A 914,417-nucleotide genomic window follows, 5' to 3' on the forward strand; every position below is an offset into this window, starting at 1 on the left:
ATGGACGGTCAGGAGCTCGGATCGGTCTGGGCCCGCACCCTCACCAAACTGTCCGAGAGCGATCTGTCTCCGAGCTACCGCGCATGGCTGCCGATGGTCCGCCCGCTGGCGCTCGTCGAGGGGACGGCGCTGCTGGCCGCACCGAACGAGTTCGCCAAGGACGCCCTGGAGACCCGGCTCCGCAACCTCATCACGCAGGCCCTTTCCCATGAGCTGGGCAGGGAGATCCGTGTCGCGGTGACCGTCCAGCCAGAACCGCCTGGAGGGCCGGCCGCGGGACCTGGCGCAGGCCCCGGTTCGCGGTCGGGGGAGCCGCTTTCCGCGCCGGTTCCTGGGCCCGGTGCGGGGCTCGGCAGGCACGAGTCTCCTTCTTCTTATGGCGAGTCTTACGGTGAACGGCCGCATGACGACCGTGACCGGGATCGTCCCTACAACACGGACCAGTCCTACGGTGACTCGTCCTATGTGGAGAGGTCCGACCGTCCGTATCCGGAGCAGCCGTACAACGACCAGGGATACCGGCCGCAGTCGGGAGTTACCCACAGTCCCGGCCCGCCCGGAGGTTATCCACAGGCTCAGGATGATGAGCGCGGTACATATCCACCCGCGTCCCGTCCACCGTCCTATGGGTCGGGCCCCGGAGGCCGCCCGTTCGAGGGGCGCGCCTATCCCGGCTACGGGGGTCAGGAAGGTTTCGGTGGCGAGGGCCAGGGACGGCCGCCGCACTCTCATCTGAACGACCGCACGCTCGGCCCGCTGAGGGGCCGCTCAGAGCAGCAGGGTCACGAATCCCAGCACGGGGGGAACGAGCCACCGCTCGGGCACGCGGACGACTTCCAGAACGGGGAGCCCTCCTTCTCCGGTGGAGAACAGCAGTACCGCGGCGAGGGCGCCTACCGGGACGAAGAGGGCTCCGACCCCCGCGCCCCCACCCAGGGAGCGGGCGCGTCCGAGCACGCCCGTCTCAACCCCAAGTACACGTTCGAGACGTTCGTCATCGGCTCGTCGAACCGGTTCGCACACGCGGCGGCCGTCGCGGTCGCCGAGCAGCCGGCCAAGGCGTACAACCCGCTGTTCGTCTACGGCGACTCCGGTCTCGGCAAGACGCACCTTCTCCACGCGATCGGGCATTACGCGCAAAGCCTCTTCAATGGGGCGCGTGTGCGTTATGTGAGTTCCGAGGAGTTCACGAACGACTTCATCAACTCGATCCGGGACGGCAAGGCCGACGGGTTCCGCCGCCGCTACCGGGATGTGGACATCCTCCTCGTCGACGACATCCAGTTCCTTGAGGGCAAGGAGCAGACGCAGGAGGAGTTCTTCCACACCTTCAACACCCTGCACAACGCCAGCAAGCAGATCGTGATCTCCAGTGACCGTCCGCCCAAGGAGCTGGTCACGCTGGAGGACCGGCTGCGCAACCGGTTCGAGTGGGGGCTGACGACCGACGTCCAGCCGCCCGAGCTGGAGACGCGGATCGCGATCCTGCAGAAGAAGGCGCGCCAGGAGGGCCTCGCCGCGCCGCCGGACGTGCTGGAGTTCATCGCCTCGCAGATCGCGACGAACATCCGCGAGCTGGAGGGCGCGCTGATCCGGGTGACGGCGTTCGCGAGCCTGAACCGGCAGTCGGTCGACATGAAGCTCGCCGAGATCGTCCTCAAGGACCTGATCCCCAACGACTCCGGCCCCGAGATCACCGCCGCGATGATCATGGCGCAGACCGTCGAGTACTTCGGCACGACGATCGAGGACCTGTGCGGGCCGTCCCGGTCCCGGATGCTCGTCACCGCCCGGCAGATCGCGATGTACCTGTGCCGGGAGCTGACGGACCTGTCCCTCCCCAAGATCGGCCAGCAGTTCGGGGGGCGCGACCACACCACGGTCATGCACGCCGAACGCAAGATCCGGTCGCTGATGGCCGAGCGCCGTGCCATATACAACCAGGTCACCGAGCTGACCGGGCGCATCAAGCACCAGGTCCGCAAGCGCTGACCGGCGCTTTGTACACACTGTGGACAGACCTATGCCAGCCCTGTGGACAAGACGCCTCCCGGTCATCCACAGCCTGTGCAGGGCAAAGAACCGACAAAATGCGCGCTTCCCCAGAGAACCGAAGCCGCTACTCACAGGTTGTGGAAAACCCTGGGGATTTTCGTGGATAACCCGGTGGACGACCGTTGGAAAAGCTGAGGATGAAGGGTGGACGGATGTGGACCGGCTGTGCACCCGTGGCGTCCTCCTGGGGAAAACCGGTGGACGACCTGGGGACGGACCTGTGGGCGGAGGCCGGTGATCATGCCCGCTCTGTACACAGGCCGCCGAACCGCGGGACATACCCGTGGACAACTCGTGGAAAACCTGGGGATGGCATGGGGATGAGGTGTGGGGACAGTTTCGCCGTCCCCAGGCGTTCCCGCTCCGTCCACCGTCCATGCACAGCCCCGGTGGATAGAGAAACGGGGTCTGACCTGCGAAAACAGGGTCTGTCCACACTATCCACCGCCCCTATTACTAGTACTGCACTACTTCTCTATCCAAGAAAAGATCCATCTCAAGTCAGGGCCTGGGGACAACGCGCCCCGAGCTCCCGGCCCCGGCCGAGATCACCGCACCCTTGTCCGACACCTGCAGGAGGCTGGTCCCTGTGAAGTTCCGCATCGACAGAGATGCCCTGGCCGACGCCGTCGCGTGGACGGCGCGCACGCTGCCCGTCCGTCCCCCGGTGCCCGTCCTCGCGGGCATGCACCTCGTCGCCGGCGGCGAGGGCAACGACGACCGGCTGAAGCTGTCCGCGTTCGACTACGAGGTCTCCGCCCAGGTGTCCACGGAGATCGACGTCGAGGAGGCCGGGACGGCGCTGGTGTCCGGGCGGCTCCTGGCCGAGATCTCGCGCAGCCTTCCCCCCCACCCCGTGGAGGTGACGACGGACGGCGCGAAGGTGATGCTCCGCTGCGGCAGCGCGAAGTTCACACTCCTCACCATGCCTGTGGAGGACTACCCGACGCTGCCGGAGATGCCGCCGGCCGCGGGCTCGGTGGGCAGTGACGAGTTCGCCGCCGCCGTCTCCCAGGTCGCGATCGCCGCGGGCAAGGACGACACGATCCCCATGCTCACCGGCGTCCGGGTGGAGATCGAGGGCGAGACGGTCACGCTGGCGTCCACCGACCGCTACCGGCTGGCCGTCCGGGAACTGCACTGGAAGCCCGAGCGTCCCGACTTCTCCTCGGTCGCGCTCGTCCCGGCGCGGACGCTCGCCGACACCGCCAAGTCGCTGACCGCCGGCGCCGAGGTGTCGATCGCGCTCGGCGGGACGGGCGGCACCGGCGAGGGCATGATCGGTTTCGAGGGCGGCGGGCGCCGCACCACGTCCCGCCTGCTGGACGGTGACTTCGTCAAGTACCGGTCGCTGCTGCCGAGCGAGTACGCCGGCCTCGCCGAGATCCAGACCGCCCCGTTCATCGAGGCCGTCAAGCGCGTCTCCCTGGTCGCCGAGCGGAACACGCCCGTCCGGCTCTCGTTCAGCCAGGGCGAGGTCGTCCTGGAGGCGGGGACCGGGGACGAGGCTCAGGCCGTGGAGGCCTTGGAGGCGTCCCTGGAGGGCGAGGACATCGACATCGCGTTCAACCCCGCGTTCCTCCTGGACGGGCTCTCAGCGATCGGCTCGGACGTGGCGCGGCTGTCGTTCACGACGCCGACGAAGCCGGCCGTCCTCACCGGGAAGCCGCCGCAGGACGGGGAGAACCCGAACTACCGTTACCTGATCATGCCCGTCCGGCTGTCCGGGTGAGGTGCGCGCTCTGGGGCATGCCCCAGGGCGCGCCGGGGACGATCACCCGTGGGGTGCCGCTCTCGTGCGGCCGCACACGCGCGCGGTCGGCCGCGCAGTAAGGCACGGGCAGTCGCGTAGTAAGGCAGTTACGCACAGGGGAGAGTGAGCTTTCATGGAGCTTGGGATCATCGGCCTGGGCAAGATGGGCGGCAACATGGCCGAACGGCTGCGCCGCGGCGGCCACACGGTCGTCGGCTATGACCGCGACCCGCAGGTCACCGACGTGGGGTCGGTGGAGGAACTGGTGGAGCGGCTGTCCCCGCCGCGCGCGGTGTGGGTGATGGTGCCCGCCGGCAAGCCCACCAAGGACACCGTCCACAAGCTGGGGGAGGTCCTCCAGCCGGGGGACATCGTCGTTGACGGCGGTAATTCACACTATGTGGACGACCAGAGGCACGGCGAGGAACTCGCGGCCAAGGGCATCGGGTTCATCGACTGTGGAGTGAGCGGCGGGGTGTGGGGCCTGGAGAACGGCTACGCGCTCATGGTCGGCGGCGACGACGACAACGTGAAGCGGCTGATGCCGATCTTCGAGACGCTGAAGCCGGAGGGGGAGTACGGCTTCGTCCACGCCGGCAAGGTCGGCGCCGGGCACTACGTGAAGATGGTCCACAACGGCATCGAGTACGCGATGATGCAGGCGTTCGGCGAGGGCTACGAGCTGATCGAGGCCAGCGACCTGGTGACCCGCGTGCCGGAGACGTTCCTGAGCTGGCAGGAGGGCACGGTCATCCGGTCCTGGCTGCTGGACCTGCTGAACCGCGCCCTCGCCGAGGACCCGGAGCTGGACGACCTGCGCGGCTACGCCAACGACTCGGGCGAGGGCCGCTGGACGGTCCAGGCGGCCGTCGAGCACGCCGTCCCCCTGCCCGCGATCAGCGCCTCCCTGTTCGCCCGTTTCGCCTCCCGCCAGGACGACTCCCCCGCCATGCGCGTCGTCGCCGCCCTCCGCAAGCAGTTCGGCGGCCACGCCGTGGAAGCCGTCGGCGACGGCGACTCCCCCGGTGCCGACGTGATCCCTCCCAAGGTCTGATCGCGAAGTTATCCACAGAAGTGGGTGCCGGCCCCGGCTCTCGGCGGCCTGTTGGATGCTGGGAGTGGGGTCGGCCCCCCGGGCGGGTGGGGGCCGGGAGGCTCTACGCTCGGATCTCGTGCATGTCGCCCACCTTTCGTTGCAGGACTTCCGCTCCTACCCGGCCGCCGAGGTCGCGTTGGAGCCGGGGGTCACGGCGTTCGTGGGGCCCAACGGGCAGGGGAAGACGAACCTGGTCGAGGCCATCGGGTACGTCGCCTCGCATGGGAGCCACCGGGCGGCGACCGATGCGCCGCTCGTCCGGCATGGGGCGCCGCGTGCGATCGTCCGGGCGGGGGTCGTGAAGGACGACCGTAAGGCGCTCATCGAGCTTGAGATCAACCCGGGTAAGGCGAACCGGGCACGGCTCAACCGGGCACCCGTCCCCAGGCCACGCGAGATTCTGGGAATGTTGCGGACGGTCTTGTTCGCCCCAGAAGACCTGGCGCTCGTGAAGGGCGACCCGGGGGAGCGCCGTAGGTTCATGGACGAGCTGCTGACCACGCGGGCTCCCCGCTTCGCCGGTGTGCGTTCCGACTATGACCGCGTCCTCAAGCAACGCAACGCCCTGTTGAAATCGGCGGCCGCGCATAGGCGCTCCCCCGGGCCGGAGGTACTCGCGACCCTGGACGTCTGGGATTCGCATCTGGCGCGCACTGGAGCCGAGCTACTGGCGGGCCGGTTGAACCTGGTTGAAGCTCTACGGCCGCTTGTAGCGCGGGCCTATGCGGCGCTTGCGCCGCACAGCGGCGCGGCCGACCTCGTCTACAAGAGTTCGCTGGGGGACGTCGAGTTGTCCACAGACCGTGGACAACTCGCCGAGCAACTGATGGCCGCTGTCGGTGAGTCACGTAAGCAGGAGCTGGAGCGGGGTGTGAGCCTCGTCGGCCCGCATAGGGACGACCTCGTCCTGCGCCTGGGGGAGCTGCCGGCGCGCGGTTATGCCAGCCATGGCGAGTCGTGGTCGTTCGCGCTCTCGCTGAGGCTCGCCGCCTTCGAGTTGCTGCGCGCCGACGGGGACGATCCCGTCCTCATCCTGGACGACGTGTTCGCCGAGCTCGACACCGGGCGCCGCCGCCGGCTCGCCGAGATGGTCGCGCCCGCCGAGCAGGTCCTGATCACGGCGGCGGTCCCCGCCGATGTGCCGGCCGAACTGACGGGGGGCTCGTATACCGTCTCCGACGGCCGGGTCGTCCGGGACCAGCGGTGACGGGGAGGGGCGAGCGCGTGAGTGATGATCCACAGGATGTGCACGACTCCCCCGGGGCAGGGGAAGGCCCGGCCAAGTCGGGGATCGAGCTGGCGCGCGAAGCTCTCGCCCAGGCGAAGGCGGACGCTCTCAAACGCGGCACGCTGCCCGGCCGGAAGGACAGGCGCAAAGGCACCGGACGTGTCGTCCGGGTCAGCGAACCCGGGCGCGGCGGCGACCCCAAGCTGTTCGGCGCGGCGATCCGCGACCTGCTGGCGTCCCGCGGCTGGGAGCAGCGGGCGGCCGTCGGCGGCGTGTTCGGCAACTGGGCGGGCATCGTCGGCGACGAGCTGGCCGAGCACACCCGCCCCGAACGCTTCGAGGACGGCGAGCTCACCGTCGCCGCCGATTCGACGACGTGGGCGACGCAGCTGCGGCTGCTGTCGTCCACGCTCGTCCGCCGGCTGAACGAGGAACTCGGGCACGGCACCGTCCGCCGGGTGAAGGTGGTGGGCCCGTCGTCCGGGCCGCGCCGCACGGGCGCCTGGCGGGTGCGGTGAGCGGTGCGGCGAGGGGCCGCGGAGTGTCGGTGGCGGGTGGGAACATCTGTTCGGGACACGGGGACCCCGGTTCAGCGGCCAGCGCCACGTAGGCCAGAGAACCCCCCGGGACCTATGGGGGGATGTGGCTCCAGGCCCGAGCGGCCGCCACACGCGCACACAGCGCTCGTGAGTACCACTTTCCGTCGCGTCACCCGGTAGAATGAATCCGGGTTCAGGATGCTGCGCCGCCATGGGGTGCCCGGGGCTCTGAGCAACGTGAACAGAGCACGACCGGGTGCCCTGATGTGTGTTACGGGGCACACCGCGCCTCCTTCGGGCGCGGAGCGGCAGACATCCCCGGCAGGAGGATCTCCTTTGGCGTACGACGCTAGTTCGATCACTGTCCTTGAAGGGCTTGAGGCGGTTCGCAAGCGCCCCGGCATGTACATCGGATCGACCGGTGAGCGCGGCCTGCACCACCTCGTCTACGAGATCGTGGACAACGCGGTCGACGAGGCCCTCGCCGGCTACGCCGACGACATCGTGGTGACGCTGATGGCCGACGGCGGCGTGAGCGTCCTCGACAACGGCCGCGGTATCCCGGTCGGCGAGCATCCGGTGGAGAAACGCCCGGCCATCGAGCTGGTGCTCACCACGCTGCACGCGGGCGGCAAGTTCGACGGCAAGTCCTATGCCGTCTCCGGCGGCCTGCACGGTGTCGGCTCCGCCGTGGTGAACGCGCTGTCCACCCGGATGGAGGCCGAGGTCCGCACCGACGGCCACGTGTGGCGCCAGTCGTACACGTGGCGCGGCCCCGAGACCGAGCTCCGCCAGGGCGAGGAGACCGACGAGACCGGCACCCTCATCAGCTTCTGGCCGGACCCCGGGATCTTCGAGACCACCGAGTGGAACTTCGAGACCCTCTCCCGCCGCATGCAGGAGATGGCGTTCCTCAACCGCGGCCTGTCCATCACGCTGCGGGACGAGCGTCCCGACCACTCCAACGGCGAGCCGCACATCGTCCGGTACCACTACGAGGGCGGCATCGAGGACTTCGTCCGCTACATCAACGCGCGCAAGGACGCCGCGCACGAGTCGGTCATCTACTTCAGCGACGACACCACGGGCATGTCGATCGAGATCGCCATGCAGTGGAACTCGTCCTACGCCGAGTCCGTCCACACCTTCGCCAACACCATCAACACGGCGGAGGGCGGCACCCACGAGGAGGGCTTCCGGGCGGCGCTCACCACGATCGTCAACCGGTACGCCCGCGACAAGGGCCTGCTCCGCGACAAGGACGACAACCTCACCGGCGAGGACGTGCGCGAGGGCCTCACCGCCATCATCTCCATCAAGCTGGCCGACCCGCAGTTCGAGGGCCAGACCAAGACCAAGCTCGGCAACACCGAGGCCAAGTCGTTCGTGCAGCGGGCCTGCAACGTCTACCTGCGCGACTGGTTCGAGGAGAACCCGGGCGAGGCCAAGGAGATCATCAGCAAGACGTCGCAGGCGGCGCGCGCGCGGGTCGCGGCCAGGCAGGCCCGTGACCTGACCCGCCGCAAGAGCCTGCTGGAGTCGACGTCCCTGCCGGGCAAGCTGTCGGACTGCCAGTCCACCGACCCGGCCAAGTCGGAGCTGTACATCGTCGAGGGCGACTCGGCGGGCGGCTCGGCGAAGGGCGGCCGCAACCCGCACTTCCAGGCCATCCTCCCGATCCGCGGCAAGATCCTGAACGTGGAGAAGGCCAGGATCGACAAGATCCTGAAGAACAACGAGGTGCAGGCGATCATCACGGCGCTCGGCACCGGCGTGCACGACGAGTTCGACATCACCAAGCTCCGCTACCACAAGATCATCCTGATGTCGGACGCCGACGTCGACGGCCACCACATCAACACCCTGCTGATGACGCTGCTGTTCCGGTTCATGAAGCCGCTGATCGAGGCCGGGCACGTGTACCTGTCCCAGCCCCCGCTCTACAAGATCAAGTGGGATGCGCGCGGCAGCGACGCCGACTACGCCTACTCCGACGCCGAACGCGACGCGATCATCGAGGCCGGCATCGCGGCGGGCAGGCGCGACCCCCGTCCCCGCGACCAGGTGCAGCGCTTCAAGGGACTCGGCGAGATGAACGCCAACGAACTCTGGGACACCACCATGGACCCCGACAACCGGGTCCTGCTCCAGGTCCAGCTGGACGACGCCGCCCAGGCGGACGAGCTGTTCAGCGTGCTCATGGGCGAGGAGGTCGAGCCCCGCAGGGAGTTCATCCAGCGCAACGCCAAGGACGTGCGCTTCCTCGACATCTGAGGTACGCGCCTGGGCCGGGCTCCCATCGGCCTGACTCCCGCAGGCGGCAGTACTTCCTTCCCACCGAGCAGAAGAGGTCTTCAGAGTGACTGACCTGACCACAGAGGGCGGCCACCAGGGCGAACGGATCGAACCGGTCGACATCCAGGTCGAGATGCAGAAGAGCTATCTCGACTACGCGATGTCGGTCATCGTCGCCCGCGCGCTGCCCGAGGTACGCGACGGCCTCAAGCCCGTCCACCGCCGCGTCCTGTACGCCATGTACGACGGCGGCTACCGGCCCGACCGCGGCTACTTCAAGTGCGCCCGCGTCGTCGGCGACGTCATGGGGAACTACCACCCGCACGGCGACAGCGCCATCTACGACGCGCTCGTCCGGCTCGCGCAGCCCTGGTCGATGCGGTACCCGCTGGTCGACGGCAACGGCAACTTCGGCTCGCGCGGCAACGACCCCGCTGCGGCCATGCGGTACACCGAGTGCCGTATGGCGCCCCTCGCGATGGAGCTTCTGCGCGACATCGACAAGGAGACCGTCGACTTCTCCCCCAACTACGACGGCCGCTCGCAGGAGCCGGACGTCCTGCCGTCCCGGTACCCGAACCTGCTGGTCAACGGGTCCGCGGGCATCGCGGTCGGGATGGCGACGAACATCCCGCCGCACAACCTGCGCGAGGTCGCCGACGGCGTCAGGTGGTATCTGGAGAACTACGGCGCCTCCGACGAGGAACTGCTCGAAGCGCTGGTCGAGCGGGTCAAGGGCCCCGACTTCCCGACCGCCGGCCTCATCGTCGGACGCAAGGGCATCGAGGACGCGTACCGCACCGGCCGCGGCTCCATCACCATGCGGGCCGTCGTCGAGGTCGAGGAGATCCAGGGCCGCACCTGCCTCGTCGTCACCGAACTCCCGTACCAGGTCAACCCGGACAACCTCGCCCTCAAGATCGCGGACGGGGTCAAGGACGGGAAGCTCGACGGCATCGCCGACGTCCGCGACGAGACGTCCGGCCGGACCGGGCAGCGGCTCGTCATCGTCCTCAAGCGGGACGCCGTCGCCAAGGTCGTCCTGAACAACCTGTACAAGCACACCCAGCTGCAGGAGACGTTCGGCGCGAACATGCTCGCGCTGGTGGACGGTGTGCCGCGCACCCTGCGCATCGACCAGTTCGTCCGGCACTGGGTCGCGCACCAGATCGACGTCATCATCCGCCGCACCCGGTTCCTGCTCCGCAAGGCCGAGGAGCGCGCCCACATCCTGCGTGCGCTGCTCAAGGCGCTCGACCGGATCGACGAGGTCATCGCGCTGATCCGGCGTTCGCCGTCCGCGCAGGAGGCGCAGCGGGGCCTGATGGGGCTGCTGGAGATCGACGAGATCCAGGCGCAGGCCATCCTCGACATGCAGCTGCGCAAGCTCGCCGCCCTGGAACGCCAGCAGATCACCGACGAGTACGACAAGCTCATGGCGGAGATCGCCGACTACAACGACATCCTCGCCTCGCCCGAGCGGCAGCGGCGGATCGTCGGTGAGGAGCTCGACCCGATCGTCGAGAAGTACGGCGACGACCGGCGCACCCAGATCATCCCGTTCGACGGGGACGTGTCGTACGAGGACCTCATCGCCGAAGAGGACGTCGTCGTCACCATCACCCGCGGCGGCTACACCAAGCGCACCCGAACCGACCAGTACCGGGCGCAGCGGCGCGGCGGCAAGGGCGTCCGCGGCGCGCAGCTCAAGCAGGACGACATCGTCGACCAGTTCTTCGTCACCTCGACGCACAACTGGATCCTGTTCTTCACCAACAAGGGCCGTGTCTACCGCGCCAAGGCCTACGAGCTGCCCGACTCCGGCCGTGACGCGCGCGGCCAGCACGTCGCGAACCTGCTGGCCTTCCAGCCGGACGAGCACATCGCCCAGGTCCTGGCCCTGCGCGACTACGACGTCGCCCCCTACCTGGTGCTCGGCACGAAGAAGGGCCGGGTCAAGAAGACCGCGCTGCGCGACTTCGACTCGCCCCGCACCGGCGGCATCATCGCCATCAACCTCGTCGAGGGCGACGAGGTGATCGCGGCGCGGCTCGTGTCGGCCGACGACAACCTGCTGATGGTCTCGACGGGCGCGCAGGCGATCCGGTTCCACGCCGACGACGAGTCGCTGCGGCCGATGGGCCGCGCCACCTCCGGTGTCATCGGCATGCGGTTCGACGGCGACCAGGAGGTCCTCAACATGCTCGTCGTGCGGGACACCTCGCACGACGTCCTGGTGGCCACCGAAGGCGGCTACGCCAAGCGCACTCCCGTGGACCAATATCCGCTGCAGGGGCGTGGGGGTAAGGGGGTCCTCACCGCTAAGATCGTGCAATCTCGCGGGATGTTGGTAGGGGCTCTGATGGTCGGCCCGGACGACGAGGTGTTCGCGATGACGTCCAACGGGGGCGTCATCCGTACCACCGCCGCCGAGATCAAGCAGTCCGGTAGGCAGACCATGGGCGTCCGCCTGATGAACCTCGCCGACGGGGACAGCGTGGTGGCCATCGCGAGGAACGTAGAGTCCATGGAGGACTCAGACGATGCCGAAGGGGACGACGGTGAGTGACGTATCCTGCATCGTCACCGAGCCGCTAGGCCAGGAGGACACGTGAGCACCGAGCCCGGCAAGAGCAAGGGCGGGTCCGGCGAGGCTGCTTCGGGGGCGGGCGGCACCGGCAGGAAACCCGGCGCCAAGCAGGGCAAGACCGGGGGCAAACCGGCCAAGATCGTCTCCGCCGCGTCCGCCAGGTCCGGACGGGACGAGACGACCGTCGACATCGAGTCCGCCAAGCCCGATTCGGACGGTGCCGACAGCACCAGGATCGACCTGGCGAAGATCGAGGAGAAGCCGGCCGAGGACGCCGACCTGCCCGAGATCGCCCCGGCCGAGGACACCGCGGACGACAAGCCCGCGGGCGGCTCGCCGTCTTCGTCGTCGCCCTCCGGCTCGGCGGGCTGGGCCAAGCCCGCCGAGCCGTCCAGGTCGGTCTCGGCAGGACGTACGGAGAACGCCGGCGCATCGTTCAACGCGTCGAGCGCGGCATCCGGGAGCTCGCCGTCGGTGCCGCCCCCGTCCCCGTCTTCGTCCCCGTCTTCGTCCCCGTCCTCGTCTTCGGGCGGTTCGGGTCGGGGCTTCGCCGGTACCGTCCTGAAGGACCGCCCGTCCACGGCGGTGGCACCGGCGAACTCGGCCAAGCCCACCGGCAAACCGGCGCGCAAGGCCCAGCTCCAGCTCGCCCGGCTCGAACCGTGGTCGGTGATGAAGTTCAGCTTCGTGATGTCGCTGGTCTGCTTCGTCGTCCTGCTCGTCGCCGTGATCGTCCTGTACACGATCCTCGCCGGCCTCGGCGTGTTCGACGCCATCAGCGACACGATCAACAGCCTCACCAAGGAACAGGGCGAAACGACCGGCAGTGTCGATGCGGGCAGCTGGTTCTCCTTCATCCGCATCTTCGGCTACACCGTCCTCGTGGGCGCCCTGAACGTCATGCTCATCACCGCCCTCTCCACGGTCGGCTCCGTCATCTACAACCTGGCCGCGGACCTGGTCGGCGGCGTCGAGGTCACCCTCAAGGAGGCCGAGTAGCCCCCTCCCGCCGCCGCCCGGCAATCGATTTCCGGTTGCCCGCCCAGATGGGGTAACCTCTCGTTGCGCCGCCAGGGCGGCGGCACACTCCGGGCCTATAGCTCAGTCGGTTAGAGCGCATCCCTGATAAGGATGAGGCCGGTGGTTCAAGTCCACCTAGGCCCACCAGACCAAAGACCCCCGCCGGGTACCGGCGGGGGTCTTTTGGTGGCGGCAGTGACGGCAGCGGCCCTGGCCTTCCGAGTCGCCGAACAGTTCCCCGGCCCCCGGCGGCGCACTCGTGCCGGGTGCGGGAACCGGCGATCGGCATCCACCGTCTCAGCGGCATGAGCGTGTCGACGACCATCCTGCCGCTGGCAGGAGTGGCTCTCGGTTCCGCCGGAACCCTGATCGGTCAATACCTCTCCACACGTGTGGAGGCACGACGCGCGCGGTTCGAGCAGGCCAGCGCGGAACGCGCGGAGCGCAAGGAAGCGCTCATGGAGTTCCTGTCCGCGGCCCAACAGGTAGAACTGTGCTTGGATCGCCTCTCCATGGGAGAGCGGCTTGAGGAGTCCGAGAAGTGGCAGCACCTGCACACGCTTTGGCTCGCCAAGAAGGTCCCGGAACTCGTGTGCACCCCTCCAGTCGCCCAGGCAGCCCACGACTACACTCTCGCCCTCCACGCGCTGCTTCGGGGACAAGCCACCGAAGAGGGCGCACTGCCCAAGCGTGAACTCCGCTTCGCGTTCATAGAGGCCGCTCGCCAAGAACTCGGTATGGCAGGCGAGCCCATGAGGAGGGATCCCCCCATACGAGAACTCAGCTAGTAGCCACCCCCGGTTGAGTCGTCGGCGGCAGTGAGGGCAACGCTGACGGCAGCACCAGCGGACGCGTGGCCGGGGCCATGACCCGTGCCGCGCAGACCGTGGTCGGGGTGGTCCATTGCCAAGGCCGGCTGCGCATGGAGACTGGGCCATGTGATCGAGATAACCGCCGGCGTGGTCCACGCTTTGATCCGCGAGCAGTTTCCCGAGTGGAGCGACCTTCCGATCCAGCCCGTTGCCCGTCAGGGCTGGGACAACCGGACCTTCCGGCTCGGCGATGAACTCGCCGTCCGCTTGCCCAGCGCCGAAGGTTACGTGGCCGGCATCGAGAAGGAGGACGGCTGCCTGCCGATCCTGGCCGGGTATCTGCCGTTGCCGGTGCCGTCGCCGGTCGCGACCGGCCGACCGACCGCCGACTACCCTTTTCCGTGGTCGGTCCGACGCTGGATACCCGGGCGAACGGTCGAAAGCGCCGCCGACGTCGATCGGCGCCGGCTGGCACGCGACCTTGGCGCCTTCTTGGCCGCACTTCGCCAGGTCCCGGTCGGGTCGGGGCCGGTCGGCGGTCCTCACTCCTTCTTCCGGGGCTGCCACCCGAGCGTCTACGGCCACCAAGTCCAGGCCGCGCTCGACATGCTCGCCGGCGTGGTCGATGTCGCCGCCTGCCAGGCCGTCTGGGCGGACGCACTGACCTCGGCGTGGCCGGCGGCGCCGGTGTGGTTCCACGGCGACATCGCCACCGGCAACCTCCTCACCACCGATGGGGTGTTGTCCGCGGTCATCGACTTCGGCACCTGCGGTCTCGGAGACCCCGCCTGCGACCTGGTCATGGCGTGGACCTACTTCGCCGATGACGAGCGGAAGGTCTTCCACGAGGCGATCGGCCTGCCCGACGACACATGGCGGCGGGCGCGCGGATGGGCGCTGTGGAAAGCACTCGTCACCATGGCCGGCCTTTCCAGTCCAGCCTCCGCGGACTTCCAAAACCAGGTCCTGGCCCGCGTCCTCGCCGACCCGGTCGCACACTGACACCGCACGTGATCTGCGTATTCACGTGGTCATCACCAGCTGAACGTCCGGCCACACCTGGGCCGTCCGAGACGCGGCGCCGTCACGACCTCGGGGAGGGGCACCTCCTTCGCCCGAAACCCGAGACCGGCTGTTCCTCGCTGTCTGCGACGAGACGATCCGGTTCGACATCACGTTTCACCACCCACAAGCGGGGCGGCGGTGGGTTTGCCCCGCCCTGCGGGCAGCCTCGACAATGCGCGGTATGCCGCAGATCACCGTGGAGTATTCCGAGGTCCTTGCGGAGGCATTCGATCGGCGCGGATTCGCGCTGACACTGCACTCTGCCGCGGCCGAGCTGATCGGCAGCCCGCTGCCCGACTTCAAGACCCGGTTCCATGCGATCAGCGAAGCGGTCATCGGCGGCGGCGCGGCCGGGGAGGCGATGATCCATGTCGATCTGGCGATCCTGCCCGGCCGCGCCCCCGAGATCAGAGCCCGTCTCGGAGATCTGACCCTCGCGACGTTGTGCGACCACATCAAGCCCGGCACAGGGGTGAACACCCAGGTCACTGTTGAGGTTCGGGAGATTGCGGGCTACCACAAACGCGTCCTGGAGCCCTGACTGCTCCTCGTCTTGGTCACTCCACCCGTTAGGTGCATGCGCCGGACGGCAGGGACGGCAACAGCAGATGGGGATCGCCTCATCACTCCTCAGCCGGCCGGCCATCTGCTTGGGGCGCGCAGGCGGAGGCAGCCGTCCGACTGGGTGCCCCGGGTCGATTACGGCACTCATTGTGGACGGGGATCGTCTGCGCTGGTCAGCGGGTGGTTATCCCAAGACTGAAGGGGTTTCTCCACAGATTGTGGATAACTTGCTGCACAGTGGCGGGGACGTGTTACCTCCTCGAACCTCGTCACATAACCCGACCCGGGTGCGGGCACGTTCCAGTCGCGGGCGATCTCGGTTGCGTACTCCTCGTTGAGGACCGGGGAGAAGATCGGCTGGTGGGGCAGGCGCGGGCGGAGGGCCTGGACGCCATTGCGGGCGGCCTCCTCTTCGTCCGCATGCCGGACGGAATCGGCGCTGCCGTCCGCGAAGATGCGGGGTGTCAACGGTGCATGCTGGTCCGCCTTCACGATGAAATGGACGGGACGGTGGGGATGACGTCCGGTGGTCTCCGAGCCGTCCGACCGAACCCTTCACGGGGACCGGGCAACGGATGGCAGGACCGTGCGAGAACAGCCCCATTGTCCACAGTCTGTGGATAACTTCTGGATTGTGGGGAGCCTCACCCCGAGACAGACGCGCTCCATTCTCTTCTGCGCCCGGTGGGGTGGCGGCATTGGCATGTAATCAAGGTTGACTACTTGCCTTGATCGGCTTACGGTCGCGGGCATGGGTGAGAAGGTGATGCCGATCTTTCCGTGCCGATCGATCGAGGTGACCTGGGAGTTCTACCGGGTCCTCGGCTTCGAGCAGTCGGCCTGGCAGCGGCGTCCCAACCCCTACCTCGGCGTCCGGCGCGGGGACGTCGAGCTGCATTTCTTCGGGTGGAGGAAGCACGACCCGGCCGCGTCCATGAACATGTGCTACATCGCCACAACGGCCGTGGATGACCTGTATGAGTCGTTTCGAGGCGGGCTCAGGCAGGCCCTCGGCCGGGTGCCCGCGCGCGGGCTGCCGAGGCTGAGCGCGTTGCGGGACACGTCATATGGAGTCCGGCAATTCCTCCTCAACGACCCGGACGGTCTCCAACTCCGCATCGGCCAGCCCATCTCGGGGCCGACGCTTGCACCCGTCCCGACGGAGACCGTGGCCAAGGCGCTCCACATGGCCACGGTGCTGACGGAATCGAAGGGGGACCACCGCGCCGCCGCCAGAATCCTCGACCATCTTCTGGCATCCGGTGAGCCCCTGACCGCCGCTGAACGCCTCAAAGCCCTGGTCCTGCGCGCCGACGCCGCCGTCCACATGGAGGAATGGCCCCGCGCTCGCGCGCTGATCGCCGAAGCTCGCGGCGTACCCGCCGGAGGGCCGGCCGGCCATGCGGACGATCTCCGCCGGCTCGCCGACCTGGAGGAGGCCGTCCCCGCCCAGTAGGTCTGGGGATTCCAGCCGGGGGTTGGGGACGTGGCTGGGGATTATCGGTGGGTAACGCTGTCCACCGATGTGCCGGGGCTGTGGAGGACGGTCGCCCACAGGCTGTGAATGGGGTGTGTACAGTCCCGGCTCAGGACACCCTTAATCCCTGGTCAGCAGGTTTTCCACGTCGTGGACAACCGGTTGTGCCGCCTGGGGAAGAATGGTGGACATGGAGTCGGCCGGTTGTACCCAGGTTGTGCACGGAAGTTATCCACAGGCTGTGGATTCCGTGTACACGGCCGCGGTCGGGTGGATGATGAAGCAAGCGGTGTCCGATGCGCCGCACGGACCGTGGAAAGCCCGGCTGTTCTGGGGATCCGCCTGTGGACGCGGCCTCCAGATCGCCTGCTGGCGGGCTGGAGGGGGTGTGTGCGAACGTTACCCACAGCCTGTGGACGAAGGTCTTCCCGGGCCTCTTCACCGCGACTGTGCGCACGTACGGCGGCCTGGACTCAGGGAGGTAAAAGCCCTTCCAACCTGCGAACATCAGTTCGAACGCGTGCTACGCTCCCGCCATGGGGCAGTTGCTGAACGAGCCGGTCCGGACGGAGCACGATCCGGCGGGACGGCTCACCGCGTACGAGTGGCGGGGGTCGCGCTACGCGGTGGACGAGGTGCTGAAGACCTACGGGACGGGCCGCGAGGGCAGGGTCTACCGCGTGCGGGTCACCGGTGCCGAAGGCGTGGCGGTCGCGGAGCTCGGTCGTGACGAGGACCGCTGGCGGCTCCGGCACGTCTTCTCGGCCTGACCGCCGGGGCGGTCCGGCGGCCGACCGGACCAGCTGGACGCGGGTCGGCGGAATCCAGGGGGCACCGCTCGACCTGCTGGCGGCCAGGATCGGCCGCCGGCACTACGCGCCGCACACCCATGACGAGTACGCCATCGGGGTGACGGTCGACGGCCTGGAGACGATGTGCTACCGGGGCGAGAGGATCTACTCGGCGGCCGGGAGCGTCGTCGTGGTGGAGCCGGGCGAGGCGCACACCGGCGGCCCGGCACATCCCGAAGGGTTCGCCTACCTGTGCGTTTACCCGGGCGCGGAACTGCTGGGCGCGGCGACGTCCGCGGATCCCGGTCCGGTGGCCGCGGAACCGCACTTCCGCGAGCCGATCATCGACGATGCCGGTCTCGGTGACGCGCTGCGGCTGGCCCACCGCGCCCTCCGGCTCGGGCAGGACCCACTGGAGGGAGAATCCCGGCTGCTCGCGGTGCTCGGCACGCTCGTCCGGCGCCATGCGGTGCATGGGCGCGGAGCGGTCCCGCAGCGCGGCAATGCCGACGCCGGGCGGATCGCGCGTCAGGTCGCGACCCGCCTCTCCGACGAGCTGGTCGCCCCGCCGACGCTCACCGAGATGGCCGCCGACCTGGAGCTTTCCCGCTACCAGTTGCTGCGCGCCTTCCGCCACGCGATGGGCATGCCGCCGTACGCGTGGCTCGCCCAGCACCGGGTGACGCGGGCCCGTGCGCTGCTGGACGTGGGGTACCGGCCGGCGGAGGCCGCGACGCTCGTCGGGTTCGCCGACCAGGCGCACCTGACCCGCTGGTTCCGCCGCGTGCTCGGCGTCACGCCCGGCGCGTACCGCAACAGCGTTCAAGACAGCGCGATACGCCGCCCCGCATCCTGAGCAACGTCCGCCCCACGAAGCCGGCCGCGTCGGCCGAGCCGCCGTGTAGCGCCGCTCGTCCCATGTCCGGCGACGGCGGACAGGAATGGAGGTCGTGTTGAGTCGCCGTGGCTGGATTCTGTTCACGCTGATGAGCGTGCTGTGGGGCATCCCCTATCTGTTGATCAAGGTGGCGGTCGAGAACGTCTCGGTGCCCACGGTGGTGTTCGCGCGGACCGCGCTCGGCGCCCTCGTCCTGCTGCCGCTGGCGCTGCGGTCCGGGCGACTGGACGTCGTCCGCCGGCACTGGCGTCCGCTGCTGGTGTTCACCGCGGTGGAGATCATCGGCCCGTGGGCGCTGCTGTCGGACGCCGAGAACCAGCTGACCAGTTCCATGTCCGGGCTGCTGGTCGCCGCCGTCCCGATCATCGGGGTGGTGCTGGCGATGCTCACCGGCGACGCGGAGCGGCTCGGCCCGGTGCGATGGGCGGGACTGCTGGTCGGGCTGGCCGGGGTCGGCGTCCTCGCCGGACCGCACCTCGGCGGCGGCAGCGCGTGGGCGATCGGCGAGGTCATGCTGGTCGCGCTCGGCTACGCGATCGCCCCGTTGATCGCCCTCCGCCGCCTCCAGGACCTGCCGAGCCTGCACATGGCCGCGTTCGCGCTGGGCATCGCCGCGCTCGTCTACACCGGTCCCGCGATCGCCACCTGGCCGGAGGAGATGCCGGGCGGACGCGTGCTGGCCGCGCTCATCGCCCTCGGGCTGATCTGCACGGCACTGGCGTTCATCGTGTTCTTCGAACTCATCCGCGAGGTCGGCACGTCCCGCGGAATGGTGTTCACGTACGTGAACCCGGCCGTGGCGGTCGCCGCCGGTGTCGCGTTCCTCGGCGAGCCCCTCACCGGGACGATCCTCGCCTCCTTCGCGCTGATCCTCGGCGGCTCCGTCCTGGCAACGGCGCGCCGGGCCCCGTCCCCCGCAGCCGCGCCCCCGGTCGAGGACGAGCGGGCCGGCGACGCGAAGGCCGAGCCCGAACCCGCCTCGGGATGAGGGGCACCGCGAACTTCGCCGCCTTTCCGATGTCGGCGGACGGGGTGATCGCTCGGTATTCGAGGGTGCGGCGGCCTTTGCCGGGCTTGCCAAGGCGATGAAAGGGCCGTCCGTGGGGAACGGCCGGGGTGTTCCGCTGATGCTTGGGATCGCATTCGGCCAGGTACCGGCTCGACATCGTCCGCTGAATTCTCGAAGCGGGTAGATCGCCTCACCGAACTCGGGGGGAAGGGCTGCCGGGGTGCTCACGCTGACGGAGATCGCCGAGGATCCGCTCGTCCTGACGCGCCGCCTGCGCCTGCGCGACGGTTCGGAGGTCCTCTTCCGCCCCCTCGCACACGCCGACGCGGCGCACCTGGCCCGCTTCCTGGAGGCCCTGTCCCCCGAGTCGAGGCGCCTCAGCACCTTCGACGGGTACGACTTCGCGGCCGCCCGGGAGTTGTGCGCCGCGATCGCGCGCTACGACAAGCTTCGACTCGTGCTCGAAGAAGTGCGGTCCGGCAGGATCGTCGGCCTCCTCGAATTCAGCCTCGATCTGACTTCGGCGGACATCGCGCGGTACCGCGAAGCCGGGGTCCGCCTCGCAGAGACCACCGACTGCCGGTTCGGCCCCACTCTGGCCGATGACTACCAGGACAGGGGAGTCGGAACGCTCATCTTTCCGCTCGTCACGGAGGTCGCCCGGCGGCTCGGCAGGACGAGGATCATCCTGTGGGGCGGCGTCCTCGGCGATAACCCTCGCGCCATTCGCTACTACGAGAAGAACGGCTTCCAACCGGTCGGCTCCTTCATCGGAGAAGACGGCCTTCGGTCGCTCGACATGATCCTGGACCTTCACGCGGTACCGGATCAGGCGAGCCCGTTGCCGCGGCGCAGTAGTTCGTAGTGGACCGCTCAGGTGTCCGGTGAGATGCGCGCGGAACTTCGGTATGCAGCCGTCCCCGAAGCGCTTGGCGGCGTCATCGGTTCCAGGACGGTCTCGATCCCGACCGTTCACGTGCGCAGCTCCCCATTACGAAGGTGTACGCGGCAGAGGGGGCGACCGGAGGCTGCGCCCGGCCCACCCCGCTGATCAAGCGGGACACGCCCGGAGTATCGGGATTTGCCGCTACCTCTTGTCGCGCTGGCCGTTCGCGAGGCCCTGCACGATGCGCCGCCCGCCCGCGCGCCGTTGCACGGCCGCCGACAGGACCGGGGCGACCCCGCCGATCCGGGCGCCGAGCCGCAGCCCGAACGGTGCGACGTCGATCTCCGCGATGTTCCGTTCGATGGCCCGGACGGTCGCGCGCGCCACATCCCGCGGCGAGCGCGTCCCGATGCCTCTGGGCAGCGTCACGCCGGCGTCCGCGAACATCCCCGCATCCCGGATGAACCCCGGGAAAACGGTCGACACGCCGACACCGTGCGGACGCAGATCCTCCCGCAGCGCCAGAGCGAATCCCCGCATACCGAACTTTGTCGCGTTGTACAGCGATGCATGGCCGGACGCCGTCTTGCCGGCCAGCGACGACACGAACACCAGATGCCCGCGGCCACGGGCGGCCATCTGCGCGGCGGCGAGCCTTGCCATCACGATCGGCGCCCGCAGGTTGACGTCCAGCGTCCGGTCGATGTCGGTGGTCGAGTAGTCGCTCAATAGCCCGGACCCCGGCAGCGCCGCGTTCGCCACCAGCACGTCCACCCGCCCGGCCTCGTCCAGCAACTTCTCTGCCGCGTCGCGATCGGCCAGGTCGGCGACGATGGCGCGGCCGCCGAGCCGGTCGGCCAGCGGCTCCAGGACCTCCGCCCGCCGGCCCGTCAGCACGACCCGTCCACCATGCTCGGCCAGCGCCCTCGCCAGCGCCTGCCCGATCCCGCCGGTCGCCCCGGTCACCAGGACGTTCGCTCCGCGCAGATCCATGCCGAGATGATGGCGGATCACATGCCGATCCGCCACAGCAGCAGGACGACCGAGGACAGCACCAGCCCCGCCGCGCCGAGCGGCACATCACCCATCACGATCAACGCGGCGCATCCCATGGCGACCAGCCCCGCGACCAGCACCAGCCCCCCGCCCCCGGGCCTGCCCTCCTGCGACACGCCCGGGTCCAACTCCCGTTCCCAGCGCCGGAAGTCGTCCTCTGCCATCGGCACTCCCGAAGGTCGTCCCCCCGGAACATGCGACTGGCCCGCCGTCCCGGCCGGACGTTTCATCGGACACGAAGTCCGATAACGGCGAGCGGGTGCGGATCGCCCGGCAACGATTGCTAGGCTGCGAAGAGCCCGGGGGAAGCAGATGCTGATGTATACATCCCCGGGATCTGACTTCATAGTCGAGGTGAAGGGGTCCCACCGTGAAGAAGCTGCTCATTCTCGCTGTTGTCGCACTCGGTGGTTTCGCCGTCTGGCGCCGGATGCAGCAGGACCGCGCCGAGCTGGACTTGTGGACCGAGGCCACGTCGTCCGACAACTGACACGCCGACGACAGGCCCCGGCGTGACCGACGCGGCGCCGATCACCGTTGCCCGCATCGATCTCGCCGGGGACCCCCGTCGCTGACGGCGGCACCGCCGAAACCGCCTACGTCGAAGCGATTCCCACCCTGGGGATCATCTACGGCACGGCGGCGTGCGGTTGTGCCCGCTTCCGTAACGCGCACGCTTGATCAGCATTTCCCGCAGGGCTTCAACCCGAGCTCCGCTGTTCATGACGCGGATGATCGCGGTGTCCCGCCGGTTCTCGAAACCGTCGCCCCCGCAGACGCGCAGCTCGCCGTCAGTAAGCGGCAGGAACACGTTTCGGGGACGTTCGGCTCGTCTCACGGGTGACCGGGGACGGCGCGGTCCACTTGTCCTCGCGGACGAGCTAGTAGAACTGGGTTCGCAGCATACGGAAGTGCTTGTGCACGTCCCCGGATGATGCGCCAATAGCCGATGCAGCGGCGGGCCACGGCCCGGGTAATGTGCTCGATGCCCGGCCTCTGGCCGCAGCCGACAGGGCATGCGACCTTGCCCTCGGAGGTCGCTGCTGCGCGGCCCCATGTGTCCTCGCCGGCGAGCCACGCGACGAACGACCGGACGACGAGGAGGCACACCTCGACCGTGCGGGTCGAAACATTGCATGCCTCCCGCGCGATGGGCCAGGAGTCCCATGCGGCCATGAGCGACATGGTCAGGCGCTGTCTGGTCGATGGCCGCGACCTTGGAACGGTCCTGGCCACGCGGGCGGCGGGATGGATGACTCCCCTGACGGCCTCCGGAGGGGTAGGCGGATGCCCCAGCCCTGTCCGGAAAGCCTGTGCTTGTTCCTACGGTGTACGATCGACATCGGTTGCGCCCCTCCGGCGTCACCGCAGGTCACAAGCAAGATGACCAGGGGCCTTAGCTCAGTTGGTAGAGCACCGGCTTTGCAAGCCGGGTGTCAGGGGTTCGAATCCCCTAGGCTCCACCGGCGAAGACGTCCTCATCCTGATCATGGATGAGGGCGTTCGTGCAATTAGCGTGCAATTAGGCCGCCGGGACGAGCACGCCGGTAGGGCCGCCGCTCCGCTTCGATCTTGTTGTTGAGTGCGTCGGCGATCGCCTTACCCGCTTCGGACGTCCCGTGCTGATAGATCAGCGCCGTCCGCACGCTCTCATGCCCTATCCGGCCCATGAGGTCACGCAGACTCGCCCGCTCTGCGCCGCAGGGCGTGAAACCGCACGTCCTTGAGCCCCGCCTTGCTGCCTGGAGTGCTGTCGAGTCACGGCTACCGGACACCAGTAGGCGCGATCACGCCATTTGGGACAAGGGGATCCGCGCGCCTCGGCCGGTCGGCCGCGCACGTGCTGAGCGTCGTCAAGCAGCTGCGCGAGCGCGGCGTGCGGATCGTGTCGCTGACCGAGAACTTCGACCTGGAGACCAAGGAAGGCCGGTTCATGTTCGCCGTGCTCGCCGCGGCGGCCGATGGGGCCCTGGAGGCATCGCCTCCAGGGCCCTGGGGAGTCAGCGCCGTTCGGGGTCCGGACGCGTGATCCTGAACCGGGCTGTGTTCTCCTCGGCGGCCCACCGGTGGAAGCCGGCCTTTTCGAGCACTCGGATCGAGGACGGGTTCGACAGTTCCACGTTCGCGGACACGGTGTGGACGTCAGGGGCAGTGAGGGCGAACTCCGTCAGGGCCTGGGTGGCCTCGGGAGCATAGCTCCGGCCGCGGCGGGAGGCCACGATGCCGTACCCGATCTCGAGAACGCCCTCGCTGGGCGGCCAGAACAGGCCGATCGAGCCCACCACCAAGCTGCTCTCGCGCTCGATGATCAGTCGGTGGCCGTATGCGCCGAGCCAAGCCGGGTGCTGATCGAGAAGGCCCGCGATCACACGATCGCCTTCGGCGGGAAAGTCGTCCGCCCAGTGAGCGGAGTGGGTGTCATCGAGGACCGCAGTGGCCTCGCTCGTGGTCCAGGGCCGCAGGATCAGGCGCTTGGTGATCACGTCGGCGGGGGTGGGCAAAGAAGAGGAAGACACGTGTCTCTCCTGGTCGTTGGAACGACCCGGGCCGCGCTCTGCTATCGCGCGGGCCGGATGAGGGCATACCGATGAGGGCCGACGACGGCCATATTCATCAACCTCCCCATCCCGCGATCACGCGTCTGTCGCGCTGGCGTGACGGTAATCGCCGCTCCCCGTCCTAGGCAACACATATTCGGAGCACTGACCCGTGGCTCGCTGAAGGTCGTATCTCTTGGATGGGGCCCCAGATCGAGCTCCGATAGAGGTAGGCGACGCTCGGAGTGCTCGGGGCCAGGGAGATGTAGATTTCGGCCCTGACCCAACGGTCCAGGAGCGCCGCAGGTACGTGGTATGGTCCCTCCATATCGGCGACGTCGATATGTGGTGTGGATCGAGGATGAGAGGGAGGTGGGGTTGATGACCGCGAAGGTGGCCGCTGTCGAATGCGGCGTTCGGACCAACCTCGTTTCCCGGGTCTCGGCCGGACTCAGCTGAGTCGACCCGCCCAGCGGGATCGTCCATCCTTCGGTGGGTTTCTTCTCGTTTCAGCCGAGGCCCCTTATCGCAAGGGTCTCCTTCGTTGTCTTCACCATTCTCCAATTCAGCCTCGCCCGAAGACGTCCTGAGCGCCTACGGGTGGGATGAGGCGTATGAGAACGCCTTCACCGCTCACCGCTCCGCCGGTCTGTCGCCCGGGCGCGTCGCCCGTGTCGACCGTGGCCACGCCACCGTCGTCACGGCGAACGGTTGGGTGCGCGCCGTCTGGTCCGCGCCCGCCGGATCACCATGTACCGGGGACTGGGCCGCGGTGCGGCCCGGCACACGACCGGAGCTGGCAGCGTTGCTGCCCCGGCGGACCGCCATAGTGCGCTCCTCGGCGTCCCGTACCTCCCACTCCCAGGTCCTGGCCGCGAACGTCGATACCGTCGTGGTCGCCGTGTCGCTTGCCGCCGCCGCGCCTGCGGGCCGGATCGAGCGCATGCTCGCCCTGGCCTGGGAGAGCGGTGCTGTACCGGTCATCGTCCTGACCAACGCCGACCGGCCGGAGCGGCCCGTCACCGTGGTGCGGGACGAGGTGGCGGCACTCGCACCCGGGGTCGACACTCTGGTGGTCAGTTCCGTCACCGGCGAGGGCATGGATGTTCTTGCGGCGGTCCTCACGGGGACGATCGTGCTGCTGGGGCCGTCCGGTGTCGGCAAGTCCAGCCTGGGCAACGCCCTGCTCGGTGCCGATCTGCTGGCGACCGGTGAGGTCCGTGCGCGCGACGGCAAAGGCCGCCACACCACGGTCCACCGCGAACTGATCCGATTGCCGGGCGGTGGTGTCCTCATCGACACCCCGGGCCTGCGCGCCGTCGGCCTCCACGACAGCCGAAGCGGTATTCAGCAGGTCTTCGCCGAGATCGAGGACCTCGCCGTCGACTGCCGGTTCTCCGACTGCACCCACGTGAGTGAACCCGGCTGCGCGGTGCACGCTGCGATCGCCGCGGGCAGCTTGCCGCAGCGACGCCTGGACAGCTACCGCAGGCTGCTCCGTGAATCCGCCTGGGCCGCCTCTCGCGAGGACGCGCGCCTGCGCGCGGAGCGCGACAACCAGCGCAAGGCCATCAGCCGCCACCTGCGCGCGACCTACAAATTCCGGGACCGGCGGTCATGAACGCTCATCCCCCACGCTCCGAAGCAGTCCCCGGATCTCCCGACACGCATCCGCACACCGATAAGGAATCTCACGCCGGCATGACCACCTGGACCACCCGTCTCGAGACCGGCCACCACGACCGCCATGCGATTCGAGAGATCAACCTCGCGGCGTTCCCCACCGCGCTGGAGGCCGACCTCGTCGACGCGCTGCGTCAGGACCCGGACGCATGGTTGCCCTGGGGCTCCTGGATCGCGGAAAGCCCTGACGGCACCGCGACCGGCTTCGCACTCCTGACCCGCTGCCATGTCGACGGCGTCCCGGCCCTCGCGCTCGGGCCATGCGCCGTGCCTCCGGAACATCAGAGCATGGGTGCCGGCTCGGCGGCGATCCGCGCAGCGCTCGACGCGGCCCGTAGCGCAGGCGAGAATCTCGTCCTCGTCCTCGGCCACGCCTCGTACTACCCCAGGTTCGGGTTCATCCCGGCCTCCCGGTACGGCATCCGGCCGCCCTTCGAGGTACCGGAGGAGAACATGATGGCACTGACATTCGACCCCGCCCGCCCCATACCGACCGGCACCATCCGTTACGCCGCACCGTTCGGCGTCTGACACGGCCGATACCGCCTCACGCCTGTGGGCAAGCGGTGTACCGTTTGCCCACAGGCGACGGTGCCGGGTTGATTCGTCGATCACCTGCGCAGACGTCTTCGCCGCACCTATCTCGTGATCGACCTGACCGGCGACTTTCTCCGACTCCAGACCGGCGCCAGGGACTGGCGCCGTGGAGCAACGGCTTTCCGCAACTCTCGTACCTACGGCGGCGGGCTGTACCTCCTGTCCGCCCCCCTACAGAAGAAGGCCGCCTGTCACGAGTTCCGATGGCCGTCGGCAATGGGTAGTGCAGTATTGCCAACCTCGCTCCCAGGACGGATACGCCCTAACAGCTTGGCCGGCTTGCTTACTGCAAAGAGCCGCGTGCGGGCCAGGCGTCAGGGGGTCGAATCCCCTGGGCTCCACCTGCAAACACCCTCATCTCGATGATGGATGAGGGTGTTCGTGTAATTAGGCCACTGGGGCAAGGGGCGCGCCGCCGTTCGCCACCCAGTCGCCGGTGAATCCGAAAAACGCGATCTCGTCGGCTACGGCGTCGCGATACAGCACCACGTAGTAGCCGTAGCCTCTCTCGTGAACGATGTCTCACATCGTGTCGGCGCTCACCCGATCGTAGTCCGCGCGGGTCGGCTGCTCAGACCCAAAGTACCTGACGAGCGTCGCCGGACGCAGGGAAGCAGCGCACATGATGAACGGATGTTCGTCGTCTCCACGAACCTCATGCAGATCCAGCACCGAATGGGTCGCGTTGTGCTGAATGAGTTCGTCGGCCCAGAGTTCCTCTATCGAGCCCGGTCGAGGCCGTTCCGGGAGTCCCCCATCGGCCATCGTACGGCCAGCGGTACTCACCCTCCTGGAACCATGGCAAGCGCCGCTGAGATGTCCTTGTCGTAAGGCACCACACAGTCCCATTCTGAGCCGCCCATTTCACCCTCTCAGTACGCCTCCGGCGAAGGCGCTCCGTTTCCGGGAAGCCTGGCTTGTACTGCGCTGAGAGGTTGGTGATGCGGGCGGCCATGCCTCCGATGGTGTGGCCGCCGGCCTTTGAGGGTGTCGTTGACCGGCTCGATCAGCTGGTGGACTTTGGGCGGGTGCTCGCCGGGTCAGGGCTGCTCCCCGCGCATCGCGACACGGCCGCTGCCCTACCTCGACGCAGCAAGGCGGGGGAAGAACGGCGACTAAGCCGCACGCTCACGAGTCGTGGCCATGAAGTGCTTCAACGCCGTGCGTGGCGGATCTTCAATCGTCCGAACCCCATGGTTCCGGAGATCCGGATTTTCGGCCCGCCGGGGCGAGAGCGTCGCCGAGTCTTGTGCAGGGCGGCCTTCCACACGGTGCGCAGATCCTCGAAGTCGATAACCGCGTCGCGAGGCACCGTGATCTTGGCCTTGCCGGTGCCGACCTGCAACTCGATGTCGACGACCGGGTGTTCGATGACCGCCCGGGACAGGTCCAGATGCACCCTTCCGAAGGCGGACTCGACCTTGAGGGTCCGAGGTACTCGCCATGCGCCACGCCGCCGGATCCGTCCGCTGAGGGCGGCAATCGTGGACGTCGTCCCCGCACTTTCTCCCGGGAGCGATGCCAGCGCCGACATAAGCTCGTCGTGCGTCTTGGCGGTGAGCGCCTTGTGGAGGCGCTCGTCCAATTCATCGTGCGAGATATGCCCTTTGGCGTACGCCTCCTGCAAGCGCTTCACGGCCGTATCGCGGTCGTCTTCGCCGGCCGGTGGCGCTGGATCTTTCGGCAGGGAATTCACCTTTTTACTCTAGCGCCGTGCTTGGGCGAGGGGAACGTGCGGAAGTCCGCAGCGGGCAAGGCATCCGATGGCAGCCCGGCCGCTCCTCATCATGGCGTTGATCGCTCACCCAGCGAACGGATGTGGTCAGGCACCAGCAGAGGGCGCGGGCCAAGGCGATGCGCTTCGTTTCGGCAAGAACCTGGCCACATATGGGGACGTGTGTCGTCGCGTCCGCCGGGTTTCCGCAAGTGCCGCAGGTCGCTTGTCGCGTGTGAGAGCGCATGAGCGAGTGCGGTCAGGGGTTTGGTGGCAGGGCCGGGGGCGGGGGCCTTTCAGGCTTTCACGAGGCGGAGCCGGAACGTTGGGGGGTGGGGGCGCATTCGCGGTGCCAGAGGGTGCGGTAGAGGCCGGGGCGGGAGATCAGGTCGGTGTGGGTGCCGCGGTCGGTGATGCGGCCCTTGTCGAGGACGATGATCTCGTCGACGGCGTCCAGGCCGGCGAGGCGGTGGGTGACGAGCAGGGTCGTCCGACCCTCGGTGGCGGTCAGGAGGTCGGCGGTGAGTTCGTCGGCGGTCGCGATGTCGAGGTGCTCGGCGGGCTCGTCCAGGAGGAGGATCGGGAAGTCGGCGAGGAGGGCGCGGGCCAAGGCGATGCGCTGGCGCTGGCCACCGGAGACTTGGGCGCCGTGCTCACCGACGTGGGTGTCGAGGCCGCGGGGAAGAGAATCGACCCAGTCGAGGAGTCGGGCCCGGCGTAGGGCGTCCCGGATCTCGTCGTCGGTGGCGGTGGGACGGGCCAGGCGGATGTTCTGCCCGATGGTCGAGTCGAACAGGTGGGCGTCCTGGGCGCACAGACCGATGACCTTGCGGACGTCGTCGCCGGTCAACGCGCGGAGGCCAACGCCGTTCAGCGTCACCTCGCCGGAGGCGGGGTCCAGGAAGCGCAGGAGGACGGAGGTCAGGGTCGTCTTGCCCGAGCCGCTCGGTCCGACGATCGCGCAGCGGCGGCCCGGGGTGAGGTCCAGGCAGATGCCGTCGAGGGCGTAGGGGGCGGTGGGCGTCCACCTGGCTCGGAGGTTCTCGACCTTGAGCGTGTACGGGGACGCGGGGAGCGGCGCCGGGTCGGACGGGTCCTCGATGGGGACGGGTGCGTCCAGGACGGCGAAGATCCGCGTGGCCGAGCGGCGGACCCGCTCCAGGTACTGCGCGGCCAGGGGGAGGCCGGCGACGACCTCGAACGCGGCCAGCGGAAGCAGGACGATCACCGCGAGCAGCACCCCGTCGAGCGCTCCCGAGCGGACCGCCGGCACGCCGACGGCGAGGCTCCCCCAGACGGCCAGGCCGCCGGCGAGGGCGGAGATGGCCGCGCCCAGGCCGGCGGTGGTGGCGGAGCGGGCCGCGGCGCGGGTGAAGTCGCGGTCCAGGCGGGTGGCTTCGGCGAGGTGGGCCGGGGCGGCGCCGTAGGCGATGAGTTCGGGGGCGCCCTGGAGGGTGTCGACGACGTGGGAGGTCAGTTCGCCGCGCAGGTCGGTGGTCTGGCGTTCGGCTCGGCGTGCCATGGCGGACGACAGCCACGGGGCGGCGACACCGGCGGCCAGCAAGGCGAGCAGGAGGACGACGCCCGCTGAGGGGAGCAGCGCCCAAGCCAGTCCTACCGAAGCGCCACCGACGACGGCGGCAACCGTGTACGGCAGCAGAACGCGGAGGAAGAGGTCCTGCACGGCGTCGACATCTGCGACGAGGCGGTTCAGGAGGTCGCCGCCACGGAACGCGGGGAGCCCGCCGGGTGCGAGTCGTTCCAGCCGTTCGTACACGCGCGCGCGCAGATCGGCCAGGATGCGGAAGGTCGCGTCATGGCTGACGAGACGTTCGATGTAGCGGAACACGCCGCGGCCGAGCCCGAAGGCGCGGACGGCCACGATCGCGACCATCAGTATGAGCACGGGCGGGTGCTGCGCCGCACGCGAGATGAGCCACGCGGAGGTCGCCATGAGCCCGACCCCGCTGCCCAGCGCCAGAACGCCGAACACGACGGCGAGGGCGAGCCGTCCCCGGGCCGGCCGGGCGAACCCGATCAGCCGGAGGAGCGCGCCGCGCGAACGGAAGGTTTCACGTGAATCATCGGCGGTCATGCCGTCACCGTCTCGGGTTCCACCGTCACCACGCGGTCCGCCAGCGGGAGCAGGGTCGGACGGTGGGCGACCAGGACGACGGTCCGGCCGGTTTTCAGGCGTTGCACGGCGTCGATCACGAGGGCTTCGCTTTCCGCGTCCAGGTTCGAGGTGGGCTCGTCCAAGAGGAGGAGTGGTGCGTCGCGGAGGAAGGCGCGGGCGAGGGCGATGCGCTGCCGCTGGCCGGCCGACAGGCCGGAGCCGCGCTCGCCGAGGGGGGTGTCGAAGCCCGCGGGCAGGGCCTCGATGAACTCCAGCGCGTTCGCCGCCTCGGCGGCGGCCCGCACCGCTGCCGGCGACGCCTCCGGGCGGCCCAGCCGGATGTTGTCGGCGACCGTCCCGGCGAACAGGTGGGGACGTTGCGGCACCCAGGAGATCATGGCGCGCCAGGCGTCCGGGGAGAAGCCGGCGAGGTCGTCCCAGTCGACCAGGACGCGTCCCGAATCGGGCTGGACGAATCCGAGCAGCACCGACAGCACGGTCGACTTCCCGGCACCGCTCGGCCCGACCAGGGCGACCGTCTCCCCCGGATGGACGGTCAGCGAGAAGCCGTCGAGGGCCGGGACGTCGCGTCCGGGATAGGTGACCGTCGCCCCGTCCAGGCGGACGGTCGCGTGGGAAAGGTCGGGAATGTCCGTCCGGGAACCGGTGCTGGGCACGGGGGTTTCGAGGACCTCGAAGATCCTCGCCGCGGCGGTGAGGCCCTCGGCGCTCGCGTGGTACTGCGCGCCGACCTGCCGCAGCGGAAGGTACGCCTCCGGCGCCAGGATCAGGACGAGCAGCGCGGTCTCCAGCCCGAGCCCGCCCTCGACCAGCCGCAGCCCGATCGACACGGCGACGAGCGCGACGGAGAGCGTCGACAGCAGTTCCAGCACGAGCGCGGACAGGAACGCGATCCGCAGCGTCGACATGGTCGCGCGCCGGTGCCGGTCGGTGACCTCGCGGATCTTCGCCGCCTGCGCCCGCGCCCGGCCGAAGATCTTCAGCGTGGGGAGCCCGGCGACGACGTCCAGGAAGTGCGCGGCGAGGAGGGAGAGCGTCCGCCACTGCCGGTCCATCTTCCGCTGGGTGGTGAGCCCGACGAGGATCATGAAGACGGGGATGAGCGGCAGCGTCGCCGCGATCGTCACGGCGGACAGCCAGTCGCCGAGCAGGATCCGGAACCCGACGGCCGCCGGGACGATCACCGCGAGGACGAGCTGCGGCAGGTAGCGGGAGAAGTAGTCGTCCAGCGCGTCGATCCCGCGGGTGGCGAGGGTGGCGAGCTCGCCGCTGCGTTCGCCGGACAGCCAGCGCGGCCCCAGCGCCAGCGCGCGGGCGAGCAGCCGGCCGCGCAGCTGCGACTTCACCGCGGCGGACGAGCGGTGCGCGGCGACCTCCTGCAGCCAGGCGACCAGCGTCCGGGCGAGGACGACGGCGAGCAGCAGCAGGAGCGGGGTGCGCAGGCCGGCGAGCGACGCGCCGCGCAGGAACGCCCGCGTGAGCATGTCGGCGAGCAGCGTCGCCTGCGCGATGATCAGCCCGGCGGTGGCGGTGCCGAGCGCCACGGACGACACGAGGAAGACCCGTGTCGTCCGGGCGTACTTCAGCAGCCTCGGGTCGAGGGGTTTCACGGCACCGGCTCGGGCTTTTTCGCGGGCGGGATGCTGGAGGTGCCGATCCGCTTGCGGAACACCCAGTACGTCCACCCCTGGTAGATCAGCACGATCGGGGTGAACACGACCGCGACCCACGTCATGATCTTCAGCGTGTAGCCGGTCGAGGCGGCGTTCTGCGTGGTCAGGCCGCCGGAGCCGAGGGTGGACGGCATGACGTCCGGGAACAGCGCGGTGAACAGGGTCGCGACGGCGAGCACGATGGCGGCTCCGGTGCCGATGAAGGCCCAGCCCTCGCGTCCGCGCCGGTTGGCGACGGCGGCGACCAGCAGCCCGGCGGCGGCGGCCCCGGCGGTCAGCCAGGTCACCGGCTTGCCGTGCTGGAGCTGGGTGATCAGCAGGAAGCTCCCGCCGGCGGCGATGGCGGCGACGACCGCGACGGTCGCGACGCGGCGGGCCTGCGTCCGGATGTCGCCGGACGTCTTGAGCGCCAGGAACACCGCCCCGTGCAGGACGAACAGGATCGTCGTGGTGAGCCCGCCGAGCAGCGCGTACGGGTTGAGCAGGTCGAGAAGCGTCCCGGCGTACTCGTGGTCGGCGGCCAGCGGCACGCCCCGGACGATGTTCGCGAACGCGACACCCCACAGGAACGCGGGCAGCAGGCTCCCCCAGAAGATCGCCTTGTCCCAGCGGGACCGCCACCGTGCGTCGTCCTTCTTGCCGCGGTACTCGAACGCGACGCCACGCACGATCAGCGCGAGCAGGATCAGCAGGAGCGGCAGGTAGAAGCCGCTGAACAGGGTGGCGTACCACTCGGGGAACGCGGCGAACGTGGCGCCGCCGGCGACGAGGAGCCACACCTCGTTGCCGTCCCAGACGGGGCCGATGGTGTTGATGAGGACGCGCCGTTCGACGTCGTCACGGCCGAGGGCGGGCAGCAGGATGCCGACGCCGAAGTCGAAGCCCTCCAGGAAGAAGTAGCTCGTCCACAGGAAGGCGATGATGATGAACCAGACGGTGGTGAGTTCCATGACCAGGGTCCTCAGTAGGCGAACGCGAGCGACCGCTCGGAGTCGGAATCGGAGTCGTCATCGTCGGCGGGCGGCGGCAGCACCTCGTCCTCGGACGGCGGCCCGGCCTTCGCGTACCTGATCATCAGTCCGGCCTCGATGACCATGAGGATGCCGTACAGCGTGGTCAGCGAGATGACGGAGATGAGCATCGACGTGGGGGTCACGCCGGGGGAGACGCTCGCGGAGGTCTTCAGCACGCCGAAGACCGACCAGGGCTGCCGGCCCATCTCGGTGAAGATCCAGCCGGCGGAGTTGCCGATGAACGGGAGGCTCAGCGACAGCACGCCGATCCGGTAGACCCAGGGGCTGGACGGCATCCGGCCGCGCCGCAGCAGCCACAGCCCGGCGAGCGAGACGAGCGCGGTGAGCGCGCCGACCCCGACCATGATCCGGAAGTTCCAGTAGGCGACCGGGATGATCGGCCGGTAGTCGCCGGGCCCGTAGCGCGCCTGCTCGGCGGCCTGGACGTCGTTGATGCCCTTGACCTCGCCGTCGAAGCTGCCGGTGGCGAGGAACGACAGGACGCGCGGCACCTTGATCCCGAAGACCTCCTCGTCGCCGTTCAGCGTCCCGATGGTGAAGATGGAGAACGAGGCGGGCTGCTCGGTCTCGTAGAGGGCCTCGGCGGCGGCCATCTTCATCGGCTGCTGGTCGGTCATGACCTTGCCCTGGACGTCGCCGGTGATGGCGACGCCGATCGACGCGATCGCCGTGACGACGAGGGCGAGCTTCAGCGAGGGGCGGAAGACCTCGACGTTCTTGCGGCGGGCGAGGTGCCAGGCGCTGACGCCGGCCATGAACAGGCCGCCGGTGACGAACGCCGCGGTGATCGTGTGCGGGAACGAGACGAGCTGCGTCGAGTTGGTCAGCACGGCCCAGAAGTCGGTGAGGACGGCCCGTCCGGTCTCGTGGTCGATCCGGTAGCCGACGGGGTGCTGCATCCAGGAGTTGGCGGCGAGGATGAAGTACGCCGACAGCAGGGTCCCGATGTGGACGAGCCAGATGCTCGCGTTGTGCAGCTTCTTCGGCAGCCGGTCCCAGCCGAAGATCCACAGGCCGAGGAAGGTCGACTCGACGAAGAACGCGAGCAGTCCCTCGATGGCGAGCGGCGCCCCGAAGATGTCGCCGACGAACCGGGAGTAGTCACTCCAGTTCATCCCGAACTGGAACTCCTGCACGATGCCGGTGACGACTCCCATCGCGAAGTTGATCAGGAAGAGCTTGCCCCAGAACTTGGTGGCGCGCAGGTACTTGGTCTTCCCCGTGCGGATCCACGCCGTCTCCAGGCCCGCGACAAGCGCGGACAACCCGATGGTCAAAGGAACGAAGAAGAAGTGGTACACGGTGGTGATTCCGAACTGCCACCGTGCGATGTCGACCGAGTCCATGGCCCAGGTGCCTCTCCGGCTAACTACTACAAGCTGTAGTACTACATCCTGTCAGAGATACTACGGGCTGTAGTACTACGGTACGTCGTAAGATCGCTCACAGCGCTGACCTGGGATCCGGCGGACATGACGGGACCCGCGACCGATGCCGGCCGCGGGTCCGTGGGAATCAGTTCGTCAGCCGCGTGGAACGAGACATCCCGGACGGCTGAAGTCGATCACGCTGCCGGCCGCGATGCAGGCGGCCAGCGTGTAGGTCTCCTGCGCGTACCCGATGTGCGGGTGCACGGTGACGTTGCCCGCCTCGTCGACCTCGCAGGGATTGTTCAGCGTGCACTGGCCGCCGTTCTCGTTGATGGTGTTGTTCGCGCCGATGACCTTGCCGGACGCGGCGTCGATGACCGGCGACCCCGAGGTGCCGCCGATGACGTCGCACTCGGGCGTGTAGCGCAGCGAGTCGTTCCACGTCCACTGGTCTTCGCGGAGCCGGTGGGCGAACCCGTCGAGGCCGCAGGAGTAGATGCGCCGCCAGTAGCCGGAGACGACGCGCAGGTCGGTGCCGGCGGTCGGGTGCTGCAGCGACAGTTCCAGAGCGGGCGTGTTGTAGGTCCGGCGGATGCTGGCGTAGCTCCTGTTGAGCCGGTACAGGGCGACGTCCGTGTCGGTCATCGTCGCGTACAGCATCGCCGACGCGCGCAGGGTGCCGAGCGAGCGCTGGCCGCTGGGGTCGAGCAGGCTGAACGAACGCCTGGACGGCTGGTCTGTGATCACCTGCCCGGGGGCGGGCTCACCGCCCTCGTAGCAGTGGCCGTTGGTGAGCACGAGCGTGGGATCGCTGTCCGCGGCGGTCGGGGTGCGCACCAGCGAGCCGGAGCAGTTGCTGAGCGCGACGATCCCGGTGAAGTCGACGGCGACCTTGGGCGGCGCGGGGGCGGCGGGAGCAGCGGGGGCGGCGGGAACGACGGGGGCGGCGGACGCGGTGGACGCGGCGGCGGTCAGCGTCCCGGCCCCGAGGAAGGCGGCGACGAGCACGCCCAGGATGCGTCTTTGCATGGCGGGGGGTCCTCTCAAGGTGAGGCTGGCGGGGGGCAAGCGCCAACGGCGGCGAGTGCCCGGGAGCACATTGGCACCCGTCACCGGACGCGCAGCGCGATGCTAACCGGACCACCGGCCCAGCGGAAGCACCGTGCCCCCCGAGCCGCGAGAACCCGGTAGATCCGGCAGGCATTGCCGAACGGCGCCGTGCCGGCCTCATGTGCGGGGTGTGCGCCTTAGAATCGTGGGATGGAACTCAGGGACGCGGCGCGCATGATTCTTTCCGAGTCGGCGGGTCACCCGGAGTTGCTCCGGGTGACCCGGGCGGCGCACGACCGGCTGTCCCGTGGTGAGCGGGTCGCGCACACCGACCTGAGCTGGATGCTCAAGGAGGCTGCGCGCAAGAACGTCTATCCCGCGCTCCACGCCCGGTACGGTGCCGCGGCCTTCGACGAGATGGTCGTCGTCCTGGGCCGCGAGATCGACCGCCAGGCGCCGGTGCGTTCCCGGTAGGGAACGCGTCCACGGGCCGTCTCCCGGCCTGGCCGAGCCGGGGGTGACGCATGTTCCTGCGGGGACGGGGCATAAGAAGGCACCCCGGCAACGTTAGACTCTAGGAATCACTCTCGACGCCCCCTGGCGTCCGGCTCGTCCTTGCAGGCCACGCACATCGTGACGCCTCCCGAGACGTGCCCCCTCTCGGAAGGTAATGCGTGACCACAGCTGCCGCTGCACAGAACCCGTCCATGCCCGCTACCGCGGACGAAGAGCGGGTTCCCACCTTCGCCGAGCTCGGCATCCCGCCGGTGCTGGTGAACGCCCTGGAGCGCCAGGGCATCGAGGCCCCGTTCCCCATCCAGGCCGCCGCGATCCCCGACGTCATGGCGGGACGTGACGTCCTCGGACGCGGTAAGACCGGCTCCGGCAAGACCCTGGCGTTCGGCCTGCCGATGCTCAGCCGCCTGTCCGGCCGCAAGGCCGCCCCGAAGCGTCCGCTGGCGCTGATCCTCGTGCCGACCCGCGAGCTCGCCCAGCAGGTGCAGACCAACCTGGAGCCGCTCGGCCGCGGCCTCGGGCTGCGCTTCAAGACCGTCATCGGCCAGACGTCCATGTTCAAGCAGATCGACGCGCTGCGCCGCGGCGTCGAGGTCCTCGTCGCCACCCCCGGCCGGCTGAAGGACCTGATGCGGCAGAACGCCTGCGACCTGTCCGACATCGAAATCACCGTGCTGGACGAGGCCGACCACATGGCCGACATGGGCTTCCTGCCCGACGTGACCGACATCCTGGACGCGGTCAAGCCAGGCGGGCAGCGCCTGCTGTTCTCCGCGACCCTCGACAAGGACGTGGACGTCCTGGTCAAGCGGTACCTGAACGACCCGGTCACGCACGCGATCGGCCAGGTGGACGAGTCCGTCGCCACCATGGAGCACCACCTCCTCCTCGTGGCGCCGAAGGAGAAGAGCGCCATCACGGCGGAGATCGCCAACCGCGAGGGCCGGACGATCCTGTTCGCCCGCACCAAGCACGGCGTCGACCGGCTCGCCAAGCAGCTCGTCCAGGCCGGGGTCCGCGCGGCGGGCCTGCACGGCGGCAAGAGCCAGGGGCTGCGCACCCGCACGCTCGCCGAGTTCCGCGAGGGCTCCATCAGCGTGCTGGTCGCCACCGACGTCGCCGCCCGCGGCATCCACGTGGACGACGTGTCCCTGGTGATGCACGTCGACCCGCCCGCCGACCACAAGGACTACATGCACCGTGCGGGGCGCACCGCCCGCGCCGGTGAGCGCGGCACCGTCGTGACGCTCGTGCTGCCGCACCAGGTGCGCGCGACGTCGGCGATGACGCGCCGGGCCGGCATCAACGCGCCCCGCGTCCGGGTGAGCACGGGCGACGCCGAGCTGACGAAGCTGACCGGCGCCCGTCCGCCGTCCGGCATCCCGATCGAGGAGCCGATCATCCCGGAGCGTCCCCGCCGCGAGGGCGGCCGGGGCCGCCAGGGTGGCCGCCGTGGCCGCGGCCCGCGCTCCTTCGACCGCCAGGACGGCGGCCGCCGCCGCGACGGCGACGCCGGCCGGGGCGAGCACCGCACGTACTCCGGCGGCGAGCGCCGGGGCGGCGGTCCCCGCACCGGCGGCGGCTCGCACGGCGGCCGCCGCGGCGGCCCCTACAACGGCCCACGCCGCGAGAACGACCGCCGCCCGGCCCGCTCCAACTGACGAACCGGAGAAGCCCCGCCCGTCCCGGGCGGGGCTTCTTCATGCGGTGGTCAGCCGGCTTCTTCCTGGAGGGGCCGGACGCCGTCGCGGGCCGCGGACTCCGCGCGGAGCCTGTCCTGGAGGATCTGGAGACCCTCCAGGCCGTCCACGGAGAGGGCGGCGAGGTCGTCCAGGGAGATCGGAGAATCCTTGCGCAGGGGCGGCTGCCAGCCGTTCTCCTTGTCATGGCTGCGCAGGATCTTGGCCGGGACGCCGCCGATGACCGAATGGTCGGGGAACTCGCCGCGGACGACGGCGCCGCCGGCGACGGCGACGTTGCGGCCCAGCCGGGTGCCGGGAAGGATGATCGCGCCGGTGCCGATCCAGCAGCCGTCGCCGATCACGACCGGGTTGTTCTCCGGCCACTGCCGTCCGATCGGCATGTGCAGGTCGCCGTAGGTGTGGTTCTGGTCGGTGATGTAGACGTTCGGCCCGGTGAAGACGTCGTCGCCGATGTCGATGGACTGGTGGCCGACGATGTGGGTGCCGCGTCCGAGTGAGCAGCTCGCCCCGATCCGGACGATGATGTCCGGGCCCAGGTCGAGACCGGGGACGAACCCCGCGGAGATCGTGACGTGCGTGCCGACGAGGGTGTGGTCGCCGATGGAGATCCACGGTTCGCCGTAGATCGCGCCGATGGGGAAGCCGATGCAGGCGCCCTTGCCGAGATGGGCGAACTTGCGGCGGCCCGGGGTGTGCGGGGTGATCTCGCCGTGCCGCTGGATCCATTCCCAGGCGGTGTGCACGGCCGTGTGCACGCCCTGGCGCGCCCGCTGCCTCGCGCGGGCCGCCAGCGCCTGCCGGATGGAGCGTTTCGGCGACATGGCGGATACCGTACCGGGTGGTAGCCCTCCCCGTGCACGGTGGAGGGCCCGGCCGGAAACGGCCGGACCCTCCGGGGTGCCGCGTCAGCGCGGTGAGTGGACCTGCCCGTCGACATCGGCACCGGTGACCGTCATGGAGTCGGGCGAGGTGGCTTCCTCCGCATGCTCCCCCGAACCCTTGGTCAGATCGCGGATGACGCCGCGCCGTGTCGCCACCGCGCCGGCCACGCCGACCGCGGCGACCACGCCCATCATCGCCATGAGGGCGCTACGGCCGGGCCGGCCCCGCTTCGGGGGCTCCACCCGTCCGGCGACATCGCTCAGAAACGTGCTCACCCGCGGGGCGAGCCCGGTCTCCACATACCGGGCCGCCTGCCGGAGCCTCGGTGCGCTCCAGCCACGGACGATCATGACGCGCTCCTCCGCGAGGGGCGCGATCCGCTCCGCCGCGCTGGAGGCGCCCTGCCGCGCCATCCCGGCGCCCTGCCGGGCCACCTCCTGAACACGGCCGAACCGCGTGAGAATTTCATCCTGCGGCTTCCGGCGGATATTGATCATTAGGGACACGCTAACCTCCCTGTTTGCGAGGTCCTGTCATGCAGCCTTCCCAGCGGTCGGGAGGTAAACCCCGAACGCGTGACCGCGTGTTCACGCTGGGTGGTCGATTCGAGCATGGCCGAGACCGTAACGTTCAGACCTCACGCACAATCCACGTCACAAGGAGGCGGCCAGCGTGGCCAACGAGATCTTCGCGACGCTCAACACGTCCCTCGGCAAGATCGTGATCCAGCTCTACCCGGAGCAGGCGCCCGAGACGGTCGCGAACTTCGTCGGGCTGGCGGAGGGCACCCGGACCTGGACCGACCCGCGCACCGGGCAGAAGTCCGACGCGCCGCTCTACAACGGGACCGTCTTCCACCGGATCATCGACCAGTTCATGATCCAGGGCGGCGACCCGCTCGGCACCGGCACCGGCGGGCCCGGCTACCAGTTCAAGGACGAGTTCCACCCGGACCTGAAGTTCAACCGTCCCTACCTGCTGGCGATGGCGAACGCCGGGCCCGGCACCAACGGCTCCCAGTTCTTCATCACGCTGAGCGTCGGGCACACCCAGCACCTGACCGGCCGGCACACCATCTTCGGCAAGGTCATCGAGGGCACCGACGTCGTCGACCGGATCGGGAAGGTACCGACCGGGCGGATGGACCGCCCGAAGGAGGACGTCGTCCTGGAATCGGTGACAATCGAGCGTCGTTAGTCGTTTCCTACATGAGATCCCGCGACGGATGACGCCCGCACCGGTCCCACGGAGCCCCAGATGAGCACAGACCACAGTCCCGCCCCCGAGACCTCGGTGCCGACCTGCTACCGGCACCCGGGGCGCGAGACGTATGTGCGCTGCACCAGGTGCGACCGCTACATCTGCCCGGACTGCATGCGGGACGCGGCGGTGGGGCACCAGTGCGTCGAATGCGTCGCCGAGGGCAACCGGAGCGTCCGCAGGGCGGCGCCCCGGACGGTCCTCGGCGGGCGGGCGCCGGCGTCCGCGGTGCCGGTCGTCACGTACGCGCTCATCGGCGCGTGCGTGGCGGTGTACCTCGCCGAGCTGGCCTCGTGGCGCGTCGTGTGGGAGTTCATGATGCTCGGCCGGGGCGCGCTGCCCGGCGGGGAGGTCGGCGGAGTCGCCGAAGGCCAGTGGTACCGCCTGTTCACCACGATGTTCCTGCACCAGCGGGGCGGGACGTTCGGCATCACCCACATCCTGTTCAACATGTGGGCGCTGTGGGCGGTCGGCCCCGCGCTGGAGCAGGTGCTCGGGCGGTGGCGGTTCCTGGCGCTGTACCTGCTGTCGGGCCTCGGCGGCTCGGTGCTGCTGTACCTGGTCGGCTCCCCGCAGTCCGCGGCGGTCGGCGCGTCCGGCGCCATCTTCGGGCTGTTCGGGGCGTACTTCGTGATCGGCCGCAGGCTGGGCGGGTCGGTCGGGCCCATCGTGGTGCTGCTGGTGATCAACCTGGTGATCACCTTCTCGGTGCCGGGGATCTCCTGGCAGGGCCACGTCGGCGGGCTCGTGGTGGGCGCGGCGCTGGCCGCGGCGTACGCCTACGCCCCGGCCGCGCAGCGCCGGCTGTTCCACCTCGCCGCGCCGCTGCTCGTGCTGGCGCTGCTCGCCGCGCTGGTGGTGCTCAGGACGGCGGAGCTGAACCCGGCGCTTTAGCCGTGCAGGCGCGGACACCGTTCATCCGTGACGGTGTCCGCGCCCCCGAATCCCGGCCGCGCCCCTGGCCGCGATCTTGTGGAAAACCACTGTGGAAAACCTGGGAAGGCGCGGTGAAAGATCCTTAACCTGTGGATAACTTACCGTCAGCGCCAGCGCGTCGACAGGATCACGCCGAGGATGATCGCGGTGAAGCCGATCCCCAGGTTCCAGTTGTGCAGGTCGGTCATGTACGGCACGTCGGTGCCGGTACTGGCCGTCACGTAGAAGACGGCGATCCAGGCGAGGCCGACGAGCCACAGCGCGAGCATCGTGGGCACGAGCCAGCGGGGGCTGACGTCGGGCGCCTTCGACTTCTGCGGGGGCGTGTAAACGGCCTTCTTACGCACTTTCGACTTGGCCACGTGGGATCGATCTCCTCGGGCGTCCGGCGGCCGGAGCGCCGGACCGCGCATGGGTGTTTTGTCGGTTAGCGTAGTCGCTGGTGACCACTGTCTGATGAGCAATGTACGGCGTCCAGCGTGGGGAAGCATCATCCCAGCTCTCACGCTCCTCGCGGGGACCCTGTTCGCGGCGAGCGCGAGCACGGCCCGCGGCACGAGCCTGCGCGAGCAGGGCCGCACCCGGCTCACCGAGCTCATCACCGCCGAACAGCGCCACGGCCGCGAGGAGCGTGCCGAGTACCGGCGACTGCGCGACCGGGTCGACCGTATCTCTCGGGACGCCGGGCGTCACGACGCCCGCGTGAAAAGGGCGCGGGCGGAGGCCGACCGGCTCGCGGCCGGCGCCGGGTTCACCCCGTTCACCGGGCCCGCCGTCCGTGTCACGCTGGACGACGCGCCGCTGCCCAGATCGGGTGATCTGCCGCGCGGAGCCCGTCCCGACGACCTCGTCGTCCACCAGAGCGACGTCCAGGCCGTCGTCAACGCGCTCTGGGCGGGCGGCGCCCAGGCGATGCAGATCATGGACCAGCGGGTCATCTCGACCAGCGCGGTCCGCTGCGTGGGCAATACGCTGATCCTCCAGGGCGTCGTGTACTCCCCGCCGTTCCGGATCACCGCCGCCGGCGACCCGGACCGGCTGCACGCGGCGCTCCACGCGTCCCACGAGATCGCGATCTACCGCAAGTACGTCCGCGCGTACGGGCTCGGGTACGCGGTGCGGACCGTGGACCGCACCACCCTGCCGCCCTACACCGGCAACGTGACGATGAAGCACGCTACGGTGCCGGCGGAACCGCCGGAAGACGACTGACCCCCCGGGCGAAGAAGGAGGACGCGCGTGCGGACGGTGATCCGTGGCATGGGCGAGCTGTGCATCACCGCCGGACTGATCCTCATGCTGTTCGTCACGTACGAACTGTGGGGCACCGGCCGGTACACCCAGGGCCAGCAGGACCGCCTCCAGGACGAGATGCTCCACAACTGGCGCGCCGCCAAGGTCACCACCGAGAAGGTGAAGCTCGGCAAGGGGCTCGCGGTGATCCGCATCCCCCGGTTCGGCAAGGACTACCGCTTCGTCGTGATCGAGGGCGTCGACCGGGACGATCTGCGCAAGGGGCCCGGCCACTACCCGGGCACCGCGCTGCCCGGCCAGGTCGGCAACTTCGTGGTCTCCGGGCACCGGACGACCTACTCCGCCCCGTTCAACCGGCTCGGCGAACTCGACCGCGGCGACCGGATCCTCATCGACACCCGCGACGAGCAGTACGTCTACACGGTCACCGACCGCAGGATCGTCGAGCCGTCCGCGGTCGAGGTGACCGCGCCCGTCCCCTTCCACCCCAAGCGGCGGCCGACCGGGCGGCTCATCACGCTCACCACCTGCCACCCGGAGTACTCCGCCGCCGAACGGATGATCGTCTTCGGGGAACTGGCCGAGACGCTGCCCCGCGTGAACCCCGCCGCCGGAAAGTAGGAGGCCCCGTGTACATCTGGATCTGGCGCCGTCTTCCCGGCGCCTGGCCCACCAAGACCGCCACCGCGCTCGGCATCGTCATCGCGGTCGCCGCCGTCTTCTGGTATCTGGTGTTCCCCCGGATGGAGGCCAAGATCCAGTTCGACCACGGCGTCGTGCAGACCCCGGCGCCGTCCGGCTCCGCGACCCCCGGATGACCGCGATGCGCGTCCTCGTCGTCGACAACCACGACAGCTTCGTCTACAACATCGTCCAGTACCTGCTGGAACTCGGCGCCGACTGCACGGTCAAGGACCGCTCGGACGTCACCGTGCCGGACGCCGCGTCCGCCGACGGCGTCCTGCTCAGCCCGGGACCCGGCCACCCCGCCGACTCGGGGATCTGCCTGGACCTCATCGCGGACGCCGACCGCCGCGGAACGCCCCTGCTCGGCGTCTGCCTCGGCCACCAGGCGATCGCCCACCACTACGGCGCGACGGTCGCCCGCGCCCCGGAGATCGTCCACGGCTCGCCGAGTGAGATCGTCCACGACGGCGCCGGCGTCTTCCAGGGCCTCCCCAGCCCCTTCCCGGCGACCCGCTACCACTCGCTCGCCGTGGAGCCCGCGACCGTCCCACCGGACCTCGCCGTGACCGCCCGGACGCCCGACGGCGTCGTCATGGGCCTCCGGCACCGGACCCGCCCCATCGAGGGCGTCCAGTTCCACCCTGAGTCCGTCCTGTCGGCCGGAGGCCACCATCTGCTCCGAAACTGGCTTCTCACCTGCGAACTCGCCGTGTGGACAGGGCCGCCGCAAGCCATCCGCCGCAAAGTCGAAAAAAGTTCGATCGAACCCGTAACGTCCTGAGACACCGGGACGAAGACCATACTGAGGGCTTCCGCCATTGCCCCCGAGTGGCGGAAGCCCTCTTGTTTATTGCTTTGCTCTCGGCGTCAGGCGCTGGCGCGCCTTCCTTCAACGAGCAAAGCGGCGATCGCTGCATCGCTCCGACTCGCCCTGGGGGCTCGCTGCGCGATCAGGTTCTCGCTTCGCTTGAACCTGCCTTCGGACGCGATCGCAACGCGGCGGGTTGTTGCGGGGCTGGGGTTAGAGACAGCGTGCCTTTCGGTTGTCGCGTGGCTTGGAGCGGCGGCTGGGGTGGGTGCGCATGGTCGTCGGGGGGAGTGAGACGTGCTGCGGCCCCGGTCCTCTTGGAGGAGACCGGGGCCGTTTGGGTTCGGGGTCAGCCGTTGCCGTTGCCGGGGGGCCAGCCGGGGATGGTCGGGTCCTGGGGGTTGGTTGGATCGGTCGGGGTTTCCTTCGGCTTGTCGGCCACGAAGATCGTTACCGTGTCACCGGGGGCGACGGTGGCGTCCGGGCCCGGCTGCTGGTCGTAGACGAAGCCCGGCGCGACCTGCTTGTCCGGCGGCGGAGCGCCCTTTTCCACATGGCACTTCAGCCCGAGGGCCTCCAGCTTGCCGCACGCGGCCCGCTGGCTGTTGTTGAACAGGTTGGGCACCTTCAGGTTCGACGGGCCGTTGGAGATCACCACGGTCACGGTCGAGCCCTTCGGCACCTTCGAGCCGCCCGCCGGGTCCGTGCTGATCACGCTGAGCCGCGGGACGGTGTCGCTCGACTCCACCCTCCGCTCGACCTCGAACCCGCGCGCCTCCAGGATCTTCTTGGCCGTGGCGTACGGCTGGCCGGCCACGCTCGGGACCTCGACCTCCGTCGGCGGCTTCTTGCCCTTGGAGACCAGCAGCGTCACCGTCGCGCCCTTGGCCGCGTTCGTGCCCGGCTCCGGGTCGGAGCCGATCACGTAACCGCGGCGGATGTCGTCGCTGAAGTCCGTCTTCGGCTCGCCGACCTGGAAACCGAGCTTGGTCAGCTGCGCCGTCGCGTCGCTCTGCGGCACGTTGACGATGCTCTGCGGGATCGCGACCTGCTGGTCCTTCTTGTCCCCGCCGCCGCTCAGCAGCAAGCCGATCAGGGCCGCGCCGCCGATGAACAGCACGGCGAGCCCCACCCACAGCGCGGCCTTCTTGCCGCCGCTGCGTTCGGGCATGTCGTCGTCATAGCGGACGGGTGGCAGCCCGTAGCCGTCGTCCTGCGGCCGGTGCATCTGCGTGTGGGGGTAGGCGCCCATCACCTGGGTGCCCTGCGGCTGCGCGCCCATCAGCATCGTGGACGCCGCCGTCGACGCCACCGGCTGCCCTTGCAAGACGCGCTGGATCTCCTGCCGGAACTCCGTCGCGTTCTGGTAGCGGTGGTCGGCGTCCTTCGCCATCGCCTTCAGCACGATCGCGTCCGCCCACTGCGGGATCTGCGGGTCCACCTGCGACGGCGGAACCGGCTCCTCCCGGACGTGCTGGTAGGCGATCGCCACCGGGGAGTCGCCGGTGAACGGCGGCTTGCCGGTGAGCAGCTCGTACAGGACGCAGCCCGTCGAGTAGATGTCGCTGCGGGCGTCCACCCGCTCGCCGCGCGCCTGCTCCGGCGACAGGTACTGCGCGGTACCGATCACCTGGGCGGTCTGCGTCATCGTGGCCGCCGAGTCCGCCATGGCGCGGGCGATGCCGAAGTCCATGACCTTGACCTCGTGCTGCCTGGTCAGCATCACGTTGGCCGGCTTGATGTCGCGGTGCACGATCCCGCCGCGGTGGCTGTAGTCCAGCGCGCACAGGATCCCGTCGGTGATCTCCAGGGCCTTCTCGGGGAGCAGCGCGCGGTTCTCCCGCAGCAGATCGCGCAGCGTGCTCCCGTCCACGTACTCCATCACGATGTACGGGATGGAGGTGTCGCCGATCATGTCCTCGCCGGTGTCGTACACGGCGATGACCGAGGGATGGTTCAGTGACGCCGCCGACTGGGCCTCGCGCCGGAACCGGGCCTGGAACGTGGGGTCGCGGGCCAGGTCGGAGCGCAGCGTCTTGACCGCCACGACGCGATCGAGGCGCAGGTCTCGGGCACGGTAGACCTCGGCCATGCCGCCTCGCCCGATCACCGTATCGAGCTCGTAGCGGCCGCCGAGCAGCCGAGGTTGACTCATATGTGCACTTTCCCTCGTACGTCTACACCTTGTCCTCCGAACCTAGCCCCCCGCTGTCGGTCGGCGAGGGGTCCGGGTTCGGAGTTGACGGGGCAGTGGTGCTCCCCATCGGCGTGGGCTTTGGGGCGGTGGCAGTCGCCCTGGGCGATTTCGTGGATGGCTTATAAGAAGACGTCTTGGACGTTGCCCGCGTTGACGGACGGATCCTATGCGTCCGGTGCCGTGGCGTGACAGCCGGCCGCACCCGGTTCCTGGGCGGGGCGCTGGAACGGGTCGCGGGGTCGTCCGCGAAGCGGCCCCCGGCCGGGGTGGTGGCCGGGCTGGTGGGCGGATCCCGCTCGTCCTTGCCGAATCCCGCGAAGGCCAGCCCTTTCCACAGTGAGCCGATGACGATCACGCAGATCAGCACGAGGACGGCCGCCACCGACGCATACGTCAGTCTCGTGCGTCGTTGCACTGGCCCGTGGGCGAGGTTATCCGCCATCAGGCCAGCGTCAAATTCGGACAGAGCGCCCGATCGGGTAATGATGGTGTCGCTGTCGGGTGACTCGCCGGGACGGCCCACCCGGAGGGACGCGCGGATCGCCAGCGCCCGTGCCGCGACCGTCCCCGCGTTCACCGGGCGGTCCAGCGGCTCCTTGGCCAGCATTTCCATGATCAGTTCACGGGCGGCCGGAGACACCCGTGCCGGCAGCTCGGCGGGCGCGTTCCGGACGTGCTTGAGCGCCACCTCCACCGGTGTCGCCCCATCGAACGGCGGTGCGCCCGTCAGGCACTCGTAGGCCACCACGCCCAGCGAGTACAGGTCCGCCGCCGGCGACAGCTCCTTGCCCTGCGCCTGCTCCGGCGAGATGTAGTGCGCCGTCCCCATGACCATCCCGGTCTGGGTCTGCGATGCCGCCGCCAGCCGCCGGGCGATCCCGAAGTCCGTGATCTTCACCGCGCCGTCCGGGGACACCATCAGGTTCGCCGGCTTGACGTCCCGGTGCACGATCCCGGCCTCGTGCGCGACCGTCAGTGCCCGCCCCACCTGCACCATCAGGTCCAGGACGGCTTCCAGCGGCAGTCCGCCGTCGCGCGTCAGGATCTCCTCGAGCGGCTCGCCCGCCACCAGCTCCATCACCAGGAACGTCCGGCCGTCCTGCTCGCCGAAGTCGAACGCCCGCGCGATCCCCGGATGCCGCAGCTCCGCCGCGAACCGCGCCTCCGACTCGAACCGGTCCCGCGCCCGCAGGTCCGAACCGAACTCCAGCCGCAGCAGCTTCACCGCCACCTGCCGCCCGGACGCCGCGTCCGACGCGCGCCAGACCTCGCCCATCCCACCGATGGCCAGCCGCTCCAGCAGCCGGTACCGGTCGCCCAGGACGAGGCCCGTACTCACTTCTGCAGGACCTTCGCCATGATCGCCCCGGCCACGGGGCCCGCGTCGCCGGCGCCGGAGCCCGGTCCCTCGGTCATCACGGCGAACGCGTAGCGGGGGTTCTGCGCCGGGCCGAACCCGACGAACCAGCGGGCGTTGGGGTTGCCCGGGCCCTGCTCGGCGGTACCGGTCTTACCGGCGATCCGCATCCCCTGCAGGTTCTTCGCGGTGCCCTCGGTGACCACCGCGCGCATCATGTCCTCCAGCTGCGACGCCTGGTCACCGGTGATCGGCTCCCCGAACTCCTTCGGGGAGACGCTGTACAGCTCGCTCTGGTCCTTGGCCCGGACCTTCTGCACCAGATACGGGTTCATGATCTTGCCGCCGTTGGCGACCGCGGACGCGACCATCGCCATCTGCAGCGGCGTCGCCCGCACGTTCTCCTGACCGATGCCGGACCGGGCCGTGCCGTCCCTGCCGGTCGGGGTGCTCTTGCCGTTGGCGTCGGTGTAGGCCACCGGGACGTCGCTCTCGGCCGTGAACAAGTCCGGCTCCAGCTTCACGTGCTGCCCGAACCCGAACTTCCCGGCCCCGTCGTGCAGCTCCTGGATGCCCATGTCCAGCGCCATCTTCGCGAACGTGGTGTTGCAGGACTCGGCGAACGCGCCGCGCAGCGAAGCCGCCCCGCCGCAGCTGCCGCTGTCGTGCGAGTTCGGCAGCGGACGCCCCGACTCCGGCAGGATCAGCTGCCCGGTGTTCACGGTCGTCGAACTGCTGGCACCGAGCTTCTGCATCGCCAGCGCCGACGTCACCGTCTTGAACGACGAACCCGGCGGGAACGTCTGGCTCAGCGCGTTGTCGACCAGCGGCTTGATGACGCCCTCGCCGTCGTCCAGCTGCTCCAGCCGCTTCGCGCCCTTCTCCCCGGTCTGCGGCGCCACCTCGTTCGGGTCGAACGACGGCCACGACGCCGCCACCTTCACCGCGCCCGTCTTCACGTCGATGACCACGGCACCGCCGCGGCGGCCCGGCGACGTCCTCGCCTTCAACTGCGCGTACGCGGTGCGCTGTGCGTCCGGGTCGATCGTCAGCTCGACGTTCGCGCCGTCCGCCTTCTTGCCGATGAACGTGTCGAACCAGCGCTGCTGCGTGATGCGCTTGTCCTTGCCGCCCAGCAGCGAGTTGTAGGCGCGCTCGATCCCGGTGGCGTTCCCGTTGAAGTAGCCCGTGATCGGAGCGAAGATCGGCCCGTCCTTGTAGGTCCGGCCGTACCTGGAGTCGTCCGCCTTGCTCTTCTGGGACGTCACCAGGACCTCGCCGCCGGCGGAGATCTGCCCCCGCGGCTGGTTGAAGATGTCCGCGTACTGCCGGGAGTTGCGCTTGTCGGTCCGCAGGCTCTCCGCCTGGCTGCCCTGGACGTAGTTGACCTGTGCCATCAGCCCGAAGAACAGCAGCAGCGCGAAGATCGCCACCCGCCGAACCGGCTTGTCCATGTTCATAGGGGGGAACTCACCTCGTGCTCACGATCTGGGTCATGCCCTCGTCCTGGATCGCCTGCGGGGCCGGCTTGCGCGCGTCATGGCTCATCCGCACCAGAATCGCGATCAGGATCCAGTTGGCCATCAGCGACGAACCGCCCTGCGACAGGAACGGCGTGGTCAGACCGGTGAGCGGAATGAGCCGGGTGACGCCGCCGACGATCACGAAGACCTGGAGCGCCAGCACGAACGACACACCGCCCGCGAACAGCTTCAGGAACGGGTCGCGGGCCGCGACCGCGGTCTTCATCCCGCGTTGCACGATCAACGCGTAGATCAGCAGGATCACCATCAGCCCGGTCAGCCCGAGCTCCTCGCCCAGCGAGTCGAAGATGAAGTCGCTGAACGACAGCGGCGTCCGCCACGGCTCGCCCTGGCCGAGGCCGGTGCCGAGCACACCGCCCTGGCCGAGCGCGAACAGCCCCTTCATCAGCTGCGCGCTGTCGGAGTACTCGCCGCCCAGCGCCTGGCAGGCGGTGTACCCGGGCGAGATCACGTCCGGCTTCTTGTACTTCTTGTAGATGTCGGTGTCGGGGTTGACGGGGACGACCTCGCCGCTCTTCAGCAGGCAGCCGCCGTCGAAGTACGGCTTCGGGTTCTGCCAGATGTCGATGCGCTGGTTCACGTGGCCCATGAACGGCAGCAGCGTCGCGATGAACACGCCCACCGCCAGCAGCCCCACACCGATCAGCACCCACGAGACGCGCTGCGTCGCGATGTACAGCATCGACACGAACAGGCCGAAGAACAGCAGCGCGGTACCGAGGTCCTTCTGCAGGAACAGCACGCCCAGGCAGAAGAACCAGATCACCATGATCGGGCCGAGGTCGCGGCCACGCGGCAGGCTGATCGGGCCGACCTTCTTGCCGATCAGCGACATCGCCTGCCGCTTGTTCACCAGATAGCCGGCGAAGAACACGACCAGCAGCAGCTTCGCGAACTCGCCCGGCTGCACCGAGAACCCGCCGACGTTAATCCACACCCGGGCGCCGTTGATCTCCGCGCCGATGCCCGGAACGATCGGGAGCACCAGCAGGACGACCGCGCTGAGGCCGATCAGGTACGTGTACCGCTGCGCCGTCTTCGGGGTGAACGACAGCGGCGCGTCCGGCTTGTCGGTGTCCCGCATGATCAGCACGGCGCCGACGAACAGCGTGATGCCGACGAACGTCCATATCAGCTGGCCCGGCGCGTCCGCGGCGTCCTCGAGCAGCTTCTTGCCCGCCGCCGCGGTGGCCTTGCGGTCGGCGCTCGTGTCGAGGTCCAGCCGGTAGATTATCGCGAGGCCGAGGCCGTTCAGCGCCACCGCCAGCGGCAGCAGCAGCGGATCGGCGTACGGGGTGAACTTCGTCTGGACGAAGTAGGCGATGAACGCCAGCACCACCAGGCCGCCACCGTAGATGAACAACCCACCGGGGATGTTGCCGTCACGGGCCAGCCCGACCTCCGCGAACGCCGACAGGGTCAGCACCATCGCGAAGACCAGCAGTGCCAGTGAGGCCGCGTTGCGCCGCTGGTACGGCAGGTGCGCCCGGATCTGCTCCCCGAACGACTGCATCTACGAACTCCCCGCGTTGGAGGGACAGTCCGGGATGCCGGAGTTACGGCTCTTGCACTGCTCGCGCCGGGTCTTCAGCTCCTGGAGCCGGCCGGTCGCCGCGTCCCGTCCGATGGCCGTCAACTCACCTTTCTTGATCTTCGTCGCATCCGAGGTGGGCAGCTCGGCGACCGGGACATCGCTGGTCTGGATGCCGGTCTCCCGGCAGCTCTGCTGGCTGCGGCCCCGCACGATCCCGACCTTGCCCGACTGGTCGACGAGGGAGTACCGGCAGACGCGGTTCACCAGGTCGTCCCATGCGCCCGGACCGCTCACCGTGTAGGTGTCCTTGACCTGCTGCTGCAAGTCCTTCGGCAGGTCCTCGACCTTGAGCGGCTGGAGGTTCTTGGCATCGGCCTTACGGGACAGGTTCAGGAGCGGCACCTGCTGCGGCGTCCCCCGGTACAGGACGACGTCCCCCTTCTCCGCGCCGATGTAGTAGCCGTTCCGGACGTTCTGCACCAGCACGAAACCGCCCGCCACGACACCGACGACGACCACCCCGGCGACGACGATCAGCCACGTCCAGCGGCGGCCGCCGCGCCTCGGCCGCGCCATCGGCGCCTGCTGGACCGTGCCCGGCGCCGGCGGGCCGCCCCTCGGGTCCGCCATCGGCGCGGGCGCCGGCGGGGGCGGCATCTCGTCCACCGCGACCGGCGGCTGCGGACGCGTGTCCCGCAACTGCGCCGCCCGCCCGGCCGGGGTGTCGGCCACCGTCGTGTTCGCGCCCGGCCCGCCGCCCGGCGGTTCCGGCGGCGCCGCGTTCGCCGCCGCGCCCACCGCGTGGCCCGGACCGCCCGTCGGCGGCTGCCGCTCCAGATCCACCACGTCCGCGATCACGCAGGTGATGTTGTCCGGGCCGCCGCCCCGGTTCGCCAGGTCGATCAGCTGCCGGACGGCCTGCTCCGGATCGTCCACGTCCGTCAGCACCTGGAAGATCGTCTCCGCCGTGACGACCCCCGACAGGCCGTCCGAGCACAGCAGATACCGGTCGCCGACCTTCGCCTCCCGCAGCGACAGGTCCGGATCGACCTCGCCCCGGCCGTCCAGCGCCCGCAGCAGCAGCGAACGCTGCGGATGCGACGCCGCCTCGTCCGGGCTGATGCGGCCCTCGTCCACCAGCGACTGGACGAGCGTGTGGTCGTGCGTGATCTGGAACAGGCTGCCGTCACGCAGCAGATAGGCGCGGGAGTCCCCGATGTGGACCAGCGCGACCTGGTTGCCCGCCCACAGCATCGCCGTCAGCGTCGTCCCCATGCCCTGCAGGGCCGGATCCGACTCCACGATGCGGTGCAGGTTGTCGTTCGCCGCCTTGACCGTGTGCTCCAGGGCGGCCAGCAGTTCCGTCGCGGGCAGGTCCTTGTCGAGCGCCCGCAGCGCCTCGATCGCCGCGGCGCTCGCGATCTCACCGCCGACGTGCCCGCCCATGCCATCGGCCACCGCGAGCAGGTGCGCGCCCGCGTACGCCGAGTCCTCGTTGCCCTCGCGCAGCATGCCGACATCGGAGCGCGCGGCGTAGCGGATTCCCAGAGTCATTTGCGCAGCTCGATCACGGTCTTGCCGATACGGACCGGAACACCCGGCGGGACCGGCATCGGCCGGCTCACCTTCGTGCGTCCGAGATACGTCCCATTGGTCGAGCCGAGATCTTCCACGATCCACTGACCGTCCTGCGCGAAAATTCGGGCATGCCGGCTCGAAGCGTAGTCGTCGGTCACGACCAGTGTGGCGTCATTCGCCCGGCCGATGGTGATGGGCACCCCGGTGAGGTCTATGACGGTGCCGGCCCGTTCGCCCTGGACGACCACCAGCTTCGTCGGGGCGCCGTGCTGGGCGCTGCGCTGCGGTCGCGGCGGCTTCGGCTGCCGGGACGCCTTGGGGGGTCGGGGTTGGGACGGGCGCGCGGCCGCCTTCGTCGCGGCCTTCGAGCCGAACAGGTCGGCCCTGATCACACCGACGGCCGCGATGACGAACAGCCACAGCACCGCGAGGAACGCCAGCTTGATCAGCGTGAGGGTGAATGGGGACATCGGAGTCGGGGTTACTCCCTATCGCGGCGGAACACAAGGGTTGTCCGGCCCATCGTGACCCGGGAGCCGTCCACCAGCGTGACCCGCCGGATAGGCTGCCCGTTCACGAACGAGCCGTTGGTCGACCCTAGATCCACGAGAGCGATTTCGGGACCTTCTACGCGGATCTCGGCATGGTGCCGGGACACGCCCGGATCGACGAGGCGCAGGTCGCAGTCCGTGCCGCGACCCAGCAGAGTCACAGGGGTATTGATCTCGTAGGTGCGCTGAGTCGTGTCCGAGCCCTCCACGGCCGTCGTCACCAGCAGCCGCGGATGCCCCCCGAAGACACTGCCCCGGCCGCCCTGCGGAACGTCGCTCACCGGCCGGCGGATCTCCCCGCCCTCCACCGTCGAGCCCCGGATCACCCCCGACCGGATGCGGAACATGCCCGTGGCGAGATCCCCCGCGTTCTCGAACCGGACACGCACCGGCCCCACGAAGGAGTACCCCTGCTCCTTCGCGTACTCGCGCGCCAGATTCGCCAGCTCCTGGCTCAGGCTGTCGGCGTACACCTGAAGCCGCTGCCCGTCCTGCTGAGAGATCTCCACGACGAAGTCGTTCGGAACAAGCGTGCGGCCCTGCGCCACGATCGCCGCTCTATCGTCCATCTCGCGCTGCACAGCACTGGCCACCTCGACCGGCTGCAGCTCCGACTTGAAGGCACGGGCGAAGGCACCTTCGACCATGCCCTCAAGCCGTCGCTCGAAGCGCTGAATGACGCCCACGGGCACCTCCCTTCCCCACTGGTAGACGATCGTATCGGTGTGAAGGTTCGCTCGAAGTATCTGGATACCTAACCACCGCCACGACCGTGCTAGCCTTTTCAGGCACCCGGAAACGGGTCGGCACCCTTGGGCGGGTGGCGGAACGGCAGACGCGCACGGTTCAGGTCCGTGTGTCCGAAAGGATGTGAGGGTTCAAATCCCTCCTCGCCCACTCGGGGGTACAGACGAAAGTCGTAGCCCCACAGTGACGGAACGACCCCGGAGCAGGCAAGCTCCGGGGTCTTCGTCGTTACGGAGGCAAGTCTTCTGCGACCGTAGGGGCCGAAGAGGTAGACGCGCAGCAGAGCGTCCCGGCCCTCGGGGCCGGTTTGTGGTGGTGCGCCGGCGTCGTGAGCGCCGGCGGCTCAGGCTGCGGGCGGGGTGATGTGCCCGGTGGGTGTCCAGGTGGAGTCCACCGGGTTCGGTGAAGTCCTTGATGAGAACGCCGTCGCTGGCGCGGTTGCGGACTACGGCTTGTCCCATGACTGTGGAGACCGGGTCGAGCGAAACGTTGAACTGGCGCTGCCCGCCGGGCCGTTTCAGGTAGATCACCAGCTGCCGTGCCACGCGCAGCGCGACGTCCTGCCCGTGGTCGTCGGCGACCAGCGCGAGTGCCAGGTCCAGGCACGCGCTCGGCCCGGCGCCCGTCCACACGTCGCCGTCGCCGATGAAGACCGGGTCGGCGTCACCACGGTGTCGGGTACTCGGCGGCGAGCTGGTCGGCGGTGGACCAGTGCGTCGTAGCCGGCCTCCGAGTGGCCGATTCGTGGCAGAGTGGCGGGATGCCTGGAGCGCGGTACGGGATGGATGCGCCCTACGGGTTCGGCTTCGTGGGCCTGGTCGTGCTGGGGTTCTGGGTGACCGGGCTGGTGATGGCGGTCACCGCCGATCTGGCCGCCGCGCTGCCCGCGCTGGTCTCCGGCACCCTGCTGGCAGGATGCCTGGCCCTGAGCCTGCACGCCACGCTGCGCGGCAAGTTCCTGGTCTGGCGGGACGTGCTGGACGAGCTGGACCTGCGTGGCGACGAACGGCTGCTCGACCTCGGCTGCGGACGCGGCGCCGTCCTGTTGGCCGCCGCCCGGCACCTCCCGCAGGGCCGGGCGGTCGGCGTGGACCGGTGGCGCGGACGGGACCAGTCCGGCAACACCCCGGCGGCGACCCTGCGCAACGCCCGCGCCGAAGGCGTCGCCGACCGCGTCCACGTGCAAGGGGGTGACCTGCGCAGACTCCCGTACGCGGAGGCAAGCTTCGACCTGGTCGTGTCCAGCCTGACGGTGCACACCATCTTCGGCGCGGAAGCCCGCGCCCAAGCGATCGCCGAGGCGTACCGGGTGCTGCGGCCGGGCGGCCGCCTGCTGATCGCCGACCTGGCGCGGACTCCCCGCGAGTACGCTGCGGTGCTGGCCCGGCTGAACGCCCAGGACATCCGCGTGCGCGGCCTCGGCTGGCGCGCGTGGTGGGGCAGTCCGTGGGTCCCGACACGCCTGCTCACCGCCCGCAAGCCAGCCACCCCCTGAACACACCTACCGGCACGATCCAGGCGCCATGGTCACCTGGCGTCCGACGAGCACCCTCGATTACAGTGAGTAGCCAGACGTGTGTTTTATGGCTCCGGGAGGTCGTCCTCCGTCTCAAGGGAGGTCGACATGGACGTGCGCGAGGACATGAGGGAGGCGCGTCAGCAGGAGGTGCTGCTGACGCTGATCGTGCCGTTGCGGCGGCGGATGAGCGCGCAGGGGTGAGTCACACTCAGGTCGCGCTCCGGCTCCGGCGCGACCGGTCCAGGATCTCGCGGGCGCTGTTGGGGCGTCAGGTGCCGTCGCTGCATTTGATCGTGGCCATGGCCTAGGTGCTCGGCGTGGACGTCACCGAGACCGAGGGAGCTCTGGCAACAGGCGGACGTGGTGCGGCGGGCCGGCCGGACATGCCAGGCGAACGACGGACCGCCGTGGGATCTGGACAGCTACCTCTCGATGCTGCAGGCACTTCGCGATCTGTTGGCTAGCCGTGGCCTTTCGCAGCGTGCGGTGGTGCGCCAGGACGAGAGCCGGCGTCTGAGGCCGTCCAATGTCAGCGCGGTGCTGCGGGGGAGCGGACAGCTCGCCGGGCTGTCGTGTTGACGATCGTGCGTGCCTGCGGTGCCGATGGCCAGGAGGTGGAGGCATGCGAGGCCGCGTGGTGGCGGTTCGGATATCCCTATCAGGTCGCGCAGCGGCAGAACCGGCTGGACGGGCTGAGGTGCGGGACCTTCCGACGGGTGATGCAGGAACTGGCTCGGTCATCGCGGTAAGGGGCGGCGACAGGCGGGAGCGGTTCAGGGACGGAGCCGTGGATGACCCCGGGGACGGACGGCTGTACCGACTGGGTCAGCAGGGCTGCAGACCCGGCAAGGCCCACAAGATCCGAGTCAGCCCGCGTGTGCCTCTCACCAGACCCGAGAGAGGTGGAAGATGATCTTGCGTAGCGTGGAATCCCGCGGAGCGGGACCTCACGTTGCCGCTGGTCAGGGAGTTTCGTCGGTAGCCCACTCGGAGTTGGGAGTGGTGTGCCCGCGGAGAGCGCGGGCTGCCACTCCTTCGTCGTGTTTACCTGGGGGGCGCCCCCCAGACCCCCGATGTGGGGGCTTCGCCCCCACGCCCCCGGGCGCTCGCTGCGCTCACTTTGGTGGGACGGCATGTCTGGGCACCGCTGTGTTTCCAACTTCCTGCAGCTTAGGCGGCTTGTGTGGGGCTTGCCAGTGGGAGTGCGTCGGCTGTCTGGTGTCAGGGCAATGTCTGATGACGTCATTGTGATGCTTGACCTGACGTCACTGTGACGTCATAGTTGGAGCATGGACCTGATGCCGTACGTGGAGAACCTTCGCCGTGAGCTTGCGGTCGCGGCCGAGGCGGGGGGGCCGGACGCTCGTGCGCTGGCCGAGCGTCTCACCGGCGCTCTGGAATCGGCCGCCAGGCTCACTTTGCTGGAAGCGTTGTCGGCGGCGGCGGACGAGATCACCCGTGATCTCGCGCCGGGGTCGGTCGACGTGCGGCTGCGCGGCGGCGACCCGGCGTTCGTGGTGACGCCGCCGGAGCCGTCCTCGGAAGGCACCGGCGGCAGCAGGGCGGAGACCGCGCCCGGGACTCCGCCGCCGGCCGCCGAGGAGGGCGGCACCGCGCGGATGACCCTGCGGCTTCCCGAACACCTCAAGCTGCGCGTGGAGGAGGCGGCCGGCCGGCAGGGGATCTCGGTCAACGCCTGGCTGGTCCGCGCCATCTCCGCCGTGTTCGAGCCCGGTGCCGGGAGCCGCGCCGCCGACCGGCCGCAGCAGTCCCAGAGCGGGCGCGACTACACCGGCTGGGTGCGCTGACAGCACCGCCACTCTCCACCACTCCTTCGCCCGGCCCCGAGGCCGGGATGTGCCACCGGACCCATGAGGAGGGCTCCGCCATGCCTGCTTTCGACACCCCCGAACCGATCACCTTGGACATCGACGTCTATGTCGGCCAGGTGAGGGTCAACGCCGGCGACCGCGCCGACACCGTCGTGGAGGTGCGGCCGAGCGACCCGTCCGCCGACGCGAGCGTGCAGGCCGCCGAACAAACGATCGTGCAGTTCTCGGGCGGCCGGCTGCTGGTCAAGGGCCCCAAGCCCAAGGGGCTCGCGCACCTGCGCTCCTGGCGCGGCTCCATCGACGTGACCGTCGGCTTGCCGGCCGGGTCCCGCGTCGAGGCCAAGGTCGCCGCGGACTTCATCGCCACCGGCACGCTCGGCGAGACCGTCCTGCGCAGCCTGAACGGCGACGTCCGCCTGGAGAAGACCGGTGCGCTGGAGGCCAAGGCGTCCGTCGGCGACATCTCCGTGGACCTGGTGACCGGGGCAGCCGAGGTGACCGCCTCCACCGGGGCGATCCGGATCGGCGCCATCGACGGCCCCGGCACGGTGAAGAACTCCACCGGCGCCGTCACGATCGGCGAGGTGACCGGCGATCTCCAGGTGAAGACCGGCATCGGTGACATCACCATCGACCGCGTGCCGGCCGACATCACCGCCAGGACCGCGCACGGCAGGATCCGGATCGGTTCGGCGGTGAGCGGCACCGTCCGCATAGAGGGCGGCCACGGCAAGGTCGACATCGGCATCCCCGAGGGCACGGCCGCCTGGCTGGACGTCCACTCCAAACACGGCGTCGTACGCAACGCCCTCACCTCCGCAGAAGGCCCCGAGGACACAGACACGGTCGTGGAGGTGCACGCGCACACCAACTGGGGCGACATCGACATCCACCGGTCCTGATCCCCGAACACCAGCAAGGGAGCCCCTCATGAGTGACGCGATCACGGCTGAAGGACTGGTCAAGAGATACGGCGAGGTGACGGCCCTGGACGGGCTGAGCTTCTCCGTCCCGCAGGGGACGGTGCTCGCCCTGCTCGGCCCGAACGGGGCCGGAAAAACCACGGCGGTGCGGGTGCTGACCACGCTGCTCCCACCGGACGGCGGCCGCGCCACCGTCGCCGGATGCGACGTCACCCGTGACGCCCGGCGGCTGCGCTCGTACATCGGGCTGTCCGGCCAGTACGCCGCCGTCGACGAGCACCTCACCGGCGCCGAGAACCTGGAGATGGTCGGACGGCTGTACCACCTGGGCGTCAAGCGCAGCAAGGCCCGTGCTCGCGAGCTGCTCGAACGCTTCGACCTCACCGGCGCCGCGGACCGTCCGGTGAAGGGCTACTCCGGCGGTATGCGCCGCCGCATCGACCTCGCCGGTGCCCTGGTCGCCGACCCGCCGGTGCTGTTCCTGGACGAACCCACCACAGGTCTGGACCCCCGCGCCCGCGCCGCGCTGTGGGACACCATCTCCGAACTCGTCGCGGGCGGCAGCACACTGCTGCTGACCACCCAGTACATGGAGGAGGCCGACCGGCTCGCCGACCAGATCATGGTGGTCGACCACGGCCGCGCCATCGCCCGCGGCACCGCCGACGAACTCAAGGACCAGGTCGGCGGCAACCGCATCGAGCTGACCGTGACCGGCGCCGCCGAACTGGAGACCGCCCGGCGGACGCTCGCCTGGGTCGCCGTCGGCGCCATGCGGACCGTGCCGGAGTCGCTGCGGATCACCGTCCCGGTCACCGGTGGGCCGGAGGCGCTCCGCGAGGTCCTCGGCCGGCTGGCCGACGAGGGCGTCCGGGTGCGGGACGCCGGGCTGCGGCGGCCGACCCTCGACGACGTCTACCTCACCCTGACCGGACGCCAGGCGCCCGGCGCCGAAGAGCAGGTCCAGGAGGCCGCCCGATGAACGCGCTCACCATGCCCGTCGCCGACGGCTGGACCATCGCCAGGCGCAACACCCTGAAGATCAGGCGGTCACCGGACCTGCTCGGTGCCGCGATCATGTTCCCGATCGTGTTCGTGCTGATGTTCGCCTACGTCTTCGGCAGCGTCATCGACGTCCCGGGGATGTCGTACCGGGAGTTCCTGCTCCCCGGCATCTTCGTCCAGGCCGTGATCATGAGCGCGCAGATCACCGGCTACACGCTGACCCTGGACCTGCAGAAGGGCATCTTCGACCGGTTCCGCTCGCTGCCCATGGCCCCGTCCGCGGTACTGATCGGCCAGACCGTCAGCGACCTGCTGATGAACCTCGCCGGCCTGGTCGTCATGGCGGCGATGGGGCTGATCGTCGGCTGGCGCGTGCACACCTCGCCCTACGAGGCCGTCCTCGGCTTCGGTCTGCTGCTGCTGTTCGCCTACGCGTTCTCCTGGTTCACCGCGACCGTCGCGCTGGCCCTGCGCACCCCGGAGAGCTTCAACAACATCGCGACCATGGTCTCCTTCCCGCTGATGTTCATCTCCAACGCCTTCCTCGACAGCTCCGAACTGCCCACCCCGCTGCGCGTCGTCGCGGAATGGAACCCGGTCTCGACGTTCACCCAGGCCGCACGCGAGCTGTTCGGCAACACCAGCCCCGTGATGAGGACCTCGGACGCCTGGCCCATCCAGCACGCCATCCCGGCATCACTCCTCTGGATCGCCGTCATCCTGGTGGTGTTCGTCCCGCTGGCGACCCGTCTCTACAAGAAGGCGGTCAGTAGCTGACCATCGACGTCCTGGAGGGGGCCGGCCCCCTCCAGGAGTGGCCTAGGTGCGGTGGTGCTTCTCGTGGGGGACCATCAGGTCGGCGCCGCGTGGGGGTGGGTACGGGTGGCTGCCGCGGAGGTCGCTGGTCTGCATCGTCCGGCTGATGTCGCTCGGGCTGACCAGACCCACGACCTGTCCGCCGGCGCCCAGCACGACGGCGCGGCCGTCGGTGCAGTCGGCCATGCGGGGCAGCAGGTCGGTCAGCGGATCGTCCGGGTGAGCGGTCGGGATCTGCTCGGGCGGGCAGGCGATGTCGAACAGGTGCAGCGTCGAACGCTGGTCGGGCGGGGTGGCGCGGATACGGTTCAGCGTCACCAGGCCCGCCAGCCGGCCGTCCGTGATCAGCGGATACGTGGAGAAGCGGTGGGTGAGGACGACTTCGTCGATGAGGTTCTGCACCGTTTGATTCGCGTTCGCGACGACGGGGTCGGGTGTCATGATCTCGCCGACGCGTATGCCGTGCAGGGCGGCGTTGACGCGCGTCTGCTGCTCCTCCGAGCTGGCGGCGCCGACGACGAAGAGGCCGATCAGGATCAGCCACAGGCCGCCGAATCCGGCGCCGACGACGAACTGGATGAAACCGAGAGCGATGAGGATCAGGCCGAAGGCGCGGCCCGCGCGGGCGGCGGTGATGGCGGCGGCGGTCCGGTCGCCGCGGCGCCACCACAGGAACGCGCGCAGCACCCGGCCGCCGTCCAGCGGTGCCGCGGGGACCAGGTTGAACACCGCGAGGAGCCCGTTGATGCCGGCCAGGTAGGCGAGGGTCTCCACGCCGAGGCCGGGGCCGGTGATGGCGTGCGCCGCCACGGCCGCGGCGGCGAAGACCGCGCCCACGGCCAGGCTGGCGAGCGGTCCGACGGCGGCGATGCGCAGGTCGGCGCCCGCCGAGCGCGGCTCACCGCGAAGCTCGGCGACGCCGCCGAGCAGCCACAGCGTGATGCCCGAGACCTCGATGCCGTTGCGGCGCGCGACGACCGCGTGCGCCAGCTCGTGGACCAGCAGCGACACCAGCAGCAGGATCGCGCTCACCGTCCCCGCCACCAGATAGGCCCAGGTGGCGAGGCCCGGCAGTACCTCCGGGAACCTGCCGAACGACAGCCCGAAGATCAGGATCGCGACGATCACGATCACGCTGAAGTTGATGCCGACCCTGATACCGGCGATATGGCCGAGCCGGATCGACTCCTTCATCGGTCTCCCTCGTCCGCCATGACTCCCCGCCTTCGCAGGTCAAACCGCCTGTGAGCTACCCGCTGGCCGGGCGTCTATGCGGTCCCGCCGGATCGGGGCCTGCGGGAGCCGGCCCAGGCCGGAGCCGGGAACGCCGATCGTCCGTCCGACGTCCGACGAGGGCCCGGCCGTATCTCAGATTTCAACGGGCTTCCAGTGAGGAATCCCGGTCGTTCACGGCCGGGAGGAACCGCTTCCCTGCCCGGAGCCCGGACGTCAGTCCGGGCGTTCTCGCTGGTCGATGCAGTCCGCGCCCATCGTTCCTGTGGTTCGCCATCTCCGAGAGCTACAGGCGGCTGTGGCCCGACGTGAACACCCTCGTCGGCTCCGTCCAGGTCGGCTGACCGCGCAACCGTCCGGACGCGGGCGGGGTTCAGGGGGCGCACGTCCGACCGGACGTGCTCGCTCGCTGAGAGGGGAACCCATGGATCTGCGGCTTGCCGGACGTGTCGCGGTCGTCACCGGGGCGTCGAAGGGGATCGGGCTGGCGGTCACGCGGACGCTGCTGGACGAGGACGCCCGCGTGGTGGCGGTGTCGCGCGAACCCGGCGCGGAACTGGAGGTGCTCGCCGGTCCGAACCTGCTGCACGTGCCGGCCGATCTGATGGACCCGGACGCCCCGGCGATGGCCGTGCGGCGGGCGGTGGAGGTGTTCGGCCGGCTCGACGTGCTGGTCAACAACGCGGGCGGCCCGCCGCCCGGGGCGAGCCTGCCGCGGTTCGGGTTCCTGACCCCGACGGACGACGACTGGCGCGACATGTTCGAGTTCAACCTGTTCGCGGTGGTCCGGGCGGTGCGGGCGGCGATCCCGCATCTGCTGGAGAGCGACGCGGCGTCGATCGTGAACGTCTCGTCGGGCAACGGGCGGCGTCCCGGGCCGATGAACTTCGACTACAACGCGGCGAAGGCGGCGCTGAACAACCTGACCAAGGGGCTGTCGGAGGAGTACGCGCCGCAGGGCGTCCGGGTCAATTCGGTCTCGCCGGGGCCGGTCCGCACACCGTGGTGGACGGACGAGGGCGGCGCCGCCGACATCATCGCCGGGGCCACCGGGGCGGACCGCGACGCGGTGCTGGACGGCGGCGCCGCGCAGATGATGAGCCTGACCACCGGCCGTCTCGCCGTGCCGCAGGAGGTCGCGGACGTGGTCGTCCTGCTGGCCTCGCCGCGGTCGGCGAGCACGACCGGGGCCGACTTCGCGGTGGACTCCGGTTTCCTCAAGGAGATCTGAGGCAGGCGCACCGCTGCTCGGCGGCCGGTGACCGCGGCCCCGGCCGCAGGCGGCCGGGGCTCGCGCGTCATCCGGTGGGACGGCGCGGCAGGAACAGTGCCGGGACGAGCGCCAGGGCCAGCAGCCCGACCGCGAACATGTAGGTGTGCTGGAACGCGTCCGCCAGCGGCCCGGCGATCGCCCGGTGGGCCTGCGGGCCCAGCCGGTGGACGGCCTGGAGCGCGCCGCCCTCCCCGGCCGGCACCAGGCCGGCCATCAGCGTGGACAGGACCACCGACGCCATCGCCGTCCCGACCGCCCCCGCCGTCGTGTTGATCAGGTTGACGGTCGTGCTCGCCGCCGGGGCCCGGTCGTGCGGCAGTCCCCGCGTCGCCGCCGTCATCGCGGGCATCATCGTCGCGCCGCCGCCCGCGCCCATCAGCAGCATCGCCGCGCACAGCCCCCAGTACGGCGTGTCCGCGCCGAGCTGGACGGTGAACAGGGAGAACCCGGTCAGCGCGGTCGCGATCGACACCGGGACGAGCCGCCCGGGCGGAACCCGGTCGATGAGCCGGCCCGCGACCTGCATCGCCGTCCCGGAGCCGAGCGCGAACGGGATGCCGAGCACGCCCGCCATCGTCGCGCTCTCCCCCCGGACGACCTGCAGATACAGCGGGAGGAGCAGCATGGTTCCGAAGTAGCCGAACGCGAACAGGGTCAGGGTGCCGGTGGCGGCGGCGAACGTCCGGTCCCGGAACTGGCGCGGGTCGATCAGCGGATGCCGCGCCGTCACCGCCCGGACGGCGAACGCGGCGATCAGTGCCGCGCCCGCCGCCAGCGGCACGAGCACCCCGGCCGAGCCGAAGTCGCCGCGGTCGCCGCCCTTCGTGACGCCGTAGAGCAGCGCGGCGATGCCCGGTGACAGTGTCAGCAGGCCGGGCACGTCCAGCGGCGTGCGCGCCTCGGGGGCGTCGCGCGGGAACAGCCGGGCGGCGAGCACCACGACCGCCGCCGCCACGGGCAGGTTGACGAAGAACATCCACCGCCACGACACCTCGTCGATCAGCCGGCCGCCGAGGACCGGGCCGGCCAGCGGGCCGACGAGGATCGCGAGGCCGAGCGTGCTCATCAGCCGGCCGAGCCGCTCGGGACCGGCGGCGCGCAGCAGGATCGTCATGCCGACCGGCATCACCAGGCCGCCGCTGAACCCCTGCACGACCCGGAAGACGATCAGCGACTCGATGTTCCACGCCAGCCCGGCGAGCATCGACCCGGCCGCGAACGCGGCGATGGCGCCGAGGTACAGCCGGCGCGCGCCGAACCGTCCGACGGCCCACGCGCTGGACGGGATGACCGCGCCGAGAGCCAGCGAGTAGCCGGTCGCCACCCACTGGATCGCGCCGAGCGGGGCGTGGAAGTCCCGCGACAGCCGGGTGATCGCCACGTTCACGACCGTCGTGTCCAGCGTGATCATGATCGAGCCGAGGGCGAGGACGAGCGCGACCGCCATCGGCCTCGTCCTGACCCGGGGCGGAGCCTCCGCCATGGCGGTCATCTCATGCCCCGTACGGACGCGCGGCCCGCGCGCGGCGCAGCGCGTGCCCCCACCAGGCGAGCTGGTCGAGCATCCCCTTGACCGCCGCGGCGGCGCCTTCGGGATCGTTCGGCCGGCCGTCGTTTCCGAACCAGTTCCACGGGTGGTGAAAGCTCACGGTGTCGCGCACCGTGACCGCGTGCAGCTCGGCGAAGACGCCCCGCAGATGTTCGACGGACCGCAGCCCGCCCGCCACCCCGCCGTACGACACGAACGCGACCGGCTTCGCGCGCCACTCATAGAAGCAGGTGTCGATCAGGTTCTTCAGCGTGCCGGGGAAACTGTGGTTGTATTCGCAGGTCACGACGGTGTAGGCGTCCGCCTCGCCCAGCTTGTCGGTCACGCTCGCGAACTTCTCGGACGTCTTCGCGCCCAGCACCGCCGGGGGCGGCTCCTCCGCCACGTCCACGACATCGATGATCAGGTCGTCGCGCTGCCGGGCCTGCCCGATGAACCAGTCCGCCACGGTCGGCCCGAACCGTCCCTCACGGGTGCTCCCGATGATGACCGCCATGCGCAGCGGTGCCTCGGTCATTGGTCTCTCCTCGCGTATGTGCAGCTCGTTGGCGTGATCGAAGCTACGGAGACCACCGAGGACGCCTCATCTGTCAGATGACTGGGGTGCCCTACCTGTTGTCCACCGACCGTGGCGGGCCCCGGCGTCATGCCGGCGCGGCGGGCTCGGCTCGGCCGGAGGCGGCCATGGGGGTGGAGAGGATGATCACCGACTGCGACGTTGGTCGTGAGTGCCCCGGTCGGTGGGATCGGGGGCGCGCTCTGGGCTGGAGGTTCGGGGATGTGGCGGCTGGTCGTGACCGGGATGGTGGCGGGCGCCCTGCTGAGCGGGTGCGGCGGCGAAGGGGCCTCCATCCTTGGCAAGGAGACGCTGGTCGCGGGCGTCCGGCCGGACCTGCCGGGCATCGGGTTCAGGCGCCCGGACGGGACGTTCGAGGGCCTGGACGTGGACGTGTCCCGCTACCTGGCCGGCCGGATGGGGAAGAAGGTCCGGTTCGCCCCGGTGCTGGCGCGGGACCGTGAGCGGCTCCTCCGGCACGGGGACGTCGACATGGTCCTGACGTTCTGGGTGGAGCCCGAGTGGAAGCAGCGCCTCACGTTCGCGGGCCCGTACCTCCTGTCGTACCAGGACATCCTCGTCCGGAACCGGATGAGGGACGTGCACGGGGTGCACGACCTCAAGGGACGCAGGATCTGCGCCGTGACCGGGGCCGGCGCGGCCGAGGCGGTGACCGTGGAGCGGCAGGTGCCGGCGGTGCCGGTCGCGGCGAGGTCCTACGACGAGTGCATGACGATGCTCGGGGACGGCCGGATCGACGCGATCACGACGAACGACACGATTCTGGCCGGGTTGGAGACCGGAAGGGGCGACGGGTTCCGGCTGCTGCGCGCCCGGTTCGGCGAGCGGCGGACGGGCATCGCGGTCCGCAGGGGCGACCTCGACGGATGCGAAGCCCTCAACCGGGCCATCACCCAGATGTACCAGGACGGGACGATGGCGAAGCTCATGCGCAAGTGGTTCGGCACGTCCGGCCTCGACCTCTCGGATGTGGAGGTTCCCGAGTTCGAAGGCTGCCTCTGACCCCTATTGGGGCTTGCGGCGGATGTTGTTGGGCTGGGTCGGCTTCGCGGTCGGCCGGGTGGTCTCGTTCTTGCCCTTGCCGGGGCCGGTGGCCGGCGGGTTGCCGTTGTCGTTGTCGGACCCGCGCGGGGGCGTGCTGGTGCTGTGCGGGTTCGGGCTCTTCTTCGGCTGGCCCGACGCGTTCGCCTTGTCGTGCTGCCGGCTCGTCGTGGGCGACGCCGACGGCGAGGACGACGGCCTGTGCGTCGGTGACGGCGAGTACCGCGTCGCCGGCGTGTTGTCGTTGCCGCCGCCGTGGTGGTGCTCGTGATGCCTTGAGGACGGGGACGGCTCCGGGGCCTGACCGGGGAAGTGCCCGGTCCCGTAGGCGACACCGCCGGTCAGCAGGATCGAGCCGCCCACCAGCGCGATGACCTTGGCGGTCAGGAAGCGGCGCAGGCCGGTGAGCCGGGACTTGCGCGCGGCGGGCGCGGACGCGGCCAGGAAGGCGGCGACGGCCGCGTCCTCGCCGCCGAGTTCCTCCGGACGGCCGGGCGCGGTGGCGGCCGTGAGCAGCGCGTGAAGCGGGGCGTGCCCGCCGGCGCCGTCGAGCAGCCGCTCGGCGGTGTGCTGGTCGAGCCGTCCGGCCTCGGTGTCGTCGCTCATGTCACCCCTTCAGCGCCTGGACCGCTGCTTTTGTCACCCCGGACCAGCGGCCGGGCCGTCCCGGTCTCGGCCAGCCGGTCGGCGAGGCGGCGCAGCCCGCGGTAGGCGGCGGTGCGGACGGCCCCCGAGCGTTTGCCGAGGACCTTGCCCGCCGACTTGGCGTCCAGGCCGACGACGACGCGCAGCAGTACCGCCTCGGCCTGGTCGCGGGGGAGCTCGGAGATCAGCCGCAGTGCCTCCTCGGTGGCGATGCCGTCCAGGGCGGCGAGTTCGGTGTCGCCGTCGGCGGCCATCGTGACGAGTTCCTCGACGGGCAGGTCGGAGCCGGGGCGGCGGGACTTGCGGCGCAGATGGTCCAGGGCCCGGTGCCGGGTGATCGTCGCGGTCCAGCCGCGGAAGCCGTCGAGGTCGCCGCGGAACGAGCGCAGGTCGCGGGCGATCTGCAGCCACGCCTCCGACGTCACGTCCTCGGCGTCCGCGCCGACGAGCGCGCCCGCGAAACGGATCAGGCGGGGCTGGACGTCGCGGTAGAGCATGCGGAAGGACTCCTCGTCGCCGTCCTGCGCCGCCCGGAGCGCACGGCCGAGTTCGTCCTCGTCCACCGCGCCATTGTGCAGGCATTCCCGCAATGGTGTGACACCTACATGTGGGTTCGCGCTGAGGAGTTGACGCCCGCGCCGCCGGGACGTCCCCCCGCCCCGCCACCAGTACTGGACGAACATGATCGGCAATACCCCGTACGACCGGGACGAACTTCTCGTCACCGGCATTCCTCCGGTCGCTGATCCGTTGACGACGCCGTTGACGGAGCCCCCAACCGAGACGAAACCGTTAACTGAAACCGAAGCGGCGCCCGTCTTCGTCGACGTGTCCGGGTGGCGGGCTCGGCTCGGGCGGCGGCTGGGGCTGGCGGCCGGCGCGCTCCTCGTCGTGTTCCTGGGTGCGCTGGGCCTCGGCCTGACGACCGGGGCCGATGTGCCGTTGACGCCGTGGAGCGAGTCGTCCGCTCACCCACGCGTGAAGGGGAGCCACCCGCGGGTCGCGCCCCCCAAGACGACCGAGAAGACCGAGTCGCCCGCCGGAGGGTCCGCTCCCACCGGGCAGGCTGCGGTTCCCGCTCCCCCTGCGACGTCCAGGCCGTCGTCCTCCACGCCTGCGCCGCAGACCGCGCCGACGACCGTCGCGACCACGAGCAGGCCGGGCAGAACCCAGGTGTCCACCCCCGCTTCCCCGCCTGCCTGGGGACACAAGAAGAAGAGCCGCTGACAGTGCGAGTGAGAGAGCCGCGGGGCCACTGGATCCTGCTCCTGCTCGGGGGAACGGCGCTGACCGTTCTCCTGCTGCTCGACGGCTTCGCGCACGGTGCCGTCGGCGAGGCGCCACGGGACGTGCCGAAGCACCCCGCCCCGGCGCCGCAGCACGTCGTCTCCGGCGGGCCGGTACTCAACATGGCGGACGGTACGCCGCGCAGCCGCCGCATGCCCCCGAAGACGATCGCGCTCACCTTCGACGACGGTCCCGACCCCGAATGGACGCCGCGGCTCCTGGACGTCCTGCGCCGCCATGACGCCCACGCGACGTTCTTCACCGTCGGCGCGCGCGTGGCCGAGAACCCCGGGTTGACCCGCCGCATCCTCCACGAGGGCCACGAGATCGGCTCGCACACGTACACGCACGCGGACCTGGCCACCGCGCCCGCGTGGCGGGGGCGCCTGGAGATGGACCTCACGCAGCGGGCACTGGCGGGCGCGGCGGGCGTCCACACGCGGCTGATGCGGATGCCGTACTCGTCGCGTCCGGACGGCCTGACGGCACCCGAGTGGCGTGCGGCCCGGCGGGCGGGCGGCGACGGGTACATCGTGGTGCTCACCGACCGCGACACCGAGGACTGGGCGCGTCCCGGCACCGCGAACATCGTCGAGACGGCGCTGGCGGCGGAGCGGCGCGGCGAGGGCGCGGTCGTGATGCTGCACGACGCGGGCGGCGACCGGGCGCAGACCGTCGCGGCCGTCGAGCAGATCCTCGACCGGCTCCAGCCGCAGGGGTACCGTTTCACGACGCTCACGCAGGGGCTCGGCATGCCCGCGGCGGAGGTCCCGGTGTCCGCGCCTGAGAAGGCCGCCGGCTGGACGCTGGTCGCCGCCCAGCGCGCCGCGTCCACGCTCACCGGGACGATGGGCGCGCTGTTCGCCGCGGCCGGGCTCCTGTACGTGCTGAGGCTCTTGCTGCTGCTGCTGTTCGCGCACGTCCACATGCGCCGCGTCCGCCGGCCGGGGCCGCCCGTCATGCCGAAGATGAAGGGGTACGGGGAGCTGCCGCCCGATCCGTTCCCGCCCGTGTCGGTGATCGTCCCCGCGTACAACGAGGAGGCGAGCATCAGGGCGACGGTCGCGTCGCTGCTGGACACCGACTATCCGGGAGCCCTCGAAGTGATCGTGGTGGACGACGGCTCCACCGACTCCACCGCCGGCATCGTCGAGGGCCTCGGCCTGCCCGGCGTGCAACTGATCCGCAAGCCGAACGGCGGCAAGCCCAGCGCGCTGAACGCGGGCCTGTTCGTGGCCCGGTCCGAGATCCTCGTGCTGGTGGACGGCGACACCGTCTTCCAGCGCGACACCATCCGGCACCTCGTCGCCCCGTTCGTGGACTCCAGGGTCGGGGCGGTCAGCGGCAACACCAAGGTCGCCAACCGCGGCGGCATCCTCGGACGCTGGCAGCACATCGAGTACGTCATCGGGTTCAACCTCGACCGGCGGATGTTCGACGTCCTGCAATGCATGCCGACCGTGCCCGGCGCGATCGGCGCGTTCCGGAGGTCGGTCCTGGCCGAGGTGGGGTGCGTGCCCAGCGACACCCTGGCCGAGGACACCGACCTCACGATGGCGATATGCCGCACGGGTGCGCGGGTCGTCTACCAGGAGAAGGCCATCGCCTGGACGGAGGCGCCGTCGTCCCTCCGGCAGCTCTGGAGGCAGCGTTACCGCTGGTGCTACGGGACGATGCAGGCGATGTGGAAGCACCGCCGCTCCATCATCGAACGCGGAGACTCAGGGCGGTTCGGACGCCGCTGCCTCCCCTACCTGACCGTCTTCCAGGTGATCCTTCCGCTGTTCGCGCCGGCGGTGGACCTGTTCGCCCTGTTCGGCATGTTCTTCCTGGACCCGGCTGCGCCCATCCTCACCTGGACGGCCTTCGTCGTCGCGCAGGCGGCCGCCGGTGCCTATGCCCTGTGGCTGGACCACGAGCCCATCCGTCCGCTGTGGGTGTTGCCGCTCCAGCAGTTCGTGTACCGGCAGCTCATGTACCTGGTCGTCGTCCAGTCCGTGGTCACGGCGCTGCTGGGGTCGCGCTTGGGCTGGCACACCATCCGGCGTACGGGCACCTTCTCGCAGGGGCAGGAACAATCCCAGGGGGCCGTCCGTTACAGATAACGGCCGGTGTGCCTGGTGTCCCCGGGCCTCATCTACCGCCTTCACGGAATACCGTTCGGCTGGAGCCGTGTTGTGCTTTTCGCCGAGAGGCGACCCGCACACCGGTACCAGACCAGGACCCCGCCGGGTCGCCCGACCCGGCGGGGTCCGGTCGTTTCCGGGGTGGACGCGTTTTCCGGGGCGGGCTCGCCGCTGCGGCAGACTGGCGGGCATGAGTCTCGCCGCGCACCTGGAAGAACTCGGCCGTCCCCTGATCGAGGAGCAGCTCAGGCATCCCACCGTGGTGGGCATCGCCCAAGGGAACCTGGACGAGTCGGTCTTCCGCTCCTGGCTGGAACAGGACTACCTCTATCTGCACGACTACGTGCGCGTTTTCTCCCGCCTCGCATGGCAGGCACCCGCCGCCCACCTCGGCGACCTCGTCGACCTCGCCTACGCGACGTTCCACGACGAACTCGACCTGCACCGCTCCCTCTCCGCCGACTTCAACGCCGACCTGGACGGCGCGAAGATGGGGCCGGCCTGCGCCGCCTACACGTCCTTCCTTCTGGACAGTGCCGCCGTCTACTCCGAAGGTCTCGCCGCCCTCTACCCCTGCATGTGGGGCTACTCGACCCTGGGCCGGCGCCTGGCGGAGAATCCCCCGGACGAACCCCGCTTCCGCCGCTGGGTGGACACCTACGCCGACCCGGCCTTCGCCGAACTGACCGCCCGGATCGCCCAGATGATCGACGAGTCCGGTGCCGACCCCGAGACCGCCGAACGCCTCTTCCTGGAGGGCATGCGCCACGAACTGGCCTTCTGGGACGTCCCACGCTGATCCCGGCGGGCCGGGATCAGCGAGCGTCCGGCCCACCTCGGCGGTGACGGCCTCCACCACCTCCACCGCGAACCGCAGCCGCCCGGTGCGGGCGGGTCATCGTCGTCCCCTTCCTCAGCGGGCGACCGCGGTGGCTTCGACTTCGATCCGCCAGTCGGGCCGGGCCAGGGACGAGACCTCCAGAAGCGTGTCGGCGGGGTAGGGCTCGCTGAGGAACTCCTCGCGGAGCCGGATGACGTCGTCGAGGTCGGCCGCCATGTCCCGGACGAAGATCCCGATCTTCACGACGTCGCCGAGATCCGCGCCGGCCTCCGCCAGGACGCGCCGGAGGTTCCGGAAAGCCCGGCGTCCCTGTGCCAGGAAGCCGCCGGGCACCGTCCGGCCGTGCTCGTCGATACCGGCCTGGCCCGACACATGGATGAACCCGCCCGCCCGGATGGCCTGGGAGATCCGGTACGGCTCGTACCAGTCGGGGGTGGTGGCGATGCGCTCGATCAAGATCCGCTCCTAATTGCATGTACATACATGATTTGCATGTGCAGGCATATATTGCATGAGCGGTAGGCTGGCGTCAACCGGGAAGCGGGTGCGGGATGAGCGTGGACGAGAAGACGGCGGTCACGGCGGACGGGCTGCTCTGGGACGGCATCGTGACCCTGCACGGCCGTGTCGAGCACCGGCTCGCCAAGGCCCTGCAACGGCGGCACGGCATCGGCCTGTCGGAGTACCGGACGCTGTGCCGGCTGTCCCGCGCCGAGGACGGCGAACTGCGGATGCAGGAACTCGCCGACCTCATCGGCCTCAACCAGAGCTCCGTCAGCCGCCTCGTCGCGCGGCTGGAATCCGCGGGACTCACCCGCCGCGACATGTGCCCCAAGGACCGCCGCGGCGTCTACACCGTCATCACCGAGGAGGGGCGCGCCGTCCAGAAGAGCGCCGCCCCCACCTACGCCGAAACCCTCACCGAGGCCCTCGACGACGCCGCCCGGGACCCTGCGCTGGCCCCGCTGCTGGCCACCCTCCGCCCCTGACCCGTCCCGCCGGTGCCGCGCGAACGCGTGAGCGCGCGGCCCCGGGCGGGACCGCGCGCTCGTGACCGCAGGATCAGCGGGTCGTGGCGACCTCCCGCCGGCCGGGCTCCGCGGCGGGCGGGACGGTGCCGTCCTCGCCGGCGGTCAGCGGCTTGAAGCGGCGCAGGCGGAGGCTGTTGCTGACCACGAAGACCGACGAGAACGCCATCGCGCCGCCCGCGATCATCGGGGTGAGCAGGCCGGTCGCCGCGAGCGGCAGGGCCGCCACGTTGTAGGCGAATGCCCAGAACAGATTGCCCTTGATCGTGCCGAGCGTGCGGCGCGACAGCCGGATCGCGTCCGCCGCGGCCCGCAGGTCGCCGCGCACCAGGGTCAGGTCGGACGCCTCGATCGCCACGTCCGTCCCGGTGCCCATCGCGAGCCCCAGGTCGGCCTGGGCGAGCGCGGCGGCGTCGTTGACCCCGTCGCCGACCATCGCCACGGTCCGGCCTTCGGACTGGAGGCGCTTGACCACGTCCACCTTGTCCTGCGGCAGAACCTCGGCGATGACCTCCTCGATCCCGACCGCGTCCGCGACCGTCCGGGCCACCGTCTCGTTGTCGCCGGTCAGCAGGACCGGGCGCAGCCCGAGCGCGCGCAACTGCCCGATCGCCTCCCGCGAGGTCGGCTTGACCTGGTCCGCGACGGTGAGCACCGCGCGGGCCTCGCCGTCCCAGCCGACCGCGACGGCGGTGTGGCCGAGCGCCTGCGCCTTCTCCATCGCGCGCTCCAGGTCGGGCGTGAGGTGCTGCGACCACTCGGCGAGCAGCTGCGGACGTCCCGCGAGGACGCCGTGGCCGTCCACCATCCCCTGGACGCCGAGGCCCTCGACGTTGGCGAAGTCCTCGACCGTGCCCAGCTCGCCGACCCTTTCGGCGGCGCCCTTCGCGATCGCCTGGGCGATGGGGTGCTCGGACGCGTTCTCCAGCGCGCCCGCCAGGCGGAGCACCTCGTCCCGCGGCACGCCGTCGGCCGTGATGACGTCGACCAGGGCCATCTTCCCGGTGGTGACGGTGCCGGTCTTGTCCAGGACGACGGTGTCGATGGTGCGGGTGGACTCCAGCACCTCCGGGCCCTTGATCAGGATGCCGAGCTGCGCGCCGCGTCCCGTCCCGACCATGAGGGCGGTCGGGGTGGCGAGGCCGAGCGCGCACGGGCAGGCGATGATCAGCACGGCGACCGCGGCGGTGAACGCCCCGGCGAGCGGTTCGCCGGTGCCGATCCAGAAGCCGAGCGTGCCGGCCGCGAGCGCGATCACGATCGGGACGAAGATCCCCGAGATCCGGTCGGCGAGCCGCTGCACCTGCGCCTTGCCGGTCTGCGCCTCCTCCACCAGCCGCGCCATCTGGGCGAGCTGGGTGTCGGCGCCGACCCGGGTCGCGCGCACCAGCAGCCGGCCGCCCGCGTTCACGGTCGCGCCGACCACGGCGTCGCCCGGCCCGACCTCGACCGGGACCGACTCACCGGTCAGCATGGACGCGTCCACCGCGGACGAGCCCTCCTCGACCGTCCCGTCCGTGGCGATCTTCTCGCCGGGGCGGACGACGAACACGTCCCCGGCCGCGAGCCGGTCGACCGGGATGCGCTCCTCGCGTCCGTCCCGGATGACCGAGACCTCCTTCGCGCCCAGTTCGAGCAGGGCGCGCAGGGCGGCGCCGGCGCGGCGCTTGGACCGCGTCTCGAAGTAGCGTCCGGCCAGGATGAACATGGTCACGCCGGCCGCGGCCTCGAGATAGATGTTCATCGACCCGTCCGAGCGGGTCATCGAGAACTCGAAGCCGTGTTTGATGCCCAGCTCACCGGCGGTGCCGAAGAACAGCGCCCACAGCGACCAGCCGAACGCGGCGATCGTGCCGAGCGAGATCAGCGTGTCCATGGTCGCCGTGCCGTGCCGCAGGTTGATCGCCGCGGCCCGGTGGAACGGCCAGCCCGCGTAGACGACGACCGGCGCGGCGAGCGTCAGCGACAGCCACTGCCACGCCTCGAACTGCAGCGCCGGGATCATCGCCATCGCGATGACCGGCACCGACAGCACGACCGCGGTGATCAGCCGCTGCCGCAGCGGACGCAGGCCGTCGTCCGGCTCCGGCGCCGCACCCGGGTCGGATTGCGGCGGGGCCGGCAGTTCGGCGGTGTAGCCGGCCTTCTCGACGGTGGCGACCAGCTCCTCCGGGGACACCCCCGGAGGGAACTCGACGCTGGCCTTCTCGGTGGCGTAGTTGACCGTGGCGGTCACGCCGTCCATCTTGTTGAGCTTCCGCTCGATGCGGTTGGCGCACGACGCGCACGTCATCCCGCCGATCGCCAGCTCGATACGCCCGGACTCGATGTCCGTGCTCATCGCTCCTCCTCTGCCTCGATCGCGTGGACGTCAGTGCGTGTGCGGCTGGTCATCGTGACCTTGCACGGGTTCTTCGGCGGGTACCCCGGCAGCGCCGGCGTGCACGGTGAACTCGGCCGTGCGGACCTTGCCGCCGTGCTTGAAGTCCAGGTACAGCCGGTACGCGCCGGAACTGGGCGCCTCGGCGAAGAACGTGATGCCGGGGCCGGGCTTCGTCTCGCCGTCGCCGGGCTCCCCGTCCGGGTGGACGTGCAGGTAGGCGAGATCGCCCTGCCGCAGCGCGACCAGGTGCCCGTACGCCTCCAGGTACGGCTCCAGGTCGGTGACCGGCCTGCCGTCCTTGCTCACCGTGAGGGTGAGTTCGGTGGACCTGCCGGGAGTGAGACCGCCGGTGAGCTCGACCTCGTACCCGTCCACCTTCGCGACCCGCTCGGGCTCCGGCAGCGGCGTGCTCCGCAGGTCGCCCGGGGCGAAGATGTCGGTGCCCAGGGTCAGCTGCCGGGGCGCGCCGTCCGGCTGGACGTCGGTGAAGAACCGGTACACGCCGGGCTCCGGCAGTTCCACCGGGACGGTCCAGACACCGCCCCCGATCTCGGTCGGGTGCAGGTGCTGGAACCCCGACAGGTCGCGCTGCGCGATGATCAGGTGGACGCGCTTGCCGTGCAGGAGCTTGAACCCGGTGACGGGCTTGCCGTCCGGCCCGTTGATGGTGAACCGGAAGTCGGTCTTCTCGCCGGGGGCCACGGTCGTGCTGCGCGGGGTCAGCGTGTAGCCGTCCTCGGACACCTGGAGACCGCCCGGGGCGTGCGGCGCCGCGGCGGCGCCCCCGCCGCTCCCGTGCCCGCCGGACCCGTGCCCGCCGCCGTCGCCCTCGTGCGACGCCATCTCCGCGGTGCCGCCGACGGGTCCCGCGGCCTTGCCGATCCCGGCGGCGCCGCCGAAGACGACGGCGAGACCGAGGGCGTACGCCCCCACCTTGGTCGCGCTGTTCATGCCGATCCACTCCACTCGTCTCCACCGGACGCACCCCGCTCGCTCGCTGGAACGGCGGGGCGCGCGCCGGTCATGCCTTCAGTTCGTATCCGGCCTCCTCGACGGCGGCCTTGACCCGGGCGTCGTCGAGGGGCGTCTCGCTGGTGACGGTGACCGCGCCGGTCGCGAGGTCGACCTCGACGCCGGTCACGCCGGCGATCTGCTCGACCTCCTCGGTGACCGAGCTCACGCAGTGACCGCAGGTCATGCCGGTGACGGTGTAGGTGGCGGTGCTCATCGGCGTCTCCTTCGCGATATTACCCCTGGGGGGTATCTGACGTTCCTCATGCTGCCATAACCGTGCCGCTGTCACAACCCCAGGGGGGTATGGGTTATTTCGAGATTCGGGTCACACGTTATCCCCAGGGTTTTCCACAGGTGCCCGCACCCCTGTGGACGACTTTCCGAGGACGGTTCGCCGATACTGAGGTCATGCCTGAGCTACCAGAGGTGGAGGCGCTCGCGGAGTTCCTGCGGGAGCGGGCGGTCGGCCATGCCGTCGCCCGCGTCGATGTTCTCGCCGTCTCCGCGCTGAAGACCTACGACCCGCCGGTGACCGCGCTCGGCGGGCTGACCGTCACCGGCGCGGCCCGGCACGGCAAGTTCCTCGACCTGGACGTCGACGGGCTGCACCTTGTGATCCACCTCGCCCGCGCCGGCTGGCTGCGCTGGCGGGACGAGATCCCGGCCAAACCCGTCCGGCCCGGAGGCAGGAACCCGCTGGCCCTGCGCGTCCACCTGGACGACGGCTCGGGCTTCGATCTCACGGAGGCCGGCACGAAGAAGGGCCTCGCGGTCTATGTCGTCCGCGACCCGTCGGACGTGCCGGGCGTCGCGTCCCTCGGCCCCGACCCGCTGGACGACGCCTTCACCGCCGCCGCGCTGGGCGGGATCGTCGCGGGCAGGCGCACGCAGATCAAGGGCCTGTTGCGCGACCAGAAGGTGATCGCCGGCATCGGCAACGCCTACTCGGACGAGGTCCTGCACGCGGCCGGGATGTCCCCCTTCAAGATCGCCGCATCGCTGACCGAGGAGGACGTCGCCGTCCTGCACGAGGCGATCGTCACCACCCTCCGGGACGCCGTGGAACGCTCGCGCGGCCTCGAAGCGCAGGACCTCAAGGGCGAGAAGAAGACCGGCCTGCGGGTGCACGGCCGAGCAGGCCAGAAATGCCCGGTCTGCGGCGACACCGTGCGCGAGGTGTCGTTCGCCGATTCGGCGTTGCAGTACTGCCCCACCTGCCAGACGGGCGGCAAGCCGCTCGCCGACCGCCGGATGTCCCGCCTGCTCAGGTGAGATCGGCCGGTGCGGATCCGCCGGTGAGCCGGAGACACCGGGCGAATGCGGCGTATCGTGTCGCGAGACATCAGCGATGATCGCCGTGCTCAGGAGCCGTCCATGGGATACCCCCCGCCCCCACCCGCCGGACCCGGTGGCCCTGGTTACGGTCCCCCGCGGCATCCGGGCTACGGCCCGCCCCCGCCCGCCGCCGTGCCCGCTCCGCCGTACGCGCCCGGACCCCCGCAGCCCGGCTACGGATACCCGCCGCGGCAGGGCGGCTACCCGCCCCAGCAGGCCGGTTACCCGCCGCAGCAGGCCGGTTATGCGCCGCCTCAGCAGGGTGGATATCCGCCGCAGCGGCAGGTGCCCCCGCAGGGCGCCCCGGATCTCTACGGTTCGCCGATCCTCGTCTACGACCAGCCCGCGCAGTTCTTCTCGACCGAGGCCAACTACACGATCTGGAGCCCGCAGGGGCAGCCCGCGGCGTACGTCCGGGAAGAGGGCGTGAGCGGCGCGAAGAAGGCGCTGCGGGTCATCAACCAGGCGAGCCAGACCAAGGCCGAGCGCAGGCTGTCGATCTTCCGTCCCGACGGCATGCCGTACTTCCTCTTCTACAAGCCGTACGGGTTCATGGGCACGCCCCGGATGCAGGTGCTCACCCCGCAGGGCGGCCTCATCGGGCACCTGCGCAAGCGGGCGATGCGCGGCTGGGAGATCCTCACCGCGCAGGAGCAGCAGATCGGCTACTACGAACTGCTGAGCGGCCGGGTCACCGACTGGCGGCAGCAGGAGATCGCCCGCATCCAGCGCGGCTTCGACGGGGTGGGCGAACTGCTGTCGCAGGTGTTCACCGGGGCCGACCGGTACGTCCTGCAGATGTACGTCCAGCCGCCGGAACCGATGCGCACTCTCATCCTGGCCTGCCCCCTGGCCTTCGACACCGCCGTCTCCCAGAACCGCAGCATCGGCGGCTGGATCTGACCGCATCCGGTGGCGGCACCGCCGGGACGTCCCCGCAGGAAACGATCAGGCCCCGGCGGGACGCCGGGGCCTGAGGGGTCGTGGGAACCGAGCCGGAACGGGGATGGCTCGTTCAGCCGGAGGTCAGCGGACCTTCGGGACGTCCCCGAAGAGCGGGGCGACCTGGCTCCAGCGGTGGAGCTGGCAGCCGTTCTTGCGGGTGAACTCGGTGTCGATCTCCTTGCCTTGCCAGGTGCCCTTCACCGTGGCGATCTCGGGACCGCCGTAGATCTGGGTGCACATCTGGCCCTTTGGGACGGGCTTGAAGGGTTCCTTGGCTTTGCTCAGGGCCGCGCATGCGTCGGCGGCTTTCGGATGGGTACCGCCAGGAGGGTCGCAGGTCAGTTTCCAGGTCTTGGCGGGGGCCTCCGGGGAGGCCCTGAGGGTGATGGTCAGCGAATCCGCCGGGGTGCCGGAGGGCTGCACGGACGTGGTGCCCGAAGGCCGGTCGGCGGGGTTTCCGTTGGCCTGTTCGTCGCCGCAGGCAGCCAGTGAGAGGAGCATGGCCAGCCCGGGCGCTGCGAATAGGAGCGTCCGATACCGCATGCGTGATTCGACGCAGGGGGGCTTCGCGCGGTTCCATGGGGGGTGTGATGATTTTCGGGGAAGACGTACCGGCCGTGGGTGCGGCCGACGTCCCGCCGGACGGCTATCTGCTGGACGTCCGGGAACAGGACGAATGGGATGCGGGCCACGCGCCCGAGGCGGTCCACATCCCCATGGGGCAGCTGGGCGACCGCGCCGGGGAGATACCGCGTGACCAGGAGGTCTTCGTGATCTGCCGGTCCGGTCAGCGGTCCGCGCAGGTGACGGTGGCGCTCAACCAGGCGGGCTGGCTGGTCAGGAACGTCGACGGCGGGATGAAGAGCTGGGCGGAGGCCGGACGGCCGATGGAGTGCGCCGGCGGCGGCCCGCCGTACGTTGCCTGATCTACTCCGTATGCCCCCTTTTAGGGGTTGACGGGCGGTTGTACGATCGGGGCGACCGATAACCGCGGGAGCTCGGGCCAGAGCCGGGCTGAGAGGGCGGCCTGCAAGGCGTCGCCGACCGCATGAACCTGTCCGGGTAATGCCGGCGTAGGGAGTGTGTGTCCCGTGACGTCCGACGTTGAAAAGCGCCCTAGCGACGAGCGGCCGAACAACGAGGTCCCCTTCACCCTCGATGAGCCCGCCCCCAGGGTCCTCGGGTTCTGGGACCAGAGTGCGTTCTGGGCCAACCTCGGTGTCAGTCTTCTGGCCTTCTCCGGTGCCTACACCGTCCTCGCGCCGGACGCCGATGGCCGGCCGACCATCTCCATCATGGCGGGCATCGTCGCGATGACCGTTGGAACGATCCTCGGCGGGCTGATGCTCGGCCTCGCCGCCGTCCCCGGCGCCCGCACCGGCCAGCCCGCGATGGTGCTGCTGCGCGGGTTGTTCGGCGCCCGGCTGTCGTACGCGCCGACGATCCTGAACATCGCGCAGCTGGTCGGCTGGGGGACGTTCGAGCTGATCGTGATCGCGGACGCGGCGCGCGAGCTGTGGGACGGCGTGCCGCGCTGGGCCTACGTGATCGCCGCCGGCGCGATCACGACCGTGCTGACGATCTGGCCGCTCGGCTCGGTGCGGCTGCTGCGCCGCTACGTGACGGTCGCCGTGGCGATCGCGCTCGTCTACTTCTACGTGGAACTCGTCCGGCAGCCGCTGCCCGACCTCACGCGGGGGTCGTGGGGCGGTTTCTGGGTCGGTGCGGACGCGGCGCTCGCGGTGTCGATCTCCTGGGTGCCGGTCGCCGCCGACTACACCCGGCATTCACGGACGGAACGGGCGGCGTTCGGTGCCGCGTCCGTCGGCTACTCGATCACCCAGATCATCGCCTACGTCCTCGGCCTGCTGGCGCTGGCGCTGGTCGCGGGCGACACCACCAGGATCTTCGACCCGTTCCTCGGCGCGACGCTCGGCGTGGTGTTCTTCGCGGTGTTCGTGCTGCGGGAGGCGGACCAGTCGTTCGCCGACACCTACTCCACCGCCGTGTCGATCCAGAACCTCTTCCCGCGCGCCGACCGCCGGGTGCTGAGCGTGGCGCTCGGCGTGGGCATCACCGTCCTCGCGCTCGTGCTGGACATCGGTGACTACGCGGGCTTCCTGCTGCTGATCGGGTCGGTGTTCGTGCCGATGCTGGGCGTCCTCGCCGCCGACTTCTTCCTCGGCCGCCGCCGCGCGCGGGAGGGCTGGGACGTCTCCCGGCGGGCGCCGTCCCGCTGGGGCATGATCGCCGCCTGGACGGCCGGGTTCGTCGTCTACCAGCTGATCAACCCGGGCACGGTGCGCCACTGGGCGGACTTCTGGCGGGACGTCCGGGACGCGCTGCACTTCGGCCCGCAGGACTGGATGAGCGCCTCGCTGCTGTCGTTCCTGGTCGCGGGGATCGCCGCGCTGCTCATCGGACGGATTACCAGGCGGTAGCCTTACCGAAAGGTAAGGTTCACGTGGCAATTTTCGATGCAAGTTACCCGGCGCCGTGCCGGTATCCGGTGGCACGATGACAGACGTGTATCAGCACGTCCATGATCCGATCGCGCGCGCCGTCATCGAGAGCGCCGCCGACGCGATCGTGGCCGTGGACCGGCGGCACCGCGTCACCGTCTGGAATCCGGCCGCCGAGCGCATGTTCGGCTGGACCGCCGAGGAGGTGATCGGCCACGTCCCCCCGATCGTCCCGGACGAGCTGAGGGCCGAGCACAACGCCGTCCAGGAACGGCTCCTCACCCGGCGCGCCGGCGACGGCGGGCAGATCTCGATCGCGACCCGCCGCTCCCACCGGGACGGCCGGCTCATCGACGTCCGCATCGACACGAGCCTGCTGAAGGACCCGGATGGGACGCTGCTCGGCTGGGTGGGCGTGTACCACCCGGTCGAGGAGGGCGAGATCGCCCAGCACCACATGACCGAGCGGGCCCGGCTCGTCCGGCGGCTGAACGACATCATCACCGACCTGAACGCCGAACTGGACCTCGCGGCCGTCCTCGACCGGATCACCGCCGCGCTGATCGAGCTGACCGGCGCGGACGCGGCCGGGTTCGTCCGGATCGAGGGCGAGCGCCTGCGGCTGGTCAGCCTGTCCGGACTGCCGGAGCGGATGCGCGGGACGTCCGCCGACCTGCGGTCGAGCCTGGTCGGGGAGCTGCTGCGGTCGGGCAAGACGGTCAAGCTCGCCACGGGCCGGCAGCGCCTCGGCGACCTGATCTGGTCGGAGCTGCCCGGCCTGCACACGATCGCGCTCGGCCTGTCCTACCTGCAGGGCCGGCCGTACGGTGCGCTGTACGCGCTCTTCTCCGGGGGCAAGGCCGGGCACACCGAGCTCGAACTGCTCGAACTGCTCGCCGGGCACGCCGGTGTCGCGGTCGGCAACGCCGTCGCGTACGCGGAGGTCGTCCGGCAGCGGGCGCACGAGCGCGCGGTGATCGACTCCAGCGCCGACGGCATCGCCGTGCTCGACCACGACCTCGTCGTCCGGCAGTGGAACCCGGCCGCGCACGCCCTCACCGGCATCCCGCCGGAGAACGCGATCGGCCGCCCGCTGCCGTTCGACATCCCGGTGCTCGGTGAGATGCTCACGTTCCGGCTGGAGTCGGGGAGGTGGCTGAACGTGCTCGCCGCCGAGATCGAGGAGACCGGCGAGCTGGTGGTGGACTTCCGCGACGTCTCCGCGGCCAAGGCGCTCGAAGAGGCCAAGGACCTGTTCCTCGCCACGACCAGCCACGAGCTGCGCACCCCCATCACGGTCGTGCAGGGTTTCGCGTCCACGCTGGTCAACCGGTGGGACGAGATGGCCGACGACGACCGGCGCGCCGCCGTCGCCACCATCGCCGAACGGGCCCAGTCCCTCGCCCGGCTCGTCGAGCACCTTCTGCTGGGCTCGCGCGCGGGCGCCGACGAGCTGCCCGTGACGATCGAGTCGTTCGATCTGCGGCGGGTTCTGGAAGGTGTCGTCGCCGGTTTCCGCTCCCTCTCCCCGCTGCACCGCGTCGAGCTGGAGATCGCGCCCGGCCTGCCGTCCTGCCGGGGGGACGCGATGGCGACCGACATCATCCTCGGGCAACTGCTGGAGAACGCGTTCAAGTACTCCCCGGACGGCGGAACGGTCAGCGTCAGCGCCCATTGCGCAGGCTCCGACATCGTCGTGTCGGTGGTGGACGAGGGGATCGGCATCCCGCTCGGCGACCATGAACGGATCTTCGAGCGGTTCGTCCAGGGCGACTCCGGGGACCGCCGGCGCTTCGGCGGCATCGGGCTCGGCCTGTACATCGTCAAACGGCTGACGGAGGCCCAGGGCGGGACAATTTCGGCGCATCCGGCCGGACGTGAGACATATCACACCAAATCTCGCAAAGCTTCTATAGACGGTGAAGTGTCGGAAATGGAACGGGCCACTGGCCGTCCGAACACTCTCCTGGAGGCGCCGCCCGGCCGCGGACCCGCAGGTGGGGCGCGTGCGGGCGAGGGAACTCGGATGCGGCTCGTGCTGCGCCGTGCCGACTGATCGCGGCGGTCACCCACCGTACGGACACTCCCTCCGGCGTGACTCGGTGCCACCCATGTGACCTGGGCGTTCAGTGATCTCGATGGGCGGCGACCTCGGCTTATGCGAGAAAGTGCGGTGACCCCGGCGTGTGACGGACGAAACGCGTGCGTGAGGAGTAAGTCCGCCGTTGGCTGGATAGATCCTTTGATGGTGGCCATTGGTGCCGAGATTCCGTTCGGGGGTGATCACCGTGACCGGACGGCCGGTGACTCGTTGTGCAGGTGGTGAACTGAATCGTTCGGGTTTCCGGGCATGGCCATCAGGGCATTTCGGTCGTACCGGAAGGGTGACGACGGGACTCGTCCGAGTAAGCGGAACCATGGGGAGGTGAGGGCGTCGAGCGTCGTACTGCTGCCACACGCACCGTCCAGCGTCGCGGTCGCCCGTAAGCGCCTCAGCTCGGAGCTGGTCGACTCGGGGGTCTACGAATCCGTCGTGAACGACGCGAGCGTCATCATCAGCGAGCTCATCAGCAACGCCCTCCGCCATGCCCGGCCGCTGCCGTCCGGCCAGGTCAAGGTCTGCTGGCTGCGCCGCGGCGACCTCCTCGAACTGGAGGTCAGCGACGGCGGCGCCATGACCGAGCCGCGCCGCGGCCCGGGCACGCTGTCCTCACTGGGCGGCCGCGGGCTCGGCATCGTCGAGACCCTGTCCGAAGGCTGGGGAGTGCGCCACGAAGACGACTCCACCACGGTCTGGGCCGTCCTGCGCGCCCCCAGGTCAGCGGGCGAGCACGGCAGGGCCGCCCCCACCGGGATGCACGCCGTCGTCCCCGACTTGGCCGACTTCCCTGACCTCCTGGACGAGCCGGACGAAGATCTGTGCAACGGAACCAGGAATGGAACCGCCTCAAGTAGGGCATATCCGGCATAAGAGGACCCCGCCTGGAAGGATCCCCGCCCAACCTGTAAGGTCCTCACAAGCTCGGGCGATGTCGTGCCCCCGTCGACACCGCCCGAGCTCTTTTTTTATTGCTTTGCTCTCGGCGTCAGGCGCTGGCGCGCCTTCCTTCAACGAGCAAAGCGGCGATCGCTGGCATCGCTCCGGCTCGCCTAGCGGCTCGCTGCGCGATCAGGTTCTCGCTTCGCTTGAACCTGCCTTCGGACGCGATCGCAACGCGGCGGGTTGTTGCGGGGCTGGGGTTAGAGACAGCGTGCCTTTCGGTTGTCGCGTGGCTTGGGGGCGGCGGCTGGGGTGGGTGCGCGTGTTTCTCGTCGCGCCGCCGTCGCCTTGGAAACCGGCGCGTTGGCTCGATCGCCGGCGCCGTACTGCTGTTCCTCATTGTGATCGGTGCGTTCGCCGCGTCCGGTATCGCGTTCATCAAGATGACCGGCGTGGGGTGGGCTGGGTGGGTTAGATGGCGTCGCGGAGTAGGGGGCAGGACATACAGCGGGGGCCGCCTCGGCCGGAGCCCAGTTCGCTGCCGCTGATGCGGATCACCTCGATGCCGGACGCCTCCAGTTGCGCGTTCGTTTCGATGTTGCGTTCGTAGGCGACGCAGAGGCGGGGGGCCACGGCGAGGGTGTTGTTGCCGTCGTCCCATTGCTCGCGCTCGGCGGTCACCGGGTCCAGGCCCGTGTCGATCACCTTGAGGCGGTCGAGGCGCATCGCCGCGGCGGCGGCTTCAAGGAACGGGCGGGGCTCGGAGACGCGCAGGTCACCGTTGGTGAGCGTGACCGTGTGGGCCATCAGGGAGTGCGCCACCGGCGGGTACATGACGACGGTGTCCACATCGACCATGGTGCAGACGGTGTCCAGGTGCATGGTCGCCCGTTCCTGGGCGATCGGGACGGCGAGGACGGTGTGCGCCAGCCCGGCGTTGATGGCCTGGCGGGCCAGGCGCTCCACGCCCGCGGGAGTGGTGCGCTCGCCGGTGCCCACCGCGATCACGCCCGGGGCCAGAAGGAGGATGTCCCCGCCCTCGACGTGCTCCAGGGACGGCGAGTACACCGGCTCCACGCCCGCGAAGCGCGGGTGGTGCGCGTAGATGAGACCGGTCAGGGCGGATTCGCGGCGCCGGGCGTCCATGGCGAGGCTCGTCACCGCGACGCGGTCGCCGATCCACGTGCTGTTGTCGCGGGTGAACAGCAGGCTGGGCAGGGGGTCGATGATGAAGTCGAGCCGGTCCATGAGCCGGTAGACCAGGCCGTGCCCCGCCTTGAGCTCCTCGTGGGCGAGGCCGGCGATCAGGGTGTGGGAGAGGTCCTCGGGGTCGAGTGCGCGCAGGTACTCCTTGACGACGCGGCGTAGCTGGTCGCCGAGGCGCAGGTCGGTGGTGGCGTCGGTGATCGCCTGCTCGCGCGCCTCCTCGTACTCCAGCGCGTCCTGGAGCAGCTCCGTCAGGTAGAGGACCTCGACGTCGCGGGAACGGAGGGCCTCCGCGAACGCGTCGTGTTCCTCCTGGGCCCGGGCGGCCCACGGGATCGCGTCGAACAGCAGCTTGTCGGTGTTGCGCGGGGTGAGCCGTTTCAGTTCCGCGCCGGGACGGTGGAGTAGGACGGTCCGCAGCCGTCCGACTTCGCTGGTGACCCGGTGCTCGTGTGCTTTCATCCCTGCCGTCACCTTCCGCAGTCTAAGCGGGCGGACCTATGCCACCATGCCCGGGTGATCATCAGGGCGCTGCCGCTTCACCTGGCGTCGGCGACGATGCTGCGGGTGTCGGCGGAGGGCGTCGCGACGGCCCTGGTCCTGACCGTCCAGGCGCGGACCGGGAACGCCGCCACCGCCGGGTACCTGCAGACCGCCATGACGCTGCCGTACGTGCTGAGCGGTCCGGTGATCGGCAACGTGCTGGACCGGGTGCGGCGTCCGCGTCGCGTCGCCGTCGCTCTTGCCGCCTGCTACGCGGTCGCGACCGGGGTGTTGCTGGCGACGGCGGGGCGGTCGCCGCTCGTGCCGGCCCTCGGGGTCGCGACCGTGATCGGGTGCACCGAGCCGATCGTGGTCGCGTTGACCAGCCTGCTGCCCCGGTTCGTCCCGGCGGGACGGCTCTCGCGTGCGTACGGCCTGGAGGCGTCCAGCTACAACCTCGCGGGCATCGCGGGACCCGGCCTGGCCGCGGCCCTCGCCGCACTGGCCGGGGGCGGGTACGCGGGGACCGCCGTGGTCGCCGTCGGGGTCGTGGGGCTGCTGACGCTGCCGCTCCTCCCCTTCCCCGGCCCCGACGCGCAGGTGGAGGCGCGCGGGCGGGCGGGCGTCGGCTCGATGATCACGGGTGGGCTGGTCGTGCTCGCCGAAGGGCGGGTGCTCCGGGCGCTGACCGCGGCGACGACGCTCGCCTGGACGGGGTTCGGCGGGATCGCGGTGACGGCGGTGCTGCTGGCCGAGCACATCGGCGCCGTACCGAGCGCGGGCGGACGGCTGCTCGTGGCGCTCGCGGCCGGGTCGCTCATCGGGTCGCTCGCGTCCAGCCGGTGGCTGACGCCGAAGCACGCCGAGCCGGTCATGCTCGCCGGTCTCGTCGCGTTCGGGGCGGCGCTCGCGGCCCTCGCCGTCACACCGTCGGTGCCGTGGGCGACCGCGGCGTTCGTCGCGGCGGGGATCGCGGAAGGGCCGGTGTTCGCGGCCACGCTGATGCTCCGGCAGCGCGAGTCGCCGCCCGACCGGCTCGGCCAGGTCAACACGACGGCGGGCAGCCTCAAGATCGGCGCGTCGGCGCTGGGGGCCGCGCTGACCGCCGCGGCGGCCGGCGCGATCGGGCCCGTCGGGCTCGTGCTGGCGATCGCCGCGTTCCAGTTCGCGGGCGCGGCCGTCGGGTGGACGCTGCTGCGCCTCCCGGCGGACGGCCCGTAAATTCCAGGGACCCGTGGCCGGACGGTCGGGTAACGGCTAATGATCCGTCCGCGACCGAGAGGCCACACCATGCCGTCGATGAGCCGGTCCTCGCCACCCCGGTCCTCGCCCGATTCCGGGGAGGACGACGCGTCCCTGATCGCCGCGTCCCGCGCCGAGCCCGAAAGGTTCGCCGAGTTGTTCCACCGGCACGCGCCGGTGATCCTGCGGTACGTGACGCGGCGCCTCGGCCGGGACGCCGCCGAGGACGTCGTCGCCGAGACCTTCCTGGTCGCCTTCGACCGGCGGTCCCGCTACGACCTGTCGCGCCCGGACGCGCGGCCCTGGCTGTACGGGATCGCGTCCAACCTGACCAGGCGGCATCGCCGTGCCGAGGTGCGGGCGCTCCGGGCGCTGGCGCGCGGCGGCGTGGACCCGGTCACCGAGCCGTTCACCGACGCGGTGGAGAGCCGCGTCCACGCCGGTGCCCGGTCCCGGGCGCTGCCCGCCGCGCAACGCGAGGTCCTGCTGCTGGTGACGTGGGCCGGACTGACCTACGACGAGGTCGCCGAGGCGCTCGGCGTCCCCGCCGGGACGGTCCGGTCCCGCATGAACAGGGTTCGCGCCAAACTCCGCCGCGCGCTCGGCGACGCCGCCTCTCCCGTCCCGACCGAGGAGCCCCAGAATGGATGAACTGAAGCTGGTGGAGCGGCTGCGCTCCGAGGTGCCCGAGGACATCGACGTGACCGGCGCCGAGCGGCAGTGGCGGCGCCGCGCGCTCGGCGGCGCCGCCCGGCGGCAGGTGCCGTGGCGGCCGATTCTGGTCTCCGGGCTCGCCACCGCGACCTGCGGCGGCGTCCTGGCCGTGGCCGTGCTGAGCGGCCGGGACACCCCGGCCCGCCCGATGGGCAACGTGGCCGCGGTCCTCACCCAGGCCGCCGACCAGACGGCGCATGACCCCACGCCGGGCCCCGGCCAGATCGTCTACCAGGAGACCGTGGACCGGCGGCGCGTCGGCGGCACCGGTCGCTGGTACCGGATCCGCACCGAGACCTGGCTGCCGGTCGAGGGCGCGGCGACCGGGCTCGTCCGGCAGCGGAACTCGATCCGGCCCGGGCCGGGCGAGCAGCTCCCGCCGGACGGCGAGATCACCCTCGGGCCCTGCCCGGCCGCGCCGCCGATCGAACGCCCCTACCTCGGCGGCCTGCCCGCCGACCCCGACGCCCTGCTCCGCCTGCTCGCCGGCGAAGGCGAGGGCCCCCGGGGCGAGCGGATGTGGAGCGCGGCGTCCGACCTCATCGACCGTCCCGCGCCGCCGCGGGTGCGCGCGGCCCTGTACCGCGCGATCGCCGAAATCCCCGGTGTCCGGCTGCGCACCGACGCCGTGGACGCCGCCGGCCGGCCCGGCGTCGCGATCACCCGCACCCAGGACGGCGTCCGCGACGAACTGATCTTCGACCGTACGACCCACCGCTTCCTCGGCACCCGCACGGTCATCACCGAAAGCGGCAACCCCCTGGGCGCCCCGGGCACCGTCACGGCCTCCAGCGCCCTGCTGCGAACCGCGATCGTCGACCACGCGCCCACACCGGGGCCGAACGCGGAGCCCGGCAACTGCTGACCCCCCGGAAGCGGTGACCGGCCGCCCCGGTCACCGCTTCACCGGGCGGAAAAACCGGTCGACTCCGGCCCGTCCAGGCCGTAATGTCCGTGGCATGTTCTTCGCAGCCGGCGCCCGGACGCTCGCAGGCATCGACCTGCTGAGCGCGGTGCCGGCTGCCTTCTCGGCATCCGACGGCGACCGAGGCTGACCCCTCTCCGTCCCGCCTCCGGAGAACCAGCGGAGGGGGGTGGTTCCAGGTATGCGCGTACGCGCACGGGTTCTCACCGGATCCATCAGTGAGGACGAGACCAATGGCCAAGCGGTTTTACGAGCGCGACAAGCCCCACGTCAACATCGGGACGATGGGGCACGTCGACCACGGCAAGACGACGCTGACCGCGGCGATCACGAAGGTGCTCGCCGAGCGCGGGCTGGCGTCCGCGGTACCGTTCGAGCGCATCGACCGGGCCCCCGAGGAGCGCGACCGGGGCATCACGATCAACGTCGCGCACGTCCAGTACGCGACCGCGACCAGGCATTACGCCCACGTCGACATGCCAGGGCACGCCGACTACGTGAAGAACATGATCTCCGGGGCGGCGCAGGTGGACGGGGCCGTCCTCGTGGTCTCCGCGCAGGACGGGGCGATGCCGCAGACGCGCGAGCACATCGTGCTCGCGCGGCAGGTCGGGGTCGAGCACATCGTGGTGGCGCTGAACAAGGCCGACACGGTCGAGGACACCGAGCTTCTCGACCTGGTCGAGCTGGAGATCAGGGACCTGCTCTCGGAGTACGGGTTCCCCGGCGACGAGGTGCCGATCGTGCGGGTGTCCGGGCTGCGGGCGCTGGAGGGCGACCCGTACTGGACGGCCCGCATCGTCGACCTGCTCGACGCGATCGACGCGTACGTGCCGGTGCCGCGGCGGGTCCTCGACGAGCCGTTCCTCATGCCGGTCGAGAGCGTCCTCACGATCACCGGGCGCGGCACCGTCGTGACCGGGGTCGTGGCGCGGGGCTCGGTCCGGGTCGGGGACGCCGTCGAGGTCGTCGGGCTCGGCGAGACGTTCGGCACCGTCGCGACGGGGCTGGAGACGTTCGGGCAGACGATGGACCACGCGCAGGCCGGCGACAACACCGCCATGCTGCTGCGCGGCGTCAAGCGGGACCAGGTCCGGCGCGGGCAGGTGATCAGCGTGCCGGGTGCGATCCGGCCGCACCTGCGGTTCCGGGCGCGGGTCCGGGTGCTGACCGCTGCCGAGGGGGGACGGACCAGGCCGTTCTTCCACGGGTACCGGCCGCAGTTCCACTTCCGCACGACGGACGTGGTCGGCGGCGTCGACCTCGGCGAGGGCGGCATGGCGCTGCCCGGTGACACCGTCGAGATGGCCGTCGAACTGGGCCGGCCGGTCGCGATGACCGAGGGGCTCGGGTTCGCGATCCGCGAGGGCGGCCGGACGGTCGGCGCCGGCACGGTCACCGCGCTGCTCGACTAGCGGCGAGGGGCCCGGCGGGGGCATCCGCCGGGCCCCTCTAGTCTTGCGTGGGGTCGAATCCGTCCGTCGGGTGACCGAGTGGTCGCGAATCGCTGGCGGATGCGATCTTGATGTGGTGAGATTTCGACATCATCCCCGCAGACAGCCCCAATAATGGAGAACGTGTGCGATCCCCCCGCGCCCTGATCCCTCTGCTCTCGGTCGGCGCCGCCGCCGCGGTCGTCACCGCGGCCGCCACCGGCGCCAGCATCGAGGGCCTGCCGGGCGGCGGAGGCCCCGCCCACGCCGACGGAGCCGCGGAACGCCCCGCCGCCGTGACGGTCAACGCGCTGACGTGGAACGTCTGCGGCGGCCCCGAATGCCCGTCCGGCGCCGCGCCGGAGCGGCTCACCAAGCAGATCACCGCGCGGATGCAGGCCACCGAGGTCGGGGGACGCAAGGTCAGGCCGAACGCCGTCCTCCTCCAGGAGGTCTGCGAGGGGCACGTGCGCGCCTTCAAGAAGACCTTCGCCAAGTGGACGTGGGCGTTCGCCCCGGCGACCGGCGACTGCGCGCGGGGCCAGGGCAAGATCGGGGTCGCGATCGGCGCCGACGCTCCGCTCACCGAGCCCCGCCAGGCCAAGCTCCCCGCCCCCGCCGGCCGGACCCGCACCGCCCTGTGCGGTGAGGTCCCGTCCTGGACGACCCGGGTGTGCGTCACGCAGCTCAGCACGTCCGAGGACGGTACGTGGCGGACCAAGGAGGCCCGCGCCCTCGCCACTCTCGCCGGCCACGGCCGCGTCCTCCTCGGCGGCGACTTCGCCGACAACCCGGACAGCCCCGCGCTCGACCCGCTGTACCACGCGTACGCCGAATGCGACCAGACCGGTACGTCCCGGACCGGCGCGATGACCCAGCAGAACTGGCAGGGGACCGCCGTCCAGAAGACCGACTACCTCTTCATCACCAAGTCGGCCGCCGTCTCCTGCAGCGTCCCCCCCACCCGCACGAAGACGTCGGACCACCGCCCGATGTCAGCGGTGATCCACTTCCGCTGACAACCCCACCGGACCCGAGGCCACAAGCCCCGGCCCCGGCGGGTTCGAACCCCAGCCATCAACGACCTCAGCGTTGGATCGCGCAGCGAGCCGGAGCGATGCCACCGATCGCCGCAGTGCCCGTTACAGGAAGGCGTGCCAGCGCCTGACGCCGAGAGCAACGCAATACACAGCGGGCGTGACCACATCAGCCCCCGCCGCCAGCCATACGACAACCGAAAGGCACGCTGTCTTTAAGCTCAGCCCGCAACAACCCGCCGCGTTGCGATCGCGTCCGAAGGCGGTTTCGAGCCTGCGAGAAACCGATCGCGCAGCGAGCCGCCAGGCGAGCCGGAGCGATGCCAGCGATCGCCGCTTTGCTCGTTGAAGGAGGGCCGCCAGGCCCGACGCCGAGAGCAAAGCAATAAATTCAGCTCACTGCCCTGTCTTCGCCTTGCCAGTAGGGGGCGCGGAGTTCGCGTTTGAGGATTTTGCCGGTGGGGTTGCGCGGGATCTGGTCGCGGCGTTCGACGGAGCTGGGGCACTTGAAGTGGGCCAGGTGCTCCCGGCAGTAGTCGATGATTTCCTGCTCGGGGACGTCCGATGAGAGCACGACCAGGGCCTTGGGCGTTTCGCCCCACCGCTCGGACGGCACGCCGATGACCGCGCAGTCGGACACGGCCGGGTGGCTCATCAGGACGTTCTCCACCTCGGCCGGGTAGATGTTCTCCCCGCCCGAGATGATCATGTCTTTGACCCGGTCGTGGATGTAGAGGTAGCCGTCCTCGTCGAGGTAGCCGGCGTCGCCGGTGCGGAACCAGTTGTCCGCGGAGAGCGCGGTGGCGGTCGCGTCCGGCATCCCCCAGTACCCCTTCATGTTCTGCGGGGTCCGGCAGAGGATCTCGCCGACCTGGCCCGGCGGCGCCTCCTCCTGGGTGGCCGGGTCGACGATCTTGAGGGTGGTGTTGGTGTTGGGGAGGCCGGCGCTGCGCAGCCGGTGCGTGTTCGGGCCGTCCGGGTCGTGGTCGGCGGCGGGCAGCATCGTGATCGCGCCGGTGACCTCCGTCAGGCCGTAGACCTGCATGAAGTCGGCGTCCGGCAGCATCCGCATGGCGCCGCGCAGCACGTCCTCGCTGATCGGGGACGCGCCGTACAGGACGAGTTTCAGGCTGGACAGGTCGCAGGCGGCGACCTCCGGGATCAGCTGCATGAACTGGAGCAGGACCGGGACGAGGAAGATGTGCGTGACGCGGTGCCGCTCGATGCCCTGGGCGATCGCGGTCGGGTCGGGTTCACGCGCGATGACGCCCGGGATGCCGTTGTAGATGGCGGACACGGTGAGGACGTTGCCCGCGACGTGGTACATCGGCATCGCGACCATCAGCACCGACGACTCGTCGATGTCCCATTCGCCGGTGGTCACGGCCAGGGCGGCGAGGAAGTTGTCGTGCGTCAGCATGACGCCCTTGGGCAGGCCCGTCGTGCCGGACGAGTAGAGCTGCACGAACACGTCCGACGTGTCGGGCGTGTGGCCGGGCCGGGTGTCGGACGCCCCCTCGACCCAGGTGGCGTAGTCCTCGTAGTTGTGGCCGGAGCCGCCGATGACCACCGTGTGGGTGGTGTGTTCGAGCTTGTCGGCGATCGCGTCCAGGACGGGGAGGAACTCGGGGCCGACGATGAAGACCTTCGCCTGCGCGTTGTTGACGATGTAGGCGACCTCGTCGGGCGCCAGCCGGTAGTTCACCGGGACCTGGACGGCGCCGATCCGGGCCGCGCCGAACATCTGCTCGGCGTATTCGAGGGAGTTCTTGTCGAGGATCGCGACCCGGTCGCCCGGTCCGACGCCCGCGGCCGCCAGCGCGTTCGCGACCCGGTCGGCGCGCCGGTCGAAGTCACGGAAGGTGATCTCGGTGTCGCCCGCGAGGTACGCGGTCTGGTCGGGATGTGAGCGGGCGCGGTCGCGCAGCACCTCTGTCAGAACCGGCACGGTGTGTCCCCTTCGACGATGACCGCCTGGTTATCCCGGCATCATGCGGTCACCGGCGGTGCTCCGGCAAGGGAATCGCCCCAGTTATCGGTGGCTTTTGGACATCTTGGACACGGCGGTCACGACGAGTACCACGATGACGGCGACGAGTCCGATGAAGAAGAAGAACTTCAGCATCGAGACGAGGGCGCCGATGAGCGTCATCGCCAGCCATACCGCCAGTACCACGCCGATGATGGTCAGGATCGTCTTACCCATGTCTCCACCGTATGCGCGGGCCAGGTCAAAGGGCATCACCCTTGGGGACGAGCCTGGACCTGCTCAACCCCCGACGTTCGGCGGAGCCCCACCCTGAGGGCTCTCAGGGGGCATCCCCGGGTACGGCGGCGGGTACGGCGACGGCTGATACGGGGGCTCCCCGGGGAGCGGTCGGCCCGGGCTCGGCGGTGGCAGCGGCTGGCCTGGGGCGGGCCGGTAAGGCGCGCCGTGACCGCCCGGCGGCGGGAAGGGCGGGCCGGACGGCCGCGGGGGCGCGAGGCCGCCCGCGACCATCGCGACGCGCAGCCCGCCGATGACCCCGGCCGTCAGCGGCGCTATCAGGTCCCAGGTGTTGAAGTGCGGCTTCAGCACCTCGATGACGTACGCGCTCGGCGCCGATCCGTGCGTGAAGGTGTACAGCAGGTCGCCGGCCCGGTTCCCCACGTACAGCGCGACCAGAGCGGAGATCGCCGCGACGATGGGCGCGACCGGTCCGCGCGGGCGGGTGAGCATGATCCCGATCGCGGTGAGGAAGCCGACGACGACGCACATCAGCGCGTAGTACCCCATCGAACGCCGGAAGTCCGCCAGCACGTCCGTCTGGTACATGCCGATGAACATCATGATCGCGTCGGCGGCGGTGGCGATCGCGCCGCCGACGAGGATGAGGGCGATGATCCCGGCGACGGGGGTCGCGGTACGGGGCTGGGCCATCCGGCCATTAAAGCGGTGATCATCCGGTTACGCAGGTCGCCCAGGTCATGAGCCCGCCGTGATCGATTCCTTACGGGGTGGTGACGGGACGAGCGGCGGCGGCACGGGCGGCCTAACGTGAGGGGGGTGAACTCGGTGACCCCCGCCGGACGCGTCCTGGTGGTCGATGACGATCCGACCGTGGCCGAGGTCGTCGCCCGCTACCTGGCCCGCGACGGGCACGAGGTGGTCTGCGTGGCGGACGGCCGGGCCGCGCTGCGCAGGGCGCTCGACCATCCGCCGGACCTCGTCGTCCTCGACCTGATGCTGCCCGGCATGGACGGCCTGGAGGTGTGCCGGCGGCTCCGCGAGACCTCGGCCGTCCCGATCGTGATGCTGACGGCGCTCGGCGCGGAGACCGACCGGCTCGCCGGGCTGGAGACCGGCGCCGACGACTATGTGACCAAGCCGTTCAGCCCGCGCGAACTGGCGCTGCGCGTCCGGTCGGTGCTGCGCCGGGCCCGCGGCGCGGTGGTTCCGGCCGGGCCGTCCGGGCCGCTGCGCGACGGTGATCTCGTCGTGGACGTCAGCGCCCACGAGGCGGGCCTGCGCGGCGAACGGCTCGCGCTCACCTCCCGCGAGTTCGACCTGCTGGCCTTCCTGCTCCGCCACCCCCGGCAGGCGTTCACCCGTGACGAGCTGCTCGAACGCGTCTGGGAGTGGACGTTCGGCGACTCCTCCACGGTGACCGTCCACGTCCGGCGGCTGCGCGAGAAGATCGAGGACGACCCGACGACCCCGCGCCGCATCGTCACCGTCTGGGGCGTCGGCTACCGCTACGAGCCGGTGGGGAACGACCGGTGATCCCCTTCGAGGATCTCCTCTGGGTCGTCTTCTACGCCGCGCTCGCCGCGTTCGTCGTCGCGGTGGTCGCGCTCGGCGCCCTCTACGGGCTGCGCGGACGGTCGGTCGCCACCCAGCTGATCGTCGTGGGCGCGGCGACGGTGCTGGCGACGATCTCCGGCATCCTCGTGATCTCGTTCATGATGCTGCTGAACGACCATGACCGGTCGGTCGTCCTCGCGGTGGTGACGTCCGCCGGCCTGGTCGCGATGGCGGTGTCGGTGCTGCTCGGACGGCGGCTGGTCGCCGCCAACAGAACACTCGTGGAGGCCGTCCGTGCGGACCGTTTCCGTCCACCGCCGGTGCGCCTCCCCGCGGAGCTGGCCGAGCTGTCCCGCGAGCTGGAGGCCGCCTATGACCGGCTGGCCGCGTCCCACGCGCGGGAGCAGGCCCTCGAAACGAGCCGCCGGGAGCTGGTCGCCTGGGTGAGCCACGACCTGCGCACCCCGCTGGCGGGCCTGCGTGCTATGGCCGAGGCCCTGGAGGACGAGGTCGTCGCCGACCAGCGCACCGTCCAGCGTTACCACGGCCGTATCCGCGTCGAGGTCGAGCGGCTCACGGAGATGGTGGACGACCTGTTCGAGCTGTCCCGCATCCACGCGGGGGCGCTGCGCCTGTCCCGCGAACGCGTCGGTCTCGCCGACCTGGTCGCGGAGGCGGTCGCGGGCGCCGAAGTGCTGGCCCGCGCCAAGGGCGTGCGGCTGCGCGGCGACGTGCGCGAGGGCCTGGCCGTCCAGGTCGACGCGGGTGAACTCGGCCGCGCGCTCCGCAACCTCGTCGTCAACGCGATCAGGCACACCCCGAGCGACGGCACCGTCGAGATCATCGGCGGGATCCGGGGCGGGCGGGCGCGGGTGACCGTCGCCGACGCGTGCGGCGGCATCCCCGAGGACGACCTGCCGCGCGTGTTCGACGTCGCGTTCCGCGGCGAGACGGCCCGCACCCCGGGCGGCGGCGCGGGCCTCGGCCTCGCCATCGCACGCGGCATCGTGGAGGCGCACGCGGGCGAGATCGGTGTCGCGAACGACGGGCCCGGATGCCGTTTCGAGGTGTGTCTCCCGCTCACCGTCTAGGTTCGGCGGACGCGATGACCCCCTCCCGGAAAACGGACATCACCGTCCGTAGTTATCAAAGCGTGCAGGGCCGGAAGGGCGGTGACACGCCTGGAAACGCCCACGCCACGTGGGACTTGGTGAACGGTCTGGCCCCTGCGCCGTTCGCGAGATAGTGTGCCGGACGTGGAGCTAAATGTCTCGACCACGTCTCAGGGGGGTCACGCCGTCGTCACGGCGACCGGCGAACTGGACCTGTACACCGCACCCAGACTGCAGGCGGCCCTCGCGGGGCTGCTCCGCGAGCAGGTCACCCGCATCGTGGTCGACCTGAGCGGCGTCGAGTTCTGCGACTCGACGGGCATGAACGTGTTGCTGTCGGCGATGAAGCGGCTCAAGGAGCAGGGCGGCTCGCTGGAACTCGCCGCCCCGCGCCCGGCCGTGCAGCGGATTCTGCAGGTCACCGGGCTCGACACCGTGTTCACCGTGCGGGAGGCGGCACCGGTCCAGGACGCCGGCTGAACCGTCCGGCGACCGGATCCCGCGGCCCGGACGGCGGCCCCCGCGGGGAAACTCCCGGGGACCGCCGCGTCAACATGTGAGTAATGGTTCGCCGTGGCATACCGCGCCGGGCGGCCGTCCGCGGCTACCATCGCGGATATGCAGGACCTAGCGGTGATCATCCCGGCCAAGGACGAAGCCGACCGCATCGCGGCCACGGTCAAGGCCGCGCAGGAGCTTCCCGGCGCCGGCCTGGTCGTGGTGGTCGACGACGGCTCGTCCGACGGCACCGGACGGGCGGCCCGCGACGCCGGGGCGCGGGTCGTGCGGCACAGCCGCAACCGCGGCAAGGGCGCCGCGATGGAGACCGGCGCCGAGGCCGTCCGGCTGCTGGACGACGACCGCGACCAGCCCCGCCACCTGCTCTTCCTCGACGCCGATCTCGCCGAGACCGCGCGGGAGGCCGCGCCGCTCGTCGAGCCCGTCCGGGCCGGTGACGCCGACATGACGATCGCGGTGTTCACCACGACGGTGAAGCTCGGCGGGCACGGGTTCGTCGTCCGGCTGTCGCGCGAGGGCATCCGCCGCGCCACCGGCTGGGAGCCGGCCGCCCCGCTCAACGGGCAGCGCTGCCTGACCCGGGCCGCGTTCGACGCGGCGCTGCCGCTCGCCGCCGGGTTCGGCGTGGAGACGGCCCTCACCATCGACCTGCTGCGCCAGGGCTTCCGCGTGCGGGAGGTGGAGGTGCCGCTCGCGCACCGCGCCACCGGCACCGACTGGCGCGCCCAGCTGCACCGCGGCCGGCAGTTCCGGGACGTGGCGAGAGCGCTCGCCGTCCGCGAACCGGCGGTGGCCCGGCGGCTCGGCCGGGTGCGCGGCAGCCGCCCGTGACCCGTCTCGGGACGGGCGGGCTGTGGGGCGTCGGGGCCGGCATCGCCTGCTTCCTCGGCACCGCCCTGCTGGGCCCGTCGGTGTTCGAGCCGGATCTTGGGGGCGGGCGCGGCCGGCCGCCGTACTCGCTGACCGTCCATCCGTCGCCGTACCTGGTGATCGGGCTGGTCGTCGCGGGTGTCGTCGCGAGCACGGCGGGGCTCGCGCTGTGCTTTGCCGCCGTCCGGAAGGGGTGGCGTGTCCGGGCGCTGCCGCTGGTCGTCGCCGGGCTGCTCGCGGCCGTCGCGTTCATGTGCATGCCGCCGGTCGGGTCCACCGACCATCTGAACTACGCCTCGTACGGGCGGATGGCGGCGACGGGCCACGACCCGTACGCGACGCGGGCCGTCGACCTGCCGAAGGACCCGGTCGCCGGGGCGCCCGAGGAGTGGCGGACGACCCCGTCGGTGTACGGGCCGATCGCGACGGGCGAGCAGGCGTTCGCCGCGTGGCTCGGCGGCGGGTCCGTGCGGCTGACCGTGTTCGTGCTGTCGGTGGTGAACACGCTCGCGTTCGCGGCGACGGCGCTGATCCTCTACCGGATGTCCGGGACCGGGGAGCGGCGGCTCCGCACGGCGCTGCTGTGGACGTGCAACCCGCTGGTGCTGTTCCACCTGATCGGGGGCGCGCACAACGACGTCCTCGCGATCGCGCCGATGGTCGCCGCACTGGCCGTGTTCGGGCGCCGGGCCGGATGGGTGCGCACGCTGGCCGCCGGTGCCCTCGCCGGGATCGGCACGGCGATCAAGCTTCCGGCCGTGCTCGTCGCGGGCGGCCCCGCCTGGACGCTGCTGCGCCGGCACGACCGGCGGTCGCTCGGCCGCCTCGTCGCGCTGGCCGCCGGCGCCGCGGCCGTCACGGCGGTCTCGTACCTGCTCGCCGGGCCGCACGTGCTCGACCAGGTCCGCGAGGCGAGCAACATGGTGTCGTTCGCCACCCCCTGGCATCTGCTGGACGAGTCGCTCGGCCGCGGCTCCCGGCGCGGCGTCATCAAGATGGGCGCGCTGCTGCTCGGGCTGGTGCTGTTCCTGCTGCTCGTCCGGGCCCTGCCCAAAGAGGACGGGCCGGAGGCGGAGCACCGCCGCGTCGCCGCCGCGCTCGTCCTCGGCTGGCTCCTCGTCGCCCCCTACGCGCTGCCCTGGTACGACGGGTTCGGGTGGGCGCTGCTGGCGCTGCTCCCCTGGACGCGGATCGACTGGATCCTGCTCGCGCACACCGCCGCGCTCAGCCTCGCCTACCTGCCGGCCCGCGCGCCCACCCGGATCCGGCTGCCGGACGACCTGGAGTGGCTGTTCACCGTCGTTCGGCCGACGGTGATTCCGTGGACGCTCCTGGCGATTCTGACGGCCCTGGTGGCGGCGTGTCTGCGTTCCGCAGATCCATCTCCAGCGACCGGACCCCGGCGGCGAGCATCAGCGGGGTCGCCAGGCTGAACGCCACCGACAGGATCACCACGCCGGAGTCGTTCACGAGCGTGCCGATGACGCCGACGGCCAGCGCGCAGATCAGCGCCGGGCGCATCGTGAGGCTGCGCTGGTAGGCGCCCTGCAGCAGCGACACCCGCCACCGCGTCGGCCGCGCCAGCACGAAGAACAGGAACACGATGGCGGCGGCGAGCGCGAGCGTGTACGGCCAGTACCCGAGGCTGTTCAGCATCGCGTTGAACTTGCGGGTGACGACGCTCCAGGCGTCCCCGGCCACGAGGTCCTGCCAGAAGCGGCCCAGGTGCGTCGGGTTGGCGCTCTGCGCGTTCAGGTACGAGATGAACAACACGAGCGCCGCGCCGGCCACGAAGAAGATCCCGAGCTTGGGCGCCGAGACGCGCTTGCCGGCGACCATCAGGCCGAGCATCGCGAACGCCGGGACGATCGCGAGCACGCCGCCGAAGTCGCTGCCGAACGCGGGGAGCCCGTCCACCATGACGGTGCACACGCCGATGACCGCGACGACCGCGACGGCGACGAGCTTGCGGTCCCTGCGCAGCGGGTACTCCGTCAGCCACGCCGCGGTGAGGATCGCGGCGACGGCGAACAGCGAGAACGCCTGGTTGCCGAACCCGTAGAAGCGGCCGGCGATGAGCGCCGTGTACCCCATCAGGGTGTTGAGCTGGAGGTTCGACCCGGTCATCACGTCCAGCGCGAGGACCAGCGCCGTCACCCCGGTGATCACCAGTCCGGGGACGACCATGGAGTGCCGCCACGGACCGGCGAGCGCCGCCCCCGTGAGCAGCGCCGCGAAGCCCAGCACCGTGCAGATCAGCACGGCCGTCGGATGGTCGGCCCGCCACCATGGCAGCAGCCCGGCGAGGAACGACGCGCCCGGCACCGCGCCGCCCAGCAGCGCTATCACGCGGGTGCCGCCGAGTATGCGCGCCCGCGAGCGGCGGTCGCCGCGGAGGCGCCGCAGGGCGAGCACCGCGATCCCGTACAGGACGAGCTGCGTCGCGAACAGCACCCAGTAGAACGACGTCTGGACGGCCCGGATCGCCTGCGCGGCGACGTCCTCGTCCATGAGCGCGTCGACCCGCTCCTGCGTGGTGGCCTTCGACGGCTGCGGCTTCCACGCCGACCCCACGGCCGCCTTCGGCTGCGGCAGCCCGAGCAGCTTCAGCGTGGTCGCGGTGGTGTCGGTGAGCGTGACCAGGCCCTCCTGCCGGGTGGCGCTGGAGGTCATGAAGCCGGGCCGGTACCCGGCGCCCTTCGCGATCGCGACGCGCAGGTGCGGGTCGATGCCGACGTCGGACAGCCCCGCCACCAGGATCGTCGTGCCCGCCGGGACACCGGCCACGACCTGCGCGACCCGGCGGTCCGCGGCGGCCGCGGCGTCGGCGCGCCCGGCGTCCGACAGCGGGACCTGGTCGCCGTGCGGGTCGACGCCCGCGTTGATGTAGGCGCGGAACAGCTCGTCCACCTCGACCGCGGTGAGCGGGCAGCGCCCCCAGTCCGCGGCGGTGACCTTGTCGGGGGACGCGACGTAGCGGTCCACCCGCCCGCCGCCGTCGCCGACGCCGAACACCGCTCCGGGCCCGACCGCCATCGTGCAGCCGCCCGCCTTGTGGACGGCGTCGCCGAGCAGCCCGATCTCGGCGTGGTAGTTGGTGCCCGCGTTGTCGCTCTTGATGGCCGGCCAGCCGGCGGCGATCGCGCCGCCCTGCGGCGGCGGGCCGGTGGGGGAGCTCTGGCCGGGCAGGATCGGCGCGGACGGCAGCGCGCAGTCGCCGTGCGGCAGCCGCGACCGCTGCCCCGCCGACAGCGTCAGCCAGCCGTCCGTCGGGCAGGTGTTGACGCGTGTCGTCCGGACGCTGAGCCCGGAGGCCGAGCCCGCCGCCGTCAGCCCCCACAGTGCGGGCGTCGTCGCCGGGCTGATGTCGCTCCACCTCAGCCCCGGCACCCCGATCACCACCACCCGTCCGCCGCCGGGTGCGGCCTCGGCGCTTGCCGGGGACCACCCGAGAAGCCCGGTCAGCACCGTGGCGAGGGCGGCGACGAACATGGCGATCTTCGTCCCCCGGCGCGTCATGGCGTTCAGGTTACAAGAGCCGCATCACCGCACAGGGGCCATATCCTGCGGGCTGTGGACGGTCCCATGGCGCACCAGGCCGGCGATCCGCGTGGCGGACGCCCGCACTGGCTCATCCTCCTCGCCGGGGTCGTCGTCCCCGTCGCCGCGGTCATCCCGATCGTCGCGCACTGGCTGACCAACCCGCCCGACCAGCGGCTCGTCGACCTGGACGTCTACCGGACGGGCGGGCTGGCCGTCCTGCGGGGCGCGCCGCTGTACGACTTCCTCACCCAGCCGCCGCAACTGCTGCCGTTCACCTATCCGCCGTTCGCCGCCGTGCTCGCCGTCCCGTTCACCCTGCTGCCCTGGAGCGCCGCGCAGTGGCTGTGGACGGGGCTGATCTACGTCTCGCTGGTGATCGTGGTCTGGTACGCCTTCCGCGACCTCATCCGCCGGACCGGACGCTGGGCGCCCCTCACCATGGGCGTGCTCGTCGCGGCGATGGCGTGGCTCGACCCCGTCCGCGACCAGGTCCGCTTCGGGCAGGTCGGGCTGTTCCTGCTGGCGATGTGCCTCGCCGACTGCTGTGCCCGCACGGCCCGCTGGCCGCGCGGCGCCCTGGTCGGCCTCGCCGTCGCGATCAAGCTGGTGCCGGGCGTCTTCCTCATCTACTTCCTGCTCACCGGCCGGCGGGACGCGCTGGTCAACGCGGTGCTCACCGCCGCCGCCGCGACGCTCGCCGGGTTTGCGCTGCTGCCCGCCGACTCGTCCGGCTACTGGTTCGGCGCGCTGCTGCAGGGCGGTGACCGGACGGGCGCGGTGGACGGCACCACCAACCAGGCGGTCCAGGGGATCGTCGCGCGGATCTTCGACGAGGGCCCGGTCCGGACGCTGGTGTGGCTCGCCCTCGCGCTGCTCGTCGCCTGCTACGGCTTCCGGTGGGCCCGCCGCGTCACCCTCGCCGCGGACACCGCCGCGGACACCGCCGCCGACACCGCCGCCGACTCCTCCAGCCTGCTCCTCGGCGGGGTCGCGATCGTCGGGCTGCTGTCGGTCGTGCTGTCCCCGGTCGGATGGATCCACCACCTCGTGTGGATGATCGCGGTGATCGGGGCCTTGGCCGGTAACGGCCGGGACACGCGGCGATGGCTTCTCGCGCTCGGCCTGTGGCTCCTGTTCCTGTTCCCTCTTCCATGGTGGGGACGTGCGTGGATCGGTCCGGAACACTCCGCGGTGGCGGAATTCGGGGGTCAGGTCCTGCGCGACTCGTTCGGGATCGCCGCGCTGGCGTCCATCGCCATCCTCGGCCTCTGGCTGGCGAAACGCGTCGAACAGGACACGGCGCAGCGGGACTCTTCGCGCCCGGAGGCCGAGGTCGGTACGCTCGCTTTGTGATGCTTGTGGCGGTGGCCGTCGCGGGCCTGGTCGCCGGCGTTGCGGGGCTGTCCATCGCGATGGTCGCGCACAAACGGGTCAACCAGGTCGCCGACGAGTGCGGGGAATTGCTCAGGCGCCGGCTTCAGGTCGCCGGCGGACCGGTGGACGAGCGCGCGGTGCGCGACGTCGCCATCGTCCACTACGACGCCCTGAAAGAGATGTCCGGACTCCGGTCCTTCTCCCTGGCCCTGCTCGACTCGGTCGGGGACGGGGTCGTGGTCAGCTCCATCAACGGGCGGACCGAGACGCGGACCTACGCCAAGGTCGTCCAGGCCGGGCACCCCGTCGAAAGGCTCTCCCCCGAGGAGAGCCACGCCCTGCGCGCGGCCCGGCTCGGCAAGGGCCCGGTCGTGTCGATGGACGACCCGCTGCCCGACTTCGGCAGCGGAGACCGCACGTCCGCGTCCGCCTGAGCCACCGTCCCGCCGCGGACGGACGTCCTTTACCCGCCGGGAAGTAAACTGCTTTCCCACCTCGTGTTCGAGGCACCTTCCACGACACCGCACGCCCCCGGGGGGACCCGTGACCGCAGACAGCAGGCCAGCGCGCTACGCCTACCTGGGTCCGCGGGGCACGTTCACCGAGGCGGCGCTGCTCACCCTGCCGGGCGCCGCGGGCGCCGAGCACATCCCGTACTCGACCGTCCCGGCCGTTCTCGAAGCGCTGCGCACCGGGGAGGCGGACACCGCCGTCGTCGCGCTGGAGAACTCCGTGGAGGGTTCCGTCCCGACCACGCTGGACGAGCTGGCCACCGGCGAACCCCTGCAGGTCGTCGGCGAGATCCACCTGCCCGTCTCGTTCGCGCTGCTCGTCCGGCCCGGGACGGCGCTGGACGACATCAAGACGGTCGCGTCCCACCCGATCGCGCAGCCGCAGTGCCGCCGCTGGCTGCTCGACAACGTCCCGGCCGCCGAATGGCGCGCCGCCACGTCCAACGCCGAGGCCGCCCAGCACGTCGCCGACGGCCACTACGACGCCGCGCTCGCCGGTTCGTTCGCCGCCCCCCGCTACGGCCTGTCGGTGCTCGCGGAGGACATCCACGACGTCGCCGACGCCGTCACCCGCTTCGTCGTCCTGCACCGTCCCTGCACGCCGCCCGCCCCCACCGGCATGGACAAGACGACCGTCGTCGCGTTCATCGGCGAGGACCACCCGGGTGCCCTGCTGGAGATCCTCACCGAGTTCTCCGTGCGCGGCATCAACCTGACGCTGATCCAGTCCCGCCCCACGGGCGCCGGTCTCGGCTCCTACCTGTTCTGGATGGACTTCGAGGGCCACGTCTCCGACGCCCGCGTCGGCGAGGCCCTGATGGGGCTGCGCCGCGTCTGCGCCGACGTCCGCTTCGTCGGCTCCTACGCCCGCGCCGACCGGGTCCGTCCCGAGATCCGCCGCGGCACCCGCGACACCGACTTCACCGAAGCCGCCGCCTGGCTCGACACCATCCGCACCGGCCGCCCCTGACCCCTCTAGTCGGCCTCACAACAACCGCTGCTGCCGTGTCCAGCAGAGGAATCCGCCACGTTTAAAGGGGTAACGAGCTCCGCCGTCCAGAAGCGTGTCGGTGAAACCGGTGGCAGCGGCCTCTGTGATCCAGCCCTCCCGCACAGCGTTAGCGATCAACCACAGAGAACCGTGCGCCGCCAGGCCGTTCGTCCGAGCGGCACAGCGCGCGCCCCGATCATCGATGATTGCGATACCTCCATGCACCTCCGCCCATGCGCACACGGTGGCCTCTCCGCGGTTGTGGAGACTTGTGGCGCCGACGATGCCGACCCATTTCGCGACGGCCAGGATCTCATCTAAGCCATCGACGTGCTCGACCGTCAGCCAGTCTTGCCCGACGATGGTGAGCCCGTATTGCTGCAGTTCCTCGACGACTGCCGCAGTCGTGACATTGCGAGGTGAGCCGAGCGCGGCACAACATGCCATGTCGCCGAGAACGTCGAGACGATCGGCCGTAGCCGCCGCGTGGAGCGCTGACGCGTCCCAGACTTGAATCTTGTCACTCGCCACGAAAGGTTCGTCCTGTCACTCGGCGTCGCGTTGTGACGACCGTGGCGGGAGTTCGTCTTCGGTGATCTCTTGCCTGAGCAGTTCCACCGTCCTGGCGGCGGTGATGAGAGATCGTTCCCATGCGGCCAGCACCGCACGGCGCCACGCGGGCCCCGTGTGCCCGACCTCCAGGTCGGCCTTGGGCTCCTCGCCGAGCACCGCCAGGAACTCACCTTTGACGGGGGTCTCCGCGCGCAACCGTGGGAGTTGCTCGTCGGGGATCAGCTCGGCTCTTTCCGCACCGCTCACGATGACGGACCATGAGACTCGGTACGTTCCTGCCAGCCGGATCAGCTCCTCCCGCAGATCTCCTCGCCCGGACAGGCGCTCCAGCGCGCTCGACGGCAAGAGCAACTCCGCGGCGAACGCGTCGATGACCGCCTCGCGCTCCTGAGCGCTGGCAGCGACACCGATATCTGTGTGGTACTCGTCCTGGAGTAGGTGATGGCCGAGTTCGTGAGCGGCGGTGAAGCGGCGTCGGCCCGGTTCCCGCCGACCGCCGAGCACGGCCACGCCATAGCCGTCGAGCAGAAGCGAGGCTCCTTCGACGTCTTGGTCGAGGACAAGAATGTACAAGCCGAAGCGTTCGGCCAACTCGGCCATGCCGCTGATGGGGTCGCTACTCAGTCCCGCCCGATCCCGGATCTCTGAAGCCAGCCGCCGGGCTTCCTTCTTGTTTCTGACCTTGGGAGCGGAGGCCGGTGCGGCCTTGGCCAGCAGGCCGTGCTCGACCAACCAACCGGTGTCACGGGCATGAGCCTCCAAGGCGGCGTCGAGTCGGAACCGCGTCCTGGATGCGGCGTCGGCGCCCTCAGCCAGGGTTTGCCGCTGCGAGATCACGGCAGCGGGGGGCCGCGTGACGAAGTGGGTTGGGGGGACGCCCAACACATCCGACAGCTTGAAAAGCTCCATGGCCGATACTTGCCGCTGGCCGGACTCGATGCGCACGACCGCGGTGCGGTCCAAGCCCAGCTTGCGCGCAAGCTCGGTCTGCGACAGACCATGCGCGAGCCTGGCTTCTCGCACCCGGCCGCCGACTTCGCTCCAGCTGTCGACACTCCCCATGGTGCGATTTTCGCACACGTGCTTCGGGTGGCAAGTCCTGATGTGCGAGGACGTAGGCTGCTTGCGTGGCGATGGACTTCGATCTTTACGAGCGGGACCTGTGGGCCGGGCGCGCCCCCGCGTACGAGCGGGGGTTCGCCCGGCTCACCCGTTACCTGGTCGGCCCGCTGCTGGACGCGGCCGGCGTGACGGACGGAACGCGGTTCCTCGACGTCGGCACGGGCCCCGGCTTCGTGGCGCTGGAGGCGGCCCGCCGCGGCGCCGCGGTGTCGGCGATGGACGCCGAGGCGAGCATGGCCGAGACGGCGAGCCGGAACGTTCCAGGGCTGGACGTGCGGGTCGCCGTCCTGCCGGAGGTGCCGTTCGCGGACGGGACGTTCGACGCCGTCGCCGGCAACTTCGTCATCAACCACGTCGGCGATCCGGGCGTGGCGATCGGTGCGCTGCGGCGGGTGCTGCGGCCGGCCGGGCGGCTGGCGCTGACCTGCTGGGTGATGCCGGGCAGCGGGGCGCTCGGGGTCGTCCGGGAGGCGGTCGAGCGGGCCGGTGTGGCGTGGCCGGACGACATCCCCGAGTCGCCGTTCACCCGGTACGGCGAGGCCGCGGAGTTCCGGCGGCTGGTGGCGGAGGCCGGGCTCGGCGATGTGGCGGTCGAGGAGGTGACCTGGGAGCACGTCGTCGATCCCGAGGAGTGGTGGGAGGCGGTCGCGCTGTCCGGGGTGGGCACGAACGGCGTGATCGTGGGACGGCAGGACGAGAAGACCGTCGCCCGGATCAAGGCCGAGTACGACACGGTCGTCTCCGCGCACGCGGGCGCGGACGGCAGGGTCGTGCTGCCCGCGCACGCGCTGCTGGCGAGCGGCGCCCGGTAGAACCGGCGTTACTCGTGCGCGGACGCGGGGCCGGACCGGTAGCCTCGGTTCTGTGATCGACCTGCGAGCTCTTCGAGAGGATCCCGAGCGGCTGCGCGCCTCGCAGCGCGCCCGCGGTGAGGATGACGGCGTCGTCGACCGGCTGCTCGACCTGGACGAAAGGCGCCGCTCGGCGCTGACGTCGTTCGAGCGGTTGCGGGCGGAGCAGAAGAGTTTCGGCAAGTCGGTGTCCAAGGCGAAGGGCGAGGAGCGCGACGCGCTGCTGGCCCGCGCGAAGGAGCTGGCGCAGCAGGTCAAGGAGCGGGAGGCGGAGGCCGACCGGCTCGGCGAGGAACTCGACGCGGTCACGAAGGGCGTCCCGAACCTCATCGAGGACGGCGCCCCGCCCGGTGGCGAGCAGGACTTCGTCGTCCTGGAGCACGTCGGCGAGCCGGCCGTGTTCGACTTCGCGCCGAAGGACCATCTGGAGCTGGGCGAGAGCCTCGGCGCCATCGACATGGAACGCGGCGCGAAGGTGTCCGGCGCGCGGTTCTACTACCTGACGGGCGTGGGTGCGCGGCTCCAGTACGCGCTGCTGAACCTCGCCATGGAGCAGGCCGTCGCCGCCGGGTTCGTCCCGATGTACCCGCCGGTGCTGGTGAAGCCGGAGGCGATGGAGGGCACCGGGTTCCTCGGCGCGCACGCGGCGGAGGTGTACCGGCTCCCGGAGGACGACCTGTACCTGGTGGGGACGTCCGAGGTGCCGCTCGCCGCGTACCACATGAACGAGATCATCGACGAGCTGCCGCGGCGGTACGTGGCGTGGTCGTCGTGCTTCCGCCGCGAGGCCGGCTCCTACGGCAAGGACACGCGCGGCATCATCCGGGTCCACCAGTTCGACAAGGTGGAGATGTTCTCCTACTGCGACCCGGCCGACTCGCACGCCGAGCACCTGCGGCTGCTGGAGTGGGAGAAGGAGATGCTCGCCAAGGTCGAGATCCCGTACCGGGTGATCGACGTGGCGGCGGGCGACCTCGGCTCCAGCGCGGCCCGCAAGTACGACTGCGAGGCGTGGGTGCCGACGCAGAACACCTACCGCGAGGTCACCTCGACGTCCAACTGCACCGAGTTCCAGGCGCGCCGGCTCGCGGTCCGGTACCGGGACGCCGACGGCAGGAACCAGCCGGTCGCGACGCTGAACGGCACGCTCGCGACGACCCGCTGGATGGTGGCGATCCTGGAGAACCACCAGCGGGCGGACGGGTCGGTGCGCGTCCCGGAGGCGCTGGCGAAGTTCCTCGGCCAGGACGTCCTGGAGCCGGTCAAGCGCTGACCCTGGGGTGGCGGCCCGCCCGGCGTCGCTTAGGGTTTGTGACATCGGCCCAGGAAGGTGACATGAGCCAGTCTTCGCCGCGCGTGATCGCCACCGACCTCGACGGAACGATCGTGCGCTCCGATGGGACGATCTCCGCCCGCACCGTGGAGGCCCTGGCCCGGGTCGAGCGGGCCGGGGCGATGCTCGTCATGGTCACCGGCCGGCCGCCGCGCTGGATGGCGGAGGTCGCCACGGCCGTCGACCATCACGGCGTCGCGATCTGCGCCAACGGCGCCGTGGTGTACGACCTGCACACCGAGACCGTCCTGCACGCGCGGGAAATCCATGCCGAGGCGATCTCGGAGGCGGTGGAGCGGCTCCGTGACCTGTCGCCGGAGCTGCGGTTCGCGGTGGAGCACCCGAGCGGGTTCGTGTTCGAGGCGAGCTACGACCTCGGCCGCTGGGACGCGAAGGCGCTCGGCGGCCGTCCCGTGGACGCCGACGAACTGGTCAGCCGCCCCGGCACCAAGCTGCTCGCGTTCCACCCGGACGCCGACCCCGACACGCTGTCGGAGAAGGCCGCGCGGGCGGTGGGGCATCTCGTGACCGTGACGCACTCGTCCGGGCGGGGCCTGCTGGAGATGAGCGCGCTCGGCGTCACCAAGGCGAGTGCTCTCGCGGCCCTCTGCACCGAGCACGGGTTCGGGGCCGGCGACGTGACCGCGTTCGGCGACATGCCGAACGACCTGCCGATGCTCACCTGGGCGGGCACCTCGTACGGGGTCGCGAACGCGCACCCGATGGTGCTGGCCGCCGTGACGCACAAGACGTCCCGCAACGACGACGACGGTGTGGCGGAGGTCCTGGAGCGCCTCTACCCGTGACGGCGGCCGCACCCCGGAGCCCGGCGGTGCGGCCGGTGCATCCGTCCTACAGGTAGGGCCCGGACGAGCGCGGCCCGTGCTTCGGCGGCTGCTGCTCCTCCTCGGCGCCGGGCGGCATCATCCCGGCGGGCAGGGCGCGCCGCATCTGCTCAAGCTGCGCCCGCGCCGCCATCTGCTGCGCGAACAGCGTCGTCTGGATGCCGTGGAACAGGCCCTCCAGCCAGCCGACGAGCTGCGCCTGGGCGATCCGAAGCTCCGCTTCGCTCGGCACCGTGCCCTCGGCGAACGGCAGCGAAAGCCGCTCCAGCTCCGCCACCAGCTCGGGCGCCAGGCCGTCCTCCAGCTCCTTGATGGACGACTTGTGGATCTCCCGCAGCCGGGCCCGGCTCGCCTCGTCCAGCGGGGCGGCCTTGACCTCCTCCAGGAGCTGGCGGATCATGCCGCCGATCCGCATGACCTTCGCCGGCTGCTCGACCATCTCGGTCACCGACTTGCCCTCGGACTCGCCCTCGCCACCGCTTTCGATGGTGATGCCGTTCGGGCCGACCACGAGCACCTGCGGTTCCTGCTCCGGCTGCTTCTTCAAAGGCTCGCTCATAAACTCCACATCCTCACACGGTCAACAAGATCTTGCCGACGTGACCGCTTTCTTCGAGCAGCTCGTGCGCGCGTGACGCCTCCGACATGGGGAAACGCCGATCGATGACCGGCCGGACCTCCCCGGACTCCAGCAGCGGCCACACGTGCTCCCGGACCCCGGCCACGATCTCCGCCTTCTCCTCGGCCGGACGGGACCGCAGCGCCGTCGCGTGCACCAGTGCCCGCTTGCGCAGCAGCTTGCCGAGGTCCAGCTCCGCCTTCGCGCCGCCCTGGAGGCCGATCACCATCAGCCGTCCGCCGGTGGCGAGCGCCGCCACGTTGCGGGCCAGGTACTTCGCACCGATCAGGTCGAGTATCACGTCGTAGGGTCCGCTGTCGACGAAGTCCTCCTTGCGATAGTCAACGGCGACGTCGGCGCCGAGTTCCCGGCAGCGCGCCGCCTTCTCCGGGCCGCCCACGGTCGTCACCACCCGCGCGCCGCGCGCCTTGGCGAGCTGGATCGCGAACGTCCCGATGCCGCTGCCGCCGCCGTGCGCGAGGAGGGTCTCGCCCGCGCGCAGCCCGGCCAGCATGAACACGTTCGACCACACCGTGCACGCGACCTCCGGGAGTCCGGCCGCTTCCACGACGTCCACCCCGCGCGGCACCGGGAGCACCTGCGCGGCGGGCGCCGCGACCCGTTCGGCGTACCCTCCCCCGGCGAGCAGCGCGCACACCTCGTCGCCGGCGTTCAGGCCCGACACGTCCGTTCCCAGGCGCGTGATCCGTCCGGACACCTCAAGACCCGGGTACGGGGGAGCGTCCGCGGGCGGCGGGTAGAAGCCCATCCGCTGCATGACGTCCGCGCGGTTGACCGCGCTCGCCGCCACCTCGATCAGCACCTCGTCCGGCTTCGGTTCCGGGTCGGGGACCCGCGTCCACTCCAGGACGTCGGCGCCGCCCGGCTCACGGATCACGATCGCATGCATACCGATCACGCTACCGGGCGTTCGGTGTCCCGGCCCGGCCCCCGCGATCCCGCCCCAACGTCGATCTACGCGCGGGATGCGTGCTATTGACTGATGGGTATCCTGCGTGGGGATCGGTTTGCCCACCTGCACCGTGTTGATCATCAGAGGCGTGCCCTAGGGGGAAGAACGGTGGCGAGGAACGAGCACGACGGGCGCTCTCTGGAGGAGCGCCTGGCCTCTCTGGACGCGATGAGCGGCGACACGGCGGGCCCCCCGTCCCCCGAGGGCGAAACGGCGCCCCGGCCCGCGCCCGCCGAGCAGGAGAACGCGCCGCCGCAGCCCCCGCCCTACCAGGGCGCCCCGGAGCCGCAGGCCGACCCGAACGCCAATCCCTGGCTCGCCGCGCCACCCGCGTTCCAGGGGCCCCCGGAGAACTTCGGCCCGCCGCAGCCCCCGCCCTACGAGGGCCCCCCGGGGCCGCAGCCGTTCGACGCGGGCATGCTCCCGCCGCCGTACTACCCGCCCTACGACCCGTCCCAGGTTCCGCAGCCGCCGTACGCCCAGCCGCAGCCGCAGCCGCCGTACGAGTCCAACGGGAACGCCGCGCCGCCGCTCGATCAGCTTCCGCCGTACCCGTCGGGCCAGTACCCGCGGCAGGACGGCCCGCCCCCGCAGTACCAGCCGATCGACCCGGCGACCGGGCAGCCCTCCCCGCAGGACGCGGACGCGTCCGGGCAGCCCTACGCCCCGATCGACCCGAACACCGGCCGGCCGCCCGCGCCCGGCGCCCCGCAGTTCCCGCCGGCGGACCCCACCGTGGGCGCCCAGGAATTCCCGCCCGCCGACCCGAGCACCGGCGGGCCGTACGCACCGGACGCGAACGGCGCCGTCCAGCAGCCCCCGCCCGCCGACCCGAACGCGGGCGCGCAGCAGTTCCCGCCGGCCGACCCCGGCACGGGTCCCGGCACGGGTCCTGGCACGGGCCAACCGTACGCACCCGACCCCAACGCCCAGGCGTTCCCGCCGGCCGACCCCAACGCCCACCACGGGTTCCCGCAGAACCCCGACCCGGGCGGCCAGCCGTACCAGCAGGTCGATCCCAGCACCGGCCGGCCGTACGTGCCCATCGACCCGAACACGGGGCAGCCCTACCAGGGGTACGGATACCCCCCGGCCGGGCCGCAGGGGCAGATGATCCCGCCGGGCCACGTCGCTCCGCCGCAGCAGCCGCAGGACGCCGACAGCCTCAGCTCCGAGAACCTCCTGGGGGAGCGCCGCATCGCGCCGTCCTCGGGGTGGCGGCGCGCCGTCTACAAGGCGACCGCGGGCAACGTCCACCCAGGCGAGTCGCAGGGCGAACTGCGCCGCAAGGACCTGATCGCCCGGGCGCGGACGGCCGTGGCCGGCGGGCACCACCGGGTCGCGGTCATGTCGCTGAAGGGCGGCGTGGGAAAGACGACCACCACGACCGGGCTCGGCTCGATGCTGGGGTCGCTGCGCGGCGACCGCGTCATCGCGGTGGACGCCAACCCCGACCGCGGGACGCTGTCGGACAAGGTGAGGCTGGAGACGGCCGCGACCGTCCGGGACCTGCTGAACGGCCGCGACCGCATCCACCGCTACGCGGACGTGCGCGCGTTCACCTCGCAGAACGAGGCCCGGCTGGAGATCCTCGCGTCCGACCGCGACCCGGCGGTCAGCGAGGCGTTCAGCGCCGAGGACTACGCCGCCGTCGCCGTCGTCCTGGAGCAGTACTACTCGGTCTGCATCACCGACTGCGGCACCGGGCTGCTGCACTCGGCGATGGCGGGGGTGCTGAGCCTCGCCGACCAGCTCGTCCTGGTCAGCTCCCCGTCGGTGGACGGCGCCCGGTCCGCGAGCGCCACCCTGGACTGGCTGGAGGCCCACGACCACGGGCACCTCGTCCGCAACGGCGTCGTCGTCCTGTCGATGGTCCGCAACCGGACCCGCAGCCAGGTCGACCTCGACAAGCTCCAGGCGCACTTCGAGAGCCGCTGCCGGGCCGTCGTCCGCATCCCCTATGACGACCACCTGGAGGAGGGCGCCGAGGTCGAGCTGGAGCAGCTCGCCCCCGCCACGCGCGAGGCGTACCTCACCCTGGCCGCCGTCGTCGGCGACGGCTTCGCCTTCCAGCGCCCCGCCCAGCCGTCCTGACGCTCCGCCGGGCCGGGACGCTAGCGTTGCGTTCCGTGATGGACGGCGATGGCCTGTACGTGGGGAAGGCGGGCCCGGACGCGGCCGGTGACCGGGGGTGGCTGCTCGGGCATTTCAAGCCGCCCGGCGACCTGCGGCACAGCGGCGCGGTGGAGATCAAGTGGGGCGTCCACGCCAGGGGAGAGCGCCGTGCCCGGTGGACGGACGGTGAGCAGCGCACCGCCCTGCTCGTGCTGATCAGCGGCCGGTTCCGGCTGGAGTTCCCGGGGCGCGACGTCGTCCTCGCCGAACAGGGCGACTATGTGGTGTGGGGACGCGGCGTCGACCACTCGTGGGAGGCCGAGGAGGAGTCGGTCGTCATGACGGTCCGCTGGCCGTCCATCCCCGGCTACCGCGTCCCGGAGGAACCGCAGGGCGGCTGAACTCCGGATACGCGGTCGAAGGCAGCGGGCCATGACCGCTATCGTGGACGATGGCCGATGTGCGACCGGCCGCCGGGAGAGTTCGCATAGTGGACTAGTGCAGGCGCCTTGAAAGCGCCCAGGGCTGGGGACAGTCCTCGTGGGTTCGAATCCCACACTCTCCGCTGCGGGGTTGAGGAGGGTGCTCACCCCTCACGATGCCGGCCAGGGGAGCGATCCTTGGGCCCCCGGAACGTCGCGAAGGGGCCGACCTGGGCAGAAGGCATCCGTTACCCTCTTCCGCATGTCGCAGACACCGAATGATCCGGCGGGCACGACTCACCAGTTCCAGAACTTCGCGAGCCAGGCGCAGCCGCAGAAGTCCGGCCCGAACATGGGCCTGATCGTCGGCGTCCTCGCCGTCGTCGCGATCGTCGCGGTCCTCGCCGTCGGGATCATGATGCTCAGCTAGCACTCACCCGCTTGAGCTGGAGAAGTGCTGGTAGTCCTTGGCGCCGCTCCAGGTGCCGCCCCAGCCCCAGCCGATCGAGGCGAACGCCTTCACCACCTTGTCGCCGGCGTGGATCACGCCCGGGTCTTTGCGTCCGCGGTTCTTGTACTTCGTGCATTTCTTGTGGGCGATGTGCCCGTCGGCGTAGACGTAGGGGTTCTGGCAGGGGTTGATGTCGATGGCGAGGCCGTACGCGTGCTGGGAGAACGAGCTGGAGCCGGTTGCGTTGCGGCAGTTGAACGCGGAGGTGTTGTTCGCCTCGATCGAGTCGAAGTCGCTGCCGCCGTACTTGTCGACCGGCTCCATGCGCTCGATCGGGTAGCGCATGGCGTACAGCTTCTTGAAGACGGAGACGAGGTCCTCGGCCGCCTTGGCGTTGACGACGAGCCGCCCGCCCGTGTGCGGTTCGTCGTCCATGCCCCAGTAGGTCATCTCGATCATCCGCAGCCCGGACGGCGCCACGGGGCAGCCCTTCCGCCAGGACGACCTGAGGTCGCCGGCGGTCACCTTCTTGATCTTGGCCTGGAAGCCCCGCTCGGTCGGGGACGCCGACGGCGACACGGCCGTGCCGGACGCGGTGGGCGGCGTCGCGGGCGGCGACGACTCGCCCGAGTCGTTCGAGCCGCGGCCACATCCGGACGCGGCGATCGGCACCGTCAGCAGGACGGCGAGCAAAGTCGCGGTGGAAATCGGGCCTCTACCTGGCATCTTTGCAGCATACGCAGGCCAGGAGGGCTACGCGCCGCACCGGTGATTCGCTACCGTGCGTTTGAAGGCGCGCCCGCCGGAAAGGGGCCGGGACGGACGGGCCGTGGATCTCGTTCAATCGCCGGGCATGTCGCCCGGCGTCGTCCGGTCCCAGGGAGCGGGGATGTCGAAAGCTCAGGAGAGCGACCTCCCAAGCCTCGAAGACGAGATCTTCGCAGTGGCGCACAATGTGGAGGTCGAGCAGGGGGCGGCGCAGCCGCTGCTGCCGGCGGACAAGGCGCAGGTCCTTGTCGAGCGCGCACGGGCGTTCCTCGGCCGGGACGTGAAGGCGCTGGCGGCGGGCATCGGCCTGTTCGTGTTCGTGGACGCGGTGATGATGTGGGCGCCGCTGATGATGAGCCGCCGCCCGAGCCTGATGCCGCAGTTCGTCACGCTTCTGCTGCTGGCGTTCGGGCTCGGTGGCCTGCTCATCTGGAAGGTCGGCGGCCGGTGGCGGATGTTCGGCGTCGGCATGATGCTGGCGTGGGGGTTCCTGACGCTGGTGTCCGTCGGGTTCCTGACCGGGGTGACCGCTCCGCTGTAGTCAGTTCACCGAGCCGATCCGCTTCAGGATGAGGGTGAAGGCGCGGCCGATCGCTTCGAGGTCCTCGGGCGCGATGATGTCGATGAAGAACGTCCGCACGGTCTCGACGTGGTCGCGGGCCGCGCGGTCGAGTGCGTCGAACCCCTCGTCGGTGAGGTGGGCGTAGACGCCGCGCTTGTCGTTGGGGCAGTTGTCCCGCTTCACCAGGCCCTTGGACTCCAGGCGGGCGCAGGTGTGCGACAGGCGGCTACGCGACTGGCTGGCGTTCTCGGCGAGTTCCGCCATCCGCAGCCGCCGCTCGGGCGCCTCGGACAGCCGGACGAGGATCTCGTACTCCGCCGCCGACAGGCCGTGCTTGGCCTTGAGGTCGCGGTCCATGATCTCGGTGAGCCGGACGCTGCCGTCCACGTATGCCCGCCAATCGCGCTGCTGGGCGGCGTCGAGCCAGCGAGGTTCGCTCATATCGGAAGTATAGAACATATGTTGAAGATTCAACTAGTCTCGGCTACCTTCACGCTAGCAGGACCCGCCGACGGCTCCGTCCGCGGAAATAGTTGAAGCATCAACTATGTTCTTGTGTGCAGTGCACCGCCCGGCCGGGACGGGCACCCGAACGAGGAGGGAACCCATGCCTGCCGTGATGGCCGACCCGCTGACCCTGCCCCGCCTTCCGCTGCTGCCGGAGGCCGACACCGACTGGCGCCGCGTCGCCAGGGTCGTGACCGCCAAGCGTCACCTCGAAGGCGAGGGATTCCAGGTCAGGCGCCCGTTCCCGGGCATCGACCTGTCCCTCGCCGACCCGTTCCTGCTCCTCGACCACATGGGAGCGGTCGAGTACGCACCGGGCGAGGCCAAGGGAACCCCGTGGCACCCGCACCGGGGATTCGAGACCGTCACCTACATCATCGACGGAGCGTTCCAGCACCGGGACACGACCGGCGGCGGTGGCCTCATCTCCGACGGCGCCACCCAGTGGATGACGGCCGCGTCCGGCATCCAGCACATCGAGCAGCCGCCGCCCGAACTGGTCGCCAAGGGCGGCCTCTTCCACGGCGTCCAGCTCTGGGTCAACCTGCCGCGCGCCCAGAAGTGGGTTCCGCCGCGCTACCAGGACATCGGGGCCCGCGACGTCAAGCTGCTCGCCGCCGACGACGGCTCGTCCCTCGTCCGCGTCATCGCGGGGTCGGTCGCCGGATACGACGGTCCCGGCGTCACCTACACGCCGATCAACTACCTGCACGCGACGGTCGCGCCCGGCGCCCGGCTCACGCTGCCCTGGCCGCGCGACTTCAACGCGATGGTCTACGTCCTCTCCGGCCGCGGGACGGCCGGCGTGGAAGAGATCGGGCTGGACGAGGGGCAACTGGCGGTCTTCGCGGGCTCCCACCACAGGGGCACGGGAGACGGCCTGGTCGTCCGCGCCGCCGACACCCAGCCTCTCGCCAGCGCGAACGGCTGGGAGATCCTGATCCTCGGCGGCCTGCCGATCCGCGAGCCGATCGCCCGCTACGGCCCGTTCGTCATGAACACCCGCGACGAGATCCTCCAGGCATTCGAGGACTTCCAGGCCGGACGCATGGGCACCGTCCCGGCCGAACAGGTCCCCCACCACACCGAAGCCGACGAACAACTCTGACGACCGACGTGAAGGGGACCCCCGGACCGAGGCATGTCCGGGGGTCCGTCCCGCGCGCCGCGCCGGGGTTTCGTCGTCGGGGGCTGCGGCCCCTCCGCATCGTCGGGCGGGGATGTGCGGTTCCGGGTGACGGGAGGCCGGGGGTGCGCTAGTGTGTTCGAATAGTCGAACAGAGGTTCGACGGGTTGTTCGAACGCGCTCGCCCGGGGAGGCGACATGGTGGCGACGGTGGCCACGAGGGGGCCGGAGGCCCCGGCGCGCTGCGGGCGGCGGCGGGAGCACGCGACACGCCATGCCGATTTCTACGCAAATCTACGGCCGCAGCTATATCGCCTCATAGAGTCCGCAAGCGTGGACCCCGTGCGCAACCCCTATGCCCCCGGCGCCGGGCAGCGCCCCCCAGAGCTGGCCGGCCGCGACCGTGAGCTCAAGCAGTTCGAGGTGGTGCTCGAACGCGTGGCGCGCGGCCGTCCCGAGCGCAGCATGATCGTGACCGGGCTGCGCGGGGTGGGCAAGACCGTGCTGCTCAACGCGTTCCGGTCGATGGCGATCCAGCGGCTGTGGGGGACGGGGAAGATCGAGGCCCGGCCCGACCAGTCGATCCGGCGGCCGATCGCCTCGGCGCTGCACCGGGCCGTCCGGGAGCTGGCGCCCCGGCACCGCGCGCCCGACCGCATCGAGGAGTTCCTCGGCGTGCTGAAGGCGTTCGCGCAGTCGGGGCCGGAGCCGTCCGGGAAGGGCAGGGCGCGGGCGCACCGCTGGCAGCCCGGTATCGACGTGCCCGCCGCGCGGGGGCGTGCGGATTCCGGTGATCTGGAGATCGACCTCACCGAGTTGTTCGTGGACGCGGCTTCCGTGGCCACGGACGTCGGGGCCGGCATCGCCCTGTTCGTGGACGAGATGCAGGACATCCCGGCCGACGACGTGTCGGCGCTGTGCGCCGCGTGCCACGAGCTGTCGCAGGTGGGCGGGCCGCTGATCGTGGTGGGGGCGGGGCTGCCGCATCTGCCGGCCGTCCTGTCCGCCGGCAAGTCGTACTCCGAGCGGCTCTTCCGGTACGCCCGCATCGACCGGCTCGATCGGGAGGCGACCGACTTCGCGCTGCTGGCGCCGGCCGAGCGGGAGGACGTCACGTTCACCGAGGAGGCCCTCGACGCGCTGTACGGCGCGGCCGACGGCTACCCCTACTTCGTCCAGGCGTACGCCAAGGTCGTCTGGGACGTCGCCCCCGACACCCCGATCACCGTCGACGACATCAGGGTCGCCGCCCCGGAGGCGGAGAGCGAACTCGCGGTCGGCTTCTTCGGCAGCCGTTACGAGCGCGCCACCCCCGCCGAGCGCGACTACATGCGCGCCATGGCCGTGCTCGGCGACGATCCGGTGCCCACGGCGTCGGTCGCGGACGAGCTGGGCCGCAAGCCGTCCAGCCTGTCGCCCGCCCGCGACGGGCTCATCAAGAAGGGCCTCATCTACAGCGCCGAACGCGGCATGGTCGCGTTCACCGTCCCGCACTTCGGCAGGTTCCTCCGCTCGCAACCCTCCTGACCGATCCGGCTCTATCGGGTTCTCTAGCGTCGATGCTAGAGGGCGGTAGAAAGCTGCATCGAGCCGTGCCGTCCGGTGAATATTCGGCTATCTAGCGTTCGGTGTAGATGGTCGTAGAAAGGGCTAGACGGGCGCAGAGACGACGACCGCCGCCCGGACGGGCCGGTCGTGCGCGGCGGTCGACACCGCGAACACGATCTCCGCGTCCCGTCCGTCCACCCGGGCGGGGTAGACCACGAACCGCCAGCAGCCCTCCCGCCACACGTCCAGCGGGACGGCGCTCGCGATGAGGTTCTCGTGCTCGGCCCAGGCCGCGCTGCGGTGGAGTGTCGCGTACGTTTCCGCGATGGGGCTGCGCCGCCGCTCGCACGGGGGGTCGGCGGACGCTCTGCACCGCTCCAGCAGTTCCGACAGCTCCGGGGACAGCGCCGCGAACAGCGCCAGTTCCACCGTGAAGACGAGCCCGACCTGGACCTGCACGTCCCGCAGCACGTCCACGCCCGTGAGCGGCGCGCCGAGCGAGGCCACCCCCGCGCCCGTGAACAGCACGGCCCGCAGCACGCTGCGCCGGCCGACCCGCTTGGCGCTGAGGCCGCCGAAACAGCCGCAACCGGCGTCCGGCCGGCGGACCCGCAGCTCACCGACCACCCACGCCGCCGCCGCGAACGCCATCGTCGTCGCGAGCCGCACCGACAGATGCGAGGTCACCAGCAGCGCCAGCCCGAGGACGCCCTCGCCGAGCCCGAGCCCGACCGTCATCCCCCGGTTGCGGCGCAGCGCCGTCAGCCGCGCGAGCCCGGCGGGCACCGGCACGCCGTGCACGTGGTCGGGCGCGCCCGCCGCCTGCTCGCGGACCGTCAGTTTCGCCAGGCACGCGGCCAGCAGCACCGCCGCGAGCAGCAGCACCTGGGTGTTCTGGAACGCCGTCACCATGGCCCCTCCACCCGGACGGCCGCGTTGAAGCAGCCGGCCTCCAGATCGCCGCCGAGCCCCGCGAACACGGCGGGGGTCAGCTCGACGATCCGCCCGCGCGGGGACGCGGCGCAGTCCACGCACCGGTCGCAGAACCGGGCCGCCGTGCAGCCGCACTCGACCACCGGCACGGTCGCGGCGCGCCCGCCGCACTCGTTGTGCACGGTGACCTCGCTTCCCACCGACAGGTACGGGAACGGCACGCAGCCGGACGGGGCGTCCGCGCATCCCCCGGCGGCCCCCTCGGAGTCGACCGCGGGGTAGGCCGCCCCGGCCGGCGCCTCACCGCCGGCGTCCCCGAACCAGGTCGCCGTCCCGTGCAGCACCCCGGGCACGGGTGCGGTCACCTCCGGCGCGGCGAGGTCATCGGCCCGGTAGCCGGGCTGGGACGTGCCGGGGCGCACCGCCCGCGGCCCGTCCGGGGAGCCGACGCAGATCACGTCGATCAGGTATCCGGGCTCCATGCGCGGATGCCGGACCAGCACCCGCTGCAGGACGTCCGGGGGGATCACCACGTGGGCGCGCCCGCGGTGGGGGCCCATGTCCACCTCCACGGCGTTCTTCCCGCACGCCAGAATCGTGCCGGCGACACGTTCGATGCCGACCCAGACCCGCTCGACGGAGGGGCCGTCCTTCCCGGGCCGGGCGATCACCGGCCGGCCCGGCCGGAGCGCGGCGAGGTTCCCGCGCCCGCCGTGCCAGACCTTCGTGGCCCCGCTCATCGCGAGGCGGATCTCCGTACCGCCCGCGTTCAGCATCAGCAGGTGCGGACTGGCGTCCAGGACGACCCCGCTCACCACCCGCAGCGGGCGGCCCGCCCCCGCGAAACCGGCCCCGGACCCCGCCCCGAACACGGCCGCGCGACGGTGGCGGCGCAGGTCACAGTGTGTGGACGGCATCGCGGCACCTCGACATCGATCACTCTGGCGGTTGGCATGGAGACGCTGCGTTAAGAGTCACGTCCTTGACCTTGGCTGTCGACGGTTTTGTCGCGATAAGTCGACACGCGGTGGATGTCTCATCCACCTCGGCAGAGGATTATGAACTGGTTGACCCGGATATGTAGTTTTTGAAGGACCGTAATTACGATCCTTCTGCGATCGTCGACCATACCCGGGAGCGGCCGGACGGCGGCTCCCCGACCCCTGGTCCGGTGATGATGTGAACGCGACTCGGCATGAGGAGTTCCGCGCGTACGTGGCGGAACGCAGGCCCGTGCTGCTGCGTGCCGCCACCCGGCTGACCAGTGACCGTGCCGAGGCCGAGGACCTTCTCCAGGCCGCTCTTGCCAAGACCTACCTTGCCTGGGACCGCATCGAGGACCGCTCCTCCGTCGACGGCTACGTCCGCCGCGCCATGGTCAATACCCAGATCTCCTGGTGGCGCCGCCGTAAACTCGACGTCTACCCCACCGATCGGCTCCCCGACCGTCCCGTCGAGGACCACGCCGACCGCAGCGAGATGCACGACGCCCTCGGCCGCGCCCTCGACCGCCTCCCGGAACGCCAGCGCCTCGCCGTCATGCTCCGCTACTACGAGGACATGTCCGAACGTGAGGTGGCCGAAGTCCTGGGCGTCAGCGTGGGCACCGTGAAATCCACCGTCTCGCGGGCCATGGCCCGCCTCCGCGAGCTGTACTAGTTCGGGGGCTCGTCACCCTGGGACAACACTGCAAGAATCCGGTTCTGGAATCAGCTTCGAGCTGGAGGCGCTCATGCAGAGCACCATGCAGGATTTCCCGCTGACGATTACCACGATCATGCGCTACGGCGCGGAGGTCTTCGGCGACGCCGGGGTCTCCACCTGGACGGGGGACGGGGTTCGGCGCCGGAGCTACGCGGAGGTCGGTGAGCGCGCCGCCCGGCTGGCGGGGGCGCTGCGCGGCCTCGGAGTGGACGGAGACCAGCGCGTCGCCACGTTCATGTGGAACAACGGCGAGCACCTGGAGGCGTACCTCGCGGTCCCGTCGATGGGTGCGGTGCTGCACACGCTCAACCTGCGGCTCTTCCCCGACCAGCTCGTCTACATCGCGAACCACGCCGAGGACCGGGTCGTCATCGTCGACGGGTCGCTGATCCCGCTGCTGGCGCCGGTGCTGCCGCGGTTCGAGACCGTCCGGCACGTGATCGTCGTGGGCGCGGGGGACACCGCCCCGCTGGAGGGCGCGGGCAAGGAACTGCACGCGTACGAGGAACTGCTCGCCACGGCGCCCGCGAGCTTCGCGTGGCCGGAACTCGACGAGCGGTCGGCCGCCGCGATGTGCTACACGAGCGGGACGACCGGGAACCCCAAGGGCGTCGTGTACTCGCACCGGTCCGCGTACCTGCATTCGATGGCGGCGTGCACGGGCAACGCGATCGGGATCAGCGCGTCCGACATCGTCCTGCCGGTGGTGCCGATGTTCCACGCGAACGCGTGGGGGCTGCCCTACGCGGCGGGCATGGCGGGCGCCTCGCTGGTCATGCCGGACCGGTTCCTGCAGGCGGAGCCGCTCGTCCGGCTGATCGAGACGGAGCGCCCGACGGTCGCGGGGGCGGTGCCGACGATCTGGTCGGACGTCCTGCGCCACGCCAAGGAGCACGGGTCGGACCTCCGTTCGCTGCGGCTGGTGCCGTGCGGCGGGTCGGCGGTGCCGGAGTCGCTGATGCGCGGGTTCGACGAGCTCGGTGTCCGGATCGTCCAGGCATGGGGGATGACGGAGACGTCGCCGGTCGCGACCGTGGCGCATCCGCCGGTACGGGCGGAGGGCGCAGACGCGTGGCGGGCGCGGATCAGCCAGGGCCGCGTCCTCGCCGGCCTGGAGATGCGGATCGTCGGCGACGGCGACCGGGTGCTGGCAAGCGACGGGGAGGCCGTCGGCGAGGTCGAGATCCGCGGGCCGTGGATCACCGGCGCGTACCACCGCGACGAGGACCCCGGGAAGTTCCACGACGGCTGGCTGCGCACCGGCGACGTGGGAACGCTCTCGCCGGACGGCTACCTCGTGCTCACCGACCGGGCGAAGGACGTCATCAAGTCGGGTGGCGAGTGGATCTCCTCGGTGGAACTGGAGAACCACCTGATGGCGCATCCCGACATCGTGGAGGCGGCCGTCGTCGGCGTCCCCGACGAGCGGTGGCAGGAGCGTCCGCTCGCCTCGGTCGTGCTGCGGGAGGGGGCGGCCGTCACGGTGGCGGAGCTGAAGGAGTTCCTCGCCGGACGGATCCCGAAGTGGCAGCTCCCCGAGCGCTGGTCGTTCATCACCGAGGTCCCGAAGACCAGTGTCGGCAAGTTCGACAAGAAGGTGCTGCGGCGCCGCTATGCGGACGGTGATCTGGAGGTTCGGCGGGCCGACTGACGCGGCGCCGGGCCACTCCGCCGGCCCGTCCCGACACCGGGTGGGTCGATAACTTACCCCAGCGTTACCTTCATGGTGATTTCGGGCGATGGTGTGGTGCGGATGAGGTTCGCGGGTGTATGCAAGGTGGGCTGATCGTCCGGATGACCCCGTGGGGGCGGCCCCCTCACACCGCTGCCGGGAGCGTGCATGCCCAGGCTGTCCACCTCCGCACACTCAGCCGACCGCAAACTGGTCAAGGGGCTGAATGAAGGCGACGAGGCCGCCCTTGCCGCGCTCTACGACGAGTACGCCGAGCGCCTCTACGACTACGCAATGTCGATGACGGGGGACGAGAAGGTCGCCGCCGACATCGTCCATGACACGTTCATCGACGCCTGCCGCCGCGCCCCCCGGATGCGCGACCCCCTGCATCTGGGCTCCTGGGTGTACGGGGCGGCCCGGCGCCGCTGCGTCCGGCGGGGGCGCGCGAAGGTCCTGTTCTGGGACCGGGGCGCCGAGTTCTCCGATGCACCGTTCCCGGACCACGCCGAGACCGACGACGCCGGGCTCGACTGGCCGTCTTCGGACGAGCTGCACCGGCTCCTCCGCGGCGCCCTCTCCCGGCTGGAGCCCGTCGACCAGGAGGTGATGCTCCTGGCGTTCCGGCACGGGCTGCGTCCCGCCCGGCTCGGGGCGACGCTCGGCCTGTCGCCGCGGCGGGCCGTGACGCGCGTGCGCAGGGGACGCGCCCAGCTGGAGGCCGCGCTCCTGGAGGAGATCCACCGCGCCGAGAAGGCGTGCGCCGCCGGGCGCGAGGGAACCGCGGCGGTCGCCCGGCCGGCCGCGAGCGCCCCGGCCGGGGCGGAGGGCACCGGGCCTCGTCCGGGCAGGGGGGCGTTGCGGGTGCTGCATCGCCGGGCCGACGACTCCCCCACCGACCCGGCGGCCGAACGGCACGTCGCCGGCTGTGCCGGCTGCCTGCGCCGCCGCCGGGTGACGTCCGCCGCGCTGCTGCGCCGGGCGCCCGCGCCCGTGCTGCCGGCCGCGCTGCGGCACCGTGTCATGCACACCGCCACCGACCCCGAACTGGCCGGATACCGGGTCGACATCGCCGCGCGGGGCGGCCCGCTCACCCCGTCCGGGCTGCCCAGCCAGCCGGACGTCCCGTCGCCGTTCACCCGCCGGTGGCTGTTCACCGGGGGAGGCATGGTGGGTGCGCTGGTCTCCGCCCTCATCGCGACGTTGGTGATGGGGCCCGGCGGCGGCACGCTGTCGTGGCCGCCGTTCCGCACGCGTCCACAGCCGTCGATCACGCACGACGCGCCGGGGGGCGGCCCGGGGCATGGCAGGCCGTCGTCGCCGGGGCCCGACGGCGGCGGCGGACCTCAGGGCCGTCCCGCACCGCCGCTCGCCAGCCCGCAGACCGAGCAGAAGGACCCGCAGCAGCCCAAGGACCCGTCGCAGACGCCGTCGCCGCCGTCGCCGTCGCCCGATACGCCCGCCGAGCCGGGCGTCCTCGTGGTGCACCCAGTGAAGGTCGAGATGCACGGCACCAAGACCGCGCAGGTGAAGCTCGCCGCGCGGAGCGGGCCGGTGTCGTGGACGGCGGTGACGTCGACGAACCAGCTTGTCCTGTCGGACATGCAGGGCGGGATGTCGGAGGGCACCACGATGCGGGTGACACTGACCCTCCGCACGGCGCTCATCGGCCTGCCCGGCCAGGGCACGCTGACGTTCACCGACTCCGAGGGCGCGACCCGTCAGGTGACGGTCGTCTGGGGCGCCACGCTGCTGTGACGGCTCAGCCGGCGGCCCGCCCGCCGGGCGCGCCGGTTCGACCTCTCCAGGGCCTCGGCAGGGTCAAGCCCTGTCTTCTGCGCCGCCCCGCCGCTGACTCGCGACATTGGCCGAGGGTGCCATTTATGATGCCAGCGGCAAGGGCGATCAGCGCGATTTCGGCAAGGCCGCCGCCATCGGCGGGCGCAGCGAGGTACCGGGGCTGACCTGCGGGAATCCGGCGGCGAGGCTGGGGGCGGACGTCGCCGAAATGCGGCTGAAATCCAAGGGTTTCATCGGCGGATAGGGCGAGTGATGGACGAGATCGACACGAGCGTCCCGCATTCGGCGCGGGTCTGGAACTACTGGCTGGGCGGGAAGGACAACTATCCCGTCGACCGGGAGGCGGGGGAGCAGTACCGGCAGGTCTTCCCCTCGATCGTCGAGGTCGCCCGCGCGGCCCGGCACTTCCTCGCCCGTTCCGTCCGGTATCTGGCGGGCGAGGTCGGCATCCGCCAGTTCCTCGACGTCGGAACCGGGCTGCCGACGGTCGACAACACCCACGAGATCGCCCAGCGGGTGGCGCCCGAATGCCGGATCGTCTACGTCGACAACGATCCGCTGGTGCTGGCGCACGCCCGCGCGCTGCTCACCAGCGCCCCCGAAGGCGCGACGGACTACATCGACGCCGACATGCGCGACCCCGCGGCGATCATCCGGGCCGCGGCGCGGACGCTCGATCTGTCCCGGCCCGTCGCGCTGACCATGATCGGCGTGCTCGGGCACGTCCAGGAGTACGAGGAGGCGCGGTCGATCGTGCGCCGCCTGATGGACGCCCTGCCGCCCGGCAGCCATCTCGCGCTCGCCGACAGCGTCTCGGCCGGCGAGGACCACATCCGGGCGCACGACCGCTACAAGGAGACCGGCGCCGTCCCCTACCTGCTGCGTTCGGCGGAGGAGATCGCCGGGTTCTTCGACGGCCTCGATCTCGTCGAACCCGGCCTCGTGCCGATCATCCGGTGGCGTCCCGAACCGACCCCGTTCGACGCCCCGGCCACCGCCCGGGTCGGCACCCTCGGCGGTGTCGCCCGGAAAACACCCTGACCAGGGCGTGGATCGCCGGGACCGGAGCGCCGTGCGGCATTAGGCTGGCCGCACATACCGCCCTAGCGAAGGACATGGCGCATGAACCGCAGTGAACTGGTCAGGGTCGTGGCGGAACGCGCGGGAAGCGACGAGACCGCCGCTCGCCGGCATGTGGACGCCGTGTTCGACACCGTGATGGAGCGGGTGTCCGCCGGGGAGCGCGTCATCGTGACCGGATTCGGGACGTTCGACCGGCTCGCCCGTCCGGCCCGCAGCGCCCGCAACCCGCGCACCGGCCTGCCGGTCGAGGTTCCCGCCGCGCAGGTGCCGCGGTTCCGGTCCGGGCAGACGTTCCGGAACCGCGTCGCCGCGAGCGACTCCGCCCCGGCCTCCGCGCCGGCCGTGGAGCCCGCCGCCCCGGCCGTGGAGGCCGCCGCCGAACCGGCGCCGGCGGTGACCCTGCCGGTCGAGCCGCCCGCCCCGAAGAAGCCCAAGGGCGGCAAGGGCGGCAAGAAGGCCAAGAAGCCGTCCGGCAAGGCCAAGGCGGTCGCCTCCCCGCCCGCCAAGGACACCAAGAGCGCCAAGGACACCAAGCGCCCGAAGGGCGGGAAGAAGAAGGCGGAGAAGGCGAAGGCCCGCGTCAAGGCCGGCAAGTGACCCGGCTCACCGCAGCGGGAACCCGAGCTCCCGTCCCTGCTCGCGCAGCTCGTCGCGGGCGGACGGGTGCGCCACCCGGTCCACGATCTGCTGGGCCTGCGTCACCGCGTCGCGCCCCCAGATCGTGGCCGTGCCCTGCTCGCTCACGATGAAGCTGTGCTGGAACGAGGTGACCGGCCCGGCCAGCCGCGGGATGACCGTGGACACGTCCGCCCGCGGATGCCAGGACGGCAGCGCGATGATCGCCCGGCCGCCGGCCGAGTGCAGCGCGCCCACCACGAAGTCGGTCTGCCCGCCGAACCCCGAGTAGATCGCCCCGCGCACCCGGCTGGCGTTGGCCTGCGCGAACAGGTCGACCTGGAGCGCGGAGTTCACCGACACCAGCCGGGGTCGGCGCGCGATCAGGCTCGGGTCGTTGGTCTTCTCGGTGCGCAGCATCCGGACGCGCTGGTTGCCGTCCGCCCAGTCGTACAGCTCCGTGCTGCCGAACGCGAACGAGGCGGTGATCGGCGTGTCCGGGTCGAGCGCCCCGGCCTTCTCCAGCGCGAGGACGCCGTCGCTGAACATCTCCGACCAGATCCCGATGCCCCGCCGGTCGAGGAGCGAGGCGAGCACGGCGTCCGGGACGGCGCCGATGCCGAGTTGCAGCGTCGCCCGCTCGGGGACGAGCCGCGCCACCCGTCCCCCGATCTCGCGGGCGACGTCGCCGGGCGGCCGCGGCACCGGGCAGGCGAGCGGCTCGTCGGACTCGATCGCGTAGTCGATCTCGTCCATCGTCATCACGGCGTCGCCGTAGGTGTGCGGCATCCGCGGGTTGAGCTGGGCGATCACCAGCCCGCCCCGGGCGCGTACCGCCTCGACGGCGGCGGGCAGGATGTTGACCTCGACGCCGAGGGAGACCGTCCCGTTGCGCGGAGCCGACGTCTGCATGATCACGACGTCGGGCGGCAGCGACCCCTTCAGCAGGTTCGGGACGAGCGACAGCCGCGACGGGAAGTAGCGCAGGTTCGCCCGCCCCCGCATGCCCGCCCCGACGAACGGGGTCTCCAGCTCCACGCCGTCGCGCTCGGGCAGGTCGCCCTGGGCGTTGAGCATGAACAGCCGGTACTCGGCGGCGGCCGCGTCCAGCACGGCGAGGGCGCGCCACGGGGTGGCGAAGTTGCCGCCGGCCACGACCCGCGGCCGGCCGGGCAGGTCCGCCAGCACCGTGGCGAGGTGGGACTCGGATATGACGCGCATCAGGAACGCCCCCGGTTGGTCGGCATGGTGGTCCTCATCCTTGGATCGAGACGTGGGTGACGCCGGGGACGGTCCGGGCGAGGACGTCGGCGATCCGGCGCGCCTGATCGCCGGCGACGCCGCGCAGTTCGACGGCGCCGTCCCGCACCGAGACGTCCCAGGTGCGCCCGTCCGGCCCGTACTCCTCGATCGCGGCCAGCACGTCGTCGCGGATGCGGGCGTCGCCGCGGGTGAGGATCGCGATGAGGTCGCGGCGGCTGACGATGCCGACGATCTCCGAGCCCGCCAGCACCGGAACGCTCTTGATCCGCGTCCGCATCATCGTGTCGGCGAGCGTGGCGACGTCGCCGTTGGGACGCGCGGTCTCCACCTCGCGGGTCATGACCTCCTCGACCAGGCGCGGCGGCGGGCTGTCGGTCGTCGCGACCGGCCGGGCGAAGGCGCGCGGATCCCGCTCGAACACCCCGCGCAGCAGGTCCATCTCGCTGACGATGCCGGCCAGCCGCCCCGCCGCGTCCACGACGGGCAGTGCGGTGATGTCGTGCTCGTGCAGGACGCGGATCGCCTGGCGGACCGTGGCCGTCCGCGGGATCGTGACGACGGGCGAGGTCATCGCCTCCCGGACCAGCATGGCGTGTTCTCCTTCCGGCGAGGACGCCGTTCACCTACCCGAGCAGGACATTTCTGACCCCTGCCCGTCCATGATCGCCGAGGGGGCGGTGAAAGCCCAGGGCCGAACGTCCTGGTCCCGGCCGCCGGCGGCTAGAACAGCGTGGGCGGCTCCGCCGGCACCGGCTCCGGCAGCGGCTCGACCTGCGGCGCCAGCGCTCTCACCTCGTCGTGGAAGCGGCGGGCGAGCGGGAGGGCGTCCGCGTTGTCGGGGGTGTGGACGAACACGGTCGGTGAGCGGCCCTCGCGCACCCACCCGGCGACCCGCTCCACCCAGAACCGCCAGCCCTGGACGGTGCGCTCGGTGTCGTCCCGCCCCAGATAGCGGACGATCGGACGCTCGGTGAGGGCGGCCGACCGGCGTGGCACGCGCGGCTTCTTCGTCCACGCGTCCCGTTCGGCGTCACTGGTCGGCGGGCTCTGGAAGAACGCGGTGGTGTCGAACGGGACCCATTCGGCGCCGACCCGGCCGAGCACCCGCTCCAGGTCCCGCGCGCATCCGGCGTCCTCGAAGAACGCGGGATGGCGCACCTCGACGGCATACCTGTGCGCGGTGGGGAGCCGGCGCAGGAACGCGGCCAGCGTCCCGAGGTCCCCGGGGCCGAACGACCCCGGCAGCTGCACCCAGAGCGCGTGCGTCCGCGACTCCAGCGGCTCGATCGCCCAGAGGAACGACCGGAGTTCCTCGCCGGCCCCGGCGAGCCGCCGCTCATGCGTGACCGTCTTCGGCAGCTTGACGACGAACCGGAAGTCGGGCGAGGTCTGCTCCGCCCACGACTCGACCGCGCTCCGCGCGGGTGTCGCGTAGAACGTCGTGTTGCCCTCCACCGCGTCGCACCAGCTCGCGTAGGCGCGCAGCCGTTCCCCCGGTGGCAGCGACGGTGGCAGGAACCGTCCCTGCCACCGCGTGTGCGCCCACATCGCGCACCCCACATGAACCCGCATGCCGCCCGACGCTACCGGCACCGCGGCGCGGCCGCCGCGGCCGGACCGCCGGCGGGCGCCGCCCGCCCCGTTGGCCGGTGTCGGCCGCGCCGCCGGGATCCGCGGCCGGAAACGGCGCGGGCGCCGCCATCGCGGTGCCGCCGGTCGCGGTCGTGTACCGCGTCCGTGCGGGCCGCCGATGACGGCGCCCGGCCCTCGCCCGCTACGTAGCCCGGGCGATCACAGGGGGGAGCAGCCGCGTCAGGTGCGGAACTGGCGCGGAACGTTCCCGGTCACCGAGGTGGCCTTGATCGCGGGAGCGGGGGCGACCCAGACCGGGTCGGGGTCGGGGTTCTTCTCGCAGGTACGGTCGATGAGGCCGCGGTTGGCGGGCACCTTCCCGTCCCGGAGGTAGTCGACCAGGAGGTCGTCCAGGCACTGGTTGCCGGAGAAGGTGATGGCGTGGCTGCCGCCGCCCCTCTCCACGACGAGGCTGGCGCTCGGCATGGCGCGTGCCATGTCCAGGCCGCCCTCGTACGGGGTCGCCGGGTCGTCGGTCGCCTGGAAGAGCAGCACCGGAGGCAGCCCCTTCCCGGTGATCTTGGTGCGGTGCCCCGCCTTGACCGGCCAGTACAGGCAGGGGGCGTTGAACCACATGTTGTTGTAGGTGTAGAAGGGCGCCTTCTCGTTGACCTTGGCCTGGTCCTTCTGCCAGTACCGGAAGTTGCGCGGCCACTTGCTGTCGCTGCACATCACGGAGTTGTACAGGTCGAACGAGTCGTCGGACGGGTCCGGCGCCGCGTACCGGTTGTAGGCCGTGACGAGCGGGGCCGTGTCACCCGAGTTGGTGTAGGCCGACAGCACGGTGGCCAGCCTCGGCCAACGCAGGATGTTGTAGCCGCCGGCGACCTGGGTGTCGTCGAACTCGTCCGGGCCGATGGTGCCGACGGGGTTCGCGCGCAGCTTGGCGCGCATCGCGTACCACTTCGCCTCGATGTCGTCCGCGTCGGTGCCGAGGTGGTACACGTTGTCGGCCTTGGCGACCCACTCGGTGAACGCCTTGAACCGCTTCTCGTGCTGGAGGTCCTGCTGGACGTTGTGGTCGTACCAGGAGATCGACGGCCCGACGATGCTGTCCAGGACGAACCGGCGGACGCGGTTGGGGTACAGCTGGGTGTAGGTCGAGCCAAGCGTGGTCCCGTACGACCAGCCGAAGAAGTTGATCTTCTTCGCGCCGAGGGCCTGCCGGATGCTCTCCATGTCCTGGACGTGGTCGACGGTCGACAGGTGCGGCAGCAGCCAGGAGTACTTCTCGGTGCAGCTCTTAACGTACCCGGCCGTCTTCTTGAGCCAGGTGTTCGTGGTGCCCTGGCTGGGCTGGAAGTCGGGGCGGGGCCCCACGAAGTAGTTCGGGTCGCAGGCCATGTGCGGCTCGCTGCCCTGGGAGCCGCGCAGGTCGAAGCCGATCCAGTCGTAGGCGGCGGCGACGTCGGGCGGCAGTTGCGACGGGATCCAGGACGCCATCCACAGCCCGCTGATGCCCGGACCGCCGGGGTTGAGCAGGATCGGCCCCTGCTGCTTCTCCTTCGGCGCGGTGGCGGGCAGCCGGTTCACCGCGATCTTGACGGTGCGCCCGTCCGGGTGGGCGTGGTCGAGCGGCACCTCCAGCATCGCGCACTGCAGCGTCGGGTAGTCGGGATCGCCGCAGGACTTCCAGTCCAGCACCGGCTTCTTCACCGGTGCGGCGCCGGCCGGCGGCGGGCCGGCCAGTGCCGTGGCGGTCAGGACGGCTCCGCACGCCGCGATCGCGGCGCCGGCACGTCTCTTGCTCGGGAATCTCACAGATACCTCCATGAAGGGGAGGTGCAATTGCAGTGTGAAATTTCATCCATTGTCAAGGGTGAGAGGTCCATAACCCAGATCGATGGGATCGGATATGACCACGGCGCGAATCCACTCCGCACACTGCGGGCGCACGCTTTCCTTCGACCCTCCGGGAGTTGGACCCCCGGAGCCCCTGCGAACCCATCCGGTATCTGCCGGATGACCCCCGGAGGAACCCCCCCGTGAGTAACAGACGCAGATCAGCCCGATGCCTGGTGGCGTCGATGGCGGTCGCTCTCGGCGCGGCCGTCATGGTCGCGCCCGCCGCCGACGCCGCTCCGAAGCCCCCGCCCATCAGCGCGCGGGCCGGCGGTGACGATGCGAAGCACGTCCAGAAGACGCCGCTCCAGGCCAAGGACCGCCCCCCGCTGGCCGCGAACAAGGACGCGCTGAAGACCGACCTGGACCTGCCTCGCAAGCCGGCGAAGCACCAGCGCCCGTCCATGAAGAACGTCACGAAGAAGGGCGCGAAGGGCGCGACCGCCGCCAAGGCCGCCGCCGCGTGCAGCGCGAGCGACTTCACGAGCCGCTCCGGAAGCGCCCTTGTTCAGCAGATCAAGGCGTCGACGACCGACTGCATCAACTCGCTGTTCAGCCTGACCGGCACGGACGCCTACTACGCGTTCCGCGAGTCGCAGATGACGAGCGTCGCGTACGGGCTGCGCGACAACGGGCTCTACTACACCGGTGACAACACCGGCGGCACCGCCCAGCTCGTGCTGTACCTGCGCGCCGGCTACTACGTCCACTGGTACAACTCCTCCACCGTCGGGACCTACGGCCCGTCGCTGAAGGCCGCGATCCAGTCCGGCCTGGACGCCTTCTTCGGCAACTCCAAGTCGTCGACGGTCAGTGACGCCAACGGCGAGGTCCTCGCCGAGGCGGTCACGCTGATCGACAGCGCCGAGGAGAACGCCCGCTACATCTACGTGATCAAGCGGCTCCTGACCGGCTACAACAGCTCCTACGACGCGTCCTGGTGGATGCTCAACGCGGTCAACAACGTCTACACGGTGCTGTTCCGCGGCCACCAGGTGCCGGAGTTCGTCACCGCGGTCCAGTCGGACCCGAGCGTCCTCACCACGCTCAACAACTTCGCCACCAGCCACCTTTCGCTGCTCAGCACCGACCGCAGCTACCTGACGTCCAACGCCGGACGTGAGCTGGCCCGGTTCCTCCAGCACACCGCACTCCAGAGCACGGTCAGGCCCCAGGCCAAGGGCCTGCTCGGCCAGAGCGCCATCACCGGCCCGACCGCCCCGCTGTGGGTCGGTGTCGCCGAGATGACCGACTCCTACGACAAGGCGAACTGCACGTACTACGACACGTGCAACCTTTCGCAGCGGCTCGCGGCGAGCGTCCTGACGATCAACTACACCTGCAGCTCCAGCATCAAGATCCGGGCGCAGGACATGACCTCGTCGGAGCTGCAGCAGAGCTGCGCCAGCCTGACGAACCAGGACGCCTACTTCCACAGCCTCGTGAAGGACGGGAACAGGCCCGTCGCGAACGACAACAACAGCACGATCGAGGTCTGCGTCTTCAACTCCAGCACCGACTACCAGACGTACGCCGGTGCGATGTTCGGCATCGACACCAACAACGGTGGCATGTACCTGGAGGGCGACCCCGCCGCGGCCGGCAACCAGCCGAGGTTCATCGCCTACGAGGCCGAGTGGGTGCGTCCCACCTTCCAGATCTGGAACCTCAACCACGAGTACACGCACTACCTCGATGGCCGGTTCGACATGTACGGAGACTTCAACTCCAACGTCACCACGCCGACCATCTGGTGGATCGAAGGATTCGCCGAGTACGTCTCCTACTCCTACCGCCAGGTGGTCAACGACTCGGCGATCGCGCAGGCCGCCAACAGGACCTACGCGCTCAGCACCCTGTTCGACACCACCTACAGCCACGACACGACCCGCATCTACTACTGGGGCTACCTGGCGGTGCGGTACATGTTCGAGAAGCACCCGAACGACATCGCCACGGTGCTCGGCTACTACCGGAGCGGTAACTGGAACGCCGCCCGTACGTTCCTGACCAGCACGATCGGCAGCCGCTACGACAGCGACTGGTGGACCTGGCTCGCCGCGTGCGCGTCGGGTGCCTGCGCCGGCGGTGGCGGCGGTGGCGGCAACCAGGCGCCGTCCGCCCGGTTCACCTACTCCGCGAACGGTCTCGGGGTCTCCTTCACCGACCAGTCCACCGACAGCGACGGCACGATCGCTTCCCGCCGCTGGGACTTCGGTGACGGCGCCACCTCGACGGCGGCGAACCCGTCCCACACCTTCGGGGCCGACGGCACCTACACCGTCTCCCTCACGGTGACCGACAACGGCGGTGCCACCGGCACCACGTCCCAGCAGGTCGCCGTGGCCGCCGGTGGCGGCGGAGGCGGCGGCACCGAGTGCACCGGCACCGACGCCCGCCAGCTCGACCGGAACTGCAAGCGCAGCAACCTGTCGGGTGCCCAGGGCGACCTGTACTACATGTACCTGTACGTCCCGTCGGGTGTCAGCTCGCTGACCATCACCTCGTCCGGTGGGACGGGTGACGCCGACATGTACTACAACGGCAGCACGTGGGCCACTGAGACCAGCTACACCAAGCGGTCCATCAACGCCGGCAACAGCGAGTCCATCACGGTCGCCAGCCCGGCCGCCGGCTACCACTACATCACCCTCTACGGAAAGAACGCCTTCAGCGGGGTCACGGTGCAGACTCAGTTCTGAGCTCTGACTTTTAGCTGAAACCCAAATCGGGGCCGGACCACACAATGGTCCGGCCCCGAGCCTTTTCTGTACGGCGAGCCTTTCAGACCGTATTCCAGGTCCGGCGCGCGACGGTTTTCTTGATCATTAAATGGCGAGGCTCCAATAGGGGGTTCACCGGGTACGGGATGGACGACCGGTGGAGCGGACGGACCGCCGCCGCGCACCGGCGACCTGATATCCGCACGTACTTCTGGGAGGACGACCATGAGTCCCCGCTTGGCGCCGGGAGACGCGCTCACGGCGACCGGAGTCGTCGCGGTCGTGCGCGGCACCCGCCCCGGCCGCGTCGCCGCCGTCCTGGACACCCTCGTCGCGGCCGGCGTCCGCTGCCTGGAGATCACGCTGAACACCCCGGATGCGCCGGACGCGCTGCGCGCCGCCCGGGACCGGCTGCCCGCCGGCGTCGAACTCGGCGCCGGAACGGTCCGGACGGCCGCCGAGGCGTCCGCCGCCGTGGCCGCGGGCGCGTCGTTCCTCGGCGCCCCCGACACCCGCGAGGAGGTCGCGGCGGTGGCGCGCGAACACGGCATCGCCCACTACCCGGGCGCCCTCACCCCGACCGAGGTCGCCCGTGCCTGGGACCTCGGCGCCACCGCCGTCAAGGTGTTCCCGGCCCGCGTGTTCGGACCGCGGTACCTGCGCGACCTCCGCGAACCGTTCCGGAACATCCCTCTGCTGCCGGCGGGCGGTATCGGGCCCGGCAACGCCGCCGACTACATCGCGGCGGGCGCCATCGCGGTCGGCGCCGGCGGCTCGCTGCTCGGCGACGCCCCCGCCGGCGGCTCCCTGGTCGAACTGGCGGACCGGGCGGGGCACCTCCTCGCCGCCGTGGCGGCCGCCCGATGACCGCCCTCGTCACGGTTTGCGGAGGACGCCGCCGTATTCGCACATGTCCCGTCCCATCCTGGAGGCGCCGACGAACTGGGCCAGTTCGTCGGGGACGGGCGGCAGCGGCGGCTGGCCGGGGTCGGGCCGCCAGTGCAGGAGGTTCACAAGACCCGGCTCGACCGGCTCCAGGCCGTTCTCCAGGAGCGCGTGGACCTGTTCGCGGGTGCGGTTCTGCCAGGGGATGCCGGCGGCGCTCATCCGGGCTTCCAGGTCGGCGGCCCGGTCGGGGTCGGAGCAGACGATCTGGGAGAACGCCAGGTGGCTGCCGGGCGCGGCACGGTCCATGACGTTGTGCAGGATGCCGCGCGGATCGTCGGCGTCGGTCAGGTGGTGTCCGACCGACAGGAAGAGCACCGCGAGCGGTTCGTCGAAGTCGATCAGCCGCCGCACGTCGGGGTGGGCCAGCAGGGCCCCCTGGTCGCGGAAGTCAGCGTTGATCACGACGGTGGAGCCGTCCCCCGCCAGCAGCGCGCGGCCGTAGGCCAGCACGATGGGGTCGATGTCGACGTAGACGACGCGGGCATCGGGTGTGAACCGCTGGGCGACCTGGTGGACGTTGTTGTTGGTGGGCAGCCCGCAGCCCATGTCCAGGAACTGGCGGATCCCGGCCTCGGTCGCCAGGTAGCGCACGGCCCGGTACAGGAACAGCCGGTTCTGCCGGCTGATGTCGATCGACTCCGGGAAGGCGGGCGCCGTCTTCAACGCGAAGTCACGGTCGACCTGGTAGTTGTCCTTGCCGCCCAGCGCCCATCCGTACACCCGCGCCGAGGCGGGGATGTCGTCGCGGATCATCGGTTCACGGTCGTCGGTCACCCTGCGCTCCCCTTGTGAAATTGTCCGATGTGCCCACCGTAGCGACCGATCCCACGGCCGGCACCGCTTATCAGCGGACAGGGCCGGACCACCCGCGACGTCCTCAACCGGCCGACTACCACGGGTAACGGAAATGTCGGCCGGGCTCGCTAGCTTGCTGGGGCATGGTCAAGAGGGCGAACATTCCGGTCGAGTGGCGTGAGCACTTCCATCCGAGGCACGGCGGCATCCCGGGGCCGAGGGGCGTTCTGGACGAGGACGCCGCGCGGAGGGCGCGCGACTGGGCGCGCGCGGCACGCCCGATAGCCGAGGAGATGCTGGAGCACGAGCGCACCGTCCCGGAACTCGGCAAGGCCGTCCGGGCATGGCTGGACGGCGAGCCCGACCCGGCGGGCGCGGCGGCCGTCGCCGCGGTAGCGGTGAAGTACCTGGAGGACGTCGACGGCGCGGCCTTCCTGGACGCCTGGGTGCTGGACCACGGGCTCGCCTTCGCCGCCTGCGCGGTCACCGAGGTGTCCTCCATCGAACTCGGCCCGGTGCCGCGGCCGATGACCTCCGACTCCGGCGGTGTCGTCTGGCTCGTCTCCTACGCCCACGACGACCCGCCCAGGGGATGGCGCGGCGAGATCCGGCGTGCGATCTGCGACGACCACGTCGCCGCGGGCCGGTGGATCGCCGGGGACACGGTGGTCAAGCGGCTCCGCACGCTGCTGGCGGCGGCTCCCGACGCCGAATACCGCGACGCCGTCGCGCGTCTGGCGGCACACCGCGGCGACGCCTGGAGGCGCTGCACGGCCTCCTATCTCGTCCCGACCGAGAGGGCCTGGACGGACGAGTCCCTCGACGACCCCTCCGGCCTGAGCGTCCTCGACCACGAGCACGTGCTCTGCTCGCTGTCCAGGGCCGCGCACGTCAACCGGATCGGCTGGATACCGGTGACCCCCGCCGTGATCGGGACGCTGCTCGACGGGCTGGGCTCGGATGCTCTCCCGCTGCTCGGCAGGGCACTCGGGTACCCCTACGACGACGCCGCTGAGACGCGTCCGATCGTGGTGCGGGCCCTCCTGGAGATCGCCGACGAGGAAATCTTCCCCGTCCTGCTCGACCACATGGGTGAAAAGGGGGTGCCCGCCGCCTTGCAGGAGGCGGCCGAACGGTATCCGGAGCTTGCGCTCCGGGTGCTGGCGCCGCTGGCCGACAACGGCACGACCCGCGGCCTGCAAGCGGCCGGGCTGCTGCGCGGGCTGCTGTACACCGAGCCCGGCCTGGCCGAGGCGCCGCCATCGGGGGCCGTCGAGGCGCTGCTGCCGCGACCGGCGGTCCCCGACGGCGGCGACCTGCCCGGCGTGCTCGCGGGCAAGCCCGCCCGCAGCGCGAAGGTGGACTGGGCCGACCCGGCGCTGCTTCCGCGGATCCTCACCCGTGGCCGCGACCGCGCACTGCCCGCGAACGCGACCAGGTGCCTGCTGAACCTGCTCGCCAAGAAGGCCCCCGATGTCATGGTCGTCCGCGAGTTCTGCGACCGGCACTCGCTGGCCGAGTTCTCCTGGGCGCTGTTCCAGCGCTGGTATGCGGTCGGCGCGCCCACCCGGCACAACTGGGCGCTGGCGCAGCTCGGCCTGATCGGCGACGACACGACGGTGCGGCGGCTCAGCCCGCTGATCAAAATCTGGCCCGGCGAAGGCGCCGGCAGCCGGGCCGCCGCCGCACTGGACGTCCTCGCCCAGATCGGCTCCGACGTCGCCCTCACCCACCTGTTCGAGCTGACCCGGCGGGGCAGGTACAAGGGGCTCAAAGCCAAGGCGACCCGGAAGATCGACGAGATCGCCGCCGCGCGCGGCATCACCCCGGACGCCCTGGCCGACCGCGCCGTCCCGGACTTCGGCCTGGACGCCCAGGGCGCCCTCGTCCTGGACTACGGCCCGCGCCGGTTCACCGTGACCTTCGACCGGCAGCTCGTCCCGCTGGTCGTGGAGCCGAACGGCAAAGTCCGCAAGAGCGCGCCCAAGCCCGGCCCCAAGGACGATCCGGCCCTCGCCCCGGCCGCGCACGCCCTGTTCACCGGCCTCAAGAAGGACCTGCGGACGATCGCCGACCAGGAGATCAAGCGCCTCGAAAAGGCCATGACCACCCGGCGGAGCTGGGCGCCGGACGACTTCCGCACCCTGTTCGTCGCCCACCCGCTGATGGGGCACATCGTCCGCCGGCTGGTGTGGATCACCGATGGCGGTACCGCCTTCCGCGTCGCCGAGGACCGCACCTGCGCCGACGTCGACGGCGCCCCGTTCACCCCGGCGCCGGACGCCCGCATCGCCATCGCCCACCCGATCCTGCTGGACGACCTCGACGCCTGGGCGGAACTGTTCGCCGGCTACGAGATCCTCCAGCCGTTCGCGCAGCTCGGACGGCCCGTCTACCGGCTCACGGCCGACGAGCGCGCCGCGCACCGGCTCGCCCGGGTAGAGGGCCTGGTGCTGTCCTACGGCAAGGCCAAGGGCCATTCCCAGGGACGCTGGGAGTCCGTGGACGCGGCCGGCGAGTTCGCGGGCGGCTGGCTCGCCCGGCGCGACCCCGCGGGCCTGTACGTCGTGGCTGGCCTGAGCCCCGGCCTCTCCTACTACATGTACGGCGAGGGCGAGGACCAGAAGATCAATGTTCTGTGGGCGGGCCCCGCCCCGGCCCATGCCCCGAAGGACTCGGTGCCGCTCGGCGAGATCGATCCGGTCACCATGAGCGAGGCCGTCCACGACCTCGTCCACAGCGCGTCCACCTGAACCGCCTGCAAAGGCCGTGAACGACGCCCGGCCGGCCGCAGGGCGAAGAACCCGAGACCGTCATCCAGACCAGGGACGCGCTCAGGGCCCCGAGAGAAGGCGAAGAGCCCTGGTCGGGCAGGCGTCGACGGCCTCCGTGACCTCGTCCTCCCGGTCCGGAGCCACGACCTCCTCGATCAGGGTCACGGCGCCGTTCTCCACCTTGAAGTGGGTCGGCGCGATGTGTTCGCAGAGCCCGGACCCCATGCATACGCGGGGGTCAGCTCCGACACGCTGCATCTGACTCATCCGCCTCTCCGGTCGATGGACGGCGGGCCACGGACTCTTGACGACCCAATGTGACCCTCATTACGTTGATTACAGTAACACTATTTACGGAGGGCGCAGATGTCCGTCGCCGCACCAACCGTCCTGATCGAGGACCCGCACTTCTACCTCGACGACCCGTGGCCCACGTTCGAGTGGATGCGGAGAGAGCAGCCCTTCTACTACTACGAGCCCCTGGACACGTTCGTCCTCACCCGGCACGCCGACATCCACGCCGTGACCCGCCGCCCGTCGGAGTTCGTCAGCTCCAGGGGCCTGTTCCTGAACGACGTGAAGTACCAGGCCCAGGCCGGCGGCGAGCTGCTGACCGACAGCTTCTTCCCCAAGGGCGGCGAGCAGGTCGGCACCACCGACCCGCCCCGGCACCAGGAGCTTCGCCGCGTCATCGCCCCCGCGTTCTCGGCCCGCGCACTGGAACGGATGCGGGGCACGCTCACCGAGGTCGTCCGCGACCTGGTCCGCGGGATCGGATCCGGCGAGGTGGTCGACTGGATCCCCAGCGCGAGCGTGGTCCCGATCATCGCCGCGACGCACCTGATCGGACTCCCCGACACCGACGTGAAGCGGGTCCAGCACTGGAGCGACGAGCTGGAGAAGCTCGGCGCCGACCTCACGTTCGACGAGCTCCGCGCCGCGGCGACCGAGTTCCAGAGCCTCCAGCGGTACATCATCGAGAGCATCGAGGCCAAGAAGCAGAATCCCGGTGGCGAGGACCTGCTCACCGTCCTGCTAGAGGCGGAACTGGACCAGAAGAAGGTCTCCGAGGCCAACGTCGTCATGTTCGCCATGACCATGATGGCGGCCGGGAGCGACACGACCCGCGCTGCTCGCCGGGCTGGTCCATCAACTGGCCCAGCACCCCGACCAGTGGCAGAAGCTCCGCGATGACCGGTCGCTGGTCCCTCTCGCGATCGAGGAGACACTTCGCTGGGTCACTCCCGCGCGCGCGTTCCTGCGTACAGCTGTCGCGGACACCGAGCTCAACGGTCAGCTCATCCGGGAAGGTCAGCACGTCTACCTGATGTACATGGCCGCCAACCGTGACGAGGCGGTCTTCCCCGATCCGTACCGCTTCGACGTCAGCCGGGCCGAAAGCGTCAAGCACCTCAGTTTCTCGGCCGGAGCGCACGTGTGCGCGGGGTCGCGACTCGTCCGCCTTGAGGCACCGATCGTGCTCAATGCGCTGCTGGACGAGTTCACGCGCATCGAGCTCGCCGCGCCGGCCACTCCGGTGATCCACATCATCCGCAACAGCTGGACGGCGATGCCGGTGCGATTCCACCGCTGATCTCGCCCCGTCCCCGCTGTGGCCGGGCGCGGAGCGAATCACGCCGTGGCGGGCACCTGTCGCGGCCGCCGCCGCGACAGGTGCGCTGACACAGGTTCGGCGCACCCGTGCGGCGCCCGGCGAGGCTTCGGGTCTGGGTCGAGAATGCGTCTCAGGGCGTCTCGCGCTCGGGCGGGGGTGCCTCGCGCAGCGGGGGGCAGTCGGCCAGCCGGAACATGATCTCGGTGGCCTGCGCCAGCACCGCCCGCTCGGCGGCCGTGACGTGGGCGTCGAGAGCGCGGGCGAGCCATGCCCCGCGGTGCTCAACGATCGAGCGGACGAGATCCGCGCCGGATTCGGTGAGGCTGAGGAGCGCTTTGCGGCCGTCGGACGGATCGGGCCGGCTGTACACGAGCCCCTGCCGTTTGAGGCCGGCCACCGTCTCGGCGATGGACTGCTGGCGGACGTGTTCGGCCTTGGCGAGCTCGCTGGCGGTCGTCGTGCCCGCCTCGGAGATGCGGCCGAGCACCGAAAGCTGGGACATGTTCTGGCCGGTGGTGACCTCGGCCTGTTCGCTGCGCAGGCGGGCCCGCAGCCTGGCGGTCGCGAGTGACAGCGCCATGGCGAGTTCCGGCGTTGTCGAATCGGTCTCCACGCGCCCACCCTATCGCTTTCCTCAGGCGGCCTACGCAGTCTTCCTGTGCATCTTTCGCCGTCCACGCCCGCCCCTGGTCAGCGGGACCATCCGACCCGGGATGTCGAAGAGCGGGCGTGGATCGTACGGGCTACGAGGTGGCGCACTCAGGGTGCACGCCCGCCTCCCGGAACGGCGGGATCAGTTCCTGGGTGCAGGCCGCGCAGCACGGAACGGGAGGCACGTCGCCCAGTTCGTCGAGGTACCGGTCGCGTTTCTCGATCGTGCCGAGGAGGGTCTGCGCGGCGACGGCCGCCAGCGGAAGGATCAGGCCGGCCTGGCCCCCGGCGGTCGCGAAGGAGGCGACGTCCTTGCGCATGACGAGGTGCGACGGTTCGGTCCCCGGGGGCGCCGCACGCCGAAGACGATCATGGAAGCCCCACCGGCGCACGGCACGCGAGTCCGCGGAGCTGGTGGTGAGGACGGTGCTCAGCGCGTCCTCGGTGAGCCCGTAGGCCCGGACCATCTCCATCGCTTCGATCTCAAGGGCGTAGCCCGCGATGGTCATGAAGTTCACGGCCAGCTTGACCGCCGTTCCGGCGCCCGCCGGGCCCACGTGGAAGATGTCGCGGCCGATGGCCTCGAACACGGGACCGAGGCCGGCCACCACCGCGTCGTCTCCACCGATCATGACGGTGAGGTCACCGGTCCTGGCACGTGCGACGCCGCCGGCGACCGGGGCGTCGACGACGGCCACCCCGCATGAGGCGAGGCGCGTGTGGAGTTCCTGGACATAGGAGGGCGTGACGGTGCTGTGGACGACCATCGTACGGGGCCGCCCCGCCGCGGCAATGTCGTCCGCGACCCGGCTGACCTGCTGTTCGTTGAGGACCACCACTCCGATGACGTCCACCGCCTCGGCCAGCTCCTTGACCGAGGCGGCGCCGTGGCCACCCTGTGCCACGAGCTTCGCGATCGCTTCGGGACGAATGTCGTAGACGTGTGTCTCGATTCCCGCCCGGATGACGGCGGCGGCGATCTGTTCGCCCATGTTGCCGAGACCGATGATTCCGACCTTCACTGGTGGCTCCTGTCCGGTGGAGGCGTTGGGCCGAGGGGCCGGCTCGGTGCTCATGCCGTCCGGCTCCACGACAGCCGGTCGAGGACCAGGCGACGCAGGTGGCGCGGGTTGGAGTCGACCGAGCCCGAGCGGGCGTGCTGCGCGGCGTGGTTGTCCCATACGACGAGGTCGCCGTTGCGGTAGTGGTGCGAGTGGACGTTGGACTCCTGGTAGAGGATCTTGAAGACCTGCTGCAGGAGATCCTCGCCCTCCTCGGAGGTGGGCCCGAGCTCCTTGATGTGACTGGTGTAGAACTCGCTGACGAACACGGCCTTGCGGTCGCTGTGGGGCAGGGTGACCACCATCGGGTGGACGGCATGACGGACGTCCGCCAAGGTCCTTCCGGCTGGGAAGTCGGCCTCCCGGACACGGTTCGACTCCTGCTCGGGGTCGTCGTAGTCGAGGATGTGGACCGCGCTGAGCGGCTCGATTCTCCGCCGAAGCTCCTCGGGCAGGAGCTCGTAGGCGCGGACGCCGTTGGCGAAGCTCGTCGGAGGGGACGTCGGTGAGACGTCGATGGCGTAGAGCGACGTCCCGGCACGGGGGCGTTCACGGTAGGCGCCGTCGTTGTGGAAGAGCAGCCGTCCCGAACCGGCCTCCGCGGCGTTCTCCACGGCCTGGTTCGTCATGAACTGGTGATATGCGCCGTTGTCGAACCGCTGGAGCGGGCCCAGATAGCGGACGAACCGGTCCTGGTCCTCGCCGCTGAGGCGCTGATCGCGGACGACCAGCAGGAAGTGGTCGGCGAACGCGTTGCGCACGGTCTCGACGTCGCGGTCGTCCAGAGGTTCGGTGAGGTCCACGCCTCGCAGTTCTGCACCCAGCGCGGCTTTGAGCGGAACGACCTCCACACCCGTACTCCTATCTCTGATAAGACTTAACAGAAATAGAGCGTAGGTTGCCGGTGACCCCCAAGTCAACAGGCTGCCTGTGTTTTTCGGCGGTCCCTCCGAGTGGGCCCTTGGCCGCCGGCGCCGGCATGGCCGCACGCCCGGACGCTGCCGGTTCAGCGTTGGAAGAGCGCCGTGATGGCGTCGGCGGCCTCGGGAGTCGCGGCGGCCCGTGCGATGGAAGCGGTCTCCGCCCAGCCGCTGTCCACCCGTGTCTGCTCCCAGCCCTGCCTGATGAGCCGCTTGGTGTTGCCGAGCGCGAACGACGATCTGGCGAGCAGCCTGCGGGCGAGGGCGTCCGTCGTGGCGGCCAGCTCGGCGTTGTCGCAGACCATGGTGACGATGCCCCATTCGCCGGCCTCGTCCGCGGTCAGCACCCGGTCCAGGAGCGTCATCTCCAGCGCGCGGTGCTCGCCCACGCTCCTCGGCAGAAGGTAGGACAGGCCGCAGTCCGGAGTCAGGTTGACCGCACCGTACGCGGCCAGGAACCGCGCATCGCGGCTCGCCACGACGAGGTCGGCGGCCAGCACGAGCGCCAGGCCGGCGCCGGCGGCCACGCCCTGGACGCTCGCCAGTACGGGCTTCGGCATCTCCCACAGCATCTTCGTGAACGTGTCGACGGCCGTCGCGAGCTTGTACACGTACTTCCCGGTGTCGCCGTCGGCCGCCATGGCGGCGAGGTCGCCACCGGCGCAGAAACGTCCGCCTGCCGCCGTCAGTGTCACGAGATGGACCGACTCGTCGCCGCCGGCCGCCTGCGCGGCGGCGCACAGCGCGAGGGCAAGGTCGAGGTCGAGTGCGTTGGCCGTTTCGGGCCGGTTGAGCCGGATGTAGGCGATCTTGTCGACGACCCGGTACTCGACCGGCGATGTCACGTTCATGCGAACCCCCTCCAGTTCGGACGACCCGGCAGGGCCACGAGGTCGATCGACCATAACAAAACTCCCTACCATAATCATGTTATGGTCCAGCGCTGCGAGCCCGGAAGGGGGAACGGGCGTGGGCGCGGCCGCTCGGTGCGGATTCCAGGGACGCCGAGTTCGACGGCGGTGACCTCGGCCGGCCCGGCAAGAGCGGCCTCGTGCCGCAGGGGGCCGGCAAGCCCGGGTGAAGGAACGCCGGGGTTTGCGGCGCCCATGGAAGCGGGAAGCGCCCGCCTGCCAGATGGAGGGAGCCGCTCGGGATCAGAATTCGGTGCGCGTGGCCTGTGTGGCCGCTGATGCCCACTGGACGGGACGGCGTGACAGGTCCCGGTAGGCGGCGACCCACGAGGCCCGGCCCTCTTCGAGGTGGACGCGCATCGCTTCTTCGGCGGCGTCGGGATCGCGTGTGATGAACGCCTTGAGCAGATTGCGGTGGGCGTCCAGCGCGACGGCGCGGTGGGCGTGCGTGAACTGACCGGCCACCACACCGAAGGCGAGCCCGTCCGCGACCGACTCCAGCGCCGCGGAGAACAGTTCGAGCACCTTGTTCTGCGCCGCCGCGGCCACCAGTTCGTGGAACCGGAAGTTCTCTTTGCGGAACAGCTCGCGGTCGTCGAGGTTGGCGGCCATCCGCTCGTTGCAGGCGGCCATCTCGGTGAGCGTCTCGTCGTCCATGTTCTCGGCCGCCATCCGCGCGAGCCGGGGCTCCAGCGCCTGCCGGGCGGCGAAGACCTCGGAGAACGGCACGCGCTCGAACTGCAGCAGCAGCGTCAGCGCCTCGCCCAGGTCCGAGGCGCGGGGACCGCGCACGACCGGTCCGCCGTCGCGGCCGGACCTGATGGTGAGCACACCCCGGCTCTCCAGCAGCCGCAGAGCCTCGCGCAGGGTGCTGCGACCGACCTGGTAGGTCTCCAGCATCTCGCGCTCGTTCGGCAGCCGGGTGCCTTCGGCCAGGTTCTCGGACACGATGCGGTTGGTGAGGTCGCGCGCCACGATCTCGGACTGCTTCATCGGCCTCTGCACAGGACCTGCCACGGGGAGCCCTTCTTCTCGGCTGTTCGCCGCCCTCCAGCCTAGTACAACCTCCCTGACATCTGTGACGACCAAATGCAGGGAAAGATCCGCGGCGCTCCGACCCCGTCGGAACTCCCTGATCCAAGAGGATGCGGGTCCGTTGTGGCGTCGCCGGCATCCACCTATACTATGTGCATGGTAACTATACTTGGCCATTGGATGTCCTCGCCGGCCCGCGGGAGAGAGCCCTTCTCGGCTCGGCCACGCCGATCCCGACGCCGATGACGTACCCGCCGGCGGCGCACGGCTTCACGCGGGACCGGCGCGCCGCCGCCCGCCCGGCTCGGGGCCGAGGCGGACCGGACGGAGCCGTCGGACCGTGGCCCACGCCCAGCGAGCAGACAACGTCAACCTTCGGCCGGCCGGAACGCGAATTGAGGAACTCAGCATGAGCCAAGCACAGTCCTGGGATGCGCGGAGCTTCATCGACCTGACCGAATACCGGGAGGTCGAGGAGGTTCTGCGGCGAGGCCGCGACTTCGTCGTCGCGGGCACCAAGGCGGAGTCCGACGAGTTCGTCCATGGCAGCCTCATCGCGATCGACGGGCGCGAGCACCTGAACCGCCGCCGCGCCGTGATGAAGATGATCAGGGCGTCGCAGCCGTGGGGCGCCGAGGGCAAGCTCATCGACGCCGTGTACGCGCACAACCTCAAGCGCGTCCAGGAGACCGCCGAGCCCCGCGACGGGATGATCCATTTTGATCTCATCGACTTCTGCAAGCGGGTGATCTGGCGCGTCACGGCCGCCTTCGTCGGGCTGGACGACGTCGACGACGACGAAACGGTCGCGCGGTTCCAGCGGCTGGGGTCCGACGTCGTCAGCGGCCTGACCGTCGAGTACGCCACCCCCGAGGCGCGCCGGCGGATCCTGGACACCGCCCGGGAGGCGCGCCGCCAGATCCGCGAAGAGATGTTCGCACCCAGCCTCGCCCGCCGCAGGGCCTTGATCCTTGAGGCGGGCGATGATCCCGGGAAGCGCGACGCGCTTCCCGCCGACCTCCTCACGAGCCTGCTCCTGGTCCCCGAGGACGCCCGGCTCGACGAGGAACTCATCTTCCGCGAGATGGTCGCGCTGCTCTCGGCCTCGGTCAACAATCCCGTCTGGCAGGTCGCCTGGGCCATCGACGACCTGCTCACGTGGCTCGCCGACCATCCCGGGGACCGGGCGAGGGTCGGCGACCGGGAGTTCATCAATCTGGCCGTGAAGGAATCGCTGCGTCTGCACCGGGCCTCCCGTCCGTACCTGGTCCGGATGGCCGTCGAGGACACCGTGCTGGAGTCCAGCGGCCGCTTCATCCCCGCCGGCGCCTGGGTCTCCGGCTGGGTCGAGAAGGCGAATCACGACCCGTCGGTCTTCGGTGACGACGCCGGCGTCTACAACCTGAACCGGACGGTCGAGGACCCGAGGGTGCCGCATTTCGGGATGGCCTTCGGCGCCGGGCCGCACGTCTGCCTCGGGCGTCCCATGCTGCTGTGGGAGCAGGGTTCGGAGGAGGCTCAGGGGATCCAGACGAAGATGGTGCGCCTCCTTCTCGAACGCGGCGTCACCAAGGACCCCGAGGGCGTCCAGAAGCTCGCCGGCGTGGAGGGGAGCAGCCGGTACATCCGCTACGACGTCACGATGCCGGTGGCCGGGAGCGGGGAGAACTGACCATGGCCGACGGCACCGGCGACTCCAGGCTCAAGCTGATCCTCGACCGTACCGAGCAGGTCGCCGAGAACGTTCTCCTGCTCGAGTTCGAGGCCGTCGGCGGCGGCCCGCTCCCGCCGTGGGAGCCGGGGGCGCACCTGGAACTGCGGCTGCCCTCCGGGCTGTCCCGCCAGTACTCGCTGTGCGGGGACCCCGCCGACACGAGTTCCTACACGTTCTGCGTCCTCAGGGAGGAGCGGGGACGAGGGGGGTCGGTCGAGGTGCACCGTGACCTCAAGGCCGGCGATGAGATCGAGGCTCGCCTTCCCCGCAACCACTTCCCGCTCGTCGACGCGGACGAGTACCTGTTCGTGGCCGGCGGTATCGGCATCACGCCGATCAAGGCGATGGTGGAGGAGGTCGAGCGCCGCGGCGCCTCCTGGCGGCTGGTCTACGGTGGCCGCGTCCGGGCCTCCATGGCGTTCGTCTCGGAACTCGCGGCCCTCGGCGGGGAGCGGACGACCGTGGTCGCCCAGGACGAGGCCGGTCTTCTGGACGTGCCCGGCATCGTGCGAGCACTGCCCGAAGGGGCTCTTCTGTACTGCTGCGGTCCCGCCGGGCTGCTCGACGCCATGACGGACGCGTGCACGGCCGCCGGAGTCGCCGACCGGCTGCACCTGGAACGGTTCACGGCATCGGGGGCCGCTCCGGCATCGGGCGGCGAGGACACCGCGTTCGAGGTCGAGCTCGCGGCTTCGGGCGTGACGCTGACGATCGCGGCGGATGAGAGCATTCTGGAGGTGGCCCAATCGGTCAGGAGCGACCTGGGCTTCTCGTGCCAGGAGGGCTACTGCGGCAGCTGCGAGACCCGGGTGCTCGCCGGGCGGCCGGATCACCGCGGGACCCTCATGTCGCCCGAGGAGCACGACGAAGAGGGCACGATGCTGATCTGTGTGGGCCGCTCCCGCTCACCGAAGCTCGTCCTCGACCTGTAGGACTCCCGGCCCCGCCGGACCGCGGAGCCCGGCCGCCGTGACAACGGGCGTCCGGGCTTCCGGCGTTGCGGGCCCGCCCCCGGGACCGGCGGCAGCGGCCCTGGTCGTCAGCGATCGGCCAGAGCGAGCACTTCCCCGGTCACCAGTTCCGGGAGTTCCTCGGCGATGTAGTGACCGGCCTCGGTCTCGCGGACCGTCATGTCGGTGAAATACCGCGCATACTGCTCGGCGAACGGGTCGCCACTGGGCAGGACCCCGTCGGCGTGTGCGGGGAAGCGGGCCGCGTACTGCCTCCCGTAGATCAGCAGCGACGGCCCGTGGAACCGCTTGTGACGGTCCTCGGGACCGAAGTCATGGAACTCGTGCCGCCACGGGTGCGCGTCATAACCCTCGTGGTGCAGCCACATGGCCGCCACCTCCCGTTCCGAGAGCGCCTGGTAGCGCTCGCCGTTCGGTGCGTCCGGATCCGCGATGACCCGGTGGAGCGGCATGGCGTAGCGGTAGTACTGGACGGCGTTCGCCCGCGAGGCCGCGTCGAGGCTCGCGACGTAGTGGGCGATGTCCGCGTCCGAGAAGAAGGGCACATCGCGCTCGGGTTGGGTGTTGCCGTAGGCGTTGCCCGGACGATCGCCCAGGACGGTGCCGGCACGGCCGCCCAGCCGGACCTCGATCATGTCCGCGGCGTGGGACGCGAGGAACGCCTCGGGCAGCGGCTCCGCCTTGAACCAGTACGGGTGGGGGATGTCGGGGGAGATGACCGTGCAGGGGGAGTCGATGAGTCCCAGGCGCGTGAACATCGCCGGATGGTCGATGGCCGCCTTGAAGGCGATCAGACCTCCCCAGTCATGACCGACCACGGTGACGTCGGACAACCCCTCGGCAAGGCAGAACCGCCGGATGTCCTCGGCGAGAAGGGCGCGGCTCACCCGGGTGCCCGGCTTGTCGGTCCGGCCGTAACCGCGCGTGTCCACCGCGTACGTGGGATGGCCGTGCGCCGCCAGGGCGGTGACCTGATGGCGGAACGCGTGCGAGGTCTGCGGAAAGCCGTGGATCAGCACGATCGGCACCCGGGGCCGGCCGATGCCGGCGGCCAGGGCGTGCATGGTCAACCCGGGGGTCCGCACGAAGATCGATCGGAGACCTCCTCCGGCCGGACCGATCGGCGCCGATGCCGTCCGCACGCCGTTCACTCCTCTCGTCCGTCAGTTCTGGACGCGCACCTGCAGCGGGCGCGCCGGGTCGGCCGAGGCGAGCGACTCGATGGCCGCCGCCGCATGGTCGAGCGGATACGCCCGCGAGGGGACGGCGTCCAGGTTCCAGCCGCCGTCGTTCAGTGCTTGGACGGCCATCCGAAGAGATCGCAGCCCCTTGCTGTGGGGGCCGGTGACGGTGAGCCTTCGCCGGGCGATCAGGTCGATCTCGAGTTCGAGCCTGCGACCCGAGCCCTTCAACCCGGCCAGGACCAGCCGCCCGTCCCGCTTGAGCGCGTGGAGGCCCTGCTCGACCGCCGACGTCGAGTAGGGCGTGGTGTCGACGACGACGTCCACGGGCCGGCCGAGGGCGTCCCGCAACTCGCCGGGGTCGTCGGAACCCGTCTCGTAGGTGTCGTGGATCCCGAACCCGGCCGCGAGCGCGAGCCGTTCGCGATCGCGGGGAAGACCGACCCAGGTGACGTGCCCGGCACCCGAGTGGACCGCGACGAGCGCACAGGCGAGGCCGCGGGGGCCCGCGCCGAGGACGGCCACCGTCGTTCCGGGGCCGACGCGGCCGGACTCGACCGTCCACTGGAAGCCGTTGGCGAGCGGGTTGTGGAACGCCGCGGCGGCCGGCGTGACGTGCTCGGCGAGCGGGATGAGCGTGGCACCCGGCGCCAGGTACAGGTGCGTCGCCATTCCGCCCCACAGTCCGGGCGGCTCGTCGGGGGAGACGGTCCCGTAGGAACGAGAGCGGCAGTCCCCGCCCGCCGCGCAGTCCGCGCACCGTCCGCAGCGGATCGCCGAGTTGACGACGACCCTGGCGCCGACATCGACGCCGGAGGCACGGCGCAGTTCCTCCCCCAGCGCGACGACCCGGCCGACAGGCTCGTGCCCCAGCGTCATCGGCATCGGATAGCCGTCGAGGGCCGCATCGTAGAACTCCGCGTCGGAGCCGCAGACACCGTTGACCTCGACCGCGAGGACTCCGTCGCGGGGTCCGGCCGCGGGGATCGGGAACTCGCGGATCTCGATCCGCCGGCGGCCGGTGAGCACCGCCGCCCGCGCGATCGGGGCGGTCGTCGTTTCCGTGATCATGATGACTCCCGGGGAGGGGCGGCGCGACCGCTCATGCCGGCTCAAGCGGCAGGAAGAACTCGTTGAGCGGCAGGTCGTCCCAGAGAAGGCCCTGCTGGTCCATGTAGCGCATCAGGGCGTCGAGCGTGGGCGCGTTCGCCGCCAGCCCGTACGGCCAGGGGTCCCCGCCCATGAACCGGGTCTGCTCCTCTGCCGCCTGCAAGGCCCACGGCAGAGTGGAGTAGGCGACGCCGGTCGACCACAGCCGCTCCTGTGCCCGGCGTTTGCTCTCGTCGAAGATCGCGAAGAGCCGGGGCGCCAGGGAGCGGTCACCGTCCAGGACATCGCGCTTGACCACGAGCACGTGCATCACCGGAAAGACGCCGGACTTGGCGAAGTACTCGCGCTCCTCGGCGAACGGATCCTCGAAGAGGCGGCGCACTCCGGGCGCCGGCGGGGCGACCCCGGCCCCGATCCAGGCATCGATGTGGCCTGAGAGAAGGTGCCGCTGCGGGGAGCGTCCCGGCGGCGCGGCCACGATCTCGACCCCGGACGGGTACTTCACCGCGTCCTCGGTCAGTCCGGTCGCGGCCCGGTGGGTGATCCATCGCACGTCCCCGGGCGCCAGGCCGTACTCGTCCGCGAAGAGACCGCGCAGCCAGACCGCCATCGTCATCCCGTACTCGGGCAACCCGATGCGCTTGCCCCGCAGGTCGGCCGGCGTGCGGAGGCCGGAGTCCCGCCGCACGTAGATGTTGGAGTGCCGGAACGCGCGCGAGACCCACACGGGAAGCGCCACGAGATCGCAGGCGTCCCGGAGGCGGGATCGCTCGGTCATATAGAAGGACACCGACATCTCGCCGCCGGCGACGTCCGGGGAGTCGCGCAGGGCGGCGAAGGCGTCCTTGGGGCTGGCGAGCGTCTCCAGCTCCAACGCGATCCCGGTGCGAGCGGCGACCTCCGGCACGTCGGCGAGGCGGTCGTAACGGCCGCCGAAGACGAACTTCAGGGACCCGCTCATCGAGCGGGGGCCCGTACCGGCGCGGGGCGGCGCTTGATCGGGTGATTAATCATAGTTACCATGCTCATATTATAGAGACCTGACTCGGCTCGTCGTCAACGTGCCGGACGGGGCCGCTGGACGTTGGCACGGCGCTGGGCGGGTGCCGATGAGCGCCGGCTCGCGTCCCCGTCCCCTCCCGTTTCCGCCGAGCTCGGTCCCGCCGCTCCGCGAATGACCGGACCGCCCGTTCGAAAGGCAGGACACCGTGAGCACTTCCGCCGAAGAGTCCGCAGCGCTGGTGGACCTGGTGTCCTCGTTCGCACGAGACGTCGTGGCCCCGCGTGCCGCCGGCTACGACAAGGCCGAGGAACTGCCCCGCGACATCCTCGACCGCATGCGCGAACTCGGGCTGTTCGGCGGGACCGTTCCGGTGGAACTGGGCGGCGCCGGTTTGGACCACGTCACGTACGCGGCGGTCATCGAGGCGATGTCGACCGCCGACCATTGCCTCGGTGTCCTGATGAGCATGCCTTCCGCACTCGTCGGTTCGGGCCTGCTCGACCACGGCACGGCCGAGCAGCAGAAGAGATGGCTCGTTCCGCTGGCCGCGGGCGAGATCTTCGGATGCGCGGGCGTCACCGAACCCCAGTCCGGCAGCAATGTGGCCGCGATGGAGACGGCCTACCGCCGCGACGGCGACGGGTTCGTGATCAACGGCGCCAAGACGTGGATCACCAACATCGACATCGCCGGCTTCATCGTCACCTTCGCCACGCGCGACCGCGCCCTCGGACGCGCCGGAGTCAGCGCGTTCGTGATCCCGATCGACACTCCGGGCCTGTCCACCCATCCGTTCAAGGACAAGCTCGGCTTCCGTCCCCTGTGCAGCGGGGAGGTCGTGCTGGAGGACGTTCGCGTCGGTCCCGAGTGCCTTCTCGGCGAAGAGGGCGAGGGCTACCGCATCGCCATGGGAGCCGTCGAGCGGGGCAGGCTCTCCGTCGCCGCACGAGCGGTCGGCCTCGCACAGGGCTGCCTCGACGACTCGATCACATATGCGCGCGATCGGGTCATCGCCGGGACGCCCATCGGGAACCACCAGCTCATCCGGCAGAAGCTCGCCGACATGGCCACCGGGATCCAGGCCGCCAGGCTCCTCGTCCGCCGGTGCGCAGAGGAGATGGACCGCGGCTCGCGCGCGCGGACGGAGGCGAGCATGGCCAAGATGTTCGCCAGCGACGTCGCCCAGCGGGTGGCGACCGAGGCCGTCCAGATCCATGGCGCCTATGGCGTCTCCCCCGAGTTCCGCGTCGGCCGCGCCTACCGGGACGCGAAGGTCTTCCAGCTGGTCGAGGGCACCAACGAGATCCACCGGCTCCTCATCTCGCGCGCGCTACTGAATCCCCGCGGTTGAATCCCGCGGCTCGCGGCCCCCGCCCCTGCGGGCCGCGAGCCGCGTCATCCCTCCGGCACGCGGGGCCCGACTCTCCCGCAACGAAAGGCAGCGATATGGCACCCAGCGACACCATTTGGGTCGATCTCCTCGGCACCGCTTTCGAGCAGCGCTTCTATGACGTCGGCGGTGTGCGCACCCGGAGCATCGAGGCGGGCGAAGGCGCCCCGATCGTGTTCCTGCACGGCGGCGGCGGACACGCCGAAACGTGGGTCCGCAACCTCGGGGCGCACAGCCGGGACCGCCGCTGCTACGCCATCGACATGCTCGGCCACGGCTACACCGACGCTCCCGAGACCAGCGACTACACCACCGCGGAGGTGCTCGACCACGTGGTGCGGTTCCTTGACGTCGCCGGCATCGACAAGGCCGACTTCTGCGGCGAGTCGTTCGGCGGGCGCGTCTCCGCGTGGATGGCGATCAAGCATCCCGACCGCGTGAACAAGCTGGTCCTCAACACCTCCGGCGGCCTCCCCGCGACCGGGGGACGGCAGGCCGAGGACGTGGGCGACCTGCTCGCGCGCACGACCGCCTCGCTGCGGCACACCACGGACGAGGCCGTCCGCTCCCGGATCGCGTGGCTGTTCGCGGACCCCGCGCAGGTCCCCGAGGAGTTCGTGCGCATCCGGCAGGCGATCTACGCGCGACCGGGGATCAAGAAGTCCCTCACCAAGCTGTTCGAGAAGATCTTCGATCCCGAGGACGCGCGGAACTACTGGCTCACTCCCGAGCGGCTGAACCGGGTGCAGGCCCAGACGCTGGTGATCTGGAGCGACCGCAATCCGATCCACTCGTGGGAGGACGCCCGCGCGGGGTTCTCCCACATTCCCGACGTGCGGTTCCACCTGATCAAGAAGGCCGCCCACTGGCCGCAGTTCGAGCAGCCCGAGGAGTACAACCGCGTGCAGGTCGGCTTCCTCCGCGGCGAACCGGCGCAGAGCGCCCAGCCCGCGGCCGTGACGAGTGCGGGGTGAACGGATGTTCCGCCATGTGGTCCTGATGACCTGGAAGCAGGCACTCGACGAGAACCAGGCGGCGCGGGTGCGTGCCGCACTGGACGACCTCGGCGCCCGGTCGCCGGACGTGCGGTCGTTCAGCCACGGACCCGACGCGGGCGTGCGGCCGGGCGGCGGTGACTACGCGCTCGTCGCGGACTTCGACGACGCCGACGGCTGGCGCGCCTACAGCGCTCATCCCGCGCATGACGTGGTGCGCGAGGTGATGCGCGGGCTCGTCGCGTCCCAGGCCGTCGTCCAGTTCGAGTTCACCCCCGCCGGGGAGGGTGCGGCGTGAACCCGGTGGGCCGCGCCGGCGGCCAGTTCATCGGCGGACGCTGGGAGCGCTCGGCCTCGATCGGCCGGATCTATGTTGAGAATCCCGCCACGGGCGAGATCCTCGCCCGTGTCTGCACGGGGGACGCCGCCGACGCGGAACAGGCGGTCAGTGCCGTCCGGAGCGCGTTTCCCGGATGGTCGGCGACTCCCCTGGAGACTCGCGTCCGGATCGTCCGGGACGCCTGCGCGCGGCTCTCGAACGAGGTGGACGATCTCGCCGAGCTCATCTCCAAAGAGGTGGGGACGCCTTTGCCGGTCTCCAGGGCCGCCCAGGTCGTCCGGCCCATCGAGGTGCTCGGGTCGCTCTGCGACGCGGCCTCGGAGGTCGCCTGGTCCGAGCGGATCGACAGCACGGTGGTCGTGCGCGAGCCTCTGGGGGTGGTGGTGGCCATCACCCCGTGGAACTTCCCGCTCCACCAGGTGGTGGCCAAGGTCGGCGCGGCGTTGCTGGCCGGCTGCACGGTCGTCCTCAAGCCGTCCGAGCTGGCGCCGTTGAGCGCCTACGCGCTGGCCGACGCGCTGCACGACGCGGGCCTTCCGGCGGGAGCGCTCAACGTGGTGACCGGTCTCGGCTCCACCGTCGGAGAGGCGCTGACGGCGCATCCGGACGTCGACGGCATCTCGTTCACGGGGTCGAGCGCGGTCGGCCGGCAGATCGGAGCGGTCGCCGCGCGGTCGGTGAAACGAGTCGCCCTCGAACTGGGCGGCAAAGGCCCTTCGCTGGTGCTTCCCGGTGCCGACACCGAGACCGCGGCGGCGGCGACGGCCGCCCGCTGCTTCACCAACTCCGGCCAGGTGTGCGCGGCGCTGACCCGTCTCATCGTCCCTCGCGATCAGGTCGGCCCGGCCGAGGCGGCACTGGCCGCCTTCGTGGAGGCCCAGCGGATCGGCGACCCGTTCACCGAAGGCGTCACCGTCGGCCCCTTGATCTCAGCCGCGCAGAAGGAGCGGGTCCTGGCGTTGCTGACCCGGGGAATCGAGGACGGCGCGCGCGTCGTGGCCGGCGGTCCCGGCGGCCCGGTGCCCGGCGGCGGGCACTATGTGGCTCCGACCGTTCTCTCCGATGTCGATCCCGCCATGACGATCGCCAGGGTGGAGGTCTTCGGACCGGTGCTGTGCGTGCTGGCCTACGACGACGTCGAGGAGGGCATCGCGATCGCCAACGACGGCGAGTACGGCCTCGTCGGCGCGGTCTGGGGCCCGGACGCCGAGGCCGCCGAGGCGGCCGCCCGGATGCGCATGGGAATGGTCGGTGTCAACGGCGGCCGTCTCAACGTCAGGGCTCCGTTCGGCGGCTACAAGCAGTCGGGGCACGGCCGCGAGTTCGGAAGGTTCGGCATCGAGCAGTTCCTGGAACTCAAGTCCGTCAACTTCCCGTCCGCCGACCGGATCACGTGGTCCACGCCCTGAACTTCCCACCCGATCGCCCAGCGATGTCGGCGCCCCGTCTGGACGAGAGGGCTCCGCTTAGATAATCTGCATACCATGAACATAGTAGCGCCGACCGCACGGCAGATCTGGCATGCGGGATTCATCGTGGACGAACTCGAACCCGCCATGGACGAACTGTCGGCGGCCCTCGGCGTGAAGTGGGCGGACCTCCACACCGTCAAGCGGACCCTTGAGGGCCCCGGCGGAGCCGCGTGGGAGCTGGACACCCGCGTGGTCTTCTCCCTCGACCTGCCCCTGTCCATCGAGCTGATCGAGCCCTCCCCCGGCACGCCCAACGTCCGCCGGGGCGATTCCGCGTTCCACCACCTGGGCTACTGGGCGGACGACCTGATGGCCGAAGAGCGACGGCTGGCCGACCTGGGCCTGCCGTGCGTCGCCTTCCTCGCCGACCAGACCGAGACCGCGCTGCGGCGGATTCTGATCACCCAGGGTCCCTACGACGTGCTGCTGGAGGCCACCAGCACGCTGACTTCGCGTCCCGGCCTGGAGCACTTCTACCCCAACGGAGGATCGCGTTGATCTGGCACATCGCCTTCGCCCTCGACAACCTCGAAGAGGGAATGGAGCGGTTCGGCGCCGCCCTCAACCTCGACTGGCTCCCGGTGAAGCACTACGTCGGAGAGTCGGTCGACCAGAACGGCCGGCCCTACACCCTCAAGACCCGCCTGACCTTCGCCACCGCCGGGCCATGCGCGCTCGAACTGTTCGAACGAGTGCCGGGCACACCCAACGAGCCGGCCAAGGGCACGGCGTTCCACCACATGGGCTACTGGACCGAGGACCTGTCCAAGGAGCGCGAGCGGCTCGCCGCGTGCGACTGGCTGCACCGGGGCGGGCCCACCGAACCCGACTCCCGGGCGGCGTTCTTCGCGAGCACGCTCGGCATCCTCATCGAGGGCTGCAACTCCACCATCGAGCGTCCGGGGCTCGCAAAGTACTACCCCGGCGTGGCACCGGGCATGAGGCAGCCACATCAGGGCGGATGATAGTCACTTTTAATTCGTTGTTCGTCAAGCGGCGGCTGGCCGCACTCCGCCGGGCTTGGGGGTCGCCTCATGAAGCCGGGCGTGGCCGTCAGGGGGTAGGGGGCATCGTCCCCCTCGATCGTGAGAAGCCGGCAGGTTGTCACCCAATAGTTGACAATCATGATTAGAATAAGCAGAATGAAGTGTCGGTGACCTCCGTCTCACCCGCAGGAGCCCCCCATGACCTCACTGATCCGTCGTGCCGCTGCGACGGCGCTCACCCTGGCCGTCACCGGAGCGCTGCTGGTCGGCTGCGGAGGCGGCGCGGCCGAGGACGCCAAGCGTCCCCGGGACCCCGACCAAGCCGCGTTGTTCGACAAGGCCGTCGACGAGAAGGCGGTCTACGTCTACTCGAACCTCGAAGAGGTCCTCAACAAGCGCCTCAGCGACGGCTATGCCAAGGCCATCGGCCTGCCGGTGACCATCGAGAAGATCGCCAGCTCCTCCATCAACACCAGGTTCGCTTCGGAGGCCGAAGCCCGTGCCGTGCGGGCCGACATCCTGGTCAGCGCGGACTGCTCCTTCGTCAGAGCCCAGGTCGGCAAGGGCGTCGTCGTGGCCATGAACAAGGCGAACGTGCCCGGCTACGAGAAGTACCCAGAGAACTTCAAGCTCGACGGTGGAGCGGTTCCGTCGATCCAGACGGCTCCCTACGGCATCGGGTACAACACGGACGAGATCAACAAGGCCGAAGCACCGACCACGTGGGACGACCTGCTCGATCCCAGGTGGAAAGGCAGGATCCTCATGACCAGCCCGAAGGGGTCGGCGACGCGCGTCCAGGTGTACGACTTCCTCCTGGAGAGCCGCGGCGAGCGGTTCCTGCGCGACCTCGGCGCCCAGGCTGCACGCTTCTACCCCGACACCGGCCAGGCCGTGGCGGCTCTCGCGGCCGGTGAGGGTGCCATCCTCATTCCGACCGCCGGTCAGGTGACCGGCGCCGGCGCCAAGAAGGGGGCGCCCCTTGCCTTCAACCTTCCCGAGGACACCACAGGCGCCCCGCTGTGCGCCGGATTGAGCGCCCAAGCCCCGAACCCCAATGCCGCCCGCCTCTTCCTGAGCTACCTGCTGTCGAAGTCCGGTAGCGAAGCGGTCAACGGAGTCGAGGAACTCTACACGGCGGGGCCGTTCGACCAGGGCGTCAAGCTGGGAGAGAAGTACAAGCAGCCGGCCACGGTGACCGAGGAGACGGCCGCCAAGGTCGGCGCGGCACTCGGCACCGGCTGAGCGCCGTCCGCCCTCACACGGGTTCCAACGGCAGCGGGCGGGAACGCTCGGGCGTTCCGGCCCGGCGGGCGTTCTCGCCCGGCCGCCGCCCAGCCGCCCGCACCGGCCGACGAGCCTCCGAGAGAGCCCCACATGAACGCAGCCGCATCGAGAACGCGCGCGACGCGCCGGCCCACCCCGTTCAAGATCGCCTCGCTGGCCGTCATCACCGTGGTCGCGGTGGTGGTCGCCTATCCCTTCGTGCGGGTCGTGTGGCGCCTGTTCTGGGTGGACGGCGCGCCCAGCGTCGATCCGGTCGAACGGGCGTTCACCGCGCCGGGCGTCGGCGAGCTGGTCCGCGACTCCACGCTCATCGTCGCTGTCGCGGGGGCATGCGCGGTCGTCATCGGCTCGTTGCTGGCCTGGCTCAACGAGCGAACCGACGCCCGGATCCGGGGCCTCACCGACGTCGTTCCACTGATGCCGTTCCTGCTTCCCTCGATCGCCATGGCCATCGGCTGGACGCTGCTGCTCTCCCCGCGTGCGGGCCTGCTGAACGTGTGGCTTCGAGACCTTCTGGGCCTGGCCGGCATCGAGATCGAGACCGGCCCCCTGAACATCTTCTCGATCCACGGCATGATCTTCTGCTACTTCATCGTGCTCGTGCCGTACGTCTTCCTGTTCGTCTCCGCCGGACTGCGCAACATGCCCGGAGACCTCGAAGAGCAGGCCCGTGTCGCCGGCGCAGGCTCCGCCGGCACGTTCTGGCGCATCACGCTCCCCGGCCTCAAGCCGAGCATCGCCGCGGCATCGGTCATCGTCGTCTGGTTCGGGTTCGCGATGTTCTCCATCCCGCTCATCATCGGCACACCGGCCGGCATCGACGTCCTGACGGTCCGGATCGTTCGCCTCATCAACTTCACCTATCCGCCGCGGACCGACCTGGCCGTCTCGTTGAGCCTGTTCATCCTGGTGATCGTCGGAGGCGCCTGGGCTCTCCAGGTGCGCATCATGAAGAGCGGGATGTTCGTCCAGGTCGGTGGTCGCGGGGCGCACGCGAGCACGGTGCGCCTCGGACGGCTGCGATGGCCGGCCCGCGCCTTCATCGCCGGCTTCCTCGTCGTCTCCGGCATCCTGCCGGTGCTGGGCCTGCTCATCACCGCGCTCAACGGATTCTGGACCCCGAACATCCATTGGGGCGACCTCGGATTCGACTCCTTCCGGCGGGTCTCGGAGGACGAACTGACCGTCTCGGCCTTCGGCAACAGCCTGCTGCTGGGTGCCGTGGCCGGCACGGGCATCATCATGTTCGCCGCGCTGATGGCGGTGCACGTCCGCCGCGACGGCGGTGTGGTCACACGCCTGCTGGAGGCGGCCATCCGGCTGCCGATCGTGGTTTCGGGCTTCATCGTGATCGTCGGCATGATCCTGGCGTACTCGGGGCCACCCTTCGAGTTGCAGGGCACGTTCGTCCTGTTCGTCGTCGCCTACATGGCCACGTCCATCCCCCAGGCGTCGATCGTCTCCGACGCCGCGGCGGCCCAGGTGAGCGACGACATGGTCGAGGCGGCGTCGGTGTCGGGCGCCGGAGACGGCCGGATCTTCGGCCGCGTCCAGCTTCCGCTCATGGCTCCCGGACTCGTCGCCGGCTGGACGCTGGTCTTCGTCAACATCACCGGCGACATGGAGGTCGCCTCGATGCTCGCCTCCAGCCGGCAACCCGTCGTCGGATTCCAGCTCCTCGACACCTACAACAAGGGAGAGTTCGCCGATCTCGCCGCCATGGCCCTGATGCTCGTCCTGATCACGACCTTGTGCGTCCTGATCGGAACCGGCCTGGGCAGGCGGCTCTCCGGCCGCTCCGAACGCCGAGTCAGGACAGCGAGGAACAAGTGAGCAAGGTGACCCCCGCGCGGCCTTCCCCGGACCCCCTGGTGGAGATCGAGGACCTGCACAAGTCGTTCACACGTCGAGACGGTCAGACCGTGCCCGCGATGGACGGGGTGTCGCTGAAGATCGCCCAGGGGGAGTTCGTCGTCCTGCTCGGGCCCAGCGGTTGCGGCAAGACGACGCTGCTGCGCTGCCTCGCGGGTCTCGAAGAGCCCGATGGCGGGGAGATCCGGATGCGCGGCAGGACCTACTTCTCGGGCCGATCGCGGGTCTTCGTCCCACCGGAACGACGGAACCTCAGCATGGTCTTCCAGTCGTACGCGCTGTGGCCGCACATGACCGTCTACGACAACATCGCGTTCCCGCTGCGCCACCGCAAGGTCGCCAGGCATGACATACCCAGGCGGGTGGCGCGTGCTCTCGAGCGGATCGGCATCGGGGATCTCAGGAACTCCTACCCGTCCCAGATAAGCGGGGGGCAGCAGCAACGCGTCGCCTTGGCCAGGGCCCTGGTCACCAACGACGAACTCGTCCTCTTCGACGAGCCGTTGTCGAACGTCGACGCGAGGGTCCGGGACGAACTGCGGTTCGAGCTGCTGGAGATGCAGCGGGAGATCGGATTCGCGGCCGTGTACGTGACGCACGACCAGGGCGAGGCCATGGCGATGGCCGACCGGATCGCGGTCCTCGGCGGTGGCAGGATCCGGCAGCTCGGCTCGCCTCGGGACGTGTACACGCGGCCGGCCTCCCTGGAGGTCGCGACGTTCATCGGCACCGCGAACAAGATCCCCGGCACCGTCCTGTCGGTGGACGGCGACGGGCAGGTGATCGCGGACACGCCTCTCGGGAAGGTGTCGGCGACCGATCGGGATCGCGCTCTGGCGGTCGGTGACGAGCTGGTGCTGATCTGGCGTCCGGAAAGCGCCACGGTGGCGCCTGAGGCACCGGCGGATTCTCCCAACACCTGGCTCGCCTCAGTGGCCGCCTCGGTGTTCGTCGGTACGCACACCGAGGCCGATCTGTCCGTGGGGCCGTTGAAGCAGCGCGTGTGGAGTGTGGGGCGCGACCTCCCCGCGGCGGGCAGTGAGGCTTACGTTTCGGTGCCCGGCTCGAAACTCCTCGCGTTCCGCATCTGAAGCCGGTTCGACCCGCGCGGCACTCGAAGGGCCCACGCACGGGGTGCGGGGGTTCGATCCTCGCCGACTCGGCGGACGGCATGTGAAGGGCCCGGCCGAAGAGGCCGGGCCCCGCCGCTGCGGTTCGTGGTCAGAGGGAGGCGGCCCACTCCTTGGTCGATACGACATCGGCCTGGCCGGGGAAGACCTTTTCCATGAGGACCTGGTGGACCTCGTCGTCGGTGTCGGCGCACGCGTCGGACAGAACGGTGATCTCGAAGTCGGCGTCGCCGGCGTGGCGGACGGTCGACAGCACGACACCGCTGGTGACGACGCCGGCGAGAACGAGGCGGGAGACGCCGAGCCCGGTGAGGATCGAGCCGAGGTCGGTGCCGGCGAACGCGCTGATGCGACGCTTGGTCACGATGATGTCCCCGGCGTCGCCGCCGAGGGCCGAGTGCACCTGGGTGGTCGGTTCGGTCTCGACGAAGAGGTCGCCGTACCCGGAAAGGGGAGACAGGCCCTTGTTGGAGGGGTTCACCTCCGGGTAGCCCGAGCGGAAGGCGACCCGGACGAAGATGACGGGAACCTGCGCCCGGCGGGCGGCCTCGACGGCTGAGACGGCCGCCGCGAGGGCAGGGCTCTCATCACCTCCGACGGCCTGGAGGACGGCGGGTTGAAAGTCCATGACGAGCAGAGCCTGGTCACTCATGTGTGCTTCCTCATGTTGTCGGGGGGCGATGTCTGCGGCGGGTTCGTCACGACCGTGCGGCGGGAGCGGTGCTCACCCCAGGACGGGCCCGGCCTCCATGCCGCCGTCGACGAGCAGATCCGTGCCGGTCACCCAGGAGCTCTCGTCCGAGGAGAGATACAGGGCCGCGTTCGCGATGTCGCGCGGCTGCCCGATGCGGGGAATGGGCATCTGCTCGAAGAACTCGGCCGTCACGCCGGCCGCTCGCGACATGGGCGTGTCGATCTGGCCCGGCACGATGGAGTTCACCCGGATGCCGGTGCCGGCGAAGTCGAGGGCCGCCGTTCGCACCAGCGAGGACGCCGCGGCCTTGCTGGCGGCGTAGGGGCCCATGGCCTTGCAGGCGAAGGTCACACCCGCCATGGACGTGACCACCACGATGGCGCCCCGGCCTCCCCGCCGCATGCCGGGTGCGACCGCCTGGATGCCGTTCAGGGTTCCCATGACATTGACCTCGAAAGCGGTCCGGAACTGCTCGGGGTCGCCCGTGTCGATGGGACCGAAAACCATGATCCCCGCCGTCTGGACGAGGATGTCGGGTTCGGCGCCGAACTGAGCGGTGCACGCCTCGACGGCGTTCCGCCACTGCCGGGGGTCGCGTACATCGAGCGCCGTGTACCCGGCGGCGGGCCCCAGGGACTGGGCGAAGGCCTTGCCCTCGGACTCGGGCAGGTCGCACACCATGACGGAGGCGCCTTCCGCCACGAAGAGCCCGGCCACGCCTTGGCCGATCCCGCCCGCGCCTCCGGAGACGATCGCGACTCGACCGTCCAGGCGGCCGGCGCCGTTCCGCGAGCTCAATTGCTCCTCCGAGGGGTCGTGGGGTCGGGTTGACGTCATCGTGCTTCCCTTCTGCCGGGGCACCCCCGCTAAAAGCGGGTAAATATGCCTATGTTAGGACTGTTCATGCGATAGACAGTACAACCCCGTGGTGTGACGAGCAATACATCCGAGCCAGGATTCGCAGCCCTCGGTCGAAGCGTGATCTGTGCCCTGCCGCAACGGATGCGGAGGTTCCCCGTCCGGCGGCGGCGCCGGCCGAACGGGGAGGGCGGCACTCCGATCACCCTTCATCGGGCGGGGTGGAGCCGAGGGACGCTTCGGTCGGCGGCGACGTCCGCTGCGTCGCGGTCCGTCCCCGCCCGGCCCGCCTGAAGCCGGCGGAGTCCTGGCCGAGCGCTCGCGCCGGGGCCAGGTCCGCGGGTCGCCGGCCGTCGAACAGGAAGGGGGCGCGCACGGACCGGACCGTCCCTTCGGTCGGGTGCTCCACCTCGTGGAACAGCGCGGCGGCGGCGAGGTGGCGGTCGGTGAGCAGATCAGGCAGCGAGCGGACGCGCGCGTGAGGGACGTCTATCTCCTCAAGGATGTCGAGCCACTCCGCCGTGGTCCTCTGGAGCAGTTCGGCGGCCACGAGTGCGTAGACCTCGTCGATGTTCGCCGTACGCCCGGCGAGCGTGGCGAACGCGGGCTCGTCGACGAGGTCGTACCGGCCGATCCGGCTCAGGAAGGCCGCCCAGTGCCGGTCGGTGTAGAGCATCAGGCTGACGTGGCCGTCACGGGTGGGAAAGGGCTTGCGGTGCGGCGACGCGGTCCTCGGATAGAGAGCGGGGCCGTTGGCGGGCTCGTAGGTGAGACCGCCCATCTGCTCGACGGCCGTGAAGGCCACCATGGTCTCGAACATGGGGATCCTGACCGAGCGCCGCGGCCCGCCGGCCGCCCGGGACGCCAGCTCCGCGCAGATCGCGAGCGCCGCGTACATGCCCGCGGTCTTGTCGGCCACCGCTGTGCGGACGTAGGCGGGTTCCCCGCCGTTGCCCTGCACCCATGCCATGCCGGACTCGGCCTGGATCGTGTCATCGTAGGCGGGCCGGTCCTCGTAGGGGCCTGGCCCGAATCCCACCAGCTCGCACAGCAGGGCTTCGGACCCGGCCGCGGCGAGTTTCTCCGCCGTGAGCCCGAGCCGCGCCGCCGCCCGCGGGCGCATGTTGTGGACGACCACGTCGTATTCGGGCAGCGAACTCATGAGGAGCTCGCGGTCGGGCTCCCTCGCGAGGTCGAGGACGATGGACCGCTTCCCCGCGTTGAGCGCGAGGAAGATCGGCGACATGGCGGGGGTCCTGCCGGGGGTGAGGTGCCGCACGACGTCACCGGTGGGGGGTTCGATCTTGTCGATCCGGGCGCCGAGCTGGGCGAGCAGGAGCGTGCAGAAGGGCCCGGACATGGTGCCGGTCAGATCCAGCACGCGGACACCGTGCAGCGGCCCCCGCGCGTTCTCGCAGGCCGCCTCGGCCGGTGCGGCGGCGGGCGCGGCCTCGCGTTCGCCGTCCACTCAGAACCCTGCCGGCGGTTCGTAGACGTCCTTGGCCTGCAGGCTCCGGACGAACGTCCTCGGGCGGTGGGTGGCCGGGTCGACGGTCCCGTGCTCGAAGCAGAACTCGATGCCCAGCCCTTCCGGAAGTCCTTCGAAGTAGAAGCCGATGGACCCGGAGGTCTCGTGGCGGATGAGGTCGTCGCGCAGTTCCAGACCCGCGCGGCGGACCACCGCCCTGGCACGCATGACGTCGTCGAAGGTCTCGGTCTGGAAGCAGACGTGGTCGACCGAGCGGGGCGCGCCGGGACGGCGCTGGAGCACCAGGGAGTGATGGGCGCCGTCGGACGCGTGCAGGAAGGCGGTGGTGTCCTCGATGAAGTCGGAGACGCCCAGCCCGAGTACTTCGGTGTAGAAGGCCAGCGAGGCGTCGAAGTCGGACGCGGACACCGCGACGTGCACGAGGCGTTCGAGCCGCGCCCACTTCGGCTGGGCACCGCCCGCGATGCGCGCCATCCCCCTGAACACCTCGACCTCGGTGCCGTCCATGTCGGTGAACCGGAGGGCCTCCTGGACGAAGTCCTCCCGGAGGTTGCGGGAGCGCTCGTAGCCGACTCCCACCCCGGCGAGGGCCTTCTCGACGTCCTCGAACGCGGCGCCGGGATCGAGCTCGAACGCCATCTTCGCGAGGCCCGGTGGCCGGGAGGGATCCTGGCGAAGCTCGATCCAGTGGTGTTCGCCGGCGCCGCCGAGGAAGGCACGGTCGTGCGTTCTCCCGTTGAGCTGCAACTGGCCGCACGTCTCGAACAGGTCGACCGCGGGGGCGAGATCGGCGACGGTGAGGGTGATGTAGCCCAGACGCGACAGAAGCATGTTGACTCCATGTGTTCGAGGGGCGACGCGGCACGGGCAGGGGCACCGCCTGGGCGAGGATCTCCCGTTGCGCCACGGTGAACTCGCGTTCGAGGACCCCCTCGATCCAGGCTTGGCGGGCCCGCCGGACGGCTCACCAGTTCAAGGTCTTCAGGACGAGCCGGCGCAGGGTGCGCGGGTTGTGGTCGACCTGACCCGTTCGAGCGTGCTGGACCGCGCGGTTGTTGAACAGGACGAGATCGTCGTTCTCGTAGTGGTGGGTGTAGACGTTGGCGTCGTCGTAGAGGGCGGCGAAAAGGGTCTGGAGGAGCTCCTCCCCCTCCTCGGAATCCGGGCCGTACTCAACGATGTGGCTGGTGTTGAACTCGTTGACGAACAGCGCCTTCCTCCCGGAGTGCGGCACGGTGATCGCGACCGGGTGCTCGGCGGCCTGGACGCTGGAGAGGTCGGCGCCCTCGGGGTAGTCGGACAGCCGCATCCGCTTCTGCTCGGCGTCCGCGTCGTTGAGGTCGAACATGTTGTAGGCGTGCAGGCCCTCGATCTTGACCTTGATCTCTTCCGGCAGGTTCTCGTAGGCGCGCACGCTGTTCGCGAAGGCGGTGGGCGGGGACGTGGGCGAGACGTCCTGGGCGTAGAGGCAGGTACCGGCCGCGACGTCTTCGCGGTAGGCGCCGTCGTTGTGGAAGAGCAGGCGGCGGCTGCCGGCCAGGCTCGGGTTGTCCTCGATGACGTTGGAGAGGTACTCGACGGTCGTGCCCCACCGGAAGGTGTGCAGCTCGCCGAGCGTGGTGACGAACCGGTCCTGGTCCTCGTCGGCGAGCTTCTGGCCTCGGACCAGCACGACGCCCCCGGTGTCGAACGCCTCTCGCAGGACCCCGACCTCGTCGGGGCCGAAGGGCTTGGACATGTCGAGGTCCTGGAGCTCGACGCCGATGCTGTCGGTGAGTGGGACTGCCCTCATGCTGGTGCCTTTCTCGAGTAGCGGGCAACGTCGGCTTGCTTCCGCACCACGGCGAGAGTCGCCGGCGACCGGGATCAGGCCATCTGATGTTCAGGAGCCCTGAACACCCTTATGCTGATCACATTAAGCATGTTCAGGATCCTTGGCAAGAGGGGAGTGAATCGGAGGGGGCGCTTCGGGAGCCTTCCGTCTCCCTCGAAGTGCCGTATCGCAACTAAACAGGCAACCTGTTTAGCTTGCCTGTTTAGTTGGTAACCTGCTTACAATGAACATCTATACGCCGTCCCCTCTCGCCCCCGCCAGGCCGGTCATCGAGACGATCGCCGTACTGGAGCGCGACCCGCCGGTCCGGACCTCGGCGGACCCCGTCCGCGGACGCGAGCACGCCGCCGGGGATCGCCGCGACCCGGCGCCCGGGACCCGGCGGCCATGACCTCGCATCCGGTGGCCCGCGTCACCGAGAGCCCCGGGCCCCCGTTCGGCCGGCGGTTCTCGACCCCGCTGATCCTGGGCGCCACCCTCAACCCCGTCAACAGCTCGATCGTCGCCACCGCGCTCGTTCCGATCGCGGTGGCCATGGACTCCTCGGTCGGCCGGGTGGCGCTCCTGGTGACCGTCCTGTACGTCGCCAGCGCGGTGGCGCAACCCGCCATGGGACGGTTCGCCGAACTGCTCGGCCCGCGCCGCCTGTTCCTGGCGGGCACACTGCTCGTGGCGGCCGGCGGCGCGGTGGGCGCCCTCGCCGCGAACCTGACGACCCTCCTGGCCGCACGCGTCCTGCTCGGAGTCGGCACCTCGGCCGCCTTCCCGACGGCGATGCTCATGATCCGCCGCCGCGCCGACGCCAGTGGCGCACCGGCCGGGAGCACACTCGGCGCGCTCGTGATCGCCAGTCAGGTGACGGTCCTGCTCGGGCTCCCGCTCGGCGGGCTCCTGGTCAGCCTCGCCGGCTGGCGGTCCACGTTCTGGATCAACATCCCCCTGGCGCTGGCCGTGTTCGCCATGGCCTGGAGATGGTCGCCCGCGGACGGGCCCGTACCAGCCCGGGGCGTGCGCCGAATCGTCGCCGACCTCGACGTCCCCGGCATGGTGCTCTTCGGCGGCATGCTCTGCCTCCTGGTCGCCTTCCTCGCCGACCCGCACCTCGCACGCTGGCCATTCGCGGCCGCCTCAGCGGGGCTGGGCGCGGGGCTCCTCTGGTGGGAGCCGAAGGCCCGGCATCCCTTCATCGACGTGCGCTCACTCCTCGACAACGCAAGCCTCACCCTCACCTACGTGAGGACCGCCGGAACGATGCTCGTCGCGTACTGCGTGATGTACGGGCTCACCCAGTGGCTCCAGGAAGACCGCGGCCTGCCGGCGACGCTGGCGGGGATGCTCATCGTGCCGATGAGCGCGGCCGGCGCCCTCGTCACCCGTCCCGTCTCGAAACGCGGCCTGGTCAAGGCGCCGCTCACGGCGAGCGCCGCCCTGGCCCTCGCCGTCGGGGTGGCCATCAGGTTCACCGGCGGCGGCACGCCGCTGGCCCTGGTCGTCGCCCTGACGACCCTGGTGGGAGTGGCGATCGGCCTCGCGACCGTCGGCAACCAGGCCGCCGTCTTCGCCCAGGCCGGCCCGCAGGAGACCGGTATCGCCGCGGGGCTGCTGAGGACCTCCGGTTATGTGGGTGCGATCGCCTCCGGCAGCCTTGTCGGCCTGGTGTTCCGGGACGGCCCGGACGACGCGGGGCTGCACCGCATCGGTGACGTGCTCATCGCGGTGACCGCCCTCGTCCTCGTCCTGACCGTCCTCGACCGCAGGCTGCCGCGCACGCTGCGGTCCGGGCCGTGACCTGTCGGCTCAGAAGCCGGCCGGCCGCAACGGGCGGGTTCCGGTCAGTTCGGCGAAGACGATGAGCCGGTAGGCGGCGGAGGTCAGCCCCGGCGGAACAGGCGCGTCCAGACGCTTCCGGCGGCCTCTTCCTTCTGTCCGCAGGTGCAGCGCTGGGACCGGGGGACTCCGGCGAGCACCTGCTCGACGTGCTGGCCGCAGCCCCGGTAGGTGGCGCCTTGGCACTTTCGGCAAACGGCGCGCTGGCACATGGGCTTTCTCCTTCGGGTCGGGTCGCGGGCCGGTTGGCCCTGACCGCTGGGTGGGAGGTTCCACTTCCACCAATATACCCCCTAGGGTATCTGAACTGACACGTCCGTCCGATGCGGCCGCGGGCGTCACCTGGCGCGAGCCCCGGTCGCCCCGGCCCGCCCGAGGGGCCTGGAGATCAAGTTGTGATCGTTCCAAGGTGATCCGCGGGGGTGGGCCGGGACGTCCTCCAGGGTGAGCAGCCCTGGAGGACTCTGTGCAGCGACGTTTTCTCACCCTGGTTTCCGCCGCCGTCCTGGCGGTGCCCGCTGTCGTGATCGCCGCGCCCGCCGCGTCCGCGGCGCCCTATGTGTATGTGCACGCCGCGATGGATCGGGACGACCCCGCGCATCCGGTGACCGTCACGGTGAACGTCCGGGGCGAGGGCGTGGGACGAGTGCAGGCGTGGTTCACCGATTCGCGGTTCGGCGGGAGCTGGGCGGCGGTGGGAGACCTCCGGCTGATCAGCGGGACCGCGCAGGACGGCACCTGGCAGGGGAGCCTGCCGATCTCCGTTGAGGAGCACCCGGGAGAGCACTGGGCCGTCGTCAACGTGGATGACGCGAACGGCGGCCTGCTCGCGCAGAGCGGCAACGTCTTCCAGGCGTGTTACACGCCGGTCTACTCCGGTGTCACCGCGACGCCGGCGGTGATCGACGCCGACCACCGGACGGTGACGGCGTCCGGCGGCATCTCCTACCGGACGTCCAAGGCCGCCCCCTTGCAGCCGGCGGGCGGGCTGCCCGTGAAGCTCCTGGGGACCCCGGGGGCCACCGAGACCGGTGCCGACGGGCGGTTCACCGTGCGGGGCGATGCCGAGGTACGGCCCCAGCTCTCCAACGACGCGAAGGGCGTGGTGTGCCACGGCTGGGGGACGACCCCGGTCACGGTCCGGCAGACCGCCACGGCGATCTCGGCGCGGGTCGGCGTCGCCAACCCCGTTCCGGCTGGCAGCACGGTCACCGTCCGGGGGGAGTTGGTGCGCGCGGGGACCGGCGGGCCGGTGTTCCTGGGGACGGGTGAGTCCGTGGAGGCTTGGATCAGGCCGTTCGACGGCGGCAGCTCCAGGTATCTCGGGAAGGTCGAGAAGCTCGGCGACGGTGGTGCGTTCGCGTTCTCGTTCACGGCGTCCCCGGGTGAGCTGCTCGTCCAGTACGTGCCCAACTCGACCGGCCTGTTCGTGCGGAGCGAGATCCGGCAGCCGCTGGAGGTCGGGACCGCGCGGGCCGTCACCGCGTTCAGCGGGGCGAACGCCGGGCCGGAGCCCGTCGCGCTCGATGGGACGGTCACGACGTCAGGGCGGCTGCTGGCGAGAGATGCGGCCGTGAAGGGCGCCACCGTGGACGTCGAGTTCTCCGCGAACGGCACGTCCGGGTGGACGCGTGCGGGCCGGGGGACGACCAGTTCGACCGGGGCGTTCTCGGTGGGGGCGCCCGCCACGAGCGACGGGTACTGGCGGGTGCGCTACGCGGGGTCGTCCGCCTACCGCCCGGCGGTGAGCGGGGCCGACTTCGTCGACGCGCGGTACCGGACGGCCATCACCTCGTTCAACGCCGCCCCGGAGCCGGTTCGCAAGGGGCGGGCGCTGACGGTGCAGGGCAAGCTGAGCCGGTACGTGGGCGGCTGGAAGCCGGGGTCGGGCGCCACGGTGAAGATCTACTTCCGGCGGGCGGGGACGTCGTCGTGGGCGCTGGCCGGGTCCGCCCGCAGCGCCTCCGACGGGGTGTTCCGCACATCCTTCACCGCCAGGCTGGACGGCACCTGGCGCGCCGTCTACCCGGGCAGCGCCGCCTACCTCTCCGCCACCGGCACCGGCGACTACGTGGACGTCCGCTGATCCACCCCGGTACCCCGGACGGAGCCGCCGTCCGGGGTACCGGCATGACCGCCGTACGTCCGCGTGGTGACCGGCCGCCCTCGACGTCCCCCTCGCCGTCCACTGCCCGGGGCGGCGACCTGGGCGCTCAAGCGGGAGTGGTCCGGGCCTGCTTTGTCAGTGAGGCGGGTGGAGGATGTGGGTCTCCTCCAGGGACCAGGTGCCGTGGCCTCCGGTGACCTGGAGGAGTGCGCGGGAGCGGAGCCGGATTTCCGTGTCGCCGCCCGGGAGGGCGAGTGTCCGAACAGGGGTCAAAGTGGCGTCGAGGTGCAGGAGGCCGAAGGCGTCGCCGCTGCGGAACAGCACAGGTCCCGGTGGGCCCAGGTAGCGCACTACTGCGGTTCGGTCACCCGCCATGGAGTGCTCGAACGGCCGGACGTGGCCGGTGGGCGGCAGGGTGACGGCGTCCTGGTCTCCGGCTTGGGCCAGGGCGTCCACGTCGGCCTGTTCCAGGGGCGTCACGCCGATCCGCCAGTCCGCCCCGGCGGTTCTCACCTGGAGTACCGCCCGCGCCGGAACGGCGAACGTGCTCCGGCTCGGCGGGGGCTCGTCCCCCGCCGGCGGGCTGAGCACGGCGGTGGACGCGACCGGATCGCAGCCGTGGAGCGCGGCCAGGTTCGGCCCGTGCAGGTGGACCCGGTGGGGTTGCCCACCGGGGCATGTCACGACGGCGATTCCAGCCGGCCCCCGGTAGGCGAGCACTTCGGGTCCGCTGCCCGTGGCCGAGCCGGTGAACCCGCGTGCGCGTTCCGGCCCGCTGATCGTGACGGTCCACCGACCTTCGGACTCGACGTACAGGAACCTCTTCGTGAGCGCCTTGTCGGATACAAGCCGGTCGTCCAGGACGGTCGTGGCGGGCGGGGCTCCGGGACCGCACACCACGACGGGGGTCCCCCGGCCGAACTCGGCACGTCGAAACCAGGCCCGCAGCGTCCCGGGGCCCTCGTTCACGAACTCGGCCAGCACCGGCTGAGGAAGCCGCCCCCTGATCTTGACGCGCGCACCGCCGGCGCCACGATGTGTGCGGACCGTGCCGTAATGGGCGTGGTCGACCGGCTCCGGCGGCGGGAGCGTCTCGTCCTCCGCCAGCCAGCGGTCGAGGTCGGCGGCCACCCTGCGCGGCTCCTTCACCCGAAGGCACAACCGGCGGACCGGGCGCCCCCGCTGAGGCATGCCCGTCTGCGGATCCAGATCCTTCAGGGTCAACATGACCCAGAACCAGTTCCCCCACCGCAGCCGACGCGCGGGAAGAGAAAAGTCGTCCCGCATCCGCAGGGCGAGGTTGAGTTCCTCCCGGAACGGCGTCAATTGGGCCACGCCCCCCTTGACCTGGCACCGCCCCGGCTCGTCGCCGTAGTGGATCGCCGCGACTGCGGTGCGCGGGATCCGCAGCACCTTCCACAGCAGCAGCCCGTCCCAGATGACGATCTCATCGCCGGTCACCCACATCCGGGGCCGTACCAGCACCAGCCTGAGCGTCTGGACCGCGACGCCCACGAGGACGACCGCGAAGAGCGGCGCCCACAAGCCCGCGACCAGCTCGGCCCGGGTGACCTCCTTGTTGAACCCGACCCAGATCAGGCCGAACAGCAGCAGCGACGCCACCAGTGAGAGCAGGAAGACCGTCCCGGCCAGGGTCCGCCCCCTGGACCTGGCCATCTTCACCCTGATCGTGGAGGAGCCGGGCCGCGCCGACCAGCCCCACCTGTCTCGGCCGGCGAGGTCGCGCAGCGCGGGGCGCCCGCGTTCCCCCGCCTGCCGTCTGCGCGCCGCGCGAGAAGGCCGTGTCCGGTGAACGCCCCACAGCACCGCGGCGTTCAACCCCACCCCGAGGCTTCCGGTAAAAGCGGCGAGGACCACGGTGCCGAACGGCTGCCCCCAATCCGGCGACCCGCCCTTCATCTGGACGAACATCCCTGAACCGACGTCGAGGGCGGGGATCTCCTCCCCGGCGTAAACGGAATGGTCGCCCTTCCCCCTCAGCTGAACTGTCCTGCCGGTCAACTGAAAGGGGCCGTCGGTCGTGAATGCGCCGTACCAGGAACATCCGCCTCGGCTGCACTCCTTTGCTTGTGCGGTGAACGTGCCCGGAACCCCCTCGCCTCTCGCGGCGTGCCTGGTGGCCGCGACTTCCTCCACCATGAGGCCGAAGGCGTAGGGCCAGATCATCAGCAGCCCGACACCGATCAAGAGCCGGGAGACCGCAAAACGCCTGAGATTGTTGAGGCCGTACCTTTTCGAGATCCGGTCGGCCTCGCGTCTTCCGCCCATCCCCGCCCCGTCCAGACCGCCGCCGAGGCCCGAGCCGGACGGCACATTCGTGAACCCAAGGATCACACGGCAGAGCAGGAGGATCGAGCGCGCTGACGATGCCGCCGATCAGGTTCCACCATGATCCATTACAGTTCGTGCCCACCCCGCGCTCACCAACTGCCATTCGCGCAAATCGAGAGCCCTGGAACGGACCCGCCAACAGCAGCACATGGCCGCGATGCCGACGGCCTCGGCCACCAGGGCATCGGCGCCGCGCCCCGAGGATGCGGTCCCCCGCGCAGCCGGGTCGCCGTGATGACCGGCGCGGCCAGCCGTACCAGCACCTCCCGCCCGGCCTTCTCCAGCTGGCGGACGTTCCCCCACCGCAGACAGCGCAGGAACGAGCCCAGCGTGGACGGCGCATCACCGTGGCTGAGCGTGCGGGCGGCCGGTCAGCCGCGGACCGATCTCCAGAGGGCAGCCGTTGCGTCATCAAGGCTGTAGAGCATCGCGCCACCGCTCGACTCGGCGACGTGCATCGGCCATGTGTCGCTGTCGTAGTGCGTGTTCAGGTGGCGGGTGAATGCCGCCAGGTTCCCGCGCAGGCTGTGGTACTCCATCGACAGGGCCTTCACCAGATCTTGCATGTCGTACTGCCTGCCGGGCTCCTGGCAGAGGACGTCGAGAATGCGGGTGACCGTTTTGGTGGTGTTCAGTTCAGTGCTGGCCAGCCTGGCCAGCTTGTCGGCGTCCCATGCCGCAGGAGCATCGTTCGTTCCAGCGAGCTCGGCGTCGGGCTCCTGCTCAAGCTCAGCGAGCAGCCGATAGACGGCCATGACGTGCTGAGCGGGTACTGCCACCTGGATGAACTCCTGCTCGTCTTTCGGGCTCATCATCTACCTCGTCTGGTTGTCCATCTATTCGGAGTCACTAACATAGCACTTCATGTTTTCGTTAGGTAGACCCCACAAGGCTGACGTGGTACTCGGTGTCGGTGGAGTGAATACCGTGTTCCCGGCCGTCTTAGATGCGGCCCTACGTCGGAGGCGGCGGGCTGGCCGTGGGCACGCAGGGGCACCGCTCGGGGGCTCACTCGTACGTCGAGCTTTGCATCCTGCCGGGTTGGCGGAAGCCCGCGGTTCGACCGGGACGATGCCCGCCCCTGAAGAGGCCCCGGACCGTTTCGGCGATCCGGGGATTCGCCGTGTGGGGCGCTCGCTAACCTTCGGGACATGGGATTCCGCTGTGACTGGCTTGAGCCCGTGTTGCGCGTCCCGTATGTTCCGACGCTCGGCCCGATGCCCCCGGAGACCGTCGGCGCCGACCTGTTCGACGCCGTTCTCGACGTTGCGGACACCGGCCGGTTCCTGCCCTTCGACAAGGACCGCCGGTGGACGGCCACCAAGGACGAACGGGTCCTCGCCGGCGACATCGTCCACACGGCCGCGGAGACGATCGTCCCCGCGCTGAGCACGCGCGGCGGCGGCCTGGCGAAGGTCTACTACTACAGCGCCTCCGAGCCCGACCTTCCCGCGCTGGTGCGCTTGGGCGAGCGGTTGGCGAAGTCCCACGGCGCCGGGGCCGGCAGCAGGGTGATCTGGTTCTCCGACCGTCCGGACGGGGCACGCGGCAGGGTGATGGTCAAACGCTTCTCCGCCGACGACGAGCGACCGGCGCGCAGCGTCCAGCCCCTCACGGACTGCCCGGCCGCCGACACCTTCGGCGCGTTCGCCGACGAGATCGGGCCAGAAGGCTTCCAGTTCCTCTACCGGCGGATGAAGGCCGGGCACGAGGACGGCCCGACGCTCGTCACGGTCTCCGACGATCGGATCGTCGGAGCGGTCGGTCCACTCACGATCGTCGCGGGGCCGGACGGCCGCGCGATCCAGCAGCCCGCCTACTTCGCCGTCCACCCGGCGTACCGGGGCCGTGGTCACGGCCGGAGCCTCTGGCGGGCGTCGATGGCCTGGGGGCATGCCCGTGGCGCCGAGGTCAAGGTATTCCAGGCGTCTCGGGGCAGCGCCGCCGAAGGACTCTACGTCTCCGAGGGGCTGGAGACACACGGATACGTCTGCCAGGTGTAGTGCTCGAACAGCCGCGCCGCCGCCCCCCGCCCCCGGACGCGTTGACTTGCGGCGTGTTGTTGTTATCCGCCCTGCCATAACAACAACACGCCGCGAGTCAACGAAGGAGTGTGGGGAGGTGGGGTGCGGCGGGTCGCCGGGTCCGGGGGGACGGGACGACTCGCCGCTACTTGGTGGATCGGGGGCGCCGGGGTGGGTGGTGCTTGGGGGTCAGTGCGTGGCGGCGGCGGACTGGACGGCGGTGCGCGGGGCCGTGCGGGTCAGCAGGAGGACGGGGCCGTCCGGGTCCTTGCTGTCCCGCCCCGCCACCGCCTCGGGTGATGCGGTCGGGGATGGACCGCTGACGTTCGATGGAGAGATCGACGATGCGGAGCCGTCCGCCTTCGATGCGCTCTATCGGGAGAATCGCGAGGTTCTCGCGAAGGCCGACGTGGACCCGGCCGTCTGAGCCCTGACCAGCCCGCGCACTCGCTGAAAAGCAACCCTTGGGCGGCGCGGACGTGGGTGTTGGACAGTGCGTCCAGCTTTGGCGGACAGTTCCAGCGCACCGCTGGGTGAGCCGAGTGCGCGAAGTAGGGAATCACCGGCGCGCGGTCACCGGTGGGACCAGGCCGACCGGGGGTCAGCGGCGGCGAAGGGCGCGGGTGAGGACGGCGATCGCGGCGGCCGTGGCGGCGGCGCCGGTGAGGAGCAGGGGCATGCGGAGTCGGGGATGGCGGCGGTCCGGTGCGGAGGGTTCGGGCGCGCGGCGGTATTCCTCGTCGAGGATCTGGTGAAAGCGGCGCGTGCGTTTGTTCTCGTAGGTGGTGAGGCGGAGTTCGCGGGCCTGCCGCCAGTAGGCGCGGCCGGGGTGTCCGCTGAACATTTCCCGGGAGATGGCACGCAGGCGTTTATCGGTGAGGGCTCTGGTCTCGAAGGACATCTGCCATTCGGAGATGATCATGTTGATGTACATGAGCTGCCGCCGGGCTTTGCGGGGTTCGCCTTCGGGGACGGGACCCCATGCCTCGTCCAGGTCGGGGTCGTCCATGGCCATTTTGAGCAGGTCGGCTATGGCGGAGCGGCGGGCCTCCTCGCGGGCGATCTTGGTGTCATGGGCTTGGAGGCCGAGGGCGGCGGCTATGCCGAGCAGGGCGAGGACGGCCAGGAGCGCGGACGCGGCGCCGTAGGTCTGGCCGATGAAGCTGAGCCGTTCCCAGCGAGGGGTCGGCCCGTTGAAGGCGCGCAGTGCCCAGGGGGACGCGCCGATGAGGCCGATGACGGCCAGGATGCCGAAGGTGAGGCCGAGTGTCCTCACCGTGCCGCGGCCGGGGCGGGTCGGGGGCATCTACGGACGGTAACTCACACGGCCGGGGCCGGTAGCGGCGCGATTTCGCGGTGGAAGAAGTCCAAGAAGGGTTCTCCGCTTTCGTACAGGGCTTTGATTTCGGATGCGGCCGCGTGGATCACGTCGGGTGCGGTGATGCGGCGGGCTCCGCAGGGCGTCCAGTCGGGTTCGTACTGGACCTCGTAGAGGACGAGGTCGCCCACGACGAGCACCTCGGGCAGCCGGGCGCGGGTTTCCAGCGAGGCGACCTGTTCGGCGGTGAGGACGGTCAGTCCGAAGCCTTCGTCGGCGAGAAGTCTGAGGGCGTGCAGTTCCCATTGGACGTAGGGGGTGATGGGGAATTCGACCACGCGGACGCGCCGGATCTCCAGGCCTTGGGCGGCGTTGTTGACGGCTTCGCTGCGGGTGGCTTCCCGGTCCTTTTCCAGGAGGTCGAGGGCGCCCTGCCAGTCGCCGGCCATGAACGCCTGCCAGCTGGGGTCGCGTGGCTCACGGAACACCTGGGACCGTTCGAGTTTCCACACCACTCCGCGCAGGTCCGCCGTCTCACGGCCGAAGTGGGCGTGGTAGGCCGTGTGGTCGAGCCGGTCTCCCGGGATGTCCCGGATCTTCTCAAGCATCGCGGATATCCGGCTTGGCGGCAGAGAGCAGACGTCCGGAGATGATCACGAGACGTTCGTCCGGGCCGATGCTGACACCGGGGGGAAGACGGTCGGTGTAGGCGCTCGTAGCGTCTCGACCGATGACGGCAATGTCGCCATTGTCCATTTCCCAGATCTCTGGGCAGTCGGTGGAAGTGCGGCTGTCTCCCACCTCGGCGGCGGTCTTGCCGAGTCTTCTCTGGAACCCTGCGCCGTGATCGGCTTCCCATGGCCTTGTCATGGGACTCTCCACTCTTGATTGAGGGTGTTGTAGAGAACTTTCCCAACGCGAGCGTATGCAGGCAAGGCTATCCGGAGGGAGTGTCCGTAGTGCATGCGGTGACCTGACTCTGCCGGGCGCGGAAGACCGGAACGGCTCAGCGGACGCCGGGGAGGGGACCCCGGTCGTCGGCGAGATGGTGCAACCATCGTGTTCGTACGGCGACACGTTGCCTGCCGGGCGCCGGCGCTTTGACCTTGGTCGCGATGAAACAGTGAGCGAGGAGTCGGCTGCGGGTCAGACGGAGATGGACGCGGAAGGGTGTTGTTCTGCGGCGGGTCGTCCGGGCCGGGGGGACGGGACGACTCGCCGCTGCTCGGCGGGTCGGGGGTCGGTGGGGTGGTCGGTGCCGGGGGTCAGTGCGTGTCGGTGGCGGACTGGACGGCGGTGCGCAGGGCTGCGCGGGTCAGCAGGAGGACGGGACCGTCCGGGTCCTTGCTGTCCCGCACCGCCACCGCACCGGCCACGTCCGCCAGCTCAACGCACTCGCCGCCGTTGCTCAGGCTTCGTCCGGCCTTGCGCCACTTGGCGTTCTTCAGGTCCATCGTTCTTCGGCCACCTTCCTGATGAAGTCTCGCGACATGTCTCCCGGAAGTGCTCTGTTCCGGAGATCGACTAGGACGCGTGCGAGTTCTGCAAGGTCTGCGGGGTCATCTGTCGTGAGTCCTCGTATAGCCGTCTCTATGTAGGCTATCTGGCTCATATCGGCCATCGTAGCCAAGATGAAGCTGCTGCCGTTTCCTGGATGTTCGCCGCTTCCGATAACGACCTGGACCGTCACGTTGGGGCGCTCGCTGAGCGCGATCAGGTGCTCAAGCTGCTCCCTCATCGTCTCAGCGGTACCGACCGGCCTGTACAGCGCTTGCTCGTCGACCAAGAGGGTCACCATTGGACCGTTCTCCTGGTCGAGGATCTTCTGTCGTTCCAGCCGGGCCGCTACGGACTCCTCGTTGTCCTTGAGGAGCGCCTTGGCGTACGCCGGTGTTTGGGCGAGACCTGCTATCACGCAGAGCTGATAGCAGGTGAGTTCGACTGCATCGCCTTCGATCTGCGGCCAATCGAACCAAATCGGTACCGGATGACCGTCCTTGTTCAGGTCCTCCCACAGGCTGATGAGCGCGCCGCCCGCCTCCAGGTAGTCGTCCACGGTCTCCACGAATGATCGACTTGCGCGTCTCTTTCCTGCCTCGATCCGGCTGACCTGTGCACCGCTCAGGTTCGTCAGGTGCGCGATGGTCTCCTGCTTGGCGCCCTTCGCCTCCCGCATCCGGCGTAGTTGGCGACCGAATGCGACGAGAGCGGGGGACTCTCGGGGCCGCTGACGACGTGGAGGCATAGCTCTTACCTCTCATTGACATTTACCAGCCAGGCTGCTGCCTTGCCAAGATCCGCCAAGCTGATGGGGCAAGCCAATCCTAGCCGGGATAGTGGCTCAATGTGAGATGTACGCCACACACGGTGAGGAGAGGTCATGGGCCAGGCGGCGGCGGAGAACGAGATGGTGGTGAAGCAGGACCTCAGAGTTGTCGCGGAGGTGCGGGAGTTCGTGCGGCTGGTCACCGGCCGGTGGGGCATGGACGACTTCGTGCCGTGCCTGGTGGCGAGTGAACTGGTCACCAACGCGCTGCGGTATGCGTCTGCGTCGGATGACGATGTGACCTTGCGGCTGGACCGCACCGAGGACGGAGGGCTGTGGCTGGAGGTCCAGGACGCCGCCTGCGCTCTGCCGTACATGCAGGAGGCGGACGCGAGCAGTGAGGCCGGTCGGGGCCTGTTCATCGTGGACCGGCTCGCCCTGTGCTGGGGCGTCCGGCCGCTGGCCGGGAACGCCGGCAAGGTCGTCTTCGCGGTTCTGAACCCGTGAAGACCGCGCGGAGGGGCGGTGGGAGGGGGCCGTCCCTCCGCGCCTTACCAGCCGGACCTATGCCCCCTGCCGAGGTTCGTGCCGCATCGGAATTCATCACCCTGGGTTCTGGGCCTGCTGGGTCGCCCGTCTTCCGTGCAGGCCATTTCGGCAGGTTCTTGGGCTCCCCAACCATCGGATGTCGCGAGTAGACGCCCGTGACCGCTCCTCCGCGTGGAGGTTCACGGCTCGCCGGACGGGAGCACTTCCCGTGCGCCTGCGGCGGGTTATGGAGACGGGGGGAGACGGATGCGGGTGAGGAGGCCGGCGATTTCGCGGGTGCGTTCGTCGCTGGGGCCGTTGATGACAAGGTGGTCCTGGTAGAGGGACTCGAACACGTTCTCTGCGGCGGCCTTGTCACCGGCGGACAGCAGGAGCATGCCGATGCTGTACCTGATGTCGAGGGCGAGTTCGCTGGCGTGGCTGTCGGCGGTGGCGACGTCGTAGAGGAGGCGCCGGAACTGGTCGAGTGCGACGGTGTTCTGGCCGAGGTTGGCGCGGCAGTGGGCGGCGTAGCGGCGGGATTCCAGCACGCGGACGCTCGACGGCCCGGCGGTGCGGGCATAGGCGTTGGCCAGGGCGTCGAACTCCGGGAGGGCCGTGCGCGAGTCTCCACCGAGGAAGAGGATCAGCGCGCGATGGAAGCGGAGCTTGAGCAGGTCCGGGCTTTCGGAACCCAGCATCCTGGCGGCCGGGCCGATGACCGCTTTAACGACGTCGGCGGCCTGGGCGAATCGGTCGGCGCCGAGGAGTTCGGTGGAGAGCTTGAGGGCGTCGTCGATGGCGTCCCGGAGCCGGGTCGGCGGCGCGGTCGGTGCATGTGGCACGGTCGCCGGGGCCGGGACGGGAGGTTGCCGGCGCGTGCGGCGGCGGGGGGCGTTCGGCTGCCGGTACAGGAGCGTCGGGTCGGGCATCTCGCCGAGCCGCCGGCTCGTGGCGAGCACCGGCGAGCCGGGGGGCGGCAGGAACGGGAGCAGGCGCTCGTAGACGGCGTAGGCGTCGGCCGGTCGCTGTTCGGGCTTCTTGGCCAGCAGGTCCAGGACCAGTTCCTCAAGCTCCGGCGGTACGTCCGGACGCAGCCCGCGCAGCGGCTCGGGATCGGCGGTGATGTGCTGCTTCCAGAGTTCGTACTGGCTGCCGCCGTTGAAGACGGGCGTCCCCGACAGCAGTTCGTGCAGGACGCAGCCCAGCGCGTACAGGTCGCTCTGCGGGGTCACCTGGGCGGCGTTGACCTGCTCGGGCGACATGTAGCGGCTGGTGCCCATCGGGCTGCCCGTGACGGTGATCCTGGTGATGCCGCGGCGGAGGATCGCGGCGATGCCGAAATCGAGGACCTTGACGGTGCCGTCATCGGTCACCAGGACGTTGTCGGGTTTCAGGTCCCGGTGGACGACCGGGATCGCGTGCGCGTGGGACAGGACGGTGGCGATCTGCGCGCCGATCGCGGCGGCCCAGGCGATCGGCGGCGGGTCGGCCGGGTCGATGTAGGAGCGCAGGTTCCTGCCCTCGATGTACTGCATCACCAGGTAGAGGCGATCCGCGGAGTCGGCGGCCAGGACCGCGTCGTACACCTGGGGGACGCCATGGTGCTGGATGCGGGCGGTGACGCGCGCCTCGCGGCGGAACCGTTCGGCCAGGTCGGCGATGTGCTCCGGAGACAGCAGCATGTCGGGGCGGATGGCCTTGACGGCGACCTCACGGTCCAGCACCGAGTCGTAGCCGCGCCAGATCGTGCCCATCCCTCCAGAGCCGATCTCCTCGGTCAGTTCATAGCGGTCGGCAATGGTCCTGACCGGCATTCCTGCTCCGTATGCATTCGCCGTGATTCGCCGTGGACAAGTGTCGCGAGCGCGGAGATCACCTGTCCAGCCGTCCTCCGATTCGCTCGGAGAACGGCCGGACGGGCAAGCGATCAGGCGACGCCGGCCTGTTCGCGCAGCAGTTGCCATGCCGCACGGCGGGCGCGGCTGTTGAGGGACGACTTGAATTCGGGGTCCGAGCCGAAGTACTTCTCGCCGAGGGTGGCGATGGTGTCGACGTGGTCCATCATCTTCTCCTCGAAGACCTTGTCGAAGACGACCCCGAAGTTCTCCTGGTCGTTGTTGGCGACCGCGGCCCGCATCACCCTCGGCTCGGCCATCGCCTCCTCGAACGGCCGGATGATGTCCTCTTCGGTGAAGTCCGTGCCGAACTTGGCGTTGAACTTCTCGATCAGCTCTGTCAGCGGCGACTTCTCCGGCTCCTGGGCACCGCCGGCGCCGTCCCCGAAGCCCTGCACCACCGTGGCGCCTTCGGGGGCGAGTCTCAGGTCGTGCTCGCCGGTCTTTTCCACCCGCATGTGGCTGAGGTCGACCTCGCCGATGTCGACACCGCCGTCGGCGCGCCTGGGAAGCCGGTTGAGCAGGTGCCGCCCGTACAGGTGGAGGCGTTCGAGTTCGGCGTCGCGGTACGGGACGATCTGCGACAGGAACCCGTACTTGCGCACGTAGTCGTTGAGGTCCGCGCGGAAGTCCTCGGCGGTCTCGTGGTCGTCGTCATCCTCGCTGTCGATCAGCGCGGTGAAGCGCGCGACGGCCGGGCTGAGCAGCCGGTACAGCTCGGCGTGCAGCTTCTCCCAGCGTGCGGCCGAGCCGCCGGCCCTCTCCTCGGCTTCGAGGTAGGCGCGCGCGAACTCGCGCATTTCCGCGTTGGCGAGGATCTGCGCCGCCATGACCCGGCTCTGCGCGGTGTAGAGGAGGTTCGGGTCCGAGGGGAGGGTCACCGCCTCCTCGTAGTACGGACGGAACGCGTCCTGGATCTCCTCGGCGTCGTTGACGAAGTCCACGACCGCCAGGTCCGTCTGGCTCTTGCGGTCGGCGGTGCGGTTGAGCCGGGACAGCGTCTGGACGGCCGAGATCCCCGACAGCTTCTTGTTGACGTACATCGTCGTCAACAAGGGCTGATCAAAGCCGGTCTGGTACTTCTCGGCGACGACGAGGATCCGGTACTCGGGCTTTCCGCGTCCGCCCGTCTGCGTGGTCAGGTCGTCGGCCCGCGTGTACGCGAACGCCTTGGGAAGGGCGCTCTCGGGCAGGCCGCCGTTCTCCTTGGACTCGGTGACCTCGTCCTTCTCGTAGGTGAGGGAACCGGAGAACGCCACCAGGACACCGATGCCGTATCCCATGTCCTCGATGTGCTGCTTGATCGCCCGCGACATCTGCACGGCGCTCTTGCGGGACGCGGTCACCACCATGGCCTTGGCGCGTCCGCCGAGCCGCCCCGCCGTGTGCGCCCGGAAGTGCTCCACGACGATCTTCGCGTGCTGCGCGACGGTCGAGGGGTGCATGATCGCGTACCGCGCCAGCAGCGTGTTCGCCTTGGACGGGTCGACCTCGCGCTCGTCGGGGTTCTTGTTGACGAGCTTCCAGTACGTGTCGTAGGTGACGTAGTTGCGCAGCGGGTCGAGGATGAAGCCCTCCTCGATCGCCTGCCGCATCGAGTAGGTGTGGAACGGCCGGTATGTCGGCTTGCCGTCCACGGTGTCCAGCGTCCCGAACTGCTCCAGTGTCTTGCTCTTGGGCGTGGCCGTGAACGCGAAGTAGGAGAGGTTGGACGCCTTCGAGCGCTGCGCGGCCTTGTGCTCCAGCTTGGCCTCCACCGTCGTGGCGCCCTCGTCGTCGGAGTCGGCGTCCAGGCCCAGGTCGCGCAGTGCGGCCTTCACCGCCGTCGCCGCGTCCCCGGACTGGGACGAGTGCGCCTCGTCCACGACGATCGCGAAGCGGTGCCCGGCGATCTCGGTCGGGCTGCGCCGCAGGAAGTCGATCAGCGCCGGGAACGTCTGCAACGTCACCGTGATGATCTTCCCGGACTGCTGCGACAGCGCCTTCGCGAGCTGCTCGGACTTGGCGCCGGTCTTCTCGTCGATCTTCACTACGAGCCCGGCCGTGTGCTCGAACGCGCCGATCGTCTCCCGCAACTGGGCGTCCAGGTTCCGCCGGTCGGTGATGACGATGACCTTGTCGAAGACCGGAACCCCCGGCTTGACCCCGTTCGCCGCCGCCTCCGGGGCCAGGCCCGCCGCGTCCACCGGCGTGTGCAGCGACGACAACCGGTGCGCCAGCCACGCGATGGTGTTCGACTTGCCCGAGCCGGCGGACGCCATCACCAGGTAGTTGTGACCGGCCCCGTGACGGGCGGCGTGCGCGGTGAGCTTCTTCACCACGTCCCACTGGTGGTAGCGCGGGAAGATCAGCGTCTTGCTCGTCCGGCCGCCGGCGCTCTTGGTCTTCTGCTCGTGGACGAACCGCTGGAGCATGTCAAGCCAGGTGTCCGGCTCCCAGATCCGCGTCCACAGGTACGAAGTGGCGTACGTACCCGGCTCGACCGGCGCCGGGTTGCCCGCGCCGCCGGGCCGGCCCGGCCCTTCGGATCCGGTGTTGAACGGCAGGAACCGCGTCTTCTGCCCCCGCAACTGCGTCGCGACGAACACGAGATCGGGATCGACGCAGAAGTTCGCCACCACCCGCTGCCGGAAGATCAGCTCGCTCGGATCGCGGTCGCTGCGGTACTGCTCCTTGGCCTGCTCCACGCCCTGCCCGGTCAGCGGGTTCTTGAGCTCGGCCGTCGCGACCGGAATCCCGTTGACGAACAGTGCCAGGTCGAGCCGGTTGCCCCTGTCGGCCTGCTTGGTCGCGTACTCCAGCTCGCGCACGACCGTCAGCCGGTTGGCCCGGTACTCGTCCAGGACGGAGTCGTCCAGCACAAGGTTCGGCTTGAAGTACGCGACGCGGATCAGGACACCCCGGTCCTTCACACCCTTGCGCAGGACGGTGAGCACCCCGTCCTCGGCAATCGCCTTGTCGAGCCGCTTCGCGAAACCGAGTTGTGCGGCCTCGGTGCTATTCCCGTAGAGCGTGACGAGCCGCTCCCACTCGTCCCCCTGGGTGTCCCCGATGAACGTGAAGAGCTGCCGCGTGTCCAACCCGAGTTCGGGCCGGTAGTCACGCGGATTGCCCTCCTGCCAGCCGCCCTTGAGCATCCCCGCGACGATCGCGTCCCCGAACGCCCTCTCGTCATGCACAGGACTCATGCCCTACTCCGTAACCCCACGACCGGACGCCGTGGACACATCGAACTGCCCCGTAACCGCCGCCGTAATCAACGCCCGCCGCCGCTCCGCCAGCAGATCTCTCTGACGTTGAAGAAGAACACTAAGCCGTCGATCCACTTCAGTTGCCTGATCGAGTCTATCGACGATTCGATGCTGAGTTTCGATGTCAGGGAAAGGGAAACGTTGGGGACGGAGCTGCTCTCGTGTCAAGTGCGTGATCGTGGAATTGTTTCCTTGAATCGCAAAGACGTGCATCTTCTCTGCAACGTAAAGGCAGTAATAGAGCCAGCGAGGAGAGTCTTCACCGTAGGGGCGAATCCTATGCAGCGCCTTTTGGTAGTACATCTCCTGCGTACCGTTCCAGATAGCTGCACGCCCTGGCCAACTACCGCCTTCGCACACCAGAAGGTCCCCCTCTCGCAAGCGGTAGCGATTCTGATCCTCGGGCGGAAAGTTCATCTGCAGTAGGTCCCTGGTGTCGACCGAGTCCCACTGAACGTTAGCGCAGCGCAAATATGGGCGAAGATGGGTTCCTGCTGTACGCTCCTGATTCAGCATTTTTCCGAGTTCTACTTCGAACAGATGTGATACAGCAGCGACTCTCCAGGAGGCAGGCACGCTGCCAAGCCATTCGAGGCCGCTTTCTTTGCGCTCCTCCAAAAAAGCGGCCCCTCTAATGGCATCGTACGCTCGGGACACAGCGGCTTCGCCTATAAGTGAACCCTGTTCAGCCCACTTTCTGTCCAGCATGTCGATGCGGGCGGTCTCGGCGTCGAGGAAGTCGGCGATGCGCTTCTGCTCAGGCCGTTCGGGCAGTGTTATGGGTAGATCTCTAAGATTTTCCCACGGAATATCGAACTGTGAAGGTGGCATCCACTTCGATCGGCGCTTCAACTCTGTCAAGTATGGGGTAGATCGTAGGAGGTAGTGAAGGAATCGGGGGTCGGCGATAGACGTTGGGCGACACACATAATATGCCGGACTGACTATGCCTTTATATTTCGATACGCCAAGACCGCCTTGCCATGTGCGCAGCTTGTTGAAAATGAGATCACCCGGTTCGGCCTTGAGATATTTCGCCAGATCCTCTCCTAGGTGATTGTGATTATCCGAGCGTGAGTCTCGGGGAATGACTCCAGCATCCAAGAAAACGGAAAGGGGTGCAAGGGTAGGGTGATTGATTTCCTTGACTCTAGGAGCAACGCTCCAAAGTGGCAGCTTGCTCCAAAGGCTAGGGAAGTTGATGAATTCCAAAGAATGTGACGTCATTCGGTCACCTCACTGAGGAGAGCCTGGATTTCGGCTTCGAGGGCCTTGAGTTCTGCGTTGATCTCCGACAGGGGGCGCGGGGGTTTGTAGACGTAGAAGTGCTGTGTGAAGGGGATCTCGTAGCCGATCTTGGTTTTGGTGTGGTCGATCCAGGCGTCGGGGACGTGCGGGAGGACCTCGCGCTTGAGGTACTCCTCGACGTCCTCGTCCAGCGGCACGTTCTCGTAGTCGCGGAGGTCGGTGTCGGGTTCGATGACGCCCTTGCGCACGTACTGGATCTCGCCTTCGGGGTCGCGGATGCCGATGGCGTCGCGGACGGCCTTGGCGAACGGGGCGCCGGGCGGCCACTGGAGGCCGGCGTCCACGACGGCGCCCATGAGGGCGTTCAGTGCCTCGCCCTTGGTCGGCCAGGTGGTGCCAAGGAGCGGGCGTACCGCGTCGATGAGAGCTTCCGCGTAGCCGAGCTTCTGGACCTGCTTGGCCGCTTCGAGCGCGGCCAGGGTCTCGTCGGTCAGCTCGAAGCGCAGCTTGAGGGGGCGGTCGACGGTGATGCGGCGGTAGCCGAAGTCCTGGTTACGGAAGACCTTCACCTTGCCGTGCAGCGGGTGCTCGGGGTCGGCGGCGACCTCCAGGGCTTCGCTGTAGAGCTGGGTGATCTCGGCGATGTGGTCGGGGCGGCCCCCCTGACCGTCGCCGATCTCCTTGCGCTTGTCGCCGAGGGACTTGCGCATCTTCTGCCAGTAGTCCCGGGCGTCCAGCAGGATGACCTTGCCCTCGTGGTCCTCGTGCTTGCGGTTGGTGACGATCCAGAAGTATGTCGAGATGCCGGTGTTGTAGAACAGCTGGTCGGGCAGCGCGACGATCGCTTCGAGCCAGTCGTTCTCGATGATCCACTGGCGGATCCGGGACTCGCCGGACTCGGCGGCGCCGGTGAACAGCGGGGAGCCGTTGAAAACGATCGCGATGCGGCTGCCGCCGGCCTCCCGCGGCTTCATCTTCGAGATCATGTGCTGGAGGAACAGGAACGAGCCGTCGTTGATGCGCGGCAGCCCGGCCCCGAAGCGTCCGGACTCGCCGAGCGAGTCGTGCTCGTGCTCGATCTCCTCCTTGACCTTCTTCCACTCGACGCCGAACGGCGGATTGGCCAGCAGGTAGTCGAACTTGGCACCCCGGTGCCCGTCGTCGCTGAAGGAGTTGCCGAACGCGATGTTGTCCGGCTCCTGACCCTTGATCATCAGGTCGGACCGGCAGATGGCCCACGACTCGGGGTTGAGTTCCTGCCCGTAGACCTCGACGGTCGCGTCCGGGTTGAGGGCGGTGATGTACTCCTGGGTCGTGCTGAGCATCCCGCCGGTGCCGCAGGCCGGGTCCAGCACCTTGCGGACGACGCCGGGGACGCTGAGCGCGTCGGCGTCCGGCGCCACCAGCAGGTTCACCATCAGCTTGATGACCTCGCGCGGCGTGAAGTGCTCACCGGCCGTCTCGTTGGACAGTTCGGAGAAGCGCCGGATGAGGTCCTCGAAGAAGTAGCCCATGGCGTGGTTGGACACGGCCTCGGGCCGGACGTCCAGGTCGGCGAAGCGCCCGACGACCTTGTAGAGCAGGTTCGCGCCGTCCAGCCGCTTGATCTGCTGGGCGAACTCGTACTTCTCCAGCACCTCCCGCGCGTTCGGGGAGAAGCCCGCGACGTACTTGGCGAGGTTCGTCGCCGCGTGCTCCGGGTCGCCGGCGATCTTCGCGAGGGTGTAGCCGGTGGTGTTGTAGAACGACTGGCCCGACGCGCGGCGCAGGAACAGGTCGGTGTCCATGTCCTTGCCCTTGAACCGCTCGACCGTCTCCTGGACGGCCGCCCGGGTCGGCTCCAGGACGGTCTCCAACCGGCGAAGCACGGTGAACGGCAGGATGACCTTGCCGTACTCCGACTGCTTGAAGTCGCCGCGCAGAAGGTCTGCGACCGACCAGGCGTGGTTCACCAGTTCGGTGTGCTTACTCGGGTTCAAGGGGTTCCCTTCCTGGTGTTGCTGCCCGTGGGGCAAGGGCTGTCAAGTCTGGTCCACCGGAGCTGCGCGGCGCCGGTCCTCATGGCAACTCGGCTCCCTGGGGGAGCAGCGCCCCGCCGCCGAGGGTGGTGGCTATGAGGTCGGCCATCTCGTTGGCGCACGTCACCGCGCTCCGCGCGCTGGCCCTGAGGTCTTGGACTTTCCGGAACGCCTGGCCATAAGCGGTCTGCTCGTCCAGCGGGAGCAGGGGGACGCGCAGCCGGGACGCGACGAGCTGGTGCGTGGAGCTGCCGGTCGTCGCCTGGCTGACGTTGTCGGGCGCGCTGACGAAACCGGCGAGGAACCACGGGTCGAGCCGTCCGGGGTCGGGCCGGAGCAGGAACACGCCGTTGCCGAGCAGGCATCCGGCGTCGTCCTCAGCGGCCACGCGGGTCGCGACACCCTGCGGGCCGACGATCTGCGTGAGGAGGACGTCCCCCGTCTCGACGGTGACCGGGTCGGCCAGGTGCAGTTCGCGTGCGTCGCCGCTGGCGGGCACCCCGCCGATCAGGTCACGTGCTCGAAGGACGGGACGGTCCGCCAGGTCGGCGGGCAGGGCATCGGCGGTCGAAGCCCGAACGCCGCGATGGACGGCGAGCGCCCCGCCGCGGGCCAGGTCGGCGACGGTGGCGCTGCGCCAGGTGCGGTTGGTCTCACCGGCCGATGTCCACGGCCCGATCCTGCTCGCCTCGGCCAGGGCCGCCACATGCGCCCTGAGACGCCCGGTGAGTTCGGTGACGTGCCGGAGGGCCGCGTCAGGACTGATCACCGGCGCGGAGCGGACGTGCCGTGCCGGTGAGAGGTCGACGAGTTCGTCCAGGAGGTCGATCGCGGGCACGGCCCGGGCGGTTCCCGGGATGTCGGCGAAATCGGCCGAGGTGCTGAACGCCTCCCAGGTGCCGCGGATCGTCTCCTGGAGCGCGCCCTGGTCCGCGGCCTTGCCCTGGTCGGGCGCCGGGTCCGCGGCGGTGGCGGACTGGTCGGCCATGTCCATCAGCAGGACCAGGTCCCGGCCGGGGCGGTCGGCTTCGGGACGCCGGAGTATCCACAGGTGAAGCCCAATGTGGTGAGGTACGGCCAGGCCCGCCGGAAGCGCGATGACCGCGCACAGCGCCCCCTGCCGCAGCAGCTCAGCCCGGATCCGGCGGCCGGACGGCCGTGACGCGGTGGCCGGCGGGAGCAGCAGGACGGCCTGCCCGCCGTCGCTCAGATGCGCCAGCGAGTGCTGCACCCAGGCCAGTTCAGGCTCCGAACGCGGTGGCACGCCGTACGCCCAGCGCGTGTCGAACGCCAGCTCGTCGTGCCCCCACTCGCGGTCCCCGTAGGGCGGGTTGCACACCACGGCGTCCACATGGAGGCCGGGGAAGGCGTCGTCGCGCAGGCTGTCTCCGGTCCTGACGTCCACGGACGCCTTAGGCGACTCTCCGGTGACGCGCGTCCTGGCCTGGGCGGCGGTGACGGCGCGGTACTCCTGGCCGTGCACGCGTGCACCCGGCCCGAGCCTGGTCGCCACCGCGGCGAGGAGACGTCCGCCTCCGCATGCCGGGTCCAGAACGCTGCGGACCCGCCGGCCCTCCGCCGTCGCCAGCTCGGCGATCAGCTCGGCGATCGCCGGCGGCGTCGGGTGCGTCCCGCGGATGCCGATCGGTGCTTCGGAATGCTCGTCGAGCACGTCGAAGACGGTGAGGAACCCTTCTTCCAGCATCACGTTCGCCGCGGACCGCAGGAGCGCCGCCGGCACGTCGCCATGGCTCGGCTTCACCGGGTCGGAGGACGACGACACCGCGTCCGCGTGCAGCCCGATCAGCGCGTCGTCGTCGAGCGCCGTGATTCTGCCTTGTTCGTTCTCGTCCAGCCCGGCCACGTGTGCGGTGAACAGCGCTACGGCTTCGACGTCGCGCTGCGTGCGTCCGCGCAGGTGGGTTCTCAGGTCGTCTCTGGCCGAACGTGCGGGGAGGCGGCCGCGCGCGTTCAGCCACGCTTCGACCTGCCGCCGGTCGTAGCTGGGGCTGGCTTCCGTACCCCCGCTGGGCTGCGGAAAGTCGGGGTGACGCCGGCGCCAGTTGCTCACGGTGGCCCGCGTCACGCCGGCGAGCCGGGAGATCTCGGCGGCGGTCAGCTGCTCGCTCTGCGATGCCATCGGTACTTCCTTATCAGCTTTCGGGAGCATCGCCACTGTACACCATCCAATTGAGTGAAGCCATTTGACAGTGCTTTCACGTCATGTTCTCATGGTCGTGCTTTCAACGGCTCGGCGCTAGGAGCGACGGATGACGAGTTGGGTGGCGATCGACTTCGAGACGGCGAACGCCCTGCGGGGAAGCCCGTGCTCGGTGGGACTGGCCAAGGTGAAGGAAGGACGGATCGTCGAGGAGTGGTCATCGCTCATCAAGCCCCCGGACGGACACGACCACTTCGACGCCTACAACGTCGGCATCCACGGCATCACGGCGGACCGCGTCAGGGACGCCCCCGGCTGGCCGGAGACGCTGGAGCGCATCGTCCAGTTCGCCGGCGACACCCCCTTCGTGGCGCACAACGCGGCCTTCGACATCGGAGTTCTCGCCGACGCGTGCCGGGCGAGCGGCCTGCCCGTTCCGGACCTCCGGTTCGCCTGCACGCTCGTGGTCGCAAGACGGGCCTGGACCGGCCTGCTCGCGTACAAGCTCCCGGTGCTCGCCGACGCCCTGGGCATCGAACTGCCGCGCCACCACGACGCCGGTGACGACGCGCGGGCGGCGGCCCAGGTGATGCTCGCCGCGCTGAAACGGCAGGGAACGGCCGCCCTCGACGACCTCCTCGCCGTCCACAGGATCCGGATGGGCTCCTACCGCGGCGGTGCCCGCCAGGGGTGCAAGTACTGGGGCGCCACCCGCCGCGAGCCGTCTCCGGACGCCGATCCCGACGCCGACCCGGACAACCCGTTCTACGGGCTCACCATCTGCTTCACCGGATCACTGCCCGACATGACGAAGGCGGTGGCCGCCAAACGGATCGCGGCCCTCGGAGCCTGGACGTCCGACAACGTCACCAGGTCCGTCGACCTGCTGGTGGTCGGCGGCATCAAACCCCACCAGCTCGCACCCAGGGCGACGAAGACCGGGAAGCTCGCCAAGGCGGAACGCCTCCGCGACTCCGGTCACGACATCACGGTCATCGACGACGAAGAGTTCTACGAACTCCTCGCGGTGGCCGAGAACTGATCAGCCCATGCGGAGGTCCGCCGACCTCCGCTTCCCTCCGATACGCGCCGCCGCCCGCTCGACCGGCCCAGCACCGGCGGGCGGCGGCGCCCCTCCCTCACGAACCCCCATCCGGCGGCGCGCCCTGCGGAACGCGCCCGGGTACAAAGGAGCACCCCATGCGCAAGATCATCGTCGGCCTCTGCGCCGTCGCCGTCCTCACCGCCGGCTGCAACATCGAGCAGGACCCGGTCGCCGTCCAGTCGTCCGACCCCGGCAAGCCCGCGGGCAAGAGCGGCGGCGCGGCCAAGGGCAAGACCTTCCCGATCAAGCTCACCGCCAAGCGGGCGCACGCGAGCAAGAGCGTCCTGAGCGACGGCGACGCCCTGTCCTGCGTCAAGGTCACCGTCACCAACCAGACCAAGAAGCAGCTCGAGGTCAACCCCCTCTACTTCTCGATCACCGACACCAAGAACACCAAGCACGACAGCAGCACCGCCCTCGGCGAGTACGAGGGGCAGATCGACACCACGCAGCTCGCCCCGGGCGAGAAGGCCACCGGCCTCGTGTGCGCGAAGGGCGACTTCCGGCCCAAGGTCGTCTCGATGACCAACCCCCTGTTCGACGAGGCGGCCCGCGCCCAGGTCGCCCCCTGAACGGGCCGTCAACGGCGCCTCGCAGCGTCGATCGGGGACGGGACGCGGAGCCCGTCCCCGCCGATGATCAGATTTCGTGTGCGCGCAAACCGCCGATGAGGATCGACAGCGGCTCAGATCTCCTTCCCGGGCAGGTAGACGATCCTCTGCGGATGGAACGGCAGCGCCTCCGCCCGCGTGGGGGACGCGGGGCGCGTACCGAGTTCTGATGAGGTTCTTGATCCAGATCATCGAGGCCCGAAGGCAGAGGCAGGCGAGGCAGTCGGCAGGGGTCTCGTGGTAGCGAGTGGCGATGCCTCGCCGGGCTGTCCACCTTCGGCCCTTCTTCCGCATGGCGGCCATCTGGTGAGAGATCCCGCTCGGCTGCTTGAGTTGGCCACTCTGACCGTGCGAGCCGGTCGCCGCGCATTCGGCCCACCCCCGACGTCGTGGCCAGGGTCGACGCCCAGCACACCGCGAACGTCCGAGAACTCGCATAACTGACCCTCGATGCAGGGTGTTCACGACCTGCTGCGCTGCCAGGTACGGAAGTGGGCCGGGCGGACCGAGGACCCCGGTGCGGTGTCCATGGACACCCAGACCGTGCGCGCCACGGCCAGTGTCCCGGCCACACGCGGGTTCGCGCCGCTGCCCGAGCGGTGGATCGCCGAGCAGGTCTACGGCACGCTGATGCGGCACCGGCACCTGGTCCGCGACTACGAACCGAGGCGACCGCTAACAAAACTCCCTCTCACAGCGCTTCCACGTCCTGAGCCCGAAGTGGCCAAGGCCGCGGCCGAGGCGGTGGCCGCCGTGGTGCCGCTGCGACGTGATGGCCACACCAGACACCAAAAACGCCTCCGTCGGGGGTGCTCACCCTCGACGGAGGCGCTGGAAAGTGGCGGAGGATCGGGGATTTGAACCCCGGATGGGCGTGAACCCAAACCGCATTAGCAGTGCGGCGCCATAGACCGGACTAGGCGAATCCTCCAGTAGCCATCAGGCTCAGCACAGGCTACCGGTTCGGCGAGCCAACCGGCAAAGTCTGCGCCCAGTGGTTCCGACAGCATAGTCCGAAACGGTTCCGGACGTCCCGCTCCCGGGGCCGCGGGAGCGAGGCGACGACGGTCAGCCCAGGCGGAACCCGGTGAACCCGCAGGCCTTGGCCAGGTCGTTGCCGTGCTGCTGCATGGCCGCGGTGTTGGGCCGTCCGATGGAGGAGGTGTCGCCGGAGCTCAGTTTCCGCAGCATCTCGGCCGTCTCGTCGAGGTCGCCGGCGAACGCGGTCGCGGCGGTCTCGACGTCCCCGCCGGCGTTCTGGCCCTCCGACCGCACCTTCGCGGCCGTGTCCGAGAACTTCTGGGCGGTCGAGGAGGCGCCGCTCGGCGACGTCATCGACATGCCGCCGGTGGAGAAGCTCCGCAGCTCCGTCTCGATGTTCTTGCAGGCGGTCGTCTTCTTCCCGCCGGCGACGGCGTCGACCACGCCACAGCCCGTGGAGCCGAGCATCAGGGCGCCGATCGCGACGACGCCGGCCAGCTTGGCGGCGGACATACGCATGGGGGTTTCTCCTTCAGGGGGTTGGACTTCGGATGAGACCGGAATCTTAGACACTCTGGCCTCGATCACACGTTGGGCGTACTTCGACCACGGAGGGTTCCGTGGCTCAAGTCACGCTTCGATAACCCCACATCTGCGGGCTGATTTGCGGACAGGTCCATAGAGCCGGTGCACTTGGCCGCGGCGAGCGCCCGTAGCGCATCTGACCACGGATCATCGCAGTTCCCCCTATGCGCGGCCAGCGAATCCGCAAGGTCGGGACCCGTCAGACCTCCGTGAATCAGACGCCGTATTTCACGGCTGAAACGGGCTGACTCTCCGGGTTCCGCCGGGCAACCGCGTGGAGCCTGGATGCCACTTCACGCTGACGCCGATGCCCGCACCGCCTACCTGCGTGCCCGCCGGGACGCGTGGCGCCGCTCCCGACCGGTTCCGGACTACTACGACACCGAGCCCGCACCCGCGCCAGTGACGCGGGCGGAGGAGAACCTCGTCGGTCACTGGCATTTCGGTGCCTCTCGGGCACGCAACCGGTAGTGCTACCGCGAGCACCGGTGCGATGACCCGTGGACCTTGCGTAGGGGCGGCGTCCGATACGGCTTTGTATGCGCGGCTTCAGGGGCGCGTCCCGGCCAGCGTTGTGTCGCACCCTGCTCCCTCATGAACGCTCTGCGATGTTGTCGCAGCTGTCGAGGATCGCGCCGACGGGACCCTCGGGCCGATGCGGGGGGACCAAAGCACGGATCAAGCGGGGACGAAAGCCCCCTGGTTTTCACAAATGCCCATTGTATAAACAAGAAGTCATTGGTCAAACGGGAGACGGGAGGACCGAGTGATCAACGTCGCCCTGTCCGCGGGCGCCGACTCTGAGCTGGGGTTTCCGGCGTGGCTGCGCGCGGCCCACTTCATCAACCTGCTCTTCATGGGGCTGCTGATCCGCAGCGGCTTCGAGATCCTCTCCAGCCATCCGCGCCTGTACTGGCGCAACGACTGCGGGCCCGGTACGGAATGGATCCGCTTCACCAAAAAGAAGGTCCCGTCCGAGGAGGGCGCCTACTTCGCCCGAGACGACGAGTGCACACTCTCGCCACTGATCTCCCTGCCCGGCCGCAAGAACATCGGGATCGCGCGGTACTGGCACGGCGTCATCACCACGCTGTGGATCCTCAACGGACTGGTCTATGTCGTGCTTCTCTTCGGCACCGGCGAGTGGCGGCGCATCGTGCCCACGTCCTGGAGCGTCTTTCCCGACGCCTGGGAGTCCCTGAAGATCTACGCGGGCTTCGGGGTCCCGTCGCTTGAGCACTTCCAGCCGTACGACGCGCTCCAGCAGCTCATGTACTTCACGGTGGTGTTCGTCGCGGCGCCCCTGATGATCGTGACGGGTCCGGTCATGTCGCCGGCCGTGGTCGGCCGGTTCCCCTGGTACCCCAAGCTGTTCGGCGGACGCCAGGCGGCACGGTCACTGCACTTCCTCGGCATGGCGTTCTTCGCGGTGTTCACCGTCATGCACGTGACGCTGGTCTTCGTCGTGCACCCCGACCACAACCTCACCCAGATGGTTCTCGGCGAGGCCGACCCCGCCCGCTTCGCACAGGCGCTGACCATGACCATCATCGGCCTCGTGGGCGTCGTGGTGCTGTGGCTGGCGGCCAGCTACTGGAGCCTGTCGGACCTGCGGCGCAGCCAGGTGATCTTCGAGAGGCTGACCGAGCCGATCCGGCGGATGACGGTCAACCGCCTCGTGTCCCGCCAGCGCAGTAAGCAGGTGTGGACCGAGAAGGACATCTCCCCCTACCACTGGAGCAACGGACGTCACCCCGTGGGAGACGAGTCGCCAGAGTGGGGCCGTCTTCGTGGGAACGACTGGAAGGACTACCGCCTTGAGATCGGCGGGCTTGTCGACGAACCCGTCTCCTTGAGCCTTGACGACCTGCGGGCGATGCCGCGGCAAACGCAGATCACCATGCACACGTGCATGCAGGGGTGGACGGGCATCGCCAAGTGGAGCGGGGTGAGGCTCAAGGACGTGCTGGACCTGGTCGAGAAGAAGCCCGGCGCGCGCTACGTCAAGCTCACGTCCTTCGGGCTGGCCCAGAAGATGCACGGCGGAAAGCCGTTGGAGCCGTACTACACCTGCCTCCCTCCGGAAGTGGTCGAGGAGGATGAGACCATCCTCGCCTTCGACATGAACGACAAGCCCCTACCCCTGACGTTCGGCGCCCCGCTGCGTCTGCGGGTCGAGTCCATTCACGGCTACAAGATGATCAAATACATCCGCAGCATCGAATGGGTCGAGGATTACCGCACCGAGGGTGACGGGCGCGGCGGCACCCGGGAGGACTCCTCGTACCAGTCCTTCAACGCTCGGATCTGATCGCGGCGACCGCCCTCGGGCGACCCGCGAGGCGCTTGAGGAACATGCCGATCAGCCGGCTTCGCCTGCTCGCCGTCGCCCCCGTGGCCTCGGCCGGCAGGCGTTCGCCTTCTCGCCTCCCCCAGAAGGTGGGCGGACGGGAGCATCTCACGCACCGGGTATGGTGCCGACGCCATGCCATGAGTCCCTCGCCGGTGACGTCGTCCGCGCAAGCGGAGCGGCGACCGGCAGGGTGTCACCGGTACGGCCCGGATGCCCTAGACTTGGGCCGTCGCCGCGGCGGGGTTATTGGCTCTACGTCCGTATACGAGACTGGTAGACTCCTCCCGGCAACGACACCCCTGGTGGAAGCCAGGAAACCGGCAGCCGTAGCTCAACGGATAGAGCATCTGACTACGGATCAGAAGGTTGGGGGTTCGAATCCCTCCGGCTGCGCATCTCTGGCTGTGGCGCTCCTTGATCTTCAAGGGGCGCCATGATCGTTTTGGGGCGACGCGGGTCAGTTCGTCCAGGGGCGTAGCTTTTCGGGGTTGCGGATGGCCCACATGTGCCTGATCCGGTCGTCTGCGATGTCGAAGGCGATCACCGTCACGGTGACGCCGGCTTGTTGGAGCACCAGGCCGGGTTGGCCGTTGACCGTGCGTTCCAGGATCGTCATGTCGGGTGCCTTGCCGGCGATGTCGATGATGGTGCGGGCGATCTGTTCGCTGCCTTGGATCGGGTGGAGTTCGGCGCTGACGAGGCCGCCGCCGTCGGCGATCGTCGTGGCGTCGGGGTCGAGGAGCCCGACGAGGGCGGCGATGTCCTTGGCCTCCCACGCCCGCTTGAAGTCCCGGACGATGTCGGCCTGCCGGGCCGTGGGCGTCGCGGGAGCCCGCGACGTGCGGATGCGGCGGCGGGCCGAGGAGGCCAGCCGGCGGCAGGCCACCGGTGTGCGGCCGACGATCTCGGCCACTTCGGCGAAGGGGTAGCGGAAGACGTCGTGCAGGATGAACGCGACGCGCTCGGCCGGGGTCATCGATTCGAGCACGATGAGGAAGGCCATGTTGATCGACTCGTCGAGGGTGACCCGGTCGGCCGGGTCGACCATGGTCCACTCCGTGTGTTCGGGCAGCGGTTCGGGGATCCATTCGCCCACGTAGCGCTCGCGCCGGGCCCGTGCCGAGCCGAGCAGGTCGAGGCAGATGCGACTGGCGACCGTCGTCAGCCAGGCGCCGGGGGATTCGATGGCGTCCTGCTGGTGCCGGGGCATGGCGTACCAGCGCACGTAGGTCTCCTGCACGACGTCCTCGGCTTCTGCCAGGGAGCCGAGCAGGCGGTACGCGAGATTGAGCAGATGGCGCCGCTCGCTCATGATCGCGTTCAGGCCCGGATCGGGACGGCCGGTGGTCATGGTCTCGACGACTCCCTTGGTCGCGTCTGCCCTCATCAGTCCGACGAGACAGCGCACCGAGGTGTGAGGTCGGCGCGTCACCTCACATTCTGAGGGGGCGTGTCGTCGTACTGCCGAGACGAACACATCGTCCAGGCAACATCCCTCCGGAGGGAAGACGGCGTCCCCGCCGGGACGTGCGGCGGGGGCGTTGGGAGTCAGCGGGGTTCGGGCCTGCCGCCGGGGGTGATCTGCTGGAACAGGGGCTTGCCGACCCCGAGGAGCGTGCGGCCCATCATGCCGTTGATGATGCCGGCGGCGGAGGCGTACCACGCGCAGATGGCGGTGAGGATGCCGATGTAGCCGCCGACCTTGATCGTGCTCTCGCTGGTGGCGAAGTTCCCGATGAACAGGATGATCTCCGTTGCCTCCAGCGTCACGAACACCGCGAGGACGGCCTGGTTGACCTGGGTGGCCCACAGCATCATGTAGGTGTTGAAGATCGCGAAGGCCAGCAGGATCCAGCCGAGGTCGTTGGCCTCCTGGGTGGGGGTGGCCCCCTTCGCGACCAGGAGGACGTACAGGCCGAGGCCGATCCAGAAGCCGCCGTAGGACGAGAAGGCCGTGGACCAGAACACGTTCCGGTTGCGGAACTCCCACATGCCCGCCAGGAGCTGGACGAGGCCGCCGTAGGCGAGGGCGTAGCCGAGCCATGCGTCGGTGCCGTCGGTCCAGGCCGCGTTCTTGACGGACAGGAGGAACGTGGTCAGGGCCAGGGCCGCCAGGCCCAGGGGGGCCGGGTCGGCGACCGCGGGCGATGTCTGCGGAGTGGACTCCTGCTCGACGTGGGTCATGGTGCCTCCTTGGTGGAGTCCCATCGCCGTGTCTCGCTCGGTCTGGGGTCGGCCGGGCAGGGATGGACGAAGGAATGCGACAGCGGACGTCGGGAAAGGCCGCACCGGCGGTGACGAGACTCGCGTTGCCCCATACTGATCCGACCTCACCGTCATGCCAGGCATCCGGCGCGATTCAGATGGCGTCAGATGCGTCCCTGAAGTGCGGGGACCGCTGACCGGACGGTGTATCCGGACAGTCCCGATTCGGATCATAACTTCCGGCCGGCCGCCCGGTCAGGACCCTGTTCACGGGATATTCCCGGCCTATGCCCACAAAATCGGGTGGTCAACGTTGAACCGGGGTGCCGGAGACGTTCTCGGCGTCCTGTGAGGTGCTCGATATGGCGTGAGACGTCCTGGTCATGTCCAGGTTTTTCCTCACCTGGATCTCGCCTTTGTCATTCCGTACGGGAGTTGAACGAATCGGCGCTAATCATCGACAAGGCATGGCAAGGAAATGTCGGTCACCGGCGGTCCGTCATGGTGCCGAATGGGCCGGTGTGACGGCTGTTGGCAGGGGCCGTCAGTCGACCACGGCCTTGCTGAACGTCGGCGGGTCTCCCAGCATGGCCCGGTGCGACCGCGGCCGGCTGCCGTCGACGTCCACGACGCCCAGCTCCTCGCCCAGCTCGGCGCCGATGACGACCTGCCCGGACCACCTCATCGGATCCTCGTGCCGGGCAAGGGCGTCGATCACCCGTCCGCTGAACTGCGGGGACTCCGCCCCGGCCGCGAAGGACGCGTACCGCTCCGGGACCCCCTCGAAGAGGGCCCTGTTCCGTTCGGTCTTCAGCAGGCCCATCCACAGTGAGATGACGGCCACGTTGTAGGGCCGGAAATCCACCGCCATGTCGTGGGCCATCTTGTCCACGGCGGCTTTCCCCGCCCCGTAGGCCGGGCCGTGCATATAGCAGCGGCCACCGAAGGACGAGGTGTTGACGACGAGCCCCGCACTGTTCTCGATCAGCAGGGGCGCCGCGTAGTAACTCGCCACGTATGCCGAACGCATTCCCACGTCGAACATGCTCTGCAGCGCCAGCGGCTTCTCCCAGAAAGGCCCCTTGCGGGCCAGGCCGTCGGGAATCGTGAAGGCGTTGTTGACGAGAATGTCCAGCGTCCCCGACTCGCGTTCGACCCGCTCGAACAGGGCCGCCACCTGATCGTCATCGGAATGGTCGCATATCACCGGGACGCCGGTGCCGCCGCGCTCGTCGATCTCCCGGGCGGTGGCGAAGACCGTGCCGGGGAGTTCGGCGTCGCCCTCGGCGCGGGTGCGTCCGGTGACGTACACCGTCGCTCCGGCCTCCCCCAGGGCGAGCGCTATTCCCTTTCCGGCGCCGCGGCTGGCGCCGGTGACGACCACCACACGGTTCTCGGTCAGGCCCATTCGTCTCTCTCCGCAAGGAATTCCAGCATCACCGCGGGGGTCTCGCCGGACTTCTCGATCTGCGTCATGTGCCCGGCCCCTTGATCCCGGCCATGCGCGGTTCCTTACCTCGGGGACCCTCCGCGACCGACTGTGCAGGACGCCGTCCCCTCCGACCCCGGCCGTCCCGCTCAGTGGGAGCCGGGCCCTCCGGGCATGGGCAGCGTGATGCGGACGATCGTGCCCTTGGACGGTGCGGAGAGGAGTTCGGCGTGTCCGCCATGGGCGGCGGCTATGGCGGCCACGATGGGGAGGCCGAGGCCGGTGCCGCCGCGGTCGCCGCGGTGGAAGCGCTCGAAGGCGCGGGCGGCGGTCTCCGGTGCCATGCCCGGCCCCTTGTCCGCCACCTCGATCAGCCCCGGAGCCAGACGGATGGTCACGGGCGTTTCAGGGGGCGTGTGGGCGCGGACATTGGCCAGGAGGTTCGCGAAGACCTGGCGTATGCGCGCCTCATCGACGTTCGCGACGAGCGTGTCCGGGGCGTTCAGGCTGAGGGGACGGTCGGGTTCGGCGGCGGTCGCGTCCGCCACCGCGTCCCGTGCGAGGACGACCAGATCGGCCGGTACCGGGTGCAGGGACGCCTCGCGGTCCAGGCGGGCCAGCTCCAGCAGGTCGGTGACCAGGTCGTTCATCCGGCGCGCCTCGCCCTCGATGCGGCGCATCGCGTCCGGCAGTTCGGCGGGGCCGAGGGCGCCGTGCCGGTAGAGCTCGGCGTAGCCCTGGATCGTCGTCAGCGGCGTGCGCAGCTCGTGGGACGCGTCGGCGGCGAACTCGCGAACCCGGGCCTCGGAGCGGCTCCGCGCCCAGAACGCCTGCTCGATCCGCTCCAGCATCACGTTGATGGCGGCGGCGAGCCGGGCGGTCTCGGTGCGCCGGCCGGGGCCCGGCATGCGGGCGCGCAGGTCGCCGCCGGCGGTGATCGCGTGCGCGGTGGCGGCCATCCGGTCCAGCGGCAGCAGGCCGCGGCGGATGAGCCACCGCCCGAGCACGAGCAGGGCGGCCAGCAGCAGCGCGCCCGTCGCCACCTCGGAGAGCACGAGATTGCGGACGGCCGCGTGGATCTCGCTGAGCGGGGAGGCCACGACGACGATGCCGTTCCGCCATGGCCGGGCCACCGCCCGCAGCCCGGGAAGGGAGAACGGTTCGAGGTTGCGTGCGCGGGCGGCCAGCTCGTCCCGCCCGAGCCTCTCGATCGCGGTGACGGCGGGGCCTGAGACCGGGTCGTCGCCGCTGAGGACGCGCACCCGTCCCGCCTGCCCCACGGCCAGCACCACGAACTGCGTCGGCGCCACGCCCTGCTCGGGCAGCCCGGGACGCAGCAGCCGGGACACCGCCCGGTCCCGGGTGGCCTCAAGCTGCCGGTCGACCCGGTGCATCAGGTAGCCGTTCAGGACGAGCGCGCTGACCAACCCCATGATCACCAGGCCGGCGGTGGTGACCGTGAGCAGGCCGGCGAGCAGCCGCGCGTTGAGCGTCATGGCCGCAGCGCGTAGCCGACACCGCGCCGGGTGTGGATGAGCGGGGGGCCGAGCGGGTCGAGCTTGCGCCGCAGGTAGCTGATGTAGGTCTCGACGACCTGCGGGTTGCCGTGGTCCCAGCCCCACACGCCCTCCAGCAGCCGGGCGCGCGACAGGACCACGCCCGCGTTCCGCATCAGGTAGGCGAGCAGGCGGAACTCGGTCGGCGACAGGTCGACCTCGACGCCGCCGCGCCGGACCGTCCAGTGGGCCTCGTCCAGTTCGAGGTCGGCCACGCGCAGGACGGTGTCCTCGGACGGCGCCGGCGGCGGGGCCGTCCTGCGCAGGACGGCCCGCACCCGTGCGATCAGCGCCTCGATGGAGAACGGCTTGGTGACATAGTCGTCACCGCCGAGGGTGAGGCCGATGACGGTGTCGGACGGGGTGTCCTTCGCGGTCAGGAAGATCACCGGAACCTGGTCGCCGTCCGCGCGGAGCCGGCGGCACACCTCGAAGCCGTCCAGGCCGGGCAGCATGACGTCCAGCAGGACGAGGTCGGGACGCTCCTTGCGGACCGCCCGCAGCGCCTCCTCGCCGGTGGCCGCGGTGCCGGTCGTGAAGCCGTGGAAGCGCAGCGCGACATCGACGAGGTCACGGATGTTGGCCTCGTCGTCCACGATGAGCACCCGCCGGCTCTCGCTCATCGGCTCCCGCAGATCGTCCGTTCGGGCTGTCGCTTCGACGGTACCCCCCGCCGGTCAGCGGTGCCGGGGGACGCGGATCAGGCGGGCCGTGCGGGTGTTCCCGGTTCTCTCGCCGGCGACGAGAACCTGGTCGCCGGCGGCCAGGGCTTTGAGGGTGGACTTGTCGCCGTCCTTGCGGACGCGGGTCTTGTCGTCGGCGGTCCATGTCCACGACACGCCGTCGACGCTGCTGACGGTGACTCCGCCGGACGAAACGGACGTGATCTTCCCGCGCTGCCAGGTCGCGAGGTGGAAGCCGTCCCTGCGCTGGACGGTGGCCTCGCCGTGGACGCCGTGAAGGGCGCGCGCCCGCCGGAACGGGTGCCCCTTCCCCGGATGACCGGGATGACCGGGGTGCGCGGTGGGGGAGGCGGAGGGCGCGGGATCGGCGGCGGACGCGGGGACGGCGAGGTACAGGCCGAGCCCGAGGAGGCCGGCGGCGCCGGCTCCGGCCGCGATGGTCTTGGTTCGCATGTGGTTCAGCCAACCGGAGGCGCCTGGCAGCAGACCTCCGCGAATCCTGGGAGAACCCTGGGAGTTCGGCTGCCGCGGCGGTATGTATGACCCATACAAGCCATATGCCGGATGCTTATGCATAGGAGGGACACGCCGCGACTACACCGGGCGGATCCCCCGCCTCTCCCCGGGCACCCTGACCCGCTACGGGCCTTCCCTGCGCCGCCCGGTCGGCCCCCTGCACTGGGCGGGCACGGAAACCGCGACCAGGTGGGCCGGCTACATCGACGGCGCGGTCGAATCCGGCCACCGCACCGCCGCCGAAGCGGCCCGCAGGCCCGCCGGCTAGCCGGAGCCGGAGCCGGGGTCAGGGTCGGGGGCGGAGCCGGGGGCGGAGTCGGCGAGGGTTTGCAGGACCTGGTCGCCGTACTTGGCGAGTTTGTTCTCGCCCACGCCGTTCACCCGGGACAGCTCGTCCAGGGTCGCGGGAAGGGCGGTGGCGATCTCGCGGAGGGTCGCGTCGTGGAAGATGACGTAGGCGGGGACGCCCTGCTCCTTGGCGGTGGCGGCGCGCCAGGCGCGGAGGCGCTCGAAGATCGGCATGGCCTCGGCGGGGACTTCGGCGGGCGCCTTGGCGGACTTCGCGGCCTTGGCGGTCTTCACGGTCTTCGCGGCGGGACGTTCCGGCTCGCGGCGCATCATCACCGTGCGCCGCCCGCGCAGGACCTCGCCGCTCGTGTCGGTCAGGACGAGGGTTCCGTGGTTGCTCTCCACGGCGACCAGCCGCTGCGCGAGAAGCTGCCGGATGACGGCGCGCCACTCGACGTCCCGCAGTTCGGTGCCGATGCCGAACACCTTGAGCGAGTCGTGGTCGAACTGGATGACCTTCGCGTTCTTCTTGCCGAGCAGGATGTCGACGATGTGGCCGGCGCCGAACTTCTGCCGCCGTTCGCGGTCGAGCCGGACCACCGTGGACAGGACCTTCTGGGCGGGGACGGTCGCGTCCCATGTCTCGGGCGGGGTCAGGCACGTGTCGCAGTTGCCGCAGGGTTCGGCCGGCTGGCCGAAGTAGGCGAGGAGCTGGACGCGGCGGCATTCGACGGCTTCGCAGAGGGCGAGCATGGAGTCGAGGTGCGTGCTCTGGCGGCGCCGGTGGTCGGCGTCCCCCTCGCCGCCGTCGATCATCTTGCGGAGGTTGACGACGTCCTGCAGGCCGTAGGCGAGCCAGGCGGTGGACGGGAGGCCGTCACGCCCGGCGCGTCCCGTCTCCTGGTAGTAGCCCTCCACGGACTTGGGCAGGTCCAGGTGGGCGACGAAGCGGACGTCGGGTTTGTCGATGCCCATGCCGAAGGCGATGGTCGCGACGATGACGAGGCCGTCCTCACGGAGGAAACGCGCCTGGTTGGCGGCGCGCGTCTCCGCGTCCAGGCCCGCGTGGTAGGGGATGGCCTCGATGCCGTTCTCGGTGAGGAACGCCGCGTGCTTCTCCACCGAGTTGCGGGACAGGCAGTAGACGATCCCGGCGTCGCCCTTGTGCTCGCTCTGGAGGAGGCGCAGGAGCTGGCGCTTGGCGTCGGTCTTCGGCTCGATCCGGTACTGGATGTTGGGGCGGTCGAAGCTGGCGACGAAGTGCCGGGCCTGTTCGAGCTTGAGGCGGGCGGCGATCTCGCCGCGGGTCGCCTCGGTCGCGGTCGCGGTGAGGGCGATGCGCGGGACGTCGGGCCAGCGTTCGTGCAGGCCGGACAGCATCAGGTAGTCGGGCCGGAAGTCGTGCCCCCACTGCGACACGCAGTGCGCCTCGTCGATCGCGAACAGGGCGACGTCGGCCCGGTCGAGCAGTTCCACGGTCGAGGCGAGCTTCAGCCGTTCCGGTGCCAGATACAGCAGGTCGAGCTCACCCTGGACGAACTGGGCCTCGACCACGCGGCGCTCGTCGAGGTCCTGGGTGGAGTTGAGGAACCCCGCCTGGACGCCGAGTGCGCGCAGCGCGTCCACCTGGTCCTGCATGAGGGCGATGAGCGGGGAGATGACGATGCCGGTGCCCTTCCGGACCAGCGCCGGAATCTGGTAGCACAGCGACTTCCCGCCGCCGGTCGGCATCAGGACGAGCGCGTCCCCGCCGGCGACCACATGCTCGATGATCTCCCGCTGACCGTCCCGGAACGTGTCGTAGCCGAACACGCGCCGCAGGGTGTCGAGCGTCTCCGGCATCTCGGGGGAAGTCATCGGCCCATAGTATGAACCGCCGCCGACACCCGTCCCGGGAAACCTCACCTGTGGATGGCCTGTACCAGCTCCGGTGTCACTTCGTTCAGATGGCCGGCGACATGGGCGGCCAGTGCCAGGGCGTCCGCCGCCACGGGGTGGGCCGGGCGCGGGACCGCGATCACCGTCATCCCCGCCGCGTGCGCCGAGCGGAGCCCGTTGCCGGAGTCCTCGATGGCGACGCAGTCACGGCCCGCCGCCTCCATCCGGGCGGCGATGGTGAGATACCCGTCCGGTGCCGGCTTGCCGCGCTCCACCTCCTCGGTCGACACGGTCGCGTGGAACAGGCCGGCCACCCCGAGCTTCCCGAGCACCAGGTCGATGAGGATGCACGGGGACGAGCTGGCGAGCCCCAGCGGGCGGTACCCGGCCATCCGGCGGACGGCCTCCTCGGCGCCCGGCAGCACCGGCAGCCCCTTCCCGTAATGCTGCGACATCCGGTCGATCACCTCGTAGGCGACGTCCTCCCCGGTGAGGCCGTCGACGAGATCGGAGGCGATGTAGTCGGCCCACTCGTCGGTGCTCATGCCCATCAGCCGCTCCTGGGTGTCGGGCAACCAGCGTCCGCCGTGGTCGGCGACGAAACCGCGCCGGACCTCCTCCCACACCGGTTCCGAGTCGATCAGGACTCCGTCCAAGTCGAACACGATGGCCTGCACGGACATGGCCCCTCCCCCAGGAGCTCGCGCGGCGATATATCGTCCACTACCCGGTGTGGTCGGGACGGAACCCCACGCGTGCCCCCGGTGCCGCCTTACCGGATTTATCCGGCGAATGCGACATTATTTCGTTTCGGTCTGGCATCGTGGTGCCCCTCCGTTCCCCCTCCGGAGTCACTGCAGAGGAGATCTGCCCATGATGTTCCTCGGTTTCCTGCTGGTCGCGATCGTCATCGCCGTCGGAGCCGGTGTCGTTCTCGACAACACCGACGCCGCGCACCTCGTCGTTTTCGGCCAGGCCGTGCCCGGCCTGAACAACGAATGGCAGGTGTTCCTCGCAGGCGCTGGCATGGCGCTCGTCCTCGTCCTCGGCATGACGCTCACCGTCGTGGGCGCCGCCCGCCGCATCCGCACCCGCCGGGACCTGCGCGACCTGCGCGATGAGCACAAGGAGTCGCTGACCACGCTGGAGATGGAGAAGCGCCGCCTGGAGCGCGAGCTCGCCCGCGTCCGGCAGGGCACGGCCCGGCGGTCCGGGCAGCGGGAGCCGGCCGCGCCCCCGCAGCGGGAGCAGGGCCCGGCGGCGCAGCGGGGACCGGCCGCGGCGCCGCAGGGTGTGCGCGCCGGGTCCCGCTCGCAGGTCTCCGCGGCGTCCCCCTTCTTCGAGCGCAACGAGTAGCGCGACGAGTAGTACGCGGCGGTGACGGGACGAACCAGCCGAATCGTCACGTAGAAGGATGGCGGGCGCATCGCGGACCGGCGATGATCGCAGTGTGCGGATTCTTCTCAAGGTGGGCATCACCGCGGTCGCCCTGTGGGTCGCCACCGTCCTGTTCTCCGGCATCACGCTCGGCGACCAGACGACCGGCCGGCGTGTCCTCACGCTGGTCGGCGTCGCGGTCATCTTCGGCCTGGTCAACGCCATCCTCAAGCCGATCATCAAGACGCTCGGATGCGCGTTCTACGTCCTCACGCTGGGGCTGATCGGCCTCGTCGTGAACGCCCTGCTGCTCCTGCTGACGAGCGAGGTCGCGCAGCGGCTCGACCTGCCGTTCCACGTCGACGGCTTCTGGCCGGCGTTCTGGGGCGCGATCGTCGTCGGCGTCGTCGGCTGGCTGCTGCACCTCCTCATCCCGGAGGACGACGACTAATCCGCGCCGGCCGGCGCGCGCCCGAACGGGCCGGCCCCCGGCAGACCGGACGGCGCGCCGGTGTACTCGCGGTACTCCGGCGGACGCGATCCGGACGCGCCGATCAGCACCCAGCGGTGCGTCCGGACGGCGCCGATGAGGAACTCGGCGTCCGTCACCGCCCCCGCGTCCGCGACGATCAACGCGTCGAACTCCTGGTCGGGGGCGGTGAGGGCGGCGCCGAGCGGCGTCCCGATGACGACGTCGGCGGTGCGGAGCAGGACATCGCCCTCCACCGCCGCGCCGCCCTCCAGATAGGCGGTGAGCTGCTCGATCCTCGCCATGGCGCGGCGCTGATGGGCCGGGACGGCCGCCGGGTCCGCGGTGGGATCGGCGCCGCAGATCTCCACCACGTTCTCCCGCGAGCGGGCCTCGGTCAGCGCCGCCGTCTCCAGCTCGGCCGCGCGGGCGGACATCTCCTCCGCGGCCTCCTCGGTGCGCCGCGCGAGCACGGCCGCCGTCTCGGCCGCCTTCGCCGTGGCGGTCTCCGCGCCCGCGCGGGCCCGGGCCGCCGTCGCCAGCGCCTCCTCGCGGGACGTCCGGGCGGCGCTCACCCGGTCGGCGATCTCCTGCACCACCTGGTGCGCCGCCCGCGCCCGCAACCCCGCCTCCGTCGCCTGCTCCACGGCCTGCGACGCGAGTCGCGCCTGCTCCCGGTGCTCGGCTCCGGCCTTCTCCCGTTCCGCCGCCAGCCAGGTCAGCTCCGTGCCGAGCCGCTCCTGCGCCTCCTGCGCCTGCCGCAGCCGCGCCCCGCCCTCGGACACGAACGTCGCCAGCCCCCGCCGCACCCGCTCCGCGTGCTCCGCCGCGTCCTTGGCCTCCCGCGCCCGCCGCGCCGCCTCGTCGGCGTCCCGCGCCCGGGCCTTGGCCTCGTCCCGCAGGGCCCGCAGCTCGGACGGCGGCGACGCCACGTGCAGCCGCTGCCCCAGCGTCATCTTCCGGCGGACCGCCGACAGCGCCGACTCCGCCGACACCAGCCGGTAGTAGGCGGCATGGCCCTCGGCGGCGGCGTCCGCGTCCGCTGCCGTCAGCCGGTGCGCCTCCTCCGCCGCGCCGGGCAGCGCCTCCCGCGCCCGCGCCAGCTCGTCGGTGAGGGACGCCTCGGTCTCCCGCGCCGCCCGCAGCTCGGACCGCGCCGTCTTCTCCCGCTCGTCCAGCTGGACGCAGCGCGCGTAGGACGCGTCGGCCGTGCGGGTGAGGGCGCCGGCCTCGTCCGACGTCCGGCCGGCCTCCGCCTGGAGCCGCTCCGCCTCCGCACGCGGCTCCTCCAGCTCGGCCTCGGCCTCGGCCTGGACGGCGGCGAGCCGCTCCGCCTCCGTCTCGGCCGCCGCGGCCGCCCCCTCGGCCTCTTCCGCCGCGTTCCTCGCGTCCTCGATCTCGCCCCGCAGCGCCGCCTGCTCGGCCTCCAGCTCCTCGCCGCGCCGCAGGTTCTCCGCCTGGACGGCCTGGAGCGCCGCCGCGTCCCGCGGCCACTGCTCAAGCCACATCAGCCCGCGCCGCAGCAGCCGCGCCTCGGTCTGCCACGCCTGCCGCCAGGCCTCCCCGACCGGCCGCAGCGCCGCCGACCGCACCCGCGTCTCCGGCGCCGACGGACCCTCCGCCGGGACGATCGGCTCCACGTCCGCGGGCGGCAGCACGGGAAGCGGCTCCGCCCGCGTCACGGTGGACGAGGTGTCAGGGGCCGGGGCGTTGGGGACCGGGGTGTCGGGGGCGGCGCCCACGGGCCTGAACTCGACCGTCCCGTTGGACCCCGGGTCCCGCAGCGGCGGCGGCTCTTCGACGGGTGGCAGCGCCTGCGTCTGCACCGACTCCTCGACGGGCGGTTGCGTTTGCGGCGGCTCCTCGACGGGCGGTAGTGCCCGTGTCTGCACCGACCGCGCCTCCGCCGACTCCGGCCGCGTCTCGATCAGCAGCGAGAAGACCTCGGGATCGCCCTCCATGCTCCGCAGCAGGTCGGCGGCCTGCTCCGGGGTGGGCGCGATGAGGAGGGCCCGCGCGTCCGCCGCCGTGAGCTCCTTGACCGCCTCCCGGACGGCGCCGGCCTCCCCGCCCTCTTCCACGTGGACGAGCCGCAGGGCTTCGGAGTCCGGCGGCTCGGGCGCCACCAGGAAGCGGGCGAGCACCTCCCACTCACCCGCGACCCGGCCGTCCCGCAATGCCCGCAACGCCGCCACATGCGGCGCCCACCCGACCGGCGGAACGTCCTCGGGCACCTCCCGGAGCCGCGCGTCGATCCGCTCGTAGAACTCGATCAACGGCCCGTAGACGCTCGCGACCAGCTCGCTTCCGCCCCAGCCCCCGTCCGCCGGAGCCGGTGCGTCCGCCGCCTCGGTGTCCGCCGCCTCGGTGTCCGGGACGTCGGTGTCCGGTACGTCGTGCGCAGCCTCCTCAGCAGCCTCGTCCGCCGTGTCACCGGCGCTCGCCGTGCTCTGCCGGTCCTGTTCCCGTTCGTCCTCGGTGGGCTGGGCAGAGACGCTCGGAGGTGCGTTGTCGGGCCCGTTGGGTTCTTCTGGGTGTTCCACGACGCCATCCCGTCCCAGATCGTCCGTCCGGGGCCGTATCTTCCCCTTCTGCCGGGGACTAACGTCTCACAGGTCGGAGATCAGCGGTGACCGGCCAGGGCGGCGTGATGATCTTCACCGGGGCGGGGCTCGGGGTCGGCGTGGACGAGGGCGCCGGACAGGCGGGGCAGGGCGTGCAGGAGGCTGTGCTCGGCGTTCACGGCCACCTGATGGGCCCGGACGAGGGTGGCGGCCGGGTCGACTACGACGTCGCATTCGGCGCGCAGGCTGTGGCCTATCCAGCGGAGGCGCACGTCGCCCACGGCCAGGACGCCCGGGGTTGCGGCGAGGGCCGACTCGGCGCGGTCGACCAGTGCGGGGTCCACGGCGTCCATGAGGCGGCGCCAGACCTCGCGGGCCGTTTGCCAGAGGACGGTCGAGATGACGACGGTGATCAGCAGGCCGACCACCGGGTCGGCCCAAGGGGCGCCCAGGGCGACGCCTGCGGCGCCCAGAAGGACGGCCAGGGAGGCGAAACCGTCTGTGCGGGCGTGCATCCCGTCGGCGACCAGGGCCGCCGAGCCTATGCGGCGGCCTACGCGGATGCGGTAGCGCGCCACGACTTCGTTGCCCAGGAAGCCGACCAGGGCCGCGCCCGCCACGGCCGGCAGGTGGTCCACGGGCTGCGGGTGTGCCAGGCGTTCGACGGCGGCGTATCCGGCGGCCAGGCAGGAGGCGGCGATGGCCAGGACGATGACGATCCCCGCAAGGTCTTCCGCGCGGCCGTAGCCGTAGGTGTAGCGGCGGGTGGGCGGGCGCCTGCCGAGGAGGAAGGCCACCGCCAGCGGGACGGCCGTCAGCGCGTCGGCGGCGTTGTGGAGGGTGTCGCCCAGGAGGGCCACCGAGCCGGTGAACGCGACCACCGCCGCCTGGAGGACGGTGGTCGCGCCCAGCCCGGCGAGCGAGATCCACAGGGCGCGCATGCCCTGGGCGCTCGCCTCCATCGCCGAGTCCACCTTGTCGGCCGCCTCGTGGGAGTGCGGCCGGATGATGTGCCGCAGCCGCCCCCGTCCGCGACCGTGTCCATGCCCGTGACCATGCCCGTGACCGTGTCCATGCCCGTGACCGTGTCCGCTCATGGGTCCACGATGAACCACGAATCCCGTTGCAGCATCTCGACAACTGCAGTGTTGCCGCAGGTACGGGGGCTGTGTCAGTGCGGGTTCGTGGCCAGTAGCTCCGCCAGGAGGTCGTCCAGGGTGACGATGCCCGCGAACTCGCCCCGGGCGTCGTTCACCACGGCGAGCTGGGCGCGGGCGCGGCGCATGCGGCTCACCGCGTCCAGGACGGTCGTCTCCGCCGTGAGAACGGGCGCCGGGTGCGCGAGTTCGCCCGCGTGGCGCTCGCCGTCCGGTTCGGTGATGGCGGCGCGGACGTGCACGATACCGGTCATCGCGCCGTCCGCGGCGCGGACGAGCAGCCGGCTGTGGCCGCTCGCGGTCGCGGTCCGGCGGATCTGCGCGGCGGTCGCGTCCGCGCCGATCGTGGTGACGGACGTGGCGGGCACCACGAGGGGGCCGACGGTGGCCTCGCGCGCGGAGATGGCCCGGCGGAGCAGTTCGTGGTCGCGCCGGCCGATGAGGCCGAGGCGGCGGGACTCGCCGACCAGGTGGCTGAGCCGCGCCGGGTCGGTGTGGCTGTCCAGCTCGTTCTTCGGCGTGACGCGGATGAGCCGCAGCAGCGCGTTCGTCGTCGCGTTCAGCGCCGACAGGATCGGCCGCGACACCTTCGCGAACGCGCGGAACGGCAGGGCCAGGATGAGCGCCGACCGTTCCGGGTGCGCGATCGCCCACGACTTCGGCGCCATCTCGCCGACGACCATGTGCAGGAACGTGACGACGGTGAGCGCGGTGCCGAGCGCGATGGCCTTCACGCCGGCCTCGGGGACGCCGAGCCCGTGCAGCGGCGGTTCGAGGACGTGCTCGAACGCGGGCTCGGTGACGATCGCGAGGCCCAGCGAGCACATCGTGATGCCGAACTGCGCGCCGGCGAGCATCAGCGACAGCTCGCGGACCCCCGCGACGGCGGCGACGGCGGGGCGGCTGCCCTTCGCCGCGGCGCGTTCGAGCTGCGGGCGGTTGGCCGCGACCAGGGCGAACTCGGCCGCGACGAAGAAGCCGTTCCCGATCAGCAGCAGGACGGTGATGAGCAGTGACGGCAGCGGGTTCACGACACCTCCGCCGACGCGGTGGCGGTCGCCCTGATCAGGATCTTCTCGGCGACGCGCCGGGCCACGCTCACGACCTCCAGCTCGACCGTGCCGGTGTCGAGGTCGATGGTGAGGCGGTCGCCGGGGGACGGCAGCCGCCGCAGCTCGGCCATGACGAGCCCGCCGAGGGTGTCGTAGGCGTCGCCTTCGGGCAGGTCGAGCCCGGTGAGCCGGCCGACCTCGTCGATGCGCATGCCCGCGTCGACGAGCCACGACCCGTCCGGCCCGGACGTCGGCGCCTCCGCCAGGCCGTCGGTCTCGTCGGTGATCTCGCCGACGAGCTCTTCGGCGACGTCCTCGAAGGTGAGGATGCCGGCGAGCCCGCCGTACTCGTCCACGACGCAGGCGAACTCCTGGCGGGAGTCGCGCATCCGCTCGATGACCCCGTACAGCGGCTGGCTGCCGGGGACGAGCAGCGCCGGGCGGGCGATCCGGCCGACCGGGGTGGACGGGTCGAGGGTGTCGTCGGCGACCTCGCGGACGCCCGCGACGCCGACGATGTCGTCGACCTCCGTCCCGTAGACGGGGTAGGCGCTGTGCCCGGTCTCGCGGATCAGTGCGATGAGGTCGGCGACGGGCGCGGTCGCCGGCAGCGTCCGGACCTGCGGGCGGGGCACCATGACCTCGTCGGCCGTCAGGTCGCCGAACGACAGGGCGCGCTCCAGCAGGCCGGACAGGTCGGCGGGCAGGTGCCCGGCGCTGTGCGACTTGCCGATGATGTCGCCGAGCTCCTCCAGCGTCACCCCGCCGTGCAGCTCCTCGACGGGCTCGACGCCCACGGCGCGCAGCAGCCGCTCCGCCGCGCGGTCGAACAGCCGGATCAGCGGCCCGGCGACCGTCAGGTACACGAGGGTGGACGCGGCCAAAGCGCGCGCCAGCGACTCCGCGCGCGCCAGGGCGAGGTTCTTCGGGAACAGCTCGCCCAGGAGCATCTGGATGAGCGTCGCCAAGACGAAGCCGGTGGCGAGCGCGATCGCACCCGTCGCCCCCTTGGGGACGCCCACGACCTCCAGAAGCGGCTGTATCAGCTCGGCCAGGGCCGGCTTGGCGATGAAACCGACGATCAGCGTCGTCATCGTGATGCCGAGCTGCGCGCCCGACAGCATGAACGACAGCCGGCCGATGACCTTGAGGGCTCTTCTGGCGGCCACGTCGCCGCGTTCGGCGGCCTGTCCGAGCGTCGCGCGGTCGGCGGCGACGTAGGTGAACTCCTGTGCGACGAAGTACCCGGTGGCGGCAGTGAGAAGGATCACCGCGAGCACTCCCAGCGCCGCGCTCACCATGAGGCACCGGGTCTATGACTGGGGTCCGACACCGCGGACTCACCACTCCTCTCGTAATCGGCCTACCTGCGTAACGTCATCGTGAACAACGACGTTCCCGGTGCACAGGGTACGGGGCGGTGCCGATCTGTCCCTTGGCCAGAGGTCCTTTTACGTGATTCAGCGCTGGGCGAGAGGACCTTGCCTCCGTTAGTGTCACGGATCACACTTATATGAGAGTGTACGTCCGATACTGAACCGGTCCGTGCTCCCGGACCGGTGCAGCGAAGGGCGGGCTCAGGGGGGCCGGAGAAGCGATCGCGGGGCAGACGTTGGACCACAGCGGGGCCGGGGCCGCCGCGCCCATGAGCCGTGAAGGCGTCGACCATGCCCTGCGCAAGCTCCAGGACGAGCGGGAGCGCATCTCCGCGTCGCTGGATGAGCTCGACCGGCACCCGGGCGTCCGGCTGCTGAAGGGCGCCCGGCTCACCGGTGAGACGTGTCGCCGGTGGGAGGAGGTGCGGTCCCGGCTGACGACGCTGTGGCTGCTCTTCGACGCCTACCAGCGCGTCCTGGACGAGGCGTGCGAACTGCGCGCGCGGTCGGCCCGTCCGGACGCGGCGAGGCTGACCGAACTGTCGGAGATGCTGGCGGGCTTCTCGGTGGAGCTGCCGGGCGGTGAGATCCCGCTGGAGCACCGCACGCTGCTCGGCCCGCGGGAGCGCCGCATCACGCTGGACGAGGCCGTCGCCATGATGTCGGACGCCTACGAGTTCGTCGCCCGGGAGGTCGCCGCCGCCGACACCGCCTGGACGGCGCTCCTGCAGCCCCTGGAGCAGGCCGAGGAGGGCTGGCGGAGGGCGGCCCGGCTGGCGCACCTGCTGGACGGCACCCGGCATCCCGAACTCGACCGGGTCGGCCGCGAGCTGTCGGCGCTCGGCCGCATCGTCCGCACCGATCCGCTGTCGCTCGTCCACGACGGGCACCCGGACACCGGCCGCCTCGACCGTGTCCGCGCCGTGCTGACCGCGCTCGGCGACGAACTCGCCGGCGTCGCCCGGATGCGCGACGACTACGCCGAGCTCCTCGCCGGGGTCACGGCCACGGTCGAGGAGGTCGAGGACACCGAGCGGCGCGCCCATGAGGCGTACGCGGCCGCCCTCGTCAAGATCCACTCACCGAACCTGCCGGCGCCGGCGCGCGATCTCGGCAGTGCGCTCCGCGACCGGCTCGTCGCGCTCGAACGGCTCCGCGAGGCGGGCCGCTGGGTCGAGATGGCGGGCCGTTTCGCCGAGCTCGAACGCGCCGCCGAGGAGGCGCTGGAACGGGCCCGCGGTGATCTGCGTCTCAGCGCCGGCCTGATCGACCGGCGGGGTGAACTGCGCGGGCGGCTGGAGGCGTACCGGGCGAAGGCGGCGCGGCTCGGCCTGGCCGAGGACGAGGGGCTCACCAAGCTGCACGCGGAGGCCCGCGAGGTGCTGTGGACGGCCCCTTGCGATCTGCGCAGGGCGACGGCGATCCTCGCGGAGTACCAGCGGGAGATCAGGACGGGCGAGAGCGAGACGGGGACGCGGCGATGAACCGATGCACCCAGCCCGGCTGCGCGGGTGAGGTGGACGCGGACGGCTTCTGCGACGTCTGCGGCATGGCTCCCGCCGCCGGAGCCGAAACCCCCTCCGTCCCCGCCACCCCCTCTGTTCCGGCCGCCGGAGCCGTCCCCGCCCCGGCCGTCCCCGCCGACCCCGCGAGAGCCGGATACACGGCGGCGGCGCCGGTGCGGGTTCCGGCCGCGGTGACCACGCGGACCCCCGCCGCTCCCCCGACGACCCGGGAGCCGGGGCCGTCCGTCCCGAGCGGGCCCGCCGGGACATCCGGGAGTTCGGCGGGCAGCGGCCCGGGGACGGTCGGCTCCGGCCGGACGGCGTCGCGCGGCGGCACCCGGGGCACCGGCTCCAGCGGCTCGGCCCGGCGCGGGATGCTCGGCGCCGGGCTCGTCGAGGTCCCGCCCGTCCCGGCCCGCGACCCCGCCTCAGCGATCATGGAGAATCCGGAGGTGCCGGAGAACCGGCGCTACTGCAGCCGGTGCGACGAGAAGGTCGGGCGGAGCCGGGGCGGGCGCCCGGGCCGCACCGAGGGGTTCTGCCGCAGCTGCGGGCACCCGTTCTCGTTCACGCCGAAGCTGCACGCGGGCGAGATGGTCGGCGGGCAGTACGAGGTGCTCGGCTGCCTCGCGCACGGCGGGCTCGGCTGGGTGTACCTGGCCCGCGACCACAACGTGAGCGAGCGGTGGGTCGTCCTGAAAGGGCTGCTCGACAGCGGGGACGCCGACTCGCTGGCCGCCGCGACCGCCGAGCGCGCGTTCCTCGCCGAGGTCGAGCACCCCAACATCGTCAAGATCTACAACTTCGTCCAGCACGGCGACTCCGGCTACATCGTGATGGAGTACGTCGGCGGGCGCTCACTGAAGGACATCCTGCTCAGTGTCCGCGCCGAGCACGGCGACCAGGCGGCGCTGCCGCTCGGCCAGGTGATCGCGTACGGGCTGGAGGTGCTGAGCGCCCTCGGCTACCTGCACGGTGTCGGGCTGCTGTACTGCGACTTCAAGCCGGACAACGCGATCCAGTCCGAGGAGCAGCTCAAGCTGATCGACCTCGGCGGGGTCCGGCGGGCCTTCGACGTGGACGGCCCGATCTTCGGCACGCCCGGCTACCAGGCGCCCGAGATCGGCTCGCAGGGCCCGTCGATCACCTCCGACCTGTACACGGTGGGACGCGCGCTGGCCGTGCTCAGCTTCCCGTTCCGCGGCTACACCGGACGGCATCTGCGCAGCCTGCCGCCGCGCGACCAGGTGCCGCTCTTCCAGCGGCACGAGTCCTACCACCGGCTGCTGCGGCGCGCGACGCACCCCGATCCGGCGCGCCGGTTCCAGAGCGCCGCCGAGATGGCCGAGCAGCTCACCGGCGTCCTGCGCGAGGTCCTGGCGGCCGAGGACGGACGTTCCCGTCCCGCGCCGTCGCCGCTGTTCGGGCCCGAGCAGCACACGGCCGGAACCGAGATCGTCGGCGGCCTGGAGGGGGACGCGCGGGCGGGCGGCGCGGCGCCCGTCCTGGCGCCGCTGGAACCGCCGGCCGCCGCCGCGGCGCTGCCCGTCCCGCTCGTGTCGGCGGCCGATCCGGCCGCCGCGTTCCTGTCCGGGCTCACCGCGCGCGACCCCGGAGACCTGGCGGCGGCCCTCGGTTCCGCGCCGGTCGCGTCCCGGGAGGTGCGGCTCGCGCTGGTGCGCGTCCGCATCGAGCTGGGCGATCTGGACGGTGCCGGCCGGCTCATCGAGGAGCTCGCGGCCGAGGCCCCGGACGACTGGCGCGTCGACTGGTACCGCGGCGTCCGCGCCCTCGCCGGCGGGCGCGGCACGGAGGCGGTCGCCGTCTTCAACGACCTGTACGACCTCGCGCCGGGGGAGCAGGCGCCCAAGCTGGCGCTCGCGTTCTGCTACGAGAGCTTCGGCGACATGGGCAACGCCGGCCACTTCCACGAGACGGTCTGGCGCACCGATCCGACCCACGTCAGCGCCGCGTTCGGGCTGGCCCGCACCTGTCTCGCCGCCGGTGACCGGGCCGCGGCCGAACGCGTCCTGGACTCGGTCCCCAGCATCTCCAGCCACTACCTCGCCGCGCAGCTCGCCGCCGTCGCCACCGCCGTCCGGGGGAGGAGCCCCGGCGAGCTGGACGCCGCCACGCTCACCGAGGCCGGCCGGCGGCTCGCGTCCCTGCGCCTGGACACCGAACGCGCCGCCGCGTTCACCGCCGAGGTCCTGGAGGCCGCGCTCGCCTGGGTCCGCGCCGGCCGCGCCCCGCTCCCGGCCGGTATGCGCCAGCGGATCCTCGGCACGGAACTGGCCGAACCGGCGCTGCGCGCGAAGCTGGAGGAGACCTACCGGGTCCTCGCCAAGCTCGCGGACGGCGCCGGCCGGCGGCACGCGATGGTGAAACGGGCCAACGCCGTCCGCCCGAGGACGCTGCTATGACCATGGACGCCGACCGGCGCGCCTCCGGCATGCTCTGCCGCACCCGCGGCGAGCCCGCCGGCGGCACGGCGGCGGTCGTCCCCCGTCCGCCGCGGGGACACGACAGGGAGCGGGGCAGATGAGCGAGTTTCCGGAGTTCACCGTCCGCGTGGACCAGAATCCCCACCTTCCGGTCGGCGGACGGGAGATGCACGCGATCGTGTCCGTGGCGGCGCGCTCGTCCGGGACCGGGACCGGGAGCGGCGCGAAGGCGGCGGAGGTCATCATCATCGACACCTCCGGCTCGATGTCGTACCGGGGGAAGATGGCGGCGGCGAAGCGGGCCGCGCGGGCGGCGGTGAACGTGCTGCGCGACGGTGTCCAGTTCGCGGTGATCGCCGGCGCGAACCGGCCGCGGATGATCTACCCCCAGGGGGAGCGGCTCGTCGAGGCGAACGAGACCGCCCGGCGCAGCGCGGTGAACGCGATCGGACGGCTGGAGGCGGCCGGCGGGACCGCGATCGGGTCGTGGCTGCGGCTCGCCGACCGGCTGTTCACCGGGTACGACGACGCCGTCAGGCACGCCATCCTGCTGACCGACGGCAAGAACCAGCACGAGTCGGCCGCGGAACTGGACGCGGCGCTGCGCGCGTGCACCGGGCACTTCCTCTGCGACGCGCGCGGCGTCGGCACCGACTGGGACGTCGCCGAACTCCGCAAGATCACCTCGGCGCTGCTGGGCGGGTTCCTGGACGTCCCCGACCCCGCCGACCTGGAGGCCGACTTCCTGGCGATGACGCGGGCCGCGATGAGCAAGGAGGTCGCGGACGTGGTGCTGCGCGTGTGGACGCCGCAGCAGGCGCGGCTCCGGTTCGTCAAGCAGATGGTCCCGGCCGTGGAGGACCTGACCGGCCGGCGGGTCGAGTCGGGGACGCAGACGGGCGACTATCCGCTCGGCGCGTGGGGCGAAGAGTCCCGCGAGTATCACGTGTGCGTCGAGGTGCAGCCAGGCGACGTGGGACGGCAGATGCGGGCCGCGTGGGTGAAGCTCATCGCGGACGACCGGGTGCTCGCGTCCGGGAACGTCCTCGCCGAGTGGACGGACGACGAGGCCCTCTCGACCAGGATCAACGGCCGGGTCGCGCACCACACCGGGCAGTCGGAACTGGCCGAGGCGATCCAGGAGGGGCTCGAGGCGCGCCGCGAGGGCGACGAGGACACCGCGACCGCCCGGCTCGGCCGCGCCGTCGTCCTCGCCCGGGAGGTCGGCAACGAGCAGATCTCCGGCCTGCTCGCCAAGGTCGTGGACGTCGTGGACCCGGTGCGCGGCACCGTGCGGCTGAAACGGGACGTGTCGAAGGCGGATGAGATGTCGCTCGACACCCGTTCGGTCCGGACCGTCCGCACCCGGCAGGACGACGATGCCGGGAACAGGGCCGGAGGCTGAGGCGGATGCCGGTCTGTCCGTGCGGGCACACGTCCGAGGCCGCCGACTACTGCGACGTCTGCGGCGACCTCATCGGGGGCGCCGCACCCGCGAAGCCGCTGGAGACGGGGGTGTGCCCGCGTTGCGGGACGCCCCGCTCCGGCCGCTTCTGCGAGGTCGACGGGTACGACTTCGAGACCGGCGCCGGCCACACCGCCGAACTGCCGGCCGGCCGCGCGCCGTGGGCCGCGCCGCCGGTGCCGCAGCCGCGCACGGGGAGCGGGCCGCTCGTGTCGGACGGCCCGTCCGCGCTGGTCAGGGCCGACCGCGACTACTTCGACACGGTCGTCGCCGAGATGGGGCGAGACGCCGCGGACCTCACCTTTCCGCCGTACTGCCCGGAGCGCCGGATCCCGCTGATCGGCGACAGGGTCCGGATCGGGCGGCGCAGCACGTCCCGCGCGATCCTGCCGGAGATCGACCTGAGCACGCCGCCCCAGGACCCCGGCGTGTCGCATCTGCACGCCGTCCTGCTCGCGCAGCCGGACGGCACCTGGAACCTCGTCGATCCCGGCTCGACGAACGGCACGACGGTGAACGGCGGCACCGAGCCGATCCCGGTGAACGCGCCGATGCCGATGGGCGACGGCGACCGCATCCACGTGGGCGCCTGGACGACCATCACGCTGTCCCTGCAGGAGGGCCCGCCATGACGATGAGTCCCGCGCCGCCCGCGGCCCCCGCTCCCCGGACGGCCGGACCGGGCGCCGCACCGCCGGCGGACCCGCGGCGCGCCGGCCGGCTCGGAACGTTCCTCCGCGGCCGGTGGCTCAAGACGATCCCGGGCCGTATCCGCGCGCACGTGGTGCTCTGCCTGGCCGCCCTCGTCGCGCTGCTGGCCGTCCTGACCGTGGCGACCGGGAACGCGCGCGACTCCGTCCAGACGATCGGGCACGACGCGGGCCCGCAGGTCGTGGCGACCGGGACGCTCTACTTCGCGCTCAGCGACATGGACGCGCAGGTGTCCAACATCCTGCTCATCGGGCGCGAGCACGACCTCGGCATCGGCTACGACGAGTCGCTGCGGGTGTACGAGCAGCGGCGCGCGGAGGCGGACGCGGCGGCGGTGCAGGCCGCGCAGCTCGCCGGCCGCGACCCGGCGCTGAAACGGACCGTCCAGGAGGTGCTGGACGGCCTCGGCCGGTACGAGCGGCTCGTCGGCCAGGCCATGCAGCTCGATGCCCAGTCCAACCACGCGCCCGGGGAGCCGCCGGGCCAGGTCGTCGACGCCTACCGGCAGGCCACCGACCTGATGAGGCTGCAACTGCTGCCGAAGGCGTACAACATCACGCTCGACAGCGGCGCGCGCGTCCGGCAGTCGTATGAGACGAAGCGGTCGGCGGTGCTGGCGGGCCGCGCGTGGGTCGCCGTCACCGGCGTGGTCGCGCTGCTGCTGCTGATCGCCACGCAGCTGTACCTGACCCGGACGTTCCGCCGCCTGCTGAACCCGGCGCTGGCGCTGGCGACGCTCGCCACGATCGTGCTGACCGCGGCCGGGACCGGCCTGCTGACGGCGCACGCGGGCCATATCAGGAAGGCCAAGGAGGACGGGTTCGACTCGATCCTCCAACTGTCGCGGGCGCGGGCGATCAGCCACAGCGCGTTCGCCGACGAGAGCCGCTACCTCCTCGACCCGGGACGCGCCGACACCTACGAGCAGACCTACCTCGACAAGTCGCTGTCGGTGATCTACCCGGACCTCGGTGACAAGCCCGTCAACCTGGAGAACTACTACGCCGGGCTGGAGCAGAAGGCCGCCGCGTACAAGCCGGGTGAGGGCGCCGTCCCGTTCCTCGGCTTCTTCGGGGACGAGGCGCGCACCGCCGGCAGGGGGCGCGAAGCGGACGCGCTGGGCAGGACGCTGGAGGCGTACCGGGCCGTCCAGCGCAACGACGCGCGGATGCGTCGGCTCGCCGCGTCCGGTGACCGGGCCGGCGCCATCGACGTGCGGATGGGCCGCACGTCCGGCGCCATCCGCGACTTCGGCGCCTTCGACGCGGCGCTCAGCGCGCTGACGGCCGTCCACCAGGACGCCTTCGACACGGCGATCAAGGACGCGGACGGCGGGCTGCGCGGCTGGGACGCCGCGCCGCCCGCCGCGGCGGCCGTCATCGCCCTTCTGATCATCGCGGGGGTCCGTCCCCGGCTGGCCGAGTTCCGCTGACCGGAGGAGAGCACGCCATGCGCGGTACCCGAGCCACCGCCGCCGTCCTGACCGCCGCGACGGTGCCGGCGCTGCTTGCGGCCTGCGGTCTCGGCGGCGCCGAGGAGACGTCCGCGGCCGGCAGGGACTCCCTCGTCATCGGGGTGAAGGGGGACCAGCCGGCCCTCGGCGTCAAACGCCCGGACGGGACGTACGAGGGCTTCGACGTCGATGTCGCCACCTACATCGCGGGGAAGATGGGCGTCCCGAAGAGCCGCATCACGTTCCGGACGACGAACTCCTCCGTCCGCGAGGAGGCGCTCGCGAAGGGCACCGTCGACATGATCGTGGCGACGTACTCGATCACGGCGAAGCGCAGGATGAAGGTCACGTTCGGCGGCCCCTACTACGTCGCCCACCAGGACACCTTCGTCCGCGCCGACGCCACCTCGATCAAGAACGTGCGGGACCTGAAGGACAGGCGGATCTGCCAGGTGACCGGCTCCAACTCCTGGCGCCGCGTCATCGAGGAGCGCAAGGTCGCCGCGAAGCCGGTCACCGTGGGCACCTACGGCGCCTGCATGGACGCGCTGGCCGCCGGGCGGCTGGACGCCGTGTCGACCGACGACCTGATCCTCGCCGGGTTCGCCGCCGGCCGTCCCGGCCGGATGATCAACGCGCCGTTCACCGACGAGAAGTACGGCGTCGGCCTCAAGAAGGGCGACCTGAAGGGCTGCGAGGAGGTCAACCGGGCCATCACCGGCATGTACCAGGACGGCACGGCCGAGCGGCTGCTGAACAAGTGGTTCGGCAGGTCGGGGCTGAAGCTGACGACGAGCGTCCCCCAGTTCGAGGGCTGTACCTGAGCGTCAGGGCGTCGTGGTGGACGGGAACGCGACGATCGCCTCCCGCAGCGTGTCGTAGATCGGGATGAACTTGTCGAGCCCGGTGATGCGGAAGACCCGCTGGACGCGCGGCGGCAGCGCCACCAGCGCGATGTGGCCGCCGCGCTCGCCGGCGCGGCGGTTTGCGGCGACGAGCGCGTTCAGGCCCGTCGAGTCGCAGAACGTGACCTCGCGCATGTCGACGACCACGGGCTCGTCCATGTCGACGACCTCGAAGAGGGCCTCCTCGAAGCGCGACCGTGCCACCACGTCGATGTCGCCCTGTACACGGACGACGGTGCAGCGGTCGTCGCGCATCAGGTTGATGTCGAAGTCCATGGTCACCTCACGCCCCACTCCGGTGGTATCCGGCCATCTCAGGTGACTTCTCAGGATTGCGCACCCGTGCCCGCTTTCCAAGCACTACCCGGGATGGAGGACCTGGCCGTCCGCCCGGGCTCGGGACCGTAACGCCGTAGCGGACACTCGGCCGGTCCTTGGTCTCAGACTCTACCCGACGTGCCGTCCGGGGCGTCCGATGCGTCCGGGGGTGCCCGGGAAACGGAGGCAATAACTTACTCAAGAGAAACTTACTGATAGGTAAGAAATGCCGTTCAATCCTGGTTTGCCGTACTGTGACCTGCGGATGGACCATTTCTTACCCGCCTGTACACGCGAAAGGCGGACGGTGACCCGGGCCCGGATCGGCGCAGAGGTTACAGTGGCGGTGGCGAAATTCGGGAGGCTGGGTGTTCTACACGTTCATGACGCGGGTGGTGCGTCCGATCCTCTGGCTGCTGTTCCGGCCGCGCGTCATCGGGGGTGAGAACGTACCGGGCTACGGGCCGCTGATCGTGGCGAGCAACCACCTGTCGTTCATCGACAGCTTCATCATCCCGCTCGCGGTCCCGCGCCCCGTCACCTACATCGCCAAGGCCGACTACTTCGAGGGCGGCGGGCTCAAGAAGGGCTTCGTCCGCTGGTTCCTCACCAACCTCGGCCACGTCCCCGTCCGCCGCGGCGCCCGGCGCGCCGCGATGGGCGCGCTGGAGCAGGCCGCCGAGGTCCTCGACAACGCCGGCGCGTTCGCGATCTACCCGGAGGGCACCCGCTCCCCGGACGGGCGGCTCTACCGCGGCCGGACGGGCATCGGCTGGCTCGTCCTCCAATCGGGCGCCCGCGTCCTGCCGGTCTCCCTCGAAGGCACCGAGAAGATCCAGCCGATCGGTGCCGGCCTCCCGCGCGTCTTCGGCCCGCGCCCCACCGTCCGGATCGGCCCCCCGATGGACTTCTCCCACTACCGCGACCTGCCGCCCGCCAAGGCACGCCGGGCGATCACCGACGAGATCGTGGAGACCATCCAGAAGATGTCCGGCCAGGAGTACGCCGGCGAGTACAACGAACGCGCCGAACAGAGCTGACGGCGCCGCCCGCTCCGCTCCCCTCCGGCCGCCGGGTTCACGCGAGGGCGTGTCGTCCGGGGGGACCCGCCCTCTCCGGGCCGTAATGTCGCGGGCATGGCGCACAGGCTCCTCCCGATCGTCCTGCTGGCGACGTCCGCCGCCGCGGCCGCGTGCGGCGCCCACGGCGCACGTGCGCGCGAGGTGCGCGGCACCGCCCCCGCCGAGGTCGCGGCCCTCGGCTTCACCTCCGATCAGCTCGCCCAGGCCCTGCTCGCCGAGGCGTCCGGCTACCGGCGGGCCGGGGAGCCCGACTCGGGCGAGTACGGGTCCCTGAAGGCCATCCAGAACGCCGCCAGGCTGCAGCGGGAGGCCACCCTGGACAAGCCCGCCTGCGGGACGAGTCGTCCCGGCGGCACCGTGGACGGCGACGTCCCCGCGGCCCTCGTCTCCTTCGCCGGCGCCGGCCGGACCGCCACCGAGACCCTGATGAGCATGTCCGCGGCCGACGCCGAGAAGCAGATCAACGCCCGCGTTCCACCCGGCTGCCTGAGGTTCCGCACCAAGATCGGCGCCCAGTGGTCCGAGCACCGTGTCGTGGAGACGCCGAGGGGCGACATCGGCGAGGGCTCCCGCACCGTCGGCGTCGCCACCGCCAGCGGCAACGCCCGCGCCCGCACCTGGTACGTCGTCTTCCGCGGCCGCGGCTACCTCGGCACCGTCACCGTCTTCGGCTCCACCATCGGCCATGCCGACGCCGAACGCCTCGCCCGCGAGGCGTACGCCCGAGCCGAACGCGTCCTGCCCTGAGTGCGGGGGCGCGGGGACAGCGGATACGGTTCGGCTACACGGGGTCGCGCGGAGCGGCTCCCGGCGCGTCGTTCTCCGGGAGAGTCGGTTGATCGGTAAGGAAGGGCGGGTGACCGGCCGGATCGGCCCGGGGCTGGTCGGCGAGGTCATGATCCCGATCCGGGGCGGTGTCGAGGCGTTCTACGCCCACCCCGTCGACCCGCGGGACGAGATCGGCGTCGGGGCGATCGTCGTGGTGGTCGAGTACCACCCGCCCCGGACGGTGTACGTGGCGCCCGCGCTGCCCCAGTGACGCGCTGGCCCGAAGTGGTCACCGGCGGGGAGAACCGAACACGCGGCCCGCACGTCTGAGGGAAAACGCGGACGGGGCGCTGCACGCCGGCCGCACCCGACATCTGAAGAGGAGGCCGCATGCCCGTGCTCGCCGTGGCGATCGGTGTGGTCGTCGCCGTCATCGTATTGATCGTCTTGTTCAAGATGGTCTGGCGGGTCGCCGAGCCGAACGAGGCTCTGATCATTTCCGGGCTCGGTGCCAGGTCCAAGCCGATCGACGGCGTGGACAGCCTCGGATTCAAGATCGTGACGGGTAAGGGGACGTCCGTCCTGCCCGGTTTCCAGGTGGCGCGGCGGCTGCGGCTCGACAGCCGCGCCGCCAACCTCGAAGTGAACTGCGTGACGCAGCAGGGCATCCCGGTCAAGGTGCGCGGCGTGGTCATCTACAAGGTCGGGGACGACTTCGTCTCGATCGCCAACGCCGCCCGGCGGTTCCTTGAGCAGCAGTCGTCCATGGACGGCGCGATCCACGAGCTGTTCACCGGCCACCTCCGCTCCATCATCGGCAACCTCACCGTCGAGGACCTGATCCTCAACCGGGAGCGGCTCACCAGCGAGACCCGCAGTTCCGCCGCCGACGAGATGAGCAAGCTCGGCCTGGTCGTCGACTCCCTCCAGATCCAGGAGATCGACGACGAGACCGGCTACATCACCAACCTCGGACGTCCGCACGCCGCCAAGGTCGCCGCCGCCGCCCGCATCGCCGAGGCCGAGCGCAACCAGGAGGCCACCGAGCGCGAGCAGGAGACCGAGCGGCAGAACGCCGCGGTCATCCGCGACACCGAGATCAAGAAGGCCGAGTACGAGGGCCAGGTGCAGCAGGCCGCGCAGCAGGCCCGGCAGGAGGTCATCCTCAAGGAGACCCGCAACGCCGAGCTGGAGGCGGAGCGGACCGAGAAGCGGCTGGAGAGCGAGATCCGCAAGCCCGCCGACGCCCGCGCGTACGAGCAGGTGAAGCTGGCCGAGGCCGAGCGCGAGGAGCGCATCGCGCAGGCCCAGGCCACCGCGACCGAGATCCAGCTGCGGGCGGAGCGCGAGGCGGAGGCCACCCGCATCCTCGGCCAGGCCGAGGCCGACGCGATCCGGCAGAAGGGTCTCGCCGAGGCCGAGGCGATCAAGGCCCGTGCGGAGGCGCTGGCGGAGAACACCGACGCCGTCATCGCCCAGCAGCTCGCCGAGCAGTGGCCGCAGATCGTCGAGGCCGGCGCGGGCGTGTTCGGCAACGTCGACAACATGGTCGTGCTCAACGGCGCCGAGGGCATCGAGGACATGCTCGCCAAGGCCCTCACGCTCGGCGGAACCGGCCTCGGCGTCGCCCGCCAGCTCCTCGCCAACCTGAACACCCAGCCCGCCGCCAACGGCCACAACGGCGCCACCCCGGCCGTCCCCGCGGTGGAGATCCCCAAGGAGGACTGACCGCTCCGCCACGAAAGGCCCGGCCCCGGCCGGGCCTTTCTGGCGCGGTGCGCCCGGCTTTCCGGTGCCCGGCGGATCAGGCCGTCCCCACTCATCTCGAAGGTCGGCCGGCCGGGGCTTCTTGGTGTTACCGGCCGGTCACGCCCACTAAGTTCGATGCATGTCCGTTCCGCGGCTCGCCGTTTCCGTCGACCTTGTCGTGCTCACCGTGCGGGAGCAGCGTCTCTGCGCGCTGATGTGGCGGCGTGACCGGGCGCCCTATGCCGGGACGTGGTCGCTGCCCGGCGGGTTCATCCAGCTCGACGAGGACCTGCCGGTCGCGGCGTCCAGGCTGATGGCGGAGCGGGCGGGGCTCGCGGACGTGCGCATCCACCTGGAGCAGCTCGCGACCTACGGGTATCCCGACCGCGATCCCCGGCAGCGGGTGGTGAGCGTCGCGTATCTGGGGCTCGCGCCGGACCTGCCCGCCTCCAGCCGCGCGCAGGTGCTGTGGACGGCCGTGGACGATCTCATCCACCATGACCGGGCCGCGTTCGACCACCGGCGGATCCTGTGCGACGGGGTGGAGCGGGCGCGCGCGAAGCTGGAGTACACGTCGCTGGCCGCCGCGTTCTGCCCGCCCGAGTTCACCGTCGCGGAACTGCGCCGCGTCTACGAGATCGTGTGGGGCACCACCCTCGACCCGCGCAACTTCCACCGTAAGGTCACCGGCGCCGACCGGTTCCTCATCCCGACGGACCGGACGACGACGCGGGACGGCGGCCGTCCGGCCCGGCTGTACCGGCGCGGCGACGCCGAGCAACTGCGACCCCCCATGCTGCGCCCGCGGGCTTGACCTGGGGGGATCTCGCGCCCTTCGGGGAGGGTTGCTAGTTTCACCACCTATGAACGGTGACGAAGCGCTTGGTCTGCTCGTCCGCGACATCGGGGACGCCGGCGTCGCGGAGATGGCCGGCTCCCCGGGCCTCGCGGCAGCCGTCGACCAGCACGTGGCGAGCCTGCGGGACGAACTCGGCGCGCACGGTGAGCCGCCCAGCGCGGACGAGCTGATGGGATATCTGCACGGTTTCGCGGAGGAGGCCTTCAACCGGGGCTGGTGGCCGGACGACACCCGCGACTGGGAGTTCGTCCGCATCGTGGCCGTTTGCTGGATGATGAGGGACGCTGCGTAGGCTGAGGGGGCATCACCCCCATGCGATCTGGAGGACAACGGTGTCCGAGGCAACCACTCCGCGCTTCCGCTCCGTCCTCGACCGGTTCGTGGCCTACAAGCCAGGGAAGGTCGTGGTGTCACCCGAGGGCCGCTCGTTCAAGCTGTCGTCCAACGAGTCGCCGCACGGCCCGCTGCCGTCGGTGGTGGACGCCATCGCCGAGGCGGCGGAGAACATCAACCGCTACCCCGACAACAACGCGACCGCGCTGACCGAGGCGATCGCCGGGTTCTGCGGCGTCCCCGCCGACCACGTCGCGGTGGGCTGCGGCTCGGTCGGGATGACGCAGATGCTGCTGGAGGCCGTCGCGGAGCCGGGCGCCGAGGTCGTGTACGCGTGGCGGTCGTTCGAGGCGTACCCGCTGCTGGTGGCGCTGTCGGGCGCGACGAGCGCGCAGGTGGCGCTGCGCGAGGAGACCCACGACCTCGCCGCGATGGCGGACGCGATCACCGACCGGACGCGGCTGGTCTTCATCTGCAACCCGAACAACCCGACGGGCACCGCCGTCCGGCGCGCCGAGATCGAGGCGTTCCTGGACCGTGTCCCGTCCGACTGCCTGGTCGTGCTGGACGAGGCGTACCGCGAGTACGTCCGCGACGACGAGGTCCCGGACGGGCTCACCCTCTACGGCGACCGCCCGAACCTCGCGATCCTGCGGACGTTCTCCAAGGCGTACGGGCTCGCCGGCCTGCGCATCGGGTTCCTCGTCGCGCACCCGCTGGTGGCGGGCGCGATCCGCAAGACGTTCCTGCCGTTCAGCGTGAACTCCGTCGCCCAGGCCGCCGGGATCGCGTCCCTGGCGGCGACCGACGAACTGCTGGAGCGCGTCGAGGGCACGGTGAAGGAACGCGACCGGGTCCGCAGCGCCCTCCTCGCCGACGGCTGGACGGTCCCGCCGACCGAGGCCAACTTCGTCTGGCTCCGCCTCGGTGACCGGACGATGGAGTTCTCCGCCGCCTGCGACGCCCAGGGCGTGAGCGTCCGCCCCTTCGCCGGCGAGGGCGCGCGCATCTCCATCGGCGCCCCGGAGGAGAACGACGCCTTCCTGGCGGTCGCCAAGTCCTTCCCCCACCGCGACTGACGTTCAGGTGGTCTTGGCGGCGGGCCCCAGTTTTTCGACGATCAGGCGGTAGAGCTGGCGGGGGCGGCCGGGCTGCGGGGTGCGGTTCGGGGGGAGGGGCCAGGCCAGGCCCTCCTCGACCAGGGTGCGCAGGAGGCGGCGGGCCGTGCGCGGGGTGACGCCGAGCATCTTGCCGGCGTTCTCGGCGTCCACGATCAGCGGCTGCTCCTGGTCGCCGAGCTTGTCGGCGAGGCGGGCGAGGATCTCCAGGCCCTTCGGCTTCGCCTGCGGCTGGGAGCGCGGTGGCGTGCGGGGCGCGGGGACGAGGGCGCGGCCGTCCCGGTCCAGGACGAAGCCCTGGGTGCGCTGGGAGCTCTGCGAGCGGGCCAGCGCGGCGCGGGCGTGGTTCTCCGCCTCGTGCGCGGTGCGGCCCATGCCGATGCCGACCTCGATGGCGAGGCCCAGTTCCTCGCGGACGCGCTCCACGAACGGCGGCGTCCGGAAGCCCTCGGTGGACGCGGTGACGGAGCCGCGCGTGGCGATGACGAGGTAGCTGTGGTCGTCCAGTGACCACACGGAGGCGTTCATCCGGTGCGCCTCCTGGAGCAGGACGCGGTGCAGCGCGAGCTTCAGTTCGTCGCGCCAGTAGCGGGGGGTGACGCGGCGGGGCGTCTCACGGAGGGTCGGGACGTCCACCAGCACGACGACGAGCTGTGACTCCTCCAGCCGGTGGTGGGCGCCGAGGAGCGCGGCGGTCTGCAGGGAACTGCGGATCGCGGCGCCGGTCGGGCGGACCCGGATCGTGGGCACGCCGGCCATCTCCATGCGTTCGGCGGTGGCGTGCACGCAGGTCACCGCGACGGTCGTCGAGCCGCGCCGCCACAGCCGCTCGTGGAACGCGGCGAGCGTCCCGGGGCCGGCGGCCTCCTCGCGCAGGTGCACCTGCTCGGTGCCGAGGCTGATCTCGGCGTAGGCCTCCTCGACCTCGGCGCGGCCGAGCACGTCGATGCTCACCCTGGCCGGGTCGAAGCGCTCGTCGAGGGCCGCCCGCAGCAGCGCGCCCTGCAGGGCGGCGCCGTTCAGCGGGACGTACGTGGCGGGCATGGTGAGCACGCCGGCCTTGCGCGCGAAGTCGTAGGGGACGGGGCTGGCGAACAGGCACACGTCCACGCCCGACCCCAGCCGCACGACCTTGTCGGCCGCCTCCTGCTCGTCCCGGTACGCGGCGGCCACCAGCCGGCTCGGTACCGGCGTGGGGCCGTGGCCCATCAGCATGACCCGTTCCACCAGGTCGTGGGGGCCCACGACACCGATCGTGAGGTCGGGGGTAACCGACCCCGTTCGTGCGGCCGTCATCGATGATCGCTCGCTTCCGGTCCGTCCTCTCGGCGGGGGCGCCGCCCCGGCCACGCGTTCGCGCACGTTTCGCCCAACGGTTGACTCATGGCTTGTCGCCCCTGCCTTCTGCCCCAGCACCGCAGTCTTGTGCGATTCGCCTTCCCGCAGCCCCCACCCACCACCCTGAAGCGGAGGGAGCCGCCTTCCCGCAGCCCCACCCGCCACCCTAAAGCGGAAGGGGTCGCCTTCCCTCGGCCCCCGTCCTGAAGCGGAAGAGAGCCCGTTCCTCAGTGGGCAGATCGGGTCAGGGCGACGAGATGTGACGCCCAGACGCGAAATCGAATCAAGAGTGCGGCGAAAAAGTAACCTACGCGACCCCCTGGTCAGTCATTTGTCACCATTCGGCCAGCCTTGATCCTGCATCTTGGGACGTCCGAAGTTGAAAAACAAGACCCGAAAACACGGCGAGGGGACCCTTCTGACGCTCTCACGTACAGGAGGGACCCCTGCGGTACCCGTTTGGTTTACCTGCGGACCGGAAGCCGCACGTGTCGATGTTGTCGCAGCGAAAAGACGAACGATCCGTCCGTACGGGGGCGGATCGTTCGCTTCGGTGATTTTTTACCGGGTTACGGACTGGTTCATCCGGGGGTGTTCCCTGGGTTTCTTCCCTGGTCATCCGCCCGGATCGGCGTGGGTCGCGCCCGTCTGCGGCAGCAAGGTGTAGCCGTTCGGTAACTCTCGGCTCGGCGATTTTCGTGAGCCGGCGTTACACGTTCCGTCAGGCGCCGCACCGGAGTTGGTCAGGGCGGGGCCACATTCGGTCGCTTTCCCGCCGCCCGGCCGTCCCCTAGCCGACCTCGCGGACGATCTCCGCGCCGAGCTGCGACAGCCGCTCGGCCGTGTGCGCGTGCCCGCGGTCGAGATAGTAGGCGGAGGTGATCGTCGTCTCGCCCTCGGCGGCGAGGCCCGCGAGGACGAGGGCACTGCCGCAGCGCAGGTCGTGCGCCTCCACCTCGGCGCCGCGCAGCGCGCGCGGGCCGTTCACCTTCGCGCGGTTGCCGTCCACCTCGATGTCGGCGCCCATCTTGCGCAGCTCGTCGGCCAGCTTGAACCGGCCGTCGAAGATCCGCTCGTAGATGTAGGACGGTCCCTCGGCGAGGCACGACAGCGCCATGATCGGCGACTGCAGGTCGGTGGCGAAGCCCGGGTACTCGTCGGTGATGACGTTGATCGGACGGAGCGTCCGGTCCCGGCGGACCTGCAGTACCGCGCCCTGCTGGTGGAACTCGACGCCCATCTGCTCCAGCTTGTCGGCGGCGACGCCGAGGTGCTCCAGCGTGGCGCCGACGAGGCTCAGGTCGCCGCCGGTGATCGCGGCGGCCATCACGAACACGCCCGTGTCGATCCGGTCGGGCATCACGGTGTGCTCGACGGCGGTCAGCTCGTCCACGCCCTCGACCGTGATGAACCCGGTGCCGCCGCCGCTGATCCTGGCGCCCATCGCCTGGAGGATCGCGATGTTGTCCAGCACCTCCGGCTCCAGTGCCGCGTTCTTGATCAGCGTGGTGCCGTGCGCCAGCGCCGCCGCCATGATCAGGTTCTCGGTGCCGGTGTGCGAGGGGGTGTCGCAGTAGAGCGTCCCGCCGCGCAGGTCGCCGGCCTTGATGTGGATGATGCCGTCGCCGTTGTCGGCCACGTGCTCGGTGACCGTGGCGCCCATCCGCTTGAAGCCGTTGTAGTGGAAGTCGAGGTTGCGGCTGCCGAGGTTGCAGCCGCCGACGCCCTCGATGATCGCCTCACCGAGCCGGTGCAGCAGCGCCGGGACGAACAGGAACGACCCCCGGAACCGGGACGCGATGTCGGCGGGCAGTACCGGGCTGCTCAGCGAGGACGCGTCGATCACCAGGGTGCGCTCGGTCTCGTGCAGTTCGGCCTTGGCCCCGATGGCCCGCGCGAGCTCCACCGCCCGCCGCACGTCCTCGATGATCGGGACGTTGCGCAGCACGGTCCGCCCCTTGGCGGCCATCAGCGAGGCCCCGATCATCGGTAGAACGGCGTTCTTCGCCCCTTGAATGAAAACCGTGCCGTGCAGCTGCCGGCCGCCGTGCACGCGGTAGCGAACCTCGTGGCCCATGCTCATGCCGCCTTACTCCTTCTCGGGTGCGGTTAGGGTGCCTGCAATCAATCGGGAGCACGAGGGCCGAGCGCGCCGAACGGTATCCCCCTCTGCGCCAACGCGACCCCCAGTAAACCACCGGACCGGACGTGCGCCGCCCGGTCCGCCACGCTGGCGTCAGTCTGCATGGTGAGACCTCCGCAACACGCCAAAAGTTCGCACTCCCCAGGAAATTTCCCAAGGTGAGCCTAGGGGCGGCGACCTTCCGCAGGGGCGACTATCGTGATCATTTAGGTGAATCGCCTGGCCGCCGTCATCGGCCGGGAGGGCGGCGCCGGGGAGTCAGCGAGGTTCGAGGACCTCGATCGGGTCGCCGACCGTGAGGGCGCCCAGAACGCGCGGTACGGCGTTGTAGCCGAACTGGACGCCGCCGTCCCGGTTGCGGTAGCCGGCGAGCGTCCGCAGCGGCTCACGGCCGCGCTCAGCGGTCTCCTGGTCGGTGGTCGTGATGACGCACCGGGCGCACGACTTGACCATCTCGATGACGGCCCCGCCGACGCGCAGGAGGCGCACGTCGTCCTCGCCGTAAGGGCCGAGGCCCTCGATGACGATGCTCGGACGGAACCGGTTCATCGGGAGCGGCTCGTCCAGGCGCGTGTTGAGATCGGCCAGGGATTCGGCGGAGATGACCAGCAGCGGGTACCCGTCGGCGAACATCAGCTCCCCGCCGCCCCGTGACGTGGGCCGGTGACCGGTGAAGCGGACGAGGCGGCAGTCGGTGCCGAACAGGTCCGAGAACCAGGCCGCGGCCTCATCGCCCTGGTCGATGCCCTGGCACTCCTTCCGGTGGACGGTCACGTCCAGAACCTCACCGTCGTCCATGGCCTTGTGGACGAGCGGTGAGGTTTCGGGAGCGTCCACTGTGAGGACCTCGCCGTCATAGGACGGACGCAACAGCGCCATCTGCGCGAGTTCCCGCTGGGACAGGAGACGACCCTTGGGGGTGATCAGCATGAACTCCCGGTCGAACGGCAGACCCCTGGCGGTCAGTTCGGCGCTGCGCAGCGTGGTTCCGCCGCCGCTCTTGAGCGGATAGGCGTTCAGCTCGGTCACGGTCCCCTTCAAGGGCCCCTCCTGTCGGTTCCTGCTCTCAGCCGAGAGTGGCCAACCGGTCGAAGACCGGGTCCAGGCGTTCGACGAAGCGCTCGGGACGGCACACCTCGTCCAGGCGCTTCTCGTCCAGTTTCAGGCCCGCCTCGGCGGCGTGCCTGCGGAGCGTCTCGCGGAAGGGCGTCCCGCTCTCCCACGTCTCCATCGCGGCCTTCTGGACGAGCGGGTACGCCTCGTCGTCGCGGGACATGCCCGCCTCGACCAGTTCCAGGAGCACGGTGGAGGTGTAGATGAGCCCGCCGGTCGACTCCAGGTTCGCCTTCATCCGCGCCTCGTCCACGACAAGCCCGGACATGAGGCGGTTCGTCAGGTTCAGCATGTAGTCGAGCGCGATGGACGCGTCCGGCAGCGCGATCCGCTCGGTGGACGAGTGCGAGATGTCGCGCTCGTGCCACAGCGGAATGCCCTCCAGAACCGGGACGATCTGGGCGCGGACGATCCGGGCCATCCCGGCGAGCCGCTCAGAGATGATCGGGTTCTTCTTGTGCGGCATCGCCGACGAGCCCTTCTGCCCCTTCCCGAAGGGCTCCCACAGCTCGCGGACCTCGGTGCGCTGCCCGTGCCGGACCTCCAGCGCGATCGCCTCGCACACCGTCGCCATGATCGCCAGCGCGGACACCCACTCGCTGATGCCGTCGCGCATCACGACCTGCGTCGACACGTCGGCCGACCGCAGCCCCAGCTTCCGCGCCACGTGCAGCTCGACCGCCGGGTCGATGTTGGAGTACGTCCCGACCGCGCCGGAGATCGCCATCACCCCGACGGCCTCGCGGGCGCGCCGCAGCCGGTCCCGGGAGCGGGCCATCGCGAACGCGAAGTCGGCGACGCGGTGCCCCCACACGTCCGGTTCGCCGTGGATGCCGTGCGTCCGCCCGACCCGCAGCGTCGCCCGGTGCGCGAGCGCGTGGTCGCGCAGCGTCGCGACCAGCGTGTCGGCCTTCTCCAGCAGGATGTCGGTGGCCTCGACGAGCTGCAGCGCGAGCGCGGTGTCCAGCAGGTCGGACGACGTCATGCCGAAATGGACGTACCGGGCGGCCTCCCGCGGCTCGGTGTTGTCCGCCCACGCCGACAGGAAGGCGATCACGTCATGCTGGGTGACCGCCTCGATCTCGTGCACCGCCTCGGGCGTCGGCGGCGGCGCCTTGCGCACCGGCTCCACCACCTCCGGCGGGATCGTGCCGGCCTCGGCGTGGGCCTCGACGACGAGGACCTCCAACTGGCACCACAGCTCGTACTTGTGCGCGTCGCTCCAGACGCGCCCCATCTCCGGAAGTGTGTACCGCTCAATCACCCGACAATTGTCGCATTACCCAGGGTCGATGACGCTGGCGGCCTTGAGTGCGATGTCCCCCCGGTGGTGGGAGCCGCGGAGGGCGATCTTGGAGACGGCCGCGTAGGCGGTGGCGCGGGCGGCGGCGAGGTCGGGGCCGGTCCCGACGACGTTCAGGACACGCCCACCGTTCGCGACGAGACGTCCCTCCCCGCCGAGCTTCGTGCCCGCGTGCAGGACGTACGCGCCGGGCACCCTGGCGGCCTCGCCCAGCCCGGTGATCTCGTCGCCCTTCACGGGGGCGGCCGGATAGCCCTCGGCGGCCACGACGACGGTGACGGCCGCGCCCGGATGCCATTCGGGACGGAACGCGGGGTCGAGCCCGCCGATCGCGCACGCCTGCAGGAGCGTGGCGATCGGGGTCGCCAGCCGGTCCAGGACGACCTGGGTCTCGGGATCGCCGAAGCGCGCGTTGAACTCCACCACGCGCACCCCCCTGGACGTCAGCGCCAGCCCCGCGTACAGGACGCCCACGTACGGCGTCTCGCGGCGGCGCAGCTCGTCCACGGCGGGCTGGACGACCGTGGACATGACCTCGTCCACAAGGTCCGGTGGCGCCCAGGGAAGCGGCGTGTAGGCGCCCATCCCACCCGTGTTGGGGCCCTCGTCACCGTCGTAGGCGCGCTTGAAGTCCTGGGCGGGCAGCAGCGGGACGGCGTGCTGCCCGTCGCACAGCGCGAACAGGGAGACCTCGGGGCCGTCCAGGAACTCCTCGATCACGACGCGGGCGCAGGCGGCGGCGTGCCGGGAGGCGATCGCGCGGTCCTCGGTGACGACGACGCCCTTGCCGGCCGCGAGACCGTCGTCCTTCACCACGTAGGGCGGGCCGAACGCGTCCAGCGCCGCCTCGACCTGCGCGGACGTCTCACAGACCCGCGCCGCGGCGGTGGGCACCCCGGCCTCCGCCATGATCTCCTTCGCGAACGCCTTGGACGCCTCGATCCGGGCGGCGGCGCGGTCCGGGCCGAAACACGGGATGCCCGCCCTGCGCAGGGCGTCGCCGACCCCCGCCACCAGCACCGCCTCCGGGCCGACGACGACGAGCTCGATCCGCAGCCGTGCGGCCAGCTCGGTCACCGCCGTCGGATCGCACGGGTCGAGCTGGTGGTTGTCCGCGATCTCGGCCGTGCCCGGATTGCCCGGGGCGCAGTGGAGAGCGGTGACGGCAGGGTCGCGGTGCAGGGCGCGGGCGAGCGCATGCTCGCGGCCACCCGATCCAAGGACGAGTACTCGCACGTCATGCGAGCTTACAGATCCCGCCTCGGGGTAGGTCCGGCATAGTCCCCGCCCTAACGGGCGTTGAGGCCGGTGAGGTGACCATCACATTGGGGCCGGTGAACCTTGCCGTTATGGACGGCGTCCTAAATAGCGGCTGGTAAGCTGCCACGGGCTTGACCGCCCGGTGTCGAGGTGTGTGAAAGGAGGTGGTCGGGATGAGTCCTGGTGATACTTGCAGTTCGCCAGAAAACCCTCACAGTCCGCACAGGACTGTTCTTCCGTCCGCCTCCGTCTGGCGTCCGGCCGTCGCCCTCGCGCGCTCCCTTAGCTGACCAGCCTGGGTCGAGCGCGCGCTCGGTGCGTGGCCGGCGGGTTAGGAGCACCTCATGGCCATGACACGAGTCCGTCCGGGCCGCGCGCTGTTCAAGACACGCGGCCGCCCCACGAGCGTGCAGCCGCCGAACCGCCATTCCGCCGTCATCGACTGGGCCGCCTACATCGACGGGCACCGCGTCTCCACCGCCACCGTCGCCGACGCCGTCCGCCTCGTCCGCGACGGCCGCCTCATTCCCGACGGCGACAGCGCCGGCTTCGTCTGGGTCGGCCTCCACGAGCCGTCCGCCGCCGAACTCGCCGACATCGCCGAGGTCTTCGGCCTGCACCCGCTCGCCGTCGAGGACGCCATCCACGCCCACCAGCGGCCCAAGCTGGAGCGCTACGACGACGTCCACTTCGTCGTCATGAAGACCGTCGGGTACGTGCCGAGCGAGCCGGGCGGCCCCGAGGTCGTGGTCACCGGCGAGGTCATGCTCTTCTGCGGGCCCGACTTCGTCGTCACCGTCCGGCACGGCACCCACGGCGCGCTCGGCGCCGTCCGGTGCGACCTGGAGAAGGACCCGGCCCGCCTCGCGCTCGGCCCCGCCGCCGTCCTGCACGCCGTCGCCGACCGCGTCGTGGACGGCTACGTCTGCGTCGCCGCCGCCGTCATGGAGGACATCGACGAGGTCGAAGAGGCCGTCTTCTCCCCGGAGCGCACCGACGAGTCCCGCCGCATCTACCGGCTCAAGCGCGAGGTCATCCAGCTCAAGCGCGCCGTGGGCCCGCTCGCCGGCCCGCTGCGCAACCTCTCCGGCCGCCGCTTCGTCCCCGCCGAGATAAAGGAGTACCTCCGCGACGTCGAGGACCACCTCACCCGCGTCCGCGAGCAGGTCGAGTCCTACGACGAACTCCTCAACCCCATCCTCCAGGCGCACATGACCCAGGTCACCGTCGCCGACAACAAGGACATGCGCAAGATCTCCGCCTGGGGCGCCATCTTCATGGTCCCCACCGCCATAGCGGGGGTCTACGGCATGAACTTCAAGCACATGCCCGAAACCCAGTGGCACTACGGCTACCCCATGATCCTCGGCGTCATCACCCTGGCGTGCCTGGCTCTGTACAGAGGCTTCCGCCGCAACGGCTGGCTGTAGCCCCGCCACCGGCGGCGGCGGGGCTGTGCGGCCCTGCTCAAAGACGGCGACGCTCGTAGATCAGTCGAAGAGGTCACCGGCCGAGGCGGCGGTCACGGCACGGCGGAGCCAGGTGTCGAGCTGCTCGAGGTCGGTGCATCCGATGATGCGGGCGTGGATCTCGTCGGTCACCTCGATGCCGCGGCTGTCCAGCACGGTCAGGAGCGCCCTGGCCTCGCCTTCGGCCTCGCCTTTGGCCCTGCCCTCGGCCTCGCCCTTGGCCCTGCCCTCGGCCTCGCCCTTGGCCCTGCCCTCGGCCTCGGCCCTGCGGAAGTAGTCGCTCTTGTACTCGCGTTGCTTGGTCTGCATCATCGCCTCCAGAAGCTGCCCGGCCGCTCGGGGAAGCATTGCCAGCAGTTCGTCAATATATCCCTGGGCCTCGTCGGTATCGGTGTGGTGGAACGCGTCGAACATGGCGGCGAAGATCTTCTCCGCGGTCGGTTCGGTGCCGTGCACCAGCGCCGACAGCACCGTCAGCTCCACGTTCTCCGCCGCCTCGCCCGGGTCGATGATCACCGGGATCTCGTCCGGACCCAGGACCAGCGGCGTGACCACCAGGCCCGGATGTCCCATCCGGATCGGAACCCGGGCCTGCCGTGCGACACCCCGGTCGGGACAGATCACCAGCAGGGCCACCGGGCACCGCCGGCGGCCCCAGAGCGCCCCCAGATAGGCCGGCCAGCTCCAGCGCTTGTCCTTGACCGGGCCGCGCTGCACCTCCACGATCAGCGCCAGCGCCGTCTCGTCGCCGGCCAGCAGGCTGACCACCGAGTCGGCGCGGTACTCCGTCGGCTTGTGCTCGTTCAGCCCCCCGGACTCGATGCGGGCCCGCTCGAAATCCGGAATCTCCGGATGCACCAGGCGCAGCAGGTCCGCCGCTAACAGTGGTCGTTCCTGGATCAGGTCGAGCCAGATCTCGTGTTCTCGTGTCGGCACGTTCACACACTAAGGGTGGTCGATCATGCGCATACAGCAAACGACGATAAGGGAGGGATGTCCCGGTTGCCCTGGCCGCCGGGCCGGACCGGCGATCGCCGTCAGTTTCGGTCTTTCGCTGGGCGGGCGTCCGCATCGGCCAGCCGGGCGAGGCGGTCCCGGTCGATGATCGAGGTCCATCGGCGGCCGGTCTCGATGACGCCTTCCTTGCGCAGCCGGCTCATGGCCCTGCTGACCGACTCCGTCGTGCTGCCGGTCATCGCGGCCAGGTCGCTGCGGGTCAGTGGCAGTTGCAACAGGACGGCGCCGCGCCTGGGTTCGCCGAGCCGGTCGGCCAAGGTCAGGAGGGTCGCCGCGACCCGCTGCTCGACCGTGCCGCCCGACAGCCGCCGCAGGGCCTGCCGCGTCTCCTCCAGGCGGTGCCCGAGGTAGTCCACCACCGCGAGCGCGACGCTGGGGTGCCGGTGCAGGACGGCGCGGAAGTCGTCCGCGGAGATGGACAGCGCGCACGCGACCGTGAGCGCCTCGGCGGTGTCGGTGAACTCCGGCTCGCCGAGCGTGGTCAGCGTTCCGAACAGGCCCCCCGGCGTGACGATGTCGACCAGCACGTCCTGCCCGTCCGGTGTCGGGCGGACCAGCTTGACCCGGCCGCTGGCCAGTACGAACAGGTGGTCGGCATGAGCGCCGGCATGGTAGATCCGCTCGCCCTCGGCGTACCCGCGGACCCGCATGCGGGCTTCGATGGCGGCGATCTCGGCGACGCCCAGCCCGGTGAAGAACCGGGCGTGCGACAGCACCTTCAGCCGCATCGGCCGCGGGCAGTCGTGCGGGGCGGCGCAGGGGCGCCGCAGCGGCGTGGTCCGGCGATCCTTCCCCATGTCCCTCACCTGCTCCCCGCGGTGGCGGGCCGCACCTCACCGGCTGCGGTACACGCCCGGTGGGCTTCCACGGTACGCGGCCGTATCCGCAGCAGCCGCATGCCATTGACGATCACGACCAGCACCGAGGCCTGATGCACGAACATCCCGATCGCCATGGTCACCCCGCCCAGCAGTACGCCGCTCAGCAACACGGCCACCGTGACCAGCGCGATGGCCGCGTTCTGGCGGAGGTTGCGCACGGTCAGCCGAGACAGCCTGATCGCCTCCGGCAACCGCATCAGGTTGTCGCTCATCAGCGCCAGATCGGCGGTCTCAAGTGCGACGTCGCTTCCGGCGGCGCCCATCGCGATCCCGACGTCCGCGGTGGCCAGGGCGGGTGCGTCGTTGACCCCGTCACCCACCATCGCGACGACCTGCCCCTCGGCCTGCAACGCCCGGACCGCCGCAAGCTTGTCCTCCGGCAGCAGACCGGCCCGTACCTCCGCGACACCGGTGGTCGCGGCGACGGCTCGGGCGACGCGCGCATCGTCGCCGGTCAGCATGACCACCCGCCGCACACCCGCGTCGCGCAGTTCCCGGACCATCGCGGCGGCGTCGGCCCGTACCTCGTCGGCCATGGCGATGACGCCGAGCACCGCCCCGTCGAGGGCGACCGCCATGGGGGTGCGGCCGGCCTCGGCGAATCCGGCCACCGTGGCCCGCGTCCAGGGATCCGCCACGATCCCCGACTCGGCGAGCAGGCCGAGCGAGCCGACCACGATCCGGTGCGTACCGGAACGGGCCTGCACGCCCTTGCCCGGGTGCGGTACGACCTGGTCGGGCAGCGGTGGCGCCGGCAGACCCGCCTCCCGGGCGGCTTCCAGCACCGGCCGTGCCAGCGGGTGCTCCGAGCCCGCCTCGGCCAGCGCGGCCCAGCCGAGCAGGTCGTGTTGCGTGGTGCCCGGCACCGGCACCAGGTCGGTCAGCCGGGGCCGTCCTCGGGTCAGCGTGCCGGTCTTGTCCAGCGCCACGGCCGTCACCCTCGCCGCGGTCTCCAGGTGCTCACCGCCTTTGATCAGGATGCCGGACCGGGCGGCCCGGCCGATGCCGGCCACGATCGACACCGGCATCGAGATCACCAGCGCGCCGGGGCAGCTGATGACCAGCAGGGTCAGGGCCATCACGACATCTTCGGTCAGCAGCCCGGCGACGGCGGCGAGCACCATGATCCCCGGGGTGTACCAGCGGGAGAACCGTTCGATGAACCGCTGTGCCCGCGCCTTCTCCTCCTGCGCCTCCTCGACCCGGTGGACGACGCGCGCCAGCGTGGTGTCGGCGCCCACACCGGTCGCCCGGACCCGGATGAAGCCGCCCCGGCTGACCGTGCCGGCGAAGACCTTCGCGCCGGCGCCCTTGTCCGCCGGGATCGACTCCCCGGTGATGCCCGCCTCGTCCACGACGGCCCGCCCGTCGATGACCTCGCCGTCCACGGGCACCTTGGCGCCGTTCTTGACCAGCACGGTCTCGCCGACACCGACCTGGTCGGCGGCGACCTGTACCTGCTCGCCGTCCCTGACCACCACCGCCACGGCGGGGGCCAGATCGAGCAGTTCGGCCAGCGCCCGCCGGGTGCGGCCCAGCGTGCTCGCCTCCAGGGCCCCGCCGACCGCGAACAGGAAGGTCACCGCCGCGGCCTCCCAGAACTCGCCGATGACCAGCGCCCCGACCGAGGCCGTGGTGACCAGCAGTTCGATGCCGATCGTGCGGTGGCCGAGGGAGCGCGCCGCCCGTACGGCGATGGGGCCGCCCGCCACCAGCGAGGCCGCCACCATCAGGGCCCTGCCGGTGTCCGGGTCCACCGTCCGCTCGACTATCGGGGCCGCGACGATCAGCAGTCCGCTGACGGCGGAGGCGGCCCACCGGTGGCGGACCGCCCGGCGTGCTCCCCGCAACACCTGTGAGGCCGGCGGTCGCGACGTGAACGTGGAGATCGACTCTCCTGCGAGTTGTGACGGTCGCCCGGTCAACGGATCATCCGCTCAGAAGGCGGACGGGACGGCGCGATAGCCGGCCTCGCCGACGGCCGTGACCAGCGTGTCGACGGACGCGACCCGCGGGTCGTGGTCGATCTCGATCCTGCCGGTGGTGAAGTGCACCTTGGCGGCGGTGACGCCCGGCGTGCGGAGCAGCCGCTTCTCGATCTTCGCGACGCACGAGGGGCAGCTGAATTCGCCGCTGCGCAGCAGCGTCCGTCGTGTGCTGGTCTGAGCGCTCATGACGCGTCCCTTCCCGGTTCTTCGATCGGCCGCGGAACCTGTGATCCAGGTCGGCGCCGTCGACGGTAGGGAAGCGCGCCGGGAACGAACATGACGCGCGTCAAGCTGCCGCGTATTCACCCGGACACCCCCCCGGAATTCGGCTGATGAGCGGTTGATTGACGCACGTCATGGTGGGTGCGTCCGCGGCTTCCTAGCTTCCTCGTCGAGGATCGGCCACCGGCCGTGTGCACAGGGAGATGGGACATGAAAAAGGTACGTTCACGGTTCGTCATCGGGACCTCCGGGATCGCGGCGCTCGCGTTGGCGGGGGGTGCCTACCTGATCAGCGACGGGAACGCCGGGAAGACCGAGGGGAAGGCCGAGGGGCGGCAGGTGGCCGCCACCGAACACGCGGGCCGGACCGAGCCGGTCACCCAGCCGCTGCGGGACGAGCACAAGGAACTGCTGCCCCACATCGAGGAGCTGCGCGCCGCCGGCGACGCCGTCGGCAACGCGCAGTGGAAGGAACTGCGGACCAAGACCACCGCGGCCCACGAGTTCCTGGCCGGGCATCTGGTGCCGCACGCGCAGGCCGAGGACAAGGTGCTGTACGCGGAGATCGACCGGTTGCTCGGCAACGTGCCGGTGACCGCGACGATGCGCCGCGACCACGTGGAGGTCGTGAAGCTGACCGATGAACTGGAAGCCCTGAACAAGCAGCTCACGCAGCCGCCGAGCGCGCAGGCCCAGCGGGAGCTGCGCCGCGTGCTCTACGGCTCCTACACGCTGGTCAAACTGCACTTCGCCAAGGAGGAGGAGGTCTATCTGCCCCTCCTCGACCAGCGCCTCACCGCCGAACAGGCGCAGCAACTGTTCGACCGAATGGAACAGGAGGGCGACCACGGCGGCGGGCACGAGTAGGCGAGGACGCGGCTGAGAGAACGGCCGGGCACGCCGGGGCGCCCCGGCCGGACCTCGGCGCGGGCCGCCCCGGCTGAGCGCACTCTTCCCGCGCGGCTAGGGCAGGTGGGCGGCCGGGATGCGCGGGGACGGCCGGGGAAGGCCGTGGGACGCCAGAATCCGGTGCAGGCGGTCGGGGTAGTCGGTGACCACCGCGTCCACGCCGTAGCCGATGAAGCGGGTCATGTCCTCCGGGGTGTTGACCGTCCAGACGGCGACCGGGAGGGCGAAGGCGTGGGCCTCCTCGACGAGGGCGGGGGTGGTGATGGCGTGTTCGGGCGAGAGGATCGTCGCGCCGGCGGCCAGCGCGGCGGTCACCGGGTTCTCCGGTGAGCGACCCGCCGGCCAGGCCGTGCCGGGGACGAGGGTCGCGCGTTCGATCAGGGCGACCCGGTCGAACAGCGGATAGTGGCGCCGGGCCTCGGCCAGGACGCGCCAGTCGAAGGCCAGGAGGCGGGCTCTCCGGGTCAGCCCGTGGGACGCCAGGACGTCCACCACGGCGGCCGTGAAGAGTTCGACCTCCTCGTCCGTCCAGGAGGGGTCGGTCTTGAGTTCGACGGCGAGTTTCACGTCCGAGGGGGCGAGCAGGGCGCACGCCTCGGCCAGCGTGGGGATCCGGGCGCCGGGCACGGGCGCCCGGTGGCCGAGGCCCGCGTCCACCGTGCGGATCTGGGCGAGCGTCAGCTCACGGATCGCCTTGCCCACGTAGGGGAAATCGGGGTCGTCGGGTTGGGCCGGGCCGGTGTCGGTGAGGTTCACCGGCGACAGGACCTGATCGTGGTTCAGGACGACCGTGCCGTCGGAGGTGAGGCCCACATCCAGTTCGATCACGTCGACGCCGAGGCCGAGGGCGTGGGCGAAACCGGGAAGGGTGTTCTCCGGACGGAGGCCGCGCGCGCCCCGGTGTCCGTGCACCTCGACGGTAGGGATCACCGCACGCACGCTACCGCCCGTGACCGGCCGCGCGGTGAACGATGTCAGACAAGGGAGCGAAGTGAGAGCGTCTGGTCGCGGCCGGGGCCGACGCCGATGGCGGAGATCTGCGCGCCGGACATCTCCTCCAGCGCCCGGACGTACGCCTGCGCGTTGTGCGGCAGGTCCTCGAACGTCTTGGCGCCGGTGATGTCCTCCTGCCAGCCGTCCAGGTACTCAAGGACGGGCTTGGCGTGGTGGAATTCGGTCTGCGTCGTGGGCAGCTCGCCCATCCGCTCGCCGTCGACCTCGTAGGCGACGCACACCGGGACCCGCTCCAGCCCGGACAGGACGTCCAGCTTGGTGAGGAAGTAGTCCGTGATGCCGTTGACGCGGGTGGCGTAGCGGGCGATGACCGCGTCGAACCAGCCGCAGCGCCGGTCGCGTCCCGTGGTGACGCCGTACTCGCCGCCGGTCTTGCGCAGGTACTCGCCCTGCTCGTCCAGCAGTTCGGTGGGGAACGGCCCGGAGCCCACGCGGGTCGTGTACGCCTTCAGGATGCCGATCACGCGGTTGATCTTCGTGGGGCCGATGCCGGAGCCCGCGCACGCGCCGCCGGCGGTGGGGCTGGACGACGTCACGAACGGGTAGGTGCCGTGGTCGATGTCCAGCAGCGTGCCCTGGGCGCCCTCCAGCAGAACGACCTTGCCGTCGTCCAGCGCCTTGTTGAGCACCAGCGTGGTGTCGGCGATGAACGGCTTCAGGCGTTCGCCGTAGGTCACGTACTCCTGGACGATCGGGCCCGTCTCGATGCGGCGCCGGTTGTAGACCTTCGTCAGGACCTGGTTCTTCTCGCGCAGCGCCAGGTCGAGCTTCTGGGTGAGGATGTTCGGGTCGAACAGGTCCTGGACGCGGATGCCCATCCGGTTGATCTTGTCGGCGTAGGTGGGGCCGATGCCGCGCCCGGTGGTGCCGATCCGGGCCTTGCCGAGGTAGCGCTCGGTGACCTTGTCGAGGGCTCGGTGGTGCGGCATGATCAGATGCGCGTTCGCCGAGATCAGCAGCCGCTCGCACGAGATGCCGCGCTCCCGCAGGCCGTCGATCTCCTGCAGCAGGACGGCCGGGTCGATCACCACGCCGTTGCCGATGACCGGGATGACGTCGGGCGACAGCACCCCGGACGGCAGCAGGTGCAGCGCGTAGCTCTTGTCGCCGATGACCACGGTGTGGCCGGCGTTGTTGCCGCCCTGGTAGCGGACGACGTAGTCGACCTCTCCGCCGAGCAGGTCTGTTGCCTTGCCCTTGCCCTCATCCCCCCACTGGGCACCGACAAGAACGATGGCAGGCATGCCATTTCCCTTCCCACGACGAAGGCCCCGGTCGCCGCAAGGGCGAAGGGGCCTCTTGCGATCAAAGCGTACCCGCCTCCGCGAGCGGAGGAAAACCGCAGGTATGTTCTGAACTTTGCACGCAATCGCGACGCTTGAGGTTGCGTGGCGACTCATGCTCCCTGGTACGCGGTCAGTTCGCCAGTGCGTCGGCCGCGGCGGGGCTGCTGTCGCGGAGGAACGCCCTGCAGCGTTCGGCCTCCTCGTCCTCGCCGATCGCGGCGGCGGCGCGGCCGAGGGCGTGCAGGGCGCGCAGGAAGCCGCGGTTGGCCTCGTGCTCCCACGGGATGGGCCCATGCCCCTTCCAGCCGGCCCGGCGCAACTGGTCCAGGCCGCGGTGGTAGCCGGTGCGGGCGAACGCGTAGGAATCGATGACGCTGCCGCCCGCGAAGGCGCGGTCGGCCAGTTCCGCCCACGCGGCCGGGTAGTCCGGGTGGCGTGCGGCGACCTCGAACGGATCGACGCCGTTCTCCAGGGCCGTCCGGGCCTCGCTGTTGTCCGGCAGTTCGGTCGGAGGAGGGCCGCCGAGCAGGTTCTGGGTCATGCGGGTCATCGTAGGCGGGCTTGTCCGATCCCCGGCAACCCGGCCGAGGTCAGGCTCCGGACAGGACGGGGATGGGGAGGGGCAGGGTGAAGTGGGCCGCGCCGCCGTCGCGGGTGGAGCGGGCGGCGGGCCAGCCGTGCCGGACGAACAGCAGGGCCCCGTGGTTGGTGAGGACGATGTCGGCGTCGAACTCGGTGATGCCGCGCCGTCCGGCGAGTTGGGACAGGTAGGCGATCAGAACGCTGCCGAGGCCGCGACGCTGCCACGGGTCGGTGACGAGGACGGCGACCTCGGCGCGCCCGGGGCGTTTCGGGTCGCGGACGTATTCGGCGATGCCGACGAGCTCGTCGCCGTCCAGCCCGACCATGGCCTCGCGGTCCCAGTGGTCGAGGCGGTCGAGCAGGCCGACGTAGTACTCGGGGATGCGGGGCGTCCCGGAGAAGAAGCGCGTGTAGAGGCTGGCGGCCGACAGCCGGTCCGACATCCGGCGCAGGCGGTCCCGGTCGGCGGAGCCGTACGGGCGGATCCGGATGTCGTCGATATGGGCGGCGCTGCGCATATCGAGTTGTGTCATGCAACTCATTGGACCGCAGAAGGTTGTGTGAAGCAACTCATAAAGGAGTCAGGCGCCGGGGCCGGGGCGCGGTTCCACATCGGCCGGGCCGAGGGGCGCGCCGCAGGAATCGCAGGTGAGCCGGGGTGTCAGCGTCCCGTCGCAGCCCCGGTGACCGATGATCAGAGGCGGCCCTTCGGGCGCGTAATGGCGGTCGCCCCACATCAGCAGGGTCATGACCGCCGGCCACAGTTCGACGCCCTTGCGGGTGAGGCGGTACTCGAAGCGCTCCGGGCGCCGCTGGTACGGGACGCGCCGCATGATGCCCTCGGCGCACAGCCGGTTCAGGCGGTCGGTGAGGACGTTGCGGGCCACGCCGAGGGCGTCCTGGAAGTCGTCGAAGCGCCGCACGCCCTGGAAGGCGCTGCGGATCACCAGCATCGTCCACCGGTCGCCGACGACCTCCAGCGAGCGGGCGACCGAACAGTTCTGCGACTCGTAAGTGCGGGGCAGTGCCACGTCTCCGACCCTACCCGGGTTTCATGAAAAAACCCGGCCCCGGGGACGGCGTTCCCCGGGGCCGGTCGCGGCGGGCCGCCGCTAGAGCTTCTTGCCGGCGGACCGGAGGTTCTCGGCGGCCTCGACGATGCGGGCGGCCATCGCGGCCTCGGCGGCCTTGCCCCACGAGCGCGGGTCGTACTGCTTCTTGTTGCCGACCTCGCCGTCCACCTTCAGGACGCCGTCGTAGTTGCGGAACATGTGGTCCGCGACCGGACGGGTGAACGCGTACTGGGTGTCGGTGTCGATGTTCATCTTGATGACGCCGTAGGAGACGGCCTCGCGGATCTCCTCCAGCGTGGAGCCGGAGCCGCCGTGGAACACCAGGTCGAACGGCTTGTCCTTGCCGTGCTTGGCGCCGACCGCGTCCTGGATCTCCTTGAGCACCTCGGGACGCAGCTTGACCGAGCCCGGCTTGTAGACGCCGTGCACGTTGCCGAACGTCGCGGCCAGGATGTAGCGGCCCTTCTCGCCCACGCCGACGGCCTCGGCGGTCGCGAGCGCGTCACCCGGCGTCGTGTACAGCTTCTCGTTGATCTCGTTGGCGACGCCGTCCTCCTCGCCGCCGACGACGCCGATCTCCATCTCCATGATGATCCGGGCCTTGGCGCACTCGTCCAGCAGCTCGGCGGCGATCTCCAGGTTCTCGGTCAGCTCGACGGCGGACCCGTCCCACATGTGCGACTGGAACAGCGGCTCCTCGCCGCGCGCCACCCGCTCCTGGGAGATCTTGATCAGCGGACGCATGAAGCCGTCCAGCTTGTCCTTCGGGCAGTGGTCGGTGTGCAGGGCGATGTTCACCGGGTACTTGGCGGCCACGACCCGGGCGTACTCGGCGAGCGCGGTCGCACCCGTGACCATGTCCTTCACGGTGGAGCCGGACAGGTACTCGGCTCCACCGGTGGACACCTGCACGATCCCGTCGCTCTCGGCCTCCGCGAAGCCGCGCAGCGCGGCGTTCAGCGTCTGGCTGGACGTCACGTTGATCGCGGGGAAGGCGAAGCCGTCCTGCTTCGCACGGTCGAGCATCTCCGCGTAGACCTCGGGCGTTGCGATGGGCATTGTCAGCGTCCTTTCATACGCAGCGGTGCCGCCGGGCGACTGGGCCGGGCGGTGGCTCCCCGGTCCGGTACCCAGGGGAGTGCCCAGGTCACGCGGTTTCCGGGTCGGGCATGCCGTCCACCACCAGTATCCCGCGTATGCGGAGTGAGATGAAAGGTACGCTCGCCGTGTGGATCTCACGACCCTTCCTCTAAGCATCACCGAGTGGCTGCACCCGACCGCGTGGCTGCAGCTCTTCGGCACGTTCGCGACGATCGGCGTGCTCGCCATCATCTTCGCGGAGACCGGACTGCTGTTCGGCTGCATCCTCCCGGGCGACTCGCTGCTCTTCACGGCGGGGATCCTCACGGCGGTCTCGACCGTCAACGGGCAGGAGTTCCAGCCCCTGTCGCTGCCCTGGCTGCTCATCGGCGGCCCGATCGCGGCGATCGCCGGCGCCCAGCTCGGACACCTCCTCGGCGCCAGATACGGCCGCAAGCTGTTCGACCGGCCGGACTCCCGCATCTTCAAGCAGGAGTGGGTGGAGAAGGCCGAGTACTACTTCAACCGCTTCGGCCCCGCCAAGGCGGTGGTGCTGGCCCGGTTCATCCCGATCGTCCGGACGTTCCTGAACCCGCTCGCCGGGATGCTCGGCATGGACCCGCGCAAATTCTTCGTCTGGAACGCCATCGGCGGCATCGTCTGGACGGACGCGCTGTTCCTGCTGGGCCACTTCCTCGGTTCCGAGGTGCCCGACGTGGAGCGGTACATCCTTCCCGGCGTCGCGGTCATCCTGATTCTCTCCGTGATCCCGATCATCCGGGAGGTGATGAAGGGCCGTAAATCGGACCGTGGTCCGAATAAGAATGGTCCCGAAGAGTCACGTCCGTCGCTCAGCGGCGACAGTTATCGCTAACCTCCCCATGTGGGACGTCATCGGTCGGACCCTAGGGGTCTCGCGCGCATACTGATCGCGGCATTGGCCGTGGTGGCCGCCTTGGCCCTCCTCGTCGTGGGCGGCATGGCTCTGGTCAACGCGATCTCGGGCGAACCCGAAAAGAAGGGGCCTGCGACGCTCGCCTCCCCGTCGGGCGGCGGCAGGGCGTCCCCGAGCGAGAGCAGCGCCAAGACCTCGCCCTCGGTCGCCGTGCCGCTGGTGATCCGCGTGACCGGCCAGCCCACGACCGTGGTCGTGCGCGTCGCGGACGCCGGCGGCAAGGTGCTCACCAACGGAACGCTCAACACCGGGGAGACACTCCAGTACAAGGAGTCGCCCCTCCAGGTCGCCGCCGGCAACGGCGGCTCCCTGAAGGTCGTCATCTACGGCGAGGTGCAGCCGCAGAAGCCCGCCGGGCTGCGCGCCCAGTGGTTCGTGAAGGCCAAGAGCTGACCGAGTCCCGCTCAGTCCAGGCCCAGATCCGCCACGTCGTACGGGTGGCGGTAGACGAGCCCCTCCTCGGCGATCCGGGCGGCCGCGCCGCGCTCCAGGATCGTCGCGACCGCCACGACCTCCGCGCCCGCCTCCCGCAGCGCCTCCACCGCCGTGAGGACGGACCCGCCCGTCGTGGAGGTGTCCTCGACGGCGAGGACACGACGGCCCTCGACGTCCGGGCCCTCGATCCGCCGTTGCAGCCCGTGCGCCTTGCCCGCCTTGCGGACGACGAACGCGTCCAGTGTCCGCCCGCGCGCCGCCGCCGCGTGCAGCATCGCCGTCGCCACCGGGTCGGCGCCGAGCGTGAGCCCGCCGACGGCGTCGTAGTCGAGGTCGGCGGTCTCGTCCAGCATGACCCGCCCCACCAGCGGCGCCGCGGCCCCGTCCAGCGTCACCCGGCGCAGGTCCACATACCAGGACGCCCGCTTGCCCGACGACAGCACGAAGTCGCCGTGCACCACGGCCTTGTCCTTGATCTTCTGCAGCAGCTCGTCACGATCGCTCACGCTCAGAGCCTATTGACCCGGTGCGCGTGTCCCGTCGCCGCCGTGTAGGTTCGCGGCGTGACACCCGGAAGCGTCGTCCTGCTGCACGCCCCGAACACCACCGCGGACTCCTGGGGCGAGCTGCCCCGGATGCTCCGCTCGTACGGCCTGGACGTGCTGGCGCCGGACGTCCCGGACGAGACCGGTACCCGCTACATCGCCCGCGCCTCGCTGGCCATCACCGCGAACGACCCCGCCGCGCCGCTCGTCCTCGTCGCGCGCGGCGCCGCCGGCCCGCTCCTGCCGGGCATCGCCCTCGCCCAGCGCGCCGCCCACCGTCCCATCGGCGGCTTCGTGTTCGTCGACGCCGACCTGCCGCGCCGCGGCGGACATGACCACGCCGCCCCGCAGAACGACCTCCCCATGGCCCCAGATTGGCCGGAGGCGCCCTGCGGCTACCTCCGCACACATCCGGACGGTGCCGCCTCGTCCGAGCGCGATGAGGCCGTCAGAGAGGCTCGCCTACGCGGCTGGCCCGTCGCCGAACACGAACCCCCCGCGCCCGTAGCCCAATCCCTGCACGAACTGATCACCCACCTGTAGCCCCTCAGCCACCCCCCGCGCGCATGCCCGGCGCCCCAGCGGCGCCATGCGCACCCGTCACAGTCCCGACAGCGTGAGAACAGCCCCTCGGCCGTGACGGGGGTTCCAGGGGGCGCCCCCTGGGTTGGCTACGCGTTCTTGAGGAGGTCGTCCAGGAGGGCGTCGTAGTCGTCCTCGCTGCGGCCCAGGTCGACTCGGGCGCGGTAGCGCAGGCGGAGGAGGGCCTCCAGGCTGTCTTCGGCGATGGCGACGTCGTCCGGGCCCGGAGTGAGGGAGTCGGCGTCAGGGGACGGGGCCTCGTCGGGGCCGCCGCCCATGCCGGTGCCGACGGCACGGTCACGGAGGGCGAGGACGACGTCGGCGCCGCTGGTCGCCCATTCGTGCGCGCCGGTCGCGTCGCCCTGGGCGTACAGCACCTCGGCGACGGCGCGGTACACCTCGGGGTCACGGGGACGGTCGGCGCGGATCTGCTCGACGAGCGCGCGGGCCTCGTCGGCGCGGCCCAGCTCGAACAGCGCGTCGGCGAGATAGGCGCGCGGGTCGCCGTAGGTTTCGCCGCCGTCCTCCATGGCCTGGCGGTACAAATCAGCCGCCTTGGCGTGATCGCCTGCGTGCTGCCACTGCTCACCGGCGCGCAGCAGGACGTTGGCGCGTGACACCCCACCGGAGACCGAGTCGGCCAGCTCGGACAGCCGGCGGGCCGCCGAGATGTGATCGCCGGTGCGCAGGGTGTCGAACTCCAGGTCGTCGAGATCGTCTTCCGTCACGTGCGTCACGCTTCAACGCTACCCGGCGGCGTGCGGCCGAAGCGGGCGAATCCCCGATGATCGTGGGATACCGCCGGGTGCCTGCCGGTTCACCTGCGGGAACGTTCGAGTGCGTCCCAGAAACCGCGGCGCAGCGCGTGTCGCACCTCGTCGTGCAGGAGGAAGTCGATGGGCAGTGAGGAGCCCTGCAGCAGCCGCGCCTCCAGGTCGGACGGCATGCGCGGTTTGCGGGCGAGGACGGCCTCCAGCCACAGCGCGGGCGCGTCCCGGGCGACGGATTCGCCGAAGTCCTGGCCCTCCTGGTGGGCGGACTTGACGGCGTCCGACAGCGTCGGGGTCTGCTGCGCCGGGACGGGTGACACCTGCTGCGGGCCGGTGTAGGGGCCCTGCTGGCCGCCGTGCCGGCCGCCCTGCTGTGACGGCAGCGTCTGCGGGGGGGACGGCGGGGACGGCGCCGGGACGGGCGACGAGCCGTACTGCGGCCCGGGGAGCGGCGGCAGCGGCGGTGTGGAGGAGGGCGCCTGTGCGGAGGAGGGGATGGGCTGGAGCGGGGGCTGCCGGCCGCCGGTGCCGTAGGACGATCCGGCGAGCCCGCCGCCGGTGCCGCCGGGCAGCGGCATCGGCCCGGTGCTCATCCCGGGGCCGGCCGAACCGGTGCTCATCCCGCCGGTCATGGCCGGGCCGAGGTCGCGGACGGACGACGGCGGCGGCCCGCTGACCGGGGACGCGGGCGGCGGTCCGCCGTGCGAGGTCGTCTGGAGCGGGCCGAGCGCGCCGCCGTGGCCGTTGGCGCTTCCGTGCCCGTTGGACAGGGGGCTCAGCCCGGTCGAGGAACCGGACGTCCCGTCCATGCCGGTGAGGAGGTTGACGTAGGGACGCAGTTGGCTGGAGTTGACCTCGATGAGGTCGTCGCACTCCTGCCGCAGCGTCCGGGAGATCGCCCGGTCGCCGTCGGCGGCGATGTGCAGGACCGTGACGCGGACGCCGAGGTCCTGGGCGTCGGTGACGACCTGCGCGAGGTCCTCGTCGCCGCTGATCAGGACGGCGTCGGCGAGCACGCCGTTGCGGGCCAGGGCCATGAGGTCGCGGTGGATCTCGGTGTCGACGCCCTCGCGGCGGCCGGGACGGGCGCGGCCGAGCCGCAGCTTGAGGCCGGGCAGGTCGGCGAGCGCGTCGTGCTCGGGCGACCGGCGGCCCTCGATCGTCGCCTCGTACCAGTAGCAGCGCAGCAGCGGCAGGCCGGTGCGGTCCTTGGCGAGGTCGCCGAGCAGTTTCAGGAGGCCGCCGAAGTCCCACGAGACCGTCTCGCGATGGCGCGTGCCGTGCACAGCCATGGCACCGTCCGCCAGCAGGTAGCCGGCGTCTACGAACAGCGCGCAGCGGTCCATGCGGCACCGTCCTTCCTCAATACGGGAGCTCACAGCGTGCCCACTCGGCGTAGCGGCACCGGGCGCCTATAGCGTAGTGAAGCCCCGCAGCCCAGTAAGCCCATACGGCGATTCGTCACTCTTTCATGACGACCCGCTCGTTGGCGACTCTTCGGTAACAAAGAGATGGAAGCCCTGGCGGGAACGGACGTCCGTATCACGTGATACCGGCGCAGCCCATCTCGGTGAGCTTGCCGTCGCCGTGCGGAGTCTCCCACCGGACGTTGCAGTCGCGTCCTGACAGTTCGACGGTGGCGATGGCGTTGGAGAACCAGGGGCCGTCGGTCATGCGCCAGCGAAGGGGCGGGACCGGCACCTTCGCCAGTTTCGCCAGCATCCGGAACGGGCCGCCCGCAGTCCGCGAAGAGGCGATGCGGTTCGCCCACCGGAACTTGCCCTGCAGGGGATTCCGCAGGGGCGAGCACACGATCTGAGAGATCTTCGACTGGGTGACGGGCGTGGTGACACGTGCCAGATACGAGTAGTGGATGTCGCCGGAGAGAAACGAAATGCTGGCCGGGGCGGGACCACGTTCCCCACGTCCGACGGAGACGACATCAGCGGCCACGTCGCGGAACGAGCGTTCGAACGCGGCCCAGTGCTCAAGGTCGGCGGCCTGCCGGATCTTCTCCCCGATCCCGGCACCACGCCTGCCCCAGGCGCCCTCGGCGACGGCCTCGTTCCAGGACTCGGCATGGTGGATCGCCGCAGGGAGCAGGTAGGGGAGAGAACTCGCGATGAGCAGGTGGTCCATGCCGCCCTGGCACTGACCGTCCAGCCACTGGAATTCTTCGTCGTCGAGCATGCCGCGGCGGTCCGCCGTGAGGAGCCGGGAGCATCGGCTGTCGACGACGATCAGGCGGGTGCCGCCCCAGTCGTGGGCGTAGCTCCAGCGCGTGCTGGCGGGCTCCTTGTCGGCCTTCTCCGCGAACTCGTCCAGGACGGCCCCGGCGTCGCCCGTCGTGTCGGACGCCTTCCGCAGCGCCTCGAAGAGGGGATCGGACGCCCGGTCCTGCGGCGACATGTTCCCGAGATGCTGGTAGATCCAGTACGACCCGATTCCGCCGGTGATGCGGGCCCGCCACCAGGGTTGTGACCACATTTTCTGACGCCAGGCGTAGGAGGTGTTCCAGTCGTCCCGGATGTCGTGGTCGTCGAAGATCGTGAAGGTGGGGACGGTCGACAGCAGCCACCGGACCGCCGGATCGCCGTGCCAGGCCAGCTTGTACAGGTGCGTGTAGTCCTCGAAGTCGGCGGCCTCGTCGGCGGGCGGCTCGCCCGGCCCGCGCCGTCCGCCGATGAACGCGCGCATCTCGTCGCTCAGTTCGTCGGCGTACACCTGGTCGCCGATCATGAGCAGGATGTCCGGCCAGGCGACGGCGTCGCCGCCCGTCCGGAGCCGTTCCGCGAACGCGGCGAGCGCGTCGTACCCGAACTCCTCCACCGTGCCCGGCGACCGGCGGCAGGATCCGAACGAGATCCGCAGGTCCCCGCCGTCGCCGAACGTCCTGATCTGGGACGGCGGGAACCCGTCGTCCTCGGGCCAGACGCTCTCGCCGTCGACCAGCACCTCGTACGGGATGCGCGACCCCGCCGCGAGCCCCTCGATCTCGACGAGCGCATAGTGATGGCCGTGCGCCGTGAACGTCCGCGCGGACGCGTCCACGCCGTGCTCCTCGTTGACGACCCGGACTTCGCCCGGCCGCTCCGTCTCCACCCAGATGGTCGCGGTGTGGTGACTCACGTGCCGGAGATGGGGCCCGAGTAGCAAAGCGCTCATAACCCGTCTCTCTAGCGGACCGGACCCCCTCGCGTCCACAGCGGGCCGGGGGCTCCGCCGCGGCGGCGGAGCCCCCGGCCCGAGCCGGGCAGGCCGGATTCACCCCTCCTCCGGCCGGTTCGAGCAGGTCACCCGGTGAACCGGTAGTGCATGGCCCCGACCGGCGTCTCCCACGGGATCTCGTCTCCGGCGACTTCCTCCGGGACCCGCTGGGCCACGCCGGCCTCGATCAGGTGGCCGATCGCGTCGGAGTCGGGTGGCACCCAGCCGGCGTACACCGAGATGCGGTCCTGCAATGTGGGGTTGCTGGCGCCCTTCCAGAACGAGACGTTGATGGTCGTGCGCGCAAGGCCGGGGCTCGGTGTCGTGAGGAGGCCGTACGTGTCGTACTGGCCCTTGATTTCCGTCTTCGGCATGTCGATGACCGGGTCGAACCCCTGGCTCTCACCCGAGCTGAGGGCCACCGAGCCTCCGACCGTTTGCCGGGTCCCGTTGCAGTAGATGTGCAGCCTGCTTCCCTGTTCGACGGGGGCGGGGACCTCCAGCGTGATTCGTTTCGTCCACGCCGGGATGTCATTGGCGACCTCGGCGACGTTCTTCCAGCCGACATTGAGCGAGTTCGTCACCAGGTCGGCCATCGTGCTGAAGTCGCTGGGCACGTCGCTGTGCAGGAGCGGGTTGGGTGTGTTCTCGGTGTCGACGAGCGAGAACAGGCAGTAGTGGTCGCTGCCCGCGGGCGGGGGCGGCGCCTCCCAGTAGAAGGGCTGTTGTCCGACGATGATGTCGTTCTGATTTTGTGCGGAGAGCGTCAGGCCGGCGGATCCGCTATCCAGCGTCAGCGGATTCTGGAGCCAGATCGAAGGCCATTGGATGAGTGAGCTGCCGGCCGCGTACAGTCGCACCGTCCCCTCTTCTTGCCCGGGGTAGAAGTTCTTCGCGCGGACATAGAGATAGTTCGGCCGCCCCTCCAGAACCTGTCCCGGGTAGGTGGTGTTCCAACTATCCGGCGTGGAGAAGACGGCCTGCGGATCATTGACGGGGCTCGTCTGCGGGATGATGTCGGGGCAGCCCACGATCTCTCCGGTGGTGGGGACTTGCCCTTCGGGTGAAGTGGTGTTGGGCCGCATCGCGAAGTCTGTCCATGCCTTGGTGGCCAGCGTCTGCTTCATGGCCGTCTCCTTTCGCGTCGCCGACGATTTTTCGGCAAAAATATTTTGCCGCTGTGCGTGAGTGCGCGCTCATTTCCTTGGATGGGGTCGGGAGATATTTGAAATATGCCCTGATTCTGTGCTATCAACCATTGCGCCCATGCGTGGCAGATCCCGGGGAAAATCCTCGCCAAGGATGCCGAATGGCGCCGGTCCGGCCGGTGACGCAATTGACCTTCGGCCATTTTGGTTGATTGATAAAGTGATCGATCCGTTGGGGCATCGCCCGCCGGAGCACGCAGTGGTGCGGCTCAGCCGCGCAGGACCTCGGCCTCCTTGCCGGGGGCCAGCCCCACGGCGGGACGGTCAGGACGTTGCGGCGCCTCTCCGCCTATGGACTGGAGCCAGGCCCATGTGTCCGCGACCGTTTCCTGGACGGGCCGGCAACGCAGCCCCGTGGAGAGAGCCTTGCTGACGTTGGCTCCGTGCAGGGTGTCGTGGTCATCGCCGGGTGGGAGCCAGATGGGAAGGTCCGTCCACGGCTGGATGCCCGCTTCAAGGACGGTCTCCGGGGGCGTCCAGACGAGGGCGGCGTCCGACCCCGTCACTTGGACGCAGGCTTGGAGTAGCTCTTCCATCGTCGTGTGGGCCGGCGGGCTGACCAGGTTGTAGGGGCCGCTTAGACCTTGCTCGATGGCATCCAGGGTCCAGATGGCGAGATCCCTGACGTCGATGTACTGGAGGCCGGTGTCGCGTGGGCCAGGTGCCAGCACCTCGCCTCCTTGGGCGATGCGCTTCAGCCACCAGGGCAGCCGTCCGATGTTCTCGTACGGACCCAGGATGAGTCCTGCCCGCACCAGCAGTGCCCTGTCTCCGAATACATCGAGCGCCGCCAGTTCCCCGCCGCGCTTGGCCGCCGGGTAGTCGACGTCACCGGCGTCCGGGGAGCCGTCCACCACGTCGGCGCCCTCATCGACCCCGACCGATGTGGGGAAGCGGTAGACCGAGCGGCTCGATATGTAGACGTACCGGCCGGCCCTGCTCAGAAGCCGAGCGGTGTCCCGGACGGCGGACGGCGCGCCCGACCAGGTATCGACGACCGCGTCCCACTCCCCGTCCTCAAGGGCCTTGAGCCCGTCCTCGGCGGTGCGGTCGCCGTGCAACGACCTGACTCCTCCGGGCGGCTCATGGCGCCCCCTGTGGAACACGGTCACGTCCCACCCGCGTGTCAGAGCGTCCTCGGTGATGGCCCGTCCGACGAACTCCGTCCCGCCCAGCATCAGAAGCCTCATGAAGGAACCGTACGTTCCGTACGGAACACCCTGACGCTCACAGCAGAACGATGACCAAGCTCTGGAGTGCATCGCAGAGGGGGCACGTGCGGCGGCTCCGCTCGGGGGGCGAGGTTGCTTCGCCGTTGGTTCCCGGGCGGAGCCGCTGGAATCGAGTCGTGCCGCGTCCTAGTCCTGCTTGGTGAGGGTGAGGTCGCGGGCCGGTTCCACGGTGAGGCGGTCGGCGGCCTCGTCCAGGTCGACCACCACCTTGTCGCCGTCGCGGACCTCGCCGGACAGCAGCTCGCGGGCGAGCCGGTCGCCGATCGACGTCTGGACGAGGCGGCGCAGCGGGCGCGCCCCGTACAGCGGGTCATAGCCGGTCAGCGCCAGCCACTCGCGCGCCGCGGGCGTGACCTGCAGTGTCAGCTGCCGGTCGGCGAGGCGGTCGGCGAGCTTGTCGACCTGGAGGTCGACGATGCGGGTCAGCTCGTCGGTGGACAGCGCGTCGAACAGGATCACGTCGTCCAGGCGGTTGAGGAACTCCGGCTTGAAGGAGTTCCGGACGGCGTTCCACACCGCCTCCCGCTTCGCCTCGCTCTCCAGCGTCGGGTCCACGAGGAACTGCGACCCGATGTTGGAGGTGAGGATCAGGATCGTGTTGCGGAAGTCGACCGTGCGGCCCTGCCCGTCCGTCAGCCGGCCGTCGTCCAGGACCTGCAGGAGGATGTCGAACACCTCGGGGTGCGCCTTCTCCACCTCGTCCAGCAGGACGACCGAGTACGGGCGGCGCCGGACGGCCTCGGTGAGCTGCCCGCCCTCCTCGTAGCCGACATATCCGGGCGGGGCGCCGACCAGGCGGGCGACGCTGTGCTTCTCGGAGTACTCGCTCATGTCGATGCGGGTCATCGCCCGCTCGTCGTCGAACAGGAACTCCGCGAGCGCCTTCGCCAGCTCGGTCTTGCCGACGCCGGTCGGGCCGAGGAACAGGAACGAGCCGGTCGGACGGTCCGGGTCGGAGATGCCCGCGCGGGCGCGGCGCACCGCGTCCGACACGGTGCGGACGGCGGTCTCCTGCCCGATCAGGCGCTCGCCCAGCTCGTCCTCCATGCGCAGCAGCTTCGCCGTCTCGCCTTCGAGCAGCCGGCCGGCGGGGATGCCCGTCCAGGACGCGACCACGTCGGCGACGTCGTCCGGGCCGACCTCCTCCTTGACCATCGCGTCGCGGTTCTCGGCCGCCTCCGACGCCTCCTCGAGCTGCTTCTCCAGCGCCGGGATCTCGCCGTAGGTGAGCCGCGAGGACGTCTCCAGGTCGCCGTCGCGCTGGGCGCGCTCGGCCTCGCCGCGCAGCTGGTCGATCCTCTCCTTGATCTCGCCGACCCGGTTGAGGCTCGCCTTCTCCTTGTCCCAGCGGGCGACGAGCCCGGTGAGCTGCTCCTGCTTGTCGGCGAGGTCCCCGCGCAGCCGGTCGAGCCGCTGCCGGGACGCCTCGTCGGTCTCCTTGGCGAGGTTCAGCTCCTCCATCTTCAGCCGGTCCACCGCGCGCTGCAGCTCGTCGATCTCCACCGGACGGGAGTCGATCTCCATGCGCAGCCGGGACGCGGCCTCGTCCACCAGGTCGATCGCCTTGTCCGGCAGGTACCGGGAGGTGATGTAGCGGTCGGACAGGGTCGCCGCCGCGACCAGCGCCGAGTCGTTGATCTGCACCTTGTGGTGCGCCTCGTAGCGGCCCTTCAGCCCGCGCAGGATGGCGATCGAGTCCTCCACCGAGGGCTCGCCGACGAACACCTGCTGGAAGCGGCGCTCCAGGGCCGGGTCCTTCTCGATGCGCTCCCGGTACTCGTCCAGCGTCGTCGCGCCGATCATCCGCAGCTCGCCGCGGGCCAGCATCGGCTTCAGCATGTTGCCGGCGTCCATCGCGCCCTCGGCCGCGCCCGCCCCGACGACGGTGTGCAGCTCGTCGATGAACGTGACGATCTGCCCTTCGCTCTCCTTGATCTCGTTCAGGACGGCCTTCAGCCGCTCCTCGAACTCGCCGCGGTACTTCGCGCCCGCGACCATCGCGCCGAGGTCCAGCGAGACGAGCCGCTTGCCGCGCAGCGACTCGGGGACGTCCCCCGCGACGATCCGCTGCGCCAGGCCCTCGACGACCGCGGTCTTGCCGACGCCGGGCTCACCGATCAGCACCGGGTTGTTCTTCGTCCGGCGCGACAGCACCTGGACGACCCGGCGGATCTCCGCGTCCCGGCCGATGACCGGGTCGAGCCGGCCGTCGCGGGCCGCCGCCGTCAGGTCGACGCCGTACTTCTCCAGCGACTGGTAGGTGCCCTCCGGGTTCTCGCTGGTGACGCGGGCGTGCCCGCGCACCTTCTCGAACGCCTCCAGCAGCGCCTGCGGCGTCGCGCCGAACTCCTTCAGCAGGCCCGCCGCCGGGCCGCCGTCCGCGGCCAGCCCGACCAGCAGATGCTCGGTCGAGACGTACTCGTCCTCCAGCTGCTTGGCCCGGTTCGCCGCCGTGTTGATCGACCGCTGCAACTGCCCGGAGATCCGCGGCGTCGCCACCGTCGAGCCCTGCGCCTTCGGCATCGCGGCGAGCTGCTCCTCGGCCCGCCGCCGGATCTGGTTCCAGTCGGCGCCGACCGCCTCCAGCAGCGGCACCGCCGTTCCCTCCGGCAGCGCGATCAGCGCCACCAGCAGATGCTGCGGCTCCACCTCGGGGTGCCCCTCGGCCGCCGCCCTGCGGACCGCGACCGACACCGCCTCCTGGCTCTTCTGCGTCAGTTTGTAGTCCATTGTCCCGTCCCCGTGCTCTGTTCCTTCTGGGGGGACGACTCCCAGCCCCCCGGACAACTGCTTTTAGTGCTCAGTCCCGATTGCGCTCATGCCAGACCACGATGCTCGAATGCCTGATCGGCACCAGGTCGGAGCCGGGAGTGCCGGGCTCCCCGTGCCGCCGCTGCTGCGCCAGCCGCGCCGCGACCGCCCGGGTCGATTCGAGTTCGTTGGCGAGATCCTCCAGCGCCGCGTGCGCCTTCGCGAGCTCCTCGCGGAGCCGCACGTTGTCGCGCTGCAGCTCCAGGATGTACTTGATGCCGGAAAGGTTGATGCCCTCCTCCTGCGAGAGCCGCTGGATCTCGCGGAGCATCACGATGTCGCGCATCGAGTAGCGGCGTCCCCGCCCCGCCGTCCGGCCGGGGGAGACCAGGCCCATCCGGTCGTACGTCCGCAGCGTCTGCGGATGCAGCCCCGACAGCTGCGCCGCCACCGAGATCACGTAGACCGGAGTGTCGTCACCGAACGGATCCATGAAGCTCACTCCTGCCTGGCCTGCTGGAGGAGGTCGGCGCGCAGGTCCTCACCGCCGCCCGCCTCGCGGAGCGCGGCCAGGGCCTCCCGCGACCGCTCGTCCAGCTTCTGCGGGACGTGGACGTCGACGGTGACGAGCAGGTCGCCCTTCGTCCCGTCCCGCCGGGTCGCGCCGCGCCCCTTCACCCGGAACTTGCGGCCGTTGGGCGTGCCCTCCGGCAGCTTCAGGGTGACCGGCTGCCCCTGGAACGTCGGCACCCTGATCTCGGCGCCGAGCGCCGCCTCGGGGAACGTCACCGGGACGGTCAGCGTCAGGTTGTCGCCGCTGCGCCCGAACACCTTGTGCGGCAGCACCTTGATGTTCACGTACAGGTCACCGGCCGGGCCGCCGTTCTCGCCCGGCGCGCCCTTGCCCTTGAGCCTGATCTTCTGCCCGTCCGCGACGCCCGCCGGGATGCGGGCCTGGATCGTCCGGGTGCCGGTCGCGCGGCCGCTGCCGTGGCAGACCAGGCACGGGTCGTCCACGACGAGGCCCCGGCCGTGGCACTCCTTGCACGGCTCCTGGAAGCCGAAGTTGCCGAGGTTGCGGGTCTCGTGCCCGGTGCCCTCGCAGTTCGGGCACACCCGCGGCACGGTGCCGGCCTTCGCGCCCGTCCCGCGGCAGCTGTTGCAGGCCGCCTCGCTGGTCAGCTTGATCGGGACGGTCACGCCGTTCATCGCGCGGCCGAACGACAGCGTCACCTCGGTCTCGACGTCGGCGCCGCGCCGGGCGCGCCGCGTGCCCGCCGTGCGGGTGCCGCCGCCGCCCCGGCCGAACAGGCCGCCGAACAGGTCGCCGATCCGCTCCCCCGCGCCGGTCGTCGTCCCGCTCGGATGGCCGAACAGGTCACCGAGGTCGAACCCGAACCCGCCGCCCTGCTGGCCGCGGAACCCGCCCGGCATCGACCGGACGGTGTCGTACTCCTTGCGGCGCTTCTCGTCGGACAGCACGTCGTAGGCCTCGGAGACCTCCTTGAAGCGCTCCTCGGCCGCCGCGTCCCCCTTGTTGGCGTCCGGGTGGTACTTGCGCGCCAGCTTCCGGTAGGACTTCTTGATCTCCTCCTGCGAGGCCGTCTTCGCGACACCGAGGACCTTGTAGTAGTCCTTTTCCAGGTAGTCCTTGGTGCTCACGGCGCCCCGCCTTCTGCTATCGCCACTTGCCACATGCCTTCACGCCCCGTCCGGGGCCCGCCCCGAAGGACGGGCCCCGAAGGGGATCATTCCCCGTCGTCGCCGGCTTGTTCGCCCGCCTGGTCGCCGGGCTCTTCGGCACCGTCGTCCGGGGCGGGGTCGGCCACCGCGACGCGCGCGGGCCGCAGGATCCGCTCGCCGATGCGGTAGCCGGGCTGCAGGACGTCCACGACACTCGTCTCGGTCACATCCGCCGAGAGGGAGTGCATGAGCGCCTCGTGCACGGTCGGGTCGAAGGGCTCGCCCTTCTCGCCGTACCGTTCCAGGCCGAGCTTGCCGGTGACCGCCTCCAGGCTCTCCGCGACGGACTTGAACCCGCCGGTGAGCTCGTCGTGGTCCCGGGCACGGCCGATGTCGTCCAGCACCGGGAGCAGCTCGGACAGCACCTGTCCGAGGGCCTGCTCACGGACCGCGACCCGGTCGCGCTCGACCCGCTTGCGGTAGTTGTCGTATTCGGCCTTCACCCGCTGGAGATCGGCGATACGTTCCGCCAGCTGGGACTTCAGCGAGGAGACCTCCTCATCGGTGCCTTTGGCGCCCCCGTCGGCCGGGGCCTCCGGGGCGGGCGGCGACTCCGCCGCCTGCGCCCGGACTTCCCCCGTTTCGGGATCGATGCGCCGCTTGTCGCGGATCACCGGACCCTCCTTCTCCTCGCCCTTGTCGGGAGAGGGCGTCACGAAGCATCACCCTTCGGCTTGTCCTCGTCCACGATCTCGGCGTCGACGACCTCGTCGTCCTGCTGGCCGCCCTGGGCACCGGCGGTCGGCCCGTGGTCCGCGCCGCCCGGCTGGGCACCCTCGGGGTTCTGCGCGTACATGGCCGCGCCCATCTTCTGGCTGATCTGGGCCAGCTTCTCGGCGCTCGCCTTGATCGCGTCGACGTCGGTGCCCTCCAGGGCCTTCTTCACCTCGGCGACCGCGTCGCCCACCTCGGTCTTCAGCTCCGCGGGGACCTTCTCGTCGTTCTCCCGCAGGAACTTCTCGGTCGAGTACGCGAGGGTGTCGGCCTGGTTGCGGACCTCGGCCTCCTCCTTGCGCCTGCGGTCCTCCTCGGCGTACTGCTCGGCGTCGCGCATCATGCGGTCGATGTCGTCCTTCGGCAGCGCGCTGCCGCCGGTGATGACCATCGACTGCTCGCGGCCGGTGCCCTGGTCCTTCGCGCTGACGTTCACGATGCCGTTCGCGTCGATGTCGAAGGTGACCTCGATCTGCGGGACGCCGCGCGGCGCCGGCGGCAGACCGGTGAGCTGGAAGGTGCCGAGCTTCTTGTTGTACGCGGCGATCTCGCGCTCGCCCTGGTAGACCTGGATCTCCACGGACGGCTGGTTGTCGTCGGCGGTGGTGAACGTCTCCGACCGCTTGGTCGGGATCGTGGTGTTCCGCTCGATGATCTTGGTGAAGATGCCGCCCTTGGTCTCGATGCCGAGGCTCAGCGGGGTCACGTCCAGCAGCAGGACGTCCTTGACCTCGCCCTTGAGCACGCCGGCCTGCAGGCTGGCGCCGATCGCGACGACCTCGTCCGGGTTGACGCCCTTGTTCGGCTCCTTGCCGGTCATCTCCTTGACCAGGTCGGACACCGCGGGCATCCGGGTCGAACCGCCGACCAGGACGACCTGGTCGATCTTGTCGATGGTGACGCCGGCGTCCTTCAGCACCGAGTTGAACGGCGCCTTGGTCCGGTCGAGCAGGTCGGACGTCATCCGCTGGAACTCGGCCCGGGTGAGCTTCTCGTCCAGGTGCAGCGGACCCTCGCTGGACGCGGTGATGTAGGGCAGGTTGATCTGCGTCTCGGTCGCGCCGGACAGCTCGATCTTCGCCTTCTCCGCGGCCTCGCGCAGCCGCTGCAGCGCCATCTTGTCCTTGGACAGGTCGACGCCGTTGGCGTTCTTGAACCGCTCCACCAGCCAGTCGACGACCTTGCTGTCCCAGTCGTCGCCGCCCAGGTGGTTGTCACCGCTGGTGGCCTTGACCTCGACCACCCCGTCGCCGACCTCCAGCAGGGAGACGTCGAACGTACCGCCACCGAGGTCGAAGACCAGGATGGTGGCCTCGTGCTCCTTCTCCAGGTGGTAGGCCAGCGCCGCCGAGGTCGGCTCGTTGATGATCCGCAGGACGTTCAGGCCCGCGATCTGGCCGGCCTCCTTGGTGGCCTGCCGCTGGTGGTCGGAGAAGTAGGCGGGAACCGTGATGACCGCGTCGGTGATGGTCTCGCCCAGGTAGGACTCGGCGTCCCTCTTCAGCTTCTGCAGCACGAACGCGCTGATCTGCTGGGGGGTGAAGTCCTTGTCGTCGATCTTGGTCTTCCAGTCGGTGCCCATCTCGCGCTTGACCGACCGGATGGTGCGGTCCACGTTGGTGACCGCCTGGCGCTTGGCGACCTCGCCGACCAGAACCTCGCCGTTCTTGGCGAAGGCGACGACGGACGGCGTGGTCCGCGACCCCTCCGCGTTCGCGATGACGGTGGGCTCGCCGCCCTCCAGAATCGCGACGACCGAGTTAGTCGTCCCGAGGTCGATGCCGACCGCACGTGCCATGTTCTCGTCCTCCGTCGTTTCCGGTGTATGCGACCCCGGTCGCCCCCAGGGTGCGGCCGGTTGAGTTCTCTGCCCGCAAGGTTGCCCTCCGGTTCGACTCTTGTCAAATGACTTGAGTCGAGTGGACTCAACTTTGCTGACGTCCTCTTCAACAGGACGATTGAGCCGTCTATTCCGGTTCCCGGGCGTCCGCCCAGAAACCGGGTCCGGCAGGACGGCGTGAAAGCGGTGGGGGGCTCCGGGTGATACAGGGGTGACCGCCGTCCGCGCCACGGAAAGGCAGCACATGACAGGGGAACCCCTCACCGCAGATCCGCCCCGGAGCGGGAGCCCGGGGCGGACGGACCACTCGGCCGTCCTGCGGACGTCCCTGCAGGACCCCGAACGGTTCGGCGACATCTTCGACGCCTACTTCGCCGAGATCCACGGCTACGCCGCCAAGCGGCTCGGCCCGGACGCCGCGTCCGACATCGCCGCCCAGACGTTCCTGGAGGCGTTCCGCCGGCGGGACCGCTACGACGCGTCCCGCGCCGGGGTGCGGACCTGGCTGTACGGCATCGCGACCAACGTGATCGGCAGGCACCGGCGCAGCGAGGTGCGGGGGCTGCGGGCCCGCGCGCGGCTCGGCCCCGTCCAGGACGAGGGCGGGCACGCCGACCGGGTGGACGCCCGGGTCAGCGCGCAGGGCCTGCGGGGACGGCTGGCCGGTGCCCTCGCCGAGCTGTCGGACGGCGAACGGGACGTGCTGCTGCTCGTCGCGCTCGCCGACCTCGGCCACGAGGAGGTCGCCGCGGCGCTCGGCATCCCGTACGGGACGGTCGGCTCGCGGCTGAGCCGGGCCAGGAGGAAGGTGCGCGAGGCGCTCGGCGGGACGAACCCGATGCGGGAAGTGGAGGACGACCATGGATGAACTGCAGATGATCCGCGAGGCGTACGGAGAGCCGGCGCCGCCGACGATGCGGGAGATGACCGAGGCCCGCGCCCGGATGTCCGGGGAGACCCGGCGCGGGCGCGCCCGGTCCGGGTGGCGCCTCAAGGCCGGGCTCGGCGTGGTCGCCGTCGGCGCGGCCGCCGCCGCCGGGATCGCGACCGTCGGCTCGGGCTCACCCGCGCCTCCCTCGTCCCGGCTGGACCTGGGCAAGCAGGCGGTGCTGGCGGCGGCGGAGAAGGCGGAGAAGCAGCCGACCGGCAAGTACTGGTTCACCGACCACGTCACCGGCCAGTCGTACATGATGCGTCCCAAGACCGGCAGTTACGCGATCGTCGGCGCGCATGACGAGTACTTCAGCTGGACCGGGGTCAAGACCGGCCTGGGTGAGGGGTTCTTCGGCCGATCCCTCCCGGCCCGGCCGCTCACCCGGCAGGACGAGGCGGCGTGGCGGAGGGCCGGGTCGCCGTCGAAGTTCCGGGTGTGGTCGAACGACCACTACTACACCTATGACCGGGGCAAGACCGGCTGGGAGGTGGACGACCCCGACCCGAAGGGCGGCGGCGCGTTCTACCTCAACGGCAGGAAGATGACCGTGGCGGAGATCCAGAATCTCCCGTCCGACCCGGACGCGCTCGCCAAGCTCCTCTTCACCCGGACGGCGGAGCGGGGCGTCCCGGACCGGCGGGCCAAGCGGCTGGACATGTCCAAGCCGGACGTGAAGCTGCGTGTCGCGGCCGACGCGCTGGAGAACACGCCGCTGCCGCCGCGCGTGCGCGCGGGCCTGATGCGGGCGCTCACCGAGCAGCCCGGCATCCGGTCGCTCGGCGCGGCCACCGACCCGCTCGGCCGCCGGGGCGTCGCGCTCGCCGCCGACCAGGACCCGACGACGGTGGACCGTGAGTACGGAGCTCCGGCCGAGGAGCAGGGCACCTACCGGGTGCGTTCCGAACTCATCTTCAACCCCGCCACCGGCGAACTCCTCTCCGACCAGGAGGTGCTGACCGAGCCCGGCGGCCCCTACCGGGACCGCCGGCCCGGCTTCGTGGTCAACTACTGGATCGTCCGCGCCTCGGGCTGGACGAACACCCTGCCCCGGCCGGCCGCCGAACTCCCCTTCTGACGCCGGGGCTCCCCCGGCCGGCCCTCCGTCCACGACCGGGCGGAGGGCCGGCGGGTCTCAGGGGCGGCGGGCTTCGAGGCCGTCGAGGATGCAGGCGAGGCCGAACGCGAAGCGGTCCTCCAGGATGTCGCCGGTCTCCTTCATCCAGATGCCGCGGATGTGGGACGCGAGGCGGGGCCGTTCCTCGTCCAGCCGGGCCAGGTAGGGGCCGAGTTCGTCGATCCAGTCGGCGGACGTCGTGCCGGTCTGGTCGCGCTGCCAGCTCGCCTCGCTGCCGGCCGCGCCGATCACGTAGTCGACCACGGCGGACCAGGCGTATTCGAGGTCGTGACCGGTGAATCCGGCGGCGCCGAACGCGGCGAGGACCCCGCCCAGCTCGTCGCGATGCGGCCGGACCGACGCTCGGCGGGTTCCTGCTGGAGCACTTCTGGTGGGGCTCGGTGTTCCTGGTGAACATGCCCGTCACCGTCGCCGCCGGTGGCGTGATGCTGGCCGCCGCCCTCTTCGCGGCCTTCGTCCTGCGCGGCGGACGTCCCGTCACCGAGGACGCCCCCGAAGAGGTCTCCGAACCCGTGTGAGCCGACGGGCCGCTCGGTCAGGTGGTCAGGTCGCAGGGGGCGGTCCCGGTCTCGGTCAGGGGCAGGCCGAGCGCCGCCCGTTCGATCAGCCAGGTGCTCGGACGGTAGCGCGGGTCGCCGGTGCCCCGGTGCAGCCCGCGAAGGATCTCCAGGACGCGGTCGGCGCCGGCGTGGTCGCCCCACTCCAGCGGCCCGCGCGGATACCCGAGCGCCAGCCGGACGGCGGTGTCGATGTCGCCGGGCCGGGCGAGCCGCTGCTCGGCGATGCCGCAGCCCACGTTGACGATCGAGGCGAGAAGCCGCTGGGCCACGGAGGCGGGGGCGTCGCGGACGACGGTCACGTCCCGTCCCGTGGAGCAGAGGGCGGCGAGACCGGCGCGGCCGGTGTCCCTGTGGAGGCCCGGGTGCACCATCACGGTCAGGCGGGTGAAGAACTCACCGAACGGGTCGACGCCCAAGGTGCGCTCCACGGGAAGCCCCTCGGCCGCCTCGACCGTGCTCTGCCCGAACGGCGCTACCAGCACCACCGCTTGATCGGACGGCGTTTCCCCTGACTCGACCTCCACCCCCGCTGCGGAGAGCAACGCGCCCAGTTCCTCACGGACATCACCGTGAACCCATACAGGGCGCGGCTCCACCGCCGGGGCCGTGACCTCCGGCGGCTCCTGCTTGGCGCCGTCCACGTACTTGTAAAAGCCCTCGCCCGTCTTGCGTCCGTACAGACCGGCCTCTAGGCGTGCCCGCCCGATCCTGGACGGGCGGAACCGCGGCTCTGTGTAGAACCCCGTCCAGATGGACTCCATCACCGGTTGCGAGACGTCCATCCCGGTGAGGTCGAGGAGTTCGCAGGGCCCCATCTTGAGGCCGAGGACGTCCCGCGCGATGCGGTCGATGTCGGCGGGCTCCGCGACCCCTTCGGACAGGATCTGGAGTGCCTCCGTCACCAGGCCGCGCCCGGCATGGTTGACGAGGAACCCCGGCGCGTCGGGGGCGAGCACCGGTTCGTGCCCGAGCCGCCGGACGAGGTCGGCGAGCGCGTCCGGGATCCACCCGGCCGTGCGCGCCCCCGGAATCACCTCTACGAGACGCATCAACGGCACCGGGTTGAAGAAGTGCAGCCCCGCCACCCTGGACGGGTCCTCCAGCGCCGCCGCGATGGCCGTCACAGACAGCGAACTGGTGTTGGTCACCAGGATCGTGTGCTTCGGGCACACCTTCTCCAAGGACGTGAACAGCTCCCGCTTGGTGTCGATGTCCTCGCGGACGGCCTCGATCACGAGATCACAGTCCTGGAACGGGGTGAGCGGCTCACCGACCGGCCGGAGCCGTCCCTTGGCGGCCTCCGCCTCCTCCGCGGTCATCCGTCCCTTGCGCACCAGCTTGTCGAACATGCCGCCGATGTACTCGGTGGCGTTGACCACGGCATCCATCCGGATGTCGGCCAGCTCCACGGTCAGCCCGCCCGCCGCGGCGAGCTGCGCGATCCCGCGCCCCATCGCCCCGGTGCCGATCACCCGGATCGTCGTCGCCCGCCGCGCCCACTGCTCCACCGTCGCCTCCTCGCTCGTCCGCTTCACCCCGCATTCAACCCTCCGCCACCCGGAAGGCCGGACGCCGCCCTCGCGAACCGGGGCCGTACCCTGCGAGTGCCCGCACTTGCACGCCTGTAAGGAGACCGTCATGCGCGACGCGGTGATCTGCGAGCCGCTGCGTACCCCGATCGGCCGGTTCGGTGGCGCGCTGAAGACCGTCCCGTCCGTCGAGCTCGCCGCCACCGTGATCCGCGCGCTGGTCGAGCGCACCGGCCTGCCCGGTGAGGCGATCGACGAGGTGATCCTCGGCCACTGCTACCCCACGTCCGACGCCCCCGCGATCGGACGCGTCGCCGCGCTGGACGCCGGGCTCCCCATCTCCGTCGGCGGCAGCCAGCTCGACCGGCGGTGCGGGTCCGGGCTGCAGGCCGTCCTCAACGCGGCCATGCAGATCCAGACCGGCGTCAGTGACGTGATCATCGCAGGCGGCGCGGAGAGCATGAGCAGCGCGCCCTTCTACACCACGAAGGCGCGCTGGGGTCTGCGCGGGCCGTCCCTCGAACTGCACGACGCGCTCGCGCAGGGTCGTGTCACCGCGGGCGGCGTCAACCACCCGGTGCCCGGCGGGATGCTGGAGACCGCCGAGAACCTGCGCCGCGAGTACGGCATCGGACGCCAGGAGCAGGACGAGCTCGCCGTTCGCTCCCACCAGCGCGCCGTCGCCGCGCAGCGGTCGGGCGTGTTCGCCGAGGAGATCGTCCCGGTGACCGTCGCCTCCCGGAAGGGGGACACGGTCGTCGACACCGACGAGCACCCGCGCCCGGACACCACGGTCGAAAGCCTGGCGAAGCTGCGGCCCCTCCTCGGCGGGCAGGACGCCGAGGCGACCGTCACCGCCGGGAACGCCAGCGGCCAGAACGACGCCGCCGCCGGCTGCGTCGTCACGACCCCCGAACGCGCCGCCGAGCTGGGGCTGCGCCCGCTCGTCCGGCTCGTCTCGTGGGGCCGCGCCGGCGTGCCGCCCAAGACGATGGGGATCGGCCCCGTCCCCGCCACCGCGAAGGCCCTGGACGCCGCCGGCCTCACCCTCGCCGACATGGACCTCATCGAGCTGAACGAGGCGTTCGCCGCGCAGGTCCTCGCCGTCACCCGCGAATGGGAGCTCAAGGACGCCGACTGGGACCGCGTGAACGTGCACGGCTCCGGCATCTCCCTCGGCCACCCCGTCGGCGCGACCGGCGCCCGCATCCTCGCCACCCTCGCCCGCGAGATGCACCGCCGCGAAGCCCGCTACGGCCTGGAGACGATGTGCATCGGCGGCGGCCAGGGCCTCGCCGCCGTCTTTGAAAGGGTCTAGGGCCCGCGGATCTCGGGCGCGGTGCTCTAGGTCAGGGTGGGCGAGAGGCCAGGGGCGGTGAGCAGCACGAGGCCGAGGACGATCATCCCGGCGCCCAGCGGCCGGCTCACGAGGTCCCCATGCCGCCAGACCTTCTCCGTGAGGACCACCGCGGCGATGACCCCCATCCAGACCAGGCTCATCATTCCCGCGGCGAGCAGCACGGCCATCAGCGCCCAGCAGCATCCGAGGCAGAAGGCCCCGTGGTGGACGCCGACGAGCAACGCGCCCGAGGGGCCCGCCGTGATCCTGTCTCCATGGCGGACGACGACGGCGAGGGGCGAGCGGCATTGCCGCAGGCATGCCCGCTTCACGGGGGTGAGCTGGTACGCGCCCGCGAGCATCAGCACCCCGGCGCCCGCGCGCACGGCGCCGGCGGAGGCACCCGCCGCCGCGGTCGACTGGAACGCCAGGAACAGGCCGTACGCCGCCGCCCCGGCCGCCGCCCACACGAGCAGGTACCCGACCACCAGCATGTACGCCGTCGCGCCACCCTTGCCACGCCGGCGCATGAGCCGGTCGATCCGCACGATCACCGGTGTCACCGCTGGGAGCATCATCGCCGCCATCATCACGAGCCAGGTGCCGAGGAACAGCCCGGCGCTCATGGACCGGTCCATCGGCATCCCCGTCATCTCCTCACCGGAGCGGCCGGAGCGGGCGGCCCCCGTCAGGATCCCGGCGCGCATGTCCGGTGTGGCCAGGTGATGGACCGTCAGCCACGCGACCGCGGAGATGACGACGAGAACCCCGATGAACACGAGTTCGTGCCGTGCGGGCCGGACGCCGGGCCTGCGCGCCGATATCGGCGGCGTCCTCACCCCGGTCCGCTCCAATCGAACGGTATGTGCTTGCTGGAGCGCCCCTCCCAGTCCCAGGTGAAGCCGTAGGCGTCGACCTGGTCGGCGAGCGCCCGGCCCCAGGTGACGATCTGCCCCGGCCCGGTCTCCGCACCGGGGGGATTGATCGTCCGCACCCGTGCTCCCTCGGGTGTCGTGGGGCCCGTGAGCGCCTCGCCCCTCGCCACGATCCGGCCGGGGAGTTCCGCCCTCCAGCCGGCGAGGTCGTCGTCGACCGAAATCGTGATGGGGGAGAATTCGAGTCCCCTGATCTCGGGAGCGAGCATTTCCACGAGCCGGGCGGGCCATCCCCCGGCCTCGCCGCCGAAGATCTTCCCGAGCGCCCCGCGCTGGGAGTCGTCGGCGCGTTCGTCCAGGAATACGGCCGCGTACGAGTCGGAGTGCTCGCCCCATACGTTCCCCACGAAGGAGCCGAGCATCAGGACGTTGAGGCCGTCGAGCGAGACGTCTCCGTACCGTCCCTCGCGGATGCGCCACGCCAGCACACCGTCGCAGTCGCCGAACGTGGGAGGCTGTGCATAGGTGCAGGGGCACGGGATGCTGCATTTGCAGACGTCGAACCAGTCGCCGACGACGTGCCATTGCGGTATTGCGGCGGTCTCGGTCATGTCTTCCCCCTCCGGTCGCGTTCCGCCGCCGTCTCACAGTGCCGGCCGCCGGCCATCGCTCGTGCCGCGGCGGCGTTCCGCGTGGTCTGGGCGACCGTCCGTCGGCGAGGCAGGGGGAGCCTCGGATGCGATGACGGAGTGATCTTCGTTTCGGCATCGATCTCGTGATCGATGGGCCGGCATGGGCAACCTTTTCGACAATCCTCACAAAGCGCGTGATCAACAGCTAGCCTGCGCGGGTAAAACCTCCCGTGGCCCGATCCGAGGGCGGTGCGCCCACTCGGGTCATCCCCGGTCGGCCGTCCAGGACGGGTCGCGGCCGGTCAGGGCGATGAGGCGGTCGAGCGGGGGCGCGTCCTGCGGGACGTCGACGGCGGGGCCGAAGAGGCCCTCGATGCCGTTGCCGCCGCTCTGCTCGACGGCCGGGGCGACGAAGGCGAGGCAGCTCTCGATCTCGGCCCGGCCGATGTCGTAGGGCTGGCCGCTGGCGCGGGCGATGTCCCAGCCGTGCACGACCAGCTCGTTCATCGCGACATTCCCGGCCTGCTCGCCCGGCAGGTCGATGCCGCCGGCCTGGGTCATGCCCTGCCAGGCGTCCGGGGAGCGCCAGGCGGCGGCGAGCGCGTCGAGCTGCTCGGGGACGCGGGTGCGCCAGTCGGGCGGGAGCCGGGACGCGTCGGCGGACGGCGGCTGCGTCCCGCCTTCCGGGAGGTTCTTCGCGGCGGCCCAGGTGAAGGCGAGCGTCAGCCCGTTCACGTGGTCGATGAGTGCGCCGAGCGAGGTGCCGGCGCACGGCGTCGGGCCGGTGAGCTGGAAGTCGCGGACGCCCGCCAGCAGGTCGGTCATGCGCCGGGCCGCGGGAGCGAGATCGGGCATCGAGGTCATCGGGGTTCCTTCGTTCGGTATACCGGTGGACGGGACGGGCCTGGACGCGCCCCTGTCGGTGGTATGGACTCGGGAACCGGCCGATACTCATCGGGTGTGCGAAAACTCGCGGGCGTGACGCATAAGCTACTACCGAGTAGTATTCGGGCCCCGGATGACGCGCAGTCTGCCACGAGCCCTACGCTGACTGCCATCGCCCGTACCCCAGGAGGACGGAACAGTGTTCTGGATCACGTTGGTCATTGGGCTCGCCGGAACGGCGGTCGCTCTTGCGCTCGCCGCTCGGCGGGTGCTGTTCCTGTACCACATCGCCACGAGCGGGCAGCCGGACCCCGAACGGACGTTGCAGGTCAAGCGCAGGCCCAAAGAGGCCGTCGAGGGCCAGGCCGTTGAAGTCCTGGGGCAGCGCAAACTGTTGAAGTGGACGCTGGCCGGCGTTTCGCACGCGGCGGTCATGTGGGCGTTCATCCTGCTGATCACCGTCTACCTGGAGGCGGCCGTCGCGCTGCTGTTCGGGTTGGACGCGAAGATCCCGGGGCTGCAGACCTGGGGGCCGATCGGCTTCGTCCAGGACACGATCGCGCTCGCCTGTACCGCCGGCCTGATCGTGTTCACCGCGATCCGGCTCAAGAACTCGCCGAAGCGCATCGGGCGCAAGTCCCGGTTCAAGGGCTCGCACCTGTCCGGCGCCTGGATCACGCTGTTCATGATCTTCAACGTGATCTGGACGATGTTCTTCTTCCGCGGCGTGGAGTGGGCCAGCGGCAACCTCCCCTACGGCAAGGGCGCCTACTTCTCCTACCTCGTCGGCCGGCTGTTCAAGGGCACGGACCACGGCACCCTTGAGGTGCTGGAGTCGGTCGGGCTGCTCCTGCACATCGGCGTCGCGCTGGTCTTCCTGGTCTTCGTCGTCCACTCCAAGCACCTGCACATCTTCCTGGCGCCGCTGAACGTCATGTTCAAGCGCCACCCGGACGGCCTCGGCGCCGTGCAGCCGATGATGAGCGGCGGCAAGCCGCTCGACTTCGAGGAGGCCGACCCCGACGAGGACGTCTTCGGCCGCGGCAAGATCGAGGACTTCACCTGGAAGGGCTTCCTCGACATGGCGACCTGCACCGAGTGCGGTCGCTGCCAGTCGCAGTGCCCCGCCTGGAACACCGGCAAGCCGCTGTCGCCGAAGATGGTCATCCTGGAGCTGCGCGACCACGCGCTCGCCAAGGCGCCCTACTTCACCGCGTCCGAGGAGCAGCGCGAGAAGTTCACCGACGAGCAGAAGCTCGCCATGCAGGTGGACAAGGAGCTCGTCGCCGACGACGGCGTCATCCACCCGGACGTCCTGTGGTCCTGCACCAACTGCGGTGCCTGCGTCGAGCAGTGCCCGGTCGACATCGAGCACATCGACCACATCCTCGACATGCGCCGCTTCCAGGTGATGATCGAGTCCTCGTTCCCGTCCGAGGCCGGCGTCATGCTGAAGAACCTGGAGAACAAGGGCAACCCGTGGGGCATGTCCGAGATGAAGCGCCTCGAATGGATCGAGGAGCTGGACTTCGAGGTCGAGGTCGTCGACGACAAGCTGCCCGAGGACACCGAGTACCTGTTCTGGGTCGGCTGCGCCGGCGCCCTGGAGGACCGTGCCAAGAAGACCACCAAGGCCGTCGCCGAACTGCTGCACATCGCGGGCGTCAAGTTCGCCGTCCTCGGCCCCATGGAGGCGTGCACCGGTGACCCGGCCCGCCGCCTCGGCATGGAGTTCGTCTTCCAGATGCTCGGCCAGCAGAACGTCGAGACGCTGAACGACGCGGGCGTCAAGAAGATCGTCGCGACCTGCCCGCACTGCTTCAACACCCTCGCCAACGAGTACCCGCAGATCGGCGGGAACTACGAGGTCGTCCACCACACCCAGCTGCTCGCGCACCTGGTCGAGGAGGGCAGGCTCACCCCGGTCACGCCGATCGAGGAGAACATCACCTACCACGACCCCTGCTTCCTGGGCCGCCACAACAAGGTCTACAAGCAGCCGCGCGACATCATGGCGACCGTCCCCGGCGTCAGGACGCAGGAAATGCACCGGCACAAGGACCGCGGCTTCTGCTGCGGCGCCGGCGGCGCGCGGATGTGGATGGAGGAGCGCATCGGCAAGCGCATCAACACCGAGCGCGTGGACGAGGCGCTGGAGACCGACCCCGACACCGTCTCCACCGCCTGCCCGTTCTGCCTCGTGATGCTGGGCGACGCCATCAACGAGAAGAAGAACGAGGGCGCGGCCAAGGAGTCGCTGGAGGTCGTGGACGTCTCCCAGCTCCTGATCCGCTCCATCAAGGGCGAGGGCACCGCTCCTCCGGAGGCGGAGAAGGAACCCGTCGCCGCCGAGTAGGGCGTGCACCGAGCAAGGACCCCGGGCCCAGGGCCCGGGGTCCTTCCGGTTTCCAGGTCAGGCGCCGGGCGCGGATTCCGCGGACGGTTTCGCCGCGTCCGGCTCCGCGTCGGGGGCGGGCGGGACGGCGATCAGCATGTCGCGCAGGGCGTACACCGCCTGGTACGGCAGGATCTCCCTGGTCGCGAGGTCGTCGACGGCGACGAACGGGCCGTGCGCCGTCCGGGCCAGCACGATCAGCTTCGCGTGATACGGGTCCAGGCCCGGCAGCGAGGCGAGCACATGCTCGGGCGCCGAGTTGACGTCGGCCAGGCCGCCGTCGTCGAACGCGCGGGGCAGGTCGGGGCGGCCGACGCCGAGCCGGCGGGCGATCGACGGGTGGTGCGCCGCCAGCGAGCGGGCCTGCTCCCGGCGGACCCTCCGCTCGATCAGCTGGACGTTCAGGACGGGCACCCCGCCATGGCGCGGGGACCACTGCGGGTCGGCCGTGAGGACGGCGAGGTGGACGGCGCCGCCGAACATCGTGGTCAGCAGCGCGAGGAAGATCGGCCCGTCCCACCAGCCGGTCTGATCCGGGTCGCCGCTCGTGGCACCGACGAGGAAGACGCCCGTCAGCATCAGGTACCCGGCCGCCATCAGCGCGAGCGGGCGGCTCCGGCGCCGTTCCGCGTAGTAGGCGAGGAGGGCCCAGGTCACGATGCCGAAGCCGAGCACCGGGAGGGCCACGAGGACGGCCCGCACCGGCCACGGAACCCGTCGCCCGGCCGGTGGCGGCGGCGTCCAGGCCGTGTCGGCGGCGTGATGGCCCGGGACGGCGCCGACGGCCGGAGCATCATGGACGGGCCCCGACAGCGTGGGCGCGGGCACCGGAACGGCGGGGCTCGTTCCCGGGGTGGCGATCTCCTCGGGCGCCGGCGCGAGCCGCGGGCCGGGCGGAGCGAACCGCGGCGCGGCCGGTCCGGCGGGCGCGGCCGGTCCGGGCTCGGGCGGGTCGCCGGCGGGCTCGCGGGGATCGTCGGCCGGTTCGGGCGAGGGCGGTGCCGCCAGCGCCGGATCGGAGCGCAGGATGCCCACGTGCAGGTTCCGGAGCCGTTCACCGGGCTCGACGCCGAACTCCGCGGAGAGGAAGTCGCGTGCGTCCCGGTAGGCGGCCAGGGCCTCCGCCTGCCGGCCGCACCGGTAGAGCGCCAGCATCAGCAGGTGGCGGAACCCCTCCCGGAGCGGGAACTCCGCGACCAGCCGCAGCAGCTCGGGCACCAGCCGCGTGTGCTCCCCCAACTCCAGCCCGACCTCGGCGCACGCCTCCAGGGCCGCCGCCCGCGTCTCCTCAAGCCGGTCCCGGGCCGCGTCGAAGAACGAGCCGGTGAGCCCCGCCAGCGCCGGGCCCCGCCACATGGCCAGCGCCTCGCGCAGCAGCGCCTCGGCCCGCGCCGCGTCGCCCGCCGCGCGCACGGCCTGGGCCGTCCTCACCCGTTCCTGGAAGACCTCGGTGTCCAGGCCCTCGGGCGGGACGTTCAGCGCGTATCCCGCGCCGGTCAGCGTGATCAGCCGTCCCGGGGTGCGCGGCGAGCGGTCGGGTTCCAGCACGCGGCGCAGCCCGGCCACGTACTTCTGGACGACGTTCGCGCCGTTGTCGGGAGGCTCGTCCCCCCACACCGCCTCGACGATCGACGCCGTCGACACCGGCCGGTTGGGCGTCAGCAGCAGGACGGCGAGGACCGCACGCTGCTTGCCCGGCCCCAGGTCGAGTTCCCGTCCGCCCCGCCACGCGGCCGGCCGGCCGAGGATCTCGAAGCGCGGTGACGGCCCCTCGCCCGGCAGCGCGACCACCTCCACTCACCGTTCCTCCGGCGCCGCCGCAGTCGTTCCGCAGCCCGGGCGCAGTGACCGCAGCATAACGACAGTGATCCAGCACCGGCACGCAGCACCCTTTTCCCAGACAACGGGGGCGATGTCCCACGAAAGCAGAACAAGAGAGGGGACCTCGGGTGCCTTATCACCGACTCCGGGCGGGCCACGTGTCGGCCGCGCTCGTCCTTGTGCTCACGTCCGCCACCGCGTGCGGGCCGGCGGAGGAGGCGGCGACGACATCGAAGACGGCTTCCGCGCCGGCCACGCGCCCGTCCGGCGCCGCGTCCGCCCCTGCGTCCGCCGCCGCGACGCCCAACGGGGTGGAGAAGCTCCAGGCCGCCGCGATCCTGTCCCGCGCGCGCAAGGCGACCGCCTCGGCGCGGTTCCTGCGGATGCGCGGGGACATCGACGACGGGAAGGACAAGTTCGCCCTCGACTTCCGCTACGTGGGGAAGACGAAGGCGACCGGCTGGTTCCAGCAGGGCAAGGAACGCGTTGAGATGACCAGGATCGGCAAGGACGTCTACATCAAGGGCAACGACGCGTTCTGGAAGTCGATCGGCGGAAAGGGCGCGGTGCAGTTGTTCTCCGGCAAGCACCTCAAGACGACCACCGCGTCCGCCGACTTCAAGGACCTGGCGGTCTTCACCGACCGCACGGCCCTCCTCAGCGAGGCCGTGAAGTCCGTGGACTCCTGGCAGAAGGGCAAGGCGGGGACGGCTGGCGGAGTTCCCACCGTGAGCCTGACCGGGGCGCCCGGCGAGGAGATCCAGGTGGCGACGCAGGGCGAGCCGTACGTGCTGCTGCTGAACGGCGGTCAGGGGAACCGCATCGAGTACCTCGCGTACGAGGAGCCGGTGGACGTTCGGCGGCCGCCCGCGAGCAGCGTGGTCGACGGCGACGCGTTCGAGTGAGCGGCCGTCCGCTCGGCATTCCGGCGGCGGCGTGTGCACGCCGAGCGGACGGCCCCCCGCGCCGGTGAGGCGCGAACCGGCGGGGCCGCGTGCCGGGGGACACGAGCGGGCGGGGGCGCGAGTGGGCGGGGTTGCGGGCGCGGACAACTGGTAAGACACCGGAATGGCCGTGCTCGTGTCCGTCCTCGCGTTCCTGATGACGCTCGTCGGCGGGCTCGCCGCGATGCGGGTGCGCGACCAGCGGCACCTCGTCCTCGGCCTCGCGGGCGGGCTGATGCTCGGCGTCGTCGCGTTCGACCTGATCCCCGAGTCGCTGGACATGACGCGGCACAGCCCGTTCGGCGTCCCCGCGCCGATGATCGGTTTCGCGGCAGGGTTCCTGCTGCTGCACGTCGTCGAGCAGGCCGTGGCGATCCACCGCGCCCACGAGGAGGAGTACGCGCCGCACGCGCACGGCGTGGGCTCGGCAGGGCTGCTCGCCGCGTCCGCGCTCGTCCTGCACAGCCTGGTGGACGGCCTCAGCATCGGCCTCGGCTTCCAGTCCGGGACCGAGGTCGGGGCGTTCGTGGCGCTGGCGGTGGTCACGCACGACTTCGCGGACGGGTTCAACACCTTCACCGCCGCCTCGCTGCACCGCGCCGACCGCCGTCCCGCCCTCCTGCTGCTGTTCGCGGACGCCGTCGCGCCCATCGGCGGGGCCGTGCTGGGGACCCTCGTGACCGTCCCGGACGCGGTCCTCGGCCCCTACCTCGGGACGTTCGCCGGCGTCCTGCTGTACCTGGCGGCCGCCGAGATCCTGCCCGAGGCGCACAGCCTCCACCCGCGGGTCATGACGCTGTGCGCGACCGGGATCGGGCTGGTGGCCGTCCTGTTCAGCGTGGGCCTCGCCGGGTGAGGCGCCGAAGGGCCGCCCGGGAGCACCGGACGGCCCTTCTTCCGCTGGTGGAACGTTCCCGTGCGGGTGATCAGCCGGTCAGGGACGTGGCGTAGCTCTGGTTCGTCTTCAGCCACTCGTCCACGGCCTGCTCGGGCTTGCCCTTGTACTTGTTCTCCATGAGGTCTTCGAGCGTCCCCAACTGCTCGTCGGTCATCTTGAACTTCTTCAGCCAGTTCGCGACGTCCGGCTGGTCCTTGCCGAAGTCCTCACGGGCGACGGTGTAGATGCCGTCCGGCTCGCCCATCGCGCCCTTCGGGTCCTTCAGGTCGCGGATGGGGAACTTCGAGTACGCCCAGTGCGGGCGCCACAGCGTGACGACGATGTCCTTCTTGCCGTCGACGGCCTTCTTCAGCTCGGTCAGCATCGCCGCCGTCGACGACGTCGTCACCTTGTACTCGTCCTGCAGGCCGTACGCGGGGAGCATCTTCTCCTGCGACACCCGGTACAGGCCGGAGCTCTTCTCGATGCCGACGACCTTGCCGCCGTACTGGCCGCCCTTGCCCTTCAGGTCCTCCAGCGACTGCAGCGGCGAGTAGTTCGGCACCGCGATCGTCAGCGGCGCCGAGTCGTACCAGGCGCCGACCTTCTCCAGCTTGTCGCCGTACTGCTTCCAGTAGTCCTCGTGGGTGCCCGGCAGCCAGGCGTCCAGGAAGAGGTCCACGTCCCCCTTCGACATGCCGGCGTAGAGCGGGCCGGTATCGAGTGTCTTGACCTCGACCTTGTAGCCCTTGTCGGTCAGCAGCCGTTTCCAGAGCGCCGTCGCGGCCTCGCCCTCGGCCCAGCCCGAGACCATGCCGATCGTGATGTTCTTGTCGTTCTCACCCCCCGAACCGGAGTCGCCGCACGCGGCGGCGCTCAGGCCGAGCGTCAGCGTCAACGCCGCGACCGTCAGACCCTTGAACTTGAAACGCATGCCCATCCTTTCGTCGGCTTGCATGAAAAGAAGAGGGGTGGGGAACCGGCCGGACGGCCGTCACTACGGGGTGGTCACACTGCTGGTGACATCACCACGGGTGGCCGGGCCGCGCGTGAACAGCGCGCGGAGCATCCCGGGACCCTCGCCGAGGGCGCCGGTGAGCCGGTCCAGGTAGATGGCCAGGATGACGACGGCGATACCGCCCTCGAAGCCCTTGGCGACGTCCACCCGGTTGATGCCCTCCAGCACCACGCCGCCGAGGCCGCCCGCGCCGACCATGCCCGCGATGACGACCATCGACAGCGACAGCATGATCAGCTGGTTGACGCCCGCCATGATGGACGGCATCGCGAGCGGGATCTGGATCCGGGTCAGGATCCGGCTCGGCGGCGTGCCGAACGCCTCGCCCGCCTCCACCATCTCCGGGTCGACGCCGCGGATGCCGAGCTCGGTCAGCCGCACCCCCGGCGGCATCGAGAAGATCACCGTCGCGACCACGCCGGGCACGGAGCCGATGCTGAAGAAGAAGATCGCCGGGATCAGGTAGACGAACGCCGGCATCGTCTGCATGAAGTCGAGGACCGGCCGGACGATCCGGCTCACCAGATCGCTGCGCGCCGCCGCGATGCCGATCGGTATCGACAGGACGGCGGACACCACCGCCGACACCAGCACCAGGGCCAGCGAGTCCATCGAGTCGTCCCACAGCTCCATGCTGTCGATCAGCGTGAAGCCGAGGAGCGTGAACAGGCCCAGCCTCCAGCCGCTGACCAGCAACGCGATCAGGGCCAGGGCCAGCGTCAGCGCCAGCGGCGGCAGCAGCGTCAGGGCGTCCGTCAGCCCGTCCACCGACGTCTCGATCGCCGAGCCGATCCCGTCGAACAGCCACGCCAGGTTGTCGGTGCACCAGTTCACCAGGCCGTCGAACCATTCGCCGACCGGCGCCCGGGGCAGCTCGATCGCGTCACTCACCGTCACTGCCCTCCTGTGCCAGCGCCAGTTCCTCCTCGGTCACCTGCGAGTTGATCGCGCCCAGCGCGGCCAGCAGGGTCACCCTGGGGATGACGCCGAGCAGCGTCCCGTCCCCGTCCGCGACCGGCACCGGCAACTCGCTCTCGGCGCACCGGGCGAACAGATCCGCGACCGGGGTGTCCGGCGCCACCGGGTCCTCCGCGTCGACCAGGCCGTCCAGCGTCTGGACGTTGTCCTGCACCGCGTCGGCGACCGCCGTGGCGCGCACCCGGCCGATCAGCCTGCGGTCGCGTCCCACCACGAACGCCGCGGACGTCTGGTGCTCGCGCATCGTCCGCAGCGCCGTCCGGGGCCCGGTCGACGCCGGCACCGTGACCAGCGGCTTCTCCATGACGGACGACGCCGTCAGCACTTTGGTACGGTCCACATCCGCGACGAACTGGGCGACGTAGTCGTTCGCCGGGTCGGTCAGGATCTCCTCGGCCGTGCCGATCTGCACGATCCGGCCCTCCCGCATCACCGCGATGCGGTCGCCGATGCGCATGGCCTCGTTCAGGTCGTGCGTGATGAAGACGATGGTCTTCCCGAACCGTCCCTGCAAATCCAGCAGAAGATCCTGGACCTCCCGCCGGATCAGCGGGTCGAGCGCGCTGAACGCCTCGTCCATCAAGATGATGTCGGTGCCCGCCGCGAGCGCCCTCGCGAGTCCCACGCGCTGCTGCATACCGCCCGACAACTGCCGGGGAAGCCTGTCCTCCCAGCCTTCAAGCCCCACCAGGGCCAGAAACTCGCGGGCCGTCTTCTCGCGTTCCTCCTTCGCGACACCCCGGACCTCAAGCCCATACGCCGCGTTGGCCAGAACCGTCCTGTGCGGGAACAACGCGAAGTGCTGGAAGACCATGCTGACCTTGTTCTGCCGCAGCGCCCGCAGCGCCTTCGGCGACAACTTCGCAATGTCCTGACCATCGATCTCGACGGTCCCGGACGTGACCCCGAGCAGCCCGTTCAGCATCCGGATCAGGGTCGACTTCCCCGACCCCGACAGGCCCATGACCACGAAGATCTCGCCCTGCCGGACCTCGAACGTGGCGTCCACCACCGCCGGTGTGACCCCGAGGTCGCGGATCGCCTTCAGATCGGCGCCCGCCCTGAGTTTCCGCTGTGCCTCTGCCGTCTTACGACCGAAGAGCTTGGTGACGCTTTCCGCGCGGAGTGCTGACACGATCTCCTTCCGGGTTCCCGCGTCGATACGCGGAAACGGGTCGCCGTCCAGGCGCCAGACCCTCAAGTAAAGAGAGTGTCAACCAGACGCCAAGGGTGTGCGTCGCTTGAAACTACCCGGTAAGAGAAAAAGTTTCACCTTTTGGTGGATCGCGTCACACTCAGGTCACAATTCGGCTACACCTTCGTCCGGTGGAAGTTCAGGTACGACCGCGACGGCGTCGGCCCCCGCTGGTCCTGATACCGCGACCCGTACTTCGCCGACCCGTACGGGTACTCCGCCGGCGAGCTCGTCCGGAACAGGCACATCTGCCCGATCTTCATCCCCGGCCACAGCTTGATCGGCAACGTCGCCACGTTCGACAGCTCCAACGTCACGTGGCCGCTGAACCCCGGATCGATCCACCCGGCCGTCGAGTGCGTGAGCAACCCCAGCCTGCCGAGCGAACTCTTCCCCTCCAGCCGCGCCGCGAGATCATCCGGCAACGCGAAGACCTCATAGGTCGACGCGAGCACGAACTCCCCGGGATGCAGCACGAAGGCCTCCTCAGGCTCGACCTCCACCAGCCGCGTCAGATCCGGCTGCTCCACAGCGGGATCGATGTGCGGATACTTGTGGTTCTCGAACACCCGGAAGTACCTGTCCAGCCGCACGTCCACACTGGACGGCTGAACCATGCCCGGCTCAAACGGGTCGATCTTCACCCGCCCGTTGTCGAGCTCGGCCCTGATGTCGCGATCGGAGAGCAGCACGCCAGAAAAGCTATCCCACCCCGCACCCACCCCGACGATCCGGTACAGTATCCACAGCATGGCGCCCCAAGGGCACCACGCGGGTGTAGTTCAATGGTAGAACTTCAGCTTCCCAAGCTGACAGCGCGGGTTCGATTCCCGTCACCCGCTCCACCAACGAAGGCCCAGGCCAGGGACATGATTCCCGATCCTGGGCCTTGATCATTTTTGACCGCCATCAACGGCGAGCCATTAGGCCACCGGCACCAGTGTCCCAGCCGCCTCGCCGTCGTCCTGGTCGCACTCTTCCCGGACGAGGGCATCGAGGGCGCCGCTACGCGGCTGGTCCCGCCGCGTCGCCCGTCCGCCTCAGCCAGCGTGAACGTGGACAGAACGATATTCGACTTACGCTTGTTGTCCTCCGAGCGGCCTCCTAGGAGGACGCATGGGGCGCCCGCACAGAGGGAAGATCACAAACAGATAGCGCCTCGCTGCAATGATCCCGGCCGTGCCCTAATCGTGTTGACCGTCCCCGGAGGGCGGTGCTGGAGTCGGCGTGTGGACAGCATCCCCGCCAACCGGCGGTACTGGAACCAGATCAGCCGCGCCTACCAGCACGAGCACGACCCGCAGATCGGCGCCGCGCCCCGGCTGTGGGGCATGTACGCCATCCCCGACGCGCACCTGCATGCCTTGGGCGACGTTACCGGCAAGCGTGTCCTTGAACTCGGCTGCGGCGCCGGCCAGTGGTCCAGGTCACTCGCCGCCGAGGGCGCCACCGTGGTCGGGCTCGACCTGTCCGAAGCTCAGCTTGCCGCAGCAGCCCGCGCGATGGGGACGGTCCGCTACCCGCTGGTGCAGGGCGCAGCCGAACTGCTTCCGTTCGCCGCCGGCAGCTTCGACCTGGTGTTCTGCGACCATGGCGGGCTTAGCTGGGCACCCCCGCACCTGGCCGTCCCGCAGGCCGCACGCGTCCTGCGCCGCGGCGGGCGCCTGGTGTTCAACGCCGCCAGCCCATGGTTCGAAGCCTGCTACGACGACGCCCGCCGCGTAACCACCACGCTGCACCACGACTACTTCGGGCTGAACACCATCGCCGAAGACCACGGAGCGGCCAGCTATCAGCTCACCTACGGCGACTGGATCAAGACCCTGCGCGGCGCGGGCCTCATCATCGACGACCTCCTCGAGCCGCGGCCCGAACCCGGAACACTCAACGGCTACAACGAAACCGACCCGCCCGACTGGGCACATCACTGGCCGGCAGAAATGCTCTGGATAGCCCACAAGCCATAAACACGACCGCACCGAAGTTTGCCCCATCTCCCTGGGTGTCCAGTACCGTCCGGTCCGTGAACGATGCAGTGATCGAAGCTTTCCTAGGCAACCAACCGGACCCGTCCTGCCGGGTGACCCTGCGCCACCTCGCCAGCTGTGACGAGGAGGAGTTTCTTAACCTGGTGAGCGCCAGTACGGAACTGCACCGCCCGTGGATGGCTTTGCCGTCCACACCAGAGCAGTATCGGGCTTACCTCACGCGATATGAGCAGCCCGACGAGAAGTCGGTGCTGATCTGCGTGCGCAACAGTGGAGCCATTGCCGGTGTGGTCAACGTCAACAGCATCATCCGGGGACGGTTTCAATCCGGGTCCATTGCCTACGCTGCCTTCGGCCCTACCGCCGGCCAAGGCTACATGACCGAAGGGCTCGCGCTGGTCGTGCGCTACAGCTTCGAGCAGTTGCAGCTTCACCGGCTCGAGGCCCAGATACAACCCGAGAACCACGCCTCCCTCAGACTGGTCCGACGAGTCGGCTTCCGCCATGAGGGCTACTCGCCCGAACTGCTGTACATCGATGGAGCCTGGCGCGACCACGAGCGATGGGCGATCACCAACACCATGATCAAGATCGTGCCCACGCCTCCGCACGCAACGCTGCCAGAACGCTAGAACCCCTCCGTGTGTTGAGGGCGAACTTCGTGGGCGTGAGCGTGCTCGTGCCAGGCGGCTGCGCCGCTCCTGAATCGGTCGGCGTGGACGAGTGCCCCGTCCGGTTCATCAGCTCGGCCAGCGACGCCCCCGACTCGGCCGCATAGGTGTTGCCCGTGTGGCGGAGGTCATGGACGTGGATCGCGCCGACCTCCAATCCCGCGCTCTCCAGCGCCCGTGCCCAGGTCTTGGAGAAATTGCTCCGCCGGACCTGCCCGCCCTGAACGCCGACGAACACGAACCTCTTGGGGCCGGGTTGGGCGTACTCGTCCAGGTGTTTGCGCAGGTCGGGATGATCAGGTCGGGGAGGGCGACCGTGCGTCGGCTGGCTTCTGACTTGGGTGTTCCCTTGACCAGTGGCCCCAGCTCATAGACGGTTTCGTCCACGCGGACCGTCCCGGCGTCGAGGTCGAGGTTCCTACGTCGGAGGCCCGTCAACTCGCCCCCTCGCAGGTTGCCGAAAGTCGCGAGGAGGACGAGCGCCCGGTAGCGAGGTGTGATGCGTCGGCGATTCGGTAGACCTCGGCCACGCTCGGGACGGGCCGTTCTGGGCTCGACTCCCGGTCGGCGCCGGGTATCTGGCACGGGTTCTCTTTGATGCGCTTGTCCCGGACCGCCGTGTTGAGGATGGCGCGCAGCAGCCGGTACGCCTTGGCGACCGTGACCGGCCCGAAGGTCGGCTAGCTCTTGGGACCGGCCTTGAGACGGGACGTCCGCCACTTCCGAACGTCCTCTTCCCGGATGTCGCCGATGTTCGTCTCACCGAAGGTCGGGTTCAGATGGAGTCGCAACAACAGTTCGTAGAGCTGGACGGTCTTGGGGCTGAGTTCCCTGTCCTCCACACCCACTCGGCCGCGGAGGTGGCCTGCTGTACTCCGTACATGGAGCCGCGGACGTACACCGTTGACCCGGAACCCTACGGGCCGCCGCGGCGGTGGTAGGGGAGACCGGTCTGGCTGCAGGTCCGGAATGCGGCGAGTTTCCGATTATCGTCTATGGGGCACCAAAATGATCGTGGGTGCCAGCGTCGGCGGAATGCCGGCGGCGTGCTGCCCGCCCCGACCTCGCGCCGACCGGAGGGTGCCATGGAAGGCGATATGGCCGCGTCCGAAGAGATGGAGCTCTTTGAACAGGGCGGATCGCCGGAGGACCCCACCTCATCGCATCCTCCAGGCATAGGTTTCTATCTGCTCGGTGCAGGCGAGGGACGTACCGTCTTCTACAGGAGTGCCCCTTGGCGGTGGCTGTTGTTCTGGCGGCGGGGAATCAAGTCCATCGTCGTCATGGCCCCACCGAAGGGCCTGCTGGGAGTTCTGGGGTCGCGGCCAGAGGAGCGTTGGCTCCTGGTAGAAGGTGAGCAGGGTCGGCGTGACATAGACGTCTTCTCGCTGTCAGCGGGCGGCAGGCGGGTGAGCCGGTGGGCGGAGCGGCAACTGCTGTTCGGCCTGCTGCGCAGGTCATACCGGATGCTGCGCGAGGAGCAGGAAGGCATGTCGCTGGCCGAGCAGCTCGAGGCCGCGGGATTCAGCGCAAGAAGACCCGATCTGTACGCCTACTGCGCGGATGGGAGTGAAATCCCTGAGGTGGTGTGTGCGCTCCATGATTCAGGAACCGCTATCGAGGTCCTGTTTCCGCACTGGCTGATCGCAGTCCCCGAAGCGATCCTTGATCCGGGTCGCCATGCTGAAATGCGCGAGGGCTGGGAAGACATGATGTCCCGGCGGCCGTCATTGGTGTTGCCGTACGAGGCGAAAGAAATCGTTTCCTATCACTCGCGCTCTACAGCGGAGGAAAAAGGGCACCAAGACGGGGGGTATGAGATGAGGTACCCTGAACCGCATTTTCACACGCGCAACGGCGATGTGCTCTGTTCGGTGTCCGCGTTGGTGCTCGCCTATCGCCAGCGATTCGATGCGAAGGCTCTTTGCCTGGAGGACATCGAGAGAATGATGGAGAAAGCCAAAAGGGGGCCTTGGCCGGAGATGCCCACCACGCCGGGAGACTGTAATTGATGGCCGAGTGTAACGGGGTGGCGTGCCTTATAGGTCACTGGCGCCAAGCACCGCGGACCGGCCATCGCGACGCGGATCGGGCACGGGCCGCCGGTGATCGGGCGCAGGCGCAGCAGGTGCAGGGCTTGTCTGCGTTCGCCCAGTTCTTTGGGGCAGGCCAGGCTGAACGCGGTCGGCGGTGGTGATCAGCAAGGCTTGGCGCCCCGGTAGAAGGCGTGGTGGGACACATCGCGGCCGTAGCCGGCGATCTCGCCCAGCGCAGAGCGGTCCATGGTGATGCGGGAGGTGCCGCACGGCACCGGGGTGCCGTCCATCAGTCGCAGCCGGTCGTGCCAGGCCGAGTGGCGCGGGCCAGGTGCAGCGCCACCGCCACGCACACCAGCTCGGCATCGGGCAGCAGCTCGGGCCGTCCCCGCCGCCGGACGGGTTCGCGCGAGGGCAGGACATGATCGTCCAGATAGACGTACAGTGTGGTCAGAAGGGCGTCCAGGTTTGTCTTCACACACTGATCATGGGCGCCCTTTGCCATGCCCACGGCCGATTCCGCAACACCCCATCAACGATCTGTCCGGCGCCCGCCGATGAGTTTCCGCGCCGTTGCCGGTCACAACCGTCATGACGACCTTCGCTTTTGTCCACGGCGGCGGTGGAAGTGCGTTCGACTGGCATCTACTCGAGGCCGAGCTTCGTGGCCGCGGGCACGACACGGTTGCGGTGGACCTGCCGATGTCCGACCCCCAGGCGGGGCTCTGGGACTACGCCGACACCGTCGTCCAGGCGATCGACGAGCGCCGGCCTCTTGTGGTGGTGGCCCACTCCTGGGGTGGCTTCGTCGGCCCCCTCGTGTGCATGCGGGCCAGAGCCGCCGCGCTTGTCCTGGTGAACGCCATGATCCCGAAACCGGGTGAGACTCCGGACGACTGGTGGGAGCACAGCGGCCGGTCCTCGTCCGGCATCGACGACGACTACGAACTGTATCTGCACGACGTCCCACGGGAGCTGGCCCGGCAGGTGCTGGCCCATGACGGCGCGCTCGCCGAGAAGGTGAGCATGGACCGGGTGGGGCGCGAACCCTGGCCGTTGTCCGCCTGGCCGGACGTTCCGACGAGATACCTGCTCTGCCGCGAAGACCGCTTGTTCACTCCCGAGTTCGTGCGCCGCCACGTGAAGGAGCGGCTCGGTATCACCCCGGATGAGATGCCCGGTAGTCATATGGTGATGCTGTCGCGACCGGGCGAGTTGGCCGACTACCTGGTCCAGGTTTCTGCCGCCGAATGAACGAACGTCCTAGCTGGGAGAGGCTATGGCGGCCCAGGAGTGCCCGTGGTTCGCATCGAGGGGTCAGCCAGACACGATCGGCTCGACACAGCCCGGTTCTGTTCAGGCCAGCGGGGCAGGAGGCGTGCAATTAGCTAAGATGATCAAGGGGCGGTTGCGGTCACTCGCGGTATGAGCGGTGGCCAGGTCAGCCGCTATAGCGGCCGGAATCGGCTTGGTTCCCGAGCTGACAGCGCGGGTTCGATTCCCGTCACCCGCTCTCATAACCAAGGCCCAGGTCAGGGAGTAAACCCCCGCCTGGGCCTTGATCGTTTTGGAGTCCTCTACGGGCCTTGGTGCCAATAGGTGACCGGCCTCAGGGCGCCGGCCGAAACCGTCGTCATCCCCGTCACCGCCCTGCGTTCGTTCGGCCTGGACGAGCGCGTCAAACTCGTCCGCGATCGCCCGATCCGCCTTGACGCTGCCCAGACAGAGACCTTTGTCAGGTCGCCTGATCCGCTGACCCTACGTGCCGATCGGCTGAAGTGGGGTCGCCGAGACGAAGTGCAAAATACGGCGTCCTTGCAGACTCCAGGCGGAGTTCTTTTCTGAGGGAAGTGCGCAAGTCAGCCAAGAGCGGGAGTAGATCTGTGTTCCCGCTGGCAGCCCAGGTGTCAGCGATTTGCTTGGCTAGTTCCACTTGACTTGGAGAGCCCAGCAGCCCTATATCGCTGATTGCCGACTCGATATCTCGCCTGCTTCCCTGTTCAAGTGGCCGGTTGGCTGCATCGTCCAGGCGCCGGTAAGCCTTCAAAAGATAGTCAATATACATGTTACGCTTGATTGCTTGGCGTGCCTGCCATTGAGACACAAGCCAGCCTGCTACAGCAATCAATATTGAGGAGGCAATCGCCAGTGCAGCCATGTTCAATACCGTACGCCCTTGCACGGCAAAAATGCCTTTGTGTCCTCATCCGGACAAGTTGCTGAATGAAAATTCAAGTTGACGTACAAACAACCAGGAAGCCCCCGCGATCCGGAGGGCACGCCCGCGCGGGCTGTCTGTCACAGTGGGTGCTGATCTTGGTTTTAGACGGATAGGTTGAGCGAGCTCGAACCAGGGGCTGCGCCGCCCAATGCAGTTGCTATTAGTACTCCAGCCGCATTTAGAGATGGGTGAGTTCTCGTTGTCGCTGGTAGTGGCATCTTCGAGCACGGGCTTGGTGGCGGCGTCGCCAGTGTGACCAGTGCAGATGGTGTGCGGGTGGGTGCCGGGTCGGGTGCAGGAGGGCGTGGAGGCGGCGGATCTCGTTGACCGTGAGCGGGGCCAACGCGTCCGGATCGTCACCTTCATACCGCCGGCAGGGTGAACGTCCCTGCCGGGACGGCCCCCTGTGTGGCGAGGTCGTCGGCCTCGCCGTCGTCGGTGCCGCTTCGGCCTGGGGGTGGGGCGGCGGCCAGGAAGACCAGGTGCGCGTGGGCGACCATGGCCAGGGTGACGTGCCGGTACCAGGCGGTGTGCTTGCGGACCTGGTAGTGGTCCAGGCCGACCTCGTTCTTGGACGCTTGGAAGCATTCCTCGACGCTCCAGCGGGAGCCTGCCACCCGCACCAGCTCGGGCAATCCGACCGGCCGGTTCGCCCGGCACCGGTAGAACGCCAGGTCGGTGGGGTCGCTGATCGACCGGCGGGCCAGCATCCATTCGTGTTCGCCCAGGCTGATCCATGCCCAGTCGTACCAGCGGCGGCCTTTGGCGCCGTTTCCGCACGAGTGCCGCTGCCACGCCGTCTCCCCCAGGCCGGCGAACGCGGCATCGGCCCTGGTGCGGGTGCCGCCGAGCACGAGCGGGTGGTCGCAGGAGACCGCGAACACAAAGTTGATGCCGCGGCCGGTGCAGCGGCGGCGCAGCACGGTGTTGTCGCCGTAGGCCTCGTCGCCGGTCACCCACCCGAACACCAGCAGCGGATCATCAGCGGCGCGTTCGATCATCCGCCAGGCCAGCTCCGGCTTGGTCGCAAACCGCGTGCGCTCGTCGACCCCGGCGTCGACGAGCCGGCCCGGATCGGCGAACCAGGACTCGGGCAGATACAGCTCCCGGTCGATCAGAACCCGCTGCTTATCGGGGTTCACATACGAGCAGAACACCCCGATCTGACAGTTGGTGATCTTGCCTGCGGTGCCGGTGTACTGCCGCTGCACCCCCGCGCTGCGGCGGCCCTTCTTCTCAAACCCGGTGTCATCGACCGCCAGCACCGCGTCGGCCGAGCCGAGCCGCTCGGCCACCTGCCATCGCAGCGCGTCCCGCACCTGATCGGCGTCCCAGCGGGCGTGATTCAGTAGCCGCTGCATCCCATCGGGAGTGATGTCCCCGGCGAACTCCGCCAGCGACCAGCCGTTCTTGCGCTCCAGCCCGCTCAACAGCCCCAGCAGATACCACCGGGCCCGCACCCGGGGCTCCCGGCGCCCGAAGAACGGCGCCACCACCTGCGCGAACAACTCATCGAACCCATCAGCCCACCCCGCCGGATCGACATCTTCTACAGTAGGCGGCACGGCCACCGCCGATCGTCTGGTCTCAACACACCCACACGATCACAGCGGTGGCCGTCTCACGTCCCGACCTCGATCAGACCGAGATCTCCAAGTGCGGCTGGAGTATTAGGGAGGTGCCTGCGCCTGGGCGGGGCTGGAGCGAACGCGCGGCCTGCTTCGCGGCGGGGTTTGTTCTTGACGGTCTGGCAGCGGCCTAGGGCGACTTGACTGCGTCCGGCGCGGGTGCGCAGCACTGGTCATCTGCTGGGCTTCTTGATCGCTCGGTGGTGGAGCGGCCGGTTCGGGGTAGCAGGAGGCGCCTGCGTGCCTCGTGTAGGGACTCGCCAAGAGCATGGATGAGTTTGGTGTCGGTGGTCGCCACCTGGGAGAAGATGCTTCTGCGGATGATGTGGACGCAGGTCGGGTAGGAGATCCGCTCGGTGTGGGCGACCGGCCCGGCGCTGACGGCGGCGTCATGGGCGAGGCGACGGATCGCGTGATGAACGGCGAGGAAGGCCCAGATCTCTTGGCGGGCTCCTTTGGGTGTGCGTGACCGCAGCGGCCCGGAGCCGGTTGGGAGCTCCACATCAGCCGCAGATCGTCGCCATGCCAGCGCGGGACCACGTGGGTATGGAAGTGAAAAACCTCCTGCCGGGCGGCCTCGCCGGTGGAATGCACGATGTTCACCCCGTCGGGAGCCAACGCAGCCTTCACCAGCGCAGCGACTCGATGCGCCATCCGAGCGACATGCGCATGGGCGGTCTCGGAGATCGTCCACACATCAGCGGCATGTTCGCGCGGGGCGACCAGCGTGTGTCCTGGCGAGGCCGGGGCGATGTCGAGGAACGCCACCGTGTATTCGTCCTCAAGAACACGGTAGGACGGCAGTCGTCCGGCAATGATCTTGCAGAAGGTGCAGTCGCTCACCCACCTGATCATCGCCTCCGCCAACCCGCCATGCCGCCCCGTGCAACTTCGGTCGCCACCTTGCACACGTTCGCTTCCGCACGGCTTGTTGCTGGTCACGATCAGCAACAAGCCGTGCGTAGCGGGACGAGACGACTGGAAGAACGGGTTGACGGCTTCGAAGGGGATGGATCTGAATTCGTCGGCAGGACGGGAAGGCGGACGAGCCGGGTGAGATCGGCCTGCAGCCGTCCGGAGGCGGCGTGAGGCTCAGGACCCGGGTGATACGGGCCGGCTCGGCGGCGACACACCACCGCCAACTGGCGCGGCGGATTCGGTGGCGGTCATCATGCGGGTTTCTTGAGCCGCGGATCTGGTCGGTGATCCAGGCGTTCGGGTATCACGCTTCCCGGATGCTGACGGCGGCGCGGTGGTGGCGGGGTGTGTCGGTCTCGTCGAGAAGCGCGATCGCGAAGTCCGCGTATGTGATCCGGCTGGCCGGGTCGCCGTGCTCGGCGATGCGGTATCGGCCGGTGCGGGTGCCGTTATGGTCGAAGTCGCCCGCGGGGGCCACGTACGCCCAGTCGAGGTCGCAGGTCCGAAGCTCGTCAAGGCCCGCCGCGTGGCCGAGGTAGAAGGAGCGGTACTCGTTGGGGTAGCCGGGTTCGTCCATCAGGGGAGCGCCGGACGCGCCGGGCATGATCGATGCGAGGCCGACCACCACCAGGCGGTGGACGCCCGCATTCGCCAGGCCGGTGGCCAGGGCGCGGGACGACGCGGTGAAGAAGTCGTGCGGTGGCGCGGACAGGTCCGCGGCGGCGCTGATGGCGGCGTCATGCCCGGCGGCGGCGTGCTCGATGCTCACCGGGTCCGTGACGTCGCCCGCCACGACTCGCGCGTCGCTCAGGTCGCCGTGGCGTGCGGGGGCGCGCACCACGGCGGTGACCTGGTGGCCGCGGCGGTGCGCCTCGGCGACGGCCTGCCGTCCGGCCCGGCCGCCCGCGCCAAAGATCACGATGTTCATGGGAATCGCCTCTCACCTGGGCCGGAGCCCGTGCGCCGGCCGAGTTACGGACGCTAGCGAGGGCCGTGGTTACCACCGGGGTACCGGCTATCGTGAGGCCATGAGGGAGCCCCTGCCCGCGGACATGTTCGATGAGCTGTGCCCGTCCTCGCTCAATCCGATTCGATTCGGCGACAAGTGGTCGGCGCTCGTCATCCGCTGCCTTGAGCACGGGCCGCGCCGGTTCTCCGAGCTGCGCGTACCGCTGAGCCGCGTCACTCCCAAGGTGCTCACCCAGTCGCTGCGGTCCCTCGAACGGGACGGTCTGGTCAAGCGCACCGTCTACGCCGAGGCCAGTCCGCACGTCGAGTACGAGTTGACTCCGCTGGGCCGCAGCATGCTCGGGCCGATGGCGTCCGCGTGTGCGTGGGCGGAGGAGCACTGGGACGAACTGCTCGACGCCCGCGAGTCATACGACAACGCCGCCCGCATCGACCGCGCCGGATAACGCGAGCCCGGCTCCGCAAAGGGAAGTAACCGGGGGAGCCGGACTCGCGCGGGTCGTCTCGGCCGAGCGGGGTCTGGGCGGCCGGGTGCCCTTGGGGTGCCCGGCCGCCCCGGCGGTTCAGAACCAGTGGTGCGGACGGCGGGTCAGGTTGTAGCCCGCCACGGTCGCGACGGCGGCGAGGACGCCGCCGCCGAGTGTCCACCACCATCGGCTGGACGGCCAGGAGAACCAGCCCTTGACACGGTCGGCCGGTTTCGGTGCCGAGCTGACGGCGGACGGCGACGCCGGCGGTGCGGCGTCCGGGGCCAGCGTGGCCCCCGGGTTGACGGCCGGGGACAGCGGTGCCTCCAGCTTCGCGCCCGCCGGCTGTGCGGCACCGTCCTTCGTGGTGATCCGCACGTCCACCCGGATCGGCAGGCCGAGGTCCTGCTCGGGCAGGTCGCTCGCCGACAGCCGCAGGTAGTAGGTGCCCGGTAGCGGGTCGTCGGACCATGGTTCGGCCCAGGCGCGGACTTGCCGGAGCGTGCAGCGGAGTTTGACGCTGGTGGCGCCGGTGTTCGCTGTCGCGTTCTGCGGGCCGGCGGTGCACGCTTGGCGGCGGCGGAGCCCGTCGAAGATGTCGGCTGTGTAGGTTGCGGCGCCGTGGCGGTTCGTCGGTGGGGGCAGTGCGACGGTCACCGTGATCCGGCCGGTTTGTCCGGCGGCGGCGGCGAATGACCAGTACAGGTGGTCGCCGGTTGAGGCGGACACGCGGACCGGTCGGTCTGGTTCCACGGTGGTGGCCGTCAGGAAAGACGTCCCGGCGGTGCCGATCGTGGGGGAGGGGGCGTCTGCGGCGGCCGGTCCGGCGGACAGCAGGAAGGCGGCGGGCAGGGCGGCGAGGGGGGCGGCGCGCATGGTCAGTTCTCCCTCCCGGCGGCGCGCCAGCGGGCGAGCCAGCCGATGACGAGGCCGGCGCCCAGGCCGGTTCCGGTGAGCACGACCAGCAGCAGCCAGCCGCGGCCCAGGTCGGGCCCGCCCGGCGCGTCCGAGGACGGCACCAGGTCGACGGTCAGCTCCAGCGGCATGCCGGGCGCCGTCCGCACGTGGGCGGGGGCGGAGAAGGAGTTGCTGACCACCAGGCAGACCGGCTTTGCGGCGGGCTCGCCGTCCGGCGCGGGCGACGCGTCCGTCTCGGGCCGCTGGTCCGGCCAGCGCAGGCCGGTGGACAGCACGTCGGTGCGGCCGCTGCCCGCGTCGGTGCCGCGGACGAGTTCCTGCCCGCCGGGGGACACCGCGCGCAGCAGCACCCCGTGATCGGGGTTCAGCTGCCGGTCGAGCGCGATGCTGATGGAGGCGCGCAGTTCCTGCCCCGGCGCCACCTGCACCCGGTACCAGCGGTGCTCGCTGAACCGTTCCCGGTCGGTGTACACGCCGGGCGTGAGCACCGGGGCGTTGGCGCACTGCGCGGCCCCGGCCACCTGCCGCGGGGTCTGCTTGTAGGTCGCGCCGGCCCGCTGGACGAGCTGGTTGAGGCGGCCGGTCAGCTCCTGCTGGTGCTGGACGGCCGTGTAGGTCCCGCCTGTGGCGTCGGCGATGCAGGTGAGCTGCCGGCGGACCTTGTCGTCCAGGGTGAGCCCGAGGGTGTCCACCACCAGGTGCGTCCCCTGGGCGGCCAGTTCGCGGGCCACGTCGCAGGGGTCGGGGGGCGAGCAGGTGTCCTCGCCGTCGGTGATGAGGACGATCCGCCGGGTCGTCTCCCCGGTGCCGAGGTCCCGGGCCGCCGCGCGCAGCGCCAGCCCGATGGGCGTCCAGCCGGTGGGGCGCAGCGTCGCGATCGCCGTCTTCGCCTCCACCTTGTTCATCGGGCCGACCGGGGCGAGCTGCCGGGTGTCCCTGCACCCGACGGTCTTGGGACTGCCGGGGAACCGGTACTGCGATCCGAGCACCCTGATGCCCAGCTGTGTTTCCGCGGGCAGGGCGTCCACCACTTCGTTCAACGCCTGCTGGGCGGCCGCCATCCGGCTGTTCCCGTCGATGTCCCGGGCGCGCATCGAGCCGCTGACGTCGAGCACCAGCTCGACCTTGGGAGGCTCCGAGGAACCACCGTCATCCGCGGAGACGGGGGGTGCGCCGGGCGGCGCCAGGACGGCCAGTATGACGAGCAGGACGCCGCCGGCCAGACATCGTTTGGTGATCACCGCAGGATCCTAGTGACGCCCGGCGTCCCCCGAGACCAAGATCGGCGATCACTCCCCGCGGGTGGTCCGCAACCTGGTCAGCGGGATCGATCTGAGTCATCCGACACAACTTGCCCGCACCGGGGCGCCGAGGATGTACGGGGTGCGGTGGTCGAAGGGGCGCGCCGTTCCGGTTCGAACGTCCAGGGGGTGAGTCCCGGCTTGTAGCGATTGGCGGGTTCTTCTGTATCCGGGTTTTCCCCGATAAGCATGACTTGTCCGTATCCGGCCAATTGGGGGCGGGGGGCGGGTAATAAGGCATGACCACCCGGTCTGATTCGGTAAAGGGGGATGTCGGTTTCCGGGACGGCTTTGGAACGGTCCAGATGGTCTCCGGCCGGGGTCGGGAACCCCTGGCGGCGAGGGGCGATACAACGATTGCCGTGCTCAACTTGAGCTACTTGCTCCTAATGCCGTAAATATGAGCGCAGGGTCACAATCAAATCGGACGTTCGGGGGCGCCGGTGGAAGAAAAGTTCGTCCTGCAGAAGTCCTTGGGGCATTCCGGCCGGGTCGAGCTCACCTTCGTCGACGGTGACCTCCGGCACGAGGACGCTCTCTTCGCCCACCGCTACGGCCAGGCCGGCGGCCGCGACTGCCTGCTGAAGACCGCCGTGTCGCCCACCGGCACGAAGGTGCTGCGGCGGGAGGCCGACGCCTACGGCCGGATCAGCGGGCAGCACCCCGCGTTCGGCAGGCTGCTGGGCTTCCAGACCGCGCAGGATCCGGTCTGCCTCATGGTCACCCGGCGCGGCATACCGATCTCCAGGTGCGATCCCGCGCTCCGGTTCGACGCGGCCGAGCTCGGCAGGGCGGCGCGCGACCTGTTCGGCGCGCTGGCCGTGCTCGCGGACCTCGGCTTCGCGCACCGGGCCGTCTCGGCGGACAGCGTGTTCTGGGACGGCGTCCGCATCGAACTCCAGGAGTTCGGCCACGTGGAGCCGCTCGGCCCGGTCGAGGCGCTGCACGGGTCCGCGCTGGGCTCGCCCACCGGGCTGCCCCCCGGCGACGCCCCCGACGTGCTGGCCGCCGCGCGGCTGCTGCACCGCCTGGCCACCGGACGCGCCGGCGGCGGCACGCCCGCGGCCATGACCCAGGAACTCGCGCGGGTCGATGCCGGCCTGGCGGAGGCTCTCGAACCGGCGCTGCACGCCCGGCCCGGTCACGCTCCGGCCCCGAAGGAGATGGCGGACCGGCTCTGGCGGACCAGCCCGAAGCCTGCGCCGCCACCCGCTGAGGCGACCGCGCCGCCACCCGCGAAGGCGACCGCCGTGGCGCCTTCCGTCCCGGCCGAGCAGCCGGCCGGAGACCACCCCCACCGCATGGAGTTCCGCGAGCTGCGCCGGCAGCAGCGGGAGTTCCGGCGGCGCGGGCGGGTCGTGCCCGAGCCGGTGCGGCCCCAGCGGACCGGCGCGTCCCACCATGGGCCGCAGCCGGAGCCGGCCCCGCCGAGTGGCGGCGGTTCAACGTTGTGGCTTCTCTTCGGCGTGCTCGCCGTGGTCATCGTCGTTCTCGTCCTGGTGGTGAGGTAACCGTGAGCGATCTCGAAGCACCGCGTCCGAAGATGCCGCCCAAGCGCGACGAGGCGCCCTACGTGATGCCGCCGATCGGGTCGGGGGACGCACTGGCCGACACCCCCGTCACGGTGCCCCCGCCGCCCGAGCAGCCGGCCGAACCGCCTCCGCCGCCGTCCCCCGGAGCGGGCCCGGCGGTGCCCGAGGACGACGACCCCCCGGCGGCCGAAACGGCGTCCTCGCACCGGCCCCGCAAGCCGGGCCCGCCCGATGACCCACCCGGCCGCACGATGGTGTGCCCGTACTGCCTCAGCGAGTTCGACTGGGACACCGCCCCCCTGGTGAACCGGGATGAGGACGGAGACGAGATCGCGTTGCGGCGCGAGCCCGGCGAGAGCGAGGTCCGCTGGCGCAACCGGACCATGCACGCCTGGCGGGTCTGCGAGAACACCGCGGAGGACCACTTCATCCCGGCCTCCCTCGGTGGCCTGACGACGCTGATCGTCGGCATGGTGGGGAAGGCCGGCTCGGGCAAGTCCCATCTCCTGTGGGCGATGACGGAGGAACTCGGCCAGTCCGCGCTGAAGATCTCCCACCGGCTGGACGTGCTCCCGCTCGACCCGCGCCTGCAGCAGGAGTTGTTCGCCCGGCACCAGCTCGGCCTCCTGAACGACCGCAAGGTGCCGCCGCCCACCCGGTTCTTCAACGAGAAGGTGGAGTTCACCTGCGCGTACCGGATCACCAGCGGGCACAGCGGGGAGAGCTACGCACTCCTGATCTTCGATGTGCCCGGTGAGATCTTCACCCGCGGCGACACCGCCGTGTCCACCCCCTTCATGGCCATCGCGGACGCGCTGATCTTCGTGGCGGACGGGTGGGGCCTCGATGTCAGGCACGGCCGGCGGACCGACGACCCGGGGTTCACCGCGGTGCTGTCCCACCTCGCGCACGTCCACCCCGGGCGCGGCCGGGAGTTCCTGCCGATCCCCGCCGCCATGGTGGTCGCCAAGTCGGACACGCTGCGCGTGTTCAAGGAGGTCGACCAGTGGCTCGGCCGCAGGGACGACCTCGAACTGCACACGGTCGAGCGGGAGTCCGAGGACGCCTACGCCTTCCTCAAGTCGCGCGGGGCGGAGTCGTGGCTCGTCCCCGTCCAGAAGTGCGCGGACTCCACGCTCCACTTCGCCTCGGCCACCGGCGTCGAGGCGCAGGACGGCGAGTACCCGGAGAAGTCGTTCCGCCGCCAGCGGGTGCTCCGCCCGCTGCTGTCCCTGCTCGCGATGAAGGGCGTGCTCCCACGGGAGAGCCTCGGCCCCGGACCGGAGGACTCATGACGACCGGATCCCCGAACCGGGTCGGCCGCGTCGACCAGATCGTCTTCGCCTGGTCGGACCGGCTGCTCATCGGCGGCAGCGGCCTCGGCCCCGTCGCCACCTCGCTGGACCCGGACGGCCTGCGGCGGTGGAACGACCGCCTGGTCGGCGGCGACGTGGCCGTCGGGCAGTGGCACCACGGCGCGGCCGAGTGCGTCGCGCTGGGCGCGCTGCGGCTGGGCCGGCGCGGCGATCACGGCGCCGTGCTGCGGCTGCTGCCGGCCCGGGACGCCAACGGCCGGATCTCCCAGCTGGTCCACGCGCTCGTCGGCCCCGCCGCCGCGGTGGACGCGTGGCTGGCGCTCGGCCTGCACCGCTGGCCGGGCTGGGTCACGCCCGAGCGGATCCCCGGCCTGCCGGGGTCCCTGCCCGACCTGGACGCCGGTGAGCTCTGGAAGCCGGCCGCCGCGGACCTGGAGGCGCTGCCGGTGCGGCCCGAGCCGCTGGCGGGGCTGCTGGCCGGTGTGCTCTGCGCGCCCGCCGACCGCTACCTGGCCGACATCGCGCCGGAGGACCTCGACCTGGTCGCCGGGCTGGTGCGCCGGCTGGACGGGGCGGCCGGCGACGCACCGTGGACGATGATGCTGGGCGCGAAGGTCACCCGGCAGGAGCTGCAACCCCGCCTGCTGGTGCTGGACACCGACGACGCCCGGCGCGGGCGGGTCCCGCTGACCACCGCGGCGAGCGGCGACCCCCGGTTCAGTCGGGCCGCGGCGCTGCTCGCCGCCCTGCCGGCCGCCTCGCTGACCCCGCCGCAGCGCCCGCCGCGCACCCCCGCCGCGCTGCTGGACTGGGTGGAGGCCGAGCACCAGCGGGCGACCAAGGTGCTGGACCTCATCGACCGCGCGCTCGACGGGACGCTGGACGACGACGCGCGCCGGCATCTCGACGGGCCGTCCGGGCAGGAACGGATGCGGGCCGAGCTGCGGCACGCCGGCGTGGCCGAACTCGCCGGGCGGCTGGACCGCTGGGCCGCCGGCCCGCCGCCCGGCCTGGGCAACGCCGGCCGGACGCTGCGCGGCATCGCGGCGGAACGGTACCTGGCCGAGGCCGGCGAGTCGCGGGACGCGCCCGAGCACCTGGCGGACGCGGCGCGGCGGCTGGGCATCACGGCCACCGAGGCGTCCCGCGTCCTCGCGAACTGGTTCGGCGGGCTGGCGGAGGTCACCCCGACGCACCGGTACGCGGCGGTGTACTTCGCGCTCTGGTTCGAGGTCGAGCTGACGGCCGACCCCACCATCGGCGAGGTGCTGCGCGGTATGCCGCCGGACGATGTCCTCCGCTGGGCCGCGCAGCTGGCGGCGGACGGCCAGAGCCGCGCGGCCCGGCACTTCATGCACGCCGCCCATGACCGGTGGCGCGTCTCCCGGGACCGCGCGGGGGACGAGAAGGTCCGCGCGCTGCTGCTGGAGACCAGGACGTTCCACGAGACGATCCACCGGCTGGTCACCGCCGGCGACGCGACCACCGAGGAGGAGACCGAGCTTTACCGGATCGTCCTGCACCTGGCCTACGGCACCCCCATCGACGACCTGGGGCCGGTGCTGAGCGCGTTGCCGGTGGACGCGGCGGCGACCGAGTTCCGGCCCTGGCCGGCGGTCGCCGCCGTGGTGGGGCGGCGCGACCTCGTCTTCCAGGTGGCGGCGCACGCCTACAGCAGGAACGCGCCGCAGGTGATCCTGGAGGAGCTGCTCCAGAGGTTCGGCAGTGCCGATCTGATCACGGGACTGGCCGGGCCGCCCGGCAGGCCCGGGTATCCGGGTCTGCTCGTGGCCGTCTGCGCCCTCCTCAACGACCGCCGGCACAGTATCGACGAGCGGCCCCTCAACCGCAAGGCGCTGCTGGCGAACCGCTTCCTGGCCGAGCTGGTCGAGTCGGCCTGGCAGAGCACGCCCGAGCATCGCTTCGACGCCTACGAGCTCTTCATCCGCATCGCCTACCGGACGGGTGACCGGGGGGCGGGGGCCGGGGCGGGGCTGAGCGTCGCCGAGGTGCGGGAACTGCTCGCGCTGGACGGCCCGCCGCTGCTGGTGGCGGCCGTCCTGGACATGGCCGGCGAGGAGGCGGTGCTGCCCGTCCTGCTCGACGGGGCACGCCGCCGGGCGAGGGAACTCGGGCTCCCGGACGTCCTGGCCGACCGGATCACCCGCGGCCCGCACCACGGCGTCGAGGTCGAGTACGTCACGATCCCGAACCCGGCGCCCTCGACGTCCCACCGCGAACCGGAGCACGCGTCCTTCCGCGACGGCACCCGCCCGGAGGAGCACCGCGTCCCAGAACGCGACGACCCGTTCCTGGACGACGTGGAGGAATCCCCGCCGGCCGATCGGAACGCGCTGCTCACGCTCCTGGCGGGCCGCAACCTGTTCATCGGCGGGGGGATCACCGCCCTCGCGCTGGCCCTCCTCCTCTCCTTCCTGATCTTCGGCGGCGGGCCGGACGACGACCCGCCGCCCAAGGTGGCCCCGACCGTGACCGTGACCACGACCGTCACCCCCTCCAAGACACCGGCGACAGGACAGAACCCCTGATGGCATCTTCACCGGCCCCGGTCGTCACCGGTCCCCCGTCCGCCCCGGATCTGCTGACCTCCGACGACCGGCTGCTCCGTATCAGCGAACGGTTCGGCGGGTACGCCGCCGAGGCGCTGAAACGCGCATCCGGGACGGACGCGACCGGCCCGCTGCTGCTCCGGCGGCTGGCCGACGACCTCCACCCGGCGAGCGGCAAGCGCCTGGCGGGCGTCGACCTCGTGACCGCCTACCCGGCCGAGGCGCTGCTGCCCGAGCCCGCGCCGTCCCGCCTCCTCGAACTCCTGCTGTTCTGGGCCCGGCTGCTGCGCGACGTGCTCGTCTTCGTGCCGATCCTGGTCACCTGGCTGAAGCTGCACGAAGCGCTCGGCGCCTACGGCAAGGCGGGCAGCGAGTCCTCGTTCCTGCTCGGCTGGCAGGCCGGTTCGTTCCGGCCCGACCACATCGCCCGGGGCGTCCAGGACTTCGATCCGCTGTCGAAGACCGCCTGGTGGGTGGTGCTCCTCGTCGCGGCCGTGATCCTGTTCGCCATCGCGGTGAACGCGTGCGAGAACCGGCTGGACCGGCCCCGCTACGAGGCCGAGCACGCGCAGATCACCCAGGACCTGGCGCTGGCGTCGCACCTGCTCACCGAGGCGCCGGGCGACCAGGTGTCCTACCGGGACCTCCGTGCGCTGATCCAGCGGATGGAGGCCAGCATCGGCGGGCTCATCGGCCGGCTGGCGGGCACCGCCGAGGAGATCCGCGCCGCGCTGGACACCGGCACCGGCAGGCGCATCGAGGAGGCCATCCAGGTCTGGATCGACAAGTCGGAGGCGCTGGAGCGGGCGCTCGCCTCGATGCAGGCGCCCGCCGAGACGCTGGAGGCGTTCCGGGCGTTGCAGGACGACATCGCCGCCGGGCAGCGCGAGCTGCGCGGCGAACTGAACACCCTGGTCTCGCAGGTCAGGCAGGCGACGCTCGCCAGCACCGACCACGCCGACACCGTCCGGCGCTACCAGGAGGCCGACCAGGAGCTGATCAGCGGCGCGGTGGTCCGGCTCGTCGCGGGAACCGACCGGCTGAGCACGGCGCTCGAACATCTGGAGGCGCTCGTCGCCGAGTCCCGCGAGTTCGTCGCCTACGCGCGCGGCACCGGCGGAGGTGCGCCGCGGTGAGCCGGCGCGCGTCCCGGCGTTCGCGGCGGGCCTCCCGGTTCGGCGCGGCCCATCTGGCCGGCTGGCTGTTCGCCGACCTGATGCTCGTGCTGTTCCTGGTCGCCATGGCCGTGCAGCCCCGCGCCCAGCTCACCACCGGCACCCCCGACGACGACCAGCCGACGCCGACCGGGCCGCGCGTGCTCGGCCAGGACTTCTGCGAGTTCATGATCCCGGTCCGGGCCGACGGCCTGATCGGCGGCAGCGGCGACGCCCGCGCCGACCTGCTGGCCAAGGTGGACCAGGCGCTGCACCGCAGGCATCCGTCCTGGCTGCACGGGCCCGAGATGCGGGACGCCGAGGGGCGTGCCAAGTGCGAGGAGCAGCTCAGGCAGAACCTTCAGGTCGGTTTCTACCTCGTCTACGGCGCCAGGGACGACACCGGCAGCGGTGTCGTCCTCGGCCGGAAGGCGGCCGCGGCCATCAAGTCCGGCAATGCCCGCTTCCGGGAGGCCATCTACCGGGCGGCCTGGACCGGCGGCGACGGCAACGGCTCGGTCCAGCTCATCGTCTTCTTCTACCAGAACTGATCGACACGGGGATGTGACGGGGTGACCACCGAGATCACGCGGCTGCTGACGGGCACCGGCGCCGCCGGCGAGCGGATCGAGTTCACGCTGACCCTGGACGGCGGCGAAGCCAGGGGCAGCCGGTTCACCGGTCATTACGGCACCGTGCGCAGCGCCGCCTGCCCGGAGGTCGACTGCCTCTACAAGGTCGCCCGCGGCGCCTTGGGGAGACGCGCGCTCGAGAACGAGGTCGCCGTGTTCAGCGTCCTGGGCTGGACGGGCGGCAACGACGGCCGGTTCCCCGAACTGCTCGGCCACGACCTCGACCCGGACGAGGGCGACGCCGTGCTGGTGCACACCCGCCGGGGGCGGATGCTGGCCCGCAGGGCTTCGACGACGGTGCCCGCCATGGAGCAGCTCTGGCAGCCGGCGTACGACCTGCTTTCCGCGCTCAAGGTGCTGGCGGACCACAAGTACGTGCACGGCGCCATCTCGTCCACCACGGTGTTCTGGGACGGCGAAGGGCTCCAGATCGCCGACCTGAGCACGGCGACCACCCAGACGAGCGGCGACGACGGTTTCCTCCGGGACGTGCGGAACGCGGCCGGGCTGCTCTACTGGTTCGCCACCGGCGAGGACTCGTCGTTCGGATACCGGAGCGGAGGCGTCTCCCCCGAACAGGAGTTCCGCCATCTGACCGCGCATCGCCCCGACCTCGCCACGGTGCTGCGGCCCGTGTACGAGGGGGCGTCCCCCACTGCCGAGGAACTGCTGGCCCGCATGGCGGCCTGGCCGCGTCCCGTCCACCGTCCCGCGGCGACGGCCGAGGACGTCTGGGGGAAGAAGGACGGTGAGCACGCGGGGGAGGAGACCGAGAAGACGCACGAGATCGGCGCCGGCCCGCCCCCGCCCCCGCCGCCCCCGCGGCCGGACGACCGTGAGGACAGCCAGTTCAGGAAGTACCTCGGGGAGAGGATGAAGAGCATGCACGGCCAGCCCGACCGGCCGGCGGGCACGGAGCCGCTGTCCGGCCCGGCGGTGCCCCGCCGCCCGGAACCCGGCACCCTGCCGTCTCTGCCGTCCCTTCCGGCGGACTTCCCGTTCCGCGTCGGCGCCAACGGGACACGCCGTCCGCACCCGCTCGTCTGGGCCGCGATCATCCTGGTCGCCCTGATTCTCCTGGTGGTGTTCGCATGACCGCCCCGTTCACCGGCTACCCGGCGCGGGACCTCACGATCTGCCCGTACTGCCTGAACCAGCTCGACTGGTCCGACTACGGTGAGCTGCCGCTGGTGAAGGAGACGCCGGAGGGTCCCGACGTCCTCACCCGCGGGCCGGACGAGCCGGAAACGCGGTGGCGGCACCGGACGCTCGGCGCCATGCGGCAGTGCCGGGGCAACGGCGAGCCGCACCTGCTGCCGGCCGACTACGGCGACCTGGAGCCGCTCGTCATCGGCCTGGTCGGCGACACCGCGACCGGCAAGACGCACCTGCTCACCGCGATGATCGCCCAACTCGAACGGCGCCGGTCCCTGATCGCGCGGGAGCTGCGGATCGAGCCGCTCGACGGGCGTTTGCGGCAGCGTTTCTACGACGAGCGCGTCCGCCCGTTCCTGGAACGCCACGAGGTCCTCGGGGGCACCCGGCCGGGACAGCCCGAGTTCGCCTACGCGCTCCGGGTGGCCAGCAGGCAGACGGGCCGCACCCACGCGGTCGGCTTCTTCGACGTCCCCGGAGAGCACTACCGGAGGTACAGCTACGAGGACACGCCGTTCATGAGCGTGGCCGACGCGGTCATCTACGTCGCGGACGGCAGCGCGCTCAGGTCCGGCGGCGGCTGGAACTCCTGGGTCCCCGACCCCGGCTTCACGCACGCGATCACCCAGTTGCGGCAGACCCGGGCCGACGGCGCCGGCCGGCTTCCCCCCGCCGTCATCGTCGTCACGAAGTCCGACGTGCTGGACGGCCTCGACGATGACGACACCGTCACGCGCTGGCTCGGGCGCAAGGACGAGAGCGATCTCGACGACCTGCGCAGCATGCTGAGGGAGAGCGTGGACGCCGGCGCCTTCCTGCGCCGGCACGGCGCGGAACTGTGGCTGGATCCCCTGGAGTCCGGCTCCCAGGTCACCATCCACTTCGCCTCCGCCTCCGGCGTCTCGAAGCCGGTGCAGGACGCGACGGTGTTCCCGGACGAGGGGTTCGGGCCGAAGCGGGTGCTGCGCCCGCTGCTGTCGCTGTTCAGCATGACCGGGCTGCTGCCGAGGATCGACATGGACGAGCCGGACGAGCCGCCGCAGTTCTACTGAGGTCTCCCCCGTCCCGGCCGGGGCCTACCGGAGGGCGACGGCGCGCCGGGCGTGGCCGGCGAGCAGCAGTGTCAAGACGAGGTCGGCCCGTCCCTCCACACCGCCCGGATCGGCCGTATCGGCGGTCCGCCGGAGGCCGGGCCACCAGGACACGTCGGCGGGCACCCCCGCGGCCAGCGCGCGCGCCCGCACCGCTGCCTCGGGCCACAGCGTCATCTCGGTCGCCCACGCCCACAGCATCGTCCATTCGCGCTCGGACGGCAGTTCGGCCGGAGCCGCCCCCCGGTAGCTTCGGATGACCCGGTCGTGCAGCCAGCCGAGCTTCGCCTCCACGCGCTCCACGATCTCGGGCACCTCCGCGCGGACCCGGTCGAGCACGGCGCACCGCTCCCGGCAGCCCTGATGGGCACAGCGATGCGCGGCCGCGTAGTCCAGCGCCCCGTCCTCCAGCGCCCTGCGCAGCAGCCGCTTCTCCGTCTCCCCGCGCTGCGCGAGCCCGAGCAGCCCCTGCGCGTCGATCGGGTGCCCCCGGTACCGCGGCGTCACATCGGGCAGGACCCGCGCCGTCAGCCTGCCGAGCGCCCGTGCCGCCCGGCCCGGTGTCAGGCCGCGCAGGTACCGCACCTCGTCGGCGCCGGCGCCCAGCTCGACCAGCCAGTCGGCGACCCGGCCGCCGTTCGCGGCCAGCCAGCCGACCCCCGTCCCCCAGTTCAGTTCCAGGTCGTCGACGAGATGCTCGATCCTGCGGTAGGTCCGGCCGTTGAAGCGCACCGGGCGGTTCTCCTCGGCCGCCCACGCGGCCACCTGGTCATAGCCCCAGCGCCGCCGCGGCTCGACGACGAGCAGCCCCTCGATCAGCCGCCGCCAGTCCGGATCACCGATGCCGGTCAGCGCGGGCCGCCGCCCCGCGCGCAGCATCTCCTTCACCTCGCCGGCGGTCATCCCCGCGTAAGGCGTCCGGTGCAGGAGCAGCTCGTAGGCGATGATCCCGAGCGCCCACCAGGCGGCCGGTGCGCCCCGCCGGCCGTGCACGGTCTCGGGGGAGGCGTAGGAGAGGGTGGTCGACACGCGTTCCTCCGCCGCCCTGTTCCGGACGTCCCGCGCGGTGCCCCCGAAGTCGCCGATCAGCAGCTCGTAGGGGTCCCGGGAGCGCACCAGGACGTTCGCCGGCTTCACGTCGGTGTGCGTCAGCCCGAGGTCGCCGAGCCAGAAGTTCAGGCATTCCGCGAGTTCGGCGATGATCCGGCGGAGTTCGGCGTCCCCGGCGGGCGGCGCGCTCCCGTGGATCACGTCGTGCAGTGAGCCGTGCGGGCAGTACTCCTGCGCCATCCACCCGACGGTCACGCCCCGCATGACCGTGTCGCCGTAGTCGTGGATCCGCGGGACGTGCCTGGCGAAACCCCGCAGCGACAGCAGCCGCAGCTGGTCGAATTGCGCCCGGGACGCCTTGCTGACCTTGATCACCACTTCGGTGGCGCCGGGGCACCAGCCGCCGGCCGGCCGCGCCAGGAACACGACCACCTCGCCGCCGACCTCCAGCAGCCGGACCCGGTCGACCCGCCCCAGCAGGGAGGCCGGGAAGTCATCGACCCCCCACGGCTCCGACTCCACCGATCAGCCCCTCCCGCCCGTGCCCGCGATCCTATGGGCCGTCCGCTTCCGTTATCAGTATGTTGCGGTGCACCGGGCGATCATCTGTGCAAAAATTCACGCCCGGCGTCGCGACGTCACGGTGTGGTGAGGTCCGCCAAGGTCGCGTCCAGGGCGTCGGTGAGCAGTTCCAGTTCCGGCGGCGCGATGACGAGCGGGGGGCGGACCTTGATGACGTTGTCCGCGGGGCCGCATCGTCCGACCAGGACGCCGCGGGCGAGCAGTCCCTCCAGGGCCGCGGTCGTCAGGGCCGCGGAACTGGCGGCGCCGTCGCGCAGCTCGATCCCGTAGTAGAGCCCTGTGCCCCGGACGGCGGAGACCACCGCAGGATGGCGGCCCGCCAGGCGGGCGAGAGCCGACCCGAGATGCGCGCCCTCGGTGCGGGCATGCCCGACCAGGTTCCGATCCTCGATCTCGTCCAGCACGGCCAGCCCCACCGCCGCGGAGACGGTGTTCCCGCCGAACGTGTTGAAATAGCGGGTCCGCCGCCCGAAGCGGTCCGCGATGTCGGTCCGGGCGACCAGCCCGCCGATCGGGTGCCCGTTCCCCATCGGCTTGCCGAGGGTCACGATGTCCGGAACGGCTCCGTGGTGCTGGAAGCCCCACATCCGTCCCAGCCGCCCGAAGCCCGCCTGTACCTCGTCGGCGACGTAGAGACCGCCGGCGGCGCGGACGGCCTCGGCCGCGGCGGCGAGCGCGCCTTCGGCGTCGGTGATGACTCCGTCGGACGCCATCACCGAGTCCACCAGGAGCGTGGCCGGCCCGTGACCCGCCGCATGCAGGTCCGCCGCCGCGGCGGCGACGGCGGCGGCGAATGCTTCCGCCGGCTCGTCCCCGAGGGGCGGGGCGACCGTCCGGACGTGCGGCGCGACCGGCCCCAGCGAGGGCGACGCCTGCGCCGCCGCCGCCGTGACGCCGTGGTAGGCGTTGGAGGTCACGATCACCCCGGTGCCGCCGTGCCACGCGTTCGCCATCCGCAGGGCGAGATCGTTCGCCTCGCTGCCACTGCACGTGAAGACGGCGCTGCCGAGGCCGGGCGGCATGTCCGCGGTCACACGCTCGGCGTAGCGGACCACGCCTTCGTGCAGGTAGCGGGTATGGGTGTTCAGGACGGCGGCCTGACGGCACAGGGCTGCCAGCACCCGCGGGTTGGCGTGCCCCACCGATGGGACGTTGTTGTAGGCGTCGAGGAGAGCGCGGCCGTCGTCCGTCGTCAACCACACGCCCTCACCCCGCACTATGTGGAGCGGTTCCCGGTAGAACGTGCGGTAGGACGGGGCGAGGACCCGGCCGCGGCGGTCCAGTAGGTCTCGGTGGGTGTTCAGGACAGGCTCCTTGTGAAATAGGCCGCCGCCTCATCGCACCCGACGGTGGACAGCCGCAGTAGCGCGGAGCGGGCGGCGGGCACGTTCCGTAGCAGGTAGGCGGCGTTGCTCGGGTCCTGCTCGGCCCGCCACGCCGCGATCGCGAGCACGCTCAGCAGCCGCGCGGCCATGAGATCGCGCAGCAACGCGATTTCGCCCCCGTTCAAGGCCGAATGGCGGTGGTATCCGCGCACCAGGTCCGCGGGGCCGGCGAGCGGATGCCCGTCGGCCGCGATGCGGTAGCCGGCCGCGATCGCGACGTCCTGGACGCGCGGCGCCATGACGAGGTCACCGAAGTCGATGATCCCGCTGACGCGGTCGCCGTCGAGGAGCAGGTTGTTCGGGTTGAAGTCGTTGTGCAGTGCCTGACGCGGCAGTTCGTGCAGGATCGGCAGTGCGTGCGCCGTCAGGTGCTCCAGCTCCCCGGCGTGCTCGTCCGGGACGTGGGGCGGCATCGAAGCGCGGACCAGCCGTTGGACGGCGGCGAACTCCAGGAGATTCCACGGGCTCGGCGGCGCCGCGGTGGCATCGAAGCCCGACAGGCCCTCGTGCAGGAGGGCCAGCGTACGGCCGATCGCCGTTCGCTGGGCGGCGCCGACCCGCTCGGCCGACGCCGTGCGTCCCGGCAGGAAGCTGCACATCTGGACCCGCCGCTCGGCAACCCCGTCCGGCGTGACCTGGGACCAGGCCGCCGACAGCCGCGCGGGCCCGAGCGGCAGCCGCGGACGCGGCACCGGAAGCCGCGGGGCGTGCTCGGCGAGATGCTGGAGGGCTGCGACCTGCGTGTCCACGCCGGCGGTGTCGCGGGGGTGCGCGACCTTCAGGACCCACTCCCCGTCATCCGAGGTCACGATGTGGAAGTTCTGGGCGCGTTCACCGGCCAGGCGGCGCACCGTTCCCCTGACGCCGAACAGCGTGCCGGCGAGGTCGCGGGCGGTGCCGATCCCCACCTCGGGCGCTGGGGAGTCGAGCAACGAGTTGAGGATTTCCACAGGGCATCTCTCTGTAGCGGGGGGATTCAAGGCAGGGGCGACCGTCAGATGCCGGGCGGGCTTCGCCCGGGGGAGAAGAGGGCGGGGATCATTCGGGGGCTGATCAGATCCCCGCGTCGGCCTCACTCGATCGGATGGCCCGTCCCCATGGCGTCGTACTTCAGTTCGCCGTTCACGAAGGTGGCCGCGACCGTGATGGCGCCGACCCGGTCGGGATCGGCCGTGACGGGGTCGTCGTCGAGCACCGCGATGTCGGCGCGGTAGCCGGGCTGGAGCAGGCCCACCTCTCCTTCCATGCGGCATGCGAACGCGGGGTTCCAGGTGGCGACCTTGAGGGCCGAGAGCGGGTCGATCCGCTCCTCCTCGCCGAAGGGCGCTCCCGAGGCGGTGCGGCGTACCAGCATCCGGTGAAGGGCCCGCAACGGTGCGCCCTCGGCGATGGGACGGTCCGAGCTGTTCGCGACGGGGACGCCGCGGTCGAGGAGGGAACGCAGCCGGTAGCACCACCGCGCCCGGTCGGGTCCGAGGTTCGCCTCGGCGACGTCCCCGAGCGCCTCGACGAAGAAGTTCTGCATGACCGGGACCACGCCGAGCGCGGCCATCCGGGTCACCTGGTCGGGGCGGACCACGGAGCAGTGCTCGATCCGGAACCGCGGATCATCGTCGAGGCGGTGCCCCAGGCACTCCTGGTAGGCGGCGAGCACGACGTCGATGGCCCGGTCGCCGATGGCGTGGGTGGCGATCTGCCAGCCGCTGCGATGCGCCGCCACGATGCGGTCTCGCAGCGTCTCGGGCTCCGCCTGCAGCAGGCCGGTCTGCCCGGGGTGGTGGCAGAAGTCCTCGGTGACCGCCGCCGTCCGCGTGCTCAGCGCACCGTCCGCGAAGATCTTCACCGGCCCCCACCGCAGCAGGGGGTCGGTGAAATAGTGGGGCAGGTGGTCCGGCAGCCGCAGTTCACCGTGCGGTCCGCTCGGTTCGAGTACCTCGTAGCTCGGCATGAGGACGGTGCGCACCCGGAGCATCCCCCGGGCGAGCGCGTCCTCGTAGGCCAGCGCCTCGTCCGGGCTGAGCCCGATCCAGCCGCCGCCGACGCCCGCCTCCTGGCAGGAGGTCACGCCCTGGGACAGGTAGTGGGTGTGCGCCGCGTCGATCGCCTGGACGAGTTCCTCGTGCGAGACCGGGACGATGAGGTCGTTGACGAACGCCTGGGCGGTCTCCACGAGCAGTCCCGTGGGCACCCCGTCGGCGTCGAGGTCGACGGTGCCGCCGTCGACACGGGTGGAGCGGTCGACGCCGGCGCGGGCCAGCAGCCGCGAGTTCGCGACGCCCATGTGCTCGGTGCGGTGTTTCAGCCAGACGAGATGGCCCGGGGCGACACGGTCGAGCGGTCCGCGCGACGGGTGCCGGTCGCCGAGCGCCGTGTGGTCGTAGCTGTGCGCGATCAGCCAGGAGCCGGCCGGCAGTTCGGCGGCCCGGCGCGCGACGCGCTCGTAGACCTCGTCGAGGGAGGTGGCGTCGGAGAGGTCGACCTGGCGGAGCCCCATCCCGAACCGCCCGGTGTGGACGTGGCCGTCGTGGAAACCCGGGATGACGGTGCGCCCGCCGAGGGACATTCTGCGGCGGGCCGTCATGGCACGCGCGGCGTCGCCGGCGGCGACCACCCAGCCCGCCTTGACGGCTATGGCGTTCGCGGGAGCCGCGAGGCCCGTGCCGTGGACGACGGCGTCATCGAGGACGAGATCGGCGTCGGCGGTCACGGCTTCTCCCCGGCGACGATCGCCACGGGACGGACCGGCGATCCGGAGGCCCCCCGGATGCGCAGCGGAAGGCAGAGGAAGAGGAACGTCGTGACGCCGCGAAGGCCGCCGAGGTCCATGTTCTCCAGCAGGTGGACTCCGCGGCCCGCGAGGAGTTCCTGGTGGACGGGCAGGGCGGTGCCGCCCGCCGGATGGTGCTCCACGACGGCCGTCTCCCCGCCGACGACGCTCGCGCCGAGGTCGGCCAGCCATCGGGCGGCGGCGACGTCGATACCGGGCGTCCCGGTGGTGCCTCCCATGTAGGCGGCGGGGTCCGTCCAGTGCGCCGCCCAGCCGGTCCGGACGAGAACGCAGTCCCCGGTCGTGATCTCCACTCCCGCGGCCCCGGCGACGTCCTCCAGGTCCTGCCGGGTCACGGCCTCCGCGGGATCGACGATGTCGGCTCCGCGGTGGCCGGCGACGTCCAGGAGGACGCCGCGCCGCACGAAGGCGGGCGCCTGTTCGATGCCGTGCGCGCCGAGCCCGTCGATGCCCCGCTGCGCGTCCGCGGCGGGTACGCCGCCGAAGACGGCGCCGTGGGTGGCGACGTGCCCGATCGCGTCCAGGTGCGTGCCGGAGTGCCCCGACATCAGGAGCAGCTCGTTGCATCCCCAGTAACCGTCGTCGAGCTCGAAGTCGCCGAGCCGGTAGTAGGGCACCAGGTTGAACTCGGGGTGCGAAACGTGGTTCGGCATCCCCCGCGCCATTTCGTGGGACAGCTCGATGACCGTCCCGAGCGCGTTCGTATCGATCAGCATTCGTTCTCCCCCTCTTTCATCCGCTCGCTCACCGCGCCCTGCCGCCGTGCCCCTTGAGGGTGATGGCGACCGCGAAGAGCAGAACCGCCCCCTTCAGCAGGGGCTCGACGTAGAACGGCAGGCCGGACTGGTTGAGACCGGCGACGAGCACGGCCATCAGCAGCACCGCGATGATGGTGCCGACGACGTTCGGAACACCGATCCTGATGATCGTCGCGCCGAGGAACACGGCGGTGAACGCCGGGAGCAGGAACGCGGTCCCGATGGTGGGGTTGCCGGCGCCGAGCTTGGCGGTCTCGACGACCCCCGCGAACCCGGCCAGCGCGCCTCCGGCGGCCATGGTCCCGATCGTCAGCGCCCGGGTGGGCAGACCGGCGAGGTCGGCGGCGGACGGGTTGTCGCCGAGCGCGTACAGGTAGCGGCCCAGCGGCGTCTGCTCCAGCACCCACCAGACGGCGGCGGCGATGACGAGCGCCAGCACGAAGATCACCGGCACGCCGAACAGTTCGGAGTTCCCGAGGTCGGTGAAGGACGACGGGATGTGCTCGGTGAAGAGCCTTCCGTTGGTCCACCATTGGGCGATACCCAGGGCGATGCTGCCGGTGGCCAGCGTCGCGACGAGGGAGCTCACCCTGAACACCGCGACGGCGATCCCGTTGACGACGCCGACGAGCAGGCCCGTCGCCACCCCGGCCAGGCATGCCGTCCACAGGTTGAGCTGGAACTCCTGCAGCAGCCCGGTGACCGTGATCATCGAGAGCGTCAGGACGCTGGCTATCGACAGGTCGTAATGCCCGATGACCAGGGACACCAGCAGCGCCATCGCGAGGATGATGCCGACCGACTCGTTCGAGGCGATCGCCCGGTAGTTGTCGGCGCTGAAGAAGGTGATGTTGTAGATCGCGCTGAAGAAGACCGTCAGCACGACGAGCAGCTGGAGCCCGAGGAACCGGGGGTGCCCGATCGCCTTGAGCCTGCGCAGCAGCGATGCTCTTCCCCCGAGGGGGACGCTCTGGACGTCATGCACCGAAGGCACCTCTCACGGTCGCGGACGGGGGGTGCTCGTCATCGTGCGCGGGCTCCCAGCTGACCGCGTCGAGGAGTGCCTGCGCGCTCAGCCGGGGGCCGCTCAGCTGGAGGTCCAGTGACCGTCCTCGGATGACGTGTACCCGATGGCAGAGTGCGGCCAGCTCGTCGAAGTCGGAGCTGACCACGAGCGCCGCGCCGCCTCCGGCGGCATAGCGCCGGATCGCCTCATGGATCTGGGACTTGGCCTTCACGTCGACGGCCTGGGTGGGCTCGTCGACGAGGAGGACCGCCGGGTCGAGCCGCAGCCACCGCGCGATGACGGCCTTCTGCTGGTTCCCGCCGCTGAAGGTGGCGATCGACTGCATGGGGGCGCGGGGGTTGACGTCGTGGGCGTCCATGAGCCGCGCCGCCTCGGCGGCCTCGCGTCCGCGGTGGACGCGACCGCGTCTCGTGATCTTCTTCAGGTCGGGCAGCAGCAGGTTGGCGCTCGCCGGCAGGCCGGGGAACAGGGCCTGGCCCGCCCTGTCCTCCGGCACGTGCGCCAGCCCGGCGCGGCGCGCGTCGCGGATGTCGCCCGGCCGCACGGACCGGCCGCGCACCGACCACCGGCCGGCGCGGGGCGCCCTGGCCCCGGCCAGCACGTTCAGGAGTTCGGACCGTCCCGTGCCGAGCAGGCCGGCGATGCCGACGATCTCTCCCGCGTTCAGCCGGATGGTCACGTCCGAGAGCCGCGCGGTCTCGACCCCGCGCACGTCCAGCGCGGGCCGGTCGGGCTCGGCGGCGGGGGCCGGCGTCCCGTGCACCGGCGTCCCGCGCACCGGGGTGCCGGGCCGGGGCTGCTCCTCGCCGACGATGTGCCGGACGAGCCCGCCGTGGTCGAGATCGGCCGCCGCCGAATGATGGACCCTGGCCCCGTCGCGCAGGACCGTGACGTGGTCGGCCAGTTCGACCACCTCCGGAAGGCGGTGGCTCACGTAGAGCACGCTGATCCCGTTGAGGGTCACCGCGCGGACCAGGTCGAAGACCAGCTCCACCTCGTGCTCGGGCAGCGCGGCGGTGGGTTCGTCGAGGACGAGCACACGCGGCCGTGGCGCCCCTTCCGGATGCTGGAGGGCCGCGGCCACGGCGACCATGGTGCGTCCGACGGGGGACAGGGTGCCGACGGCACGGCGCGGGTCCAGCCGGAAACCGATGAAGTCGAGCGCGGCCTCCGCGTTCGCCTCCTCGGCCCGGCGGTTCGTGCGCATCCGTCCGCTGGTGACGAAGCGGCAGGCCAGTCCGATGTTCTCGGCGACGGTCAGCGCCGGGAACACGGTCGGCTTCTGGTGCAGGAACCGCAGTCCGAGCACGTAGGCCCGTGCCGGGCTCATCCGGGCCTCCCGCTGCCCGATGACCTCAAGCGTGCCGGCGTCGATCGAGTACGCGCCGGCGAGCATCTTGATGAACGTGCTCTTGCCCGATCCGTTGCTGCCCACGAGCGCGTGGACCCTGCCGGGCATGAGGTCCAGGTCCAGCCCGTGCAGGGCGACCTGGCCGGGGAACTCCTTGCGGAGTCCCCTGGCCCGGACGAGCGGCTCGTCGCCGGAGGTCAACCGATCCCCCACAGCTGGCGGTACTTGGGCCGGAAGTCGAGGTCGCCGTTCCACGTGCCGGGCTGGGCGGGCACGTTCTCGGCGGTGATGAGCTTGACCGGGACCTGCTCCGCCGCGGGCGCCGGGTCCTTGCCCTGCAGCAGCCGGTTCATCGCGTCGATGTCCGCCCAGCCGATCCAGTCCAGCGCGAACGCCACCGTCGCGGTCTGGCCGCACTTCTCCCGGATGCACTGGATGGCCTGGGACGTGCCGTCACCGGAGATCACCATGACGTCGGTCGCCCCGACGGCCTTGAGACCCTGCAGAACCGGCGGCACCGCCGCGTCGTAGGGGACGTACACGGCGTTCAGGCCGGGGTTGCGCCGGGCGATCTGCTGCGCGAGCTGCGGCACCCCGGTGCCGAGTTCGGAGAAGTTGAAGTTCGAGGTGCCGACCAGCTCGCACCCGCCGCACTTGCCGATCCGCGCGGCGAAGGCGTCGGTGCGCTGGTTGACGGCGGCGAACTCCTTGTCGGTCAGGAGCGCCACCTTCGCGCGCCCCTCGCTCTTGGAGATCACCAGATCGGCCGCGATCTCCCCGGTCTTCACCCAGGCGGCCTTGGTCGGGTTGTCCGCGAAGTCGACCAGGTCGGACGGCGGCGACGAGGACGCGACGATCTTGATGCCGGCCTTGCGGGCCCGCTCGACCGCCCCCTTCACGCTGGACGGGTCCACCGCGAAGGTGACGATGCCGTCGGGCTTGAGGCTGATGGCCTGCAGGATTGCCGCGCTCTGACCGTCGGCGGTACCCTTCCCGTCAATGACCGTGGCCTTCCAGCCGAGCGCCTCGGCAGCGGCTTTCGCGCCGGCCGCCGGCTGCGCACAACCCTCGCCCGCCTGCGCGCACGGGATCAGCACGACCGACTTGCGCTTCAGCGCCGGGGGCGAGGACTCCGGGACGCCCGAGGTCACCTCGGCGGACGCCTGCTTCACGGTGGCGGCGGCTTCGGAGAGGACGGACGAGTCGGTGCCGCCACCGCTTCCCTCGGACGTCTGGGACTGGCACCCGGCCAGGGCCCCGATCGCGAGCAGCGTCACCACCGTGGCGCCCCGGCGACGCCATCGCCTGGGACCGCGAGAGTCTGTAGTGGTTGTCATTGGATTCCTCCAGGTCGGGGTACCCGAGAGCACCGGCGGTCCCAGAAGTGTCAGCGAGCCCGGCATGGCCGCACATCGTGCCGACCACGAAGAGCGGCAGACCATTTCTCGTTATCTCCGAAGCCGGTGCGGCACGCGACCCCACCTGGGCGCGGAGAGGACACACCATGTCCGACCAGGTCCCCGTCCCGGCTGAGCCCCGTCCGCGGCGCGGGGGCGTGCTGCTGTCGGACCTGATGGCCGTGCCGCGGTTCGGCCTGGTCCTGCACACCGCCCACGCGCGCGCGTCCACGACGGTCGCGCTGGGCGCGCACTCGGTCGAGATCGCCGAACCGACGCGCTGGCTGTCCCCCGGCTGGATCGTGATCACCACCGGCATGCGGCTGCGGGCGAACGTCCAGGCGCAGCGCGCGCTCGTGCGGGAACTCGCCGGCCGGGGCATGGCGGCGCTCGGCTACGCCAGCGGGGTGCAGACCCGCGGCGTGCCGGCGGCGCTGATCGACGAGGGCGAACGGCTGGACTTCCCCGTCTTCGAGATCCCGCTGGAGACCGCGGTGGTCGACGTGATCGACCACGTGCGCCGCTGCGCGCTCCGGGACGACCCCGAGTTCCTCCAGCAGATGGTGGACACGCACGCCCACCTGGCCGGCATCACCGAGGCGTTCGACCACCCGCCGGACGAGAGCCCGGAACACGCGCTCATGCGGCGGCTGGGGATGCTGGTGTCGGCCCGGCTGAGCATCACCGACGAGGCCGGCACGCAGACATGGCCCGAACCGGCGCGGCTCCCGCGTTCGCTGTTCGGCCTGCTCGAACAGGCCGCGCACGACGACATAGTGACCCTGCCGTCACCGGGCGGCAGGACGTCGATGGCGTTCCCGATCGCCTACGGCCGCCGCCGCTACGGCTGGATCCTCGCCTCCTGGCAGCACGACCCCGACCCGCGTGACGTCCCCCTCATCAGGGCGGTCGCGAATCTGGCCTCGTTCCTCCACGGCACGCACGACCTCAGCCCGGCGCACCTGAGCACGCTCCAGCACGAGCTGCTCGTCCGGCTGCTGCAAGGACGGCCCTACTCGGAGGACCTGGTCGAGCGCGCCGGCCTTCTGGGCTTCATCGAAGGGGAGGACCGGCGCGTCCTGCTGGTGACCGCGGAGCGGAACCCGCACCTCGCGTGGCAGAACCTGTCGAAGAGCCTCGTGCACATGCGCATCCCGCATCTGTCCCTGCGGCAGGAGGACTGGACCATCGCGCTGGTGCAGGCTTCGGACGAGACGCTGCACGGGCTGCTGGACCACATCACGGGGATGACGGTCCTCGTGGGCCGCGGCGTGACCAGGCTGGGGGACTTCAACCTCTCCCATGAGAGCGCGATGTTCCTGCGGATGCGCGGCCCGCGCGAAGACGACGAACAGCCGGGTGTCCGGTGGTGGGAGGACCTGACCATCTCGGCGTGGATGTTCTCCTCCGCCGACGGCGACGAGCGGAGGCGGCGGGCCGAGCGTTTCCTGGCGCCGCTGTCCGGCCAGCCGCTGCTGCTCGACGCCGTCACCGCCTTCCTCGAACACGACCTGGACGTCTCCGCGGCGTCCAAGTCACTGTTCCTGCATCCGAACTCCCTGCGTTACCGGCTGGGGCGCGCCGAGTCGCTGCTGGGCGGGACCCTCCGCCAGCCCATGCTGATCGCCGACCTGTACGCCGCCCTCGTGGAGGTCGGCCGGCTGCCGCCCCGCTGAGGCGTGGCCCCGCCGGGGCGCCCACCGGACCCGGCCGGGCCGGCGGCGCCGGCCCGGCGGGATCGGTCACGCGAAGGCGCTGTGTCCGGTGAGCGCACGCCCGATCACGAGGGTGTGGATCTCGGAGGTCCCCTCGTAGGTGAGCACCGATTCGAGGTTGGCCGCGTGGCGGATCACCGGGTACTCCAGGGTGACGCCGTTCGCGCCGAGGACGGTGCGGCAGGTGCGGGCGATGTCGAGGGCCTCGCGCACGTTGTTGAGCTTGCCGACGCTGACCTGGTCGGACGTCAGGGAGCCCGCCTCCTTGAGCCGCCCGAGGTGCACGGCGAGCAGCAGCCCCTTGCCCAGTTCCAGCACCATGTCGGCGAGCTTCTGCTGGGTGAGCTGGAACGAGGCGAGCGGCCGGGCGAAGATCTCGCGGTCCGACGCGTAGGAGATCGTCGTCTCCAGGCAGTCGAGCGCGGCGCCCAGCACACCGAAGATGATCCCGAAGCGGGCCTCGTTCAGGCAGCCCAGCGGGCCGCCCAGGCCGCGGGCGCCGGGAAGCAGCGCGCTGCCGGGCAGCCGCACGCCGTCCAGCACCAGTTCGCTGGTCACGCTGGCGCGCAGCGACAGCTTGCCCTCGATGTCGTTCGCCGTGAACCCCGGCGTGCCGGCCGGGACGAGGAACCCGCGGATCCCCTCGTCGGTCTGCGCCCAGACCACGGCGATGTCGGCGATGGAGCCGTTGGTGATCCACATCTTGGTGCCGTCCAGCACCCAGTCGTCCCCGTCGCGCCGGGCGCGGGTGCGCATCCCGGCCGGGTCGGAGCCGAAGTCGGGCTCGGTGAGGCCGAAGCAGCCGATGCTCTCGCCCGCCGCCATCGCGGGCAGCCACTCCTTCTTCTGCTCCTCGCTGCCGTACCGCCAGATCGCGTACATCGCGAGGGAGCCCTGCACGGAGACGAGGCTGCGCACCCCCGAGTCGGCGGCCTCCAGTTCCAGGCAGGCGAGCCCGTAGGAGACCGCGCCGAGCCCCGCGCACCCGTATCCCTCCAGGTGCATGCCGAGCAGGCCGAGGGCTCCGAACTCGCGGGCCAGCTCGTGCGCGGGAAGCCGGCCCTCCTCGAACCAGCGGGCCAGGTTCGGGCGCACCTGGTCGGCGCACAGCCGCCGCACCGCCTGCCTGATGTCGCGTTCCTCCTCGGTCAGCAGCCCGTCGACGGCGAACAGCGCGGTCGGGTGGGTCTGGGGTCGCATGCTCATGACGCCTCACTTCCGGGTAGATTGGATCCAGTATTGATTATCCAATCACTCTCCCGCTAGTTTCACGAGGTGTGGATATCTCGAACCTGATGGACGGTCGGCGCGCCGGCGACGGAACAACGTGCTGTGTGGTGCCCGCATGAGCGACAGGGCACTCTCAGGCGTGCTCATCGCCGACTTCAGCCGGGTCCTGGCCGGGCCGTACGCGACGATGCTGCTGGCTGATCTCGGCGCGGAGGTCGTGAAGGTCGAGCGCCCCGGAGGCGGCGACGACACCCGTTCGTGGGGCCCGCCCTACGCCGACGGGGAGGCCACCTACTTCCTCTCCGTCAACCGGAACAAGAGGTCGATCGCGCTCGACCTCCAGGACCCGGACGACCTGGAGGTGGCCCGCGCGCTCGTCTCACGCGCGGACGTCCTCGTGGAGAACTTCCGGCCGGGCACGATGGACCGCCTCGGACTCGGCTGGGAACGGGCGCGCGAGCTCAATCCGGGCCTGGTCTACTGCTCCATCACCGGATTCGGCGCGGACAAGGGCGCCGGGCTGCCCGGTTACGACCTCATCGCGCAGGCCGTCGGCGGCCTGATGAGCGTCACCGGCGACGGCGCGACCAAGACCGGTGTCGCGCTCGTCGATGTGATCACGGGGCTGCACGCCTCCCTGGGCGTGCTGGCGGCGCTGCGGCACCGCGACCGCACCGGCGAAGGCCAGCGGGTCGAGGTCTCACTGCTGAGTTCGCTGCTGTCCGCGCTGGTCAACCAGGCGTCGGCGTACGTCGCGGCCGGTGCGGTGCCGCAGGCCATGGGCAACCGGCATCCCAGCATCGTCCCGTACGAGGTGTTCGAGACCGCCGACCGGCCGATGGTGATCGCCGCGGGCAACGACCGCCAGTTCCGCGTCCTGTGCCGGGTGCTGGAACGTCCGGACCTCGCCGACGACCCCCGCTTCGCCACCAACGCCGGCCGGGTCGCGGCCCGCGAACCGCTCGTCGAGGCGCTCACCCGGTCCCTCGCCCGGCGGACCGCCGACGAATGGTTCACCGCGCTCACCGAGGCCGGCGTGCCCTGCGGGCCGATCAACGACATCGCCGCCGCCTTCGACCTCGCCGCGGAGCTGGGCCTCGACCCCGCCGTCCGGGTGGACGGCGTCGGCCAGGTCGCCAACCCGATCAGGCTCGGCGCCACCCCGCCCGCCTACCGGCTGGCGCCGCCGCCGCTCGGGCGGGACGACGCCTGGGTCCGTGAGATATTGGAGCGGTGAACCCGGTGGAAGGTCGGCGCAGACCCCCCACGGCCCAGCAGTTCGTTCTCGGCGAGCTCCGCCGTGCCATCACGACCGGGCGGCTGCGTCCGGGCGCGCCGATCCGGCAGGACACGCTCGCCGACGAACTCGGCGTCAGCCGCGTCCCGCTCCGCGAGGCCCTCAAGACGCTGCAGGGCGAAGGGCTCGTCACCTACCACGCCCACCGCGGCTACTTCGTCGAGGAACTGTCGCTGGACGACCTGCGCGAGGTCTACCGGATCCGGGAGATCCTGGAGGCCGAGGCGGTGCGCCAGGCCGTGCGGCACCTCACCGACGAGGACCTCGACGTCCTGGAGAAGGCACAGCTGGAGGTCGAACGCGCCGAGGCCGCCGGCGACATCCTCCAGATGACCGAGGCGAACCGCACGTTCCACATGACGCTGTACGAGTACGCGGGAATGCCGCGCCTGACCCGGCTGATCGGCTCTCTCTGGGACGCCACCGACGCCTACCGCTCCATCTACTACGGCGACGGCGGCAACCGCTCGCGCGTCGTCGCCGAGCATCAGGCCACGTTGCAGGCCCTGCGCCGGCGCGACGCCGACGCCGCGGTCGAAATCCTCGACGAACATCGCGCCCGCGCCGTCGCCGCCCTCGAATCCCTCATGGCTCATTGAGCGGAACGCGAAGTCGTGTGAATGCCGTGGCGCAACGCCCGGTCGCCGCGTAGCGACTGTCGCGTTCCCGCGGCTATCTCAGAAGATCGGCGAAGGCGTCGGCGGCGGCGTCGGTGCGGGCGGGGTCGGTGCTGATGAGCCGGCTGAGCAGGAGCCCGTCGAGGGTGTCGAGGATGAGGTCGGCGAGGGCGGGGACCTGCGCCCGCGGCGTGCCGAGGTCGGTGAGGGTCTCCCGCAGCATGGCCAGCCACGGCTCGCGTATCCGCTGCTGGGCGGTGCTCCAGCGGTCTGGTTCGTGCAGCGCCAGGACGCACATCTCCAGGTAGAGCCGGATGGGGCCGGCGGCGTCGGAGCCGGTCAGCGCCCGCCAGGCGTGGCGGACGAATTCCCCGGGGCTTCGGGCGGGCGGGGCGGCCTCGGCCATGGCCTGGAAGGACGCGGCGAATCGTTGGTTCGCCAGTGCGACCACGGCGGTGATCAGTCCGTCCTTGCTGCCGAAATGGTAGATCAGCATGCGGTCGCTGGTGCCCAGTGCGGCGGCGAGGGGGCGCAGCGAAAGGCCGATCAGCCCGTGAGCGAGCACATGGTCGAGGGCCTTCTCGGTGAGTTCGGTGCGGCGGTCCACGCACGCCAGTGTAGCGACCGCTTCACACCGCATGTAGCAGTCGCTACACTGCGGACGGGAAGGGAGAAATCACAATGGAGGCGTCTACAACGACATTCACCACGACTTCTGGCGTGCGCCGGCTGCTGCGCCTGGACGCGGGGCTGGAGACGGTGTTGACCGTGGTGTGCGTGGTGCTGGCCTACGGACTGTGGGGCACCGACGGGTGGCGTGTGCCGTCCTGGCTGTCCACACCGGTGTTGCTGGTGGTCGCATTCGTCCTGCTCCTGGCGGCCGTGGTGTTGTGGTGGCTGAGCGGCCGCCCCGCCCCCGCCGCCGTCCGCGCCGTCGCCGTCGCCAACGGCGTCACGGCTCTGACCTTCCTCGCCTGGGCGATCATCGGCCTGGGCGCCGGCATCCAGTTGCGCATCCTGCTGGCGGCAACCACCGTCCTGCTCGGCGTACTCGCCACCACGCAATATGCCTGGACGATCCGCCCATCCGAAAAAGCCGCGCTCCCCACCCCCTAGAACGGACCAGGACACGTGCCACCTCCCTGGGCCGCCGCGTGGTCCGCATCGCTCCACCCCTCCCGCCCGGTCACTTGAATTCGATCTTGGGCTGGTTCCGGGTGGTTTGGGGATGGGCGCCTATCACGACCGTGTTCCTGGGCCGGGCGTCTTGCGCATTCCCCCTCGGGGAGGGGCGAGCGGCCACCCCGTATTTGAGATCAGCTCGTGGGCTCCCCCGATGACTCCTCGCCTTCGAGGATCTCTGGAGGGGTCTCGCCGCCGCGAACCTGGGGGGACGCTTCGCCGTCACGGATTTGCTCTATCCGCAGCAGCAGCTCCCGCACCACGTTCATGGGCATCGATTCCAGGTAGCCCGACAGGTCGCCGCCCATGTAGGACGGCACCGGCAGCTTGGACATCTCCTGGATCATCCTGGTGATCCGCACATGTTCCAGCCCCAGCAGTTCGGCCTCGGCCTGGATGTGCTGGATGGCGCGACGCTTCTCGGTCTCCATCTTCTTCAGGTCGATGGCGACCTGCTTGTCGGTGTTCACCTGCTCCTGGTCGAGCACTTCACTCTCGGTTTCGGCGACGAAGGTCCGCTGCCGTTCGGCGTAGTACACCTGGTCCAGAGAGGTGACCCGCTCGATGTTGGTGCGCACGGCTTCCACATCCCACGCCTTCAGGGCGTTGCGCACCTGGGAGCTGAGATTGGTGCGGATGTCGAGAACCCCCGACAGGAACTCCTTGACCGTGGAACCCGCCGCGATCTCGAGAAGATACGTCTCCACGGTGGCCCCGAGCACCCGTTCCACAAAACGCTGAACCGGCTGCGGGTCGTCCACCAGCGCGCCACCGGCCAGCCGGCCCGCGTTCGGCGAGCTGCCGAACTCGCTGATCAGCCGAGGCGCCACCGCAGACGGGATCCGCAGGGATTGCGAGACCTCGACCCGCAGCGTGATCCCCTGGCTGGTCATCAGATCCAGTTCGTGCAACCGCCCGTCGTACTGGCCCTGTTTGACGGCGTCCTTCTTGTTCCACTCCATGTTGAGCAGATAGGTGGGCACCAGCAGCACCCGGACGAACCACGGGTTGAGTGAGCAGGTCATCCCCTCCTTGAGGGTCTCCTGCTGCACGCCGCGACGCCCGCCGTTGGCCAGAAACACCCAGGGCAGCCGGAAATCGCGATGCCCCCCGATCGCGGGCCCCACCGTCTCGTTCTCACGCGGCTCCGCCCCGTCGGTGATGATCACCACTCCGGTATGGCCGACCGGGATGGTGGTATCCCTGAGCTGCTCGGCGGTCAGCCCCTCTCTGCCCTCCCCCACGTTCTCGACGGTGATCACCTCGAACACGTCCGGGTTGATGTCGTAGTAGGCGCCTCCGGAGAGCACCGCCAGCTGCCGCCCCATCTCCCCACCGCCGCGCAGGAAGGTCTCGGCGTCCTGGAAGTCGTCGCACGGCACATGCTCGGCGAACGGCTGGCCGGGCTGGCGAACTCGTCCCACCTTGGCCATCACCAGCCCGACCGTCGCGGCCGGCACATAGGTGCGCGGCACCGTCCGCACCTCGAACAGTTCGGTGTTGAGGTAGTAGGAGGCGCCGCCGGCCAGCGTCGTCGCCTGCGGCCCCTGCTCGCCGCCGTGCAGCAGGAAGGACTCCCCGTTCTGGAAGTGGTCACAGTCCACGCCCGCCGGCAGCAGCGCCACCGCGCGGTCGCGCGGGCGCTGGCGGCCCTCGCGCGCGGTGACCAGCCCGATCATGCCTTCGGGGATGTGGATCCGCGGCACGGGCTCCACGGTGTAGAACCCGGGCATCAGCCAGACCGGCCGCTGCGGGGAGAGGGTGCGCGCCAGCACTCCTCGCGCGTTCGAGGGCACCACCCGCCGGTACGCGGGATCGGGGTGGGGACGGCCCCGCACGCGCCGGACGACGCCGACATGGTCGATCGGCACGACGTGCCGGCCCAGCCGGTAGAGGTAGCCGGCGCCGGCGGCGAGCGCGGCCGGCACCAGGAAAATCAGGATGGTCACGATCGCACTCCGCACTCGCGTAGCCGGGCATGGACGGTCAGCACCGTCTGGGTCCACTGGTCGTACCAGTCCATGTGCTGCTCGCTGCGCGGGTTGCGCAGCGTGGGGAAGAAGCCGGGCCGGCCCATGGCCCGGGCGGCGAACTCCCGGTAGGCGGGGATCGCCTCGTCCGCCGACGAACGCCAGCCGAGCTTGGTCGACAGGGTCAGGAATTCGGTGTGCCGTCCGCCGTTGATCGGGGCGATGGCGGTCTGGGCGCGGAACCCCATCCGACCGTCCGAGGCCGCCGCCCACAGCGCGTCCGCCCCGGACAGCAGCGCGCACGGCAGACCGGCGCCGTCCCGCCGCCGCAGCCAGCCGGAGTCGAGCCGGTCCGCGGCCTCCAGCAGCAACGACGTCGTCAGCAGGTCGGCGTGCTCGATCTCCCGCTCGGCCAGCGCGGCCCGGAGCCGTTCCAGCGACACCGCCGCGGGGACGTGCACGGACGGGACGACGGTCGAGGGCTCGGGCAGCACGTCCGCCTGCGCGACCGGACGTCCGCTGAGCGCCGCCTCGTGGAGCCGGCCGAGCTGCGCCAGGGCGCCATCGTCCAGGGGGCCGCCGGTGCGCGCGTCCGCCCACCACAGGTCGGCCAGCAGGTAGTGCCGGTCGCCCTCCAGCAGGACCGGGAGGAACAGGCGGCCGTGCCACTGGCCTTCCAGGATCATCCTGGTGATGTCGTCGGAGTCCTGCGCGGCGGAGGACATCACCACCACGATCACCGTCGCGTACCGGAGTTGCCGCCGGATCGCCCAGACATGCCGGTCGCCGGGCCGCAGGCTCCGCACCGACCAGACCGGCAGGCCCGCCCGGCCGATCCGCTCCACCAGCCGCCTGCCGTATTCGGCGTCCGCGGGGGCGTAGCAGACCACGACGGAACGCTGCTCGGGCTCGGTCAGCGGACGGGGCGGGGCCGCAAGCACCGTCTCCTCGGGAACGCCCGCCGTCTGCTTCCCCAGCAGCGTGCGTGCCAGGTCGGCGGCCTTGTCGTCGAACGCCTGGCCGGTGGCCTTCCCGAAGTCCACCCAGACCCAGTCCCGGGCGAACGGGGGGATCGGCGCGCCGCCGAAGGTGACGGGGACGAACGGCAGGCCCCGCTCCGCGCATGACTGCAGCAGTGCGGAGTACTCCGTCAGCGCCCACCCGTCGTTTCCGTTGCCGGCCAGGCCGGGGCCGAACACCGCGATCCCGGCGGTGGTGTCCCGAATGGCCTGCTCCAGGGTGTGCACGACGCCGTCGCCCGGCAACATGAGCTCGTCGAAGAAGACCCGCAGACCGTGCCGGGTGAGCTGCTGCCAGAGCATCCGGGTCCATTCGGCGTCCCGCCGCCCGTATGCCAGGTACGCCTCGGCCACACCAACACCCCTTCCCCCTGGGGATGGCGACCGGGTCAGCGGTCGAAAGCCACACAATCCATCCGGGCGATGGTCTGGTGAACCGGGATCGCAACGGATGGGTGGGACCACCGGACCTTGCCGTCAGTTTACGGAGAATAACCCGACCGTGACAATTGATCGAAGATTCTTCCTTATCGGAGCAGCAGAAATATCACTCGACCGGGACCGTTTCCTATATATGTGCAAGTCGAACCGTATTCGGTGACGTGGGCGTCGGAGCCGCTGCCCGGGAAGCGCGCGGAGGAGTCGATGATCCGCTTAAGGGTATTTCCAGTGCCGCGCGTCCGTTCCGTGCCGAATCGGCTCTTCGGCACCATGCCCCCTCCAGCGACGGCTACGGCATCGGCGGACGCGGGGCCGGGGGTGGGAAGGGTTGGATGAAGGGGGCCGCTCGTTCGGCCAGGGCTCGGCGGCCCCGGGACTCCCAGTCGGGGCCGTAGGTCGCCTTGGCCAGTGCGTCGATCTTCGTTGGCGAGAGGTCGCGGGGTGGTTCTTTGGCCAGGGCCTCGGCCAGGAGGGGGCGCAGGGGGACGGGAAGGACCTCCAGCGGGCGAGCCGCCGTTGTGTGCGCGCTCATGAGGCTGAAGAGGGCCGAACGGCGGAACGGGGAGCGGCCTGTCAGGCATTCGAACAGGACGCACCCCAGGGAGTAGCAGTCGGCGGCCATCGAATCGGGTTCGTGCCGCCACAGCTCGGGGGCCCGGTAAAGGAAATCCGGCTCCTCGATCGTTCCCAGGGCCAGGCCGGTGAGGAGGATCCGGCCCTCGTCCGTGGCGATCATCCGATGCGGGGCGAGCACGTTGGGACGCACGCCGTGCCTGTGCGCGGCGGCCAGCCCGAGGCGGGCGTCCTTGGCCACGACCAGGGCGGCCTCGGGGGCCAGCGGCGTGTTGCGCTGGAGGAGCCGGCGGAGGTCGGCGCCCGCGACCGCCTCGTAGACCAGGGCCCCGCCGTACCCGGTGCCCACATGGAGGTCAGGACGGGCGAGGCGGGGATCGGTGACGAAATCCTGAAAGGGGAGTACCCGCGGGTCGGACACTTCCGCGAGTCTGGTCAGTTGCGTACGAAGCTCCGGATATCGCTTGCGATTGGCCAGGACGCGCATTGGAACGTACCGGAGGACGGCGCGGGCCCCGGTGACGCTTTCCTCGACCAGGACGACCGCGTCGCCGAGCCGCAGGACCTCGTCATACCCTGCGGCCTTCCAGAGCCATGCCGACCGACGTGGCACCACGGCATCCCCTCCCCGCCGAGTCTTCCGCCCGGACGCGCCTCGCCACGATATGGCCAGACCGGCACCGAAACGATCTGTTCTGTAGTGCCGGCGTGCGGACAGCGGGGAATCCGGCCGGGATAGCGTTCTGCAGAGCCCCTTCCCGGTGCCGCGTCACTAATCGTGTCCACAATTGGACAGGGGTGGGCGGATGCGGCGATCGCCCACTGCCACCAAGCATGGCGGCCTACGCTTTTGTCATGGGGATAGTGGGCTCCGTTGCACCGGTAATCGCGGCTCTCGCGGGAGTAGTGGGCGCCTTTTTCACCTGGGTGGGGGTGCGGCATCAGCTAAGGCGGCCAAAGCGGCGGGTGCCGCCGTTGCCGAGTCCCGGGGACGGGCGGGACGGCGGCTATGACGCGTTCATCGCCTACGCGGAGGAGGACACCGCCTGGGTCACCGGCTTCATCCAGCGGCTCCAGGCCAAAGGCGTGAAACTCGCCTACGACAAGGTCGTTCTGCAACCCAGCAAAAAGATCACCCATACCCTCGAACAGGCGGTGCTGGAATCCACGCACGGGATCATCGTCTTCGGTAAGGCGTCCAAGTCACCGCACTGGGTCGAGGCGATGTACGAGACGCTCATGCGGCGGTCCATCGAGCAGGACCGCAAGTTCGTCCCGGTCCTCATCGCGGATGTCCAGCTCAGGGAGTTCGCCAACAACCATGTGCCGGCGGATTTCCGCGGCCTGGCCGAGGACGAACCCCGGTACGACCACCTGGTCGACCTGGTGGCGCAGGCCGTTCGCCGACGCGGGACGCCGCAGGCATCGGCGAGTTGAGGCGAAGGCCGAAGACCTGGTCGCCGCCCGCATGGGGTGCCGATCGGTGGTGACTGCTCAGCCCGTTCATGACGCTTGTGGAACGCCGCCTCGCTGAGGGCGGGCTACCATCGCGGGGCGTCGCACGCTCCCACCGGAGGCCCCCATGCCGCAGGGAACACCGCTGGAGCCCGGAGATCCTGCCAGCGTCGCCGGATACCGGGTGACCGCCCGTCTGGGCAGCGGGGGCCAGGGCACGGTGTTCCTGGGCCAGGCGTCCGACGGGGCGCTGGTCGCGATCAAGTTGCTGCATACGCGTTTGGACGGTGCTTCCAGGGCGCGGGTCCGCTTCGCCCGCGAGATCGGTACGGCCCGGCGGGTGGCGTCGTTCTGCACCGCCCGGGTGCTGGCCGCCGATGTGGAGGGCGACGTCTCGTATCTGGTCAGTGAGTTCATCGACGGTCCGACGCTGTCGCAGGCGGTGCGCCGACGTGGCCCGCTGACCGGGGACGATCTGCATCGGCTGGCCGTGGGCACGGCCACGGCGCTGGTCGCCATCCATGCCGCCGACGTGGTGCACCGTGACTTCAAGCCGTCCAACATCCTTTTAGGCGATCAGGGGCCACGGGTGGTGGACTTCGGCATCGCCCGCGCCATGGACGCCATCAGCACCCTGACCAGCCAGGTGATCGGTACGCCCGCCTACATGGCGCCCGAACAGGTCGCCGCACGGCCGGTCGGTCCGGCCGCCGACATCTTCGCCTGGGGCGCCACCCTGATCTTCGCCGCCACAGGCCGGGCACCGTTCGGCCAGGACAGCGTCCCGGCCGTTTTCCAGCGCGTCCTCACCCAGGACCCCAACCTGGGTGACCTGCCCGAACCGCTGCGCGCCATCGTCGCCTCCTGCCTGGCCAAGGACCCGGCCGACCGTCCCACCGCCGAGCAACTCCTGCACCGCCTCCTGCACGGCACCGCTACCCCATCCGCCGCCACCCCCGCGGCCGATCCGCGGGAGATGGCCGTGGCCACCCGGCCCACCGATGAGACGACGCGGCCGAGCCCCCGGGTGGGGACGCGCCGCCTGCGCGTCCCCACATCCGCGGGGACCACGGTGAATTGGAAGCCCCGCCAATCGTGGGCGACGTTCGTCCTTTACGCGCTCGCGGGCGTGGTCCTGCTCACCTACGCGATCACCACGCTGCTCGAAGGCCAAGGTGCGCAGAAGGGATGGGCGGTTCCGGTGGGGTTGGGCAGCCTCCTGTCCTTCGTGAGCGCCTACGGGGCGTCCACCCGGCCACTCAACGTGAGGGCGGCCGAGATCGCCGTCCGTGACGCCGGGATCATCGCGACGCTCGACGGCCACCGGCTGGAATGGGCCTGGGGCGACATCGAGCAAGTGGCCATCCAGCCGCTCGGCAACTCCCGGATCTGGGGCCGCATGGGGAAGTTCTGCGGTATCCACGTCGTCCCGGCACCGGGGGCCCGCCTGAACCGGCTCACGGCCTGGCAGCGCTATCCCGTCTGGGGCCTGCGGACCAAACCCGGCTGGAAACTCCTGATCCCCCTCGGCCGCGTTGACGACCCGCACGTTGCAAAGATCGAGAAGGCGCTGAGCCGCTACGGCCGGGAAGGCTGGACTCCCCACAACTGAGCCGGCCTTCCGTTCTCGTAGGCGGTCAGGCGGAGTTCACTGCTGTGCCCCACCAGCAGGCGCGACCGGGATGCCCGCTGAACATCATCACTCAGGAACACGACGATCGTCGGACCACCCGCTTCATCCTCCTTGGTGAGGACGGTTCTCAACCCGTGAAGACCGCGCGGAGGGACGCTGGGAGGGGGCCGTCCCTCCGCGCCTTGCCGACCTCGGCCGCCCCGTGCCGATGCTTGCGCCTTCGAGGTCTCCGGCCATGAAAGCGGGACGCGGGCTGCGCATCCGTGGCCGGAACGGCACACTGGGCACCATCCCCGGAGGACGGAGTGAACGGTGCCCAGCAGCAGGCCGAAGTTCTTCGATTCCGCGCTGTTCGTCCCTGCGATGAAGGTCGTCACCCGCGGACATGTCGCACTCTTCCGGGCCACCGGCGGACGCGTCGGCGGCCGGTTCCGTTTCGGCAGCGCCTTCCCGTCCGGGGTCCCCGTCTGCCTGCTCACCACCCTCGGCCGCAAGTCCGGCAAGCCGAGGACGATGGCGCTGCTGTACCTCCCGGACGGCGACCGCGTCGTCCTCGTCGCCTCCCGAGGGGGAACGGGGCGGCACCCTCAGTGGTACCTGAACATCGACGCCAATCCGAAGGTCGCGGTCCAGCCGGGCCGCCGCCCGCGGCCGATGATCGCCCGCACCGCCGAAGGCGATGAACGCGCCGACCTCTGGCGGCGGCTGGTCGACCTCTACCCCGAGTACGCCGACTACCAGCGCTGGACCGACCGCACCATCCCGGTCGTCATCTGCGAACCGACCTGACCAACCCCACCGTCAACGTGTGCGGTGCTTCAACCGTCCACCTGGCATTGGGGCGGCGCCAGACCGGGAGCCCGTCATCCATGTCCGCGAGTCCTTGGCCGACGGCGTTCGAGGTGCCCGCCTGTCAGGGGATCTCCGTGTCCGCCCTGATCAACCATTCGAAGAGGCGCCGTTCGGCGCATCCACCAGGAGTGGAGGAGCGCATAGAAGCCGATCAGGCTTGCGATGAGGCTGATCGGCCATGTGACCATCAGGACATGGCTGACCGCGAGCCAGGGCGACTTGCTGAGGTCGGCGTCGCTGAGTTCTATGACGCCGAACAGCGACGCTTGCAGGGCGAGCGCTGCGAATGCGCCCCAGGGCCACCGTGGCGAACGATGCGGCCGCTGTGAGGAGGCCTCCGAAGGTCGCATCCCCTGACGGTACAACCTGCCAGACGTCCCCGCGCGGCTTGATCAGGCGTATGCGCCCCGGTCAGCGTGTTCGCCGACCCTTCAGCTCAATAGGTCGTCCTGCTCTCGTTCCGGCTACGGGGCCGTTCGAGCCGGGGCTCAGGAGTCGAGGTAGGGGTCGGTGATCTCCCGGAGCCGGGCGAGGGCGGAGCGCCTCCTCGGGGCGTCGACGGTGAGGAACAGCGGGCCTGCCATGCCGTGCGGGGGTGTCGCTTTGTTCCGGCGAGAATCGCGGACGGTCTGTCAACGGGCGCGGCGGTTCGGCCGTCCAGCTGGTAGCGGCGGCGCCGGCCACGAGGTCTGTCGACGACCACTTTCGGCCTTGTGTATTGAGTCAACACGCAAACTCCTGTATAAATCGAAACACTCCGGACTTGGTGGGTGCGGGAGTTCCGGTTGATCTTGGTGGTGCCCGCCGATCACGTCGTCTCGAGAGCTACCCTGCTCAAACGAAATGGCGATGTCCACGGCGAGCAGTGACGACGGGGCGGGTGAGCGTGGAGGCGTTGGACCGGTCTGATCCCCAGCGGATCGGTGGCCGCATCACCCTGCACGGGCGCCTCGGCTTCGGCGGCATGGGACGCGTCTACTACGGCGTCACCGATGACCGTGAGCAGGTCGCGGTGAAGGTGATCCGCGCGGATCTCATTGACCGGGACGAGGTCCGGGAACGCTTCGCGCGGGAGACAGAGGCGCTGCGCACCGTCCAGGGCGCGCACATCGCCTCGCTCGTCGATGCCTCGGACGCGGACGACGAGCAGCCGTGGCTGGCGATGGAGTTCGTGCGCGGCCTCACGCTCAAAGAGTTCGTGAGCGAACGGGGTCCGCTGAGCGTCGAGCATGCGGCGGCCCTCGGCGTCCTGCTGGCGGATGCGCTGGGCGACGTCCACGCGGCGGGGCTGCTGCACCGTGACCTGAAGCCCGCCAACGTCATCCTCGGACAGGACGGGCCCATGGTGATCGACCTGGGCCTGGTCGCGTTCGCCGAGGGGCCTACGGATCTGACGACGTCCACGGCGACGCTCGGCACGCCGGCGTGCATGGCGCCGGAGCAGGCCGTCACGCCCAAGCAGATCACCGCCGCGGCGGACGTGCATTCGCTCGGCGCGACCCTGCTTTATGCGCTGACCGGCCACTACCCCTACAAGGCCGACACCGTTGTGGCGCTGATGGCGAAGATCATCTCTGCGGACGCGCCGCCCGACGTCACCGGGCTCCCGGACACGTTCGCCGTGCCGGTCGCCGCGATGCTGGCGCACGATCCGGGCGGCAGGCCGACGGTGGCCGAGGTCCGAGCGCGGCTCGAAGTGCTCTGCGGCCCGCTACCGGCGGCGATCCGGGCACTGACCCTGGCAACCTATGTGGAGCGCGAATCCGATCCCGAGGACGTCCCGCCGCCCCCGCGCCGCCGCGTCGACCTGTCGCAGGTCGCGCCGCCGGGCTCGGTGGTGGCACGCCTCGCCGACCGCCTCCGCACCGCCTACGCGGTGACCGCTCCGTTCTGAGAAGGGCCTGTTCGTGACCGACACCTCCTACCCGCCCGGTGCCCGTATCGAGGTTCGGGACGCGGAGTGGATCGTCCGCACCTGCGCGCCCGTGCCGGACGGCCACAAGATCACGGCGGTGGGCGCCTCGGAGTTCGTGCGGGACGAGGAGGCGGTCTTCTTCACCGACCTGGAGAAGGTGAGCCTGCTCCGGCCGGAGGAAACCGTCCTGGAGTTGGACGGCACGCCGCGGTTCGCGAAGAGCCGCCTCTTCCTCGAAGCGGTCCTGCGCCGCACCCCGCTGCCCCAGACGGAGCGCGGCCTGGCGCTGTCCGACCGGTTCCTGCTGGACCCGCTCGTCTACCAGCAGCGTCCCGCCGAGCTGGCGTTGCGGGGCGTCCGGCCCCGGCTGCTGATCGCGGACGTGGTGGGCCTCGGCAAGACGCTGGAGATCGGGCTGATCCTGGCGGAGCTGATCCGGCGCGGGCGCGGCGAGCGGATCCTGGTCGTCACCCCGCAGCAGGTGCTGGAGCAGTTCCAGCGGGAGCTGTGGACGAGGTTCGCGATCCCGCTGATCCGGCTGGACTCGGTCGGCATCGAGCGCATCCAGCAGGAGCTTCCGGCCGGACGCAACCCGTTCACGCACTACAAGCGGATCATCGTGTCGGTCGACACGCTCAAGAACGAGGGCAAGTACGGCCAGCACCTGGAGCACATGCACTGGGACGCGGTCGTCATCGACGAATCGCACAACCTGATCGGTGAGCGCAGCCTGCGCAACCGGCTGGCGAAGCTGCTGGCCCGCCGGACCGACGCGCTTCTCCTCGCCAGCGCCACCCCGCACAACGGCAAGGCCGAGTCCTTCGCCGAGCTGATCAGGATGCTCGACCCGGCCGCGATCGTGGACGCGGAGAGGTACGAGGCGAAGCAGATCGATCACCTCTACATCCGGCGCACGAAGATCAGCCCGGAGGTCCGGGACCAGATGGGCGCCAAGTGGCCGGACCGGGGGCCGTCCGTCCCGATCACCTGCCCGGCCACGCCGAAGGAGGAGAAGGTCTTCGAGGAGCTGACGCAGGTGTGGCTCGCGGGGGACGAGCGCACCGGCGGCCCGGTCGTCAACTCCCGCAACCGGCTGTTCCCGTACACGCTGCTCAAGGCGTTCCTGTCGTCGCATCGCGCGCTGCAGAGCACGGTCGCGAACCGGCTGCGCAACGCCAAGGAAGACCGCGAGATAAGGGCCCTCACCGCCCTGAAAGAGCTGGCCGGCCAGATCACCGACAAGGACTCGTCCAAGCTGGACGCGCTCGTCACCGAGCTGGAGAAGATCATCGTCCGGGACGGCAACCGCGCCGTGGTGTTCTCCGAGAGCGTCGAGACGGTGAACTGGCTGGCGGACGTCCTGCCGAAGCGGCTGAAGCTGCCCGCCAAGGCCGTCGACAAGATGCTCGGCAGCGGCATGACCGACCAGCAGCAGATGGAGATCATCGAGCGGTTCGGGCTGAGCGGCAGCGCCGTCCGGCTGCTGATCACGACCGATGTCACGTCCGAGGGCGTCAACCTGCACCGGCAGTGCCACCACCTGATCCACTACGACGTGCCGTGGAGCCTGATCCGGATCGAGCAGCGCAACGGACGCATCGACCGCTACGGGCAGCGTCACCAGCCCCAGTTCTCCGCTCTCCTCCTCACCTCCCGCGTCGACGGCGTCAAGGACGACCGGACGGTCTCGGCGAAGCTGCTGGAGAAGGAGGAGACCGCACACCGCGCCTTCGGCACCGCCGAGGCCATCACCGGCGAGTACCGGCCGGAGGCGGAGGAGCGGCGGCTCATCCAGGATCTGCTCGCCGGCAAGACCGTGGAGGAGTCCGTCCCGGACGTCCCCATCGACGACCTGCTCGGCGACCTGCTCGGCCCCGTGGAGGGGCAGGTCACCGAGGGCGCCCCGCCCCGCGCGGACGTCCCCCGGCTGTTCGCGGACACGCGCGAATTCGTCGGCGAGGCCATCGACACCCTGAACCTGCTGCCCGGCCTGGAGGACGACGGCGCGCTCCTCGCCTTCGCGCCGCCCAAGGACCTCGTGCACCGGCTGTCCGCGCTGCCCGCCGACTACCTGCGGACGCACGACGTCAAGAAGCGGATGAAGGTCACGTTCGACCGCGCCCTCGCGGCCCGGAAGCTCGCCGAGGCCCGCGACCAGAAGACCCTGTGGCCCGACATCGCCTACCTGTCCGACCTGCATCCCCTCGTGGACTGGGTGACGGACAAGGTGCTGGTGCAGCTCGGCCGGCAGACCGCGCCCGTCATCGTGGCGCGGGTGGACGAGCCGACGTACCTGGTGCAGGGCGTGTACTCGAACCACTTCGGCCAGCCGACCGTCGTGGAGTGGATGGCGGTCGCGTCCGGCCGGGTGCTGCCCGGGAAGATGCCCGACATCCTGGCGGCCGCCGGGGTCGGACCGGACATGACGAACACGGGCCGCCCCATCGACCTCGGCCCGCTCACCGCCCGCGTCCGGGACGCCGTCGCCACCGCGCGCCGCCACCTCGAAGAACGTCGCGCCCACTACGACGCCGAGATCGTCGCGCCGCTCAACGACTACCGCGACCACCTGGAGTCGTGGCGGCAGCTCACCCTCGACGTCACCCACGCGTCCCACCAGGAGCGGGTGAAGGCGCGCGTGGACGACACCGTCGAACGGCAGCAGCGCCTGCTCAAATCCTTGCAGACCACCGGGGAGCCGCTGCTGCGGGTCCTCGCCGTCCTCGTCCCCCAGGAGGCCACGCAGTGAGGCTCGACTCGCTGGTCAACCGCGGCGATTACTTCTCGGCGCACTACCTGGCCGAGGTGCTGCCGAAGGACGTCAAGCGGGGCCTCCACGCCCGCTGGACGGACGAGGAGAAGGACGGCCGCGTCACCCCGCGCCGCGGGCTCCGCGCGCTCGGCAAGCCGTACTTCGCCGACCGCAAGTACTTCGCCGACTTCGACGAGCGGCTCCGCACCGAGGAGTTCGTCCCCGACGACCTCCCGGAATGGCGGAAGAAGCTCGGCGAGCTGCACGGCATGATCCTGCGCGCCCTCGGCTATGAGGCGGAGCCGCGTGCGCTGACCGTCCGGCGGACCGGCGAGGAGCACACGGTCCAGGTCGCCTACGCCGACCAGCACCTCATCGCCATCGAATGCGGCTGGGCGACCGACGTGGACGCCGCGATGGACTCCGGCGTGCTCCACCCGCTCCAGCTCGCCCCCAACGAGCGGATCGAGGACGGGACCAAGCTCGCGTCCTGGCTGTTCGCCACCGACGAGCCGCCCCGCTACGTGCTGATCCTCGCCGGCGGCGTGGCGGTCCTGGCCGACCGCGCGAGCTGGGGCGAGGGCCGGTACCTCGCCGTCAGCCTGGACGTCGCCCTCGGCCGCAACGACAACGCCGAGCTGGAGGTCATCGCCGCGCTCTTCGGCGCCGACTCGCTGCTGCCCCCGGCCGAGGGCGGGGACGAGCCGCTCGCCGAACTGCTCACCAGCTCCCGCAACCACGCGGTCGGCGTCTCGAAGGAGCTGCGGGACGGGCTCAAGGAATCCGTCGAGCTGATCGCCAACGAGGTCCTCGACCGGATCCGCGAGCAGGACGTCGACCCCGAGGACGTCATGGAGTCGCGCGAGCTGGCCGGCCGGCTCGGCCGCGAGTCGCTGCGGTACCTGTACCGGATCCTGTTCCTGCTGTACGCGGAGGCACGGCCGGAACTCGGCATCCTCCCCACCAACGACCAGGACTACCTCAAGGGCTACAGCCTTGCCCGCCTCGGTGACCTGGTGGTGAACGACCTCACCGGCGAGCAGGCCCGCAACTCGTTCCACCTGTACGAGTCGCTCGACCTCTTGTTCCGGATGGTCAACAAGGGCTACCGCCCCCGCACCGCCCGCAGCGAGGACGGCCCGGACGACGAGGGCCTGCGCTTCGAGCCCCTCCGCTCCGACCTGTTCGAGCCGGACTCGGTGAAGCTCATCGGCTCCATCTCGGTGGACGACGACGAGGACGAGCGCGTCATCGACACGCGCCTCCGCAACGAGACCCTTCATCGGGTGCTGCGCCGCCTCATGCTCACCAAGGGGCGCCGCAAGGAGCGCGGCGGGTTCATCTCGTACGCGCAGCTCGGCATCAACCAGCTGGGCGCGGTGTACGAGGGGCTGATGTCGTACACCGGGTTCATCGCGAGCGAGGACCTGTACGAGGTCGCGAAGAACGGCGACCCGAAGGACGGCTCATGGATGATCCCCGCCTCCAAGGCTGACGACTACCCACAGGATGTCTTCGTCCGCCGCAACGAGGACGACGACCTTCACGGTGAGGAAGAGTTCCTCCGCTACGAGAAGGGCTCGTTCGTCTACCGCCTCGCCGGCCGCGACCGCGAGACGTCCGCGTCGTACTACACGCCCGAGTCGCTGACGCAGGTCACGGTTCAGCTCGCGCTCAAGCATCGACTCGACCAGGACGGGACGACCACGACGGCCCGCGAGATCCTCGGCTGGAAGATCTGCGAGCCCGCTCTTGGGTCTGGCGCGTTCCTCAACGAGGCGATCAACCAGGTCGCGGCTGAGTACCTCAAGCGCCGTCAGAAGGAACTCGGCAAGGACATCGACCCGGATAAGTACGAGGAGGAGTTGCAGCGGGCCAAGGCGTACATCGCGCTGCACAACTCGTACGGCGTCGACCTCAACGACACCGCGATCGAGTTGGCTGAAGTGTCGCTCTGGCTGAACGTCATGCACCCCGGCCTCCAGGCCCCGTGGTTCGGGCTTCACCTGCGGCGAGGCAACTCCCTCATCGGCGCAGGCCGCAAGGTGTACGAGGCCGCGCAGCTTACGAAGGGCACGTGGCTGAAGGAAGCTCCGGAGGAGATCCCGTTCCGCGACGGCGAGATCCCGTCCGGCAAGGTGCATCACTTCCTTCTGCCAGCCGAAGGCTGGGGAGCCGTGGCCGGCGCCAAGGAGGCCAAGAACCTGGCTCCCGAGCAGGCCAAGCAGCTCGCCGCCTGGCGCAGGAAGATGCGGGCCAAGGTCTCCGACAAGGGCCGCAAGACCACGCAGCTCAAGCGCCTCCAGGCTCTCTCCCGGCGTGCCGAGTACCTGTGGGGACTGGTTGTGCAGCGCCTTACGATCTCCGAACGAGAGGTCAGCCGCGCCATCGAGGTTTGGGGCGCCGACTGGATCGAGCAGCCGGAACAGGCCGTCCCTAAGGAGAAGGTCTACGACGACCTGACCGCGCCCGGCACCCCGTACTGGCGGCTGAAGACTGTCATGGACGCCTGGTGCGCCCTCTGGTTTTGGCCTCTTGATAAGGTCGATCTGCTGGACGGTACCGCTGGCCCCTATGGCACTACATCGGACGATTTGGAGCCCGTTCACATCATCTCGCCCGACGGAGACTGTCTCTCCTTCCAGCCCGAAGAAACTGGCCTTTCGCAGGTCTACGTGACTGACTCACTCTTCGGGACGCAGCCCGAGCAACTCGACCTCGCGGGTGCTGTCACCCAAGCGAAGGTCGCCACCGGCGGCGGCGCAAAGTGGAGGCAGACCAAGGGCCGCAAACCGAAGCTGGACGAAGTCCGCCGCGTAATTCCGCTGGCCGACCTGGATGACTGGCTTGACTTCGCCGAAGCCGCCCTCGGCCGCGCGGACGTTCCGGAAGACTCCCTGGCCCACCGCTTCAGCGGCCTCGCGGAGTTGGAGGAGTATGAGAACCAACTCCCGATTTGGACGGGGATGGACAGCGACCTCCGCCTCAACCAGCGCTTCCCTTGGTTGCCGACTGTCGAGGACATCGCGAGGGATCAGGGCTTCTTCCACTGGGAACTTATGTTCGCTCAGGTATTCAAGGACGGTGGCTTCGACCTTCAGGTAGGTAATCCTCCATGGGTCCGGCCTCGCTGGCGCGAGGACGCAGTGCTGGCGGAGTGGGAGCCATGGTTCAAGCTTGCAGAAAAGCCCGACACGGATGAGTGGAGGAAGAAAAAGACTGCCATTCTGGGACATAATCCTACGTGGGATTATTTCGCGGGCGAGCTTGCTGTCAATGCTGCAACAGTAGAGTTCCTTGGGTCGGAAGCCAGTTATGCGTTGTTGGTGGGCACTCAGCCGGACCTGTATCGAGGATTCATGGTCCGAGCTTGGAGGAATCTGAGCAATCTTGGTATAGCAAGCCTTATTCATCCAGATACTCACTTCGGCGGAAGCAAGGAAGGTCGTCTGCGGGCGGCCGCTTATCATCATCTTCGCATCCATGGTCACTTTATGAATTCGCGCTTCCTGTTTGATGGCGAAGATCGACTAGAGTTTGGTGTTCACATCTATGGGGTAAGGCGGAATGAAATAGAGTTCATTCATATGTGTTGGCTATTTGAGCCGACTGTTATGAGTGAGTCGCTAGAGCATGAGGGTGAGGGGGACCTTCCGGGCGTAAGGCAGGAGGGAAAGTGGGACCTCCGTCCTCACCGGGACCGCATGATCCGAGTGGACAGGCCGCTGCTGGAGCAATGGCGCAAGTTTGCTGGCGCGACGGAAGCGCCACTTGATCATACTGTCTTGCTGTATCCGGTCACTACCGCAGAAGCGGGCGCGATCCGGGCATTGGCTGGGTATTCGCAACGCCTAGACGACGCCAGGTCCAGAATTAGTCGCGGATATGACGAAGCGAACGCTAAGAAGGACGGTTATATACGCTGGCAGACCGGGCAGCCGACCTCGCTTAATGCTGTCATTCTGCAAGGGCCACACTTTTCGCAGGCTACTCCGTTCGCCAAGCGGCCGAATATTCCTTGTCGGAACAAGAATGACTATCTGGCGTGGGACTTGAATGAGCTTCCCGTGCAGGCTGTCCCCGTCACCAATTATGTACGGGCTTCCGACAAGGAAAGCTATCTTGTTGAGCAAGTTCGATGGACGAGTTCGGATGGTTGCAGTCGCCGCTATACAGAGTTCTATAGGCTTGCGTGGAGGCGAAGAATACCGCTTGCCAATGAGCGATCTCTCTTTGCAGCGCTAATCCCACCTGGCCCTGCCCATGTGAATGCGGTCCATACGCTGGCTCTGCCTGACAATCGTGGGACGGCGCTAGCTGCGGGCTTTTGGGCTGCGCTGCCGCTGGACTACTTGTTGCGTATCACGGGTCGAGCTGACCTCCAGATCGGCGATGCGCCCAATATGCCTGCCGGACACCCAGGTCATCCGCTGGCGCCGCAACTTCTGCTCCGCACTCTCCGGCTCAACTCCCTGACCGACGCCTATGCCGATCTCTGGGCTGAGCTGTACGACCCGGCCTGGAGCGACGAGACCTGGGCGGTCGACTGGCCGGGGCTGGCTCCGCTCAACAGCCCGTCCGCCCTCACGTCCGAGTGGAACTACGGCACGCCGCTCCGCACCGAGCGCGAACGGCGGGCGGCGCTGGTCGAACTGGATGCGATGGTCGCGCTCTGGCTCGGGATGACGGCCGAGCAACTCGTCGCGATCTACCGGTCTCGGTACCCCGTCCTGTCCGATTACGAGGCGCAGATCTGGTTCGACGCGAACGGGCGGAAGATCGCGGGCAACCACAACACCTTTGGCTACGGACAGACGAAGGAGCACTTCAAGCAGCTCCAAGACCACTTGGACCCCGAGATCAATGGCCCTGTACCGGACGGGTACGAGGCGCCCTTCTACAAGGCCGACCGAGAGGCCGAGTACCGCCAGGCCCACGCCGTGTTCGCCGAACGCCTCCGCGCGTCCGGCTGGGATGGGCCTATTCCGTCCGACGATGCCGGAGGCAGTGAGCCGTGAAGCCGACGCTGACCGCGGAGGAGTCGCGGGAGAACCTGACGCAGTGCCTGTCCGCGACGTCCGCGCTCAGTGGCCCGCCGGCCCAGGTGCGGCCCGCCCCGTTGTTCACCGAAGCTGCTGCCAACCAGGCACACGCGCAGCTCTGCATCGACCATGCAGATTCGTTTAGGCAGATGATCCAACGACGCCAATAAGTCGGTACCTAAATCCAGGCCGCCTGACAGAAATGCGGACGGAGAACCCAATGGGGTGATGCCGACGTGACATTCCGGAGGCTTGGTGCTCAAGTAGCGGAAATATTGCGGGATGAGCTTCTCGTGCGTAACCCGCTTGGACGCGGGCTCCGGGGTAAAGTCGGTTAGAAGTTTCCCACCAGGCCACAATCAGGACAAGGTTGAAAAATGGCGGATGAACAGGACGGCCAATCGCGCATGGACAAGGTTCTTAAGCAGCTGTCGAGCTTGCTCGACGAGTTGCCCGGGCCGGTTCGGAAAAAGGTGAAGAAGGAGGTTGAAGACCTGCATGGCCTGTTGCATGATCGGCGTCCTCCGCGGGTCATGCTCCTGGGCCGCCGTGGTGCGGGGAAATCCCAGCTGATCAATGCGATCGCCTCCGCGAAGCTGCGTCCGGTCGGTCATGTCACGGCGCAGACGGGGGAAGCCAAGTGGGAGACGCTGCAATTCGGCGGGCGCTCGGTCGAGGTCCTCGACACTCGGGGCGTGCAGGAGGGATCACGGCCTACGGAGGACGACCCCCACGCTACGGTCGAGGAGTCGGTGCGCACAGCAATCGCCGAGCACTGCCCAGATGTAATTCTCTTCTGCGTCCAAGCCCGGCAGGTCGATTCCGCCATAAGCGCCGACCTGGACTTCGCGGAAATGGCTCTGCGTGCGGCCTTGGACGAACAGAGCAATGTGCCGGAGGAAGCCCGGGTCAAGATAATCCCGGTACTCACCCAATGCGATCAGATGGAGCCCTCCGACGTCCGGCTGAGTGAGGGCGATCCGGAGAAGATGCGGCATGTGGATGAGGCGGTGCAGGTGTTCAACCGGCATCTGCGTGGGCGGGAGTTCCTCTGGCAGCACCTCGCCGCAGAGGCGATGGCCGTCTGCGCCTCTTTCTACCTCCTTCCGGACGGCCGCCCGAATCCCAATCGGGACTACCGATGGGGCATCGAGCGGCTTGCCGCACAGATCGCTGAGGCCATCCCTGACGAGGCGCTGCTGGAGTTCACGCGCCTCGCGCAGTTTCGCCAAGTCCAAGAAAAGATGGCGAAGCGTGTAGTCATACTTTTCGCGAGCGTTTGCGGTGCTGTTGGTGTTACGCCGATTCCAGTAGCGGACATGCCGGTGATCACGTCACTGCAAGTGATGATGATCGTTGTGATCGCTTACATATCTGGGAGGGAGATGTCGCTGGACACGGCACGCGACTTCCTGGCAGGACTCGGCATCAACGTAGGTGCAGGTTTCGCCCTCCGCGAGGCCGCCCGTGCCTTGGCCAAGTTTATCCCCGGAGCGGGTAACGTGATCTCCGGAGCCATCGCGAGCGGAGCCACAAAAGTCATCGGAAACGCGGCCATCGCTTACTATATTGGCCTTAATTCCATGAACGACGTCCAGAAGAAGTTCAGGCGCGGCCTACGCGAGATTGAAGGCACCTGACGACCCCGGTGATTTCGATCCGCCCGGGAGCGGCCCGCCTTGCCGATCACCGTCGCTACGAACCACGCATATGTGCGCGACACTGGAAGCACAGCAGGTAGCGCATGCTCGGCGGTGCCCCGCCTCTCTGCCCCAGGGATGAAGCAGAGAGGCGGGGTGGGCGGTGACGAGCGACGGCCCGAGTTCCCCAGCCGGGGCCGTGCGTCACCGCCGAGAATGAGGAACGATCCCTGAGCCCACCCCATGGGGTCGTCCCTCCTGTGACTTACCAGGAGTCGGGAACATGCGGCGCTTGAGCAGGTCTTCGACCTGTTCGGCAGCGGCTTTGGTGTCACCGCAGGGAGCCAGGTAGCTGCGCCGGCCGGGCTCCGCGACGTGATATCCCCAGGCACCGCCCGGAACGGCCAGCACGACCACCCCGAGCCCGACGTGATCGTCTGGGCCGCTGGCGTAGACCCACAGCAGCGGAACCGGGAACCCCTGCGCGCGATAGAGCCGGACGAGGCGCCACCCCCGAGGCTCCAGAGCCACGGCCAACAGGCTCAGGAACCTTTCCGCCGTAGCGCGGCCCCGGTACGTCCGCCACCGCAGGACGCGCTGCTCAACCTGGACGCTCAGAGGGCGCACTTGGCCCATACGATCTTTCCGCCTTCCGTGATTGGTCGGGTTCCCCAGTCGTGCACGAGTTGCGACACCAGCAGCAGGCCCCGGCCCGAGGTCGCCTCGCAGTCCTCCGGGCCGATCACCGGCAGTCCGTCCCCCTGGTCCCACACCTCCATCACCGCCAAGTCCGCACGGACGTCGCGGAAGATACGAAGGATGATCTGCCCCTCGCCGTGCCGCCAGGCGTTGGTCACCAGCTCGCACACCACCAGACGCGCCATGAAGTCGTCTGTGGAGCCCCACTCCCTGAATTGCACGGCGACGAACTCTCTCGCCAACGCCGGTGCGTTTTTGTCGGGATCGAGAAGAAGGGTCGGTATTTCTGGGGCAGGTGCGGACATATCGTTACGACCTTCGGAACGTCTCCGGTTACTTCGGGTGTAAGCGTGCTCGCTTTGAGCTACGCTCGCTACGTTCCGGAACTATCCGCAACAAACGGGAGAGGCCATGCGTGCACGGGAGTTACTCGACCCGTCAAGATCGATTTGGCACTTCATAGCGATTCACCTGCGCCGCTACCGCAAAGCACACGGGATGTCGGGGCAGGCTCTCGGTGACCTGCTTGAGTGTGACCGTTCGACTGTTTCCCGGTACGAATCCAACACGCTCAAGCTCAAGCGGGAGCACGCGGAGATCATCGACCGCGTGTGGAACACGGACGGCATGTTCACGGCCCTGATCGGGTTCGCCGAGCGTGCCGACGAGGGCAACTGGCTGCTGGAACTCGCCGAGTTGGAGGCTCGCTCATCAAGGCTCAGGATGTGGGAGTCATCAGTCATCCCGGGGCTGTTCCAGACACCGGACTACGCGCGTGCCGCACTGAGCGCCGGGACGACGAATGACCTCGAAGTGGACCTTGAGCGGCGACTTTCACGGCAGGCCGCCGTGTTCGACAAGCCGAAGCCGCCGAGGGTGACGGCCTTCCTCGGCTGGGCGGCAGTCTCGCAAATCGTGGGAGGCCCGGATGTCATGCGCGGCCAACTCGCCCGGTTGATCGAGTTGAGCGAGCTTCCCCATGTCAACGTCCGTGTAGTAGAGAACGAGGTGGGGGCTCACCCGGGACTCGACGGCCCTTTCATGATCCTCACGGTCGGGGACCGGGATCTCGCCTACACCGAAGCGGCGATGCGGGGCTGCTTCCTAATGGACCCTTTCGATGTCCAAGAGGTGACAGTATGGTACGACTCGATTAGCGACATAGCCGCCCCGGTCGGCCCTTCTCGGGCCCTCCTGGAGGCCGAATTGGAGAAGTACACATGATCCAGTGGCGCAAGTCGAGCCGCAGCGGCACGAGCGGCCAGTCCAACTGCGTGGAGGTTGCGAACCTCTCTGGAGACGTCGGCGTGCGTGACAGCAAGGACCCGAGCGGCCCCCGTATCACGCTTCCGGCCGAACGCTTCCGCGGGCTGGCCGCCGACATCAAGCGTGGAGCACACGACCTGCCCTGACGGCAGGACCGCGGAGGGTCACGTGCATCACTACGAAACCCCCCGGGCCTGCGACCTGCGGTGATCTTGCCTCTTTGCTGGAGAACTACCGATGACGAACTGGCGCAAGTCGAGCCGCAGCGGCGGCAGTGCGACCTCCGATTGTGTCGAACTGGCGCGCTTCCCCCGGGCGGTCGGCGTGCGAGACGGTAAGGACCCTGACGGCGCCAACTTCGCGCTCTCGGCCGCGTGCTTCCGCGGGCTGGTCGTCGACATCAAGCGCGGAGCGCACGACTTGATCGGGGCGCAAGCCTCGTCCGAAGGCGAATCCCGTGCCCTGGTCGAAAAGATCATGAAGGAGTTCGCATGAGGATCAACTGGCGCAAAAGCTCGTACAGCGGTAACTCCACTGACGAGATGTGCGTCGAGGTCGGCGAGCTCGTCAGCGGCGTTGGCATCAGGGACTCCAAGGACCCAGACGGTGGGCGGCTGACCGTGACTGGTGACCAGTTCGTCCGTCTGCTTCAGCGCATCAAGGCGGGATCACTCGACCGCCCGTAGCGAGTCGCACCGACTCCGAGGCGGGACTCCAACGGCTCGTCTCGGAGCACTCACCCCCGGCTGCTTCGTTGACTTGCGGCGTGTTGTTGTTACGGCAGGGCGGATAACAACAACACGCCGCAAGTCAACGTGTCCGGGGACGGGGGCGGCGGCGCGGCTGTTCGAGCGCTACGTCTGGCAGACGTATCCGTGCGTCTCCAGCCCCTCGGAGACGTAGAGTCCTTCGGCGGCGCTGCCCCGAGACGCTTGGAGCACCTTGACCTCGGCGCCACGGGCATGCCCCCAGGCCATCGACGCCCGCCAGAGGCTCCGGCCGTGGCCACGACCTCGGTACTCGGGGTGGACGGCGAAGTAGGCGGGCTGCTGGATCGTGCGGCCGTCCGGCCCCGCGACGGTCGTGAGTGGACCGACCGCTCCGACGATCCGATCGTCGGTGACCGTGACGAGGGTCGGGCCGTCTTCGCGCCCGGCCTTCATCCGCTGGTAGAGGAACTGGAAGCCCTCCGGCCCGATCTCGTCGGCGAACGCGCCGAAGGTGTCGGCGGCCGGGCAGTGCGTGAGGGGCTGGACGCTGCGCGCCGGTCGCTCGTCGTCGGCGGAGAAGCGTTTGACCATCACCCTGCCGCGTGCCCCGTCCGGACGGTCGGAGAACCAGATCACCCTGCTGCCGGCCCCGGCGCCGTGGGACTCCGCCAACCGCTCGCCCAAGCGCACCAGCGCGGGGAGGTCGGGCTCCTCGGCGCTGTAGTAGTAGACCTTCGCCAGGCCGCCGCCGCGCGTGCTCAGCGCGGGGACGATCGTCTCCGCGGCCGTGTGGACGATGTCGCCGACGAGGACCCGTTCGTCCTTGGTGGCCGTCCACCGGCGGTCCTTGTCGAAGGGGAGGAACCGGCCGGTGTGCGCAACGTCGAGAACGGCGTCGAACAGGTCGGCGCCGACGGTCTCAGGGGGCATCGGGCCGAGCGTCGGAACATACGGGACGCGTATCACGGGCTCAAGCCAGTCACAGCGGAATCCCATGTCCTGAAGGTTAGCGAGCGCCCCACATGGCGAGTCCCCGGATCGCCGCGGTCCGGGGCCTGATCAGGGGCGGCCAGGAGCTAGAACGGGTTGTCGTCCCCGGCCGCGCAGGAGCACTTGTTCCCCTCTGGCAGGTCGGCGCAGGCCACGTACATCACCCCGAGCGCCTCCGAGCCGGACGAGACGGCCGGGGGCGCTCGGGTGATGTGCGTCGAGGTCGGCGAGCTTGTCAGCGGCGTTGGCATCAGGGACTCCAAGGACCCGGATGGTGGGCGGTTGACCGTGACTGGTGAACAGTTCGTCCGTCTGCTTCAGCGCATCAAGGCGGGATCACTCAACCGCCCGTAGCGAGTTGCACTGGCCCCGAGGCGGGACTCCGACGGCTCGTCTTGGGGCCGGCCTCTCGTTGGGCGGGGTTCCATGCGTGGAAAGACGCGGGTTGCAGGGCGGCGTGGTGGGTGTGCGGGTCGCATGGACAGGCGGCGGCGGATGCTGCGGAGGACCAGGCGAGCCGGGCGGGTGAGCATGAGGAAGCCCCTCAGGACGGCAATATCGCGAGCACGGTGCCGAAGAGCCACGGGTCCTTGGAGCCGAGCGCCTGGAGGAGCGCTAGGGCGATGCCGGCGGGACGGTGAGCAAGGTGAACAGGACGACGGCGTTGTTGATGTTGCGGCTCTCGTCATCCCTGGGGAGCTGGGCGCGTGGTCGTAGAACGAACCTTGGCGTCCCCTGTCCGGGCGGGTACCGATCAGCCCATGCCTTCGCGTAGGACCAAGCAGTGCATCCCCTGCACTAACAAGATCGTCAGCACTGCGGGAAGGTTGGGCATTATCTGGGCTCCATAGTGGGCCTTTTCTGGGCATGGATGCGATACTGATGCCGTGAACGAGCTGGGGACCGCGACGGACGAGGCGTTGCGGAGCGAGATGCGAAGGCTGCTGCGCGCCGGGCTTCCCGTCAGAGTGCAGCAGTGCGGTCCCGCCCTGCTCGGCCTACGAGGCGTGAAGGTGCGGGCACTGGACGCTGATGATCGCTCCAGCCTGGCACACGCGCTGGACGGCCTCCTTCGGGAGCAGCTGAGCCGGTTCGGCAACGCGGAGCTCGCCAAGCCCGCTCGGTTGCTGTTCGGTATGGACGACTCGACGTCGGGCACCACACTCACCTCCCGGCGGGAGGTGGCCGCTGCGGCGGCCGGCTACGAGGTGCACCACTTCCGCAAGCGGATCGAGCCGAAGCTGTTGGACCTCGTCATCTGGCAGTTGCGCCGCGACACCGAAGAACTCGCCACCCGGCATGCCGCGCCACCCAGGCTGCACCCCGCTGCCAGGCGGCCGAATCTGCCCGCCGACGTCTTCGCCTGGGAGGCCGCCGAACATCAGCATGCCCTGGCGGCCCTTTGGGGTGCCGTCTACTTGCTACGTGCCGAATTGCTCAGGGTCGCTCAGTTGGTCAGCATGGACGCCGCTGGATCCGAACTGGCTGACGCCGCTGATGCCGCGCTGTGGCGTCAGGCCCTGGTATTGCACGCGACGCGGCGTTACCAAGCCGCCTACGGCTCGGCGCTGTTGCACGCCGCCACCGCGCTCGGTCCTGGCGAGATCGCCGCATCGGCAGGGTGGACTCCCACCCTCACTCCCGCCCAAGAACTCCTGCTCTCTGGGGTCGCCGATCCCGCAGAGGGCCGTGCCGACTTCACGACCCGGCTACTGGCGGCCGCCGAGGGCGCCGACCTCGCCGTCGCCTGGCGACGATCGCTGACAGGCCGCGATGTCGGCCCGGACAAGGAACGAGGACGCACTCATGAGTCTTGATCGGCTGTTGAACCCGAATACGGCACCTCGGCGGTATGTCGTCACAGGAGGACCGTCCGCCGGCAAAGAGGCGGTCATCACCGAACTCCATGAGCGCGGTATTCCCTGCAGTGAGCGTGAGGCCGCCCGGGAGATCTATCGGGAGCACCGCAACAGGCTCGGCCGCCACCTGCAGGTGGGAGACAGGCGCGCCTACTCCCGCGACGTTCTGGCGGCGTTCATCGAGGAGTACTGCGGCCACAAGGCCGGGTTGAGGTTCTACAACCGCGGCATCCCCGATGGGTACGGATGGGATGCGTTCTTCGGACTCGGCCCTTATCCGGAACTAGAGGAAGCGTCCCGGATCTACCGGTACGACGCAGTGTTCGTACTGGACCCGCTGGATGACTTCGACTCCGAGGACGACTTGGTGTGGGCCAAGGAACGAGAGATCCGCCGCGTCCATGAGCTGATCACGCAGGGTTACTATGACGCCGGATACCGGCCGATCTTCGTCCCCGCCGATGAGCCCGCACGCCGTGTCGATTTCATCCTCGCCCAGCTTCCCGTCCCCACCACCTGACGGAAAGGCCGCAAGGTGATGAACGGCCACAACGACCCCGTGGAGATCATCAGCCCGAACAATGTCCTGGCCAACGCGATGCTGCGCAGCGTCGACATGGTCCGGCCCCGCCTGCAGGCCACGAATCCCGACAGGGTCACATTCTGTGTCGGTACCCAGATCAACGGGGCGCCACATCTTGGCACCTCGTTGGTGCACACGGCGGCGTTCCTGCTCGCGAAGGCCACCAAGCGCACCTTCAACGTGGACACGATCGTCCGCTTCGGTGCTCTGGACAATGCGCCCTATGACATCCGCCTGGATCCCGAGACTCATCACGCCTACCAGCAGACTTACGCCCACGCTCTCGGCGAGGCCGCCGTCGGTGACCTGATCGGCAAGTACTACCGGGGCATGTTCGACTCTTTGGCGGACGCGACCGGCGTCGATTACGAGATCGAGACGTACAGCAGCCGGCAGGCGGTACCCGCGTTCCGGCATGAGTTCCTTGCCTCCCTTGGCCGCCTGGAGCAGATTCGCTGGCCGCTCGCCCCATCCCACGGCCACGTTCACCTGCGTCTTCCATGCCCGCAGTGCGGGTGGGCCGAGAAAAGAGGCGAACGCACACGGCTGCTGCGCACCGGCTCGGGCGGTGCGGATTTCGCCGCGGTATGCACCGACCACGGCGACTACGAGGTCGCCGTCACAGCCGACACCGGCGCCTACCTCGACCTTCCGACGCTCTACCGGAACCTCGTCAAAGAGCGGATGGCGGCACGGGACCACGTCAATCTTTCCGTGATGGTCAAAGGGGGCGACTGGGCCTACGGCTGCCAGCTCGTCGACGAGGCTTTCGCCCAGCTCCCCGGCCTGGCACCGCCGCCTCGGATCTTCACCCCCATGGTTCTGACCGATGCGGGGGCCAAACTGTCCAAGTCGCTCATCAGAGAAGGAAAAGTGCCGCCGCCGCCTGGGACGCGGGACTGGATGCTGGACATCACCGAATGGCCGGGCACGACCGACTCCTACGTCGACGCACTCGTCTGGCTCGTCGGCAAGATGCTCGCCGACCCCAAACACTTCTACCGCAGCTACACGACCCACGAACTGGACCGCGTCATGACCGCTCGTCCTCCGGCAGAACTGGGCGTACGAGCCCGCGAGATGAATCTCTACCGCCGTTACTTCGACCTGGTCGCGGCCGGCCGCAAGACCATCGAGATCCGCGTGCAGTACCCCAACCTGCGGAAACTGAAGGCGGGTGATCACATCCGCTTCATATGCGGCCGAGACGACGTCCTGACTCAGGTCAAAAGGGTCGCCCGTTACTCCTCATTCGAGGAGATGTTCGACGCGGAAGGGCCGTCCCACGTCAACCCCGACAGCCCACGTGACCAGCAACTCGCCAACATCCGCCGCATCTACGGCCCCGAAAAGGAAGCCCTCGGCGTGCTGGCCATAGAAATCTCGCTCGTCACCCCTGCGGAGCCGGACGTCCCCTACGTCTGATCCGAAGACAGCACCATCCTGGTGGGCGTGGGGGATATCTCTCCATCCGCTGCCCCTGTGCGCGGCTCGTCGGTGCCAACACCATCCGCCGTGACAACCCGCCGACGTCATCCTCGCCCGCTATACCCTCACATGCTCCTGACCGACCACATGCTCCTGACCGACGTTGGACGGCCGGCCGTCTGCAGCGGCATAAAGTCGTAGGGAGCCAGTAGAGTCGCGCAATGCTGCAGGGTCTTCTCGGTGCACATGGCTGGGCACTGGGTGCCTGCTGGGCAGGCGCCACTGCTCTTCCTTTAAGTTCCGATGACTCCGGAGGCGCTGAGACGTGAAGCCGACGCTGGCCGCGGAGGAGCTCCGGGAGAACCTGACCCAGTACCTGTCCACGACGTTCGCGCTCAGCGACCCGTCGGCGCGGGAGGCGCTGCAGCGGTTCCTGAACGACCCGGTGCAGGGCATCTTCCGGGGCCCCTACCTGCGGATCCGGACGCCGTTCCGGAAGGCGGAGTCCGGCTGGCAGGACTGCCTTGAGTGGCACAGGCTGGATTTCCGTCCGCACCGGCATCAGGCGAAGGCTTTTGAGCGGCTCAGCACCCTGCACGGCCCGGCGAAGCCGACGCTGATCACGACGGGGACCGGGTCCGGTAAGACCGAGTCGTTCCTGATCCCCGTCCTGGATCACTGCCGGCGGGAGCGGTCGAAGGGGCGGGGCGGCATCAAGGCCGTCCTGCTGTATCCGATGAACGCGCTCGCCACCGACCAGGCGAACCGGCTCAACGACTACCTCCACAAGCACGGCCTGGAGCAGGTCACCGCGGGCCTCTACATCGGGGACACGCCGGAGATCGGGTATCCGCGGGTGATGACGGACCGGGCGGAGATCCGCCGGAACCCGCCCGACATCCTGATCACGAACTACAAGATGCTGGACCTGCTCCTCCAGCGCGGCGACGACGTCCCGCTGTGGAAGGACGCCGATCTGACTTACGTGGTCGTGGACGAGTTCCACACCTACGACGGTGCGCAGGGCACCGATGTGGCGATGCTGCTGCGCCGGCTGGCGGCCGTCACCGGCAAGGCCGAGCCGGGCAGGCCGCTGGGGGACATCTGCCCGGTCGCGACGTCCGCGACGCTGGGCGAGGGCGGCGACGGCGCGGAGATCCGGGCGGCGGCGCGGGAGGTGTTCGGGACACCGTTCTCGGAAGACGCGGTGATCGGGGAGGACCGGTGCACCGTCGACGAGTTCCTCGGCGAACTCGACTACGGGCTTCCGCTGCCGTCCCCGGACGACCTCATCGCGTGCGGCGACCCGATCCACGACCCGGAAGCGCTGACCCGCATCCAGCGCGCGGTCACCGGCCGCGACGGCCTGACGCCGACGCAGCTCGCCGAGGTGCTGAAGCGGCACATCCTCACCCGGGCCGTCCTGGAGCTGCTCAAGGACGGGGACCCGCTGACGCCCGAGCAGATGCTGAAGCTGCTGCCGAAGATGGGCGCGTACTCGTGGGGTGTGTCCATCCGCGACAACCCGTCCACGGCGGCGAAGGCGCTGGCGCGGTTCGTGGCGCTGATCTCCGCGGCCCGCGATCCCGAGGCCGACGCCCCCGAGACGCCTTTCCTGCTGGTGGAGACGCATCTGTGGGTGCGGGCGGTGTCGCGGCTGCTGCGGATGGTGGACGACAGGGCCGCGTTCGCGTGGATCGGGGAGCCGCCGGTCCTGGAGGCCGACTCGGGCTTCGACCACTTCGGCAAGACGATGCTCCCGGCGATCTACTGCCGGCATTGCGGACGGTCCGGGTGGACGGCGTTCTCGCCGCAGCGCGACCCGGGCGACCTCGTCACCGTCCCGGAGCGGATCTACCGGGCGTCCACCGGGCCGGAGAAGAAGCGGGTCCGTCCGCTGATCGCGGCGACGAAGGCGGAGGTCGAGGCGAGGGTGCGCGGCCTCGCGATCCTCACCGGGGACGGGGTGAAGACGTTCGATCCGGTGCTGCACCGGTACGGCGCCATCGGCGACGGCGTGTTCGTCCTCACCGACATCGTGCACGACGAGGCGGCCGAGAACGCCGCGAAACAGGACCGGTGCCCGGCGTGCGCGATGGACCAGGGCATCCGGTACCTCGGCGCGGGGCTGGCGTCGCTGGCGGCGGTGACGGTCACGCAGCTGATGGCGGGCCCGCAGCTGTCCGCCGACCCGCGCCGGCGGAAGACGCTGCTGTTCAACGACTCCGTGCAGGACGCGGCGCACCGGGCCGGGTTCGTGGCGAACCGGTCGTACGCGTTCTCGCTGCGGCGGCTGATCAGTTCGCGGCTGGAGCTCGGGAAGGGCGCGCCGCTGAACGAGGTGATCGGGGATCTGGCGGCGGCGGCCAGCCAGTCCGGGGTGCTGCCCGCGGTCGTCCCGCCGGACCTGCACGAACGCCCCGAGGTGGACGCGATCCTCGCCGAGACCACCAGCGGCACCCCCGCCGCGTGGAACCTGATCGGGGAGCGGCTCGCGTTCCAGACGATCCTGGAGTTCGGGCTGCGGTCCCGGCAGGGCCGCACCCTCGACCTCACCCGCACCGCGGTCGCCGAGGTCGCGCTGCCCGACCCCGGCCGCGCCGCGGCGCTGGCGAAGGACGTCCATACACAGGTCACCGGCATGATCGAGATTCAGGCGCCGGAGCGGTACGCGACGCTCGTCCGGGGGCTGCTGGAACGGCTCCGCTACCGGGGCGCGATCAAGCACCGGTGGCTGGACGCGTGGATCGCGTGCGGCGGCACCAAGCGGTTCGGCGCGATCTGGGGGCGGCGTCCCGAGGGGATGCCCGCGTTCCCGCGCGGGCTGAGCGCGCCCACGTTCCTGCTCGACCGGCAGAAGCGGTCGTCGGAGTTCGACCGGATCGACGCCGACCAGGGCTGGGCGCAGGACTGGGCGGCCCGCTGCCTCGCCCTCGACCGGCGGCAGGCCGGCGAGTACCTGCGGCGGCTGCTGCCCGTCCTCGCCGAGGAGGGCCTCGTCGCCAAGCGCGTCATCGACGGCGCGACCGGGGTGTACGGGCTGCAGCCGGGGCATGTCCTGGTGTACGCGCTGACGGACGCGGAGGCCGACGAGGCCGGGCTCGGCTGCGACCGGTGCGCGTGGCAGCAGACCCTCCGCCCCGAGCTGGTGGACGCCTGGTACGGGCAGCCGTGCCCCCGCTACCGGTGCGGCGGCGCCCTCACCGGCCGCGGCACTCGCAGCTACCGCAACGACTACTACCGGCGCCTGTACCTCGGGCACGAGCCGTTCCGGGTCGTGACGGCCGAGCACACCGGCGCCCTCACCCGCCGGCAGCGCGAGGACGTCGAGGCGCGGTTCCGCAAGAAGGAGCAGCGCTACAACGACCCGAACGTGATGGCGTGCACGCCGACGCTGGAACTCGGCATCGACATCGGCGACCTGTCCGCGGTGATCCTCGCGTCACTGCCGCCCGGCCCCGCCAACTACGTCCAGCGGGTCGGGCGCGCCGGGCGCAGGACCGGCAACGCGTTCCTGGTGACGCTCGTCGGCCGCCACCCCCGCGACCTGTACTTCATCGACGAGCCCGAGGCGATGATCGCGGGGCGGATCGTGCCGCCGGGCAGCTACCTGTCCGCCATCGAGATCCTGCGCCGCCAGTACGCCGCGCACCTGGTCGACCTGTGCGCGCGGGGACGGCTGCCCGGCGTGCTGCCGCTGCCGCGCCGCACGTCCGCGCTGTTCGGCGAGACGGGCTGGCTCGCCGCGTTCACCGGCGCCGCGCTGGACTGCGGCGCCGTCGAACCGTTCCTCGACCTGTTCGGCGGGTCGGTGTCCCCGGACGCCGCCGCCGACCTGCGCGCGTTCGCCACCGCCGGGCTGAAGGACGTCGTCCGGGACGTCGAGGAACGGTGGGAGGCCCGCCGCGCCGACCTGAAGGACCGGCTGGACCGCATCGACGAGGCCATCGGCTCGCTGCTCGAATCGGACCCGTCCCAGAACGCGGTCCGCCGGTCGCTGCGCTCCGAGCGGGGCGGGATCGCGCGGCTGATGGGCGACATGGGGCGGCGCAGCGCGCAGGGCACGCTCGTCGAACTCGGACTGCTGCCGAACTACTCGCTGCTCGACAACGTCACCACGCTCGAAGCGACGGTCACCTGGGAGGAGGAGACCGCCGAGGAGCGGACGTACCACAGCGAGGTCCGCGAGTACGGGCGGTCGGCGCGGCTCGCGCTGACCGAGCTGGCGCCCGGCAACTCCTTCTACATCCGCGGCTACCAGCACAAGGTCAGCGGGCTGGACATCGGTACCGAGTCGCGTCCCTCATGGGAGCAGTGGCGGGTCTGCCCGAGCTGCGGGCACGTCCGGACGGGGCTCGACGCGGCGGACGACATCTCGGCGTGCGCGCGGTGCGGCGACCCCGCCATCGGGGCCGTGCAGAACCTGCACAAGGTGCTGCGGCCGGTGCGGGTGTTCGCGCACGACCGGCGTGACGAGGCGCGGATCGGCGACGACTCCGACGAGCGGGAGCGCCGGTACTACGAGGACGCCGTCGCCGTCGACATCGACCGCGCCGACATCGCGCCGGGGTCGTGGCGGCATTCGGGCGCCGTGTTCGGGGTCGACTTCACCCGGCACGCGGTGGTGCGCCGGTTCAACCTCGGGGTGCGGCGCACCGACCGGCGTGACGTGGCCCGGTTCGCCGGGGAGGAACGGCAGGTCGCGCATTTCCACGTGTGCCCCTCGTGCGGCGGGGCGACCGTGGACGGCCCGCCCGGACAGGACGACGAGAACGGGCGGGACGCGCTGATCGGGACGTCCTCCACGGACCGGAGCCGGCGGCACCACCGCACCTGGTGCTCCTACCGGCGGGCGTCGCGGGACACCGACCACCACAAGATGATCCTCGCGCACGAGCTGTGGACGGAGGCGCTGCGGATCCTGCTGCCGGTCGCGACGCTGTACGTGGAGGAGCGCACGGCGTCGTTCCAGGCGGCGCTGATGGCGGGCGTCGCGGCCTGCTACGGCGGTGACCCCGACCACCTGGAGATCGTGACGGCGACGATGCCGGACCAGGCGACCGGGCGGCGGCGGCGCTTCCTCGTCCTGTACGACACGCTGCCCGGCGGGACCGGATACCTGCACCGGCTCGCCGACCCCGCGGAGTTCCGGCGAGTGCTGGAGGCGGCCCGCGCCCGTGCCGCCGAATGCCCGTGCCGGGAGGAGCCGGGGAAGCGCGCGTGCCACCGGTGCCTGCTCTCGCACGTCCCGGGGACGCTGTTCGACAAGGTCAGCCGGGCCGAGGCCGTCGACATGCTGGAAGAGCTGCTGGAGGAATGGCAGACGGCGTCCGTCGCCGACACGAGCGAGATCTCACTGTGGGACCAGGTCGAGAGCGAGCTCGAGTCGCGGTTCCTGGAGGGGCTGGAGAGCTGGGCGAAGCGGGACGGCGGCAACGCGTCGCTGACGCGCGGCCCGGTCGTCGCGGGGCGGAAGACCGCCGACCTGCGCATCGAGATCCCGAACGCCGTGTCGGGCGGCGCGACCGTCCGGCGGTGGCGGGTGACCCTGCAGAACACGATCCGGGGGACGCGGCCGGACGTGGTGTTCCGGCTGATCGACGACGAGCCGCAGCAGGTCGCCGTGTATCTCGACGGATACAACTACCACGCGGCACCGGAGATCAACCGGCTCGCCGACGACGCCGCCAAGCGTGCCCAGCTCCGGGCGCACGGGCGGCTGGTCTTCGCGCTCACCTGGAAGGACCTGGACGAGTGGGAGGCCCGCCGCCACGAGCCCTGTGACGGCGTCGAGGCCTACAGCCCGTACCAGAACAACGCGCGGCTGGCGGCCAGGAAGCTGTACGGACGCAGCGGAGACCCGGACGATTTGCCGAGGACGATGTGGACCAACCCCGTCGACACCCTCCTCGCCTACCTGACCGAGCCGGACCCGGACGTGTGGCTGCGGCGCGCCGAGGCCGTGACCGCCGGGGTGCTCAAGTCGAGTCTTCCGAAGGCGCGGTCGACGTGCGATCGGCCTGGTGTGGCCGAACGGGTCGGCGCGGCGCTGCGCGGCTCGGAGCTGCCCGAACCGGTGGCCGGGCCGGTCAACGTCTACGCGGCCGACCCGCTGACGCTGATCGTGGACACGACCCGGCAGGGCGCCCCCGCGTGGAGCGCGTTCGTCGTCATCGACGACCGGAACGAGACCATCGTCGCCGACACCGACGCGCACAAGCGGCGGTGGGCGAGCTGGCTGTACTGGGGGAACCTGGTGCAGTTCCTCGACCACGGCGACGGCGACGGCGGGCAGCTCGCCCTGTCGGAGATCGACCGGTTCGACCCGGCGCTGCTCGCGGCGGCCGGAGGCGAAGGGCGGCAGACCGCGCTCAGCCTGCTGCCGCTCGACGAGGACCTGCGGGACGAGCCGGGCACGTCCCCCGAACCCGGCGCCGAGACCGTCCCGGCCCCGGCCGCCTCGCCCGAGGAGCCCGCGCCGACGCGCGTCGAGACGGCCGGACCCGTGTCCGAGCCCACCGTGCTGACGGACGGCTGGATAGCGGTCCTCGACATGATCGACCCCGACGAGCCGGGCCTGGCCGCGTTCGTGCGCGGTCTCGCCGCCGCCGGGGTGCCGGCGCCACCGGACAGCGGCATCGGCTACGAGCTGGGCGAGCAGGCATGGCAGGCGGAACTGGCCTGGCCGGACCGCAAGGTCGCGATCGTCCTCGCCGGAGACGGTGAGGAGGCGCGGCGCCGGGACACCGCCTACGCGCAGGCGGGGTGGGAGGTGCGGGCCGTGAACCACTGGACGCGTGAAGAACTGGCGGAACGAATCGAGGGGGCGAAGTGAGCGCGGCCACGCTGCGGCTGCTCGACCGGGCCGAGAAGGAGATCCTGAAGCTCCCGCGCGCGGTGAAGGGCGCGATCTACGACTTCCAGCACAAGTTCCGGGGCGACCCCGGCAACAAGGGGCTGCGGTTCAAGCAGCTGAAGAACTCGCAGCTGTACTCGGCGCGCGTCAACGACGACTACCGGGCGCTGCTGCTGCACGCGGGCGGCACCGAGTACATCCTCGTCGCGGTCAAGCCGCGCGGCGAGGTGTACGACCACCTCGACCGGTACCGGTACCAGATCAACCCGGTCACGGGCGGCATCGAGTTCCTCGACCTGGTCGTGGCGGAGGAGGTCGTCGGCGGCAACGGGCGGCCGGAGCCCTCGCCGGAGCCGGTGGAGGCGGTGCCGCTGTTCGCCGCGTACTCGCCCGAGCAACTCCTCGAACTCGGCGTCGCCGAGCCGCTGCTGCCGCTCATCGCGAAGATCACCACCGAGGACGAGCTGCTCGGGCTCGTGTCGTACGCGCCCCAGCTGACCGGCGAGGTGCTGCTCGCGCTGCACGACGGCACGTCCCCCGAGGACGTCCTGGAGCAGGTGACCGCGCCCGTCGCCGTCGAGGAGGAAGTCGACACCGCGGACTACGCGGCGGCCCTCACCCGTCCCGCCACGGCCGTCACCACCGCCGACGCCGACCTGCGCGAAGTACTCGAACAGGGCGACTTCGGCCGCTGGAAGGTGTACCTGCACCCGACGCAGCGCAAGCTCGTCGAGAAGGACTACAGCGGCCCGGCGCGGGTCAGCGGCGGACCCGGCACCGGCAAGACGATCGTCGCGCTGCACCGCGTCAAGCACCTCGTGGACCGGCTTCCGGCCGGTGGCGGCAAGGCCGTCCTGCTCACCACGTTCAACAAGAACCTGGCCGCCGACCTCGAACAGCGGCTCATCGCCCTCGCCGGGGAGGAGGTGGCCGCGCGCGTCCACATCACCAACGTGGACAAGCTCGCCGGCGAGATCGTCGCGCAGTCCGAGCGCGGCCGGGCGCGGCGCCGCCTCGACGACGAGAAAGCCCGCAAGGAGTGGGACGACCTGCTCGCGGAGGAGAACGAGACCCGCTGGGACGCCGGGTTCCTGCACGAGGAATGGTCGCAGGTGATCCTCGGGCAGGGGCTGCGGACGCAGCACGAGTACTTCCGGGCCCGCCGCGCCGGGCGGGGCCGCCCCCTCAACCGCGCCGACCGCAAGCGGATCTGGAACCTCACCGAGCGGTACGTGATGCGGCTGGAGAACAACAACCTGTCGACGCTCCGCCAGGTCACCGAGCGGGCCGCGCAGATCGAGGCGGCCCGCGCCCGGGACCGCGAGGCGTACCGGGAGCGGCAGGCCGACGCGCCGCAACTGCAGGACGAGTCCGGGATGCGGCTGCGCCCCCGCTACCGGCACGTCGTCGTGGACGAGGCGCAGGACCTGTCCGCCGCGCACTGGCGGATGCTGCGCGCGATGGTCGACCCGGGCCCGAACGACATGTTCATCACCGGCGACACGCATCAGCGCATCTACGGCAACCACGTCTCGCTCGGGAACCTCGGCATCGCGATCCGCGGCCGGTCGTCCCGGCTGACGCTCAGCTACCGCACCACGCACGAGATCCTCGGCACCGCCGTCCGAGTGCTCGGCGGAGAGCGGTGGGACGACCTGGACGACGGCCGCGCCGACCTCGCCGGCTACCGGTCGGTGCTGCGCGGTGCGGAGCCGGAACTGCGCGGCTTCCCCACCTGGGACACCGAACTCGACGGCATCGTCGAACAGGTCAAGGCGTGGAACGGCGACTCGGTTGCGGTGTGCGTCCCCGAACGCCGCATGGTCGCCGACGTCGAGACCCGCCTCGCCAAGGAGGGCATCGTCGCCTGCGCCATCACCGCGGACGGCCCCCGGTACGTCGAGGCGCCCGTCCACGTCGGCACCATGCACCGTTTCAAGGGCCTCGAATACCAGAACATGATCATCGCGGGGGTCGCCGAGGGGCTCGTCCCCGCCGCGTGGATCACCCGGTTCCGCGATGAGGACCCGCTGCGCTACCGCCGCGACCTGCGGACCGCGCGTTCCCTGCTGTTCGTCGCCGTCACCCGGGCGCGCGACAACGCCGTCATCACCTGGCACGGGACGAAGAGCGGGTTCCTGCCGTGAGTTCCGCGCGGGACATCGCCGGCCGGTACCGGGTCACCTCGCCCATCGGGCGGGGCGGCATGGGCGAGGTCTGGAACGGCACCGACCTGCGGCTCAACCGACCCATCGCGATCAAGCTGGTCAGCGCGCCGGGCCCCGGCCGCGAACCGGACGCGCGCCGCCGGTTCCGCCGGGAGGCGCGGATCACCGCGCGGCTGCGGCACGCGGGCGTCCCGACCGTCTACGACTTCGGTGAGGACGACGCCCTGTTCCTGGTGATGGAGCCGCTGCCGGGCGACTCGGTCGGGAAGCTCCTCGACGAGCACGGCGCGCTGCCCGCCTCCTGGGCCGCGTTCATCGGCGCCCAGACATGCGCGGTGCTGGTCGCGGCGCACGCCGCCGGCCTGATCCACCGGGACGTGAAACCGGAGAACCTGATGCTCGGCCCGGACGGGGCGATCAGGGTGATCGACTTCGGTGTGGCCGCATCGACCGGCGACGAGTTCTCCCGGATCACGCAGACCGGGCAGATCCCCGGCACCGCCCGGTACATGGCACCCGAACTCCTGCGCGGCGCGGACGCGAGCCATGCCAGTGACCTGTACGCGGTCGGCTGCCTGCTGTACGAACTGCTCGCCGGGGAACGGCCGTTCCAGTCCCCGCACGTCCTGGACGAGATCACGCGCCGCCAGTCGGAACCGCCTCCGCCGCTGGACGGCGTCCCCGGCGAACTGGCCGACCTGGTCTACACGCTGCTGGCCAAGGAACCGGAGTCACGGCCCGCCGACGCGCTCTCGGTCTACCGTCGCCTGCGCCCCTGGGTGTGTGAACTGACCCCGATCCCCGGATGGATCGCCCGCGACCTGGCCACCGATCCGGGCCACCTCTACACCACCGCCCTCGCGCACCTGAGATGACGCCCGTCGTGTCGGCCGCAGTGCGCCGAGCCGCGCCGTCACGTCGCCGGCGCAGGTGAGGAACGGTTGCAGGGGCAGCGGCCGGTCGGGCGGGACGTCCTCGGCGAGGACGGCCTGAAACCAGGCGACCCGGGTCGGGCGGGGCCCGGACGCCGCGGTGTACCCGGCGTCGTTCATCCCCCACACCCCGCCGCCGGTGCCCTCGCGGGCCTCGGCCAGCCACCCCATCGCCGCCGAGCGCGCCACGAAGAGGCCGTAGGCGTCCGAGTCCGGTGCCGCGCCGCGCCACGGGTGCGGGGTCGGTTCGCCGTGCAGTGCCGCGTACAAGGTGCTGTGCGAGTCGATGGTCACGTTCCTCGCTGGTCGGCCGTCCCGGTCAGTTCCGCAGGCATGCGATGGTGCGGACCGGGGTCAGCAGCTTATCGGCGCTGTCGGCCCGGCCGACGGCACGGTTGGCCGAACCGCCGCCCGAGTACACCGTCTTCCTGCCCACCGTTCCCTTGCTCCGCCAGTTGCCGTCGTGCTCCTGCAACTGCACGGTGACGACGGCGGTCGAGGTGAGGGCAGTCGATGTTGGTCCACCAGCCGTGGCCGGACGCCTCGGACGCGCTGCCGGAGACATGCACGCAGTCGCCGTTGGTCTGGAAGTAGCAGGTCGAAGCGGTAGAGGCCAGCGGGCGGGGTTTTGGGGGGTGCGGGTGGGATAGGGAGCGGACTAGTGATGTCGTGCCTTGGGGGAGGCGTTATGAGCATGCCGCACAGGGCGGTGCGCCGGCTGGAGCGGGCGGAGGCGCTGGACAAGGTCGCCAAGCCGGTCAGTTCGGCGGTCAGGCGGGTGGTCCGGCCGCGGATCGTCCGGAATCTGCTCAGCGGGACCAATCTGGGGCATCCGCTGCATCCGATGCTCACCGATGTGCCGATCGGCGCGTGGACCATGGCCGCGCTGCTGGACGCCACGGGGAAGGCCAAGGTCGAGCAGGCGGCCGACCTGCTGGTGAGGGCCGGTGTGATCGCCGCCGTGCCCACCGCCCTCACCGGGGCGAACGACTGGGCCGACACGATCGGGCCGGAGCGGCGGGTGGGGCTGACCCACGCCGCGGCCAACTCGACGGCGCTGACCCTGTACGTGACGTCGCTCATCGCGCGAGCGCGGGGCGACCGCCGCAGGGGCAAGGCGCTGGGGTTCGCCGGGTTCGGGATCATGATGCTCAGCGCCTACCTGGGCGGGCACCTGACCTTCGTCAAGGGCGTCAACGTCAACCGGACCGCGTGGCAGCAGGGGCCGGAAGAGTGGACGCCGGTGCTGGCGGAGGCCGAACTGGCCGACGGCGAGCACCGCACGGCGGACGCCGACGGCGTGCGGATCCTGCTCCAGCGGATGGACGGGAAGGTCTACGCGCTGGCCGCCACCTGCAGTCACATGGGCGGCCCGCTGGGCGAGGGGACGTTCGAGAGCGGCTGTGTCACCTGTCCGTGGCACGGCAGCACGTTCCGGTTCGCCGACGGCGGCATCGTGCGCGGCCCGGCCAGCACGCCGCAGCCCTACTACGAGGCGCGCGTCCGGGACGGCCGCATCGAGGTTCGCGTTCCGCCGGAGGGCGTGCCCGTCGGCGAGGTCGCGGGACGTGCCGCCCGGAAGATCCGTCGCCCGCTGGCGCGCACCCCGGCGTCCTGACACCGGCCGCGCGTCCGGGTCTACGGGTGCCGGTGTGATCTCCTGTATTCGGCGATCCGGGCTATCCAGTCCTTGAGGTCCTCATCGGTGATCGGGGGTGCTGCCACGGTCCAGGCCAGCCGCTGGAGCCGCTCGATCAGCCGCTGCTTCCGTTCGCCGTCGATGAGGGTCAGGGCATCGGGGGTGTCCACCCCTTCCCGGGTGAGGAGATCGGTCCAGGAAATGGCGTTCTCCGGGTGGGGGCAGCAGCACGCCAGCCGGCAGATCCCGCGCATCCATGCCACGGTGGCCGCTGAGATTTTGAGGGAGTCCGCCAGACCTTTCCCATCGCGTTCGACCAGCTCTTCGGGGTAGTGGATGCCGGCCTCTCGCAGGTTGCGTTGGTAGGGCCTGAAGGCTTCGATGTCGGTCAGCATCGGCCTTTCCAGCAGCGCGTCGAATTTCGCGCCGTACCGGGCGTCCTTCCATAGCGGCCGCAAGGACGGGTCGGTCCGGGCTTGGATTCGATACTCCGGCAGGCCGAGCGCGAGATCCAGCTGCTCCAGCGCGGCATCGGGGTCGTTCTGCGCATCCACGCGCGCCTGCAGGTAGTAGTTGGAAGGCGTGTAAGCCTTCCCGGCGTCGAGATGATATGAGGGCTTCCCGTTGGCCGCCGAAGCCAGGATCTGCGTGTTCGTGTCCATTATCTTGGCGAAGATCCTCAATCCTTCGTCCGGATTCTCCTTGGCCTTGGCGATCCATCCGCACAGATTGCGGCACACCCTGGCGGCCGCGGCGAACTCGGGCTTGCCGTTCTGTCCCGATTCGGAAAGCAGGGTGCCGTAATCTATGTGCGCGGAGGCGAGGGTGTACGCGGAGCGCATGCACAGGGCTTGATATCCGTTCTCATGGAACTTTGTGCGGAGGCGTTCGTACAGCGCGCTGAGGCGGGTGACGTAGCGTTTCTCGGTCTCCGGCGTTCCGACGGCGGTACCGGCGCGGCTGTGGAGATAGCCCAGCCAGGCCGCGTGGTTTCCGGGGTCTTGCTCCACCGCCGTCGCGAAGAGCTGCTCCTCGGCCTCCGGCCGGCCCTGCCATGGTGCCGTGCCCGCGAGGACCTGGCCGGCGAGGCTGCGCCACCGCTCGGTTCCGCACAACCCCTCCTTCAAGGCCGGATGCCGCTTGCTCAGTTCGAGCAGGAGGAAGGCGGCCGCCGCGGTCAGGAGGTCGTGGCAGGTCACATCGCCACCGGGCGGGCCTGCCTCGGCGTCGAGCCCGGCCACTCCGAGTTCCGAGTGGAAGATGAGGGTGGACGTCACCTGTTGCGCGTTGCGCCGCAGGTCCACGGTCACCGTGGTGTCGTCGACGAACACGATGTTCGCGCGCCAGGGGGCGAGGGAGAACAGGCCGATCATGAGCTTGAGCACCCCCGCCGCCAGTTGCCCCTCTTTCGGAAGGGCGTTGACGGCTTCTTCGGGGAGGGCGAGGACGTCGGTTCCCTCCGGTGCTTTGAGCCCTCGCGGCCTGTCGGCCCCCATTGTCGATATTCGGGCTACGACGTAGGCGGCGCCTGCCGGGTCCTCGCCGCCGTCGGCCTTGCGGACCGTCAGCCGCATCCGGAGCTGGATGCCGAGCGCGAGACCGAGGGCGGCCACTCCCGCGGCGGTCAGGGCGGCGGTGGCCAGATAGCCGCCGAACGGGGTGAGGGCGAGCCCCGCCGTTGCCCCCGCCACGACCAGCGCCAGCGGAATGGACGGGATTCCGGCGCCGCCCGCCCAGTCGTCCTTCCGCCATATCAGAATGTTGACGAACACCACCAGGCCCGCCACGGCGACCATGACCAGTGCGGTCCAGCGAATGATCTCTTTCTCGCCGCCGAGCACGAGGCGGATCGTCCAGGCCGCCGTCACAAGGACGATGAGCAGGCGGCCGTTTCGCATGAGCCACGCCTGCCTGCGCTCCAGAGGTGCCCATTTCCGGGATCCGGTGACGGTGAGCGCCATGAGCCGGGCGAGGACGAGGAGGCCGACGAGGACGAGGAAACCCACGGCGACATTTCCCCAGAGGGTGGAGTCTGAAATCCTGGATTCGGCGGCCATTCCCATCACCTGCCGGAGTGTCCGGGGCCCGCTCGTGCGGCCCGATGGCACCGGGCCGCCCGGCCGCGCCGCCTGCGCTGCCCGAGCGTGTCCCACCATGATGACCTGCTGGTCCGGCGCGCAAATCACCCGTGGCGGAGGATGCCGGGCGGGTGCGGAAATCGGTGTCGTTCGGTCATGGACGAAGCCCTGCGACGGCCGTTCCGGGCGGGGCGGCGAGCCGGTCGTGGCCGCGCCGGCCGGAAGGGGGAGGGGACGTGCCGGAACCGGGGAACGACACACGGCAGGCACTCAGTGACTACGAGATCCGGATCAGTGGCCGCCTCGGTGATTCGTTCCGGCTCGCGTTCGAGGATCTCAGCATCACGGTCACGCCGGTCGAGACGGTGCTGCGGGGGCGGGACCTGGACCAGGCGGCCCTGTACGGGATCTTGGAACGCGTCCAGGCGCTGGGATTCGAGCTGCTTGAGGTCCGCCGGCTCTGAGGATCACAGCAGGTGGAGCCGGTGCGCGCGGCGGACCGCCTCGCCCCGGCGCGTCACCGCGAGCTTGCGGTAGATGCTCTTCAGATGCGTCTTCACGGTGTTGACCGAGATGTACATCTCGGCGGCGATCTCCTCCGTCGTCAGCATCTTGGCGAGCAGGGTCAGCACCTCGCGTTCCCGCGCGCTCAGCCGGTCGACGACGGCGGGGGCTTCGGGCGCGGCCGGGGTGCGGGTGCCCGCCGGGACGAGGGGGGCGATGAGCCGCCGGTGCGGACGCAGCAGTTCGGGATCGCGCTCCAGGACGGGGAGCAGCCAGCCGCGCGCCCTGGCGAACGGCAGCCTGATCCCCTCGCGTTCGCCCAGCCGGAGCGCGCGTTCCAGCGAACGGCGGCCCCGGGAGTGGTCCCCCGTCCGGTAGGCCAGGCACGCATCGAGCAGCCAGGCGTCCAGCCTGACCGGGGCGGGCGCGGAGGATTCGGTCAGCACGGGACGGATCGCCGTGGACGCCGCGGCCGGATCCTGCCGGTCGAGGTGCACGCGTGCGAGCGCGACCGCCCCCTCGGCGCCGCCCGCGTCCCGGGCCGGTCCGATCGCGGCGGCCGGTGCGCCGTCCGCCATGTGCGCCTCGGCCTCGGCCAGCCGCATCCGGCGCCGCAGCCACGGCAGTTCCGCGGCGTTCTCGTCGGTGCCGTCCAGCACGGTCAGCGCCCTTTCGGGACGGCCGGTGGCGATGTCCAGGCGAGCCGTCAGGAGATCGTGCAGGACGGCGAGGAAATCGTCCGGGACCTGCTCGTTGGCCACGCGGACCTTGGCAAGCTCCACCTGGGCCTCGTCCAAACGGGCGTCCTCCAACGCGACCCAGGCGCACGCCAGGTGGACGGTCGCGACTCTCCGCCCGGCCGGGAGGGTGGAGACCTCCGGCAGCCGCCCGGCTTTCGCCGCCAGGTCGGCCGCCCACCGGAATCTGCCCTGCAGTGCCTCCGCCAGCGCCAGCGAGCCCAGGCAGCGGCGGCGCTGGAGATCGCCGCCGGCCTCCGTGGCGGGCAGGGCGTCCCGGAACGCCCTCGCGGCATGGCCGGGCCGCCCGGCCCGCAACTCCAGGAGCCCGTGCGCGTAGCGGACCAGCGCCCGCAGTTCCGGCGACTCGGGGCCGGAAACGGCGGCCAGCAGCCGGTCCAGGTCCCGGACCAGGTCGCGCAGGTGCTCATGCCGCACCGGCCGGATCGCGGCCAGCCTGATCAGCCCGGCCGCCAGCCGTCCGGGAAGTGCGTGCGCGTCCGGAAGGCCCGCCAGGAGGTCTTCCGCCCGGTCGAGGTGCTCGGCGCAGGCACGGTCGTCTCCCCGCGCCAGCGACACCGCCGCGGCGACGAGCGACGGCTCGGGCTCGGCCGTGCCGGACACGGCATGGTCCGGGATGTCGCCGAGCAGCGCGGCGAGGGGACGCCCGTCCGCCAGGCCCAGCAGGCGCCCGATCGCCAGCCCGTCGATGACCAGCCAGGACGCGTAGGACCAGTCCCCGGCCAGCACCGCCTGCCGGACGGCCTCGTCCGGCAGCCCGGCGCGGCCGAACCACGCCGCGGCACGCCGGTGCAGCGGCGTCGAGGCCGCCGGATGCTCGTGGCGCAGGATCAGGTTCAGCGCCGCGCCGAACACCGCGTGGTAGCGGTACCAGCCGTGCCCCAGCGGCAGGACGAAGGCGTTCCGGCGGACGAGGTCGGCGAAGAGCTCACCGGCGTCCGGTCCGGCCAGTTCGGCCGCCAGTTCCGCGTCGAAGCGCTCCGCCACGCTCAGCACGAGCAGCAGGCGGCGGACCTCGGGGGGCTGCGCGTCCAGCACCTCCGCCACCAGGTATTCGACGATGGCGCGGTCGTCCCCGGCGAACCGCGCGGCGAAGCCGTCCGGGTCCGGGTGGCCCTCCATGGTCATCGCCGCGAGCCGGAGACCCGCCGCCCATCCCTCCGTCCGCCGGCGCAGCGCGCTGACGGACGCCGGTGTCACCGACACCCCGTGGTGGGCGAGCAGTTCGCGCACCTCCCGGTCGTCGAACGCCAGGTCACCGCTCCGGATCTCGACCAGCTCGCCCATCAGCCGGTACCGGTGCAGGGGCAGCGGCGGATCGCTGCGGGACGTCAGGACGAGCCGCAGCACCGGGCCGGCCCCCTTCAGGACGCGGGCCACCTCGTGGGCCAGCGCGGAGCCGACCGGCGGGTGGAAGTCGTCCAGCACCAGCACCACGGGTGTCGCGCGGGCCGACAGGGTGAAGGCGAGCCGCGCGCAGAACATGTCGTGCCCGTGCCCGGTGCGGCGGGGCAGATCGGCGACCCCGGCCTGCTCCAGGGCCGCGACGACGAGATCCCAGAACACGTCCGGGCGGTGGTCCGGCTCGTCGAGCGAGACCCAGGCGACCGGGCCCGGCCGGTGGCCGGTGGCCGCCCAGGACGCCGTCACGACCGACTTGCCCGCACCGGGGGGACCCGTCACGACCGTGAGCGGCCCCCGCGTCCCCTTTTCGAGCCGCGCCATCAGGTGGGGCCGGGTGATGACCCAGGGGTGTCCGCCGGGGACGCACACCTTCGCCTTGGCGATCGGGGCCGGTGAACGACCGCGAGCCCGCCCCTGCGCTGGAGCTTCGCTCATCTCGGCTCCTCCCCCCACGCGGAGCCGCCGTCCCGCGGCCCGCACCCGCTCACCGAGGAATCACTACGGAAGCTGATTTATGGGATTACTTGTGATACGACCCCCCTTGACGGTATCTACGACCATCTTTTCGACGGTCCACAGCAATCCCATAACTCCGAAAAACCGCGCGAGAGGCGCATACCGCGCGGCTCGGCCGGGTGCCCGGACGATCTACGGGGCGGACGGGGCCGGGAGCGTGTCCGCGAGGCGTTTCGGTGCTGAGAGCCGCCAGCCTTCGGTGACCAGCTCGCCCAGTTCTTCGGGATCGACCTTGCCGAGGTCGATCTCCAGCCAGGCGAAGCGTCCGCTGGACCAGGACGGGGAGAAGACCTCCGGGGCCTCGGCGACGAGGGCCTCCTGTTCCTCGCGGGTGGCCTTGAGCAGGATGATGCCGTCGGCCTCGTTGAGGTAGCAGAACCCCTTGCCGTGCACTCGGAAGCCGGTCATGCCGCCGAACGAGTCGGCCTCGGTCACCTCTGGCAGCCCGCGCACGGCCTTCAGGAAAACGTCAACGCTCATCCCGCAAGCTGTACCAGCCGGGTCGGACGGTTCCCGGCCCCCGAACCTGCGGCAGCCGGTGAAAAGCCCCGGGGATAGGGACGGAGGTCCCCTCCGCGTAGGGACTGGAAGGCGCACAGGGCGTCTGGCTTGGGGACCTTGTACCCGCTGATCGTGGTCCGAACGGACCTAGGGCGCGGGGCGTGGCGGGGGTTGAGTAGGGGGTGAGCGAAAGCAGCGAAGTGATGGAAGGTGAGAGGCGATGACAGTCTCCGAGCACAAGACGCACGTGGGACGCAGCACCCTGATCCGCGTGGTCACCCCCAAGCCGCTGACCGAGTCGCCCGCCGCCCGTTACGTGTGGGCCGCGGCGCGGCTGGCGCTGGGCTGGGTGTTCGCCTGGGCGTTCGTGGACAAGCTGTTCGGGCTGGGACACGAGACCCCGGCCGCCAAGGGCTGGATCGACGGCGGCAGCCCCACCGAGGGGTTCCTGGCGCACGCCCCCAAGGGCCCGTTCGCGGGGTTCTACAACGACCTGGCCGGCGCCGCGTGGGCGGACTGGCTGTTCATGATCGGGCTGGCCGGGATCGGCGCCGCGCTGATCCTGGGCATCGGGATGCGGATCGCCGCCGTCGGCGGCGCGGCGCTGCTGGTGCTGATGTGGTCGGCGGTTCTTCCTCCGGAGAACAACGTCTTCATGGACGACCACCTCATCTACGCGCTGCTGATCGTCGGACTGGCGCTGGTCAGCGCCGGCGACACCCTGGGCCTGGGCCGCTGGTGGGCCGGCCTCCCGCTGGTCAAGCGGCTCCCGTTCCTCAAGTGACCCGACAAGTGACCCGACCCGGAAGGGCGCCCGCCGAGGCGGGCGCCCTTTCGCTGTGCGGGGGCCGGATGCTGACCGCGCCGAAGCCGACCCGCGCCGAAGACGAGCACGGGCCGAAGGCGGGCGCGGTCAGCGGGCCGTTTCCGCGTCGCGCACGCTCACGCGCGGTCGGCGGCGAGGGCGTTCACCACGGTGCGGATCTCCGTCCGCGGCCCGCGGTTGTAGGGGAGCTTCGACAGAACCATGCCCATGGCGCAGGTGTTGCTGAGCGCGGCGAAGGTCAGCCCGCCGCCGATCGCCGCCGCGACCCATTCGGCGCCCGGCACGACCGTGCTGGCGAGCACCGAGGCGAGCACGATCGACCCGGCGATCAGGCGGACCTGGCGTTCCAGCTCCCAGCGGGGCTGGCCGTGGGCGATCGGCCCGCCCGCGGACTGCCAGGCGGTGATCCCGCCCTGCAGGACGCGCAGGTTGGGCAGCCCGGCCTCCGCCAGCGCCTGCGCGGCCAGGTCGGACCGCTGCCCGGAGCGGCAGATCAGTACGACCTGCTCGTCCAGGTGGCCCCGGAGCTCGGCGCGGTGCTCGCGGAGCAGGTCCAGCGGCACGTTGTAGGAGCCGGGGATGTGGGAGGTCTCGAACTCGCCGGGGGTGCGCACGTCGATCACGCGGGGTGCGTCAGAGGAGTCCATGAGCTGGCGCAGGGCGGCGCTATCGAGAATGGCGGGGTTCGACACGTAGTTTCCTTTCGGTGGGTCAGTTGTCGGTGATGGTCAGGCCGGCGGCTCCGGCTTCGGGGAAGTCGTCGTCGATGTGCACGACCCGGCGTCCGGCCCGCTGGAGCAGGGCGGTCGCCGCGGCGGCCCGGTAGCCGGAACCGCAGTGCACCCAGACGGCCCCCTCGGGCAGTTCGTCCATGCGGTGCCGGAGATCGGGCAGCGGGATGTGGACGGCGCCGTCGATGTGGCCCGCGCGCCACTCGTCGCCCATGCGGACGTCCAGCACGATGTCCGCCGCGGGCAGGTCCCGCGTGGGACGTCCGGCGCGGGCGGCGGCGAGGTCGGTGAACGCGGCGACGGCCATCCCGGCCAGTCTGGAGGCGTCGCCGCCGGCCCACTCCTCCGGGGTGCCGGACGCGCCCGCCGCCGGACGCTCGATGCCGATGCGCACCAGCTCGCGCTGCGCCTCGGCGACCTGCTCGGGGCTCTCGCCCAGCAGGGTGATGGGGGTGCCCCACTCGATCATCCAGCCGAGCCAGGTCGACATTGGACCGTCCAAGCCGAAGCTCAGCGTCCCGGCCAGGTGCCGCTGGGCGAAAGCCTTACGGGAACGGAGGTCCACCACCCATTCCCCGGCGGCGAGGCGTTCCTGCAGTTCCTCGGGGTCGGCGGTCCGTGCCGGGGTGAGGTCGGCCAGTTCGGGCCCGGAGGCGTTGCGGACGCCCATGTGCGCGTAGTACGCGGGCCAGGCGTCCAGCCCGGCGAGAGTCTGCGTGACGAAGTCATCGGCTTCCAGGCGGAGGGCCGGATTGGTCTGCTTCTCGTTGCCCATGGTCGAGGCGGCGGCGTCGGACTGGCTCGCCGAGCAGAAGCTGCCGAACCCGTGCGTGGGCCAGATCCGCGCGCCGTCGGGCAGCAGGTCGGCCAGGCGCCGCGCCGAGGCGTGCTGGTGGCGGGCCAGCGTGTGGGCGTGTTCGGCGCCGAGCAGGTCGGGCCGTCCGGTCGTGCCGAACAGCAGGGACCCGCCGGTGAACACCCCCTCGGGGCCGTCCGGCCCGGACAGGACGTACGACAGGTGGTGGAACGTGTGCCCCGGGGTGGCGACGACCCGGAGGCGCATCGCCTCGGACAGGGCGAGTTCGTCGCCGTCGGTCACACCGACCCGTTCGAAGCCGACCTCGTCCGCGGCGGACACCAGGTAGGACGCGCCGGTCGCCTTGGCCAGCGCCAGCCCGCCGGAGACGTAGTCGTTGTGCATGTGGGTCTCCGCGACGTGCGTGATGCGGACGCCCAGCCGTCCGGCCAGTGCCAGGAAGCGGTCGATGTCGCGCTGCGGGTCGACCACCAGCGCGACCCGTCCGTCATGGGCGAGGTAGCTGCGGTCGCCGAGAGAGGAGGTCTCCACGACCTCGACATGAACCCTTCCGTTCTGCATCCTGTTCGCTCCTTATACCCATTGGGGTACCTTACGGACTTCCGCCACTATACCCCAGGGGGTATGTGGTGATGCAAATGCCGCACGGGACCGCATTCTCGACGGTGTAGGGAGGTGTGAGATCCGACTGAGGGGTAGCACTCATCGCTGATCCGTCCGTTGACGGCCGCAGGTTTCATGGGAGGGCTGCCCCCGATGACCACCGATACGCGCGTAGGGACGATCACCACCCGGATCCCGGCGCGCATGGACCGGCTTCCATGGGCGCGATTCCACTGGATGATCATCGTCGGCCTCGGGACGGTCTGGATTCTCGACGGCCTTGAGGTCACCATCGTCGGGTCCGTCGCCGCGCGGCTGACCGAGCCCGGCAGCGGCGTGCACATGTCCCCGAGCGACATCGGGACGGCGGCGGCGATCTACGTCGCGGGCGCGTGCCTCGGCGCGCTGTTCTTCGGCCAGCTCACCGACCGGTTCGGCCGTAAGAGACTGTTCATCCTGACGCTGGTCGTCTACGTCGTCGCCACGGTCGCGACCGCGTTCGCGTTCGCCCCCTGGTACTTCTTCATCTGCCGGTTCGTCACCGGGATGGGCATCGGCGGTGAGTACGCGGCGATCAACTCGGCGATCGACGAGCTGATCCCGGCCCGCAACCGCGGCCGCGTCGACCTCGCGATCAACGGCAGCTACTGGGTGGGGTCCGCGGGAGGCGCGCTCGCCGCGCTGCTCCTGCTGAACACCTCGTTCTTCGCGCAGGACCTCGGCTGGCGGCTGGCGTTCGGGCTGGGCGGCGTGCTCGGCCTGGCGATCATGATCGTCCGGCGGCACGTCCCGGAGAGCCCGCGCTGGCTGTTCATCCACGGACGCGAGGAGGAGGCCGAGCGGATCGTCGACGGCATCGAGGCCGAGGTCCGCCGGGAGACCGACCAGGAACTGGAGGAACCGGGCCAGAGCATCACCGTCCGGCAGCGCAAGGCCATCCCGTTCCGGGAGATCGCCCAGGTCGCGGTCAGGCACTATCCGAGGCGGGCGCTGCTCGGGTTCGCGCTGTTCGTCGGGCAGGCGTTCCTGTACAACGCGGTGACGTTCGACCTCGGCACCATCCTGAGCAAGTACTTCGACGTGGCGTCCGGGGCGGTGCCGTACTACATCGTCCTGTTCGCGCTCGGCAACTTCCTCGGCCCGCTCCTGCTCGGGCGCATGTTCGACACCGTGGGCCGCAAGCCGATGATCTCGGGGACGTACTTCATCTCGGCCGCGCTGACCGTCCTGCTCGGCGTCTTCCTGGCGTCCGAGGGGCTGACGAGCTGGACGTTCATCACGCTGACCGCCGTGACGTTCTTCTTCGCCTCGGCCGGGGCCAGCGCCGCCTACCTGACGGTCAGCGAGATCTTCCCCATGGAGACGCGGGCGCTGGCGATCGCGTTCTTCTACGCGATCGGGACGGCCGTCGGCGGCATCTCCGGCCCGCTCATCTTCGGGAAGATGATCGAAAGCGGTGTCACCGGCAAGGTCGCGATCGGGTTCTTCGTCGGCGCCGGGATCATGGCGGTGGGCGGCATCGCCGAGCTGCTCTTTGGCGTCCGCGCCGAGCGGTCCTCGCTGGAGGCCATCGCCAAACCGCTCACCGCCCACGCCGTCGAGGAGGAGGCGGCGCCGGCGGCGGGGGCCGAGGCGGAAGGACGGCCGGGACGTCGCGCCGCGCTGGAGGCGCGCCGGCACGCCGAGGAGGAGCGGGCGCGGGCGGCCGAGCACCGCGCCGCCGTCCACGAGCTGAAACCGCGCGCCGACGAGGGGGATCTCGGCGCCCTCGACCGGCTGCGGGTCGAGGAGGCCCTCGCGCAGATCGCCGAATGGGACGCCGAGCGTCTCACGGAGGAGGCGACCGCGCACGACGAGCGCGCCCACGCCGAGGAGGCCGGGAACGAGCCCGAGCGCGCCGGTGCCCGCGAACGCGCCAGGGCGGCGGACGAGCGGGCCCGCGCGCTGCGCGAGCGGGCGGAGGCGCTGGCCGCCGAGCACCCCGAGGACGCCGAGGCCCACGCGGCCCTGGCGGAGGCCGCGGTGGAGCGGGCCCGCGCCCGCGAGCAGCGGGCGATGGCCGCGCAGACCCGAGGCCGCGCCGAACATCTGGAGGGGATCGAGGCGGAGATCGCCGAGGAGCAGGCCAACACCTACGACGCGTGGGAGCGGATGCACACCGAACTGGCGCTCGCCCACGCGGCCCGCGCCGAGCGCGACGAGGAGGCCGCCGCGCAGCACGAGCGCGAGGCCGACGTCCACCGGCTGTCCGCCGAGTCGGCCGCCGACCGGATGGAGGCCGCGCAGCACCGCTCCGCCGCCGAGACGCTCGCGGCGCGGGCGGGCACGGCCGAGCAGGCGGAACGCGAACGCGCGGCGGCGGCGGAACGCGAGCGGGCCGCCCGGGAACGCGACGAGCGCATCCGCACCCGCATCCTGCGCCGCCAGCGGGAGCGCCGCGCCGGGCTGCACAGGTTCCGCCCCGGCCCCGGGGAGAGGTTCTACGCGCCGGCCATGCTCGGCGCCCTGGGCGACTGGGCGCCCGACGCGGAAATCGCCCTGGACCGCGAGGTCAACACGATCGCGCAGGCGCTCATCGAGCACGGGCCGACGAGCCGCACCCGGCTCGCCGAGCTGGTGGGCGCCCGCTACTGGGGGCCGGGCCGGTTCCGTGCCGCGCTGCGCGAGGCCGTCCACGAGGGACGGGCGCAGCCGCTCGCGCGCAACCAGTACGGGCCGCCCAGGGCCACCGCCTCGACCATGGAACCCTGACCCATGCTGACCTGCCAGATCTTCGGCCACGACTTCCGCTTCGCCGCGGAGGGCACGACGATGCGCTGGTGGTGCGCCCGCGAATGCGGGGCCGCGGGCTCGAAGGAGTACTCCACCGCGTCCGAGGCGCGGCGCTACGCCCGCGTCTTCGACAAGAAGGACACCGACGACCTGGGGCGGCGGGCCCCGCTCGTCGGCCTCTTCCCGTTGCGCATGATCCGCGCCATGCAAAAACGGGCGGGGCGTACCCGGGCGGGCCGGTAGCGGTCAGGCTTGGGTGAACGTGTGGATCTGCCCTGGGGAGATGTAGGTCGCGTGCTCGCCCAGGCCCCGACGCTCCAGTTCGTGGCGGAAGTCTTCCACGGACGATGTGAAGACGCTGTAGTCGTTGTAGTGGATCGGCACAGCGCGCCCTGGGTGGATCGCCTCCACGAGGTCAGCGCCCTGGGTGGCGTCCATCGTGACGAGGAGCCCACCGGGCAGCTTGGTACCGCCCAAGTGCAGGACGGCCAGATCGATGTCCCGTGCACGGCGGGCGATCTGGTGGATTCCGTCGAACATCAGCGTGTCGCCGGTGATGTAGATCCGGAACTGGACGTCACCGGAGGCCGGGCTGAACTCCAGCAGGCTGCCCATCACCGGGGGCAGGAGCAGCCGGGCCGGGCCCGGGGCGTGCCGTCCCGGCATCGAGGTGATGCGCAGCAGCGTCCCGTCCTTGATCAGGGTGTGCGACTCCCAGGTGCGCAGCCCGATCGCGTGCCGGAAGCGGTGCCAGCCCTGCAGCCGGCGCGCCGCGTGCGGCGTGGTGACGATCGGCAGGCCGCGGTCGAGCTTCGCGCGGGCGACCCGGTCCCAGTGGTCGCCGTGCAGGTGGGACAGGACGACGGCGTCCAGGCGCGGCAGTTCGTCGATCCGCAGCGCGGGCTCGGTCAGCCGCTTGGTCGTCAGCCCGTGCCCGAGATAGGCGCGCTGCCCGCGGTGCAGGAAGTTCGGGTCGGTCAGCAGCGTGAACGGCCCGCAGCGCAGCAGCGCCGTGGCGTTGCCGATGAACTGCATGGTGAGCTGGCGTAGCGCGAGTTCCGGCGCGGTCTTCATGGTCATTCCCCCTTTTCGTCCCGGTAATGCCCGGGGGAATGACCTCGAATCCCGCCCTACCCGATGTTGATATCGCCCTGAACGTCCCTAAGCTGGACGACCTTCTCAGCTCTCCCATTGAAGACATTGACCACACCGTCCCCCGACGCGTTCACGTGGCCCTGCTGCCAGATCGTTTCGAGTTGGGCGCGGAATGCGGGGTCCTCGTCCAGCAGCCGCCGTACCGCCCCTTCGAGAACTTCGGGTTCCTCGCCGGCCCGCGCCAGGGCCGCCTCATCCGCCGGACGCCCGCGGAACCGCTCCCGGACCCGCCGGGAGATCTCCGCGACGGCCGCCCGGACCGGCTCCCCGGCGACCTCGACGGCTTTTCCCGCCATGGCGGTGGCGATGGCCACGGTCATGGGATCTGTCACCCGTCCAGTCCACCACGCGCGCCCGGCCATGACCAGTAACTGACCGGACATTGACATGGGCGACACGAACATGGGGGTTGCTTCATAATCCGTGCATCACAAGTTGCGGCAATGGAGGCGAAACTGTGCGCAAGATCGAGCAGGGTCCACCCGGGGTGGACATCACCGTCCCCAGTCCGGCTCGAATGTACGACTACTACCTCGGCGGCACCGACAATTACGAGGTCGACCGCCAGGCCGCGGACAAGATTCGTGCCCACGTCCCCGAGGTCGACGACGTGGCATGGGCGAACCGCGGGTTCCTGCAGCGCTCGGTGCGCTGGCTGGCCGAGCACGGTATCCGGCAGTTCATCGACCTCGGCGCGGGACTGCCCACGATGAACAACACGCACGACGCGGCGCAGGCGGTCGCGCCCGACGCGCGGGTCCTGTACGCCGACAACGACCCGATGGTCCGGGTCCACGCGAACAAACTGCTGGCGGGCTCGACCGGGACGGCGTTCATCACGGCCGACTTCCGCGACCCGGACGGCCTGTTCGACCACGAGGTCACCCGGGAGATGATCGACTTCACGAAGCCGGTCGGGCTGCTGCTGGTGGCGCTGGTCCACTTCGTACCGGACGAGGACGACCCGTACGGCCTCGTCCGGCGGTACATGAGCCGGCTGGCGCCCGGAAGCTACCTGGCGCTGTCCGCCGGAACCAGCGACCGGCAGCCCGAGCGGGCGATCGGCACGATCAAGGCCGTGTACGCCAAGTCCACCGCGAGCGCCAACCCGCGGACCCGCGCGCAGGTCGAGCGGTTCTTCGACGGCCTGGAGATCGTCCCGCCCCACGACGAGGCGGCCCCCAAGGTGACCTACGCCGGCGAATGGGGTGCCGAGGACCCTATCGCCGCTGATAGTGATGGATCGCGGTGGGTGTACTGCGCTGTGGCGAGGAAGACAGCATGAAGAAGCCGACGGTGAGCGAACTGGGCATCGACCCGGATGCCCTGGACTGGCAGCGCTCGGCGAGCGGCGAGGGCGCCGTCGAGGTCGCCTTCGTGGGCCAATGGACGCTGCTGCGCACGTCCGGCGACCTCATCTCGGTGTTCGACGAGCACGAGTGGGCCTGCTTCCTGGACGGCGTGAAGAAGGGCGAGTTCGATCGCGCCGCCTCGTGAGGTCGCACCATGGGACCCATTCCTGATCCGGTTAGATCTGTGATTCACAAATTCGGAAGGCGTATGCTGATGCCGGCCGCATGTCAAGGGAGGTGGCGCCGGTGAACGAGGCATACGGCGCCACGATCGCCAAGCGGGGGCTGGCGCGCCGCCTGAGAGATCTGCGCGTCGAGGCGGGATACACGGCCAACCAGGTCTGCGACCGGCTGAACTGGGGAAGGGGCAAGGTCGGCCGGTTCGAGGCCAACAACTGGGTTCGCCCCGAGCTCAGCGACATCCGCGACCTGGCGCGCATCTACGAGGGCAGCGATCTCGCCGAACTGGAGGAGCTGGCGACACGCGCCCGGCAGCGGGCCTGGTGGCGCGACTACCCGGAGGTGTACTCCAACGAGTTCCCCGGTTACGAGGGGGACGCGTCGAGCATCCGGGTGGTCATGCCGCTGGTGCTGCCCGGTCTTCTGCAGACCCTGCCGTACATGCAGGCACTGCTGACGTCCGGATCGAGGTCGCCCGAGTGGCGGGAGCAGGCGCTGCGGGCCAGGCTGCGCCGCCAGCAGATCCTCGACCGCGACGACGGGACGGCGCCGGAGCTGATCGCGGTGATCACCGAGGCGGCCCTGCGGTACGAGTGGGGCGACCCGGGAGACCGCCGCGCCCAGTTCCGCCACCTGCTGACGATGGCCGCGCGCCCGAAGGTCGAGCTGCGGCTGCTGCGCATGTCGGACGGCCTGCATCCGGGCATGTCGACGCTGGTCAACATCTTCCGGTTCCCCGGCGGGGAGCCGACCATGGTCTTCCTGGAGAACGATGCCGACATTCAGGAGATCGACACCCCCGGCAAAGTGGAGGCATATGAGGAGATCTTCGAACAGATCCGTCAGGCGGCGCTGAGCCCCGCCGACACCGCGGAACATCTGGAGAAAATCATCGCGACGCTGGAGTAAGCGGATATGGACCTCTCTCAGGCACAGTGGTTCAAGGCCACCGCGAGCGCGAGCAGCAACGGGGGGTGCGTCGAGGTCGCCGACCTCGAAACGGCCACCGGGCTGCGCGACAGCAGGACACCCGAGGCCGGGGCGCATGTCGTCGCCCGGTCCGCCTTCGCCGCGTTCCTCGCGGACGTGAAGGCGGGCCGGTACGACCGCTGACCGGGCCGCACACGATCCCCCAGGGCTGCACCCCTGGGGGATCTTCGTGTGTGCGGCCCTCTCTCAGGCGCCGTCCACGCTACAGCGACCGGCGCCGGCCGGTCCGGTGACCGTCGGTACATGCTTCTTCTACCCGAGTAGAACGTACTTTGGACGTTTTCGGGTGTATCGGTGAACATCTCAACTGTGCTCGCATGTTCTTTGCCGCCTGAGGCGTCCTACGGGCAGAAATGTGCGAAGCTATGACCTGTGATTCACACATAGCGAGTCGCGAAGCATGAGCGTCATGTCGCGATCGCCCGAATCGTGAATGTTCTCTAACCCCCGAGGGTGGGCGCCATGACGAAGGCCGCAACGATGCGCGGGATTCCCTGGAGGCTGGAGAACGGCGGCTGCGCGGCCCTGCCCCTGCCCGCGGACGAATCCATCGCGCGGGTAGCGCGTGCCCACGTCACGGAACTGCTCCCGGCACTGGGGCTCTCCATCCAGGACGTCGACGACATCACCCTCATGGTCAGCGAGCTGGCCACCAACGTCCTGCAACACGCCACGTCGCGGGAGGGCGCGTCCGGTGCCGAACTCTGGGTCTACCAGCGCACCGACGGGAGCGGCCGGGACGAACTGGTCGTCAAGGCGTTCGACACGCTCAGGGGATGGCGCCCCCAGGAGGACGCCGGCCGGCCCATGCTCGAACACGGCCGCGGCCTGGAGATCATCGACCTGCTGACCCGGGGGCGGTGGGGGCACCACCCGTCCCGGTCCCGGCTCCGGACACCGGCCGTCCGCGGCAAGGCGACCTGGATCGCCCTGCCGCTCCCGCGTTCCGCGCGCCGCCGGCGGCACGCCTGGAGGCGGGACGAGCCGCACGCGACGAAGGACCTGCACGCGCTGCTCGTCCAGCGCGGCGTCGAGCATCTCAGCCCGCGGGACGAACTCGGCGTCCGCGTCCTGTCCGGAAACGGCGACCTGACCGTCTGGTGCGAGGCGGCGACGTTCCGCTGGCACGCCCGCACCGGCGAGACCGGACGGCTCCCGATCGCCGACATCACCGAGGTCTGCGAGGAACTGGTCCGGCTGCACGAGTGCATGAACGACTAACCGGTGAACGGCCGCCGCATGGCCCGGGTGGGGGCGGGCCATGCGGCGGCGGGGGTCAGCCGGCCAGGTCCGCGCGGACGCGGCGGGCGGCCGCGACCATGTTCCGCAGCGACGCCTCGGTCTCGGGGTAGGCGCGGGTCTTCAGCCCGCAGTCGGGGTTGACCCACAGCCGGCCCGGTTCGACGGCCCGCAGCGCGCGGCGCAGATTCTCCTCGATCTCCTCGGCGGCGGGCACGCGCGGCGAGTGGATGTCGTACACGCCGGGGCCGATGCCGTTCCCGTAGCCGGCGGCGCGCAGGTCACCGACGAGCTCCATGTGCGAGCGGGCCGCCTCCACGCTGGTCACGTCCGCGTCCAGCGCCCCGATCGCGCCGATGATCTCGCCGAACTCCGAGTAGCACATGTGGGTGTGGATCTGCGTGGCGTCCCCGACCCCGGAGGTGGCCAGCCGGAACGCGCCGATCGCCCAGTCGAGGTAGGCGGGCCGGTCGGCCTCCCGGAGCGGCAGCAGCTCGCGCAGCGCCGGCTCGTCCACCTGGATGACGCGGATCCCGGCGGCCTCCAGGTCGGCGATCTCGTCGCGGAGGGCGAGGGCGACCTGCCGGGCGGTCTCGGCGAGCGGCTGGTCGTCCCGGACGAACGACCAGGCCAGCATCGTCACCGGCCCGGTCAGCATCCCCTTGACCGGCCTGCTCGTCAGCGACTGCGCGTACGTGGCCCACTCCACCGTCATCGGACGGGGCCGCGCGACGTCGCTGTGCAGGATCGGCGGGCGGACGTACCGCGACCCGTACGACTGCACCCACCCGTGCTCGGTCGCCGCGTACCCGTCGAGCTGCTCGGCGAAGTACTGCACCATGTCGTTGCGTTCCGGCTCGCCGTGGACGAGGACGTCCAGGCCGAGTTCCTCCTGGAGCGCGATCACGCGGGCGATCTCGTCCTTCATGGCCCTGACGTACGCGTCGCCGGTGATGCGCCCGGCCCGGCGGTCGGCGCGGACCCCGCGGATCTCGGGGGTCTGCGGGAACGAGCCGATCGTGGTCGTCGCCAGGTCCGGCAGGCCGAGCGCCTCCCGCTGCGCGGCGAACCGGACGGCGCGGTCGCCGCGGCGCGTGTCGCCGATGCTTCCGAGCCGTTCGCGGACCGCCCGGTCCGTGCCCGCCTCGGGGAGGGGCGCGCTTTGCGGGACGGGAACGTCCTCGCGCAGCGCCCGTCCGAGCGCGACGACCTCGGCGACCTTCTGCCGGGCGAACGCGAGCCGCCCCCGGACGCCCGGGTCGAGGGCCGTCTCGGCGTCCAGGTCGATCGGGACGTGCATCAGCGAGCAGGACGTGCCCACCACGAGCTGATCGACGAGACCCAGCACGGAGGCGCAGGTGGACAGCGCCCTGCCCGAGTCGGTGCGCCATACGTTGCGCCCATCGACCACGCCCGCCACGAGCGTCTTGCGCGGCAGCCCGCCCACGGACGCGAGTACGTCGACGTTGCCGGGCCCGGCGACGAAGTCCAGGCCGACGGCCTCGACCCGGCTGCGGGCCAGAACCCGCAACGCGTCCGCACCGACCGTGCCGAAGTAGGTGGCGACCATCAGGTGCGGCCTGCTGGTGAGCTGCCCGAGGCGCGCGTAGGCGCGGGCCAGCGCGTCGATCTCCTCCTCGCTCCGGTCGGCGGCGAGGACCGGCTCGTCCAACTGCACCCACTGCGCGCCCGACCCGGCCAGGCGCTCCAGCACCTCGGCGTAGACGTCGACCAGGCCGTCCAGCAGGTCGAGCGGACGGAACCCCTCCACCGCCGGCTTGGCCAGCAGCAGATACGTGAGCGGCCCCACGAGCACGGGACGCGTGTCGATGCCGAGCGCCTTCGCCTCCCGGTACTCGGCGAGCGGTTTGGCCGCCGCCCCGTACGCCAGCCGGAACCGGGTGTCCGGCCCCAGCTCGGGGACGATGTAGTGGTAGTTGGTGTCGAACCATTTGGTCATCTCAAGCGGCGGGACGTCCTGGACCCCGCGCGCCATCGCGAAGTACCGGTCGAACCCCATCAGGTGCCGGTACCGGTCGGGGACGGCGTCGAGCAGCACGCTCATGTCGAGCATCTGGTCGTAGAACGAGAACGTGTTCGACGGGATCGCGTCGAGCCCGGCGTCGCGCAGGCCCGTCCAGACCTCGGCGCGCAGGTCGGCGCCGGTCTCGGTGAGGGCGTCGGCGTCGACGCGTCCCGCCCAGTAGTCCTCGGTGGCGAACTTCAACTCCCGGTGCGCCCCGATACGGGGATATCCGAGGATCGTCGTGTGCATGGCGGCTTCCCTCGCTGTGCCACGGGCGGACCCGCGGGAGGGCGCACGGCATGACGAAGCCGTGTCGCAGGCCGTCCCACGAGACCGCGGACCACCGCGCGCCGGCCGGCGCGCGGGCGGAGGCAGGTCTTCGGACTCGCGGGCGCCGCCTCGAAAGGCGTCCTACTGGCCGTCGCTTCCCAGGCCGTACGGCCCAGTGCGTGATGACGGCGGTCGTTCCCGCTCACCGCTGCGGGGCAGTCCCGGACTCGCACCGGGTTCCCTCTTACGACGTCCGCACCCGTCCGGGCACGGACGAACCATCCGCACCCCGAGTCTACCGACGGCGGACGATCAGGGCCGCGATGAGAGCCGCGCCCCCGGGTTCAGCCGCGCTGCGCGCCGTCCGGCCAGATCACGCGGACGGGGATGCGGCGTTCCCGGGCGCAGGCGACGACATCGGCGGTGCCCCCGTAGCCGCGCGCGGGCTTCCCGTCCCACACGGCCCACAGTTCGTCCGCGCGGTCGAGCATGTAGACGCTGGCCGCCATGTAGGCCCTGGACTCGGACTTCGTGAAGTCAAGCCGATGGACATCCCTCGCCTTGGAGGCGATGCGGTCGTACTCCGCACGCACCGCTTCGGGAAGCCCGTCCCTGTACTGCCGCGCGGGAACGATGACCTCGACGGCCCCGCCATGGTCCAGGACGGCGCGGGCGAACACCTGGTCGGCGCCGTCCGCCAGGCAGGACAACCCTGTGATCTCCCCCTCGGTGGAGGCGAGCAGCCCGCGTATGGCCTGGTCTACGAGCCGCTCTGTCTCACTCGGCAATCCTCGGTGACCGGATATGGCAATACGTGGCAAGGCGTGTCCTTCGGACAAGGGTCGAACTTGCGTACCCCGGCGGTCATCGGTGGCCACCTCAAGCATGACGGCGGCCTTCTCCCCGTCAAGGGGACGGACGCGCAGGCAAGGGGCGGGCGACCTTCCACCCCGATCTCCTCGAACCGGTCCGGCGCACGGAGTGAGTGAAGACGGGAGAGCCTCCGTCCGCGACTGGCGGACGGAGGCTCTTCATGCCTGCCGGAGGGCGGCCTTGCTAGGCCACGTCATGGGCTCCGTGCTTGATGGCGGCGGCCAGCCGGCGGAATTGCTCGGCCGGGAGCGTGATGCGGGGGCCGTCCGGGTCCTTGCTGTCGCGCATGCCGATGTGACCGGAGAGGCTCGCCACCTCCACACAATTGGACTGCGCGCCCCCGCCGCTGCGCTTCGATTTGCGCCACTGGGTCATGCGTACTCCTCCAATTCGGCCCCCAGAGGGATCCGAGATAGGTCGGCTATGTCCCTAATCGAGTCGTACCTTACTGCTAACAGATTGGGTCGCGTCTGGCGGTGCTCCGCTAATCTCATTGATGCCCTGCTCGTACGAGGTCGCGGTGCATAGCCTGGAAACATGAGCACTCGGAGCGTTGGGCGACGCTTACAGGAGTGGCGTAAGCGGCGCGGGATCACCCGGCGGGAACTCTCGGATCTTGCCGGAGTCTCCCTGTCCCTGATCCGCAAGCTCGAACAAGGCGAACGGCAGGACACCCGGCTGGAGACCCTGCGCAAGTTCGCTGCCGCTCTCAAGATCCCGACGTCCGAGTTGATCGGGGGCTCCGCATCCGACGAGGTGACGGGCGTCGATACAGAGCAGTGGAGTGCCGTCCGGGAGGCGCTGCATGGGCGCCCGAGAGACGAAGTGGCCGAGGAACCCACAGTAGAAGGCGTTGCACGGTCCCTGGCGTCCGCGATGCCGCTCTTCTCCTCAGACCGTTACCCGGACCTCGCCGTCCTGCTCCCGCCACTTCTGCGGGACGCCGAGGCGCTGGGCGCGGAAGGGCGCCAGGTCCGGGCGCGCCTGCTGCAGCACACCGGTTGGCTGCTGGCGCAGACTCGGCAGTTCGACGCCGCTGACCTGGCGCTGCGCCGGGCACTCGATGACGCGTCCGATCGGCTGGACGCCGCGGCCACCGTGAACACGCTCGCCTGGCTGCTGATCAGACAGGGACGCTTCACCGAAACGCGGGCGCTTGCGGCCGAGTGGGCGGACGATGTGGAGCCTCGGATGTCCCGCGCGACCATGGCGGAACTCTCCGCGTGGGGCTGGCTGCTGGTCCGGCTCTCGGCTGCGGCGGTGCGCAACAACCGACCCGGTGATGCGGAGGATGCGATCCGGCTGGCACGAACCGCCGCCGTCGCGATGGGGCGTGAGTACTCGCCTCCCGGCGACTTCCTCCGGGCCTTCGGGCCGCTCACTGTCGCCATGAAGCGGACGGAGAACGCCATGGTGGAAGATCGGCCGGACAAGGTCCTCGCCATGTCGCAGAACATCCCGGTTCGCGACATGCGCCCCACATCGAACAACCGGAGCCGGCATCTGCTCGACGTCGCCAAGGCACGCGTGCAGCTTCGGGAACATGCGGAGGCGTTCGACCTGCTCCAGAACGTTCGCCATGACGTGCCCGAATGGACGGCCAACCAGCGCTATGCGCGGGACATTTTCCGGCAGATCGTTTCTCGGCGACGAACCCTGACGCCTGATATGCGGGAATTCGCGGACTTCATGCACCTACCGGTCTGACGCTGCGTGGCACTTCCCAAGCTGTCAAGCTCAGAGTGCCATTGGCGTTGCTGAACTGGATGAATAGCGTCCGTTCCTTGGACGTGCAACAGCATCGCCGATCAATCCGGATCGGCAGAGTTCAGTCTCGGCGGTGCCGCGTGCTGCTCAGTCCATCCCCCTACTCGACGGAAGGACTGTTCATGGCGGCGGAGCCAACCGAGGTGGCGGAGGCGCGGCGGTTACGGGTCTGGGCACTGGCGCAGGCGCTCAAGTCGCACGGGTACGCGGTGGAGGTGGCCGAGTCGGACCCGCTGCTGGCGGTTCCGGCCGCGTTCGGGTCGCCGGTGCTGGTGCGCTGTGACCCGCGAGCGATCTGCGGCGGCGAACTGTGGTTCGCCTTCCCCGGCGGCGGTGCGATCGCTCCGGCCGACGACGCGCACCTGCACGACGTGGTGGTGGCGGTGAAAGGCAAACTCGCCGCGCAGGCCGATGGGTGAGCGCACCGCTCCCGTAGTGGTCACCTGGTACGGGCGCGCTACCGGGGCATGGTGGGCGCTGGTCCCCTCACCGGACGGCGTCCGGCTGGTGGAGGCGGCCAATCCTCGTGAACTGCGGACGGCGATCGAGAACCCCGCGGCCTGGCCGTGGCCTCAGCGCAAGTTCCTCCCCGCCGCCTCCCGGCGATGAGCGTGCCGGCCGTCCCCGGCACCCGGTAGGTCACGAGAGGGACGAATCCCGTGGGGTGGGGCTCGGGGATTGTCCCTCGCTCCCGGTGGTGACGGCCGGCTCCGGCTGGGGAAACGGGCCGCTGCTCGTCACCGCCTGGCCCCGTCTCTCTGCTTCGCCCCCGTAGCAGAGAGACGGGGCCAGGCATCGCGGGGCTGTCGGGCACGGTCGTTGTGGTGCCGTCGATCGCGTACACCAGCACGCCACGTCAGTGGGTTCCTGGTTGCCGCGCCCCGGTCCCGTATCGGTTCTGCTCAGTCGCCGATGTGGAGGGCTTCTTTCAGGAAGACGCGCATGTAGCTGGGGACGCCTTCGGTGGTGACCACGTCGATGCAGCGACGGATGTTCCGGTTTTCGGTGGCCTCGCGCAACAGCGTGTCGGCGAGATCGGCGCGCGAAGTGAACTTGCCGGAAAGGCGCTCCGGTGCGGCGCGGTAGGTCGTGACCGTGGTGGCATCGAAGAGTCCCGCCGGGCGGACGATCGTCCAGTCGAGGTCGCTGTCGCGCACGATGTCCTCCATCCGGCGCATGTCCTCGTAGATGGTGCGTCCCATGGCGAGAAGCACGGGGGCGATCAGCTTGCGGAAGATGAGGCCGTCGCCCGGCGCGGCCTGCCCGGAGACTCCCATGGAGGTCACGCAGACCAGGCGGCGCAGGCCGTAGTCGATCATCGCGGCGGTGATATTGGCCGCGCCTTGTGAGTAGACCGTGACCGGCTCCTTGGTGTACGGGACGCCGAGCGTCGAGATGACCGCGTCGTGTCCGGCCACCACCTGGCCCACCGCCTGGGCGTCCAGCACGTCCGCTCCGGCCACCGTCAGCCCCGCGGAGCTCAGCGGGAACGCCTCGGGCCGGCGGGTCACGGCGGTCACGGTGTGGCCTTCGGCGATCGCCATTTCGGTCGCCAGGCGTCCCGTCGGGCCGTTCGCCCCGAAGATGACGAGTTTCACTGGCTTCTCCTTGATCTCGCTGGTCAGTGCCTGATCACTGGTAAATTAGTACATCGATCCAGTAGTTGGAACAACGTTCTAAGTAGGAGCTTACATGGGGGACCTGCCAGGCGTCGTCCGGTTGAGGGATCGGCGAGAGGCGCTGACGCTGCGCACGATCCTCACCGCGGCGCGCGAGCTCTTCGCCGAGCACGGCTACGCGCGCACCCCGATCCGTCTCATCGCCAAACAAGCGGGTGTCTCGCCGCAGACCATCTACGCCCACTTCAGTTCCAAGGCGGGTGTGCTCGCCGGGCTGGTCGACCTGCTGGACGACGAAGCGGGCATCCCGGACCTGGTCGCCGAGTCGGAGGCAATGAGCGACCCCGTCGAACTGCTCGGCCTGCTGGCGCGGGCGGCCCGCCAGGTCAGGGAACGCTGCGGCGACATCGTCACGATCCTGAGTTCGGGCGCCGCCGTCGATCCGGACATCGCGGCCACCCAGGCGGAGGTGGCCCGCCGCAACCGGCTCGGCGTCGACATGGTGGTCGAGCGCATCCGCGCCACCGGCTCCCGCGTCGATCCCCGGGCCGCCGACATCGCCGTCGCCCTGATGAGCGGGGGCGTCCACGACAGCCTCGTGGGGGATGCCGGCTGGTCCCACGAGGACTACGAAACCTGGCTCAAGCACACCCTCGTCACCGCACTGCTGCGCTGACAGAGGCCCTGATCACCGGCGGTCCCGCGCAGGCCGATGGGCGGGGTGGTCGCTTGGTACCGGGACCGGCCTCAGGGTGCGTCAGGCGAGGAGCAGACGGTGCCAGGTGTCGGCCAGCCAGGTGGTGAATCGCTCCGGTGACCAGCCTCGGTCCTCGACGAGGAGGCAGTGGAACTCCGGGGAGTTGGTCGCCCAGATGATGTCGGCGATCTCGTCCAAGCCGAGTTCGGGACGGAGCTGCCCGGTGGCGGCGAGTTCCTGGGCCAGTTCACGCATGTTGGCGGCGCGGCGCCGGGCGATGTTCTGCCAGACCTCGCGCACCTCCGGGTGGGTCGCCGTCTGGGCGACGCGCAGCAGCGGGGCCAGCCTGCCGTGGATGTCGCCGATCGCGCGTGCGTAGATCTCCAGCTTGTGCCTTGCGTCGGGTTCGGCGCGGATGGCGCGCACGTATTCGCGCTGCCGCGCGGGAACGACCTGGTCGGTGCCGGACAAAGCGGTCTCTACCAGCTCCAGGAAGACCGCGGGTTTGCGGCCGACCGCGGCGTAGACGGTGTCCAGGGCGACACCGGCGCGCTCGGCGATGTCGCTCATCGTCGTGGCCGCGTAGCCGCGGGTGGTGAACAGCTCCCGGGCCGCGTCCAGGATGGCCCGCCGGTTGGCCTGTGCCGCCTGCCGCCGTCCGCTGGCGTCGTACCGCCTCTTGACCTGTGATGCCACGGGCCTCATGATAGCCATATCCATCCGAAGGTATTTCGGATGAAAGTTGATGGGGGGACCCCATGGCACACGCGTTCACCTACGACGTTCCGATCGGCCCCGACGTGTACGCCCGGATCAAGGAGGGGCTGGGCTCCGAGCCGCCCAAGGGGCTCATCGCGCACTTGGCGTACCGCATCGAGGGCGGCCTGCGCTACATCGACGTGTGGGAGTCCAAGGCCGACTGGAACAGGTTCGTCGAGGAGCGTCTCCACCCGGTCGTCGACAGCGTCGTGACCGAGGCGCTCGGCTTCCGCCCGCCCGAGCCGCCGGTCGAGCGTCTCGAACTCATCGACGCCTGGATCGGGCGCTGAACGGCTCCCTCACGACCGCACGTCACGAGGGACGCGCCGGTCGAGGGCGTTCGGTCAGAGAGCGCGTCCCACGTGTGCACCGCGCACCCGGCCGCGCATCCCCTGTCTAGTCCAGGTGGGCGGAGGAGGCCGGCTGCCGGGGGATGGGGGGCTGGGGCAGGTGGGTTGTGCCGCCGGGGACGACGCGGAAGCCGTACGGGCCGCTCGGGCGCCACAGTTCTGTGACGGTGCAGTTGGGGATGTCGCATGTGCCGTTGAAACGGCGGAAGGCGCGCATCGCGGTGGCGTCCGGGTGGGTGACGCCGGTGAACAGGGACCAGATCACGGCCTTCAGGAAGAGGCCGTGGGTGAACACCGCGATCAGGCCGTCCTCGGGACGGTCGGCGAGGCGGTCCAGGAAGGCGTGGACGCGTGTGATGAGCGCATGGAAGGACTCGCCGTCGCCGCCGTTGACGTAAGCGGGGTCGAGGCGTTCCCAGTAGGACTCGGCGAAGGGCCGCCGCTGCTGCGTCGTGGTCTGCGGCCCGTGCAGCCTGCCCAGGAAGGTGAACTCCTCGACGGGCCACTGCTCGTACGGGACCTCGGGAAACCGCTCCATGGTCGGCTGGGCGGTCTGGCGCGCACGGGTGAACGGTGAGCTGATGATGAGATCGGGCGGCGCGGTGAACGCCGCGGCCGTCTGCGCCGCCTGCTCGTGTCCGCGCGCGGTGAGCGGGGACGCCCCCGGACCGTTCGTCGGAAGCCCGGCGTTCGACTCGCTCTGCCCATGCCGGATCAGCCACACCCGCCGCACCTTGATCACGCCGACAGGCTGACACGCGGACCCGGCGCGGCGGAACCCCCCGCCGCACGGAATACGCCGCTCGACGGGATTGAGGGAATGGCCGATGTTCCGGGTCGTCGGCCCTACAATTCCCCGAATGGCGAAGATCGTGGATTATGGGGCGTTCGAGGAGCGGTTGCGGCGGGTCATGCCGGACGCCGGAGAACGCGACCCGGCGGTGCCGGCGGACACCGGGCCGCGTTGGGAACTGCTGCGCCAGTTCCAGCGGGAGTGGGGATACGAGGTCCCCGAGGGCGTGGAGCCCTGGCCGCGCTGGAGCGAAGACCGGCACAAGGCGTACGTGCGGCGGCTGGAGCAGGAGTGGACCGGGGAGGAGGACGACGAGTTCGGGGGAGTGGACTTCTCCCTGCCCGTCCCCGACGCGATCGACCAGTGGTGGGACCTGCCGTTCAATTCCTTCACCTACAGCGCCAAGCTGTACTACACCAATCCCGAGTATCCGCCGACCGTCCGGCCCGACCCGTCCGGCTACGGCATCGCCGGTGCGATCCAGCGGAACTCGGACCTGGTCCCGCCGGACGCCGACCGCCGCGTCTGCGTCTTCATGGCCGAGTACGAATACTGCAACGAGTGGGGCTACCCGGCCGCCGACGCGCACCTGCCCGACCCGCGCGTGCTGGTCAGCGTGAGCGACGACACCTGGGTGCTCCAAGCCCGGTCCATCACGGAGTTCTTCCTGCTGCTGGCCGTCCACAGGCTGCCGCCCTCGCTCGGCTGGACGGTCGAGACCGACGTGACCGACGAGCAGGAAAGGCTCCTGCGCGCCGAGCTCACCCCCATGGGTTTCGAGCCCTGGCGCGAGCTGGAGCACCATACGGTCGTCCTCGGCGGGCCCGATGTGATCGCCTATTTCGACCGCGACCACGACTGGGACCTCACCGTCGCGGGCCGCACCCGCGAGGCGGTGGACGCCCTCGGTGACCGCCTCGGCCTGGACTGGAGCGACGAGATCAGCGCACCGCACTGCTCGAACGAGGAGTAGTGAGCCCGTCCGGCGACCATGGAACCGAGAGGGGGTGTGCCGTGGGTGCGTCATATGTCGTGACCGGTGGGGGACGAGGTGTCGGCCGTGCGATCGCCGAGCGGCTGCTGGCGGACGGGGGCCGAGTCGTCGTCATCGAACTCGACCCGGCGGCGGTCGAGTGGACGCGGGAGCGTCCCGGCGTGATCCCGGTGGTGGGCAGTGCCGCGGACGAGAGCGTCGCCGAGCGGGCCGCCGACCTCGCGCAGGATGCGGGGACGCTTGCGGGCTGGGTAAACAACGCCGCCGTCTTCCGGGACGCGCGTGACCCGTCTGCGAGTGAGCTTCTCGACCTGGTCGCGTTGAACTTCAATCCCGCCGTCGTGGGGTGTGTGACGGCCGTCCGCCGTTTCCTGGACGCGGGGACGGGCGGCGCCATCGTCAACGTCTCGTCCCATCAGGCGCAAAGGCCGGTGCGCGGCTCCCTGCCGTACGCGACGGCGAAGGCGGCCGTCGAGGGCCTCACCCGGGCGCTCGCCGTCGACCACGGCCCGCACGGCATTCGCACGAACGCCGTGGCGCTCGGCTCGATCACCACCGAGCGCTATGAGACCTATCTGGGACGCCAGAACGCCGAAGAGGCCGCGCGGACGGAGAACGAAATGCGCCTCCTGCATCCGCTGGGCCGGGTGGGACGTCCAGGCGAGGTGGCCGCCGCCGTCGCCTACCTGCTTTCGGGCGAGGCGAGTTTCATCAACGGGGCCGTCGTTCCCGTCGATGGCGGCCGCCATGCGGTCGGCCGCGACCCCGAAGCGGTCTGAGATCCCGTGTTTTCCCGGATGAGCTGGCGAAACGCGGTAAGTGGGACGCGTGATCAGGCGACTCGGTTGACATAACCCCCGGAGCTGGCCATAGGGCCGCATAGAGCAGCGAATACCGATACATCTAGGACCCTTCCGATTAGAAGGGATCCACAGGGTGAGGAAGCTTCTCGTCACGGGGGCCGCCGCGATCGCGATGGCGGGAGCCGGGGTGCTGGTGGCCACACCGGCCGAGGCCGCGAGTCCGGTGCAGATCTACCGGGTGTACTACGACTCGCCCGGCAGCGACACGGGGTCGAACAAGTCGCTGAACGGCGAATGGGTGCAGTTGTTCAACACGTCCCAGACGTCCAAGAACCTGAAGGGCGTCAAGCTCCGCGACAGGACGGGGTACACCTACACCTTCGGTTCCTACACGCTCAAGGGCCGCAGGTCGGTCTACGTCCACACCGGCAAGGGCTCCAACACCGCGACGCACCGCTACTGGGGCAGGACCTGGTACGTGTGGAACAACACCGGCGACACCGCCTACCTCCTCTACCCCAGCGGCCGGCTGGCCGACAAGTGCTCCTGGGGCCGGGGCGGCTCCTCGACGTACTGCTGACCCCGTGGTGAAGCCCGGCTCTCCCCTTCCGCGAACCGAGAGGGCCGGGCTTCGCCACGGAAAGGGCGAGGGACGACGTCAGACCACCCCAACGTCGTCCCTCGCCGCGGACGCGGTGCCCGGATCAGGCGCTTTTGACCTCGGTGATGGCCTCGCGCAGCGCCGCGAGAAACGCCGTGCCGTCGGCGTCATCGCCCAGGCCGACGTGGAACGAGGCGGGTTCCAGCGCCCCCGACCAGAGCCCGTCCACGGCGATGCCCGTGTCCACGGCCGGCACGGACAGGGCGATGCTCGCGTTCTCCAGCCGGATCGATCGGACGTGGATGCCCCGCCGTTCCCCGGCCACGGCCACCACCAGGTAGCGCGGTAGAAGAAGCGCGATCGTCGTGTGCTCGGCGTCGAGGTCGCCCGTCTTCGTCAACCTCGCCAGCAGCCCCGGCCGCTTCAACCGCACACTGCGCGTCACGCAGCACAACTGCGCGGCGCCCAGCACGTCCCCGAGTTGATGTTTCTCAGCATGCGCGACAATTGCGTCCCGCACTTTCGGATCGATTGATTCTACCGCAGTTTTCTTGCTGGAACGTTCGTAAAACCGGCCCATTCCCAACCTCCCCAGGTTGCCCCCAGCGTACGGGCAAGCAGGTCGCCGAAAGTGGGACGAGCCGCCTTTCTCCCCGTCCTCATGCGGCCAGCCTTCCGTCCGCTCCCGCGATGGGTCATCGTCCACCGATGATCGTTTGTACTGCGGGGGGAGTACCGCGTCCGCGGTAGCGCGGGCGGTGGAGTGCCTTCTTGTGCACGACGACGGAGGAGGGCCCGCTCACGAGGATTGAGTGCGTTGCTCAATGACTCGAGGAGTAGATGATGCCTACCGAGACTCCACCCGCGGATGGGGTTCTGGCGGGGCTGGCCCGGTTCTGTTATCGGCGCCGCCGCCTGGTCCTGCTGGCCTGGATCGCCGGCGTGATCGCCGTGGCGTTCGCCGGCTTCGGCTACGGCGCCGCCGCCGACAACGACTTCTCCGGCGGCGACTCCGGGTCCGCCAAGGCGCAGAAGCTGATCGAGAAGCATTTCCCCGAGCAGCAGGGGGACACGCTGACTCTCGCGATCAAGGCGGAAAGGGGGATCGACGACCCCGCCGTCCGGCAGAAGATCGAGAAGGTCGTCACCGAGCTGGCCGCCTCACCCGTTACCGGGCCGGTGACCTCGCCGTATCAGGACGAGAACCTGGTGACGAAGGACCGCCGCATCGCCCGCACGACCATCCCGCTGACCGAGAAGGCCCCGGAGAAGTCCGAGGTCAAGCCCCTGGTGGACGCGGTCAAGGAGGCGTCCGGCAACGGGGTGACGCTGGGCCTCGGCGGGAAGATGGCGGAGAAGGCCGAGACGCCCAAGCAGGGGCCGGCCGAGAGCGTGGGCGTCCTGACGGCGGCGGTGATCCTGTTCATCGCGTTCGGGTCGCTGGTGGCGATGGGCCTGCCGATCGTGACCGCCCTGCTGGCGATCTTCGGCGGCATCGGCCTGATCAAGCTCGTGGGGTACGTGGTCCCCGCGCCGGACTTCACCGTGCTCGTCGCCGCGCTGATCGGGCTCGGTGTCGGCATCGACTACGCGCTGTTCATCGTGACCCGCTACAAGGAGAGCCTCCAGGACGGCGACGAGCCCGAGAGCGCCACGGTCAAGGCCATCACGACGGCGGGGCACGCGGTGCTGTTCGCCGGCACGACCGTCGTGATCGCGCTGCTCGGCCTGGTCGCCATGGGGCAGCGGCTGATGACCGGCGTGGCCATCGGCGCGTCGGTGACCGTGCTGGTGACGATGCTCGCCGCGGTGACCCTGCTGCCCGCGTTCCTGGGCTTCACCGGCCACAAGATCAGCTCGCTGCGGCTGCCCCGCCGCGCGTCCCGCCGGCGCGAGCCCGCCGGTGTCCCGGCCCGGGAACACCGCACCCCCGCCGAGCGCTGGGCCGGCGTGGTGCAGCGCAGGCCGCTGGTCGCCGCGGTCCTGGCCGGCGCGGGCCTGCTGGTGCTGGCCGCCCCCGCGCTGTCGATGCGGCTGAGCCTGCCCGATGCCAGCGTCCAGCCCCATGACAGGAGCAGCTACACCTCGTACACGATCCTTTCTGAGGGCTTCGGTCCCGGCTACGGCGCACCCCTGGTCTTCGCCACCCGGGTCGGCTCCGGCGACGCCGATCTGCGTCCCGCCGTCGAAGCGGTCGGCAGGACCGGCGGCATCGCCTACGTCACGCCGCCTCGGGCCAGTAAGGACGGGCAGGCCGCCACCTTCATGGCCTTCCCCAAGACCGGATACCAGGACGAGGCGACCGCGGACCTGGTGCATCGGCTCCGCGACGACGTGCTGCCGAAGGCGCCCGGCGGTGATGGGGTCTACGTCGGCGGACCGAACGCCGCCGCGATCGACTTCGCCGAGGAGGTCGGCTCGCGCCTGCCCCTGATGATCGCGGTCGTCATCGCGATGTCCCTGCTGCTGCTGGTCGTGCTGGTCCGGTCGGTCACGATCGCGCTGCAGGCCGCCGTGATGAACCTGCTGTCGATCGGCGCCGCCTACGGCGTGCTGGTCGCGGTCGTGCAGTGGGGGTGGCTCGGCTCGGCCCTCGGCTTCCCCACCGACATGCCGGTCACGACCTGGGTGCCGATGATGATGTTCCCGCTCCTGTTCGGCCTGTCCATGGACTACGAGGTCTTCCTGATCTCGCGGGTCCGGGAGGAGTACGAGCGCACCGGCGACACCCGGGCGGCCGTCACCCGCGGGCTGGCGCGGACCGCCAAGGTCATCACGGCCGCCGCCGCCATCATGATCGCCGTTTTCACGACCTCCCTGCTCGGCCCCGACGTCGCGGTCAAGCAGATAGGTCTCGGCATGGCCGTCGCCGTGCTCATCGACGCCACCATCGTCCGGATGATCCTCGTCCCCGCGGTGATGGAACTGTGCGGCAAGGCCAACTGGTGGATGCCCGGACGCCGGGCGCCGAAGGCGGCCCCGGCTTCACGGGCCAGGGAAGAGGCCGGAGTCTGACCCTCGGCCGAGCCGGAGTGCGGGGAACCCCCACGGGTTCCCCGCATTTTTCGTGGGCGCCAGAGAGCGCGTCGAGGTCAGTGGTTGCGGGGGGACACCAGGCCGGATTCGTAGGCGAGGACGACGAGCTGGGCGCGGTCGCGGGCCTGGAGCTTGATCATGGCCCGGTTGATATGGGTCTTCGCGGTCAGCGGGCTGATCACCATGCGGTCGGCGATCTGGTCGTTGGACAGGCCCTGCGCGGCCAGGACGACGGCCTCGCGTTCCCGGTTGGTCAGCTCCTTCAACCCCGCGCCGGCTCCCGCGTTGAGCGGCTGCGCGACGTACCGGCTGATCAGCATTCTGGTGATCGACGGCGCGAGCAGCGCGTCACCGCGGGCGGCGACGCGCACGGAGTGCAGGAGGTCGTCGGGCTCGATGTCCTTGACCAGGAATCCGGCGGCACCGGCGCGCAGCGCGTTGAAGACGTACTCGTCGAAGCCGTAGTTGGTCAGGATGACGACGTGCACCCCGGCCAGGGCCGGGTCCGCGGCGATGCGCCGGGTCGTCTCTATGCCGTCCATGACCGGCATCTGGATGTCGATGAGCGCGATGTCGGGCAGGTGCTCCCGGGCGAGCGCCAGCCCCTCCTCGCCGTTGGCGGCCTCGGCCACCACCTCGATGTCGTCCTCGGCGTCGAGCAGCGCCCGGAAGCCGCCCCGAAGGAGCGGCTGGTCGTCGCACAGCAGGACACGGATCACAACGGCCCGCCCACGGGCAGCTCGGCCTGGACGCTGAAGCCGCCCTCGCTGCGCGGTTCCGCGCGCAGGCGGCCGCCGAGGGCGGTGACGCGTTCACGCATCCCGAGCAGCCCGACGCCGGGCACCGGGGCGGTGCCCGGCGTGGCCCTGCCGTCGTCATCGACCCGGATGGCGAGGGTGCCGGGACGGTAGTCGATCTGGATCGACGCCGTGGTGGCGGCGGCGTGGCGGGCGGTGTTGGTGAGCGACTCCTGGACGATCCGGTAGGCGGTCTGATCCACCGCGGCCGGCACGTCCTGCCGCGGCCCTTCGATCGTCAGCGTCGTTTCCAGCCCGATCCCGCGGGCCCGTTCCACCAGGTCCGGAACGCGATCGAGCCCGTGCGACGGGGGCTTGGTGTCGTCGCGCAGCGTCTCCAGGGTCGCCCGCAGTTCCCGGGTCGCCTCACGTCCGGCCTCCTGGATCGCCAGCAGCGCCTCCGGCACCTGTTCGCCGCGCTTGCGGGCCAGGTGGACGGCGACTCCCGCCTGCACCTTGATGATCGAGATCTGGTGGGTGAGCGAATCGTGCAGTTCCCGCGCGATGTGCAGCCGCTCCTCGGCGGCGCGCAGCCGCGCGGTCTCCTCCCGGGTGCGCTCGGCCTCGTCCGCCCGCCGCTCGGCCTGCCGCAGCGCCTCCCCCGCGGCTCCGGCGGCGATCAGCCAGGCCAGCTCCAGGACATCCCGGGCCTGCGCGAACGCCTCGCTCACCGGCCCGTCCGCCGTGAAGGCCATGGCCGCGAGCGGCAGCGCGACCAGCAGGGCCACGCTCACCGCCAGCGTGGTGATCCGGTGCCCCGCCCGTACGGCGGCGTACACCGCGAACAGGTACGCGACGGCGGGCACCTCGAAACCGGCCGCCTTGTAACCCACCACGCACAGTCCCGCGACGACCAGGACGGCAACCGGGGCCCGGCGGACGGCGGCCAGCGCCAGACCGCTCGTCACCACCAGCGCGTAGCCGAGTACGTCGAGATCCGTGCCGGGGTGATCCCCGGTCAGCGCGCTGACCAGCAGCACCGCCGCCACCGCGATCGCGATCACCCAGCCACTGAACCGGGCCCAGAAACCGGACAGTGCTGTGCTCATACGCGCACCCTAACCGGGGCGCGCGGTGCGCGAATCCTGCCCGCGAATGAGCGACCACCTACCGCACACGCAGTACTTTCCCGCCGCCTACGCCTTCCGCGGCACCGGGGCACACCATTAAGGGTGGCCAGTGCCTCTCAGTTGATCCGGGTACCGATCGTGCGGTCCTTCACGCTCATGGCCTTCTCACCGCATCGGTCACCGTGGAAGATCTCGCCGTTCAGATCCGCCTTGCAGGTTGAACCTCACCGCACCAGCAAAACGCCCCATCCAGGATCAACTACCCTGCGTGACGAATTGAGAGCATGGCATTTGGGATGAGACGTGGAAGATCAACAAGTCTGTGCCGAGGACATCATAGGGCGTGGGCCACTATGCTCTCCTGAAGGTCAATTTGCTCTGGTGAGAGGGTGGAAGTGGCGCCTCCGGAAAGTCCCAATAGGATTCATCAGCTTCTCAACTCGCCGTCGTCCACACCTCAGCCCAGTGCCCCTGTACAGGGAGGGGCGTCGCAGCCGCATACGACCATGCGGCCAGCTTTGCCCACATCGCCGTTCGGGCATGTTCCCGTGACGGCGGCGGGTGGAGGTGTGGAGTTTGATCCGTCGACGATCGAGTCGTTCGGCGGCAAGTTGATCCACGCGGTGGGTAAGGAACTGACTGCGGCGCGGAAGCACATCAACGGCGCACCACGGGAAGTCGAGGCCACCTCGTTCACCACGTTCTGCATCCCGCTAGCTCACGCCTATGTTCAGGCCGTCGAGTATGCGGATGTCGACCTCATCACCAAGGAGCGTGTACTGACCGATTGCGATGCCAAACTGAAGAAAACGGCCCAGATATTGCGTGAGGCGGAAAAGAAAAGCACGATCAAACGCAAATAGTTTTCCTGTTTACTGGGGGATGGCATGGCCGATAATGGTATGGACGCTTTTGAGAATGTGGCGAAATGCGCCTACTGGGAGGCCAGTGTAGCGGCGTTCTTTATTCCCAACGCATGGTCCATGGTGGCGATCATCTACCAGGCGCAATCAAATCCCGGACAACTCTGGGACGCCGCGGACGAGTGGTATGAGGTCAAGCAGCGATTGGTGGCGGCCGACAAAGAGGTCACCGCACAACTGAAGTCCCTGGCTAAGGAGGACTGGTCAGGCAAGGACAGGGACGCCTTCGACAAGAAGCTGCATGACTATCAGAATCAGATCCGGGTTTCGTATAGCTTCGCAGTCTCCGTTCACGTCATTCTCAAGGTCATGGCGATGCTCATCGCGATGTTCATCATGATGATGTGGGCCTTCGCGACGATCGTCTTCGTCTATGCCATGATCATCATGGCGTTGCGGGCGATGATGCTGGTTCCCGTCCTGAACGCGTGGGCCTCGGCAGCATTGGCGTCAGTGCAGGCGCAGGCCACTGTGGTGACCGGGCAACTGTACATGGTCCTACGTGCCGCGGAATCGGGCCTGTCCAGCTTCGGAAATGGAGCGGCGGGCCTCCTCGGAGGCCTGATGGCCGTCGATGTGATGGGACAGATGCTGACGGGGAACACCGCAGCGTACGGCGACTTCGCCCAGGCGATGGTGAACAGCGCGGACGATGTGGTCAAAGGCCATATTGCCCTCTTGGAGCAGAAGCTAACTGCACAGTTTATGAAGGGCAAGAAGCTCGGCGGCGCTGATCTGGGTGCCATCGGTAAGTACAAGTTCCCGCAGGCGAAGATTCCGCCGAACATGAGGCCGTGGTTGGAGAAGGTCGGGGGCGTAAAGGGTGCCTTCGACGTGGGAGTACCCAAAATCAACGTCGGGCCGATCGAGTACACCCCCGGCGAGGGAAGCATCCCCGCCGGCGGCTCGCCGTCACTGACCCGCGGTATCACGGAGAGCGGGGAGAAGTACGGCGATTCCTATGTCCAGCGAACCGATGCTCTTCCGCCATCGCAGTGAATGGAGATTTCTTTGCCGCCACTTTCGCGGGAAATCGTATTTCATGATGGGACCAAGGGCGTTCCACTGACCTTCGGTGCCTGTATCGTCATAGGCAGTGGTGCGACCTGGATCGGGCTCGCAGTTGACGGCTGGCCGGCGATCTGCATGTTCGTCCTGGCAGGCCTGCTACTGGCTTTTGTGCTCTACGTCACCCAGAGTCTCCTGCGCGTGGGACCGAGTAAACTGCTGCTTACGCCGCAAGGACTGGTGTCCAAGGTCGGTGGAAAGTTGGATGTGCTTCCGCCGGAAGCGATCCAGGCCGTTGGGTTGATCCGGCATAAGGGTGCTCCAGCGGAATTGATGCTCTGGTACGACTCTTCACGGCTTCCGGAAGTGCCGAAGAATATTAGCCGCAGGGAGAGCGCACCAGGACAGATCAGGCTCGCCTACGTTATGGACGAGAGACAGTTTTTTCCACCCCATCGGGTTAAGGAAGTACGGGAACTCGTTCAAGCGCACGGCCTTGGCGAGTGGCGGAACCGCGCGGCCTCACCGTGATCCGGCGCGGTCAGCCCATACCGGAGAGCCTGTTCTGCATCTCGTCTGCCGCGATGACCATGGCAAGGAGAACAACGTTCCAGGTGGCCGAGCCTTCCGGCTTCAGGCTCAAGGTCCAGGAGCGGCCGCTCACCTCGGCTGCGGCAACTGGCAAACCGGACAAAAGCGTGGCGGCGAGAGAGTCCCATGCATGGTTCGTCTCGATCGTTCCCAGCGTAGTACCGTTGCCGTCAAGCACGGTGAAACCCAGGTTGAGGATCGACAGGCCCCGCTTCTTCCTGACCAGGGCTGGGGGAATTTCATCGGTGGTCGTCACTCTCAGTTCGTCCACATCCTCGCCATCGAGTTCAGGCATGGTGAAGAGGGACAGACCATCCGCCCGGACGACCTCCAGGTCTCCGGGCGAGGTGAACATCGAGCGCCAGTTCCAACGCGGCCGTTTGACCTTGGCGAGGACGACACCGTCCCAGTCGGTGAAAGTGTCGTCCGAAAAGAGCAGTTCGTCGGTTCCAAACAGTGTGCTCATCGCTCGAAAGCCTTCCGCATCTGCTCCAAAAGCCTGTTGGCGTCGCGCAGGCCGCCGCTGAAGAGGTCACGAACCCCCTCGATCGTCTCCTGAAGCTCCGCCGGATCGGGCTGCACCTCCATGGGATTGCCGGAGGCACCGAACAACTCTTCGGTCAGCTCCTTCACTTGGCGTTGTAGGTCCTGTTTGGCCGTGCGGGTGACATTCATGATCGTTTCAGCGAGCTTCTCGGAGCCTTCGCGCAGCGCTCTGGGGTCGATGGCGAGTTCGGCGAACTCGTTCTCAGCGCTCCAGGCGACCTTGACCCGTCCGTCGGAAGACTCGGCTCTGCCGAGCATGTCGGCGGTGCGTCGCTCAAGCTCCCCCGCATCGGCGACCTGCCGCTCGGACGCGCGCAGCATCTCCTCGAAATCGAAAGCAGGTTCTGTCATGACTTCCTTCATCGCGCCGGGTTCGGAGCGATCTTAGCGTTTTCTCGTTGAACTCCGGTACTCGATGGTTCCGTTCCGGTATCGGCGCTGGAGGAGACCATAGCTGACCATGAGATCCGAATTGGCTGGCTTTTCGGCAGGATGGTGAAAATGACCGGCGTCTCCCGAGGTCGTTCAGGTGGTGACCGGCGGATCCTTGGCCAGAAATGGTGACGCCGAGACGGATTTGTTCGGCTTCGGACCATCGTCGAGTAGGACGTCAGCAAGTTCGCCGGTTCCGGGCCGGGGTGACGGCGGCGGCTTCCGGGGCGGGGTGGGGGTGGGAGAGTTGGGGGGTGCGGGTTGGGATCCTTGGGCCGCTGGTGGTCACGGACCAGGGGAATGATGTCGCCGTTCGCGGGGCCCGGCTGCGGGTGCTGCTGATCAGGCTGGCGCTGGAGCCGGGGCGGACGGTCACCGCCGAGACGCTCGTCCAGGCGCTGTGGCCGGAGGGCGGCCCCGGCGTGCACGCGTTGCAGGCGCTCGTTTCGCGGTTGCGGCGGTGCCTGCCGGACGGGCGGCTGCGGTCGGTGCCCGGCGGTTACGTCCTGGACGTCGAGTCGGTCGACGCGCCGGAGTTCGAGCGGCTGGCCGGGGAGGGGCGCGGGGCGCTGCGGGACGGGGACGCCGGGGCCGCGGTCTCGCGGTTGCGGGAGGCTCTCGGGCTGTGGCGGGGGGACGCCCTGGCGGACGCGGCCGGGATGCCGTTCGCGGACGCGGCGGCCGTGCGGCTGGAGGCGCTGCGGGTCGCGGCGGTCGAGGACCGGGTGGCCGCCGAGCTGGCCGCCGGGACCGAACCGGCGCGGCTGATCGCGGAGCTGGAGGAGCTGGCGGCTCTGCATCCGCTGCGGGAGCGGCCCCGCGCGCTGCTCGTCGAGGCGCTGCACGAGGGGGGACGGTCCGCCGAGGCGCTGGCGGCGTTCGAGCGGTTCAGGCGTGTGCTGGCGGAGGAGCTGGGCGCCGATCCCGGGCGGGAACTGCGGGAGGCGTACACGGCCGTCCTGCGGGCCGCGCCCAGGGAGCGGGCGCGCGGGAATCTGCGGGTGCCGCCGACCAGCTTCGTCGGCCGGGAGAGCGAGTGCGCGTGGATCGCGCGGGCGCTGTGGGACGGCCGGCTGGTCACGCTCGTCGGCCCCGGAGGCGCGGGGAAGACGCGGCTGGCGACGCGGGTCGCCGCGGATCTGGCCGAACGGTTTCCGGGCGGGGTCTGGGTCGTCGAACTGGCCGCGGTCGGTGAACCCGAGGACGTGCCCCGCGCGGTGGCGGACGTCCTCGGGCTCCGCGACGGGGCGAACCGGCTGGCGGAGGCGCTGTCCGCCGACGAGACGCTGATCGTCCTGGACAACTGCGAGCACGTCGTGGACGCGGCGGCCCGGCTCGTCCACGAGCTGCTCGGCACCTGCCCCGGCCTGCGCGTGCTGGCGACCGGCCGGGAGCGGCTCGGCGTCGACGGTGAGGCGCTGTGCCCGGTGCCGCCGCTCGACCTTCCCGAACCGGGGCAGGACGGGCGGGCGGCGGCGTCGGTGCGGTTGTTCGCCGAGCGGGCGGCGGCCGTCCGGCCGGGGTTCACGGTGGACGGCGAGGTGATCGGGGAGATCTGCCGGCGGCTGGACGGGCTTCCGCTGGCGATCGAACTGGCCGCCGCCCGGCTGCGGTCGATGTCGGCGGAGCAGCTCGCCGCCCGGCTGGACGACCGGTTCCGGCTGCTGACCGGCGGGAACAGGACCGCCCTGCCGCGGCATCGGACGCTGCGGGCCGTCGTCGCGTGGAGCTGGGACCTGCTGGCGGAGGCCGAGCGCCGGTTCGCCGAGCGGCTGTCGGTGTTCCCCGGCACGATCACGCCGGAGAGCGCGGCGAGGGTGACGGGCTCCGCCGACGCGCTGGACGTTCTGGACTCGCTCGTCGACCGGTCGCTGCTCCAGGCCGTTGACGGCCCCGAGCCTCGTTTCCGCATGCTGGAGACCATCCGCGAGTACGGGCGGGAGCGCCTGGCGGACGCCGGGGACACCGGCCGGGTGCGGGCCGCGCACGCCCGATGCTTCCTGGAGCTGGCCGAACGGGCGGAGCCGTATCTGCGCGGCCCGGAACAGCTGGGGTGGATCTCTCTGCTGGCGGCGGAGCGCGACAACCTTCTCGCCGCGCTGCACCACGCCGTGGACACGGGGGACGCCGAGGCGGCCGTCCGGATGTCCGCCGCGCTGGCCGTCTTCTGGATGATCCAGGGCGATCATGCCGAGGCGGCACGGCGGCTGCGGCTCGCCCTGGAGGTTCCGCGCCATGCCCCGGTCCCGGGGGAGGCGGCGGCGGTGGGCGGTTACGTGCTCAACACCGTCCTGTCCGGGGGCGACGCGCGTGACGACCCGCTGATCGGCGAGTATCCGGGGGCGGCGGCGCATCCGCTGGCCGCGCTGATCGAGCCCGCGGTCGCGCTGCTGAACGACGACCCCGCCGGTGGTGTCGCGGCCGTTGACCGTCGCCTCCCCGAGCCCGACCCGTGGACGAACGCCACATTGCATCTGGTGCGCGCCATGCTCAACGGCAACCGGGGCGAGATGGGCCAGGCCCGCATGGACATCGCCGCAGCCCAAGCCGGGTTCCGCGCGGCCGGGGAGCGGTCCGGGCTGGCGCTCGCGCTGACCTTCGGGGCCGAGACGCAGACCGTCACCGGGGACTTCGGCGGCGCCGTCGCCGCGCTGGAGGAATCGATCGGGCTGCTGCGCGAGCTGGGGCAGGACGACAACGCCGGGATGCAGCGGATGATGCTCGCCATGGCGCGGGCCCGGTCCGGTGACGTCGGGCGGGCGCGGGACGAGCTGTCCGCGATGATCGCGCCGGGTGCCGCGACCCCGGCCCGCCACCTGGTGCCCGTCCGGCTCGCACTCGGTGATCTCGCACGTCACGCCGGTGCTGCGGGCGAGGCCCGCGAGCACTACGCCGCCGCCGGACGGGAACTCGACCGCGTCCCGTCCCATCCGCAGTTCCGCTCGCTGCTGGAGACGGCGCACGGGCATCTGGCCATGGAACGGGACGACCCGGACGCGGCACGGCGGCATCTGCGGAAGGCGCTCACGCTCGCCGCCGGCGCGCCCGACATGCCGATCGCCGCCGTCGCCGGTTACGCGATCGCCCGCGCCGCGGCGGCCGACCCGGAGGGCGCCGCGGAGACGCTCGGCGCCGCGTCCGTCCTGCGCGGCGCGCCCGACACGTTCAACCCCGACGTCGTCGGGCTCACCCGCCGCCTCCGGAAGGACCTGGGCGAACGCGCCTTCCGGGCCGCCTACGACCGCGGTCGGCGGCTGGACGTCCCCGGCGCGTTCGCCCTGCTCGACGCTCAGCTCCGGCGCCGGTAGGCGGACACGGCGAGCGGCGCGAAGACGGCGAGGAACCCCGCCGACCACAGCAGCGTCATCGCCGCCGGATGCGCCACCGGACCGCCGATCAGCAGCCCCCGCGCGGCGTCCACCGCGTCGCTGACCGGGTTGACCTTCACCCACGCCTGGAGCCAGCCCGGCATCGTGTCCGTCGGGACGACCATGTTCGTGCCGAACGCCAGCGGGAAGATCCCGAGGAACGCCACCGTCTGCACGACGACCTCCTCCCTGATCAGGACGCCGATGAGCACGTTGATCCAGCCCATCGCGAAGCCCAGCGCGGTCGCCAGCCCGGCCGCGGCCAGCGCCGACGGCACATCGGTCTGGACGCGGAAGCCCATCAGGTAGCCGGTCGCGAACAGCACCACGGCCGCGACGACGTAGCGGATCACGTCGCCGAGGACGAGCCCGACGAGCGGCGCGGAACGTCCGATCGGCAGGCTCCGGAACCGGTCGAAGACGCCCTTCTTGATGTCGGTGTTGATGCTCAGCCCGGTCGCCAGCATCCCGGCGAGCAGCATCGTCATCACCAGCACACCGGGGAAGACGTACTGGAGATACGCGTGCGTGGAGCCGGACACCGCGCCGCCGAACAGGTACACGAACAGCAGCAGGAAGATGATCGGCATGAACAGCGCGTCGCTCAGCACGCCAGGACTGCGCCGCGTCCTGGTGAGGCTGCGCCCGGCGAGCAGCAGGCTGTGCCGGACGAGCCGGTAGCGCCGCCTCGGCCGCTCCGCCCCGCGCACGCCGAGGCCGGATTCGAGGATGACGTCGCTGCTCATGCCGCCACCTCCTCGGTGTGCCGGCCGGTCAGGGTGAAGAACACCTCGTCCAGGCTGGGCAGCCGGAGCGAGAGTTCGGTGACGCCGATGCCGGCGGCGTCCAGGCGGCGGACGGCCTCGGTGAACGCGCCGTCCCCGTCCCCGCCGACCGGCACCGACACCATGTCCCGGCGCGACTCGACCTCGCGTCCCGACACCGCGTGCAGGATTACGGCGACCTCGGCGAGCCGCCCCGGATCACGCGGGCGGACGCTGATCGTCTGCCCGCCCGCGATCCGCTTCAGCTCGGCGGGCGTGCCGGACGCGATGACCGTCCCATGGTCGATGACGGTGATCTCGTCGGCGAGGGCGTCGGCCTCCTCCAGGTACTGCGTGGTCAGCAGGACGGCCCCGCCGCCGTCGGTCATCGACCGGATCAGCCGCCACGCCTCCTCCCGCCGGCCGGGGTCGAGGCCGGTCGTCGGCTCGTCCAGGTAGATCACGGCGGGACGCCCGATCATGCTGGCGGCGAGGTCGAGGCGGCGCCGCATCCCGCCCGAGTAGGTCGAGACGCGGCGCCCGGCGTCGTCGGTGAGCTCGAACCGCTCCAGCAGCTCGGCGGCGCGGGCCTGCGCCTCCGCCTTGCGCATGTCGAGCAGCCGCCCGATGAGGACGAGGTTCTCGGTCGCGGTGAGGTCCTCGTCCACGGACGCGTACTGCCCGGTGAGGCCGATCAGCTCCCGCACCTTCGCCGCGTCCCGGACCACGTCCAGCCCGCAGACCTCGGCCGTGCCCGCGTCCGGCCGCAGCAGCGTCGCCAGAATCCGCACGGCCGTTGTTTTCCCCGCGCCATTGGGACCGAGGACGCCGAGGACGGTGCCCGGCCGCGCGGCCAACTCCACCCCCGCCAGCGCGGTCGTCTTCCCGAACCGTTTGACCAGGCCGTTTGCTTGAAATGCGTAACTCATACCGCGCAGGCTGCCGTGCGCCGCTCACAAACCGCTCACAGCGCCTCGTGCCACCGCGCCGTGTCGGTGTACTGGTGAAGCCACGAGACCTTGCCGCCGGTGACATGCCACAGATGGACGAACTCGGCGCCACCGGTGGTGTCTTCGGTCACCGGCTTGCCTTGCTCGGCCCGGCGGCTCATCACGGCCGACCCCATTGCCTGGTGGGGGACATCCGGTGCTTCAGGATCAGGTCCAGTGCCGTGGCCGCTCCCTTGGCGTTTCCGCAGGGGGCCACGAAGCCGCCGCGTCCGTCCCCGGTCTCGAAGTAGGCCCACATCCCGCCGGGCACGGCCCGGACCGTCACCACGGCCCAGACCTTTTCGGCCGCGCCGTCCCAGTAGACCCACAGCAGTGGGACGGGGCAGCGGAACTCCTGCCGGTCGTAGAGCCCCACGCACCGCCAGCCCAGCGGTATCAGCGCGACCCGCAGCAGCTCCAGGTTCCGCACCGCCGTGTCGTGGCCCATGCACGTCCGCCAGTCCAGCACGATCCGCCACCGCCCGGCCGTCCGGCGCACGACCCGCGCCATCGCGCCCGCTCCCTTCACTTTGATCCGTTGCGCCGCGATCCGTTCGGCCGCCCGGCCGAGCGCGAGCACGTCATGCCGCCACACGTGCCCACACCCACTTCCCGTGCGGCACGGTCGGGGACACCCCGCACGCGGAGGCCAGCGCCTCCACGATCGGCAGCCCGCGCCCGCCCGTTCCCGCCTCGTGCCCGGCCTCCAGCGCCGCCGCGTCCGGCGAGGCCACATCGGACGCCGCCGGCTTCCGCGCCGGCATGGCGTCGCAGGAGTCCCACACCGCCAGCAGCACCCCGCGCGCCTCGCGGGTGAACCGCACGCGGATCTTGCGGTCGGGGGTGTGCCGGACCGCGTTGGTGACCAGCTCACTGGCGATCAGCGTCACCTCATCGCGCAGCCCGGCCAGCCCCCACGCGCCCAGCCGCAACTCCACCAGCGCCCGCACCTGTCCCGGAGCCGTCCGCGCTGCCAGGAACGTCACGTCCAGCCCCCCGACGGCGTCCGCGCTCACCCCGCCGCCCATCACGGCCGCCGCGCGATCTGCCGCAGCACCAGCACCGCCCGCTCCGCCGCCGCACCCTCGCGCCCGACCTCGCCCAGCACGTGCCCGCGCTCCCCGCCCCACCGGAACCACCGACCGTCGCACACGATCACCCGGACGCCCCGCGCACCCGCCGCCGTGACCAGCGTCCCCCCGGACACCTCCGCGCGCCGTCCCCGCCGCGCCAGCTCCGCCGCCAGCACCTCCAGCGGCCCGCCCGTAACATCTCCCATAAGTCCGACTCCTTCCAGTCGGGCCAGGCCCCGGGCCACGGTGAGGTAAGCACCGGCCCGGGGCCGTTTGCTTTTGCCTGCGTTCCACCTGTCGTCTGTGGAACGCTGTGCACAGTGTGCCCCCGCATGGCACGCATATGCAAGGTATGCATCTGCATTGTTGGCAGACAGAGGATCATTGAGAGGCCAGAGCAGGCGATCTGACTGGTTACCTGCACGGCCACCAGGGAGGGAGCACCTTGCCAGCACCGACCGTGCGTCTTCGGCGGCTTGCGTCCGAGCTTCGCCAACTCCGCAAGGCCGCCGACCTCACCCGTGACGAGTTGGCCGAACGAACAGGCATCAACGTCGCCACCCTCTACCGAATAGAGACTGCCCGCGTCCGTCCCCAGGCGCGAACCTTGGCCGCGCTCCTGGATGCGTACGGAGTGGTTGACCCGAAGCGCTCAGAACTCATGACGCTGCTCAAGCAGTCGACACACCGAGGGTGGCTCAACACCTTCGCCTCCGACTTGCCCGAGCGCTACACCTCGTACATCGAGTTCGAGAACGAGGCGAGTGAGGTCCTGAACTACGAGTGTCTGTTCATCCCTGGCCTTCTCCAGACCGAGAGTTATGCGCGCGCCGCCATCGGTGGCACTCTCCCCGAGTGCACCCGTGATGAAATCGAGAGCCGGGTAGAGGCACGCATGCGGAGGCAAGCGGTCCTCACCAAGGATCAGCCGCTGAAGCTCTGGGCCATCGTGGACGAGGCAGCCCTCCGCCGGGCTGTGGGCGGTCGCGATGTCATGCGGGAACAGCTAGAACACTTGATCCGCGTCACCGAGCTTCCGACCGTGCATCTTCAAGTGATCCCTTTCGATGCGGGTGCCCACCCCGGCATGCCCGGATCGTTCGTCGTCATGAACTTCGCCGAACCGATGGGGCCTGACATCGTTTACATCGACAGCCAGGCAGGGGACCTCTTCCTAGAGGAGGAACCGGACATCTCCCGGTATAACCTAGTGTTCACACACCTCCGCGCCGGAGCGCTCAGTCCCAGTGCGTCCACTTCGTTGATCGCTGCGGCCGCAGGAGGTATGCGTCCAGGCAGAGGAGCATGATGACCGCCCCGCCCAACCCGTCGCATGGCCAGTGGCGGAAGAGTAGCCGGAGTAGTGGCAACGGCCAGTGCGTCGAGGTCGCCAGTCTGCAATCCGCTGTTGCCGTCCGGGACAGTAAGTTGCCATCCGGCCCCCGGCTGAGTATTCCTGCTCAGCAATGGGGACTGTTCCTGCAAGCCATCAAGGCAGGGCACCACGACATAGGTTGATGGCCGCCCCCAGGGCGCATCGTGGTGTGTGAGGAGTTTCCCTGCATAGGTCAGGCGCGCGGCCCATCGCCGCGCACCTTCGTGCATGGTGAGCCGATGCGCGCGGGTTCGGGATCGGCTCGGGTGACGCTGACCGGACGGAACAGGTTCCGGCGGACCGGGGATCGTCACCGGACGTGCGGACGGACACGAGACCGAGCGGGGTCCCTACCTCACCTGGCTCGGCCTGCCGACACCGTGACGGCCCTCCCCCAACCCGCCCGCCGCCACGCGCATCAGTCAAAGCTGAAGAGCTATCGTGATCCCCGGCTGAGGAGGTGCGGGCCATGACCAGCGTGGATCTCTCCCGTGCCATCTGGCGGAAGAGCCGCCGGAGCAACAACGGCGGCAACTGTGTGGAGGTTGCCGCTCTGCCCCATGACATCGGAGTACGCGACAGCAAGGACCCCGGCGCTGGGCACCTCGCGTTCACCATGGACATTTGGGCGGCGTTCGTGGCTGAGGTACGAGACGGCCGGTTCGACCTCCCGTGAGCTAGGCCGCTCAGCCGTGCGCGCCCCCGCTCAGCCTTTCCGCTGGCGGGGGCGTTGCTGTGCCGAGCGCACCGCCTCACGGCTACGCCCGGAGGGCTCACTCGCGTTGGCCGGGCTCGTGCCCTCACGTCGTGGTCGTCTTCCCGAATCGTTTGACCAGGCCGTCCGCGTGAAATGCGTAGCTCATACCGCGCAGGTTGCCGGGCACCGCTCATGCGGATTACTCCAGGTCGAACTTGACCTTCTGTCCCTCGACGGACGTGACCGTGATCGTGACGGGGCCGACCCGCGAGCGCTGCCCGTTGCCGATCGTGGTCGGCGCGGAGCCGCCGGCGGACACCGTCATGCCCCGCTCGGAGATCTGCGAGACGGTCACGTCGACGTCGTCGACCTCCACGGTCTGACCGGCGCCGTTCACGGTCACGTGGCACTTGCCGTTGACACAGCTGTGCGAGTTGGTCTGGCAGCCGGTGAGCAGCAGGACGCCGCCGAGCGCGGCGAGGGAAAGAACGAGCCCAGAACGCTTCACGGATACCCCCGTATCGGACGATGTCAGGCATATTGATGCGCCGGACCGCGTTCTGGTTCCCTCTGATCCCTGGTCAGGCCGGGGACAGCGCCTCGTGCCACCGCGCCGTGTCGGTGTACTGGTGGAGCCATGAGATCTTGCCGCCGGTGACGCGCCACAGATGGACGAACTCGGCCTCGTAGGGGCGTCCCGTAGAGCGCGCGGTGCCACGGTAGCGGCCGGTCACCACCACGAGCCCATCGCCGGTCTCGTGCCAGGTCTCGGCATAGGGGGCGGTGTCGTATTCGGTGAAGACGGCGCCCCACACCCGCGTGAGCGTCTCCTCGGGGCCTTGGAAGGTGCCACCGGCGCCGAACGGCAGGCCGGGCGCGGTGTGGGCCTCGAATTCCGGATGCAGGAGGGCGAGGAGCGCGGCGGCGTCGGCCGCCTGGGCGGCGGCGTAGAACCCGGCGACGACGTCCGAGTCTGCGGTCATGGGGTCACCTTTTAGAGAGTGTGTTCTAGAATGGTCACCCTACTAAAACACGGGAGGCGTCCCTTGGGAAGGCCGGCCAAGTTCAGCGAGGACCAGATCCTCGACGCCGCCCTCGCGGTGACCGCCGAGGACGGGCCCGCCGCCGCCACGGTCGGCGCCATCGCCAGGCGCCTCGGCGCCCCGACCGGCTCGATCTACCACCGGTTCGGCTCGCGCGACCTGCTGCTCGCCACCCTGTGGGCGCGCTGCGTGCGGCGTTTCCAGGAGGGCTTCGTCACGGCGTTGGCGGCGGACGACGCCGAATCGGCCGCCCTGCACACGCCCCGATGGTGCCGCTCCCACCCGGACGAGGCCGCCGTCCTGCTCCTGCACCGGCGGCAGGACCTCGTCGCCGAGTGGCCCGACCGGTTCGCCGCGCTGAACCGCGAAAGCGTCGACGCCCTCAATGCCTTCGCCGGGCGGCATCCCGGGCTCGACCGCGAACGCCTCGTGTTCGCCACGGTGGACGTGCCCTACGGCGCCGTCCGCCGCCATCTGCTCGACCGCCGCCCGCCCCCGCCCGCGGTGGACGACCTGATCGTCACGGCGTGCCGCGCCGTGCTGTCAGAGCCCGCCGAGGATCGCCTCGACGGTCTTCGGAGTGTCGGCCAGGTCGGGGAGGACCACTTCCGCGCCTGAGACGCGCAGGGCGGCGGCCGGGGTGGCGCCCGTCGCGACCGCTATGACGCGAGCGCCGCCTTCGTGGCCCGCGCGGACGTCGTGGGGCGTGTCCCCGATCAGGACCGTGTTGGCGGCGGTGAACTCGCCGGCGTACTTGCGGGCCGCGCGCCGCTGCGCGAGGGCGACGAGGGGCGGACGCTCGACCGCGTCCATGCCGTAAGCCCCCACGTCCAGGTCGAAATAGCCGATGAGGGCGAACGCGGTCAGCTTGATGGCCGCGATCTGCTCCATGTTGCCGGTCAGCGCCGACTGGATCACGTCCGTACGGGCGGCGAGGGACTTCAACGCGGCGTGGACGCCCGGCAGGACGTGCCCCCGGGACGGGAACTCGTGGGAGCGGGCCTCGAACGCCTCGGCCAGCGCGGTCGTGAAGGAGGCCAGGAGGTCGGGCGTCGGCTCTATGCCGTGGTGGCGGAGGGTCTCGGTGGTGATGGCGCGGTCGGTGCGCCCGGCCATGGGGGCGACCTTCTCGGGCGGACGGCCGAAGAGGCGGTGGAACACCCCCGCGTAGATGTCGGCGCTGATGCCGCCTGCGTTGATGAGCGTGTGGTCGATGTCCCAGAGCACCAGTGTCCGCACGCACGCATGCTAGACGAGACCGTGCGTAAAGGTTTCTGCCGCCGTCCACCTCGGCGTGAAATGCTTGTCATCTGGGTGTGTGTGCCGGTTATGGAGCGTCCGTAAGGAGCAGAGCGTGCCCGAAAGGCATCTCGAAATCGAGCAGAAGTACGATGCCGCCGCCGACTTCGTCCTGCCGGACCTGGCCGGCCTGCCGGGCGTGGCGGCGCTCGGGGAGCCGGAGGTCCACGAGCTGCACGCCACCTATTTCGACACCGCCGACCTGCGGCTCGCCGCCAACAAGATCACGCTGCGCCGGCGGCGGGGCGGGCCGGACGCGGGCTGGCACCTGAAGATGCCGGTGGGCCCGGACAGCAAGCAGGAGCTGCGGGCCCCGCTCGGCCGGCCGCTGGTCGTCCCGGCGCGGCTGGCGGGGCTGGTCGCGGCGTACACGCGGGGGGCCGAGCTGCGTCCCGTCGCGACGCTGGAGACCAGGCGGACGGTCGTCCGGCTGTTCGCGGCGGACGGGACCGAGCTGGCGGAGGTCGCCGACGACCTGGTGACGGGCAGGGGCGGGCAGGACTCCGAGCCTGAGCAGTGGCGGGAGATCGAGGTCGAGCTCGGGGCGGGCACGCCCGAACTGCTGAAAGCCGCCGGCAAGCGGCTCCGCAAGAGCGGCGCGAAGAAGGGCAAGTCGTCGTCCAAGCTGGGGCGGCTGCTCGGGGGCGCCGTGGTGCCGTCCGAGACGGCGGCGGCGCGGGCGGCGGCCAGGTCGCGGATCGCGGCGGCCACCTGCAACGGGAAGGGGCCGGCGATCACCACCGGCGAGGTCGTCATGGCCTATCTCGCCGAGCAGATCGAAGCGATCATGCAGTTCGACCCGAAGGCGCGGCTGGGCGAGGACGACGCCGTCCACCGGATGCGGGTGGCGGTGCGCCGGACGAGGAGCGCGCTGCGCAGCTACCGTTCCGTCCTGGACACGGGCAGGACCTCCCCGCTCGGCCCGGAACTGCGGTGGCTGGCCGAGGTCCTCGGCGAAGTCCGCGACCTCGAGGTGCTGCGCATGCGCTTCCAGGGCGCGCCCGAGTTCCTGCTGAACGATCTGGAAAAGCAGGAGCGGGCCGCGTACCGGCGGATGAACGCGAGCCTCAGGGAACCGAGGTACTTCGCGCTGCTCGACGAACTCGACGGGCTCATCGCCGACCCGCCGCTCGCCGCGGCGGCGGGCAGGAAGGCCCGCAAGGAACTGCCCGGCCTCGTCACCAGGGCATGGGAGCGGATGGCCAAGGAGTACGCGTCGATCAGCACGGCCGATGACGCCGAGACCGCGCGCCACGACACCCGCAAGGAGGCCAAACGCGCCCGGTACGCGGCGGAGCTGGCGGTCCCGATGCTGGGTGTGGCGGCGAAACGGGTGGTCAAGGACGCCAAGCGGATCCAGGAGGTCCTCGGCGGCTACCAGGACGGCGTCATCGCCATGGAGCATCTCGCGGCGGCCGCGAAACGCACCCGGATACCCGCGGAGGCGTTCACGCTCGGTGTCCTCTACGGAAGGGAACAGTGCGAGGCCGAAAGCGCCCGCGACCACCTCGCGACGACCTGGTCGCAGACCCTCGGCCCGTCGTTCTAGACGCTGTGGCGCTCCAGTGAGGCCATGGCGCCGCCGGCGAGGTGGGCCACCCAGAATTCGCCCTTGCGCAGGGGCGGGTCGTCGGGGACCTTCTCGCCGAGTTCCCTGCACAGGCCGGTGACGAGTGCGGAGACGACCTCGCCGTGCGTGCACACGACCGTCGGCGCGCCCGCCAGGGAGAGCAGCCGTTCCGCGGCGCGGTCCGGGCCGGTGTCGCCGACGGTGAACGCCGGGTCCGTGACGACGGAGGTCCGGGCGAGCCGCGCGTACGGCAGGACGGTCTCCACGCAGCGCGCCGTCGTCGAGCTGACCGCCCGCATCCGCCCGTAGGCGTGCAGCAGCCCGGCGAGGGCGGCCGCGTCACCGCGGCCGGCGGTGTCCAGGGGGCGCAGCTCGTCGGCCTCGCGCCATGCGCGCTTCTCCCCGGCGGACGCGTGCCGCAGGATCACCAGCGGCGAGGTGCGGGCGGGCCCGCGCAGGAACTCGCGGAGCAGGTCGATGTCGGGTTCGTAGCTGAGCCGGGCCTCCGCCTCGGCGGCCGGGAGCCAGACCAGCTCGTCCACCTCGTCGTTGGGCGCGAACACGCTCTCGGTGACGGGCCGGGCCGCCCAGTAGTCGACGTGCTTCGTCCGGTCCCCGATCGGGTACGTGCTGGACGGCAGGCGGTGCCCCAGCCGGGCGACGATGCCCGTCTCCTCCGCGATCTCCCGGACGGCGGCGCGCAGCACGTGCTCGCCCCGGTCGACCTTGCCCTTGGGGAACGACCAGTCGTCGTAGCGGGGACGGTGCACCACCGCGAACTCGGGGCCGTCCCGCCACAGCAGCGCGCCCGCGGCGTGGACCACCTGCTTACCGGGCTCAGGCATCGACGGTCCTCCACCGGCGGCTCTTGACCAGGTGCGTCTGGATGTCGAGCAGGGTCTCGCCGGGCCGGGGCTGGTTGCGGGTCCACGTGCCGTCGCCCGCGAGCGTCCACGCGCGGGTGCCGTCGTCCATGGCCAGGCCGAGCAGGGACAGCAGGTCGTCGCGCTGCGGCCGGTCGGTGACGGTGACGAGGGCCTCGACGCGGCGGTCCAGGTTGCGGTGCATGAGGTCGGCGCTGCCGAGCCACACCTCGGGTTCGCCGCCGTTCTCGAACGCGAACACCCGGGAGTGCTCCAGGAACCGGCCGAGGACGCTGCGCACCCGGATCGTGTCCGACAGGCCGGGCACGCCGGGGCGCAGCGCGCAGATGCCGCGGACCCAGATGTCCACCGGCACCCCCGCCTTCGACGCCCGGTACAGCGCGTCGATGAGCACCTCGTCCACGAGGGAGTTGCACTTGATCCGGACGCGGGCGGGATGCCCGGCCCGCCGGTTGTCGATCTCGTGCTCGATCCGCTGGACGAGCCCGGACCGCAGGCTGTTCGGCGCGACGAGCAGCCGGTGGTAGGAGTTCTGCCGCGAGTAGCCGGTCAGGTGGTTGAACAGGGCGCTGACGTCCTCGCCGACCTCGGGATCGGCGGTGAGCAGCCCGAAGTCCTCGTAGAGGCGGGCCGTCTTCGGGTGGTAGTTGCCGGTGCCGATGTGGCAGTAGCGGCGCAGCTGGCCGTCCGGGTCCTGCCGGACGACGAGCGCGAGCTTGCAGTGCGTCTTCAACCCGACGAACCCGTACACGACGTGGCAGCCGGCCGTCTCCAGCTTGCGCGCCCACGCGATGTTGGCGCGCTCGTCGAACCGGGCCTTCAGCTCGACGACGACCACGACCTGTTTGCCCGCCTCGGCGGCGCTCATCAGCGCGTCCACGATCGGGGAGTCGCCGCTCGTCCGGTACAGCGTCTGCTTGATCGCGAGGACCTGCGGGTCGGCCGCGGCGTCCTCGATCAGCCGCTGCACGGTGGTGGTGAACGAGTCGTACGGGTGGTGGACGAGCACGTCCCCTTCGCGGATGGCGTTGAAGATGCTCACGTCCTCCGGCAGCGCCTCCTTGGACGGCACGAAGGGCGGGTATTTCAGCTCCGGGCGGTCGAGGTCGGCGATGGCCACGAGGCCGCCGAGGTCGAGCGGGCCGATGACGCGGTAGATCTGGCTCTCGTCCACCTGGAGTTCGGAGGTGAGCAGCTCCAGCACGCCCGCGGAGATCGACTCCTCGACCTCCAGCCGGACGACCGGGCCGAACCGGCGGCGCAGCAGCTCGCGTTCGAGCGCCTGCAGCAGGCCCTCGCTGATGTCCTCGTCGATCTCCAGGTCCTGGTTGCGGGTGACGCGGAACGCGTGGTGCTCGACGACCTCCATCCCGATGAACAGCTGCCCGAGGTGCGCGGCGATGACGTCCTCCAGCGGCGTGAACCGGTCGGGGGACGCCTCGATGAAGCGCGGCAGCAGCGGCGGCACCTTGACGCGGGCGAACATCGTCGCGTCCGTCTCCGGGTCGCGGACGATCACCGCGAGGTTCAGCGACAGGCCCGAGATGTACGGGAAGGGGTGCGCGGAGTCGACGACGAGCGGGGTGAGGACGGGGTAGATCCGGTCGCGGAACAGCCGCCGCAGCCGCTCCTGCTCGGTCTCGGCCAGCCCGTCCCAGCGCAGGATGTCGATGCCCTCGTCGCTGAGCGCGGGGCGGATCTCGGCACGGAAGCAGGCCGCGTGCCGCGCCATCAGCTCATGCGCGACCTCGCCGGTGCGTTCCAGCACCTCGCGGGGTTGCCGGCCGCTCGCGGACTGGACGGCGAGCCCGGTCGCCATCCGGCGGGCGAGGCCGGCGACGCGGACCATGAAGAACTCGTCCAGGTTGCTGGCGAAGATCGACAGGAACCGGACGCGTTCGAGCAGCGGGAGGTCGGGGTCCTCGGCGAGTTCCAGGACGCGCTGGTTGAATCTCAGCCAGCTCTCCTCCCGGTCGAGGAAGCGATCGTCCGGCAGCGCTTCGGCCGGCTGGGGGAGCTGTCCCGGGGTGACGGTCATACCGTGATTTTCCCTGACCAAGATGAACGACGGTCGAACTCGGGTGTTTCACCTGAGTATTGGACCCTTCGATCATGCCCGGAGTTCCCGCAGATCACACCGGGTTTCCGCGTTCCGCGGGGTGTCCGCTAGGTGTTGTGCCCGGTCAGGTGCGCGGTGCGGGCGGTGTCCGCCCGGTTGTCATGGTGCAGGGCGGACGCGCCGCAGCACACCAGCGCCACGATGACGGCGAGCCAGGCGACGGCGCGTCCCGCCCGGAGCCCGTAGCCGCAGGTGATCCAGAGCAGGTGCAGGCCGAGGCGGCGCCACGGATCGCGCTCGGCGCGCCGCCGCATCTCCAGCGCGCCGTAGCGGAAGTCCCGGGCCAGGCGGCCCCGGCCGGTCTCGGCGGCGGCGCGGGCCAGCTCCAGGTAGAGGGCGCGGAGCCGGTCGTCGTAGGCGGTGCCGCCGGTGCCCCGGATGAGATCCTCGGCGAGCACCGCGCGTCCGCCGTACTGCCACGGCCCCCGGTGCGCGACGGTCGCGAACGAGCATTCGCCCGCGATCGTCAGCGTGTCCGGGCGGCGCAGGCCGAGGAAGGCGCAGCCGCTCAGGTCGACGTCGGCGAGGTGCAGCCGGGCCGCGTCCGCCCGCCGCAGCGAGACGACCCGGACGGCCGTGGGGCCCGGCCACGGCGGCTCGGCCAGCCCCTGGATCGGATGGGCCAGCAGCCGGACGGAGACCGGGCCCTCGAACACCGCGTCCTCCAGGTCGAGTTCGGCGTGCCGCAGCCGGAAGCCGGCCTCCCCGTGCACGGTCGCGCCGCGCGCCGTGACCTGCCGGACCGCCGCGTGCACCCGCAGGCCGCCGTGCACGCTCGCGTCCGTCAGCCCGATCCGGCCGCCCGCGACCAGCGGGCCGAGCCGCACCCCCTGCCGGAACCGTGTCCGCTCGAACCGGGCGTGCCGGGTCACCTGGACGCGCTTGAACGAGACGGGGCCGCCGAAACGCGCCGCCTGCATCGCCGCGTCCCGGCCGAACCGGGCGCGGTCGAAGCAGGCCGCGCCCATGAACACCGCCTTCCGGAACGACGCGTCGGCGTGCCAGCGCGCCTCGCCGAACACGGCGTCGCCGGTGAAGACGGCCTCCTCGAACGAGGTGAACCGGTGGAAGCGCGCCTCGTGGAAGGAGACGTTGCGGCCGAACCGCGCGCCCCGGAACGAGACGTTGCCGAAGAACCGCGCGTCGTAGCACGACACGCCGCCGAGGAAGCACGCGCCGTCGAACGAGCTGTCGCCCTCCACGCAGATGCCGCGCAGCACGGCGTCGGAGGGGAGCACCGCGCCGTCGAAACGGGTGCGGCCGAGGTGGGGCCGCCCGTCGGGCCCGGTGACGGCGTCCAGGACCGCGTCGAGGAGCCATGCCGGCACGGTCACGCCGCGCAGGTCGAGGTCGGCGCCCGGACGGAGCGCGCCCACGAACTCCTCGAACTCGTGGGGGCGCAGGTGGGCGGGGCAGCTTCCGAGCCGGCCGGCGGCCCGCCCGATGCATCCGCGGACGGCCGTGCAGCGCGGCCAGAACACCGCCGGTGAGGAAGGCTCGTGAAGGGTCACTGTCACGTTCTACCCACGGCGGTCCGCGCAGTGCAGGTCTCCCGACGGTCAGGTACTTGCGACCCCCGCGCCACCCCGGCCCCCGGCGGGGCGGCGATAAAAGGGGGGTTGTTTTGTCAGACCCTCGCGTAATGATTTGTGTTATGAGCAGAGACACCCATCCGGGGGTGCAGTGCCCGCACTGCCAATCGCATCTCGCGCTCGTCCCCGTGACTGGAAACACCGTGCCCGGAAACTCCGCCGCACCCGTCCCCGTCCTGCCGATCATCGCGAAGGAGGAATGGCAGCCGCCGCCCGTCGCGGAGGTGCTCGCCGTTTACGCCGGGCGCGCCAAGGACACCCTGACCGCGGCGCGTGGCGCCGCCAAGGTCAGGGAAAGTCTGGGCCGCGCGAAGGCGGCCGCCGCGCAGCGCAGGGCGGCGCAGAATACGGCCCGCCGGACGCCCAAAAGCGCTTGATCACATCTCGGCCACTAACGCCGGGAAGGGACGGCGCCATCGGGTGGCACCGTCCCTTCGGGTGATGGGTCAGCCCGGGTGGGAGTTCGTCCATTCCGAGGTGACCGTGACCGTGGCGTCCATCGTCCGCCCGGCGGGGATCTTCGTCCCGGCCGCCGGCACCAGCATGATGTTCTCACCGGCCAGCGCGGTGCCGGTGGACAGATCGAGGATCATCCGGTGGCGGATCACGCCGGCCTGCGTCTTCTCGTCCATGGCGATGGCGACTCCGGGACGGCCCTGCGGGTCCTTCACCTTTCCGACCGACTTCACCGCCGGAAGACCGGCCAGCATCCGGAATGCCGCCGCCCGGACCTGCGGCTTCACCGGCATGTCCAGCACCAGGCCGTGCGCCACCTCGTAGAGCCACTGGTCCGCCGGCATCGGAGCGCCCGACTCGGTGCCGTGGCCCTTGTACCAGCGCAGCAGTTCGGCCTTGAGCCGTTTCGGATCGGACGGCAGCGAGCGCAGATCCCGCATCGTCACGTTCCGGCCGAGCCAGAACACCTTGTCGCCGTCGACCAGCGCCGCGCTGTTCACCTCCGGACGGCCGGGCGCGGTCCGCGCCGGGAGCGTCTTACTCCGCGCCTTGGCCGTTCCGGCCTTGTGGAGAACGGGTACTTCCAATTCGAACTTGGCCGGCGATCCGGCGCGCCGCCACGCCGCCTCGTCCTGCGGTGTGGCGGGCTTGGCACCGAGGTTCTGCTGGAGCCCCCATGCCTTGACCCCCGGCTTGCTCGGCGTCCAGGACTCCGCCCTGTCCCGGACGGTCATGGCGTAGCGGTCCGTCCTCACCGGGTAGGTGTGGGACGAGATGGTCACCTGATGCCAGTACGCCCGCATCGTCTCGGTCTGACCGTCGGCCTTCTCCGCCGCCGCGAGCAGCACGGTCCGGGCGTCGAGCACCGGTTCGGCCCCGCCCGCCCGCGGCGTCCCGCCGGACGGGTTCCCGCCGGTCGTGACCACCGTCGCCGCGACGATCGCCCCCGCCGCCACCGCCCCGGCCAGGCTCAGCCCCCACACCGGGCGCACCCGGCGCACCCGGCGCCGCTCCGGCGCGGCCTGCGCGCCCGCCATGGCCCGCGCCAGCTCGGCACGCCGGACACCGTCGTCGACGGGCACGTCCGGATCGAATTCGGCCGGCCTCGCCTCGCGCAGGGTGTGCAGCACGTCCCTCATGACATCTCCTCGTTGATGATCCCTACCTGCGGCCGCCCGCCGGCCCGCGCGGTCCTGCCACCGGCCTCCTGCTCGGCGGCGCGGAGGAGGCGGCGGCGGGCGCGGTGCAGGCGGACGCGCAGCGCGGCCGGTGAGCAGCGGACGACCTTGGCCGCCTCCCGCGGCGTCAGCCCCTGCCAGGCGATCAGGATCAGGATCTCCCGATCGCTCTCCGGCAGCGTGGCCATCGCGCGCAGCACGGCGAGCCGTTCCGCCACGTCCTCGGCGATGTCGCCAGCGGACCGCCGGGCCGAGCGGCCCAGCTCCGCGGTGAACGACTCACGCCGCTTCTCCGCCCGGTGGCCGTCGCGCAGCACGTTCCGCGCGACGCCGAGCAGCCACGGCAAGGCCGGTTCGGGAACGTCGGCGAACCGCCGCCACGCGATCGCGAACGTCTCGCTCACCACCTCGTCCGCGACCTGCCGCCCGGCCCGCGCGGCGGCGTACGCCCACACGCGCTGCCGGCACTCGTCGTAGATCGCGGTGAAGCGCTGTTCATCGGGAGTCACGCCGGCCACCGCCCGTCCCTCCGCCGCTGTCGTCCGACACCGCTTCTCCGTCCGTCCAGGTGTTCATGTCATGAGGTAGTGGTCGGGGGAGCGGCGTTGTTACAAGGGATGGTGTCGTCCTCCCGGAGGCTCCCAGTAGGTTGGGGCCGCCCCCCGATTCGGGTGTTTGCTGTCCATTTCACCGCCCGGATACCTCTAATATTTGCTCGACGGCAATCAAACCCGCCTGATCCGTACGGTTGCGCCGGACCGAAGGAGCTGAGAGATGGCCGCGATGCACAGTCGCGGTGCGGAGCGTCTCCTCGGTGTCGCGGGCTCCCCGCACCTGCTCCTCGTCGAGGACGATCCGGGCGATGCGTTCCTGTTCGAGGAACTGCTGACCGAGGCGCAGCCCGGCCTCCGGATCACCGTCGCGACCACGCTCCGCGAGGCCGTCGACGCGCTGCGCCCGGAGATCCAGTGCGTCATCGTCGACCTGTCCCTGCCGGACGCGCAGGGCCTCGACGCCCTCCGCGAGGTGCGCACGCACGCGCCCGCCACCGCCGTCCTCGTCCTGACCGGCCTGGCCGACGCCCACGTCGGGGTGGAGGCCGTCGCCGCCGGCGCCCAGGACTACCTCGTCAAACAGGACGTGGACGGCGCGCTGCTGACCCGCGCGATCAGCTACGCGATCGAGCGCAAGCGCGCGGACGAGTCGGAGCGGCAGCTCGTCGAGGCGCGGGCGCTGAGCCGGGAGAACGCCCGGCTGGAGCGGGGGCTGCTGCCCGTCCCGATCCTGAACGACGGCACGCTGCGGCACCACACCCGGTACCGTCCGGGACGCGACCGCGCGCTGCTCGGCGGCGACTTCCACGACACCGTGGAGACCGCCGACGGGTCCGTCCACGCGGTGATCGGCGACGTCAGCGGGCACGGCGCGGACGAGGCGTCCCTCGGGGTGCGGCTCCGCATGGCGTGGCGCACGCTCGTCCTCAGCGGGCACACCGGGGGGCGGCTCCTCGACACGCTCGACACCGTCCTGCAGCACGAGCGGTGGGCCGAGGAGATCTTCACCACCGTGTGCATGGTGACGATCGCGCCGGACCGGCGCAGCGCCCGGGTTTACCAGGCCGGTCACCCGCGCCCGCTGTTCTTCACGCCGGGCGGCGTGGAGCCCCTGCCGGACGAGCCGCGCGGGCCGGCGCTCGGGCTGCTCCCCGGTGCCGACTGGCCCGCGGTCGACCTGGAACTCGGCGACTCGTGGGGACTGATGCTCTACACCGACGGACTGATCGAGGGGCGGGCCGGCGACGGCGGGTACCTCGACCTGCCCGGTCTGATGGAGCTGGCGAAGATCGCGCACGGCGACGGCCGGCGCGGCGACGTGCTCATCGACGGGCTCATCGCGGAGGCGGAACGGCTGAACGGGGGCATCCTGTCCGACGATCTGGCCGTCCTGCTGCTGAGCCGGGGGGACGGCTGATGGCCACGGAAGGCACGGAGACGACCGATGCGGGCACGCCGGAGCCGCCCGGCGGCGACGGCGGAGGCGAGGCCCGGCCCGGCGGCCCGGCGGTCGTGCTGCCCGCGGTGGACATTCCCGAGGGGCACGGGATGGGCCGCATCCGGCTCGTCCAGATCTACCGGATCGGCTCGCTCGTCCTCGGCCTGCTCCTCCTGATCGTCTTCGTCCAGGCCGGGACCGCGCTGTACGGGAACAACCAGGCGCGGGACGTCCTCATCAACCGGGTCGATCCGGCGACGCTGGAGCAGTTCCGGCTCTCGACGGCCGTCACCCTCCAGGACATGGCCATCCGCGACTACGCGCAGGACGGCAGGGCCGAACATCTCAACCGGTACCGCGACGCCGTGCGGCAGGAGGCGGATTCCGCGGCGCGGATGCGCCGGCTCCTCTCCGGGGTGGCGGGCAGCGAAGAGGTCGACCGCCTGCTGGACGAGGCCACGTCCGATTCCGGGATCTGGCGGACGGAGTTCGCCGACACGATCGCGGCGGGACCCGGCGGGCAGGGCGTCGAGCCCGGCCGGAGCCAGCAGGCGCGGCGGCTGCTCAACGAGGTCAGCGGCGACATGACCCCGCTGCAGAACGGCATCGCGAAGCTGCACGACCGGGCCTCCACGGAGCTGCGCTCCCGCGCGCGGACGGCCCAGTGGTCGGCGGTCGCCGCGCTCGCCCTGGTCGTCGTGGCCGCGCTGGCGCTCGTCCTGCTGTTCCGCCGGACGGTGCTGACCCCGGTGTCCACGCTGACCGGGCGGGTCCGCGCGGTGTCCCAGGGCGACCTCGGACACTCCCTCGACGTCCCCGGCCCGGCCGAGATCAACGAGCTCGCGGCGATCATCGACGCGATGCGCACCCGGATCATCGACGGGTGGCGGGCCAGCGAGGACAAGAGCCGGCTGCTCAACGAGCAGACCGAGGAGCTGCGCCGGTCCAACGCCGAACTGGAGCAGTTCGCCTATGTGGCGAGCCACGACCTGCAGGAGCCGCTGCGCAAGGTCGCGAGCTTCTGCCAGATGATCGAGCGCCGGTACGGGGACCAGCTGGACGATCGGGGCCGGCAGTACATCACGTTCGCGGTGGACGGCGCCAAGCGCATGCAGGCCCTCATCAACGACCTGCTGAGCTTCTCCAGGGTCGGCCGGATGTCGCAGCCCGAGGAGTCCGTCGACCTGGGGGAGGTCGCCCGGCAGGCCCTCGACAACCTGGGGGCGCTGTGCGAGGAGACCGGCGCCGAGGTGGAGATCGGGGATCTGCCGGACGTGCCCGGCGACCGCACGCAGCTCATCCAGCTGTTCCAGAACCTCATCGGCAACGCGATCAAGTTCCGCCGTGAGGGCGTGCCTCCCCGCGTCACCATCGACGCCGACCGGGACGGCGAGGAGTGGGTGTTCCGCTGCGCCGACAACGGCATCGGCGTCGAACCCCGGTACGCCGACCGCATCTTCCTGATCTTCCAGCGGCTGCATCCGCGGGACGAGTACACCGGCACGGGCATCGGCCTCGCGCTCTGCAAGAAGATCGTCGAATTCCACGGCGGGCGCATCTGGCTCGACACCGACGACCGCGGCGACACGCCCGGCACCACCTTCCGGTGGACCCTGCCGGCCCGGCCGCCCACCACCAACGGAGACGACTCATGAACCAGAGCCCGCGCCCCATCGAGGTCCTGCTCGTCGAGGACGACCCCGGCGACGTCCTGCTGACCGTCGAGGCGTTCGAGCACAACAAGGTCAACAACACCCTGCACGTCGTCAACGACGGTGAGCAGGCGATGGCGTTCCTGCGCCGGGAGGGCGAGTACGGTGACGCGCCCCGCCCCGACATGGTGCTGCTCGACCTGAACCTGCCGCGCAAGGACGGCCGCGAGGTGCTGGAGGAGATCAAGCACGACGAAGACCTGCGCCGCATCCCGGTCGTCGTGCTCACCACGTCCGAGGCGGACGAGGACATCCTGCGCAGCTACCACCTGCACGCCAACGCCTACGTCACCAAGCCGGTCGACTTCGACCAGTTCATCTCCGTCGTCCGGCGGATCGACGACTTCTTCGTCACGGTGGTCAAGCTGCCGCGCTGACCGCTCAGCCGCCGTCCCGGCCGATCCAGTCGACGCAGACGACCACGGCGTCGTCGGCGGGCGCGGAGTCCCCGTGGTACTCGACGAAGTGCCGGATGATCGTGCGGACGGCCTCCGGCGGGTCCTGCAGCCGGGTGGCGCGCAGCGCCTGGAGCAGCGCGGAATCCCCGTAGGCGGCACCGCTCGGGGAGAGGGCGGCGTGTATCCCGTCGCTGATGATGACCAGGCGGTCACTTCGCTCGACGGTGAACTCCTCGGTGGTGTAGCGGGTGTCGCCGAACATCCCGAGCGGCATCTGCGCGTCGAACCCGATCCCTTCGGTGACGCCGCCGCGCATCCGCAGGATCCGGGGCGAGCCCGCGTCGACGACCCCGACCCGTCCGGTGCCGAGGTCGAAGTCCATCAGCAGCGTGGCCACGTGCTGCTCGCCCCGGTGCCGCGCGTACAGCGCCTGGTCGCCGAGCGCCGCCTGCTCGGCGATGTCGGCGCCGGACCGGCGCGCGTTGCGCAGCGCGCTGATCGCCAGATGGGTGAGCGCGGCCGCGTCCGTCCCCGAGCCCATGCCGTTGCTGACGGTCAGCGTGAGCCGCTCGCCGGACACCGCCCAGTCGAAGTTGTCGCCCCACACCGCGTACGCCGGTTCGAGCTGGCCGGCGAAGCGGAACTCGGCGGACTGGTAGGACGGCGCGGGCAGCAGGTCCCACTGCATCTCGGCGGCCAGCGTCAGCCGGGTCCGCCGGCGGATCCGCCGGTACAGGTCGGTGCCCTGGTCGGCGATCTTCAGGGCGCGGGCGAGGACGGGGGCGAAGCCGTCCAGCCAGGGCGGCCCGCCGTCCGGGGGGCGGACGGTGAGCACGCCGAGGCGCTCGCCCCGCACGGTCAGCGGCAGATGGACGGCGTCCTCCTCCCGGACGGCCCGCTGCGCGGCGAACGCGCGTCCGGGCGCCGTGTTGTCGACCGGCACGTCCTGCTCACCCGGGCCGCTCCGGACGAGGAACGCCTGCCGGTAGTCGATGAGGAGGACCTCGGCGCCGATCCCCCGCCGGTCCAGCAGGCCGGTCGCGATCTTGATCAGTTCGTGCGGCGGCGCCGCCCAGAGCGCCTCCTCGATCGCCGCGAAGGAATCGTCGTCCGCGGGTTCGCCATGCATGGAAATCCTCGCCGGGGTAGGGACCGAGCCGTCTTCGGCATCCCCCGGGCCCGCCGGTCCGAGGATGCCGTCGGCGACGTCGTATGTAACAGTGGAGGGCATGGTGGACGCGCCGGGTGACGGGACCGCGGATTCCGCGGCGGCCCTCGACAGTGCGGCGTCCACCTTGATGAACGTGTGGTCGCGCGCCCACAATGCCCCGGATGTGCCCGTCCCGTCCACGCAGTTGCGCGCGCTGTTCGTGCTGGAGCGGGGGCCGGTCAACGTCAGCAACCTGGCGGGCGAACTGGGCGCGCTGGTGTCCTCGGCGAGCCGGCTGTGCGACCGGCTGGAGGCGGCCGGGCTGCTGACCCGCGACCCCGGCCGGGACCGCCGCGAGGTCACCGTCCGGCTGAGCGCCGACGGGCAGGCGCTGCTCGACCGGCTCCGGCTGCGGCGGCTGGAGGATCTCACCCGCGTGCTCGCGCAGATGCCGGCGTCCGCGCGGGCCGCGCTGCTCTGGGGTCTCACGGAATTCCACGAGGCGGCCTCCAGGCCGGACGACGAGGGCGGCTCGCTCTCCATGCTCGCCTGACTCGTCCGCTTTTCCGTAAATGGGGGAATTGCTCGGCAAAGTACCCGCAAGCTGAACGGTTATCATTATTTGCGCCAACGAGTCGCGGGTCCGGCGGACGCCGCCGGGGCGCGGCCAGGCGCGTCAGCTCGCCAGCGACTTTTCGAAATGCACGATCGAGCCGCTCCGGTGAACGCGTTCGGCTATGTGAAGTTCCTCCGTGAACGCCCGCATCAGCTGGAGCCCCCGGCCATGCTCGGCGAGCGGTGCCGCCTGCGCGGCCCCCCACCCGGCGTTCTCCTCGGGTTCCGCCTCGCCCGTGCCCCCGTCGATGACCTCCACGACGCACCTCGTCCCGTCCATCCGAGCCCGGACCTCGTACTCCATTCCGGCCGCCGCGTGCTGGATGACGTTCGCGCACGCCTCCCCCAGGGCCAGCGCGATATCGGCACGGATCTCAGAACCCACTCCGAGCCCGCGGAGAGAGGCGTCGAGCGTATGTCGCACCAGCGGTGCGCTCTCGGCGTTCCTCGGCAGGGTCATTTCGAGGACGACCTCCATGCCAATCGCCTCCGTTCCTATGGCAGCAGATTTCCCCCGCATCTTCCATGGAAACTTCTGCCACGGGAATACTGTGTTAATTGCTTGTCTCTGTTCAGGGCTCTGGATGCCCTCCCGCAACGGGCGGAGCAGCGAGCGCGCCTTCCGCTCCGGTGACCCTGCCAGAGCCTGCGTTCGGCCTTGACCAGGCCGGGGAGACGTGCACACTGGGGCGGTGGTCAAGTCGTTGCGTCCCCAGAACTACAACGAGGTGCTGTACGTCGGGCACTTCTTCCGCAAGGGTGTGCCGGTCCTCATGGACTTGAGCGATCTGTCCGACGCCGAAGCCAGGCAGCTCGTCGACTTCGCGACCGGGCTCGTCTTCGGACGGGGCGGTGCGCTCGACCGCGTGGACCGGAAGCTCTTCCTCCTGCAGCCCTGAAGCCCGATCGCCGCTACCCGTCCGTGAGGGGGTACTTCATTCCCATGTGGGAGGGGCGGAAGCCGATCTTCTGGTAGAAGCGGATCGCGTCGGGGCGCTGGCGGTCGGTGGTGAGCTGGACGACCCGGCAGCCGCGGGCGCGGGCCCGGTCGATGGCCCAGTTGATCATGAGCTGGCCGACGCCGCGGCCGCGCTGGTCGGAGGCGACGCGGACGCCCTCGATCTGGGCGCGCTCACCGCCGGTGTAGGTGAGGCCGGGAATGAAGGTGAGCTGCAGGGTGCCGGCGAGCGCGCCGTCGATCTCCGCGATGATCACGGTGTTGTTGGGGTCCTTCTCGATCGCGGCGAAGGCGGTGAAGTAGGACTCCGGGATCCTCTCTCCCGGGGTTTCACGGGTCGATCCGAGGGGATCGTCGGCCAGGAGCCGGACGATCCCCGGCAGATCGTCGGCCGTGGCCTCGCGGATGGTCACTTCTTCATCACGCTGCACATCTCACAGGTTATCCGGACGTTAAGTTGCATCGTTCATGTATGTCTTGTAGTACTACGGGCGGTAGTACTACGTTGAGTGGAGACCACCCCCGCCGGGACGAACCCACGGTGGTCTCGTCGCCGCGCAGGGAGAAGCCAATGCACAGCAACGAGAACGAGGAACACTGGACCGACCACGCCATCTGCCGTGGTGCCGATCCCGACCTCTTCTTCCCGATCGGCTACTCGGCGCCGCTCCTCCAGGCGCAGCAGGACGCGGCCAAGGAGATCTGCGCCAACTGCCCGGTGCGCGCCGAATGCCTGGCGTGGGCGCTGCGGGTGGGCGAGCCCGACGGCATCTGGGGCGGGACGACCCCGGAGGAGCGCCGCTACCTGCGCCGGACGGCCGATGCCCCGGCGCGGCGCCCGCTGCCCATCATCGTGGTGCGCGGCGACGCGTCCGAGTCGGAGCACGCGCCGGCCGCCTAGGGAGGCAGAGCTCCTGCCCGCGAAGCGGCGGGCCGGCGGGTCGTCCAGGACCTTCGCCGCCGATGCCGGAGGTGCCGTGCGGGGCGGCACCCGGGGCAGGGTGAAAACCGTTCATGGCACCTTCTGGACGGCCTGCTCGTTGACCATGCAGGGTCGTCCAGACTTACGGTGACTGACATGAGCTATCTCCCCGACCGGCCACGTTCCTCCGAAGGGTTCGCGAAGCACGGCGCCCGCGCGCTGTCGTCGCTGATCCTGATCGGGTCCGTGACCGCGGTCATGTGGGTGCTGGAGGCGTTCGACTACACGACCGACGGCTGGCTCGACCGGTTCGGGATCCAGCCGCGCGACGTGAACGACCTTCCGGACATCTTCACCGCGCCGTTCATGCACGCCGGGTTCGGGCACCTGATGGCCAACACGCTCCCGTTCCTGATCCTCGGGTTCGTCGCGGCGGCGCGCGGCATCGCCAAGTTCCTGGCCGCCAGCCTGATCATCATCGTGGTCGGCGGGCTCGGGGTGTGGTTCCTCAGTTCGGCGAACACGCTCGGGTCCAGCATCCTGATCTTCGGTTTCTTCGGCTACCTGGTCGGCCGCGGGATCTTCGAGCGGCGGCTGCTCGACATCGGTATCGCGGTCGCCGTCGTGGCCGTCTACGGGACGATGATCTTCGGCGTGATCCCCGGAGATCCCGGCATCTCCTGGCAGGGCCACCTGTTCGGGCTGATCGGCGGCGTCCTCGCGTCCTGGTTCCTGCGCCGCGGCTAGTGCGGCCGGACGGTGACCTCCGCGACGACCGCGTCGCGCGGCGTCTCCAGCGCGGACACCAGCACGCGGGCCACGGTCGCGGGGGCGGCGAAGTCGCCCTCGGCGTAGGGGCGGCCCTCCTGGGCGCGCACCCTGCGCTGCATCTCCGTGGCCGTCCGGCCCGGATACACGGTCGTGACGCGCAGGGACGGCTCCTCGGCGCGCAGCGAGTCGGCCAGCGCGCGCAACCCGAACTTGCTCGCCGCGTAGGCCGCCCATCCGGGGTTGGCGCGCAGCCCGGCGGTCGAGTTCACGAAGACGACCTGCCCCTCGGCGGCGCGCAGCGCGGGCAGCAGCAGGCGGGTCAGCTCCGCCGCGGACACCAGGTTGACCGACAGGTGCTCCATCCACTCGTCGGCCTCCAGGTGCGCGACCGGTGACAGGCGCACCATGCCCGCCGCGTGGACGAGGCCGTCCAGCCGCGCCGGAATCCCGGACATCGCCAGGGCCGCCTCGATGCGGCGCGGCTCGGTCAGGTCCAGCGGGATCGTGGTGATGGACGTGGTGCGCGGCGGCGAGGTGACCGCGCCCCGGTTGATGACCTGGGTGGCGGCGTGCGCACCCGTGCGCAGCGCCCCGGCCAGCGCGTCGAGGCGCTCGGGGGAGCGGCCGGTGAGGATCAGGTCGTGCCCGCGTTCACGCAGCAGCTCGGCCACCGCCGTCCCGATGCCGCCCGTCGCCCCCGTGATCAGATATGTGCCCATGTCGTCCCATCTTCCCGCGTCCCCTACCTCGATGGACGCGCGGGGCGGCGGGTTAGTTCGGACGGAGCACCCGCGTGACACCGGCGATCAGCGCGGTGGCCAGCACCCAGCCCAGCGTGACGAGTGCGTAGGCGATCCAGCGCGACCAGTTCACCGCGTCGTAGGAGAGCTGCTGCCCGAAGGTGTCCAGCGGGATCAGCAGGTCGAGCGTGTAGATCAGCGCGTGGAAGGAGGGCAGCTCGTTGCCCGGTTTGACCGGGCGGGGATGCTCGATCGAGAACACCGTCGTGCCGAGGGCCAGCAGCGAGGCGAACCAGGCGGCCGCGAGCCACGGCCGGTACCCGAACCCGACCGTCCAGTCGAGCAGGTGGTTCCACGCCCTGCCGACCGGGTGGAGCCCGCGGCGGCGTGCCCGCAGCTTGGCGAGCTGCACCTTCCGCGCCAGGTCGTCGTGGCCGATGCCGTGATACCAGGCGGCGAGCTGCTCGTACGGCTGGAGGTGGAACTCCTTGTCCCGCGAGACCCAGCTGAGCCGGTCCTTGAACTCGGCGCCGCGCAGCGTCTGGTACGTCATGCCGTTCAGATACAGCTCATCCGGCCAGACGGACGGATGGTCCATGATCAGGTCGATCCGGGAGTACGACAGCGACACCCGGCCCTGGATCTTCTCCTCCGGCCACAGCAGCAGCTCGTCCGCCTGGATGTGGCTGGCGTGCAGCGCCATCCGGGCCGGGTCGCCGGAGTCGAGCCGGGCCCGGGAGAACGACAGGATGCCGTTGAACCGGGCGCTGCGCAGCCGGACGGTGCCGAGCGCGGTGAAGCCCCTGCTGAACTCGGCGGCGTCCTCGACGATCATGTTCTGCGCGTCGAGGGCGATGCGGCCGGGATTGGAGAGCGTCGTCTCTTCCATGAACAGGCCGCCGTTCATCCGCGCGCCGACGAAGCGGACACCGCCGCTGATCTCGGCGCCCCGGATGAACGTGCCGACGTCCACGACGAGGCCGCCGCTGAAGATCGCCCACTGCGCGGGGTCGGTCACCGTGATGCGCGTGTCGTTCATCCGCAGGCCGCCGCTGAGCTGCGCCCTCGGGAGCCGCACCGAACCGTCGATCTGCGACCGGGACAGGCTGAGGTACCCGTCCGCGCGCAGGCCGCCGCCGTCGAAGCCCGGCATCCGGCAGCCGGAGAGCCGCAGCTGCCGGGTCGTGGCGTTGGAGAAGTCCGGTTCCTCGACGAGGCGGCAGTCCTCCAGCCGCAGCTCGTGCTCGACGGTGCCGCCGGTGACGTCCAGCCGTCCGGTGATGTAGGCGCCGCGGAGCCGGACGGCCGCCACCGCGCCCGGCTGCGTCTCGCCGGCGCCGAGCAGCAGCCGGGTGATGATCTCGGCGCGGACGATCCGGTCGGGCAGCGGCCCGGTGGGCAGGTCGTCGCCGAGGACGACGGGCGAGCCGGTGGGGAACGCGGCCCAGAGGCGCCGTTCCGCGTGGTTCAGTCCGGGGGGCTGGGGCACGGAACCTCTTTCTACGCGGCGATCCCCTCCGCGGCAAGATCGCGGAGGGGATCTTCGGAGCGGCCGGAACGGTTAGAAGAAGCCGCGGCGCCGGCCGGCGTCCTGGAGGAAGCCGTCGAGCTGCCGCTCCCAGTCGGTGTGCTCCACGGTCGCGTAGTCGACGGTGAACCGGCTGAACGCGTCGTGCCCTTCGGTGAACACGCCGCCGCGCTTGTCCAGCTCCAGCACGACCTCCATCGACTGCGGGTACGACACGAACGTCACCTCAAGCTGCTTGATGCCGCGCGCGTACTGGCCCGGAGGGGAGAACTCGATCTCCTGGTAGAACGGCAGCTCCTGGTGGACGCCCCAGATGCGGCCCTTCTCGCAGTCGGCGTTGCGGAACTGGAAGCCGAGGTTGGAGAAGGCCGCGAGGATGCGCTCCTGCGCGGGCAGCGGGTGGACGGCGACCGGGTCGAGGTCGCCCGGGTCGAGTGCCCCCGCGACCTCCAGCTCGGTCGCGATCCCGACCGTGGTGCCGTGCAGCGGATGCCCGTACATGTGGGTGAGCGGCGCCTCCCACGGGATGGGGAACTGGAACGGAACGCTGTGCCGCGCGCCCTCCTGGAGGCTGAAGCCGCCCGCGACGGGCATCTTGGCGTACTCCAGGTTGGTGGTGTACTCGTTGTCGCCCGACTCGACCTCAACCTTGGTCCGCAGGGCGAGGTTCACCGCCTTGATGTCGGAGTTGTACTGGCCCCCGATGATGGTGATCTCACCCGTCACGACACCGCCCGGCGTCGTGTTCGGGTCGTGCAGGACGGTTTCGATGGACGGGCCGCCGATGCCCATCGCCTGCCGCAGTTTCTTGAAGACCAAGGGTGGTCCCTCCCGTGTTCGAGCACTCCCCGCGCTCTCGTCCCATAGACGCTGTTACGGGAGAGTACGTTCCGGGAAGTGGCTGTGACCTGCGAATCGCCGGGTTTGGTGGCCATGAGTGGCCGCCTGCCGCGCGTTAGGAGCGGCTCGGGGCGTAGGAGCGGCCCAGGGCGCGGTACTCCCAGCCCGCTTCACGCCATTGGATGGCGTCGAGGGCGTGGCGCCCGTCCACGATCCGGGGGTGCCGGACGACCCGGGCCAGCGCCTCCGGGTCGACCTCCCGGAAGTCCGACCATTCGGTCAGCAGGACGACGACGTCGGCGTCCCGGGCGACGTCGAACGCGCTGTCGCCGTACCGCAGTTCGGGGAACGTGCGGCGGGCGTTGCCGAGCGCGGCGGGGTCGTAGACGCGGACGTCCCCGCCGAGGCCGTGCATGGTGCGCGCCACGTCCAGCGCGGGCGCGTCCCGGATGTCGTCGGAGTTGGGCTTGAACGCCGCGCCCCAGGCGGCGATGCGCCGGCCGGCGAAGTCGCCGCCGAGCAGTTCCCGGACGAGGTCGACGGTGCGGGCCCGGCGGCGCCGGTTGATGTCGTCCACCTGGCGCAGGAACGACACGGCCTGGCCGACGCCGATCTCCTCGGCCCGGTGCGCGAACGCCCGGATGTCCTTGGGCAGGCACCCGCCGCCGAAGCCGAGGCCCGGTTTGAGGAACTTGCCGCCGATCCGGTCGTCGAGCGCGAGCGAGTCGGCGAGGTCCTTGACGTCGGCGCCGACCGCCTCGCAGACCTCCGCCATCGCGTTGATGTAGGAGATCTTGGTGGCGAGGAAGGAGTTGGCGGCGACCTTGACCAGCTCGGCGGTGGCGAGATCCGTCCGGATGACGGGGGTGCCGATGTCGAGGACGGGTTTGAACGCCGCCCGCAGCCGCTCGTCCGCCCAGTCGGACGCGACGCCGAACACGAGCCGGTCCGGGCGCATGGTGTCGTCGACGGCGAAGCCCTCGCGGAGGAACTCGGGGTTCCAGGCCAGCTCGACCGCGTCGCCCGCGGGCGCCAGCGCCTGGACGAGTTCGGTGAGGCGCGCGGCCGTCCCCACGGGCACCGTGGACTTGCCGACGACGAGGGCGCGGCGGCGCAGGTGCGGGGCGAGGGAGCGGGCGGCGGCCTCCAGGTAGGTCAGGTCGGCGGCGTCGGACCCGGCCTGCTGGGGTGTGCCCACGCACAGGAAGTGGACGTCTCCGAACGCGCCGGCCTCCTCGAACGAGGTGGTGAAGCGGAGCCGGCCGGAGTCGAGCGCTTTGGTGAGCAGTTCGGGTAGTCCGGGCTCGAAGATAGGGACCTCGCCGGACGCCAACCGGTCGATCTTGTGTCGGTCGACGTCCACTCCGAGGACCTCGTAGCCGAGCACGGCCATGCAGATGGCGTGCGTGGCGCCGAGGTAGCCGGTCCCGATGACGGTCAGTCTCGGGGCCTCGGCCTCCTCCTGGTTCATGCGCACCTCCTCGTGTCTCACGGTGTTCAGCCCCCGCCCGATCTTCCCACCACGGTCCGGTGGGCCGCGGAAGGGGCTGGGGCGGGGTCAGGGAGGCGCCCGCGAGCTTGTGAGTTGTGTCATGTCCGGCATCGGGGCGTGGTTCGATGTGGCCTATGCCCTGAAACCGGGTGCTGTGCGGGGTTGCCACTGGTTACTAGCGGGTAGCATGATGTTGAGTTACTGACCAGTATGCAGCGGGGCCGCCGGCACCGCCGGAGCTAAACGGAGTCTCGAATGGGGCACTACAAGAGCAACCTCCGGGACCTGGAGTTCAACCTCTTCGAGGTGTTCAGGCGCCAGGACCTCCTCGGCAGCGGCCCGTACGCGGAACTGGACGAGGACACCGTGCGCAGCGTCCTCGACGAGGTGAACCGGCTGGCCGAGGGGCCGATCGCCGAGTCCTTCGAGGACGCCGACCGCAACCCGCCCGCGTTCGACCCCGCCACCGGCACCGTCACGATGCCGGAGAGCTTCAAGAAGTCGTTCAAGGCGTGGATGGACGCCGAGTGGTACCGCCTCGACCTCGCACCCGAGTTCGGCGGCAGCGGCGCCCCGCGCTCCCTCACCTGGGCCGTCGCCGAGCAGGTGCTGGGCGCCAACCCGGCCGTCTACATGTTCGCCTCCGGCCCCGGTTTCGCCCAGATCCTGTGGTACATCGGCACGCCCGAGCAGAAGCGGTTCGCCGAACTGGCCCTTGAGCGGCAGTGGGGCGCCACGATGGTGCTGACCGAGCCGGACGCGGGCTCCGACGTCGGCGCCGGCCGCGCCAAGGCCGTCCAGCAGCCGGACGGCACCTGGCACATCGAGGGCGTCAAGCGCTTCATCACCTCGGCCGAGCACGACATGGCCGAGAACATCTTCCACCTGGTGCTGGCCCGTCCCGAGGGCGCCGGCCCCGGCACCAAGGGCCTGTCGATGTTCCTCGTCCCGAAGTACCTGGTCGACCTGGAGACCGGCGAGCTGGGCGAGCGCAACGGCGCCTACGTGACCAACGTCGAGAAGAAGATGGGCCTCAAGGTCTCCACGACCTGCGAGCTGACCCTCGGCGAGAAGCACCCCGCCATCGGCTACCTGGTCGGGGACGTCCACCAGGGCATCCGGCAGATGTTCCTCGTCATCGAGTACGCCCGGATGATGGTCGGCACCAAGGCCATCGCGACGCTGTCGACCGGCTACCTCAACGCGCTGGAGTACGCGAAGGAGCGCGTGCAGGGCGCCGACATGACGCAGATGACGGACAAGTCCGCCCCGCGCGTTACGATCACCCACCACCCGGACGTCCGGCGCAGCCTCATGACGCAGAAGGCGTACGCCGAGGGGATGCGGGCGCTCGTGATGCTCACCGCGACCTACCAGGACGCCGTGCAGGTCGCCGAGCACGAGGGCCGCAAGGACGAGCAGGCCGAGAAGGTCAACGACCTGCTGCTGCCGATCGTCAAGGGCTTCGGCTCCGAGCGGGCGTACGCGCTGCTCGGCGCCGAGTCGCTGCAGACCCTCGGCGGCTCCGGCTTCCTGCAGGACTACCCGATCGAGCAGTACATCCGCGACTCCAAGATCGACACCCTGTACGAGGGCACCACCGCGATCCAGGGCCAGGACCTGTTCTTCCGCAAGATCCTGCGGGACAACGGCGAGGCGCTGAAGGTGCTCGCCGGCGAGATCAGGGCGTTCGCCGAGTCCGAGGCGGGCAACGGCCGGCTGAAGAACGAGCGGGAGCTGCTCGGCCGGGCCCTGGACGACGTGCAGGGCATCCTCACCCCGATGATCGGGTGGGCGCTCGGCTCGATGGAGAACCCGAAGGAGCTGTACAGGGTCGGGCTCAACACGTCCCGGCTGCTGCTCGCCCTCGGTGACCTCATCGTCGGCTGGCTGCTGCTCCGCCAGGCCGACGTCGCGCTGACCGCGCTCGGCGGCGGGGACGTGTCCGACCCCGACAAGGCGTTCTACAACGGCAAGGTCGCGGCCGCGCAGTTCTTCTGCCAGACCGTCCTGCCGCGCCTGACGTCCGACCGCGCCATCACCGAGGCCACCACCCTCGACGTAATGGACCTGCCCGAAGAATCGTTCTGAGTTCGACTGCGACAGGCCCCCGCCCGATTTCGGCGGGGGCCTGTTCTCGTACCATTGTGTCGGCGAGCCCGCGCTTCGGACAGAACGATTCTCGACCGCAGTGTCGCCCGGAAATAGATGATCACTGCACCTTGCGGACCGTATTGACCCGAAGAGGCCGGAAGCGTGCGTCTGCCGTTTGTCCGTGATGTGGCCCGGGTAGGGCTGACGACGGCTTCTATCCGGGAGGATCCCCATGAAGGTGATCGGTCGCCTCGGCAAAGCACCCGCCGAGCGCGGTGATACGACCTCGACGACCGGTTCTCCTGATATTCTCACACTCAGTGATGGTGCATTCGCGGTCATTGGCGTCGACATCACCGACGAGCTCGGGCCGAATCCGATGAAAGACGCCCGATGCGCCCCAGATGAACGGATCGTTCGCATCACGCGCGCCACTCTCATCGCCGCGAAGAAAGACATCCCGGACGAATGATGCATCAACCGCCTGAGTGGGTACTGGACGGCAGCGAGCGGCTCACCCTGGACGGCTTCCTGGAGGCGTTCGGCCGAGCCTGGGCACGTACCGAACGGCGCTTCCTCAAGCTGGAGTGCTGGCAGTCCTACCGCGAGGCCGACGGCGTCCGATCGCAGGAGGCGTTCCAGGCGGGCGACGCCGTGCGGGCCCGCCGCCTCCTGAGCGAAGAGGCGATGGGAGACCAGCCCCTTCGCGACGAGGTCAGGTCGCGGAACCTGGAGTTCACCCGGGTGCGGCTGCTGTCCTACCCGCTCACCGACTACCTGCGCTACGAGATGATCAACTATGAGGTGCGGTGCGGGCTGGGCGAGCACATCGAATTCTTCGCGCCACCGGCTCCGGTGGAGAGCTACTTCGATTTCCTGCTGTTCGACTCGCACAGCGCCCTCGTCCACGACTACGGTCCCGGCCCCATCGGCTACCAGGTCGGCGGCTGGCTCGTCCGGCGTCCAAAGACGCTGGACGCTCTCGCGGACATCGCCGGCGATGTGCGGACCCGCGGTGAAAGGCTGCGACCGCTGCAAGGAGTTCCGGACGCCTACCGCGCCTGACCCGGCGATGCCATGAAAGGCAGAGTGCGGCGCGCCCTCCCCATGGGTCTCGCGATCACGGCGGGACTCCTCGCCGTGGTCTTCTGCGTCCTCGTCCCGGTTCTTCTCCTGCTCCGTCTGGACGACGACGAGCTGGCGCGCTGGTCGGACATCGGTCAGGCGGTCAGCCCGGTCGCGGTCTTCTTCTCCGGTGCCGCGTTCCTGGGCATCACCGCCGCGCTCCTGATGCAGGGCCGCGAGCTGCGCAACCAGCGTGAAGAGCTGAGAATTGCTCAGGAGGAGCAGGCGCGAAGCAGTGAACTCGCGATGCGCGAGCTGCACACCGACCTGATCAAAATGGCCATCGAGGACAGCGAACTCCGCTCGGTCTGGCCAGCCCCCGCACCCGGCGAGCAGACGACCCGCAAGGACCACTACTGCAATCTGATCCTGAACCTCCAGAAGGTCGCCTATGAGACCCGTACCATCGAGCTCCCAGACTCCGCAATGCCCTGCGGTTCCTGATGACCAGCCCGGACATGCGGGTCTTCTGGGCCCGCAGCCGCCCGTCTCGTGTCTCCATCACCGACGGTGACGGCGCCGAGGACACCTTCACGGCCGAAGTGGACGCGGCGTACACCGACACCATCGCGCCATAGACGGCGCGTCAGGCCCCCGCGAGGGTTCTGGCGGGGGCCCGTCCGTTCAGGCCGGGTCGATCGGGTTGTCGGGGGAGTCGAGCCAGATCGTTTGTCCCTGGGACGTCACGGTGATCCCGAACCGGTCGATGGCAGGACTACCGGCGTCGGCCCCGTTGTCTATGGCGAAAGCAACTGCTCCCAGGCGGCGAATCGGTCTCTCATTGCCCCGATCTCCGCGCTGGGCACGCCGTAGGCGGTGAAGTCCCGGTTGGGGATGCGGTGCAGGTAGGAGAGCGACTCTGCGAATAGCGCAGTGTCAAAGCCGGGATTGTGCTCGGCAGCCACGGCCAGGAGGCGGTCGTGGTCGTAACGTCCGCTGGTCAAGATCGCGTCGATGTCCAGGAAATCGCGCGGCGCCCAACGGTTGAACAAGGCGTCCATCTTGCCGGCCACGGCATCGTCGGGGTGCAGTACGGGGCCGATCTCCAGGATCACCGGAGCGTGAGCCCGCCAGAACACCCCAAGATCGACCTTGCAGGCATGGCCATCGGAATCGGCGACCGTCATCTGCACGAGGTCGGGGGTGCGCCGGGCCACCTCGACTCGCAGACCCTGCTGCCCGTAGCCGGCGATGACGTCGTCGGCCACCTGCTCCGGGCTTCCTCTCCGAGAAGAGAACAGGTCGATGTCCTCTGAGGGACGCGCGCCCATGCCGTGCATCTGAACGGCATGCCCACCGCCCAGCACGAAACCCCGGTCACCGACGACCTCCAGCGCGATGCGGGTCAGCCGTTGTTGGAACCGATCCATCAGGCGGCATGCCGCAACTGGGAAAAGCGCCGCTCCCACAGAGCCCGGACCGGACGAGCCGGAAGGATCTCATCCCAGTGCTCCACCAGCAGCCGACCGTTGATCAGCCGCCGCTGATGCTCCGCCCCGCCCTCCTCCAGCACAATCTTGTAGACCGCCGCCCGGTCGTAGTCGTCATCAAGATCGAACTCAGTCCGCCCGCCCCAGGCCAGCTCTAGGGGAAGCACCACCACACCATGCTCCGGCCCCCGGAGTTCACCCAGCGAGCCGGCCACCTCGTACGGCCTGGTCTCGGCATAACTGAACGGCTCTCCGCTGTGCCCTTTCATGCACACCAGTGTGCCCGATCGACCGCCCAGAGGACTTCGTCCACGTCCGCCTGTGCGGCAACGTTGATCAAACCCCACCACCCTCGAAAGCCAGGGCGCCCGATCGGGTTGGCGGTCACAGGAGTGGAGCCGCGGGCGTCAGGCGGAGGTAGGTGGTCAGGATCCGGCGGACGACGCGCCGGACACGCCCGCCGTGTTGCGCCGGTCGCCGGGTGGTGGCCTTCGCGGCCGTCCAGGTGCCGTCTGCGCGGCGGGTGGAGGGCCGGGGGCGGCGCACATACGGCTCGGGCCTGGCGTGGGGATGCGGGCGGGCCGTCACCGAGGCCACCACCTGGACGTGATGGACCTGCCCGAAGAAGCGTTCTGATCCCCTCCTGATCGGCCGCGTACCGGCCCCCGCCGTTGCGACGGCGGGGGCCGGTACGTTCAGGTCGGGGCGATCGGGTGGTCCGGGGAGTCGAGCCAGATCGTTTGTCCCCGGGACGTCACGGTGATCCCGAACCGGTCGATGGCAGGTCTACCGGCGTCGGCCCACCTCTCCTTGCAGGCGTTCCGGTCGGGTTGGGGGATCCGTTGGCCGCGTAGCGGCATGAACCAGGACGGGGCGACGAAGTGGCCTTCTGCACGCCCTCCGTCCCGGACGGTGAGACGGCCGATCGGGCCGTCGGGGTGGAACGTCGGAGCCCACGGAACCAGTAGGAGCCCGCCCGGCCGCGTCTGCCGCACCCAGGCATACGGCAGCTCCGCCGTGGCGGCCGTGGCGATCACCCGGTCGAACGGGCCGCCCGCCGGACTTCCGGCCTCACCGTCTCCGGTGATGACCTGGACCGGGCAGCCGACCCCGGCCAGGCTCGCCCTCGCCTGCTCGGCCACCACCGGGTCGATCTCGATCGTGGTCACGTTCTGCGGCCCGACGATTTCTGCCATCAGCGCGGCGTTCCAGCCCGTGCCCGTGCCGATCTCCATGACCCGGTGACCGGGCTGAAGGTCCAGGAGTTCCAGCATTCGCCGCACAACGTGCGGGGCCGAGCACGAGCTTGTGGGCCACACGCCTTTGTCAGCCGCTCCGTCATCTATCTGCGTCGTGATGGCATCGTCGGAGTGCACCAGGGCGCGCCAGCGGTCCGGGTCGTCCTGACGACGCAGCGGGACGGCCCAGCCGTCGTCACGACGGACCCAAACCAGGTCGGGGACGAACGCTTCGCGCGGTACGGCCTCGAATGCGGCGTCAATGCTCATGCCTTCCCCGAACCGTGGCAGCCGGGGCATTTGACGTCCTCCTCCTTGCTGTCGTTGTTCACGGTGATCTTTCCGCTTCCGCCGCACATGCCGCAGTTCGACGGATTCTCGTGTTTACCCATGAGGCTGATCCTTTCGGACGATCTTTTCGACCTTACGGAGTGCTGGCCCTGTTCGGGGCTCGTTGGGCTCGGGCTGGAATAACTCGTTCGGGTCTGCCTCTGCGGCAACGCCGATCAAACCCGGCCATCCTGGAAATCACGGCGCCCGGGCATTTCGCGGATTGGCGGTCACGGGAGTGGAGCCGCGGGCGTCGGGTGGAGGCAGGCGGTCAGGAACCAGTGGACGACGCGCCGGACACGCCCGCTGTGTTGCGCCGGTCGCCGGGTGGCGGATTTCGCGGACGTCGAGGTGCCGTCCGCGCGGAGGGTGGAGGGCCGAGGGCGGCGCACATGCGGCTCGGGCCTCGCCTGGGGATGCGGGCGGGGCAGCGCGGCGCGGAGCCGGCGGGCCAGGTCGGCGGCCGTCCTGGCTTCGACCAGCCGGTCCGGAAGGAGTGCCCAGAGCGAACCGCTGAACTCGCCGTGCCAGATGCAGAGCCCCGGGAAGGCACGTTGAAGGTCGTCGAGAGCCTGGTCGATGTCGAGATCCAGCTCCAGCCGTCCGACCGGACGCGTGGACAGCGGTGGCGCGGGCGCTGAGCGGGCAAGCGCCGGTCGGTCGTGCCACGCCTCGGGTCTGTGGGTCATCGGGATGCCTCCGTTGCGCTACCAGGTGGAGGGGAACATGCGGTGTTTGAGGAGGGCGTCCACCTGGTCGGCGGCCTGCTTGGTGTCGCCGCAGGGGCAGAGGTAGCCGTGGCGTCCGCGCCCGGCGTCGTAGTAGGCCCAGCCGCCGGGCACGGCCTGGACGTTCACCGCGACGCGGACGTAGTCGGCGGGGCCGAACGCGAGCACCCAGAGCACCGGCGGACGGGTGGGGAACTCGTCGGCCTGGTAGAGCTTGACGCAGCGGTAGCTCTTGGCCTGGACGGCGACGGCGAGCAGGTCGAGGTTCCGGATCGCCGTGGTGCGCCCCAGCCGGGTCCGCCACCGCAGCAGGTGACGGCCCGCCCGGACGTTCAGCGGGCGCAGCGAGCCCATGTGATCTTCCCTTCCTCGTTGAGCGGCCGGACACCCCAGTCGTGGACGAGCTGCGCCACCAGCAGCAGACCGCGCCCGCTCTCGGCGTCGCCGTCCTCGTCCTGCACGACGGGGAGGGCGGTGCTCTCGTCCCAGACCTCGATGACGGTGAGCGGTTCGCGCACGTCCGGGAAGACGCGGACGATGATGTGCCCGACCCCGACGTGCTTGTAGCTGTTGGTAACCAGCTCGGTGACCACGAGCCGGCCGACGAAGTCGTCGGCGTGCCCGAGTTCGCGGAACCGGTCGGTGAGGTAGCGGCGCGCTTTCGCGGGCGCCTCGTCAGACGGATCGAGGACGAGCGGCGCCGCCTCGGGCGCGAGCATGACCGCTGGCATCGGTGAACCCCTCCAGCCTGGACGGAGGCTGATCTCGAACGGGGCCAACCCACCAAACCGGAAGAACCCGCCGCTATCACCCTGTGTAATCGAACGACCACTATTCAGCCAGGTCGCGCCGTAAAATCTCAGGAGAGTCGTGTAGTAGCCACATTCGATTAGCAGCTATTATACGGCAGCTGTAATTTCGGCTCTGACCTGCTGTGATCATGGGGTGGTTTCGGCGTAGGTGTGCCAGGCGTGGTGGCAGGCTCGGGCTCGTTGCTGGTGGCGTCGGCGCCATAGTGACCATGCGTGTCGGTGCTGGGGGTCGGTGCGGGGCGGGGGTACGACGGTCCCCCGGATGAGCCGTAGCAGTTCGGGGACGGTGATGGGGATCAATTCGGGGTCGCCGGGGTGGCGTTCGGTGGCGGTGGTGACGGCGAGGTAGGTGTAGGCGAGCAGGGCCAGGCAGGTCCAGCGGTGCCAGGAGACCCAGCGGGTGGTCTGGCCTTTGTCCAGGCCGCAGGCCTGTTTGGCGAGCTGGTGGTCTTCTTCGATCTTCCAGCGGACGGTGGCGATGGCCACCAGCCGGGCCAGCGGCACCGGGGTCGGGCTGTAGCAGCGGTAGTAGGACAGTTTGCGGGTGTAGCGGTGCCGGCGCACCAGCAGGACCGTGCATCCGGCCTGGTCACCGGCCTGGTGGCTGTCGGGGGTGTCGTCGGGTGTGATGGCGAGCATGGCCCAGTCGTAGGAGCGGACGCCTTTGGTCCCGGTGCCGGTGCGCATGCGCTGCCACCCGCCGTCACTGATCAGCCGGACGGCCCTGCGGGCGGTGGTGGTGTGCGGGCCGAGGGCCACGGTGTGGTCGTGCTTGACGGCCATCACATAGCCCATGCCCAGGCTCCGGACGCAGGTGCGCAGGTCTCGGCCGCCGTAGACCTCGTCCCCGGCCACGAACCCGGCGCCTATCCCGCGGCCGCGGGCGCGGGCGAGCATCGCGGCGGCCAACTGCGGTTTGGTGGCGAACTCGACCTGTTCGGGGACACCGGCCAGCTCGCGGCGTTCCTCATCGGCCGCCCAGTCTCTGGGCAGGTACAGGCGGCGGTCGATGATGGTGTGGCCATGGCCGGTGGCGTAGGTGAGATTCACCGTCACCTGGCACAACGCGACCCCGCCCAGGCTCCCCGAATACTGGCGCGCCGCCCCGACACAATCGGTGGAGGATTTGGCGTCGCCGGTCTCGTCCACGATGAACACCGCGTCCTGGTCACCGTCGGCGCCACCGTCGCCGCCGGTCAAGTGTTCAACGGCCCAGGCCGCGACCTCGTCCAGGACCTGCCGCTCGTCCCATTTCGCCCTCGACAGCAGGTGCTGCAGCCGGTGCGGGCCTGTGTGCCCGAGCGCCTCGCCCAAGGTCCAGCAGTTGTGGTCCTCCAGCTCCATCAGCAGGCCCAGCACGAACTCCCGGGCCAGCCGTCGCGGCTCACACCTGCGGAAACACCCCGCGATCCGGGTCATCACCGCGTCCAGAAACCGGGCCCGCCGCTGCTGTTCGGCATGCGCTATCGTGCCCCCGACGGTCGTCGGGGTTTTGGTTTTCGTCACACAAAGCAAAGATCACGGCGGCCGTCCCGCATGTCCGGGACTCCACCCGATCGTGATCATCTCAAGCTGCCCCGCTGACCAGCAGCGACATCCCCAAATTCACGATCTACAGCTGCCGTATATTAGCGCGCTACTAGCATCTGTAAGGAGAGCAGCCATGTCCGCATCTGGTGGCGCCCGGCCAAAGATCGACCCCGAGCTGGTCGGCTTCGGGACTGTGGTCAAGCGGTGCCGTGAGGCGGCCAGCTTGAAGCAGGGTCAACTGGCGGATCTCGTCAACGTTGCACGGTCCTACATCAGCCATGTGGAGTGTGGCCGGACGAAGTGCCGCAGGGACTTCGCCGAGCGCGTGGACAACGTGCTCGACGCCGGAGGCGAGGTCGTCCAGGCTTGGGACGACCTTCTGGAGCAGATCAAGCAGGTCAGGTACCCGACCCACTTCGTGGCCTTCCCGAAGGCGGAGGCGTCGGCTGACCAGCTGCGGGTGTATGAGCACTATCTCGTCTATGGGCTGTTTCAGACGGAGGCGTATGCTCGTGTCCTACTGGTCGACGATGATGCGGTAGCTACCCGGATGAGGCGTCAGGAACTCCTGTTCAGGAAACCTCCCCCCATGATCAGCGTGGTGATGGAGGAGAGCGTTCTGTACCGCCAGGTCGGCTCCAAGGAGGTCATGCGCGAGCAGCTTGAGTACCTAATTGAGATAGCTCTGCGGGAAGGAATCTTCTTGCAGATTGTTAGAACCGCCTACCATCGCGGCGTGCGGGCATCATTCCACATCGCGACGCAGTCGGACCGTAGTGAAGTCGCCTACGTAGTGAAGGCGACCGGTGGTGAGGTCACGCGAGATCCGTCGGAACTAGCGAAGATGAGCAAGGTAATGCACACATTGAGTGCTCAGGCGCTCAACACGGAAGACTCGCGAACCTTTATCCGAAAGGTGATTGAAGAAAGATGGACCTAAGTGAAGTTGTGTGGCGCAAAGCATTTCGTAGTCATGACGACGGGGACGCATGTGTTGAAATAGCATCCAGTGCAAAATTTATTGCCATCCGAGACAGCAAGGACCCTGACGGTCCCAAAGTAGTCGTGAGCCACAACGATTTTCGAAGCTTCGCAAGAGTCGTCAAGAATCTCTAGTTCCTTAATGATGGGTTTGATCCGAGAGTAGTCAGGCGATATGAATATCAACGAGGTTGAGTGGCGCAAGGGCACCCGCAGCACGGCAGAGGGCGACAACTGCGTCGAGGTTGCCGGAGCATCGAGGATCGTGGCGTTCCGTGACAGCAAGGACCCCGACGGCCCGATGCTCGTGGTGAGTCGCCGCGACTTCGGCCGCTTCGCTCAGGCGCTCAAGAGCCTCTGAACGTGATCAGTGGGACAGCTCGCATGGGCCTGCGGCCACCATCACCGCGCCCCCCAGCACCGCCACCAGCGAATGCCGGACACCGCGCGGGTCCCACCGATCGGTGATGTCCGCCGGTATCTCCAGCAATGATGACCCTCAGCCCGAGCGCGCGAACCTGGCATAGGCAACCTTCTTGTCTTGATGCTGGAAGAGTGAGAACTCCCATGATCACGGACAGAAAGTCATCCTCGTTTCAGCACCATGCTCCGTAACGGAGCCCAATCCGGGCACCCAGTGACGATCACCTCAGACAGGCGATCTTGAAATGGCTCTGGGGTGTTGCGACGACCGCTGGAAAGTGAGCATTGGGGCGGTTACGCGGTATTCAGCTCACGGTGCTTGGTGAGTACTTCTTTCACCGCTTCGGTCACCGGCGGTTCTTCGGTCAGCGGGGTCCACTGGTAGGCGTCGTGCTCCGAGAGTGTGATGGGCTCGGGGACGGTCACCTCGACGGTGAAGTTGAACTGGCGGCTCTTCTTGCCGCTGCCGCTGGTGTAATCGAAGGATCCGAGGTAGCCGGTGATGCGGGACAGGTCGAGGCCGGTCTCTTCTTTGACTTCACGATTCAGTGCGGCATCGAGCGATTCCCCGGCCTCGACCTTGCCGCTGGGCAGTTCGAAAATGCCGCCCATGAAGTCATCTTCGGGGCGCTTGAGCAGCAGAATATTGTCGTCGTGTTGAATCACTGCTCCGACAACGAGTTGCTGGACGCCGTCACGCCCGGCTTTGTCGGTCAGTCGTTCAATAAGTGAATCATCTACCATTTTTCTATTCTAGCATGTCGCGATAGCGCGTTGTTGCCTTCTGGAAGGCTTCGAGGTATTGACCGAGAAGCGCTCTGTCCTCTTCTCGATGCCAGACCGGGAGCTTGAGCGTATTGTGGTGGAAGGCTTCAGCATGCGGGAAGTCACCTGGTTTGTAGTTGAAACTGCCCTCCAGTTCAGGGAACAGTGGTTCTGGGTGTTGAAGGAGTGGCAGCAGGTTGAGCGGACACGTGGAGCCAGGCCGGTCGAGTTCGCGGCACCCTTCCGCTTGGAGCGCCTTGTAGAACCGTTCGATGGGCAGGCCGCCCAGTTCGCCGGCCCGGTACCGGAGGATCAGGCCGTACCAGGACGAGCGGATGCCGGGCATCTGCTCGGGGGTATGGACGCCTGGTAGATCCGCGAGTTGCTCGATCATCAGGGCTGCGAACCGTGCTCGTCCCTCCAGATACTCGCCCAGGTGGGCGAGCTGGTCGAGGGCGATCCGCGCCGCAAGTGGGTGGATGCGGTGTTTGAGGCCCATGCCGGTCACCGCGTAGCGGTGGAGAGGGTGCTGGGGCGGGATCTCGTTGCGACAGCGCTTGTTGTACTGGCCATGCAACAGCGCTCGGTAGTAGACCTCCTGGTCGCTGGTAAGGAGGAAGCCGCCCTCTCCAGCCGACAACGGCTTGGGGCCGTTCATGCTGAAGGCCGACGCTCGGCCAAAGGTGCCTGTCTTCTTACCGCCGACGCTCGCGCCGTGGGCGTGTGATCCATCCTCCAGCAGCATCACCCCATGTTCGTCGGCCACGGTCCGCAGCGCCCTGATGTCGGCTGGGGTGCCCCACATGTGCGTGACGACAATGGCGGTGGTGCGGTCGGTGATGCGTTGGGCCACGTCTCGGGCTTCGAGGTTGCCGCTTTCGTCGCAGTCGGCCAGCACGGGGATCGCGCCAAGGTGCAGCAGCGGCGTGACCGTGGCGAAGAAGGTGTAGGCGGGCACGATGACCTCGTCGCCTGGACTGATCTGGCAGGCGGCATACATCGAGTACAGCGCAGCCGTACCGGAGCTGGTGAGCAGCGCGTAGCGCACTCCGTGATAGTCCGCGAGCGCGTCTTCGAGTTCCTCGATGATGCCTGAGCGGTCGTAGATGGAGACGCCTGTGGCAAGTTGGTCGATGACCGCCTTGGTCGTCTGCTCACTCAGCGGAGGCCAGGCGAAGTGGGGGCCGGGCGCGGTGACGGCCGGCGTCCCCCCGAGGAGGGCCAAGGGGGAGGTCACAGCAGCTCCTTGGGGTTGATGTGGGAGTGCGATCGGGCGGATTCATAACAGGCGGCGATGACGCTCATGTGCGAGAGGTTTTCCTTGGGACCGCTGACGTTCGAGCGCTGGCCGTCGATCACACGGCGGAAGTAGTCGATCTGACAGGCCGCGGCCGATGGCCATGCCTGTTCGCGCGCCAGCGACTCGATGACCTCACCATCGTTGCTGAGCCGCCGGATCTTGCCGCGTTCCAGATGCACGATGCCCTTGGAGCCGACGAGGCGGATCTGCTCGGTCTTCGGTCCGATGAACCGAGACAGCAGCAGCGACCCATACAGACCGCTGTCGTAGGCGAAATGGACGAGCGCGGTGTCCTCGGCGTCGTACTCCCGATCCGGTCGGGCACTGGCCGATACCTCCGCAAGCACCCGGTCCGGCAGACCGAAATACCACAGAACCATGTCGATGAGGTGGTAGCCCATATCGATGATGCAGCCGCCACCGGCCTGAGCGCTGCGGCCGCGCCAGCCGTTCGAGGGGTCCTGGACGTGCAGCGTGTACTGCGCGTCCACCACAAACGGCACACCGATCTGGTCGGCTAGTTGGATGAAGCTGGTGTAGATCGGGTTGAACCGGCGCTGTAACGTCACCATAAGCTGAATACCGGTCCGATCGCAGATCTCCGCCAGATCACGCGCTTCCTCCAGGGTGGTGGCGAACGGTTTCTCCTTGAGGACGTGCACCTTGTGCTCGGCGGCCGTCTCGATCACCTCGCGGCCAACATGGTGAGGTACGCAGACCACCACCAGATCCAGCTCTTCGGCCTTGAACATCTCGCGAAAATCGGTATAGCCATGTACTCGGTGCCGGTACTGCTGCTCGCGCACAATCTCGGGGTTCTCGTCACACACGGCGACAAGGTCGGCGCTGTCCGAGACGTGCAGGCCGGGAATGTGATCCTCCAGTGCCTGTTTGCCCAGCCCGACCACGCCCGCACGAAGTTTCATCCGGTGCTCCCGTCGAGTAATGACCCGGTGCGGCGACGGTTTGATCTCATGGCCCGCCCCGATATCAGGAAAGCCGCCTCCGCACCACCTCAATGACTTCCCGCGCTCCTTCCTCGATCCGTCGGTCGCCGTTGTTCACCAGCAAACACTCGCTGTCCTGGTCGGCCAGAAGGCGCTGGATCACCCGGTCCCGCGCCGCGAACACCGCCAGGTCGTCCTCGTCCGCCTCATTGCCGCGGTGTTCGTGCAGACGCCGGCCCCGGCGAGCGATCCGCTCCAGCCTGACCGGCAGGGCCGCCTCAACATAGACGGTCAGATCAGGAAGATGCCGGAGCCGGCTCAGCAAGCCGCACAGCCACCCCAATGCCTGCTCCTCGTCCGGCACCGCCCCACCGGCCACCAGCGTCGGGACGAGCGTGTAGAAGATCGTGTCCTGGTGTCGGTCCTTGAGTACCACTCGCCCGCGCGAAAGCGCCGGACCGATCACGCGCTCATCCAGGTAGTAAAGATCCGCGACCTCATCCAGGGCACGTGTCAGCAATGTCGCGGGTTCGTCACGGACCGGCCGCAAGAACTTGTCACGGGCGACCGCGTCTACCAAACGCCGACCGTACGGGCTGTCCGAAAACTCCTCCACGGCCAGCACGTCAATGTCAGCCCTGCGCAACTCGTCATGAACGGCAGACAACAGCGCGCTCTTCCCCGCGCCGTCCTGCCCCTCGAAGGCGATTAGCACCTTGACACGCCCTGCCTTCCACCAATCCCCGGCTGCTCGGAACTTCTTTTCAACCCAGAATTACCCAAGGCCGTCGGATGGCGAGACTCGATCGCCATCCGTCAGAGCATCATGTTGAGCACGTAATGATCTGAACAGGAAGATAAGCCAGTACTGCTCGCCGTCAACAGCCGTACGTTCTACTCGAACGCCGGCTACTCGAACGCCGGTCGAACCAACAGAACAAATATAGGGGTGACTGCAAAGGCGAAAACATAGTCTGCCACCGAGACTGGGCGGTCACTGTGTCACATGAATCATTTGGCGGGTCCACCGAAATTTGGCCATGTGAGGCCATCCACGTCGTCCAGCGGGCCAGGGCGGTTTCAAAGTCGATCTCGGCTTATGCCGGTGCAGTCACGAGGGTGTGACGGTCGGCGTGGCCGTGGACTGAACGCATCGAGGCCCCCGTACGATTGGTGATCTTCCACAATTCCCGGTCGCGCAGGAGCCTCGATGTGCCGCCACTCTGTCATTCCCCCTCCCTTGTCGGTGGTCGGGGCGGGCGTGGTTCGCACTTAGTGTCGACAGTAGAGAGGAGCAATCAACTTTGCTAGAAAGTTTCTTTATATTTCTAGAAAGATTCCGCTGTGTGGCTTCTGTGGGAAATCAGGAGCTACCCGCGTCGTCCGTTTCGGTCTCTGGAGCGAGATCCTCGATGACGCGGTGGATGATCGTCCGCGCTGCTCGGCCGTGACCGGCGACGGCTGCGAGCTGTTCGAAGACGTGCCCGTAAAGCTCGATCTCCTGCGGTTGGGCGAGGTTCAGTTCGGCTGAGAAGGTTTCGACCATCACGCGGTCGTCGTTGAGCAACCAGAAGCCATGCGCGGGTGCCACCGCATATGCCGTCTCGAATCCGATAATGCCGAGTCTCACGTTGGGCAGTGCGGAAAGGGAGATCAGGCGATCCAGTTGCCCGAGCATCACCTCGGGTGGGCAGAGCCGGTAGCGCAGGGCTGCCTCGGTCAGGACGAAGTGGAAGCGCTTGTCCGGCCGGTACAGAATCTCCTGCCGCTTCACCCGTGCGGCCACTGCCTCGTCGATGTCGTTGCGAACCTTGAACACGGTGATGCTCTGGGCGAAGCGGTATCGGGCGTACTCGGCCGTCTGAAGCAGGCCGGGGACGAAGGTCGGCTCGAAGGCGCGGAAGAGTCGCGTCCTGGCGTCCAGCTCGGCGATCTCCTGTTGATGCGGTCGGAGGCCCGTCCTCAGCTGACGCTGCCACTCGGCGTGTTGGATTTCGAGCGTGTGCAGTGAGGCGAGAAGCGCTTCCGCCTCCCGCTCACTCCCGGTTGCTCGCGTCCAACCGCGGATGTCGTCGTCCGTGGGCGTCTGCCGACCGTTCTCCAGCTTGGACACCTTAGAAGGAGGCCATGACAAGGACTCCGCGAGCTGCCGGCCGCTCAGATCGGCCTGTCGTCGCAGCTCGCGGAGCCGTTTGCCCAGCGCGTCACGTGCTTCGTGAACGCTAGTGATTCCGGTGGTTCTCTTCGGTGGCAAATTCGTCCCGTCGCATGGCGCGGTGCCAAGCGGCATCACGCCAGTAGTTGTGCTGCACGATCACCGCAGGATCGTCGATGACCTCGGCGCCGGTGAAGTTCTCACACTCATCGAAGTGCATCTTCACCAGCTTCCGCGAGTCGAACAGCCAGTAGTCGTAGTTCGGTAGATCGGCCGCGTCGTTCCGGGCCAGGTAGCGGATCTCCTCGCCCGCCTCGTTGGTGTACTTGGAGCAGAAGACACCGAACCGGCTGTAGTCGGTCAGCGGTGTGGTGACGACCCGCACGCGCGTGAAGCGCCTGCCCTCGGCCGTGGCATCGCGGATCATGGTCAGCCAGTTATGGAACCAGGCCATGTCCACAGGCTCGCCCGCGACGAACTGGCGCAGGGCCGTCGCCTCGTTGGCCGACTTGTACTCGTCGAGAGTCTCCAGGCGGAAGGCGGTGTGCTCGAAGGTGCGGAAGAGCTCGCTGAACTCCGCGCCGGGTGGGATCAGCCGACTCAGCGCTGTTCCCCCTCGTCAAGGTAGCGCCGGGCGTACATCTTGAGCACGTCCTCCGGAATCTCGATCAGGCTCTCGTGCTCCGGCACGGGGCCGACGTCGTCGAGCGCCTGGGGATCGGTCACCTTCCAGCCCTGGGCGATGTAGGTGATCCGGTCGGTGCGGTCGGTGGCGAAGAGAGTGGGGGACTGGCCTTCCTGGGAATCTGGATCCTTGCCGAGGAACCGAGCGCGCATAGCGCCTCCTTGCGAGAAATCGCCGGGAATGTTCTCCTTCCATGGTGCTTGACGGGCGCAGGTGTAGCAAGAGGGCGTTCGTCCATGTGAGCTGTGAGACGCCGCCCGACCAGCGGATGCCGTACTGACCAGGGCAGATGGCTGCGTCGAGAGCCGGAAACCCCCAACAGAGAAGCCAGTGGCCTACTAAGGTGCTGACGTGATTACGGGTGAGCTGAAGAGCAAGATCGACCGCCTCTGGGACGCCTTCTGGTCGGGAGGGATCTCCAACCCGCTGGAGGTCATCGAGCAGATCACCTACCTGATGTTCCTGCGCCGCCTGGAGGACGTGCAGACGGCCAAGGAGCGCAGCGCGCGGCGCCAAGGCAACCAGATCAAGAGCCCGATCTACACCGCTGAGACGGATGTCCTGCGGTGGGCTCGGCTCAGGGAACTCGACCCCGAAGCCATGTTCACCATGATGGGGGACGGAGTCTTCCCGTGGCTGCGCCGCCTTGGTGGGGACGACTCCACGTACGCACATCACATGAAGGACGCCCGGTTCACCATCCCCACCCCCAACCTGCTGACGAAGGCCGTCGACCTCTTGGACGACATCCCTCTCGGTGCGGGGGACACCAAGGGCGATCTGTATGAGTACATGCTCAGCAAGATTGCCACCGCTGGTCAGAACGGCCAGTTCCGCACGCCCCGGCACATCATCCAACTCATGGTCGAGATGATGAACCCTGGCCCGCAGGACGAGATCTGCGACCCGGCTTGCGGAACCGCCGGCTTCCTCGTGGCCGCCGCTGAATACGTCCAACGCGAGCACTGCGACGCTCTGCTGGACGCCACCAGCCAGAAGCACTTTCACTCCAGTATGTTCCACGGCTTCGACTTCGACAGCACCATGCTTCGGATCGCCAGCATGAACATGCTCATGCACGGCATTGAACAACCGGACATTCGCTATCGCGACTCATTGGCCGAAAACGTCGCCGACGAGGCTGAGCAGTACTCGTTGATCCTGGCGAACCCGCCCTTCGCCGGCAGCCTCGACTACGAGACCACCGCCAAGGACCTACAGCAGATCGTCAAGACCAAGAAGACCGAACTGCTGTTCCTCGCGCTCTTCCTCCGCCTCCTCAAGCCTGGCGGTCGCGCCGCCATCATCGTCCCCGAGGGCGTTCTTTTCGGCTCCACCAAAGCACACAAGGGCGTCCGAAAGATGCTCGTCGAGGACCAGAAACTAGAGGCCGTTGTAAAGCTGCCCAGCGGCGTATTCAAGCCCTACGCGGGCGTCTCTACCGCCATCCTCGTCTTCACCAAGACCAACAGCAGCGAAACAGACAGCGTCTGGTTCTACGACATGACAGCGGACGGCTTCAGCTTGGACGACAAGCGCACGCCGCTCCTCCCCGAAGCCCAGCTCGGCCCCAATCCCAGCACGCCGCTCAACGAAGCCGACCACGTCAAGAACAACCTCCCGGACGTCCTAGCCCGCTGGAAACGCCGTGAAGGCAGCGAGCAACAACGTGCCAGAACGGAACAGAGCTTCTGTGTCCCCAAGGATGACATCGCTGCTCAGGACTATGACCTGAGCCTCAACCGCTACAAGGAAATCGTCCACGAAGAGGCCGAGCATCGCCCGCCGCTGGAAATCATCGAAGAACTCGAACGCATCGAATCAGACATCCAGCAGGGCATGTCCGACCTGAAAGGCATGCTTCGATGAAAGAGGCCGTCAACGTCTCTATTGGAGACGTTGTAAAAATCATAGGTGGCGGCACGCCTGTGCGCTCTAGATCTGATTACTATGGTGGCGATATTCCGTGGGTCACTCCCAAAGACATGAAATCGTGGGAGATTAAGAGTTCTCAAATCGCCATCACGCAACTTGGCCTGGATAGCAGCACTGCACGTGTTGCGCCTGCTGACAGTGTATTGATCGTTGTGCGATCAGGCGTACTTAAGCATACGGTACCGGTGGGAATCAATCGCATTCCGGTTGCGATTAACCAGGACATGAAGGCTCTCATCTGCTCGGAATCAATTCTTCCGGATTACCTTGCGCGACTCATAAAAGCACTTTCTGGCACTATTTTGAAATGGGTCAGGGCTACGACGGCGGATAACTTTCCCATCGAGCGGCTCAGGGATCTCCAAGTAGCGCTTCCGCATGTTGATAAGCAGCGACGTATTGTGAATGTCCTTAACCAGGCAGATGCATTGCGGGCGAAGCGGTGGGCGGCGATCGCTCTCCTCGACGACCTCACCCAATCCATCTTCCTTGATATGTTCGGCGACCCGGTCGCCAATGAACGAGGCTGGAACAGAGTTCGCTTCGAAGATCTGTTGGAGGGTATCGATAGTGGTAAGAGTCCCACCTGCCTGGACAGGCCGGCGGCGGAAGGTGAATGGGGGGTTCTGAAGCTGGGTGCCGTGACAAGTTGCCGCTTCAAACCAGAAGAGAATAAGGCGCTTCCAACGGCGATCGCGCCGGTCGCTAAGCATGAGGTGCGGCCGGGTGACCTCTTGTTCTCTCGTAAAAACACTCGCGAGCTTGTGGCGGCTTGTGCGCTTGTCGGTGAGACTCCGCCACAAATGTTGCTGCCTGACCTCATATTCCGCTTCAACTTCAAGAGTGACGCTCCGGTTGACAAGCGATACATCCAGCAACTTCTCGTCAATCGACATAAACGTCGTAAGGTGCAAGAATTGGCGAGCGGCAGTGCGGGCTCCATGCCAAATATTTCCAAGACGCGCCTGTTGGGTCTCGATATCGAGCTCCCCCCGCTTGAACTGCAGCAGCAGTTCAGCAAGCGAGTTCGTGCAGTTGAAGAGAGCCGACGTACTCATCAGGCATCCTTGCGTGTGTTGGATGACCTGTTCGGGTCGTTGCAACAGCGGGCGTTTCGGGGGGAGTTGTGGGACGATTGAGGCATCTGTTCCATGGGGTAGGGGTGTCTCGTGAGCAACTTCGGGTTCCTCAAAGGCGAGTGGCCTGATCTGTACGACGAAGCGGTCCGGGCGGAACGGTTGGCGAATGCCGATCCGCGCGTGTCCTGCTTCTATGCGAGACGCACCCTCGAACTCGCGGTCAACTGGCTGTATCGCGCCGACGGCGATCTGAAGCTCCCCTACCAGGGCAATCTCGCGGCGATGATCGCGGAGCCGACCCTGGTGCGGGTGGTCGGTCCGCCGATCCGCACGAAGATGGACGTGATCAGGCGGCAGGGCAATGCCGCCGTTCATCGGCCGGGGCCGGTGCGGGCGGGGGACGCCGTCCGGACGGTCGCCGAACTGTTCCACGTCCTCTACTGGATCGCCCGGCATTACACCCGCGATCAGGAATCGGGACCGGCCCCGGAACTCGCGTTCGACCGGTCGCTCATCCCCACCCCGGAGCCGGCGGAGGTGCGGCGGAAGAAGCAGGCCGAGATCCAGGCGATGGCCGAGCGGTACGCCCGGCAGCAGGAAGAGTTGATAGAGCAGCGCCGCAGGACGCAGGACCTGGACGAAGAGGTCGCCCGGCTGCGCGCCCAGATCAGGACGGCCAAGGCCGCGAAGGCCGACCAGCTCGACACGCACGACTACGACGAGGCGAAGACCCGCGACCTGATCATCGACCTTCTCCTCAAGGAGGCGGGCTGGCCGCTCGACAAGAAGGACGACCGCGAATATCCGGTCGAGGGGATGCCGTCGACGTCGGGGAAGGGCAAGGTCGATTACGTCCTCTGGGACGACGACGGCAGGCCGCTCGGCCTGGTCGAGGCCAAGCGCACCACCAGGGACGCGGTGTCCGGCAAGCAGCAGGCCAAGCTCTACGCGGATGCCCTGGAACAGCGGTTCGGGCAACGTCCGGTCATCTTCTACACCAACGGCTACCAGACCTTCATCTGGGACGACGTCACCTATCCGCCGCGTGAGATCCAGGGCTTCTACACCAAGGACCAGCTGCGGACGCTGATCCAGCGGCGCGCCGGCCGCCAGGCGTTGCAGGGCGTGGCGATCAACGACGAGATCGCGGGCCGCCACTACCAGAGCCGCGCCATCCGCCGCATCGCCGAGGCGTTCGAGCGGGACAGGCAGCGCGAAGCGCTTCTCGTCATGGCGACGGGCGCGGGCAAGACGCGCACGATCATCGCGCTGATCGACCTGCTCCAGCGTGCCCGCTGGATCAAGCGCGTCCTGTTCCTCGCGGACCGGAAGGCGCTCGTCACGCAGGCCACCAACGCCTTCAAGACCCACCTGCCCGGCACGCCGACCGTGAACCTGCTGACCGAGCGCAAGGAGGACGGCAGGGTCTACGTGTCCACGTACCCAACGATGATGGGGCTGATCAACGAGACGGACGGCGACCTGCGCAGGTTCGGGCCCGGCTACTTCGACCTCGTCGTCATCGACGAGGCGCACCGGTCCGTCTACCAGAAGTACGGCGTGATCTTCGAGTACTTCGACTCCCTGCTCGTCGGGCTGACCGCGACGCCGAAGGACGAGATCGACCGCAACACCTACCGCCTGTTCCACCTGGAGGACGGCGTCCCGACGGACGTGTACGGGCTGGACGAGGCCGTGACCGAGGGCTATCTCGTCCCGCCGTTCACGGTGAACGTCCCGCTGAAGTTCCCGCAGCAGGGCATCAGCTACGACGAGCTGCCCGAGCAGGAGAAAGAGATGTGGGACCTCCTCGACTGGGACGAGGAGGACGGCGTCCCCGACCGGGTCACCGCCGACGAGGTCAACAAGTTCCTGTTCAACGAGGACACCATCGACAAGATGCTCCAGACGCTCATGGAGCACGGGGCCAAGGTCAAAGGCGGGGACCGGCTGGGCAAGACCATCGTCTTCGCCCGCAACAAGAAGCACGCGGCATTCATCGTCGAACGCTTCGACACGCTGTACCCCGAGCACCGCGGTGACTTCGCCCGCGTCATCACGCACGACGACTCCTATGCGCAGGACCTCATCGACAAGTTCTCGATGAAGGACTCGCCCCCGCACATCGCCGTCTCCGTCGACATGCTCGACACCGGGATCGACATCCCCGAGGTCGTCAACCTGGTGTTCGCCAAGCTCGTCCGGTCCAAGACGAAGTTCTGGCAGATGATCGGTCGCGGCACCCGCCTGTGCCCGGACCTGTTCGGGCCGAACATCGACAAGCAGAAATTCCTGGTCTTCGACCTGTGCCGCAACGTCGAATTCTTCAACCAGGACATCGCCACGGCCGAGGGCCGCGTCCAGCCGTCCCTCAGCGAGCGCCTGTTCCGGGAACGGACCGATCTTCTCTACGCCCTGGACCGGCAGGACCTTCCCCCGGAGCCGTCCCCGGAATCGGACGGGACGCGCACCGAGACCGGGCTCCGCCGGGATCTCGCCGCCCGCCTCCAAGAGGAGGTCTCGGGCATGAACCCGCAGAACATCGAGGTCCGCCGCCGCCTGGAGGAGGTCGAGCGCTACCAGGACTCCGCGAGCTGGCAGCGGCTCACCGCCGAGAAACGCGACGAGATCACCGAGAACCTGGCGGGCCTGCCCACCGAGTTCCGCGAGGACGAGAACAGCGAGGAGGCCAAACGGTTCGACCTGCTCGCCCTGCGCCTCCAGCTCGCCGTCCTGGGCGGCGACCCGGCGTACGACACGCTGCGCGGCCAGGTCCAGGAGATCGCCGAAGCGCTCCTCGACCCGACCACGCTGAACAATCCCGTCGTGGCCAAGCAGCGGGAACTGCTGTCCGACCTCACCCTTGACGAGTGGTGGCAGGACGTCTCCCTGCCGATGCTGGAACTGATGCGCCGCCGCGTCCGCGGCCTCGCCAAGCTCATCCAGAAGGCGAAGAAGGGCGTCCTCTACACCGACTTCCAGGACGAGCTGGGTGAACTCACCGAGGCGGAACTCAGGGGCGTCTCCCTCGGCACCAACCGGACCCGGTTCGAAACCAAGGTCCGCACCTACCTGCGCAGCCACGAACACGAACTCGCCGTGCAGAAGCTACTGCGCAACCGCCAGCTCACCACTCTCGACATCGCCCACTTCGAGGACGTCTTCATCGCCTCCGGATTCGGCACCCACGACGACATCGACCAGGTCAGCGGGGAGTACGGAAACCTCGGCCTGTTCCTGCGCTCCGTCACCGGCCTGGAGTACGAGGCCGCGACCGCCGCCTTCGACCACTTCCAGGCGGGGAAGAAGCTCTCAGCCGCGCAACTCGACTTCCTCCAGCTCCTCATCGGTTTCCTGGCCAAGAACGGCGTCGTGGACGTCGGCGCCCTCTACAGGCCGCCGTTCACCGGGCTGGCCCCCGGTGGCCCGGAAGACCTCTTCACCGACACCGAGGTGACGTCCATCCAGCACGTCCTGGAACACGTCCGCGCCACCGCCGTCCCCGCCGACTCCCAAGCCGGCTGACCGTTCGCGGTGCGCTGTAGCGGCCCGACGAGCCTGTATGGCGGGGGCTGTCGCTGTTCACTACTATCGGCCGGGTTCCCCGCCCTCTTGCCTCCCGGACCGGATGACCGATGCGTGCCATGCCCCTCGCCGTCTCCCTCGCCGGGTTGCTGCTCGCCTCCGGCTGCGCCGACGCCGGCAAGGCTGAGAAGGTCGAACCGCCGACCGTCAGGGCGGGCGGTGATCCCCGGCCCGCCGCGCAGCCCGGGGGAGCGTTCTCCAAAGAGGGCTGGTTCGGCGGCGCGGACGGTCTGCACGCGCGGGTGGACGTCAAGGGCGTCGAGCGGCAGGTCTCCAAGGCGGTGCTGCGCTACAGCGTGACTTCTCTGGACTCGACGGAGAAGTCCGTCCCGTTCGAGATCGCGCTGATCGATCCGGTGGGACGCAGGCTCTACAAGCCGACCGGGACGACGAGCGGCAGCGGCTTCGCGCCCGGGGCCACGCGCGAGATGACCGCCGAATACCCGCCTCTTCCCGCGGACGTCCAGAAGGTCACCGCGCTCACACCCGGGACGGCCGGGGAGTTCACCGGGATCCCGGTGGGCGGCGCGGCCTCGTCTCCGGCGCCGTCCCCGACCTCGGCCGCGCCCAGCGCGTCCCCGACCACGTCCGGGCCGCGCTCCAAGCCCTCTGTGGGCGCTGAGCCGTCCGTGGGCGCCAAGCCCTTCGGCCGCTTCCGGTCCATCACCTCGCCGCCGTCTCCGTCCGTTTCAGCCGGGAAGCCGGTGGACTTGTACGACATCGTGGAGGGCGAGACGAAGGACGTCACGTCCGGCATCTCCGATATGACGGTGAGCCTGCGCGCCGGTGTGCTGTTCGACGGTGACTCGGTCAAGCCGTCGAGCCGCGCGAAAGCCGTCCTGGACGAGACGGCGCGGCAGATCAAGGCGAAGGCCACCGGCCCCCTGACGATCGAAGGGCACGCCGACGGCAAGGACGACGTGAAGCTCTCCCAGGACCGCGCCGACGCCGTCATGAAGGAGATGAAGACACGGCTCGGCGGCGGCTTCACCTACACCGCGACCGGCAGGGGCAAGGCCGAGCCCATCTCCAGGGACGCCGCCCGTAACAACCGTGTCGAGATCTCCTACCAGGTGAAGGCAAGCGCGCGCGGCACCACCTCACCGGCGGCCTTCCGCCCGGAGGACGGCAAGACGGTGGCGACCCGCACGGCCCACTTTGGCGCCGACAAGAGGCGGCTGGAAGTCAAACCCTTCTACCGGGACGGCGCCTACATCGTCGCCGTGTTCGACATCGTGAACGAGGGCCCCGGAACCACTCCGCCTGATGCGTCCTACCCGAACCCCGACTACCCGGGAGGCGTGTTCGGGTCGTTCTCCATCCAGGTGCCGGGCGGAAAGGACGTCTACCGTGCCGTCCGCGTCGGCCCGGCGAGGCCCACCGGAACCGGCGTCTACCTCGACCCCGGACGCGCCACCTTCCTCACCGCCGTCGGCCGGCCCGGCCGGGGCTTCGTCTACCTGCCCGCGCCGCCGGGCAATGTCACGTCCGTGACGTTCAATGCGGGTCCCTTCGGAAAGGTCGAGAAGGTCCCCGTTTCATAGACCGATCTCGGCCCCGGTGCCGTTGGCCGGTACCGCGACGTGTGGCGGACGAGCCGGACGGATAGGTAAAGAGCACGGCAACGGATCGTCCGGCGGAGGTCATCCATGGGTATCGGCGTCAGTGTTTTCCTGATCACGTTGGGGCTGATCCTCAAGTTCGCGATCCGGTCGGATGCGATGACCGACCCGGTGGACGTCCACGTCGTCGGCGTCATCCTGATCATCGTCGGCGGGGCGATGGTCGTGCTGCAACTGGTGATGATGGCCCGCCCGCAGCAGCGCGGGCCGGGCTCCGACCAGCGGCGGGACGAGCACATGTACGACGGCGACAACCCGCCGCGCTGAAAGGCCGCGGGGCCGGCGCCGAGGTGCGGCGCCGGCCCCACGTGACCGTTCGTCAGCTCCAGGCGAGCATCCGGATCGGGTCCTCCAGCATGTCGCCGACATCGCGCAGGACGCGAGAGCCCAGTTCGCCGTCCACGATGCGGTGATCGAAGGACAGCGCGAGGGTGGTGACCTTGCGGATCGCCAGCTCGCCCTCGTGCACCCACGGCATGTCCCGGATCTGGCCGAACGCCAGGATCGCCGCCTCGCCGGGGGTGAGGATCGGGGTCCCGGTGTCCACGCCGAACACGCCGACATTGGTGATGGAGAGCGTCCCGCCGGAGAGGTCGGCCGGGGACGCCTTGCCCGCGCGTGCCTTCTCCGTCAGCTCGTTCAGCGCGCGCGCGAGGCCGGGCAGGTCGAGGTCCTGCGCGTCCTTCACCTTGGGCACGATGAGGCCGCGGTCGGTGGCCGCCGCTATGCCCAGGTTCACGTAGCGCTTGACGACGATCTCCGCGCCGTCCGGGCCGTCCACCCACGTGGAGTTCACCATCGGATGCCGCGCCACGGCGGTGAGCAGCGCGCGCGCCACCAGCAGCAGCGGCGACACCTTCACGTCCGCGAACTCGGGCAGTTCGCGGAGCCGCTTGACGGCCTCCATGGTGCGCGTCACGTCCACCTGGAGGAACTCGGTGACGTGCGGAGCCGTGAACGCCGAACCCGACACCGCCGCCGCCGTGGCCTTGCGGACGCCCTTGACCGGTATCCGCTCCTCACGGGAACCCGCCTGGACGGACGGCGCCTGAGGCGCGGCCTGCGCGGCGAGGACGTCGTCCCGCGTGATCGAGCCCTGCGGACCCGTGCCCGCGATGGTGGCGAGGTCCACGCCGAGGTCCTTCGCCATCTTCCGGACGGGCGGCTTGGCCAGCGGCAGCCCCCCGTCCCCAGGCCGCGGACGGGGAGCGGGCGCCTCCGGCCGCGCCGGAGCGGGCACAGCGGGCGCGGCGGGCGCGGCGCCGTTGGCCGCCTTGCGCGGCCGGCGCTTGGTCGTCCCCTCCTTGACCCCGTACCCGACCAGGACCGGCCGGCGCTTCGGCGGCTCCTCCGGAGCCATCATGCCCGGCTCGTTCGCCGTCGGCACACCCTCCTCGCGCAGCGCCGCCGCCTGCGCCGGCGGCTCGGACACCGGCGTCGCCACACCGCCGCCGCCCGCGGCGTCCACCGAGATGATCGGCACGCCGACGTCCACGGTCTGGCCCTCGGTGACCAGCAGCTCGGCCACCACGCCGTCGAACGGGCAGGGCAGCTCCACGATCGCCTTCGCCGTCTCGATCTCGACGATGGTCTGGCCGTCCTCGACGGTGTCGCCGGGCTGGACATGCCACTTGACGATCTCGGCCTCCGTCAGGCCCTCGCCCACGTCCGGCAGTTTGAACAGTTTCGGCTCGCTCACCGGCGTCACCACGCGAAGGTACGGTCGACCGCGTCCAGGATGCGGTCGAGGTCGGGCAGGTAGTGGTCCTCAAGGCGGGACGGCGGGTACGGCGTGGAGAACCCGCCGACCCGCAGCACCGGCGACTCCAGCCGGTAGAAGCACCGCTCGGTGATCCGCGCGGCCAGCTCGGCGCCGAACCCGCTGAACACCGGCGCCTCGTGGACGACGACGCAGCGTCCCGTCCGGTTCACCGAGGCCGTCACGGTGTCGATGTCGAGCGGGTTGAGCGAGCGCAGGTCGATGACCTCCAGCGAGCGCCCCTCCTCGGCCGCCGCCGCGGCGGCCTCCAGGCACGTCTTCACCGCCGGGCCGTACGCCAGCACCGTCACGTGCTCTCCCGGCCGGACGACCCGCGCCTGATGCAGCGGGGTCCAGTCGGTGGAGCCGAGGTCGACCTCGGCCTTGTCCCAGTACCGGCGCTTCGGCTCGAAGAAGATCACCGGGTCGGGGGAGATGATCGACTGCTGGATCATCGAGAACGCGTCCACCGGGTTCGAGCACGTCACCACCCGCAGGCCGGCCGTGTGCGTGAAGTACGCCTCGGGCGACTCCGAGTGGTGCTCGACCGCGCCGATGCCGCCCCCGCACGGGATGCGGACGACGACCGGCAGCGACAGCGCGCCCAGCGACCGCATCCGCATCTTGGCGAGCTGCGTGATGATCTGGTCGGCGGCAGGGAACACGAACCCGTCGAACTGGATCTCCACCACGGGCCGGTATCCGCGCAGCGCGAGCCCGATCGCCGTCCCGACAATGCCCGACTCGGCGAGCGGCGTGTCGATGACGCGTTCCTCGCCGAAGTCCTTCTGCAGGCCGTCCGTGATCCGGAAGACCCCGCCGAGCTTCCCGACGTCCTCGCCCATCACGAGGACCTTCGGGTCGTTGTCCATGGCCTTGCGCAGGCCCTCGTTCAACGCCTTGCCGAGGGTCAGGGTGCTCACTTCGCCTCCTCCTCGAACGACGCCAGGTAGGCGGCGAACTGCTCCTGCTCCTCCGTCATCAGCTGATGACGTTCGGCGTACACCTCGTCGAACATCGACAGCGGCTGCGGGTCGGGCATCGCCCGGCACCCCTCGCGCAGTTCCTTGGCCATCCGCTTGGCCTCGTCCTCGATCTTCTCGAAGAACCCCGCGTCCGCCAGGTCGTTCCGGACGAGGTACGCCTTGACGCGCTCGATCGGGTCCTTGAGCTTCCACGCCTCCTCTTCGGCCTTCAGCCGGTAGCGCGTGGGATCGTCCGTCGTCGTGTGGGCGCCCATCCGGTAGGTGTACGCCTCGATGAGCGTCGGGCCCTGCCCCGTCCGGGCGTTCTCCAGGGCCTTCCTGGTCACGGCCAGGCAGGCGAACACGTCGTTCCCGTCGACCCGCAGGCCCGGGAACCCGAATCCCTGCGCCCTCTTGTAGAGCGGAATCCTGGACTGCTTCTCCAGCGGCTCGGAGATGGCCCACTGGTTGTTCTGGCAGAAGAACACGATCGGTGCGTTGAACACCGAGGCGAACACGAACGACTCGTTCACGTCCCCCTGCGAGGTCGCCCCGTCCCCGAAGTAGGCGATCGTGGCGCCGGCCGACGGCGTGCCCAGTACCCCGTCCCGCTGGATGCCCATCGCGTACCCGGTCGCGTGCAGCGTCTGGCTGCCGATCACGATGGTGTACAGGTGGAACCCGTGTTCGGCGGGATCCCACCCGCCGTGGTTGACGCCCCGGAACAGGCCGAGCAGCTTCAGCGGCTCCACGTCCCGGCACCATGCGACACCGTGCTCCCGGTACGTCGGGAACACCATGTCGTGCTCGGACAGCGCGCGGCCCGAGCCGATCTGCGCCGCCTCCTGCCCCAGCAGCGACGCCCACAGGCCGAGCTCGCCCTGCCGGGTGAGCGCCACGGCCTCCAGGTCGATCCGCCGCACGATCACCAGGTCGCGGTACAGGGCGCGGACTTCCTCGGCACCGAGGTCCAGGGGGTAGTCGGGATGCTCGACGCGCTCCCCCTCGGGGGTGAGCAGCTGGATGAGCTCGGGCTCGGTGAGCTCGGGGGTGTCGGGCGCGCCGCGCACGGAGTCGATCGTCATCGATGACACTCCTCGTTCAGGGCCGGAACACGGGATCGCCGCGTCGCCGGCCGATGTCAGCGGACTTGGCCCCCGGTAAGGGACAAAAGCCGCAATGCCATCGTGGCAGACATCACACCTTGCGATGCAAGTCCCGCCACTGTGATCCCTACCCGCACCTCCGCGCCCTGACCCCCATGTTCATTCGCGGGACAGGGCCCGGGTGGCGCCGGCGGCGACCGTCAGGCCGAGGATGAGGCCGGCGGCGACGATGAAGTTCGCTATCCACTGGTAGACGCCCTTGGGGGCGAACTCGACCTCCTGGCCGAGATTGCCGATGGGCAGGAGCAGGTCGAGCGTGTAGAAGAACGCGTTGAAGTGCGGCTTGTGGCCGTCGTCCAGGACGTCGGGCTTGTGGGTGGAGAAGACGATCGTCCCGAAGGCGAGGAGGCCGATCAGCCAGCTCGCGGCGCGGAACGGGCGGTAGCCGTAGCCGACCAGGAAGTCCTGCAGCCAGCCGACGATCTTGCGGGGGACGCCCTGCGTCCGGCGCCGGTCGCGGGCCTTGGCGAGCAGCACGGAGCGGCCGTCGGCGTCGAGGCCGAGGGAGCGGTAGGTCTGGGCGAGGCGCTCGTAGGGCTGCGGCGCGTAGCCGTCGGTGTCGCGGTGCAGCCATTCGAGGCGTTGGCGGGCGGTGAGCGGCGGATCAAGGGTCTCGTACTGGAGGCCGTCCAGCTGGAGGCGTTCCGGCCAGGACGCGGCGTCGTCGCGGAGCAGGTTGATGCGGGCATAGGAGAGGTCGGCGGTGCCCCTGATCGGTTCGGCGGTGCGGAGCAGGAGTTCCTCGGCCTGGATGCGCTGCAGGCTGAGCGCCGTCCCCCGCTCGTGGCGCAGCCGGGCGTCGCGGAAGCTGAGCTGGCCGGTGACGCGGGCGCCGGAGAAGCTGACGGCCCCGACGGCGGTGAATCCGTCCGAGCAGTAGATGTCGGTTTCGACGGCGAGGTCGTCGGCGTTCAGCGCGGTGCGCTCCGGGGCCGACAGGTTCGCGCCGACGAAGGAGAGGTAGCCGCCGACGCGGGCACCGCGCAGCCGGATCTCGCCCTCGGCGGTGAACCCGCCGTCGCAGAACACGTTCGCGGCCACGTCCAGGCGGCTCGCGTACAGGGCGGCGCCGGACGGGTTGTGGAGCCGCGCACCGCGGAAGATCAGCTGGCCGCCGACATGGGCGCCGGGCAGCCGGACCTCGCCGGTGGCCGTGAACCCCTGGTCGCAGTACACGTTCGCCTCGACGGTGAGGCGGTCGGCGAGCAGCGCGTCCCCGCCCGGATTGGCCAGCTGGACGCCCGACATGTTCAGGATGCCGGTGATGTTCGCCCCGTCCAGCCACAGCCCGCCGTTGATGCGGCTGCCCTCCAGCCAGAGGTGGCCGTCCACCCGGGTGCCGGACGCGACCAGCCCGGGCAGGCCGCAGCGCATCAGGTGGACGCTGTTCATGCTCGCCCAGTACAGGTGCGGCGCCTCGTCGAACGAGCAGCCGGTGAGCGCCAGCGGCACGGTGACCTCCGCGTGCCCGAGGTTCAGCGAGCCGGTGATGCGGGCGCCGCTGAGCCGGACGGCGGCGACCTGCCCCGGCTCGGGGTCCACGGCGCCGGCGAGGAGCGCGACGAGGACCTCGGCCCTGACCACCCGGTCGCGTCCCCACCGGTCGGACTGCCCGACGTCGTCGAAGGCCGGGTCGCCGGACGACAGGTCGACCGATTCGCCCTTCGGGAAGGCCTTCCAGAGGAGGCGTTCCGAGGGGGTCAGGTCCTCGATGTTCATCAGGTGGCTCCGGGGGGTGCGGATGGGTCGTGCTCGGCCATGGTGCCGTACGCTTCAGATCGTAAGTAAAAAGCGCAGATCAGTGAGGAGGCGGTCGTGGCGCGTGTCGTCGTGGACGTCATGCTCAAGCCGGAGATCCTTGATCCGCAGGGCCAGGCGATCGCCAGGAAACTGCCGCAGATGGGGTACGACGGGGTCGTCGCCGTCCGGCAGGGCAAGCGGTTCGAGGTGGAACTGGAGGGGGACGCCGACGAGGCGGCCCTGGAGCGGGTCAGCAAGATCGCTGAGACGCTGCTGGCCAATCCCGTCATAGAGAACTACGAGGTCCGCGTTCTCTGATCGGAAATGGCGCGGAGTACCGTTCGGTGCCGGGATGAAGTTGGTTCGTTCCATATCGTTTCCGCGGGCCGCTGAGATGCCCGGGAAAGACCGCAGGTATAGCGATTACGGAAGATTCCGCCGGGGAAGTGTTAGCTGCGTCGAGTCGTCGAGCACGCTCCGGGGCCGGGGGAAAAACGGGAAGCCCGGGGCCATGACACGAGGTGTCCGGGTGAACATGAGGTTCTCGCTCGCGCTGCCGCGCGAGGCGCTGAGCATCCCGGTGATCCGGCGGGTGGTGGGGGATGCGCTGCGGGGGCTGGGCGTATCCGATGACTGCGTCGACGACGTCCTGGTCGCCACCTCCGAGGCATGCACGAACGTCGTCCAGCACGCCCGCGCGACCGGGAAGTACGAGGTCACCGGGCAGGTGGACGGCGGCTTCTGCATGATGAAGATCATGGATTGGGGGCGCGGCGGGCCCCGCCCGGCGCCCGCGGACCGGGGCCCCCTGAGCGAGTCCGGACGCGGGATCGCGATCATGCGGGCACTGGTGGACGACCTGGACATCGACTCCTCGCCCGACCGGGGCACCATCGTTCACCTGCGAAAGCGGCTGACCTGGCGGGACGGGGCGCTGGTCCGGCGCCTCGACCGCAGCCTCATGCACAACGCCGGGTAGATTAGGACGCGCGCGGGGGGTATTGCGACGCGCGACGGGGTGATCGGCGGAGGAGAACCCGACCGTCCCGACCTCACCTCATTTCGGAGGAACAGAAGAGATGAACGCTGCCCGGGTAGGGATCATCACCTTCCCAGGTTCCCTGGACGATAAGGACGCCGCACGTGCCGTCCGGCTATCCGGCTCCGAGCCGGTCGCCCTCTGGCACGGCGACCACGACCTGCAGAGCGTCGACGCGGTCGTGTTGCCCGGCGGATTCTCCTACGGGGACTACCTGCGGGCCGGGGCGATCGCCCGGTTCGCGCCGCTGATGACCGAACTGGTGGCCGCCGCGGGCGCGGGGCTGCCCGTGCTCGGCATCTGCAACGGCTTCCAGGTGCTGTGCGAGTCGCACCTGCTGCCCGGCGCGCTGCTGCCGAACGCCGGCCTGCACTTCGTCTGCCGTGACCAGCGGCTGCGGATCGAGAACGCCGACACAGCCTGGACCAGCGACTACGGCGAGGGCCAGGAGCTGGTGATCCCGATCAAGAACCGGGACGGCCGGTACACCGCGGACCGGGAGACCCTGAACGAACTGGCCGACAGCGGCCGGATCGTCGCCCGGTACGTCGACCTGAACCCGAACGGCTCCCTCGATGACATCGCCGGCATCTGCAACGAGGCCGGCAACGTGGTCGGGCTCATGCCCCACCCCGAGCATGCCGTGGAGTCGCTGACCGGACCGTCCACCGACGGGCTCGGCTTTTTCACCTCGATCGTCAAGAGACTGGTCAACGCATGAGTGAGCAACGGCCCCACGCTTCCGGACGAGCGGCACGGGACAACTCCGACGAGCCCTCGATGGAGTGGCTCGGCGAGCTCAAGTCCGACGCGGACGATCCCGAGCTCCAGCCCGTCAGCCCCGCGGTGACCCAGGGCTTCAAGGCCATCATCGAGGAGGACAGGCACGCCGACCAGTCCGGCGGGGCGCAGCCCGGCCCGCCCGCCCTCCAGGCGGCCTCCGATCCGTTCACCGATCCCATGTCCGATCCCATGTCCGTGCCGGACGGCGAACAGCCGCCCGTACCCGCCCCGAGCCCTGAAGGGCCCGAGCAGGATTTCGCGCGCGCCCTGGAGGAGGAGCGCGCCGCCGGCGACCCCACGTCCACCGTCGTGGACCCGTCGCTGACGATGCCCGACCTGAGCGGGTTCGCCGCGCCCCGCCCGCCGGCCGAGCCCGGCGACTCCGGCACCGGCCCCCAGCCGACCATGGGCACCGGCCCGCAGCCGAGGGTCGGTTCTGGTACCGGCCCGCAGCCCGCCATTGGCTCCGGTACCGGCCCGCTGCCGAGGGTCGGCTCCGGTACCGGCCCGCAGCCCGTTGTGGGCTCTGGGACGGGCCCGCAGCCGATCGTGGGCACGGGCACCGGTCCGCAGCCGATCGTCGATCTCAACTCGGGTCCGCTGGCGCGTCCCGAGAGGCCCGGTACGGGTCCGCTGCCGCGCATCGGCCGCGGGACCGGCCCGCTGCCCGCGATCGGCTCTGGTACCGGCCCGCTGCCGAGGGTCGGCTCTGGCACCGGCCCGCAGCCCGTCGTGGGCTCCGGGACGGGTCCGCAGCCGGTGGTCGGGCCCGGCACCGGCCCGCAGCCCGTCATCCACCCGAACACGGGTCCGCTCGCGCTTCCGCGCGCCGAAGGTCCCGGTACGGGTCCGCTGCCGCGCATCGGCCGCGGCACCGGCCCGCTGCCCGCGATCGGGGCCGGAACCGGCCCGCAGCCCGCCATCGGCTCCGGGACGGGCCCGCAGCCGTCCATCGGGCGGGGGACGGGTCCGCTGCCCGCGATCGAGGCGTCCGTCCCGGCCTACAACGGCACGGACACGGTCGCCATCGCCGCCTCCTCCCCCGAGCGCCGCCAGCCGCATGTCGAACTGGGGATGAACGACGAGGAGTACCAGCGCGTCCGGCACATTCTCGGACGCCGCCCCACGTCGGCCGAGCTGGCGATCTACTCGGTCATGTGGAGCGAGCACTGCTCCTACAAGAGCTCCAAGGTGCACCTGCGCCAGTTCGGCGACAAAGCTCCGAAGACGGACAAGCTTCTAGTCGGCATGGGGGAGAACGCCGGTGTCGTGGACATCGGCCAGGGTTGGGCGGTCACCTTCAAGGTGGAGTCGCACAACCACCCGTCCTACGTGGAGCCGTACCAGGGCGCCGCAACCGGTGTCGGCGGGATCGTCCGCGACATCATGTCGATGGGGGCCCGCCCTGTCGCGGTAATGGACTCGCTCCGTTTCGGCCCGGCGGACGCCCCCGACACGCAACGCGTCCTGCCCGGTGTGGTGGCCGGTGTAGGCGGCTACGGCAACTCGCTGGGCCTGCCCAACATCGGCGGTGAGACCGTCTTCGACGCCTGCTACGAGCAGAACCCGCTCGTGAACGCCCTGTGCGTCGGCGTGATGAAGCACGAGGACATCAAGCGCGCCGTGGCCCCGGGCCCCGGCAACAAGGTGATCCTGTTCGGTGCTCTGACCGGCCCGGACGGCATCGGCGGCGCGTCCGTGCTCGCCTCCGCGACGTTCGATGAGGAGTCGCACCAGAAACGGCCGTCCGTCCAGGTGGGCGACCCGTTCATGGAGAAGCTGCTCATCGAGTGCTGCCTGGAGCTGTTCAAGGAGGACCTCGTCGTCGGCATCCAGGACCTCGGCGCGGCCGGTGTGTCCTGCGCGACGACGGAGCTGGCCGCGGCCGGCACCGGCGGCATGTACGTCGACCTCGACACCGTCCCGCTCCGCGACGAGACGCTCACTCCCGAGGAGATCCTCATGAGCGAGTCGCAGGAGCGCATGATGGCGGTGGTGTCGCCCGACAAGGTCGACCGCTTCATGGAGATCTGCGCCCGCTGGGAGATCCCCGCGACGGTGATCGGCACGGTCACCGACACGCGCCGGCTGGTGATGACGTGGCGGGGCGAGACGATCGTCGACATCCCGCCGGTCACGGCGGCCGACGAGGGGCCGGTCTACAACCGCCCGATGGAGCCCCCGCACGACCTCGGCGCCCTGCAAGCCGACACGCCGGGGCGGCTCACGCGTCCGTCCACGGGCGACGAGCTGCGCCGGACGGTCCTGTGGCTGACCGGGTCCCCGAACCTCGCCAGCAAGACGTGGGTGACGTCGCAGTACGACCGGTACGTCCTCGGCAACACCGTCATGGCCATGCCCGAGAACGCGGGCGTGGTGCGCATCGACGACGAGTCCGGGCTGGGCATCGCGCTGTCCCTGGACGGGAACAGCCGCTACACGCGTCTCGACCCGTACGCGGGCGCGCAGCTCGCGCTGTCGGAGGCGTACCGCAACGTCGCCGCCACGGGCGCGCGGCCCCTGGCCGTCACCAACTGCCTCAACTTCGGCTCCCCGGAGGACCCGGGGGTCATGTGGCAGTTCGCACGCGCCGTCGAGGGCCTCGCGGACGGCTGCCAGTACCTCGGCATCCCGGTGACCGGCGGCAACGTCAGCTTCTACAACCAGACCGGGGAGACGCCGATCAACCCGACTCCGGTCATCGGCGTCCTCGGCGTCCACGACGATGTGCGCCGCCGGGTGAACATGTCGCTGACCACCGACGGCGCCACGATCGCGCTGCTCGGCGAGACCCGCGAGGAGTTCGGCGGCTCGGAGTGGGCGCACGTCGTCTACGGCCACCTGGGCGGCCTGCCGCCGCTGGTCGACCTGAAGGCCGAGGCGGCGCTCGCGTCCGTCATGGTCGCCGCCGTCCGGGACGGTCTCGTCACGGCGGTCCACGACCTGTCGGACGGCGGCCTGTCGCAGACGCTGGTGGAGTCGTGCCTGCGCGGTGGCCTCGGTGCCCGCATCACGCTGCCGGGCGACCCGTTCGTGGCGCTGTTCAGCGAGTCGGTGGCCCGCGCGATGCTGGTGGTCCGTCCGGGCGCTGAGGCGCGCCTGGCGGCCCTGTGCGAGTCGGCGGGCGTCCCGGTCTCCCAGATCGGTGTCGTGGGCGGTGACGCGCTCCACGTGACCGGACGCGGCCCGGAGGGCGACCAGCAGGAGCTGTTCAGCATCGGCCTGTCGGAACTGCGCGAGGCCCACGAGCGCATGCTCCCCAGCTACGCCGACTGACCGGCCGGCCGAGGGCGCCCCCCACCGGGGCGCCCTCGGCGCGCCGTACGCCCCCGGCTAGCCTGAGAGGACAACCGGCCTCGGGGGGACATCGTGAGTGGCAGGAAGTGGTCCGAGCTCAGCCGGCGGGAACGCTCGCTCGTCATGGGCGCCGGGGCGGTGCAGGTGACGCTGCTGGCGGCCGCCCTGGTCGACATCCAGCGCCGGCCGGCCGAGCAGATCAACGGCCCGAAGCGGCTGTGGCGCGTGCTCGCCTTCATCAACTACGCGGGGCCGATCTGCTACTTCCTCTTCGGCCGCAAGAGGTGACGTCAGGACGTCCCCTGCCGAGGACGTCCTGACACGTTCAGCGGACCGCCACGTCTAGAAGACCGAAATGTGGACGTGGTCGTAGTGGTTGGCGGTCACGCCGCCGCGGTTCTCCATGGCGCGCCAGCCGGGGCTGCGCATGTCGTAGATGCGCTGGCGCCAGATGACGTACTTGATGCCGAGGGCGCTCGCGTGCGAGATGGCGTACTGGGCGGTCTGGTCGCCGAGGGCCTGGGCGCTGCCGCTCGCCATCACGCCGCCGGTCGTGACCATGAAGTCGCAGGCGTGGCCGGTGCCGTGGTCCTGCGGGTCGCCGGTGAGGCGGACGCAGCCGATCGTGGGGAAGGGGCCGAACTCCACGTCGATGGTGTTCTTGACCTTCAGCATGCGGGGTGTGACACCGCCCATGCCGACGCTCGGCGATTCGGGCTTGTACCTCTTCACCAGGGCCTTGATCTGGGCCTGGCGGCTCTTGAGGTCCTTCAGTTCCTTCTTCAGGTCCGCCATCTTCTGCTGGGCCTGCTTGCGGGCCTGGAGCTGGTCGTTGACGAGCTTCTGGATCTGCGCGACCTTCGCGGCCTTGTTCTGCGCGAGGTGACTGACCAGGGTCGCGTTGCTGAGCACGTCGCTCGGGTTGGCGTCGGACAGGAAGGTGACGGTGGGGTCCTCGCCGTTCATCATGTACTGCGTCGCGGCGAGCTGGGCGACGAGGTCGCGGGCCTCTTGGAGGTCGCGTTCGAGGGCGTTGGACTTGCTCAGCGCCTTCTTCGCCGCGTACTCGGCGTCCTTCAGCTTGGCGAGGTCGCCGCCGTACTCCTTGTCGAGCTGCTCGATCTGACGGTTCAGCTTGGCGAACTTGGCGCTGTCGCCCGGGTCCAGGGGGACGGAGGCGGGCGGCGCCGCGATCGCGGCGGGCGTGCCGGCGCCGGCCAGCGGCAGCGCGGCGGTGATGGCCACGAGCGCCGCGGCGACGCGTCGTCCGCCATGCCGGCGCGTGGAGGCGGGGCTCTCCACGTGTTCTCCTCTCCTCACGGCCGTGGGTATGGAGGTCCGCAGGCCCGAAGGTCAGCGAGCATTAGGGAACCGTCTGTGCCTGGCAAGGGTAGACCCCTGGGGGCGGTGGGACGGCTTCACACGCGAGAAGCCCGGCTCCCTCGCTGGGAGCCGGGCCATTTTACGCGACAGGTGTCACAGCTTGCCCTTGTAGAGGAGCCGGTTGGGCTGCGAACGCAGGTTCTTGAGGCTGTGCGTGGAGTTGTCGTTCAGCCACTTCTGCACTTCCGGGAAGCCGGCCGACCTGTGGGTGGTCAGGTAAAGCGCAGCGACACCGCTGACGTAGGGGGTGGCCATGGACGTGCCGCTGTACTTCTGGGCTCCGCCGCCGGGGACGGTGGACCAGATGCCGTAACCGGGCGCGTTGATGTCGACGCACTTGCCCCAGTTGGAGAAGGACGCGCGGTTGTCGTAGGAGGTGGTCGCGCCGACCGCCATGACCCAGCTCGCGCTGGACGGCGAGAAGTTGCAGGCGTCCTTGTTGTCGTTGCCCGCGGCGACGGACACGAAGACCCCGGACTTGGACAGGTTCATCACGGCGGTGTTCAGTGCCGTGGACTTCGGCCCGCCGATGGACATGTTCGCGACGGCCGGCTTGGCGGCGTGGGTGCGCAGCCAATTGACGGCGTCGATCACCTCCGACACGTAGCCGGAGCCGTCACAGTCGAGGACGCGCAGCGCCCGCAGGTTGACGGACTTGGCGGCGCCGTAGGTCTTGGAGCCGATGATGCCCGCGACGTGGGTGCCGTGACCGTTGCAGTCACTTCCGTCGCCGCCGAACGACTTCGCCGTCCAGGCGATGGAGGCGCGGCCCCCGAACTCCTTGTGCGTGACGTCGAGGCCGCTGTCGATGATGTAGGCGTTCACGCCGCTGCCGGACGACTTGTAGTAGTAGCTCTTGGAGAGCGTCCTGGACCGCTGGTCGATCCGGTCGAGTCCCCAGGGCAGGGGGGAGTACTGGGTCGTGTTCGCCTTGATGACCTGGTCCTGCTCGATCGCGGCGACGCGGTTGTCGTGGCGCAGCTTGTTCAGCTGGTCGTCGGTGAGCCGGGCGGCGAAGCCGTTCAGGACGCCGTCGAAGTGCTTGACGCCCGTGGCGTTGACCTTCTTGGCGGCGGCGTCGGAGGACGCCCCGGCCTTCAGCGTGACGATGTACTGGCCGGGCACGGGGGTGCCCTTCGCCGCGGTCACCTGCACGAGGGACCCGGAGTCGTCGGCGAGCACGGGGAGCGCGGCGGCGGCGCCCAGGCACGTCGCGACCGCGCCGGCCAGCAGCAGCCTTCGATGGACAGCCCGCAAGGCCTCTCCTTCAGTCGGGGGATCGCTCGGCGAGCCCCTTCACATGATCGATTTTTCGACCGAGGGAAAACCTTAGCGGAACTGTCCTGATATGAGATGACAAACTGGGCATCTTGCCAGATGTGGCTTTTTTGTTGCCCGGGGCCTGGCCCCAGGTCAGCCGCGGGTGAGCTTGCCGCCGTAGCCGAGCCCCGTCCCCGGCCTGTTCCACATGTATTGCAGCGTCCCATCCGGCCGCCGGGTGACTTCGACGACTCCACTGGTGCACGGCTTGGCAATGGCCAGGTTCATCTTCAGCACGCTCTCTGTGCCACTGGTCAGCGTTAGGGTGCCGGTGCACTTCTCCCGTGGATACACCGCGTGCGCGGTGGTGCCGCCTGCCTCGAAAGTGACCTCCACCGGGAAGGCCACCTTGCGGTTGGTGTTGACGGCGGTCCCCTTCCACGTCCCCGCGAACGAAGCCGGGATTGTCGTCACCGGACGGTTGCTGGACGTGTTCGTGCTGTTCGGAGGCGGGCCGCCGCCGTCGTCTTTGAGTTGAGGCCACAACACCAGCGTGATGATGGCGATACCGACGCCGACGCCGATGAACAACGAGAGGGCGACGCCGAGCACATGGTTGCTGGGACGCCGCATCTTCACGATGGACGACAACGGTGACGCGCCGCGTTCGCCTGTGTCGCGCCCACGCCCGAGACCCGGGACGAAGTGCGGGGCGGACGCGGCGCCGTTCGCGTGCTCCTGAAGGTCGACCGCGTCGAACATGGCCGTGGGGTCGGGACCGACCGCGTCGAACCTCGCGGTCTGGTCGGCCGGGGCCGGCTCCTCCTGACGGTCCGAGCCGACGGCGTGGAAGGTCGTGGTCGCCTCGAAGGCCGCCGGGTCCAGATCGGCGAGCGGCTCGGGCTCGGGCTCCGGCGCGGGGCGCGGTCGGCGCGTGAGCGAGAGCTTCCCGAAAAGGGGCAAGGCCGGCGCCGGGGCACCCTGCGCAGGGCCGGGTGATGTGAACCCGAGCTGGGGAGCGACTCCCAGCGGACGCTGGGGCGCCCCCAGGGGAGGACTCGGCGGCGGGACGTTCTGCCGGGGGGCCGGATCCGCCGCCTGTTGGGGAGCCGTACCCGCCGCCTGTTGGGGGGCCGCCTGTTGGGGGGCCGTCTGCTGGGGGGCCGTACCCGCAGCCAAGGCACGCCCCTCCTCGGCCATGGAAGGCGGCAGGCGGCCGGGGAGCGGGCTCGTCGCGCCCAGAAGCCGTTCAAGGATCTGCGCCGCCGTAGGACGCTGTGCGGGGTCCTTGGCCAGAGCAGCGGTCATGACCTCGTGCAGGGAATCGGGGGCGCCCGACAGATCCGGCTCGTCGTAGACGATCCGCTGCATCACCTCGGACGGTGAACCGTCCCCGAACGGCGGCTTGCCCGTAGCGGCGAACAGAAGGGTCGCCGCCCATGAGAACACGTCCGCGGCCGGCCCGAGGCCCATCCCGCTCAACTGCTCAGGGGCCTTGTAGGACGGGTCCTCCGTGTTGTGCCCCGTGAAAGCCGCGTTGACCGCGTCCAAGGCATGGACTATGCCGAAGTCGCTCATCCGGGGCCCGTTCGGGCCCAGCAGAACGTTCCCCGGCTTCAGGTTGTGATGAAGGGCGCCCGCCCGATGGACCGCCGCGAGAGCGACCGCCATACCGACCGCCACACGCTCGACGACGATGCCTCCACGCGGGCCCTCCTCGTCCACGAGCTGCTGGAGGGACGGCCCGTCCACGCATTCGCTCACCACGTAGGGACGGTCACCGTCCACATCGGCGGCCAGGATCGCCGCCGTGCAGAACCCGGACACCTTCCGGGCGGCGGAGAAGGCGTCGGCGAACCGTGACCCGGCGGCGGGCTCGCCGCTGAGCCGCACGTGCAGGACCTTCACGGCGACGGGGCCGCCGGCCGGGTCCCCGCCGAGGAAGACGGCGCCCTGCTCACCGACGCCGAGCCGGCCCGTGATCTCGAACGAGCCGAGTTTTCTCGGGTCACCGGGTTGCAGAGGCAGCGCCTCGGGCATCTGACGAACCTCCGTGTCCGCCGGGGACCGCGTCCCCGGTCACCTGCTCCCCCCGTGGCTGATCGGGGTCCTTTCTACCGTCTGCGCCGCACCGCGACCGACCGGGTAGCGTCATGTGCGATGCCCCGAACTCCGCTTTCTCCCCTCGTCCTGAACGAGCAGCGCGCCGCGCTCGGGCTGGCGCCCTACATCGGTGCCGACGAGCCCGCCGAACTGCGCCGGGCCGCGCTGGACACCGTCCTCGCCTGTGTCGAGGCAGGAGGCGCCGAACCGTCCCGTCCGGTGGTGAAGGGGGCGGTGCGGTTCCTGCTCGACCGGCTCGCCGAGTTGGCCCCGGGCCGTTCGGTGGAGGTCCGAGTCCCTCCGCACGCCGCCGTCCAGTGCATCGACGGCCCGCACCATACCCGCGGTACCCCGCCGAATGTGGTGGAGATGGACGCTACCGTCTGGGTCGCTCTGGCCACGGGCCGCCTGGCCTGGGCGGACGCGATCGCGGACGGACGCGTACGTGCCAGCGGCGCACGCGCAGACCTGTCGGGCCATCTCCCCCTGCCCCTCGATTGAGACCTCGTTGTACGGGAGTATCCGCCCTGTTGGAGAGGGGTGAGGCCCCGTTGGGGCAGGCCACCGATCGGAGCAGGCGAATCGGGCATCTAGACTGATTGCCGTGCCTCTCCGTGACGGACGTCTGAGCCACGACATCGATCCCTCCGACCGCGCTCCGCAGGACGCCTGCGGTGTGTTCGGCGTCTGGGTCCCCGCGGACCAGGCGTCGCGGGCCGAGGTGAGCAAGCTCACCTACTACGGCCTGTACGCGCTCCAGCACCGCGGGCAAGAATCGGCGGGAATCGCCGTCAGCGACGGCTCGCGCATCGTCGTGTTCAAGGACATGGGCCTCGTCGCCCAGGTCTTCGACGAGTCGGTGCTGAACACCCTGCGCGGCCACATCGCCGTGGGCCACTGCCGCTACTCCACGACCGGGTCGCCCACGTGGGAGAACGCGCAGCCCACGTTCCGCTCGACGGACGAGGGCGGGCTCGTGCTCGTCCACAACGGCAACCTGATCAACACCCCGGAGCTGGCCGGGCGGCTGGAGCCGGGGGTGCTGACCGCGACGACCGACACCGAGGTCCTGACGGCGCTGCTCGCCCTCCACGGCGAGGGCGGCCCCACGGCGGCGGCCAGGGAGATCCTCCCGGACACGCGCGGCGCGTACTCCCTGGTCTTCATGGACGAGGGAACGCTCTACGCCGCCCGCGACCCCGAGGGCGTCCGGCCGCTCGTCCTCGGCGCCCTGGAGGCCGGCGGCTGGGTGGTGGCGTCCGAGACGGCCGCGCTCGACATCGTCGGCGCCCGCCTCGTCCGGGAGATCGAGCCGGGCGAGCTGGTCGCGATCGACGGCGCCGGCGTGCGGTCCGAGCGGTTCGCCAAGGCGCGCCCCAAGGGCTGCCTGTTCGAGTACGTGTACCTGGCCCGGCCCGACACGACGATCGCCGGACGCAGCGTCCAGGCCACCCGCGTCGAGGTAGGACGCCGGCTGGCCCGCGAGCACCCCGTCGAGGCCGACATGGTCATCCCGACGCCGGAGTCGGGCACCCCCGCCGCGATCGGCTACGCGGAGGCGTCCGGCATTCCCTACGGCCAGGGACTGGTGAAGAACTCCTATGTGGGGCGGACGTTCATCCAGCCGTCCCAGACGATCCGGAAGCTCGGCATCCGCCTCAAGCTGAATCCGCTGCGCGAGGCGATCGAAGGCAAGCGGCTGGTCGTCGTGGACGACTCGATCGTGCGAGGCAACACCCAGCGTGCGATCGTGGCGATGCTGCGGGACGCGGGCGCCGCCGAGGTGCACGTCCGGATCTCCAGCCCGCCCGTGTCCTGGCCCTGCTTCTACGGCATCGACTTCGCGACCCGCGCCGAGCTGATCGCCGGGGACCTGTCGGTGGAGGAGATCCGCGACTCCATCGGCGCCGACTCGCTCGGCTACATCTCCCTGGACCAGCTCATCTCCGCCTCCCAGATCGCCAAGGACAACCTGTGCCGGGCGTGCTTCGACGGCGTCTACCCCATCCCGGTGGAGCAGGACGCCCGCGGCAAGCACCTGCTGGAGGTCGGCCGGTGACGTCCTATGAGGCCGCCGGCGTCGACATCGCGGCGGGCGAACGGGCCGTCGAGCTGATGAAGTCCCGGGTGGCGCGTTCGCGTCGCCCCGAGGTCGTCGACGACGTCAGTGGGTTCGCGGGGCTCTTCGACGCCTCGGCCTTGCTGAAGTACAAGCGTCCCCTGCTCGCGACGTCCACGGACGGTGTCGGTACCAAGGTCGACCTGGCACGACGTCTCGGCATCTATGACACGGTCGGGCACGACCTGGTCGGCATGGTCATCGACGATCTGGCCGTGTGCGGTGCCGAGCCGCTGTTCATGACCGACTACATCGCCTGCGGCAAGGTCGTCCCAGAGCGGATCGCCGACATCGTCGGCGGGATCGCGGACGCCTGCGCCCTGGCCGGATGCGCCCTCGTCGGCGGCGAGACCGCCGAGCACCCCGGCCTGCTGGACGCGGACGAGTTCGACCTGGCGGGCGCCGGGACGGGCGTCGTCGAGGCCGACGAGATCCTGGGCCCGGATCGTGTGCGCGCAGGGGACGTCGTCCTCGCCATGGCCTCGTCCGGCATCCACTCGAACGGGTACTCGCTCGTCCGGCACATCCTGGCCACGACCGGCCTCACTCTCGAAGCCGAGCCCGCCGAACTCGACCGTCCGCTGGGTGAGGAACTCCTCACCCCGACGCGCATCTACGCCAAGGACTGCCTGGCGCTGACCCAGGCGGGCGGAGTGCGCGCCTTCGCGCACATCACGGGCGGCGGGCTCGCGGCGAACCTGGCACGCTCCCTGCCATCGACCGTGGACGCCGTGCTGAACCGCTCCTCGTGGGAGGTTCCGGCCCTGTTCCGCGTCCTGCAAGCCCACGGGAACGTGCCCCAGCCCGAGATGGACAAGACGTTCAACCTCGGTGTCGGAATGGCCGCGATCGTGAGCCCGGACGGCGCCGACGAGGCGCTCCGCCTGCTGACCTCCCGCGGCGTGCCCGCCTGGGTGCTCGGCGAGATCACCGAGGGCATCGGAAAGGCGACCCTGGTCTGAGGCCCGGGGTCTGCCGAAGGCCGGGGTCTGTCGACCGGTGGCCCGAGAGGGCCGGCGCGACCTGGAAACGAGCGTGTGACCGGCTGAGAGGCGCGCTGAGCGCCTCTCAGCCCTCAGACGTCACACGGGAAGCACTAGCCGCCGAAGTCGCCCCAGAGGCGCTCTCGGCGGCCGACGGAGACCATGACCCACACACCCCCATGAGGGAAGACCGCGGCGAACATGCAGAAGTCACGACAAGGCAGAAGTCACGACAAACGCCACTGCCCGGGGCGGGCAGTGGCGTCCTGTCGGCCGGTCAACCGGAGGTGCCGTCTTTGCGGTCCTCGGTGCCGTAGTCGTCGGCGTAGTCGGCGTACTTCTCGGCGAGCTCGTCATAGGAGCTGTCGCCGGAGTCGTTGACTCCCAGTTCGCTCTTCAGGCGGTCGAGGTCCGTGTTGCCGGTGTTGTACTTGAGCTGCCGGGCAACCTTTACCTGCTTGGCCTTGGCTCGGCCGCGACCCATTGGCTCGACCCCCTCGATGGTCAGGGCTTTCGTGGGCCCATCAACGCGCGCGTGTACCACACGAACCGGTGCCTGATGAGCCATGCGTCAGTCACGGGTACAACCGTACCCGTTTTGCGCCTGGCTCGGTACATTGACGGTGCGTGGCGGCGCTCCTGTTGCTGATAACAACAGTGTATCCGGCGGTCACGAGTACGTGACAAGGCTGCCGTGGGACGGTCTTACAGTGCCCCACGGCCACCCTCACAACGGTCTTGCAACGGTCTAAGCGGGGCTGGGATGCCCCCTCCGGACCGGGTGCGCGGACGCCGGGACGTCAGAGGAAAATGCCGCGCAACCTCCCGATCTGCGACATCCGGCGCTCCGCGAGGCGGTCGGCGGCCACCGCCGGCGGGACGCCCTCGTCGGCGGCCAGCGCGAAGATCTTCCGGGTGGTGTCGTAGATCCCGGTGGCACGGGCCTTGGCACGGTCGAAGTTGAACCCCTCGATCTCGTCCGCGACCTGGATCACACCGCCGGAGTTCACCACATAGTCGGGGGCGTACAGGATGTCGCGGTCGGCGAGGTTCTTCTCCACACCCGTGTGGGCGAGCTGGTTGTTCGCGGCCCCGCAGACCACCTTGGCCTGAAGCAGAGGCACGGTGTCGTCGTCGAGGGAGCCGCCCAGCGCGCACGGCGCGTACACGTCGAGGTCCGCGCGGATCATCGCGCTGGCATCGGCGACGACCTCCACCTCCGGGTGCAGTGACCGGACCTGGTCGACTGCGGCCTCGTTCACGTCGCAGATCACGACGTCCGCGCCGTCCTCACGGAGGTGCTCCACCAGCCGGTGACCGACCTTGCCGACACCCTCAACCCCGACCCTCTTGCCGCGCAGCGTGGGCGCCCCCCACACGGTCTCGGCGGCGGCGCGCATGCCCTGGAACACACCGAACGCCGTGAGGATGGAGGAGTCGCCGGCGCCGCCGTGCGCGACCGTCCGTCCGGTGACGAAGCGGCACTCCCGCGCCACGATGTCCATGTCCTCGCTGAACGTGCCGACGTCGCACGCGGTGTAGTAGCGGCCGTTGAGCGACTGGACGAACCGTCCGTACGCCCTGAGCAGCGCCTCGGACTTGTCGGTGGCGGGGTCACCGATGATGACTGCCTTGCCCCCACCGAGGTCGAGCCCGGCCAAGGCGTTCTTGTAAGCCATCCCCCGGGACAGGTTCAGTACGTCGGTGAGGGCCTCCTCCTCGGAGGCGTACGGGAAGAAGCGGGTACCCCCCAGGGACGGGCCCAGCGCGGTGGAGTAGATGGCGATGATGGCGCGCAGACCGCTGGCCTCGTCCTGGCAGAAGACGACCTGCTCGTGTCGGGATTCGCTGCCCTTGTGGGGCGGCCCGAAGACATTAGGCACGGTAGTGCCCTCCTCTCTGTCTCTAAGATCAGACTAGGGCGCCGGATGGCATCACGCCCGGCCGGATCTCATGTCACGATGCGGGTTGTGCTTCCGTACGCCGCGTACCTACGGATTTATGAACCGGTGACCGCCTTCCCGGAGCCCGCGCGGACCCTATGGACGGCCTACGCCGATTCCAGGCGGCGCCCACGGCGGATCCACGCGCTCGGAGTGGAACACCGTGAGGCCGCGCTCAGGCTCATCGGCTCGCCGCCGGAGGTCGTCCCGGAGCAGGAGAGCAGGGACGCCTACGTGCGGCGTGTGGACGACATGATCTACGTGTGCCCGTGGGGGACGCGGCTGCGCTCATGGCTGGCCTTCGAGCGGTTCAGGAGCGAGCAGGCCGCCGGCATCGCGGCCGCGTTCGTCCCGCCGCCGGCGGCCGAGCGGGCGGTGCGCGACTTCGAGCACTGGAAGCAGGCCGGCCGGTCGCTGCGGCCGCACATCCTGACGAGCACCTGGCACGTTCCGCCGGACTGGTTCGTCCCGTTCGCGCGCGGCGAGCGGTGCCTGATGCTCGGCGCGCCGGGGACCGGATACCGCAGGTCCGCCGACGCGCCCGAGGAACTCGCGGGTCACGGCCCGGCGACGGCCACGCCCGCGCGCACCCTCAGCTACGTCACCTCGATGGGCGAGGCGCGCCGCCGGGTGGCGGGCGCGCTGCCGGTGGTGCGCGAGAACGACCTCGGCGACGGGACGGAGGAGGGCCGTCTCCTGCCGGTCGGGCAGCTGGAGACGCTGGGCCGGTGGCTGGACGGGTTCCACCCGAGCGCGCTGGTCGAGCTCGACTACGGCGGGCTGGTCCATCTGCTGGACGACCGGGCGCTGCGCGCGGACGAGTCGGTCGCCGAGATGACCGTGGCCCTCACCGGGATGGAGCGCGGCGAGGTCGAGCTGACCGTGGCGATGTACAAGCGGCTCCTGGCCCGCTGGAGGCCGATCCGGGCGCTTGAGGCGGCGAACTAAAACAAATTTCCCGAATCCGCGCGCGATACGACTATACGTGTCGCTAGAATCACACAGCGTGACTCGATGGCCATCCGGCAGGCGCGGCACCCGGTTCCCGGGGGGATGTTTGCACGTAACTACCGCCAGGAGCTTGCTTGTTGCGTTGAGTGGTGGCAAGGTTACACGTTGTGATGTCATAGTGGCTCTTTCGGGCCATAGGGGACATCAGTGACCACGCGAGTATCAATCGCAGGATCGCTGTCATCGGTCCAGGAGGAGAGGCCGCAAACATGTCAGCACGTACGCCAGAGGCCGAGCCCCTGCTCACGCCGGCGGAGGTGGCGACGATGTTCCGCGTCGACCCCAAGACCGTCACGCGGTGGGCTAAGGCGGGGAAGCTCACGTCCATCCGGACACTGGGGGGGCACCGTCGTTACCGCGAGGCGGAGGTGCGGGCGCTGCTCGCGGGAATCCCGCAGCAGCGGTCGGAGTAGCGAGACCGGTATCCCGCCCGTGAACTCGCGGGCGGGATCCGGCCTACCCAAAATTTCGGACACATACGGATCAATCGTCCACAATTGGACAACCAGCTCCGGGGCCCGGAAGGCTACCCGCTCATCTCCTCTTGGGAGAGGCGGGCGAACAGGGCGCCGGTGTCGGGGTCGTGGCGTCCCGCCGTCTGCATGGTGACCGCAAGCTGGTCGACGAGCAGGCGCTCCAGGTCCGGGCGGGGGATGTCGCGGTTCTCCAGCCAGTCCAGGCCGGCGGTCTCCACGATCGCCATCCAGCAGCGCAGCGTGATGCGCAGGATCGGCGGCGGGGCCGCCACGTCCAGCGAGTGCAGGATGCGGTCCAGGAGCAGCTGCCGGGTTCCGTCGACGATCTCGCCGGCCTCGCCCGAGCGGTCCGCCGGACCGCCGCGCAGCAACGCCGTGTAACCGGCGGCGTGGCTCTCCACGAAGTCGAAGTACCGCTTCAGTGAGATGCGCAGCCGTTCCAGCGGCTTACCCTCCGTGGGCGGTTCCAGCAGCACCGACAGCTTCTTCGCCGCGCTGCGCAGCGCCGCGATGTACAGCTCGTGCTTGCCGCCGAAGTAGTGGTAGACCAGCGCCCGCGAGGCGTCCGCCGCCTCCGCGACGTCGTCGATCGAGATGTCCTCGGGCGACCGGGTGCTGAAAAGCTGCAGCGCCGCCTCGATCAGTTCGTCTCGCCGTTCGTCCACACTGAGCCTGCGCCGGCCTCGCCCGCCGCGCTGCCGGCTTCGCGCCTTGTCACCGGCTACCGCACGATCTGCCACCCGGGCAGCGTATCCGAGCCGGGCACATGGCAACCCTCGGTGACCAAGGATGAGGTGGGCTTTTCACCGGGTCGTGGTCGTCCCCGGACCCGACTGTGATCCAGAACACCACAGACCCGAACCACCATTCACGGATGACCGTTACTCGCTGTTGCCACGCTCCGGGGAGCAGGCGCGGCATCATGGCATCTCCTCCCGAGCGGGAGGACGGCGCGCCGGCTCCCCCGACGGTGCGCCGTCGCGGCAGGTCCTGCAGGTCCCCCTGGACGGAGTGCCATGTCAGCTGATGAAGCAAGCCCCCCGCACAACAGGCAGGGAGAGTGCGCGGTTCCCCGGCCGCGCAGCGGATCCTCTCCCGCCGCACACGACGAGGGGAGGGCCGCGCCCGCACCGAAACCGACAATCCGCAATGTCGCCGAGCGTGCCGGCGTCTCCAAATCGCTCGTCTCGCTGGTGATGCGGGGGTCACCGCATGTGAGCGAACGCCGGAGACAGGCCGTCCTCCAGGCCGCCCGCGAACTCGGCTACCGGCCGAACGCCGTCGCGCGGAGCCTGGTCGAGGGACGCACCCGGCTGATCGGCGCCATCGTCGCCGACCTGCACAACCCCTTCTTCGCCGAGTTCCTCGACGGGCTGCAGGAGAGCCTGCACGGCGAGGGCCTGCGGATGCTGGTCGGCAGTGGCCGCTGGGACCCGCTGTTCGAGGCGGAGGCCGTCGAGGCGTTCCTGGAGATGCGGGTGGACGGGCTGGTGCTGCTCAGCGTCGTCCCCGAGTCGCTCAAGGAGGCGGCGGCCAGCGTCCCGGTGGTGGTCGTCGGTGAACGCGACGTGGTCGGCGTGGACATCGTGGTGGACGACGACGAACTCGGCGCGAGCCTGGCCGTCGACCATCTCGTCGAACTCGGTCACCGCCGGATCGCCCACATCGAGGGCGCGCGCTCGACCACGGCGCGCTACCGCCGCGCCGGCTACGAGAAGGCGATGCGCCGGCACGGACTCGCCGACGAGATCGTCGTCGAGTCCGGCGACTTCACCGAGGACGGCGGCTACCGTGCCGCCTGTTCGCTGCTGCGCCGCGACGCCCGGCCGACCGCGATCTTCGCTCCCAACGATCTGGTCGCGACCGGCGCCCTCTCGGCCGCCGACGAACTCGGCATGGGGGTCCCCGCCGACCTGTCGATCGTCGGCTACGACAACACCCATCTCGCCGCGATCCGCCACGTCTCGCTGACCAGCGTGGACCAGCCGCGCCGCGACATGGGACGGGTGGCCGCCGAGTTACTCACCGCGCGCATCGGCGATCCGTCCCGGCCCGCCCGGCAGAACCTGGTCGTCCCGCACCTGGTGGTGCGCTCGACCACGGGGCCAGCTCCCGCCCTGTGATCCTCCCTCGGTAAGCCCCTCGGCAAGCCCCTCAGTAAGCCCCCAGGTAAGCCGAGGTACGTCCCCCCGCCTTTCACAACGCTCCCGCATGTTCATTCCACGTCCCGGCCGGCGAGGCCGTGCCCGTGGCCGGTCATGGCCGGGTACGGCGACGGTAAGGGGTCGGCCAAACCTGCCGCATTGGCCGGCTTCCAGCACGCCGCCGGGGGGTTAATGGGACTCATCGTCCGACGGGTGGACCCGGGCGGTCTCGGGGGAGACCGCCCGGACGAGGCCCCGCGGACGGACACCGGAACATCCACAGGGAGGTCGGTTCGTGCCTGATCCGGAACTGGCGTCGTGCGCGCAGCGCGCGGCGAGTGAACTGGAACGTGCCTGGTCGGAGTGGCGGCACGCGCGGGGCCTGGGCGAGCAGATGCCGGGATCCGCGATGGCGGGGTCCGTCGCCAGCTATGTGGCCCATTCGATCGACCACCCGCGGGGCCGGCCCCGCGTGGTGCTCGGCCTGGACGCGGACGAGGCGCAGGCCCTCGCGGCGCTGCTCGGCGATGAGGACCCGCGTCCCTGATTTCCCGGACTTCGTTTGACGAACCACGGTCACCGTGCAGACTGTCAGGGTCGATAACGAAGTCATCACGAGGGAATTGGCCTGTGCGAATCCATCGAGGCGGCCCCGCGGTCGCCGGTCTCGCGCTGTGCCTCGGCGCGCTCACCGCGTGTACCGGCTCCTCCGGTCCGCCCGCCGCCCAGGGGGAGACCGCGGTCCCGCCGCCGGCCACCGGGTCGCCGAAGGCCAAGCGGAAGCCCGCGTCCGCGAAGGACGGCGCGTCCGCGCTGGACGGCAAGGTCATCGTCATCGATCCCGGGCACAACGGCGGCAACGCCGAGCACCCGTCCGAGATCAACAAGCAGGTCAGGATCGGCAACGGCAGCAAGGCGTGCGACACGACCGGCACCGAGACCAAGGCCGGCTACAGCGAGCACGCCTTCAGCTGGGACGTCTCGAACCGGCTCGCCAGGCTCCTGCGCGCTCAGGGCGCCAAGGTCACGCTGACCCGCAAGGACGACAAGGGCGTCGGCCCCTGCATCACCGAACGCGCCGCGATCGGCAACAGGCTCAAGGCCGACGCGGCCGTGTCGATCCACGCCGACGGCGCGTCCCCGTCCGGCCACGGTTTCCACATCATCGAGCCGCTGTCCATCGGCAGTAACGCCGCGATGGTGTCCGGCTCCACCAGGCTGGGCACGGCGCTGCGGGACGCCTACCACGAGGGCACCGGCATCCCGTACTCCAACTACCTCGGCAAGAACGCCATCGACCGCCGCGACGATCTCGGCGGCCTCAACCTGTCGACCGTCCCCAAGGTCTTCATCGAGTGCGGCAACATGCAGAACCAGGGGGACGCGGCGAGACTCTCCAGCGCCTCCTTCCGCCAGCGCATAGCCGAATCCCTGGCGGAGGGCTTCGAGACCTACCTGTCCTGACCGCCCCCGGCCTGCCCTGACCACCGCCGTGCTGCGCGCCCGGCAGGGCGTGCAGGAGGCAGGATGGGCGGGTGACTGATCTTTTCCGGGTGCGGGAGTCGTTGGTCGGGGCCGGGTACACGGTCGGCGGGGTGCGGGAGTTGCTCGGGCCCGTCGCCGGCGGGGCGCTGGCCCGGGACGAGATCGTGCCCGCGCTGCGGGCGACGCGGGGCGGATCACCGGTCGAGGCGCTGACGCGGCTGTTCTGGCTGCAGGTGCCGGTGCCGGCCGCCGCGATCGCCGCGGACGACCTGGTGGCGGCGGGGCTCGCCGAGATGTCCGGTGGCGAGTTGCGGGCGCTGCTGCGCGTCGAGCCGCTGGAGGCGGTCGACGGGGACGGACATGCCGGATACGCCGTGTCCGATCTGAAGGTGCGGCCGGGGGCGGGGCACGTGCCCGCGGCCGATCACGTGGTCGGCGTGGGCGGGGCGTCCGGGAACCTGGCCCGGCTGGTTGTCCACAAGCCTGTGGACAACGTGCTCGATCTCGGGACGGGAAGCGGGGTGCAGGCCGTGCATCTGGCGGGCCGGAACCCGGCGGCGGGCATCACGACGACGGACGTCAACCCGCGGGCGCTGGAACTGGCCGCGATGAGCTTCGCGCTCTCCGGGGTGGCCGGCGCCGAGCTCCTGGAAGGATCGTTGCTGGAGCCCGTCCGGGGGCGGCGGTTCGATCTGATCGTGTCGAACCCGCCGTTCGTCGTCGCGCCGTCCGTGGGGCCTCGCTTCACCTACCGGGAGTCCGGGATGGCGGGTGACGAGTTCTGCCGGCGGCTCGTCGCGGAGGCGCCGGAACACCTGGCGGAAGGCGGATACTGCCAGCTCCTGGCCAACTGGCTGCATGTCGAGGGGATTCCGTGGGAGGAGCGCGTCGGCGCCTGGGTGGACGGGTGCGACGCGTGGATCGTCCAGCGGGACGTCCAGGATCCGGCGGAATACGCCGAGTTGTGGCTGCGGGATTCCTGCGAGGCCGGGACGCCCGAATACCGGGCGCGGTATGAGGCGTGGCTCGACCATTTCGAGCGGCACGGCGTCACCGGCATCGGGTTCGGGTGGATCACGTTGCGGCGGAGCGAGCGTCCGGCCGTCCGGATCGAGGAACTGCGGCACGCCGTCGAGCAGCCCGTCGGCCGCTATGCCGGCGAGGTTCTGGACGGCCTCCGCAGGGGCGCGGAGTTTTCCACAACCTGTGGACAGGTGCTCGCGGCGGCGCCCGGACTCGTCCAGGAACAGCTCGGTCCGCCCGGCGCCGAAGATCCGGAGCGGATCGTGCTGCGGCAGACCGGGCGCCTGCGCCGTGCGGCGGGGGTCGGGACGGTCGAGGCCGCTCTCGCCGGGGTCTGCGACGGGACACTGCCGCTCGACCCGCTGCTCGACGCCATCGCCCAGCTCACCGGCATGGACGCGGGCGAGGTCCGGGCACACGCCGACGCCGTCCTGCCCGAACTGATCGCCGACGGTTTCTTCACCTAGACCGGACGACCGTCGCCATCGCCGTGCCCAGCTCGCGATACCGCGCGATCAGCACGGAGAACCCGATCGCCAGGTAGACGCCCGACAGGACCAGCCGGGCGCTCTCGCCCGGCAGGACGAACTGCACCGCGAACAGCACGAACAGCGCCGCCGCCTCCCACCGTCTGAAGACCAGGTCGATGAGCAGGCCGAGGCCGAGGACGGTCTGCGCGGCGGTCAGCAGCACCTCCTCGATCTGCCTGGAGTCGAGCGGCAGCGACCAGGCGCCGCCGCCGATCCGGTAGGCGAGCGGCAGGGTGCCGATCAGCAGCGTCCACTGGTTGACCTTGCTCGACAGCAGCGTGCCGAGCGCGTCGGCGTCGCGGAGCCGCCATGCGAACATGACGGCGACGAGCAGTTCCGGCGCCTCGGACGCGAGCGGCGCCAGCCACTGCACCAGCAGGAACTCGTCGATGCCGAGCGACGCGCCCGCGTCCACCAGCGCGTTCGCGAACGGCTTGGCCGACACGAACACGAGGGCCGCGCCGAACCCGAACCCCGCCCAGGTCAGCATGCGCCGTTCCCGTTTCGGCAGCCTGACCAGCCGGGCGGGGACGCCGGCGAGCTGCTCGATGTCCTCGCCGCCGCCGCGCGAGATCCGCGCCAGGTAGAGGACGTACACGGCGATGAGGACGATCGCGAGGTACCACCCGATCTCGCCGGTCAGCGCGGGGATGAAGCCGAGGACGGACGCGAGCGCGAGGAAGCCGAGTTCGACGCGGTGCGGCGGGGTCAGCCGGACGTCCCGGCGGCCGGGGCCGCGCGTGGCGTGGCGTCCCCTCCGCCGGGAAAGGCGGCGGACGCCGAGCGTGAACGCCAGCACCACCAGCGCCCACCCGACGCCGACGAGCAGCCGGTTCGCGCCCGTCATGTTGGCGGCCGCGTAGGCGGTGTACTGGGGTCTCGTCCCGGCGGCGTAGGCGTAGTAGAGGTCGACCCCGTACTCGGGCAGCACCGCGATGAGGGCGAGCAGCGCCAGCGCGAGCGCGCCCGACATGTCGGCGCGGGCCGTCTCCGCCGCCCACATCAGCACAATCGCCGCCGCCAGCACCCCGGCGCCGAAGATGACCATGGCCGCGACCGGCGGCGGGGACAGCCCGGCCGCCCGCGTCACGACCGCGGGGAGCGCGAGGAGCAGTGCCAGTGTGACCCGGACGAGCAGGGTCGCGCGGGGGATCGACTCGCCGGCCATACCTGCCCCGTGCCCCGCAGCGCCCCGCCGATGCCCGCCCGCCGGGAACCAGCGCGCAAAGCCCGGCCGCGCGGGGCGGTCAGCGGCGGGCGTCGTCCAGGGCGTGGAAGGCGCTCGCGCGCAGGCGGCGGGACAGGTCGCGGTTGACGCGGTGCGCCCAGAGCGGACCACCGTAGATCATCCCGGTGTAGCCCTGGACGAGCGTGGCGCCCGCGCGGATGCGTTCCCACACGTCGTCGGCCGTCTCGACGCCGCCGACCGAGATCAGCACGAGCCGTCCGCCGGTGCGGGCGCGCAGCCGCCGCAGGACGTCCAGCGACCGTTCCTTCAGCGGCGCGCCGGACAGCCCGCCGGTCTCCTTGACCAGCGCGGGCGGGCTGTGCAGGGCGTCCCGGCCGATGGTGGTGTTGGTCGCGATGATGCCGTCCAGGCCGAGGTCGAGGGCGAGGTCGGCGACCGCGTCGATGTCGTCGTCGGCCAGGTCCGGCGCGATCTTGACCAGGAGCGGAACATGGCGGGACGACACCCGGTCGGCGGCCTCGCGTACCGCCGTCAGCAGCGGGCGGAGATGCTCGACGGCCTGGAGGTTGCGCAGGCCGGGCGTGTTGGGGGAGCTGACGTTGACGACGAGGTAGTCGGCGTGCGGGGCGAGCCGCTCGGCGCTCGCCACGTAGTCGGCGGCGGCCGACGCCTCGGGCACGACCTTCGTCTTGCCGATGTTGACGCCGACGATCGTCCCGGCGGGCCGGCCGCGCAGCCGCCGGGCGGCGGCCTCGGAGCCCTCGTTGTTGAAGCCCATCCGGTTGATGACCGCCCGGTCGGGGACGAGCCGGAACAGTCGCGGGCGCGGGTTGCCGGGCTGCGGGCGTCCCGTCACCGTTCCGATCTCGACGTGCCCGAACCCGAACGCGCCGAGCGCCCGGTAGGCGACCGCGTCCTTGTCGAACCCGGCGGCGAGCCCGAGCGGGCTCGGGAAGTCCAGTCCGAGCGCGTGCACGGCGAGGGCCGGGTCGCGGGGCGCGAGCAGCCGGCGCAGCAGCGGCGCCAGTCCGGGCACGGACTGGATCGCGCGCAGCGCCCGCAAGGTCAGGTGGTGGACGCTCTCCGCCGGGACGCGGGCGATGACCAGTGAGAACAGGAGTCGATACATCGCGTCGATTATCTCAGCCCCATCCGGTGGAACGGTGATCAGTGCCCGCGAAACGCGCGGCGGAGCGTGAGACGGACGTCGCGGCCCGCCTCCCGCATCGCCTGGCGAGCGGAACGGACCGGCTCCCGCACCGACACCCGCCACATCTCGCGGATGCCGTCCCCGATCGGGTGCAGCACGCTCGTCCGTACCGCGCGCGCCGGGGCGACGATGAACGTCCGCCCGAGCCGGCGCAGCATCCGGGTCGCGAGCCGCCACGTCCCCGCGGCCCCGGCGGCGACCGGGGCCAGGAGATGGCGCCACACGGCACGGGCGGGCAGGACGACCAGCACGCGCCCCAGCCATCGGAGGCACCGCCCGAGCAGCCGCCACGACCAGACGATCGCGGATGCGAAGGCGTACAGGCCGGACGCGAGGACGCTCCCGACCGTGCCGAGGACGAAGAGGACCCCGCGTCCGAGCCGGGCGAGGCCGAGCAGCGGCGGCCGCAGGACGTACCGCCACAGCAGCACGGCGGGCATGACCACCAGCACGCCGATCAGCAGTGCGATCCCCTGGAAGAGCAGCATGAACCCGCGCCCGGTGACGGCCAGCAGCCAGGCCGGCCCCTGGCCGAGCCACCGCAGCGGGCGCAGCAGCACGAACTCCAGCACCCGCCCGAGTCCGCGTCCGAGCAGCGCGAGGAACCGGCCGACCGGGGCGATCAGCACGCGGTGGAGCCACCGGCCGAGCCGCCCCGACCCGCGTCCGAGCCGGCGCAGGAAACCGAGGATCATCGCGATGGCGAGCCATCTCAGCGGCCGGACGACGAGGAGGTCCAGCAGCGCGCCGATACCGCGTCCGATGGCCATGACCAGCCGTCCGAGCGGGGCGAGCAGCCGGCCGTACAGCGCGAGCCAGAGACCGCGCAGCATCCGGCCGATGAGCCGCGCCAGCCGTCCCGGCGCCCGCGTCAGCCGCCGCCAGACCGCGCGGACACCCCGTCCGGCCTGCACGAAGAGGTCGTGGACAAGCCGCAGCGGCAGCACGATGACCAGTGCGACGATCCGCGCCGGAACGACGATCCAGGCCGGCCCCGGTCGTGCGGGGGGCGGCTCCTTGCTCAGATTGATCGTGCTTCCCGCGGGGTTCTCGCCGGTCACTGCGTCCTTCCTTACTGCTCTTCGTCTGCTTTGACCCAATTCGCCGGCGTCCGGTTCCCGGTTGAACCAGTCCCGCGTGCGCGCCGTATTTCCTGTCGATCCGGAAGGGCAGCGCAGCCTCGGATCGAAGCGCTGGGCCCGGCCCGGAGCCGGGCCCAGGACGACTTGGAGGACGACCCCACAGGAAACTCCCACACTGGGTAACCCCCGCTGAGGCCGCCGATCAGCCCCCCGGCTCGGACGGCGGCTCCTGCCCAGGGTGGGGGCGGCGGTTATGGCGGTCACCAGCCCGCCGCCCTAACCGCCGCACAGACGAAGGCGCGGAGGTCTCGCGGGTCGGTCGGGGTCCGCGACCCCTCCGCGCCTTCCCCCATGCCCGGCGCCCGGTGGTCCCTCGAAGCCCGCCACTGTGGGCGCGATAATAGAAAAGTATCCAGACAGGTAGCTAACAGCAAGTGTCGTTCTGCCAGGTGGCAGATCGCTGGATGGCCACCCGTGTCAAGCTGCTCACCAGCAACTTTGTGAGGAAGCGAACGGCATTGCAGGCAGGTTGCTCACTAGCTCTGCGCCCTATAGCTATGTGACATATGTCAGTTTGCTTCCCGCCGACATCCAGGTGGCTATCGAAAGGCGCTCGTAGATGCGACCCTGAAACCAAGCCAGCTGGGCCGTGCCCAAGAGACGCAGGGCCCAATCGGGGCGAGGGCGCCATGTCGATCATTCCAGCACCGCCGGACGAGTCGGAACCGTCCGTCCGCCTGCTCTTCCGACTACTGCTCGCGGTCGACATCCAGGGGTACAGCGCCCGGTCGCCGCGCATGCAGTTGCAGGCCCAGCTGGATCTGCTGGAGGCCCTGGAGACCGCCGCCAAGGAGGCCGGGCTTGACAGGGGCACATGGCTTCAGCAGGTCAGCGGCGACGGGGAGTTGGCGGTGCTGCCGGTGGACGCCGACATCGTCACCGTCATCGGTGTGTTCGCACCCGCCCTCGAACGTGTGCTCGCCGAGATGAACCGTAGGGACGCCCGTGATCCGCGGTTACGCGCACGGCTCGCCTTCCACCACGGCGCGGTGATCATGGGGCGACCGGTATCGCTCGGGCCGGCCGGGGACGCGCCGGTGGTCGTGAGTCGTCTCCTCGACGCCCGTCCGCTCCGCCGTTACCTGACCGTCCGTCCCAGGCGTAACGTCGCCCTGATCGTCTCCGCCCAGGTTTACCGCGAGGTGGTGTGCAGTGGATTCTGTGCGCTGGTGCCGGCGCATTTCCGGTCGATACGGACGACGATCAAAGGGATCTCATACCACGGGTACATCTACGATCCTGATCGTGAAGGGGGCAAGCGAAACGACGGGGAGAACGCTCTGCTGACCGATGAAGAGACTTGACACCCGGCCGGGTGAGAAACAAATTAACCTAGGCTGTGAAGAGCGTTGAGCAGGTGGGTCCAATCGTCCTGAGTGATCGCTATGACCGGGCCAGGTCGATTCCTTGAATCACGAATGTAGACCATCTCGCCATACTGTCCGATTTCGACGCAATTAGCTCCTTGCGTGTTGGAGTGAGTGCTTCTCCGCCATCGCACGTCCGCAGGTGTTATGCGCGGCAACTCATGTCTCCTTTCGCCTGTGCGCGGGCCATTTCCGGTCGCGATGATCACGCTGGGAATGGCGCCTTCCGGTCGGGAATGCGCTCGGTCGTCGGAGACTCTCCGGCGGCATCACCGGAGACGCACCGTCTCACCGGGCGGCAGCGCTGGGCATGAGATCATGCTCGTTCGGTCAGACGACAGTGTAAACCGCAAGCGGTGACGGGGCCATATACGGCAGAGCGTCGGCAAGACGCCCACCCAGGGATTCGCGGCCCTTTTCGGACGCCGCTAAACGCTTGATTCAGTCGGAAAGAAGGCGCTCCGCCAGCCGGTTGAGGAGCACCGCAGATCCTTCCGGATGCAGCGACACTCTCCGTAGCTCCTCGAAGTCCTCGCGGTATGACACGACCGCGTCCGGACGGTCGCGAGTTACCCTCATGGACTGAGGGTTCTCCAGGTACAGGACATCTTCGTCCTCTGGAGCCGAGAACTCCAGGATGGTGAAGGATCCGTTCAGCCCGGGATTGACGCCGGCGCTAAATGGAACGATCTCAATGGTGATGTTCGGCAGATTGGCGAGGTCGATCAGGCGGCGCAGTTGGTGCCGCATCGCCTGCGGGCCGCCGATCATTCTCCGGACAACGGACTCGTCCAGGACGAAGAACAACTGTGGCGGTTCGTCGCGTTCCAGAATCTCCTGCCGGCGCATGCGGAGTTCCACGAGCATCTCCACGTTCCCCGCTCGGTCCGGTTCGATGAGCCGACCGATGTATTCGCGCGCGTACTCCGAGGTCTGGAGAAGACCGGGAATCACCAGGTTCTCGTACTGGCGGATGATCCCGGCTCCTGACTCGTAACCGATGAGATCGTAGTACTGCTGCGAAATGATCTTGCGGTATCCGCTCCACCAGGTGCGCTGGCGCGCCTGCCGGGCGAGTTCCACGAGCTCGGCGGTCCGTGCGTCGGATACCGCGTAGAGGGAGAGCAGGGCCTTGAGGTCGGTGGTGGAGACGCCGACCGATCCGGACTCGATTCTGATGACCTTCGACAGCGACCAGTCGAGATTCTCGGCGACCTGTTCCTGGGTGAGGGCGGCCTCGTCGCGGGCTTTGCGGAGTTCCACGCGCAGGCGTCGCTGCCGCACCGTAGGACTGCTCGCCGCAGGCACCGGCCACTCCTCCTGTCGTCTCGTTCAGAATACTGCCATGGGCTGTAAGCCATATTGCAATTTGCGAACTAGCTTACAGCCATACTCAGACTGCCAGGCGGCTGTCATCGCCGATGGCCTCATGGGGTCAAAATATCGTCAAGGGCTGTCGCTTCGAGTCACTGTGTGGTATAGACGCTGCCGCTGAACCCTCTGGTACCTGCACGACTGCTTCACGTCCGCACTACCGGCCGTTCTGGCTGATCTGACCGAGACTGGACATCCCCCTGACAGGGTGAGTTGATCGTTCTGGCACGATCAGGGGCATGTATGAGCGTTTCGCCCACGAGTATGCGATTCACGCCGAGGACAGCCCCTACAACGCCTTCTACGACCGTCCGGCCGTGCTCGGTCTCGCCGGCGACGTGTCCGGCCTGGCGGTGTTCGACGCCGCCTGCGGGCCCGGCCTGTACGCCGCGGAACTGCTGAACCGCGGCGCACGCGTCACCGGCTGCGACGTGAGCCCGACCTTCGTCGAACTGGCGCTGGCGCGCACCGAGGGCCGCGCGGACCTGCGCGTTCACGACCTGTCCGAGCCCCTGACCTGGATCCCCGGCGGCTCGTGCGACCTGGCCGTCCTCGCCCTGGCCCTGCACTACTTCGACGACCGCGTGGCACTTCTCTCCGAACTCCGCCGGATCCTGACTCCGCGCGGCGCCCTCGTCCTTTCCACCGAGCACCCGACCATGGGCTGGGTCCGGCTGGGCGGCTCGTACTTCAGGGAAGAAGCGGTGGAGGAATCGCTGAGCCCCGAACGGGATTGGCCGATCCGTGCCTGGCGCCGTCCGCTGACCTCGATCTGCGCCGAATTCCGCGAGGCCGGTTTCCTCATCGACGAACTGCTGGAGCCCCGTCCCGTCCCCGAAATGGCCGAGCGCTACCCGGAGGACCACGCCCACCTGGAGGTCCTCCCGGCCTTCATCGCCTTCCGGCTGATCCCCGCTCCCCGCCCATAGCCGCCTTTCAGCCGACTTGGTCGTCGCGGAGGTTGTACGGGCGGCAGCCGTGGTGCCCGCTGTCCGGCCCCAGCCCGTCACGGCGGATCAGATGATCGGTGCCGTAACCGCGCCGCTGCTGGTAGGCCCAGTAAGCGGTGCGGGACGGGCTCGTCCACCTCTCGAAGATCAGCACTTCGCGGACATCGGCGCTGCCGCTCGCCTTGATGACGAGATCACCCGGCCGCAACGCGGACTGCTGGATGTGCCGGCAGTAGGACGCCTCCAGCAGGGCGGAGTTGGGACCGGGCTTCGGCAGGCCCAGCACCATGGACGCGTAACCCGACCCGTCGGTGCGATAGCCCTGATAGTTGGCCGTCTGGTCGTAGGCCACGCGCTCCGGGCCGTGCGGATGCCACGCCAGCGTCCGCGCCATGGCCTCCTGCCGGGTGATCACCTTGACCCGCGGCCGAGCCGACGCGGCCGGCCGCCCCCCGTCGTCCCCGGACACCGGCGTACTGTGCAGGGCCGCCCCGAGCGCCACACCCAGACTCCCGGCGGCGGCCGTGCACCCCACAACGGAAACGGCGAACAACAATCGCCGCCGCCCCACGCCAGCCGAGGGCCTGTCCGGAGAGTCGGTGTCCTGTAAGGGGTCCGTGCCGTTCGGAGACGTGGTGTCCGCCGCGGCCTCGGCGCCGGGGGCGGGTTCGGCGTCTTGCGCGGACGCGGTACCGGGTGAGTCCGCCGCGTCGCGTGCGGGGGCGGGCGAGGGCCGTCTCGACCGGTCGGCTATTTCCCAGAGGATCTCCAGGCGGTGCCGGTCGGCGCCGCACAGGGTGGCGAAGGAGCGGACGGCGTCCACGGGAATCCAGGTTTCGCCGCTGAGCCAGCGTCCCCAGGAGGAACGGCTCGCGTGCGTCTTGCGCGCGAGGGCCCGGAGGTCGTATCCGGACTCCTCTTTCATTCCGCGCAGTTCGGTGAGCAGGACGCGGGCCGCCTCCGGCAGGTCGTCCGGCAGCGGAGTCGGTGGTCGGCTTCGGCTCATTCGCGATTCTCCCGCAGGTCATATCGCCGGTGAGGAAGTCGCCCGGCCCTTGTGCGCTCTGGAACCCGGCCGGCGCCGGCCCATTATGCCCCGTCCCACAGTTGCCGCAACGGGATACCAGATGATCACTCATTGTTCGCCATCGGGTACCGAAAGTGATCAACGAGGATCGTTCAATTGTGTCCCGTTGTCCCATCCGCGCGCGGCGTGAGACGGAGTTATCGCAGGTCAGCGCTGTCCCATGGCCGGCTTGTCCCAACTTTCCGGCGATGTTGGCGAATGCGGCAACACGGTCCCTAGGGTTTGCCGAGTCGATCGACATCCCCCCGCTCGGCGCCCCGGAAGGGCGCAATTTCCCAGCCATTCAAGGAGGAATATCAATGCCTTCCCCCCGGACCCTTCTCATCGGCGTCAGTTCCCTGGCGCTGGCCGGCGGCACCGCCTTCGGCCTCGCCGGGGTGTCCACGTCGGCCGCGCCGGCCGCGCCCGCCCAGGGCATCCAGTTGCAGGCGGCGGACGGGCAGGTCGCGGTGGCCGCCGTCCCGAAGGTCACCCGCGACCAGGTCATCGCCCGCGCCAGGACCTGGCACCCGCACACCAGCAAGCGGGTGCCCTACAGCCAGTCGAGGACCTACGGCGGCTACCGCACCGACTGCTCGGGCTACGCGTCCATGGCGCTGGCGCTGCCGAAGCCCGGCCCGAACACGGTCGGCCTGGCGTCGTCCTCGTACACCACGCGCATCGCGATGTCCCAGCTCAAGAAGGGCGACCTGGTCATCGACGCGATCGGGAGCAACACCACCCGGCACGTCGTCATCTTCGAGAGGTGGACCAGCAGCAAGCACACCGCCTACTGGGCGTACGAGCAGCGCGGCGGTTACGGCACCGACTACCGCACCCGGACGTACGGCCTTTCCAGCGGCAGCCAGTACAAGGCGTACCGCCCGAAGAACATCAAGTGAGCTGACCGCCCCCCGCGAAACGCCCGGCCGGTGCCCCTGGCCGGGCGTTCTCACTTCTCCGGCGGATCAGGAGGCCTCCACGATCCGCCACCGGCCCACGTCGCGATGGTCGGAGTCATGGATGGCCGACTCGTCGCCGGGCCGCAACTCGTAATGCCGGACGTTCCCGGCCCAGTACCGCAGAATCCGCCCCAGTTCCTTCGCCGCGTCCTCGGCCACGGCCCCGTCGCTCATATCGACCTCAAGCACGAACTTCACGCTCTCACCTCCATCCCTCAATCGTTTCATTGAAGTAGCTTGGCAAAGTTGGCCGACCATATGACCTGGTCACCTTCATCAGTGGCCCACAAACCCTCAAACGAGCCTGAATAATGGTGGGCCACTGAGTGGCCACGCGATTACTGTTCGGCGGATGGTTGATTCATCGCCCGCGGACGAGCCGCCGGACACGCTGACCGACACCCGTGAACTGTTGCTCGGCTACCTCGACTACTACCGGGCCGCGCTGCTGCGAAAACTCGACGGCCTGCCGGACGACGACCTGCGCACGAGCCGCCTCCCGTCCGGCTGGACGCCGCTCGCCCTCCTCAAGCACCTGGCCTTCGTGGAGCGGCGCTGGTTCCGCTGGGGCTTCGCCGCCGAGCAGGTGGACGACGTCTGGGGCGACCGAGCCCCGGAGACCCAGCGCCTGCATGTCGGCCCGGACGAGTCCGCGGAGCAGATCAGACGGCTCTTCCTGGACGAATGCGAACGGTCAAGGAAGATCGTCGCCGGTGCCGGGCTCCAGGACCGGGCGCGCAGCGGCGGCGGGTTCAATCCGCCCGAGCACCAACCGGCGCTGGTCTGGATCCTGTTCCACGTGTTGCAGGAGTACGCCCGCCATGTCGGCCAGCTCGACATCGTCCGGGAACTCGCCGACGGCGTCACGGGGGAGTAGCCGGGCGCGGCCGGTGGAGGCGGCCCGGCGGCGGACGGTCAGGGCAGGGTGTTCTTGTAGATACGGCCGTCCTTGATGATGACCTTCAGGTTGGTGGCCGGATCACCCAGGAGTCCCAGGTCACGGGTGGGGTCGCCGGCGACCAGGAGCAGGTCGGCCCACGCTCCCTCGGCGATGACGCCGAGGTGGGCCACGTGGGGTCCGGCTCCGTATGCGGCCACGTCGGCGGCGGTCGGGTTCTGGTAGGGGTCGCGAAGCCCGGCCTCGCGGAACAGGGCGGCGTTGCCGGATGTGGCGACCTTCAAGCCCTTCTCGGGGCCGCCGGCCAGTCCGGCCAGGCGGGTGAGCATCTCGCTCTGCTTCGCGCTCCCGGCGGGGTTCAGCATCAGGTCGGTGCCGAAGGCGAGCCGCACGCCGTGGTCCAGCGCCCAGCCGAAAACGCGCTCCACCCCCGTGCACACCTGCCGGTTCTTCTCGGCCGACGACGGGCTGGGGTAGCGGTGGTCGCTCTCGGCGAACGGCTGGGTGCACAACCAGACGTCGTGGTCGGCCATCAACCTGAGGTCGTCCTCCCCGGCCAGATGACCGTGCTCGATCACCCGGACCCCCGCGTCGACCGCCCGGCGGATGGCGGCGCCGGTGTAGACGTGGACCGCCACATAGGTGCCCCAGTCGGCCGCGGCCCCCACCCCGGCGCGCAACTCGTCCGCGGTGTACTGCAGGACGTCCAGGTGGTCATAGGCGGACGCGACACCGCCACCTGCCATCATCTTGATCTGCGAAGCGCCCTTCTTCAGCTGCTCGCGCACCCCCGCCAGCACCTGCGCCGTACCGTCGGCGATCCGCATCAGCCCCAGTCGCTCGGCGCGCGTCGCGGTCCCGCCGAGGACGGTCGGCACGTCGTACACCATGCCGAAGTCCCCGTGCCCGCCGGTTTGGGACAGGCCCGCCTGGCTGGGATAGATCCGCGGGCCGGGCAGCGCGCCCGCGTCGATCAACCGCTTGAGGTCGCCGGTGTCGCCGGCCATGTCGCGGACGGTCGTGAACCCGCGCATCAGCATCGCCTCGGCCTCGGCCGCCGCTCTCAGGTACCCGATGCCCGCGCCGCCGAGCGTCAGTTCGCTCTGCGTGGCGCCGGCCAGGATGAGGTGCACGTGGGCGTCGCTGAGCCCGGGGATGAGCGTCGCCCCGCGCCCGTCGATGACCGCGGCCTCCGGGGCGCTCGCGGGCGGGTCCCCGTCCCCCACCGTCTTGATCTTGGTGCCTTCGGTCACCACGTGGCCGGTCCGGATCCGGTCGCTCATCCCGTCGAAGATCCGCACGTCGCGGAGCACGATCGTGGTGGGGTGCCGCTGCTGCCTCATCATCGCCTCGTGCCCACCCGCCGGCCACCGAGCGGACGACCGCCAAGGGTTTGCGAAGGTTTGCAGACCACGTGAAGCCGCCGGAGAACCGGCGGAGCCGGCCGCACCGGAACTTCGCATTCATGGGGCGGGACTCCGGTCCCGGCCCGCTACTGGTCGACGCGGCAGTCCGCGGTGAGCGGGCGGGTGATCGACCAGTAGCGGCGGAAGTGGCATTTCGACATCTTCCAGCGGCCGTCCTCGATGACGTATTCGTCGTCGTACTCGCCGGTGGTCACGGTCTCGGTGTTGTCGAGCAGGTTGACCTGGCGGAACTTCAGCGTCCAGCGGCCGGACGCGCTGGTCTCGCCGTGGACGGTGATGTCCGGGTGCATCGCGTGGTGCATGTCGAGGATGGCGTTCTTGCCATCGATCCGCTGGAGGGCGATCCTCGCGAAGACCTCGGCGATGCCGTCCGCGTCGTCGAAGGCGCCGAGGCGGCCGTAGTCGATCGAGGCGCCCGAGGCGATGAAGCACGCCCGGAACTCCCGCGGGTCCTTGGCGTCGCAGGCGCGCAGGTAGCGGTGCTTGAGGGCCTTGATCTCCTCGATGGCCTCCAGCCGGGCGATGCGCTCGGCGATGTCCGGACTCGGCATGGTCGCCGACTCTCGTTCATGGGGGACGGCCCGTCCAGCGGCGTCCCGGTGAACGGGACGATCACCAGGCGGGGGGCGCCCTAATGGCCGCTCACACACACCCTCGCTGCGTTCCTGCCCGGTCTTCTGGTTCTTCGCCGGACGGGGCCGGCTGTTTCCAGCCCTGCTCGACGGAGGCGCGGCATCTGCCGGGCAGGTCTCCCTGGCTGATGAACAGCGCGGTCAGCATGGGGGCGGCATGGTCGAGCGTCTGGCGGGGCAGGGGACCGTTGGCGACCAGGGAGACCAGCCCGTGGCCGATGGCCCAGCTCTGGATCGCCAGCTCCAGCGGGTCGAGGCCGGCGCGGAAACGCCCGGCGTCCCTGGCCCGCCGCGCTGCCCGGACGAGGTATTCGAGGGTGGCGTCCGCGGCTTTGAGGTCTTCGAGGTCGAAGGTCGCGTCGAACATGACCCGGTACAGGTCGGGGTGGTCCAGGGCGTTGCCGAGGTAGGCGGCGACCAGGGCGGACAGATCCCGCACCGGGTCCGCGGACATCGCCAGCGCCGCGAACCTGGCCGCCAGGCGGGTGAATCCCTCCTGCCGCAGGGCCTGCCACATGCCGTCCATGCCGCCGAAGTGGGTATAGACGGCCATCGTCGACACGCCGGTGCCGGCCACCAGCGAGCGCAGGGTGATGGGCTCGCGGGTGCGGAGCATGTGGGCGGCCCGCTCGATGAGCAGGGTGCGGACCGCGGGATCCTTCGTCCTCGCCATGGCGTCAGAATACATGGCATAGCAATGCTATGGTTTGGGAAGCCCGGCCTCCCGGGCTCTAACGGAAGGAAGTCAGCATGGCCATCACCTTGGTGAACCCCGATGGACTGCCGAAGGTCGATCTTTACCGGCAGGTGTCGGTCGCCACCGGATCGAAGCTCGTGTTCATGGCAGGCCAGGTCGCCCGCGACGCCGACGGCGGCAAGGTCGGCGAAGGCGACTTCGCCGCTCAGGTTGAGCAGTGCTACCTCAACGTCGGCACCGCCCTGGCCGAGGCCGGCGCGTCCTTCGACGGCGTGGTGAAACTGACCGTCTACATCGTCGACTGGACCCCCGACAAGATGCCTTTGTTCGCGGAGGGGGTCGCCCGCGCCGCTGCGAAGCTCGGTGTCACCCCGGTCGCGCCGCTCACCGGCATCGGCGTCGCCGCGCTGGCCGAGCCCGACCTCCTGGTCGAGATCGAGGCCACCGCGGTCATCGACTGAACGCGGAGACCGAGGGCGGGGTCACGCGGGAGCCGTTGCCGTGCTCCGGCACGACCCCGGCCCGGATCCGCGGTTCAGCGGGCCGTGGACGGGAGGATGCGGCCGGTCACCTCGCCGAAGCCGATACGGCCGCCGGAGGGGCCGGGAGCGGTGGCGGTGATGCTCACCTCGTCGCCGTCCTCCAGGAAGGTGCGGGGTTCGCCGTTGACCGTGACCGGCTCCTTGCCGCCCCAGGTCAGCTCGATGAAGGCGCCGCGCTGGTCCTTGGCCGGGCCCGACACCGTGCCGGAGGCGAACAGGTCGCCGGTGCGGGACGAGGCGCCGTTCACCGTCATGTGCGCGAGCATCTGCGCCGGTGACCAGTACATCTCGCGGTAGGGCGGACGGGAGACGACCCGGCCGTTCCAGGAGACCTCAAGGGAGAGGTCCAATCCCCAGGGATTCTTCTCGCGCAGGTACGGGAGTGGCTCCGGGTCCTGGGGCGGGGTCGCCACGCGGGCCGCTTCCAAGGCGAGGAGGGGGACGACCCAGTGGGAGACGGACGTCGCGAAGCTCTTCCCCAGGAACGGGCCAAGCGGCACGTACTCCCAGGCTTGGATGTCTCGTGCCGACCAGTCGTTGACGAGGACGACACCGAAGACGCGTTCGGAGAAGTCGTCCGTGCTCACGGGAGTGCCGAGCGGTGAGCCGGTGCCGACGACGAAGCCGACCTCGGCCTCGATGTCCAGGCGGCGGCTCTCGCCGAAGGTGGGGGCGTCCTCGCCCTTGCGCTGGCCGGAGGGACGGACGATGCCGGTGCCCGACGGGACCACCGTGCCGGCGCGGCCGTGGTAGCCGACCGGAAGGTGCTTCCAGTTCGGCATCAGCGGGTCGGCGCCGGGCCGGAAGAGGCGGCCGAGGTTGGACGCGTGGTGTTCGGACGCGTAGAAGTCCACGTAGTCGGCGACCTCGAACGGCATGTGCAGGGTGACCGCGTCCAGCGGGTGGACGGCCTCGTCCGGGACGTCGCCCGAGACCAGGCCGAGGATTCGTTCCCGGACCTCCACCCAGCGGTCGTGGCCCTGCGCCATGAAGGGGTTCAGGGACGGCGCGGCGAAGACGTCGTCGCCGAGGCCGAGGGCCAGGTCGACGACGACGCCGGCGACGCGGACGCCCACGCGGGGCGCGGTGCCGGGGGTCGAGAACACGCCGTAGGGGAGGTTGGCGAGCCCGAAGAGGGAGCCGTCGGGGATCGCGATGCGGGTCATCGGGGGGTCTCCTGGAGTGCGGACGCGAGCAGGCCGAGGTCCGCGAGTTCGTTCAGGGGGTCGGTGATGCTGCACGTCCCGAAGGACAGGAAACGGCCGCGTGCGGCGCTCGTGCGGGTCTCGCCGAGCGAGGAGACGCGGGACGCGACGGACGCGGCGTCGCGGTCGGCCAGGATCGCCGCCAGTTCCGCCGGGGGACGGCCGCGCAGGGCCGCGTCGGTCGCGAGCAGCAGGTTCAGGAAGCCGTGCTGGTGGAAGCCGGTCTCCGGGTCGGTGTTGCGGACGGGGTGGTGCAGCCCCGCCGTCGCCTTGAACGGGACGCCGGCGTCCACGACGGCCTTGACCGCGGCGGCCAGTTCGTCCGGGCTCGGGTAGAGATGCGCCTTCACTCCGCCGGTGCGGAACTTCGCGCGGTGGCCGCCGGCCCGGACCGCGTCGATCATCGCGGGACGCCGCTCGTCGCGCGGGATCTCGACGTACACGGGCACGTCGACCCGGCCGAGCAGGCGGAAGAACTCCTCCGGCCCCATGCCGGGCGGGACGGCGACCTCCAGGCCGCGCACCCGGACGGCCAGCTCGGCGGCCGTGACCAGGGACTTGGCGGCCTGGCACGGCCCGCCCGGCGCGGTGATCGACAGGTCGAGCGGCTCGCCGCCGAGCAGCGGGTCCAACTCCTCCAGCGCGGTCGCCGGCAGGACGAGGGGGCCGACGAGATCGGCGTAGGGGGCGGCGCGGTGCGCGCGGTGGGCCGGGACGGCGGCGGCGAGCGGCGCCAGACCCGGTGGGAACACGGCGGCGTCGTCGCACAGGCCGCGGGCGAACGCGGGGATCATCGCCGCCCCGCCCACGTCCAGGCGTACGCCTCGTCCTCGCAGGCCAGCCCGCCCTCGCCGAGTTCGAGCGGGCGGAACGTGTCGACCATGACGGCCAGTTCGTCGAAGAACTCGACGCCGACGCTGCGCTCGTAGGCGCCGGGCTGCGGGCCGTGCGCGAGCCCGCCGGGATGCACGGAGACCGAGCCCTGGCCGATGCCGGAGCCCCTGCGCGCCTCGTAGTTCCCGCCGCAGTAGAACATGATCTCGTCGGAGTCGACGTTCGAGTGGTAGTAGGGCACCGGGATCGACAGCGGGTGGTAGTCGACCTTCCGCGGCACGAAGTTGCACACGACGAAGCCCGGCCCCTCGAACACCTGGTGGACGGGCGGCGGCTGGTGGACGCGGCCGGTGATCGGCTCGAAGTCGTGGACGCTGAACGTGAACGGGTACAGGCAGCCGTCCCAGCCGACCACGTCGAACGGGTGCCGCGCGTACGTCAGGCGCGTGCCGACGATGCCGCGCGAGGTACGGTGCTTGACCAGGACCTCGACGTCGGTCTCGTCCGACAGGAGGGGGTCGCCGGGGCCGTGCAGGTCGCGTTCGCAGTACGGGGCGTGCTCCAGGAACTGGCCGTAGCGTGACAGGTAGCGCTTCGGCGGCGCGACGTGGCCGGTCGCCTCGATCGCGTAGGCGCGCAGGGGCTGGTCGCCGGTCGGCAGCCAGCGGTGCGTGGTGGACGTCGGGATGACGACGTAGTCGCCCTGCTCGGCGTCCAGCGCGCCGAAGACGGTCTCGACCGTGGCCGTGCCCGACTCGATGTAGACGATCTCGTCGCCGGTCGCGTTGCGGTACAGCGGCGAGCCGGCGGCGGCGACGACGTACGACAGCCGGACGTCGCCGTTGCCGAGGATCATCCGGCGTCCGGTGACGGCGTCGGTGTCGGCCCACGTCTCCTTGGGGAACAGTTCGTGCAGCTTCAGGTGGCGCGGCTTGAGGGGGTGGTTGGGGGTCGTCGTCACGTCCGGGACGTCCCAGGCCCGGGAGTCCACGATCGCGGACGGGATCTCCCGGTGGTACAGGAGGGACGAGTCGGAGGAGAAGCCCTCCTCGCCCATCAGTTCCTCGAAGTAGAGCCGCTCCTCGCCGTCCCCGTGGCCGATGTGACGATGCTGGGTGTGGCGCTTCGGCGGCACGTGGCCGACCCGGCGGTAGTGGGCCATGGTCCATCGCCTCCGATGATTAACGCATTAACTATTTTCTGCCGACACTACGACGCTTCTGCCGCCCAGGGAAGGGCCTGACCCGGTCACCGCGGCGCGGGTCAGCTCCGTTCCCGCACGTCGAAGCGGTCGCGTCCGGCGATGAGCTTGTCCAGCAGCATGATCAGCATCTGCTGCTCGGTCTCGGTCAGCGCGCCCGCCCACTGCCGCTCGCGCTCGTGCTGCCCGGCGAAGATCTCCAGCATCGCCCTGTGCCCCCGCTCGGTCAGCGACAAGATCACCGACCGGCCGTCGCGCTCGCCCGGGGTGCGGACCATCATCCCGTCCGCGATCAGCGTCTTGGCCAGGTTGGACACCGCGGCGCGGCTCATCCCGGCCAGCGTGGCGGCGCGTCCCGGCTCCAGCGGCCCGGCGAGCCAGGTCACGAACAGCAGCCGGAAGCCCGCCCAGGAGTGCCCGCGCGGCCGGTGCACGGTCGACTCCAGGTCGTAGGTGACGATCGCCGAGGCCCGGTTCAGCGTCAGCAGCAGCCGGGTCGCGAGCCGGTCCGGGAAGCCGAACTCCTCGGCCAGCCGCCGCCCCGCGAGGTCGACGAACGACCAGAAATCGGGATCGTCCCGGTCACCGTCCGCGCTCATCGTCCGCACCTCGAATCCGATTCATGGTTTGACCATTTAACCCGGTCGGGGCGGGAGTTCTGCCGTGAGCACGCCTCAGCGGAACTCGCGGGCGACCTCCGTGAGCGCCTCCGCGACGATCTCGGCCATCGGGCGGGCGGGCCGCTCGTCGATCCAGCTCTGGGACGCGACGCGCAGCGCGGTGACGAACGCGCCCGCGATGACGCGGGGCCGCAGGACGGTGGACGGGAGCCCCTCCCGGGCGGCGATCAGCCCGGCGAGGACGCGTTCGGACTCGGCGTCGTGCGCGAGCTGCCAGGCCAGCACGGACGGATGGCTGCGGGCGAGCCGGACCTGCGCCACCCACCGCGGGTCCAGGTCGCCGAACTGCTCGTGGACGATGTCGAAGGACGCGCGCAGCGCCGTCCAGGACGATTCGTCGTGCGGCCGGCCCTCGAACGTCTCCAGCAGGGAGCGCATCCGCTGCTCGCCGCCGTAGAGGAGCGCCTCCTCCTTGCCGCCGAAGTAGTTGGAGAACGTGCGGCGGGAGACGCCCGCGGCGTCCGCGATGGCCTCGACGGTGACCTCGCCCAGGCCGTGTTCGGCGGTGAGGCGCATCGCGGCCTCGTGCAGGGCACGGCGCGTCGCCTCTTTCTTGCGCTCGCGCAGCCCGCCCTGGTGTTCGCGCAGCCCAGCACTGCCCTTCATGGTGAGTTCAGCCTATCCGGCTGGAAAGATTTCAATCCTGGGCGCGCCATCCCGCGGCGTCGCCGCGGCCCCTTACCGTCCGGGGGTCACGGTGAACCAGAGGCGGGTGCGGCCGGGGGACTGCTCGAATCCCCATGCGTCGGCCAGCGTGTCGATGACGGTGAGGCCGCGGCCGTGGTCGAGACGGGGGAGGCCGTCGGAGCCGCCGTGGGCGGGGCCGCCGTCGGTGACCTCGACGTGCAGCCGCCGGCCTTTGGCCGAGACGGTCACCGTGATGAGCCCGGAGCCGTGCAGGACGGCGTTCGCGACGCCCTCGGCCGTCATCAGCTCGATGTCGTCGAGGAGCCGCTCGTCCGCGACGACCTTGGCGGCCCGCTCGCGGACGAGCCGGCGGGCCCGCCGGCCACCGTCGCCGTCGCCGGTGAAACCGAATGGTTCACCCAGCCGTTCCATTTCCACGGTCACTGCATCACCACTTGAATTCGGAAGCGCACCGCAATCATTCACCTGCGCTGAGTAATGGGCAATGCGATGCGTGCATTGATCTTGGCCTTTCCGGGACAGCGGTGCCGGAAGATGCCACCGAGGCATATAAAACGGGTGTTTTTCCGGCTCACCGCGAGGACCAGCGGAGACGGCCCCCGCGCCGATGAATCCCTTACGCCTCGAAGGAGACGTCCGTGGCCTCTTCGACGGGCTCGTCCGGGACGGCGCGCCGGGTCGCCTGGTGGACGCGGACGGCCAGCAGCGCGCGGGCGAACCGGGCGGCCAGCTCACCGTCCATGAAGTCGGGCATCTGCTCGACACCGATCAGCCCGCCGGGCTGGGTGATCACCGAGCCGGTCTCGCCGACCCGGATCCCGCGGCGGCCCTCGCCGAGGTCCTCGACGGACGGCAGGTCCAGCGCCGAGCGGATGGTGTCCTGCAGGGCGCGGACGGTGGCGGCGTCCCGGTTGATGCGGACCTCGGCGTCGTCCGCGCGCTGCTCGGCCCGGTCGGCGCGCGTCATCGCGGCGAGGATGCGGTCCTCCGCGGAGTCGGCGAGCTGCTCGGCGCGCTTGGCGCGTTCGATGTACTCCTCGGCCCTGGCCGCGGCGGCGTTCCGCTCCACGGTCAGCCCCGCGACCTCGCCCTGGACGACGCTCAGCTCGGCCCGCAGCCGCCGCTCGGCCTCGGCGGCGTCATCCAGCCGGGACCGGGCCTCCGCCAGCTCGGACTTCACGTCCGCGAGATCGGAGCGGGCGGCGGCCAGCGCGCTCTGCTCGGCGGACAGCCGCACCGCGAGGTCGTCGCGTTCCCGCTCGGCGTCGTTGCGGGCCTGGTGCTCGGTGCCCCAGGCCATCTCGGCGCGCTTGCGGAGCCCTTCGGCGTGGGCGGCCTCGTTCGCGGCCGTGGCACGGGCCTGCTGGTGGGCGCCGGCCTCCTTCCACGCGTTGGCCTCGCTCTCCTGCGCCGCGGCGACGCTCGCCTTCGCGGTGGCGAGCCCCTTCTCCAGCTCTTCGCGCGCCTTGGCCGCCTCCTGCCGGGCCGCCTCGGCGCGGGCCTCGGCCTCCTCGGCCCGCGCGTCCGCCTCGGTGGACCGCTCCCGCGCACCGCGCGCCTCGGCCAATGCCTGCTCGGCGCTGTCCAGGGCGCCGCGGACCTCGCCGTCCAGCCGGTCGCCCAGCGTCGCGGCGAGCGTGGCGAGCTGCGTCACCAGCCCGGTGAGGCGCTCGACGTCCTGCCCGAACGTGCGCACCGGGGCGGGATCGGCCGCGGGGACCGGGTTGCGCTTTCCGGCCGGTTCGGCGGGGTCGTCCTCGCTCGCCGGGCCGGCGAGCGGCTCGTCGAGCGGCCCGTCGTCCGCCGGGAGCGGGGGCGCGGTCAGCACGCCGTCGTCCAGGACCTTCTGATCTTCGCGCACGGGAGCATCCTAGTGAAACGCCCCAATTTGCACCTCCTTCCTGCGAAAGGAGGTCTTTCACCGGAGTCGGGGTCGCGCACCGGCAGGACGCGTCGCCCGCCGGGACGGGCCTCGTCGCCCGGCTCAGACTTGGGACTCTCTTTATCTTGACTGATTCAAGAAAATGGGCGACTCTGTCTGCGTGGCGACGCCCATGGAGTTCCGGGAGATGCTGCGCGGGGCCGCTTTGCGGGTGACCCGTCCGCGGGTCGCGGTGCTGAGCGCGGTGCACGCGCATCCGCACGCGGACACGGACTCGATCATCCGGGCCGTGCGCGGGCACCTGCCGAAGGTGTCCCACCAGGCCGTGTACGACTCGCTGCGCGTGCTGACGGCGGCGGGTCTGGTGCGGCGCATCCAGCCGTCCGGGTCCGTGGCCCGCTACGAGTCCCGGACCGGCGACAACCACCACCACGTCGTGTGCCGGTCGTGCGGCGTCATCGCCGACGTCGACTGCGCCACCGGCGAAGCCCCCTGCCTGACCGCGTCCGACGATCGAGGCTTCTCGATCGACGAGGCCGAGGTCGTCTACTGGGGCCTGTGCCCCGGCTGTTCCACCTGATCCATCCCTGCTTCGTCCTGGAAGGAAGCCATGGCTGAGAACAACGTCTACGAGACGAACGACGAAAGCGCCGGAGGCTGCCCGGTCGTGCACACGCGCGCCCCGCACCCCACCCAGGGCGGCGGCAACCGCGGCTGGTGGCCGAACCAGCTCAACCTGAAGGTCCTCGCCCAGAACCCGCCCGCGGCCAACCCCTACGGCGAGGGCTTCGACTACGCCGAGGCGTTCGAGAGCCTCGACCTGCCCGCCGTGAAGCGCGACATCGCCGAGCTGCTCACCGACTCGCAGGACTGGTGGCCGGCGGACTTCGGCAACTACGGCCCGCTCATGGTCCGGATGGCGTGGCACAGCGCCGGCACCTACCGCGTCCACGACGGCCGCGGCGGGGCCGGCAGCGGCCAGCAGCGCTTCGCGCCGCTCAACAGCTGGCCGGACAACGTCCTCCTCGACCGGGCCCGCCGGCTGCTGTGGCCGGTCAAGAAGAAGTACGGCAAGAGCCTCTCGTGGGCCGACCTGTACATCCTCGCCGGCAACGTCGCCCTGGAGTCGATGGGCTTCAAGACGTTCGGGTTCGGCGGCGGACGCGAGGACGTCTACACCCCCGACGAGAACGTCTACTGGGGCCCCGAGACCGCCTGGCTCGCCGACGAGCGCTACACCGGGGACCGGGAGCTGGAGAACCCGCTCGCCGCGGTGCAGATGGGCCTCATCTACGTCAACCCGGAGGGGCCGAACGGCAACCCGGACCCGATCGCCGCGGCCCGCGACATCCGCGAGACGTTCCGCCGGATGGCGATGAACGACGAGGAGACCGTCGCGCTGATCGCCGGCGGCCACACCTTCGGCAAGACGCACGGCGCGGACCCGGACGTCAACGTCGGGCCGGAGCCGGAGGCCGCGCCGCTGGAGCAGATGGGCCTCGGCTGGAAGGGCACCCACGGCACCGGCAAGGGCGACGACGCGATGGGCAGCGGCCTGGAGGGCATCTGGACCAACACGCCCACCACGTGGGACAACAACTTCTGGGAGATCCTGTTCGGGTACGAGTGGGAGCTGTTCAAGAGCCCCGCGGGCGCCTGGCAGTGGCGGCCCAAGGACGGCGCCGGCGCCGACACCGTCCCGATGGCGCACGACCCGTCGCGCCGGACCCACCCGACGATGCTGACGACGGACCTGTCGCTGCGGTTCGACCCGATCTACGAGCCGATCTCGCGGCGGTTCAAGGACAACCCCGGCGAGTTCGCGGACGCCTTCGCCCGCGCGTGGTTCAAGCTGACCCACCGCGACATGGGGCCGATCGCCCGCTACCTCGGCCCGGAGGTCCCGGCCGAGACGCTGGTGTGGCAGGACCCCGTCCCGCCCGTGGACCACGAGCTCGTCAACGCCCGGGACGTCGCCGACCTCAAGCAGCGGATCCTGGCCACCGGCCTGTCGGTGCGGCAGTTGGTCTCCACCGCGTGGGCGTCGGCCGCGTCGTTCCGCAGCAGCGACAAGCGCGGCGGTGCCAACGGGGCCCGCATCCGCCTGGAGCCGCAGAGCGGGTGGGAGGTCAACGAGCCCGACGAGCTGGCGCAGGTGCTGCGGGCGCTAGAGAGTGTCCAGGAGGTGTTCAACGCCGCCCAGACCGGCGGCAAGAAGATCTCGCTCGCCGACCTCATCGTCCTCGGCGGCTGCGCGGCGGTCGAGAAGGCCGCCAGGGACGCGGGCCACGACATCGAGGTGCCGTTCACGCCGGGACGCACCGACGCCTCGCAGGAGCAGACCGACGTGGAGTCGTTCGCGGCGATGGAGCCGACGCACGACGGGTTCCGCAACTACGTCGGCAAGGGCAACCGGCTGCCGGCCGAGTTCCTCCTCGTCGACCGGGCGCAACTGCTCAACCTGAGCACGCCCGAGATGACGGTGCTCGTCGGCGGCCTGCGGGCTCTCGGCGTGAACTACCAGAGGACCAGGCTGGGGATGTTCACCGACAGGCCCGGGACGCTGACCAACGACTTCTTCGTGAACCTGCTCGACATGGGCACCGTGTGGGAGCCGACGTCCGAGGACGCGGAGACCTTCGAGGGCCGCGACGCCTCCGGCGCCGTCAAGTGGACCGGCAGCCGCGTCGACCTGGTGTTCGGCGCGAACTCCGAGCTGCGCGCGGTCGCGGAGGTCTACGGGGCCGACGACGCGCAGGAGAAGTTCGTCGGCGACTTCGTCGCGGCGTGGGACAAGGTGATGAACCTGGACCGCTTCGAACTCGCGTGACCGCTCCGTCCGGGCCGGCTCACTCCGGGCCGGCCCGGACACCGTCCCTCACGGACGGCACTGCGGGCACAGCCCCCAGAACGTGACCTCGGCCTCATCGACCAGGTAACCGGCCTCGTCCACCGGCTCCAGGCAGGGCGCGTGCCCCACGACGCAGTCGACGTCCTTCATCGCACCGCACTTGCGGCACACCAGATGATGGTGGTTGTCGCCGACACGTCCCTCGAACCGCGCCGGACTGTCGCCCGGTTCGATACGCCGCACGAGCCCCGCCGCCGTGAGCGCGTGCAACGCCTCGTACACCGCCTGAAGCGAGATGTGACCCACCCGGTCGCGCACCCCGTTGGCGATCGCCTCGACCTCAAGATGGTCACCGTGCCGGACGGTCTCCAGCAGAGCGACGCGGGCGGCCGTCACCCGCAGCCCGACACCGCGCAACTCCTCGGCGGTGCTCTGCGACGCGGTCATGACCCCCACCCCTAAGCGCGCATGATTACGGCAACGAATAATAAAAGTGTAGTCGAGCCGTCCCATCTGCCCGCTTCCCCGGCACCCGGATTCACCGGGCCGGACGATGGATCAAGCCACCCGCCCTCCGCTCCTCCGCGCCGCCGCCCACGACCAGCAGGGGAGGCAGCCCTGCCCTCTGCGGGGGTGCTCGGCGGGGTGGGGGACGCGGTCGCCGCGCGGCCGTCTCTTTTCCACCAGAAACGTGGCGCCACTTGAGGAACAAGGGCCGAAGGTCCCGTCCCATTACGGGCATATCTCACACCGGTCCGGGACGCCGCGCGGGACCGATCGGATCGGCCGGGGAGCCGAGCCACACGGCCTCCGCCCCCGACGTGACGGTGAGCCCGAAGCGCTCGCGACCGGGACTGCCACGCCCTACCCACCAGAAGTAGGCCGCGACGGCTTCCTCCCACAGATTCCGGTCCCCTGCCGCAGCTCATGAGCGGACGCGAACCCAGGAGCGTACGGCGTCACGATGACCCCACCCGGCCGCGTCTGCCGCACCCACGCGTAGGGGACGTGCGACACCCCGCACGTGGCGTGGACGCGATCGAAGAACCCTTCCCGTTCCTCCGCGCCATCACCCACGACCAGCCGGGGAGACAGCCCCGCGGTCTTCAGGTTCTCCGCGGCCCGCGCCGATACCTGCGGATCGATCTCCACGCTGGTCACGTTCTCCGCGCCGACCATCCGGGAGAGCAGGGCGGCCGTCCACCCGGTTCCGGTGCCGACGTCCAGCACCCGGTGCCCCGCCTCGATGTCGAGCAACTCCAGCAGGGACACCACGGTGCTCGGCGCCGAACAAGAGGAGGTGAAGCGCCCGTCCCCGGCGGCGACATCGGTCTGCCCGTCATCGACCTGCGTAATGATCGCGTCGTCCCCGTAAGCCAGATCAAGCCAGCGCTCGGGAGATGTATTCCTGTCCACCCGATCGCCTTCCCCGGTCCACGCGACCGGCGGGACGAAGACGTGCCGGGGGACGTCATACAACGCCGCCTTGACCCGCCCCTGGGTCAACCACCCGGCAGCGGACAAGCGTGCGACCAGCGCGTCCAGGCGCCGTATGACGTCCTCCATCGTGGCTATTTCCCTCACTTGCCGTCCTTGCCCGGTCCTCGGCAGGTCGGTGTCCACCCGGATTACTCTCCCTTCTCGTTTTGAAGACATATTGCTACCAGACGCTCACCTAGAGTGACGGTATGTTGATCAGGAAAGCGCTCATGGGTGGTCCGGCGGCCTGGGGTGCCGCCTTCGCGGTCGTGGTTCTCGCCGCCGGGGTGAACATCGCCGGAGGCACGGCGACGGCCGCGCAACGGGCGCGCGAGGCCGGTGGCGACAGGGCGGGGAAGGCCCTCCAAGGCGTCCTGGACGAGGCCGTACGGCAGGGCGCTCCGGGGGCGCTCGCCCAATCGCGCACGCCTCGCCGCGTCCTGAACCTGTCCAGCGGAGTCGCCGACCTCACGACCCGGCGGCCACCACGGGCGGACATGAGATTCCGGGTCGGCAGCATCACCAAGACGTTCGTGTCGACCGTGATCCTCCAGCTCGTCGCCGAGCGGCGGCTGCGCCTCGACGACACCGTCGATCAGGTGATCCCCGGTGTCGTCCAGGGCAACGGGTACCGGGGCGACAAGATCACGGTGCGCATGCTGCTCAACCACACCAGCGGGATCGCCGACTACACGCGCAACCCCCGCATCGAGGAGATCGCCGTAACAGACCCACGGCACGACTTCACGCTGCGGGAACTGGCCGAGGCGGGCCTGGAGTACCCACCCGACTTTCCGCCCGGCACCTCCTGGCGGTACTCCGACACCGACTACGCGCTGCTCGGCATGATCATCGAAAGCGTCACCGGCCGGACGTACGTGCACGAGATCACGAAGCGGATCATCCGGCCGCTCCACCTGCGCGGCACCTACTTTCCCGGCACGAACCCGCGGATCCGCGGCCCGCACCTGAGCGCGTACACACCGGCGAACGGCGACCCGGCGCGGCTTAAGGACACCACCGAGGTCAACACCACCTTCGCCCGCGCCTCAGGCGACATGATCTCCACGGCCGGCGATCTCAACCGGTTCGACTCCGCCTTGCTGGCCGGACGGTTGCTGCCCGGACGGCTGCTGCGCGCGATGCTCCGTCCCGTCCCGGGGTCGCAGCCCTATCCCGGCAGCGACATGTTCCGCTACGGCCTCGGGACGGTCATCGCCACACCGCCCTGCGGCGTGAAGGTGTACGGCAACGGCGGAACCCTGGACGGCTGGGAGACCTGGACGGGCGGCACGCGCGACGGACGGCACACGATGTCGTTCGTCTTCACCACCGACGCCGTCAACCAGGTCCAGCTCACCGCCCAGGCCGTGACCGCCGAGTACTGCCCCCACCGCCCGCCCCCTCGGTCGCCGCAAACTCCGTAGCCGCGATGACCAGGTGAACGTCTCCGCTGGACGATTGGAAGTGGTCGCAGCCGCGGGCGGGATCGCTGTGCCGGTGTCCAAGGATCAGAGCCCCGCCTCCGCTTCTGCCGTGACGGTGAGGCCGAAGCGGCCGGCGCGCTTGGACGGGTCAGGTGCGGCCATTCGTGGTTACGGCGGATACCGGCCGCGGATTGTGCGGGACGCCGTCGGCTTGCTCGATGCTCAGGTGAGGCAGCCGGTGGTCGAGCCAGCGTGGGAGCCACCAGTTCATCCGGCCCATCAGGGCCATGGCCGCCGGGACCAGCACCATTCGTACGATCGTCGCGTCGAGGACGATCGCCGTGGTCAGCCCCAGGCCCAGCATTCTGACGAGCGGCGAGGCGTTGGCGACGAGACTGAGGAACACCACCGTCATGATCAGCGCGGCAGAGGTGATCACGCGGCCGCTGCCCGCCATGCCGCGAGCCACCGACTCGGCGGTGTCGCCCGTGGCCTCGTACTCCTCGCGGATGCGGGAGAGCAGGAACACCTCATAGTCCATGGACAGCCCGAAGAGGATCGCGAAGAAGATCGTGGGCAGCGGGGAGGCGATCAGGTACGTCCCGTCCAGGCCGAACAGGTCCTTCAGCCACCCCCACTGGAACACGGCGACCACGACGCCGTACGCGGCACCGATCGACAGCAGGTTCATCCCGGCGGCCTTCAGCGGTACCGCGATGGACCGGAACACCACCATGAGCAGCAGGAACGACGCGATCAGGATCGCCGTGACGAAGGTCGGCAGGGTGTCGGAGAGCTGCCTGGTGAGGTCGTCGGTCATGGCGGTCAGGCCGGACACCGAGACGTTGGCGGGGGCGAGGCCGCGGACGCGTCCGAGGGTCTCGGAGGTCTGGGGATCCGCCGGCGCGGTGGTGGGGACGGCGGGCAGCACGACCGTGTCCCCCGCCGGGGACGCCTGCGGCCTCCCGACCGCGGCGATGCCGGGGTCGCCGGCGATGCGCTGCGACAGCGTGGGGATGTCCTGGGCGTTCACACCGGGGGCGCGCAGATCGACGACGAGGAGCAGTGGTGCGTTGAAGCCCGGGCCGAAGCCCTCGGCCAGCAGATCGTAGGCGCGGCGGTGCGTGGTGCTCGGCGAGTCGTCGCCGGCGTCGGGGAATCCCGTTCGCATCGACAGCGCCGGGACCGCCAGCACGACCAGCACCGCGGACGCCGCGATCAGGTACGGCCACGGCCGGCCGGAGACGCGGTGGGCGAAGCGCCACCACACCGTGTCCCCGGCCTGCTTGACGGGGCGCCGCCGGCGCACGAGCCGTCCGCGGTCGATGCGATCGCCGAGCAGCGACAGCAGGGCCGGCAGCAGGGTGAGGGCGGTGCCCACGGCGAACAGCACGACCAGCGAGACGCTGAGCCCTACCGAGATCAGGAAGCCCAGCCCGGTCAGCAGGAGGGCGGCCATCGCCACGACGACGGTGCCGCCGGCGAACAGGACGGCGGAGCCCGCTGATCCCATGGCGTTGGCCAGTGCGGTGGAGTTGTCCTGGCCGGTGGCGCGGTTCTCCTGGTAGCGGGACATGATGAACAGGGCGTAGTCGATGCCGACCCCGAGACCGATCACGGCGCCGATGGTCGGCGCGGCGCTGGAGACGTCCGACACGCCGGCCAGCAGCGCGATACCGCCGAGGCCCGCGGCGACCGTCACCAGGGCGAGCGTGATCGGGACCAGCGCGGCCACGACCGTCCCGAACGCGACGAGCAGCACGACGAGCGCGGCCACCAGGCCGGCGGCGTCCGCCGCCGACGTCACCGGCTCGGCGTTGATGAAGGCCGCGTCGCCGCCGAGTTCGGCCGTGACGCCCGCCGTCCGGGCGGGACGGAGCAGGTCGGTGATCTCGGCGATCGGCTTCGGGCCGAGCCCGGCGGCCGGACGGTCGAAGGTGATCTCGGCGAAACCGATGCGCCCGTCGGGCGACACCGTGCCCGCGGTGAACGGATCGGCGACCCCGGCCACGTGCTCCACGCGGGTGATCCGCGCGACCGCGGCGTCGATGGCGGGCCGGTGGTCCTCCAGCCGCTGTCCGCGGGGTACGGCGAACACCGCCCTCGCGCTGCCGCCGGCCGCTTCGGGGAAGCGCTTCTCCAGCAGGTCCATCGCTCGCTCGCTCTGGCTGCCGGGGGCGATGAAGTCGTCGACGAACGCGCCGCCGGAGGCGCCCGCGAACCCGATGACGATGGCCGCGGCGATCAGCCACGCCCCGATGGCGGTCCAGGGTCTGCGGGCGCTGACGGCGCCGATACGGCGGACAAGACGATGCACGGCTGTGCTCTCCCGGTGCTCTGGTTCGGATGTCGGGGCGCCGTAAGCCGACGCCTCGTGCTCAACGGTCCTCGCCGGGACCGGCGAAGTCGCCCGCCCGCGGACCGGTTCCGTCGTCCCTCGCCGGGCGGGTCCGTGCGGGGCCGCCGGCGCACGCTCGCCCGCCGCGCGGCGGAGACGGTCATCCGCCCGCGGGCGGATGACCCCGGGTCCGGCCTGATCTACGGTGAGTCCGTGCCAGCCGACGAGCCGCGACGCCTCATCGCGTGGATCACCGGAGAGCGCCGGATCACCGCGGAGCGCCAGTCCCCCGTGGGGCGGCGATTCACCGGGGGAGCGACGGTGAACCGCCTGGCGGCGCCGTCCCGCACGTCGCCCGGGAACGCTCAGGGGACGGGCTGGAACCCCTTCACCCGCTGGCCCCGCTCCGCGGACGCCGTCCTCGCGCTCGCCGCCCTCTTCGTCACGGTGTTCGTGGTGGACGGTCCCGGTGATTCGCTTCTCATCCGTCCCCCTGGCGACATCTCGCTCGTCTTCCTGCCGGTCTCGGTGGTGGCCGCCGCGGGACTGTGCTGGCGCAGGCGCGCGCCCCTGATCGTGCTCGGCGTCGGCCTGGCCGCCTGGGCTGTGATGGTCGTCCGCCACGAGGACCAGGGCGGGCTCGTGGCGTTCATCGCCCTGTACAGCGTGGGGCGGTACGAGACCGTGCAGCGGTGGGGCCCGGTGGGCATCGCCGCGGCCATCGCCCTGGTCCAGCTCGACTGCCTCGATGATCCGGTCTCGTGGGAGGTGCACGCCACCTTCGGCAGCCTCTTCGCCTTCGGGGTGTGGTACGTCGGGCGCCGCTTCCGGCTGCGCAAGGAGCGCACCGCCCAGCGGCTGCGCGAACAGGCCGCGGAGGCCCGCCGGATCCTGGCCGAGGAGCGCACCCGCATCGCCCGGGAGCTGCACGACGTGGTCGCCCACCGGGTGAGCCTCATGACGATCCAGGCGGGCGCGGCCAAGGCCGTGGCCGCGCAGGACCTGGACGGTGCGCTGCAGGCGATGGGAGCGGTGGAGCAGGCGGGGCGCCAGGCGCTGGACGAGCTGCGCCACCTGCTCGGGGTCCTTCGTCCGGAGACCGACCTTGACGAACTCGGCCCTCAACCCGGCCTCGCGGATCTACCCAGGCTCGTCGAGCAGATCCGCGAGGCGGGCGTGGAGGTCGCGCTGGCGATGGACGGGGTGCCCGACACGCTTCCGGCGCGCGTGGACCTGTTCGCCTACCGCATCGTCCAGGAGGCGCTCACGAACGTCCTCAAGCACGCCGGTCCCGGTGCCCGTACCGAGGTCCGGCTCGGTACCGACAGGAGCGAGATCGTGATCGAGGTGCTCGACGACGGTCACGGCACCGCCGTCATGGCGGGATCGGACGCCGTCCGGGGCGGAGCGGGCGGTCACGGCCTCGTGGGGATGCGGGAACGGGCGCTACTGTTGGGCGGGACCGTGGACACCCGGCCGCGCCCAGGGGGCGGGTTCCAGGTCGTCGCCCACCTGCCCGCCGCGGGCGGGCCGACGTGAGCCGGCGACGGGCCGCCGGGCCTCGCGCCCGCGCTGACGAACCGCCGGGCGAGGAGGGGGCGGCGTGACCATCCGTGTCGTCGTGGTCGACGATCAGGCACTGGTCCGCGGGGGTTTCGCCATGATCCTGCGGGTCCACGACGACATCGAGGTCGTCGCCGAGGCCGGGACCGGGCTGGAGGCGATCGAGGCGGCGCGGCGGCATCGCCCCGACGTGATGCTCATGGACATCCGGATGCCCGACATGGACGGCCTGGAGGCGACGTCCCGGATCCTGGCCGAATCCGACTGGGACGTCCGGGTCTTGATCCTTACCACGTTCGACCCGGACGAGTACGTCTACAAGGCATTGCGCACCGGTGCCAGCGGCTTCGTGCTCAAGGACATTCCCGCCGACCAGCTCGCCGGTGCCGTCCGCACCGTGGCCGACGGCGGCGCGCTGCTGGCACCGTCGATCACCCGGCGGCTCGTCAGCCGGTTCGCCGAGCACCGCTCCGTCAACGACACCCTCGCGCGCCGCCTGGAGCGCCTCACCGACCGGGAACGCGAGGTGATGGCCGCCATCGCACGGGGGTCCAGCAACTCCGAGATCGCCACGGAGCTCTTCATCGGGGCCGCCACCGTCAAGTCGCACGTGTCGGGCATCCTCGCCAAGCTCGGCCTGCGCGACCGCGCCCAGATCGTGATCTTCGCGTACGAGAGCGGACTCGTCGAAATCGGCGACCACGACGTCGGTCACTGAAAAACGACAAGAGGAACACCAGCCCCCGGCGGGAGATATTGCGGTTCGCGTGCGCAGCAGGTAGCCGGTGGTGCAGCCGTCCCTTCGGGGATCCGCTGCCCAATGAAGCCGAGATCGACGCCTTCGCCGACCGCGCACCTGCTAACTCGCGGTGACCCGGTCCAGCGTCTGAGAGAGCTTGGCGACGAACCGCGCCAGACGAACCACACCGTGACATCGGTGTGCGAGTGGGCACCCCGCGTCTGGGGCACGGTAAGAAACAGTGGAGCGCTACCGGTCAGCGGATGAACGACGGGGCGATGCGCAGTTCCTCATCGAGTTCACGCACGATCGTCTGCCGAGGATCCTCATTCGGGTCCACATGACCACCAGGCATCAACCACGCCTTCGCCTTTACGTGGTCGACGAGCATCACCGAGCGGGAGTCCTCATCCACCAGTGCCGCGTACACCGCTAGATGCTCCGGCGGGTTGGCGGGCTTCTCGGTCCGAAACAGTGGAGCACCTGATTGGATCCAGTCCAGCATCCACTGTCGATCAGCGGCTTCCCGCTCGTCGAAGGGGCTGACTCCTGTGACAAGATTCCGGACCACGCCGCGGGGCCCTTCAACGACCGAGGACATAACCAAACCCTCCGGCGAATCAAGTGAACAGCTGGCAACTTGAAACCCACCAGCATCACAGGCCGCCCTATCGATTCACCAGGCGACCGGCGCGAAGGATCGCCCAGCCAGTGGTCGAAACCGTTAATTCGTCGGGTCTCATGCGGATATCGGCTGGGGTGCGTGCCGGTCGTGCTTTCTGATACGTACCGGGAGCCGGTTGAGGTCGGCGCGGTTGAAGCGCCAGTCGAACGGCCGGGCCACGGCGTTGTAATGCTTCTCGAGGGCCAGGATCTGGGCGGCGAGTCCGTCCAGTCCTCGAAGTCGCCGGGGGTGAGGAGCTTGCGCTCCAAGCGGTCACCAGGCCGGAACACCACAAGAAGCCCTCGACTGCGCCTGCGGCCTCTACCTCGGCGACACCACGGCCTGGCCCAACCCGCCATCCCCGACGAATTAACGGTTTCGACCAGTAGCGTGTCGGGGCGGGTCGGTGACGAGCATGGGGGAGTGCGCGGCCAGTTCGCTAGCCTGCGGCGTCGATCGTGCGGCGGTCGAGCGGATTCTGGCGGAGGATCCGGTCGTTGTGGCGGGGGGCGTGAAGTACACGGTCAAGACGATCGACCCGGGGCGGGTCCGCCCGGCGCTGTAGACGGCGGTGATGGTGTGGCGACCGGTGGTGCGGAAGGCGGTGACCAGGTAGGCCGCGCCGAGGATCAGTGGGACGGCGCCCAGGAAGGTGGTGCCGTCGCGGAACTCGACCGTGCCGGTGGGGGTGCCCTCGCTGCACGTGACCGCGGCGGTCAGGGCGACCGGTTGATCGACTCGGGCGGCTCGCGGTGAGGCGGCCGGCGGGTCGGGCCGCCGGCCGTCGGCCGCCTCAGAGCGGATCCCTCACCTTGCCCGTCAGGCGCGCTTGGCGGCCGTGTGGTTGAGCCCTTCGCGGACCTGCTTCGCGAGGGCGACAGGGTCGCCGACGCGGTACATGTGCGAGAAGTACAGCTGCGGGATCTCGGCGGTCTCCTGGTTGTAGAGGCAGCCCACCTCCCAGTGTGTGCGACGCATGGTCGAGATGACCGGCTGCGTCTCCGAGGACTTCATCGAGAAGTCGGGGACCACGGCCGCCTTGCCCTTCCGGAGCGGCTGGAACTGGACGCTGGTGGACACCCCGAGGTCCGGGTCGACGAGCACGCCGCCGAGCCTGATCCTGTCGGTGCGCGGCACGGTCACGGTGACGATCCCGTTCTCCCCGACCGTGGCGTCCCCGCCGAGGACCTTCGCCAGCTTCCGGACGGGAAGCGGGGTCTTGGGGTGCGGTGGCGAGTGCTGCGGCAGCGGCGTGGACGTCTTGGCGATGACGGCGCGGGCGGCGCCGGCCAGCCGGACCGGGTTCCCGACCGCGCGGAAGTGCAGGAACCACACCATCGGCCGCAGGTCGTACAGGTGCTGGTGCTGCGCCTGGAAGGTGATCCCATGGGCGATGAAGCCGTCGATGACCGGTTGGATCTCCCGGGGCCGCAGGGCCAGGTCGCCGTTGAGGATCGCCTTTCCATGCCCGAGCGACTGGAAGAACAGCTCGTGCTGGATCTGGAAGCCGTCCTTGAACTTCACCCGGGGGTGGCCCCCGCTGACGTGGAGGTCCTTGCGGTCGATGTCGACCTCGAGGACCCCGCTCTCGCTCACGTGGCCGTCGGCCTGCAAGATCTTCTCGATCGCCTTGACCGGAAGCCGATCCTTCTTGGGCCTGGCCTGCGGTGCCTCGGCCCGTGGACCCGCCGTGTCACCGCTCGCCGCCGGAGCGGCCCCTGCGGTACCCGCCATTCCGGACGCGACCAGGCCCGCGACAAGTGCGGCGCTTCCGCAGAACCGGCCGAGCGTCCCCCGCCGCGTTGTTTCCGATGAACTATTGATGATCATGAATTTTCCCCCCGTTCGTTCCAAGCTCTGCCCTCGCCGGGGCAAGCGCGAACGCGAGAAATGATCACGAAAAGTGCAGATCCGGGGAATGGCGCCGGGCGAGACCTGTGGAGCAGGGCGCCCCATGGTCAACTCCCGCACCTGAGCATCGTCCGCAAGCCCGCAGACCAGAAGGGGTTCGCCGTGCTGCCCCGCAGGGGGGCGGTCGAACGGACGCCGGCCTGGCTCACCGCACATCGGCGCCTGGCCCGCGACTGCCAACGCCACCCCGCCACCAGCGAAGCCATGATCCGATGGGCCGCCATCGGCCTCATGACCCGCCGCCTGGCCCGGGGTGGGACAGCCCGCCGTCCGCCAAGCCCTACGCCCCTCGCATACCTATAACGAGACCCTCCTCAGACACGCACTCAGAGGTTGAGTTTGTTCTGCTTGGCGCGGTGGATGAGTGCAGCGAAGGCGTGGGATGTGAGGGTGAGGTGGCCGGTGTCAGGGGCCTTGCTGTCCCTGACCCTTTTTCATCCTCGGGCGGGCTGGTTGATCACAGCATGATCGCGAGTTGATGGATTCCCTGCGGATGCAGAGAAGCCCCTGGTAGACGGGTTGATCACCACAACCCACACCGTCCACCAGGAGCTTCTGCATGCTGTTTTACCGTGCCGCTGTGGATTTGTCGCGTCCGACGCTGAACTACGTGGCCGGGATCGTACGCCGCCATCGCCGGGCGATCAGGTCGCGGTGGCGGCTGCTGAACCCCGGCCAGCAGGCTCTCCTGGTGCTGGTGCACCTGCGCAAGGGCGAGACATTCGCCGAGGCCGCCGCGGGTTTCGGCGTATCGGTCGCCACTGCCTGGCGCTACGTCGAGGAGATCGTCGCGCTGTTGTCGGCGCGTTCCCCAAGCTGTGGGCCGCGTTGCGCAAGGCCGGGACCGACGGGCTGACGCACCTGGTTCTGGACGGCACGCTGATCCACACCGACCGGGTGAAGGCCGACCGCCCCCACTTCTCCGGCAAGCATCGGGTGCACGGGATGAACGTGCAGGTGATCGCCGGCCCGGACGGGACGATCCTGTGGACCTCGGGGGCGATGCCCGGCAAGATCCACGACCTGACCGCCGCCCGCGTCCGGGGCATCCCGCGCGCACTGGAGAAGGCGGGAATCCTCACCCTGGCCGACAAGGCCTACCAAGGAGCCGAGGCCTCGATCGTCATCACGCCCTACAAGGGCAAGGACAAGCCCGAGTCGCAGAAGCAGGCGAACCGGGCGCACGCCAAGCTCCGCGGCCCCGGCGAACGCGCGAACGCCCAGCTCAAATCATGGCGAATCCTCCGCAAGCTCCGCTGCAGTCCCAGCAAGGCCGGCCACCTGGTCAAGGCCATCGCCGTCCTACAGAACTACGAGCTCACCCGAGGATGAAAAAGGGTCACTCAAGGCCATCGAAGCCTGCAATCACCTTGCCGCTCACCACCACGCCGCCATCAACGACGCCGCAGCAATCGGCACCCTCAACCACCAAAAGAAATACCCGACCCATCTACCCCGTGTTCCAAGATCAGTCCGCGAACTATCAAGTCTGTACGAAAAAGCTCATACCAGGGGACGCCAAGCCATCACGACCCTGGTCGAAGCCATCCAAGACCTAACCCCCGGGCCGCACTGCGACACGAACGAAGCGCAGTTGATCCTCCGTCGAGCGAACGAGGCGAACCAGCAACGTCTATCCGCAACCGAATTCCCATATCCGATAGGATCGTCCCTCGAATCCGAACATCAAAGTATGCCCAGGCCGCCGCTTAGCCAGATACAAGAGCAAGCCAGTCGCCCGGGATGGCCGATACAGGACACAGGGCAGAGAACGAGCCGACGACCGAGCTAGTCAAGAATGAAGAGCCATCAAGATGGACGAGGATCACGTATCGTGAAGCCGTGAATCAGTCTTGGACCGAGATAGTTGCCGTTGCACTGGCGACCTCACTAGTCACATTCATCTCCGGGTTGATCGTCAACCTGGTCAGCGACCAGATGAAACCTCGGTCCAAGCTATTCCTGGCCTTTAGTGGAGTAGCTACCGTTATTCTCACCACCGTTGTGGTGGCGTATCCTCAGGCACGCGATAGGATATTCGGCGGCGATTCTCCCGATAGTTCCACAACATCGACGTCATCATCCAGCAGCAAACCATCTCCGCCCGAGAAGGCACAGTCCACCTCCACTCCAAAGCGACACCCAAGTCGAACCCCGTCTCCCAGCAAGAGCACTGCGCCAAAAATTCGGGGTTACATAGCCAGTGCACGCTCGTCGACAGCGAGCGAAGCCGACAACAGGCCGCCCGCAAAAATCCGGTTCTGGGCCTATGAGGGTGCAGACGTCATTGGGTCAGTCAGATTTTCCACAGGTGGTTATGCCGGCCGCTTCGGCTGGGCACCCACAGCAATTGGCAAAGACTGCGCGGTTCCCTACGTCCGATTCATTTTCGGCGGCATCAAAGCAGGAAAGTATGATGTGCTGATACACGCACCCGATGTCCCCAATCTGGCGCACCAGGTAGATATATCTGATCAAACAATCGATCAATCCGCGCATCGAGGGGAATGGTTCCGACTCAGCCAGGAAAAGATCACCGCAGACAGCACCGGAACCTCATACGAATTGAGCATGAATCAGTCACCGGCATCTTTCGGCGACGATCATGGATGTCGCAGAGGAGCTGAACGTGTAGCTTTCGATGCTGTTTGGCTACGACCACTTGCTTGATTACGAAGATATCCGTTCAGGCGCATTGCCAACGGCGAAGTGTCCGAACGGCAGGCACCCGTCTCCCTGTTGAGTTGTAGGCGGGCGGTGCAACTGCGCTTGGATGGGGGCGATGCCCTCGTCGTCCTCCTCCAGCGCGCAGGCCGCCCGGCAGCGGCTGGCCGATCAGCTCCGTGAGCTCCGTACGGCTGCGGGCATTTCCGGTGTGGAGTTCGCGCGGCGGGCCGGGTGGCGGGACTCGACGAACATCTCGAAGATCGAGCGCGCCGTCCGTCCGGCGTCGGCCGAGCATGTCCGGTTGTGGTGTGGGATATGCGGGGCTTCCGAGCAGCGCATGCGCGAGCTGCTGGCCGAGCAGGCCAGCGTTGAGCGGATGTGGCTGACCTACCGGCAGCTCAACCACGGGGGGCTCAAGGGTGCCCAGGAGTCTGTCCGAGATCGCTATGAGCGGGTCAGACTCATGCGCACCTACTGCACGCATGTCGTTCCAGGACTGCTGCAGACCAGGGCGTACACCGCTGCGGCGCTGGAGTCCGTCCGCGTCGAGCAGCACGTTGAGGTTGACGACGTCGCTGCGGCGCTGGACGAGCGTATGGATCGGCAGCGGGTGCTGCGGCGTCCCGACGCACGGTTCGTGTTCCTGCTGGAGGAGCAAGTTCTTCATCACCGTGTCGTCTCCGCCGAGGCGCACGCTGAGCAGCTGTCGTATCTGCTGGCTGCGACGCGGCTACCCTCGGTGTCGCTGGGAATCGTCCCGTTGGACGCTGAGCGTTCGCATGCCGGGCATCGGGTCTGGCCGGAGCACACGTTCGTCATCAGCGATGCCGAGTTGGTCACGGTGGAGTTGGTGTCGGGCTTCTTGTCGGTGTCCCAGCCGGCGGAGGTCGCTGACTATGTGGCGGCCTGGGAGCGGCTTTTCGGTCTGGCCGTCCATGGGGAGAAAGCCAGGCAAATCATCGCCGGTGCCCGGCATCGGCTTGACGCTTGAGCCGCGGCGGGGTCAGGGTCGGCAGGGCCACAGCTTTTTTCGACTCGCTTGTTCGAAGCTGAACGGAGGACCGTGGTGGCGTTCGATCTGGTCGGTGAAGACCCTGACTCGCCAGAGGGCCGGTGTCCCGCGGTGTACGTCGATCCCGATACTGGTGACTTCTACTTTCAGGGGCTGCTCATCACCGACCCGCTGCTGATCGCTGAGATCGCCCGGCACGGGAACCTGCACTCCGATGAGGCCGTGGTCCGGTTGCCGGCCCGCATGGCGTCGATCATCGCCGAGGCCGCCGCCGGCACGTACGAGCAGGGACGGCTCGGGCACGGTCCGGCGGACAGCACCGAGGTCCTCCAGGTCGCCAAGCGCACTGCGCTGCATCTGGAGATGCGCGACACCTACGACCCCTCCCACCCGGCCTACCGGGATTTCGTGGCGGGCGGCTCGGGCCAGTACGAGATGGCGAACTGGCAGAAGATCGTCCAGGACGCGGTCGGGCGGGGTGTGACGATCCGCCGCGCCCGCGTGGTCTCCGAGCCGCCGTCGGACTACATCCGCTGGGAGCACATGCTCACCTCGCAGAACGTCGCGGCGGGAGAGGACGTGCGCTGGCTGCCGCGTGATCGAGCGTGGGACCTGATGCTGCCCGGCGCGGACTTCTGGTTGTTCGACCACAAACTGGTGATGTTCAACTTCTGTTCCGGGGACGGGACCGAGATCCCCGAGGAGAAGAGCAGCAACGATCCTGACGTGGTGGCGCGCTGCCTCGCCGCGTTCGAGCGGGTGTGGGAGCGTGCGATCCCGCACGAACAGTACGAGCTCCCGAGCCCCGACTGACGGAGGGCGGGTCTTGGTCTCCTCACTCTGCGGTGAGGGGCCAAAGAGCGCCAAATCTCTTTCCGGGGACGGCTCCGATCCGTCAAGGTCATCAAGGCAGCCACTCCCTAACTCAAGGGAGCCAGCCATGACCGTTCGCCCATCGGCATCGGCCTCGTGAGGCGTCTCCTTGCCTTCCCGCGGCCGGTGACGTCAGCCGGCCCGTCCGCCAGTGTCGGACGTGCTTCCCGGTGGGCATCGACCAAACCGGGGGGACCGCGTGATCCAGGCGACGGGCATGACCGACGACTCCAGCCCAGCGAGACGGCTGCGCCACGAACTGGCTGACACGCTGCGCGCCCAGCGCCAGATCGTCTCACCGGCCGTGGACAAGGCGTTCCGCACGGTCCCACGGGAGATGTTCGTCCCCGTCGGCACTTCCCTGGAGATCGTCTACAGCGTCGACAGCCCGGTGATCACCAAGACCGACGAGCACGGTGCGCACATCTCCTCGGTCAGCGCGACCTACATCCAGGCTCGCATGATCGAAATGGCCGCGATCGCACCCGGCATGACGGTGCTGGAGATCGGGTCGGGCGGCTACAACGCCGCGCTGCTGGCCGAAGTCGTCGGATCGAGTGGGCATGTCGTCAGCGTCGATATCGACCGGGAGATCACCGAGCGGGCCCGTGACCTGCTCGGTAGGGCCGGATACGGCGGGCGGGTCACGGTCGTGCAGGCCGACGCCGAACACCCCATTTCCGGCTTCGAGCAGTTTGATCGAATCCTGGTCACAGTCGGCGCGTGGGACGTTTTTCCGGCGTGGCTCGATCAGCTCACCGCCACCGGCATCCTGGTGGTGCCGCTACGAATGAATGGGGTCACCAGGACCATCGCCTTCCAGCGCCATGGCGACCACCTGGCGAGCATCGATGTCGAGTTGGCCGGGTTTGTCCCGATGAGAGGCGAGGGCGCCCACGCCGAGCGGACGTTCCTCCTGCCGGACCGGCACGGCAAGCACCTCAAGCTGCAATTCGACTCCGGAGCTCCCGAGCCGATCTCCGGGCTCGATGGCGTCCTGGCGACCGAGCCGGTCTCGGTGTGGTCCGGCGTCACCATCGCCAACGGTGTCTCGTTCGCCGACCTGCACCTGTGGCTGGCGGCCTTTCTGCCGGGCTTCTGCCGGGTCGGTGCCGCTCCGGGTACCGACCTGGCGTCGCAGCTCGGCAAGTCGTGGTTCCCGTTCGGAGTGGTGCGCGACGGCTCCTTCGCCTATCTGGCGGTGCGGCCCGCTCTAAATGGTGGCGGCGTCGAGTTCGGCGCGACCGCCTACGGGTCCCACGGTCGGGTCGCGGCCACCGCGCTCACCGAGCAGGTTGAGGCGTGGGACCGCCACGGCCGCTCCTGCGAGCCTGCATTCCAGTTCTGGCCGACCGGCAGCCAACCCGCTCTTTCTTCCGGCCACTCCGCTGTGCTCACCAAGCACCACGGCGCCGTCTCGATCTCCTGGCCGCAGGCGGGCTGAGCACCCGCCTCCGGAGCTGGGCAGCAACACACCCTTGTCCGTCCCGTACATGAGGAGGAGCCGATGGCCCCACATCTGACCCTGGACGCCGCTCAACTGCTCGACACTCCGGCCGCCATCAGCGAGGACGAGTTCGTGCTGGACATGCGTGTGGTGGAGACCACCACTCCGCTGGTGACCATGATGTGCTCCACCAGCGACGGCTGCGGCAGTACGTGTAGCACCAGCGCCTGCAGCACCAGTTCCAACGACCCGGCCTGAAACAGCTGACCGTCCTGCCGGGCGGCGCCCATCGCGCGGGTAACCGCCCGGCAGGACGAAGGGGCGCAGAAAGGGATGTGCCATGGCCGCTCCCCGACGTTTCCGGCACACCGGGTTGGTGCTGGTGCGCGCAACGACATGCCCGGAGGGCATCGCCCCGCCTCCCAACCTTGACCCGGCCGATCCCGTGGCGTTCTCCCGGGAAGGGCGGGCGTGGTTGGGGGGAGTCTGGACGCGTGCCGACGTCCGCGAGGCGGTGGAACTGGCCAGCCCCGCGCTGACCTCAGAGATCGACCGTGTCCTCGCCGACCGCGTCTCTGAGCGCCGGCTTCGGCGGACGGTGATGTCATTGGCGTCCTACATGCTGCGATGGGAGGGGCGCGCTACCCCGTTCGGACTGTTCGCCGGAATCACCGCGGCAAACATCGGTCCGTCGGTAGCGAAGATCGGCGCCGCTCACCAGCCGGTCGTCCGTGCCGACGCCGAGTGGGTCACCGGCCTGGTCGAGCAGCTCGAACAGGACCAGGCCCTACTGGGCAAGCTGACGGTGGTAACCGACAACGCCGGCGTTGTCCGCGACGGCCGCTTCATCGTCTCCAGGCGCGCTGAGCTGGGGTCACGCTCGCCGGGTCCCCTTCGAGAGGCATCGGTACGCCTGACCACGCCCATCAAGTACGCCCTAGAACAGGCTGCTATGCCGATCGAACTGGACGCTTTGATTGAGCGAGTTTCCCTCCGGTTCTCGGCCGTTGACGTCGACCGAGTTCAGCAGATGCTCCATGGCCTGGTCGGCGGCGGATTCCTCATCACCAGCTTGCGCCCTCCATCGACGGCCCTGGACCCACTGGAACATCTCGTCCGGATGCTCCGAACGATCGGAAGCTCAAGCAATCGGAGAGCCCGCGATCGGAAGCTCGATGAGATCAGCGCGTTCCAGGATGAGCTTGCGGCCATCAGCGCGGAGATCTCGCAGCACAACACCACAACCGGCGGATCCCAGACGGCCTCGCTTCGAGCCGGGGTCGCCGCCAGGATGCGCGCCCTTCGGCCCGGAATCGACCACGTATTGGCAGCGGACCTGCGGCTGGATGCCCGCATCACCCTGCCCGCCTGCGTTCTGGAGGAGGCCGAGCGCGCGGCCGACGTCCTCCTCAGAGTCTCCGCGCAGCCGTTCGGTACGGCAGCGTGGATGGACTACCACTCCCGATTCCGTGCCCGCTACGGCCTCGGCGCGTTGGTCCCCGTGGCGGAGCTGCTCGCCGACTCTGGGCTGGGCTACCCGCACGGGTATTTGGGAGCACCCCGTGCCAGGCCCGCATGGCGGACGCTGACCGAACGCGACGCCGTCCTGCTGTCACTGATCCAGGAGGCAGCCATGGCCGGCACGGAGGAGATCGCGTTGACGGATGCCGACCTCCAGTCATTGGCGGTGGGCGACCAAGCCGACGCGATCGTCCCGCGACGTGTCGAGCTCGGAGTCGCCTTGCATGCCGTCTCGGCGGAGGCGATCGACCGCGGTGATTTCGAACTGCGAGTGGTGGCGGCGCCGCGCGCTCACACCAGCATGATCGGGAGGTTCACTCACCTGCTGGACGAGTCCGACCGTGCGTGTCTCGCCGGGGGTTACACCGACGACGATGCCATCGTCGCCCTGTTGTCATTCCCGCCGCGCCGACCTCACAACGACAACGTCGTCCGTGTCGCTCCACACCTAGGGACGGTCATGCTGCCGCTCTCCGAGCACGCCGACGCTACAGTTTCCGACCAACACGTGATCAGGCTGGCGGACCTTGCCGTCACCGCCGACGCTGACCAGATGTATCTGGTGCAGCGCTCCACGGGACGGCGTGTGATCGCGCACATCCCGCATGCGCTGGACGCCAGCGTGCAGACCCCGCCGTTGGCGCGGTTCCTGGCCGAGGTCGCAGACGCTCGCAGCGCCGTCTTCGGCCCGTTGGATCTGGGGGCCGCCCGCACGTTGCCATACGTGCCGCGCATCCGCTATCGGCGCACGATGTTGTCCGGGGCGCGTTGGCTCCTCGCCCGCAGCCAGGTGACCGGCGTCGGCGAGGAGTGGGAGGCGGGGATGAGGAGATGGTGCGCCCGATGGAGGGTGCCGACTCGCGTCGTGGCATGCCAAGGGGAACTGCGCCTGCCCCTCGACCTGAACAGGCCGCTAGATCGTCACCTGCTCCGCACCCGGCTGCAGCAGACCGAACAGATCGAACTATGTGAGGACGCACCGCCGGACGCCCTCGGCTGGATAGGTCGCCCGACGGAGCTAGTGATCCCCATGGTCGCCGTCTCCCCGTCCCCAACCACTCCAGTGACGGCGTCGCCCGGCCTCATCCATCAGCCGGGCGACGCGGAACTCTTGCGTGCGCACCTGGTGGGCAACCCAGCGCGCTTCGACGCGATCCTCACGCGCCACCTTCCCGTCTTCGCGGAACAACTCGGCGGGGCCGTCCAGCGCTGGTGGATCCGCCGACACAGAGACCTGATCCGTCTTGAAGCCGACCAGTACCTGGTGGTGCTGTTCCGGCTCGCCGATTCCTCCCAGTACGGGACGGTGGCCGCCCGGCTGGCGGCCTTCACCGCCGACCTCCGGGGACGCGGTCTGGTCGGGCACCTGACGCTCACCCGGGCCACCGAGCACCCTGGCCGATATGGGCACGGTCCGGCCATGGAGGCCGCCGAGAACGTGTTCGCCGCCGATACCGCCGCCGCCATCGCCCAGATCAAGCTGGCCGATTCCAGTGGAATATCGGGGCAGGCGATCGCGGCGGGGTCCATGGCTCACCTTGCCGCGGCGTTGGCGCCCGACCCTCCGTCCGGCTATCGCGCACTGACCCATTGCCTGAAGCAGGGCACTGGTCCTCTCGATCCCGGATCACGCGATCAAGCACTACGCTTTGGCGACGCGGTGAACGGGGTCGCCGCTGTGCGCGCGCTACCCGGCGGTGACGCAGTCGCCTCCGCCTGGCAGGCCCGGTCGCGCGCTGCAGCGGCCTACTACAGCCTCCTCAAGAGTCAGCGTGATCCCGTAGAGCCGATGAAGACGTTGCTGCATGAGCACCATGTCCGGGCACTCGGTCTCGACCCCGTCCACGAGGCGACTACAGGCCGGTTGGCGCGCGCGGTAGCACTCCGCAACTTGGCCACCGCCCAAGCCCCGGACGGCGCTCCGTGACGTCACCACCGATCACACTCGCCACCGACCAGGCGCAGCATCAATCCCTGGCCACCGGAACAGCCGGTATCGCGATCCTCCACGTCGAACGCGCACTGACCGGCCGCAGCAGCTGGGGCGACGTGCACCGCCGGATCCAACACACGGCCAGTGGCCCCGTTGACGGAGGCGATCATGCGAGCTTGTATTTCGGAGCCCCAGCACTTGCATTCCTGCTCGGCATCGCCGGCGCCGACGGTCGGCAACGGTACGCCGAACCTCTCGCCGTCCTGGACGGTCACGTGACGCGCCTGGCGCACCGACGCGTGGCCGCTGCCGTGCAAAGGATCGACGCCGGCGACGATGCCTGCTTCTCCGAGTACGACCTCTTCCACGGCCTGGTCGGCATTGGCGCCCTGCTGTTGGTGCGCCGGCCCGGCAGCGAAGTCCTCGCCGAAGTGCTCGGCTACCTGGTACGGCTTACCCGGCCCCGGCGATGCGCCGGGGCCGAACTGCCGGGGTGGTGGGTATCACAGGACCCTGACCCGACCTTGCCGACGCCCGGTGGCCACGCCAACTTCGGCATGGCGCACGGGGCCGCCGGCATCCTGGCTTTCCTGGCCCTGGCCGCACGCCGCGGTCACGTCGTCGACCAGCACTACGAAGCGATCCACCAGCTGGCGAACTGGTTCGACCACTGGCAGCAGGACACCTCCGACGGCCCGTGGTGGCCGCAGTGGATCACGCGCGCCGAACTCCGCGCAGGCCACCCCGCCCAGCAGGCACCTGGGCGGCCGTCGTGGTGTTACGGCAGCACCGGGATCACGCGCGCGCTTCAATTAGCCGCCATCGCCACCGGCGACACCGCACGTCAGCGAACCGCCGAACATGCACTGTTGGCGTCCCTGGCTGACCGCAACCTAGCCCGAATCACCGAACCGGGGATTTGCCACGGCCTGGCCGGGCTCTACCAGACCGTCTACCGCGCCGCTCACGACAGCAGCGCCCCAGCCCTACTCCAGCGACTCCCCGCCCTGGCCACAGCGCTCACCTGCGATGCCGCTCCCCAGGACCGTCTTGACCACGGATTACTGACCGGACGCGCCGGCGTAGAGCTGGTACTGGACACCGCACGAAGCGGCGCGCCGCCCCACACTGGATGGGACAGATGCCTGCTGATCACCTAACCGAAGCCGAACCCTCCGAACTTGCGTCCGGAACGCTCGCCGTTCTGGCTGGCACGGACCTCCACGCTGCCGCCACCGGCCACAATCTGGACTCGGCCGACCTCTCCGAAGCCGTCCAGGTGTACATGGCGGCGGGATACGCGGCCCTGGAGCGCCGCGCCGAGCAACGCTGGTGCCAGGTCCTCGTCGAGTTCCCCGACTGGGAGCAGGCCGAGAGCATCGCGGCCGCTCGACTCGGACCGCGTCTGGACGCACTCCAACGCCAGGGCGTCATCGACGGCTGGTGGTTCCTGCGTAAGCACCCCTGTTGGCGGCTGCGCCTACGTAGGACAGTCACGCCGGAGCATCTGTACGCCGACGCCCACGAGCAGATCGCCAAGGCGCTCACCGACCTCGCCGAAGCCAAGTTGATCAAAGGCTGGCGGACGTCGGTTTACGAACCGGAGTACGCGGCGTTCGGCGGTTCCACGGCGATGTGGATCGTCCATGACCTCTTCTGCGCCGACAGCCGAGGCGTCCTGGATTACGCGCGTCACGAGTCCCCAGCCGTCGGCCGCCGAGAACTGTCGATCATCCTTCTCTACGCTCTGCTACAAGGTGCGGGACTCGACTGGTTCGAGAACGGCGATGTCTTCCACCGAGTCGCACGCTTGCGCCCATCTCCACAGGAGCCCATCGCCCCCGACGCCGTCGACAACCTGTGTGACAGCGTCCGCGCGCTCATCTACGCCGCCGCCCAACCCACCGACCCTCTGCCAGCCCTGAACGATGCAGCCGAATACGCAACCGTTTGGCGAGACGCCTTCCGCGCCTCAGGCCGACTACTCGCCGCCGCTGCCGCCACGGGCCGGCTCGATCGGGGGCTGAGAGCAGTCCTCACGCACGTGGTGATCTTCCACTGGAACCGGCTCGGCCTTTCAGCGACAACCCAAGGCATACTCGCGCGCGCTGCCACCGCAGCATTCTTGTCCCCGCCTGGCGGCGGTTCGCCCTGAGACGGAACTCCACCATGGACCCGAGGACGCAAAAGAAGGCCCTCCGATACCTCCCTCTCCTTGGCCGCCGACATCCGGTGTGCCCGCCCCTGCCCGAGCGCGTCCAAGAGATCATCGACCTCGCCTGCATCGCGGAACGGCAGGACGCCAACGCGCTCCACAGCGCGGCCCACGCGCTGAACAAGGCCGCGTTGCTGGCCAGCGACAACGGCCTCAGCAGAGAGGCCCGTCAACTGTGCTGGCAGCACATCGACGTCTATCGCCCAGCCGGGCACCGGCTCACTACGCTGCAAGCCCGCTACATGCTCGAACCGGTCGTCAACCTGGCCCGTCTCCACATCCGCGACCAAGACCCGGAAGCAGCCTTGCGGATCCTCAAGGAGATGCACCACGCGGTCACGACCGGCACGGATCTAATGGTCGACGGCCGCGTCCTGCCGCTCGGGCAGCTGACGGGAAGCCAAGAGGAGCGGAACAAGCTCCGCGAATGGGTGTGGCTGCAACTCCTCACCGACGGCACTCGTGCCTTGACCTCCACGGGACGGTGGGAAGACGCAGTTGCCCTGGCCGAAGCACATCGGGGGATCGGCACCCATCTCCTGGAAGGACGGCAGGTCGCGATCCTCGCAGCCTTCTTCAGTAAAAGGCCAGACAAAGCACGCGAACTCCTCCACGCCAGCACCCCAACCGAGCCCTGGGAACACCAAGTCGCCTCGTGTCTCGCGGTGATCTGCGGCAGCGCCGGTTCACAAGTCCCTCACACGCTCAGCACCGCGATGATTCGCGCGTTCCGCGACCGCGAACCCGTCACCGGCTATGCGCTCTTCCGGGTCCGCCTCGGCCTAATACTCCAGCCGCATTTAGAGATGGGTGAGTTCTCGTTGTCGCTGGTAGTGGCATCTTCGAGCACGGGCTTGGTGGCGGCGTCGCCAGTGTGACCAGTGCAGATGGTGTGCGGGTGGGTGCCGGGTCGGGTGCAGGAGGGCGTGGAGGCGGCGGATCTCGTTGACCGTGAGCGGGGCCAACGCGTCCGGATCGTCACCTTCATACCGCCGGCAGGGTGAACGTCCCTGCCGGGACGGCCCCCTGTGTGGCGAGGTCGTCGGCCTCGCCGTCGTCGGTGCCGCTTCGGCCTGGGGGTGGGGCGGCGGCCAGGAAGACCAGGTGCGCGTGGGCGACCATGGCCAGGGTGACGTGCCGGTACCAGGCGGTGTGCTTGCGGACCTGGTAGTGGTCCAGGCCGACCTCGTTCTTGGACGCTTGGAAGCATTCCTCGACGCTCCAGCGGGAGCCTGCCACCCGCACCAGCTCGGGCAATCCGACCGGCCGGTTCGCCCGGCACCGGTAGAACGCCAGGTCGGTGGGGTCGCTGATCGACCGGCGGGCCAGCATCCATTCGTGTTCGCCCAGGCTGATCCATGCCCAGTCGTACCAGCGGCGGCCTTTGGCGCCGTTTCCGCACGAGTGCCGCTGCCACGCCGTCTCCCCCAGGCCGGCGAACGCGGCATCGGCCCTGGTGCGGGTGCCGCCGAGCACGAGCGGGTGGTCGCAGGAGACCGCGAACACAAAGTTGATGCCGCGGCCGGTGCAGCGGCGGCGCAGCACGGTGTTGTCGCCGTAGGCCTCGTCGCCGGTCACCCACCCGAACACCAGCAGCGGATCATCAGCGGCGCGTTCGATCATCCGCCAGGCCAGCTCCGGCTTGGTCGCAAACCGCGTGCGCTCGTCGACCCCGGCGTCGACGAGCCGGCCCGGATCGGCGAACCAGGACTCGGGCAGATACAGCTCCCGGTCGATCAGAACCCGCTGCTTATCGGGGTTCACATACGAGCAGAACACCCCGATCTGACAGTTGGTGATCTTGCCTGCGGTGCCGGTGTACTGCCGCTGCACCCCCGCGCTGCGGCGGCCCTTCTTCTCAAACCCGGTGTCATCGACCGCCAGCACCGCGTCGGCCGAGCCGAGCCGCTCGGCCACCTGCCATCGCAGCGCGTCCCGCACCTGATCGGCGTCCCAGCGGGCGTGATTCAGTAGCCGCTGCATCCCATCGGGAGTGATGTCCCCGGCGAACTCCGCCAGCGACCAGCCGTTCTTGCGCTCCAGCCCGCTCAACAGCCCCAGCAGATACCACCGGGCCCGCACCCGGGGCTCCCGGCGCCCGAAGAACGGCGCCACCACCTGCGCGAACAACTCATCGAACCCATCAGCCCACCCCGCCGGATCGACATCTTCTACAGTAGGCGGCACGGCCACCGCCGATCGTCTGGTCTCAACACACCCACACGATCACAGCGGTGGCCGTCTCACGTCCCGACCTCGATCAGACCGAGATCTCCAAGTGCGGCTGGAGTACTAACCGTCACCGCCCTCGCCGGCATCGACGTCCACTCCCAAGTGCCCACGCTGCTCCGGCAGGTCGCGGCTGAGGCAGTTGACTCAGGCGACGGGTACGCCGCTCGAGCCGCTCTCAACCACGGCATCCCCGGCCTTCGCCTGCCCCCACACCAGCGTCACGCTTTAGCCGACCTTGTTGCCGCAAGCGGCTTGGACTCCGGGCCATTACCACCGCCACTCCAAGCGAGATTCGCCAACGCTACCGACACCGCAGTGAGGGCACTATCGGCATCACTCGGCAGGAACGTCTCCCTAACCGTCCACGATCGAGCCCCGCACCACCGTTCATGAACATCAGCCGGCTTCGCCGCCGTGCCAAGAGCAGGTGCCACGCCCTGAGGATGTAGACCAACTGCCGTCCGCACACAACGTTCCCCCACCCGGCGGGATGACCGGACTTACCGAGGGGATGACGGGGACGGTAGGCGAGTTGGAACGCATGTTCCGTTCAAGCTGCCGTTGCTGTTCGGCCAGACGCTCCAGCATCTGGCCGATGGCCTCTTCTTCGGGATCCGGAGACATGCAGGTCTCGTTGCGCAGTAGCAACGACCCAGGGTCGTCGCCCGGCCCACAGTTGATGACCTTCGGCGCAACTCGTGCAGGGAACGGCGCGGGCGTCGTTGACCAGATATTCGACGTGACTGCGGGCGAGGGGCTTCTGCCCAGCTCGGGCTCCGAATGACTGGACCACCCGAGCAGGTATCCTGCGCCCATAGCAACCGCGATAATACTCACCGTATACGCCGCTAAGCGGTGACGATCTGGCCCCTCACGTTCGGGGTGGGCTGGGGCCGCGTACTTGACCGACGGTCGGTGCTCATTCAGCTTCCTCAGCGCGCTTCTTCTCGTCCCCGCGTAGACGGCGGGCACGCTCGACGATCTCGCCGGAGAGCTTGCCCTTCACCGAGTTGGCCCGGACGAGGGTCTCGCTACCACGGCTTCTGGCCGCATCGACGCCCTTTGCTCCTGTCTCAAGCGCCTTGTCCCGCACCTCTACGGCCGCCTCCGTCCATCGTCGCGCCTCCGCCGACCGCTCAGCGGACTCGATCCCGAGCCGCCCGTGGAAGTCATTGACGCCAGCCGCGACCTGGTTGCTCGACTGGACGACGACCGGGGACTTGGTCGGGTGCAGCAGCACCTTCGCGTTGGCCGTGCCGGCGGCCGCGTCCATCCGGGCCACCAGGCGCTCGGTGCACCGCGAGATGAGTTCCAGCCGGTCCTGCCGGGCGGCCTTCAATCCGAGGCGATGCCCGTCCAACTCCTCCGGAGACGCATCCAGCACCCGGTCGAGTTCGAGCACGGCGATCGCGTCCTGCAGTTGGAAGGAGCGAGCCAGGACAGCGAGCCATTCCCGAACCGTGGACTCGGCTTCCTTGGCCGTTGCGGCGAGATCCCCGATCTTGGTTTTGCGCTCCATCTTCTCGGCGAGTGCGTCGAGTTGCCGCAATGCGTACGCCTGGGTCTCTGCGATGGTCGTCGGCGCGGTCTGCACCTTCGACCACGTGACCTCGTCGACCCGGCCCCTCTTCTCTCGGATGGTCATGGACTCGTCGATGACGAGGCCCACTCCGATCATGCGGGCCAGCACGGCGTCCTTCTGGGCACGCAGCACGTCGTCGACCTTCTCGTCGATCGTGGCGAGATAGTCGGTGATCTCGTCCATGGTCTGCTGCATCGCGATCTGCGCCATGATCCCCGCAGCACCGGCGAGCATCGCCGGGTTGGTCAGAAGCGATCCGGGCGTCTTCGCGAACTCAACAAACCCCCTGATCTGGCCCTTGTTCCCCTTCACCACACCTGTGCTGAGACCCGACTTCGAGCTCTCCCTCAGCCCGTACTTCTGGATGGCCTGCGCCGACTCCTTTGTCAGTTGCACCCAGCGGCCGGAGTTGGCGGCGATCTCCGAACCTGCCTGCGCGGCCACCGAGCCGGTAGCGGCGGCGGACTTGAGTCGTTGCAGTCCCAGATCTTTCGATGGCAGTCCCTCCGAGACGAGAAAGCGTTCGACATCCGTCACATCCCCGATGACCGCCAGCCCATCACCGTCACTGATCAGCTGAATCTTGTTGTCCATCGCTCGCTCCTGAAGTGGCTTCTCGCCGTTGAAGGGGAGGGTTGCGCGGCGATCGCCGGGCACGGGTGACTCACGGGCGGAAGCGTAACCCTGTACCGGGAGGTCAACGGGCACTCCGCCGCAGTTGTCCGATAGAAGCCACGCTCTTTTCCAGTTCCTACGCGGCAGCATCCGCCGGCGGTGAAAGGTCGCCGGCCCCACGGTCTACTGCTTGAGCAGCCACTCGCCGGACTGGGTGGCGAAGCCGCTGTCGAGGGTGAACTGGAACTCGGTGAGCTTGGCCTTCTTCGGGACGGAGAACACCAGGTAGCCCTTGCGGGTGCTGCCGGGGGCCAGCTTGACGTCACTGCCGATGGACGGGCCGAGGGCGACGTCGCCGAGGTAGCTCTCGTACTGCTGGTCCTGGGCGTCGACGACCTTCGCACCGTTGCCCGGCGAGTCGTCGTAGGCGATGGTGCCGACGTTCTTCAGGCGGATCTGGACGGCGGCGAAGCGCTGTCCGGGCTCGGGCTGGTTGAACTCGTCCTTGCCCTCGGCCTTCTGTGCGACCTTCACGACGGTCACCGCGACCTTCATCCCCTCGTCGTTCCCCTTGAGCGTGATGGTGTCGCCGACCTTGGCCTGAACCTCCTGCGTCTTCTGCGCCTCGGCGGGCTTCTCGTCCGGGCTGCTGGTCACCTCGGCCGGCGCGCATGCCGTAAGGCCGAGCGTGAGGACGGCCGGCAGGAGGAGGTGCGTCTTCTTCATCGTCTGCTCCAGGAGTGAGTGCCTGCTCGGGGAGCCGCAGCGCCTCCGGTGTGGGCTGGGCGCCTGCGGCAGCAAGGACGCTAGAAGGCGGCGGAAGAGATCTGAACCTCGTTCTCCGATAACCCCCCTTACCGGGTAAATAGTGTGATTGAAAACGGAGGGCGACTTACGTTCTGGGTGTGCGGCCCGCTGGTTCCGCGAGCCACATGAGCCGCACTGTTCACTCCCACCGCCGACGCGACGCTCTGTCGATCAGTCGGCCACTTCCCAGGAGGTATCAACCCATGGATGTCTTGATGTCCGCTGTCCTGTGTCTCGTGTCCGGAGCCATCTTCGGCATCATCGGCTACCTGCTCGCGCACAGCCGCGCCGGCACCGAGCGGAGCCGGGTCAATGCCGACCGCATGGTCGCCGAAGAGCAGCGTGACCACGCCCGCGCTCAGGTCGAAGAGCTCCGCTCCGAACGGGACGAGGCGCGCAGGAGCGCGGACGAGACCAAGGCGTCGCTGATCGACCTGTCCACGAGGTCCAGCGAGAAGGCCGATCTCGCAGCGCGGGTCGAGAGCGAGTTGAAGGCGACGCAGGAGAAGCTCCAGGCCGCGGAGAAGAACGCGGCGCTGATGACAACGTCCGCGGAGGAGAGCGTGCGGCAGCTCCGTTCGCTGGAGCAGGACATGCACCGCCAGGCGCAGGTCGAGGCGGAACTCCGGAGCGCGCTCAACGAGCGGAAGCGCGAGTTGGAGGAGTTCAAGCAGGATCTCGCCGTCGCGCGGCAGGAGTGCGATGGGCTTCGGCAGCAGCAGGCCACGGTCGACGCGGCACGCAAGGAGCTGGACCAGCTCCGCAAGGAGACGACCCAGAAGCAGACCGAGCAGTTCGAGGCGCTCGTGACCAAGGCACTGGACGCCTCGCAGGCGAAGCTGGCCTCCACCGCGGACGAGAAGCTGGGAGTCACCGGCCGCGCCGTTACTCAGAAGCTGCAGGAGATCGACCAGCATCTGCGCGAGTTCAGCACCACCCGTTCCAAGACGGAGGGCGAACTCGGCAAGCAGCTGATGATGCTGGCGGATGAGAACGTCAAGAGCCGGGAGCAGACGCGTGCTCTGGCCGACGCACTGCGCAAGCCGCAGGTCCGCGGGCAGTGGGGAGAGCTCCAGCTCAAGCGGACCGTCGAGCTGGCGAACATGAAGGAGCACTGCGACTTCACCATCCAGCACTCGGTGGACGGCGACGACGGGCAACTGCGTCCGGACATGGTCGTCCACCTGGCCGGCGACAAGCGGGTGGTCGTGGACGCAAAGGTCTCTCTGGAGGCATTTCTCAACGCCCAGGAGACGTCCGACGACGCGGCCCGGGAGCGTCACATGGCCGAGCACGCCAAGCAGGTGCGTAAGCACGTCGACTCGCTGGCGAGCAAGGGCTACTACAACAAGGTCGCCGGCAGCCCAGACTTCGTGATCATGTACCTGCCGAACGAGGCGCTGTTGCAGGCCGCGCTCGACAACGACCCCCGGCTGATGGAGTACGCGGCGGAGAAGCGGATCGTCCTGGCGACGCCCACGGTCCTCATCGCGATGCTCCGCACGGTTGCCACCGCGTGGACGCAGGCCGCGCTCCAGGAGAACCTCCGGCAGGTTCACGATCTGGGGCGCGAGCTGCACGAGCGCCTCGTCACGATGGCGACCCATCTGCGCGACCTTGGCAGGTCCTTGGACAACTCCGTCGGCGCGTACAACAAGGTGATCGGTTCTCTGGAGGGTCGGGTCATGGTCACGGCGCGACGCTTCGAGGACCTGAAGGTCGTCGAAGGGCATCTGGAGCCGCTGGCTCCCGTGGACGCCTCCGCACGTCCACTGAAGCGGCCGGAGCTGCTGGAGGCCGCTGCGGCCGAGCCGCCGGTCCGCCCTGTGGTTGACGACGAGGGGCCCGAAGGGACTTCCGAAACTGCCTGATAAGGGCCGTTATCGGCCAAGTCGATGGCTCGGCTCATTCCGTTGCTCTACTGTCGATCCCACGCGGGAGAGGAGGTGCTGACGATGAAGTTTGCCCGTGGCGAAGCGCTCCTGATGTCGATGACGGAGATCGCCGAGCTGGCGGACGTGCAAAGGCCGGTCGTCAGCACCTGGCGCCGCCGCCACCCGGACTTCCCGCAGCCGGCGACGGAAGAACGCGGGCAGCAGCTCTTCGACGCCGCGCGCATCGTCGACTGGCTGGTCGAGACGGGGCGGGCCGAGCGGGGAGAGGTCGAAGGGGACCTGCGGGTCCACACGCTCGCCCGGCTCGGCACCCAGTTGCCGGCCCGCACACTGATCCCGGCACTGACCGCGTTGGTCTGCCTGCGTCATCTGTCTGATGATGAGCCGCTCGATGACGAGATGCCGGGCCTGATAGCGCGCCTGCGCGAGCATGCGGACGAGGCCGACCCGGAAGACGAACTGCTGGCCTCGGAGATCCGCGGGCTGCGCGCGTCCTGGCTGCCGACCGCGGTGGACGAGCTGGTGGAGGCTGCCTGGAGCACTCAGGGCGCTTTCGAACGGATCATGCAGGTCCGCGATCGCCTCGGCGCGGCCGAAATGTCGTCCAGTCGGCTGGACCCGTTGCTGGAGTCCCTGGTCGCGGGCTTGGCCGATGCCCGCACCCGCGCCGACCGCGACGGCGGCGTACGGCTCGCCGACCCGTACGCCGGGGTCGGTGACCTTCTGATCGCGGTCACCGGCACCCTCCGCGACGACCAGGTCCTGCGCATCACCGCCGGGTGCGCCGACCCGGTGGCGGCTCGGCTTACGCGCCGGCGCCTGGCCGTCCGCGACGTTTCCGAGGTCGAGTACCGGGTCCACACCGACCTGGACGGTTGCCTGGACGAGGCCACGATCGTCGTCACGCAGTTGCCTTACCGTCCGGCCGAGGAACGCTCTGCCCTACTGTCGCTGAACGCGCTGAACGACCTGCTGATGTCGCTGACCCATGGCGCGACCGCGATCGTGGTCGCGCCGGCCGACACCACCGCCGCGCTCGACCCGACCAGCGACGCCGGTGTCCTGCGCGGGGAACTGCTGGCTTCGGGCTCGGTCAAGGCCGTCATCCGACTCCCCGGCGGGCTCGTCCCCTACCGGCCCGGATACGAGATCGCGTTGTGGGTGCTCACCGCCGACTATGCGCTGGGGGAACGCGGCAAGGTGCTGCTGGCCGACGTGTCCGATCGGTCCCTCACGCCCGCGCTGGTCGACGCGCTCGTCACCGACGTGCTGGCCTGGCGTGACGAGCGGTTCGACCCCGACGCCCACCGCCGTGTCCACACCGTCGCCACCCCGGTCAGCGCGTTGATTGCCTCGCCGCGTCCTCTGGTTCCCCGCTATCTGCCATCCCAGGACGATCTGCGCTGGGACGTGCCCGAACGCGTTGCCCGCGCGCTGGAGCTGGAACGCATGGTGTGGGAGGCCCGTCCGGACACGGCCCGTCTCAACACCGACCTGTCGGCCGTCCCGATGCCGCGGCCGCCGCGCACCGCGACCATTGCCGAGCTCGCTGGCAGAGGCCGTCAGAAAGAGTTGTCACTGCGCAAGGGCACCCGCCTGCCGACCGGTCTCGTGCGGTCTGCCTCCAGCACGGTGAACGCGACGAACTCTTACCCGGTATTCGGCCCTGCGGAAGTCCTCAGCGAAAGCGAACCGGGCAGCCGCCGCGTCGACCGCATCGAGTTCGAGAGGTCCTGCCCCGGCGCTCGGCACAGCAAGCCCGGCGACGTCATCATCACCACAGCGCCGCGTCCAGCCGCCGCCGTCGACCACGACGGCCACTCGGTGGTGGAGTTCCCGGCCCGCATCCTGCGCATCGAAGAGGAAGGCGGCAAGCACTTCACCCCGCGCGTACTGGCCGCCCTGCTGGACCGCGCGGGCCGAGCCGACGGTGCAATCCGCCCGGCGCAGCGCCTGCAGGAACTGGCCCTGCCACTACTGTCGCCCCCGGAGCTGAAGCGGCTGGATCACCTGCTGGCCGAGCTGGACGACCGCCGGGACCGCGCCCGCCGTGAGATCGCCGCCCTGGACGAGTTGCGCCGCATCGCTGCCACCGGCCTCGCCGACGGAACCCTGACCCTCGCCGACCCCATCGTCTGACGCGACAACCCGAATAGAGGAGATAGATGCCGCCCCGCAAGAAGACCCCCGCCGGACAGGCCGAACTGCCCGGCGTGTCCACGATGGCGGAGCTGAAGGCGATCCTGTGGAAGTCCGCGGACAAGCTCCGCGGCTCGATGGACGCCGCCCAGTACAAGGACTTCGTCCTCGGCCTGGTCTTCCTGAAGTACATCTCGGACGCCTTCGCTGAACGTCGCGCCCAGATCCGTGCCGAGCTCATCGCCGACGGCGTACCGGAGTCGCGGCAAGGGCCGTTCCTGGACGACAAGGACGAGTACGAGGGGGAGGGCGTCTTCTGGGTTCCCGAGGGGGCCCGCTGGCCTGACCTGGCGGCGCAGGCCAAGTCCGGTGCAATCGGTGAGTTGATCGACGGGGCGATGGACGCGGTCATGAAGACCAACCGGTCCCTGGCCGGTGTCCTGCCCCGCATCTACAACCAGAACAACGTCGACCAGCGCCGCCTCAGCGAACTCGTCGACCTGCTCAGCGACGCCCGCTTCACCGGCCACGACGGCAAGTCCGCCCGCGACGTGCTCGGGGAGGTTTACGAATACTTCCTGGAGAAGTTCGCCCGCGCCGAAGGCAAGCGCGGCGGCGAGTTCTACACCCCCGCAAGCGTCGTCAAGGTCCTGGTAGAGATCCTGGAGCCCTACAAGGGACGGGTGTACGACCCATGCTGCGGCTCGGGCGGCATGTTCGTCCAGGCCGAGAAGTTCGTCCTCAGCCACCGGGGGCGCCGCGACGACATCGCCGTTTACGGCCAGGAGGCCAACGAGCGCACCTGGCGACTGGCCAAGATGAACCTGGCCATCCACGGCATCGGCGGCGACCTGTCCACCAAGTGGGCCGACACCTTCTTCGAGGACCGCCACCCCGACCTCAAGGCCGACTACATCCTGGCCAACCCGCCGTTCAACATGTCGGACTGGTACCGCCGGACCGACGACCCCCGCTGGCGCTTCGGCACCCCACCCGCTGGCAACGCCAACTTCGCCTGGATGCAGCACATCGTCTCCAAGCTCGGCACCCGCGGCAGCGCCGGCGTCGTCATGGCCAACGGATCGATGTCGTCCAAGCAGTCTGGCGAAGGCGACATCCGCAAAGCCCTCGTGGAGAACGACCTCGTCGCCTGCATGGTCGCCCTACCCTCGCAACTGTTCCGCACCACGCAGATCCCGGCCTGCCTGTGGTTCTTCACCAAGGACAAATCCGCCCACGCCGGCCACAGCGACCGCCAAGGCCAGACGCTGTTCATCGACGCCCGCAACATGGGCACGATGGTCGACCGCACCGAACGCGTCTTCACTGACGACGACATCGCGAAAATCGCCAACGCCTACCACGCTTGGCGCGGCACCCCTAGCGCCCGCGAGGCGCTCCTGACGTACGAGGACGAGCTCGGCTTCAGCTACTCGGCCACCGCCGACGAAATCCGCGCGGCCGACCACATCCTCACCCCCGGCCGCTACGTCGACGCCCCCGAAGCCGAAGAGGACGACGAGCCCATCGCCGACAAGATCGACCGCCTCACCAAGGATCTCTTCACGCACTTCGAAGAGTCCACCCGCCTCGAACAGACCATCCGGAAGCAACTGGAGAACCTCGATGTCTGAGTGGGAGTTCGTAGCGTACGAGTCTCTGGCCGCTCCCGAAAAATCGTCCTTTTCGATGGGACCCTTTGGCTCCAAGCTCACACAAAGGGATTATAGGGATTCAGGAATTCCGCTGACGCGTGGCATAAATCTTGCCAAAGGCATATTTCATGATGGCGACTTTGTCTACATCTCTTCCGAAAAGGCGGACGAAGTAGCGTCTGCCAATGTTCGTTCGGGTGACCTAATATTCACCCACCGGGGGACCATTGGACAGGTTTCGATGATCCCGCGCAATGCAAGGTTCACAAGGTATGTCATCTGTTCTAGCCAGGTTAAGACGCGCCTCGACGAATCAAAGGTGGTTCCCGAGTTCTACTACTACTGGTTTCGGTCGCCGAGAGGACAGCGCTCCATACTGGAGAACTCATCCACTGTCGGTGTACCAGGAATTGCAACTCCACTTACTTCAATCCGAAATCTGAAAGTTCCACATCCGTCACTCGGCACCCAAAAGGCCGTTGCGGAAATGCTGGGTGCGCTCGACGACAAGATCGCCGTCAACGACCGCATCGCTCGTACATCGAGAGAACTCGGCCAAGCCCTGTTCGCGGGATGTCTGGAGGCGGACACGCTTCAGATGGTTGAACTTGCAAGAGTCACTGCGGTGATCACTCGCGGCATCACCCCGAAATACTCAGACAATGACGATGCGGTCGTCGTCGTCAATCAGAAGTGTGTACGCAACGGACGAGTGACCCTCGACCCGGCTCGCAAGACGCTCCCCGAAAAAATACGGGAGCCGAAGCTGCTGCGTCGTGATGACGTCTTGGTGAACTCCACCGGCGTGGGCACGCTCGGGCGAGTAGCGCGCTGGACGCTCGACATGCGGGCAACCACAGATTCTCATGTCACTATCGTGCGCTTCGACGCCGCAAAGGTGGATCCGGTGTGCGGCGGGTTCGCCCTTCTAGCGGCACAACCGGACATTGAGGCCCTTGGGGAAGGCAGCACCGGCCAAACGGAATTGAGCAGGAAGCGCTTGGGTGAGTACCAGATAGCACTCCCATCGCCCGAAGCCATGCAAGAACTGCGCCCGAACCTCGATCCGTTGGAGGCACAGGGGGAGGCGGCGATGGAACAGTCGAAGACTCTTGCTGAGCTGAGGGACACGCTGCTGCCGAAGCTCATGTCGGGCCAGATCAGGATCAGGGACGCGGAGAAGGTCGTGGAGGATGCCGTATGAGCGGCTACAGCGAGGCTGACTTCGAGCATGACGTGCTCGGCACGCTCGGCGATCTCGGTTGGGCGTACAAGGACGGCAAGCAGATCGCCGTGGGCTCGGGTGAGCGGGAGTCCTGGGACGAGCTGATCATCCCGAGCCGGCTGCGGGACGCGATCGTGCGGATCAACTCGGGCCTGCCCGCTTCGTCCGTGGATGACGCGGTCACCTTGGTCCTGTCGCCGCAGTCGCAGGACCCGAAGGCGGAGAACCACCGCATTCACGAGTACCTAACCGACGGCATCCGCGGCATCAGCTACGTCGACGAGTACGGAGCGGAACAGCACCCGACCGTCCACCTGATCGACCGGAACGACCCGTACCGCAACGACTTTATGGCGGCCAACCAGGTGATGGTCGTCAAGGGCGAGGAGCGGCGCCGCTTCGACGTCGTCCTCTACATGAATGGTCTTCCGGTCGCGGTCTTCGAGTTGAAGAAGATGAGCGATGAGCGAGCCACGCCCGAGGCCGCCCACGCGCAGCTCAAGGCCTACGTCAAGGACCTGTGGGAGGCGTTCCGCTGCAACGTGGTGTGCCTGGTCTCAGACGGCGTGACCACCAAGTACGGCACGACGCTCACCCCTTACAACCACTTCGCTCCTTGGAACGTCGACGAGGCGGGCGAGCCGGTGGAGCAGCCGGCGGCCGAGTGGGAGAACGGCGAGCTGAGCCTCACGCTGCACGGGCTGTTCGAGCAGCGGCGGTTCGTGGAGCTGTTGACCGGCTACGTCGCGTTCGCTCAGTCGGACGAGGGGCTGCAGAAGCTGATCGCCAAGCCGCACCAGTACTTCGCGGTGTCCAAGGCGGTGGGCAAGACGATCGAGGCCGTGCGTAGCAACGGCAAGGCCGGCGTGGTATGGCACACGCAGGGTTCCGGAAAGTCGTTCGAGATGGAGCTTTACTCCAACCAGGTGCTCAAGCATCCGGCGCTCGGCAACCCCACCATCGTTGTGATCACCGACCGCAACGACCTGGACGACCAGCTCTTCGACGGCTTCAACGCCAGTGAGCTGCTGCCGGAGAAACCCGCCCGTGTTGACAGCCGGCACGACCTGCGCACGGAGTTGTCCAACCGGCGTACCGGCGGCATCTACTTCACAACGCTGCAGAAGTTCAGCAAGACGACCGAGGAGAAGAACGCCGGGCGGCCGCACCCGCTGCTCTCGGACCGCCGCAACATCATCGTGATCGTCGACGAGGCCCACCGCAGCCACTACGACAACCTCGACGGCTACGCCCGGCACCTGCGCGACGCGCTTCCCTACGCGACGATGATCGCCTTCACCGGCACGCCTGTCTCCGAGATCGACCGCAACACCCAGGACGTGTTCGGCGGCTACATCGACATCTACGACCTCACCCGGGCTGTCAGGGACGGTGCCACGGTGCCCGTCTACTACGAGAACCGCCTGATCCAGCTTGAACTGCCCGAGGACGTTGATCCCGAGAAGCTGGATGAGGAGGCCGACAAGGCCACCGAGGGCCTGGACGACACCGAGCGCAAGCGGGTCGAGCACGCCACCGCCACGCTCAACGCCGTCTACGGCGCGCCCGCGCGGCTGGAGAAGCTGGCCGCGAGCATCGTCGAGCACTGGGAGGCGCGGTCGGAGGCGATGCGGCCGTTCATCGACGCCCCCGGCAAGGCGATGATCGTGTGCAGCACGCGGGAGATATGTGCCGATCTGTACGAGCAAATTATCACCCTAAAGCCGGACTGGCACTCGGACGACGTCAACGCGGGCAAGATCAAGGTCGTCTACAGCTCGTCCACGAGCGATCCCGACAAGCTCCGCAAGCACCGGCTGCGCCCCCGCGAGCACAAGGCCGTTCAGCGGCGCATGAAGGATGTCGACGACGAGCTTGAGCTGATCATCGTCAAGGACATGCTGATCACCGGTTTCGACGCGCCCCCGCTGCACACCCTCTACCTGGACCGCTCAATGCGCGGCGCGCAGCTCATGCAGACCCTGGCCCGCGTGAACCGCACATTCCGCAACAAGCAGGACGGCCTCATGGTCGGCTACGCGCCGCTTCACGAGAAGCTGATCGCCGCGCTGGCCGAATACACCACCGACGACCAGCACACCAAGCCGATGGGCCGCGACCTCGACGAAGCGATCACCAAGGTCCGCGACCTCCTCGACGGCATCGGAGAGCTACTCAGAGACCACCCCTGGCGCCAAACCCTGCAGGCCAGGACGTCCACCGTCCACCGCGACGCCGTCCGCGGAACCGCCGACTACATCTGGAACCCGCAGCACCCGCTCAACCTCCCCGACGCGTCAGACCCCGACAAGGAGACGCTCAAGGAGAAGTTCCTGCGCTGCGCCGGACGCCTCGCCCGCCTTTACGCCGTGTGCGCGACCAGCGGCGACCTGAACGACGTCCGCGACGACATCGCGTTCTTCCGCGACGTGCGCGTGGTCGTCGTCAAGCTCGACGCCGCCCGCCGCCAGGCCGAGGGCCGCCCCGTCCCCGCCGAAGTCGAGCTGTACCTCAAGCAGCTCACCGCCAGCGCAATCGAGGCCGGGGACGTCATCGATCTCTTCAAGGAAGCCGGCCTGGACCAACCAGACCTGTCCCACCTGGACGAGAACTACATCAAGAAGATGCAGGCCGCCAAGCACCCCGCCATCGCGATCGAGGCGCTGCGCCGGCTCGTCCAGCAGGAGATGCGCAAGGTCACCAAGCACAACATCGTGCGCCAGCAGAGCTTCTCTGACCGCCTCTTGGAGCTCATGCGCAAGTACACCAACCAGAACCTCACGGCAGCCGAGATCATCGCCGGACTCGTCGCGATGGCCAAGGAGGTCGCCGCCGACGCCAACCGAGGCCAGACGTTCAACCCTGCGCTCAGCAACGACGAACTCGCCTTCTACGACGCGGTCGCCGCCAAGGACACCGTCCGCGCCCTGATGGGCGACGACCAGCTGGCCGCCATCGCTCGCGACCTGGTCAAGGCCGTCCGCCGCAACCTGTCCACCGATTGGACCGCCCGCGACGACGTCCAGGCCAAGCTCCGCTCCATCATCAAGCGCCTCCTGGCCAAGCACGGCTACCCGCCCGAAGACCAGCCCGACGCCATCCAGAAGGTCATCGAACAACTCGAAACCTTCGCCGACGAATGGTCCCCCGCCGCCGACCGCTGACCAGGACTGACGCCGTCGCTCTGGTGCGGTTAGGTGGTATCTGTACACCGAGCCAGCACGTCTGACGGACCAGACGGCAAATGACGTCAGGTGATCCGGTCGAGTATTTCGGTGGCAGATAAATCGAAAGGATGGGAACAGTGCAGCCGCTCGACACACGATTGGTGCAGACAGCGGTCCTCGGTGCTCCGCACTCGCAAGACCCGGTGATCATGCCCATGACTCGCTTCGAGGCGCTGCGCTTCCTTGACGCACACCCTGGAGCGCTCTTCTGGTGCGGTACTTGGCTGGGCGGCTGCGGCAGCAAGCTCCAGACGCGGGTCGGCATGGAGCGAATCCCACATTTCGCTCACTGGCCGACCCGCGGCGGCCCCCGCATTGTCTGCCACCGTCTCCACAATGGCCGCCGGAGCGCCGACCATCTGTTCGTGAGCCGTGACCTCCGCACTTGGGCGCGGCGTCACGATCGCAAACCAGCCACACCCATCCTCGATGGTGACTTCCAGACCGGCGGTACCTGCACCTGCCTGCGGATCCCAGTACAGGGTGGTAGAAGCAGCAGCAACGGACTTATCACCGTTGTCTTCAAAGGGTTCAATCTATGGGACTGGCGTCAACGCGAGGATGCCTGGTCTGCGGAGACATCCTGGTTTAACTGGGTGTTCGGCCCCGGTGTGGCCTCCCCGCAGATGCTCTTGGACCGCGATGGGTATGCTTTCCATTTGCGGTTGGACTCGACGGACGGCATCAGCAATCTCGAGATCGGGACCCGGCCCCGCAAGGGCGGCATTGAGTGGGCGGAGCTCGACGCGTGCACGATCGAAGAGCACGGACTTTCCACTCCCCTAGCGGCCGAGATACGCACAGAGATGCGCCGCAAACGCACTGTTATCCCCATCGCGACACCGCAGCCCCCGACGGGAGTACAGGTCGCACCGGGCAAGACAGTCCCGCTGTCCACGTTCCGCCGAGCCCTCCTCCGTGTCGGCCGGGAGCGCGCCATGGCTGGAGAAATGGAACGCGCTGGATTGTGCGCACGACTCGGACGGGAGACAGACCACGAATCTCCCCGCCTGCCTTCCTGGTTGTGGCCCGAGGTACGTCGAGTCCTCAACGTCCCAGCCCCCGCCGTGCCGGCTCCTCCCCGAGAGCGGCAGCGCAGTGGCCGGCTCCCGAGCGGAACGATCGAATACTCCGCCGCCTCGTCGCTCGTCCAACTCGACGACGTGCTCGACGCCATCCCACTCAGCGAACAACTGATCGATTTTTTCGCAGAGACAGGCTGCTCGGTCTATGACGACGTTGACAAAATGCGGTGGCTGAGGCTGGCGACCGCCCACACCAGCTTCCTATACGAATATGGCCTCTCGGACGTTGTTAGTCAGTTGGTCCTTCGCGGGCTAGAGGAGCTTGCGAAACGGCACGTCCGGGCCGCAGTACTCGACCTCTATGTGAAGGACCATCAGCCTAAGAAGGTAGGCCAGCAGAGCACAGCCCTTAACGTGAATATTCGACGAGCTTGGGATGCCCTAGTAGCCCTCCCAATCTTCGAGGACGCGATTCATCTCGGCAAGGGCGAGGCTGCAGTGGCTCAGGAACGACGTTCCAAATCCTCTGTCGTGGTAGTTCACCAACTTGTTGGCGTGGCGGCCTTGCTCGGCGGCCACCAGACCGTCCGTCGGTTGGTCGATCGTGCACTCGCCAGTGCGCCATCGGCGTCGACCACCCCAGAGCCAGCGATCGACTGGCGGACCATGCTACAAAGCAACGTGAGGGATGGAGAACTCACCTGGGAATTTGAGCGTACCGGCCCCGATCACAACCTGACTTTCACAGCGAAGATCAATGATGCTCGGGGCCGCAGCGCTGAAGGCTCCGGCCCTTCGAAGAAGACTGCAACCCGCGAAGCTTCGGCCGCGTTCATCCGTCGCTGGATACCACATGTACTGGCCGATGATGCTACACGTGGCGATACTCCCGTTCGCGGTCGGCCAGAAACCCCTCGGGTCTATGAGCACGCTCCCCGCTCTCACCATAAGGTGATCGCTGACCTGATGGCAATGTTCGAGCTCCCTCAGCGAGCTGCTCCTTACCTTGCGCAGGCGTTGACGCATAGCTCGTGGGTCTACGAGAACCAACAGGAGGCCAAGCACGCACATCAGAGGGATAACAGCCTGCTGGCTCACCACGGTGCCGTCGTCGCCGATCTGCTCATGGCGCACTACCAGGTTCAGACTGCCCTCAGCAGCACGGCCAAACCGGAACCTGGATCACTGACCACGCTCACTCCGGAAGAGAGAACCTGGCGAGATCTGTTCGCAGCGATGCAACTCAGCGCTGGCCTGATGCTCGGTTCCGGACAGCGCTCGACCCCGGAGCCAGCATATGCGAACGCCATGCAGGCTGTACTGGCGGTGGCATGGCGAACGCACGGCCCGCGACTGCTCACCAGGCGACCAGCCATCCTGAACGAGTGGATCCGATCGAACGGCCCCATCCAAGACACGGCCACCCGACTTCAACGTACTTGCGCAATTTTCGGCATTCAACTTGAGTTTGACTTCAAAAGACGAGGAGAACTCCACCGCTCAGAATACGCTGCAACAGTTAGGCTCTGCGATGGAGATACGCAGATCACCGTGGCCGGGAACTGGGTTCTTGGCAGCAAGACCCTCGCCAAGAAACGCTGCGCCGAGCAGGTACTCAATGTATTGGGAGAGATCACGCACTCCGAGGAATGGAACCTCTCCAGCGAGGGTTACCGAGCCGCAGCTTTCCTTCTTCGAGCCCAGTTGAAGAACGCTACACAACCGGATCAGCGCGATCTAGCATGGTGCTGCCTACAGGGACACCTGGGAACGTCGTACGTGCTAGTCGGCGACCACGAGGCCTATGACGCATGGTCCAGGCAGGTCGACAAACTGATCGGTGATCGCCCGACTGAGTCCGACCCGCGGCTTGTCGACTTCTATCTTCGCTGCTTGGAGGCCGTCCGATGATCGAGATCCAGCCTGTGGCAGCCGTCCTCGAACACGTGCTGGCCCACTTGGACTACAACCAGCGCAGTCCATAGGCGGACACGCACTGAGCAGTACCAGCAGATGCGTTATAGATGGTACACGTGAGGTTGTAACTTCAGGTGTGGAAAGGCCTTGCAGGTAGATGGTGAAGTCGGCTTTACCTGATGCGTCCTGGATAGGCCTCGGCGAGTTCGTTGAGTGCTTCGCGCCATCCGGCGGCGCGTTGTCCTTCGACGAGGCGTGCGGGTGAGAAGGCGTGCTTGTCGCCGTTGTGGCGTTTGGCGGCGCGTTCGCGGGCGCGTTTGTCCTCGATGTTGATGATGGCCAGCCACAGTAGCTTGACCACGGCGTCGTCGGTGGGGAAGTGCCCGCGGGCCTTGGTGACCTTGCGCAGCTGGTAGTTCAGCGACTCGATCCCGTTGGTGGTGTAAAGCAGCCGGCGGACCGGGCGGGTGAAGGCGAAGAAGGGCGTGAACCGCTCCCAGGCGTTCTCGAAGACCTTCACCGCCTGGGGATACTTCTTGCCGAGGTCGGTGCCGGCGAACTCGGCCAGGGCGTCCAGCGCGGCGTCGGCGTCCACGGCGGTGTAGACCTTCTTGAGCTCCTTGGCCACCGCGCCGGCGTCCTTGCGGGCGACCGGCCGCAGCGCGTTCCTGATCAAGTGGACTTGTAAGGAAACAACACGGTGCTTCTCGGTTTCCGGTTCGATGAGTCGGTATGGCCATCTCGGGCGAGGTTCGCGATCAGCTTGCGGCGCGGTTCGCGGTGTTGCTGCCGCACTTGAACGAGCGTCAGCGGCGGTTGGCGTTGGCGACCGAGGCCCGGCTGCTGGGGCATGGAGGTGTTCGGCTGGTCGCGCGGGTGGCCGGGGTCAGCGAGACCACTGTCCGCAAGGGCGTGTTCGAGCTCGAATCCGGGGTTGATCCGCTGCCCGAGGGGCGTGTGCGGCGGGCGGGCGGGGGCCGGTTGCGGGCCGAGGCCGTCGATCCGCGTCTTCTGCCGGCGCTGATGGCGCTGGTCGAGCCGGACGAGCGCGGAGATCCCGAATCGCCGCTGCGGTGGACGACGAAGTCGCTGCGGCATCTGGCCGCCGAACTCACGCGCCAGGGCCATCGGGTGGCCGCGCCGACGGTGGGCCGGTTGCTGAAGCAGAACGGGTTCAGCCTGCAGGGCACCGCCAAGGTTCTGGAAGGCGATCAGCATCCTGACAGGGACGCCCAGTTCCGCTATATCAACGCGCAGGTCAAAGACCATCAGGCGGCGGGCGAGCCGGTGGTCAGCGTGGACGCCAAGAAGAAGGAGCAGCTCGGGCTGCTGCCCATGAACGGACGAGAATGGCAACCACGCGGCCGGCTGGTGCAGGTCGAGGACCACAGCTTCTGGGCCGGCCCGAACGTCGAGACCGTGATCCCCTACGGGATCTACGACATGGCCTCCAACACCGGCTGGGTGAACGTCGGGGTCGACCACGACACCGCGGCGTTCGCGGTCGCCTCGATCCGCCGCTGGTGGCAGGCACGCGGACGCTTGGACTACCCGCAGGCGTCCCGCCTGCTGATCACCGCGGACGCAGGCGGGTCCAACAGCTACCGCTACCGGCTCTGGAAGGCCGAGCTGGCCGCGTTCGCCGCCGAGGCCGGGTTGACGGTCACGGTCTGCCATTTCCCGCCGGGCACCTCGAAATGGAACAAGATCGAGCACCGGCTGTTCTCCCACATCACCATGAACTGGCGCGGACGGCCGTTGACCAGCCATCAGGTCGTCCTGAACACGATCGCGGCGACCACCACCTCGACCGGCCTGAAGGTCGAAGCCGTCCTGGACCCGGGCTCCTACCCGACCGGGATCGCGGTCAGCCGCGATCAGCTCCAAGCCCTGCCGATCACCGCGCATACCCAACACCGAGCCTGGAACTACAGCATCGCCCCGATCGGCGCCGCCGTCGCCCCACCGCGCGCAGACCAGCGAGCCGCGGCCCGCGCTCAAACCCTCGCGATGCTCGCCGACCCCCGCTTGACCGGCATCAGCAGCGACGAACTCGACGCGCTGCGCTCACGGCTCGCCCCGGCCCAGCAGGCCCGGGCCGAGCAGCACCGCTACGTACTGCGCGGCGGCCGACGCGTCGCCACCACCGGCCGCAGCCGAGCCCTGCTCTCAAACTCCGACGAGGTCCTGATCGCCGTCATCTACCTGCGGCAGCTCTGCCCACAGAAGGTTCTGTGCGACCTGCTCGGCATCAACCCGGTCACAATCGGCCAGGCGATCAAAGCCACCCGCCAACTCCTGGACGAGGAGAAGATCAACATCACCCCGACCGTCGTCCGCTACTTCACCCGAGCCGACGACCTACGCGCCTGGATGACCGGCTCCGACCCTGCCGCGCACGTCCCGGCGCACCCGACCCGCCACGCCTTGACCGACCCACGTCTGACCGGCATGAGCCGCGACGCGTTGGACACCCTGCTGGAGAAACTGATCGTGCCCTACGCCGCCGCGATCGAACAGCGCCGCCACCGCCAACGCGGCGGAACCCGACGCCCCGGCACCCGCGGCGGAGTCTTCCGTCAGAAGATCACCGACGGCGACCGGATCCTCGCCACCATCCTCTACCAACGCCAAATCTGCACCCTCGACACCCTCGCCGAACTGTTCGACATCAGCCGCAGCACCCTCTGGAACGCGATCAAAGACGTCCTGCCCGTCCTCGACGGCCACCACCTCGCCATCACCCCCGCCGATCACCGCTACGCCTCGGCCGCCGACCTCCTCGCCTCCACCGACACACCCCCCGAGCATCCCGGCCCCGGAAAACCAGCATGTTGATTCTTGGCGGCCACAGTGGACGACGCATGTTTGCACCACCGTGGCGGGGAACGCGGTGTTGACGGCGTCCTCGAACCCCTTGATCCTCACAGTCGCAGCAGGCGATGAGGATGTCGCGGACGCCGCGGTTGCGCAGGTCGGTGGTCACCGAGGTCCAGAACCGGGCGCTCTCGGCGGCGGTGGCGGTGTCGGCGGGGGTGCGGGCGAGCCAGATGCCCAGCACGTGCTTGTGCCCGTCGGTGTCGATGCCGACCGCGATGTAGGCGGGCTTGTTCTGCACGACGTGGTTGTCGCGCACCTTGACCACGATCGCATCCAGGAACACCACGGCGTAGACGGGGTCGAGCGGGCGGGTCTGCCAGGCTTTGACCTCGTCCATCACCTGGTCGGTGATGCGGGAGACCTGCTCGTGCGACAGCTCGGTGCCGTACACCTGCTTGAGGTGGTGCAGGATGTCGCGGACGCTCATGCCGTGCGCGTAGAGGCTGATGATCATGTCGTCGAGGCCGCCGGCGATGCGCCCGGCCCGCTTGGGCACCAGCACCGGCTCGAACGTCCCGGCCCGGTCGCGGGGCACCGACAGCCGGACGGGGCCGACCCCGGTCTGCACCGTCTTGCCCTTGCCCCGCCCGTTGCGGGAGTTGCCCGAGTTGTTCCCGGCCTGGTCGTGCTTGTCATAGCCCAGGTGCGCGGTCAGCTCGGCCTCCAAGGCCCGCTCCAGCACGGCCTTGACCAGCTGCCCGAGCATCGAGCCCTCACCGGTCAGCCGCAACTGCCCCGCCTCGTCCTTGGAGCGTTCGGCCAGCAGGTCCAGCACCTCATCGCTCAGCAGCTCCCGGATCGGCACATCCCGGCCCCCGGCCGGCATCGGCACCATCCCGGCCGCACCGGCCCCGGCCTGGGCGACACTCCCGTTTCCTTCGATCACGGTCATGGCTTCGAATCCCCCCGAATTCGATGGATGATCTTCCTGTCGATCATCTACCCACCAAGATCAATTTCCACGCTTGGAGAGATACCCCCGTGGAAGCACGGCCAGCTCTACACACTGCCCGCCGGTCTCGTCGCTGTGGCTGGACTTGCGCCATGTCGTCATTGGCGTCCCCTCAGAGGTTGAGCTTGTCCTGTTTGGCGCGGTGGATGAGTGCGGTGAAGGCGTGGGGTGTGAGGGTGAGGTGGCCGGTGTCGGGGGCTTTGCTGTCTCTGATGGCGATGGCGTGGGGGAGTGCGGCCACTTCGACGCAGTTGCCGTAGTCGTCCGATCGCGAGGATTTGCGCCATTCTGTGATCATGAGAGCGAGTCCAGTGTCTTGGCGATAAAGGTGCGGGATGCCTCGATGGACAACGAGGACATGCCGATCTGGTCATACCTTAACGCCTGTTCCTGGATATCGGCCGGGTCGAGTGACATGTGAGCCGTGGTTCCGTAGTTGGCGAAGCCAAGATCACCTGTGGGTGTCTGCAGCACTGTGAACCCGCCTCCGATGCTGCCGTAGCCGATGAGGCGGTCAGAGGTCACTCGCAGGTATACGTTCGGCTGCTCGGAAACTTCGAGAAGGTAGCCGAGTTGGTCGCGCATCACGTCCACGTCCCCGAAGATGCGCAGGATGGCCGCTGTGTCCAGGATGGCCATGAGCTTGCAGGGGTCTTGGTGAGTGAGGATCTCCTGACGGGCCAGACGCTCCGCCACTGCCTCCTTTGCGTCCATCCTGCGGCTGGCCGTGAAGACGGCGTGTGCGTAGTCCTCTCGCTGGAGGAGCCCGGGGATCAGTGAGGGTTCGTAGGTCTTGATGAGGGTCGAACGCCGCTCGTATTCCTTGAACGTCTCCCACCAGTCGAGGTCTCGGGCGTTCTTAGCGTGTTTGACCAGATTCTCGAAGAGGCCCCGCATGTCCCATTCGCGGTCCAAGACCCGAGCGCGCGCTATGGGGAGCTGGACGTCGCCCGATTCATAGCGTGCGACAGTCGAGCGATCGCAGTTGAGTATGACGGCCAGGGCTGCCCCGGAGATCCGCCGCATCTGACGCTGTCTGCGCAGCTCAACGGCGATGAGATGCCAGAGGGAGAAGTCGGGGCGCAGTGCGTCCGCGCGGCTCATTCGCATTCCTCCGTTGTTGCATCTGCTTCACGAACCTTCCGAAATTAACTCGGCGCGGCCACGCTTGTCCGGAGAACGTAAAGAAAGAAGGGCGGGAGAAAGGTGGTGAAAGTCGTGGAGTCGGGCGAGTTGGACATTTCTTGTTTGGCGAGCGGGACGGTGCCGGGGTTGGTTCGGACGCTGGTGGAACTCCGGCTCGGGGAATGGGGGCTCGGAAAGGTCGCGGGCGATGTTCTGCTGATCGCGGGGGAACTGGTTGCCAATGCGGTGCGGGCCACGCCGGATCGGGAGATCCGGGTCCGGTTCGCGCGGGAGGTCGGCACCGTCCTGCTGGCGGTGTGGGACTCGTCCGCGGCGATGCCGGTCGTCCGGCCGGTCGTGGAGCTGGCGCTCGACGACATCGTGCCGGACGCGCGGGCGCTGGACGACGGGCACGACGCCGGGACGGGCGGGTGGGGGCTGCCGCTCGTCCAGACCCTGGCCGCCAAGTGCGGCGTGACCGAGACCTGGCCGGGCAAGTGGGTGTGGGCGAGAGTCGCGTGCTGAGTCGCTATGTCCCGCGGTGGCGGACGTTCTCGGACCGCCGGGTCGCCGTGCGGCATCTGGAGGCGCTGTCGCTCGAAGTCAGGGCGCGGGGATGGCGGTGCATAAAGCTGTACGGGCGCGGGTTCCCGACGCCGCTGCTGTGGGTCTACGCGGGCAGGGTCACCGAGGACGTCGGGATCGGCGTGAGGGTACGGCCCGTCCCCGGCGGGCTGTGGGCCTACTACGAGACCGAGCGGGGACGGGCCGGCTACCTCCGCTCGTGCGGGGACGTCAAGGCGGCTGCGGAGCAGATCGACCTGCTCCTCAAGCACCGCATGTTCCCCTCCACCTGGTAGCCGCGGGTCAGGCTTGGGTGGTGGTGATGGGGGTTCCTAGGGCGCTGCCCTTGGCCCATTGGGCGAAGGGCAGTTGCCAGTAGCCCCAGCCGTTCGTCCACTGGAGGCTGCGCTTGGTGCCGGTGATGCTGACGATGTCGCCGCGGTAGGACCAGTGGAAGAACCACTGGGCGTCGGCGGTGGGGGAGCGGACGCAGCCGTGGCTGCAGTTGCGCTTGCCGAGGCAGGACGGGTCGTCCATGTTCTGGTGGATGTACTCGCCGCTGTTGGAGATGCGGGTCGCCCACGGGACCTTCTCGTCGTACCAGCCGGGGTCGCCCTTCTTCTTGCCCGGCGGGCGCATGCGCTCCAGGCGGCTGTGGTCCATGGTCAGGTGGACGCCGCTGGTGGTGAGCAGGTGGTCGATGCCGTCGCCCTGGACGTCGCCGCCGCTGCCGAGGCTGACGCCCCAGGTGCGGACGGGGCGGCCGTTCTTCTTGACGACGAGCCGGTGGGTCTTCGCGCTGATGTTGATGACGTGGGAGTCACCGATCTTGAAGGTGTGGGTGACGTCCCGGTCGCCGTAGACGTTGTCGCCGATCTTCAGGCCCGCGTAGTGGACGGTGACCGTGACGCGCTGGCGCGGCTTCCACGGCTGCTTCGGGCGGAACACGACCGAGGGCAGGCCGTTGAACGACTCGCCGGCGCTGAGCCAGCGCCACGCGCCCTCGGTCGGGGTGGTGGAGGAGATCTCGATGGCGCGCTCGATGGCGGGCCTGGCCTTCTCCGGGACGGCCTTGTTGAACTGGACGAAGACCGGCATGCCGGTGCCGACCGTCTCGTTCTCGCTCGGCACGACGTTGTTGACGCGGGTGGCGGCGGTGGCGCGGCTGGCGCGGAACGCGCTGGTCGCGGTGGTGGACTTGCCCTTCGCGGACGTCGCCGTCGCCGACACCTGGTAGCCGGCACCGGGCTGTAGCGTCCACTTGGAGCGCCACCGGGTCTTGTCGGGGGACAGCGTGCCGGGAACGTCGGCGCCCTTCAGCTTCACCGAGACGGTGCCGAGCCTGCCGCCCGCGGCGGTGACCGTGATGCCCTGGTCGGGGCGGGCCTTGCCGTTCCCGTCCGCCGGGCTGATCGTCACCTGCGGCGTGCCGTCCTCGCCGCCCTTCGCGGTCGTTCCGCCGGTCTCGCCGCCGCCGCACGCGGTTGCCAGCCCCAGGACCAGGGCCATCACCAAGGCCTTACCTCGCACCGTTCTCCTTCAACAGCCCGCCGGACCCGCGCCGCGGGACGGCAACAAGATCGCTTACGGAACGGCCTTACTCGTGGCACGCCCGCAGACAGGGGCGGCCGGTGGGGGCGTCCGATCGTTTAGGACGTCCATGGTCCCGCGAAGGTTCGCATCGGGGAGCCGATTCGGTCCATCTTTCGTGGTCCGCCGCTGTCCGGGCACTAGTTGATCTTCTCTTCAAGACTGCGGTGGGGGCGGTTAAAAGCAGCGATTCGGGTGTCCGCCTGTTGCGATGCTGGCCGAGGCCGCCCGACACGGCCCACGTCAGGTCACCTCAGTGGTGAGTACTTGTCCGTGAAGGGACGCGCGATGAGAGCCCAGGAGCTGAGTCCCTCCGCCGATGCCGGCCCTTCGGAGTTCGTGCCGGGGGGCGGCGGTGCCGCCGTTCTCGTCTCGCATCGCCGGGTCACGGCGGGCACGCGGAGGCTGGCCCGCCTGTACGCGGTGTGCCTCGCTGCGGTGGACGGCTGGGCGATGGCCGTCGGCGTCTCCATGTCGGGAGACGCCATGCTCCCGGGCGCCGCGGCCTTGGCCGTCGTCGTGCTCAACGCGTCGGGGGGGCTGTACCGGACGCGCCGCAGCCCGTCGCTGCTCACCGACGTGCCGGCGATCTTCGCCCGGACGCTCGCCGTCGCCGCGGTCACGGCGGTGCTGCTGCCGCATCCGGTGGCGGCGCTGCTGTGGGCGGTGGCCGTGTCCGCGTCGATGTCGCTCGGCTTCCGCGCCTTCGTGTACGCCGCCGTCCGGACGTACCGGTGCCGCCGCACCCGGCCGCGCCGGGCGCTCGTCGTCGGGACGGGCGGGACGTCCGCGCACATGCTCGACGTCCTGCGGGACCGCGGTGAGTTCGGGCTGTCGGTGGTCGGGCAGGTGGCGGCGGGACGTCCCGCGGCGGCGCCGGTCCTCGGCGAGACGCCCGACCTGCCCGCGCTGGTGCGCAAATACGGGATCGACACGCTGGTGGTGGTCGCCGAGGACGTCCACCCCGAGCACCTGGACGGGGTGCTGCGCGTTTCGTTCGAGCTGCCGTGCGAGACGCTGCTCGTCCAGCCGCCGTCGGACGTGGTGCCGGTGGCGCGGGCGCGGCGCGAATACCTCGCCGGGCTGCCGTGCGCGCGGGTCGACTGGCGGCTCCGCGACCCCGCCGCCCGCCACGCGAAGCGGACGCTCGACTTCGTGGTGGCGTGCCTGCTGCTGATCTTCGCCTCGCCGGTGCTGGCCGTGTGCGCGCTCGCGGTGCGGATCGAGGGCGGGCCGGGCGTGCTGTTCCGGCAGCGCCGGATCGGGCTCGGCGGCAGGGAGTTCGTGCTGCTGAAGTTCCGGACGCTGAAACCGGCGGACGAGCAGGAGGCCGACACCCGCTGGACGGTCAAGAACGACGAGCGGATGGGCCGGATCGGCCGGTTCCTGCGGAACACGTCGCTGGACGAGCTTCCGCAACTGTGGAACGTGGTCCGCGGTGACATGAGCCTCGTCGGCCCGCGTCCGGAACGCCCCCACTTCGTGGAGCAGTTCGCCCGCACGTGCCCCGGCTACATGCTGCGGCACCGCGCCCCGGTCGGGATGACGGGCTGGGCGCAGATCAACGGGTTCCGCGGCGACACCTCGATCGAGCTGCGGGCCCGGCTCGACAACCACTACATCGACCACTGGACGTTCGCCGGCGATCTGAAGATCCTGCTGCTGACCGCGCGGACGATGCTCCTCCGGGACGCCGGATGACCGCCCACACCGCGCCCTTAGCGGCGATGCGGGTGCCGCGGCGTCCGAGCTGGCTGATCGCGGTGACGGTGGCGACCGTCGGGATCCCGCCGGGTCCGGACGCGTTCGGGCCCGGCGTTCAGATCACGGCCGGGGACGTCGCGGGCCTCGCGCTCGTGCTGGTCGCCGCGTTCCTGCTGGTCACCGGGCGGGTGCAGATGCCGCGTGCGGCACTGCCCGCGTTCGGGCCGCTGGTGGTCGGGCTCGGGGTCAGCACCGTGTGCTCGGCGGACATCACCGCCAGCCTGGCGGGGTTCGTCCGGAACACGCAGATCTTCGTGCTGGTGCCGCTGGCCGTCGTCCTGCTCGTCCGGGACCGCCGCGACCTCACGATCGTCTGCTCGTCGCTGCTCGGGCTCGGGCTCGCGGAGGCCGGGTACGGAATCTGGCAGTCGGCCACCGGCAACGGCGCGTCGATAGGCGGGGAGAACATCAGGGCCGTCGGCACGTTCGGCGCCCTCGACGTCATGGCGATGTCGATCGTGGTCGGGTTCGCGTTCCTCATCCTGACCGCGTTCGCGCTGACCGCGCCCCGCCGCGGGGCCGCCGCCGTCCCGGCCGCGCTGATCGGCCTCGTCGTGCTGGCCGTCGCGCTCGCGCTCGCGCTGAGCCGGGGGACGTGGATCGCGCTCGGCGCCGCCGCCGTCCTCACCATGGTGCTCTTCGACCGGTGGACGGCGGTGAAGGTGCTGGCCTGCTGCGCCGCGCTGCTGGTCGTGGTGGTCACCGTCGGTGGCGGCGGGCAGGCGGTCGCCGAGCGGTCCAGTTCGATGGTGGCCTCGATCAGCCAGCCCGATCAGTCGGTGGACGACCGGTACAACCTGTGGGCCGCCGCCCTGCGGATCTGGGAGGACCACCCCGTCACCGGCGTCGGCGTGAAGAACTTCCCGGCCTACCGCGACACCTACGCCTCGATCGGGCTGTCGTCCGGCAGCGAGACCGACGACTCCGTCAACGGGTACGTGCGGCAGCCGCTGCTGTCGCCGCACAACGAGTACCTGCTGTTCCTGTCCGAGCAGGGCGTGGTGGGCCTCGCCGGGTTCGGCGCGCTGTTCGGCGTGCTGCTCGCCGGGCTGTGGAGGCGCCGCCGCCCCCGCGACCCGCTGTGGCTCGCCGGCGTCGGGCTCCTGACGTTCCTGCTCGTCAACTTCGTGTACGCGGACATGGGCGGGCCGACGTGCGTGCTCACCGCCATCGTCATGGGCGCCATCGGCGCGCGCGCGTTCGGGGCGGTGCGGGAATGACCGGCGGGACGGACTCGGTGGGACGCGCCGCCGCGCTGTCGGGCGTGCTCATCACCGCCGGCACCGCGCTCGGGTTCGTGCGCGACCTCGTGATGGCGCACCAGTTCGGCGCGAGCGGCAGCACCGACGCGTTCCTCGTCGCCTGGACGATCCCCGAGACCGTGTCGCCGCTGCTCATCGAGGACGCGATGGCGCTGCTCATGGTCCCCGTCATCACCCGGCTCCTCGCCCGGGGGGACGGCCTGCGCCCGCTCGTCGGCTCGACGCTGCCGCGCATGGTGCTCGGCCTCGCCGCCGTCACGCTCACGCTCGCGGTCGCCGCGCCGGTGGTGGTGGACGTCCTGGCGCCCGGCCTGCCCCGGCACGGCCCGGCCATCCAGTGCGTGCGGCTGACGGCGATCACCGTCGTCACGTTCGGCCTCGCCGGGTTCATGAGCGCGACCCTGCGCGCCCACCACAGGTTCGGCCCGCCCGCGGCCATCTACCTCGCCTACAACGTCGGCATCCTCGCGCTGATCGCGGGCCTGTCCGGCACCATCGGCATCACCAGCGCGGCGGTCGGCGTCGCCTGCGGCAGCGTCCTGATGGTCGCCGTCCAGGCCCCGGCGTTCGGACGCTGCCTGCGCGCCGCGCCCGCCCCGGCCGGCCCGATCGACGTGCGGCTGGGGCTCGCGGCCGTCGCGCCCGTCGTCGTCTACACGGTCACGCGGCAGGCGCAGGTGTTCGTCGAGCGGTTCATCGGCTCCGAACTGGCCACCGGGTCGATCTCGCACCTGAACTACGCGCAGAAGGTCGCGCAGGTCCCGATGATCATGTCGCTGCTGATCGTGACCGTGACGTTCCCCAGGCTCGCGCGGGCCTCGGCGGACGGCGACACCGGGCAGGTCGCCCGCCGCATCCGGGAGGACCTCGTGACCGCGAGCACGATAGTGCTGGTCGCGGCGGCGTTCCTCATCGCGTTCGCGCCCGCCGTGATCAGGCTGCTGTTCGAGCACGGCGAGTTCACGTCCGCGGACACGGCGAGCACCGCGTCCATCATGCGCGTCTACGCGCTCGGCCTGTGGGGGCAGACCGCGGTCGGGCTGGCGACCCGCGCGTTCTTCGCGCAGCGGCGGCCGACCTGGCGTCCCGCCTGGATGATCGGCGTGGGCCTCGCCGTCACCGCCGCGGTCGGGGGCGTGTTCGCCGCGGTGGCCGGGACGCTCGCGCTCGCCGCCGCCAACGCCGCCGGGATCACGCTCGCCGCCGTCCTGATGCTGATCGGGCTGCGGCGCGGGATCGCGCCGATCTCGCTGCGCCGGATCGCCGCCGACATGTCCCGGCTGGTGCTCGCCACGGCCGGGGCCTGCATGGCGGGCCTGCTCGTCGTGCGCGTCGCCGCCGGGACGCCGCTGATCGTCCACCTCGCGGCGGGTGGGCTCGTGACCACCGCCGTGTTCGTGGTCCTGCTCGTCCTGGCGGGACCCGACCTCATTGCTCCATGGATGGCTTTGCGGCCGCGCCGCAGCGTGCGCGACCGGACCGAATCGGGGGATACCAGTGAGCCAGCCGACCGAACCCACCCGTCTGACCGAACCGATCCGGCCCGCGGAGCCGATCCGGCCGGTGCCGCTGGTGCTGATGTACCACTCGGTCGACCACTATGAGGAGGACCCGCACCTGGTGACCGTGTCGCCGGCGCGGTTCGAGCGCCAGCTCGGCTGGCTGCGGGCGCACGGCCTGCGCGGCGTCGGCATGGGCGAGCTGCTGGACGCGCACGCCGCCGGCCGGGGCCGCGGCCTCGTCGGCCTCACCTTCGACGACGGCTACGCCGACTTCGCGACCCGGGCCGTCCCCGCGCTGCTGCGGTACGGGTTCGGCGCGACCGTGTACGTCGTGTCCGGGCGGATCGGCACCTACAACACCTGGGACGAGGGCCCCCGCAAACCGCTCATGACGGCCGACCAGCTCCGGACCGTCGCGGGCGCGGGCATGGAGATCGCCTCGCACGGCCGCCACCACGTGTCCCTCCCCGAGACGGACGCCACCGAGCTCCGTGAGGAACTGGAGGAGAGCCGCGCCGTCCTGGAGAGCATCGTCGACGCGCCGGTCACCGGCTTCGCCTACCCCTACGGCCATGCCACCGCCCGCGAGATCGAGGCGGTGCGCGCCGCCGGATACGAGCACGCGTGCGACATCCGTCCCGCGGAGCCGTCGCGGCACGCGCTGCCCCGGACGTACGTCGGCGACCGGGACGGCTCCCCGCGGCTGCACGCCAAGCTCCTGCGGCACGTGCTGCGCCACCGGAGCCGGGTGTGACCCGGGTCCTGCACGTCATCACCGGGCTGGAGCACGGCGGCGCCGAACGGCAGCTCGCGCTGCTGCTCCGCCATCTGCCGGTGGCGTGCGAGGTCGCGACGCTCACCCGGACCGGCGTGCTGGGCGCCGAGATCCGCCTGGCGGGCGTCCCCGTCCACGAGATCGGGATGCGCGGAAACCGGGACCTCGCGGCGCTGCCCCGGCTCGTCCGGCTGATCCGGCGCGGACGGTTCGACGTCGTCCACACCCACCTGTACCGGGCGTGCGTGTACGGCCGGATCGCCGCCCGCCTGGCGGGGACGGCCCGCGTCATCGCCACCGAGCACTCGCTCGGCGACGGGCACATCGAGGGACGGCCCACGACGCGCGGTGTCCGGGCGCTCTACCGGGCGACGGAGCGGCTCGGGTCCACGACCGTCGCGGTGTCACCGACCGTCGCCGGCCGGCTGTGCGACTGGGGCGTGAAACCCGGCCGGATCGTGGTGATCCCGAACGGCATCGACGCCGCCGCGTTCGCGTTCGACGCCGGGCGGCGGGCGAAGACCCGGCGGCGGCTCGGCATCGAACCCGCCGAACGCGTCGTCGGGGCCGTCGGGCGGCTCGTCCCGACCAAGCGGTTCGACCTGCTGATCGAGGCGGTCGCGCGGCTGGACGGCGTCCGGCTGCTGCTGGCGGGGGACGGGCCGATGCGGGACGCGCTCGAACGGCTGGCGCACCGCCTCGGCGTCTCGGCGATCTTCACCGGGGGGACGTCGGACGTGCCGGGCGTGCTCGCCGCGATGGACGTGCTCGCCGCGCCGTCGGTGCAGGAGACGTTCGGGCTCGGCGTGCTGGAGGCGCTCGCCGCCGGGCTGCCCGTCCGCTACACGACCTGCCCCGCCCTCGACGACCTCCCGCCCGGCGCGGCCCCGGACGCGCACCGGCTGCCGGGCGACGTCCGGAGCTGGAGCGCGGAACTCGACCGCGCCCTGCGCGAGGAGCGGGACAGGACGCGGGTGCCGCCCGCCGTCGCCCGCTACGCCATCGCCGCGCAGGCCGCCGAACTCGCCCGCCTCTACCTGCCCGAACCGTCCGTCCGCGAGGTCGTCCCGATATGAGAAAGGGCTCATGATGCCGCAAGGTGATGCCAACGTCCGGCGCCCGCGCAGGTCGCTGATCACGTTCCTGTGGCGGTTCGGCCTGGTCGTCGTGCTGGTCCTCACCGGGTCCCTCGGCGGGCTCGGATACACCCTGCTCGCGCCCGCCACCTACACCGCGACCGCGTACGTCCTCGTCGTGAACGGCGGCAGCGACCAGTCGGGCCCGGCGGCGGTCAGCTTCGCGCAGGTGTTCGGGCGACTCGCTCCGCTGCCGGAGACCCTCGAATACTCCTCGCTCCCGCTGCCGAGGACCCCGGCCGGCGCCATCCGCAAGCACGTCCAGGCGTCCACCTCGCCGGACACGCCGCTGATCCGGATCACCGGCAGCGCCCGGACGCCCGCCGACGCCGCCGCGTACGCCAACGCCGCCGCCGACGCGCTCGTCCAGTACGGGACGGCGCGCCGCCCCGACACCGGCGTCCGCGTCGCGCTGATGAACCTCGCCGAGCCGCCCGCCACGCCGTCGTCGCCGAACCTGGTGCTGGACGTCGCCGTCGGGACCGCGTCCGGGATCCTGCTCGCCGGGCTCGGCGCCGCCCTCGTGAGCGGCCGCCGGGGCCGCGGCGGCACGCCCGGCCGCGACGCCGCCGGCCACGCGCCCGTACCGGAACCCGCGCCGGAGCCGCAACCCGCGCTGGAGCGCGTCGATCGGGTGGAGGTGAGGCCATGACCGCGCTCACGTCCGTCCGGCTCGCCGCCCCGGCCGCCGAATGGTCGGCCGAGGTTCACCGGGAAGAGCAGGCGCTCGCCGGGGTCGCCGGCGAACTGCGCGACCTGTACGACCGCAGCCCGGCCGCGACGCCGTTCCAGACGCACGAGTGGCTGAGCTCCTGGTGGGGCTGCTACGGCGGGCGCGGGCGGCTCCGGCTCGTCCTCGTCCGGTACCGGGGGCGGCTCGTCGCGGCGGCGCCGCTGATGGCGGGCACCTGCTACGGGTTCCCGGTGCTGGTTCCGCTGGGCGGGGAGCAGAGCGACTTCACCGACTTCCTCCTCGACCCCGCATACGCGGACGGGGCCGTCCGGCACCTCACCCGGGCCCTGCTGGAGGAGTGCGGAGGATGCGCGATCGACCTGCGCGAGGTCCGGCCCGGGTCGGTGGCGCACCTGGTCGCCGCGCAGTGGCCGCGCCGGACATGGCAGACGCCGTCGTCGGTGTGCCTCGAACTGACCGCCACCGGGATCGACGACGTCCTCGGCCGGCTGCCGCGCCGCACCGCCGGGAAGACGCGCGCGAAACTCCGCAAGATCGACGTTCGCGGCATCACCGTGGAACGTGCCCCGGCGGAGGGCGCGGCGGAGGCCGTCCACAAGCTGCTCGACCTGCACACGCTCCAGTGGCAGGGCCGCCCGATCAACCCCGAGCACAGGCGCGAGCGGTTCCGCCGGCACCTGGCCGAGGCGGTGAGCGGGATGGTCCGCGACGGGCGCGCCGCCGTCCTGCAGTACCGGTGGGACGGCCGGCTCGTCGCCGCCGACCTCGTGCTCATCGGCCACCGCCACGTCGGCGCCTACCTGTACGGGGCGGTCCCGGAACTGCGCGCCTGCGTGGACGTCTCGCTCATGATGCTGCGCGAGGACCTCGCGCTCGCGCGGGACTACTACCGCCTGGGTGTCAGCCTGCTGCGCGGCGACGAGCCGTACAAGTACAAGTGGCGGCCCGACGTCGTGCGGAACCAGCGGCTCATCCTCGGTCGGTCCGCGTCGGCGGCGGCGTTCGCCGGCCTCGCCCGCACCCGGGGGTATCTGGCGGTCCGGCGGCACCCCGGGGAGGTGGAGCATGGCTGAGCCGGGGGCGCTGCGCGTCCTGCACGTCAGCCAGCCGAACGGCGGCGGCGTCGCCGTCTACGTCGGGCAGGCGGCCGGTGACCAGCGCCGGCGCGGCTGGGACGTGGCGGTGGCCTGCCCGCCGGGCGGCGATCTGCCCGAGCGGTGCATGGCCGCGGGCGTGCCCTGGCTGAGCTGGGCCGCCGGCCGCGCCCCCGGCCTCGCGACCCTGCCGGAGTCGCTCAGCCTCCGCCGCCTGGTCCGCACGTTCGCCCCCGACGTCGTGCACCTGCACTCGGCGAAGGCGGGCCTGGCCGGGCGGCTGCTGCGCCGCCCGCGCGGCACGCCCACGCTGTTCCAGCCGCACGGCTGGTCCTGGCTCGCCGCCACCGGACGGCAGGAGGCCCTCAGCCGCCGCTGGGAACGGCTCGCCGCGCGCTGGAGCGACGCGCTGATCTGCGTCGGCGCGGGCGAGTTGAGCGAGGGCATGGCGGCGGACGTGCAGGGCGCCTACCGGCTCGTCCGCAACGGCGTGGACCGCCGCAGGTTCACGCCCGCCGACGGCACCGCCCGGCTCGCCGCGCGCGCCCGGCTCGAACTGGCCGCCGACGTTCCGCTCGCCGTCTGCATCGGGCGGCTGACCCGGCAGAAGGCGCAGGACGTGCTGCTCGCGGCGTGGCCGGCCGTCACCGCGCGGTGCCCTTCGGCGCTGCTCGCGATCGTCGGGGACGGCGAGGACCTGGAGCGGCTGCGGCGCGAACGGGTGCCCGGTGTCCGGTTCGTCCCGGCGGTGGCGGACCCGCGCGACTGGCTCGCGGCGTCCAACCTCCTCGTCCTGCCGTCCCGGTGGGAGGGGCTGCCGCTGACCGCGCTGGAGGCGCTCGCGATGGGGCGCCCCATCGTCGGGACGGACGTTCCCGGCATCTCGGAGATCGTCCGGCCGGGGCTCGGGGCGCTGGTGCCGGTCGAGGATCCCGCCGCGCTCGCCGAGGAGATCGCCACGCGGCTCCGCTGCCCCGGCATCGCCGAGCGGGAGGGACGCGCGGCCGCCGCGGCGGCGGCCGACTACGACGTGTCCGGGACGGTGGCGCTGCTCGCGGCCGTCACCCGCGAGGTGGCCGGACGCGCGGCCGAGGAGGTCCCGGCCGGCTCGCGGACGGTGGCCGGCGGGCTCGCCCACGCCGCTCTCGTACCCGCCGGGGACGGCCCCGGCGGGTACGGCCCGCTCATCGGCCGCGGCGCCGTCACCCCGCCGAACAGCTCCTGGTAGGCGGCGGACGACCGCGGGTTCGCGCCGCACGACCAGACGCCGTGCGGGCAGTAGTCGGTGACCGTCTGGTACACGACATGGTGCGACATCATCCAGTCGTGCATTCCCCGCACAAAATCGGGGTTGTCGGAATTGCGGAACAGACCCCATTCCGGAAACGAGATCGGCTTGCCGTGCGCGGCGGCGAAATCGGCCTGCGCGCGCAGCCCGTACGGCTCGTCCACGAAATCCGCGAACGACTTGCCCTCGGGCTGGTCGTAGCTGTCGGTCCCGATGATGTCGACGACGTCGTCACCCGGATAGCACTCCGTCCACGGGATCACGTCCAGCCCCCGGCTCGGCGCGAAATCGAAACGGTAACGCGCGCCCGGCACCGAGCGCATGACGGTGACGATCCGCCGCCAGTACGCCTTCCACGCGCCGGGATTCGGCGCGCACCGGCCGCCGTAGACGTCCCCGTTCATCTCCCAGCCGAGGACGATGATCGTGTCACCCGCGCCGAGGGACACCAGGCGCCGCGACAGCGTGCGGTAGTCGCCGTCGAACGCGCCCGCCGCGCCGCCGCGCAGCAGCGAGGACAGCGCCGGCACCGGGATCGGCGTCTCGTTCGGCGCCATCATCGGGACGTTGACGACCAGCAGTCTTCGCGGGTCGGCCGCCTTCCAGCGCGCCCACGGCACGAGCATGTCCCGCGGTCCCCGGATCCCGCTCCAGTCGTCGCCGGGCAGGTAGGTGTGGCCGACCGTCACCGTGGAGCCGAGCCAGCGCTGGAACGCGCCGATCCGGGCCACCCCCTCCTCTCCCGACCCCAGAAACGCCCCCAACGGCACATATGTCGAAGCTCGTTGGACCGATGGGGAGCGCGTCCAGATGGCCGCCGTGAACGCCACCAGCAGGACCAGCACGGTGAATGCGGCCGGAACAGGGGATATCGGACGGAATCGAAACAGCTTTTTCTTTCGGGTTTCGAATGACCGTCCAATGGAATGGATCTCCGCACCTCGCATGCGTATTGTATGCCCTGGGACGTCCGTTGCGAAAAAGCCGTATGGACGAAGCGAGTACAGAATTTACGTTAGGAAGGTTTTCGTGCGCCACAATCCTTGGGAATGCGGGTGAACCCGTGGTCTCCACTACCCTGACTCCGGCCGGGACGCGCCTCGATCCCGGCCTGCCCGCCCTGCTGCTGCGCACCGATCGCAACCTCTTTCACCACGGGACGCTCGCGGCGATCAGGAGCCTCGGCCGCGCCGGAGTACCCGTCCACGCGATCATGGAGGGGCGCGCCAACCCCGCGTCCCGCTCCCGCTACCTGTACCGCGGGCACCCGTGGACGCCGCCCGCCGGGCAACCGGCCGAACTGGCGGGCCGGCTGCGGGCGATCGGCGAGCGCATCGGCCGCCCCGCCCTGCTCGTCCCGATGGACGACGCCGGGGCGATCTTCATCGCCGAGCACGCCGGCGCGCTGCGGCCCCACTTCGTCTTCCCCCGGCAGGACCCGGACGTCCCGCGCCGGGTGGCCGACAAGTCCCTGCTGCGGGACGCGTGCGAGGAGCACGGCATCGTGTGCCCGCCGAGCCGGACGCCGACGTCCGCCGCCGAGGTCGACAAGGCCGCCGAGGAACTCGGCCTGCCGCTGATCGCCAAGTGGGCGCGGCCCTGGCGGCTCCGCCGCGGGATGCGCAGCACCACGTTCGTCCGGACGCCCGACGAGCTGCACCGGCTGTTCGCCGCCACCCGCGACCCGGACGGCGTCCCGGACGGCGACGCCGGCCCGCTGCTGCTGCAGCGCCGCATCCCGCCGGGCGGCGGCGACTGGTTCTTCCACGGCTACTTCGACGCCGACCTCGGCTACCTGTTCGGCGGGACCGGCCGCAAGCACCTCGCGCACCCGCCGCAGGCCGGGCACACGGTCATCGGGAAGTGGGTCGCGAACCCCGAACTGGAACGGCTCGCGGTCCGGATCGTCCGGCTGCTCGGCTACCGCGGCGTCCTCGACCTCGACTTCCGGCTCGACGCGGACGGCGCCTACCACCTGCTCGACTTCAACCCGCGGCTCGGCGCGCAGTTCCGGCTGTTCACCGACCGCGACGGGCTCGACCTGGCGCGCGTCCTGCACCTCGACCAGTCCGGCCGCCGCGTGCCGGACGCGCGCCCGGCGTTCGGCCGGACCCTGCTGGTGGAGAACCACTACCTCCAGCAGTCGGCCAGACGGCCGCTGCGCGCGGGAACGCTCCGCCCGCTGCGCGAGGCCGACGAATTCGCTTGGTACGCCGGGGACGACCTGCCGCCCTTCCTCGCGATGGGGCGGCGGAGCGTGCTCCGCGCGGTCGAGCGACTCCGCACCAGATGACAACCACACTCACCACGGGGGAATGAGACATGAGCGACTCGGCCAGCGATGTCGTGATCGCCGGTGCCGGGCCCTACGGCCTGTCCACCGCCGCCTACCTGAACACCTTCGGAATCGACGTCCGGATCATCGGCGAGCCGATGCGGTTCTGGGATGCCAACATGCCCGTGGGCATGTTCCTGAAGTCCGAGCCGTTCGCGTCCAGCCTGGGATCGCCGCAGCCGGGGATGCGGTTCACCGACCGCCATCCCGGCTGGCGCCTCGGGCAGCCGATCCCGCTGGACACCTTCGTCGAGTACGGCCGCTGGTTCGCCGCCGAGACCGTCCCGGCGACCGATGACGCGCAGGTCGTGACCGTCGAGCGGGCCCGCCCGAGCGGCTACGTGGTCACCCTCTCCACCGGGGAGACCATCGCGACCCGGACCGTCGTCGTCGCCGTCGGCGTCGGGCCGTTCGCCCACGTCCCGGGCGAGCTGGCGGGCATGCCGTCCTCGCTCGTCTCGCACAGCAGCGCCCACCGGGACCTCACCGTCTTCGCGGGCAAGGAGGTCGCCGTGCTCGGCGCGGGCCAGTCCGCCCTCGAAACGGCCGTGCTCCTCGCCGACGCGGGCGCGCACCCGCACCTCATCGCCCGCAGGGCCGAAATCGACTGGAACGTCGTCCCCAAAGAGCGGCGTCCCCTGCGTAAACGGCTCCTCGGCGGCCCGCGCTCCGGCCTGGGCACCGGCTACCGGACGTGGCTGTGGGCGGAGCGTCCCGGCATCGTCCGCCACCTGCCGGAGGAGACCCGCCGCCGGATCGTCCGCGAGACCCTTCCGCCCGCCGGCGCCTGGTGGCTCCGCAGCCGCCTGGACGACCGCGTCCGCGTCTCCACGGGGCACCACCTGGTGAAGGCCATCGAAGATGGCGACGCCATAGCCCTCACCACGGTCGACCGCACCGGCCGCCGCGTGGTCACCGAGGCCGAACACGTCATCGCCGCCACCGGCTACGTCCCGGACGTGGCCCGTCTCGACCTGCTCGCGGCGGACCTGCGCGCCCGCGTGAGCACCCGCGTGGGCGCGCCGGTCCTCACCCGCGACTTCGAGTCCTCCTCGTCCGGCCTCTACTTCGCCGGCCTGGCCGCCGCCCACACCTTCGGGCCGGTGATGCGCTTCGTCCACGGCGCCGACTTCGCCGCCCGCCGCATCGCCCACCACATAATCCGCCGGACCCGGCCCATGCGCACACCCACCGGCCGCCTGAACGAAGCCATGGAACCGGACAGAACCCATTCCTGACGCGATGGCGGCCAATTGTGCCGACGGCCGTCGACGGGGCACGGCCCGTCATCCGGATGAACGTCCGGCCGGTGAACTCCTTGAGGACGGGGCCTCACGGTCCCGCCCTCAAGGGTGCCGCTGAGACGATCACCTGGCGAGCGGATGCGTCATTCGTTGATGAACGCCCCGGCCGGCATTTGTGAAGAAAATGGGGACGAGCGCCCCGGAGAGTGATGCAAGGGGCGGGTAAATCGTTTCCAATAATCGCGTAAACGCGTTTATTGAATCCTTGTACGGAAAAGCAGGAGGTAATCCGGCAACTCGGGATCAAATTGAACACCGTTGCCGAGTGGTGGGTGCGGCGAACCCTCCTCCCAACCCACCTCCTCGCCATCCGGCAGCGTTCACGGAAGCAGAGGTGCTCAACGTGCAGGCGCAGACAGAGGTGCGGGAACTCATGGGCATGAGCGTGACCGACACCCGCGGGGCCAAGGTCGGCACGATCAAGCAGGTCTACCTCAACGACGACTCCGGCGCCCCGGAGTGGGTGACCGTGCACACCGGATGGTTCGGAGTGCGGGAGAGCTTCGTCCCGCTGGCCGGGGCGCACAAGAGCCAGGACACGCTCCAGGTCCCCTACGACAAGGAGACCATCAAGGGCGCTCCGAACGTCAACGCGGACGAGCACCTGTCACACGCACAGATCGTGGACCTCTACCGCCACTACGGCGTGCGTCCCCCGGGCGGGCGCCGCCAGGAGAAAAGCCGGTCCGAGACGGCCGGCGAACGCGGGCCGGCCGGGGAGGGTGAGACCTCGGCGGGCGGGACCGGCACCGCGGACGCCACGAGCACCGAGAGCGCCGCCGGCACCACCGGAACGGCGGGCCCCGCCGCCGCGGCCGGGGCGGCGGGTCCCGCCGGGATGGCCGTCCGTCCCGGCAAGAGGGGGCGCGGGCAGACCACGCCGCCGCAGCCGGCGCGCGAGGACGCCGAGGCCCCGATGACCGAGATCACCCGCTCGGAGGAGCGGATGCGCATCGACACCGAGCGGCACGAGTCCGGCCGCGTCCGGGTGCGCAAGTACGTGGAGACCGAGATGGTCGAGCAGACGATCCCGGTCTCGCACGAGGAGATCAAGGTCGACCGCGAGCCCATCGAGGGCGGCCGGCCGGACCCGAAGATCACCATCTCCGAGGACGTCCACGAGATCATCCTCTACGAGGAGCGTCCGGTCGTCATCAAGGAGACCGTCCCCGTCGAGCGCGTCCACGTCCGCACCGAGCAGGTGCAGGACCAGCAGACGGTGCGCGGTGAACTCCGCAGGGAGCGCATCGAGGTCACCCGCGAGGAGGGCGCGAAGGCCGAGCCGCGGACCGGAGCCGAGCCGGAGACCGGACGCACGGAGCGCGCCTGACCACACGCCACACCGGAGAGCGGACACCCGGGGCGGTTGCCTCACCCGCCGGCCGCCCCGGGCGTCCGCATGCCCCGGCCCTGTCTCGGCCGAGGACGTGCGGGCGACCGCGACGCCCGCGCCGGCTGGCTCTACGAGCAGCGGGAACGCGCCGGCGTCTGGGTCAGCTCTCACCGGGCACCGGCGTTCAGGTGACATCATGGACGCATGGGCGACGAGGGGTCCGTGCGGGTCGATCTGTGGATCTGGTCCGTGCGGCTGCTGAAGACCCGTTCGATGGCGACGACGGCGTGCCGGGCGGGCCATGTCCGCGTGAACGACGAGCGTGCCAAGCCGTCCACCGCGGTGAAGCCGGGCGACACGGTGCGGCTCCGCCATGACGGACGGGAACGGATCGTCGTCGTGCAGAAGATCGTCCGCAAGCGGGTCGGCGCGCCCGCCGCGCAGGAATGCCTGATCGACAAGAGCCCGCCCCCGCCGCCGCGCGAGGCGCTCGTCCCGGTCGGCCGGCGCGACCGCGGCGCGGGCCGGCCGACCAAGCGCGAACGGCGCGAACTGGAACGCGTCCTCGACCGCTACCGCGTCCTGAACAACCCGTCCGAGCAGGACTGACCCCCGGCCGTCAGGGGTAGCGGCGCTCGGACTCCAGGGCGGCCGCCACGTCCCTCGGGTAGGCGTGCCGGGTCCTGGTCAGCAGCACCCCGTTGACCAGCAGGGGGATCAGCGCCAGCAGGAACGCCCGGTCCAGGCCGGTCCCGGTCCGGCTGCCGGACGCCAGCAGCGTGGACAGCCAGCCGAACAGCACGGGCGCCGCCGCCTCTCCGAGCATGCGCACGATCGTCCGGATCGCCTCGGCGCGGCCCCACAGCCGGAAGTGGACGATGTCCAGCCGCACCGCGTCCAGCGGCGGGTTCGCGGCGGCGAGCAGCGCCGACGCCAGCGTGAACAGCGGCAGCGCGATCAGTGCCCGACCGGTCAGCAGGCCGGGCAGGAAGAGCAGCGCCGACGCGGCGAACGCCGCCCCCGGCACCGTGACCCGCGCGGTGAGCACGCCCTTGCGGACGAGCCCGTCGGCCAGCCGTCCGCCGAGGAGCACCCCGGTGAGCGCGGCCAGCCCGACGACCGGGATGAACGCCGACAGTTCGCCCTGGCCGGCCGAGTACCGTTCCTGGACGAAGACCAGTGCGAACGTGCGCAGCCCCGCGAAGAAGAAGTAGCCGATCGCCGACGCCGCGATGATGACCACGTTGGTGCGGATCCGCAGGACGTACCGGGCGGCCTGCCGCAGCGTCATGGTCTCGGGATCGGCGTCCAGGACGCTCCTCGGAGCGGGCGTCACATGCGACTTCTCCACCTGCCGCTGTGCCGGTTCCTTCCCGCCCCGTCCCGCCTCCGCTCTCTGCGCGCCCCGCTCCGGCTCCGGCAGCATCTTCCACAGCAACGCGGCCAGCGCGAACCCCAGCACCGCGACGAACCAGAACGCGACCCGCCAGTTCAGGAACGCCGCGATGTTCCCGCCCGCGAGCAGCCCGAACCCCAGCCCGGCCAGCTCACCGGCCAGGATCCGCCCCCACGTCCCGGCCCGCTCCTCGGGCGGGAACAGGTCACCGATCAGCGACGCGACCGTGGGCCCCGCCGTCGCCGTCACCGCCCCCAGCGCCACCCTGGACGACAGCAGCCACACATACGACTGCGCCAGCCCGCCGACGATCATGGCGAGGCTCCACAGCATGATGCTGCCCGCCAGCAGCGGAACCCGCGGCATCCGGTCCGTCAGCTGCCCCACCGGAACCGTCGCGACCGCCCCGACCGCCGCCGGTGCCGCCGTGAGTATCCCGACCTGCGTGTTGTCGATGTGCAGCGAATGCCGCAGCTCCTGGACGATCGCCCCGACCACCCCGGTGTCGGCCGTGTTCAGCGCGAGCACGCACGCCAGCAGCACCACCACGCGAGTCTGCCGCGCCCCGCCGAGCCGCCTCCCGCCGAGCCGGCTCGTCAGGACGGTGGTCACCCGCCCCCATGACCGGCGGGTCCGCGCCGCTACCACCAACCACTACTGCCCGTACATCGCCCGGCTATGTCGGGCCTTGCACGTGGTGGATCGCCCGGCGGAGGGCCGCCGGGCGATCCACCGGCGGCCCTCCGCCGCACGCGGGTGTCAGCGGAGGTAGAGCAGGCCGTCGATGCCGACCGTGGGACGGCCGGAGGTGCCCGCGACCACGATCTTGATGGTGTGCTTGCCGCTGGTGCTCCAGGAGCGCGTCCACATGAGCTGGCGGTAGGCGGTGGACGAGGCCCGGGTGTCCAGGGTGCCGACCTTGGTGCCGTCCACGTAGACGTACACGGCGCCGAGGTTGGACGCGCGCTTGAAGATCAGGCCGGCGGTGCGGCCGGTGAACGTCCAGCTCGCGCTCGCGCCCCGGTAACCGCTGTAGAGGCCGCGTCCGCCCAGGTAGTACTTGGTGGTGCTGAGCTTCCAGGTGCCGGTGCGGTACGCGGAGCCCTCGCTGATGCCGCCGGCGTAGCGGCTGATGGCGCTGGTCGTGGTGTTGCCCGCGGCGTCCGCGGCGGTCAGCGACCACGACTGGGTCGAGAGCGGCTTGGCGGACGTGGCCCAGCTCGTCGTGGTCGGGGCGAACGTCTTGGCGTACGGGGACGTGGCCTTCAGCGAGCTGAGCAGCGTGTTGTCGCCGGCCTTCCAGGTGAGCCAGACGGGGAACGCGGTGCTGTTGACCGTTGCCTTGCGCAGGTACAGCGCCTGGGAGGAGATGACGGGGCGGGTCGTGTCCGCGACGATCGTGAAGACGGGGGAGGCGGAGGTGGTCCCGTCGGCGAAGCCGGCGTGCAACTGGACACTGTGCGTGCCGGGGGCGAGGGTCACCGTGGCGGACGTCGCCCCGGCGGGGGGCGTCGCGGCCGTCGCGCCGTCCACGCTGACGGTGTAGGTGGCGCCCTCGGCCGGCGTCCAGTTCAGGGTGGCCGTGCTCGTGGTGTAGTAGGCCCCGCCGGCGGCCTTGGCCCCGGTCACGGTGGCGGTCAGGGCCGGGACGGTGAGCTGCTTGGCGGCGGTCCGGATGGTGGGAAGCGCGCTGTAGAGCTGATCGCCGGGGCACGCGGTCGCGAACCCGTCGCGGTGACCGGAGATCGTGTTGAACTCGACCTGCTGCCCGTAGGGGTACTTGCCGCCCGTCCCGTCGGGGGCGTACGAGGTCAGGAGCGTCTTCGCCGTCGGGTCGACGCCGGTCAGCCCCAGCTTCCAGGCGCCGATCTTCGCGACGCCGTCGAGGCCCGCCTTCGTGGGCGCCACACCGGGCACGTTCGGGTCGTTGGCGGCGGTGTAGGTGCCGAGGACGGCGATCCCGGTGGTGTCGGTGTTGAACCCGTAGGTGTGGGCGCCGTGGACGGGGCGGTCGGCGCCGCCGGCCCGTCCCTCGAAGATGGTGCCGCACTTGTCGACCAGGAAGTTGTAGCCGATGTCGGCCCAGCCCTGGCTCTTCACGTGGTACAGGAACACCGAGCGGACCACCGAGGGCGAGTCGGCGCAGGTGTAGTTGTTGCCCGTGTCGGTGTGGTGGACGAACGCGGCCTTGACGGAGGTGTCGTAGGTCGGCGGCTCCGTGACGAGGGACTCGTCCGCGCCCCATCCGGCGCGCGGCACGATGTCCGGCTTCGGCGCGGTGACGGGCCCGGCGAGGGGCGTGCTCGCCGCGATCAGCCGCATCCTCGCGCCCGCGTCCGGGCCGGCCGCCCGCGGCTTGGGCGACGCGGTCCCCTTGCCCGGGTCGATCAGGTCGACGCGCAGGCCGTCGGGCAGGGTGCGGCCCTGCCCGGTCACGCGCACCTCGACACCGTCGGACGGACCGACCCACAGCCCGTTCGTGCCGCCGCGCCCGCCCCGGTCGGGGGCGTCGGCGAGTTCCGGCTCCAGGGCGCGCCACCCCGACCACCGGCCGGTCCCGGCGTCCCGCGTGCGGAGCCGGACGGTTCCCCGAAGCTCCTCCCGGGGCTTGTCCCAGGTGATGCCGACAAGGCTGAACGGCTCGGTCTTCGTGGCGGGCAGCCCCTCGATCTTCTTGCCTCCGGAGGCGGCCCCGGGAAGCTCCTGAAGAGCACGTGCCTGGACCCGGCCCGGTGCCGGCCGCGCGGCCGACGCCGTCGTCGCGGTCGAGTTGGCGGAGACCGTCCAGGTCACCGTCCCCGCCACCGCCACCGCGGCCACCGACGCCCCCATCAACGTGCGCTTCAAAGCTCTTCTCCATTCACGGCAGGATTCACGGAAAGTCCCCTTGATCAAAGAGCGCCACAACCGCCGCGAGTGTCACACACCTGTTCGGTTCTGCCGCCGAGCCTCTGCTCTGGACGCGGTCACCCGGTCGGCAGGGGAGCGCCGCGCAGCGCGATCTCCTACAGAGTGTAGGAGTTTCGTCCTCGGGTAGGGCGGGATGCATGCGTACGTGGCTGTACTCGCTCTCATCGGTCCGCCGGCCGCGCTGATCGTGGCCGTCTACGCCCTGTCGTTCGCCTTCGCGCCGCCGGGTGAGGCCGGCGTCGGCCCGTTCCTGTCCGGGGCGCGGCCCCAGGAGCACGCGCTGTCGCGCTACCACGTGCGCTGGTACGCCGTGACGATGGTCTTCCTCGCCTTCGACATGGAAATGATCTTCATGTACCCGTGGGCGCTGGTCGTCACCTCGGTGGGTGCGAAGGCCGTCATCGAGATGTTCCTGTTCCTCGCGCTCCTCATGGCCGGCGTCGTCTACGCATGGCGTGAGGGGGCGTTCCGTTGGGTCTGAGGGAACGGCTCGTCCGGTTCGCCACCGCGTGCCCGCACGTCTTCGTCGTCACGGTGCCGGGTGCGACGCGGACCCGGCTGCTCCTGGAGGCGGAACTGCGGCGCCGGCGCGGACGGCCGGTCGCCTCCCCCGCGGCGGCGACGACCCTGGTCGTGTGCGGCACGCCCGGCCCCGAACTCGGGACGGCGGTGGACACCGTCTGGAGCGGCATCCCGGCTCCGCGGGCTCTCGTCCGGCTGGAGGAGACGGCATCGGCCGAGGAGGTCGCCGCCGCGCTGGACCGGGCGGCCCGGGAACTGGCCGACGTGCCGGCGCAGTGGGCGGCCGCCGCGGCCCGGTCGCGGGAGGGGCCGTGGGCTCCGGGCGGGGACGGTGAGCACGACCACATGTCAGGGCACGGGCACGGGGGCCACGAGCACGGCATGGAGCCCCCGATGGGGCTGGCCATGGCCGGACGCGCCGACGACCGGGACGGCCTGAAACTCGATGTGCTGCATGTCCCCCTCGGCCCGGCGCTCAAGGACTGGCCCGCCGGCCTCGTCCTCCGGCTGACACTGCAGGGCGACATCGTCCAGGACGCCGAGGCCGGTGTCGCGCGAGGACGAGGCGGTGGAGCCTCCTTCTGGGACGAGCCGTGGCTGCGTGCCGCCGCGGGAGAGCGGGTGCCGGAGGGCGAGGCGGAACGGCGCCGCGCGGCGTCCCATCTCGACAGCGTGGGACGGTTGCTGGCGGTCGCGGGCTGGGAGAACGCCGCCGACCGGGCGCGTGGCCTGCGCGACGACGTCCTGGCCGCCAGGTCCGCGAAGGTGCTCGCCGTCCGGTTCGCCGGGTTCGCGAGGCGCACCCGGCAGTCGAGGACGCTCCGCTGGATGCTTCGCGATGTGGGGGGCATCGACCGGGCGATGGCCGACCGGCATGGACTGGCCGGCCCGGAGGCCCGCCACCTCGGAGATGTCTTCGACCGCCTGAGCGGGTGGCTGGACGACACCGGGGCGGCCCTCGCGCGGGCGGACTCCACCGCGCCGCTGGAAGGGACCGGCGGTCCGCGCGGCCCGGTCGGCTCCCGGGCCGCCGCGCCCGTCCTGGACGTCCTGCCGGAGTTGCTGGGCGGGGCGGAACTCGCGGCGGCGCGGCTGATCGTCGCCGGCCTGGACCCGGACCTCGATCGGCTCGCCGAACCGGCGGAGGCGCCCGGTGAGTGACGGGGCCCCGGTAGGGGCGGCGGTGGCGCTTCCGCTGGTCCTGGCGGGACTGGCGTACTCCGCCGCGGTGATGGACGCCGCGTTCCGCACGGGCGACGGGCCCGCCGCCCCGCTGCGCGAGAGCGTCCTGCTTCTCCTGCGGCAGCGGAGGAGGACACTCGCCTCCGACGTCCCGCTCGTGCGGATCGGCGTGATCAGCCTTCCGGTGGCGGCTCTGCTGGCCGCGGCGGTGATCCCGCTCGACGGCGGTCCCGGCGGGAGCAGGGTGTGGAACCTGCCGGTGAGCGTGGTGTGGTTCAACGCCATGGAGGTCGTGGCATGGGCCTCCCTCTGGCTGGCTGGGTGGGGGGCCAACTCGGCGTTCCCGCTGGTCGGCGGCTATCGCTTCCTCGCCCAGGGGCTGGCGTACGAACTGCCGCACATGTTCGCTCTCATCACCGCGTCCCTCGGCGCGGGCTCGCTCGACTTCGGCGCGATCGCCGCCGCGCAGGACGAGGTGTGGTTCGCGGTCTGGATGCCGGTCGCCTTCGCCGTCTACCTGCTGTCCGCGCTCGCGATGGCCTTCTGGGGGCCGATGGAGCACCCGGTGGCGGACGACCTGGGGGGCGGGGCGGCGGCGGAACTGTCCGGCCCGGACCGGCTGCTCTTCTTCGCGGGCAGGCTCGCCCTGGTGGCCGTCGCGGCGGCGGCCGCCGTGCCGCTGTTCCTCGGCGGGGGCGCGGGGCCGTGGCTTCCCGGATGGGCCTGGACGCTGATCAAGACGGTCGCGGTGCTGGCCTTGCTGGTCTGGCTTCGCGGGCGGTGGCCGGTGATCAGGATGGACCGCTTCATGACGGCGGCCTGGGCGGTCCTGATCCCGGCCGCGTTGCTGCAGGCGCTGGTCGTCGGCGTCGTGGTCCTGGACTGAGGAGGTGGGATGCAGACGGTCGTGTTCTGGGTCCTGGCGGTGGCGGCGGTGGGTTTCGGGGTGGCCGTCTTCGTCGTGGACTCCATGGCGCGGGCCACCTTCGCCCTGCTGGCCTCGTTCCTGTGCGTCGGGGGCGAGCTGCTGCTGCTCGACCTGAACTATCTCGGCGTCCTGGTCGTGCTGATGATGATCATGGAGATGCTGGTCATGGCGGTCTTCATGATCATGTACATGATGAACCCCGGCGGGCTCATGCCGATGACGATGGTGCACAACCGGCGCGCCGCCCTCACGATCTCGATCGCGGTCTTCGCGGCGATGGCGGCCGGCGTCCTGCTGACGCCGTGGCCGCACCGCCGGGGCGCGGTGCCGCACGATCCGGCCTTCTCCCTCGGCGAGGCGATCATGGGCCCGAAGATGCTGGCGATGATGGTGATCGGCATCGCCATCCTGGCCACGATGATCGGCTCGGTGGTGCTCGCCACCGACCGGGGACGCTACGACCGGCCCCCGGGCCGCGACGGCGGTGCGGCATGAACCTCCAGGTCTTCCTGCTGCTCGCCGCGGCCCTGTTCGCGGTCGGCCTGTACGGGGCGCTCTCCCAGCAGTCGATCGTGATGGTGATGATGGGCCTCGAACTCATGATCAACGGGATCCTGGTGGCCGGCGCCGCGTTCTGGTTCCACATCGCGCCCGGGACGGCGGACGGCCAGGTCCTGGTGCTCGTGGCCGTCACGGTCATGGCGCTGGAAATGGCGATGGGGTTCGCCGTGGTGACCGCGCTGTTCCGCAGCCGGGACGTGGACGTCACCGACGAAGCCGGGGACCTGAGGGGATGAACCTTCTCGGCCGGCTCCTCCCGGCGGTACCGCTCACCACCGGGGCGCTCCTGCTCACCGGGCGTTTCACGGTCGGGCGCCGCCGCCTCGACCCCGCGGCTCCCGCCGCCGCCGTGCTGGCCCTGGCCGCCACGCTCGGCCTCGCCGTCGCCGCCGCGCTGGCCCGTCCGGCGGTGCGGTTCCCGCTGTTCGGCCGGCTGCCCGCCGGGCTGGCGGTGGACGGGCTGTCCGCGGCCCTCATCGTGACGGTCGCCGCGGTGAGCCTGGCCGTCGTCGTGTTCGCCGCGGGCGAGTTCGGCGCGGACGAGTCGCGGGCGCGCTTCTTCGGCCTGATGCTGGTGTTCACCGGGGCCATGCTGGTGACGGTCACCGCGACCGACCTGGCCGTCCTGCTGATGGGCTGGGAGGTCATGGGCGCGATGTCGTACGCGCTCATCGGCTTCTGGTGGCGCGACCCCGGCCGGGTCGGATCCGCGGACGTCTCCTTCCTCACCACCCGCGCCGCCGACCTCGGCCTCTACTTCGCCGCCGGCGCCGCCCTGGCCGGGACGGGCTCGCTGGACCTGGCCGGCCTGGCGGCCGGGCGCGGGCACTGGCCGGACCTCATCGCGGCCGGCGCCGTCCTGGCCGCGCTGGGCAAGTCGGCGCAGCTTCCGTTCTCCTTCTGGCTCTCCCGGGCGATGGACGGCCCGAGTCCCGTCTCGGCGCTGCTGCACTCGGCCACCATGGTGGCCGCCGGGGCCTACCTGCTGCTGCGCCTGGGGCCGCTGCTGACCGCGACCGGCTGGGCGGCGACGCTGGTGGCATGGGCGGGTGCTCTCACCGCGCTGCTGCTGGGCGCGGTGGCGCTGGCCCAGCGGGATCTGAAGCAACTGCTGGCGGCCTCGACGTGCGCGCAGATCGGTTTCATGGTGCTCGCCGCCGGAGCCGGTGCGGTCGCGGGCGGCACCGCCCAACTCGTCGCGCACGCCGCGGTGAAGAGCCTGCTGTTCCTCGCGGCGGGCGCGTGGCTGTCGGCCCTCGGCACCAAGGACCTCGGCGAACTGCACGGCGCGGCGCGCCGGTACCGCCTGGTCGGCGTCACGTTCGGCATCGGCGCGCTCGCCCTCGCCGCCGTGCCGCCGCTGTCGCTGTGGGCCACCAAGGACGCCGTGCTCGCCGCGGCCCTGGCGGACTCCCCGGCGCTGTACGCGGTGGGGCTCGCCGCGGGACTGCTGTCGGCGGGCTACGCGGGCCGGGCGCTCATCGCCGTGACCCGTCCGACCGGCGCCGCGGCCCGCGGGGCCACCGGGCGGCACGGGACGCGGCGCCTCGGCCCGCTCGAAAGGCTCCCGCTGCCCGTGCTCGCCCTGGGGGCGGCGGTTCTCGGGGTCCTCGCGCTGCCGCCGGTGGACGGCGCGTGGCGGGACCTCCTCGGCGCCGGGGGAGAACCGGCCGCGAGCCCCGCCGAACTCGCCGTCTCCGGCGCACTGGCGCTCGTGGTCCTCGCCGTGACATGGACGTTCGTGCGCCGCGGCGTCCGGGCGCGAGCGGCGTGGACGGCGCCCGCCCTGCACTGGCTCCATCTCGAACTGCTCGCCCGCACGCTCGTCGCGCGTCCGGTGTTCGCGCTCGCCCAGGCGCTCGCCCGGTTCGACGACCGGGTCATCGACGGCGGGGTACGGGTCGCCGCCGCCACCGGACGGCGCGCCGCGGCGCTCGCCGACCACCGGGTGGAGGTCAGGGTGGACGGCCTCGTCGACGCGGTCGGCAGGGGAGCCCGGTGGCTCGGCGCGGCGGCCCGCCGCCCGCAGACCGGGCAGGTGCACACCTACTACGCGCAGGCCGCCGTCCTGCTCGCCGTGCTCATCCTCATCGTCCTGCTGGTCAGGTGAACGTGCTCTCCCTGGTGATCTTCCTCCCGCTCGCCGCCGCGCTCGGTCTCTGCGCCGTTCCGGCCCCCGGCGCCCGCACGGTGGTCTGGACCTGGATCGTCGCGTGCGCCGCCGATCTCGCCCTGGTCATCGCCCTGTGGATCGGACACGGGAACGGCGGCGGCATCTCCTACGAGGAGAAGGTGCGCTGGATCCCGTCGGTCCGCGCCGCCTACCACATCGGCGTCGACGGGCTGTCGCTGCCGCTGCTGGCGCTCACCGCACTGCTGTTCCTGGTCTGCGCGATCTACTCGCTGCGCCGGCCCCCGCAGGTGCGGGCCTTCGCGGTGCTCTTCCTGTTCCTCCAGACGGTGTCCTCGGGCCTGTTCGCGGCCCTGGACCTGCTGCTGTTCTTCGTCTTCTTCGACCTGTCCATCGTCGGCATGTACTTCGTCATCGCGGGGTGGGGGCACGGCGACCGGACACGGTCGGCGCTGAAGTTCTTCCTGTACACCTTCCTGGGGTCGCTGGCCCTGCTGCTGGGCTTCATCGGCCTCTACCTCGGCGCCGAGCCGCACACCTTCGACATGGTCGAGCTGACCCGGACCCCGGCGCTGGCCGGGTCCCCGGGGCTCGCGGGGCTCGTCCTGCTGGCCATCGGCCTCGGGCTGGCCATCAAGACGCCGGCCGTGCCGTTCCACACCTGGCTGCCGCCCGCGCACACCGACGCGCCCGCCGCCGGGTCGGCGATCCTGGCCGGGATCCTGCTGAAGATGGGCACCTACGGCCTCATCCGCATCGCGATGCCGATGCTGCCGGACGCCTGGCGCCGGTACGCCTGGGCGATCATCATCCTGGGGCTGGTCAGCGTCCTTTACGGGGCGCTGGTCGCGTTCGCCCAAGAGGACCTCAAACGGCTGATCGCCTACACCTCGGTGAACCACATGGGATACATCGTCCTGGCGCTCGGCGCCGCCGGGGCCGCGGGCGAGCAGGCCGCCCGGCGGCTCGCGGTGACCGGCGCCGTCACCCAGATGGTGAGCCACGGGCTGATCACCGGTGCGCTCTTCCTGCTGTCCGGCGTGCTCTACGACAGGGCGCACGGCTACGACATGGGACGGTTCGGCGGCCTCGCCCGGGCCGCCCCGGTCTTCTCCGGGCTCGTCGCGCTCGGCGCGTTCGCCTCGCTCGGCCTGCCGGGTCTTTCCGGTTTCATCGCCGAGTTCCAGATCTTCACCGGGGTGATCGGCGGCGGTGGCCCCGGCCTGGTCGTGGCCGGCGCGCTGGCGATCCCCGGCATCCTGATCACGGCGGCGCTGTTCCTGCGTCTGCTGCACCGCGCCGTCCTGGGGCCGCCCGGGGAACTCACCTCCCAGGTCACCGACGTGCGGCGCAGCGAACTCGCCGCGGTGGCGCCGCTGCTCGCGCTGTCCGCGGCCATCGGGGTCGCGCCCCGGTTCCTGCTGGACGTCATCGAGCCGGTCTCGTCCGCCGTCGTCGCGCTGGTGGCGCGATGACGCGGGAGAACCCGGCGGATCTCCTGCCGGAACTGTGCGTGCTCGGCACCGCCGTCGCCGGGCTTCTCACCGGGTCGTTCCTGCCGCGGACCCGGCAGTGGATCGTCGCCGTCCTGTGCGGGACCGGCCTGGTGGCGGGGCTCGTGACCGCGGGACTCGCCGCTCGCCGGGCGGACCTGACGACGTTCGACGCGTTCATGCTCGACCCCCTCACCCACGTGACGCGGATCGTCGTGACGGCGGCGACCCTGCTGGTGATCGGCCTCGCGGCCGGACCGCTGCGCGGCCATCGCCGGGAAAGCGAGTTCCACACGCTGCTCATGCTGGCCGCCCTCGGCACGATCGTGCTCGGCGCCGCGTCCGATCTCCTCGTGCTGGTGGCCGCCTATCTGCTGGCCGGCATCCCCGGATACGTTCTGGCGGGCTTCGGGAAGGACGCGCCGGGCACCGAGGCGGCGCTCAAGTACTACCTGATGGGCGCCTTCCTGGGCATTCTCATGCTGGCCGGTGTCACGCTGCTGTTCGGGCTGGGCCGCGGCACGTCGTACGAAACGCTCGCCGCCGGGCTGGGAACGGCACCGGGCGGCGCGGTCGCGGTCGGGGTGGTGCTGCTGCTCGCCGGCCTGATGTTCAAAGCGGGCGCCGTGCCCGCGCACTTCTGGGTCCCGGACGTCACCGAGGGGGCGCCCCGGGTCGTCGCGGCGTTCGTCACCACCGTGCCGAAGATCGGAGCCTTCGCCGCCCTCTACCGTTTCGCGGTCCAGGCGCTGCCGCCCGGCAGGGACGACTGGCCGCTCCTCGTCGCGGTGATCGCCGCCGCGACGATGACGCTGGGCAACCTCGCGGCCTTCGCGCAGCGCAACGTCCGGCGGCTCCTCGCCTACTCCACCATCAGCCAGGCCGGATACCTGCTGGTCCCGATCGCGATGGCGGGACGGACCGACCTGGCCGAGCCGGCGCTGCTGTTCTATCTGGCCGGGTACGCCGTCACGAACCTCGGAGCCTTCGCCGTCGTCATCGCCGTCGGCCGAGACGACCTGCTCGCCTACACCGGGCTCGCCCGCCGCAGCCCGCTGCTCGCCGTGTCCCTGGTGGTCTGCCTGCTGGGTCTCGTCGGCACGCCGCCGACCGCGGTCTTCGTGGGCAAACTGCTGATATTCGGGGCCGCGCTGGACGGTCACTACACATGGCTCGCGGTGGCCGCCGCCGTCAACTCGGTCGCCAGTGTCTTCTACTACCTGCGCTGGATCGTCCCGATGATGCGGCGGCGGGACGGTGGAGGCGAGCGCCGTCCCGCTCCTTCGGCACGGTGGATCGCCTACGCGGCGGCGGGGGGTTCGCTCGTCCTCGGCATCGGAGCCGGCATTCCCCTCGCCATCGGCTGAACGGCGGGTGGCAGGACCCGGCGGCCGGGTGTGCGCCGGTCAGGTGGACGGGTTGACCGGTGGGGTGATGCCGGTGGCCGCGCCCCCGTCGACGACGAACTCGCTTCCGGTGGAGTAGGTGGCCCGGGTGATGATGAAGTGCACCATCTGGGCTACTTCTTCGGGTTCGCCGAAGCGGGGGATCGGCTGGCCGGCGGTGAGGGAGTCGTCCATGCCGGAGGTCATGGGCGTCCGGATGGGGCCGGGGTGGACGGAGCAGACGCGGACGCCGTCGGCGGCGAGTTCCAGGGCCGCGGTCTTGGTGAGGCCGCGCAGTCCCCATTTACTGGCGGTGTAGGCGCCGAGGTTGGCGTAGCCCATCAGGCCCGCGGTGGAGGAGATGTTGACGATGCAGCCGCCTCCCGCCCGGCGCAGGGACGGCAGCGCGGTGCGCATCCCCAGCCAGGCCCCGTAGAGGTTGATGTCGATCACGCGGCGGAACGAGTCCGCGGGCTGGTCGGCGATGCCGCCGAACTCGACGATGCCGGCATTGTTGACCAGCACCGACACCGGGCCGAAGAGCCGTTCGGCCTCGGCGAGAGCGGCCTGCCAGTGCGCGGAGTCCGTCACGTCCAGGTGCACGTACACCGCCCCGTCACCCAGCCGCTCGGCGAGCTCTTCCCCCTCGCCGTCCAGGATGTCGCCGATCACCACCCGGGCGCCGTCGGCCACCAGCGCACCGGCGATCGCGGCTCCGATGCCGCGTGCCGCGCCGGTCACGATCGCCGTCCTGCCGCGAAGATCCATCGTCGCCGCCAAAGCCGCCCCCGGTTGTCATCTTCTGTGTTCTCGCTGCTTCCGGACGACTTATGCCCAATCCGTCCGGTGCCATCGCAGTCCGGCCGAACCTTCGGCGCGATCCGGATCTCCGGCACAATGGCGTGAGGGGGTGACCGCGTGGCCGGACTGGCTGGATCGCTTGAGCGCTCCATCATGGACGTGCTCTGGGCGGCGCCCGGCCCGCTGCGGGTGCGCGAACTGCTGGCGAGGCTGAACGAGGACGCCGACAGGCCGCTGGCCTACAACACCGTGCAGACCGTGGCGGAACGCCTGGCGCAGAAGGGCCTGCTGCGGCGCACGCAGGACGGGCTCGCGTACCGCTACAGCCCCACGCGTGCGCGGGAGGACTACGCGGTCGACCTGATGCTGGACGCCCTCACCGACGCCCCCGACAGCGGCGCCATCCTGGCCAGATTCGCGGAAAGCGTCCCCCGGGAGGACGTCGGTCACCTGCTGGACGTGCTGCGCCGGCGGGCCGCCGAAGGCGACGAGGAATGATCGCGTGATCGTGCCGATGGCCGGCCTGCTCATGTCGGCGGTCGTGCTCGGGTGTCTCGCCGGGCCCGTCCTGGACCGCCTGCGGCGTCCCGCGCTCAGCCCGGCGACCGCCGCCGCCTGCTGGGTCGCGGCTCTGGTGGGCGCCGTGGTCGCCGGCGCGGGCCTCGTGGCGGTCGCGTTGCTCTCCCCGCCCGGACCGGGCCACGGCCTCCTCGGCCGGCTGCGTGATTGCCTGCCCCACCACGGGTATCCGGCGATCGCGTCGGCGACCGCCGCGAGCCTGATCCTGGTGACGGGCTGCGGTGCCGCGCTCGCGCGGAGCCTGCCGCGGCTCGGCCGGGCGGTGCGGCACCGCCGCCGGCACCGGGAGATGCTGCGCCTGGTCGCCCGGGAGCACCGGCGGCATCCGGACGTCCTGGTCCTCGACCATCCCGTCCCCGTGGCCTACTCCCTGCCCGCGCGGCGCCGCGCGATCGTGGTGAGCACGGGGGCGCAGGAGTCGCTCAGCGCCGCCGAGTTCGGCGCGGTGCTCGCGCACGAGCGGGCCCATCTGCGCCAGCGTCACCACGCGCTGCTGCTCATGCTCGACCTGGTCCACGCGCTGCTGCCGTGGCTGCCGACCGTCCGGCGCGCGAAGGCGCGGCTGCCGCTGCTGCTGGAGATGGCCGCCGACGACGCCGCGGCGCGCGCCTGCGGCAGGCGGGCACTGGTGGACGCCCTGTGCCGGCTCTCCGCGGCTCCGGGCGCGGCGGGCGCGCTGGGCGCGACCGGCGGCCCCGGGAGGAGCAGGCTGGCGGAGCGGGTGCGCAGGCTGGAGGCCGCCGAGCCGGTGGGGCCGCGCCGGGCCGTCCGGCTGGCGGCCGGCGCCTTCGCGACGACGGCGGTCGCGGCGCCGCTCCTCGTCGGGGCCGCGGCGATCGCCGAACTGGCCATGATCTGCTGAGCTCCGCGGGGCCGCCGGGACCCGGGTGAGAAACGTTCAATTCGGCTGGCCGAGTGGCGGAGGAGGCGGCTTTTCTCCTACCCTCCGTAGGAGGTCACGGTGCCGCGTCCCCGCCGGGGACGGCCGATGGCCGCGCCAAATCCCGCGGACCCCGTCCCGGGAACCGGGGACCCGATCTTCACCGGGGTGAGTCCGTCCCGCGCGGACGGTAGGGCGGCTCCGGCCCGAACCCGTCAGCTGACCCGGTAGGCGTTACAGGAGAGGACAGCGCATGCAGCGACGAGCTGCCGGCCCGCGAACGTCAGCCCGCCGCAGGATCATCGCCACCACGGCATGGACGGCCTCGATCATGATCTCCGTCGGGCTGGTGGCCCCCGCCCCGGCCGAGGCGAAGCCCAGGCCGACGCGCAAGGAGCTGACCGCCCAGCAGAAGAAGCTCGCCGACGAGGCCGAGAAGCTCAGCGAGCAGTACAACGGCCTGCGGGAACGCCTCAAGCAGGCGCAGCACGCCGCCATCGTCGCCAAGAGGACCTCCGAGCAGCAGAAGAGGACCCTGGACGAGGGGCGCTCGCGGATGGCGAAGATGGCCGCCGAGACCTACAAGAACGGCCCGGTCGACCCGACCGTCTCGTTCGCCTCGTCCGCCGACCCCCAGGCCGTGCTCGACCGGTCCGCCACCCTCAGCTACTTCGCCAAGCAGGACAACAGCCGCGTCACGCAACTGCTGCAGATGATGCAGGGCGCCGAACGCGCCCGCAAGGCGGCCGAGGCGCGTGCGAAGCAGGTGCGCGAGCTCACCGAGGAGGCGAAGAAGAAGCGCCGGGAACTACAGGTCAAGCTCAAGAAGGTCCAGCGCCAGCTCGGCACCTACGCCACTCCCGGCGCGAACCCCGGCTCGGCCCCGAACGTCGCCTCCGGAGGGGCCTCGGCCAAGGCGATGAGAGCCGTCCAGGCCGCCCTGAGCCAGCTCGGCGTCCCCTACTCCTGGGGCGGCGGCGACGCCTCCGGCCCGACGTACGGCACCGCGCAGGGCGCCAACATCAGGGGCTTCGACTGCTCCGGCCTGACGCTGTACGCCTACGCCCAGGTCGGCATCACCCTCGGCCACTACACCGGCAGCCAGTACAACGCCGGCACCCACGTGAGCATGAGCCAGCTCAAGCCCGGCGACCTGGTCTTCTTCCACAGCGACCTGCACCACATGGGCATGTACATCGGCAACGGCAAGATGGTCCACGCCCCGCAGACCGGCGACGTCGTCAAGATCGCCCCCATGGCCGGACGCCCGTTCGCCGGCGGAGTCCGCGTCGCCTGACCATGCGCCTCCTGCCTCCCACCGTGCGGACACCACCGCGGAGCGGCGAGTGGGACGGCTGAGGACGCCGCCTGCGCGGTGGGGGCGCGGCCGCGCCCCCACCCCGCTGTTCGGCCTGGTCCTGTTCTTCGGCGTCCTCGCGATGCACGGCTTCCAGGCATCGCCGGACCCGGCCGACATGACCGGCGTCCCGATGACGTCCATGAGCGCTGCCCGGCCGATGCCGGAGGCGTCCGCGCATCACCACTCCGGCGGTGGGCGGCAACCCGCCGATCACCAGCGGGATCATCCGGGCGGACAGGTCTGCCTGGCGATGCTGACGGCGCTCTCGCTCTTCGGGGCCGTCATCGCCCTGTACCGGCGGAGGGCGCCGGCCACGGTGGCGCGGCTGCTCGCCATGGGGCGGCTTCTGGTCGCCGGCAGGCCGCCGCCCAGGCCGGCCCTGCACGAACTGAGCGTGTTGAGGCTGTGACGGGCCCGCCGGCGCCTCGGCGCCGGCGACCGGTCAGTCCACAGAACCCGACACGAAAGGCTTCAACCATCATGAAGCGCGTACTTGCGCTCGTCGCCGTTCCGGCCCTGGCGATCGCCCTGGCGGCCTGCGGCGACGGCATGATGAGCGAGAAGGAGATGAAGGAACTGGAGGACGCCGACGGGCGGGCCTTCGACAAGGCGTTCCTGGAGATGATGATCGAGCATCACGAGGGGGCCGTGGCGATGGGCAGGACCGAGCAGGCGTCCGGCCAGTCTCCGGAGGCCAAGCAGATGGCCGACGGCATCATCTCCTCGCAGTCCGCCGAGATCGCGAAGATGCGGGACATGCTGAAGAAGATGTAGGGCGTCCGAAGCGGGCGGGGCAGGCCCCCGCCCGCTTCTGCTCGTGTCGGCCACCGGCCGATGAGGGGCGGCCTAACCGGGCCGGTGGCCTCCCGCCCGGAGGTGGCGGAGAGCGCCCCGATGAGGGATGTGCGTGCGGCGGAGGACGCGGCGGCCGAGCGTGACCAGGAGGATCTTCGCCGCGACCATGAGCACGACGATCTCGATCGTCAGGCCGGTCCAGTGCCATCCGGCCAAGAACGCCCCGCCCAGTCCGAGGTGGACGGCGACGGCCGCGGCGATGAGCGGCGTGAGCACGATGACGGAGCGGCGGCCGCGGCGGGGCGGGAGCCCCGAGCCGGGCGGCGGTTTCGCGGGTGCGAGGTCACCACCCGGCGCCGCGGGCGGCGGCCAGGTGACGGATATCCGCCGGCGGCGGCCGAACCGTTCGAGATCTTTGGTGACGATGTCCTGGATCTGCTGAAGGGCGTCTTCGTCGGCGGCCTCCACGCGCACGGTGAGGGTGTCGTCGGTCGCGTCCAGGATGGCCCGGCCCCACGGGTCGAAGGTGACGACGCCGTGGGTGCCGGAATGTTCGGCCTGGACGCGCAGGTCGCCGCGGGCGAGGGCGGTGGTGGCGGCGTGGGCGTGGGGCCGGTGACCGCCCCCGCCCATCTCGCCCATGGCGGCGGCGTGCCGGCACATTTGCGCCAGGTAACGGCTCGGCCGCGCTATCCGGAGGGCGACTTCCGAGGTCAGCATGCCAGGTCCTTTGGTGCGGGAGAGAAGGTCGGGACGGCGAGCGGGCTGAGGCCGTCTCTCAGGTGCGGCGGCAGGTGGCCAGCCAGGCGGCGATGCCGCCGGCGTGAACGTTGGACCTGCACACGGTGGCCTCTACCGACTCCACGACCCATCCGTCGGTGAAGCAGGATTCGAGTTCGTCCCGGGACAGCTTGTGCGGCACGTCCGGTTCGCCGGTGTGCCGGTCGCTGTAGCAGAGGACGAACAGCCGTCCTCCCGGCCGCACCACCGTGTGCAGGCCGTCCACATAGACGGCACGGTCCGCGGCGGTGAGGCCGTGCAGGAACAGCGAGTCCAGAGCGGTGTCGAAGGTCTCGCCGAGCTCTGCCAGGCGCAGCGCGTCATGGCGGACGAAGCGGGCCGTGAGACCTCGCTCGCGGGCCTTCTCCTCGGCCGTCCGGAGGGCTCTGGCGGACGTGTCGATCCCGGTGGCGTCCAGGCCGGAGGCGGCGGCGATCAGCGTGTGCTCCCCGGTCCCGCAGCCCACGTCCAGCACGCGCCCGTGAAGTTCGCCGTTCTCGGCGAGGGCGAGCATCGCGGGCTGGGGAGCGCCGATCTCCCACGGCGGACACCCGAGGTAAGGGTCGCAGGACCGGCTGTGGGGGTGCGCTGCGGCGGACGTATCCGTCATGAGGCTCTCTCTTCCGTCAGGCGTCGCGGGCTCATCCGCCTCCTTTTACAATACATAGTGTCGCATTCAAATCAACTGTCTCTAGCCGGGCGATGCGTATCATCGGAGACGTGCCGAGACTCTGGAGCGAGACGATCGCCGCGCACCGCGACGCCGTCCGGGACGCCGCCCTGGACGCCACCGCCGCCCTGGTCGCCCGGCATGGAGTGACCGGCGTGACGATGTCGCAGATCGCCAAGGACGCCGGTATCGGGCGCGCGACGCTCTACAAGTACTTTCCCGACGTCGAGTCCATGCTGCGGGCCTGGCACGAACGCCAGATCGACGAGCACCTGAAACACCTGCACCGCGTCCGGGACGAGACCCGGGGCTCCGCGCGGCGGCTGGAGGCGGTGCTGACGGCCTACGCGGAGGCGATCGCGGGCAAGGGAGGGCATGACGACGGCCTCGCCGTCATGATGCACAGCGGTGAGCACGTCGCCGCGGCCCACCGGCATCTGCGCGAGTTCGTCCAGGAGTTGATGGCGGACGCGGTCGCCGCCGGAGCCGTACGCGAAGACGTCCCGGCCGACGAGCTGACCCGCTACTGCCTGCACGCCCTGGGCGCGGCCAGAGGGCTGCACGACCCGGTGGCGATCGGCCGCCTTGTACGGACCACGCTGGCCGGGCTGCGACCGGACACCCCGGCGCGCGGGTGACGCCCTGGAGCCGGGCGGCCTTCAGATCGGGCAGCGGTCCCGGGCGCCCACCCCGGCGGCGTCGCGCTGAGGCCCGGGCCGTGGTCTGACGGCCCGGGCCTTGTGTGCACGGATGTGCGTGCGGGGCATGCCCGCCGCACCTCGGTGTGTCAGTGCGACGTGCTGGAGATGGCCTCGACCAGTACGCCGACCTTCTCCTCGGGCAGCTTGGCCGCCAGGTCGGCCTGGCTGATGATGCCGATGAGCTCCTCGTTCTCCATCACGGGCAGGCGGCGGATCCGGTGCTCGACCATGTGGTGCAGTACCTCGTCGACATCGGTGCCGGGCTCCACCCACACCGGGGTCTCGCCGATGAGATCCGAGGCCCTGACTTCGGACGGGTTCTTGCCCTTGGCGATGGCCTTCACCACGATGTCGCGGTCGGTGATGATCCCCTTCAGCCGGTTGTCGTCACCGCAGACGGGCATCGCGCCGACGTCCATCTCGGCCATCCGCTGGGCGATCGTGGCGAGGGTCTCGCCGGTGTTCACGCATTCGACACCAGAGTGCATGACTTCACGTGCGGTGGTCATGGTTGATATCCCCCCTTCGCCTGCTTCCTTCTCCCAGGGGCGGGTGCGAAACGTCCCCGGACGCTGTTGACCCGCAAGTCGGCGCTCGGGGTGTGGCGGCTACGAGTGTGGGGACCATTCCCCCTAGCCGACGGCGGTGATTTCCCGGCGGATCCAGAAGGCGAGGGAGGGAAACGATGTTCGTGGATCGCATCGACGCGGGCCGGCGTCTGGGGGAGTCGCTACGGCACCTGCGCGGCGAGGACGTGGTCGTGGTCGGCCTGCCGCGAGGAGGCGTTCCCGTCGCCTACGAGGTGGCCCGGACGCTGGACGCGCCCCTGGACGTCATCGTCGTGCGGAAGCTGGGCGTGCCGTGGCAGCCGGAGCTGGGAATGGGCGCCATCGGTGAGGACGGGGTCCGGGTGATCAACGAGGAGATCGTCGCCATGGCGGACCTCTCCCCGGGCGAGCTCGCCGTGGTGGAGGAGCGCGAACGGGCCGAGCTGGAACGCCGTGCGCTGCGCTTCCGCGGCGAGCGCCCCCGGGTGCCGTTGCAGGGCCGGACGGTCGTCGTGGTCGATGACGGTATCGCCACCGGATCGACCGCCCGTGCGGCCTGTCATGTCGCCCGTGCCCACGGGGCGGCACGGGTGGTGCTCGCGGTGCCCGTGGCACCTCCGGACTGGACCTCCAGGCTGGCGGGGGACGCCGACGAACTCGTCTGCCCGCAGACGCCCGCGCCGTTCTTCTCGATCGGCCAGTTCTACACCGACTTCTCCCAGACCTCTGACGACGAGGTCGTGGCCATTCTGGAGCGGGCCGCCGCGCAGGCCGAACACGTGCCGGCCGACCGGCCCGACCCCGTGCAGGGAGCGGAGGTCACGGTCCAGGCCGGGCCGGTGCGGCTGGCCGGTCACCTCACGGTGCCGGAGAACGCCCGCGGGATCGTCATCTTCGCCCACGGCAGCGGCAGCAGCCGGCACAGCCCCCGCAACCGTTTCGTGGCCACCGTGCTGAACCAGGCCGGGCTCGGGACGCTCCTGTTCGACCTGCTCACCCCCGATGAGGAGTACGACCGCGGCAAGGTCTTCGACATCGGCCTGCTGGCCCGCCGCCTGGTCGAGGTCACCGGCTGGCTGCGGGGCCGGCCGGAGGCGCGGGAACTGCGCATCGGCTACTTCGGCGCGAGCACCGGGGCCGGCGCCGCGCTGTGGGCCGCCGCCGAGCCGGCCACCGGCGTCGCCGCCGTCGTCTCCCGCGGGGGCCGCCCCGACCTGGCCGTGCCCCGCCTGGCCGACGTGACCGCGCCCACCCTGCTCATCGTGGGCGGCCGTGACGAGGTGGTGATCGACCTCAACCGCGAGGCCCAGGCGCAGATGCGCTGTGAGAACGAGCTTGCCATCGTCCCGGGCGCCACCCACCTGTTCGAGGAGCCCGGGACGCTCGAACAGGTCGCCGAGCTCGCCCGGGACTGGTTCGTCGGCCACCTGGCCCCGGTGACGGCGCGATGAACCCGGCTCGGGACCTTCGCCTCTTCTGGACGGTGGTGTCGGATATCAAGGATGGGGGCTCATGAGGGCGAACACGGGGGTTGACAAGAAAGCCCTGCACCGGCTGTTCACGTCCGCCGGGCCGGTGGCGTCGGTCTACGTCGAACTGGCCGCGCCTCCGGAGGAGGACGTCTGGTTGAGATGGCAGGCGCTGACGGGGCGGCTGGCCGAGCAGGGGGCCGACCGGGCGACCATCGAGTCCCTGACCCGGAGGGTGTCGGAGTCGGTGCCGGGCTCGGGGGTGCTGGCCGCGTTCGCCGCGCACGGCGAGGTGCTTTTCGCCCTGGAGATGCCCGGGTCGGATCGGCCCGATCTCGCGGTGTACGACGCTCTGCCGCACGTGCTGCCGCTGCTGGAGTGGGTGCAGGAGCGCCCCGCGTACGTGCTGGCGCTCGTCGACCGTACCGGCGCGGACGTCGCCGCGTACCCGTGCGGCGCGACGGAAGCCCTGGTGCAGGTGGTGGACGGTACGGACGACGAGATCGTGCGCAACGCGCCCGGCGGCTGGTCCCAGATGCGCCACCAGCACCGGGCCGAGGACTCGTGGGAGCACAACGCGGTGCGGGTGGCGGACGCGCTGGTGCGCACCGTCGCGGACCTCGACGCCCGGCTGCTGCTGCTCGCCGGCGACGTCCGGGCCCTGCAGTACCTCACCAAGCACCTGCCGGAGCGGGTGCGGCGCGAGGTGAGCATCCGGTACGTCAGCGGCGGACGCAGCCCGGACGGCGCCGAAAAGGACCGCGCCGCCCAGGTCGCCGCCGAGACCCGCCGGGCCGCCGACGAGCAGACGCGGTCCCTGCTGCATCTGCTGGAGGAGCGCAAGGGCCCGTCCGGACGCGCGGTCGAGGGCGTCCAGGAGACCCTGGACGCCCTCACCCAGGGACGGGTGTACACGCTTCTCGTCGTGGACGACCCCCTGGACCGGCGTACCGCATGGTTCGGCCGGCACCCCACCCAGGTGTCACGCGACCGCGAGGACCTCGCCGACGCCGGGGCCTCGGAGATCACCCGAGGACCGCTGATCGACGTCGCGGTGCGCTGCGCCCTCCTCACCGGCGCCGGGATCCACGTCGTGCGGGCCGGCGCCCCCGACGCGCCGGCGGAGGGGATCGGGGCGCTGTGCCGCTTCGCGGCCGTGAGCGCCGAGCAGGGGGCGTGATCCGCGCCCCGGGCAACGGTGTCCCCGCGGGTCTCAGATCTCGGGAACGACCGCGACGGGGGCCAGGGCGTGATCGAGCAACGCCTGGTCCACCTTTCCCAGCGCGGGTCCGTTTCCGCCGCCGCGGCGCGTCGCGCCCACGACCACCATGGCCGCCCCGTCGGACGCGGCCACCAGTGCCTGCGCGGGGTGCTGGTCGGAGACGGTCCTGGTCACCTGGACGTCCGGGTACCGGGGGCTCCAGCCGGCGAGGGCCTCCGAGAGAAGGGTGTCCTGGCCGACCTTCTGCCTGGCCGCGCCGAACTCCGCGCCGAAGGCGTGGATCGCGGTCAGGTGCGCGCCCCGCAACGACGCCTCCTCGAAGGCCCAGCCGATCGTCCGGGACTCGCCATGGCGCTCCTGGACACCGACGGCGACCTCGGCCGGCATCGCGGCCGGCTCGGGGGCCGACGCGGGGATCGCGAGCACGGGGCAGCGGGCGCGCGCCGCCACCTCCCGGCCCACCGAGCCGAAGAGCCGGCCGTCGGCGCCCGCCACCCTGCGGGTGCCGACGACGACCAGCTCGGCGTTCCCGCTCTCCGCCAGCAGCGTCCTGCCCGCCTCCTCGTCCAGCAGGCGGGCGCGTACCTCCACGTCCGGACGCAGCATGCGCGCGTACGCCTCCGCGTCGTCGAGCATGCGGGTGCGGTCGGTCTCCATCTGCTCATAGGCGTCGTCGCTCAGCGAGCCGTCCCGGTGCAGCAGTGTCGAGGCGTGCACCAGCTCCAGCGGACAGTGCCGGAGGTGCGCCTCGGCGGCCGCCCAGGCGACGCAGCGCGGAGACGCGGACGATCCGTCCACGCCTGCGATGACGGGTGCGTTCATGGTTCTCCCTCCTGCGCGGTCCCGCGTGGCCGGGCTGTGCACGGCACCGCCATGGAACGGCACCGCCATGGAACGGCACCGCCATGGAGAAGGGGCGCCCACGGCCCCCAGAACCTGCACGACGGGGGACGGCACCTCGCGATGATCGCGGCGGCGAGGTCCGGCCGGTGGACGGGGCAGGCCGCCGGGCATGGAGGAAGACCTGCGAGGCGCTCTCCCTTCGCCGGCATTGTCCGGATCAGGTGGCTAGGGGTCGCCGGATCGCCTTGCGGTTCTCCGGCCTCTCAGTCCTCCCGTCTCCTCCGTCGAAGGCGACTCCTCCGGAGGTTCCGGGTCGAACTCCCTCGCTCGTCCCACAGGCCCACTACCAACGTCTCTCCACCCCGCGAGCGGCTGTAGGGACCAAGGTCCTTCATCTTCGGGACCTCGCGCGTCCTCCGGGGCCACAGTCGGTCATGATCAGCAAGCCGGGCGGCGGCGCAGGAAGGATGGAAGGGCCGATCCGCCGGTGCCAGGGGAGGAACATGAGACGTCCGCTGAGTTACGCCGAGGCGGTCAGGATGCTCGGCGAGGGCGAGAGCAGGCTGATCAACCTGCTCGACTGGCTGGCGGGACTCGGCCTGGCCGGCGGCGGCCTCGACCTCCTCGGCGCGCGGGAGGAGGCCGTCCGGCTCGGCCACGCCCTGACCCGCGATCTGGGCGACCGGCTTCGCGGCCTCAACCGCCTGACCCGCACCGAGCGGCTGCGGGCGGCGCACACCGTCATCGTGCTGGCGGCGTACTTCGAGGAACTCCCGGACGCGGTCCCCCACGTCAGGCTGAAGGTCCGCGAGCAGATCTCGCTCAGCGGAACCGGCGCGGACGGCACCGGCCGCCGCGGCATGGCGCAGGCGCTCACGCGGGCGGAGCTTCCCACGCCGGGCCCGTCCCACACGCACGAATCGATCCGGCGGGACCTGCTCGCCTACTACGGCCGCCTCGGCGGAGGTCTCCTGGAGTTCGTGTCCGGCCTGCCGGAGTGGACCGGGCTGGACGGGGACGTCCGCGCCGAGGCCGCCCGGCGGCTGACCCACGCCATGCCGGAACGCGCGCTCGCGACGTACGAGGAGATGCTGCGCAGGCTGGCGGTGGACTGCCCGGAGTTCGGGATCTGGATCGAGCACTGGGAGCGGCGCTCGGCCCGGACGGAACTGATGAGCGGGATGGCCTCGCTGGAGCGGCTGCTGGCGCCCATGACCGGCGGGCAGGCGGCCGGCGGGCAGCGGACCGCGCTGTCCCGCTCGTACCGGGCGTCCCTGCACCGGCCCATCGCGGCGGGCGGCGATGTCCCGTCGGGCCTGACGATCCCGACCCTGGAGCAGGGATACATCGACCACCGCCTCCGGGCGGCCGTCATGGACGCCGCGGCCCGGCCGAGCCAGGAATCCTGGTGGACGGGCATGCCGGTGTACACCGAACCGGGCCGCTTCTTCGCGGCGTACCTGACGTCGCCGGAGGCGGTCGCGGCCCCGATGCTCGTGCTCGGGCAGCCCGGCTCGGGCAAGTCCGTGCTGACCCGCATCCTGGCCGCCCGCCTTCCCGTGGACGACTTCCTGCCCGTCCTCGTCGAACTCAGGCAGGCCCCGGCCGAAAGCGACCTGCAGAGCCGCATCGAGGACGCCGTCCGGCAGGCGACCGGGGAGCGGACGTCCTGGCCGCGGCTCGTCGAGGCCGGCTCCGGCGCGCTCCCCGTGGTCATCCTGGACGGTTTCGACGAACTGCTCCAGGCGACGGGCGTCACCCAGACCGACTTCCTGATGAAGGTGATGGCCTTCCAGGAGCGCGAGGCGGACCAGGGGCGTCCGGTGGCCGTCATCGTGACCAGCCGCACGGCGGTGGTCGACCGGGCCAGGATCCCCCACGGCTCGGTCATCGCCCGCCTGGAGCCGTTCGACGACGCCCAGATCCGCGCATGGCTGGCGAACTGGCACGACCTCAACGAGCCCGCGCTGCGCGGGCGCGGCCTGCGGCCCCTGCCGGACGAGGTGGCCCTCGCCCACCGTGAACTGGCCGGGCAGCCGCTGCTGCTGCTGATGCTCGCCCTGTACGACGCGGACGACAACGCCCTGCACCAGCGGACCGCGGCGTTCGACCGGACGGGCCTCTACGAGCGGCTTCTCCGGGAGTTCGCGAGCCGGCAGATCCGCAAGCTGGCCCCCGACCTGGACGACGAGGCGCACCGGCGCGCGGTGGAACAGGAACTGCTGCGGCTGTCCATCGTCGGGTTCGCCATGTTCAACCGGCGCGGCCAATGGGTCACCGGCACCGACCTGGACGCCGACCTCCTCGCCCTCCTCGCCCCCGAACGGGCACATCCCGGCGACACCGGCCTCCAGGCCCCCCTTTCCGCGGCGCAGATCGTGGTGGGACGCTTCTTCTTCGTCCACGAAACGCGGGTCACCCGCGACGGGCAGGCGCTGCACACCTACGAGTTCCTCCACGCGACCTTCGGGGAGTTCCTCATCGCCCGGCTCGTCGCGCAGCTCCTCACCGGCATGGCGGCCCAGGCCGTCACGGCGGCGCGGTCCCCGCTGGCGCCCCAGGTCAACGACGACCTCCTGCACGCGCTGCTGTCCTTCGCCGGGCTCACCGCCCGCGCGCCGGTCATCGAGTTCCTGGGCGATCTGCTCGCCCACCTGGACCCGGCCCACCGGAGCGTGCTGACGGACCTGCTGCTCGACATCCACCGCCGGGCCCTGCACGAGCGTCCCGGCTCGTCCTACGGTCACTACCGGCCCCGGCCGCTGACCGTCCCCGCGCGCCATGCCGCCTGGAGCATGAACCTCGTGATCCTCGCCGTGCTCGTCGCCGGCGAGATCACCGGTGACCGGCTCTTCCCGGGGGCGGACAGCCCCGCCCACGACTGGCGCGCCCAGGCCATGCTGTGGCGATCACTGCTCTACGGAGAGGAGTGGGCGGGCTTCTTCCAGCTGATCGCCCTTCAACGCGAGTGGGACGGAGAGAAGCGCAGCATCCGCATCAGCCGCATGGGGGAGGATTACCGGCCCGAGGCGGTCGACCTCTACTGGACCTACAACATCCCGCCGGGGCACGCGCTCCGCGAGACCAGTCTCTCCTACAGGGCGCACGAGCCCCTCTCCATCCTGCTCAAGAGCAACCTGAACTGCGGTGGTACAGACGGCGTCCTGGTCCACGCCCTGGCGCCGCTGGCCGACGCCTTCCCCACGATCGCCAACCTCGCCGTCCCCGGGGAACACGCGACCTCGGCGACCCACGCCCTGCTCGCCGCCCTGGTGGCCGTGTTCCGCGACGAAGCCGACCTTGACGCGTTCCAAGGTCTCGCCCGGGTGGTGCAGGCCCTGTCCGCGCTTCCCGCCAAGGAGGAATGCGACCTGTATCTGAAGGCCGCGTTCGAGACCATCCTCTCGGCGATGGACCGGCGCCTGGTCACCGGACGGGACCTGGAGCCCCTCGGCGAGAGCCTCCACCTCGACCACACCCACGACCCCAGAACCCGCGGCCTCGCCGACCGCCTCACCGCCCTTCTGGCCCCCTAGCTGTACTGCCCACGGCGGTTGCGGGGGCGGGCCGGCCACGGACCGCCCAGGCGCGGGCGGTGAGCCGGATGGAACCGTCCCGGCCGGAGGGCAGGCGTTCGCGCAGCAGCTCGCGCAGGGCGTCGCGATGTTTGGCGCCCAAGGACATGACGTATCCCGGGGCGGGCCCCTGACCGCCCAGGAACGGCCGCCAGTAGTCGTCGAAACCGGAGAACACCGTCGGGATCTCGATCGCCTGGACCACCACCTCGTCCAGGCCCGCGTCCGTCCACAGCCGTGCGAGCGGCTCCGGCCGGCAGAGGGGGAAACGGAGCCCTTCGTCCAGGTCGGCCGCGGCCGGGTCCAGGGTGGCGGCGGCGTCCCAGAAGAACCGCATCATGGCCATGCCCTCGGCGTAGTCCCACACGTAGGCGGCGGCCACGCCACCCGGGTTCGTGACCCGGGCGAACTCGGCGGCGGCGCGGCCCGGCTCGGGCACGAAGTTGAGCGCGAGCCCGCTGACGACGGCGTCGAAACCCCGGTCGGGCACCGGCAATGACCGCGCGTCGCCGAGCCGGAACACCGCACGGGCATCGCCGATCCGCTCGCGGGCATGGGCCAGGAACCCCGCGGACGTGTCCACGCCGACGACCCGCGCGGGCTCCGCCACGGACAGCACGGTCTCCGTCAGCGCCCCCGTGCCGCAGCCCACGTCCAGCCATCGCCGTCCCGCCGGTACGTCCAGCCACCGCAGAAACGCCTCCGCGATGCGGCGGCTCCACCGTCCGGCGTACGCCTCGTACGAGTCACCGACGGCCCAGACGTCCTTCTCAGACCCCACAAGACGACCTTACGAGATGGGGACGAGGTGCTGACATGGTGTGCGAAAGTCACGGGTGCAGGGTGTGTGCAGCGGCGTGGTGGGGAGGAGGATCCCCCTTCGCTGCGCGCCGCGTTCCGCAGGGCACCGGCATCCGCCGGAGGAATGTCAGAGGGTGCTCGCCAGCAGGAGGAGGGTCGCCGACGTGGCGAGCAGCACCGGGCAGATCTTGAACCAGATGACCGGTGTGCGCGCGCCGGTGAAGGTGGTGAGCACCGCCAACGCGACCAGCAGCCCGGCGGCGACGCGGTAGACCCACCGGGTCACTTCGGCGTCGCCGCCCACCGCGGTGACCACGATGACGAGTACCGCCACGCCCCACATGGTCAAGGCTTCGGCGAGCCATTCCTGCACGAGCACACGGCGGTTGTCCGTGCTGATGGGCGCGAACCCGGCCAGTACCCGCCGGGTGGGTATCGCGTGGGAGACACCCCAGAGCCCGGTCAAAGCCGCCGCGATGTACGCGAGTACCTCCACGGTCACATCTTCGTCACGGGGGGTGCGGGGTCATAGAGCCGTTGGTCCCGGTCGCCGAGCCCGGCTGCGGATTCCTCGGCTGCCCTGGCCGAACCATGGGGGACGCTGAGAGCAACGCGCCGTGATGGCGGCCGGGATCCTCGCGATGCCGCGTGGCGCAGGATCCTCGCGGCGACGGCGGCGTACGCGACGCCGCCCGCGAGCGAGGCGAGCAGGGCCAGGACCTGCGAGCGGTCCTCCAGCAGCGGATAGATCTGCCAGTGGACCAGGTAGATGTACAGGGAGCCGCCGGCCAGCAGGCCGCCGAGGCGGTTGAGCAGGCGCGTGCTCGGCAGGGCCGGAACCCAGATCAGCAGCGCCAGACCGGCGAGGACGATGATCTCCCGCACCGGCTCCCCCGCGCCGAAGTACCCCGGAACCGTGGCCAGCGCGACCGCGGTCACCAGTGCGCGCCGCCGGGCGGTGCCCGCCTTCGCCGCGGCCCAGCCGAGGGGGAACAGCCAGCACGCGGTGATCGCGTCCGGCAGGTCCGAGAGCCCGCCGAGGTCGACGCGGACGATCAGCCCGACCAGCAGGAGGCCGAAGGCGAAACGGAAGGGCGCGCGCCGTTCCGCCCGGTCCAGTGCCGGCACGCTCAGCAGCGCGGCCATCGCGAGCAGGATGTACAGGATCACCTCGACGAACCAGTAGTTGCTGTTGTGCCCGAAGGCGCTTTTCAGCAGCAGGACGTCGGTCAGGTGGTAGCCGGCGGTGAGGGGCGCGGCGAGGGCGAGCCAGGCGACGCTCGGCACGGCGATCCGCGTCAGGGCGTCCAGCACGTGCCGGCGGCGTGCACGCCGGACGGACGAGGTGAGATGGAACCGGGCGAAGTTGAAGCCCGCGACCGCCAGCAGCACATGGGCGCCGCCCCGGACCGTGAAGATCCCGATGTGCGACCCGACGATGAGGACGATCGCGACGGCGCGCAGGGCGATGCCCGTCTCCAGGGTCCGCCGCCCGGCCCGCCCGGCCGGACGCCGAAGATCACGGATGCGCCGCGTGTGCCAGTCCGGAGGCAGGGTCCCCAGTGACTCCTCCAGTTTCAGCGACATCTCGACGTAGGACAGCGAGTCGCCGCCCAGGCTCACGAAACTGCAGTCGTCGGTGACGCCGGGATGGTCCAGGATCTCCGCGTACAGGCGGCACAGGTCCGTGGTGGCCGCCGGCTCGGGGCGGGCCAGCCGGAGCACGGCCCGGTAGTCGGGCTTGCCCGTGGGGAGCCGGGGCAGGCCGGCCAGGACGTGCACGCCGATCACCCGGGCGGGCAGCCCGCACTCGGCCGCCACCAGCCGCCTGACGTGACCGGCGTCGGCGTCGCCGGTCACGGCCACCACCAGCCCGTCGTCGTCGCCGGTGCAGCAGGAGACCAGGCCGTGCCGGGCGAGCATCGCCTCGACGGCCTGCGGGTCGATCCGCAGGCCGTAGAGCTTCACGAACCGGCCGCGCCGCCCGATCACCTCGTAGAGCCCGCCCGGCAGGAGCCGCGCGACATCGCCGGTGCGCAGTTCCCCGACGGTGCGGCCGAGGGCCAGGTCGGCGGGCCCCTCGGCGTATCCGAGCATGACGTTCGGCCCGGAGTACACGAGCTCCCCGGTGCCGGGGGCGGTCCCGTCCGGCAGCGGCTCCAGCCGGAAGGACCCGCCCGGGATCGGGACGCCGATCGCCTGCGGGTGGCGGGCCGCGAGGTCCGGTGGCAGGTACGCCATGCGCGCGGTCGCCTCGGTCTGGCCGTACATGACGATGAGGTCCCAGCCGCGCCGCCGGCCGAGCGCCGCGTAGCGCGCCACGCGCTCGGGCGCCATCCGGCCGCCGGCCTGGGTGACGTACCGCAGGTGCGGAAGCCGCATACCGGGGAAGCCGACCCGGTCCAGCAGGTCGAAGGTGTAGGGGACGCCCGCCAGGGACGTTCCCCGCGCGTCCCGGAACAGCGTCCAGAAACGCTCGTCGGTCACCGAGAGGTCGGTGAGGATCAGGCCCGCCCCGCGCAGCAGGTGGCTGTTGAGGACCGACAGGCCGTAGCAGTAGTGCATCGGCAGGGTCGTCGCGGCGCGGTCGCCGTCCCGGATGTCCAGGTACTCCGCGATGGACGCCGCGTTCGACTGGAGGTTCTCGTGCGACAGCCGGACGAGTTTCGGCGCGCCCGTCGAGCCGGACGTGCTGAGCAGCAGCGCGAGGTCGGGATGCAGCGTGTGCGCCGAGGCCGCGTGCCGCTCGTCGAGCGTGCCGTCCGGGAGGGCCACGACATCCGGGTCGTAGGCGGCGACCAGGGACTTCAGGCTGCCGGGACGATCGTGCGGGACCAGCAGGAGGGGGTGGCCGCGGGCCAGCGCGGCCAGGTAGACGACGAGCGCCTCGACCGTGTTGGCGCCGGCGAGCAGGACCAGCCGCCGTCCCGGTCCGAGGCGCCGGGCGGTGGCCGCCACCCGTTCGGCCAGCTCCCGGTAGGAGAGTGCGCCGCCGGTGGTGATGACCGCCGTCCGGTCCCCGTGGCCGGCGAGCTCTCGGGCGAACGGGACCGCCGTGGGACCCGGAGGGGAAACGCTGCTCACAGGCGTGTACCTTAGGCAAGGCTTACCTATATAGCCAAGATGACCATGAGACTGACCTGAGGGACAACATGCGAAACCCCCTACGCCGTATCTCTTCCGCATTCGCTGTGGTGGCTCTCCTGATTCCGCTCATGACGGCCTGCGGCATCGGGTCGGAGGCCGGTCTCGTCATCTACTCCGGCCGCAACGAGGGACTGGTCAAACCGCTGTTGGACAAGCTGGAGAAGGCCGTCGGCACCGACGTCGAGGTCCGGTACGGCACCAGCGCCGAACTGTCCGCGCAACTCCTGGAGGAGGGCGACAGGACCAAGGCCGACCTGTTCTTCTCCCAGGACGCCGGGGCGCTCGGCGCCCTCGCCAAGCAGGGACGCCTGGACACGCTGCCCCAGCCGACGCTCGGCAGGGTGGACGAGCGGTACCGGGGGAGCGCGGGCGACTGGGTCGGCCTCTCGGGGCGCGTCCGCGTGCTGGCCTACCACCCCGCCCAGGTCACCACGGTGCCCGACAGCGTGCGCGACCTCGTCAAGCCGGAGTGGAAGGGCAAGATCGGCTATGCGCCGACCAACGCGTCCTTCCAGGCGTTCGTCACCGGCATGCGGATCCTGGACGGCGACGAGGCCACCCGCGCATGGCTCAAGGGCCTGAAGGCCAACGGCGCCAAGGCGTACGACAACAACATCGCCGTCCTGGACGCGGTGAACTCCGGGCAGGTCGCCCTCGGCCTCATCAACCACTACTACTGGTACGAGAAGGTCGCCGAGAAGGGCGCGGGAAACGTCACCGCCAAGCTCCACCACCTTCCCGGCGGCGACCCCGGCGCGCTGATCAACGTCGCGGGCGTGGGCATGCTGAAGGGCAGCGAGCACCGGGCGACGGCACTGAAGGCGATCGACTTCCTGCTCTCCCCGGAGGCGCAGCACTACTTCAGCGACGAGACGAAGGAGTACCCGCTGGCCTCCGGCGTCACGAGCACGGTTCCGGGGCTGCCCCCGCTGGACACGCTGAAGGCCCCGGCGATCGACCTCGGCAGGCTCGAATCGCTCCAGCAGACCCTGACGATGCTGCGGGAAGCCGGAATGGTCTGACCGGGATGACCAGCACCCGCGCCCCCTGGGTCCTGCTCGGCCCGGCGTGCCTGGCAGGCGCCCTCGCCCTGCTGCCGCTCGGCTACCTCGCCGTGCGCGCGCTGGAGCGCGGCGCCGGCTTCGCCTGGAGCGTCGTCACCACCGAGACCACCGCCCTGCTCATGGGACGCAGCCTGGCCCTGGCCGCCGTGGTGGTACCGGCCTGCCTGCTGCTGGGGATCTCCCTGGCATGGCTGACCGTGCGCACCGCGCTGCCCGGCGCCCGCGCCTGGGCGGTGGCGGTCACGCTGCCGCTGGCCGTGCCGAGCTACGTGGCCGCCTTCGCCTGGCTGTCCGCGGTGCCGGGCATCGCCGGGTTCGCCGGGTCGGCGGTGACACTGACCCTGGTCAGCTACCCCTACGTCTACCTGCCCGTCACCGCGGCACTGCGCGGGATCGACCCCGCGCAGGAAGAGGCGTCCAGGTCCCTCGGAGCCGGGCCGGCCCGGACCTTCTTCCGCGTCACCCTCCCCCAGCTTCGCCCCGCCGCGGCCGGCGGCGCGCTGCTGGTCGCGCTGTACGCCCTGTCGGACTTCGGCGCGGTGTCGCTGATGCGGTACGACACGTTCACCCGCGGCATCTACACCTCCTACCAGGCCAGCTTCGACCGCACCCCGGCCGCCGCCCTGAGCGTCGTCCTGGTGGTGATGACCGTGGCCCTCGTCGCCCTGGAAACACGCACCCGCGGGCGGCGCGGACACGCCAGAACCGGAAGCGGAACGGCACGCCCTCCCGTCCCGGTCCCCCTCGGCCGGACGGCGGCCCCCGCCCTGGCGTGGTGCGGGACGGTCGTCGCCGTCGCCGTCGCCTTCCCGCTGGCCACGCTCGCCTACTGGCTGGCGACGGGAAACCGCTCCACCTGGGATCCCGCCGGGCTCGCGAACACCGCGGGCGTCACCCTCGCCGTGGCCGCGGCCGGAGCCGGGCTCACCGCCGCACTCGCGCTGCCCGTCGGCGTCGTCGCGGCCCGCCACCGGGGACGGCTCCCGGATCTGCTGGAGCAGGCCGCCTACGCCGGACACGCCCTCCCCGGCATCACCGTCGCCCTGGCGATGGTGTTCTTCGCGGTCCGCTACGCCGCCCCGCTCTACCAGGAACTGCCGCTGCTGGTCTGCGCCTACGCGGTGCTGTTCCTGCCGCTCGCGGTCGCCGCCACCCGCGCCGCCGTCCTGCAGTCACCGCCCGTCCTGGAAGACGTCGCCCGCTCCCTCGGCCGCGGTCCACTGGGCGTCCTGCGGGCCGTGACCGTGCCGCTGGCCGCCCCCGGTGTCGCGGCCGGTACCGCCCTGACCTTCGTGGTCTGCATGAAGGAACTGCCGGCCACCCTGCTGCTGCGCCCCACCGGCATGGACACCCTCGCCACGCGGCTGTGGACGGAGACCGGCGTCGCGTCCTACGCCGACGCCGCACCGTACGCCGCCGCGCTGATCCTGCTCGCGGCCGTCCCCTCCTACCTCCTCGGGAGACAGCGCACATGACCGATCTGCGGATCGAGGGCCTGACCAAGGCCTACGGCCCGGACGCGACCGTCCTGGACGGGCTCGACCTCACCGTCCCCGGCGGCTCGCTGGCCGCCGTGCTCGGCCCTTCGGGGTGCGGGAAGACCACGCTGCTCCGCATCATCGCGGGCTTCCTCCGCGCCGATGCGGGGACCGTCGCCGTGGGCGGACGCGTCCTGACCGGCCCCGGAGCACACGTCCCCCCGGAACGCCGCCGCATCGGCATCGTCCCCCAGGAAGGCGCGCTGTTCCCCCACCTGAGCGTCGCCCGCAACGTCGCGTTCGGCGTCACCGACCGGGCCGCGCGCCGCCGGCGCACCGAGGAGATGCTCGAACTGGTGGGCCTGGCCGGATACGGCGGCCGGATGCCGCACGAACTGTCCGGCGGACAGCAGCAGCGGGTCGCCCTGGCCCGCGCCCTCGCCCCCGAACCGGCACTGGTGCTCCTCGACGAACCGTTCAACGCCCTGGACAGCGCGCTGCGCACCGGGCTGCGCGCCGACGTCCGCGCGGCCCTGCGTGCCCTCGGAGCCACCGCCCTCCTCGTCACCCATGACCAGCAGGAGGCACTGTCCGTCGCCGACCTCGTCGCCGTCGTCCACGATGGGCGGGTCGCCCAGTGCGGTTCGCCGCAGGACGTCTACACCCGCCCCGCGAACCCCTGGCTCGCAGGCTTCGTCGGCGACGCCGTCCTTCTTCCCGGCACCGCCGGGAACGGCACGGCCACCACCGCACTCGGCACCGTGAAGGTGCGCACGACCGGTGAAACCCCCCACCGGGGGACCGTGGTCCTGCGTCCCGAACAGTTGCGGCTCACCGAACCCGGTGACACGATCCCCGGCGGGACGGTCACCGACGTCCGCTACTACGGCCACGACGCCATGATCACCATCACCGTGGACGGTCTCGACGAGCCCGTCGACATTCGGGTGGCCGGCCACGTGACCCTCCGCCCCGGCGACCGAACCGGCATCCACATCACCGGCCAGGCCACCTTCCACCAGCGCTGACCCGTACACCGAGCACGGCCGGACTGCGGCGTCCGGGCCCTGACACGAGCGAAGTACAGCTCAGAGCCACCGCGCGGGTGCCATGAACCGGCAACGCCGGACCCGATATCGCCCGGCACCAGATCCCTGTCCGCCCGTACGAACAGGGGTTCGGCCGCGCCGATTCGGGCGGCGGCACCCACGCGTCCATCGGAGCGACCCGGCGTCAGCTCGGCTCGCCGCCGCGCCTTGCCCCTCAAGGAAGACCGGATGTCTGGAGATCAAGATCGTTAGGGTGCCGGGGTTGTGACGCGGGTGCGGTGGCAGAGCAGGATGCCGCCGGACTCGAACGGCCGGGTCCTGATCGGGAACATGACCCGCGTCGAGACCAACGCGGCGGGGCTGCCGGTGGTCCGTGACCGACGCGCTCGGCGGGAAGCATCACCTCGACTGCCCAGAATAGGAGCCATGGTGCTGGGAGAGGATATTAGGACCCGACGTATCCGGCTGCAGCAGAAGAAAGACGCCGCCGAGCTCAAATCCCGGCCGTCCGCTCTCGACTGCCGAGAGTTCCACGGCGTGGACGAGACGCCGCCGTGGGTTTACGAAGCGCGCCGTGAAATGAACCGGGCCGCCTCGTCTCCCGACGCGTCCGCTTCGGCGGAGAACGATGTCGCCCTCTGGATCGAGCGCCTGGTCATCGAGAACGTGACCGGTAGATTCTTTCTGGGTACCGGAATCGAGCACTTCCCGTGGCTGGACTGCCAGGTGCGCGAATCGGGCTGGGCGGCCCAGGTCGTCCGCGTACTCGGCGCCGACCTGATGTTCGTCTCGCACGACAGGAAAACCTTCATCTCCTTCTATGAGGAGGAGTACGAAACGCTGTTCTTCCGCGCGACCAGGCCGAACCAAGCCTGATCCTCGCCCTCCGCCGCGAAGCCATCCCGGTTCAGTCGGTGATGCGGCGGAATCCGTTCGGCCACGACACCGTGCGCTCGACATCCGGCGGTGCCGGCCGAGCCGGTGGGAGCGCTCGACACCACGCCGGGGTCCACTCGGTGGAGCGCCGGTGGACCGTCTGCCAGGACGCGCCGAAGACCGGCGGGAACCGCCGCCAGGTACAGCCGGTGGTCGCCACGCACACGATCGCCGCCGCCGCCTTCCGGTCGCCGGCCCGGCGCCGTTCGCCGTCGACGGCCGCGAACCCGGTGCGGCCGGAGCATCAGGTGGCGGCGTTCTTGATCAGTTCGAGGAGGCCCGCTTCGCGTTCCCGGGCGGTTGCGCCGTAGTCGTAGCTGTAGGTGAATTCGGCATTGGTGAACTGGGCAAGCCATATCGCGCAGTAATTGCCCGGCATGAAGCACGGTTGCAGTTCGGTGTAGACGCGGGTCACCTGTTCGGGGCGGACGCCCTGGGCCGAGAGGCGGTCCCAGAGAAGGTGCTCGGGATGCTCGACGCCGACGCGGGTCTCTTCGGTCTCGATGCGTTTACGGCCGCCGAGTTCCTCGATCTCGAAGGCGACCGAGGCGGGGTAGCTCAACGCGTGCCGGATGAGTTCGAGGACGCGGGGCCACCAGGACTCGTCGTCCCGCAGGGCGGACCGGTCGATCCGCAGAAGCCTCGTCCGGAGCGGCCGATGAGTTCGTCGGCTTCCGGTGGTCATCCTGCTTGCCGGCTACCCGACCAGGGAAGGCGGACCCGACGGGAGGAGCACAATGACGGATGTGACGCGGTCAGGGGCGAGGGGCAAGGTGCTGTGGCATCTGACGATGTCGCTGGACGGCTTCATCGCCGGTCCCGACCACGCCATGGACTGGATGTCCGGTGTGACCTTGAGTCCCGGGCTGTTCGAGGAGGCGGTCTCCACTACCGGGGCGATCCTGGCCGGGCGGCGCGGCTATGACGCCTGGGCCCGGGAGAATCCTGGTAGGGCGTCCGAGCGGGCGTACGGTGGCGCGTGGAGTGGTCCGATCTTCGTGCTGACCCACCACCCCGAGGACGCCGTCCCCGATTCCGGAGTCACCTTCCTGAACTGCGACGTCGCCGAGGCGGTCGAGACCGGGCTCGCCGCCGCGGCCGGGAAGAACCTGGAGATCTTCGGTGCCGACATCGCCCGCCAATGCGTCGTCCGCGGCCTGATCGACGAGTTCTACGTCCATCTGGTGCCGGTGATGCTCGGTGAGGGCATCCGGCTGTTCGACTGCCCCGGCATCGAGCCGGTGCGCTGGGAGCGCATCCATGACGGCGACCCCGTTCAGGCCGTCGACCTGCGGTATCGACCGGCCACCGGGGAGCTCCCGAGCAACCGCGGCGGCTGACACGCCGAGGCGAACCGTGCCCTGCCGTTAGCGGATCTGGCTCAACGTCCGTGAAGTGGTCACGGTAGGTCATCGTCCGGGTCGGATGCCGCGGCGTCGCAGAGTGCCGCCGTGGTGTCCGTACCGACGGGCGGGTCCTGCTGGACGGGGCCGCGCCGGCGGCGGAAATCCTTGCCGAGCAGGCCGAGGCGCAACTGTACGACCCGGCGCGGATCGCCGCGAAGATGCAGCAGATCACCGAGGAGGAGGCCGCCGTCCGCGAGGAGGACCTGATCCGCCGGCTGAAAGAGGGCCGCGCCCGCCAAGGGCCCGGCGGCTAGCGGGGAGCCGGTGATGCCGTCCGCGCCCGAGGCCGCCGAACGCGCGGCCGACCATGTCACCGCGGTGACCGGCCGCCGCGCCTGCCGCTGCCCACGCGGACGAGTGGAGAGGAGCTGGGACCGGTGAGCGAGATCTCCTGGGCCGGCGGCCGGGCGCCGTCGCGGTCGATGGCCGGGGAACGACAGTCGGCCAACCTGGCGGGCCTGCCGGAACGCATCCTCGACAAGGGCATCGTGATCGTCGGCGACGTCCAGATCAACCTGCTGACGATCAAACTGCGGCTGCGGGTGGCGTCGGTGGACCGGGCCAAAGAGATGGGCATCGACTGGTGGGAGCACGACCCCTCACTGTCGTCGAAGGCCCGCCGTGACGAGGCCGGCGAAGGCCACGCCACTAGAGAACTGCGGGAGGAGAACCGGCGGCTGCGCGAGCGCCTGGCCGCACTGGAATCCGGCGCGTCCGGCGCGGTGGAGGCTGGCCCCGCCGACACCGGCACCGTGCAGGGCCGCACGGTGGACGCCGAAGCGCGTGGGAAGGAGTCCGGATCATGACCGGCACCCGGACCAGCGGCGACACCGCCGTCTACCTGTACGGCGTGGCGCGGCCTGGACCCGCCCGCGCTGCGCGATGCCGCCGGGGTCGCGGGCGCGCTCGTGCGCGGCGTGGTCGCGGACGGTGCTGACCGCGCTGGGCAGCACCGTCCGGCTGGAGGAATACGGCGAGGCGGCGCTGCGCGCCAACCTGGAGGACCTGGCCTGGCTGGAGGCCACCACCCGCGCCCTGATGGACCGCGCCGCGAGCGACACGTTCACCGGCGACATCCCGGCGCGCCCCACGCGCGGCCCCGAACACCGTGCCCCGCCCCGGAGGCGGAGGGGCCACGGAAACACTCATACCGGGCGATGCAGCGGCTGCGGTCCGACCCCGAAACGGTCGAGCGGGACCTGGTCAAACTGGTGCTGACCCTCGTCGAGCTCATCCGCCGGCTGATGGAACGGCAGGCGCTGTGCCGCGAAGGCGGCGACCTGACCGACCAGCAGATCGAGGACCTCGGCTGGAGGAGGCCATGACCCGGCTCAAGGACCACTTCAACCTGGACGACCAGGACCTCAACCTCGACCTGGGCCCCCTCGACCCGCTCCTCCCGGGCGACTGACCGGCCCGCCCGCCGGGTTCACTGCGGCGCCCTTGAAGAACGTGTAGTGGAACGTCCCGTCACCGAACGACAGCTCACGCAAGTTGAGCACCGGGCACAAGTACCCGGCCCAACGGCCCAGCCGAACGCCACGCAACTCCCCGGGCACTCCAGCAGCGGAACCAGTCCGGGACGACGGCGCCGGCCACGGCAAAGCGATCTCGGACGCCCCCTTCAGCGGGTACAGCATTTCGAACACGGCTACGTCCGGTGAATCGCTGAGATCACCTCGCTGCGTATGATCCCGGCACCGGCGGCGTCTACTACTCCGTCGAGCCTTATTCCGGATTTCTGCGCGGCTACCAATATCCCGCCTATCTGCACGGCCCATTCCTCGCCGGTGGGCTCGGACTACGCCGTGGCACGCTGCTGCCTTGGGGGACAGCCATCACCCTCCTGGTATTGCCGGTGGCGCTCCTCGACTTCGACCATCGGTACGTCCTACCAGTGGTACCGGTCGCCTGCCCGGCGGCGGCGATTGCGATCTTCGAAAAGAAGATCACGGTTGCGGCCACGGCACCCTCGACCGCCACGGTCGGTTGCGCAACCGGTCACGGCTGACACGCCGAGCCAGGGCCTCCGCTGCGGGCGGCCCCACCATTGGTCGCCGGCGGACAGAGGATGGACGTCGGCGAGTACCGCCTCGAACGGCTGGAGGTGGATCCGTGTTCAACGGTCGCACGTCCGGCCTGGCCACGGCGGCCGCCTCGTCGGCGATCATCTTGAACGCGCGGCACCGTGCGGGGCGGTTCAGGTGGCGGAGGCCGCTCCCGTCCCCGCCGACCAGGTGAGGTACCCGCCATCCAGGTTGACGGCCGTCCGCCCATGCTGCGTGAGGATCCGCAGGGCGTTGTACGCACGCTGGCCGCCCTTGCAGTAGACGACCAGGTCGCCGTCCGGGAGCTGGTCGATGCGATCGCGCAGCCGGTCCAGGGGGATGTTGATCGCGCCGGGAATCGCTCCGGCCGCGAACTCGCGCTCACTGCGCACATCGACCGGTCGCGCGCCGTCGGCGGCGAGGGCGGCGAGTTCGTGCCACTGCACCGTTCGGCTGGTTCCGGCACGCAGATTGTCGGCCACGTAGCCGAGCATGTTCACCGGGTCCTTGGCCGACCCGTATTGCGGTGCGTACGCCAGTTCAAGCTGGATCAACTCGGAGGCGGCCAGGCCGCCCGCCATTGCGGTGGCCAGCACGTCGATCCTTCGCTCCGCGCCGTCCTCGCCGACGACCTGGGCCCCGAGAACGGCGTCGGTGTCCGGATCGACGAGCAGTTTCAGAGCCAGCGGACGCGCGCCGGGATAGTAGCCGGCGTGTGATGAGCCGTGGGTGTGGATCACCCGGTACGGGCGCCCCACGGCGCGGAGCCGCTTCTCGTTCCAGCCGGTCGCGGCGACGGTGAGGCCGAAGACGCTCACCACCGCGGTTCCGACGGCGGGACGGACGGTGTTCTTCAGACCGCAGATCGCGTCGGCGGCGATCCGGCCCTGCCGGTTGGCCAGATTCGCCAGCGCGATGAGCGCGGGGGTGCCCCCGACGGCGTCCCGCTTCTCCACGGCATCGCCGACCGCGAAGATGTCGGCGTCCGAGGTCCGCATGTGCTCGTCGACCACGATCCCGCCGCGCTCACCGATCTCCAGGCCCGCCGCGCGGGCCAGGGCGGTCTCGGGTCGTACACCGATCGCCATGACGACCGTCCCGGCGGGAACCCGGTCTCCGTCGGAGAGTTCGACGCCGTCGTCATCGATCGCGTTGATCTGGACGCCCAGCCGCAGGCGCACGCCGCCGGCCCGGAGCCGGTCGGCGACGGGAGCCGCCATCTCGGGATCGAGCGGTGCGAGCACCTGGTCGGCCAGTTCGATCATGGTGACCTCGATGCCGCGGTGCCGCAGATTCTCGGCGACCTCGACGCCGATGAACCCGGCTCCCACGACGACCGCCTTTCCCGCGCCATCGGCCGTCATCGCGGTGGCGCCGTCCCGGTTCCCGCGCAACGCGGACGTCAGGCGGTCGAGGTCGTCGATGTCGCGCAGGGTGAGCGCGCGTTCCGCACCGGGGACGGGTGGCACGACCGGGCCCGCGCCTGGGCTGAGAATGAGCGTGTCGTAGTCCTCGGTGTACTCGCTCCCGGTCGTCAGGTCACGCACTCTGACCCGCCGTTCGGTCCTGTCGATGCCGAGCGCCTCGTGCCGGACCCGGACGTCCAGCCCGAACCGTTCACGCAGACCCTCGGGGCTCTGCAGCAGCAGATCGTCGCGTTCGGGAATGACGCCGCCGACGTGGTAGGGCAATCCGCAGTTGGCGAACGAGACGTATCCGCCACGCTCCAGGACGACGATCTCGGCATGCTCAGCGAGTCTCCGCAACCGGGTCGCGGCGGACATGCCCCCGGCGACGCCGCCGACGATGACGACCTTCACAGAAACCTCCCGAAGTAGACACATACCCTTGGGGGTATGACACTGCCGTAATTCAGGCCATTCCTGCCTGGCGCGGACGGCGCCGGTGACATACGACACATGCGGCGTTCGCGTCTCCTACGCGGGTGCCCCGGTCCCGATGAGCGACAGCCCAGAACCGTCCAGCTTCAACGTGCGGCAGATCGACGCATGAACTATCTAAGTGCACTGCCCATGGACGTCGGTGACAGCGACACGAGCAAGACGATCTTGAAATGGGGAGGACCTCCTGGCGTGGTGTGGAGCCACCCCAACGCCGTAAGGCCCCGCTGGCCAAGCTGGGTGCCCCGATACGTCGCGGACGAGAGCAGGTCGCTGCGCCGGGGCGGCTGTCGCACACCACCGCAGCGCGGTGGGCCGGTACCGCCCCGCCGGGAGCAGCCGGGATGAGCGACCGGCCGCCCGCACCACAGCCCGGCCCGCCTGCCCCGCCGCCTCATCGGCCTGCGCGTCTCCCGCCGACTGTGGCCCGGCTCGGCCTGCACCCCTCCATCGCGTCCGGCAACGCCACCGCTGCCCGCCCCTGGCACACCTGGACCAGGCCGCCGGCGAACGCAGAGCACAACGAATCACGCGGGCAACTCGCGCTCTCAACCAAGGTCTCAACGTAAACACGCCGATCGAAGCAGTTGTCTGGGCGGCCCGCCGAGGCTTGATCTAGCAACTCGGCATCGTCGGTAGGCTGGCCTGCTCGATTCCATCCTGATCCGGTGTTTCTGTCCCGAACAGACGTCCCGGGTACCCAAGTCCAAGGCGACACGTCTCCTGTTTGCGCTCACCCCATCATCGTCTGATCCGTAGCAAGATCAGTGAGCCTTTTTCGTGCGCCCAGCAGAACGGGAGGTGATGCCGCGTGAGCGGCTGATCTTGTTCGTAAGCTCGTCGTCGCTTGCCGGTGGAAGTCCGGTCCGGGTAGCTGCCAGGAGGCCCGGTAGCAGGCTGGTGGTTTCGTCTGGAAACGGGCGGGGTCGAAGCCCAGCGTCAAAGGCCCTGAGAGGGGGAGCGATGGTGCGGTCCGTAGCGTGAAGCGAAGCCTGCGGCGTCGTTACTCACCCGCCCGTGAGGGTGGGGCAAGGGAGTGCCGAGCCTCTCGGAATCGGGGTGAAGGCCATGGAAGCGGTGAAGAGCCTGGAAGCAGCCGCGAGGAACTCCCCGGCGTATGGGGCGCGGAACGTGCCGATAGTGGCGGCGGGAACTGGGGAGGCCCTCCCCGGCCCAGTGGCCTGCGGAAATTGTTGCTGGAGCGTCGCACCTTATAACCGATGACCTCGGGAAATGGGTGGCGTGCCGGAAGGGCGTCGGAGGTGGCCGTAGTACTGATCGAGCCGACCGGACAACATAACCGGCGGTGAGGGAAGGGCCACTGCTTCGTCGATGCACGTGATGTTGAGGAGGAGGCCCGGTGAGTGCCGGTCAGGCTATTGCCGCCGCTTCGGGATCGCGTCGGACGTCAGTGCCGCGTGATCCGGTCCGTGCCTTGCAGCATGTGCTCTACCGGGCGGCCAAGGCCGATCCCGGACGCAGGTTCCACGCGTTGATGGACAAGGTCTATCGCAGAGACGTCCTGCAGCGCGCGTGGGTGACGGTGCGCGCGAACAACGGCGCACCGGGCATCGACCGGACCACCCTGGCCGAAGTCGAGGAGTACGGGATCGCCCGGCTCCTGGAGGAAGTGGCTGCTGAGCTTCGGGAAGGCCGCTATCGTCCGCTGCCCGCTCGCCGGGTCCTGATTCCCAAACCGGGGGTCAGGGACGAATGGCGGCCGTTGTCAATCCCGGCCGTTCGGGACCGAATCGTGCAAGCCGCTTTAAAGATCGTGTTCGAACCGGTCTTTGAGGCTGACATGCGCGACTGCTCGTTCGGCTTCCGGCCCCGGCGGTCAGCACATGACGCCCTGCAAGTGCTCATCGACGAGCAGGCGAAAGGGCGCCGGTGGGTGGTGGAGACGGATATCGCCGACTGCTTCACGGCGATCCCGCACGATGAGTTGATGCGAGCGGTCGAGGAACGCATCTGTGACCGGACCCTGTTGAAACTCTTGCGGCAGATTCTGCGCGCCGGGGTGATGGAGGACGGGCAGGTGCGACGTGATGTCACGGGCACCCCGCAGGGCGGGGTCATCAGCCCCGTACTGTGCAACGTCTATCTGCACCGGCTCGACCGGGCATGGGACGAAGCGGATGGGGTGCTGGTCCGTTACGCAGACGATCTGATAGCGATGTGCTGGTCGCGCAGTCAGGCCGAACGGGCTCTTGCCCGGTTGAGCGAGCTGCTGGCCGGGTTGGGGTTGGAGCCCAAGGCGGCCAAGACCCGCATCGTTCATCTGGAGGTCGGTGGGGAGGGCCTGGATTTCCTGGGCTTTCATCATCGGCTCGTCAGATCCCGAGGCGTCAACGGCAGACGTGGCTTTGTGTTCCTCGCGCGCCGGCCCGCGGACAGGGCCATGCGGCACGCCCGCGACCGGATCCGGGAGATCACCGACCGGAGCAGGCTGCCGCGACGGCCGGAGACGATCGCGGAGGACCTGAACAGGTTTCTCCGCGGCTGGGTCGCGTACTTCAAGTACGGGCACTCGGCAGAGCGTCTCAGCAAGATCAGGAGATTCGCGCAGTGGCGGCTGGCGCGGTTCGTCAGCAAGAAACACCGGCGCAGCACGAAGTTCGGATGGTGGGTCATGAGCAACGCGCGGCCCATCGACCTCGGCCTGATCAGCTTGTATGGAATCGTCGTCGCACCCAGGGCCGGAAAGCCTTGGCGGGGAAAGACCGAATGCCGCCGGTGAACGACGTCGGTAAGCCGTGTGCGGGAGAACCGCATGCACGGTTTGACGGGCGGGAGCTGGAAACGGAGCAGAACTGGCCACGGTCATCGGGGAAAGCACACCCGACCGGGAAACCGGCGGAAGACAGGCCCCGAGCCCTACCGCCACAAATGTCACCGCGCCAGCTCCCGACCCTACAACCTCGTTCGCCCTGGTGGTGCAGGGTGAGGATGGCTTGGACGATGGTGGTCATCCGGTTGGGTGAGCAGCGGGCTTTGCGCAGGATGTGCCGGCGTTTGAGGGTGGCGGCGCCCTGTTCGCCAAGCGCGCGGACCTGGGCGTGGTGCCGGTTGAACAGCTTCTTGCGTTTGCCGAGCTTGCGGCGCTTTCTGCGTTTGAAGGGGGTTCCGATCGCGCCGCCTGCTCCGAGGTATCCCTTGTCGGCATGGCAGGCGATCGCGCGGCTGGTGAGCCCGTCGATGATGCCGTGCGTGCGGGCCGCGGTCAGGTCGTGCGTCGAGCCCGGCAGCGCGGGCGAGGCCCAGATCAGCCGGCCGCGCGGGTCGGTCAGGAACTGGATGTTCACTCCGTGCCGGTGGTGCTTGCCGCTGTAGTACAACCGGTCGTTCGCCCCGATAGGCGGTCGATCGGCGCCAGGGTGCCGTCCAGGATGACGTAGGCCTTGCGCTGCGCGATCCGCATCGCCTCCCGCAGGTCCGGGGCCAGGTCGGCCGGCAGGGCGATGACCTCGGTGACGTAGCGATGCGCGGTTGCGATGCCGACGCCGAACGCGGCGGCCAGGCGGGCGAAGGTCTCGTTGCGGCGAAGGTGCACCAGCGCCGGCAGCGCCTGGCTCCCAGTCGGCAGCGCTCGCCGGCGCGATCCGATCCGGTCGCGATGGGCCTCGATCAGTTCGGCCACGAAGGTGCGGGCAGCGGGCGACAGATCCAGCGCAGCGCGATGGAACAACACCAGAGGCTCCTGGCAGTGCGGTTGTTCTGGTCGACTTCGCATCTACCAGGGGCCTCACTGCGTTACCGGCCGACTCCACCACCCCCCCGCAACCACCCTGTGACCACCACGATCAAGGTGGAAAGGGCTCTGTGATCAGCGCACACGGAATTGCCGCTGAAAAAGGCTCTGTGTGGTCTCCGCTGAACAAACTAATTAGTGCTTCTCGTGCAGAGGGTGCGGGTCCAGCGAGGCTTCATTCGCCGGTGCGTCCTCACGTCCAAACACCGTTAGGCCACTGCTATCGACGACATGGGCGAAGCCGGCCTGGGCGACGGCGGTTCGAAGTGCGGAAGCGAGCGGGCTACCGCCGGTGATCTCCTTTACGAGGAGGGAAAGGATCGCGCCGGTAGGTCGGGACGGTAGCGGCCACAATCCTGCGACGACAGTGCTGACGTCGCCGAGGAGGAGTGCAGCGGGGAGGGACAGGGGGAAGGTTCGCGGTGGTGCGGTGCCAGACCAGCATGCGGCCAGGATGGCGCGAGGCGGCAACGGCAAGGCCGCCAGGTCGAGGCCGGTGACCGTGCCGCCGGGGAGATGGAGGCGGTAGGACAGCCCTTCCCCCTCGCCATGGGCATAGACCAGCAGCATGTCTTCCCTGCCAGGGGTCGGGGGGAGTTCGTTCAGACCTGCCAGCTGCTCGACCTGTAATGCCGGGGATGCGTCTCCAAGCGCTTGGACGAGTGGCCGTGCGCCGGGAATGGTGTCGTCGACGATCGCGAAAACAGTGCGGATAGGCGGCAGGCCAGTGGGCAGCCGGTTGTGCAGAGTCATCGATGGCGACACCGTGATCGGGAGCGGTGCCCGTGGGCTGCCAGCGACGGCGGCGTCGCCCCAGGGGACCGACCACAACGGACCGTCGGGCAGGACGGTCAGGCTGGGCGGAGCCGGATGCTCCGTGCCGGTCAGTGATCGGGGCATGATTTCGGCGACCAGGCGATTGACCGCCGAGCGCGACACGCCTTCCACCGCACGAGCACTCTGAGTGCTGAGCGTTTCCAGCGTCGCGAGTCCGGTGTCGCTCAACAGGGCTCTCTTGTAAGCGATGCCGACCGGTGGCCGCAGGTGCACCGCGATGACGGTCTGTCGGCCGTCGGTCATCCGCCGCTGCATGCGCAGCAGTAGGGCGTCGGTGGTTCCGAGGTCGCCGATGAGCGTGCCGAGGTCGGGCCAGCGTGGGTCTACCGAGGCGCGGTAGGCCAGCGTGGAGTGCGTGACGGCCGCGGCGAACGCCTCGGGGACCGCGGCGTGGCTGGTCAGGGCGTCTAAAGTGGACAGCCCTGCGTCGGCGAGTGCTTCGATGAGCTCGCAGAGCAAGATCATCTCATCGGAGGAGGCCTGCAGGCTGAGCAGGTCCATGACCATTTCGATTCCGGCGCGGGCCGCGGGCGGTGGTTCGCCGAGGATCTGGCGGGCCCTCCAATGTCCGATGACGCGCGTCAATCCGGCGCGTGCACCGTCCAGGTTGATGTCCGGCGCGCTGAACGCTTCCATCGTGGCTTCCATGCCGCCGATGAGCTCGTCGTCGGCGCCGCTTGCCGCCCGGAGGTCGGCGAACACCTTGATCAGGTCGTGGGCCGCCGCCGGACGGTCATTGCGCTCGACCGCCTCACCGGCCGAGCTCAGCACGGCCGGCTTGGGCTGGTCCGAACGCAGGCCGACCAGCGATTCGGCCAGATCGCGCATCGGATCGTCGTCTGGCAGGTCTGCCAGCAGCCGGTCCGCCTCGGCCACGGCGTCCCCATCATCGGCGAGGTTGCCGACGGTCAAAAGCAGAAAGACGCGCTGCCGCACGTCCAGCCCGTCCTGTTCCAGCCCGCGCCGAGCCAACAAGAGGCTCAGCTCGTATTGTTCGACCGACCGTGCGGCCCGGGTCGCGGTGATCAGATCCGCAGCCGCTTCCCCCGCCTCGCCGACCGGCGCCAGCAGCCCGAGCGTCGCAGCGCCGAGCAGGACGCGCAGCTCGTCGCCGCCCTCACGGCACAGCCGCAGGGCCGCGTCCCGCGTGGTCAGCAGCAGTTCGGCCTCTTCATCGGGAACAGCCGTGCCCAGGGCGACGCAGACGGCTCCGGCGACGGCGCCGCGCACGTCCAGCGGCAGTTCCGGAACGTTGATCACCGGCAGCAGGGCACGGCACAACTCGGCGTCGTCGTCGCGCGGCCTGCCCAGACAGGACCGCACCAAGGCCCCCACCAGCGTGTCGAGGACATCGTGGACGGCAGGCCGCGGCGGCGGGGGCGGCTCGTCGCCACCGGCTACGTGCACGCGTCCACGGGCGCGACCGACGCCACCTTCAATGCGTCGATCTTCACCGTCGCGTCGCGGCGTTGCAGCTTCAACATGCCGGCGTCACTGGTCAGCCGCTTGCCGCACTGGCTCGACCCGTCCTCCATGACCACCTTCACGTACGTCGCCTTGGCCGGCGCGTACCAGGTCACGGCGATCGCGGCCACCAGCAGGGACACGAAGGCCACCGAGCCGGCCATCGACCAGCGGAGCCGGGCCACGGCGCGGCGGCTTTCCCGCCGCTCCCAGGCGGCCAGATCCGCCGATCGGTGCACCGTGACCGGCGAAGGCCAACCGAACGATGCCAGCATTGCCAGGACGAGACTCACGATCCCCAGCACGACCGCGACGGCCAGGAGCACGCCGACGGCGATCCGGTAGCCCGAAGCGACGTCCTGGATCGAATCGCGCCCCTTCACCACTCCCGCTGCGACGACGACGCCGCTGAGCAAGGCCAGCCCGTTGCGCCACTTCTCAGCGACCTCACGGGTGCGGGGCAGCACGCTTTCGGCGAGTTGGATCAGCCGTCTGGTCTCGGCCACCTCCTGCGGGGACGGCGGAGGCCCGGGCTGCACCGTGATCGGCATTACGCGCTCTTGACGATCAGCCGGAAGGAGCGTCCGCAACCAGTGAGTTCGGGGTCCGCGCCTTCATGGTGAATTCCGCAATCGCAGAACACGACCGCCTCGTAGACCTCGGCGTTCCGTCCGTTGGACTCCGGCTCTCGAGCAAGCACGGTTCTGACCGGCTGGCGGTGGTGCAGCGGCCCGCGGCACTTCGGGCACACTCCGTCGACGGAAATCCAGTCGGGGTCGGCTTCGGGTTCGAGAGTCACCTGGACGAGTGCCACGGCCTCGTCGGCGAGCCCTTCAGGACTTTCTTCCAGCCAGGCCAATGGCAGGTGCATGCCAGGGGAGGTCACCCGGCAATTGTCGCTGATCCCGCGCCGCGCCGACAGGGCTTCCATACTCTTGGCCATGTAATGCAGGACTTCGATCCCACAAGGGTGACGAGCGGTGCAAGCCCAGGGCCGGGGCTGCGCTCAGGTCGCTGCTCGCGCGCTCCATGACCGGTGGCCCTGTTCCCGTACATGCACCGCCATCACCGGTACTCCTGGTTAGTCCTCCATGATGCGGTCGTAGGTGCGGCGGGCTCGGGTGCTGGCGGCGCTGCGGCCGTAGCGGCGGAGCATCTGGGGTGATGACCAGCCGTTGAGCTCCATGAGGTCGCCTGTGGTGTGCATGGCCTTGGCGATCCGGTCCAGCATCGCCAGGGTCGGCACACCTCCGCCGCCCTCGATACGCGACAGCGCAGGCTGTGTGATATCCGCGAGCTCGGCCACTTCTGCTTGGGTGAGTCCCAGTTCCCTGCGGCGCTCGCGGACCATGTTGCCGAGCCGAAGGTCAAGGCCGGTCAGGTCGTACTCGGGGTGGCTGGCCGCTCCCTCACGCAGCCGCCGCTCACGGTCGAGCTTCCACTTGGTGTGCCCGGCCATCACTCGCTCCTCTCGTAGGCATGGTCTGCCGGTCCTATGTGGGACGTCTCGCAGACCCGTCGTGCGTTCACCGCTCGCTCCACGTCACGTGGTTGCGCGTCGTTCTACTGCGCTGCGCGACACGGCGGCTACTCGCTGCAGGCTGTGTTACGCATGTGGCTCAGAGTGCCGAGATGTTCGTGGCAGGCCCACCACCTGGGGTCGTCTCTCCTCCTGGCGCCGCTTCCGAGAGATCGGTGAGCAGCAGGGGGATCAACCGCTCCTCCATGACAGCGCGGCCCGTCCGGCGCATCCGTGTGGCCAGGACGGGTTCCCAGGGGCTGGACGCGGGGGAGCCGCGCAGGGGTTCGGAGTCTCCGGCGGCCAGAGCCGTTTCGTAGTCGACGGTGGACATTCGCCAGGGCTCGGCGCCGTAGCGGTCGATTGCGGAGGCGGTGGTGCGCAGGCCGGTCCAGTCGAAGTCGCCGCGCCAGCGGATCCGCGTCCCGGTCCCGGCGATGGACGTCAGTAGCCGGTGGCAGGCAGCTGAGGCAATCCCCTCTGTGCAGATCAGCGGCATGGCGATCGGAGCGGAGACGGCGGCGCGCAGCACCGACGGGTTCTCGCAGACGTGCACGACCGTTGCGGACCGCTCGATCGGCATGGTGACGAGTTGGTGCAGAGTGATCCGGAAGGGTGTGCGCCGGGCGGCTGCCTGGGTCAGCCAGTCGGCCAAGGGACCTTCGCCGTCCGCGGCGAGGCCGAGGACCAGGACTTGGCTGGAGAGGTCGTCGATGATGACGCCGGCGGATTCCCAGAGGGCTCGCTCGGCTTCCGCGTCGCGCGGCTGATCGGCCTGCGCGCGGTGGACGAGGGCCCGCAGGACCAGTCCGGCGAGTGGGGTGCCGGACAGCGCCTTGGTGTCTCCGGTGGCGCGTTCGGCGATGACTGGCAGCGGGCTGCCGGGAGCGGGCAGCAGATCCAGGACGGAGACGGCCGCGCCCAGAAGCGCGGTGTCGCCTCGGTGGATCAGCCGGGTGAGCGTCCCCTCGGTGGTCAGTGCCTCAGCCCACGCCCGGTACCAGGCTGTTCCAGCGTGCCGTCCCGTGGCCAGTGTCCGTTCCGCCGCGTCCCGGGCCGTCTGCTCGGCGGCCGCCGCCACGGTCCTCGGGGTGATCGGCCCCACCAGGGCCTGCACGGCGGAGCGCAGGTCGGGTGCGATCGCGGCTTCGGCCAGCGTCGCTGCGACCTTGTCCAGGGGGACGGTGACCGAGCCGCCTCGCACTCCGGCCCGGCCGGAGCCCAGCAGGGCGCGGATGGCGCGCAGTTCGGCGTCGGACGGCCGCGACAGGATCAGCCGTCCGGTCAGCGGACGCCCCAGCTCGATCCTGCGCGCCAGCGCCGCGACCAGCCGGGCCAACTCCGGATCGCCGAGCGTCCGGCGCAGCCTGGGGAGGTCGATGGCCACTGGCACCGTCAGAGCAGCCCTTCGGTATCCGGACCGGGCTCGGGTGCGCGCGGCGACGGCGGCCGGATCGCGGCGCGGCGTTCGACGCGGACCGGTTCGCGCCCGTCCCATTCCCAGGTGGTGACGTGCACGGCGTCCACACCGTCGCGGCGGACCAGGTGGTGCGCGGCCAGTCCGGGGACGGTCGCGTAGAAGCCCCACTCTCGTTCAGAGGTCATTACCACGTCCAGATCGAAGGTGGTGAGCAGACCGAGGCACTTGGCGCGGGCGTCGTCGTCCACCCCGGCGAACGCCTCGTCCAGAGCCACCATGCGCGGCGCGTGCGGGTGGGCGGAGCGGTAGTGCGCCGACGCGGCGGCGAACAGCGGCAGCGACACCGTCAGCACGCGCTCACCGCCGGAGGCCGGTCCGACCGCGCTGCGCCATCGGCCGTCCTGGTACCGCTCGATGACGAAGCGGTGCCAGGAGCGGTAGTCCAGTGCCCGGCGCAGGTGCTCCTGCCAGGTGCCGTGCTCGTCCTCGGCACGGACCCGCTCGATCTCGCGCTGCAGGAAGTCGCCGACGGCCCCGCGGTCGGCGGGCGACCACAGGTCGGCGTTCTGCCGGAGCAGCCGGGTGCGGGCCTCGGCGAGCCCGGCGGGACCGTCCGGGCTCGGCTCCCAGCGCAGCCGCAACCGCATGCCGGTGGAGGTGGGGCGCTCCTCCAGCTCGGCGTTCATGGACCCGACCTGCGCCTCCGCCTCCGTGATGAGTTCCTGGAGATGGCTGGCGACGTCGTTGATCAGGTGTTCTTCGAGCAGGTCGCGTTCCTTGGCGGTCAGCATCCGCTCGCGGTAGTCGATCTCGCCGTCCAGCAGCTCGGTCAGCTCGCCCGGGGCACGCTCGCGGCCCTGGAACTGGATGGTGACCACGAACCAGTCGTCCAGGCCCGCCACTGCGTGGTGCCCGTGCCGCGACAGCGCCTCCGACAGGTCGGAGTAGTGGCGGGTGATCTCGTCCTGGACGCGGCGCCACGTCTCGTCCCCGTCGTCGACGTCGCGCAGGCGTTCCTCGGCGCGGCGGGCGAGCCGGACCGCGGGGTCGGCGGCCCAGGCGTCGCCGGTGCCGGGGATCTCCACGTCGCAGGCGAGCGCGAGCAGGCCGGTCGCGGCGAAGCGCCGCAGCTCGGTGACGGCGTCGTCCCGGCGGCCTCCGGTTCCGGTGAGCTGCTCGGTGAGCTGCTCCTCGCGTCCCTGTGCCCTGGCGTGCGCCTGCCCCGCCCGGCGTTGCTCGCCGTCCAGCCAGCGAAGTTCGTCGTCGAGCTCGGCGATGCGCCTCCTGGCGCCCTGGAGCCTTCGGCGCAGTTCCTCGACGGACGCGCCGATCGACTCGCGCAGGGCCTCCAGCCGGCCGCGCTCCTGCGCCGCGCGGACCTCGGCCGCGCGCGCCTGGCCGCCGGCCTCCTCGGCCTCCTCGGTCGCGGCTGCGAGTTCCTCGGTCCAGGTCGCCAGCTCGCCGAGGCGGTCCGCGTGCCGGCGCGCGGCCGCGAGGAGCACCGCCGCGGCTCGCCGGTAGTCCTCCAGCGCCGCCCCGGCCGCGGCGAGGCCGTCCGGGTCGGCCGGCAGGCCGACGTCGGCCGCGGCCTGGTCGCGTTCGGCGGCGGCGGCTTCGTGGTCGCGTCGGGCCCAGTCTGCGTCGTCGGTGGCCTTCTCCACCCGGGCCCGCGCCTTCTCCAACTGGCGGGCAGCGCCGGTGACGGCGCTGTGCGCGTCGCGTAGCGGCTGGTCGGACGGTTCGCGGCGCAGCTCGGCGGCGAGCACGCCCCGGCGGCGTTCCACGGATTCGACGGCCGCGCGGCCCCTGGCGACGGAGTGCTGGGCGGCTTCGATGAGCTCGGCGAGTTCCGCCAGACGGCGGCGCCGCGCCTCCTCGCGGGCGCCCGCTCCGACATACCCCGCGGCCTCCTTGGCCCAGGCTCCGCGCAGCGGGCCGACGCCCCAGTGGCCCGCGGTGTCCACCCAGCCGGGGGCGTCCTGCTCGCCCAGCCCGATGCCCGCCAGTACGGCCGACACGGTGTCCGGTGCGAGTGCCGCGGCCTGGACGTCATCGGGGTCGATCGCGACGGTGAGAGCCGCGGTGAGCGGCCGGCCGGCGGTGCTCCCCGGCTGGACGACCACGTCGTGGGTGTCGCGGTCCAGAAGTGCACCCTGAGGGGTGATCCAGGCGTCCAGCAGGCCGGACGCCTCCAGTGCGGCCTCCAGGCCCGCGCGGTCGCCGGGGTCCAGGTCGGCGGCGAAATCCACGACCTGCCAGAGGGCCGCCCCGGGACCGGTGCGGATGTCCGCGCCGCGCGTGTGCGGGACGGCCGGACGGTCGATGACGCCCGCTTCCAGACGTTCCCGCTCGGTGGTCAGTTCGCGCAGGTCGGCTTCGGCGGTCCGCAGGGCGGTGCCCGCGGCCGCGCGCTCGGTGGCCAGGGCCTGATGGGCCTCCTCGGTCGCGGCACGGACCGCTGCCAGCAGCGGATGCCGGCCCTCCAGGGTCTCCGCCCAGCCTTCCAGGTCGACGTCGGCCGGGTCGGGGACGTTCAGCTCGGTGAGCGAGCGCCCGTAGTCGCGCCACTGCCCGATGTGCCGCCCCGTTTCCTCTGCCAGCGCGTCCTGCGCTTCGCCGAGAGCATCGGCGGCGACGTCCCTGTCGGACTCGCGCTCCCCGAGGACGCGCCGCGCCTGAGCCAGCTCGGCTTCGGCGCGCGCCGCCTTTCCTGCCAGCCGCGTCACATGCGCGACGGCCTCGGCGCGGCTCTCGGCGATGCGTGCCATCTCCAGCTCCGCCCCGATCAGCGTCGCCTCCGCGGGCGGGTCGAAGGCGATGCCGGCGTGCGACCCGGAGATCCCGGCCAGGTCCGCGGCGGCGTCGAGGGGGAGGCGCGCCTCGGCCAGGGTTGCGGCGCTCTGCCCGACCTCCTCCGTGGCCCTGTCGTGCCGGGCCTTCCGCTCCGACCGGGTCCTTTCGGCCCGCTCGGCGGTCTGCCGGGCCCTTGCCGCGTCCTGCTCGGCCTGCTCGGCGTACCGCTGGGCGTCCGCGAAGTTCTTCAGCCGCGGGTCGGACCCGAGTTCCTCACGGACCGCCGTCTGCTCGGCATGCTCGACGCGGGCCGCCTCCAGGAGCCCGGACGCCTCCGCCTCCTCCCGGCCGGCGCGCTCGATCTCCTCGCGCACTCCGGCGAGGGAACGCTGCGCGGCCTCGTACGCGCTGTGGGCCGTGCGCAGTTCGCGGGCCTGCCGCCGCGCGGCGACCGAGGCGTAGCGGCGGTACCGGTCGACGAAGCGGGCCACGTGGCGGCGAGTGTCGCGCAGGCCGGTCAGTTCCGCGCGCTGCTGCTCCAGGTCGTGGAACGCGGTCGCGATGTCGCTCAGCACCGCCTGGTCGAGCGGCGTGAGGGCGTCCGAAAGGGCCGCCGAGAGGCGCTTCTCGTCGGGGCGTTTGGACAGCTGCGGCTGCCGGAGCTGGATGAGCAGATTGATCAGCGCGTCGTAGCGCTCCTCGCCCAGGTGGAACAGGTGCTCGTCCAGCATCCGCCGGTAGCGCTCGGCGCGCTGGGTCACCTGGCCGTGCAGCCCGATCGCCTCGGTGAGCCGGTCCCGGGTGAGCGCCGCGCCGCCGGATCCGATGAGGAACAGGTCATGTCCGACCCGCTGCGAGGTCACGAAGAACCAGCGGTCGGCGATGCCGCGCCCCACGACCGCCTTCAGCCCCACGCCGACGGTGAGGTAGGCGCGTTCCCCGTCCTCGGTGACCCGGCCGAACTCCAGCCACGTGTACCCCAGCCGTTCGTCGTAGCGGCCACCGAGCAGCAGGTTCCACTCCATCCGCTTGCCCCGGTCGCCGTCGGGCTCGACCCGGCTGGGCGTCAGGTCGCCGTCCAGCAGGAACGGGAGCGTCAGCGCCAGCACCTTGGACTTGCCGGTGCCGTTGTTGCCGCGGAACAGCACCCGGCCGTCACGGAACCAGAATTCCTGATGGTCGTAGTAGAACAGGTCGACCAGGCCCGTGCGCAGAGGCTGCCATCGCGCGGCGCGCGCCACCGGCAGGTCCGCCGATGCGTCCGGAGCCGGGGACGAGCCGTCCGCGTCAAGACCGGCGCTGGCCGTCATGGTTTTTCCCTCTTCCCGACGATGGTGGGTTCGAGATATCCGAAGCGGGCCAGTGCCGGCAACGGCACGACCTCCTCGGCGGACAGCCGTACCAGCCCGAGAGCGGACAGCCGGTGCAGCGCGTGGGCGGTCAGCGCCCGTTCGGCGCCGGGATCGCGGACGTTCTTTCGCCAGTGGGCCTTGTGCTCACCGATGAGCTCGACCATGCGCCGTTCCGCCGTCTCGAACGTCACGGTCCGCGCACCGGTCCGGAGCCGATCGGAGAGGAACTCGGCCAGCAGCAGCGTCGCGTGCCCCTCGGTTCCCTCCTCCGGCATCCCGAAGTCGGTCGCCTCGCGGGTCGGGTCGATCAGCGCGATGCCCTCGGCCCGGACCTCCGCCAGGAACCCGGTCGCCTCCGTCAGCCGCTTCAGCAGCGGCCCGCGCTGCGTGTCGAGATAGGCGCGCTGCTCGGGGGACAGGTCGGCGTAGTACAGCACCGGGTCGTCCAGCAGCCGCCGGGCGAGGGTGTGGCGGATCATCCGGTTGCGGCCGTCGTCGGTGTCGGGCAGCAGGTCCCCGGTGATCGCGGTGAGCCTCTCATCATGCCCGCGGGACTCCACCAGTGACGGGCCGCGCCGCGTTACCGGCAGCACCGCCAGCACGCGGCGGTCCACGTCGTACAGGGCGTCGCCGCTCCGGTTGACGAAGGCCTGTTCGTCGCCTGCCACCTTCACCAGTGCGCCCAGCGAGAGCAGCAGTTGTGCGACCGCGACAAGGTCGCCCCGCTCGTCCCGGTCCTCCATGGTGAACACGATGCCGGCGCGGGCGATCTCTTCGTCGGCGGCCAGCACGACGACCCGGTCCACCAGCCAGCCGAGCGTGACCTGGGCTTCCGCACGCTCCAGCGCGGCCAGCGCCAGGCACGCCAGCACGTAGCGGCGCCGGCTGAACGGCTCCCGGGCGCGCGCACCGCCGTCGCGGACCCGGGCGGCGCGGCTCCCGTCGGCCAGGTCACCGGGCACCTTGCGGAGCCGGGCGACACCGGGGTCGGTGTGCAGCGACCAGCCCGCCTCCCGCGCGAACCACTGGGCCAGGTACCCGGCGTGCCGGCGGACGAGGGCGTACTCGGCGTCGCGCGGTGTGAGCAGCGGGGTGCGCAGCAGGACCCGGACGGCGCGGCGCCGCTCCTCGTCCCGCTGGGCGTCCAGGACGTCGGTCAACGCACCCGTCACGAGCGGACCACCATCGGCTCGGGGCCGGTCATGAGGTCGACGATGGTGATCTCGTGGTCGGGGCCGCGCAGCACGCCGTCCTCGGTCTCGATCCGGGCCGGGCCGTCCACCGGCTTCAGGATCACCGCGAGCGCGCCGTCGGAGGTACGCGTGCGGATCACCCCGTCAGGGCCGGGCGGGCCGGCCGCCAGCGCGTCGCCCAGCAGCCGCAGGAACAGGGCGAACTCCTGGCGGTCCAGGGCGCCGATCTCGCTCAGCCGGGCCGTCCGTCCGGTCGCCAGCCGGCGGCGTGCCGCCTCGGTCTGCTCCCGCTCGGCGGCCACCTCCCGGGCCAGCGACTCGCGCTCGGCGGTACGGTCCCGAACCTTCTTCGGCGCGCCGCGCTTGGCGTAGTGACCGGCGGCCCGCAGCCGTGCCGACACCTCGACACGGGGAGCCTCCAGCCAGCTCGTGGCGGCGGGCACTTCGGCGATCACGGCCCCCGGTTCCGCGGTGAGGTGGCGCGCCGTCGACAGCCCGAACGCCGCCCGCCACAGCCGGTGCGCGTCCTGCTCCGTGGGCGACTGCGCGAACCACCGGGCCAGCGCCCGGAAGTCGGAGGACCGGTCACTGCGCCCGGCCCGGCGCTCCTGCAGCACACTGATCGTGGCGAGCAGATCCGGGATCGCCTTGCGCGCCCGGGTGCGCAGCAGATCGGCCTGGCAGGGGTGCCCGCGCCCGCCCACGAACCACGACCACAGCCCCGACCAGCGATTCTCCCAGGCGGCCAGCTTCTCCATGGCGGTGGCGCTCATGGCAGTGGGCGGCCTCTCCGCTTCCGCCGGCCGCGCCGTTCCGTCCGGCACAGCATCGGTGGCCTCGCGCCCCGCGGCCGCCGCGAGCAGGCCCGCCACACGCTCGGGCGGCAGCGCCCGCAGCGTCGCGGCGATGTCGTGGTGCTTGACGACCAGCTCGGACACGAACCTTTCGAGATAGGCGATGAGCCGGTCCTTGTAGGCCAGGAACGCCTCCTCGTCGACGTCCTGGAGTTCGATGGTGCGCTGCAGCCCGCTCATGAACGCGCTCGCGTTGGCGGCGAGGCTGTCCAGCCGGCTCATCAGCTCCAGGAGCAGGTTGTGGGCGACGGCGGGGTCGAAACGCACGGGCAGATCGCGCAACGCCCGCAACCGCACACGGATGTCCTCCAGCGCGACGGCCTGGAGCTCTCCGCGGCGGCCGATCTCCTGCTCGTACACCTCCAGCGCCCGCTCCGCGGCCTCGCCTTCCCGGCTGAGCTGGTAGAGGTGCCGGGCCCGGTAGAAGTCCTCGACGGTGGTGACCCGGCTGGTGTCGGGATCGGCGCGCAGGTTCCCCCACTCGGCCAGGCTGCCCAGCGCCTTGTCGACCATCTCCTGCGAGAGCCCGGAACCATCGTCGTGGCGAAGCGCCTCGGCCACGTCCTCGGGCCTCAGATGGACGACGAACCGCCGCTTGTTCTCCACGAAGACGCCCATGACCCGCCGGTAGGTGCCTGCCAGCGGCGTGTCGAGGTGCGCGAACGGTCTCGCGGTCTGCGGCTCCATCAAATCCCTCGGTCGGCCGCGGTCTCTCCCCTGGCCCGGCCGCGCCGTCGTCGTCACCGGATCGGCGGGAGCCGGGTGCTGTTTCGTGGACGGATATCACTTTAGCCACGGACCACGAGTCGTTCCGACCAACGGAAGACAACGGCACGGACCGATGGAGGCCATCGTGAAGAGCGGCGGAAAACCGCGCCATATGACGGCACGCGACCCGCGTTGGTGACTGGGGTTGGCCGCCGCTGTTGCTGTCAGCCGGCCTGGCCCTGCGACATTGGGACGGCTCGGAGCAGCCGGGGGTGTTGGGTCAGGCTGCTGCGTGCTCTCCAACGGTGATGGTGAATGTGGTGTGCATGGCCTTGGCGATCCGGTCCAGCATCGCCAGGGTCGGGAGGCCTCCGCCGCCCTCGATGCGCGACAGCGCAGGCTGTGTGATACCCGCGAGCTCGGCCACTTTTGCTTGGGTGAGTCCCAGTTCCCTGCGGCGCTCGCGGACCATGTCGCCGAGCCGAAGGTCAAGGCCGGCCAGGTCGTACTCGGGGTGGCTGGCCGCTCCCTCACGCAGCCGCCGCTCACGGTCGAGCTTCCACTTGGTGTGCCCGGCCATCACTCGCTCCTCTCGTAGGCATGGTCTGCCGGTCCTGTGTGGGACGTCTCGCAGACCCGTCGCGCGTTCACCGCTCGCTCCACGTCACGTGGTTGTGCGTCGTTGCGGACCTTCTGGAACACCGTCAGTAACACGATCAAGCGGCCAGGCCCGGTCGGTTGCCAGTACGTGATTCTCCAGGCGGTGTCCTCCAGGTGGAAGCGTAGTTCGCGGACGCCGTCGCGCAGTGCTTTGGTGTGGTCGCCATCGAGCATGTCACCTCGGTCGACCAGGTAGTCGTCCACGTTGCGCATGACGCGCTGATACTGAGCGAACGTTAAGGTGTCCAGCCACGTGACGACCTCAGGCTCCATCTCGATCTCGAACATACTGTTGATGATATATACCATCGACGGTAAGTCTCGAAACCGAGTCTGTCCAGCCCTTGGATCCTTGGGGCACTGGCAGGGGGTAACTAGATCCTGTGAGTCCCGACCGTCCGCCACGGTGCATCGTTCGTTGCTGTCAAAACAAAGACCCCGGGCGGTGTGGCTTCGGAGTGTTTGCGCTGCTGAGAGGTGTGGGCAGGGGCGGGGTCGAACCGCCGACCTTCCGCTTTCAGGTCACAACGTCCGGGCGCTGTACTGACCTGCGAAAACCCAGGTCGCACACCGCCGGACTCCGATGTGATCCAAGCGTCCAGGTGCTCACGGGGTACGGCGCTTGCTTCGGTCCTCGGCCGGAGTCAGCGGCACGCAGAGCTGTGATCACCAGTGCGACGTGGGCTCGCCGGAGCAACTGTATTGGTGCTGCTGTGTATGCTGATGCCTCCCGTGGCCTACGCGCTGTTCACGTGCCAGCGCGGTCTCAGTGATCTGCCCTTCGCCGGCGTTCCTGTTCGATCCACAGCTTGCCCTCCGCTGCGATCCCCTCCATGACATGCAGCGTGTGGCTTAGGCCGGCTGCGTCCAGCGTCGTCTCCGACACTGTGGCGAGGGTTTCGTCTACCTGGAGTTCTTCCATCGCTGTAGCCAACATCTCGGCCTTGACCAGTTCTCCGTTGACGAGGGCCAGCTCGAAACTGTGGTTGCCGTCGTCGGCTTGGCGTACCCGGACGGCTGCCACGGCCTCGTAGCGGTAGTTGGTGCGGGCTCGGTTGTGGAAAGTACCCCGCTCGAAGTCGAGCTCAGCGGTGAGCTGGCGTACCCCGTCCTTGGTGAGGAGGAAGAGGAGCAGGCGGTAGCGCGTGTAGCGCGGGGGACCCTTGGGGACTCGTGCGCGCCTGGTGGGTGATCCCGGTGCCTCGATGAAGGCGTGTGTGATCACGTCGCTCATGGTGAGGCCGTAATGGCGCAGGGCTTCACTCAGCAGCACCTTCCGGTCGCGGTCCAGCCAGATCGCCATCTCCGGGTCGGTCGGCTTGTCGGCGAGCTTGCGCTTCCAGCGTGCAAAGGCCGCCCAGCAGCCCTCCTGGATTCGGCTCTGCTCGGCGTCGTCCGCCGCGTACCGCCGGGTCTCCGCGGCGATCCGCATCCGGGCGCGGACGGCGACCACCCCGGCCACGAGCGCCAGGAGCGCGGACACCGCCGCACTCACGGGCGCCGTCCGCGCCGCGCCCGCCACCGCCCAGATCATCCCGGAGGCGAGCGCGGTAAGGCCGAGAACGGTCGCCGCCTTCGTGCTCAGCGGGACGGCGAGTTCCTGCCGGTAGTCCCACAGCGTGCCGTTCTCCCACTGCCGGCGGACCTCGCTCACCCGGTACCGGATCAGCCAGGCGATCTGCTCGACGCTGGTGCGCTGCTCCCGGTAGACCTCGACCATCTCGTCCCGGAGGCTCTTTCGGATGCCCGCCGTACCCATCAGCCAGGTCGGACGGCTCGCGTTGCGCGGCACGTACCTGGCGAAGTAGTGGTCGAAGCGCTGGTCCACCTTGCCGGCGAAGCCGGAGGGTTTCGCACGGGACGGGAATTCCCGCGGCGGCCTGAACTCCCTGTCCTTCGCGTGAAGCCTTTCGGTGAGGTAATGCCATTGGGTGCCCGCGTGGACGGCCCAAAATCCTCCGCCGATGCCCAGCGCGTACACGAGCAGCGTGAGCAGCTGGAGATCCCGGAGGAGCAGGTAGCCCAGGTTGAGCGCCGCAACGCCCGAGACGACCGCGCCGCAGACGGCCCGGCCCCGCGTACCGGCCGGGATCACCGGCGGCCGGACTGGAGGGAACCGGGGGGCGACGGGGCTGGGGTGGAAGTACTTCCAGACGCGTTCGCTGCGGTTGTCCGCCATCTGCTCTTTCCGCGCCTCGTCCAGGGCGCGGTTCCAGATTTCGTTCTTCAACGGCCCTTCGAGGAACAGTTCGAGGTGCCGGAGAATCATGCCGCGCTGAGGTTCGGCGAGATTGTCGAAGTCCTTTAGCAGCGGTCGGAGGTCGGTGCCGGGTCGCGCGGCGGCGTCCAGGAGCCGCAGGACGGTCCTCGCTCCGTCCGCCCAGGCGTCCCCGCCGCTCAGGCGGCAGAAGGACGGCGCCTGCCGCAGCGCTGCGGCGTCCGCGGCCGGCATCTCGTTCCACGCCCTCCCGCTGACGAGGGCGAGTTGCCAGTGGAAGCACACCCTGTTGCCAGTGAGACCGGCCATCACGGCCTCGCCGATGACTTCCCGGGCTTTGCTCGGTTGGCCGCCATCGAGCAGCCTTGTACCGATCTCGAACCTCTCCTTGGGGGAGGCGGCCGGCGGAGCCGAATAGATCGTGACGTCGCCATGGACGACTCCCGCCTGCATTCCGACCTGGGAGCTGTCCTCGGCGTAGTTGGTCGTGGTCGCCTCCGGCCCGGTCATGACAGGTTCCGGACGACGCCGAGTACGCTCGCCACCTCGGCCGCCAGGGCGGCGACGTCCGCGACGAGCCCGCGCACCTTCTTCAGCGCGAGCGTCACCGCGCCCATGTTCCGGGGGGTCGCGTGCAGGGCTTCGCGGGCGTCGTCGAGTTCGGCGCGCGCCGCGCGGTGCGTATCATCGTCGATGACTCCCGCGTCTCGCGCCTGCTCAAGCCGTGCGATCAGGTCCGCGAGCGCCGCGGACGGGTCCGCTTGCGCGGCCTTGTCGGTTGATAGTTGGACGCCGCCGTGCACATGGCCGGCCTGGACGCCCACCCTCGCGTTGTCCTTGGCGATGTTGCGGACCGTGTCATCCATCTGTCGGCTCCCCGTCGTTCCGGTCGTCTCGGGCCGTCGGTGGTCTGCTTCGTCCGTCGTGAGGCTCTCCGCCAGGGCGGCGGTGAAGGCAGCGGCGTTGGCCACCGCCCTCGGCTGCCAGCGCTCGCGGTCGGTGGCCTCCTTGGTGCCGTCGCCCAGGTCGCTGACGCCCCGGATCACGACCACCGGGAGTGACCTGTTCAGGTGCGCGGCCTGCGCGACTCCGGCTCCCTCCATCTCGACCGCGAGCGCGTCGTTGTAGTGCCGCCGAATCCAGTCGGCGTGCCCCGAGATGCGGGAGTTGAGCACCACTTCGCCGGCGGCGATGGGCCCGAAGTGCACCTTGGGCCGGCGGTGCTTCGCGCGCCCGCTCGCCGTCCAGGCGCGCTCGCGGGCGACGTGCCGGGCGATCTGGTCGGCGCCGTGGGAGACCTCCCAGACACGGGGGCGGCTCTTGAGACCGTCGTCCTCGCTGGTCCCGCCGTGGAAGGCGTAGATATGGGTCGCCACGACGACGTCGCCGAGAGCGATGTGGGAGTGCAGAGCGCCTGCTACCCCCACGAACAGCAGGGCGGCGGGAGAGAACTCATGGATGGCGCGTTCGGCCAGGACCGCGGCGGACTGGTTGCCCTTGCCGACGAGCCCGAGCGCGATTCGGCAGCGGCCCCCCTCAAGCCGGCCGACTTCGAAACGGGTGCCCTGCGCATGCCGGTGCAGCCGCGGGTTGCGCAGCTTCTCTCGGACGGCGTCGTACTCGACGTCCAGTGCCGTGAGCACGACGATCGTGCTGCCACTCATCCTTCTGGACCCTTCGTGTCGGGAGGTTCGGTCGGCCGGACCATGGGCGGATAGAGGTCCTTGCGCGGGCCGGCCTTGAACAGCCGCGCCGGGCGTCCGGTCGTGACCTTGCGATCGTTGTCCGCCGCGATGATGAAGCCGCTGGACTTCTGGACCTTGCGATAGAAATTGCGGGGTTCGAGCGGCATCCCCCAGACCGCCTCGTAGACCCGCTGAAGGTCGGTGATCGTGAACGTCGGCCCGCAGAACGCCGTCGCCAAGGAGGTTCGCTCGAGCTTGGTTCGGGCGCGCTCGACGCCGTCCGCGACGATCTCCCGGTGGTCGAAGGCCAGCTCCAGCTCTCCGCAGAGCACCTGATCCGTGCGCTGCCAGCGGGCGCCCGCCGCGTCCGTGCCTGCGGTCGGCTCCGGAAGTTCAGGGGCGATCGCCAGGTAGGCGACGGACACCACTCGCCCGCGTGGATCACGTCCTGGGGTGCCGTAGAAGTCCAGATGCTCCAGATGCAGCGTTTCCACGTCCATGGCGGCCTCCTCCGCAAGTTCACGATGAGCAGCGGCGGTGAGGTCCTCCTCCGCATGATTCAGGAAGCCCCCCGGCAACGCCCAGGTGCCCTTGTACGGCTCGACGCCACGTTCCACGAGCAGGACGTGCAGGCGTGAAGTGCGCAGAGTCAAGATCACCAAGTCGACCGCGAGCATCACGGGCGGCGGTGTCCAGCGGTCGTCGGTCATGCGGTGAGGGTATCTTTTTGTCAGATAGACAAAAAGGGTCTTCGGGCTGACGCACCGGCTACTGCTCTATGGCCGATCAGCAAGACTCGTTGGGAGCGGTGTGGGCTGGACTACCTTGCGGCTCGGTTGTCCACCCGCCGGGTGCGCGACCCGCGTCCAAAGATTCGTTTGCTTCACTGCCCTTGGGACTCGCGGTGATCCCACGAGGCGAGCACCTTGCGGGTGCGCGTGTCACGTGCCGTCGGGAAGCCAGCGGCTCAGGCGGGCCCTCGGGACGTTCGCCGCGACGTGCCAGAGCTGGTGCCTGGGGTCCCACTTCGCCTGTACGAGACGCTTGGCCTCGTCCTTCTCGTCGTATGGCACACGCAGGTAGAGGCGGCCGTCGACCACGTCGCCAGGAGAGATCCCATCTGCGGGTGGTGCCTTCGCGGATCGAGGGGGTGCCGGGCGCCCAGAGCGTGCGGGCCGGTCCATGCGGGCGCGGTCGACGATGCGTCGGACGCGTTCGCAGGACGTCGGGTCGGTGATGCGCATCATCAGGTCAGTCGAGCCGCCGTGGGCAAGAAGGTTCAGGGAGCCGTGCCAGAGGACGGCGTCGTCGACGATCAGGACTTTCTCGTGCATGCGCTCGCGGGCCTCGATCCGGCAGCCGGCCGACCGCAGTGTCGCGACAAGGTCGGCCTCCTTTGTGCCGGGTTCGTGCTGCCGGGTATGGACGGTGACACGCGCGCCTGCGGCGATCCGCGGTTCGAGACGCCGGAGCCAGTACCTCACCGGGTTCGCGGCCAGGAAGGCGCAGTAGATGTCGATACTGCGGCGGGCGCGCGCGATGTCCCATTCGACACCGCGGGAGACCTCGTCGGCCGGGAAGAACGCGGGCCGCGCCAGTTCTTCGGGGCCCAGACCGCTCAGGTCGGCGGCACTGCGCACCGGGACGAGTTCCTCGACCGGGAGCCGCTGTGCGTGCTTCTCGAAGTACCCGAGCATCCGGGCGGCCTCGCTTGCGGGGTCGAGCCCGCGGTGCAGGAACTCGGTGTTGGCGACCAGGACGAGATGGTCCTGCGCGCGGCTCAGCGCGACGTTCAGCAACCGGCAGGGGCCCGAGGACAGCCCGACACCCTCGTAGAAGTAGCCGAGCCGGTCGCCGGCTCCCGCGACGGTATCGATCACCACGAGCGGGCGCTGGCTTCCCTGGAAGCGGTGGACGGTGTCCACCACACCGTCGTAGGTCTCGCCGAAGCGGTGGGTCAAACTCGTGTTGAGCGCCTTCTTCTGGTTCCTGTAAGGGCAGATGACGGCGAGCCGGTCGGCCGGTCCTTCCCCCTCGGCGAGCCCGGTGTGCTTGCGGGCGGGCAGAACTGTGTCGTACTGCAAGCCCCGGATCAGCTCGTGGATCAAGGCTTCATGGACGGCGTTGGTGGTGTGGGCGTTCCTCCTTCCCCGGTCCGGGACCCGGCTGGAGGTGTCGATGAGCACCAGCGGGTCCTCGATCAGGGGTGAGGGCGGCAGTCGCGTCCCCTCCTTCCGGCCGGTCAGCAGCGGCGCGTCCGGATAGGCGACCTCGTTCACCACCGCGCATATTGCCCGGCGCATGCGGTACTGCTCGTTGAGCGCGACCATCCTGGAGTCGCCCACGCGGGCGCCGCCCTGTGGATCGACGAGCCCGGCGGCGTGGAACGCGTCCCGGTCCATCCACATCTGCGAGTGTTCCGTGTCGTGGGCCGGTGCCTTGCGGTTGTTCGAGCCGCGTGTGACGGCGGGCAACTGCCGGAAGTCGCCGGCCAGCACGACCCGCTTGCGGGCCATGCCCGCCGTGCACCAGGCGGACGGCAGGTTCACCATCCCGGCCTCGTCGATGACCACCGCATCGACTTCGTCCAGCAGCCGGCGGCTCTGAACCGCCTTGGACACCGTCGTGCCCAGCACCCGGCAGCGGCTCCGCACCGTGTCCGCGATCTTCTGGCGTTCCTTTTGCAGGTCGTCGAGTCGCTGCTGTAGCAGGCCGGCGTCCTCTCGCAGCCGCGCCACCGGAGCCAGCCCCTGCACCCGGGCCAGGATGCCCGGCAAGGCCGAGTCGATGGCGGTCAGTTCGGCTTCGCAACTCTGATGGTCCGCCCGAGCGACTCCGAACCGCTGCTGGCAGATCTCCCAGGCATAGCGATGGTGATACAGCTCGTTGTTGAGCGCATCCAGCTTCGCCTGCTTGCGTTGGGCGAACAGCCCCGTAGGGATCCCGATCCGGGCCATCTGCTCCTGGACCCACGCGATCTGCCCGGCGGCGGCCTTTACTCCCGCCTCGGCATCGAGGACGGACTGACGGGCGGCCGCCAGCCGTCGCCCGAACTCGTGGCGCTCGGTGGTGGTGCGAGCCGCCTCCTCGTGGCGGGCGATGCCCCCGCGTATCGCGGCGAGTTCCGTCGAGACCCGCGCGATCTCGGCGTCCAGCTCGCCGGCCAGCCTGTCGGCGATGCGGCTCTGATCGATCTGCTCCCCGTACTTCGCGGCGAGTGATGCGACGGCGATGTCCCCGGCGCGCTGCACCAACCCCGACTCGAACTCGGGTTCCCGGGCCAGCAGGTCGCACATCCGCAGCAGCGCCTGGTCGACCGCGACGTGCGTCGGCGCCAGAAAGAGCACACGCAGGCCCTGCCGGTAACAGCCCTCCACGATGCTCGCGACCACTTCGGTCTTCCCGGTGCCCGGCGGTCCCCAGACGAAGGTCAGCTCGCTGCCGAGCGCCTGTTCCACGGCGCGTCGCTGCCGGATGTTCAGCTGGCGGTTCCGATAACCCGGGACGAACCGTTCCGTGTCGGCGCACCGGCCGATCTTCGGCCTGCCCTGACCGACCAGCCATCCCGCGGCAGTGAGGTTCGCCGCCGATGCGCGGGTGCCCACCTGCTCCAGTCGCTCGGTCAGCGCCACGAGGCCCGCGGTGTCGTCCTCGACGAGCTGAGCGTTGGCCGGCGCGGTACCCAGGTCCGCCTCCGTGGTCACCTGAATCTTCCCATCCGGCAACCGTGCCGCTTCGACGCGTTCCCATGAGCCGCGGGATTGAGACATCCGGATCAGCAGGTCCTTGCTGCCGAAGGCTTCTTTCCACCCCTTGCAAGAGAACAGGTACTCCCGTTCGGCGCCGGACTGGCGGACGAGTCGACCGTCGCGCAGGGCCACCTTCTCTGCGTTCGTCATGTCGTCATGCAGGATCGCCGCGATCTCCAACTGCACCGCACGGTGCAAATGGGCTAGGGGGTATGGCCCGGCTTGGTTCTCCGCCATCGATTCCTTCCCGAACACCGTGAGCGTGACGAGCGCGAACCGTGCCTCGCTAGGAGCTGCAGAGAGGGGATGCCCGCCCGATCGCGCCTCGCTGCCGTCGCGGCCCGTGGAACGTCAGCGGGTTGCGCGTGCCATCGCCGCCGAACTCGCGTATGTACATCGCCGGCGATCGATATTGGTCAGACCGATATCTGAGTAAGAGATCAACTGTACCCCGATAGATGAGACTTTGTTCGGTGGTGAACGGCTTGCAGTGTGCCAGAAGTGGGCCCATGCCGGCCGCCTTGAGTTGACCAGGAGTTGACTTGAGTCGAATGGCGGCACCGGCTCGCAGGACGAGAACGATCGCTGAGCACCCGCCGCGCGGTGTGTCCGTCCGGCCGTTCTCGGGGAGTATGCCGCGAGAGGTGGGCCGGTTCTGTGGAAAAGTCGTTCTAAGGGGAGAATTTCGGCGATTTATACTGACCGGACGTCCTTCCGGTGCTACCACTGTGGTGATCGCTGAGGCGTTGCACGGACGACGGGGTCCGGTGCCCGGCGATACTTGCGGGCATGGGGAGCGAGACGATGGTGGCGACGGAGAGCGGAGCGCCGGCACAGGGACAGCTGGTGACCGTCCGCAGCCGTCAGTGGGTGGTGGCCGACGTCGCTCGCGGGACGGTGGCCAGCAGCGACCCCTACGAACTGACGGGCGAACCGCAGCACCTGGTGACGCTGATCAGCATCGAGGACGACGCGCGCGACGAGGAGCTCCGCGTCGTCTGGGAGCTGGAGTACGGCGCGGTCGTGCACGATCAGGCGCTCCTGCCCGACCCCGCCGCGGGCTTCGACGACCCGGCCGAGCTCGACGCGTTCCTCGACGCCGTCCGCTGGGGCGCGATCGCGTCGGCCGACAAGACGGCCCTGCAGGCGCCGTTCCGGTCCGGCATCCAGATCGAGGACTACCAGCTCGACCCGGTGGTCCGCGCCCTGTCGATGCCGCGCACCAACCTGCTGATCGCCGACGACGTCGGCCTCGGTAAGACGGTCGAGGCCGGGCTGGTGATGCAGGAGCTGCTGCTCCGCCACCGCGCCCGCACGATGATCATCGTGTGCCCGGCGGGCCTCACCGTGCAGTGGCACGACGAGATGCGCGACAAGTTCGGCCTGGACTTCCACATCGTCGACACCGCTCTGCTGCGGCGGCTGCGCCGGGAGCGCGGCCTGTACGCCAACCCGTGGACGCACTACCCGCGGCTCATCGTCAGCGTCGACTGGCTCAAGCGGGAGCGGCCGCTGCGGCTGCTCCGGGACGTGCTGCCCGCCGTCCCGCGCCATCCCCGCACGTTCGACATGCTGGTGGTCGACGAGGTGCACACCTGCGCGCCGTCGGGACGCGGCAAGTACGCGGTGGACTCGCTGCGCACCCAGGCGATCCGGCAGCTCGCCCCGCACTGCGAGCACCGGCTGTTCCTGTCGGCGACCCCGCACAACGGCTACCTGGAGTCGTTCACGGCCCTGCTGGAACTGCTGGACGACCAGCGGTTCGCCCGGGGCGTCAAACCGTCCGAAGAGCAGCTCAAACGCATCATGGTGCGCCGCCTCAAGCGCGACCTGCCGCCGAGCTGGGACGGCACCCCGGCGTTCCCCGCCCGCCGGCTCGGCTATCTGGAGGTCGGCTACTCCGATGCCGAACGGCACGCCCACGCGCTGCTCACCCGCTACGCCGACAGCCGCCGAGCACGCGCCGGGGCGAGCGGCAAGGGCGGCGCCCACGCGGCCGACTTCGTGACCATGCTGCTGAAGAAGCGGCTGTTCTCCTCCCCGAAGGCGTTCGCGGAGACCGTCGAGACGCACCTGTCCACCATGAACGCCAAGGACGCCGGAGATGACGGCTTCGGGCAGGCCGCCGCGCAGGCCGGGCCGAGGGTGCTGCGCCCGCTGGCCGAACGCCTTGAGGAGACCGCCGAGGACGACACCGCGTACGGCACCGTCGAGGCCGATGCGCTCACCGCCGTCCGGCGGATGTCCCCACCGCTCACCGAGGAGGAGCGCGGCCTCCTGCGGGAACTGCACACGTGGGCGCGCGGGGCACAGGACCGTCCCGACGCCAAGCTCGCCGCGCTGCGCGCCTGGGTGGAGCCGATCGTCTGCCCGGACGGCCCGCGCGGCGCGTGGACGTCCGAGCGGGTCATCGTCTTCACCGAGTACCGCGACACCCAGCGCTGGCTCCACGAGCGGCTGGTCGCCGCCGGCTATCCCGCCGACCGGATCGCCCTGCTGTACGGAGGGCAGGACCCCGACCAGCGCGAGCACGTCAAGAACGTCTTCCAGGAGTCCCCGGACCTGCCCGGCGGGGACGTCCGGATCCTGCTCGCCACGGACGCCGCCAGCGAGGGCATCAACCTGCAGAACCACTGCCACCGGCTGCTGCACTGGGAGATCCCCTGGAACCCCAACCGCCTGGAGCAGCGCAACGGCCGCGTCGACCGGCACGGCCAGCGCGCCGCCGAGGTGCGGGTGCTGCATTTCGTCCCACGCGGCTGGGACGGGGCCGACTTCGACGCCGGGACGCTGGAGGACGAGATGCTGTTCCTCCAGGCCGCGGTGCGCAAGGTCGAGCAGATCCGCGAGGACCTCGGCAGCGCCGGCGAGGTCATCGCGGCCCGGGTGGAGCAGAAGATGCTGGGCCGGCAGGCGGACTGGCAGAGCGCGGACGTCGAGATGGCCCGCAGGTCCACCAGTGCCCGGCTGAAGGTCGAGCGCGACCTGGCCCGGGAGCTGGAGCGGCTCACCGGCGCACTCGCGAGCAGCCGCACCGAGCTGAACCTCTTCCCGGAGATGGTCGAGCGGGTGGTGCGCACGGGCCTGCGGCTCGCCCACCGCAAGGACCTCATCGACGTCCCCGCTCCGGACGGCTTCCCGGCGCGCTGCTTCCGGCTGCCGGAGCTGCCGGGCGCGTGGGCGAAGGCGCGCAACGCCGGCCTGCACCACCCGGTCACGGGCGTGGAGCGTCCCGTCACCTTCGACCAGGACGCCGTGGCGGGACGCACCGACGTGGTGCTCCTCCACCTGGGGCACCGCCTGGTGCAGATGTGCCTGCGGCTGCTGCGCGCGGAGCTGTGGGCCGGTGCGACCGGCCAGAGCGCCAGGCTGGCCCGGGTCACGGCCCGGACCGTGCCGGGCGACGTGCTGCGGACGCCCGCCGTCGTCGCCCACGGCCGTGTCGTCGTCACCGGTGCCGAGGGCACCCGGCTGCACGAGGAGATCATCGTGGCGGGCGGGCTCATCAAGGGCGGGCAGCTCGTCCGCGCGCGCGAGGACGAGGTGGAACACTGGCTCTCGGCCGCGAGTGAGGAGCCTGTCCCCGAAGACGTCCGGGCCCGGCTCGCGGGGCTGTGGACGGACCTGTCGGACCCGCTGGGCAAGGCGCTGCGGACTCGGGCCGGGCAGCGGACGCGCAGCCTCGACAAGCTGCTCGCCCGGCGCGCCGAGGAAGAGGTGGAGGCGATCAAGGCGGTGCTCACCGAGCTCGAACGGTCCATCGAGGCCGCGCTCGACGATGTCGGCCGCTGGGAGCAGGGCAGCCTCTTCGACACCGACGAGCAGCGCACCCAGTTGCGCCGCGACCGGGAGGCCCTGGCCGAGCGGCTGCGCACCATTCCCGAGCAGCGGGAGCAGGAGGCGGCGGCGCTGCACCGCCGCTACGCCGACCCGCGGGGCCGCTGGTTCCCCGCCGCCGTGACGTTCCTGGTGCCCGCCGCGGTCGCGCACCGGCCGGGGGTGGCGCACTGATGCCGCCCCGTACCCGCCGCCCCGTCCAGACGGTCGCCGAGCAGCACGCCGAATGGCTCGGCCTGCTGCGCCCCGACGGCCCCTTCCTCGCCCTCCCGGTGCTCGTCGAAGCGCTCCCGCAGGGGCTGGAAACCGTGCCGGCCGAGACCCGCGACGAGATCCGGCAGGCGTGGAACCAGGTGCAGGACGACCCCGACCTGCTGCTCCCGGGCTGGTACGACCGGGTCCTGCGGGTCCTCCTCGGCATCCCGTTCAACGCGCTCGTGCAGGGCTCGACGATCGAGGAGCTGTACCGCCGCGCCCGCCCCGACCTCGTGGCGTACGGGCCGAGCCCGGCCGGCCGCGCCATGCGGCTGTTCATCTACAAACATCCCTGGGACGAGCACCTCACGCGGGGGCACGGCGACCGTCCGTCCCCCGTCGAGCAGGCCGCCGCGCTGTGCCGTGAGACCGGCGTGCCGCTGGCCCTGGTCACCAACGGCCGGTTCTGGATCCTGGTGCACGCCAGGCATGGCGAGGCGACGTCCACCGCCGCGTTCGACGCCGACCTGTGGCTGGAGGAACCGGTACTGCTGCGGGCGTTCGCGACGCTGCTGGGCGCGCGCCGCTCGCTCGCCCCCGCCGAACGTCCCGACGGCACCCCGTCCGACGGGTTGGCCTCCCTGTTCGCCCGCAGTGCGCAGGCGCAGGCGCAGGTCACCGACACCCTCGGCCGCCAGGTCCGGCAGGCCGTCGAGCTGCTGGTCGGGGAGCTCGCCCGGCTGGACCGCGAGTCCGGGGGCGCCCTGCTCGCGGACGTCGCCGAGCGCGACATCTACCGGGCCGCGCTCATTGTGCTGATGCGCCTGGTGTTCCTGCTGTACGCCGAGGAGCAGGAACTCCTGCCCACCGACGAGCTGTACCGGCTCTCCTACGGGGTGGCGGCGCTGTACGACAGGCTGTCGAAGGAACGTGACCAGCACGGCGAGGAGGTCGGGGACCGGCGCTCCGCCGCCTGGTACCGGCTGCTCGCCTTGTTCCGCGCCGTCCACGGCGGCAGCGAGCACCCGGACCTGCGCATCCCCGCCTACGGCGGATCGCTCTTCGACCCGTCGGGGTTCGAATGGCTGGCGTCCGCGCCCGTCACCGACCGCGTCGTCCAAGAGGTCTTGGACGCCCTGCTCATCCTGCGCCACAAGCGCGGCAAGGCCGCCGCCGAACGCCTCTCCTACAAGGGCCTGGACGTCGAACAGATCGGCCACGTCTACGAGGGCCTGCTGGAGTTCTCCTGCCTGAAGGTCGACGAACCGTACGTCGGGCTGATGGGACGCAACGAGCCCGAGCTGCCGCTCCGCCGCCTGGAAGAGGAGTACGCCAAGGGCGCCGCGTCATTCCTCGCCTGGCTCAAGGACACGTGCGGCGCCACCTCAAGGCAACTGGAGAAGGTGCTCGCCAAGGCCCCCGACAGCGATCAGGCCGCGGCGCTGCACGCCGCCTGCGACAACGACGAGGAACTCGCCGCACGCATCAGGCCGTTCTCCGGGCTGCTGCGCCCGGACCTGCGCGGCGACCCGACCGTCTACCCGGCCAAGTCGGTCCTGTTCACCCAGGTCGGCGACCGCCGCGCCACGGGTACCCACTACACGCCGAAGTCCCTCGCGCAGGAGATCGTCCAGCACACCCTCGCGCCGCTGTGCCACCGGCCCGGCCCGGCCGAGGGCGCCCCCGAGGACGAATGGCGGGTCAAGCCCGCGGCCGAACTCCTCGAACTCAAGGTCTGCGACCCGGCGATGGGCTCGGGCGCGTTCCTGGTGTCGGCCTGCCGGTACATCGCCGAACGGGTCGTGGACGCCTGGGAACGCGATGGCGTGCCCGGCGATGTCCTCGGCCTGCTCGGCCCCGACCACGACCGGGACGACCTCCTGGTCTTCGCCAAGCGCCGTGTCGCCGCGAGCTGCATGTACGGCGTCGACCGCGACGACATGGCGGTCGAGCTCGCGAAGCTGTCCATGTGGATCGAAACCCTCGCGAAGGACAAGCCGTTCAGCTTCCTCGACCACGCCCTCCGGCACGGGGACTCCCTCGTCGGCCTGATCGACGAGGCGCAGGTCAAGAGCTTCCACCTCGATCCGAAGCGCGGCAGTTGGGACAACGCACGCCTCGGGAACGTCATGGACGACCTGGTGCCGCTGCTCACCCGGGCCCAGGAACTCCGCGAGGAGATCGAGGCGTTCCCCGCCGACGACATCGAGCGGGTAGCGGAGAAGCGACGCAAGCTCGCCGAGGCCGAGCGGCTCACCGAATCGCTCCGGCTGGCCGCCGACACCGTCACCGCCGCGGCCCTGTCCACGGCCGGACGCCCGGAGGACGTGCTGGACGCCCGGCTGCGCGACCTCGCCGACGAGGTCCGGACCGTCCTCCGGGGCGAGGGCACGGAGTGGACCAAGGACACCGCCCGCGAGGCCGTGACGTCACCGCTTGAGGAGCAATTGCGAGGCAAGCTGGAAAGCTGGCTCAAGGGCACGAGGAAGACCCCGGTCAAGCCCTTCCACTGGTCTCTGGAATTCCCCGAGGTCATGCGGCGCGGCGGTTTCTCCGCCGTCGTCGGCAACCCGCCCTTCATCGGCGGCCAGCGCCTCACCGGCGCGATGGGCACCGACATGCGGGAGTACCTCGTCCAGCACATCGGCGGCGGCCGGCGCGGCAGCGCCGACCTGTGCGCGTACTTCTACCTCCGCGACCTCGCCATCACCAATAACGGCAGGGTCGGCATCATCGCCACCAACACCCTCGCCCAGGGAGACACCCGGGAGGTCGGCCTCGCCCAGGCCCGCGACAAGGGCTGGGACATCTACCGCGCCGAGAAGTCCCAGCCCTGGCCGGGAACGGCGTCCCTTGAGGTCTCCCTGGTCTGGACGGGACACCCGCAGGCCGAGGAGAAGCCGATCCTGGACGGCCGCGAAGTGATCGGGATTACCTCCAGCCTTGACCGACAGTCTCTTGTTGTTGGTGACCCGTACCGTCTCGCCGCGAACGCGGGGAAGTCGTTTCAAGGATCCATCGTGCTCGGCATGGGCTTCATTTTGAGCCCCGAACAGGCCCAGGAGCTCATTGAGAAGAACCCGCGCAATAAGGACGTACTGTTCCCGTACATGAGTGGAGAGGACCTCAACTCCCGCTGGGATCTGTCAGCTCCACGTTGGGTCATCAACTTTCATGACTGGGACGAGGGGAAGGCGCGCATTTACGCGGACTGTTTTGAGATCGTCGAACGCGAAGTGAAGCCGTTCCGGGCGACAAATAATCGTAAGGCGCGACGGGAGCGATGGTGGCAGTTCGCTGAGCGAGCAGCAGGCCTTTACGCGGCCACGGAAGGCCTTGATCGTGTTATCGTGATTGCGCAGACTAGTCGTACGCAGATGCCTGTACTGGTGTCGACGGGGCAAGTTTTGTCACACATGTTGACGGCAATTGCAACAAGCGATTTCGATCGTCTCGCGTTCCATTCAAGCGAATTCCAGTTCCTCTGGACAGCTAGGTACTCCGCTGGCCTCAAGGCCGATCTTCGCTTCTTCCCCTCCGATTGTTTCGACAACCTTCCTCAGCCCCCACAGAGCGCTCGACTGAATTCGGTCGGCAAAGAGTTGGATTCTTTTCGTTCGGCAGTGATGCGTCGGCGACAACTTGGTCTGACTGCACTCTACAATCTGATGCATGACGCGAGGCTCGAAGATGAAGATTCTTTGCGATTGCGGAACATTCATCGTGAAATTGATGACGCTACGCTAGAAGCTTACGCACTGGATGAGGGGCGAGAGCCTGCGATCCAGGAATTCGAGACGCGAGTGGCCTCAAAAGAGTTGCCGCCGTGGCGAGAGATCGAACTGGAGCATGGTTTTCATCAGACGCCGCAGGGCGTTCGGTTCACGATCTCGCCGCAAGCACGTGACATTGTGCTCGACAAATTGCTTGCGCTGAATCATTACCGGTACCGGCAGGAAGTTGAGCAGGGCCTTCACGGCAAGAAGAGAGGCCGGAAGAAGGTCAGTGCAACTGGGGGGAAGTCACAGGGGACGGCTGTGGACGCATCGGTTGAGAGTGAGGAAGCGAGTCCCGAGGAGTCTTCCTTCGACGGCCTGTTCGCTCCCCCGGACGCTCTGTTCTGACCACACGATGATGACACTCTTGGGCTGAGCCTGACGCGACATCGTACGCCTCAGCCCAAGATCAAAGCCTCAGGCGTTGCGTAGACGGGTGAGGAGCCCAGCCCACTCTGTACGGCTAAGTTCAAGGATCTCGGCCGGGGGCTGAGCCTTGGAGTCGCGAACACCGATACTGCCGTCCGTGGCCTTGGCAACCTCCACGCAATCGCCGTTCGGCTCACTGTGCCGCGACTTGCGCCAGCCTGCGTAGTTCTTGGTCATGTGCCCGATTCTGTCTCGTTGGTCAGCCGGTTGGCCACCCCGCTAAGGAAGGCGAGAGTGTCGGCAGAGGACAGGGCCACCTCCCCGAGGCGGTCATACATCTCGGTATACCGTGCCACCTCGCGACGCTGGGTGAGAACGAGATCGGTGGTGACGGTATCGACCACTGCTGTTGCCGGGTCGGTTGTCTCGGGGAAGGCGTAGAGAGAGAACGACGCCTTCGGAAGGAAGCCGCCGGTGATGAGGACGTCCGATGGCAGCACCCGCATGACGATGCGCGGCTCGGCTGTGACGACCTCGATCAGGTGTCGGAGCTGCGCGGCCTTCACCGTGGCCGGTATGGCGAGTCGGCGGATCATGGTTTCGTCGAGTACGGCCTCATAGGTGGGACCGTCCGGGCTGAGGAGGTGCTGCTGTCGGCGAGTTCGGGCCTCGATCATGCGGGCCGGTGAGTAGTCGAGCGTTCCCTGGTGCTCGTCCAGGTCGACCATCGCGTCGATGAACTCGGGGATCTGCAGGACGGCTGGGAAGGCCGTCTGGTTGTAGCTACGGATGGACTCGGCACCAGACTCCAGGTCGGCGTAGAGGCGTTGGCGAGGACCCATGGCGTTGCCGTATCTGTCCCACCAACCCTTGGCGGAGGCGTCTCGGGCGAGCCGGATGGTCTTCTCGTATTGCCTGCCGGTGACCTCAAGGACTTCGAGTATCGTCATGATCTCGGCGAGGTCCGGACGGATCTGGGCGTTCTCCAGCTTGGAGATCTTGGATCGGGATTGGTAGATGAGCCGGGCCAGCTCATCGGTGGTGAGGCTGCGGGCCTCGCGGAGCTTGCGCAGCTCGGCGGCGAGGCGGCGGCGTCGAATATAGGGGCTGGTCATCGCGACCTCCCGGAGACCTTCGCGATGCGTCGGCACGGCGCGACGACCGCGAACGATTACCTTCCGTTGACATTCGTAACGCTATGCGGTTGTCAAGGGGAGGGGGCGATCAATGGCCTGATCCGGACAGGCATGGTCGCAGAACGTACGTGCCGACCGGGCACGTCCGGCCCGCGAACGTTCAGAAAATGAGAGTTGCGGATTGGCGGACGCCGGCCCGGAGACCGTCCTGCCCGCTGTCCGGAGCGCCCGCGCCGCGCCGGAGCCAGGGCACGCGACCCCGCGCGGCGGTGCTGCGCCCGGCTGCCGAACTCCGGATGTCATAGAAGGGCCGACCGTGCCGTTTCGAGCTGAATGGGGGACGTCTCCGCGGCGGCCTGCCAAAGGATCAGCGGACTTTCGCGGACTTGCCCGTCCCGTCCTCGCCCTGCCACACCTACCCCATGTCACCCTCGCCCAGGACGACACAGGCCGGCGTCCGCTCCGGTCCGGGAACCGGCTCACATCGACCGGGGATGAGGCGAGTCCGATATTGCCGCCTGCCGGGTAAACCCGGCGCCTTGGGACCGGCTCGGCTAGCATGCCCACATGGACGAGACGGGCGGGGGCGATATGACCGTTAAGGCATCTCTTAGCGGCCGGTTACGCAATATGAAGCTCTCGAAGACCTGCGCCCTGCATCCCCTCTTTGAAGCCGTTGTGAACGCGGTCCAGGCAGTCGATTCGGTACATGAGGACATGGATTCCGCCAGGATCGAGGTACGGATAGTCCGTGATCAGCAGACTGCCTTGCCGTTCGACGAGCCGCGTCGAAGGTCGGCGGACAAGGGGAACATCACCGGTTTCATCGTCATAGATAACGGCGAGGGCTTCCATGACGAGAACATGGAGTCCTTCAAGACCCTTGACAGTTACGGCAGCTGTAATTTCGGCTCTGACCTGCTGTGATCATGGGGTGGTTTCGGCGTAGGTGTGCCAGGCGTGGTGGCAGGCTCGGGCTCGTTGCTGGTGGCGTCGGCGCCATAGTGACCATGCGTGTCGGTGCTGGGGGTCGGTGCGGGGCGGGGGTACGACGGTCCCCCGGATGAGCCGTAGCAGTTCGGGGACGGTGATGGGGATCAATTCGGGGTCGCCGGGGTGGCGTTCGGTGGCGGTGGTGACGGCGAGGTAGGTGTAGGCGAGCAGGGCCAGGCAGGTCCAGCGGTGCCAGGAGACCCAGCGGGTGGTCTGGCCTTTGTCCAGGCCGCAGGCCTGTTTGGCGAGCTGGTGGTCTTCTTCGATCTTCCAGCGGACGGTGGCGATGGCCACCAGCCGGGCCAGCGGCACCGGGGTCGGGCTGTAGCAGCGGTAGTAGGACAGTTTGCGGGTGTAGCGGTGCCGGCGCACCAGCAGGACCGTGCATCCGGCCTGGTCACCGGCCTGGTGGCTGTCGGGGGTGTCGTCGGGTGTGATGGCGAGCATGGCCCAGTCGTAGGAGCGGACGCCTTTGGTCCCGGTGCCGGTGCGCATGCGCTGCCACCCGCCGTCACTGATCAGCCGGACGGCCCTGCGGGCGGTGGTGGTGTGCGGGCCGAGGGCCACGGTGTGGTCGTGCTTGACGGCCATCACATAGCCCATGCCCAGGCTCCGGACGCAGGTGCGCAGGTCTCGGCCGCCGTAGACCTCGTCCCCGGCCACGAACCCGGCGCCTATCCCGCGGCCGCGGGCGCGGGCGAGCATCGCGGCGGCCAACTGCGGTTTGGTGGCGAACTCGACCTGTTCGGGGACACCGGCCAGCTCGCGGCGTTCCTCATCGGCCGCCCAGTCTCTGGGCAGGTACAGGCGGCGGTCGATGATGGTGTGGCCATGGCCGGTGGCGTAGGTGAGATTCACCGTCACCTGGCACAACGCGACCCCGCCCAGGCTCCCCGAATACTGGCGCGCCGCCCCGACACAATCGGTGGAGGATTTGGCGTCGCCGGTCTCGTCCACGATGAACACCGCGTCCTGGTCACCGTCGGCGCCACCGTCGCCGCCGGTCAAGTGTTCAACGGCCCAGGCCGCGACCTCGTCCAGGACCTGCCGCTCGTCCCATTTCGCCCTCGACAGCAGGTGCTGCAGCCGGTGCGGGCCTGTGTGCCCGAGCGCCTCGCCCAAGGTCCAGCAGTTGTGGTCCTCCAGCTCCATCAGCAGGCCCAGCACGAACTCCCGGGCCAGCCGTCGCGGCTCACACCTGCGGAAACACCCCGCGATCCGGGTCATCACCGCGTCCAGAAACCGGGCCCGCCGCTGCTGTTCGGCATGCGCTATCGTGCCCCCGACGGTCGTCGGGGTTTTGGTTTTCGTCACACAAAGCAAAGATCACGGCGGCCGTCCCGCATGTCCGGGACTCCACCCGATCGTGATCATCTCAAGCTGCCCCGCTGACCAGCAGCGACATCCCCAAATTCACGATCTACAGCTGCCGTAACAGTGAGTACAAGTCGAAGCAGGGCTGCCGTGGGGTGGGACGGCTGCTATGGCTGAAGGCATTCGATAAGGTCGAAGTGGTGAGTCGCTACGTCGGCGACGGCGGCACCATTCTGGAGCGTGAATTCACATTCACAAGCCAAAATGGAGTGTCCGACGATAAGATTCGAGACTCACCCGGATCGGATACGGGAACCGAAGTCCGGCTGCGGTCCTTCGCCGAGGGGTACCGGGAGCAGGCGCCCAAGAGCGCGCCCCCCATCGCCAAGGCCATCCTTGAGCACTGCCTCTGGTATTTCGTCCGTCCGGGTGGCGCTCCGCACATCACGGTGATCGACTCTGATGAGCAGATCGATCTCCAGAAGATCTGCGCTGAACACCTGCTCGGTTCGTCCAGCAGGACGGACATCACCGTGAAGCAGAAGCAATTCTCGCTCCTTCATCTGCGGCTGACGGCCACGAGCAGGTCCGCCCCGCAGTTGCACTGGTGCGCCGCGACCAGGGTGGTCACCCCAGAGAAGCTGTCCGGCAAGATACCGGGCCTGCACGGCCGGATAAAGGACGGAAGCACCGAGTTCATGTACGCCTGTTACCTGACGGGCGACTACCTTGACGATTCCGTCCGCTCCGAGCGGACCGGTTTCGACATCCCCGATGTGACGGAGGGGACCCTGGACGAGGGCGAGCCCTCCCTGTCGGACATTCGGGCGGCCGTCCTGGAAGCGGTGGAGAAGCACCTGCACGCCAACCTCGCCGAGTCGCGTGCGGCGAGTATGGCGCGGGTCAGGGACTACATTGACCACAAGTCCCCGCGCTACCGGTCGATCCTGCCCCACATCAGCGAAGAGAAGCTGGGAGTCGATCCCGGGATCTCCGACCGGGAACTGGAAGTGCACCTGTACCGGCAGCTGGCCGACATCGAGGCCGAAGTGCTCGCCGAAGGCCAGCAGGTCCTCAACGAGGAGATCACCGAGGACGCGGAATACAGTGAGCGGATCCAGAAGTACCTGACCAAGGTCAGCGACATCAAGAAGTCCGACCTCGCCGCGTACGTCTCCCACCGGCGGGTGATCTTGGAGTTGCTGGCCAAGGCGATTCGAGCCAACGAGCAAGGAAAGTACGTCAAAGAGGAAGTCGTGCATCGTCTGATCATGCCGATGCGCACGACCAGCGACGAAACGCCGCCCGACGCGAGCAACCTGTGGCTCGTGGACGAGAGCCTCGCGTTTCACAACTTCCTGGCGTCGGACAAGCCCATCAAGTCAATGCCCATCACCGATTCGGATTCCACCCTCAAACCGGACTTGCTGGCGCTCCAGCTCGCCAACGTGCCCATGCTGGTCGCCGAGGGAGACAGAATGCCGCTCGCCGCCATCACGGTGGTCGAGATCAAACGGCCGATGCGCGACGACATCGGAACCGGAACGGACAAGGATCCCATCGACCAGGCATTGAACTACCTGGAGAAGATTCGCGAGGGCGAAGCCAAGACCGCGGGCGGTCGCGCGATCCCGCAATCAGACCAGATTCCGGCCTTCTGCTATATCATCGCGGACCTGACGGCGCCCATGCGTCGACGTTGCAAGAATGCCGGCCTGCGCGCCACACACGACAATCTTGGCTATTTCGGCTACAACGCGAACTACGAAACCTACATCGAGGTCTTCTCGTTCGAGCGCCTCCTGAATCTGGCCACAGAACGGAACCGCGCCTTCTTCGACCGTCTCGGCCTGCCCGTCAGTTGATGGCCGCAGGGTGCCGCCTGCGCCGATCCACCTGCCCCAGAGGCGACCTCTGCCGGCGGACGCGTCCGCCGGCAGCCCTACCCACCCGGTCAGGAAGGTGCGAGGAGGTAGCGGGCGAGGATGACGTCGCCGATGGGACGGGTCTCTTCGAGCGTCATCCGGTTGCCGGGATGGTGCGGGAACCGCCCCGTCCCGACGAAGCGCGGCGCGGCGGAGTCGCCGACGAAGAAGGGGGCGATCACGAGTTGGAGTTCGTCGGCCAGTCCGGCGGTGAGGAACTGGGTGTGGACGGTACCGCCGCCTTCGACCATCAATCGCTGAACTCCTCGGTCGGCAAGGTCGGCGAGCACGGTGTTGAGGTCGACCGGGTCACCTGCGTCCACGACGGTGGCGACGTCGCCAAGGCGCTCACGGCAGCCGGCCACCGCGCTGCTGGAGCAGTACACGATCTTCTCGACGCCGCCGGCGGTGAAGAACTTGGCCCCAGGGTCAAGGTCGCCGCGGGCTGTGAAGGTGACCTTGATCGGACTCTCGGGTAGGCCGTGGGCGACGCGGGCTTTGCGGCGCTCCTCTGTCCGGACGAGCAGGCGCGGGTTGTCTCGGCGGATGGTGTTGGCGCCGACGAGGATGGCGTCGCAGCCGGCCCTGACTTCGTCGACTCGGTCGAAGTCCTCATCGTTGGACAGCAGAAGCCGCTCGGACGTGGTGTCGTCGATGTAGCCGTCGATCGAGGCCGCGCAGGACAAGAGCACGTAGGGGCGTTCAGTCATTAGCCGCTCCAGAGTCGTTGCTGATCAGTTGCTCGACGATACGTACGAAGTCTTCACCGGGGTCGGCGCAAGTGTTGAGGGCGGCGAACCGCTCCTCGTCCAGCGAGGCGCGGAGGCGATGGTCGCGGGCCGCTTGGTGGTAGAAGCGGCGGGCGGTTCCTCCGCTGGCCGGGAGCGCGATAACCGGTTTGCCCATTGACAGAGCGAGATCGATTTCTGTCTGGGTTCCGGTCCCGCCGCCGAGGACGATGACGAACTGCGCGTCCTGAATGACGTTGCGGTGACCGAAGAGCCCGAGGGCCAGGGAGATGTCGGGAGGACGGTACTGGTCGGCGATGTAGGTCATGACCTCGATGCCCACGCCGACCGGGCCGTGACTGACCCGGTAGCCCCGGCTCATGACGAGGCGGGCCAGGCACCGGACGGCGGCGTCGATCACGCCGGCGTCGGTGTCGGGGGCTCTGCTGCCGCAGATGGCCACGTGCACAGGTGCTGTGGTGGCCGTCGGCTTTTCGGCGTCACGTAACTGCGCACGTTGCCGGGGAACAGCTGGATTCGGGCTAAGGGTGAAAGAGCCCGCTGGGGCGAGGCCGAGCAGGAGCCGAGCTTGATCGGGGAGTTGCAGGCCGTCTGCGATACGGGTGAGCACCTCGATGTCGGAGACCCGGCCCTGGCGAGTACCCCGCACCCAGTTGGAGATGTCAGAGCGATCATGCTGGGTGAGTAACGCCAGCTGAGTCTGGGTGCACTCGGCGAACTGATCGAGGAAGAGCCGGAAAAGCCGACCGACATCACGGCGGGTGAGGGCGTGCGCGACGTCTTCTCGGCACCAGAACCCCACGGGCACCGATCCGGGGTCGAAGTACCTGCGCCTGGTCACGCCGCTATTCGTCCTTGACTCGCCGAAGACCCCCTGTCAGAGGGTAGCGGCGCGCAAGCCGCGAGCCATGGCGATCAGCGAGACGCGTCCGTGGGTCGGTTCCACGGGAGCAAGCCACGGCTTCGTTCACTGTTCCGATCTCGCCAAGGGACACAAGGTGAAGCCCGACGGCTCCGCCGACCGGAGCGGAGCGGAACGGGAAGGGAGATTCCCAGTGGACAGCAGCAAGGCAGGCGGCCTGGTGGTGGCCGTGGAGAAGATCATCGCGGCGCGTGGCCGCGCCACCCAGCCGTCCGACGGCGGGGGATCCGGCAGGTCCGACCTCAACGACGGCTGATCGACGACCATGATCGACTTGATCGTCGAGGTGCTGGGCGGGGACCGGTTCCTCGCCCAGCACCTGGGCCGCACCCACCAGGTCTATTCCGCATCGCCCGCCGGCCGAGACCGGTTCGCCGGTCTGCTGGCTTGGGCGGCACTGAACCAAATCCTTGACACTCATCGGCTGGAGCCGCCGCGTCTTCGGCTGTCCGCCGACGGTGCCACCATCCCGGCGTCGGAGTACTGCCAGCGCCGGACGTACCGGCGCATGCCGCCGTGGGAAGCTCCGCAGCCGCATCTCGTCGCCGAGCAGCTCCGCAACGGCGCGACGCTGGTCCTGGACGCGGTCGAGGAGATGCATCCGCCGGTCGGTGCCATGGTGAGCACACTCGAGCGCCATCTCCGTACGGGCGTGCAGGTCAACGCCTACGCTTCCTGGACGGCGAGAGAAGGCTTCGGTGTCCACTGGGACGACCACGATGTCATCGTCCTCCAGGTATCGGGGGCCAAACGCTGGCGGATCTACGGCCCGACCCGTCCCGCTCCGCTGTATCGAGACGTCGAGTTCGACGACGCACCACCCGAGCATCCGATCGACGAGTTCGTCCTTCAGGCCGGGGACGCCTTGCACATCCCGCGCGGCTGGTGGCACGCCGCCGCCGCGTCCACCGGACAGCACTCGCTCCACCTGACCTGCGGGCTGGCCACGCACACCGGAGTCGATCTGCTGTCATGGGTGGTGGATGAGCTACGCGCACAACCATCCGTCCGCTCCGACCTCCCCCGCCTGGCCGACCCAGGCGCCCAGGCGGTCTGGCGCCATGAGATGAGAAAGCTACTGGTCGAACGCCTCAACGACCCTGCGGTGATCGATGCATATTTGGCTGCGTGTGATGCTGCCTCCGGGGCTCGCGGCGGCTTCTCGTTGCCACACGCCGTGCGCGAGCGGCTCAAGGACGACCCCGATCTACACGTCCGGCTCGTGACGTCCCGGGCCGTCCTGCACCGCACCGAGCAGACGCTGACCTTGGAGGCCGCCGGCCAACGCTGGACACTCGCGTCCCAAGCGACCCCGCTACTGGAGGCGCTCATCTCCGGTCGGCCGGTCACGCTCAGCACTCTGGCCCAGGTCGCGAACGTCACCACCGCCCAGGCCGTCGGCCTGCTCGACCAGTTGTTGCGCAACGGGATCATCGCCGTGGGCGAGGCATGATGGCGGTTCTCGGCCTGGGCACCTACCGATGCCGCGACGTGACCGCCGCCGCCCGCGCCGCCATCGCGGCGGGGGTCACCGTCATCGACACCGCGCCTGTCTACGCGCGAGGCAGCGCACATGCACAATTGGCCGGTCTGCTACCCGCCCGACCTGGGCTGCGCATCTCCACCAAGGCGGGGCACATGACCCGACGCCAAGCCCAGATCGCTCGACAGGCGGGCCTCATCACCTCCGAAGAGGTTGCCGCCTGCCACTCCATAGCGCCCGCCTACCTTGGACACCGCATCACCGCCAACATCACCGAGGTGGGCCGCGGCCGACTCGACCTGCTGTACCTGCACAACCCCGAACACGGCGCTCACCGAGACCGAAGCCGACTGCTCAAGCGGATCACCCAAGCCTTCACGATCTTCGAGGAAGCCGCCCACCAAGGCGACATCGCCGGCTACGGCGTCGCCACCTGGAGCGGCTTCACCAGCGGCGCCTTCACCGTTCAGGACCTTGTCACCGCGGCGCGACGAGCAGCGGGGAGCGCCCGAACCCATCTGCGGGCGATCCAACTACCCCTCAACCTCATCGAACTCACACCCGTTGCCCAAGCCCTCCACGGCGCCGGCCCTGTGGCGGAGGGCGCCGGGGCCGGTCTGGAGGTGTGGGCCTCTGCCCCACTGAACGGCGGCGAACTCATCGACCTGGTCACTCCCGAGCTGGCCGAGTTCATCCGTCCCGACTCCTCACAGGTCGCCGCGACGCTCGCCGTAGTGGCCTCCACGCCCGGACTCACCGGAGCCCTGCTTTCGGCCTCGACTACGGCACACTGGCGAGAAGCACTCAGCGCATTCAAGCGTCCACCCATTCCACCCGCGCGTCTCCAGGACATTTGCCGTGTTCTTCGAGCCTGACAACCCAGACGTCCGCGAACGGATGCACGCTGCCTTCGCCGGCGCGACGGCCCGGCTCGGTTGCGCGCCCACCCGCGGCGCAGCCGAAACCTGGGGTCATAGCGGAAGGACCATCGGCGCCCCCGTCACGACGTCCCACGGAAACGCCTGGCTCCGAGTACTGGAGGCACCAGTGGGCAAGGAGGGCGGAAAGCTGTGGACCGGCACTCAAGAAGCCGCCGCCACCCTGCCGATGGAGGTACCGCGCCCCCGGCTGCTAGATGCAGCCGGCTGGGTTCATGAGGGGTACGCCTACCGAGCCGAACTCAGCACCTACGTAACGGCGCCCGTCTGCTCCCCGACTCCGGACCTCACCGAACACATCGCCCTGCCCGACGCATGGTGGTCACGATTGCAGCGGGCTGCGAGCACGGTCGCGGCCACACCGGTTCCGGACGGCCGCCCACGCGTCATCAGCCAGGACTACGTACACCGCACCATCCCTCGCTACCTCGGCGATGCAGGCATCGACACCACCGTCCGCCGCTGGACCCTCGCCCACGGCGACCTGCACTGGGCCAACCTCACCAGTCCGGAACTGACCATCCTCGACTGGGAAGGATTCGGCCCCGCCCCCCACGGATTCGACGCCGCCAACCTCCACGCCTACGCCCTTCCCGTCCCAGAACTGGCGGCCCGCGTCCGCGACACCTTCGCCGACGTCCTGGCAACACGCGACGGGCTGCTCGCCGAACTCACGGTCGCGGCCATCCTCCTACAAGCCGCCGACCGCGACGCCATCCACGCCCGGCTCGCCCCTCATCTCCGAGCACATGCGCAGTGGCTACTGGAGCACCATCGCGATTCCCGGGTCCCCTGAACACGGCAGCGCGAACCAGTACGGAACGCCCGGCCCGTGCTTTTGGCCACCCCCACCACTCGCCGTCCGGCTCGGTGTGCCGTGGTTTGCGCCGGTCATGGCCTGATCCGGGGCGCGCCGGGAGAATGAACTCGACGGAGCCGGACGTTCGGCCCGCGAACGTTCGGTGGTCGGGAAGCACCAATCGCGCTCTGGAGTCCGCTGTCCGGCACACTTCGCTTTCCTGTGACGTCACCACGTGTGAGCATATGGTCACCGTGCGGGTGCCCCGCTCGTTTCCCGGCGACTTCGGCCCATGGAGCGCACATGCTCTCGACACTTCCCGCTCACACCGCGCCCGCGGCGCTGTGCTGGCGACGGACGTTCTCCGGCGACGCCACGCAGGCCCGCACCGCCCGCCGGTTCGTTTCCGGCCTGCTGGCCGATCGCCCCTGCCTCGACGACGTCGTCCTCGCCGTGGACGAGCTGGTGGTGAACGCGCTCCGGCACACCAAGTCCGGGCAGGACGGCGGGTCGTTCACCGTGGAGGTCCGGTTCGTGGGGGGCCTCGTGGCCGTCTCGGTCGCCGACCAGGGCGGCCCCCGCGAGCCCGTGGCCCGCGACGCCGCCGTGACCGACGAGTCGGGACGCGGCCTGCGGACCATCTCGCTCACCGCCGAGTCGTGGGGCTGGCACGGCAACGACCGGGGCCGTACGGTCACCGCGGTGTTCGAGACCGGGGACATGACGTGAACCAGGGGCACGCCGCCCTCCACGAATGGGTCAGCCGGCGGGTCCACTCGGCCGTCATCGCCGCCCTGCGTGCTGACCCGCAGACCATCGCCGCGTTCGTCCAGGACCCGCCGGAACTCGACCCGCACACGCGTGACTTCCTCCGCGACTCGCGGTGCCTGGCGATGGCCTGCGCCGTCGCCCTCACCGCCGTCCTGGAGGGCCACCGCCCGGACGGGCGGCACTGCCTGGCGTGCGGCACCCCGGAGTGCCGCACGCTGCGGCGGGCCGCCGGGGTCCTCGCCGCGTACTCCGTCCGTCCCGTCCCGATCGACCGGGCCGAGGCGTGGCGGCGCGCGGACACCTGCCTGACGCGCGGCGACCGCCCCGCGCCCCCCATCGGCATCGAGCCGTTCGAGTACGGGTTCGTGGCCTGGCCCGCCTCCGACGCCGGCGAGGACGCCTTCGTCCTGATCGTCGATCAGCTCACCGGCGCCGTGACGCGCTGGCCGCGCCTGCCCCTGGACGTCCTCACCCGGGAGTACGACAATCGTTCTACTCTGTAGACTCTGACCTCTAGAGTTTGCTATGCTTCCAAAGGTCAAAGCATCTAAAGCCTGGAGGCGACATGCGCTCGATCCGCGTCGATGATGAGGTCTACGCCTGGCTGGAGAATCAGGCGGTCGGCTTCGACGCCCCCAACAGTGTGCTGCGCCGCCTGGCGGGCCTGGCCGACGAGCAGGAGCCGCCGGCCGAGGACGACAAGGACGGCAAGCTCCTTCCGCTGATCCAGGCCGGCCGCCTCAAGGCCGGTGAGACGCTCACCTGGCACCGCCCCCGCAAGAACGAGACCCACCGCGCCACGGTCACCGACCGCGGCTGCATCCGCATCGCCGACGGCAGGGTCTTCACCGACCCGTCGCCGGCGGCCGTCGCGCTCGCCGGTTACGAGAGCAACGGCTGGAAGGCATGGGAGGCGGACGGCGTCAAGCTCGACGACCTCAGGTGAGCCGAACGCTCACTCGGTGTCGGTGTCGGGCTCATTGCCGTCGTCCGGAGCGGCAGCGAGCCCGAACCGAGCCATGAACTCCCGCCCGCGCGCGCCCTCGCCATGGTCCGGGCACGGGCGCGGGCCATCGTCTTCCGAGGAACTGACCGGGGCATTCGGCGGCCTCGTCCTCGCCTGCCGGAGTGGTCTGTACCGTGCCCGTCCCGGCAAGAGCCGGGTGGCCCGCAGGCGAACCGGCCCGGTGGTCGCCGCGGCCGACCGGTGCGGCATGGGGACGAGAAGCTCATTTCCCCATGGTCGAATCCGGGTCCCACCGGCCCTTGCGCATCAGGGTGGTCAGCCTGGGACCTGCCTGCGGATCGGAGAAGCTCTCCTGGAGGGGGCGAAGGCGGCTCTCGAGATCCGCAGCGTGGAGGTCAACGGTGGCCTCGATGAGTTCGGCCAGTCTGCTGGTGGCCGAGCGTCCCCGGATGACCGCGGCGGCCTGAGTCGTGAGGGCCACCAGCATCGCCGGCCACCACCAGACCGTGAGGACGAGGTACAGGACGGCCCAAGCGTTCAGCCGGGCGGAGGCCGTCAGCGCGTCGCGAGCGGCGGACAGTTCCTTGCGCGTTTCCTCGGGGATGATGAGCCAGAGCCGCGGCCATGAAACGTCCAGGTCCAGCCCGTAGACGGACATCACGCGCGTACGCGTCACGCGGATGCGGTCTCCGATCCATGTCGGACGATCGGCCTCCAGAAGGCAGATGCGGTCCGCCGCCGCGATCGCTCCGGCCAGTTCCAGCGGATTGGTGAGGCGATCCACTTTGCGCTTGGCCTCGCGGGAGCGCTCGCGGCGAAGATCGGTCAGCCATCTTGCAGGCCGTCTTCGGCCGGGAAGCATCCAGAGCATCTCGATGAGCGCTCCGAACGCGGCCACCAGAAGCCCGACGCCCACCGATCCCAGCAGCAGCGCCACCAGAACCAGTACCGTACCGCCGACAGATTTGAGCGCCGGTCCAGTGGACCATCGCGTGATCTGTTCGCTCAGCTTGCCGACATCCAAAGCGTGCTCGTGCCCAAGAGTCGTCGCGACGACGACACAGGCCAGGTAAAGGACGCCGGGCAGGGCGAGCAGTGAGAGCCAGCGTTCGGCCGTCTTCTTGCCGATTTCGCCCAGGAAGCCGTTCACAGACCTGGTGGCCCCGCGACCAGTGCTGCCCCCAGTGCTCCGCAGATCGGTGCGGACTGCCCTGGGAGGACCCGGCCGTACCCTGCGCACAGCCCTGCCGGGCAGTGCCACCACCGTGCACCCGAGGACTGCGCCCCGCCGTTCAACGGACGGAAATTGCGGGAGTCGGGGTAGAAGCCCCGGCCCAGCTCCCGGCGGACGAGGTCGTTGAGCTGGTCAAGCCATGCTTCGGCCTCATCACCCGCACGCTCTGCGCGGACCGCCTCTCTGAGGCTTTCATACACGTCGACCATGGAGTTGTTCCTGGCCAGTTCCTCGAGAAGCCGGCCGTTCAACTCCTTGCAGAACGCCGCGAGTTTGACTGCGAACTCCAACGCCACGTCCCCTCTTTTCCTATTTTCCAACATGAATGTATGCGGCCCATCGTGTCGGCTTTCCCGCGCCGACCTCATGCCGGAGAGAGCGGACCGCGTCGGTTACGGCTTCGGCCGCCTGGCCGGTGCGCGGCGCCGTGGCGCCGGAGTCGGTGATCACGGTGTAGACGGCCTCGGCGACGGCGAGGCCATCGTCATCCACGATGGGCCAGAGAGTGCCGATGACCTGGCGGTATCCGGCGAGCTGGAACGCGGCGGTGATGTGCACTGCCTGATCGGCGTGGCGCGGCGCCGTCAGCGACGACCCGCACGCCGACAGGAAGGCCAGCTCGCCGCCATCCAGCCGGAGCGCTGCGATGGCGCTGACAGTCAGGGGACGGGTCTGATGGTCATGGAGGAGCAAAAGGCTCTGGTTCGGGTCGGCCCAGTCAGTTCTCACGTGACAGGAGAAGTGCACCACAGGGTAGTGCGGCAGCGCATCCAGAACTGTGGTGTACGTGGCTTTCGGGCCCACCAGTGTCCGGGCGCCATTGACCAAGCCGCTCACGCAGACCGCTTCCTCCTGCGCCGCCGACAGTTCATGGCTACCGGGAGTCTCGGGCATCGCCACCACCAGGGCGCCGTTTGTGGACGGCGATTCTGTACGGGGACGGATCAGCGCGCGCAGGGTGGGGGTGTAGGAGGAGACAATGCGGTCCGGGATCGTGCGCTTCCCCTGGGGTCCTTCCTCGTGGTGGCCGGCGGCGTGCAATGGAAGGTAGGCGACTTCTCCGACCGGACACCACCACAATCGCGGCCTACCGCCGCCGGAGTTCTGCGCGCCGATGAGCCCGAGACGATTCAGAACCGGTTCGGTGATCTCATCCCACAACCACCCAAGTACGTGCGACAGAGCGGCGTCCGCGGCCATCCGCCTTGCGAGCTGGGGCACCGTGTCATCGCCACCGGAGGTCGCATCGACGCAGCGGACGACCTGGTCGACGATGGCCTCCTGGGTAAGGCCTGGGAACTCGATGACCTGGACGGGACGCCGTGGGTCGGCCGTCACGACGAGCGCGTCACAGCGGAACCGGCTGGAGTTGATGACGACGACGTGTCCGTCGGCCGCGCATGACGCCAGGTGTGCGGCTGAGGGAGGCGTGAGGAAGCCCTCCAACCCGGGGATCGCCCGGATCTCCTCAACGGTCCGCTGCCACTCATCCGCTGTCTGCTGCCGATGTCTGATCCGGACGGGGTCATCGGTGTCGGTCTGTGCGGCGTCCAGCTGGTTGCGGAGGGCGACGAATCGGGCGGCGAGCTCGGGGTCCCGCCGTTTGAGCGCTGCGAGCCGGTCATGGGCGTCCACGGCCTCCGCCAGCAGCAGCCCGCGAACCTGTTCCAGCAGTTCCAGTGCCCGTTCGGGCCGTCCGAGCCGGATCGCGGCCGCGGCGGCCTCTCCCGCCAGTCCTGCGGTCTCGGCCAACCGGTGCGACCTGTCGGTGTTGGCCAGGCGTCGCGGCGAGACCTGCGGCAGCAGCGCGACGGCCTCTTCCAGGGTCGCGAGCGTGCCCTGATCGTCGCCGATGGCGTGCGCGGCCTCGGCCACGCCCCGATAAGCGGCGATCCGGAGGCCGGTCGGCTCCGCGGTGGACCCGGCGGCCGACCCGAAAACGGCGCGGGCCTCTTGCGCGAGCCCGCGGTCCCCTGTCCGCTTGTACAGAGCCAGCAGCGCCTGACCCAACCGGTAGCGGACCGCACCGTGATGTGGCCGTCCCGGGGGCGTGTCCTCTGACGCCCGCCTGCCCAGATCGACGGCCTCGGAGAGCGGCGCGAGATTGCCGGTTCGGGAGTGCGCCTCCAACAACGCGTCCGCCAGGTCGCTCATGAGCCGCGCCCGCTCGGGACGGCCGGCCCGGCAATGCTCGACCGCGCCGCGAGCGACTCGAACGGCCTCGGGAAGGTGCTCTTCGTCATCGTCGGCGCGGACCTTCGCGAGCAATGCGTCCGAGAGCGCGGACAGCCGGGACGGGAGATCGGAGTGGCCGAGCGGGGTCCGTTCCACCGCCTCCCGAGCATGACCGATGGCCTCTTCCAGTGATGAGTCATCCCCGGTCCGCCGGTACAACGCCAACAGGGCGTAGCTGCGTTGGAGCAGATGCCGGGCCCGGTCGGGATCGTGGGATCGGACGAGCGCGAGAGCGCGTCCGGCTACCTCATCGGATTCATAGAGGGTTGGGAAGTCGCCCGTCATGATGTAGAGGCCGGTCAGTTCGTTGCTCAGGTTCAGCAGAACGTCAGCGAGCCGCGGATCGTCGAGGTCGTAGGCTTCGGCGGCCTCGCTCAGCAACCCGACCGCCTCCCGCTGGAGTGCCGAGGCACCGCTGAAGTCGGCACGCAGACGCAACGCGTTGGCGAGATTCGTCTGATGTTCGGCTCGTTCGATACCGGTTGCGGGCCCTAATTCAAGAATTCTGCGACCAAGAGTTACCGCCTCGTCGAGTAGTGCGAGTTCTCCGGAGAAGCTGTGCAGAAGTTGGAGGGCGGTGGCGAGCGGTGCCAGATACTTCGCTGTTTCGCCGTCTCGCCCGGTCAAGAATGACGCGGCTTGGCGGCCGAGCGAGACCGCCTCCTGCGCGAACCGGATGTCGCCGTTGCGCTCGGCGGCGACCTGAAGGGTTACGGAAAGGTCGCCGGCCGCCATCAAGTACTGCTCGCTACCAGGTTGGAGGGCGGACACCGCAGCGCGGCTATGGGCCAGGCCCGCCCAAAGGTCCTGCTCGGTTCCAGCGAGTTCGTAGTGAACACGCAGATGCAACCCGAGGTTGCCCTCGACAGCGGGAAGATCCGGGTCTCCCCGGCCAAGGAGCGAACGAGCCTCCTGGGCGACGCCGACAGCCTGCCTGGCGGCCTCGACGTCCCTGGTGCGTGCTGCGATCTTGCCATGGACGAGCCCGAGGTTCACCAGCAGCCGCGCCCGTTCCGCACGCTGGTCGCGACCCTTCGATTGGCGCCGCGCGATCACCGCCATGCTCAGCGGGTGCACGGCATCACGAAGTGCCGTGACATCATCGAACATGTCATAGGCCAGCTCGTGAGCACCGGCCAGGACGGCATAAGCACGCCACTCCACGGGGTGACCGCGGAAAGTGGCATCGAGGCCGGTCCGCGCCGCCTGGATTGCTTCGTCGAGCACCGTGCGGGAACTGGTGACCCGTGCTTGGAGTTGGAGCGCGTGGCTCAACGCAACACAGCGTCCGGCCTGACCTAGTTTATCTTTCTGTCCCGTTTCAACGGACCGGCGTAGCAACGGCAAGGACTTGGCCAGCGCCTGTGGATCACCCGACTCCTTGAACTCCCAAAGGAATTCCATCCCCTGATCATGCCAGGCCTCGAAGTCGCGCATGGCTCATTATAGAACCGCTGAGACGCACAGTTCTCCTTTCTATGAGTGCAGCTTCCCTCCACATTGACCGGTAGAGGTCAGGGTGGGCGTGGAGCCGCCCCGGCCCCGGACACTCTTCGAAGCCCAGCAGCCCCAAACGAACTGAGAATTCACTCGGTGTCGATGTCGGTCTCGCCTTCGCCCGGCGGGGCGACGAGCCCGTACCGGGCCATGAACACCCGCTCGCGCTCGGCGAGGAAGTCCCGGCGGACCTCGATGAACCCCTCATCGTCGCCGGCCGCGAGGCGATCCATCGCCTCCCTCGGGATTCCGTGGCTGGCGAGCACGTCATCACGGAGATCGTCGGGGAGGTTGAGCAGGATGTCCCTGACCGACTCCCCGGGCTCTGTCGTCATGATGATCCGGTTGGCAGGGCTCAGCGTGATGTACCGGCTGCGTCCTCTGACGATGCTGCGGTAGGCCGAGGAGATTCCACGGGCGATCACCCACGAATGCCGGCTCTTGCTGGAGTGGCCGAGGAGAGTCGAGATCTCGTCCGCGGGCTCGTCCATCTCCAGAAGCGCCGCCGTCAGCTCAACCCGCATCGCTCTCCAGGTGCGTCTCCTGGGCCTCGGCAAGGGCGCGCACCTCTTCGAAGTCCTCTTTGAAGATGCCTTCCGGCCAGTAGTCGAGGTTGCCGAGGTCGTCGACATTGATCCGGCGGACGATCGACGACGCCCCGTCATCGTCGATGAAGTAGAGCGCGAGCTGATCCGCGTCCAGCCTGCCCTCGGCGACGCGTCGGCGCAGCCGCAGCAGGAAGGTTTCGCTGTGCGTCTCCACAAGGAACCGGACACGCTGGTTGTCGATGGCCCTGATGTAGAGATCGGCCAGCATGGCCTGGGCGGACGGATGCAGGTGGAGTTCGGGCTCCTCGATGATCTCCAGGATGTCCCGCTCGGGCGGGCTCAGTTCGTCCTGCGCGCGGCGGACCAAGAACGGCAGGATCTGGGCGATCCCGGTTCCTGATTCGGTGGCCGGAACCCACAGTTCGGACTTCTTGCGCGACTGCAGGCCGATCATGTAGCCGTCGAGGTGGGGGCGGACCTCCAGTTTCCAGGCTGGGAGGGGAGCACGAAGATACTCGTTGACCCTCTCGATGAGACGGCCCTTCCGACGAACATGATGGAAGACGAGGATCTCCGCCGTGCGGCTGCCGATCTCGTCCTGGACGGGCTCTCGTGTTGGCAGCCGGACCAGGCGTTCGGGCTTCGGACGGAACGGTCCGAGGTGCCGGACGATGCCGAAGGACGAACGGATGCGCTCGGCGTCGAACCATGGGGCGTCACCGTCCGGTAGTTCCGTCGGCAGCAGACCTCTGAAGTCCAGCCACGTCAGGCCGGCCCCGTCGTCGAGCCTCTGGTAGGGCTGAGGCCCGGATTCCTCCGGCTCCTCCGAATCCGCTGCGAGGGACCACTCGTAGGCCACGGTGTCGTCGCCGGACCGCAGCGACCAATTCACCACGCGCTGGATGTACTCATCAGGGAAGTCCTGGATCACCGCGTTGAGCGCATACTCCTCGTCCTCGGGGCCGGTCATCCCGAGACCCACGGAGATGTTGCGCACCTTCAGCCGCTCGTGGACCAGATCGATGAAATCAGGGGCGTCGTCGCCGAACTGTTCGAGGTCCAGAGGGATCGCGTGGTCGTTGCGGATTCCGGTCCGCAGGATGATCGGGGCCTGGACCAGTGCGCTTTTGCCGGAATTGTTCTTCCCTAGCACTACGGTGATCGGGCGCAGCTCAACGTCCTGCCGCTCCGCGAAGCACCTATAGTCGCGGAGCGAGAGATTCACCAGGGCCATGTCCGAAGACCCTAACCGGCTGTGCCTCTGCGAACACCGGGAACAGCGCGTTACCGTCCGACCGGCACCCTAAAGTGCTGCCATGACCGACCTCCCCGTGCTCAAGGTCCCCGACGCCGCCGCGATCCGCGACGAGCTGACCGAGCTCGTCTGCGCCGACCTGCACGGTCCGGCGGCGGGAGAGGACGAGGAGTTCACCGAGCGGCCGACCGACCGCTACCTGCTGGGCAGGCTCGCGCCCAACGGGGCGATGGTCGACCCCGGCGAGCACGATTCGCTGGCCGACGTGGAGCCCGACGCCGAGTCCGGTCCCGAGCAGAACGCCCCCAACATTCCCAGCATGTTCCCCTCCTCCTACGGCTTCACGGCGCACGTCGCGGGCGACGTCGACCGGCTGGCCGTGACCGCCGAATGGGCGCGGTACGTCCGCGTCCACTCGTCCGACGAGGAACGGGCCGGAGAGCTGGTGTGGCGGCGGGAACAGATGGCGGGTGCCGTCACCGTCCCACTCCGCTCGGGGAAGGTGAAGGCGGCGTCGCTCACCGGCGAGCAGCCGGAGATCGTCGTGCGCGGACGGGTCCGCAAGCATGACGGCAACTGGCTCGTCACCTTGTTCCTGGTGAACGCCCAGCGGGGCGACGTGGGCCGCGGCGAGGCATGGGTGTTCCAGGCCCAGATGTCGGTGAGCGCGCCCGGCGGGGAGCCGGTGTTCCTGCGGCGCCCGGCCGGGGCGGCGGGCGGCGACCCTGCCGACCAGGCCGAACGGCGGCGGCTCGAGATGGCCTACCGCTTCTGCCCCGAGTTCGCGACAGGCCACGGCGTCGCCGTTCATGCCGAGCCGTCCCCCGGCGACCCGATGCGCGCCGTCCGTATCTCCACCGCCGCCGTGCCCGTCCACGAGATCCCCGCCACCGACGTGCCACGCGCCGACACCGACCGCGACCTTCCGGAACTCGCCGACCTGAAGGTCGACATGAGGCAGCTCGCCGGGATGGACGCCGACGACCTTCGGGCCGCCCTGTCCCCGCTGGTGGACGGGTACCGGGCATGGCTCGACCGGATGGCGGGTTCCGTCGCCGACCCGGCCGCCCGGCTGGACGGCCACGAAAACGACGCGCGGCGCAACCTCGCCGACGCGCGGCGTGCCGCCGACCGGATCGAAGCCGGCATCACGCTGCTCGCCGAGAACGACGACGCCAGGCGCGCGTTCGCGTTCGCCAACGCGGCCATGCACCTGCAGCGCGTGCACACCATCGCCGCGGGGGAGCGGCGCCGGAGGCCCCGGCTGCCCCTGCCCGAAGCGGTGCGGGAGGCCGACCTCGTCCGCAACCGCAGCTGGCGCCCGTTCCAGCTCGCCTTCATCCTGCTGAACCTGCCCGCGCTCGCCGACCCCGTCCACCCGGAGCGCAGCGGCCGGGACGAATCCGTGGTGGACCTGCTGTGGTTCCCCACCGGCGGCGGCAAGACCGAGGCGTACCTCGGCCTGACCGCGTTCACCCTTGCCATCAGGCGACTCCGCCGCGACTTCGGCGGCCATGACGCGGAGAGCGGCGTGGCGGTGCTGATGCGCTACACGCTGCGGCTGCTCACCATCCAGCAGTTCCAGCGGGCCGCGGCCCTGGTCTGCGCGTGCGAGAAGTTGCGTCGCGACGACGAGGACCGCTGGGGGCGGACGCCGTTCCGGCTCGGCCTGTGGGTGGGCGGCCGGGTCACTCCCAACCGCACCGACCAGGCGAACGAGTGGGCCAAGGACCAGCGCCGCACCACCGGACGTCCACGGCACGTCGGCGGGTCACCCCACCAGCTCACGTCCTGCCCGTGGTGCGGGACCGCCATCGAGGCGGGGCGCGACATCGAGGTCGAGAAACTCCGCCGCCGGACCCTGATCCGCTGCTCTGATTTCGACTGCGACTTCCACGCCTACACCGGGGACGGCGACGGGCTCCCGGTCGTCGTCGTGGACGAGGAGATCTACCGGCTCGGCCCGGCGTTCGTCATCGCCACCGTCGACAAGTTCGCCCAGCTCCCCTGGGTCGGCGACACTCAGACGCTGTTCGGGCGCGCGGAGCGCCGCTGCGAACGGCACGGTTTCGTCACACCCGACCTCGCGGAGGTCTGCTGCGACGGCCGCACCAGCCATCAGGCCAGCGGACCGCTGCCCGCCGCGCGGCACGTGCCGGTGACGCCCGTCCGGCCCCCCGACCTGATCATCCAGGACGAGCTGCACCTGATCTCCGGGCCGCTCGGCTCGCTCGTCGGCCTCTACGAGACCGCCGTGGATCGGCTGTGCACCTGGGAGGGGCCCGGAGGACGCACCGTCCGGCCCAAGGTGATCGCCTCCACCGCGACGGTGCGGCGGGCAGCCCGGCAGCTCCACGCCCTGTTCGACCGGGGCCGCACCGAGATCTTCCCGCCGCCGGGGCTCAGCGCCGACGACAACTTCTTCGCCCGCCAGCGGCCAAGCGAACCTCGTCCCGGATACGAGGGCGTCGTCAAGCCCGGCCGCCGCTACGTCGGTGTCTGCGCGCACGGTGTCCGCATCAAGTCCACCCTCATCCGGGTCTACGTGGCGGTGCTCGGCGCCGCGCAGCAACTTCATAACAAGTACGGACAGAACCCCGTCACCGACCCGTACATGACGCTGGTGGGCTACTTCAACAGCCTCCGCGACCTCGGCGGGATGCGCCGCCTGGTGGAGGACGACGTGTCCACCCGCCTGGCCCGTGCCGACCAGCGAGGACTGGCCCGCCGGTACGACCCGAAGCTGCGCGAGCTCACGTCCCGGTTGTCGTCCGGCGACATCCCTGAGGTGCTCGCCGAGCTGGAACTGCGGTTCGGGCCCCGCGCCAAGGGCGAGCGGCGTCCGATCGACGTGCTGCTGGCCACCAGCATGATCGCGGTCGGGGTCGACGTGTCCCGGCTCGGTGTCATGGTGGTGGCCAACCAGCCCAAGTCCACCGCCGAGTACATCCAGGCCACCAGCCGTGTCGGCCGGCAGGACCCCGGCCTCGTGTTCACCGTCTACAACTGGGCGCGCCCGCGCGACCTGTCGCACTACGAGAAGTTCGAGCACTTCCACGCCACCGTCTACCAGCACGTGGAGGCCCTGTCGGTCACCCCGTTCGCCTACCGCGCGGTCGACCGGGGACTGACCGGTGTGCTCGTGGCACTCGTCCGCGGGCTGGAACCGAAGTACAACGCCAACGACGCCGCCCGCCTGTTCGGCCGGGAGAGCCGGCTCGCCGACCATGTCGTCAACGTGATCCGGCGGCGGGCCCGCGACGTTCTCGGCAACGCGCGGGACGCCGTCGACGTCGAGCGCGAACTCGAGGCCCGGCTGGACTTCTGGGCCCGCGAGCGCGCCATGCCCGAACGCGTCCTCGGATACCGGACACCCCGCCGCTCCGACGCGGTCGCGGGACTGCTGCTGCGGCCTGACGGTGGGCCATGGACCAAGGCCATGTGCCCGACCTCCCTGCGCGACGTCGAACCCGGCGTCCGGCTCCTGCTCCTCGACCGGTACGACCTGGGCGGTGCCGACGCTCCGCCCTTCCAGCCCGTCCCCCGAGAGGAACAGGAGTGACCATGCGCGTCGGCGAGCTGCGCCCCAACCAGCTACTGCACACCTACGGCGTCGGCGCCGTCGCCGACCTGCCCAACCTCTCGGTCGTCCTGATGGGGCTGGAATTCTGGGACGAGGCGTCGGCACGCGTCCTCACCGAGGACCGGCTGCTGGCCGCCGTCCGCCGCAAGCTCGGTCCGCAAGTCGAGACGTTGCGCACGCCGCCGTACACACCGGAGGACGCGGCAGACCCGTTCGGTGAATGGACCAGGGTCGGGGTGCCCGTCGCCGCCTTCCCCCGCTACCTGCGCTGCACCGACCTGCGCTGCAACCGCCTCGCCTCGATCGACTCCCGGCTCTTCGAGCTCGTGCCGAGCGCCTTCTCTCCCGACAGGGTCCGCTACGTGCACAACTGCCGCGGCACCGGCGGGCGCCGCCCCACCGCCGTTCCCGCCCGGTTCGTCCTCGCCTGTACCCAGGGCGGCCACCTGGACGACTTCCCCTGGACGTACTTCGCGCACCGTGGCGCGTCCCCGGAGACGGGCGACCACACGCTCCAGCTCGTCGAGCGCGGCACCGGCGGCGAGGCCGCCAACGTCTTCGCCGTGTGCTCCTGCGGTGCTCGCCGCAGCATGGCGGAGGCGATCGGCCTCGCGGGGGAGCGGAACCTGCCCGCGTGCCGGGGCCGCCACCCCCACCTCGGCACCTTCGAACCGTGCGGACTGCCGACCCGGACGCTCGCCCTGGGAGCGACCAACGGGTGGTTCGCCATGCAGATGCGCGTGTTCAGCCTCCCCAAGGGCGAGGACGACCTCGCCCAGCTCGTCACTGACCACTGGGACGTCCTCGACCTGGTGGCGCACCTCGACCAAGTTGCCGCCAAGAGCCTCCTTCCGAAGCTGGGCGTGTGGCCCGAACTGCACGTGCACGGGGTCGACGCGGTCTGGCGAGCCGTCCGGCGCCATGCTGACCATGGCGGGGATCGGCGGGACGACGCGGACGAACTCGACCTTGCGGGCCCGGAATGGTCGGCGTTCACCCATGACGACGACGTCGAGCTGCCCGACTTCACTACTCGCCGCGTGGGCGTGCCACGCGGCGAACGGTCCTGGCTGGAGCGGGTCACGCTCGTACCGCGCCTCCGCGAAGTCGGGGCCCTGTACGGCTTCACCAGGATCGACGCCCCCGAATGGGACGTCCTCTCCACCGACGACAGCCGTCGCGCACGGCTTTCCCGGGACGCCCCGACCTGGGTGCCCTGCGCGGAGATGCGCGGTGAAGGCATCTTCCTGAAGTTCAAGGAGGATCGCCTCGCCGAATGGGAACAGCGCGCCGAGGTCAGGGAACGCGAAAAGATCTTGCGTGAGGCGCATGACGAATGGCGGTCCGCCCGGGGGCTGGAAGCCGGTCACTGGCCCGGAATCCGCTATCTCATGCTGCACACGTTCGCTCACACGCTGATCCGGGAGTTCTCCCTGGAGAGCGGCTACAGCGCGACGGGCATCGCGGAACGCGTCTACGCCCGCGCCGCCGAGCCGATGGCCGGGGTGCTGCTCTACACCGCCGCCCCCGACAGCGAGGGCACGCTCGGCGGTCTTGTCTCCCTTGGTCACCCCGACCGCCTCGGCCCGTTGATCCGGCAAGCGCTCGACGCCGCGCGACTGTGCAGTTCCGACCCCCTGTGCTCCGAGCACGATCCCCGACACCACGGAAGCCTCTACGGGGCCGCATGCCATGCGTGCCTGTTCGCGGCCGAGACCTCGTGCGAACGGGGCAATCACTACCTTGACCGGGCCCTTGTCACCGACACGGTGACCGGAGGCCAGTACGGCTTCTTCCGGTGAACGACGACCTGCCGTCGGTCATCGCCGCCACCGCCGGCGAGCTTGCCCCAGGCCATCTGAGAACGTGGTGCCGCGTCCTGCGCGCCGCTGACCGCCCGTCTCGGTCGGTGGAGGCAGCCCTGCTGGAAGCGCGTCCGGGATACGCGCTGGGGGGCGTCGCCCGGAGGCTCGTCACCGCGTGGCGGCAGTCTGGAGCGACGGGCGAGTCCATCGCGCTGGCGCTCGAAGCCGCCGGCACGGTCAGCCGTGAGCACTCGGCGCACCGGAGCACGGTCGTGGCCAGCGGGCCGCTGAGCGAGGCCGTCCCGGTGCGACTCACCAGCCAGGTCGCCCTTGAGGTCATCCGTGAGGCCACGTCCTCCCTGCTGATCGTCAGCTTCGCCGCCCACGGTGTGACCGAGATCGTCACCGAGCTCACCGCCACCGCCGACCGAGGCGTGCGCGTCGACCTGATCCTGGAGACGTCGGTGACCGCAGGCGGCACACTGGACGGTCCTGGTGCGGCGGCCACCTTCCAGGCCCTGCACGGCAGAGGGGGCGTGCGCTTCTGGCACTGGCCACAGGCGCGTCGTCCGGCCTTGGGCCGCTCCCGCGCCGCCCTGCACGCCAAACTGATCGCCGCAGACGAGCGAACCGCCCTGCTGGGCAGCGCCAACCTAACCGACCGTGCCTTGAAGGAGAACCTGGAGATCGGCGTAGTCCTGCGCGAGCCGGCCGCCGTACGCAGCCTCGTCCGCCACTTCCGGTCACTCATGCGCGCGGAGCATGGTCCACTCGAACCACTCGGGTAGCCCGCGGCGCCGGACGAGAGAGTTCACCTCGCCGGCGGGAAGGTCGAGCGGCCCGGCGCCGCGTGCCGGCGGTTCGGCGTGTCCGGTGGTGATCTCGTGACGACATGGCCGCAGAGAGGAAGAACCGCAAGACCGGAGCATCACGCGGCCACGGCAGGTCGCATGCGCAGACCCTGGGGTTCTCTGTCCAAACCGAGGACCGGCCGACCTTGGACGAGCTTGTCGACTACTTCGGTGACGGCAACAGGTCGGCATACCTGCGGGCCACGTACCGTGTCATGAAGTCGATCATGCTTGCGGAGCAGCTGCGCGATCTTCAGGCTTACGGTCAGCAGCGCACCGCCGAGCTAGGTATCGAGCCGGCCGAGGTGCCCGACCGGATCCGAGAGTTCCTCAAGGGCAAGGGCGAAGCCTGACCATGTCGACGCCCGTGGTCTACGACATCAACGTGCTGGCCACGGCTGCCGCTAGCGGTAACAGTCCTTTCCGCTCCTGGCCCTCACCTCCGCCCACATCAGCGGCAGATTGATTTCAGGCGACTTTCCAGGTGCGGTCGCCGAGAGAGGCCACGAGGTCGAGGTGACCGCCCAGAGCGGTGACGTAGTCGCGAACGACGTCGATGCCGGAGACCTCTCCGTGCTCGATCTTGGAAATCCTGGCCTGGCTGACACCGAGCATCTCCGCCAGTTCGGCCTGGGTGACTCCAGCGGCCTTGCGGATCTCGGACAGTTGATAGCCGCGGACATAGGCTTCCGTACGTTCCTGCGCTGCGGCCTGGCCGGCGGCGCGCTTGGCCGGAGTTCGAGGGTCGAGTTCGGCAGCCCTGGCCTTGACGTCGGACCACTTGCTGTAACCGGTACTCATCGTCCCTCCTGTTCCTTCAGAGCGATTAGGTGCTCGGCGAAGCGTTCATCGGCCAGTGGTATCGCTTCCCGGTACCACTGATTCCAGTTACCGGACTCGTCGCCGGCGACGAGGAAGATCGCTTCTCGGGCCGGGTCGAAGCAGAACAGTATCGGCGGGCCTGTACGTCGCCGAGTCGAGGGAGGCGCTGATGGCCTCTTCGCCAAGGTGCCCGAGTCTCAGGGGTGGGGCGTGATCCACTGTCACGTCGTCATCCTCCTCGACGGCCCCGGCGGCCCGGACGCTGTTACGCTCGCCTGGACGACGCATCTCAAGCCCCCCGCCGACCACGCGGCCGGGGCCGTGTCCGTGCCGCTGTGGGCCTCGGCTCAGTGCGGATGCACGACATGCGGTAGCTCTGCGTCTCACTGCTCCTGGTCCCCGGCGTGCCGCCGCACATCGTGCGGGACATCGTCGGGCACAGCGACATCGAGGTGACGATGACGATCCACGCGCACGCGGCCGTCGAGGAGAAGCGGGCGGCGCTGCGGAAGCTGGGGATGCGCTCAGCTGAGGCCGTTGCTGGCAAAAGGCCCGGAACCTGATCAGGTTCCGGGCCTTTTCGCTGCTTAGAGAGGTGGGCAGGGCCGGCGGCGAACCGCCGGCCTTCCGCTTTTCAGCTATAGCAACGCCCCTGCCGCAGCAACGCCCCTGCCGCGCGGGCATCGGCCGAGATTGACCGGCTGTCGGCGTGCGTCCGTGGCTGGGGCTGGGGCTGCCGTTGCTGTCATTCAGTGCCGGGTTCGGGAAGTTGACTGAGGATCTCTATACGTGTTTGCTGGGCCGCTTCCAGTAGACCGCCGTATGTCGCGGGTAGCTGTTCGGCGAGGCGCTGATAGGTGTCGATCGCTTCCTCTACGGCTTCCAGGGCCGCTGGAAGCTCTATCGCGTGTGCGTTCCTGATCCATGCGTTCGCCCACAGCGACATGGCGAGGTCGGGGAGGTAGGCGGCGGGTTCGGTTTCGGCCAGACGCCGTCGGATCTTGACGGCTTCACGGGTTGGTTCGAGTGCGGCTCGTTTGTCGCCGACCTCCGACAGCCGGATGCCCAGGTTGTTGAGCGAGCTGGCGAGGTTGGGGAGGTAGGCGGCGGGTTCGGTTTCGGCCAGACGCCGTCGGATCTTGACGGCTTCACGGGTTGGTTCGAGTGCGGCTCGTTTGTCGCCGACCTCCGACAGCCGGATACCCAGGTTGTTGAGCGCGCTGGCGAGGTCGGGGAGGTAGGCGGCGGGTTCGGTTTCGGCCAGAGGTCGGTAGAGGTTGACGGCTTCACGGGTTGGTTCGAGTGCGGCTCGTTTGTCGCCGACCTCCGACAGCCAGACGCCCAGGTTGTTGAGCGAGCTGGCGAGGTTGGGGAGGTAGGCGGCGGGTTCGGTTTCGGCCAGACGCCGTCGGATCTCGACGGCTTCACGGGCCGGTTCGAGTGCGGCCCGCTTGTCGCCGACCTCCGACAGCCAGATACCCAGGTTGTTGAGCGCGCTGGCGAGGTTGGGGAGGTAGGCGGCGGGTTCGGTTTCGGCCAGACGCCGTCGGATCTTGACGGCTTCACGGGTTGGTTCGAGTGCGGCTCGTTTGTCGCCGACCTCCGACAGCCGGACGCCCAGGTTGTTGAGCGAGCTGGCGAGGTTGGGGAGGTAGGCGGCGGGTTCGGTTTCGGCCAGAGGTCGGTAGAGGTTGACGGCTTCACGGGTTGGTTCGAGTGCGGCTCGTTTGTCGCCGACCTCCGACAGCCAGATACCCAGGTTGTTGAGCGAGCTGGCGAGGTTGGGGAGGTAGGCGGCGGGTTCGGTTTCGGCCAGACGCCGTCGGATCTCGACGGCTTCACGGGCCGGTTCGAGTGCGGCCCGCTTGTCGCCGACCTCCGACAGCCGGATACCCAGGTTGTTGAGCGCGCTGGCGAGGTCGGGGAGGTAGGCGGCGGGTTCGGTTTCGGCCAGAGGTCGGTAGAGGTTGACGGCTTCACGGGTTGGTTCGAGTGCGGCTCGTTTGTCGCCGACCTCCGACAGCCGGATACCCAGGTTGTTGAGCGAGCTGGCGAGGTTGGGGAGGTAGGCGGCGGGTTCGGTTTCGGCCAGACGCCGTCGGATCTCGACGGCTTCACGGGCTGGTTCGAGTGCGGCTCGTTTGTCGCCGACCTCCGACAGCCGGACGCCCAGGTTGTTGAGCGAGCTGGCGAGGTCGGGGAGGTAGGCGGCGGGTTCGGTTTCGGCCAGACGCCGTCGGATCTTGACGGCTTCACGGGTTGGTTCGAGTGCGGCTCGTTTGTCGCCGACCTCCGACAGCCGGACGCCCAGGTTGTTGAGCGAGCTGGCGAGGTTGGGGAGGTAGGCGGCGGGTTCGGTTTCGGCCAGAGGTCGGTAGAGGTTGACGGCTTCACGGGTTGGTTCGAGTGCGGCTCGTTTGTCGCCGACCTCCGACAGCCAGATACCCAGGTTGTTGAGCGAGCTGGCGAGGTCGGGGAGGTAGGCGGCGGGTTCGGTTTCGGCCAGACGCCGTCGGATCTCGACGGCTTCACGGGCCGGTTCGAGTGCGGCCCGCTTGTCGCCGACCTCCGACAGCCGGACGCCCAGGTTGTTGAGCGAGCTGGCGAGGTCGGGGAGGTAGGCGGCGGGTTCGGTTTCGGCCAGAGGTCGGTAGAGGTTGACGGCTTCACGGGTTGGTTCGAGTGCGGCTCGTTTGTCGCCGACCTCCGACAGCCAGATACCCAGGTTGTTGAGCGAGCTGGCGAGGTCGGGGAGGTAGGCGGCGGGTTCGGTTTCGGCCAGACGCCGTCGGATCTCGACGGCTTCACGGGCCGGTTCGAGTGCGGCCCGCTTGTCGCCGACCTCCGACAGCCGGATACCCAGGTTGTTGAGCGCGCTGGCGAGGTTGGGGAGGTAGGCGGCGGGTTCGGTTTCGGCCAGAGGTCGGTAGAGGTTGACGGCTTCACGGGTTGGTTCGAGTGCGGCTCGTTTGTCGCCGATCTCCGACAGCCGGATACCCAGATTGTGGAGACGAAGGGCGCGTTCAGCGGCGGGCGCGGTTGGTGCAAGCCGCAGAAGAAGATGCTCGTTTAGAGCCCGGGCTGGGCGAAGCAGGTCAGTCCGGTGGATCGGGGTGGCGGCTTCGACAGCGGCGGCAACCCGGTCGGGAGCATGTTCGATCACCGTATTGAGCAACACAGGGCTCAGCCATACCGGCTGGATCGGACCGGCCTCCAGCAAGGCGAACAATACCCCTCGGGCGGTGGCGTGCCGGGCCGCGGTGGCCGCCAAGACGATGAACGCCTGGCGCAGCGCCGGCAGCGGAACGTCCTGGCCGGTGAGCAATTCGACAAACAGTTCGCGGACATGAGGCGTTGTGAGATGAGCGGCAAGAAAATCTTCAGCAAAGCGGTCCGGCTTCAAGGGCGACAGCCGTTCCACCGGTCCACCGGTGTCGGGCTCGGTTCGCTGATTTTCGTTGAGCCGTGCGAGCGCATCGGCTGCTGGCGGGTAAAGGCGTTCATGGTCACTCAGTAGCCGGTCGGCGTCGGCCTCGGTGGCGGCCAGCCGCGCCCGCAGTAGCCAACTACGGGCCCGGATGCTGGTGGTGACGGGACCGAACAGCGTCGCGACCATCACCGTGGATGCCATGACCTCCGCGCCCCGCGTCGTGCGCAGCCAGTAGCGCCGCTCATGAGCCAGCAGGAACTCAGAAAGATCACCGCTGTCCGGTACGGGAACACCTTCATCAACAGCGCAAACGGCGGCCAAGGCAGCCATGTGGACCATCAACGGCGACGCGCGTTCCGCCTGTTCCAACCCATCCGGCATGGGAAGCGCATGGGCCTTCACCTGCAACTGCTCCTGGAATGCGGCCGCCGCATCCGCGAACGCCTCCCGTAATGCCTGCGGGCTGTCGACGAACCGCGTCAATGCGATCGGCTCGGCGAGATCAACCCATGCACGCTGCAACTCGGCGCTGACAGTCTCCCAGAACCCCGCCTGCGGACGCGCCAGCAACAACACCCGCACCCGCCCCCCGCCGGCCTCCTCTTCGACATCGGCCATCGTGGCAGTGCGACGGCGGGCCAATTCCTGGATCAGGCGCGTCAACCCTTCCAGCGGCCAGCGCTCGGCATAGTCGACCACCACCAGCACATCCCCACCCGCAGGCATGTCCGCTGTAGCGGTCGGGTCGGGGAGCGGGGCGGTCATATCGGAGGCGTTCAGGACACTCCAGCCATGTCGATGGCTGTCAGTAGCGAACGCCCCGGCCAATCGGGTCTTGCCCGCGCCGCCCGGCCCGTGCAGCAACCGCACCGAAACCGGCTCATCTTCGTCCCGCCAGACCGTCAACTGCTCCTGCACCAACGGGCGTGGCCGGTAGGGAACCACCTGCCGGTGCGCGTCCAGCAGATGCGAGGGCAACCGCTGCGACCGGGGGATCCGCCGCGGCTGTGGCTGCGGCGTCAGCAACTCCAGACGAAACCGCGGCTGCTCCAGCACCACCACGACATCACCAGCGGCCGACCCGATCTGAATGTTCGGCCCGAACACATCCCCGGCCCACTGACCCGCCGGCGCCTTTCCCCCACCTCGAACACGCACCACTCACCCCCCGTCCCGGTCAGTCCCGCTCGATCTCCACGTCTTGCCCCACCGAGCCGAACTGCGCGTTGTCACCCCCGACCCGACCGGCCACCTGGCCCCCAGTGTCCGGCTGGCCCCCTGACGGGCCCGGGGTGTTCTGCGTATTCCGCCGCGCGGGCGGCTGAGGCCTACCGGTGCGGCGGCCGATCCGCACCCCCCCTTCCACCCGCCCGAACTGGTAGTTGTCCCCGGCCACGTCACTGACCCGCTGCCCGCCACCCTGCGGAGCCCTCATGCTGCGGCGCGCCAAAATCACCCCGTAGACCGAAACGCCCAAACCCACCGCGGTCAAGAACAGCGACAACACGCTGCCCCACCGGTCGGCGTCCTCCAACCCCACCACGCCGAAGAACACCCCCACCCCGACCAGCACGAGCCCAAACCCCACTACACCCGCCGTGAGGGCAATCCGCTGCGAAGCACTCATCTACCCATCGTGCCCAGCCCCCAAGATCAACCGTCGGGAAAGACCTGAACCGGTCACTCAGGCCTCGCGCGACTACCGAGCCGAGGGCTTGTTCGCGCGCACGGCGAGACGCTGTGAGAGACCCTGGCGCTGACCCGTATCCGGGAGGCGTGCCAGTGCTGCCGCGACGGCTGGGACGCCGTTCGTGAGGTGGCGCGCTGCTGCGCTCTCAAGGGCGGCGAGTGCTGCGGTTCCCGGCTGTCGTCGCGCATGGTCCAGTTCGTTCACGCGGTCTTGCGCAATGCCCTTCAAGCGGCCGTGCGGGAGGAGATCATCCCGCGCAACGTGGCCAAGCTCGTCACGGTCGCGACGCCCAAGTACGGGGTGAACCGGGGCCTCACGGTCGACCAGGCGCGCAACGTGCTCAAGGCGGCTCAAGACGAACGGCTTTACGCCCTGTACGTCAGCTGGGGGATGCGCTCGGCTGAGGCCGTTGCTGTCAAAAGGCCCGGAACCTGATCAGCTTCCGGGCCTTTTGGCTGGTCGTGTGAGGTGGGCAGGGGCGGGGTCGAACCGCCGACCTTCCGCTTTTCAGCTATGACAACACCCCTGCCGCGCGAGCATCGACCGAGGTTGGACGGTGGGCGAGGTGTGTCGGTGGTCGGGGTCGTGAGCCGCTGTTGCTGTCACCGTTGCTGTCACCCGTCGGCCGTCTTCGTGAAGGTCACACGCTGTGCGGTGAGGTTGGGCCGGGCCTGGTAGCCGGCATCGAGCCAAACCGCTTGGGTGTGCTTCGGGTCGGTGGCCCACCATGCTTGGTAATCGAAAGCGCTACGGGGGAGAGCGGCGCCGATCACCGCCGAGACCTCCGCGAACGTCATCTCGATGCGCTGACGGCCGTCTGACCGAAGATGGCGCTCTAACCGTTCGTACTGCTCTCGCCGGACCACGGCTCTATCATGGGCGTCGGGTCCTCGTTTGTCAGCCGGTAGGCGTCCCATGCCGTCTGATTACAAGCGAGATCAGAACTATCCACGAACGTCCGCACAGGCGTCCTGACCAGCGCGGCAGCCTGCCACCTGTCCACACCCGTCCAAGATTATCCGACCCTGTTGTTAGCAAGGCCGTTAGCACGTGGGTCTCACGGGGAGCATCCAGGCGTGGCGTACTCCGGTGCTCAGACACGCGGTTGGCAAGGCTACGACGCTGCGTTGAGCTGTTCGATTACCTCGGCCTTCGTCTGTTCTGCCGCCGCTAGGTAGCCGTCGAACGCTTCGGGAATCTGCTCAGCCAACGTCCGGTAGATCGAGATGGCTTCGTCTGCCGCGGTGACTGCCTCTCTAAGTTCGATGGTGTGGGCGTTTCTGATCCATGCAGAAGCCCAAAGCGACATGGCGAGGGCGGGGAGGTAGGCGGCGGGTTCGGCCTCGGCCAACCGCCGGCGAATTTCGACCGCTTCGCGGGTGGGTTCCAGCGCGGCCCGCTTGTCACCCACCTCCGACAGGCGGACCCCGAGGTTGTTCAGGGCGCTGGCGAGGGCGGGGAGGTAGGCGGCGGGTTCGGCCTCGGCCAACCGCCGGCGAATTTCGACCGCTTCGCGGGTGGGTTCCAGCGCGGCCCGCTTGTCACCCACCTCCGACAGGAGGACCCCGAGGTTGTTCAGGCTCATGGCGAGGGCGGGGAGGTAGGCGGCGGGTTCGGCCTCGGCCAACCGCCGGCGAATTTCGACCGCTTCGCGGGTGGGTTCCAGCGCGGCCCGCTTGTCACCCACCTCCGACAGGAGGACCCCGAGGTTGTTCAGGCTCATGGCGAGGGCGGGGAGGTAGGCGGCGGGTTCGGCCTCGGCCAACCGCCGGTAGATGCCGGTCGCCTCCCGGGTGGGTTCCAGCGCGGCCCGCTTGTCACCCACCTCCGACAGGAGGACCCCGAGGTTGTTCAGGCTCATGGCGAGGTCGGGGAGGTAGGCGGCGGGTTCGGCCTCGGCCAACCGCCGGTAGATGCCGGTCGCCTCCCGGGTGGGTTCCAGCGCGGCCCGCTTGTCACCCACCTCCGACAGGAGGATCCCGAGGTTGTTCAGGGCGCTGGCGAGGTCGGGGAGGTAGGCGGCGGGTTCGGCCTCGGCCAACCGCCGGTAGATGCCGGTCGCCTCCCGGGTGGGTTCCAGCGCGGCCCGCTTGTCACCCACCTCCGACAGGCGGATCCCGAGGTTGTTCAGGCTCATGGCGAGGTCGGGGAGGTAGGCGGCGGGTTCGGCCTCGGCCAACCGCCGGTAGATGCCGGTCGCCTCCCGGGTGGGTTCCAGCGCGGCCCGCTTGTCACCCACCTCCGACAGGCGGATCCCGAGGTTGTTCAGGCTCATGGCGAGGTCGGGGAGGTAGGCGGCGGGTTCGGCCTCGGCCAACCGCCGGTAGATGCCGGTCGCCTCCCGGGTGGGTTCCAGCGCGGCCCGCTTGTCACCCACCTCCGACAGGCGGATCCCGAGGTTGTTCAGGCTCATGGCGAGGTCGGGGAGGTAGGCGGCGGGTTCGGCCTCGGCCAACCGCCGGTAGATGCCGGTCGCCTCCCGGGTGGGTTCCAGCGCGGCCCGCTTGTCACCCACCTCCGACAGGCGGATCCCGAGGTTGTTCAGGCTCATGGCGAGGTCGGGGAGGTAGGCGGCGGGTTCGGCCTCGGCCAACCGCCGGTAGATGCCGGTCGCCTCCCGGGTGGGTTCCAGCGCGGCCCGCTTGTCACCCACCTCCGACAGGCGGATCCCGAGGTTGTTCAGGCTCATGGCGAGGGCGGGGAGGTAGGCGGCGGGTTCGGCCTCGGCCAACCGCCGGCGAATTTCGACCGCTTCGCGGGTGGGTTCCAGCGCGGCCCGCTTGTCACCCACCTCCGACAGGAGGATCCCGAGGTTGTTCAGGGCGCTGGCGAGGTCGGGGAGGTAGGCGGCGGGTTCGGCCTCGGCCAACCGCCGGTAGATGCCGGTCGCCTCCCGGGTGGGTTCCAGCGCGGCCCGCTTGTCACCCACCTCCGACAGGCGGATCCCGAGGTTGTTCAGGCTCATGGCGAGGTCGGGGAGGTAGGCGGCGGGTTCGGCCTCGGCCAACCGCCGGTAGATGCCGGTCGCCTCCCGGGTGGGTTCCAGCGCGGCCCGCTTGTCACCCACCTCCGACAGGCGGATCCCGAGGTTGTTCAGGCTCATGGCGAGGTCGGGGAGGTAGGCGGCGGGTTCGGCCTCGGCCAACCGCCGGTAGATGCCGGTCGCCTCCCGGGTGGGTTCCAGCGCGGCCCGCTTGTCACCCACCTCCGACAGGCGGATCCCGAGGTTGTTCAGGCTCATGGCGAGGTCGGGGAGGTAGGCGGCGGGTTCGGCCTCGGCCAACCGCCGGTAGATGCCGGTCGCCTCCCGGGTGGGTTCCAGCGCGGCCCGCTTGTCACCCACCTCCGACAGGCGGATCCCGAGGTTGTTCAGAATTGCGGCCTGCTGGTGGGCGGGGCTGTCGGTAGTGGTGTGGTGAAGACGTTGAGCCAGGGTGAGAGCCGGGCGAAGAAAGTCGGCGTGTCCGATGGGGATGGTGAAGGCGATCGAGGTGGCGAGGTCGTGCGGGGCGTAGTCGGTGATGGTGGTGATCAAGGATGGGCTGAGCCAGGCCGGCTGGACGGTCGTGGCGGACAGCAGGGCGAACAGCGGTGTACGGGCCGTAGCGTGGCGTGCGGCTGCCGCAGCAAGAATGATCAAGGCTTGGCGGATCGTCCCGGGCGGATGCTGGCCGGGATCAAAGTGCGCAGTGATAAGGGCGCGCACGTCATGACGCGTTAGCTGGCCGGCGATGAAGTCCTCAGCGAACCGATCCGGTTTCAGCGGGGGGAGGATGTCAGGGCTATCCGCTGCTGGGGGGCGCGGTAGAGGAGGGTAGAGCTTGGTGTGAGTGCTCAAGAGCCGGTCAGCCGCAGTGGGGTCAGCGGCTAGGTGGGCACCGATCAGCCAGCTGCGGGCCTGCTCGGCCGTGGGAGCCGGACCGAACAGGGTGGCCAGCAGTACGGTCTTGCCGATGAGTTCGCTGCCCTGATCAGTTCTCTGCCAATACCGTGTCTCGTGTTCAAGCAGATAGTGCGAAAGATCGGCGCTGTCGGGGACCGGGTCGCCTTCTTCTACTGCGCAGACAGCCGCCAGAGCCGCCATCTGCACGGTCAGCGGTGACCATCCCCGCCCGCTGGTCTTCCCGTTCGCTGCTGCTGCCAGCCCGGCCGGGACCGGAACCGGGCCGACCGCGATACCAAGCGCTAGCTGAAAAGCCCGCGCCGCCTCCCCGAACGCCGCTTCCAGTTCGTCGGCTTCGCTGACGTAATTCCCCACCTGGACGGGGGCGGGACGATCAATCCACGCACGGCCCAACGCCGCCCGCACATCCTCCCAGAACCCCTCGACAGGGCGGGCCAGCAACAGTATCCGAAGACGGCCCTGAGGCTCGCCGCCCGTTTGGCCGACTGAGCTGTGGTGCGCTGCGTAGCGGCCGACGAGCGTCACGATCATCTTGACCAGGGAGTCCAACGGCCAACGCTCGGCATAGTCGACCACCACCAGCACATCACCCGACGACACGTCGACGTGGTCACTCGCCTCAGGAATTGCCGGAGACGACAAATCCCGCGCCTCCAACACCTGCCAACCGCATTCATGCGCCAACGTGGCGAACCGCCCAGCCAAACGGGTCTTCCCCGCACCCCCCGCCCCCGATAACAGACGGACAGATGCCGGCTCCTCCTCCTCACACCACGCGGCAAGCTCGGCCTGCACCTCGGGGCGTTCCCGATAGGGCACTACCAAGCGACGCACGTCCAGCAGATAGGACGGCAACCGCTGATCCCTGGGCACCCACCCCGGCGGCTGCTCGGGCTCCAAACGATCCAACCGGAACCCCGCGTCCTGCCGGTCCAACACGACAGTGACCGCGCCACCCGCCGATCCGATCTGGATGTTGTGACCACGGACATCTCCCGCCCACAACCCGCCCCAAAAACCGCCCCCGCTTCTACGCCGCCCCATCACTACCGAACCCGTTCAGTCCCGGTCGATTTCCAGATCGCCGCCGGTCGAACCGAGCTGCACGTTGTCCCCGCCCACGTGCCCCACCGACTGACCATCACCCGAACCGGCCGTGGAAGGACTCGGAGGAACGCCACCGGCCAGCGGGGCGGGGCGCCCTCGACGACGACCAATCCGCACGTTCCCCGTTACCGACCCGGCTTGATAATTGTCCCCCACCACCTGCCCGGCATGCTGCCCCCCAGCCGACGCCGGGCTGCGGAACGCCACCACCAGCCCAGCAAAGCTCACCACCAACCCCGCCACCCCGACGAACGACCCGATCACGCTCGCCCACCGGTCAGCGTCCTGCAATCCCACCCGAAGGAAGAACACTCCCTGACCGATCAACCCCACACTCACGATCAACCCACCGACGACCCACCATCTACGCGACCCCGTCATGCCAGACATTGTCGCCCCATCAACGCAAGATCACACAGCGAAACCGCCTCGATACCCTCGAACAGCCTGACCGCACCCGGTCATCCCGAGGGCAAGCCGACCCGGACCGCAGGAGCCCCCAGGGCTCCGAGGACCGGAAGCGGTGCGGCAGCGATCGCCCCCAACCCTCCACCCGCCTCAACCCCGGCGTGGCGATCGTAGGGCGCAACCGGCATCGAACTTTCTGAACTCAATCCGCAAAACCGATGCCGGGCGGCCGAGCGATGCGGCGCGGCGGGACCGGACGGAACAGGCCGCACGCCCGGCGCGCCGGGGCGGGCGGCCGCCGGCGACCGCGTAGCGGGCGCCCTTGAAGACGTAGAGAAAGTTCTCATCCGGCACGGAGCTGGCTTGCTGACCTGCGGGTTTAGTGCATGAGTCTGGTTAGGGTTCGGCGGGTTTGGTCGGCGAGGCTGACGGCTGCGCCTAGGCGGTTGTCGATGGTGAGGTGTGCGGCCTGGGGTGGGTCTTCGGTGTTGAGGGTGCTGGCGTACTCGTCCCAGTTGGCGAGTTTCCAGCCGTCGCGGGGGGCGTCGCGCTGCTCGATGTATTCGTGCATGGTGTCGATGTCGCTGTGGACCCAGATGGAGGTCACGTCCACGCCCTTGGCCTGGCATCGGTGGGTGAGGCGGGGGAGCCAGCTCGGGTTGCTGAGTTCGGTGATGAACGGGGCGGCGAGGATGATCGATACGCCGCAGTCGATGTTGCCGTAGGCGGCGTTCATCAGGCACCGGTACTCGTGCGGGCGGACTTCGGCGCGGTAGAGGTCGGTGTGGCGGTCGTGCTGGTTGGCTCCGAGTGAGATCAGCAGGCGTTCGGTCATGCGGCGGGTGAGGGCGTCCTTGTCCAGGAGCGCCCATCCGGACAGGTCGGACAGGAAGCGGGCGAACTCGGTCTTGCCGGATCCGGCGTAGCCGCCGACCAGGACCAGGATGGGGTTGCCGCCGGCGTTGGCGACGGCTCGGCCGTGCCATGCGTTGGCGAGTCGCGTCTTGAGCGTGTCGGCTCCGGGGAAGAACGCGGACAGGTCGAACGGGGTGCCGTCTGCGCCTGGTTCGCGGCCGTGGGCCTGGGCTGCCATGCGTTCCAGGACGGGGAGCGGAACGTTATGGGCGCGGGCGAGGTAGGGCAACCAGTCGTCCGGGATGCGTAGGCCGCGCTCCCATCGGGACACCTCGTGTCGGGTGATCGTGTCAGACCCGGCGAGGTCGCAGAGTTGAGCGGCTAGGGCGCGTTGGCTTCTGCTGCCGCGTAGGCGTGCCAGATATGCGCCGAATGCTCGTCTTGCCTCGGTCGTCATGGGCGGCTACCTCCGGTGACCAAGTCTGGCCCCCCGCTGGCCCCGTGTCAGGCTCCTTTGTAAACCGGGGGGTGGCGGGACGCTGGCAGGGCGGCTGACGACATGCCGCGGGCCGATTCCGGCTCGTCCACCACCCGATGAGGAACCTCGCGATGGAAACGCGTGCGCAGTCTGAGGACCCGGTGCTCCGTCAGCTTCGGGAGGAGTTCACCGGGCATCGGATCTGGCGGTCTCGGCGGTGGGACGGTCGTTTGGGTGACTGGGTGGCCACTCTGCACGACCCGGCCGCCGGTGTTGATGCGACGGTGATCCGCTCGGATGCGGCGGCGTTGCGGGAGGCGCTGGTGCAGGAGCGGCAGCGGGCGGGCAGTCCGCCTCTGAAAAGGGCCTGGTGATGGCGGGCTGGACTCCCCCGCCATCACCGGAGGGGGCCGCCTCACACGGTGGGGCGGCCTGGGGGGAGGTTGAGGCGGCGCGGTGGGTGCTGGAGCCCCCGGTGGCACTGGCCGCGCCGCCTCGGCCGTTCACGGCGCGGCGGCGGCTCAACCGGCTGGCGCGGGCACTGCGGCGCCACGGCTGGAGAGCGCAGCGCCGGTACACCGGACCCCGGCCGGTGCTGCGGGTGTTCTTCCCCGATGCGCCGTGCCTGGGCGACAGCGTCACCGTCACCGCGGGGGACGGCGGCTGGTGGTACCGGTCCAGTACCGGGGAGCTGCTGGCGCCGTGCTCGGATGTGGACCTGGCGGTGTCGCTGGTGACGACGTCGCTGGGGCGGTGGGTGTCGGCCGCGGGTTCGCCCTGGGGGACCGGCGGGGCCTGATGGACGCCGGGGCGGGGGTGGCTCTGGAGGAGGTTGCCGAGCGCTTCGGGGTGCTGTGCTGGTGGGGGCCGTCCACCGGGACGTTGTGGGCGCTGGTCCAAGGTGGCGGCGGGTGGCGGCTGGTGGAGGCGGTGACGGTACGAGAGCTGGCCATGGCCATCACGCATCCTGACGGGTGGCCATGGCCGTGACGGCCGCGCGGCAGGAGGGAAACGGTGGGGCGCCGTGGATCCCTGCCGCGCGGCCGTCGCTATTCGAGGTCGGGCGGGACGGTCACCAGGTGTCCGGGGCCGGCTGCCGCGGTGGCGAGGATGCGGCGGGCCGTCTCGGCGGGGTTGGCCTGGTCGGTGTGAATGATCAGATTGAAGACGGGTGTGTCCGTGGCCTGGAGGTCGTTGCGTGTCTCGTCCCATGCCTGGAGGCGTTTGGGCGTGTCGACGTCTCCGCGGTGCTTAGACCGGTCGGCGCAGACTGCTCGGGGAATCCAGAGAAGGGCGGCCGTCCAGTCGAGCGGGACGGCGGCGCGTAGCCGCTGGAGGTCGGCGAGGTTGCCCATGTGGATGATGGGGACCCTGTCGGCCTCGACCAGGGCGGTGATGGCGTCGCGGTCGATGGCGTAGACGTTGCCGTAGCGGTGGGTCTCCACGACCAGGCGGCCGGTGGTCCGGAGCTTTTTCAGCTCGGTGGACGGAACGTAGCGGTATCCGGTGCTGCGGCCGGTGCCGACTTTGAGCTTGGGCAACAGGGTGTACCGGGCGTCCTGGCGTGCCAGCTCGGCCGTGACGGTGTCCTTGCCGCTGGTTGGCGGGCCGTAGAGGATCACGCCGGGACGGGTCATGACAGGACCTTACGCAACGCTTCCCGTGTCTGGTCGGCAATGCTGATCGCGGCGCCTAGCCGGTTGTCGACGGTGAGGTGGACGCCGGGCGGGCTGTGCTGGGTGTCGAGGGTGCTGGCGTACTCGTCCCAGTTGGCCAGCTTCCATGCATCGCGTGGGGCGTCGCGGAACTCGATGTACTCGCGCATCGAGTCGACGTCGCACCGGACCCAGATCACCGCGACGTCCACGCCCTTGGCCTTGCACCGGTTGGTAAGGCGGCTCAACCAAGATTCGTTCTTCAACTCGGCGATGAACGGGGCGGCGAGGATGGTGGATATGCCGCAATCGATGTTGTCGTTAGCGGTGTCCATGAGGCACTTGTATTCAAGTGGCCTGACCTCGTTCAGGTAGAGGTCGGTGTGCCGGTCGTGCGGGTCGCCGTCCAGAGAGATCAAGAGGCGTTCGGTGAGGCGTCGCGTCAGGGAATCCTTGTCGAGAAATGCCCACCCCGACACGTCGCCGAGGAAGCGGGCGAATTCCGTCTTGCCTGATCCGGCGTAGCCACCGACCAGGACGAGGGTGGTCGTGCCGATGCTTCCGCTCATCGCCCGGCCTCGCCATGCGCTGACCACGCGGGCCTTGAGCGCGTCGCCGGCGGTGGGGTCGCGGTCCTGGGTCTGGTCGGAGACACGGTCCAGGCTTTGGGAGATCGTGGAAGCGGCGTCCTCGGTGACTGCGGGGCTGAGCGGGCTCGGCAAGGGGAGGGTGAGGTCTCCGGTCTCCTCGGCGGGGAGGGGGAGGCGAAAACCTAGCTCGGGCTCGGTGGCCTCGTACATGAGGCAGTAGGCGCGGCGGTAGTGCGGGCCTGGGTACATGTTGCCGTTCTCGTGCTCCCACAGCGTTTGAAAGTTCGCCGCGACCCTGAGCCCTCCCCGCTCGGCCACCTGCCGCAACTTGTCGCCCGCGGCCTCAAGGCTCAGGCCGTGGTTCTCCCGTCGTTCGCGGAGCTTGTGAGGCTGCCAGCCGTTTCGTTGCTTGGTCGTGCTCAAATCCCAGCCTTTCCGGTTGCCGCAGATATCGGCACATTTTGGCATGCGCTCGCCGTCTGCTCGGGGACGTGAAAGCGGACGTATAAACGGACGTGAAAGAACCTGATGAGGGATTAATGATGGGCTTTGCGCGGCTCCTGAACTGAAATACCGGTGTGCCGACGAGAGACCAGATCACGACGGGAGGCGGTCACCGGTGATGGCGGGCGGAGAGCAGGGGCGGACTCCTCGGGAGTTGTTGGACCTGATCCTTGCCGAGTTGGGCGACCTTATTTGCCGGGTCGATCACCTGGCGGAGGCTCTGGAAGCATGCTCCGCTCGATCCGGGCGACGCGCTCACCAAGGTCCCGGACGGCGGCCAGTACTTCCGTGAGCTGCTTCATGGTCACATCGCCCTCGGCGGCGGAAGGCGCGGCATGGGCCGGCGGGCGGGCGTCGGCCTGGTCGCGGACGAACACGCCCTTGCCCTGCTGGCCGATCACGACCCCTTCGGTCCGCAACACACTGACGGCGGCCTTCACCACCCCGGCGGACACCTCGTACTGCTCGCGGAGTTGGGCGGTGGACGGCAAGGACTGTCCGGGCGCAAGTCGGCCGTCGTTGATCTGCTGCCGCAGGTCATCGGCTATCTGCAGATATCCGGGCCGTCCGGTCCTCTTGACCATCGTCCGCCTTCCGTCGGGGGCTCCGACTCAAGTTCAGCACACCCGATCGGCCAAGGAAACCATGGCGGCCTTGACAACTTAGACATCCAAGTCGACTATGTTGTCTAAGTGCTCAACGACCCTCGGAGGTTCTTCATGCGCAACATCCCGATTCCGGTGGACCTGTCGGCGCTGACGTTCGTGTGCGTGTCCGCGCCGCGTCCCAAGCTGGTCGATAAGGACACCGGCGAGGTCAAGGTGAACCGCAGCGGCGAGACCGTGTTCACGGTGGGCCTGTCGGCGGCCGACGCGTCGGGGCGGGTGGACCTGCTCAAGGTCGCGGTGGGGGGCGCGCCGGAGGTGACGGTCGGGGAGGTGGTGTCCCCGGTCGGGCTGGTCGGCTACATGTGGGAGAAGGAGATCAACGGCGTGATGCGGTGGGGGATCTCCTACCACGCCCAGCGGATCGTCCCCGCGGCCGTTCCCGTGCCCGTCTCCTCCGCTTCCTCGTCGGCGTCCGCTGCGGCGGGCGTGGCCTGAACGGCGGCCCGGTCATGACCGACTTCGCTGTGGTGCTCGGGGTGCTGGCCGCTGCGGCGGCCGGGCTCTGGGCCTGGCGCCACTGGCACCCGGCCTCGTTCTGGTACGGCATCGCCTTCCCGCTCCGGGCGGTGCTGGTGTATCTGACGTGGCATCACGTCGCCTCGGGCTGCAAGCTCACCCGCACCCGGCGCCGGTTCCGCCTCACCCTCGACGCCCTTCCAGTGGTGGGGCCGGCCTCCCGGTCCGCTGCGACGGTGGTCGAGCACAGGCGGCGGGTGCGGCGGGTCGATGTCGAACGCGCTCCCCGCCTCGGCGTCTTGCGCCCGACCCGGCTCGGCTGGCGCATGCGGCTGCGGCTGCACGACGGGCAAGTCCCGGCGGACTACGAGAAGGCGGCGGAGGGGATCGCGCACGCCTGGCGCGTCCACTCCGTGCGCGTGGTCGACGTGCGTCCCGGCTTCGTCACCCTGTGGGCGACGATGCGTGACCCGCTGGTCGACGTGGTCACCACCCCGGAGACCGGCGAACTGCTGACCGTGCGTCCCGGCAAGCTGGAGAACGGCCGTGACTGGCTGATCGACTTCCGGACGGTGCCGCATTGGCTCAACGCCGGGGCGACACAGTCGGGCAAGTCCAACCTTGCCAACGCCCTGATCAAGGGCCTGGCTCCGCAACCGGTCGCCCTGGTCGGCTTCGACCTCAAGGGCGGCGTCGAGTTCACCCCCTACGCCCCTCGCCTGTCGGCGCTGGCCACCACCCGCAAAGAATCGGTCGACCTGCTGTCCGATCTGGTGGGCGAGGTTGAGAACCGCATGGCCACCTGCCGTGCGCACGGTGCCCGCAACGTGTGGACGCTGCCCGAACACCTGCGGCCGGTCCCCGTGGTCGTCCTGGTGGACGAGGTCGCCGAACTGTTCCTGATGGCCGACAAATCCGAGAAGGACGAGGTGTCGCGGACGGCTACCTCCCTGCTGCGCCTCGCCCAGCTCGGCCGGGCGTTCGCGGTGCACCTGGTGGTGTGCGGGCAGCGCATCGGCTCCGACCTCGGCCCCGGCGTCACCGCCCTGCGGGCACAGTTGTCGGGGCGGGTGTGCCACCGGGTCAACGACCCGGAGACGGCGAACATGACCCTCGGAGACCTCGATCCGGCCGCCCTCGACGCGGCCCGCGCGATCCCCGCCGAGGCACCGGGGGTGTGCATCGTCGCCGGTCAGGACGGCGCTTGGCACCGCGCCCGCTCGGTCTACGTCCCCGAGCATGAGGCCGAACAGGCGGCCCGCAAATACGCGCACCTGACCCCGGACTGGGAAACCCTCATCGGCTCCGTCCCGGCCGTCGACCCGGCCGCCTGACCGGCCCGGCTCCCTCCCTCTCCCTCCCCTTTTAGCGGCTCGGTGTGAGCCCTGATCGCGCCACGTCCCTACCCGACCCGTGCCCCAAACCCGACCCTGGAGGCTGCCCGATGGCCGCACGCGTCCGCGTCCTTCGCCCCCGTCCCCGTCCTCGCCCCCGGTTCGTCGCCGTCCCGTCCCCGTCCTCGCCGTCGCCCCCGTCCCGGCCGTCGGTGGTGTCGTCCTGGGACGTGTGGCCGGTCGGCGTCGAGTGGGACGAATTCTGCTCCCTGCACCTCGCCCGCTGCCAGCGCTGCGCCGACTCCTTCACCTCGTCCTCCTGCGACGAGGTCGACGACTGGGCCGACACCCACCGCTGTGACCCCGAACTGGCCGCGCTGCTGGCGCTCGTCACCGCCCGGCGGGCGGCATGACCCGCCGCATCCTCGGCACGGTCGCCGACTCCGGGCCGGTCGTCGTGCTCGCGGGGATCGCGGCGGCGGGCTCGTTCACCCACATCCGCGACACCGCCACCAAACACGGCCAAACCGGCTGGATGGCCTGGGCCATCGCGGTGTGCATCGACCTGACCTGCGTCATGGCCGCCGGGGAACGGCAGCGCGACAAGCGCACCGGACGCGACACCGGGCGCCTGTCCTGGCCGACCGTCGTCCTGGTCGGCGGTGTCCTGCTGTCGCTGGCCGCGAACCTGGCACAGGCCGACCCGTCGGTGTGGGGCTGGATCACCGCGGGCACCCCTGCGGGCGCGTTCCTGGTCGCCGTCTCCATGCTGGAACGCCGCAAAGCCGGCCCCCGCCCGGCGGTTCACCCCTCGCCCCGTCCGGCCGCCGACGTGCCGCCGGTCCCGGACTCCTCCGGCCACCCGTCCCCGTCCTCGTCCTCGTCCCCGTGGGTGGTCTGGGAACGCCCTGCGACTCCCGCCGCTGCCGCGCCCGTCCAGAACAGCCAGGACGACCAGAAGCCGGGCGAGGACGAGCAGGACGGCCAGACCTCCATCCCCATCCCCGCCGGTCCCTCCGCCTCGACGCCACCCGCCTCGTCTCCCCCGTCCCCGTCGGGCTCGTCGGACTCGTCGGCTCCAGCGGGGCCGCTGGTCGACTTCGCACGCCGCATCGCCGCCGAACACCAGACCGAGCACGGGAAGCCGATCACCCGTGACGCGCTCCGCGCCCGCCTCGGGGTCTCCAACCAGCTCGCAAGTGACCTGCTCCGCCAACTCCGCACCGAAACCGCATCCCTCACCTGACCCACCGGAGGAACCCCCACATGACCGCCTACACCAACCCCACCGGCCAGACCTCCCCGACCGTGCCCGGTGACCTGTTCGCCCGCCACCAGACCATCGCCGGCCTGCGCGCCCTGGCCGACTTCCTGGAGGACAACCCGGCCGTACCGGTCAAGGAGTACGGCGCGCACTACAGCGTTCACACCCGCGTCGGGGACGACGCCGCGGCCGCCGCAGAGGTCGACCAGGTCGCCGCGCTCCTGGGCGCCGAGGTCACCGACGACCGCCCGCGCGGCGGCCACTACATCGCCTCCAAGACCTTCGGGCGCATCACCTACCGGATCGTCCACATCCCCGCCCGGCAGATGGCCGAGCACTACGCCCACATCAGCTACCGCGACAACATCCGCCTCGACCACACCGACCAGGACGGCGACCAGGGCAGCGCGGACTCCGGGCGGGCGGCCTGATGCGCACCCGTACCCGTCACCCGCGAACGCTCCTCCCGCTCCTCCCGGTCGTCGGGCTGGTCGTGGGGTGGGTGTGCGGGACGTGCGGCGGGGGCGGCATCGCCTCCGACGGGTCCACCTGCCCCGACTGCAACGGCCACGGCCACACCTGACACGAGAGGCACCCGCGATGTTCCTGCGCCGCTGCGCCTTCGCCTGCTTCTGGCTCGTCCTGGGCCTGTTCCTGATCCGCCAACCCGAGAACGCCGCACACGCCGCCCGCGCCCTGCTCGGCGGCCTGGCGCTCGTCGCCGATGCCCTCGCGCGGTTCACCACCGCCTTCTAGTCCCCGGCGTGGCCGCTGTCGCCGGCAAGCACCCGCGGCCACGCCGGGCCATCCCCACCACCCGCAACGGATGAGGAGACCCGCCCCATCATGCCCGACCCGGCACCCGTCATCACCGGAGTAGCCGCCCGCGACATGGCCGCCCGGTACAACCGGGCCGACTTCCGCGCCTGGGCACGCCGCGCCCACTCGACGGGCGGTTGCGCGCAACCGGTCCACCTGCGCGGCCGCATCACCCACCTGGACCCGCTGACCGGTGAGATCCTGCGCCACTACTCCACGGCGCGTGAGCCGGGCGGGGTGCTGCGGGTGGCCTGCAAAACCCGGCGGGCCTCCCGCTGCCCGTCCTGCGCCGAGATCTACCGGGCCGACACCTACCAACTCGTCCGCGCGGGCCTGGTCGGCGGCAAGGGCGTGCCCTCGTCGGTGTCGTCGCATCCGGCGGCGTTCGTCACCCTGACCGCGCCCTCGTTCGGGCCGGTCCACTCCCGGCGTACCGGCAAGGGCGGGGGCGTGGTGGCCTGCCGTCCCCGCCGCGACGGCGGAACCTGCCAGCACGGGCGGCCGGTCTCCTGCACCGTCCGGCACTCCGACGGGGACCCCCGACTCGGGCAACCGATCTGCGCGGACTGCTTCGACTACTCCGGCGCCGTGCTGTGGAACGCGCACGCCCCCGAACTGTGGCGCCGGTTCACCCTGGCCTTCCGCCGCTACGTCGCCCGATCGGCCGGGCTACGGGTCTCAGACCTGCGCGACGTGCTCACGGTCTCCTTCGCCAAAGTCGCCGAATACCAACGGCGCGGCCTGGTCCACTTCCACGCCGTCATACGCCTCGACGGACCCGGCGGCCCCGACGCTCCCCCTCCGGCCTGGGCGTCCCTCGACCTGCTCAACGCGGCCGTGCACCACGCGGCGGGCGCGGTCACCGTGTCGACTCCGGCGGCCAGGGACGTCCCGGCCAAAGAACACGTGTGGGGCTCACAGATCGACGTACGCCCCATCACCACCACGGGCGAACTGACAGATACGGCCGTGGCGGGCTACATCGCCAAATACGCCACCAAAGCCGCCGAATGCGTCGGCACCCTCGACCGGCGCATACGCCCCACCGACGACCTAGCAGACCTGCCCGTGTCCGGCCACGCCCGGCGACTCATCACCGAATGCCTCCGCCTGGGCGCGATCGAGGAATACGCCGGGCTGCGACTGACCGAATGGGCTCACATGCTCGGCTTCCGCGGCCACTTCTCCACCAAATCCCGCCGCTACTCCACCACCCTCGGCGCGCTGCGTGCGGCGCGCATCGAGCACAACCGGCGCGAACACGCCGACGACATCACCACTGGTCGCCTGCCCTTCGACGACGACCAGGTCCTCGTCATCGCGCACTGGCGCTACCTCGGCCAAGGCATGACGCCCGGCGAAGCACTGCTCACCGCTGCCCTTACTGGCAAGCCCATGCCACCTCTCGACCCGTATACCTCGCCTACCTCGCCACAAGGGAGCACGTGTTGACCGACCTGGTTCTGACCGTCGACGAAGCGGCCGAACGCCTGCGCGTGAGCCGCTGGACGCTCTACAACCTCATCCGCTCCAACCAGCTCCGCACGGTCAAGATCGGCCGTCGCCGACTCGTCCCCGTCAACGCCCTCGCCGAATGCCTCGACAAGCTCTCGGAGGTTGCTGCCTGATGACCACAACCGCACTCGGAACCCCAGACGAACCGGAACGCCGTAAGTCCCGCAAGAGGCGGAGCAAGCGGGGGAACGGTGAGGGGAGCATCTGGCTCCGCAAGGATGGGCGGTACGGCTTCGCCGCCTACGTCCCCACCACCGCCGGCACCCTCAAGCGCGTTCAGGGGTACGCGCGGTCACACGAGGACGCTCGCAAGAAGCTGACCAAGCTCCTGGAGCAGGCCGACCAGGGCATCCCGGTGTCCTCTGAGAGTTGGACGGTGGCGGAGTACCTGGCGTACTGGCTCAAGAACGTCGTCCAGGTGGAGCGGCGGCCCAAGACGTACCAGGGATACGAGGGGGCGGTCCGCCGGTACCTGGTTCCGGAGTTGGGCAGTAAGCGGCTCGGCAAGCTCACCGCTCGTGACGTGCGGCTGGCCTTCACCCGTATCCGGGAGGCGTGCCAGTGCTGCCGCAACGGCTGGGACGCCGCTCGTGAGGTGCCGCGCTGCTGCTCCCTCAAGGGCGGTGAGTGCTGCGGCTCCCGGCTGTCGCCGCGCATGGTCCAGTTCGTTCACGCGGTCCTGCGAAACGCGCTGCAGATGGCCGTACGTGAGGAGATCATCCCGCGCAACGTGGCCAAGCTCGTCACGGTCTCCACTCCCAAATACGGGGTCAACCGCGGGCTCACGGTCGACCAGGTGCGGGACGTCCTCAAGGCGGCCAAGGACGAACGGCTCTACGCCCTGTACGTCCTGGCGCTCTGCCTCGGCCTGCGGCGCGGCGAGTTGCTCGGCCTGCGCTGGGAGGACGTCCGGCTCGTCGGCTGCCGGGCTTGCGGCGGGGAGGGCGGCACCCTCGACGGCGACCCGTGCGGCCGGTGCGCTGAATCCGGTGTCGAGTCGGCCACGCTGGAAGTCGTCCAGACGCTCCAACGGGTCGGGGGAGAGTTGCGGTTCGTCCCGCCCAAGACTGCGGACTCCAAGCGAACGGTCCCGCTCCCGGACCTGTGCATCGCGGCGCTATGCGAGCATCGGGTGAAGCAGAACGCCGAACGGGCCGACACCTGGCAGAACTGGCAGGATCACGGGCTCGTCTTCCCGTCCCGCCTCGGCACGCCCATGGAGCCGGACAACCTTCGGCGTAGCTGGGGCCGTATCCGCGCGGCGGCCGGGCTGGAAGGCGTCCGCTTCCATGACATGCGGCACACCTGCGTCACGCTGCTCCTGGACCTCGGCGTTCCGCCTCACATCGTCCGGGACATCGTCGGTCACAGCGATATCGAGGTGACCATGACGATTTACGCGCACGCGGCCGTCGACGAGAAGCGGGCGGCGCTTCGGAAGTTGGGGGATGCGCTCGGCTGAGGCCGTTGCTGTCACCGTTGCTGTCAAAAGGCCCGGCACCTGATCAGGTTCCGGGCCTTTTCGCTGCTTAGAGAGGTGGGCAGGGGCGGGGTCGAACCGCCGACCTTCCGCTTTTCAGGCGGACGCTCGTACCGACTGAGCTACCTGCCCAGGACGTGCATCCGCACGTCTGGCGGTCCTGACGGGATTTGAACCCGCGGCCTCCACCTTGACAGGGTGGCGAGCACTCCTAGCTGCTCCACAGGACCTTGCTGTTCCGAGCCTAGCGGCTTCGGAGGGGTGTGCCGATCAGGTGGTGACCCGGTCTTTGGCACGTCCGAGAGCATACGCGATGGCCGAGGACGGCGCCAACTCGTTAACGGGCGGGGCGGCCGGGGTAGAGCTGGTACCGGTTGTGGCGGGGGCTACGCGTTTGCAGCTTGGGGTCCTAGTCTGTCCGAGTTGCGCAACCGTGCGTGACCGGAGGGTTGCACCGTTCCGCGAGGACGGTCATAGATGCGAGGGAGGTCGGTGTGGTCGAAAAGCTCCCAGACCAGAGTGCCGAGAGCTACCAACGAGGGCTCGGCACCCGCCAGATCCAGATGCTGGCGATCGGCGGGACGATCGGGACCGGGCTGTTCCTGGGTGCCGGGGAGAACATCGCCAAGGCCGGGCCGAGCCTGATCCTGACGTACGCCGTGGCGGGGCTGGCGTTGTTCTTCGTCATGCGGGCGCTCGGTGAGCTGCTGACGTACCGGCGGGCGGAGGGAGGGTTCGCCGGGTATGCCCGGGAGTTCCTCGGTCCGTTCTGGGGGTACGCCACGACGTGGACGTACTGGATCATCTGGGTGACGACCGGCATGGCGGAGCTGACCGCGGCCGGCAAGTACATCCAGAAGTGGTGGCCGGGGGTCGAGCAGTGGCAGACGGCGCTGGTCGCGCTGCTGGTGCTGTTCGCGGTGAACCTGGTCTCGGTGAAGCTCTTCGGTGAGCTCGAGTTCTGGTTCGCGATGATCAAGATCGCGGCGATCGTGATGATGATCCTGGTCGGGATCGGGGTGCTGGTCTTCGGGTTCAGCGACGCCGGGGACACGGCGAGCCCGAGCAACCTGTGGGGGCACGGCGGCGTGTTCCCCGAGGGGGCCGGCGCGACCATCATGACTCTGCAGATGGTCATGTTCGCCTACCTGGGCGTCGAGCTCGTGGGTGTGACGGCGAGCGAGGCGAAGGACCCGGAGAAGAACATCCCGCGGGCGATCAACGCGCTGCCGCTGCGGTTCGCGCTGTTCTACCTCGGGTCGCTGCTGGTCATCCTGGCGGTGGTGCCGTGGACGGCGTTCAAGGGCGGGGCGAGCCCGTTCGTGCTGGCCTTCGACAAGATCGGCATTCCGGGCGGGGCGGACATCGTCAACTTCGTGGTGCTGACCGCGGCCCTGTCGTCCTGCAACGCGGGCGGGCTGTACTCGACGTCCCGGATGCTGCGGACGGCCGGGGTGAACGGCGACGGTCCCCAGGTGCTCGGACGGCTCAACGAGCGCGGGGTGCCCGTGCTGACGGTCGTCATCTCGGCGCTCGTCATGGGCATCGGGGTCGTCGTCAACGCGGTCGTCCCGGAGAAGGCGTTCGACTACATCACTTCCGTGTCGACCGGTGGCGCCCTCCTGGTGTGGACGGTCATTCTCGTCGCGCACATGGTCTACCGGCGGAAGGCGGAGGCCGGGGCGCTGCCCAAGGCGCCGTACCGGATGCCGTGGGCGCCCTACACCAACTGGCTCGTGCTGGCGTTCTTCGCGTTCGTCACGGTGACGATCACGTGGGAGGCCGATACGCGGGTCGCGCTGTACGTGATGGGGGCGTGGGCGGCGCTCGTGGTGGTCGGCTGGCCGTTCGCCCGGCGGAGCTCGCAGGAAGCGGGGATGGAGGTCGCCGTGGAGAGTACCAGCGCCTGACCGTCATGGGATGATCCCCCCAAGGCGGTTCCATCCCCCCGGAGGCGCACATGACCAGCATGCTAGAGATCCGTGTGCGCTGGGTCCTGCTGGTCGTGGTGGGCGTCGCGAACGTGGTCGGCGCGCTGGTGGTGCTGCTGTTCGCGACGTTCGTGGTGCCCGATCCGCCGCTGGACGATCGCGACTACGTGCACATGGTGAACGCGGTGGCGTTCTTCAGCTATCCGGTGGTGGCCGCTCCGGTGGCGCTGCTCCTGGGGTTGCGGCTGTGGCGGCCCGTCGTCACGTTCGTCCGGGACGGGGGAGGACCCGACCGGCGGCAGCGGCGGGCCGTCCTGCTCGGGCCGCTGCGGCTGACGCTGCTCATCGGCGCGCTGTGGACGGTCGGCGCCGCGGGCTGGGCGGTGCTCGACCTCGCCCTGTTCACCGGACGGCTGGCCGTGAAGACGGGGCTGACGTGCCTGCTCGGCGCGGCCACGACGTGCACGATCGTGTATCTGCTGTCGGAGCGGCTGCTGCGTCCGGCGGCGGCGCTGGTGCTGGGCAGGGAGCGTCCGAAGAAGTTCCGCCTGCCCGGGGTGACGACGCGGGTGATGCTCGCGTGGACGCTCGGCACGGCCATCCCGGTGTTCGGGCTGATCTGCGTCGCGATTGCCGCGCTGGCCGCACCGGGCATCAACGTCGGGCAGCTCGCGATCACGATCCTCGGGCTCGGCGGGGCGGCGCTGCTCGCCGGGGTCTATGTCATCTACATGGCGACACGGGCGATCGCGGACCCGATCAAGTCCGTCCGGAAGGGCATGGCGCAGGTCGAGTGCGGTGATCTGCGCGCCGAGGTCGCGGTGTACGACGCGAGCGAGGTCGGGCAGTTGCAGGCCGGCTTCAACCACATGGTCGCGGGGCTGCGCGAGAACGAACGGCTCCGCGACCTGTTCGGACGGCATGTCGGCGAGGAGGTCGCGGACCTGGCGCTGGAGCGCGGCGACATCACGCTCGGCGGCGAGACACGGGAGGTGGCCGTCCTGTTCGTCGACCTGACCGGCTCCACCAGGCTCGCGGACACGCGCAGCCCGGACGAGGTGGTCGAGCTGCTGAACCGGTTCTTCGGCATCGTGGTGACGGTCGTCGCGGGGCACGGCGGCTGGATCAACAAGTTCGAGGGGGACGCGGCGCTCGCGATCTTCGGGGCGCCGACGCAGCTGGAGGACTCGGCCGGCGGGGCGCTGGGGGCGGCCCGCGAGCTGGCGGTGCGGCTGCGCGCCGAGGTGCCGATGCTGGACGCGGGGATCGGCGTGTCCGCGGGCCAGGTCGTCGCCGGGTACATCGGCGCGGAGGAGCGGTTCGAGTACACGGTGATCGGTGATCCGGTGAACGAGGCGGCCCGGCTCAGCGACCTGGCGAAGGACGAGCCGGGCCGGGTGCTGGCCTCGGCGGCCGTCCTCGATCTGGCGCATCTGGCCGAGTCGGACGAGTGGGACGTCGGCCGGTCGGTGACGCTGCGCGGCCGGAGCCGTCCGACGCGGCTCGGCACGCCCCGGCCGGTCAAGCCCGAGATCGGGCCGCCCGTCCGCCGTGCCCGGTTTCCGCGTCCGCTGCGGCGGGGCCGGAAGCTGCTGGTCGGCGCGCTGATCCTGGCGAAGGCGGCCAAGAGCACGAGCACGCCGGACCGGCCCGACGAGCCGGAGTAGCCCCGGCCCGGGCGGCCTGGTCAGGGCAGCAGCCGGCGCGCGCGGGCGGTGAGCGCCCGCGCCGCCGGGCTGCGCGGCCCCTCCGCCCGCCAGGCCAGTGCGATCCGCCCGGTCAGCCGCGGCCGGACGATCGGCATCGCGTGCAGGTCGTCCGGCAGGCCGCGGGCGGCGGACTCGGGGAGCATGGCGACACCGAGGCCGTGCGCGGCGATCTGCGCCAGAATGGGCGGTTCGCCGGCCTCGAACGCGATGCGCGGCCGGAGCCCGGCGTCCGCGAACGCCGAGTCCAGGACGGCCCGCAGCCCGGTCCCCTTCGGCAGGCAGATCAGCGACTCCCCGGCGAGCGCCCGCAGCGTGATCGTGGACCGCCGCGCCAGCGGATGATCGCGGCTGACGGCGGCGAAGAGGTCCTCCTCGATGACGACCCTGGTCGCGATGCCCGCGGGCGCTTCGGCGCCGAGGCTGAGGAACGCGAGGTCGATGCGCCCGCCGCGAAGCCCGTCGGCCAGGGTGTCGGCATCCTGCTGGATGACGGCGATCTCCACGTTCGGATGGTCCCGGTGGAATTCGGCCAGCATGCCGGGAAGGTCGAGTGCCCTGATCCAGTCGATGGTGCCGATCGTGACGTGCCCGCGCAGCAGCCCCGTCAGCTCGTCCACCGCCAGCCGCGCGCCCCCGACGGCCGCGAGCGCCGCCCGCGCGTAGGGCAGGACGGCGGCGCCGACCTCGGTCAGCCGGACCGTCCGCCCGGACCGGTCGAGCAGCGGTTGACCCAGTTCCCGTTCCAGTTGCCGGATCTGCGCGCTGACGCCCGGCTGGGCGACGTGCAGCCGGGCCGCGGCCTTGGTGAAGCTCGCCTCTTCGGTCACCGCGACGAAGTACTCCAACTGGCGCAGCTCCATAACCGGACATGCTAATCCCGAGTTCGGCCAGCTCCCCGGCTTCTGCCGAGCCGATGCCGGACGCGCCCGGGGCCGGTGCCGTCGGCAACCATTTCTTTTGCTGCTCTTGGGGGCGTTGCTGCTGTTCAGAGGACTGATTCCGGTCTGGGCGGTGAAGACCTCACCTGCGGGAGGTCGGGTGTACGGACTACGCATATGGTCCATACGGGTGCGGATGACCGTGATTGCCGGAATGGTCACCGCGGTGATCTGTGTCATCGTGACCACGCTGATCCTCGCGGAGGTGCGCGACTCCGAGACCGATTCCAGGCGCAGCGAGACGACGGCCGTGGCGCTGCGGGTGGTCTATGAACTCCGGCGCGGCCCGGTCCGGGCCGGTTTCGGCACCCCGGACGAGGTGGTCGTCCAGGTCATGGACGAGCACCGGACGGTGATCTCGGGGACGCCGGGCCCGACGCTGAACGGCCCGCCGATCGCCGATTTCCTGCCGTCGGCGAGCCGGGTCTACTCCACGCGGGAGGTGTGCTCGTCCGCGGGCGTGCCGGGCTGCGCGTGGGTGATCGGATTCCGCGTCTACCGGCCGGGAGGGGACTGGTTCGTCTACGCCGGGGCCCCGACCGTCCCCTGGTACGTCAACTCCGGCCTGATCATGTTCCTGGTCAGCGTGTCGGTGCTGGCGACTCTGCTGGCGTGCCTGCGCGCCTGGGCGACGGTGGACCAGACCCTCACCCCGGTGGACGCGATCCGCGCCGAACTGGCGGAGATCACCGCGATGCAGTCGGGCCGCCGGGTGACGGTGCCGGAGAGCCGGGACGAGATCAGGTGGCTGGCGGAGGCCGCGAACGCGACCCTCGACCGGCTGGACAGCGCACTGGAGCGGCAGCGCAGCTTCACCTCCGACGCGTCCCACGACCTGCGCAGCCCGATCGCCGCCGCCCGCACGCAGCTGGAGGAGGCGCTGCTCTTCCCCGACGAGGTCGACTGGCCGCGGACGGCGCGGGGCGTCCTGCTGAGCCTGGAACGGCTCCAGGCGATCGTGACGGACCTGCTGCAACTGGCCCGCCTGGACGCGGCGGCCTGGGAGGAGGTCGAGACGGTCGACCTCGGCGCCATGGTGACCATCGAGATCGCGAGGACGGAGCGGACGAAGCGGATCGTCCCGCACCTCCAGGAGGGCGTCACGGTGCGGGGGGACCGGCTCCGGCTCCTCCGCCTCTTCACGAACCTGCTGGACAACGCCGAGCGGCACGCTGACACGCGGGTGGACGTCACGGTCCGCCGCAGCGACGAGCACGCCGTCCTGGAGGTTCTGGACGACGGGGCGGGCATCCCCGAGGAGCACCGTGATCTGGTCTTCCAGCGGTTCGCGCGGCTGGAGGACAGCAAGGCCCGCGATCCGGCCGGCACCGGCCTCGGGCTGCCCATCGCGCAGGAGATCGCCCGGCTGCACGGCGGAACCCTCACGATCGAGGACAGTCCCCGCGGTGCCCGGTTCGTCGTGCGCATACCTCGGAACGTTCCAGAACGTACCGATCCCTCCTCTTAGCCGGCCCTGGGCGGGATGTGGAAAACCCCACGGCATCGGTGCACGCGGGGTCGTGAGGGTGTGGGGCCCGCGCGGGGACGGGCCGGGACGTGTCAGATGACGGACCGTTCGGGCAGGCCGTGCAGATAGACCCACCCTTCGATGTCCGTTTGCTTGACCCTGCAGCTGATGGGCTCGTACTCGGCGGCGTTCACGTAGCCGGGGCTGTGGGCGATGACGGAGTCGTAGACGAAGCGCGACGCGATGACACCGAGGTCGGCGCCCGTCGCGACGAGCCTTTCCTTCAGCGGGGCGGCGTCGAGGAGCCGGGCCGCGGTGATGATCGTCCAGCCGGACACGCCGGGCGGATCGGGCATCACCGGCCCGACGTCGATCGCGACCCGCAACTGGATGCGGACCGGCTCGCCCGACCGGTGGTTGTGGCGGCGCAGCCGCATGCCGAGCGACGCGATCATGGGGTCGATGACGGTGGAGGTCGGCATCCCGGGCGGGACGACGATCAGCGCGCCGTCGCCGCGGTCCTCGATGTGGCAGGCGTCCCAGGACACCCTCGACTCCTCGAAGGACTCCCGGAGGGCGGCGTACATGGCGTGCCGCACCTCGATCCGGTCGGTGTCGCTGCGGATGCGCGAGCTGAAACCGGCGATGTCGGTGTACACGATGGTGCAGTTCTGGCCCGCCCAGGACGGACCGGCGGAACCGGACGCGGTGCCGGCGGTGGGCTGCGCCTGGGACGGGACAGGAACGGCCGTCCGGGGGCGCGCCTGCGCCGCGGACTGCTCGACCGGGGCGCGGGAGTGTTCCACCGTGTGCCGGCCGGGCATGGCGCCCTGGTCCGGCCGCGGCGCGGACAATGCGCACAAGCCGGGTGCGACGCATCGGGTGATCGTCGCGCACGGGACGATATGGGGATCGGCCACCGCGTACGGGGGATGAGGGGGCCACTGCGGCGGTATAGACGTGTACCCCGTCGCATAGGGCAGCGGGGGGCCGTACCGGACCGCGTACCCGTGCCGCGCATCGGGAACGGCGTACGGGACGACGTACGGCCGCTGCGAGAGACCGGGCTGCTGCGGGAGACCGGGCTGCTCGGTGAGCCGGTCGTACATCTCGCGTTCCATGACGGTGAACACGCGCGGGTAGCGCTCCAGGTAGGCGGCGAACTCCTGCGTGGTCATGCACAGGGCGTGGAGGACGTCCAGGGCGATGACGGTCGCCGAGCGCCGGCGCAGTTCCAGCGCGGCGCGTTCGCCGATGATGTCGCCGGGGCCGCGGTGGGCGATGATCCGTTCGGTGCCGTCCCGCTCGACGCAGACCCGCACCATGCCGGACGTGATCACGAGCGTGCGGTCGGCGAGCTGCCCTTCGGACCACAGCACCGCGCCGGCCGGGTAGACCACCTCCCGGGCGGAGGCGAAGAACGCGACCTGCTCGATGTTCGTGAGGGATCGCCAGAACCGGAGCCGCTCGGTGGCCTCGGTCTGCCGGGCGGATACCGGACGCGCGGCCTGCCGCGGCTCAAGGCCGCGGTTCTCGGCCCCCGGCTCGCCGTACGCCGGTTCGTCGTGCGCCTGTTCGTCATATGCCGGTTCGTCGTACGCCGGCGAGGGGCCGGCGGTGCCCGTCCGGGGGCGGACGATCTGGTCCGGGTCGTGCCGGCGGGCGTGTTCGGCCATCAGCACACCCGCCTTGCGCCCGGCCGCGGGGAGAACGATGGAGTCGTGGTGTTCCTGGGGTGGACGTCAAAGATCGGGGGATGAATCTGCTCTCTTGACATGTCAAGGGCCCCATGCCTCGAAGCGCGACTCCGGGTCCCGTGGGTGGTGCCGGGGGCACCCGGTACCGGCCCACCGTGGCCGAAGTCACATCACCTATAGCCCGTACCGCATGATCGCGGTTAGACTGGGTGAGTCCGCAGAAAACGTTTCGGCAGGTCAGCCCCGATATTTCTGCGTTTCCGCAGGTGTCTGCGCAGGCCCGCCGGGGTGCTTTCGCGCGACTCAGGGAGTCGCTCTCCACTTTCCGCCGGTCGTCTTGGCTGCCAACCGGTGATCGGCGGAAGTGGCGGGCGACTCTGTCATGCCCGCCGCCGGCGTTCGCCGGCGATGCCGAAGTCTCGTGGCGTTATCGACCTCCCCGTTCGGCGCGTGCCCCCGTGTCCCTCGTGTACCGGCGGTGCCCCCGTGGCCCGTTCCTCCGGCGGGGAGAGCCCCGGCCGGGGGACACGCGCGTCCCGTCCAGAACTCTTCACCCTGTGTCAAGACCGTCGATGCCCGGATGTGGCATCAAGTCCCGTGGCAAGTCGGCGTCTGCTAGTCTGCTATGTAGCACATTACAACATAGTTCACCGGCATGCAGCAGCCTGAAAGCTTCTGCCGCGACTTTTGGGCGATATGACGGGGTCTGGCATGGGGGACGAAGATCTCATGGCCGAGACATGTAGCACAGTGGATGCAAGTGGGATGCCGCCTCTTTTTGTGCCATGTAGCATCCAGGCTGGTGGCATTAGCTACTTAGAGTGACGATCACTACTTAAAGCGAGCGAAACGATGACTAGTGACCAGGGACCGATAGTCCAAAGCGCGCTGCTGCGTACCGAACTCGTCCGCCTGCGCAAGGAGAAGAGGCTGACGCAGGAGCAGGTGGCGCGGCAGCTCGAATGGTCCCCGTCGAAGCTCATCAGGGTGGAGGGCGGCAAGAACGCCATCACCCGGACCGACCTGCAGGCTCTGCTCGCCGTGTACGACGTCACCTCGGAGGGACGCCAGGAGCGGTTGCAGGCGCTGGCTCGCGGCGCGCGGGAACCGGCCTGGTGGAACGCCTACCGCGGAGAGCTGGACCCGAGCTTCCTGAACTACGTGGGCTACTGCGCGGGCGCGGCCTTCATCCGGCAGTTCCACGGGACGGTCGTGCCGGGGCTGATCCAGACCCCCGAGTACGCCGAGGCGCTCAGCACCGGCAAGGTCTCCGAGCAGGCGAGAGCCCTCGCGGTGAAACTGCGCATCCAGCGGCAGCAGGAACTCGCCAAGCGGGAGAATCCGCCGCGGCAGCACTACATCATCGACGAGGCCGTCATCCGCCGCCACGTCGGCATCTCCATCGATCCCGGGATCATGCCGGCCCAGCTCAACTACATCGCCGACGCCGCCGAGCGCGACGACGTGCTGACGGTCAGGGTCGTCCCGTTCAAAGCGGGAGCGCACGTCGGGCTGGACGGGCCGTTCAGCGTCCTGGAATTCGACGGCGACCTCGACGACGTCCTGTATCTGGAGGGACGGTCGGGCGCCAGCGTGATGATCACCGGGGAGGACGACCGGATCGCCGAGTACCGCGACGCCTTCGAAATCCTGCTGGAGCAGGCGCTGCCGGCCGACCAGTCGATCGAGCTGATGCGCCAGGCCGCCGAAGACCTCATGGCTTGACTCTGAGACCCCGACTCGACTCCACCGGAGGTGACGGCCGCATCGAGCATCCCCAAGGCGAGTAGCCGCCATAGCGCACAAAGTGATCTTGTGTTCCCTTGTAGGCGGAATAACTGGAACCGTTTACACTCGTGATCGGGAAATTTTCCACAAGGTCGTGCTTTGTCGTGCCCTGCTTGGTGCTCGCCCGCCGGGTGTTCCCGCCCGATCGGTCCGGCGAGGCGGCACCTGCCGGCAATGGACGGAGGGTTGCTGGATGGTGGACCTGTCGAGTAGGAGAGCCGTGCTGAACTGGCGCAAGAGCAGTGCGAGCCAGGCCGCCAACGAGTGTGTGGAGGTGGCGGCGTCCGGCCCGTCGGTGCTGGTCCGTGATTCCCACGACCACGCCGCCGGAGTCATCGCCCTGGCTTCCACGCAGTGGAGGGGCCTCCTGAATGCCATTCGAAACGGAGAGTTGGACCGGCGCTGAGTCACCCGACTCATTTCCCCGCTCCCACATGAATTGTCGTATATCGCGACTTCCTGATGGCTTTACTGGCGAGCTTTGACAGGACGGCGGGCGGCCCGGCTCGTATTCGGGGCACCCTGAGCGGACCCTGAGCGGACCCTGAACCGTCCCTGATCGCCCTGTTCCGGTGAAGGACCGGCCCCTAGCTTGATCGTCAGTGACCCGCCGAGGCGGGCCGATCTCCCCTCTGACGTCCCTTCACCGGAGGACACATGCTGCGCAGACACCGGGCCGCCGCCTGGGGCACGGCCGCCGTGACGGGCCTCGCGCTCGTCGTGGCGTCCGTCCCCGCACGGGCGGGCGGGGCCGAGGCCGCACCCGCCACGTCCACGATCGGCTGGAGGGCGTGCGGGCCCGACGGCGGAGCCGAATGCGCGACCCTGCGGCTGCCGGTCGACTGGTCGCACCCGGGCGGGCCGACGTTCGGGCTGGCGATCGCGCGCCGCAAGGCCCTCGACCCGGCCGCCCGCATCGGCACCCTCGTGTTCGGCCCCGGCGGACCGGGTGACTCCGGCGTGGACCGTGTCACCGAACTCGAAGGAGGCATCGACCGGTTCAGCGACGAACTCCGCAAACACTTCGACATCGTCAGCTTCGACCCGCGCGGGGTGGGCGCCAGCCAGCCGGTCACCTGCTCCGCCGCCCTCCTCGGCGCCCGCCCGTCCCCGATGATCAAGAGCTCGGAGCAGTTCGCCGCGGCCCTCGCCCACAACGCGCGCCTCCGCGCCGACTGCCGGGCCCGCACCGGACCGCTCTACGACCACGCCGACACGCTCAGCACCGTCCGCGACGTGGACGCCCTCCGCGCCGCGCTCGGCGAGTCGAAACTGACCTTCCATGGCAGCTCGTACGGGACGCTCCTGGGCGAGATGTACGCCGAGACGTTCCCGGAGCACGTCCGCGCGATGGTCCTGGAGAGCGTCGTCGACCACAGCGTCCGCAGCACCCGCCGGTTCCTGGTATCCGAACTGGCCGCGGCACAGGACTCCTTCGACCAGTTCGTCGCCTGGTGCAACCGCACGGAGAGCTGCGTCCTACACGGTAAGGACGTCCGCGCCGTCTGGCGGGACCTGCGCGCCCGCGCGGCACGTGGCGAACTGTCCGACCCCACGGCCCCCGGGCGGCCGCTTCCGGAATTCCACCTGGTGCTGATGGCCTACAAGAAGTTCTACGGCCCCGACTGGGCGGAGCTGGCTTCGATCCTGGCCACGCTGAACGAGAGCAAGCCTCCCAAGGGAACGCCGCAGCCCGCGAAGACGCCCGCTGAGGCCACCGCCACGGACAACTTCACCGCGCAGTTCTGCTCGGACTGGAGCCTGCCCGTCCGCGACTACAAGCACTACGCCAAGCTGATGCGGCACACGGCCAAGGTCGCGCCCGACATGACGTATGCGCGTCCCGCCATGGCGGTTTCCACGTGCCTCGGCTGGCCGCAGCCCGTCCGCAACCCGCAGCATCGCCTCCGCGTTCACGGCGGCGCGCCCATCCTGCTGTCGAACGCCGTCCACGACCCGGCGACCCCGTACCCGTGGGCCCAGAACGTGGCCCGCCAGCTCGGCCGGACGGCGACACTCCTCACCTACGAGGGCGCCGGCCACGGCACCTACAACCGGGGTCTCTGCACGCGGGACACGATCGACCGCTACCTGATCTCCCTGCGACTCCCCGACCGGGCCACCACCTGCCCCGTAACCTGACCCCGCCCGCACCCGGACGGGACGCATGGTCAGTAGAGGAAGGGGATCTCGATGCCCTCGGCGCCGGTCAGGGCGGTGCCGGGGGAGCGGCCCAGGAGCCAGGCCAGCAGGGACGTTGCGGGGCCGGTGACGACGAGGTCGCCGTTGCCGTGCTCTTGGCCCGTGTCGGTGGCGTACAGGCGGAGGTTCGGGGCGTCGTCACGGCGGGCGAAGGAGGCGGTGACGCTCACCAGCAACCGGGCGGTGAAGCCGGCGGGCCAGTCGCCGGGCGTGAAACCGGCGTCCAGGTCGACATGGTGGATGAGCACCTCGGTGAGGCGTGCGTCGGCGGCTCGGGCGGCGGGGTGGCGGGCGCCCGTGGTCCATTGGACGGTGCGCTCCCACGCCTCGTCCGGCATGAGGGTGAATGCCTCGGCGAACCTGTCGGCGCTTTCCCGGACGTCCGCCAGGAGGGCGTCCGCCGGGCGGCCCGCGCCTTCCGCTATCTCGGCGGCGCGGGCCTCCAGGCCGGGGTACTCGTAGGACTCGACACCGGTACGCGCCCAGGTGAGCAGGCGGGTGCCGCCGTCGGCGTTGCGGGCGAGGTGGGTGAGGACGTGGCCGCGCGTCCAGCCGGGGAGCAGGGACGGCGCGCGGACGCCGTCGTCATCGAGGCGGGCCGCGCTGGCCAGGAGGGCTTCGGTCGCGGCGGTGATCTCGGCGAGGGCGATCACGCGGTGATGTCCTCGGGGAGGAGGGTCGCGAGCTGTTCCGTCGTGAGTTCCGCGCCTTCTTCGGCGAGGCGTTCGGTGCGGCGCGCGTGCGCGGTGACGGCGGCCCTGAACAGCTTGTCGACCTCGCGTCCGTTGCCGTTCCGGAAGCGGTCGGCGCCGGCTTCGAAGTGCTCCGCCAGCGCCGCCCGGGTCGGGTCCGGGACGAGGTAGTCCGCCGCCTCCGCCTTGCCGAGGAAGATCGAGACGAGACCGTCCACGGCATAGGGACGGAAGGTCAGCGTCCGGGCGAAACGCGAGGCGAGGCCCGGATTGGCGGAGAGGAAACCGTCCATCTCGGCGGTGTATCCGGCCGCGATCACGATGACCTCGTCGCGGTGGTCCTCCATCAGCTTGACGAGGGTGTCGATGGCCTCCTGCCCGAAGTCGTGGCCCGTCCCCGCCGGCCGCGACAGCGTGTACGCCTCGTCGATGAACAGCACGCCGCCGCGTGCGCGGTCGAACACGTCCGCCGTCTTCCGCGCGGTGTGCCCGACGTACTGGCCGACCAGGTCGACGCGTGCCGCCTCGACGACCTGGCCCTGCGCGAGGACGCCGAGGGCCGCGAGCAGCTCCCCGTACAGCCGGGCCACGGTCGTCTTGCCCGTCCCCGGCGGCCCGGCGAAGACCAGGTGCCCGGTGAACGGCTCCGCCTCCAGCCCGGCCGCCCGGCGGCGCCGCGCCGACGCCAGCAGGTCCAGCAGGTCGCCGATCTCCCGTTTCACCTCGTCCAGCCCGGTCATCGCGGCGAGCCGGGCGAGGACGCCGGCCGCCTGGCCCGCGTCCCGTGCCTCGCCGAACCGCGCGGCGAGGCCGGTGCCGACGTCGAGATCCTCGGGCAGCAGCAGGCTCAGCTCGTCCCCGGACGGCAGGTCCGGCAGGTCGGCGAGGCGCTGCGCCTGCCGCTCCACCGCCGCCTCGAACACCCGGCGCGCCGCCCGGCCGTTGCCGAACCCCGTGTCCCGTTTGACGGACGCGAAGTGGGTGAGGACGGCGTCCCGCGCGTCGGCCGAGAAGCGGTACCCGTTCTTGTCGGCCTGCGACTCGGTGATCTGGAGCAGTTCGGCGGGGCTGTAGTGCTCGAAGTCGACCGTCCGGGAGAAACGGGACGACAGGCCCGGATTCACGGCCAGGAACTCGCGCATCTCCGCCGGGTACCCGGCCGCGATCACCACGACCTCGTCGCGGTGGTCGTCCATCAGCTTGACGAGGGTGTCGATCGCCTCCAGACCGAAATTGTGACCGGTGTCGGCCATGCGCGAGAGGGTGTACGCCTCGTCGACGAACAGCACGCCGCCGCGTGCGCGGTCGAACGCCTCCGTCGTCTTCAGCGCCGTCCCGCCGATGACCCGCGTCACCAGATCCGCCCGCGTCACCTCGACGACCTGGCCTTTCTCGACAACGCCGAGGGCGGCGAGAATCCGGCCGTAGAGCCGCGCGACGGTCGTCTTGCCGGTGCCGGGCGGGCCCGCGAAGATCATGTGGCGGCCGATCACCGGACCCGGCGGCAGCCCGGCGAGGCGGCGCCGTTCGGCGACCTTCTGCAGGTTCGTCAGCTTGCGGATCTCCTGCTTCACCGCGGCCAGGCCGATCATCGCGTCGAGTTCGGCGAGCAGGCCGTCGGCGGTGGCGCCGTCCGGCTCGGGCGCCCGCGGCGCCGCCGGGGACGCCTCCGCGGTGGCCTCCGCTGTGCTCTCTGCGGGGTCCTCTTCCTCGTAGCCCAGTTTGTCCGGCGCGGCGTTGCGTTCGCTCGTCACCCCGTCCATGTGGACGCGTGCCGTCGTCGAGGTGCACAGGCCCGGCCCGCCGGTCTCCACCACCGTGCAGTCGCGCAGGGTGAGGTCGGAACCGGGGTCCGCGCCCGCGCCGATGATCTTGCTGCCGGTGATGGTGGTGCCCTCGACCGTCCCGTGACCGCCGGCGCCCACGGCGATGCCGCCCTGCTCGGCGCGCTCCACCCGCCCCCGGACGACCGTGACGCGGCCCCGCTCGCCGACGGCGACGCCGTGCTCACCCGCGTCCAGGAGTGCGCAGTCCTCGAAGGTGCCGGTGCCGTCCTCGTCGGCGACGATCCCGTGGCGGTGCGGCGACTCCACCCGGAGCCGCCGGCCGGTCAGCCGCCCGCCGGCCGTGACCCACGCCGCATCGACCCCGGCGTCCTTGACCAGGCAGTCCTCGGCCAGCGCGGACGCGTTGTCCCGGACGACCAGCGAGCACTGCCGGGAGCCGTGCAGCGCCGTGTTCCGGACGGCGGCGTCCGCCCGGTCGTCCACCAGGATCGCGGCCGCCGCGGGGTCGCTGATCGTGCACTGCTCGATCAGCGGTTTCGAGCCCTCCGTCACCCAGATCCCGTGGCCGCCCGCGCCGTCCACCCGGCATGATCGGACGGTCACCGAGCTGCCCATGCGCAGCGCCACCGCGTTGCCGACGGTCCCGGAGACATCGGTGGACTCCATGATCCCGGACGCGCCGGAGTAGACGACCCCGGCGTCGCGGACCCGGCAGCCGCGCAGCGCCAGCCGGCCGCCCCGCCACACCCGGACGGCCGCCGTCTCCGACCGGGCGACGAACTCGCACTGCTCGGCGAGGACACTGCCCTCCATGACGTCCAGCGCGAGGCCCTCGGCGCTCCAGTTCCGGACGATGAGGCCCTGCAGCGTGACGTTCCCGGTCAGCTCGACCGTCGCGTCCGCCGCGCCGTCCAGGGTGACCGAACCCGGCCCGCCCGCCGCCGTCAGGACGACATCGCCCGGGGTGCGGAATCCGGTGTTCGGGTACTGCCCCGGCTCGATGACGATCTGCCGCCCGGCCGGACCGAACGGCGCCCGCAGCGCGTCCAGTACCGTCCGATACGCCCGGGGGGAGGTCTGTGACACGACCAGACGCAGCAACGGGCCTCCTCGCGAATCATGGTCATGGTGCCATGAGGCGGGGGCGGTGTTGATGATCAGCGGACGCCGCGCGGCCGGAACTGGACGCTGATCCTGGCGCCGGTCACGCGGGCGCTCTTCGGGATGGCGTGATCCCACGTCCGCTGGCAGCTTCCGCCCATCACGATGAGGTCGCCATGGCCCAGGTCGTGGCGGATGATCCGCCCGCCGCCGCGTGGCCGGAGCGCCAGGCTTCGCGGGGTGCCGACCGACAGGATCGCCACCATCGTGTCGTGCGTGGCGCCGCGGCCGAGCCTGTCGCCGTGCCAGGCCACGCTGTCGCGTCCGTCCCGGTACAGGCAGAGGCCGGCGGTGCGGAACGGCTCGCCGAGTTCGGCGGCGTAGTGGGCGTCGAGCGCCGCCTTCGCCTCGTCCAGGACGGGGTCGGGGAGCGGTGCGCCCTCGTCGTAGAACGCCAGCAGGCGGGGGACGTCCACGACCCTCTCGTACATGCGGCGCCTCTCGGCCCGCCACGGCACGGACGTGAGCAGCCGCTCGAACAGCGCGTCCGCCCCCGGGATCCAGCCGGGGAGAACGTCCACCCAGGCGCCGTGGGCCAGCCGCGTCCGCCGCGCCGAACTCAGCGGACGCGGGCCGCTCTCGTCCGCGCGGTCCAGCAGCGACCCTTGGAACATGCCCCCACTGTACCCCTTCTGATCAAACGTATGTTCGATCGGGATCGGGGTGCGAATGGACCGTGGACGGGTCAGCGGCGACCGTCCGGAGCGGGGAGAACCGGGTGTCCAGGAGCCTCCGTGCGCCCGCCGCCATGACCCATGTGTTGACCGTCGTCCCCGCGACGAACGCGACGACCGCCGCCGATGTGTTCACCCTGCCACCGCCCGCTTGATCGACATCTGCGGGCGACGCTATTGCGGCCTCCGCAGAGAGTGCCTCCCGCCGGAGAGGGGGATGCCTGGTCCCGGCGGGGGATCAGTAGTCGTTCAGCAGGTCCTTGAGGAAGGCGGTGGTGCGGGCGGGGCGGGCGGCGCGGATGACGAGCGTGTCCATGATCTTCTGGTAGCGGGCGGACTCCTGCCCCTCGGGGTAGCGGGCGCCGGTCAGGTGCTCCAGGTAGACCACGTCCTCCAGGTCGTGCGCGGCGAACCGGACGATCGTGATCGGCCCGCCGAGCGCCAGATGCCCGCCCGCGGCGAACGGCAGGACCTGCAGCCGCACGTTGGGCATCTCCTCCGACACCGTGATCAGGTGCTCGATCTGGGCGCGCATCGTGTCCCGCCCGCCGATCGGCCTGCGCAGCGCCGCCTCGTCGATCACCGCCCACAGCGTGGCTCGCCCGACCTGCCGGTGCAGGATCTGCTGCCTGGTCATCCGGACGGTGAGCCGCCGTTCGAGCCCGTCGTAGGCCGCGTCGTGGTGTTCGAGCCCGATCACGGCCCGCGCGTAGTCGCGGGTCTGTAACAGGCCCGGGATGTACTGCACCTCATAGGTGCGGATCGTCGTCGCCGACTGCTCAAGCCCGAGATACTGCTCGAACCAACTGGGGATCGCGTCCCCGTAGCTCTGCCACCAGCCGGGTTTCTTCGCCGCCCGGACGAGTTCGAGGAAGCTCTCGCGTTCGTCCTCGTCGTGGACGCCGTAGAGGTCGAGCAGGTCGAGGACGTCGCGGACCTTGAACCCGTGCCGCCCGAGCTCCAGCCGGCTCATCTTGGACGCCGACGCGCGGATCGCCTCCCCCGCCTCCGCCTGCCCGATGCCGTTGTCCTCGCGCATCCGCCGTAGCCGCGCCCCGATCTGCATGCGCAACGCGGTCGGCCCCGCCTGCCGATTGACCAGCACAAGATCTCCAGCGTCCCGTACGTCCCGTACGCCCCGACAACCATCGGAGGGTCTCACGAACAATGATAGATGTGCAGGAAATTTACCGACATAGATATGTAACCGAGTCCCCGATTAGGGACCGTTCCATTCGGGGGTGTCACCGCTCCGGAACCAGCAGATCCAGATCGGCCCGCGTCACCCGGGCCCGCTCGGCGACGCGGTCCCGGTCGGTGCCGGCCTGGCCCACGATCTCGATCGCCCGGGTCAGCATCGTGGGCTGTTCCAGGGGCTTGCCCGGCCCGGGTTCGTGCCGTCGCCAGCCCCGCGAGCTCATCGCGCTCATCGCGTTCCGGTACGCGGTCTCCTGCATGATTCCGAGCGTGCGGGCCCGATAGAGCAGCGCCGCCATACTGACGCCCCACGTCGCCTTGAGCCGGGCCAGGTGGTCCCAGTCGGCGGTGCCGGGCAATTCACCGGCGATATCATGCTCCGGCATGAGGAATTCCGCCGCGAACCGATGCGCCTGGTCTTCGACGACCTTTTCGCCCGGCTCGGCGTCGGCGTGCATCACCAAATGTCCCAGCTCATGGGCCGCGTCGAACCGGTTACGCCAGTAATCGCCCTTGGCCGGGTTGAAGAAGACCATCGGCCTCGGGTGGACGCCCACGCTGAACGCGTCGACCCTTTCCGCGGCCTGCGGCAGTACGAGGACGATCACGCCGTGCTTTTCGAGCAGCCGGACGACATGCGGCACCGGGCCGGGCCGATCCAGCAGCGCCTTCCGGGTGAGCCGGGCCGCCTCCACGGGGCCGGGGCCGGCGATCTCGTCCGGCGACACCGGGTACTCGGGCAGGTCCACCTCGGGGAAGTCGACGAGGGCTTCGAGCGCGGCGACGACGTCGGTGGCGATGCGCCCGTAGGCGAGCGCCTGGTCCCGCTCGATCTGGCTGGTCGACCTGAGCGACCGGAAATGGGCCCCGTCCATCGAAACGGAGCTACGCCCGCCCTGGAAGAACTCGACCGGCACCCCCAGCGCGATGGCGAGCCGCTTCAGCACGGGCTCCTCGGGGATCTGGACACCCGCCTCGTACCGTCCGATCGCTTTCGGCGTCGTCCCCACGGCGTCCGCGAGCTGGTTCTTCCGCAACCCCCTGAGCCGCCGGGCCAGCGTCAGCCGCTCGCAGTCGAACAGCACCCGAGCCACCCTTTGCTAGGCCGATTTCGTCTCCCCGCGGAGCCGCATCGGGACGTCTTCGTGGTCGTCCCACAGCGGCATCGTCCGCTCGACGAGCTTACGCCGTGGATCGGGCCCGATGGCGTCATCGACGGGCTTCACCCAGTGCCAGGCCGCCCCGCCGTCAGCGTTCCACCTGGGTCGCCCCAGGAAGAGTTCCATCTCCAGAGGTTCGTCGGTGGCGCTGTGCGCGAGAACCAAGGTCACGACGCCGGGCGTGTCGCGCGCCTCAAGGCCCAGCGGCAGCGCCAGCTGCGGGTCTTCCCGGTAGCTCTGCCGCGCCACGGCCTGCTTGGTGGGGCTGGCGCGATCCCACCGGATGCCCCGGACGTTCCCGAACTCGTGCCGCTTGAGCAGGACGCGGTACGGGCCGTACCGCCACCCGGGCGACCCGTTCAGATCGTCCCGGACGACCTGCTTCGGCAGATCCCTGCGGAAAACGCGGTCGAGGTGGCTTTCCAGGAGCTCGAACGCGCCGACGCCGTACGTCCGCTCCTTGAACCCCGCCGCGCGGCTCAGGCCCCCGAACAGGGCAAGCGTTGCCTCACGGTGAGCCTCCCGCGCCCCATGCAGGAACCCCGCCGCCAAGAGCTCGTCCCAAGCAACACGGTCCTCAGCCACACGTCCACTGTAGGCAGACCCACCGACATTACGAGCCGGGTCATCTCTCGACGCCGAAGAGCCGGATATCCCGCAGCCGCGGCTCCGGCCCGGCCCGGCCTTCCCGTACCCACAGGGCATGGACGGTCAGCAGCACCAGCCGCCGAGCCCCGAAGAAGAACACCACGGCCAGCGGCAACTCCACGACAAGTGCGGTGACGACGCTCAGAACGAACTCTCTCGACCCCCACGAGAGCCACACGTCGAACCAGGCATCGCACAGGAGCAGCGTCCCGCTGATGAGCTGCCCGAAAACGGCGATCTGCAGCCGCTTCCAGACCGCGAACGCCGTAGCCGCGATCGCCACCGTCAACCCGACATCGAACCCGATCCAGGCCACCGCCCACTGCCCGGCGGTGAAATGCTGCGGCAGCGTGAAACCCAGTACCACCGTCCAAGGCACGAGCCAGGCACAACACGCCACCAGCAACACCAGCACGACCCCGCGCCGCCGCCGGTACCGGGGCTCCTCCAGCGGGTCCACCTCCCTGGCCGCGAGCAGAGCCCGCAACAACTCGGCCCGCTCCTGCGCCGAAAGCCCCCGCACCTGCTCAGGCGTCAGCACCCGTCACCACCTCCTCACACTTGCCACCATAAGGAGCCGTCGCGGCTACCAGGTGCCGGGGAACTTGAGGATGAGGTCGATCTGCTCGGCGGCCGACTCCGCGTCCCCGCAGGGCCAGAGGTAGCCCTGCCTCCCGCGCAGCGTGTCGTAGTAGCCCCACGTCCCGCCCGGGGTGGCCCGGACGGAGACCATAAGGCCGACTTCGTTCGTGGCACTGGCGCGCACCCACAGCATGGGCAGCGGGCTCGGGAATTCTTCGGGACGGTAGAACTTGACGAAGCGCCACCCTTTCGCCTGGAGGGCGGAGGCCAGCGCGTCCAGATGGTACGTAGCGGTCCGCCTGCCCATCCGGGTGCGCAGGCGGAGCACCTGCCGCTCGGCCCGGACGCTCAGAGCCCGCACTTGGCCCACGTGATCTTCCCTTTCATGAGCAGCGGACGCGTGCCCCAGTCCTCCGCGAGACCGGCGACCATGAGGAGCCCGCGCCCGTTGACGGCGGTGTCGCTCTCCGGCCGGACGACCGGGAGCCCGTCCCCGCCATCCCAGACTTCGAGGACGGGCATGCCGTCGCGCTCGTCCCGCAACACCCGCACGACGATCGGCCCCTGCCCGTGCAGAAGCGCATTGGTGACCAGCTCGGACGCGATGAGCTGCGCGGTGTAGGCGTCCCCGAGATCCCACTGCTGGAACTGCTCGCCAACAAACCGCCGCGCCACCCCGGGCGCCCGCTCGTCCGCCTCCAGAACAAGCGTCGGCACCTCCCCCGCCCGAACGACCGCCCCGCCACTCTCCCCGTGCCCGCTTGCGTCCGTCATGGCTTGAACCGTCCCCGGGCCCACTTGCCGCCGGACGGGGCGGGGCAGTGACCGCACTCGACGGTGAGCGCGCTGATGATGGGCAGCCCCCGGCCGCCATTGCGGCTCTCCTCGGACAGGTCGAGCGTCTCGGGCGTGAGTTCGACGACCGGCCGGGCCTGCGGCTCGGTGAGGGCGGAGTCCCAGACGGCGAGGAGGACGCCGGCGCCGTCCCGGCTGACCTGAAAACGGATCTCGCCGCCGGGCGAAGCTGGCGCACCCGCATTCGTCACCATTTCGGACGTAATCAGACATGCATCGTCCGAAATATGCGTGTAGTTCCACTTGTGGAGACGGGCTTTGATGAATGTCCGCGCCATCCCGGGAGCCGCCTTCACAGCAAGCATGGACATAAGTAGACAATTTGGTTCGGCAATCATGCTTGCCCTCTCCTTCCTGAGATTTTGATCGGTGATTCCGCTTCCCAAGAATGAGGCGATGTGCTTAGGGTCGCTTTTACTTCCAAGAACACAAAACACAGGAGGGGCGATGCCGAAGGTCCGCGATCCACTCGACCCCAAGATCTCCCAGTGGCACTTGCTCTCGTACTACCTACGGTTCTTCCGGGAGAAGGAGGGGCTCTCACTGACCCAGTGGGGGAAGATCATCGGCGCCGCCCGCTCCACTGTTTCGAACATGGAGGCCGGCCGGCACCGGATCCACGAGGACCACGCCAAGCTCATCGACCGCCATTTCGGCACCGGCCGCCTGTTCGAGCTGCTCCTGTGGTTCGCCCGGACGGCGCACAACCCCGACTGGTTCCGCCAGTACACCGAGTACGAGAGGCAGGCCGACCAGATCCGGCTCTACCACGGCCAGGTGATCCCGCTCCCGCTCCAGACCGACGAGTACACCTGGGCCTACGTCCGGGCCGGGACGGCCAAGGATTTCGAGGCGGAGCAGACGGTACGGGTCGCGCGTAAGAGCACCCTCTTGGGCCGCGATGACCCGGCACTCCTCTGGGTCTTGATGCACGAGAGTGCGCTGGCCACCGTCGTAGGCGGTAAGAAGCCCATGAAGGCGCAGCTCGAGCATCTCCGCAGGATGGTCGACGTCCCCACCATCATCGCAAGGATCGTCCCCTTCGAAGCCGGTGCTCACCTCGGAGCAGACGGCTATCTCCAGATCATGAGTCTGGACTGCCGGGACGTCGCATACGCGGGAGCTCAGGGCGGCGGGCGCCTGATCGAAGGACCGAGCGAGGTGAGGGAGTTTTGTACTAAATTCGACCGCATCAGCGCAAAAGCCCTCTCCGAGGACGGCTCACGCGCTCTCATCGAGCGGTATCTGGAGAAGTACTCATGATCCTGGCATGGCGCAAGAGTTCCTACAGCGGCGGTGCTGACGATTCGGCATGTATCGAGGTAGCAGGCTTGTGCGGTGGGGTTGCCATCAGGGATTCCAAGGATCCCGAAGGCGGTCTGCTCGTCGTCCGGCCGGCGGCACTGCGTGATGCGATCCGCCTTGCCGAGGATGCACAAGGCGCCGTGGCGTAACTCCCCCTTGGGTAGACGCCGATTCTGCCCAGGACGAGGAACTCAACATCTGGAACGAGCCCGACCACCTCGGCTACTCCCGCTAACCGGCCCCCGCCACCGCCGCCCCGTGGTCAACCTGCTGCTTCTGGCTGCGTGGCCGTGGCCGCAACAACCATGCTGGAGAAGCCCGCGAGTACGGTCGCGCCGCCGGGGCGGCCGGTGCCCGCCTCGGCCGCCAGCACGAAGATCTCGCCGGGCACGTGGCGTTCGGCCCTCTCACCCCGGCGCTGCTGGTCCCAGAAGTCGAGTTGCTGAACGGCCGTCCCGACCGCGCGCTCGAACTGGCACGGGACATCCCGCGAGACGTCGGTGCCGGAAACACCTCCGGCTGGGACCGTCACCGCCTGGACCTCGCACGCGCGAAGATGCAAACAGGCGACCCAGAAAAAGCAACGGAAATCATGCAGACCATTCGCACGGAGCACCCGTCATGGCTGCGCTACCAGCAGTACGGCCGCGACATCACCCGTGAGCTACTGGAGACGCGACCTCGTATGCCCTCACAAGCGATGCTCGACCTAGCAGACTTCATGGACATCGAGCCATAACCCCAGTACGCCTTGCGGCAACTGAGGCTCCCTGACGGAACGCTGTCTGGAGACGTACCCATGACCGAGCAGTGGCGCAAGAGCTCCCATAGCGGGGGCGCCAACGACGCAACCTGCGTTGAACTGGCCAAACTGCCCGGCGGCATCGGAATCAGAGACTCTAAGGATCCCGATCGCGGCCTGCTCGTCGTCCCGCCCACGGCACTACGTGACGCGATCCGCCTCACCGAAGCCCCACAGTAGGCTGTCCGAAATTTAGGAACTGTGCGAGCCTGCCCTCATTCGCCTCCATTGGCGCGTGAATCCGTTCAGTGCGCTGCGATGACGAGGATGGGACCACGAAAATTGTTGATTGGCGAATTGCGCCAACGACATTAGTTATCGGATCAGTGCGCGTAGGTGCTCCGGTGTGGGCCAAGTGCCTGTCGCCTCAAGACGGCGATGACTCATGCGGTGGCAGTTGGCGCAGAGAAGCGCCAGGTCGCTGAGCTTCGTCTCGGACTCACCCGCTTCGTGGAGAGGGACGACGTGATGCACCTCAATGTATCCATCACCATGCGTCCCATAAAACTTGGTGAAGTCAAAGCGGCAGACCTCGCATACGAGCTTGCCGTCGGAAGCCAGCACCGATTTAATTTTTTCCGCTCTCAAGCTACGATTGCGCTCCCTGTACCGGTGAAGTCGCTCCAGGATTCGGCCTTCCCGTGCTGACGTCTCCTCCTCGTCGGGATTAGGTGTGGCCAATGCGGCGCGGATGTCGCTGTCTTCTGATTTTATGAGCTCGATGAGTTTGTCTGCGGCGGCGAGCATTTTATCGGGATTGGCTAGGAAAGCTTTGACAACCTCCTGCGTGGCTCGCCCTCCCTTGGTTGCCGCGCCCCGATAGTTTGGATGGGCGGTGACGATGTTCGCAGTCTTGCGTTGGATGCTGTTGACGTTGCGAAAATCTTTCCCGCGACTCTCCAGCGGATGGATGGGTAGTTTCTGTAGTAGATTCGATAGTTCCGCTGCCCTTGGGTCGTTACGCTTTATCTCGCGCCAATTATTTCGGTAAACCAGTGCGCATGCCAGGATGAGTTCATCCCAGGCCCAGTCTGGCGACCTCACGCTTGCTCCTGCATCTTTCTTTTCCGAGGTATTCGTAGTTTTCTGTGCGCCTACCCAGGAGAGCCAGGCGCGCGGAGCGAAAGAGTGGGTCTCTTCGAGAGTTGAATCAGGATCTCGCCGTGCGTTGAGCCAACGCCAGTCCAGGCAACCTCCCTCGAAAGAAAGATCGAGGAGTGAGATGTTGAATACGTAATTTGAAAATGAAGTCCGGTTCCGTGGATCTTCTTGTTGGATGGCGGTAACGCTGTCTATGGTTCCCAGGCCGCAAAATTCGAGATACCCCTTGGGTTGTCCTTTTACCTCGACTGACCTGAAGATCAGCAGTGGGACTGCCAAGCGACGTACGGCTGCTTCGTTGGACGTGTGCGCTTCTGCTGCCCGCAAGAGCGCAGCGTTACCGCGCGTGCTCCCGAGTGGACCTGCCGTATCGGCTCGGTGATCGCCGTAGTAGACGACCTTCCTTCTCTCTAGGGCGATTACGTCATGCCATGGTGTCTTGGCGGAACCCGCTTGGAGAGGGTTGGAGCGCAGGAGGATCACTGACCGCCGCTTGCCTTCGGGAGCGGAGGTGGCCGCCGGGTGGTCGATGCCTCGGTTCATGATCAGTCGAGGAAGTCCGGGGGCTGCGGTCAGATTGAAGAAGTTTCGATAACCATCGAGGTACTCCGGCTCCTGGTTGGGAGGCTCCGGGTACCGGACGACCTGACCTACGGCGAGCCTGGTGGACGTGACCATGCCCGTATTGTGCCGGCATGAGTTGACATTTTGGACATGTTCGCGGCTTCGTCAGCAGTCGGCGCGGCCGAAGTTGGACATCCTGCCCGGGCGCAGGGGGCAGGGCTACTGGATGTCTCAGTGCGGGGTCCCGCTTTCCGGCTACAGGCTCGTGGTCCACAGGCAGGCCGTTCGTGACCGCGCAGAAGGGAAGTAGCGCGTCCCGTCCATCGTTGTCGGGCAGGTGGTGTCCAGGTTGGTCGAGTCGCCGAAGTCGCTGTCCTGGTCGGAGGGGGCGTCACGGCCGTTCCAAGATCGGTTAGGTGAGGCCGAGGATAGTGAAGGGCCTGGTCATGTTGCGGCAGGCCCAGCGGGTGGCTTCGGTGATGTCTGTACGTCCGGCCAGGCGTAGGGCGCCGATGGCCAGGTTTTCGGAGCGAGGCCATGATGCGCGGGCCGGAGCGGGTGCGGATGGTGGAGTTGTCTTCGCGCCAGGTGGTGTCGCGGAGCCAGTGCAGCACTTCGATGGTCCACTGGCCGCGGACGTAGCCGGCCAGATCGGCTGCGGTCGCCTGGTCGGCGGTGGGGCTAGCCACGCCGAGTTGGGCGATGGACGAGATCGGCTTTCCGTCTGGGCCGGTGACGTAGCGTTCGATGAGGAACACCTGGTTGACGTGCGGGAACGGCAGGTTCGGTGGGGCGGGCAGGACCTGGATGGTGCGAGTGGTGATGCGGCCGTGCCCATGGTCGGTTTCGGTGTGGGCGACGGGGGTGTCACGCCAGGGCAGGGCGTCGAGGGCATCGAACAGGGCTTGGCGGTTCTCCTTGACCGGGAACACGAAGTGGCCGCCGCGGGCGTGGATGTAGGTGGCGGTGGCCTTCACCGTGTGCAGAGCATCGGCGGTCACGACCTTGTCGTTCAGGTCGATCTGGGCCAGCACCGAGGTTGCGACGGTGGTCTCTTTGGGCTTGGCGTCGGGCACCTGGGCCTGGGCGACGACCACCGAGGCGACCGGTGCCGGACCCGGCGGGCCGGCCACCGCCGCCAGCAGGTGCAACTGACTCCCATCGGCGCTCTTGGCACCGCGGACGGTCTTGCCGTCCAGACGTACCTGCATCGGCTCGGCCCCGTCCTCGGCGCAGGGGGCGGATGCTGCGGCGCAGTTCAGCAGGTGGTTCATCAGCCAGGCACCGATCGCGGCGTCGAACGCCACACCGTCGGCGTCGGTCAGCACCCGCCAGATCGTGGTCTTGGACGGCGGGCCTGCCGGTGCCGCACCGGCTTGCATGTACAGATCGGCCAGCACCCCGGCGGGCACGTCGTCGACCCATCCGGCGATCGCGGTGTAGCCGCGCATCCCGGCCACGGTCGCCGCCGCCGACAGCGCCAGCACCGCCGCCACCGGATGATCTCGGCCCTGATCCGAGCGGCCGTCCGACACCCCGCGCAACAGTTCCAGCAGGTCACAGCACGCATCCGCGAGTGGGACAGAGACGATGCTGTGCTTGTGCACGGGCGCGGCAGCGATGGTGGCACACTCGACCATGAAGAAGCTCCGGCGACAACGGGACTGTGGCAAGCCCCTTGCAGCCGGGGCTTCTTCACATACCAGGCCCGACGCGCCATCAGTGATCAGATCGCGATATCCCGCGACAGCGCGGTGTTCGACGAGGACCAGGGCGAAGAACGTCAGGATCTCGTCGAGCAGCCAGCCTGGACTCGCTGCTTGGCGACGTTCGCGCCGAGTGAGAGACCCATCGGGTTGCTGTCCCGGCCTTGGCAGCGGTGCAGCTGTGGCCCGTCCAAGCTCAGCAGACCAGCTGCCACCTTAGCCGCGCTGCCACTTATGATTGCGCGATGTCGCTCGCAGTGCGCTGGACTCGGCTGCTGATGGTGGTATCGGCAGCCGGCTTTACAGGCGCGGCCTTCGCAATCCGCGCCACGATGGACGGGCCCATCGAACAGTACTCAGGCGCCGCCTTGTCCGCGGCCATCGTCTACACGATAGTGATCTTCATATGGCCGCTGATCTCCCCACTGCCCGCCGGCAGCGCCGCGATCGCATACTGCTGGTTCATCGAGTTTGCACAGCTCACCCCCATACCCGCGGCACTCTCCCAACGCAGCTGGCTCGCGCGCCAGCTGCTAGGCGCCCAGTTCGACCTCATTGATGTTGCCTGGTACCCCGTCGGCGTCATCCCATTGGTCGCCGCGCATTGGTTCCTCCGGGCCCGCACACGTTCCCGAACAGACCCGTCACCCGCCCTCATATCATGATCTTGGAACAGCCGTGGAGGGGGCGTTGCCAGACTGAGCGACTTGCTGTGTGCGGCGATCATCGATTTTGCCGAGTGGGTGGCGGAAGAGAGGAGGTTGTCGGCGTGGCGATGGCTGAATCGCCAAGGATTTGTTGCATCGAGCGAACGATTTCTACTGCCCAGTCATCGGAGTCGTGCCACTCGGTGTAGGCGCCACCCTCATTATTTTCTTTATGGGAGAGGTGCTGCCGATGTTCGTCCCATCTTTTTATTTCGATGGCCAGATCGTTCAGTTGCGCTTGTAGATGTTCCAGGTTCATTGAGGTTCTCAGCTCTCCTTGTTGGTCGCGGTAGGTACCGTAGCCGGCAAGGTGCTCGTGAGGGCATCGGAGTTGGCGGGGGTTGTTTTTATATTGGTGTGCTTGCCGTCCTGGGGGACGTTGGTGGTGACCGTGATGGTGAGGCGTCCGGCCGGGTGGAACGGGGCCGGACGCCTCACCAACGCGGCTGTTGGTGCGGGGAGGGCGGGGTTGGGGTGTCGGGCGGGGTGGGCCTGGAGGGGAGAAGTTCCTGGCCAAGGGGTCCGTGGGGCTCACGGGTGTGGGCATGGAACGGTCCCTCGCCTTCTTGCGAACCTGGGTACCGAGCTTCTGGTCTATCCGGGATCGGTGTCCCGACAGTGTCCGGTGGTCCAGGACGGGGGTCCTTTGGTCACGTCGATGGCGCGGGAGGACCTGGAGTGAAGAAGCGGAGCGGGATGCTCGTCGGAGCGAGCAGCATGTCCCTGTCAGGCAAGGACTTCGCGGCACTGGACGCGGCGGCCGGGCCGTTCACGGTTCGCCGGTCGTATGAGAAGAAGCTCCCCAAGAGCTGGGCCGAGTCGGTCGCGGGCATCGACGTGGGGAAGCGCGCGTCGGTGTGGTCGTGCAAACCCGACCTGGAGCAGCTCGCGGACAAGGCGCTCGACAAGAGGCTGCGCGGGTTCGTGCAGTCCATCCCCGACTCGCATGTGGCGTTCCTGACCTGCTGGCACGAGCCGGACGCCAAGATCCGCGGGGGGAAGTTCGCGCTTGAGGAGTATCTTCCGGCGTTCCGGCGCTTCTGCAAGATCGTCAAGTCCGTGGGGAAGCCCCGGGTGTACACGGCGCAGATCGTGGAGGCGTGGTCCGGGCAGCATCCGAACAAGGGCAGCACCTACGCGGAGCTGTGGCCCGGTGACGGCTACGTGGACGTCTACGTTGTGGACGGCTACTCCAACACCGGCAGCGGCAAGAAACTGTGGGGCCCCGCGGTGAAGTTCGCCGCCTCGAAGGACATTCCGTGGGGGATCGCCGAGCTCGGCTGCGTCCAGAAAATCGACACTTCGTGGATGAGGACGCAGGCGGCCTATGCCGCCGAGACGCCTGCGGGCGGAGCGCATGATCGGTGCGCTTTCCTGTGCTGGTTCTCCAACTCGGTCGGGGGCGTGGTGGCGACACCGGGAACGGACCCGGCGGCACGGGCGACCGCGAAGAAGATCTCCAAGAAGTACTACACCGCTCCCGGCTCTTTCAGGCTCTGATCGTTCGGGAGGAGGAAGCGACCGCCGGTTCGCCCGGCGCGGCGGGGCGAACCGGGCGGCCCGGGGGCATCGCCGGAACCGTGGCGTTCCCCGCGTCCGGCGACGCCCCCGGGTGACCGGCGGTGCCGGGGCGTGACGACCTGAGTAGAACTTGTTCTTGTCTTTGTCGGCGGGAGCGGTCAGTCTTGGGCGCATGGATCTGGTTGCCCTGGAAGAGATTCGGCGGTTGAAGCACCGGTATCTGCGGTGCGTCGACCTGAAGTTGTGGGACGAGTTCGCCGGGGTGTTCGCGGCGGACGCGGTCGCGGAGTACGACACCCCGGTGCTCGGGAGGACGCTGCGGCTGGAGGGGCGGGACGCGATCATCCAGTACATGCGGGAGAACCTCGACGACGGGAAGATCAGCACGCATACGGCCGGCTGTCCCGAGATCGACGTGGACGGGGACCGGGCCACCGGGGTGTGGTCGCTGGACGACACGATCATCATTCCCGAGCATCGGCTGCTCATCCGCGGGGCCGCCTTCTACCACGACGTCTACCGGCGTGACGGGGAGGGGCGATGGGTCGTCGAGAAGACCGGCCATCGGCGGACGTACGAGTACATGGTGTCGCTGGACGACGTCCCCAGCCTGAAATTCACCACCTCCCATTGACCGGGACTGAGGCATTGACCTGGGCTTAGAACGAGTTCTAGTGTCCGGTCTCTCGCGATTCCGACGGCGTTCGCGCCCGCGTCCCGAGGAGAGCACGGTGCCCACCGACTCAGCCGAAGGCAAGACCGACCCTCTCGACGCGGCGACGCGTTCGTTCGCCGACGCGATCGTCGAGGCCGAACGGATCATCCATAACGCGCCGCACGCCAAGACCGACCAGGACCTCGCCGAGGGGCTTGACTACCTCGCCGGCAGCATCAAGGCGTCCCTGCACATGGTCGGCGCCTACCAGCACGACTATCCGTTCTTCGCGTCGTCCACCGGCCCGTACACGAAGCTGGGGCTCGACAACCCCGACACCTTGTACTTCCACGCCTACATCCGGGACGACGCCGAGTACGTGGTGACCGGACGGCGGGGGACCACGGCCGATCTCAGCTTCCAGGTCATGAACGGTGACTACTCGCCCACACAGTCACCCGACAGCCTCACCGCGTTCGATGATCGCGAGCTCGACATCGCGGAGGACGGGACGTTCCAGCTCCGCTTCGGCCCGCCCAGGGCTGACGCGGGCCCCGGCTACGTCACGCTCCCTTCCGGGGCCGCGATGCTCATCGTCCGGGAGGTGTTCAGCGACTGGGAGAACGAACGGCCCGGGGAGATCCGCATTCACCGGGCCGAGACGCTCGGGACGTCCCCGCCGTCCGTGCCCGCCGAGCGGATGGCGCGGCGTTACCAGGTGGCCGGGAAGATGCTGGTGTCCAGGATTCGCACTTTCCTGGCCTTCCCCGAATGGCACTACCTGCGGTTGCCGGTCAACACGCTGACCGAGCCCCGTCCGACGCCCGGCGGGCTTGCCACGCAGTTCTCGTCCGTCGGCCACTACGACCTGGACGATGACGAGGTCATGGTCATCACCGCGCCGGCCGCCGACCGGGAAGTGGCGCCCTACCAGGGATTCCAGCTCGGCAGCATGTGGTACGTCTCGCTCGACTACATCAACCACCAGACCAGCCTCACCGCCGACCAGGCCCGTGTGGACGAGGACGGCATGATCCGGTACGTCGTCAGCGAGCGTGATCCCGGCCTCGCCAACTGGATCGAGCGGACCGGGCATCGGCGGGGATACCTGCAGTTCCGCTGGCAGCGGCTCTCGCGTGATCTCGCTCCCGGGGACGGTCCGAGCGCCGAGGTCGTGAAGTTCGACGAGCTGCCGAAACGCCTCCCCTTCTATGAGCGGCAGCGTGTCACCAAGGAGGAATGGCAGGCGAGGATCGCGGCCCGTCAGGTCGCCGTCGCGAAAAGGATGCTCGGCTGATGACCGGACTTCTGGAAGGCAAGGCCGTCGTCATTTCCGGTGCCGGGCCTGGGCTGGGACGTGGGCTCGCCGTGCAGTGCGCCAAGGCCGGGGCCGATGTGGTGCTCGCGGCGCGGAATGAGCAGCGGCTTGCCGAGGTCGCGAAAACGGTCGAGGAGATGGGGCGTCGCGCCGTCACCGTCCCGACCGATATCAACGACCCGGCTGCCTGTGAGCACCTTGTGGAGACGGCCCGTGAGTCGTTCGGACGGGTGGACGGTCTCGTCAACAACGCCTTCGCGACGCCGCCGCTGACCGACCTGACCAAGGTCGATCTCGATGCGGTGCGGGCCGGGTTCGAGACGAACGTGCTGGCCGCGCTGCGGTTGACCAGGCTGTTCGTCCCCGCGCTGGAAGAGCGCGGCGGGTCGGTCGTGATGATCAACTCGGCGGTCCTGCGGCACTCCCGGCGGACGTTCGGCGCCTACAAGATGGCCAAGGCGGCGCTTCTCGCGATGGCGCAGAACCTGGCGACCGAGCTCGGGCCGCGCGGCATCCGGGTCAACACGATCGCGCCGGGTTACATCTGGGCCGAGAACCTCCAGTGGTATTTCAACCACCTCGCCGAGAAGCGCGGTGTCACGGCGCGGCAGGTGTACGACGAGAACGCCGCCACGACCGATCTGCGGAAACTACCGGAACCCGACGAGATCGCCGACGCCGTGGTGTTCATGCTGTCGCCGCTGGCCCGCGCGGTCACCGGGCAATGCCTGGACGTCAACTCCGGCGAGTGGCACCACTAGGGAAAGGCTCATCGATGACCCGCGACAGTGTCGGGACGGTCGAGGACCTCCACGCGTCCGCCCGCAAGATCACCGGCATGGACGACTTCGGCGGCGACGAGTACCTGGACGGCCTGAAGGTGCTCCTGGAGTCCTATGCCGGGGAGGCCGGGCTGACCCCGCTCGGGAACAGGGCGCAGCGGGCGATGCTGCGCGGCGCCCTGGCCGCCCGGCAGTTCTCCGAAGCGGCATGGCGGCGGCATCCCGACCACGCGAACGTCCCCATCGAGCGGCCCATCTTCGTCACCGGCCTGCCGAGGACCGGCACCACCGCGCTGCACCGGCTGCTCACCGCCGACCCCGCCCACCAGGGCCTCGACCTGTGGCTCGCCGAGGTGCCGCAGCCGCGCCCGCCGCGGGGGACATGGGCGGACGACCCGGTCTTCCAGGCGATCGACGCCGGATACCGGCGCCACCACGTCGAGAACCCGGAGTTCATGGGCGTCCACTACATTTCCGCGGACTCGGTCGAGGAGTGCTGGCAGCTCCTGCGGCAGAGCATGCTGTCGATCTCCTTCGAATGCCTGGCGCACCTGCCGGCCTACTCGTCCTGGCTCGCCGGACAGGACTGGACGCCCGCCTACCGCAGGCACCGCCGCAACCTCCAGCTCATCGGCCTGAACGACGCCGGCCGGCGATGGGTGCTGAAGAACCCCAGCCACCTTTTCGCGCTGGACGCGCTCCTCGACGTCTACCCCGACGCGCTCATCGTCCAGACGCACCGGGCGCCCCGCACCGCGATGGCGTCCATGTGCAGCCTCGCCGCGCACGCCACCGCCGGATGGTCGGACGTGTTCACCGGCGCGACGGTCGGCCGCGACCAGCTCGACCTGTGGAGCCGCGGCCTGGAGCGGTTCCGCGCAGAGCGGGCCCGGCACGATCCCGCCCGGTTCGCGGACGTCCACTACGACGATTTCGTCCGCGACCCGATCGGCACGGTCGAGAGCGTCTACCGCCGTTTCGGCCTGCCGTTCACCGGCGAGGCCCGGACGGCGATGACGCGGCTGCACAACGAGAGCTCCACGGGCGCCGCCAAGCCGGCCCACCGGTACTCGCTCGAAGACTTCGGCCTCACCCCCGACCAGGTGGACGAACGGTTCGCCGACTACACGGCGAGCCTGCGGTAGGCGGGGGCATCTGACCCGCCTCGTGGAGCAGGCCGCGGGCCGTCCCGCGCTCCTGGACGCCGGCGTGTTTCCGCAGAGTGAGTACCGGGAAGCTGAATGTAGTCGGATGTGTCGTCGCGTCCGCCGAGGCGTCCTGCCCGGCCCGGTCTCCGCGGAGGCCGGGGCGCCGATGGCGGGCGGGAGCGGGGGGAGCGCATCCGCCGGACGCCACACGTCGAAGCGAGCATGGGGGACGAGTCCGATGACGAAACCGCCGCCGACGCGGAGGAACCGCGCGAGTCTCGCCTACAAAGTGCGGTACGCGGCACAGCACCCGGACAAGATCAGAACGTATCTGTCCCGGCTGGCGCGTGATCTGAAGTTCCGCGTGGCCAGCCGGGATCACGTGGCCTACTACCGGGCCGTGATGAGGTCCGACACCGCCAAGAACCCGGAGGCCGCCGTCGGGAGCCCCACGCATGAACGGTGGCTGGCGCTCGGCCAGATGCAGTTCGACTACCTGCTCAAACACGGTCTCAAGCCGGGCGACCGGGTGCTGGAGATCGGCTGCGGCAATCTCCGGGCCGGATGGCGCCTCATCGACCATCTCGACCCCGGAAACTACTACGGCATCGACATCTCGCCCGACATCCTGCTCGCCGCGCAGCACACCCTCGTCCGGCAGAACCTGCAGGACAAGCTTCCGAATCTCACGCTCGTCGACGACCTGAAGCTGCGGTTCCTGCCGTCGCGCCACTTCACCGTCGTGCACGCGCACAGCGTGTTCAGCCATTCGCCCATCGAGGTCATCGACGAATGCCTCGCGAACGTCGGCCGCGTCCTCGCCCCCGACGGCTTCTTCGACTTCACGTTCGACCGCACCGAAGGGGCCGAGCACCACGTCCTGCGCGAGGACTTCTACTACCGCACCGAGACGCTGACCGGGCTCGCCGAACGCCACGGCCTCGCCGCCCGCTTCATGGACGACTGGGAGCGGCTCCCGCACGGCCAATCCAAGATCCGCGTCACCCATCCCGAGACCTGACACCTCGGGACCCGCGCCGCCGAACTGGCGGCAGGCCCGGCGGGACGGCGGGAGCCGCTCGCGAACGCGTTCCGGCCGACCCGTCCCAGCAGGTCAGGACCCGGGGGGTGCCGAGGTCCCGGCCTCTTGCGCGGCGGCCTTCGCCGGGGCCGGGCGCGCCGCCTGGACGCGGCGGCGGAGGTTGCCGAACTGCCGGAGCTGCATGATGAAGTGCGCGGGCTCGCCGAGCAGCCGTCCCACGGAGCGGTCGAGCAGCGCCGGCTTGACGCGGCCGCGCGTCCGGATGACCAGCCGCGTCTCGCCGTCCGGCAGCGGCCGCAGGTGGAACGCCCAGATGCCGTCGGAGTACGCCTTGGGCATCGGGCCGCGCGGGTCGAACGGCTTGCCGGACGGGATCTCCAGGTCGGCGCGCAGCACGAGCGTCCTGGGCGGGTCGAGCATCGCCACCACGAAGTAGGACGCGCCGCCGGGCGTCGTGGGCACCCGGTCGCCGACCGCTGTGTCCTGCCATTCCGGGACGATGCGGTCCGCGCTCGGGTATCCCAGGTTGTCGAGCGTGTCCCAGCTGTACCAGCCGCCCCGTTCGTGCCCCATCTGGACCAGCCACTTCCAGACGTCCTCCGGCGGCGCGGGCAGCGTCGTCGCCATCGTCGACTGGGCGGTCGCAAGCTCGATCAGCTCGTCGCCCGGATACGTGGCGTCGGCCTCTTCCGATGTCGCTCCCCAGCGCAGCATGCGGGAATGGAACAGGGCGTACGCTCCGGCGGCCAGCACCGGCAGCGCGGCCCAGCGTACGGTTCTGGTGTTCATCTCTCCTCCTCAAAGCGACCGGCCGCCGAAGCGCCCGGGTTCCGGAAAGGTCAGGACGGGCCGACGACGGCCACCGGGCATTCCGCGTGATGGATCGCGCCGTGGCTGACCGACCCGAGCCGGGGCATTCCCCGGGGCCGGTCGTGCGTCCCGACGACCAGCAGGTCGGCCGTCCGCGACACCCGGGTCAGCGCGGCGACCGGATGCCCTCGCAGCACCTCGTCCACCACCTCGACCATCGGGTACCGCTCGCGCAGCGGGGCGTAGGTCTCGATGACCCGGGCCCGCTGCTCGTCGTTCATCCGTTCCTCGTCCACGCTGTAGCCGGACTGGGCGAGCGCGGCGGAGATCTGCCAGGCGTACACCACGCGCAGCCGCGCGCCGCGGACGGCGGCGGCGTCGAACGCGTAGTGCAGCGCGCCATCGGGCTCCGCGTCGAGGTCATGGCCCACCGCGACCTCGCCGTGGACGCCGTCTCCGCCGCGCACGATCACCAGGGGCACCGCCGACCGTCCGGCGAGGCGCAGGCACACCGAGCCGAGCGGCAGCCCGGCGAACCCGCCGTGCCCGCGATGCCCGAGGACCAGTTCGAACGCCTTCTCCGACTCGTCGCGCAGGGCCGTCACCGTCGAGTTGACGACGAGGGAGGTGGTCACCCGCACCTCGGGGTGGCGTTTGCGGACGCGTTCCTCGGTCTCCGCGAGGATGGCGCGTCCGGCCCGTGACACGGCTCCGGACCCCTCGGTGAAGCGGCGGACCTGGTACGGCCAGATCTCCGCCGCGTGGACGATGTGCAGGGGCCGGTGCCGCAGCCCCGCCTCCCCCGCGGCCCAGTCGACGGCGTCACCGGCGGGATCGGATCCGTCCGTTCCCACGACGATCGGTGCGGCCATGCTCCACCTCCCGCGTTCCACGGCTCCTTCCAGCCTCGGGAGGACGGGCCACCCGGTGCCAGGGCCGAAGGTCCATACCTCGCTGAACCCCAGGTCAGGGGGTGCGGCGGATGGCGACCACGGTGCCGCCGGGGAGGGAGCGCACGGTGAAGTGCGCGGCGGCGAACTGGGCGGGACGGAAGCGGATGTCCCGCCACGTCCACGCGTTCGGCCCGGCACGCAGGACGAACACGTCGATGCGGCCGTACCGGGTCCTGCCCGCGGCTCGGGCGAAGGTGTTCGGGTCGGAAACGGCGGCCAGCGCGGCCAGGGCGGCATGACGATCGTCCCAATGGCTCGTGCTGGACGCGGCCGTGCGATCGACGGCGATGTAGCCGGGCCACGGCAGGTAGGCGAACAGCCGTTCGTCATAGGAGAGGGTGCGGGGCGCGGCGTCACGGCCGAGGACGGAGGTCACCGCCCGCCGGACCGGCTCGACGGGGAACCAGCGGACGGCGGGCTCGTCCGGCGCGTACCGCGGAAGGGTCCCGCCGGGACGCGGTTCGGTGTGCGCGAGCGTGGCGTAGCGGCGGGTCCCGCTCACGGCGGCGGTGCCGCCGGCCGGGGGCGTCCAGGCATCCCAGTAGGTGAACGCGGACCAGCCGATCAGCGCGGCGAGGGCGGTGGCGGCCACACCGGACGGAAGCGTGTCACGGGCCGCGATCCGGCGCAGCAGGCCGGGCGCCGCCTGCACGACGGTGAGGACGCCGGCGATGGCGAGCAGCACCGTGATCATGCGGGCGGTGTGGTAGAAGAGGCCGGTGTGCCCGGTGAGGATGTACCGGGCGGCACCGAGCACCCGGTACAGGTACGCGCCGGCGGCCAGCCAGAGCAGCGGCATGGCCCACCACATGGTGCGCCGGTACCAGACGAGGCCCAGCAGCCCGATCGTCTGGAGGACGCCCAGCGGGGTCGCGACCAGGAACGGGAACGGGTCGCCGGTGATGGCGGGGGCGGGGAACATGTCCGAGACCATCTGCCCGCCCTCGCTGACCAGCGTCCAGCCGTACGGCACCAGATACCAGGCCGCGGTCACGGCGGCGACCGCGACCACCTTGGCCAGGTACGTCAGGTAGCGGCGGCGGTCGCCGGACGTCCGCCAGGTCAGCCAGGCCAGGACGAGGATGCCCGCCGCGCCCCACAGCACGAAACCCAGGTAGGTCGCCACGACGAGGCCGCCGAGGATCCCGGCGGGCAGCCAGTGCGGCCGCCCGCGCGGCGGGCGGCCGAACGTCGCCGCGGCCCACGGGATGAACACGGCCAGCGCGACGACCTCGTGCGCCTTGCGCGGATCGCCGAAGGCGACCAGCGCGACGGCGGCGATGGCGAGCGCGGCGGGCGCGGGCACCAGCCGGGTCCACAGCAGGAACGTCACCAGGACGGCCCCGGAGACCGTCAGGATCTGCGCGTCGCCGAGCACCCGCCAGGCATCGGCGCCGAGCAGCGCCGCCGCCCGTCCGGCCGCCCAGGGGAACAGCGGCGGATACTCGGTCGGCACCCCCGCGACGATGCCGTCCGAGGGGACCGCGGTGGCGCTGTAGCGGGTGACCATCGCGCTCATCCGGCCCTCGTCCCCGGTCAGCCCCGCGAACCCGAACGGGGTGCCGTGCAGGGAGTTGCGCAGGGCGAGCGCCACCCACGCGGCCAGCAGCCCGGCGGCCACCCCGGTGAGCGGCTCGGTCCGGGACGGGCCGAGCCACCGGTCGATCCGGACCGTGGCGAGCGCCAGCCCGGCGGCGAGCAGCAGCCCGCCGGCGGCGATCGGCAGCATCGCGCCCCGGGGACTGAACGGGCTCCGGTCGGCCAGCGCGGGCAGCAGCATCGCCACCGGGGTGGCCACCACCCACGTCACCAGCGCCACAACAGCGGGATGCCGCGCCGCCCGCACGCCGTATCGCCTCATGCCGGGCGGCTCGTCAACCGGTCTGGAGGATGCGGTCGGCGACCCGGCGGGCGGCCTTGCCGTCGTCCAGCTCGCAGAAGCGCCGGATGAACCGCTTGTACGGGACGGCGTACGCGCGTTCGACCTCGTCGATCGAACGGAGCGCCCCGATCACCTCGTCGGAGTTCTTCAGCAGCGGTCCGGGCGCCTCACGTTCGAAGTGGAAGTAGAAGCCCCGCAGCTCGTCGCGGTAATGCTCCAGGTCGTAGGTGAAGAACAGCATGGGGCGTCCGGTGTTGGCGTAGTCGAACATGAGCGACGAATAGTCGGTCAGCAGGACGTCCGCGACCAGGAACAGTTCCGCGATGTCGGGATAGGCCGACACGTCGCGGACGAAGCCGCCCGCGACCTCCGGGACGGTATCGACCACATTGGGGTGCCGCCGGATCAGCAGCACGTGGTCGTCGCCGAGTTCGGCCGCCGCCCGCTCCAGGTCCAGTTGCAGGTCGAGCCGGTACTTGCCGGGGCCGTAGTAGCTGTCGTCCCGCCAGGTGGGCGCGTACAGGACGGCGCGCTTGCCCGGCGGCAGGCCGAGCCGCTCGCGGATCCGCTCCGCCTGCATGTCCCGGTCCGGGGAGGCGAGCATGTCGTTGCGCGGATACCCGGTCTCGATGATCTCGCCCTCGTAGCGGAACGCCCGGCGCAGGATCGGGGTGCTGAAGGCGTTCGGGGAGACCAGGCAGCTCCAGTTGCGGACCTCCTTGGCGACTTTCTCCAGATAGCGGGGGTTGGCGAACTGGACGTCCTCGATGTCGAACCCGATGCGCTTGAGCGGGGTGCCGTGCCAGGTCTGGACGACGACCTGACCGGGGCGGCGGACGAACCACTCGGGCAGATGCGCGTTCGTCACGATGTAGCGGCTGCGGGCCATGGCCTCGTACCACTCGGCCCCCCACAGCCGCACCGGACGCGCTGTCTCGGGCACTTCCACCTGCCCGTCGCGGACCAGCCACAGATGCTCCACCTCGGCGCCCCGCCGCACGAGTTCCTCGTGGATGGCGCGGGGGCTGTCGGAGTACTGCTTGCCGGAGTAGCTGTCGTAGAGCACCGCCGGGCGCAGGGACCGCAGCCGGCGCGGCGCCCGATAGTGCCGGACGCGCGTCCGCAGCTGGCGGTACGCCCCGCGTTCGCCGGGCCGCAGGTCGGAGTGGGCCTCCACGATCGGCACGTCGTACCCCTGCTCCCGGAACACGTAGCGGCGGCCGTTCACCGTCGTCTCGACCGGCAGCCGGTCCAGTGCCGCGTGGTCCAGGGGGACGGCCAGGCTCTCCCCGGCCGGGGCCGCCGGGGTCGCCGGCCGCCGGACGCGCACGTCCCACCTGCCCGCCGCCAGGGGCAGGACGCCGCCGAGCGAGACCAGCCGGCTCAACGGGAGTTCGGCGTGGAACCGCCCGTCCCGGCGGGACAGGGCGAACGCGCGCTCCTCGTTCCGGTCGCGGCTGCGCAGCACCAGTTCGGCCGGGTCCGGTGCGCCGGGCGGATACTCCCCGGCCAGCACCAGCGTCCCGTCCTGCTTCCAGGCCGCTTCGGTGATGACCGGCCGGGGCGTGCGGGCCTTCAGCCAGGCGTACCCGTGCGGAGATCGGTAGACGACGAACTCCTTGCCCGTGAAGGCGTACAGCCCTTCGGTGACGTCGTTGTCCAGTACCAGCCGGATCTCCTCCGGCTCGGTAGATCCCTCCGCGGCCGGATCGTCCGCCGCCGCGGCGTCGTCCGCCGCGGGATCGTCCACCCCTCCGGATGCGTCCCCCGCCATGGGGTCGCCCGCGACCTCGGTGATGTCCGCGGCTGCGAGATCGTCCGTGCCCGCGGAGGCTCGCGTGGCCGGGGACGGGTTCTCCGTGGGGACTTGCCGGAGGCTCAGGTCGAGACGCCAGCCGAAGCCCTGGTCGGGTTCGGGGTCCGGGAGACGGTCGGCGACCTCGGCGTGGGCGGGCATGTCGTCGATCAGGTCGCGGAGCGGTATCCGCGCGCGGAAGCCTCCGGCGGACGCGGTGTCCGGGGTCACCGGGTAGCGGTCCAGCACCGTCCCGGCCCGTCTGCGCAGCACCAGCGCGGCGCCGTCCGGGACGCCGCCGCGGAGCGTGCCGCGGACCTCCAGGCAATCGCCGGCCATCCGGTGACCGGTGAGGCGCGCCCGCACCGTCTCCACCCGCAGCCGCAGCGTGCCGCCGTGAGTGACCAGCGGGACCACGCGCACGTCCTCGGTGACGTAGTGCCAGGGCGGGTGGGCGCCGCTGCCCGAGGACGCCGCGGTCGGCGCGGCGCGCCGCAGCACGCCGCGGTCGTACACCCCGGCCGCGAACAGCCAGGTCCCGTCGACGTACCGGCCGTCGCGCCGCAGCCGCTTCGGGTCGATCGTTCCGGAGAACCCCGACCACCGGTGGCTGCGGTGCGGGTCGCGTGAGACCTCGTCGGCGTCCGGGCAGCGCCGGGTCCATGCCGGGGCGACCCTGGTCGCGCCGCTACCCGGCTCCCGCATGGCGAGGACCTTGACCGACGACCAGGGGAACCGCGTCCCCATGTTGGCGATGTAGGCGTGGCCGGTGATGTGGAGTTTGCCCCGCCGCCACGTCACCGTGTGCACCTGGGCGCGGGCGGCCAGTTCCTCGCCGAGCCGGAACACCCGGCGGGGAACGCGCAGCCGGCGGTCCCCCCAAAAGGGATATTTCGCGTAATGGTGCCACAGCCGGCGGGTCACCGGAATTTTCGGCCTGCGGCGGTCGTACTCCAGTACCTGCAGCAGTTCCGGCACCATCCCGCGCTCGGCCAGGTGCCATTTCAGACGCAACATGGCCGGCAGGCCGTCCAGTGCCGTACGGTCCGCCCCGGCGAGAAAACTCCGTGCCAGTTCGATGAAACGGGCCCGGAACTCGTCGTCGGCCTCGTCCAGCACGTTGATGAAGATCCGCAGATCGCTGCGCAGCGCCACCTCGTCGTATTTCCGCTTGCACGCGCGCACCTTCGGCTCCGGCCGCGAGCCCAGGAACCGGCTGACGGACTCCACCGCGGCGAACCGGTCGGTGACCGCGGCGAGCTCGGTGCGGCGCTGGGTGATCGACAGGGCGCCGCCGGCGCGCTGCCGCCAGTAGTAGACCGGCTCGCTCACCACATCGACGGACGAGGCGAGGAAATGCGCCGGCAGGGTCACCGGGATGTCCTCGTACAGGACGCCCTCGGGGAAGCGGAACCCGTGCTCGTCCCAGAACCGGCGGCGGAACACCTTGTTGGGCACCAGCCGGTCGTACAGCAGCAGGTGGTCGCGGGTGATGTGCGTGCGCAGCCGCGTCGTCCCCATCGGGCGGCGATGCATCGGCGACTGGACGAGCCCTTCTTCGGTCAGCAGCCGCACATTGCCCGAGACGATGTCGGAACCCGTCCGCTCCAGCGTTGCGGTGAGAAGCTCCAGCGCGTGGCCGGGCAGCACGTCATCGCTGTCGACGAACGCCAGGAACCGTCCGCGCACCGCGTCCGCCCCCACGTTGCGCGCCTGGCCGAGACCGCCGTTGGGCTGGCTGATCAGCCGGAACCGCGGATCCTCGCGGGAGAACGCCTCGGCTATCTCCGCGCTCGCGTCGGTGGAGCCGTCGTCGACCATCACGACGTCCAATTCCCGGATCGACTGCCGGGCGATCGAGGTCAGGCATTCCTCCAGGTACGGCTCGACATCGTGAATGGGCACGACGACACCGATATACGGCTCCTGCTCGGACGTCATCAACCCCGCCCTCCATCCGTTTCATGGTTCACCCGCCACGGATGCGGGCGCAGATAAACGAGTTGCTCCGGAGATCGTCTTATAGCGTCCGAGCCCACGTTAACCTGGCGCCTGTCAAAATTTGGGTGTGGATCGATGCTGGATTAGTCCATATTCGGTTCGGAATCGTCCATCCCGCCCGCCTCTCACGACGTGCCCGGCCTCGCCGCGCGTGATCGCCGGACCTGGAGACCCGGGTCTGCGGGCCGGGGGACCTTCGACTCTGTGGGCGCGCGACCCGGGAGGCGCACCATGGAGGTGTCGGGAGGTGCCGCCATGAACATCGCGAACGCCCTGGTACTCGCCCACCCCGGTTCCGGCTGGGGGCACATGGGGGGCAACGACTGGTCGGGCTGGATGTGGCTCTGGGGAACGATCATGATGCTGCTGTGGATCGCCGTGATCGGCGTGGCGGTGTGGCTCGTCATCCGGTTCGCGGGCCCGCGCCGCGACGACTCGCGGCGCGATGAGACGCGGCCCCAGGACGTGACGGGAACGGAGAGCGCCCGCCGCATCCTCGCCGAGCGCTACGCACGCGGCGAGATCAGCAGCGAGGAGTACGACGAGCGCCTCGCCAAACTGCGCTGACACCCGGCCGCGTTCTGTCGGACGGGGGCCGCCGCCCGTCAGAGCGGGGTGCGGGCGACGCGGGCGGTGAGTTCCGCGCGGAGCCGGTCCCGGCACTCCCGGAGCCGCGCGCTGAGCCGGACGCTCCCGGTCTCCGGGCCGCGCAGCCTGGTGATCTCGCCGGGCAGGACGGCCTGGTCGGCGGCGCACCGCTCGCGTGCCACCCCGATCGGCTCGGCGGGGCCGACGCGGCGTCCGGCCTTCATGGCGGGGACGAGCAGCGGCTCCGTCCCGGCGGGCGCGGGCTCGTCGCGCAGCGCGACGAGATCACCGTCCGGGCCGCGATGCACCTGTTTGGCGCCGGGCGCGCTGACCTTTCCCGTGGACAGCTTCATCACCGGCCGGTCCCCGTAGGCCACCAGCTTGTAGGCGCTGTCGGGGTAGGGGGCGTCGGCGGACACGCCCATCCTGGTTCCCACCCCGTAGACGTCGATCGGCGCCCCGGCGCGGGTCAGGTCCGCGATGCGGTGCTCGTCGAGCCCGCCGCTGGCCACGATGCGCGTCCGGGTCATGCCCGCCTCGTCCAGCATCCGGCGGGCCTGGACGGCGAGGGCGCCGAGGTCCCCCGAGTCGAGGCGGATCCCGGCCAGGTGCGGCAGCCCGGCCCGGCGTGCCGCGCGGATCGCGGCCTCGACGCCGGCGGGCGTGTCGTAGGTGTCGACCAGCAGCGTGCTCCGGTCGGGGAAGTCGGCGGTGAACGCGGCGAAGGCCGCGTCCTCGTCGGGGAACGCCTCGATGTAGGAGTGGGCCATGGTGCCGACCGCCGGGATGCCGTACCGCCGGGCGCCCTCGACGTTGCTGGTGCCGGCGAACCCGGCGATGTAGGAGGCGCGGGCGGCCGACAGCCCCGCCTCGATGCCCTGCGTCCGGCGGAAGGCGAAGTCGATCAGCTGGGCCCCGGCCGCCGCGCGCACGCACCGCGCGGCCTTGGTGGCGACCGTGGACTGGAAGGAGATGTGGTTCAGCAGGACGGTCTCCACGAGCTGGGCCTCCGCGATGGGCGCGGTGACCTCCAGGATCGGCTCGCCCGCGTACACGACGCGGCCCTCGGGCACCGCCAGCACGTCACCGGTGAACCGGAGCCGTTCCAGGGCCCGGAGCGTGTCGTCGTCGAATCCCTGCTCGTCCGCCAGATAGCCGAGATCGTCCGGGGCGAAGCGGTAGTCCTCCAGGAACGACAGGCAGTCGGCCAGCCCGCAGGAGATCAGGTAACCCCGGTCGGGCGGCATATTCCGGACGAAGAGGCTGAAGGTCGCCGGCCCGCTCATCCCGCGCCGCAGGTAGCTCGCCGCCATCGTCAGCTCGTACAGGTCGGTCAGGAGTCCGCCGGCCATGTGCTCCTTCCCCCTTCGCCACGGAGAGACAGGGACTGCGCCCCTCGCGGGCCGCCCGGGGTGCCGGGGCGAATCGGCCCCGCTGGAACGACCTTCCCGCTGCCCGCCGGTCGTATCGGGCAGAGCCCAAGGTTCCGGAAGACCGCGCCGCCGGCCCGGATGAAGCCGGCCCGCAACCGCCCGGCCGGGCCGCCGTCCGGCCGTGAGACCACCGCGTGTCTCCCGGTAAATGTCTGGACATCATCGGCAGGAGCCAGCGATATGCCTGGTGGGAACGGTTTTACGGCTTGAAGATCGCATCATCCTCACCCTTGCCATGACCCCCGAAATGTACGTACATTCGACGGGTCAAGCCAATCTCCCCCGTGGAGGACGCGGCCATGATCGAAGTCGTGCCGATCCCGACGCCGTCGCTGGGCGACCGCAGCTATCTGGTCCATGACGGGGAGGCGGCCCTGGTCGTCGACCCGCAGCGGGACATCGACCGCGTACTCTCGCTGGCCGGTGAGCGGGGCGTGCGCATCACCCACGTCGCCGAGACCCACATGCACAACGACTACGTCACCGGGGGACTGGCGCTCGCACGGGCCACGGGGGCCGGCTATCTGGTGAACGCCGCCGAACCCGTGCGTTTCGAGCGCACGCCCGTCGGGGACGGTGACACCGTGCAGGTCGGCGCCATGCTGGTGCGGGTCGTCGCGACGCCCGGTCACACGTTCGGGCACCTCTCGTACGTACTGGAGGACGCGGGCGAGGCGCGCGGTGTCTTCACCGGCGGATCCCTGCTGTACGGGACCACCGGCCGGACCGACCTGCTCGGCCCCGACCACACCGGCGCCCTGGCACACGCGCAATGGGCGTCCGCCCACCGGCTGGCCGCGGAACTGCCCGACGATGCCGCGATCTACCCCACGCACGGCTTCGGCAGCTTCTGCTCCGCCACCCAGGCCGCGGCGGACTCCTCCACCATCGGCCGGGAGAGGCGGTTCAACCCCGCGCTGACGCTCGACGAGCGGGACTACGTCGAGCTGCTGCTCGCCGGGCTGGACGCCTGGCCCGCCTACTACGCCCACATGGGTCCGTCCAACCTGGCCGGTCCGTCCGGCCCCGACCTGTCGCCGCCCCGGCGGGCCGACGCGGCCGAGCTGCGGCGGCGGATCGACGCCGGGGAATGGGTGGTCGACCTGCGTGACCGGGTGGCCTTCTCCGCCGGTCACGTGCCCGGGTCGTTCTGCTTCACCCTGGGCGACAGCTTCGCCACCTATCTCGGCTGGCTGATCCCCTGGGGCACGCCGGTGACCCTGCTGGGCGAGACACCGGACCAGGTGGCGCGGGCACAGCGGCAACTGGTCCGCATCGGCATCGACCGTCCCGCCGCCGCGGCCACCGGACGCGCCGAGGACTGGGCGGCCGGCCGGCCGCTCGCGGCACTGCCCCTGGCCGCCTTCGCCGACCTCGCCGCGGCCCTGCGCGCCCCCGGCGGCGACCGGCCCGTAGTGCTGGACGTCCGGCGGAACGCGGAGTGGGCGGACGGCCATGTCGCCGGCGCCGTGCACATCCCGCTGCACGACCTGCCGGACCGCGCCGACGAGATCCCTCCAGGAAACGTCTGGGTCTACTGCCGGACGGGCTACCGGTCCACGGTGGCGGCCTCCCTGCTGGCCGCCCGCGGACGGCTCGTGACCGGCATCGACGACCTGTTCGACAACGCGGAGTCCGCCGGGCTGTCTTTGACCCGGCCCGCACAGAAAGAGGTTCCACAGTGAGCGCACCGAAACCGTCTTCCCGTCACCATGAAGTGATCATCGTCGGCGGCGGGACCGCCGGCATCACCGTGGCCGCCCGCCTGCGCCGTGCCGGTGTGGACGACATCGCCGTCGTGGAGCCCTCGGCCAACCACTACTACCAGCCGCTGTGGACGCTGGTCGGCGGCGGCAGGGCCACGGCGTCCGCGTCCATGCGGCCGGAGGCCAAGGTCATTCCCGGGGGAGTGACGTGGGTACGCGAGGCCGCGGCCGAGGTCGATCCCGACGCGCAGACCGTGACCACGGCCTCCGGTGAGGTGCTGCACTACGGCCATCTGGTGATGGCGCCCGGAAACCAGCTCGACTTCGACAAGGTGGCCGGGCTCACCGAGACGCTGGGCCGCAACGGCGTCTCCAGCAACTACCGCTACGACCTCGCCCCGCGCACCTGGGACTTCATCCGCGACCTGAGCGGCGGCACCGCGCTGTTCACCATGCCCGCCGGGCCGGTCAAGTGCGCGGGCGCCCCGCAGAAGATCGCCTATCTGGCCGCCGACTGGTGGCGCACCCGGCATGTGCTGGACGACATCAGGATCATTCTCGTCCTGCCCACCGCGGCCATGTTCAGCCAGCCCGACTGGGCGAAGGTGCTGGTGGGCATCGCGGCCGACTACGGCATCGAGGTCCGCAGGGAGTCCCAGCTCGTCGAGGTGGACGGGGACGCGAAGCGCGCGGTGATCTCCGACGCGGCCACCGGCACGAAGGACACCATCGACTACGACGTCCTGCACGCCACGCCGCCCCAGAGCGCCCCGGACTGGGTCAAGGGCTCCCCGCTCGCCGACCCGGCGAGCCCCTTCGGCTACGTGCAGGTGGACCAGTACACGCTGCAGAGCCCGAACTGGCCCAACGTGTTCGCGCTCGGCGACGTCGCGAACCTGCCCACCTCCAAGACGGGGGCGGCCATCCGCAAGCAGGCGCCCGTCGTCGTGGCCAACCTGCTCGCGGCCATGCGCGGCAGGACGCCCGAAGGCCGCTACGACGGATACACCTCGTGCCCGCTGGTCACCGCCCGCAACAGGATGCTGCTCGCCGAGTTCGACTACGACCTCAAGCCGGCGCCGAGCATCCCGTTCATCGACACCATGAAGCCGCGCTACGACATGTGGCTGCTCAAGCGCTACGGCCTCCCGGCCATGTACTGGCACCTCATGCTGCACGGCCGGATGTGACCGGCGTGGCGCGCGAGTCCCTTGAGGGGGAGACCTGTGGCCGACGATGAGACGAGCGGGGCGGACGCCCCGCTGATCCAGACCGGGACCGTGGACGGTGAGCCGCGCCGGTGGCTCAAACTCATCGACCAGACCCGCTGCATCGGCTGCCACGCCTGCACGACGGCGTGCAAGTCGGAGAACGAGGTGCCGCTGTCGGTCACCCGCACCTACGTCAAGAACGTCGACGTGGGGACGTTCCCGCAGGCACGGCGGGCGTTCCAGGTGACGCGCTGCAACCAGTGCGAGGACGCCCCATGCGTGGCGGCCTGTCCCACCAGCGCGATGTACACCCGTCCCGACGGCATCGTCGACTTCGACAAGGACGCCTGCATCGGCTGCAAGGCGTGCATGGCCGCGTGCCCGTACGACGCGATCTTCATCAATCCCGAGGACAACTCGGCGGAGAAGTGCAACCTGTGCTCCCACCGCATCGACTCCGGGCTGGAGCCCGCCTGCGTCGTGGTCTGCCCGACACAGGCGATCCTCGTGGGCCAGTTCGACGATCCGGAGTCGGAGGCCGCCCGGATGGTCGCGCGGGAGCCGGTCGCCGTACGCCGCCCGGAGAAGGGCACCCGGCCGAAGCTGTTCTACCGGGGCGCGACACAGGCGACCCTCGACCCGCTGGCGGCGCGACGCCCGGACGGTGACACGTTCGCGTGGAGCGAGATCCAGGACGGGCCCGGAGAGGTCGCCTCCGGCCACCCCGGCACCGGCAACAGCAGCGCGGCGGCCCTGCTGTCCTACGACATCGGCCACCGGATGCCGTGGGACTGGCGGGTCAGCCTCTACACCTGGACGAAGGGCGTCGCCGCGGGCTCCTATCTCGTCGCGACGCTGCTCGCGGCGACCGGGCGGCTGCCCTGGGACGGCACCCTGACGGCCTGGGCGGCCCCGCTGATCGCGGCGGTGTTCCTGGCGCTCACCGCCGGGCTGCTGATCTGGGACCTGGAGCACCCGGCACGGTTCGTCTACATCCTGACCCGCCCGCAGTGGCGAAGCTGGCTCGTCCGCGGCGGGATCATCCTGACCGGGTACGCGGGCGCCCTCGGACTGCACCTGCTCGCGGGGCCGCTCGGCGGCGGCGATGCGATGCGGGTGGCGGTCGCGGTGCCCGGCGTCCCGCTGGCCGTGCTCGCCGCCGTGTACACCGCCTACCTGTTCGCGCAGGCCAAGGCGCGCGACCTGTGGCAGAACCCGCTGCTGCCCGCGCACCTGCTCGTCCAGGCGGGCGTGGCCGGGGCGGCGGCGCTGCTGCCGGTCGCCGCGTGGACGCAGCCGGACGCGGTCACCCCGCTCGGCTGGACGCTGGCCGCCACCGCCGGGGCGCACGCGCTCATGGCCGCCGGCGAGGTGACGCTCGCCCACCCCACCGAACACGCCCGGCTCGCCGTCAAGGCCATGACACGTGGCCGCTACGCGCGGCCGTTCTGGATCGGCCTGGCCCTGACCACCGCCGGCCTGGCCGCTCCCGTGGCCGGCGCCTGGGTGGCGCCGCTGGCTCTGGCGGGGCTCGTCGCCTACGAGCACGCCTACGTCCAGGCCGGCCAGTCCGTACCGCTCGCATGAGGCCACGTGAATGAAGATCGCGGGGCGAGGAGGACCGATGCCGGGACTTGAAGAGATCGCCGCTCGCGTCAGTGCGGCGCGGCAGGACACGGCGGCGCGCGGGGAGACGTTCTATCCGGGCGCCAGCCGGGTGCACCTGGCCGCGTTCCCGCCGAAGGAGCGCTGGGACGACTGGGTCGAGCTGGACGCGCGGCGCAGCGAGCACCGGTCCATGCTCGTGCCCACGACCTGTTTCAACTGCGAGTCCGCCTGCGGCCTGCTGGCCTATGTCGACCGCGAGACGCTGACCGTCCGCAAGTTCGAGGGCAACCCGGAGCACCCCGGGTCGCGGGGCCGCAACTGCGCCAAGGGACCCGCGACGCTCAACCAGGTCACCGACCCCGACCGCATCCTCGCCCCGCTCAAGCGCGCCGGCGCCCGCGGCGAGGGCCGCTGGACGCAGGTGAGCTGGGACGAGGCGCTGGACGACATCGCCGCCCGGATCCGCGCAGCGATCACCGGGGGGCGGCCCAACGAGGTCATGTACCACGTCGGCCGGCCCGGCGAGGACGGCTTCACCGAGCGGGTCCTGGCGAGCTGGGGCGTGGACGGCCACAACTCCCACACCAACGTGTGCTCGTCCGGTGCCCGCGCCGGCTACCACTTCTGGACGGGCATCGACCGGCCCAGCCCCGACCACGCGGGCGCCGACGTCATCCTGCTGATCAGCTCGCATCTGGAGGCCGGGCACTACTTCAACCCGCACGCGCAGCGCGTCATGGACGCCAAGGCCCGCGGCGCGACCCTCATCGTCTTCGACACCCGCCTGTCCAACACCGCCACCCACGCCGACCACTGGATCGCGCCGCAGCCGGGCTCGGAGGCGGCGATCCTGCTGGCGATCGCGCGCCATCTCATCGCGACCGGCCGCCACGACCGGGAGTTCGTGCGGCGCTGGTGGAACTGGCGCGAGTACCTGGCCGCCGAGCACCCGGGGGAGGAGGCGACGTTCGAGCGGTTCGAGCGGATCCTGGGCGAGCTGTACGCGGAGTACACCTTCGAGTTCGCCGCCGCGGAGTCGGGTGTGGCCGCGTCCGTCATCGCCCGGATCGCCGAGGCCGTCGCGGGCGCGGGCACGCGGCTGTCCACCCACAACTGGCGGTCGGCGGCGGCCGGGAACCTCGGCGGCTGGCAGGTCTCGCGGTGCCTGTTCCTGCTCAACTGCCTGCTCGGCGCGGTCGCCACCGAAGGCGGAACCCACCCCAACGCCTGGAACAAGTTCGTGCCCCGCCCGATCCACATGCCGGGGCACCCCACCACGTGGAACGAGCTGACCTGGCCGGTGGAGTACCCGCTGGCGCTGAACGAACTGTCGTTCCTGCTGCCCCACTTCCTCAAGGAGGGCCGCGGCCGGCTGGAGGTGTACTTCAGCCGCGTCTACAACCCGGTGTGGACCAACCCCGACGGGCTGAGCTGGGTGGAGGCGCTGACCGACACCGACCTGGTCGGCCTGCACGCCGCCCTCACCCCGACCTGGAACGAGACAGCCTACTTCGCCGACTACATCCTTCCCATGGGCGTCGGCTCCGAGCGCCACGACGTCCACTCCTACGAGCAGTACGACGGCCAGTGGATCGGCTTCCGGCAGCCGGTGCTGCGCGCCGCCCGCGCCCGGCTCGGCGAGACGGTCACCGACACCCGCGACGTCAACCCCGGGCAGGTGTGGGAGGAGAACGAGTTCTGGACGGAGCTGTCCTGGCGGATCGACCCGGACGGCTCCCTCGGCATCCGGCGGCACCACGAGTCCGCCGCCCGTCCCGGCGAGAAGCTGACGGTCGACGAGTACTACGGCCACATGTTCGAGCACTCGGTGCCCGGCCTGCCCGAGGCCGCGGCGGCCGAGGGCCGCACCCCGCTGGAGTACATGCGCCGGTACGGCGCGTTCGAGATCCGCTCCGGCGTGGGGCCGGTACACGAGGAGGAGGTCCCCGCCGGCGTCCTCGACGGCGCCGTGGACGACGCGTTCGGCCGCGTGTACTCGCCGGTGCCGCCGGTGCCCGGACCCAACATCGTCCCGGTCGCCACACCCGAGCCCGACGCCGAGGGCCGCCGGCCGGTGGGGGTTCGCGTGGACGGCGTCGTCCGGCGCGGCTTCCCGACGCCCAGCGGCCGGCTCGAGTTCTACTCCCGGACGCTGGCCGAGTGGGGCTGGCCGGAGCACGCGCTGCCCGGCTACATCCGCAGCCACGTCCACCCGTCGGCGCTGGAACCCGGGCAGAAGGTGCTCATCTCCACGTTCCGGCTGCCGACGCAGATCCACACGCGCGGCGCCAACGCCAAGTGGCTGAACGAACTGGCGCACACCAACCCGCTGTGGATCCATCCGGACGACGCCGCGCCGCTCGGTGTCGCGATGGGCGACCTGGTCCGCGTCGAGACCGAGATCGGTCACTTCGTGCTCAAGGCGTGGGTCACCGAGGGCATCCGGCCGGGCGTCGTCGCCTGCAGCCACCACATGGGGCGCTGGAAGCCCGCCGGCCACACCGACGGCGGGCCACGCCAGGTCGCCGCCACCGTCGACCTCGCCAAGGCCGGGGACCGGTGGTCGATGCACCGGCGCCGGGGAGTGGAGCCGTACGGGTCGGCCGACCCCGACACCCGCCGCATCTGGTGGGGGGACGTCGGCGTGCACCAGAACCTGACCTTCCCCGTCCAGCCCGACCCGATCTCCGGCCAGCACTGCTGGCACCAGGCCGTCCGCGTCCGCCCGGCCGGACCCGGCGACGCCTACGGCGACATCGCCGTCGACACCGCCAAGGCCCACGCCGCCTACCGCAGATGGCTGGCCAGGACGCGGGACGCCACCGCCCACTCACCCGACGGCACCCGGCGCCCCTACTGGCTGATGCGCCCGCTCAAACCGTCCCGGGACGCCTACCTGCTCGCGGAGGAGCCCGCCGATGGCCCTCTCACCTGAGCTGTTCCGCGCGCTCGGCGCGCTGTGCGAGCCCCCCGACCCGGCACACGCCCGGCTCACCGAGGCGCTCGGCCTGCCCGGCGGCGCCGACGCGGAGGCCCACACCGCGGTTTTCGTCCTCCAGCTCGTCCCCTACGCCTCCGTCTACCTCGGGCCGGACGGGATGCTCGGCGGCCGGGCCGCGGAGCGGATCGCCGGGTTCTGGCGGGCCCTGCGGCTGCGGCCGCCCGCCGAACCCGACCATCTGGCGGCGCTGCTCGGCCTGTACGCCTCGCTCGCCGAACACGAATACGCCGAGGCCGAGCCCGCCCGGCGCCTGATGTGGCGGCACGCGCGCCGGACGCTGCTGGCGGAGCACCTGCTGACCTGGGTCCCGCCGTACGCCCAGGCGGTGGCCGCCACCGCGCCCGGCTTCCACGCCGCCTGGGCCCGGCTGCTGACCGGCGCGCTGGCGGCCGAGGCGCAGGAACTGGCCGCGCCGCCTTCCGCCGCGCACCTGCGGGACGTCCCCGGCCCGCCCCGCCCCGGAGACGAGACGTTCGTGCGCGCGCTCCTGGCCCCGGCGCGCAGCGGCCTGATCCTCACCCGCGCCGACCTGGCGCGGGGGGCGCGGGAGACCGGGCTCGGACCGCGGGCCGGAGAGCGCGCGTTCGTCCTGCGCTCGCTCATCGACCAGGATCCCGCCGCCGCGTTCGGCTGGCTCGCGGCCGAGGCCGCCGGCTGGCGGAAACGGCATGACTCGGCCCCGCCCGGCGTTCCCGCCGGGCACTGGGCCGACCGCGCGGAGTCCACCCGCCGCGCCCTGACCGACCTCCACCACGCAGCGATGGAGATGACCCATGTCTCATGAGACCGACACAGCCCACCTGCCCGTCACCGAGGACGACGTCCGGCGGATCGTCCGCGAGGAGGTCCAGCGGGCGTTCAAGGAGGATCCGTCCACCCGCAAGGCCGCCTTCGCGGCCTCCAAGGGGACGCTCGACTGGGCCTACCCGCCGCTGATCCTGGGCAGTTCCGCGGCCGCCGTCGGCATGGACACCACGATCTTCTTCACTCTCTACGGGCTCAACATCGTCCACCGGGACTTCGCCCGCAAGCTCAAGATCGACCCGGTCGGCAACCCCGCCATGCCGATGCCGGTGCGGATCCCCGACATCGTCTCCGCGCTCCCGGGCATGGTGCCCATGGCGTCGGCCATGATGCGCGCCAAGTTCGCGAAGAACAACATCGCCGCCATCGGCGAACTGCTGGACACCGCCCGGGAGGCCGGCGTCCGGCTGGTCGCCTGCCAGATGAGCGCCGACGTCTTCGGGTACACCCAGGACGACTTCGTCGACGGAGTCGAGTTCGCCGGGGCCACCGCCTTCATGGCGGAGGCCCGCCGCGCCCACGTGACCATGTTCATCTAGGAGGGACCATGGACGTCATAGAAGACCGGCTCGTCGACGCCCGCGACCTCATGTGCCCCATGCCGGTGATGGCGGCGACCAAGGCCATGCGCGGGCTCCGGCCCGGCCAGGTCGTCAAGGTCCTGGCCACCGACCGGGGCTCGCTCGGCGACATCCCCGCCTGGGCCGAGGCCAACGACGACGAGGTCCTGGAGTCGGGGGAGGAGGACGGCGTGTTCTACTTCTACGTGCGGAAGGCCGAGTGAGCGCCGACCCGTCCGGCCGTTCGGAGGCCGAGGACGCGGCGTCCCAGGAGCCGCCCGAAGGCGAACCGGACGCCCGGTTCACCTTCGCCAACGAGCGGACCTTCCTCGCCTGGAACCGCACGGCGCTCGCGCTGATCGTCGCCGGGCTCGCCATCGTCCAGCTGCTGCCGCCGTTCACCGGGGTGCCCGCGGGACGGCACATGCTCGCCGTCCCGCTCATCGTCTTCGGCGCCCTGGTGTCCATCGGCAGCTTCGTCGAATGGGGCCGCAACCAGCGGGCCCTGCGCCGGGGCGAGCCGCTGCCGCGCTCCCCGCTGCCCCGCGTCCTGTCGATCACCGTGGCGGTGCTGGCCTTCGTGGCGGTGGTGGTCGTCCTGCTGTCGGCGGTGCTGGAATGACACGGGAGGACATGGAGGACCTCGATCCCGGCCTGGCCCGGGAGCGCACCGAGCTGGCCTGGATCCGCACCGCCATCTCGTTCGGGGCGCTGGGCGGGGTCGTGCTCAAGTGGTCCCCCGTCGCCGGGGCGGTCATCCTGGGCATGAGCGCACTGGTCTACCTTCTCGGCCGCCTGGTGCGCCCGGCCGGCCGCGAGGGCACGGCCGAGCACCGCGGCGCCCTCCTGCTGATGACCATCGCCGTGACCGTGGTGGCCCTGACCGCCCTCACCACGATCTTCGTCACCCCGGGCGGCCGGCTCCCCCTGCCGTAGACCGGATAAATCCCACTTCCCTGGTCAAGCTCATAGGCCCCACTCGCCACCTTTCGGGTGCCGTTAGGAAAGCGTTAAAAATGGCGGTACAGGTGCTAAGAGCTCGTCAAGTTCGGCCGAATCTCCCCGAATAGGCGCTTTACTCCATGGAGTCCTGGAAGGAGCCGGGGCGTGAGATGCGCTGGGAGGCGGCGTTGGAGCGGCTGGAGTCGGCTGCCTGGTCGCTGGCGGGGGGTGCGTTGTGCGCGTTCGTGATCGCGGTCGTGCTCAAGAACATGCCCTGGCCGGTGGGGTTCGTGATCGCGGCGGCGTCCGTGGTCGGCTGGTCACTGGCCGCCCCACCTGTCGTCGGCGCGGTTCTCGGCGTTGTGGCCTGGGCGTTCGTGACCGGTTTCGACGTCGTCGGGTCCGGTGACCTGGTGGTCCGCGGGCCGTGGGACCTCGCCCGGCTGCTGGCCCTGGTCGGCGCCGGTACGGTCGCCGGGGCGGTGGGGACACGGATGCGCCGCACATCGGCCCCATGAAGATCGCCTCCACGGCCTCGCCACGGACGGACGTGACCGACCGGGCGCCCTTTCCGGAGAGTTCACTCGTACGCGCATTGTCGAGAAAGAAGTGTCATACCCATGAGTGCGTCCCGTCAGGGTGCCGTCATTCCGGACCGGGCCGGCGCCGCGAAAGAGGAGCTGTTCTTCCTGGCGGTGCGGGGACTGGCCGAGGGGGAGAGCCTCACCTCGGCCACCGACCGGCGGTTCGCCGACCTGGCCGCCCACCTGGCGCTGGCGGACGCCGCCTGGTCGTGCCGGTTGATCGGCTGGCTGGCGGCACGCGAGCCGCTCGGATCGGCGGCGATCGTCGCCGCGGTCGAATGGGTCCGCGCCGGGCTGCGGGCAGGTCTCACCGCCTCCGGTGGCAACCGCCAGCTGATCAGCGGCATCCTGCGCAGCGCGGATCAGCCCGGAGAACTGCTCGGCTACTGGTTCCGCCGGTACGGCCACCCCGTCCCGAAGCCGATCAAACGAGGGGTGGCCGATGCCGCCCTCGTGCTCTACGACGAGCGGGCAGTGGCCGTCCACGACCGGCCGGGCGGGGAAGTGCGCTTCGCCGATGTCATCAAGATGACGCATCCGAGGCCCGCCGCCGGCGTCCAGAGCGACCTGTTCCACCACCTTCTCGCGTCTCACGGCGGCTCGCCGCACGAGGTTCCGGTGTCGCTGCCCAGGCTGCACGCCCGCGCCGCGTTGCACCGGCTTTCGCGGGAGGAGCGGCGCGACATCCTGCGGCGCGCCGATGCGTCCGACATCCTCGTCCAAGCCGCGATGACCGCGGACATGATCCCCGGCTGGCTCGGTGAACCGCTGGACGCACGGGCATGGCGCGCCGTCCTGCCGCTCATGGGTTACCGCGACCGTCTGCGCGCTCTACGCGACTTCGACGAGGCGGGCCTGGACGACCAGACGGCCGGGGAGGTCGCCGCGATGCTGGCCGACGCAGACCAGGTGGCCCTGGCCGGTGTACGGCCGCTGGAGATCCTCGCCGCCGGAGAGGCCACGCCCGCCCGCCGCTGGGGCCGGGCGCTGGAACGCGCCGCCGAGGCCGCGCTGGCCGCCGTTCCCGTCCTGCCGGGCCGTACGCTCATCCTCCTCGACCATCCGGCACCGATGTTCACCGAGGCGACCGGGAACACCGCGCAGACCGTCGCCGGCCGAGCCGCCACGTTCGCCCGTGCTCTCGCCCTCCGCGCCGAGCAGGCGGACCTGGTGCAGTTCGGCGGCACGCATGCTCGGGTACCGCTCCAGAGCGGCGCCGGCCTGAGAACCGTGACCGAACGGTTCCGCGAGATGGCCGACGGCGACGCCGCGGCGGCGGTCCGGGACTGCTTCGACCGGCATGACCGGGTCGTCATCGTCACCGGCGAACCCCGCGGATCTGCCCGGGGCCAGGACGATCCTGTGGCCGCCCTCCCGGCCGGCGTCCCGTCCTACATCTGGGATGCGGCCGGCGCCATGCGGATGCCGTCGCTTCCCGGCCGGTATGTCTTCCGCGGGCTCACCGACGCCGCCTTCGAGGTCATTCCGCTCATCGAATCCGCCCGCGTTTCCTGGCCTTTCTGAATATCCACGGGGAGCCCCCGCCCCGATGGATGCAGGTGGGCGCCACCGCCCCTTTGCCAGGCGCCCACCGCCGATGTGCGGTTCCGGCAGCCGCGCGGCTGCCGGAACCGCACTCGTTCTTCCTGCTGCGCACCCGCCTTGCGAAGGCCCGGCGACGCAGTGCTGCCACTTTGTTCACCTGAACGCGGACTCTGCCGCGGACGGCCCCGCGTCAGGATGGTGTCCAGATTCCCGGCGAAGACGTCAATAATGTGTAGCCGACCTCGCTGTGGAATGGTTCGGTCATTAACGTGGCCCTGTAGATGTCACCCGCTGAAAGATATGCATCAGTCAAACGTGAACGCGCCGCTAAGGAGGGGCACCATGGATCGCCTGGAATTAGCGCCTGGCCGCTGGCCGGCGACGCGGTCAGCGCTTTCGTGCTCGCGGCCGGGTGAGGGATGAGCGGCCATGACGTGCGTACTGGTGGTGGACGACTCGCCGCAGATCCTGGCGACACTGCGGCTCAATCTGCGGGCCCGTGACTACGAGGTGCGGGTCGCCGCGAACGGGATGCAGGCCCTCATCGGGGCCGCGGAGTGGCATCCGGACCTGGTCATCCTCGATCTCGGGCTGCCGGACCTGGACGGCGTCGACGTCATCCGCGGACTGCGCGGATGGTCGCAGGTTCCGATCATCGTGCTGTCGGGCCGGACCGGCAGCGGCGACAAGGTCGACGCGCTGGACGCGGGCGCCGACGACTACGTCACCAAGCCGTTCGGCATCGAGGAACTGCTGGCCCGGATCCGCGCGATCACCCGCCGGGTGCCCGCGGGCGACGCCGTGTCCGTGGTGAATGTGGGCCGGTACTCCGTCGACCTCACCGGCAAGATCGTCCACGGTCCGGACGAGGTGCGGGTCCACCTCACCCCCACCGAGTGGAGGCTGCTGGAGATCCTGCTGCGCAACCCGGGCAAGCTGATAGCGCAGCGCCGGCTCCTCACCGAGGTCTGGAGCCCGAACCACGTCGGCGAGACCAACTACCTGCGCGTCTACCTGTCCTCGCTTCGCCGGAAGCTGGAGGACGATCCGGCGCGCCCGCGGCATCTCCTCACCGAGCCCGGAATGGGCTACCGGTTCGAACCGTGACAGCCGATTCCGAATCCGTCTCCCTTCAATCGCCACCTGACCTCGGCCCTGCGCCACTCCCGAGGCCGGCCCGGCAGGCCCGCACGCGCCGACCGGTGACGACATGACGAACCGCAAGGAGGAAGCGTGAACGAACTCCTCGGCCTGCTCCTCGTCGTCACGGGCAGCATCGTCGCCAAGGCCGTTCCTCGCCTGCTGGCGGCTGGGCGAACGGAGGGAGCCGAGCGGGACGAGGCGGGACCGTGGCTGTTCGCGGCGGGCCTCGGCCTGGTGCTCACCGGCCTGGCGGCACTCAACATCGAACCCCGCGCCATCCTGCTCTCTCTGGTGGTGATGGGCACGCTCCTGAGCGGGATCCTCATCGCGATCGGATGTGTACTCGACCGCACCGGAAGACGACGCGACTCCTCCTGACAGGCGTTCACGGGGGCGCCGACGAGAAACCGCGCCGGCCCCCTGCGGAGAGGCCCAACCGGCTCCCGCGGCCCCCGGCACCCGCCTGACAATCTGTCCCGCTTCCCGGTCCCATGACCCTGCGGCCGGACGGGTGTCACGTCCGGCCGCCGGGGCGGGGTCAGCGGTCGGCGAGGTCGGCGCGCAGGCGCTTGCGGTCGAGCTTGCCGACGGCGGTCTTGGGGACGGCGTCGCGGAAGACGATCCTGCGGGGCTTCTTGTAGGAGGCGATCTGGGCGGTGACGTGCGCGGTGAGCTCGGCGCGCAGCGCGTCGTCGCCGGTCGCGCCGCCGGCCGGGACGATCACGGCGGTGACGGCCTCGACCCAGCGGGGGTCGGGGGTGCCGACGACGGCGGCCTCGCGGACGGCGGGGTGGGTGAGCAGGGCGTCCTCGACCTCGCGGGGGTAGACGTTGTACCCGCCGCTGATGATCATGTCGGAGGTGCGGTCCTTGAGGAACAGGAAGCCGTGCTCGTCCAGGACGCCGACGTCGCGGGTGTGGATCCAGCCGTCGCGGTAGGTCTGCGCGGTCAGCTCGGGGGCGTTGAAGTAGCCGGCGGTGGCCGACGGGCCGCGCACCACGATCTCGCCCGCCTCGCCGTCGGCCACCTCACGGCCCTGGTCGTCCAGCAGGCGCAGTTCGATGTCGGCGGCGAGCTGCCCGCAGGCGGCGAGCCGGTCGCCCGCGTGGTCCTCGGGCCGCAGCACGGCGATGCACAGCGGGATCTCGGTCTGCCCGTAGTACTGCCAGAACCTTTCGCGGCCCCAGAGGTCCATGGCGCGTTCGATCACGGGCCGCGGCATCGGGGATGCGCCGTAGATGACCCGCTGGAGGGTGGAGACGTCGGTGGTGGTGAAGGAGGGCTCCTCGACCAGCATCTGGATCATGGTCGGGACGAGGTTGATCGCGGTCGCGCCGTGCGCGGCGATCGCCCGCAGGAACGGGCCGGGGGAGAAACCGGGCAGGATGACGGTCCGGCCGCCGCGCAGCCACAGCGGCAGGACGAAGACGCCGCTGGCGTGGATGAGGCTGGCGGCGTGCAGCATCACGTCCTCGCGGGTGGCGGGCAGCAGGTTGAGCAGCACGTTGCGGCAGATCCCGGCGTAGGACGCCTGCGTGTGCTGGGCCGCCTTGAGCGTGCCGGTGGTGCCGGAGGTGAACAGCGTCAAGATGACGTCGTCCGGCTCGACCGCCACCTCCGGCAGCGTCGCCGGGGCCTTGGCCGCCCGTTCCATGAGCGTCGGCTCGGTGCCGAGCGAGGTCTCCAGGCCGACGAACGCGACGCCCGGGAGCGCTGCGGCCAGTTCGCGGGCCCGGTCGGTCAGGTCGGCGCCGAACACCACGACCTCGCAGGCGGTGTCGGTGAGCATCGCGGTGTGCTCCGCGGCCGACAGCCGCGCGTTCAGCGGGACCCGGTTGATCCCGGCCTTCACGCACGCGAAGTCGACGGGAACGCTCAGCAGGCTGTTGTTCACCAGCAGGCCGACCCTGCGGCGGTGGGTGCCGCCGACCTTGGCCAGAGCGTGGGCCAGGCGATTGCTGAGCTCGTCGACCTGCGCGAAGGTCAGCTGCCGGTCGCCGAACACCACGGCGATCCGGTCGGCGTGCTGGCGCGCGCCGCGGACGATGAGTTCACGGGTGGTGGGGCTCATTGCTGGTCTCCTGTCGGGGTGATGCCGGTGCGGGTGAAGACTCCGTGGCGGCCTTCGCCGGCGGCGAAGCGGGCGGCGCCGGCGACGCCCTCGGCCGCGACGATCGGGACACCGGCCGCTCCTTCGGCGCGCAGCGCCTCGGCCAGGGGGAGGTCCAGGCCCGCGTAGGTGGAGGCCCGGTCCGCCAGGACGCAGCCGAACGGGAAGGCCGCGATCTGCTCGGCCAGCTCACGGGCCGCCGCGACGGCCTGTCCGGGCTCGACGACCCGGTTGGCCAGGCCCATCGCCAGGGCCTCGTCGGCGTGCACGGGACGGCCGGTGAGGATGAGGTCGAGCGCGCGGCCGAGCCCGACGATGCGGGGCAGCCGGACCGTCCCGCCGTCGATGAGCGGCACGCCCCAGCGGCGGCAGAACACGCCCATCACCGCCTCGCGCTCCACGACCCGCAGGTCGGCCAGCAGCGCCAGTTCAAGGCCGCCCGCGACGGCGTGCCCGCTGATCGCGGCGATGAGCGGCTTGCTCAGCCCCATCCGGGTCGGCCCCATCGGGCCGGTTCCGCCTCCCTGCGGGTCGAGTTCGTGACTGCGTTCGGGGTCGCCGACCGCGGTGAGGTCGGCGCCTGCGCAGAACGTGCCACCGGCTCCCGCCAGGATCGCCACCCGCCGGCCGGGGTCGGCCTCGAATTCCTCGAACGCCGCCCGCAACTGCGCCGCCATGGCCCGGTCGACGGCGTTGCGCCGCTCGGGCCGGTCCATCCAGATCGTGGTGATCGATCCCTCGACCTCCACCCGCACGTCGCCCATCGCTACCTCCGGCCTATCGCCGCCCGCGCGGCTCTACAGTGGGGACCGGAACCAGGTTATAACGTGCTTCGGAAGATCCTGTCTAGGAGCTGTTACAAATGACCGAGCTGACGGCCCGCAAACTCCTGCTCGACCTGGCCACAGCCCGGCCCCGCACCCGCTACTCCATCGCCGCGCTGTGCCGGGCCGGACAGATCGTGGGGCTCAGCGCCCCCAGCATCCGCATGGCCGCCACGCGCCTGCACGACGAAGGCGTCCTGGACCGCGACGGCCGCGGCAGCTACACCCTGCACCCCGAGGCCCTGCTCACCTACCCCCACGTCCGGGACTGGGCCGCCCGCCACACCACCCGCACCCCCTGGACCGGCACCTGGGCCGCCGTCGACAACTCCACCACCGCCCGCACCGACCGCGCCGTCCTGCGCCACCACGACCGCGCCGTGGACCTCCTCGGTTTCCGGCCCTGGCGCGGTGCCCTCCACATCCGGCCCGACAACCTCACCGGCGGCATCACCGCCCTGCGCGACACCCTTCAAGCCACCGGCATGGCCCCCGGCGCCGCCGTCTTCGGCGTCCACGACCTCGACCCCGCCCACGACACCGAACTACGCGGCCTGTGGGACACCGCCGCACTCACCACCCGCCTCGACCAGACCACCGCCGCCCTCACCGCCAGCCTCGACCGCCTGCCCACCCTCACCGCCGAGGAGTTCGCCCACGAATCACTCCTGCTGGGCAGCCAGGCCATCGCCACGATCCTCCATGACCCCCTCCTGCCCGACGACCTGTGCGACCCCGAACCCCACCGCCGCCTCACCACCCTCGCCCAGACCTACCAAGACACCGCCCAAGCCATCTGGGCCCAACTCCTCAACCTCGAACCCGAGCGGCCCTGAAGCCGTTCCACTCTGCCGGGGGTGTCGACGCGGCGAGTGGGCAAGCCGGTGACCACGGCCGTCGGCCCGTGCATGAACAGCCGGGCTATCCGCCCACCCTCAACGCGGCGCCCAGCCGGCGGATCGTCTCGACCTCGTCAGGATTTCCGGCATCATCGGCGGGCGCGTGCTCGGTGATGGCGGCTCCGACCACGTTGTCCAGCTGGGAGACCAGGTCAATGAGCCGCTGCGGCCTGACCCCGTCCGGTTCGGGATAGCAGGTCGCACCGAACTCCGGCGGATCGAGAACATCGAGATCGATGTGCACGTAGAGCGGCCCGCTGAGGCCGTCAAGGACCTTCTCGAAGTCACTGACGCCGTGGCGACGGATGCCCGCCCGCTCGATGTAGTCCTCGATCTGCTCACGGACGTCGGGCTCGAACGCCCTCAGGCCCGCGAGGATCACCTGCTCCGGCGCCAGCGGCCGGTCGGGGACGAGCGGTGCCGGGCCCTCGCCGAGCAGCGTGCGCAGGATCATCCCGTGGAAGGAACCGGACGGCAGAGTTCGCGGGGTGTACAGGTCCGGGTGCGCGTCGATCCACAGGACCGTCAGCCGGTCGCCGTACCGGGCCCGTGCGGCCGACAGCGGCGCCAGGTCCACCGCGCATTCGCCGCCCACGGTGATCACCGCGTCGTCGATGCCGGCCAGGGCTTCCCTGGTGCGGCGCAGGTTCTCTGTGAGCACGTCCAGCCCGCGCACCCCGGCCTCGCGCCTGCCCTCGGTGTCGAGCACCGGCACCGTCACCAGCGCGTCGGCCTGAATCGATTCTGCGGCACTTCGGGCACCGGGTATCAGCCGCCGGGCGTTCGGTGAGCCTGAACCTTGCCATTGCGGTACGCAAAGCACTGTCGCCATGGCCGCGACCCTAGGGCATGCTTCGAAGCCCGGCGCTTGGAACCACACGCGGCAGCGTGGGGGCTCACGTCCGCGGTGCCGGGCAGGCCGGGGCGCATAGCCGTCACCACGGCGATGCGCGGCGCTGGACGACGGCCAGTTCGACGCGCTGGTGGCGCACGAGCGGCGCATCCGGAGGCCAGGCATCCACGGCTGTTGTCGGTGTGCCCGGCCGTGTCCGTCCACCGTGGACGGACACGCGTACGATCGCAGCTTGAGCGGGTCAGGTGGCCTCTGGGGGACGTATGGCGATCGTGTTCGAGCTTGTCGTCAACTACGGGCAGGATCACGCAGCGGTTGAGAACGCCGGCCGCATCGTTGCCGCGCACCCTCCGCTGACCGCCGGGCCGCACCTCATCCGGCTGCACGAGCCACTGGTCACCACCGTGCATGATGCCGCCGGCTTGCCCTACCTTGAGATGTCCGTCATCCCTGCCCAGGTGGGATGCAAGGTAGCGCTTGACGGGAACCGGCCTCAGCTGCGGCTGACGTCGGAGGAACTGAGCGAGCTGGGCGCCGGCCTCTACACCCTCCTGGCCACGCTCACCGGATACCGCGCCGCACGAGCCGGCTGGGATCCGGAGGTCTTCGTCGATCCGGTCGAGCTGCGGCGGGAGTGGGCCGAAGAACTCGCGGCGGGCGCGCTGCCCGGCCTGGTCGTGGCCGAGGACGTTCGGCTCGGCGTGCCGATGAACGCCTTCGTCCGCTTCACCGACGGTTTCCTGTGGATCCCCTACGAGAGCGGACGGCCGTCATTTGGGCCCAGCGTCTGAGACCGTCCGGGCGGGCCAGATCACCCCACTGGGCGGCGCAGCGCTGCTGGACGACCCCAGCCAGGCGTTCGTCCGGAACATCAACGAACGCGCCGCCCGGATCGCTGCTGACCTCGAAGCCGCACAGGCCAAGCTACGGGAACCCCGGAGCACGGCACCCCCACGTCCGCGCCCTGAACCGCTGGATCAGCTTCCGTCGGGAACGGCCGATCTGGGGCGCACCCCTGAGCCGGTCTCGCGGCGGCGCGACGGGAGCGCGCGGATCTGCGTGGTACCCCCTACCGGATTCGAACCGGCGCTACCGCCTTGAAAGGGCGGCGTCCTAGGCCGCTAGACGAAGGGGGCCCGGTGGTGGCGGAGATGGTCGCCACTCGACGTGGTCAGTGTAGAGGACGGGGCGGGGCGGCGTGCAAACGGTTACCGGGGTTCGGTGGTGCGGGGGCGGGGCGAGGACGGGCTGCCGGTGGGGCTGGGGCTGCGGGACGGCCAGTCGGACGGGAACTGCGAGGGGAACGGCGAGGTCGGGGAGGCGGGGGGCGAGGACGCCGGGGGGCGGGGCTTGACGGCGCGGCCGGGTTCGGGTTCCAGGTGGCGCTCGATCTGGGCGGAGGTGAGGCCGAGGCCGCCGAGGCGCAGGTCGTCCCAGCCCTGGAGGCGGTGGGAGGCGCGGCTGAAGTAGAGGACGGACAGTTCGATCGGGGTGGGCTGTTCGTGTTCGAGGCCGCGGAGGCCGGCGCCGCCGGTGGAGCCCTGGACGAACAGGCGGGTGCCGGTGGGGAGGAGTTTGGTGGAGCGTGTGTGGGTGTGGCCGGCGAGGGCCAGCGGGGTGATGCCGGAGAATGCCTCGCCCTCGGTGGGGTCGTGGGTGACGACGAGGTCGGGGACGGTGCCGGAGGCGCGGAGCTTCTCGGCGTGGCGGAGGCCCTCGGCGTAGAGCTGGTCGGCGCCGAGGAAGTCGTCGCGGGTGCTCTTGTCGGGGGTGAAGCGGGGGTCGCCGAGGCCGTAGATGCGCAGGCCCTTGACCTCGCGGGTGTCGCCGTCCAGGACGATGGCGTTCTTCTGCCGGCCGACGGCCTTCTGGGACCCCTTGGAGTCGTGGTTGCCGCGGACGTAGACGTAGGGGACCTTCAGGTCGGAGATGGAGTCGGCGAACTTGTCCTCTGGCTTGCTGCCGTGGTCCATGAGGTCGCCGCTGTCGACGATGAGGTCGACCTTGAACTGGGTGCTGACCGACTTGATGACGTTCCAGGCGGCGGGGTTCAGGTGGATGTCGGAGACGTGCAGGACGCGGATGGTCGACGGGTCGGGCTCGTAGGTGGGGAGGGTCGAGGTGGTCGTGTACAGCTCGGAGATGTTGCCGACGAGGCGGGCGAGCTGGGCGCGGTAGGCGGAGAAGCGTTCGACGATGCTGCGGGCGTCGCCGACGATCTGGGGGGCGTTGGCGAGCAGGCCCGTGTAGCGGGGTTCGGCGACCGACTGGGGGTTGAACGTCGCCCAGGTCAGCAGCGTGAGGGCGACGAGGCCCACGGCCGAGGAGGTCAGGCCGAGCAGGGCGCGGCGGGGGGAGCGGAAGAGCAGCAGGGACGCGACGAAGCTCGCGGCCAGGGCGATCAGGACGGCGCGGATGAGGAGCTGGAGGAGGCCGTGCCGGAGCTGGTCGGCGATGTGGTCGGTGAGGCGGTCGAGTTCGGTGTCGTCCTCGATCAGCTTCTTGGCCTGGTCGGGACGCAGGTCGGTGATCCGGGCCTCCAGCGAGACGGGGCCCTCGTGGGTGTCGAGGCGGAGGGAGCCCAGCGGGGGCAGTTTCAGGGTCGTCCCGCCGTGCAGGGACGGGTGGAGGGTGAGCTGGACGTCGGTCGGGCCGACCGGGGTGACGTAGCGTCCGCCGCCGAGGAGGCCGAGGTAGCCGGCGCCCAGGCCGATGACGATGACGAGGGCGAGGCGTGTCCACCGGGCGGTGAGGACGGGGGCGACGCGGCGGGCGACGGGGGAGCCGTACGCGCGGACGCGGCCGGCGGTGGAGGCGCCGAAGGCGTGGAGGGGGGCGAGGGCCTTGGCCAGCGCGGTGCGGACCTTGGGCACGTGTTCCCTTTCTATGGAGCAGAATCGGGGGTGTGATGGAGTTGTCGCGCGATGAGTTCGAGGACCTCGTGGCAGAGGCCCTCGACGCCATCCCGCCCGAGCTGACCGCCCACATGCGCAATGTCGTCATCGTCGTCGAGGACGACGCGCCCGAGCGCGGACTTCTCGGCCTGTACCAGGGCGTACCCCTTACCGAGCGCGGTGACTGGTACGGGGCCGTCCTGCCCGATCACATTTCGATCTACCGCACAGAGATTCTCCGGATCTGCGACACCAGGGAGGACGTGGTGGAGGAGGTTCGGATAACGGTGGTGCACGAGATCGCACACCACTTCGGGATCGATGACCGGAAGTTGCACGAACTAGGATACTGACTCGAAGAAATGCCACTGTAGGTCACACAACTACCACGCAGCGTGAGTTAATGGGGAGGGCGCCCGGCACCGGGCGGACTGAACTGGAGCGTGCGTGGCGGGAAGGCAGACCGGCTGGCATCGTCGTCCTGCGGAGGAGCAGGCGACCTACCGCGAGGTGTTCGCGGTGCGGGAGTTCCGCGCCCTCTGGCTGGCGCAGGCGCTGTCGTTTCTCGGGGACCAGCTGGCGCAGGTCGCGCTGGCCGTGCTCGTGTACGACCACACGAGGTCGGCGCTGCTCACGGCGCTGGTCTACGCGCTGACCTACATTCCGCCGATCGTGGGCGGGCCGGTGCTGTCCGGGCTGGCCGACCTGTTCCCGCGCCGCACCGTGATGATCGTCTGCGATGTGCTGCGGGCGGTGCTGGTGGCGGTCATGGCGCTGGTGGCGATGCCGGTCGGGGCGCTGTCCGCGCTGGTGTTCCTGACCGTCCTGCTGGGGACGCCGTTCTCCGCCGCGCGTGCCGCCGTCATGCCGGACATCCTGGAAGGCGACAGATATGTGGCGGGCTCGGCGATCGCCACCGTCACCAACCAGGTCACGCAGGTGCTCGGCTTCCTGGGAGGCGGCGCGGTCGTCGCGATCGTCGGTACGCGTGAGGCCCTTGCGCTGGACGCCCTGACGTTCGGCGCGTCGGCCGTCATCCTCGTCGGCGGGCTCCGGCGGCGGACCGCGCCGAGACGGCGGGAGCGCGGGTCGCCGGGCCTGTGGGGCGGGATGCGGGACGGTGTGCGGCTCGTGTTCGGCGACCGGGTGCTGCGGTCGCTGGTGCTGTTCGCCTGGCTGTGCACGTTCTACGTGATCCCCGAGGGCCTGGCGGTGCCGTACGCGGCGACGTTCGGCGGCGGCGCGGTGACCGCGGGGCTGCTGCTCGCGGCGATGCCGACGGGGATGGTGGTCGGTTCGGTGCTGTTCAGCCGGTTCGTCCGTCCGGCGAACCGGCTGCACGTCATGGGGTGGATGTCGATGCTCGCCTGCCTGCCGCTGATCGGTGCGGGCATCCATCCGCCGCTGTGGTGGGTCGTCGCGCTGTGGGCGCTGTCGGGCGTCGGCAGCGCCTACCAGTTGGTGGCCAACACCGCGTTCGTGGCCGCGGTGCCCGCGGCCGGGCGGGGGCAGGCGTTCGGGCTCGCCCAGTCCGGCCTCCTCGCCGGGCAGGGCGCCGGGATCCTCGCCGGCGGGGCCGCCGCGCAGGTGTTCGGGCCGGAGACGGTCGTCGCGCTCGCGGGCGTTCTCGGCCTGTCGGCCGCCGCGCTGCTGACGCTCGGCTGGAAGCAGGTCCGCGGCGGCCTCGTCGCCGGGACGCCGGTCGCGCCCGCCGTCGCCTCGCCCGGCGGAGGCGGCGACGAGCTGTCCGGGATCACCCGGTCGGCTCCGGCGCCCTAGACGCCGGTCCGGTCGTGGTTCTTGCCGCCGACCGCGTCCTTGGTCTTCTGGACGGCGTCCTGGACGGTCGGGGAGGCGCTCGCCTTCTTGACCAGGTCCTCGGCGATCGACGTCGGCGCGCCCTCCTCCGGGATGAGCAGCCACGCGAGGATGTAGATGGCGATGCCGGCGCCGCCGAACAGCGTGAAGACGGCGAGGCCGAGCCGCAGGATGTTGGCGTCGACGCCGAGGAACCGCGCGGCCCCCGAGCAGACGCCCGCGATGATCCGGCCCTCGCGGGTGCGGCGGAGTTGCTTGCCCGTGTTCTGCTTCTCCATGTCCATATCTGGATCATGCCCAGCGGCGCCGGGTTCTGACATCCGGATTCGTCCCTGATTCATCCCTGAGTACACCCCTGTCCGGTCAGGGTGCCGGCCTCGACGTACTCTCGTGGACGGACGGCAGTGCATCTGCTCACACTCGGCAAGGCCGTCACCGGGCTCGACGCGTTCCGTTAAGGAGGGCTTGCCCCTTCCGCGTAGGGTTACTGACTGGACGTCCTGCCATCGACCTGGGCAGACTCGCCCGGGGACAAGCGATCTACCAGAGGGAGCGGCATGAGAGTCGGCATCGTCGGGGCCACCGGACAGGTCGGGGCCAAGATGCTCGAAATCCTGGCCGAGCGCGGATTCCCGGTGGACGAGCTGCGGCTGTTCGCCTCGGCGCGCTCGGCGGGCCGAAAGCTCCCGTGGGACGGCTCCGAGATCACCGTCGAGGACGCGGCGACCGCCGACTACACCGGCCTCGACATCGTGCTGTTCTCCGCGGGGAAGACCACGTCCAGGGCGCTGGCGCCGAAGGTCGCCGCCGCGGGCGCCGTCGTGATCGACAACTCCTCGGGCTGGCGGATGGACCCGGACGTCCCGCTCGTCGTCTCCGAGGTCAACCCGCACGCCGCGCGGAACCGCCCCAAGGGGATCATCGCCAACCCGAACTGCACCACGATGGCCGCGATGCCGGTGCTGCGTCCGCTGCACGAGGAGGCCGGGCTGACCGCGCTCGTCGTCTCCACCTACCAGGCGGTGTCCGGCAGCGGCCTCGCGGGCGTCTCCGAGCTGCACGACCAGGCGTCCAAGGTGGTGCAGAACGCCGACCGGCTCACCCACTCCGGGGCCGCGCTGGAGTTCCCCGAGTCGAACGTGTACGTGCGGCCGATCGCGTTCAACGTCGTGCCGATGGCCGGGGCGATCGTGGACGACGGTCTCGCCGAGACCGACGAGGAGCAGAAGCTCCGCAACGAGAGCCGCAAGATCCTGGAGATCCCGGACCTGAAGGTGTCGGGCACCTGCGTCCGCGTTCCGGTGTTCACCGGTCACTCGCTGCAGGTCAACGCCCGGTTCGAGCGTCCGATCAGCCCGGAGCGCGCGAGCGGGCTGCTGTCGGGCGCGCCCGGCGTCGTGCTGGCGGACGTCCCGACCCCGCTGCAGGCCGCCGGCCAGGACCCCACCTATGTGGGCCGCATCCGGCGCGACGAGACCGTGGAGAACGGCCTCGCCCTGTTCTGCTCCGGCGACAACCTCCGCAAGGGCGCCGCGCTGAACACCGTGCAGATCGCCGAGCTGGTCGCCGCCGAGTGACGGCCTAGCGCGCTCGCCCTCCCCGGACCTCCAGGGATTCGAGGAGGGCGGCCGTGCTCCGTGCGATCTCCGCCACGGCCCGGTCGAACGCCTCCGCGTTGTGGGACGCGGGCGCCCGGAACCCGGAGATCTTGCGCACGTACTGAAGCGCCGCCGCCCGGACGTCCTCGTCGGTCACGTCCTCGGCGTACGGCGGGCGAAGTGTCTTGATGCTGCGGCACATGTCCCCATTCTGACGTCCGCCACCGACAGCGGCGGCGGACGAAGAGCGGGGCCCCCGGTTCCCGCGCCCTGGGAACTGTGGCGGGCGCGTGAACCGGGGGCTCCGGCGGGGGGCGGGGACCCCGGTGGCGGATGCACGGGCCGGGCCGAGATTCGTCCCGTGCGTCCGCTGATGTTCAGCCCTGGGGGAGGATCGGGCTCCCCAGAAGTGCATCGCGGCGGCCGGCCGGTGTCAACGGATCCATTCGACACTGGATTTTCAATCGTGTGAACGAGGCCGCGGAAAACATTGAAACCGGCCGCCGAGCTGCACCTACATAGTGATCTTGAGGTTGTCCAGGCCCGCCTCGACGAGGCTGCCGGAACCGGCGTCCGCGGCGTCCACGAGGATGCGGACGGTCTGCCCGGCATAGGCGGACACGTCCGCCGTCTGCGTCTGCCAGGACCCCGCGCGGTCCGCCGCCGTGCCCGGCTGGCTCAGCACGGTCGTGGACCCGTTCGGTCCCACGACCCGCACCCGGAGGTAGTCGTCCGGGGAGCTGTTGCCGAGGTGGGCGAAGAACCAGGAGAACGACAGGGTCTTCGCTCCGGCCGGGAGCGCGATCGCCGGCGACCGGATGCTGCTGGTGCCGCCGTCGAGGTCGTAGGTCCCGGCGGCGGTCCCGGCGGCCGCCCCGGTCACCAGGGCGCCGCTGCCGCCGGTGGCGGCGAGCTGGAGGTTCGTGCCCGCGTAGCTCGTCGGCTGCGGGGTGCCGTACTCCCAGGCGCCCGCGGTGGCCGTGTCGGTGCCGTCCGGGTTCGCCGTCCAGCCCTTGTCGGTCTCCAGGTCGTCGGTGTAGACGGTGGCGCCGGGCGGCTGCTGCTGCCCGCCGGTGCCCGCGAGCGTCCAGACGGCGTGCGCGATGGCGTCGGCGTTGCGGTCCAGCGCGGTGTCGTCGATGTTGGACGCCGTGTCGCAGGACGAGTGGTAGCAACTGTCGAATGCGACGCCCGCCTGGCCGCCCCACAGCTGCGCCTGCTGGGACGTCTTGATGTCCTCGGCGCCGGTGAACAGCCCGCCGGCGGGGATGCCGACGCGGATGAACGGGCCGTAGTCGGAGCGTCCGTCGAACGCGGTGTCCTGGACCGGGACGTTGATCGACGAGAAGTACGACCGGAGCACCCGCTCGATCTCCGCGGACCCGGCCGGACCGGCGGCGCCGGACGAGCCGTCGCCGTCGTAGGCGAAGTAGCCCGGGTTGGGGGAGCCGACCATGTCGAAGTTCAGATAGCCGGTGATCTTCGACCGTTCGGCGGACGGCAGGGTGTTGACGTAGTGCGTCGATCCGACGAGGCCGAGTTCCTCGGCGCCCCACCAGGCGAACCGGAGGTGCCGGCCGGGCTGGAGGTTCTGGCGGGCGACGGTGAGCGCGGTCTCCAGGACCGCGGCCGAGCCGGAGCCGTTGTCGTTGATGCCGGGGCCCGCGGTGACGCTGTCGAGGTGCGCCCCCGTCATCAGGGTGTTGCCGGTGTCGCCGCCCGGCCAGTCGGCGATCAGGTTGTAGCCGGTGGCGCCGCTCTGGGTGAACGACTGGACGCTGGTCTGGAAACCGGCCGCGTCCAGCTCGCCCTTCACGTAGTCGAGCGAGGCGCGGTAGCCGGGACCGCCGTGGGCGCGGTCGCCGCCGTTGGCGTCCGCGATGCTCTGCAACTGCGCGAGGTGCGCCTTGACGTTCGTGAGCGAGATGTCGGGCGCGGTCGGGGCGGCGGGAGCCGCCGAGGCGGGAACGCCGGGCAGGAAGGCGGCCGCCGTCAGGGCCGCCGCCCCCAGCACCGCCATGGTGCGCGGTCTCATGTTTCCTCCAGGAAAGGAAAGCGGCCTGTGACGGGAGCGGGGACCCCGTCACAGGCCGCATACAGGGGCGGTCAGGCCTTGGTGATCTTGACGTTGTCGATGCCGCCCTCGACGAGGCTGCCGGTGCCGTTGTCGGCCGCCTCGACCACGATGTAGACGGACTGGCCGGCGTAGGCGGACAGGTCGTACGTCGCCGTCTGCCACGCCCCGGCCCGGTCGGCCATGGCGCCGCTCTGGTTCAGCACGGTGCTGGAGCCGTTCGTGCCGACGACCCGGACGCGCAGGTAGTCGTCCGTCGAGCTGTTGTTGAGGTGGGCGAGATACCAGTTGAAGCTCAGCGACAGGGTGCCGCTGGGCAGGCTGATCGCCGGGGACTGGATGCTGGTCACGCCGCCGTCGAGGTCATAGGTGCCCGCGTTCGCGCCGGCGGCGGCACCGGTGACGAGGTCGGCGCCGCTGCCGCCGGCCGCCGCGAGCTGCAGGTTCGTGCCCGCGTAGCTCGTCGGCTGCGGGGTGCCGCGCTCCCAGGCGCCCGCGAGGGCGGTGTCCGACCCGTACGGGTTGGTGCCCCAGCCCTGGTCGGTCTCGAAGTCGTCGGAGAAGACGGTCCCGCCGGGCGAGCCGTTACCGACCGTGAGCGTGTAGGTGGCAGTGCGGTCGATGGACGCGCCGTTCCCGAGGACCGTGATCCGGTACGTCCCGTCCGGGGTGCCCGCCGGGACGCTGACGGTCATCGTGGACGACTGGCCCGCGGTCACCGTGCTCGGCGAGAACGACACGGTCGGCCCGGCCGGGCTGCTCGTCGCCGACAGCGCCACCTGCTGGGCGCTGCCGCCGGTGACGGACGTGCTCACGGTCGCGGTGGCGCTCCCACCGGCCTGCGCGCCGCCCGAAGCGGGGTTCAGCGACAGCGAGAAGTCGTTCTGCTGCAGGGTGCCGCAGGGCGCCTCGCCGCTCTGCGCGGGAACGTTGATCGCGCTCCAGGCCGCCTTGACGGCGTTGCACTCGGTGGGCGAGCCGGGGAACAGTTGCAGCGCCGCGTTGACCGTCTCGAGGCGGGCGCGGGCGTGGCTCCAGTTGGTGACCTTGCGGTTCAGCCCGCCCATGAAGATCTGGCCGGCCTTCTGGATGCCGATGCCGGTCACGGTCGAGTTGTTGCAGGTGGGGCTGGCCGGGTTGCCGTTGGTCGGGTTGGAACCCTCGGCGAGCAGGTAGAACCAGTGGTTCTGCGGGCCGGCGGCGGAGTGCACCTCGGTGCTCGGGATCGAGGCGGAGTAGCAGTTCGGGTCGCCGAGCGCCTGCGGGTTGTACATGTTGCGGATCGGGCCGGAGCCGACCAGGTCGACCTCCTCGCCGACCAGGTAGTCCGGCGGGTCGAGGCTGGCCGGCTCGTTGATGTAGTGCTCGGTCAGCGCGCCGAAGATGTCGCCGGTCGACTCGTTCAGGCCGCCCTTCTCGTTGCCGTTGCCGCCGCTGTCACCACCGGGCGTGGTGCTGAAGACGGCGTGGCCGTTCTCGTGCCCGACCACGTCCACCGACGTGACCTGCTTGGTGCCGGCCGAGTTGTGGCCGAAGTTGGTGTAGCTGCCGGTCCAGTACGCGTTGACGTCGTTCAGCCCGACGAAGAGCGGGAAGCCGCCGCCGCGGCCGTCGATGCCGGTGCGCCCCAGCCAGGTGCCCAGCATGTCCCATTCCTTCTGGACCGCGTACATGGCGTCGACGCAGGCCGTCTCCAGGTCGGTGCCGCTGCCGTTGCCCCAGGCGCTGCTGGGCCCGGTGAAGGCGGAGCCGGACTGGTCACCGCACTGGACGCCGGAGCGCTGCGGGTCCGTCATGGAGGTGGGGGCGGTGCTGAGGTCGACGGTGCCGTGGTAGTAGCTGCGGTCGTCGGCCGCGTCCCGGACCTCGTCCCAGGTCTTGACGACCTTGCCGGTCCTGGCGTCGACGAAGACGTGCAGCTTGGTCGGCGCGTTCTTCCGGGTGCCGCTGACGACGGTCTCGTAGACGAGCCGTCCGGAGCCCTCGGCGAGGACCATCAGGCGCGGGGTGGACGCGCTCTTGACCTTGGAGACGCGGGCGCGGGACGTCTTGGCGGCCTTGGCCGCGCTGACCGCCGCCTTGGTCGACACGCTGAGCTTGCGCGACTGGTCGACCGACGTGCCGAGGACGCCGCCGCTCGCGTTCGTGGTGACGACGAAGTCGCCGCCGTACACGGGCAGGCCGTCATAGGTGCGCTCGTACTGGACGTACTGGAGACCGCGCAGGCCCGAGGTGACGCCGCGCCGGACGATCCTGTCCTTGGGGGCCTTCTTGAACGCGGTGGGCTTCGCCGCGACCAGGCGGTCGGCCGAGGCGGCGGCGAGGGTGCGGGGGTCCGGCTTGGCCGGACCCGCCGCGTGGGCGGTGTGGGTCGCACCTGTGGCGGGGGACGACAACGCCACGGCGAGGCCGACGGACAGCACCGTCGCCCCGATCGCGGTCTGGTGTCTCAAAAGGGTGCTCCTTCTACGTGCCGGGCGGGAGAGGGGATACGTGGAGGCCCCTGCGGGGGCGCTCCGGTGGGGGCCGCTGCCCGCCCGGCGGAGGTATGGATGGAGAGCTCATCTGGATGAGCCGCCCAGAAGTGCACCCCGAATGGCAGCGGGTGTCAATGAATCCATTTGGTACTGGATTTTCAAGTTTTTCGGAGCGGTGAATGAAACCACTGAAACACCCGTGCTGGCAGCGCGAACGGGCCGGGCCGGCCCTGCCGGCCCGGCCCGTCCGGCCGGGAACCTTCTGCGCGCGGTGAGCGTCACGGTCCCCGCGGCGCGGGACGTTCTAGGGCGCGATGCGGCGGCAGAGCCAGGAGAGCGCGAGCGGGTAGCGGTAGTCGATGCCGCCGTGGGCCGCGTCGAACAATTCGAAGCGGATTACGTCCTCCGCGACGCCCGCGTCGAGAAGCGCCCGGTGGAATGCCTGCGCGCCGACGTCCAGGAACCACTCGTCGCGCGTGCCGCTGTCGATCCAGATCGCGCGCTGCGACCGCATCGCCTCGGCGTGGCCCGGCACCATCCGGACGGGGTCCCAGGCGAGCCAGCGCTCCCACACGTCCTGCCGGATCACCCCGGTGACCGGGTCGAACGGCAGGTCGGGCGTGCCGTCCTCGCGTGCGGAGTAGCAGAGCGCCATGCCGAGGATGTTGAGCAGTTCCATGTCCTCGGGCTTGGTGAACGACGTGCGGGAATTGAAGTCCGCCCACCACCGCCAGATATCGCCGTCGTATTTGCGCAGGTGGCGGACGCATTTCGGGAATTCGGGCAGGTAGCAGTGCTCGAACAGCGCGTCACCGGCGTGCGTCGCGAGGGCGCCGAACAGGTCGGGCCGGAGCATCGGCGTGATCATCGCGCCGTAGCCGCCGCTGGACTTGCCGCTGATCGCCCGGTGCCCGGGGGCGTCCAGCGTCCGGTAGCGGGCGTCCACCCACGGGACGATCTCGTCGCAGAGGTAGGAGTGGTAGCGGCCGGTGCCGGGCGAGTCGACGTACTGGCTGCCGCCGTGCGCGGTCCAGGCGTCCACGAACACGACGATCGCGGGCGGGGCCTCACCGGACGCGAACACCGCGTCCGCCGTCTCGGGGAACGGCTGCCGGTACGGCATCCGGTTGCGCCAGATCCCGACGTGCCCGGTGAACCCGGTGATCACGTAGACGCTCGGGTAGCGGCGTTCCGGCTCGTCGTCGTAGCCGGGCGGGACGTACACGAGGAGGGGCCGCTCGTGCGGGTCCCCCAGCGGGTTGCCGCGCAGCAGCTCGCTGCTGACGGCGTGCTCTTCCAGGCGTCCGGCGAACTCGGCGGACCACGGCAGCATGGGCGCTCCCTCATCGCGGGCTGTTGATCGCCTCGACGCTAACCCAGGCCCGCCGGGACCGCCGAGGGGCGATGTCACAATCCGCCGGGCCGTCTGGTCCTTGTCTCCGGGGGAAGGAGAAGGAGATGACCGACAACGCCGCACGCCTTCGTGAGCTGCACCGCCCCGGTGATCCGCTGCTGCTGCCCAACGTCTGGGACGCCGCCAGCGCGCAGATCGTCCAGGAGGCGGGGTTCCCGGCGCTCGCCACCGCCAGCGCCGCCGTCTCCGCCATGCTCGGGTATCCCGACCACGAGGGGGCGCCGGTGGCGGAGATGTTCGCCGCCGCCGGACGCGTGATCCGCGCCGCGACCGTCCCCGTCACGGTGGACGCCGAGGCCGGGTACGGGCTCCAGCCCGCCGAACTGGTCGAACGGCTCCTCGCCATCGGCGCCGCCGGCTGCAACCTGGAGGACACCTACGCCGGTGAGCTGGCCGAGCCGGAGGCGCAGGCCGAGTACCTCGCCGCCGTCCGGGACGCGGCGGGCGACGCGCTGGTGATCAACGCCCGGGTCGACACGTTCGTCGCCAAGGCGCCGAACCCGGTGGAGGCCGCCATCGAGCGCGGCCGGCTGTACTTCGAGGCGGGCGCCGACTGCGTCTACCCGATCACCGCGCCGATGGACGCCGTCCCGGCCCTGGTGAAGGGGCTGCCGGGGCCGGTCAACGCGAACAACTTCCCCGGCTCGTCCCTCGCCGACCTGGCCGCCGCCGGGGTGGCGCGCGTCTCGTACGGGCCGATGGGCTACCTGCGCGCGCTCGACGCCTTCAAGGAGTTCGCCACCCGCGTGCAGGGGAGGGAGGACCCGTACGCCTGACGCGTGAGGGCGCCCACCCGTGAGTCAACCAAGCCGGTGGTCGGCCCACCGGCGCGCGGCGGCAGCGTGCTCGACCGCCCAGGCGGCGCGGTTGCCGCGGAGATTGATGGCCCACTTGTCGGCGAACACACGGCAGAACAGATCGATGGCGGCCGGACCGGTGGCCGTCCATGATGGGAACCGTGCGACCCAGTGCTCCGCCCCGGCCGGGTCATGCCCGGCTTTCAGCAGCCACGGGACGAGTAACGCCAACTCGATGAAGGGGGCGCCACGCGCGACGAACGCCCAGTCGACCACGTGAACCCTGCCCGTCTCGGAGATGAGGAGATTGGCGGGGTTGAGATCAGCGTGCAGCAGCGTCGCACCGGCCAGCGGAGTCACGTCCTCGGCCATCGCGTCCCAGCGCCGCTCGATGCGTTTGCCGGCCAGTACATCGGGGGCCGTCATGTTCTGGAAGGCGTCGATGACCTTCGCCAGCACCGCGAGGTCGGGAGAGCCGGGCGTGAAGTCGGCGTGCCGGGCCTGGACGTGATCGAATCCCAGGACGAGCCACCCCACCGCCTCCACGGTCCAGTGGAGGCGGGGAGCGTACTCGATGACGTGGGGATTGATCGCGGCTTCCCAGCGCAGCGACCTGACCTCGGGACCGTCCTGCTCCGGTGAGGACTTCCGCGCGGCTTTGATGAACAGCCGACCGTCCGCGGCGTCCACCGTGCACGCGATGTCCGCATGGTTGCCGGTGGACGCGGGCTCGACGCGACGGATCGGGCCGGTGTGCTCCTCGATAGCCGCGCGGGCTACGTCCGGAAGGTCGGACCAGTCGTTGCGCATTCGTTCCCCGTGGTCGATCAGGTGGTCATCGGCGGCTGGGCGCAGTTCTCCGGACAGCAGGACTCGCCGTCCATCCACCATTCCAGGTCGACGCGGTAGCCAGTGGCCCGCATCGCTGCGATGGCGCGCTCGGACGCGGCGCCGGAGCGGATGTCCTCGTCCATGATCGGCAGGTGGTGCATGTACCGGCCCGCGACCCTGTCGCACACGGCGGCGAAGGCGCGCGTCCGCATCATCGAGCGGTGCCAGATCTTGTCGACGGCGGGCGAGGGCGGGAACTTCACCCACTTGGCTGGGTCGCCGCCCACCTCGGCCATGGTGTCACCCCACGCCTTCATGAAGACGAGGAACTGCTCGACACCACGCTCGGCGTAAGAGCGGGTGACCTTATCGAAGGTCACGACGTCGTCCACCATGAGCTGGAACATCTCCGGTGTCACCAGGTCGCGAGGTTCCTTGGTGGTTGTCTGTTCGGTGGTAATGGTCATCTCGCCTCCAGCGCGCATCATCGGACGGTCCCCGCGCCCCTGGCCGGGGATTGCGGGGGTGTGGGACGGGTGCCCGCCGCGCGGCGCTCCAGGGGGTGAGGGCCGCGCGGCGGGACGGCCGGGCGTGACCTACCAGAGCCGGCCCGGCCGCTGCGCGGGCCGGATGCCCGCGCACTTCTGGGTGGGGACGGCGAGTGCCGTCCCCGGTTCATGGGGACGCGACCCGCAGGTGCCAGTCGACCATCGCCGCGAGCTGCTCCTCGCTCACCGCCTCGATCAGGCTCGGCCCCTGCCGTCCGGGCAGCACGGCCCACCAGCTCCCGGTGACCCTGCCGTGCCAATGCACGATGTGCTCCGGAATCGGCGGCGGGAGAACGACGGGCGGGATGTCCACCCTGGTATCGGCGATCACGACTCGATCTCGGCGGTGGCGTCCAGGAGCTCGCGGAGCCGCTCGGCCGACGCGGCGCGCACCCACGAGACCCCGCCGCCGCTCGGGTACCGGAACGGCATCCGCCTGGCCTCCCACGCAAGGTCCACGGCGTCGGGGACGCCGTGCTGGAACACCCAGTCGGGGAAGTCGGAGCGCAGCTTCGCCAGCGCCTTCAGGGTGGTCGATGCGCCCCCCACGGAATTCGATACCTTGCTCATAGCCGGACCTGCTTCCGGTCAGGCCCCGGAACCCCCGGCGTTCGCCCGCCGGCCGGGGCCGTCTTCGTGTCCGCGACACCTTCCGCCTCCCACTTGACCGCAACCAGCTGTAGCGTAAAAGGCACTGTCCGTTGCCCCCGGTGCGGGCAACGAGCGAACAACGGGCCAACCCGGGATGAAACGGGTGAGGTGATGACGACCTTTGGTGAGAAGCTGCGCGCCCTTATGGCCGAGCGCCAGATCAGTCAACGCAAGTTGGCGAAGCGCGTCCCATGCGACGGCGGCCACCTGTCGAAGATCGTCAACGGGCGCAAGAACCCATCCCCCGAACTCGCGCAGCGACTGGACGAACTCCTCGACGCGGACGGTGAGCTGGTCACTCTTGCCCGAGCGAGGCGTAAAGCCTCGCAAGGTATCCGGAGTGGTGGCGGCGCGAATGGAGGCGACCCGGACGATTCGACCATCGCCCCTCTCGACCTGCTGTCGCTTGCATGGACGGTCGGAAGGCTGGATCAGGGCGTGGACCGTCGCAGCGTCCTACAACTCGCCCCTGCAGTCGCTGCCGCACCCGCCTTGGGCGTGGGTGACCCGATTGAGCGAATCACCCGGGCGCTCACCCGGCCGACAAGTCTCGGCGAGGACGTGGTGACGCACCTTGAAGCGCGATGCATCGGGTTTCATCGCCTGGAGTGTGTCTTCCCGGCCAAGCGGCTCTTTCGAGCGCTGCTCGCGCATCTGAATGAGATCACTTCATTGCTGGAGGCGGGGGCGGCGGACCGGTGGCGCATGCGGCTGGCGCGGATCGCGGGGGAGAGCGCAGTCCTCGGTGCCTGGCTGGCCTGGGAACTGGGCGATGTGGCACGGTCCTCGGCGCTGTACCGAGTCGCCGAACTGGCCGCGAGGGAGAGCGGCGATCCGGTGATTCGCGCGTGCTCGGCGATCTACCAGAGTTTCGCCCTCAGCGAGGTTGTGGGACACCATGCGGCTTTCCGGACGTTGGAGGGAGCCCGCTCGCTGGTTCCCGACCACGGTGACCTGGCCACCCGCGCCTGGCTCATGGGCAGGCGGGCAGAGGAGGCCGCCGCGCTGGGCGACATCTCGGCGAGGCGCCTGATCGAGGAGGCGTCGGCCCTCATGGCGGACGCGCGGCCCCAGAGCGAACGGTCCTGGACCAGGTGCTTGGAATCTCCCCGGATGTCGCACATGCGTCTCACCATCGCGACGCGGCTTGGTGATGCACGCGGCGTGCATGCGGAACTTGACGAGTTGCTGATGCTGGCCAACGACCCAGCGCAGAAGAGGACTGGGCGGATGCTGGCCACCATCGGCCTTGCGCTGACCCGAATGGGCGACGCCGACGAAGGTGTGCGTTTCGGTGAGCGGGCGGTCGAAGCGGTCAGGGTGAGCGAAGCCGCTTACGCCACCAGTCGGCTGACCGAACTGGGTGACGCTCTCCGGGACGACGTGTCCGCGCGGTCCCGGGAGTTGAGGGCGGCCATCGGTGTCACGTGCCGGGATTTCGCGTCTCCTCGTCCATCCACTGCAGGTACGACGCCAAACCCGAGTTGATGGGCACCGAGATGATCTCGGCGACGTTGTAGCTGTGCATCCGGTGGACGTGGGTCTCCAGGTCGGCGTACCGGGCGGCCGGGGTCTTCATCAGCAGTAGGTACTCCTCATCGACCCGGACTTCGCCCTTCCAACGGTAGGTGCTCGTCATGGGGCCGATGACCTGCGCGCAGGCCGCCAGGTGGGCGTCGATCAGGGAACGTGCGATCTCCAGCCCCTTCTCGCGCGACGGGACCGCCGTTTGAACCTGCACGTACTCGCCCATGCGGCATCACCTCTTCGAACTTTCGGGTCCCTGGCGGCGGCCGGAAGCGTGGCCCGGACGCCGGTCACTCCTGGCACATCCTCCCCGACATCCATCCCAGGGGCCGATCGTCGGTACTCCGCGCCGGTGCCGGACGCCCGAAACCGGCATGTGGCCTGGGGCACAGCAATCGACATCTGTCCCAATAAACATCTCTTAGAACATCTTTATACCCTTTTCGTCACTGTTGCCGTGTCTGGTGTTTCGTGTTCCTCTATTCAAGGCATTGTCCGGGTTGCGGATCGCTCCCAGCTGATTCCGCCGTACCGCCATCTAGCCGCCCAGCCACCGACGACGCAGGCCAACGCAGCGACAGCGGAGGGTCCGGATGCGCAAGGAGACGCTGGAGAGCTTCGTCCTCGGGGACGTCCTCCGGTCACAGGCGCAGGTTCACCGAAGACAGACGTTCCTCAAGTTCCGGGACGGCGAGGTCACCTACGGCGAGGTGGACGCCGCCGCCGACCGGCTGGCCCGCGCCCTGTCCGGGGCCGGCATCGGACGCGGCGACCACGTGGGCGTGATGCTGCCCAACTGCGCCGACTTCGTCCACCTCATCTTCGCGCTGGCGCGGCTCGGCGCGGTCGCGGTGCCGATCAACATCGCGTACCGGGGCGAGTTGCTGCGGCACGTCCTCGACAGCTCCGACTCCGGCCGGCTCATCATCGACGGGCCGTACGCCGAACGGATCGTGGAGGTCGCCGGGCGGCTGCCGAGGCTCGGCGGGGTCCTGGTGCGGGACGCCGCCTCGGCCGGGGTGCTGCTCGACCGGCTCGGCAAGCCCGCCCGGGAGCTGAACACCCTGCCGGACGAGGGCGGCACCGTCGACGTCGAGGTCGGCTTCGGCGACATGCAGGCGATCATGTACACGTCCGGGACGACCGGTCCGTCCAAGGGCGCGATGGTCCCGCACGCGCTCGCGCTGACCTGCGCGTACGACTCGCTCGACTTCCTCGACCGGTGGGGCAAGACGATCTACTGCCCGCTGCCGCTGTTCCACGCGGCGGCGCTGTGGGACGGCATGCTCTCCGCCCTGCTCGGCGGCGGCTCGATCGCGATCGTCGAGCGGTTCAGCGCGTCCAGGTTCTGGGACGACGTGCGCCGCTTCGACGCGCAGGTCTGCATGAGCGTGTTCTCGATGATCCCGATCCTGCTGAACCGGCCGCCGACGTCGCGTGACCGCGACCACCGGCTGGAGACGTTCTACATGGGCAAATCGAACCTCGATGAGCCGCTCAGGGAACGGTTCGGCGTCCGGTCCGTGGAGACCTACACCAGCACCGAGGCGGGCATCGCGACCGGCAGCCCGTACGGGGAGTGGCGGGTCGGGTCGTGCGGGCAGGCGCACGACGAGCGGTTCCACGTCGCCGTCGTGGACGAGCAGGACCGCGAGGTCGGGCCGGGCGAGCCGGGCGAGCTGGTGCTGCGGCCGAAACAGCCGTTCGTCCTCACGACCGGCTACTACGGCAGCTGGGAGGCGACGACCCACTGCTTCCGGAACATGTGGTTCCACACCGGGGACCGGGTATGGCGTGACGACGACGGGTACTTCTACTTCCTCGACCGGATGAAGGACGCCATCCGCCGGCGCGGGGAGAACATCTCGGCCTTCGACCTGGAGACGGAGATCAACCGGCATCCGGCGGTGCTGGAGTGCGCCGCGATCGGCGTGCCCTCCGAGCTTGAGGACGAGGACATCAAGGTGTCGGTCGTCGTGCAACCCGACACCGGCCTGGACCCGGAGGAACTGGTGGCGTACTGCGAGGAGCGGCTGCCGCGCTCGATGGTGCCGCGCTACGTCGAGTTCGTGGACGCCCTGCCGCGCACGCCCACCGACAAGGTCGCCAAGTACCGGCTGCGGGCGCAGGGCGAGTCCGGGATCACCGAGACGACCTGGGACCGGGAGGCGAACGGCCGGTGAACTGGGACGACACGCCGGAGCAGGCCGCCTTCCGCGAGGAGGTCCGGGCCTTCGTCAAGGAGCGGTTCCCCGCGTCCTACCGTCCGGCCGCGGGCGAGGAGCAGAGCCTCGAACCCGAGGACGTCGCGGGCTACAACTGGCCCGTCGACCGGGTCGCCGACGATCCGGGGCGGCGCGAGGGCGCGCGGGCCTGGGCGGCGGCGCTGGCCGAGCGCGGCTGGATCGCGCCGCACTGGCCCGCCGAGTACGGCGGTGCCGGGCTGACGCCGCTGGAGGAGTTCGTCCTGCACGAGGAGATGATGCGGGCGCGGGTGCCGACGGTGAACGGCATCGGCGCGTTCCTCCTCGGCCCGACGCTGCTGGTGCACGGCACCGACGAGCAGAAGGCGGCCCATCTGCCGCCGATCGCGACCGGCCGGGCGACGTGGGCGCAGGGCTTCTCCGAGCCCGGGTCGGGCTCCGACCTGGCGTCGCTGCGCACGCGGGCCGTCCGGGACGGGGACGTCTACGTCGTGGACGGCCAGAAGGTGTGGACGTCCCTCGGCCAGTACGCCGACTGGCTGTTCGTCCTGGTCCGCACCGACACCGGCGCCGACCGCCCGCATCGCGGCATCACGTTCCTGCTCGTCGAGGCGGACGCGCCCGGGGTGACGATCCGTCCCATCACCGACATCCGGGGCGCGGCGCCGTTCTGCGAGATCTTCTTCGAGGGCGTCCGGGTGCCGGTGGAGAACCGGGTCGGGGAGGAGAACCGCGGCTGGTACGTGGCGATGTCCGCGCTGGGCTTCGAGCGGGCCGGGATCGGCGCCACGATCAAGTACGAGCAGGCGCTCGCCGAACTGGTGACCTATCTGCGGTCGCCGGAGGGGCGGCGGTTCGCGCGCAGCACGCCCGCGCTGCGGCGGGAGATCGCGCGCCGGCGGACGGAGATCCGCGTCCTGTACAACCTGGCCCGCTACACGGTGTCGAGGCAGGCGGCGGGGGAAGAACCCGGTTTCGAGGCGTCCGTCAACCAGTTGTTCGGCGCCGAGCTGCACCAGCGGCTCGCCCGCACCGGCGCGCGGGCGTTCGGCCGGTCCGCCGCACTCTGGGAGCGTGAAGGGGCTCCCCTGGGCGCCGCGTTCACCCACATGTGCCGGGACTCGGTGGCGTCCACGTTCCTCGGCGGCACCACCGAGATCCAGCGCAACGTCATCGCCACCCGGGGCCTGAACCTGCCCCGCGGCTGATCACTTCGCAGTTCACCCACAGGGAGGAGCGAACCCGTATGCCCGACGAGAACGCCTACGAGACCGTCGACCTGCGGATCGAGGAACGAGTCGCCTGGCTGACGCTGAACCGGCCGGAGAAGCTCAACGCGCTGACCCCGACCACGATGACGGAGCTGCGCGACATCTTCCGCCGGGTGGACGACGACGAGGACGTCTGCGTGGTGGTGCTGCGCGGCGCCGGGGAGCGCGCGTTCTGCGCCGGGATGGACCTGGCCTGGTCGGAGAAGCTGACCCCGCGCGAACGGATCGAGCAGGGCCGGCTCGGCGAGAAGACGTTCGCGATGATGGAACGGCTGTCGGTGCCGGTGATCGCGGCCGTGCACGGGTACGCGGTCGGCGGCGGCCTGGAGCTGGCGCTCGCCGCGGACTTCATCATCGCCTCCGACGACGCGAAGATGGGCCTCGTCGAGATCACCCTGTCGGCGCGTCCGCCGTACCGGCCGAAGATGACCGAGGACGGCGACCCCGACCAGCCCGAGTTCGGCGGGTCGGCGCCCGGCTGGGGCGGGGTGAAGCGGCTGCCGGAACGGATCGGCAAGGCCCGCGCCAAGGAACTGCTGTTCACCGGCGCCCGCATCGACGCCGACCGCGCCCTGCAACTCGGCCTGGTCAACGACGTGTATCCGGCGGACGAGTTCGACAAGCGGATCGGTGAGCTGGCCGCGCGGATCGCGGCGATGAACCGCTACAACCTGCGCCTGGTCAAGGAACTCGTCACCTGTGGCTACGACTGGATCGAGCCGCACCCGAGCTAGGAGGACCCGTGCAGATCTACCGCATCGATCATGTCGCGCAGGTGACCCCCGACCTCGGCGGGCAGGTCGCGCTGCTGGAGGGGCTGTTCGGGTTCCGGCGCGTCCGGAGCTGGGACGATCCGGGCGAGGGCGTGCGCGGCGCCCGGCTGGAGATCCCCGGCAGCCACGGCCAGGCATGGGAGGTGGTGGCGCCCACGGGCGACGGGCCGTTGCAGACCTTCCTGGACGAGCACGGCGGACGTCCCGGGCTGCACCACGTCGGCGCCGAGGTACCCGATCTCGAAACCGTCCGCGCGGACCTTGAGGCACGCGGCATCAAGCCGGCCGAGGGGCCGCGCGGACGCTGGCTGGAGGCGCCGCTGAGCCCGCCCGAGCACGGTCCGGGCGTGCTGTGGCGGTTCCGGGGACCGGGCAGCCTGGACATGTGCGGCGATTCGGCCGCCTCCACCGTGGAGCCGGGCGAGCCGGAGGGGCCGTCCCTCGGCATCGTGGCGCTCGACCACATCTGCCAGGCGTTCCACGACCGCGACGCGCTCGCCCGCTGGTACCACGACCTGGCCGGGTTCGTGCAGGTCTGGCGGACGCCGGACGACGAACACCCCGACATGGCGGACCTCGTGCTCAACATCCCCGGCTCCGCGATCTGCTGGGAAGTGATCATGCCGCGCGGCGAGGACTCGTTCATCGCGCGGTTCCTCGACCGGGGCGGCCCCGGCGCCCACCACGTCACGTTCGAGGTGGCCGACTGGGACCGGGCGATGGCCGCGTGCGAGCACCACGGCACGCCGACCTTCGGGGAGAACGAGGGCAGCACCGACGGCGCGGCGTGGCGGGACACGTTCATCCACCCGAAGCACACCGGCGGCGTCCTCGTCCAGCTGTTCTGGGAGGAACGGCCCGGCGTGTGGGTCCGCTCCGACAAGGTGCCGCCGCGATGAACCTGAGCCTGACCGAGGAGCAGGAGCTGATCGCCTCCACCGCCCGCGAGGTCCTCGCGGCCAGGGCGGAGACCGCCGGGGCGCAGGCGGTGGACGGCGACCCGGCGGGCTACTCCGCCGCGCTCTGGAAGGAGATGGTGGAACTCGGCTGGACGGGCCTCGCGTTCCCCGAGGAGCACGGCGGCGTGGGCGGCGACTTCCTGGACGTGTGCCTGCTGTTCGAGCAGCTCGGATACGCGCAGGTCCCGAGCCCGCTGCCGGTGTCGGTGGCCTGCTGCGGGATGCCGGTGGCCCGTTTCGGCACGTCCGGCCAGAAGCGACGGTGGCTGAACGCCATCGCGGACGGCCAGGTCGTGACGGCCGCGCCCCTTCCCTGGGATCGCCCCGGCGAGGGACCGACCGCCACGCGCGACGGCGCCGATTTCGTCCTCGACGGGACCGCCACGTTCGTCCCCTATGCCGCCTCCGCCGAGAACATCCTGGTGGTGGCCCGGCTCGACGATGCCCCACACGCCTTCTGGGTGGACGCCTCGGACGTCACGCTCCAGCCGCTGGAGACGATCGGCCCCGGCCGTCCGTGCCATGCCGAACTGGCCGGGGTCCACGTGCCGGAGGACCATGCCCTCGGACCGGCCGCCGCCGAGGCGATCTCCCTGTTCGGGGCCGCCGCGACCTGCGCGGAGATGGTGGGCGCGGCGCAACGCGTCCTCGACATGACGGTGCAGTACGCGACGGAACGCGAGCAGTTCGGCCGGGCCATCGGGTCGTTCCAGGCCGTCCAGCACCACTGCGCGAACATGGCGATCGACGTGCTCGGTTCCCGGTTCATCGCCTACGAGGCGATCTGGCTGCTGTCGGCGAACCGGGACGCCGCGCAAGAAGTGGCGATGGCCAAGGCGTGGGTGAGCGAGGCATACGAACGCGTATGTGCCCTGGGCCACCAGGTACACGGCGCGATCGGCTTCACCCAGGAGCACGACCTGCACCTGTTCTCCGAACACGCGATGACCACGTCCCTGGCCTTCGGCGACGCCGATCTACACCTCGACCACCTGGCCGCCGACCTGAACCTATAGAACACAAAGACGCCCGGCCGGACCAACCCGGCCGGGTGTTTCGGCGGGGCCCCATTGTGCCGACAATTTCCGGCAGCGCGGTCAGCCCCACTGGGACCGCCACGGAGCAGTACACAGCTAGTCCACGTGTGGGCCGGTCCCGCTGAGACCGTGGCGAATGCGTCGTCGTAGCGCGGGGTGGATCTCGTAGCCGTCGAGTTCGCCCGGCTCGACCCACCGGACCTCGTCTCGCCCCGCTTCAGTTCGCCGGTCGGGATCGTCCACAGGTCGTTGTCAGCGCGGCGCAGCAGGAGCACCCACCCGGCCCGGTAGTGGTTCAGCACCGTGGTGACCCGTCCGGCGTTGCCGCCGCCGATGGACTTCTCGGTGTCTCGCGCCGCGAACTGGGCGCCCTGTGGGGCGCCGATCAGGAGCCGCACGCGGGCGCCGGCCTCGGCGCGGGCGCGTAACAGTGGACTCCAGTCGGGATGCTACTCGCCAAGAACAGGCCCGGCATGTCCCCGACCTGTAGGGGAGGAAGGGGCAACCAGCATCGGAACTGTGATTGTTGGGCTGCGGCCCGGGAGGGGCTGGATAACAGTGAATTCAGCCAGCAAGAGCCCCCTACTCCGAGGACATTGTCCTAAGAGTAGGGGGCTCTTGCTGGAGGAGCCCATGTGGGCGCTCCTCGCATCCTCCTTCGCGACCAGTCAGTGAGACGGTCATAACTATGTCAATGTAGCGAACCGTTTCGCGGAGTAACCGATAGCACCTGACCGTTTTCGGGATCGATAACCACGTTGGTCGGTGTGCCCGAGTCCAGTAGTTTCTGTTCGGCTCTGGGCAAAGGTGGCTGCGGGTTTGATGGGGCAGGCTCCGCAGAGACCGAGCTTGCGAGTGCCAGGACGGACATACTCACAGTAGTCAGAGTGGCGGTCAGCGTCCTCATCCCTATGATCATGTGGCTGACGCTACCACGGGGGCATGACGGCTCAGACGTTTGCTCCCTAATGGATAGTGAATGATGTCCCGGTCACCAGCGCTCCGTTGAAGGTGGCATGAGTGTTCGGGGGGAGAGCCCTCTGGGAGCAGGCCTGGGTCCAGCAGGCCGATGCGGTGTACCTGCCGGTGTTGTAGCCCGATCGGTAGGGCCAGGAGCCTCGGTAAGTCCCCGCCGACCCGTAGAACCCCTGGTGCGCGTAGGGCGTTCTGCCCGACAGGTAGCAGCCGTCCCCAGAGTTGCAGTAGTTGTGGTTACCGATCGCCGAGTGAATATCGGCCTGTGGGGTAACCGACAGGAGCGCGCCGTTGGTGGGGTTGATCACCACATCGATTGGCTTTCCGGATGTGAGCAGCTTCTGCTCAGCGCTGCTGAGCGAGTCGGCGGAGTTGGCGGGCGAGGTAGCGATGGCCTGCCCGGTGAGCGTGAAGGTGGTGAGGCCAGCGGCGAGCGAAGCCAGGGCGGCGGCGCGATAGTTGATCCTCATGGCTAAATAATTACCCAATATGAATGCTTTGTCAAATCAAATGTCAAATGTCATTAAAGTAATTGATTTGTCAACTAATGTCGTGTGATGAAGTTTTGTGTGGTGTGGGGTGGTGGGTTCGAGAATTTCGTTGGCGGTCTTGGTCCAGGAGAACGGTTTGAGTGGTCGTTGTAGGCGTCGGTGTAGCGGCGGATGACGTCGATGAGTTCGGTGACCGAGGTGAAGGTGATCGACCTGGCCGTGCGGCCCTCACACCGTGGCAGAGGACTTGCACACCGCCTCCTGGACGGAACTGCTCACGGGACGACAGGAAGAGCGGGCCGCGCTCGCCACAGCACCGAACGAGCGTGAAATCCAGGCAATGTACCGGCGGTGGGGCTGGCAGCACGCCTGCCGCACACCCGGCGGCGAGGGCGAGACCGAGCCGTGGTTCGACCTCTACGTGATCGCCCTGCGTGGCCCGGAGGCCAGCAGCTCCCGATAGCCGGCGACGACCGGCTCATCACGGCTGTGTCGGCTGCTTCGCGGATGGTCTATCCGATGCCTGGACCGTGGCTCTGCCGCGAGGGGGCACATAGCGCAAGGTACGCCTCGTGCAGCTCGGCGGCCTCCGGCACGCCCCGCGCCTCTACGGCCGTGATCACCTGTGTCACCCGCCAGTGGTTCGAGGGCACCAGCCGGCCGCTCTCCACCGCCTCCAACGCGGTGTGCGCCGCCTGCGCGGGCTGATCACCCGCGAGCAGGGCGAGCGCCAAGTCGAGCCGCGCGGACGCCGCCCGCCGGGGCCGCGCCGGGCCGCCGGACGGCCGCTCCAACCGCGCCAGGACTCCCCGTGCGTACGATTCGGCCGCCGGGTCCCCGACCCATGCGAGCGTGGTCGCCGTGTACGCCTCGCGCTTGGTCGGGTCGTACCGATAGTGATGCTCGGGCCGGTCGGGCTGCGCGAGGGGCTCCACGAGCCGGTCCACGCGCGCCAGGGCGTCGCGCGTCTCCGGGCCGGCGCCAAGGCGGGCCCACGCGCGGCCTTCCTGTGCTGTCGCCTGGATGAACGCCGACGACGTGCGGGGCGCGACCTCCTGCGCGCCCCGCGCCAGCCGGATCGCCTCCCGGCAGTTCCCGTCCGTGAGCTGCTGCCACGCGCGGGTCTCCAGCGCCCACGCGAGGATTTCGGGGTGGTCGGCGTGCTCGGCGAGCTGCGCGGCGGTGCGCAGCCGCGCGGCGGCGATGAGGTCTTCGCCCAGGTCGATGTCGCAGGTCGCGGCGGGCAGTGACAGCCAGCCGCCGATCACGGTCAGGCGGTGGCGCTCGGCCAGTGTCATGCGTACGTCCATGAGCGTGGACACGTAGCCGAGGTGCCGCCGGATCCGGAGCAGCAGGCCGGACGGCGAGGTCAGTGCATACGCGGACGCCAGTTCGTCCACGGCCGCCTCCAGTGCCACGAGCGTGCCGTCCCCGACCTCGCTGGCGGCGACGCGGCGCGCCAGTTCCAGCGCCTCGATCTCCTCCTCGATCCCGCCCCTGGGCGCGGACGGCGGCGGCGCGGCGGGACGCAGCGCGGCGAGTTCACCGCCGGCGTCGAGTAACTCGTCCAGCCGCGCGGCCAACTCGGGGGAGGGGCGTCTGCGGTCGTTGGCGATGCGTGACAGGAACCCGTCATCACAGGGGACGAGCCGCGCGAGCTTGCGCTGACTGATCTCGTGCTCCGCTATGAGCTGACGGAGCCTCTCGCCGAAGGTGGTCATCGCCTCGCCCGTTTCGCCCCGGGTTGACCCGCTGCCTGACACCGCCCGCCGGGTGGGCAGCACGCAGTGACTTCCACGCTAACCCCGAAAGCGGTCAGGTGGAGTGCGAAAGGCATCGCCGGACGCGAAGACGGCCCCGGCCTTCGGCAACACCGACCTGCACCTTGACCGTCTGGCCGATAACTATGTGATCTGATGGGCCCGATGGACATCGAGCACCTCGACAGCGAGGCCGTCCGGCACCGGCTCGGCGAGTTCGAGGTGGTGTACGCCGAGGCGTTTCCCCGCTACGACCTCGGTGACTACCGAGCCCGGATGCGGCGCCTGCTCGCCCGGCCCGGATTCGAGGCCGTGACGGTGCGGCACGACGGCGCGCTGAGAGGATTCGTCTACGGGGCGCCGCTGTCCGCCGGATCGTTCTGGTGGGACGGCCTGGCCCCCGCCCCGACTCCCGGATTCACCGCCGAGACGGGGCGGCGGACGTTCGCCGTGATCGATTTGGCTGTGCGGCCCTCACATCGTGGCAGAGGACTTGCACACCGCCTCTTGGACGAACTGCTCGCGGGACGGCAGGAGGAGCGGGCCACCCTCGCCACGGCACCGGACGAGCGTGAGATCCAGGCGATGTACCGGCGGTGGGGGTGGCGGCACGCCGGCCGCACACCCGGCGGCGAGGGCGAGACCGAGCCGTGGTTCGACCTCTACGTGATCGCCCTGCGCGGCCCGGAGGCCAGCAGCTCCCGATAGCCGGCGACGACCGGCTCATCGCGGCTGTGCGCCGGGACGGCCTCGGCGACCTGGCGGGCCAGGCTCGTCACCATCACCGTCCGGTGCTCGTCGGGCTGAGCCTCGTAGACGGCATGGGCGTGCCGTACGCCCTCGCTGGTGTCACCGGCCCGCACATGCCCGGCCGCGCGCAGCAGGTCCAGTTGGACGCGCACGCGCGGGTCGTCGGAGGGCAGGACCGCCACGGCGCGGGCCGCGGCGGCGTCGAGGCGGTCATGGTCTCCGGTGTGCGCGTATACCCACGCCTCCGTGTACCGCAAGCGGTCCTCGGCCCAACCGGCGACCGACCGCACCTCGCCGGTCACCGACATGGGGAGACGGCCGAAGATCTCTTCGCACGCCTGCAGTTCGGCGGTCGCCTCCGCCTCCGCGCCTTCCAGCGCGAGCAACTGTGCGCGGACGGTCCGCACATGTAGCAGCCCACGGCACGAGATGCCGGGTGCTCGGTCGGCCATCCGGTCCGCCTTGCACAGCAGGATCGCCGGTGGACGGTTCTCGTAGAGGCCGTACACGAGCCGCTCACCGGCGATCCACAGACCCAGATCCAGGTCACCTGAGGCGTCGGCGGCGTGCTGCGCGGTGGCCCACCAGGCGCGTGCCATGCGCGGCTGCCCCATGTTGCACAGCGTCTTGGCCATGAGCGCCGCCAAGCCGCCGGTCACTCGGTACCACGAGGGCGCAAGCCTGCCCTGAGCGCGGCGGCCGGCGATCCGCTGGACCGTGACCAGATCGGAAGCCAGGTCCCTGAGCAGCAGTCGCGGAGGCAGGAGCAGGTAGGTGTAGCCGTACTCGGCTACCGTTTCCTCCCACTCGCCGAGGTGGGATGACTCGTCCCGTCCGATGGCCCGGTCGACTCCGTCGCGGATGCACTCGATCGCTTCGACGGCGGGGGACGATGCGGCACCGAGCGTGGTCAGTGCCTGCAGTAACCGGCGTCGCTGCATCTCATCGTCCTCGTCCAGGTCGTCGGCGTGAACCGCTCCGGAATTCACGCTACCGACCTGAACTGCGTCTTCTGGCGTTGTTCGGGTGAGGGCAACGAGCTCCCCGGCGGCGCTGAGGATCTCGTCGAGGCGGGCGGCCAACTGATCCGAAGGACCCTTGTGGCCGTGGCATAACTTGGACACGTGCCCGGCGTCGCAGGGCACCTGCCTGGCCAGGGCGCGGACGCCGATCCCCCGGTCGGCCATGAGCCGGCGGAGCGCCTCCCCGAACGTCTCGCTGAAGGTCATCGTTTCCCACCGTTGCGCCCCGGTGCGGACTACTGCCAGTCGTTGGCCGGGCAGCTCGGCCAACGGACAACGGCTTCCACGCTAACCCCGAAAGCGGTCAGGTGGAGTGCGAAAGGCGTCGCAAGACGCGAAGACGGCCCCGGCCGGCGGGCGAACGCCGGTTGCTCCGGGGCCTTGGCCCGATGGAGGTCGGACCCGTGCACGATGTTAAGGGCGGCTCACGCTCCGCCGCGAATCCACCTGTGATGGGCGAAACGGACATCAGCGAGCCGGCCGCCGAGCGCGTGCTGTGCGGGCCGGGGGTGTCGTGATGCGGGGCTGCGTGTCCTACTGGCACGGTCAGGCCACCGGCAGTTGGTGGGCGCTCACGCGTGACACAGCGGGACGCTACCGCCTGCTGGAGGTGGCCGATCAAGCCGCTCTCGGCCGCGCGCTGAACGAGCCAGCCACGCCCGCGCCGCCCCCCGTCGTCACGCCCATGCGCCAAGTCGCGCCGATCGTTCCGACGCCCGCCGAACCGGACCGCCGCTACCACGCGCGACACGCCACCGGGTACGGGTGGCGGCACACGCTGGGCGGACTGATCGCCCCGGGAGCCTGAGATGCGGGACATCTTCGGCCCCGCCGAGAAGCTGCACGCGGCCGTGCGCCGCCGCGCCCCGCAGGTCGCCGCCGCGATCGAGCTGGACGAGAAGGAGGGGCTGCGCCGGGTCCGCGTCACTTACCGCAACGCCGGGCCCTACCTCGTCGGCTGGGACGGCACCGCCTACGAGTGGCGATCGGGGCCGGCCTCGGGGTTGCCACTGCCCCCTGACCCCGAGCGGGCCGCCGACTCGATCGCGGCGGCGCTCGGCGCGCTCGTGCGCCGGGAGCCGTCCGGACCCTAGAACCGGGGCGGCGCCGCCGGTCGATCCCGCCCCCGGTCCCGGCCGCGCCGCCCCCTCCATATTGACCCGGGTGGCTGGGGTTGGTGAGACGCGAAGACGCCCGGCCGGGGAGGCCGGCCGGGCGTCTCAAGGGGTTACTGGGGGTAGACCGAGTACACCATTCGCTTGTTGGGGTGTTCGCCTACGGTCCAGATGGTGCCGAGCGTCGGGTTGGCGGGGTCGGAGCCGCCCTGCCAGTGCGACAGGTCCTCGGGGCCGATTCCCAGGTCCTGCTGCTTCGCCACCGTGAGGGTTGTGGTGGACGACGTCACCGGGTCGGTCGTGTAGAGGGTCCCGGCGCCTGTCTCACCGTGGCTGCGGCTGAGGTACCAGCGGCCGTTGAACCGCATCGCGCCCTGGACGTTGCTGACCGGCAGCTTGTACGCCGCGTCGGCGTTCCACCGGTACGCGGTGTTCATGACGAGGTTGCCGCTGGCGTCGAACGCGTCGGAGATCCGCCAGGCGGCGACCCGCCCGTTGGTCGCCTCGGTACTGGCGCAGTACTCGCCCGAGACGAGGTGGTCGGTTCCGCTGCGGTCCAGTGCGACGTAGGAGAAGTTCGGTGACCCGTCCGATGTGGTGCAGGTGGTGCCGGTCGGGGCCGTCGCTGTCCAGGAGCCGACCTGCGGCATGATGTAGCGGTAGCCGTAGCCGTAGTACGTGCTGCCGTGGAGCCCGACCAGGGTCGGGCTGCTCGTCGTCCCGTTGGTGGACGCGCCCAGGTCGTAGATGCGGCGCATGTCGAACATCCGGAACCCGCGTGCCGTGTCCGCGACGAACAGGTAGTTGCCGTACCAGAGGATGCCGCCGCCGTGCAGGGCCTTGTTGTAGTCGGGGTCGGCCGGATCCTCGGACACCCGGATCGTGTCGTAGTCGCCGTTGGCCCGCGGATACACCAGCAGGACGTGCCGGTACCTGCCGGTGTAGGGGTCCATGAAGCTGATACGGATGCCCTTGACCATGCCGTCGGCGTTGTCGTTGTGGTCGTACCAGCTGGCCAGGACGGGCTGGTAGCCGTTGCCCCACACCCGGTCGGCCTGCATGTCGGCGACCGTGGTGACGCCTTGCGGATACCACTCGGTGGTGCCGTTGTCGCCGTTGGTGAAGCAGACGCTCCGTTCGACGGCGACGGTGCTTCCGGACGCCACGGCGGCGGAGTTGCAGGCGTTGTTGATCGCGACCGGCGTCGCTTCGCTCAGCCGGTTCAGGTCGTTCATGATGGTGGTGACGGTCCCCTTCACCAGCGGAAGGGCGTCGGCGCGGGTCTGCAGATCGGTGCCGTAGGCGTTCGGGCGGAGCTCGAAGTTGGACAGGGTCAGCTCGCTCGCGGAGGCCGGGGCCTGCAGTGCGGCGGCTAACGGGAAGGCCAGGAACAGGGCGGCGAGGGAAGCCAGACTTCGACGGCGACGCATGCGCACTCCTCACGGCCGGCCCCGTCCGTGAGTTCCCGGGGGAGCGGCGGGCTCCGGCCAAGATCGTGAATGTCGGCTTGATCAAGATGACACGAATCCCGCGATTGCGCCATACCGAGTATGTAGCAACGTGATCAACTTCACAGAGCATGTCGAAAGCGGCATAAATTTGCGGGATGGACGTGATCGTCGCCGTTGTCGCGGCGCTGCTGGTGACGTGGGTTCCGGCGCTGCTGTGGTGGCGGCGGCAGGGCCGGGGCGGCGGTGACCTCGGCGGGCCCGCGCGGCGGGCGACGTTCGAGATGCTGCACACCGCGTCCCGGGCCGCGCCCGCCTTCCGCGCCGGGCTGACCGAGCAGGGCGCGCAGAAGGCCGCGCGGCATCTGCGGGCGCTGCTGGACTGCCCGGCGCTCGCGATCACCGACGGGGAGCGGCTGCTGGCCTGGGACGGCGAGCACGGGCACCACGCGGCGGAGGGGCTCGCGCACGCGGAGGTCACGCTCGGGAACGGGCGCACCCAGGTGCACGACGTCGCCTGCGAGCGGATCGACTGCCCGATCCGGCGGGTCGTGGTCGTCCCGCTCGCCACCGGCGACCGGGTCATCGGGACGCTCGCCGCCTACGGGGAGGAGGTCCCGGCGGGGCTGATCCGCGCGGCGGAGGAGGTCGCGCAGTGGGTGGACGCCCAGCTGGAACTCGCCGAACTCGACCACTCGCGGGCGCTGCTGATGGAGGCGGAGATGCGGGCGCTGCGGGCGCAGATCTCGCCGCACTTCATCTACAACTCGCTGACCACGATCGCCTCGTTCGTCCGGTCCGATCCGGAGCGGGCGCGGGAACTGCTGCTGGAGTTCGCCGGGTTCACCCGGTACTCGTTCCGGCGGCACGGCGACTTCACGACGCTCGCCGAGGAACTGCGGTCCATCGACCGGTATCTGCTGCTGCAGCGGGCCCGGTTCGGCGAGGAACTGCGGGTGACGCTGCGGATCGCGCCCGAAGTGCTGCCCGTGGCCGTCCCGTTCCTGTGCCTGCAGCCGCTCGTGGAGAACGCCGTCCGGCACGGGTTGCAGGACAGGTCCGAGCCCGGCCTGATCACGATCGTGGCCGAGGACGCCGGGTCCGACTGCGTGATCAGCGTGGAGGACGACGGGATCGGCATGGATCCCGACGAGGTCAGGCGCCTGCTCGCGGGGGAGCGGCGCACGCCGGCCGACGAGCCCGGAATCGGGCTGGTCAACGTGGACGACCGGCTCCGCCAGGTGTACGGGGACGAGTACGGGCTCGCCGTCGAGACCGGTCCCGGCGCCGGGACGAAGGTGATCGTGCGCGTCCCGAAGTACCGGCCGGGCGTCACGGCCTCCTGACCTCTTGACTCTCGCGCATACGTTGACTGGAATGTGGCGGACGAAACGGGGGGAAGGGAACGGTGGAGGTGGGCCTGCGGGTCCTTGCGGTGGACGACGAGGCGCCCGCGCTGGACGACCTCGTCCATCTGCTGCGCGCCGACCCCCGGATCGGGGAGATCCACACCGCCCGGGACGGCGCCGCCGCGCTGCGCAGACTCGACCGCGCCCTCGCCGACGGACGTCCCATCGCCGCAGTCTTCCTCGACATCCGGATGCCCGGCCTGGACGGCACCGTGCTCGGCCGGGTCCTCGCCCAGTTCGCCCGCCCGCCGCAGATCGTCTACGTCACCGCGTACGAGGAGCACGCCGTCGACGCGTTCGAGATCAAGGCGACCGACTACATCCTCAAACCGGTGCGGCCGGAGCGGCTCAGCCTGGCGATCACGCGGGTGACCGAGGCCGCCGAGGAGGCCGGCTGGGCCGACGCGGCCGCGGAGCCCGCCCCGTCCGAGCCGGAGCCGATGCCCGTCGAACTGGGCGGAGTGACCCGGTTCGTCACCCCCGCCGAGGTGCTGTACGTGGAGGCGCAGGGCGACTACGCGCGGCTGCACACCTCCGGCGGCAGCCATCTGGTGCGCATCCCGCTGAACGCGCTGAGCGAGCGTTGGAGCGGTGCGGGCTTCGTCCGGGTGCACCGCAGCCACCTGGTCGCGCTGTCGGCGATCAAGGAACTGCGGCTCGACTCGGGACGCTGCACCATCCTGGTCGGCGAGGTGGAACTGCCGGTGAGCCGCCGGCACGTCCGGGAACTGCGCGACCTGCTGGTGCGCCGGGCGAGGAGAGCGCACTGAGCCCCCGCGCCCCCGCCGGGCGGCCGGACGGGGAGGAGCGGGGGCCGGGGATCGCGCCCGGCCGGACGCTGGTGACCGGGCCGCGGGCCCGGACCGTCCGGCGGCCCCGCTACCCGGTGACCCGGGAGATCGACGAGCAGACCGGGCTCGGCGAGGCGTACATGCGCTCGCTGCTGCGCGCCCAGACGCGGCTCGCGGCCCGGCTGTGCCTGGTGCTCGCCGTCGTGGTGATCGGGCTGCCGCTGCTGTTCGCGCTGGTCCCCGAGGTGCGCGAGCGGGAGGTGCTGGGCCTGCCGCTGCCGTGGCTGCTGCTCGGCGGGCTGATCTACCCGTGGTTCGTGGCCTGCGGCTGGTGGTACGTCCGGCGGGCCGAGCGCAACGAGGACGACTTCGCCGACCTCGTCGACCGCGCGTACGGGGGCGAGGACCGGCCATGAGCGCCGCGTACGGGCTCGCCGGGGTCCTGCTGGTCGTCGTCGCGACCGTGCTCATCGGCGTGCTCGGGGTGCGCATCTCCCGGACGACGTCCGACTTCTACGTCGCGTCGCGGACGGTGACGCCGCTGCGGAACGCGTCCGCGATCGGCGGGGAGTACCTGTCGGCGGCGTCCTTCCTCGGCATCGCGGGCCTGATCCTGGCGTACGGCGCCGACATGCTGTGGCTTCCGGTCGGCTGGACGGGCGGATATCTCGTCCTGCTCGTCCTGGTCTCGGCGCCGCTGCGCCGGTCGGGCGCCTACACGCTGCCGGACTTCGCCGAGGCGCGGCTGGAGTCCATGGCCGTGCGGCGCGTCGCCAGCGCCCTCGTCGTGCTGATCAGCTGGCTCTACCTGCTGCCCCAGTTCCAGAGCGCCGGGCTCGTGCTGCGCACGGTGACGGGCACGCCGGTCTGGGCGGGCGGCGTGCTCATCGCGGTCGTCGTGGCCGTGAACGTGCTGGTCGGCGGGATGCGCAGCGTCACCCTCGTCCAGGCGTTCCAGTACTGGATGAAGCTGACCGCGCTGGCCGTCCCGCTGGTCTTCCTGCTGCTGGCGTGGCGGCACGACGGCGCGCCCGGCCTGTCGTCGGACGCCCCGCCCCGGTTTCCGGACCGGACGACCGTCTCCGTCGGCGTCGCCGTCACGGTGGACGTCACCGAGGCCGTCCCGGTCACCGTGACCGGGGGGATCGACGGGCACCACTACCCGGGTGCCCCGCTGACCCTCAACCCCGGGCCGCACCGCATCGACCAGGACACCTCCATCACCTTCCCCGCCGGCGCCGACGTCCCGCACGTCGCCGGACGGCCCGTCACCACCGACCGGGAATGGGCGATGCCGCTCGACGGGCGCGAACACTCGCTGTACGCGACGTACTCGCTGATCCTCGCCACGTTCCTCGGCACGATGGGGCTCCCGCACGTCCTGGTCCGCTTCTACACCAACCCCGACGGGCGGGCCGCGCGCCGCACGACCGTGATGGTGCTGTCGCTGCTCGGCGCGTTCTACCTGCTCCCCGCGCTGTACGGGGTGCTCGGCCGGATCTACACGCCCGAACTGCTGATGACCGGACGGGCCGACGCCGTCGTCCTCACCCTGCCCGGACGGCTCATCGGGGGGCTCGGCGGCGACCTCCTCGGCGCGCTGGTGACGGGCGGCGCGGTGGCGGCGTTCCTGTCGACCTCGTCCGGGATCACCGTGTCCGTCGCCGGGGTGCTGGCGCAGGACATCCTGCGCGGCGGGGTCCGCTCGTTCCGCGTGGGAACGCTGATCGCCCTGGTGGTGCCGCTGGCCCTGGCGATCGCGGCCCGGTCCCTCGCCGTCGCGGACGTGGTGGGGCTCGCGTTCGCCGTCGCCGCGTCCACGTTCTGCCCGCTGCTCGTCCTCGGCGTCTGGTGGCGGCGGCTCACCGTGCCGGGCGCGCTCGCCGGCCTGGCCACCGGCGGCGCGCTCGCCGGCACCGCCGTGGTCGTGACGATCGCCGCCGGGCCGCCGTCCGGGCTCGCCGGCGCGCTGCTGGCCCAGCCCGCCGCGTGGACGGTCCCCATCGCGTTCACCGTCATGATCGCCGTGTCGCTGTGCACGCAGCGGCGGGTCCCGCCGGGCGTCGCCCGCATGATGGTGCGCCTGCACACTCCGGAGTCGCTCAACGTCGATCGCGGTACCTGGCGGCCCCGCCGGGTCTGACCGTTCATCGCGCAAAAGCGACCGCTTATCGACGGGTGGAGCGGTCCGGCGACGGTGGACGGCGGCTGACCGCAGCCTTGCCGCCGCCCCCTCGTCCCTCCCGAGCTGGGTCTTTACGGTGGCGCGTGACTGGCGTCACAAAAGAGGAGGGCGGCCGTGTCCGTCGATAAGAGCGCCGCCGGCACCGTCTATGAACGGTTCCAGGGCACCGCGGAGTTCCAGGAACTCCGCCGCAGATTCCGCCGATTCGCATTCCCCATGACCGCCGCGTTCCTCAGCTGGTACCTGCTCTACGTCGTGCTGTCGGGGTGGGCGCGCGACTTCATGGGCACCGAGCTGGTCGGCTCCATCAACATCGCGCTCGTGTTCGGGCTGCTGCAGTTCGTGTCGACGTTCGGCATCGCCTACCTGTACTCCAGGCACGCCGAGCGCCACCTCGACCCGCTCGCCGACAAGGTGCGCGCCGACATCCTGGCCGAGGGGACGCCCGTCGCCGAGACCGCGGAGGACGCCCGATGAGCCACGAGACCCTGTCGATCACCCTGTTCGTGGTGTTCGTGGCCGCCACCCTCGCGATCACCGTGTGGGCCAGCCGCAACACCAAGAGCGCCACCGACTTCTACGCCGGCGGACGGTCCTTCACCGGCGCGCAGAACGGCCTCGCGATCGGCGGCGACTACATGTCCGCCGCGTCGTTCCTCGGCATCGCCGGGCTCATCGCCCTGTACGGCTACGACGGTTTCCTGTACTCGATCGGGTTCCTCGTCGCCTGGCTCGTCGCGCTGCTGCTGGTCGCCGAGCTGCTGCGCAACTCCGGCCGGTTCACGATGGCGGACGTGCTGGCGTTCCGGATGAGCCCGCGCCCCGTCCGCACCGCCGCCGGTGTCTCCACCATCATCGTGTCGATCTTCTACCTGCTGGCGCAGATGGTGGGCGCGGGCGCGCTCGTCTCGCTGCTGTTCGGCTTCACCAGTGACTTCGCCAAGGGCGTGACCATCGCGCTGGTCGGCGTGCTGATGATCGTGTACGTGGTGTTCGGCGGGATGAAGGGCACCACCTGGGTGCAGATCGTCAAGGCCGTCCTGCTGATGACCGGCGCGGCCCTCATCACGCTGCTCGTGCTCGGCAAGTACGGCTTCAACCTGTCCGGCCTGCTCGACGACGCCGCCGACCAGAGCGGCAAGGGCGGCGCGTTCCTGGAGCCGGGCCTGCGCTACGCCACCGCCGAGCAGGGCCTCACCGGCAAGCTCGACCTGATCAGCCTCGGTCTCGCGCTCGTGCTCGGCACCGCCGGGCTGCCGCACATCCTGATCCGCTTCTACACCGTCCCGACCGCGCGGGACGCCCGCAAGTCCGTCATGTGGGGCATCGGGCTGATCGGGGTCTTCTACCTGTTCACCCTCGTCCTGGGCTTCGGTGCCGCCGCGCTCGTCGGCTCGAAGAAGATCGCCGCCGTCAACCCGGCCGGCAACACCGCGGCGCCGCAGCTCGCCGAACGCATCGGTGAGATCGTCTTCGGGTCCACCGGCGGCACGATCCTCCTCGCGGTCATCGCCGCGGTCGCGTTCGCGACGATCCTCGCGGTCGTGTCCGGGCTGACCCTGGCGTCGTCCTCGTCCTTCGCCCACGACCTGTACGCGCACGTGTTCCGCAAGGGCAAGGCCACCGAGCGGGACGAGGTCCGCGTCGCCCGCATCTCCGCCTTCGTGATCGGCGCCGTGTCCATCGTCCTCGGCATCTACGCGCAGCGCCTCAACGTCGCGTTCCTCGTCGCCCTCGCGTTCGCGGTCGCGGCGTCCGGGAACCTGCCCGCGATCCTCTACAGCCTGTTCTGGAAGCGGTTCAACACCACCGGCGCCGTCTCCGCCATCTACGGCGGCCTCGGCTCCGCGATCTTCTTCGTGGCGTTCTCCCCGGTCGTGTCCGGCTCCGACAAGGCGCTGTTCACCGACCACGACTTCAGCTGGTTCCCGCTGAGCAACCCCGGGATCATCTCCATCCCGTTCGGCTTCCTGTGCGGCTGGCTCGGGACCGTCCTCAGCAAGGAGTACAACGCGGCCAAGTACGCCGAGATCGAGGTCCGCGCCCTCACCGGCGCGGGCGCCGAAGCGGCGGCCGAACACTGAGCCCGCGGGGGCGTCCCCCAGCCGGGGCGCCCCCACGGCACCGGACCCGCCGCGCGGACGACCGTCGCCCGGTACCGCGCGGCCTGCGGCCCCGTCCCACCCCCCACCCCGGGACGGGGCCGCCTTCATACCCGGACGAATCAAGACGGCCCCCCAATCCCGCACACTGGACGCGGTCACGAACGAGTTCGGCGCAGTCCGATGCTCAGCCCACGTATGGCCTGCGGCCGTCATCGCCGATGGCCCCGACATGACCTCGGCAACTTTGCGTGATTTCGAGACGACCGAGAGTGCCGGCGAGTACCTTGAGCTTGCCCACGTCGGGGTAACGGGGAGTCAGAGACTCTGGTTGACGCTGGCCGCTGATCCCTCTTACAATGAGCCCATTATTCCCCGCCGTCCTCCGGGACTGGCGGGGCTTTTTCTTGGAGAACGCCGGTGACCGAGCGTGTGGCTCTGTTCCTGGACTATCAAAACGTCCACCTCGTCGGGCATGGTCTCTTCGAGAACTATGGCGTTCCGCCTTACCGCTGTGTACCCGATCCGTGCCGTGTCGCCGACATCATCTAGCAGCGGCGTGCCCGGACCAGCAACGTCGCGGCCGTCCGGGTCTACCGGGGGCGACCCGATCCCAATCACCAGCCCCTGCCCACATCGGCCAACGATGCTCAAGCCGCGCAGTGGTCACGTGATCCTCGGGTCCACGTCGTTCGCCGCCAACTCAACTACCGGGGCTGGCCCGATGACCCTCCACGCGAGAAGGGGATCGACGTTGCCATAGCCGTCGATCTCATGCTTTTGGCTCTCCGCAGGCAGTACGACGCGCTCGTCCTCTTCTCCGGAGACACCGATCTCCTGCCGGCCATCGAGGTGATCAAGCAGCTTCGGCTATGCCATGTGGAGGTCGCTTGCTGGGCCGGCCACAAGCCTCTGCGCCTGCCGAACTCCCAGCTTCCCTACTGCCACTTCCTGAATCGGAGTGACTGGAACGCCGTGGTCGAGGACTGGAGCAAACTTCCCTCCTGACGTCCCCCGGAGACCCTCTCTTGACAGAACCGGGGTTTGGGGGGCGTTCTTTGCGCAAGATCTAATTGCAGATGTACGGCAGCATGGTGGGACGTGGTCCCTCGGACGGAGGTACGGGATGATGTACCGGCGGTCCGCCAAACGTGCCCTGGTGCTCGTCGTCGGCGGCATGGTGCTGCTGGGCGGCATCGCGCTGCTCGTGCTGCCCGGCCCCGGGCTGCTGCTGGTGCTCTCCGGGTTGCTGATCCTCGCGAGCGAGTTCTCGGCGGTCCACCGTTTCGTGGAACCCGTCCGGGTACGGGCGATCAAGGCGGCGGAGGAGAGCATCACCTCGTGGTGGCGTCTGACCGGCTCCATCCTGACCGGGCTCACTCTGATCGGTGCCGGCGTGGCCTGGGCGCTCGTGCCGGAACTCCCGTTCAGCGGGTGGAGCACGGGCTCCGGCCTCATCCTGTCGGGCCTCATCCTCTTCGGGCTCCTGTACTGGAGCTATCGCCGGGTCAAGGGCGGGTCCGGCTGACGAGCGGGGGCGGGTGTCCGTGCCGAAAAAGGTGCGGGCTTTTTGATCCGCGGCCGGGCCGTCACCGTGCAATGGGTATGGGCATTGTTCTTCGTCTTCTCGTGGCCGCCGGACTCGCGGCCGACGCCATCGTGCACTGGCGGTTCGCGCCGGACATGGCCCCCGGGCCGAACACCCCCGACAACGTCATCCCCGGGGACGACCTGTTCTACGGGCAGGCCATCGCGGCGGCCGTCGCCGCCGTTCTGGTGCTGCTGTGGGCGCGCAGATGGACCTACGCGATCGCGTTCGTCGTCGCGGCGAGCGCCGCCGGTGCCGTCCTGCTGTACTACTTCGTCGACTTCGGGCAGCTCGGGCCGATCCCGCGCATGTACGACCCGCAGTGGTACGGCGACAAGACGATCAGCTTCGCCGGGGAGGCCGTCGCCACGGTCGCCGCGCTCATCGGCTTCTTCACCGCCGGCCGGCGGGAAAGGGGGGAATCGCGCTCCGGCGCCGCTTCCGTGGGGTGAGCGGACGGCGGCGAGCCTTACCAGCCGGCCTTTTCCGGTGCGGGCCGGGCGCCTCGCCGCCGACCCCGGCGAGGCGCCCGGCCGGTCCCGGCCGGTCCTGGGCGTGGCCGTGCATGAGCGCGGACACGCAGGGCAGGAGACGCCCATGAGCACCGTTCCCGCTCCCGCCGCCGTCCGGATGATCATGCCGGGCCGTCCATGACGCGAGCCCGGTGATGGCCGCGTCACGGATCGTCCGCTGGCTCCTGCCGGCGGCGCTGCTGCTGATCTGGCTGGTGATCGGCGGCACGCTCGGCCCGTACGCGGGCAAGCTCGGCGACGTCGCCACCAACGAGCAGTCGTCCTTCCTGCCGAAGAGCGCCGAATCGACGCGGGTGCTGGAACAGGAGGCCGCGTTCCAGCGGAACCGGACGATCCCCGCCATCGTGGTGTGGACGGCCCAGGACGGCAGTGTGTCACCCGACCAGCGTGCGGCGGCGCAGCGTGCACTGGCCTCGCTGCAAGGCGTCCCCTATGTCACGGGGACGCCGTCTCCGGTCATCCCATCGCGGGACGGGGCGGCGCTGACGGGGGTCGTGCAGATCCGGTCCGATGTCGGCGAGCGCAGCACCGACACCGTGGACCGCATTCGCGCCGACGCCGGACAGGTACCCGGGACCCGCGCCTATGTGGCCGGTCCCGCCGCCACCCAGGCCGACTTCACCGACGCCTTCTCCGGCATCGACACCCTGCTCATCGCCGTCGCCGTGGCCGTCGTCCTGCTGATCCTGCTGCTGGTCTACCGGAGCGTGCTGCTGCCGTTCATGATCATCCTCGGCTCGGTGTTCGCCCTGGGGCTCGCCAGCGCGATCGTCTACTACCTCGCGAAACGCGGCACGGTGACGGTCGACGGCCAGGTACAGGGCATCCTGTCGATCCTGGTCATCGGCGCCTGCACCGACTACGCGCTCCTGCTGTCGGCCCGTTTCCGCGAGGAACTGGCCCTCGGGGCGAGCCGGTGGCCGGCGATGCTGGCCGCGTGGCGGCGGTCGGCCGGCGCCATCGCCGCCAGCGCCGCCACCGTGGCCCTCGGGCTGATCGCCCTGCTGATCAGCGACCTGTCGAACAACCGGGCGCTCGGGCCGGTCGGAGCCATCGGCATCGGCTGCGCCCTGCTGAGCGCGCTCACCTTCCTGCCCGCCGTCCTGGTCCTGGTGGGGCGGACGGTCTACTGGCCCGCCCGTCCGCACCCCGAACGTCCGGACGCGTCCAGGCACCGGGTGTGGGAGCGGATCGCGGGCCTGCTGGCCCGCCATCCGCGCCGTGTCTGGGTGAGCTGCCTGGTCGTGCTGGTCGCCTTCGCCGCGTTCATGCCGACGCTGCGCACGCAGGGGGTGCCGCTGAGCGAGACGTTCGTCGGTGAGGCCCCGTCGGTGACGGCCCAGGACGTCCTCGACGCGCACTACCCGGGCGGTTCGGGCAACCCGGCCATCGTGCTGACCAACGCCCAGGCGCTGCCGCAGGTCGTGGACGTCGCGAGAAGCACCGAAGGCGTCTTCGACGTGCGCCCGCGCACCCAGGGCGGGGCGCCGCTCGTCGTGGACGGCCGCGCCCTCGTGGACGCCACCCTCGGCTCCGCCGCCGACACCGGCGCCGCGCAGCGGACCGTCGAGCGCCTCCGGGAGAACCTGCACGCCGTGCCCGGCGCCGACGCGCTCGTCGGCGGCTACACCGCCCAGCGCGTCGACACGCTGGCCGCCGCCGAGCACGACCGCGCCGTCATCGTCCCGGTCGTGCTCGGCATCATCGTGGCCATCCTCGTGGCGCTGCTCCGCTCGCTGGTGATGCCGCTGCTCCTGGTCGCCACCGTGGCGCTCAACTACCTGGCGACCCTCGGCATCGCCGCGCTGCTCTTCCAGCACGTGCTCGGCTTCACCGCGACCGACCCGGCCGTACCCCTGTACGGGTTCATCTTCCTCGTCGCGCTCGGCGTCGACTACAACATCTTCCTGATGACGCGTGCGCGCGAGGAGACGGTGCGGCACGGGCCGCGCGACGGCGTCCTGGAGGCGCTCGTCGTGACCGGCGGCGTCATCACCTCCGCGGGCGTGGTGCTCGCGGCCACCTTCGCCGCGCTCGTGGTCATCCCGCTCGCGTTCCTCGTCCAGATCGCGTTCATCGTGTCGTTCGGCGTGCTGATGGACACGCTCGTCGTCCGCTCGCTGCTGGTGCCCGCGCTCGTCCGGGACGCCGGCCCGATCACCTGGTGGCCCTGGTCGGGCGGCGGTCGGTCGACCCCGGAGTGGTCGCTGCGGCGTTCCGGCACCATGACATCCCGCCACCGCCCATGATGACGGCCCAGGCGGACGTGCGAACGGCCGTCTCCGCCCTGGTGCCCCTCGGGTCTGGGGACAGGCATTTTTCCCTGTGGATTTGGTAGCCACGGTCGACTCGGGGTTGGGGGTCGATCACCCCGGGTAGTTGTGCCGCGCACATGATCCTGGTCCGTGAGACGAGGTGGTCCCATGTCATCGGCCACGGAGCCGACGACGCCCGGGGGCGGGAGCCCGCCCGGCCGGAGGTTGCTGGCGCCGCTGCTGCCGAAGGGGGAACCGGTCGAGGGGCTGCTGCGGCGGGCGCAGTTCTTCGTGCCCGGCAAGCCGTCCGGCGACTACCGTGAGCTGCGCCGGGAGGGCGGACGCGGCGCCGAGGAGTTCTACCGGGAGCGCTGGCGCCACGACCGGGAGGTCCGGTCGACCCACGGGGTGAACTGCACGGGGTCCTGCTCGTGGAAGGTGTACGTCAAGGACGGCATCATCACGTGGGAGACCCAGCAGACCGACTACCCGTCGGTGGGGCCCGACTCGCCGGAGTACGAGCCGCGCGGCTGCCCGCGCGGGGCGGCGTTCTCCTGGTACACCTACTCGCCGTCCCGGGTGCGGTACCCGTACGTGCGGGGACCGCTGCTGGAGATGTGGCGGGAGGCGCGGGACCGGCTCGGTGACCCGGTCGCCGCCTGGGCGGAGATCACCGCGGACCCGGAGCGGACGGCCGGGTACAAGCGGGCGCGCGGCAAGGGCGGGTTCGTCCGGGCGTCGTGGCCGGAGGTCACCGAGCTGATCGCCGCGGCCCATGTGCACACGGTCAAGGAGTACGGGCCCGACCGGGTGGTCGGGTTCTCGCCGATCCCGGCGATGTCGCCGGTGTCGTACGCGGCGGGCACCCGCTTCCTGTCGATGATCGGCGGGACGATCCTGTCGTTCTACGACTGGTACGCCGACATGCCGATCGCGTCGCCGCAGGTGTTCGGCGACCAGACCGACGTCCCGGAGTCCGGCGACTGGTGGAACGCGTCCTACATGATCATCTGGGGCACCAACCTGCCGATCACCCGGACCCCGGACGCGCACTTCATGACCGAGGCCCGCTACCGGGGGCAGAAGGTCGTGGTCGTCTCCCCGGACTTCTCCGACCACACCAAGTTCGCCGACGACTGGCTCGCGGCGGCGCCCGGCACGGACGGCGCGCTGGCGATGGCGATGGGCCACGTGGTGCTCAGCGAGTTCTTCCGCGACCGGCAGGTCCCGTACTTCACCGACTACGTCAAGACCTACACCGACCTGCCGTTCCTCGTGACGCTGGAGGAACACGGCGACGCGGTGCGTCCGGGGAGGTTCCTCACCGCCGCCGAACTGGGGGACGCGGGGGAGGGCGCCGCGCACAAGCCCGTCCTGCTCGACGCGCGCACCGGGGAGCCGGTGGCGCCCAACGGGACGCTGGGATTCCGCTTCACCGCGTCCGGGGAGGGCCGGTGGAACCTGGAGCTGGGCGGGGTCGATCCGCTGCTCACCCTGTACGGGCGGCACGAGGACGCGCTGCCGGTCGAGCTGCCGCGCTTCGACGCCGGCGCGACCGAGGGCGGGGAGGCGGTCCGCCGCGGGGTGCCGGTGGCGCGGGTCGGCGGCCGGCTGGTGACGACGGTGTTCGACCTGCTGATGGCGCAGTACGCGGTGCGCCGCGACGGGCTGCCGGGCACGTGGCCGGACGGGTACGGCGACGCGGCGCAGCCCTACACCCCGGCCTGGCAGGAGGAGATCACCTCGGTGCCGGCCGCCGCCGCGATCCGGGTGGCGCGGGAGTTCGCCCGCAACGCCGAGCTTTCGCGCGGCCGGTCGATGATCTGCATGGGCGCCGGCACGAACCACTGGTACCACTCCGACCAGATCTACCGGACGTTCTTCACGCTCACGATGCTGTGCGGCTGCCAGGGCGTGAACGGCGGCGGCTGGGCGCACTACGTCGGCCAGGAGAAGGTCCGTCCGCTCACCGGCTGGCAGCAGACCGCGTTCGCGCTGGACTGGCAGCGCCCCACCCGGCACATGGCCGGCACGTCGTTCTTCTATGCGCACACCGACCAGTGGCGGTACGAGAGCTTCGGTGCCGATGAGCTGTCCACCCCGCTCGGCCGCGGCCTGTTCGAGGGGCGGGCGTTCATCGACTGCCTCGCCCAGGCGTCCCGGCTGGGGTGGACGCCGTCGCATCCGGGGTTCGACCGCAACCCGCTCGACCTCGCCGACGAGGCCGCCGAAGCGGGACGTCCCGTCGCCGACCACATCGTGGCCGAGCTGAAGGCCGGCCGGCTGGGGTTCGCCGCGCAGGACCCCGACGCGCCGCAGAACTGGCCGAGGGTGATGACGATCTGGCGGGCCAACGTCCTCGGCTCCTCCGGCAAGGGCATGGAGTACTTCATGCGGCACCTGCTCGGCACGGACGACGCCGTCCGCGCCGAGGAGTCGCCCGAGCAGCTGCGCCCGGCCGAGGTGACCTGGCGGGAGGAGGCCCCGCGCGGCAAGCTCGACCTGCTCACCACCATCGACTTCCGGATGACGAGTTCGTGCACGTACTCCGACATCGTCCTGCCGGCGGCGACCTGGTACGAAAAGCACGACCTGTCGACGACGGACATGCATCCGTTCGTGCACTCGTTCAATCCGGCGATCGCGCCGCCGTGGGAGGCGCGCACCGACTTCGAGGCGTTCCGGCTCATCGCCGAGGACTTCTCCCGGCTCGCCGCCGGCCGGCTCGGCACCCGCACCGACGTGATCCCGGCGCCGCTGACGCACGACACCCCGGACGAGACCGCGCAGCCGGGCGGCCGGGTCCTGGACTGGGCGGCCGGCGAGTGCGAGCCCGTGCCCGGCGTGAGCATGCCGCGCCTGGTGGCGATCGAGCGCGACTACACGGCGGTGGCGGCGAAGATGGCGGCGCTCGGCCCGCTGGTCGACACGCTCGGGACGGCCACCAAGGGCATCACGCTGGTGCCGTCCGGCGCGGTCGACTACCTGCGCAGGGCGAACGGCGTCGTGCGCGGCGGCGTGGCGGACGGCCGCCCGTCGCTGGCCCGGGACGTGCACATGGCCGAGGCGATCCTGGCGCTGTCGGGCACCACCAACGGCCAGGTCGCCATGCAGGGCTGGGAATCCCTCGAAAAGCGGACGGGGGTGGACCTCGCCGATCTCGCCGAGGAACGCTCCGGCGAGCACATCTCCTTCGCCGACACCCAGGTCCAGCCGCGGGCGGTCATCACCAGCCCGGAATGGTCGGGCAGCGAGAGCGGCGGCCGGCGGTACTCGCCGTTCGTCGTCAACGTCGAGCGCAAGAAACCCTGGCACACGCTCACCGGGCGGATGCACTTCTTCCTCGACCACGACTGGATCCACGAGTACGGCGAGGCGCTGCCGACCTACCGCCCGCCGCTCGACTACGTCCGCCACTTCGGTGAGCAGGGGCTCCGCGAGGACGGCCGGCCGGAGATCACCGTCCGGTACCTGACGCCGCACTCGAAGTGGTCGATCCACTCGGAGTACCAGGACAACCTGCACATGCTGCGGCTGTTCCGCGGCGGCCCGGTGATCTGGATGAGCCCGCGGGACGCCGCCAGGATCGACGTCCGCGACAACGAGTGGATCGAGGCGTACAACCGCAACGGCGTGGTGGCCTGCCGGGCCGTGGTCACCCACCGGATGCCGGAGGGCACGGTCTTCATGTACCACGCCAAGGACCGGCACCTGATGACCCCGCGCTCGGAGATCTCCGGCTGGCACGGCGGCTCCGACAACTCGCTGACCCGCCTGGTCGTCAAGCCCACCCACATGATCGGCGGCTACGGGCAGCTGACGTACGCCTTCAACTACCACGGCCCGACCGGCAACCAGCGCGACGAGATCACGGTGATCCGCAAGCGGTCCCAGGAGGTGCGTTTCTGATGCGGCCGATGGCACAGGTGGCGATGGTCATGAACCTCGACAAGTGCATCGGCTGCCATACCTGCTCGGTCACCTGCAAGCAGACCTGGACCAACCGTCCCGGCACCGAATACGTCTACTTCAACAACGTCGAGACCAAGCCCGGGACCGGTTACCCGCGCCGGTACGAGAACCAGGACGAGTGGAAGGGCGGCTGGACGCTCGACCGCAGGGGCCGGCTGCAGCTCAGGGCGGGCGGGCGGCTGCGCAAGCTGCTGTCCATCTTCTACAACCCGGACCTGCCGTCCATCGACGACTACGGCGACCCGTGGACCTACGACTACCAGACGGTGATCAACGCTCCGCTGGGCACGCAGAACCCGAGCGCGCACTCCATCTCGGCGCTCACCGGACGCGACATGAAGCTGCGCTGGGGCAGCAACTGGGACGACGACCTCGCCGGCGCGCCCGAGCACGCCCTCGACGACCCCGACCTCGCCGGGATCGAGGACCGGGTCAAGATGGAGTTCGAGCAGGTCTTCATGTTCTACCTGCCGCGCATCTGCGAGCACTGCCTCAACCCGTCCTGCGTCGCGTCCTGCCCGTCCGGCGCGATGTACAAGCGGGCCGAGGACGGCATCGTGCTGGTCGACCAGGACCGCTGCCGGGGCTGGCGGTTCTGCGTGTCCGGCTGCCCGTACAAGAAGGTCTACTTCAACCACCGCACCGGCAAGGCGGAGAAGTGCACGCTGTGCTTCCCCCGCATCGAGTCCGGGCAGCCCACCATCTGCGCCGAGACGTGCGTCGGGCGGCTCCGCTACCTGGGGCTGTTCCTGTACGACGCCGACAGGGTCACCGAGGCGGCGGCGACGCCCGACGAACAGGACCTGTACGAGGCGCAGCTGTCGGTGTTCCTCGACCCGTTCGACCCGCACGTGCTGGACGAGGCGGCGCGGGCCGGCATCCCCGCCGACTGGATCGAGGCCGCCCAGCGCTCCCCGGTGTACTCGCTGGCCGTCCGGCACCGGGTGGCGCTGCCGCTGCATCCGGAGTACCGGACGCTGCCGATGGTCTGGTACATCCCGCCGCTGTCCCCGGTCGCCGACGTGGCGCACGCCGCCGGCTACGACGCCGCCGACCCCGACAAGGTCTTCGCCACCATCGACGACCTGCGCATCCCGATCGAGTACCTCGCGAACCTGTTCACCGCGGGCAGGGCCGAGACCGTCCGGGACGTGCTGCGCAAGCTCGCCGCCGTCCGCGCGATCCAGCGCGCCGCCCAGCTCGGGCTCGACCTCGACGCGGACCTGCCCGCGTCCGTCGGGTCGACCCCGGACGAGCTGGACGACCTCTACCGGCTGCTCGCCATCGCCAAGTACGACGACCGCTACGTCATCCCGAAGGCGCACGCCGAGGACGCCGGGCGGCTCGCCGCCCAGCACGAGCAGATGTTCTGCAGCCTCGACGGCGACGGCGGGCCCGGCATGGGCGGGAACGGCCCGCCGGACGTGGAGGGTTTCCACCCGGGCGAGGTCCGCGGCGGCGCGAGCACGTTCCGCGGCACCGACGGCCGGACGCACTTCAACCTGCTCGGCTGGGACGGGCGCGGCGAGGCGCCCCACCTCTTCCCCGAAGGGGGCGCGTCGTGAGCGGCAGCCCCTACAAGCTCGCGTCGGTGCTGCTGCAGTACCCGACGATGGCGCTGTTCGACGGGCTCGACCGGCTCGACGCCGCCGCCCGCGAGGCCGGCCCCCGCGCGTCCCGCGAGGCGTTCGCGCGGTTCCTCGGCTGGCTGCGCGCCACCCCGCCCACCGAGGTCGCGCAGCACTACGTCGAGACGTTCGACCTGCGCCGCCGCTGCGCGCTCTACCTGACCTACCACCGGTACGGCGACACCCGCGGGCGCGGGATGGCGATGCTGGCGGTCAAGACCGCCTACCGCGCGGCCGGGTTCCAGCCGTCCGGCGACGAGCTGCCGGACTACCTGCCGCTCGTCCTGGACTTCGCGGCGCTCACGCCGGCCGGCGAGAAGCTGCTGCGCCGCCACCGCGCCGACCTGGAACTGCTGCGGAGGGCGCTGCGCGAGGCGGGCACTCCGTACGCCGACCTGATCGAGGCGGTGTGCGCGCGGCTGCCGAGGCCGGGGCGCCGCGACCTCGCCCTCGTGCGGCGGGCGTGGGAGAAGGGGCCGCCGGAGGAGGAGGTGGGGCTCGAACCGTTCGCCCCACCGGAGTACCTGAACGGAACCGGGGCGGGGGCACGGCGATGACCAACGGGGAACTGTGGTGGTGGGTGATCCTGCCCTACGCGGCGATGATCGTTTTCGTGGTGGGGCACATCTGGCGGTGGCGCTACGACCAGTTCGGCTGGACGAGCCGCTCCACCCAGCTCCAGGAACGCCGGCTGCTCAAGTGGGGCGGGCCGCTGTTCCACTACTCCGCGTTCGCCGCCATCGCCGGCCACGTCATCGGCATCCTCATCCCGAAGTCGTTCACCGAATGGCTCGGCATCCCCGAACGCGCCTACACGCTGTTCTCCGGCATCGCCGGATCGGTCGCGGCGATCGGCGTCCTCCTCGGCGCCGGCATCCTGATCTTCCGCCGGATGGGGGTGCCGCGGGTCCGCGCGACGACGAGCGCGGTCGACTACCTCGCGCTGATCCTGCTCGGCATCATCAGCGTGCTCGGCATCTACCTGACGCTCGGTATCCAGCAGTTCGGGGGCGGCTACGACTACCGCAACACGGTGTCCCCGTGGTTCCGCAGCCTGTTCGCCGGCACCCCGGACTACCGGGCGATCGCCAACGCGCGGCTGATGTACCAGGTGCACGCCACCGCCGCCTGGATGATCTTCGCGGTGTGGCCGTTCAGCCGGCTCGTCCACGCGTGGAGCTACCCGCTGTGGTACCTGTGGCGGCCCTACGTCGTCTACCGCGAGCGCCGCGCCGGACCGCCTCCCGAACCGGGTACAGGCGGACGAAAGTGGCGCAAGATCGGCGTACCGTACTGATGTGACAAGTCCCCCCGCGGGTACGCGCCGCGCTGCGGTGAAACAAGCCGTGGCAACCCTCAACCCAGGCTATTTCGCATTGGTGATGGGCACCTGCATCGTCTCGATCGGTGTCCACGACAACGGGATGGTCCTCCTCTCGGACACGATGCTGGGGCTGGCCGTCGTCTGCTACGCCGTTCTCGTCATCGTGACCCTCTGGCGCGCCGCCGCCTTCCCCGCCGCGTTGCGCTCCGACTTCACCGACCCGCGCCGCGGCTTCGGGTTCTTCACCTTCGTCGCCGGGACCGACGTCCTCGGCACCCGGATCGCCGGGACCGGCCAGCACGGCATCGCGCTCGGGCTGCTCGTCGTCGGCGGCCTCAGCTGGCTCGTCCTCGGGTACGTCGTGCCGTGGACGGCCGTGCTCGGCCGTGAGGACCGTCCCGTGGTGGCCGGGGCCAACGGGACCTGGTTCATCTGGGTCGTCGCCAGCCAGTCCGTCGCCGTGCTCGCCGCCGTCCTCGAACCGGCCGCCTCGGCCCGCCGCGAACTCGCGCTGCTCGCCGTGTGCTCGTGGTCGATCGGCGTGATCCTGTACGCCGCCGCGGGCGTGTTCGTCGCCGCCCGGCTGCTGCTGTACCCGCTGCGCCCGGTGGACCTGACCCCGCCCTACTGGGTGGCGATGGGCGCCACCGCCATCACCGTCGTGGCGGGCGCCCGGATCGTGGAGATGGCGGACGCGCCGATGGTGACCGCGACCCGCGGCCTGATCGCCGGCACCGCGGTGGTGTTCTGGGCGTTCGGCAGCTGGCTCATCCTCCCGCTGGTCGCGGCCGGCTGGTGGCGGCACGTCAAGCACCGCGTCCCGCTGCGCTACGAGGCGACGCTGTGGAGCATCGTGTTCCCCCTCGGCATGTACGGCGTCGCGGGCCAGTTCCTCGGTGTCGCCGACCATCTCCCCATCGTCGAGGCGATCGGCAAGACGGAGATCTGGCTGGCCTTCACCGTCTGGGCGGCCACCTTCATCGGCATGCTCGTCCACCTGGCGCGCACTCTGGTGTGGCCCCGGGAGAGCGCGCAGGCGTGATCCGGAGATCTCCGGATCACGCCCGCGTCCGGTGACGAGTGTCAGGCGGCGGTCGCCGGGGTGGGCGGGGTTCCGCAGCGGCGGTTTTCGAGGGCCGCCCACACGCCCTCCGGGGTGTCGCCGGCGGCGGCCACATGACGGTCGGGCCGCACCAGGACCACTCTTCCCATGCGGCCGGGCCAGGGCTGCCCTTCGGCGAGCGAGCTCGGCGCCAAGGGCAGGACGGGCAGGCCCTTCCAGCGGGGGTCGCCGGGATCGGGAACCGGGTCGCCGGGACGCAGCCACACCACCCACGTGTGGCCGATCCCGGCGAGCCGCCCGTAGAGGCGTCCGCCCGAGCGCAGCTCCGGGTTCGGCATCCGGTGCCCGGCGTATCCGAGCCCGTCGGTGCGGTACGCGGTCTCCAGCATCCCGACCCGGCGTCCGAGCCTGGCCTGCACCGACGGGCGGCCGATCACGCGCGGCGCGAGGACGGTCCGCAGCACCCGCGCGAGCGGCAGGTCCAGCGTCATCACGCGGGTCGCCCGCGCGGTGCCCCGGACCATGCCGCGGGCGATCGCCCGCCGTTCGGCCTCGTAGGTGTCCAGCAGCCGTTCCGCCGCCGCCGCGTCCAGCCGGTCGGCCGCCGCGATCTTCCACATCAGGTTGTGCGCCTCCTGCACGCCGGTGTTGAGGCCCTGCCCGCCGACCGGGCTGTGCACGTGCGCGGCGTCCCCGGCGAGGAAGACCCGGCCGCGCCGGTACCGGTCGGCGACGCCGTGGCTGAGCTCGAACCGCGAGTGCCAGGTGATGTCGTGGCCGCCGAAGTCGAGGCCCGTCCGGTCCCGGATCAGCGCGTCGATGAAGGGGGCGTCGATGGCGGGCGGCATCGACCCGGGCATGTGCGCGATGATGCGGCGCTGCCCGGGCTCGGGCATCGGGACGATCAGCAGCAGCCCCGACCGGCCGAGATGGACGTACCCCTCGTCGTGGACGAGCGGCGCGGTGGTCCGGATGTCGGCGAGGACGAAGGAGGCGCCGGCGTCCGAGCGCCGCAGCGTCAGCCCGGCGAGATCGCGCACCGTGCTGCGTCCGCCGTCGCAGCCGATCAGCCACCGGGCGCGGACGGTCTCGGTCTCCCCGGACGCGTGCCGCAGCGTCGCCGTGACATGGTCGCCGTGATCCTTCAGGCCCTCCAGCCACACCTCCCACTCCACCTCGGCACCGGCCTTGCCGAGGTGCGCCTCGATGACCTGCTCGGTGACGTACTGCGGGATCGACAGCCAGAACGGGTAGGACGTGTCGCCCCACGGCAGCCCGCGCATGTCGATCCGCCGGGGACGGCCCCGCCCGGCCTGGACGTTCAGCGCCGCGAACGGGACGCCCGCCGCCAGCATGTCGCCGGCCAGGCCCATGGCCTCGAAGACCTCCATCGTGCGGGCGTGCACGACCAGCGCCTTGGAGATGGCCGCGCGGCCGGGCTTGCGGTCGATGATCCGGGCGGTCAGCCCGTACCGGAGCGCCTCGTGCGCGGCGGTCAGGCCGGTGGGTCCGCCGCCGACGACCAGGACGTCCACGTCGGTGCCGCGGGTCATCGCGTTCCGCCTTCCTTGAGCGCCACCGGTTCCCGGTCGCCGGCCGGCTCGCCCCCGCGGTGCGCCCCGCGGCCCGTCCGGCGGCCCGGCAGCCACCAGGCGGACCGGCCGAGGATGGACAGCACCGCCGGGACCAGCACCATCATCGCCAGCAGCGCGTACAGGGCGACCGCGGTCGCCAGCCCGAAGCCGAACAGGTTCACCACCCGCTGGTCGTTCAGGACGAACCCGGTGAAGACCACCACCATCACCGAGGCCGCCGCGAGGATCACCCGCGAGGTGGACGTCACGCCCGCGACGACCGCGTGCCGCGCGTCCCCGTGCCGCTTGAACTCCTCATGGATGCGGCTGAGCAGGAACACCGCGTAGTCGGTGGACAGCCCGAACAGGACCGCGAACAGCATCACCGGCGCGAACGACTCCACCGGGCCCGGATGCGCGCCGATCAGGCTCGCCGGCCACCAGCCCCACTGGAACACCGCGACCACCGGCCCGTAGGCCGCGCCCACGGCGAGCAGGTTCATCAGCACCGCCACGACGGGCACCGCCAGCGACCGGAACTCCACCAGCAGCAGCAGGAACGCCAGGCCGACGACCATCAGCATGAACCAGCCCATGCGGGCGCCGAGCCGGTCCGCCAGGTCGATGCTCGTCGCGGTCGCGCCGCCGATGTGCGCCTCGGCGTTCGGCGCGGCCTTCGGCAGGACGTCCGAGCGCAGCGTGTGGACGAGGGACTCGGTGGCCGCGGAGTCGGGCGATCCGGTCGGCACGACGGTCAGCACGGCGGTGCGGCCGTGCGGGTCGGGACGCGGCGGCAGGACCTGCCCGACGCCGCCGGTCTGCGCGATCGCCTGCCGCACGGCGGGCGCCGCCTGCGCCGCCCGGCCGTCCTGCCCGTAGTCGACGGTGACGAGCAGCGGGCCCGTCATGCCGGGGCCGAACGACTCGTCCACCAGGTCGTACGCCTGCCGCTGCGTGGAGCCGGGCGGCTGCGACCCGCCGTCGGCGGTACCGAGCCGCAGCGAGCCGAGCGGCAGCGCCAGCGCCGCGAACGCGACGACGGCGAGGGCGATCGCCGCCCAGCGGAACCGGATGACCGCGCGGACCCAGCCGCCCGCCACGCCGTGCCCGCCGCCGCTGCGGCCGATGCGCAGCCGGTCCAGGTTCCGCCCGAAGAGACCGAGCAGCGCGGGCAGCAGCGTCACCGACGCCAGCAGCGTCGCCGCGACCGTGACCGCGGCGGCCAGCCCGAGCGCCGACACGAACGGCACGCCGATCACGTACAGGCTGAGGATCGCGATGATCACCGTCGTGCCGGCGACCAGCACCGACCGCCCGGCCGTCGCCATCGCCGCCGCGATCGAGTCCACCGGGGCGAGGCCGTGCGCCATCTCCTCGCGGTGCCGTGTCACCACCAGCAGCGCGTAGTCGATCCCGACGCCGAGACCGATCATGGCCGCCACCACCGGGCCGGACGTCCCGATCGTCACCACGCCGGACAGCAGCGTGATCAGCGACAGGCCGACGCCGACGCCCGCGATCGCGGTCAGGATCGGCACCAGCATGGCCGCCAGCGACCCGAACGCGATCAGCAGCACGATCACCGCCGCGATCAGTCCGTAGATCTCCTGGCCGGACGGCCCGCTCTCGGCCTGCACCGCCGCGCCGCCGAACGCCACCTGGACGTCCTGGCCGCGCACCGGATCGAACGCCTCCTGCGCCTTGCGCAGGGACTCTTCGGGAATGTCCTTGGCGCGCTGGTCGAACTGGACGGTCGCGATCGCGGTCCGGCCGTCTTCGGAGACCATGGGCCGGACCGGCCCGAACGGCGACTGGGCCGCCGCGACGTCCGGCCGGGTCCGCACGTCCGCGACCGCCGCGTCCACCTTGCGCTGGACGTCCGGTGAGATCTGGCCCTTCTCGCTGTGCACGACCACCTGCATCCCGTCACCGGACATGTCGGGGAACCGTGCCCGGAGCGTGTCGTAGGCGGCCTGCGAATCGGCGCCCTTGAGCGTCAGGTCGTTGCTGAACGAGCCCCCGAACGAGCGGCCGGCCGCCACCACGCCGAGGACCAGCAGAAGCCATGCGGCGAGCACCCACCAACGGTGCCGCGCCGAGAAACGGCCGAGAGCGGCGAGCACGGCGCCACCTCCTCCTTCAATGCTGAACATATGTTTCGTCACATGTTACACACATGTGTAGACACGTGTTTCACCTTGGCTGGAGGCGGTAGATTCGAGGTGGCCGCATGTCACGCCGACCCGGAGGAGCAGATGACCGTACGGTCGCCCGGCTTTGGCCGGTCCAGCCAGGATGGCCGCCGCCGCGTCCGCGCCCTGCTGCTCGACACGGCGCTGCGGCTGTTCAGCGAGCGCGGTTACGTCGGTGTCCGGGTCGAGGACATCGCCAAGGAGGCCGGCGTCTCCCGCGCGACCTTCTACAAGCACTTCGCCGAGCGCGAGGAGATCCTCGCCGAGCTGTTCGACCGGCTCGTCCGGGACGTCCCGCTGCCCACCCCGCCCGGACCGGACGCCGACGCGCTGCCCAGGGTGCGCGAACTCCTCACCGCCGCCGCGACCCGGATGGCGGCGGACGAGCAGCTCGCCAGGTTCGTCTACACGCTCCCGATCCGCCATGCCGCGCTGCTCGGCGAGGGCGCCCGGCCGCCCGTCATGGAGCAGGTGGAGGAGCTGATCGAGCGGGGCGCCGCCGCCGGGGTCGTCCGGCCCGACGTCCCGCCGATGCTGATCACCGCGCAGATAGCCCGGACCTTCGAGGCCGCCATGCGCGACTGGGCCGAACACCGCGCCCCGGACGTGGCCGAGCACCTGGCCGTGCTGCTGGATCTGACCTTCCAGGGGATCGACCCCTGACCGGCGGAGCCGGGCCGTTCAGGTCGTCCGGGTCGGCTAGGCCGGCGCCGCGTCGTCGCGGACGATGCTCGCGATCGCCCCGAGGGTGAAGCCGGTGACGGCGGCGGGGTCCTCGCCGGCGTCGATGGCGCGGACGGCGGTGTCCACCAGGGACTGGACGGCGGCCTGCAACAGGTCGGGATGCCGCACGTCGGCGTTCCGGACGGCCTCGCCGAGCATCGTCTCCAGGTCGCGGTGCAGCGCCATGATGCGCTCCCGGGCCTGGTCGGACAGTGACGCGTGGGCCAGCCCGACGCGCCATCCGTGGTCTCCGCCGGCGCCTTCGGCGATGTTGGCGCGGGCGTAGGCGAGGATGCGCTCGGCAGGGGCGGGCGCGGCGTCGACCTCCCGCCGGACGGCGGCGACCCAGCGCGGGAAGTCGCGGGCGACGACGGCCTCGACCAGTTCGTCCACGCTGCCGACGTACTTGTAGACGCTGGACCGGGCGATGCCGACCCGGCCGGCCACGGCCCCCACGGTGAGCCCGCCGCCCTCCCGGAGGATCTCCTCGGCCGCGTCGACCAGCGCCGCCTCCATCCGGCTGCGGTGCTCCCGGACGGTGGGCGCGTTGATCTTCGGCACGCCGCTTCCTCCGCTTCCCCGACCCCCGGATCGCCCTTCGCAGGGGCCCGGATATGGTATCCCCAGTTATAGCAACACCCTGTTCCTAAAATGAAGGTTCCCATGTCGGCTCTGCTACGGGCGATGCTCGCCTCCAAACGATCGGCGGCCCTCACGGTCGTCCTCTGGATCGTCCTCACCTTCGTCCTCGCCGGGCTCGCGCCCGACCTGAAGTCGGTCGAGGACAACACGTCGGCCAACAGCGCGCCCGCGGCGAGCTCGTCCTCGGTGGCGCAGCGGGAACTGGAGAAGGCGTTCCCGGGAAGCGACGCCCTGCCGGCGGTCGTGGTCGTGAAGTCCAAGGACGGTTCCCCGGCCGCCGCCACGGCGGTGACCCGCGCGGCCGGCGGCGCCGAACGGCAGAACCTCGGCATGCCGGTGTCGCCCGTCTGCGGCACGGACGGCACGAAGCCCGGCACCGACTGCGTCCCGGGCGGTGCCGGCCTGACCTCGGCCGACGGGAAGACCCGGGTCGTGATCGTCCCCGTCACCGGGGACGCGACGAGCGACGCGTTCAAGGACGCCGTCACCGACCTGCGCGCCGCCGTCAAGGACGCGGCACCGGGCGCGACGGTCGCGGTGACGGGCCCCGCCGGCATCATCGTCGACACCGTCAAGGTCTTCTCCAGCGGCGACAAGGTGCTGCTGCTCGGCACCGTCGTGCTCGTCCTGGTGATCCTGCTGGTGGTCTACCGGTCCCCGCTGCTGGCCCTGGTGCCGCTCCTCGCGGTGGGCGTGGCCATGCGCGTGACCGAATCGGTCGGCGCGCTGCTCGCCGACGCGGGCGCCATCACCATCAGCGCGCAGACCGCGTCGATCATGACCGTCCTGCTTTTCGGGGTGGGCACCGACTACGCGCTGATCATCACCAGCCGGTACCGGGAGGCGCTGCTGGACGCCGCCGACCGGTTCACCGCGATGCGCGCGGCGCTGCGCGGCGTGTCGGAGTCGGTGCTGGCCAGCGCCGCCACGATCGTGCTCGCGATGTTCGCGCTGCTGGCCCTGGTGTCCCCGTCCCTGCGCGGGTTCGGGCCGTACCTGGCGCTGGGCGTCGCGGTGATGGCCGTGGTCGCGTTCACCTTCATCCCCGCCGCCGTCCTGCTGCTCGGCCGGGCGGTGTTCTGGCCGTTCTCCGAGTCGGCGATGGCCCGCCGCGCGACCGGCGGCGCCGTGTGGCGGCGCGCCGCCGACCTCGTCGTGACCGCCCCGCGTCGCGTCCTCGCGGCCACCCTCGTCCTGCTGGCGGTGCTGAGCCTGGGGATGACCGGATACAAGGAGAGCTTCGACTTCGTCAGCGGGTTCCGGGTCGGCACCGACTCCGCGGCCGGGCAGACCATGATCGACCGGGATCTGGGGCCCGGCGAGATCGCGCCGGCGACCCTGCTCGTCCGCGGGCGGCACATCGCTCCGGCGCAGGTGGAGGCCGTCCAGAAGGCCGTGGCGCCCAAGGTGGCGCGGACGGCGTTCGACCCGGGGCACGACCTCGCCCCCGGCGGCGGTGCCGCGCGGATCACCGTCGTCCTCAAGGACAACCCCTACTCGCCGTCCGCGATGGACGCCGTGGACCCGCTGCGCGCCTCCGCCACCAGGGCCGCGCGGGACGCCGGCGTCACCGAGGCCCGCGTCCACGTCGCCGGTCCCACGGCAGAGACCGCCGACACGAAGGCGGCGCTCGACCGCGACATGCTCGTCCTCGTCCCGCTGGTCCTGCTGATCGTCGGGCTGGTCCTGGCCGGGCTGCTGCGGTCGGTGCTGGCCCCGCTGTACCTGCTCGCCACCCTGATGCTGTCGTTCTTCGCGACCCTCGGCCTGACGGTCGCGATCACCCTCGGCCTGGGCGGTGACCTGGGCATCGGCAACCGGGTGACGGCCTATGTGTTCATCTTCCTGGTCTCGCTGGGCGTCGACTACAACATCTTCATCATGAGCCGGTACCGGCAGGAGACCGCGCACAAGCCCCCGGTGGAGGCCCTGCGCGCGGCGATCACCCGCACGGGCGGCGTGGTGTCGTCGGCCGGTCTCATCCTCGCCGGGACGTTCGCGGTGCTCATGACGCAGCCGATCCGCGAGCTGTACCAGTTCGGCATGGCCATGGCGATCGGCATCCTGCTCGACACGTTCGTGGTGCGCCCGCTGCTGGTTCCCGCGATCGTGCGGCTGCTGGGCGACCGGGCGCTGTGGCCCCGGCGGTCCGCGCCGCCGGTTTCCGAGCCGCGGGTGGAGGCCGTCCACGGGTAGTCAGGACGGACGGATCAGTCCGCGGCGGGTGGCGGCGGCGACGGCGGCGGTGCGCGAGTCCACGCCGAGCTTGGCGTAGATGTGCACCAGGTGCGTCTTGATCGTGGTCTCGCTGAGGAACAGCCGCCTGCTGATCTGCCGGTTCGACAGGCCCTCGGCGACCAGCCCGAGCACCTCCAGCTCGCGTCCGGTCAGGGTGGCGGCCGGGGTCCGCATGCGGCCGAGCAGCCGGGAGGCGACGCTCGGCGCGAGCGCGCTGTCGCCGGCCGCCGCGGACCGGATCGCGGCGTACAGCCGGTCCGGCGGGGCGTCCTTGAGCAGGTAGCCGGTGGCGCCGGCCTCGATGGCGGCGAGGATGTCGGAGTCGGTGTCGAAGGTGGTCAGCACCAGGACGCGGGGCGCGTCCGGGCCCGCCGTGATCTGCCGGGTCGCCTCGCTGCCGTGGATGCCCGCGCCGAGCTGGAGGTCCATCAGCACGACGTCGGGCCGCAGCCGGCGGGCCTCGGCGACGCCCTCCTCGCCCGTCGCCGCCTCGCCGGCCAGCACGAAGCCGGGCTGGTCGAGCAGCATCGCGCGGAGGCCGGAACGCACGACCGGATGGTCGTCCACGAGCAGGATGCGGATCGGGTCGCTCATCGCCGCGCCCCCTCGGCGGGCAGCGGCAGCGTCGCCGCGACGGCGGTGCCCTCGCCCGGCGCGGACTCGACGGTCAGCGTCCCGCCGAGCGCGCGGGCCCGCTCGCGCATGGCCCGCAGCCCGTAGCCGGCGGCCGGCTCCGCGGGGTCGAAGCCGCGCCCGTCGTCGACGACGTCCAGCACCACCATGTCGTCAAGGTAGGTCAGCGTGACCCCGACGTTGCCGGCGTGGGAGTGCTGGGCGGCGTTGCCGAGCGCGCCCTGCGCGATGCGGACGAGCGCCACCTCGTACTCGGTGGGAAGGCCGGCCGGGACGCCCGAGACCTCGAACCGGATCCGGGACGCGGACCGGGCCGCGGCCGACTCGGTGATCCGGCGCAGCGCGTCGGCGAGCGACGACCGCTGCAGGACGGGCGGGGCCAGCGCCCGCACGAAGTTGCGCGCCTCCGCCAGGTTCTCCGCCGCCGCCTGCTCGGCCTCCTCCAGCCGTCCCCGCGCGGCGCCGCGGTCGGTGTCCAGGTCGCGGCGGGCGGCCCGCAGCAGCAGGATGATGCTCGACATCCCCTGCGCGAGCGTGTCGTGGATCTCCCGCGCCAGCCGCTCCCGCTCGGTGAGCCGGGCCGCGTCGGCCTCCGCCCGGACGAGCCGCTCGCGGGTGCGCACCAGGTCGTCGATCAGCAGGCGGCGCCGCTCGCTCTCCCGGTAGAGCGCCTGGTAGGCCAGCGTCATGAGGACGGCGACGGCCGCCCCGATGCTCGGCCCCAGCACCTCCGCGACCGTGACCCCGCCGCCGTGCCAGGCGGTCGCGCCGACCGCCGCCGCCGTCAGCAGCACCACACCGGGCACCGCCGCGAGCCTCGGGAGCAGGTGCAGGTACAGGAAGAACAGCGGGAAGGCCAGCCACACGAAGCCGGGGGAGGCCAGCGCCAGCGCCGCCCACCCCGCGGTGAGCAGCGCCAGCCACACCCGGGCGGGTCCGCGTCGCGGACGGTGCCGGGTGACCCCGGCCAGGTAGAACACGCCGAGCAGCAGACCGCCCGCCAGCACCGCGCCGTCGGGCAGGCCGCGGACCAGGGCGATGGCGAGCAGGACCAGGAAGGTGCCGTGCACGGCCCAGGCGATCGGCCGCATCGGCGGGGAGAACGGATCGGTCCTCATTTCTCACTCAGCGTAGGCGACGCTCTCCGTCGCCGGATCGATCGAAAGGTTGATTTCCGGCCGTCCGGAAGAAGGCGGCCCGGGGATTCCCCCGCACGATGTGCGCGCTCGCCCGGTCCCCGAGGCTGGAAAGCGTTGACAACGACGTATCCGGGGGAGAACACGGTGTTCGTGGCGCTGAGGGACCTGCGCTTCGCCAAGGGGCGGTTCGCGCTCATGGGGTCGGTCGTGCTGCTCATCACCCTGCTGGTGACGATGCTGTCCGGGCTCACCGAAGGGCTCGCCCGCGACAGCGGCTCGGCCGTCGCGAACCTGCCCGCCGACCACATCGTGTTCGGCGGCGGAGAGGCATCGTTCGCCAACAGCCGGATCGAGCAGAACACCCTGCGGGGCTGGCAGGACGTGCCGGGGGTGCGGGCCGAACCGCTCGGCATCTCGATGGGCCGCCTCTCCTACGGCGCGTCCGGCACGCCGGTGGCGCTCTTCGGAGCCGAATCCGGCGCCCCGGCCGCCGGGCAGATCGTCCTCTCCTCCGAGCTGGCGGGCGCCACGGGACTCAAGCCCGGCGCCGAGGTCGAGATCTCGGGGCGCCCGTTCACGGTCGCGCGGACCGCCGGCAGCGCCTCCTACAGCCACAGCCCGGTGGCCTGGATGCCGCTGGGCGACTGGCAGGCGATCAACCGGCAGCCGGCGACCGTCCTGCTCCTGCACACCACCGGCGACCCGGACCTGCGGGCCGGCGACGCCCGGCTCGGCACCACCACCGTCGCGCGGCAGGACGCGAGGTCCGCGATCCCGTCCTACGCCGCGGAGAACGGCTCGCTGCAGCTCATGCGCGGCTTCCTCTTCGTCATCTCCGCGCTGGTCATCGGCGCGTTCTTCACCGTCTGGACGATCCAGCGCCGCGGGGACGTCGCCGTCCTGAAGGCCCTCGGCGCGAGCACCGGCTACCTGCTGCGCGACGCGCTGGCCCAGGCCGTCCTCGTCCTGCTGGCCGGCGCCGGGCTGGGCGGGGCGATCGGCGCCGCCGGCGGCCTGGTCATCGGCGACGGCGTGCCGTTCGTCGTCTCCGCCGCCACCACGCTCGTCCCGGTCGCGGTGATGATCCTGCTCGGCGCCGCCGGAGCCGCCCTCGCCATCCGCAAGATCACCTCAGTCGACCCGCTGACCGCGCTGGGAGCCGCACGATGAGCCTCGCACTCACCGACGTCGTCCTCACCTACCCCGACGGCGACCGGACGCTGACCGCCCTCGACCACGTGAGCCTGACCGCCGGGCCGGGCGAGTTCACCGCCGTGGTCGGCCCGTCCGGCTCCGGGAAGTCGAGCCTGCTGGCCGTCGCCGCGACCCTCATCACCCCGGCCTCCGGGACCGTCGAGATCGCGGGCCGCGACGTCGGCGGCCTGAGCTCCGCCCAGCGCGCCCGCCTGCGCCGCGACCACATCGGCATCGTCTTCCAGCAGCCCAACCTGCTGCCGTCGTTGACGGCCCTCGACCAGCTCACGGTGATGGCCCACATGGCGGGCCGATCGCCCCGCCACGCCGCCGACCGTGCCCGCCGCCTCCTGGACGAGGTCGGTCTGGCCGGCAAGGAGCACAAGCGTCCGCACCAGCTCTCGGGAGGCGAACGCCAGCGCGTGAACATAGCCCGCGCGCTGATGAACACCCCCGAGGTCCTCCTGGTGGACGAACCCACCAGCGCCCTGGACCACGACCGGGGCGGCCAGATAGTGAGGCTCCTGGCAGACCTGACCCACACCCAGCAGTTGGCCACGGTCATGGTCACCCACGACCTGGCCCAGCTAGCCGCGGTGGACCTCGCTCACACGATGATCGACGGCCACCTCACCGAGTACGCGGACGGCAAGTCAGCGCTGGGAGAGGTACTCAGCGGCGGTCTCGCGTAGGCGGGCGTGGAGGCCGTCGTAGGCGGACGCCCCCGGCAGGACGGTCTTGGGGAGTTTGGCCAGCATCGTGTAGTTGGTGTCGACCACGTTGCCGGCCGGGGCGAGACCGGCCTGGCTGACGAGCTGGTAGGCGTCCAGCTCGTCCAGGGCGAGCAGCGAGGACGTCCAGGTGACCAGGTCGTGCTGGCTGATCCGGAAGGCGTCCTCCAGGGGACGGGCCGAGCCGGTCGACATCAGGTGGGTGTCGTTCTCCAGGCGCGGCCACGGGGGAGCGGCGCCCTTGACCAGGTCCACGAGCACGACGGTGCGCATCGCCGCCTCCACCGCGGTGCCGCACACCTCGCCCTCGCCCTGCCGGCAGTGGCCGTCCCCGATGGAGATGAGGGCGCCGGGCACGTTGACCGGGAAGTAGGCCGTCGTGCCCGCGCGCATCTCCGGGGTGTCCATGTTGCCGCCGTGCGCGCCCGGCGTGATGCTCATGATCACCTCGCCGGCGGCGGGGGCCACGCCGACGGTGCCGTGCATGGGGTCGAGCGGCAGTTCCACTTCGAGGTCGCTCTCCCGGGCGTGGAACCGGCAGACGCCGCGTTCGGCGTCCACGTCGTACATCCACACGCGCTCGGGCAGGGGCGGGTGCAGCATCGCCGTCGTGTGCGTCGCGGTCAGCGCCCCGAAGTGCGGGAACGTGGTAGAGACCGCCCAGTCCCGGACGGGACGGATGTCCACGAAGTGCACCGCGACCGCGTCGCCCGGCTCGGCGCCCTCGACGGCGATGGGGCCGGTGACGGGGTTGAGGTAGGGGAAGGTGCACACCCGGCTCGGCAGGTCGTCCACTCCCCTGACCGCGCCGCCGAAGCAGTCCTCGGTGGTCAGCTCGACCAGGGTGCCCGGCGCGACCGTCAGGGCCGGTTCGCGTCCGCCGAAGGCGTAGCCGGCCTCGGCGCCGTCCAGCGCGACCACGTTGAGCGTCATTCGTTCTCCTCCTCGATGCCGGCCAGGGCCGGGCGCCGGTGCGTGGCGAGCAGCCCGATCAGGACGGCGACGCCGATGGCCAGCCACACGAACGCCAGCTTCTGCGCGGCGACCTTCGCGTTGATCACCACGTAGCCGAGGATCAGGAAGCCGATCACCGGGGCGATCAGGTGCCGCCACCAGTCCCGGCTGCCCGACCGGACGACGTAGTGGACGACGACGGACACGTGCAGCACCAGGAACGCCGTCATGGCGCCGAAGTTGACCAGGGAGCTGAGCAGGGTGATGCCGTCGCTGCGCTGCTGCATGTAGAGGCCGAGGGCCAGCGAGACGGCCGCGACCAGCAGCGTCGCGTTGACCGGGACCTTCCGCGTGGGGTGCACCTTGGCGAGGAAGCCGGGCAGTTGCCGGTCCCGCGCCATGGCGTACAGCAGCCGGGACGTCGCGGCCTGCGCGACGAGGGAGTTGGCGAACCCCCACGCGATCGCGGTGGCCAGCGCGGTGAGCTTGGCCAGCCAGGCGCCGCCCGCGACCCGGGCCGCGTCGTAGAACGCGGTGCCGTCCGGGTCCCCGTCCTTGATCAGCTTGTCCGCGTCGGGCACCAGCAGCGAGGCCACCCAGGTCTGCACGTTGACTTTTCCCTCGTCTAAAGGCGGGGGAGTCCAACCATCACCGGTTGGGTTTCCTGCTTCGTCACCAACCGCCCGCCGGGCTTGCGCCGTTTGGGTCTTACGTCGGCTCCACAGGCCGACACCGCCAGCCCGGCGGCCAAAATGTTCTTCGCGGCATTGACGTCCCGGTCATGCCGGGTGCGGCATCCGCCGCATTCCCAATCCCTCACTTCAAGTGGCATGGTTTGAGTGATGGTTCCGCACTGCGAGCATGTTTTGGTGGAGGGGAACCACCGGTCGATCACCACCAGTTCACGGCCGTACCAGTCGGCCTTGTACTCCAGCATCGACCGCAGCTCGCGCCACGCGGCGTCCGAGATGACGCGGGCCAGCGAGTGATTGGCGACCATGTTGCGGACGTTCAGGTCCTCGATCACGACCACTTGGTTATCGTGGACGAGCCGAGTCGACAACTTGTGCAGGAAGTCCCGGCGCCGGTCGGCGATCCGGGCATGGATCCGGGCGACCTTGCGGCGGGCCTTGTCCCGGTTCTTCGACCCCTTGGCCTTGCGGGACAGGACTTTCTGCGCTCTGGTCAGGCGTTCGCGGTCGCGGCGCTCGTGCCGAGGGTTGGTGACCTTCTCCCCCGTGGACAGGGTGACCAGCGAGGTGATCCCAGCGTCCACCCCCACCGCTTGCTCCACCGGCTCCAGCCGGGCGACGGTATCGGTGCACAGGATCGAGACGAACCAGCGCCCGGCCGCATCCCGGCTGACGGTCACTGTGGACGGCACCGCCCCCTGCGGCAGGGGGCGGGACCACACGATGCTCAACGGCTCGGACATCTTCGCCAACGCCAGCTCACCGTCGTGCCAGCGGAACGCGGAGCGAGTGTACTCCGCGCTGTGCCGGGACTTCTTGCGCGACTTGAACCGCGGGTACTTGGCGCGCTTGGCGAAGAAGCCGGTGAATGCGGTCTGCAGGTGCCGCAGCGCCTGCTGCAGCGGCACCGACGACACCTCGGCCAAAAACGCCAGCTCTTCGGTCTTCTTCCACGTGGTGAGCATCGCGGAGGTCTCCACATAGGAGACCCGGCGCCGCTCGCCGTACCAGGCGCGGGTACGTTCCTCCAGCGCCCGGTTGTACACCAGCCGCACACACCCGAACGTGCGGGCGAGCTCCGCCGCCTGCTCGTCCGTGGGGTAGAAGCGGTAGCGAAAAGCCCGCTTCACCTGCCGCGCCATGCCTCACCCCCAAGTGGTTCCGATGTTAGTGCGCACGTCCGGCAGGCGACGGTGAACGGCGATTCGCCCTGGGGATTACCTTTTCTGTCCTGCTCCGCAGGGGCACGTCCTCCCCATCTGAAGGCGGGGGTTCACGGAGAAATCCAAGATGAAGAACATGGCTGTCGGTGGCCTCGGCGTCTTCCAGGTCGGCTAAAGCACAGGGAGGGAACCACGACGGCCTTGGAGTCGAGCAGCCCGGGCACCCCTGGGCTAGGCACGCGTCTGTGGCCGCGTACATCCCCATGTCGCGATGCGCGGGATCCGGACGAATGGTGGTTGTCCGCAGCCGCAGCCGCTCGCTCAGCCAGTGCAGCGCGGGGCCGAGCTGGCGTTCCGGCGAGTCGCCGAGCAGCACCACGCCCGGCCGTCTCGGGCCGCCCTCGTGCGGCGGCGTGAACACGTACGGCACCCGTCCGGTGAGCGCGGCCTCCAGGGCCCGGTGCACATCGCTCGTGTGGAACCCGACGAACGCCTGGACGAGACCGGCGTCGGCGAGGAAACGGGCCTCGGCCGCCACCGCGCCCGGAGCGCGCCCGGCGTTCACCGGCACCAGCTCGACGGGCCGCCCCGCGGCCCCGCCCGCCGCGTTGACCTCCGCCGCGGCCAGGCAGGCGGCGCTCAGCCCGGACGGCCCGGTCAGGCCGAGCGGCCCCGACAGCGGCAGCAGCAGCCCCAGCCGCAGTACCGTGGCGTCCGGTCCGGTGACCAGCAGCTCCGTGCCGTCCCGTACCACCGAATCCTTCATGACCAGGCAAGTATGCTCTGTGCACGGACGGGCCGAACAGGGGAGGCGCACGGTGGTCGAGCGACAGGACACGGCCCCCACGGTCGGCACCGACCTCGTCGATCTCCTCACCCGCGCCCAGCGCGCCCTCACCCGCGACCTGGGCGCCGTCCTGGAGGAGGAGGGCACGTCCGTCGAGCAGTGGCGGGTGCTGCGCACCCTCGCCGGTACCGGCGACATCTCGATGGGCGAACTCGCGATCATCGTGGAGATCCCGCATCCCACGCTGACCCGGCTCGTGGACTCCCTCGTCGACTCCGCCTACCTCTACCGCTCCCACTCCGCCCGGGACCGCCGCCGCGTCTCGGTGCACGTCTCCGACCTCGGCCGCGACAAGCTCGAACGCCTGGAGGCCCTGGCCCGCGCCCACGAACGGGCCCTCGCCGCCAGGCACGGCGAGGACACCGTCCAGGCGCTGTCCGCCCTTCTGTCCCACGTGTGGACGGGCCTCCGCTGAAGCGCGGCGAGGCCGTCAGACCGACACGGTCTTGATCCGAGCGGTCGCCGACGCCACGGCCACCGGCTTGCCGTTCGGGCCGAGCAGTTCCCCGGCGAGGAAGCACACCTCGGCGCCGCGCTGCACGATGCGCCCGCGGCCGACGAGACGGCCCGGCATGGCCGGCCGGAGAAACTTCACTCGAACGCCACCTCGATGGTGCCCGCCTCCGGGTCGACCGCGATCAGCTCCCAGCCCAGCGTGACCGCCGCCGGGGGCGGCGGAACCCGTCCGGCCTGCACATCCCAGAACACACCCCGCCGCCGCCGGTCCATGGTCATGATCCAACCTTAGGGTCCCATGGTTCCGCCTGTCGGTAATGAAAAAACTAGTCTAATCAACTAATTCTGCCACCGGGGCGCCGAACCCTGCCTCCGGGGTGCCCGCTTGCCCGCGCTTCTTCGTACCCCCGCCTTCTGACCTGCCGCTTCTAACTGCGGATGTCGCACTGTGCGGCGCTTCACACGGCTCTTCGCTGGACTTTGAACATTCAACATCATAAAAACTATTTCGCTAGTAAAAACTTGGCCCGGAAGGGGTCGGCACGATGCAGGGTGCCAGATCGAGGATGCTCGTCGCGGCGGTCGCGTTCGCCGTCGCGCTGACCGTCTCGCTGTGGACGATTCCACGCGAGACCGGCGGCGCGGCGGCGGGCGCGGCGCCCGTGGCGGAGACGTCACAGCAGGCCGGTACGCCGGCCGGAGAGCACGATACGAATTCACATGACGGTGCGACCGCCGACGGCGGGGCGGACGGCTGGAAGTCCATGGACCAGGCCATGGCCAAGCGGGACAAGAGCTTCCCCGCGGCCACCAAGGGCCGGGGCGGCCAGGACCTCGTCCCCGCGGTGCTGCCCGACGGCACCAAGGAGTTCCGCATGACGGCCAAGCCCGTGAAGTGGGAGGTGGAACCCGGAAAGGTGGTGGACGCCTGGGCGTTCAACGGCATGGTGCCGGGCCCGACGATCCGCGCGAACGTCGGGGACAAGGTCCGCATCGTCGTGAAGAACGAACTGCCGGAGCCGACCAGCGTCCACTGGCACGGCATCCAGTTGCCCAACAAGATGGACGGCGTCCCCAACGTCACCCAGGACTCGATCAAGCCCGGTGAGACCTTCACCTACGCCTTCCCGGTGACGCGGATCGCGACGAGCTGGTACCACTCCCACTACAACGGCACCAAGCAGGTGAGCAGCGGGCTGTGGGGCGCGATCCAGTTCGGTGACCTGCCGACTCCGCACAAGGAGAAGGTCGCCCAGAAGCAGTTCATCCAGATCCAGGACGCCGGTGTCATCGGGATGACGCTCAACGGCAAGTCGTTCCCCGCGACCGACAAGTTCAAGGCCCGCCTGGGCGACTGGGTGGAGGTCACCTACGTCAACGCGGGCACCATGGCGCACCCGATGCACCTGCACGGTGTCGACCAGCTGATCATCGCCAAGGACGGGTTCCCGCTGGAACAGCCCTACAAGGCCGACACGGTCAACGTCGCGCCGGGGGAGCGCTACACCGTCCTCATCCATGCCGATCAGCCCGGCAAGTGGATCTGGCACTGCCACATCTTCCCGCACGCCGAAGGATCCCAGGGCATGTTCGGGCTGGTCACCGAGATGGAGATCAGCTGAGCCGGACCGGCCACGGCCGGCCACCGCCCCTCCCCGCCCCCGACCATCTGGAGTGAGTCCCCATGTCGACAACCCCCGCGCCGGACGATCCGGCCCCGGACAGACCACCCGCGCATCGGCGCTCGTCCACCGTCCTGAACGGTTTCCTGCCCATCATCAGCACCGCGCTCGCGCTCGGACTGGTCGTCGGCCTCCTCGTGGCCGGTATCACGCCCTCCTCCGGCGGTCACGGCCATGACGACGGCAGGCCGGTCGCCGCGGCGGCGGACGAGGCGGCCCTGCCGGGAGCCGGGAAGAAGGTCACCCTCCAGTTCGAAGAGGGCGACATGTACATCAAGCCCAACAAGGTCACCGTCCCGGCCGGCGCCGACGTCACGGTGAACGTCGTCAACAAGGGCAGCCAGGCGCACACTCTCAGCCTGCTGGGCCGGACGAACAAGCAGCTCGAACCCGGCAAGTCCGAGACGCAGCACTGGGGCGTCCTCACCGAGTCCACCCAGGCGTGGTGCGTCATCCCCGGCCACAAGGACGCCGGCATGCTCGTCGAGGTGACCGTGACCGGCGGCAAGACCGGCACCGCCGCCGCGTCCACCGGAAACTCCACCGGGGGGACGGCCGCCGCCGACGGCGCGAACGCCAAGATCGACCCCGCGGCCAAGCCCGCCGACGGCTGGAAGCCGCGCGACCCCGCGGCCCCGGAGAACGACGGCAAGGACGTCCACGAGGTCACCTTCACCGTCACCGAGAAGGAGGAGGAGGTCGCGCCCGGCGTCAAGCAGGTCCGCTGGACGTTCAACGGCACCGCGCCCGGCCCCATCCTGCGCGGCAAGGTCGGCGACACCTTCAAGATCACGCTGGTGAACAAGGGGACGATGGAGCACTCCATCGACTTCCACGCCTCGAAGGTCGCGCCGAACGTCCAGATGCGCACCATCAAGCCGGGGCAGTCGCTGGTCTACGAGTTCAAGGCGCACTTCTCCGGGATCTTCACCTACCACTGCGGCGCCGATCCGATGATCTACCACATGGGCAACGGCATGTACGGGGCCGTGATCGTCGACCCGCCGGACCTCGGCAAGGTCGACAAGGAGTTCGTCCTCGTCCAGTCGGAGCTGTACCTCGGGCCGCAGGGCAAGCCCGGCGACCTGAAGAAGATGCTCGCCGGCCAGTACGACGCGGTCGTCTTCAACGGCTACTACAACCAGTACGCGTACGCCCCGATCAAGGTGAAGCCGGGTGACCGGGTCCGGGTCTGGGTGGACGACAGCGGACCCAACGAGAACATCGCGTTCCACGTCGTCGGCACCATCTTCGACACGGTGTGGAAGGAAGGCCAGTACACGCTGCGGCGCGACAACCGTGAGAAGGGCGGATCGCAGGTCCTCGACCTCCAGCCCACACAGGGCGGCTTCGTCGAGTTCACCCTGCCCGACGCCGGAACCTATCCGTTCCTCGGCCACAAGATGAAGAACATGGCCGCCGGCGGCCTCGGCGTCTTCCAGGCCGGCTGAACCACAAGGAGGTGACCATGACGACCCTGGAGACAAGCGATCCCGGCACCACCCGGACCGGGCACGTGTCCCTGGCCGCGCACGTCGCGACGGGCGGCTCGCTGCTCGCCGCGCTCGTCCACTACGTCGCGATGCGCGGGCACCTGGACGAATGGTGGCTGTCCGCCGCCTTCTTCAGCGCCCTCGCGCTGTTCCAGCTCGTCTGGGCGGTGCTCGTGCACACCGGCGACGAACGGCCGATGCTGCTGTCCGGGCTGGCGGTCAACGCCGGAGTCATCGCCCTCTGGGCGGTGACCCGGACGGCCGGCCTGCCCTTCGGGCCGGAGGCGGGCGAGGCCGAGGCGATCGGCGTCCCCGACGTGCTCAGTGCCGTCGCCGAGGCGGCGGTGGTCGTCGCGGTTCTGGCCATGCTGCCGGGCCGCAGGAAGAAGACCGAACCGGACGCCTGACCGCCTCACCCGCGGGCGGGGACGTCCTGCCGCGTGCCGCCGCCCGCGGGTGAGTCGCCGGCACGGCGCAGATAGGCGACGCAGAGGTTGGGCCGGACCATGGGGTCCAGCCGGTCCGCGCTCAGCGCGACGTCCATCTCCGAGAGCGCCCCCTGGATCAGGCCGAGATGCAACGGGCACGCGACGTTCGCGTGGTTCTCGGCGATCTCACCGAAGGCGCAGTTGTGCACCAGGACCCGGATCTCCTCCGGGTCCTGGTGTTCTGCATCGTGTTCGAACTCCGGGCTGAAACCCATGTCGGCCATCATGCGGTTGAGCCGCTCCAGCGCCTCGGCGAGGCCGAGCCTCTGGAAGGGTTCGGGCGGGTCGGTGAAGTGGCGGCCCCAGGCGCGGCCCACCTCGATCGCGGCCTGCCTCGGATCGGGCAGCATTTTGCTGACGAGGCTCGCCAGCATCTTGGCGAGCAGCCGGTAGCTGCGCCTGCCGTCCCCGCCCTCCGCGCGGTACACCATGCGCGGACGTCCCGGCTGGTCGCGCTCCTCGGCCACCCGCTGCACCAGGCCCGCCTCGACCAGCCCCTCCAGGTGGAACCGCGTCGTGCTCGGATGCAGCCCCGCCCGCTCGGCGATCTCCCGCACGCCCAGGGGGGTGTCGCTCGTGGCCCGGACCAGCCGCAGAACCCGCGCGCGGCTGTCCCCGAGGGCCGCCTCGGCGGCCGGCTCCGTGTCCACCCACTCGTGGCTGTCCATGACCCGAGTTTATGCGTTTCGCATTAGAGGAATCGGCATCCGGTTCGCCGGTCCGGCACGGCCGGTACGCCCTTGATCACGATCCGGGGCGGCGACCCCCGTTGAAAGTGACCCCTTGCGCATCGGCGGACCGCCGTCTACAGTTCCCGAATATTCGTTATTCGGGAGCGTCGGCGCAGGTCGGAGGCGCCCCGGATCGGGCATGGAGGTGCGGCATGACGGCTTCTTCGTCGGGCCGGGTCGAGGACGGCGGCGCGAGCGCCGGGCCGGGCGGGGTGCTCATCCCCGCGCTCATGTTCCAGGCGGTCGCCATCGGCGGCGCCTACGCGACGGGACGGGAGATCATCGAGTTCGGCGCGGGCCACGGCGCGCTGGGCTGGGGGGCCGGCCTCGCGATGGCGGTCACCGGTTCCCTGATCTCGTATCTGGTCTACGAGACGGCCCGCCGGCACCGGCTGTTCGACTACCGGAGCCTGCTGCGGCATCTGATCCGCAGGTTCTACTGGCTCTTCGACGCGATCTACATTCCGCTGGCGGTCGCGATCGTCGCGGTGCTCGCCTCGGCCACCGGGAACATCCTCGGCGACACCCTCGGGCTCAACTACTGGGCCGGTGTCGCGCTGATCATCCTGCTCACCGGGGCGGTGACGTTCCGGGGCACCGAGGTCGTCGAGCGGTTCAACGGCATCGGCACGGTCCTGCTGATGCTCGGCTACATCCTCTTCGCCGCGCTGGTCATCCCGTCCAACTGGGACCGCGTCGGGCAGGTGATGTCGTCGGGCGACCACTCGCTCAAGCCGGACGCGACGATCTGGGACGCGGTGCTGCTCGGCGTCATCTACGTGGGCCTGGCCTTCGTCATCTTCCCGTCCACGCTCATGACGGTGCGGCACCTGCGCTCGCGCCGCGACGCGGCGAAGGCCGCGGCGCTCACCGGCGGCCTGTACGTCGTGCCGTGGTTCCTGACCTACCTCGCCCTCATGGGCTTCTACCCGGACTCCAAGATCTTCGACGCCCCCGTCCCGTGGCTCAAGATGCTCGACGGCAAGGGCACCTGGGTGGTCATCGTGTACGGGATCCTCGTCGGCTGGACCCTGGTCGCCACGGCGGTCGGCCTCATCCAGTCGATCCTGCTGCGCATCGACCAGAACCTGGTGGACAACGGCCGGCCGGTGATGCCGTCCCGGCTCCGCGTCGCGATCACGCTCGCGGTGCTGATCGCCGGAGCCGCGCTCTCCCAGTTCGGGATCATCGACCTGATCGGCGTCGGCTACCTCATCGGGGCCATCGCGCTCATCCTGGTGTTCGGGATCCCGCTCGCCGTCCGGGGCGCCAAGTACTTCCTGCCCCGGACCGACGTCCCGGTGGTGCCGGAGCCGCCGGCCCCGGCGGCGGAATCGTGACGGGCGACCGCGCGACCTGGCGGACGGAGTTCCAGTTGCGGTTCCGGGACTTCGACTACCTGGGCCACATGACCGCGACCTCCTACCTCGCCTTCTTCGAGGAGGCCCGGGTGGCGTGGCTCGCCGAGGGCACCGGGGACCCGCGCCCCGCGTACGTGGTGGCGGCGCAGCACCTGGAGTTCGAGCGCGAGGTGCTCCCGGCCGACGGCCCGGTCACGGTCGTGATCGAGCCGGCCGGGTCCGGTGCGCACCGGGTCGAGGTCCGCGAGGAGATGCGCGGGGCGGACGGCGCGCTGCGGGCGCGTTCCACGGCGACGCTGGTGATGTGGGACCGCGCCGCCCGCCGGCCCCGGTGCGTCTCCGCGGCCGAGCGCCGCCTGTTCGGCGGATAGGTTCCGCGAGGAACGCACCGACCCGTATTCGAGAGGACGACATGGCACCGGAGACGACCCCCGAGGTCGACATGAAGGCGGAGATCCTCGCGGCCGCCTCGGAACTGTTCCAGCGCGACGGCTACAGCAAGACGAAGGTCGCCGCGATCGCCCGCGCCGTGGGAATCACCCCGCCGACCCTCTACTGGCATTTCGAATCCAAGGAGGACATCCTTTTCGAGTTCCTCCGCACCGGCCTTGAGGCGTTCCTCGAACGGATCGAGGCCGCGACCGCGGGGCTCACCGATCCGGCGGAGGCGCTGCGCGCGCTGGCCGTCGCGCACACCCGCGCGCAACTGTCCCAGCGTGAGCGGGCACAGACGTTCCTGTCGATGACGTATTCGCCGACCCAGCTCGCGTCCTCGCTGCCGAAGGACCGCTACGAGCTCATCCGGGAATTGCATCGGCGCCATTACGAGAACACCCGCGCCATTCTGCGCGCCGGTGCCGAGCAGGGCGTCTTCGACGTGCCCGATCTCAGCGCCACCACCTTCGCGATCCTCAACATCTGCGAGTACAGCGCCCTGTGGTTCCAGCCCGGCGGGCCGCTCACCGTGGACCAGGTCGCCGAGATGCACGGCGAGTTCGCGCTCCGCATCGCCACGTCCCCGCCTGAGCCGAGGAAGGAATGACGGCATGATCACAGGGCGACTTCTCGACGGGGTGACGCTCGGCCGGACCGGGCCGCTGGCCGACCTCGCGGCCGCCCGGCGGCGGTGGCCGGACCGCCCGCTGCTGCGCTGGGCCGGCGGCGAATGGACGGTCGCGCAGTTCGCGTCGGCCGTGCGATCCGCCGCCGCCGAACTTCGCGGGCTCGGGGTACGGCCCGGCGAACGGGTCGCGATCATGGCCGGGAACAGCGCGCGGATGCTCGCGGTGCAGTACGCCGTGTGGTCGCTGGGCGCGGTCGAGGTCGCCGTCAACAGTGAATTGCGCGGACGGTTCCTGCGGCATGTCCTCACCGACAGCGACCCGGCTCTCGTGGTGGCCGACGCGCGCTTTCACGAACTGCTGAGCGACTGCGTCGCCCCGGAACGGATCGCCGATCTCGCGATCATCCGCCTCGACCGCGAAACCGCCGCGGAATTCCAGCCCGCACCGGCCGCCGGGGCGCTCGCCTCGCTGCTCTACACGTCCGGCACCACCGGCCCGTCGAAGGGGGTGATGCTGCCGCACGGCTACTTCTCCAATTTCGGTGCCGTCCTGTCGCGGGTGCTCGACATCGGGCCGGCCGACACCGGGTTCTTCACCATGCCGTTCTTCCACGTGGACGCCCATATCGCCGTTCCGCTGTGCCTGCAGACCGGGTCGGCCCTCGCCTTCGCCCCGAGGTTCAGCGTCAGCACCTTCTGGGCGGACGCCGAGCGGTTCGGCGTCACCTGGTTCGGCGCCGTCGGCTCCATGCTGTCCGCGCTCATCACCCGCGGTCGTCCGCCGGCCGCGGTCCTCGGGCGGCTCCGCACGATCCTCGCCGCGCCCGTCCCCGCGGCGGCCTTCGAGTTCTTCGAGGACGACCTGGGCGTGCGGGTGCTCCAGATGTACGGCCAGACCGAGGCCGACGGTCCGCTCTACTCCACCCCGGAGCACCGGCGGCGCGGAGCCGCGGGGTGGAGCTGCGCCGGCTTCGATGTTCGCGTCGCGGCCCCGGACGGCACCGAGGTCGGCGTCGGGGAGGCCGGTGAGCTGCAGACCCGGCCCCGGTACCCGAACATGATCACGCTGGGGTACTGGCGGCGGCCGGAGGCCACCGTCGAGGCGTTCCGCGACCTGTGGTTCCGCACCGGCGACCTGGTGCACCAGGACGCCGACGGCTTCATCTGGTACCGCGGACGCCTCACCGACAGCCTGCGCAGACGCGGCGAGAACATCTCCGCGTTCGAGCTGGAGGACACCGTCCGCGGCGCGCCCGGCGTCCGCGAGTGCGCCGCGCTCGCCGTCCGCGACGAGCTCGGCGGCGAGGACGACATCAAGCTCGTGCTGGTGCTCGACGCCGGGGCGTCCTTCGACCCCGTGTCCTTCCGCGACTTCTGCGCGCGGTCACTGCCGCGCTTCGCCCGGCCCCGGTACGTCGAGGTCGTCCCGGAGTCGGCGATCGTCCGCGGACCGGGCACCGGCGCGATCCAGAAGCACCTCCTTCCGGCGGGGATCACCGCCGACACCATCGATCTGCCGGCCGCCGCGGCGGCCGCGGACTGAACACCGCGTCCGCACCGCGGACGGGAAGCCGAATTCGAAAGGAACGAACATGAACGTCCTGGTCATCGGGGGAGCCGGACGGGTGGGACGGCGCGTCGTGGCCGAACTCGTGGAGCACTCCGGCCACGCCGTCACGATCGCCGACCGTGTGCCACCCGAAGGCTCGCCGGTGGCGTTCGCCGAGGTGGACCTCGCCGACGACGCGGCACTGGCCCGCGTCCTGGCCGGTGCCGACGTGGTGGTCAACACGACCGGCCCGTTCGACCTGTGGGGCGCCAAGGTGCTCGACGTCGCCATCGAGCAGGGCGTGCACTACGTCGACGTCTGCGACGACCCGGCCGCGACCGAGGAGCTGATGAAACGCGACGCCGCCGCGCGGCGGGCCGGCGTGCGCGCCATCGTCGGGCTGGGCGTGAGCCCGGGGCTCACCAACTACCTCGGCATGATCGCCGCACGCGGACTCGACGAGGTCGACACCGTCGCCACCTTCTGGGGCGACTCCCGCGAGGGCATGGACCCGGACGCCGCCGCCGAGCACGCGCACGCCCTCGCCGCGGCGTTCACCGCCGGCCGGGCGGCCTACACGCATCTGATCATGCAGACGGCGGCCGACGTCCCCGTGTGGCGCGACGGCGCGCCGGTGCGGGAGCGGGCGTGGCGGACGGCCTACCGGGTGCGTGCGTCCAACGGCGAGACCGGCCTCTACCGCATGATCGGGCACCCCGAACCCGTCACCATGCCCCGCGCCGTCACGCTGCGGGACTGCGTCAACATCGGGACGGTCAACGCCGGGACGGACCGGCTCATGCTGCCGGTCCTCGACCGGGTCGCCGCCGGCGAGCTGACCCCCGAAGCCGCGATCGCCGAGATCGCCGCGCAGCTCACCGCGCATCCGCAGGCCCTCGCGACCCCGTCGCGGGGACCCCGGCTGCGCCGGCTGATCGGCGCGGTCGCCACCGGCACCGCGGGCGGGCGGGCGGAGGGGATCATCGTCTTCCCCGGCGGGCCGGTGGACGGCTCCATGAGCCTGGAGACCGCGCGTCCGGCCGTCGTGGGCGTCCTGCGCATCGACGAGGCCCCCGCCGGCGTCCACGCTCCCGAGGGCGCCTTCGAGGCGAGCGCCTTCCTTGAGCACTATGCCGCCGTGTACTGGGACGGCGGCGAACCGTACATCAAGGACGTCGCGGGCCCGGGCGCCCTCACCGTCGAGGAGAGCTGAGATGGCCTTCACCTGGGAATCCGCCCTGGAGGAGCTGAGGCGGCGGCACGAGGAGTCACGCCGGCTCGGCGGCCCGGAACGCATCGAGCGGCAGCACGCCCAGGGCCGCCTCACCATCCGGGAGCGCATCGACCGGATCGCCGACGACTTCACCGAGGTCGGCGAGTTCGCCTCGATCCCGATCCGGGACGCGGCGGGGAACGAGGTCGGCTCCCTGCCGTCCAGCTACGTGTGCGGCCTCGGGACGATCGACGGACGCCAGGTCGCCATCGGCGGCGAGGACTTCACCGTCCGCGCCGGCGCGCCGCAGACCTACCTCGACCGCTGGAAGGGCGGCATGGGCGGCTTCGTTGAGGACCTCGCCCACGAGTACCGCATTCCGCTCGTCCTGTTCATGGAGGGCATCGGCGGCGATGTCTCCGCGCAGGACGAGAAGGGCCACTCCTACCTCGTCAGCTCGATGAGCTGGCGGCGCAGCTTCGAGCTGATGGCCGAGGTGCCGGTCCTGGTCGCCGTCCTCGGCTCGGCCGCCGGAGGGACGGCCGGACGCGCCGTGGTCAGCCACTTCAGCGTCATCAGCAGGGGCAGCGTGCTGTTCGCCGGCGGGCCGCCCGTCGTCCGGCGCGCCCTCGGCCAGACCGTCGACAAGCACGAGCTCGGCGGCGCCGAGATGCACACCAGCGTGTCCGGGGCCGTGGACAACCTGGCCGAGGACGAGGCCGACGCCCTCGACCAGCTGCGCCGCGTCCTGTCCTACCTTCCGCAGAACGTGTGGGAACTCCCGCCGCGCGGTGACCGCAGCGATCCGGTGGACCGTTCCTGCGACGAACTGCTGAAGCTCGTCCCGGAGAACCGGCGGCGCCCCTACAAGATGCGCGAGGTGATGCGCACCATCGTCGACCGGGACTCGTTCTTCGAGGTGGGGCCGGGCTGGGGCAAGGCCGTCATCACGGCCTTCGCCCGCATCGACGGCATCCCGGTCGGGGTCATCGGCAGCAACCCCATGCACATCGCGGGGGCGCTGGACGGCGCCGCCGCCGAGAAGCAGATCCGCTTCGTGGACCTGTGCAGCACCTTCCACCTGCCCATCGTCTACCTCGTGGACGTCCCCGGATTCATGGTCGGCCCCGAGGCCGAACGGGCGGGGGTGGTGCGCATGGGCATGCGGGCGATCCAGTCGATCATCGAGGCCGAGGTGCCGGTCGTCACCGTCCACGTCCGCAAGGCCTACGGCATGGCGGTGTCGGCCACCTCCAACCCGGACGCGCTGGGGCTGCGCATCGCCTGGCCCAGCGTCGAGTGGGGCGACATGCCGATCGAGGGGGGCGTCGAGGCCGGGTTCCGCCGCGAGATCGAGCGGGCGGACGACCCGGACGCGTTCCGCCGGCAGGCCGAGGAGCGCCTCCTCGCGCTCGCCGATCCGTGGAAGACGGTCGAGGCGTTCGGCATGGAGATGATGATCGATCCCCGCCGCACCCGCCGGGTCGTCGCCGACTTCCTCAACGCGAGCCTGCACGCGATGCGGTCCCGCCTCGGCCGCGGTGACCGCCGCTGGACCATGCGCCCGTGAGCGCCGCGCCCGAGGAACCCGAGGAATCCAAGAAACCCGAGGAAACAGCACCATGCACGAAGTACGCGCCGAGCTGACCGCCAGCGTGTGGAAGATCCTCGCCCGGCCTGGAACGCCGGTCGCCCCGGGGGAGGAGATCGCGATCCTGGAGTCGATGAAGATGGAGATCCCGGTCGAGGCGCCCGTCGGCGGCGTCCTCACCGAGTTCGTCGTCGCCGAGGGCGCATCCGTCCAGGAGGGCGACCTCCTCGCCCGCATCACCGCCGACTGACCGCCGTACGGGAGACCCGATGTTCGACTGCCTGCTCATCGCGAACCGCGGCGAGATCGCCGTGCGCGTCATCCGGACCGCCAAGCGACTCGGCATCCGGACCGTGGCCGTCTTCTCCGACGCCGACGCCGCCGCCCGGCACGTCGAGGAGGCGGACGAGGCCGTCCGCATCGGGCCGCCCCCCGTCGCGCGGTCCTACCTCGACATGGACGCCGTTCTCGCCGCCGCGTCCGCGTGCGGCGCGGACGCCGTCCATCCCGGGTACGGGTTCCTGTCCGAGAACGCCGAGTTCGCGCGGCGGGTCCAGGCGGCGGGGATGACGTGGGTCGGCCCCGACCCGGACCACATCGCGCGGATGGGCGACAAGATCGAGGCCCGCAACCTCATGGCGTCCCACGGCGTGCCGGTCTCGCGGGGCACCCCGCGCCCGCCGGGCGACGCCGCCGCGGCGCAGGCCGAGGCCGCCCGCATCGGCTATCCCCTGATGGTGAAGGCCGCGAGCGGCGGCGGCGGGATCGGCATGACGATCATCCGGGACGCCGCGGACCTCGGCCCGGCGTTCCAGGCCGCCCGCACCAGGGCGGAGCGGATGTTCGGCTCCCCCGACGTCCTGCTGGAGCAGTACATCGAGCCCGCCCGCCACATCGAGGCGCAGATCCTCGGCCTGGGCGACGGCCGGGTCCTCACCCTCGGCGAACGGGACTGCTCGATCCAGCGCCGCTTCCAGAAGGTGATCGAGGAGACCCCCGCCCCGGGCATCTCCGCTGAGCTGAGGCGGCGGATGCTGGACGTCAGCCGCCGGGCCGGGGAGGCGCTCGGCTACCGCGGGGCGGGCACACTGGAGTACCTGGTCGACCCGCGCACCGAGGAGTTCGTCTTCCTGGAGATGAACACCCGGCTCCAGGTGGAGCACCCGGTCACCGAACTCGTCACCGGCATGGACCTCGTCGAGGCCCAGTTGCTCGTCGCGGCCCGCGAGGACGCCGGGCTCACCGAACCGTCCCGCCGCGACCACGCGATCGAACTCAGGATCTACGCCGAGGACCCGGTCCGGATGTTCCCCTCTCCCGGACGCATCGAGCAGTGGAAGGAGCCGGCCGGCGAGCACGTCCGGGTCGACACCGGCTACCGCACCGGGGACGAGGTGACGCCCCACTACGATCCGCTCCTGGCCAAGCTGTGCACCGCCGCGGCCACCCGGGAGGCCGCGATCGAGTCGGCCCGCCGCGCCGTCGACGACTTCACCGTCACCGGGATCAAGACGAACCTGCCGCTGCTGCGGCGCGTCCTCGACAGCGAAGCCTTCCGCAGCGGAACCTTCGACACCAAGACCCTGGAAACGGCCCGCCCACGGTGAGGCGGACCCCTCTTCCCCGCCGCCTCGCCCGGTAGCCGAGCCGCCCGGCCGCCGCCGGCATCTTCCGCTTCGCTGCCCGCGCCGGGTGATTCGGGATGTAGTGATGCGCCTGCGCGGCGTTCTTCTCCCGATTTCTCTCCTCCAACCTCTTGACGAGAACACATGATTCAGTGTGCTGTATACAGCATTACGCCGGAGGAGCGGAGGAGACAAGGTTGCGACCCACCTCGGACCGCGGTCGGTGCTGAGCGTGTAGGTCGCCGGCCGCGTGGCCGGAAGGGCGGCATGGCCACCGCAGAGGTCACCGTCCGGTCGAAGGGCGTGCGAGGGCTCCCCCGAAGCATCATCACAGGACATGGAGTTGGACCATGATCGTCAATTGGTTGCGCGGCCGGAAGGGTCTCGGCCGGCGCGTTGAAGGCGGCACCGGGCGGGGAGCGGGCAGGAGCGCGGCCGTGCGGGGCGGTGCCCTCGTGGTCACCGCGGCCCTGCTCAGCGGATGCGCCGGGTTCGGCGGCGGCGGTTCGGGCGGCGGCGAGGACGAGGGCTACGACCTCGTCCGGAACGGGGAGTTCGCCTTCGCCCTGAGCGGGCAGCTCGCCCCGTTCAGCTTCTACGAGAACGGCAAGCTCACCGGCTTCGACGTCGCCATCGGAACGGAGGTGGCGAAACGGCTCAAGCTCACCCCCAAGCCGGCCACCGGAGCGTTCAACACCCTGCTCGCGGGTCTGCAGGCGGGCCGCTACGACGCGATCGTCGGCTCGATGACCAACACCCCGGAGCGGGCGAAGGTCGTGGACTTCTCCAACGACTACTACAAGTCGGGCGCGTTCCTGTGGGTGAAGTCGGCCTCCACCGCGGGATCCATCGACGACCTGCGCAACGCCGTGGTCGGGGTCCCGCTGGGCAGCACCTTCGAAGCGGAGATGAAGAAGAAGTCCAACGTCAAGAAGGTGAAGACGTACGAGAGCGACGTCGACGCCCTCAACGACGTCCCCACCGGGCGCATCGACGCCGCGATCGTCGACAAGCTGGTCGGCGCCTACGCCGCCAAGAAGGCCGGCCTGCAGGTCAAGCCGGTGGGGCCCTCGCTGGTGGACAACCCGGCGGCCATCCCGGTCCGCAAGAAGCACGGCAAGCTGCTGGCGGCCGTCAACAAGGCGCTGGCGGACATGAAGGCCGACGGCACCTACACCAGGATCTTCCGGCAGTGGTTCGGCATCGACCCCACCGATTCGTGAGGGCCGCCCTTCATGCAGTGGCTCTCCGACTTCATCGATACCGCGCCGGTCTTCCTGGACGCGCTGTGGCTCACGCTGCAACTGGCGCTGTGGTCGATCGTGCTCGCCGCCGTCCTGGGCGCGGTCCTGGCCTACTGCCGGTTGAGCCGGCTGGGGCCGGTGCGGGCGCTGGCGGCCGGCTACGTCTCCCTCATCCGGGGGACGCCGCTGGTCACCCAGCTGTTCATCATCTACTTCGGGCTGGCCTCGATCGTGACCATCGAGGCGTTCTGGGCCGGCGTGATCGGGCTCTCGGTGCACAACGCGGCGTACGTGGCGGAGATCTACCGGTCCGGGATCCAGTCGGTGCCCACCGGGCAGGTCGAGGCGGGCCGTTCCCTGGGCATGAGCTCGTGGAAGACGATGCGGCTGGTGATCGCGCCGCAGGCGCTGCGCACCGTCCTGCCCTCGCTGGGCAACCAGTTCATCATCGCGGTGAAGGACACCTCGGTCGCGGCGTTCATCACCGTGGCCGAGCTGTTCCGGACGGCGCAGATCGTGGCCGCGGAGAAGTTCCGGCCACTGGAGTTCTACGTGATCGTCGGGATCTACTACCTGGTCATCGTGCTGCTGCTGTCGGGAGGCGTCCGGATGCTGGAAAGGCGCATGGGAAGGTACGGCGTCTGATGGTGGTGCGGATCCGCGGGGCGGCCAAGGCGTTCGGTCCGGTGACGGTGTTCGAGGGCATCGACCTGGACGTGCACCAGAGCGAGGTCGTCGTGCTCATCGGACCGTCCGGGGCGGGCAAGAGCACCCTGCTGCGCTGCGTGAACGGGCTGGAGCGGCTCGACGCCGGGACCATCGACATCAGCGGCGAACGGCTCAGCTACCAGCAGGGCCCGCTCAACCGCATCCGCCGCAACGTCGGGATGGTCTTCCAGAGCTTCAACCTCTTCCCGCACATGTCGGTGCTCGGCAACGTCATGTGCGCGCCGGTCAAGGTGGCGGGCAGGCCGCGCGACGAAGCCCGGCAGGAGGCCCGGCAGCTGCTGGACAAGGTCGGGCTCGCCGACAAGTGCGATTCCTTTCCGTCCAGCCTGTCGGGCGGGCAGCGCCAGCGGGTGGCGATCGCCCGCGCGCTGGCGATGCGTCCCCAGCTGATGCTGTTCGACGAGCCGACCTCGGCGCTCGACCCCGAACTGGTCGGTGAGGTCCTGGAGGTCATGCGGGCGCTGGCCACCGAGGGCATGACCATGATCGTCGTCACGCATGAGATGCAGTTCGCCCGCAAGGTCGCCGACCGGGTGGTCCTGGTCGCCGACGGCGGGATCGTCGAACAGGGCAGCCCGCAGGCCGTCCTGGACGAACCGGCCACGCCGCGCGCGAGGGCCTTCCTGAACGCGGTACTCGAGCGCTGAGGCGGGAAAGCGAATGTCACGTGTGCTGTACCGGGGCGGCGTCGTCCACTCACCCGTGGACGACGGCGCGACGGCGCTGATGCTGGAGGGCGACACCATCGCCTGGGTGGGCCGCGACCAGGACCCCGAGGCCGACGGCCACGGCGCCGACGAGGTCGTGGAACTGGCCGGTGCGCTGGTCACCCCCGCTTTCGTCGACACCCATGTCCATGTCACCGCGACCGGGGTGGCGCTGGACGGGCTGGATCTCAGCGGCTGCCCGTCCCTGCGGGAGGCGCTGCGGCGGCTCGCCGAGCACGCCGCCGCGCGCCCGGCCGAGATCCTGATCGGGCACGGCTGGGACGAGACCCGCTGGCCCGAGCGCCGGCCGCCCACCGCCGCCGAACTCGACGCCGCCACCGGGGGAGCGGCCTGCTACCTGTCCCGGACCGACGCGCACTCCGGGGCCGTGTCCACGGCGCTGCTGGCCGCGGTCCCGCAGGCCCGCGCGCAGGCCGGCTTCGACCCCGGCGGGCTGGTGCGGCTGGACGCCCACCACACCATCCGCCGGTACGCCTTCGACTGCCTCACCGCGCAGCAGCGCCGCCGCATCCAGCGCCGGACGCTGCAGGAGGCGGCCCGCCGCGGCATCGGCTGCCTGCACGAGAACGCCGCACCCGGCCTGTCCAGCGAGGACGACCTGTCCGCACTCCTCGAACTGGCCCGCGGCGAACCCCTTCCGGAGGTGATCGGTTACTGGGGCGAGATCGGCGCCGCCGCGCTCGCCCACCGGCACGGCCTGGCCGGCCTGGCCGGCGACCTGCTCGCCGACGGCTCGATCGGATCCCATACCGCCTGCCTGACCAGCCCTTACGCTGACGCGCCCGGGAACACCGGCCACGCCTACCGGACCGTCGAGGAGGTCGCCCAGCACGTCCTGGACTGCACTCGCCAGGGCCTCCAGGCCGGGTTCCACGCCATCGGCGACGGCGCGCTGCGGACGGTCCTGCGCGGCTTCGAGGAGGCGGAGGCCCGCATCGGAACCGAACGCGTCAGAGCCGGCCGCCACCGGCTGGAACACGTCGAGATGCTCGACGCCGACATGATCGCGGTCATGGCGCGGCTGGGGATCGCGGCGAGCGTCCAGCCGATCGCGGACACCCTCTGGGGCGGAACCGGCGGCATGTACGCCGACCGGCTCGGCGTGGAGCGGGTCGGCTCGATGAATCCGTTCCGGGCGCTCCTGGACGCGGGGGTGCCGCTCGCGCTCAGCTCGGACTCGCCCATCATGCCGATGGGGCCCTGGCAGGCCGTCCGCGCCGCCGTCGGCCATCACAACCCCGAGCAGCGGATCACGGTCACCGAGGCGGTCCGCGCTCACACCGCCGGCGGCCGGCGAGCCGCGGGCCGCGACGAAAGCGGATGCCTGGAGCCGGGCGCACCGGCCTCCATCACGATCTGGGACTGTCCCGCGCTGGATCCCGGCACCCGCCTGCCCGACATGGAGGCCGGAACCGACGACCCCACCTGCCTTCAGACCGTGGTCAGGGGACGCACCATCCACACCCTGTGAACGGAACCGGAAACCGCCTCCCCGCCCCGGGGCCTGTGTCGCCCGGGACGGGGAGGCGGTGCGCGGTCAGGACTCCAGCCAGGGGAGGGTGAAGCGGCTGAAGACGATGCCGCCGGTGGCTCCGATCTCGTAAAGGTCGCCTACAGAGCCGTCTGCCAGCACGGCCATGGTGGATTGACGCGCTCCCCGGCCTGAAGGCCGGGGATTCAGCCTGTGCCGCGTGTGCGGCACTTCTGTGGCTTCCTGTTTCACCGGGTCCCGCCTCCGCTACGCGGAAGGTCTTACGGTCCCTCCACAGGCGTTTCGCCTGTCCGCCCGCCCGGCGGCCAGGATGTTGATCGCGGCGTTGACATCGCGGTCGTGGACCGCGCCGCACGGGCACCGCCACTCGCGGATGTTCAGCGGCATCGCTTCGGCGACCGTCCCGCACGCCGAGCACAGCTTGGAGGAGGGGAACCAGCGGTCCACCTTCGCGAACGTGCGGCCGTACCGTTGCGCCTTGTATTCGAGCATCGCGACGAACTGGGACCAGCCCGCGTCGTGCACGGACCTGGCCAGGCGGGTGCGGGCCAGACCGGACACGCACAGGTCCTCCACGTAGACCGCTTGGTTGTCGCGGATCAACCGGGTGGACAGCTTGTGGTGATGGTCCCGCCGCGCATCGGCCACGCGGGCGTGCAGCCCCGCGACCCGCGCGGCCGCCTTCCGCCGGTTCGCCGACCCCTTCCGCTTACGCGACAGCACCCGCTGCGCCTTTCTGAGCCGGCGCTCGGCGCGGCGCAGGAACCGCGGAGAGGTGATCTTCCGGCCGTCCGAGGTCACCGCGAAATGCGTCAATCCCAGATCGATGCCGACCTCGGCCGCCACCTCCGGCAGCGGCTCGCTGGTCGTCTCGACCACGAAGGAGGCGAAGTACCGGCCGGCCGCGTCCTTGATCACCGTCACCGAGGACGGCTCGGACGGCAGCGGACGGGACCACCGCACCCGCACGTCCCCGATCTTGGGCAGGCGCAGCCTCCCGCCCGCCGTGACCGTGAAGCGGGCGTTGCGGGTGAACCGGACCGCCTGCCGCCGGTCCTTGCGGGACCGGAACCTGGGCGCCGCGACCTTGCGGCCTTTGCGTTTCCCCGACAGTGACGCGAACCAGTTGCGGTAGGCGGTGTTCAGGTCGGCCAGGGCCTGCTGGAGCACCACGGCCGACACCTCGCCCAGCCACGCCCGCCCGGTGGTCTTCTTGGCCTCGGTGATGACCAGCTTGGACAACTCCCCGTCCGAGGGGCAGGGCAGCCCGGCCGCATGCGCATCCCGCCGTGCGCGCAGAGCGTCGTTGAACACCACCCGCGCGCACCCGAACGCCCTGGCCAGCGCCTGCTGCTGACCGGGGGCCGGGTAGAGCCGGAAGTTGTACCTGAGCTGCACTCCCGAATCGTATCTTCATGCGCTGAGCCGGTCCGGTCAGAACACGCTCGGGCCCGGCGGCCCTCCCGCGCGGGCCTTCACCCCCGGCCTGAAGGCCGGAGCACTGGCCCGCACATCGGTAGCCGGCGCTGTCGCCGGCGGCGACGTCGGCGGTCCAGGTGCCGACGCCGGGCCAGGTCAGGGTGAACGTGGTGGCGGCGGAGGACCGGTTGACGACGGTCTCCTGGATGCGGCTGGACGTGCAGTCCTGCGCCACGACGGCGGACTGGGCGACGGCGGACTGGGGGAGGGCGGCGTGCGCGGGGACGGCGGACGCCGAGGCCAGGACGGTGATCAAGGCCACCGCGGCACCGGATCGGGGGGATGGGGGCATGACCGGAACCCTTCTGTAGGACATGGGATGTAGGATGTCCTTGGCGGTGAACCTAGAGGGGGTCGCCGGAGGCGTCAAGCCCCGGGTTCAGCTCTCGGGGTCGCGCTCGTCGGGTGCCTCGTCGCGCGCCCTGTCGAGCCGGTCGCGGATGCCGCGGAAGTGGGCGGCCATCGCCGCCGTGGCGGCCTCGCGGTCGCCGGCGCGCAGCGCCTCGTAGATGTCGCGGTGCCGCTGGGCGACGTCGGCCGCCTCCTGCTCGACGGGCGCGAGGTCGTGCTGCAGCGTCCGGTAGACGTCCCAGAACGCGCCGAGGAGCTGGTTGACGATCGGGTTGGCGAGCGGCTTGTAGAGCAGTTCGTGGAAGATCCGGTCGGTCTCCGGGGTCACCTGCCCGGACCCGGCCTCGGCGTCCATGCGCCGCATGATCTCGTCCAGTTCGGTGTTGCCGGCCTGGAGCCCGCGGTCGATCACCTTCTCGATGAGGCCGCGTTCGAGAACCTCGCGGACGTCCACCAGGTGCGCCAGGTCGTCGCGGCCCTGCCGCTTGGAGATGCGGGCGTGGAAGGTCAGCTCGTCCACCAGCGCGTCCAGCGACATGGTTCCGACGTACATGCCGAAGCCGTGCCTGATCTCCACGATGCCGACGGCCTGGAGGGCCTTCAGCGCCTCGCGCAGCGAGTTGCGGCTGACGTCGAGCTCCTCGACCAGCTCGAACTCGGTGGGCATCGGATCGCCGACCGCGAGACCGCGCTCCAGGATCAGCTGCTTGATCCGCTGCTGCACCTCCTCGGTCCGGCTGCTCCGGCCGCGCGTCGCACGTCCCCGCGTCCGCGCTGCGGTCATCGGCTCACGCTCCCCATCCCCCTCGGATCTGCGGTGGTCCGGCCCTTGACCTCGCCGGTGCCGACGCCTACGGTACACGACGAACGACGTTGGATGTCCTACCTCCCTTGCCACCTGCGCAGAGCCCCCGACCTCTCACCCCAAGGAGACGACGTGACCGATCTCCAGCCCGACCGCGGCCTGCACCGCCGCGACTTCCTGCGCTACACCGGACTGCTCGGCGCGGCCGCGACGATCAGCGCCGGTCTGGCCGCGTGCGGCGGCCCGTCCTCCACCGGATCCGGCGGCTCCGGCGGTTCCAAGGACACCATCCAGGCCGCCCTCGCCTACGCCCTGTCCGGCGGCTTCGACCCCATGACGGCCTCCAGCGCCGTCGCCGTGGCCGCCAACCTCCACGTGCTGGAGCCCCTGGTCGACCTCGACCCGGTCACCCGGCAGCCCTACAACGCGCTCGCCAAGGCCGCGCCCGCCAAGGTCGACGACACCACCTACCGGGTCACGCTCCGCGACGGCGCGAAGTTCCACGACGGTTCCCCCGTCACCGCCGACGACGTCGTCTTCAGCTTCGAACGCGTCCTCGACCCGAAGAACGCCTCGCTGTTCGTCCAGTTCCTGCCCTTCCTGGACGGGGTGAAGAAGGTCGACGCGAGCACGGTCGAGTTCAAGCTCACCTACCCCTTCGCGCTGTTCTCCGAGCGGCTGTCGGTGGTCAGGATCGTGCCCAAGGGGATCGTCCAGGCCGACCAGAAGAAGTTCGACGCGCTGCCGGTCGGTTCCGGGCCGTTCAAGCTGACCGCCGCGAGCGCCACCGGCGGGCTGTCGTTCGCCAAGTTCGACGGTTACGGCGGGCCGCGCCCCGCGAAGGTCGCCACGATGACCTGGCTGCTGCTGTCCGAGCCGTCCACCCGCGTCACCGCGCTCCAGTCCGGCCGCGTCCAGGCGATCGAGGCCGTCCCCTACCTGAACGCCGACGCGCTGTCGAAGTCCGCGGCCGTCCAGTCGGTGCAGAGCTTCGGGCTGCTGTTCCTGATGTTCAACTGCAAGGCCAAGCCGTTCGACGACGTGCGCGTCCGGCAGGCGCTGCACTACGCCCTGGACACCGACAAACTGATCAAGACGGCGCTGCTCGGCAACGCCGCCGCCGCGACCAGTTTCCTGCCCGCCGGCCACCCCGACTACGTCCCGGCCTCCACCGTCTACGGGTTCGACCCCGCCAAGGCCAAGAAGCTGCTGTCGGACGCCGGGGTCAGCGGCCTGAAGGTCGAACTGGTCACCACCGACACCGACTTCGTCAAGGACTGCGCGCCGCTGATCAAGCAGAGCTGGGACGCGGTCGGGGTCTCCACCACGCTGAACGTGGGCCAGTCGGGCGGCCAGTACTCCAACCGCATCGACACCGGCAAGTACCAGGTCATGGCGGCCCCCGGCGACCCGTCGGTGTTCGGCAACGACTGCGACCTGCTCATGCGCTGGTTCTATGTGGGGACGTGGCCCGACCACCGCAGCTACAACTCCGGCACCGCCGAGGCCAAGAAGGTCGTGGACCTGCTCGACAAGGCCGCACGCGAACCCGACGAGGGGGCCCGCCGGGGGCTGTGGAAGCAGGCCATCGACATCGTCGCGGAGCAGGCCGCGCTCTACCCGATCTTCCACCGCAAGCTGGTCACCGGCTGGAAGCGCGAGGCGCTGCCCGGATTCCGGCCGATGGCGACGACCGGGCTGTCGCTCCTGGGCGTCGACCGAGCCTGACGCCCCCGCCCGACAGAACGGACGCCCGACAGAGACGCCCGACAGAACGGACGCCGCCCATGGCAACGATCCTGCGCATGACGGCGGGACGGCTGCTGACCCTCGTGCCGATGGTGCTGGGGATCACGCTGTTCGTCTTCGTCGTCCTGCGCTTCTCACCCAACGATCCGGCCTACAACGCCCTCGGCGAGGGGGCCACCCCGCAGGCACGGCACGCCTACGCGGTCGAGCACGGGCTGACCGACCCGCTGCCGGTCCGCTACGTCCGGTTCCTGGCCGATCTGGTGCGCGGCGACCTCGGGGTGACCGCGCCGCCGAGCCGGCCCGTCACGGACGCGCTCGGCACGGCGTTCCCGCTCACGCTCCAGCTCACCGTCTTCGCGGTGCTGCTCGGCGTGCTGTTCGCCGGGATCCTGGGCGTCACCGCGGCACTGTTCCGGGACCGCTGGCCGGACCAGGCGATCAGGGTGCTGTCCATGACGGGCGTCGCGATGCCGTCGTTCTGGCTCGGCATCCTGCTGATCCAGCAGTTCGCGCTGCGGCTCGGCTGGTTCCCGACCGGCGGGTACGTCAACCCGGCCGACTCGCCGAGCGGGTGGCTGCGCAGCCTCACCCTGCCCGCGATCGCGATCGCCTTCCCGGTCGGGTCGCTGCTGACCCGGGTGGTGCGGACCGCGATGGTGGAGGAACTCGACCGCGACTACGTGCGCACCGCCATCGGCGGCGGGCTCCCGCGCGTGGTCGTGGTCGGCCGCAACGTCCTGCGCAACGCGCTGATCACCCCGCTGACCGTGCTCGGCCTGCAGATCGGCTACCTGCTGAGCGGCGCGGTCGTGGTCGAGGCGATCTTCGGGCTGCCCGGCCTCGGCACCCTGATCATGCAGGGCGTCACGGCGGGCGACCCGGCCCTCGTGCAGGGCGTGGTGCTCGGCATCGCGCTGACGTTCCTGGTGGTCAACCTGCTCGTGGACGTGCTGTACCTGTTCGTGAACCCGCGGCTGAGGGGAGCCACCCGATGAGCGGGACCGTGCGCACGACGAGCCGGGTGCTGCGGCGGCTGCCGCCCGCGTCCCGGGTCGCGCTGGGCGTGCTGCTGTTGATCGTCGCGGCCGGGCTCGCCGCGCCGCTGATCGCCCAGCACGATCCGCTGACCACCGGCATCGCCGGGCAGGGGCCGTCCGGCGCGCACTGGTTCGGCACCGACCGGGTCGGCCGGGACGTGTTCGCCCGCGTCCTGTACGGGGCGCGCTGGTCCCTCGCGATCGGCCTCGGCGCGACCCTGCTCGCCCTCGCCGCCGGGGCGCTGCTCGGTGCCCTGGCCGCCACCGCGCACCGCGCCGTCGACGAGATCGTGATGCGCTGCCTGGACGTGGTCATGGCGTTCCCGGCGGTCGCGCTGGCCGCCGTGCTCGTCACCGTGTTCGGCACCAGCCTCCCGGTGCTGATCTGCACCATCGCGTTCCTCTACGTCCCGCAGATCGCGCGGGTGGTACGGGGGAACGTGCTCTCGCAGTACGGCGAGGACTACGTCGCGGCGGAACGGGTGATCGGCGCGGGACGCCGGCACATCCTGCTCCGCCACGTCGCGATCAACTGCGCGGCGCCGATCCTGGTGTTCTGCACGATCGTCGTGGCCAACGCCATCGTGTTCGAGGCGAGCCTGTCGTTCATCGGCGCGGGCGTGCAGGACCCGGCCCCGTCGTGGGGCAGCGTCATCGCCTACGGCAAGTCGCTGGTGCTGGCGGGCGGCTGGTGGGCCACGTTCTTCCCCGGCCTGTTCATCCTCGTGACGGTGCTGGTGCTGAACATCCTGTCCGAGGGCGTATCGGACGCCTGGGCGGCGCCCGCCACCCGCACCGACACCGAGACGGACGCCGAGCCCGGCACCGGCGCCGGTGGGCACGCGGTGCCTGCGGCGCCGGCGTCACCGCGGGCGGTCGCCGGACTGCGGGAGGCGGGACGGCGGCTCGCGGACCGGGCCCGCCCGCTCCCGCAGGGCGAACCGCTGCTCCGCGTCGAGGACCTCACCATCGGCTTCCCCGAGCGCTACGGCGACCTGGACGTGGTCGACCGGGTGTCCCTGGACGTCCGCCCCGGCGAGGTGGTCGGGCTGGTCGGGGAGAGCGGCTGCGGCAAGAGCCTCACCAGCCTGGCGATCATGGGGCTGGAACCGGCCGCCGCCCGGGTCGGCGGCCGGCTGCTGTTCGACGGCCGCGACCTGCGCACGATGCCCGCCCGGGAGCGGCGCCGGCTGCTCGGCCACGAGATGGCGATGATCTACCAGGACGCGCTGTCGTCGCTCAACCCGGCGATGACGATCCGCGCCCAGCTCCGCCAGCTCACCCGGCGCGGCGGCACCCGGACCCCGGCCGAGCTGCTCGACCTCGTCGGGCTCGACCCGGACCGGACCCTGCGCAGCTACCCGCACGAACTGTCCGGCGGGCAGCGGCAGCGGGTGCTGATCGCCATGGCGCTGTCGCGGGACCCGCGGCTCGTCGTCGCGGACGAGCCGACCACCGCGCTGGACGTCACCGTCCAGGCCGCGGTCATGCGGCTGCTGCTGCGGCTGCGCGCCGAACTGGGCTTCGCGCTGATCCTCGTCTCGCACGACCTGGCGCTCGTCGCCGACGTCACCGACCGGGTGGTGGTGATGTACGGCGGGCAGGTCGCCGAGGCGGGGGTCACGTCCGAGCTGGTGGCCTCGTCCCGGCACCACTACGCCCGGGGGCTGCTCGGCGCGGTCGTGTCGCTGGAGGCCACCGGGAGCCGTCCCGAGCAGATCCCCGGGGTGGTCCCGTCGCCCGCGCGCTTCCCGGCGGGCTGCCGGTTCGCCGACCGCTGCGCGGCGGCGACACAGGTGTGCGCGGCGACCCGCCCGGAGCCGTCCGGCGATCCGCACCGGCACGCGTTCGCCTGCCATCACCCGATCGGCGAGCCCGCCGATCCGTCCGACCAGGTTCCGGCCAAGGCGGGAGGACCGCGATGACCACACCCGTCATGGAACTGCGCGACGTGCACGTCCGGTTGCCGGTGCGCGGCGGCGGGCCGTTCGGCCGCGCCGCGGTGCACGCACTGACCGGCGCCGATCTCACGGTCGGGCGCGGGGAGACGGTCGGGATCGTCGGCGAGTCGGGGTGCGGCAAGTCCACCCTCGCGAAGGTGCTCGTCGGCCTGACCCGCCCCACCTCCGGCACGGTGCTGTTCGAGGGGGACGACCTCGGCGCTCTGCGCCGCCGCGGACGCGCCGCGCGGCTCGGCGCGTCCGTGGGCATGGTCTTCCAGGACCCGGCCACGGCGCTCAACCGGCGGCTGCCCGTGCGCGCGATCCTGCGCGACCCGCTCGATGTGCACCGCCGGGGTACGCCGGCCGAGCGCGACGCGCGCGTCCGGGAACTGATGTCGCTGGTCGGGCTGCCGCCGCCGCTGGCCGGCGCGCTGCCCGGCCAGCTGTCGGGCGGCCAGCGGCAGCGCGTCGCGATCGCCCGCGCGCTCGCGCTGGAACCGGTGCTGCTCGTCGCGGACGAGCCGACCTCGGCGCTGGACGTGTCGGTCCGGGCGCAGATCCTCAACCTGCTGCTCGACCTGAAGGCCCGGCTCGGCCTGGCCATGGTGTTCGTCTCGCACGACATCCAGACGGTCCGCCGCATGTCCGACCGGGTGGTCACCATGTATCTCGGCCGGATCGTCGAGGAATCGCCGGCCGCCGTCGTGGCGCGCGGCGACACGCGCCACCCCTACACCCGGGCGCTGCTGTCGGCGACGCCGAGCCTGCTCGAACCGATGGAGCCGATCCGCCTGGACGGCCCCGTCCCCTCGGCCGTCCACCCGCCCAGCGGATGCCCGTTCCGCACCCGCTGCTGGCGCGCCGCCGACGAGTGCGGCGACGCCATGCCCGCCTTCACACCCGGCACCGAGGAAGGGCACCGGTACCGGTGCCTGCATCCCGTCACCGACCCGTCCGACCTCGCCCTGTCCACCGTTTCGCAGGAGATCCCGTGAACCCCGCTCCCACCGGCCGCACCGCCTCCGCCGCGTCCACCGCTTCATCGCCGTGGGGGCTCGGCGGGCTCACCGGCGTGGTGCCGCCCGTCTGCACACCGCTGACCCCCGCTCTGGAGGTGGACGTCCCGTCCCTCGAACGGCTCGTCGACCATCTCCTCGGCGCGGGCGTGGACGGGCTGTTCGTGCTCGGCTCCACCAGCGAGGTGGCCTTCCTGCCCGACGCGCACCGGCGCGTCGTCCTGGACACCGTGGTGAAGCACGTGGCGGGGCGGGTGCCCGTCCTCGGCGGGGTCATCGACATGACCACGCTGCGGGTCATCGAGCACGCCCGGATCGCGGCCGAGGCCGGCTGCGACGGCGTGGTCACGACCGCGCCGTTCTACACGCGCACCCACCCGCTGGAGATCGAAACGCATCTGCGCCAGGTCGCCGATGCCGTCCCGGTCCCCGTCTACGCCTACGACCTGCCGGTCTCCGTGCACTCCAAGCTGGACGGGCAGATGCTGGTGCGGCTCGCGGCCGAGGGGGTGCTCGCGGGCGTGAAGGACTCCAGCGGCGACGACGGCGGCCTGCGCACTCTCCTGCTCGCGCTGCGGGACGCCGAGGCGGCCGGGTTCAGCGTGCTGACCGGATCGGAACTGACCGTGGACACCGCGTTCGCGATGGGCGTCCAGGGCGTCGTGCCGGGCCTCGGCAATGTCGACCCGGCCGGCTACGCCCGGCTCTACCGGCACTGCCGGGCCGGACGGTGGGACGAGGCGCGGGCCGAGCAGGAACGGCTGCTGCGGCTCTTCGACATCGTCAACGCGGGTTCCCCCGGCCGGATGGGGCGCGGTTCGTCCGCGCTCGGCGCGTTCAAGACGGCCCTGCACCTCCTCGGCGTCATCGACTGCCCGCTGACGGCACCGCCGCAGGTCCCGCTCGACGCGGCGGAAACCGGGTTCGTCCGCGACCGGCTCGCCGCCGCCGGGCTGCTGTGACCACCGGCGACGGCGCGGACCTGTACGCGGCGCTCGACATCGGCGGGACGAAGATCGCCGCAGCGCTGGTGGACGGGCACGGAGCGGTCCGGCTGCGTGCCCGGACGGCGACGCCCGCCGGGGGCGGGGCCGCCGTGCTCACCGCGGCGGCCGGCCTGCTGGAAGGTCTCGGCACCGCCCGCGTCCGGGCCGTCGGAGTCGGCGCGCCCGGCGTCGTCGATCCGGAGACCGGCCGCGTCGTTTCCGCCACCGACGTGCTCCCCGGCTGGGCGGGGACGCCCGTGAAGGAGGTTCTGGCGCACCGGCTCGGCCTGCCCGTCGCAGTGGTCAACGACGTGCGCGCCATGGCGAACGGCGAAGCGAGGGCGGGAGCCGGAAGCGGGTACCACCGCGTCCTGCACGTCTCCGTGGGGACGGGTGTCGGCGGCGCGCTGACCACCGGTGGGCGCCTCGAACACGGAGCCCACGGCACCGCCGGGGAGGTCGCGCACCTGCTCGTCCCCGAACGCGGGCCGGTGCCGTGCGGCTGCGGAAGACGCGACCATCTGGAGGCCGTCGTCTCCGGCCCGGCCATCGAGGCCACCGGCGACGCGCGGCACGCCGGTTCCGTGCTGGGACGCGCCCTCGCGGGACTGCTCTGCGTCCTGGACCCGGACGCCGTCGTGCTCGGCGGCGGCGTCGCCCAGATCGGTGCGCCCTTCATCGACGCCGTCACCACCGCGTTCCAGGCCGAGGCGCTCCCGCCGCTGCGCGCGACGCCGATCGTCCCCGCCCGCCTCGGCACGGACGCGCCGCTCGTCGGCGCGGCCCTTCTCGCCAAGGCCGGCACGTCTCAGTGGAGCGTCCGATGACCCCCGAGTCCTTCGCCGCGGCCGTCGCCGGCCGGCTGATCGTGTCCTGCCAGGCCGGCGAGGGGCATCCGCTGCGCGACACGGCCACCCTCGTCCGGATGGCCCGCGCCGCCGCCGGGGGAGGCGCCGCCGCGATCCGCTGCGGCGGGGTCGGCGGCCTCCCGGACGTGGCCGCCGTCGCCGCTGCCGTGGACGTCCCCGTCATCGGGCTGACCAAGGACGGGACGGGCGGGGTGTTCATCACCCCCACCGTCACGGCGGCCCGCGCCGTCGCCGAGGCCGGGGCACAGGTGGTGGCCGCCGACGCCACCCGCCGTCCACGCCCGGACGGCCACCCGCTCACCGCGTCGATCGAGGCCGTCCATGACGCCGGCGCGCTGTTCATGGCCGACGTGTCGTCCCTGGAGGAGGGCGTGGCCGCCGCCGAGGCGGGAGCCGACGCCGTCGCCACCACCCTCGCCGGCTACACCCTCCCCGGACCCCCTCCCGACGGCCCCGATCTGGACCTCGTCCACGCGCTGCGCGAGGCGCTCCCGGATGCGCTGATCGTCGCCGAGGGCCGCTACCACTCGCCCGCGGCGGCGGCGTCCGCGATCCAGGCCGGCGCGACCTGCGTCGTGGTCGGAACCGCGATAACCGACCCTCAATGGATCACCGCGCAATTCACCACCGCCCTGTCACCCCCCTGAAGGAAAATCAGCCTGCCCCCTGAGATCTACGCCTGATCGTGAGGACGCGCTACCGTGCGGTTGTGACGGGTTCTGCGCGATCTCCGCTGGTCTTCCTTGATGTCGACGGGCCACTCATCCCCTTCGGAGCGACGCAGCGGTACCCGACTTATCGAACAGGTCGCGCCCAAATGCCGGGGATGAATTCTCATCCGCTGCTGGCCAGGATCAATCCCGCGCATGGGCCTCGGCTGAGGGCGCTGGCATGTGAGCTGGTCTGGGCCACGACGTGGATGGCGGACGCGAACGAGTGGATCTGCCCGATCCTGGGTCTGCCGGAGTTGCCCGTGGTGGTCTGGCCTGAGCCGTCGGAGTTGGACGACCAAGACGAGCGAAGGGGGATGCACTGGAAGACCCGCGCCCTCGTCGAGTGGGCCGCTGGGCGCCCCTTCGCCTGGATTGACGACGAGATCACCGAGGTCGATCGGGCCTGGGTGTCGGTTCATCACTCAGGGCGGGCCCTGCTGCATCGCGTTGATGCCCGGCACGGTCTGAACGACGCCGACTATCTCCTCCTGGAGAACTGGTTGCGCGAAACGCAAGATGGGCTCGTAACTCATCGAGTATGAGCACGCCCTTGCCTTGGTTCGCCGATAGGGGAGCGTCCGGTTCCCGGACCAAGGCTCAGTGTTTGCGGGGCTGGGTGAAGCGCGGCATGTTGCCGGAAGGGTCGCGGACGCCGTAGGGCTGGTCGATGTCCACGCGTTTCACGCTACGGACGGGAGGCGGATCTCGCTTCTCCGTTCCTGATCGGCCGCGTGTGGATCTTGGCGACGCAGGCCGGGACGGCGGCGCCCTCGTCATGGCGGCGGGCCCGGTACGAGCTCGGGCTCTCCCCGACCAGTTCGGTGAACCGCGAGCTGAACGACCCCAGCGAGGTACAGCCGACCGCGAAGCAGACCTCCGTCACCGTCAGGTCGCCCCGCCGCAGCAGCGCCTTGGCCCGCTCGATCCGGCGCGTCATCAGGTAGCTGTAGGGCGTCTCCCCGAAGGCGGCGCGGAAACTGCGGGAGAAATGGCCCGGCGACATGAGGGCGACGTGTGCCAGCGCCGGGACGTCGAGCGGCTTCGCGTAGTCGCGGTCCATCAGGTCACGGGCCCGGCGCAGCCGGACGAGGTCTTCCAACGTCACACACCCACCATCCCACAGCACCAGGGGCCGCTGGTGGAGCCGTCCGACCTCGGTATCGCGTCCGGACGGATACGTCGGGAACGGCGGCGTGAAGTTCTTCTGGCCGACGAGGTTGGTGGCCTGGGCGCCGAGCGGGAGCCAGCCGGGGTCCGCGTCCGCGGACAGGGAAGCACGGCCTGAGTGATCCGGCCGTCTACTATCGTTCGTCCCGATGTACGCCCATGGACGTGCCGTTCACTCCCGGGCGGTCGGAGTCGTCCGGCCGGGAGCTTCGCGGCATGCCCTCGCGTGGCTGCTGCTCCTGTGCGCGGTGCTCCTCGGCATCGTCGCGATGCACACCCTCGGGCATCCCGCCGACCACGCGCGCGGCACCCTCAGCATGTCCGCCGGGCACGGGACGGCCGGTCACGTGGCCGAACCGATGGACCGGCCGGCGCACAAGCCGTTCCCGGGCGTCTCGTCCGCGGCCGCCGGACGCGTCGTCTCCCACATGGCCGGGGCCGATACCGGAATGCTCGTCGACCCGTCCGACATCTGCCTGGCGGTCCTGATCGCCGCCGGCGCCCTCATCGCGCTGCGTCGCATGACGGTGAGGATCCGGGCGGCGCAACGCAACGGGACCCGCGCGGCGCGCCCCTTCTCGCGGCCTCTCCTGCGCGCTCCGCCTGGCCTCGGGCCGCCCCTCCTCGGCATGGTGGTCCTGCGGATATAGGAGCCGGCTCGGCCGGGTGCCACCGACCGCCGCGAGACCCGCTCCGACCTCTCCCACGAGCCCTCGTCGCGTCGGCTCGCACCCGGTCATGCCCGTTCCCATCCGTCCGCATGACCGAATGCGAGGCATGACCAGCATGAAACCGATCGATCGACGTTCCGTTCTGCGCGCCGGGCTCCTGGTGGCCGGCGGCGCCGCCCTGTCCGCCTGCGGCGACGGCGGGCGCAGGCCCGCCTTCATCGCACCGGGCGGCGAGCAGGTCCGCAAGGCCGAGGCCGCCCGCCGCCATGCCGGCGGCGCCGTCCGCGACTTCCGGCTGGCTCCCGTCGAGGGCCCCGTCGACCTGGGAGGACGTACCGTCCGCACCTGGACGTACGGGCAGCGCCTCCCCGGCGCGGAGATCCGCGTGAAGGCGGGCGAGGTGATACGCGCGCGTGTGTCGAACCGGCTTCCGGCCGGCACGACCGTGCACTGGCACGGGTTGGCATTGCACAACGACGCCGACGGCGTTCCCGGCGTCACCCAGCCCGACATCAGGGCGGGAGGCGAGTTCACGTACGAATTCGCGGTCCCTCACCCGGGCACGTACTGGTTCCATCCGCACTCGGGAACCCAGCTCGACCGGGGACTGTACGCGCCGCTGATCGTCGAGGACCCCAAGGAGCCGCTGTCCTACGACGCCGAATGGGTCGTGGTACTCGACGACTGGCTGGACGGCGTGACCGGAAACCCGGATCAGGTGCTGGCCGAACTGAAACGCGGCATGGGAATGGGCGGCCACCATTCGAACATGCCGGGCATGGACATGGGCGGGCCGAGCGAGACCCCGGAGCCCGGCTCGTCCGGCATGGGCGGGCACATGCTCATGGGCGCCCGGAGCGAGTTGCTCGGCGGCGACGCGGGAGACGTCCGCTACCCCTACTTCCTGGTCAACGGGCGTATCGCCGAGGAGCCCGAGACCTTCCGAGCCAAGCCCGGAGACCGCGTCAGGATCCGGCTCATCAACGCCGCGGGCGACACCGCGTTCCGCGTGGCGCTCGGCGGGCACCGGATGACCGTCACCCACGCCGATGGCTTCCCCGTGCGGCCCGTCGATACGGACGCGCTTCTGCTCGGAATGGGAGAGCGTTACGACGTCGTCGTGACGGTCGAGTCCGGGGCCTTCCCGCTGACCGCCCTGGCGGAAGGCAAGAACGCGACGGCTCGGGCGCTGCTCCGCACCAGCGGTGCCGCCGCGGCCCCGGCCGCCGGCGTCCGCCCCGGCGAACTGCGGCGCGAGATCGTCGGATACGGCGACCTCCAGCCGGCCGACAGCGCGCGGCTCAAGCGGCGACGCCCGGACCGGACGGTCCGCCTGGAACTGACCGGCGGAATGATGAAGTACGACTGGGCCATCAACGGGCGGAAGTACGACCCGGAGGACCTGTATCCCGTGCGCTCGGGCGAGCGAGTGCGGCTGTCGTTCGTCAACCGGACGATGATGTGGCACCCCATGCATCTGCACGGCCATACCTTCGCCGTGGCGCCGACGGGGGTGCGCAAGGACACCGCGATCGTGCTTGCGAACCGGTCCCTGGACGTCGATTTCGACGCCGACAATCCCGGCCGCTGGATGATCCACTGCCACAACGTCTACCACGCCGAGAGCGGGATGATGGCCCTGCTCGGCTACCAGGTCTGAACGGAGCGTCCCATGCACGCACGCTTTCTGAATGTCCTGGTGGAAGGGCCCTTCCGCGCGGCGGTCGGCGCCGTCTCGTTCGTCCTGCTCGCGGCCTGCGGCACCGGGACGGGACAGGAGTCCGCGGCGCACCCCGCCGGCGCCGAGGCCGAAATCGGGCACATCCATGGTGTCGCCATGGACCCGGCCGACAACGCGATCTACGTGGGCGCCCACTTCGGCGTGTTCAAGATCGAGTCGCCGGACCGGGCGAGCCGAGTGGGGAAGAACCGCCAGGACACGATGGGTTTCGCCATCGTCGGGCCGCGCACGTTCCTCGCCAGCGGTCACCCGGCGGCGGACGAGGCGGCCACGGGGGCTCCGCCCCACCTGGGCCTGATCCGTTCCACCGACGCAGGGCGCACCTGGACCTCGGTATCCGAGGTGGGCAAGGCCGATTTCCACGCCCTCCAGCAGGCCGGTCCGGTCCTGTACGTCTACGACGGCCAGGCGCAAGGCGTCCGGCGCAGTGACGACGGCGGGCGCACCTTCGGCGTCCGCTACGACGCCGGCTGATCACGGCACCCCGCACGCGTCGGTGCCGCCGCGGAAGAACTCCCGCACCCTCGGCCGAGCTGCCGTCCCAGTAGATCGGCCCGAGGGGGAGGCGGGCGCACAGGCCATCCACGCCGTGACGGACGTCTGGAGCGGACCGACCGCACCGTGCCGACGATGGGGAAGAAGGCCCTGTGGTCACGGGACCAAAGGTCCATGGCGGGGTGGTCGGGGCGGAGGCACGCTGAATGCGTGGTGCCCCAGGAGATCGAGCACGTTGGAGCCGGCGATGACTCGCCGACCTCGCCACTGCTGGAGCGGATCCGGCACGGTGTGATCGGAGACGATGAGGTCCTGGACGGGCCGTACGGGCCGCGCCGGATCATCTACGCCGACTACACGGCCTCGGGCCGGTCGCTGGACTTCATCGAGGACTTCGTTCGCGGGCAGGTGCTGCCCCGGTACGCCAACACCCATACCGAGAGCTCCGGCACGGGGCTGCAGACGACCAGGCTGCGCGAGGACGCGCGCCGGATCATCCACGACGCCGTCGGGGGCGGCCCGGACGACCTGGTGATCTTCTGCGGCTCCGGAGCGACCGCGGCGGTCAACAAGCTGATCGGCATCCTGGAGCTGCGGATCCCGGGCGGCCTGGACCGCCGGTACGGTCTGCGCGACCGGATTCCCGCCGAGAAGCGGCCGGTGGTGTTCGTCGGGCCCTACGAGCACCACTCGAACGAGCTGCCGTGGCGCGAGTCGATCGCCGACGTCGTCGTCATCGGCGAGGACGGGGACGGGCACATCGACGTCCGGGACCTGCGCGAGAAGCTCGTCGCGTACTCCGGCCGTCCGCTGCTCATCGGCAGCTTCTCGGCGGCATCGAACGTGACCGGCATCTTGACCGGCACCGAGGAGATCGCGGCGCTGCTGCACGAGCACGGCGCGCTGTCGTTCTGGGATTACGCGGCGGCCGGGGCGTATGTACCGATCCGGATGGCGGCGACCGCGCCGGGCCGCGGCGACCACAAGGACGCGGTCTTCCTGTCGCCGCACAAGTTCCCCGGCGGCCCCCAGACACCCGGGGTGCTGGTCGTCCGGCGGGACCTGGTGCGCAACGCGGTGCCGACGGTCCCCGGAGGGGGCACGGTCGCGTTCGTCGACCCGATCGGGCACCGGTACCTGGACGATCCGGTGGCGCGCGAGGAGGGCGGCACCCCGGCGATCGTGGAGTCGATCCGCGCCGGGCTGGTCTTCCAGCTCAAGCAGGCCGTGGGCACCCGGCTCATCCAGGCGCGCGAGGAGCGCTTCTGGCGCCGGGCCCTGGACCGCTGGCAGCGCAACCCGAACATCGAGATCCTCGGCGACCGGCACTCCCGGCGGCTGTCGATCGTGTCGGTGCGGATTCGGTTCGGTGAGTTGTACCTGCATCACAATTTCGTCGTCGCGCTGCTGAACGACCTGTTCGGAGTCCAGGCCCGCGGCGGCTGCTCGTGTGCCGGCCCCTACGGTCACCGCCTGCTCGCCATCGACGCCGCCCGCTCCCGCGCGCTGGGGGAGGAGGTCAGGCATGGCTGTGAGGGCGTCAAGCCCGGCTGGACGCGTATCAACTTCAACTACTTCATCTCCGACGCCGTCTGCGACTACCTCATCGACGCCGTCGACCTCGTCGCCACCTACGGGCACCGGCTGCTCACCGACTACCGCTTCGATCCGCGCACCGGGCTGTGGCGGCACCGTCGCGGCACCGTCGAACCGCCCCTGCGGCTGGCCGACCTGCACTATGGAACCAACGGCGAGCTGGTCTGCCCGGTCGCGCACGTCCGAGCCGGTGAGGACGTCCTGCCCGGACAACTGTGCAAAGCCCGCGACCTGCTGGTCTCCCTGCCCGACGACGTCGACACACGGCCGCCGGGCCTTCCCGAGGACTTCGAGCGGCTGCGCTGGTTCCCGCTGCCCGCCACGTGCCTGACCCGCTGACGCCTCTTGGTGACCGCGCCTGCTCAGAGGTCCGCTGAGGTTCGCAGCCGCATCGTTCCGCCGTGCCGGCGGCGCACCGGCGTGCGCGTGCCGCCGAAGCGGTCCTCCTGATACACCCCTGGGGTATTTGCATCGGTCTCATCTTTCGAGTACTGTGCACGACAGATACCCCCAGGGGTATATGGGAGGAGAGAGATGATCAGCGAAGTGGACATCCGGGCGTTCGCCGCCGCGCACGCGGACGGCGCGCCGGTGGTGGACGTCAGGGAGCCGCACGAGTACGCAGCCGGTCATGTGCCCGGTGCCCGCCTGGTTCCCCTGCGGGAGGTCCGGGCTCGGCTGGCGGAGCTCAAGGACCGCCGCACGATTTATGTGATCTGTGCGAGCGGCAACCGCAGCCTGCTCGCCGCCCGGTGGATGGCGGAGGCGGGGATCGACGCCCGTTCCGTGGCCGGAGGCACCGGCGCGTGGATCCGGGCCGGCGGCCCGGTCGCGCGGGGCCTGCGCGAGAACGCCGCTTGACGAGGCGGGGGAGGGAGGCCGGCGATCGACACCCGGTACCGATTGGCCGCCGGTACTTCGGCACCGGCGGCGAGGCCGCGTTCGTAGGCGTCGACTACCGGCTCGAACTTCCCCACGCCCCGTAAGTGCGGCCGGCCGGCCGCATGGTTCAGGACTCCAGCTTCTCCAGTGCGGCGACGAGCCGCCTCGCTGCCTCGTCGGCGACCGGCTTCAGGCCGGGACGGTCGCTTACCGAGACCATGACCTGCGGGTCCAGGGCCTCCACGACGGTGTCCTCGCCGTCGGTGCGCACGACGACGTTGCAGGGCAGCAGCAGGCCGATCTGCCGGTCGACGCCGAGCGCCCGGTGCGCGAGCGGCGGGTTGCAGGCTCCGAGGATGAGGTAGTCCTCCATCGTCTCGCCGAGCTTCTCGCGCAGGGTGGCCTGCACGTCGATCTCGGTCAGGACGCCGAAGCCCTCGTCCTTCAGGGCCGCGCGCACCTGCCCGACGGTCTCGCCGAACGGCCGGTGCAGCCGGACAGTGATGGCGTAACTCATGATTCCCCTCCTTGAGACGGCCACGTCAGGTGCCGTCTTCGCGTCCCTTACCCACCCGGGCGAGGTCGGTCGCAGCACCGCGCAGCAGGCGCACATGCTCGGTTCCGCCCTGCAGTTCCAGGCGGCGGTACAGCACCGGATTGGCGGTGGCCTGGCTGCGGTGGCAGGCGATCGCCCGGCGCTGCCGGGTGCGGTCGACCGCGAGCGCCTGTCCGAGCTGCAGCTCGGGACGGCCGACGAAGGCGGTGCCGAATTCGGTGTTCAGGGTTTTGGCGACATGGTCGGGCACGGTCCACCCGAGCACGGGCAGTCCCAGTTCACGGCCTGCGAGCAGAGCCGCCCGTGTGGCGTGAACGTGGTCGGGATGGCCGGTGATGCCACCCACGTCGAAGGCCAGCAGATGGCTCGGGCGCACTGCGAAGGCCAGCCGGCGCACCTGCCCGACCAGGTCTCGCAGCGGCGTCCGGTCCAGCCGGCCGTCCGGGTAGCCGAGCAGCTCGGTGCGGGTGACGCCCAGCACCGCGCTCGCTGCGGCCAGTTCCGCGGCCCGGATCTCGGCGAGGTCCCCGGTGGCCGTGCCGAGGGTGGACGCCTCGCCGCGGGTGAAGCAGAGCACCGCGGCCTCGGCTCCCCGGGCGGTCAGATGATCCAGGAGTGCGCCGAGGCCGAAGCTCTCGTCGTCCGGGTGCGCCACCACCGCCACAACGGCGCCGACGCCGTCGAAAAAGCTCTGCTCGCTTGGCCCCATGGCTCCTCCCCTGCTCTCCCTTCAGCATACCCCCACGGGTATATGTCGAAAGGGGTGATCCCAGAAAGAGCGGCTGTCCGGCCTCGCGGCAGGGCGGCCCCGACCCAGTGAGGTCGTTCCTTACCCTGGCCCTGAGACGGCCGGATTCCGGTCACCTCGAAGGTCGTCCGGCAGCAACCGAACGGAGATCGATTGTGGACAGTGCCGAGTGGGACCGCCTGTACGCCGGGAGGGATCTGGTCTGGTCGGCGGGCCGAACCGGTGGGTCGAGGAGGTAGCGGCGGGACTGCCCGCCGGCCGTGCGCTGGATCTGGCGGCCGGTGAGGGGCGCAACGCATTGTGGCTGGCCGAGCGGGGATGGTCGGTCACGGCGGTTGATTTCTCCGCCGTCGCGCTGGACCGCGCCCGATCCCTCGCCGTGCGCCGGCTCGCCGAATCCGCCGACCGCCTCGACCTGGTCGAGGCGGATCTCGGCGAGTACGTCCCGGCCCGGCGCGGCTACGACCTGGTGATCGTCGCCTACCTGCAGGCCGGCGAGGAGTTGCGGCGCCGGGTGCTGCGTGCGGCGGCGGACGCGGTCGCCCCCGGCGGGCTGCTGCTGGTCGTGGCGCACGACAGCGACAACCTGGCGCATGGCGTCGGCGGCCCGCAGGACCCCGCCGTCCTGTACACCGCGGACGATGCGGTGTCCGACATCGACGGCCTCGGGCTGCGGACCGTGCGAGCCGAGCCGCGGTCGCGCGAGGTCAGCGCCGACGGGCGGACCCGGACCGCGATCGACGCGTTTCTGCTCGCCCGCCGCGAGTGAGTCACCTCGCCGATGCCCGGAACCGGGATGCTCCTGCACGGTTTGGACCGTGCATGAGCCCTATTTGAGGACGATGTCCGGCGGCATCGGCGAGCCCGTCCTTGCCGTCGAAGTGGTCGACGAGGGTCTGCGCCGACACGCCCGCGCCTTCTGTGCTAACTTGCTCGTATGACCAATTTGGTCGATCGGCCAACTTCATCGCGCGGCGATCGCCGCCGGCGGCAACTGGTGGACGCCGGAATCGCGTTGCTGGGCAGGGAGGGGTGGCCGGGCGTCTCCACGCGTGCCGTGGCCGAACGCGCCGGCACCAACCCGGGCTTGATCCACTATCACTTCGGCGGCCTGGCCGGGCTGCACGCGGCGATCTTCCGGCGGGCTACGGAGCTCATCATCGGGCCCCTGGCCACCGAACTCCTGGGGGCACCGGACGAGCGGGCGGCGCTGGAAACGATGCGGAGCCTGCTGGCCCGGCCCCCGGACGACGAGCAGGCGGCCCGGCTGGCCGCCGAGCTGATCGTGGGTGCGATGCGCGATCCTGCCCTGGGCGAGGTGCTGCGCGATGAGCTTCGCCTGGCCCGCACCCAGATCGCGGACCGTCTTCGGCAGTTGCATCCCGGCTGGCCGTCGGCACGGCCGGCCGGAGTGGCCACCCTGATCGCCGCGTCGATCGACGGGCTGATGCTGCACTACATGATCGACGGTGCTCTTCCGGTCGGCGACGCCCTGGGCGCGGTGGGGGATCTGCTGGAGGGAGGGGCGTGAGGGGCCTCATCGGCGGCGGAGTCGCGGGGCTCACGCCGGCGTACCGGCTGCGGCGCCGCGGCCTCCGACCGGTGGTCGTAGAGCGTGCCCCGCAAAGCCCCGACCTCGCCAAGGAGGACTGAACCATGGAGATCATCGACAGGCCCGCCCCGCCGACCGGCCTGCGCCGCCTGCTGTGGCGGCTGCCCATCCGGTTGTACCGCATGGGGCTGGGGCCGTTGCTGGGACGTCGCATCATGCTGCTCACGCACACCGGCCGCGTCTCCGGCCGGCCGCGCCAGGTCGTCATCGAGGTCGTCCAGAAGGACGGGCACGGCTACGTGGCGGCCTCCGGATTCGGCCCCCGAGCGGACTGGTACCGCAACGTCATGGCCAACCCCGAGGTCACCCTCCAGATCGCCGGGAAGCGCATCCAGGCGACCGCCGCCCCCATCGCGACCGGCGAAGGCGCCGAGATCATGGCCCGGTACGCCCCCCGCCACCCGGTCGCCGCCCGGCAACTGTGCAAGCTCATGGGCTTCGCCGTCGACGGCAGCGTTGAGGACTACCGCCAGGTCGGACGACACATCCCCTTCGTGCGTTTCACGCCACGGCCCACTCCGCTCCGGACACCGGCGGCCTGAAACGCCTCCGCAGACCAGGCGAACGCTCCGCTTGAAAGCCGGTGAATCCTCTGGAAACTCCGCTGCCGCCCCTGCAAAACCGGCCACCTCGTCAAAGGTGTCGCCGTCCCGCAAAAGTGCAAAGTCACCCGAGAATGAGAAGGGTCACCTGTTGATCACGCACTGTCCCTCGCGGGCCGACACTATTGGACGCCGCTTCAGGCGATTGTCTCGTATACAGGTGATCTATGTCTCACCCAGGAGTACCCGTCTCGCCCGGCCGACCGACGAAATCGGTTCGATCTTGAGTAAAGACCGCGGGGGCTGCTAGCTTCGGCCGGTGGACCACATGCGTGCACAGGCGGAGGCGATCGCGGACTTCGCGGCGGCTCTACGGGAGCTGCGCGAATCGGTTGGCAACCCGCCTTTCCGGGAGATGTCCGGTCGGTCGGGAGCGATCTCGCACACCACGTTACATGAGGCCACCAAGGGCAACAGACTCCCGAGTTGGGGGACCACCGCCGAGTTCGTCAAGGCGTGTGGTGCGGACCCGGCCGCGTATCGCGAACGCTGGGAGAAAGCGAACCTTGCGGTCAGGTCGGCGAGTGCCGGAAAGCCCGCGACCGCCGCGGACACCGCCGCGGCCCGCCCGTCCGGTGGAACCGCGGCCTCCGCCACGAGCACCGCGGAACGGCGGGCCGTGCACATCGCCATCGGGGCGCAAGCACCCGGGCCGGCCGACGAGACCCCGGCATCCGTGCCCCCGCCGCCACCGCCCGCCGACGAGAGCGCGGGTGACGTCCAGCCGGCCCTCCCCGCGCCGGGGGGCCGGAGGCGATTCCGGCCGGCCCGCCCGGTCGCGGTCGCGCTGGTGACGGCGGCCATCGGTGTGGGCGCGGTGGGCGTCATCGTGGTCACCCTCGATCGCGACTCCGGGGCCGGCGGGGACGGTCCGAAGCCTTTCGGCAGCCTGTCGGAGGCCGCGCCGTCTCCGGCCGACTGCCCGGTGCACGCGCCCAACCCGGCGTCGGCCCCGCCGATGCACAAGGGCGATGCCGCCGCGTTCATCGCGGACATGACGCTGCCCGACTGCACGCGCGTCGGCGCGGGCAAGACCGTGACCAAGGTATGGCGGCTCAAGAACGTCGGGAAAGTGCCGTGGAAGGGGTATTCGCTGCGCCGCCTCGACCTCCCGCAGCAGGCCGATCAGTGCCAGACCATCTCCGACGTGCCGATCAACGACACGCGGCCAGGCGGGCTGGTCGACATCCGGACCGACATCACCACGCCGAAGAAGCCGGGCCTGTGCTACGTGCGGTTCAAGATGGTGGACCCTTCGGGAAGGGTCGCGTTCCCCGGAAACCGCCCGGTCAACTTCCAGATCATCGTCGAGGGACCCTAGTTCCCCGCCGGGGAGGGGCACGGCGGGGAACCAGGGGCCGGACGGTCTGCGGGTTTAGGAGAGAACGATCCCGCTGTAGTAGGCCTTGAGGATCCTGGAGTAGCTCCAGCCCGCCTTGGCCTTATCGCGAGAGCCGTACTGCGACATCCAGTCTCCGGTGACCCACCCGCCGCACGCCGTCGTCGTGGAGCAGTACTGGGCCTGGAAGATCTTTCCGCCGCGGGTCATCTTGGTGCCCCACGTCGCGTCCACCGCGGCGTTCGTCGACGCCTTCGCGGAGCCGGGCTTGTACACCTGGCTCGACGTGCTGTCGTAGACGTCGAAGCACTGGCCGCCCGACGTCTTGCGCGTCGAGTGCAGCGCCCAGTACCAGCCGTAGCTCTTGACGGCCATCGCCCCGGACCTGAGGGACTCCCTCGGCCAGCTCGGCACCCATTCGTTGGGCAGGACGTTCTTGACGTAGGTCTTGAACGACACCCGGTCCACGCGCCCGAGGGACGTCCGGTACACCAGGATCGTCGTGGGCGGTTTGCTGTTCGTGCCGTCGGTCTTGCACCCGCCCGGCGCGGAGCTCAGGTACTTGTGCGAGGCGTTCTGGTTCTTCAGGCCGGCGTTGAGGTTGCCCTTGGTGCCGGGCTTGAAGTCCTGGTACCTGCCGCCGTAGTTGCTGTTGAAGTAGACGCGGACGGTCTTGCCGCTGCGGTTCCAGACCGAGGCGGCGGAGTTCTTGACGCACTTGCCCTTGCCGGCGCCCGCGCTCTTGAAGTCGTAGCAGGAGGGCTGGGCGGCGCCGTAGTCGGCGACCGATCCGGTGAAGTCCGAGAGCGATCCCTGGTTGTTGCTGTTGAAGTAGTAGCAGAACTCGCCGCTCTCGCACACGCCGTTGCGGCTCGCCGCCGAGGCGGGCGACGCCGGGATGAGGACCGCCCCGCCGAGCGCCATCGCGGCGGTCGCCGCGGTGAGCCGCGAGATCAGCCGCACATTTCGTGTCGACACAGTTGTCTTCCTCTTCTGCTCAGGGTCGCGGCGCGCTATCGGACGTTGTAGCCCTGGGACTGCCAGAACGAGGTCGGGTTCGGGTTGTCCAGGTGCGGGTCGCCGACGCTCTTGGCCGCGTGCGTCTGCCGTCCGAGGCGCATCTCGACGTGGGTGTGCGCGGACGAGCTGGACGACACCCCGTGCCACGACTCGTCGGCGATGATCTGGCCGCGGCTGATCTGCTGGCCCACCCGCAGCGAGGACCGCGGAGCGGAGTGCAGGTAGATCACCGTCTTGTTCAGCGAGGCGTTGTAGATGGAGATCGTGGAAAGCCCCGCCCTGCCGGTGTACCCGCGGGCGAGGTAGATGATCTTTCCGCTCACCAGGGCGCGAACGTCCGAGCCGACGCCGCGGGCGATGTCGATGCCTTCGTGCCGGCCGGGGGTGGTGGTGTAGCCGTCGAAGCCGCAGGTGATCCGGCCGCCGCTCGCCTTGTACAGCCCGTACGACATGTTCGTGCGCGAAGACGGCGCGAACTGGTGCGAGGCGTTCTGGTTCTTCAGGCCGGCGTTGAGGTTGCCCTTGGTGCCGGGCTTGAAGTCCTGGTACCTGCCGCCGTAGTTGCTGTTGAAGTAGACGCGGACGGTCTTGCCGCTGCGGTTCCAGACCGAGGCGGCGTTGTTCTTGACGCACTTGCCCTTGCCGGCGCCCGCGCTCTTGAAGTCGTAGCAGGAGGGCTGGGCGGCGCCGTAGTCGGCGACCGATCCGGTGAAGTCCGAGAGCGATCCCTGGTTGTTGCTGTTGAAGTAGTAGCAGAACTCGCCGCTCTCGCACACGCCGTTGCGGCTGGCCGCCGAGGCGGGCGATGCGAGGGCGGCCGCCGCCCCGCCGATCGCGATGGCGGCGGTCGTCGTGGTGAGGATCTTGCTGAGCGTGCTCATGCCTTGTCTCCCTTTGGTTGCGAAGCTTGTCTGCGAAGCCTGGGGTTCGGATGGGTCAGCGGCGCTGGTACTCCTCCCAGGTGCGGATGGTCACCTTCGGGCCGTCGTCCCGGCCGCGTCCGGCGAGCCCGTTCAGGCCGAGGTAGTAGTCGCCGACCTGGTGCTGGGCCTGGCTGGAGAGGTCGGTGTCGCTGATGGCGGCGGCGTGGATGTGCCACGGCCAGTTGCCTTGGGCGGGGCTGCGCACCCATGCCGCGAAGCCGACCTGGCGCAGCGCGCGGGCGGTCGCGGTGCGGGTGGCGGAGTTCATCCCCTTGACCGAGATGTCGACGACGCCGCCGCCGTCGTGGGTGCCCGCGGACGTGGGGTCGCCGCCGGGGTTGTACGAGCCCTGCTCCAGCACGAGGTTGCGGCCGAGCAGCCGCTTCGCCTCGGCCAGCATGCTCCGCGTGCGGGTGTTGATGACGAACCCGCCGGTGGACACCCGGGTCCCCGGGCCGATGGTGTGGGTGACCGTGAAGCGCCCGGCGCCGAGTTTGGCGAGCGACGCCTTGCCCGGCAGGCCGTTGGCGGCGACACCGGTGTAGCCGAGCGACTTCTGGTACTTCGTGTAGGCGGCGACCGTTGTGGTGCCGAAGTACCCGTCCACCCACTTCGCGTCGAGCAGGTGCCGGTCGCGCAGCGCCCGCTCAATGAGGAGCACGCTGGCTTTTGCGCCCGGGGTCAGCGTGCTGTCAGACCGCCGCGGGTCGATCTGGGCCGCCTTCACTGCGGCTTCCATATTCACGCTTGGAAGAGCCTTGGTGCCGGCCGCCTGTGCCGCCGACATTCCGGATGCTCCGGTCAGGGAAGTGAGCAGGGTGGTCACCGCGAGGGCAGCGGCATATGAGGAAAGTTTCATCCTTGTCTCCTGATTGCGGGCGATTGGGAACGAAGCCCGCGGCGGAGTCCACAGTCACGGATTGCCCGCGCGTCCACAAGGAGATCGATGTTGTCAGCCTGTTCGCCAGGCACTTCCTGACAGGCGGACACGCGGTCTGACAGGTGCGAGCGGGACGCGCGGCCCGCAACCGCGCAGGATGGCGCTTTGAAGCCCGCGGTTCGGTGAAGTCTTTCAAGCCGACGTGATCTCGGCTGCGAGGAAGAGAATTATCCCGATGGCCCTCCCGATAAGTGAAGTGCCCATGGACGTCCCACGCCTGGAAGGCAGATCTTCGTGACGCTTCTGGCCGGCGAAAGGCGGTGAACAGTTCACTGCCTTTCGCCGGAGGCGTGGCGCAGTCCGCCTCTTCTCCGGGCCGGACCAGGCCGGGCACTGATCGCATAGTGCGGCTGGGGACCGGGAGCAACCAGGGTCCGAAGTAGCATTGCGGAGTGGTGGGAGAAGGGAAGGGTGATCCCATGGCGGGCCGGGCGGCTCCGGGAGCGCAGCCCAGCGCCATCGGGCAGGCGCTGCTGGCGATCGGTGATCAGTGGACCCTGCTGATCCTGCAGCGGGCCTTTCTCCTGCGCGTCCGCCGTTTCGCCGACTGGCGGGACGAGCTGGGGGTGTCCGAATCCGTGCTGGCCAACCGGCTCAAGGAACTCGTCGCGGGCGGACTGCTCTCGCCGTCTCCCTACCGGGAGGAAGGCCGCACCCGCACCGAGTACCTGCTCACCGAGCAGGCCAGGGAGCTGTGGCCGCTGCTGGTGGCGGTCTGGTCCTGGGAGCGCGCCTGGGTGCCGCGCCGGGCCGGGCTGCCCGAACTGATCCATGAGACCTGCGGCGAGCGCACCGATGTCGAGATCGGCTGCACGTCCTGCGGACTGGCCCCCGTCACCGCGCGCGACACCGTCACCGAACGCGGTGCCGCGACGTTCGCGCAAGTCGCGGTGCCGCGTTTGCATCGCAAGACCGTGCGCGTCAAAGGGGAAGACGATCCCCTGTCGTACTTCCCTGAGACCTTCGAGCTGCTGGGGGACCGGTGGGGCACGGTCCTGCTCGCCGCGGCGCTGCTGGGGGTGCAGCGGTTCGTTGATCTCCAGTCCGGCCTGGGTGTGGCGCCTTCGGTCCTGTCCAGCCGGCTGCGCCGTTTCACCGAGCTGGGCGTGCTCACCGCCGGCGGGGGACAGGGCCGCCGGTCGAGCTATCGGCTCACCGACAAGGGCATCGCCTTCTTCGACGTCTTCGCCTTCCTCGTCGACTGGGCGCAACGCTGGTACACCGGCCCGCCCGGCACCGACCTGCGGATCGTGCACCGGGCATGCGGTGAGCCCTTCCGGCCTTACCTGCGCTGCCGCTCGTGCGGGAAGGCACTGGAACGCACGTCCGTGACCTTCGCCGTCGCCGGTGCGGGCGGGCTGATCCAGCGGCTGCCCCGGCGTGACGTCGAAGGGGCCGCCGCGACCGGCTGACAGCGACATCGGGCCGGTGCCCGGTCTCTCCGCGCCCTTCCCCGCTGACTTTGCTTATAGTAGTAAGTCATCGCATCGGGAGGTTCGGAGAGACTCATGACCATCGGCCTGCTCGCCCGCCGCGCCGCGGCCCGCTTCGGCGACCGACCCGCGGTGATCGGCCCTGACGGGGGCCGGAGCTTCACCGAACTCGTCGACCGGGCCGACCGCCTGGCCCGCGCTCTGCTCGCCCTGGGCCTGCGCCCCGGAGAGCGGGTCATGGAACTGCTGCCCAACGGCTGCGCGCTCGTGGAGTCGGATCTGGCGCTGGCACTGGCCGGGCTGGTCCGCGTGCCGCTCAATCCGCGCCTCGGCCCCCGCGAATGGGAGCGCATGGCCGATGACTGCGGGGCCGGCGCACTGATCTACGACGGGCGGTACACCGAGGAGACCGAAGCGCTGCGCAGCGGGCTGGGCGCCGCGCGGACCGTCGTCCTGGGAGAGGGGCCCGGGCAGCCGTGGACCCGGCTTCACGACACCGCGCCCGCCGGTCCGCTCAGGCTCGGGCACGCGGACGACCTGGCCGGCCTGGCCTACTCGTCCGGGACGACCGGCCATCCGAAGGGGGCCCGGCGCACCCACCGCAACCGCATCGCCTCGGCCCTGGCCATGACCCACGAAGTCCTCGGCGGCCCACCCGCCCGGGATTCGGTCTACCTGCACGCCGGGCCGGCCATCCATACCAGCGGGCTGTTCGTCCTGCCGTTCCTCATGGCGGGCGCGCTTCAGGTCATGCTCGACCACGCCGACGCCGAGCAGATCCTCCACGCCATCGACGAGTACCAGGTCACCCACATCGCCCTCGTCCCCACCATGGTGGACCGGCTGGCGCACGCCGCGACCGCCCCGCCGTCCTCCCTGCGGATGCTCGCCTACGCGGGCTCCCCCATGCCCGTCGAGCACATCCGCCGGGCGAGTGAACGGCTGACGCCCCGCCTCGTCCAGTACTACGGCCTGGTCGAGGCGATGCCCCCGCTGACCGTCCTGGACGAGGACGACCACGCTCGCGGTCTGGCAGGGCGGCCGGAACTCCTGGCCTCCGCGGGCCGGATCTGCCCGGCCGTCGACCTGCGGGTGGCGGGCGAGGACGGCCGGCCCGTCCCCGAGGGCGAGACGGGGGAGGTGCTGGTCTCGGGAGATCCCGTCACCACGGGCTACTTCAACGCCGCGGACCGCGACGACCTCGGAAAGTCCTTCATCGACGGGTACCTGCGCACCGGCGACGTCGGGCGCCTGGGGCCCGGCGGAAGGCTCTGGCTGACCGACCGCCGGAACGACATGATCATCACTGGCGGATACAACGTCTATCCCCGCGAGGTCGAGGAGGCGATCACCTGCCTTCCCGGCATCGCGTCCGCCGCGGTCGTGGGCCTGCCCGACGAGCGCTGGGGCCAGCGGATCACCGCGGTCTACTCCTGCCTGCCAGACCATGAGATCGAGCCCTCACAGCTGCTGACCCACTGCCGTGATCGGCTCCCTTCGCACAAGTGCCCCAAGTCCGCGCACCGGGTCACCGATCTGCCGCTGAACGTGACCGGCAAGATCCATCGGCGGGAGATCGCGCGGCGTCTCATGAACGCCGAACGCTGGTAACGCCCCTCTCATCCGGGGGCGTGTCCGTCATGGCCAGAAGATGAGCTGGGTGCAGCGGAATATGGCGATCCTGCGGCCGGCCTCGTCGGTGACGTCGGCGTCCCAGATCTGCATGCGCCGCCCGCCGTGGGAGAGGGACGCGACGGCGCGGACCCTGCCCTCGCGGGCGGTTCCGACGTAGTTGCTGGTGACCTGGGTGGTGGTGAAGCCCTTCGCGCCTTCGGGGAGCGCCAGGCGGCAACCGATGCCGCAGGCGGTGTCGGCCAGGGCCACGACCGTCGCGGCGTGCAGGTAGCCGTTGGGCGCCAGAAGGTCGGGACGGACGTCGAGTTCGGCCACGACGCTGCGGCCGGCGAGTTCCACGACGCGGAACCCGAGCAGGCCGGGAAGCCTGCCCTCGGTCATCCGGGTGAGGTTCTCCGGAGTCGGGTCCGGCGGGGTGGGGCGCGGGGAGACGTCGTCCACCTCATGCCTCCAGGACGAGGGCGATGCCCAGGCCGACGCCGATACAGGCCGCGGCCACCCCGATGCCACCGCCTCTTCGGCGCAGCTCCCGGGCGCAGTCGACCACGATGCGCGCGGCCGAGGCGCCCAGGGGATGGCCGAGGGCGAGGGCGCCCCCGTGCGGGTTGACCTTCTCCTCGGGGAACCCCAGATCGTCCACGCAGGCCAGGACCATGGCCGCGAACGCCTCGTTGAGCTCCAGCACCGACACGTCGGACAGGTCCCGGTCGGCCTTGCGCAGGGCGGCGCGGACGGCGGGAACGGGCGCGACGGCGAAGCGGTGGGGTTCCAGGGCGACCACGGCGCTGGCGACGACGCGGGCCAGCGGGGGGAGTCCGAGTTCTTCGGACGCCCGGGGGGAGCCCATCAGGACGGCGATCGCGCCGTCGTTGATGGGGGAGGCGTTGCCGGCGGTCACGGTGCCGCCGGGGGTGAAGGCGGGGCGAAGCCGGGCGAGTGCGGCCGGGGTGCTGTCCGGGCGGATCGACTCGTCCCTGACCACTCCCTCCAGCGGGGCGACCACCTCGTCGTGCAGGCCCTTCTCCCAGGCGGCGTGCGCCCGTTCGTGGGAGCGGGCCGCCCACTCGTCCTGCCTGGCCCGGCCGATGCCCCGCTCGGCGGCGACGACGTCCACCGAGCCGCCGAGTGAGGCCGTCCACTCCGGGGGGAAGGCCGGGTTGGGCATCCGCCAGCCGACCGTGGTGGGGGTCAGGTCCAGCCGCCGGGGCAGCGCCTCGTCGATCGGCGGAAGCACGTAGGGGGCGCGGCTCATGCCCTCGACACCTCCGGCCACGATGAGGTCGGCGTCGCCGCAGGCCACCGCGCGCCCCGCCTGCACGATCGCCTCCGCGCCCGAGCCGCACAGCCGGTTCACCGTCACGCCGGGCACGGTCACCGGCAGCCCGGCCAGCAGCGCCGCCATGCGCGCCACGTTGCGGTTGTCCTCCCCGGCGCCGTTGGTGTCCCCGTACACGACATCGGCGATGCGTGCGGGGTCGAGCCCGGCATGGCGTTTCATCAGCTCCCGCAGCGGGTGGGCGGCCAGATCGTCCACCCTGACTCCGGACAGCCCGCCCCTGTTCCCACCGAACGGGGTGCGCTGGGCGTCCAGCACCAGCACCTCGGCCACGCCGACTCCCTTACTCCTTGACTTCGCTTGCAGTACTGAGGTCGGCTCGCCCGACCGGGGCCCCGGAGGCGCCCGTGCACGACTGTCGCGGCGCTGTCACCGGCCGCTCTCAGGGCGCGCCGGTCGCCGGCGACCGGCGGGCCGGAGGCGCCTACCGCGCCGCCGGCCGTGCCGGTGCCACTCGATCCTTCTCGGGGGGCTATGCCCGCGCGGCGGGCTCGTCGAGCTCGCCGGCGTCGAGACGCCTGCTCAGTTCCCGCTTGAGGATCTTGCCGACGGGGTTGCGGGGGAGGGCCTCGACGAACACGAACCGCTCGGGGAGCTTGTACGAGGCGATGCGCAGTTCGCGCAGGTGCTGCAGCAGGGCCTCGGTGTCCGGGCGGGCGCCGGGCGCCGATGCGATGATCGCGCACGTCTTCTGCCCGAGCACGGGGTCGGGGTACCCGACCACCGCGGCTTCGGCGACGTCGGGATGGGCCGTGAGCAGCGCCTCGATCTCGGCGGGGGCGATGTTCATCCCGCCGCGGATGATGAGGTCCTTGCTGCGGTCCACGTAGAGCAGGTACTGGTCGCGGTCGCCGGCGATCTGGAACACGTCCCCGGTGCGCAGATAGCCCCGCTCGTCGAAGGGGTCGTGGCCCGCGGTGCCCGGCAGGTAGCCGGCGAACACCATGGGGCCCTTGATGCGCAGCTCGCCGGGCCGTCCCGGTTCGGTGACGTCCTTTCCGGTGACCAGGTCCACCAGGCGCAGCGAGATCCACTTCGAGGCTTCGCCGTGCCAGCTCTGCCCCGGCGCGCCGTAGCGGGGGAAGTAGCGGGCGCGGATCTCGGGGTCGGGGAAGTCGGCCGGGGCGCCCAGCAGGCACGCGCCTTCGTTGGAACCGAAGAAGTTGACCACCGAGATGCCGTGCCTGTCCTGCCATCCGCGCACCATGGACGGCGACAGAGGCGCCGACCCGGAGGCGATGGAACGCAGCGAGGACAGGTCCGTGGACGCGAGCAGCTGTTCGTTCTGCAGGAGCATCGTCAGCACGGCCGGGGGCGCGAGCGTGTAGGTGACCCGTTCTTCGGCGATCTGCCGCAGATAGGTCGGCAGCGTGAAGGGGTGGTGCAGGACGTAGGTGGTGCCGCACCTGAGCCAGGGCAGCAGGGTGCCGGCGATCGCGGCCATGTTGACCAGGGGGAAGGGATTGAGGATGACGTCCTCGCCGGTCAGCTCGGGGCCCTCGACGGTCGGCCGGGAGATGGCGAGCCAGTCGTAGTGGCAGCGGGGGACGGCCTTGGGGGTGCTCTCGGTGCCCGATGTCCAGCACACCGTGACACAGTCGTTCGGATCCGCCTGGAACGTGGTCAGGTGGTCGGCGACGAGGGACCGGTCGCTCGCGCCGGCGGGGGCGGCGTCCAGCGGGACGACCCCGTCCGGGAGGTCCTCTCCGAAGGCCAGCAGGAGCCGCAGGGACTCCGTGGTGCGCAGCGACTCCAGAGCGCTCTGCGCGGTGGCGCGCTCTCCGATGCGGCCGGCGGTGATGAAGGCGGTGAAGCCCGCCAGCGGGGCGAGCAGGCCGAGCTCGTACTCCCGGTACTGGACCGGCAGCGGTGAGATCACGGCGCCGATCCTGATCGTCGCGAGATAGGTGGCCACCAGTTCGGTGCAGTTGGGCAGCTGCGCGCCGACCAGGTCGCCGGGCTTGACGCCGTGCCGCAGCAGTTGCGCCGCGATCCGGTCCACCGCGGCGTCGAGGTCCGTCCACGTCCAGCGGTTCGGTCCGACGCCCATGAGGTCCCGCTTGTCGGGCGGGTCGATCACGGCGATGGCGTCCGGCTGCCGCTGGACCTGGCGGCGCAGCAGGTCGCCGATCGTCTCGTCGGTCCACCACCCGCGGGTGGTGTAGTCGGTGACGCGCTCGCTCGGATGCAACGCCGCCGGCCGGCTGCCGCCTGCCTCCATGTTTCCTCCTCCAGTGCTGCTCCCCGAGGGAGCGTGCCCCTGGGGAAACTATGATAAGAAAAGTCAGAGGTCAATCGGTGACCTGGGCAAAAGGGGGACACGCCGCTCCGGCGGGACCCGGCCGGCGACGGACGCCGCCGTCCCGCGCCAAGCCGTCCCACCGGTCACCGCCGCGCCGCCGGGCTGCTACGGCCTACCGGCCTTGGCGCCGTTCAGAGGCCACGAGCGGCTGATCCGGGGTCACCGGAAACCAGACCCTCGACGACCCCCAAGGAGAACGCAGATGAGCACCGATCCCATGGACGAGCACCGTTCGACGCTGACCGCGGCGCTGCGCGCGTGCCGTACCCGCGAGAGCTGGACCGCCTACCCCGAGGACACGGCCTCGCACCCCAACGGCGAAAGCGGCAAGGCCGCGGGAAAGGCGTGGCTCGCCGATCGCCTCGGCTCCCGCTTTCCCCTGGAGCACCCGGGGAACTGGCGGGTCCAGCAGGACGAGGTGTCGCCCTACACGGGGCTTCCGCTCGGCATCTCCTACCCGGCCGCGGAGCCGGAGGCCCTGTTCGCCGCCGCGCACCGTGCCTGGCCCGCCTGGCGGCAGGCCGACCCGCAGACCCGTGTCGACGTGTGCCTGGAGATCTGCGAGCAGCTCTACCTGCGCAACTTCGAACTGGCGTACGCGGCGATGCACACCGCCGGGCAGAGCTTCGGAATGAGCTGGGCGGGCAGCGGCACCAACGCGATCGACCGGGGCATCGAGGCCATCGCCCTGGCCCACGCCGCCATGGAGCGAGTGCCGCGCTCGGCGGTGTGGTCCCGGGCGTTCGGCACGCATCAGGTGACCCTGGACAAGCGCTACCGGCTCGTTCCCCGGGGCATCGCCGTTGTGATCGCCTGTGCGAGCTTCCCCGCGTGGAACGTCTATCCCGCGCTCTTCGCCAGCCTCGCCACCGGCAACCCGGTGATCCTCAAGCCGCACCCCACCTCGGTGCTGCAGATGGCCGAGGCGGTGCGGATCTGCCGGACGACCCTGGCCGAGGCCGGCTTCTCCCCCGACCTGGTCGGCCTGTCCCTGGACACCGTCGCCGAGCCGGTCGCCAAGCGGCTGATCTCCCACCCCGGCACCCGCATCGTCGACTTCACCGGCTCGGCGGCCTTCGGCTCCTGGGTGGAGGCCAACGCCCACCCGGCCATCGCCTACACCGAGACCTCGGGCGCCAACTCCGTCCTCATCGAATCGCTGTCGGACCCGGACGCCCAGCTCCGCGCCATAGCCGGATCCCTGTGCCTCTTCTCCGCCCAGATGTGCACGAGCCCCCAGAACATCTATGTTCCCCGCGGCGGGATCAGGACGGCGGACGGCGAGATGACGCCCGACGAGTTCGCCGACGCCCTCGCCGCCGCCGTTCAGGCCGTCTCGACGGTGCCGCGCCGGGCCGCCGCGGTCATGGCGACGGTCCAGTCGCCCCACACGCTGGACCTGCTGAACCGCGTCCGGGACCAGGCGGCGGAGAAGGGCCGGGTCGTCCTGGAGCCGGCGCCCTATGAGCACCCGGAGTACCCCGGCGCCCGCACCAGCGGGCCGCTGCTGGCCCGGCTCGACATCGCCGACCATGACCTCTACGGCCGGGAGCGGTTCGGCCCGGTCGCCTTCGTCATCACCGCCGACGACGCCGACCGGGCACTGGAGCAGGCCACGCGCGACGCCCGCGAGCAGGGGGCCATCACCGCGTTCGCCTACTCCGCCGACGAGGGGTACCTCGATCGCGCCGAAGCCGCCTACGCGCTGGCGGGAGCCGCGCTCACCAGCAATCTGAGCGGGCCGATGCCGCTCAACTTCTCCGCCGCCTACAGCGACTACCACGTCACGGGCCTGAACCCGGCGGGCAACGCCTCGCTCACCGACGACTCCTTCGTCACGGGCCGGTTCCGCATCACCCAGTCCCGCCGTCCGGTGGCGACCGGCTGACGCCGGCGGGAGGAACGAGCCGACGGCTCCCGGCCCTCCTCAGGTGAGCTGACTTCGTTTATAGTAGTTCTTCCATTCTTTGAGCGACTCAGGGTGGTCCCATGTCCAGTGCCGAAAAGCCGATCGCCGTGGCCCGCGTCGTCGACGACGAGCCGAACCCTTATCTCCTCGGGGTGTTCGCCCCCGTGAAGGAGGAACTGACCCTCGACGACCTTGAGGTGGTCGGGCAGATTCCGCGCGACCTCAACGGCGTCTACCTGCGCAACGGCCCCAACCGCCAGTTCGAGGCTCCGGGCCGCTACCACATGTTCGACGGCGACGGCATGATCCACGCGGTCCACTTCGAGAACGGCCGCGCCCGCTACCGCAACCGGTACATCCGCACGCGGGCGTTCCAGGAGGAGTCCGAGGCAGGCCGGGCCCTGTGGACCGGGCTCATGGAGAACCCGAAGGACAACCCGTGGGGCAACACCCACGGCCTGGGCATCAAGGACTCGGCCAACACCGACGTGATCCTGCACCGGGGCAGGGTGCTGGCCACCTGGTACCTGTGCGGGCAGCCCTACGGCGTCGACCCGCTGTCCCTGGAGACCCTGGGCGCCCAGGACTTCCTGGACACCTTCACCGGCGACATGATGGCCCACAACAAGGTCGATGAGGCCACCGGCGAACTCCTGTGGTTCGACTACGGGCCCGACAAGGCCGCGCTGCGCTACGGCATCATCGGGGCCGAGGGCAAGCAGACCCACGTGACCGAGGTGGCGCTCCCCGGCCCCCGCCTGCCGCACGACATGGCCATCACCGCCAACTACACGGTCCTGATGGATCTGCCCCTGGTCCAGGACCAGCAGGCGCGCGCCGCGGGGAAGTACCGGATCTTCTACGACAAGTCGCTCGTCTCCCGGTTCGCCGTGCTCCCCCGGCACGGCGACGGAGCCTCCGACGTCCGCTGGTTCGAGGCCAAGCCCTGCTACATCTACCACGTCATCAACGCGTGGGAGGAGGGCGACGAGATCGTCATGGACGTCTGCCGGGTCAAGAACCCCCAGCACCAGACGACGTTCGCCACCCCGCTGTCCAACATGCTCGCCTACATGCGCCTGGACGCCCAGCTCTACCGATACCGGTTCGACCTCGCCACCGGACGGACCCAGGAGAGGGCACTGGACGACGGCAACATCGAGTTCCCCAGCATCGACTCCAGGATCATGGGCAGGTCCCACCGCTACTCCTACAACATGCGCCTGGCGAACGAGCCCACCCTGCTGTTCGACGGTCTGGTGCGCTTCGATTCCCAGACGGGCACCAAGCAGGAGTACTTCTTCGGACCCGGCCGCTGGGGCGCCGAGGCGCCCTTCGCCCCCCGGGACGGCTCGACAGGCGAGACCGACGGCTACGTGGTCACCTTCGTCAACGACGAGTCCACCGGCCGCGCCGAAGTCGACATCTTCGACGCCGAGGACATCACCGCCGGGCCCGTCGCCCGCGTGCTGCTGCCCCAGCGGGTCCCCTCGGGCTTCCACGCCTGCTGGGTCAGGGCCGACCAACTGCGTCAGGAGCAGGACGCTCGATGAGCGACGCCTACCTCTTCGACGTGATCCGCACCGGGCGCGGCAAGGCCAGGCCCGGCGGCGGACTCGCCCACCGGACGCCCCTGAGCCTGGTCACCGACCTGCTCGGTCATCTCAGCCGGCGCCACCGCCTGACGGCGGCGTCCGTGGAGGACGTCCTCCTCGGCGCCTCCACCCAGACCGGGGCCCAGGGAGGCAACCTCGCCCGGACGGCGGCGATCCTCGCGGGATGGGACACCGTACCGGGAATGACCCTCAACCGGTTCTGCGCCTCGGGAATAGACGCCATCACCACCGCCGCGGCGCACGCCCGGTCCGGCGCGTCCGGGCTCCTCGTGGCGGGAGGCGTCGAGTCGATCTCCCACACCCCCGTGTACTCCGATCGAGCGCCGCTGTTCACCGACCCCGAGACCGTGGAGAAGGCCGGTTCCGTCGCCATGGGCGTCGCCGCCGACCTGATCGCGACGATCGAGGGGTTCGGCCGCGCCGAACTCGACGCCTACGGGCTGCGGAGCCAGCAGCGGGCCGCCGCCGCCTGGCGGGAGGGGCGCTTCGCCCGGGACCTCGTGCCCGTCGCGGGGCCCGACGGCCGGGACTTCGCCGTCGATGAGGCGATCAGGCCCGAGACCACCTTGGAATCCCTCACCCGGCTGCCACCCGCCTTCGCCGAGCCGGGCGCCTCCGGCCAGGACGACCTCGTGCGGCGCCGCCATCCGCAGATCGCGGAGATCGCCCACCTGCACACGGCGGGCACCTCGCCCGCGCTCACGGACGCGGCGGCGCTCGCGCTGATCGGGACGGCGGAGGCGGGAGCCGGGCGGGGGCTGGCGCCGCGTGCCCGCATCCTGTCGGCCGCCGGAGTGGCCGTGGATCCCGTGGTCATGCTGACCGCCGCGCAGAAGGCGACCGAGACCGCGCTGCGGCGGGCCGGGCTCGGCCCGGACGACATCGCGGTCTTCGAGGTCGCCGAGGCGTTCGCGGCGACCTGCCTGAAGTTCCAGCGTGATCTGAAGATCGACGATGACCGGTTCAACCCCAACGGAGGGACCATCGCCATGGGGCACGCCTTCGCCGCCACCGGCCCGATCCTGGCCGCCAACTGCCTCGGCGAACTGGAACGCCGGGGCGGGCGCTACGGAGTGATCGCCGTCAGCGGCGCCGCCGGACTGGGAAGCGCCGCCGTCCTGGAGCGGGTCTCGTGAGCGCCGCGGAAACGCCGTCGCTGGCCGTCTCGCTCGGTTTCTGGCAGGACCGCCCGCCGGCCGAGGCGCTGTCGACCGCACGGCACGCCGACGAACTGGGATACCGGCACCTGTGGATCGGGGAGATGGCGACCTATGACGCGTTCGCCCTGGCCACCCGGATCGCCGACCTGACCGCGGGCCTGCGGCTGACCATAGGCCCCCTGGCCGTCGCGGTTCGCGATCCCATGCTCATCGCGCGGGGCGTCGCCTCGGTGGCCGACCTGTCCGGCCGCGGAGTCGATGTGGCGGTGGGCACTTCCAGCCCCATGGTGGTCGGCCACTGGCACGGCCGTAGCCGTGAGCGATCCGCGACCATGCTGCGTGAATCGGTCCAGGCCCTGCGACCGCTGCTCAAGGGAGAAAAAACGGATTTCGCCGGGCAGACGGTCAGCACGAAGGGCTACCGTCTGCGGCTCGCCCCACCGCGGACATCGATCGCCGTCGCCGCGTTCGGCCGCTTCGCGGTCAAGACCGCGGCCCGGTACGCCGACCGCATGGTCCTCAACCTGATCACCCCCGCCTCGGCGGCCGTCCTGGTCGACCAGATGCGCGCGGACGCGGCCGAGGCCGGCCGGCCGGCCCCGCCGGTGACGGCCTGGGCGGTGGCCGCGGTGGACGGGGAGGAGACCGCGGTGGAACAGCTCCGCCGGGGCGTGGTCGGCTATCTGGCCGCTCCCGGCTACGGGGAGATGTTCACCGAGGCGGGCTTCGGGGACCTCGTCGCCTTCGCCCGCGGCCGCCCGCACCCCAAGGAGCTGCTCGCCGCGATCCCGCGCGAGCTCATCGGCTCCGTCGGGCTCGTCGGGGACGCCGGCACGATCCGGACCCGGCTCGCGGAGTACGCCGCCGCCGGCGTCGACGAGATCGCGGTCGTGCCCGCGAGCGTGGACGCGGATCCGGGCGGCCGGCGCACCCTGGCCGCGCTCAGGGACATCGCCCCTTGAAAACCGGGCGTGTGCCGGTTCCGCGACGGGTAACGCCCGCCGGAAAAAGTATCCGAGAAAAATCCAGCCGATCTGTCGAATCCGCGTCTTCCCGTTCGAAGTGTGGTCAGAGGGCCGAGAGGGACAGCAGGAGCCGGGCCCAGGGCATGCGAGGAGAAGACCGTGATCGAGCAGCGGACGAGGACCACGTCGGGGGCCGCGCACCGGGCCGCCTGCGACCGGGAGACCAGCGTCACCAGGTCGCTCCTGGGCTACGGCGTCATCGCCGGGCCGGTGTTCATCGCGGTGGTGCTCGCCCAGGCGCTGACCCGCGATGGCTTCGACCTCACCCGGCATGCGTGGAGCCTGCTGGCCAACGGCGACCTCGGCTGGATCCAGATCACCAACTTCATGGTGGCCGCGGCGACGACCCTCGCCTGCGCGGCGGGCCTGCGCCGTGCCCTGGCCCCGGGGCGGGGTGCGACCTGGGCCCCCCGTCTGGTCGGCGGTTACAGCGCGGGCCTGCTCGCCTCGGGGGTCTTCCGCGCGGACCCGGCGATGGGCTTCCCGGTGGGAACGCCGGAGGGGCCGGGGGCGGTCAGCTGGCATGGAATGCTCCACCTCGCCGGCAGCACCGTCGGCTTCCTCTGCCTGGTCGCCGCCTGCTTCGTCATCGGCCACCGGTTCGCCGCCGAAGGCCGCGGGGGCTGGGCCGTCTACTCCCGGCTCAGCGGTGTGCTGTTCCTGGTGTCATTTGCCGCGATCGCCGGTGGCGGCGGCGCCGCGTGGGCCACCGTGACCTTCATCGCCGGGATCCTGATCAGCTGGGGCTGGATGTCGGCCCTGTCGCTCCACCTGTACCGGCGCGCCACGCCCGGCCGCGGCTGAGACCCGTCCCTCGACACCCGTTCGTCCGACGACATCATCGAAGGAGAGCACCATGCGATACATGATCATCCTCCGGGTCACCGACCGGCCCGACACCCCGCCGCCCGCCGATCTGATGGAGGCCATCGCCAAGCTCGGGGAGGAGGCGACCAGGTCCGGCGCCCTGCTCGACACCGCCGGGCTGGCTCCCAGCTCGGAGGGCACGCGGATCACCCTCACCGGGGGTGCGATCAGCGCGATGGACGGCCCGTTCACCGAGGCCAAGGAGCTGATCAGCTACGCCTTGTTCGAGGTCCGCTCCAAGGAGGAGGCCGTGGAGTGGACGTCCCGCTTCCTGAAGGTCCACCGCGACCACTGGAAGGGCTGGGAGGGTGAGGCGGACATGCTGCGCGTGATGGGCCCCGAGGACTTCACCGCCCCCGCGTGACCGCTTCCACCGGCTCACCGAGTTGACGCCCCCGGCCGGGTTTCCGGCCGGGGGCGTACGCGGTGCCGGGCAGGGTGCGGCAGCGGGTTCCCGGGTGGTTTGATCGGGCCATGACAGGTGGCGATTCACACCGGACGGTCGAGGCGGTCTGGCGGATCGAGTCCGCACGGGTGATCGCGGGCCTGGCCAGGCTGGTCCACGATGTCGGCCTGGCTGAGGAACTGGCTCAGGACGCCCTGGTCATCGCACTGGAGCAGTGGCCGCGGACCGGTGTGCCGGACAACCCGGGCGCATGGCTCACGCTCACCGCCAAGCACAGGGCGATCGACCTGATCCGCCGCAACGCCCGGTACGCCGAGAAGCTCGCGGAGATCGGCCGGGACCTGGAGCTCCGCCAGGAGTCGGCCGAGGCCGACGTGGACGACGCCCTCGACGACCACATCGGCGACGACCTGCTGCGGCTGCTGTTCACCGCCTGCCATCCCGTGCTGCGGCCCGAGGGGCGGGTGGCGCTGACCCTCCGCCTACTGGGCGGCCTGACGACGCAGGAGATCGCACGGGCCTTCCTCGTCCCGGAGCCGACCGTCGGGCAGCGGATCTTCCGGGCCAAGCGCACCCTCGCCGACAAGCGGGTGCGGATCGAACTGCCCGCGCCGGACGAACTGTCCGCCCGGCTCGTGTCCGTCCTGGAAGTCAACTATCTGATCTTCAACGAGGGCTACTCGGCGACCGCCGGCGGTGACTGGATGCGCCCGGCGCTGTGCGAGGAGGCGCTGCGCCTGGGCCGCATCCTGGCCGGTCTCATGCCGGACGAGACCGAGGTGCACGGCCTGGTCGCTCTGATGGAGATCCAGGCGTCCCGGATTCGTGCCAGGACGGGCCCGGACGGGGAGCCCGTACTGCTCCTCGACCAGGACCGGAGCCTGTGGGACCGCCTGCTCGTCCAGCGGGGGCTGGCGGCCCTCGCCCGCGCCGAAGCACTCGGCACGCTCGGCCCGTACGGGCTGCAGGCCGCGATCGCCGCCTGCCACGCCCGCGCGGCGACGGCCGAGGACACCGACTGGGAGCGAATGGCCGCCCTGTACCGGGTGCTCGCCCACCTCGCCCCCTCCCCGGTGGTGGAGCTGAACCGCGCGGTCGCGGTGAGCATGGCGTACGGCCCGGCCCGGGGCCTGGAGATCGTGGACGCCCTGCGGGAGGAGCGTTCCCTCAGGACCTATCCGCAACTGCCCGCCGTACGTGGCGACCTGCTCGAGAGGCTGGGCCGCCTGGACGAGGCCCGCGAGGAGTTCCGGCGCGCCGCCGCACTCACCCGCAACGAACGCGAACAGTCCCTGTTCCTCACCCGCGCCGAGCAGTGACCCGCACCAGGTGAGCGGACGGGCGTCGCCTGCCTGACCAGGGATCGGAGTTGCCCGTCCAGGTCATCGGTGGATGCCGAAGGTGTGCGCGACGTGCGGTGTATCGACCAGGGTGTGGGGCGCCAGGGCGTGGTAGGCCCAGACGTGCACCCACGCGTTGCCCGTGCGTACGGTGAGCCAGACCTTCACCATGCCGGGGCCGAAGTAGGTGAGCAGCAGGAAGGCGATCGAGACGGCCGCTTCCCGGGGGGAGCCGTACTCCGCCCAGGAGTCCCACACATGCAATGCCGCGTAGGTCAGCCCGCCGAAGATCACTGTCGTCGCGACGGAGCCGGTCAGCTTGACGAAGCGCGGGATCAGGATCGCGTAGACGAACACCATCGTCGGCAGGACCGTGCCCGCCATGTAAAGGATGAAGGTGAGCGGCACGCCCAGCAGCAACTGCCTGGCGCCGAGGTCGAAGATCTCCGGACGCAGCGCGGCGATCTGCACGATCCCCTCGACCAGCAGCACGACGACGATCAGGCGGAGGTCGCCGCGCCGGTCGGCGGAGACCAGGTTGAGCGCCCGGGCCGGGTAGCGGCGCCAGAAGTACGCCAGCGGCACGATCGCGAACACCACCAGGTTGTAGCCGGCCCAGGCGAGCGCTTCGGACCGCGCGACGTGGTCGTTCGTCTCGTTCACCGAGCCGGCCAGGTGCAGGCCGAACGGGTGCCAGCCGAACGTCCGCCCCACCACGAAGCCGAGGGCGAGCCCGCCGGCACCGTAGGCGATGAGCAGCAAGGTCTCACGGAGCGCCGTGGCGCGCTCGGGGGCGCGGGCCGCCAGGTCGGGCCTGGGCCGGCGCCGGGTGAGGAAGAAGGCCAGGGTCATGATGAGGAAGACCTCGGCGAGCCGGACATTGAAGTCCACCAGATAGGCGGACGTGGGGCGCTCCGCGGTGCCGGGCAGGTCGAGCGGGAGCCTCCGGTCCGCCAGGACCAGCAGCAGCGCGTTCGCCGATACCCATCCCAGCGCCGCCAGCCATACGGCGCGATTGCGGAACAACGAGCGGACCGATCCGCCGGCTGCCGGCGGATCGGTCCCGGGCGGGTGTTGCGAGGACGGTTCAAGGCGCATCGGGGGTCTCCGTCCGGCGTTTACTAGTACAACTGTGCTACTTCCGGGATAGTAGCACGACTGTGCTACAAATGGGGGATGCCTCGAGTGGTGGACAGTGAGCAACGGCGACGGGACGTGGCGGCGGCGGTATGGCGGGTGATCCTGCGCGACGGGCTGGACCGGGCCTCGGTCCGCAACGTGGCGAGCGAGGCCGGGCTGTCGATGGGGTCGCTACGGCACTACTTCGCCACGCAGTCCGAGCTGCTGGCGTTCACCCTGCACGCGATCATCGAACGGATCCAGCAACGGATAGCGACGCTTCCCCCGGGCCCCGACCAGCGTCGCCGCGCCGAACTGGTGCTGGCCGAACTGCTGCCGATGGACGAGGAGCGCGCCGTCGAGAACCGGGTATGGCTGGCCTTCACCGCGCGCGCGATGGTCGATCCGAAGTTGCGCGCCCTGCAGAGCGAGGGGTACGCCCTCCTGCGCGAGGGCTGCCGCGCCCTCGTACGCTCCCTGGACGTACCCGAACCCGCCGTAGAGTACGAGACCGACCGGCTGCACGCCCTTGTCGACGGCTTGGCCGTCCACGCCGCGACCCATCCCCACCTGACCACCCCGGCGCGGATGCGCGAGATCATCGCCGTCCACCTCGCCGAACTCGGCCGTCCCGCCGGGACCGCCTGACCGGCGCCCACGGCGGCGGGACCCCCGCCGCCGTCCGACCGCTCTTCTCTGCAACGCGGTCGGGGCGGGCGTTCTCCAAGTCCGCTGAGCCCTTCTCTGCGGTCACCGCGCTCGAACCGGTGGATCCGGTCAGGCGGGGATCCGCTCGATGAGGACGGCGACGCCGAGGCCCGCGGCTCCCGAGACCGCGGCGACGCCGTAGCGCCCCTCACGGCGTTCGAGTTCCTCGACACAGCCGCCGGTCATGATGGCCCCGGTGGCGCCGAAGGCATGGCCCATGGCGATGGTGCCGCCGCTGGGGTTGAGCCGGTCGGGTCCGGCGCCGAGGTCGCGGCGCAGCCGCAGGCACAGCGCCGAGAACGCCTCGGCGAACTCGAAGACGTCGATGTCGGCCGGAGTGAGCCCGGCCCGCGCGATGACCGCCTCGACGGCCTGCTGCCCGGCGGTGAGCATGATGACGGGGTCGGTGGCCACGGTGGCCGAGCCGACGATGCGGGCGCGGGGGCGCAGCCCGGCGGCGCGGGCCGCGTCGGCGTCGCCGAGCAGGAGCAGCGCCGCCCCGTCGGCGAGGGCGGGGGACGTGCCGACGGTGTGCAGATGCTCGATCGTCCCGGCCTCGGGGTGGGCGGCGAGGGCGAGGGCGTCCTGGCCCTGCGCGCCGAGCTCGGCGAAGGCCGGCGGCAATTCGGACAGGGCTTCCAGGGTGGTCCCCGGGCGGATCAGCTCGTCGCGGGCGAAGAGTGCGCCGCCGGGCAACGCGACGGGGACGACCGAGCCGTCGTGGCGGCCCGCGTCCCAGGCGGCGGCGGCCTTGTGCTGGGTCTCCACGCCGTAGGCGTCCAGCTCCTCGCGGGTCCACCCGTCGAGGGTGGCGTTGAGGTCGGCGGCGATGCCCATGTGCACCGACCCGATCCGGGCGATCGTCTCCGGGTCGTGCCACAGCGGCCCGCGGTCGCTGAACATCGGGACGCGCGAGACGCTCTCGACCCCGCCCGCCACGACGAGCCCGAGGTCTCCGCCGCGGATGCGGGCCGCGGCCAGTGAGACGGCGTCGATCCCCGAGGCGCAGAACCGGTTGACCGTGCCGCCGGGGACACCGGGCCCCCAGCCCGCCAGCAGCGTCGCGGTACGGGCGAGGTCGGCGCCCTGCTCGTCGACCTGGGAGGCCGACCCGATGATCACGTCCTGGACGCGCGCGGGGTCCAGCCCCGTCCTGTCGACGAGGGCCCGCTGGAGCCGCACGACGAGGTCCACCGGCCCGATCCCGTGCAGGGATCCGCGCGACGAGCCCTTCCCCCGGGCCGTACGCACGTAGTCCAGTACGAGGGCTTCGGTCATGCGGCCTCTCCCGTCCTGCTAGTTACTCTCATAAATGTAGTGAAGTTGTCGATGGTGAGCAAGGCTCGGATTTCAGAAAACATGGCTCTGTACTGCATCGCTGCGTAGCTGATATTGACGCCTAACTCTCACTACTGTAGTAAAAGGTTGAGGGGCTCCAGGTCGCCCCACCCGAAGGGAGCGGACAGATGACCACGGGAACATCGGTACTCGGCGGCTACCAGAGCGACTTCGCGCGCAACTGGGCCCGCGCCGGCCTGGACTTCGCCGACCTCACCGAGCAGGTCGCCACCCGGACGCTGGAGGCCGCCGGGCTGGAACCCGGCGACATCGAGGTGATCCACGTCGGCAACGCCTTCGGCCAGCTGTTCACCGGCCAGGGCCAGCTCGGCGGCATGCCCGCCACCGTCCTGCCCGAGCTGTGGGGCGTGCCCGCCTCCCGGCACGAGGCCGCCTGCGCGTCCGGAGGCATCGCCGCGCTGGCGGCCATGGCGGACCTGGAGTCCGGCCGCTACGACGTGGCGCTGGTGCTGGGCCTGGAGCTGGAGAAGACCGTTTCCGGCGACCTGGCGGCGCGGCACCTCGGCGCCGCGGCCTGGGTCGGGCACGAGGGCCAGGACGCCACGTTCATGTGGCCCTACATGTTCAGCGCCCTCACCGACGAGTACGACCGCCGCTACGGCATCGACGACGCGCACCTGCGCGCGATCGGCGAGCTCAACTTCCGCAACGCCCGCGCGAACCCGCTGGCCCAGACCCGCGCCTGGGAGCTGACCGACGCCAGCTTCAGCGCCGACGACACGGCGAATCCGCTGGTCGAGGGCAGGCTGCGCCGGCACGACTGCAGCCAGGTCACCGACGGGGGAGCGGGCATCGTCCTGGTCAGCGACCGCTACCTGGAGCGCCGCCCCGAGCTGCGGAGCCGCGTCGCCCGGGTCCAGGGCTGGGGGCATCGCACCGTCGGGCTCTCCCTGGACCAGAAGATCCAGCGCTCCAAGGACGACCGCTACGTCCTCCCGCACGTCCGGCAGGCGGTGACCGACGCCTTCGGCCGCGCCGGGATCGCCGGGGTGGCGGAGATCGACGTGATCGAGACCCACGACTGCTTCACCATGTCGGAGTACATGGCCGTGGACCACTTCGGTATCACCGCCCCCGGCGAGAGCTGGAAGGCCGTGGAGAACGGCGATCTGGAGAAGGACGGCCGCATCCCCGTGAACCCCTCCGGCGGGCTCATCGGCGTCGGCCACCCCGTCGGCGCGACCGGCGTCCGGATGCTCGTCGACGCCGCCCGGCAGCTCACGGGCACCGCGGGCGACACCCAGGTCGACGGCGCCCGGCGCGTGGCCACCCTCAACATCGGCGGCAGCACGACGACCGCCGTCACCTTCGTCATCGGACTCGGCTGAGGGAGCCCCTCATGGACGTGGAGATCTTGGGCCGGGTCCTGTCGACCCTCCCCGAAGACGACGACCACCCCTATCGGACCGGACCGTGGCGGCCCCAGACGACGGAGTGGAAGGCCGACGACCTCGAAGTCGTCGGCGAGATCCCCGCCGACCTGGACGGCCTCTACCTGCGCAACACCGAGAACCCCGTGCATCCGGCGCTGGAGCGCTACCACCCCTTCGACGGCGACGGGATGGTCCACGCGGTCGGCTTCCGCGACGGCAGGGCCTTCTACCGCAACCGCTTCGTCCAGACCGATGGGCTGCTGGCCGAACGGGAGGCCGGAGGCCCGCTGTGGGCGGGCATCGCCGAGCACCCCGGCAAGTCGCTTCGCCGGGACGGCTGGGGCGCGCGCGGCCGGATGAAGGACGCCTCCAGCACGGACGTGGTCGTCCATGCCGGGGTGGCCCTCACCAGCTTCTACCAGTGCGGTGACCTGTACCGGCTCGACCCGCTCACCCTGGAGACACTGGGCAAGTCCGACTGGGGAGGGATGTTCCCTTCCTGCGGGGTCTCCGCGCACACCAAGACCGACGGGCACACCGGCGAACTGCTGTTCTTCAACTACGGCAAGGACGCCCCCTACATGCACTACGGCGTCGTGGACGCCGGGAACCGCCTCGTGCACTACACCGAGGTCCCGCTGCCGGGACCGCGGCTGCCGCACGACATGGCCTTCACCGAGAACTACGCGATCCTCAACGACTGCCCGCTGTTCTGGGACCCCGACCTGCTGGCCAAGGGGCACCACGCGGCCCGGTTCCGGCCCGACCTGCCGACCCGGCTCGGCGTGCTCCCGCGGCGGGGCGGCGCATCGGAGATCCGCTGGTTCGAGGCGGAGCCGACCTACGTCCTGCACTTCGTCAACGCCTACGAGGAAGGCGACGAGATCGTCCTGGACGGCTTCTTCCAGGGCGACCCCGAGCCCAAGGACATCGGCGACGGCGGCTTCTACCAGCGCATGTTCCGTTTCCTGGCCCTCGACCGCATGCAGACCCGCCTGCACCGCTGGCGCCTGGACCTCAGGACCGGCCGGTGCAGGGAGGAACGGCTGTCGGAGTCGATCACCGAGTTCGGCGTCCTCAACAACACCTACGCCGGGCGCCGCCACCGGTACGCCTACGCCGCGAGCGGCGTGGCCGGCTGGTTCCTGTTCAACGGGCTGGTCAAGCACGACCTGCTCACCGGCGCCGAGGAGCGGTACGACCTCCCCGAGGGCGTCTACGGCAGCGAGCCCGCCATGGCGCCGAGGGTCGGCTCCACCGCCGAGGACGACGGCTATGTTGTTACCCTGACCAGCGACATGAACGAAGATCGCTCCGAATGCCTGATCTTCGATGCCGCCCGGCCGGCCGACGGCCCGCTCGCCCGCGTCCTGCTGCCCGAACGCATCTCCAGTGGCACGCACGCCACCTGGGCCCCCGGTTCCGCCATCCCCGGCTGGGCCGGCACGGACCCGCCGGCGACCGCGGCCGGCCTGTGAAAGGCGAACTCCTCGTTGAGTCAGCGAAACGCCACCGAGACCGCGGCCCCGCTCACGGTGCACCCGCCGGACCGCCCCACCCGGCTGCCCCGCGGCACCACCAACGCCGTCGGCCTGACCCTCGGGCTGATCGGCGATGAGTGGAACCTGCTGATCCTCAGGTACGCGCTGCTGGGAGCTCGCCGCTACGTCGACTGGAAGGAGGCGCTGCCGATCTCCGACGCGGTGCTGACCCGCCGGCTGGCGGCGCTCACCGAGATGGGCGTGCTCATGAAGGCCGAGCACCGGGCCCGGTCCCGGCGTTTCGACTACGTCCTGACCAAGCGCGGCCGGGACCTGTGGCCCGTACTGCTGACGATCTGGGCCTGGGAGTCGGCCTGGGTGGCCGGCCACCGCGAGCGGCTGCCGCGGATGGTGCACCGGGGCTGCGGCCGTGAGTTCATGCCCGTCCTCGGCTGCGGGGCCTGCGGGCTGCCGGTGCGGGCCGGCGACATCAGCGGCGGATTCGGACCGAGCGGCACCTGGAGCCGCTCGGTCCCCGCGGCGACCACCCGGCGCAGGTCGCAGCCCTCGGGCGAGGCCGGCCTCTTCCCCGAGACGATGGCTCTGATCGGCAACCGCTGGTCGGCGGCACTCCTGGGCGCCGCGTTCCAGGGCGCCCACCGGTTCCGCGACTTCGAGCGGTGGCTCGGCGCCCCGCCCACGATCGTCTCCGACCGGCTGCGGGTCTTCTGCGAGCTCGGCGTGTTCGTCCAGACGCCCGGCGGCGAACGGGCCGCCTGGTCCAGCTACCGGCTGACCGAGAAGGGGCGCGCCTTCCACCCCGTCATCATGACCGCCGTCGACTGGGGCCAGCGGTGGTTCCGTGCCGCCGAAGGCCCCGCCCTGGTCTACACCCACCGCGCCTGCGGCCAAGACCTCAAGGTCAGACTCCTGTGCGACCGGTGCGACGCAGTGCTGCGCGGCACCCAGGTAGCGGTGCTGCTCGACTGATCGAGCGGGGCACATCACCCCATCGGGTGTGTGTGGCAGGTGTAGATGAGGCCCCTGGTTGCGGCCTTTGGATATGTGGCGTTGGGCCACAGGTCGTACTCTGGTCGGCGATGGTTACACGAGGTGTGGAGGGTGCATATCAGGGTGCGCTTCGGGCGTTCCAGAACCCGATGCTCGATCTGCTCCACCGGACCTATGCGCCGTTCGTAGTTACGGTGCTGGCGATGATGTTCACGCCGGAGCGGTCGACGGTGGCGGTGGCGGAGGCCCATGCGGAGGTCGCCGACGCCCTCGACCAGTTGCGGGCCGCGGGCTACGGTGACGAGGACGACCAGCCCCTGCCGGCGGGGAATGCCCGTGACCTGTGCAGGCAATGGGTGCACGCGGGTTGGCTGGTGCGGCAGGTCTCCGACGACGTCGAGGTGTACCGGCTGTCCGCACACGGCGTCGGCGCGCTCGAAGTGGCCGGGCGGGTCGGCGGGGCGCGGACCAGGGTGTCGGAGTCCCGGGTCCGGACGCTGCTGGAGGCGGTCGAGCGGCTTGCGCAGGACGCGGACCCGGACGTGATGGCCCGGATGGCGCGCCTCCAGACGGAGATCGATCAGCGTCGGCGAGAACTTCACCGGCTCGAACGGGGCGGCGCCGTCGACACCGTCGACGACGACCAGTTGCTCGAGGCGGCGGAGAACGTCCTGCATCTGGCACGGGAGTTGCCCGCCGACTTCGCCCGCGTCGCCGAGTCGATCAAAGCCATGCAGCGGGACGTCGTCGCCGACCTGCGGCAGGACGTGCGGCCGACCGGGGAGGTGCTGCGCGAGTACCTGGAGCGCGGCCGGCAGATCATGGACGCGACACCGGAGGGCCGCGCGTTCGCCGGGGCGTTGCGCCTGATCGGTGACCCGGCACAGATCGACGACCTGTGGAGTCTTCTGCGCACCGTGCTGCGGCACGGGTTCACCGAGCTGATGCCGGAACCACAGCGGCGGGAACTCGCCGAGATCGCACGCCGGATCGAGCAGGGCGTCAAGGAGGTGCTGACCGCGCAACGGCAGGCGTCGCACGTCATCACCACCCAGGTGCGCAATCACGACCCGATGCGGGACCGCCAGGTGGACGAGCTGCTGCGGGACGTGATGTCCGGATTCCACACGTGGGTGCCCGGGTCGCGCCGCGGCACCGCCGTCACCCCGCTGCGCCGCCTGCCGGTGGCCGACGTCAGGCATTTGCGGCAGACCGTGAGCGACCCGCGTCCGCCCCAGCCGCCCACGCCACTGCGGGAATGGGACGAGGCAGAGGACGTGCCAGCCGCGGACACCCGGGCCTGGGGTGGTCCACAGTACGCCGAACTGCGCGCACATCTGGCGGCGTTCGCGGGCGACGCGGACGAGGTCGACGTCGCGGCCGCCTTCCGCGCGGCGGCCGAGCGAATACGGCGGCCGGTGGATCTGCTCGGCCTGCTGGAGATCGCGCATGACCTCGGAATGACCGACACGGCCGAGGTCGCGGTGGTCGACACGGTCCGGCCGGACCAGACCCGGCGGCGGCTCGCGTTCGGCGGCGTGCGGGCCGCGAACCCGGCACCGGCCCGCGCCACGGACGAGACACCGGGAAACCACGATGAGTGAAACGGACGGCGCGGACGACGGCTGGTCGACCGGCTCGGCGGCCGGCTTCATCGACCCGGTGGCGATGGAGGACGACCCGGCCGAACTGTTCGCCGGTGACACCGGCACGCTGGACGTGGCCGTGCGGCGGGTACTGGTACGGCTGCTGCAACGCAGGTTCCTGCTGGCCGAGAAGAACCCGGCGCAATGGCGCACGCTGCTGGAGAACCAGCAGATCATCGAGTCGCGGTTGCACGACCTGTTCGTCCGGCTCGTGGTCGATCACGACCGGGGCATCGCCTACAAACAGCAGGTGCGCTCGGCGGAACTGGACGTCCCGATCCTGCTGAAGGACGACCCCTACAACCGGGCCGAGACCCTGGTACTGGTCCACCTGCGGACCGTCTTCCAGCGGGAACGCGGCACCGGCGAGACGTCCGCGCGGGTCGACATCGAAGAGCTGGAACAGACCGTCCTGACCTATTTCGATCCAGCCGACCACAACCTCGCCCGCAGCCAGCGCGAGATTCACAACGCGGTGCAGCGCCTGGTCACCGAGGGCCTGCTCGCGGAGGAGTCCACGGGCCGGTACCGCATCACGCCGCTGGTCGAGGTCGTGCTGAGCACCGAGAAGCTCACCGAACTGAACCAGTGGCTACGGGAGCAGAACGAGGTCGCGCCATGAGCATGATCGACACGTTGTTCGGGTTGATCCCGGCGGCGTCGCGGGGTCAGCAGTGGGTGGCGCGGGATCTGCAGCTGGTCAACTGGGGCGGTTACGACGGGTATCACCACATCCGGTTCGCTCCCGGCGCGACCCTGTTCAGCGGTGGTTCCGGGTCGGGCAAGTCGACGTTGATGGACTCCTACATCGCGTTGCTGATGCCGCACACCACGCCGTTCAACGGGGCGTCCAACGGCGGGGTGGTCGGCCGGCCCCGGGGCAAGGACCAGCGCAACATCCTCTCCTACGCCCGCGGGAAGCTCGACGAGTCACGGACGGACGGCGAGACGAGGCTGCGGGTGCTGCGCGGGGACGGCCGCGACACCTGGTCGGCGATCGCGATGACGTGGGCCGACCGGAGCGGTGCGGTGTTCACCGCGCTCCGGGCCTGGTACGTGCCGTCGTCCGCGCGCACCCTCGACGACGTCGTCCCGGTCCGCGCCACCCGGGACGACGCCTACGACCTGCGCGAACTGGACGGCCCCGCGGGCAGCAGGCTCGCCCGCGCCGCGGTCGAGGCGACGGGCGTGACCTGCTTCGGCACCGACCGGGACTTCACCGCCCGGCTGCACACCGCGCTGGGCATCGGCGCCGCGGGGGACGGGCACAAGGCGGTCGGGTTGCTCGGCAGGATCCAGGCCGGTCAGCAGATCACCACCGTCGACGCGCTGTACAAGACGATGGTCCTGGAGGAGCCGTCCACCCTGGCCACGGCGGACGAGGTGGTGCAGCAGTTCGACGAGCTGTCCGGTACCCGGGACCGGATGATCATTGCCCGCCGGCAGGTGCGGGCGCTGACCCCGATCCGCGACCATCGGAGAACCATCGATGACGCGGTGGCCCGGTTGCGGGTGATCGACGACGTCGGATCGTTCACCGACCCGGCGTCCTCTGCGGCGCTGTGGCGGCACGAACGCCGGCTCGACCTGTTGCGCGCGGCCGAGGAGGACCTGACCGGACGGCGCCGCCGGGCCGAGGGGGACGTGCGGGAGACGGCCGCGCTGATCGACGTGGCGGAGTCCCGGCGGGACGCGCTGCTCGACACCTTGCGCGCGTCCGGCGGCGACCGGCTGGAGACCGCGCTCCGGGAGATCCGTAATGTGGAACGGCGGCTGGCCGACGTCGAACGCACACGGGAGCGGCTGGACCGGGCCCTGGGCGCCATCGGCGTCACCGTGTCGACCGGCGAGGACTTCGCCGTGCTGGTCGACACGGCGCGCCGGGCGCTGGCGGACTCCCAGGCCAGGAAGGCCGCCCAGAACGAGTTCGCGAAGGCGGCGGGGGAGGCCGCAGCCGCCGAACGCGAACTGGCCGGGCTGCGCGACGAGCGCGCGGCGGTCGAGGCCCGCCGCGGCAACATCCCCACCGACCTGCACACCGCCCGCGACCGGGTGGCCGACGCCGCCGGGCTCACCCCGGACGACCTGCCGTTCGTCGGCGAGCTGATCGAGGTGCGCACGGAGTTCGAACCGTGGCGGGAGGCGTTCAACCTGGCGCTCGGCGGGTTCGCCACCCGGATGCTGATCGACATCGGCCGGCTGAACGCGTTCCGCGAGGCGATCAACGCGGTGAAGCTCCCCCGGCGCATCCAGTTCGAAGGCGTCCGCACCGGCAGGCGCGACGAGATCGGGCTGAACGACAGGACGCTCCCCGGCCGGCTCGACTACCGGCCGTCGCCGTTCACCGCCTGGCTCAAGAGCGAACTCGTCCGCGGCTTCGACTTCGTCTGCGTCGAGACGCCCAAGCTGCTGATGCAGCACTCGAAGGCGCTCACGATCACCGGCCAGATGTCGCAGGGCAGCCGGGGCGCGCACGGCGGCCACGGCCGGGCCAACCTGCTGGGGTTCAGCAACACCAGGCTGCTCGCCGACCTCGACACCCGGATCGAGCACGCCCGGGAGCGCCGCGACGACGCCGTCGCGCGGGAGGCGGAGGCGGAGCAGACCCTCAACTCGTTCGAGGAGCGGCGCACCGCCTACCAGGCGGTGACCGAACTGTCCTGGGAGCAGGTGGACGCCGAGTCGGTCGCCGCCGAACGGGATCGCTGGAAGCAGGTCATCACCGAGGTCCGCGCGGGCAACCCGGAGATCGACCGGCTGCAGGAGGAGTCGGAGGAGCTCAAGAAGCAGATCACCCGGCTGACCGAGCGCGTCGGCGGACAGAAGCGGGAGGTGGAGCGGCTCGGCGGGGAATGGGAATCGATCGTCGACGAGGTGGACGGCGCCCAGCGGGCGCTCGACACCGCCGCGGCGACCGGCACCGAGGTGAGCCCGGAACACCGCGAGTACCTCACGGGGCTGTTCGACGGCGCCCCGGACGGCGCCGACCCGGCGACGGCGCTGACGGAGTTCGACGCCGCGCACCGGCGCGGTGCCGAGCGGATGCACGACGACCGGAAGTCGGCGGAGGAAACGATCGCCCGGTCACGCAAGGCGCTGCACGAGACGTTCTCGACGTTCGTCGAGCGCTGGCCGAACCCGAACCTCGGCACCGATCCGGACGCCTCCTACCGCGACTTCGACCGCCTGCTCACCGATCTGGAGACCAGCGGCCTGCACGAACTGGAGACCGAGTGGCGCGACAGCCTGCTCAAACTCTCCGGCAACGACCTGACCAGCCTGGACAGCGAACTCGCCGCCGCGGTCCGGGAGATCCGCGACCGGATCGACCCGGTCAACCGCATCCTCGCCGAACTGCCGTTCGCCGACGACCGCCACCGGCTGCGCATCGACCCGCAGGAAAGCCACTCCGCGGTGCGCGCCCGGTTCCGCAAGGAGCTGCGCGATGTACGCGCCGTCATCGACAAGGCGGCGACGGACGCCGATCGGGAACGCGCCTACCACCGGATGGCCAAGGTGATCGACCACATCCGCCGCACCGCGCCTGATTTCGCCGACCTGGTCGACGTGCGCAATCACGTCCGGATCAGCGCGGAGAAATGCGACCTCGCCGGCGAGCATGTCGCGGTCTACGACCACATCGGGGAGAAGTCGGGCGGCGAGTCCCAGGAACTGGTCGCGTTCATCGTCGGCGCCGCGCTGCGCTACCAGCTGGGCGACGCGGGCGCCGAACGGCCACGCTACGCCCCCGTCTTCCTCGACGAGGCGCTGATCAAGGCGGACGCGCACTTCACCGGCCGAGCCATCGGCGCATGGCGCGGGCTGGGCTTCCAGCTCGTCATCGGCGCCCCCAATGACAAGCACAGCGCGATCGAACCCCACGTGGACGCCGAATACCTGATCCTCAAGAACACTGAGGGGCGGTCATGGGCGAAACCCATCGTGGCGGTTCCCGGCGCATGACCCCCCGGCTGATCACCCCGGCCGACGCGATCGAGTCGCTCCGCCGCAAGGTCCACCAGAAGTGGGCGGCGGCCGTGTGCGCCGACCTCGGCGCCGGAGACCCGGTCACGTTCTCCGTCCCGCTCCGCCCCGGCGTGTCGACTGGAAGCGCGGTGGCGCGGATCGGGTACGCCGCCTGGCACGAGTGGCACATGCGCTGGCGTGAGTTCCCCGACCGGCACCCCACAGGCGTGCTGATCGTCCGCAAGCCGGTGTCCGTCCAAGGTGTGACGGACGACTACCCCACCATGCTTGTCGCGGGCCTGGACGCCGCCGTCGCCCTGGTCTCCGAAACCGGTCGGCCGACCGTGGACGTCGGCCGCGCCCGGGCGCTCGCATCATCGCTGCGGTCCGCGGGCGCGGTCCTCACCCCGGCCACCGTCCGGGCCGTCTACCAGCTCGGAGCCGATGACACCAAGGTACTGCTCAGTGCGGTGACCTGGCTGCGCCGGAACCCGGACGCGGGCGCATGGACCGCACGTCAACTCCCGGTCCCCGGCATGCACACCAAGTGGCTCGACACCCATGGCGCGTTGCTGCGCGACGTCGCCGGACGCGACGTCCGGGACGAGGTCCGGCCCCGGCCGGCCGTGCTGCACCTGACCTACGTCGACCCCGGTCACGCCGCGTCGGGCCGCCGCAGGCATGACGCCTGGACCACCGGCGACACGCACGACATCGCCTACCGGCCGCGGATCGTCCTCGTCGTCGAGAACCGCGACTCCCGGCTCTGGTTCCCCCCGGTGCGGGACACGATCGTGGTCGAGGGCGGCGGCAAGGCGGCCGCGGCCCTGCTCGCGGACGTGCCTTGGATCCGCGCTGCGGACCACATCGTCTACTGGGGAGACATCGACGCGGACGGCTACGCGATCCTCGACCGGTTCCGCGCCGCGCTGGCCGAGCCCGCACCGGACGACGCGCCACCGAAACCGGTCACCTCGATCCTGATGGACGCCACCGACCTGCACCGCTACGCCCAGCACGGGGTGAACCACGACAAGGCCGGTCGCCCCATCAAGCCGTCCCCGGCGATCCTGCCGCACCTCACCGAAGCCGAGGCGACCGCCTACGACACCATCGCGACCGCAGGCCCCACCCCGTTCCGCCGGATCGAACAAGAAGCGATCCCTCTCGCCCACGCCGCAACCCGGTTGCTGGACGTCTCCACGAGATCTCATCCGTAACCGGGCCACCAGGTACGGATCCAGCGCGTCCGGTCGGCGTTCACCGCGTTCGGTACCTGCGGCATCACCGACCCGCTCGCGTCAGGGGACCAGTGCGACGAGGCGCGGGAAGTTGACCAGCCGCCCGTTTCCTCAAGGCCAGGACCGTGACGCACGCGGTGAGGACGAGGCACAGCCAGGCGAACCAGTCCCCGAGCCTGGAATACGGGGTGGTGACGCCGGGAGTGGAGACCTCGGCGGTCAGGACGGTCAGCGCGGCGCCGCCGGTACGGGCCTCCGCTCGGACGTTCCCGTACGGGTCGCTCACCGTGAGGGCTCCCTGAGTGGCGCTGCGGACGATGGTGAGCCCGCTCTCGACACCGCGGGTCACGGCGACGCGGCTGTGCCACCAGGCGTCCTGGCCGAAGTCCAGGGCCGGAGTGAGAAGCACGCGGGCCTCCTGTCCGCGGTACGCGCGGGGCAGGGCGGGATGGTCCAGGTCCTTGCAGATGATCAGACCCCACCGGGTACCGGGCACGAAGGCCGTTTCCGATCCGGCGGAGTATCCCTCCTCCAAAACGGGGATGAGGTGGTGCTTGCGGTAGACGGTCCCCGACGTGACGTCCAGGGCGGCGTTGGCCGTGACACCGTTCCGGACCAGCGTCAGTCCGGTGACGACATGGCGTCCGGCCGCGGCGCGGGCCAGCGGTCCGGTGAGCAGGGGCAGGGTGCGTTCATCGGCCTGGACGAGCTTCTCCGGCAGGACGATGACCTGCGCGCCTCGCGCCGCCACCGATCGCACCCGCTCGGCGTAGCGGGCGACCAGCGCGCGCCCCTCGGGGGTCTCCACCGGGATCGGATGATCCCAGCTCGGGCCGGCGATCAGCGCCACTTTCATCGTGGGGCCCTCGGCCGCCGGCCGCAGGAACCCGTAGCCGAGCGCGGCCACCACCAGCAGGGCCGCGGCCGCTCCCAGCCGGCCCCGGGCGCGCGGTCCGGTGCCGGGCGCGGTGATCGCCGCCACGGCCGCGGGGACCCCCAGGATCAGGAAGGTCATCCCCCAGAGCCCGGTCAGCGAGGCGATCTGCAGGACGGGCCGTACACCGGCCTGGGTGTATCCGACGCTCCAGAACGCCCCTTGCGGCATCGACATCGCGTACTCCACCGCGACCCACGCGGAGGGTACGGCGACGGCCGCCGCGAACGGCCTGCGCCGCAGCATGAGCGCGCGCGCCAGCAGGACCGTCAGGGCGAACAGCACGGCCGTCCCCAGGAAGATGCCGACCACGAGGGGCACCGGCTGATCCAGGCCGTCCTCGCCCTGGTAGAAATCCCACAGGTTGGTCTGGCCCCCGAGCCAGGCGGCGAACGCGGCCGCGGCGGCGGGGCCCACGCCGGTACGCGGGGCCAGCAGCAGGACCGGCAGCGCCGCCAGCCAGGTCAACACCGGTATCGGATGCAGTCCCGTACCAAGGTGGAACAGGGCGGCGGACGCCGCGGCGGCGGCCACGGCGAGGAGAACACGGGGACGTCTGCGGTGCATCGGACGACCTTCCGATCGAGGGTGGGGGGTCGCCTCGATGCTCCGCCACGGGACGGGACGGCCGCGTCGCCGGTGAGAGCGGTTCCGCGCGTCACTCGCGCGGGTCACGCCTCCAGGCCGTCGCCGGGCAGCACCAGGCCCGACTCGTACGCGAACACCACCGCCTGCACCCGGTCGCGCAACCCGAGCTTGCCGAGGACGCGGCTGACGTGCGTCTTGACGGTATGGTCGCTGACCACCAGCGTGGCGGCGATCTCGGCGTTCGACAGGCCCCGGGCGACCAGCCGCAGCGCCTGCACCTCCCGTTCGGTCAGCTCCGCCAGCCGGCCGGCCAGCCGCGGCGCAACCCCGTGCGCGGGACGCCGGACCAGGTCGGCGATGAGTCGCCGGGTCACCGTCGGGGCCAGCAGCGACTCCCCGGCGGCGACCACCCGCACGGCCTCCACCAGTTCGCCGCGGCGCATGTCCTTGAGCAGGAAGCCGCTCGCACCGGCGCGCAGCGCGTCGTAGACATACTCGTCCAGGTCGAACATGGTCAGGACCAGGACCTTGGCATCGGTGCCGGAACAGATCCGGCGGGTCGCCTCGATGCCATCCATCTCGGGCATCCGCACGTCCATCAGCACCACGTCGGGGCGCAGGCCCAGCGTGGCGCGCACCGCCTCGGCCCCGGTCGCCGCCTCCCCCACCACGGTCATGCCGGGCTGATCATCGAGGATCATCGCGAACCCGCCCCGGATCAGATCCTGGTCATCGGCGATCAGTACCCGCAGCACGCGGTCACCCTAGCGGCAGCGCCGCCCGGACCACGAAGCCCCGTTCGCCGCCGGTCGCGCGCAGTGTCCCGCCGCAGGCGCTCATCCGCTCGCGCATCCCGGCAAGCCCGTGACCGCCGCCCATGGCGGACCCGCCCCGGCCGTCGTCGGCGACGACCAGGCGGAGCTCCCGGTCCGTCCAGTGGAGCTCGACCCGGACGGTCGTCGCGTGCGAGTGCCGGACGACATTCGCCAGCGCCTCCTGCGCGACCCGGTAGACCGCCAGCCCGGCGTCGGCCGAGACCGGGCGGGGCCGTCCCCGCTCGGCGAGGGTGACGTCGATCCCGGCTCGCCTGGTCCGTTCGACCAGGGCCGGAAGCGCGCCGAGCCCCGGCGCCGGCTCGCACGTCTCCGCACCCGAGCGCAGCGTGCCCAGGGCACGGCGCAGCTGCCCGATGGCCTCGCGCCCGGTGTCGGCGATCGTGTCGAAGATCGCGTCCGCTCGGACGGGGTCGGTCCGGGCCGCCACCGGCCCCGCCTCGGCCTGGACGACGATGAGCCCCACGGCGTGGGTGACGATGTCGTGGACGTCCCGGGCGATCCGGGTGCGTTCGCGGGCGAGCGCGGCGAGCCGCTCGCCCTCCAAGCGGCGCAGCCGTTCGTGTTCGGCGGCCTGCCGTGCGCGGGTCCCGGCACCGAGGGCCCACGCGGCGACGAACGCCATCACGGTGTAGCCCGCGTCGTCGAACGACGCGCCGGGGACGGCGATCGAGAAGGCCAGCAGCGGGACTCCCGCGCCGAGTGCCACCGCCTGCCGGCTCCGCGTGCTCACCGCCGCCACGGTGTAGGTCGCGACCATGCACCCGTAGGCCAGTGGCGGCAGGGCGTCCGCCACCACCAGGCAGGTGGTCGCGACGGCGACCACGGCCAGTACGCCGAGCGGGGCCCGGCGGCGCCAGGCCAGCGGCAGCGCGGCCATGACGGCGGCGGCGGCCGACCACCATCGTTCCTGGGACAACAGCGGGGCCGTGGTGGTCACCAGCACCACGGCCGCGATCCCCGCGTCCAACGCGCGCGCTTGGATCGGTGAGCCCACGGTTTCCCCCTCCGGCATGTGATCCAGGGTGACGGTTCCGGGCCCGCGCGGTATCGCCCGCAGGAGTGGTCTTCGGAATCCATCCCCAGAGCGACGGTGCTGCATGATCACTGACAAGGTGGCCAGACGGCACCTGCGGCCGACATCGCGGCAAGGCCGAGGACGGGACGGCCGTCCACGACGCGGCCGGGTCGGCTGCACTGAAGCGCCCCGGGGTTCGACAGAGGCTCTAGGTTGTGGCTGTGACCTGCAGTTCTGTGTGGTTCTGGCGGTCGTAGAGGGCCTCGTATTCGTCGGGTGGTACGTGGCCGATCTCCCCGTGGAGCCGGGTGGTGTTGTACCAGTCCACGTACTCGGCGGTGGCCGGCTCGACGCCGGTCAGGTTCTCCACGGCCCACGCGGTTTGATCGGCTCGGTCTTGTACAAGCCGATCGCCGACTCCAGCAACGCGTCGCCGACGGTGCCGATGGATTAAAAGGCGGTTCCACAGGCGCAAATGATCTGGACGCCCTCACACAGCCCGCGCCCGATCGAAAATAGGCGCCGGGGGATGCAACATTGCGGGGCTCCCTGCGTCTCTTGGCGTGAACTCAAAACTAGATCTGCTGCCCGGCGAACGCCCGGCCACGGCCGAGCACCACGGCCCGCCCGCCGAAGACGCAGGACGGCGCGGGGAGGCGGGGCGAGGGCAGCAGAGGGCCTGGCTCCTTCCCTCGGTGCCCGCCCTGCTGGCGCTGGCGATGGGCCTCTGGGGCGCCGGACGGCTGCCGCTGTGGCGTGACGAGGCGATCACGTCCGAGATCGCCCGCCGCTCGATCCCCGGCATCCTGTGGTGCGCCCGGCACATCGACGCCGTCCACGCCGCCTACTACCTGCTCATGCACTGTGTCGTGCAGGTCTTCGGGGCCGGCGAGTTCGCGCTGCGGCTCCCCTCGATCGCGGCGTTCGCGGCCACGGCGGCGGGCATCACCGTCCTCGGCCGCAGGATCATGTCCGGGCCCGTCGGGCTGGTCGCCGGCCTGATCTGCACCGGGGCTCCGTTCGCCAGCCACTACGCGCACGAGGCCCGGTCCTACTCGCTGGTCGCGGCGCTCACCGTGTGGCTGACCGTGCTGTTCGTGGACCTGGCGGAACGGGGCTCCCGGCGCCGGTACGCCGCCTACGGCGCGGGCATCGCCCTGCTGGGGCTGGTCCATCTGTTCGCACTGCTCATCCTGCCCGCCCACCTGGCGACCCTGCTGCTGACGCGCCGCGCCAGGACGATGCTGCGCCGGTGGTCCGCCGCCGCGGCGGGAGCGGTCGTCGCGGTGAGCCCGCTGATCGCGCTGGCCGTGACCCAGCGCAACGCCCTAGACTGGCTGACACGCCCGGGATGGCGCGACGCCCTCTACCTGGCCGAGGCGTTCACCGGCCCCCCGATCGTGGCGTACCTGCTCGGCGCGGCAATGGCGGTGGGCCTGATCACGGCGCGGCGCCGCGGCCCGATCGGCCTGCGGGCCCTGGCCTTGCCCTGGCTGCTGCTGCCCGCGACGGTGCTGCTCCTGGTCTCCCAGTTCCATCCCTTCTACACGAGCCGCTACGTGATCGGCAGCCTCCCCGCCATGGCGCTGCCGGCCGCCGCGGGACTGGCTCGGATGCCCTGCCGGACGTGGATCGTGCCGCTCGTCGCGATGGCCGTCCTGGTGGCACCGCTGCACGTCGCGCAGCGCCGTCCGGAGAACTGGTGGGACAACCTCCGCGGGGCCGCGGCGATCGTCGAGCGGGAGGCCCGGCCGGGTGACGCGATCCTCTTCCTCACGGCGGACCGGCGTTCTATCGCCGAGGCGTACCCGGACGCGTTCCGCGGGTTGCGCGACATCGCACTGCGGCGGACCCCCGCCCAGGCGGGCAATTTCGGCGGCACCGAGTTCGACCCTGCCGAGATCGGCCGCCGGCTGACCGGTGCCGCGACGACCCGGGTCTGGCTGCTGGAGGGGCCCTGGCGCATGCCGTCCCTGGTCCCGCGGGACCGCGCGAAGGTCGAGGTCCTCCAGCGGCACTTCCGGCAGGCCGGTGTCTGGCGCGTCCGCGGCATCACGCTGTCGCTGTTCCAGCGGTAGACGGCCCGCCCGGAAAAAGATCGGCCGCCCGTGCAACATCGGCGCCCCGGACGCGTCTCTTCCCCGTGAGCCTCCTCAACTTCCGCCAGGACGGCCCCCCGGACCTGGTGGTGCCCTCCCCCGAGAGAGCGGTGACGCAGTTGTACGAAGCGCACGCCCTGGACCTCGTCAGGCTGGCCCTGGTGATGGTCGGCGACAGGCCGACGGCCGAGGACGTCGTCCAGGACTCCTTCCTCGGCTTGTACCGGCGGTGGGGCCGGCTGAAGGATCCCGGAAAGGCCCTGACCTACCTGAGGTCGTCGGTGCTCAACAACTGCCGGTCGGTGCTGCGCCGCCGGGGCCGCCGCCTTCTCGGCGCCCAGGACCCGCCCGTCGCGTCGGCGGAGAGCCGGGTCCTGGGCCTGGAGCAGGGCAAGGAGATCCTCGATGCGCTGCGCCGCCTGCCGCACCGGCAGCGGGAGACGCTGGTGCTCCGGTTCGTCCTTGAACTGTCCGAGGAGGAGACCGCACAGATCATGCGGGTGAGCCGGGGCACCGTCCGGTCCAACACGTCCCGCGGGCGCACCGCCCTTGAGCGCATGCTGGGAGAGACCCTGTGAACGTCGAACGGCTGCTGAAGGACGCCGCCGCCGCCGAGACGCGCGAGGTGACGCGCGAGTCGCTGCCGCCCCTGACCCTGCCCGCCGCCCGCCGCCGCCGGCCGGCGGGACGTTGGCTCGTGCCCGTCGCCGCCGCCCTCACCATGATCGCGGTCGCGGCCGTGACCGTCACTCTCCGCGGCGCCCTGCGCGGCCCGGACGCCCTCGGCGAGCACGAAGGCCCCCCGTACTTCCTGGCGACCCACCGGAAGGGCGGCGTCGGGGTCTTCGACTCCTGGACCGGACGCGTGATCGCCGACATCTGGCCCCGCGCCGGGCACTACGCCGCGCTCACCGTCTCGGCCGACCGGCGCACCGCCTTCCTCGCCGACGAGACCGGCCCCTGCCGCACCCGCATCGACAAGGTGACCCTGCGCCGCGACGGGACCGTGGCGAGCAGGACGACCCTGCCCGGCGGGTTCGGCACCCGGGTGGAGGAGATGGCCGCCACGGCGGATGGCGGCCGCGTCGCGCTCGTCTTCAACAACCTCACCGGTTGCCGCGGCGACGACATGGCGGTCGTCGAATCCCCGTCCGGTGCCAGCCGGGGATGGCGTCTGCCGCCTCCGAGCGCCGACTCGCTGGGGTACGTGCAATCCCCGGCATGGGCGGCGGACGGTCGCACCCTCTTCTTCGCTACCGACTTCTTCGCTACCGACGCTCCGGAGAGCCCCCCGGGGGAGAACCCAGGCTTCCTCCTGCGCGAGTTCGACACCCGCACGGCCGGCACCAGCCTCGTCCACGCCCGTGCCGCCCTGAGGAGCGTCGCCAATCTGTCCTCCTTCCGGCCCTCCCCGGACGGGCGTACCATCACGGCCATCGAGGAGAACACCGGCGACCACGGGACGCTCAGGTCCGTCGCGATCGTGGAACTGACCCTGCCCCTCAGGGACGGGTCCCGCAAGGCGCCCGTCCGCGAGCTCGCCCGCATGACGGCCCGGCAGATCGCGCCCGCGGCACCGGTGGATTTCCGGACCGCCCTCGACGCGACCGGCAGGCACCTCCTCGTCAGCTCGCGCCACGACCGGGCCGTCTTCCGCATGGACGACGGCCGCTTCCGCCGCCTCCCCGACATGCACCGCACCGACCTGGGCCTGATCGCCTGGTAGGTCCCGCATGCTCCGCGACCACGACGCCGCCCGGCCATGACCAGGCCCAGCGCCGCCACATGTACCTGGTGGGAGCTCCGTTGACGACAGGCGGCCGGACGGCGTCACCGCTCGCGGTGGACGGGCAGGGACGTGCTCATCGCGTCGGCGTCGCCACCGGCCGCGCGACGACGTTCTGGTTCAAGGGGCCGACCAACGCCCTGGCCTGGTGATCCCCCCGCCTGACCGGCCAGTGCTCGTTCGGCTTCTCGTGCGGGCCCGGCCGGTCGGGGTATTGACGCCGGGTAGGGGAAAGGGCCGGCAGGCGAGGTGTCGGCGGGTGGGCTCGGAGTGCCGCGGGCGTTCAGGGATCTGGATGGAGGCGTTGAGTTTTGTTCGCCTCGGTCGTGTCGTGGGTGGCCGGGTTGTCCGGGCCGGTCGTCTATGGGGTCGTCGCCGGGCTCGTGTTCTGCGAGGACGCACTGTTCTTCGGCTTCGTGCTGCCCGGTGAGACCGCCGTCGTCCTCGGCGGGGCGCTGGCCGCCCAGCAGAAGATCTCGGTCGTGTGGCTCGCCGTGATCGTGGTCCTGGCGGCGATCGCGGGGGACTTCGTCGGGTACCAGATCGGGCGCCATGTCGGGCAGCCGATTCTGGACAGCCGTCCGCTCCGCCGCCACCGCGACCGCGTGGACGGCGCCCGCGACCTGATCCGGCGCAGGGGCGGTGCCGCCGTCTTCGCCGGACGGTTCGTCGCGTTCTTCCGCGCGATCATGCCCGCGCTGGCCGGGGCGTCGGGGATGCCCAGCCGGGTGTTCCTGGTCTACAACGCCGCCGGAGGTCTGGTCTGGGGCGTGAGCTTCACGCTGCTCGGATACTTCGCCGGGCATGCTTATGCCCGGGTCGAGCATGTTGCCGGGCGGGTCACCGCGATCGTGATCGTCGGTGTGGTCGTCCTCGCCGTTGTCATCTGGCGGCTTCGCGGTCACTTGCATCGGAAACGCGATGGCCACAGCAGTGCAGATGACCGTCGAGGACCAAATTCCCGGTAATGCTTTGCGCCGGGCATTCCGGTGAATTGTCGCGTGCCGTTCAAGGGCGGTGAAGGAAGGCGTTCGGCCTCGTTGCGGTCCGCCGGACAGGGCATGGCGCTGTTGATGCGACCGTTCCGAGGACGAGGGGGGTTGCCGCCATGAACGCACGGGAACGGCGGGTGCCCGGATCGGTTCAGCAGGCTGCCGGTCCTTCGGGCGGCGGGCGCTCCGGTCGGTTCGAGTGAACGTCCTGGCGGTCGCGATCGCCCTGGCCGCCGCGGTGTTATTCGTGCTCGCGGCGGCGCTCCAGCACCACGCCGCGTTCCACGAGGTCCGGCACGGGCTGTTCGACGTGCGGCTGCTGCACCATCCGATCTGGATCGGCGGGCAGCTCACTGACCTGGTCGGGATCGCCCTGCACGCCACCGCGCTGCAGATCGGCGCGCTGGTCCTCGTCCAGCCCATCCAGGTCAGCGGGCTGCCGCTGTCGGTGCCGATGGAGGCCGCGCTCAACCGGCGCCGGCCCCACCGGCGCGAGCTGGGCGGGGCCGCGCTGGCCACGGCGGGGCTGGCCGCCTTCCTGGTCGCCGCCCCGGAGGGTGGCATCAAACATCCGAGCGGCGTCGCGTGGTTCGCCAGCGGCGGGCTCGTCGCGGTGACTGTGATCGGCCTGCTCGCCCTGTCGCACCACACGACCGGGGGATCGCGCTCGGGCGCCTCCGTGGGACTGGCCACCGGCGTCCTGTACGGGTTCACCGCCGCGCTGCTCAAGACCTGCACGGACATCCTGGCGACCCGTCCGCTCACGCTCCCGCTGCACTGGGAGGTGTACGTGCTCATCGGCGCCGGCATCGTCGGGATGCAACTCAACCAGAGCGCGTTCCAGCACAGTTCGCTGGCGTCGCCGCTGACGGCGATGACGCTGGGCGAGCCGCTGGTCTCCGTCATCATCGGGCTCACCGCGTTCCACGAGCGGATCAGGACGTCCCCGCCGCGGCTGGCGATCAACTTCGTCGCCGCGCTCGCCATGGCCTACGGCATCTGGACGACCAGCACCACCTGGCAGCCGCCGGCGCGGCGGCCCGCGGCCGTCCCGCCGGACGACCAGGCCGACCGGTGACGCCGCCTCAGCGTGGATTGACGGTGTCCTTGTAGTTGGGGCGGGACGGGGTGGGCGCGTCCGAGTGGCCCTGCGGCCATGGCCCGGATGAGCGTTTGGGTGACCTGCGTGACGGACCGGCGTCCGGCCTGGGTGACGCCGTGTCCGCAGAGGGGTCCGCGCATGGCGCAGACCCAGCGCATCGTGCCGGTCGCGAACACGGCCGCCCCCTGGCCGGTGGTGTAGGAGATGCTCGGGCATTCCAGCATCGTGCTGATCGCCGACACCTACACCAGCGTGCTCCCCAAGCTCGCGCACACCGCCGCCGCGCGTGCTGGTGGTCGATCCGCCTCAGCGTTTGTTGCGTGCTTGAGAGCGTCCGCTCCCTGGTCCTGCGTCGTCCTCTGCAGAAAGGGCTAGCTGAGCATTAGACCGCGTCCGGTGCCGAGGAAGGGGACGGACGCCGGATCGCCGTTGCCCGGTCGCCGGTCGGAGCGGGAGGCCGTGGGAGCCGGCGGGCGTGTCCGCAGCCTGCTGTTTATGGCCTCAGGCCGGCCTCAGGCCAGATCTCCGGTGTACCCGAAGAAGGGTGTTCGCCCCGGTCAGGGTGGTGGGTCGCGTGGGACTCGAACCCACAACCTACGGATTAAAAGTCCGAAATTGTCGTGTCGGAACGGGTCTCACAGTGTCATTTTATGCCGAGCCGTCCGCATCTCACCCGATTTCCCTGCCGTCCAATGTCACTGCATGCCGATTCGTTTCAGAACCGCCGAGCCGACAACGAGCCGCCATGGTCCGTTGGTGATTTTGTGGCTTGACCGGCACGGATGGAGTTTTCGGCAAGTGCAGGGGTGCGTGTGCTGGAAGCTGGCACCATGGCGGCTTCTCCGAGTCAGGTAGCGGGCGACGCCTGGACGGGGGTGCTCGCGGGGGATTGCACGGTGTTCCCGAATGGGTCGGTGGCGCGGATCCGGTAGGTGTGTGAGGTGCCTGGGGGGAGGCCGGTTTCCTCAACGAGATCCGAAGCCATCGGCTGTACGCCGTCTACCACCTGATCGCGCTGCGCGGGCTGCGGCGCGGCGAGGCGGCCGGATTGCGGTAGTGCGAGGTCGACCTGGACGCAGGAACCGCGGTGATCTGCCGGCAGGTGCAGCGCAGGAACGGCCGGTTGACCGCGTGCGCACCCAAGACGCCGCACAGCACCCGGGTGATCGCGCTGGACCGCACCACCATCGCGGCGTTGTGCGTGCACCGCTCCCGACAGCAGGCGGAGGCGGATGCCTATGGCGAGAGGTACCGTGACAGCGGGTATGTGTTCACCAACCACATCGGTGGCCCGGTCGCCCCGGGCCGGCTCACGCACGTGTTCCAGAAGCTGATCGCCGAGCATGATGTGCCGCCGATCCGGTTGCACGACCTGCGGCACGGCGCGGCCACGCTGGCGCTGGCGGCCGGGGTGGAGTTGACGGTGGTGCAGGAGATGCTCGGGCATTCCAGCATCGTGCTGACCGCCGACACCTACACCTCCGTGCTACCCGAGGTCGCGCACACCGCCGCGGAGAAGACCGCCGCGTACCTGCTCCGCGCGGCTGGTGTGGTGCCCGGCACCACCCGGCGCCGGGGCCGTGCTCCGGCCCGGCGTCAACGGCCAGCGGCGAGCCGTACCCGGGCGGGCCCGGTGCGGCGCCGGCCGACCACTCTGCGCCCCGAGCCGGCGTGGCCCCGCACCCGAGCGCGGCCTGCTGTCCGGGGTCGCGTCGATAACACGGCTTCTGCGGCGTAAGCGAGAGCAACCGCTCCCTGTCCTTGCCCGTCGACCTGCGAAGGGACTAACCGCATACCGGAGGCGCGGCGGCTGCGAGCAGCTCGGCGCGGGAATTCGGCCTTTCCCCCGTCAGAATGGTGGAGGACGCGGGGGTGTTGGACTTGGCCTGCGTGTATGGCGGCCCCAGGGCGGCCTCATCCCGGCCCCAGGCATGATCACCGGCTGGCTGTCAGAGCCGTGTTTTCCCTGGTCAAAGCTGGTGGGTCGCGTGGGACTCGAACCCACAACCTACGGATTAAAAGCGTTCTTTCCGCCTGGAGCCCTATTCGCGTGCTGTCCCATGTCGCCACGTGCCGATCTGGTTCGGAACCGCCGAGCCGCCAACGAGCCGCCACGGGGCCAGCATGGAACGTTAGCGATTATAGGACCTCTTCGCCGGCGGCCTTGCTTGACCTACGCAAACTGAGTGTGGGATGCACGCAGGTGCAGTAGGCCGTCACCAACCACGTTGGAGGAGACTCAAGCTGTCAATGCACACAGCACCCGCCCTGCCGACGAGTTGGAAAGCCGCGTTTGCGCATTGCTCGACCGGGACAGCCACCCCGGCATGATCGGTCGCGACAGCGGTACAAGCCACCTGCACTCGACCATCGGCAACGTGTCGCCTGCCGAAACCGGCCTGGAATCGCGCTCCTAGATGCAGAATTGGAGCTACTTCAAGCTTAGCTCGATCATCATTTGTTCCGATTCCTGCTCCTCTTCCTCTACCGGGGAGGCGGTCTCGATGTCGTCCTGGGGCAGTGCGTACTGATCGGCCAGTTTAGCCAGGTGTAGCACCAGAGGTAGACCTAGAACGTCCCGGTAGTCATCGCAGAAACGCTGCTGGTGGACAAACATGGCCCACTTTTCCGGATCGTCTTTCGGTTGCAGGCAGGCGATCGTCAGCTCGAGAAGGTCGGGGTTCCAGGCGTTCTTCGTGGGCCTGAACTCACTGCGGCCCTTCTCATTGACGTGGCGGGTGAGCTTTGCCGCTTCCACGCTTATGAGGTGAGTGCCCGCTTTGTCGGACGTGCTGTAGAAGATACGGTCGGAAGCTTCAGGTTTCCAAAGACCTTTCGCGATACCACCGCGTTGCTTGCCTTCATACTCCTCGTTGCTTAGCTCGGCGGGAGCCCACCATTGGCTGGTCTCGTCCCGGTCGCCGTCGGCGACCCGAATCACTCGCAGTTGCTTGCCGGCCAAGCTGATTCGTTGGAGCGGGCCCCGGTCGAACCCGATGCGGTCTTGGACCAAGCCCTTATTGGTGAGCCAGGGCCACCTCATGCGGATGTTCTGGGCTCTGGTCAGGACCAGGGTCGGATTGCCGCGCAGCATGCTCAGGGTCTTCTTCACGAACGCTGCGGTCGCGGCCGACTGCTGAGCCTCCGTCTTCAGGTCACCTTGGTCGATCTGGCCGGTAAGGCTGAGGAGGAGCTCGGGGTAGGGAACCCATTCAGCCATGTCCGCAGTCTTTCCCATGATGCACTTCTGGCCTGGGCGGATGAGGACGGCGATGGGGGTGAACTGCGCTTTGTTGGTCGGCCCGTCGGAGCGGCGTTTGACGAGCCAGAATGCTAGCTGGTTGAGCTGGTCTGGGATTGCTTCGCCGAGTGTGTGTAGGGGGGTGAAGCGCATTCCAGTTTGCCTCAGGCTGTCCAGCCATGCGGCGTCGGCGCGGAATATTGCATCTTGTTCTGCCTCTTCAGGGTCCTCGGCGTCATGGTCGAGGGGGCGGATGAACTGGCTGATGAGGCCTGCGTCCGCGAGACCCAGACGGATCGCGTACTTCGGGTCGTTGCGGCGGTTGGCGTTGGCGAATTTCTCCTTGCCGTCGAGTTCGACGAGGGCGAGTTTTGCGCCCGGTGCCTTCTCTTTGAGCTTTTCCGCGAATGCTGCGACGCCGGTTCGGCGTGTGGCGATCGCTTGATCGTGCTCTCGACCTCTCGCGGGTGGTTTGTCGCTTTGGCTGAGAGGCCCGCCCAGTGCCCCGATCGGCTGGGCATAGATCTTGATGTCCAGCTCGTCTGTGCTCCACTCCCACCTTGTGGGGCCTTGCTCAAGCCGGTGAGGGGAGAGGGCGAGGCTGTCCTCGGCGGCCTGGATGATGCGGTCTCGTGTGCCGTCCGCCTGATGGAGAACAATGGCGATGAGCGGGCGTCCGTCGAGGCTATCTGCGAGGCATTGTCGTCGCCGGATGCCGTTTCGATCGTCGCGAGCCTTGTTCTCGGCGAGGATGGCGGCGAGTTCCTCCTCAGAGATTTCCTTCTTGGGCACACTCTTATGGGATTCCAGTTGCTTCTTTGCAGGTGGGGCGACCTTGCTCCGTCGGAGGGTGGGCACCGGCAGGAAGTCGGGAAGAAGGGCCTGTTCTGCCCATTCGGTCAGCCTACGGCGTTCGCTTGGCATGAGCCCGGTGCCGACGGCGTGGTATCCCATCGCTGTGTGGTGGCTGACCGCGACCGCAATGTCGTCATGCCGACCGTCGATCCAGTGATCGGCCTCTTTGACGAGCCGCTCCACGGGTGGCAACTGCTGAAATGCGGAGACTCCGACCAGCATGCCTTGCGGTCCGCCGTGCCGCCAGTTCGTTGTTCCCCGGTTCCACTCGATCATGGCGACAGAGAGCCTTGACGGGGCTGGTCCTTCGGGGATGAGTGATTCATCGGGTAGTAGGTATACCGACACGCCGTCTTCGAGGGGCATCCACACCTGCCCGCGAACGAAGCGGCGGACGCCCGTAGTGAGGTGGATTCTTGGGATCGCTGAGAAGGGCGTGGACCGGAGGCTGAGCCGGATGTAGGCGGAGTAGCGCCAGAGCTTGGTGCCGTCGCCTTTCTTGTTCGTGGATTCGTAGGTCAACGGGGGCCAGGACATCAGCTCTGCACCGCCTGCTCGGGCATCGCCGGCGACCTGCCGGAACGATAGGCGCTCGCCTTGGTGCTCATACGGATCGAGCTGCGTGATACGAGTAGCCAGGACGTCCGGAAGAAGCCGAAAGAGATGGTTGGCAGGCAGCACCGTGCCACCCTCGGAGACGGTGCTCTCCAGGAGGTCCACGGTGCTCTCCCGCCAGGTCAGCCCCTCCGTTTCGAGTAGCCGGAAGGTCTTGTGGAGCAGGCGACGGGATTCGGGGTCTTCCGGGTCCCGCTGCAGGTCACGCAGCCACGCCGCCGCGAAGAGATTAATGAGGGGTGTCGGGTATGGGGTGGCGGCGTAGAGCCAGGGTTGCTCGTTGCCAAAGGTGGCGCTGTGGTCGACCGACACTAGATCCGGCGCCACGGCACGCATCACCTGGTTGATTGCTTTCGTTGGGATGCGCTTGCGTCGTTCGGCCTGTTGAGGGCTCATCCCGTGGTGGTACAGGTTCTTGATCGGCAGCTCCCAGTCAGCGGGCAGCGCAATAGTATGCATCTGCGCCTTGAAGCCGTCGTGGTGCGGGTTCGGCCAATAGGACGCGGGCTGGATCTCTGGATACACCACTGCGAGCCCTCCGACGTGGCTTGAACGGGAATCTCGGTTAGTTCATGTCGACGAGCGCACGGTAAAGCGGCTCGTAGAGTTCTTGGACGAGCGAGCGATCGGTGGGCGACAGGTCGGGGTCGTCGTCGAAGTAGGGGGCTAGGACGTCCCGCATACTGGCCAGGAGACTGGTATCGGCGGTGTCGGTCGCGCGGAATCCGGCTTCTTGAGGTGAGAACGCCGCGTCGACGAAGACGACTCTGGCGGGTACGCCACCGCGGACCAGGCGGCCGATGACCTGCCAGATGACCACCAACTGATCCCAGGTGAAGGCGATCTTCTCTTCATCGCGGAGGCTGGACCACGCCATGCGCCTGGTGAGGAAACGGTTCCACCGTTTCCGTGCCCGGGTGCGCAGTTCGGTTCCGGCGCGGTCCGGTGTTCCCGCCGCGAGCGCTGCCTGGCGGAACAGACCGTCCTCGTCTCGCAGCTGGCGCACAGCCCAGTCGTTGATGGCTTGGATGGCGAGAGAGATATCATCCGGACGGGGATGCGGCCGCGCGAGAAAGAAGACGCTCCCGATCGCAGCCTTGCCGCTGTTCAGGACGATATTATGCCCTCTTTCGACGGCCAACAGCGGCGCGACGAGGATCTCACCGCCGGAACGGGCGAACGAACTTACGTTGCCCCGCGACAATGTTCGAACGGCGGGGGTATCCGGCATCCGCGCCCAAGCCGAGTCTGAGTCCGCGTCGTCGGAGATCAGCTGTATGACTCGGCCGTTCCACTCCGGAATCTGGTTCAGGAACTCCGCTGCCGTCCTGGCTTCCACGTAGCTGCCTACCAGCAGGAGGATCCGACGGCGCTCGGGGTCCTCGATCTCATCCAGTTCCGCGTCCAGCATGCTCACAGAGTCGGTGAGGCTCCGATCGGGCACGGCCAACTGATGCAGCATCTGCAGCAATGCATCCGGGCGTTGCTCCGGATCACATCCCGAAAGCCTTACCGGCCTGTCGCTGTCTGGCCAGTAGAGGAACTCCTTGCGGAACTCGGTCGCCAGGATGGCCTGGATCTCCTCCTCACGGGGACGCAGGATGGCCCCGACTGGGACATGCAGATGGTATCTACTGGACGTCCCCGCCCAGCTTGTTGCCGACATGAGCAGTACGTTCGGTGCGGGCCGCCCATCCACCTCGGCGAGATCACCAAGGCGGGTGAGCAACTCGCGGCCGACGCCGTTGCAGCGGAAGAACCGGAGTTCGCCGCTACGGTCACCATCGCGTTCTCGGTCGTCGTGCCGAAATTGGAAGCCGAGGACGTTGCCCATCGGCGACTCGGGCAGGACGGGCTCGTAGTCCTTGGGTGGCCTCCGCGATAGGACATTGGAGGTGGCTTCGAGATTCATCGCCGCCTCCACTCGCGGCCACAGGATCGTCATGAAGTTGAGCCGACTGTGCAACGCGGCCAGCAATAGCGTGAATTCGAACCGGGTTGCCTGCACGTCGAGCTCGTCCTCGATCTCGGGATCCCGGCCCACAGCTTCTACGAGAGTCCTACGCAGCCGGTCCCGTGTCATTGATCCGTGCGGGGCGTGCAACAGCTCGAGTGCCAGGTGGACGAAGGTGTTGACCAGATCGGTGACCTCGTCGTCTTCTCCTCTCGGCTGGGCCTGGTGGAGAGGGTCGTCGCGGAACCGGGAGAGGGCCGCTTCCACGAGTTGAACCTGTGGCGGGGGATCGCTCTGGTCGATTCCCGGGAACCAGCTCTTGATCAGCAACGAGTGCAGGGTGAAGGCGCTGAAGTAATCGACGCTGATCCACTTACGGAGGTCGTCGTCCTTGACGAGCAACGCGTAGATCCGGTCGGTGGCCGCGCTGACGGTGTTGACCGCGTTCGTCCAGTCGTCGACGTCACGGGCCGATAGCTGCAGGCGCCCGTCACGGGCCATCTGCTGGAACTTGTGAACGGCAACCTCGTCGAACCATGAATTCGGTGATCTGCCGACCAATGTGCTCGCCGGCGCGAAAGCTGTGTCGAGCTGCATCTGCACCCTGTCGGCTTCATCGATGATGATCAGGTCACTGCGCCTGCCTGCCAGTTCCAAGTAGCGTAGTTGCTCAACTTGAAGGTGCTGGGGTACCGCGCTGTGCACGAGGCCGGCAGGTGTGGCGACCCAGATCTGCGCGTCCACGAGTTCGCGGGCACCGTGATGCCGAGGGCAGCGATTCCACAACGGGCACAGCTGGCGTTTCGGCTTGGGCTGACGCGTCTTGGGCGCAGTGTCGAGGTCTGAGGCGGAGGATTCCTCGATCTCATCGGGCACTGTGTAGAGCGACAAGCATGGGGCTTCGTTGATCCCCAGCGGCGCCCGGGCTTCGAAGCCACGCAGAGCGTCCACCGGACAAGCGCTGCTCAAGTAGGCGAAGCCGGGATCGTTGTGCGCAAGCATGGTGGCGGCGCCTGCTGTCGCCGTTCGCCGGTGCAAGCGGCTGATGTTGCGTTCCCGGGTCGAGTGCCCCAGCACAGGGGCAGCGGTGAGGCCCAGCTTTTTGAACTGCTCCACGACGGTAAGGGTCTCAGCGACGTCACCGACCACAATGGTGACACGCCGTTTTTGCTTGCCCGCCACATGGAAGGCGAGAATGTCTCGGATTGTGGACTTTCCTGCGCCGACCATTCCGACCAGATGAAGAAGACGGTCCACCCGCAGTTTGCGCTGGCGGATGAACCTGCCGTCCTCATCATCCCGGACCAACAGCCTGACGCGCTTCAGCCGCCACGACCATCTACTGCCCCGGGTAGCGCCGTTAGCCTGCTCGGTTTTGTCCATTTCGGCGGCGGCCTTTTCGAGCTCCTCCCAGGTGACCTCGATAGGGTTGCCTTCACCTGCGGGAGGCGCGTACAGGTCGTGCGCCTTCGGTGTTGAATCCACCAGGAGGTCGGGGGTGAACGTGACGGAGTGTTCCCGGTCCCTCGCCCGGAAGGTCTGCTCGCCTGCCTCAGCCAGCGGGATCTCACGCGTGGCGTAGTCCGGCGCGGTCGTGAGGAGGTCCTCGTAGACCTCGAAACGCTTCACGGCCCGCGACGGATTCCGGCGTCCCGGGACATCGTCGAGATCGTCCAGGTCATAACCGCGGAGTTCCTGTGGGACCTTGAGGTAGCGCCCAAGGTTGTCACGCCAGGTCTTAGGCCGTCGAAGGTCCCAGAGATAGTGTCGAGCGCGCAGCACACGAAGCCGCTGCTCCTCACTTTGGAGATCACCGAACGCCTCGGCAATGGGGTAACCGCCCAGGAGTGTCCAGGCGTCTTTAGCTGACCGCGTGGGCATGACGCACATGAGCAGATAAAGACCGAGTTCGACGTCAAGCAGATCACCAGGCCGGAATGCATCCAGCTTCGCCGGCCAGACATCGTTGAGCTGGGCCGGGGAACACCTACGGTGCCAGCCGCTACGGTCACGCATGCCGCCCCCTTGTCTTGTTCCGGACCGACGCGACCAGTTTGAGAAACGCCTGATCGTCCAGCAGCGTGATCTGGTCGGCCAGCTCGCCTGGCAGATGCCGGGCGAAGATCCTCCCGTAGGCGTCGTTGTCCTCGAACCGATACCGCGGGACAACGAGGAAAGCCCGATCGTAGGGCGGCTTCCTCCGGAACGGCCTCGTCGTCCGAGCGAGCAGGACTGGATTCACGCGGTCCTTCACATCTACCGCCCACGCCTGTCCGCCGGGCAGAGCCACCCTGAGGTCGTAGGCGTCGTAGTTCGGCCACATCTCTGGCTTGATTCCGTACCTGGTGATCAACGCCTGTTCCAGGTCGGTCTCCGCCAGGCCCGGACTTGTGATGAACATGCGCAACGGCCTGCTGAGCTGGAACACGCCCCCTCTGTTGGGGGGCAACTCAGTCCCGGTGGTCGTTCTTCCGTCCCGGCGGCAGCGGTCGAGCTCACAGCGGAATCCACCCCAGCTTGTCGGCACCATCAGGCACCGGCAGCGTGCGCACTGCATGAACGTGCCTTTTCGCTGGTAGGAGGTGGGCGCGGACTCGTAGCAGCGTTTCAGAATCGGATGCAGCAACAGCCCGAACTCTGGATCTCCGCCAAGTTCGGCGAGCTCCGCGCCCGTGAGAACCGGCTTGGTAGTCAGGTGACGCCGGAAGGCGGTGTAGGCATCGGGCGCCTCCGCGTCGCGACAGACCGCGATCGCCTCCAGCAGCCGTTCGTTCTCGAACAACTCGGCTGCGGGATCAGCGGCGTGCACCTCCCACTCCAAGCAAGTCTGGGTGGGGGTGCGCGTGTCCTTGTCAACCAGGAGGCCGTCACCTCCGAGCAGCTCCTCGGACACGGATACCGGCCACTTGACCAGCGGGCGTGTGGCCGCCCACGACACCATCTCCGCGACGCTGCCCGGCGGCTGCTCGTTCTTCTTGAGGCAGTGCAAAACCAGGTGGTTGTAGGCGTTCTGCACCTTCGCCGGGTAGGCGGGGCTCGACACTGAACGTTGACGGGACAATGTGACCAACGCCGTAGCAACCAGACGCATGAGTACTTCACCGTCGAAGAACGCCGACGGAGCGGGTGCCTGGTTGGATTCGATCATCACAGCGCCTTCGCCTTCACGCGGCCGCCTCGGAGTAGCTCGCACACCACCTGGATACAGGACACCACTGACACTTCTTGCCGGGCCGAGCCTCAAAGGCCGCGTCAGCCCGCCACGGCCCCGCGTACCGCCGAAGGACCGAGAGTGCCTTCTCCAGACGGCCTCCCTCGAACGGATCGATGATCTGCAGGTCAGATCCCTCAGGCCGGAGGATCTCGACCTCCACCCGTGAGCCATTCAGATCGCCTCCGAGAGCACCCCGAGCCAGCGCGACGACACCGAGGGCCAGTTGCGGAAACTCCTCGAGCACGTCGTCGTGGAACCAACGCTCCCTCTGTGTGGTCTTGAGTTCCCGCCACACCCAGGAACCGTCCTCTAGGTAGAGGAGATCGGGCTTGGCGACGACAATGACCTGGGCCGCAGTGTCGTGAAACGCCCGCTTCGCCTCTACCTCGACGCGTTCAACGACGTCCTCAGCCTGGAAGGGGCAGGCATCGACATGATGGCGAAGCATGCGAGCACCGACCTCGGCGAGGTCCTCGGGAACCCGCCAACGTCCCCCGGTCCAGTTCGTCCCTGAGGGCGGCATGTCCGCGAGCGAGCACGCAGGATGATTGTCACGGCGATGCAAGTTTTCGATCCAGCGGTGGACCGCCTGACCAAGCTTGGCCGAATCGGTGTACTCGCTTTCTGCCGGAAGGTGCAGAGACCGTAGATGCGCCTGCGCCGGGCAGTCCAAGTAGTACCGAAGAGTCGAAATGGACACCTTCCGGAGCGGAGCCCGTCGCGAGGGCAAACCCAGGATTCCAGGCACGCGTGGCAACGCCGTACACCCGGTCATCTGCTTACAGCCGAAGCACGAGCCACCTGTCGACAGACTGCCGGCCGAGACGACCTTGGACACGTGCTGATGACCATGCTGACGGTAGTAACTCTCTGCCTCCGCGACGCTGCCTTCGAACTGGACCCTGTCCCGCCCGTCCGCCAGACCGACCTCCACGATCCTTATGCCTTGGACCTGGTCGGCCGTTCCGTCCAGCAATGGGAAACGATCACTCCAAGGTTTCGGCCACTCGGCCGGACTCCCAAACGCAGCCACATAGGCCGCGATACCTATCTCCCCAGGCGATGAATCCTTAGCCGCCCCCTGGCGCAGCCGCCGGTATTCACGAACGCTTCCGTCAAAGGACTCGTAACGTCGCCACCAGGCATACAACTCCCAGAACTTCTCTCCTCCACGCTGTACGACCCAGTACGGCTGGACCGGTTTGAGGCTCTCGTGGCTCTCCTGATACAAGCGAACCGCGTGATCCACATAGCGCAGATGTCCCTCATGCACCGCCCGTGACCTGCTCCGTAGCTCGGCAAGCGCAAACTCGACCGGGACATCTTCAAACTCGATCCGATCCAGAGCGTCCATGACGGGCCCCAGTGCGAAGGTCTCCAGGCGCTCCCGTGGCAGCCGCGACCGCACTGCCGCGCGCAGCGCAGGCCGAGCCTTCGCGGCAGCGAAGGAGGGACACGAATGCTCCTCATCGCCAGCAGTGCCTGGTCCGACCCGCAGCAGTCCCTCATCCCCCACCAGCCACGGGGGTTTCCGCCATACGACGTCCACTGCTCTCCCGACACGTCGACGTATGGCCGCGACACGCCGTGTACGGCCAAGAGATTTGGGCTTACAACAGGAGAACACAACTACTAGATCAACAAGTGTCAAAGACGGAGGAAAGTCTCACAGAGGAGGTCAAACGATCCTGTCACTCGGTCGTGAGCATCCACCGACAGCATCGAGCAGGGCCGACCCGCGCTCGAAGGAGGCGCTGCTGTGGTTCCTCGATCGGAGTGGTGTGTGGAAACCAGACCTGCTCGCAGGTGAGGGCCGTAATGTCCGACGGGTGGTGGCGCAGGGCCGGAAGCGTCGCGGGACAGGCCACGACACCGCCCTCGCCCCGGGATGATGGGCGGTTGTGCTGTTGCGACTGGCCTACTTGACCGTGGCGAACACGTTCGCGGTGCTGCGTCTGCTTCCGATGACCGACCGGGCGAAGGACGCCGAGATCTTGGTGCTGCGCCATCAGATCACGGTGCTGGAGCGCCAGTTGGACGGGGCGAGGGTGCGGTTCACCGGTCCGGACCGGGCACTGCTGGCGGCGCTGCTGCACCGGTTGCCTCGTGGTGTACTGCGCCGGATGCGGCTGCTGGTGCGGCCGGACACAGTGCTGCGCTGGCACCGGGACCTGATCGCGGGTCGGCACGCCGCCCGGTCCAGACCCAAGCGGCCGGGCCGCCCACCGACCGCCCGCTCCATCCGGGCCCTCGTCCTTCGCCTGGTGCGGGAGAACCCGGGCTGGGGCTACCGGCGGGTGCATGGCGAGTTGCTGGTGCTCGGCGTCAAGATTGCGGCCTCCACGGTATGGGAGATCCTCAAGGACGCCGGTATCGACCCGGCGCCCGAGCGTTCCGCCACCACCTGGGCCGGGTTCCTGCGATCGCAGGCTGAGGCGCTGCTGGCGTGTGACTTCCTGGAGACCGTGACGCTCACCGGCGCCCGCATGTACGTGCTGGCGGTCATCGAGCACCACACCCGCCGTGTCCGGGTTCTGGGCGCCACGGCCCACCCGACCGCCCCGTGGGTGACCCAGGCGGCGCGGAACCTGGTCATGGATCTGGAGGACGCGGGTTGCCGGGCACGGTTCCTGATCCGCGACCGGGACGGCAAGTTCCCGGAGATGTTCGACGCCGTCCTGGCCGATGCCGGCATCAGGGCGGTGCTGACCGGGGTGCGGATGCCCAGGATGAACGCAGTGATGGAGCGGTGGGTGCAGACCTGCCGCCGTGAACTCCTCGACCGAACGCTGATCTGGAACCAGCGCCACCTGCTCCATAACCTCCGCGAGTTCGAGACCTTCTACAACGCACACCGCCCGCACCAAGGCATTGCCAACTCACGCCCGTTGAAGCCGCTGCCTCCACCGATCACCGAACCAGACCAAATCGCTCACCTAGACATCCGAAGAAGGCAACGGCTGGGCGGAATACTCAACGAGTACGAACATGCCGCTTGACCTGCGCGGACGTAGTTTTCGGCAAGCGCACGGTCGGAAACTCGCTCGCGAACTGGGCTTGCTCGATGGAGATGCAACTCCTCAAGAGGATCCTGAAGGGGAAGCATCGGACAACGACCAATCCTGACCGCTGCGGCGTGCTCATGATCTGCTCAGCCTCTCGCCCGCTCAAAACGCCAAGAACGCTGCGGCCGGCTGCGGCGAGCACGCAACCGGTCGCGCTATTGCAGATGGACGTATGCCCATCGCGCCCAGGGCGTCACTGAGCGGACCCTCTTTTACACCTGGCCGGAGGAGCGGCGGATGTAGGGCTTCGGCAAAGTGGCTCGGTGTCCGGTTCAGGATGTTGAGGGTGACTGAGATGCGGACAGGCACGGTTTCCCAAGATCATGGAGTTGCTGACGCCCCGTGATCTTGATGGAAGACCGTGCCTACCGACGTATCATCCCTGAGACACCGCCGATGGCCGTTGGGCTGAATTTTACTCCGGCTATTTGTCGGCGAAATACTTGACCAGTTCAGCTATCACATCAGTACCATCTCGCCTTTGTTGAAGTCGTTGCGTGTCGCCGTGTTCGGTCCACTCAAGTGCGGTGCGCAGCATCCAGCGCTTCTGGAGGCCGTCGAGAGGTATCCACTCACCTGCGAAATCAGGCTTTCTGGACGCAACCTGAGCGTAAGGCCGGATTGCCAACGGCTCGGGCATGCCAAGCTTCTCTCTAGCCTCTTTCAGGCCAGCTCCGATAGTTGGAATGTGTGCTATCCAAGTTCCATTTGAGTTTGGGAGTAGACGTTTCGGTGGGCGGCCTGGATAACTTTCTGCCGGATACATAAACCTGGATGGCACGGCGCTTCCCGTGTCTATGTCAATCCCAGTGCCGTCCACGTCGAACGGAACGGGCCCGGTGTTCGTTACACGAACGCCTAGGTAGTTCTTCATGTCCTTGGCGTTCAAGAACTCTGCCGTCCCGCAGGCTCCGAAAGGAACGGCAAGCCAGGATACTCCTAGGCCGACCACTCCCACTAGTTCCACTTCCGCTGCGGGTTTGGTTAGAGCGTCCAGAACCTGAGCAATCTGTGAATCACTCAGGTCAATACCGCTATCCTGCGCCACCTGCGCCCTCTTCCAGGCGATAAGTTCTTCCGCAGGGTACAGGTCGGGATGTTCGTCTACCCAGTTGTGATGCTCAAAGCACAACAGTAGGAGATTCGCCTCAACATCGATCTGATCCTTCGGCCACGAGGGATCATACCTGGGGCCGCGTGCACTGCGTGAACGAATGTGTGCAATCTCGACACCGACGCTCAACACGCCTCGATGCTCAACAATCAGGGGGCGGCCGCAGGCGGGGTAAGCACACTTATTTGCGCGACCGAAAAGATGCTTGCATAGCTTGCGATCAGGGCTGAACGAGGTCACCGCAGAAGAATAGACCGTGTCTCCGCGAGGGGTGCCAGTTCGAAGAGAACGCAACATGGCGATGCGCGCCCACCCTCCTGTCTGCGACGCAGGCTTGACGGCTCACGGTGCTGCAAGCGCGGTGACCACCACTACCGATGTTGCTACCTGGCGCCGATCCACCCGCAGACTGCCGTCGCCCTCACCCCGCAAGGCAGTGAGCCGGGCACCATCGACCAGCCAGCCTGGCTGGCCGATGTCACCTCCTGGCACGCAGTGCGCGCCGACCACCCCCACGACGCCTTCCTCGCCGTCCGCACTCACACCACATAGCCCCGACCTCAAGGTCACCCGCGGCGTGGGCAGTGTCCGACCTTGTGCTTGCCGAAAAGTACGTCCGTGCAGGTGAGGGGCGTGATGTCCGGCAGACTGCGGCGTAGGGCTGGGAACTGTCGCGGGACAGGCCACGACTCCGCCCTGGCGTCGGGATGATAGGCGGTTGTGCTCTCGCGACCGGCCTGCTTGACCGTGGCGAACGCGTTCGCGGTGCTGCGTCTGCTTCCGATGTCCGATCGGGAGAAGGACGCCGAGATCTTGGTGCTGCGGCATCGGATCACGGTGCTGGAGCGCCATTTGGACGGTGCGAGGGTACGGTTCGCCGGCCGGATCGAGCGCTGCTCGCGGCGCTGCTGCACCGGTTGCCTCATTGCGTATTGCGGCGGACGTGGCTGCTCGTGTGGCCGGACACAGTACTGCGCTGGCACCGGGACCTGATCGCGGGCCGGCGCGCCGCCGGCTCCAGACCCATGTGTCCGGGGCGAGCACCGACCGTCCGCTCCATCCGGGCTCTCGTCCTTCGCCTGGTGCGGGAGAAGCCGAGCTGGGGCTACCGGAGGGTGCACAGGGAACTGCTGGTGCTCGGTGTAAAGGTTGCGGCCTCTACCGTCTGGGAGATCCTCAAGGATGCCGACGTCGATCCGGCGCCCGAGCGTTCAGCCACCACCTGGCCGGCTTCCTGCGCTCGGAGGCCGAGACGTTACTGGCGTGTGACTTCCTGGAGACCGTCACCCTCAACGGTGCCCGCATGTACGTGGTGGCGGTCATCGAACATAGCACCCGCCGCGTCCGAGTCTTGGGTGCCACCGCTCACCCGACCGCAGCGTGAATGACCCAAGCGGCGCGGAACCTGGTCATGGATCTGGAGGATGCCGGCTGCCAGGCACGGTTGTTGATCGGCGACCGGGACGCCAAGTTCCCTGAGTTGTTCAACGTGGTCCTGGCCGATGCCGGTATCCGGGTGGTGCTGACCGGGGTGCGGATGCCGAGGACGCACACGGTCATGGAGCGGTGGGTGCAGACCGGCCGCCGTGAACTGCTCGACCGGACTCTGATCTGGAACCGGCGTCACCTGCTCCACGCCCTCCGCGAGTTCGAGACCTTTTGCAACGAACATCGGCCTCATCAGGGCATCGCCGCCGCCCGTCCGCTGACGCCGCTGCCCTGAGCGATCACCGAACCGAAGCAGATCGCTTACCTGAGCTTCCGAAGAAGGCAACGGCTGGGGGGATTCTCAACGAGTACGAACATGCCACTTGACCTGCGCGGACGAGATTTTCGGCAGGGACAGGGACGCCAATTGCTGGGCTGCGTAACGGGCACGTGGGTCGCTCTCTCGTTGCCGGCCTGCGTTCCCGCTGCCTGTGGAGACCAGGCAGCGGGAAGACTCTCGAGGATTAACGACGGAATCCGCGGTTGGGGTGGCGGGGGGTCACGTTGTTGAAGGGAATGAACCAGTTGTCGGGGCGCATGTCGCCGATGCCGTTGGTTTTGTTGAGTGGGGTTGTGGGGTCCTCGATGCCGTCGAGTGCGGGCTGGTAGAGCAGGAGGATGTCAGAGTCCTGGAAGAATTGGTCGCTGTAGAGACTCCAGTCGTAATCGTCGGGGTGTCTGGGGAGTGACTCGTGGTCCTTGTCCTCCAGGTCTTGCTTCTCTTCGAGGGTGGCGGGGGCCTGATCAAGGGCCAAGTGAAGGACCAGTTCTTCGGCGAAGCAGCGGGGTGTGGGGAGTTCGCCGGCTTCGAGGTCTTCGGTGAGGTCGTCGCAGGCGCGGGCCATCTCTCGGCGCCATTGCCGGGGCTGGTGGAGGGCTAGCCGCGGGAGTTGGGTGAAGAATCCCCAGCTTGCGTCGTCGGTTTCCGGGACGGGGTCGTCGTCATGCTCCTGGATGTCGTCGTAGGCGGCGTCGGCCATGGTCGACAGAGCCGTGTGGATCAGGTCGGCCGTTCGCGGGGTCAAGGGTCCGGCCTCGCAGGTTGCACAGCTTGCCGAGCCGCATGTGCATTCAACGGGGAAGATCTTGGCGAAGTCGGGCATCGTTCCCCACTGCGTTTCGCGTGTATGAAGTGGCTTCGGAGGTCGGCGAAGACTAAAGCCGAAGGTGAAAGTGGCGGTGATCGGAGAGGAACTCCATGGGGAGAGTTCATCGCCATTGCGGGGGCGGAGCAGCTCGCCGCCCATCTCGTTGTCGGCGTTGTCGGTGCCAGGGATCTCTGGATGGTCAGCGAGCGCCATCACGGCACCCACGATGTCATCGGGGTCTTCCTGGTCTTGGTCTGTGAAGGGGGTCCAGCCAGTGGCGCGGGCGGCGGCCAGGAGCCGCTTCTGGTCGTGTACATGGACGTCGATGAAGCTGGTGATCCTGACGACCGGTCCTGGCAAATCCGCGAGCCGCGCGCCGCTGGGTGTCCGGGCGAGTGCGTCAACGGTCGCGGGAGCGAGGAACTCGTCCTCGTCCTCGTCGAATACATCTGCCGCGGGGGCGTCGGCTGAGCGACCAGTGCTTTGCGAGTGCGGGGTGGGCGGCCATTGACCTGCAAACGCGTTGTCCAGTGCGTTCCGCAAAGACGCCGCGGGAGCGGTGGGCAGGAGGGTCAGGATGCGTTCGGCTTCGGCGCGGAGGGCAGATCCTTCCCCGCCGTACCAGGCAGCGGACAGAAGGGTTGTGGCGTCCTGTGCAAGTTCTGAGTCGTTGCAGGTGAATACAGCCTGCAGGACGTGAGGGCCGCTGGCGGGGGAGATAAGGGCGTGAACTCTGCTCTTGCTCGGGGTGTGTTCGCAGTAGAAGTTGACGGGCACCGTGAAGGGGGAGTGCGGGTCGGACACGACGGATTCTCCGAGGTCTGGCCGCCGCGCATGGAGGACACGCGGACGACGAGTGTCAGGGGAAATCGCTGGTAAACGAGGTACGGCCAAGTCTCCGGGCGATGAAAGTCAAGGTCCGCTGGTGTCCCCGGTACGGCCGGTGACCCTGATCGGCATATCCACGATACCCAGGAGGCTGCCCATGAAACCAGACATCACCCGTGACTCGCCTGTCACCTGAGCCCGGTGCGGCTTGAGCCCGGTGCCAGCGCCCAGCAAGCGGCAGGATGGTCGGGTGACCGACGAACACGGCGACCAGCAGCCGGGCCGACCGACCGACACATGTCTTCAGAGAGGCTTCAAAATCGCAGTCTAGCTCTTCGCTGGCCACAGCTCCCACCGGTTCGCCCGTCCGCGTCGCACTTCGGCATCAGGGAACTGTTTTTGCAGCTCGGTCAGGCGCGCCGTGATCTCCGCGATCGGCAATCCCGACGGGATGACGGCCAGAGGTTCCGGCTTGCGTGGCGGCGGCACGGCTGGCTTGTGGCGCTGCTTGTTCGCCTCGCCGGCGGCTAGAAGCATCTCCCGTACCCCTTGTATCCGCTTCGCCCACCCCGGCCAAGCCGGACATGGGCCGTCGTAGGGCGGCGTCACCCAACCGTGCTTGAATATCGGCGTGGCGCACTCGCTACACATCTGCTCGGCGGCAAGCTCGGAAACTGCGAGCAAATTGTCGAGATTGCGCTGTGCCGGGCTGATCTTGAGGCGCAGGTCTGAGCGCTCCTTCCGGTCCTTCGAGGCTTTGTAGGTGGATTGCAGTTCGGAGAGTTGCTTTCGCAGGTCCCGGACCGCGAACTCCCGGTTGTACTTGTACTGAAGGAGTGCCTCTTCGCGCCGTTCCCTGGGCAACCAGCCGTTCTCGTCGATGACGTCTTCCGGGTCTCCTACTTCGGCCTCAAGGCGCTTCACGTTCTCCTGGATACGCTCGAATTTTGTCTCAAGCTCGGCCATCTCCTTCTGGCGCTTGTCCGGATCCATAGCTGGAAAACGCGAACCGTCCTGGAACGCATCCAGGTCCACTTTCAGGTGGTCGAGGATGGACCGATTCTCGATGAGCGAAAGCCGTGCATGCGCCCGGTGCGGGTCATAGTGCTGCTTGCGCTCCTTGCGCTGTTTGACGGCAGCGGCGCGCTCACGTTCCAGCTTGCGGTCTTCGCGCTCCCAGCGCGCTTCCAACTGCTTCAACGTCAGATGGCGGTGCCCGGGTTCGGCTCGCGTCCACTGATCCATGAGGGCGATCGCCTCATCGAGTTCGGCCTGGCGCTCATCGAGGATCCACGGGTTCCATCTGCCATCGCGGTTGATCTCGCCGAAGAGCGTCCGCGCCGCGATGAATTCCTCGGCCGTGGCAGTTGCGCCGGGCTTCGGCTTCCAGAGCATGCCGTCGATCTCGATGACGCCTTCGGGGGGCTTTGCTGACGTCGCTGCCATCGCTTCGACCTCCGTCCGTCTGACGATGCCCTCAGTGTGCACACGCCTAGGCGCACGACTCGCGGGGTTTCCGTAATCCCATCGTGCAGGGGACCGCCCGTCACGGCGCTCTTCGTACACCAGGTCGGTCCGATGCCAGGTGGCCGGGGCGGGTCAGGAGAACCAGAACGATGCAGCCAGATCCGGCCATCGGCGTCTGAGCGAGGTGCGTGCCCCGGCTTCCGTGATGGGAGGCAAACCAGGAGGAGCTTGTGTCGCCCTAGCCCGAGGTTGTGCTGTCGTGCTCGGTAGGCCAGTCTGTCGCCGTCTGTGATGGTCGATGCATCCCCTGCAGACCCACCCTGCCCTTATGAGAAGAGCGAGGAGTGCCGGTGGTGTGTACCGGCGATGTGGCTGCGAGGATCCAGACACCGGCCGCACCCTGGGCAGTAGGTGTCCGCGCCTGGCAGCCGAGCGTGGCCACGGCAGTTGGTACCTGCGGCTGGAACTGGGGACCGGGCCGGAAGGTAACCGTCGCCGTGTCCGCCGGGGCGGTTTCACCAGCCGTAAGTCCGCGGAAGCGGCGTTGGTGCGGTTGCGTGGCCCGGCTGGGAGTCCGCTCACGGTGGCCGAGTGGCTGCAGCGGTGGCTGGACGATCACCAGGGTGCGCCGTCCACGGTGACCGGTTACGCCGATCATGTCCGGCGGTATCTGACCCAGTTGCTGGGCCGTCTGCTGCTGGCGGAGGTGGCGGTAGCGCATGTGGAGGAGATGTTCCAGGTCATCACCCGCGAGCATCAGGCCGCGGGCCGGCGGTTGTCGGCCGCGACGCTGGATCGGATCCGCGCGACGCTGCGGGCGGCGTTGAACGCAGCGTTGCGGGCGGGGCTGGTGGAGGAGAACCCGGCGTCGCTGGTGGCGTTGCCGCCGACGCGGCGACCTCGGGCGGTGGTGTGGACCGCCGCCCGCGTCCAGCACTGGCGCAAGACCGGGGAGCGGCCCGCCGTGGCCGTATGGACCGTTGCTCAGACGGCCCAGTTCCTGGACGCGATCGCCGCGCATCGCCTGTATGCGGCCTACCATCTGATCGCGCTGCGGGGACTGCGGCGCGGTGAGGCAGCCGGGCTGCGCTGGTGCGATGTCGACCTGGACGGGGGAACCGCGGTGATCTGCCGCCAACTGCAGCCCAGGGACGGGCGGCTGACGGTATGCCCGCCCAAGACCGCGCACAGCACCCGCGTGATCGCGCTGGTCGGCACCACCATCGCGGCGTTGTGCGTGCACCGCTCCCGGCAGGAGGCGGAGGCGGCAGCCTATGGTGAGGGGTACCGCGACAGCGGGTATGTGTTCACCAACCTCAACGGTGACCCGGTCGTCCCGGGCCGGCTCACCCATGTGTTCCAGAAACTGATCGCCGAGCACGATGTGCCGCCGATCCGGTTGCACGACCTGCGGCACGGCGCGGTCACTTTGGCGCTGGCGGCTGGGGTGGAGTTGAAGGTGGTGCAGGAGATGCTGGGGCATTCCAGCATCGTGTTGACCGCCGACACCTACACCTCCGTGCTACCCGAGGTCGCGCACACCGCCGCGGAGAGGACCGCCGCGTACCTGCTCCGCGCGGCTGGTGTGGTGCCGGGTGCCGCCCGGCGCCGGGGTCGTGCTCCGGCCCGCCGTCAGCGGCCGGCAGCGAGCCGTACCCGGGCGGGCCTGGTGCGCCGCCGGTCGACCGCCCCGCGCCCCGAACCGGCGCGGCCCCGCACCCGGGCTCGGCCTGCTGCCCGGGGTCGCGCCGATAACACGGCGTCTGCGGCGTAATCGAGAGCATCCGCTCCCTGCCCTTGCCCGTCGACCTGCGAAGGGACTAACCGCATACCGGAAGCGCGGCGGCTGCGAGCAGCTCGGCACGGGAATGCGGCCTTGCCCGCCGTCAGGAGTGGGCGGACACGGGGATGCTGGGCTTGGCCTGCGTGTATGGCGGCCCCAGGGCGGCCTCAGCCCGGCCCCAGGCATGATCACCGGCTGGTTGTCAGAGCCGTGTTTTCCCTGGTCAGGGGTGGTGGGTCGCGTGGGACTCGAACCCACAACCTACGGATTAAAAGCGCTGCTCTCGTATCAGATCAACGCTCTCGGTATCGAACTGTGCCACTCTGTCCGCATCCAGCACCATCCCCGTGCCGCCACATCCCGCTCCGTGCCAGTCAGGTTCGGAACCGCCGAGCAGACACCGAGCAAACATGGGCGGCCACTGAACGCGTGTGACAGCCATGGGAGTTCGTGTCGGTGGGGCGACGCACCCAGTAATCCCACATCCCATCACCGCCGTCGGCGTACTGTCGACGTGCACAGGGTGACCCTCCGCCGCGCTGCAGAGTGTGCCCGTAATGCCCTCTCAATGGGCGTGCGCTGCTTACCGCTGGGCGGTGTGCCCTGGTCGTCTTCTCGCTAGAGATCGCCTAACAAGCTCAGCGTCCCCGGTGGGAGCCGAGGACGTCGCTACGGGACACCAGCGCTCAGGCAGAGCGAGCCGACCCTCTCGGGGGGCGCCCGTACTGGTGTGGAGACGGTTGCGCCGGTTCGAATCCGGTACGGAATTGATCACCAACCGGCTCGACCCACCCCCGGCGCCCGCCTAATCATCCCATCCCACTTTCCGATCCCGTGACCCCGTACTGTCGGAGCGACCCGACTCCGAACCTCCCCGCATGCGCGGGGCCGACCTGGTCGGCCTGCTCCACGGCGATCTGGAGGGCGAACCGTCCCCGCATGCGCGGGGCCGACCTGCGCGGGGTCCGGGGTAGGGGCGGCTGGTCAGAACCATCTCCGCATGCGCGGGGCCGACGCCGCCGTCTTCCGCAAGACGATCGGCAAGACCGAACCATCTCCGCATGCGCGGGGCCGACCGTAGGTCGTCGGGTCCGGTGAACTTGTCGCCCGAACCATCCCCGCATGCGCGGGGCCGACGCGTCCTAAAGCCACTCCCGATCGGCTTTTACAGAACCATCCCCGCATGCGCGGGGCCGACGAACCCCATCCGCCTCGGCCTGGCCGCCGACTATTCAGAACCATCCCCGCATGCGCGGGGCCGACGCGGCATAGGCGGGTACCCTCGATGGGAGCTGGGAACCATCCCCGCATGCGCGGGGCCGACATCAGCCGGTCGAACCAGTCCGACGTCCACCCCGAACCATCCCCGCATGCGCGGGGCCGACACGACCTTCTTGATCCCGGCTGCCTTGATGAGCGAACCATCCCCGCATGCGCGGGGCCGACGCGGCATAGGCGGGTACCCTCGATGGGAGCTGGGAACCATCCCCGCATGCGCGGGGCCGACATCAGCCGGTCGAACCAGTCCGACGTCCACCCCGAACCATCCCCGCATGCGCGGGGCCGACACGACCTTCTTGATCCCGGCTGCCTTGATGAGCGAACCATCCCCGCATGCGCGGGGCCGACGCGGCATAGGCGGGTACCCTCGATGGGAGCTGGGAACCATCCCCGCATGCGCGGGGCCGACATCAGCCGGTCGAACCAGTCCGACGTCCACCCCGAACCATCCCCGCATGCGCGGGGCCGACACGACCTTCTTGATCCCGGCTGCCTTGATGAGCGAACCATCCCCGCATGCGCGGGGCCGACATGCCCTGCGCCGCATCCCGGACGAGGCCGTTCGAACCATCCCCGCATGCGCGGGGCCGACGGTGGCACCGTGCCGAGCGAGATCTGGAGGCAGGAACCATCCCCGCATGCGCGGGGCCAACACCAGCCTGGACAAGATCTCCACATCAATCGTCGAACCATCCCCGCATGCGTGGGGCCGACGACGGGACCACCTACCAGTGGTGGCTCAAGCAGGAACCATCCCCGCATGCGCGGGGCCGACGCGAAATGCCGGGGTGCGCGTTCGGTCGCGACCGAACCATCCCCGCATGCGCGGGGCCGACCCTCTCGCGGGGGTCATCATAAGACCGGTTTTAGAACCATCCCCGCATGCGCGGGGCCGACGCCCCTCGCCCGTCTCAGCCCCGCACTAGCCCGCGAACCATCCCCGCATGCGCGGGGCCGACGCCCGCGACACGACCTGGCGCAGCGGTGCGATGGAACCATCCCCGCATGCGCGGGGCCGACAGCGACCCGACCCACAACCGAGGCCAGGTCGCGGAACCATCCCCGCATGCGCGGGGCCGACCTGAGGTGCCACGGATCTTCCGGACAGGCCCCCAACTAGAGTTGGGTGGAACCGGAGAGGAAGGCAGTTGGCGAGACAGAGGCGGCATTTCACCCAGGAGCACAAGGACGAGATCGTCCGCATGGTCCTGGACGGCCCGCGCCCCATCGCTCATGTGGCCCGGGAGGTCGGGATCCACGACACCACCTTGGGCAATTGGGTCAAGGAGTACCGCAGAAGGCACGGCGGGGACTCGTCCGCCACCTCGGCCGGCGAGCCGAAGAGCCCTCGAGAACGAGAACTCGAACGCGAGGTCCGCAAGCTTCGCGAAGAGAACGAGTTCTTGAAAAAAGCCGCGGCCTTCTTCGCGAAGGATCACCGGTGAGCGCGAAATATGAGTTCATCGACGCGGAGAAGGCCGACCACGCCATCGTTGACATGTGCGCCTGGCTGCGGGTGTCACGGTCGGGGTTCTATGAGTGGCGGATCCGGCCGTTGTCGGCGACCGCCGAACGCCGGGAGCGCCTCAAGACGTTGATCGAGGCGATATTCGCCGCCAATCACGAGACTTACGGCCATCGGCGTGTCCACGCGGTGCTGGCCCGCTCGGGCGAGGAGGCCTCGCTGGAGTTGGTGCGGCAGCTGATGCGCGAGCTCGGACTCCAGCCGGTGCAGCCGCGGCCGTGGCGGCCGGTCACCACCCTGGCGGGCGATCCGGGCGCGATCCCCGACCTGGTCAACCGGGACTTCACCGCGGCGCGGCCCGGGACCAAGCTGGTCGGGGACATCACCTACATCCCCACCTGGGAAGGGTTCCTGTATCTGGCGACGGTTATCGACTGCCATTCGAAGATGGTGGTCGGATGGGCGATGGCCGACCACTTCAAGACTTCACTCATCACCGCTGCGCTGGATTCCGCGGCGGGAAGCATCCGCATCGAGGAAGGTTGCATCTTCCACTCAGATCGTGGGTCGAACTACACCAGCGATGAGTTCGGCCGGCATCTGAGCAAGAAGTACAAGATGCGGCGCTCGGTCGGCAGGACCGGTGTGTGCTGGGACAACGCAATGGCCGAATCGTTTTTCGGAGCGTTGAAGAACGAGTGGCTCAACCGTATGGTGTTTGCCACACGAGCCAAGGCCCGCCGTGCGGTTGTGCAGTACATCGAGGGCTTCTATAATCGACACAGGCTTCATTCCGCGAACGGGTACCGGACACCGCTTGAGGTGCATGCCCAGTACCTGAGTCGGCAGCAAGCGGCGTAGATCTGCCCGCAGATCACCGATCAAGAAGCTGTCCGGAAAACGCGTGGCCCCTCAACCTCGTCCCCTCCGAGCGGGCCTGGCGCGAGGACGAATCATCCCCGCATGCGCGGGGCCGACGTTAGCGAGCTGCTCAGGATCCCATCGGGCCATGAACCATCCCCGCATGCGCGGGGCCGACGCATGGTGGGCATCAGGCGGACAGGACGAACGCTGAACCATCCTCGCATGCGCGGGGCCGACTCCCACACCGCGCTGTCGATCCGGTCGGCGTCCGAACCATCCCCGCATGCGCGGGGCCGACGAGACGTCGGCGCGGAGCGCGTCGTACTCGGCCGAACCATCCCCGCATGCGCGGGGCCGACCATGGAGAGCGCGTCGTATCCGGGGCCGAGCGAGAACCATCCCCGCATGCGCGGGGCCGACCATCCGCCCGTACATCGGCACGCTGAGCGGCCAGAACCATCCCCGCATGCGCGGGGCCGACGTGTCGGACGTGCGGGACCTGCTCGTGGAGAAGGAACCATCCCCGCATGCGCGGGGCCGACGCTCGCTCAACTCGACTCCTTTTCCGGGGGTGAGAACCATCCCCGCATGCGCGGGGCCGACTACGTGGAGATCGACACGCGGGCCCGGACGGCGGAACCATCCCCGCATGCGCGGGGCCGACCTCCACATCGAGGGCGTGGCGCTGGTGAATCGGGAACCATCCCCGCATGCGCGGGGCCGACAGCAGCGCGGGCAGCGTCTTCTTCGCCGCCTCAGAACCATCCCCGCATGCGCGGGGCCGACTACTCGATCAGCGGCTGCAGGATGCCGACGGGCGAACCATCCCCGCATGCGCGGGGCCGACATCGTCGGTTCGTACCTGGGGGACGCCCCGTCGAACCATCCCCGCATGCGCGGGGCCGACTGGAGCAGGCGCCGCAGATTCGGGCCGGTGCTAGAACCATCCCCGCATGCGCGGGGCCGACTTAGGTTGCGACGCCCGTTGCGCTCGGGGCCTCGAACCATCCCCGCATGCGCGGGGCCGACTCCTGGGCGTAGTCGCTGGCGGTGTGTGCTCCGAACCATCCCCGCATGCGCGGGGCCGACGCCACCACGAGCACCCGCCCGTCGTGCGCCGCCGAACCATCCCCGCATGCGCGGGGCCGACCACTTCCCACCGGCGCCCCGTCTCGCCGCAGACGAACCATCCCCGCATGCGCGGGGCCGACGCCCGCTGGTCGTGGCCGGCCTGCCGCCATGCCGAACCATCCCCGCATGCGCGGGGCCGACGCCACCGGAACCCGCCACAAACCCAGCGCCCCCGAACCATCCCCGCATGCGCGGGGCCGACTGATCTTGAACGGGTCACCGGTACCGAGCGGCAGAACCATCCCCGCATGCGCGGGGCCGACACTTGCTGACCTGCGATGTTAAGAGAGGTGGAGCAGCTTTTCATTCGGTTGATTTGTGATCATGGCTCCGGTCGGCGACCTCCAACGATCTTGATATGTGCTTTCGTCGGTCATGAGACGTGCTCTGTCGCTGGGGGCGCTACTTCCTGCGTGTGAGTATCGAGGGATCAGTCCCGCGCGCGCAAGATCCGCTGGGAGTGCCGAGGCAAGACCCGGGTAAGGTCGGTGGCCAGGCCAATCTACTGGTGCAGCATCGTTTTGATACTGCGGCGGTGGCCGAGCTGTTTGGCGTCATTTTTGATCCAGCGGATGGCAGGGCCGGCGGGCAAGGCCGTGGTCCTCGACGAGATCCACGCCACCGGCGTGTACATGTCGCAGTTCCTGGCCAAGGGGCTGCGCTGGCTGGGGCAAGGCCCGGATGCCGGTCGCCTTGTTGTCTGCGACCATGCCTCCGCGCAGTGTCGCGATCTCATTGCGGCCTATTTGGCGGGTGCGGCAGCGTGCGAGGACCCCGATGTCTCAGGGGCCCACGGTAGTGGGTGCTGCCTAGGCGTACTCCTCCAGGGCGATCCGGACCCATCTGCGGCGTCGGGGCCGCCTCAGCCGGAGAGGCCGAATGCCCCTCTTCCATGGTCTTGGTGGCCACGCAGACCGCCGAGCACTCCTTCGATGCCTACACCGATCTGCTGGTCAAGAGACGATCCCCGCAGGCGGGACGACACGGGCCGGTCCGCCTCCGCGAGCCACCCTCGGGACAATCCCGCGGGGGCAGGGGCGACGGTCGCCGACCTGCAATGCGAAGTCGGCGGTAGGCCAATTTTCGTTCGGTTGGATGCGAGCTTGCTCGTTTCTCCCATGTAGCAAGGAGCGTCGGAGTATACATCGATGCGTGCCGGAAGTCCTCTGCTGCATGGAAGCTTGGTGGTCAGCATGGAACACCCGGATGGCCAGTTGAATCTTCAGCTTGGTGCACTGTGGGGGAAGTCAGCGGGGAAGGCCGGTGGCCGACCGAACTTGCTGATTTCCCATCTGCTGGATACAGCGGCCGTGGCCGAGCAGATTTGGGATCATTATTTGGCCCCGGGGACACGATCGTGGCTCGACGGGGTGGCTGGCGGGTCGGGGAGGGGCCGAGGCTTCTTCAGTTGGTTGTGCGGGATGCACGACTGTGGGAAGGCGACGCCGGCCTTCCAGTGCTTGGACGATGCTGGGGCTGCCGCGGTGCGCAAGGCCGGACTCGGGTGGCCACGACACATGCTGGAGAAGGGCCGGTGGCGGCACGACCGGGCGGGAGGTCGGCTGGTCCGGGAGGTTCTGGGCACGGCCGGGTGGGCTGGCGAGCAGATTGAGTGGGTATGGCCGCTGATCGCGGGGCACCATGGTCTGTTTCCGCCTTTGGCAGACTTGCGGCCGCCGAAGGCGGGGCTTGGCCATCATCAGGGAAAAGGTCAGGAGTGGGCACGGGTCCAAGACGCGTTGGTCCAGATCCTCACTGAAGCGCTGGGGTTCGATGCCCCAAGCGCAGTGGAACCTCACCGGGTTCCTACCCGCGCTCAGCAGCTCCATTTGAGCGGCCTGATCGTAATGGCCGACTGGATCGCTAGCAACGAACACCATTTCAAGGGAATAAGCGATTTTTCGTCGATAAGTCTGGCACGAGCTCGCGATCGCGCGTCGGCCGCTTGGTCCGCGTTGGGGCTGCGAGGCGGATGGGGAAGGCGCCCGGTCCCTGAGCCCACCCTCTTCCAGGATCGCTTCGATGAGCCTCCTCGTGCGTCTCAGATGCTGGTGATGCAAGTGGCGCGGCAAATGCCTCACCCTGGCCTCATGATCGTTGAGGCCCCGATGGGCGAGGGCAAGACCAAAGCGGCGTTGGGGGCCGCTGAGATCGTCGGTGCTCGCTTCGGCGCGGACGGTGTGTTCGTCGGCATGCCTACGCAGGCGACGGCTGATCCGATGTTCACGCAGGTGAGGAAATGGGTTGAACGCATCGAGCCCGGCTTGGGGGCAGAGGTCGCGCTGCTGCACGGCAAGCGACGCTTCAACAAGGAGTGGCAATCGCTCCTAGATGACGCTGGTCAAACCCCCGATGACCTGTACGGCACGATCGAGGAGGACGCGCAGTACGGCATGGGCCCGGCTGAATCGTGCGATGTGCCTGAACGCCGTGCGCCGGCGGAGTGGTTTCTCGGGGCCAAGCGGGGGCTTCTCACTCCGTTCGTGGTGGGGACGATCGACCAGTTGCTGTTCGCGGCGACTCGTACCAAGCATGTGATGCTGCGCATGGCGGGCCTGACCGGCAAGGTCGTGGTGCTCGATGAGGTCCATGCGGCGGACGTCTACATGTCCCAGTTCCTGGCCGAGGGGTTGTGGTGGCTGGGACAGGCGAGAACGCCGGTGGTTTTGCTGTCGGCGACCCTCCCTCCAGGCCAGCGCCGGACACTCGTGAAGGCATATCTCGCGGGCGCTGCTTCCCGGGAAGACCTCCCGGACATCGCTATTCCAGAACCGCAGGGATATCCGAACGTCACCGCGGCGTGGCATGGGGAGACTGGGCCGCAGGTGCTGGTTCGCAGCACCTCGTCATGGCGAGCGGACCTGGCCGTGGGAATTGAGGTCCTAGCTGAGACAGAACAGACCACAACGACTCAGCGGCGGGACGAGTCCTCGGGTACCGCAGCCGTCGCCGAGTTGTTGGACACGCGGTTGCGGGAGGGCGGCTGTGCGCTGGTCATCCGCAACACCGTCGACCGTGCGCAGGAGACCTATCAAGCGCTGCGGCGGAGGTTCGGCCGGGATGTGCGTCTGCTTCATGGTCGCATGCACGCCGCCCACCGGGCCGAACGGACAGAGCAGGCGCTAGACCTGCTCGGTCCCAGCACCGGGACTGTGGCTGACCGTCCACGGCCGCGGTTGATATTGGTCGCGACGCAGTTGGCTGAGCAGTCCTTCGATGTCGACGTCGACCTGCTGATCACGGACCTGGCGCCGGTCGACTTGCTATTGCAACGCATCGGTCGACTGCACCGGCATGCTCAGGTGCCAAGACCTGCACCAATGCGCACGCCACGCGCGGTCATCACGGGCTTCGCACCCGGCGAAGGACAAGTGCCCAGCTTCATCGGCGGCAGTAAGGCTATCTACGGACGTTACCTGCTGCTTCGGACGGCGGCCCTGCTGGAGACGGAGCAGACCGAGTGGAGCATTCCTAGCCAGGTTCCCGAACTCGTGGCACGCGTTTACGGCGACGACGTCGGCTGGATTCCGCAGACCTGGAGTAGCGCGGAGCGGAAGGCTTACGCGAGGTGGGCGACGGAGCAGCAGCAGCGGGCGGAGAATGCCCGGCCGTTCCTCCTGTCCAGATTCGGCGAACACGAGCGCCCCACTCTTGCGGGCGTCCACATCGGCGCTTCGAAGGAGACTTTGGGGAGCGAGAAGTTCCAGGCACTTGTACGAGATGGCGAGCCCAGCATCGAAGCCATCCTGGTCCGCTATGACGGAGCGACGTTTAACACTCTCCAGGGTCGGCGCATCGCCGTCACGGGGGAGGAGCCTCCGCCGGAACTGCTGGACGAGCTACTGGGCGCCACCGTGCGCCTTCCGTCGTCACTCACCAGGGCAGCCGAACAGGACCTCAGCCCCTTGGACGGCTGGCGCGACCACCCTTGGCTCCGACACAGCCGCGCCCTGATCATCCCCAAGTCCGGTATCGCGACCGTTGGCGAAGCACAAGTGATCTACGACGAGTCGCTCGGTCTGGTGGTCAGGAGACCGAGTCGAACCCGCTGACCGTCCGGTGTCGTCTGGTAGTTGACCAGACGACACCGGAGGCAATCCCCGCATCCGCGGGGTCAACTTGCGCTCCAGTCACAGGCAGGAGCCATCCCCGCACGACCTTGCGCTGACTTGGCGGGGCTCTAGGTCCCACTGTCTCACCTCTCTAGCGGCCTCGGCACACGCGTTGTAGTATCGCATCGCTCTAGTCATAGGCAGTTAACATGGAGGCTACGGTGAAGATCGTCATCCGAGCGAACGTGGGGGCTGCCGCTCTCCTGGCCTGCTCCTCTGCCGTCGCCTGTGGCGCTGTCGGCTACCGGGTTGGGGGCCTCCAGCTCGCCGCCGTCCTGCTCTTCATCGCGGTGATCGGGATGGCTGCGGCGCACAAGGCCGGAAGCACAGGCTGATCTCACATCGGTAAGCGACTCGCTAGCTGCAAGCGTTCCGCCAGGTGCGGTTAAGCCCGATCTCGACCGGAACCGGCCGGGATCGGGCAACTCCGGAACGTGAGCGGCCGGGAGTGTCAGAGTCGACTCCTATGCTCCAGCCAACCCGACGGCAGTCCACGCCCCAGCAGTGGGCATGGCGGCAAGGAACGTGATGGCGCGTTTCGACTTGATAGACGAGGGCTGGCTGCCCCTGCGTTGCAAGAACGGCGGCACAGTCATCGAGGCCGGCATCGCTGAGGCGCTGCTCGACTCGCACGAGTTCACCGACCTGGTGGTTGAACTACCGACCCAGGTTCCGGCACTCCTGCGTCAGGTCCTCCTCCCGATCGTGATGGACGCGTTGGGCGCGCCGGCGGATCGGGCGGAATGGAAGCGACGGTTTGCCGCCGGACAGTTCAGCCAGGCCGAAGTCGGTCGGCTTCGCGGCTATTTGGACGAGCACCGGGCGCGGTTCGACCTGTTCAGCTCTTCTGTTCCCTTTGCCCAGGTCGCCGGGCTGGAGGCGACGAACGGGGAGACCAAGGGCTCGGGACTGATCGTGCCGACCGAGGCGACAGGCAACAATGTGCCGCTGTTCGCGTCCCGCACCGAGGGCGACGTACTGCCGTTGACGCCGGCGCAGGCGGCCCGGTGGCTTCTACATGCGCACTGCTGGGATACCGCGGCCATCAAGCCCGGGGCCAAGGGCGACGAAGCGCACGTCAAGGCCGGGAAGACCACGGGGAACCCCACCGGCCCGCTCGGGCAGTTGGGGCTGCTCCTGCCAATGGGCCGGACACTGTACGAGACGCTGCTCCTCAACATGCCGATCGGTACCCGGGCTCAAGCCGGATCACCGCAGTGGCGTGCCGTCGAACCCGCCCAGGCAAACTGGGAGATCCGCATCCCCAACGGGCTGCTCGACCTCTGGACGTGGCAGTCCCGTCGGATACGCCTGATTCCAGAACCGGGTCCGGAAGGCGACCGGGTCGTCCGGATCGTGCTGGCCGCCGGCGACCGGATGCGGACGATCCCCGAATGGGAACCGCACACCGCCTGGGCGTTCAAGAAATCGGCAGAGAAGGCGTCAGCCGCGGACCGGCGGCCACGGCGTCACACCAGCGGCAAAGCGATCTGGCGAGGGCTGGAAGCACTACTAGCCCTGGAACGCACGGATGCCTCGGCCGGAGGGTCGGTCGAAACCAGCACGCTACTCGTGCAGGTGGGCGGTCTGGAGGCGGAGGGAATCCTCCCGGACGAGTACCCGCTCCGGTTGAGCGCATACGGCATCGTCTACGGAAACCAGTCCGCGGTCATCGAGGACGTCTACCACGACGACATTCCGTTGCCCGTGGCCGGCTTGCGTAGGGACGCGGACACCTACGGACTTCTACTCGGCATGGTGCAGCAGGCCGAGGATCTTGCTCGGGCCGTCAACCACCTCTCAGGTGATCTACGCCGAGCCGCCGGGCTGGCTCCGATCCCGTGGGACAAAGCGCAGCGTCCTGGGGAGCAGGTGCTGCACGCCCTAGACCCGGTGGTGCGCCGCGTCCTGGCCAGAATCCAAACCGAGCAGGACTGGGGCGTCATTCAGCAGGGGCTGCTCGCCTGGGAGATAACCGCCTATCGAGCCGCTCGGGAGACAGCCGAGCCACTGTTCGCGGCCGTCCCCGAGAGCGTATTCACCGGCCGCCAACTCCGCCGCGGTTCAGGGGACGGGGCATCGACCTCGACGTACTCCCTGGGCACCGCCGAGTACAACTTCCGGGCGCAACTCAACAAGATCCTTCCTGCCGCTGCCGACGCACGGCGAGAGCAGGCGATGTCTACGTCCACCGACCGCGCCGACACCGTCGACACGGCCACCTGAGCGGGAGGTCTGGCATGGCACAGCGTTATTGGAACAAGTACGTCGCACCTGACGGCGCCTGGCGGGACAAACGCAGGCCCCCTGGTGAGGACCTGGCGGTCATGCGCACCGGCCTTGGCCGCGAGGCGGGCACGGTCCCGGCCCTATGCCGGTACTACACCTGCGAGATCGACGACTGGGCCGCACGGCGAGGCGAAGTGTCGGTCGAGCAGGCGGCCGAGCATGCCGCACTGGCCCTGTTCGGATTGCATCAACAGTCCAAGACCCGGCCCATGCACCGTCCCGGTGTCCCGCTCGGGAAGGCGCTGCGCAAGCTGCGGGAGGACGGCAAGTTCAGCCAGCAGGCCGTGGACGCCCGTGTGGACGCTGCAGCTACCGCCACCAATGTCACGGCGCTGCTGATGCGACTGCGGAGCCTGATCGACCAGCTCCGCACCATCAACCAGCCGCTCGACTACGACCAGCTGATGAAGCTCATCCACGACTGGCATTCCACTGACGGCAGGCAGCGCGCACGCCGCAAGTGGGCCGTCGACTATCAGATCTGGATCGACGCGTCAGACCAGGCGGAGAACGGCGTGGCGAGCACCCCGCAATCTGCCCGGGCCGACGCACCGGCCGATTCCTGACAAGACATCTCGGGGGCCGAGGCGTCTTGTCCCCACCAATGCTGTTGGAGAGACCATGAACAAGCGCCAGTACGTCGACTTCCACATCCTGCAGACCGTCCCGCCCGCGAATCTCAACCGCGACGACCAGGGGAATCCCAAGGAGGCATACTTCGGCGGCAAGCGGAGGTCCCGTGTCTCCTCGCAGGCGTGGAAGCGAGCCACCCGCATGACCTTCGCCGAGCACCTCCCCCCGGCCAAGCACGCCACCCGCACCAAGCGGATCGCCGGTCAGCTCGCCAAGCGGATCGAGGACCGCACCGAACTAGACGCCGAACAGGCGGCGCGAATCGCCGGAGCCGTCCTCGAACCGCTCGGGATCAAGGCCGGCAAGAAGGCAGGAGACACCGCCTACCTGCTGTTCTTCGGCTACCAGCAGCTCGACGACATCACCGGCCTGATCGCCGGGCGCGCAGAGGAGCTGTCGGCCCTTGATGACGACGCGCTCAAGAAGGCCGCACAAGACCTCGCGGTCAAAGAGAAGCTGCAGAGCGGCCACCCCATGGAAGTCGCGCTCTTCGGCCGCATGGTCGCCGACATCCCGGCCCTGAACGTCGACGCCGCTGTCCAGGTCGCGCACGCCCTCTCCACTCACGAAGTGGTCTTGGAGTCGGACTACTACACGGCCGTCGACGACGAGAGCCAGAAGGTCGATGAGACCGGTGCCGGGATGATCGGCTACGTCGGATACAACTCCGCCACCCTCTACCGGTACGCAACCGTCGGCCTGCACCAGCTCGTCGAGAACCTGGGCGGCACCGACGCCGCGCTGGAGGCCACCAGCAGGTTCGCCGAGGCGTTCGCCCGCTCCATGCCGACCGGGCACATCAACTCCTTCGCCCACCGCACCCTGCCCAGCCTGGTCGCCGTGGTGGTGCGCGACGACCAGCCCGTCAACCTCGTCTCAGCGTTCGAGCGCCCCGTGCCAGACGCCCGTGGGATCGCCGCCACCTCGGCCGTCCGGCTCGCATCCGAGTTCATCCTGTCCTGCCGCCAATGGGGCAGCACCCCGGTTCATGCAGCGGTATGCCACACATTTACGGCCGAGAACGGTGATATCGCCCAGCTCACCGAGGCGTTCGGCGCCAACCAGACCTTTCCTGAACTGCTGACCGGCCTTGA

The 914,417-nt window shown here is 70.1% G+C and carries 817 protein-coding genes, 11 tRNA genes, 16 pseudogenes, 2 CRISPR repeat arrays and 3 riboswitches (1 of these 849 running past the window's edge); of the genes and pseudogenes, 467 read left to right on the plus strand and 377 right to left on the minus strand.

Going from position 1 to position 914,417, the window contains the following annotated elements:
- The 17 genes from dnaA (at position 1) to ACQP1N_RS00085 (ending at position 20,057) form a co-directional block, all read left to right on the plus strand.
- Positions 1–1,992: a chromosomal replication initiator protein DnaA gene (gene dnaA, locus ACQP1N_RS00005; protein ID WP_433228422.1), complete on the plus strand. Its 1,992-nt coding sequence runs from the start codon at positions 1–3 to the stop codon at positions 1,990–1,992.
- Positions 1,993–2,644: 652 nt separating this feature from the next.
- Positions 2,645–3,787 (plus strand): DNA polymerase III subunit beta, encoded by a 1,143-nt coding sequence (gene dnaN, locus ACQP1N_RS00010; RefSeq protein ID WP_067797487.1) that lies wholly within the window; start codon positions 2,645–2,647, stop codon positions 3,785–3,787.
- Positions 3,788–3,941: 154 nt separating this feature from the next.
- On the plus strand, positions 3,942–4,862 hold the full coding sequence (gnd, locus tag ACQP1N_RS00015) for a phosphogluconate dehydrogenase (NAD(+)-dependent, decarboxylating) (RefSeq protein WP_067797490.1): 921 nt from the start codon (positions 3,942–3,944) through the stop codon (positions 4,860–4,862).
- Positions 4,863–4,980: 118 nt separating this feature from the next.
- A complete protein-coding gene (gene recF, locus ACQP1N_RS00020; protein WP_067797493.1) occupies positions 4,981–6,111 on the plus strand; it encodes a DNA replication/repair protein RecF in 1,131 nt (376 codons plus the stop codon).
- 17 nt (positions 6,112–6,128) lie between these two features.
- Positions 6,129–6,650 carry a DUF721 domain-containing protein gene (locus ACQP1N_RS00025; protein WP_067797496.1) on the plus strand — a complete coding sequence of 174 codons (522 nt, stop codon included), beginning with the start codon at positions 6,129–6,131 and terminating at the stop codon, positions 6,648–6,650.
- 378 nt (positions 6,651–7,028) lie between these two features.
- Positions 7,029–8,945, plus strand: a complete 1,917-nt coding sequence (gene gyrB / locus ACQP1N_RS00030; protein ID WP_433232922.1) for a DNA topoisomerase (ATP-hydrolyzing) subunit B — start codon at positions 7,029–7,031, stop codon at positions 8,943–8,945.
- Positions 8,946–9,099: 154 nt separating this feature from the next.
- Positions 9,100–11,535, plus strand: coding sequence for a DNA gyrase subunit A (gene gyrA / locus ACQP1N_RS00035; RefSeq protein WP_242608851.1), 2,436 nt, complete (start codon positions 9,100–9,102; stop codon positions 11,533–11,535).
- Positions 11,536–11,577: 42 nt separating this feature from the next.
- A complete protein-coding gene (locus tag ACQP1N_RS00040) occupies positions 11,578–12,555 on the plus strand; it encodes a DUF3566 domain-containing protein (RefSeq protein WP_433228424.1) in 978 nt (325 codons plus the stop codon).
- Between the two features lie 91 nt (positions 12,556–12,646).
- A tRNA-Ile gene (locus ACQP1N_RS00045) sits at positions 12,647–12,723 on the plus strand.
- 158 nt (positions 12,724–12,881) lie between these two features.
- Positions 12,882–13,364 (plus strand): hypothetical protein, encoded by a 483-nt coding sequence (locus ACQP1N_RS00050; RefSeq protein ID WP_067797506.1) that lies wholly within the window; start codon positions 12,882–12,884, stop codon positions 13,362–13,364.
- A 150-nt stretch (positions 13,365–13,514) separates the two neighbouring features.
- On the plus strand, positions 13,515–14,390 hold the full coding sequence (locus tag ACQP1N_RS00055) for an aminoglycoside phosphotransferase family protein (protein ID WP_433228426.1): 876 nt from the start codon (positions 13,515–13,517) through the stop codon (positions 14,388–14,390).
- 244 nt (positions 14,391–14,634) lie between these two features.
- Positions 14,635–14,994 (plus strand): 5-carboxymethyl-2-hydroxymuconate Delta-isomerase, encoded by a 360-nt coding sequence (locus ACQP1N_RS00060; protein WP_067797513.1) that lies wholly within the window; start codon positions 14,635–14,637, stop codon positions 14,992–14,994.
- 774 nt (positions 14,995–15,768) lie between these two features.
- A complete protein-coding gene (locus ACQP1N_RS00065; protein ID WP_433228428.1) occupies positions 15,769–16,473 on the plus strand; it encodes a bleomycin resistance protein in 705 nt (234 codons plus the stop codon).
- 557 nt (positions 16,474–17,030) lie between these two features.
- A complete protein-coding gene (locus ACQP1N_RS00070) occupies positions 17,031–17,264 on the plus strand; it encodes a hypothetical protein (protein WP_067797568.1) in 234 nt (77 codons plus the stop codon).
- Entirely contained in the window at positions 17,221–18,141 is a 921-nt protein-coding gene (locus ACQP1N_RS00075; RefSeq protein WP_433228430.1) for a helix-turn-helix domain-containing protein, read from the plus strand. Before ACQP1N_RS00070 ends, ACQP1N_RS00075 begins: the two co-directional genes overlap by 44 nt.
- 97 nt (positions 18,142–18,238) lie before the next feature.
- A complete protein-coding gene (locus ACQP1N_RS00080) occupies positions 18,239–19,171 on the plus strand; it encodes a DMT family transporter (RefSeq protein ID WP_067797571.1) in 933 nt (310 codons plus the stop codon).
- 241 nt (positions 19,172–19,412) lie between these two features.
- Complete coding sequence (locus tag ACQP1N_RS00085) at positions 19,413–20,057, plus strand: N-acetyltransferase family protein (RefSeq protein ID WP_433228431.1); 645 nt, start codon at positions 19,413–19,415, stop codon at positions 20,055–20,057.
- 222 nt (positions 20,058–20,279) lie between these two features.
- On the opposite strand, the gene ACQP1N_RS00090 is transcribed toward ACQP1N_RS00085, so the two are convergent.
- Both ACQP1N_RS00090 and ACQP1N_RS00095 read right to left on the minus strand, forming a co-directional pair.
- Positions 20,280–21,071 carry an SDR family NAD(P)-dependent oxidoreductase gene (locus tag ACQP1N_RS00090; RefSeq protein ID WP_067797574.1) on the minus strand — a complete coding sequence of 264 codons (792 nt, stop codon included), beginning with the start codon at positions 21,069–21,071 and terminating at the stop codon, positions 20,280–20,282.
- Between the two features lie 17 nt (positions 21,072–21,088).
- Entirely contained in the window at positions 21,089–21,298 is a 210-nt protein-coding gene (locus tag ACQP1N_RS00095; protein WP_067797522.1) for a hypothetical protein, read from the minus strand.
- Between the two features lie 206 nt (positions 21,299–21,504).
- Between ACQP1N_RS00095 and ACQP1N_RS00100 the strand changes: the two genes are divergently transcribed.
- The 3 genes from ACQP1N_RS00100 to ACQP1N_RS00110 all read left to right on the plus strand — a co-directional run bounded on the left by ACQP1N_RS00100 (position 21,505) and on the right by ACQP1N_RS00110 (position 23,163).
- Positions 21,505–21,624 carry a DLW-39 family protein gene (locus ACQP1N_RS00100; RefSeq protein ID WP_217999819.1) on the plus strand — a complete coding sequence of 40 codons (120 nt, stop codon included), beginning with the start codon at positions 21,505–21,507 and terminating at the stop codon, positions 21,622–21,624.
- Between the two features lie 900 nt (positions 21,625–22,524).
- Positions 22,525–22,597: transfer RNA gene (locus ACQP1N_RS00105), tRNA-Ala, on the plus strand.
- Positions 22,598–22,974: 377 nt separating this feature from the next.
- A complete protein-coding gene (locus ACQP1N_RS00110; RefSeq protein ID WP_433228433.1) occupies positions 22,975–23,163 on the plus strand; it encodes a recombinase family protein in 189 nt (62 codons plus the stop codon).
- Here ACQP1N_RS00110 and ACQP1N_RS00115 read toward each other — a convergent pair.
- A complete protein-coding gene (locus tag ACQP1N_RS00115; RefSeq protein WP_433228435.1) occupies positions 23,135–23,650 on the minus strand; it encodes a GNAT family N-acetyltransferase in 516 nt (171 codons plus the stop codon). The two genes, ACQP1N_RS00110 and ACQP1N_RS00115, sit on opposite strands and share 29 nt — an antisense overlap.
- A gap of 850 nt (positions 23,651–24,500) precedes the next feature.
- Between ACQP1N_RS00115 and rsgA the strand changes: the two genes are divergently transcribed.
- Both rsgA and ACQP1N_RS00125 read left to right on the plus strand, forming a co-directional pair.
- Complete coding sequence (gene rsgA / locus ACQP1N_RS00120; RefSeq protein ID WP_433228437.1) at positions 24,501–25,292, plus strand: ribosome small subunit-dependent GTPase A; 792 nt, start codon at positions 24,501–24,503, stop codon at positions 25,290–25,292.
- 80 nt (positions 25,293–25,372) lie between these two features.
- A complete protein-coding gene (locus tag ACQP1N_RS00125) occupies positions 25,373–25,885 on the plus strand; it encodes a GNAT family N-acetyltransferase (protein WP_433228438.1) in 513 nt (170 codons plus the stop codon).
- A gap of 1,219 nt (positions 25,886–27,104) precedes the next feature.
- On the opposite strand, the gene ACQP1N_RS00130 is transcribed toward ACQP1N_RS00125, so the two are convergent.
- The 6 genes from ACQP1N_RS00130 to ACQP1N_RS00155 all read right to left on the minus strand — a co-directional run bounded on the left by ACQP1N_RS00130 (position 27,105) and on the right by ACQP1N_RS00155 (position 34,908).
- Positions 27,105–27,647 carry a DUF1707 SHOCT-like domain-containing protein gene (locus ACQP1N_RS00130; protein WP_067797538.1) on the minus strand — a complete coding sequence of 181 codons (543 nt, stop codon included), beginning with the start codon at positions 27,645–27,647 and terminating at the stop codon, positions 27,105–27,107.
- 322 nt (positions 27,648–27,969) lie between these two features.
- Positions 27,970–29,760, minus strand: coding sequence for a thiol reductant ABC exporter subunit CydC (gene cydC / locus ACQP1N_RS00135; RefSeq protein WP_433228440.1), 1,791 nt, complete (start codon positions 29,758–29,760; stop codon positions 27,970–27,972).
- On the minus strand, positions 29,757–31,412 hold the full coding sequence (cydD, locus tag ACQP1N_RS00140) for a thiol reductant ABC exporter subunit CydD (RefSeq protein ID WP_433228442.1): 1,656 nt from the start codon (positions 31,410–31,412) through the stop codon (positions 29,757–29,759). The genes cydC and cydD overlap by 4 nt, the downstream gene beginning before the upstream one ends.
- Positions 31,409–32,425, minus strand: coding sequence for a cytochrome d ubiquinol oxidase subunit II (gene cydB, locus ACQP1N_RS00145; RefSeq protein WP_433228444.1), 1,017 nt, complete (start codon positions 32,423–32,425; stop codon positions 31,409–31,411). Before cydB ends, cydD begins: the two co-directional genes overlap by 4 nt.
- Positions 32,426–32,436: 11 nt before the next feature.
- Positions 32,437–33,855 (minus strand): cytochrome ubiquinol oxidase subunit I, encoded by a 1,419-nt coding sequence (locus tag ACQP1N_RS00150; RefSeq protein ID WP_067797544.1) that lies wholly within the window; start codon positions 33,853–33,855, stop codon positions 32,437–32,439.
- Between the two features lie 177 nt (positions 33,856–34,032).
- Positions 34,033–34,908, minus strand: coding sequence for a S1 family peptidase (locus tag ACQP1N_RS00155; RefSeq protein WP_433228447.1), 876 nt, complete (start codon positions 34,906–34,908; stop codon positions 34,033–34,035).
- Positions 34,909–35,139: 231 nt separating this feature from the next.
- Between ACQP1N_RS00155 and ACQP1N_RS00160 the strand changes: the two genes are divergently transcribed.
- Both ACQP1N_RS00160 and ACQP1N_RS00165 read left to right on the plus strand, forming a co-directional pair.
- The gene (locus tag ACQP1N_RS00160) at positions 35,140–35,403 is read left to right on the plus strand and encodes a hypothetical protein (RefSeq protein WP_433228449.1); all 264 of its coding nucleotides are present in this window, start codon (positions 35,140–35,142) and stop codon (positions 35,401–35,403) included.
- Between the two features lie 233 nt (positions 35,404–35,636).
- Positions 35,637–37,106, plus strand: coding sequence for a DEAD/DEAH box helicase (locus ACQP1N_RS00165; RefSeq protein WP_433228451.1), 1,470 nt, complete (start codon positions 35,637–35,639; stop codon positions 37,104–37,106).
- 50 nt (positions 37,107–37,156) lie between these two features.
- Here the strand turns inward: ACQP1N_RS00165 and ACQP1N_RS00170 are convergent, their stop codons facing one another.
- Together ACQP1N_RS00170 and ACQP1N_RS00175 are read right to left on the minus strand one after the other, a co-directional pair.
- The gene (locus ACQP1N_RS00170; protein ID WP_067807711.1) at positions 37,157–37,969 is read right to left on the minus strand and encodes an acyltransferase; all 813 of its coding nucleotides are present in this window, start codon (positions 37,967–37,969) and stop codon (positions 37,157–37,159) included.
- A gap of 84 nt (positions 37,970–38,053) precedes the next feature.
- On the minus strand, positions 38,054–38,527 hold the full coding sequence (locus tag ACQP1N_RS00175; RefSeq protein WP_067807709.1) for a hypothetical protein: 474 nt from the start codon (positions 38,525–38,527) through the stop codon (positions 38,054–38,056).
- Between the two features lie 175 nt (positions 38,528–38,702).
- On the opposite strand from ACQP1N_RS00175, the gene ACQP1N_RS00180 reads away from it, so the two are divergent.
- Both ACQP1N_RS00180 and ACQP1N_RS00185 read left to right on the plus strand, forming a co-directional pair.
- Positions 38,703–39,227 carry a peptidylprolyl isomerase gene (locus ACQP1N_RS00180; RefSeq protein ID WP_067807706.1) on the plus strand — a complete coding sequence of 175 codons (525 nt, stop codon included), beginning with the start codon at positions 38,703–38,705 and terminating at the stop codon, positions 39,225–39,227.
- 60 nt (positions 39,228–39,287) lie between these two features.
- Positions 39,288–40,184: a rhomboid family intramembrane serine protease gene (locus ACQP1N_RS00185; protein WP_433228453.1), complete on the plus strand. Its 897-nt coding sequence runs from the start codon at positions 39,288–39,290 to the stop codon at positions 40,182–40,184.
- 146 nt (positions 40,185–40,330) lie between these two features.
- On the opposite strand, the gene ACQP1N_RS00190 is transcribed toward ACQP1N_RS00185, so the two are convergent.
- The gene (locus ACQP1N_RS00190) at positions 40,331–40,639 is read right to left on the minus strand and encodes a cell division protein CrgA (protein ID WP_084263510.1); all 309 of its coding nucleotides are present in this window, start codon (positions 40,637–40,639) and stop codon (positions 40,331–40,333) included.
- Between the two features lie 43 nt (positions 40,640–40,682).
- On the opposite strand from ACQP1N_RS00190, the gene ACQP1N_RS00195 reads away from it, so the two are divergent.
- Genes ACQP1N_RS00195 through ACQP1N_RS00210 form a run of 4 tightly spaced genes read left to right on the plus strand, consistent with a single transcriptional unit; the run spans position 40,683 to position 42,948 of the window.
- Positions 40,683–41,438 (plus strand): DUF881 domain-containing protein, encoded by a 756-nt coding sequence (locus ACQP1N_RS00195; protein ID WP_433228455.1) that lies wholly within the window; start codon positions 40,683–40,685, stop codon positions 41,436–41,438.
- A 27-nt stretch (positions 41,439–41,465) separates the two neighbouring features.
- Positions 41,466–42,101: a class E sortase gene (locus ACQP1N_RS00200; RefSeq protein WP_242609051.1), complete on the plus strand. Its 636-nt coding sequence runs from the start codon at positions 41,466–41,468 to the stop codon at positions 42,099–42,101.
- Between the two features lie 8 nt (positions 42,102–42,109).
- Complete coding sequence (locus ACQP1N_RS00205; protein ID WP_067807697.1) at positions 42,110–42,298, plus strand: hypothetical protein; 189 nt, start codon at positions 42,110–42,112, stop codon at positions 42,296–42,298.
- Complete coding sequence (locus ACQP1N_RS00210) at positions 42,295–42,948, plus strand: anthranilate synthase component II (RefSeq protein ID WP_084263509.1); 654 nt, start codon at positions 42,295–42,297, stop codon at positions 42,946–42,948. Before ACQP1N_RS00205 ends, ACQP1N_RS00210 begins: the two co-directional genes overlap by 4 nt.
- A gap of 376 nt (positions 42,949–43,324) precedes the next feature.
- Here ACQP1N_RS00210 and pknB read toward each other — a convergent pair whose 3' ends face one another.
- From pknB to ACQP1N_RS00245, 7 genes are read right to left on the minus strand one after another with little or no spacing between them, the layout of a single operon-like run.
- Positions 43,325–45,130, minus strand: a complete 1,806-nt coding sequence (gene pknB / locus ACQP1N_RS00215) for a Stk1 family PASTA domain-containing Ser/Thr kinase (RefSeq protein ID WP_433228458.1) — start codon at positions 45,128–45,130, stop codon at positions 43,325–43,327.
- A gap of 22 nt (positions 45,131–45,152) precedes the next feature.
- Entirely contained in the window at positions 45,153–46,511 is a 1,359-nt protein-coding gene (locus tag ACQP1N_RS00220) for a serine/threonine-protein kinase (RefSeq protein WP_067799466.1), read from the minus strand.
- Entirely contained in the window at positions 46,508–47,983 is a 1,476-nt protein-coding gene (locus ACQP1N_RS00225) for a peptidoglycan D,D-transpeptidase FtsI family protein (protein WP_242609052.1), read from the minus strand. The genes ACQP1N_RS00220 and ACQP1N_RS00225 overlap by 4 nt, the downstream gene beginning before the upstream one ends.
- A 16-nt stretch (positions 47,984–47,999) precedes the next feature.
- Positions 48,000–49,586 carry an FtsW/RodA/SpoVE family cell cycle protein gene (locus ACQP1N_RS00230; protein WP_067799484.1) on the minus strand — a complete coding sequence of 529 codons (1,587 nt, stop codon included), beginning with the start codon at positions 49,584–49,586 and terminating at the stop codon, positions 48,000–48,002.
- Positions 49,587–51,161 carry a Stp1/IreP family PP2C-type Ser/Thr phosphatase gene (locus ACQP1N_RS00235; protein WP_067799487.1) on the minus strand — a complete coding sequence of 525 codons (1,575 nt, stop codon included), beginning with the start codon at positions 51,159–51,161 and terminating at the stop codon, positions 49,587–49,589.
- Positions 51,158–51,655 carry an FHA domain-containing protein FhaB/FipA gene (locus ACQP1N_RS00240; protein WP_067799490.1) on the minus strand — a complete coding sequence of 166 codons (498 nt, stop codon included), beginning with the start codon at positions 51,653–51,655 and terminating at the stop codon, positions 51,158–51,160. Before ACQP1N_RS00240 ends, ACQP1N_RS00235 begins: the two co-directional genes overlap by 4 nt.
- An 11-nt stretch (positions 51,656–51,666) precedes the next feature.
- The gene (locus ACQP1N_RS00245) at positions 51,667–52,422 is read right to left on the minus strand and encodes an FhaA domain-containing protein (RefSeq protein WP_067799493.1); all 756 of its coding nucleotides are present in this window, start codon (positions 52,420–52,422) and stop codon (positions 51,667–51,669) included.
- 128 nt (positions 52,423–52,550) lie between these two features.
- Here ACQP1N_RS00245 and ACQP1N_RS00250 point away from each other — a divergent pair.
- From ACQP1N_RS00250 to ACQP1N_RS00280, 7 genes are all read left to right on the plus strand, one after another.
- A tRNA-Leu gene (locus tag ACQP1N_RS00250) sits at positions 52,551–52,633 on the plus strand.
- Between the two features lie 221 nt (positions 52,634–52,854).
- Complete coding sequence (locus tag ACQP1N_RS00255) at positions 52,855–53,205, plus strand: hypothetical protein (protein ID WP_433228462.1); 351 nt, start codon at positions 52,855–52,857, stop codon at positions 53,203–53,205.
- Between the two features lie 38 nt (positions 53,206–53,243).
- Complete coding sequence (locus tag ACQP1N_RS00260) at positions 53,244–53,978, plus strand: class I SAM-dependent methyltransferase (protein ID WP_433228464.1); 735 nt, start codon at positions 53,244–53,246, stop codon at positions 53,976–53,978.
- A 1,313-nt stretch (positions 53,979–55,291) separates the two neighbouring features.
- Positions 55,292–55,810 carry a toxin-antitoxin system HicB family antitoxin gene (locus ACQP1N_RS00265; RefSeq protein ID WP_433228465.1) on the plus strand — a complete coding sequence of 173 codons (519 nt, stop codon included), beginning with the start codon at positions 55,292–55,294 and terminating at the stop codon, positions 55,808–55,810.
- An 80-nt stretch (positions 55,811–55,890) separates the two neighbouring features.
- Positions 55,891–56,736 carry a DUF4097 family beta strand repeat-containing protein gene (locus ACQP1N_RS00270; RefSeq protein ID WP_433228467.1) on the plus strand — a complete coding sequence of 282 codons (846 nt, stop codon included), beginning with the start codon at positions 55,891–55,893 and terminating at the stop codon, positions 56,734–56,736.
- A 28-nt stretch (positions 56,737–56,764) separates the two neighbouring features.
- Positions 56,765–57,739, plus strand: a complete 975-nt coding sequence (locus tag ACQP1N_RS00275) for an ATP-binding cassette domain-containing protein (RefSeq protein ID WP_067799508.1) — start codon at positions 56,765–56,767, stop codon at positions 57,737–57,739.
- On the plus strand, positions 57,736–58,539 hold the full coding sequence (locus ACQP1N_RS00280; protein WP_067799511.1) for an ABC transporter permease: 804 nt from the start codon (positions 57,736–57,738) through the stop codon (positions 58,537–58,539). Before ACQP1N_RS00275 ends, ACQP1N_RS00280 begins: the two co-directional genes overlap by 4 nt.
- A 42-nt stretch (positions 58,540–58,581) precedes the next feature.
- Here the strand turns inward: ACQP1N_RS00280 and ACQP1N_RS00285 are convergent, their stop codons facing one another.
- The gene (locus tag ACQP1N_RS00285; protein ID WP_433228469.1) at positions 58,582–59,772 is read right to left on the minus strand and encodes a site-2 protease family protein; all 1,191 of its coding nucleotides are present in this window, start codon (positions 59,770–59,772) and stop codon (positions 58,582–58,584) included.
- Between the two features lie 463 nt (positions 59,773–60,235).
- Here ACQP1N_RS00285 and ACQP1N_RS00290 point away from each other — a divergent pair, with 463 nt between their 5' ends.
- A complete protein-coding gene (locus ACQP1N_RS00290) occupies positions 60,236–61,042 on the plus strand; it encodes an SDR family NAD(P)-dependent oxidoreductase (RefSeq protein WP_433228470.1) in 807 nt (268 codons plus the stop codon).
- A gap of 67 nt (positions 61,043–61,109) precedes the next feature.
- Here ACQP1N_RS00290 and ACQP1N_RS00295 read toward each other — a convergent pair whose 3' ends face one another.
- Entirely contained in the window at positions 61,110–62,567 is a 1,458-nt protein-coding gene (locus ACQP1N_RS00295; protein WP_433228471.1) for a DHA2 family efflux MFS transporter permease subunit, read from the minus strand.
- 10 nt (positions 62,568–62,577) lie between these two features.
- A complete protein-coding gene (locus ACQP1N_RS00300; RefSeq protein WP_067799522.1) occupies positions 62,578–63,150 on the minus strand; it encodes an NADPH-dependent FMN reductase in 573 nt (190 codons plus the stop codon).
- Positions 63,151–63,411: 261 nt separating this feature from the next.
- Between ACQP1N_RS00300 and ACQP1N_RS00305 the strand changes: the two genes are divergently transcribed.
- Positions 63,412–64,212: a transporter substrate-binding domain-containing protein gene (locus ACQP1N_RS00305; protein ID WP_067799525.1), complete on the plus strand. Its 801-nt coding sequence runs from the start codon at positions 63,412–63,414 to the stop codon at positions 64,210–64,212.
- A 3-nt stretch (positions 64,213–64,215) separates the two neighbouring features.
- Here ACQP1N_RS00305 and ACQP1N_RS00310 read toward each other — a convergent pair whose 3' ends face one another.
- Together ACQP1N_RS00310 and ACQP1N_RS00315 are read right to left on the minus strand one after the other, a co-directional pair.
- On the minus strand, positions 64,216–64,857 hold the full coding sequence (locus ACQP1N_RS00310; RefSeq protein ID WP_433228472.1) for a hypothetical protein: 642 nt from the start codon (positions 64,855–64,857) through the stop codon (positions 64,216–64,218).
- A complete protein-coding gene (locus tag ACQP1N_RS00315; protein ID WP_242608563.1) occupies positions 64,854–65,459 on the minus strand; it encodes an RNA polymerase sigma factor in 606 nt (201 codons plus the stop codon). The genes ACQP1N_RS00310 and ACQP1N_RS00315 overlap by 4 nt, the downstream gene beginning before the upstream one ends.
- Positions 65,460–65,577: 118 nt before the next feature.
- Here ACQP1N_RS00315 and ACQP1N_RS00320 point away from each other — a divergent pair, with 118 nt between their 5' ends.
- From ACQP1N_RS00320 to ACQP1N_RS00330, 3 genes are all read left to right on the plus strand, one after another.
- Positions 65,578–66,123 (plus strand): hypothetical protein, encoded by a 546-nt coding sequence (locus ACQP1N_RS00320; protein WP_433228473.1) that lies wholly within the window; start codon positions 65,578–65,580, stop codon positions 66,121–66,123.
- 8 nt (positions 66,124–66,131) lie between these two features.
- Positions 66,132–68,288, plus strand: a complete 2,157-nt coding sequence (locus ACQP1N_RS00325; RefSeq protein WP_255218813.1) for a bifunctional polysaccharide deacetylase/glycosyltransferase family 2 protein — start codon at positions 66,132–66,134, stop codon at positions 68,286–68,288.
- A 211-nt stretch (positions 68,289–68,499) separates the two neighbouring features.
- Positions 68,500–69,108 carry a TenA family protein gene (locus ACQP1N_RS00330; RefSeq protein WP_067799530.1) on the plus strand — a complete coding sequence of 203 codons (609 nt, stop codon included), beginning with the start codon at positions 68,500–68,502 and terminating at the stop codon, positions 69,106–69,108.
- 114 nt (positions 69,109–69,222) lie between these two features.
- On the opposite strand, the gene ACQP1N_RS00335 is transcribed toward ACQP1N_RS00330, so the two are convergent.
- Positions 69,223–69,606 (minus strand): RidA family protein, encoded by a 384-nt coding sequence (locus tag ACQP1N_RS00335; RefSeq protein WP_433228474.1) that lies wholly within the window; start codon positions 69,604–69,606, stop codon positions 69,223–69,225.
- A 95-nt stretch (positions 69,607–69,701) separates the two neighbouring features.
- Here ACQP1N_RS00335 and ACQP1N_RS00340 point away from each other — a divergent pair, with 95 nt between their 5' ends.
- Positions 69,702–70,139, plus strand: a complete 438-nt coding sequence (locus ACQP1N_RS00340; protein ID WP_067799536.1) for a MarR family winged helix-turn-helix transcriptional regulator — start codon at positions 69,702–69,704, stop codon at positions 70,137–70,139.
- 73 nt (positions 70,140–70,212) lie between these two features.
- Here ACQP1N_RS00340 and ACQP1N_RS00345 read toward each other — a convergent pair whose 3' ends face one another.
- From ACQP1N_RS00345 to ACQP1N_RS00355, 3 genes are all read right to left on the minus strand, one after another.
- Positions 70,213–72,519, minus strand: coding sequence for a heavy metal translocating P-type ATPase (locus ACQP1N_RS00345; protein WP_067799539.1), 2,307 nt, complete (start codon positions 72,517–72,519; stop codon positions 70,213–70,215).
- Positions 72,520–72,549: 30 nt separating this feature from the next.
- On the minus strand, positions 72,550–73,512 hold the full coding sequence (locus ACQP1N_RS00350; protein ID WP_433228475.1) for a hypothetical protein: 963 nt from the start codon (positions 73,510–73,512) through the stop codon (positions 72,550–72,552).
- A gap of 70 nt (positions 73,513–73,582) precedes the next feature.
- Positions 73,583–73,789, minus strand: coding sequence for a heavy-metal-associated domain-containing protein (locus tag ACQP1N_RS00355; protein WP_067799542.1), 207 nt, complete (start codon positions 73,787–73,789; stop codon positions 73,583–73,585).
- Positions 73,790–73,983: 194 nt separating this feature from the next.
- Here ACQP1N_RS00355 and ACQP1N_RS00360 point away from each other — a divergent pair, with 194 nt between their 5' ends.
- Positions 73,984–74,847 (plus strand): Fpg/Nei family DNA glycosylase, encoded by an 864-nt coding sequence (locus ACQP1N_RS00360; protein WP_433228476.1) that lies wholly within the window; start codon positions 73,984–73,986, stop codon positions 74,845–74,847.
- 102 nt (positions 74,848–74,949) lie between these two features.
- Complete coding sequence (locus tag ACQP1N_RS00365; protein ID WP_433228477.1) at positions 74,950–75,813, plus strand: hypothetical protein; 864 nt, start codon at positions 74,950–74,952, stop codon at positions 75,811–75,813.
- A gap of 123 nt (positions 75,814–75,936) precedes the next feature.
- On the opposite strand, the gene ACQP1N_RS00370 is transcribed toward ACQP1N_RS00365, so the two are convergent.
- The gene (locus ACQP1N_RS00370; protein WP_242608560.1) at positions 75,937–76,356 is read right to left on the minus strand and encodes an SSI family serine proteinase inhibitor; all 420 of its coding nucleotides are present in this window, start codon (positions 76,354–76,356) and stop codon (positions 75,937–75,939) included.
- Between the two features lie 92 nt (positions 76,357–76,448).
- Between ACQP1N_RS00370 and ACQP1N_RS00375 the strand changes: the two genes are divergently transcribed.
- The 4 genes from ACQP1N_RS00375 (at position 76,449) to ACQP1N_RS00390 (ending at position 81,288) form a co-directional block, all read left to right on the plus strand.
- Positions 76,449–76,781: a rhodanese-like domain-containing protein gene (locus ACQP1N_RS00375; RefSeq protein ID WP_067799567.1), complete on the plus strand. Its 333-nt coding sequence runs from the start codon at positions 76,449–76,451 to the stop codon at positions 76,779–76,781.
- A gap of 54 nt (positions 76,782–76,835) precedes the next feature.
- Positions 76,836–76,952, plus strand: a riboswitch (TPP riboswitch).
- Positions 76,947–78,296, plus strand: coding sequence for a purine-cytosine permease family protein (locus tag ACQP1N_RS00380; RefSeq protein WP_067799555.1), 1,350 nt, complete (start codon positions 76,947–76,949; stop codon positions 78,294–78,296). (Overlaps the previous riboswitch by 6 nt.)
- 76 nt (positions 78,297–78,372) lie before the next feature.
- Positions 78,373–80,373, plus strand: coding sequence for a sensor histidine kinase (locus tag ACQP1N_RS00385; protein WP_084263018.1), 2,001 nt, complete (start codon positions 78,373–78,375; stop codon positions 80,371–80,373).
- A gap of 369 nt (positions 80,374–80,742) precedes the next feature.
- Positions 80,743–81,288 (plus strand): ATP-binding protein, encoded by a 546-nt coding sequence (locus ACQP1N_RS00390; RefSeq protein WP_131732289.1) that lies wholly within the window; start codon positions 80,743–80,745, stop codon positions 81,286–81,288.
- A gap of 480 nt (positions 81,289–81,768) precedes the next feature.
- On the opposite strand, the gene ACQP1N_RS00395 is transcribed toward ACQP1N_RS00390, so the two are convergent.
- Complete coding sequence (locus tag ACQP1N_RS00395; RefSeq protein ID WP_067802826.1) at positions 81,769–82,965, minus strand: arginine deiminase; 1,197 nt, start codon at positions 82,963–82,965, stop codon at positions 81,769–81,771.
- 54 nt (positions 82,966–83,019) lie between these two features.
- Between ACQP1N_RS00395 and ACQP1N_RS00400 the strand changes: the two genes are divergently transcribed.
- The 5 genes from ACQP1N_RS00400 to ACQP1N_RS00420 all read left to right on the plus strand — a co-directional run bounded on the left by ACQP1N_RS00400 (position 83,020) and on the right by ACQP1N_RS00420 (position 88,319).
- Positions 83,020–84,207 carry an MFS transporter gene (locus ACQP1N_RS00400; RefSeq protein WP_433228481.1) on the plus strand — a complete coding sequence of 396 codons (1,188 nt, stop codon included), beginning with the start codon at positions 83,020–83,022 and terminating at the stop codon, positions 84,205–84,207.
- 78 nt (positions 84,208–84,285) lie between these two features.
- Positions 84,286–84,879, plus strand: a complete 594-nt coding sequence (locus ACQP1N_RS00405; protein ID WP_306303179.1) for an RNA polymerase sigma factor — start codon at positions 84,286–84,288, stop codon at positions 84,877–84,879.
- A complete protein-coding gene (locus tag ACQP1N_RS00410; protein WP_433228483.1) occupies positions 84,872–85,807 on the plus strand; it encodes a CU044_5270 family protein in 936 nt (311 codons plus the stop codon). Before ACQP1N_RS00405 ends, ACQP1N_RS00410 begins: the two co-directional genes overlap by 8 nt.
- Positions 85,808–86,100: 293 nt before the next feature.
- Positions 86,101–87,282 carry an elongation factor Tu gene (tuf, locus tag ACQP1N_RS00415; protein WP_433228484.1) on the plus strand — a complete coding sequence of 394 codons (1,182 nt, stop codon included), beginning with the start codon at positions 86,101–86,103 and terminating at the stop codon, positions 87,280–87,282.
- Between the two features lie 164 nt (positions 87,283–87,446).
- Positions 87,447–88,319 carry an endonuclease/exonuclease/phosphatase family protein gene (locus ACQP1N_RS00420; protein ID WP_067802843.1) on the plus strand — a complete coding sequence of 291 codons (873 nt, stop codon included), beginning with the start codon at positions 87,447–87,449 and terminating at the stop codon, positions 88,317–88,319.
- Positions 88,320–88,728: 409 nt separating this feature from the next.
- Here ACQP1N_RS00420 and ACQP1N_RS00425 read toward each other — a convergent pair whose 3' ends face one another.
- From ACQP1N_RS00425 to ACQP1N_RS00435, 3 genes are all read right to left on the minus strand, one after another.
- Entirely contained in the window at positions 88,729–90,285 is a 1,557-nt protein-coding gene (locus ACQP1N_RS00425; protein WP_433228487.1) for a long-chain-fatty-acid--CoA ligase, read from the minus strand.
- An 84-nt stretch (positions 90,286–90,369) separates the two neighbouring features.
- Positions 90,370–90,543, minus strand: a complete 174-nt coding sequence (locus ACQP1N_RS00430; protein ID WP_165488296.1) for a hypothetical protein — start codon at positions 90,541–90,543, stop codon at positions 90,370–90,372.
- Positions 90,544–90,606: 63 nt separating this feature from the next.
- A complete protein-coding gene (locus ACQP1N_RS00435) occupies positions 90,607–91,257 on the minus strand; it encodes a hypothetical protein (protein ID WP_084263229.1) in 651 nt (216 codons plus the stop codon).
- A gap of 126 nt (positions 91,258–91,383) precedes the next feature.
- Here ACQP1N_RS00435 and ACQP1N_RS00440 point away from each other — a divergent pair, with 126 nt between their 5' ends.
- From ACQP1N_RS00440 to mptB, 5 genes and pseudogenes are all read left to right on the plus strand, one after another.
- Positions 91,384–92,100 carry a response regulator transcription factor gene (locus tag ACQP1N_RS00440; protein WP_067802850.1) on the plus strand — a complete coding sequence of 239 codons (717 nt, stop codon included), beginning with the start codon at positions 91,384–91,386 and terminating at the stop codon, positions 92,098–92,100.
- Positions 92,097–93,212: a sensor histidine kinase gene (locus tag ACQP1N_RS00445; RefSeq protein WP_433228489.1), complete on the plus strand. Its 1,116-nt coding sequence runs from the start codon at positions 92,097–92,099 to the stop codon at positions 93,210–93,212. The genes ACQP1N_RS00440 and ACQP1N_RS00445 overlap by 4 nt, the downstream gene beginning before the upstream one ends.
- 165 nt (positions 93,213–93,377) lie before the next feature.
- On the plus strand, positions 93,378–93,713 hold the full coding sequence (locus ACQP1N_RS00450; RefSeq protein WP_433228490.1) for an STAS domain-containing protein: 336 nt from the start codon (positions 93,378–93,380) through the stop codon (positions 93,711–93,713).
- Positions 93,714–93,851: 138 nt separating this feature from the next.
- Positions 93,852–94,583, plus strand: coding sequence for a glycosyltransferase family 2 protein (locus ACQP1N_RS00455; RefSeq protein ID WP_067802855.1), 732 nt, complete (start codon positions 93,852–93,854; stop codon positions 94,581–94,583).
- Positions 94,584–94,879: 296 nt separating this feature from the next.
- A pseudogene (gene mptB / locus ACQP1N_RS00460) lies at positions 94,880–95,689 on the plus strand (polyprenol phosphomannose-dependent alpha 1,6 mannosyltransferase MptB); the annotation flags it as partial.
- Between the two features lie 226 nt (positions 95,690–95,915).
- Here mptB and ACQP1N_RS00465 read toward each other — a convergent pair.
- A complete protein-coding gene (locus tag ACQP1N_RS00465) occupies positions 95,916–98,141 on the minus strand; it encodes a hypothetical protein (protein ID WP_433228491.1) in 2,226 nt (741 codons plus the stop codon).
- A 54-nt stretch (positions 98,142–98,195) separates the two neighbouring features.
- On the opposite strand from ACQP1N_RS00465, the gene ACQP1N_RS00470 reads away from it, so the two are divergent.
- The 3 genes from ACQP1N_RS00470 to pheA all read left to right on the plus strand — a co-directional run bounded on the left by ACQP1N_RS00470 (position 98,196) and on the right by pheA (position 101,021).
- Positions 98,196–99,518: a glycosyltransferase 87 family protein gene (locus ACQP1N_RS00470; RefSeq protein ID WP_433228493.1), complete on the plus strand. Its 1,323-nt coding sequence runs from the start codon at positions 98,196–98,198 to the stop codon at positions 99,516–99,518.
- On the plus strand, positions 99,518–99,973 hold the full coding sequence (locus ACQP1N_RS00475; RefSeq protein ID WP_084263235.1) for a DUF4446 family protein: 456 nt from the start codon (positions 99,518–99,520) through the stop codon (positions 99,971–99,973). The genes ACQP1N_RS00470 and ACQP1N_RS00475 overlap by 1 nt, the downstream gene beginning before the upstream one ends.
- A 109-nt stretch (positions 99,974–100,082) precedes the next feature.
- Positions 100,083–101,021, plus strand: a complete 939-nt coding sequence (pheA, locus tag ACQP1N_RS00480) for a prephenate dehydratase (RefSeq protein WP_433228494.1) — start codon at positions 100,083–100,085, stop codon at positions 101,019–101,021.
- Between the two features lie 15 nt (positions 101,022–101,036).
- On the opposite strand, the gene ACQP1N_RS00485 is transcribed toward pheA, so the two are convergent.
- Together ACQP1N_RS00485 and ACQP1N_RS00490 are read right to left on the minus strand one after the other, a co-directional pair.
- Positions 101,037–101,573 (minus strand): hypothetical protein, encoded by a 537-nt coding sequence (locus ACQP1N_RS00485; protein WP_433228495.1) that lies wholly within the window; start codon positions 101,571–101,573, stop codon positions 101,037–101,039.
- Between the two features lie 15 nt (positions 101,574–101,588).
- Positions 101,589–102,677, minus strand: a complete 1,089-nt coding sequence (locus tag ACQP1N_RS00490) for a helix-turn-helix domain-containing protein (protein ID WP_433228496.1) — start codon at positions 102,675–102,677, stop codon at positions 101,589–101,591.
- A 71-nt stretch (positions 102,678–102,748) separates the two neighbouring features.
- On the opposite strand from ACQP1N_RS00490, the gene ACQP1N_RS00495 reads away from it, so the two are divergent.
- The 3 genes from ACQP1N_RS00495 (at position 102,749) to ACQP1N_RS00505 (ending at position 105,727) form a co-directional block, all read left to right on the plus strand.
- Entirely contained in the window at positions 102,749–103,549 is an 801-nt protein-coding gene (locus ACQP1N_RS00495) for a class I SAM-dependent methyltransferase (RefSeq protein ID WP_067802874.1), read from the plus strand.
- 52 nt (positions 103,550–103,601) lie between these two features.
- The gene (gene serS / locus ACQP1N_RS00500) at positions 103,602–104,861 is read left to right on the plus strand and encodes a serine--tRNA ligase (protein WP_067802878.1); all 1,260 of its coding nucleotides are present in this window, start codon (positions 103,602–103,604) and stop codon (positions 104,859–104,861) included.
- A gap of 62 nt (positions 104,862–104,923) precedes the next feature.
- Positions 104,924–105,727 carry an HAD family hydrolase gene (locus tag ACQP1N_RS00505; RefSeq protein WP_067802881.1) on the plus strand — a complete coding sequence of 268 codons (804 nt, stop codon included), beginning with the start codon at positions 104,924–104,926 and terminating at the stop codon, positions 105,725–105,727.
- Positions 105,728–105,773: 46 nt separating this feature from the next.
- On the opposite strand, the gene ACQP1N_RS00510 is transcribed toward ACQP1N_RS00505, so the two are convergent.
- Complete coding sequence (locus ACQP1N_RS00510) at positions 105,774–106,325, minus strand: bacterial proteasome activator family protein (RefSeq protein ID WP_067802885.1); 552 nt, start codon at positions 106,323–106,325, stop codon at positions 105,774–105,776.
- A 13-nt stretch (positions 106,326–106,338) separates the two neighbouring features.
- On the minus strand, positions 106,339–107,295 hold the full coding sequence (locus ACQP1N_RS00515) for an NAD(P)H-quinone oxidoreductase (protein WP_067802889.1): 957 nt from the start codon (positions 107,293–107,295) through the stop codon (positions 106,339–106,341).
- A gap of 171 nt (positions 107,296–107,466) precedes the next feature.
- Here ACQP1N_RS00515 and ACQP1N_RS00520 point away from each other — a divergent pair, with 171 nt between their 5' ends.
- From ACQP1N_RS00520 to ACQP1N_RS00535, 4 genes are all read left to right on the plus strand, one after another.
- Positions 107,467–109,452, plus strand: coding sequence for an AAA family ATPase (locus ACQP1N_RS00520; RefSeq protein ID WP_433228497.1), 1,986 nt, complete (start codon positions 107,467–107,469; stop codon positions 109,450–109,452).
- A 38-nt stretch (positions 109,453–109,490) separates the two neighbouring features.
- On the plus strand, positions 109,491–109,874 hold the full coding sequence (locus ACQP1N_RS00525; RefSeq protein ID WP_067802893.1) for a signal peptidase I: 384 nt from the start codon (positions 109,491–109,493) through the stop codon (positions 109,872–109,874).
- Positions 109,875–109,949: 75 nt separating this feature from the next.
- Positions 109,950–110,038, plus strand: a tRNA-Ser gene (locus ACQP1N_RS00530).
- A gap of 119 nt (positions 110,039–110,157) precedes the next feature.
- Positions 110,158–110,325 (plus strand): hypothetical protein, encoded by a 168-nt coding sequence (locus tag ACQP1N_RS00535; protein ID WP_165488295.1) that lies wholly within the window; start codon positions 110,158–110,160, stop codon positions 110,323–110,325.
- Positions 110,326–110,328: 3 nt separating this feature from the next.
- Here ACQP1N_RS00535 and ACQP1N_RS00540 read toward each other — a convergent pair whose 3' ends face one another.
- On the minus strand, positions 110,329–111,072 hold the full coding sequence (locus ACQP1N_RS00540) for a M15 family metallopeptidase (RefSeq protein ID WP_131732287.1): 744 nt from the start codon (positions 111,070–111,072) through the stop codon (positions 110,329–110,331).
- Between the two features lie 163 nt (positions 111,073–111,235).
- Between ACQP1N_RS00540 and ACQP1N_RS00545 the strand changes: the two genes are divergently transcribed.
- Positions 111,236–111,655 (plus strand): hypothetical protein, encoded by a 420-nt coding sequence (locus tag ACQP1N_RS00545; protein WP_067794705.1) that lies wholly within the window; start codon positions 111,236–111,238, stop codon positions 111,653–111,655.
- Here the strand turns inward: ACQP1N_RS00545 and ACQP1N_RS00550 are convergent, their stop codons facing one another.
- Positions 111,656–112,117: a MarR family winged helix-turn-helix transcriptional regulator gene (locus ACQP1N_RS00550; RefSeq protein ID WP_067794702.1), complete on the minus strand. Its 462-nt coding sequence runs from the start codon at positions 112,115–112,117 to the stop codon at positions 111,656–111,658.
- A 166-nt stretch (positions 112,118–112,283) separates the two neighbouring features.
- Between ACQP1N_RS00550 and ACQP1N_RS00555 the strand changes: the two genes are divergently transcribed.
- Together ACQP1N_RS00555 and ACQP1N_RS00560 are read left to right on the plus strand one after the other, a co-directional pair.
- Entirely contained in the window at positions 112,284–113,291 is a 1,008-nt protein-coding gene (locus tag ACQP1N_RS00555) for a pirin family protein (protein WP_067794699.1), read from the plus strand.
- Between the two features lie 351 nt (positions 113,292–113,642).
- A complete protein-coding gene (locus tag ACQP1N_RS00560; RefSeq protein ID WP_067794696.1) occupies positions 113,643–114,836 on the plus strand; it encodes an ATP-binding protein in 1,194 nt (397 codons plus the stop codon).
- 123 nt (positions 114,837–114,959) lie between these two features.
- On the opposite strand, the gene ACQP1N_RS00565 is transcribed toward ACQP1N_RS00560, so the two are convergent.
- The gene (locus ACQP1N_RS00565) at positions 114,960–115,769 is read right to left on the minus strand and encodes a MauE/DoxX family redox-associated membrane protein (RefSeq protein ID WP_067794693.1); all 810 of its coding nucleotides are present in this window, start codon (positions 115,767–115,769) and stop codon (positions 114,960–114,962) included.
- Complete coding sequence (locus tag ACQP1N_RS00570) at positions 115,763–116,707, minus strand: hypothetical protein (RefSeq protein ID WP_433228498.1); 945 nt, start codon at positions 116,705–116,707, stop codon at positions 115,763–115,765. The genes ACQP1N_RS00565 and ACQP1N_RS00570 overlap by 7 nt, the downstream gene beginning before the upstream one ends.
- A 262-nt stretch (positions 116,708–116,969) precedes the next feature.
- Here ACQP1N_RS00570 and ACQP1N_RS00575 point away from each other — a divergent pair, with 262 nt between their 5' ends.
- From ACQP1N_RS00575 to ACQP1N_RS00600, 6 genes are all read left to right on the plus strand, one after another.
- Positions 116,970–117,449, plus strand: a complete 480-nt coding sequence (locus tag ACQP1N_RS00575) for a SigE family RNA polymerase sigma factor (protein WP_067794689.1) — start codon at positions 116,970–116,972, stop codon at positions 117,447–117,449.
- Positions 117,450–117,522: 73 nt separating this feature from the next.
- Positions 117,523–119,145, plus strand: a complete 1,623-nt coding sequence (locus ACQP1N_RS00580; protein ID WP_433228500.1) for a long-chain fatty acid--CoA ligase — start codon at positions 117,523–117,525, stop codon at positions 119,143–119,145.
- A gap of 189 nt (positions 119,146–119,334) precedes the next feature.
- Positions 119,335–120,924, plus strand: a complete 1,590-nt coding sequence (locus ACQP1N_RS00585) for an RNA polymerase sigma factor (protein ID WP_433228501.1) — start codon at positions 119,335–119,337, stop codon at positions 120,922–120,924.
- Between the two features lie 106 nt (positions 120,925–121,030).
- Positions 121,031–121,210 (plus strand): hypothetical protein, encoded by a 180-nt coding sequence (locus ACQP1N_RS00590; RefSeq protein ID WP_433228502.1) that lies wholly within the window; start codon positions 121,031–121,033, stop codon positions 121,208–121,210.
- An 8-nt stretch (positions 121,211–121,218) separates the two neighbouring features.
- Entirely contained in the window at positions 121,219–122,007 is a 789-nt protein-coding gene (locus ACQP1N_RS00595; RefSeq protein ID WP_433228504.1) for an SAM-dependent methyltransferase, read from the plus strand.
- Positions 122,008–122,088: 81 nt separating this feature from the next.
- Positions 122,089–122,646: an HU family DNA-binding protein gene (locus ACQP1N_RS00600; RefSeq protein ID WP_433228506.1), complete on the plus strand. Its 558-nt coding sequence runs from the start codon at positions 122,089–122,091 to the stop codon at positions 122,644–122,646.
- A 6-nt stretch (positions 122,647–122,652) separates the two neighbouring features.
- Here ACQP1N_RS00600 and ACQP1N_RS00605 read toward each other — a convergent pair whose 3' ends face one another.
- The 4 genes from ACQP1N_RS00605 to ACQP1N_RS00620 all read right to left on the minus strand — a co-directional run bounded on the left by ACQP1N_RS00605 (position 122,653) and on the right by ACQP1N_RS00620 (position 127,320).
- Positions 122,653–123,885: an acetyl-CoA hydrolase/transferase family protein gene (locus ACQP1N_RS00605; RefSeq protein ID WP_067794673.1), complete on the minus strand. Its 1,233-nt coding sequence runs from the start codon at positions 123,883–123,885 to the stop codon at positions 122,653–122,655.
- Between the two features lie 34 nt (positions 123,886–123,919).
- Entirely contained in the window at positions 123,920–124,516 is a 597-nt protein-coding gene (locus ACQP1N_RS00610; RefSeq protein WP_067794670.1) for a CBS domain-containing protein, read from the minus strand.
- A gap of 131 nt (positions 124,517–124,647) precedes the next feature.
- Positions 124,648–125,499, minus strand: a complete 852-nt coding sequence (locus ACQP1N_RS00615) for a DUF72 domain-containing protein (RefSeq protein WP_067794726.1) — start codon at positions 125,497–125,499, stop codon at positions 124,648–124,650.
- Between the two features lie 240 nt (positions 125,500–125,739).
- A complete protein-coding gene (locus ACQP1N_RS00620; protein ID WP_433228508.1) occupies positions 125,740–127,320 on the minus strand; it encodes an alpha/beta hydrolase in 1,581 nt (526 codons plus the stop codon).
- A gap of 266 nt (positions 127,321–127,586) precedes the next feature.
- On the opposite strand from ACQP1N_RS00620, the gene ACQP1N_RS00625 reads away from it, so the two are divergent.
- Positions 127,587–130,103 carry a collagenase gene (locus tag ACQP1N_RS00625; RefSeq protein ID WP_433228509.1) on the plus strand — a complete coding sequence of 839 codons (2,517 nt, stop codon included), beginning with the start codon at positions 127,587–127,589 and terminating at the stop codon, positions 130,101–130,103.
- A gap of 246 nt (positions 130,104–130,349) precedes the next feature.
- Positions 130,350–130,991, plus strand: a complete 642-nt coding sequence (locus ACQP1N_RS00630; RefSeq protein WP_433228511.1) for a bifunctional 4-hydroxy-2-oxoglutarate aldolase/2-dehydro-3-deoxy-phosphogluconate aldolase — start codon at positions 130,350–130,352, stop codon at positions 130,989–130,991.
- 9 nt (positions 130,992–131,000) lie between these two features.
- Here the strand turns inward: ACQP1N_RS00630 and ACQP1N_RS00635 are convergent, their stop codons facing one another.
- Positions 131,001–131,846, minus strand: coding sequence for an SAM-dependent methyltransferase (locus ACQP1N_RS00635; RefSeq protein WP_433228512.1), 846 nt, complete (start codon positions 131,844–131,846; stop codon positions 131,001–131,003).
- A gap of 164 nt (positions 131,847–132,010) precedes the next feature.
- Between ACQP1N_RS00635 and ACQP1N_RS00640 the strand changes: the two genes are divergently transcribed.
- Complete coding sequence (locus ACQP1N_RS00640) at positions 132,011–134,620, plus strand: DUF4132 domain-containing protein (protein ID WP_433228514.1); 2,610 nt, start codon at positions 132,011–132,013, stop codon at positions 134,618–134,620.
- An 81-nt stretch (positions 134,621–134,701) separates the two neighbouring features.
- On the opposite strand, the gene ACQP1N_RS00645 is transcribed toward ACQP1N_RS00640, so the two are convergent.
- Positions 134,702–134,899 carry a ferredoxin gene (locus tag ACQP1N_RS00645; protein WP_067794717.1) on the minus strand — a complete coding sequence of 66 codons (198 nt, stop codon included), beginning with the start codon at positions 134,897–134,899 and terminating at the stop codon, positions 134,702–134,704.
- A 108-nt stretch (positions 134,900–135,007) separates the two neighbouring features.
- Between ACQP1N_RS00645 and ACQP1N_RS00650 the strand changes: the two genes are divergently transcribed.
- Entirely contained in the window at positions 135,008–135,835 is an 828-nt protein-coding gene (locus ACQP1N_RS00650; protein WP_433228516.1) for a cytochrome P450, read from the plus strand.
- Positions 135,836–135,857: 22 nt separating this feature from the next.
- Positions 135,858–136,235 (plus strand): cytochrome P450, encoded by a 378-nt coding sequence (locus tag ACQP1N_RS00655; RefSeq protein ID WP_433232543.1) that lies wholly within the window; start codon positions 135,858–135,860, stop codon positions 136,233–136,235.
- A 151-nt stretch (positions 136,236–136,386) separates the two neighbouring features.
- Here ACQP1N_RS00655 and ACQP1N_RS00660 read toward each other — a convergent pair whose 3' ends face one another.
- The 5 genes from ACQP1N_RS00660 to ACQP1N_RS00680 form a co-directional block, all read right to left on the minus strand.
- Positions 136,387–136,869, minus strand: coding sequence for a MarR family winged helix-turn-helix transcriptional regulator (locus tag ACQP1N_RS00660; protein WP_067794656.1), 483 nt, complete (start codon positions 136,867–136,869; stop codon positions 136,387–136,389).
- Positions 136,870–136,999: 130 nt separating this feature from the next.
- Complete coding sequence (locus ACQP1N_RS00665; RefSeq protein ID WP_067794653.1) at positions 137,000–137,929, minus strand: NAD(P)-dependent oxidoreductase; 930 nt, start codon at positions 137,927–137,929, stop codon at positions 137,000–137,002.
- A 50-nt stretch (positions 137,930–137,979) separates the two neighbouring features.
- Positions 137,980–138,819 carry a TauD/TfdA dioxygenase family protein gene (locus tag ACQP1N_RS00670; RefSeq protein WP_433228518.1) on the minus strand — a complete coding sequence of 280 codons (840 nt, stop codon included), beginning with the start codon at positions 138,817–138,819 and terminating at the stop codon, positions 137,980–137,982.
- Between the two features lie 155 nt (positions 138,820–138,974).
- Positions 138,975–139,739, minus strand: coding sequence for an enoyl-CoA hydratase/isomerase family protein (locus ACQP1N_RS00675; protein ID WP_433228519.1), 765 nt, complete (start codon positions 139,737–139,739; stop codon positions 138,975–138,977).
- Positions 139,740–140,042: 303 nt separating this feature from the next.
- Positions 140,043–140,792 (minus strand): FadR/GntR family transcriptional regulator, encoded by a 750-nt coding sequence (locus ACQP1N_RS00680; RefSeq protein WP_067794644.1) that lies wholly within the window; start codon positions 140,790–140,792, stop codon positions 140,043–140,045.
- Between the two features lie 451 nt (positions 140,793–141,243).
- Here ACQP1N_RS00680 and ACQP1N_RS00685 point away from each other — a divergent pair, with 451 nt between their 5' ends.
- Together ACQP1N_RS00685 and ACQP1N_RS00690 are read left to right on the plus strand one after the other, a co-directional pair.
- Positions 141,244–142,506 (plus strand): cytochrome P450, encoded by a 1,263-nt coding sequence (locus ACQP1N_RS00685; RefSeq protein WP_433228520.1) that lies wholly within the window; start codon positions 141,244–141,246, stop codon positions 142,504–142,506.
- Positions 142,507–142,508: 2 nt separating this feature from the next.
- Positions 142,509–143,480, plus strand: a complete 972-nt coding sequence (locus tag ACQP1N_RS00690) for a PDR/VanB family oxidoreductase (protein WP_433228522.1) — start codon at positions 142,509–142,511, stop codon at positions 143,478–143,480.
- A 107-nt stretch (positions 143,481–143,587) separates the two neighbouring features.
- On the opposite strand, the gene ACQP1N_RS00695 is transcribed toward ACQP1N_RS00690, so the two are convergent.
- The 3 genes from ACQP1N_RS00695 to ACQP1N_RS00705 form a co-directional block, all read right to left on the minus strand.
- A complete protein-coding gene (locus ACQP1N_RS00695; protein ID WP_433232546.1) occupies positions 143,588–144,583 on the minus strand; it encodes an alpha/beta fold hydrolase in 996 nt (331 codons plus the stop codon).
- A 99-nt stretch (positions 144,584–144,682) separates the two neighbouring features.
- A complete protein-coding gene (locus ACQP1N_RS00700; protein WP_433228523.1) occupies positions 144,683–145,771 on the minus strand; it encodes a zinc-dependent alcohol dehydrogenase in 1,089 nt (362 codons plus the stop codon).
- Positions 145,772–145,802: 31 nt separating this feature from the next.
- Positions 145,803–146,771 carry a hypothetical protein gene (locus tag ACQP1N_RS00705; RefSeq protein WP_067794629.1) on the minus strand — a complete coding sequence of 323 codons (969 nt, stop codon included), beginning with the start codon at positions 146,769–146,771 and terminating at the stop codon, positions 145,803–145,805.
- A gap of 247 nt (positions 146,772–147,018) precedes the next feature.
- Here ACQP1N_RS00705 and ACQP1N_RS00710 point away from each other — a divergent pair, with 247 nt between their 5' ends.
- The 9 genes from ACQP1N_RS00710 (at position 147,019) to ACQP1N_RS00750 (ending at position 156,246) form a co-directional block, all read left to right on the plus strand.
- Positions 147,019–148,164 (plus strand): acyl-CoA dehydrogenase family protein, encoded by a 1,146-nt coding sequence (locus ACQP1N_RS00710; protein ID WP_433228525.1) that lies wholly within the window; start codon positions 147,019–147,021, stop codon positions 148,162–148,164.
- Between the two features lie 95 nt (positions 148,165–148,259).
- Positions 148,260–149,177, plus strand: a complete 918-nt coding sequence (locus tag ACQP1N_RS00715) for an alpha/beta fold hydrolase (protein ID WP_433228527.1) — start codon at positions 148,260–148,262, stop codon at positions 149,175–149,177.
- A 4-nt stretch (positions 149,178–149,181) separates the two neighbouring features.
- Positions 149,182–149,496 carry a Dabb family protein gene (locus ACQP1N_RS00720; RefSeq protein WP_433228529.1) on the plus strand — a complete coding sequence of 105 codons (315 nt, stop codon included), beginning with the start codon at positions 149,182–149,184 and terminating at the stop codon, positions 149,494–149,496.
- Complete coding sequence (locus tag ACQP1N_RS00725; protein WP_433228530.1) at positions 149,493–150,947, plus strand: aldehyde dehydrogenase family protein; 1,455 nt, start codon at positions 149,493–149,495, stop codon at positions 150,945–150,947. Before ACQP1N_RS00720 ends, ACQP1N_RS00725 begins: the two co-directional genes overlap by 4 nt.
- A gap of 75 nt (positions 150,948–151,022) precedes the next feature.
- Positions 151,023–151,508, plus strand: a complete 486-nt coding sequence (locus ACQP1N_RS00730) for a VOC family protein (protein ID WP_084262589.1) — start codon at positions 151,023–151,025, stop codon at positions 151,506–151,508.
- Complete coding sequence (locus ACQP1N_RS00735) at positions 151,505–151,975, plus strand: VOC family protein (protein WP_433228532.1); 471 nt, start codon at positions 151,505–151,507, stop codon at positions 151,973–151,975. The genes ACQP1N_RS00730 and ACQP1N_RS00735 overlap by 4 nt, the downstream gene beginning before the upstream one ends.
- A 219-nt stretch (positions 151,976–152,194) precedes the next feature.
- Positions 152,195–153,241 carry an ABC transporter substrate-binding protein gene (locus tag ACQP1N_RS00740; protein ID WP_433228534.1) on the plus strand — a complete coding sequence of 349 codons (1,047 nt, stop codon included), beginning with the start codon at positions 152,195–152,197 and terminating at the stop codon, positions 153,239–153,241.
- 132 nt (positions 153,242–153,373) lie between these two features.
- Positions 153,374–155,116 carry an ABC transporter permease gene (locus ACQP1N_RS00745; RefSeq protein WP_433228536.1) on the plus strand — a complete coding sequence of 581 codons (1,743 nt, stop codon included), beginning with the start codon at positions 153,374–153,376 and terminating at the stop codon, positions 155,114–155,116.
- Positions 155,113–156,246, plus strand: coding sequence for an ABC transporter ATP-binding protein (locus ACQP1N_RS00750; protein WP_433228538.1), 1,134 nt, complete (start codon positions 155,113–155,115; stop codon positions 156,244–156,246). The genes ACQP1N_RS00745 and ACQP1N_RS00750 overlap by 4 nt, the downstream gene beginning before the upstream one ends.
- Positions 156,247–156,376: 130 nt before the next feature.
- On the opposite strand, the gene ACQP1N_RS00755 is transcribed toward ACQP1N_RS00750, so the two are convergent.
- The 5 genes from ACQP1N_RS00755 to ACQP1N_RS00775 form a co-directional block, all read right to left on the minus strand.
- Positions 156,377–156,937 (minus strand): cysteine hydrolase family protein, encoded by a 561-nt coding sequence (locus ACQP1N_RS00755; protein WP_067794605.1) that lies wholly within the window; start codon positions 156,935–156,937, stop codon positions 156,377–156,379.
- 72 nt (positions 156,938–157,009) lie between these two features.
- Positions 157,010–157,777: an SDR family NAD(P)-dependent oxidoreductase gene (locus ACQP1N_RS00760; protein WP_433228539.1), complete on the minus strand. Its 768-nt coding sequence runs from the start codon at positions 157,775–157,777 to the stop codon at positions 157,010–157,012.
- Between the two features lie 262 nt (positions 157,778–158,039).
- Entirely contained in the window at positions 158,040–159,305 is a 1,266-nt protein-coding gene (locus ACQP1N_RS00765) for a CaiB/BaiF CoA transferase family protein (RefSeq protein WP_433228540.1), read from the minus strand.
- Complete coding sequence (locus ACQP1N_RS00770; protein ID WP_433228541.1) at positions 159,306–160,157, minus strand: VOC family protein; 852 nt, start codon at positions 160,155–160,157, stop codon at positions 159,306–159,308. It lies immediately after the preceding gene.
- Between the two features lie 133 nt (positions 160,158–160,290).
- A complete protein-coding gene (locus ACQP1N_RS00775; RefSeq protein WP_433228542.1) occupies positions 160,291–161,118 on the minus strand; it encodes a TauD/TfdA dioxygenase family protein in 828 nt (275 codons plus the stop codon).
- Positions 161,119–161,383: 265 nt separating this feature from the next.
- Between ACQP1N_RS00775 and ACQP1N_RS00780 the strand changes: the two genes are divergently transcribed.
- The 3 genes from ACQP1N_RS00780 to ACQP1N_RS00790 all read left to right on the plus strand — a co-directional run bounded on the left by ACQP1N_RS00780 (position 161,384) and on the right by ACQP1N_RS00790 (position 165,073).
- Positions 161,384–161,551 carry a hypothetical protein gene (locus ACQP1N_RS00780; RefSeq protein ID WP_433228543.1) on the plus strand — a complete coding sequence of 56 codons (168 nt, stop codon included), beginning with the start codon at positions 161,384–161,386 and terminating at the stop codon, positions 161,549–161,551.
- Positions 161,548–162,948, plus strand: coding sequence for an MFS transporter (locus ACQP1N_RS00785; protein ID WP_433228545.1), 1,401 nt, complete (start codon positions 161,548–161,550; stop codon positions 162,946–162,948). Before ACQP1N_RS00780 ends, ACQP1N_RS00785 begins: the two co-directional genes overlap by 4 nt.
- 505 nt (positions 162,949–163,453) lie before the next feature.
- On the plus strand, positions 163,454–165,073 hold the full coding sequence (locus ACQP1N_RS00790) for a hypothetical protein (protein WP_433228546.1): 1,620 nt from the start codon (positions 163,454–163,456) through the stop codon (positions 165,071–165,073).
- Positions 165,074–165,229: 156 nt separating this feature from the next.
- Here ACQP1N_RS00790 and ACQP1N_RS00795 read toward each other — a convergent pair whose 3' ends face one another.
- The gene (locus tag ACQP1N_RS00795) at positions 165,230–167,449 is read right to left on the minus strand and encodes a hypothetical protein (protein ID WP_433228548.1); all 2,220 of its coding nucleotides are present in this window, start codon (positions 167,447–167,449) and stop codon (positions 165,230–165,232) included.
- Between the two features lie 368 nt (positions 167,450–167,817).
- Positions 167,818–168,261, minus strand: coding sequence for a hypothetical protein (locus ACQP1N_RS00800; protein WP_433228549.1), 444 nt, complete (start codon positions 168,259–168,261; stop codon positions 167,818–167,820).
- Between the two features lie 336 nt (positions 168,262–168,597).
- Here ACQP1N_RS00800 and ACQP1N_RS00805 point away from each other — a divergent pair, with 336 nt between their 5' ends.
- Positions 168,598–169,449 carry a GNAT family N-acetyltransferase gene (locus tag ACQP1N_RS00805; protein ID WP_433228550.1) on the plus strand — a complete coding sequence of 284 codons (852 nt, stop codon included), beginning with the start codon at positions 168,598–168,600 and terminating at the stop codon, positions 169,447–169,449.
- A 210-nt stretch (positions 169,450–169,659) separates the two neighbouring features.
- Here the strand turns inward: ACQP1N_RS00805 and ACQP1N_RS00810 are convergent, their stop codons facing one another.
- The 6 genes from ACQP1N_RS00810 to ACQP1N_RS00835 form a co-directional block, all read right to left on the minus strand.
- On the minus strand, positions 169,660–169,758 hold the full coding sequence (locus tag ACQP1N_RS00810) for a DUF397 domain-containing protein (RefSeq protein ID WP_433228552.1): 99 nt from the start codon (positions 169,756–169,758) through the stop codon (positions 169,660–169,662).
- A gap of 313 nt (positions 169,759–170,071) precedes the next feature.
- Complete coding sequence (locus ACQP1N_RS00815; protein WP_433228553.1) at positions 170,072–170,776, minus strand: DUF6082 family protein; 705 nt, start codon at positions 170,774–170,776, stop codon at positions 170,072–170,074.
- A gap of 14 nt (positions 170,777–170,790) precedes the next feature.
- A complete protein-coding gene (locus ACQP1N_RS00820) occupies positions 170,791–171,396 on the minus strand; it encodes a DUF6879 family protein (protein ID WP_433228554.1) in 606 nt (201 codons plus the stop codon).
- Positions 171,389–171,658, minus strand: a complete 270-nt coding sequence (locus ACQP1N_RS00825) for a hypothetical protein (RefSeq protein ID WP_433228555.1) — start codon at positions 171,656–171,658, stop codon at positions 171,389–171,391. The genes ACQP1N_RS00820 and ACQP1N_RS00825 overlap by 8 nt, the downstream gene beginning before the upstream one ends.
- 395 nt (positions 171,659–172,053) lie before the next feature.
- Positions 172,054–172,242, minus strand: coding sequence for a DUF397 domain-containing protein (locus tag ACQP1N_RS00830; protein WP_433228557.1), 189 nt, complete (start codon positions 172,240–172,242; stop codon positions 172,054–172,056).
- Positions 172,233–172,964: a helix-turn-helix domain-containing protein gene (locus tag ACQP1N_RS00835; protein ID WP_433228558.1), complete on the minus strand. Its 732-nt coding sequence runs from the start codon at positions 172,962–172,964 to the stop codon at positions 172,233–172,235. The genes ACQP1N_RS00830 and ACQP1N_RS00835 overlap by 10 nt, the downstream gene beginning before the upstream one ends.
- A gap of 204 nt (positions 172,965–173,168) precedes the next feature.
- Between ACQP1N_RS00835 and ACQP1N_RS00840 the strand changes: the two genes are divergently transcribed.
- On the plus strand, positions 173,169–173,561 hold the full coding sequence (locus ACQP1N_RS00840) for an ATP-binding protein (protein ID WP_433228559.1): 393 nt from the start codon (positions 173,169–173,171) through the stop codon (positions 173,559–173,561).
- A gap of 266 nt (positions 173,562–173,827) precedes the next feature.
- Here the strand turns inward: ACQP1N_RS00840 and ACQP1N_RS00845 are convergent, their stop codons facing one another.
- The 5 genes from ACQP1N_RS00845 to ACQP1N_RS00865 form a co-directional block, all read right to left on the minus strand.
- On the minus strand, positions 173,828–175,399 hold the full coding sequence (locus tag ACQP1N_RS00845; protein ID WP_433228561.1) for a protein kinase domain-containing protein: 1,572 nt from the start codon (positions 175,397–175,399) through the stop codon (positions 173,828–173,830).
- Between the two features lie 113 nt (positions 175,400–175,512).
- Complete coding sequence (locus tag ACQP1N_RS00850; protein ID WP_433228562.1) at positions 175,513–178,668, minus strand: type I restriction endonuclease subunit R; 3,156 nt, start codon at positions 178,666–178,668, stop codon at positions 175,513–175,515.
- Positions 178,669–178,671: 3 nt separating this feature from the next.
- Positions 178,672–179,958, minus strand: a complete 1,287-nt coding sequence (locus ACQP1N_RS00855; protein WP_433228563.1) for a restriction endonuclease subunit S — start codon at positions 179,956–179,958, stop codon at positions 178,672–178,674.
- Complete coding sequence (locus ACQP1N_RS00860; RefSeq protein ID WP_433228564.1) at positions 179,955–181,958, minus strand: type I restriction-modification system subunit M; 2,004 nt, start codon at positions 181,956–181,958, stop codon at positions 179,955–179,957. Before ACQP1N_RS00860 ends, ACQP1N_RS00855 begins: the two co-directional genes overlap by 4 nt.
- A 79-nt stretch (positions 181,959–182,037) precedes the next feature.
- Positions 182,038–184,137 (minus strand): N-6 DNA methylase, encoded by a 2,100-nt coding sequence (locus tag ACQP1N_RS00865; protein WP_433228565.1) that lies wholly within the window; start codon positions 184,135–184,137, stop codon positions 182,038–182,040.
- A gap of 130 nt (positions 184,138–184,267) precedes the next feature.
- Between ACQP1N_RS00865 and ACQP1N_RS00870 the strand changes: the two genes are divergently transcribed.
- The 3 genes from ACQP1N_RS00870 to ACQP1N_RS00880 all read left to right on the plus strand — a co-directional run bounded on the left by ACQP1N_RS00870 (position 184,268) and on the right by ACQP1N_RS00880 (position 186,735).
- Positions 184,268–185,200, plus strand: a complete 933-nt coding sequence (locus tag ACQP1N_RS00870) for an exonuclease domain-containing protein (protein ID WP_433228566.1) — start codon at positions 184,268–184,270, stop codon at positions 185,198–185,200.
- Between the two features lie 158 nt (positions 185,201–185,358).
- A complete protein-coding gene (locus ACQP1N_RS00875; protein ID WP_433228568.1) occupies positions 185,359–185,835 on the plus strand; it encodes a DUF4352 domain-containing protein in 477 nt (158 codons plus the stop codon).
- A gap of 567 nt (positions 185,836–186,402) precedes the next feature.
- Positions 186,403–186,735, plus strand: coding sequence for a hypothetical protein (locus ACQP1N_RS00880; protein WP_131732279.1), 333 nt, complete (start codon positions 186,403–186,405; stop codon positions 186,733–186,735).
- On the opposite strand, the gene ACQP1N_RS00885 is transcribed toward ACQP1N_RS00880, so the two are convergent.
- Positions 186,714–186,805: transfer RNA gene (locus ACQP1N_RS00885), tRNA-Ser, on the minus strand. The genes ACQP1N_RS00880 and ACQP1N_RS00885 overlap by 22 nt on opposite strands.
- A 137-nt stretch (positions 186,806–186,942) precedes the next feature.
- Complete coding sequence (locus tag ACQP1N_RS00890; RefSeq protein ID WP_067793920.1) at positions 186,943–187,374, minus strand: hypothetical protein; 432 nt, start codon at positions 187,372–187,374, stop codon at positions 186,943–186,945.
- A gap of 351 nt (positions 187,375–187,725) precedes the next feature.
- Here ACQP1N_RS00890 and ACQP1N_RS00895 point away from each other — a divergent pair, with 351 nt between their 5' ends.
- The 3 genes from ACQP1N_RS00895 (at position 187,726) to ACQP1N_RS00905 (ending at position 190,186) form a co-directional block, all read left to right on the plus strand.
- Complete coding sequence (locus tag ACQP1N_RS00895; RefSeq protein WP_433228569.1) at positions 187,726–187,911, plus strand: hypothetical protein; 186 nt, start codon at positions 187,726–187,728, stop codon at positions 187,909–187,911.
- Between the two features lie 295 nt (positions 187,912–188,206).
- Positions 188,207–189,751, plus strand: a complete 1,545-nt coding sequence (locus ACQP1N_RS00900; protein WP_433228571.1) for a molybdopterin-dependent oxidoreductase — start codon at positions 188,207–188,209, stop codon at positions 189,749–189,751.
- A gap of 362 nt (positions 189,752–190,113) precedes the next feature.
- Positions 190,114–190,186: transfer RNA gene (locus ACQP1N_RS00905), tRNA-Arg, on the plus strand.
- Between the two features lie 64 nt (positions 190,187–190,250).
- Here ACQP1N_RS00905 and sigJ read toward each other — a convergent pair.
- From sigJ to ACQP1N_RS00935, 6 genes are all read right to left on the minus strand, one after another.
- On the minus strand, positions 190,251–191,180 hold the full coding sequence (sigJ, locus tag ACQP1N_RS00910; protein WP_433228572.1) for an RNA polymerase sigma factor SigJ: 930 nt from the start codon (positions 191,178–191,180) through the stop codon (positions 190,251–190,253).
- A 161-nt stretch (positions 191,181–191,341) separates the two neighbouring features.
- Complete coding sequence (locus ACQP1N_RS00915; protein WP_433228573.1) at positions 191,342–191,977, minus strand: acetate uptake transporter; 636 nt, start codon at positions 191,975–191,977, stop codon at positions 191,342–191,344.
- Between the two features lie 565 nt (positions 191,978–192,542).
- Positions 192,543–193,406, minus strand: coding sequence for an SDR family NAD(P)-dependent oxidoreductase (locus tag ACQP1N_RS00920; RefSeq protein ID WP_433228575.1), 864 nt, complete (start codon positions 193,404–193,406; stop codon positions 192,543–192,545).
- A 170-nt stretch (positions 193,407–193,576) separates the two neighbouring features.
- A complete protein-coding gene (locus ACQP1N_RS00925; RefSeq protein ID WP_433228576.1) occupies positions 193,577–194,923 on the minus strand; it encodes an ATP-binding protein in 1,347 nt (448 codons plus the stop codon).
- A complete protein-coding gene (locus ACQP1N_RS00930; protein ID WP_067793926.1) occupies positions 194,920–195,606 on the minus strand; it encodes a response regulator transcription factor in 687 nt (228 codons plus the stop codon). The genes ACQP1N_RS00925 and ACQP1N_RS00930 overlap by 4 nt, the downstream gene beginning before the upstream one ends.
- Before the next feature lie 54 nt (positions 195,607–195,660).
- Positions 195,661–196,119 (minus strand): DUF5666 domain-containing protein, encoded by a 459-nt coding sequence (locus tag ACQP1N_RS00935; protein ID WP_433228577.1) that lies wholly within the window; start codon positions 196,117–196,119, stop codon positions 195,661–195,663.
- 82 nt (positions 196,120–196,201) lie between these two features.
- On the opposite strand from ACQP1N_RS00935, the gene ACQP1N_RS00940 reads away from it, so the two are divergent.
- Positions 196,202–196,450 carry an FAD-dependent oxidoreductase gene (locus ACQP1N_RS00940; RefSeq protein ID WP_084262481.1) on the plus strand — a complete coding sequence of 83 codons (249 nt, stop codon included), beginning with the start codon at positions 196,202–196,204 and terminating at the stop codon, positions 196,448–196,450.
- On the opposite strand, the gene recQ is transcribed toward ACQP1N_RS00940, so the two are convergent.
- Positions 196,447–198,327 carry a DNA helicase RecQ gene (gene recQ / locus ACQP1N_RS00945; protein WP_433228579.1) on the minus strand — a complete coding sequence of 627 codons (1,881 nt, stop codon included), beginning with the start codon at positions 198,325–198,327 and terminating at the stop codon, positions 196,447–196,449. The two genes, ACQP1N_RS00940 and recQ, sit on opposite strands and share 4 nt — an antisense overlap.
- Positions 198,328–198,371: 44 nt before the next feature.
- Positions 198,372–199,031 (minus strand): HAD family hydrolase, encoded by a 660-nt coding sequence (locus ACQP1N_RS00950; protein ID WP_433228580.1) that lies wholly within the window; start codon positions 199,029–199,031, stop codon positions 198,372–198,374.
- Between the two features lie 190 nt (positions 199,032–199,221).
- On the opposite strand from ACQP1N_RS00950, the gene ACQP1N_RS00955 reads away from it, so the two are divergent.
- Both ACQP1N_RS00955 and ACQP1N_RS00960 read left to right on the plus strand, forming a co-directional pair.
- On the plus strand, positions 199,222–199,704 hold the full coding sequence (locus tag ACQP1N_RS00955; RefSeq protein WP_433228581.1) for a hypothetical protein: 483 nt from the start codon (positions 199,222–199,224) through the stop codon (positions 199,702–199,704).
- A gap of 94 nt (positions 199,705–199,798) precedes the next feature.
- Positions 199,799–200,176, plus strand: coding sequence for a phage holin family protein (locus tag ACQP1N_RS00960; RefSeq protein ID WP_433228582.1), 378 nt, complete (start codon positions 199,799–199,801; stop codon positions 200,174–200,176).
- On the opposite strand, the gene ACQP1N_RS00965 is transcribed toward ACQP1N_RS00960, so the two are convergent.
- The 4 genes from ACQP1N_RS00965 to ACQP1N_RS00980 form a co-directional block, all read right to left on the minus strand.
- Positions 200,173–202,737 (minus strand): hypothetical protein, encoded by a 2,565-nt coding sequence (locus ACQP1N_RS00965; RefSeq protein WP_433228584.1) that lies wholly within the window; start codon positions 202,735–202,737, stop codon positions 200,173–200,175. The genes ACQP1N_RS00960 and ACQP1N_RS00965 overlap by 4 nt on opposite strands.
- A gap of 80 nt (positions 202,738–202,817) precedes the next feature.
- The gene (locus ACQP1N_RS00970; protein ID WP_433228585.1) at positions 202,818–203,855 is read right to left on the minus strand and encodes a cation diffusion facilitator family transporter; all 1,038 of its coding nucleotides are present in this window, start codon (positions 203,853–203,855) and stop codon (positions 202,818–202,820) included.
- A gap of 74 nt (positions 203,856–203,929) precedes the next feature.
- Complete coding sequence (locus ACQP1N_RS00975) at positions 203,930–204,946, minus strand: hemolysin family protein (protein ID WP_067793934.1); 1,017 nt, start codon at positions 204,944–204,946, stop codon at positions 203,930–203,932.
- A complete protein-coding gene (locus ACQP1N_RS00980) occupies positions 204,943–206,238 on the minus strand; it encodes a hemolysin family protein (RefSeq protein ID WP_242608552.1) in 1,296 nt (431 codons plus the stop codon). Before ACQP1N_RS00980 ends, ACQP1N_RS00975 begins: the two co-directional genes overlap by 4 nt.
- 374 nt (positions 206,239–206,612) lie before the next feature.
- Between ACQP1N_RS00980 and ACQP1N_RS00985 the strand changes: the two genes are divergently transcribed.
- The 7 genes from ACQP1N_RS00985 to ACQP1N_RS01015 are packed head-to-tail and all read left to right on the plus strand — an operon-like array spanning position 206,613 to position 214,745.
- Entirely contained in the window at positions 206,613–207,827 is a 1,215-nt protein-coding gene (locus tag ACQP1N_RS00985; protein ID WP_433228587.1) for a hypothetical protein, read from the plus strand.
- Positions 207,824–210,271 (plus strand): serine/threonine-protein kinase, encoded by a 2,448-nt coding sequence (locus ACQP1N_RS00990; RefSeq protein ID WP_084262483.1) that lies wholly within the window; start codon positions 207,824–207,826, stop codon positions 210,269–210,271. Before ACQP1N_RS00985 ends, ACQP1N_RS00990 begins: the two co-directional genes overlap by 4 nt.
- The gene (locus ACQP1N_RS00995; RefSeq protein ID WP_255218781.1) at positions 210,268–210,393 is read left to right on the plus strand and encodes a hypothetical protein; all 126 of its coding nucleotides are present in this window, start codon (positions 210,268–210,270) and stop codon (positions 210,391–210,393) included. Before ACQP1N_RS00990 ends, ACQP1N_RS00995 begins: the two co-directional genes overlap by 4 nt.
- Positions 210,390–211,697: a VWA domain-containing protein gene (locus tag ACQP1N_RS01000; protein WP_433228589.1), complete on the plus strand. Its 1,308-nt coding sequence runs from the start codon at positions 210,390–210,392 to the stop codon at positions 211,695–211,697. The genes ACQP1N_RS00995 and ACQP1N_RS01000 overlap by 4 nt, the downstream gene beginning before the upstream one ends.
- Before the next feature lie 5 nt (positions 211,698–211,702).
- On the plus strand, positions 211,703–212,389 hold the full coding sequence (locus ACQP1N_RS01005; RefSeq protein WP_433228590.1) for an FHA domain-containing protein: 687 nt from the start codon (positions 211,703–211,705) through the stop codon (positions 212,387–212,389).
- A complete protein-coding gene (locus ACQP1N_RS01010; RefSeq protein ID WP_433228591.1) occupies positions 212,386–213,900 on the plus strand; it encodes a hypothetical protein in 1,515 nt (504 codons plus the stop codon). Before ACQP1N_RS01005 ends, ACQP1N_RS01010 begins: the two co-directional genes overlap by 4 nt.
- Before the next feature lie 17 nt (positions 213,901–213,917).
- Entirely contained in the window at positions 213,918–214,745 is an 828-nt protein-coding gene (locus tag ACQP1N_RS01015; RefSeq protein WP_067793938.1) for a glutamate ABC transporter substrate-binding protein, read from the plus strand.
- A 3-nt stretch (positions 214,746–214,748) separates the two neighbouring features.
- Here ACQP1N_RS01015 and ACQP1N_RS01020 read toward each other — a convergent pair whose 3' ends face one another.
- Positions 214,749–215,102 carry an STAS domain-containing protein gene (locus ACQP1N_RS01020; RefSeq protein WP_433228592.1) on the minus strand — a complete coding sequence of 118 codons (354 nt, stop codon included), beginning with the start codon at positions 215,100–215,102 and terminating at the stop codon, positions 214,749–214,751.
- Positions 215,103–215,512: 410 nt separating this feature from the next.
- Here ACQP1N_RS01020 and ACQP1N_RS01025 point away from each other — a divergent pair, with 410 nt between their 5' ends.
- The 7 genes from ACQP1N_RS01025 (at position 215,513) to hisC (ending at position 221,014) form a co-directional block, all read left to right on the plus strand.
- Positions 215,513–216,184 (plus strand): lysophospholipid acyltransferase family protein, encoded by a 672-nt coding sequence (locus ACQP1N_RS01025; RefSeq protein ID WP_067793940.1) that lies wholly within the window; start codon positions 215,513–215,515, stop codon positions 216,182–216,184.
- A 96-nt stretch (positions 216,185–216,280) separates the two neighbouring features.
- On the plus strand, positions 216,281–216,973 hold the full coding sequence (locus ACQP1N_RS01030) for a hypothetical protein (protein ID WP_067793941.1): 693 nt from the start codon (positions 216,281–216,283) through the stop codon (positions 216,971–216,973).
- Between the two features lie 109 nt (positions 216,974–217,082).
- Complete coding sequence (locus ACQP1N_RS01035) at positions 217,083–217,265, plus strand: hypothetical protein (RefSeq protein WP_084262484.1); 183 nt, start codon at positions 217,083–217,085, stop codon at positions 217,263–217,265.
- A gap of 119 nt (positions 217,266–217,384) precedes the next feature.
- The gene (locus ACQP1N_RS01040) at positions 217,385–218,722 is read left to right on the plus strand and encodes a flotillin family protein (RefSeq protein WP_067793943.1); all 1,338 of its coding nucleotides are present in this window, start codon (positions 217,385–217,387) and stop codon (positions 218,720–218,722) included.
- A 160-nt stretch (positions 218,723–218,882) separates the two neighbouring features.
- On the plus strand, positions 218,883–219,557 hold the full coding sequence (locus ACQP1N_RS01045) for an NUDIX hydrolase (protein WP_067793944.1): 675 nt from the start codon (positions 218,883–218,885) through the stop codon (positions 219,555–219,557).
- A gap of 49 nt (positions 219,558–219,606) precedes the next feature.
- The gene (locus tag ACQP1N_RS01050) at positions 219,607–219,894 is read left to right on the plus strand and encodes a DUF6401 family natural product biosynthesis protein (protein ID WP_067793945.1); all 288 of its coding nucleotides are present in this window, start codon (positions 219,607–219,609) and stop codon (positions 219,892–219,894) included.
- 40 nt (positions 219,895–219,934) lie between these two features.
- Entirely contained in the window at positions 219,935–221,014 is a 1,080-nt protein-coding gene (gene hisC / locus ACQP1N_RS01055) for a histidinol-phosphate transaminase (RefSeq protein WP_067793946.1), read from the plus strand.
- Positions 221,015–221,017: 3 nt separating this feature from the next.
- On the opposite strand, the gene ACQP1N_RS01060 is transcribed toward hisC, so the two are convergent.
- The 5 genes from ACQP1N_RS01060 to purD all read right to left on the minus strand — a co-directional run bounded on the left by ACQP1N_RS01060 (position 221,018) and on the right by purD (position 228,186).
- Positions 221,018–222,283 (minus strand): GTP cyclohydrolase IIa, encoded by a 1,266-nt coding sequence (locus ACQP1N_RS01060; RefSeq protein ID WP_433232548.1) that lies wholly within the window; start codon positions 222,281–222,283, stop codon positions 221,018–221,020.
- An 898-nt stretch (positions 222,284–223,181) separates the two neighbouring features.
- Complete coding sequence (gene murA / locus ACQP1N_RS01065) at positions 223,182–224,468, minus strand: UDP-N-acetylglucosamine 1-carboxyvinyltransferase (RefSeq protein WP_067793972.1); 1,287 nt, start codon at positions 224,466–224,468, stop codon at positions 223,182–223,184.
- A 324-nt stretch (positions 224,469–224,792) separates the two neighbouring features.
- A complete protein-coding gene (locus tag ACQP1N_RS01070; RefSeq protein ID WP_433228594.1) occupies positions 224,793–225,575 on the minus strand; it encodes an MOSC domain-containing protein in 783 nt (260 codons plus the stop codon).
- A gap of 25 nt (positions 225,576–225,600) precedes the next feature.
- Positions 225,601–226,911: an adenylosuccinate lyase gene (gene purB / locus ACQP1N_RS01075; protein ID WP_433228596.1), complete on the minus strand. Its 1,311-nt coding sequence runs from the start codon at positions 226,909–226,911 to the stop codon at positions 225,601–225,603.
- 15 nt (positions 226,912–226,926) lie between these two features.
- Positions 226,927–228,186: a phosphoribosylamine--glycine ligase gene (gene purD, locus ACQP1N_RS01080; RefSeq protein ID WP_433228597.1), complete on the minus strand. Its 1,260-nt coding sequence runs from the start codon at positions 228,184–228,186 to the stop codon at positions 226,927–226,929.
- A gap of 368 nt (positions 228,187–228,554) precedes the next feature.
- Here purD and ACQP1N_RS01085 point away from each other — a divergent pair, with 368 nt between their 5' ends.
- Positions 228,555–229,640 carry a magnesium and cobalt transport protein CorA gene (locus ACQP1N_RS01085; RefSeq protein ID WP_067793950.1) on the plus strand — a complete coding sequence of 362 codons (1,086 nt, stop codon included), beginning with the start codon at positions 228,555–228,557 and terminating at the stop codon, positions 229,638–229,640.
- 60 nt (positions 229,641–229,700) lie between these two features.
- Here the strand turns inward: ACQP1N_RS01085 and ACQP1N_RS01090 are convergent, their stop codons facing one another.
- The 4 genes from ACQP1N_RS01090 to ACQP1N_RS01105 form a co-directional block, all read right to left on the minus strand.
- Entirely contained in the window at positions 229,701–230,615 is a 915-nt protein-coding gene (locus ACQP1N_RS01090; protein WP_433228599.1) for a hypothetical protein, read from the minus strand.
- Between the two features lie 101 nt (positions 230,616–230,716).
- Positions 230,717–231,493, minus strand: a complete 777-nt coding sequence (locus ACQP1N_RS01095; RefSeq protein ID WP_067793952.1) for a Crp/Fnr family transcriptional regulator — start codon at positions 231,491–231,493, stop codon at positions 230,717–230,719.
- A gap of 5 nt (positions 231,494–231,498) precedes the next feature.
- Positions 231,499–233,427 (minus strand): heavy metal translocating P-type ATPase, encoded by a 1,929-nt coding sequence (locus tag ACQP1N_RS01100; RefSeq protein ID WP_433228601.1) that lies wholly within the window; start codon positions 233,425–233,427, stop codon positions 231,499–231,501.
- 87 nt (positions 233,428–233,514) lie between these two features.
- A complete protein-coding gene (locus tag ACQP1N_RS01105) occupies positions 233,515–233,751 on the minus strand; it encodes a heavy-metal-associated domain-containing protein (RefSeq protein ID WP_067793954.1) in 237 nt (78 codons plus the stop codon).
- Between the two features lie 246 nt (positions 233,752–233,997).
- On the opposite strand from ACQP1N_RS01105, the gene ACQP1N_RS01110 reads away from it, so the two are divergent.
- A complete protein-coding gene (locus ACQP1N_RS01110) occupies positions 233,998–234,654 on the plus strand; it encodes a hemerythrin domain-containing protein (RefSeq protein ID WP_067793955.1) in 657 nt (218 codons plus the stop codon).
- Between the two features lie 96 nt (positions 234,655–234,750).
- Here ACQP1N_RS01110 and ACQP1N_RS01115 read toward each other — a convergent pair whose 3' ends face one another.
- The 6 genes from ACQP1N_RS01115 to fbaA form a co-directional block, all read right to left on the minus strand.
- Positions 234,751–235,626 (minus strand): glycerophosphodiester phosphodiesterase family protein, encoded by an 876-nt coding sequence (locus tag ACQP1N_RS01115; RefSeq protein ID WP_433228603.1) that lies wholly within the window; start codon positions 235,624–235,626, stop codon positions 234,751–234,753.
- Between the two features lie 44 nt (positions 235,627–235,670).
- The gene (locus ACQP1N_RS01120; RefSeq protein ID WP_433228605.1) at positions 235,671–236,954 is read right to left on the minus strand and encodes an adenylosuccinate synthase; all 1,284 of its coding nucleotides are present in this window, start codon (positions 236,952–236,954) and stop codon (positions 235,671–235,673) included.
- A 172-nt stretch (positions 236,955–237,126) separates the two neighbouring features.
- A complete protein-coding gene (locus ACQP1N_RS01125) occupies positions 237,127–237,546 on the minus strand; it encodes a DUF3151 domain-containing protein (RefSeq protein ID WP_067793957.1) in 420 nt (139 codons plus the stop codon).
- Positions 237,547–237,586: 40 nt separating this feature from the next.
- Positions 237,587–238,111 carry an N-acetyltransferase family protein gene (locus ACQP1N_RS01130; protein ID WP_433228607.1) on the minus strand — a complete coding sequence of 175 codons (525 nt, stop codon included), beginning with the start codon at positions 238,109–238,111 and terminating at the stop codon, positions 237,587–237,589.
- 48 nt (positions 238,112–238,159) lie between these two features.
- On the minus strand, positions 238,160–238,609 hold the full coding sequence (locus ACQP1N_RS01135; RefSeq protein ID WP_067793959.1) for a winged helix-turn-helix transcriptional regulator: 450 nt from the start codon (positions 238,607–238,609) through the stop codon (positions 238,160–238,162).
- Positions 238,610–238,690: 81 nt separating this feature from the next.
- Complete coding sequence (gene fbaA, locus ACQP1N_RS01140) at positions 238,691–239,710, minus strand: class II fructose-bisphosphate aldolase (RefSeq protein WP_067793960.1); 1,020 nt, start codon at positions 239,708–239,710, stop codon at positions 238,691–238,693.
- A 169-nt stretch (positions 239,711–239,879) separates the two neighbouring features.
- Between fbaA and ACQP1N_RS01145 the strand changes: the two genes are divergently transcribed.
- Positions 239,880–240,605: a DedA family protein gene (locus ACQP1N_RS01145; protein WP_067793961.1), complete on the plus strand. Its 726-nt coding sequence runs from the start codon at positions 239,880–239,882 to the stop codon at positions 240,603–240,605.
- A 72-nt stretch (positions 240,606–240,677) separates the two neighbouring features.
- On the plus strand, positions 240,678–241,079 hold the full coding sequence (locus ACQP1N_RS01150) for a RodZ domain-containing protein (RefSeq protein WP_242608549.1): 402 nt from the start codon (positions 240,678–240,680) through the stop codon (positions 241,077–241,079).
- An 11-nt stretch (positions 241,080–241,090) separates the two neighbouring features.
- Here ACQP1N_RS01150 and pyrE read toward each other — a convergent pair whose 3' ends face one another.
- Positions 241,091–241,627 carry an orotate phosphoribosyltransferase gene (pyrE, locus tag ACQP1N_RS01155; RefSeq protein ID WP_067793963.1) on the minus strand — a complete coding sequence of 179 codons (537 nt, stop codon included), beginning with the start codon at positions 241,625–241,627 and terminating at the stop codon, positions 241,091–241,093.
- 57 nt (positions 241,628–241,684) lie between these two features.
- On the opposite strand from pyrE, the gene ACQP1N_RS01160 reads away from it, so the two are divergent.
- Positions 241,685–242,209 (plus strand): hypothetical protein, encoded by a 525-nt coding sequence (locus ACQP1N_RS01160; RefSeq protein ID WP_067793964.1) that lies wholly within the window; start codon positions 241,685–241,687, stop codon positions 242,207–242,209.
- A gap of 128 nt (positions 242,210–242,337) precedes the next feature.
- Here ACQP1N_RS01160 and ACQP1N_RS01165 read toward each other — a convergent pair whose 3' ends face one another.
- From ACQP1N_RS01165 to dnaK, 10 genes are all read right to left on the minus strand, one after another.
- A complete protein-coding gene (locus ACQP1N_RS01165) occupies positions 242,338–242,985 on the minus strand; it encodes a tetratricopeptide repeat protein (RefSeq protein WP_242608548.1) in 648 nt (215 codons plus the stop codon).
- 80 nt (positions 242,986–243,065) lie between these two features.
- Entirely contained in the window at positions 243,066–244,364 is a 1,299-nt protein-coding gene (locus tag ACQP1N_RS01170) for an NYN domain-containing protein (RefSeq protein ID WP_433228609.1), read from the minus strand.
- A 196-nt stretch (positions 244,365–244,560) separates the two neighbouring features.
- Entirely contained in the window at positions 244,561–246,147 is a 1,587-nt protein-coding gene (locus ACQP1N_RS01175) for an alkaline phosphatase D family protein (RefSeq protein ID WP_242608547.1), read from the minus strand.
- Between the two features lie 164 nt (positions 246,148–246,311).
- Positions 246,312–247,352, minus strand: a complete 1,041-nt coding sequence (locus tag ACQP1N_RS01180) for a hypothetical protein (protein ID WP_433228610.1) — start codon at positions 247,350–247,352, stop codon at positions 246,312–246,314.
- Between the two features lie 290 nt (positions 247,353–247,642).
- Entirely contained in the window at positions 247,643–248,623 is a 981-nt protein-coding gene (locus ACQP1N_RS01185) for an NAD-dependent epimerase/dehydratase family protein (RefSeq protein WP_433228611.1), read from the minus strand.
- Between the two features lie 168 nt (positions 248,624–248,791).
- Positions 248,792–251,395, minus strand: a complete 2,604-nt coding sequence (gene clpB, locus ACQP1N_RS01190) for an ATP-dependent chaperone ClpB (RefSeq protein WP_067804804.1) — start codon at positions 251,393–251,395, stop codon at positions 248,792–248,794.
- 70 nt (positions 251,396–251,465) lie between these two features.
- The gene (locus ACQP1N_RS01195) at positions 251,466–251,909 is read right to left on the minus strand and encodes a heat shock protein transcriptional repressor HspR (protein ID WP_067804801.1); all 444 of its coding nucleotides are present in this window, start codon (positions 251,907–251,909) and stop codon (positions 251,466–251,468) included.
- Positions 251,910–251,914: 5 nt separating this feature from the next.
- Entirely contained in the window at positions 251,915–253,078 is a 1,164-nt protein-coding gene (dnaJ, locus tag ACQP1N_RS01200; protein ID WP_067804798.1) for a molecular chaperone DnaJ, read from the minus strand.
- Between the two features lie 86 nt (positions 253,079–253,164).
- Positions 253,165–253,815, minus strand: coding sequence for a nucleotide exchange factor GrpE (grpE, locus tag ACQP1N_RS01205; RefSeq protein WP_067804795.1), 651 nt, complete (start codon positions 253,813–253,815; stop codon positions 253,165–253,167).
- Positions 253,812–255,671 (minus strand): molecular chaperone DnaK, encoded by a 1,860-nt coding sequence (gene dnaK, locus ACQP1N_RS01210; RefSeq protein ID WP_067804792.1) that lies wholly within the window; start codon positions 255,669–255,671, stop codon positions 253,812–253,814. The genes grpE and dnaK overlap by 4 nt, the downstream gene beginning before the upstream one ends.
- A gap of 286 nt (positions 255,672–255,957) precedes the next feature.
- Between dnaK and ACQP1N_RS01215 the strand changes: the two genes are divergently transcribed.
- Positions 255,958–256,581, plus strand: coding sequence for an RNA polymerase sigma factor (locus ACQP1N_RS01215; RefSeq protein WP_067804816.1), 624 nt, complete (start codon positions 255,958–255,960; stop codon positions 256,579–256,581).
- Positions 256,574–257,722, plus strand: a complete 1,149-nt coding sequence (locus ACQP1N_RS01220; RefSeq protein ID WP_067804789.1) for a CU044_5270 family protein — start codon at positions 256,574–256,576, stop codon at positions 257,720–257,722. The genes ACQP1N_RS01215 and ACQP1N_RS01220 overlap by 8 nt, the downstream gene beginning before the upstream one ends.
- A gap of 57 nt (positions 257,723–257,779) precedes the next feature.
- On the opposite strand, the gene ACQP1N_RS01225 is transcribed toward ACQP1N_RS01220, so the two are convergent.
- A complete protein-coding gene (locus ACQP1N_RS01225; protein ID WP_433232550.1) occupies positions 257,780–258,097 on the minus strand; it encodes a TetR/AcrR family transcriptional regulator C-terminal domain-containing protein in 318 nt (105 codons plus the stop codon).
- 65 nt (positions 258,098–258,162) lie between these two features.
- Between ACQP1N_RS01225 and ACQP1N_RS01230 the strand changes: the two genes are divergently transcribed.
- On the plus strand, positions 258,163–258,300 hold the full coding sequence (locus ACQP1N_RS01230) for a hypothetical protein (protein WP_157419302.1): 138 nt from the start codon (positions 258,163–258,165) through the stop codon (positions 258,298–258,300).
- Between the two features lie 17 nt (positions 258,301–258,317).
- On the opposite strand, the gene ACQP1N_RS01235 is transcribed toward ACQP1N_RS01230, so the two are convergent.
- On the minus strand, positions 258,318–259,877 hold the full coding sequence (locus tag ACQP1N_RS01235; RefSeq protein ID WP_433228612.1) for a 3-hydroxyacyl-CoA dehydrogenase: 1,560 nt from the start codon (positions 259,875–259,877) through the stop codon (positions 258,318–258,320).
- 103 nt (positions 259,878–259,980) lie between these two features.
- On the opposite strand from ACQP1N_RS01235, the gene ACQP1N_RS01240 reads away from it, so the two are divergent.
- On the plus strand, positions 259,981–261,189 hold the full coding sequence (locus ACQP1N_RS01240) for an acetyl-CoA C-acetyltransferase (RefSeq protein ID WP_433228614.1): 1,209 nt from the start codon (positions 259,981–259,983) through the stop codon (positions 261,187–261,189).
- Between the two features lie 26 nt (positions 261,190–261,215).
- Here ACQP1N_RS01240 and ACQP1N_RS01245 read toward each other — a convergent pair whose 3' ends face one another.
- From ACQP1N_RS01245 to ACQP1N_RS01255, 3 genes are all read right to left on the minus strand, one after another.
- Positions 261,216–262,049 carry a DUF2182 domain-containing protein gene (locus ACQP1N_RS01245; protein ID WP_067804780.1) on the minus strand — a complete coding sequence of 278 codons (834 nt, stop codon included), beginning with the start codon at positions 262,047–262,049 and terminating at the stop codon, positions 261,216–261,218.
- The gene (locus ACQP1N_RS01250) at positions 262,046–262,696 is read right to left on the minus strand and encodes a DUF1326 domain-containing protein (protein ID WP_067804778.1); all 651 of its coding nucleotides are present in this window, start codon (positions 262,694–262,696) and stop codon (positions 262,046–262,048) included. The genes ACQP1N_RS01245 and ACQP1N_RS01250 overlap by 4 nt, the downstream gene beginning before the upstream one ends.
- A gap of 285 nt (positions 262,697–262,981) precedes the next feature.
- Positions 262,982–263,581 (minus strand): TIGR03086 family metal-binding protein, encoded by a 600-nt coding sequence (locus ACQP1N_RS01255; RefSeq protein ID WP_433228615.1) that lies wholly within the window; start codon positions 263,579–263,581, stop codon positions 262,982–262,984.
- A gap of 220 nt (positions 263,582–263,801) precedes the next feature.
- Between ACQP1N_RS01255 and ACQP1N_RS01260 the strand changes: the two genes are divergently transcribed.
- The gene (locus tag ACQP1N_RS01260; RefSeq protein ID WP_433228617.1) at positions 263,802–265,958 is read left to right on the plus strand and encodes a (Fe-S)-binding protein; all 2,157 of its coding nucleotides are present in this window, start codon (positions 263,802–263,804) and stop codon (positions 265,956–265,958) included.
- Positions 265,959–266,015: 57 nt separating this feature from the next.
- Here ACQP1N_RS01260 and ACQP1N_RS01265 read toward each other — a convergent pair whose 3' ends face one another.
- The gene (locus tag ACQP1N_RS01265; protein WP_433228618.1) at positions 266,016–267,794 is read right to left on the minus strand and encodes a BTAD domain-containing putative transcriptional regulator; all 1,779 of its coding nucleotides are present in this window, start codon (positions 267,792–267,794) and stop codon (positions 266,016–266,018) included.
- Positions 267,795–267,946: 152 nt separating this feature from the next.
- Between ACQP1N_RS01265 and ACQP1N_RS01270 the strand changes: the two genes are divergently transcribed.
- Positions 267,947–268,723, plus strand: a complete 777-nt coding sequence (locus tag ACQP1N_RS01270) for a hypothetical protein (protein ID WP_433228619.1) — start codon at positions 267,947–267,949, stop codon at positions 268,721–268,723.
- Between the two features lie 163 nt (positions 268,724–268,886).
- Complete coding sequence (locus ACQP1N_RS01275) at positions 268,887–269,618, plus strand: ZIP family metal transporter (protein WP_067795349.1); 732 nt, start codon at positions 268,887–268,889, stop codon at positions 269,616–269,618.
- 70 nt (positions 269,619–269,688) lie between these two features.
- Here ACQP1N_RS01275 and ACQP1N_RS01280 read toward each other — a convergent pair whose 3' ends face one another.
- From ACQP1N_RS01280 to dcd, 4 genes and pseudogenes are all read right to left on the minus strand, one after another.
- Entirely contained in the window at positions 269,689–270,573 is an 885-nt protein-coding gene (locus tag ACQP1N_RS01280) for a glycine betaine ABC transporter substrate-binding protein (RefSeq protein WP_433228621.1), read from the minus strand.
- Positions 270,574–270,636: 63 nt separating this feature from the next.
- Positions 270,637–271,386 (minus strand): annotated as a pseudogene (locus ACQP1N_RS01285) (ABC transporter permease); the annotation flags it as partial.
- Between the two features lie 154 nt (positions 271,387–271,540).
- Positions 271,541–272,836, minus strand: coding sequence for a quaternary amine ABC transporter ATP-binding protein (locus tag ACQP1N_RS01290; RefSeq protein WP_433228623.1), 1,296 nt, complete (start codon positions 272,834–272,836; stop codon positions 271,541–271,543).
- A 110-nt stretch (positions 272,837–272,946) separates the two neighbouring features.
- Positions 272,947–273,522 carry a dCTP deaminase gene (dcd, locus tag ACQP1N_RS01295; RefSeq protein ID WP_067795361.1) on the minus strand — a complete coding sequence of 192 codons (576 nt, stop codon included), beginning with the start codon at positions 273,520–273,522 and terminating at the stop codon, positions 272,947–272,949.
- A gap of 79 nt (positions 273,523–273,601) precedes the next feature.
- Between dcd and ACQP1N_RS01300 the strand changes: the two genes are divergently transcribed.
- From ACQP1N_RS01300 to ACQP1N_RS01310, 3 genes are all read left to right on the plus strand, one after another.
- Positions 273,602–273,675: transfer RNA gene (locus ACQP1N_RS01300), tRNA-Gly, on the plus strand.
- Positions 273,676–274,059: 384 nt separating this feature from the next.
- Positions 274,060–274,797: a class I SAM-dependent methyltransferase gene (locus ACQP1N_RS01305; RefSeq protein WP_433228625.1), complete on the plus strand. Its 738-nt coding sequence runs from the start codon at positions 274,060–274,062 to the stop codon at positions 274,795–274,797.
- Positions 274,798–274,853: 56 nt separating this feature from the next.
- The gene (locus tag ACQP1N_RS01310) at positions 274,854–275,450 is read left to right on the plus strand and encodes a GNAT family N-acetyltransferase (protein ID WP_067795358.1); all 597 of its coding nucleotides are present in this window, start codon (positions 274,854–274,856) and stop codon (positions 275,448–275,450) included.
- Here ACQP1N_RS01310 and ACQP1N_RS01315 read toward each other — a convergent pair.
- Entirely contained in the window at positions 275,404–275,727 is a 324-nt protein-coding gene (locus ACQP1N_RS01315) for a tyrosine-type recombinase/integrase (RefSeq protein ID WP_433228627.1), read from the minus strand. The two genes, ACQP1N_RS01310 and ACQP1N_RS01315, sit on opposite strands and share 47 nt — an antisense overlap.
- A gap of 442 nt (positions 275,728–276,169) precedes the next feature.
- Complete coding sequence (locus ACQP1N_RS01320; RefSeq protein WP_433228629.1) at positions 276,170–276,331, minus strand: hypothetical protein; 162 nt, start codon at positions 276,329–276,331, stop codon at positions 276,170–276,172.
- 243 nt (positions 276,332–276,574) lie between these two features.
- Between ACQP1N_RS01320 and ACQP1N_RS01325 the strand changes: the two genes are divergently transcribed.
- Positions 276,575–277,501, plus strand: a complete 927-nt coding sequence (locus tag ACQP1N_RS01325; protein WP_433228630.1) for a hypothetical protein — start codon at positions 276,575–276,577, stop codon at positions 277,499–277,501.
- Between the two features lie 74 nt (positions 277,502–277,575).
- Here the strand turns inward: ACQP1N_RS01325 and ACQP1N_RS01330 are convergent.
- Positions 277,576–278,003, minus strand: a pseudogene (locus ACQP1N_RS01330) (hypothetical protein); the annotation flags it as partial.
- Between the two features lie 113 nt (positions 278,004–278,116).
- Here ACQP1N_RS01330 and ACQP1N_RS01335 point away from each other — a divergent pair.
- On the plus strand, positions 278,117–278,779 hold the full coding sequence (locus ACQP1N_RS01335; RefSeq protein WP_433228631.1) for an alpha/beta fold hydrolase: 663 nt from the start codon (positions 278,117–278,119) through the stop codon (positions 278,777–278,779).
- Between the two features lie 481 nt (positions 278,780–279,260).
- Here the strand turns inward: ACQP1N_RS01335 and ACQP1N_RS01340 are convergent, their stop codons facing one another.
- The 4 genes from ACQP1N_RS01340 to ACQP1N_RS01355 all read right to left on the minus strand — a co-directional run bounded on the left by ACQP1N_RS01340 (position 279,261) and on the right by ACQP1N_RS01355 (position 283,220).
- The gene (locus ACQP1N_RS01340; RefSeq protein WP_433228633.1) at positions 279,261–279,683 is read right to left on the minus strand and encodes a hypothetical protein; all 423 of its coding nucleotides are present in this window, start codon (positions 279,681–279,683) and stop codon (positions 279,261–279,263) included.
- Between the two features lie 425 nt (positions 279,684–280,108).
- Positions 280,109–281,254 (minus strand): IS701 family transposase, encoded by a 1,146-nt coding sequence (locus ACQP1N_RS01345; protein WP_242609080.1) that lies wholly within the window; start codon positions 281,252–281,254, stop codon positions 280,109–280,111.
- Positions 281,255–281,416: 162 nt separating this feature from the next.
- Positions 281,417–282,229, minus strand: coding sequence for an HIT domain-containing protein (locus ACQP1N_RS01350; protein WP_433232553.1), 813 nt, complete (start codon positions 282,227–282,229; stop codon positions 281,417–281,419).
- Between the two features lie 367 nt (positions 282,230–282,596).
- Complete coding sequence (locus tag ACQP1N_RS01355) at positions 282,597–283,220, minus strand: NAD(P)-dependent oxidoreductase (protein WP_433228635.1); 624 nt, start codon at positions 283,218–283,220, stop codon at positions 282,597–282,599.
- 100 nt (positions 283,221–283,320) lie between these two features.
- On the opposite strand from ACQP1N_RS01355, the gene ACQP1N_RS01360 reads away from it, so the two are divergent.
- The gene (locus tag ACQP1N_RS01360; RefSeq protein WP_433228637.1) at positions 283,321–283,707 is read left to right on the plus strand and encodes a winged helix-turn-helix transcriptional regulator; all 387 of its coding nucleotides are present in this window, start codon (positions 283,321–283,323) and stop codon (positions 283,705–283,707) included.
- Between the two features lie 117 nt (positions 283,708–283,824).
- On the opposite strand, the gene ACQP1N_RS01365 is transcribed toward ACQP1N_RS01360, so the two are convergent.
- Both ACQP1N_RS01365 and ACQP1N_RS01370 read right to left on the minus strand, forming a co-directional pair.
- The gene (locus ACQP1N_RS01365) at positions 283,825–284,604 is read right to left on the minus strand and encodes a hypothetical protein (RefSeq protein WP_433228639.1); all 780 of its coding nucleotides are present in this window, start codon (positions 284,602–284,604) and stop codon (positions 283,825–283,827) included.
- 2 nt (positions 284,605–284,606) lie between these two features.
- Positions 284,607–285,887, minus strand: coding sequence for a VWA domain-containing protein (locus ACQP1N_RS01370; protein WP_433228640.1), 1,281 nt, complete (start codon positions 285,885–285,887; stop codon positions 284,607–284,609).
- A 503-nt stretch (positions 285,888–286,390) separates the two neighbouring features.
- On the opposite strand from ACQP1N_RS01370, the gene ACQP1N_RS01375 reads away from it, so the two are divergent.
- Genes ACQP1N_RS01375 through ACQP1N_RS01405 form a run of 7 tightly spaced genes read left to right on the plus strand, consistent with a single transcriptional unit; the run spans position 286,391 to position 295,358 of the window.
- Complete coding sequence (locus tag ACQP1N_RS01375) at positions 286,391–287,458, plus strand: hypothetical protein (protein ID WP_433228642.1); 1,068 nt, start codon at positions 286,391–286,393, stop codon at positions 287,456–287,458.
- Positions 287,459–287,460: 2 nt separating this feature from the next.
- Positions 287,461–288,774, plus strand: a complete 1,314-nt coding sequence (locus ACQP1N_RS01380; RefSeq protein WP_067795312.1) for a hypothetical protein — start codon at positions 287,461–287,463, stop codon at positions 288,772–288,774.
- Positions 288,771–291,344, plus strand: a complete 2,574-nt coding sequence (locus ACQP1N_RS01385) for a hypothetical protein (RefSeq protein WP_433228643.1) — start codon at positions 288,771–288,773, stop codon at positions 291,342–291,344. Before ACQP1N_RS01380 ends, ACQP1N_RS01385 begins: the two co-directional genes overlap by 4 nt.
- Positions 291,344–292,501: a hypothetical protein gene (locus ACQP1N_RS01390; RefSeq protein ID WP_433228645.1), complete on the plus strand. Its 1,158-nt coding sequence runs from the start codon at positions 291,344–291,346 to the stop codon at positions 292,499–292,501. Before ACQP1N_RS01385 ends, ACQP1N_RS01390 begins: the two co-directional genes overlap by 1 nt.
- Positions 292,498–293,070, plus strand: coding sequence for a hypothetical protein (locus tag ACQP1N_RS01395; protein ID WP_433228647.1), 573 nt, complete (start codon positions 292,498–292,500; stop codon positions 293,068–293,070). Before ACQP1N_RS01390 ends, ACQP1N_RS01395 begins: the two co-directional genes overlap by 4 nt.
- Positions 293,071–293,091: 21 nt before the next feature.
- On the plus strand, positions 293,092–294,246 hold the full coding sequence (locus tag ACQP1N_RS01400) for a hypothetical protein (RefSeq protein WP_433228648.1): 1,155 nt from the start codon (positions 293,092–293,094) through the stop codon (positions 294,244–294,246).
- Entirely contained in the window at positions 294,243–295,358 is a 1,116-nt protein-coding gene (locus ACQP1N_RS01405; RefSeq protein WP_433228649.1) for a TRAFAC clade GTPase domain-containing protein, read from the plus strand. Before ACQP1N_RS01400 ends, ACQP1N_RS01405 begins: the two co-directional genes overlap by 4 nt.
- Positions 295,359–295,382: 24 nt before the next feature.
- Here ACQP1N_RS01405 and ACQP1N_RS01410 read toward each other — a convergent pair whose 3' ends face one another.
- The 8 genes from ACQP1N_RS01410 to ACQP1N_RS01445 form a co-directional block, all read right to left on the minus strand.
- Positions 295,383–296,969 (minus strand): protein kinase domain-containing protein, encoded by a 1,587-nt coding sequence (locus ACQP1N_RS01410; RefSeq protein ID WP_067795292.1) that lies wholly within the window; start codon positions 296,967–296,969, stop codon positions 295,383–295,385.
- A gap of 116 nt (positions 296,970–297,085) precedes the next feature.
- Positions 297,086–298,231: an aspartate aminotransferase family protein gene (locus tag ACQP1N_RS01415; protein ID WP_433228651.1), complete on the minus strand. Its 1,146-nt coding sequence runs from the start codon at positions 298,229–298,231 to the stop codon at positions 297,086–297,088.
- 98 nt (positions 298,232–298,329) lie between these two features.
- Positions 298,330–299,346: a phosphotransferase gene (locus tag ACQP1N_RS01420; RefSeq protein WP_165488291.1), complete on the minus strand. Its 1,017-nt coding sequence runs from the start codon at positions 299,344–299,346 to the stop codon at positions 298,330–298,332.
- 140 nt (positions 299,347–299,486) lie between these two features.
- The gene (locus ACQP1N_RS01425; RefSeq protein WP_433228653.1) at positions 299,487–301,121 is read right to left on the minus strand and encodes an amidohydrolase; all 1,635 of its coding nucleotides are present in this window, start codon (positions 301,119–301,121) and stop codon (positions 299,487–299,489) included.
- Positions 301,118–301,918 (minus strand): cyclase family protein, encoded by an 801-nt coding sequence (locus ACQP1N_RS01430; protein ID WP_067795279.1) that lies wholly within the window; start codon positions 301,916–301,918, stop codon positions 301,118–301,120. Before ACQP1N_RS01430 ends, ACQP1N_RS01425 begins: the two co-directional genes overlap by 4 nt.
- 28 nt (positions 301,919–301,946) lie before the next feature.
- Complete coding sequence (locus ACQP1N_RS01435) at positions 301,947–302,945, minus strand: ABC transporter permease (RefSeq protein ID WP_067795277.1); 999 nt, start codon at positions 302,943–302,945, stop codon at positions 301,947–301,949.
- Positions 302,938–304,539 (minus strand): sugar ABC transporter ATP-binding protein, encoded by a 1,602-nt coding sequence (locus ACQP1N_RS01440; RefSeq protein WP_067795273.1) that lies wholly within the window; start codon positions 304,537–304,539, stop codon positions 302,938–302,940. Before ACQP1N_RS01440 ends, ACQP1N_RS01435 begins: the two co-directional genes overlap by 8 nt.
- Positions 304,536–305,618 (minus strand): sugar ABC transporter substrate-binding protein, encoded by a 1,083-nt coding sequence (locus ACQP1N_RS01445; RefSeq protein ID WP_165488290.1) that lies wholly within the window; start codon positions 305,616–305,618, stop codon positions 304,536–304,538. The genes ACQP1N_RS01440 and ACQP1N_RS01445 overlap by 4 nt, the downstream gene beginning before the upstream one ends.
- 224 nt (positions 305,619–305,842) lie before the next feature.
- Between ACQP1N_RS01445 and ACQP1N_RS01450 the strand changes: the two genes are divergently transcribed.
- Positions 305,843–307,411: a PucR family transcriptional regulator gene (locus ACQP1N_RS01450; RefSeq protein ID WP_433228655.1), complete on the plus strand. Its 1,569-nt coding sequence runs from the start codon at positions 305,843–305,845 to the stop codon at positions 307,409–307,411.
- Between the two features lie 66 nt (positions 307,412–307,477).
- Here the strand turns inward: ACQP1N_RS01450 and ACQP1N_RS01455 are convergent, their stop codons facing one another.
- A complete protein-coding gene (locus tag ACQP1N_RS01455; RefSeq protein ID WP_067795264.1) occupies positions 307,478–308,656 on the minus strand; it encodes an acyl-CoA dehydrogenase family protein in 1,179 nt (392 codons plus the stop codon).
- Positions 308,657–308,795: 139 nt separating this feature from the next.
- Here ACQP1N_RS01455 and ACQP1N_RS01460 point away from each other — a divergent pair, with 139 nt between their 5' ends.
- Together ACQP1N_RS01460 and ACQP1N_RS01465 are read left to right on the plus strand one after the other, a co-directional pair.
- The gene (locus tag ACQP1N_RS01460) at positions 308,796–309,917 is read left to right on the plus strand and encodes a CaiB/BaiF CoA transferase family protein (protein WP_433228657.1); all 1,122 of its coding nucleotides are present in this window, start codon (positions 308,796–308,798) and stop codon (positions 309,915–309,917) included.
- Positions 309,914–310,576 (plus strand): GntR family transcriptional regulator, encoded by a 663-nt coding sequence (locus tag ACQP1N_RS01465; protein ID WP_242608542.1) that lies wholly within the window; start codon positions 309,914–309,916, stop codon positions 310,574–310,576. The genes ACQP1N_RS01460 and ACQP1N_RS01465 overlap by 4 nt, the downstream gene beginning before the upstream one ends.
- A 73-nt stretch (positions 310,577–310,649) precedes the next feature.
- On the opposite strand, the gene ACQP1N_RS01470 is transcribed toward ACQP1N_RS01465, so the two are convergent.
- Positions 310,650–311,201, minus strand: coding sequence for a TetR/AcrR family transcriptional regulator (locus ACQP1N_RS01470; RefSeq protein ID WP_433228659.1), 552 nt, complete (start codon positions 311,199–311,201; stop codon positions 310,650–310,652).
- A gap of 74 nt (positions 311,202–311,275) precedes the next feature.
- On the opposite strand from ACQP1N_RS01470, the gene ACQP1N_RS01475 reads away from it, so the two are divergent.
- Complete coding sequence (locus ACQP1N_RS01475) at positions 311,276–311,710, plus strand: hypothetical protein (protein ID WP_433228661.1); 435 nt, start codon at positions 311,276–311,278, stop codon at positions 311,708–311,710.
- 200 nt (positions 311,711–311,910) lie between these two features.
- On the opposite strand, the gene ACQP1N_RS01480 is transcribed toward ACQP1N_RS01475, so the two are convergent.
- The 3 genes from ACQP1N_RS01480 to ACQP1N_RS01490 form a co-directional block, all read right to left on the minus strand.
- Positions 311,911–313,725 carry an SPFH domain-containing protein gene (locus tag ACQP1N_RS01480; protein WP_067795249.1) on the minus strand — a complete coding sequence of 605 codons (1,815 nt, stop codon included), beginning with the start codon at positions 313,723–313,725 and terminating at the stop codon, positions 311,911–311,913.
- The gene (locus ACQP1N_RS01485; RefSeq protein ID WP_433228662.1) at positions 313,722–315,119 is read right to left on the minus strand and encodes a TIR domain-containing protein; all 1,398 of its coding nucleotides are present in this window, start codon (positions 315,117–315,119) and stop codon (positions 313,722–313,724) included. The genes ACQP1N_RS01480 and ACQP1N_RS01485 overlap by 4 nt, the downstream gene beginning before the upstream one ends.
- Positions 315,120–315,495: 376 nt before the next feature.
- The gene (locus ACQP1N_RS01490) at positions 315,496–316,395 is read right to left on the minus strand and encodes a protein kinase domain-containing protein (protein ID WP_067795244.1); all 900 of its coding nucleotides are present in this window, start codon (positions 316,393–316,395) and stop codon (positions 315,496–315,498) included.
- A gap of 359 nt (positions 316,396–316,754) precedes the next feature.
- On the opposite strand from ACQP1N_RS01490, the gene ACQP1N_RS01495 reads away from it, so the two are divergent.
- The 7 genes from ACQP1N_RS01495 to ACQP1N_RS01525 all read left to right on the plus strand — a co-directional run bounded on the left by ACQP1N_RS01495 (position 316,755) and on the right by ACQP1N_RS01525 (position 331,068).
- On the plus strand, positions 316,755–317,216 hold the full coding sequence (locus ACQP1N_RS01495) for a toll/interleukin-1 receptor domain-containing protein (protein ID WP_433228664.1): 462 nt from the start codon (positions 316,755–316,757) through the stop codon (positions 317,214–317,216).
- Positions 317,217–317,361: 145 nt separating this feature from the next.
- On the plus strand, positions 317,362–318,846 hold the full coding sequence (locus ACQP1N_RS01500; RefSeq protein WP_433228665.1) for a serine/threonine-protein kinase: 1,485 nt from the start codon (positions 317,362–317,364) through the stop codon (positions 318,844–318,846).
- A gap of 333 nt (positions 318,847–319,179) precedes the next feature.
- The gene (locus tag ACQP1N_RS01505; protein ID WP_433228666.1) at positions 319,180–319,656 is read left to right on the plus strand and encodes a nitroreductase family deazaflavin-dependent oxidoreductase; all 477 of its coding nucleotides are present in this window, start codon (positions 319,180–319,182) and stop codon (positions 319,654–319,656) included.
- A 958-nt stretch (positions 319,657–320,614) separates the two neighbouring features.
- Positions 320,615–321,613, plus strand: coding sequence for a serine/threonine-protein kinase (locus ACQP1N_RS01510; protein ID WP_433228667.1), 999 nt, complete (start codon positions 320,615–320,617; stop codon positions 321,611–321,613).
- Positions 321,614–321,626: 13 nt separating this feature from the next.
- On the plus strand, positions 321,627–324,383 hold the full coding sequence (locus ACQP1N_RS01515; RefSeq protein ID WP_433228668.1) for a DEAD/DEAH box helicase: 2,757 nt from the start codon (positions 321,627–321,629) through the stop codon (positions 324,381–324,383).
- Positions 324,380–329,404, plus strand: coding sequence for an Eco57I restriction-modification methylase domain-containing protein (locus ACQP1N_RS01520; RefSeq protein ID WP_433228669.1), 5,025 nt, complete (start codon positions 324,380–324,382; stop codon positions 329,402–329,404). The genes ACQP1N_RS01515 and ACQP1N_RS01520 overlap by 4 nt, the downstream gene beginning before the upstream one ends.
- 401 nt (positions 329,405–329,805) lie before the next feature.
- Positions 329,806–331,068, plus strand: a complete 1,263-nt coding sequence (locus ACQP1N_RS01525; RefSeq protein ID WP_433228670.1) for a GTPase family protein — start codon at positions 329,806–329,808, stop codon at positions 331,066–331,068.
- 614 nt (positions 331,069–331,682) lie between these two features.
- On the opposite strand, the gene ACQP1N_RS01530 is transcribed toward ACQP1N_RS01525, so the two are convergent.
- Positions 331,683–332,072, minus strand: coding sequence for an ATP-binding protein (locus tag ACQP1N_RS01530; RefSeq protein ID WP_084262684.1), 390 nt, complete (start codon positions 332,070–332,072; stop codon positions 331,683–331,685).
- A gap of 106 nt (positions 332,073–332,178) precedes the next feature.
- Between ACQP1N_RS01530 and ACQP1N_RS01535 the strand changes: the two genes are divergently transcribed.
- From ACQP1N_RS01535 to ACQP1N_RS01550, 4 genes are all read left to right on the plus strand, one after another.
- On the plus strand, positions 332,179–332,991 hold the full coding sequence (locus ACQP1N_RS01535) for a helix-turn-helix domain-containing protein (RefSeq protein ID WP_433228671.1): 813 nt from the start codon (positions 332,179–332,181) through the stop codon (positions 332,989–332,991).
- On the plus strand, positions 332,988–333,179 hold the full coding sequence (locus tag ACQP1N_RS01540; protein WP_067795204.1) for a DUF397 domain-containing protein: 192 nt from the start codon (positions 332,988–332,990) through the stop codon (positions 333,177–333,179). The genes ACQP1N_RS01535 and ACQP1N_RS01540 overlap by 4 nt, the downstream gene beginning before the upstream one ends.
- 91 nt (positions 333,180–333,270) lie before the next feature.
- Positions 333,271–333,528 carry a DUF397 domain-containing protein gene (locus ACQP1N_RS01545; RefSeq protein ID WP_433228673.1) on the plus strand — a complete coding sequence of 86 codons (258 nt, stop codon included), beginning with the start codon at positions 333,271–333,273 and terminating at the stop codon, positions 333,526–333,528.
- Positions 333,525–333,719, plus strand: coding sequence for a DUF397 domain-containing protein (locus ACQP1N_RS01550; protein ID WP_067795201.1), 195 nt, complete (start codon positions 333,525–333,527; stop codon positions 333,717–333,719). Before ACQP1N_RS01545 ends, ACQP1N_RS01550 begins: the two co-directional genes overlap by 4 nt.
- Positions 333,720–333,887: 168 nt before the next feature.
- On the opposite strand, the gene ACQP1N_RS01555 is transcribed toward ACQP1N_RS01550, so the two are convergent.
- Together ACQP1N_RS01555 and ACQP1N_RS01560 are read right to left on the minus strand one after the other, a co-directional pair.
- Positions 333,888–334,673, minus strand: coding sequence for a GNAT family N-acetyltransferase (locus ACQP1N_RS01555; protein WP_433228675.1), 786 nt, complete (start codon positions 334,671–334,673; stop codon positions 333,888–333,890).
- 146 nt (positions 334,674–334,819) lie between these two features.
- Positions 334,820–334,984 carry a hypothetical protein gene (locus tag ACQP1N_RS01560; protein ID WP_165488286.1) on the minus strand — a complete coding sequence of 55 codons (165 nt, stop codon included), beginning with the start codon at positions 334,982–334,984 and terminating at the stop codon, positions 334,820–334,822.
- Between ACQP1N_RS01560 and ACQP1N_RS01565 the strand changes: the two genes are divergently transcribed.
- The 7 genes from ACQP1N_RS01565 to ACQP1N_RS01595 all read left to right on the plus strand — a co-directional run bounded on the left by ACQP1N_RS01565 (position 334,944) and on the right by ACQP1N_RS01595 (position 348,502).
- Complete coding sequence (locus ACQP1N_RS01565) at positions 334,944–335,087, plus strand: DUF397 domain-containing protein (protein ID WP_433228676.1); 144 nt, start codon at positions 334,944–334,946, stop codon at positions 335,085–335,087. The genes ACQP1N_RS01560 and ACQP1N_RS01565 overlap by 41 nt on opposite strands.
- A 533-nt stretch (positions 335,088–335,620) precedes the next feature.
- Positions 335,621–336,550 (plus strand): hypothetical protein, encoded by a 930-nt coding sequence (locus ACQP1N_RS01570; protein WP_067798476.1) that lies wholly within the window; start codon positions 335,621–335,623, stop codon positions 336,548–336,550.
- Positions 336,540–337,112, plus strand: a complete 573-nt coding sequence (locus ACQP1N_RS01575; RefSeq protein WP_165488289.1) for an AAA family ATPase — start codon at positions 336,540–336,542, stop codon at positions 337,110–337,112. Before ACQP1N_RS01570 ends, ACQP1N_RS01575 begins: the two co-directional genes overlap by 11 nt.
- Before the next feature lie 39 nt (positions 337,113–337,151).
- The gene (locus tag ACQP1N_RS01580; protein ID WP_433228678.1) at positions 337,152–338,600 is read left to right on the plus strand and encodes an ASCH domain-containing protein; all 1,449 of its coding nucleotides are present in this window, start codon (positions 337,152–337,154) and stop codon (positions 338,598–338,600) included.
- Between the two features lie 328 nt (positions 338,601–338,928).
- The gene (locus ACQP1N_RS01585) at positions 338,929–345,438 is read left to right on the plus strand and encodes a DEAD/DEAH box helicase (RefSeq protein WP_433228680.1); all 6,510 of its coding nucleotides are present in this window, start codon (positions 338,929–338,931) and stop codon (positions 345,436–345,438) included.
- Positions 345,435–347,606: a UvrD-helicase domain-containing protein gene (locus tag ACQP1N_RS01590; protein WP_067798467.1), complete on the plus strand. Its 2,172-nt coding sequence runs from the start codon at positions 345,435–345,437 to the stop codon at positions 347,604–347,606. Before ACQP1N_RS01585 ends, ACQP1N_RS01590 begins: the two co-directional genes overlap by 4 nt.
- A complete protein-coding gene (locus tag ACQP1N_RS01595) occupies positions 347,603–348,502 on the plus strand; it encodes a serine/threonine-protein kinase (RefSeq protein ID WP_433228682.1) in 900 nt (299 codons plus the stop codon). Before ACQP1N_RS01590 ends, ACQP1N_RS01595 begins: the two co-directional genes overlap by 4 nt.
- A gap of 376 nt (positions 348,503–348,878) precedes the next feature.
- Here the strand turns inward: ACQP1N_RS01595 and ACQP1N_RS01600 are convergent, their stop codons facing one another.
- On the minus strand, positions 348,879–349,040 hold the full coding sequence (locus tag ACQP1N_RS01600) for a hypothetical protein (RefSeq protein ID WP_433228683.1): 162 nt from the start codon (positions 349,038–349,040) through the stop codon (positions 348,879–348,881).
- Between the two features lie 207 nt (positions 349,041–349,247).
- Here ACQP1N_RS01600 and ACQP1N_RS01605 point away from each other — a divergent pair, with 207 nt between their 5' ends.
- Entirely contained in the window at positions 349,248–350,177 is a 930-nt protein-coding gene (locus tag ACQP1N_RS01605) for a Rieske 2Fe-2S domain-containing protein (protein WP_433228685.1), read from the plus strand.
- Positions 350,178–350,197: 20 nt separating this feature from the next.
- Here ACQP1N_RS01605 and ACQP1N_RS01610 read toward each other — a convergent pair whose 3' ends face one another.
- The gene (locus ACQP1N_RS01610) at positions 350,198–352,255 is read right to left on the minus strand and encodes a hypothetical protein (RefSeq protein WP_433228687.1); all 2,058 of its coding nucleotides are present in this window, start codon (positions 352,253–352,255) and stop codon (positions 350,198–350,200) included.
- A gap of 257 nt (positions 352,256–352,512) precedes the next feature.
- Here ACQP1N_RS01610 and ACQP1N_RS01615 point away from each other — a divergent pair, with 257 nt between their 5' ends.
- Positions 352,513–352,740: a hypothetical protein gene (locus ACQP1N_RS01615; RefSeq protein ID WP_067798458.1), complete on the plus strand. Its 228-nt coding sequence runs from the start codon at positions 352,513–352,515 to the stop codon at positions 352,738–352,740.
- A 3-nt stretch (positions 352,741–352,743) separates the two neighbouring features.
- Here the strand turns inward: ACQP1N_RS01615 and ACQP1N_RS01620 are convergent, their stop codons facing one another.
- Both ACQP1N_RS01620 and ACQP1N_RS01625 read right to left on the minus strand, forming a co-directional pair.
- Positions 352,744–355,377 (minus strand): LuxR C-terminal-related transcriptional regulator, encoded by a 2,634-nt coding sequence (locus ACQP1N_RS01620; protein WP_433228688.1) that lies wholly within the window; start codon positions 355,375–355,377, stop codon positions 352,744–352,746.
- 213 nt (positions 355,378–355,590) lie between these two features.
- Complete coding sequence (locus tag ACQP1N_RS01625; protein WP_067798452.1) at positions 355,591–355,938, minus strand: MmcQ/YjbR family DNA-binding protein; 348 nt, start codon at positions 355,936–355,938, stop codon at positions 355,591–355,593.
- Positions 355,939–356,179: 241 nt separating this feature from the next.
- Here ACQP1N_RS01625 and ACQP1N_RS01630 point away from each other — a divergent pair, with 241 nt between their 5' ends.
- Positions 356,180–356,743: a DoxX family membrane protein gene (locus tag ACQP1N_RS01630; RefSeq protein WP_067798448.1), complete on the plus strand. Its 564-nt coding sequence runs from the start codon at positions 356,180–356,182 to the stop codon at positions 356,741–356,743.
- Between the two features lie 158 nt (positions 356,744–356,901).
- Here the strand turns inward: ACQP1N_RS01630 and ACQP1N_RS01635 are convergent, their stop codons facing one another.
- A complete protein-coding gene (locus ACQP1N_RS01635) occupies positions 356,902–357,477 on the minus strand; it encodes a rhodanese-like domain-containing protein (protein ID WP_433228690.1) in 576 nt (191 codons plus the stop codon).
- A gap of 19 nt (positions 357,478–357,496) precedes the next feature.
- On the minus strand, positions 357,497–358,894 hold the full coding sequence (locus tag ACQP1N_RS01640) for an MBL fold metallo-hydrolase (RefSeq protein ID WP_067798442.1): 1,398 nt from the start codon (positions 358,892–358,894) through the stop codon (positions 357,497–357,499).
- A gap of 195 nt (positions 358,895–359,089) precedes the next feature.
- Between ACQP1N_RS01640 and ACQP1N_RS01645 the strand changes: the two genes are divergently transcribed.
- Together ACQP1N_RS01645 and ACQP1N_RS01650 are read left to right on the plus strand one after the other, a co-directional pair.
- Positions 359,090–361,687 carry an MFS transporter gene (locus ACQP1N_RS01645; RefSeq protein WP_433228692.1) on the plus strand — a complete coding sequence of 866 codons (2,598 nt, stop codon included), beginning with the start codon at positions 359,090–359,092 and terminating at the stop codon, positions 361,685–361,687.
- Positions 361,688–361,690: 3 nt separating this feature from the next.
- Positions 361,691–361,951 carry a hypothetical protein gene (locus ACQP1N_RS01650; protein WP_433228693.1) on the plus strand — a complete coding sequence of 87 codons (261 nt, stop codon included), beginning with the start codon at positions 361,691–361,693 and terminating at the stop codon, positions 361,949–361,951.
- Between the two features lie 3 nt (positions 361,952–361,954).
- Here the strand turns inward: ACQP1N_RS01650 and ACQP1N_RS01655 are convergent, their stop codons facing one another.
- Both ACQP1N_RS01655 and ACQP1N_RS01660 read right to left on the minus strand, forming a co-directional pair.
- Positions 361,955–362,788 (minus strand): MBL fold metallo-hydrolase, encoded by an 834-nt coding sequence (locus ACQP1N_RS01655; RefSeq protein ID WP_433228695.1) that lies wholly within the window; start codon positions 362,786–362,788, stop codon positions 361,955–361,957.
- Positions 362,789–362,838: 50 nt separating this feature from the next.
- A complete protein-coding gene (locus ACQP1N_RS01660) occupies positions 362,839–363,183 on the minus strand; it encodes a hypothetical protein (RefSeq protein ID WP_131732256.1) in 345 nt (114 codons plus the stop codon).
- Between the two features lie 137 nt (positions 363,184–363,320).
- On the opposite strand from ACQP1N_RS01660, the gene ACQP1N_RS01665 reads away from it, so the two are divergent.
- From ACQP1N_RS01665 to ACQP1N_RS01685, 5 genes are all read left to right on the plus strand, one after another.
- On the plus strand, positions 363,321–364,148 hold the full coding sequence (locus ACQP1N_RS01665; protein ID WP_084262913.1) for an SAM-dependent methyltransferase: 828 nt from the start codon (positions 363,321–363,323) through the stop codon (positions 364,146–364,148).
- Complete coding sequence (locus tag ACQP1N_RS01670; protein WP_433228696.1) at positions 364,145–364,360, plus strand: DUF397 domain-containing protein; 216 nt, start codon at positions 364,145–364,147, stop codon at positions 364,358–364,360. Before ACQP1N_RS01665 ends, ACQP1N_RS01670 begins: the two co-directional genes overlap by 4 nt.
- A 101-nt stretch (positions 364,361–364,461) precedes the next feature.
- Positions 364,462–365,304, plus strand: a complete 843-nt coding sequence (locus ACQP1N_RS01675; protein WP_165488288.1) for a helix-turn-helix domain-containing protein — start codon at positions 364,462–364,464, stop codon at positions 365,302–365,304.
- 6 nt (positions 365,305–365,310) lie between these two features.
- The gene (locus ACQP1N_RS01680) at positions 365,311–365,508 is read left to right on the plus strand and encodes a DUF397 domain-containing protein (RefSeq protein WP_067798425.1); all 198 of its coding nucleotides are present in this window, start codon (positions 365,311–365,313) and stop codon (positions 365,506–365,508) included.
- A gap of 339 nt (positions 365,509–365,847) precedes the next feature.
- A complete protein-coding gene (locus tag ACQP1N_RS01685; protein WP_131732255.1) occupies positions 365,848–366,606 on the plus strand; it encodes an ATP-binding protein in 759 nt (252 codons plus the stop codon).
- 55 nt (positions 366,607–366,661) lie between these two features.
- On the opposite strand, the gene metE is transcribed toward ACQP1N_RS01685, so the two are convergent.
- The 3 genes from metE to ACQP1N_RS01700 all read right to left on the minus strand — a co-directional run bounded on the left by metE (position 366,662) and on the right by ACQP1N_RS01700 (position 370,168).
- Positions 366,662–368,899 (minus strand): 5-methyltetrahydropteroyltriglutamate--homocysteine S-methyltransferase, encoded by a 2,238-nt coding sequence (gene metE, locus ACQP1N_RS01690; RefSeq protein ID WP_433228698.1) that lies wholly within the window; start codon positions 368,897–368,899, stop codon positions 366,662–366,664.
- A 104-nt stretch (positions 368,900–369,003) separates the two neighbouring features.
- A riboswitch (cobalamin riboswitch) is annotated at positions 369,004–369,219 on the minus strand.
- 45 nt (positions 369,220–369,264) lie between these two features.
- Positions 369,265–369,708 carry a hypothetical protein gene (locus ACQP1N_RS01695; RefSeq protein ID WP_433228699.1) on the minus strand — a complete coding sequence of 148 codons (444 nt, stop codon included), beginning with the start codon at positions 369,706–369,708 and terminating at the stop codon, positions 369,265–369,267.
- 268 nt (positions 369,709–369,976) lie between these two features.
- The gene (locus tag ACQP1N_RS01700) at positions 369,977–370,168 is read right to left on the minus strand and encodes a DUF397 domain-containing protein (RefSeq protein WP_433228700.1); all 192 of its coding nucleotides are present in this window, start codon (positions 370,166–370,168) and stop codon (positions 369,977–369,979) included.
- Positions 370,169–370,330: 162 nt separating this feature from the next.
- Between ACQP1N_RS01700 and ACQP1N_RS01705 the strand changes: the two genes are divergently transcribed.
- The 3 genes from ACQP1N_RS01705 to ACQP1N_RS01715 all read left to right on the plus strand — a co-directional run bounded on the left by ACQP1N_RS01705 (position 370,331) and on the right by ACQP1N_RS01715 (position 372,169).
- Positions 370,331–371,500: a helix-turn-helix domain-containing protein gene (locus ACQP1N_RS01705; protein ID WP_433228701.1), complete on the plus strand. Its 1,170-nt coding sequence runs from the start codon at positions 370,331–370,333 to the stop codon at positions 371,498–371,500.
- Positions 371,501–371,682: 182 nt separating this feature from the next.
- The gene (locus tag ACQP1N_RS01710; protein ID WP_433228702.1) at positions 371,683–371,979 is read left to right on the plus strand and encodes a hypothetical protein; all 297 of its coding nucleotides are present in this window, start codon (positions 371,683–371,685) and stop codon (positions 371,977–371,979) included.
- Positions 371,972–372,169 carry a hypothetical protein gene (locus ACQP1N_RS01715; protein WP_131732254.1) on the plus strand — a complete coding sequence of 66 codons (198 nt, stop codon included), beginning with the start codon at positions 371,972–371,974 and terminating at the stop codon, positions 372,167–372,169. Before ACQP1N_RS01710 ends, ACQP1N_RS01715 begins: the two co-directional genes overlap by 8 nt.
- Before the next feature lie 293 nt (positions 372,170–372,462).
- Here ACQP1N_RS01715 and ACQP1N_RS01720 read toward each other — a convergent pair whose 3' ends face one another.
- Positions 372,463–373,158 (minus strand): NAD(P)-dependent oxidoreductase, encoded by a 696-nt coding sequence (locus ACQP1N_RS01720; RefSeq protein ID WP_433228704.1) that lies wholly within the window; start codon positions 373,156–373,158, stop codon positions 372,463–372,465.
- 94 nt (positions 373,159–373,252) lie between these two features.
- On the opposite strand from ACQP1N_RS01720, the gene ACQP1N_RS01725 reads away from it, so the two are divergent.
- On the plus strand, positions 373,253–373,855 hold the full coding sequence (locus tag ACQP1N_RS01725; protein WP_067798406.1) for a TetR/AcrR family transcriptional regulator: 603 nt from the start codon (positions 373,253–373,255) through the stop codon (positions 373,853–373,855).
- 81 nt (positions 373,856–373,936) lie between these two features.
- Here ACQP1N_RS01725 and ACQP1N_RS01730 read toward each other — a convergent pair whose 3' ends face one another.
- The gene (locus ACQP1N_RS01730) at positions 373,937–374,572 is read right to left on the minus strand and encodes a TetR/AcrR family transcriptional regulator (RefSeq protein WP_433228706.1); all 636 of its coding nucleotides are present in this window, start codon (positions 374,570–374,572) and stop codon (positions 373,937–373,939) included.
- A gap of 62 nt (positions 374,573–374,634) precedes the next feature.
- On the opposite strand from ACQP1N_RS01730, the gene ACQP1N_RS01735 reads away from it, so the two are divergent.
- Complete coding sequence (locus ACQP1N_RS01735; protein WP_433228708.1) at positions 374,635–374,925, plus strand: hypothetical protein; 291 nt, start codon at positions 374,635–374,637, stop codon at positions 374,923–374,925.
- Positions 374,926–375,031: 106 nt separating this feature from the next.
- Here the strand turns inward: ACQP1N_RS01735 and ACQP1N_RS01740 are convergent, their stop codons facing one another.
- Positions 375,032–375,727 (minus strand): histidine phosphatase family protein, encoded by a 696-nt coding sequence (locus ACQP1N_RS01740; RefSeq protein WP_433228710.1) that lies wholly within the window; start codon positions 375,725–375,727, stop codon positions 375,032–375,034.
- 118 nt (positions 375,728–375,845) lie between these two features.
- Between ACQP1N_RS01740 and ACQP1N_RS01745 the strand changes: the two genes are divergently transcribed.
- The 3 genes from ACQP1N_RS01745 to ACQP1N_RS01755 all read left to right on the plus strand — a co-directional run bounded on the left by ACQP1N_RS01745 (position 375,846) and on the right by ACQP1N_RS01755 (position 378,155).
- Positions 375,846–376,751 (plus strand): hypothetical protein, encoded by a 906-nt coding sequence (locus ACQP1N_RS01745; protein WP_433228711.1) that lies wholly within the window; start codon positions 375,846–375,848, stop codon positions 376,749–376,751.
- 41 nt (positions 376,752–376,792) lie between these two features.
- On the plus strand, positions 376,793–377,551 hold the full coding sequence (locus tag ACQP1N_RS01750; protein WP_433228712.1) for an SDR family NAD(P)-dependent oxidoreductase: 759 nt from the start codon (positions 376,793–376,795) through the stop codon (positions 377,549–377,551).
- 157 nt (positions 377,552–377,708) lie between these two features.
- Positions 377,709–378,155: a lamin tail domain-containing protein gene (locus ACQP1N_RS01755; protein ID WP_242608538.1), complete on the plus strand. Its 447-nt coding sequence runs from the start codon at positions 377,709–377,711 to the stop codon at positions 378,153–378,155.
- Positions 378,156–378,279: 124 nt separating this feature from the next.
- On the opposite strand, the gene ACQP1N_RS01760 is transcribed toward ACQP1N_RS01755, so the two are convergent.
- Complete coding sequence (locus tag ACQP1N_RS01760) at positions 378,280–378,648, minus strand: hypothetical protein (protein WP_433228714.1); 369 nt, start codon at positions 378,646–378,648, stop codon at positions 378,280–378,282.
- 371 nt (positions 378,649–379,019) lie between these two features.
- On the opposite strand from ACQP1N_RS01760, the gene ACQP1N_RS01765 reads away from it, so the two are divergent.
- Entirely contained in the window at positions 379,020–381,191 is a 2,172-nt protein-coding gene (locus ACQP1N_RS01765) for an MMPL family transporter (RefSeq protein ID WP_433228715.1), read from the plus strand.
- 77 nt (positions 381,192–381,268) lie between these two features.
- Here ACQP1N_RS01765 and ACQP1N_RS01770 read toward each other — a convergent pair whose 3' ends face one another.
- Positions 381,269–381,931 carry a response regulator gene (locus ACQP1N_RS01770; protein ID WP_067806766.1) on the minus strand — a complete coding sequence of 221 codons (663 nt, stop codon included), beginning with the start codon at positions 381,929–381,931 and terminating at the stop codon, positions 381,269–381,271.
- Complete coding sequence (locus ACQP1N_RS01775) at positions 381,928–383,058, minus strand: sensor histidine kinase (protein WP_433228716.1); 1,131 nt, start codon at positions 383,056–383,058, stop codon at positions 381,928–381,930. The genes ACQP1N_RS01770 and ACQP1N_RS01775 overlap by 4 nt, the downstream gene beginning before the upstream one ends.
- A gap of 590 nt (positions 383,059–383,648) precedes the next feature.
- Here ACQP1N_RS01775 and ACQP1N_RS01780 point away from each other — a divergent pair.
- Genes ACQP1N_RS01780 through ACQP1N_RS01790 form a run of 3 tightly spaced genes read left to right on the plus strand, consistent with a single transcriptional unit; the run spans position 383,649 to position 385,541 of the window.
- The gene (locus tag ACQP1N_RS01780) at positions 383,649–383,942 is read left to right on the plus strand and encodes a hypothetical protein (RefSeq protein ID WP_067806772.1); all 294 of its coding nucleotides are present in this window, start codon (positions 383,649–383,651) and stop codon (positions 383,940–383,942) included.
- A 24-nt stretch (positions 383,943–383,966) separates the two neighbouring features.
- Positions 383,967–385,001, plus strand: a complete 1,035-nt coding sequence (locus ACQP1N_RS01785; protein WP_131732248.1) for a hypothetical protein — start codon at positions 383,967–383,969, stop codon at positions 384,999–385,001.
- The gene (locus ACQP1N_RS01790; RefSeq protein WP_131732247.1) at positions 385,002–385,541 is read left to right on the plus strand and encodes a hypothetical protein; all 540 of its coding nucleotides are present in this window, start codon (positions 385,002–385,004) and stop codon (positions 385,539–385,541) included.
- Between the two features lie 10 nt (positions 385,542–385,551).
- Here ACQP1N_RS01790 and ACQP1N_RS01795 read toward each other — a convergent pair whose 3' ends face one another.
- Both ACQP1N_RS01795 and ACQP1N_RS01800 read right to left on the minus strand, forming a co-directional pair.
- Entirely contained in the window at positions 385,552–386,067 is a 516-nt protein-coding gene (locus ACQP1N_RS01795) for a hypothetical protein (RefSeq protein WP_067806778.1), read from the minus strand.
- Complete coding sequence (locus tag ACQP1N_RS01800) at positions 386,064–386,510, minus strand: YbaB/EbfC family nucleoid-associated protein (RefSeq protein ID WP_067806781.1); 447 nt, start codon at positions 386,508–386,510, stop codon at positions 386,064–386,066. The genes ACQP1N_RS01795 and ACQP1N_RS01800 overlap by 4 nt, the downstream gene beginning before the upstream one ends.
- Positions 386,511–386,833: 323 nt before the next feature.
- Between ACQP1N_RS01800 and ACQP1N_RS01805 the strand changes: the two genes are divergently transcribed.
- Entirely contained in the window at positions 386,834–389,887 is a 3,054-nt protein-coding gene (locus ACQP1N_RS01805) for a BTAD domain-containing putative transcriptional regulator (protein WP_433228718.1), read from the plus strand.
- Here ACQP1N_RS01805 and ACQP1N_RS01810 read toward each other — a convergent pair.
- The 6 genes from ACQP1N_RS01810 to ACQP1N_RS01835 are packed head-to-tail and all read right to left on the minus strand — an operon-like array spanning position 389,869 to position 392,979.
- Positions 389,869–390,693: an ABC transporter permease gene (locus ACQP1N_RS01810; protein WP_433228720.1), complete on the minus strand. Its 825-nt coding sequence runs from the start codon at positions 390,691–390,693 to the stop codon at positions 389,869–389,871. The genes ACQP1N_RS01805 and ACQP1N_RS01810 overlap by 19 nt on opposite strands.
- Entirely contained in the window at positions 390,690–391,640 is a 951-nt protein-coding gene (locus ACQP1N_RS01815) for an ATP-binding cassette domain-containing protein (protein ID WP_067807822.1), read from the minus strand. Before ACQP1N_RS01815 ends, ACQP1N_RS01810 begins: the two co-directional genes overlap by 4 nt.
- Before the next feature lie 35 nt (positions 391,641–391,675).
- Positions 391,676–391,825, minus strand: a complete 150-nt coding sequence (locus ACQP1N_RS01820; RefSeq protein ID WP_433228722.1) for a hypothetical protein — start codon at positions 391,823–391,825, stop codon at positions 391,676–391,678.
- The gene (locus ACQP1N_RS01825; RefSeq protein ID WP_433228724.1) at positions 391,822–392,295 is read right to left on the minus strand and encodes a hypothetical protein; all 474 of its coding nucleotides are present in this window, start codon (positions 392,293–392,295) and stop codon (positions 391,822–391,824) included. The genes ACQP1N_RS01820 and ACQP1N_RS01825 overlap by 4 nt, the downstream gene beginning before the upstream one ends.
- Positions 392,282–392,716: an ATP-binding protein gene (locus ACQP1N_RS01830; protein ID WP_433228726.1), complete on the minus strand. Its 435-nt coding sequence runs from the start codon at positions 392,714–392,716 to the stop codon at positions 392,282–392,284. The genes ACQP1N_RS01825 and ACQP1N_RS01830 overlap by 14 nt, the downstream gene beginning before the upstream one ends.
- 11 nt (positions 392,717–392,727) lie before the next feature.
- Positions 392,728–392,979: a hypothetical protein gene (locus tag ACQP1N_RS01835; protein WP_433228727.1), complete on the minus strand. Its 252-nt coding sequence runs from the start codon at positions 392,977–392,979 to the stop codon at positions 392,728–392,730.
- 239 nt (positions 392,980–393,218) lie between these two features.
- Between ACQP1N_RS01835 and ACQP1N_RS01840 the strand changes: the two genes are divergently transcribed.
- From ACQP1N_RS01840 to ACQP1N_RS01850, 3 genes are all read left to right on the plus strand, one after another.
- Entirely contained in the window at positions 393,219–394,082 is an 864-nt protein-coding gene (locus tag ACQP1N_RS01840; protein ID WP_433228728.1) for a helix-turn-helix domain-containing protein, read from the plus strand.
- Positions 394,082–394,291 carry a DUF397 domain-containing protein gene (locus tag ACQP1N_RS01845; RefSeq protein WP_433228730.1) on the plus strand — a complete coding sequence of 70 codons (210 nt, stop codon included), beginning with the start codon at positions 394,082–394,084 and terminating at the stop codon, positions 394,289–394,291. The genes ACQP1N_RS01840 and ACQP1N_RS01845 overlap by 1 nt, the downstream gene beginning before the upstream one ends.
- Positions 394,292–394,617: 326 nt before the next feature.
- A complete protein-coding gene (locus tag ACQP1N_RS01850) occupies positions 394,618–394,824 on the plus strand; it encodes a DUF397 domain-containing protein (RefSeq protein ID WP_433228732.1) in 207 nt (68 codons plus the stop codon).
- Between the two features lie 220 nt (positions 394,825–395,044).
- Here the strand turns inward: ACQP1N_RS01850 and ACQP1N_RS01855 are convergent, their stop codons facing one another.
- Entirely contained in the window at positions 395,045–395,353 is a 309-nt protein-coding gene (locus tag ACQP1N_RS01855; protein ID WP_067797825.1) for a hypothetical protein, read from the minus strand.
- Positions 395,354–395,426: 73 nt separating this feature from the next.
- Positions 395,427–395,828 carry a nuclear transport factor 2 family protein gene (locus ACQP1N_RS01860; protein WP_067797828.1) on the minus strand — a complete coding sequence of 134 codons (402 nt, stop codon included), beginning with the start codon at positions 395,826–395,828 and terminating at the stop codon, positions 395,427–395,429.
- A gap of 63 nt (positions 395,829–395,891) precedes the next feature.
- Here ACQP1N_RS01860 and ACQP1N_RS01865 point away from each other — a divergent pair, with 63 nt between their 5' ends.
- Positions 395,892–396,506, plus strand: a complete 615-nt coding sequence (locus ACQP1N_RS01865) for a TetR/AcrR family transcriptional regulator (RefSeq protein WP_433228734.1) — start codon at positions 395,892–395,894, stop codon at positions 396,504–396,506.
- On the opposite strand, the gene ACQP1N_RS01870 is transcribed toward ACQP1N_RS01865, so the two are convergent.
- The gene (locus ACQP1N_RS01870; protein ID WP_433228735.1) at positions 396,432–397,127 is read right to left on the minus strand and encodes an HAD family hydrolase; all 696 of its coding nucleotides are present in this window, start codon (positions 397,125–397,127) and stop codon (positions 396,432–396,434) included. The two genes, ACQP1N_RS01865 and ACQP1N_RS01870, sit on opposite strands and share 75 nt — an antisense overlap.
- A 115-nt stretch (positions 397,128–397,242) precedes the next feature.
- Here ACQP1N_RS01870 and ACQP1N_RS01875 point away from each other — a divergent pair, with 115 nt between their 5' ends.
- Positions 397,243–398,736, plus strand: coding sequence for a CYTH and CHAD domain-containing protein (locus tag ACQP1N_RS01875; protein WP_067797834.1), 1,494 nt, complete (start codon positions 397,243–397,245; stop codon positions 398,734–398,736).
- Here ACQP1N_RS01875 and ACQP1N_RS01880 read toward each other — a convergent pair.
- The 3 genes from ACQP1N_RS01880 to ACQP1N_RS01890 form a co-directional block, all read right to left on the minus strand.
- The gene (locus ACQP1N_RS01880; protein ID WP_067797837.1) at positions 398,733–399,602 is read right to left on the minus strand and encodes an NUDIX hydrolase; all 870 of its coding nucleotides are present in this window, start codon (positions 399,600–399,602) and stop codon (positions 398,733–398,735) included. The two genes, ACQP1N_RS01875 and ACQP1N_RS01880, sit on opposite strands and share 4 nt — an antisense overlap.
- A complete protein-coding gene (locus ACQP1N_RS01885; protein ID WP_433228736.1) occupies positions 399,595–401,679 on the minus strand; it encodes an RNA degradosome polyphosphate kinase in 2,085 nt (694 codons plus the stop codon). Before ACQP1N_RS01885 ends, ACQP1N_RS01880 begins: the two co-directional genes overlap by 8 nt.
- Positions 401,680–401,807: 128 nt before the next feature.
- Positions 401,808–403,271, minus strand: a complete 1,464-nt coding sequence (locus ACQP1N_RS01890) for a pentapeptide repeat-containing protein (protein WP_131732446.1) — start codon at positions 403,269–403,271, stop codon at positions 401,808–401,810.
- A gap of 143 nt (positions 403,272–403,414) precedes the next feature.
- On the opposite strand from ACQP1N_RS01890, the gene ACQP1N_RS01895 reads away from it, so the two are divergent.
- Positions 403,415–403,729 (plus strand): hypothetical protein, encoded by a 315-nt coding sequence (locus tag ACQP1N_RS01895; protein WP_433228738.1) that lies wholly within the window; start codon positions 403,415–403,417, stop codon positions 403,727–403,729.
- A gap of 69 nt (positions 403,730–403,798) precedes the next feature.
- Here the strand turns inward: ACQP1N_RS01895 and ACQP1N_RS01900 are convergent, their stop codons facing one another.
- Positions 403,799–404,947, minus strand: a complete 1,149-nt coding sequence (locus tag ACQP1N_RS01900; RefSeq protein WP_433228740.1) for a CU044_5270 family protein — start codon at positions 404,945–404,947, stop codon at positions 403,799–403,801.
- Complete coding sequence (locus ACQP1N_RS01905; RefSeq protein WP_242608668.1) at positions 404,944–405,495, minus strand: RNA polymerase sigma factor; 552 nt, start codon at positions 405,493–405,495, stop codon at positions 404,944–404,946. Before ACQP1N_RS01905 ends, ACQP1N_RS01900 begins: the two co-directional genes overlap by 4 nt.
- A 265-nt stretch (positions 405,496–405,760) precedes the next feature.
- On the opposite strand from ACQP1N_RS01905, the gene ACQP1N_RS01910 reads away from it, so the two are divergent.
- From ACQP1N_RS01910 to ACQP1N_RS01920, 3 genes are read left to right on the plus strand one after another with little or no spacing between them, the layout of a single operon-like run.
- Entirely contained in the window at positions 405,761–406,957 is a 1,197-nt protein-coding gene (locus tag ACQP1N_RS01910; RefSeq protein ID WP_067797854.1) for a PP2C family protein-serine/threonine phosphatase, read from the plus strand.
- Positions 406,957–408,633, plus strand: coding sequence for a sensor histidine kinase (locus ACQP1N_RS01915; protein ID WP_433228741.1), 1,677 nt, complete (start codon positions 406,957–406,959; stop codon positions 408,631–408,633). The genes ACQP1N_RS01910 and ACQP1N_RS01915 overlap by 1 nt, the downstream gene beginning before the upstream one ends.
- Entirely contained in the window at positions 408,630–409,067 is a 438-nt protein-coding gene (locus ACQP1N_RS01920) for a response regulator (RefSeq protein ID WP_067797860.1), read from the plus strand. Before ACQP1N_RS01915 ends, ACQP1N_RS01920 begins: the two co-directional genes overlap by 4 nt.
- Positions 409,068–409,071: 4 nt before the next feature.
- Here the strand turns inward: ACQP1N_RS01920 and ACQP1N_RS01925 are convergent, their stop codons facing one another.
- Positions 409,072–410,217, minus strand: a complete 1,146-nt coding sequence (locus tag ACQP1N_RS01925; RefSeq protein ID WP_433228743.1) for a PP2C family protein-serine/threonine phosphatase — start codon at positions 410,215–410,217, stop codon at positions 409,072–409,074.
- Between the two features lie 100 nt (positions 410,218–410,317).
- Between ACQP1N_RS01925 and ACQP1N_RS01930 the strand changes: the two genes are divergently transcribed.
- Positions 410,318–410,791: a MarR family winged helix-turn-helix transcriptional regulator gene (locus ACQP1N_RS01930; protein WP_067797866.1), complete on the plus strand. Its 474-nt coding sequence runs from the start codon at positions 410,318–410,320 to the stop codon at positions 410,789–410,791.
- Positions 410,792–410,914: 123 nt separating this feature from the next.
- Here the strand turns inward: ACQP1N_RS01930 and ACQP1N_RS01935 are convergent, their stop codons facing one another.
- Entirely contained in the window at positions 410,915–411,331 is a 417-nt protein-coding gene (locus ACQP1N_RS01935; RefSeq protein ID WP_067797870.1) for an ATP-binding protein, read from the minus strand.
- 214 nt (positions 411,332–411,545) lie between these two features.
- Here ACQP1N_RS01935 and sepF point away from each other — a divergent pair, with 214 nt between their 5' ends.
- The gene (gene sepF, locus ACQP1N_RS01940) at positions 411,546–411,752 is read left to right on the plus strand and encodes a cell division protein SepF (RefSeq protein ID WP_067797873.1); all 207 of its coding nucleotides are present in this window, start codon (positions 411,546–411,548) and stop codon (positions 411,750–411,752) included.
- A 13-nt stretch (positions 411,753–411,765) separates the two neighbouring features.
- Here sepF and ACQP1N_RS01945 read toward each other — a convergent pair whose 3' ends face one another.
- A complete protein-coding gene (locus ACQP1N_RS01945) occupies positions 411,766–412,242 on the minus strand; it encodes a GNAT family N-acetyltransferase (RefSeq protein WP_407642196.1) in 477 nt (158 codons plus the stop codon).
- A 140-nt stretch (positions 412,243–412,382) separates the two neighbouring features.
- On the opposite strand from ACQP1N_RS01945, the gene ACQP1N_RS01950 reads away from it, so the two are divergent.
- A complete protein-coding gene (locus ACQP1N_RS01950; protein ID WP_433228744.1) occupies positions 412,383–412,712 on the plus strand; it encodes a WhiB family transcriptional regulator in 330 nt (109 codons plus the stop codon).
- A 177-nt stretch (positions 412,713–412,889) separates the two neighbouring features.
- Positions 412,890–413,480 (plus strand): rhomboid family intramembrane serine protease, encoded by a 591-nt coding sequence (locus ACQP1N_RS01955; RefSeq protein ID WP_067797882.1) that lies wholly within the window; start codon positions 412,890–412,892, stop codon positions 413,478–413,480.
- On the opposite strand, the gene ACQP1N_RS01960 is transcribed toward ACQP1N_RS01955, so the two are convergent.
- From ACQP1N_RS01960 to ACQP1N_RS01975, 4 genes are all read right to left on the minus strand, one after another.
- Complete coding sequence (locus ACQP1N_RS01960; RefSeq protein WP_067797885.1) at positions 413,477–414,223, minus strand: SDR family oxidoreductase; 747 nt, start codon at positions 414,221–414,223, stop codon at positions 413,477–413,479. The genes ACQP1N_RS01955 and ACQP1N_RS01960 overlap by 4 nt on opposite strands.
- Before the next feature lie 52 nt (positions 414,224–414,275).
- A complete protein-coding gene (locus ACQP1N_RS01965; protein ID WP_433228746.1) occupies positions 414,276–415,733 on the minus strand; it encodes a hypothetical protein in 1,458 nt (485 codons plus the stop codon).
- Between the two features lie 72 nt (positions 415,734–415,805).
- On the minus strand, positions 415,806–416,591 hold the full coding sequence (locus ACQP1N_RS01970; RefSeq protein ID WP_433228748.1) for a sporulation protein: 786 nt from the start codon (positions 416,589–416,591) through the stop codon (positions 415,806–415,808).
- Between the two features lie 136 nt (positions 416,592–416,727).
- Positions 416,728–418,083, minus strand: a complete 1,356-nt coding sequence (locus tag ACQP1N_RS01975) for a UDP-glucose dehydrogenase family protein (protein ID WP_433228749.1) — start codon at positions 418,081–418,083, stop codon at positions 416,728–416,730.
- 276 nt (positions 418,084–418,359) lie between these two features.
- On the opposite strand from ACQP1N_RS01975, the gene ACQP1N_RS01980 reads away from it, so the two are divergent.
- From ACQP1N_RS01980 to ACQP1N_RS02000, 5 genes are all read left to right on the plus strand, one after another.
- A complete protein-coding gene (locus tag ACQP1N_RS01980; protein WP_433228751.1) occupies positions 418,360–420,195 on the plus strand; it encodes an acyl-CoA dehydrogenase in 1,836 nt (611 codons plus the stop codon).
- Positions 420,196–420,430: 235 nt separating this feature from the next.
- Positions 420,431–420,670 carry a hypothetical protein gene (locus ACQP1N_RS01985; protein WP_084262874.1) on the plus strand — a complete coding sequence of 80 codons (240 nt, stop codon included), beginning with the start codon at positions 420,431–420,433 and terminating at the stop codon, positions 420,668–420,670.
- A complete protein-coding gene (locus ACQP1N_RS01990; protein ID WP_433228753.1) occupies positions 420,667–421,263 on the plus strand; it encodes a DUF6879 family protein in 597 nt (198 codons plus the stop codon). The genes ACQP1N_RS01985 and ACQP1N_RS01990 overlap by 4 nt, the downstream gene beginning before the upstream one ends.
- A gap of 12 nt (positions 421,264–421,275) precedes the next feature.
- Positions 421,276–421,767 carry a DUF6082 family protein gene (locus ACQP1N_RS01995; RefSeq protein WP_433228755.1) on the plus strand — a complete coding sequence of 164 codons (492 nt, stop codon included), beginning with the start codon at positions 421,276–421,278 and terminating at the stop codon, positions 421,765–421,767.
- On the plus strand, positions 421,767–421,901 hold the full coding sequence (locus ACQP1N_RS02000) for a hypothetical protein (RefSeq protein ID WP_433228756.1): 135 nt from the start codon (positions 421,767–421,769) through the stop codon (positions 421,899–421,901). Before ACQP1N_RS01995 ends, ACQP1N_RS02000 begins: the two co-directional genes overlap by 1 nt.
- A 159-nt stretch (positions 421,902–422,060) precedes the next feature.
- On the opposite strand, the gene ACQP1N_RS02005 is transcribed toward ACQP1N_RS02000, so the two are convergent.
- The 7 genes from ACQP1N_RS02005 to ACQP1N_RS02035 form a co-directional block, all read right to left on the minus strand.
- Positions 422,061–422,693, minus strand: a complete 633-nt coding sequence (locus ACQP1N_RS02005; RefSeq protein WP_433228758.1) for a nucleotidyl transferase AbiEii/AbiGii toxin family protein — start codon at positions 422,691–422,693, stop codon at positions 422,061–422,063.
- Entirely contained in the window at positions 422,693–423,022 is a 330-nt protein-coding gene (locus ACQP1N_RS02010) for a hypothetical protein (RefSeq protein WP_433228759.1), read from the minus strand. Before ACQP1N_RS02010 ends, ACQP1N_RS02005 begins: the two co-directional genes overlap by 1 nt.
- A 426-nt stretch (positions 423,023–423,448) precedes the next feature.
- Positions 423,449–424,261: a methyltransferase domain-containing protein gene (locus tag ACQP1N_RS02015; protein WP_433228761.1), complete on the minus strand. Its 813-nt coding sequence runs from the start codon at positions 424,259–424,261 to the stop codon at positions 423,449–423,451.
- Between the two features lie 290 nt (positions 424,262–424,551).
- Entirely contained in the window at positions 424,552–425,010 is a 459-nt protein-coding gene (locus ACQP1N_RS02020) for a hypothetical protein (RefSeq protein ID WP_433228763.1), read from the minus strand.
- A gap of 18 nt (positions 425,011–425,028) precedes the next feature.
- On the minus strand, positions 425,029–425,403 hold the full coding sequence (locus ACQP1N_RS02025; protein WP_433228765.1) for a hypothetical protein: 375 nt from the start codon (positions 425,401–425,403) through the stop codon (positions 425,029–425,031).
- The gene (locus tag ACQP1N_RS02030) at positions 425,382–425,780 is read right to left on the minus strand and encodes an ATP-binding protein (RefSeq protein WP_433228766.1); all 399 of its coding nucleotides are present in this window, start codon (positions 425,778–425,780) and stop codon (positions 425,382–425,384) included. The genes ACQP1N_RS02025 and ACQP1N_RS02030 overlap by 22 nt, the downstream gene beginning before the upstream one ends.
- A 207-nt stretch (positions 425,781–425,987) precedes the next feature.
- Positions 425,988–427,367, minus strand: coding sequence for an IS701 family transposase (locus tag ACQP1N_RS02035; RefSeq protein WP_433225973.1), 1,380 nt, complete (start codon positions 427,365–427,367; stop codon positions 425,988–425,990).
- A 157-nt stretch (positions 427,368–427,524) separates the two neighbouring features.
- Here ACQP1N_RS02035 and ACQP1N_RS02040 point away from each other — a divergent pair, with 157 nt between their 5' ends.
- Genes ACQP1N_RS02040 through ACQP1N_RS02050 form a run of 3 tightly spaced genes read left to right on the plus strand, consistent with a single transcriptional unit; the run spans position 427,525 to position 428,733 of the window.
- The gene (locus tag ACQP1N_RS02040) at positions 427,525–428,331 is read left to right on the plus strand and encodes a helix-turn-helix domain-containing protein (RefSeq protein WP_433228768.1); all 807 of its coding nucleotides are present in this window, start codon (positions 427,525–427,527) and stop codon (positions 428,329–428,331) included.
- Entirely contained in the window at positions 428,322–428,507 is a 186-nt protein-coding gene (locus tag ACQP1N_RS02045; protein WP_433228769.1) for a DUF397 domain-containing protein, read from the plus strand. The genes ACQP1N_RS02040 and ACQP1N_RS02045 overlap by 10 nt, the downstream gene beginning before the upstream one ends.
- 40 nt (positions 428,508–428,547) lie before the next feature.
- Positions 428,548–428,733 carry a DUF397 domain-containing protein gene (locus ACQP1N_RS02050; protein ID WP_433228771.1) on the plus strand — a complete coding sequence of 62 codons (186 nt, stop codon included), beginning with the start codon at positions 428,548–428,550 and terminating at the stop codon, positions 428,731–428,733.
- A gap of 356 nt (positions 428,734–429,089) precedes the next feature.
- Here the strand turns inward: ACQP1N_RS02050 and ACQP1N_RS02055 are convergent, their stop codons facing one another.
- From ACQP1N_RS02055 to ACQP1N_RS02085, 7 genes are all read right to left on the minus strand, one after another.
- Complete coding sequence (locus tag ACQP1N_RS02055; protein ID WP_433228772.1) at positions 429,090–429,539, minus strand: NUDIX hydrolase; 450 nt, start codon at positions 429,537–429,539, stop codon at positions 429,090–429,092.
- A gap of 4 nt (positions 429,540–429,543) precedes the next feature.
- Positions 429,544–430,797, minus strand: a complete 1,254-nt coding sequence (locus tag ACQP1N_RS02060) for a DegT/DnrJ/EryC1/StrS family aminotransferase (RefSeq protein ID WP_433228774.1) — start codon at positions 430,795–430,797, stop codon at positions 429,544–429,546.
- Positions 430,794–431,786, minus strand: a complete 993-nt coding sequence (locus tag ACQP1N_RS02065; RefSeq protein ID WP_433228776.1) for a Gfo/Idh/MocA family protein — start codon at positions 431,784–431,786, stop codon at positions 430,794–430,796. Before ACQP1N_RS02065 ends, ACQP1N_RS02060 begins: the two co-directional genes overlap by 4 nt.
- 64 nt (positions 431,787–431,850) lie before the next feature.
- The gene (locus tag ACQP1N_RS02070; RefSeq protein ID WP_433228777.1) at positions 431,851–432,522 is read right to left on the minus strand and encodes a dTMP kinase; all 672 of its coding nucleotides are present in this window, start codon (positions 432,520–432,522) and stop codon (positions 431,851–431,853) included.
- Between the two features lie 648 nt (positions 432,523–433,170).
- Positions 433,171–434,061 (minus strand): helix-turn-helix domain-containing protein, encoded by an 891-nt coding sequence (locus ACQP1N_RS02075; RefSeq protein ID WP_433232555.1) that lies wholly within the window; start codon positions 434,059–434,061, stop codon positions 433,171–433,173.
- The gene (locus tag ACQP1N_RS02080; protein WP_433232558.1) at positions 434,030–434,566 is read right to left on the minus strand and encodes a DUF6879 family protein; all 537 of its coding nucleotides are present in this window, start codon (positions 434,564–434,566) and stop codon (positions 434,030–434,032) included. Before ACQP1N_RS02080 ends, ACQP1N_RS02075 begins: the two co-directional genes overlap by 32 nt.
- Entirely contained in the window at positions 434,563–434,799 is a 237-nt protein-coding gene (locus ACQP1N_RS02085) for a hypothetical protein (protein ID WP_433228779.1), read from the minus strand. The genes ACQP1N_RS02080 and ACQP1N_RS02085 overlap by 4 nt, the downstream gene beginning before the upstream one ends.
- Before the next feature lie 199 nt (positions 434,800–434,998).
- Between ACQP1N_RS02085 and ACQP1N_RS02090 the strand changes: the two genes are divergently transcribed.
- The 5 genes from ACQP1N_RS02090 (at position 434,999) to ACQP1N_RS02110 (ending at position 443,135) form a co-directional block, all read left to right on the plus strand.
- Positions 434,999–436,516, plus strand: a complete 1,518-nt coding sequence (locus ACQP1N_RS02090; RefSeq protein ID WP_433228780.1) for a type I restriction-modification system subunit M — start codon at positions 434,999–435,001, stop codon at positions 436,514–436,516.
- The gene (locus ACQP1N_RS02095; protein WP_433228781.1) at positions 436,513–437,721 is read left to right on the plus strand and encodes a restriction endonuclease subunit S; all 1,209 of its coding nucleotides are present in this window, start codon (positions 436,513–436,515) and stop codon (positions 437,719–437,721) included. The genes ACQP1N_RS02090 and ACQP1N_RS02095 overlap by 4 nt, the downstream gene beginning before the upstream one ends.
- A gap of 30 nt (positions 437,722–437,751) precedes the next feature.
- Positions 437,752–441,186, plus strand: coding sequence for a DEAD/DEAH box helicase family protein (locus ACQP1N_RS02100; protein WP_433228782.1), 3,435 nt, complete (start codon positions 437,752–437,754; stop codon positions 441,184–441,186).
- 110 nt (positions 441,187–441,296) lie between these two features.
- Positions 441,297–442,790: an OmpA family protein gene (locus ACQP1N_RS02105; RefSeq protein ID WP_433228784.1), complete on the plus strand. Its 1,494-nt coding sequence runs from the start codon at positions 441,297–441,299 to the stop codon at positions 442,788–442,790.
- A 105-nt stretch (positions 442,791–442,895) separates the two neighbouring features.
- Positions 442,896–443,135 (plus strand): DUF6458 family protein, encoded by a 240-nt coding sequence (locus ACQP1N_RS02110; RefSeq protein ID WP_067797940.1) that lies wholly within the window; start codon positions 442,896–442,898, stop codon positions 443,133–443,135.
- A gap of 52 nt (positions 443,136–443,187) precedes the next feature.
- On the opposite strand, the gene ACQP1N_RS02115 is transcribed toward ACQP1N_RS02110, so the two are convergent.
- The 4 genes from ACQP1N_RS02115 to ACQP1N_RS02130 all read right to left on the minus strand — a co-directional run bounded on the left by ACQP1N_RS02115 (position 443,188) and on the right by ACQP1N_RS02130 (position 448,477).
- Positions 443,188–444,567, minus strand: coding sequence for a dihydrolipoamide acetyltransferase family protein (locus tag ACQP1N_RS02115; protein ID WP_433228786.1), 1,380 nt, complete (start codon positions 444,565–444,567; stop codon positions 443,188–443,190).
- Between the two features lie 5 nt (positions 444,568–444,572).
- A complete protein-coding gene (locus ACQP1N_RS02120) occupies positions 444,573–445,499 on the minus strand; it encodes an alpha-ketoacid dehydrogenase subunit beta (RefSeq protein ID WP_433232560.1) in 927 nt (308 codons plus the stop codon).
- Positions 445,500–445,546: 47 nt separating this feature from the next.
- The gene (gene pdhA, locus ACQP1N_RS02125) at positions 445,547–446,677 is read right to left on the minus strand and encodes a pyruvate dehydrogenase (acetyl-transferring) E1 component subunit alpha (RefSeq protein WP_067797945.1); all 1,131 of its coding nucleotides are present in this window, start codon (positions 446,675–446,677) and stop codon (positions 445,547–445,549) included.
- A 180-nt stretch (positions 446,678–446,857) separates the two neighbouring features.
- Positions 446,858–448,477 (minus strand): hypothetical protein, encoded by a 1,620-nt coding sequence (locus ACQP1N_RS02130; RefSeq protein WP_067797948.1) that lies wholly within the window; start codon positions 448,475–448,477, stop codon positions 446,858–446,860.
- 96 nt (positions 448,478–448,573) lie between these two features.
- On the opposite strand from ACQP1N_RS02130, the gene purS reads away from it, so the two are divergent.
- The 5 genes from purS to ACQP1N_RS02155 all read left to right on the plus strand — a co-directional run bounded on the left by purS (position 448,574) and on the right by ACQP1N_RS02155 (position 453,905).
- Positions 448,574–448,816 carry a phosphoribosylformylglycinamidine synthase subunit PurS gene (gene purS / locus ACQP1N_RS02135; protein ID WP_084262879.1) on the plus strand — a complete coding sequence of 81 codons (243 nt, stop codon included), beginning with the start codon at positions 448,574–448,576 and terminating at the stop codon, positions 448,814–448,816.
- A 217-nt stretch (positions 448,817–449,033) separates the two neighbouring features.
- Positions 449,034–449,477 (plus strand): ATP-binding protein, encoded by a 444-nt coding sequence (locus ACQP1N_RS02140; RefSeq protein ID WP_242608671.1) that lies wholly within the window; start codon positions 449,034–449,036, stop codon positions 449,475–449,477.
- 100 nt (positions 449,478–449,577) lie between these two features.
- Entirely contained in the window at positions 449,578–450,258 is a 681-nt protein-coding gene (gene purQ / locus ACQP1N_RS02145; RefSeq protein ID WP_067797954.1) for a phosphoribosylformylglycinamidine synthase subunit PurQ, read from the plus strand.
- Positions 450,259–451,394: 1,136 nt separating this feature from the next.
- The gene (gene purL, locus ACQP1N_RS02150; protein WP_174548813.1) at positions 451,395–453,596 is read left to right on the plus strand and encodes a phosphoribosylformylglycinamidine synthase subunit PurL; all 2,202 of its coding nucleotides are present in this window, start codon (positions 451,395–451,397) and stop codon (positions 453,594–453,596) included.
- 93 nt (positions 453,597–453,689) lie between these two features.
- Positions 453,690–453,905: a PLD nuclease N-terminal domain-containing protein gene (locus tag ACQP1N_RS02155; protein WP_207393972.1), complete on the plus strand. Its 216-nt coding sequence runs from the start codon at positions 453,690–453,692 to the stop codon at positions 453,903–453,905.
- Between the two features lie 54 nt (positions 453,906–453,959).
- On the opposite strand, the gene ACQP1N_RS02160 is transcribed toward ACQP1N_RS02155, so the two are convergent.
- The 3 genes from ACQP1N_RS02160 to ACQP1N_RS02170 form a co-directional block, all read right to left on the minus strand.
- Positions 453,960–454,919, minus strand: coding sequence for a coiled-coil domain-containing protein (locus ACQP1N_RS02160; protein WP_433228788.1), 960 nt, complete (start codon positions 454,917–454,919; stop codon positions 453,960–453,962).
- 174 nt (positions 454,920–455,093) lie between these two features.
- On the minus strand, positions 455,094–456,257 hold the full coding sequence (locus ACQP1N_RS02165; RefSeq protein WP_067793461.1) for a S8 family peptidase: 1,164 nt from the start codon (positions 456,255–456,257) through the stop codon (positions 455,094–455,096).
- Positions 456,258–456,413: 156 nt separating this feature from the next.
- Complete coding sequence (locus ACQP1N_RS02170; protein ID WP_433228790.1) at positions 456,414–458,300, minus strand: serine/threonine protein kinase; 1,887 nt, start codon at positions 458,298–458,300, stop codon at positions 456,414–456,416.
- Positions 458,301–458,420: 120 nt separating this feature from the next.
- Between ACQP1N_RS02170 and ACQP1N_RS02175 the strand changes: the two genes are divergently transcribed.
- From ACQP1N_RS02175 to purM, 3 genes are all read left to right on the plus strand, one after another.
- On the plus strand, positions 458,421–458,864 hold the full coding sequence (locus ACQP1N_RS02175) for a sterol carrier family protein (protein WP_067793459.1): 444 nt from the start codon (positions 458,421–458,423) through the stop codon (positions 458,862–458,864).
- Between the two features lie 103 nt (positions 458,865–458,967).
- Positions 458,968–460,422: an amidophosphoribosyltransferase gene (purF, locus tag ACQP1N_RS02180; RefSeq protein ID WP_433228792.1), complete on the plus strand. Its 1,455-nt coding sequence runs from the start codon at positions 458,968–458,970 to the stop codon at positions 460,420–460,422.
- Positions 460,423–460,478: 56 nt separating this feature from the next.
- Positions 460,479–461,444: a phosphoribosylformylglycinamidine cyclo-ligase gene (gene purM, locus ACQP1N_RS02185; RefSeq protein WP_242608670.1), complete on the plus strand. Its 966-nt coding sequence runs from the start codon at positions 460,479–460,481 to the stop codon at positions 461,442–461,444.
- A gap of 298 nt (positions 461,445–461,742) precedes the next feature.
- On the opposite strand, the gene ACQP1N_RS02190 is transcribed toward purM, so the two are convergent.
- Positions 461,743–461,949 (minus strand): DUF3073 domain-containing protein, encoded by a 207-nt coding sequence (locus ACQP1N_RS02190; RefSeq protein ID WP_067793456.1) that lies wholly within the window; start codon positions 461,947–461,949, stop codon positions 461,743–461,745.
- A gap of 316 nt (positions 461,950–462,265) precedes the next feature.
- Positions 462,266–463,348: a Leu/Phe/Val dehydrogenase gene (locus tag ACQP1N_RS02195; RefSeq protein WP_433228794.1), complete on the minus strand. Its 1,083-nt coding sequence runs from the start codon at positions 463,346–463,348 to the stop codon at positions 462,266–462,268.
- Positions 463,349–463,561: 213 nt separating this feature from the next.
- On the opposite strand from ACQP1N_RS02195, the gene ACQP1N_RS02200 reads away from it, so the two are divergent.
- Together ACQP1N_RS02200 and bldC are read left to right on the plus strand one after the other, a co-directional pair.
- On the plus strand, positions 463,562–464,356 hold the full coding sequence (locus ACQP1N_RS02200; protein ID WP_433228796.1) for a hypothetical protein: 795 nt from the start codon (positions 463,562–463,564) through the stop codon (positions 464,354–464,356).
- 272 nt (positions 464,357–464,628) lie between these two features.
- A complete protein-coding gene (bldC, locus tag ACQP1N_RS02205; RefSeq protein WP_012850682.1) occupies positions 464,629–464,832 on the plus strand; it encodes a developmental transcriptional regulator BldC in 204 nt (67 codons plus the stop codon).
- Positions 464,833–464,945: 113 nt separating this feature from the next.
- On the opposite strand, the gene ACQP1N_RS02210 is transcribed toward bldC, so the two are convergent.
- Positions 464,946–465,635, minus strand: a complete 690-nt coding sequence (locus ACQP1N_RS02210; RefSeq protein ID WP_433228798.1) for a TetR/AcrR family transcriptional regulator — start codon at positions 465,633–465,635, stop codon at positions 464,946–464,948.
- Positions 465,636–466,091: 456 nt separating this feature from the next.
- Between ACQP1N_RS02210 and ACQP1N_RS02215 the strand changes: the two genes are divergently transcribed.
- The 4 genes from ACQP1N_RS02215 (at position 466,092) to ACQP1N_RS02230 (ending at position 470,014) form a co-directional block, all read left to right on the plus strand.
- Positions 466,092–467,018 (plus strand): LacI family DNA-binding transcriptional regulator, encoded by a 927-nt coding sequence (locus tag ACQP1N_RS02215; protein ID WP_242608664.1) that lies wholly within the window; start codon positions 466,092–466,094, stop codon positions 467,016–467,018.
- A 316-nt stretch (positions 467,019–467,334) separates the two neighbouring features.
- On the plus strand, positions 467,335–467,586 hold the full coding sequence (locus ACQP1N_RS02220; RefSeq protein WP_067793452.1) for a hypothetical protein: 252 nt from the start codon (positions 467,335–467,337) through the stop codon (positions 467,584–467,586).
- Positions 467,587–467,669: 83 nt separating this feature from the next.
- A complete protein-coding gene (locus ACQP1N_RS02225; RefSeq protein ID WP_433228800.1) occupies positions 467,670–468,503 on the plus strand; it encodes an N-acetylmuramoyl-L-alanine amidase in 834 nt (277 codons plus the stop codon).
- Between the two features lie 71 nt (positions 468,504–468,574).
- The gene (locus ACQP1N_RS02230; RefSeq protein WP_433228802.1) at positions 468,575–470,014 is read left to right on the plus strand and encodes a DUF7059 domain-containing protein; all 1,440 of its coding nucleotides are present in this window, start codon (positions 468,575–468,577) and stop codon (positions 470,012–470,014) included.
- Here ACQP1N_RS02230 and ACQP1N_RS02235 read toward each other — a convergent pair.
- The 3 genes from ACQP1N_RS02235 to ACQP1N_RS02245 all read right to left on the minus strand — a co-directional run bounded on the left by ACQP1N_RS02235 (position 470,007) and on the right by ACQP1N_RS02245 (position 473,537).
- Positions 470,007–471,245, minus strand: coding sequence for a sodium:proton exchanger (locus tag ACQP1N_RS02235; protein WP_067793450.1), 1,239 nt, complete (start codon positions 471,243–471,245; stop codon positions 470,007–470,009). The genes ACQP1N_RS02230 and ACQP1N_RS02235 overlap by 8 nt on opposite strands.
- A gap of 79 nt (positions 471,246–471,324) precedes the next feature.
- The gene (locus ACQP1N_RS02240) at positions 471,325–472,395 is read right to left on the minus strand and encodes a quinone-dependent dihydroorotate dehydrogenase (RefSeq protein ID WP_433228804.1); all 1,071 of its coding nucleotides are present in this window, start codon (positions 472,393–472,395) and stop codon (positions 471,325–471,327) included.
- A 38-nt stretch (positions 472,396–472,433) separates the two neighbouring features.
- Positions 472,434–473,537: a hypothetical protein gene (locus ACQP1N_RS02245; RefSeq protein WP_433228806.1), complete on the minus strand. Its 1,104-nt coding sequence runs from the start codon at positions 473,535–473,537 to the stop codon at positions 472,434–472,436.
- Between the two features lie 818 nt (positions 473,538–474,355).
- Here ACQP1N_RS02245 and ACQP1N_RS02250 point away from each other — a divergent pair.
- Positions 474,356–474,922, plus strand: a complete 567-nt coding sequence (locus ACQP1N_RS02250) for a hypothetical protein (protein ID WP_174548811.1) — start codon at positions 474,356–474,358, stop codon at positions 474,920–474,922.
- Between the two features lie 23 nt (positions 474,923–474,945).
- Here the strand turns inward: ACQP1N_RS02250 and ACQP1N_RS02255 are convergent, their stop codons facing one another.
- Entirely contained in the window at positions 474,946–475,194 is a 249-nt protein-coding gene (locus ACQP1N_RS02255) for a DUF397 domain-containing protein (RefSeq protein ID WP_165488333.1), read from the minus strand.
- 232 nt (positions 475,195–475,426) lie between these two features.
- Entirely contained in the window at positions 475,427–476,293 is an 867-nt protein-coding gene (locus ACQP1N_RS02260) for a Scr1 family TA system antitoxin-like transcriptional regulator (RefSeq protein ID WP_084262395.1), read from the minus strand.
- Between the two features lie 305 nt (positions 476,294–476,598).
- On the opposite strand from ACQP1N_RS02260, the gene ACQP1N_RS02265 reads away from it, so the two are divergent.
- The gene (locus ACQP1N_RS02265; RefSeq protein WP_433228809.1) at positions 476,599–477,288 is read left to right on the plus strand and encodes a class I SAM-dependent methyltransferase; all 690 of its coding nucleotides are present in this window, start codon (positions 476,599–476,601) and stop codon (positions 477,286–477,288) included.
- Positions 477,289–477,295: 7 nt separating this feature from the next.
- Here ACQP1N_RS02265 and ACQP1N_RS02270 read toward each other — a convergent pair whose 3' ends face one another.
- The gene (locus ACQP1N_RS02270; protein ID WP_067793445.1) at positions 477,296–478,315 is read right to left on the minus strand and encodes a helix-turn-helix domain-containing protein; all 1,020 of its coding nucleotides are present in this window, start codon (positions 478,313–478,315) and stop codon (positions 477,296–477,298) included.
- Positions 478,316–478,695: 380 nt separating this feature from the next.
- Between ACQP1N_RS02270 and ACQP1N_RS02275 the strand changes: the two genes are divergently transcribed.
- Positions 478,696–479,277 (plus strand): hypothetical protein, encoded by a 582-nt coding sequence (locus ACQP1N_RS02275; protein ID WP_433228811.1) that lies wholly within the window; start codon positions 478,696–478,698, stop codon positions 479,275–479,277.
- 66 nt (positions 479,278–479,343) lie between these two features.
- On the opposite strand, the gene ACQP1N_RS02280 is transcribed toward ACQP1N_RS02275, so the two are convergent.
- Positions 479,344–479,535, minus strand: coding sequence for a hypothetical protein (locus ACQP1N_RS02280; RefSeq protein ID WP_433228813.1), 192 nt, complete (start codon positions 479,533–479,535; stop codon positions 479,344–479,346).
- Positions 479,536–479,689: 154 nt separating this feature from the next.
- Between ACQP1N_RS02280 and ACQP1N_RS02285 the strand changes: the two genes are divergently transcribed.
- Positions 479,690–480,214 (plus strand): DinB family protein, encoded by a 525-nt coding sequence (locus tag ACQP1N_RS02285; protein ID WP_433228815.1) that lies wholly within the window; start codon positions 479,690–479,692, stop codon positions 480,212–480,214.
- Between the two features lie 38 nt (positions 480,215–480,252).
- Here ACQP1N_RS02285 and ACQP1N_RS02290 read toward each other — a convergent pair whose 3' ends face one another.
- From ACQP1N_RS02290 to ACQP1N_RS02300, 3 genes are all read right to left on the minus strand, one after another.
- The gene (locus tag ACQP1N_RS02290; protein ID WP_433228816.1) at positions 480,253–481,581 is read right to left on the minus strand and encodes an amidohydrolase family protein; all 1,329 of its coding nucleotides are present in this window, start codon (positions 481,579–481,581) and stop codon (positions 480,253–480,255) included.
- A 146-nt stretch (positions 481,582–481,727) separates the two neighbouring features.
- Positions 481,728–482,213 (minus strand): nuclear transport factor 2 family protein, encoded by a 486-nt coding sequence (locus ACQP1N_RS02295; RefSeq protein ID WP_067793442.1) that lies wholly within the window; start codon positions 482,211–482,213, stop codon positions 481,728–481,730.
- Positions 482,214–482,304: 91 nt separating this feature from the next.
- Positions 482,305–482,967 (minus strand): TetR/AcrR family transcriptional regulator, encoded by a 663-nt coding sequence (locus tag ACQP1N_RS02300; protein ID WP_433228817.1) that lies wholly within the window; start codon positions 482,965–482,967, stop codon positions 482,305–482,307.
- Between the two features lie 77 nt (positions 482,968–483,044).
- On the opposite strand from ACQP1N_RS02300, the gene ACQP1N_RS02305 reads away from it, so the two are divergent.
- Complete coding sequence (locus ACQP1N_RS02305; protein ID WP_433228818.1) at positions 483,045–483,452, plus strand: RidA family protein; 408 nt, start codon at positions 483,045–483,047, stop codon at positions 483,450–483,452.
- 74 nt (positions 483,453–483,526) lie between these two features.
- On the opposite strand, the gene fahA is transcribed toward ACQP1N_RS02305, so the two are convergent.
- The 7 genes from fahA to ACQP1N_RS02340 all read right to left on the minus strand — a co-directional run bounded on the left by fahA (position 483,527) and on the right by ACQP1N_RS02340 (position 489,962).
- Entirely contained in the window at positions 483,527–484,699 is a 1,173-nt protein-coding gene (gene fahA / locus ACQP1N_RS02310) for a fumarylacetoacetase (protein ID WP_067793439.1), read from the minus strand.
- Positions 484,696–485,532, minus strand: coding sequence for a hypothetical protein (locus ACQP1N_RS02315; RefSeq protein WP_433228820.1), 837 nt, complete (start codon positions 485,530–485,532; stop codon positions 484,696–484,698). The genes fahA and ACQP1N_RS02315 overlap by 4 nt, the downstream gene beginning before the upstream one ends.
- Positions 485,529–486,734 carry a homogentisate 1,2-dioxygenase gene (locus ACQP1N_RS02320; protein ID WP_433228822.1) on the minus strand — a complete coding sequence of 402 codons (1,206 nt, stop codon included), beginning with the start codon at positions 486,732–486,734 and terminating at the stop codon, positions 485,529–485,531. The genes ACQP1N_RS02315 and ACQP1N_RS02320 overlap by 4 nt, the downstream gene beginning before the upstream one ends.
- A gap of 101 nt (positions 486,735–486,835) precedes the next feature.
- Entirely contained in the window at positions 486,836–487,372 is a 537-nt protein-coding gene (locus tag ACQP1N_RS02325; protein WP_131732440.1) for a MarR family winged helix-turn-helix transcriptional regulator, read from the minus strand.
- A 75-nt stretch (positions 487,373–487,447) separates the two neighbouring features.
- Positions 487,448–488,059, minus strand: coding sequence for a TetR/AcrR family transcriptional regulator (locus ACQP1N_RS02330; RefSeq protein ID WP_067793436.1), 612 nt, complete (start codon positions 488,057–488,059; stop codon positions 487,448–487,450).
- A 72-nt stretch (positions 488,060–488,131) separates the two neighbouring features.
- Complete coding sequence (locus ACQP1N_RS02335; protein WP_242608663.1) at positions 488,132–488,524, minus strand: ATP-binding protein; 393 nt, start codon at positions 488,522–488,524, stop codon at positions 488,132–488,134.
- Between the two features lie 193 nt (positions 488,525–488,717).
- Positions 488,718–489,962 (minus strand): hypothetical protein, encoded by a 1,245-nt coding sequence (locus ACQP1N_RS02340; RefSeq protein WP_433228823.1) that lies wholly within the window; start codon positions 489,960–489,962, stop codon positions 488,718–488,720.
- Between the two features lie 208 nt (positions 489,963–490,170).
- Between ACQP1N_RS02340 and ACQP1N_RS02345 the strand changes: the two genes are divergently transcribed.
- Both ACQP1N_RS02345 and katG read left to right on the plus strand, forming a co-directional pair.
- Complete coding sequence (locus tag ACQP1N_RS02345; protein ID WP_433232564.1) at positions 490,171–490,563, plus strand: Fur family transcriptional regulator; 393 nt, start codon at positions 490,171–490,173, stop codon at positions 490,561–490,563.
- 30 nt (positions 490,564–490,593) lie between these two features.
- Positions 490,594–492,813 carry a catalase/peroxidase HPI gene (gene katG, locus ACQP1N_RS02350; protein WP_433228824.1) on the plus strand — a complete coding sequence of 740 codons (2,220 nt, stop codon included), beginning with the start codon at positions 490,594–490,596 and terminating at the stop codon, positions 492,811–492,813.
- Positions 492,814–492,861: 48 nt separating this feature from the next.
- On the opposite strand, the gene ACQP1N_RS02355 is transcribed toward katG, so the two are convergent.
- Positions 492,862–493,281: a Fur family transcriptional regulator gene (locus tag ACQP1N_RS02355; protein WP_067793433.1), complete on the minus strand. Its 420-nt coding sequence runs from the start codon at positions 493,279–493,281 to the stop codon at positions 492,862–492,864.
- A gap of 417 nt (positions 493,282–493,698) precedes the next feature.
- On the minus strand, positions 493,699–494,400 hold the full coding sequence (locus tag ACQP1N_RS02360; RefSeq protein ID WP_433228826.1) for a methyltransferase domain-containing protein: 702 nt from the start codon (positions 494,398–494,400) through the stop codon (positions 493,699–493,701).
- A 122-nt stretch (positions 494,401–494,522) separates the two neighbouring features.
- Between ACQP1N_RS02360 and ACQP1N_RS02365 the strand changes: the two genes are divergently transcribed.
- Positions 494,523–495,740, plus strand: coding sequence for a serine hydrolase domain-containing protein (locus ACQP1N_RS02365; protein WP_242608662.1), 1,218 nt, complete (start codon positions 494,523–494,525; stop codon positions 495,738–495,740).
- 148 nt (positions 495,741–495,888) lie between these two features.
- Here ACQP1N_RS02365 and ACQP1N_RS02370 read toward each other — a convergent pair whose 3' ends face one another.
- Positions 495,889–498,057: an MMPL family transporter gene (locus ACQP1N_RS02370; RefSeq protein ID WP_433228827.1), complete on the minus strand. Its 2,169-nt coding sequence runs from the start codon at positions 498,055–498,057 to the stop codon at positions 495,889–495,891.
- Positions 498,058–498,291: 234 nt separating this feature from the next.
- Here ACQP1N_RS02370 and ACQP1N_RS02375 point away from each other — a divergent pair, with 234 nt between their 5' ends.
- Positions 498,292–499,617: a sensor histidine kinase gene (locus ACQP1N_RS02375; RefSeq protein ID WP_433228829.1), complete on the plus strand. Its 1,326-nt coding sequence runs from the start codon at positions 498,292–498,294 to the stop codon at positions 499,615–499,617.
- A gap of 64 nt (positions 499,618–499,681) precedes the next feature.
- The gene (locus ACQP1N_RS02380) at positions 499,682–500,359 is read left to right on the plus strand and encodes a response regulator transcription factor (protein ID WP_067793430.1); all 678 of its coding nucleotides are present in this window, start codon (positions 499,682–499,684) and stop codon (positions 500,357–500,359) included.
- Between the two features lie 277 nt (positions 500,360–500,636).
- Here the strand turns inward: ACQP1N_RS02380 and ACQP1N_RS02385 are convergent, their stop codons facing one another.
- Positions 500,637–500,981 carry an NUDIX domain-containing protein gene (locus tag ACQP1N_RS02385; RefSeq protein ID WP_433228830.1) on the minus strand — a complete coding sequence of 115 codons (345 nt, stop codon included), beginning with the start codon at positions 500,979–500,981 and terminating at the stop codon, positions 500,637–500,639.
- A gap of 469 nt (positions 500,982–501,450) precedes the next feature.
- On the opposite strand from ACQP1N_RS02385, the gene ACQP1N_RS02390 reads away from it, so the two are divergent.
- Entirely contained in the window at positions 501,451–501,609 is a 159-nt protein-coding gene (locus tag ACQP1N_RS02390; RefSeq protein WP_433228831.1) for a hypothetical protein, read from the plus strand.
- 44 nt (positions 501,610–501,653) lie between these two features.
- Here the strand turns inward: ACQP1N_RS02390 and ACQP1N_RS02395 are convergent.
- A pseudogene (locus ACQP1N_RS02395) lies at positions 501,654–501,848 on the minus strand (Ig-like domain-containing protein); the annotation flags it as partial.
- A gap of 15 nt (positions 501,849–501,863) precedes the next feature.
- Positions 501,864–502,874 (minus strand): DUF1259 domain-containing protein, encoded by a 1,011-nt coding sequence (locus ACQP1N_RS02400; RefSeq protein ID WP_433228833.1) that lies wholly within the window; start codon positions 502,872–502,874, stop codon positions 501,864–501,866.
- A gap of 168 nt (positions 502,875–503,042) precedes the next feature.
- On the opposite strand from ACQP1N_RS02400, the pseudogene ACQP1N_RS02405 reads away from it, so the two are divergent.
- Positions 503,043–503,258, plus strand: a pseudogene (locus ACQP1N_RS02405) (hypothetical protein); the annotation flags it as partial.
- 23 nt (positions 503,259–503,281) lie between these two features.
- Here ACQP1N_RS02405 and ACQP1N_RS02410 read toward each other — a convergent pair.
- Positions 503,282–503,347 (minus strand): annotated as a pseudogene (locus ACQP1N_RS02410) (hypothetical protein); the annotation flags it as partial.
- A gap of 167 nt (positions 503,348–503,514) precedes the next feature.
- Here ACQP1N_RS02410 and ACQP1N_RS02415 point away from each other — a divergent pair.
- From ACQP1N_RS02415 to ACQP1N_RS02460, 10 genes and pseudogenes are all read left to right on the plus strand, one after another.
- Positions 503,515–504,287 (plus strand): annotated as a pseudogene (locus ACQP1N_RS02415) (transposase family protein).
- Positions 504,288–504,797: 510 nt separating this feature from the next.
- Entirely contained in the window at positions 504,798–505,625 is an 828-nt protein-coding gene (locus ACQP1N_RS02420; protein ID WP_433228834.1) for a hypothetical protein, read from the plus strand.
- 112 nt (positions 505,626–505,737) lie between these two features.
- Positions 505,738–506,613, plus strand: a complete 876-nt coding sequence (locus ACQP1N_RS02425; RefSeq protein WP_433228836.1) for a helix-turn-helix domain-containing protein — start codon at positions 505,738–505,740, stop codon at positions 506,611–506,613.
- 75 nt (positions 506,614–506,688) lie between these two features.
- A complete protein-coding gene (locus ACQP1N_RS02430) occupies positions 506,689–507,447 on the plus strand; it encodes a DUF6879 family protein (RefSeq protein WP_433228837.1) in 759 nt (252 codons plus the stop codon).
- Between the two features lie 259 nt (positions 507,448–507,706).
- Positions 507,707–508,951 carry a methyltransferase, FxLD system gene (fxlM, locus tag ACQP1N_RS02435; protein ID WP_433228838.1) on the plus strand — a complete coding sequence of 415 codons (1,245 nt, stop codon included), beginning with the start codon at positions 507,707–507,709 and terminating at the stop codon, positions 508,949–508,951.
- A gap of 63 nt (positions 508,952–509,014) precedes the next feature.
- Positions 509,015–509,212, plus strand: a complete 198-nt coding sequence (locus ACQP1N_RS02440; RefSeq protein ID WP_433228839.1) for an FxLD family lanthipeptide — start codon at positions 509,015–509,017, stop codon at positions 509,210–509,212.
- A gap of 82 nt (positions 509,213–509,294) precedes the next feature.
- The gene (locus tag ACQP1N_RS02445; protein WP_433228840.1) at positions 509,295–512,402 is read left to right on the plus strand and encodes a lantibiotic dehydratase; all 3,108 of its coding nucleotides are present in this window, start codon (positions 509,295–509,297) and stop codon (positions 512,400–512,402) included.
- Entirely contained in the window at positions 512,399–513,568 is a 1,170-nt protein-coding gene (locus tag ACQP1N_RS02450) for a lanthionine synthetase C family protein (RefSeq protein ID WP_433228842.1), read from the plus strand. Before ACQP1N_RS02445 ends, ACQP1N_RS02450 begins: the two co-directional genes overlap by 4 nt.
- Entirely contained in the window at positions 513,550–514,563 is a 1,014-nt protein-coding gene (locus ACQP1N_RS02455) for a thiopeptide-type bacteriocin biosynthesis protein (RefSeq protein ID WP_433228843.1), read from the plus strand. Before ACQP1N_RS02450 ends, ACQP1N_RS02455 begins: the two co-directional genes overlap by 19 nt.
- Before the next feature lie 14 nt (positions 514,564–514,577).
- The gene (locus ACQP1N_RS02460) at positions 514,578–515,501 is read left to right on the plus strand and encodes a hypothetical protein (protein ID WP_433228845.1); all 924 of its coding nucleotides are present in this window, start codon (positions 514,578–514,580) and stop codon (positions 515,499–515,501) included.
- Positions 515,502–515,607: 106 nt separating this feature from the next.
- Here ACQP1N_RS02460 and ACQP1N_RS02465 read toward each other — a convergent pair whose 3' ends face one another.
- The 3 genes from ACQP1N_RS02465 to ACQP1N_RS02475 form a co-directional block, all read right to left on the minus strand.
- Positions 515,608–516,753: an IS701 family transposase gene (locus tag ACQP1N_RS02465; protein ID WP_242609080.1), complete on the minus strand. Its 1,146-nt coding sequence runs from the start codon at positions 516,751–516,753 to the stop codon at positions 515,608–515,610.
- A 1,021-nt stretch (positions 516,754–517,774) separates the two neighbouring features.
- On the minus strand, positions 517,775–519,031 hold the full coding sequence (locus ACQP1N_RS02470; RefSeq protein ID WP_433228846.1) for a hypothetical protein: 1,257 nt from the start codon (positions 519,029–519,031) through the stop codon (positions 517,775–517,777).
- A gap of 204 nt (positions 519,032–519,235) precedes the next feature.
- The gene (locus ACQP1N_RS02475) at positions 519,236–519,778 is read right to left on the minus strand and encodes a DUF4352 domain-containing protein (protein ID WP_433228847.1); all 543 of its coding nucleotides are present in this window, start codon (positions 519,776–519,778) and stop codon (positions 519,236–519,238) included.
- Positions 519,779–520,095: 317 nt separating this feature from the next.
- Here ACQP1N_RS02475 and rmuC point away from each other — a divergent pair, with 317 nt between their 5' ends.
- The 6 genes from rmuC to ACQP1N_RS02505 all read left to right on the plus strand — a co-directional run bounded on the left by rmuC (position 520,096) and on the right by ACQP1N_RS02505 (position 532,936).
- Entirely contained in the window at positions 520,096–521,730 is a 1,635-nt protein-coding gene (rmuC, locus tag ACQP1N_RS02480; RefSeq protein WP_433228849.1) for a DNA recombination protein RmuC, read from the plus strand.
- 84 nt (positions 521,731–521,814) lie between these two features.
- The gene (locus ACQP1N_RS02485; RefSeq protein WP_433228850.1) at positions 521,815–523,893 is read left to right on the plus strand and encodes a hypothetical protein; all 2,079 of its coding nucleotides are present in this window, start codon (positions 521,815–521,817) and stop codon (positions 523,891–523,893) included.
- A 26-nt stretch (positions 523,894–523,919) separates the two neighbouring features.
- The gene (locus ACQP1N_RS02490) at positions 523,920–525,527 is read left to right on the plus strand and encodes a type I restriction-modification system subunit M (protein ID WP_433228851.1); all 1,608 of its coding nucleotides are present in this window, start codon (positions 523,920–523,922) and stop codon (positions 525,525–525,527) included.
- The gene (locus ACQP1N_RS02495; protein ID WP_433228852.1) at positions 525,520–526,752 is read left to right on the plus strand and encodes a restriction endonuclease subunit S; all 1,233 of its coding nucleotides are present in this window, start codon (positions 525,520–525,522) and stop codon (positions 526,750–526,752) included. The genes ACQP1N_RS02490 and ACQP1N_RS02495 overlap by 8 nt, the downstream gene beginning before the upstream one ends.
- Positions 526,749–529,937, plus strand: coding sequence for a type I restriction endonuclease subunit R (locus tag ACQP1N_RS02500; RefSeq protein WP_433228853.1), 3,189 nt, complete (start codon positions 526,749–526,751; stop codon positions 529,935–529,937). The genes ACQP1N_RS02495 and ACQP1N_RS02500 overlap by 4 nt, the downstream gene beginning before the upstream one ends.
- 218 nt (positions 529,938–530,155) lie before the next feature.
- The gene (locus ACQP1N_RS02505) at positions 530,156–532,936 is read left to right on the plus strand and encodes a hypothetical protein (protein WP_433228854.1); all 2,781 of its coding nucleotides are present in this window, start codon (positions 530,156–530,158) and stop codon (positions 532,934–532,936) included.
- A gap of 178 nt (positions 532,937–533,114) precedes the next feature.
- Here the strand turns inward: ACQP1N_RS02505 and ACQP1N_RS02510 are convergent.
- A pseudogene (locus tag ACQP1N_RS02510) lies at positions 533,115–533,624 on the minus strand (transposase); the annotation flags it as partial.
- 50 nt (positions 533,625–533,674) lie between these two features.
- On the opposite strand from ACQP1N_RS02510, the gene ACQP1N_RS02515 reads away from it, so the two are divergent.
- Positions 533,675–535,780 (plus strand): ISAzo13 family transposase, encoded by a 2,106-nt coding sequence (locus tag ACQP1N_RS02515; protein WP_433228856.1) that lies wholly within the window; start codon positions 533,675–533,677, stop codon positions 535,778–535,780.
- 15 nt (positions 535,781–535,795) lie between these two features.
- Here ACQP1N_RS02515 and ACQP1N_RS02520 read toward each other — a convergent pair.
- The 4 genes and pseudogenes from ACQP1N_RS02520 to ACQP1N_RS02535 form a co-directional block, all read right to left on the minus strand.
- Positions 535,796–536,714 (minus strand): annotated as a pseudogene (locus ACQP1N_RS02520) (IS256 family transposase); the annotation flags it as partial.
- Positions 536,715–536,774: 60 nt separating this feature from the next.
- Positions 536,775–536,876, minus strand: a complete 102-nt coding sequence (locus ACQP1N_RS02525) for a DUF397 domain-containing protein (protein WP_433228857.1) — start codon at positions 536,874–536,876, stop codon at positions 536,775–536,777.
- 10 nt (positions 536,877–536,886) lie between these two features.
- Entirely contained in the window at positions 536,887–537,072 is a 186-nt protein-coding gene (locus ACQP1N_RS02530; protein WP_433228859.1) for a DUF397 domain-containing protein, read from the minus strand.
- A complete protein-coding gene (locus tag ACQP1N_RS02535; RefSeq protein ID WP_433228861.1) occupies positions 537,069–537,878 on the minus strand; it encodes a helix-turn-helix domain-containing protein in 810 nt (269 codons plus the stop codon). The genes ACQP1N_RS02530 and ACQP1N_RS02535 overlap by 4 nt, the downstream gene beginning before the upstream one ends.
- Before the next feature lie 105 nt (positions 537,879–537,983).
- Between ACQP1N_RS02535 and ACQP1N_RS02540 the strand changes: the two genes are divergently transcribed.
- Together ACQP1N_RS02540 and ACQP1N_RS02545 are read left to right on the plus strand one after the other, a co-directional pair.
- Entirely contained in the window at positions 537,984–538,424 is a 441-nt protein-coding gene (locus tag ACQP1N_RS02540) for an ATP-binding protein (RefSeq protein WP_433228862.1), read from the plus strand.
- On the plus strand, positions 538,418–538,759 hold the full coding sequence (locus ACQP1N_RS02545) for a hypothetical protein (protein ID WP_433228864.1): 342 nt from the start codon (positions 538,418–538,420) through the stop codon (positions 538,757–538,759). Before ACQP1N_RS02540 ends, ACQP1N_RS02545 begins: the two co-directional genes overlap by 7 nt.
- Before the next feature lie 7 nt (positions 538,760–538,766).
- Here ACQP1N_RS02545 and ACQP1N_RS02550 read toward each other — a convergent pair whose 3' ends face one another.
- Positions 538,767–539,993 (minus strand): Ig-like domain-containing protein, encoded by a 1,227-nt coding sequence (locus ACQP1N_RS02550; RefSeq protein ID WP_433228866.1) that lies wholly within the window; start codon positions 539,991–539,993, stop codon positions 538,767–538,769.
- A 348-nt stretch (positions 539,994–540,341) separates the two neighbouring features.
- Between ACQP1N_RS02550 and ACQP1N_RS02555 the strand changes: the two genes are divergently transcribed.
- Genes ACQP1N_RS02555 through ACQP1N_RS02590 form a run of 8 tightly spaced genes read left to right on the plus strand, consistent with a single transcriptional unit; the run spans position 540,342 to position 549,508 of the window.
- Entirely contained in the window at positions 540,342–541,754 is a 1,413-nt protein-coding gene (locus ACQP1N_RS02555; RefSeq protein ID WP_131732438.1) for a sugar transferase, read from the plus strand.
- Positions 541,751–543,037, plus strand: coding sequence for an O-antigen ligase family protein (locus ACQP1N_RS02560; protein WP_433228868.1), 1,287 nt, complete (start codon positions 541,751–541,753; stop codon positions 543,035–543,037). Before ACQP1N_RS02555 ends, ACQP1N_RS02560 begins: the two co-directional genes overlap by 4 nt.
- Entirely contained in the window at positions 543,034–544,683 is a 1,650-nt protein-coding gene (murJ, locus tag ACQP1N_RS02565; RefSeq protein ID WP_433228869.1) for a murein biosynthesis integral membrane protein MurJ, read from the plus strand. The genes ACQP1N_RS02560 and murJ overlap by 4 nt, the downstream gene beginning before the upstream one ends.
- Complete coding sequence (locus tag ACQP1N_RS02570; RefSeq protein WP_433228870.1) at positions 544,643–545,335, plus strand: polysaccharide deacetylase family protein; 693 nt, start codon at positions 544,643–544,645, stop codon at positions 545,333–545,335. Before murJ ends, ACQP1N_RS02570 begins: the two co-directional genes overlap by 41 nt.
- Entirely contained in the window at positions 545,332–546,432 is a 1,101-nt protein-coding gene (locus tag ACQP1N_RS02575) for a glycosyltransferase (RefSeq protein ID WP_433228871.1), read from the plus strand. The genes ACQP1N_RS02570 and ACQP1N_RS02575 overlap by 4 nt, the downstream gene beginning before the upstream one ends.
- A 10-nt stretch (positions 546,433–546,442) precedes the next feature.
- Positions 546,443–547,144 carry a hypothetical protein gene (locus tag ACQP1N_RS02580; RefSeq protein ID WP_067793415.1) on the plus strand — a complete coding sequence of 234 codons (702 nt, stop codon included), beginning with the start codon at positions 546,443–546,445 and terminating at the stop codon, positions 547,142–547,144.
- Positions 547,141–548,259, plus strand: coding sequence for a GNAT family N-acetyltransferase (locus ACQP1N_RS02585; protein WP_067793414.1), 1,119 nt, complete (start codon positions 547,141–547,143; stop codon positions 548,257–548,259). Before ACQP1N_RS02580 ends, ACQP1N_RS02585 begins: the two co-directional genes overlap by 4 nt.
- Complete coding sequence (locus ACQP1N_RS02590) at positions 548,252–549,508, plus strand: glycosyltransferase (RefSeq protein WP_067793413.1); 1,257 nt, start codon at positions 548,252–548,254, stop codon at positions 549,506–549,508. Before ACQP1N_RS02585 ends, ACQP1N_RS02590 begins: the two co-directional genes overlap by 8 nt.
- A gap of 287 nt (positions 549,509–549,795) precedes the next feature.
- Here ACQP1N_RS02590 and ACQP1N_RS02595 read toward each other — a convergent pair.
- Positions 549,796–550,515, minus strand: a pseudogene (locus tag ACQP1N_RS02595) (hypothetical protein); the annotation flags it as partial.
- 116 nt (positions 550,516–550,631) lie between these two features.
- Here ACQP1N_RS02595 and ACQP1N_RS02600 point away from each other — a divergent pair.
- The 4 genes from ACQP1N_RS02600 (at position 550,632) to ACQP1N_RS02615 (ending at position 555,149) form a co-directional block, all read left to right on the plus strand.
- Positions 550,632–551,861, plus strand: coding sequence for an ATP-grasp domain-containing protein (locus tag ACQP1N_RS02600; RefSeq protein ID WP_433228873.1), 1,230 nt, complete (start codon positions 550,632–550,634; stop codon positions 551,859–551,861).
- A gap of 29 nt (positions 551,862–551,890) precedes the next feature.
- Positions 551,891–553,141 carry an NAD(P)-binding domain-containing protein gene (locus ACQP1N_RS02605; protein ID WP_067793412.1) on the plus strand — a complete coding sequence of 417 codons (1,251 nt, stop codon included), beginning with the start codon at positions 551,891–551,893 and terminating at the stop codon, positions 553,139–553,141.
- 409 nt (positions 553,142–553,550) lie between these two features.
- Entirely contained in the window at positions 553,551–554,537 is a 987-nt protein-coding gene (locus ACQP1N_RS02610) for a PRC and DUF2382 domain-containing protein (protein ID WP_433228875.1), read from the plus strand.
- A 207-nt stretch (positions 554,538–554,744) separates the two neighbouring features.
- Positions 554,745–555,149: an RNA-binding S4 domain-containing protein gene (locus ACQP1N_RS02615; protein WP_433228876.1), complete on the plus strand. Its 405-nt coding sequence runs from the start codon at positions 554,745–554,747 to the stop codon at positions 555,147–555,149.
- A gap of 10 nt (positions 555,150–555,159) precedes the next feature.
- Here the strand turns inward: ACQP1N_RS02615 and ACQP1N_RS02620 are convergent, their stop codons facing one another.
- Together ACQP1N_RS02620 and ACQP1N_RS02625 are read right to left on the minus strand one after the other, a co-directional pair.
- Complete coding sequence (locus ACQP1N_RS02620) at positions 555,160–556,548, minus strand: MFS transporter (protein ID WP_067793408.1); 1,389 nt, start codon at positions 556,546–556,548, stop codon at positions 555,160–555,162.
- Between the two features lie 147 nt (positions 556,549–556,695).
- Complete coding sequence (locus ACQP1N_RS02625) at positions 556,696–558,783, minus strand: N-acetylmuramoyl-L-alanine amidase (RefSeq protein WP_433228877.1); 2,088 nt, start codon at positions 558,781–558,783, stop codon at positions 556,696–556,698.
- A 208-nt stretch (positions 558,784–558,991) separates the two neighbouring features.
- Here ACQP1N_RS02625 and ACQP1N_RS02630 point away from each other — a divergent pair, with 208 nt between their 5' ends.
- Genes ACQP1N_RS02630 through ACQP1N_RS02665 form a run of 8 tightly spaced genes read left to right on the plus strand, consistent with a single transcriptional unit; the run spans position 558,992 to position 567,030 of the window.
- Entirely contained in the window at positions 558,992–559,327 is a 336-nt protein-coding gene (locus tag ACQP1N_RS02630) for an NADH-quinone oxidoreductase subunit A (protein WP_242608657.1), read from the plus strand.
- A complete protein-coding gene (locus ACQP1N_RS02635; RefSeq protein WP_067793403.1) occupies positions 559,318–560,529 on the plus strand; it encodes a hypothetical protein in 1,212 nt (403 codons plus the stop codon). The genes ACQP1N_RS02630 and ACQP1N_RS02635 overlap by 10 nt, the downstream gene beginning before the upstream one ends.
- Positions 560,530–560,551: 22 nt before the next feature.
- On the plus strand, positions 560,552–561,436 hold the full coding sequence (locus ACQP1N_RS02640) for a complex I subunit 1 family protein (protein WP_242608656.1): 885 nt from the start codon (positions 560,552–560,554) through the stop codon (positions 561,434–561,436).
- Positions 561,437–561,445: 9 nt separating this feature from the next.
- Positions 561,446–561,973, plus strand: coding sequence for an NADH-quinone oxidoreductase subunit J (locus tag ACQP1N_RS02645; RefSeq protein ID WP_433228879.1), 528 nt, complete (start codon positions 561,446–561,448; stop codon positions 561,971–561,973).
- Positions 561,970–562,275, plus strand: coding sequence for an NADH-quinone oxidoreductase subunit NuoK (gene nuoK / locus ACQP1N_RS02650; protein WP_067793397.1), 306 nt, complete (start codon positions 561,970–561,972; stop codon positions 562,273–562,275). The genes ACQP1N_RS02645 and nuoK overlap by 4 nt, the downstream gene beginning before the upstream one ends.
- A complete protein-coding gene (locus ACQP1N_RS02655; RefSeq protein WP_433228880.1) occupies positions 562,272–564,149 on the plus strand; it encodes a proton-conducting transporter transmembrane domain-containing protein in 1,878 nt (625 codons plus the stop codon). The genes nuoK and ACQP1N_RS02655 overlap by 4 nt, the downstream gene beginning before the upstream one ends.
- A complete protein-coding gene (locus ACQP1N_RS02660) occupies positions 564,146–565,645 on the plus strand; it encodes a complex I subunit 4 family protein (RefSeq protein ID WP_242608655.1) in 1,500 nt (499 codons plus the stop codon). Before ACQP1N_RS02655 ends, ACQP1N_RS02660 begins: the two co-directional genes overlap by 4 nt.
- Complete coding sequence (locus ACQP1N_RS02665) at positions 565,642–567,030, plus strand: NADH-quinone oxidoreductase subunit N (protein ID WP_433228883.1); 1,389 nt, start codon at positions 565,642–565,644, stop codon at positions 567,028–567,030. The genes ACQP1N_RS02660 and ACQP1N_RS02665 overlap by 4 nt, the downstream gene beginning before the upstream one ends.
- Before the next feature lie 39 nt (positions 567,031–567,069).
- On the opposite strand, the gene ACQP1N_RS02670 is transcribed toward ACQP1N_RS02665, so the two are convergent.
- Complete coding sequence (locus ACQP1N_RS02670; protein ID WP_242608654.1) at positions 567,070–567,789, minus strand: SDR family oxidoreductase; 720 nt, start codon at positions 567,787–567,789, stop codon at positions 567,070–567,072.
- 177 nt (positions 567,790–567,966) lie between these two features.
- Here ACQP1N_RS02670 and ACQP1N_RS02675 point away from each other — a divergent pair, with 177 nt between their 5' ends.
- The 5 genes from ACQP1N_RS02675 to ACQP1N_RS02695 all read left to right on the plus strand — a co-directional run bounded on the left by ACQP1N_RS02675 (position 567,967) and on the right by ACQP1N_RS02695 (position 571,442).
- Complete coding sequence (locus ACQP1N_RS02675; protein WP_084262384.1) at positions 567,967–568,347, plus strand: BlaI/MecI/CopY family transcriptional regulator; 381 nt, start codon at positions 567,967–567,969, stop codon at positions 568,345–568,347.
- A 4-nt stretch (positions 568,348–568,351) separates the two neighbouring features.
- On the plus strand, positions 568,352–569,290 hold the full coding sequence (locus ACQP1N_RS02680; protein ID WP_433228885.1) for a M56 family metallopeptidase: 939 nt from the start codon (positions 568,352–568,354) through the stop codon (positions 569,288–569,290).
- 123 nt (positions 569,291–569,413) lie between these two features.
- A riboswitch (cyclic di-AMP (ydaO/yuaA leader) is annotated at positions 569,414–569,558 on the plus strand.
- Positions 569,559–569,561: 3 nt separating this feature from the next.
- Positions 569,562–570,605, plus strand: a complete 1,044-nt coding sequence (locus ACQP1N_RS02685) for an NlpC/P60 family protein (protein ID WP_242609012.1) — start codon at positions 569,562–569,564, stop codon at positions 570,603–570,605.
- Between the two features lie 49 nt (positions 570,606–570,654).
- Entirely contained in the window at positions 570,655–571,077 is a 423-nt protein-coding gene (locus ACQP1N_RS02690) for a DUF6153 family protein (protein WP_433228887.1), read from the plus strand.
- Positions 571,078–571,148: 71 nt separating this feature from the next.
- Positions 571,149–571,442 (plus strand): DUF305 domain-containing protein, encoded by a 294-nt coding sequence (locus ACQP1N_RS02695; protein ID WP_067793381.1) that lies wholly within the window; start codon positions 571,149–571,151, stop codon positions 571,440–571,442.
- A 72-nt stretch (positions 571,443–571,514) separates the two neighbouring features.
- Here the strand turns inward: ACQP1N_RS02695 and ACQP1N_RS02700 are convergent, their stop codons facing one another.
- Together ACQP1N_RS02700 and ACQP1N_RS02705 are read right to left on the minus strand one after the other, a co-directional pair.
- Positions 571,515–572,183, minus strand: a complete 669-nt coding sequence (locus ACQP1N_RS02700) for a DUF2218 domain-containing protein (RefSeq protein ID WP_433228888.1) — start codon at positions 572,181–572,183, stop codon at positions 571,515–571,517.
- A gap of 58 nt (positions 572,184–572,241) precedes the next feature.
- The gene (locus tag ACQP1N_RS02705; protein WP_067793377.1) at positions 572,242–572,853 is read right to left on the minus strand and encodes a class I SAM-dependent methyltransferase; all 612 of its coding nucleotides are present in this window, start codon (positions 572,851–572,853) and stop codon (positions 572,242–572,244) included.
- A 110-nt stretch (positions 572,854–572,963) separates the two neighbouring features.
- Between ACQP1N_RS02705 and ACQP1N_RS02710 the strand changes: the two genes are divergently transcribed.
- Positions 572,964–573,551, plus strand: a complete 588-nt coding sequence (locus ACQP1N_RS02710; protein WP_067793464.1) for a TetR/AcrR family transcriptional regulator — start codon at positions 572,964–572,966, stop codon at positions 573,549–573,551.
- Between the two features lie 149 nt (positions 573,552–573,700).
- Here ACQP1N_RS02710 and ACQP1N_RS02715 read toward each other — a convergent pair whose 3' ends face one another.
- Positions 573,701–574,123 carry a CBS domain-containing protein gene (locus tag ACQP1N_RS02715; protein ID WP_067793375.1) on the minus strand — a complete coding sequence of 141 codons (423 nt, stop codon included), beginning with the start codon at positions 574,121–574,123 and terminating at the stop codon, positions 573,701–573,703.
- 176 nt (positions 574,124–574,299) lie between these two features.
- On the opposite strand from ACQP1N_RS02715, the gene ACQP1N_RS02720 reads away from it, so the two are divergent.
- Together ACQP1N_RS02720 and ACQP1N_RS02725 are read left to right on the plus strand one after the other, a co-directional pair.
- Positions 574,300–575,613, plus strand: a complete 1,314-nt coding sequence (locus ACQP1N_RS02720; RefSeq protein WP_433228890.1) for a phosphoribosyltransferase family protein — start codon at positions 574,300–574,302, stop codon at positions 575,611–575,613.
- Positions 575,614–575,674: 61 nt separating this feature from the next.
- A complete protein-coding gene (locus tag ACQP1N_RS02725; RefSeq protein WP_433228891.1) occupies positions 575,675–576,811 on the plus strand; it encodes a Vms1/Ankzf1 family peptidyl-tRNA hydrolase in 1,137 nt (378 codons plus the stop codon).
- 33 nt (positions 576,812–576,844) lie between these two features.
- Here ACQP1N_RS02725 and ACQP1N_RS02730 read toward each other — a convergent pair whose 3' ends face one another.
- Positions 576,845–577,675 (minus strand): universal stress protein, encoded by an 831-nt coding sequence (locus ACQP1N_RS02730; protein WP_433228892.1) that lies wholly within the window; start codon positions 577,673–577,675, stop codon positions 576,845–576,847.
- A gap of 524 nt (positions 577,676–578,199) precedes the next feature.
- Here ACQP1N_RS02730 and ACQP1N_RS02735 point away from each other — a divergent pair.
- Positions 578,200–581,232 carry an NACHT domain-containing protein gene (locus tag ACQP1N_RS02735; protein ID WP_433228894.1) on the plus strand — a complete coding sequence of 1,011 codons (3,033 nt, stop codon included), beginning with the start codon at positions 578,200–578,202 and terminating at the stop codon, positions 581,230–581,232.
- On the opposite strand, the gene ACQP1N_RS02740 is transcribed toward ACQP1N_RS02735, so the two are convergent.
- The 3 genes from ACQP1N_RS02740 to ACQP1N_RS02750 form a co-directional block, all read right to left on the minus strand.
- Positions 581,210–582,052 (minus strand): class I SAM-dependent methyltransferase, encoded by an 843-nt coding sequence (locus ACQP1N_RS02740; protein WP_433228895.1) that lies wholly within the window; start codon positions 582,050–582,052, stop codon positions 581,210–581,212. The genes ACQP1N_RS02735 and ACQP1N_RS02740 overlap by 23 nt on opposite strands.
- 147 nt (positions 582,053–582,199) lie before the next feature.
- On the minus strand, positions 582,200–582,568 hold the full coding sequence (locus ACQP1N_RS02745) for a hypothetical protein (RefSeq protein WP_131732965.1): 369 nt from the start codon (positions 582,566–582,568) through the stop codon (positions 582,200–582,202).
- A gap of 2 nt (positions 582,569–582,570) precedes the next feature.
- Entirely contained in the window at positions 582,571–585,156 is a 2,586-nt protein-coding gene (locus ACQP1N_RS02750; protein WP_433228896.1) for an AMP-binding protein, read from the minus strand.
- Between the two features lie 110 nt (positions 585,157–585,266).
- Between ACQP1N_RS02750 and ACQP1N_RS02755 the strand changes: the two genes are divergently transcribed.
- From ACQP1N_RS02755 to ACQP1N_RS02770, 4 genes are all read left to right on the plus strand, one after another.
- The gene (locus ACQP1N_RS02755; protein WP_242609011.1) at positions 585,267–586,241 is read left to right on the plus strand and encodes an iron ABC transporter substrate-binding protein; all 975 of its coding nucleotides are present in this window, start codon (positions 585,267–585,269) and stop codon (positions 586,239–586,241) included.
- 5 nt (positions 586,242–586,246) lie between these two features.
- Positions 586,247–587,758 (plus strand): ABC transporter permease, encoded by a 1,512-nt coding sequence (locus ACQP1N_RS02760; protein ID WP_084263403.1) that lies wholly within the window; start codon positions 586,247–586,249, stop codon positions 587,756–587,758.
- Positions 587,755–588,789, plus strand: coding sequence for an ABC transporter ATP-binding protein (locus ACQP1N_RS02765; protein WP_433228898.1), 1,035 nt, complete (start codon positions 587,755–587,757; stop codon positions 588,787–588,789). Before ACQP1N_RS02760 ends, ACQP1N_RS02765 begins: the two co-directional genes overlap by 4 nt.
- 447 nt (positions 588,790–589,236) lie before the next feature.
- Positions 589,237–589,686, plus strand: coding sequence for a hypothetical protein (locus tag ACQP1N_RS02770; protein WP_067805585.1), 450 nt, complete (start codon positions 589,237–589,239; stop codon positions 589,684–589,686).
- Positions 589,687–589,810: 124 nt separating this feature from the next.
- Here the strand turns inward: ACQP1N_RS02770 and ACQP1N_RS02775 are convergent.
- Both ACQP1N_RS02775 and ACQP1N_RS02780 read right to left on the minus strand, forming a co-directional pair.
- Positions 589,811–589,957, minus strand: a pseudogene (locus tag ACQP1N_RS02775) (transposase); the annotation flags it as partial.
- 33 nt (positions 589,958–589,990) lie between these two features.
- A complete protein-coding gene (locus ACQP1N_RS02780; protein ID WP_067805582.1) occupies positions 589,991–590,431 on the minus strand; it encodes a nucleic acid/nucleotide deaminase domain-containing protein in 441 nt (146 codons plus the stop codon).
- 52 nt (positions 590,432–590,483) lie between these two features.
- Here ACQP1N_RS02780 and ACQP1N_RS02785 point away from each other — a divergent pair, with 52 nt between their 5' ends.
- The 3 genes and pseudogenes from ACQP1N_RS02785 to ACQP1N_RS02795 all read left to right on the plus strand — a co-directional run bounded on the left by ACQP1N_RS02785 (position 590,484) and on the right by ACQP1N_RS02795 (position 592,563).
- Positions 590,484–591,086: a dihydrofolate reductase family protein gene (locus ACQP1N_RS02785; protein ID WP_067805579.1), complete on the plus strand. Its 603-nt coding sequence runs from the start codon at positions 590,484–590,486 to the stop codon at positions 591,084–591,086.
- A 443-nt stretch (positions 591,087–591,529) separates the two neighbouring features.
- Entirely contained in the window at positions 591,530–591,958 is a 429-nt protein-coding gene (locus ACQP1N_RS02790; RefSeq protein WP_407642247.1) for a gas vesicle protein, read from the plus strand.
- Positions 591,959–592,309: 351 nt separating this feature from the next.
- Positions 592,310–592,563, plus strand: a pseudogene (locus ACQP1N_RS02795) (gas vesicle protein K).
- A gap of 789 nt (positions 592,564–593,352) precedes the next feature.
- On the opposite strand, the gene ACQP1N_RS02800 reads toward ACQP1N_RS02795, so the two are convergent.
- Positions 593,353–595,020 carry an FAD-dependent oxidoreductase gene (locus ACQP1N_RS02800; protein WP_433228901.1) on the minus strand — a complete coding sequence of 556 codons (1,668 nt, stop codon included), beginning with the start codon at positions 595,018–595,020 and terminating at the stop codon, positions 593,353–593,355.
- 1,441 nt (positions 595,021–596,461) lie between these two features.
- Between ACQP1N_RS02800 and ltrA the strand changes: the two genes are divergently transcribed.
- Positions 596,462–597,841: a group II intron reverse transcriptase/maturase gene (gene ltrA, locus ACQP1N_RS02805; RefSeq protein WP_433228903.1), complete on the plus strand. Its 1,380-nt coding sequence runs from the start codon at positions 596,462–596,464 to the stop codon at positions 597,839–597,841.
- A gap of 196 nt (positions 597,842–598,037) precedes the next feature.
- On the opposite strand, the pseudogene ACQP1N_RS02810 reads toward ltrA, so the two are convergent.
- The 15 genes and pseudogenes from ACQP1N_RS02810 to ACQP1N_RS02880 form a co-directional block, all read right to left on the minus strand.
- A pseudogene (locus ACQP1N_RS02810) lies at positions 598,038–598,792 on the minus strand (transposase family protein); the annotation flags it as partial.
- Positions 598,793–598,987: 195 nt separating this feature from the next.
- On the minus strand, positions 598,988–601,096 hold the full coding sequence (locus tag ACQP1N_RS02815) for a CHAT domain-containing protein (protein ID WP_433228905.1): 2,109 nt from the start codon (positions 601,094–601,096) through the stop codon (positions 598,988–598,990).
- Positions 601,087–601,704 carry a hypothetical protein gene (locus tag ACQP1N_RS02820; RefSeq protein WP_433228907.1) on the minus strand — a complete coding sequence of 206 codons (618 nt, stop codon included), beginning with the start codon at positions 601,702–601,704 and terminating at the stop codon, positions 601,087–601,089. Before ACQP1N_RS02820 ends, ACQP1N_RS02815 begins: the two co-directional genes overlap by 10 nt.
- Positions 601,704–602,096 carry a hypothetical protein gene (locus tag ACQP1N_RS02825; protein WP_433228909.1) on the minus strand — a complete coding sequence of 131 codons (393 nt, stop codon included), beginning with the start codon at positions 602,094–602,096 and terminating at the stop codon, positions 601,704–601,706. The genes ACQP1N_RS02820 and ACQP1N_RS02825 overlap by 1 nt, the downstream gene beginning before the upstream one ends.
- Before the next feature lie 138 nt (positions 602,097–602,234).
- Entirely contained in the window at positions 602,235–602,612 is a 378-nt protein-coding gene (locus ACQP1N_RS02830) for a helix-turn-helix domain-containing protein (protein WP_433228911.1), read from the minus strand.
- 160 nt (positions 602,613–602,772) lie between these two features.
- Positions 602,773–604,059 carry a TIGR02679 family protein gene (locus tag ACQP1N_RS02835; RefSeq protein ID WP_433228913.1) on the minus strand — a complete coding sequence of 429 codons (1,287 nt, stop codon included), beginning with the start codon at positions 604,057–604,059 and terminating at the stop codon, positions 602,773–602,775.
- A gap of 8 nt (positions 604,060–604,067) precedes the next feature.
- Positions 604,068–608,195 carry a TIGR02680 family protein gene (locus ACQP1N_RS02840; RefSeq protein WP_433228915.1) on the minus strand — a complete coding sequence of 1,376 codons (4,128 nt, stop codon included), beginning with the start codon at positions 608,193–608,195 and terminating at the stop codon, positions 604,068–604,070.
- Positions 608,192–609,409 (minus strand): TIGR02678 family protein, encoded by a 1,218-nt coding sequence (locus ACQP1N_RS02845; RefSeq protein WP_433228916.1) that lies wholly within the window; start codon positions 609,407–609,409, stop codon positions 608,192–608,194. Before ACQP1N_RS02845 ends, ACQP1N_RS02840 begins: the two co-directional genes overlap by 4 nt.
- Entirely contained in the window at positions 609,406–610,971 is a 1,566-nt protein-coding gene (locus ACQP1N_RS02850; RefSeq protein WP_433228918.1) for a TIGR02677 family protein, read from the minus strand. The genes ACQP1N_RS02845 and ACQP1N_RS02850 overlap by 4 nt, the downstream gene beginning before the upstream one ends.
- A gap of 301 nt (positions 610,972–611,272) precedes the next feature.
- Positions 611,273–611,572 (minus strand): helix-turn-helix domain-containing protein, encoded by a 300-nt coding sequence (locus ACQP1N_RS02855; protein WP_433228920.1) that lies wholly within the window; start codon positions 611,570–611,572, stop codon positions 611,273–611,275.
- A complete protein-coding gene (locus ACQP1N_RS02860) occupies positions 611,572–611,940 on the minus strand; it encodes a type II toxin-antitoxin system RelE/ParE family toxin (RefSeq protein ID WP_433228922.1) in 369 nt (122 codons plus the stop codon). Before ACQP1N_RS02860 ends, ACQP1N_RS02855 begins: the two co-directional genes overlap by 1 nt.
- Positions 611,941–612,418: 478 nt before the next feature.
- The gene (locus ACQP1N_RS02865) at positions 612,419–614,380 is read right to left on the minus strand and encodes a hypothetical protein (protein WP_433228923.1); all 1,962 of its coding nucleotides are present in this window, start codon (positions 614,378–614,380) and stop codon (positions 612,419–612,421) included.
- Entirely contained in the window at positions 614,377–615,534 is a 1,158-nt protein-coding gene (locus ACQP1N_RS02870) for a 5'-methylthioadenosine/S-adenosylhomocysteine nucleosidase (RefSeq protein WP_433228924.1), read from the minus strand. Before ACQP1N_RS02870 ends, ACQP1N_RS02865 begins: the two co-directional genes overlap by 4 nt.
- Complete coding sequence (locus tag ACQP1N_RS02875; RefSeq protein ID WP_433228926.1) at positions 615,531–616,265, minus strand: NUDIX hydrolase; 735 nt, start codon at positions 616,263–616,265, stop codon at positions 615,531–615,533. Before ACQP1N_RS02875 ends, ACQP1N_RS02870 begins: the two co-directional genes overlap by 4 nt.
- Before the next feature lie 231 nt (positions 616,266–616,496).
- Entirely contained in the window at positions 616,497–619,490 is a 2,994-nt protein-coding gene (locus tag ACQP1N_RS02880) for an AAA domain-containing protein (protein WP_433228927.1), read from the minus strand.
- Between the two features lie 603 nt (positions 619,491–620,093).
- On the opposite strand from ACQP1N_RS02880, the gene drmD reads away from it, so the two are divergent.
- A complete protein-coding gene (gene drmD / locus ACQP1N_RS02885) occupies positions 620,094–623,315 on the plus strand; it encodes a DISARM system SNF2-like helicase DrmD (protein ID WP_433228928.1) in 3,222 nt (1,073 codons plus the stop codon).
- A complete protein-coding gene (locus ACQP1N_RS02890; protein WP_433228930.1) occupies positions 623,315–627,460 on the plus strand; it encodes an Eco57I restriction-modification methylase domain-containing protein in 4,146 nt (1,381 codons plus the stop codon). Before drmD ends, ACQP1N_RS02890 begins: the two co-directional genes overlap by 1 nt.
- A 69-nt stretch (positions 627,461–627,529) precedes the next feature.
- Here the strand turns inward: ACQP1N_RS02890 and ACQP1N_RS02895 are convergent, their stop codons facing one another.
- Positions 627,530–627,718: a DUF397 domain-containing protein gene (locus ACQP1N_RS02895; protein WP_433228931.1), complete on the minus strand. Its 189-nt coding sequence runs from the start codon at positions 627,716–627,718 to the stop codon at positions 627,530–627,532.
- On the minus strand, positions 627,715–628,596 hold the full coding sequence (locus ACQP1N_RS02900) for a helix-turn-helix domain-containing protein (protein WP_433228932.1): 882 nt from the start codon (positions 628,594–628,596) through the stop codon (positions 627,715–627,717). Before ACQP1N_RS02900 ends, ACQP1N_RS02895 begins: the two co-directional genes overlap by 4 nt.
- A gap of 588 nt (positions 628,597–629,184) precedes the next feature.
- Here ACQP1N_RS02900 and ACQP1N_RS02905 point away from each other — a divergent pair.
- On the plus strand, positions 629,185–629,544 hold the full coding sequence (locus ACQP1N_RS02905; protein WP_433228933.1) for a hypothetical protein: 360 nt from the start codon (positions 629,185–629,187) through the stop codon (positions 629,542–629,544).
- Here ACQP1N_RS02905 and ACQP1N_RS02910 read toward each other — a convergent pair whose 3' ends face one another.
- Positions 629,545–630,924: an IS701 family transposase gene (locus ACQP1N_RS02910; RefSeq protein WP_433225973.1), complete on the minus strand. Its 1,380-nt coding sequence runs from the start codon at positions 630,922–630,924 to the stop codon at positions 629,545–629,547.
- A gap of 200 nt (positions 630,925–631,124) precedes the next feature.
- Here ACQP1N_RS02910 and ACQP1N_RS02915 point away from each other — a divergent pair, with 200 nt between their 5' ends.
- On the plus strand, positions 631,125–632,789 hold the full coding sequence (locus ACQP1N_RS02915; RefSeq protein WP_433228934.1) for a hypothetical protein: 1,665 nt from the start codon (positions 631,125–631,127) through the stop codon (positions 632,787–632,789).
- Between the two features lie 89 nt (positions 632,790–632,878).
- Here ACQP1N_RS02915 and ACQP1N_RS02920 read toward each other — a convergent pair whose 3' ends face one another.
- Together ACQP1N_RS02920 and ACQP1N_RS02925 are read right to left on the minus strand one after the other, a co-directional pair.
- Positions 632,879–633,559: a RibD family protein gene (locus ACQP1N_RS02920; RefSeq protein WP_433228936.1), complete on the minus strand. Its 681-nt coding sequence runs from the start codon at positions 633,557–633,559 to the stop codon at positions 632,879–632,881.
- A complete protein-coding gene (locus tag ACQP1N_RS02925; RefSeq protein WP_433228937.1) occupies positions 633,552–634,439 on the minus strand; it encodes a hypothetical protein in 888 nt (295 codons plus the stop codon). The genes ACQP1N_RS02920 and ACQP1N_RS02925 overlap by 8 nt, the downstream gene beginning before the upstream one ends.
- 214 nt (positions 634,440–634,653) lie before the next feature.
- Here ACQP1N_RS02925 and ACQP1N_RS02930 point away from each other — a divergent pair, with 214 nt between their 5' ends.
- From ACQP1N_RS02930 to ACQP1N_RS02960, 7 genes are all read left to right on the plus strand, one after another.
- The gene (locus ACQP1N_RS02930) at positions 634,654–634,776 is read left to right on the plus strand and encodes a hypothetical protein (protein WP_433228939.1); all 123 of its coding nucleotides are present in this window, start codon (positions 634,654–634,656) and stop codon (positions 634,774–634,776) included.
- A 9-nt stretch (positions 634,777–634,785) separates the two neighbouring features.
- Positions 634,786–635,973: a cupin domain-containing protein gene (locus tag ACQP1N_RS02935; RefSeq protein WP_433228940.1), complete on the plus strand. Its 1,188-nt coding sequence runs from the start codon at positions 634,786–634,788 to the stop codon at positions 635,971–635,973.
- Complete coding sequence (locus ACQP1N_RS02940) at positions 635,970–636,878, plus strand: aldo/keto reductase (RefSeq protein ID WP_433228942.1); 909 nt, start codon at positions 635,970–635,972, stop codon at positions 636,876–636,878. Before ACQP1N_RS02935 ends, ACQP1N_RS02940 begins: the two co-directional genes overlap by 4 nt.
- Positions 636,879–637,050: 172 nt before the next feature.
- Entirely contained in the window at positions 637,051–637,737 is a 687-nt protein-coding gene (locus ACQP1N_RS02945; protein ID WP_433228944.1) for a phosphotransferase, read from the plus strand.
- A gap of 306 nt (positions 637,738–638,043) precedes the next feature.
- On the plus strand, positions 638,044–638,469 hold the full coding sequence (locus ACQP1N_RS02950; RefSeq protein ID WP_433228945.1) for an ATP-binding protein: 426 nt from the start codon (positions 638,044–638,046) through the stop codon (positions 638,467–638,469).
- Complete coding sequence (locus ACQP1N_RS02955; protein WP_433228946.1) at positions 638,466–639,014, plus strand: hypothetical protein; 549 nt, start codon at positions 638,466–638,468, stop codon at positions 639,012–639,014. The genes ACQP1N_RS02950 and ACQP1N_RS02955 overlap by 4 nt, the downstream gene beginning before the upstream one ends.
- Positions 639,015–639,076: 62 nt before the next feature.
- The gene (locus tag ACQP1N_RS02960) at positions 639,077–639,457 is read left to right on the plus strand and encodes a hypothetical protein (protein ID WP_433228948.1); all 381 of its coding nucleotides are present in this window, start codon (positions 639,077–639,079) and stop codon (positions 639,455–639,457) included.
- Positions 639,458–639,740: 283 nt separating this feature from the next.
- Here ACQP1N_RS02960 and ACQP1N_RS02965 read toward each other — a convergent pair whose 3' ends face one another.
- The 5 genes from ACQP1N_RS02965 to ACQP1N_RS02985 form a co-directional block, all read right to left on the minus strand.
- Entirely contained in the window at positions 639,741–640,628 is an 888-nt protein-coding gene (locus ACQP1N_RS02965) for a hypothetical protein (protein ID WP_433228949.1), read from the minus strand.
- Positions 640,625–641,008: a hypothetical protein gene (locus ACQP1N_RS02970; protein WP_433228951.1), complete on the minus strand. Its 384-nt coding sequence runs from the start codon at positions 641,006–641,008 to the stop codon at positions 640,625–640,627. Before ACQP1N_RS02970 ends, ACQP1N_RS02965 begins: the two co-directional genes overlap by 4 nt.
- 13 nt (positions 641,009–641,021) lie before the next feature.
- Positions 641,022–644,384 (minus strand): CHAT domain-containing protein, encoded by a 3,363-nt coding sequence (locus tag ACQP1N_RS02975; RefSeq protein ID WP_433228953.1) that lies wholly within the window; start codon positions 644,382–644,384, stop codon positions 641,022–641,024.
- A gap of 149 nt (positions 644,385–644,533) precedes the next feature.
- The gene (locus ACQP1N_RS02980; RefSeq protein ID WP_433228954.1) at positions 644,534–644,968 is read right to left on the minus strand and encodes a hypothetical protein; all 435 of its coding nucleotides are present in this window, start codon (positions 644,966–644,968) and stop codon (positions 644,534–644,536) included.
- Positions 644,958–646,226, minus strand: a complete 1,269-nt coding sequence (locus ACQP1N_RS02985; RefSeq protein ID WP_433228956.1) for a DUF3696 domain-containing protein — start codon at positions 646,224–646,226, stop codon at positions 644,958–644,960. The genes ACQP1N_RS02980 and ACQP1N_RS02985 overlap by 11 nt, the downstream gene beginning before the upstream one ends.
- 82 nt (positions 646,227–646,308) lie before the next feature.
- Here ACQP1N_RS02985 and drmA point away from each other — a divergent pair, with 82 nt between their 5' ends.
- From drmA to ACQP1N_RS03005, 4 genes are all read left to right on the plus strand, one after another.
- The gene (drmA, locus tag ACQP1N_RS02990; protein ID WP_433228957.1) at positions 646,309–649,809 is read left to right on the plus strand and encodes a DISARM system helicase DrmA; all 3,501 of its coding nucleotides are present in this window, start codon (positions 646,309–646,311) and stop codon (positions 649,807–649,809) included.
- Between the two features lie 2 nt (positions 649,810–649,811).
- Positions 649,812–651,632 (plus strand): DrmB family protein, encoded by a 1,821-nt coding sequence (drmB, locus tag ACQP1N_RS02995; protein WP_433228958.1) that lies wholly within the window; start codon positions 649,812–649,814, stop codon positions 651,630–651,632.
- Positions 651,629–652,423: a DISARM system phospholipase D-like protein DrmC gene (drmC, locus tag ACQP1N_RS03000; protein WP_433228959.1), complete on the plus strand. Its 795-nt coding sequence runs from the start codon at positions 651,629–651,631 to the stop codon at positions 652,421–652,423. Before drmB ends, drmC begins: the two co-directional genes overlap by 4 nt.
- 104 nt (positions 652,424–652,527) lie before the next feature.
- Complete coding sequence (locus tag ACQP1N_RS03005; RefSeq protein WP_433228961.1) at positions 652,528–652,839, plus strand: hypothetical protein; 312 nt, start codon at positions 652,528–652,530, stop codon at positions 652,837–652,839.
- Between the two features lie 115 nt (positions 652,840–652,954).
- Here the strand turns inward: ACQP1N_RS03005 and ACQP1N_RS03010 are convergent, their stop codons facing one another.
- A complete protein-coding gene (locus ACQP1N_RS03010) occupies positions 652,955–653,287 on the minus strand; it encodes a helix-turn-helix domain-containing protein (protein ID WP_433228963.1) in 333 nt (110 codons plus the stop codon).
- A 425-nt stretch (positions 653,288–653,712) separates the two neighbouring features.
- Here ACQP1N_RS03010 and ACQP1N_RS03015 point away from each other — a divergent pair, with 425 nt between their 5' ends.
- The gene (locus tag ACQP1N_RS03015; RefSeq protein ID WP_433228964.1) at positions 653,713–653,871 is read left to right on the plus strand and encodes a hypothetical protein; all 159 of its coding nucleotides are present in this window, start codon (positions 653,713–653,715) and stop codon (positions 653,869–653,871) included.
- A 182-nt stretch (positions 653,872–654,053) separates the two neighbouring features.
- Here the strand turns inward: ACQP1N_RS03015 and ACQP1N_RS03020 are convergent, their stop codons facing one another.
- Positions 654,054–657,899: a tetratricopeptide repeat protein gene (locus tag ACQP1N_RS03020; protein WP_433228965.1), complete on the minus strand. Its 3,846-nt coding sequence runs from the start codon at positions 657,897–657,899 to the stop codon at positions 654,054–654,056.
- 16 nt (positions 657,900–657,915) lie between these two features.
- The gene (locus tag ACQP1N_RS03025; RefSeq protein WP_433228967.1) at positions 657,916–658,365 is read right to left on the minus strand and encodes a hypothetical protein; all 450 of its coding nucleotides are present in this window, start codon (positions 658,363–658,365) and stop codon (positions 657,916–657,918) included.
- A 249-nt stretch (positions 658,366–658,614) separates the two neighbouring features.
- Here ACQP1N_RS03025 and ACQP1N_RS03030 point away from each other — a divergent pair, with 249 nt between their 5' ends.
- On the plus strand, positions 658,615–658,863 hold the full coding sequence (locus ACQP1N_RS03030) for a hypothetical protein (RefSeq protein WP_433228969.1): 249 nt from the start codon (positions 658,615–658,617) through the stop codon (positions 658,861–658,863).
- 179 nt (positions 658,864–659,042) lie between these two features.
- Here the strand turns inward: ACQP1N_RS03030 and ACQP1N_RS03035 are convergent, their stop codons facing one another.
- The 4 genes from ACQP1N_RS03035 to ACQP1N_RS03050 form a co-directional block, all read right to left on the minus strand.
- Complete coding sequence (locus ACQP1N_RS03035) at positions 659,043–659,294, minus strand: DUF7662 domain-containing protein (protein ID WP_433228970.1); 252 nt, start codon at positions 659,292–659,294, stop codon at positions 659,043–659,045.
- A 248-nt stretch (positions 659,295–659,542) separates the two neighbouring features.
- Positions 659,543–663,187 carry a tetratricopeptide repeat protein gene (locus ACQP1N_RS03040; RefSeq protein WP_433228971.1) on the minus strand — a complete coding sequence of 1,215 codons (3,645 nt, stop codon included), beginning with the start codon at positions 663,185–663,187 and terminating at the stop codon, positions 659,543–659,545.
- Positions 663,188–663,391: 204 nt separating this feature from the next.
- A complete protein-coding gene (locus tag ACQP1N_RS03045) occupies positions 663,392–663,820 on the minus strand; it encodes a hypothetical protein (protein ID WP_433228972.1) in 429 nt (142 codons plus the stop codon).
- 406 nt (positions 663,821–664,226) lie between these two features.
- The gene (locus ACQP1N_RS03050; protein WP_433228973.1) at positions 664,227–665,033 is read right to left on the minus strand and encodes an AAA family ATPase; all 807 of its coding nucleotides are present in this window, start codon (positions 665,031–665,033) and stop codon (positions 664,227–664,229) included.
- Positions 665,034–665,311: 278 nt separating this feature from the next.
- On the opposite strand from ACQP1N_RS03050, the gene ACQP1N_RS03055 reads away from it, so the two are divergent.
- The 3 genes from ACQP1N_RS03055 (at position 665,312) to ACQP1N_RS03065 (ending at position 666,170) form a co-directional block, all read left to right on the plus strand.
- Positions 665,312–665,554 carry a hypothetical protein gene (locus tag ACQP1N_RS03055; protein ID WP_433228974.1) on the plus strand — a complete coding sequence of 81 codons (243 nt, stop codon included), beginning with the start codon at positions 665,312–665,314 and terminating at the stop codon, positions 665,552–665,554.
- A 101-nt stretch (positions 665,555–665,655) separates the two neighbouring features.
- The gene (locus ACQP1N_RS03060) at positions 665,656–665,979 is read left to right on the plus strand and encodes a hypothetical protein (protein WP_433228975.1); all 324 of its coding nucleotides are present in this window, start codon (positions 665,656–665,658) and stop codon (positions 665,977–665,979) included.
- Positions 665,979–666,170: a hypothetical protein gene (locus ACQP1N_RS03065; RefSeq protein WP_433228977.1), complete on the plus strand. Its 192-nt coding sequence runs from the start codon at positions 665,979–665,981 to the stop codon at positions 666,168–666,170. Before ACQP1N_RS03060 ends, ACQP1N_RS03065 begins: the two co-directional genes overlap by 1 nt.
- A gap of 59 nt (positions 666,171–666,229) precedes the next feature.
- Here ACQP1N_RS03065 and ACQP1N_RS03070 read toward each other — a convergent pair whose 3' ends face one another.
- The 3 genes from ACQP1N_RS03070 to ACQP1N_RS03080 form a co-directional block, all read right to left on the minus strand.
- Positions 666,230–666,817: a guanylate kinase gene (locus ACQP1N_RS03070; protein WP_433228979.1), complete on the minus strand. Its 588-nt coding sequence runs from the start codon at positions 666,815–666,817 to the stop codon at positions 666,230–666,232.
- Positions 666,814–667,848: an AAA family ATPase gene (locus ACQP1N_RS03075; protein ID WP_433228981.1), complete on the minus strand. Its 1,035-nt coding sequence runs from the start codon at positions 667,846–667,848 to the stop codon at positions 666,814–666,816. The genes ACQP1N_RS03070 and ACQP1N_RS03075 overlap by 4 nt, the downstream gene beginning before the upstream one ends.
- Before the next feature lie 269 nt (positions 667,849–668,117).
- Positions 668,118–668,513, minus strand: a complete 396-nt coding sequence (locus ACQP1N_RS03080) for a winged helix-turn-helix domain-containing protein (RefSeq protein ID WP_433228983.1) — start codon at positions 668,511–668,513, stop codon at positions 668,118–668,120.
- A 135-nt stretch (positions 668,514–668,648) separates the two neighbouring features.
- On the opposite strand from ACQP1N_RS03080, the gene ACQP1N_RS03085 reads away from it, so the two are divergent.
- The 10 genes from ACQP1N_RS03085 (at position 668,649) to ACQP1N_RS03130 (ending at position 675,447) form a co-directional block, all read left to right on the plus strand.
- Positions 668,649–669,032 (plus strand): hypothetical protein, encoded by a 384-nt coding sequence (locus tag ACQP1N_RS03085; protein WP_433228985.1) that lies wholly within the window; start codon positions 668,649–668,651, stop codon positions 669,030–669,032.
- 14 nt (positions 669,033–669,046) lie between these two features.
- Positions 669,047–670,387: an FtsK/SpoIIIE domain-containing protein gene (locus tag ACQP1N_RS03090; RefSeq protein ID WP_433228987.1), complete on the plus strand. Its 1,341-nt coding sequence runs from the start codon at positions 669,047–669,049 to the stop codon at positions 670,385–670,387.
- Positions 670,388–670,497: 110 nt separating this feature from the next.
- A complete protein-coding gene (locus ACQP1N_RS03095; RefSeq protein WP_433228989.1) occupies positions 670,498–670,800 on the plus strand; it encodes a hypothetical protein in 303 nt (100 codons plus the stop codon).
- On the plus strand, positions 670,797–671,633 hold the full coding sequence (locus ACQP1N_RS03100) for a DUF2637 domain-containing protein (protein WP_433228991.1): 837 nt from the start codon (positions 670,797–670,799) through the stop codon (positions 671,631–671,633). Before ACQP1N_RS03095 ends, ACQP1N_RS03100 begins: the two co-directional genes overlap by 4 nt.
- Before the next feature lie 20 nt (positions 671,634–671,653).
- A complete protein-coding gene (locus ACQP1N_RS03105) occupies positions 671,654–672,082 on the plus strand; it encodes a hypothetical protein (protein ID WP_433228993.1) in 429 nt (142 codons plus the stop codon).
- On the plus strand, positions 672,082–672,234 hold the full coding sequence (locus ACQP1N_RS03110; RefSeq protein WP_433228995.1) for a hypothetical protein: 153 nt from the start codon (positions 672,082–672,084) through the stop codon (positions 672,232–672,234). The genes ACQP1N_RS03105 and ACQP1N_RS03110 overlap by 1 nt, the downstream gene beginning before the upstream one ends.
- Before the next feature lie 17 nt (positions 672,235–672,251).
- Positions 672,252–672,407 (plus strand): hypothetical protein, encoded by a 156-nt coding sequence (locus ACQP1N_RS03115; protein ID WP_433228997.1) that lies wholly within the window; start codon positions 672,252–672,254, stop codon positions 672,405–672,407.
- Between the two features lie 90 nt (positions 672,408–672,497).
- On the plus strand, positions 672,498–673,922 hold the full coding sequence (locus tag ACQP1N_RS03120) for a replication initiator (protein ID WP_433228999.1): 1,425 nt from the start codon (positions 672,498–672,500) through the stop codon (positions 673,920–673,922).
- Positions 673,916–674,098: a helix-turn-helix domain-containing protein gene (locus tag ACQP1N_RS03125; protein WP_309237274.1), complete on the plus strand. Its 183-nt coding sequence runs from the start codon at positions 673,916–673,918 to the stop codon at positions 674,096–674,098. The genes ACQP1N_RS03120 and ACQP1N_RS03125 overlap by 7 nt, the downstream gene beginning before the upstream one ends.
- Entirely contained in the window at positions 674,098–675,447 is a 1,350-nt protein-coding gene (locus ACQP1N_RS03130) for a tyrosine-type recombinase/integrase (protein ID WP_433229001.1), read from the plus strand. Before ACQP1N_RS03125 ends, ACQP1N_RS03130 begins: the two co-directional genes overlap by 1 nt.
- 76 nt (positions 675,448–675,523) lie before the next feature.
- Here the strand turns inward: ACQP1N_RS03130 and ACQP1N_RS03135 are convergent.
- Positions 675,524–675,597 (minus strand) — tRNA-Phe (locus ACQP1N_RS03135).
- A 20-nt stretch (positions 675,598–675,617) separates the two neighbouring features.
- Positions 675,618–675,695, minus strand: a tRNA-Asp gene (locus tag ACQP1N_RS03140).
- Positions 675,696–675,959: 264 nt separating this feature from the next.
- On the opposite strand from ACQP1N_RS03140, the gene ACQP1N_RS03145 reads away from it, so the two are divergent.
- Positions 675,960–677,375 (plus strand): amino acid permease, encoded by a 1,416-nt coding sequence (locus ACQP1N_RS03145; protein WP_433229003.1) that lies wholly within the window; start codon positions 675,960–675,962, stop codon positions 677,373–677,375.
- Between the two features lie 50 nt (positions 677,376–677,425).
- Positions 677,426–679,063 (plus strand): adenylate/guanylate cyclase domain-containing protein, encoded by a 1,638-nt coding sequence (locus ACQP1N_RS03150; RefSeq protein ID WP_433229005.1) that lies wholly within the window; start codon positions 677,426–677,428, stop codon positions 679,061–679,063.
- A gap of 20 nt (positions 679,064–679,083) precedes the next feature.
- On the opposite strand, the gene ACQP1N_RS03155 is transcribed toward ACQP1N_RS03150, so the two are convergent.
- A complete protein-coding gene (locus ACQP1N_RS03155; RefSeq protein WP_433229007.1) occupies positions 679,084–679,965 on the minus strand; it encodes a LysR family transcriptional regulator in 882 nt (293 codons plus the stop codon).
- Positions 679,966–680,179: 214 nt separating this feature from the next.
- On the opposite strand from ACQP1N_RS03155, the gene ACQP1N_RS03160 reads away from it, so the two are divergent.
- Positions 680,180–681,511: a sensor histidine kinase gene (locus ACQP1N_RS03160; protein ID WP_433229008.1), complete on the plus strand. Its 1,332-nt coding sequence runs from the start codon at positions 680,180–680,182 to the stop codon at positions 681,509–681,511.
- Between the two features lie 92 nt (positions 681,512–681,603).
- Here the strand turns inward: ACQP1N_RS03160 and ACQP1N_RS03165 are convergent, their stop codons facing one another.
- Entirely contained in the window at positions 681,604–683,187 is a 1,584-nt protein-coding gene (locus tag ACQP1N_RS03165; RefSeq protein ID WP_433229009.1) for a cyclic nucleotide-binding domain-containing protein, read from the minus strand.
- Between the two features lie 873 nt (positions 683,188–684,060).
- Here ACQP1N_RS03165 and ACQP1N_RS03170 point away from each other — a divergent pair.
- The 3 genes from ACQP1N_RS03170 (at position 684,061) to ACQP1N_RS03180 (ending at position 687,138) form a co-directional block, all read left to right on the plus strand.
- Positions 684,061–684,933 (plus strand): helix-turn-helix domain-containing protein, encoded by an 873-nt coding sequence (locus tag ACQP1N_RS03170; RefSeq protein WP_067796490.1) that lies wholly within the window; start codon positions 684,061–684,063, stop codon positions 684,931–684,933.
- 256 nt (positions 684,934–685,189) lie between these two features.
- Positions 685,190–685,402: a DUF397 domain-containing protein gene (locus ACQP1N_RS03175; protein ID WP_433229010.1), complete on the plus strand. Its 213-nt coding sequence runs from the start codon at positions 685,190–685,192 to the stop codon at positions 685,400–685,402.
- A gap of 251 nt (positions 685,403–685,653) precedes the next feature.
- Positions 685,654–687,138 (plus strand): alpha/beta hydrolase, encoded by a 1,485-nt coding sequence (locus tag ACQP1N_RS03180; protein WP_433229011.1) that lies wholly within the window; start codon positions 685,654–685,656, stop codon positions 687,136–687,138.
- Positions 687,139–687,167: 29 nt separating this feature from the next.
- Here the strand turns inward: ACQP1N_RS03180 and ACQP1N_RS03185 are convergent, their stop codons facing one another.
- The 11 genes from ACQP1N_RS03185 to ACQP1N_RS03235 form a co-directional block, all read right to left on the minus strand.
- On the minus strand, positions 687,168–687,851 hold the full coding sequence (locus ACQP1N_RS03185; RefSeq protein WP_067796501.1) for a maleylpyruvate isomerase family mycothiol-dependent enzyme: 684 nt from the start codon (positions 687,849–687,851) through the stop codon (positions 687,168–687,170).
- Positions 687,848–690,778 carry an AAA family ATPase gene (locus tag ACQP1N_RS03190; RefSeq protein ID WP_433229012.1) on the minus strand — a complete coding sequence of 977 codons (2,931 nt, stop codon included), beginning with the start codon at positions 690,776–690,778 and terminating at the stop codon, positions 687,848–687,850. The genes ACQP1N_RS03185 and ACQP1N_RS03190 overlap by 4 nt, the downstream gene beginning before the upstream one ends.
- Before the next feature lie 56 nt (positions 690,779–690,834).
- Positions 690,835–691,452, minus strand: coding sequence for an alpha-ketoglutarate-dependent dioxygenase AlkB (locus tag ACQP1N_RS03195; protein WP_433229014.1), 618 nt, complete (start codon positions 691,450–691,452; stop codon positions 690,835–690,837).
- Positions 691,453–691,474: 22 nt separating this feature from the next.
- Positions 691,475–691,648 (minus strand): hypothetical protein, encoded by a 174-nt coding sequence (locus ACQP1N_RS03200; protein WP_433229015.1) that lies wholly within the window; start codon positions 691,646–691,648, stop codon positions 691,475–691,477.
- A 102-nt stretch (positions 691,649–691,750) separates the two neighbouring features.
- A complete protein-coding gene (locus tag ACQP1N_RS03205; RefSeq protein WP_433229017.1) occupies positions 691,751–692,617 on the minus strand; it encodes a helix-turn-helix domain-containing protein in 867 nt (288 codons plus the stop codon).
- Between the two features lie 139 nt (positions 692,618–692,756).
- Positions 692,757–693,794 carry an XRE family transcriptional regulator gene (locus ACQP1N_RS03210; RefSeq protein WP_433229019.1) on the minus strand — a complete coding sequence of 346 codons (1,038 nt, stop codon included), beginning with the start codon at positions 693,792–693,794 and terminating at the stop codon, positions 692,757–692,759.
- Positions 693,795–693,809: 15 nt separating this feature from the next.
- Positions 693,810–694,454, minus strand: a complete 645-nt coding sequence (locus ACQP1N_RS03215) for a hypothetical protein (RefSeq protein ID WP_433229020.1) — start codon at positions 694,452–694,454, stop codon at positions 693,810–693,812.
- Between the two features lie 40 nt (positions 694,455–694,494).
- Positions 694,495–695,058: a hypothetical protein gene (locus ACQP1N_RS03220; RefSeq protein WP_067796516.1), complete on the minus strand. Its 564-nt coding sequence runs from the start codon at positions 695,056–695,058 to the stop codon at positions 694,495–694,497.
- Between the two features lie 45 nt (positions 695,059–695,103).
- Positions 695,104–695,460: a hypothetical protein gene (locus ACQP1N_RS03225; protein ID WP_433229022.1), complete on the minus strand. Its 357-nt coding sequence runs from the start codon at positions 695,458–695,460 to the stop codon at positions 695,104–695,106.
- On the minus strand, positions 695,448–695,816 hold the full coding sequence (locus tag ACQP1N_RS03230) for an ATP-binding protein (RefSeq protein WP_433229023.1): 369 nt from the start codon (positions 695,814–695,816) through the stop codon (positions 695,448–695,450). Before ACQP1N_RS03230 ends, ACQP1N_RS03225 begins: the two co-directional genes overlap by 13 nt.
- Before the next feature lie 53 nt (positions 695,817–695,869).
- Complete coding sequence (locus ACQP1N_RS03235) at positions 695,870–696,259, minus strand: ATP-binding protein (protein ID WP_433229025.1); 390 nt, start codon at positions 696,257–696,259, stop codon at positions 695,870–695,872.
- Positions 696,260–696,401: 142 nt separating this feature from the next.
- Here ACQP1N_RS03235 and ACQP1N_RS03240 point away from each other — a divergent pair, with 142 nt between their 5' ends.
- A complete protein-coding gene (locus ACQP1N_RS03240) occupies positions 696,402–697,217 on the plus strand; it encodes a helix-turn-helix domain-containing protein (RefSeq protein WP_433229026.1) in 816 nt (271 codons plus the stop codon).
- Positions 697,214–697,408 (plus strand): DUF397 domain-containing protein, encoded by a 195-nt coding sequence (locus ACQP1N_RS03245; RefSeq protein ID WP_433229027.1) that lies wholly within the window; start codon positions 697,214–697,216, stop codon positions 697,406–697,408. Before ACQP1N_RS03240 ends, ACQP1N_RS03245 begins: the two co-directional genes overlap by 4 nt.
- Before the next feature lie 113 nt (positions 697,409–697,521).
- Here ACQP1N_RS03245 and ACQP1N_RS03250 read toward each other — a convergent pair whose 3' ends face one another.
- Positions 697,522–697,650, minus strand: coding sequence for a hypothetical protein (locus tag ACQP1N_RS03250; RefSeq protein ID WP_433229028.1), 129 nt, complete (start codon positions 697,648–697,650; stop codon positions 697,522–697,524).
- On the opposite strand from ACQP1N_RS03250, the gene ACQP1N_RS03255 reads away from it, so the two are divergent.
- Positions 697,651–697,998, plus strand: a complete 348-nt coding sequence (locus tag ACQP1N_RS03255; protein WP_433229029.1) for a tetratricopeptide repeat protein — start codon at positions 697,651–697,653, stop codon at positions 697,996–697,998.
- Between the two features lie 60 nt (positions 697,999–698,058).
- On the plus strand, positions 698,059–698,241 hold the full coding sequence (locus tag ACQP1N_RS03260; protein WP_433229030.1) for a DUF397 domain-containing protein: 183 nt from the start codon (positions 698,059–698,061) through the stop codon (positions 698,239–698,241).
- Positions 698,242–698,376: 135 nt separating this feature from the next.
- On the opposite strand, the gene ACQP1N_RS03265 is transcribed toward ACQP1N_RS03260, so the two are convergent.
- Positions 698,377–699,840, minus strand: a complete 1,464-nt coding sequence (locus ACQP1N_RS03265; RefSeq protein ID WP_433229032.1) for an HNH endonuclease — start codon at positions 699,838–699,840, stop codon at positions 698,377–698,379.
- Complete coding sequence (locus ACQP1N_RS03270; protein WP_433229033.1) at positions 699,813–701,366, minus strand: ISAs1 family transposase; 1,554 nt, start codon at positions 701,364–701,366, stop codon at positions 699,813–699,815. Before ACQP1N_RS03270 ends, ACQP1N_RS03265 begins: the two co-directional genes overlap by 28 nt.
- Before the next feature lie 311 nt (positions 701,367–701,677).
- Here ACQP1N_RS03270 and ACQP1N_RS03275 point away from each other — a divergent pair, with 311 nt between their 5' ends.
- Positions 701,678–702,097, plus strand: coding sequence for a DUF2809 domain-containing protein (locus ACQP1N_RS03275; RefSeq protein ID WP_433229035.1), 420 nt, complete (start codon positions 701,678–701,680; stop codon positions 702,095–702,097).
- 58 nt (positions 702,098–702,155) lie between these two features.
- Here the strand turns inward: ACQP1N_RS03275 and ACQP1N_RS03280 are convergent, their stop codons facing one another.
- Positions 702,156–702,398 (minus strand): hypothetical protein, encoded by a 243-nt coding sequence (locus ACQP1N_RS03280; protein WP_433229037.1) that lies wholly within the window; start codon positions 702,396–702,398, stop codon positions 702,156–702,158.
- Positions 702,399–702,817: 419 nt separating this feature from the next.
- Between ACQP1N_RS03280 and ACQP1N_RS03285 the strand changes: the two genes are divergently transcribed.
- From ACQP1N_RS03285 to ACQP1N_RS03310, 6 genes are all read left to right on the plus strand, one after another.
- Positions 702,818–703,639, plus strand: coding sequence for a hypothetical protein (locus ACQP1N_RS03285; RefSeq protein WP_433229038.1), 822 nt, complete (start codon positions 702,818–702,820; stop codon positions 703,637–703,639).
- 193 nt (positions 703,640–703,832) lie between these two features.
- Positions 703,833–704,294, plus strand: coding sequence for a nuclear transport factor 2 family protein (locus tag ACQP1N_RS03290; RefSeq protein ID WP_067796532.1), 462 nt, complete (start codon positions 703,833–703,835; stop codon positions 704,292–704,294).
- A gap of 97 nt (positions 704,295–704,391) precedes the next feature.
- Positions 704,392–705,612 (plus strand): hypothetical protein, encoded by a 1,221-nt coding sequence (locus tag ACQP1N_RS03295; protein WP_433229039.1) that lies wholly within the window; start codon positions 704,392–704,394, stop codon positions 705,610–705,612.
- The gene (locus ACQP1N_RS03300; RefSeq protein WP_433229040.1) at positions 705,612–706,394 is read left to right on the plus strand and encodes an SDR family oxidoreductase; all 783 of its coding nucleotides are present in this window, start codon (positions 705,612–705,614) and stop codon (positions 706,392–706,394) included. The genes ACQP1N_RS03295 and ACQP1N_RS03300 overlap by 1 nt, the downstream gene beginning before the upstream one ends.
- Positions 706,395–706,408: 14 nt before the next feature.
- Positions 706,409–707,560 (plus strand): sulfotransferase family protein, encoded by a 1,152-nt coding sequence (locus ACQP1N_RS03305; RefSeq protein ID WP_433229042.1) that lies wholly within the window; start codon positions 706,409–706,411, stop codon positions 707,558–707,560.
- Between the two features lie 241 nt (positions 707,561–707,801).
- Complete coding sequence (locus ACQP1N_RS03310; protein ID WP_433229043.1) at positions 707,802–708,584, plus strand: class I SAM-dependent methyltransferase; 783 nt, start codon at positions 707,802–707,804, stop codon at positions 708,582–708,584.
- A 93-nt stretch (positions 708,585–708,677) separates the two neighbouring features.
- Here the strand turns inward: ACQP1N_RS03310 and ACQP1N_RS03315 are convergent, their stop codons facing one another.
- The 4 genes from ACQP1N_RS03315 to ACQP1N_RS03330 all read right to left on the minus strand — a co-directional run bounded on the left by ACQP1N_RS03315 (position 708,678) and on the right by ACQP1N_RS03330 (position 715,986).
- Positions 708,678–709,394, minus strand: a complete 717-nt coding sequence (locus ACQP1N_RS03315) for an SRPBCC family protein (protein WP_131732555.1) — start codon at positions 709,392–709,394, stop codon at positions 708,678–708,680.
- Positions 709,395–709,444: 50 nt separating this feature from the next.
- Positions 709,445–710,287, minus strand: coding sequence for a universal stress protein (locus ACQP1N_RS03320; RefSeq protein WP_433229044.1), 843 nt, complete (start codon positions 710,285–710,287; stop codon positions 709,445–709,447).
- Positions 710,288–710,381: 94 nt separating this feature from the next.
- Positions 710,382–712,229 carry an arabinofuranosyltransferase gene (locus ACQP1N_RS03325; RefSeq protein WP_433229045.1) on the minus strand — a complete coding sequence of 616 codons (1,848 nt, stop codon included), beginning with the start codon at positions 712,227–712,229 and terminating at the stop codon, positions 710,382–710,384.
- Between the two features lie 13 nt (positions 712,230–712,242).
- On the minus strand, positions 712,243–715,986 hold the full coding sequence (locus tag ACQP1N_RS03330) for a bifunctional glycosyltransferase/CDP-glycerol:glycerophosphate glycerophosphotransferase (protein WP_433229047.1): 3,744 nt from the start codon (positions 715,984–715,986) through the stop codon (positions 712,243–712,245).
- 315 nt (positions 715,987–716,301) lie between these two features.
- On the opposite strand from ACQP1N_RS03330, the gene ACQP1N_RS03335 reads away from it, so the two are divergent.
- Positions 716,302–716,613: an SHOCT domain-containing protein gene (locus tag ACQP1N_RS03335; RefSeq protein ID WP_433229049.1), complete on the plus strand. Its 312-nt coding sequence runs from the start codon at positions 716,302–716,304 to the stop codon at positions 716,611–716,613.
- Between the two features lie 38 nt (positions 716,614–716,651).
- Here ACQP1N_RS03335 and ACQP1N_RS03340 read toward each other — a convergent pair whose 3' ends face one another.
- Positions 716,652–717,986, minus strand: coding sequence for a nicotinate phosphoribosyltransferase (locus ACQP1N_RS03340; protein WP_433229050.1), 1,335 nt, complete (start codon positions 717,984–717,986; stop codon positions 716,652–716,654).
- Between the two features lie 380 nt (positions 717,987–718,366).
- Between ACQP1N_RS03340 and ACQP1N_RS03345 the strand changes: the two genes are divergently transcribed.
- The 13 genes from ACQP1N_RS03345 to ACQP1N_RS03405 all read left to right on the plus strand — a co-directional run bounded on the left by ACQP1N_RS03345 (position 718,367) and on the right by ACQP1N_RS03405 (position 731,549).
- A complete protein-coding gene (locus tag ACQP1N_RS03345) occupies positions 718,367–719,752 on the plus strand; it encodes an MBL fold metallo-hydrolase (RefSeq protein ID WP_433229052.1) in 1,386 nt (461 codons plus the stop codon).
- A complete protein-coding gene (locus ACQP1N_RS03350; protein WP_433229054.1) occupies positions 719,749–720,963 on the plus strand; it encodes an FAD-dependent oxidoreductase in 1,215 nt (404 codons plus the stop codon). The genes ACQP1N_RS03345 and ACQP1N_RS03350 overlap by 4 nt, the downstream gene beginning before the upstream one ends.
- 36 nt (positions 720,964–720,999) lie before the next feature.
- A complete protein-coding gene (locus ACQP1N_RS03355; RefSeq protein ID WP_433229055.1) occupies positions 721,000–722,571 on the plus strand; it encodes a 4Fe-4S dicluster domain-containing protein in 1,572 nt (523 codons plus the stop codon).
- A gap of 37 nt (positions 722,572–722,608) precedes the next feature.
- Positions 722,609–725,527, plus strand: a complete 2,919-nt coding sequence (locus ACQP1N_RS03360) for a molybdopterin dinucleotide binding domain-containing protein (protein WP_433229057.1) — start codon at positions 722,609–722,611, stop codon at positions 725,525–725,527.
- Positions 725,511–726,377 (plus strand): TorD/DmsD family molecular chaperone, encoded by an 867-nt coding sequence (locus ACQP1N_RS03365; RefSeq protein ID WP_067796570.1) that lies wholly within the window; start codon positions 725,511–725,513, stop codon positions 726,375–726,377. The genes ACQP1N_RS03360 and ACQP1N_RS03365 overlap by 17 nt, the downstream gene beginning before the upstream one ends.
- On the plus strand, positions 726,367–726,936 hold the full coding sequence (locus tag ACQP1N_RS03370; RefSeq protein WP_084262794.1) for a DsrE/DsrF/DrsH-like family protein: 570 nt from the start codon (positions 726,367–726,369) through the stop codon (positions 726,934–726,936). The genes ACQP1N_RS03365 and ACQP1N_RS03370 overlap by 11 nt, the downstream gene beginning before the upstream one ends.
- An 8-nt stretch (positions 726,937–726,944) precedes the next feature.
- Positions 726,945–727,181: a sulfurtransferase TusA family protein gene (locus tag ACQP1N_RS03375; protein ID WP_067796573.1), complete on the plus strand. Its 237-nt coding sequence runs from the start codon at positions 726,945–726,947 to the stop codon at positions 727,179–727,181.
- Positions 727,178–727,579, plus strand: a complete 402-nt coding sequence (locus ACQP1N_RS03380) for a YidH family protein (protein ID WP_084262795.1) — start codon at positions 727,178–727,180, stop codon at positions 727,577–727,579. The genes ACQP1N_RS03375 and ACQP1N_RS03380 overlap by 4 nt, the downstream gene beginning before the upstream one ends.
- The gene (locus tag ACQP1N_RS03385) at positions 727,576–727,893 is read left to right on the plus strand and encodes a DUF202 domain-containing protein (protein WP_084262796.1); all 318 of its coding nucleotides are present in this window, start codon (positions 727,576–727,578) and stop codon (positions 727,891–727,893) included. The genes ACQP1N_RS03380 and ACQP1N_RS03385 overlap by 4 nt, the downstream gene beginning before the upstream one ends.
- 146 nt (positions 727,894–728,039) lie before the next feature.
- A complete protein-coding gene (locus ACQP1N_RS03390) occupies positions 728,040–728,417 on the plus strand; it encodes a hypothetical protein (RefSeq protein WP_131732553.1) in 378 nt (125 codons plus the stop codon).
- Positions 728,418–728,519: 102 nt separating this feature from the next.
- Complete coding sequence (locus ACQP1N_RS03395) at positions 728,520–730,007, plus strand: TROVE domain-containing protein (RefSeq protein WP_433229060.1); 1,488 nt, start codon at positions 728,520–728,522, stop codon at positions 730,005–730,007.
- A 450-nt stretch (positions 730,008–730,457) separates the two neighbouring features.
- A complete protein-coding gene (locus ACQP1N_RS03400; protein WP_067796584.1) occupies positions 730,458–731,135 on the plus strand; it encodes a response regulator in 678 nt (225 codons plus the stop codon).
- 126 nt (positions 731,136–731,261) lie between these two features.
- On the plus strand, positions 731,262–731,549 hold the full coding sequence (locus ACQP1N_RS03405) for a hypothetical protein (protein WP_067796588.1): 288 nt from the start codon (positions 731,262–731,264) through the stop codon (positions 731,547–731,549).
- A gap of 160 nt (positions 731,550–731,709) precedes the next feature.
- Here ACQP1N_RS03405 and ACQP1N_RS03410 read toward each other — a convergent pair whose 3' ends face one another.
- On the minus strand, positions 731,710–733,242 hold the full coding sequence (locus ACQP1N_RS03410) for a class I adenylate-forming enzyme family protein (RefSeq protein ID WP_433229063.1): 1,533 nt from the start codon (positions 733,240–733,242) through the stop codon (positions 731,710–731,712).
- Positions 733,239–734,045 (minus strand): crotonase/enoyl-CoA hydratase family protein, encoded by an 807-nt coding sequence (locus tag ACQP1N_RS03415; protein WP_067796594.1) that lies wholly within the window; start codon positions 734,043–734,045, stop codon positions 733,239–733,241. Before ACQP1N_RS03415 ends, ACQP1N_RS03410 begins: the two co-directional genes overlap by 4 nt.
- 98 nt (positions 734,046–734,143) lie before the next feature.
- Between ACQP1N_RS03415 and ACQP1N_RS03420 the strand changes: the two genes are divergently transcribed.
- On the plus strand, positions 734,144–734,941 hold the full coding sequence (locus ACQP1N_RS03420; RefSeq protein WP_067796597.1) for a hypothetical protein: 798 nt from the start codon (positions 734,144–734,146) through the stop codon (positions 734,939–734,941).
- An 85-nt stretch (positions 734,942–735,026) separates the two neighbouring features.
- Here ACQP1N_RS03420 and ACQP1N_RS03425 read toward each other — a convergent pair whose 3' ends face one another.
- Positions 735,027–735,725: an arginase family protein gene (locus ACQP1N_RS03425; protein ID WP_207394007.1), complete on the minus strand. Its 699-nt coding sequence runs from the start codon at positions 735,723–735,725 to the stop codon at positions 735,027–735,029.
- 395 nt (positions 735,726–736,120) lie between these two features.
- On the opposite strand from ACQP1N_RS03425, the gene ACQP1N_RS03430 reads away from it, so the two are divergent.
- Positions 736,121–736,648 (plus strand): hypothetical protein, encoded by a 528-nt coding sequence (locus tag ACQP1N_RS03430; RefSeq protein ID WP_433229064.1) that lies wholly within the window; start codon positions 736,121–736,123, stop codon positions 736,646–736,648.
- Positions 736,649–736,917: 269 nt separating this feature from the next.
- On the opposite strand, the gene ACQP1N_RS03435 is transcribed toward ACQP1N_RS03430, so the two are convergent.
- A tRNA-Glu gene (locus ACQP1N_RS03435) sits at positions 736,918–736,993 on the minus strand.
- A gap of 72 nt (positions 736,994–737,065) precedes the next feature.
- Entirely contained in the window at positions 737,066–738,730 is a 1,665-nt protein-coding gene (locus ACQP1N_RS03440) for a metallophosphoesterase family protein (protein WP_433229066.1), read from the minus strand.
- A gap of 32 nt (positions 738,731–738,762) precedes the next feature.
- Between ACQP1N_RS03440 and ACQP1N_RS03445 the strand changes: the two genes are divergently transcribed.
- Together ACQP1N_RS03445 and ACQP1N_RS03450 are read left to right on the plus strand one after the other, a co-directional pair.
- On the plus strand, positions 738,763–739,104 hold the full coding sequence (locus ACQP1N_RS03445; protein ID WP_067793187.1) for a metallopeptidase family protein: 342 nt from the start codon (positions 738,763–738,765) through the stop codon (positions 739,102–739,104).
- 94 nt (positions 739,105–739,198) lie between these two features.
- On the plus strand, positions 739,199–740,530 hold the full coding sequence (locus ACQP1N_RS03450; protein WP_433229068.1) for an MFS transporter: 1,332 nt from the start codon (positions 739,199–739,201) through the stop codon (positions 740,528–740,530).
- Here the strand turns inward: ACQP1N_RS03450 and ACQP1N_RS03455 are convergent.
- On the minus strand, positions 740,527–740,853 hold the full coding sequence (locus ACQP1N_RS03455) for a PspC domain-containing protein (RefSeq protein ID WP_067793186.1): 327 nt from the start codon (positions 740,851–740,853) through the stop codon (positions 740,527–740,529). The two genes, ACQP1N_RS03450 and ACQP1N_RS03455, sit on opposite strands and share 4 nt — an antisense overlap.
- Positions 740,854–741,126: 273 nt before the next feature.
- Here ACQP1N_RS03455 and ACQP1N_RS03460 point away from each other — a divergent pair, with 273 nt between their 5' ends.
- Positions 741,127–742,146 (plus strand): aspartate-semialdehyde dehydrogenase, encoded by a 1,020-nt coding sequence (locus tag ACQP1N_RS03460; protein WP_067793185.1) that lies wholly within the window; start codon positions 741,127–741,129, stop codon positions 742,144–742,146.
- Positions 742,147–742,150: 4 nt separating this feature from the next.
- On the opposite strand, the gene ACQP1N_RS03465 is transcribed toward ACQP1N_RS03460, so the two are convergent.
- The 4 genes from ACQP1N_RS03465 to ACQP1N_RS03480 form a co-directional block, all read right to left on the minus strand.
- Complete coding sequence (locus tag ACQP1N_RS03465; RefSeq protein ID WP_067793184.1) at positions 742,151–742,369, minus strand: DUF2277 domain-containing protein; 219 nt, start codon at positions 742,367–742,369, stop codon at positions 742,151–742,153.
- A 312-nt stretch (positions 742,370–742,681) separates the two neighbouring features.
- On the minus strand, positions 742,682–744,202 hold the full coding sequence (locus ACQP1N_RS03470) for a M28 family peptidase (protein WP_067793183.1): 1,521 nt from the start codon (positions 744,200–744,202) through the stop codon (positions 742,682–742,684).
- A 71-nt stretch (positions 744,203–744,273) separates the two neighbouring features.
- On the minus strand, positions 744,274–746,694 hold the full coding sequence (locus ACQP1N_RS03475) for a M4 family metallopeptidase (RefSeq protein WP_067793182.1): 2,421 nt from the start codon (positions 746,692–746,694) through the stop codon (positions 744,274–744,276).
- 328 nt (positions 746,695–747,022) lie between these two features.
- Positions 747,023–748,051, minus strand: a complete 1,029-nt coding sequence (locus ACQP1N_RS03480) for an alpha/beta hydrolase (protein ID WP_433229069.1) — start codon at positions 748,049–748,051, stop codon at positions 747,023–747,025.
- A 125-nt stretch (positions 748,052–748,176) separates the two neighbouring features.
- Here ACQP1N_RS03480 and ACQP1N_RS03485 point away from each other — a divergent pair, with 125 nt between their 5' ends.
- Positions 748,177–748,908 carry an isocitrate lyase/PEP mutase family protein gene (locus tag ACQP1N_RS03485; protein WP_067793180.1) on the plus strand — a complete coding sequence of 244 codons (732 nt, stop codon included), beginning with the start codon at positions 748,177–748,179 and terminating at the stop codon, positions 748,906–748,908.
- A 24-nt stretch (positions 748,909–748,932) separates the two neighbouring features.
- Here the strand turns inward: ACQP1N_RS03485 and ACQP1N_RS03490 are convergent, their stop codons facing one another.
- The 4 genes from ACQP1N_RS03490 to ACQP1N_RS03505 all read right to left on the minus strand — a co-directional run bounded on the left by ACQP1N_RS03490 (position 748,933) and on the right by ACQP1N_RS03505 (position 750,857).
- Positions 748,933–749,739, minus strand: coding sequence for a phosphotransferase (locus ACQP1N_RS03490; protein ID WP_433229071.1), 807 nt, complete (start codon positions 749,737–749,739; stop codon positions 748,933–748,935).
- 17 nt (positions 749,740–749,756) lie between these two features.
- Positions 749,757–750,227 (minus strand): hypothetical protein, encoded by a 471-nt coding sequence (locus ACQP1N_RS03495; protein ID WP_433229072.1) that lies wholly within the window; start codon positions 750,225–750,227, stop codon positions 749,757–749,759.
- 208 nt (positions 750,228–750,435) lie between these two features.
- Positions 750,436–750,639 carry a hypothetical protein gene (locus tag ACQP1N_RS03500; RefSeq protein WP_433229073.1) on the minus strand — a complete coding sequence of 68 codons (204 nt, stop codon included), beginning with the start codon at positions 750,637–750,639 and terminating at the stop codon, positions 750,436–750,438.
- Positions 750,636–750,857, minus strand: coding sequence for a hypothetical protein (locus ACQP1N_RS03505; RefSeq protein WP_433229074.1), 222 nt, complete (start codon positions 750,855–750,857; stop codon positions 750,636–750,638). Before ACQP1N_RS03505 ends, ACQP1N_RS03500 begins: the two co-directional genes overlap by 4 nt.
- A 213-nt stretch (positions 750,858–751,070) precedes the next feature.
- Here ACQP1N_RS03505 and ACQP1N_RS03510 point away from each other — a divergent pair, with 213 nt between their 5' ends.
- Positions 751,071–752,447 carry a helix-turn-helix domain-containing protein gene (locus ACQP1N_RS03510; protein ID WP_433229076.1) on the plus strand — a complete coding sequence of 459 codons (1,377 nt, stop codon included), beginning with the start codon at positions 751,071–751,073 and terminating at the stop codon, positions 752,445–752,447.
- On the opposite strand, the gene cutA is transcribed toward ACQP1N_RS03510, so the two are convergent.
- Complete coding sequence (gene cutA, locus ACQP1N_RS03515; RefSeq protein WP_433229077.1) at positions 752,383–752,712, minus strand: divalent-cation tolerance protein CutA; 330 nt, start codon at positions 752,710–752,712, stop codon at positions 752,383–752,385. The two genes, ACQP1N_RS03510 and cutA, sit on opposite strands and share 65 nt — an antisense overlap.
- A gap of 367 nt (positions 752,713–753,079) precedes the next feature.
- On the opposite strand from cutA, the gene ACQP1N_RS03520 reads away from it, so the two are divergent.
- Genes ACQP1N_RS03520 through ACQP1N_RS03540 form a run of 5 tightly spaced genes read left to right on the plus strand, consistent with a single transcriptional unit; the run spans position 753,080 to position 758,709 of the window.
- A complete protein-coding gene (locus ACQP1N_RS03520; RefSeq protein WP_067793153.1) occupies positions 753,080–754,669 on the plus strand; it encodes an AMP-binding protein in 1,590 nt (529 codons plus the stop codon).
- Positions 754,666–755,898, plus strand: a complete 1,233-nt coding sequence (locus ACQP1N_RS03525; protein ID WP_067793150.1) for an acyl-CoA dehydrogenase family protein — start codon at positions 754,666–754,668, stop codon at positions 755,896–755,898. The genes ACQP1N_RS03520 and ACQP1N_RS03525 overlap by 4 nt, the downstream gene beginning before the upstream one ends.
- Before the next feature lie 38 nt (positions 755,899–755,936).
- Complete coding sequence (locus tag ACQP1N_RS03530; RefSeq protein WP_067793148.1) at positions 755,937–756,695, plus strand: enoyl-CoA hydratase/isomerase family protein; 759 nt, start codon at positions 755,937–755,939, stop codon at positions 756,693–756,695.
- Positions 756,696–756,703: 8 nt separating this feature from the next.
- Positions 756,704–757,633, plus strand: coding sequence for a VOC family protein (locus ACQP1N_RS03535; protein WP_433229078.1), 930 nt, complete (start codon positions 756,704–756,706; stop codon positions 757,631–757,633).
- Positions 757,630–758,709, plus strand: a complete 1,080-nt coding sequence (locus tag ACQP1N_RS03540; RefSeq protein ID WP_433229079.1) for an acyl-CoA dehydrogenase family protein — start codon at positions 757,630–757,632, stop codon at positions 758,707–758,709. The genes ACQP1N_RS03535 and ACQP1N_RS03540 overlap by 4 nt, the downstream gene beginning before the upstream one ends.
- Positions 758,710–759,695: 986 nt before the next feature.
- On the opposite strand, the gene ACQP1N_RS03545 is transcribed toward ACQP1N_RS03540, so the two are convergent.
- Positions 759,696–760,175, minus strand: coding sequence for a hypothetical protein (locus ACQP1N_RS03545; RefSeq protein WP_067793142.1), 480 nt, complete (start codon positions 760,173–760,175; stop codon positions 759,696–759,698).
- Positions 760,176–760,376: 201 nt separating this feature from the next.
- Here ACQP1N_RS03545 and ACQP1N_RS03550 point away from each other — a divergent pair.
- Positions 760,377–760,430: pseudogene (locus ACQP1N_RS03550) on the plus strand (hypothetical protein); the annotation flags it as partial.
- Between the two features lies 1 nt (position 760,431).
- Positions 760,432–760,659, plus strand: a complete 228-nt coding sequence (locus ACQP1N_RS03555) for a hypothetical protein (RefSeq protein ID WP_242608576.1) — start codon at positions 760,432–760,434, stop codon at positions 760,657–760,659.
- 49 nt (positions 760,660–760,708) lie between these two features.
- Here ACQP1N_RS03555 and ACQP1N_RS03560 read toward each other — a convergent pair whose 3' ends face one another.
- Positions 760,709–761,917: a helix-turn-helix transcriptional regulator gene (locus tag ACQP1N_RS03560; RefSeq protein WP_433229080.1), complete on the minus strand. Its 1,209-nt coding sequence runs from the start codon at positions 761,915–761,917 to the stop codon at positions 760,709–760,711.
- A gap of 204 nt (positions 761,918–762,121) precedes the next feature.
- Here ACQP1N_RS03560 and ACQP1N_RS03565 point away from each other — a divergent pair, with 204 nt between their 5' ends.
- Positions 762,122–762,664 (plus strand): GNAT family N-acetyltransferase, encoded by a 543-nt coding sequence (locus ACQP1N_RS03565; RefSeq protein WP_433229081.1) that lies wholly within the window; start codon positions 762,122–762,124, stop codon positions 762,662–762,664.
- On the opposite strand, the gene ACQP1N_RS03570 is transcribed toward ACQP1N_RS03565, so the two are convergent.
- Complete coding sequence (locus ACQP1N_RS03570) at positions 762,619–763,935, minus strand: helix-turn-helix domain-containing protein (protein ID WP_433229082.1); 1,317 nt, start codon at positions 763,933–763,935, stop codon at positions 762,619–762,621. The two genes, ACQP1N_RS03565 and ACQP1N_RS03570, sit on opposite strands and share 46 nt — an antisense overlap.
- A 310-nt stretch (positions 763,936–764,245) precedes the next feature.
- On the opposite strand from ACQP1N_RS03570, the gene ACQP1N_RS03575 reads away from it, so the two are divergent.
- Complete coding sequence (locus ACQP1N_RS03575) at positions 764,246–764,536, plus strand: hypothetical protein (protein WP_131732313.1); 291 nt, start codon at positions 764,246–764,248, stop codon at positions 764,534–764,536.
- Position 764,537: 1 nt separating this feature from the next.
- The gene (locus ACQP1N_RS03580) at positions 764,538–764,822 is read left to right on the plus strand and encodes a hypothetical protein (RefSeq protein ID WP_067793135.1); all 285 of its coding nucleotides are present in this window, start codon (positions 764,538–764,540) and stop codon (positions 764,820–764,822) included.
- Positions 764,823–764,956: 134 nt separating this feature from the next.
- Here ACQP1N_RS03580 and ACQP1N_RS03585 read toward each other — a convergent pair whose 3' ends face one another.
- Complete coding sequence (locus ACQP1N_RS03585) at positions 764,957–766,273, minus strand: hypothetical protein (RefSeq protein ID WP_207393920.1); 1,317 nt, start codon at positions 766,271–766,273, stop codon at positions 764,957–764,959.
- A 176-nt stretch (positions 766,274–766,449) separates the two neighbouring features.
- Here ACQP1N_RS03585 and ACQP1N_RS03590 point away from each other — a divergent pair, with 176 nt between their 5' ends.
- The 15 genes from ACQP1N_RS03590 (at position 766,450) to ACQP1N_RS03660 (ending at position 785,120) form a co-directional block, all read left to right on the plus strand.
- A complete protein-coding gene (locus ACQP1N_RS03590; protein ID WP_067793132.1) occupies positions 766,450–767,637 on the plus strand; it encodes a sensor histidine kinase in 1,188 nt (395 codons plus the stop codon).
- A 62-nt stretch (positions 767,638–767,699) separates the two neighbouring features.
- A complete protein-coding gene (locus ACQP1N_RS03595; RefSeq protein ID WP_242608575.1) occupies positions 767,700–768,470 on the plus strand; it encodes a LytR/AlgR family response regulator transcription factor in 771 nt (256 codons plus the stop codon).
- Positions 768,471–768,541: 71 nt separating this feature from the next.
- Positions 768,542–768,907 (plus strand): DUF485 domain-containing protein, encoded by a 366-nt coding sequence (locus tag ACQP1N_RS03600; protein WP_242608574.1) that lies wholly within the window; start codon positions 768,542–768,544, stop codon positions 768,905–768,907.
- Positions 768,904–770,634, plus strand: a complete 1,731-nt coding sequence (locus ACQP1N_RS03605) for a cation acetate symporter (RefSeq protein ID WP_067793130.1) — start codon at positions 768,904–768,906, stop codon at positions 770,632–770,634. The genes ACQP1N_RS03600 and ACQP1N_RS03605 overlap by 4 nt, the downstream gene beginning before the upstream one ends.
- Positions 770,635–770,790: 156 nt before the next feature.
- Positions 770,791–771,153, plus strand: coding sequence for a DUF485 domain-containing protein (locus ACQP1N_RS03610; protein WP_207393919.1), 363 nt, complete (start codon positions 770,791–770,793; stop codon positions 771,151–771,153).
- Positions 771,150–772,760, plus strand: a complete 1,611-nt coding sequence (locus tag ACQP1N_RS03615) for a solute symporter family protein (protein ID WP_067793125.1) — start codon at positions 771,150–771,152, stop codon at positions 772,758–772,760. The genes ACQP1N_RS03610 and ACQP1N_RS03615 overlap by 4 nt, the downstream gene beginning before the upstream one ends.
- A 645-nt stretch (positions 772,761–773,405) precedes the next feature.
- Positions 773,406–773,786 (plus strand): NYN domain-containing protein, encoded by a 381-nt coding sequence (locus ACQP1N_RS03620; protein WP_433232566.1) that lies wholly within the window; start codon positions 773,406–773,408, stop codon positions 773,784–773,786.
- A 118-nt stretch (positions 773,787–773,904) separates the two neighbouring features.
- A complete protein-coding gene (locus ACQP1N_RS03625; protein ID WP_067793123.1) occupies positions 773,905–774,306 on the plus strand; it encodes a PGPGW domain-containing protein in 402 nt (133 codons plus the stop codon).
- A gap of 77 nt (positions 774,307–774,383) precedes the next feature.
- Positions 774,384–774,818 carry a hypothetical protein gene (locus ACQP1N_RS03630; protein WP_131732312.1) on the plus strand — a complete coding sequence of 145 codons (435 nt, stop codon included), beginning with the start codon at positions 774,384–774,386 and terminating at the stop codon, positions 774,816–774,818.
- Positions 774,819–775,033: 215 nt separating this feature from the next.
- Positions 775,034–777,148, plus strand: a complete 2,115-nt coding sequence (locus ACQP1N_RS03635) for an MMPL family transporter (protein ID WP_433229085.1) — start codon at positions 775,034–775,036, stop codon at positions 777,146–777,148.
- Positions 777,149–777,322: 174 nt separating this feature from the next.
- Positions 777,323–781,063, plus strand: coding sequence for a nitrate reductase subunit alpha (locus ACQP1N_RS03640; protein ID WP_084262348.1), 3,741 nt, complete (start codon positions 777,323–777,325; stop codon positions 781,061–781,063).
- On the plus strand, positions 781,063–782,691 hold the full coding sequence (gene narH / locus ACQP1N_RS03645) for a nitrate reductase subunit beta (RefSeq protein ID WP_067793110.1): 1,629 nt from the start codon (positions 781,063–781,065) through the stop codon (positions 782,689–782,691). Before ACQP1N_RS03640 ends, narH begins: the two co-directional genes overlap by 1 nt.
- A complete protein-coding gene (gene narJ, locus ACQP1N_RS03650; protein WP_433229087.1) occupies positions 782,688–783,311 on the plus strand; it encodes a nitrate reductase molybdenum cofactor assembly chaperone in 624 nt (207 codons plus the stop codon). Before narH ends, narJ begins: the two co-directional genes overlap by 4 nt.
- Positions 783,308–784,051: a respiratory nitrate reductase subunit gamma gene (gene narI / locus ACQP1N_RS03655; RefSeq protein ID WP_067793104.1), complete on the plus strand. Its 744-nt coding sequence runs from the start codon at positions 783,308–783,310 to the stop codon at positions 784,049–784,051. The genes narJ and narI overlap by 4 nt, the downstream gene beginning before the upstream one ends.
- A gap of 85 nt (positions 784,052–784,136) precedes the next feature.
- Complete coding sequence (locus ACQP1N_RS03660; RefSeq protein WP_207393918.1) at positions 784,137–785,120, plus strand: tellurite resistance/C4-dicarboxylate transporter family protein; 984 nt, start codon at positions 784,137–784,139, stop codon at positions 785,118–785,120.
- A 41-nt stretch (positions 785,121–785,161) separates the two neighbouring features.
- On the opposite strand, the gene ACQP1N_RS03665 is transcribed toward ACQP1N_RS03660, so the two are convergent.
- Together ACQP1N_RS03665 and ACQP1N_RS03670 are read right to left on the minus strand one after the other, a co-directional pair.
- Entirely contained in the window at positions 785,162–786,694 is a 1,533-nt protein-coding gene (locus ACQP1N_RS03665) for an FAD-dependent monooxygenase (RefSeq protein ID WP_433229089.1), read from the minus strand.
- Complete coding sequence (locus tag ACQP1N_RS03670) at positions 786,691–788,838, minus strand: MMPL family transporter (RefSeq protein ID WP_433229091.1); 2,148 nt, start codon at positions 788,836–788,838, stop codon at positions 786,691–786,693. Before ACQP1N_RS03670 ends, ACQP1N_RS03665 begins: the two co-directional genes overlap by 4 nt.
- 132 nt (positions 788,839–788,970) lie before the next feature.
- Between ACQP1N_RS03670 and ACQP1N_RS03675 the strand changes: the two genes are divergently transcribed.
- The gene (locus ACQP1N_RS03675) at positions 788,971–789,570 is read left to right on the plus strand and encodes a TetR/AcrR family transcriptional regulator (protein WP_067793093.1); all 600 of its coding nucleotides are present in this window, start codon (positions 788,971–788,973) and stop codon (positions 789,568–789,570) included.
- 36 nt (positions 789,571–789,606) lie between these two features.
- On the opposite strand, the gene ACQP1N_RS03680 is transcribed toward ACQP1N_RS03675, so the two are convergent.
- Complete coding sequence (locus ACQP1N_RS03680; RefSeq protein WP_433229093.1) at positions 789,607–790,191, minus strand: TetR/AcrR family transcriptional regulator; 585 nt, start codon at positions 790,189–790,191, stop codon at positions 789,607–789,609.
- Positions 790,192–790,293: 102 nt separating this feature from the next.
- Here ACQP1N_RS03680 and ACQP1N_RS03685 point away from each other — a divergent pair, with 102 nt between their 5' ends.
- Complete coding sequence (locus tag ACQP1N_RS03685) at positions 790,294–792,468, plus strand: MMPL family transporter (protein ID WP_433229095.1); 2,175 nt, start codon at positions 790,294–790,296, stop codon at positions 792,466–792,468.
- Here ACQP1N_RS03685 and ACQP1N_RS03690 read toward each other — a convergent pair whose 3' ends face one another.
- The gene (locus ACQP1N_RS03690) at positions 792,469–793,104 is read right to left on the minus strand and encodes a response regulator (RefSeq protein WP_067793074.1); all 636 of its coding nucleotides are present in this window, start codon (positions 793,102–793,104) and stop codon (positions 792,469–792,471) included.
- Entirely contained in the window at positions 793,101–794,261 is a 1,161-nt protein-coding gene (locus ACQP1N_RS03695) for a sensor histidine kinase (RefSeq protein ID WP_433229096.1), read from the minus strand. The genes ACQP1N_RS03690 and ACQP1N_RS03695 overlap by 4 nt, the downstream gene beginning before the upstream one ends.
- Before the next feature lie 135 nt (positions 794,262–794,396).
- On the opposite strand from ACQP1N_RS03695, the gene ACQP1N_RS03700 reads away from it, so the two are divergent.
- Positions 794,397–795,452, plus strand: a complete 1,056-nt coding sequence (locus tag ACQP1N_RS03700; protein ID WP_433229097.1) for an FtsX-like permease family protein — start codon at positions 794,397–794,399, stop codon at positions 795,450–795,452.
- Positions 795,449–796,168, plus strand: coding sequence for an ABC transporter ATP-binding protein (locus ACQP1N_RS03705; protein WP_433229099.1), 720 nt, complete (start codon positions 795,449–795,451; stop codon positions 796,166–796,168). Before ACQP1N_RS03700 ends, ACQP1N_RS03705 begins: the two co-directional genes overlap by 4 nt.
- Here ACQP1N_RS03705 and ACQP1N_RS03710 read toward each other — a convergent pair.
- From ACQP1N_RS03710 to ACQP1N_RS03725, 4 genes are read right to left on the minus strand one after another with little or no spacing between them, the layout of a single operon-like run.
- Positions 796,130–797,140: an acetamidase/formamidase family protein gene (locus tag ACQP1N_RS03710; protein WP_433229101.1), complete on the minus strand. Its 1,011-nt coding sequence runs from the start codon at positions 797,138–797,140 to the stop codon at positions 796,130–796,132. The genes ACQP1N_RS03705 and ACQP1N_RS03710 overlap by 39 nt on opposite strands.
- On the minus strand, positions 797,137–797,769 hold the full coding sequence (locus tag ACQP1N_RS03715; RefSeq protein ID WP_433229102.1) for an APC family permease: 633 nt from the start codon (positions 797,767–797,769) through the stop codon (positions 797,137–797,139). The genes ACQP1N_RS03710 and ACQP1N_RS03715 overlap by 4 nt, the downstream gene beginning before the upstream one ends.
- A gap of 17 nt (positions 797,770–797,786) precedes the next feature.
- Positions 797,787–798,995, minus strand: a complete 1,209-nt coding sequence (locus ACQP1N_RS03720; RefSeq protein WP_067793054.1) for an RNA-guided endonuclease InsQ/TnpB family protein — start codon at positions 798,993–798,995, stop codon at positions 797,787–797,789.
- Positions 798,996–799,020: 25 nt separating this feature from the next.
- On the minus strand, positions 799,021–799,782 hold the full coding sequence (locus ACQP1N_RS03725) for an ABC transporter substrate-binding protein (protein WP_084262345.1): 762 nt from the start codon (positions 799,780–799,782) through the stop codon (positions 799,021–799,023).
- 52 nt (positions 799,783–799,834) lie between these two features.
- Between ACQP1N_RS03725 and ACQP1N_RS03730 the strand changes: the two genes are divergently transcribed.
- Complete coding sequence (locus ACQP1N_RS03730) at positions 799,835–800,278, plus strand: MarR family winged helix-turn-helix transcriptional regulator (protein ID WP_433229103.1); 444 nt, start codon at positions 799,835–799,837, stop codon at positions 800,276–800,278.
- A 15-nt stretch (positions 800,279–800,293) separates the two neighbouring features.
- On the opposite strand, the gene ACQP1N_RS03735 is transcribed toward ACQP1N_RS03730, so the two are convergent.
- Positions 800,294–800,458: a hypothetical protein gene (locus tag ACQP1N_RS03735; protein WP_433229104.1), complete on the minus strand. Its 165-nt coding sequence runs from the start codon at positions 800,456–800,458 to the stop codon at positions 800,294–800,296.
- Entirely contained in the window at positions 800,455–800,598 is a 144-nt protein-coding gene (locus tag ACQP1N_RS03740; RefSeq protein WP_433229105.1) for a hypothetical protein, read from the minus strand. The genes ACQP1N_RS03735 and ACQP1N_RS03740 overlap by 4 nt, the downstream gene beginning before the upstream one ends.
- Positions 800,599–800,864: 266 nt before the next feature.
- Between ACQP1N_RS03740 and ACQP1N_RS03745 the strand changes: the two genes are divergently transcribed.
- The 3 genes from ACQP1N_RS03745 to ACQP1N_RS03755 all read left to right on the plus strand — a co-directional run bounded on the left by ACQP1N_RS03745 (position 800,865) and on the right by ACQP1N_RS03755 (position 803,901).
- Positions 800,865–801,941, plus strand: coding sequence for a multicopper oxidase family protein (locus ACQP1N_RS03745; RefSeq protein ID WP_433229106.1), 1,077 nt, complete (start codon positions 800,865–800,867; stop codon positions 801,939–801,941).
- Positions 801,942–802,003: 62 nt separating this feature from the next.
- Positions 802,004–803,452: a multicopper oxidase domain-containing protein gene (locus ACQP1N_RS03750; protein WP_433229108.1), complete on the plus strand. Its 1,449-nt coding sequence runs from the start codon at positions 802,004–802,006 to the stop codon at positions 803,450–803,452.
- A 17-nt stretch (positions 803,453–803,469) separates the two neighbouring features.
- Positions 803,470–803,901: a hypothetical protein gene (locus ACQP1N_RS03755; RefSeq protein WP_433229109.1), complete on the plus strand. Its 432-nt coding sequence runs from the start codon at positions 803,470–803,472 to the stop codon at positions 803,899–803,901.
- A gap of 5 nt (positions 803,902–803,906) precedes the next feature.
- Here the strand turns inward: ACQP1N_RS03755 and ACQP1N_RS03760 are convergent, their stop codons facing one another.
- Positions 803,907–804,650, minus strand: a complete 744-nt coding sequence (locus ACQP1N_RS03760; protein ID WP_084262342.1) for a helix-turn-helix transcriptional regulator — start codon at positions 804,648–804,650, stop codon at positions 803,907–803,909.
- A gap of 215 nt (positions 804,651–804,865) precedes the next feature.
- Here ACQP1N_RS03760 and ACQP1N_RS03765 point away from each other — a divergent pair, with 215 nt between their 5' ends.
- The 12 genes from ACQP1N_RS03765 (at position 804,866) to ACQP1N_RS03820 (ending at position 817,287) form a co-directional block, all read left to right on the plus strand.
- Positions 804,866–806,053, plus strand: coding sequence for a YkvI family membrane protein (locus tag ACQP1N_RS03765; RefSeq protein WP_067793037.1), 1,188 nt, complete (start codon positions 804,866–804,868; stop codon positions 806,051–806,053).
- On the plus strand, positions 806,050–806,445 hold the full coding sequence (locus tag ACQP1N_RS03770; protein ID WP_433229110.1) for an acyl-CoA thioesterase: 396 nt from the start codon (positions 806,050–806,052) through the stop codon (positions 806,443–806,445). The genes ACQP1N_RS03765 and ACQP1N_RS03770 overlap by 4 nt, the downstream gene beginning before the upstream one ends.
- A gap of 41 nt (positions 806,446–806,486) precedes the next feature.
- Positions 806,487–807,116 (plus strand): TetR/AcrR family transcriptional regulator, encoded by a 630-nt coding sequence (locus ACQP1N_RS03775; protein ID WP_067793033.1) that lies wholly within the window; start codon positions 806,487–806,489, stop codon positions 807,114–807,116.
- 4 nt (positions 807,117–807,120) lie between these two features.
- On the plus strand, positions 807,121–808,680 hold the full coding sequence (locus tag ACQP1N_RS03780; RefSeq protein ID WP_433229111.1) for a class I adenylate-forming enzyme family protein: 1,560 nt from the start codon (positions 807,121–807,123) through the stop codon (positions 808,678–808,680).
- Between the two features lie 49 nt (positions 808,681–808,729).
- Complete coding sequence (locus ACQP1N_RS03785; protein WP_433229113.1) at positions 808,730–809,899, plus strand: saccharopine dehydrogenase NADP-binding domain-containing protein; 1,170 nt, start codon at positions 808,730–808,732, stop codon at positions 809,897–809,899.
- 1 nt (position 809,900) lies between these two features.
- Positions 809,901–811,469, plus strand: coding sequence for an acyl-CoA carboxylase subunit beta (locus ACQP1N_RS03790; RefSeq protein WP_433229114.1), 1,569 nt, complete (start codon positions 809,901–809,903; stop codon positions 811,467–811,469).
- Between the two features lie 52 nt (positions 811,470–811,521).
- Positions 811,522–811,740 carry a biotin/lipoyl-binding carrier protein gene (locus ACQP1N_RS03795; protein ID WP_067793021.1) on the plus strand — a complete coding sequence of 73 codons (219 nt, stop codon included), beginning with the start codon at positions 811,522–811,524 and terminating at the stop codon, positions 811,738–811,740.
- 19 nt (positions 811,741–811,759) lie between these two features.
- Entirely contained in the window at positions 811,760–813,097 is a 1,338-nt protein-coding gene (locus ACQP1N_RS03800; protein ID WP_433229116.1) for an acetyl-CoA carboxylase biotin carboxylase subunit, read from the plus strand.
- 368 nt (positions 813,098–813,465) lie between these two features.
- Positions 813,466–814,338: a transporter substrate-binding domain-containing protein gene (locus tag ACQP1N_RS03805; protein WP_084262341.1), complete on the plus strand. Its 873-nt coding sequence runs from the start codon at positions 813,466–813,468 to the stop codon at positions 814,336–814,338.
- Between the two features lie 12 nt (positions 814,339–814,350).
- Positions 814,351–815,004 carry an amino acid ABC transporter permease gene (locus ACQP1N_RS03810; protein ID WP_067793012.1) on the plus strand — a complete coding sequence of 218 codons (654 nt, stop codon included), beginning with the start codon at positions 814,351–814,353 and terminating at the stop codon, positions 815,002–815,004.
- On the plus strand, positions 815,004–815,735 hold the full coding sequence (locus ACQP1N_RS03815; protein WP_067793009.1) for an amino acid ABC transporter ATP-binding protein: 732 nt from the start codon (positions 815,004–815,006) through the stop codon (positions 815,733–815,735). The genes ACQP1N_RS03810 and ACQP1N_RS03815 overlap by 1 nt, the downstream gene beginning before the upstream one ends.
- Before the next feature lie 13 nt (positions 815,736–815,748).
- Entirely contained in the window at positions 815,749–817,287 is a 1,539-nt protein-coding gene (locus ACQP1N_RS03820; protein WP_433229119.1) for an amidohydrolase, read from the plus strand.
- A 267-nt stretch (positions 817,288–817,554) separates the two neighbouring features.
- Here ACQP1N_RS03820 and ACQP1N_RS03825 read toward each other — a convergent pair whose 3' ends face one another.
- Entirely contained in the window at positions 817,555–818,706 is a 1,152-nt protein-coding gene (locus ACQP1N_RS03825; protein WP_131732309.1) for an RNA-guided endonuclease InsQ/TnpB family protein, read from the minus strand.
- Between the two features lie 158 nt (positions 818,707–818,864).
- On the opposite strand from ACQP1N_RS03825, the gene ACQP1N_RS03830 reads away from it, so the two are divergent.
- A complete protein-coding gene (locus ACQP1N_RS03830; RefSeq protein ID WP_433229121.1) occupies positions 818,865–819,098 on the plus strand; it encodes a hypothetical protein in 234 nt (77 codons plus the stop codon).
- Positions 819,099–819,166: 68 nt separating this feature from the next.
- Here ACQP1N_RS03830 and ACQP1N_RS03835 read toward each other — a convergent pair whose 3' ends face one another.
- Entirely contained in the window at positions 819,167–819,922 is a 756-nt protein-coding gene (locus tag ACQP1N_RS03835) for a FadR/GntR family transcriptional regulator (RefSeq protein WP_433229123.1), read from the minus strand.
- Positions 819,923–820,075: 153 nt separating this feature from the next.
- On the opposite strand from ACQP1N_RS03835, the gene ACQP1N_RS03840 reads away from it, so the two are divergent.
- The 8 genes from ACQP1N_RS03840 (at position 820,076) to ACQP1N_RS03875 (ending at position 828,801) form a co-directional block, all read left to right on the plus strand.
- Complete coding sequence (locus ACQP1N_RS03840; RefSeq protein WP_067804523.1) at positions 820,076–821,671, plus strand: ABC transporter substrate-binding protein; 1,596 nt, start codon at positions 820,076–820,078, stop codon at positions 821,669–821,671.
- A gap of 59 nt (positions 821,672–821,730) precedes the next feature.
- Positions 821,731–822,690 carry an ABC transporter permease gene (locus ACQP1N_RS03845; protein ID WP_067804526.1) on the plus strand — a complete coding sequence of 320 codons (960 nt, stop codon included), beginning with the start codon at positions 821,731–821,733 and terminating at the stop codon, positions 822,688–822,690.
- A complete protein-coding gene (locus ACQP1N_RS03850; protein WP_433229125.1) occupies positions 822,687–824,657 on the plus strand; it encodes a dipeptide/oligopeptide/nickel ABC transporter permease/ATP-binding protein in 1,971 nt (656 codons plus the stop codon). The genes ACQP1N_RS03845 and ACQP1N_RS03850 overlap by 4 nt, the downstream gene beginning before the upstream one ends.
- Positions 824,654–825,670 (plus strand): oligopeptide/dipeptide ABC transporter ATP-binding protein, encoded by a 1,017-nt coding sequence (locus tag ACQP1N_RS03855; protein WP_067804536.1) that lies wholly within the window; start codon positions 824,654–824,656, stop codon positions 825,668–825,670. The genes ACQP1N_RS03850 and ACQP1N_RS03855 overlap by 4 nt, the downstream gene beginning before the upstream one ends.
- On the plus strand, positions 825,667–826,653 hold the full coding sequence (locus tag ACQP1N_RS03860; RefSeq protein ID WP_433229127.1) for a dihydrodipicolinate synthase family protein: 987 nt from the start codon (positions 825,667–825,669) through the stop codon (positions 826,651–826,653). The genes ACQP1N_RS03855 and ACQP1N_RS03860 overlap by 4 nt, the downstream gene beginning before the upstream one ends.
- Positions 826,650–827,504: an ROK family protein gene (locus ACQP1N_RS03865; RefSeq protein ID WP_433229129.1), complete on the plus strand. Its 855-nt coding sequence runs from the start codon at positions 826,650–826,652 to the stop codon at positions 827,502–827,504. Before ACQP1N_RS03860 ends, ACQP1N_RS03865 begins: the two co-directional genes overlap by 4 nt.
- Positions 827,501–828,193: a putative N-acetylmannosamine-6-phosphate 2-epimerase gene (locus ACQP1N_RS03870; RefSeq protein WP_067804542.1), complete on the plus strand. Its 693-nt coding sequence runs from the start codon at positions 827,501–827,503 to the stop codon at positions 828,191–828,193. Before ACQP1N_RS03865 ends, ACQP1N_RS03870 begins: the two co-directional genes overlap by 4 nt.
- A gap of 62 nt (positions 828,194–828,255) precedes the next feature.
- Positions 828,256–828,801, plus strand: a complete 546-nt coding sequence (locus ACQP1N_RS03875; RefSeq protein ID WP_433229131.1) for an HAD domain-containing protein — start codon at positions 828,256–828,258, stop codon at positions 828,799–828,801.
- A gap of 143 nt (positions 828,802–828,944) precedes the next feature.
- On the opposite strand, the gene ACQP1N_RS03880 is transcribed toward ACQP1N_RS03875, so the two are convergent.
- Complete coding sequence (locus tag ACQP1N_RS03880) at positions 828,945–829,319, minus strand: helix-turn-helix transcriptional regulator (protein WP_242608579.1); 375 nt, start codon at positions 829,317–829,319, stop codon at positions 828,945–828,947.
- Between the two features lie 256 nt (positions 829,320–829,575).
- On the opposite strand from ACQP1N_RS03880, the gene ACQP1N_RS03885 reads away from it, so the two are divergent.
- From ACQP1N_RS03885 to ACQP1N_RS03905, 5 genes are all read left to right on the plus strand, one after another.
- Positions 829,576–830,076: a hypothetical protein gene (locus ACQP1N_RS03885; RefSeq protein WP_433229133.1), complete on the plus strand. Its 501-nt coding sequence runs from the start codon at positions 829,576–829,578 to the stop codon at positions 830,074–830,076.
- 127 nt (positions 830,077–830,203) lie between these two features.
- The gene (locus tag ACQP1N_RS03890; protein WP_433229134.1) at positions 830,204–831,757 is read left to right on the plus strand and encodes a multicopper oxidase family protein; all 1,554 of its coding nucleotides are present in this window, start codon (positions 830,204–830,206) and stop codon (positions 831,755–831,757) included.
- A 12-nt stretch (positions 831,758–831,769) separates the two neighbouring features.
- On the plus strand, positions 831,770–832,312 hold the full coding sequence (locus ACQP1N_RS03895; protein WP_433229136.1) for a WD40/YVTN/BNR-like repeat-containing protein: 543 nt from the start codon (positions 831,770–831,772) through the stop codon (positions 832,310–832,312).
- A 231-nt stretch (positions 832,313–832,543) separates the two neighbouring features.
- Complete coding sequence (locus tag ACQP1N_RS03900; RefSeq protein ID WP_433229138.1) at positions 832,544–834,268, plus strand: aminotransferase class V-fold PLP-dependent enzyme; 1,725 nt, start codon at positions 832,544–832,546, stop codon at positions 834,266–834,268.
- 195 nt (positions 834,269–834,463) lie between these two features.
- Complete coding sequence (locus tag ACQP1N_RS03905; protein ID WP_174548894.1) at positions 834,464–834,790, plus strand: rhodanese-like domain-containing protein; 327 nt, start codon at positions 834,464–834,466, stop codon at positions 834,788–834,790.
- A gap of 148 nt (positions 834,791–834,938) precedes the next feature.
- On the opposite strand, the gene ACQP1N_RS03910 is transcribed toward ACQP1N_RS03905, so the two are convergent.
- Positions 834,939–835,328 (minus strand): DUF302 domain-containing protein, encoded by a 390-nt coding sequence (locus ACQP1N_RS03910; protein ID WP_433229140.1) that lies wholly within the window; start codon positions 835,326–835,328, stop codon positions 834,939–834,941.
- A 25-nt stretch (positions 835,329–835,353) separates the two neighbouring features.
- Positions 835,354–836,076, minus strand: coding sequence for a PIG-L deacetylase family protein (locus ACQP1N_RS03915; RefSeq protein WP_433229142.1), 723 nt, complete (start codon positions 836,074–836,076; stop codon positions 835,354–835,356).
- A 208-nt stretch (positions 836,077–836,284) separates the two neighbouring features.
- On the opposite strand from ACQP1N_RS03915, the gene ACQP1N_RS03920 reads away from it, so the two are divergent.
- The 5 genes from ACQP1N_RS03920 (at position 836,285) to ACQP1N_RS03940 (ending at position 839,650) form a co-directional block, all read left to right on the plus strand.
- Positions 836,285–836,884 (plus strand): class I SAM-dependent methyltransferase, encoded by a 600-nt coding sequence (locus ACQP1N_RS03920; RefSeq protein ID WP_433229144.1) that lies wholly within the window; start codon positions 836,285–836,287, stop codon positions 836,882–836,884.
- Between the two features lie 168 nt (positions 836,885–837,052).
- Positions 837,053–837,646, plus strand: a complete 594-nt coding sequence (locus tag ACQP1N_RS03925) for a TetR/AcrR family transcriptional regulator (protein WP_433229146.1) — start codon at positions 837,053–837,055, stop codon at positions 837,644–837,646.
- Positions 837,643–837,768 (plus strand): NAD(P)-binding protein, encoded by a 126-nt coding sequence (locus tag ACQP1N_RS03930; protein WP_131732306.1) that lies wholly within the window; start codon positions 837,643–837,645, stop codon positions 837,766–837,768. The genes ACQP1N_RS03925 and ACQP1N_RS03930 overlap by 4 nt, the downstream gene beginning before the upstream one ends.
- Before the next feature lie 3 nt (positions 837,769–837,771).
- A complete protein-coding gene (locus ACQP1N_RS03935; protein WP_433229149.1) occupies positions 837,772–838,269 on the plus strand; it encodes a nitroreductase family deazaflavin-dependent oxidoreductase in 498 nt (165 codons plus the stop codon).
- A gap of 328 nt (positions 838,270–838,597) precedes the next feature.
- Positions 838,598–839,650 carry an NBR1-Ig-like domain-containing protein gene (locus ACQP1N_RS03940; RefSeq protein ID WP_433232568.1) on the plus strand — a complete coding sequence of 351 codons (1,053 nt, stop codon included), beginning with the start codon at positions 838,598–838,600 and terminating at the stop codon, positions 839,648–839,650.
- Between the two features lie 54 nt (positions 839,651–839,704).
- Here the strand turns inward: ACQP1N_RS03940 and ACQP1N_RS03945 are convergent, their stop codons facing one another.
- Genes ACQP1N_RS03945 through ACQP1N_RS03955 form a run of 3 tightly spaced genes read right to left on the minus strand, consistent with a single transcriptional unit; the run spans position 839,705 to position 842,350 of the window.
- Positions 839,705–840,646, minus strand: coding sequence for a SpoIID/LytB domain-containing protein (locus ACQP1N_RS03945; protein ID WP_433229151.1), 942 nt, complete (start codon positions 840,644–840,646; stop codon positions 839,705–839,707).
- 35 nt (positions 840,647–840,681) lie between these two features.
- Positions 840,682–841,569, minus strand: a complete 888-nt coding sequence (locus ACQP1N_RS03950) for a peptidase inhibitor family I36 protein (RefSeq protein ID WP_433229153.1) — start codon at positions 841,567–841,569, stop codon at positions 840,682–840,684.
- A gap of 55 nt (positions 841,570–841,624) precedes the next feature.
- Entirely contained in the window at positions 841,625–842,350 is a 726-nt protein-coding gene (locus tag ACQP1N_RS03955; protein WP_433229154.1) for a peptidoglycan-binding domain-containing protein, read from the minus strand.
- A 620-nt stretch (positions 842,351–842,970) separates the two neighbouring features.
- On the opposite strand from ACQP1N_RS03955, the gene ACQP1N_RS03960 reads away from it, so the two are divergent.
- Positions 842,971–843,963 carry a winged helix-turn-helix transcriptional regulator gene (locus ACQP1N_RS03960; protein WP_067792735.1) on the plus strand — a complete coding sequence of 331 codons (993 nt, stop codon included), beginning with the start codon at positions 842,971–842,973 and terminating at the stop codon, positions 843,961–843,963.
- A 96-nt stretch (positions 843,964–844,059) separates the two neighbouring features.
- Positions 844,060–845,595 carry a class I adenylate-forming enzyme family protein gene (locus ACQP1N_RS03965; protein ID WP_433229156.1) on the plus strand — a complete coding sequence of 512 codons (1,536 nt, stop codon included), beginning with the start codon at positions 844,060–844,062 and terminating at the stop codon, positions 845,593–845,595.
- A gap of 27 nt (positions 845,596–845,622) precedes the next feature.
- Here the strand turns inward: ACQP1N_RS03965 and ACQP1N_RS03970 are convergent, their stop codons facing one another.
- From ACQP1N_RS03970 to ACQP1N_RS03980, 3 genes are all read right to left on the minus strand, one after another.
- Positions 845,623–846,060 carry a PaaI family thioesterase gene (locus ACQP1N_RS03970; protein ID WP_207393915.1) on the minus strand — a complete coding sequence of 146 codons (438 nt, stop codon included), beginning with the start codon at positions 846,058–846,060 and terminating at the stop codon, positions 845,623–845,625.
- Between the two features lies 1 nt (position 846,061).
- Complete coding sequence (locus ACQP1N_RS03975) at positions 846,062–847,228, minus strand: thiolase family protein (RefSeq protein WP_433229158.1); 1,167 nt, start codon at positions 847,226–847,228, stop codon at positions 846,062–846,064.
- Positions 847,229–847,427: 199 nt separating this feature from the next.
- A complete protein-coding gene (locus ACQP1N_RS03980; RefSeq protein ID WP_433229160.1) occupies positions 847,428–849,176 on the minus strand; it encodes a class I adenylate-forming enzyme family protein in 1,749 nt (582 codons plus the stop codon).
- Between the two features lie 283 nt (positions 849,177–849,459).
- Between ACQP1N_RS03980 and paaN the strand changes: the two genes are divergently transcribed.
- The 7 genes from paaN to ACQP1N_RS04015 all read left to right on the plus strand — a co-directional run bounded on the left by paaN (position 849,460) and on the right by ACQP1N_RS04015 (position 857,559).
- Positions 849,460–851,145: a phenylacetic acid degradation protein PaaN gene (paaN, locus tag ACQP1N_RS03985; protein WP_433229162.1), complete on the plus strand. Its 1,686-nt coding sequence runs from the start codon at positions 849,460–849,462 to the stop codon at positions 851,143–851,145.
- Positions 851,146–851,246: 101 nt separating this feature from the next.
- Positions 851,247–852,719, plus strand: coding sequence for a carotenoid oxygenase family protein (locus tag ACQP1N_RS03990; RefSeq protein ID WP_067792747.1), 1,473 nt, complete (start codon positions 851,247–851,249; stop codon positions 852,717–852,719).
- Positions 852,716–853,918 carry an acetyl-CoA C-acyltransferase gene (locus ACQP1N_RS03995; RefSeq protein ID WP_433229164.1) on the plus strand — a complete coding sequence of 401 codons (1,203 nt, stop codon included), beginning with the start codon at positions 852,716–852,718 and terminating at the stop codon, positions 853,916–853,918. Before ACQP1N_RS03990 ends, ACQP1N_RS03995 begins: the two co-directional genes overlap by 4 nt.
- Entirely contained in the window at positions 853,915–854,904 is a 990-nt protein-coding gene (locus tag ACQP1N_RS04000) for an LLM class F420-dependent oxidoreductase (protein ID WP_433229165.1), read from the plus strand. The genes ACQP1N_RS03995 and ACQP1N_RS04000 overlap by 4 nt, the downstream gene beginning before the upstream one ends.
- Before the next feature lie 162 nt (positions 854,905–855,066).
- The gene (locus ACQP1N_RS04005) at positions 855,067–855,771 is read left to right on the plus strand and encodes a DUF998 domain-containing protein (RefSeq protein ID WP_242608570.1); all 705 of its coding nucleotides are present in this window, start codon (positions 855,067–855,069) and stop codon (positions 855,769–855,771) included.
- Positions 855,772–855,823: 52 nt separating this feature from the next.
- Entirely contained in the window at positions 855,824–856,198 is a 375-nt protein-coding gene (locus ACQP1N_RS04010) for a YciI family protein (RefSeq protein ID WP_067792753.1), read from the plus strand.
- A gap of 110 nt (positions 856,199–856,308) precedes the next feature.
- Complete coding sequence (locus tag ACQP1N_RS04015) at positions 856,309–857,559, plus strand: RNA polymerase sigma factor (protein ID WP_067792756.1); 1,251 nt, start codon at positions 856,309–856,311, stop codon at positions 857,557–857,559.
- Positions 857,560–857,622: 63 nt separating this feature from the next.
- Here ACQP1N_RS04015 and ACQP1N_RS04020 read toward each other — a convergent pair whose 3' ends face one another.
- A complete protein-coding gene (locus tag ACQP1N_RS04020) occupies positions 857,623–858,606 on the minus strand; it encodes a hypothetical protein (RefSeq protein WP_433229168.1) in 984 nt (327 codons plus the stop codon).
- A gap of 150 nt (positions 858,607–858,756) precedes the next feature.
- Here ACQP1N_RS04020 and ACQP1N_RS04025 point away from each other — a divergent pair, with 150 nt between their 5' ends.
- A complete protein-coding gene (locus ACQP1N_RS04025) occupies positions 858,757–859,347 on the plus strand; it encodes a TetR/AcrR family transcriptional regulator (protein ID WP_084262329.1) in 591 nt (196 codons plus the stop codon).
- Positions 859,348–859,476: 129 nt separating this feature from the next.
- Here ACQP1N_RS04025 and ACQP1N_RS04030 read toward each other — a convergent pair whose 3' ends face one another.
- Positions 859,477–860,685 (minus strand): acetyl-CoA C-acyltransferase, encoded by a 1,209-nt coding sequence (locus ACQP1N_RS04030; RefSeq protein WP_067792764.1) that lies wholly within the window; start codon positions 860,683–860,685, stop codon positions 859,477–859,479.
- 188 nt (positions 860,686–860,873) lie between these two features.
- On the opposite strand from ACQP1N_RS04030, the gene ACQP1N_RS04035 reads away from it, so the two are divergent.
- The 7 genes from ACQP1N_RS04035 to ACQP1N_RS04065 all read left to right on the plus strand — a co-directional run bounded on the left by ACQP1N_RS04035 (position 860,874) and on the right by ACQP1N_RS04065 (position 871,463).
- The gene (locus ACQP1N_RS04035) at positions 860,874–862,094 is read left to right on the plus strand and encodes an acetyl-CoA acetyltransferase (protein ID WP_067792767.1); all 1,221 of its coding nucleotides are present in this window, start codon (positions 860,874–860,876) and stop codon (positions 862,092–862,094) included.
- A gap of 11 nt (positions 862,095–862,105) precedes the next feature.
- Complete coding sequence (locus ACQP1N_RS04040) at positions 862,106–863,617, plus strand: carotenoid oxygenase family protein (RefSeq protein ID WP_067792770.1); 1,512 nt, start codon at positions 862,106–862,108, stop codon at positions 863,615–863,617.
- A gap of 15 nt (positions 863,618–863,632) precedes the next feature.
- A complete protein-coding gene (locus tag ACQP1N_RS04045; protein WP_433229170.1) occupies positions 863,633–864,610 on the plus strand; it encodes a winged helix-turn-helix transcriptional regulator in 978 nt (325 codons plus the stop codon).
- A gap of 170 nt (positions 864,611–864,780) precedes the next feature.
- Positions 864,781–866,235 (plus strand): DUF3375 domain-containing protein, encoded by a 1,455-nt coding sequence (locus ACQP1N_RS04050; protein WP_433229171.1) that lies wholly within the window; start codon positions 864,781–864,783, stop codon positions 866,233–866,235.
- Entirely contained in the window at positions 866,228–866,899 is a 672-nt protein-coding gene (locus tag ACQP1N_RS04055) for a DUF4194 domain-containing protein (protein WP_067792776.1), read from the plus strand. The genes ACQP1N_RS04050 and ACQP1N_RS04055 overlap by 8 nt, the downstream gene beginning before the upstream one ends.
- On the plus strand, positions 866,896–870,240 hold the full coding sequence (locus ACQP1N_RS04060) for an ATP-binding protein (protein WP_433229173.1): 3,345 nt from the start codon (positions 866,896–866,898) through the stop codon (positions 870,238–870,240). Before ACQP1N_RS04055 ends, ACQP1N_RS04060 begins: the two co-directional genes overlap by 4 nt.
- Positions 870,237–871,463: a Wadjet anti-phage system protein JetD domain-containing protein gene (locus tag ACQP1N_RS04065; protein WP_433229175.1), complete on the plus strand. Its 1,227-nt coding sequence runs from the start codon at positions 870,237–870,239 to the stop codon at positions 871,461–871,463. Before ACQP1N_RS04060 ends, ACQP1N_RS04065 begins: the two co-directional genes overlap by 4 nt.
- Positions 871,464–871,527: 64 nt before the next feature.
- Here ACQP1N_RS04065 and ACQP1N_RS04070 read toward each other — a convergent pair whose 3' ends face one another.
- The 4 genes from ACQP1N_RS04070 to ACQP1N_RS04085 form a co-directional block, all read right to left on the minus strand.
- Positions 871,528–872,985 carry a nitrilase-related carbon-nitrogen hydrolase gene (locus tag ACQP1N_RS04070; RefSeq protein WP_433229176.1) on the minus strand — a complete coding sequence of 486 codons (1,458 nt, stop codon included), beginning with the start codon at positions 872,983–872,985 and terminating at the stop codon, positions 871,528–871,530.
- 104 nt (positions 872,986–873,089) lie between these two features.
- Positions 873,090–873,761, minus strand: a complete 672-nt coding sequence (locus tag ACQP1N_RS04075; protein ID WP_084262330.1) for a response regulator — start codon at positions 873,759–873,761, stop codon at positions 873,090–873,092.
- 4 nt (positions 873,762–873,765) lie between these two features.
- Positions 873,766–874,854: a sensor histidine kinase gene (locus ACQP1N_RS04080; RefSeq protein WP_433229178.1), complete on the minus strand. Its 1,089-nt coding sequence runs from the start codon at positions 874,852–874,854 to the stop codon at positions 873,766–873,768.
- A gap of 211 nt (positions 874,855–875,065) precedes the next feature.
- On the minus strand, positions 875,066–875,227 hold the full coding sequence (locus ACQP1N_RS04085; protein WP_165488299.1) for an IS3 family transposase: 162 nt from the start codon (positions 875,225–875,227) through the stop codon (positions 875,066–875,068).
- Between the two features lie 193 nt (positions 875,228–875,420).
- Between ACQP1N_RS04085 and ACQP1N_RS04090 the strand changes: the two genes are divergently transcribed.
- The 6 genes from ACQP1N_RS04090 to ACQP1N_RS04115 all read left to right on the plus strand — a co-directional run bounded on the left by ACQP1N_RS04090 (position 875,421) and on the right by ACQP1N_RS04115 (position 880,812).
- Entirely contained in the window at positions 875,421–876,935 is a 1,515-nt protein-coding gene (locus ACQP1N_RS04090; protein WP_433229180.1) for a glycosyltransferase family 39 protein, read from the plus strand.
- 65 nt (positions 876,936–877,000) lie between these two features.
- On the plus strand, positions 877,001–877,534 hold the full coding sequence (locus tag ACQP1N_RS04095; RefSeq protein ID WP_242608568.1) for an RNA polymerase sigma factor: 534 nt from the start codon (positions 877,001–877,003) through the stop codon (positions 877,532–877,534).
- Entirely contained in the window at positions 877,531–878,682 is a 1,152-nt protein-coding gene (locus ACQP1N_RS04100; protein ID WP_067792793.1) for a hypothetical protein, read from the plus strand. The genes ACQP1N_RS04095 and ACQP1N_RS04100 overlap by 4 nt, the downstream gene beginning before the upstream one ends.
- A gap of 80 nt (positions 878,683–878,762) precedes the next feature.
- Positions 878,763–878,894, plus strand: a complete 132-nt coding sequence (locus ACQP1N_RS04105) for a hypothetical protein (RefSeq protein WP_433229183.1) — start codon at positions 878,763–878,765, stop codon at positions 878,892–878,894.
- Positions 878,895–879,053: 159 nt separating this feature from the next.
- A complete protein-coding gene (locus ACQP1N_RS04110; RefSeq protein WP_433229184.1) occupies positions 879,054–879,710 on the plus strand; it encodes a DedA family protein in 657 nt (218 codons plus the stop codon).
- A gap of 223 nt (positions 879,711–879,933) precedes the next feature.
- The gene (locus tag ACQP1N_RS04115; RefSeq protein WP_433229186.1) at positions 879,934–880,812 is read left to right on the plus strand and encodes a DMT family transporter; all 879 of its coding nucleotides are present in this window, start codon (positions 879,934–879,936) and stop codon (positions 880,810–880,812) included.
- A gap of 587 nt (positions 880,813–881,399) precedes the next feature.
- Here the strand turns inward: ACQP1N_RS04115 and ACQP1N_RS04120 are convergent.
- A tRNA-Ser gene (locus ACQP1N_RS04120) sits at positions 881,400–881,519 on the minus strand.
- 404 nt (positions 881,520–881,923) lie between these two features.
- On the opposite strand from ACQP1N_RS04120, the gene ACQP1N_RS04125 reads away from it, so the two are divergent.
- The gene (locus ACQP1N_RS04125) at positions 881,924–882,574 is read left to right on the plus strand and encodes a tyrosine-type recombinase/integrase (protein WP_433229187.1); all 651 of its coding nucleotides are present in this window, start codon (positions 881,924–881,926) and stop codon (positions 882,572–882,574) included.
- Positions 882,575–883,267: 693 nt separating this feature from the next.
- On the opposite strand, the gene ACQP1N_RS04130 is transcribed toward ACQP1N_RS04125, so the two are convergent.
- From ACQP1N_RS04130 to ACQP1N_RS04145, 4 genes are read right to left on the minus strand one after another with little or no spacing between them, the layout of a single operon-like run.
- Positions 883,268–886,072, minus strand: a complete 2,805-nt coding sequence (locus ACQP1N_RS04130) for a pPIWI_RE module domain-containing protein (RefSeq protein WP_433229189.1) — start codon at positions 886,070–886,072, stop codon at positions 883,268–883,270.
- 40 nt (positions 886,073–886,112) lie between these two features.
- Positions 886,113–889,517: a signal recognition particle gene (locus ACQP1N_RS04135; RefSeq protein ID WP_433229190.1), complete on the minus strand. Its 3,405-nt coding sequence runs from the start codon at positions 889,515–889,517 to the stop codon at positions 886,113–886,115.
- Positions 889,510–890,649, minus strand: a complete 1,140-nt coding sequence (locus tag ACQP1N_RS04140) for a hypothetical protein (RefSeq protein ID WP_433229192.1) — start codon at positions 890,647–890,649, stop codon at positions 889,510–889,512. Before ACQP1N_RS04140 ends, ACQP1N_RS04135 begins: the two co-directional genes overlap by 8 nt.
- Before the next feature lie 16 nt (positions 890,650–890,665).
- Entirely contained in the window at positions 890,666–892,069 is a 1,404-nt protein-coding gene (locus tag ACQP1N_RS04145) for a PD-(D/E)XK nuclease family protein (RefSeq protein ID WP_433229194.1), read from the minus strand.
- 547 nt (positions 892,070–892,616) lie between these two features.
- Between ACQP1N_RS04145 and ACQP1N_RS04150 the strand changes: the two genes are divergently transcribed.
- Positions 892,617–893,714: an integrase core domain-containing protein gene (locus ACQP1N_RS04150; RefSeq protein ID WP_433229196.1), complete on the plus strand. Its 1,098-nt coding sequence runs from the start codon at positions 892,617–892,619 to the stop codon at positions 893,712–893,714.
- Between the two features lie 490 nt (positions 893,715–894,204).
- On the opposite strand, the gene ACQP1N_RS04155 is transcribed toward ACQP1N_RS04150, so the two are convergent.
- A complete protein-coding gene (locus ACQP1N_RS04155; RefSeq protein WP_433229197.1) occupies positions 894,205–895,026 on the minus strand; it encodes a hypothetical protein in 822 nt (273 codons plus the stop codon).
- A gap of 1,279 nt (positions 895,027–896,305) precedes the next feature.
- Here ACQP1N_RS04155 and ACQP1N_RS04160 point away from each other — a divergent pair.
- Positions 896,306–896,617 carry an integrase core domain-containing protein gene (locus ACQP1N_RS04160; RefSeq protein WP_433229198.1) on the plus strand — a complete coding sequence of 104 codons (312 nt, stop codon included), beginning with the start codon at positions 896,306–896,308 and terminating at the stop codon, positions 896,615–896,617.
- A 229-nt stretch (positions 896,618–896,846) separates the two neighbouring features.
- On the opposite strand, the gene ACQP1N_RS04165 is transcribed toward ACQP1N_RS04160, so the two are convergent.
- Together ACQP1N_RS04165 and ACQP1N_RS04170 are read right to left on the minus strand one after the other, a co-directional pair.
- On the minus strand, positions 896,847–898,274 hold the full coding sequence (locus ACQP1N_RS04165) for a hypothetical protein (protein WP_433229200.1): 1,428 nt from the start codon (positions 898,272–898,274) through the stop codon (positions 896,847–896,849).
- 351 nt (positions 898,275–898,625) lie between these two features.
- Positions 898,626–899,744, minus strand: coding sequence for a hypothetical protein (locus tag ACQP1N_RS04170; RefSeq protein WP_433229201.1), 1,119 nt, complete (start codon positions 899,742–899,744; stop codon positions 898,626–898,628).
- Positions 899,745–900,348: 604 nt separating this feature from the next.
- Here ACQP1N_RS04170 and ACQP1N_RS04175 point away from each other — a divergent pair.
- The 3 genes and pseudogenes from ACQP1N_RS04175 (at position 900,349) to ACQP1N_RS04185 (ending at position 905,155) form a co-directional block, all read left to right on the plus strand.
- Complete coding sequence (locus ACQP1N_RS04175) at positions 900,349–901,539, plus strand: tyrosine-type recombinase/integrase (protein WP_433229202.1); 1,191 nt, start codon at positions 900,349–900,351, stop codon at positions 901,537–901,539.
- 874 nt (positions 901,540–902,413) lie between these two features.
- A CRISPR array of direct repeats spans positions 902,414–903,911; the repeat unit is 28 nt; unit sequence GAACCATCCCCGCATGCGCGGGGCCGAC.
- 120 nt (positions 903,912–904,031) lie between these two features.
- A pseudogene (locus tag ACQP1N_RS04180) lies at positions 904,032–904,166 on the plus strand (transposase); the annotation flags it as partial.
- Positions 904,106–905,155, plus strand: a complete 1,050-nt coding sequence (locus ACQP1N_RS04185; RefSeq protein WP_433229204.1) for an IS3 family transposase — start codon at positions 904,106–904,108, stop codon at positions 905,153–905,155. The pseudogene ACQP1N_RS04180 and the gene ACQP1N_RS04185, both read left to right, overlap by 61 nt.
- An 89-nt stretch (positions 905,156–905,244) precedes the next feature.
- A CRISPR array of direct repeats spans positions 905,245–906,552; the repeat unit is 28 nt; unit sequence GAACCATCCCCGCATGCGCGGGGCCGAC.
- 291 nt (positions 906,553–906,843) lie between these two features.
- On the opposite strand, the gene ACQP1N_RS04190 is transcribed toward ACQP1N_RS04185, so the two are convergent.
- Positions 906,844–906,999, minus strand: coding sequence for a hypothetical protein (locus tag ACQP1N_RS04190; RefSeq protein ID WP_433229205.1), 156 nt, complete (start codon positions 906,997–906,999; stop codon positions 906,844–906,846).
- Between the two features lie 483 nt (positions 907,000–907,482).
- Here ACQP1N_RS04190 and ACQP1N_RS04195 point away from each other — a divergent pair.
- The 6 genes and pseudogenes from ACQP1N_RS04195 to cas7e all read left to right on the plus strand — a co-directional run.
- Positions 907,483–908,112, plus strand: a pseudogene (locus ACQP1N_RS04195) (CRISPR-associated endonuclease Cas3''); the annotation flags it as partial.
- Between the two features lie 267 nt (positions 908,113–908,379).
- A complete protein-coding gene (cas3, locus tag ACQP1N_RS04200; RefSeq protein WP_433232571.1) occupies positions 908,380–910,341 on the plus strand; it encodes a CRISPR-associated helicase Cas3' in 1,962 nt (653 codons plus the stop codon).
- Positions 910,342–910,562: 221 nt separating this feature from the next.
- The gene (locus tag ACQP1N_RS04205) at positions 910,563–910,736 is read left to right on the plus strand and encodes a hypothetical protein (protein ID WP_433229207.1); all 174 of its coding nucleotides are present in this window, start codon (positions 910,563–910,565) and stop codon (positions 910,734–910,736) included.
- 193 nt (positions 910,737–910,929) lie between these two features.
- Entirely contained in the window at positions 910,930–912,627 is a 1,698-nt protein-coding gene (gene casA, locus ACQP1N_RS04210) for a type I-E CRISPR-associated protein Cse1/CasA (protein WP_433229208.1), read from the plus strand.
- A 14-nt stretch (positions 912,628–912,641) separates the two neighbouring features.
- Positions 912,642–913,256 carry a type I-E CRISPR-associated protein Cse2/CasB gene (gene casB, locus ACQP1N_RS04215; RefSeq protein ID WP_433229209.1) on the plus strand — a complete coding sequence of 205 codons (615 nt, stop codon included), beginning with the start codon at positions 912,642–912,644 and terminating at the stop codon, positions 913,254–913,256.
- 55 nt (positions 913,257–913,311) lie between these two features.
- Positions 913,312–914,417 carry the 5' portion of a type I-E CRISPR-associated protein Cas7/Cse4/CasC gene (gene cas7e / locus ACQP1N_RS04220; RefSeq protein WP_433229210.1) on the plus strand. 34 nt of this gene lie beyond the right edge of the window, so the window shows 1,106 of its 1,140 coding nt (coding positions 1–1,106); it begins with the start codon at positions 913,312–913,314; its stop codon lies beyond the right edge, outside the window.

Origin of the sequence: Actinomadura formosensis (assembly GCF_050948385.1) — a bacterium.
Lineage (GTDB): Bacteria > Actinomycetota > Actinomycetes > Streptosporangiales > Streptosporangiaceae > Spirillospora > Spirillospora formosensis.

What these genes read in the sequence shown, in the direction of transcription:
- dnaA (WP_433228422.1), top strand. Translation starts at nt 1, where the DNA reads ATGGACGGTCAGGAGCTCGGATCGGTCTGGGCCCGCACCCTCACCAAA.
- gnd (WP_067797490.1), top strand. Translation starts at nt 3,942, where the DNA reads ATGGAGCTTGGGATCATCGGCCTGGGCAAGATGGGCGGCAACATGGCC.
- gyrA (WP_242608851.1), top strand. Translation starts at nt 9,100, where the DNA reads ATGCAGAAGAGCTATCTCGACTACGCGATGTCGGTCATCGTCGCCCGC.
- ACQP1N_RS00050 (WP_067797506.1), top strand. Translation starts at nt 12,882, where the DNA reads ATGAGCGTGTCGACGACCATCCTGCCGCTGGCAGGAGTGGCTCTCGGT.
- ACQP1N_RS00060 (WP_067797513.1), top strand. Translation starts at nt 14,635, where the DNA reads ATGCCGCAGATCACCGTGGAGTATTCCGAGGTCCTTGCGGAGGCATTC.
- ACQP1N_RS00065 (WP_433228428.1), top strand. Translation starts at nt 15,769, where the DNA reads ATGGGTGAGAAGGTGATGCCGATCTTTCCGTGCCGATCGATCGAGGTG.
- ACQP1N_RS00070 (WP_067797568.1), top strand. Translation starts at nt 17,031, where the DNA reads ATGGGGCAGTTGCTGAACGAGCCGGTCCGGACGGAGCACGATCCGGCG.
- ACQP1N_RS00090 (WP_067797574.1), bottom strand. Translation starts at nt 21,071, where the DNA reads ATGGATCTGCGCGGAGCGAACGTCCTGGTGACCGGGGCGACCGGCGGG.
- ACQP1N_RS00095 (WP_067797522.1), bottom strand. Translation starts at nt 21,298, where the DNA reads ATGGCAGAGGACGACTTCCGGCGCTGGGAACGGGAGTTGGACCCGGGC.
- ACQP1N_RS00125 (WP_433228438.1), top strand. Translation starts at nt 25,373, where the DNA reads ATGACCACCTGGACCACCCGTCTCGAGACCGGCCACCACGACCGCCAT.
- cydC (WP_433228440.1), bottom strand. Translation starts at nt 29,760, where the DNA reads ATGACCGCCGATGATTCACGTGAAACCTTCCGTTCGCGCGGCGCGCTC.
- cydB (WP_433228444.1), bottom strand. Translation starts at nt 32,425, where the DNA reads ATGGAACTCACCACCGTCTGGTTCATCATCATCGCCTTCCTGTGGACG.
- ACQP1N_RS00150 (WP_067797544.1), bottom strand. Translation starts at nt 33,855, where the DNA reads ATGGACTCGGTCGACATCGCACGGTGGCAGTTCGGAATCACCACCGTG.
- ACQP1N_RS00155 (WP_433228447.1), bottom strand. Translation starts at nt 34,908, where the DNA reads ATGCAAAGACGCATCCTGGGCGTGCTCGTCGCCGCCTTCCTCGGGGCC.
- ACQP1N_RS00160 (WP_433228449.1), top strand. Translation starts at nt 35,140, where the DNA reads ATGGAACTCAGGGACGCGGCGCGCATGATTCTTTCCGAGTCGGCGGGT.
- ACQP1N_RS00165 (WP_433228451.1), top strand. Translation starts at nt 35,637, where the DNA reads ATGCCCGCTACCGCGGACGAAGAGCGGGTTCCCACCTTCGCCGAGCTC.
- ACQP1N_RS00170 (WP_067807711.1), bottom strand. Translation starts at nt 37,969, where the DNA reads ATGTCGCCGAAACGCTCCATCCGGCAGGCGCTGGCGGCCCGCGCGAGG.
- ACQP1N_RS00175 (WP_067807709.1), bottom strand. Translation starts at nt 38,527, where the DNA reads ATGATCAATATCCGCCGGAAGCCGCAGGATGAAATTCTCACGCGGTTC.
- ACQP1N_RS00185 (WP_433228453.1), top strand. Translation starts at nt 39,288, where the DNA reads ATGAGCACAGACCACAGTCCCGCCCCCGAGACCTCGGTGCCGACCTGC.
- ACQP1N_RS00190 (WP_084263510.1), bottom strand. Translation starts at nt 40,639, where the DNA reads ATGCGCGGTCCGGCGCTCCGGCCGCCGGACGCCCGAGGAGATCGATCC.
- ACQP1N_RS00195 (WP_433228455.1), top strand. Translation starts at nt 40,683, where the DNA reads ATGAGCAATGTACGGCGTCCAGCGTGGGGAAGCATCATCCCAGCTCTC.
- ACQP1N_RS00210 (WP_084263509.1), top strand. Translation starts at nt 42,295, where the DNA reads ATGACCGCGATGCGCGTCCTCGTCGTCGACAACCACGACAGCTTCGTC.
- pknB (WP_433228458.1), bottom strand. Translation starts at nt 45,130, where the DNA reads ATGAGTCAACCTCGGCTGCTCGGCGGCCGCTACGAGCTCGATACGGTG.
- ACQP1N_RS00225 (WP_242609052.1), bottom strand. Translation starts at nt 47,983, where the DNA reads ATGGACAAGCCGGTTCGGCGGGTGGCGATCTTCGCGCTGCTGCTGTTC.
- ACQP1N_RS00230 (WP_067799484.1), bottom strand. Translation starts at nt 49,586, where the DNA reads ATGCAGTCGTTCGGGGAGCAGATCCGGGCGCACCTGCCGTACCAGCGG.
- ACQP1N_RS00235 (WP_067799487.1), bottom strand. Translation starts at nt 51,161, where the DNA reads ATGACTCTGGGAATCCGCTACGCCGCGCGCTCCGATGTCGGCATGCTG.
- ACQP1N_RS00240 (WP_067799490.1), bottom strand. Translation starts at nt 51,655, where the DNA reads ATGTCCCCATTCACCCTCACGCTGATCAAGCTGGCGTTCCTCGCGGTG.
- ACQP1N_RS00260 (WP_433228464.1), top strand. Translation starts at nt 53,244, where the DNA reads ATGCCTGGAGCGCGGTACGGGATGGATGCGCCCTACGGGTTCGGCTTC.
- ACQP1N_RS00265 (WP_433228465.1), top strand. Translation starts at nt 55,292, where the DNA reads ATGGACCTGATGCCGTACGTGGAGAACCTTCGCCGTGAGCTTGCGGTC.
- ACQP1N_RS00270 (WP_433228467.1), top strand. Translation starts at nt 55,891, where the DNA reads ATGCCTGCTTTCGACACCCCCGAACCGATCACCTTGGACATCGACGTC.
- ACQP1N_RS00275 (WP_067799508.1), top strand. Translation starts at nt 56,765, where the DNA reads ATGAGTGACGCGATCACGGCTGAAGGACTGGTCAAGAGATACGGCGAG.
- ACQP1N_RS00280 (WP_067799511.1), top strand. Translation starts at nt 57,736, where the DNA reads ATGAACGCGCTCACCATGCCCGTCGCCGACGGCTGGACCATCGCCAGG.
- ACQP1N_RS00285 (WP_433228469.1), bottom strand. Translation starts at nt 59,772, where the DNA reads ATGAAGGAGTCGATCCGGCTCGGCCATATCGCCGGTATCAGGGTCGGC.
- ACQP1N_RS00290 (WP_433228470.1), top strand. Translation starts at nt 60,236, where the DNA reads ATGGATCTGCGGCTTGCCGGACGTGTCGCGGTCGTCACCGGGGCGTCG.
- ACQP1N_RS00295 (WP_433228471.1), bottom strand. Translation starts at nt 62,567, where the DNA reads ATGGCGGAGGCTCCGCCCCGGGTCAGGACGAGGCCGATGGCGGTCGCG.
- ACQP1N_RS00300 (WP_067799522.1), bottom strand. Translation starts at nt 63,150, where the DNA reads ATGACCGAGGCACCGCTGCGCATGGCGGTCATCATCGGGAGCACCCGT.
- ACQP1N_RS00305 (WP_067799525.1), top strand. Translation starts at nt 63,412, where the DNA reads ATGTGGCGGCTGGTCGTGACCGGGATGGTGGCGGGCGCCCTGCTGAGC.
- ACQP1N_RS00310 (WP_433228472.1), bottom strand. Translation starts at nt 64,857, where the DNA reads ATGAGCGACGACACCGAGGCCGGACGGCTCGACCAGCACACCGCCGAG.
- ACQP1N_RS00320 (WP_433228473.1), top strand. Translation starts at nt 65,578, where the DNA reads ATGATCGGCAATACCCCGTACGACCGGGACGAACTTCTCGTCACCGGC.
- ACQP1N_RS00330 (WP_067799530.1), top strand. Translation starts at nt 68,500, where the DNA reads ATGAGTCTCGCCGCGCACCTGGAAGAACTCGGCCGTCCCCTGATCGAG.
- ACQP1N_RS00340 (WP_067799536.1), top strand. Translation starts at nt 69,702, where the DNA reads ATGAGCGTGGACGAGAAGACGGCGGTCACGGCGGACGGGCTGCTCTGG.
- ACQP1N_RS00345 (WP_067799539.1), bottom strand. Translation starts at nt 72,519, where the DNA reads ATGAGCACGGACATCGAGTCCGGGCGTATCGAGCTGGCGATCGGCGGG.
- ACQP1N_RS00350 (WP_433228475.1), bottom strand. Translation starts at nt 73,512, where the DNA reads ATGAACAGCGCGACCAAGGTGGGGGCGTACGCCCTCGGTCTCGCCGTC.
- ACQP1N_RS00355 (WP_067799542.1), bottom strand. Translation starts at nt 73,789, where the DNA reads ATGAGCACCGCCACCTACACCGTCACCGGCATGACCTGCGGTCACTGC.
- ACQP1N_RS00360 (WP_433228476.1), top strand. Translation starts at nt 73,984, where the DNA reads ATGCCTGAGCTACCAGAGGTGGAGGCGCTCGCGGAGTTCCTGCGGGAG.
- ACQP1N_RS00365 (WP_433228477.1), top strand. Translation starts at nt 74,950, where the DNA reads ATGGGATACCCCCCGCCCCCACCCGCCGGACCCGGTGGCCCTGGTTAC.
- ACQP1N_RS00370 (WP_242608560.1), bottom strand. Translation starts at nt 76,356, where the DNA reads ATGCTCCTCTCACTGGCTGCCTGCGGCGACGAACAGGCCAACGGAAAC.
- ACQP1N_RS00385 (WP_084263018.1), top strand. Translation starts at nt 78,373, where the DNA reads ATGACAGACGTGTATCAGCACGTCCATGATCCGATCGCGCGCGCCGTC.
- ACQP1N_RS00395 (WP_067802826.1), bottom strand. Translation starts at nt 82,965, where the DNA reads ATGAAAGCACACGAGCACCGGGTCACCAGCGAAGTCGGACGGCTGCGG.
- ACQP1N_RS00405 (WP_306303179.1), top strand. Translation starts at nt 84,286, where the DNA reads ATGAGCCGGTCCTCGCCACCCCGGTCCTCGCCCGATTCCGGGGAGGAC.
- ACQP1N_RS00410 (WP_433228483.1), top strand. Translation starts at nt 84,872, where the DNA reads ATGGATGAACTGAAGCTGGTGGAGCGGCTGCGCTCCGAGGTGCCCGAG.
- tuf (WP_433228484.1), top strand. Translation starts at nt 86,101, where the DNA reads ATGGCCAAGCGGTTTTACGAGCGCGACAAGCCCCACGTCAACATCGGG.
- ACQP1N_RS00430 (WP_165488296.1), bottom strand. Translation starts at nt 90,543, where the DNA reads ATGGGTAAGACGATCCTGACCATCATCGGCGTGGTACTGGCGGTATGG.
- ACQP1N_RS00435 (WP_084263229.1), bottom strand. Translation starts at nt 91,257, where the DNA reads ATGGCCCAGCCCCGTACCGCGACCCCCGTCGCCGGGATCATCGCCCTC.
- ACQP1N_RS00455 (WP_067802855.1), top strand. Translation starts at nt 93,852, where the DNA reads ATGCAGGACCTAGCGGTGATCATCCCGGCCAAGGACGAAGCCGACCGC.
- ACQP1N_RS00465 (WP_433228491.1), bottom strand. Translation starts at nt 98,141, where the DNA reads ATGACGCGCCGGGGGACGAAGATCGCCATGTTCGTCGCCGCCCTCGCC.
- ACQP1N_RS00475 (WP_084263235.1), top strand. Translation starts at nt 99,518, where the DNA reads ATGCTTGTGGCGGTGGCCGTCGCGGGCCTGGTCGCCGGCGTTGCGGGG.
- ACQP1N_RS00490 (WP_433228496.1), bottom strand. Translation starts at nt 102,677, where the DNA reads ATGGGGAGTGTCGACAGCTGGAGCGAAGTCGGCGGCCGGGTGCGAGAA.
- ACQP1N_RS00495 (WP_067802874.1), top strand. Translation starts at nt 102,749, where the DNA reads ATGGACTTCGATCTTTACGAGCGGGACCTGTGGGCCGGGCGCGCCCCC.
- ACQP1N_RS00505 (WP_067802881.1), top strand. Translation starts at nt 104,924, where the DNA reads ATGAGCCAGTCTTCGCCGCGCGTGATCGCCACCGACCTCGACGGAACG.
- ACQP1N_RS00510 (WP_067802885.1), bottom strand. Translation starts at nt 106,325, where the DNA reads ATGAGCGAGCCTTTGAAGAAGCAGCCGGAGCAGGAACCGCAGGTGCTC.
- ACQP1N_RS00515 (WP_067802889.1), bottom strand. Translation starts at nt 107,295, where the DNA reads ATGCATGCGATCGTGATCCGTGAGCCGGGCGGCGCCGACGTCCTGGAG.
- ACQP1N_RS00525 (WP_067802893.1), top strand. Translation starts at nt 109,491, where the DNA reads ATGGACGGCGATGGCCTGTACGTGGGGAAGGCGGGCCCGGACGCGGCC.
- ACQP1N_RS00535 (WP_165488295.1), top strand. Translation starts at nt 110,158, where the DNA reads ATGTCGCAGACACCGAATGATCCGGCGGGCACGACTCACCAGTTCCAG.
- ACQP1N_RS00540 (WP_131732287.1), bottom strand. Translation starts at nt 111,072, where the DNA reads ATGCCAGGTAGAGGCCCGATTTCCACCGCGACTTTGCTCGCCGTCCTG.
- ACQP1N_RS00545 (WP_067794705.1), top strand. Translation starts at nt 111,236, where the DNA reads ATGTCGAAAGCTCAGGAGAGCGACCTCCCAAGCCTCGAAGACGAGATC.
- ACQP1N_RS00550 (WP_067794702.1), bottom strand. Translation starts at nt 112,117, where the DNA reads ATGAGCGAACCTCGCTGGCTCGACGCCGCCCAGCAGCGCGATTGGCGG.
- ACQP1N_RS00555 (WP_067794699.1), top strand. Translation starts at nt 112,284, where the DNA reads ATGCCTGCCGTGATGGCCGACCCGCTGACCCTGCCCCGCCTTCCGCTG.
- ACQP1N_RS00565 (WP_067794693.1), bottom strand. Translation starts at nt 115,769, where the DNA reads ATGGTGACGGCGTTCCAGAACACCCAGGTGCTGCTGCTCGCGGCGGTG.
- ACQP1N_RS00570 (WP_433228498.1), bottom strand. Translation starts at nt 116,707, where the DNA reads ATGCCGTCCACACACTGTGACCTGCGCCGCCACCGTCGCGCGGCCGTG.
- ACQP1N_RS00580 (WP_433228500.1), top strand. Translation starts at nt 117,523, where the DNA reads ATGCAGAGCACCATGCAGGATTTCCCGCTGACGATTACCACGATCATG.
- ACQP1N_RS00585 (WP_433228501.1), top strand. Translation starts at nt 119,335, where the DNA reads ATGCCCAGGCTGTCCACCTCCGCACACTCAGCCGACCGCAAACTGGTC.
- ACQP1N_RS00595 (WP_433228504.1), top strand. Translation starts at nt 121,219, where the DNA reads ATGGACGAGATCGACACGAGCGTCCCGCATTCGGCGCGGGTCTGGAAC.
- ACQP1N_RS00600 (WP_433228506.1), top strand. Translation starts at nt 122,089, where the DNA reads ATGAACCGCAGTGAACTGGTCAGGGTCGTGGCGGAACGCGCGGGAAGC.
- ACQP1N_RS00605 (WP_067794673.1), bottom strand. Translation starts at nt 123,885, where the DNA reads ATGCGCGTCATATCCGAGTCCCACCTCGCCACGGTGCTGGCGGACCTG.
- ACQP1N_RS00610 (WP_067794670.1), bottom strand. Translation starts at nt 124,516, where the DNA reads ATGCTGGTCCGGGAGGCGATGACCTCGCCCGTCGTCACGATCCCGCGG.
- ACQP1N_RS00615 (WP_067794726.1), bottom strand. Translation starts at nt 125,499, where the DNA reads ATGCGGGTTCATGTGGGGTGCGCGATGTGGGCGCACACGCGGTGGCAG.
- ACQP1N_RS00625 (WP_433228509.1), top strand. Translation starts at nt 127,587, where the DNA reads ATGGCGGTCGCTCTCGGCGCGGCCGTCATGGTCGCGCCCGCCGCCGAC.
- ACQP1N_RS00630 (WP_433228511.1), top strand. Translation starts at nt 130,350, where the DNA reads ATGAGTCCCCGCTTGGCGCCGGGAGACGCGCTCACGGCGACCGGAGTC.
- ACQP1N_RS00640 (WP_433228514.1), top strand. Translation starts at nt 132,011, where the DNA reads ATGGTCAAGAGGGCGAACATTCCGGTCGAGTGGCGTGAGCACTTCCAT.
- ACQP1N_RS00645 (WP_067794717.1), bottom strand. Translation starts at nt 134,899, where the DNA reads ATGCAGCGTGTCGGAGCTGACCCCCGCGTATGCATGGGGTCCGGGCTC.
- ACQP1N_RS00650 (WP_433228516.1), top strand. Translation starts at nt 135,008, where the DNA reads ATGTCCGTCGCCGCACCAACCGTCCTGATCGAGGACCCGCACTTCTAC.
- ACQP1N_RS00675 (WP_433228519.1), bottom strand. Translation starts at nt 139,739, where the DNA reads ATGAACGTGACATCGCCGGTCGAGTACCGGGTCGTCGACAAGATCGCC.
- ACQP1N_RS00680 (WP_067794644.1), bottom strand. Translation starts at nt 140,792, where the DNA reads ATGAAGCAGTCCGAGATCGTGGCGCGCGACCTCACCAACCGCATCGTG.
- ACQP1N_RS00685 (WP_433228520.1), top strand. Translation starts at nt 141,244, where the DNA reads ATGAGCCAAGCACAGTCCTGGGATGCGCGGAGCTTCATCGACCTGACC.
- ACQP1N_RS00690 (WP_433228522.1), top strand. Translation starts at nt 142,509, where the DNA reads ATGGCCGACGGCACCGGCGACTCCAGGCTCAAGCTGATCCTCGACCGT.
- ACQP1N_RS00695 (WP_433232546.1), bottom strand. Translation starts at nt 144,583, where the DNA reads ATGCACGCCCTGGCCGCCGGCATCGGCCGGCCCCGGGTGCCGATCGTG.
- ACQP1N_RS00700 (WP_433228523.1), bottom strand. Translation starts at nt 145,771, where the DNA reads ATGATCACGGAAACGACGACCGCCCCGATCGCGCGGGCGGCGGTGCTC.
- ACQP1N_RS00705 (WP_067794629.1), bottom strand. Translation starts at nt 146,771, where the DNA reads ATGAGCGGGTCCCTGAAGTTCGTCTTCGGCGGCCGTTACGACCGCCTC.
- ACQP1N_RS00715 (WP_433228527.1), top strand. Translation starts at nt 148,260, where the DNA reads ATGGCACCCAGCGACACCATTTGGGTCGATCTCCTCGGCACCGCTTTC.
- ACQP1N_RS00720 (WP_433228529.1), top strand. Translation starts at nt 149,182, where the DNA reads ATGTTCCGCCATGTGGTCCTGATGACCTGGAAGCAGGCACTCGACGAG.
- ACQP1N_RS00730 (WP_084262589.1), top strand. Translation starts at nt 151,023, where the DNA reads ATGAACATAGTAGCGCCGACCGCACGGCAGATCTGGCATGCGGGATTC.
- ACQP1N_RS00740 (WP_433228534.1), top strand. Translation starts at nt 152,195, where the DNA reads ATGACCTCACTGATCCGTCGTGCCGCTGCGACGGCGCTCACCCTGGCC.
- ACQP1N_RS00745 (WP_433228536.1), top strand. Translation starts at nt 153,374, where the DNA reads ATGAACGCAGCCGCATCGAGAACGCGCGCGACGCGCCGGCCCACCCCG.
- ACQP1N_RS00755 (WP_067794605.1), bottom strand. Translation starts at nt 156,937, where the DNA reads ATGAGTGACCAGGCTCTGCTCGTCATGGACTTTCAACCCGCCGTCCTC.
- ACQP1N_RS00770 (WP_433228541.1), bottom strand. Translation starts at nt 160,157, where the DNA reads ATGCTTCTGTCGCGTCTGGGCTACATCACCCTCACCGTCGCCGATCTC.
- ACQP1N_RS00775 (WP_433228542.1), bottom strand. Translation starts at nt 161,118, where the DNA reads ATGAGGGCAGTCCCACTCACCGACAGCATCGGCGTCGAGCTCCAGGAC.
- ACQP1N_RS00780 (WP_433228543.1), top strand. Translation starts at nt 161,384, where the DNA reads ATGAACATCTATACGCCGTCCCCTCTCGCCCCCGCCAGGCCGGTCATC.
- ACQP1N_RS00785 (WP_433228545.1), top strand. Translation starts at nt 161,548, where the DNA reads ATGACCTCGCATCCGGTGGCCCGCGTCACCGAGAGCCCCGGGCCCCCG.
- ACQP1N_RS00800 (WP_433228549.1), bottom strand. Translation starts at nt 168,261, where the DNA reads ATGATGAGCCCGAAAGACGAGCAGGAGTTCATCCAGGTGGCAGTACCC.
- ACQP1N_RS00805 (WP_433228550.1), top strand. Translation starts at nt 168,598, where the DNA reads ATGGGATTCCGCTGTGACTGGCTTGAGCCCGTGTTGCGCGTCCCGTAT.
- ACQP1N_RS00815 (WP_433228553.1), bottom strand. Translation starts at nt 170,776, where the DNA reads ATGCCCCCGACCCGCCCCGGCCGCGGCACGGTGAGGACACTCGGCCTC.
- ACQP1N_RS00820 (WP_433228554.1), bottom strand. Translation starts at nt 171,396, where the DNA reads ATGCTTGAGAAGATCCGGGACATCCCGGGAGACCGGCTCGACCACACG.
- ACQP1N_RS00825 (WP_433228555.1), bottom strand. Translation starts at nt 171,658, where the DNA reads ATGACAAGGCCATGGGAAGCCGATCACGGCGCAGGGTTCCAGAGAAGA.
- ACQP1N_RS00830 (WP_433228557.1), bottom strand. Translation starts at nt 172,242, where the DNA reads ATGGACCTGAAGAACGCCAAGTGGCGCAAGGCCGGACGAAGCCTGAGC.
- ACQP1N_RS00835 (WP_433228558.1), bottom strand. Translation starts at nt 172,964, where the DNA reads ATGCGGGAGGCGAAGGGCGCCAAGCAGGAGACCATCGCGCACCTGACG.
- ACQP1N_RS00840 (WP_433228559.1), top strand. Translation starts at nt 173,169, where the DNA reads ATGGGCCAGGCGGCGGCGGAGAACGAGATGGTGGTGAAGCAGGACCTC.
- ACQP1N_RS00845 (WP_433228561.1), bottom strand. Translation starts at nt 175,399, where the DNA reads ATGCCGGTCAGGACCATTGCCGACCGCTATGAACTGACCGAGGAGATC.
- ACQP1N_RS00850 (WP_433228562.1), bottom strand. Translation starts at nt 178,668, where the DNA reads ATGAGTCCTGTGCATGACGAGAGGGCGTTCGGGGACGCGATCGTCGCG.
- ACQP1N_RS00855 (WP_433228563.1), bottom strand. Translation starts at nt 179,958, where the DNA reads ATGACGTCACATTCTTTGGAATTCATCAACTTCCCTAGCCTTTGGAGC.
- ACQP1N_RS00865 (WP_433228565.1), bottom strand. Translation starts at nt 184,137, where the DNA reads ATGGCATCGCAGAGCGAGCAGCTGACCGCCGCCGAGATCTCCCGGCTC.
- ACQP1N_RS00870 (WP_433228566.1), top strand. Translation starts at nt 184,268, where the DNA reads ATGACGAGTTGGGTGGCGATCGACTTCGAGACGGCGAACGCCCTGCGG.
- ACQP1N_RS00875 (WP_433228568.1), top strand. Translation starts at nt 185,359, where the DNA reads ATGCGCAAGATCATCGTCGGCCTCTGCGCCGTCGCCGTCCTCACCGCC.
- ACQP1N_RS00880 (WP_131732279.1), top strand. Translation starts at nt 186,403, where the DNA reads ATGGACACCCAGACCGTGCGCGCCACGGCCAGTGTCCCGGCCACACGC.
- ACQP1N_RS00890 (WP_067793920.1), bottom strand. Translation starts at nt 187,374, where the DNA reads ATGCGTATGTCCGCCGCCAAGCTGGCCGGCGTCGTCGCGATCGGCGCC.
- ACQP1N_RS00895 (WP_433228569.1), top strand. Translation starts at nt 187,726, where the DNA reads ATGCCACTTCACGCTGACGCCGATGCCCGCACCGCCTACCTGCGTGCC.
- sigJ (WP_433228572.1), bottom strand. Translation starts at nt 191,180, where the DNA reads ATGAGGGCAGACGCGACCAAGGGAGTCGTCGAGACCATGACCACCGGC.
- ACQP1N_RS00915 (WP_433228573.1), bottom strand. Translation starts at nt 191,977, where the DNA reads ATGACCCACGTCGAGCAGGAGTCCACTCCGCAGACATCGCCCGCGGTC.
- ACQP1N_RS00920 (WP_433228575.1), bottom strand. Translation starts at nt 193,406, where the DNA reads ATGGGCCTGACCGAGAACCGTGTGGTGGTCGTCACCGGCGCCAGCCGC.
- ACQP1N_RS00925 (WP_433228576.1), bottom strand. Translation starts at nt 194,923, where the DNA reads ATGACGCTCAACGCGCGGCTGCTCGCCGGCCTGCTCACGGTCACCACC.
- ACQP1N_RS00930 (WP_067793926.1), bottom strand. Translation starts at nt 195,606, where the DNA reads ATGAGCGAGAGCCGGCGGGTGCTCATCGTGGACGACGAGGCCAACATC.
- ACQP1N_RS00935 (WP_433228577.1), bottom strand. Translation starts at nt 196,119, where the DNA reads ATGCGAACCAAGACCATCGCGGCCGGAGCCGGCGCCGCCGGCCTCCTC.
- ACQP1N_RS00940 (WP_084262481.1), top strand. Translation starts at nt 196,202, where the DNA reads ATGTATGACCCATACAAGCCATATGCCGGATGCTTATGCATAGGAGGG.
- recQ (WP_433228579.1), bottom strand. Translation starts at nt 198,327, where the DNA reads ATGACTTCCCCCGAGATGCCGGAGACGCTCGACACCCTGCGGCGCGTG.
- ACQP1N_RS00950 (WP_433228580.1), bottom strand. Translation starts at nt 199,031, where the DNA reads ATGTCCGTGCAGGCCATCGTGTTCGACTTGGACGGAGTCCTGATCGAC.
- ACQP1N_RS00955 (WP_433228581.1), top strand. Translation starts at nt 199,222, where the DNA reads ATGATGTTCCTCGGTTTCCTGCTGGTCGCGATCGTCATCGCCGTCGGA.
- ACQP1N_RS00970 (WP_433228585.1), bottom strand. Translation starts at nt 203,855, where the DNA reads ATGAGCGGACACGGTCACGGGCATGGACACGGTCACGGGCATGGTCAC.
- ACQP1N_RS00985 (WP_433228587.1), top strand. Translation starts at nt 206,613, where the DNA reads ATGAGCCGTGAAGGCGTCGACCATGCCCTGCGCAAGCTCCAGGACGAG.
- ACQP1N_RS00990 (WP_084262483.1), top strand. Translation starts at nt 207,824, where the DNA reads ATGAACCGATGCACCCAGCCCGGCTGCGCGGGTGAGGTGGACGCGGAC.
- ACQP1N_RS00995 (WP_255218781.1), top strand. Translation starts at nt 210,268, where the DNA reads ATGACCATGGACGCCGACCGGCGCGCCTCCGGCATGCTCTGCCGCACC.
- ACQP1N_RS01000 (WP_433228589.1), top strand. Translation starts at nt 210,390, where the DNA reads ATGAGCGAGTTTCCGGAGTTCACCGTCCGCGTGGACCAGAATCCCCAC.
- ACQP1N_RS01005 (WP_433228590.1), top strand. Translation starts at nt 211,703, where the DNA reads ATGCCGGTCTGTCCGTGCGGGCACACGTCCGAGGCCGCCGACTACTGC.
- ACQP1N_RS01010 (WP_433228591.1), top strand. Translation starts at nt 212,386, where the DNA reads ATGACGATGAGTCCCGCGCCGCCCGCGGCCCCCGCTCCCCGGACGGCC.
- ACQP1N_RS01015 (WP_067793938.1), top strand. Translation starts at nt 213,918, where the DNA reads ATGCGCGGTACCCGAGCCACCGCCGCCGTCCTGACCGCCGCGACGGTG.
- ACQP1N_RS01020 (WP_433228592.1), bottom strand. Translation starts at nt 215,102, where the DNA reads ATGGACTTCGACATCAACCTGATGCGCGACGACCGCTGCACCGTCGTC.
- ACQP1N_RS01030 (WP_067793941.1), top strand. Translation starts at nt 216,281, where the DNA reads ATGGCGCACAGGCTCCTCCCGATCGTCCTGCTGGCGACGTCCGCCGCC.
- ACQP1N_RS01040 (WP_067793943.1), top strand. Translation starts at nt 217,385, where the DNA reads ATGCCCGTGCTCGCCGTGGCGATCGGTGTGGTCGTCGCCGTCATCGTA.
- ACQP1N_RS01045 (WP_067793944.1), top strand. Translation starts at nt 218,883, where the DNA reads ATGTCCGTTCCGCGGCTCGCCGTTTCCGTCGACCTTGTCGTGCTCACC.
- ACQP1N_RS01050 (WP_067793945.1), top strand. Translation starts at nt 219,607, where the DNA reads ATGAACGGTGACGAAGCGCTTGGTCTGCTCGTCCGCGACATCGGGGAC.
- murA (WP_067793972.1), bottom strand. Translation starts at nt 224,468, where the DNA reads ATGGGCCACGAGGTTCGCTACCGCGTGCACGGCGGCCGGCAGCTGCAC.
- ACQP1N_RS01085 (WP_067793950.1), top strand. Translation starts at nt 228,555, where the DNA reads ATGGCCATGACACGAGTCCGTCCGGGCCGCGCGCTGTTCAAGACACGC.
- ACQP1N_RS01095 (WP_067793952.1), bottom strand. Translation starts at nt 231,493, where the DNA reads ATGGGGAAGGATCGCCGGACCACGCCGCTGCGGCGCCCCTGCGCCGCC.
- ACQP1N_RS01105 (WP_067793954.1), bottom strand. Translation starts at nt 233,751, where the DNA reads ATGAGCGCTCAGACCAGCACACGACGGACGCTGCTGCGCAGCGGCGAA.
- ACQP1N_RS01110 (WP_067793955.1), top strand. Translation starts at nt 233,998, where the DNA reads ATGAAAAAGGTACGTTCACGGTTCGTCATCGGGACCTCCGGGATCGCG.
- ACQP1N_RS01120 (WP_433228605.1), bottom strand. Translation starts at nt 236,954, where the DNA reads ATGCCTGCCATCGTTCTTGTCGGTGCCCAGTGGGGGGATGAGGGCAAG.
- ACQP1N_RS01125 (WP_067793957.1), bottom strand. Translation starts at nt 237,546, where the DNA reads ATGACCCGCATGACCCAGAACCTGCTCGGCGGCCCTCCTCCGACCGAA.
- ACQP1N_RS01130 (WP_433228607.1), bottom strand. Translation starts at nt 238,111, where the DNA reads ATGACACAACTCGATATGCGCAGCGCCGCCCATATCGACGACATCCGG.
- fbaA (WP_067793960.1), bottom strand. Translation starts at nt 239,710, where the DNA reads ATGCCCATCGCAACGCCCGAGGTCTACGCGGAGATGCTCGACCGTGCG.
- ACQP1N_RS01170 (WP_433228609.1), bottom strand. Translation starts at nt 244,364, where the DNA reads ATGGACCGCTGCGCGCTGTTCGTAGACGCCGGCTACCTGCTGGCGGAC.
- ACQP1N_RS01180 (WP_433228610.1), bottom strand. Translation starts at nt 247,352, where the DNA reads ATGAAGCAGACGCTGGCCACCAAGGCATGGACAGACTTCGCGATGCGG.
- ACQP1N_RS01185 (WP_433228611.1), bottom strand. Translation starts at nt 248,623, where the DNA reads ATGAGGCTTCTGATGCTGGGCGGGACGGAGTTCGTCGGACGGGCCATC.
- clpB (WP_067804804.1), bottom strand. Translation starts at nt 251,395, where the DNA reads ATGGACTACAAACTGACGCAGAAGAGCCAGGAGGCGGTGTCGGTCGCG.
- ACQP1N_RS01195 (WP_067804801.1), bottom strand. Translation starts at nt 251,909, where the DNA reads ATGGATCCGTTCGGTGACGACACTCCGGTCTACGTGATCTCGGTGGCG.
- dnaK (WP_067804792.1), bottom strand. Translation starts at nt 255,671, where the DNA reads ATGGCACGTGCGGTCGGCATCGACCTCGGGACGACTAACTCGGTCGTC.
- ACQP1N_RS01215 (WP_067804816.1), top strand. Translation starts at nt 255,958, where the DNA reads ATGACAGGGGAACCCCTCACCGCAGATCCGCCCCGGAGCGGGAGCCCG.
- ACQP1N_RS01220 (WP_067804789.1), top strand. Translation starts at nt 256,574, where the DNA reads ATGGATGAACTGCAGATGATCCGCGAGGCGTACGGAGAGCCGGCGCCG.
- ACQP1N_RS01240 (WP_433228614.1), top strand. Translation starts at nt 259,981, where the DNA reads ATGCGCGACGCGGTGATCTGCGAGCCGCTGCGTACCCCGATCGGCCGG.
- ACQP1N_RS01250 (WP_067804778.1), bottom strand. Translation starts at nt 262,696, where the DNA reads ATGACCGAGACCGCCGCAATACCGCAATGGCACGTCGTCGGCGACTGG.
- ACQP1N_RS01255 (WP_433228615.1), bottom strand. Translation starts at nt 263,581, where the DNA reads ATGACCTCGATGCCCGATCTCGCTCCCGCGGCCCGGCGCATGACCGAC.
- ACQP1N_RS01275 (WP_067795349.1), top strand. Translation starts at nt 268,887, where the DNA reads ATGGCCGTGCTCGTGTCCGTCCTCGCGTTCCTGATGACGCTCGTCGGC.
- ACQP1N_RS01280 (WP_433228621.1), bottom strand. Translation starts at nt 270,573, where the DNA reads ATGCGTTTCAAGTTCAAGGGTCTGACGGTCGCGGCGTTGACGCTGACG.
- ACQP1N_RS01325 (WP_433228630.1), top strand. Translation starts at nt 276,575, where the DNA reads ATGGAAGGCGATATGGCCGCGTCCGAAGAGATGGAGCTCTTTGAACAG.
- ACQP1N_RS01335 (WP_433228631.1), top strand. Translation starts at nt 278,117, where the DNA reads ATGACGACCTTCGCTTTTGTCCACGGCGGCGGTGGAAGTGCGTTCGAC.
- ACQP1N_RS01340 (WP_433228633.1), bottom strand. Translation starts at nt 279,683, where the DNA reads ATGGCTGCACTGGCGATTGCCTCCTCAATATTGATTGCTGTAGCAGGC.
- ACQP1N_RS01350 (WP_433232553.1), bottom strand. Translation starts at nt 282,229, where the DNA reads ATGATCAGGTGGGTGAGCGACTGCACCTTCTGCAAGATCATTGCCGGA.
- ACQP1N_RS01355 (WP_433228635.1), bottom strand. Translation starts at nt 283,220, where the DNA reads ATGAACATCGTGATCTTTGGCGCGGGCGGCCGGGCCGGACGGCAGGCC.
- ACQP1N_RS01360 (WP_433228637.1), top strand. Translation starts at nt 283,321, where the DNA reads ATGAGGGAGCCCCTGCCCGCGGACATGTTCGATGAGCTGTGCCCGTCC.
- ACQP1N_RS01365 (WP_433228639.1), bottom strand. Translation starts at nt 284,604, where the DNA reads ATGCGCGCCGCCCCCCTCGCCGCCCTGCCCGCCGCCTTCCTGCTGTCC.
- ACQP1N_RS01385 (WP_433228643.1), top strand. Translation starts at nt 288,771, where the DNA reads ATGACGACCGGATCCCCGAACCGGGTCGGCCGCGTCGACCAGATCGTC.
- ACQP1N_RS01390 (WP_433228645.1), top strand. Translation starts at nt 291,344, where the DNA reads ATGGCATCTTCACCGGCCCCGGTCGTCACCGGTCCCCCGTCCGCCCCG.
- ACQP1N_RS01405 (WP_433228649.1), top strand. Translation starts at nt 294,243, where the DNA reads ATGACCGCCCCGTTCACCGGCTACCCGGCGCGGGACCTCACGATCTGC.
- ACQP1N_RS01430 (WP_067795279.1), bottom strand. Translation starts at nt 301,918, where the DNA reads ATGCTGATCGATACGAACGCGCTCGGGACGGTCATCGAGCTGTCCCAC.
- ACQP1N_RS01450 (WP_433228655.1), top strand. Translation starts at nt 305,843, where the DNA reads ATGTCCGACCAGGTCCCCGTCCCGGCTGAGCCCCGTCCGCGGCGCGGG.
- ACQP1N_RS01455 (WP_067795264.1), bottom strand. Translation starts at nt 308,656, where the DNA reads ATGAGCATGCGACCCCAGACCCACCCGACCGCGCTGTTCGCCGTCGAC.
- ACQP1N_RS01460 (WP_433228657.1), top strand. Translation starts at nt 308,796, where the DNA reads ATGAGCGACAGGGCACTCTCAGGCGTGCTCATCGCCGACTTCAGCCGG.
- ACQP1N_RS01475 (WP_433228661.1), top strand. Translation starts at nt 311,276, where the DNA reads ATGGAGGCGTCTACAACGACATTCACCACGACTTCTGGCGTGCGCCGG.
- ACQP1N_RS01500 (WP_433228665.1), top strand. Translation starts at nt 317,362, where the DNA reads ATGCCGCAGGGAACACCGCTGGAGCCCGGAGATCCTGCCAGCGTCGCC.
- ACQP1N_RS01525 (WP_433228670.1), top strand. Translation starts at nt 329,806, where the DNA reads ATGGCGGATGAACAGGACGGCCAATCGCGCATGGACAAGGTTCTTAAG.
- ACQP1N_RS01530 (WP_084262684.1), bottom strand. Translation starts at nt 332,072, where the DNA reads ATGTCCGCACCTGCCCCAGAAATACCGACCCTTCTTCTCGATCCCGAC.
- ACQP1N_RS01535 (WP_433228671.1), top strand. Translation starts at nt 332,179, where the DNA reads ATGCGTGCACGGGAGTTACTCGACCCGTCAAGATCGATTTGGCACTTC.
- ACQP1N_RS01540 (WP_067795204.1), top strand. Translation starts at nt 332,988, where the DNA reads ATGATCCAGTGGCGCAAGTCGAGCCGCAGCGGCACGAGCGGCCAGTCC.
- ACQP1N_RS01545 (WP_433228673.1), top strand. Translation starts at nt 333,271, where the DNA reads ATGACGAACTGGCGCAAGTCGAGCCGCAGCGGCGGCAGTGCGACCTCC.
- ACQP1N_RS01550 (WP_067795201.1), top strand. Translation starts at nt 333,525, where the DNA reads ATGAGGATCAACTGGCGCAAAAGCTCGTACAGCGGTAACTCCACTGAC.
- ACQP1N_RS01555 (WP_433228675.1), bottom strand. Translation starts at nt 334,673, where the DNA reads ATGCCCCCTGAGACCGTCGGCGCCGACCTGTTCGACGCCGTTCTCGAC.
- ACQP1N_RS01565 (WP_433228676.1), top strand. Translation starts at nt 334,944, where the DNA reads ATGTGCGTCGAGGTCGGCGAGCTTGTCAGCGGCGTTGGCATCAGGGAC.
- ACQP1N_RS01560 (WP_165488286.1), bottom strand. Translation starts at nt 334,984, where the DNA reads ATGCCAACGCCGCTGACAAGCTCGCCGACCTCGACGCACATCACCCGA.
- ACQP1N_RS01575 (WP_165488289.1), top strand. Translation starts at nt 336,540, where the DNA reads ATGAGTCTTGATCGGCTGTTGAACCCGAATACGGCACCTCGGCGGTAT.
- ACQP1N_RS01605 (WP_433228685.1), top strand. Translation starts at nt 349,248, where the DNA reads ATGAGCATGCCGCACAGGGCGGTGCGCCGGCTGGAGCGGGCGGAGGCG.
- ACQP1N_RS01610 (WP_433228687.1), bottom strand. Translation starts at nt 352,255, where the DNA reads ATGGCCGCCGAATCCAGGATTTCAGACTCCACCCTCTGGGGAAATGTC.
- ACQP1N_RS01620 (WP_433228688.1), bottom strand. Translation starts at nt 355,377, where the DNA reads ATGAGCGAAGCTCCAGCGCAGGGGCGGGCTCGCGGTCGTTCACCGGCC.
- ACQP1N_RS01625 (WP_067798452.1), bottom strand. Translation starts at nt 355,938, where the DNA reads ATGAGCGTTGACGTTTTCCTGAAGGCCGTGCGCGGGCTGCCAGAGGTG.
- ACQP1N_RS01630 (WP_067798448.1), top strand. Translation starts at nt 356,180, where the DNA reads ATGACAGTCTCCGAGCACAAGACGCACGTGGGACGCAGCACCCTGATC.
- ACQP1N_RS01640 (WP_067798442.1), bottom strand. Translation starts at nt 358,894, where the DNA reads ATGCAGAACGGAAGGGTTCATGTCGAGGTCGTGGAGACCTCCTCTCTC.
- ACQP1N_RS01645 (WP_433228692.1), top strand. Translation starts at nt 359,090, where the DNA reads ATGACCACCGATACGCGCGTAGGGACGATCACCACCCGGATCCCGGCG.
- ACQP1N_RS01650 (WP_433228693.1), top strand. Translation starts at nt 361,691, where the DNA reads ATGCTGACCTGCCAGATCTTCGGCCACGACTTCCGCTTCGCCGCGGAG.
- ACQP1N_RS01655 (WP_433228695.1), bottom strand. Translation starts at nt 362,788, where the DNA reads ATGACCATGAAGACCGCGCCGGAACTCGCGCTACGCCAGCTCACCATG.
- ACQP1N_RS01660 (WP_131732256.1), bottom strand. Translation starts at nt 363,183, where the DNA reads ATGACCGTGGCCATCGCCACCGCCATGGCGGGAAAAGCCGTCGAGGTC.
- ACQP1N_RS01670 (WP_433228696.1), top strand. Translation starts at nt 364,145, where the DNA reads ATGAAGAAGCCGACGGTGAGCGAACTGGGCATCGACCCGGATGCCCTG.
- ACQP1N_RS01680 (WP_067798425.1), top strand. Translation starts at nt 365,311, where the DNA reads ATGGACCTCTCTCAGGCACAGTGGTTCAAGGCCACCGCGAGCGCGAGC.
- ACQP1N_RS01685 (WP_131732255.1), top strand. Translation starts at nt 365,848, where the DNA reads ATGACGAAGGCCGCAACGATGCGCGGGATTCCCTGGAGGCTGGAGAAC.
- metE (WP_433228698.1), bottom strand. Translation starts at nt 368,899, where the DNA reads ATGCACACGACGATCCTCGGATATCCCCGTATCGGGGCGCACCGGGAG.
- ACQP1N_RS01700 (WP_433228700.1), bottom strand. Translation starts at nt 370,168, where the DNA reads ATGACCCAGTGGCGCAAATCGAAGCGCAGCGGCGGGGGCGCGCAGTCC.
- ACQP1N_RS01705 (WP_433228701.1), top strand. Translation starts at nt 370,331, where the DNA reads ATGAGCACTCGGAGCGTTGGGCGACGCTTACAGGAGTGGCGTAAGCGG.
- ACQP1N_RS01710 (WP_433228702.1), top strand. Translation starts at nt 371,683, where the DNA reads ATGGCGGCGGAGCCAACCGAGGTGGCGGAGGCGCGGCGGTTACGGGTC.
- ACQP1N_RS01715 (WP_131732254.1), top strand. Translation starts at nt 371,972, where the DNA reads ATGGGTGAGCGCACCGCTCCCGTAGTGGTCACCTGGTACGGGCGCGCT.
- ACQP1N_RS01725 (WP_067798406.1), top strand. Translation starts at nt 373,253, where the DNA reads ATGGGGGACCTGCCAGGCGTCGTCCGGTTGAGGGATCGGCGAGAGGCG.
- ACQP1N_RS01735 (WP_433228708.1), top strand. Translation starts at nt 374,635, where the DNA reads ATGGCACACGCGTTCACCTACGACGTTCCGATCGGCCCCGACGTGTAC.
- ACQP1N_RS01745 (WP_433228711.1), top strand. Translation starts at nt 375,846, where the DNA reads ATGGCGAAGATCGTGGATTATGGGGCGTTCGAGGAGCGGTTGCGGCGG.
- ACQP1N_RS01765 (WP_433228715.1), top strand. Translation starts at nt 379,020, where the DNA reads ATGCCTACCGAGACTCCACCCGCGGATGGGGTTCTGGCGGGGCTGGCC.
- ACQP1N_RS01775 (WP_433228716.1), bottom strand. Translation starts at nt 383,058, where the DNA reads ATGAGCACAGCACTGTCCGGTTTCTGGGCCCGGTTCAGTGGCTGGGTG.
- ACQP1N_RS01785 (WP_131732248.1), top strand. Translation starts at nt 383,967, where the DNA reads ATGGCCGATAATGGTATGGACGCTTTTGAGAATGTGGCGAAATGCGCC.
- ACQP1N_RS01790 (WP_131732247.1), top strand. Translation starts at nt 385,002, where the DNA reads ATGGAGATTTCTTTGCCGCCACTTTCGCGGGAAATCGTATTTCATGAT.
- ACQP1N_RS01795 (WP_067806778.1), bottom strand. Translation starts at nt 386,067, where the DNA reads ATGAGCACACTGTTTGGAACCGACGAACTGCTCTTTTCGGACGACACT.
- ACQP1N_RS01800 (WP_067806781.1), bottom strand. Translation starts at nt 386,510, where the DNA reads ATGAAGGAAGTCATGACAGAACCTGCTTTCGATTTCGAGGAGATGCTG.
- ACQP1N_RS01810 (WP_433228720.1), bottom strand. Translation starts at nt 390,693, where the DNA reads ATGAGCAGCGACGTCATCCTCGAATCCGGCCTCGGCGTGCGCGGGGCG.
- ACQP1N_RS01815 (WP_067807822.1), bottom strand. Translation starts at nt 391,640, where the DNA reads ATGAGTTACGCATTTCAAGCAAACGGCCTGGTCAAACGGTTCGGGAAG.
- ACQP1N_RS01835 (WP_433228727.1), bottom strand. Translation starts at nt 392,979, where the DNA reads ATGGGAGATGTTACGGGCGGGCCGCTGGAGGTGCTGGCGGCGGAGCTG.
- ACQP1N_RS01845 (WP_433228730.1), top strand. Translation starts at nt 394,082, where the DNA reads ATGACCGCCCCGCCCAACCCGTCGCATGGCCAGTGGCGGAAGAGTAGC.
- ACQP1N_RS01850 (WP_433228732.1), top strand. Translation starts at nt 394,618, where the DNA reads ATGACCAGCGTGGATCTCTCCCGTGCCATCTGGCGGAAGAGCCGCCGG.
- ACQP1N_RS01860 (WP_067797828.1), bottom strand. Translation starts at nt 395,828, where the DNA reads ATGACCGCAGACTCGGACGTCGTCGCCGGGTTCTACGCCGCCGCCCAG.
- ACQP1N_RS01880 (WP_067797837.1), bottom strand. Translation starts at nt 399,602, where the DNA reads ATGCCTGAGCCCGGTAAGCAGGTGGTCCACGCCGCGGGCGCGCTGCTG.
- ACQP1N_RS01885 (WP_433228736.1), bottom strand. Translation starts at nt 401,679, where the DNA reads ATGACCGTCACCCCGGGACAGCTCCCCCAGCCGGCCGAAGCGCTGCCG.
- ACQP1N_RS01895 (WP_433228738.1), top strand. Translation starts at nt 403,415, where the DNA reads ATGAGCAGAGACACCCATCCGGGGGTGCAGTGCCCGCACTGCCAATCG.
- ACQP1N_RS01900 (WP_433228740.1), bottom strand. Translation starts at nt 404,947, where the DNA reads ATGAGGGACGTGCTGCACACCCTGCGCGAGGCGAGGCCGGCCGAATTC.
- ACQP1N_RS01910 (WP_067797854.1), top strand. Translation starts at nt 405,761, where the DNA reads ATGGCCGCGATGCACAGTCGCGGTGCGGAGCGTCTCCTCGGTGTCGCG.
- ACQP1N_RS01915 (WP_433228741.1), top strand. Translation starts at nt 406,957, where the DNA reads ATGGCCACGGAAGGCACGGAGACGACCGATGCGGGCACGCCGGAGCCG.
- ACQP1N_RS01920 (WP_067797860.1), top strand. Translation starts at nt 408,630, where the DNA reads ATGAACCAGAGCCCGCGCCCCATCGAGGTCCTGCTCGTCGAGGACGAC.
- ACQP1N_RS01925 (WP_433228743.1), bottom strand. Translation starts at nt 410,217, where the DNA reads ATGCATGGCGAACCCGCGGACGACGATTCCTTCGCGGCGATCGAGGAG.
- ACQP1N_RS01930 (WP_067797866.1), top strand. Translation starts at nt 410,318, where the DNA reads ATGGTGGACGCGCCGGGTGACGGGACCGCGGATTCCGCGGCGGCCCTC.
- ACQP1N_RS01935 (WP_067797870.1), bottom strand. Translation starts at nt 411,331, where the DNA reads ATGGAGGTCGTCCTCGAAATGACCCTGCCGAGGAACGCCGAGAGCGCA.
- ACQP1N_RS01950 (WP_433228744.1), top strand. Translation starts at nt 412,383, where the DNA reads ATGCACAGCAACGAGAACGAGGAACACTGGACCGACCACGCCATCTGC.
- ACQP1N_RS01955 (WP_067797882.1), top strand. Translation starts at nt 412,890, where the DNA reads ATGAGCTATCTCCCCGACCGGCCACGTTCCTCCGAAGGGTTCGCGAAG.
- ACQP1N_RS01960 (WP_067797885.1), bottom strand. Translation starts at nt 414,223, where the DNA reads ATGGGCACATATCTGATCACGGGGGCGACGGGCGGCATCGGGACGGCG.
- ACQP1N_RS01975 (WP_433228749.1), bottom strand. Translation starts at nt 418,083, where the DNA reads ATGAACCAGGAGGAGGCCGAGGCCCCGAGACTGACCGTCATCGGGACC.
- ACQP1N_RS01980 (WP_433228751.1), top strand. Translation starts at nt 418,360, where the DNA reads ATGGGGCACTACAAGAGCAACCTCCGGGACCTGGAGTTCAACCTCTTC.
- ACQP1N_RS01985 (WP_084262874.1), top strand. Translation starts at nt 420,431, where the DNA reads ATGAAGGTGATCGGTCGCCTCGGCAAAGCACCCGCCGAGCGCGGTGAT.
- ACQP1N_RS01990 (WP_433228753.1), top strand. Translation starts at nt 420,667, where the DNA reads ATGATGCATCAACCGCCTGAGTGGGTACTGGACGGCAGCGAGCGGCTC.
- ACQP1N_RS01995 (WP_433228755.1), top strand. Translation starts at nt 421,276, where the DNA reads ATGAAAGGCAGAGTGCGGCGCGCCCTCCCCATGGGTCTCGCGATCACG.
- ACQP1N_RS02000 (WP_433228756.1), top strand. Translation starts at nt 421,767, where the DNA reads ATGACCAGCCCGGACATGCGGGTCTTCTGGGCCCGCAGCCGCCCGTCT.
- ACQP1N_RS02005 (WP_433228758.1), bottom strand. Translation starts at nt 422,693, where the DNA reads ATGGATCGGTTCCAACAACGGCTGACCCGCATCGCGCTGGAGGTCGTC.
- ACQP1N_RS02010 (WP_433228759.1), bottom strand. Translation starts at nt 423,022, where the DNA reads ATGAAAGGGCACAGCGGAGAGCCGTTCAGTTATGCCGAGACCAGGCCG.
- ACQP1N_RS02015 (WP_433228761.1), bottom strand. Translation starts at nt 424,261, where the DNA reads ATGAGCATTGACGCCGCATTCGAGGCCGTACCGCGCGAAGCGTTCGTC.
- ACQP1N_RS02020 (WP_433228763.1), bottom strand. Translation starts at nt 425,010, where the DNA reads ATGACCCACAGACCCGAGGCGTGGCACGACCGACCGGCGCTTGCCCGC.
- ACQP1N_RS02025 (WP_433228765.1), bottom strand. Translation starts at nt 425,403, where the DNA reads ATGGGCTCGCTGCGCCCGCTGAACGTCCGGGCGGGCCGTCACCTGCTG.
- ACQP1N_RS02030 (WP_433228766.1), bottom strand. Translation starts at nt 425,780, where the DNA reads ATGCCAGCGGTCATGCTCGCGCCCGAGGCGGCGCCGCTCGTCCTCGAT.
- ACQP1N_RS02040 (WP_433228768.1), top strand. Translation starts at nt 427,525, where the DNA reads ATGTCCGCATCTGGTGGCGCCCGGCCAAAGATCGACCCCGAGCTGGTC.
- ACQP1N_RS02045 (WP_433228769.1), top strand. Translation starts at nt 428,322, where the DNA reads ATGGACCTAAGTGAAGTTGTGTGGCGCAAAGCATTTCGTAGTCATGAC.
- ACQP1N_RS02050 (WP_433228771.1), top strand. Translation starts at nt 428,548, where the DNA reads ATGAATATCAACGAGGTTGAGTGGCGCAAGGGCACCCGCAGCACGGCA.
- ACQP1N_RS02055 (WP_433228772.1), bottom strand. Translation starts at nt 429,539, where the DNA reads ATGGTAGATGATTCACTTATTGAACGACTGACCGACAAAGCCGGGCGT.
- ACQP1N_RS02065 (WP_433228776.1), bottom strand. Translation starts at nt 431,786, where the DNA reads ATGAAACTTCGTGCGGGCGTGGTCGGGCTGGGCAAACAGGCACTGGAG.
- ACQP1N_RS02085 (WP_433228779.1), bottom strand. Translation starts at nt 434,799, where the DNA reads ATGCGCGCTCGGTTCCTCGGCAAGGATCCAGATTCCCAGGAAGGCCAG.
- ACQP1N_RS02095 (WP_433228781.1), top strand. Translation starts at nt 436,513, where the DNA reads ATGAAAGAGGCCGTCAACGTCTCTATTGGAGACGTTGTAAAAATCATA.
- ACQP1N_RS02105 (WP_433228784.1), top strand. Translation starts at nt 441,297, where the DNA reads ATGCGTGCCATGCCCCTCGCCGTCTCCCTCGCCGGGTTGCTGCTCGCC.
- ACQP1N_RS02110 (WP_067797940.1), top strand. Translation starts at nt 442,896, where the DNA reads ATGGGTATCGGCGTCAGTGTTTTCCTGATCACGTTGGGGCTGATCCTC.
- ACQP1N_RS02120 (WP_433232560.1), bottom strand. Translation starts at nt 445,499, where the DNA reads ATGGACAACGACCCGAAGGTCCTCGTGATGGGCGAGGACGTCGGGAAG.
- pdhA (WP_067797945.1), bottom strand. Translation starts at nt 446,677, where the DNA reads ATGACGATCGACTCCGTGCGCGGCGCGCCCGACACCCCCGAGCTCACC.
- ACQP1N_RS02130 (WP_067797948.1), bottom strand. Translation starts at nt 448,477, where the DNA reads ATGAACATCGAGGACCTGACCCCCTCGGAACGCCTCCTCTGGAAGGCC.
- ACQP1N_RS02140 (WP_242608671.1), top strand. Translation starts at nt 449,034, where the DNA reads ATGAGGTTCTCGCTCGCGCTGCCGCGCGAGGCGCTGAGCATCCCGGTG.
- purQ (WP_067797954.1), top strand. Translation starts at nt 449,578, where the DNA reads ATGAACGCTGCCCGGGTAGGGATCATCACCTTCCCAGGTTCCCTGGAC.
- purL (WP_174548813.1), top strand. Translation starts at nt 451,395, where the DNA reads ATGAACGACGAGGAGTACCAGCGCGTCCGGCACATTCTCGGACGCCGC.
- ACQP1N_RS02170 (WP_433228790.1), bottom strand. Translation starts at nt 458,300, where the DNA reads ATGCCCGAGGCGCTGCCTCTGCAACCCGGTGACCCGAGAAAACTCGGC.
- ACQP1N_RS02175 (WP_067793459.1), top strand. Translation starts at nt 458,421, where the DNA reads ATGCCCCGAACTCCGCTTTCTCCCCTCGTCCTGAACGAGCAGCGCGCC.
- purM (WP_242608670.1), top strand. Translation starts at nt 460,479, where the DNA reads ATGAAGTCCCGGGTGGCGCGTTCGCGTCGCCCCGAGGTCGTCGACGAC.
- ACQP1N_RS02190 (WP_067793456.1), bottom strand. Translation starts at nt 461,949, where the DNA reads ATGGGTCGCGGCCGAGCCAAGGCCAAGCAGGTAAAGGTTGCCCGGCAG.
- bldC (WP_012850682.1), top strand. Translation starts at nt 464,629, where the DNA reads ATGTCAGCACGTACGCCAGAGGCCGAGCCCCTGCTCACGCCGGCGGAG.
- ACQP1N_RS02215 (WP_242608664.1), top strand. Translation starts at nt 466,092, where the DNA reads ATGCGGGGGTCACCGCATGTGAGCGAACGCCGGAGACAGGCCGTCCTC.
- ACQP1N_RS02235 (WP_067793450.1), bottom strand. Translation starts at nt 471,245, where the DNA reads ATGGCCGGCGAGTCGATCCCCCGCGCGACCCTGCTCGTCCGGGTCACA.
- ACQP1N_RS02240 (WP_433228804.1), bottom strand. Translation starts at nt 472,395, where the DNA reads ATGTATCGACTCCTGTTCTCACTGGTCATCGCCCGCGTCCCGGCGGAG.
- ACQP1N_RS02250 (WP_174548811.1), top strand. Translation starts at nt 474,356, where the DNA reads ATGCAGTTGCAGGCCCAGCTGGATCTGCTGGAGGCCCTGGAGACCGCC.
- ACQP1N_RS02265 (WP_433228809.1), top strand. Translation starts at nt 476,599, where the DNA reads ATGTATGAGCGTTTCGCCCACGAGTATGCGATTCACGCCGAGGACAGC.
- ACQP1N_RS02270 (WP_067793445.1), bottom strand. Translation starts at nt 478,315, where the DNA reads ATGAGCCGAAGCCGACCACCGACTCCGCTGCCGGACGACCTGCCGGAG.
- ACQP1N_RS02275 (WP_433228811.1), top strand. Translation starts at nt 478,696, where the DNA reads ATGCCTTCCCCCCGGACCCTTCTCATCGGCGTCAGTTCCCTGGCGCTG.
- ACQP1N_RS02285 (WP_433228815.1), top strand. Translation starts at nt 479,690, where the DNA reads ATGGTTGATTCATCGCCCGCGGACGAGCCGCCGGACACGCTGACCGAC.
- ACQP1N_RS02290 (WP_433228816.1), bottom strand. Translation starts at nt 481,581, where the DNA reads ATGATGAGGCAGCAGCGGCACCCCACCACGATCGTGCTCCGCGACGTG.
- ACQP1N_RS02295 (WP_067793442.1), bottom strand. Translation starts at nt 482,213, where the DNA reads ATGCCGAGTCCGGACATCGCCGAGCGCATCGCCCGGCTGGAGGCCATC.
- ACQP1N_RS02300 (WP_433228817.1), bottom strand. Translation starts at nt 482,967, where the DNA reads ATGGCGAGGACGAAGGATCCCGCGGTCCGCACCCTGCTCATCGAGCGG.
- ACQP1N_RS02305 (WP_433228818.1), top strand. Translation starts at nt 483,045, where the DNA reads ATGGCCATCACCTTGGTGAACCCCGATGGACTGCCGAAGGTCGATCTT.
- fahA (WP_067793439.1), bottom strand. Translation starts at nt 484,699, where the DNA reads ATGACCCGCATCGCGATCCCCGACGGCTCCCTCTTCGGGCTCGCCAAC.
- ACQP1N_RS02315 (WP_433228820.1), bottom strand. Translation starts at nt 485,532, where the DNA reads ATGATCCCCGCGTTCGCCCGCGGCCTGTGCGACGACGCCGCCGTGTTC.
- ACQP1N_RS02320 (WP_433228822.1), bottom strand. Translation starts at nt 486,734, where the DNA reads ATGGCCCACTACCGCCGGGTCGGCCACGTGCCGCCGAAGCGCCACACC.
- ACQP1N_RS02325 (WP_131732440.1), bottom strand. Translation starts at nt 487,372, where the DNA reads ATGAGCGCGGACGGTGACCGGGACGATCCCGATTTCTGGTCGTTCGTC.
- ACQP1N_RS02330 (WP_067793436.1), bottom strand. Translation starts at nt 488,059, where the DNA reads ATGAAGGGCAGTGCTGGGCTGCGCGAACACCAGGGCGGGCTGCGCGAG.
- ACQP1N_RS02345 (WP_433232564.1), top strand. Translation starts at nt 490,171, where the DNA reads ATGCTGCGCGGGGCCGCTTTGCGGGTGACCCGTCCGCGGGTCGCGGTG.
- katG (WP_433228824.1), top strand. Translation starts at nt 490,594, where the DNA reads ATGGCTGAGAACAACGTCTACGAGACGAACGACGAAAGCGCCGGAGGC.
- ACQP1N_RS02355 (WP_067793433.1), bottom strand. Translation starts at nt 493,281, where the DNA reads ATGACCGCGTCGCAGAGCACCGCCGAGGAGTTGCGCGGTGTCGGGCTG.
- ACQP1N_RS02360 (WP_433228826.1), bottom strand. Translation starts at nt 494,400, where the DNA reads ATGGAGGACGTCATACGGCGCCTGGACGCGCTGGTCGCACGCTTGTCC.
- ACQP1N_RS02365 (WP_242608662.1), top strand. Translation starts at nt 494,523, where the DNA reads ATGTTGATCAGGAAAGCGCTCATGGGTGGTCCGGCGGCCTGGGGTGCC.
- ACQP1N_RS02385 (WP_433228830.1), bottom strand. Translation starts at nt 500,981, where the DNA reads ATGTCCTCGGTCGTTGAAGGGCCCCGCGGCGTGGTCCGGAATCTTGTC.
- ACQP1N_RS02400 (WP_433228833.1), bottom strand. Translation starts at nt 502,874, where the DNA reads ATGATCATCAATAGTTCATCGGAAACAACGCGGCGGGGGACGCTCGGC.
- ACQP1N_RS02425 (WP_433228836.1), top strand. Translation starts at nt 505,738, where the DNA reads ATGCCCTCGTCGTCCTCCTCCAGCGCGCAGGCCGCCCGGCAGCGGCTG.
- ACQP1N_RS02440 (WP_433228839.1), top strand. Translation starts at nt 509,015, where the DNA reads ATGGCCCCACATCTGACCCTGGACGCCGCTCAACTGCTCGACACTCCG.
- ACQP1N_RS02445 (WP_433228840.1), top strand. Translation starts at nt 509,295, where the DNA reads ATGGCCGCTCCCCGACGTTTCCGGCACACCGGGTTGGTGCTGGTGCGC.
- ACQP1N_RS02455 (WP_433228843.1), top strand. Translation starts at nt 513,550, where the DNA reads ATGCCTGCTGATCACCTAACCGAAGCCGAACCCTCCGAACTTGCGTCC.
- ACQP1N_RS02460 (WP_433228845.1), top strand. Translation starts at nt 514,578, where the DNA reads ATGGACCCGAGGACGCAAAAGAAGGCCCTCCGATACCTCCCTCTCCTT.
- ACQP1N_RS02470 (WP_433228846.1), bottom strand. Translation starts at nt 519,031, where the DNA reads ATGGACAACAAGATTCAGCTGATCAGTGACGGTGATGGGCTGGCGGTC.
- ACQP1N_RS02475 (WP_433228847.1), bottom strand. Translation starts at nt 519,778, where the DNA reads ATGAAGAAGACGCACCTCCTCCTGCCGGCCGTCCTCACGCTCGGCCTT.
- ACQP1N_RS02485 (WP_433228850.1), top strand. Translation starts at nt 521,815, where the DNA reads ATGAAGTTTGCCCGTGGCGAAGCGCTCCTGATGTCGATGACGGAGATC.
- ACQP1N_RS02490 (WP_433228851.1), top strand. Translation starts at nt 523,920, where the DNA reads ATGCCGCCCCGCAAGAAGACCCCCGCCGGACAGGCCGAACTGCCCGGC.
- ACQP1N_RS02495 (WP_433228852.1), top strand. Translation starts at nt 525,520, where the DNA reads ATGTCTGAGTGGGAGTTCGTAGCGTACGAGTCTCTGGCCGCTCCCGAA.
- ACQP1N_RS02500 (WP_433228853.1), top strand. Translation starts at nt 526,749, where the DNA reads ATGAGCGGCTACAGCGAGGCTGACTTCGAGCATGACGTGCTCGGCACG.
- ACQP1N_RS02505 (WP_433228854.1), top strand. Translation starts at nt 530,156, where the DNA reads ATGACTCGCTTCGAGGCGCTGCGCTTCCTTGACGCACACCCTGGAGCG.
- ACQP1N_RS02515 (WP_433228856.1), top strand. Translation starts at nt 533,675, where the DNA reads ATGGCCATCTCGGGCGAGGTTCGCGATCAGCTTGCGGCGCGGTTCGCG.
- ACQP1N_RS02525 (WP_433228857.1), bottom strand. Translation starts at nt 536,876, where the DNA reads ATGACGACATGGCGCAAGTCCAGCCACAGCGACGAGACCGGCGGGCAG.
- ACQP1N_RS02530 (WP_433228859.1), bottom strand. Translation starts at nt 537,072, where the DNA reads ATGATCACAGAATGGCGCAAATCCTCGCGATCGGACGACTACGGCAAC.
- ACQP1N_RS02535 (WP_433228861.1), bottom strand. Translation starts at nt 537,878, where the DNA reads ATGAGCCGCGCGGACGCACTGCGCCCCGACTTCTCCCTCTGGCATCTC.
- ACQP1N_RS02555 (WP_131732438.1), top strand. Translation starts at nt 540,342, where the DNA reads ATGAGAGCCCAGGAGCTGAGTCCCTCCGCCGATGCCGGCCCTTCGGAG.
- ACQP1N_RS02560 (WP_433228868.1), top strand. Translation starts at nt 541,751, where the DNA reads ATGACCGCCCACACCGCGCCCTTAGCGGCGATGCGGGTGCCGCGGCGT.
- murJ (WP_433228869.1), top strand. Translation starts at nt 543,034, where the DNA reads ATGACCGGCGGGACGGACTCGGTGGGACGCGCCGCCGCGCTGTCGGGC.
- ACQP1N_RS02580 (WP_067793415.1), top strand. Translation starts at nt 546,443, where the DNA reads ATGATGCCGCAAGGTGATGCCAACGTCCGGCGCCCGCGCAGGTCGCTG.
- ACQP1N_RS02585 (WP_067793414.1), top strand. Translation starts at nt 547,141, where the DNA reads ATGACCGCGCTCACGTCCGTCCGGCTCGCCGCCCCGGCCGCCGAATGG.
- ACQP1N_RS02590 (WP_067793413.1), top strand. Translation starts at nt 548,252, where the DNA reads ATGGCTGAGCCGGGGGCGCTGCGCGTCCTGCACGTCAGCCAGCCGAAC.
- ACQP1N_RS02605 (WP_067793412.1), top strand. Translation starts at nt 551,891, where the DNA reads ATGAGCGACTCGGCCAGCGATGTCGTGATCGCCGGTGCCGGGCCCTAC.
- ACQP1N_RS02615 (WP_433228876.1), top strand. Translation starts at nt 554,745, where the DNA reads ATGGGCGACGAGGGGTCCGTGCGGGTCGATCTGTGGATCTGGTCCGTG.
- ACQP1N_RS02645 (WP_433228879.1), top strand. Translation starts at nt 561,446, where the DNA reads ATGCAGACGGTCGTGTTCTGGGTCCTGGCGGTGGCGGCGGTGGGTTTC.
- nuoK (WP_067793397.1), top strand. Translation starts at nt 561,970, where the DNA reads ATGAACCTCCAGGTCTTCCTGCTGCTCGCCGCGGCCCTGTTCGCGGTC.
- ACQP1N_RS02655 (WP_433228880.1), top strand. Translation starts at nt 562,272, where the DNA reads ATGAACCTTCTCGGCCGGCTCCTCCCGGCGGTACCGCTCACCACCGGG.
- ACQP1N_RS02665 (WP_433228883.1), top strand. Translation starts at nt 565,642, where the DNA reads ATGACGCGGGAGAACCCGGCGGATCTCCTGCCGGAACTGTGCGTGCTC.
- ACQP1N_RS02685 (WP_242609012.1), top strand. Translation starts at nt 569,562, where the DNA reads ATGCAGCGACGAGCTGCCGGCCCGCGAACGTCAGCCCGCCGCAGGATC.
- ACQP1N_RS02695 (WP_067793381.1), top strand. Translation starts at nt 571,149, where the DNA reads ATGAAGCGCGTACTTGCGCTCGTCGCCGTTCCGGCCCTGGCGATCGCC.
- ACQP1N_RS02700 (WP_433228888.1), bottom strand. Translation starts at nt 572,183, where the DNA reads ATGCTGACCTCGGAAGTCGCCCTCCGGATAGCGCGGCCGAGCCGTTAC.
- ACQP1N_RS02705 (WP_067793377.1), bottom strand. Translation starts at nt 572,853, where the DNA reads ATGACGGATACGTCCGCCGCAGCGCACCCCCACAGCCGGTCCTGCGAC.
- ACQP1N_RS02715 (WP_067793375.1), bottom strand. Translation starts at nt 574,123, where the DNA reads ATGACCACCGCACGTGAAGTCATGCACTCTGGTGTCGAATGCGTGAAC.
- ACQP1N_RS02720 (WP_433228890.1), top strand. Translation starts at nt 574,300, where the DNA reads ATGTTCGTGGATCGCATCGACGCGGGCCGGCGTCTGGGGGAGTCGCTA.
- ACQP1N_RS02725 (WP_433228891.1), top strand. Translation starts at nt 575,675, where the DNA reads ATGAGGGCGAACACGGGGGTTGACAAGAAAGCCCTGCACCGGCTGTTC.
- ACQP1N_RS02730 (WP_433228892.1), bottom strand. Translation starts at nt 577,675, where the DNA reads ATGAACGCACCCGTCATCGCAGGCGTGGACGGATCGTCCGCGTCTCCG.
- ACQP1N_RS02735 (WP_433228894.1), top strand. Translation starts at nt 578,200, where the DNA reads ATGAGACGTCCGCTGAGTTACGCCGAGGCGGTCAGGATGCTCGGCGAG.
- ACQP1N_RS02760 (WP_084263403.1), top strand. Translation starts at nt 586,247, where the DNA reads ATGACCAGCACCCGCGCCCCCTGGGTCCTGCTCGGCCCGGCGTGCCTG.
- ACQP1N_RS02765 (WP_433228898.1), top strand. Translation starts at nt 587,755, where the DNA reads ATGACCGATCTGCGGATCGAGGGCCTGACCAAGGCCTACGGCCCGGAC.
- ACQP1N_RS02770 (WP_067805585.1), top strand. Translation starts at nt 589,237, where the DNA reads ATGGTGCTGGGAGAGGATATTAGGACCCGACGTATCCGGCTGCAGCAG.
- ACQP1N_RS02780 (WP_067805582.1), bottom strand. Translation starts at nt 590,431, where the DNA reads ATGACCACCGGAAGCCGACGAACTCATCGGCCGCTCCGGACGAGGCTT.
- ACQP1N_RS02785 (WP_067805579.1), top strand. Translation starts at nt 590,484, where the DNA reads ATGACGGATGTGACGCGGTCAGGGGCGAGGGGCAAGGTGCTGTGGCAT.
- ACQP1N_RS02820 (WP_433228907.1), bottom strand. Translation starts at nt 601,704, where the DNA reads ATGCCGATCACGGTGCAGCCCGGGCCTCCGCCGTCCCCGCAGGAGGTG.
- ACQP1N_RS02825 (WP_433228909.1), bottom strand. Translation starts at nt 602,096, where the DNA reads ATGGCCAAGAGTATGGAAGCCCTGTCGGCGCGGCGCGGGATCAGCGAC.
- ACQP1N_RS02830 (WP_433228911.1), bottom strand. Translation starts at nt 602,612, where the DNA reads ATGGCCGGGCACACCAAGTGGAAGCTCGACCGTGAGCGGCGGCTGCGT.
- ACQP1N_RS02840 (WP_433228915.1), bottom strand. Translation starts at nt 608,195, where the DNA reads ATGACGGCCAGCGCCGGTCTTGACGCGGACGGCTCGTCCCCGGCTCCG.
- ACQP1N_RS02850 (WP_433228918.1), bottom strand. Translation starts at nt 610,971, where the DNA reads ATGGAGCCGCAGACCGCGAGACCGTTCGCGCACCTCGACACGCCGCTG.
- ACQP1N_RS02855 (WP_433228920.1), bottom strand. Translation starts at nt 611,572, where the DNA reads ATGGCCGGGCACACCAAGTGGAAGCTCGACCGTGAGCGGCGGCTGCGT.
- ACQP1N_RS02860 (WP_433228922.1), bottom strand. Translation starts at nt 611,940, where the DNA reads ATGTTCGAGATCGAGATGGAGCCTGAGGTCGTCACGTGGCTGGACACC.
- ACQP1N_RS02865 (WP_433228923.1), bottom strand. Translation starts at nt 614,380, where the DNA reads ATGACCGGGCCGGAGGCGACCACGACCAACTACGCCGAGGACAGCTCC.
- ACQP1N_RS02870 (WP_433228924.1), bottom strand. Translation starts at nt 615,534, where the DNA reads ATGAGTGGCAGCACGATCGTCGTGCTCACGGCACTGGACGTCGAGTAC.
- ACQP1N_RS02875 (WP_433228926.1), bottom strand. Translation starts at nt 616,265, where the DNA reads ATGACCGACGACCGCTGGACACCGCCGCCCGTGATGCTCGCGGTCGAC.
- drmD (WP_433228928.1), top strand. Translation starts at nt 620,094, where the DNA reads ATGGGGAGCGAGACGATGGTGGCGACGGAGAGCGGAGCGCCGGCACAG.
- ACQP1N_RS02890 (WP_433228930.1), top strand. Translation starts at nt 623,315, where the DNA reads ATGCCGCCCCGTACCCGCCGCCCCGTCCAGACGGTCGCCGAGCAGCAC.
- ACQP1N_RS02895 (WP_433228931.1), bottom strand. Translation starts at nt 627,718, where the DNA reads ATGACCAAGAACTACGCAGGCTGGCGCAAGTCGCGGCACAGTGAGCCG.
- ACQP1N_RS02900 (WP_433228932.1), bottom strand. Translation starts at nt 628,596, where the DNA reads ATGACCAGCCCCTATATTCGACGCCGCCGCCTCGCCGCCGAGCTGCGC.
- ACQP1N_RS02905 (WP_433228933.1), top strand. Translation starts at nt 629,185, where the DNA reads ATGGACGAGACGGGCGGGGGCGATATGACCGTTAAGGCATCTCTTAGC.
- ACQP1N_RS02920 (WP_433228936.1), bottom strand. Translation starts at nt 633,559, where the DNA reads ATGACTGAACGCCCCTACGTGCTCTTGTCCTGCGCGGCCTCGATCGAC.
- ACQP1N_RS02935 (WP_433228940.1), top strand. Translation starts at nt 634,786, where the DNA reads ATGATCGACTTGATCGTCGAGGTGCTGGGCGGGGACCGGTTCCTCGCC.
- ACQP1N_RS02940 (WP_433228942.1), top strand. Translation starts at nt 635,970, where the DNA reads ATGATGGCGGTTCTCGGCCTGGGCACCTACCGATGCCGCGACGTGACC.
- ACQP1N_RS02950 (WP_433228945.1), top strand. Translation starts at nt 638,044, where the DNA reads ATGCTCTCGACACTTCCCGCTCACACCGCGCCCGCGGCGCTGTGCTGG.
- ACQP1N_RS02960 (WP_433228948.1), top strand. Translation starts at nt 639,077, where the DNA reads ATGCGCTCGATCCGCGTCGATGATGAGGTCTACGCCTGGCTGGAGAAT.
- ACQP1N_RS02975 (WP_433228953.1), bottom strand. Translation starts at nt 644,384, where the DNA reads ATGCGCGACTTCGAGGCCTGGCATGATCAGGGGATGGAATTCCTTTGG.
- ACQP1N_RS02980 (WP_433228954.1), bottom strand. Translation starts at nt 644,968, where the DNA reads ATGCGGGTTGAGCTGACGGCGGCGCTTCTGGAGATGGACGAGCCCGCG.
- ACQP1N_RS02985 (WP_433228956.1), bottom strand. Translation starts at nt 646,226, where the DNA reads ATGGCCCTGGTGAATCTCTCGCTCCGCGACTATAGGTGCTTCGCGGAG.
- drmA (WP_433228957.1), top strand. Translation starts at nt 646,309, where the DNA reads ATGACCGACCTCCCCGTGCTCAAGGTCCCCGACGCCGCCGCGATCCGC.
- drmB (WP_433228958.1), top strand. Translation starts at nt 649,812, where the DNA reads ATGCGCGTCGGCGAGCTGCGCCCCAACCAGCTACTGCACACCTACGGC.
- ACQP1N_RS03005 (WP_433228961.1), top strand. Translation starts at nt 652,528, where the DNA reads ATGGCCGCAGAGAGGAAGAACCGCAAGACCGGAGCATCACGCGGCCAC.
- ACQP1N_RS03010 (WP_433228963.1), bottom strand. Translation starts at nt 653,287, where the DNA reads ATGAGTACCGGTTACAGCAAGTGGTCCGACGTCAAGGCCAGGGCTGCC.
- ACQP1N_RS03025 (WP_433228967.1), bottom strand. Translation starts at nt 658,365, where the DNA reads ATGAGTGCTTCGCAGCGGATTGCCCTCACGGCGGGTGTAGTGGGGTTT.
- ACQP1N_RS03030 (WP_433228969.1), top strand. Translation starts at nt 658,615, where the DNA reads ATGGTCCAGTTCGTTCACGCGGTCTTGCGCAATGCCCTTCAAGCGGCC.
- ACQP1N_RS03045 (WP_433228972.1), bottom strand. Translation starts at nt 663,820, where the DNA reads ATGACGGGGTCGCGTAGATGGTGGGTCGTCGGTGGGTTGATCGTGAGT.
- ACQP1N_RS03055 (WP_433228974.1), top strand. Translation starts at nt 665,312, where the DNA reads ATGGAAACGCGTGCGCAGTCTGAGGACCCGGTGCTCCGTCAGCTTCGG.
- ACQP1N_RS03065 (WP_433228977.1), top strand. Translation starts at nt 665,979, where the DNA reads ATGGACGCCGGGGCGGGGGTGGCTCTGGAGGAGGTTGCCGAGCGCTTC.
- ACQP1N_RS03070 (WP_433228979.1), bottom strand. Translation starts at nt 666,817, where the DNA reads ATGACCCGTCCCGGCGTGATCCTCTACGGCCCGCCAACCAGCGGCAAG.
- ACQP1N_RS03080 (WP_433228983.1), bottom strand. Translation starts at nt 668,513, where the DNA reads ATGGTCAAGAGGACCGGACGGCCCGGATATCTGCAGATAGCCGATGAC.
- ACQP1N_RS03085 (WP_433228985.1), top strand. Translation starts at nt 668,649, where the DNA reads ATGCGCAACATCCCGATTCCGGTGGACCTGTCGGCGCTGACGTTCGTG.
- ACQP1N_RS03090 (WP_433228987.1), top strand. Translation starts at nt 669,047, where the DNA reads ATGACCGACTTCGCTGTGGTGCTCGGGGTGCTGGCCGCTGCGGCGGCC.
- ACQP1N_RS03095 (WP_433228989.1), top strand. Translation starts at nt 670,498, where the DNA reads ATGGCCGCACGCGTCCGCGTCCTTCGCCCCCGTCCCCGTCCTCGCCCC.
- ACQP1N_RS03100 (WP_433228991.1), top strand. Translation starts at nt 670,797, where the DNA reads ATGACCCGCCGCATCCTCGGCACGGTCGCCGACTCCGGGCCGGTCGTC.
- ACQP1N_RS03105 (WP_433228993.1), top strand. Translation starts at nt 671,654, where the DNA reads ATGACCGCCTACACCAACCCCACCGGCCAGACCTCCCCGACCGTGCCC.
- ACQP1N_RS03110 (WP_433228995.1), top strand. Translation starts at nt 672,082, where the DNA reads ATGCGCACCCGTACCCGTCACCCGCGAACGCTCCTCCCGCTCCTCCCG.
- ACQP1N_RS03115 (WP_433228997.1), top strand. Translation starts at nt 672,252, where the DNA reads ATGTTCCTGCGCCGCTGCGCCTTCGCCTGCTTCTGGCTCGTCCTGGGC.
- ACQP1N_RS03120 (WP_433228999.1), top strand. Translation starts at nt 672,498, where the DNA reads ATGCCCGACCCGGCACCCGTCATCACCGGAGTAGCCGCCCGCGACATG.
- ACQP1N_RS03130 (WP_433229001.1), top strand. Translation starts at nt 674,098, where the DNA reads ATGACCACAACCGCACTCGGAACCCCAGACGAACCGGAACGCCGTAAG.
- ACQP1N_RS03150 (WP_433229005.1), top strand. Translation starts at nt 677,426, where the DNA reads ATGACCAGCATGCTAGAGATCCGTGTGCGCTGGGTCCTGCTGGTCGTG.
- ACQP1N_RS03155 (WP_433229007.1), bottom strand. Translation starts at nt 679,965, where the DNA reads ATGGAGCTGCGCCAGTTGGAGTACTTCGTCGCGGTGACCGAAGAGGCG.
- ACQP1N_RS03160 (WP_433229008.1), top strand. Translation starts at nt 680,180, where the DNA reads ATGACCGTGATTGCCGGAATGGTCACCGCGGTGATCTGTGTCATCGTG.
- ACQP1N_RS03165 (WP_433229009.1), bottom strand. Translation starts at nt 683,187, where the DNA reads ATGGCCGAACACGCCCGCCGGCACGACCCGGACCAGATCGTCCGCCCC.
- ACQP1N_RS03170 (WP_067796490.1), top strand. Translation starts at nt 684,061, where the DNA reads ATGACTAGTGACCAGGGACCGATAGTCCAAAGCGCGCTGCTGCGTACC.
- ACQP1N_RS03175 (WP_433229010.1), top strand. Translation starts at nt 685,190, where the DNA reads ATGGTGGACCTGTCGAGTAGGAGAGCCGTGCTGAACTGGCGCAAGAGC.
- ACQP1N_RS03180 (WP_433229011.1), top strand. Translation starts at nt 685,654, where the DNA reads ATGCTGCGCAGACACCGGGCCGCCGCCTGGGGCACGGCCGCCGTGACG.
- ACQP1N_RS03195 (WP_433229014.1), bottom strand. Translation starts at nt 691,452, where the DNA reads ATGTTCCAAGGGTCGCTGCTGGACCGCGCGGACGAGAGCGGCCCGCGT.
- ACQP1N_RS03235 (WP_433229025.1), bottom strand. Translation starts at nt 696,259, where the DNA reads ATGCTTGCTGTGAAGGCGGCTCCCGGGATGGCGCGGACATTCATCAAA.
- ACQP1N_RS03240 (WP_433229026.1), top strand. Translation starts at nt 696,402, where the DNA reads ATGCCGAAGGTCCGCGATCCACTCGACCCCAAGATCTCCCAGTGGCAC.
- ACQP1N_RS03245 (WP_433229027.1), top strand. Translation starts at nt 697,214, where the DNA reads ATGATCCTGGCATGGCGCAAGAGTTCCTACAGCGGCGGTGCTGACGAT.
- ACQP1N_RS03260 (WP_433229030.1), top strand. Translation starts at nt 698,059, where the DNA reads ATGACCGAGCAGTGGCGCAAGAGCTCCCATAGCGGGGGCGCCAACGAC.
- ACQP1N_RS03265 (WP_433229032.1), bottom strand. Translation starts at nt 699,840, where the DNA reads ATGGTCACGTCCACCAGGCTCGCCGTAGGTCAGGTCGTCCGGTACCCG.
- ACQP1N_RS03270 (WP_433229033.1), bottom strand. Translation starts at nt 701,366, where the DNA reads ATGGTCGAGTGTGCCACCATCGCTGCCGCGCCCGTGCACAAGCACAGC.
- ACQP1N_RS03275 (WP_433229035.1), top strand. Translation starts at nt 701,678, where the DNA reads ATGTCGCTCGCAGTGCGCTGGACTCGGCTGCTGATGGTGGTATCGGCA.
- ACQP1N_RS03280 (WP_433229037.1), bottom strand. Translation starts at nt 702,398, where the DNA reads ATGAACCTGGAACATCTACAAGCGCAACTGAACGATCTGGCCATCGAA.
- ACQP1N_RS03290 (WP_067796532.1), top strand. Translation starts at nt 703,833, where the DNA reads ATGGATCTGGTTGCCCTGGAAGAGATTCGGCGGTTGAAGCACCGGTAT.
- ACQP1N_RS03300 (WP_433229040.1), top strand. Translation starts at nt 705,612, where the DNA reads ATGACCGGACTTCTGGAAGGCAAGGCCGTCGTCATTTCCGGTGCCGGG.
- ACQP1N_RS03305 (WP_433229042.1), top strand. Translation starts at nt 706,409, where the DNA reads ATGACCCGCGACAGTGTCGGGACGGTCGAGGACCTCCACGCGTCCGCC.
- ACQP1N_RS03310 (WP_433229043.1), top strand. Translation starts at nt 707,802, where the DNA reads ATGACGAAACCGCCGCCGACGCGGAGGAACCGCGCGAGTCTCGCCTAC.
- ACQP1N_RS03315 (WP_131732555.1), bottom strand. Translation starts at nt 709,394, where the DNA reads ATGAACACCAGAACCGTACGCTGGGCCGCGCTGCCGGTGCTGGCCGCC.
- ACQP1N_RS03320 (WP_433229044.1), bottom strand. Translation starts at nt 710,287, where the DNA reads ATGGCCGCACCGATCGTCGTGGGAACGGACGGATCCGATCCCGCCGGT.
- ACQP1N_RS03325 (WP_433229045.1), bottom strand. Translation starts at nt 712,229, where the DNA reads ATGAGGCGATACGGCGTGCGGGCGGCGCGGCATCCCGCTGTTGTGGCG.
- ACQP1N_RS03330 (WP_433229047.1), bottom strand. Translation starts at nt 715,986, where the DNA reads ATGACGTCCGAGCAGGAGCCGTATATCGGTGTCGTCGTGCCCATTCAC.
- ACQP1N_RS03335 (WP_433229049.1), top strand. Translation starts at nt 716,302, where the DNA reads ATGAACATCGCGAACGCCCTGGTACTCGCCCACCCCGGTTCCGGCTGG.
- ACQP1N_RS03340 (WP_433229050.1), bottom strand. Translation starts at nt 717,986, where the DNA reads ATGGCCGGCGGACTCCTGACCGACCTGTACGAGCTGACGATGGCGGCG.
- ACQP1N_RS03345 (WP_433229052.1), top strand. Translation starts at nt 718,367, where the DNA reads ATGATCGAAGTCGTGCCGATCCCGACGCCGTCGCTGGGCGACCGCAGC.
- ACQP1N_RS03360 (WP_433229057.1), top strand. Translation starts at nt 722,609, where the DNA reads ATGCCGGGACTTGAAGAGATCGCCGCTCGCGTCAGTGCGGCGCGGCAG.
- ACQP1N_RS03365 (WP_067796570.1), top strand. Translation starts at nt 725,511, where the DNA reads ATGGCCCTCTCACCTGAGCTGTTCCGCGCGCTCGGCGCGCTGTGCGAG.
- ACQP1N_RS03370 (WP_084262794.1), top strand. Translation starts at nt 726,367, where the DNA reads ATGTCTCATGAGACCGACACAGCCCACCTGCCCGTCACCGAGGACGAC.
- ACQP1N_RS03375 (WP_067796573.1), top strand. Translation starts at nt 726,945, where the DNA reads ATGGACGTCATAGAAGACCGGCTCGTCGACGCCCGCGACCTCATGTGC.
- ACQP1N_RS03385 (WP_084262796.1), top strand. Translation starts at nt 727,576, where the DNA reads ATGACACGGGAGGACATGGAGGACCTCGATCCCGGCCTGGCCCGGGAG.
- ACQP1N_RS03390 (WP_131732553.1), top strand. Translation starts at nt 728,040, where the DNA reads ATGGAGTCCTGGAAGGAGCCGGGGCGTGAGATGCGCTGGGAGGCGGCG.
- ACQP1N_RS03395 (WP_433229060.1), top strand. Translation starts at nt 728,520, where the DNA reads ATGAGTGCGTCCCGTCAGGGTGCCGTCATTCCGGACCGGGCCGGCGCC.
- ACQP1N_RS03400 (WP_067796584.1), top strand. Translation starts at nt 730,458, where the DNA reads ATGACGTGCGTACTGGTGGTGGACGACTCGCCGCAGATCCTGGCGACA.
- ACQP1N_RS03410 (WP_433229063.1), bottom strand. Translation starts at nt 733,242, where the DNA reads ATGAGCCCCACCACCCGTGAACTCATCGTCCGCGGCGCGCGCCAGCAC.
- ACQP1N_RS03415 (WP_067796594.1), bottom strand. Translation starts at nt 734,045, where the DNA reads ATGGGCGACGTGCGGGTGGAGGTCGAGGGATCGATCACCACGATCTGG.
- ACQP1N_RS03420 (WP_067796597.1), top strand. Translation starts at nt 734,144, where the DNA reads ATGACCGAGCTGACGGCCCGCAAACTCCTGCTCGACCTGGCCACAGCC.
- ACQP1N_RS03430 (WP_433229064.1), top strand. Translation starts at nt 736,121, where the DNA reads ATGGCGATCGTGTTCGAGCTTGTCGTCAACTACGGGCAGGATCACGCA.
- ACQP1N_RS03455 (WP_067793186.1), bottom strand. Translation starts at nt 740,853, where the DNA reads ATGGACATGGAGAAGCAGAACACGGGCAAGCAACTCCGCCGCACCCGC.
- ACQP1N_RS03460 (WP_067793185.1), top strand. Translation starts at nt 741,127, where the DNA reads ATGAGAGTCGGCATCGTCGGGGCCACCGGACAGGTCGGGGCCAAGATG.
- ACQP1N_RS03465 (WP_067793184.1), bottom strand. Translation starts at nt 742,369, where the DNA reads ATGTGCCGCAGCATCAAGACACTTCGCCCGCCGTACGCCGAGGACGTG.
- ACQP1N_RS03470 (WP_067793183.1), bottom strand. Translation starts at nt 744,202, where the DNA reads ATGAGACCGCGCACCATGGCGGTGCTGGGGGCGGCGGCCCTGACGGCG.
- ACQP1N_RS03480 (WP_433229069.1), bottom strand. Translation starts at nt 748,051, where the DNA reads ATGCTGCCGTGGTCCGCCGAGTTCGCCGGACGCCTGGAAGAGCACGCC.
- ACQP1N_RS03485 (WP_067793180.1), top strand. Translation starts at nt 748,177, where the DNA reads ATGACCGACAACGCCGCACGCCTTCGTGAGCTGCACCGCCCCGGTGAT.
- ACQP1N_RS03490 (WP_433229071.1), bottom strand. Translation starts at nt 749,739, where the DNA reads ATGCGCAACGACTGGTCCGACCTTCCGGACGTAGCCCGCGCGGCTATC.
- ACQP1N_RS03495 (WP_433229072.1), bottom strand. Translation starts at nt 750,227, where the DNA reads ATGACCATTACCACCGAACAGACAACCACCAAGGAACCTCGCGACCTG.
- ACQP1N_RS03510 (WP_433229076.1), top strand. Translation starts at nt 751,071, where the DNA reads ATGACGACCTTTGGTGAGAAGCTGCGCGCCCTTATGGCCGAGCGCCAG.
- cutA (WP_433229077.1), bottom strand. Translation starts at nt 752,712, where the DNA reads ATGGGCGAGTACGTGCAGGTTCAAACGGCGGTCCCGTCGCGCGAGAAG.
- ACQP1N_RS03520 (WP_067793153.1), top strand. Translation starts at nt 753,080, where the DNA reads ATGCGCAAGGAGACGCTGGAGAGCTTCGTCCTCGGGGACGTCCTCCGG.
- ACQP1N_RS03530 (WP_067793148.1), top strand. Translation starts at nt 755,937, where the DNA reads ATGCCCGACGAGAACGCCTACGAGACCGTCGACCTGCGGATCGAGGAA.
- ACQP1N_RS03540 (WP_433229079.1), top strand. Translation starts at nt 757,630, where the DNA reads ATGAACCTGAGCCTGACCGAGGAGCAGGAGCTGATCGCCTCCACCGCC.
- ACQP1N_RS03545 (WP_067793142.1), bottom strand. Translation starts at nt 760,175, where the DNA reads ATGAGGATCAACTATCGCGCCGCCGCCCTGGCTTCGCTCGCCGCTGGC.
- ACQP1N_RS03560 (WP_433229080.1), bottom strand. Translation starts at nt 761,917, where the DNA reads ATGACCACCTTCGGCGAGAGGCTCCGTCAGCTCATAGCGGAGCACGAG.
- ACQP1N_RS03565 (WP_433229081.1), top strand. Translation starts at nt 762,122, where the DNA reads ATGGACATCGAGCACCTCGACAGCGAGGCCGTCCGGCACCGGCTCGGC.
- ACQP1N_RS03570 (WP_433229082.1), bottom strand. Translation starts at nt 763,935, where the DNA reads ATGACCTTCAGCGAGACGTTCGGGGAGGCGCTCCGCCGGCTCATGGCC.
- ACQP1N_RS03575 (WP_131732313.1), top strand. Translation starts at nt 764,246, where the DNA reads ATGCGGGGCTGCGTGTCCTACTGGCACGGTCAGGCCACCGGCAGTTGG.
- ACQP1N_RS03580 (WP_067793135.1), top strand. Translation starts at nt 764,538, where the DNA reads ATGCGGGACATCTTCGGCCCCGCCGAGAAGCTGCACGCGGCCGTGCGC.
- ACQP1N_RS03585 (WP_207393920.1), bottom strand. Translation starts at nt 766,273, where the DNA reads ATGCGTCGCCGTCGAAGTCTGGCTTCCCTCGCCGCCCTGTTCCTGGCC.
- ACQP1N_RS03590 (WP_067793132.1), top strand. Translation starts at nt 766,450, where the DNA reads ATGGACGTGATCGTCGCCGTTGTCGCGGCGCTGCTGGTGACGTGGGTT.
- ACQP1N_RS03605 (WP_067793130.1), top strand. Translation starts at nt 768,904, where the DNA reads ATGAGCGCCGCGTACGGGCTCGCCGGGGTCCTGCTGGTCGTCGTCGCG.
- ACQP1N_RS03615 (WP_067793125.1), top strand. Translation starts at nt 771,150, where the DNA reads ATGAGCCACGAGACCCTGTCGATCACCCTGTTCGTGGTGTTCGTGGCC.
- ACQP1N_RS03625 (WP_067793123.1), top strand. Translation starts at nt 773,905, where the DNA reads ATGATGTACCGGCGGTCCGCCAAACGTGCCCTGGTGCTCGTCGTCGGC.
- ACQP1N_RS03630 (WP_131732312.1), top strand. Translation starts at nt 774,384, where the DNA reads ATGGGCATTGTTCTTCGTCTTCTCGTGGCCGCCGGACTCGCGGCCGAC.
- ACQP1N_RS03635 (WP_433229085.1), top strand. Translation starts at nt 775,034, where the DNA reads ATGGCCGCGTCACGGATCGTCCGCTGGCTCCTGCCGGCGGCGCTGCTG.
- ACQP1N_RS03640 (WP_084262348.1), top strand. Translation starts at nt 777,323, where the DNA reads ATGTCATCGGCCACGGAGCCGACGACGCCCGGGGGCGGGAGCCCGCCC.
- narH (WP_067793110.1), top strand. Translation starts at nt 781,063, where the DNA reads ATGCGGCCGATGGCACAGGTGGCGATGGTCATGAACCTCGACAAGTGC.
- narI (WP_067793104.1), top strand. Translation starts at nt 783,308, where the DNA reads ATGACCAACGGGGAACTGTGGTGGTGGGTGATCCTGCCCTACGCGGCG.
- ACQP1N_RS03660 (WP_207393918.1), top strand. Translation starts at nt 784,137, where the DNA reads ATGGGCACCTGCATCGTCTCGATCGGTGTCCACGACAACGGGATGGTC.
- ACQP1N_RS03665 (WP_433229089.1), bottom strand. Translation starts at nt 786,694, where the DNA reads ATGACCCGCGGCACCGACGTGGACGTCCTGGTCGTCGGCGGCGGACCC.
- ACQP1N_RS03675 (WP_067793093.1), top strand. Translation starts at nt 788,971, where the DNA reads ATGACCGTACGGTCGCCCGGCTTTGGCCGGTCCAGCCAGGATGGCCGC.
- ACQP1N_RS03685 (WP_433229095.1), top strand. Translation starts at nt 790,294, where the DNA reads ATGTCGGCTCTGCTACGGGCGATGCTCGCCTCCAAACGATCGGCGGCC.
- ACQP1N_RS03690 (WP_067793074.1), bottom strand. Translation starts at nt 793,104, where the DNA reads ATGAGCGACCCGATCCGCATCCTGCTCGTGGACGACCATCCGGTCGTG.
- ACQP1N_RS03695 (WP_433229096.1), bottom strand. Translation starts at nt 794,261, where the DNA reads ATGAGGACCGATCCGTTCTCCCCGCCGATGCGGCCGATCGCCTGGGCC.
- ACQP1N_RS03705 (WP_433229099.1), top strand. Translation starts at nt 795,449, where the DNA reads ATGAGCCTCGCACTCACCGACGTCGTCCTCACCTACCCCGACGGCGAC.
- ACQP1N_RS03710 (WP_433229101.1), bottom strand. Translation starts at nt 797,140, where the DNA reads ATGACGCTCAACGTGGTCGCGCTGGACGGCGCCGAGGCCGGCTACGCC.
- ACQP1N_RS03720 (WP_067793054.1), bottom strand. Translation starts at nt 798,995, where the DNA reads ATGGCGCGGCAGGTGAAGCGGGCTTTTCGCTACCGCTTCTACCCCACG.
- ACQP1N_RS03725 (WP_084262345.1), bottom strand. Translation starts at nt 799,782, where the DNA reads ATGAAGGATTCGGTGGTACGGGACGGCACGGAGCTGCTGGTCACCGGA.
- ACQP1N_RS03740 (WP_433229105.1), bottom strand. Translation starts at nt 800,598, where the DNA reads ATGACCATGGACCGGCGGCGGCGGGGTGTGTTCTGGGATGTGCAGGCC.
- ACQP1N_RS03745 (WP_433229106.1), top strand. Translation starts at nt 800,865, where the DNA reads ATGCAGGGTGCCAGATCGAGGATGCTCGTCGCGGCGGTCGCGTTCGCC.
- ACQP1N_RS03750 (WP_433229108.1), top strand. Translation starts at nt 802,004, where the DNA reads ATGTCGACAACCCCCGCGCCGGACGATCCGGCCCCGGACAGACCACCC.
- ACQP1N_RS03755 (WP_433229109.1), top strand. Translation starts at nt 803,470, where the DNA reads ATGACGACCCTGGAGACAAGCGATCCCGGCACCACCCGGACCGGGCAC.
- ACQP1N_RS03760 (WP_084262342.1), bottom strand. Translation starts at nt 804,650, where the DNA reads ATGGACAGCCACGAGTGGGTGGACACGGAGCCGGCCGCCGAGGCGGCC.
- ACQP1N_RS03765 (WP_067793037.1), top strand. Translation starts at nt 804,866, where the DNA reads ATGACGGCTTCTTCGTCGGGCCGGGTCGAGGACGGCGGCGCGAGCGCC.
- ACQP1N_RS03775 (WP_067793033.1), top strand. Translation starts at nt 806,487, where the DNA reads ATGGCACCGGAGACGACCCCCGAGGTCGACATGAAGGCGGAGATCCTC.
- ACQP1N_RS03780 (WP_433229111.1), top strand. Translation starts at nt 807,121, where the DNA reads ATGATCACAGGGCGACTTCTCGACGGGGTGACGCTCGGCCGGACCGGG.
- ACQP1N_RS03785 (WP_433229113.1), top strand. Translation starts at nt 808,730, where the DNA reads ATGAACGTCCTGGTCATCGGGGGAGCCGGACGGGTGGGACGGCGCGTC.
- ACQP1N_RS03790 (WP_433229114.1), top strand. Translation starts at nt 809,901, where the DNA reads ATGGCCTTCACCTGGGAATCCGCCCTGGAGGAGCTGAGGCGGCGGCAC.
- ACQP1N_RS03795 (WP_067793021.1), top strand. Translation starts at nt 811,522, where the DNA reads ATGCACGAAGTACGCGCCGAGCTGACCGCCAGCGTGTGGAAGATCCTC.
- ACQP1N_RS03800 (WP_433229116.1), top strand. Translation starts at nt 811,760, where the DNA reads ATGTTCGACTGCCTGCTCATCGCGAACCGCGGCGAGATCGCCGTGCGC.
- ACQP1N_RS03805 (WP_084262341.1), top strand. Translation starts at nt 813,466, where the DNA reads ATGATCGTCAATTGGTTGCGCGGCCGGAAGGGTCTCGGCCGGCGCGTT.
- ACQP1N_RS03810 (WP_067793012.1), top strand. Translation starts at nt 814,351, where the DNA reads ATGCAGTGGCTCTCCGACTTCATCGATACCGCGCCGGTCTTCCTGGAC.
- ACQP1N_RS03815 (WP_067793009.1), top strand. Translation starts at nt 815,004, where the DNA reads ATGGTGGTGCGGATCCGCGGGGCGGCCAAGGCGTTCGGTCCGGTGACG.
- ACQP1N_RS03820 (WP_433229119.1), top strand. Translation starts at nt 815,749, where the DNA reads ATGTCACGTGTGCTGTACCGGGGCGGCGTCGTCCACTCACCCGTGGAC.
- ACQP1N_RS03835 (WP_433229123.1), bottom strand. Translation starts at nt 819,922, where the DNA reads ATGACCGCAGCGCGGACGCGGGGACGTGCGACGCGCGGCCGGAGCAGC.
- ACQP1N_RS03845 (WP_067804526.1), top strand. Translation starts at nt 821,731, where the DNA reads ATGGCAACGATCCTGCGCATGACGGCGGGACGGCTGCTGACCCTCGTG.
- ACQP1N_RS03850 (WP_433229125.1), top strand. Translation starts at nt 822,687, where the DNA reads ATGAGCGGGACCGTGCGCACGACGAGCCGGGTGCTGCGGCGGCTGCCG.
- ACQP1N_RS03855 (WP_067804536.1), top strand. Translation starts at nt 824,654, where the DNA reads ATGACCACACCCGTCATGGAACTGCGCGACGTGCACGTCCGGTTGCCG.
- ACQP1N_RS03870 (WP_067804542.1), top strand. Translation starts at nt 827,501, where the DNA reads ATGACCCCCGAGTCCTTCGCCGCGGCCGTCGCCGGCCGGCTGATCGTG.
- ACQP1N_RS03880 (WP_242608579.1), bottom strand. Translation starts at nt 829,319, where the DNA reads ATGGACCGCGACTACGCGAAGCCGCTCGACGTCCCGGCGCTGGCACAC.
- ACQP1N_RS03885 (WP_433229133.1), top strand. Translation starts at nt 829,576, where the DNA reads ATGTACGCCCATGGACGTGCCGTTCACTCCCGGGCGGTCGGAGTCGTC.
- ACQP1N_RS03890 (WP_433229134.1), top strand. Translation starts at nt 830,204, where the DNA reads ATGACCAGCATGAAACCGATCGATCGACGTTCCGTTCTGCGCGCCGGG.
- ACQP1N_RS03895 (WP_433229136.1), top strand. Translation starts at nt 831,770, where the DNA reads ATGCACGCACGCTTTCTGAATGTCCTGGTGGAAGGGCCCTTCCGCGCG.
- ACQP1N_RS03905 (WP_174548894.1), top strand. Translation starts at nt 834,464, where the DNA reads ATGATCAGCGAAGTGGACATCCGGGCGTTCGCCGCCGCGCACGCGGAC.
- ACQP1N_RS03910 (WP_433229140.1), bottom strand. Translation starts at nt 835,328, where the DNA reads ATGAGTTACGCCATCACTGTCCGGCTGCACCGGCCGTTCGGCGAGACC.
- ACQP1N_RS03915 (WP_433229142.1), bottom strand. Translation starts at nt 836,076, where the DNA reads ATGGGGCCAAGCGAGCAGAGCTTTTTCGACGGCGTCGGCGCCGTTGTG.
- ACQP1N_RS03925 (WP_433229146.1), top strand. Translation starts at nt 837,053, where the DNA reads ATGACCAATTTGGTCGATCGGCCAACTTCATCGCGCGGCGATCGCCGC.
- ACQP1N_RS03935 (WP_433229149.1), top strand. Translation starts at nt 837,772, where the DNA reads ATGGAGATCATCGACAGGCCCGCCCCGCCGACCGGCCTGCGCCGCCTG.
- ACQP1N_RS03940 (WP_433232568.1), top strand. Translation starts at nt 838,598, where the DNA reads ATGCGTGCACAGGCGGAGGCGATCGCGGACTTCGCGGCGGCTCTACGG.
- ACQP1N_RS03950 (WP_433229153.1), bottom strand. Translation starts at nt 841,569, where the DNA reads ATGAGCACGCTCAGCAAGATCCTCACCACGACGACCGCCGCCATCGCG.
- ACQP1N_RS03955 (WP_433229154.1), bottom strand. Translation starts at nt 842,350, where the DNA reads ATGGAAGCCGCAGTGAAGGCGGCCCAGATCGACCCGCGGCGGTCTGAC.
- ACQP1N_RS03960 (WP_067792735.1), top strand. Translation starts at nt 842,971, where the DNA reads ATGGCGGGCCGGGCGGCTCCGGGAGCGCAGCCCAGCGCCATCGGGCAG.
- ACQP1N_RS03965 (WP_433229156.1), top strand. Translation starts at nt 844,060, where the DNA reads ATGACCATCGGCCTGCTCGCCCGCCGCGCCGCGGCCCGCTTCGGCGAC.
- ACQP1N_RS03980 (WP_433229160.1), bottom strand. Translation starts at nt 849,176, where the DNA reads ATGGAGGCAGGCGGCAGCCGGCCGGCGGCGTTGCATCCGAGCGAGCGC.
- paaN (WP_433229162.1), top strand. Translation starts at nt 849,460, where the DNA reads ATGAGCACCGATCCCATGGACGAGCACCGTTCGACGCTGACCGCGGCG.
- ACQP1N_RS03990 (WP_067792747.1), top strand. Translation starts at nt 851,247, where the DNA reads ATGTCCAGTGCCGAAAAGCCGATCGCCGTGGCCCGCGTCGTCGACGAC.
- ACQP1N_RS03995 (WP_433229164.1), top strand. Translation starts at nt 852,716, where the DNA reads ATGAGCGACGCCTACCTCTTCGACGTGATCCGCACCGGGCGCGGCAAG.
- ACQP1N_RS04010 (WP_067792753.1), top strand. Translation starts at nt 855,824, where the DNA reads ATGCGATACATGATCATCCTCCGGGTCACCGACCGGCCCGACACCCCG.
- ACQP1N_RS04015 (WP_067792756.1), top strand. Translation starts at nt 856,309, where the DNA reads ATGACAGGTGGCGATTCACACCGGACGGTCGAGGCGGTCTGGCGGATC.
- ACQP1N_RS04025 (WP_084262329.1), top strand. Translation starts at nt 858,757, where the DNA reads ATGCCTCGAGTGGTGGACAGTGAGCAACGGCGACGGGACGTGGCGGCG.
- ACQP1N_RS04030 (WP_067792764.1), bottom strand. Translation starts at nt 860,685, where the DNA reads ATGACCGAAGCCCTCGTACTGGACTACGTGCGTACGGCCCGGGGGAAG.
- ACQP1N_RS04035 (WP_067792767.1), top strand. Translation starts at nt 860,874, where the DNA reads ATGACCACGGGAACATCGGTACTCGGCGGCTACCAGAGCGACTTCGCG.
- ACQP1N_RS04040 (WP_067792770.1), top strand. Translation starts at nt 862,106, where the DNA reads ATGGACGTGGAGATCTTGGGCCGGGTCCTGTCGACCCTCCCCGAAGAC.
- ACQP1N_RS04050 (WP_433229171.1), top strand. Translation starts at nt 864,781, where the DNA reads ATGCTCGATCTGCTCCACCGGACCTATGCGCCGTTCGTAGTTACGGTG.
- ACQP1N_RS04055 (WP_067792776.1), top strand. Translation starts at nt 866,228, where the DNA reads ATGAGTGAAACGGACGGCGCGGACGACGGCTGGTCGACCGGCTCGGCG.
- ACQP1N_RS04060 (WP_433229173.1), top strand. Translation starts at nt 866,896, where the DNA reads ATGAGCATGATCGACACGTTGTTCGGGTTGATCCCGGCGGCGTCGCGG.
- ACQP1N_RS04065 (WP_433229175.1), top strand. Translation starts at nt 870,237, where the DNA reads ATGACCCCCCGGCTGATCACCCCGGCCGACGCGATCGAGTCGCTCCGC.
- ACQP1N_RS04070 (WP_433229176.1), bottom strand. Translation starts at nt 872,985, where the DNA reads ATGCACCGCAGACGTCCCCGTGTTCTCCTCGCCGTGGCCGCCGCCGCG.
- ACQP1N_RS04080 (WP_433229178.1), bottom strand. Translation starts at nt 874,854, where the DNA reads ATGCCGGAGGGGGAAACCGTGGGCTCACCGATCCAAGCGCGCGCGTTG.
- ACQP1N_RS04135 (WP_433229190.1), bottom strand. Translation starts at nt 889,517, where the DNA reads ATGCGTGACCGTAGCGGCTGGCACCGTAGGTGTTCCCCGGCCCAGCTC.
- ACQP1N_RS04140 (WP_433229192.1), bottom strand. Translation starts at nt 890,649, where the DNA reads ATGATCGAATCCAACCAGGCACCCGCTCCGTCGGCGTTCTTCGACGGT.
- ACQP1N_RS04145 (WP_433229194.1), bottom strand. Translation starts at nt 892,069, where the DNA reads ATGGACGCTCTGGATCGGATCGAGTTTGAAGATGTCCCGGTCGAGTTT.
- ACQP1N_RS04160 (WP_433229198.1), top strand. Translation starts at nt 896,306, where the DNA reads ATGGATCTGGAGGATGCCGGCTGCCAGGCACGGTTGTTGATCGGCGAC.
- ACQP1N_RS04170 (WP_433229201.1), bottom strand. Translation starts at nt 899,744, where the DNA reads ATGGCAGCGACGTCAGCAAAGCCCCCCGAAGGCGTCATCGAGATCGAC.
- ACQP1N_RS04190 (WP_433229205.1), bottom strand. Translation starts at nt 906,999, where the DNA reads ATGGTCGCAGACAACAAGGCGACCGGCATCCGGGCCTTGCCCCAGCCA.
- cas3 (WP_433232571.1), top strand. Translation starts at nt 908,380, where the DNA reads ATGATCGTTGAGGCCCCGATGGGCGAGGGCAAGACCAAAGCGGCGTTG.
- casA (WP_433229208.1), top strand. Translation starts at nt 910,930, where the DNA reads ATGGCGCGTTTCGACTTGATAGACGAGGGCTGGCTGCCCCTGCGTTGC.
- casB (WP_433229209.1), top strand. Translation starts at nt 912,642, where the DNA reads ATGGCACAGCGTTATTGGAACAAGTACGTCGCACCTGACGGCGCCTGG.